The sequence below is a fragment of the Bradyrhizobium sp. AZCC 1577 genome, from assembly GCF_036924575.1.
Lineage (GTDB): Bacteria > Pseudomonadota > Alphaproteobacteria > Rhizobiales > Xanthobacteraceae > Bradyrhizobium.
In genome coordinates this window covers 1,482,283-2,399,064 of record NZ_JAZHRQ010000001.1, presented here as the reverse complement: position 1 = coordinate 2,399,064, position 916,782 = coordinate 1,482,283, and the positions used below count along the sequence as shown (strand labels likewise).

The window sequence follows — 916,782 nt, the reverse complement described above, 5'->3', positions numbered from 1 at the left end:
GCGTCGTTGACGGTAACCTGCCCGAACGCACCCATCACGATGCCGATGGACGCGATGATCAGCGGCAGGTTCGACAGCGTCGCCGCGAAGTACATGAACGGCGCCAGCAAGAACGACAGCGGCAGCATCACGGCCTTCAGCGAATAATGGTCGATCAGCTTGCCTATGGTATATTGCGTCATCGCGCCGAACACATAGACGCCGGCCGCGATCACCCCGAGCAGGGCCGGACTGTTGGTCAGGCCGGCCAACCGCTCGGCGAACAGTTTCGGCATCGCCACGGTGATGGCGTTAAAGGTCGTGGATATCGCGATCACCACGATCAAAAGCGCCAAAAACACCCGCCACATGTCTTCTTTCGCAACCCGCGCCTGCGCTGCGGCCTGCCTGGTGCCGGTTCGGTCCTCGTGCACCACCATCAGCGCAAAGGCCGCGCCGATCAGGATCGTGACGATTCCCGGCGCGATGAAGGCCCAGCGCCAGCCGAGATACTGCCCGATCACGCCGGTGACCAGCGCCGAGGACGCCACGCCTAGATTGCCCCAGACGCCGTTCAGGCCCATTTCGCGGCCGAGTTTGTCGGCATAGGACACGATCATCGCGGTGCCGACCGGATGATAGATCGAGGCGAACAGGCCGATCGCCAGCAGTGCCGCGCCGAGTTGCAAGGGCGTTTGCACGAAGCCGACGGCGATCATCGACGCGCCGATCCCTGAGAAGAAGATCACCATCATGTGGCGCCGGCTCCAGCGGTCGCCGAGCCAGCCCGTGACCAGCGAGCCTGCGCCGAAGGCGACGAAGCCCGGGGTGGCGTAAGGCAACAGCTCCGAATAGGCCATGCCGAGCGCCGGGCCCATGATGATGACGGCGGCGGCAAAGATCAGCATCGAATAATGGTCGATGAAGTGGGCGGCGTTGACGAAAGTGATCACCCGGCTTGCGCTGTTCCTTGGGCTGTTCATGGTCGATTCCCGAATCCCGCAATTTTCCGAAATAGGTTATACGGGGTTGTCCTGACGGGATGTCGCCAATGAATATCGCCGAAAAGCCAATTGCCGCCATTATCGGGCGCCGCATCTCGACCGGCGACGGCATCCACATGATTGCGAACAGCTACCGGAAGGGCGTCCGGCTCGACACCCACATGCACCGCGAGGCGCAACTCGTCTATGCGGCGAGGGGCACCATGCAGGTGACGACGCCAAAGGGCCGCTGGCTGGTACCGCCGGACCGTGCGGTGTGGGTGCCCGCGCTATCGGAGCATGCGATCGACGTGCTCGCCGATATCGAGATGCGTACGCTCTATTTCGAACTCGACTGGCTGCAGCGCGAAGTGCGCAGCCACAGCCTGGATGCCGAATTCGTGGTGCGGGTGTCGCCGCTCCTGCATCAGACCATCCTGGCTTTGTTCGACGATCGCGGCGACCGCGAGCGAACCGAGCTTCTGCTGCGACTGGCCATGATGGAGCTCGACCAGGCCGAAGATTCGGCGACGTTCATCCCGCTGCCGCGCGAGCTGCGCTGCCGGCGCGCCGCCGACATCGTGCTCGCGGACCCAACCGGCGACCATGAGATCGAAACGCTGGCGCGCGAGGTCGGCACCTCGGTGCGGACGTTGTCGCGGCTGTTCTCGTCGGAGACGCAATTGAGCTTCAAGAGCTGGTGCCAGCGCGCCCGGATTGCAGCGGCGATCGAGAAGCTGTCGACGGATGCCGGCGTCTCCGTCAAGCAGCTTGCCTCGGATTTGGGCTATGCCAGCGTGCCGGCGTTTTCCCATGCTTTCCGGCAGGTTACCGGCAAAACACCGACGGAATTCGCGGGGAAGGAGTGAGGTAAACGACATTGTATTGACGTCATTACCCGCGAAGGCGGGGTAATCCAGTATTCCAGAGGCGGTGATGATTAACGAACAGGCCGCGGCGTACTGGATACCCCGCAGGAGCCTGTCATCAGGCTCGCCGAAGGCGATGGCGGGGCATGACGACCTGGACTTCTTGATTGTGATCGGCACCGACCTAAATCCCATGTAAGATTCCGCAAAACCCCCCGCTGGATTCGACCCGCCACATGGCCAATGCCTTTTTCTCCGATCTTCTCGCGACGATATCAGAACGCGGCCGTACACTGCTGCGGCGGGCCGGACCGTCCGACGACGGCCAGGACGCTTCGGAGCTGATCGAGTTATGTGAAGCGCTGCTGTCGGGCCGCGGCGAAGCATCCGGCACCGCGATGGCGCGCGAGGTGCTCGATCGCTACCACGATCTCGACGCCGCCGGCCGGCTCACCTTCTTCGAAACGCTGGCCCGCAACTTCGGCCCCGACCGCGAGAAGCTGTCGCAGGCGATCGAGAGCTGGCGCAGCCAGCCGAACGACAGCGATGCCAGCGACCTTCATTTTGCTTCCGAGCCGCGGCGGCAGGAACTGATCCGTCGGCTCAACCGTGCGCCCGGCGGCACCAGCGAGCTGGTGGCGATGCGCGCCGACCTGCTTTCCCTGATGAAGGGCAACAAGGATCTGGCCGCGCTCGACCGCGACGTGGTGCATTTGCTGTCTTCTTGGTTCAACAGGGGATTTCTCGTGCTGCGAAGGATAGACTGGTCGACGCCGGCCAATATTCTGGAACAGATCATTCGCTATGAAGCCGTGCACGAAATCCGCGACTGGAACGATTTACGCCGCCGCATAGATCCCGTCGACCGGCGGTGCTACGCCTTCTTCCATCCCCAGCTCAACGACGAACCGCTGATCTTCGTCGAGGTCGCGCTGACCGAGACAATTCCGACCGCGATCGCGCCGCTGCTTGCCGCCGAACGGCAACCGGTGCCGATCGAACGCGCGCGCACCGCCGTGTTCTATTCGATCTCGAATACGCAGAAAGGGCTTGGCGGCATTTCCTTCGGCAGCTTCCTGATCAAGCAGGTGGTCGAGGAGTTGCGGCGCGAACTGCCGAAGCTCGACACCTTCATCACGCTGTCGCCGGTGCCGGGCTTCATGCAATGGCTGAAACAGGCCGACGATGTTCCGCTGGGCGATGAGGAGCGGATACTGCTCGAAAGCCTCGACAAGCCGGACTGGTGGTTCGAGAACGACGAACTGACCGCGCAATTGCGCACCGTGCTGGAACCGCTGGCGGCGTACTATTTCCTGAAAGCCCGCACACCGAAGGGCCGGCTGGTCGATTCGGTGGCCCGCTTCCACATCGGCAACGGCGCCCGGCTGGAGAAGATCGACTGGCTCGGCGACCTCTCGCCCAAGGGCCTGCGGGAATCTGCCGGGATCATGGTCAATTACCTCTACCGGCTCGAGGACATCGAGAAGAACCACGAGGCCTACGCCAACCAGGGCGAGATCGCCGCCTCCAGCGCGGTGAAGAAACTGCTGAAGACCGAGGGGCGGCGGCTATTGGACATGCGGCTGTCGTAGGACGGCGCGGAGCCCTTCGCGATGACGGTCATTTGGAGCGACAGCCGCGACGGCGTGGACTGGCAGGAACTCGAAGCGCTCTATCGGGCCGCCCCGCTCGGCACCAAGAACGCGGCCGATCTCGAAGTGGTGTTCGGCAACAGCATGTTCTGTTGCTTTGCCCGCGACAACGGCCGCCTCGTCGGCGCCGGCCGCGTTCTGGCTGACGGACGCGATTGCGCGTATCTTTGCGACGTCGCTGTTTTGCCGAGCCATCAGGGTACAGGTCTCGGAAAACAGCTTATCGAAAGACTGCTCGCCCAATCACAAGGACACGCGAAGATAATCCTCTATGCGGTCGCCGGCCGCGAGCCGTTGTATGCGAAGTTCGGCTTCCTGCGGATGAAGACGGCGATGGCCATTTTCAGGAACAGGCAATCAGCCATCGAGAAGGGGTTGCTGTCCGAGGGCTGATCTGGGAATCCGCTTCAGGACTTGTACTCATAGAGCAACCGGGCTCGGATGGTGCCTTCCAGCGCCCGGATGTCCGCGAGCACGCGCTGGCCGTCGGCGGCCGAGGCATCGACGTCCAGCACCACGTAGCCGACGTCGTGCGCGGTCTCGTAATATTGCGCGGCGATGTTGACGGCATGACGCGCCAGCACTTCATTCAAACGCCCGAGCATGCCCGGCAGGTTGCGCTGCACCTGAATGAAACGCGTGCCTGACGGCCGCGGCGGCAATTGAACCTGCGGGAAGTTGACGGCGCCCATGGTCGAGCCGGAATCGCTGTAATCGACCAGCTTGCGCGCGACTTCGGCGCCGATACGCTCCTGCGCCTCCTCGGTCGAACCGCCGATATGCGGCGTCAGGATGACGTTCTCCAGGCCCTGCAGCGGCGAGACGAAGCGCTCGGAGTTCGAGCGCGGCTCGACTGGAAAGACGTCGACCGCGGCGCCGCGGAGCCGGTTTTCCCGCAGCGCCTCGGCGAGCGCCTCGAGGTCCACGACCGTGCCGCGGCTGTTGTTGATGAAATACGCGCCATGCTTGATCGCGCGAATCTCCTCGCGCCCGATCATGCCGTTCGTGGCGGGAGTTTCCGGCACATGCAGGCTCACGACATCGCTTTGCGTCAGAAGCTCATGCAGGCTCGCGGTCGGCTCGGTGTTGCCGTGACGAAGCCTGTCGGTGTGATCATAAAAGATCACCCGCATGCCCAGCGCTTCCGCGAGGTTGGAGAGCTGCGAGCCGATATTGCCGTAACCGATGATGCCGAGCGTCTTGCCCCTCACCTCATAGCTGTCGTTGGCCGACTTGTCCCAACGTCCCTCATGGGCGGCGTTGGAGCGCGCGACGATCCGGCGCAGCAGGACGACGATCTCGCCGATCACGAGTTCTGCCACGCTCCGCGTGTTGGAGAACGGCGCGTTGAACACCGGAATCCCGCTCCGGCGCGCGGCCTCAATGTCCACCTGGTTGGTGCCGACGCTGAAACATCCGACCGCGATCAGGCGGTCCGCAGCGTCGAGAACCTCCTTGGTGATTTGCGTGCGCGAGCGGATGCCGAGCAGATGCACCCCCTTGATGGCCTCTTTCAGAGCATCGCCCTCGAGCGCCTTGGACAGGCGTGTCATGTTGGAATAGCCGGCAGTCTCGATTATCTGCACGGCGCTGTCGTTGACACCTTCAAGGAGCAAGACGCGGATCTTGTCCTTCGCAAGCGAGAGTTGGGGAAGCGTGGTGGCCAAGATCGCGGCGTCCTTCAACGATGGATGAGCGGTAAACTGGCGGCCCGGAAATCCATGATCGGCGCCAGAGCGAATGCCCTGTCCAGGCCACCGATTCCAGTCTTTCCTATGGCATCCGGCCCTACGCCGCCAGCGCCTTCATCTCGGCATAGAGATCGGATTTTCCCTCCCGGCCATGGCGTTCGGCGAGTAGCCTGAACAGCGGCTTCCCTGCGATCTTCGCCACCGCGTCCCTTCTGCCGTCATTGCGAGCGAAGCGAAGCAATCCATCGAGCCGCGCATACGGACGGATGGATTGCTTCGTCGCTTCGCTCCTCGCAATGACGGTTGATGCAGATTTGGCTCAAGACTTCGCCTTGTCGCGGAAATACGGCTCCACCGGGCCGTGCACCTTGATGGTCAGCGGATTGCCGTAGCGATCCTTGGCATTGCCTGCGGTGACGCGCACCCAGCCCTCGCTGATGCAATATTCCTCTACATTGGTCTTCTCGACGCCCTTGAAGCGAATGCCGACGTCGCGCGCAAGGATCTCGGCGTTGTAGTACGGGCTGCTCGGATCGACCGAAAGACGGTCGGGGAATTGGTCGCTCATTGCTTTGTCGGTCTCGTTCACAGCAGTGCCTCGATTTCTCTTCTGATTCCCTCGGGCGTCGCGGTTGGGGCGTAGCGCCCGACCACCCTGCCCGAGCGGTCGACCAGGAATTTGGTGAAATTCCATTTGATCGACGGACCCAACAGTCCCGATTTCGCCTTCTTCAGATGGTTGAACAACGGATGCGCATGGCTGCCGTTGACGTCGATCTTGGCGAACATCGGAAACGTTACGTCATATTTGCCTGCGCAGAATTGCTCAATCTGCTTGGCGTCGCCCGGTTCCTGCCCGCCGAACTGGTTGCAGGGAAACCCCAGCACCGCAAAGCCGCGTGGCGCCAGTTCACGATGCAACTGCTCCAGGCCCTTGTATTGCGGCGTGAACCCGCAGGCGCTGGCAGTATTGACGATCAGGAGCACCTGATCCTCGAACCGCTTCAGCGGAATGTCTTCGCCGGTAAGCGACTGCGCCGTAAAATCATAAACGCCTGACATCGTCCTCTCTATTGTCACCGGAGCATGATCTTATCCGAAAACCGGTACCCACTTTTCGGGATCATGCTCTAGCTCGCCGGATCGATCGCTGCCGAGGGCGTTCCGCCGGCTTCCACCGCCTCGCCCGCGGCGAGACAGAGATCTTCGCGATAGCGCCCGGAAACCAGTTGCACGCCGACGGGAACGCGTCCGACCAGTCCGGTCGAAACCGTCAGCCCGGGCAGGCCCATGAAGGGAATGGCGATCTGCGGCAATTGCGCATGCCAGACGCGCGCAAACGACGCCTCATCCTTGCGGTCGAGCTGATCGGGGAACGGCAATTCGCCCGATACCGGCATCAGCAGCACGGCATATTGTTCGAAGAACCCCAGCCATTCGCGGGTCAGCGTCGCACGCCGTGTCAGCGCTTTCGACAGGTCGAAGGGATGCACTTTCGCGCGATTGCCGCGCAGGCACGCCAGCGCGCCGGGATCGCCTTCGCGCTCGGCGGCTTCCAACTGCGCCTCATAGCCGTCGCCGAGCCAGAGTTTCGTCTGCAGATCGGCGGCCTCGCGCAGCGGCGGCGTGTCGGCGATTTCCTCGACGATCCAGCCCGCGCGCTCGAGCCGCTTGCCGGCGTCCACCACCGCAGCTTTGACTTCAGGTACAGGATCAAGGCCGCCAGGGTTGAGGCACATCGCGACGCGCTTCGGCATTGCCGGCCCTTCGAGCGGCGCCGGCACCCACCAGGGATCGCGATAATCCTGCGCCGACATCGCAGCCAGCGCGATCCTGATATCGCCGATGGTGCGGGCCAGCGGGCCCGACACGGCGCTGATCTGCGGCCCGATCGGCCGTTCGGGGAGCGCCGCGTTGAACGCCGCGATGCGTCCCATGGTCGGCCGCAAACCGTGCACGCCACAGGCGTAAGCCGGATAGCGGATCGATCCCGCAATGTCGGTGCCGTGCGCGATATGACCGATGCCGGCCGCGACCGCCGCACCAGCGCCGCCGGACGAGCCGCCGGGGGTGATGCCGGGATCACGGGGATTCTTGGTGTCCCCATGGATGAGGTTGGTGGTGAACCAGCGATAGGAGAACGCCGGGCAATTGGTGCGACCGAGAATGACCGCGCCGGATTTACGCAAATTGTCGATCACCGGGCTGTTGCTCTTGGCGATCGCGTCGCGCTGCAGCTTCAGCCCGTTGGTGGTGGGAAAACCTTGCTGGTCGATATTGACTTTCACCGTAACAGGCACGCCGCCCAGCGGGCCGGCATCCTCGCCGCGCCCGATCGCGGCATCGATCGCGGCAGCCTGAGAAAGAACGTCCTCGGGCCTGTGGTCGACGACCGCATTGATTTTGGGATTGACCGCGTCGAGCCGCGCCAGCGCCGCGGTCGCAGCCTCTTTCGCCGAGACTTTTTTCGACCTGATCAGTGAGGCCATTTCCGCAGCCGACAGTCGCCATAGCTCTTGCATGCAAAACTCCATCCAATTGCCGCCCTTGTAGCGCCGCGCGCCGGGCAATGCCAGCGGGGCCGCCGCCCGGATCTAGCGCATACGGGCGATGTAATGGGCGAGATCGGCGGTCTGCTCCGGCGAGATCGGCGCCATCACGTCGGCCATGCTGGCGTCGTAGCCATGGCGGCTATTGTCTTTGTACTCGCCAAGCGTCTTGGCAAGATAATCCTCGCGCTGGTTGGCGATGCGCGGGACGTTTTCCTTGCCGGCGAGGTCGCCGTTATGGCAGCTATCGCAGCGATGCTGCCGCACCAGCGCCTGGCCGCGCTGCATCCGCGCCGGATCGCCATTTTCCCCTGGCGGCTCAGGCTTCGGCATCTTGGCGATGAAGTCCGAGAAAAGGCGGAGATCGTCGTCGGTCAGCGGCTTCGTGATCTCATTCATCGGCTCGAAGACGCGCAACTTCTCGCGGAACATGAAAAGCTGGATCAGCGTATAGGGCGCCTGCTGGCCGCCAAGCGACGGCGTTTTTTCGGTTTCCGATTGGCCTTTCTCGCCATGACAGGCGAGGCACGGCGCGATGCGTTGTTCGATGGTTTCGGCGCTTGCTGATAAGGCGATAGAGGCAAACGCCAGCGCCATTATTGTTTTACGCATCGGCCTTTTCCCGGCACTGTCGTCATTCCGGGGCGATGCGAAGCATCGAACCCGGAATCTCGAGATTCCGGGTCTGGTGCTTACGCACCATCCCGGAATGACTGCTACTCGCAATGACGGTTGTTGCTGGACTACGACTTCCCCGCCGTCTTCTGCTTGCCGTAGGTGATGCGATAGACGGCGCCGTTGTAGTCGTCGGAGACCAGCAGCGAACCGTCCTTCATCTGCAGCACGTCGACCGGACGGCCGATATACTTGTTGTCTTCCAGGAAGCCGGTGAGGAACGGCTCCAGCGACTTCATGGTGCCGTCCTTGTTCAGCTTGGCAATGACGACATCGCCGCCAACCTTCTTGGAGCGGTTCCAGGAGCCGTGCCGGGCGATGATCGCCGCGTTCTTGTAGGCTTTCGGGAACATGTTGCCGGTGTAGAAGCGCATGCCGAGCGCTGCGGAATGCGGGCCCAACAGCCCTACCGGCGCGGTGTATTCGTCGCAGGATTTGCCCCAGCCGAACTCGGGATCGACGATGTTGCCCTGCAGGCAGAACGGCGCGCCGAAATGTTCGCCGACCTTGGTGATCCGGTTCAGCTCGTCCTCGGGCACGTCCTCCGACATCCAGTCGCGACCGTTGTCGGTGAAGTAGAGCTGCTTGGTCTCCGGATGCCAATCGAAGCCGACGGTGTGGCGCAGGCCCCGGGCGATCACTTCCGCGCCCGAACCGTCAAAATTCATCCGGCGGAGCAGGCCATGCTCGTCATCGTTGAGCACGTTGTTGCCGGGCTGGCCGACCGGAGCGTAGAGCTTGTTGTCGGGACCGATGGCGATGAACTTCCAGCCGTGGGCCTCATCCTTCGGCAACTTGTCGAAGATCACGGTCGGCTTCGGCGGGTTATCCAGATTGTCTTCGACCTTCTCGATCTTGGAGATCTTGGACAGTTCAGCGATGTAGAGCGTGCCGTCCTTGAAGGCGACGCCGTTCGGCCGGTACAGGCCGGAAGCCAGCACCTTGACCTCGCGCTTGCCGTCCTTGTTGACGATGGCATAGACCTTGTCGACGAGGCGGCTGCCGACGAACACCGTGCCCTTGTCGCCAAGCGCGAGCGAGCGGGCATTCGCCATGCCGGCGGCATAGACCTCGATGTTGAAGCCGGCCGGCACCTTGAGCTTTGCCGTCGGCAGCTTGTCCGGCGCCGCGGGGATCGGCGGCGGCGCGATCGGCGCCAGCTTGGCGGCGGCATCGTTGCCCGCGGGACGTCCGATCAGCGGCGATCCCGGCGGAAGCGAGGGTGATGCCGCGGTACCGGCGGGCGGCGGCGCGCCGGCAGCCGGCGGCGTAGCAGGCTGCTGAGCGGCAGGTGGTTCGGCGGGCTGCTGGGCGGCAGCCGGCGGTTCGGCGGACTGCTGGGCAGCAGCCGGCGGTTCGGCGGACTGCTGGGCAGCCGCGCTTAGTATGAAGGCACTCAGGAATGCGCCGGACAGCAGCACGCTGCGCGGCACCGACAAATAGCTCATCATGGGCGTTCTCCCTGGCGGAAGCCTCTCTCTTCGCGCGGGCTCGCACCGGCGCCGGAGGCTTTCCCGGCCGGCACTCTCCAATATTTATCCGCCGGTGCGCAATCGCAAAACTTGCGCCCGGAAGTTGCATCGCAAAACCGAGCGAACACGAAGCTCCGACGCCGGTACAGCGCGCCGTCAGTGCCTGGTGATAGGACCGCCAGGCGCATCTAGAATCGCTTCGGCGAACGGAAACTCCAGCACGATCTCGCCATCGTCGTCGGTGACTTCGATGGTGGCGCTGAGAAGCGCACCGTCGGCGCCATCGGTCTTGAGCAGTTCCCGGATCATGGCACGCGCCATTTCCCAGGCGCGATCGGGATCCCTGAGCACTTCGCCGTCGGGATCGGAAATCAGCTCATCGCCGATACGGGTGTTGAAGTAATATCGCGGCATCGGCGGAAACCTGGCTCCCAGTTGAGCCCCCGCAACCGGAAGGCCCATCTCACACGTTCTTTATCCGGAGCCGGCAGCGCTCCGTCGCACTCAGAATTGCCATTCGCGGTGGTGCGAACAACCGCGAAACGCTTGATCCCACGCTGTTTTGACCAAGGCCCTCCGCACAACTCCGTGACTTGTTCTTTGCGGCGCAGCATAAACAAATAGGGGTTCCAGGCAAAAGATTTAACTGGCGAACTTTTTGATCCGCAGTACTTTAACCAGCGAGGGCGGAAGTCGTCCGGTAGCAAAAGGAGCACCAAATGGCCTGGAAGGCACCGAAAATCGCCGAAGTATCGGTCGGCATGGAAATCAACATGTATATGTGTGCCACCCGCAAGTAAGCGGCAGCGCGTATCAAATCTCACGCAGGTGGACTTCCAGACCTGACGCGTTCCGCGAGTGCGGAATTGTGTCCGAGGCTGGTATCCACCTCGTGGCGTTTTTGGTTTGTATCTTTGAGTTTCGAATCTCCAGGAGACGGATCATGCTTCGCGTCGTCGTCCTGGGCGCCGCGGCTGGCGGCGGAGTTCCGCAGTGGAATTGCGGATGCCCGGTGTGCCGGAAAGCACGAAGCGATCATCCCGAATTGCGGAGCACCCAGGCCTCGATCGCGGTCAGCGCCGACGGGGAGCACTGGTTTCTCGTCAACGCCTCGCCCGACCTGCGCCAGCAGGTGACCGCAACGCCGCCGCTTCATCCCCGGGCTGGACAGCTCAGGCACAGCCCGATCGCCGGCGTGATCCTGACCAATGGCGAAATCGACGCCGTCGCGGGACTGTTGTCGATGCGCGAGGGTTCGCCGTTTACGCTCTATGCGCATGAACGGGTACTTGCGATTCTCAGATCCAACAGCATCTTCAATGTGCTGAACGAGAAAAACGTGAAGCGGCAGCCGATCGAGGTCGACAAGGCGTTCGAGCCGGCGCTGCCCGACGGCAAGCCGTCAGGCATTGAGGTGCTTCCGTTCGCGGTTCCCGGCAAGGGCGCGTGGTATCTCGAAGGCAAGGCGCATCCGGCAGGCGGCGACGGCGCGGGCGACACGCTGGGCTTGCGGATTCTGGACAAAGGAAGCGGCAAGTATTTCTATTTCCTGGCCGCCTGCGCACGCGTGACCGACGCTCTCAAATCGCGCCTTTCGGGCGCTGCACTGGTGTTCTTTGACGGCACCGTGTGGCGCGACGATGAGTTGATCGCAGCCGGCCTCGGCACCAAGACGGGACAAAGCATGGGCCATATTTCGATGTCGGGCGATCATGGCGCGATCGAGAGCCTCGCCGATCTCGACGTTGGAACGAAGGTGTTCCTGCATATCAACAACTCCAACCCCGCTCTGCTGCGCGGCTCGGACGAGCGCAAGGCCGTGGAGCAGGCAGGCTGGCACATCCCCGCTGACGGAACGGAGATCAAGCTGTGAACGTCGTCGCTGCACCCGCAATGACCGCCCTATCGATCGGCAAGGGCATTACGCTCAATAGCGCCGAGGAACTGGAGGCGACCCTCCGCCATATCGGCGCAACGCGCTATCACAGCTTGCATCCGTTCCATCGGCTGTTGCATGGCGGCAAGCTCAACAAGGGACAGGTGCAGGCCTGGGCACTGAACCGCTATTATTACCAGAGCACGATCCCGCTGAAGGATGCGATGGTGATCTCGCGGTTCCGCGACCGTGCGACCCGGATCGAATGGCGGCACCGCATCGAGGATCACGACGGCGATGTGGGCAGCGAAGGCGGCATCGAGCGCTGGCTCAAACTGACCGAGGGGCTCGGTCTCGACAGCGCCTATGTGGAATCGACCGAAGGCATCCTGCCGGCAACGCGATTTGCGGTGGAGGCCTATGTGCATTTCTGCCGCGACAAGACGCCACTGGAGGCCATCGCTTCCTCGCTTACGGAACTGTTCGCGCCGAACCTGCACGAGGAGCGCATCTCCGGGATGCTGCAGCACTATGATTTCGTCAATCCTGACATCATGAGCTATTTCAGCCGCCGCCTGACCCAGGCGCCGCGCGATGCCGGTTTTGCGCTGGAATACGTCAAGGCGAACGCAAAAACGCCGGCCGAGCGCGAGGCGGTCTGCAACGCGCTGATCTTCAAGACCAATGTGCTATGGGTTCAGCTCGACGCGCTGTATCATGCCTATGTCGAGGGCCACATACCGCCCGGGGCATTCGTGCCCCAAGGAAACTAACACGGAAACTAACGAGGAAACCGACAAAGGCACTGGCGATCGATGGCTGCAGGCCGCAACATCAGTGTGAGCGAGGCGAGCCGGCCGAAATTGCCGCGCCACGCTCGCTTGAAGTTCGATGAGACGCGCCAGGTCTGGGTGATCCTGGCGCCGGAGCGGGTGCTGGCGCCGGATGAGATCGCAGTTGAGGTATTGCAACTTTGCGACGGCGTGCGCAGCGTCGCCGACATGGTCGACCAGCTCGCAGCCAAATATGCCGCGCCGCGCGAGGCGATTTTGACCGACGTCGTCGCCATGCTGCAGGACCTCGCCGACAAGGGCTTTCTGACTGAAGCGCGTGAGAAGACGTCATGACCGACATCCTCGCAGACGGCAAAACAGCCAGCGCCGCGCCCAGTGACGGGCTCGCGGTGCTCGAGCAGAAGCGTTCGACCGCGGAGACGTTCGGCATTCCGCTTGCCGTGCTCGCCGAACTGACGCACCGCTGCCCGCTGCAGTGCCCCTATTGCTCCAACCCGGTTGAGCTCGACCGCGGCAGCAGCGAATTGACTACAGAAGAATGGAAGAAGGTCTTGAGCGAGCTCGCCGAAATCGGTGTGCTGCAAATCCATTTCTCCGGCGGCGAGCCGACCGCGCGCAAGGACTTGGTGGAATTGGTGCAGCACGCGACCGATGTCGGGCTGTACAGCAATCTCATCACCTCGGCGGTGCTGCTGAACAGGGAAAAGCTTTCGGCGCTTGCCGATGCCGGGCTCTGCCATGTGCAGATCAGCTTCCAGGGCAACGAGCCGATCGTGGCGGACCGCGTCGCAGGGCTGAAAAATGCGCATGAGAAAAAACTTGAAGTCGCTAAATGGACGCGCGAACTCGACCTGCCGCTGACAGTCAACGCGGTCATGCACCGTCAGAATTTGCACCAGCTCTCCGACATCATCCAGATGGCGGTCGATCTCGACGCCGACCGGCTGGAAGTCGCCAACGTCCAATATTACGGCTGGGCCTTGAAGAACCGCGCGGCGCTGATGCCGACGCTCGAACAGATCGAGGAAACCAGCCGGATCGTCGAGGAAGCCGCGACGCGCCTGAAGGGCATCCTCGCCATCGACTATGTCGTTCCGGATTATTACGCGCTGCGGCCGAAGAAGTGCATGGGCGGCTGGGGCCGGCAGTTTTTCAACATCTCGCCCGCGGGCAAGGTGCTGCCCTGCCACGCCGCGGAAAGCATCACCGGGCTCGAATTCGAATCCGTACGCTCAAACCATTCGATCGCCTGGATCTGGCAGAACTCGGAAGCCTTCAACCGCTATCGCGGCACCGGCTGGATGCCCGAGCCGTGCAAGAGCTGCGAGTTCCGCGAGATCGATTTCGGCGGCTGCCGCTGCCAGGCTTTTGCGCTGACGGGTGACGCCGGCAATACCGATCCGGCCTGCACGCTGTCGCCGATGCACGAGCAGATCTTCAAGGATGCCGAACGCGAGGCCGCCGCGCACCAGGACCGCTTCCTCTACCGCAATTTCGCCGGCGGCACGCTGGAGACGGAAGGCGAGCATGGCGCCTGATGCCGATGCCGGCAAGTCCATCAAACGCGCCGACCCCTTTGCGCCGCTGACGTCGGAGCAGTTCGCGGTCGGTGACGATCACGACATCTACGTCGAGAGCATCGGCCGGCCTGATGGCACTCCAGCGGTCTATCTGCATGGCGGGCCCGGCAGTGGCTGCCAGCCCGATCATCGCCGGCTGTTCGATCCCGAACGTTTTCATGCGGTGCTGTTCGACCAGCGCGGTGCCGGACGCAGCCGCCCCAAGGGTCGTCGCGAAGCCAACACGCTGCCGCATCTGATCGCCGACATGGAAATGATCCGCGAGAAGTTCGGCTTTCAGCGCTGGATGGTCGTCGGCGGCTCCTGGGGCGCGACGTTGGCGCTGGCCTATGCGCAGGCCCATCCCGACCGCGTCAGCGGCATCGTGCTTCGCGCTACTTTCCTGGGCACATCAGAGGAAATCGAGAACGGTTTTCTAAAAGTGCTGCCGCGGTTCTATCCCGGGCTTTACGACGACTTCATGAGCGTGTTGCCGGAAGGCGAGCGCGCGCAACCGCTGCAGGCCTATTTCCGCCGCATCCTCGATTCCAATCCCGACGTGCATATTCCTGCCGCGCGGGCATGGGGCGAAACCGAACGCATACTTTCCGAACACACGCCGAACCGCACGCGCCTCGACCGCTCAACGCTGAATTCATCGCGCGGCCTGCCGACAACGCCCTTCATGGAAGCGCATTATTTTGCCAATGACTGCTTCATGCAATCGAACCAGTTGTTGCGGGAAGCGGGTAAGCTCAAAGGCATTCCCGGCATCATCGTGCAGGGCCGTTATGATCTGCTGTGCCCGCCTGCGACCTCGCATGCGCTTGCTGCCGTGTGGCAGGAAGCCGAAATCCGCTTTGTCGAGGGCGCCGGCCACACGCTGTACGATCCGGGCGTCCGCGACACCGTAATGAAGGCAATCGCGGACATGGCGTCCCAAGCCAGCAAATAGGAAGCAAGAAAATGCCGATCGCCGGAAAGGGCATGCTGCTGACGTCGATGAATATCGATGCCGAGCACGAAGCCGAGTTCAATCGCTGGTACGATCGCGAACACCTCGAAGAGCGTGTCGCCATCAACGGCTTCCTCGAAGCCCGTCGCTACGTCGCCCACGACGGCAACCCGAAGTATCTCAGCCTCTATTCCACCGAAATGTTCGAGGTGCTGGACAGCCCGGACTATCGCGCGGCGCTCGCCAACCAGACGGCGTGGTCGAACGCCAATATCGCCCGCTTCCAGAACATGATTCGGGCGGTGGCGCGCATCACGATCAGCCGCGGCACCGGCCGCGGCGCCGCGCTCGGCATCGTCAGGTTGCGGCCCACCGGCGATGGCGAGGAGAAACTGCGCGCCGCGCTGAGCGAACATCTCGATCCCGCAGAGCTTGACGGTATTATTTCCCTGCACCTGATCGAGAGCGACCCGGCGCTGTCGAAGCCGATCACCGATGATCCCTCCGCGCCCAATCCCGGCGCCGGCGACTGGTTCGTGCTGATCGATGCGACCGATGTCGGCGCGGTGCCTGCGGCCATGTTGCGCTTTTCCGGCAATATCGCGTTGAAGCCGCTGATCATCTCGAGCGGAATCTACCGGCTGATGTGGGATCTGGCGAAGAGCGATATCGGCTAGTCTCTTTCCCCGCTGCCGATGGTCGCGCGCAGGTACGTGAACCGGTTGGCGGCTTGATCGCGGCGTTCCGGAACGGTAACTAGCGATGCCGCTCCGTAAAAACCCGGTGAAGGCGTTGTTAACGCGACGTCGAGTAAACCGGTGGCCAAGATTGCTTTCTGGCATGGATTGCCTGGTCCGGAGCGGGTCCGCACGATTGGTGCTTGCGCCAAGCGGCTTCAATTCTTCTTCTCGTAACGGTCGAATGCCTTGATAAGGCAGGTGAGAATTTCTGCCGAAGTCTCTAATATCGCTTTCAGTTACCCTGCTGATGTTATCTCTCAGATGTGCGATGGTCGCGTGGAAGCGCTCCTTCTTGCAGGTGCTGGGGCGATCGATCGGCTGAAGATGCCACATGCATCTACTTTTCAGCCCACACTGGAGTTGCATTGCATGGCGCAAAAGTCCGCGAACAGTATCGCCGAGATTTTCGCCGCCTTCCTCAAATTGGGCCTCACATCGTTCGGCGGGCCGATCGCGCATCTCGGCTACTTCAGGGCGGAGTTCGTCGAGCGGCGAAAATGGCTGAGCGAAAGCAGCTATGCTGACGTCGTTGCGCTCTGCCAATTCCTGCCGGGCCCGGCGTCCAGCCAGGTCGGCTTCGCCCTCGGCGTCCTGCGCGGCAACGGCCTGCTCGGCGGGTTAGCTGCGTGGTTCGCTTTCACCATGCCATCTGCCATCATTCTCTTCGCTTTCGCGCTCGGTGCGAGCATCCTCACTGGCCCGTTTGCCGAAGGCATACTCCACGGCCTGAAGCTGGTGGCGGTTGCTGTGGTCGCACAGGCCATCTGGGGTATGGCGAGCAGCCTGACGCCGGACCGCGAACGCGCCGCCATCGCGCTTGCCGCCGTTGCGATCGTGGTTTTCGTCGGTGGGTCGTTCGGACAGATCGGCGCCATCGCGCTTGGAGCCTTGGCCGGACTCTGGCTGTGCCGCGGAGGCGGACCCGCTCCAACCGGCCATCTCGGATTCTCCGTATCGCATCGACACGGCGCGGCGGCGCTCGTGCTTTTCGCGGTCTTGTTCCTGGTCACGCCGCTGGTGACAGCAAAAACCGGCTCGCAAGGGCTTGCCCTGTTCGACGCCTTCTATCGTTCCGGCGCCCTGGTGTTCGGCGGCGGCCATGTCGTGCTGCCGCTACTGCAGGCGGAAGTCGTAACGCCGGGCTGGGTCAGCAACGAGGATTTCCTCGCCGGTTACGGCATGGCGCAAGCAGTGCCCGGACCGCTGTTCACGTTCGCGGCCTATCTCGGCGCCGTCGCAGAGCCCGCCCCCAACGGGCTCGCCGGCGCTTCGATTGCGCTCATCGCCTTATCCCTGCCGGGACTGCTGCTGGTCTACGGCATGCTGCCGTTCTGGGACGCGCTGCGCCTGCGCCCCAAGGCTCAGGCCGCGATGCGCGGCACCAATGCCGCTGTCGTCGGCATCCTTGGCGCCGCGCTCTACAATCCGGTCTGGACCAGCGCCGTGCTCTCGCCACGTGACTTCGCCGTCGCGCTGGCCGGCTTCCTGCTGCTGACGGTCTGGAAGCTGCCGCCATGGATTGTCGTCGTCATTCTTGCGACGGCCGGAGCTGCGCTGCGGCTGACCTGACGTCTGCCCGTTCATTCAGCATTAAATCAAAGCTGCACTGCACATGCTGCAGTGCCACATCAGCGCTGCGACGCTAAATTCACGTCTCCGTACAATTGGAAGGCTGGAGATCGCACAGAATTGCCTTGTGCGCAGCGTCTGGAATGGCTCTAATAAGATAACCCTATGATCCAATTTAAAAACCACAAGAACGCTCGTTAAGCGTTCGCAGGCAAAAATAAGGCCGCGTTTCCTAAGCTTGCGCGGACAAGGTAGGAATGAAACCGACTGATATCTCGGCGCCAGACTACTTTCACAAAGTGGTTGATTGCCAATGGGCCTGCCCCGCACACACCCCGGTTCCCGAGTACATCCGTTTGATTGCCGAGGGGCGTTATAGCGACGCCTACATGATCAACTGGAAATCGAATGTGTTTCCCGGAATTCTGGGACGCACCTGCGATCGTCCATGCGAGCCCGCCTGCCGGCGCGGCCGCGTCGAGGAAAACCCGGTTGCGATCTGCCGCCTGAAGCGCGTTGCCGCCGACTTCAAGGACGACGTCAAGCACCGCATGCCGAAGCCATCATCGGCGAAGAACGGCAAGCGCATCGCGCTGGTCGGCGGCGGGCCTGCGTCGCTTGCGGTGGCGCGGGACCTCGCACCGCTCGGCTATCACTGCACCGTGTTCGATTCCGACCCCAAGGCGGGCGGCATGATGCGGAGCCAGATTCCAAAGTTCCGCCTGCCTGACACCGTCATCGACGAGGAAACGGGCTACATCCTCGACCTCGGCGTCGAGTTCAAGGGCGGCCACCGCGTCGACAGCCTGAAGAAGCTGCTCAACGAGAACTACGACGCGATCTTTATCGGCTCCGGCGCGCCGCGCGGCCGCGAGCTCGACATCCCCGGCCGCAAGGAAGCGGCTGGCAATATCCATATCGGCATCGAATGGCTGGCATCGGTCTCGTTCGGCCATGTCGAGAAGATCGGCCGCCGCGTGATCGTGCTCGGCGGCGGCAACACTGCGATGGATTGTTGCCGCACCGCGCGCCGGCTCGGCGGCGAGGACGTCAAAGTGATCGTGCGCTCCGGCTTCGAGGAGATGAAGGCAAGCCCCTGGGAGAAGGAAGATGCCCTTCACGAGGATATTCCGATCCTCAATTACATGGTGCCGGTGGCATTCAAGCATGTAAGCGGCAAGCTGATCGGCGTCACCTTCCAGAAGGTGAAGGCCGAATACGACGCCAGGGGCCGTCGTAACCTGGTGCCCACGGGCGAGCCTAACCAGACCATCCCTTGCGACGACGTGCTGGTCGCCGTCGGCCAGGAGAACGCGTTCCCCTGGATCGAGCGCGATTGCGGCATCGAATTCGACAAATGGAACATGCCGCAGGTCGATCCCATCACCTTCGTATCGACCAATCCGAAGGTGTTCTTTGGCGGCGATGCCGCCTTCGGTCCGAAGAACATCATCTGGGCGGTGGCGCACGGCCACGACGCGGCGCTGTCGATCCACAAGATGCTCTCTGGCGAGGACATCAACGAGCGTCCGCTGCCCGAGGTAAACGTCTTCTCGCAGAAGATGGGCATCCACGAGTGGAGCTACGACAACGACATCTCCGGCGACAAGCGCTTCAAGGTGCCGCATCGCGACAAGGTGATCGCGCTAAAGGACATCAAGGCGGAGGTCGAGCTCGGCTATGACGTCAAGCTCGCGCTCGGCGAGGCGCAGCGCTGCCTGAACTGCGACGTGCAGACGATATTCTCGGCGCCCGCCTGCATCGAATGCGACGCCTGCGTCGACATCTGCCCGATGGATTGCATCACGTTCACAGAGAACGGCGAGGAGGATGACCTGCGGCAGCGGCTGAAAGCGCCGTCGCCGCATCACGACCAGGCGCTCTATGTCGCCGAAGGGCTCAAGACCGGCCGCGTCATGGTGAAGGATGAAGACGTCTGCCTGCATTGCGGGCTGTGCGCCGAGCGTTGTCCGACCGGTGCCTGGGACATGCAAAAGTACCTCATCGATATGACTCACGCGGGATCAACATGTCAGTCCAAAGCCCGATCAGCAGCGTAAACGACTTCGTCGTCCGTTTCGCCAACGTCAACGGTTCGGGTTCAGCCAGCGCCAACGAACTGTTCGCGCGCTCGATCCTGCGCCACGGCGTGCCGGCGTCACCGCGCAATATCTTCCCTTCCAACATCCAGGGGCTTCCGACCTGGTACGAGGTGCGGGTGACGGAGGCCGGCCATCTCGGCGCCCGCGGCGGCGTCGATTTGATGGTGGCGATGAACCCGCAGACCTGGGACAAGGACGTCGCCTCGATCGAGCCCGGCGGCTATCTGTTCTACGATTCCACCAAGCCGATGCCGTCGTCGAAATTTCGCGCCGACATCACCGTGATCGGCGTGCCGCTGACTGCGATCACCAATTCGACCTATACCGATCCGCGCCAGCGCCAGCTCTTCAAGAACATCATCTATCTCGGCGCGCTCTGCGCCCTGCTCGATCTCGACCCCAAGCTGGTCGAGCAACTGATCGGCGAACAGTACAAGGGCAAGGAAAAACTGCTGTCGTCCAATGTCCACGCGCTGCATCTCGGCCGCGACTGGGCACTGCAGAACCTGAAGTGCCCGATCGGTTTGCAGGTGAAGAAGTCCGACAAGGTCGGCGACCGCATCTTCATGGAAGGCAACAGCGCGGCGGCGCTAGGGGCGGTCTATGGCGGCGCCACCGTCTGCGCCTGGTATCCGATCACGCCGTCGTCGTCGGTGGCGGAAGCCTTCACCAGCCACTGCAAGAAGCTGCGGCACGACCCTGAGACGGGCAAGGCGAAATACGCGATCGTGCAAGGCGAGGACGAGCTCGCATCCATCGGCATCGTGATCGGGGCCTCCTGGAACGGCGCGCGGGCCTTCACCGCAACCTCCGGCCCCGGCATTTCCTTGATGACCGAATTCATCGGCCTGTCCTACTTCGCGGAAATTCCGGCCGTGATCATGAACATCCAGCGCGCCGGCCCCTCGACGGGCATGCCGACGCGCACCCAGCAATGCGACATCATCGCCTGCGCCTATGCCTCGCACGGCGATACCAAGCACGTCCTGCTGTTCCCGGAAGACCCGGCCGAAGCGTTCGAGTTCGCCGCACAATCATTCGATCTCGCCGATCGGCTGCAAACCATGATCTTCCTGATGCTCGACCTCGACATCGGCATGAACCACCGCCTCTGCCGCCCGCTGAAGTGGGACGACGCCAGGCAGTATGACCGCGGCAAGGTGATGACTGCGGAAATGCTCAATGAACCGGGGCGCGATTTCGGCCGCTATCTCGACGTCGACGGCGACGGCATCCCCTACCGCACCTATCCCGGCACGCATCCGACCAAGGGCTCGTTCTTCACCCGCGGCACCTCGCGCGACCGCTACGCGCGCTATTCGGAGGAAGGCGCCATCTATGCCGACAACATGCAGCGACTGGTGCGCAAATTCGAGACTGCGCAGGACATGGTGCCGCGGCCGTTGCAGGCCAACGCCGCCAGACCGACCAAATACGGCGTGATCTATTTCGGCTCGACGTCGCCCGCGATGGACGAGGCGATCGGGATCTTGGAAGCGCGCGGGCATCAGCTCGACCGCATGCGCATCCGCGCCTTCCCGTTCCACTCCAGCGTCGCGAGCTTCATCGCCGACCATGATTTCGTTTATGTGGTCGAGCAGAACCGCGACGCCCAGTTGCGGCAGTTGATCGTCAACGAGAACGGCATCGATCCGGTGCGGCTGGTGCCGATCCTGCACTATGACGGCACGCCGATCACCGCACGCTTCATCGCCAATGCGATCGGCGACCACCAGGATCATCTGAAAGTGACCCCTCTCCGCAAGGCCGTGTCATGACCTACATTGCAAAACCGAAATTCCAGCATCCGGGCCTGCCGAAGAACGAACTCGGCTACACCCACCGGGATTACGAGGGGAAAGTTTCGACCCTGTGCGCCGGCTGCGGCCACGACTCGATCACCGCCTCGATCATCGAGGCCTGCTATGAACTCTCGATCGAGCCGCACCGGGTGGCGAAGATTTCCGGCATCGGCTGCTCGTCGAAGACGCCGGACTATTTCCTCGGCAATTCGCACGGCTTCAATTCGGTGCACGGCCGGATGCCGTCGGTCCTGACCGGCGCCAACCTCGCCAATCGCGACCTGATCTATCTCGGTGTCTCCGGCGACGGCGATAGCGCCTCGATCGGCTTCGGCCAGTTCGCGCATTCGATCCGGCGCGCCGTCAACATGACCTACATCGTCGAGAACAACGGCGTCTACGGCCTGACCAAGGGACAATTTTCGGCAACCGCCGATCGCGGCTCGAAGTCGAAAAAGGGTGTGATTAACACCGACAACGCCATCGACCTGGTGGCGATCGCGCTGCAATTGGGCGCGAGCTTCGTGGCGCGCAGCTTCTCCGGCGACAAGAGCCAGCTCGTGCCGCTGATCGCAGCGGCCATCCGGCACAAGGGCGCGGCGTTCATCGACGTCATCAGCCCCTGCATCGCCTTCAACAATCACGCCGGCTCGACCAAGAGCTTTGACTATGTCCGCGAGCATAATGATGCGGTCAACCGCCTCGACGTGCTCACCGGACGCGACCCGATCACCGTCGAATATGCGCCGGGCACGGTGCAGGTGGTCGAGCAGCATGACGGCACGCGACTGGCGCTGCGCAAGATCGACGCCGACTACGACGCCAACGACCGTCTGGCCGCCATGACCTTCCTGCAGAAGCACGCCGCCAAGGGCCAGGTCGTCACCGGACTGCTCTATGTCGATCCGGACGCGGAAGACCTCCACACCCATCTCGACACCGTCGAGACACCGCTCAATACGCTCGAAGCCAAGGACCTGTGCCCCGGCTCGGCGGCGCTGGAAAAGATCAACGCCAGCCTGCGGTAGCTATGCTACCGCGGCGATCTTCCGCGGGTTTGCAACGTACTCCTTCAAGACCGTACCGGATGCATCGGCCTCGACGAGAGATACGTCGTAGGTCCAGAGATCGGCAAGGTGCTGCAGCACGCGCTTGGTGTCGGCCTCGGTGAGCTGTGCACCCTTCACCACGGTGTGGCGCAACATCAGGCGACGATCGCCGGCAAGGTCGACATCGACGACTTCGATATTCGGGTCGATGAAACCGACATCGTACTGCCGCGCCAGTTCGCGGCGCAGCCGGCGATAGCCGCGCTCGTCGTGGATGGCATCGACCAGGATGCCGGCCCGCTCTTCCGGATCGTCATGCAGATGGAACATGCGGAAGCGCCGCATCAGCCGCGGGCTCATGTACTGGCTGATGAAGCTTTCATCGCGATAATTGGCCCAGATGTCGCGCAACACGCCCATCGTGTCGCCGGTCCCGGCGATATCCGGGAACCAATCGCGGTCCTCGGCTTCCGGATTGGTGACGATGCGCTCGATGTCCTGCATCATCGCAAATCCCAGCGCATAGGGATTGAAGCCGGAATAGCGCGGATCGTCGAACTCGGGCTGGAACACGACGTTGGTGTGCGACTGCAGGAATTCGAGGAAATTGCCGTCCGTCAGCCGCCCCTGCTCGTGCAGCCGGCTTATGATGCGATAATGAACGTAGGTCGCCGTGCCCTCGTTCATCACCTTGGTCTGACTCTGTGGATAGAAATACTGCGCGATGTGCCGCACGATCCGCAATATTTCGCGCTGCCAAGGCTTCAGCCGAGGCGCCGTCTTCTCGAGAAAATACAGCAGGTTTTCCTGCGGCAGACCGAGCATCTGGCGACGTCGTTCGACATCCAGTACCGCGCCGCTCTTGGCCGGGCCGGTGGGAACGGTGCGCCACAAATCGTTGAACTCCCTCTCCTCATGGGCACGGCGCCGGCCCGCCCGCTTTTCCTCCGCGCGAAGATCGAGGCTCTTCTTGCCGGGATAGCGATCGATGCCATGCGACATCAAGGCGTGCGCGGCGTCGAGCGTGTGCTCGACCGCCAGCCGGCCATGGCGCTCCTCGCAGTGCGCCACATAGCGCTTGGCGAATTCGAGATAGTCGAGAATGCCGTCGGCATCGGTCCATTGCTTGAACAGATAGTTGTTCTTGAAGAAGTGATTGTGGCCGAAGGCGGCATGCGCGATGACGAGCGTCTGCATCGTCGCGGTGTTTTCCTCCATGAGATAGGATATGCACGGCGAGGAGTTGATGACGATCTCGTAGGCCAGACCCATTAGCCCCTTGCGGTAGGATGCCTCCTGGAAGGCAAAGTGCTTGCCGAACGACCAATGCTTGTAGAACAGGGGCATGCCGACCGACGAATAGGCGTCCAGCATCTGCTCGGCGGTAATGACCTCGATCTGGTTGGGGTAGACGTCGAGCCCCAATTCGTCCCGCGCAATCTGCTCGCAGGCGTCGCAGATCCGCTGCAGCGTCCGAAAATCCCAGTCGGCCCCCTCAAACAGCAACTGGTCGGTCGCGGTCATGACCCGGTCCTTTCCTGCTGGCCACGGCGCTGGAAGAGATCGTGAAACACCGGGAATATCTCGCTGCGTTCGTTGACCTTGCGCATCGACAGCGGCGCACCATTCGCACGCAAGCCCTCGTAAAGGGTCCAGAGCGCCGAATTGGGCATTTCGTAGGACAGGCCGTTTTCCTGGCCGACTTCCAGGTAGGCAAAAAACTGGGTGACCGGCAGGATGTTATCGGTGAGGAGCCGGCTCGCGACTTCGCCGTCCGCGTAGGAATTGTCGCCGTCGGAAGCCTGTGCAGCGTAGATGTTCCAGTCCGCCGGCCGGAACCGCGACCGCACTATGTCATGCATCGCCTGCAACGCGCTTGACACCAGCGTGCCGCCGGAAGCCGGCCCGTAAAAGAACGTCTGCTCGTCGACCTCTTCGGCCCGGTCGGTATGCCGGATGAAAACGATCTCGACGTGGCGATAGCGCCGCTTCAGGAAGACGTAGAGCAGCATATAGAAGCGCTTGGCGAGATCCTTCATATGCTCGGTCATCGAACCGGAGACGTCCATCAGGCAGAACATCACGGCCTGCGCCACCGGCTTCGGTACCGTCTCGAAACGCCGGTACCGGATGTCGATCGGATCGATAAACGGGATGCGGCGCATCTTTGACTTCAGGGCCTCGATCTCGGCCATGAGCTCGGCGCGACGCTCCTCGCTGCAATCCAAAAGCTCCGCTTCGAGCGCCTCCAGCACCTCCCGCCTCGGTCGCCGTAGCGCAACGCGCCGCGCCAGAGCGCGACTTACCGTTCGGCTCACCGAGATGTTGGCGGGCGATCCGGATGTTGTGTAACCGGCCCGGCGAATGCCTTCGCTCTCCACCTCAGCCAGCTTTCGCTTGGCAAGATCAGGCAATTCCAGGTCGTCCAGGAACAGGTCGACAAACTCGTCGCGGCTGAGAACGAAGCGGAACGTATCTTCGCTGTCGCCCTCGCCCGCTCCTCTTCCCCTGCCGCCGCTCTGGTTTGGTCGCGGCAGGATATCGCCTTCGACGAACTTCTTGTTTCCAGGCAGCACCATGTCGCGTGTGCCGCCTTCGCGGCGAAAGCGCGGCTCGTCCATGCCATCGATCGGGACGCTGACCTCGCCGCCTTCCAGGACATCCTTGATGTCCCGGCTCTGCGACGATTTCTTCACAGCTCCCTGGACCAGCGCCTTGGCCCTGCGCAGAAAGCGCTGGCGATTCTCGAGACTCTTGCTGCCTGGATTCAGGCGCCGGTCGACGATGTGAATAGCCACGTTTTCATCCGCCTCAGCCTGCTTGTTTTACGCGCATATACCACTCGACCAACCGGCGGACTTGCCGCTCGGTGTAGCCGCGCTCGACCATGCGCGCGACAAAGTCGTCATGCTTCTTTTCGGTATCGCCGTCCTTCTTCGAGCCGAAGGATATCACGGGCAGCAGATCCTCGACCTGGGAGAATATCCGCTTCTCGATCACTTCCCGGATCTTCTCATAGCTGGTCCACGCCGGATTCTTGCCGCTGTTCTGCGCCCGTGATCGCAGCGAGAATTTTACGACCTCGTTACGGAAATCCTTCGGGTTGGCGATGCCGGCCGGCTTTTCGATCTTGGTCAGTTCCTGGTTGAGCAGGTCGCGATCGAGCAGTTGTCCGGTGTCGGGATCCTTGAAGTCCTGATCCTCGATCCAGGCATCGGCATAATCGACATAGCGATCGAACAGGTTCTGGCCGTAATCCGCATAGGATTCGAGGTAGGCCTTCTGGATCTCGTTCCCGATGAATTCGGCGTAGCGCGGCGCCAGTTCCGCCTTGATGAATTCGAGGTAACGCTTCTCGACTTCGTCGGGAAGCTGCTCGCGCCGAATCGCCTGCTCCAGCGTGTACATCAGATGAACCGCGTCGGCACCGACCTCGTTGGTGTCGTGGTTGAAGGTCGCGGCGAGAACCTTGAAGGCGAAGCGGGTCGAAACGCCGTCCATGCCTTCATCGACGCCGGCAGCGTCCCTGTATTCCTGAACGCTGCGCGCCTTCGGATCGGACTCCTTCAGGCTTTCACCGTCGTAGATCCGCATCTTGGCGAACACGGTCGAATTCTCGTGCTTGCGTAACCGCGACATCACCGAGAAGCGCGCCATGGTTTCCAGTGTGGCCGGAGCGCACGGTGCGGTGGCCAGTTCGGAGCTCTGGATCAGCTTCTCGTAGATCTTCTGTTCTTCGGTGACCCGCAGGACGTACGGCACCACCTTGATGACGCAGATACGGTCGATGAACGCCTCATTGTTCTTGTTGGCTTTGAAGCTTGTCCATTCGGCCTCGTTGGAGTGGGCGAGAATGACGCCGCTGAAGGGGATCGCACCGATGTTCTCGGTCCCGATATAGTTGCCCTCCTGCGTCGCCGTCAGCAGCGGATGCAGCATCTTGATCGGCGCCTTGAACATCTCGACGAATTCGAGAATGCCCTGGTTGGCGCGGTTGAGGCCGCCCGAATAGCTGTAGGCGTCGGGATCGTTCTGGGCGAAGGTCTCCAGCTTACGGATGTCGACCTTGCCGACCAGTGACGAGATATCCTGGTTGTTTTCGTCGCCAGGCTCGGTCTTTGCGATCGCGATCTGCCGCAGCCGCGACGGCTGGATCTTGGCGACGCGGAATTGTGAGATGTCTCCACCGAACGCTTCGAGACGCTTGTAGCACCACGGACTCATCAGTCCGTTGAGGCGACGGCGCGGAATGCCGTACTTCTCCTCGAGCATCGGCCCGAGCGAATCCGGATCGAACAGGCTGAGCGGGCTTTCGAACACGGGGCTGAGTTCGTCGCCGGCCTTCAACACGTAGATGGGGTGAACTTCCATCAACGATTTGAGGCGCTCGGCGAGCGACGACTTTCCGCCGCCGACGGGGCCCAGCAGATAGAGGATCTGCTTGCGCTCTTCGAGACCCTGCGCGGCGTGGCGGAAGAACCCGACGATGCGCTCGATCGTGTCTTCCATGCCGTAGAAGCCCGCGAACGCCGGATAGAGCCGCATCGTGCGATTCAAAAAGATACGGCCAAGGCGAGGGTCCTTGGCCGTGTCAATCATCTGGGGCTCGCCGATCGCAGCTAGTAGTCGTTCGGTCGCATTGGCATATCGCATCGGATCGTTTCGACACGACTCGAGATATTCCGCCATCGACATGTCGGCTTGACTTCGAGCTTCGAAGGACCGGGCGAAAGCATTGAACAGAGAATCGTTGTACATGATCCGTCTCTCCATGGTCACCTGTAAATGCCGGACGCACCACTAGGGTTCCAGTATCGGAGCGTCACAGCTTCCGTTCGCGAATCACCGTCGTCACATATGACGATTGGACACGCGAGCGACTTCACAATGCAATGCAATACTCATGCTAAGGGCCTCTACCTCGTAAAGATACGGTGCCATTTCGCTCGCGTTGTAGCCGGGCAGCAACATTTTTCACCGGGGAAGTACTGAGCAATATGTAAGGGGTTTTTTAGGGATTGTGAGCAGGTGCGGGGCTCGAATTTGCGCCGGCCCGGGCAAGGCGAAGGCGGCAAACGCTGTAAGCCCCGGGCTCTGAACCGGGGATAAACGCCGTATTTATCACGCATTCAGGCCTTTGGGCGGGCCGCGCTGACGCAAAATGGCCAAATATCCCGTCAGGGCCAGTCGCGAACCTGCGTTTGAACGCACCCGGCGCCACCTGCAACTAAAGTAATATGCCGCGCGTTTAATCCGAGTCTGCCATGAAATATCTCTGGATCGTTGCCACCGTTGCCTCCCTCGTCGGAGCCAATGCCTGCCACGCCCAGGATGGCGTCGATAAAGCCAGGGCCGCCGCATTCGACGGGCAAATGTTCGACAGCCCGCTCAGCCAAAAGACGTATGCCTGCTTTGTGCGTCGTTATGACGCCAACCATCTGGCGCGGCATCCGAAGCAGAAGGTCAGCGCGATGAAGCTTTTGGTGACGGCCGAAGACGCGCCGGAAGACAAGACCGTCAATTATTCCTTCCGCCTCGGTTTCAAATATCGCCACCGCGTAGGCAATTTCGATTCCAGCGGCTATTGCAATCACATTGTCGCCGAAAACACCGGCGGCGAAATTCGTCTCGGCTGCAGTATCGATTGCGAAGGCGGCGGCATTGACGTGGCGATGAAGGACGATAGACGGCGTGTCGGTCAATTTTCCAAGGCTGGAATCGAGCTCGCCGCCTGTGGCAACAGCATGAAAGCCCAAAATGTCGCGCTGGAAGATTTGCTGCCGGGCTTCATTGCCGCCGACCGCGGCGGCGTGGTGCGGATCGCCGAGTTGCAATCGCAGGGCTATCTTTACCTCAGGCCGTGGGGCGTTGCTGATTGACGTGAACAATTCGCGTCGATCGCGCATTTGGACAATTTGGACGCCGCACTTTCGCCGCTCCATCGCGCTGAATACTTCTTGTGCTCTGATCCAGGCCGCACAAAATCGCGAGACAGCCCGGATGCGAGAAAACGGCGCCATGACGGGCTCCTTCACGACTTCGTGCAATGTGCCCGTCGGTGTCGCCATTCCGAACCCTGGTTCGACCAACCCGCCAGTATCGCGGCGGGCCAGAACGGACTTTTCCGGGATCGAACCGGAGCCACTGGCGTTATCGTCCCGGACAGCTCCCATTCCATCCGGCTGTATGCCCAACCAAATATTGACTTTCCGGCCCTGCCCCCGAAAGCTGCCGGAAGCCCAAAAATCGACCGATCGAACAGAACAGGCACCATGAATCCCGTCAAAGCACTCGAAAACCATGGCCAGGCAGTCTGGCTGGACTTCCTCGCCCGCGGCTTCGTCGCCAAGGGCGACCTCAAGGCGCTGATCGATTCCGACGGTGTCAAGGGCGTGACGTCGAATCCCTCGATCTTCGAAAAGGCGATCGGCAGCTCGGATGAATATGACGGTGCCATCAGCCGCGCCCTGAATGCGGGCGACCGCCCCGTCGCCGACCTGTTCGAGGCGCTCGCCGTCGAAGACATCCAGAATGCTGCCGACGTGCTGCGCCCGGTGTACGACCATTTGAACGGAAACGACGGCTTCGTCAGCCTCGAGGTCTCGCCCTATCTGGCAACGGATACCAAGGGGACCATTGCGGAAGCCCAACGGCTCTGGAAGGACGTCAAGCGTCAGAACTTGATGGTGAAGGTGCCGGCCACGCCGGAAGGCCTGCCCGCGATCGAACACCTGATCGGCGAAGGCATCAGCATCAACATTACACTGCTGTTCTCGCAAGACGTCTATCGCGAGGTGGCGGAGGCGTACATCGCGGGCCTGGAAAAATACGTCGCCAAGGGCGGCGATCCCTCTCACATCGCCAGCGTCGCGTCTTTCTTCGTCAGTCGCATCGATACCGCGGTCGACAAGCAACTCGACGAGAAGATCGCGAGGGCCAATGACCCCGGCGAAAAGGAGCGGCTGAGTGCGCTGAAGGGCAAGGTCGCCATCGCCAACGCCAAGCTCGCCTATCAGGACTACAAGCGGCTGTTCGCCGGCCCCCGGTGGGAGAAGCTTGCCGCCAGGGGCGCCAGGCCGCAGCGGTTGTTGTGGGCCTCCACCGGCACTAAGAACAAGGACTATAGCGACGTGCTGTACGTCGAGGAGCTGATCGGTCCCAACACCGTCAACACCGTGCCGCCGGCAACGCTCGATGCATTCCGCGACCATGGCAAGCTGAGAGACAGCCTCGAGGAGAATATCGAGGATGCGCGCCGCGTGCTCGAAGAGCTCGAAAAATCCGGCATCTCGCTCGACGCCATCACGGCCGAGCTGGTCAAGGACGGCGTCACGCTGTTCGCGGACTCTGCCGACAAGCTCTATGGCGCGGTCGCATACAAGCGTGCGACCTCGCTCGGCGGCGGCATCGACCGGCAGCAATTCGCGTTCGGCGATGGCATCGGCAAGTCCGTCGAGAAGAGCGCCGAGGAGTGGCGCGCCTCTGCCAAAATCCGAAGGCTATGGCAAAAGGACAAGTCGGTCTGGACCGGCGACGACGAGAACAAATGGCTGGGCTGGCTGAACAGCGCGGCCGCGGCCAACGTCGCCGACTACGAGGATTTTGCCCGCCGCGTGAAGGGGCAGAATTTCAGCGACGCGGTCGTGCTCGGCATGGGCGGATCGAGCCTCGGACCGGAGGTGCTGGCGGAGACGTTTGCCAGGAAATCCGGTTTCCCGAAGCTGCATGTGCTCGATTCCACCGATCCCGCGCAGGTGCAGGCGATGGAGGAGACCGTCGACCTTGCCCACACGCTGTTCATCGTCTCCAGCAAGTCCGGCGGCACCACCGAGCCGAACGTGATGAAGGATTACTTCTTCGATCGCGTCGCCAAGACTATCGGCAAGGACAAGGCCGGCCATCGCTTCATCGCGGTCACCGATCCCGGCTCGTCCCTGGAGAAGGTCGCGATCAGCCAAGGCTTTGCCCGCATCTTCCATGGCGATCCCACAATCGGCGGACGCTATTCCGTGCTGTCGCCGTTCGGACTGGTGCCGGCGGCTGCCGCCGGCATTGACGTCCGCAGCCTGATCACGCACGCGCTCGCGATGGTGCGTTCCTGCGGCGCCGACGTGCCGCCGCACGAAAATCCGGGCGTGCAGCTCGGACTGGCGATGGGTCTTGCCGGCCTCGACGGCCGCGACAAGGTGACGATCACCTCGTCGGAGAAGGTCGCGGATTTCGGCGCCTGGGCCGAGCAACTGATCGCCGAATCCACCGGCAAGGAGGGCAAGGGCCTGATCCCGATCGATGGCGAGCCGCTCGGCGACCCCTCGCTTTACGGCGACGACCGCTTCTTCATCGATATCCGGACCGAGGGCGAGGACGACGCCTCGCATGATGATCGGCTCAAGGCGCTCGAGGCGGCCGGACATCCCGTGGTTCGCATCGTCATGAAGTCGATCGACCATATCGGTCAGGAGTTTTTCCGGTTTGAGATGGCGACCGCCGTCGCAGGCGCGATCCTCGGCATCAATCCGTTCAATCAGCCCGACGTAGAAGCGGCCAAGATCAAGACGCGCGAGCTGACGGGTGCGTTCGAAAGGACCGGATCGCTGCCGGCGGAGGAGCCGGTGATTTCGACCGACGAGGCTGATCTTTACACCGACGAGCACAATGCGGCCGAGTTGCGCAAGGCCGGCGCCGACGGCACGCTCGGCTCCTGGGTCAAAGCGCATCTTTCGCGCTCCGACAGCGGCGACTATGTCGCCCTGCTCGCTTATATCGCGCGCAATCCCGGCACGATCGGCTCGCTGCAAAAGATGCGGCTTGCGGTGCGCGACAAGCATCATCTGGCGACCTGCGCCGAATTCGGCCCGCGCTTCCTGCACTCGACCGGCCAGGCCTACAAGGGCGGTCCCGACAGCGGCGTGTTCCTGCAGATCACGGCCGACGATGCCGAGGATTTGCCGGTGCCCGGACAAAAGGCGAGTTTCGGCATCATCAAGGCGGCGCAGGCGCGCGGCGATTTCGACGTGCTCACCGAACGCGGCAGGCGTGCGCTGCGCGTCCATCTCAAGGGCGATCTCGGGTCGGGGCTATCTGCGCTCGATGCTGCGATCGCAGAGGCGCTCAGTTAAGGAAGTCAGGATATGCAACTCGGCATGATCGGCCTCGGCCGGATGGGCGGCAACATCGTCCGCCGGCTGATGAAGAACGGCCACACCGCCGTGGTCTACGACAAGGACGCCAAGGCGGTCGCCGCACTCGCGGCGGAAGGCGCAACCGGCGCTGACACGCTGGAAGATTTCGTGGCGAAACTGGAGAAGCCGCGCACCGCCTGGGTAATGCTCCCGGCAGGCAAGATCACCGAGACGACCATCGAGGCATTGGCAAAGCTGATGCAGCCCGGCGACGTCATCATCGATGGTGGGAATACGTTCTGGCAGGACGATGTCCGCCGCGGCGCGGCGCTGAAGGCAAAAGGCCTGCATTACCTCGACGTCGGCACCAGCGGCGGCGTCTGGGGCATCGAACGCGGCTATTGCATGATGATCGGCGGCGATAAGATGGTGGTCGACCGGCTCGATCCGATCTTCAAGACGCTCGCGCCGGGCGCGGGCGACATTCCGCGCACACCGGGACGCGAGGGCCGCGACCAGCGTGTCGAGCAGGGCTATATCCATGCCGGGCCGTCCGGCGCCGGACACTTCGTCAAGATGATCCACAACGGCATCGAATACGGCCTGATGCAGGCCTATGCCGAAGGGTTTGATATTCTGAAGAACGCCAACATCGACGCGCTGCCGCCGGAGCATCGTTTCGAGTTCGACATGGCCGACATTGCCGAGGTGTGGCGGCGCGGCAGCGTGATCCCCTCCTGGCTGCTCGACCTCACCGCTTCCGCGCTTGCGGCAAACCAGACGCTCGACACCTACTCCGGCTTTGTCGAAGATTCCGGCGAAGGCCGCTGGACGGTCAACGCCGCGATCGACGAAGCTGTGCCGGCGGAAGTGCTGACGGCGGCGCTCTACGCGCGCTTTCGTTCGCGCAAGGACCACACCTTTGCGGAAAAAATTCTTTCCGCGATGCGGGCCGGTTTCGGCGGCCACAAGGAGCCGCCGAAGAAGCCCACTGCGAAGGTGTGAGCGGTCATGGCGGTCGGTCAAACAACACAGAAGAAGCCCGATCCCTGCTCCTTCGTCATTTTCGGCGTCACCGGCGACCTCACGCACCGGCTGGTCGTCCCTGCCCTGTATAATCTCGCCGCCAGCGATCTCCTGCCGGATAGGTTCTGCCTGGTCGGCGTCGCTCGCAAGGGCATGACGAGCGACAGGCTGCGCGAGAGCCTGATGAAGGGCCTGCGCCAGTTCGCGACGCAACCAGTGGAGGATGCGATTTCGCGTCGTCTTTTGGACTGCCTGACCTGCATCGAAGCCGATCCGAAGGATCCGGCTTCATTCGACGCGATGAGCAAGCAGCTCGGCGACCTGGAAGTCGCGCGAAACACTGGCGGCAACCGCCTGTTCTACCTGGCAACGCCGCCGAACGCCTTCCTGCCGATCAGCCGCGAGCTAGGCCGCACCGGCATGCTGGCCGAGAACAGCGCGTGGCGGCGGCTGGTGGTGGAAAAGCCGTTCGGCACCGACCTCGCTTCCGCCAAGGCGCTGAACAGCGAATTGCTAAAGCTCGTCGATGAGCACGAGATCTACCGGATCGATCACTATCTCGGCAAGGAAACGGTGCAGAATATTTTGGTGCTGCGCTTCGCCAACGGCATGTTCGAGCCGATCTGGAATCGCAACCATATCGACCATGTCCAGATCACGGTCAACGAACAGCTCGGCGTCGGTCACCGCGGCAGTTTTTACGACCAGACCGGCGCGCTGCGCGACATGGTGCCGAACCATCTGTTTCAACTGCTGTCACTGGTCGCAATGGAGCCGCCGATCCGGTTCGACGCGCATTCGGTCCGCACCGAAAAGGCGGACGTGCTGGCCGCGATCCAGCTCCAGAGCGAGGCCGAGGCGCTGCGGAATTCCGTGCGCGGCCAGTATCTGGCCGGCCGGATCGGAGATAGCGAGATTGCGGACTATCGCAAAATCGAAGACGTCGCGGCCAGCAGTACGACCGAAACCTATGTGGCGCTGAAGCTGATCATCGACAATTGGCGCTGGGCGGGTGTTCCCTTCTATCTGCGCACCGGCAAGGCGCTCGGCGTCAAACGCACCGAAGTCGCGATCAAGTTCAAACAGGCGCCGTTCGCGATGTTCAACTGCACGCCGGTGGAACGGCTGGCGCAGAATTACCTCGTGATCGGGGTCGCGCCGAACGAAGGCATCGCGCTGCAGTTCAACACCAAGGTGCCCGGCCCTTCGGTCCTTATCGACGGCGTCGAGATGAAGTTTCGCTACAAGGACTATTTTAAGGCGGAGCCTTCGACCGGCTACGAGACGCTGATCTATGACTGCATGACCGGCGACAACATCCTGTTCCAGCGTGCCGACAGCGTCGAGGCCGGCTGGAAGGCGGTGCAACCATTCCTCGACGCCTGGAAGAAGGCAGGGGCCGAGGGCTTGCAGACCTACAAGGCCGGCAGCGAAGGTCCGCAGGAAGCGAACGAATTGTTGACCCGCGAAGGCCGAAGCTGGCGAAAGCTCGGGTGAGCGATGACAGCGAACGACAATCGCCGCGTGATCGCGGTCGCCGATCCGGCCGCCCTGGCCGAGGCCGCGGCCGATCGCGTGCTCGCCAGGATCGAGGCCAATAGCGGCCGCGTGGCGATTTGCCTGACCGGCGGATCGAGCCCCAGACAGCTCTATCGATTGCTCGCAACCGATGCCTATCGCAGCCGGATCCCGTGGCAGCGTGTGCACTGGTTCATTGGCGACGAGCGCTTCGTGCCGGCGGACGATCCGCTCAACAACATGGGCATGGCGCGAGCGCTTTTTCTGGATAGCTGCGCGCCGGCGGCAAACATCCATCCGATTCCGACCGCGACCGCCGACCCGACCGATCCGGACCGCTGCGCCGCGCTTTACGAACGGGAGCTGCAATCGTTCTATGGGGCGGACACGCTCGATCAAGCTCGCCCCTTGTTCGATCTCGTGTTGATGGGTGTAGGTCCCGATGGCCACACCGCGTCGCTGTTTCCCGGCGATCCCGCGCTCGATGAGACCGCGCGCTGGGTGGTCGGCGTGCCACGCGCGAGTGTCGAGCCATTCGTCCCGCGGGTCACCCTCACGCTGCCCAGCCTTGCCTCCTGCCGCGAAATGCTGTTCGAGATCGCGGGCACCGAGAAGCATGCGATCTTGACGCGCCTCTTTGCACGCGAGAACCTGCCTGCCAACCGTGCGCGATCCACCGGCGAGACGGTCTGGCTGGTGGACCGGGATGCGCTTCCGGAGGATTTTGGTGGGCGATAGGACTCCCAGCGCGCTGGTGGTGATGGGCGTTTCCGGTTCGGGCAAGAGCACCATCGCCGATCGTCTCGCAAGACGCCTCGGCTGGCGCTACGAGGACGGCGACCGGTTTCACCCGCCAGCCAATGTTGTGAAGATGAGCGCCGGCCACCCGCTGACCGACGAGGACCGCTGGCCGTGGCTGCGGGCAATCGCCGATGAGATCGACCGCCTCTCAGGGTCCGGCGAGCACGCCGTGATCGCCTGCTCGGCATTGAAGCGCGCCTATCGCGACATTCTCGTGCACGGTCGCGACGATGTCCGCATCGTTTTTCTCGACGGAACGCAGGACTTGATCGCGGCCCGGCTTGCCGCCCGCAAGGGACATTTCATGCCGCCGGGCCTGCTCGCCAGCCAATTCAGGACGCTGGAGCCGCCGGGCGCGGGCGAGCGGCCGATCACTGTATCGATCGATGCCCCGGTCGAGAACATCGTGGATGACATCGTCCGTCAATTGAACCTGGTCCCCCAATGACACGTATCGCGCTCGTTGTTTCCGACGTCGACGGCACTCTGTTGACGCACGACAAGATCCTGACCGATGGCGCCAAGGCGGCCGTTCGCAAGCTGCATGCGGCCGGCATCGGTTTCACCATCGTCTCCAGCCGGCCGACCATCGGCATGGGTTTTCTGATCGAGCCGCTTTCGATCGCGCTTCCCGTCGGCACCTTCAACGGCAGCTCGATCGTCGATGCCGGGCTCAAACCGATCGAGCAGCATTTGATCGGGGCAACCGTGGCCCAGCGCAGCCTCGACGTGCTCAATGCTTTCGGCGTGGATATCTGGCTGTTCACCAATCAGCGCTGGTACACGCGCAATCCCGACGGCGAGTACGTCCCGCACGAGAAGCTGGCCATCAAGGCTAATCCGACCATCGTCACCGACTTCACGCCGCATCTCGCGGAGACCTGCAAGATCGTCGGCGCCAGTTCGGATGCTGAGCTGTTGCAGCGTTGCGAGGTGGCAATGCGGCAGGCGCTCGGCCGGGAGGTCGTCGCGGTCCGCTCGCAGACCTATTATCTCGATGTCACGCCGCCCGGTCACAACAAGGGCACCTTCGTGGACGCCATGATCAGCCGACTCGGCATTTCGGCGGCAGCGGTCGCGACCATCGGCGACATGGAGAACGATCTTCCGATGTTTGCCCGAAGCGGCGTTTCGTTTGCGATGGGCAATGCGGCCGAAGACGTCAAAAAGCACGCGACGCACGTCACAGACAGCAACGAGCGCGACGGATTTGCGGCGGCGATCGAGACGGTGCTGCGGCTCGGATAGGCAAGAGCCGGCGTATCAAGCCCGCCTGAAGGATAAATCGAGGAACTCTCAAAGTCTTCGCGCGGCGAATCCGCTTCTGTCGGCCGGCACGATCGGCAAGCGCGAGCCGGTGCCCGACCGCCGTCTCCTCCATGAAGGCAGGCTCACCAGCCCTAGCCTGCCGCGGCGAAGATGAGTACCGGCTCGCGCGACCGGCTGGGACCTCGCCCGCTATTTCGAGCGCTGCATCGCCGGCTTCTCGGTCGACTTCTTCGCCACGCTGAGGTTCTGCGCGGTGTTGATCAGCGCGATATGCGTGAGCGCCTGCGGGAAATTTCCGGTCTGGCGACCGGCCACCGTATCGTACTCCTCGGCCAACAGGCCGAGGTCGTTGGCGACTGCGACGACGCGAGCGAACAACTCCTGCGCCGTGCCGAATTCGCCAGCCAGCACATACGCGTCCGCAAGCCAGAGCGTGCAGGCGAGGAACGCGCCTTCGGCCGGTTGTTTCTCCGCCGGGATTTCCCGCGGGTCGTGCCGCAGCACAAAACCGTCCCGCATCAGATGCCGTTCGACCGCGACAAGCGTACCGCGCACACGGGGATCCTCCGGCGGCAGAAATCCCACTGACGGCAGCAACAGGATGCTCGCGTCGAGCATTTTCGAGCCGTATGACTCGACGAACGCGTTCAACTCGGAGTCAAAGCCCTTCGCGCAGACGTCGGCGTGAATGGCGTCGCGCAGCGCGCGCCATTTCTCGAGCGGCGCCTTGAAGCCAAATGTTTCCGCGCTCTTGATGCCGCGGTCGAACGCGACCCAGGTCATTACTTTCGACGAGACATAATGCCTGCCCGCGCTCCGGCGCTCCCAGATGCCGTGATCCGGTTGGTCCCACCGCTCGGCAAGGTGCTGCAGCACGGCGCATTCCAGCGCCCAGCTCGTTTCATCCATTTCGAGCTTGGCCACGCGCCACTGGTGAAAGGCGTCGATCAGTTCGCCGTAAACGTCGAGCTGCAGTTGCGCATGCGCGGCGTTGCCGATCCGCACGGGACGTGCGCCTTCATAGCCGGGCAGCCACGTGGCCTCCCATTCCAGGAGACGCCGCTGGCCCATGATGCCGTACATGATCTGCATATTGGCGGGAGAACCCGCCGCTGCCCGCAACAGCCAATGGTGCCAGGCGGAAGCTTCCTCGGTATAGCCCGAGTTCATCAGCGCCAGCAGCGTGAAGGTGGCGTCGCGCAGCCAACAGAAGCGATAATCCCAATTCCTGGCGCCGCCGAGCTTTTCCGGCAGCGAGGTCGTCGGCGCAGCGACGATGCCGCCGGTCGGCGCATAGGTCTGCGCCTTCAGCGTGATCAGCGAGCGCATCACGAGAGCGCGGTATTCGCCCTCATAGGTGCAACGGTTGCTCCACTCGGTCCAGAACGCTTCGGTATCCTGCAAGGCATAGGCAGGATCGATCGGCTTGGGCACCGGCAGATGCGAAGGGCCGTAGGTGAGCACGAAGGGGACGGTATCGCCCTCGCCGACCTCGAAATCGGCGACCGTCGTCAGGTCCTCCCCGCGCGTTTCCACCGGGGTGCGCAACACCGTCATGTCCTGCCCGCAAATAGCGAGCAGGGCGGAGCCGTCCTCGGTCTTCTTGACCCAGGGAATATCGGTGCCGAAGCCGAAGCGGATGACAAGCTGCATGTGCATCCTGACCCGGCCGCGAAGGCCGCGTACCAACCGCACCACATCGGAGGCGTTGCCGCGCGGCGGCATGAAGTCGATCAGCTCGACCGCGCCGCCAGCGGTCTCGAACCGCGTCTGCAGGATCAGGGTGTCGCCCCAATAGTTGCGCGAGGCGCCGGTGACTTCCTCCACCGGTGCGATCAGCCAGCGGCCGTGCTTGTGGGTACCGAGAAGGGCTGCAAAGCAGGCGTCGGAATCGAAGGCCGGCCAGCATAGCCAGTCGATCGATCCGTCGCGGCCGACCAGTGCCGCGGTCTCGCAATCGCCGATCAACCCGTAGTCTTCGATCCGGCACGACAAGGTGATTCACCGCCAGAACGGAATGGCTTTTCTTCCAACTGTCATCCCGCTCTGCCTTCCTTCTCGAACTCGTCAGATCGCGGCGCGCGACCGCTCATGTGTTGCCGCCTTGAGTGCGGCGATGTCGACCGTGGACGTCATCTCCTCGATCGACACCGGAAGCCGCCGCCGCCAGTTCGGATGCTCGTTGACGGTGCCGGGGATATTAGGCTGGTCGACCAACCCAAGCAGATCCTCCAGCGAGACCGCGAGCAGCCGCGATTTGGTCCGCGCCAGGAAATTCGCGACCGAATAGAGATCGTTGCGGTAGATGGCGTGATGCCGCAGCACGTCATCCAGCATGGCAAGCGCGTGCCAGCGCGCATCGTCGCTCTCGCCCGGATCGATCCCGAGCGAACGCTTCAGCTTGAGATCGCCGAACGAGCGCCAGCCGGCATAGGTCGAGAGATCATGGGTGTTGAAGGTGACGAGCGCGTTGGTCAGGTAATGATCGATGCTGCGGAACGATCCGTGGTCGTCGCGCTCGAACATCATCACGAGATACGACCAGATGCCCCAATCGGCGATCTGGTCGCGAAACCCTTCCGGCACGGTGCCGAGGTCTTCGCCGATCACGACGCAGCGATGCGCGAGGCTTTCCAGCGCGGTTACCGCGAGCAGCGCCTCGAATGGCATCTGTACATAGACGCCGTCGCGTGCGGTGAAGCCCTGCGGCACCAGATAGAGCCGCTTCAGCCCGAGGACATGATCCAGCCGGATCGCGCCGGCGTGCCGCATCGAGGCGCGCAGCATGTCGCGATACGGCGCAAAGGATTGCCGCTCGAGTCCTGCCGCATTGAAGCCGGCAAGGCCCCAGGTCTGGCCGGCGGTGTTGAGCGGATCGGGTGGCGCGCCGACGCCGAGATGGCGAGAGATCGCGACCTGTTCGTTCCAGGCATCGAACCCGTCGGCCTGCACGCCGACCGCGACGTCGAGATAGAGCCCGACCTTCATGCCAAGCTTCTTCGCCAGATCGCTGGCCGCGCCGAGCTGCCGGTCCGCGGTCCATTGCACGAATTCGACGAATTCGATTTCACTGGCGTCCGCGCCCTCGCGCAATGCGGCGCATCTGGCGTCGTCCGGCTGCCGCCACTCTTCCGGCCATTCCCACCACGGCTTGCCGAATTTGTGCCGGAGTACCTCGAAGCAAGCAAAATGCGACAGCAAGGTACCGCACTCGGAGCGGAATTTGTCGAAATCCTGTTGGCGGGCCGGTTTGGCGCTGGCCTTGAAGGCAGCAAAGGCAGAGCGAAGCGCGCGCCGCTTCAAACCGGCGACGCCGACATAATCGACGACGGCGCGTGCCCGCAACGGCGCCAGCGCCTCGCTCGTTTCGGAATCGAGTTGAAATTCGGGAATCTTTTCAACGTCGATATAGAGCGCGTTGAGAAACAACCGGCTGTTTGGCGAATACGGGCTGCAATCGCCCGGGCGATCGTCGAACAGGACGTGCAAGGGATTGAGGCCGACGCCGTCGGCCCCGAGATGGTCGGCGAGTTCGATCAGGCTTGCGAGGTCGGTGAAGTCGCCCATGCCCCAATTGCGCGCCGAGCGGACGCCGTAAAGCTGGGCCGCGAGCAACCAGCAGCGGTCGAACTCGCCGCCAAACGCCCGTTCCGGCGCCGAAATCAGCGGCACATCCTCGACTCTCGCGGCATCGCTCAACTGCAGCCGGTAGATGCCGAGCGGCAGGTCCCTAGGCCAGTCGATGGCATGATCCGAGCTCTCGCCCTTGGCGATAACTCCTGAATCCGCAACGATTTTCCACTCCGCCGGGAGCGTGGCTGTGGGGATTTCGGTTCGCGACGGCCGTCCGGACCGGACCACGACCGGGTGGCCGACCAGCGGCCCCGACGCCTGCGGCGGCAGGGCATCCAGGATAATTTTGAGGGCGGCCGCGTCTGTCACACGGCGATTACCCTGACCATCCAGGAATTCGGTTTGAATTCCCAGGGCTTTAGCTTGAGCGAAAAGATCCATTCGGCACGTACTTTGCACGCAAACATCAAACCGATGTCGCGAAATTGTCCAATTACGGGAAGGAGATAGACGGTGTCTAACGTTCGGGCCCGCCAACGGTTCCGCTGGAACCAAAGCAAGCCGAGCGGCTTTCTATCTATGTCCGGAACGTCTCCTTTCTCCAAACGAAACGGGGACGTCATTTCCATGGCAATGGCATCACCGTGAACAAAAAAGCGCAAACCGCCGAGAGCTCCAACGCCGGCGTCTCCCTTCCTATCGACGGCTCCTATCCGCTGAATCCGGATAGCAGCCTTGTGGTCGAAGCAAAGCAGCTGCCCGCCGCCGAGGTCGCCACCGACGAGCTCTGGTACAAGGATGCGATCATCTATCAGTTGCACGTCAAGGCCTTCGCCGACAGCAACAATGACGGCATCGGCGACTTTGCCGGGCTGACGGAGAAACTTGGGTACCTGCAGGACCTTGGCGTCACCACATTGTGGCTGTTGCCGTTCTATCCCTCCCCCGGCCGCGACGACGGCTACGACATCGCCGACTACGGCGACATCAACCCCGATTTCGGGACGATGAAGGATTTCAGGCGCTTCATCCAGGAGGCCAAGAAGCGCGGCCTGCGGGTCATCACCGAGCTCGTCATCAACCACACCTCCGATCAGCACGACTGGTTCAAGCGCGCCCGCCGCTCGGACCCGAATTCCTCTGCCCGCAACTGGTATGTCTGGAGCGATACCGACCAGAAATATTTGGGCACGCGAATCATCTTCACCGATACCGAGAAGTCGAACTGGACCTGGGACCCGGAAGCCGGCCAGTTCTACTGGCACCGCTTCTTCTCGCACCAGCCGGATCTCAATTTCGACAATCCGCGCGTGGTGAGCGCGCTGGTGCAGGTGATGAAGCGGTGGCTCGACACCGGGGTCGACGGTTTCCGGCTCGACGCCATTCCCTATCTCTGCGAGCGCGACGGCACCAACAACGAGAACCTGCCGGAGACGCATGCCGTCATCAAGCGGCTGCGCAGCGAACTCGATGCCTACGCAAAAGGCAAGGTGCTGCTGGCCGAGGCCAACCAATGGCCGGAGGACGTACAGGAATATTTCGGCCGTGGCGACGAATGCCACATGGCCTATCATTTTCCGCTAATGCCACGCATCTACATGGCAATCGCGCAGGAAGACCGTTTTCCGATCACCGACATCCTGCGCCAGACGCCGGATATTCCAGGCAATTGCCAGTGGGCGCTGTTCCTGCGCAACCACGACGAACTGACGCTGGAAATGGTCACCGACGTCGAGCGCGATTACCTGTGGTCGACCTACGCCAACGATCCCCGGGCCCGCATCAATGTCGGCATCCGGCGGCGGCTGGCGCCGCTTATGGACAATGACCGACGCAAGATCGAGTTGATGAATTCGCTGTTGTTCTCGTTCCCGGGCACGCCGATCATCTATTACGGCGACGAGATCGGCATGGGCGACAACATCTATCTCGGCGACCGTAACGGCGTCCGCACCCCGATGCAGTGGACGCCGGATCGCAATGGCGGCTTCTCCCGTTCCGACCCCGCGCGGCTCTACGCGCCGACCATCATGGACCCGGTCTATGGCTATGAGTCCGTCAATGTCGAGGCGCAGTCGCGCAGCCTCTCCTCGCTGCTCTCTGCCACCAAGCGGCTGATCGCGGTCCGCAAATCCACGATCGCCTTCGGCCGCGGCAGCATGACATTCATCCGCCCGGAAAACCGCTCGGTGCTGTGCTACGTGCGCCAGTACGGGGACGAGGTCATTCTGTGCGTCGCCAATCTGTCGCGGTCGGCTCAGGCTACCGAACTGGATCTCTCCGCCTTCAAGGACCGCATCCCGCTGGAAATGCTCGGCCGCACGCGCTTCCCGGCGATCGGCGAGCTGCCCTACATGATCACGCTGTCGCCTTACGGCTTCTACTGGTTCGAACTGCAGGAGCCCGACAAATCAGCGCCGGTGCCACAGCGCGCGGTGCCCGAATTTGAAACGCTGGTGGTACCGTTGAACGCGACCTGGGTATCGCTGGCGCGCGAGCGCGGCGTGTTCGAACGCGACGTGCTTCCGGGACATCTGGCGCGCAGCCGCTGGTACCCGGAACGCTCGGCCAAGGCGATCCATCCGAAACTGACGTCGGCGATTCCATTTTGCGACATCGGCGACAACCGGCCGTGGCTTGCTTTTTTCGAAACGACGCAGCGCGGCGTCACCACGCGCTACGTGTTGCCGATGCAGATCGAATGGGTGCGCTTCGACCGCGAGCGCTACAATCCGCATGCGCTGGCCGCCGTTCGCCAGGGCGCGCGCGAGGGAACGCTGCTCGACGTTGCCACCGACCAGATCTTCGTCGCGCTATTTTTGCGCAATCTGCAGCAATCGCTGACGGTGGACGAGAGCGAACAGGGATTGCGGCTCGAATTCCGCCCGACCGGCCGCTTCGGCGACAAGCCGATCCGGCAGCCCGAGTACATCCGCACCATTGAATCCGAACTGCCGCGCAGCACAGCGCTGGTGGACAATGACTATGTCGTCAAGATCTACCGGACACTTCAGGTCGGCCCCAGTCCTGAAATCGAGATGGGACGCTTCCTGACTGATGTCGCCAACTTTCCCAATGCGCCGGCGCTGCTCGGCAGCGCCGAGCTGGTCGAGGGCAACGAGAAGAGCGCGGTCGGCGTCGTTCACGCCTTCATCGCCAATCAGGGTGACCTCTGGACCGTGAGTGCGGCCTATCTCGATCGCTTCGTCGAGGAGCAGCGCCTGCTCGCAGCGAGCATCCATCCCGGCGAGCGCGAAGAAGAGATCCCTTATCTGCGCTACATCTCGCAAGCCGGACGGCGCGTGGCCGAGCTCCATGTTGCGCTGGCCAGCAACGGCGAGCTTGCCGAATTCGCGCCCGAGCCGACCGGCGGCGACGACGTGCAGCGCTGGGTCGACGACCTAATACGCAGCGCCGGGCACGTCTTCGATGCGCTTCGGCAGCGGCGAGATACGCTGAAGGAAGCCGACCGAGCGTTGGCCGATCAGGTGCTGGCGTTGCAGCCGGCCCTGCCGGATTGGCTGGAAACGCTGCTGCTGCGTGAGGCCCACGTCGCCAACATTCGCGGCCATGGCGACCTCGATCTCACCCAGTTGCTGATCGTCAAGGACGACATCTTCATCGTCGACTTCGAAGGCGCGCCGCGGCGCAGTATCGCCGAACGCCGGCGCAAGATGCCCGCAGCACGCGACATCGCAAGCCTGATCCGCTCGATCGATTATTCGGCGACCGCAGCCCTTGAGCGCGCGCTCAAAGTAGCCCACGATGACCACGGCAAGCTCGGCGCGGCGCTTGGCGAATGGCGGGACCGGGCGACGGCTGCATTTCTCGCCGCCTACCGCGAAGCGATGACCGACCAACGGCTGTGGCCGGCCGATCCGACGTCAGCAGACGGCTTGCTGACCTTCTTCCTGCTCGAGAAGGCCTTGAACGAGATCGAACACGAACTGTCATTCCGGCCGGAATGGCTGCGCGTGCCACTGAGCGGAATTATCAGAATGTTGTCACAACCGTCCTTCGAGGCCTCATGACCAAGCTATCCGCAGAGGCCTACGCAATCATCGAAGGCAAGCATTCGGATCCGTTTCGATATCTCGGCTTGCACAGCGAAGGCGGACACAGCGTGGTGCGCGCTTTCATCCCGGAAGCGTCCAACGTGGAGGCGGTCGGCGAGCAAGGCGAGACGGCGCCGCTTGAGCGCATTCACGATGCCGGGCTGTTTGAAGGCGCGCTGCCCAACGGATCGAAACGCTATCAGCTCCGCGCCCGCTTCGGCGAGAACGTCGTCGATCTCGACGACCCCTACCGCTTTCCGCCCGTGCTCAGCGACTTCGACCTCTATCTCCTGGGCGAAGGCACCCACCGGCGGATCTATGACAAGCTCGGCGCGCATCCGATGACACTCGATGGCGTCGACGGCGTGGCGTTCGTGGTGCTGGCGCCGAACGCCAAGGCAGTCAACGTGGTCGGCGATTTCAATTTCTGGAATGCGCGGCGGCATCCGATGCGGGTGCGCGGCGTCGGCTATTGGGAACTGTTCGTGCCCCATGCCCGCGCCGGCGACCGGTACAAGTTCGACATTACCGGCTCCGACGGACGGCATCTGCCGCTGAAATCCGATCCGGTGGCCTTTGCGGCGGAAGTCCGGCCCTCAACGGCCTCGATCGTCGTCGACGAAAACAGAATTCCGCATCCGCGCCCGGCGCCGTCGGGCATCAACGAGCTGGAAGCACCGATCTCGATCTACGAGGTTCATCTCGGCTCCTGGCGGCGCAAGAACGGCAATGAATGGCTGAGCTATCGCGACCTCGCCGAACAGCTTCCGGCTTATGCAAAAGATATGGGCTTTACCCATCTCGAGTTTCTGCCCGTCAGCGAACATCCGTTCGACGGCTCCTGGGGCTATCAGCCGACCGGCCTGTACGCACCGACCAGCCGGTTCGGCCCGCCGGAAGATTTTTCCGCCCTCGTCGATGCCTGTCATCGCGAGGGGCTCGGCGTGTGGCTCGACTGGGTGCCCGGACATTTTCCCGACGATCCGCATGGGCTCGGCTATTTCGACGGTACCGCACTCTACGAGCACGCCCACCCGATGCAGGGCCGCCATCTCGACTGGGGCACGCTGATCTACAATTACGGCCGCACCGAAGTGGTCAATTTCCTGGTCTCCAACGCGCTGTTCTGGCTCGATCGCTACGGCGTCGACGGTCTGCGCGTCGATGCCGTCGCCTCGATGCTCTACCTCGACTACAGCCGGCCCGCCGGCGAGTGGATCCCGAACCGGCTTGGCGGCCGGGAAAACCTCGAAGCCATCGAGTTCCTGCGCCGCTTCAACATCGAACTGTTCGGGCATTTTCCGGAAGCCACCACGGCTGCGGAAGAATCTACCGCGTGGCCGCAGGTCTCGCGGCCGGTCGAATATGGCGGGCTCGGCTTCGGCTTCAAATGGAACATGGGCTGGATGCACGACACGCTGCAGTATATCGGCAAGGATCCGATATACCGGAAGCACCATCACGGCGACGTGCTGTTCGGCCTGCATTACGCATTTTCAGAGAATTTCATTTTGCCGCTGTCGCATGACGAAGTCGTGCACGGCAAGCGATCGATCCTCGGCCGTATGCCCGGCGACGAGTGGCAGCGCTTTGCGAACCTGCGTGCCTATTACAGCTTCATGTTCGGCCATCCCGGCAAGAAGCTCCTGTTCATGGGCTGCGAGTTCGGCCAGGAGCGCGAATGGAACCACGATCATTCGCTCGACTGGCACCTTTTGGCGCAGCACCGCCATAGCGGCATGCAGAACCTGATCCGCGACCTCAACCGGCTCTATCGCAGCGTGCCGGCGCTGCACCAGATGGATTGCAACCAGGCGGGATTTGAATGGGTCATCACCCACGATTCCGGCGGCAACGTCTTTGCCTGGCTGCGCAAGGGTTTCGATGCGCGCGCGCGCTGCCTCGTGGTGGTGAACTTCTCGCCGAACGTCTATCACAATTATCGCGTCCGGGTGCCGTTCGCCGGCAAGTGGAAGGAAGCGCTCAATTCGGACTCTGCGCATTATGGCGGCAGCAATGTCGGCAACGTCGGCGAAGTCCAGACCCTGGAAGGCAGCATCCCCGAACTCAGCCTAACCATTCCGCCTCTGGCTGCGATCTTTCTCGTACCGGAAAGCTGACGCATGCGACTGTCCGCGGGAAGCCCCGCCCGCCTCGGAGCAAGCTGGGACGGCAGGGGCACCAACTTTGCGCTGTTCTCGGCCAATGCGGAGAAGGTCGAGCTTTGCCTGTTCGACGGCCAGGGCCGCCGCGAACTCGAGCGAATCGAACTGCCCGAGCGCAACGAGGACGTCTGGCACGGCTATCTCAACGACGTCTCGCCCGGACAGCTCTACGGCTATCGCGTCCACGGCCCCTATGCGCCGGAGCGGGGACACCGCTTCAACGCCAACAAGCTGTTGCTCGATCCCTATGCCAAGCGGCTCGCCGGCCGGCTGGTGTGGAGCGACGCGCATTTCGGCTATCGAACGGGGAGCGCGCGCGAGGATCTTTCGTTCGACCGCCGCGACAATGCCCGCGGCATGCCGAAGGCGGTCGTGGTCGACGAGACCTTCAACTGGGGCCGCCGCGAGATACGGCCGAACATCGCCTGGGAAGACACCGTCATCTATGAGGCCCACGTCAAAGGCCTGACGCAGAGGCGCGACAACGTGGCACCGGGCTGGCGCGGCACCTATGGCGGGCTGTGCTCGCCGGCGATGATCGACCATCTCAAGCGGCTCGGCGTCACCACCATCGAACTGTTGCCGATCCACGGCCTGATCGATGACCGGGTGCTGGTAGAAAAGAAGCTCTCCAACTACTGGGGCTACAACACGCTGGCGTTCTTCGCACCGGAGCCGCGCTATGCGCAGGACAATGCGCTCGATGCATTCCGCACCACGGTAGCGCGGCTGCACGACGCCGGCATCGAGGTGATGCTCGACGTAGTCTACAACCACACCGCCGAAGGCAATCATCTCGGCCCGACGCTGTGTTTCCGCGGCATCGATAACGCGTCCTATTACTGGCTCAACAAAGAGCATCCGCGCTACTATGACGACTTCACCGGTTGCGGCAGCTCGGTCAACCTCACCCATCCGCGCGTGCTGCAGATGGTGATGGATTCGCTGCGCTACTGGGTCGAGGTCTGTCACGTTGACGGCTTTCGCTTCGACCTCGCCACCACGCTGGCGCGCGAGCCGAACGGTTTTGACCGCAATTCCGCGTTTCTGACCGCGGTGCGGCAGGATCCGGTGCTGGCAACCGTAAAACTCGTCGCCGAGCCATGGGACCTCGGCCTGGGCGGCTATCAGGTCGGCGCGTTTCCCTCGCAATGGTCGGAATGGAACGATCGCTATCGCAGCGCGCTACGGCGCTACTGGAGCGGCGAAGGCAGCCTGATCGGCGAGGTCTCGCGCCGCATGACCGCCTCATCCGACCTGTTCCACCATGACAACCGCGCAACGCGCGCCAGCATCAATCACATCACCGTCCATGACGGTTTCACGTTGGCCGACCTGTTCAGCTACAACGAGAAGCACAACGAGGCGAACGGCGAGGACAATCGCGACGGCTCGAACGACAACCACAGCAACAATTGCGGCCATGAGGGCCCGACCACGGACGCCGCGATCGTGGCGCTGCGCCGGCAGCTCCGCAGGAACCAGTTCGCCTGCCTGTTCCTCGCGCAGGGGACGCCCTTGATGCTGGCCGGCGATGAAGTCGGCAATTCGCAGAACGGCAACAACAACGCCTATTGCCAGGACAATGAGATCGGCTGGGTCAACTGGGAAAATCTCGGCAAGCCAGGCGAAGACCTCACCGATTTCGTCGGCCACATGACCGCGCTGCGCCGGCGCTTTCCGCAACTGCGCTACCAGCGCTGGCTCTCCGGGCGGCGCAAGGACGGCTCCTACGGCGTGCTGTGGCTGACGCCGGCAGCCGAGGAAATGCAGGAAGCCGACTGGAATTTTCCGGAAGGACGGTTCCTCGCCTATGTGCTGGGGCCTTTGGAACCAGGTCAGCCGCCGATCTTTATCGTGCTGAACGCTGCGCCCGAAGAGATCGCTTTCAAGTTGCCGCAGATGCCCGAATACAAGAGCTGGCAGCAGGTACTGAATACGACCGAGGCCGTGCTGGCCGCCGCTGAATTCGCTTCGGGCGTCGAAACCAGCGCGCCGCCGCGATCGGTGCTTGTCTTTGCGGGCGCCGCATGAATGACCAGCAATTCGGCCCGCTTCTGACAAACTACGGCACGCGGTTTCGGCTGTGGGCGCCGGCGGCCAAACGCGTCGAGGTGATGCTGGAGCAGCCTCACGCAATGAGACGCGGCGAAGACGGCTGGTTCACGGCCGATATTGCCGGTGTCAAGGCCGGCGCACGCTACAAATTCCGCATCGATGGCGAACTCGATGTCCCCGATCCAGCTTCGCTGTTTCAGCCCGAGGACGTTTTCGGCCCGAGCGAAGTGATCGACCATGACGCGTATCGCTGGCGGGCCGCAAGCTGGCGCGGACGGCCGTGGCAGGAGGCGGTGATCATCGAGACGCATGTCGGCACCTTCACTGCGGAAGGCAGCTACCGCGCCATGATCGACAGGCTCGACCATCTCGTAGCCACCGGCATCACCGCATTGGAATTGATGCCGCTGGCGGATTTCGCCGGCTCCCGCAACTGGGGCTATGACGGCGTCTTGTGGTACGCACCCGACAGCTCCTATGGCCGTCCCGAAGATCTCAAGGAGCTGATCGACGAGGCGCACCTGCGCGGGCTGATGGTGATGCTTGATGTCGTCTACAACCATTTCGGCCCCGAGGGAAATTATCTCGGCCGCTATGCGCCCTCCTTCTTCACCGAAGCCCACACGCCATGGGGTAGTGCGATCGACTATCGCGTCAGGCAAGTCCGTGCCTTTGCGATTGAGAACGCGCTCTCCTGGTTGCGCGACTACCGCTTCGACGGACTGCGGCTCGATGCCGTCAACTCGATCGTTGAACCGGGCGGGCTGTCGCTGCTGCACGACATCAGCGCCGCTACCGGCCAATTGGCCGCGGAAACCGGCCGGCACATTCACCTCGTGCTGGAGAACGGCGACAACCGCGCCAGCATCCTGGATTCCGTCCAGGACCCACCACACGGCAAATACCGCGCGCAATGGAACGACGATTACCATCACGCCTGGCGCGTGCTGATGACCGGCGAGAAGCAGGGCTACTATGGCGATTACCAGCGTTCGCCGAGATCGGATATCGCCCGCTCGCTGTCATCAGGTTTCGTCTACCAGGGCGAGCCATCGGCTTTTCGCGGCGTCAGGCGTGGCGAACCGAGCGGCCATCTTGCGCCGACCGCCTTCATCAACTTCCTGCAGAACCACGACCAGATCGGCAATCGTGCGCTGGGTGACCGGCTAGAAGGCAACGCCGACACGCGGATGATCGAAGCGGCGCTTCAGATCCTGCTGATCGCGCCTCACATCCCCATGCTGTTCATGGGCGAGGAATGGGGCTCGACGGTCCCGTTCCCCTTCTTCTGCGATTTCGGCGGCGAACTCGCCGACGCGGTTCGGAAGGGCCGCCGCATCGAATTGGCCTGGGCCTATGCGGAATATGGTGATGAAGTCCCCGACGCGCTCGCCGCTTCGACCCGCGATTCCGCCGTTCTCGACTGGGATGGCCGTGACGCTCCGGCAGGGCGGAAACGCCTGACCATGGTGCGAAACCTACTGCAGGTCCGGCGGCAGGAGATTGTGCCGCGGCTGGCCGGCGCAGCTTTTGGGAAAGCAGACGCGGAAAGCAACGGATTGCTGACCGCCGATTGGCGCATGGGCGATGGCACCGCGCTTCGCCTCACCGCCAACCTGTCGGAAAAGGCCGTCAGCCACGGCGAAGCTGCAGGAACCCTGATCTGGGGTAGCGAGTTGGGCAATAGCGTCCCGCCATGGTCGGTGCACTGGCGCATCGGATAGGAAAATGCCCCCGGCGATCCCGATCGCGACCTACCGCCTGCAACTGTCGGCGGATTTCGATTTCGACGCCGCCGCTTCCGTGGTGCCCTACCTGAAGGCGCTCGGCATCACCCATCTCTATGCATCACCCTTCACGCGCGCCCGCAAGGGCAGCGCGCATGGCTACGACGTCATCGACCACGCCCAGTTCAATCCCGAACTCGGCGGCGAAGCCGGCTTCGAGCGGCTGAGCGCCATGCTGCGGCAACATGATCTCGGGCTGATCCTCGATTTCGTGCCCAACCATGTCGGCGTGCATTTTGACGATAATCCGTGGTGGCTCGACACGCTGGAGTGGGGGCCTGCCTCGCCGCACGCGGCCTCCTTCGACATCGACTGGGAGCAATTGCCATATCGCGCCCGCGGCGGGGTGTTGCTGCCAATCATCGGCTCGTCCTACGGTCAGGCGCTGGAAAACGGCGAGATCGAATTGCGCTACGACGCCGGCGAAGGCAGTTTTTCGGCCTGGTACTTTGAGCATCGGCTGCCGATCGCGCCGGAGCGTTATGGCGAAATCCTGCGTATGATCGTCAAGGAAGCCGGCGCGGAGGAAAGTGCGACCGGCAGGGCCATGCTTGCGCTGGCCTCCCGCTATCAGGGGCCGCGACGCCCCAACCGCAAGGAAGCACCTGCGTTCAAAGCCGAATTGAAGGGCATCACAGGCGCCGCCGAGATCATCGCGCATGGGCTTGCAGCCTATCGCGCCGGGCCGGATCGCGCCGCTGCAACGCTGGCGCTGCATCATCTGCTCGAACGCCAACACTACAAGCTCGGCCACTGGCGGCTCGCTTCCAGTGACATCAATTACCGGCGCTTCTTCGATGTCAACACGCTGGCAGGCCTGCGCGTCGAGGACACCGGTACATTCGAGGCGATCCATCGCCTGGTCAAACGGCTGATTGCGGAGGAAAAGCTTGCGGGGTTGCGGCTCGATCACATCGACGGCCTGCGCGATCCCGTCCAGTATTTCCAGCGCCTGCGCCGGCTGATCCGCGATGGCTTTGGCGGGCGGAGCAGGCCCTTCTACGTGGTGGTCGAGAAAATTCTCGGCGAGCACGAAAAGCTGCAATCGTTCGCCGGCGTTCACGGCACCACCGGCTATGAGTGGCTGAACGCGATCACCCAAGTTCTGATCGACGACCGTGGCCTGGAGCCGCTCGACGAGGTCTGGCGGCAGATCAGCAACCAATCGCCAAAACTCGAACCGATCCTGCGAGATGCAAAGCGTCGCGTGCTGGAAACGCTGCTGACCAGCGAGTTCACGGTGCTGACGCGCCTCTTGGCGCGGATTGCCAGCGGACATTATTCCACCCGCGACTATTCCGCCGACAGCCTGCGGCAGGCGCTCGAACTCTACGTGCTGCACTTTCCGGTCTATCGCACCTACCTGACAGCGTCTGGCCCATCTGCGCATGACCGCCAGTTGATAGCAGGGACTATCGAACGGGCGCGCGCCGACTGGTTTGCCGCCGATGACGGCATCTTCGATTTCCTGCGCGACGCCCTGACAATGGACCTGATCAAGCCCGGACGTACCCACCACAGCGCGCCGCGGGTGCGCCGGTTTGCCTTGAAGATGCAGCAGTTCACCGGACCGATGATGGCAAAGTCGCTGGAGGACACGACGTTCTACCGCTACCACCGCCTGCTTGCCCTCAACGAGGTCGGCGGCGACCCCGCCGCAAGGGCGGTATCGGTTGACGACTTTCACGGGATGATGGAGGCGCGCGCCGGCGCATCGCCGCACGGCATGACGGCGACGGCGACGCATGACACCAAGCGCGGCGAGGATGCGCGTGCGCGCATCCTGGCGCTTTCGGAAATTCCGGGCGAATGGACCGGCACGGTAGCCCGATGGAAACTGCTCAACGCGCCGCATCTGCTCGTCGATGGCGATCTGCGCGCGCCCTCGGCGGCGTTCGAATACATGCTGTATCAGGCGCTGGTGGGGGCATGGCAGCCGAACGACGCTTCGTTTGTGGACCGGATGCAGGAATATGCGCTGAAGGCTGCGCGCGAAGGCAAGCAGGAAACGAGTTGGCTCAATCCCCACGTGGCCTACGAGACGGGTGTCAAGAGCTTCATCGCGAAGATCCTCGACCCCTCACTGTCAGGCGAATTCCTGAACTCCCTGCAGACGCTGGCGCAGCGGCTCTCGTTGCTGGGCGGCCTGAACGCGCTCAGCCAGATCACGCTGAAGACGACGATACCGGGCGTGCCGGACTTCTATCAGGGCACGGAACTTTGGGATTTTTCGCTGGTCGATCCCGACAACCGGCGGCCCGTCGACTTTGCCGAACGCGCTGGCCGGCTGGGCGCGGTGGAGAATCCGGATTGGGATCGGCTGGTCGAGAGGTGGCCGAGCGGTCATCTGAAGCTGGCCTGGACACGGCATCTGCTCAAGCTTCGAACCGAGCTCGCCGATACGTTCACAAGCGGTGATTACGAGCCCTTGGAAGTTAGCGGACCGCGTCGCGACCATTTCATCGCGTTCGCCCGCCGGCGAGGCCGCGAGGCTGCGATCGTCGTGGTCACACGATGGTTTGCGCCGTTCACCGATGGCGGCAGACATTGGCCCGGTCCGGAGAACTACGACGCCGCGCTGAACGTCGGCGGCTATGCGATTGAAGGTTTTGCAGACGCCGATGCTGCGCAATTGCGCCTGTCAGACCTGTTGACGCATATGCCGGTCGCGGTGCTGAAAGCCAGGTACAATGACGCGACAAAACTCGCACCAGGGCGCCGTCGCGGCTGATACGTCAGTTTTTCTTGGTCAGCAGCAACTGGCCGCGGCTGCGGATCGCGGCCTGGGCCGCTTCGGCAAAGCGCTGCAACAGCCATGGCAGCACCACTTCCACCTGCACGTGATCGTCGGCGACGTCGACATGGCCTGCCGCGCCTTGCCCGAGGGCGCGCACGTGGAAGATCATGCGGTTGTCTTCCCAGCGCTCCTCGTCGACACTTAGCATCGGTACGCTGGAAGCGGCGCGCGACAGTCCTGTCTTGAGGCGGCGCATCGCCTCCTCGCGGCCCAGACTATGCGGGATGGAAACCACGAGCGGTTTGGTCATCGCTGAAAAATCCTCCCTGATCTAGCTACATGTAATTGTACGCGGTTCGAAAGTAAGGGACGACCGTACGATCGCCTCCCACACCGGAACTTTCGTGATTCACGCTTGTTACTCTCCGCGAAGGCAGGATAGACACACGCCCCGCTTCGGGCTGAGGAGAGATTTATGTCTATCGGCACAATCATTCTGATTATTCTCATCATCGCCCTGCTCGGCGGTTTCAGTGGCATCGGTGGCGGCCCGTTCTATGGCACCGGATATTACGGCGGCGGCGGACTGGGTCTGGTGATCGTGATCCTGTTGATCCTGCTGCTGCTCGGAAAGATCTGAGCCACGCGTCGAGAATCGTAGGGTGGGCAAAGGCGCACCTGCGCCGTGCCCACCTTTCTTGTTGAGATAAAGATGGTGGGCACGCTGTCGCTTTGGCCACCCTACATTGAGGCCAATTTCTTCATCGCCGGCTTGATCGACGCTGCCGCGTCATCGTAGCCGTCCCACGCTTTCGTCTTCGCCAGTAGCGACGGCACGGTGCGGATCGTGTATTTCTTCGGATCGAGATCGCCGCGCACCTGCGTCCAGGTCAGCGGCATCGACACGGTAGCCCCCTCCCGCGCACGGGGCGACAAGGCAGCGATCGCCGTCGACATCCGGTCGTTGCGAAGATAGTCGAGGAAGATTTTTCCCTTGCGCAGCTTCTTCGACATGTTGAGCAGATAGCGCTCGGGATCATCGCTCGCCATCCACTGGCAGATGCCTTGCGCGAACGCCTTGGCCTCCTTCCAAGAAACCTTGTCCCTTGCGCCATAAAGCAGCGGCGTCACCACATGCAGCCCCTTGCCGCCCGTGGTCTTGCAGAAGCTTTCGAGGCCAACAGCGGTCAACCGCTGGCGCATGTCTTTTGCCGCTTCGATGACGTCGGAGAATTCAACATTGGGCGCGGGATCGAGATCGAACACCAGACGTCCCGGCGTGTCGTAAGCGTCCGGTGCACAATTCCAGGGATGCAATTCGAGGCCGCCGATCTGCGCCACCGCAGCCAATCCCTCGACCCGGTCGATCTGCAGATAGGGCTTGCGGTCGCCCGAAACCTTGGCCAGCTCGAACAGGTTGGACGCGCCCTGCATGGCGTGGCGTTGAAAGAACTTCTCGCCACGGATGCCGTCGGGCGCGCGAACGATCGAGCATGGACGGCCCTTGAGGTGACCGATCATCCATTCGCCGACGCTCTCGAAATATTGCGCGAGGTCGAACTTTGTAACGCCCTCGCCGTCGCCGGCGTCGGGCCACAACTCCTTGTCCGGCTTTGAGATCACCACGCCCATGACCTCGCCGGCCTTGTTCGTTGTTGCGGGCGTTGCCCGCACCGTCGCACCCTTGCCCTTGCCCTTGCCCGGTTTCGGCTGCGCGACGCCTGCCTTGGACGGTGTTTCCGCCTCCACCTCCTCGGCCGGCTTGTCCTGCCGCAGGCCTTTGAACGCCGCCTGACGAATGTTTCCGTCCGCGGTGAACCCCGCGAATTCGATCTCGGCGACCAACTCCGGTTTCAGCCAGTGCACGTCGCGGGTTTTCTTCGGCGCGTTCTTGCCGCCGAACGGGTTCTTGTCGGAGGCTGCGGCCTTCAGCGCCGGCATGATGCGGCGCACCTTGTCCTGCCCGAAACCGGTACCGACCATACCGACAAAGGCGAGATGATCGCCCCGATAGACGCCGGCCATCAGCGAACGGAATTTGCCGTTGGTGGTCTTCCAGCCGCCCAGCACCACCTCATGCCCGGCGCGGCATTTCGCCTTGGTCCAGCTCTCGGTGCGGCCCGAGCGATAGGGCACATCGAGTTTCTTGGAGACGATGCCTTCGAGTTCGAGCTTGCAGGCCGATCGCAGGACGGCATCGCCGCCGCTTTCAAAATGCTCGACATAGCGGATCTGCTTGTCCTTGCCCTTCTGCGCTTCCAGCAATTTCTTCAGCCGCGCCTTGCGGTCGCCGAGCGGGACCTTTCGAAAATCTTCACCATCGGCAAACAGCAGGTCGAACGCATAGAAGATCAGGCTCTCGCTGTCGCCGTCCGACAGCGCCGCCTGCAGGGTCGAGAAGTTGGGCGCGCCGTTATGATCGAGCGCGACGATCTCGCCATCGATCAGCGCGTCGGGAAGCGATTTCGCTTCCTCGGCGATCGCCTGGAATTTATCGGTCCAGTCGAGGCCTTTTCGGGTGTAGAGCACCGCATCGCCATCCTCGACCCGCAATTGCACGCGGTAGCCGTCGAACTTGATCTCGTGACACCAGCCTTCGCCGCCGGGCGGCCGCTCGACGACTGTGCAAAGCTGCGGCGCGACGAAATCGGGCATCGCCGCGACCTTCTTCGGCTTGACCATCGGGGCCGGGGCGCGCGTTTTGATCTCCGGCGCGGCGCGCAAGGCGGCCGTCTTCCGCAAGGTCCGCGCCTCGGCGGCATCGCCGCGGTTCGATTGCCAGACCGCGTCGGCCGTTGTCTTCGTGGCTAGCATGAACGGCTTTGGCGCCTTGCCCTTGCCTTGCGCGATCTGCTCCATCGTGCGCCCGGAGGCAACCGAACGGTCCTTGTCGAGAATGTCGTTATCCTCGCCTTCCCTAGCGAATTCGTCACGGTGCTTAATCAGGAGCCAGTTGGTGCGCTTGCCGCCATAGCGGTCGCCCCGCATCCGCACCAGTACCCAGCTTCCATGCAGCTTGCCGCCATGCAGGGTGAATTTCAGGTCGCCCTTCTTAAAACCGCGATCGGGATCATCGGACTCCCAATAGCCCCGGTCCCACAGCATCACCGTGCCGCCGCCGTACTGGTCTTCGGGAATGGTGCCTTCGAAATCGCCGTAATCGAGCGGGTGGTCCTCGACCTCGACCGCGAGCCGCTTGTCGTGAGGGTCGAGTGACGGCCCCTTGGTAACGGCCCAAGATTTGAACACGCCGTCGAATTCCAGCCTGAGATCGTAATGCAGCCGGGTTGCATCGTGCTTCTGAATCACGAACCGCCGCTCGCGGGCGGCCGCGACCTCGACGTCGCCGGAGGGCTCCGCCGTTTTGCGGAAATCGCGCTTCTTGCGGTACGTGCTGAGCTTCTTCAACGCCACGGCCACACCTCAATCAAAACCGCCCCGCGGCAACACCCGGAACGAAAACCCATACTAACCGTTGAAGTTCCCAAACCCAAACTGCGCCCGGAGATTGCAATGGCCCCCCGCGCCTACTGGAAAGGCTCGCTTAAGCTCTCTCTGGTGTCATGTCCGGTTGTGCTGTATCCGGCCTCGACATCGGTCGAGAAAACCCGCTTTCACATGATCAACAAGGAGACCGGCAACCGGCTGAAGCAGCAAATGATCGATGCCGAGACCGGCGACGTCGTCGAGAGCGACCAGAAAGGCCGCGGCTATGAGCTGAAAAAGGGCCAGTATGTCGAGATCGAAAAGGAGGAACTGGAAGCCGTCCAGATCGAGAGCAATCATACCATCGAGATCGACAGTTTTGTGCCGCGGGACGAAATCGACAAGCGCTACTACAATCACCCCTACTACATTGCCCCCGACGGCAAGGCCGCGGTGGACGCCTTCGCGGTGATCCGGGACGCCATGAAGGATGAGGAACGGGTGGCGCTGGCGCGCATCGTGCTGACCAACCGCGAGCACGTCATGGCGATCGAGCCGCTCGGCAAGGGACTGCTCGGCACCACGCTGCGATATCCGTACGAGCTGCGCGACGAGGATGACTTCTTCGATGATATCAAGACCCCGAAGATCACCAAGGACATGGTCGAACTCGCGGGCCATATCCTGCACAAAATGGCCGCGCATTTCGATCCCTCGAAATTCAAGGACGAATATGAGGACGCGCTGAAGGCGCTGGTGCGCCGCAAGGCTTCCGGCAAGCCGATCAAGGTCGCCGCGCCCGAGGAGAGGGCGGACAACGTCATCAACCTGATGGACGCGCTGAAGGCGAGCCTGAAGGGCAAGGCGGCGACGAAACGGCGCGCACAAGCCCCGGCCTCGCGGCGGGCGCGGGCACGCCGGACAGCAAGGAAAGCACACCGGTCGTCGGCGAGGCACCGCAAGGCGAGCTAGGCTTGCGCTGGCCGTCATTGCGAGCGCTTGCATTACCCGAAGCCGGAAGGCATTTTCCCCTTGGGAACTGACGCCACCGAGGATAGCGGCGCCGGACCGGGGAGGAATGAATGGCATTGACGAAGTCGCACGTCGCAGGACCGACCACGCCTGCAGTACGGGAGATGACGTTCGGCGATCTCTTGCGCAAGGCGGCTGAGGCCGCGCCCGATCGCCTCGCCCTGATCGCGGGCGTGCCTGACCCGGCGCAGCGGCGGCAATGGACCTACGCACAGTTCTATCGCGAAGCCCAGCGCACCGCCCGGGCGCTGCTGTCGCGCTTCAAGCCCGGCGAGCGCATTGCCGTCTGGGCACAAAATATCCCGGAATGGATGATGCTCGAATTCGGCGCCGGCATGGCGGGCATGGTGCTCGTCACCGTCAACCCGGCCTTCCGCGCCCGCGAAGTGGAATATGTGCTGAAACAGTCGCGCTCTGCCGGGGTCTTCGTGGTCAACGGCTTCCGCGGCAACCCGATGCTGGAGACCGTGCAGGCAGTGGCGCCGAATTGTCCCGAGCTGCGCGAGATCATCTGCTTCGATGACTGGAATGCCTTCATCGCGGCTGGCGACGACGAGGGCATCAAGCTGCCGGCCGTCAGCCCAGACGATCCCGTCATGATCCAGTATACCTCGGGCACGACCGGCTTTCCGAAAGGCGCCCTGCTCCGCCATCGCGGGCTGCTCAACAACGGTGCCGATACCGCCGACCGGATGGGCGTCGACGACGGCGACGTCTTCGTCACCACGATGCCGTTGTTTCATACCGGCGGCTGCGTCTGCTGCGTGATCGGCGCGGTATCAAAGGCCGCGACCACGGTGCTGGTCGAGGCTTTCGAGCCTGGGCTGGTGCTGGAAATGCTCGGGACCTATCGCGGCAACGCCATGCTCGGCGTGCCCACCATGCTGGTTGCGATGCTGGAGCACCCGACATTCGCGGCGACCGATCTGTCCTCCGTCAAGGCGATCTGCTCCGGCGGCTCGACAGTGCCGGCCTCGCTGGTGCGGCTCCTGGAGGAAAAGCTCGGCGCGCCCTTTACGATTGTTTTCGGCCAGACGGAATGCTCCCCCGTCGCGGCGCAGACCCGCACCCATGACAGCGTCGAGGACAAGGCCAACACGATCGGCCTACCGCTGCCCAATATGGAAACCAAGATCATCGATCCCAACACCGGCGAGACCGTTCCGATCGGCACGATCGGCGAGTTCTGCACCCGCGGCTATCACGTGATGATCGGTTACTTCGAAATGCCCGATGCGACTGCGGCTGCGATCGACGCCCACGGCTGGCTGCACACCGGCGATCTCTGCGCAATGGACGCGCGCGGCTACTGCACCGTGGAAGGCCGGCTGAAGGACATGATCATCCGCGGCGGCGAAAACATCTATCCGCGCGAGCTGGAAGAGTTGTTGTTCAAGCATCCCAAGGTCGGCGAGGTCGCCGTCATCGGCCTGCCGCACGAGAAATGGGGCGAAGAGGTCGCAGCCTTCATCCGCCCTGCGCCCGGCGCCGCGATCGACAAGGAAGAGCTGATCGCCTACATGCGCGCCTCGCTCGCCCCGCACAAGACGCCAAAACACTGGTACGTCGTGGACGCATTCCCGCTGACCGGATCGGGCAAGATCCAGAAATTCAAGCTGCGAGAAGCCTGCACCAAGGGCGAGATGACGGCGATCTAGGGAGCTTCCGTTCGTTTCAAATACTTTCACCGTCGTCCCTGCGAACGCAGGGACCCCGAGCGTGAGCGCAATTGCGCTCATCGCGGCGCCTCGGCTTATCTGCGGCGCGATGGGGCCAGTTGCCTTCGCTGCAATCTAGGCCGATGGTTATGGGTCCCTGCGCCCCGTGCGCAATTGCGCACTAGGCAGGGACGATGAGGGTGATTTTCGGTGTGGGCTACAATCGCTCCCTACCCCTTGAATGTCGGCTGCCGCGGATGGATACAGTCCTTGAAATCCGCAAAGCCTTTCCACGCCGGCTCCGGCGCGTCCTGTCCGGCTTGAGGCACATAGATCGACGGCTCGATCGAACTCATCGTCGGAATATAGCGCGGACAGTTCGGGAAGATCGCGCGCGCGGTGACGCGAACGATGAGCTGCGCGCCGACCGTCTCCGACAGCAGCGGATCGCTGTCGCTCACGCTGGCGCGGCCGTTGACCCGCAAGCGCCGCGGCTTTCCATGCATGGCGATGAACAGCAGGCCGACATCGGCATTGACGACGATGTTGCCGAGACTCTTGAACATGCCGTTGCCGTCATAGTCGGGAAATGCGAGCTCGGAAGGCCCGGTGATGCGCACAAACCCCGGCGCCCCACCCTTGAATGAGCAATCGGGCCGGCCTTCGGCATCGGCGGTTGCCAGAAAGAAATAGGGTAGGCCTTCGATGAACTGCTTGTCGTCAGCGGTGAATTCCTTGCGCATCAGCTTCTCTTCCAGCCGATCCGAAATCCGGCGGCTGTCGAACCGGTCCTGCAATTGCCTGTTACCTTCGTGATACATGACGCTCTCAGCCATGACCGTACGCCCTCCTTCTTTGAACCACCTGGGTGGAAGGTCCAACCCGGCTTCCGCAGGGAAGCATACCACTTCATGGTGATGCCGCGTGGGGCAAGCTGACCGTAAGTGCGAGGATCTCCACCATCGGAGGTATGATCAATCCGGCGCGCGCAACCGGTAGCCGATGCCGGTCTCGGTCAGCACGAATTGCGGGCGCTCAGGATCGGCTTCGATCTTCTGACGTAGCTGGCGGACGTAGACGCGCAGATACTGCGCATCCGTCAACTCGTCCCACAGCTCCTTCAAGAGGAAGCGATGGGTCAGCACCTTGCCGGCATGCTGCACCAGAACGCGCAGCAATTCGTATTCCTTCGGCGAGAGTTTTACTTCGCGCTCGCCAACCTTGACGATGCGGCGCACCAGATCGACCGAGAGGTCGCCTGCGCGGAATACCGGCCGCTCGCCCTGCACCTGCAATTGGTGCCGGAGCGCTGCGCGCATCCGCGCCAGCAACTCGTCCATGCCGAACGGCTTTGTCAGATAATCGTCGGCGCCGAGATCGAGCGCCTGCACCTTGCCGGCCTCGTCACCGCGGCTCGACAGTACCACGATCGGCACACTCTCGTTGCGGCCGCGGATCATGCGCAGGAGCTCATGGCCCTGGATGTCGGGCAGGCCAAGATCGAGGATGATCAGCGCCGGGCCATCCGCGAGCTTCTCCAGCGCAATCTTGCCGTTGGAGGCTTCGAGGATGTCGTAGCCCTGCGTGCTCAACCCCATCCGCAGCAATTTGCGGATCGGCGGCTCGTCGTCGATCACCAAAACCTTGATCTGGGCGGCGTTCATGCGGCGGTATCCAGCGCGCTATCGGAGGCCGGGACGGGCAGTCGAATAGTGATGATGGCCCCAGAGCGATCGGTACGATTGGCGGCCGATATCGTGCCATGCATCGCCTCGACGAAACCGCGCGAGATGGCGAGCCCCAGCCCGGTGCCGGGACGGATGTGGTCGCCCTTTTGAGCGCGATAGAACTTGTCGAACACGCTTTCCACCTCGGCAGGCGGAATACCGCTGCCTTCGTCGAGGATCTGCAGCGACACACTTGCCGGATCGCGCATTCCCCGGATCGAAATCGTGGTTCCGGCCTGCGCGTATTTGGCCGCGTTATCGAGCAAATTGAACAATACCTGTTCGAACAGAACCGCATCCAGCTCCAGCATCGGCAGATTGGGACTGAGTTCCAGTGACACCTTGTGATGCAGGAGGATCTTGTTCGCGCGGCGCAGCGTGCTGCCGACGATCTCGGAGACGTCATGCCGCGCGGTATTCGGCACGATCGCACCGGATTCCAGCTTGGTCATGTCGAGCAGATTGGCGATGAAGCGATTGAGGCGCTCGGATTCGTCGATCATGGTGGCGAGCAGTTCGTTCTTCTGCGCGTCGTTGAGGCTGGAGCCGAGATCGCGCAGGGCGGAAGCGGCACCGAGCACCGAGGCCAACGGCGTCTTCAGATCGTGCGAGATCGAGGTCAACAGCGCGCCGCGCAGCCGGTCGGATTCCACCGTGCGCTTGACCCGGTCCATGTCTTCCACCAGCAGCACGCGCTCGATCGCCAGCGCGCCCTGATCGACCAGCGCATCGAGCAGGCGGCGCTGATCCGGCGTCAGCAACGGACCGGTGCGGTCGTCGTCGATGCCGATGACGCCGATCGCGCCGCGCCCGGTTCGCATCGGCAGGAACAGCCGTTTGGCGCCCGGCAGCGTATCCGAGCCGCGCCCGGCCGCACGGTCGTTGTCCCAAGCCCATTTGGCGGCGGCAAGGTCGGCCTCGCCCAGTTGATCCTCGGGCGGATAGCCCGACTTCACGGTGAGCACACCGTCCTCCGGCAACAGCAGCACCACCCTCACCTTCAGCATCAGCGCGGTCTGATAGGCGGTCGCCCACAGCACATCGTCCAGCGTCGCGGTGCCCGCGAGCTTGCGGCTGAAGGCGTAGAGCGATTCGGTGGTGCGCACCCGGCCGATCGCGGTGTCGGCCTGAGAGCGCACCCGTGCCGCGAGATTGGAGACCAACAGCGCGATCAGCATGAAGAGGAAGAACGCGGCAATGTTGATCGGGTCGGCGATGGTGAAGGTGTGGACCGGCGGCATGAAGAAGAAATTGTAGCACAGCGACGCCGCGACGCTCGCCAACAGCGATGGCAAGAGCCCGTAGCGAACGGCGACGCCGACCACGGCGGTGAGGAGCACCAGATCGACATTCTCGATGCCACCGAACATCGGCTGGATCAGTTTGGCAGCGCCGAGGCTGACCGCGACGAACAATAGCGCCATCATGTAGGGCCGCGGGTTGAACGGCTCCTGTCGCGCCGCAGTCTGCACCGCCGCTTTCGCCACGCCCTGTTCGTCGCCGGGGATGACGTGGACGCTGATATGGCCGGCGCGGCGCACCAGATCGTGCACGACAGAACCGCGCGTCAGCTCGAACCACCAGGAGCGGGTCGACTTGCCGATGACGATCTGCGTGACATTATTGGCGTGCGCGAAATGGATGACGTCGTCGGCGATGCGGCGGCCGACGCCGGGAATGGTCAGCGCCTCACCGCCCAGCGCTTCCGCCAGCCGCATGGTATCGGCCAACCGGTCGCGCTGCTCGTCGGTCAGTTGCAGGCTACGGCGTGTCTCGATGCTAATAGCGGTCCATTGCGCGTGCAGCCGGTCGGCCAGCCGCTTGGTATAGCGCACCAGCCCGGCCGCGCGCGGATCTTCGCTGACGCAAACCAGGATGCGCTCACCTGCCGCCCATGGACCTGCTATGGCGTTGGCCTGCATATGGGTGAGCAACTGCTCGTCGACGCGTTCGGCGGTGCGCCGCAGCGCCAGCTCGCGCAACGCGGTCAGGTTGCCTGGCGAGAAATAATGCTCCAGCGCGCGCTCGGCCTGTTTGGGAACGTAGACCTTGCCCTCCTTCAGCCGCTGGATCAGATCGTCGGGCGTGAGGTCGATCAGCTCGATGGCGTCGGCGCGGTCGAACACGGAATCCGGCACAGTCTCACGGACCCGCACATGCGTGATCTGCGCGACCACGTCGTTGAGGCTCTCGATGTGCTGGATATTGACGGCCGTATAGACGTCGATGCCGTGGGACAGCAATTCCTCGACGTCGAGATAGCGCTTGGGATGACGGCTGCCGGGCGCATTGGTGTGAGCGAGCTCATCGACGAGCGCGATCTGCGGCCGCCGCGCGATCAGCGCGTCGAGGTCCATCTCCTCGAGCGTCTGCTCCTTGTAGGCGAGCCGCCTGCGCGGCAGCACCTCGAGGCCGTTCAGAAGCACCTCGGTTTCAGCGCGACCGTGGGTTTCGACGATGCCGACCACGACATCGGCACCGGCCTTCTTCCTGGCGTGGGCGCTCTGCAGCATCTCATAGGTCTTGCCGACGCCGGGCGCGGCGCCGACGAAAATCTTGAGCTTGCCGGCGCGGCTCTCCTCGCGCCGGGCCGCCTCCAGCAGGGCCTCCGGCGAGGGACGTTGTTCGCGGTCGCGGCGGGCTTGGACCATGCGGCAGTATAGTCCTCACCCTTCGAGGGGCCTAGCGTGTCTCATTTTGAAACCTCATCCAGCGCCAGATTCACCGCCAGTACGTTAATGCGCGGCTCGCCAAGCAATCCAGCCATGCGGCCCTGAATGTGCTCGGTAACCAGTTGCTGGACGCGCGCCTCCGGCAGGTTGCGGGCCTTCGCCACGCGCGGGACCTGGAATAGCGCGCCTTCCGGCGAGATGTCGGGATCGAGCCCGCTGCCGGAGGTGGTGACGAGATCGACCGGTACGGGCGCGGCCGGGTTTTCGGTCTTCAGCTTCCCGAAGTCCTCCTTGATCCGGTCGGCCAGCGCCTTGCTGGTCGGACCCAAATTAGAGCCGCCCGAACTGGCGGCGTTATAGGGCGCAGGGACCGTTTTGGTCGGATCGGCCGGATCCGGCGCCGTGGTCGCGGACGGACGGCCGTGGAAATATTTGTCGTCCTTGAACTCCTGCCCGATCAACGCGGAGCCGATCACCTTGCCGTCCTTCTCGATCAGGCTGCCTTGCGCCTGCTTTGGGAAGATCGCGCCGGCAATCGCGGTCATGGCGAGGGGATAGGCAACGCCGGTGATCGCGGTGAGTAGCAGCAGGATGAGGATCGCGGGACGGATTTCTCTGAGCATTTTAGGTCTCCGTAAGTTTTCCGTCATTGCGAGCGAAGCGAAGCAATCCATGGCGCCACAAGCGGATAGATGGATTGCTTCGTCGCTTCGCTCCTCGCAATGACGGTTGTGGTGTTAGGCCAGGCCCAAAGCCACAACCGCAAGGTCGATGGCTTTGATGCCGATAAAGGGAACGATGATGCCGCCCAAGCCGTAGATTAGCAGGTTACGGCGCAGAAGCGCCCCTGCCCCGACGGCGCGATAGGCGACGCCTTTCAGCGCCAGCGGGATCAGCGCGATGATGATCAGCGCGTTGAAGATGATCGCCGACAGGATGGCGCTCTGCGGGCTTGCGAGGTGCATGACGCTGAGCACCTCGAGCTGCGGGTAGAACGCCAGGAACATAGCCGGGATAATGGCGAAATACTTTGCGACGTCGTTGGCGATCGAGAACGTGGTCAGCGCGCCGCGCGTCATCAGAAGCTGCTTGCCGATCTCGACCACCTCGATCAGCTTGGTCGGATTGGAATCGAGATCGACCATGTTGCCGGCCTCGCGCGCCGCCTGCGTGCCAGTGTTCATGGCGACGCCGACATCGGCCTGCGCCAGCGCCGGCGCGTCGTTGGTGCCGTCGCCGCACATCGCGACCAGTTTGCCCCTGGCCTGCTCGTCGCGGATCAGCTTCAGCTTGTCCTCCGGCGTTGCCTGGGCAAGGAAATCGTCGACGCCGGCCTCGGCCGCGATGGCGGCTGCAGTCATCGGATTGTCGCCGGTGATCATCACGGTGCGGATGCCCATCCGGCGCAATTCCGCAAAGCGCTCCCGGATGCCGCCCTTGACGATGTCCTTCAGATGCACGACGCCGAGTAGTTTCCCATCTTTGGCGACCGCCAGCGGCGTGCCGCCGGCTTTCGAGACCTCGTCGGAAACCGTTTGGATCTCACGGGCCGCCTCCGAGAGGACGCCCGACACGGCGCGCGCCGCATTCCCCGAAGCGACCGCGCGGATCGCGCCGCCACCATCGACGTAATTCAGGATCGCATCCACCGCGCCCTTGCGCACCGACGATAACCCGGCGTCGATGCCGCTCATGCGTGTCTGCGCGGTGAAGGGAATGAAGCTCGCGTTGAGCTCCTTCATGTCGCGGCCGCGGATGCCGTATTTCTCTTTCGCCAGCACGACGATCGAGCGACCTTCCGGCGTCTCGTCGGCGAGCGAGGCGAGCTGCGCCGCATCCGCCAGCTCCTGCTCGGTGACACCGCGCAAGGGGCGAAACGCCGTGGCCTGCCGGTTGCCGAGCGTGATGGTGCCGGTCTTGTCCAGCAGCAGCGTATCGACGTCGCCGGCGGCCTCCACCGCACGGCCGGACATGGCGAGCACGTTGAAGCGCACCAGCCGGTCCATGCCGGCGATACCGATCGCCGACAGCAGCGCGCCGATGGTGGTCGGAATCAGCGTGACGAACAGTGCCACCAGCACCACCACCGAAATCGAGCCGCCGGCATAAGCCGCATAGCTCGGGATCGTCACGGTGGCGAGACACGAAGATGATGGTCAGGCCGGCGAGCAGAATATTGAGCGCGATCTCATTCGGCGTCTTCTGCCGCTCCGCTCCTTCCACCAGCTTGATCATGCGGTCGATGAAGGTCGACCCTTGCGCCGCCGTGATCCGAACGCGGATCCAGTCCGATAGCACTTGCGTGCCGCCGGTCACCGCCGACCGGTCACCACCGGATTCGCGGATTACAGGCGCAGATTCACCCGTTATCGCCGCCTCGTTCACCGAAGCTACACCCTCGATCACTTCGCCATCGGAGGGGATGTTGTCGCCGGCCTCGACCAAGACGATGTCACCCACCTTCAGGCTGGTGCCGGAAACCAGACGATAGTTCTTGCCGGGACCTTCCAGCAATTTTGCCTTGCTCTCGGTGCGGGTCTTCTTCAACGACAGAGCCTGCGCCTTGCCGCGGCCTTCGGCAACGGCCTCGGCGAAATTGGCGAACAGCACGGTGAACCACAGCCACAGGATGATCTGGAACGTGAAGGCGAAGTTCTCGCCGCCGGCCACCAGATTGCGCAGGAATATCACGGTCGTGAGCGTGGCCACGATTTCGACCACGAACATCACGGGGTTCTTCACCATCAGCCGCGGATCGAGTTTTGCAAAGGCCGCCCGGATTGCCGGCAGCACGATGCTCGGATCGAACATCGCCGACGCCGTCGCCTTTTTCTGCAATTTCATGGTTTCCATGGACGTAACTCCTGACGGCTTCGATCAGAACAAGGTGTTGGCGTTCATAGCCAGGTGCTCGACAATCGGCCCCAGCGCCAGCGCCGGGAAGAAGGTCAGGCCGCCGATGATCAGGATGACGCCGACGACGAGGCCGACGAACAGGCCACCGGTGGTCGGCAGCGTGCCGGCCGAGGCCGGGATCGATTTCTTGGCTGCAAGCGACCCCGCCAGCGCCATTGCCGGCACGATCATGAAGAAGCGGCCGACGAACATCGAGCTGGCGAGTGTCAGATTGTAAAAGAAGGTATTGCCGGTCAGGCCGCCGAAGGCCGAGCCGTTATTGCCGGTCGCCGAGGTGAAGGCATAGAGCACCTCGGTAAAGCCATGCGGACCGGCATTGGCCATGGACGCCACCGCCGGAGGGAAGACGACCGCAACGGCCGTCCAGCCCAAAATCATCAGCGGCAGGATCAGGATCGCAAGCATCGCCATCTTGACCTCGCGCGCCTCGATCTTCTTGCCGACAAATTCCGGCGTGCGGCCGACCATCAGGCCGGCGACGAAGATCGCCAGCACGACGAACAACAGCATACCGTAAAGCCCCGCGCCGACGCCGCCGACGATGATTTCGCCGAGTTGGATGTTGAGCAGCGGGATCATGCCGCCGAGCGCGGTGAAGGAGTCGTGCATGGCATTGACGGCGCCGCAGGAGGCAGCGGTGGTAATGACTGCGAAGAGTGAGGAGGCGACGATGCCGAAGCGGACTTCCTTGCCTTCCATGTTGCCGCCAGAGAACCCCAGCGCGCTCAGCGTCGAGGTGCCGTTGGCTTCGGCCCAATAGGTGACGGCGACGCCGGCAAGGAAGAGAACGCCCATTACGCCGAGGATCGCCCACCCCTGCCGCTGGTTGCCGACCATCCGGCCGAACACGTTGGTCAGCGCCGCGCCGAGCGCAAAGATCGAGATCATCTGCACGAAGTTCGACAGTGCGGTGGGGTTTTCAAAGGGATGTGAGGCATTGGCATTGAAGAAGCCTCCGCCATTGGTGCCGAGCATTTTGATCGCGACCTGCGAAGCGACAGGGCCGACCGCAATCGTCTGCTTGCCGCCTTCCAGCGTGGTCGCCTCGACATAGGCGCCGAGCGTCTGCGGTATGCCCTGCCACACCAGGAACAGCGTATAGACGAAGCAGATCGGCAGCAGCACGTAAAGCGTACAGCGCGTCACATCGACCCAGAAATTGCCGATCGTGCGCATCGAGGAACGCGAGAAGCCGCGGATCAGCGCCACTGCGAGCGCGATACCGGTCGCTGCCGACAGGAAGTTCTGATGCGTCAGGCCCAGCATCTGCGTCAGATATGACAGCGTGCTTTCGCCGCCGTAGTTCTGCCAGTTGGTGTTGGTGATGAAGGAGATCGCGGTATTGAAGGATAAATCCTGGGCGACGGCGGATTGTCCCGCCGGGTTGAACGGCAGCAGCGCCTGCAGCCGCATCAGGCCGTAGATGATGAGGAAGCCGCCGACATGGAACAGCAGCATCGCGACCGTGTAGGTCAGCCAATGCTGCTCGCGTTTCTCGTCGACGCCGCCGATCCGGTACAGCCCAGCCTCGACCGGCCTCAGGATCGGCGTGAGGGGTGTGCGCTCGCCGCTGAAGACGCGCGTCATATACCAGCCGAGCGGCTTTACGAGCGCGACCACGATCGCGCAGTACAGCAAAATCTGAAACCAGCCGACAAGTGTCATGGGTGAGTGTCCTTCGTATTACCTTGCAGGCAGCAACACGCGCAGCAGCACGACGAGCAGCGCGGCGGTCGCAAGAAACGCCAGCACGATGGCGGCGAGCGTGGTCATGACCCGTTCAAAATCGCTCGGGGCGCAGCAGCGCGTAAGTCAGGTAGAACAGCAGGCCAAGCGAAACGAGGCCGGCGAGCGAGTAATCGAAGATCATGGCGCTCTCCTCCATAGCGTCTTCGAGCGAAAGCCTGCCCCAGACCTGATCCGGGGTGGTTTTCGGTTCGCGCGAAGAAAACGCGTCAACATTTAAAGCCGCTCGCAGACATAGGCATAACCAATGCCCGCCACGAAGAGGCCGAGAGCGAGCGCCAGCATCACAATGTCCAGCATGGGATGTTCCTCTGCGACGTGAACCGTGCAGCCGAAGATACGGCTATGCGTTCCGGCCTGAGGTGCCACCGGGTGCATAGGTTTTCGAGACGGGAAGGATGGCGACGTTATAGGAATCTCATAAAGACGCCTTCCGTCGTCCCTGCGAACGCAGGGACCCATAACCACAGGCGTTAATTATTTCGCGACCTGCTCGTTATCTTTCTTTTCTAAACAACACCGGCCGCGGAGTATGGGTCCCTGCGTTCGCAGGGACGACGGAGATAGCGCTTATGAAATCCCTATATTTACAACCCTCGCCCCCACTCGTTTTCGAATGGCGTTTTCGCCAGTTTGGGAGTGCGGTTGCAATCGCGGCCGCGCGAATGAACGAGACGACGCCATGTCAATTCTTTTGGAACACCGCGTCACCACCGATCTTGGCGATCGGCTTCGCGACGCCTGCTGCGTGACGGTCGAATTCCTCTCCGACATCGCCGCAGCATGCCGGCGATTTCCGTCCACAGCCCACGGCGCAAAGACCGCCCGCATCGAGCAATTGATCCAATCTCACGCGTGGATCGATGCCGCGCTGGCGCTGATCGATCTGGAATTGCCGCAATGGCAGATTCGACGGATCGCCTATGATGAGGGTGAATGGTACTGCGCACTGTCCCGGCAGCGCGAACTGCCGGACTGGCTCGATCAGTCCGTCGAAGCTCGTCATGCCGATCTGGCGCTGGCAATCCTGAGTGCATTCGTGGAAGCGCAGCACATCAGCACGACATCGCGCCGGACCAGCGTCCCGCCCGTGCCGCAGGATGTCAGCCCACTGTACGAGCCAGTTTGCACCGACAATTTTGCGTGACTTTTGTAGATGGGGTAACGGGCCGCCTACTACTCCGCCGCAGACTGTAGCACCAGCTTTTCAGCGCGCACGGCGCAGAACTTGAACTCGGGGATCTTGCCGAACGGATCAAGCGCTGGGTTGGTCAGCAAGTTGGCCGCCGCCTCCGCGTAGCAGAACGGCATGAAGATCATGTTCTCCGGCACGTCGCGGTCGGAGCGCACCTTGACCTCGACGGCGCCGCGGCGGGTCATCAGGCGGATGAAATCGCCGGGCCAGACGCTGAGCTTGCGCATGTCCTTCGGCGACATGAACGCCATCGCCTCCGGCTCGATCTGGTCGAGTACGCTCGAACGGCGGGTCATCGAGCCGGTGTGCCAGTGTTCGAGCACGCGCCCGGTGGAGAGCACCATCGGATATTCGGCGTCGGGGATCTCGTCCGGCGCGATCACCTTGGCAGGAACGATCTTGCCGCGGCCGCTCGCGGTCGGGAAACCCGTGGTGAAAATGATCTCGTTGCCGGGCTCGTTCGGATCGTCGACCGGATAGGTCACCGCACCCTCGCGCACCAGCCGCTCCCAGGTGATGTTGTTCAGCGACGGCATCACCTGCGTCATTTCGGTGAACACATCGGCCGGTCCGTTGTAGTTCCAGGGCAGGCCCATACGCTTGCCGATCTCCTGGATGATCCAGAGATCCTGCCGCGCGTCGCCCGGCGGCCGGATCACCTCGCGCGCGAGCTGCACGCGGCGATCGGTATTGGTGAAGGTGCCGCTCTTTTCAGCAAATGCCGAGGCCGGCAGGATCACGTCGGCATGGAACGCGGTCTCGGTGACGAAGAGATCCTGCACCACCAGGTGGTCGAGCATGGCGAGCGCGTGGCGCGCGTGCTGCAAATCGGGGTCCGACATCGCAGGGTTTTCGCCCTCGATGTACATGCCGGTAATCTCGCCGGCGTGGATCGCGTTCATGATCTCGACGACGGTGAGGCCGCGCACGGGATCGAGATCCTGATGCCAGAGCTTTTCAAAAGGCTCGCGCAGATCGGTGCGTCCGACCGGCTGGTAGTCCGGCAGGAACATCGGGATCAGGCCGGCGTCGGAGGCACCCTGCACGTTGTTCTGGCCGCGCAGCGGATGCAGCCCGGTGCCGGGACGGCCGACCTGGCCTGTCGTCAGCGCCAGCGCGATCAGGCAGCGCGCATTGTCGGTGCCGTGAATGTGCTGGCTGATGCCCATGCCCCAGAAGATGATCGAGGCCTGCGAGCGCGCGTAAGTTCGCGCCACTTCCTTCAGCGTCTCGGCAGGGATACCGCAGATCGCCTCCATCTTCTCCGGCGGGAATTCCTTGATGCGCTCGGCGAGCTCGTCAAAGCCCTCGGTGTAGCCCGCGATATATTGCTGGTCGGTCAGCCCTTCGGTGATGATGGTGTGGAGCATCGCGTTCAGCATCGCGACGTCGCTGCCGGGCTTGAAGGCAAGATGCTTCCAGGCATGGCGCGACAGCGACTGCGTGCGCGGATCCATCACGATCAGCTTGGCGCCGCGCTTGGCCGCGTTCTTGAGATAGGTCGCCGCGACCGGATGGTTCACGGTCGGATTGGCGCCGATCACGATGATGACTTCAGCATCCATCGCCGCAGCAAATGGCGCGGACACGGCGCCGGAGTTGAGGCCTTCCATCAAGGCCGCGACCGATGAGGCGTGGCATAGCCGCGTGCAGTGGTCGACATTGTTGGAGCCAAAACCGGTGCGCACCAGTTTTTGGAACAGATACGCCTCTTCATTGGAGCCTTTTGCCGAGCCGAAGCCGGCGAGTGCCTTGACGCCCTTCTCGTCGCGAATCTTGACGAGGCCTTTTGCGGCAATATCCAGCGCCTCTTCCCACGACGCTTCGCGGAAATGCGTGAACGGGTTGGCCGGATCGACCTGGTCGTTGGCGTCCTTTTTTGCATTCGGCAGCCGCACCAGCGGCTTTGTCAGCCGATGCGGGTGATGGATGTAGTCAAAACCAAAACGGCCTTTGACGCAGAGCCGGTTGTGGTTGGCCGGGCCGTCGCGGCCCTCGGCGTAGATGACCTTCTCGTCCTTGACCTGATAGGTGACCTGGCAGCCGACGCCGCAGAACGGGCAGAGCGAATCAACTTTCTTGTCAGCGTAAGTGACGCGGGTCTGGTTCTCGTCCAGCATCACCGACGGCATCAAGGCACCGGTCGGACAGGCCTGCACGCACTCGCCGCAGGCGACGCAGGTCGATTCACCCATGGGATCGTCGAAGTCGAACACGATCTTGGCGCCGGCATTGCGATAGGCCATGCCGATGACGTCGTTGACCTGGACCTCGCGGCAGGCACGCACGCACAGGCCGCATTGGATGCAGGCATCGAGATTGACGCTCATCGCGGGATGGCTGGTATCGCCCTGCCACCGCTCGGCCGCCGGGAAACGGCTCTCGGTCACCTCGACCTTTTCGGCCCAGTGCCAGAATTTCGAATCGGGATCGTGCGAGGTCTCGCGCGCGGGCTGGTCGGCGACCAGAAGCTCCATCACCATCTTCTGCGCCGCGACGGCGCGGGCGCTTTCGGTCTTCACCTTCATGCCGACGCTCGGCGTGCGCTTGCAGGACGCGGCCAGCACGCGCTCGCCCTCGATCTCGACCATGCAGGCGCGGCAATTGCCGTCAGGCCGGTAGTCCGGCTCCGGCGAATAACAGAGGTGCGGGATTTCCTTCTGGTGGCGTTTTGCCACCTGCCAGATGGTCTCGCCCGCGTTGGCCTCGACCTGTTGGCCGTCGAGTTCGAACTTGATCTTGGTCATTCCGCGGCCTCTTTCGGCACGAATTCTTCCGGAAAATATTTAATCACTGACGTGAGCGGGTTCGAGGCGGCTTGTCCAAGCCCGCAGATCGAGGCGTCGCGCATCGCCTGGCTCAATTGGTCCAGCAATTCGCGGTCCCAGACCGGCCGCTGCATCAAAAGCGCCGCCTTCTGGGTTCCAACGCGGCACGGCGTGCACTGGCCGCAGCTTTCATCCTCGAAGAATTTCATCAGGTTCAACGCCGCGCCCTTCACACTGTCCTGCTCGGACAGGATGACAACAGCGGCGGAGCCGATGAAGCAGCCGTATTTTTCCAGCGTGCCGAAATCGAGCGGGATATTATCCATCGAGGCCGGCAGGATACCGCCGGACGCGCCGCCCGGCAGGTAGGCGTGGAAGGTGTGTCCGTCAGCCATGCCGCCGCAGAACTCGTCGATCAGTTCGCGCACGGTGACGCCAGCCGGCGCCAGCTTCATGCCGGGATCCTTCACGCGGCCCGAGACCGAGTAGCTGCGCAAGCCGTGGCGGTCGTTGCGGCCATGGCTCTTCCACCAGTCGGCGCCCTTCTCGACGATGTCGCGCACCCACCACAGCGTCTCGATATTGTTGATCAGCGTCGGCAGGCCGAACAGGCCGACCTGGAACGGATAGGGCGGCTTGTGCCTGGGCAGACCACGCTTGCCCTCGATCGATTCGAGCAGCGAGGATTCCTCGCCGCAGATGTAGGCGCCGGCACCGCGGCGCATATGCAGCACGGGACCACCGGGCGGCAATTTTGCGATTTCACGCGTGAGGATTTCTCGCGACGCCGGATATTCGTCGCGCAGATAGATATAGACGTCGGTCGCCTCGACGACATGCGCGCCGATCAGCATGCCCTCGATGAAGCGATGCGGATCGGTTTCGAGATAGAAGCGGTCCTTGAACGTGCCGGGCTCGCCCTCGTCGCCGTTGATCGCCATCAGCCGCGGGCCGGGCTCACCCAGCACCGCGCGCCATTTGCGCCCGGTCGGAAAGCCCGCGCCGCCGAGCCCGCGCAGCGAAGCGTCGTCGAGCGCCTTCAGCAGGTCTTCTTTCGTCATCGCGCCGGAGCGCAGGCGATTGAGCAGCTTGTAGCCGCCGCCTGCGACGTAGGCGTCATAGTCGGTATATTCGGGCAGATGTGCGTGGGTGTCGCCGGCCTTGGCGGCGGCGAGCACATTCGTAACCGTGGCATGATCGACAAAGTGATGGCCGACTTCGGCGGCGGGCGCGGTGTCGCAGCGGCCAACGCAAGGCGCGCGCACCACGCGGATGCCGGGGCCGGCACTGTCCTGCAGTTCGTGCAGCAGCTTTTCCGCGCCCATCATGGCGCAGGTCAGCGAATCGCAGACCCGGATGGTCAGCGGCGCGATATCGGGCGCGCCCTCCTTCACCACGTCGAAATGCGCGTAGAAGGTCGCGGTCTCGAACACTTCGGCAAACGACAGCTTCATCTCGTCGGCAAGCGCCGCCAGATGCGCCGCCGAGATCTGGTGATACTTGTCCTGGATCAGGTGCAGATGCTCGATCAGCAGGTCGCGCCGCCGCGGCCGGTCGCCGAGCAGGAGCTCAATCTCGTGCGCCGCGATAGGGTCGACCTGGCGGCCCTTCGGCGTCGCCTTGGCCCGCTTCCGTCCCGCGCCCGGATGATCGAACGAGCGGACTTTTTGTAGGTCGTGTACGTCGTGATCCATCGAAACGTCTCGTTCCTGCCAGTCTGCCAGCCAACTCTAGTTCAGTGGCATGCCAGATGCCAAGAGATTTATCAGATATTTAGGGCAACACAGGCCGCGAGCTTTCGATCCTCTCCGCGCCCGGAGCAACCACGTTTGCTTTGCCTGATCACTGGATGAGAACGCGAATTTGGTCGGGAGATCAATAAAGCCGTCTCATGCTGCGATTGCGAATGCGCATTGATCTGGATTTCCGATTACCCGATTTGAATTCGACATCGCGCCTGAAACGCCGTCGCGGAACGCCCGCCCCGCGACGGCCAATAGAGTCAGAGGATCTTGACGGCGCTTTCCAGCGTCTTCCACACGCCCCAGGCCAGGGGGATGCCGACGAACGCCCAGAACAGCGCAGCCTTGGCGTCGAGCCCACCGAACCCGATGCCGTAGGATCCTGACGGCCCCGAGCTACCCGCGCTCGCCGTCGCCGCCTGCAGCTTGGCAACCTCGGCGTCGCTCATGTGCCACTTCGCGTCGACCGGCTTGATCAGGTAGTTGCAAATCAGGCCCGCGATCAGCATCGCGCACAGGATGTACATCGTCGTGTTGTAGAGCTGGTCGCGCGGCACGCCGGCGGCAAGCTGGAACTCGCGGATGTAGTTCACGACTACGGGACCGATGATGCCCGCGGTCGACCACGCCGTCAGCAGACGGCCATGGATGGCGCCGACGAACTGTGTACCGAACATATCGGCGAGATAGGCCGGCACGGTGGCGAAGCCGCCGCCATACATCGACAGGATGATGCCGAAGCCGAGCACGAACAGAAGTTTTGAGCCCATCGCCGCAAATGTCGGCGCCAGCGCATAGAGCACGATGCCCAGGATGAAGAACGTATAATAGGTGTTCTTGCGGCCCATCTTGTCCGACAGCGAGGCCCAGAAGAACCGGCCGCCGATGTTGAATAACGAGAGCAGCCCGGCGAAGCCGGCCGCAATCCCCGCAATGGTCGCCTTCTGCGTGGCGTCAAGCTGGTTGAAGCCGACGTCGGGCAATCCGATCAGCTTGCCGGCGAAGATTTCCTGCAGCATCGGCGAAGCCATGCCGATCACGCCGATGCCGGCGGAGACGTTGAGGCAGAGCACCCACCAGATCAGCCAGAACTGCGGTGTCTTGTGCGCGTCCTTCAGGTGGACGTGGTTCTGCGAAATCATCGCATTGGCTTTCGCCGGCGGCGTCCAACCCTCGGGCCGCCAGCCCGCCGGCGGAATACGATAGCGGAAGGCGCCGATCATCATGAACACGAAATAGATCGCGCCCATCGCGATGAAAGTTTCCCAGGCGCCGACCGAGGTCGGCGACTTGAAATAATTCATCAACAGGTTCGCCAGCGGCGCGCCGATCATGGCGCCGCCGCCAAAGCCCATGATGGCCATGCCGGTCGCCATGCCGCGGCGGTCCGGAAACCATTTCACCAGCGTCGACACCGGCGAGATGTAGCCGAGGCCGAGTCCGATGCCGCCGATGACGCCGCTTCCTAGCCACAACAGCCACAGTTGATGGGTGATGATGCCGATCGCGCCGAGCACGAGACCACCGCACCAGCACAGCGCCGACACAAAACCCGCCTTGCGCGGTCCGACGCGCTCCAGCCAGCCGCCCCAGATCGCGGCCGAGACGCCGAGCAACACGAAGAACAGTGTGTACATCCAGCCCATGCTGGCGACTTTCCAGTCGCAGGTGGTGGTGAACAATTCCTGCACCAGCGTCATGTCGGGGCAGGCCTTCGGCGCGGTCACGCCGATCGCGCGCGACAGCGGCAGCCAGAATACGCTGAAGCCATAGGCCATGCCGATGCACAGGTGAATGCAGAGTGCGGCCGGCGGCACCAACCAGCGATTGAAGCCGGCGGTCGCAATCGTTCGCTCCTTGTCGAGAATCCCGAGCGCACCCGATGGTGCGAGCGTGGCATCGGCTGTCGTCATAGGCACATTCTCCAGGTTCGCTGCCTTACCGGGCACGATTGTTGAGAGGTTGGGGTATTGGATGGGGGGCCACGCAGCGCCGACCGTATGCGCGGACGTGCGATGTCCACGCGACAGATCGGAGTTCAAGTCGAGGCAAAATCGTTTTGAAGTGCGGCGTGGGCACGTCATGACGACGGCAAGCGCGCGCAGTCGCCCAGCTTGCGACCGAATATCCGATCATCGCGCCCTCCCCACTCCAACCCTTGAGTGAGAAGTCAGCAATCCGCGTGCCAAATCGCGCGATGCAGAAAATCAATCACTTAACCAAATGCCTGCCGATGTATCGGACAAAATGTCCTGATAGCCGCTGGACAAAATGTCCGGTCAGCTCGCTTCCGGCAGCCACACCCGGAATGTACTCCCGGAGCCGATCCGGCTTTCCACCGTGATCTGGCCACGCTGGCGCTTCACCAGCGTCTGACTGATGGAAAGGCCAAGGCCCGTCCCCTCCCTGCGTTTCGTGGTGAAGAAGGGATCGAAGACCTTGTCCAGGACGTCAGCGCTCATGCCGATGCCGGTGTCGGTCACGTCGATTGAGATGCCCGGGTTGCCGTCGCGATCGGCGTCGAACGAGCGCAGCGTCAACGTGCCGCCGTCCGGCATGGCGTGGATCGCGTTGACGATGAGGTTGATCACGACCTGCTGCAGCTCGGTGCGGTTCATCAGGACCAGGCGGCTCGCCCGATCTTCCCGCGCAACCCTGATTTCGGTCTTGTTCAGGAGATGCTGCACCAGCGGCAGGCAGTCCGCCACGACGCTTCCGGGCGCATGGCGCTCGACATAGCCGGCATACTCTTCCGGCCGCGCAAACTGCAAGAGCTTGGTGACGATCTGGCTGATGCGATGGATCTGTTCATCGACAAGCCGAAACTCGACCTTGGCTTTCTCGGTGTCAGCGCCGATCACGCTGCGGATGACATCGAGATTGCCCTGCATCACCGCGATCGGGTTGTTGATCTCATGCGCAACGCCCGCGGTGATCTCGCCGATGGCAGCGAGCTTCTCGGACATGATGAGCTGCTTGGTGGCCGCCTCCAGCTTCAGATTGGCAAGTTCGAGGTCCCGGGTGCGCTCGCGCACGCGCGTGTTCAACTCCTCGTTCCACTCGCGCAACTGACGATCGCGCTCCTGAATCTGGTCCAGCAAGGTATCGAGATGAACCGCCACCCGGCCGATCTCGTCACCCGATGCCGGCAGTTTGGTGCGGGCAGAGAGGTTACCGCTCTCGACTTCACCAATCGTCGCCGTGACGCGTTCGAGCGGCATGAAGATCGATTGCGCCCAGCGCAGGAAGATCGGCACGCTTGCCGCCGTGATCGCGATGAACGCGAGCGCAATGATGAGAATCGTCTCAAGCTTTGCGTCGTTGAACGGTTTCTGCAGAAATCCGACATAAAGCATGCCGACGCGCTTGCCGTAGGTGTCGACGAGCGGCTCGTAGGCCGAGATGTACCAGTCGTTAACGACGAAGGCGCTGTCCAGCCAGGTGCGCCCCTCTCCCATCACCGCAGAGCGCACCGCCGCCGACACCCGCGTTCCCAGCGCCCGCCGTCCCTCAAACAGGCGGACATTGGTCGAAATCCGCACGTCGTCCAGGAACAGCGTCGCCGTTCCCTGGCTGCCCTCGGGCAGGCTGGCCGCTCGATAGACGAGGTCGTTGATCGTATCGATGAATTCCAAATTCTGGTTCAGCAGAATCCCGCCAACCAGCGCGGCTGGCCCTCCTCCGGGCGCCGTGGCGCGGCTGGCCGCATGCACCACCATGCCATGGGTTTCCGTGCTGCGATCGGTCGGCACCGCGTTTGGCGTCGGCACCAGGTCGAGACGCGCGCGCTGGGCAAGCGCCGGCGAAATCGCCGCAAGCTCGTCGTTGGTGAAGATATCGATCCCCGTCGACGGAGATTCGCCTGACAATGCCGACGTAATGATCGGCCAATCGGCCCTTGGCGGTCCCTCAAGCGCAGGTGACGAGGCGATGATTTTTCCACCGGCATCCATCAAATAGAGGAAGTCGAGACCCATCTCCTTGCGGGACTGTTCGAGCAAAGTCTCCACAGCGGAGATCGTTTCCCGCTCTTCGACCTCCCGAAAGCGGAACGAAAGGCTCAGGCCGCGGATCTGAACGCCGGTCTTTTCCAGAATGCGGGCCAGGTATTGGTGGGCGATGGTGAGGTCGCCGTTCACCTTGGAGATCAGCGTAGCGTCAAACCGCGCATTCCAGCGATAGATGGCGACCCCAAGCAGAAGCGGCAGGATCACCAGCATCGGCAGCAGCGCAATCGCGAGCAGCCGGAAGCGGACGGATGCCCCGCGCACCGGCTCCTCGATGCGGCCTGCCCGGTCAGCCATTCCATAACGCGAGTTTGCGGTCGATGGTCTTGCGCGAGATGCCGAGCCGCCGCGCCGCTTCCTCGCGGTTGCCGCCGGTTTCCTTCAGCACCGAAAGAATATGCCGGCGCTCCAGGTCCGCGAGACTGTCGGCGGTGGCGACCTGCCCGTCGTTCCGTGGGCCTGCGAAATCGTCCGGGAACGCGCCGAGGATCAAGGTGCGCTCGATCAAATTGCGCAGCTCGCGCACATTGCCCGGCCAGTCGTAACTCGCGAGCGCGGCACGCACTGCGCTATCGATTGGAACCGGCGGCATACCGAGTTGGATCGAAAGCTTGTTCATGAAGATGGTAGCGAGCTCCTGCACGTCGTCGCCACGGTCCTTCAATAGCGGCAGATGAATCTGCATGACGTTCAGGCGGTAATAGAGATCGGCGCGAAAGCGGCCCTTCTCCACTTGCTTTTGGAGATCGGCATTGGTCGCAAAGATGAAACGAAGATCGACCGGCACTTCACGCTCGGAGCCGACGGGGCGGACGCGGCGGTCCTCGAGAACACGCAGCAGCTTGCTCTGCATCGGCAACGGCAGCTCACCGATTTCATCGAGGAATAGCGTGCCGCCATGCGCATAGAGGAACAGGCCCTCGCGGCCGCTATCCGCGCCCGTAAAGGCACCCTTGATGTGACCGAACAGCTCGGCCTCGATCATCTCGGGCGGAATGGCAGCGCAATTGACGGGCACGAAGGGCTTGTCGGCGCGATCGGAGAGGGAGTGAATCGAGCGCGCCGCGACTTCCTTGCCGGTGCCGGATTCCCCGGTGAGCAGGATCGATGTCGGTAGGCGGGCGACGCGGGCAATGGTTTCGCGCACGCTGCGGGCCGCGGGCGACTCCCCGATCAGATTGTCGCGCAGGAAGGTGCGATCGGATGAAGCGCGCAGCGCATAACGCAAAACGTAGTTCTCGCGCTGCAGCCGGACCCGGTCGAGACAGCGTGCAACCGCATTGAGGATTTGGTTAGAGCGGAACGGTTTCAGCACGAAGTCGACTGCGCCGGCGCGCAGCGCCTGGATCGCTGTATCGAGATCGGCAAAGGCTGTAATCAGGATGGCATCGGCGAAGAAGCCGACGGCCCGCTGCTCCGCCAGCCAGTCGACGCCGTTCTTGCCCGGCATGATGTTATCGAGAATGACGACGTCGAACCGGCTCTTGTCGAGCTTGCGCGAGGCTTCGTCGGTGTCGGCGGCCTCTTCCACGTGCTTGCAATGCGGCCCCAGCGTGCGCACCAGAAAATTGCGCATGCCGGGCTCGTCATCGACGATCAGGATCGAGGCCTGCGCCAGCGCGCTGAATTCGGGACCGCCGGCCGGCTTGCCTGGTTTGGCCGCCGGTTCATTGACCGTTGCCGGGGATATCGCCGCGCTCGCCTTCGATGTCGGGAAGTTCATGCCGAGATTTGTAGGACCGATTGTCGCACCCGGCAATCGGACGCTGTCGTGAACTCGTCTAAATCAACGCGCGGGCGCTTACCCGCGGGATCGCTCAAGCATTCGGCTTTTATATCGTCCCATTTGCTTTTTCTATCAGAAACACGATGCGGCTTGGGCTGCGCTCGGTGATTTCGACCTTGTCGCCGGTCTCCCGAATGAGGTTCGGGATGTCAATCACCGACAGCGGATCGGTGCAGAGCACTTCCAGCCTGTCGCCGGGCGGCAGCGTCTTCAGCGCCTTGCGTGTCTTCAACGCCGGCAGCGGACATTTCAGGCCAGCGAGATCGAGTTTTGTCGTCGTCATGCGCCGACCATGGCGAAGGGGGCCCGCATCGTCAACGGACATCAGTTGATCAGGCTTGCATAGGATAGGAACCCGACGGTCTGGCCGGGCGACACCTGCGTGATGTCCTCACCGAGTTCGACGAGGCCATCGGTGTCCGCCAGCGACGACAAGAGCCCTGCGCCTTCGCGCGGAAATTTTACGGCTTCGAGCGCGCCATCGGCACCCTCGCGCAAGCTGACGCGGACATATTCGCGGCGCGAGATTTTCTTCTTGTAGCTGAAGGCGGCGCAAACCGGCATCGGCCGAAGCGGCTCCGGCCGGGCACCGGATAACGCCAGAATGGTCGGCCGCACCACGTGGACGAAAGTGACAAAACTGGCCACCGGATTGCCCGGCAATCCGATGAAGGGCGTGCCGTCGATGATGCCCATTGCGACGGGGCGTCCCGGCTTGATTGCCATCCGCCACAGCACCAGCCTGCCCACGCTTTCGACGCTCGCCTTGACGTGGTCCTCCTCGCCGGTCGAAACGCCGCCCGTCGTGAGGATCAAATCATGACCGCCGGCGACCTCCTGCAGCGCGCGGGCCAGCGAGGCGCGATCATCCCTGATAATACCGAGATCGCTGACCTCGCAGCCGAGCCGCGACAACATCGCCATCAGCATGAAACGGTTGGAATCGAACAGTTGCACCGCGGCGCGCGCCTCGCCCGGCGAGGCCAGTTCGTTGCCGGTGGAGAACACGGCGACGCGAATGCGCCTTGTGACATCGAGTTGTGTCAGGCCAAAGGCTGCGGCGAGCGCAACGTCCTGCGGCCGCAGCCGCTGCCCGGCCTGCAGCGCCGCAAAACCTGAAGCGATGTCTTCGCCTGCGGGGCGGACATTGGCGCCCGGCTTGAGGCCTGCGGGAAGCACGACCTTGTCGCCCTCGACGCGCACGTCTTCCTGCATGAACACGGTATCTGCGCCTTCGGGCATCGGCGCTCCGGTGAAGATGCGCATTGCCTGCCCCGGCTTGAGCGGCGCAGATGCGGAACTACCCGCCTGCACGCGACCGGTAACCGGAAACGTCTGCTCTTCCTGCTGCGGGAGGTCGCGGCTCGCAACCGCATAGCCGTCGACCGCGGAATTGGTGAAGGGCGGCAGCGGCAGCGGCGCCAGTATCTCGTGCGCCAGAATGCGGCCATCGGCGCGGGCGAGCGTAACCGTCTCGATATCCACAACCGGCGTCACACGCGTGGCAATGAGACCGACGGCCTCATCGACCGACATCATCGGACCGCCGAAGGCAAAGCAATCGTCGGACAATTGCGCCATGTGCCTGATCAGCCCTCAGCTTCGCATTTCGCCAGCACGTCTTCGAGCGATATTGCAGACCGCAACATCATCGCCGCCACAGCCTCGATATCGTCGAGATGGGCGGTCGGCAGCGTGGTTTCAACCGCCGTATCGGTCGCGATTCCGACGATACCGGGATCGTCGGGGAACAGCAGCGGCTTTTCATTTGCGGCGCGATAGACCTCGATCTTGCGGTGCGGCTCGCGCTTGAAGCCCTCGACGACGACGAGATCGACCGGCGACATCTTGGCCAGCAATTCCGGCAATCGCGGCTCATGCGCCCCGCGCAGCTCATGCATCAAGGCCCAGCGCCGCCCCGATGACACCAGAACTTCGGCCGCGCCGGCCTCGCGGTGCCGCCAGGAATCCTTGCCGGGTACGTCGACGTCGAAGGCGTGGTGGGCGTGCTTGATCACGGACACCCGCAGGCCCTGTTTTGCGAACTGCGGAATCGCCCGCGTCAGCAAGGTGGTCTTGCCGGCGCCGCTCCATCCCGCGAGGCCTATCACTTTCATCTCATACTCCGACAGCGGTACTAGCATCCCCGCCAAGCCCGGGCAAAAGCGCAAAGCGCGTCTTTTCCCTGGAAGTCCCGGGCATCCACGTCTTGACGCTATCGCAGCAAGAAAGGCGTGGATGGCCGGGACAAGCCCGGACATGACGGCTAGACCGTGACTTGTTAACTCCGGTCCTTATATCAGCCCGGAGACAAAGTCATGCTAACCTGCGTCCTATGATGAAGATGGAAAAAGCTCCCGCCCCCCTGATCGTGCCGAACCCCGAAGATCCGCGGCTGACCGAGCGCGTTGCCGGGACCGATCAGACGGGCGCGACGGTCGAAATCCGGGTGCCGGTGGAGCGGCCGCTGACGCTGTACCTGAACGCGCAGGAGATCGTCACCATGATGACGATCGGCGACTATCCGGAATATCTGGCGCTCGGCTATCTCCTGAACCAGAACATGCTGAAATATGACGACGTCGTCACCGAGGTCGAGTACGACGACGACCTTCAGGTCGTGGTGGTGCGCACCGAGCATCACACCAATTTCGAAGCCAAGCTGAAGAAACGCACGCAGACGTCCGGCTGCGCACAGGGCACGGCGTTCGGCGACCTGCTTGAAGCGGTGGAAAGCGTGGCGCTGCCGAAGGCGGAGCTGCGCACCTCGTGGCTCTACCATATGACGCGCACGATCAACACCATGCCCTCGCTTTATCTGGAGGCCGGCGCGATCCATGGCTGCGTGCTGTGCAAGGAAGGCACACCCGTCTGCTATACCGAGGATGTCGGCCGTCATAACGCGGTCGACAAGATTGCCGGCTGGATCTATAGGCACGGCGTCGATCCCGCCGACAAGATCCTTTACACCACGGGCCGGCTCACCTCGGAGATGGTGATCAAGACGGTGCGGATGGGCATTCCCATCCTGGTCTCGCGCTCCGGCTTCACCGCATGGGGCGTCGAACTGGCGCGGCAGGTCGGGCTGACGCTGGTTGGCCGCACGCGCGGCAAGCGCTTCATTGCGCTATCAGGACAGGAGCGGATCGTGTTCGACCAGGACCTCGACTATGTCGAGGAAGAATCCGCGCGACACAAGCGCAAGGGCGAAGAGCGTGACGAGTAAAATTCCTGGCGTTCTGCTCGCCGGCGGATTGGCGCGGCGGATGGGTGGCGGCGACAAGCCGATGCGCACGATCGCCGGCCGCACCATCCTCGACCGCGTGATCGCGCGCCTTGCGCCACAATGCGACGGGCTGATCCTCAACGCCAATGGGGACCCAGCGCGTTTCGCAGCGTTCGGCCTTCCCGTCATTGCCGACAGCGTCGCCGATTTTCCTGGCCCGCTCGCCGGCATTCTGGCAGCACTCGACTGGGCTGCGGCCAACCGGCCCGATGTAGAATTTGTTCTCAGCGCCGCCGCAGACTGTCCATTCCTGCCGCGCGATCTGGTCTCCAGGCTATATGACGCGGTGGAAGCGGAGAATGCCGAGTTGGCCGTTGCCGCCTCCGATGGCCAGTCGCATCCGGTGATCGGATTATGGAGCATCGGCTTGCGCGAACAACTTCGCCACGCGCTGGTCGTCGAGGACATCAGGAAGATCGACCGCTGGACCGCGCGCTACAGGCTCGCCACAGTGACATGGCCAGTCGCGCCGCTCGATCCGTTCTTCAATGCCAACACCATGGACGACATCGCGGAAGCAGAACGGCTGGCAGCGCTGGATGGCGGTTAGGCTTCGTGTCCCGGACGCAGCGCAGCATTACACGTTGCTCCGCGTCCGGAACAATCTACGCGCCAGCAGCGCTGTCCCGCCCTTCGCGAAGACGACCGAGAAAAGACTCCCACCAAGCTACCTGGACATTGACGAAATCGGTCGTGATTTCAGATTCAGATTAAATGCGATTTAATGTACTTGCCGATAAAGTTGCCGCGGCGGATTCAACGCGAGGCCGTGGCAATGTTCGGACGCAGGACGACTTTCGGCACCAAGCAACCAAGCCTTTCCGAATTTAAGGAGACGATGCGTCCGACACCGGACGCAGATGGTGTGACCCGCGTTTTCCCCAAGGAACTCTGGGACGATCCAAAGATCGGCAGGTTTCTGCAGGAAGTCGGCTTTGCTCCGGATGATGCGCGCAACATCCTGCCCACGGCACAGGACTATATCGCTCTCTTCGCCGCGGCCAAGAAGCGGCTGGATGAGCGCACCGAGGCTTTCAACCGTGAAATGACCACGCGCTACGGCTATTGCCGCGCCGCGCCATTCCTGGTCATCGACCACACAATCTGGGACGGCGAGCATGGTGCGTTTCTATATGCCCAGATGAATCTCATCGGATACGATGACTGGAACGTATTGATGTTGGCGGCGGACGTACGCACCAAGGAGCTCTGTGACATCGCAGCACATCCCGGCACGGTGCCCGCGGTTACGGAAGTCATGACCAAGCGCGTGATCGAATGGAAGCAGCGCCATGATCTCGCGCTCGAAGCGTTCGGAGTTACCGCGATGGGTGGCCAAGGTATCACGCGAGAGCAATACGAGGCCGAGCAGGACGCGCTGCGCAGCGAGATCATGGACAACGTCGGATGGATGAAGCCACGGATAATAAGCGAGCTGTTGCGGGTTCAGGGCTAGAGCATGATCCGGAAAAGTGGGAGCCGGTTTTCCGAAAAGATCATGCTCAAATCAAAGAGAAACTACGCCGCCAGCGGCACGGTCCAGGCGTCGTAGCCGTACACCCAGTCGGTATCGGTCCTGCCGCTGAGCCAGGTATTCGCGCGCGACGTAGCCTGAATGCGCGTGGTTCGCTCCTTGCGCGTCGCCTCGAAGCGGCGGAATGCGTGGGCGACGCCTTCCCTCTCGACGCCCTCGAGGCAACGCGACAGCACGGCGGCGTCCTCGATCGCCATCGCTGCGCCCTGCGCCATGTAGGGCGTCATCGGATGGCAGGCATCGCCAAGCAACGTCACATTGCGATCCGCCCAATGCTCCAGCGAATTGCGATCGACGATCGCCCATTTGTGCACGTCGGGGCACGCGGCCAGGACCTGCTCGACCTGGCGGTGGAAGCCGGCGAACGCCTTGCGCAATTCCCTGACATCGCCTTTCGCCGACCAGGACTCGATCCGGAAATCCGGCTCCGGCTGACTGGTGACGAGGTAGATCTCGCTGCGGTCCGGCTTGACGTAATAGATGACGATGTGGCGGTCCTCGCCCCACCATTTGGTGCAGTCGTCGATCGTCTCGCCGCCGAGCAGCGCGGCGGGATACGTGGTGCGGTAGGCGATCCGCCCGGTGAAGTTCACCGGTGACGTGCCGAACAGGATATCTCTCACGACCGAGTGGACGCCGTCGGCCCCGATCACGGCATCGGCTGTAACGCTTGCGCCATTGGCAAAGGCGAGCCGAACGCCCTCGCCGGTTTCCTCCAGCCCGACCAGTTTGTGGTTGAGCCTGATGCAGGCATTGGGGACGGCGCTGGCGAGCGCCGCATGAAGGTCGCCGCGATGCGCCAGAAGATAGGGCGCACCGAATTTCTGCTCGGCGCTCTCGCCGAAGATCATGTCGAACTTGATGTCGCCGGTGCGCCAGTCGCGGTTATTCCAGGAACGCGGATAGAAGGATTGCGCGCGCAGCCTCGCCTCCAGCCCAAGGGCGCGCAACACCTTCATCGCATTGCAGCCAATCTGGATGCCGGCCCCGATCCGCGCGAATTGCGTGGCCTGTTCATAGACGGTGACATCGACGCCGACCCGCCTGAGCGCCGCGGCGGTCGCGAGCCCGCCCATGCCGGCGCCGACGATCGCAATCGATAGCGGTCTTGCCATTCCCATCCCTGCCCGAGCCGCTTCTGTTGACGGCTTCTTCAGCTCCGACGGCTTCAGGCCGGCCGGAAACCTGCCTGCTCGAGCGCCGCGCGCGCCCCGTCTGACGCCAGCGCGTCGAGAAAGGCCTGCACGGCCGGTCTCTGCTTGCGCGCCGTCACCAGCGCAAAATCATAATGCTCCTCGGCAAAGGGAATGAAACCCAGATTTGACGCATGCGCGACCGGCGCAATGGTCATGCCCCAGTCGGCACGGTGCTGCGCGACCGCCGCGGCTACCGCGTTGTGCGAGCGCGGCTGATTCCAGTAGCCGTCCGGGCGCGCACCGCCAAGCAGCCGGTCGATCAGGATGCGCGTGCCGGCGCCCTGGTTGCGATTGACCATGATGCAGGCGGGATCGGCCAGCGCGGCACGCACCGCATCCTCCGCGCTCAGGCCTTCGAAGCGCCGATCGCCCTTGCGGAATACGATGCCCTGCATGCGACGCCAGCCCGGCACCAGTTCGAGCCCGTCGCTGAGATACGGCGTGTTGTAGGTCTCGGTCTTCTCGTCGATCAGATGGATCGGCGCAAAATCGCATTCGCCGCGCTTGGCGGCCGAGAGGCCGCCGAGGCTTCCGACGGCGATCGAGCGCACGGTGAGCCCGGCATGCGCCAGCGGTGCCGTGACGAGATCGAGCCCGGTGCAATGGCTGCCGACGATAACGAGATCGGGCACCCGCACATGCGGCGTGAACAGCGTCACCTCGGCATCGCTGCCGGCCGGCATCTGGTCCGCCAGCGCATCGATGCGCAGAAAGCCGTCGGCCTGGGCAAAGGAGGTGATGGCGCCGGAGCCCTTGCCTGTAGGATACGCAATCAGCCCATCCGCGCCTTCAACCAGCGACACCATGACGAATTCGGCGCGGCCGAGTTCGGACGCGATCCGCACGGGAACGCGCGCGGCCACCTTGGCGTCCGAGCGCGGCGGCAGGCCGGCCATCCGCCGCAGCACCGGCACGATCATGTCGTGGAAGGTGAACATCGCCGAGGTAGGAAATCCCGGCAGGATGATGACAGGCTTGCCGTCGCATACCGCAAGGCACAGCGGCTTGCCTGGCTTCAGCGCCACGCCATGGGCGATGATGCCGGGCTTGCCGAGCCGGCCGATGATGCGGTGGGACACGTCGCCCGCGCCCTTGGACGTGCCGCCTGACAGCACCAGCATGTCGCTGCTCGCGAGCGCCTCACGCATCGCGGATTCGAGTTGCGCCTCATCATCGGCGATGGCGCCGAGAAACTTGGCCTCGCCGCCATTCTCCGTAATCGCCGCGGTGACGATCGCGCCGTTGGTGTCGTAGATCGTGGCCGGCCGCAGGGAATGGCCGGGCTGCACCAGTTCATCGCCGGTGGAAATGATCGCAACGCGCGGCCGCCGCGCTACCGCGACCTCCGCGATGCCGCAGGCCGCCAGCATCCCGATCTCGCGCGAGCCGATGACGGTGCCGGCGCGCAGCAGCGCCTCGCCACGGGCGATATCGGAGCCGGCATAGGATACGAATTGCCCGGGCGAAGCGGCGCGGCGGACGTCGATCGCACGATGTCCCGCCGGCTGGGTATGCTCGACCATGACGATGGCGTCCGCGCCGCGCGGCACCGGACCACCGGTCGCGATCGGCGTGGCTGTTCCCGACAGGACCGGCCGCGTCGGCGCGGTGCCGCACGCGATCACTTCGTCGTTCAGCATCACGCGTACCGGTGAAGCTTCGCCGGCCGAAGCGAGGTCGGCGGAACGCACCGCAAAGCCATCGACATTGGAGCGATCGAACGGCGGCACGTCGATCGGCGCCACGACGTCCTCGGCGAGCGCGCAGCCGAGCGCCTCCGCAAGCGAGCGTTTCTCGCTCGCGACCGCACGCGGAAACAGCGCGGCTTCAAACCGCGCCAGCGCATCCTCGCGCGACAGGATGGTCAGGAATTGATCCTGATCGATATTGTCGCGGCCTTTCGGCGAGGGCGTATTCGTCATTCCCGAACCCATATCACTCCCGCAGCATATAGGCATCGACCCGGGTGCCCGCCGCAAATCCTTCCGATCCGGCGGGCACCACGAGCCAGGCCTCGGCGCGCGCAATCGCATCGAGCGACAATTCGCCCACCGCCAGCGGGACCCAGGCATCCTGCTTTCGTTCCAGCAGCACGATCTCGGCAATGCCGACGCTTGAAGCAATCTTGCGCGCCAGTGGCAGATTGAGCGTGCTGCGCCGCCGGCGGCCCGATAAGCGATCGAGCACGGGAAGCGCCAGCGTCCACCACGCCGCCAGGGCCTGGTCGGACGCGCCTGGCAACACCACGACCGGCGTCTTGCCTGCACGACCAACGGCCGAAGTGCGGCCTGGTTGCAGGGCAATGCCATGTGCGAGAATCTTCCCGCGCGCGCCCAATGCCGTCACCGCCGTGTCGGTGCGGCCGACACCGGAGCCGCCGACGATCAGCAGCAGATCGCACGCACCGTCATCGATCGCCGCGGCAATCGATGCGGCATCGCGACCTGCGGCCGCGACCAAGACGACCTCACCGCCCGCGGCCCGCGCGCTCTCGGCGACCAGATCCGCGGTTACCGTGCCCCGGGGAATATTGACGATGCGCAGGCGTGGGCGGCGCACGTTCAACCGCGCCATTCCTGCGGCGCGGGCGACCATGAGATGGCGCGGCAGCACGCGCTGGCCGGCTTCAACGGGACGGCTGCCCGCTGCGATATCGCTGCCGGCCCGGCGCACGCCCTGCCCCGGGATCGCCTCCGCCAGCACTTGCACGAGCGGACCGGACATCTCGACGGAATCGGAATCCAGCACGCAGTCGCAGTTGTCAGGAATGATCTCGCCGGCCTCGACCCACGCCGGCGCCGCCGTTATTGGCAGCGGCGAATAGGAGGATGCGCCGACAAGGTCGCGCGCGCGGAATGCGTAGCCGTCCGCGGCAGCGATATCGCGCGGCGGGTGGGCATCGAGCCCCGGCATATCCGCGGCAATACAGCCCAGCGCTTCCGCCAATGCCAGTTCCACCGGCGCGGCAGGATCCACGCCCTCCAGCAACGCGGCAAACGCCACATCGAGCGGCGTCAGCGAAGTCGGCAAGCGCTGGTTCGAGGTCATTGGCGCGCCTATGCCCTGAATCGGGAGGAAAATAAATAGAACCGGATATGGCGCGCGCGGTTTAGCCCATCCAACCCACATTGACGTCGGCGCGAAATAGTTGCAAATGAGACCAATTGGCGGAACCAACCGCCTGACAACACCAACGGCCAATGTGCTGATTCCTAGGGAGAAGACAGGATGTTCGCCAGGAAACTATCCAGGCTTGCCGTGCTCATGGCCGCGCTGCTGGCACCGACCGCGGCGCTCGCTCAAATCTCGGACGACGTCGTCAAGCTCGGCGTTCTCACCGACATGAACGGCCCGGCGGCAACGGCGACCGGCCAGGGCTCGGTCACTGCCGCGCAGATGGCGATCGACGATTTCGGCGGCAAGGTCCTGGGCAAGCCGATCAGCATCATCGTCGGCGATCACCAGTTGAAGCCGGATATCGGCGGCGGCATTGCGCGGCGCTGGTATGACGTGGATCAGGTCGACGTGATCCTCGACGTTCCGGTTTCCGCGGTCGGGCTTGCGGTGCAGAACATCACCAACGAGAAGAAGAAGCTGTTGATCGTGCACTCGACCGGCACCGCAGACTTCCACGGCAAGTTCTGCTCGCCGCACGCGATACAATGGGTGTTCGATACCCGCGCACTGGCGGTCGGCACCGCGCAGGCGGTGGTGAAGCGCGGCGGCGATAGCTGGTTCTTCATCACCGACGACTATGCGTTCGGTCACTCGCTGGAGCGCGACGCTTCCACCGTGGTCACGGCCAATGGCGGCAAGGTGCTGGGCTCGGTGCGCCCGCCGCTTGCCACGCCTGATCTGTCATCCTTCGTGCTGCAGGCGCAGGCCTCGAAAGCCAAGATCATCGGCATTGCCGCCGGTCCTCCGAACAACATGAACGAGATCAAGACCGGCGCGGAGTTCGGCGTGTTCAAGGGCGGCCAGCAGATGGCCGCGCTGCTCGCATTGATCACCGACATCCATTCGCTTGGGTTACCGGCAGCGCAGGGGCTGTTGCTGACGACGTCGTTCTATTGGGACATGGACGACAAGACCCGCGAATGGTCGAAGCGCTACTTCGCCAAGATGAACCGGATGCCGACGATGTGGCAGGCCGGCGTCTATTCCTCGGTCATGAGCTATCTCAACGCCATCAAGGAAGCCGGCACCGACGAGCCGCTGAAGGTAGCGGCGAAGATGCGCGAAAGGCCGATCGAGGATTTCTTCTCCCGCAACGGCAAACTGCGCGAGGACAATCTGATGATCCACGACCTGTGGCTGGTGCAGGTCAAGAAGCCGGATGAATCGAAATATCCATGGGACTACTATCAGATCCTCGCCAGGATTCCCGGCGACGAAGCGTTCGGCCCGCCCGATCCGGCGTGCGCGATGGCGAAGAAGTGATCTCTGGTCGTCCCTGCGAAAGCAGGGACCCATAATCCCAGGGTCGCGTTGTTGCGAAGGCTGGAGCCGCCACCTGACGTAACAACGGGCATTGGTGGTTATGGGTCCCTGCGTTCGCATTGCGTTCGCAGGGACGACGAGTGGAAATAGACGCGCTCTACTTCGCCAGTCCGACTTCGCGAAAATACTTCATCACGCCGGGATGAATCAGTCCCGCGTTCGGCGCCGCCGCAACCGTGTTCGCGGCCGTGGTCTCACAGGCCTGCGGCAGCTTCTTGCAGAGCGCGGCCTCCTGCCCATGAAGCGCGCGCGCCAACCTGTAGGCGACCTCGTCGGGCAGGCTTTCACGCGCCAGCACAAAGCTCCAGGAGCCTATGGAATCGATCGCGGTCGGCTGGTTCGGATAACTGTTGGCGGGCACCGTCAGCGGTTTGAGGAACGTGTGCTTGGCACGGACGCGCGCGATCTCGCCGGCGTCGGGTGCGATAAATCGCGCGCCGCCGGGAGCTTGCGCCATCGCCGCAAAGCCGGGCCAGCCGACGCCCGCGCCCCACAGCGCGGCGGCGCGACCGTCCTGGACCATGGCGGGGCCGTCACCGGCGCGGTCGAGATAGATCGACTTGAAGTCCTCGTCCTGCTTCAGCCCGATGCCGTCGAGGATATAACGCGACAGGATCGGCAGGCCCGAGCCCTTGGCGCCGAAGGCAATCGGCTGGCCGACCAGATCCCTGATCGTCTTGTAAGGACTGTCCGCCCGCACCACGAACATGCCGGGGCTGGAATACATCGCGGTCAGGATTTTCAGCTTCGTCGCCGACCGGCCGATGCCCATGAAGGCTTCGTAGGCTGGCTCCCCCGCCACCAGCGCGATATCGAGCTGGCCGGCTTCCAGCAGCGGGATGTTTTCGTTGGAGCCCTTGGTGTTGCGCGGCTCGATCGACAGCGCCGGATCGGCCGCATGCATCACTTCTGCAAATGCATCGCCATAAACCGGAAAGCCGCCGCCCGGCGTTGCGGTTCCCAGGCTGATCGTGGTTCTGGTAATGGCCTTGCCTCCCTCCTGTGCTCCGGCGCTGCCCGCAAGCAGCAGCAGGCCGGCGCAGGCAATCCCAGCGAGTTTCATTGTTGGCCTCAAACGTTCGGTGACGATGATGCACGGAAGGTTGTAGGCAAGCGCGAGCGCTTGTGAAAGCGCGTTTTCGGCCCACAAGGTCGGCATTGCCGTATCGCTGTCATGCCTGTAAACGATGGCGGCACCGTTGCCGGCCCGCCTCCCCCGCGGCCGCTCCGCGGCGGGGCCTGTAGCTCAATGGTTAGAGCCGGCCGCTCATAACGGTCTGGTTGCAGGTTCGAGTCCTGCCGGGCCCACCAGCAAATCAATGGCTTATGCGGACACTTTGAAAACGACTCTATTTCCGCTTTAAGAACGACTCGATTTCGTTTTGAAAACGACTCGATCTCAGATCTCCCTGAAACGCCTGTCAAATTTCTCCTCGATTTTTTCGCCGAATTTGCGACCCGAAAAAAGTGAGGGGGGTCTTTTCTCGTCGAGGGCTGTCCGCTGCATCTCCAAGGAAGATGGGTGCCGCCGATTGACCGGACGCCCCTTTTCTTCCCAACTGACAAGAGCGGGTGGGCGCGCGGGAATCATCGTGCGGACTGGTATCGCAACCGATAGTTCAACAAGCGTATTTTTCCGCGATCTTGTCGCCAATCGAAAGCTCTTCAGCCTCCATGATTTTCAAACCGGTCTCGGTTATTTTGACAACATCGGTCACGCACGATTCAAATTTTGTCTTTTGACCTTGGGGCAGGCAAATATCCGCCCACGTGGTCGTTGCCACCGTGCGCGGCGATGAACATGGCGACGGCCGACCGGCAATAGGATTCGATTTCGTTGTCGTCCTCTGCTCTCGCCTCATCGAAGCGTGCGATAATCAGGAGATCGGATCCTTTGAAAAGCGCGGCAAACAAGCGGGCGGACCGGAGAGGATCGGGCACGTTCAGAACCGCCTTCGCGTGCAACTGACGCAACAGGGCCTCGATTTGGGCGATGACATGGGCGGGGCCGGCTTCGTAATGGAGCTTGCTTAACGAGTTTTGATTCGTCTTGTCGGCCATTACCATGGCTTCGACACTGCGGACGTCTGATCTCAACAGCGTGCGAAGCAGTGATGATCCCACCGCCATGAGCTGATCTTCGACCGAACCGTCGACGCCTTCAAGAAGGGCCTGTGGTGCAAACAACTGATGGCAGCCGGCCGCGATGGCCGCGCTGAACAGCGCCTCCTTGTTCTCGAAGTGCCGATAGATGCTGAGCTTGGATATCTTCGCCCGCTGGGCGACCTTGTCCAATGTCGTCGCTTGAAAACCCAATTCCACAAAGAGTTCGCGCGCGGCGTCGACAATCGTTTGGCCAAGCGCCTGGTTGGCGGGCCGGCCGCGCCGGCCCTGGCTGTTTTCGGTCACGACAATTCCAGTACTTGACAGTATCCTAATTCTTGAATTACGATACCATCTAGTCTCTGAAATGTGCAAGCCAATGGGTAGGTTTCACCTGTCCTCCAAACGGAGCCCATCACCATGGATGACGTCATCATCATCGGCGGCAGCTTTGCCGGTCTCGCCGGCGCTCTGCAGCTCGGCCGTGCCCGCCGCAAGGTCGCCGTTCTCGATACCGGCCTGCCGCGCAACCGCTTCGCTGGCCACTCGCATGGCCTGCTCGGCCACGATCACAAGCCGCCGCTGGACATCCTGGCCGAGGCGCGGCAGCAGCTGGCGCGTTATCCCACGATCAGGCTGGTCAGTGCCCGGGCCGAAAGTGTCTCCGGCGCCATCGACGATTTCTCCGTCCTCACTGGCGATGGCGAAAGCCTTGGGGCGCGGCGCCTGATCCTGAGCTATGGCGTCGCCGACCAGATGCCTGATATTCCGGGCTTTGCCGAAAGCTGGGGCACGTCCATCGTGCCCTGCCCCTATTGCGACGGTTTTGAAGTCGCCGGCCAGCATTGGGGCCTCGTCTGGTCCGGCCCGCAGTCGCACAATCAGGTCAGGCTGTTCCACGATTGGACCGACAAGCTGACGCTCTTCGCCGATGGTCACGACATTCCACCCGATATCCGGGCCGATCTGGCGCGCCGCAACATACCTGTCGTCGATCGCCGGATCACCGAGATCGCCCATCACGGGGGCCATAACGCCACCGTCAAGCTCGATACCGGCCGCAATGTCGCGGTCGACATCCTGTTCGCCAATCCGCGCAACAAGCCGTCCGCAAGTCTGCATGAATCACTGGGCCTCGCCACGGTCGATACGCCCGTCGGCATCGCCCTCAAGGTCGACGAGCGCCGCCAAACCAGCATGCCCGGCATCTACGCCGCCGGCGACCTCACCACGCCCTTCTTGCCCTCGGTCACCCAGGCATCATCGCAGGGCGCGATGGCGGGTATCTTCGCCCAGCAGTCGATGGTGGTTTGAGAGCACAGATTGGAGATGAGCATGGCCGTCGAACCGGACAGCGCGGGTGTGCGCTTCCCTCCGCCCTTCGTCTATCTGGGAGCGCTGCTGTTGGGGCTGGCGGCGGAGCGGTTCGTCACCCTGCGCTCTTTCGGCATCGACTGGCGGTTGCTGGTCGCGACGGGCGCGCTGCTGTTCGTTGCCGGCGCGGCGATGATGCTTGCGGCGGCGGGGCTGTTCCGGCGGCTGGGCACCAACGTTCCGCCGTCGCAGTCAACGACCCTCATCGCAACGACCGGCCCTTATCGGTGGACCCGCAATCCCATGTATCTCGGCATGGCGCTTATCTATGCCGGCCTTGCGATCGGCTTCGACGGGCCGATCGCCTTCGCCTTGCTCCCGTTGGTGCTGATCGCGATCCAGACGCAGGTGATCGCCCGCGAGGAGCGCTATCTCGAAGCGAAGTTCGGCGACGACTACCGCCGCTACAAGGCCGAGGTTCGCCGCTGGCTCTGACTATTCCGCCGCTGCCGCCTGCGGGACCTTCTGATAAACCAGCACCGGCTTCCTTGCCGCGAGCTATCACCGGGTAGCTGGAGGCGGGATCGCTGGAGACGAAGCGCGCTTTGGCATCGGACAGCTTAGTTAAGAACGAACCAGAACAAGGATATGCCATGGCACAGCACAATGCCGATAGGGTCGCCGACTGGAATGGCCAAAGCGGGGAGCGCTGGGTCGCCCACCAGGCCCGGCTCGACGCCAGGCTGGCGGTGTTCGGCCAGGCCGCGATCGAAGCCGCCGCGCCCGCGGCGGGCGAGCGCGTGCTGGACGTCGGCTGCGGCGCGGGCGCGTCGAGTCTGGCTCTGGCCGCCCGCGTCGGCGCGGGGGGCCAAGTGCTGGGCGTGGACATATCCGAACCGCTGATCGGCCGAGCGCGCGCGCTTGCGCCAAGGGATACGCCGGTCCTGTTCCGGGTGGCCGACGCCAGCAGCGCCGAGCTGCCCGAGGGGGCGTTCGACATCCTGTTCTCACGTTTCGGGGTGATGTTCTTCGACGATCCGACAGGGGCGTTCGCCCATATGCGCCGCGCGCTCCAGCCGGGCGGGCGGGTCGCTTTCGTCTGCTGGCGTGGCGCGGCCGAGAACGATTGGGTGCGCCTGCCGATGGGCGCGATCAAAGGCATCGTCCCGCCGACGGCGCCGCCCGATCCCGAAGCGCCCGGCCCATTCTCGTTCGGCGACCGGGGGCGGGTGGCTCGCATCCTGACGGCGGCAGGCTTCACCGATATCGCTATCGCGCCCTTCGATGCTTCCGTCCCGTTTGGCGAGGGCGCGACGCGGGACGCGGCGATCGACGACGCGGTGCAGATGACGTTCGAGGTCGGCCCGCTGTCGCGCGCGCTCGCTGATCAGCCCGACGACATCCGCGCCCGCGCCTCGGCCGCGGTTCGTGCCGCCTTCGCGGGCCGCCCCGGCGAGCGGTCGGTGATGATCGACAGCGCGACGTGGATCGTCACGGCGCGCAATCCCGCAAGCTGATAGCGATTAGCAGGGGAGACGCCCCGCTCGGTGGAGGGGGGCGTCTTTGGCCGGTCAGCGGGACCAGATGAGGGCGTATTCGCCGGCGGTCTCGGTCTCGGAGAGTAGAGAGTTAGTTAGTTGGCCAATCGGTCAGGGTACGCAGAAGAGATGGGTGCTGACACGAGTCACCGGCTTATCGATGCCGCTCCCTCGAATGCGTCCGAGCTCTCCGCTTATGTGGAGAGTCTCCGCGAGCACTTGCTGGCGCATCCGGAGGAATGGGAGCAGGTTACGCTGGACCAATATCTCGAAGCTTTCGCAGCTGTGCTGCGAGACCATCAAGGGCCGAGCCCCCTTGGCCAAAGCCGCCTCCTGGACGGGCATGAGCGGGAAAGCATGCCTTACGCCGTCCTTGCTCGACTGCTGCATGCGGCCAGCATCTACGAGTAGCCCTGACGCGCCTTCGGTTGACCCTGGCGAGCCGGAGCGAATTCGATCGAGCGATCGCCGGCAACATCGTGCGAATACGGCTTTCAACTTCGTCCTGAACCAGGACTATCAGCGACTGAGCCGAAGCTGCCGGACCGAGCGCCCGCCGACACAAAAAACGGGGCGAATTCCGCAGCGTCTCGAACGACTTGCAGGATCGAGTCGTTTTCAAAACGAAAGCACCGCTGATCGAGTCGTTCTTAAGGTCAAGATCGAGTCGTTTTCAAAATGCAGGAATCAGCAAACTCAAGCACTTAGCCGAGTCGTTTTCAAAGTGTCCCCACATTCGCGAGCTTCGGCTTGGCAAGCCCTTTCGTAGCGAAGGCTGGCACGCCGAAGCCCTTCGGGCGAAGGCGGGCCGCACTGCCACCGCCCCCAACCAAAATATCGAAAACAACCCCATGCAAAGTAGCCAGTGGCTTTGAGTGATCGCTCGAAGACATTTTGACACGTCGGGCAAATCAGGGGCACTACTCCATCGTCGCTCACTGCTCTGCTTCAGCGGCCATCAACCTACCGCTGCACATTCTATTTGACGATGGCATCTCCTTTCTGGTCGTAGATTCGCACGAAACGGTCGAGCCGCGCTTTGTGCTGGTTCGTCGACGGCTCTCAATCAAACATGTCGCGTCAGAGACACAAGCTTTCCAAAATTCCTGCTCTCGCGAGAACGCGATATGGATGCCTTCGCGGCCGGCAAGCGTCGTCGGCGATCGCAGCGCATCGCACCAGAAACGACCTCACCGAACCGCAACCAAGGCCATCAAACTCAAACGAAAATGCAGCGAAATCAACGAACCCAACCGTTGTTCCGTCGCTCATAACGGTTTGGCTGCAGGTCGAGTCCTGCCGGGCCCACCAGCAAATCAGTGGTTTGCTGAGTCTGGTTTCGCAATCACCGCACAACGCGGTCTCTTGCGCGGGGAAAGACCAGGAAGCCTTCCCGGGCGAGGTACGGGCGCTATCTAGGTCGGGACCGCAGTTGGCAGCGCGGAAACTAAGCCAGTCCCAAGCCGCCATCGACGGCGAGAACCTGGCCCGTCAGCCATTGCGAGGCGGGGCCCGCAAGCTGGATGATCCATTCCGCGATGTCGTCGGGAACGCCGCGCCGACCGAGCGGAATCCGTGCGCGCTCGTCTTCCTTGACGGCTTCTGCCTGTTCCGCAGATAGTCCCATCATCCCGGTCAAGGCACCGGATTCCGTGGGCCCGGCCGCGACCGCATTCACCCTTATTCCGAGCGGCGCGAGTTCGAGCGCCCAGCAGCGGGTCAGGTGTTCCAGCGCCGCCTTGCTGGCGGCGTAGTGGGATAGTCCCGCCGCCGGCCGGTGACCGAAGGTCGAGGAGACGTTGATGATGGTGCCCTGCGTCGCCTTCAGGTGAGGAAGGGCGGCGCGGGCCAGCAGGCTCGGACCGAGCACATTGACGGAAAAGATGTCTATGATCCGATCGGCTGTCGCATCCGATAACGGAAGGATGGCGCCCGCGCCGGCGTTGTTGACGAGCGCATCCACTCGGCCCCAGTTGTCGACCGCCGTGGCGATGGTCCGCTTGGCGTCTTCAGCAGAGGCGGTATTCGCAACGATGCCCGCGATATTCTTGTGCTCCGCCACCGTTTGCTCGACGGGGCCGGCGCGGCGGCCGGTGATGAGGACCTTGTCGCCCTGGTTGGCGAAACGGAGCGCGGCCGCCCGACCGATGCCGGAGCTGCCGCCCGTTATGATCATGACTCTTTCGTTCTGCATGTTCGTTCGACTCATCTGTAAAGTTCGAAGTTGGTCAAAGCGGGCATAAACGCCGCTTCGGTTTCAGCGGCTCAGTGGTTGCGAGGTATTGAACCGGGGCGCGAATTCATACGCGCCCTGGTTCGGCCTTAACCCAACGAGCGGTCAGTAGTCCCAGAAGACCGGTACGAAACGGAAGGCGTCGCCGTCGGCCGCCACCCGGCCGATGGACGGAAACGGCAGGTGAGTGGCCACCAGCATCTCGCCGCTCTTAGCCAGCTCCCGCAAAAGACGGACCCGAACGCGCGCCGCCTCTTCGGGGTCGTGTTCGAAACCGTTGTGCCAGTCGGGCTGCTCGAACCCGACAGTAAACACTGCGTCGCCGGCGAACGTCAGCCCGTCGCCGCCGGACGCCACGCGGACCACGCTGTGCCCGGGGGTGTGACCGCCGGTGCGACGGGCGACCACGCCCGGCGCAATCTCGTGCTCCTCATCGAACGTCCGCAGGTTGCTCCCGTACTCGCTCACGAACCGCTTGGCGGCCGACCGAAGCGCATCCGGGAAACCCTGCGGCATGGAGGTGTGGGAGAAATCGGGCGACTCCCAGAACTTGACCTCGGCGGCCGCCACGTGGATCCGCAGGTCTTTACGCAGTCGCTCCTTCACCCCCTCGACGAGCAGCCCGCCAATGTGGTCCATGTGCATGTGGGTCAGCACCAGGTCGGTCACGGACCCAAGATCGATGCCGGCGGCCTCCAGTCGCTTGATCAACTGGCCGGCCCGCGGCAAGTTCAAGTCCGGATCGGACCCTAGTCCAGCGTCAATGAGGATGGTCTTGCCGCCGCTACGCACCACGACCACATTCAGCGCCCAGTCGAACGCGTCCTGCGGCAGGAACATGTCTTTCAGCCAGGCCGCGCGGTCGGCTGGGTCGGCGTTGTGTCCCAACATTTGGGTTGGGAGCGGCAGCACGCCATCGCTGACCACCAGCACGTCAATGTCGCCAACCTTCAGCGCGTAGCGCGACGGAACGAGCTCTTCGGGTCCCGATGTAACGGGGTATGAGGTGTTATGCAGGTTCATGTTCGTCTCCTGTTTCATGGTAAAGGCGCCTGGTTGGTCTTGGTTCTGGCTGGTCTTGGTTGAGCAGGCCGCGCAGCCAGGGGAGCGCGGCCGCCATCGCTTGGGGCGTCTAGAGGTTGGTCACGCGCTCCGGATCGGCCGACGCGAGCGCCGCGGCGCGCTCGGCGCGGGGCGGGTAGATCCAGACAGTATTGATCTCCTGCTTGGTCTTCTTGGCGACGACGCCGACCATCTCGACCTTGCGCTCCCAGCCGCGCGTGAACAGAGCGCCGGCTTCGCCGAGGTCGAGGCAGGTGACGTAGGCCTTCTGGTGATACGGCCTGGTCGGAACGCCCAGGAGTTCGGCGACGGCATTGTTGCCGGCAAAGGCGCCCATCCGCGTGGCGTGCTGGCACGACATCAGCGCGTAGTTGCCTTCGTCGTCGCATGCGGCACGCGCAGCATCGCCGGTGGCGAAGACGCCGGCGACACCCGGCACGCGCAGATCGCGATCCACCAGCAGCCGGCCGAAATTGTCGCGCGCGGTGGGAATCTGCACCGTCAACGGCGCGGCGCGAATGCCGGCCGCCCAGACCACTGTCTCGGTTTCGATGTGTTCGCCGGTCGATAGGGTCACGCCGGATTTGTCGAGCGAGGCGACGCCGGCCCCGAGCCGGGTCTCTACGCCGAGCTTGCGCAACGCTTCCTCGATCACTGGGCGAGGGCCTTCGCCCATGTCGGGAGCGATCGCACTGTTGCGGTCGACGATGATCACGCGCGTCTTGGCGTCCTTGCCAAGGATTTCGCGCAAGCGCGCGGGCAGCTCGGTTGCTGCCTCGATGCCGGTGAAGCCGCCGCCGGCGACGACGACCGTATCGCGCCCGTTGATGGCCGGCCGGTCGGCCAGGCTGTGTAGATGCTTGTCGAGCGCGATTGCGTCATCGAGCGAGTCAACACTGAAGCCGTGCTCGGCAAGGCCCGGAATGTTGGGGCGGAACAGGCGGCTGCCGGTGGCCACCACGAGACGGTCGTAGGACAGAGTCTTTCGCGGGCCCTTTGGAGTCGTGATCTGCACCGTTCGAGCATCGGTGTTGATTGTCTCGGCGCTGCCCTGGATGTAGTCGACGTCGATCGCCTTGAGGACGTCAAGCAGCGGCGCGGTCAGGGTTTCCGGCTTCGGCTCATAGAGCCGCGGGCGGACCACCAGCGTCGGCTCCGGTGCGATCAGTGCGATTTCGAGATCGTCAGGCGAAACGCCCTGAATGTCGCGCAGCCGGGCGGAGGAAAGGGCGGCGTACATGCCGGCGAAGCCGGCGCCGATGATGACTAGTCGCATGTGATCTACTCCTGTGGTTTTGAGTTACTCTGATGCAAAGACGAAATGCGAAGACGCTAGGTCGCGATGAACGTAAGCAGTTCGGTGTTGACGAGGTCGGCATGGGTCGTGCACATGCCGTGCGGCAGCTTCTCGTGGATTTTGAGCGTGCTATTCTTAAGCAGTTTCGCCGACAGGGGCGCGGAGTCGGCGACGGGGACGATCTGATCGTCTCCACCATGCATGACGAGCGTAGGCACGACGATGCTCTTCAGGTCCTCGCTGAAATCCGTCTCCGAGAATGCCTTGATGCCGTCGTAGTGCGCCTTGGCGCTGCCCATCATGCCCTGGCGCCACCAGTTCCAGACAACCGCCGGTGACGGCTTGGCGTCCGGGCGGTTGTAGCCGTAGAAAGGACCGCTCGCGAAATCGAGATAGAACTGTGTCCTGTTCGCAGCGAGCTGCTGGCGCAGGCCGTCGAACACTTCGATTGGCAAGCCGCCGGGATTGGCCTCCGTCTTTAGCATCAGCGGCGGCACGGCGCCGATCAGGACCAGCTTGGCCACGCGGCCGCTGCCATGCCGCGCGACGTAGCGCGTGGCCTCGCCGCCGCCGGTGGAATGGCCGACATGAATGGCGTTGCGCAGATCGAGATGCTCGACGACCGCGGCGACGTCGGCTGCGTAGTGATCCATGTCGTGGCCATCGCTCACCTGGCTTGAGCGACCGTGACCGCGGCGATCATGGGCGATGACGCGATAGCCCTTGCCGACGAAGAAGAGCATCTGCGTCTCCCAGTCGTCGGAGCTTAGCGGCCAGCCGTGGTGAAAGACGATGGGCTGGGCGGATTTCGGTCCCCAGTCCTTGTAGAAGATCTGTACGCCATCCTTGGTGGTGACGGAGGTCATGGGATCAGTCCTTTGAGCGGGGAATGTCGAAGAGTCTTTTTCCTTACCGGTCGCCGAAGAGGAGCGGACGGTGAGCGAAGTCGCGTAAATGAGCGCGCTTGCGAGCACTTTCCGGCGCGAAGTAGTTGCAAGCTGGCTGATGGATTTGTTCCCGACCATTTTCTTGTCTTCCCTGGTGTTGGCGAATGCTCCGTGATGTCTTAGCGAACCAGTCCGGCGGCTGCGCCAGCGCGATTGCTGTCATCGCAGAGCGATTGCTGTTACCGAAAGCGTCGTCGCCAATCGCTCGGGGTTTCTCCGGTCAGCCGCCTGAACGCCGCGGCGAAGGCGGTCTGGGAGGCATAACCAAGCGCGGCGGCGACCGACACGACCGACGCGTCGGTGTCGCGCAGCATGTTCATGGCCTGCTCGAGTCGGTGCTGGCGCAGCCAGGCATGCGGTGAGAGCCCGGTGCTTTCCTTGAAGGCACGGCAGAAGTGGAAGCGCGACAGGCCGGCGTCCGCAGCCAGCGTCGCGAGCGAGACATCCGCATCGCTATCCGAGCGCAGGCGTTCGATGGCACGGAGCAGTGCCATCGGCGCAAGGCCGCCCACGACCGGCGGGGACACGATCGGCGAGCCGGCGTGCGCCGCCAGTAGACGGTTGGCCAAAAGATCCGTCAGTTGCTGCCTGAACAGGGCATCCAACGCCGCACTGCCCTCAAGCGCATCCGCCGCACTCATGAGCAATCGGGATGTAATGAGGTCGGTGTGCCCCGTTCTTTCCAGGAGATCGCCGGGAGCAGCCAGGTCGGCTTCGCCGGCAACACGTTCGAGCGTTCTGTGCGGAAGGTAGAGCTGAACGACATGCATGGGCTTGTGAATGTCCCACCGGGAGGTCGAACCGGCCGGAATGATCGTCACACCCCCGGGACGCGCCGTTGCAATCGCGGCTGATCTCCCGGTGCGCCGCTCCAGGCGCTGCGAGCCGGCGGGGTAAGTCATGATGACGTGATCAGCCATGGGCTCGACGACGTCGTGCACGGGCTCATGTTTCCAATAGGCGATTGCGCCGCTGGACGGGTCGGAGGCCATGCGAAGGGGCGCGGTCCTGAGCACGCGCGCCATCTCTACATCGGCAGGGCGCCGGTCGGCATCGGGCGACTGGAATTGGCGCGCCTCAGACGCCGCCGACGGATCCTCATGCGAGGAATCGCGCAAGATCGGCTTACTCATGGTTTTGTGCTCGTGTTAGGGGGCCGGGTACGGTATGACGAACAAGCTCCCGCTAGTCGTCATGATCCGGATGGTCAGGTTCTTTTCGTCGCTATCCACGACGAAACGGCAAGCAGACGCGCGGGCCCTGTCTTGCTCGCGATGCGCCGGGCGTCGTGAGTATCGATTTGCGGGCCTTGGTCGTGCCCGTCACTGGCGGAGCCCGGCCAGCCAGTCCTCGAAACGCACGGCGCCGAGCCGGGGATTCTGGCCCGGCGTGAGAGACCGATCGTCCAGTTTTGCTCCGAAATAGCGAGCATGGATGTCGGCGACGACCTTGCGCGGGTCCTTTGTCGCCGCCAGATATTGCCGGGCGAAGTCATCGAGACTGAACGGTTCCGGTCCGGCCAGCTCAACGATGCCGTTGACCGGAACGCCGAGCGTGACGTCGGCCAGGGCGGCAGCGACGTCGTCCGAAGCCACGGGCTGAAACAAGGCAGGCGACAGCCTGACGATTTGTCCATCGGCAGAAGAATCGACGATCCCGCCGACGAACTCGAAGAACTGGGTCGCGCGCAGGATCGTGTAGGAAATCTTCGAGGCCTTGATCAGGCTTTCTTGCACCAGCTTGGCGCGGAAGTAACCGTTTTCCGAAAGGCGGTCGACCCCGACAACGGACAGCGCTACATGATGGCGTACTGAGGCGGCGGCCTCGGCGGCGAGAAGATTGCGGCCTGAGGTTTCGAAGAATTTCAGAACCGCGCGGTCCTCGAAGGAGGGCGAATTTGCAACATCGACGACAATCTCGGCGCCCGAAAGCGCCCTGACGAGACCCTCGCCCGTGATCGTGTTGACGCCCGTACGGGGAGATGCCGCGATCACCTCGTGGCCTTTCTGACGGAGCTTGCTCGCGAGCTTCGTTCCGATGAGCCCGGTACCGCCAATAATGACAATCTTCATGACTTTCCCTCGACTTTCGGGCCACCAATGGCCTTGCTTGTGAAAGCGAGGGGAGATTGCGCCCAAGCTGGCCGAAAAGCCTTGCAGCCATGTTGGATTGCGATTGGATTTATCTTGGAAATTTGTCCAAGCGGCGCGCGGAAGCGCCAATTTCATTTGAAGATTATTGTCTGACGCGGGCAGGCACAAAGACGATTCGGACGCATCCCGGTTGGACCGCGGCTTTTCGATCTTCTGATCTTTCGGGGGGTAGAAGCAGGAGCAAGCGGTGCCGTTACTCCGGCAATCCCGCTCTTCGCAGGCCTTCCACCGCTACCGCGAAATCCTTCGGTTGGACCAGCAGCCAGTCATCGAGTTTGCCAATGCGGAGCGTGGGATCGAGCCGACGCACGTGGTGCATGGCTTGTCGCGCTTCTTCCTCCCGGCCTGCCAGCGCATGGCTTGCGGCCATAAAGGCCGCAACCCGCAGGACATTCGGTACCTCCCGCCATGCCATCTCTAAACAGGCGACAGCCGCATCAAATCGCCCGGAATACAAATGCCCCATTGCGATTCCGGTCTGCATTTGAAATGTCTCCGGATCCAGCGGACTGAGGCGCATGGCACGCGTGAAATATTCGATCGCACTATCATGTCTGCCAAGGGAAATTCGTTGGTACCCGCCGAGGTACCAGATCGTCGAGAGATTGGGATTGAGCACCATGGCCCTATCGACATAGGTGACGCAACTTTCGAGGTCACCGCCAAAATGAGGCCATGCGTGCCCGCCTCTGGTCAGAGCGACCGCGTCATTCTTTCCCAGCGTCACGGCGTGTCGGCACAATCGCGCAGCCTCGTTGCCGTCTGCCTCGCGATCGTTGAGCCAACGATTCATCTTGCGCCAGTAGTAGCACCACGCCGCCATTCCATACGCGGAGGCGAACTCCGCATCGAGCTCGATCGCCTTGTAGAATAGAGGCAATGCCTCATCGAGGCCGGCCCTGCTCGCAAGGTGAAACTTGGTCAATCCACGCAAGTAATAGTCATAGGCGTGGAGGCTTTCGGTCGGCTTTCGGCTCGCACGCTCGATTTCGGCAAGCTCAAGCTGCGGCGCGATCGCACTAACGACGCCTGCGGCGACCGTGTCCTGCAGTTCAAAGATGTCGTCGAGGGTGCCTTCGAAACGCTCGGCCCAGAGATGCACGCCATTGGTCGCATCAATGAGTTGCCCGGTGATGCGCACCCTTGTCGCCACCTTGCGCACGCTGCCTTCAAGCACATATCGCACGCCCAATTCGCGCCCCACCTGTCGGACATCCACGGCCCTGCCCTTGTATGTGAAGCTCGAATTCCGGGCGATAACGAACAGCCAGCGTATCCGCGACAAGGCCAGGATGATGTCCTCAACAACACCATCGGCGAAGTACTCCTGCTCGGGATCACCGCTCAGGTTCTGAAACGGCAGGACTGCAACCGAGGGCTTGTCAGGAAGAGACGGCTCCTGGCGCTCATTCGAGTTAGCCTGCTCCACGTTTCGGACGATGGCGCTATCGGGGCCTCTTGCCTCAACCTCGCCCACGAACCGGAGGCCCTTGCGGGCAATCGTTCGGATCAGGCGCTGTTCCTGGCCGCTATCGCCGATCGCTTTGCGCACCGCGTTGATATGGCTGGTGAGCGTTGATTCAGAGACGATGCGCCCGCTCCACACGGTGTCCAGCAGTTCATCCCTGGTGACGACGCGGTCGCGGGCTTGCACCAGGTAGACCAGCAGGTCGAACACCCTTGGGCCAATTGCAATTGCGGCCGAGCCGCGGGTGAGCTCCCGCCGATTAAGGTCGAGTACGTAGTCGGCAAACAGGAACTGCACCTTGGGCCCTTTGGTCGCATGCGCGGGTGGCGAACACTGCGGCATAGCGCCAAAGCACCACCACCGGCAAGTCAAGGCATTGAGACCACGTTAATAATCGGTAGTATACTTGGATTTCTTGAAGCAGCACGATTCGCTTTCGGTCCTGCGATCGGGCCACAAGGTACACGGGGCGTCTTGTAGACATCGCGCCTCCGAAGCTCGGCCAATTTTGTCCCTTGCGCTCCAGGTCCCTCAAGAGACACGCTCCAGCGGTCATGAGAATTTCCAGTCCTCAGCGAAAAAGGATTGGGCCAATTCGCCGGGATACAACCGCCTAACTACGGTCTCCTCGATAGGAGGCCTTTTTTCCTTTCCGATGTCGCCTGTGACGCGCCTTCTGCGTAATAACCACGCGTTCTACTGCGTAATAACCTGGTAGGCGCCCTCGACGCCCACGCGGCGGTGCGCCAACTGGCCGATAGGCAGAGCAACTATTCAATTCATTGGAGCACGCGCCCATGCCCAAGAATCCATTTACCGATGTCTGGCAGTTCCTGACCGCGACCACCGGCGACTATCTTCAGCTCGGAAACTGGCGCTTTCTGATCCTGGCGCTGTTCTGGGCGCTGCTGCTCGCCGGCATTGCGGTGGCCTTCCAGAATTGGCGGGAGGATCCGGCGCAACGCACCGGCCGACATCTTGGAATCTGGCTGGTCCGGGTCCTGATCGGCTGCATGTGGTTCGAGGGCATGTTGTGGAAACTCCCGCTGCCCGTGTCCGGCGGCCTGCAATACTGGACCGAACAGGAAATGACCCGCGCGGCGTTCGAGTTTCACGGCACCTTCGTGAAGGATATCGTGTTGCCCAACATGAATTTCTTTGGGCCAATTGTTTTTCTTGCCGAGCTTGCGTTCGCCACTTCGATGATCCTCGGGCTTGCGGTACGGTTCGTGGGCGTGCTGGCCCTCGCCTATACGCTGCAACTCTGGCTCGGCATTTATCGGCCGGGCGATCCGGCCGAGTGGCCGTGGTCGTACATGTTCCTGGCCATGCTGATGTTCCTGTTTGTGGTCGAGGGCGCCGGCCGCAGTCTCGGCCTTGATGCCTGGTTGCGCCGCAAAATCCCTACCGTGCGCGATGGGAAGGGACCTATTGGCTGGTTCTTCAACATCGCCGGTTAGTCGTTGTCGTTCTACGTGGGGAGACGAGCATGATGGCACTGGCCCGCGCGGTGACGCTTCTTGTGGGCCTAGGCCTAGGCGCAAGTTGCGGACACGCCGCTGACATTGGCTATCTTGCTCCGCCGGGTGTCCCTGCAAAGGAGTTTCCCGCGCCTCAGCGCCCGGTTGCGCAAATCGTCAGCCCAGGCCGTGCCTCCGAGCAGCACCGCGATTCCCTGAATGAGGCGGGTGAGATCGCCCGCCTTCTTGAACTCAAGCCAGGCATGACCGTCGCCGACATTGGTGCAGGCAGCGGCTACCACACGGTGCGTCTCTCCGGTCTCGTCGGTCCCACCGGCGCCGTCATCGCCCAGGACGTCACGCGAAGTTACCTCATCGCGCTCGCCAGGCGAACGCAACGCCTGAGGCTGACAAATGTCACATTCGCGCTGGGCAAACCACACGACCCGCGCCTTCCCGGCTCCTCGCTCGACGCTGCCATCCTCGTGCACATGTATCACGAAATAGCTCAGCCCTACGCCTTGCTCTACAATCTGGCGCCCGCCTTGAGGTCGGGCGCGCGGGTCGGAATTGTCGACCTCGAGCGTCCGACGTCCGAGCATGGCACGCCGATCGAGCTGTTGCGTTGCGAACTGACCGCCATTGGCTATCGCGAGGTCGCCACACATCAGCTCGCAGGCGACGGCGGATACCTGGCGGTGTTTTCGCCACCGGAGCCACGGGATCGAAAAGCCCCCCGGGACATCGTTGCTTGTCGGGGTGCCGGCACTCGCTGATCTAGCCGTGCCTCTCTCCCGGACCCCTTTGGTGTCGCAGCTCAATTGCGAGGCGAACAAATGTCGTCGAAATCGACCAAGCTGCCTTGATGCCGGCAATGAGATTGCCGGAGACCTTCGATACCCCACCGATCCGGCGCCGCTGCCCCACGGCGATCTCGAGTGCCGGCAAGCGAGCGGCCGCAACCCGCATCAGCATTTCCAGGTTCCAGCCATACGTCTCCTCCTTCATACCGAGATGTCTGAGCTCATCCCGCCGGATGGCGCGAAACGGCGACAGGTCGGTGAAACCTACGCCATAGACGAGGCGCAGGAGCAGCCTGGCGACATGGGCCGCGAGGAGCTGCTGCGGCGCCAGGCTGCCGGATTCGCGTGAACCGCGAACGCGCGAGCCGACAACGAAGATGGCCTGCCCAGCCACGATCGGCGATACAAGATCTGAGATGCGCTCTGCAGGATCACTGCCGTCACCGTCGAGAAAGACCAGAATGTCGGCGTCGTCGCGCACAGCGGCGATGCCTGCCTGGATGGCGCGACCGTAGCCACGTCGCGGCTCGGCAATCACGCGAGCTCCGGCGGCCCGTGCCCGCTCGGCCGTGCGGTCCCGCGAGCCGCCGTCGACAACGACGACTTCACTCACGTTCTGTGCCAGCACTGCAGCTACGACCTGGCCGATTGCCGTTTCCTCGTCGAGGCATGGAATGATCGCCGAAACGACTGGCGGTTGACACAACACGGGCCGCTTCCCGCCGATCCCGTGGGTCACCTCTTTCATAGGCTCCAGCGCAGGCCGCAATTGGCGCAGCTCTTAGGCGGCTTGTCCGATAGCAGGGCCGCACGAAACTCCCGATACGCGGACCCGTTCCAGATGTCGTGTAAGGACTGCTGCCCTGCATGGCCAAGCGTGTAGTTCTCGTAGCCATGTTGCGAAAATGGCGCGATGCAGCATGGCAAGGCGCGGCCATTGGCCGTGAAATACATCAACGACCACGGCCGTCGGCAGAGCGACCACGGCGAACCGTCACCACTGCCCTTTAGGCTCAGTCCCGGCTCGGTTGCGGCGCCCGACGCGCTGAAGGTCACGCCGAGGGAATGCGCCAGATCCTCCGCTTCTTTCAAGTAGGCCGCTTCTGCCTGCGTCAGGCGCTCGAACAGGGCCTGATCCGGTCGCGCCATGCCAATGGCGGATTCAGTGAAGAATACGAGCCGTTGCAGATAAACCTCTTTGACACCGATCTCCGCCGCAACTTTCACAAATGCAGGCAGTTGCTCGACAGTCTCTTTCAGGCCGGTGAGCCAAACGGAAACTTGCGGCCTTGCGAACCCCTCCCGCTCCTGTAGCTCGCGAAATGCGCGAACATTGCGGACAATCCGACCGAAATAATCCCTGCCACGGATCGCCTTGAAGCTCTCGCGGTTTGACGCGTCGAGCGATACACGCAGCTCATCAAGCCCGGCGTCAATCAGAGCACGGCCGTTGCGCTCACTGAGGACCGTTCCATTGGTGTTGAACAAGACGTAAACGCCGCGCTCTTTCAGGTATTTGACCATTCGCGGCAGGTTCGGGACCAGCATCGGCTCGCCAACGCCGTGCAGAACCACGCGCGCCAGATCGGGAAGCTGGTCGACAATCGACGTGAACAAATCCCAGCTCATGTCTGCCGGCGGCTCGAGCTCCTCGTAGGTGCGAGGACAGGTGGTGCACAGCAGATTGCAGCGGTTGGTCACTTCCAGATAAGCGCAGACCGGCGGACGCTGGGCAACCTCGGTGCGCTCGCCCGTGACCGTCTCGTGATAGCGGCGCGGATCGAACGGCGCGCCAGTGCCCTGCACTTCGCCGGAAATGTTCATTGCGATGCCCCGGAATCTGCAGTCCGCTGCATGCGGGCCCTCCACGCCGTAAAGGCGCAAGCCAGGAAAAGACCTCCGAACAGAATTGATTTGCTCACAATTCTCGGAATGTAGAAATCCCAATCGAGCTGTTCGGACAGCAACAGCGCTCCGATCGAAACGGCCCAGGTAGGCGCCGATCCACACAGGGCGACAAACGGCATTATAATGAGAAAATGCCAGGGATAGTTGGGCGACAACAACAGAAGCGTGAGAAGTAACAGCATGTTGATGTCGGCAAGACGGAATGCGATGCTGTGATGAGAGCTGCGGGCCACGGAGAGCCCCGTGAACCAAAGAGCCAGCGCGGCCAGTGCAACGTAGGCGGCAACATCACCTTCATGATAGCCAAACACAAGGCGCCAAAGTGACAACAGCCAGAGATCGTTGCCGCCACTGATCCCCTGTTCTGTCAGATAGCCTTTGGTCAGGAATCCGAGAACTCCCGAGCCGACCGACAGATAGGGAAGATAGCAAAGCGCGACGGTAGCGATCACGACGAGCGGCATCTTAACGTCCCAAGGGCGCCAGATCCCGGCCAGCACCGGCGCCGCATAGGGCTTCACCAGCACCGAAAACGCGATCACGACGGCTCCGCGGAGAGCGTGGCCGGTCAGGGCAATCCACAGGCCCAGCAGCATCAGCGCAACCATCAGCGCGTCGACATGGCCGTTGTTGGCAATCTCCCACACAGGCAGCGGATGCCAGAGATAGGCAACTACGCGCGTCACCGGGCGGTCCATACGCCGCAGCAGGACCACGATCAGTATCACCGTGACGGACTCGCACGCCAGCAGCGCGAGACGCATCGTCGTCACGCTCTCGCCGATCCGCGTGACAATGAGGAAGAAGAATTGCGCCACGGGAGGGTAGATTGTTACGGCGGTATCAGCCCGGTTGATGTGAGGAAAGACCATCCTGTCGCGCAGAAACGCCAGCGACTCATCGGCTGGCATGAAGCGATAAGGATTGATGCCTGCGGCCTGAATCCTGCCATCCCAGACGTAGCGATAGACGTCGCTGGACAGAAGTGGATCGAACAGCAGCACATGAGCTCTCAGCGCGATCCCAAATCCAACGATAAGCCATAGTGCGCGACCAGTTGGCGAACGTTCCGCCAGACCTGTCGCTACGATCGTCAGCAGACCTGCAAGGATGCTCAGAGCAATGAAGGCATTGTCGCCAGCAGCCTCGAAGGCATAAGGAGTCACCAGGGTAAGACCGCTCAAGACAACTCCGATGCCGGCCAACAAGAAAAGTGGAGACATCTTGTGGTCGGAACGCATCAGTCGACCGAATTGCCCGGCGATCGCTCCTGGCATGGACTTCATTGGCTTACCTGCGGCGCGTCCTTCAAAAAGGCCCGGCTCGCCGCGGCAAATCCGCCGCCGCGAAAGCGGGTCGAATGCCCGGCTAGCTCGTCCCGCAGCCACCGCAAGGTTTCGATATCGTCGACATCGTACCATTCCGGTAGCAGGGTCGTAGCAAGCCCGATTTCGGCGGCGCGCTCGCAAGTACTGCGAGCCACGGTTTCCGTTCCCCATGCGATCTGCGTAAACAGGTGCTTGTGCGGGTGCTTCAAGCCGATGAGATAGTAGCCACCGTCGCTTGCTGGCCCAAGCACCATCCGGTCTCCGGGCGCGCGCACGGCCTCAATAGCCTGTACCAGCAAATGGATTGGCAGCGTCGGGCTGTCGCCATTGACGAGCAGGACACAGTCATGTCCGGCGCCCAGGAACGCGCGCGTCGCGCCCAACAACACATGCCCCAAATCGTCGCCAGCCTGTAGCAACAGTCCGAACCCTGCCGGAAGCAGTTGCCGCATGACGTCTTCGGTGCCCGCCGGCGCGTAGATGCCGTAGCCGCGCCTGCCGAGCGCCTCAGGGACCGCCTCGATTGCCGCGGCCACGTCGCGCAAAAAGCAGGCGGACAGCTCGGAAGCGGCAACGTCGCCAATGACCGTCGCAAGTCGCGTCTTTGAGCGGCCGGGCAGCGGCGCCTTGCATACAATCCCGATCGCCGCGACGCTCATGGCAGCCGTGACCGCAGGCGATCGGCGGCGATCGCGATCAACTGCAGCGCGTCATCGCTGCCGTCTGCTTCGCCCTTTTCAAAATCCCCGTCGACGCGCCCCATTTGATTTGTCACATGTGCGAAGCACAGGACGGGCTTTTGCCTGACTTGTGCGAACGCATAGAGCGCGGCTGCTTCCATTTCGACTGCCATCAGATTCCTTTTGACCATGGCGTCGATCGCCGGCTGGGTCTCGCGGAACGGCGCGTCGGTTGTCCAGGTCGCGCCTGTGAGCACCGGCACGGGAAATCCACCGAATGCGCCGTCGAGCGCCGCGATCAATCCGGCATCCGCATCCGAATAGTCGGACGGCGCCATGTAGTGATAGCTGGTGCCTTCGTCGCGCAGCGCGCGTTCGATGATGATGAAATAAGGCGGCGGGCGCGTCGGCACGATCTGCCCGGAGGACGTGACGCTGATCAGGAGCTTGCAGCCCGATGCGAACAATTCCTCGGCGATCAGCACCGCGTACGAGGCGCCGACGGCGCAGCCGACAATTCCGAACTCAATCCCGTCGCGACTGAAGCTGTAGAGCTGCGTGTGATAGCAGGCCCATCCCGCTTCAAGCCGGGCCTCGCCACGGGCGAGCAGGCTGCGCACGATGTCGCCGTCCGGATCGAGGATGCAGATGTTCGGGATGCCGGCGTCAATAATCCGCTTTTGCCTGCGCGCTTCGCGCAGCAGATTTTCCGGCGTGAAGGCGGACGGCTGCGCATAGTGCTTTTGCGCGAGGATGGGCGGGACCCCGCCCTCATTGACTGCCATCACCAGACAAGCCTCGTCACCCGGTTGCCGGTCATTGGTAGCGTTCTCTCCGACAACGGGCAAGTTCTCCGCAACAGCGGGCAAGCGCCGCCAAGGTTTCGGCGACGTCAAAAAAAGATTTCAGGTGGTGTAACAAGATGGCCTTGAAGAACGTAATAACCGCGGCCCGTACTCGCTGCTGGCACGGCAAGGGCTTGCCATGCCCCAAGCCAGTCGTGTTGATCCGATGGTGCGCGTGGCGTAGCATTGGTCGCAAGGGTAGCGGATGCGATATTTTCGAACTTTGGTACGCAACACCTAAGCGTCGAGGGTCGCCATGAATCACGAGACCGCAGTTTCGAATGCCAAAGAAATCGCCGATCGCATTCTCGCACCGGCGGCCAGGCAAAACGACAAGGAAGCTCGATTTTCGTCCGAGGCAATCGCAGCGCTCGGTTCGGCCGGATTGCTGGGGGTCATGCTGCCCACCGAGGTCGGCGGGTCGGCCCTGGGACCGCGGACGTTCGCTGCCGTCGTTGCGACGCTCGCAGAAGCGGACGCGTCCGCCGCGATGGTTTATTTGATGCACATGAGCGCTACCGCAACGATCGCGGCGGCCCGTCCGGGTGCCACGGTTGCGCAGACGCTAAAGGATATTTCAGCCGGAAAACACCTAACTACCCTGGCATTCAGCGAAGCCGGATCGCGCAGCCACTTCTGGGCGCCCGTTTCGCGAGCGAAGCGCAACGCCGCCAACGTGCACCTCACGGCCAAGAAATCATGGGTGACAAGCGCCGGTCACGCACAAAGCTACGTCGTCTCGGCGATCGCGCCTGAAGGGCAGAGCCCAACGGATTCGACCATTTATCTTGTCGCCAGTGACACGGCCGGACTGTCGGTTGCCGGCCCGTGGGATGGTCTTGGGATGCGCGCCAACGCTTCCGCGCCGATGATGCTCGATGATTGCAAGATTGAAGCCGATCTCCAGCTCACGGACGACGGCGCCGGATTCAAGGCGATGCTGGAGGTCGTGCTTCCGCTATTCAACCTCGGAACATCGGCGGTCGCGCTTGGTCTTTGCCGGGCTGCGGTGTCGGGGACGGCAGCACATCTCAACGGCGCTCGCTTCGAGCATTTGGGCCAGACGCTCGGCGAGAGCCTGCCGACGCTCCGCGCACAGCTTGCAACGATGCAGATCGACACCGATGGGCTTGCAGCGCGCATCGACGATCTCGTTGATCATCTTGAGCGCCCCCGAGACACCACTATGCTGCGTGTGCTGGAGAGCAAGGCGGCGGCGGGTGATGTCGCCATCGCCGTCACCTCGGCGGCGATGCGGGCGTGCGGAGGCGCTGCATTTTCCAAGCATCTGGCCATCGAGCGATTGTTCCGCGATGCACATGCAGGCGCCGTCATGGCGCCGACGGGCGATGTGCTGCGCGAGTTCATCGGCAAAGCCGTTTTGGGAATACCGCTGTTCTAGTGGTCCGATCCCAACATTCGCATTCCATTCGAGACCAGGTTTTCGAACGTTGGGATCAAAGACCACTGGCAAACTATGGTGATCGCATTTGGAATATTGAGCCCGAGAAGCGAGATGCAATCATGAGCCGGACGATCTGGGTAGGCGCCGTAGCATATGACCCGAAGGTGGTTGGCATCTGGGAGGGCATGCGACGCTACTTTCACGAGGAAGCGGGCCTCGCCGTCGAGGTGGTGCTGTTTCAAAGTTACGAGGCGCAGGTCGCTGCCCTCCTGGCCTCGCCGAGCGAACGGCTGCCGCGCATCGACATCGGATGGAATACGAACCTCGCCTATATCCAGGCCGATGCCTGGAGCGACCATCGCTGCCGACCGATCGCGATGCGCGACACGGATGTGGGCTGGATGACCAAGATCGTGGCGGTCACTGGCGGCCCGGTGGCGACGCTTGCCGATCTCAAAAGCCGCACCCTCGCTCTCGGCAGCCGCGACAGCGGCCATGCGGCAATCCTCCCGGTCTATTTTCTGCACCGTGAGGGACTGGTTGAGGGGAAGGACTACCAAACGCTGCGCTTCGACAGCGACGTCGGCAAGCACGGCGACACGGGTACAAGCGAGTCCGAGGTCGTTCGCGCGGTGCTCGACGGCCGCGCCGATGCGGGCGCAATCGGCAGCCCATTCTGGAACGCGGTGCGTACCGAGCGTCTCGTGCCGCAAGGTGCGCTGACCGAGATCTGGACCTCGCAGCCCTATAACCACTGCATGTTCACGGCGCGATCGGATCTGGATCCCGCGTTGGAGCAGCAGTTTGCCGAAGCATTATTTGGGATGAGCTACGATAACCCGGCCCATCGTCCTGTGCTCGAAGCGGAAGGGTTGCGCCAATGGATAGCACCGCAGCTTGAAGCGTATGCGCAGTTACGGGAAGCGTCGACGCAGCAAGGTTTCCTAACGCGGCCTTTGGCCTAGCAGCCGAGCCAAAGGCCCGATCCAGCGTTGAGTGAGCTCCGCGCCTTTGTCAGGCGCAATTGAAAATCATCGCCAACCTGCGCTGATGTTCGGATTCGCGATCGAAGGCGCGGCGCACGGCTGCGAAGGATTCGGCGAGCGGAAAGATTTCACGGCTGACCAGCAGGTCGTCATCCTCGGCTCCAACGGGATGCCAAAACACGCCCTCCGCCGTAATCGTCATCTCGGGAACCAGATCTGCCCTTGCCAAAGCGATGCCCTGCGTGGCGGAGCCTCGCAGCGCAATCCGCCTGATCACCCGGTTCTCCTCGCTAATATGATGAGCGTCAAGGAAGCTGCGGAACTCATCGGCCTCTGCGTCAGTCGACACTGTAGCCGCCAAACGCACCCGGAATCCTTCAGCGCGGGCCCGTTCGATTCCCTTCCAGGCGCGTGCCCATGTCCCCTTTCCTCGATGGCTGTCGTGGCGCTCCGGCGTGGGACTGTCGAGACTAATCTGGAAGGTTACGCGCTCGCGCGGCAACGAGCGCAGCGTTGCGAGCCGACTCCCGGCAAACAGCATGCCGTTGGTGAGAACTGTCGTCGGCGCCGCCGCAGCGCACGCGGCAATGATCTCGCCAATATTCGGCAGCATAAATGGCTCGCCGCCGGTAACAAAAATCTCCCTGACGCCGAGCTCCGGTGCCTCGGTGGCGATCTGTCGCACCCGCTCGATACCGAGAGCCCGCCGCGGAGCTTTGGGTGACGAGCGTACGCAACAATAGTCGCAGCTCAGGTTGCAGTCGAAGTTGGTATAAAGCCACAGGCGAGAGCCGACGAGCCGATCTTCTGCGACGTTCTCGGGAGCCTCTCCGTACCGGAGCACCCAACGGGTGCGACCTTTTTCGACGGCTGTGTCGACCAAACTGTTGCGGGTGAAACGACACCATGCCTCGAGCTCGGGGCCGATGCTTGGATCGCCGCTGATCACGGCCACCAGATCGCCTTTACGGATTCGGCGGAGCGCAGCTATCAAATCCGGCAAGAGACCCGAGGCAAATGTCTTGCTGCCGGCATCGAGTTCAACGTTTGCGTTCGTTCTCATGAACAAACCCATGGTCCTACAGACGTTCCGCGCGGACCGCACCAGCTTCGCACCAGAAACGATCTGACCAGAACGCAATGAACAGGATCAATCTCCGACGAAAATGCAGGAAAATCAACGATCGCGTTGTTTGTCCTCCCGCTTATAACAGTCCGGTTGCAGGTCGAGTCCTGCCGGGGCCCACCAGCGATCCCCGCCGCTTCTCGAAACTATGTTTGCTGGACAAGGGAATGCAACGCCTTGACCGCGGCCTCCCGGTTCTCCACAGGGACAAACAGACTGACCGAATGCGGCGACAACACGTAGTTGTCGGGCACGATCCCGTGATGTTCGAGAACCTGCAACGCCCTGAACGGCAATTCCGACGAAACGCCACCGAAGCAGGTGAGACTCACCGAGCTTGAAGCCTCGCGCAGTTTGCGCAGACCCTTGCTTGCCTCCAGCGTGCGCAGCAGGGCGTCGAGCCACTCCGAATCACAGGCCACGGTCATACTGGTTTTTCCCGCGGTGAAGTGTGATGCCAGGAGCTGCGGCCAGGACAGGCTGTTTTGCTTGAGATGCTGCGCGAATTTCTCGAATCCGTGATTGAGATCTTTGGAATCGATTTCCACATGCTCAATGCGAGCCATCGAGTTGACGGCCAGAACCCTTCCGTTTTCCATGTCTGCAACCCCTTTCGTCACTTGCGTGCTGTGTTCAACGCCGCCCCACTGCTTGAGAACCAGAGGCACATCCTGACTTTGCGCCAGCTCTACGCTGCGAAAATGCAGGATCTTTGCACCCCAGAAGCACATCTCGGACAGGGATGCGAAGTCCACTCGCCGCAGCGGCCTTGCATCCGGCACGATGCGCGGATCGGCCGAACAAATTCCGTCGACTTCTTTGATGATTTCACAGCGTTCGGCCTTCAACGCCGCAGCCATCGCAACGGCCGTGGTGTCGCTGCCGCCCCGGCCAAGCGTGGTGATTTCCCGGGTCGCCGGGTTCACGCCCTGAAATCCTGCAAGCACTACGACGCGTCCGCGATCAAGCTCCTCACGCACGCGAATGGGCCGTACATCCAGAATGCGTGCGGAGGAATGGGAGCCGTCGGTCATCACGCCGGCCTGGCTGCCGGTGAAGCTGATCGCGGGCACGCCGAGATCGGAAAGCGCCATGCTCATCAGGGACATGCTGATGCGCTCGCCGGTCGTTAGCAGCATGTCGAGTTCACGGCGATTGGGTGTCGGGCTTACCTGATAAGCCATCTGGATCAATTGGTCGGTGGTCTTGCCCATGGCGGAGACGATCGCCACGACACGATGACCACGGCCGTGCAGGTCGGCGAGACTGCGCGCAACCGCGCGAATTTTCTCCGGTGTTTCTAGGCAGACACCGCCATATTTTTGCACGATGATGGGATGGTTGCGCATCTAACCTCGGTGAGAAGCCTCGCTCGCCTCGCCCATCGAACCGACACCGCCAATCCATGTGCCGACGACTTCAAAATTCGGATTGAAGGCGACAAGGTCCGCGCGGTATCCGGGCGCGATCCGTCCAAGCTCGGACTCAAGGCCCAGAAATGCCGCGGGGGTCCGCGAAGCCATGATGAGGGCATCGACAAGGGAGATTCCGAGCAGCGCAACAGCGTTGCGCACCGCCTCGATCATGGTGAGGTGAGCGCCCGCGAGCGTGCCATCGGGGCCAGTCAGGCGATTTTTGTGCAACGTGATCTGCCTTCCTTGCAGCATGAATTGCCGGTCGTTCGTGCCCGCCAGTGGCATGGCATCGGTGACCAGCATCAATCGATCGCGCCCCTTGCAGCGGAAAGCAATACGCAAACCGGTGCGGTCAACGTGGATGCCGTCGCAGATGATCCCTGCAAACAGCCGGTCATCCCCAAGCGCCGCGCCCACCAAACCCGGCTCCCGGGCGTTCAACTGCGACATGGCATTGAACAGATGGGTGACCCCCGAGATACCGCGATCGACCACCTGCCCGATTTCGGCTGCGGTGGCGTCGCTGTGGCCGGCCGCGATACGCAATCCGGCGCCGATCAATTCATCGATCATGGATGCGGGCACGCATTCCGGGGCCAAGGTCACAATGGAGCGGCCGCGGCCCCCAAAACTTTTGATCGCGGCGAGATCGCGCCGATCGGGCACGCGTATCTCGGCTTCCGGATGAATGCCCTTGCGAGACCTGTTGAGGGCCGGTCCTTCCAGATGAAAGCCGAGAACGCCGGGAATCTTCAGACAAGCCTGGGCGACTGCAGCCAATCGCTCGATGACCTCGCTGCGATCGGTGATGAGGGTCGGCAAGCAGCCCGTGGTCCCCGCCTTGCGGTGCGCCTCGACGATGCGTCGAACGCCAGCCTCCGTCGGCTGGTCGTTGAGAAGAACGCCCCCGCCTCCGTTCACCTGGATGTCGATGAATCCGGGTGCAAGGATCGCGTCTGCGGGAAGACGGATTGAGGCGCGCGCCTCCGCCTCGCCGAAGGTGACGCTTTCAATCCGCCCCTGCGAGATCCTGACCGACCCCGGCCCGCGCATCTCGGCACCATCAAAGATGTGCTGCGCGGCAATGGTGAGAGAGGAAGAACCTGCGTGGCCCATCAGCATTGATCCGACAATGGTAGTCACGGACTCGTGAGACGAGTCCCGTACAAGACTTCATATGTACACCAAGGCGCTTTGGGAGGACCCGGAGCGAAACCTTCGCGTTAACTTTCCATGGGAACAAAGGATACCACGTATCTCGGCATTGATGGCGGCGGAACCCGCTGCCGCGCCCGGATCGAGGACGAAAACGGCAGGGTACTCGGTGCAGCAAGCTCGGGACCTGCCACGACGCGGATTGGCTTCGAGAAGGCCTGGCGGTCCATCATGGAGGCCACTGAAGCGGCAGCCGCACAGGCCGGACTGACGCACGAGGATTTCGCGCGGATGCACGCCGGAATTGGCCTTGCCGGTCTTGGTCGCCGGGGTGCGGAAGCGGCACTCAACAAGATCGCGCATCCCTTTGCCTCCGTCATCTTCATCAGCGACGGCCTAGCGGCCTGTCTCGGCGCCCATAGCGGCGCGGACGGGGCCATCGTGGTAGCCGGCACAGGCTCGGTGGGTGTCGGCCTCATCGATGGCCGCGAAATCCGTATCGCCGGTTACGGCTTTCCCGTGTCGGATGAAGGCAGCGGTGCCGATATCGGCCTGCAGGTTGTTCGACTGGCGTTGCGGGCCGCGGATCGACGCGGCGAGCTGACCCCATTGCTTTCAGAGGTGCTGGGCGCATTCGATCATGATCCTTATCAGGCGGTGGCCTGGTCTGAAGAAGCCAGGGCCACAGACTACGCTGCGTTCGCGCCGATCGTGATGCGGCACGCCAATCAGGGCGATCCGGTCGGCCGACGCATTGTGGAACGCGCGGCCGATGCCATTGGCGATCTGCTCGATCTGTTTCTGGCGAGAGGAATTGACCGGCTCTCGCTGGTGGGCGGGCTCGCGGATGCCATTACGCCGTGGCTGACGCCCGACCTGCGTGCCCGCCTGAGGTGTCCCGACGCCGACGCGGCGGCCGGCGCGTTACTGGTTGCGCGAGGGCGGCTTGACCTGCCCAAGAGAGAACTGCCCGAGAGAGAAGCTGACCAGGAACAGGCTTCAAAGTTCCGCGTTTGATGGCGCATGGATCAACGATATGGCCACCGAAGAAGTCGATCCCCGCTTTGCCGATCTTGATGCATGGCCGCTGACGTCAGCGATGGAAGCGATGTGGGAGGGCCAGCTTGCGGCAGTCGCGGCGATCGGCCATGCCCTTCCCGCGATCACCGCGGCGACCGAAGCGGCCAAGGCGGCGCTGGGCGATCGCGGACGCATTGTGTATGTCGGCGCCGGCACCTCGGGCCGCGTGGCGGTCCAGGACGGTGCCGAGCTGATGCCGACCTTCGCCTGGCCCAACGAGCGCGTCCGCTTCATCGTCGCCGGCGGCGACAGCGCGTTCGTCAGCAGCATCGAGGGCGCGGAGGATGATGTCGATGATGCGGTCACGCAGATCAATGCCGCGCGGCTCACAGCGCACGACGTGGTGATCGCCGTTGCCGCCAGCGGAACGACGCCATTCACGGTCGCGGCGCTGCAGCAGGCAGGCTCTTTCGGTGTAGTGACGATCGGTGTCGCCAACAATCCCGGCACCGTATTGCTGGCATCGGCAAAGTTTCCGATCTTGATCGAGACCGGCCGCGAGCTGATCGCCGGCTCCACGCGGATGAAGGCGGGCACCGCACAGAAGATTGTGCTCAACCTGATCTCCTCAGGGATCATGCTGCGCCTTGGCCGGGTGTATCGTGGCATGATGGTGAACATGCAGCCGACCAATGCCAAACTGAAGCGGCGCGCCGAGGCCATGGTGGCGCAAATCGCGCACTGTGATCCGTCGCACGCGGCACGCTCGCTTGAGCAGGCCGAGGGAGACATCAAGACGGCAGGCCTTCTGGCGTTGGGTCTCGACAGGGTTGATGCCGAGACCATTCTGAAAAGCTGTGACGGCAACCTTCGGCGCGTGTTTGCCGAGCTCGCCAAGGATCGCAACCGGCATCCCAAGGAAGCGGCGCCACGCAAGCAAGGCGGAGCGGTTGAGCCGTGACGACATCCGCGATGGCGAGCGAAATCGGCGAAAGCGCGGACGTTGTCGCCAAAATCGTTCGTAACCGCCCCGCCACCCGCGACATCGCGCAGCGGATCGGGATTAGCTCTGCCCCCCTGTGCGTCGTGTGCGGCCGGGGAAGCTCTGGGCATGCCGGGGTTTTCTTGAGGTACCTTGTCGAGACGCGGCTTCGCCTTGCCGTTTCAGCCAGCGCTCCTTCGGTGATCACGGCATTTCGCACGCCCTTGATGCTGCGCCATGCGCTGTTCATCGTGATCTCCCAATCCGGGCGCAGCCCGGATCTTGTCGCGGCGACGAGGTCGGCGCGCGCCGCGGGCGCCCGCACCATCGCCATCGTCAATGCGACGCCCTCGCCGGTGGCCGACGAAGCGGAGTTCGTCGTTCCGATCGGAGCCGGCCAAGAGCACTCCGTAGCGGCGACCAAGACCGTGATTGGCTCGATGGCTGCTAGCGCCGAACTTGTTGCCGAACTGGCGGAAGATCGTGCGCTGCGGTCGGCCCTCGACAGGCTGCCCGAGCGCCTGCACCGCGCGCTGGCGCTCGACTGGTCCGAGATTGCCGATGATCTAGCCAAGGCATCAGCCGTGTTTGTGGCGGCGCGGGGCTTGGGCCTGGGCTCGGCGCGGGAGATCGCGCTCAAACTTTCGGAAATCCTGCGCCTGCCTTCCATTGGTCTCAGCGCCGCCGAGCTGCAGCATGGGCCGCGCGCCGCGTTATCATCGCGCACGCCGGTCGTCATGATGCGCCTCATGGATGAAACGGCGGCCACGGTGGACGCGCTGGCAGAAGAGTTGCGCGAGCAAAAGATCGCGCTGCATCTATGCGGCGGACCGCATGGCTCGCTGCCCTGGTTGGCCGAGGATGACCCCGCCACCGACCCGATCACTATGCTCGTTCCGGCCTATCGGATGATCGAGCAGGCGGCGCGCGCCTGCGGATTTGATCCCGATCGTCCCCCTCGCCTGAGCAAGATTACCGAGACGTTTTGACAGCAACTGATCGCTGGCTGGCGACCGAAGCCGGGCACCGCCGCACGCTACAGGTGAAGTCGAAGCTGTTACGCCCATCGAGCAGATAGACGATTCGTTCGTAGCTCTATGGACAAGCTCTATCTGACGCAATTGTCCGGAGGTATTTTCCCGGCAAAGCGGTCAGTCATCCAGTTCACCGCCGCCATCGTGCTCGCTTGCGCGGCGCGCGCGTGGCCGATACCGGACAGCATGACCATCCTCACCTTGCTGCCGGCCTTGCACAGCTTGTCCATGTAGACCTGGGTGACCGCGGGCTGGATGATCTGGTCGTTGGTCCCCTGCGCTAGAAAGATGGGGATATCAGGAGAGAGCACGCCGGTGCTGTTCTGTTGAAGAAGCGAGCGCCAAGGTTCGGCCTTGGTCGGATCTTGCACCGTCAGGAAATATTGCTCGAGCGGCCTCCCTGTTCTCTGCCTGACGATCAGGTCGAAAGGCCCTTCGATGCATTCTTGCGCCAGCCTGTCGATCGCGGGCATGGCGCGCGGATCGATGACGTTGTCGATGACGGCTCCGTAGACGCGGTGCCACGACCATAGCGTCATCGCCGTGATGTTCTTGCCGCCGATCGAGTTGATATCGTCGCTCATCAGCTTTGCGAGGTCGGTTGCCGGCGCCGCAGCAGCGACGCCGAGAAGCCTCAGCTCAGGGGCGTAAGCCTTTGCCATCATCCCGGCGAAGAGCGCGGCTTGCCCGCCTTGCGAATGTCCCCACACTGTGAAGTCCTTGCCCTCGCCTGCGCGGGGAAGGGAGCGTGCCGCGCGCACGATATCGATCACGGCGCGACCTTCGCTCTCACCAACCAGATAAGGATGCGGGCCCGGCGTGCCGAGCCCCGGATAATCAGTCGCCGCCACGACGAAGCCACGAGAGATCATCGAGCGAAGGCCCTGGATCTGCTGAAACAGAAAAATGGCAAGCGACGGCGCGCAGCGCGGGACGATACCCGATGTAGGATGTGCCCAAGCAACGATCGGACGACCGCCTGGCGGGGGCGCGCCTTGCGGAACAACGACGACGCCGGACACAAAGATCGGCCGACCATTCAGCCCCGTCGACCGATAGAGCACGCGATAGGTGGAGGCGCCGAGCGGAGCGCCATCCATCGGATCCTGCCGCACCAAGGTCCCCGGGGCACCGGCGAGCAACGATTCCGGCGCATCATAGAATGCCGTCTGGGCCGACGCTATTCGCGCCAAGCCAAAGATAGCCGCGGCGACGAGCGCCTTCGGCATCCATTTGCCCCGCCAGCGGCCAACGGAATTGAAGCATCGCATGGTCCAACCCACGTGCTCACAGTCCGTAAAGTATCTTCAGACCGCCGCTGGCATGAAGGGCAATCAGGATGCCTTCGCGCAGCAACTGCACCTTTTCGAGCCTTGCCGAGTCGAGGTGGCCCTCCATGCGAAAGCCCTCCTTCAGCGGGCGCGTCAGGCGTTCGTTCGCCGCCATGAGCAGGTTCTGGTAGGAGATGCCGTAGTCGAGATTAGCGACATTCCTCAATTGCGCCGCTAGCTGTTGCACGGCAGATCCAATCTGGCTGTCGTCTGATGAAGTTGTCAGGTCGATTTCGGAGAGGCCGACGGTCTTATTGTTCGTATCGACTTTTGGCGTGGTGGAGAGATAGGTCCATTGGCCCGCGCTAGAATCGGTATCCGAGCTCTTTGCAATACGCAGGCCGATCACAAGTTTACCCGACGACGGATAAACCTGAACCTCGCGCACGGACGTGTCCTGCGCCGGCAAGGCTGTGATCGCCTGGCTTATCTTGTCCTTGAGCGTGTCGTAGTTGATGCGGACGGGAAGAATGACATCGAAGGTGCCCGGCTCGGCCACCGCGGTGCCGAGCGGCGGAAGCGCCGTTGCCGCGACAGCCGGCGGCTGCTGCCCGATTACGGTTTCGGCGGAACCGGCAAGCTCAAGCGATCCCCACAATAGCTTGGCATTGGCGCGGACACCCGCGAAAGCAGCGCTCTGCGGGGTCACTTGCAGCCAGGCCGGCGGATCGTCCGCGAGCTTGATGGGTTCAAACGCGTGACGCCACGCCGTCTCCGCCTTGCCGTGCAGGCCGAGTGCGCGCGCCGCCGCCAGCGCCCGCGACCGGATGTGGCCCAACTGCGTCCGGATGTTGGGCTCGACGTAGGGTGCAAGGTCAAACTCGCGGCCGAGCACGTGAAGGTAGGGATGTTCGCTCCAGTGGAAGGAGTCACTGATGTTTAGCTGGAGCGACCCGTCCCGCCGCAGCTCGGGGCGCGCTTCAACCTCGATCGTCGCGCGCGCCTCGGTGTCGCCGCGAATACGCGCCGTGAAGCGATTGGCTCCCTGGCCCTCGGCGGCGCCATATATAGAGACCGCTCCGAAGACGCGGTCGCCCCGACCATACAGCGAGACCGGGCTAGTCCGGTCGACAAAACCCCAGACGTCGCAATTGGCGTTGATGCGGAAGATGAAAACACGACGATGAACGCAATTGACGCGCTCGTCGATGGTGGCAAGCCGCTTTGGAATATCCCGCTCGATCGCCGCAGCGAGAGCCGGCAGGCCGAACTCGACCGTCGCAGAGATGCGCGAAGTCGTTACGAGCGGCGTTGCTGCGTCCGGGCTCAGCGCCGGCTTATCGGCGCCGAACGCGATCGACGGGAGCGCCCCAAGAGCGAGCGCGGCCAGGCGGGCTATGCCCATGCGTGATCTATTCGCGATCGAATCGTATTGCGACTGATATGTGCGTGACGGATGAGTCATTTTAGTGCTCCAGTTTCAGGAAAAACCAGAACCACAGTCGAAACTCAGTGCGCTCGCTAGCAACAAGGCCCTATGCGTTAGGGCTTCACGAATGGCGGAAGCTGTTTCACGATCCGGCTCGGCAAGCTGGCAGCTCCCGCGATCTCCAAGATCGAGCTACCTCCATCCTGTCCGTTTTCGACAAGTGTTGGGCGGATCCGACCCCACCAGCTCGAGAACCTCAAAGCCAACTTCGCATTGAACGCCCGACGTCTCGCAAGAGAAGCAACAAATCATGCAAAACGATGGCCTTGCAACCCCTCCGTGTTACCGCACCAGTTTCGCACCAGAAACGGCCTCGACAAAGCGCAACGAACCCGGCTGAAATCGACCGAAACCACAGGACGGTCAATGAAACTGACCTATATCTTCCCGCTCATGACGGTCTGGCTGCTGGTTCGATCCTGAACGCGCGATCGCGCTTCACGCCGAGCCAGCCACCGGCTTGTCCTTCAGAAAGACCCGGCTGGCGAGCACGTCTGACGCCTCCAGCGACATGATGTCGTCAGCCGTCAGCACGCGATCGAGATCGGCGACGAGACGATTGGCCTGGCGCAGGCGCATGCGGTCGAGCGCGTTTCGGATCGAGCGCGCGTTGGAGAACAGCGGCTGGGTCTTGCGCAGCGCGATGTAGCGGATGAACGCTTCGCGCGCGTCGGCGCTGAATTTGTAGTTCATGTCGCGCAGTATCAGCTCGGCGATGGCAAGCAATTCAGGCTCGGAATAGTCCGGAAAATCGATGTGATGGGCAATGCGGGAGCGGAAGCCGGGATTGCTGGCGAAGAATTTATCCATTCGATCGCCATAACCGGCGAGAATCACCACGAGATCCTCGCGCTGGGATTCCATCACTTGCAGCAGGATCTCGATCGCCTCCTGACCGTAATCGCGTTCGTTGTCGGGCCGGTGGAGATAATAGGCTTCGTCGATGAAAAGTACGCCGCCCATCGCCTTCTTCAGCACCTCCTTGGTCTTGGGCGCGGTGTGGCCGATATATTGTCCAACCAGCTCATCGCGGGTAACCGACACCACCTGGCCGCGACGCACGAAACCGAGCCTGTGGAGAATGCTCGCGATCCGCAGCGCCACCGTGGTCTTGCCGGTGCCGGGATTGCCGGTGAACGACATGTGCAATGTCGGCACCTCCGACGTCAGATTAAGCCGCTTGCGGATACGTTCGATCAGCAAGAGCGATGCGATTTCGCGGATACGGGTTTTGACGGGCACCAGCCCGATCAACTCGCGGTCGAGCTGCGTGAGGATTTCCTCAATGCCGACGGCTTCGAGCTCCTCGCGGAGGTTGACCGTGTCTGTCATGTCGGCGGTATCCATGTCCATCTGGCAAACCTCGACGCAAGCATGCGCGATTTGAAAAAAACTCCGTCGCCGCTTCCACAGCGACGGAGCAGTGCATCCGGCAGACGAAAGGCACGATCAGGGAGAACTCGTCTGTCGGACCGAGCCAGTGACCTAACCGTAGCGCCGGCCCTCCGGACGGTCGGCGGCGTATGATTTGGTCGTATAGCGGATGTTGCGGCCGGCAACTTCATGCCGCTCGAGCCGGAAGCCGGGTTCCTCCTTCGGTCGGTTGACGATGAAGGACAGCCGGACCGATTCCCAGCCGTGACTGGAATCGAACGCCGACAGGCGGATGTAGCTGTTACCATACACCTTGCGGCATTGGTTCAGCTCCATCATCACGCCGGCGGCGTCGCGGAGGTCGAACATCGGCAATCCCCACATTTCCCAGAAATTGTTGCGGGGATGCGGATCGTCTGTGAATTCGATGTTCACCGCCCAGCCATTCTCCAGGCAATACTGGACCTGGCGGGAGATCTGCTCGTCGGTGAGATCGGGCAGAAACGAGAAGCAGCCTTGGGTAATGCGCATGATTTCCGCTCCTTACATCGCAACGCTGGGCGTGGGCACGTAGTCTGGTGTGTCGGTCGATTCGTAGTTGAAGGTGACGTCCTTCCACACCTCCAGCGCCGATTTCAACGGCGTACAGGTCTCTGCTGCCTTGGCGAGAATCTCAGGACCCTCGTGCAGATAGTCGCGGCCTTCATTGCGCGCGAGGATCATGGCTTCCAACGCCACGCGGTTGGCGGTCGCGCCGGCCTGAATGCCCATCGGATGACCGATCGTGCCGCCACCAAACTGCAGGATCACGTCTTCGCCGAGATGATCGAGCAGTTGATGCATCTGGCCTGCGTGAATGCCGCCGGACGCGACCGGCATCAGCTTGTTGAGGCTGGCCCAATGCTGGTCGAAGAACACGCCGTGCTCCAACCGCATCGGATTGTAGTCCTCGCGGCAGATGTCGTAATAGCCGCGCGTGGTCGCCGGATCGCCCTCGAGCTTGCCGACCACGGTGCCGGCATGGATGTGATCGACGCCCGCAAGCCGCATCCATTTCGCGATCACCCGGAACGAGACCCCGTGATTGCGCTGCCGCGTGTAGGTCGAGTGCCCGGCACGATGCAGATGCAGGATCATGTCATTGCGACGCGCCCACTTGGCCATCGACTGGATCGCGGTGTAGCCGATCACGAGATCGATCATGATGATGACCGAGCCGAGTTCCTTGGCAAACTCGGCGCGCTCGTACATGTCTTCCATGGTGCCGGCGGTGACGTTGAGATAGGTGCCCTTGATCTCGCCGGTCGCCGCCTGCGCCTTGTTGACCGCCTCCATGCAATACAGAAACCGCTCGCGCCAATGCATGAACGGCTGCGAGTTGATGTTCTCGTCGTCCTTGGTGAAATCGAGCCCGCCTTTCAGGGCCTCGTACACCACGCGCCCGTAGTTGCGCCCGGACAGGCCGAGCTTCGGCTTCACCGTGGCGCCGAGCAGCGGCCGGCCAAACTTATCCATACGCTCGCGCTCGACCACGATGCCTGTCGCAGGCCCCTGGAACGTCTTCACGTAGGCCACCGGCAGCCGCATGTCCTCGAGCCGCAATGCCTTCAGCGGCTTGAAGCCGAACACGTTGCCGATGATCGAGGCCGAGAGGTTGGCAATCGACCCGGGCTCGAACAGGTCGAGGTCGTAGGCGATATAGGCAAAATACTGTCCCTGCGAATTCGGGACGGGATCGACGCGAAAGCATTTGGCGCGGTATTTCTCCGCCGCCGTCAGCCGGTCGGTCCACACCACGGTCCAGGTCGCGGTCGAGGATTCACCGGCGACTGCCGCCGACGCCTCGATCGGATCGACCCCGTCCTGCGGCGTGACGCGGAACAGCGCGATGATGTCGGTGTCCTTGGGCTCGTAGTCGGGCTCCCAATAGCCCATCTTCTTGTATTCGAGGACGCCGGATTTATAGCGATCCTTGCCGCGGACAGTCATCGAGTGCATGTTCATGTCGCTCTCCTGGGGTGGTGTGCGGCGGTTGGCCGGGATCGAACGCGTCGTCAGCTCATTCGGCGGCATCGGCTATTCCTCCGATTTGTGGATCGAGTGCACCCGAACGGTAGCGTCGCGCCATCTCGGCCAATGGGATGACCTTGATGTGGGACGCATGCCCCGCCGTGCCGAATTGCTCGAAGCGTTCGCGGCAAAGATCGCGCAAGCCATCCATCGCCGGTTTCAGAAATTTGCGCGGGTCGAACTCGCTTCTGCTCTGCGTTGCGACCTTGCGGAACGCCGCGGTCATCGCCAACCGGCAGTCGGTATCGATGTTGACCTTTCGGACACCGTGCTTGATGCCGCGGACGATTTCCTCGACCGGCACGCCCCAGGTCTGCGGCATCTCGCCGCCGAACTGGTTGAATGCGTCCTGCAGCGGCTGCGGCACCGAGGACGAGCCGTGCATCACCAGATGCGTATTGGGCAGCCGGTGATGGATTTCCTCGACCACCCTCATGGCAAGAATGTCACCGTCCGGCTTGCGCGAAAACTTGTAGGCGCCGTGCGAAGTCCCCATCGCGATCGCCAGCGCATCGACCTTGGTAGCGCGAACGAAGTCGATCGCCTGATCCGGATCGGTCAGCAACTGGTCGTGGCTGACCTCGCCTTCCACGCCATGGCCATCCTCCTGCTCGCCGCCGCCATGCTCCAATGAGCCGAGCACGCCCAGTTCGCCTTCGACCGAAGCACCGATCCAGTGCGCCATGTCAACCACGCGGCGGGTGATGTCGACGTTGTACTGATAGCTCGCCGGGGTCTTGGCATCGGCCATCAGCGAGCCGTCCATCATCACCGAAGTGAAGCCGTGCTGCAGCGCGGTGGCGCAGGTCGACTCCTCGTTGCCGTGGTCCTGGTGCAGACAGAGCGGGATCTGCGGATACATCTCTTCCAGCGCCTCGATCATCTTTGCCAGCATGATATCGTTGGCGTAAGAGCGCGCGCCCCGCGAGGCCTGGATGATGACGGGCGCATCGACAGCAGCCGCCGCCTCCATGATGGCAAGGCCCTGCTCCATGTTGTTGATGTTGAATGCCGGCACGCCATAGCCACGCTCGGCGGCATGATCCAGTAATTGCCTCAGCGTTATCAGCGCCATCGCAGCCTCCGTCTCATTGCTCTCGTGTTTTCGTCATGCCCAGGTTGCCGTCATTCTTGACCGCGCGATGCAGCGCATAGCCGCTATGGCGACAGCGTTCGCGGTAATGCCGAATTCGCGATAGAGTGTTTCCGCCGGCGCTGATGCGCCAAAGCCGGTCATACCGACGAATTCGCCACCGTCGCCGAGCCAGCGCGCCCAGTCGCCCTCGACCGCGGCTTCGACCCCGATCCGCGGGGCATCTCCAAGAACCTCCGCCCGGTACTCGTGTGACTGCTGACGGAACAACTCGAAGCACGGGGCCGAGACGACGGCCGCGCGAACACTATCCATTGCGAGCGTTTTCGCAGCCTCGATGGCGATCGAGACTTCCGATCCGGTCGCGATCAGCGTGACATCGCGTCCGCCCTCCGGCTCAACGACGACATAGGCGCCCCGCGCGACCAGATTGTCACCACCGTCCTCGCGGAAGGCAGGCAGCGCTTGCCGCGACAGACACAGCACGGACGGACTGGCCTGCGCCCGTAGCGCGCAGTCCCACGCCTCGGCGGTCTCGATGGCATCACCCGGTCGGAAGACCAGCAGATTGGGGATCGCCCGAAGCGATGCCAGATGTTCGACCGGCTGGTGGGTGGGGCCATCCTCGCCCAGCCCGATGGAGTCGTGCGTCATCACATGGATGACACGAATGTTCATCAGCGCCGCTAGCCGGATCGCCGGACGGCTATAGTCGGCGAAGCTGAGGAACATACCGCCATAGGGGATGAAGCCGCCATGCAGCGCGATGCCGTTCATCGCCGCCGCCATGGCATGCTCGCGGACGCCATAGTGAATATAGCTGCCTGCAAATGAGCCGGGCTGCACCGGCCGCTGGGTCCTGGCCCGCGTCAGGTTGGAATGCGTGAGATCCGCCGAGCCACCGAGCAGATTGGGCAGCGCCTCGGCGATTGCATCAATCACGCGCTGCGACGCCTGCCGGGTGGCAATATTCGGTCGCTCAGTCGCGAAGTCATCGCGCAGCTTTGTCATTGCTTGCGCATAGCTGCACGGCAGGTTGCGATTCAGCGCATCGTGAAATGGCGAACGGGAATCCGAACTCAGACGCTTGGTCCGTTCGATCCAGCAGCGGCGGGCGGCATGCCCGCGGCGGCCTGCCTGACGCCACTGCGCGAGGACGGCTTCCGGGATCTCGAACGGCGCGTGCGGCCAGTTCAGCGCATCGCGGGTTTTGGCGGCTTCTTCGCCACCCAGCGGCGCGCCATGGACCTTCTCGGTTCCCTGACGGTTCGGCGCGCCGAAGCCGATGATCGTGCGGCAGGCAATCAGCGACGGCCGGTCGCTGTTGCGCGCCCGCTCGATCGCGGCCGCGATCGCTTCGGGATCGTGGCCGTCGATTCGGCTGGCCGACCACCCCGCCGCCTTGAACCGTGCGAGCTGATCATCCGAGCATGACAGTGACGTGGCGCCGTCGATCGAGATTTCGTTGTCATCGAACAGCACGATCAGACGATTGAGCCTGAGATGCCCGGCCAGCGAGATCGCCTCGTGGCTGATCCCCTCCATCAGGCAGCCGTCGCCCGCGACTACGTAGGTGAAATGATCGACGCAGTCGTCGCCGAAGCGGGCGTTCATCAACCGCTCGGCCAGCGCCATACCGACGGCCGTGGCAATGCCCTGCCCGAGAGGTCCGGTGGTCGTCTCGACGCCCGCCGTATGGCCATATTCGGGGTGTCCCGGTGTCTTCGACGCCCACTGGCGGAAGGCCCTGAGTTCGTCCAGCGTCATGCCTTCGTACCCGGTGAGGTGCAGAAGCGCATACAGCAGCATCGAGCCATGGCCGGCCGACAACACGAAGCGGTCGCGATCCGGCCACGCCGGGTCCGAGGGATCGAATTTGAGGAAGCGCGAAAACAGAACGGTCGCGACGTCAGCCATGCCCATCGGCATGCCCGGATGACCGGACTTCGCCTTTTCAACAGCGTCGATCGCCAGGAAGCGTATAGCGTTCGCCATCTCTGCGTGTGACAGATCCGGGCGGCTGGCTATGCGGGACAGAGCGGGAGCGTTCATATCGTGCGCCTCTTGCGTTCCATCAGTTGCAGGATCAGTGGGGTGAGGATGAGCTGCATCGCCAGGTCGAGCTTTGCCCCGTGGATCACGATCGAATTGGCGCGCGACATGAAGCTGTGCGGAATCATCGACAGCAGATAGGGAAAATCGATGCCGCGAGGATTCTTGAGACGGATCACCACCATCGATTCGTCGGGCGTCGGAATCCACCGCGCGATGAACGGGTTCGACGTATCGACGGTCGGCACGCGCTGGAAATTGATGTCGGTCTCGGCGAACTGCGGACAGATGTAATTCACATAATCCGGCATTCGCCGCAGGATGGTGTCGGTCACCGCTTCAGCGGTATAGCCGCGGTCGCGACGATCGCGATGCAGCTTCTGGATCCATTCCAGGTTGATCACCGGCACGACGCCGATCTTGAGATCGGCATGCTGCGCCACGTTGACCTTTTCGGTCACGACCGCGCCGTGCAACCCTTCGTAAAACAGCAGGTCGGAGCCTGCCGGCAGTTGGTCCCACTCGGTAAATGTTCCCGGTTTGGCGCCGTACAGCTTCGCCTCTTCGTCGTCGTGAACGTAATGACGCGTCATTCCGGTGCCGGATTCACCGTAGTCGCGAAACACTTTTTCGAGCTCTTCGAACAAGTTGGTTTCCGGACTGAAATGGCTGAAATGCTTGTTTCCGCGCTCGGCCTCCTCCAGCATTTTGCTGCGCATCTCGAAACGATTGTAACGATGGAAGGCATCGCCTTCGATGTAGGCCGCGACCACTTTTTCGCGGCGGAAGATCTGCTCGAACGTCTTCTTCACCGACGTGGTGCCGGCGCCCGACGAACCTGTAATCGATATGATGGGATGAGCCCGCGACATCGTGATGCTCCGTCAGCGGAACAGGCCGCGCCGCGCAAACAGCGGCGCATCGCTATTGTCGAACATCGGCTCGATCCTTTCGTGAATGGCGGCGATGTCGCGCACGCCACGCAAAGAACCCATGATCAGCGGCACCCGCTGGTGCGGCGTTCTCGCAGCCACTTCCAGAATTCGCCGCCGTCCGGTCGAGGCCGCGCCGCCCGCCCATTCCATTACCAGCGCCATCGGATGGGCCTCGTACAGCAGGCGAATCCTCCCTTCGCGATAGCTGGGGCGGGCATCGGCCGGATAGAGAAACACGCCACCGCGCGCCAGAATGCGAAGCGATTCCGCAACCAGCGAACCGATCCAGCGCATGTTGAAATCCGCCTCACCGCCACCGCTGGTACCGGCGAGACATTCATCGATGTAGGCCCGAACGGGACCATGCCAGTGCCGGCGATTGGACGCATTGATGGCGAACTCCGGCGTATCGCGTGCGACCTGCGCGGCCTGCCGGATCAGCAGAAATTCCCCCGCGCGCCTGTCGAGAATGAAGATATCGACGCGCGCGTTGAGCGCGAGAACGAACGTGGTTTGTGGACCGTAGACGAAAAAGCCTGCCGCGCACTGCGCCGTACCGGGCTCAAAGAAAGTCGAAAGGATGTCGTTGCCTCGCGGGCGGATCGAAAAGATGGTGCCGAGCGAGATGTTGTTTTCGAGATTGGCCGATCCGTCGAGCGGATCGATCGCAACACACAGGTGCGCCTCGGGCCGCAAGGTTTCCGGCAGCGCCGCCTCCTCGGAAAGGACCGCCGCCACCGGCGCGTCGCGCAGCGCACGCCGCATCATTTCGTCGGCGACGATGTCGATGTCTTTCTGCCGGTCGCCATCGGAATTGATGCCGCTATCCTGCCCGGTGATATCGGCGAGCGGCCCATTCGCAATCAGCGCGGCGAGTTCGATTGCAGCGGCGGCAATGGCCTCGATCACCGCACCGACCGCCGCGCCATGCGGGATCTGCGCAATAGACTTCTCGAGATGTGAACGCAGCGTCACGCGTCCGTCCATGGCCGTCTCCCGGTGCGCTCTCTCGGCGCTGTCGAAGCGTCCGCCGATTGGCGACCCGCGCTCTTAAGCAAGCGCAGTTTGCCGAATTAGGGAAATTTTGTTATCTTTGGCCTGTGCAAAGTTTTTGTTATAATGGAGCGTGCCATGGCCGGCCGATTGTTGCGCGAATTGACCATCCGCCAATTGCGCGCGCTGGCTGCCGTGCAGAAGCACCGATCGGTCACCGCCGCGTCGAAGCAGCTATACCTGACACAGCCTGCGGTAACGTTGCAGCTACGCAACCTGCAGGCGGTCGCGGGATTGCCGCTGATCCAGCGCACCGGCGACGGCATGCTGCTGACGGATGCCGGGCGCGAGGTATTGGCGCTCGCCGAGCGGATCGAGGCGGCGATCACCGATTGCGAGACCACGTTGGAGATGATGGCGGGAAAGACCGCGGGCCGCATCTCGATCGGAGCGGTCTCGACGGCGAAATATTTCGTGCCGTTCATGATCTCCGGATTCTCGAAGCTCTATCCGAACGTCGAAATCACGCTCTCGATCGGCAACCGCCAGGAGGTCGGCGAGGCGCTACGCGGCTACGATCTCGACTTCGCGATCATGGGCCGCCCACCCGCCGATATCGACATGAACGTCCACCTGATCGGCGATCATCCCCACGTCATCATCGCGCCGACCGCGCATCGGCTGGCACGAAAATCCCGCATCGCGCCGCGCGAGCTCGCCGGCGAAACCTTCCTGACGCGCGAGCCGGGGTCCGGAACGCGCGGGCTGATGGAGCAATTGTTCGAGACGTCGGGCATCCGCCCCAAGATCGGCCTCGCCATGAGCAGCAACGAGACCATCAAGCAGGCGGTGATCGCAGGGCTCGGCATCGCCTTCCTCTCTGCGCACACGGTCGCGACCGAGCTCGACGAACGGCGCCTGGTCACCCTGGACGTCGATGGTCTGCCGATCGTGCGGCAGTGGTTCGCGCTTGCACGCAAGGACAAGGTGTTGCTGCCGCCGGCGCAGGCAATGCTCGATTTCCTCAGCGCCAAGGGCAAGCAGTTTCTGCCCCGCACCCATCGCAGGCTGCGCCTCACCCGGCCGTCAGACCGTGCCAGGCGCGGCTGACGCGCTCTGCTTTCACCTCGCTTTGCACGAGAGAAGGACTAGGGCCAAGGTCCGGCCGCGATCGGAATGGTATCCCGCCGAAAGAGTCGCAGGATTTGCGTGCGTCCTGCCTTGACTGTCCCCAACAACTCCGAAAACCTATCCCCTTAGAAGGCTGATTTCGGTCGCTTTGGCGGGACGCGGATCGATCGGCCCTTCCAGTAGGAACGACCGAAAATGGTACGTCTATTGCTTCCAGGCAATATGCGTGCGAGGGGTAAGGACTCATTATGATCCGCGTGTTTCTTGATCGGCTCTACCTTTTCTCCGGCTATCTTGCCGGACTTTTCCTCATTGCGATTTTTGTCCTGATGCTGCTGCTGTCGGGTGGCCGGCCGTTTGGCATCAATATTCCGGCGGGCGACGATTTCATCTCCTGGTGCATGGCGGCGACCGCCTTCCTCGGGCTCGCGCATACGTTCAAGCACGGCGAGATGATCCGCGTCGGCCTGTTGATCGACCGCCTCAACGATAATGTGCGCCATTATGTCGAGATCGCAGCCCTCCTGGTCGGCGTCGGCTTCATCGGCTTTTTCGCCTGGCATGCCGCGATCATGACCTGGCAGTCGTGGAAATTTTCCGATATTTCGCAAGGCGTCATCGCGGTGCCGCTGTGGATTCCGCAGCTCGGCTACAGCGGCGGCCTCGCGATTCTTTTCATCGCCTTCGTGGATGAGCTGATCCATGTGCTGCGCGGCTTTGCGCCGCGCTACGAATTGCCGAAGGCGCAGAGCGCCGAGGAAATCGTCGAGCGTGCCATGCAGAGCGGGGTCTGAGATGGAGCTGCTTTCCATCGCCGCCATCCTGCTGGGATTCCTGGCGCTGCTGCTTGGCGCCGGCGTCTGGATCGCCGTCGCCCTGATGGCGACGGGATGGGCCGGTATGCAATTCGCCGCCGGCGGCATTCCGGCCGGCAGCGTGCTGGCGACGACGGTGTGGGGCAACAGCGCATCCTGGTCGCTCGCGGCGTTGCCGCTCTTCATCTGGATGGGCGAGATCCTGTTCCGCACGCGCCTGTCGGAGGAGATGTTCCGCGGGTTTGCGCCGTGGCTGAACTGGCTGCCGGGCCGGCTCATGCACGTCAATGTCCTCGCCTGCGGCGTGTTCGGTTCGGTGTCGGGATCGTCAGCCGCGACCTGCGCCACGGTCGCCAAGATCGCCCTGCCCGAATTGAAGAAGCGCGGCTATGACGAAGGCTTGAGCCTCGGCTCGCTCGCCGGTGCGGGCACGCTCGGCATCCTCATCCCGCCGTCGATCACCATGGTGGTCTACGCCGTGCAGGCGAACGTCTCCATCATTCAGGTCTTTCTCGCCGGCTTTCTGCCGGGCATGTTGGTGATGGCGCTCTATTCCGGCTACATCGCGATCTGGTCGTTCGCCAATCCGAAAAGCACGCCGCCGGCGGAACCGTCCATGAGCTTTCGCAGGCGCATTGCCGAGTCGCTCAATCTCATTCCTTGTCTATTGCTGATCATTTTCGTCTTTCTGTCGCTGCTGATGGGCTGGGCGACGGCGACAGAATGCGCGGCCTGGGGCGTGTTGGGGTCGCTCGCGATTGCATGGTGGCAGGGCGCGCTGACCTGGCAATCGTTCTGGGCGAGCGTCATGGGCGCGACGCGGGTCAATTGCATGATCCTGCTGATCCTGGCGGGCGCCTCCTACATGGGCACGTCGATGGCCTATACCGGCATCCCGATGGCGCTCGCGAACTGGGTGAACGGGCTCCAGCTCAGCCCCTATGCGCTGATCGCGGCGCTCACCGTGATGTACGTCGTGCTCGGCACGGCACTCGACGGCATCTCCATGATCGTGCTGACCACCGCCATCGTCATTCCGATGGTGAAGCAGGCCGGCTTCGACCTGGTCTGGTTCGGAATCTTCCTGGTGCTGGTGGTGGAAATGGCGGAAGTCTCTCCGCCCGTCGGCTTCAACCTGTTCGTCCTGCAGACCATGAGCGGCAAGGATTCCAACACGGTCGCCAAGGCGGCCCTGCCGTTCTTCTTCTTGCTCGTTCTGGCGGTTGCCATCATCACGGTCTTTCCTGATATCGTGATGCTGCTGCCGCGGATCGCGTTCCCTGGCTAGAGAAAGGTATTGTCATGTTCAGACTTATAAAGACGTGCGCATTGGCCGCCTGCATCGCGGCGCTTGCCGCCCCCGCAATGGCGCAGACAAAATGGAATCTTCCGGCGGCCTATCCGGCGGACAATCCGCATTCGGTGAATCTGATCGCGTTCGCCAAGGACGTTGCCGACGCCACCGGCAACAAGCTGCAGATCACCGTGCATCCCGCCGCGTCGCTGTTCAAGGCGCCGGAAATCAAGCGCGCGGTCGCAACCGGCCAGGCGCAGGCCGGCGAGGTTCTGATTTCGCTGCATGAGAACGAAGATCCGATGTTCGGCATCGACGTGATCCCCTTCCTGGCGACGAGCTATCCGGCAGCCAAGAAGCTGTGGCTCGCCTCGAAACCCGCCATCGAAAAGAAGCTCGCGTCGCAGGGACTGATGCTTCTGTTCGCGGTGCCATGGGGGCCGCAGGGCATTTATGCCAAGAAGGACCTCAACACGGTCGAGGATATGAAAGGCTTGAAGTGGCGCGCCTATAACGTCGGCACCTCGCGCATCGCCGAACTTGTCGGCGCGCAGCCCGTCACCATCCAGGCGGCGGAACTGCCGCAGGCGCTGGCCACCGGCGTCGTGAACGCGTTCATGACCTCGGGCTCGACCGGCTACGACAGCAAGTCCTGGGAAACCATGACGCATTTTTACGATACGCAGGCCTGGATCCCGAAGAACGTCACCTTCGTGAACAAGGCCGCTTTCGATGCGCTCGACAAGCCGACGCAGGACGCGATCCTCAAGGCAGCGGCGGTCGCCGAAGAGCGCGGCTGGAAGCTCGCGGAAGAAAAGGCGAAGTGGTATCTCGAACAGCTTCAGGCCAACAAGATGAAGGTGCTGCCACCACCTCCGGCGCTGAAGTCCGGCCTCGAGAAAATCGGCGAGCAGTTGACGGCCGATTGGCTCAAGAAGGCGGGTGCTGATGGTGAAGCCGTGATCGCCGCCTACAAGAAGTAAGACCAGCATTATCTTGCGCTCGCAGCGTCCGGCGTTGATTGCCGGACGCTGCCATTTCACGGACGACGCCCGCTTACCCGAAATGATAATGCTGCCGACAAGTATCCTTCGATACATCCTTAGGTAGACGAGTAATTATTTCTTAGGAGCATCGCGATACCGTTCTGGCATCTTCACAGCGTGTCGCCGCTCGCAGAGGGCGGCAACCGGGTTTGGAAATGCCGCCATGAGAGTGCTCTACAATCCTCTTTCCCCATCGTTCCGACCCTGGCAGTTGCCGCAGCCGCCGGAGCCGCCGCAGCTTTTGGCCACGCTGGCGTCCAACCATCAGGCTTCATCGAACGAGAAATCGCAAAGCGGAGCTTCAACCCCGTCCACCGGCAGCATCGGCCAATCACCGATGGTACAGGCGTTCTTGCTGCGGTTGCAGGAACTCGGAATGTCATATCGCCCGGGAACCGACGGCGACGACGCGCTGTCCGGTTGGAGCAAGACTCTCGCCGATGGCGGCGATGGCAACGATACGATCGATGCCTGGTCCGATAGCGTCGTCGATGGTGGCGCAGGAAATGACTCGCTCCGTGCCTGGTCGGGATCGGCTGTCTATGGCGGCGCCGGCAACGACCAGATCGACGTCTGGTCCGATAGCGCCGTGGATGCCGGCGATGGCGACGACATGGTGCGCGCCTGGTCAAATACCGTGACGATGGGTGGCGCCGGAAGCGACACGATCAGCGCCTGGTCGGAGAGCCTGGTCGATGGTGGCGCAGGGAATGACACGATCTCGGTATGGTCCGACAGCCGCGCCTATGGTGGTGACGGCAACGATTCCATCTCAGCTCTCGTCGGCAGCTATGTCGAGGGCGGTGCCGGCAACGACACCATCGATGGGGACAATGGAACGATCGTTGCCGGCGGTACCGGCGACGATACGATTCGCGCTGACCGGGGCTCCACAATCCTGTTCAACGTCGGCGATGGCAAGGATACCATCTTCACCAACCGCGACGTCACCATCAAACTGGGCGAGGGCTTTTCGGCCGAGAATATGAACGTCACGATATCAGGAAACGTCGCAACAGTGTCCTTCGGAGACGGATCGGACCAGTTGACGTTGGATATCGGCTTCCATCCGGTAAACCTTTCCTTCGCTGATGGCTCAAGCGCCGAAATCAAGGTCGACGCGTTCAGTGCCTTGCGTGCGCGGTCAGGCGAGGCGAAACCGGCTTGACGTCTGCCAGGCGCGAAACGCTCCTTGAAGACTTGTGCCGGGCTGCGTGAAAGAAGCGCCAACAATTAAAGACAGGTCGTGATGCCGCCGTCGACGTAGAGCGTATGCCCGTTGACGAAGGACGAGGCATCTCCCGACAGAAAGACGGCGGCGCCTATCAGTTCGTCCACGTTGCCCCAGCGCGAGGCCGGCGTCCGCTTTTCAAGCCACGCTGAAAATTGGAGATCGTCGACCAGCGCTTGATTCAGCGGGGTCTTGAAGTAACCCGGCGCGATGGCATTGATCTGCAGTCCGTGCCTGGCCCAATCGGCGCACATGCCGCGCGTGAGGTTCTTGATCGCTCCCTTGGTAGCGGTGTACGGGGCAATGCCCGGGCGGGCCAACTCGCTCTGAACCGACGCGATGTTGATGATCTTGCCCTTTCCGCGCGGGATCATGTGGCGCGCGACGGCCTGGCCGACGTAGAAGGCGCTCGAGACATTGGTCCTGAGCAATTGCTCCCACTTCTCCGCGGGAAAATCCTCAAGCGGCGTGCGAAACTGCATGCCGGCGTTGTTGACGAGAATATCGATCGCCCCATCCGTCCGTTCGATTGTCGCAACTCCTTCGCGGACATCGTCGGCCACGGTGACGTCGAAACCGGCGACCGCAACCTTGTGCCCGGCTGCGGTCAAGCTTGCGGCGGCGGCTTCAAGCTTGCTGCGCTCCCGTCCATTCAGGACCACGGAGGCGCCATGCTCGGCAAGCCCTCGCGCGATGGCGAGGCCGATCCCCTGGGACGATCCTGTGACGAGGGCTCGTTTGCCGGCCAGATTGAACAGTTCAAATGCCACGGCGGACCTTCTCCATGCGTGCAGGGTGGGTCGGATGGACGTAGAAATACCGCACACCGCGGTCAAGCCAAAACGGCAGATCATCCGAGATGGTGAGCGTACCGGCGCGTTGCTGGCAAAGACAGGCGATTTCACCTGGGCTTCGGATGGATGTTTAGAAACCCTGTCGTTGCCGCGTGGGCCCGCCGCGCGATTTCGGCGGCACTCGGGCGATCGGCCACTTGAAGCAGCAGGCCGGTCATCAGGTCGCCCCAGAGCAGCCCCAAGAATTGTTCTGCCATCGCGGCAGGATCGCCATCGCACAGCCCGGCTGACTTGGCGTTCGCCATGATCTCTCGCAATGAGTCACGCGCAGGCCGGCGAGCGAGCGAGTCCAGCGCTTGTGCAACCTTTGGCGCGTGCACTGTTTCGGATATCGCCAGCCGGAACACAGCAACGACGACCGGATCGGTCGTTTCCGTCAAAAGCCTCGTTCCAAAAGCGGTAAGCACGTTGGCCAGGGTTTCCCTGTCGCGCAACTCGGGCAAATCGGCCGGCGCTTTCAACCGCCGGGCGCGCTCGGTGATGCAGGCGACCAGCATCGCTTCCTTGTTGCCGAACAGCGAATAAAGCTCGCGTTTCGACACGCGTGCGCGTGTCGCAATCTCCAGCGTGCTGGTCTGCGCATAGCCGCCCTCCATGAATGCCGAAAGCGCCGCGCCGAGAATCCGCTTCTGGACTGCGGCGCCATCGGTTTCTTCCTCGCGCGGCTTCATCTTCGGACTCATCGATGTCATTTCCCTCTTGACTCGGTACCCAGTGGTACCATACATCGCTCATTGGGTACCAGACAGTACCAAAACTGGTTGTGACGGTAAAGATCGGCGGCGTTCACCCACTCGCTGCCGGCTTAGCCTGAGGAAAGTCCATGAACAGACGTCAGCTACTAGCGGCGGCCTTGGCACCGCTCGCATTGCGAGTTGCCCCCGACGCGATCTCGTCAAACGCATCAGCAGCAACTTCGAAGCGGGATGGAAAAATGAGCAAGGCCACGCAACGGATCATCGAATGCAACGGCATCCGCATCAACATTGCCGAACAGGGCGAGGGACCGCTGGTGCTGCTGGTGCACGGCTTTCCCGAATCCTGGTTCTCCTGGCGGCATCAGATCGATGCGCTTGCTGCCGCCGGCTTCCGTGTCGTCGCTCCGGACTTGCGTGGTTACGGCAAGAGCGACGCACCGCAAGCGGTCGATCAGTACACGATCCTGCATCTCGTAGGCGACATGGTGGGTATTCTTGATGCCTTGGGCGCGGCGACCGCCGTCATCGCCGGTCATGATTGGGGTGCCAGCATCGCCTGGCAGGCAGCTCTCATGCGGCCCGACCGCTTCCGGGCGGTGGCAGCCCTCAGCGTCCCGTTCCGCCCGCGCGGCAAAGTGGCGCCGACCAGTCTCATGCCGCGCACGGAGACGGCGCAATTCTACCAGCTCTATTTCATGGAGCCCGGACCGGCCGAGGCGGAATTGGAGCGCGATCCGCGCGCGACCATTCGCAACATGCTGTTCGGAGCGTCCGGGGACGGCGTAGCCGCGGCTCGCGCGGCCGTCGCTGCGGGCGAGCCCGCGCCGAACCTTGGCATGGTGCGGAAGGGCGGCGGATTTCTGCAAGGACCCGGCGCCCCCGAAATCCTGCCATCCTGGATCAGCGAAAGCGACATCGACTTTTATGGCGAGGAGTTCAAGCGAACCGGTTTCCGGGGCGCGCTCAATTACTACCGCAACATCGATCGCAACTGGGAAATCACGGGTGCTGTGGCCGGCATGCAAGTGTCTGTACCGGCGCTCTACATCGCGGGCGATCGTGATTTCCTGCTCTCGTTTCCCGGAACGGACCAGTTGCTCGCCAACCAGAAGAACTTCGTTCCCGGCCTGCGCAAGATTCAGATGCTGCCCGGCTGTGGCCACTGGACCCAGCAGGAGCGGCCGAACGAGGTCAGCACCGCGCTGATCGAGTTTATTCGAACCCTGCCGAGCCGATGATGACGACCCTGACGCCGCAACAATCGTCGTTGCCGCGACCGGTGGCCGTGGCCGGCAGCGTGAAAGAAAACGAAGCGGCGAAGGTCAAGCAGAGGTCGATGCTCGAGGGCCCCGTGCTGCCGACGCTGCTGACGCTCGCTCTGCCGACGCTCGTGGTCATGGTCGTGCAAACCCTGGTCGGGGTCGCGGAGACCTATTTCGTCAGCTTCCTCGGGACGGAAGCGCTGGCGGGCGTCAGCCTGGTGTTTCCCGTCTTCATGCTGATGCAGATGATGTCGAACGGCGGCATCGGTGGTGGTGTCGCATCGGCAATCGCGCGTGCGATGGGCGCCGGCAAGGTGGCGGAAGCCGAGGCGCTGGCGCTCAACGCACTCGTTCTCGCCATTGCTTTCGGAGTGATCTTTGCCGCCGCCGAGTGGCTGTTCGGCGAGGCTGTCTACCGCTTGCTCGGCGGTCAGGCAGGAGCCCTCGGCGCAGCTCTCGAATATGGCCACGTTATCTTCTTCGGGGCGATCTTTGTCTGGATCGTCAGCCTTCTGGCGGCGGCTCTTCGTGGCGCAGGCAACACGGTCGCGCCGGCGGCCGTCATTCTGCTGGGCGTGTTCGTGCTGCTTCCGCTTTCGCCGGCCTTGATCTTCGGCTGGGGCCCCTTTCCGCGGCTCGGCGTACCGGGAGCCGGCGTTGCCGTCGTCGTCTACTATCTCGTTGGTGCGCTCGTGTTGATCGTTTACATGCGCTCCGCCCGGGCCTCGTTGCGACTGCCGTTCGACGTGCGCCTCATCAAGTGGCGGCAACTTGGCGATATTCTTGGCGTCGGCGGGTTGTCGGCCATCGGCACCATTCAGTCCAATTTGACTGTCGTCCTGGTCACTGGCGCCGTCGGGCTGTTCGGCACTGACGCCATCGCAGGCTACGGAATTGCATCGCGCCTCGATTACATCCAGATTCCGCTGCTCTTCGCGCTTGGCAGCGCAGCGCTCACGATGGTCGGGGTCAACATCGGAGCGGGCCAGATCAGGCGGGCGGAGCGCATCGCCTGGGTTGCCGCGTTTTTTGCGGCCGGTGTCACCGAACTCCTCGGACTTGTCGTGACGATATTTCCACACGCCTGGCTGACGCTGTTTAGCACGGAGCCTGAGGTTCTGGCCGCCGGTTCGATCTATTTCCGCAATGTAGCCCCCTTCTACGGCGTGGCGGGTCTTGGAATGCTGCTCTACTTCGCGGGCCAAGGCGCCGGCCGCGTGATGTGGCCGGTTTTCGGCGGAACCGTCCGGCTGCTCGTCGCGGCGGGAATTGGCTGGCTCGTCGTTGCCTATCTTGGCGGCGGATTGCGGGAGCTCTTCATTACCGTTGCCGCGGGCTCGATCGTTTCCGGGGGCATCGTCGCATCTGCGCTTTGGCTCCGTGGCTGGGGGCGGACCGGCTAGGCTCCGCTGGCTTCGCCAGCCTCGGCATCTCGTCGCGGCGCAGCATGCAAAATGAGACTACCGGTCAAGTTGCAGCGGGCGAAGCTGCGTGCGCCGCCCCAGTCATCGGCTAGCTTTTCGCCCGGCGGTCCCGGTCGCAATGCACTGTGAAGGGCATGGCGATTTCGGAACGACCTATAGAAAAACTGGCGATACAAGGGAGGGGTTCGATGTTTAGAAGCTGTGCGGGACTGGTCGCGCTGAGCAGCCTGTTGCTTTCCGGCGCCGCCTTAGCTCAAGAGAAGATCAAGGTCGGCGTCACCGCGACCCTCGAAGGCACCTATACGGTGCTCGGCGAGGACGGAATCCGCGGGCATCAAACGGCGATCAACACGCTCAGCAAGAAGGTCGGCGACAAGGAAATCGAATTCATCATCGCTTCGACGGATGCCACGCCAGACTCCGCTGTCCGCGCCGTGCGCAAGCTGATCGAACAGGACAAGGTCCAGATCCTGCTCTCGCCCTTGTCCGGAGACGAAGGCATCGCAGTCAAGAACTTTGCCAAGACGCGCCCCGAGCTGACCTTTGTGAATGCTGCTTCCGGCGCGCAGGAAACCACTTATGTCGATCCGGCGCCGAACTTCTTCCGCTACAACATGGACGGCGCCCAGTGGCAGGTGGGCCTCGGCAAATACGCTTACGACACTAAGGGTTACCGAAAGATCGCAACGGTGGGCGAAGACTATTCGTTCATCTACACCCAGGTGTTCGGGCTTGTGCTCGAGTTCTGCGGGGCCGGCGGACAAGTCACTAACCGGCAATGGGTGCCGCTCGGCACCAAGGACTTTGCCTCCGTCATCGCCGCCCTGCCCGACGACGTTGATGCAATCTATCTCGGCCTTGGCGGCGCGGACGCCGTCAATTTCCTGAACCAATATCAGCAGGCCGGCGGCAAGGCGCATCTGATGGGCGGCTCGATCATGGTCGACCAGACCATCCTCTCCGCCAAGGGCAACGCCAAGAATGCGCTGCTCGGCACCATCGCCGCGAGCGGTCAGGCCGATACCTGGGAGGATGCGGGCTGGCAGAAATTCGTGAAGGCTTATCAGGACGCCTTCCCGCCGAACAAGCGGTTCCCGAGCCCGTCACTGCTCGCCACCAACTACTACAACTCGACGATGGCGCTCATACTCGCGCTGCGCCAGGTCAACGGCGACCTCAGCAACAACCAGGCCAAGCTCAAGGAAGCCCTCGCCAAGATCGAACTCGACGCGCCCAACGGCAAGATCAAGCTCGACTCCAACCGCCAGGCGATCGGAACCAACTTCGTCACCGAAGTGGTGGATGACGGCAAGGGCGCCCTCTTCAGCAAGGTCGTGAAGGTGATTCCGAACGTGAACCAGACGCTCGGCTACGACCCGGCAGTGTTCTCCAAGATCGGGCTGCCGAGCCGGACGGTTCCGGAGTGCAAGAAGTACTGAGTTCTTCGCATCTGCGAACGGGCCCCGGTCACGCCGGGGCCCCGGGCGCGGCCGGGCAGCATGTGATCTTCCCTTGCATTCTCGCGGCGGATGTTGAACGCTGACTGAAAAGACAAGAACATCCCGCGGGAGGGAAGGCATGAGCAAGGCTCTCGCCGTCTTCCACGGCCGGTTCGGTCGCGCGACGGTCTATCAGTTGAACCGCCCCTTCAACATGCATGCGCATCGCGAAGGGCACCTGATTTTTCATGTCGGTGGAACGCCAGCCCGCATTGATGTGTGCGATGAGCGATGGCTGCTTGCGGAAGACTCCATCGTTGCCGTCAACCCCTGGGAACCGCACAATTTTGTCCCGACGGACCTGGAGAACGGGGCGATCTTCTTCGTCCTTTACGTTAACGCCGAATGGTTCGCCCCCGACGCGGCCCGCGCCCACAGCCTGCGGTTCGGCCGCACCTGCTTCAAGCGTACGGCCACGCTCGACAGGCATATTCGCCGCTCTGCCGCGCTGGTGTGCGGCGCGCCTTCGCTGAGCAGCCTCGACTGCGAACTCAGGCAGTTGATCGACAGTTGTTATGACGAAAGCTGGCAGACGTCCGAGCCGGTGCAGGAGACGCGCACCGCCACCGCCGTCACCGACTTTCGCGTCCGCAAATCCATCAAGCTGATGTCCGAAAGCCCAGGCGCCGAGATCGAGCTGGATTCGATCGCGCGGGCCTCCGGGCTGTCGCGCCCGCACTTCTACCGGCTGTTCCGCACCCAGACCGGCGTCACGCCAAACCTCTACCTCAATACACTGATCATGGAACAGGCGCTGGACGCCCTGGTCGCGACCGAAGTGCCGATCGCCGATATCGGCTTCGATCTCGGCTTCTCCTCCCAGAGCGGCTTCACCCGCTTCTTCGCGGCCAATGTCGGGATGGCGCCGACTGAATACCGCCGCGCCGCCAAAGTCTTGCGCCCCTGAGCGTATCCGGCGCGAAAAGATACTGACAATCAAGTGCAAGGTCCGCGGCGCCGTTAGGATGCCCCAAAACGCGAGCCGAAACGGCCGCGGCGTCTGGGAGGACGGTATGGCGACGGCCGGGCTGCTACCGTGACAAGATTTATCGAACGCCATCCGGCATGGGCGCTGATCCTGCTGATCGCCGTCGCGGTGCTGTTGTGGCTGATCCTTGCCGTCTGGCCGCCCGGCCTTGAAGAGGCGATCGGCAGGAAGCGGGTCTTTCTCAACGCCCTGTTCAACGGCATCACGCTCGGCAGCCTTTACTTCCTGGTGGCCAGCGGCTTCACGCTCATCTTCGGCCTGATGCGCAACGTCAATCTGGCGCATGGCTCGCTTTATCTGTTCGGCGGCTACATCGGTTACGCCATCAGCGCCTGGACCGGTTCCTGGATCCTCGGCTTCATCATCGCATTTTTCGGTGTGGCGCTGGTCGGCATCGTCCTGCAGATCGCCGTCTTCCGCCGCATGGAAGGGCAGGATCTGCGCCAGACCATGGTCACGATCGGGCTCTCGATCGTGTTTGCCGATCTGATGCTGTGGGCCTTCGGCGGTGACTTCTATCAGATCCAGACGCCGAGCTGGCTGGTCGGCCCGATCGAATTGCCGCTGGTCACCGCGGTCAGATCGTCGGGCGAGGCGGTCTATTTGCGTTATCCGCTGGTGCGGCTCGTGATCCTGGTCGCGGCGATCGTGATCGGCATCGCGATGTGGCTGGCGCTCAACCGAACCCGCGTCGGCATGATGGTGCGCGCCGGCGTCGATGACCGCGACATGCTGGCGGCGACCGGCGTTCCTATCCAGCTCGTCTTCGTTGCCGTGTTCGCGCTTGGCGCCGGCCTTGCCGGCATCGCGGGCGTCGTCGGCGGAACCTTTCAGTCGCTTTCGCCCGGCGAGGATACCCGTTTTCTGCTCGCTTCCCTCGTCGTCGTCATTGTCGGCGGCATGGGATCGATCCCGGGCGCGGCGCTGGGCGCCGTCATCATCGGCCTCGCCGAGCAGCTCGGCTCCGTCTACATCCCGACTTATGCGATTGTCGTGACCTTCCTCATCATGGTGCTGGTGCTGGCGCTGCGGCCGCAGGGCCTGCTTGCGAGGCGCTGACATGTCGTTGGTCCAGGGCGCACATCCTCAGACCAGTCAACCGGCAAAAGTGCGCGCGGCGTTGTTGGCATGGCCGGAATTCAACAAGCCGGCGGTCTGGCTGGTGGCCGTGATCCTCTTGATCACGCCGTTCATCGCCAACGGCTTCTTCCTGATCGAGATCTTTGCCACGACGCTGATCCTCGGGACCGTCGCGCTCAGCCTAATGTTCCTGGCGGGCTATGGCGGCATGGTCAGCCTGATGCAGCTCACCGTCGCCGGCTTTGCAGCCTATATGGTCGCGGTGTTCGGCATGAGCGCCAACACCAATATCAGCCTCGGCTGGCCGTGGTGGCTCGCAACGCCGATGGCGCTCATTCTGGCCACGGCCTTCGGCACGCTCGGCGGCGCGCTCGCGGTGCGCACCGAGGGCATCTACACCATCATGATCACGCTCGCGATCGGCGCGGCCTTCTACTATTTCACCAACCAGAACTGGGCGATCTTCGGCGGCCACACCGGCATCAACACCATCGCCACGCCGCGCTTCTGGGGCATCGACTGGCGCTCCGATATCCCCTTTTATTACGTCACGTTGGGCGTCGCAGCGTTTTGCTACTTCGCCGTTCAATACGTCTCGCGCGCGCCTTTCGGCCTCGCGCTGCAGGGCGTGCGCGACAATCCCCGCCGCATGGCGGCGCTCGGCTTCAATGTCAACGCGCACCGCGTGGCGGCCTACGCCTTCGCGGCCTTCATCGCCGCACTCGGCGGCGTGTTGCAGGTCTGGAACTACCGGCAGATTTCGCCCGGCTCGGTCAGCGTCGGCGCCTGCATCGACATCCTGATCATCGCTGTAGTCGGCGGCATCACCCGCCCCATCGGACCCTTCATCGGCGCCTTCATCTTCGTCATCCTGCGCACCTTCGCGCTCGATCTATTGGTCAAGCTCGGGCTCGACGGCAATCGCTTCCGGCTGCTGATCGGCCTCGGCTTCCTCGCCATCGTGTTCTGGTCGTCGGATGGCGTGATCGGGCTATGGGAGCGGTGGCGCCGTGGCGCAGCCGCCGTCGATAAACGTGCGGGCGGAGGCCACGGCCATGGATAGCGCCGCGCCACGCTTTTCTGCTGTCGGCGCCGGCGCCGCGCTGGAGCTGCGCGGCGTGACCCGGCTGTTCGGCGCGCTCGCGGCGCTGACCGACGTCACCATCACGGTTCGTCCGGGCGAACGCCGCGCCGTTCTCGGCTCCAACGGCGCCGGCAAGACGACACTGTTCAATTGCGTGACCGGCGACTTTCCGCCGTCCTCCGGCACCATCCGCTTCTTCGGCGAGGACATTACCCACTTCCCGCCTTATGAGCGTATCAGGCGCGGCTTGCGCCGCACGTACCAGATATCGGCACTGTTCCCCGGCCTTACGGTGAGGGACAACGTCTACCTCGCCTGCCGCGGCGTTTCTCGCGGGCGATTCTCGCCGCTGCGCCCTGGGGCGAACGATGCCCTCATGCATGCGACAGAGGCACTGATCCAGGCGGTGCACCTGACATCAATCAGCGAGCAACGGGTCGCGGAACTCGCCCATGGCCAGCAGCGGCAGCTCGAGATCGCGCTCGCGCTCGCCGGCGCGCCGCGCTTCATCCTGTTCGACGAACCGGCCGCGGGCCTGTCACCCACCGAGCGGCGCGAATTGATCGATATCCTGACGTCGCTGCCCGCCCATATCGGCTACATCATCATCGAGCACGACATGGATGTCGCGCTTCGCGTCGTCGAAAGCGTCACGATGATGCACAACGGCCGTGTCTTCAAAGAAGGCCTGCCGCACGAGATCGAAGCCGACCCGGAGGTGCAGGAACTCTATCTGGGGGCCGGCCATGAGTGATTTCAGCCGTTCAGCACCTGCACTCGAAGTCCGGGGTCTCGACGTTTACTACGGCCATTCCCATGCATTGCAGGGCGTCGACCTGACTCTCGATTCCGGCGTGTTCTCGGTGGTCGGCCGCAACGGCATGGGCAAGACCACGCTGTGCAAGACCATCATGGGCTTGTTGCGGGCGAGCGGTGGTTCGGTTCGCGTCCGCGGCGAGGACATCACCCGCCTCAGCCCGGCCCGGATCGCGCAAGCAGGCGTCGGTTACGTACCGCAAGGACGACGGCTGTGGCGCTCGCTCAGCGTGGACGAACATCTGCGGCTGGCGGCCGGGATGCGGCGCGGCGTCTGGACCATCGATCGCATCTACGAGACGTTTCCCCGCCTTGCCGAGCGCAAAGATCATGGTGGCGGCCAGCTCTCGGGCGGCGAACAGCAGATGCTGGCGATCTCGCGCGCGCTTCTCACCAATCCGCACCTCCTCATCATGGACGAGCCGACCGAAGGCCTTGCGCCTGTCATCGTCGCCCAGGTCGAGGAAATGCTGGTGCGGCTTGCCGAAGACGGCGAGATGTCGGTGCTGGTGATCGAGCAGAACATCGGCGTTGCCACGGCGATTTCGAAGAACGTCGCGATCATGGTCAATGGCCGCATAAATCGCATCATCGACTCCGCGCGCCTTGCCGCCGACCGCGAGTTGCAACAACGTCTGCTCGGTGTGGGAGTCGTTGGAGTCCACGCCGAGCCGGAAGCGGATATTGAAGCTACCGATGCGAGCGCGGAGAAGGCGCGCCCCTCCCCGCCGCGCGCCCCGGGCACGGCGCCAATCCGCATCTATATCTCCAATCCCACGCTGCCGACGCGCTGGTCGCAGCCGGCACCGATTGCGCGCATTGAGGCTGCAGCGCGCACGCTTTCGACCGGAGTTACGCGTATCGAAGACGCAGCTCGGCAAAAGCGTCAGATAGGCGCGAGCGTCGTATCGGGACCGCCCGTCGTGCTCGTCGTTGGCACTCTCGATACCAAGGGCGAGGAGCTGCGCTTCGTCCGCGACGTGATCGCCGGACACGGTTTGCGGACGCGCCTGGTCGACGTGTCCACCAGCGGCAAGCTCGCCACCTGCGACGTCTCCGCCCAGGAAATCGCGCTCAACCACGGCCGCGGCGGGTCGAGCGTGTTCGGGTCCGACCGCGGCGCGTCGGTGACCGCGATGGCCGATGCCTTCGCCAATTGGCTGCGCCGTCAGAACAGTGTCGCAGGCATCATTTCGGCCGGCGGCTCCGGCGGCGCCTCGCTGGTCGCGCCGGGCATGCGCGGCCTTCCCGTCGGCGTGCCGAAACTCATCATCTCATCCGTCGCATCGGGAGACGTCGGCCCTTATGTCGGACCTGCCGATATCGCGATGATGTATTCGGTCACCGACGTGCAGGGGCTCAACTCGATCTCGCGTGCCGTGCTCGCCAACGGCGCCAACGCCATCGCCGGCATGGTGAAGGCGCGTCTCGAAAATCAAAGCGCGGCCGAGCGTAACGCGCGGGTTGCGTTGCCCGCTGTCGGCATCACCATGTTTGGCGTGACAACACCAGCCGTGCAGAAGATCACCGCCGATCTCCGCAGTGATTTCGAGTGTCTCGTCTTCCACGCCACCGGCGTCGGCGGCCGCTCGATGGAAAAGCTGGTCGATTCCGGAATGCTCGCGGCCGTCGTCGATCTCACGACGACGGAAGTCTGCGATCTCCTGATGGGCGGCGTGTTCCCGGCGACCGACGACCGCTTTGGCGCGATCATCCGCAGCCGCGTCCCCTTCATCGGCTCTGCCGGCGCGCTCGATATGGTCAATTTCGGCGCGCCCGACACCATTCCCGAACGCTACCGCCAGCGCAAATTGCACGTTCACAATCCGCAGGTGACCTTGATGCGCACCACGCCGGAAGAGAACGACCGCATCGGCCGCTGGATCGGCGAAAAACTCAACCGGATGGACGGGCCGGTGCGCTTCTTCCTGCCGGAAGGCGGCGTTTCCGCGCTCGACGCCCCTAGCCAGCCGTTCTGGGATCCGGAAGCCGACGCGGCGCTGTTTACAGCGCTGGAACGCAGCGTGCGCCAGACCGGCAACCGCCAGCTCATCCGCATCAGGCGCCACATCAACGAACCCGAATTTGCATCCGCCATCGTCAACGCGCTCCGTCCTCTGGTCGGACGCCCGGGGACACGTCGGAAAGTCGCGAGGTGACCATGGCGAAGTTCGAACGTTCAACCATCCTGAAGAAGTTTCGCAACATGGCCGCCAAGGGCGAGCCGATCGTGGGCGGCGGCGCGGGCACCGGCCTATCGGCCAAATGCGAGGAAGCCGGCGGCGTCGACCTGATCGTGATCTACAATTCCGGCCGCTACCGCATGGCAGGACGCGGCTCCCTCGCCGGACTGATGCCCTATGGCGACGCCAACGCGATCGTGCTGGAGATGGCTGGCGAAGTGCTCCCCGTCGTCACCCGGACGCCGGTATTGGCGGGCGTCAACGGCACCGACCCGTTCCGCGACATGGACAGTTTTCTCGATCAGTTGAAGGCGCTCGGCTTTGCCGGCGTACAGAACTTTCCGACCGTCGGCCTGATCGACGGCGTGTTCCGTGCCAACCTCGAGGAAACCGGGATGTCCTATGCGTTGGAGATCGACATGATCGCCAAGGCGCGCGACAAGGACATGCTGACGACGCCCTATGTGTTCAGCGAGAGCGAAGCCGCGGCAATGGCGATCGCGGGCGCCGACATCATCGTCTGCCATCTCGGCCTGACCACCGGCGGCGCGATCGGTGCGCATACCGCGCCGAAGCTCGAAGACTGTCCGGAACAGATCGACACCTGGGCGGCAGCCGCGCTCAGCGTCAATCCGGACATTTTGGTTCTGGCCCATGGCGGCCCGATCGCCGAGCCCGCAGACGCCGACTTCATCATGAAACATACGCGCAAGTGCCACGGCTTCTACGGCGCCTCCTCGATGGAGCGCCTGCCGGTGGAGCGAGCGCTGACGGAACAGGTTCGCAAATTCAAGGCGATCGGCGCGCGGTAACGCCGAGACCAAAGGGAGGAAGAGATGTCGGGGACTCTGGTTGGCGAATTGATCCTCTGGCTGATCGTCGCGATCATCGTGATCGCCATTGTCGTCTATATCGTGAACTGGCTCTACCACCGATCGTCGAAGGAAGTGTCCTTCGTCCGCACCGGTCTCCTGGGCGAGCGCGTGGTGATCAACGGCGGCGCCTTCGTGCTGCCGTTCATTCACGACTACACGCCCGTCAACATGAACGTGCTGCCGATGGGGATCGTGCGGGCCAAGCATGACGCGGTGATTACCCGCGACCGCATGCGGATCGACATCGAGGCCGATTTTTACGTGCGCGTGCAGCCGACCCGTGAAGCCGTCGCGATCGCCGCCGCCACGCTCGGGCGGCGCACTCTCGAGCCGGAGCAGTTGCACGCCCTGCTTTCCGGCAAGTTCGTCTCCGCCATACGTTCAGTGGCCGCCGAAATGACCATGGAGCAGATGCACGAGCAGCGCGGCGAATATGTCGCGCGAGTGAAAGCTGCCGCTGCCGAAGCGCTGGCCCAGAACGGACTTGAACTCGAATCGGTTGCCATCACCGATCTCGACCAGACGGACCTCGAATATTTCAATCCGTCGAACCGCTTCGACGCCGAGGGCCTCACCCGGCTGATGGAGGACATCGAGGCCAAGCGCAAGCTGCGCAACGACATCGAACAGGATTCGATGATCAAGATCCGCGCCCGCAACCTCGATGCCGAGCGGCAGGCATTGGAGATCGAGCGCGAGAGCGAGACCGCCCGCCTCGAACAGGAACGCGACATCGAGATGCGCCGGGCGCTGCAGCGCACCGAAGTAGCTCGCGAGCGCGCGTTGCGCGAGACCGAAGCCGAGCAGGCGCAGATCGCCGCCCGCGAGGCGATCGAAAAGGCGCGCATCGCCAACGAGCTCGCCATTGCCGAAGCGCGGATCGCCTCCGAGCGCGAAACAAGGCACCGCGAGATCGAGCGCACGCGCGCCGTCGAGGAAAAGGAGCTGCTGGCGCGCGAGGAAATCGAAAAGGCCAAGATCGCCAATCAGCGCGCGGTCGATACCGCCCGCATCGCTTCCGAGCGAGAGGTGCGGCAGCGCGACATCGAGCGCACGCGGACCGTCGAGGAGGCCGAGATCACGGCACGCGAAGCAATCGAGAAGGCGCGCATCCAGCAGGACCGCGCCGTCACCGACGCGCGGATCGCCAACGAGGAAGAAACCCGCCGGCGCGAGATCGAGCGCACCCGCGCGGTCGAAGAAGCCGAGATCGCGGCGCGCGAGGCGACCGAAAAAGCGCGCATCGCCCAGACCACGATCGTCAACGTCGAACGCATTGCGTCCGACGAGCGCACCCGCGCGCTGGAAATCCAGCAGGTCCGCACGATCCAGGAAGCGGAGATCGAGGCGCAGAAGGCCGTGGAAGCCGCACGGATCGCACGCGAACGGACACTCGCAGCCGATCGGATCGCCGCCGAGCACACCACGCGCAAGCTGGAAATCGAGCGCAACCAGGCGCTCGAGGTCGCAGGTATCTCGGCGCGAGAGGCGACCGAAGCCTCCCGCATCGCCCAGGAAGAACGCGTTCGCTCGCTCGAAATCGCGCGCAACCGCGCCGTCGAGGAGGCCGATATCGCCTCGCGCGAAGCGATCGAGGCCGCCCGCATCTCCCAGGAGAAGGTCGTCGCCGCGCAGCGTATTCGGGCCGAACGAGAAACAAGGGGACTCGAGATCGAGCGTACCGAAGCCATCGAGGCCGCCGAACTCAAGCGGCGTGACGCGATCGAGCGGCGCCGCGTCGAGGTCGAACTGGCGCTCGAAGCCGAACGCATCGCCTCGTCCAGGACTCGCGAGGTGCTCAATATCGATCAGAAGAAAGCGGTCGAGATCGCCGACGAGGAGCGCGTGATTGCGCTCGCCGCCAAGCGCTCCGAGCGCATCGACGCCGACCGCCAGGTCAAGCAGGCCGAGATCAACGCGCGCAAGGAAGTCGAGACCACGGACGTCTCGCGTGAACAGGCGCTGGAGGCCGCCCGGCTGGCACGCCGGCGCGCGATCGAGCAGCTTGAAGTCGGCCGTGTCCAGGCGCTGCAGGAAGCCGAGATTGCTTCCCGCGAGGAAGTCGAGCGGGCGCGCATCGCCGCCGACCGCGGCCTCGACGAGGCCCGTATCGGCCGCGAGCGAGACTTGCGGAAACTCGAGGTCAATCGCGAGAAGGACGTCGAAACGGCGTTGATGGAAAAGGCGATCGCCCTGTACCAGAAATCGCTGGAGGAGTCCGCCGCCAAGGTGGCCGCCGAGGATGCGCGGGTGCGGGCGACCGAAGCGGCCGAGCGCGTCGTCACCGCGCGCGAAAGCGAGATCGCCAAACGACAAAAGACCGTCGAGGTGCTGCTGGCGGAGAAGCGGGCCGAGGAGACCCGTATCGCTGCCGACGCCGAACGCGTGCGCGCCGCGGTCGAAGCCGAGGCGCAGCGGCTGCTCAACGAGGCCGAGAACGTGCTCACCGACCAGGCGCGCTACTCGCTGTTCCGTCGCAAGCTGCTCGACCGTATCGAGGGCATCGTGCGCGAGAGCGTCAAGCCGATGGAGAAGATCGAGGGCATCCGCATCCTTCAGGTCGACGGCCTCAATGGAGCCGGCGGCGGTGGCAATGGCGGTCGCAGCGCCACCGACGAGGTGATCGACTCGGCGCTGCGCTACCGGGTGCAGGCGCCGCTGATCGACTCGATCCTTTCCGATATCGGCGTCGAGGGCGGCAGCCTTGCCAAGATGCCCGGCCTGATTCGCGAAGCGCGCGATATGCAGGGCATCAGGGACTCCGCGCGTAAGGGCGGCCAAGGGAAGCTTGAAGGCAAGTCCGAGGCGCCTCCTGCGGTCCCCGGCCCCGGCGAACCCGCCCCTGAACGCGGACCGCGCAAGAAAGGGTGAGCACGCGTCATGGCCCGGGTGTACGTTTCCACTGTCGTCAACGCCCGCAACGACCGCGTCTGGGCGCGCGTGCGCGACTTCAACGGGTTGCCGAACTGGCATCCCGCGATTGCGGAGAGCCGCATCGAGGGCGGCGAGCCCGCGGACAAGATCGGATGCGTGCGGGATTTTCGCCTGCGCAACGGCGATCGCATCCGCGAAAAGCTGCTCGGGCTCTCCGACTACGACATGTTCTGCACCTACTCCATCCTGGAGTCCCCGATGGGCGTGGAGAACTACGTCGCGACGCTGCGGCTGACGCCCGTGACCGACGGCGACCAGACCTTTCTGGAATGGACGGCCGAGTTCGACTGCGCGCCCGAGCGTGAGAACGAACTCGTCAGCAACATCGGGACCGGCGTGTTCCAGGGCGGCTTTGATGCGCTCAAGCGTGCCTTCGGAGGCTAGCGTGCCGCATATCGTCAAAAGCACGATCCTCGACGCGCCGACAATCGCGGTCTGGAATGTGCTGCGCGATTTCAACGGCCACGACCGCTGGCATCCTGAGGTCGCCACCAGCACGATCGAGCGCGCACAGGCCGCCGACAAGATCGGCTGCGTGCGCCGCTTCAAGCTGCAGGACGGCTCGGAGCTGCGCGAACAACTGCTCGCCCTGTCCGACCTCGAACAGACCTTTAGCTATTGCCTGCTCGATACGCCGATCCCGATGTTCAACTATGTCGCCCATGTCCGCCTGCTGCCGGTCACCGACGGTGACCGCACGTTTTGGCATTGGGAATCCAGGTTCACCACGCGGCCTGCCGATGCCGAGCGGCTGACGCAGATGGTCGCGGAACAGATCTATCAAGCCGGCTTCGACGCCATTCGCCGGCACCTGAAGGAGGCCGCATGAAAGCGGAGGTGAAGCCATGCCCGTCACGGTGAAGACATTCGCGAATTTTGGCGAGGCGGCGTCGGCATTGTCGTCCGACCGCAGCGCGCGCTATCTCGGCGGCGGCACGCTCGTCATGCGCGCCCTCAACGAGGGCGATGTCTCGATCTCCACCGTCGTGCGCGCGACCGACCTGGCGCTGACCCGCATCGACGTCGCAAGCTCGCGCGTCACGATCGGCGCCGGCGTCACTTTTGCGAGGATTCTGGCCGAGCGCGAACTCGCCTTTCTGCACGCGCCGGCGCGCTCGATCGGCGGGCCGGCCGTGCGCAACATGGGTACTGTGGGCGGCAATCTGTTCGCGCCCAGTCCCTACGGCGACTTCACCGTCGCCCTGCTGGCGCTCGACGCGACCGTCTCCGTCCAGGGCGGTCTTGGCGCCCGCGACATGCCAATCGAAGAGTTCCTGCAATCCCGCGAACGGCAGAGCGGCGCGCTGGTGCTGGCGGTCGCGTGTCAGCGGCCTGCAAGTGCCGACGCCTTCCGCTATCGCAAGATCGCCCGCATCAAGCCGAAGGGCGGTTCGGTGATTACGCTGGCGGCGCACCTGCCTTCGAGCGGCGGCCGCGTCTCAGGTGCGCGCATCGCGCTCGGCTCGATGGCCGCAACGCAAATTCGCGCAAGGGCCGCCGAGCGGGCGCTGGAGGGCCGCGCGCTTGACGACGCGGCGATCAACGCCGCTGCGGCAGTAGCCGCCGAAGGCGTGTCACCCTCAGATAATGCCCTTGGCAGCGCCTGGTATCGCCGCGAGATCGTTGGCGTTCATCTTCGCCGCCTGTTGTCCGGCCTGGAGTAAGCCTTCATGACCAAGACCGCCCTGCAATTTCGTCACAATGGCCGCGACGTCGCGCTATTTGTCGACGGCGGCGTCAATCTGCTGGTCGCGCTCCGCGAATCAATTGGCGACATGACGCCAAAATTCGGCTGCGGCCAGGGCGGCTGCGGCGCCTGCAGCGTGCTGATCGACGGCGAACTGCATCTCTCCTGCCTGACGCTGGCGGAAACCGTGAACGGCCGCGCCGTCGAAACGCTCGACGGGCTGAAGGACGGTCCCAACCTGCATCCGCTGCAGCGTGCCTTCATGGAGCAGTTCGCAGCCCAGTGCGGCTACTGCACGCCGGGCATGCTGATGGCAGCAAAAGCGCTGCTCGATCGCAATCCGTCGCCGACTCGCGCGGAAGTCATAGAGGCGATCTCCGGCAATATCTGCCGCTGCACCGGCTACGAGCCGATCATCAATGCCGTGCTCGCCGCCGCCACGAGCGGACGCGCCCGCGCCTAAAGGGAACGACCATGCTGGAACTGCGCAAGGACATCTTCGCCGACGAGCGCGACGATAATTTGAAGGAGATCGGGAAAGGCACGCAGCGCCAGGACATGCTCGGCCATGTTACGGGCACTTCGACCTATTTCGACGACCATAAGCTGCAGGGCATGCTGCATCTCAAAGTGCTGCGCAGCCCGCACGCGCACGCCCGACTGCGCCGCATCGATACGATGGAAGCGGAACGATCGCCCGGAGTGCGGCGCATCATTCGCGGTGCCGACGTGCCGCGCAACCTCAACACCCTGCTCAGCCTGATCAATTTCGGCAAGGACGACGAGCCGTCGCTCGCGGTCGACAAGGTGCGCTACAAGGGCGAGCCGATCGTCGCCATCGTTGCCGACAGCCCGCGCGAAGCCTACGAGGCGATGGCGAAAGTGCGCGTCGACTACGAGCCGGTGCCGGCGGTGTTCGACGTCGAGGAGGCTCTGAAGCCCGGCGCGCCCGTCGTCAACGAGACTTACCCCAAAAACACCTTCATCTATCACGACGTCTACGATCACCAGAAGCTGCGCTTCGGCGATGTCGAGCGCGGCTTCGCCGAGGCCGACCATTTGCTCGAGCAGCGCTACCAGATGTCGCCGATCGAGCATGCACCGACCGAGACCAACGGCTCGATCGCAGCCCCCGATACCAACGGCCGCTACGTCGTCTATACCTCGACGCAGGCGCTGTTCTTCTCGCTCGATACCTGCGCCAAGATCCTCGACGTACCCTCCAACACCTTCCACTTCATCGGCGGAACCGTCGGCGGCGGCTTCGGCGGCAAGGTCGACACCCTCACGGAGCCGCTTGCCATTCTCGGCGCGATGCTGACCGGACGCCCGGTGCGCTATCAGCTCGGCCGCGAAGAAGAGATGCAGTTCGGCTCGCCGCGCGGAGCCGAGCGCATCTACATCAAGGACGGCGTGATGCGCGACGGCCGCATCGTTGCGCGCAAGATCCGCGCCTATTTCGACAGCGGTGCCTATACAAGGCTTTCAAGCTACGCCGTCGTCAAATGCGTGGCCCACCTGCCCGGCCCCTATACGATCCCGAACGTCCACGGCGACGTCTACTGCGTGTTCACCAACCGGACGCCTGCTACCGCCATGCGCGGCTTCGGCGTCACGGCAATGGACTTTGCGCTCGAATGCCAGATGGACAAGCTCGCGCATCTCGTCGGCATCGACCCGATGGAGTTCCGCATCCTCAACGCCTATCGCGACGGCGACATGAAGGCGCACCGGCGCGAGGCCAAGAACACCGCGCTGATCGAATGCGTCCAGGTCGCCGCCGAGAAAGCAAAATGGCCGCTGCGCGAAGAGGTCAAACAGATGTCGTCGCGCAAGGATGGCGGCGGCAGCCGGGCAGTAATATCGCCGACGCCGCTTGAACCTGTTCTCCAACGCGCCGCGGCTGTGCAGCAGCGAACCACCTACGATCGGACACCGCCTGCAACGACCCAGCAACCGCCGCCCCCCACGCCGGCGCCGCCTCCCCCGAGGCCGCCGGCTCCGTCGCCGTCACACCGCGCCACCCGCTTCTCCTCCGTCTTCGGCACCAGGAGGCGCTGACCATGGCCAAGCATCGCGGACGCGGCATCGCCTCGATCAACTATCCGATCGGCATGAACCTTGGCGGCGACCCCAGCCAGGCGTTGGTGCATTCCAACCCCAGCGGCAAGTTCACGGTGTCGCTGTCATCAATCGACCTCGGCCAGGGCATGAAATCGGTGACGCGGCAGATTTGCGCCGAGACGCTCGGCGTGCCGGTCGAGGACGTCTATGTCGATACCGCCGATTCCGACACCGGACCGCACTGCATGGGCTCGTTCGCCTCGCGCGGCACGCATCGGGTCGGCAATGCGGTGATGGCGGCGGCGAAAGAGGCCCGCGGCGTCATGATGGAAGCTGCAGCGGAGGAATTGGAGGTCAACGCCACCGATCTCGAGACCGACGGTCGCGGCAATATCCGCGTCAAGGGCGCGCCGCATCGCTCGATCTCCACCAAGGATGTCGCGATTGCCGCGCAGTTCAAGCAGGGCAAGACGATATCGGGACGCGGCATCTTTCTGGTGCCGCTGTCCGAGGTGAACCCTGAGACCGGCGAGATGTCACCTGCGACTTGCTATGCGCACGCCTGCCTGGTCGCCGAGGTCGAGGTCGACGACGAGACCGGCGAGGTCGCGATGGTGCGCATGGACAGTGCATACGAACTCGGCCGCGCGCTCAATCCGCGGCTGGTGGAGCAGCAGCTCGTTGGCGGCGCGTGGATGGGAATCAGCCACGCGCTCTTTGAAACACCCGAACCCTATTATCCCGACCCGGCGCATGGTCCGCGCGATTTCGTCGAATATCTGATGCCCGGCCCCGGCGACACCTGTCCGCACGATATCGCAGTGCTGGAACGCCCTGCGGCCGACGGCCCGTTCGGCGCCAAGGGCCCTGGCGAGATGTGCGCAAACCCGGTGTTGCCCGCGGTCGCCAACGCCATCTTCAACGCGGTCGGCGTGCGGATGGATGAACTGCCGATCACGCCGGAGAAAGTCTTGCGGGCGATCAAAGCGCAGGGCGGCGCGCGGCCGCAAGCGCGGCGCTGAGGTCAGGCATGACGGTCCGCGGCAACATCGTCGGCATCGACAGCCCGGAGGCGCTCGAAAGGGCGCTGCGGACGGCGTACTACCTCGCCGACGAGGGCCTGGCGACGGCGTCCTATCTTGCGCTTGCGCTCGGCAAGCCGTTGCTGCTCGAAGGCGCGCCGGGTGTCGGAAAGACCGAAGCTGCAAAAGCCATCGCCGCCGTGCTCGGCCGCCGCCTGATCCGGCTGCAATGCTACGAGGGCATCGACGCATCAGCCGCGCTCTACGAGTGGAACTACCCGCGCCAGATGCTCGCGATCCGCCAGGCCGGCGAGGAGAGCATCGACATCTATGGCGAGACTTTTCTGATCGAGCGGCCGATGCTGGCCGCCTTGCGCGCGCCCGACTCCACCGTGCTGCTGATCGACGAAATTGACCGTGCCGACCAGGAGTTCGAAGCGTTTCTGCTCGAATTCCTCTCCGACTTCCAGATTTCGATTCCCGAACGCGGCACCGTCCGCGCCGCCGAGCGCCCCGTCGTCGTGCTGACCTCGAACCGCACCCGCGATCTGCACGAAGCGTTGCGCCGGCGCTGCGTCTATCACTGGATCGATTATCCCACCGCCGAGCGCGAAGCGCGTATCGTCATGATGCGGGCTTCCAGTGTCGCCGAAGCGACCGCGCGCGCGGTCGTCGCCGCCGTCGGCCGGTTGCGACGCGAACCATTGAGCAAGGCGCCAGGCATTGCCGAAGCTGTGGAATGGGCCGAAGCCGCCACACTGCTGCACGCGCGCGGCGCCCGCTGGCCGGACGCGTTCAAGCGCTCGATCGGGGTTGCACTGAAGGACGAGGAGGATCTCACCTTCATCTCCGGCCGGCTCGACGCCCTCATTGCGGAGGCTGCCGCGTGAGCGACGAACCTCAATTGCCACGTGCTGCCGGCGTCTTCGTGTCCTTTGTCGCTCTATTGCGCGCCAACGGTTTTGCCGTGGCGCCGGAACAGACGACTACGTTCCTGGCCGCCATCGAGTTGCTGGGTCCGCGCAGCCTCGAAGCCATTCGGCAGGCTGGATTGGCAACGCTCGCGCCGCCACCCGAGCGGCGCGCGACCTACGATCGGCTGTTCGACATCCATTTCCTCGGCAGCGAAGCGGTCGATCGTGCCGGCGCCGAAGATGAGGAAGTGGTTCGCGTGCAGGAGGAAGGCCGCGGCGAGGATGAAGCGTTGCTCGCCGATGAAGCTAACGAGTCGGGGCTTGCCGCGGCCCGCGCGGAAGCGCTGGTCGAACGCCGCTTCGCGCCAAGCCAAATTGGCGAGGCCTTGCGTCGGCTGTCACGCGAAGCCCCTGCCCGATTACCGCGTCGCCGCGGCCACCGGCGCATGCGCGCCCGCCGCGGACCGTGGGCGGATCTTCGCCGTACCTTGCGCGACAGCGTGCGCAACGATGGCGAAGTGCTGCGGCTCGGCCGGCTGAAGCGGCGCACCCGTCCGCGCAAGGTGCTGCTCTTGATCGACGTCTCGGGTTCGATGAAAGGGCGCACGGACGACAATATGAAGCTCGCCCATACCGTGGTGCATGCGGCTCCCAACGTCGAGGTATTCACCTTCGGCACAAGGCTCACCCGCGTGACGCGCGCGCTCCGTCTCAAGCGCCGCGAGCAGGCGCTGTTCGCCGCCGCGCATCTGGTCAGCGATTGGGACGGCGGCACCCGCATCGGCGATGCGCTGCAGGCGTTCCTGGCGGTACCGCGGTTCGGCAGCTATGCGCGCGGCGCCGCCGTCGTCATCCTCTCCGACGGCCTCGAACGTGGCGATCCCTCGGCGCTACGCGACGCGGTGGCAAAACTATCGCGGCGCGCCTGGCGCCTGAGCTGGCTGACGCCGCTGGCGTCAGGCCCCGGCTTTCAGCCGCAGACCGAAGCGCTGATCGCGATCCGCCGTTTTGTGGACGATCTGGTCGATGGCGGATCCACGGCTGCGATCGTTTCGCATGTACTCTCGCTTGGACAAAGGAAGGCCGCGTGACCGAAATCGTCGATGCCCATCACCACATCTGGCGTCAGGCCGACCTGCCGTGGCTGGTTGGCCCGATGCAGCCGCGCATCTTCGGCCCCTACGAGCCGATCCGGCGCGACTATCCGATCCAGGAATATCTCGCTGACCTCGCAGGTTCCGGCGTAACGCGTTCGGTCTATGTGCAGACCAACTGGGCCAACGACCGTTTCGAGGATGAAACGGCCTGGGTGCAAGAGACCGCAAAGGACCATGGCTGGCCGCACGCCATCGTCTCCTATGCCAATTTCAACGTCGACGATGTCCGCCCGCAACTCGACCGTTTGGCCCGCTATCCCCTCGTGCGGGGCGTGCGCATGCAACTGCACTGGCACGACAACCCGCTTTATCGTTTTGCGGCGCGGCCCGACCTCTGCGCCGATCCAAAGATCCGGCGCAACATCACGCATCTCGCCCACTATGGTTTCAGCTTCGATCTGCAGGTGTTTGCGCCGCAGATGGCCGATGCCGCGGGTCTCGCCGAAGCGTGTCCCGATGTGACCTTCATCCTGCAGCACGCCGGCATGCCGGAAGACCTCTCGCCGCAAGGCCGATCCGCGTGGCGCGCCGGGATGACCCGACTTGCGGCCTGTCCGAACGTCGTCTCAAAACTGTCCGGCCTCGGCACGTTCATCCACCGCAACGACCCTGCGCATGTAGCCGGTGTTCTCACCGAGACGGTCGCGATCTTCGGTGCCGACCGCTGCCTGTTCGGCTCCAATTTTCCGATCGAAAAACTCTGGACAACTTATCGTGAACTGATCGACGCCTATCTCGCCGCGACGGCTTCGCTTCGCGCCGATCAAAGCGATGCCATTCTGAGAACGACGGCCGCGCGCGTCTATCGGCTGGGAGCGTGAGCGATGACGGCGCACGCGCAGACCGCCAATTAAAAGAACGTGGGAGGGAACATATGCCGCTTGAAATCAAAATCCTCGACTATGGGGATATCGAACTGGAATCGAGCTTTCTCGTGCTCGGCCGCGATTGCGGCCGGACCCGCCGCGTCCTGACGCTGGGCTTCCTGATCGTCGGCGGGCCCTATCCGGTGGTGGTCGACACCGGCTACCGCTCCAACCAGATCATGGAAACGCTGGGCATGCGCGGTCTGCAATACCACGAGAACATGATCGAGAATCAGCTCGCGCGCCACGGCGTGCGCATGGGCGACGTCCGCTTCGTCTGCCACACCCATCTGCACATCGATCATGCCGGCAAGGACGATCTGTTTCCGATGAACACCACCGTCGTGCTCAACCGCAAGGAGCTGGAATATTCCGTCTCCGGGTTGATGCATCCGCAATATCCGGCGCCCGATATCAAGCACCTGATCGACCGCCTGCACACCAGGAGCGCGCTGCGTTTCCTCGATCTCGAAGTGACCGGCCCAATCGAACTGATGCCGGGCGTCTATTGCGATGCCGCCAACGCCCACACCGAAGGTTCGATGAACATTCATGTTCATACCGCTGACGGCATCGCCACCATCTGCGGCGATGTAATCTACGACTTCAACGACCAGATCGTCACGCCCTTCAACGAGATTCACGATTGGGAACCGCGCACGACAGGCAATCACGGTACCAGCAAGCGGGGGGAGAAGGCGGCCATCAAAAAACTCCTGAGCAACTCGCGCTATCTGCTCCCGGTCCACGACCGGCCGGCCAAGATCGAAGGCGGCATGGTGGTCGGCCGGCTCCATGACCAGGTGCCAGGCCCCGTGGTGCAGAGCCTGCCGCAACGCAATTGGTTTCCGGCCTGAGCGCTGAAAGGACGGACCGATGACGCACGTCACGCTGCGCCCGGAATTCGAAACGTTGATCGACCCCTATGCGCCGGTCGGCCAGGTCGGCACCGGTTTCGAATTCACGGAAGGGCCGATCTGGCATCCGATTCATCAGTATCTGCTGTTTTCGGACATGCCCGCCGACGTGCGCCGGCGATGGGACGCCAAGCGCGGTGTCGTCGAGGTCAAGCGCCCCTCCAACAAATGCAACGGCATGACCTATGACGCCGGGCTCAATTTGATCGTCTGCGAGCACGCCACCTCGTCATTGATCCGCGAACGTCCCGACGGAAGGCGCGAGGTGATTGCCTCGCATTTCGAGAATCAGGAGCTCAACAGCCCGAACGACGTCTGCGTGCATTCGAGCGGCGCGATCTATTTCAGCGATCCCTGGTACGGTCGCATGCCGGTCTATGGCGTCGAGCGGCCGCGCCAGCTCGGCTTTCAGGGCGTTTTTCGCGTGCCGCCCGGCGGGGGCCCGCCGAAACTCGTGGTCGATCGGCACATGTTCGATCAGCCGAACGGCCTTTGTTTCGCGCCCGACGAGCGCCTGCTTTACGTCAACGACACCACGCAGGCGCTGATCCGCGTCTTCGACGTCGAAACTGATGGCTCGCTCGCCAACGCGCGCGTCTTCGCCAGCGGCATCCGCTCCGAGCTCGAGCCCGGCCTGCCCGACGGCATGAAGTGCGACCAGCGCGGCAATGTCTGGGTCACGGCGCCCGGCGGTGTCTGGGTCTATTCGCCATCAGGCGAGTTGCTCGGCAAGGTGCGCGTTCCCGAACTCGTCGCCAATCTCACCTGGGGCGGACCCGAGTTTCGCACGCTCTATCTGACCGCCACGCATTCGGTCTATGCGATTCCGGTCAAAGCCGGGCCGCGCCATGAGCCCTATATGAGCGGGCGGATTTCGACCGGCCCCGATATCGGTGCCGCGCAGCCCGCCTCACCACAACTTACCAGCGGCGACATGCAACTCGATCCGCGCCGCTGCGCCATGATCATTCAGGATTTGCAGAACGACGTGATCATGGAGGGCGGCGCGTTCGCCGATTCCGGATCGCCCGTCCATGCGCGGCAGCAGCGGGTGGTCGACAATGTCCGCCGCCTTGCCGAGGCCGCACGGGCCCGCGGCGTCGTCATCATCCATGTCTGGTTCATCGTCGAACCGGGCGCGCCCGGCGTCACGCTCAACGCTCCCTTGTTCGAGGGGCTGGTCGATAGCGGCGCGATGGTGCGCGGAAGCTGGGGCGCCGCGCCGGTTCCGGGGCTTGAGCCGCGCGCCGGCGATTTCGTGGTCGAGAAGATGCGCATGAGCGCCTGGGAGGGCACGCGGCTGGAAACCATCCTGAAGGCGACCGGCCGCGACATGATCATCAACACCGGCGCCTGGACCAACATGTCGGTCGAGCACACCGCCCGCACCGGCGCAGACAAGGGCTACTTTATGGTCGTGCCGGAAGACTGCTGCTCGACCATGAACGCCGACTGGCACAACGCCTCCATCAATTTTGCCATGCAGAACGTCGCCGTCGTCACCAACGCCGATGCGGTTATCAGGGGATTAGGATGACCAGAGCGCGGCCATGCCAAAACTCTTTCACCTGAGCTGCTCGCCGCGCGCGGACTCGGAATCTTCGGCCGGCGCGCACGTTTTTATCGACCGCTTCCGCCAGGCGCGGCCGGACTGGGACATCGACGTGATGAACCTGTGGCGGGATCACCTGCCGGAATTCGAGGGTTATGTACTGGAGGCCAAATATGCCCGCATCAATGGGCGGGCCTTCACCGATTCACAGCGCGACGCCTTTGCGGTCGCCGAGCGCATCGCGCTGCGGTTCGCGCTCGCCGACCGCGTGCTGATTTCGACGCCGATGTGGAATTTTGGGATTCCTTACAAGCTGAAACAATGGATTGACGTGATCACGCAGCCTGGGCTTACGTTCCGGTTCGATCCCGCGCAGGGATATCTGCCCTTGGTCGCAGACAGACCGACGGTGGTGATCCTGGCAAGCGGCAGCGACTTCGTCACCGGCATGAATCGCGGCCGCATCGACATGGCGACGCCTTACCTGCGCGAGGCGCTGCGGTTCATCGGCGTCAGCAATGTGCGTTTCGTGCCGATCGGACCGACGACCGGGCCGCTCGAACCGATCCGGGCGGCTCGCGAAGGCGCGCATCGGCGGCTGGCCGAGATGGCTGCGCGATTCTAGCTCGCAGGGTTGGCGGAACCGGAATACTTGCGGCAATATAGCGCTCACCGGACCGCGTCGAAGGAGATCTCCGTTGAAGTGCTACGAACTACAGGGACCGAGCGGAATCGATGGACTTGCCCTCGTGGACAAGCCCGTGCCGGAGCCCGGCGACGGCCAAGTGCTGGTTCGGCTCAGGGCGGCAACGCTGAACTATCGCGATCTCATTACGGTCAAGGGCGGTTACGGCTCGCGTCAGAAATTTCCACTCGTGCCGGTTTCGGACGGCGCGGGCGTGGTCGAGCGGGTCGGTCCGGGCGTGCGAGAATTCGCAGCCGGCGACCGCGTCATCGGCAGCTTCTTCGAAAGCTGGATCGGCGGCGAACCGAGCGAAGCAAAAATGCGCTCAGCCCTTGGCGGCGCGGTCGACGGCGTCCTTAGCGAGTATCGCGTCTTTCCGAAGCACGCGCTGGTCCGAACGCCGGAGCACCTCAGCGACATCGAAGCCGCCGCGCTTCCCTGCGCCGGGCTCACGGCCTGGAGCGCGATCGTCAAGCTCGGCGGCATGAGGCCCGGTCAAATCGTTCTGACGCAGGGGACGGGCGGCGTATCCCTGTTCGCAGTTCAGTTCGCCAAAATGTGCGGCGCGCGCGTCATCGCAACCTCGTCCAGCGATGCAAAGATCGAACGCCTCAAGCAGCTCGGAGCTAACTTTACATTGAACTACAGGACGACACCCGACTGGGGGAAGAAAGCCCGCGAATGGAGCGGTCACGGCGTCGATCTGGTCGTGGAGGTCGGCGGTGTCGGCACGTTAAATGAATCGATCCGGGCGACCAGGATCGGCGGCACGATCGCGTTTATCGGCGTGCTCGCCGGCCCGCCGCCGTCCGACCTGCGGTTACCCTTGATGGTCATGCAGCAGCAGCGGTTGCAGGGCGTCACCGTCGGATCGGTCGAGGATCTCCAGGCGATGGTGGATGCGATCACCACCAACGGCATGAAGCCGGTGATCGACAGAACGTTCAGTTTCGATCAGACCAAGGACGGTTTTGCGCACATGGAGAGCGGCGCGCATTTCGGCAAAGTGGCGATCGAGATCGGGTGAAGCGCCTTCCCGCTAACCCGCGGCCCATTCCGTCAGCGGCGCGCATGACCGCCCGGATCGCCGTTGTCTGATAAAATCTGGGCCGCGCCGCCGACGCCACGTCGGAACGCCTCATCGAAAGTCACGCCGCGGATTTGCCAGCGGTGCGTCCGGCCTTGCCAGTCCATTCGCCAACGCGTGACCCACCCAAGCTCGCGATCATTCCAGACCAGATGTCCGACCAACGCGAGTTCCCCACCCTGCTCGGTCGCGAGCGGCGCCAGAGTCGAGGACGGCACAGTCTCGAGCTTCGCGCCTTCGAGGCCCGATTTCGCCAACGCAGCCATGCTGGGCAGCACGATGTTCATCCCGCGCCTGTCGGCGGCTGCGAGCAACGCGTCGCGCTGCAAATCGGACTGAGCTCCATCCGCCGTGACGATAAAGTTCCTCGGGCCGTTCTCCATCCCGACAAAGACGGCAAGGCGCGGGCGATGTGAAAGCCACGGCTTGAGACCAAGCGCCTTGAGAATGTCGTCGATTTTCTTTTCCTCGAAGTCGACCGTCAGGTCGTAGGGCCGATCGCGGGTGCCCTGCTCGTCACGAATGGGCTTGCCCGAAAACTGGTCGCGATAACTGAATGCCCTGACGAAACTTTTCGCGTTCGATTTGTACGTCGCCAATCGACGGTCACCTGCGAGTTTCTGCGCGCCGGACACCTTGATCAGGACGTCCTCCAGACAGGAGGCAAAGCCGATGATGCGGTTGGCCTCGCCCTGCCCCGTGACGACGGTCTGCGCCCGATACAGATCAGCTCCCGCCGCCGCCATCGCGCTCGCGCACCAAACCAGGGTTACTGCTAGGAGTATCCTGACGATGGCGCTGATAGCACCAAGCCACATCAAAACAGGCTGGCGTCTCGTCATAGGCAGATCAACCATGATGAGGCTTCCGCGATTCCTCAAGCTCTTGTCTTGGAACATTTGTAAATGCGAACGCCAGAAATATGGTCTTAAGAAAGCCCTGCCGGCTGGTGGGCCTTCAACCCTAGCATTATGTATCTTTGCGCCGAAAAGCATATACGCGGGTCCAATGACAGGGTTCCGAGTGCAAGATTTTGCCGGGTTTTGAGGTCATTTCACGATCATCGGCGTCTACGCAGGGATCCGCGATGCTGACGGCCTGGCAATTGGCGGCGCGACGGATACAACTCTTGCTGGTTCCAAGAATTGCTTCTATCGCCATTAGGCTTTAGATTTCGCAATTCGCTCGTCGAAAAATGGGCGCCGCCTGGCGCGCGCGAGAGCTGAACGTGATCTACAACCGAGCTGGGGGTCGGCGCCTCACGAAAAAGCTGAGGGCTCGACCGCCTGCTATGGCGAGACATGTAGATCGGCTGTAAGAGAGACCGCCCGCGCGAGGACGACGTCGCCCGCGCGGAAGCTGCAGCGAGCAGCCGGATGGAAATGAACGATGCGCGAAGACAAGAGCAAATTGCTGAGATCGCTGACCATCGATCGCAGCGCCAGCAAGGTGGAGCGACCGAAGAGCCGCTGGCTGCCGATCTCGGCGGCCGTTGCCGCCTGCGTTATCGTCGCATTTGCCGCCTTTGCCGCCTTCGAATTGCGCAGGCAGGACCAGCCCAAAGAGACGACATCGCAAGCCGCACCGCAGCCAGCCTCACAGCCGCAAGCGCAGCAGCAGCCTCAGCAGCCCGCAACGAATGGCAAGGCGGCCGGCAGCCTGGCGGCCTCCGGCTATGTGGTGGCGCGCCGCAAGGCAACCGTTGCGGCCGAAATTACCGGCAAGGTGGTCGAGGTCTTCACCGACGAAGGCAGGACGGTGACCGAAGGGCAAGTCGTCGCGCGGCTCGACAGCGTGCTGGCTGAAAGGGACTATGAACTGGCGCGCTCGCGTGTCGAGACCGCCGACGCCGCCGTGGCCGCGATCAGCGCCGATCTTGAGGATGCGACCCGGATCATGTCGCGGGTACAGACATTGTCGCAGAAGAACTTTGCCACCGAGGCTGATCTGACCAAGGCGCAGGCTCGGGTCGGCGTGCTCAGTGCGCAATTGCGCCAGGCGCAGTCGCAACTCGAGACCGCCAAGATCGACGCCAAGCGCAGCGGCTCGATGCTCGACAAGCACCAAATCCGAGCACCGTTTGCCGGCGTCGTCATCGACCGCAGCGCCCAACCCGGCGAGATGATTTCACCGATGTCGGTCGGCGGCTACACCCGCACCGGCATCTGCACCATCGTCGACATGGATTCGATCGAAATCGAGGTCGACGTCAACGAGGCCTTCATCGGCCGCGTCACCCCCGGCGGTCCCGTGAATGCGGTGCTGGATGCCTATCCGGACTGGACCATTCCCGCCTCGGTCATCGCGATCGTGCCGACTGCAAACCGCGAGAAGGCCACGGTGAAGGTCCGCATTCGCTTCGAAAAGAAGGACCCGCGCATTCTGCCCGACATGGCAGTGAAGGTGAATTTTATGCGCGAAACCAAGGCGAACGGCTCCGCCGACGCCAGCGCCGCGAACTAGCTCCCGACCGATTCAAAGAGGAGACAAACGTGACAGCCGAACACCCGATGGTTCGCCTTACCGGCGTAAGCAAGCGCTTCACCAAGGGCAAGGAAACCATCTCGATTTTCGACCATCTCGATCTTGCGATTCCCCGCGGCGATTTCGTCGCCGTCATGGGACCATCGGGTTCGGGCAAGACGACGCTACTCAACCTGCTGGGCGGCATCGATCGCGTCGACGCGGGCGAGATTGCGGTGGCGGACCATCGCATCGACGGCCTCTCCGAGGGCGAACTGGCGGCCTGGCGGGCGGCCAATATCGGCTTCATTTTCCAGTTCTATAATCTGATGCCGATGCTGACCGCCGCGCAGAATGTCGAACTGCCGCTGTTGCTCACCAAATTGCGCAGCAAAGAACGCGCCGAGCGTGTTCACACCGCGCTTTCCGTGGTCGGGCTTGCCGATCGCGTCAAGCACCGTCCGCGCGAAATGTCGGGCGGCCAGCAGCAGCGCGTGGCGATTGCGCGCGCCATCGTCTCGGACCCGAACCTGTTGCTGTGCGACGAACCGACCGGCGATCTCGACCGTCAATCCGCCGACGAAATCTTGTCGATCCTGCAACTGCTCAACGGCGAGCTCGGCAAGACTATCGTGATGGTCACCCACGATCCCGCGGCGGCAAACTATGCCAAGCGCGTCTTGCATCTCGACAAGGGCCGCTTCGTCGAACGGGAGCTTGCCGCGTGAACGACTTCGATCTGGTAAGGAAAAACCTGTTCCGCCGCAAATTGCGCGCGAGCTTGATGATCGTGTCGATCCTGATCGCCTTCATGATCTTCGGTGTGCTCGCCGGATTTTACCGTGCCTTCACCGCCGGCGAGGATGCCGCCGCCGCCGATCGGATGATCACGGTCAACAAGATCAACTTCACCCAGCCGATGCCGATCGCCTATTTCAACCGCGTAAAAGCGGTGGAAGGGGTGCGGCAGGTGACATTCGCCAACTGGTTCGGCGGTTACTATCAGGACCCCAAGAACTTCATCATGGCGCTCGCGATCGAGCCAAACACCTACTTCGACGTCTATCGCAGCGAAATCGACGTTCCTCCCGAGCAGCTTCAGGCCTTCATCCGCGACCGCGGCAGCGCGGTGGTCGGTGAAACGCTGGCGCAGAAGTGGGGCTGGAAGATCGGCGATCGGATTCCTCTCAATAGCAACATCTTCAGCCAGAAGAGCGGTGGTCATACCTGGGATCTCACCATTGTCGCCATCGCCAAGGGCAAGGCCCAGCACGTCGATACCAACTTCCTCCTGTTCCAGTATCCCTATTTCGACGAGACCCGCAGCTTCGGAAAGGACACCATCGGCTGGATGATCCTGCAGACCACCTCGCCGGAAAACAACGACCGCGTGGCCAAGACCATCGACGCGATGTTCGCCAACTCCACCGCCGAGACCTCGACCGACACCGAAAAAGCATTCGGCAAGGCGTTCGCGGCGCAGTTCGGCAATATCGCCCTGATCGTGCTATTGGTGGTCGGCGCGGCCTTCATCACCATCCTGATGATCGTCGGCAACACGATGGCGCTCTCGATCCGCGAGCGCACCCGCGAGATCGGCGTGCTGAAGACGCTCGGCTTCTCAGGTCCGCGGATCCTGACGATGGTGCTCGGCGAATCCGTGCTGCTGGCGCTGCTCGGCGGCATTCCGGGCCTTGCGATTGCAGCGCTGATTGCGATGGCGCTCCGCACCAGCCTCGCCAACATCGCGCCCGCGTTTGCAGTATCGCCGACGATAGCGCTGCAGGGATTGGCGCTGATGATCGCGCTTGGATTGATCACCGGGATCATCCCGGCGCTCAATGCCATGCGGCTCAAAATTGCAACCGCGCTCGGACGGGGATAGGCATGCGTTCGCTTTGGCTTCAAGTGGCGGCGGTCACCGCCATCAATCTCAAGAGCATTTCGCAGCGCCGCTGGCTTTCGCTCTCGACGGTGATCGCAATCGCACTGGTAGTGATCGTGCTGCTCGCATTCCTGGCGATGGCGAACGGCTTCCAGCGCACCATTGCGGGATCCGGTGCCGACGACATTGCCATCGTGCTGCGGGCCGGCTCGCAGGCCGAGATCAACAGCACCGTGAGCCGCGATCAGGTGCGGCTGATCGAGGATGGACCTGGGATTGCGCGCGGTAGCGACGGCAAGCCGCTGATCTCGCCGGAACTCTATCTTGTGGTCGACGGCATCAAGCGCACGACCAAGACCAAGGCCAATCTGCCGCTGCGCGGGATCGGCGAACAGGGCTCCGAGTTGCGCAAGGACGTTCGCATCACCGCAGGCCGCATGTTCAGTCGCGGCAGCAACGAAGTGGTGGTCGGCAAGGCATTGCTGCGGGAATTTGAGGGGCTGGACCTCGGCTCCACAGTATCGTTTGGCGCCACGCGCTGGACCGTCGTCGGCGTGTTCGAGGCCGGCGGCAGCGTGTTCGAATCAGAGATCTGGGCCGATCTTTCCGTGGTCCAGAGCCTGTTCAACCGCAACAACATCGTCCAGACCGTGCGCGCGCGGCTCACCGGACCGGCTGCACTGAATGAGCTCAAAAGCTACAGCGACAACGATCCGCGGCTGAAGCTCGATGTCAAATCCGAAGCGAGTTACTTTGCCGAGCAGGCCTCGCAAACCTCCGACCTGATTCAGAAACTCGGCTGGCCGCTGGCGATCGCGATGGCGCTCGGAGCGGTCGCCGGAGCGCTCAACACCATGTATTCGTCGGTCGCCGCGCGCGCGACGGAAATCGCAACGCTACGCGCCATCGGGTTCGGCGGTTTCCCGGCTTTTGTCGGAACATTGGCCGAATCGCTGTTGCTCGCCGTCATCGGCGGCCTGTTAGGCGCGGCCGCGACTTACCTGATATTCGATGGCGTCACGGCGTCGACGCTTGGCGGCAACTTCACCCAGGTGGTGTTCGACTTCAAGCTGAGCCCCTGGCTGATCGCCGAGGGCGTGGCACTCGCACTGATCGTGGGCCTGATCGGCGGACTGTTTCCGGCGCTGCGCGCCGCGCGATTGCCGATCGTCGAAGGCCTGTATGCGAACTGAACGCCCTATTCGCCTTTGAGGCCTGCGGCGCGGATCACCTCGCTCCATTTCCGTGTCTCGTTGTCGATGAACCTGCCGAATTCGGCGGCCGAGCCGGCGCGGGCTTCCAGCCCCTGGGCCAGCAGCTTCTGTTTCACCTCGGCGTCGGCGAGCGCGCGATTGATCTCTTGCTGCATCCGCTCGACGATCGGCTGCGGCGTCCCTGCCGGCGCCATGAAGCCGAACCATCCCGAGGCCACCACGTTGGGAAAGCCTTGCTCGCGCAAGGTCGGAGCCTGCGGGTAGATCGCGCTCCGCTCGGCCGAGGCAACACCTAGCACGCGGAAATCGCCGTTCTGGATGTGCGGTAACGCCGTGCTGATCGCAGTCAGGGTGGCATCGACACGGCCGGCGAGCAGTTCCGTGTACGCCATCGCATCGCCGCGGTACTGCACGTTGAGACCCTTGACGCCGGCGTCTCTCAGCAGCAACTCGGCCGCCAGATGCGGTTGAGAGCCCGCGCCCGGCGAGGCGAAGGTCAGGCCGTCCGACTGCGACTTGCCGTAGGCGATCATCTCCTGCAAATTCTTGAAGCTCGCCTTGGCGTTGACGATCAGGAACAGCGGCGCCATGACAGTCATCGCAACCGGCTGCAGATCCTTGCGCTCGTATTTCAGTTTTCCGAACAGCGCTTCGGCGGTGGCATAGGGCGCGGCGGCATAGAGGAAGGTGTATCCGTCCGCCGCTGCGCGCGCGACCAGCTCGTTGGCAATGCGCGTGCCCGCCCCTGGCTTGTTCTCGACGATGAACTGTTGGTTAAGGCTGCGCCCAAGCTGCTCGGCCAGAATACGCAGCGAGATGTCGTTGGCTCCGCCGGCGCCGTAGGGCGACACCAGCCGCACCAGCCGTGACGGCCAATCGCCTTGGGCAAATGCCTCGAAGCCGGAGCTTGCCGAGAGGCAGGCGGCGATGGTCCCGAGCAAGGTTCGGCGTGTGACTTTCATGAATGCCTCTTTTTGAGCCGCCTGAAAATGCGGAGCAGCCCGTCGCGTCCATCCCATTTTTATTCGAGCCACATTGGCGCGATCGCACGGCTGGATCGCCGGGCCCTTCATCCTATAGAGGATGCAACGATAGATACGCGCCTTCTATCGAACAATGTGTATTTTTTGACCAATTGATAAGCTCGCCCTATGAATACAGAAACGACGATGCCGGGGGACGCGGTATGGCGATGGATGTGACAGTGCGGCAGTTGCGCGCCTATGTGGCCGTGCTGGAGACCGCGAGCTTCTCGGAAGCCGCCAAGGCCATGCACCTGTCGCAGGCGGCGCTGTCCGGCCTGATCAAGGAGCTCGAGAGCCGCGTCGGCGTCCGCCTCTTGGACCGCACCACCCGCAAGGTTTCTGCGTCTATCGTCGGCGAGATCTTCGCCCCGATGGCGCGGCGCGTGCTGTCGAACCTCGACGAGGCGCTGGAGAGCCTGACCAACCTGAAGGAGCTCCGCCGCGGACTGGTGCGCGTAGCCGCGCCCGAGACCTTATCGTGCACGCTGCTGCCGGAGCTGATCGCTGAATACAACAACAGCCATCCCGGCGTGGACGTCCGCTTTGACGACGTGCCGATCCAGGAGGTGCTGGCTGGCCTGCAGAACGGCTCGACCGACATCGGCTTCGGGCCGGCAGGCGTCGTTCCCGATCAATCGATGGAGGTGCACATGATTTGCGCCGACCCGCTCTGGGTGGCGCTGCGTAGCGATGATCCGCGGGCAAAGGGCAAGTCGGTCAGTTGGAAGGATCTCCGCGAGCGGCCCCTGCTCAACTACATGCCCAACATCGCCGTCAATGTGTTGAGCAACGTGCCGCCTAGGCATCACCCGAAGGAGCTGGTTCCGGTGCACCGGGTGAACACCGCGCTATCGATGCTGCGGGTGAGACAGGGCGCCGTGATCTGCCCCTCGATGGCGGAGCCGCTGGTGTGCGGCTTCGGACTGGCGTTCCTGCCGCTCACGCAACCCACGGTCAAATGGAAGATCGCGATGTTCGTCCGGAACAGCGCATCGCTGTCACCCGCCGTGGAAAGTTTTCGTGACTTCACACTCGATTTCAGCCCGAATTGGGCGCCCCGCGGAATAGAGCGCCGGCGCACGAATGAGCGACGCAAGCGCGTCTAGCGAACGAGCGCGCGGCATACTCTATGTCGTCCCTGCGTTCGCACTAGGGCATCTACACGTCTTGGGGACGCGACAGATTGACTCGGGGCGGCATGATGTGCGTTCGCCGCAGCGTTTTGTATGATTCTCTCTCTGGCGCTTTGATTCGAAGGAGCGCCAGAGATGCAGCAGGAACCGGATTTGTCCCTGGGTAAGTTTGGAGACGTTCGCCTCGATAAAAGGGGGCGGCGCTTCTCCGGGCTATGCTTTGCACGCGCAGTGTCTGTTTGCGCCAGATGGCGCAGGGCAACTGGGCCGCGAACATGGCGTTCTGGCGGTTTGTGAACAATCCGCAAGTCACGATCGACAAGCTGATTGAAGGCTGGAGCCTGCAGACGTCGATGGCGGTCAGCGGGCGTCATGTGCTGTCGATCCAGGACACCAGCGAGATCAACTTCCACACTCGTCCGGGACATCGGCGCGACTTGGGCAAGGTCGGCAAAGGCAATGCTCGCGGCGTGCTGCTGCATGCCATGATGGCGGTCGATGCCGATAGCGGGGTCTGTCTCGGGCTCACCGGCGGTGAGGTGTGGACGCGCAAGCGCAAGGCCAGGATCGCTCACGAGAAGCGCGCCTTGGCCGACAAGGAATCGGCGCGCTGGGTGACGACGGCTAAGCAAGGCTGCGAGGTTCTGGTCGCTGCTCGTATGATCACCGTCGTCAACGACCGCGAGGGGGATTTCTTTGCTCACTGGTCGCTGACACCCGCTGACAATGTCCACCTCCTGTCGCGCGCCATGCACGACCATGCGCTGGTCGATGGCGGCACGCTTTATCAGGCGGTCGCGCGGGCCCGCTTCTGCGACAAGGCGGTGATCGATCTACCAAAGCGAATGGATCGCCACGGTCGCCAGGCCCACCTCTCCATGCGCCTCGGAACCGTTGTGCTCAAACGACCGCAGCGCCCCGGCGTGAAAGACCTGCCACAGGGCGTCAAAGTCAGCTTCGTGGAGGTCGTCGAGTTGCACCCCCCGAAGAGCGCCAAGCCCATTCATTGGTTGCTCCTGACCACTCATCCGGTCGTCACCGCCGCCGATGCCTGGCGGATCGTCTCCTGGTACAAGCAGCGCTGGATCATCGAACAGCTCTTTCGCTCGCTGAAGAGCCAGGGTCTGCGCATCGAGGATAGTCAGCTCGACAGCGCTGAAGGCCTGATCAAACTCGTGGCGATCGCCACCAGAGTAGCATGTATCGTCATCCAGCTCGTTCAAGCCCGCAATGGCGGCGAACAATTGCAGGTCGAATTTGTGTTCACGCCGGACGAGATCGAAGCGCTCAAGGCCATCAACAAAACCCTGAAAGGCCGCACCGAGCTCCAGAAGAACCACCATCGCCCCAACACTGTCGCCTGGGCGGCATGGATCATCGCAAAGCTCGGCGGATGGACCGGTTACGCCTCTCATCGCCCACCTGGACCAATCACCTTCCACATGGGAATGGCTCGCTTCCAACTCCTCGTATATGGCCCGGCAAGCGTGTAGATGCCCTAGTGCGAACGCAGGGGCCCATAACCACCGGCGGACGTTTTGCGAAAGACGTCTGCGACGCTGCCTTATCGAGAGATCACGCGGTATGGGTCCCTGCGTTCGCAGGGACGACATCGGGGATGCAGTCCGGTAGAAGATGTAGAGCGAAAAGCGTTGCGGTTAAGTCGCTGCCACTCGCGGAGAAATTCGCGAAATCGCGGACTCGGAGGCGCCGCGGCGCGCGTCTGCAGCAAACACTCAACGATTGCATATGTCCTGATGACAAACTGAACACGCAGCAGTAGCCTCCTCCAAATTATAAAACATACGGGAGGAGTGGCATGCCAGACGCAGCGGTCGCAGCACGTTCTTCTGAAGCGACAAACAGCGGTACGACACAACAGGTCGATGTCGCGGTCGTCGGCGCCGGGTTTGCCGGCCTCTATCTCCTGCATCGCTTGCGCAAGGCCGGCTTCTCGGCGGTCGTGATCGAGGAAGCCGGCGATGTCGGCGGCACCTGGTACTGGAACCGCTATCCCGGCGCACGCTGCGACATCCAGACCATCGACTACGGCTACACCTTCGATCCCGAGCTGGAGAGCGCGTGGCAATGGTCGGAGAAATACGCAACGCAACCCGAGATCCTGCGCTATCTCGGTTTCGTCGCCGATCGATACGATCTGCGGCGCGACATCCGCTTTGGCACCAATGTCAGGGCGGCAAATTGGGATGAGGCGGCCGAACGCTGGCGGCTCACGACCAGCAATGGCGCTGATGTTTCCTCTCACTATTACATCATGGCGACCGGCTGCCTCTCTGCGCCCAAGCCGCCGGAGATCGACGGCGTCAAGGACTTCAAGGGCGAGATCTATTTCACCGGCCGCTGGCCGCACGAAGAGGTCAAGCTCGCCGGCAAGCGCATCGCCGTCATCGGCACGGGATCATCGGGCATCCAGTCGATCCCGCTGCTCGCCGAGCAGGCCGCGCATCTCAGCGTTTTCCAGCGCACGCCGAATTTCGCCCTTCCCGCCCACAACGGTTCCGCGCCGGCGGACCGGCTCGCACTGCTGCAGGGCGACCGCGCCGGCTATCGCGAGCAGGCGCGGTGGTCGCTCGCAGGCGTCCCCTATCCGCAGCAGATGGCGGTGAGCTGGCAGTTGAGTGATACCGAGCGCCGCGAGCGGTTCGAGCAGGCCTGGGGCGCCGGCGATCTCGTCTACATCCTGACTCAGCTTTGGGCCGACCAGGGCGTCGACGTCGACGGCAATGCGCTGCTCGCCGACCTGATCCGCGAGAAGATCCGCGAGATCGTCAAGGACGCGGAGACGGCGGAAGCGTTGACCCCGCGCGACCATCCGTTCGGCGCCAAGCGTCCCTGCCTCGATACCAACTACTACGCTACGTTCAACCGCCCCAACGTCACGCTGGTGAACTTGCGAAAGGAGCCGATCACAGAGATCACGGCTTCGGGCATCACGACCGACAAGCGCACGTTCGACGTCGATGTGATCGTGTTCGCCACCGGCTTCGACGCAATGACTGGCGCCATCAAGGCCGTTCATCCGATCACAGGCCGCGATGGCAAATCGCTGTCCGACGTCTGGGCCAACGGTCCGCAGACCTATCTCGGGCTCACGGTCTCAGGCTTCCCCAATCTGTTCCTGATCACGGGCCCGGGCAGCCCGTCGGTGCTGTCGAACATGGCGGTCTCGATCGAGCAGCATGTCGACTGGGTAGTTGACCGGCTGGCGGCGATGCGCGAAGCCGGCTTTACGACCATCGACGCGACCGAGACGGCGCAGGCCGGCTGGGCGCAGCACATGGCCGACTGTTCGACGCTGACGCTGCATCGGCTCGCCAACACCTGGTATACGGGCGCCAACGTGCCCGGCAAGGCGCAGGGCGTGATGCCCTATACCGGCGGCGTCGGCCCCTATCGCAGCATTTGCAACGAGGTCGTCGCCCGCGGCATGCTCGGCTTCAAACTCACCGGCCCGAACGTTGCGGAGCAATGCAATGACGGCCAGGTCGTACGGCTGCAGCCGGACGTGCGGCTGGTGCTGGGCATGCTGGCGGAGATGAACCTGCCGGCGATCGAGTCGCTCGGCGCCCAGGGCGCGCGCGACTTCCTCACTGAATTCAACAAGAGCCGTCCGGCCGGCCGGCCCGTCGGCGAGGTCGGCGACGGCGTGCTGCACGGCGCCGATGGCCTGTTGCAATATCGTCTTTATCGGCCGGCAACGCCGGGGCCGCATCCGATCGTGGTCTATTTTCACGGCGGCGGCTGGGTGCTCGGCGACGAGCAATCCGACGATCCGTTCTGCCGCGACATCTGCCGCCGCAGCGGGATGATCGTCGCCAGTGTCGGCTATCGCCATGCGCCCGAGCATCGCTTCCCCGCGGCGGCCGAGGATGGCTATGCGGCAACGCGCTGGATCGCCGAGCATGCCACCGAACTCGGCGGCCGGCCGGGACCCGTGCTGGTCGCGGGCTGGAGCGCCGGCGCCAATATCGCCGCCGTCACCTGCCAGCTCGCACGCGACCGCGGCGGGCCAGAGATCGCAGGCCAGCTCCTGGTGTGCCCGGTCACCGATTGCCGGTTCGACCGTCCATCCTACACCGACAATGCGATCGGCTATTTCCTGACGCGCGCGCTGATGTTCTGGTTCTGGGATATCTATTGTTCGCCCGCGGACCGCACCGACCCGCGCGCCTCGCCGCTGCGCGGCAATCTGGCGAACCTGCCGCCGGCGTTCGTGGCGACCTGCGAGTTCGATCCGCTGCGTGACGAGGGGATCGAATATGCCGAGGCGATGGCCGCCGCAGGCGTGCCGGTCGAGCAACTGCAGGCGCGTGGCCACATCCACACGTCCCTGATGATGGTGGATGTGGTGATCACCGGCGTCAGCCCGCGTGCCAGGATGGCCGAAGCGTTGCGCAGTTTTGCGGGGTTGCCGCGAAAGCTGGAAGAGAGCGGCGAAGGCGCTTCGCCGATCGCGGTCAACGCGGCTGCGGGATAGGCACGAGGCAACGGCCGCTCGGCTTGATTCGAGCGGCCAAAAGATTTGAACCGCTTACGACGGGCGTTTGCGCGGCCTCGGCGCTTTGCGTTGCTTTGGCGCAGGCCTCTTCGCCGCAACGCGATGCGCCGCCGCCAGTGCGGCGCGCGCCCACGCGGCAAGCTCATCGGGTTCGTCGAACAGCCGCTCCGGCGCGCGCCAGAACGCGAGGTCGATGGTCTGACCCTTCTTCACATAACTGAGCGGTGGAAACGCCTCGGCCTCTCTGAACGTCTCCCGGTTCTGGTCATCGACCCGGAAATAAAGCGTGTTCTCCGTCACCACGGCGAACATCAGCCCGTCGCAGAACACACCGGTCGCGCCGAACATCGGCCGCATGGTGAGACGGCCAAGCGGCGCGAACTGCTCGCGCAGAAACTCGGCATAGCTTTCGCTGACAGTCACTCCGCGGCCACTTCCTGCAATCGCCCCGACGTTCCCCGCAAGGGTCATGCATCAGATTTTCTAAGTCAATCGTTCAATTTATCTCGGTTGCGCTCGCCTCGCCGGCAGCCGAATCTCGCTGAAGGTCGGGAAACCAAAGGATACTGCGATGAACGTGCTCGACGATTATATGGTCGATCCTCGCCTGTCGCTGTTGGACAAAACGCTGATCCAGGCGCAGGTGCTGGTGCCGATGCTGCGGGCGCTGCGCGCGGAACTGGGCCAGGAAAAGGCTGACGCGATTGCGCGACAAGCCTTGCGCGACTGGTCGAAGGCGCTGTTCGCCGCCATCGGCGAGAACGTCGAGGGCAGCGCGCGGCGCAAATGGGCCACCATGCATACCGCGCTTGCCGAAGTTACCGAGCGGGAAGTAACGGTCGAGATGCGCCGGCACGATGAGGCGGCGCTGGAATTCGACGTCACGCATTGCCGGTTCGCGGAATTCTTCCGCGCGCTGGGCGAGCCGGAACTCGGCGCTCTGCTGGTCTGCGCCACCGATTTCGATATCGCGGCAGCCGGCGGCAACGAGGTCAGCCTCAGGCGCGACCAAACGCTGATGCAGGGCGCGCCGAGCTGCACGTTCCGCTACGCATTCGCACCGCGATCATGATCTGCGCCACCGTCGACGCTGCAGAAATCTCGTGAAAAACGCCTTTAGTTGCGTATGATATGCCGCAAGAGGCCTGGCTTGACCGGGCTCACGAGGGAGAGCGCAGATGGCAGCGGCAGCGGAGCAGGTTTTGCCCTGGCTCGGGGCACGCTCATTCGCCTCCTTAAAGGAAGAGTTCGACCGCAGCGGTTACCTGATCTTCGAACGTGTTCTTGCGCCCGACCGCGTGGCCGAAATCCGCGCGGCGCTGGCGCCGCATCTGGCGCGCGATCTGTTCGGCCGCAACGATTTCGAAGGTACCAGAACCAACCGCGTGTATGCTCTGCTGGCGAAAGCGCCTGTCTTCGCCGAGCTCGCGATCCATCCGCTCGCGATGGCCTTTGTGGAAGCCGAACTCGGCGAGAGCTGCCTGTTGTCTGCTCTGCTCGCGATCAATCTCCATCCCGGCGAGACCGTCCAGCCCTGGCATTTCGACGACAGCGGCGTGAAGATTCCGCGCCCCCGCCCCGCCCTTGGCATCAGCACGTTCTGGGCGATCGATGATACGACCGAGCAAAATGGCGCCACCGAAATCATTCCCGGAAGCCATCTGTGGGACGGGCAATATATCGAGGGCGCGGTGAAGCCAACTCATTTCACTAACGAAGCCGGTCACGAGGAAGGCGACAGGCCTGACGCCGTGAAGCTGATCATGCCATCCGGCTCGCTGGCCATCACCAAGGGAACGCTATGGCACCGTGGTGGCGCCAACCGGTCGGACCAGCCGCGCCTGATCATCACGCCGCAATATTGCGTGGGCTGGGTGCGGCAACTCGAGAACATGGCGCTCGCGGTCCCTGCCGAGGTCGCCAGCAAATTGCCCGAGCGCGCTCGCGAATTGATCGGTTATTCGATCCATCCGCCGTTCATGGGCTATGTCGATGGCGTTCATCCCAGGCGGCTGCTGCGGGCGCAGTGACGTGATGCAAGCAAAGGCGCGAGCGCGACGATCGAACTCGAACTCGTAGGATGGGTTGAGCTCTTGCGAAACCCATCGCCTTTCCAAAGACGATGGGTTTCGCGGAGTCCTTCACCGGGCCGGCCGAAGGCGGACCTGTAGGCTCAACCCATCCTACGCTCAGCCTTTATGCGTATTTTACTCCGCGGCGGCCGCGGACCTCGCCGCTGCCCGTGCGCCCGCATCGAACACGATTCCCTCATACCCGCTATCGGCAACTTCGGTGATCGCCGCGACATATTTCGGCGTGCCGCCATTATAAACGAGATACCGAGTCTTGCCGTGCTCGTGGCCGGGGATATTGGAATTGTAGCCGGTGAACCACGACTTGGCTTTGCGCATCAGCATGATGGCGTACATCTTGGTCACGTGCGCGGTCCAGCGCGCCTGCGCTTCGGCCGTTGGCTCGGCCCGCGTGTAGCCGCGGTCCCACATGTGGCCGAGCAGGCCCATGCACCAGCCGACGCCGTTCTCGATGCCGCGCGGAAAATTCGTCGAAGCCGAACCGCTTTGCGGCCCGGTCGGCATCAGCAAGTTCGGAAAGCCATGCGCCATCATGCCGAGAAAGGTCGAGGGTCCCTCGCGCCATTCGTCGGCGAGCTTCACTCCGCCGACGCCGGCGATGTCGATCGCGTCGAATGCACCGGTGATGGCATCGAAGCCGGTGGAGTAAACGATGATATCGAGCTCGTAATCGCGCGCGCTGGTGCGCAGGCCCGTTTCGGTGACTCGCAGAATCGGCGTCTCGCTGATGTCGACGAGATGCACATTGTCACGGTTGTAGGCCTCGAGATAATTGGTCTCCAGCGGCACCCGCTGCACGCCAAAACCGTGATCCTTCGGAATCAGCTTTTCCGCCGTCACCGGGTCCTTCACGCGGCTTCGGATGCGATCGGCGACGTAAGCGGAAAACTCGGCATTGGCCGCCTCGTCGGTAAAAATCTCGCGAAAATTGCTGAGCCAGATCCCGAAGCCGGGCTCGTCATAGAGCTTGTTCCACAGCGCGATCCGCTCCTCGCGGGTGGCTTCATAGAAGCCGCGCCGGTCCGGCTCGTGCTCGAAGCCGCCGGGCGTGCGCTTGCAGGCGGCAAAGATTTCATCGTAGCGCGAACGGATGTCGGCCATTTCCTCGTCCGAGATCGGACTATTGTTCAGCGGCGCGCTCCAGTTCGGACGCCGCTGAAACACAGTGAGTTCGCCGACCTTGTCGGCGATCTCGCCGATCACCTGGATCGCGGTGGCGCCGGTGCCGATGATGCCGACCTTCTTGCCGGAGAGTTCAACCGGCTCGTGCGGCCAATAGAAGGTATGGAACGAACGCCCCTTGAACGTCTCCATGCCCTCAAGCCGCGGCAGCGTCGGTACCGAGAGCAACCCGACCGCAAGAATGAGGAATCGGCAGCTCAGTTCACGCCCATCGTCGAGCCGGAGCCGCCACAGATGACAGCCCTCGTCGAACGCCGCCGCTTCCACCTTGCGGTTGAACCGCATGTATTTGCGCAAATCGAACTTGTCGGCGACATAGTTGAGGTAGCGAAGATTCTCCGGCTGGCTCGAAAACCGCTCCTGCCAGTGCCACTCGTTGAGCAGCTCTTTCGAGAACGAATAGCCGTAGGTGTAGCTCTCGGAATCGAAGCGCGCGCCGGGATAGCGGTTCCAGTACCAGGTTCCCCCGAGATCGGGGGCGGCATCGAGCACGAGGGCATCCACGTCGAGATCGGCCAGCCGCTTGATCTGGTAAATGCCCGACACGCCCGCGCCGACGACAACGACCTCGTAGTGCGACTTGATCTCCCCAGTCATGCGCGCCCTCTCCATTGATTATTTCGGCGTCGATTGTCTCCGCGCGGCGGCTCTTATGATGCCAACTATCCGCGTCCAGCACTTGCGTCAGGATGCCGGATTGTGCGGGAAAATCAGCCTGAAACATTGTTTGAAAGTAGACTCGGCAGGCCGCCGTGAGGTGACCGCCTCAAGCACCGGGAGCGCCGCCGATCTGCGCATGCAACTGCGCGACATACGGATCCTCGATCTCCAACGCCTGCAACTGCGTCGCCAGTTGCAGGAGGTATTCGCGGTTGGTGCCGAGAACGCCCTTCCCGGTCGCGATCATCGCGGCGGTCTCGGCGAGCGGCAGTTCGCCGACATAACTCGGGTGCGAGCGGTTGGAGGTGAAGGCGAGTGCGGTGATTGGTCCCTGCGGCGTCGTCATCGGCACCATCGCCGGCGCATAGCCGCCGCGCAGCATTTCGCGGCGCCACAGGATCGCGGTCTCGGCATGGACGGAATCGGCCGCAATGCGGAACGCCAGCCCGCGGCAACATCCCAATTGCGGCTCGAGCGAGAGCATCAGCGCCGGATAGTCGTGCGATCCCCGACCGAGATTGATCTTCAGCGTGAAGCGGCGCTGATAATTTTCGACGTCGGCGAGCCGGACTTCGGCGAAGTGAAAGCCGGGGTCCCACATCAGCGAACCGTAGGAGTAGACCCAGAGGTCGTCGCCATCAGGATGATCGCCGAGCACCGCAAGCCGCGACGCCTCGATCGCTTCGTCCGACAGCCGCCAGCCTGCCGGCCATCCCGCGGCCCGCGCCCGCTGCTCCCACATCGAAAACATCTTTGGCGTCAGGCGCAGCAGCGACTTTTCCGGGTGCGTTACCCGGGCCCGCAGCTCCGGCAGATGAATAAATGCGTCGGCGGTCAAGCCAGTATGCTCCTTTGTGGATACGGTCATCGTTCGCAATGTGCCATTGTCCGACGCAAGACGCCAACACGAAGACGGGCGATGCGAATTCCCAGCATGTCATTCTGTCATGGCTGGCCTGAGATTTTTAGGGTGTAATGACGTCGACGAGATCTTCTGCCCGACCGGCAACCAGACACGTTACAGGGAATCAAAGGCAATCCGATGCGCGACCAGTTCTCCAATACCCAAGCGGTACGCAAGCCGGCCGTCACTTCCAGAGGCGGCATCGTCGCTGCGCAATCAAGCAGGGCGGCGCAGGTGGGGGCCGAGGTGCTGGCCGCGGGCGGCGACTGCATCGATGCCGTGATCGCGACGACGTTTGCGCTTGGCGTTCTGGAGCCCTGGATGAGCGGGGTCGGCGGCGGCGGCGCGATGGTGCTCTACCGGGCGGGCGAACGCCGTTATGAGGTGATCGACTACGGCATGCGGGCGCCGCTGAGCCTGCGGGTGGAAGATTATCCGCTGACCGGCGGTGGCGCGGCTTCCGACATCTTCCCCTGGCCGCGGGTAAAGGACGACCGCAACATTCATGGCCCCAGTTCGATCGCCGTGCCCGGCGTGGTCGCCGGCATGGAAGAGGCGCACCGCCGCTACGCCAAACTGCCGTGGAAGGAGTTGCTGGCGCCGAGCATTGCACTTGCCGGCGAAGGGCTTGCGGTCGACTGGTGGACCACGGTGATGATTTCGAGCGCGGCAGCAGACTTGCGGCGCTACCCCGCGAGCGCCGCCGCCTATCTCCAGGACGGCCTGCCGCCGAACCCGCAATGGGGCATCAGGTCCAAGGTCCGCATGCCGCAGGATCGGCTCAAGGCCACGATGGCGCAACTCGCCAGCGCCGGCCCGCGCGACTTCTACGAAGGCGATCTGGCGCAAAGCCTCGCCGCCGACATTCAGGCCCTCGGCGGCGCGCTGTCGGCCGAGGATCTCAAGCCATTTCGGGGCATTGTGCGCGAGCCGCTGGCGATCCCCTATCGCGGCGGCGAGGTGTTCGCGACGCCCGAACTCACCGCCGGGCCGACGCTGGCGCGCACGCTTCGTCTGCTGCAGGAAAATCTCGAGCCTGCGCGCAGCGGACCGGACGCCGCGGCCTACATCGCCTATGCATCGGCGCTGCAAAAAGCGTATCGCGAACGCCTCAAGGACATGGGCGATGAAGACGGCAGGCGCGCGCTCGGCGCCGAAGCGCTGGCGCCTGCCTGCACCACGCATTTTTCCGCCGTCGATCGCGACGGCAACATGGCCGCGGTAACGCAAACCTTGCTGTCCACCTTCGGCTCCAAATTCGTGACGAACCAGACCGGCATCACCATGAACAACGGCATCATGTGGTTCGACCCGACCCCGGGCACGCCGAATTCGCTGGCACCGGGCAAGCGGTGCCTTACCAACTACACGCCCGTGCTGGCGCAGGCGGCGGACGGAAGGCGCGTCGCGGCCGGGGCTTCGGGCGGCCGGCGCATTCTGCCGGCGGTAAGCCAGCTTCTGTCCTTCGTGATGGATTACGGCATGGATCTCGATGCCGCAATCCATCAGCCGCGCATTGACGCCAGCGAAGGCGCGATCGTGATCGGCGACGTCCGCCTGCCGCAGGCCGCGCGCGAAGCGCTGGGCTCGCGTTTCGATTACGAGGAGGCGCGCATCCAGAACCTGCCGATGAAGTTCGCCTGCCCCAGCGTGGTGCTGCGCGACGGCGGAACCAACAGCGGTGCCACCGAGCCGTTCCACGCCTGGAGCGAGGCAGTGGCGGAGGGATAGAAAGCGGACAGGCCTCCGGGGAGCGGCGCGGCAATGACAAAATGCCGCTCAACCGGAAAAGTGCGGCAGATCGGATGCCGCACTTTCCATTTCTAACCGGCTGACGTGGCGGCCTCTTGCGAGACCAGACGCACCCGCTTACCGCGCCTGTGGCTCAAGCGTAACCGTGCACTCGCCGCCTTGCATGGTGACCACGATCTGTCCTTCCGAGGCGCCCAGTGCAATCGGGTTCGTCGATCCACCGCCGCCCGGCGCACGAACGCTTACGCTGATCGAATCCTGCGGTGCGGTCGAACCAACCGTCGTGGGCGAGACCTCAGTAAGATTGCCCGCGGTATCCCGCCGCATGATACGGCAGGGCGCACCGCCGGCCTGAGCCATCGCGTCGGCCGCACGTCCACTGCCGGCGGCCTCGCCGCCTGCAGCGCGAATGCGCGACGTGTCACGGGGGATATGGCTCACGATCCGCTGCGTGCGGGGTTCGACGATCACGATTTCCTCCTCGGTCGTGAAGTAATCGTAGCCGCGGTACTGCGGCTCGATCGACACGATCGTGGGTGGCAGCCGTTGCACCCGCACATGGCGCGGGAGCCGCTCGCCGACCCGGATCGAGATGTTGAGATTGCGCTGCGGCGGCGCGAGACGTTCGCGGGTCAGCGTCTCGGAGATGCGCACCTGCTTCTCGGTCGAGATCTGCTGGCGGTCCTGCGTCTGGCTGGCCTGGGTCTGTGTGCGCGTGGCGTCAGTCGCGGTCGCCGGCCGGTCCTTGCTCTGTTCAGCCGCATCCTTCGAGGTTCTGTCCTGTTGATCGCGGCTCGGCTCCTTCTGCGTGGTGGTTGCGCCCTCGCGCTCCTTCTGGGATGTCGTTGTTCCGCTCTTGGTCCTCTCGGACTCGGCGGTGCCCTTGGTTCTGTCTTTGGCACTGTCCTTAGCGCTCTCCTTGGCATCGCGGCCGCGATCGGCCTCCCGATCGCCCGGGCGGGCGCCCTTGGTTTGCTCCGTGGCCCTCTTCGCGTCATCGCCGCGGCCACGCTTGCTGTCTTCGCTCGCAGCCGTTGGACGCTCGGCCCCAGGTGCAGCTTTGCCCTTCTCTCCTGCCTGCCGGGAACCGGGTCCTCTTTCCTCACGACCCGCCGCGCCTTGAGCCTTCTGTTCCGCACCCTTCTCGGCGCCCTTGGCGCGTTCCTGCGCTCGCTCGGCGCCGCGTTCTTGCGATGCAGCACCCTTGCCACGATCGCTCGGCTGCATCTGCTTCGGTTCCTCGCTTCTCCCGCCCGGGGCCTGGCCATACGATAGCCCCGGTGCCAGCATCAGGCAGATAATCCCAGTCGATAACAGTAACTGCTTGCGCATCTTGACCTCCTCGAAATCGGCCCTGCGCTAGCGAACGTTCGCGGGGGATGGAAGGTTCCGTCGAAGGCGGGCGATGTCTCGGTTTGGCTGTTTGAGGGCTGCGCGGCCGCGGCGTCAGATTCCCAGCCGGTCCCGCACCCGCCCGGCCAGTACGGCCGCGGTGACGCCGAGCGGCCAGAACGCGTGCATCGCCATCGGCTTGATGCCTGAGATCGGCATATCGATCACAGCATCTCTTCCGCCAACGAGACGGCGCGCGAGCTGTGCACCCATCGCGGTCGAGAGCGCGACGCCGCGGCCGTTGCAGCCGAGCGAGATCAGAAGATTCTTCGCCGGCTCATGCACATGGGGATAATGATCGGGCGTGATCGCGAGCCGACTATTCCAGCCGTGCGTCCAGGTCACGCCTTTCAGCCGCGGCCACAGCCGTTCGGCATAGCGGATGAGATAGGCGACATCGCCAGGCTTGCTGATCCAGCGCATCGGCCCACGTCCGCCCATCAGCAAACGATTATGCGCATCGATCCGGTAATACACCGTGATGTAGCCGCTCTCGTACAACACCGAACGCGTCGGCATGATTTCGCGCGCGACCTCCTCGGATAGAGGCGCGGTGGCCGCAATCGATGAAAACACCGGCACGATAGTGCGGCGGAGGCCCGGCCACAGATCGTCCGTGAATCCGTTGGTTGCCAGCAGCACTTTTTCGGCGCGCACGATCCCGCGCGGCGTCTCGACGCGCCAATGCGCGCCTTCACGCGACAACGAAAGCGCCGGCGTCTCGCCATGGACGGCTGCGCCGGCCGCGATCGCGGCGCGCGCCAACCCGCGCGCATAGCTCAGCGGATGCAGGTCGCCACCGCGATTGTCCAGCATGGCGCAGAGATAGCGGCCGGTACCGGTCACCTCCCGCATCTGCTCGCGATTCAAGAGCGTCACCGGCATGCCGCGCCGGATGCACTGCTTTGCCGTGTTTTCGATTCCCCTGGCGCTCGCCTCGTTGTAGGCCGCGCGCAGCGTGCCGTTCTGCCTTGCTTCGCACGGAATCTGGTAGCGGCGGATCAGGTCGAACGTGTAGTTGGTGGTGCCGTAGGAAAACGCGATCATCCGGCCGCCCAGTTCGGCGCCGAAATCGGCCTCGATCTGGTCGGGGTCGTGCTTGAGGCCCGGATTGACCTGGCCGCCATTGTTGCCCGAAGCGCCCCAGCCCGGCTGTTGCGCTTCCAGCACGATCGCATTCACGCCCTGCTCGGCCAGATGCAATGCGGTGGACAGCCCGGTGAAACCGCCGCCGATGATCGCGACCGCAACGTCCTTGTCTCCATCGAGCGGCGGCGTCGGTGCCGGCGCGACCGCCGTATCGGCGTAGAGACTTGGCGGCAGCGGCAGTCGGATGGGCGCATTCATGCTGGCGAACTCAGAGCGGATGCAGCACGCGCCGCAAAAAATCCTGCGTGCGCGTATGCTGCGGTTGATTGAGCACGGACTTCGCCGGCCCCTGCTCGACGATCACGCCGCCGTCGATGAACAGTACGCGGTCGGCGACATCTCCGGCAAATCCCATCTCGTGGGTGACGACGACCATGGTCATGCCGTCGTCGGCGAGCTTCCGCATCACCGAGAGCACGTCACCGACCAGTTCGGGATCGAGCGCCGAAGTCGGCTCGTCGAACAGGATCGCCTTCGGCTGCATCGCAAGTGCGCGGGCAATCGCAACACGCTGTTGCTGACCGCCGGAGAGTTGCGGCGGATAGCTGTCGGCCTTTTCGGCGAGCCCCACCTGCGCCAGCAGCGCGCGGCCACGCTCCAGCGCCTCGGCGCGCGGCTCCTTCTTCACATAGAGCGGCCCCTCGATGACGTTTTCCAGCGCGGTACGGTGCGGAAACAGGTTGAAGCGCTGGAACACCATCGAGACTTGCGTCCGGATCGCTACGATCGAGGGCGCGCTGCGATCGACCCGCGCGCCTTCGACGAGGATGTCGCCGCTGTCATAGCTCTCCAGCCCGTTGATGCAGCGCAGGATGGTGGATTTGCCGGAGCCTGACGGGCCGATGACGCAGACAACCTCGCCCTTCTCGACGGAAGCCGTGATGCCCTTGAGCACCTCGACCTTGCCAAAACTCTTGTGAACGTTGGTGAGCTCGATCATTTGTGGCCCGCGCGCTTCTCGAAGTGACGGACCAGAAGAATGAGCGGGATGCTCATGGTGAGATACATCAGCGCCACAAGTGTGAACACGCTGGTGTTCTTGAAGGTGGAGGACGCGATCAGCTTGCCCTGCAGTGCGAGCTCAGCGACCGTGATGGTCGAAGCTTGCGACGAATCCTTCAGCATCATGATCATGATGTTGCCGTAGGGCGGCAACACGATCTTGATCGCTTGCGGCAGCACCACGCGGCGCATGGTCTGCCACCAGCCCATGCCGATCGCCTGCGCCGCCTCGATCTGTCCCCTGTCGATCGCCTCGATCCCGGCGCGGAAATTCTCCGCCTGGTAGGCCGAATAGGCGATGCCGAGGCCTAAGATCGCCGCCTGCAGCGCCGTCAGCGTGAGGCCGAGTTCGGGCATCACGAAGTAGAGATAGAACAGCATGACGATGATCGGGATTCCGCGGATCACGTTGATCAGCCCGGCGCTGACCCCCGAGAAAATGCCGATGCCGGATACCCGCATCAAGGCCCAGACCAGGCCGAGCGCGGTCGACAGCAACAGCGAGCCGATGGTGACGATGACCGTCAACGCCACGCCGCTCATCAGGATCGGCAGGAACTCGGTCGCGTCGCGCCAGAACGCCTGCATCAGGCACCCTGCGCCTTGAGGCCCCATTTATCGAGGATCTTTTCGACCGTGCCGTTCGCCTTCAGCTTCGCCAGCGAGGCATTGATCTTGGCGAGCAGCTCGCTATCGCCCTTGCGCACGCCGATGCCGACAGAACCGACGGTCGCGGGCTTGTAGCTCTCGACAATGCGCGCCTCGGGGAAGCCGCCTTGCTTCAGGTTGTAGGCGAGGATCGGATAATCGGCGAAGCCGGCCTTCAGCCGGCCGGCGTTCACGTCGCGCAGAATATCGGGAATGGTGTCGTAGGCCTTCACCTCGCTGAACAGTCCCGACTTTTTCAGCGCATCGACGAACGCCGTACCGACCTGCGCGCCGACCACTTCGCCTTTCAGATCGTCCTGCTTGGTGTAGGTCTTCGTATCGCTCTTCGGCACCAGGAGGCCCTCGCCATAGCTGTAGAACGGCTCGGAGAAATCGATCACTTCCTTGCGCGCGGGCGTAACGAACATCGCCGCCGAGATGATGTCGATCTTGTTCGAGGTAAGCGAGGCAATCAGGGTCGAGAACTGCATCGGCTCGATCTGAACCTGGAAGCCGGCGTCCTTGCCGATCTCGGTGATGAGATCGACCATGATGCCCTGAATGCTGTTGGTCTTGGTGTCGAGGAATGTGAAGGGCACGCCGGTCGGCGTCGAGCCCACCTTCAGTACTTTTTGCGCGGATGCCGGCATTGCGGCTGTGAGAACCAAGGCCGCCACCGCAGCCTGAACGAGACGCTTCAGAGCCATCGCACCACCTCCTGAAACTGCACGCCGCCCGGGCCCGCCCGCCTTAGACCAAAGAGTTGCGGGCAACGCCGTTCAGGCCTATTTTCACCAATATGAAATTGTGGTCACACTTCTCCAAGGTTTGCAAGCGATTTTCATGCACATGAAGGAAGCGGTCTGACGTGAGCGGCGGCAAGCGAATAAAGAAACCGGCGTTCAAGGCCAAGGCAAGGGCCAGGAAAAAGGCCGCCGGAAAGGCAACGGCCCGGCCGAAGGCGAAGACCGCCGTCAGGCCGGCCGAGCCGGCGATGGACCTTGCGGTCGGCCGCCGCATCCGCGACCTGCGCCGCGAGCAAAAGCTCTCGCTGGAGACGATTGCGGCGAAGACCGATCTGTCGATCGGCTTTCTCAGCCAGATCGAGCGCGGGCTGTCGTCGCCTTCGCTCCGCGTGCTGGCGACGCTGGCCGACGTGCTTGGCGTCGGCATCGCCGCGCTGTTCGGCTCGCAGCCGAACGACGAGGCGGCATCCGGTGGCGTGGTGACGCGCGAAATGCAGCGCGCCGAACTGAAACTGTGGCGGACCGGCATCTCCAAGCAATTGCTGAGTCCGGCGGGTACTGAGAACCGCCTCAATCTGTTTCTCGTGCACATGGAGCCCGGCGGCAACACCGGCGATGAGCTTTACACGCATGACGGCGAGGAAGCGGGGCTGGTGCTGGAAGGCGAGATGACGCTGACTGTCGACGCCGAGTCCTGGTCGCTCAAGCGAGGAGACAGTTTTCGCTTTGCCAGCCGCCGCCCGCACCGCTTCTCAAATCCCGCGAAAGATGCGAAAGCGGTCGTGCTGTGGGTGAATTGCGTGACGCAGGCGTCATGAACAGTCTGGAACAAGGAATGGATCAAGCCCGAGAGGATTGGAGCCCACACAGCGCGCATTGGGGCGCCTTCGCGGCGCGGTGGAACGGCGCGACGCTGGATATCAAGCCGTACGAGCACGACCCGGCGCCCTCCCCGATGTTGCAAAATTTCAGCACGGCGATGCGCCACAAGGCCCGCATCCTGCGGCCGATGGTGCGCAAGGCGTGGCTGGAGCGAAGCGCACCCGCTCCGCGCACCTTCGACCAGAAATTCGTCGCGTGCCCCTGGGACGAAGTGCTCGACCTGCTCGCAGGCGAATTGGCGCGGATCCGAACCGAATATGGCGCCGCCGCGGTCTATGGCGGCTCCTATGGCTGGGCCAGCGCCGGACGTTTCCACCACGCGCAGAGCCAGGTTCATCGCTTCCTGAACATTGCGTTCGGCGGCTATGTGCGTTCGGTGAACAGCTATAGCGCCGGTGCCTCGGCCGTGATCCTGCCGCATGTCCTCGGCGGCTTCGAGGGCATCTCGCGCCATAACGTGACGTGGGATCAGATTGCCGAGCACACCGATACGGTGCTGGCCTTCGGCGGCATGGCGCTGAAAAACTCGGACGTTGCAAGCGGCGGCATCAGCCGGCACATCGAGCGCGACGCGATGCAAAGGGCCGCGCGCCGCGGCGCCGTGTTCTACGGCATCGCTCCCTTGCGCGACGATATGCCGGAAGCGGCCGGCGCCCGGTGGATGCCGATCAAGGTCGGGACCGACGTCGCCCTGATGCTGGCACTCGCGCACACGCTCCTCGTCGAGGATCTGTGGGACAGCGGCTTTGTCGCACGCTATTGTACCGGCTTCGACATCTTCGAACGCTATCTGCTCGGCCGCGACGACCAAACGCCAAAGGACGCGGCATGGGCCGCCGACATTACCGGCATTCCGGCCGGCACAATCGTCGACATCGCCCGCCGGCTGCCGCGCGGACGCACCTTGATCACGGTCTCGCATTCCCTGCAGCGGGCGCAATATGGCGAGCAACCGGTATGGATGGGCGCGGTGCTCGCGGCCATGCTGGGCCAGATCGGCCTGCCCGGCGGCGGATATAATTACGCGCTCGGTGCGCTCGGTCATACCGGACGCCGTCTCAACGCGGTTCCGATCCCGACGCTGTCGCAAGGCAAGAATGCTACCGCCGACTTCATCCCGGTCGCGCGTGTCGCCGACATGCTCCTCAATCCGGGACAAATGTTCGAATACAACGGCCGCACGATGCGGTATCCCGACATCAAGCTGGTCTGCTGGGCGGGCGGCAACCCTTTCCATCATCACCAGGATATCAATCGGCTACGGCGGGCCTTCAATGTCCCGCAAACCATTGTCGTGCACGAGAGCGCCTGGACGCCGATGGCGAAGTTTGCCGACATCGTGCTGCCGGCGACCATGACGCTGGAGCGCGACGATATCGGCGCCGCCGGCACCGATCCGAGGCTGGTCGCGATGCGCAAGGCCGTGGACCCGATTGGCGAAGCCCGCGACGATTTCGATATTTTTGCCGCGCTGTCGCGGCGATTGGGCGTCGAACAGGCCTTCACGGAAGGACGCGATACCAGGCAATGGCTGGCCCATCTTTACGAGCCGACGCGACGGGCGCTTGCCGATGCCGGTTGGGATGCGCCGGATTTCGACGAGTTCTGGCGGCGTGGCGAACTCGCGCTGCCATCGGCCCCTGATGACGGCGGCTTTCTGCGCGCCTTCCGCAACGATCCCGTCAAGAACAAGCTGCCCACGCCAAGCGGCAGGATCGAGATCTATTCGAAAACCATCGCAGGCTTCGGCTACGACGATTGCCCGCCCCACCCAGCATGGCTGCCGTCAACCGAACCGCCAGATAAGCGCCACCCGTTGACGATGATCGCCAACCAGCCGGCGACCCGGCTGCACAGCCAGCTCGACTTCGGCGCTTACAGCCAGTCCAAGAAAATTGCCGGCCGGGAAGCCGTCCGTCTCAACCCCGTCGACGCGACGCGCCGCGGCATCGCTGATGGCGACATCGTCCGCCTGTTCAATGATCGGGGCGCGTGCCTGGCCGCCGCCGCCGTTTCAAACGACGTCATGCCCGGCGTGGTGCAATTGTCCACCGGCGCCTGGTATGATCCGCAAGCCGGCACGGCAGAACATCCGCTCTGCGTCCATGGCAATCCGAACGTGCTCACCCGCGACATCGGTACCTCGCAGCTCGCGCAAGGTTGCTGCGGTCAGGTGACGGTGGTCGAGTGCGAGAAGTATTCGGGCACGCTGCCTCCGATTCGAGCCTTTGATCCTCCCGATCAGGAGTGATGAAGGCAACGACACCCCGCATTGCGTGACGAGAGCTAGTCGCTAGTCCCGCCGTCATTGCGAGCGAAGCGAAGCAATCCATCGCCACTTACGGAGACATGGATTGCTTCGTCGCTACGCTCCTCGCAATGACGGGTTGGCTATCGTGCGTTACTACCCAAACCGCTGATCCTACCGGCTCACGCTGAGCTCGCTCACATCGATATCCGGCTTCCGTCCCGAAATCATATCGGCCAGCACCCTCCCCGAGCCGCACGCCATGGTCCAGCCGAGCGTGCCGTGGCCGGTGTTGAGGTGCAGATTGCCGTAGCGCGTCGCGCCGATCACCGGCGGGCCGTCCGGCGTCATCGGGCGCAGGCCGCACCAGAAGCTCGCTTTGCTCAAATCGCCGCCGCGCGGAAACATGTCGGTCAGCGAATGATCGAGCGTCGCCCGCCGCGCCGTATGAAGCGTATTCGAATAGCCGGAAATTTCCGCGGTGCCGCCGACGCGGATGCGGTCACCCAGCCGCGTGATCGCGACCTTGTAGCTCTCGTCCATCACGGTCGATACCGGCGCGCCGTCGGGATCGATGACGGGGACCGTGATCGAGTAGCCCTTCACCGGATAGACCGGAACAAAAACACCCAAAGGTTTGAGCAAGCGCGGCGACCAGCTTCCGAGTGCCGCGACATAGGCATCGGCCTGCAACAACCCGGCGCTGGTGACGACGCCGGTGATCTTGCCGCCATCCGCGACCAGCCGCTCGATCGTGGTATTGAACCTGAACTCGACGCCGAGCTTTTCAGCTTCCCGAGCGAGCGCCTGCGTGAACATGTGGCAATCGCCGGTCTCGTCCTGCGGCAATCGCAACCCGCCGACGAATTTTTCCTTGACAGCCGCGAGCGCCGGTTCCGCGCCGATGCAGCCGGTGCGATCCAAAAGCTCGTACGGCACGCCATATTGCTTGAGCACCGCGATATCATCGCCGGTCGAGTCGAGCTGCTTCTGCTTGCGGAAGAGCTGAAGCGTGCCGCGGCTGCGCTCGTCATACTTGATGCCGACCTCGGCGCGCAGCGCGCGCAGGGAATCGCGGCTGTATTCGGCGATCGGGATCATCCGGCTCTTGTTGACCGCGTAGCGCTCTGCCGTGCAGTTGCGCAGCATCTTCAGCCCCCAGATCCACATGACAGGATCGAGCTTGGGCCAGATCACCAGCGGCCCGTGCCGCATCAATAGCCACTTGATCGCTTTCACCGGCACGCCGGGGCCGGCCCAGGGCGAGGAATAGCCGGGCGAGACCTCGCCGGCATTGGCAAAACTGGTCTCCTGTGCAGGCTCAGCCTGGCGGTCGACGACAACAACTTGGTGGCCGGAACGCGCCAGATAATAGGCTGTCGTGACGCCGATCACGCCACTGCCGAGAACGATGACTTTCACGATCCCTCACGCATCCGCCGCGGCAACATTGCCGCGGCTGCTCTATCTTTCTCAGAGCAAGGATCAGGCCACGCGCTTGATCGCATCGCCGAGGATCGAAACCATGTCGTCGATATGGCTCTTCTCGACGATCAAGGGCGGCGACAGCGCAAAGGAATCGCCGCTCATGCGCAAATAAAGCCCGCGATTGAAGCAATCCACCATCACGTCATAGCCGCGTGCGCCGACGCCGTCGCTGCGCGGCGAAAGCTCGACCGCGCCCATCAGGCCGACATTGCGGATGTCGATCACGTTCGGCAGACCTTTCAGCGAATGCAGCGCATCGCGCCAGTATTCGGCCAGCGACGCGCCGCGCGTCAAAAGCCCCTCGTCCTTGTAGATGTCGAGCGTCGCCAGCCCCGCGGCACACGCGGTCGGATGCGCCGAATAGGTGTAGCCGTGGAACAGCTCGATCGTGCCCTCAGGCCCGGTCATCAACCCGTCGTGGATCTTGCGGCTGGCAAACACCGCGCCGCAGGGGACGGTGCCGTTGGTGATGCCCTTGGCGGTCGTCATCATATCAGGCGTGACACCGAAATAATCAGCCGCAAACGGCGTGCCGAGGCGGCCGAACCCAGTGATGACCTCATCGAAGATGAGCAAGATGCCGTGCTTGTCTGCGATCTCGCGCAGCCGCTTCAAATAGCCCTTCGGCGGCGGCAGCACGGCGGTCGAGCCCGGCACCGGCTCGACGATGACGGCGGCGATGGTGTCGGCGCCATGCAGCGCCACCATCCGCTCGAGATCGTCGGCAAGCTCGGCGCCGTGCTCCGGCTGATCCTTCGCAAAGGCGTTGCGGGCGAGATCATGGGTGTGACGGATGTGATCGACTCCGGGCAGATGGGTGGCGAACGCGCGGCGGTTGGCCACCATGCCGCCGACCGACATGCCGCCGAAGCCGACGCCGTGATAGCCGCGCTCGCGGCCGATCAGGCGCGTCCGCGTCCCCTGCCCGATGGCGCGCTGATAGGCCAGCGCGATCTTCAGCGCGGTATCGACCGACTCTGAGCCCGAATTGGTGAAGAAGACGCGATCCAGCCCCTTCGGCGCGATCTCGGTGAGCCGCTCGGCAAAATCGAACGCCAGCGGATGGCCCATGTTGAACGAGGGCGCGAAGTCGAGGTTCATCAATTGCCGTTCGACGGCAGCCGCAATCTGGCGCCGGCCATGGCCGGCGTTGACGCACCAGAGGCCGGCGGAGCCGTCGATCACCTTGCGGCCGTCGACGGTGGTGTAGTGCATGCCCTCGGCGGAGGCGAACAGGCGCGGCGTTTTCTTGAACTGCCGGTTGGCCGTGAAAGGCATCCAGAACGAGTCGGTCTGCAGGGTGTTCGGCTTCTGATGAAGGGTCACGGTCTAGCTCCTATGCTGGCAGCTCAAGGGACCACCGGGCCACGCTCGGGAAGCCACAACAAGTCCTTTTCTGCACTCCTGCAACCCATTGATTTTGCTAACCAGATCAGGGCATATTTGTTCGATCCGAAACACCTGCAACAGGGATTTTCGATGAGCGTCGATATCGGTGGGCGACTCCGCTTCGTCCGGGCCCGCCACAAGCTGTCGCAGCGTGAGCTGGCAAAGCGCTCCGGCGTGACCAATTCGACGATCTCGCTGATCGAGTCGAACCAGATGAACCCCTCCGTCGGCGCGCTGAAGCGCATCCTCGACGGGCTGCCGATGGGGCTCGCCGAGTTCTTCGCGATCGAGCCGGAGCGGCCGCGCAAGGCGTTCTACCGCTCTGACGAGCTGACCGAAATCGGCAAGCAGCCGATTTCCTACCGCCAGGTCGGCGACAATCTGTTCGGCCGCGCGTTGCAGATTCTCAAAGAGCGCTATGAGCCGGGCAGCGACACCGGCCGGGTACCGCTGACGCATGACGGCGAGGAAGGCGGCATCGTGGTGAGCGGCCGGCTGGAAGTGACCGTCGACGACGAACGCCGCATCCTCGATCCCGGCGATGCCTATTATTTCGAAAGCCGCCGCCCGCACCGCTTCCGCTGCGTCGGCGGAAAGCCGTGCGAGGTGATAAGTGCCTGCACGCCGCCAACGTTTTGAGCAGCGAGGACGTACACTCATAAGCCCGCTGCAGCGCTGAATGGTGGCCATCTCCGGCTTTGCCTCGGCGGCAGACATCGGAACCGCCTGCCGGCATGTCTGGGCTGGGCCATCTGCCGAAGGCCGTTTATTTCCGGAATGCTCGACTAGCCGTCTCTCATGTCATGTCGGCAGGCGAAACGCTTCGCTTTGCACAGCGTTGATGACTGCGTTCAGAGTGTCCTTCGGAGTATGCCCGTCGGTTGACAAGACATGCCGCTCAAGCGGTCCCAGCGATGAGAGCTGGTGATAGAGCTCCGTGATGGGACCGGGATCTGCCAACGTGTCCCCGCCCCGCTCCTGACACCGCCGGATGGCTACATCGAGGGATGGACGTAGAACGACGTAGTGGAGTGGCGCGGCAACTTTCTTGAATGGACGCAAGAACCACGGCCCAACAATGCCGTCTACGATGACAAAATAGCCTCCGCCGGCATAGCCTGCGGCTACCTTCGTCAACACATCGACAACAACGATGTTCTGATCATGAGCTTCAGGCAGATAGGGCGGGAGCGCTCCGTTCTTGATGAAATGCCAGAAGTCGTCGGAATGAAGATGGACCTTCGCTGATCCGGGCTCCCTTGCGAGCGCCTGCGCTGTCGTGGTTTTTCCGGAGCCCGGCGGCCCGGTCAGGATGAGAACTTCGCCTGCACGATTCATAGCGCCGCCACTTAGCATGAAGCAGCGCAATAGTCAGCTTGGGGTCAGTTACGAGCATCCGCCAGAGCCCAAGGTGCGTCTGCCATGAGTACACGCGACAGGCATTGGCAGCAATCGCCTGAAGCATTGCGATCCGCGCCTTCTACTTCGGCAGCGCGCTCAACAACACCAGTTCCAGTTCCTGCCTGACATCATCAAGCGGCTGGGCGCTGCGCGCGGCGCGGCACATCGCGACCGTTCCCTCCGTCGATGCGATGACGAGCGCCGCCAGCCGCCGCGCGCGCGCAGGCGCCACGCCCTCGCGGCACAACGCCGTGAGCATGATGCGCTGCCAGTCGGCAAACACGCCGTCGGCGAGATCGAGCAGATGGCGTTGGGCGGCTTCGTCAGGTTCGCCGCCCTTCTCGGTCGCATCGTTGACATATTGCTCGACCGCGACTGCGAGCACTGGACAACCGGCCTGAAATTTCGACTTCTCCAGCGTCTGACGCCACAGCGCGATGAAGGTGCGCAGACCCGCAATCGCGCCGCGCGACTGCGTCAGTTGCTCCAGCGGCCCGCTGACCTGCTTGCCCGCAAATACCAGCGCGTCCTCGATTAACTGCTGCTTGCCCCGCGGAAAGTGATGACCAATCGAACCGCGCGGCGTGCCGGTGTGGCGGACCACCTCGCGCATGCTGGTGGCGTTGACGCCGCGGCGGCTCATCAGGTTGGCGGCCCCTGCCACCATTTTTGCGCGGGTATCCGACGTCATCGCGAATCTTCCTTCGTCCGCATGACCGCATGCTAGATTATGACGCTTGACATAGCCAGCTCAATGTGAAGTTATGACGTTCGTCATAGTCAGAAGAATGCCGACGCGAGGAGACGCGCAATGACGTTTATCCATGTGATGACGCCGCAGGGACGGTTGAACGCCGATCAGCGGCGGGTGCTGGCAAAAACGCTGACGGACGCCGTCCTCGTGCCGGAGGTCGGCAAGCTGACGCCCGAAGCGCGCCGCGGCTATCAGGTCCATTTCGTCGAGCGCCCGCTCGACATGATCGCGCACGGCGGGGAATTGCTCTCGGACAAGCCCAGCGACGTGATGGTACTCGACGTCGTGGTGATGGACTGCTGCTGGACGCGCGAGGATCGCGCCACCGTCATCCGCAATATACACGCCGCGCTTGCGGACGCCTGCGGGATGAAGACGCCCTCGCCGGGCTGGTGGATCAATTTCCGTATCATCGAGGAAGGAAGCTGGGGTTCGCGCGGCGGCGTGCTGTCGTTCCTCGACCTGCTCGACCATGGCGCATCGCACTTTTCGCCGGAACGCGCCGCGTCAATCCGCACCGCACTCGCCGTCAAATACGAGCGATAGACACGCGCGTCTTGCACTGCATTTTTAGAACAATCAGGACGGAGGAGATCATGAGCGCCGAAGGAACAATCCGCACCGAAATCCACGATCGCATCTTCAAGATCATCATCGACAACCCGGCCAAGAAGAACGCGTTCTCGCCCGCCATGATGGAGCAATTGTCGGACGCGCTGACGGAGCTCCACAACAACGACAGCTATTGGGTCGGCGTCATCTGCGCCGAAGGCAAGGATTTCACCGCCGGCCTCGACATGCCGAAATTCTTCGGCCCCAACGCCGAGAAGCGGAATGTTAGGGAGGGCAATGTCGACGTCTTCGGCCTGCAGAAGCGCTGCAAGAAGCCGATCGTGTCAGCGGTGCAGGGCATCGTGTTCACCATCGGCATCGAGCTGATGCTGGCCGGCGACATCGTCGTCGCCGCCGACGACGCCCGCTTCTGCCAGATGGAATCCAGGCGCGGCATCGCCCCGCTTGGAGGTGCACATTTCCGCTTCCTGTCGCGCACCGGCTGGGGCAACGCGATGTATCATCTGTTCCTGTGCGATGAATTCAGCGCAGCGCGCGCCCGCGAGATCGGGCTGGTCCAGGAAGTCGTGCCGGCCGGCCAGCAAATCGAGCGGGCGATGGCGCTCGCCAGGATCATTGCCGGCAATGCGCCGCTCGGCATTCAGGTCACCAAGGAGGCGGCGCTTAAATATGTCGAGCACGGCGAGGAGGCCGCCATCGCCTACATTCCAAAAGTCCGCGAGCGCGTGCTCAACAGCGCCGATGCGAGCGAGGGCATTCAATCCTTCATCGAGCGTCGCGCTGCGGTGTTTCAGGGCAGGTAGGCGCGGGGCTGCCCGCCTCTCATCCTGTCAGGATCGATTTCAACGAGTCGCGTTCTTCCACGATGAAGTCGAAGAACGCCGCGATCCGCGGGACGCGCCTGATATCCGGGTGGGCCAGGAGCCGCCAGCTTCGGGTCAATTCAGGAATGGGCCCGAGCACGCGAACCAGATCCGGCTCCGCATCGCCGAGCGCCGTCGGCAGCGGACCGAGGCCGACGCCGGATTTCACGGCCGAGACCAGCCCGAGCACGCTGTTGTTGCGCACCGGCATGGGGGCGCCGGGCGCCACTTCCTTCAGCCATTTGGCGGCGCGGTGGTTGGCGAGCGTCTCATCGAAACCGACGAGAAGGTGACGCGACAGATCCTCGGTCCGTTCGGGCTTGCCGTGGCGCTCAATGTATCCAAGGCTGGCATACACCGCCCAGACCGAGTCGGCGATCTTGCGGCCCACCAGCTCGTCGTCGGTATCGCCTGAGCGAAACGCAACATCCACCTCGCCCTTCGACAAATCAAGATAGCGGTCGCTGGTGATAAATTCGACGCGAAGCTGCGGGTAACGGGCATGGAAGCGGTCGATCAGCGTTGACTGGGTCATGCGATAGACGATCGGCTCGGGACAGGTGACGCGGATCACGCCCTTTAGTTCCTGCTCGACGTCGGTTGCCCGCCTTTGGAAATCATCGACCGCCGCCTCGATGCGCTCGGCATATTTCAAGAGCGTGTTGCCGTATTCGGTCAGGCGATAGCCGGTGTTCTGCCGCGTCACCAGGGCGCGCCCTAGTCTGCGTTCGAGTTCTTCGAGGCGGCGGTGCACCGTCGACTGGCTGGTGCCGAGCGCCTTGCCGGCCGCGATCGTGCTGCCGTGACGCGCCACCGCGAGAAAGTATTTCAGATCGTTCCAGTCGAACATTCGCCCATTATGCACTTCTGCGGCGGGGTTTCGCAATCTTGCGGCTCCCGCGGCAGGGCGGCGGCCCGTAGGCTTCTTCGCGCCGAAACACCGCGCGGTACCTGACCGACACAAGGAGCGAAAACATGCGCAGCCATTTCATCCCGGCCATTTTCCTTCTCACCGGCCTCGGCGCTGGCCTCGACAATCCCGCATCGGCGCAGCAGCAAGGAGCGCCTGCGCCGAATATCGCCAAGCCGAATATGGTGCTGCAACAGATCGTCGAGGGATTGCCAAAGGATGACAAGCAAACCGTGCGGGTGATGACCGCAACGTTCAAGCCGGGCGACAAGACCGTGTATCACACCCATCGCTTTCCAGTGACGGTCTACGTCCTCGAAGGCGCCTTCACGCTCGAACTCGAAGGCCGTCCACCGCTTAACGTCAAGGCCGGCGAAGCGATGGTCGAACCGCCGAACGTGCCCATGACCGGCTATAACCGCAGCGCCACCGAGCCGACCAAGGTGGTTATCTTCTATGTCAGCGCGAATGACACGCCGTTCCTGGACTTGCATTCGCACTAAGCGGCCAGCCATCGCGGCGACGACATTGCCTGGAGCAGGGTCAGCAATAGAGCTAGCCGCGAAAATCGATGCTGCGCAGGATGATGCCGGGCGGGGTCCCCTCGAACTCCCCCGCTTCGAACTTGCGCGACGCGCATTGTTCGATGCGGTCGCGCAACCGAAGGAATTGTTCTTCGCGCTGGCTGGTCGCCGTGCGCGAGGCATGCTCCAGCGCATCCATCGCGGAGGCGCTGACCGCGCAGGGTATTTCCCTCGGGCCGTCCATCATGGAAAACAGCAGCACCATGCGGTCGAACTCGTAACCGCCAATGTTTCCGCGTGCGAGTGTCATCGGGTATTCCTCCCCGAGAGAAACGATAATTGAGAAACGACAATTGCCTTGGCTTGTTCCTTATCTCGCCTGACGCTTACGCGAATAGTACTTCCGCCCGCGTGCCGGCGGGTATAAATTTCCGCGTGTCTGCACCGCGGCAAGCACCGCCAGTCCGGGGGCATTTTGCATGCGCGCTCTTGCTCTGGTTCTCGCTTTCCTGATCGGGTTGGGCACCCCTGCCCTCGCCGACGACGTCGCTACTGCCCAGAGCGTGATCCGCGCGCAGGAGCAGGCGTTCATCCGCGACGACGCCGCGGCCGCCTATTCCCATGCCGCGCCCGAGATCAGGCAGATATTTCCTCAGGCCGATATCTTCATGCAGATGGTCCGGCAGGGCTACGCGCCCGTCTATCGCCACAAGAGTTTCGAATTCGGCGAGGCGCGTTCAGCCAATGGCCGGATCGCGCAGCGCGTCCATATCGTCGACGACAATGGTGAGGCCTGGGAGGCGATGTACACGCTGGAGCAGCAGCCGGACGGCAGCCTGAAGATCACGGGCTGTTCGCTGCTGAAAGCGGGACAGGCGGTATGACGCTCACGCCATCGCCAGCCGTTGCCGTGCCCGCATCAGCAGCAGCACCATGATCCCGATGTTGAGCGCGTTCCACGCCAGCCCATTGGCGAACGCGGCGCCGTAGGAGCCGGTGGCGTCGAAGATCGCGCCCGAGATCCAGCCGCCGAACGACATGCCGAACACGGAAGCAAAGATCACGATGCCGACGCGGGTCGCCGCTTCGGAGGCCGGCATCGCCTCGCGCACGATGATCGCATAACTCGGCACGATGCCGCCCTGGAACAGGCCGAACATCGCCGAGATAATATAGAGTGAGGTCAGGCTGTCGAAGAACAGGTAGAACAACAGCGCCGTGCCCTGCGCGAACGACCCGATCAAAAGCGTGCGGATGCCGCCGATCTTGTCGGCGAGAAAGCCGCTTCCGATCCGGCTGATGATGCCGAAGCCCAGCATCAGCGACAGCATTTCCGCGCCGCGCGCCACGCCATAGCCGAGGTCGCCGCAATAGGCGACGATGTGCACCTGCGGCATCGACATCGCCACGCAGCAGGCAATCGCGGCGAGCGACAGAATCGCCGTCAGCGCGTTGGTGGAGAGTTTTAGATCGACGCGCGGCGGCGCCGCGTTGTCGTGGTCGCGCTGGCCTCCCGCGCCCATCAGCATCCGCAAGCCGATCAGCGCCAGCGTCATCGCTACCGCCGTGAAGATGCCGATCGCGATATGACTGGTGCGCCAGCCGAGCTGCTCGATGCCGAAATTCACCAGCGGCGGCCAGATCGTGCCGCCGATGTAATTGCCACTAGCGGCAATCGCGACCGCGAGCCCCCGATAGCGGTCGAACCAGTGCGAGGCCTCCGCCATCAGCGGGCCGAAGGTGGCGGACGAGGACAGCCCGATCGCGAAATGCACCAGGATAAAGTGCCAGATCGAGGTCGACATTCCCGCGACGACATAGCCGAGGCCCAAAATGCCGATGCCGAGCCCGATCGCGGTGACGATGCCGTAGCGGTCGGTGATCTTGCCGGTCAGCACCCCGCCGGAACCGAACCCGAGCATCACCATGGTAAAGGCCAGCGACGCGGTGCCGCGGCTCGCGGCAAACTCCGTCTGCACCACCGGCAGCGCGACCACCACCGACCACATGCCGACGCTGCCGAGCGAGCCGATCAGCACGGCCACGGCAAGCCGGATCCACGCCCGGCGCGAATCGAGAACGAACAGGTCGGAATCTCGGGAAAGCTCAGAAGAAATCACCACGGCAGGCGGAGCTTCGGGGTCAAATCGCCCAAGGTCAAGCCACAATGCCGCGATGTTAGGCATGCAGTTGTGGGGGGCAACGCCCCTTCATTGCCTTGGCGGAATCGTCCGTCGGTCCTACCTTCCCATCATGTTCGTCCGCCTGACGAGACCTGCGCGTGTCAAAGCGGGGTGGTTCGCCGCCCTGCTCTACCTGTTTTGCGTGCTCGCGCCGGGCGTGGCGCTGGCGCTCGGCGATGCCGCGTCCTGCCTTATGCACCAGCCCGGAACGGCGGGTGCCGCTCATTTCCATGACGGTGCGCAGCCGGAGCATGTCGCCGCGCGTCAGCATCACGAGATGCAGACCGATCAGCACGCGATGGATCACGCCGATGCCGGCGACGTGATGCCCGTGCCTGCCAAGCATCAGCATGACGGCAAGGGCTCTGCGGGACCGTGCTGCGCCACGCTCTGCGTGTGCGCGATCGCGGCCGATCCGCCTGCCGTCGCAAAGCCCTCGCAGCCGATGTCGATCTGCGCCTCCAAGAACGTCCAGCGCCTGCCCGGTGAGGCGCCGCCGCGACACTTCCGTCCCCCCATCGCCTGATCTCTGACGTCACGACATGGGCAGCCGCGCGAGTGAAGCGCGCATGCCCATGGCTTGTTGCAAGATCATGGATTCAGCCTGGCGGCCCGCGCCTCGCGGCCGCGCTTCGCTGACAAGGAAACAGGAAAGAACAGAGATGAAGAACATCATGACGGCCGGCCTCGCATTGATCGCCGTTTCGGCATGGATGCCACTGGCATTCGGCCATGACAAGCACGCCCACGAAACCTATTCGGCGGGCGAGCCCGGCGACCCCAAAAAACCCGCGCGCACCGTCGAGGTCGACATGAGCGAGATGAAATATGCGCCCTCGAGCATCGAGGTGAAGCGCGGCGAGCAGATCCGCTTCGTGATCCGCAATGTCGGCGAGGATGACCACGAATTCCTGCTCGCCACCACGGAAGAAAACCTCAAGCATGCCGAGGACATGCAGAAGCACCCGCATATGGAGCACGAGGAGCCGAACGCGGTGCGGCTCACGCCGAAAAAATCGGCCGAGATCGTCTGGAAGTTCACCAAACCGGGCACGTTCGAATATTCGTGCCTGATCCCCGGCCACCGCGAGAACGGCATGATCGGCAGGGTGACAGTGAAGTAGCGGCGACGAGACGGACACCGCTAATCAGAGGATGGGCACTGCGCCATGCGCTTTGCTCATCCTCCAATTCCTGCCAGACCTCATCCTAAGGAGCGCGCCTTCGCGCGTCTCGAAGGATGAATGGCACCCCAGCCGGGCCACATGGTTCGAGACGACGCTTTCGCGCCTCCTCACCATGAGGGTTCAATGGTTGCTGCATTTCCTTTTCATCGTGGCCGTGCGACAAGCACCGAACGGCCGCGCGGCCATATGGAAGGAACCAGCGAGACGCCCGTGCGACGAATTGACGAACAGGTTTTCCGCCTCCTGCTGCTTGCCGTTACGCTGGCTTTCGCCTGGGTGGTTCTGCAGCCGTTTTACGGCGCCGTGCTGTGGGCGATCATTATCGCCGTCATCTTTGCGCCGGTTAACCGCGCGCTCCTGCGGTCGATGCCCGGCAGGCCGAACCTCGCGGCGCTGGTGACCGTCCTGCTCATCATCGCGATGGTGATCCTGCCGCTCGCCATCGTTGCGGCCTCGCTGGTCCGCGAAGCCACCAGCCTGTTCGGCAAAATCCAGTCGGGCGAATATGATCTCGCCGGCTACGTCCAGCGCATCTTCGATGCGCTGCCGGCCTGGGTGATCGGCTGGCTCGAGCGGCTTAACCTGACCAACCTTTCAGGGCTTCGCGAGACCTTGTCGTCCAGCCTGATGAAGGGCGGCCAGATCCTGGCGCCGCAGGCGCTCAGCATCGGCGTGAACACGTTCGAGTTCGTGATCGGCCTCGGCATCATGCTGTACCTGATGTTCTTCCTGATGCGTGACGGGCGAGTGCTGGCTGATCGGATCAAGGAGGCCGTTCCGCTCGGCGCCGACCACAAGACCGCGCTGTTCAGCCGCTTTGCCGACGTCGTTCGCGCCACCGTCAAGGGCGGTGTTCTGGTAGCCATTGCGCAAGGCGCGCTCGGCGGCCTGGCGTTCTGGTTCCTCGGCGTTCACGCGCCGCTGTTGTGGGCGGTGCTGATGGCGTTCCTGTCGCTGGTGCCGGCGATCGGGGCCGGCCTGGTGTGGCTCCCCGTCGCGATTTACTTTCTCGCCACCGGCGCGATCTGGCAGGGCCTCGGGTTGATCGCGTATGGCGTGCTGGTCATCGGCCTCGTGGATAATGTGCTGCGCCCCTTCCTGGTCGGCAAGGACACCAAGCTACCGGACTATGTCGTGCTGATCTCGACGCTCGGCGGCATCGACGTCTTCGGCCTCAACGGTTTCGTCATCGGTCCGCTGATCGCCGCGATCTTCATGGTGAGCTGGGAGATTTTTTCGGCGTCCCGGCGCGCGTCACGGGATGAGCGGGTGAGCGACCGGTAGTATTCGCTTCAAGGCGATGCGTACTCCATCGTCATTGCGAGCGAAGCGAAGCAATCCATTTCTCCGCACGGGGATAGATGGATTGCTTCGTCGCTCCGCTCCTCGCAATGACGGTTGTATCCCCTATCCCAGCTCAAAGCTGGTCACCCCGAACACCCGCTCCAGCCGCAGCGGCGGGATTGCGCCGGTATACATACGCGCCGTCTCGAACACCGGCGCGAGCCCAAAACCTTCCGCCAGCGCAACCGCGTCGCGGTTGATGCTGGGCACGTCCAGAAAAATCTCGCCGCCGCCCACCTTGGCGAGCAAAGCGGACAATACCGCTTCGGCCGTAGCGCGGTCGTCGGCCACCAGCGGCCCGATCTTAAAACCCTTCCGGCACGGCCGGATCACACCCCAACCCACAAGCCGTCCATCGCGCACGACCGCGCACCCGACATGTCCGGGCGAGCCAATCCAGGTCCGCAGGAACGCCGGCCGTCGCGCGGGAAACACCGTTGCGTCGTCTGCTTCCACGTCAGCCAGCGGAACTTCGCTCAGGTCAATCACCCCGGCCTGCGGCACACTCCGCGCCGCGACCATGCCGCCATAGCGGACGTTGGCGTAAGCAAGCTGAAAGCCGGACTTCCTGTAATTGTCCTGCTGCGCCGTCACGCCATCGAGTCCGATCACGCGCGCGCCGGCATGCGCGATGGCCGCATTCCACATCCGCAAGCCGTAACCTTTGCCGCGCAAATCTGCCCGCACGATGTAAAAGCCGAGAAAGGAAAAGCTCGCTTCATAATTGACGCAGGAAATGGTCGCGACAGGCGCACCATCGATCTCGCCGATGAAAAAGCCTTCCGGATCGACAGACGCAAAGCAGGCGTCGTCGGCAAGACCTGGATTCCAGCCTTCAGCCGCGGCCCAGTCGATTGCAATCGATATCTCGTCGGGCCGCATCGTGCGGATGGTGAAGTCGTTCATAAAAGCAATCCTCGAGCCGTCATTGCGAGGAGCCAACGGGTCGCAATGACGCTGCTATGCTGGGCATTCACATTCAACTGCCAGACTGCGTGATTGCGATCGCATCACGCAGTGTTCTCCAACTCGTGATGCGAATGTGTGCGCAGTCCAGAAATGGCACACTTCTTCGCGCAAAATATCATTGCGCAGCTCGATTTGTTTAGCGAAAATTAACCACGCTGGCTGGCGCGGCTTGAGTAGTTGGAGGCTTCACACATGTACCGATCATCGCTCACGCTGGCTTTCGTCGTCCTGTGTTCCGGGGCCGCCGCGGCCAGCGATCTGTCGTCATCCGTCTACGTCGCGCCAGGCGGAATCTACGCGCCTTCCGCAAACATCAATGTGCGCCCGCGACCGGCTTATCGGCCGTACGCGGAACCCGGTTACCAATATCGCTCTTACGGTGTGCCGGACCCCGCATATCGCGCACCGGCAGCGGTCTATGGCGAGTACGGAACGCCCTACCCCGCGCAGCCCGTCTACGTCGAACGTGCGCCAGTCTATCGCGAACGCTACTACGCGCAGGAATACGACTATGCGGGCGAATACGCGCCGCGGCCGCCGCTGCCTGTGCCGTATCGTGCCCGAGCGCGATGCGACGACGGCTATGGCGGGTGGAGCTATTGCGATTGAGCCGCCCGCTCGCGCGGGATCGTAGTGCGGTGGTGCGCCTACATTCCTGTTGCGCAACCTATCGGCTAACGCACGGCCAACATTTGCCATGACCGGGTGGGATGCGCGCAGCATCCCGGCGTCAGCCCGGTGTGAGCGTCAGGCTGTATCTGCTGCAGCAAGGGCCTTAGCTCCGTCAGGAGTTGAGGCCCTTATTTTCAATGCATGTGGACGAATGCCGGCGAAGTGCTTCCGGTAACTTCCGGCCAGTCGTCGGACACGCGCCAAGCTGCCACTCCGACGCACACGGTGAGCATCAGGGACATCACGAGCAGAAGCATAAAGGAAAACTGGCTCAACTTCCTTGCCCCGCAAACCAGACTCAAATTTCGAGGAAGCCAGCACGGACTGCCGAGTCGCACAATGCAGTTCGCTGACCTAAGCGGAGTTTTCCCCACGCAGGATTTCTTGGCGCACATCCGAGTTCAGAAGACAGTCACTCACGGCCGGAGGCGGTCCGATCTTTCCATCTCGCCGCAAGATAGCGGCTTGAAAGATCGCAACCACAACCATCGCGGCCGCAATCCGTCTGCGCCCAGTAGACAAGTTCCATCCACATAGTTCGGCAGGGCTCCTGCCAAACATTGAAATAAAAATTGATGGAACTCTGAAGAAAAAACGTGGAGAAACCCAAATGGGGTCTTGATTTGCCTTCTTTCTTTTAGCGGGGGCGCTGTGAGTAACGAGTAACGCGTATGACTGATCAACAATTGGCTATTCGGGCGATTGGCGAGGCGCAACTCATACTGGAAGAATACCTGCAACCCCGGCCGCAGAACAGTGAGCGTATCCTCGACAAATTGGTAGAAGTTCTCGAACGTCCCGATGTGATGGCTGCTGTGAGCCGCTTGCAGCAACGTAGTTGCTTCGAGCCACGCAAATGAGCAAGCAGCCCTCATCAATGGCTCTGACGGCTTTCGTTGCTGCGCTGTTGTTGTTGGGGATTCCAGGTGCGGAAGCGAAACAGGAATGCAGCGCCGCGGCGCCGTCAAATCCGAATGGAAAATGGTGGTCGTATCGTCTCATCGACGGACGAAAATGCTGGTACGAAGGCAAGCCGGGGCTTTCGAAAGCCTTGCTGGAGTGGCCCAAGGGCGTGGCCGCGCAACCGTCGCTCAAGGACGTTGTGACAAAGCGTTTCAATCCACAAGACGCGCAAGCGTGGGTACCGAAAGAAGCCGTGCAAGCGTGGGCACCGGAGGAAGCCGTGCAAGCCCGGGCGCCGAATTACGTTCCTGACACTTTTGATGAGTTATGGAGCGGAAGGATCTGGCTTTTAGATTAGAAAATTGACGGTGCGCTTGGTTCTTGGCTTCGGCTTTTGTGCTCACTGACGTCGGTTGTCGAGTTAACGCTGATTTCAGCCGGTCGCCTGCCGTTCTCACGACAACTCGCGCTTGTTTTGATCGAAGGCCGACCCGGACGCGTTCTTGGAACCAGTGTGCGCTTCGTCTTGCGTGAGTCGCCCTTAGAGGAGGGTGCGGTGAGTAACGTACGAGATGCGAGCGACGCCGGGCGGTGCCAGCCGCCTCAACATCCAACTTGCAATCATTGCGGCGGCATAGCGCGGCCCGTGGTGATCCTCGACAGTCGCCAGGGCAAGAGCTTTCGCCTCCTCCGCTGCCTTAGCTGCGAGAAAACGGATTGGGCTGAAGAGCAGTAGCCGTTGCAATCGAGAGCACGGTCGTGGCTACCAGTAGTCGGACATCGACTAGAAGCATCCAGGCCAATGCGCGATGCTATAGGGAGCTGAAAGTCAGGGAGATTACTTGGCCACTGCCTGCATAGGACAGCCACTGCTCCCGATTAATCGCGCAACAGCACGGCCTCCCGAAGGGTCCGGCTCGAGGCCAAGACGGAGGCGAGCCCCAGCGCCATCAGCAGCGCGCCAAGCCAGGTTGCCATCCAGCCCCAGCCGTCATCAGCCGCCTCGGCGATCGGAGAGGCGACCGGTGCGGCCGGAGGCACGGAGACCGCAACCGCCTCGCTTGGCGCCGGTTGGGCTGCCAGAAGTGTCTCCGCGTCGAGCCGGCGCGGCGTGGGGTGGTCAGGCGTGAGCTGATCGGTCGCGCGGTTGGCGACGGTTGCCGGCGTCACGAAGGCTGCGGCCGCCGTAGCCGGGACGGAAGCGGCATCGACCATCTTGGGCTCGGGCGCGGGTGGCGTCGGCTGAGACGTTTCCGCCGGTGCGGAGCGCAGCAGCTCTGCACGCGCATCCATGACCGCCTTCTGCTTGGTCCGCGCGGCCTCATTCTCCTCGGCAGTGGCGACACGAGGCTTCGCGACGCGATGACGAACCTGCTTCACCGTCGCGGCCCCCTCGGCAGCCTGGAACCAGCATTTGCGGCGCCCCTCAGTACGATAGACCCAGCGCTGACCTTCCGCCGTCGACGTACCGGGTCGTGGCAAGCACTCGCTTTCCTTTTCCGCGGGAGCAGGCGCAGGGGCTGTCTGCGGAGGAGAGACATTGAACAAGTCTGCAAGCGGATTCGAAGATGCAGGCGAAGTCGGGAGACTTGCGAGAAGGACAATAGCGGCGGTGCAAGATCGCAAATGACCGGACATAGGAACCCCGAAGTTGCGCCCCCTTGGAAACGACCTTTGGCCGTGACCTGGGTCACAATAGGGCTCAAATCCGGCAAGGCGGTGGATTCATTCTGGCCTGGAAAACGAGATCGGGGCGCGAGTGCCGGGCAGCCGCACGAACGTCCGAGGCCGCTTCTTACTCATCTCGAACTCGATGGGTCGGTCGAAACTCAGCAAGTCATGTTGCTGACAGCATCGATGTGGCAGGGACTACCCCCATGCACTGCTGCACCTCGTTCGGCACGTTGTAGTCGCGCATGACAGGGCGGCTGTCGCGCAAGCCACACGCCTCTCGCTGCACCACGAACATCCAGAGCGCGTGGCCTGCCTCCGTCACCAGCAGGCGCCGTGCCTGCTGCGCTGACGCCGGCGCGCCCGAGCGTGGTTGGGTGGCATCGAACTCCCGCAGCCTGGCGAGGGCCGCTTCCAGCGCTCGCCCCATCCGTCCAAGCGCAACGGCCTGGTCCTGGGCGATCTCATAGTTGAGAACGTCGACGGGAGTGCGATCAAGGCGAAAATCGCGGGACATGGGGAATGTATAGCGCCACATGGATCGCATGTGCAACGATGCGCGTTACTGTTGCGATCGCTGCCTGGGTTTGATGCTGATCGAGCTTAGCAGTGTTGCGGTCACGATCATCGCTGCGATGCCAGCGATACTCAATGCTATCTGCATCGCAAGTCCGTCCGAGATGTTGAGCAGCGCCGCGTAGCTGGCGAACGTCAAGAGAACGCCGACGCAATAGATTGGCAGCGAGTTCTGGCCACAGAGGATCGCGCCGCGCATCACCGGCGTCGTCAGCCCTCGCCACTTGCGGGGCACGAGCCATGACGCCAAAACCGCAAGGGCCAAAAAATGCAGCAGTCGCAATGGATCGAGATTCGATTTGTCCAATGGATAAAATAGTTTCGCCAGCGCCTGCGGGATCAGTGCTTCCAGCGGCTTGATGCGCCAGCTCAATGCGATGACCAGGGTGAAGAGCAGATACAGGATGGCAAGCACAAGCGTCGTGCGTGACGTCACCCACGGCTGGTGTCTCTTGACGTCGATCATCCACCACGCGCCAAGCACGAACAGCAATTGCCAGGCCAGCGGATTGAAGGCCCAGTGGCCGTTTGGCCAGGCCGGGACGGTCCAGCCAAAGACATGCACCAGCACATAAAGCGCCAGCGAGGCGCCAAGCGTTGCATTCGGCGCTCGCAGCAGCAGCCACAGCAGCGGCGCGAACAGGAGGTGAAGAAGCACGAAGACCGACAACACGTCGGTATTGACCGGACGGTATTGCAGGATCGCCGCGCGCGCGAACGTTGCGCCCGGATGGTCCAACAAGATACGCGTATTGCTCTCGTCAGCAATACGGCCCGTGCCTGCGAGGTGAACCAGGATGGCGCAGGCGAGCGTGAGCAGCAGAAATGCGACATAAATGTCCCAGCTTCGCCGCAGCGTTCGGCTGATCACTCCGGTCCAGCCCTCGCAGCGCCATGCTTTGCCGTAAGCCAGCGCGCAGGTTACGCCCGAGACGAACATGAACACTTCCGCGGCATCGCTGAAGCCGTAGTTCCGCAGCGTCAGCCAAGCTCCGATGTTGTTGGGAACATGGTCAAGAAAGATGAACCACAGCGCGATGCCTCGGCAGGCATCTATTCGCAGGTCGCGGTCGTGGTCTCTCAGCTCCGGCAGCTCGCCGACCACGAACTTGGGGATGGTAATTCGGTCGTGCATCTGGATCGTCCCGAGGCCAGCAAAATGGACCTGCCGCTCGAGCTCCTGGTGTGAGCTCGTTCACCATTAAGGGCTTATTTTTTCAGGCGAATCTGCGCGCGAGCGTTGAGCCTTGCCGGCTTTGCACGTGATCATTTGAGCCACGTGATTTAAGGCCGCCCGTCCTTCGGCGCTTCGCGAGGTCCGTCCGATGTCGGCTGTTAGAGAAGAGGTAGACTAGGTTTCGCGTGGTCAGGCAGTACGTGGGATGGGTGGAGCGCCGAGGTTCTTCGAACGTATGGATCATTGAGCTGGCGACCGGTTTCTAAGAAACACACGTCTGAAAAAGCTCAAGCGTTGCAGCAGAGCTGAAAGGGAACGCTCGCGTAGACGAGACGCCCGGGAGCGTCGTTTGCGATCGTCACAACCCTGCGTACAAAATCGCTTCAGTATTGCGACGCGATGCCTCGTCTTTGGCCGAGCGCGGAGAGCTGGCCTCCAGCCAGACCTTCGTCTACACTGCCGCCCTGTTCCGAGCTGGAGGGCGAGCATGGAGTGCCCAAGCTGCGGAAGCACCAATCAGGGTGGCAACCGATTCTGCGGGAACTGCGGCGCGCCGCTGCCGCAGCGTTGCGGCGCCTGCGGTCGCAAGAATCCGATCGGCAATAGCTACTGTGGTTTCTGTGGCGCTCCTTTGACCAGTGCCGCTCCTCTGGAACGAGCCGAAAATGCGGCTGCCAAGCCGGCATTAGCCGGTGCCGAACGCCGGCGTCTCACTGTCATGTTCTGCGATCTCGTCGGCTCGACCGCGATTGCGTCTCGGCTTGATCCGGAAGACCTGCGCGAGGTGCTCAGCAGCTACCACAAAGACGTTGCGAGGATGGTGGGGAAGTTCGATGGCTTCGTAGCCAAGTATATGGGCGACGGAGTTTTGGTCTACTTCGGCTACCCGCAGGCGCATGAGGACGACGCAGAGCGAGCTGTTCGCGCCGGCCTGCAGATTGTGACAATGGCGCGGTCAGCGCCGGCTGCGCCCGGCGGCAGACTGGCGGTCCGTGTGGGTATTGCCACGGGTCTTGTCGTCGTCGGTGATCTCATCGGCGCCGGAGAATCCCAGGAGCGCGGTGTAGTGGGCGAGACGCCAAATCTTGCGGCGCGACTGCAAACTTTGGCGGAGCCGGACAGCGTCGTGATAGACGCGAACACGCACAGGCTGACGAGCGGGATCTTCGAATATGACGAACTCGGCATGGTCGAGCTAAAGGGCTTTGCTGAGCCTGTGCGTGCGTGGTGCGTGCAACGAGAGAGCACGATCGAAAGCCGATTCGAAGCACTGCATCCGGCGACCGCTCTCACGCCACTTGTTGGGCGTGAGGAAGAGATCGAGCTGCTGGTCGAGCGCTGGATACAGGCAAGATCCGGTGCGGGCCAGGTGATCCTGCTCTCCGGCGAGCCTGGCATTGGCAAGTCGCGCCTGACCGCTGCCCTCCTGGAGCGGGTGCGTGGTGAGCCCCACGTCCGGCTGAGCTGTTCGTGCTCGGCGCACCACCAGGATAGCGCGCTGCACCCGACGATCGTGCAACTCGAACACGCGGCAGGTTTCGAGCGGGGCGATACACCAAAGATGAAGCTTCGCAAGATCGAGGCACTGCTCTCGCCGACTTCGTCGACGATTGCGGGTCTGCCGCTTATCGCCGAGTTGCTACACATTCCTGCTGACGATCTGTACTCACCGAGCGTGCTAAATCCGCAGCGCAAAAAAGAGGAGACATTCGAGCTGTTGCTCCACCAGCTCGTCGTCCTCGCGCAGAGCCAGCCGGTATTGTTGGTCTACGAGGACGTCCATTGGATCGACCCCAGCTCACGCGAGTTCCTCGATCGCGTGGTCGATCGCGTCGCAGACCTGCCTGTGCTGTTGCTGATTACATTCCGGCCCGAGTTTCAGGCGCCATGGATCGGGCAGTCACACGTCACGATGCTCGCCCTCAGCCGCCTCGACCGGCGCCAGGGTGCGACCCTCGTGCAGTGTGTCGCAGGCGGCAAAGCGCTCCCCGGGCATACAGCGGAAGAGATCATCGAGCGCAGCGACGGTGTGCCACTTTTCATCGAGGAATTGACGAAGGCTGTCGTAGAAGCGCAAGCCAGTCGACATAACGGCGTAGATGCGAGCGCGGCAACGTCGCGATCGGCGCTAACCGTACCCGCAACCCTCCACGCCTCGTTGTTGGCTCGGCTTGACCGACTCGGGCCAGGTCCGAAGAAAATGGCGCAAATCGGAGCGGCCATTGGCCGCGAGTTTTCATACGAACTGCTCGCGGCTGTCGTTGCCTTCACCGAGAGGGAGGCACAAGACAGCTTGGCGCGGCTTGTCCATTCGGAACTGGTGTTCCAGTACGGCACGCCGCCGGAGGCCGCCTATAGCTTCAAACACGCTCTGGTGCAGGATGCGGCGTACAGCACGCTGCTCCGCAGCGATCGACAGCGGTTGCACGCGCGCATCGCCGGTGCCCTCAAGGGGGATTTCCCGGACCGCGTGGCGCGCGAGCCCGAGCTACTGGCGCACCACTATACTGAAGCCTGCCAAATTGAACGTGCCGTCGGCTATTGGCTGAAAGCAGGCGAAAGCGCTGCCCAACGTTCGGCCAATCTCGAAGCAATCCGGCATCTCACCCGAGGGTTGGAGGCGCTGAACACGCTACCGGAAAATTTCGAGCGGGATCGGCAGGAGCTCGCTTTTCAGATCGCGATCGGTACTCCCATGATCGCCGTATACGGCTATTCCGCCCCACAGACAGGCGCCGCCTATGGCCGTGCACGCGCGCTTTGCGAACGTCTCGGCGAGGCCGAGCCTCTCGTCGCGACCCTCAGCGGTGAGTTCGTCTATTACTTCGTGCGGGGCGATTATTCCGCGATGCGGCGATTAACCGACGAGGCCTGTCGTGTAGCGGAGCGCCTTCCAAGCCCGCTTATCCGTCTTGCCAGTCACCGCTTGGCCGGGATCACGGCCATGCACTTCGGCGAGTTTGCCGAGGCACGGTCCGAATTTGAGGCGATCTTGCGCCTCTACGACGCACGCCGGCATCGATCACAACCGGTGCACTACGTTCACGACCCGAAAGTGTCGGCTCTCACCTATCTTGCACCCGTCCTCTGGATTCTGGGCTTTCCCGAGCAAGCGCGCCGCTCGAGTACCGCAGCGTTCCACTGCGCCGCGGAGTTGGACCAGGCCAACCTCACGGCGCATGTCCACAATTTCGCTGGCGCGGGTTTGGACGAACTGCTCGGCGATGTCTCAGGCGTGAAAGCCCATGCCGAAGCGATCATTGAACTGGCCGATCGGCACAGCCTTGGCTATTGGCGCGTGAATGGGTTGATTCTTCGCGGCTGGGCTATGGTACAGCAGGGCGCCCCAGAGTCGGGTATCGCGCTCATGTGTGAGAATACCGAGCGCCGCGCGGCTCTCGGCGTCAGTTGGTATCAAGCCCGGTATCTCTGCATGCTCGCCGCGGCCTATGCGCAAGTCGGCCAGGCCGAACCAGGGCTACGGATCGTTGCGGAGGTGGAGTACCTCATCGCCAACAATCACGAACACATGTGGGAGGGCGAAGTTACACGCATCAAGGGGGAGCTCATGCGGGTGCAAGGGAGATCAGCCTCCGAGATCGAAGCCTGCCTTGCGCGAGCTATGACAATAACGCGCGCACAAGGCGCCAAGTCGCTCGAGCTCCGCGCCGCCCGCAGCTTGGCGCGCCTGTGGTGTGATTTGGGGCGGCGCAAGGATGCCTGCGCGCTGCTCGCACCGCTCTTTAGCTGGTTTACTGAGGGCTTCGAGACCGCGGATCTGAAAGCCACAAAGGTATTACTCGACGAGTTGACCTGCGGCGCATGAGCGATTTTGCGCGGTTCTCCCTCGTACAGCAAGCGTAGCCCGATGAGCGGAGCGACATCCGGGTTGGTTATGCCGAGTCCCGCATATTGCTTTGCTTGTGCGCGCTACTTGCACCCCAAGTTCTGGAGACAACATCAGGTCAGAGTCACCGAAGCCGTTCCACTGAACGGGTGTCACCGTAAATTCGCAGCTTCCAGGTCAACACGGCTTGCGACGCCTCCGTTCTTGCCTCGAGCGCGAACCGGTGCTCGTACTTATGCAGCTCGCCAACGTCTCGAACAGCCAAGCGAGGCCGGCATCGGCCATCGCGGCCTGCGATGCGACGAGGCGTATCGGATCGGGCCGCCAGGGCAACGGCACCGGGCGCACCACCAGATTGAACCGCGCGGCGTGGTACTCGACCAGCCTTCGCGGCAAGGTCGCAACCAGATCGCTTTCGGCGAGTTGAACCAGCGCCATCATGAAATTCGGAACCGTCAGCGCCACGCGCCGCGAATGCCCCCGCTCGGCAAGCATGGCATCGACGACTCCCTGCGCATCGCCGATAGCCGAAACCAGCATGTGCCGTGCCTTCAGGTATGCTGCCAGGTTTGGTGCGCGCGCCAGTGGATGACCTTTTCGCATGGCGACGACGAAGTCTTCCTCGAACAGCAACCGCTCGGCGAAACGGGGCGGCAACGGGCCGATCGGGAGTATTGCAAGATCGAGCCGGTGGGAGTCGAGCTCCGTGAGTGTGGTTTGCCAGACTTGGCTCGTCGGCTTGCCGTGATGTTGCGGCATGAGCTGCAGCAACCGGATGTCGACACCCGGCGCCTCGCGGGCCAAGCGGGAAACGAGAGGGCCGAGGAAGATGGCCGCCAATGCATCAGGCGCACCGATGGTAAAGCATCGCCGCGTGCCTCCGGGGTCGAACGGCCCGGCCATCGACATGATTCCATCGACACGCGCGAGAGCCTCAGCAACTGGACCGGCAAGTGCGAGGGCACGGTCCGTAGGCTTCACGCCACCGGGCGTCTTGAGGAACAGCGGATCATGCAGGAGATGCCGCAGCCGGCGCAGCCCATGGCTGACGGCCGAGGGTGTGAGATTGAGTCTTTCCGCCGCGCGCGCGACATGACCCTCCTCGAGCACGGTGCTGAACAACACCAGGAGACTGAGATCGATGCGCAGGAGCTGAGCCGGCTTCAGCATGGTGCTGAGACTTTATCACTGGCTTCACGATACCCAAAGGGTCATCTAGCGCCTCGCTCATCACACGGGTTCGTTCAACACTGGGGTGCTTACATGTCGAAGAAATCACCGATGACGTCCGGCGCGGGCTCGCCTCCGGCGTTATCCCGGCGTCGCGCCATCCCGGCGATGGCGGGTCTGCCGCTCGCAGCAGCGCAGCCGGCCGCGGCAGAAGATGCGGTCGCCAAGCTGATCAAGCATTCCGAAGTGTCGAACGCGGCGCTGATGCGGGGAGACGCAGAGACTTACCGAACGATGATCGCCATCACCGACGATTTCACATTGATGTCTCCGTTCGGCGGGCCACCCTCGCACGGCTCGCAGTATACGTCCGAGACCTGGGACAGGGTGGGACGGTTCTTCAAGAACGGCACCCACAAGCAGGAGGTCGTCCAATCCTATGGCTCGGCCGACATGGTGGTTCTCGCGCTGATCGAACGGGACCATGTCGAGGTCGGGGAGCTGCCCGCACAGGAATGGGCGTTGCGCGTTACGCTCGTCTATCGGCGGGACGGGACCGAGTGGCACCTGGTGCATCGCCACGCCGACCCGCTCGCCCATGGCATCAGCCTGCAGCAATCGGCGGCACTCGCGCGCGGCCCTGGCATGAAGGAATGACTTCAATCGGCTGGCGCGAAGCGTAGCTCCGAGGACGCAAATGCTGTTCGGTTTTCGTTTCGGCTCCCCCACGCATCGTTTTCCGTGAGGCCGCGTAGCGCCCCCTCGTCTCCTGCCGCGCGGCAGCCAAAATCATTTGACTGCATTCCAACGAATGGAACTCAACCGAAGGTGTGCTGGTTAGGCGTGGACCCGTTTGGCAGCAAGGCTTGAGCTGCGGCTACTCGAACGAGGTCAGCCGCCTCGTCCGATCCATTCTGGCGCCTGAAGACAGCCGGTAGCAAAGGCTCGTTGTTCGCGCTGTCGAGAAGCTCTCTTTATGGATCGAACAAACCAGCGGCGCGCAGCGCAAAATCTTTAGGGAGAAGCGAACATGGCGGTCCATTTCAACCACACGATCCTGTCGGCGCGCGACAGCAAGGCTTCCGCGAAGTTCCTGACCGATATATTGAACCTTCCAGCCCCGAAGCACTGGGGGCCGTTTGAGATGGTCGCTACCGAAAACGGAGCCTTTCTCGATTACATGGACACCGACGAAATCGCGCCGCAGCACTACGCCTTTCTGGTCAGCGAAGCCGAGTTCGACGAGATTTTCGGTCGGGTTCCGGGAACGCAAGCTTGCCTACTGGGCCGATCCGGCGCGCAAGCAGCCCGGCGAGATCAATCGTCACGACGGCGGACGCGGGGTCTACTTCGAGGATCTCAACGGTCACCTCCTCGAAATCATCACCCGCCCCTATGGCAGCGGCGGATGGAATCCATGACGGGCGGCGGCGAGAAGTGGCTCGTTAGAAGCAGCTTCAAGCCGTTCCGATAATCAGATTTCGCAGTCGACTGAATTCAAAGCCTTGCGCAAGCCACCAAACGCGCTTAGCCGACAGGGCTCGGTGTCGCTGGCGGTCTTTCGCCGCTCGGAAATGGTAGTTCGCCTGATATCGGTTGTCTTTGGCTTCGGCTTAGGAGCGGCGGCGGTCGTGACCTTCTTTGATTTGCGATCGTGCCGATGGCGGTTGATTATCCTCGGGGGCTCCGAAGAACCGACACTGATGCCTTGCGGCGGAGAAATGCGTTCGTCGACCAGAGCATGATGACTTTTCTTCGAATCGTCATCCTGCCCTATCTCTTTGATTTGAGCATGATCTTCGCGCAAACGCGTTCCGCGTTTGTCGCGAGGGAAAACCGGTACCGACTTTTCGCGAACGCTGCCCTCTGGGTCCGGATCATGCTCTAGAGCATGCTGCGCTGGCGTCTCGCTGCTCGCAGCGGCAAATTCAAGTCGATCAGCCTTCGCCAACGCAGCATGTGAATCGGAAATATGTGAATCGGAAACGCCTACGGTTGTCTCGGTAACGGGCTGGACGACCACTAGTGCATTACGCGCAGGAGTTCTGAGTTCCATTGCCGCGAGCACGCCAACACCCAATGGGATGAGGAGGCCCAACAACATCATTCTCAGCATGATGCTCCTCCACTTTGTTTAGTGGCAGTGAAAATTCTCCGGTCCAATGCGGCAACTTGGCGGCGGCTCGCGTAACAAACCGACCCACGTACAGTCTGTTTGCCAACAAGGTTAACCCGCCGGCCTAGATGTTCCTGAACGTTAAATGGAGGAACAGGATCGCTGCTCGGTGATTTCCCGGACGGTGCGGCAAGGATTGCCTGCAGCAAACACGCCCTCAGGAATGTCCCGCGTCACAAATGCTTCCCGCGCCGATCACTGCCCGCGATCCGATCCGGACGGCAGAATGATCGCTCCGCCGCCGACCCATACGTCCGATCCGATTTCGATTGGCTTGCCGAACTCTTCCTTTCAGCGCTGTTCGGCGTTCCAGGGGTGCATCGGCGTCAGAATTTGCGCCGCCGGGCCGAACAGCGTGAAGTCGCCGATCCTTACCGGGCATACGTCGAGCACCACGCAATTGAAGTTGAAGAAGACGCGCTCGCCGAGTTCGATGTTCGAGCCGTAATCGCAGAAGAACGGCGGCTGCATCCACACCGTCTCTCCGCCGGCGCCGAACAATTCGGTCAGTGTGCCCTTCGCGGGTATGACAGGAAAATGTGGAGCGACTTACGGCGGCAAAGCCATCGGCGTCGGAATAACCGGGCCAAACCTCCCCCGTTAACCCTTTGCTAACCATACACCGGGCAAAAATTGCCGGGTGAAGTCGAGTGTCGTCGGCCGCGTAAAACGGGAGGAACCCCGTGGACGCCAGTGCGGTGCCTCACTTTCGGAACGGCGGCCCTTCGGCCGCCGCCAAGACGTCTGGCGCCCGATGGCGGCAGACGCGGGGGGAAGCGGCTACCATGGTCGATGTCACGGCGGGTCAGGGCGGCGCAGGCACGGGCGGCAAGTTTCCGTCCTTGAGCGAAATCGGCGATATCCTGAAGCGCGGCGATCTGGCGCTGGCGCTCGGCGTCCTCGTCATCCTCGTAGTGCTGATCCTGCCGCTGCCGGCGATCGTGCTCGACCTGTTCCTGGCGATCTCGATCACGGTATCGATCCTGATCCTGATGACGTCGCTGTTCATCCAGGCGCCGCTGGAATTCTCGGCATTCCCGACCGTGCTTCTGATCTCGACCATGCTGCGGCTGTCGCTGAACATGGCCTCCACCCGCCTGATCCTGTCGCACGGCCATGAGGGCACGGCCGCCGCCGGCCATGTCATCGAAGCGTTCGGCAATTTCGTGATGAGCGGCAATTTCGTGATCGGAATTATCGTGTTCGCGATCCTCGTGATCGTGAACTTCGTCGTCATCACCAAGGGTTCGGGGCGCATCGCCGAAGTCGCCGCCCGCTTCCAACTGGATTCCATGCCGGGCAAGCAGATGGCGATCGACGCCGATCTCTCCGCCGGCCTGATCGACGAGAAGACCGCCAAGGAGCGCCGCAAGGCACTCGAGGACGAAAGCGGCTTCTTCGGCGCCATGGACGGCGCCTCGAAATTCGTCCGCGGCGACGCGATCGCGGGCCTCTTGATTGTCTTCATCAACGTGATCGGCGGCATCATCATCGGCGTCGCCCAGCAGGGCATGAGCTTTGGCGACGCCGCCCGTACCTACACCATTCTGACGGTCGGCGACGGCCTGGTGACGCAGGTGCCGGCGCTGATCGTCTCCACCGCCGCGGGCCTCCTGGTGTCGAAGGCCGGCATCACCGGTGCGGCCGACAAGGCGCTGATGAAGCAGCTCTCGGGTTACCCGCAGGCGCTCGGCATGTCGGCCGGCGTGATGCTGGTGCTGGCGCTGTTGCCGGGCATCCCGATGCTGCCGTTCCTGGCGCTCGGCGGCGGCGCCGCGGCGCTGGCCTGGAAAGCGCGAAACCACAACAACGTCACCAAGGCTGCCGAGGCCGCCGCGGCCGCTGCGCCCGATCTCGCGGCGGCGGCCGCCAACGCCGCGGCCGAAGAGCCGATCGCCACCGCGCTCAAGATCGACGACCTCAAGATCGAGCTTGGCTATGCGCTGCTGCCGCTGGTCAACGGCCCTGACGGCACCGACCGCCTGACCGAGCAGATCAAGGCGTTGCGCCGCTCGCTCGCGATCGAAATGGGGTTTGTGATGCCCGCCGTGCGCATCCTCGACAACGTCCAGCTCGAGGCCAATACCTACGTCATCAAGATCAAGGAAGTGGACGCCGGCACCGGCAAAATCTGGCCGAACCAGTTCATGGTGATGGACCCCGCCGGCAACCAGGTCGGCGTGCCCGGCATCCACACCGTCGAGCCGACGTTCGGTCTGCCGGCCACCTGGGTCGATGCCGCACTGAAGGAAGAGGCCTCGCTGAAGGGCTACACGGTGGTCGATGCCGCGACCGTGCTGTCGACGCACCTCACCGAGCTGCTCAAGAACAACATGAGCGACTTGCTGTCCTATGGCGAGGTGCAGAAGCTCTTGAAGGACCTGCCGAAGGAACAGGGCGAACTGGTCAAGGACATCGTGCCGAGCCAGGTCACGGTGTCGGGCATCCAGCGCGTGCTGCAGCTTCTCCTGGCCGAGCGGATCTCGATCCGCGACCTCTCCACCATCCTCGAAGGCATCGCCGACGCGCTCGCCTTCTCGCGCAACCCCGCCACCATGGTCGAGCACGTCCGCGCCCGCCTCGCCCGCCAGATCTGCGCACAGAATACCACATACAACGGTTATCTGCCGCTGATCGCGCTGTCGGCGCGGTGGGAACAGGCGTTTGCGGAATCGATCGTGGGCCAGGGCGAAGAGCGCAGCCTCGCCATGCAGCCCTCAAAACTCTCGGAGTTCATGACCAGCGTTCGCAACGCCTTCGAGCAGGCAGCGCGCGAGGGCGAGGCGCCGGTGCTGGTCACCTCCGCTGCAATCCGCCCGTTCGTGCGCTCGCTGGTCGAGCGGTTCCGCTCGCAAACCACCGTGTTGTCGCAGGCGGAAATTCACCCGCGCGCGCGGCTGAAGACGGTCGGTAGCGTCTAGTTTGGCGGCGGGCGCGGCGCAAATCACCGGCGAAAATGGCGAAGCCTTTTCGCCACAGGCAACTGGTTTGTCGAAAATGGCCGATACGGCACCATTCGGCCTTGAGAAGCGGTGATCTCCCCATAAGCTATTACAGAAACTGAATATTTATTCATTTCCGGCGATCGCCGCAGGCGTTCCGATCGCGGCCGTTCAAGTCTTTTCACCGCCTTGTGATCGCTCCTTTGGAAACGGATCCCGGAGTCCTACGTTTCCTGACGCGAGACGTTGAACCAGCCTGCGGACGCATCCAACAAATCCGTTAGGCCGGAGTCGGCAGGAGACTTCCATGAACCATTCGATCTACAGCGCGGATCGCACGACCCATCTCAAGATCGTGGTCGTGGCCCTCGTGGCAGGTGTCGTGGTCGCCGGGTTCAGCATCTCCGCGCGCAACAGCTCGGATGAAGGTCTCACCCAGACCGCGAGCACGCGCGTGATGAAGGCCGGCAAGCCGGTGGCGATCACCAGTTCCGGTAACTCAGTCGTACGTTAACGGAGGAATCCGAAAACAGGAATTCACGGAATTCACGCGGCTCTTTACAGCCCCCCAAAGTCGCCACGTGGATATATAAGACCCCAACTACCCCCAAGTTGACTGCGAAAACGCCCGCTCCCCACGGGCGTTTTCTTTTTTGTTGGCGTGCTGCTCCGCCCCAGCAGGCGCTAGCGAGCAGCCGGTACCGTCTCGATCAGCTTGCCGCTAAAGACCGGCGCCGAGGTCGGCTGGCCGCTCGGCGAGCCGCCGGCCTGCTCGACCGTCACCGCAAAGAGAGCGGTGTTGATCGTACTGGCGTCGTAGGTGGCGAGCGCCGGGCGCGCGGTGAATTCGCTGCCGCCGATCACGCCGAGCGAGCGCGGTTGCGGCAGGCGGTCGGAAATCAGCCAGAGCTCAAAGCTCTTGCCCGGCTCGGCATCGGCCCCGACCTTGCGGACGGTGAAATTTTTCGTCGCCGCATCGACTGTCAAGATGAACGCGGGCGAACCGCCGTCACGCTGCAGCAGCGCGACATATTGCGCCGAGGGTGTCGGCTGTGGCGCCGGCGTCTTCACCTCGACGGTCTGGATGCGCGGCTTGGGCCGCAGCGCCTCCGGTAACAGTTCCGGCCGATAGACCTGCACCGCCAGCATCGCGATAAGTGATGCGGCAATTGCGGTGGCAAAGGAAGCCACATTGCGCCAGCGCTTCGCGCGGCCCGTCAACTGGATGACGTTCGAACTGTCCGCAACCGCATTGTCTGCCACGCCCGGCGCCGTGACGGCTGGCGGTGCCTCGGCCACCACGGGCTCGGCCGGAGGCGCAGGCTGCGGCGCCTGAGGCAGCGTCAGCGGCGCCTGCGCTTCCGTGGAACTTCCAATCGCGGCCTTGATGTTTTCCCACACGATCGGCCGCGGCTCGACCGAACCGACCATCTGGTTCAAGACGCCAAGGCGGTATTCCCAGGCGTGAACGAGCGCGCTGTATTCGGCATCGACGGCCATCATGGTCTCGACCTGCGCGCGCTCGTCGGCATCGAGGGTGCCGAGCGCATATTCCGCAGCGAGTGCGATATGGTCTTCGCTATAGGCCATCGTTCAAGACCCGGACCCTAGTCCGAGACACTCCCTTATCTCCATCATGCTGCGGCGCAGCCACGTCTTCACCGTATTCACCGGTGTCTCGAACTTGGCGGCGAGCTGTTCGCGGCTCCAGCCGTTGTAGTAGGCGAGCAGCACGAGCTTCTGCCGATCCGGCTCCAGGCGGCCGACGCATTCCAGCAACCGCTTCAACTCTTCTGTCATCTCGCGCCGCGCCAGCGGATCGGGCGACTCGGCCGCCACTTCCATGGCGGTCGGCTCCTCCTCGATCGAGCTTTCGCTCTTCTTGCGCACCACATCGATCGCCCGGTTGCGCGCGATCGACGCCATCCACGTGATCGGCGAAGCGAGCGCCGGGTTGAACTGTCCCGCGCTGTTCCAGATCTTGACGTAAGCCTCCTGAATGACCTCCTCCGCGAGGTCCTGACGCCGCAAGATACGGAGCACGACGCCGAAGAGTTTCGCGCGCGTGGCGGCGTAAAGGCGCTCAAAAGCGGCCTCATCCCCCTTCGCCACCGCGGCAATCAGCCAGACCAGCTCCGCTGGCGTCAGCATTCAACGACCCCCAAGATCGATCTCGGTCCTCCATCGCGTCGTACGCTGGAGCAATCGAGAAGTTTCGTAGCATACCCTGCGTCAAACTGGGCACCAAGTCGCCGATTCCGGGCAATCCGCCAAGAAAACCACCAAGAAAAAACCCGGGCCTTGTGGCCCGGGTTTTCGATTCCTTCGACCGATGAGTGTGAGAAGCGTCAGGCGACGCCAAGCCGGGCGCGCATCAGGCCGATACTGTCCATGTCGGCCTGTTCGCGGGCGCTCTCCTCGGCGCGCTCGCGCGCCTGGTCGCGCTCGTCGAGCAGTTCGACCTTTTTCAATTCCTCGAACGCCTCGCTCAACAGGCTTTTGGCATCCTCGAGCTGGATGCGCAGTTCGTCGGCGGAGCGGGTCAGGTTTTCCCGGCGCTGGATCGCGGCCTTGGCGTAGGTCGGATAGGCGAAGTGGGAGGGGTCGTTGATTCCGGCCCGCTCCTGCTCGGTCTGGATTTCGCGCTCGAGATCGACCGACATGCGCTGGAAGTCGGCGATCATGCCTTCGATCTGGGTAACCCTTCGGCGCTTCTCGTCGACCTGAAATTTCTTCAGGCGGATCAGCGTTTCTCGTGACTTCATCGACTCATACTCCCCAGAAGTCCCAATCTGAACGCGGGACGGAGCCGGCTCCCTCGGGGGACCCCACCGGCGTCATTAATCATGTGCCGGGGATGATGGCCTGACAAAGTTAGCGTTCCGTTTCCAAATTGGCGAGGATCTGCGCCAATTGGCGGTAGCCGTCATCAAGGCTCGAGTTTTCGTCCTTGGCCTGGCGCAGAAAGGCTTCCAGCGGCTCGTGCAACCGGATCGCCTCGTCGACCTCCGGGCTCGAGCCTGCCCGATAGGCGCCAAGCCGGATCAGTTCCTCCATGTCGGCGTAGGTCGCCATCACCTGGCGGCCCCGCATGATTATGGGAAGATAGTCGGGATTGGCCGATCTCGGCATGGTGCGCGAGACCGATTTGAGAATATTGATCGCGGGAAACCGTCCGCGCTCTGCAATCGAGCGCTGCATAACGATGTGACCGTCCAGAATGCCACGCACCGCATCCGCGATTGGTTCGTTGTGGTCGTCACCATCGACCAAGACCGTGAAAATGGCAGTGATGGTGCCGACGCCGGTGCCCGGCCCTGCCCGTTCCAAGAGTTTTGGCAGCTCCGTGAACACCGTCGGCGTATAGCCTTTCGCGGTCGGCGGCTCTCCGGCCGACAGCCCGATCTCGCGCTGCGCCATCGCAAAGCGCGTGACCGAATCCATCAGGCACAGCACGTCCTTGTCCTCGTCGCGGAAATATTCTGATATCGCCAGCGTCAGGTAGGCGGCCTGCCGCCGCATCAAGGCGGGCTCATCCGATGTCGCCACCACCACCACCGAGCGCGCCAGGCCTTCGTCGCCAAGATCCTCCTGCAGAAATTCCTGCACCTCGCGGCCGCGTTCCCCGATCAGGCCGATGACGGTGATATCGGCATCGACATTGCGCGCCAGCATCGACAGCAGCACCGATTTGCCGACACCGGAGCCGGCGAAGATGCCGAGCCGCTGGCCGCGGCAGCAGGTCAGGAACGTGTTGAGCGCCCGCACGCCGAGATCGAGCGGCGCCCCGACGCGCTTGCGCGAATGCGCCGGCGGCGGCGCATTGCGATAGGGCATGGGCGACGGGCCCTGCATCAGCGGCCCCTTGCCGTCGATCGGCTCCCCCATGGCGTTGATGACGCGGCCGAGCCAGGCCGGCGACGGCCGCACCTGGCTTGCCGCCGTCGCAATGACCGCGCGGCAACCACGCCGGACGCCGTCGAGTCCACCGAACGGCATCACGACAGCATTGCTGCCGGAAAAGCCGATTACCTCGGCCGGGATGAAGCGGCTTCCGCCGGTCTCGATGACGATGCGGGCGCCGACCGACATCGCATGAATGGGCCCTGCGATCTCGACCATCAGGCCGCGCACGCCCACAACGCGGCCATATATATTGACGCTGTCGATATCGCCGATCTGCTCCGCGAGCGCCTTCATTGCGAAAACCTTAAGTTTCCGCACTTTAAGAAACCGCGCTTAACCTCGTGTTTACCCGCATCATTAATCATTGCGTCACTGTCTTTGGTGACTGAAAGCGCTTGCCCGTCAGAAGAAGGGCTAAACGCGGGAGTCGGTTAGGCCCGCCTCTTAATCTGGAACCTGAGTGGGCACTATGGAGAAAAGCTGCTTCCGAGCAACATCTTAGGGCGATTCGTTAGAAATTGCACTTAAAGAGCTTGCGAACCGGAATCAGATTTTGTTAACCATGTGTCTGTCAGGATCCGAATCAGTTGTTAAAGGCGTTTTGAGTGCCGCAAGTGCGGCCGACCTGACGCCCGGAGCGGCGGACTAAAGGGGACTGGCATGCGCGTTTTGCTGATAGAAGATGACAGCGCCGTCGCGCAGTCGATCGAATTGATGCTGAAATCCGAGAGTTTCAACGTCTACACGACGGATCTCGGAGAAGAAGGCGTCGATCTAGGTAAGCTTTACGACTACGATATTATCCTTCTCGACCTCAACCTGCCCGACATGTCCGGCTACGACGTGCTCAAGCAGCTCCGGGTATCGAAAATCAAGACTCCCATTCTGATCCTCTCCGGCCTCGCCGGCATCGAGGACAAGGTCAAAGGTCTCGGCGTCGGTGCCGACGACTACATGACCAAACCGTTCCACAAGGACGAACTGGTTGCCCGCATCCACGCGATCGTGCGCCGTTCCAAGGGTCACGCCCAGTCGGTCATCCAGACCGGAGATCTCGTGGTCAATCTCGATACCAAGACGGTCGAGGTCGGTGGCCAGCGCGTGCACCTGACCGGCAAGGAATACCAGATGCTGGAGCTGCTCTCGCTCCGCAAGGGCACCACGCTCACCAAGGAAATGTTCCTCAACCACCTCTATGGCGGCATGGACGAGCCCGAGCTGAAGATCATCGACGTCTTCATCTGCAAGCTGCGCAAGAAGCTCGCGAACGCCTCCGAAGGCCGCAACTTCATCGAAACCGTGTGGGGCCGCGGCTACGTGCTGCGCGAGCCGCACGAGGCAGACGAGCGCATCCCCGCCTGATCAGGGCTTACGGCGAGCCGCAAGGCTCACTCCTCCCGGCTGGACCCCGCCCGAAATGGCGGGGTTTTTGTTTGGGCCACTGCCACGCGACAAATTAGCTTCCCTGGATTGAAACCCGCTTCGCGGTGTCTCGTACTTGACGGAGTTGTCCGCAAACGAGGGGAAGTCATGAAAAACGTCAGGCTGGCTGCCGCTGTCGCGCTCGGATCGGCATCGGGCGCACTCATCGGCTATTCGGCGCTCGCCGGCGGCGACAAGGTCGCCTTCCCGGAGAATTTCGACAAGGGCACGCTCTACGCCACGGTCGATCGCTACGACAACAAGCAGTATCGCGAGCTCTATGCGACGCCGGCAGCCGTCGATGCGGTACGCAAGGGGCAGCCGATCCCGAGCGGCACGGTGCTGACGCTGGTGCAGTACAAGGCGCAGCTCGATGCGGCCGGCGAGCCTCTCAAGGATGCCAACGGTCGTTTCCAGAAGGGCGACCTCGTTGCTTACACGGTGATGGAAAAGCGCGACGGCTGGGGCACCGAGTACAAGGACGACATTCGGAACGGCGAATGGGAGTATCAGGCGTTTGGCCCGGACAAGAAAGTCAACGACAAGGCCAATTTGACGGCCTGCCTCACCTGCCACAAACCGCATGCCGGGCAGGATTTCGTTATCTCGCTGGCAGGCCTGAAGGGTACGCCTGAAGGCGCCATGGCAAAGCCTGCGCCGGGGCCCGGCGTGGTCTCAATCTCCGACTTCAAGTTCGGGCCAGAGACCGTCGTCGTCAGCAAGGGCCAGACCATCACCTGGCACAACACTGACTCCTCGCCGCACCAGGTCACGATCACCGGCCCCAAGGCGCAGCGCTCGTCAATCGCGCTGAAAGGCCAGACCACCCAACTCACCCTCACTGACGCCGGAATCTACGATTACATCTGCGGCCTGCACCCGGCCATGAAGGGCAAGATCGAGGTCAAGGAGTAGTCGGCTGAATCAAGGCCGCCATGGAAGTTTTGCGAACCCCGCCCGAAATGGCGGGGTTTTTGTTTGGGATTGAACCGCCTGCCCCGATGCGTCGACTGACAGATCGTGCGAACCTGCCGGAACGCACGAGTTGGGGCGAAATTCAATGATCCTGCAATCCCTCGCCGGGCTGCCGGCGTTTCTGGTGTATTTCTGCACGGCGATCGTTGCCGTGGTTGCCTACCTCTTCGTCTATACCCGCATCACCGCGCACAACGAGTTCGATCTGATCCGCGCCAATGAGCCGGCCGCCGCGATTGCGCTGGGCCTGAGCCTGCTCGGCTTCGTGCTGCCGCTGGTCAGCGCCATCACCCATTCGGCCAATGTCTGGGATTGCCTGATCTGGGCCGCGATCGCGCTGATCGTGCAGATCATCGTCTATTACCTCGTCAGGGTTCCGGTGCCGAACCTGTCGAAGCGGATCGCATCGGGCGAACTCGCCGCCGCGATCTGGCTCGGGCTGTCCTCGCTGGCCGCCGGCGCGATCAACGCCGCTTGCATGACCTACTGACCATGGCGAACAATTCAGAGCCTGAATTCGGCAAGCGCAAACCGGTCTCGGTGCCGGCGGCGCCGCGTCCCGTTCCGCCGCCGGCCAAGCGTTCGGGCCATGTCGCACTCCTGCTCATGGGCACGTTTGCCGTCGGCGCCACCGCCTACACGCTGATGCCGAGCCGCACTTGCGAGCAACCAAACCCGCACTTGGCATCGCCGACGCAAAACACCGCCGAGTGCTCCTCCCACAGCTCTTCCTCGGGCCATGGCGGCGGCTCCGGCGGCGGCTCGTCGCGCAGCGGTTACTATAGCAGCGACTACTCCTCCTCGAGCCATTCCTCCTCCGATTCCGGCTCGCATTCGGTGCAGCGCGGCGGCTTCGGCTCGTTCGGGCATGCCATCGGCTTTTCAGGCGGTTGAATTTCATGCAACGGATCGTCTGCCCCGAACGTGACGACTGGCGTGCCACCGCCGAAGGCGTCGGGTTTACTTTTCACACCATCAATGGCGAACGCTATTGGGATGAACGGGCCTATTACGCGTTCACGCTGCAGGAAATCGAACGGCGGATCGAGGCGCCCACCGCCGAGATCGATGCGATGTGCCTTGAGCTGGTCGGCCGCGTGATCAACGACGAAAAGTATTTGCGCCGATTGAAAATACCCGAAGCGTTCTGGCCGCTGATTTCCGAGAGCTGGCGCCGCCGTGACGCCAGCCTCTACGGCCGGCTGGACCTGAGCTACGACGGCTGGAGCCCGGCGAAACTGCTGGAATACAATGCCGATACGCCGACCTCGATTTTCGAAGCAGCGGTTTTTCAGTGGACCTGGCTCGAACAGGCGATGGAGCGCAACATCATCCCGAAACGCGCCGACCAGTTCAATTCAATCCACGAGCGCCTGATCGACGCCTGGAAGAAACATGGCGGCGCCAAGCATCTTCATCTCACAGGAATGACCGACAATGCCGAGGATGCCGGTACGCTGGCCTATCTGCAGGACACTGCGAGCCAAGCCGGATTGAAGACGACATTGATGGACATCAAGGAAATCGGGTTGGATGGCAATGGCCGCTTCGTCGATCTCGACGACCGCGCCATCGAACTCGCCTTCAAGCTCTATCCCTGGGAATGGATGTTCCGCGACACGTTCGGCGAAAAACTCGCAACCGCGCCGACCCGCTGGATCGAACCACCATGGAAGGCGATCCTCTCCAACAAGGGCATCCTTCCCCTGCTGTGGGGGATGTTTCCGAAGCATCCCAATTTGCTGCCGGCCTATTTCGAGGACGATCCGAAGGCGGCCATGCTCGGCTCCTCGTTCGTGCGCAAGCCGCTCTATTCGCGTGAAGGCGCCAATGTTGCGCTCGTCAGCGCCGGCACCACGCTGGCGGAGCAGCAGGGCCCCTATGGCGCGGAAGGATTCATCCGGCAGGCTTTCGCACCGCTGCCGAGCTTCACCGACCTATACCCGGTGCTCGGAAGCTGGCTGGTCGATCACACGCCATGCGGCCTGTCGATCCGCGAGGACGAGAACCCGATCACCGGCAACGCGTCGCGTTTTCTGCCGCACGCGATCTTGTAGCGCGGCAGCAGAGGCGGTGTGTCGCGCTCCCTCGCCCCGCTCTTCGCGGGGTCGAGACGACCGAAGCTCGCTCTTAGAGGGTTGGTGGGGTGAGGGTGAGGTCGCGTCCCTCGTTGAAGGGGGCACGCCTAATGGGGTTCGATTTTTAACCTTTAGACTAACAGACATCACTAAATGATGCCGTTATTGAGTCAGCGCTCGCTGGGGGATCGAATCCGAAACAATGCGAATTAGATCAGCCGTGATTTCAACTTGTGCTTGGCAATATACGAATTGCAACGCGGTCATTTCTGATAGCTCACTCGCGAGCGCAAGCTTTCGAGCGTAATCTAACTTCACGGCCACAACCCGCTTTAGAAGAGCGATTGTTTCCTTGGAAGCTGGTGCAGCCGACTTTGTCCCGGCGTCGAAAAAGAACGCAAAAGCCTTTTCAGCGTTATCGAGGCCAGTGGCGACCAGGGGGCGAAGTTCTGTCGGTACATCGAGTCCGGTTTCCATCACCGGCTCTCGGACCAATCAATCGGGTTGAACCTAAGAGCGTGCCCGACGCGGAAAAACACTCCCACCGGCATTTGGGTAGCACACACTTCAGGAACCGGAAGCTGGCGCACCAGCGGCTTTAAGCTGCTCCAGCAATCCAGGCACTTCGGCTGGTGGTACCGGTTTGCTGAGCAGGTATCCCTGAACTTCGATACAGCCCTCCTGGTTAAGGCAGCGCATTTGCTCTTCCGTCTCGACTCCCTCGGCGGTTGTCGTGATGCCGAAGCTCACACCCAGCCCGGCGATCGCCCGAACGATTGCCAGGCTACCCTCATCAACGAGCACATCCCGGACGAAGGATTGATCTATCTTGATCTTGTCAAAGGGAAAGCTGCGCAGGTAACCGATGCTAGAATAGCCCGTGCCAAAATCGTCCATGGATATCCGGACGCCCAGTGCGCGCAAATGGTTCAAGATCCCGATGTTTCTTTCGGATTTTTCGAGCAACACCGATTCCGTGATTTCCAACTCGAGGCGGTTTGCTGGCAGTCCCGACGAAGCCAACGCGCTCATGACGGTTGAAACAAGGTTCCCCTTGGCGAACTGCAAAGGAGACAGATTGACCGAGAGGTTGATTTCGTCCGGCCAGTGGACCGCCTCCATACATGCTTGTCTCAACGCCCACTCGCCCAGCGGCAGGATCAGGCCCATTTCCTCGGCGACCGGAATGAATTCCGACGGCGCCACCGAGCCCCGCTCGGGATGATGCCAGCGCATCAACGCTTCAAAGGCGGTTACCTTCTTGGTCTGCAGGTTAACCAGCGGTTGATAGAACAGGCTGAAGTCGCCCTGGGCCAACGCGTTGCGCATATCCCGCTCCAGCGACCGCCTGGTCTGGACGATGGCATCCATCTGCGGATCGAACATGCGAAATGTGCCGCGACCGCCGGACTTCGCGCTGTACATCGCGAGATCCGCGCATTTAAGGACGGTTTCCGCATTCATTTCACCAGGATGCACAATCGCAATTCCGACGCTCGCGCCCACAGTCACGTCGTTTCCCTCGATAGTCTGCGGATGAGCCGCGACCTCGATGACTCGCTCCGCAAGAGCGAGCGACGCTGATGGTTGGATACCCGATATCTGCAGGATCGCGAACTCGTCGCCGCCAAGCCGCGCAATGCGGTCCGTTGGCGGCAGCAGATCGCGAAGCTTGGCAGAAAGGGACTTCAGAAGCAGATCGCCGACCGAGTGGCCCCCGGTGTCGTTGACCGCCTTGAATCCATCGAGATCTACGAACAGGACCGCAAGCGGATGCGGTGTCACCGTTTCGTCTGTAAGCGCCTGCTCGAGTTGTTCCTTGAACAGCATCCGATTGCCGAGCCCCGTCAGCGAATCATGATAAGCTAGATATTGGGATCTCGCCTGCAGTTCCTCACGATCCGCGATCTCTTCCTTGAGCCTTTGATTGGCGTCGGCGAGGCGCTTGGTGCGCTCTTCCACGCGCGCCTCCAATGCTTCATTTGTCCTGCGAAGCTGCTCATTCGCAAGCTCCACCTGCTGCTCGGCGCGCCTGCGGCTGATCTGCGTATTAACCCGCGCCAATGCGACCGAAAAATCCACCGGCTTCGTGACGTAGTCATTGGCGCCGCACTCGAGGGCGTCGACAATGTTGGTGCTTTCCGACTTGGCGGTAACCATGATGACGGGAAGTGCGGACGCCGATTTTCGATCGCGGATCCGCTTCAAGGTTTCTATGCCGTCAATTCCAGGCATCATGACGTCGAGAAGGACGAGATCGAACGTCTCTCTCTCGATCAGTTCGATGGCGGCAAGCCCGGATTCCGCCTCCGTGACGGCAAAGCCGCGCCGTTCAAAGCGCCGCGAAAGGATCGCGCGATTGTCGCTGATGTCGTCGACAATCAGCAAATGGGGACGCACCTCAGCATCGCTGGCGGTGGTACTCGTGGACTCCTGTGACGCAAAGTCCTCGAGACGAGTTACATTTGTGTTCTGGATGGACATCTTTACACCGCCGATGAACTGGCGACCGCAAACGCGGGCATGATGGACGGTTCATCGGCCGGCTGCTGCTCGGTCATCCAGGCCAGCACACGTATGGTGAAGCAGGATCCTCGTCCAGGCTCGCTGGTTGCCGAGATGCCTCCGCCCATCAGCGCACAAAGCTTCTGGCTTAGCGCAAGACCGAGTCCCGTTCCGCCATACTTGCTGGATGTCGCTTGGCTCGCCTGACCAAAATTCTGGAAGAGTCTCCCGATTTCGGACTCGCTGATGCCTATTCCGGTGTCCTGAACCTGGATCTCGATCCAGTCGCCCGCCTGATGCTTGCGGCGCTGCGCCGAGAGGACGATCGTGCCCGCTTCCGTGAACTTCGCGGCATTGCTCAACAGATTGAGCGCGGCCTGTCGCAGCTTGGTCTGGTCCGTCGACACGATGCCCAGGTTGGATGGGCACCTGACGACAAGCTTGTTCTTCTTTTCGGCCACCGTCGGCTGAACCGTGGCGACAACCTCGCGAACCATGTCATTCAGATCGAACTGTTCGATCTTCAGCTCGACATGGTTGGACTCGATCTTCGACAGATCGAGAACGTCGGTCACCAACGACAGCAGATGCTTTCCTGCTGAATTGATCCGTTCGAGATCCGGCTTCTTTCGGCTGTTCTTGCCCTCGAATTCCACACCCTCGAGCAAAATCTCGCTGAATCCGATCACGGCATTCAGCGGCGTTCGAAGCTCGTGGCTCATCTTGGCCAGGAAGATCGACTTCGCGCGGTTCGCCTCATCGGCCCTGTCCTTGGCTTCGCGCAGGCGCACCGCCGTCTCCCGATGCCGTTCGGCTTCGCGCTCGAGCTCGGATCCCACGGTGATCATGTTGGCGTAGTAGATCGCCATCCACGACATGTAGATCGTGGCGGAGAGGATCGAGATCCAGCCGACCGTCGAAAGTTGTTCGTGCGACAGTAGCGTCGGAAAACCCCACAGCAGGTAGGCAAGAATGAAGCCAAGAATGTTGAACGTGAACAGGCCGACAACGAGGATTGGCCGTTCCGACAGATAGAAGAAGCCAAGCAGCAGGCTGACGATCAACCACGGCAGAAATGGCGAGCTGACGCCGCCGTAGAAGTAGGCGCCGAACAACGAGGTAAAAGCAAGCAACTCAACGGAGATCAGCGCCGATAGCTGCAGGTTGCCGCTCGTCTTGTAGACGAACGGAAGAGTCCAGAACAGCCAGATGCAAGTGATGACGGTCCAGCAGGCAACGCCCTGGTGCGGGTCGCTGAGATAGAGAAACAGACTGATGGACTGCGAAAGTGCAGGCCCGAACAGATGAGTGAATATGAAGTTCTGCGCGAGTTCCCGCTCGGAGCGCTCGAGCTTGGCCTCCGCCGGAACAAACCAATCAATAAACTTAACGACTTCTTGCCAAACGGGCATATTGAGCCCCCACTGAAGTTTTATGGCAGGCAAGCTAGCGCACCGCCTTTTAAGAATCGGTTTAGTCGGGGGTGACTGTCGATTAACGCGGTTTTAAGCGAGCTGTGAAACTGTTAGCTGCCGGAAACTGTACTTATTTTTACTTGCAAAGTCGCAAGGGCAACGGATCGGAATATCGGAACACTAACTCGCAGGAAGCGGGCCCAATTTCATGAACGCCAAGTTTGCAACGGCACTTGCTGCCCTCGACAATCTGGTCAATTACTTCATTCCGCCTAGCATCGCCTCCGACCGCGATACGAGAAACCGTGCTCACGTGTTTCTTGTCAGTCACATCCTGGGTCCGTTCATCGGAAACGTCGTCCCGATTTCGATCTATCTGCTAGATCCTGCGCCCGGATATGACGTGGCGGTGTTGGCGGCGTCGATCACGTTGTTCTGGGTATTTCCGTTCATTCTGCGCGCCGGCGCGCCCTACGACACGCTTGCGCTCGTCTCGATCGAGAACCTGATCTTCTGCATTCTCTGGAGCTGCTTCTTCTATGGCGGCGTGACCTCCCCCACGCTTGCCTGGGTACTCGTCATACCGTTACTGGCATTTTTCTATCTGGGCTCGTCGAGCAAGCTGCGCCTGATCGTAATGATCATGTTCGTTGCCAACGTGGCGGTATTCACCTTCTTCTACTCGCGTGGGTTCGAAATCAACAGCAAGCTGCCGGTTGCTGCGATGCAGGGGCTTGGTCTCGTCTCGACGACGGCGGCGTCGATCTATGTGGCGATGATGGCGCTCTATTATGCGAAGATCCAGGCCTCGCAGGGCGAGCTAGAAAGTGAGATGCGGCAGCACATGGCGACGGCATCGGCGTTGCGTGCGGCTACCGAGGAAGCCGAGCGCGCGGGAGCCGCGAAATCCGAATTTCTGGCCAAGATGAGTCACGAGCTGCGCACACCGCTCAACGCAGTGATCGGCTACAGCCAGATGCTGCTCGAAGACGCCGAGATAGAAGGCGACAGGGAGGGCATCGCTGACCTGACCAAGATACACACGGCCGGACAGCACCTGCTGAAGCTCGTCAACGAGGTGCTCGATCTTTCCAAGATCGAAGCAGGAAAAATGGAGCTGCATCTGGAAGAAATAGATTTCAGCGAATTGCTTCGGTATGTTGCCGAGCGGGCGAGGACCGCAGTTGAGGCAAACGGAAGCGAGTTCGCATGTTCGATCTCCCCCGATCTGGGGACCGCGCTCTGCGATGCTGGAAGGTTTCGCAATTTGGTTGGGCAGCTGACTGATAACGCAGCGAAATTCACCCACAACGGTAGGGTAGAAATCGCCGCGCGACGCCTCAAGAGCGTGGCGGGCGATCAACTCATCGTTGACGTCATCGATACGGGAATCGGTATCGCATCGGATCAAATGCCGAATCTCTTCGAGAAATTCACTGTCGCCGACGACTCCAGCACCAGCAAGTATGGCGGTACGGGACTTGGATTGGCGCTCAGCCAAAGGCTCTGCAAGTTGATGGGCGGCCGGATCTCCGTGGAAAGCGAACCCGGAAAGGGCAGCCGCTTCACCATCCGAATGCCACTCGTCGAAGGTCGGCGGAAAACCGACCGCTACGCCGCGGCCACGCTCGTTCCCGACGTCACCGATACTGCTCTGCCTGCTCCCGCCGGAATTGCCAATGCATAGAATTCTGCTTGTTGAAGACAATGAGATGAACAGGGACATGCTTACGCGCCGTCTCGAGCGCAACGGCTTTTCTGTCTGCTCCGCTTGCGACGGTCCGACGGGCGTGGATATGGCAGCGAGCGAATTGCCCGATCTGATCCTGATGGATGTAGCGCTCGGCGAAATGGACGGTTGGGAAGCAACACAGCGGATCAAGGCCAATCCGGCAACATCGGCCATTCCCATCATTGCACTGACAGCCCATGCGCTTGCCAGCGATCGCGACAAGAGCGTCGAAGTCGGATGCTCCGATTTTGATACGAAGCCTGTCGACATGCAGCGGCTGCTCGGCAAGATGCGGTCGCATCTGCCTTCGGTCGCTCGCGAGAGTCCGGCGGCCTAGGCCCACGCCGTCGAACTTCAGCGCGGTCAGTATTTCGCGACCACGGGGCCACCAAACCTGTAGTTCACGCGGGCCGTGACGAGATCAACATCCTGACGGGTGGCAACCGTGCCGGCGTAAGCACCAGCCGGGCTGGTAAAGTCAAACGTACGATCCTGCATGAACAGATGATCGTACTCCACACCGACCGACCAGTTCGAAGCGAAGCCGAATTCGAGGCCGACGCCTACCGCGGCTCCCCATCGCGTGTCGTTCGCAGCGCCGAGAACGATGCCGGTCGCATTGTCGGTGTAGCGGAAGCGGCTATCGGTGACGGCGCCGCCGCCCTTGACGTAAAACAGTGTATTTTCGACGGCCCAGCCGATCTGGCCGGTGAACAGGCCGAACGCTTCGATCCGTGACCGGTTGGTCGTGGCAGGGAACGGCGGGCTGATCTTGCTGCCGTTGAGGTCAGCCCAGTTACCCTGCGCTTCCAGACCAAAGACTGCGGCGCCTGCCTGCCAGCGATAGCCGATCTGGCCGCCGGCTACGGCGCCTGTCGCATCGTGGCAGCCTTCGGGGCCGAGCAGCGCAGGGGGTACCGGCGTGGGCGGAACAAGATCCCAGCAGTTGCGACTCGAGCCCCAGCCGCCGTTCGCGCCGATATAAAAGCCGGTCCATGAGAATACCGGAACAGGCGGGATGGGCGGGGCCGCCTTCACAGGCAGTCGCAAATCCGCAGCGAATGCGGGCGCGGAAAGCGCACAGACAACCATCGCTGCCGCCGCGACCCGGCTTGAAATTTTGTGGAATGGCTGGCCTTTCAGGACGCCGATCATGAATTCCTCGCTTGCTCCGGATGGGCCTTGAAACGTGAAAGACACATTGCGCCATCTATGGTTAACGCCGCCTTTACGCGCGCGGGCGCCCAAGACCCCCGCGGCCCTTCCTGGCGTCCGCCATGACTTTCTGTGCAGCTCTTAAGGTACAGAAAACCAAACACAAATTTCGCCGGAAAAGGCCGGAAAACTTCCCAATATCCAACCAGGAATTAATCTCGTCCCGGGCATACAGAATAACCAAAAAATGCGAGTTCGGGATGGCTTCAAACGATTCATACACCGGTATTGCGCCGGCCGTCTTGACGGGCAGCATGAGGGACTTCCGCGTCCCCGGTGGGGCAGACCTTTTGGGACGCACCGAAGGTTTCTTCCGCTGGCAGGATCTGCGCCGGCATCACGGCCTCTGGCCCTTCTCTCGTGCCACGGAGGACGGTCCCAAGACCGTTTGCTCTGCTCAGGACGACCGGGGCAACAGGATGCTCGGCGTAAACTTTGCTTCGCAGGACTATCTCAGCCTGGCATCGCATCCGGCCATCAAGGCAACGGCGATCGAGACTATCGAGCGCTGTGGGGTACATAGCGCTGGCTCTCCTGCGCTTGTCGGCAACACTTCGTACTCGGTAGCGCTCGAGCGCAAGATCGCCGAATTCCTGGCGATGGACCACGTCGTGTTGTACCCGACAGGTTGGGCCGCGGGCTTCGGCGTCGTGAAGGGCCTCGTCAGGTCGGCCGACCATATCGTGATGGACATGCTGGCACACTCCTGCCTGCAGGAGGGCGCTCACGCCGCAAGCACCAACCTTCATCTGTTCCGGCACCTCGACAACGAATATTGCCGGAACATCCTCGCGAAAATCCGAGCCAAGGACAAAGAGAACGGAATCCTCGTGATCACGGAGGGATTGTTCTCGATGGACTCTGACACCCCCGATCTCGCTGTCCTGCAAGCTCTCTGCCACGAATTCAATGCGACTCTTGTCGTCGACGTCGCACATGATCTTGGCTGCTTGGGCGAGGACGGCCGCGGCCACATCGGCTTGCAGAACATGCTCGGCAAGGTCGACATAGTGATGGGGAGCTTTTCCAAGACGTTTGCGTCAAACGGCGGGTTCGTCGCCTGCAAGAGCCGAGCGGTGCAGGAATATCTACGCTTTTACAGCGCCCCTGCCACTTTCTCCAATGCCCTTTCGCCGGCGCAGGCCGCGACGATCCTGAAGGCATTCGAGATCGTCGCTTCCGCCGAAGGGCACGCGCTACGGCGCAAGATGCTCGCCAACGTCCTGTCGCTTCGTCGCGAGTTGAAGCAGGCCGGCCTCGACTATTATGGCGACCCATCCGCGATCGTTTGCGTCAAAATGGGTTCGGAAGGCCTTGCACGTCTTGTTTCAAGACGCCTTATCGAACTCGGATTGGTCGCCAACCTAGTGGAATTTCCCGCCGTTCCCAAGGGCGCGGCCCGAATTCGCATGCAGGTGATGGCCAATCACTCCGAGGAAAACATCGCCTACGCTGTGCGAATACTGGCCACTGCAAAGGCGGAAGCGGAACTGGAACTCGATGAGCTGCGGCGGATCAAACCCGTAAAGGGCGTCGCAGCTTGATGCCGCGGCCCCCTGTCGAATGGCGAGTACGCCGTCACTCGCGCTGAGAAGATCGAAGTACTGTTTGCACACCTGAAGATCCTCCGCCTCGACCGGCTGAGGCTGAGAGGCCCCTACGGAGGGGCTCTACCCGCGAAATCCAATGACAACCGGAGCGCGCCGAGCGACCCCTCACCCGGCGCTACGCGCCGACCTCTCCCCGCGAAGAGCGGGGCGAGGTAAAGAAGATCAGCCCGCCGCGGCAACCGCCCGCAGGGTTTGCGGCACCAGGGTCGACGCCCCCACCCGTATCACCGGTGCGATGTTCGGACGATAAAGTCCGCGTCGCTCCGGATAGGGCTTGAAGCTGTTGGTGATGCCGACCACGGATTCGGCAGCGCCCAGCGCCAGCACGCCATCGGGCTCCAGCATCCGGGAGAGCCGCTCGAAGATGTTAAACTTGGTATTCTGATCGAAATAGATCAGCACGTTGCGGCAGAAAATGACGTCGAACACGCCGAGATGGGAGAAGTCCTGCAGCAAATTGAGCTGACGGTGCTGCACCATGCCGCGGATCTCGGCATTGATCTGCCAGAGTTCGCCGTTCTGGGTGAAATACTTCACCAGCAACCCAATCGGCAATCCGCGCTGCACCTCGAACTGGCTGAAGATACCGGCCTTCGATTTTTCCAGCACCGCCTGCGACAGGTCGGTCGCGACGATCTCGGTACGCCAACCGGACAGCAGGGGTCCCGCCTCCTTCAGGCACATCGCGATCGAATACGGTTCCTGCCCGGTGGACGAAGCCGCGCACCAGATGCGCAACGACCGGCGGGCCGCGCGCGCCTGCACCAGCGCCGGAATGACCCCTTCCCGCAAATGATCGAACGGAATCTTGTCGCGGAAGAAAAACGTCTCGTTGGTGGTCATCGCCTCGACCACCTCTGCCGTCAGCGTGTTGGCCCCGCCCTTCATCTTCTCGACGAGTTGGGAAATGCCCGGCAGGCTGGACTTGCGGGCCAACGGCAGCAGCCGGCTTTCGACCAGATATTGCTTGTCGGCCGAAAGATCGAGCCCGGAGCGCTCTTTCAGAAGCTTACGCAGATACTCATAGTCTGAAGGCGTCACGAACGATCTCCCGAAAACAACCGAACCAGTTTTGGCGCGATCTGATTGAGCGGCAGAACCGCCGCGCAAATACCTGCATTGGCGGCCGCGCCCGGCATGCCCCACACCACGCTGGTCGCTTCGTCCTGGGCAATCACGCTGCCGCCGGCGGCGACGATCTCCTTGCCGCCACGCATGCCGTCGGAGCCCATGCCGGTCAGAATCACCGACATGATGCCGCCCTGCCAGACGTCGATGGCGGAGTTGAACAGCGGGTCCACCGCAGGCTTGCAGAAATTCACCGGCGGCCCGTCGTCGAGCGCGATCGTGGCGTCCGCGCCATGGCGCACGACGCGCATGTGGCGGCCGCCCGGCGCAAGATAGATCCGGCCGGGCTTGACGATCTCGCCGTCAACGGCCTCATGCGCCGTCCGGCGGCTCGCACGTGCCAGATGCTCGGCGAGAATTGTGGTGAAGGTTGGCGGCATGTGCTGGGTGATCAGCACCGGAAAACGATCGATCACCGGGCCGATGTCGGCGACCAGCGCCATCAGCGCCTGCGGGCCGCCGGTCGACGAGCCGATCAGAAGCACACGCGGCGCCAGCATGCTGAAGGGCCGGCGCGCCAGTGGCAGTTGCGCAACCGGTGCGGCGACCGGATGAACGGATACCTCGCGCACCCGCTCGGCTGGTGCCGGAGCCGGGCTCGCGCCCGGCGACGCACGGCGGCGGGCCCTGGCGCCCAGATGGCGAATCTTCTGGATCAGATCGTGGTGGAACGTCTCGGCAGCGGTGGCCTCGCGCGTGCTCTCCGGCTTTGGAATGTAGTCGGCGGCGCCGAGCGAGAGCGCCTTGAAGCTGATCTCCGCATTGCGGCGGGTCAACGTCGACGCCATGATGATGACGAGGTCGCGCTTTTTCGCAAGCAGCTGGGGCAGCGCCGAAATGCCGTCGAGCTCCGGCATTTCGATATCGAGCACGGCGACATCGGGTTTGATGCGATCGATCTGGTTGACGGCGTCGAGGCCGGTGCGCAGGGAGGCGGAGACCTCCATGTCCGGCTCGGCGCCGATCCAGCGCGAGATCATCCCGCGGATCACCACGGAGTCGTCGACCACCATCACGCGCAGCTTGTCTTGCCTTGTCGAGATTGGCGGCGGAGACTTCGTTAACGCAACACTCATTACTTCACCCGACCCAACTCAAGCGGCACACTTGCAAAACCAACGCCGATGGCCGTCGAGCCGCCGGGATCACATAGAGATCAGATCAAGCCGACTTCCTGGAACTTCGCGGTGACGATGTCCTTGTCGAACGGCTTCATGATGTACTCGTTGGCGCCGGCATGCAGCGCACGCGCAATGTGTGCGACGTCGTTTTCGGTAGTGCAGAACACCACCTTGGGCGCGTCCCCGCCGGGCATGCGGCGCAGATTGCCGAGGAATTCGTAGCCGTCCATGACCGGCATGTTCCAGTCGAGCAGAACCGCCTCGGGCATCGCGCGCTTGCAGACTTCAAGCGCCTTCTCGCCGTCCTCGGCCTCGACGATCTGAAAGTCGAGACCTTCGAGGATACGTCGCGCGACCTTTCGGATGACGCTCGAGTCATCAACGACCAGACATGTTTTCATTTTAGGCCTCCACTTACATCAATTCCCAAGAGGGATGTTTCCGTACCGGGTTGGATTTTCATGCCGCCATCAGGTCAGGCATGATTTCGAGAACGCGATCGACGTCGAGGACGACCATGAGCTGGCCGTCGAGGCGGTGCACGCCGCCGGCGAGCTTGGCGAAGCGGGGGTCGAGGTTGACGGGGTTTTCCTCGCGGCCATTGTCGGGCAGCCGCAGCACCTCGCCGATCTGGTCGATCAACAGGCCGTAGGACTCGCCGCGCAAGTCGACGCCGACCGCCATCGGCGGCTTGCCGTCGTCGTTCTTCGGCAAGCCGAGCCGGGCGCGCATGTCGACCACGGTGACGATGCGGCCGCGCAGGTTGAGCACGCCGGCGATCTCGGCGGAGGACAGCGGCACCCGCGTCAGCCGTTCCGGCATGAACACGTCCTGGACGCGGGAGATCGGCAGGCCGAACAATTGCCCGCCGATCACGGCGGTGACGTATTCGGCCACGGTGCCCTCGATGGTCTCGGTCTTGGTTGTCATGGTCTGTTACCGTTCTCTCGTTTTGAGCATGATCATTTCGGAAAACCGGTTCCCACTTTTCCGGATCATGCTCTAGGCCGCGCGCCGGGTCTCGGCGGTCTGTTCCTTCAGCGCCGCGATCAGGCCGGGGCGGTCGAACTTGGCGACGTAGTCGTGGAAGCCGGCCTGCCGGCCGCGCTCGATCGCCGCCGGCGACACCAGCGAGGACAGCGCGATGATCGGCAGCGTGCCCAGATTGTTGTCGGCGCGGATGACTTCCGCGAACTCGAAGCCGTTCATGTCGGGCATCTCGATGTCGGTCAGCACCACGTCGAAGGTCTGGCCCGAGCGCAGCGCCGAGAGCCCCTCCTGGGCGTTGACGGCGACCCGCACCTTGTAGCCGGCGGCTTTCAAGACCGGCGCCAGCATGTTGCGGAAGAAGGCGGAGTCGTCGACCAGCAGCACCGATTGCGCGGTCGAGGAGGCCCGCATCTCCTTGCGCGAGAACCAGTCGGCAAACGCCATCGGCAGGAAGTGGCCGACGTCGATCACCTCGGTGGCCTGGCCCTTGATCACGGCGGAACCCAGAATGCCGTCCTGCTGGCCGGCGACCTCGATGTGCAGCCGCTCCTCGACGATGTCGATGATCTCGTCGACCACGAGCCCCATCGAGCGGCCGTCGTCGGCGAACACCAGGATCGGCTGCGAGCCGGTGCTCTGGACCGTGACGCCGGCCATCTGCACCAGCGGCATGAGCTGGTCGCGGTACTGCACCATGTAGCGGCCGTTGGAGAGCTCGATCTTGTCGGTGGCGATCTCTTCCAGCCGGGTGACGAGGCCGAGCGGCACCGCCTTGGGCTGCGAGGAGCCGGCGCGGAACACGAGCAGCGAGGTGAGCTGCTCGCCGGACATGGCATGCGCCGCGGAGGCGTCGTCGGCCATCTCATGGGCCGAGGCGCCGGAGGCGCCGAGCGCCTTGGCAATGCCGTTGGGGTCGATGATCATGATCACGGCGCCATCGCCCAAAATGGTGTTGCCGGAGAACATGTCGATGTGCCGCAGCTTGGTCGACATCGGCTTGACCACGATTTCTTCGGTGTGGAACACGCCGTCGACCACGATGCCGAAGGTCTGGCTGCCGACCTGCGTCACCACGATGAAGCCGTTCTCGGGGTCGCTGGACGAGCCGTCGTCGATCTTCAGCAGCTTCTTCAGGTGCATCAGCGGCAACAGCTTGTTGCGCAACCGCAAGACCGCGGTGTCCTTGATGCGCTCGATGCGGTGTTCGGAGTTGGCGCGGGCGCGCACCAGCTCGACCACCGACAATTGCGGGATCGCAAAGCGGTCGCCGGCGGCTTCCACGATCAGGGCCGAGACGATCGCCAGGGTCAGCGGGATCTTGATGGTGACGGAAGAACCTTCGCCGGCCACGCTCTTGATGTCGATGGTGCCGCCGATCTGGTCGATATTGGTGCGCACCACGTCCATGCCCACCCCGCGGCCGGAGACCGAGGTGACGGCGGCGGCGGTGGAGAAGCCCGGCGCGAAGATGAACTTGTGGATCTGGGCTTCGGTCATCTTCTCCAGTTCGGCCTCGGTGACGAGACCGTTCTGCAGCGCTTTGGCCTTGATCCGCTCGGTGTTCAGCCCGCGGCCATTGTCCGCGATGCAGATGATGATGTGGCCGCCCTCGTGATAGGCGGAGAGCCGAATCGTGCCCTGCTCGCCCTTGCCGGCGGCGAGCCGCTCCGCCGGGGTCTCCAGGCCATGGTCGGCGGAGTTGCGCACCATGTGCGTCAACGGATCCTTGATCAAATCGAGCACCTGGCGGTCGAGCTCGGTGTCGGCGCCGTGCATCTCGAGCTCGATCTGCTTGCCGAGTTCGCCCGAGAGGTCGCGCACGATGCGCGGCAGCTTCTGCCAGGCATTGCCGATCGGCTGCATCCGCGTCTTCATGACGCCTTCCTGCAGCTCGGCGGTGACGTTGGAGAGCCGCTGCAGCGGCACCTTGAACTCGGTGTCCTCGTTGCGGCGGGAGATTTCCAGGAGCTGGTTGCGGGTCAGCACCAGCTCGGAGACCATCGTCATCAGATGTTCGAGGGTGTCGACGTTGACGCGGATCGACTGGTTGGCGATCTTGTCGGCGACCTCGCCGTCGACTTCGACGGCAGCGGCGCGCTTGGCCGGTTTTGCCTTTACTTCCTTGGCCTCCGGCGCCGGCGCAGCCTTGGCGACGGGAACCGGCGCGGCTTCGGTCGCGGTCTCGCGGAAGGCGCGCTCGAGGTCGTCGAGCGAGACTTCGCCCGGACGCAACGGGCGTTCCAGCACCTGCTCGACCAGCGTGCCCTTGGTCATCGCGGGCGGAGCCGGCGGCGCGGCGACGACGGGAGCGGGTTCAGGCTGCACCTCGGCAGGGTGACCACCTTCGGCCATCGCATGCAGCTTCTCGATCAGGTCTTCGTCGGTGCCCTCGGGCTCGGTCTCGGTGGCTTCCAGACCTGCGAGGATCTCCTTGATGCGGTCGATCGAGGACAGGATCAGCGTCACGGCTTCGGCCTTGACCGGCATGCCGTCGCGGAACTTGCCCATCAAGGTCTCGCCGGCATGGGCGAGTGCTTCCAGTCGCGGCAGGCCCAGGAAACCGCAGGTGCCCTTGATGGTGTGGACGAGGCGGAAGATGTTATCCAGAATCTTCGCGTCGCTCGGGTCCTGCTCGAACCGCACCAACTGATTGTCGACCGTATCCAGGCTCTCGCTGGTTTCGGTCAGGAACTCCCGCAACAAATCATCCATGAAACTGGCCTTCGTACGCACCGGCACGCGACATCGACGCGCCTTACGGAACAGGGCCAGCTTCTATGCAAAGCGTTTAATATTGGTTGAGCAAATGGAAAAGAACGGGATCAACAAAGAGATAAGACGGCAGAAATGAATTCTGCCGCCTGTTTTCAACCGTTGGTTAACCATGTCGGCGCTGCGCCGCGCTCAGGAAGCAGTAACGAGCACTTTTTCCCCGTCGGGCTCAAGCGTCACGCTCAGCCCGCAGGCCTGCGCCAACAGCCGCGTATAGTAAGGCTGCACCGCATGCGCGTCGACGGTCGCCGTCGAACTCGCGCTCACGAGATTGGCGATGTTCTGCGGCACGCGCGCGTTGAGGCCCGAAGACGTGACGCGAAAACCCATCGTCTCGCCGTCGCCGATCGGATCGATCGTCAGCGTGCCGCCGCGCGGGATCGTTTGCTGCGCGATGATCAGCATGTTCAACAGCAGCTTGACGCGGTTCTTCGGCAGCAACAGCCGCGGCAGATTCCAGGTGATGGCGATCTTGCCGTCCTCGATGTGGCCGCGTGCCATGGTCTGGGCATCGCCGAGATCGATCTGCGCGCCCGCCGATCCCGCAGCGCCAAACGCCAGGCGGCAGAACTGCAACCGTGCGGAGGCGGTCTTGGCGCTCTTGCGGATCAGATCGAGCGCGAAATCGCGGTCTTCGGGCTTCGGGTTGTCGTCTAGCACCTCAAGCCCATTGACGATCGCGCCAACCGGGCTGATGAGATCGTGACAGACTCGCGAACACAACAGCGCCGCAAGTTCGAGGGTATCGGGAGCCGGACCGGGAGATGAAGTGCCAGACATCATGGGTTCCTGGAAAGCCGCCGGGTCGCAAATTGCTGGCGGACCGTTACGAATCACGCGTGCTTATCGGTTTGATACACTGCGCAGCCCCGTGCTGCCAGCAGGGGGCGGCAATGGTAAGGCAGGACGAACAGCAAATGGGCCGAGCTCATGAATGAGGCACGTCCGCCCGCGCTCGATCGCGAGGCCGCAGCAGTGCTGATCGAACCGCTGACCGAGATCGTGATCCGGGCCGGCGCCGCCATCCTTGCCGTCAACCGTTCCGCCATGAAGGTCGACGGCAAGACCGACGGCTCGCCGGTAACGGAGGCCGATCTGGCGGCCGACCGAATCATCGCCGAGGGCCTTGCCCAGGTAGTGCCCGAAATACCTGCGCTCTCGGAAGAGCGCGTCCAAACGTCCGCGCTGCCCTATATGGAAAGCTTCTTCCTGATCGATCCGCTCGACGGCACCAAGGAATTCGTCGCCGGCCGCAACGAATTCACCGTCAACCTGGCGCTGGTGACCCGGAGGACGCCGCTGCTTGGCATTATCAGCGCACCTGCGCTCGGGCTGATCTGGCGCGGCATTGTCGGACGCGGCGCGGAGCGGCTGACGCTCGGCAAGGGCAAGCCGCTCGTCGAGCCTATACGTACCCGCCCCTGCCCGCCGCGCGGCCAGCCATGGACCGTGGCGGTCAGCCGCTCGCATGGCGACGCCAGGACCGAAGCCTTTATTGCCGCAAGACCGGGGGCCGTACGGTGCGAGCTTGGCTCGGCGGTCAAATTGGGCCGGGTGGCCGAAGGCTCCGTCGATATCTATCCCCGGCTGTCGCCGGTCTCGGAATGGGACGTGGCCGCGGGCCATGCCGTCGTCGCGGCCGCCGGCGGCAAGATCACGGATTCAACCGGCGCCGCCCTGCAATTTGGCACGGGACGGACGGGCTTCATCGTTCCCGAATTCATCGCCTGGGGCGATCCGAAGGCGACGCCCTGAACGCGGGGCCTGTAACCCGGGCGAGCGCAGCGACCGCGGGAACAGTGCCGGCCAAATGGAAGCTACTGCGCCAGCCCTCGCTCGAGCGCCGGCCAACGTGCGGTGGCTTCCTCGACGAAACGCGCCGGTTCGGCGGCGAACGCATCGCGGTTGTCCTCGCGGCCGAACAAATAGAGCCGCTGGCCCGCAACCACCCAAAAGCGCGGGTTGCCTGCATAGGTAACCCCTCGCCCCAGGTCGACCGGATCATAGCCGCCGAACTGAGGCCCGTAGATATCCGGATGCGCGACGAAAGAAGCGCGATTGCCCTCGTTGCGGAAACGCCAGACGGCGCCGGCTTCGCGAGCCTCGAAATCGGGTAAGCCCTCGATGGCCATGGATTCCGTAAAGTAGGCGACGGGATCGAAGCCTCCGATGGCGAGTCCGGAATAGCGGTTCACCACCACCCGCTCGGTGGTCGCGGCGCGCGCGGCGAAATCAAGGCTGGCTGCGCAAAAAAAACTTGCCAATAAGGCAAAAGCGGCCATTTGGGGGCGCGAACCGTATCTTTCCTGCCGTTGTGCCGTCATTGTCTGAATTGATACCAATTGAACCGTTGATTTTCCTTGGCCGATGGCAGGAAGCCTGAAACGGTGGACTTATGCCGTTATATCGAAGCCAAAATGCCGTTGTGCCGTCATAGTTGGTGCCGATAACATGCGAGTCGAGGGGACACTGGGCGCAACCTAGAGCCATGCTTGTTGGCGTCAGGTTAAGGCGGCGGCCAGAATTCGATGCCAGGGGTTCTTTCATGACGTTTGCTTCACGCCTTGCCGCGGTGACGTTCGCCGCGCTGATGTGCTGGACCGTGCCAGCTTCTGCGCAGCAGCCGCCGCCGGGAGGGCCTTATCCGCCCCCACCGGGCGGACCTTACCCGCCACCACAGCGGCAGCCGGGTCCCGAGACTTTCGGGCCCGAGGAGTTGGTGTCGGCCGGGCACAAGTTCTTCGGCAACGTCTCGCGCGGCCTCGCTTCGGTCATCGAACGGGCGGTGAGCCAATGGGGCTTGCCCAATGGCTATGTGCTCGGCGAGGAAGGCTCCGGCGCTTTTGTGGCGGGCCTGCGCTACGGCGAAGGCACGCTCTACACCAAGAATGCCGGCGACTTGCGTGTCTACTGGCAGGGGCCGTCGGTCGGCTTCGACTGGGGCGGCGACGGCGCGCGCACCATGACGCTGGTCTACAACCTGCCCGCCACCAACGCGATCTATCAGCGCTTCGTCGGCATCGACGGCTCCGCCTATATCGTCGGTGGCTTCGGCATGACCGCGCTGACCGCCAACAACATCGTGCTGGTGCCGATCCGTTCCGGCATCGGCTTAAGGCTCGGCGCCAATGTCGGGTATCTCAAATATACTCCACGGGCGACCTGGAACCCATTCTAAGCCCAGCTTCAAGCACAGACGCCAAGTCTCCCCGGATCTCCCCGGGTGGATTCAGGTTAACGCGGCATCGGGCTGGCGCAGGGTCGGGCTGGCGTGGCAATGTGATTAACGATTCCTTGTCTGTGTGGAGTAACCATCCATGATCGAGCCGATCATGTATCTGGCGATCGGTTTTCTGGTCTCGATGTTGTTCGGCCTGATGATCGTGCCGCTGGTGCATAACCGCGCGGTGCGGCTGACGACCCGGCGGCTGGAGGCGGCGACGCCGCTGTCGATGGCCGAAATCCAGGCCGACAAGGATCAGTTGCGCGCGGAATTCGCCATGTCGGCGCGGCGGCTCGAAATGAGCGTCGAGCAGCTCAAGAACAAGACCACCAGCCAACTCGCCGAACTCGGCAAGAAGAGCGATGCGATCAATCGCTTGAAGATCGAGCTCGGCGAAAAGAACGCCACGATCTTTGCGCTCGAAGCGCGCGAGAAGGCGATGAAGGAGCAGCTACGCGCCACCGAAGAGGAATTCGCGGCCAAGACCGAGCTGTTGCGCAACGCCGAGCAGGCGCTGACCGACAAGCAGGCCGAACTCGCCAGGATCAATCACGAATTGAACGACCGTTCGATGATGGCGGACAGCCGCCAAGTCGAGCTGGTCACGGTGCGCACGCAGATCGAGGAACTGAAGAGCCGCGTCGGCGACGCCGAGAAGGAATTTTCGGCAACCCAGACCCGCCTCGCGCAGGAGCGCGCCGAGTCCGAGCATGCGACGCGCGAATTGACGGAAGCGCGCAGCCGTGTCGAAAATTTGAGCCAGCGCGTCACCGATCTCGACCGGCAATTGATCGTCCAGGTCAAGGAAGCCGAGATGCTCGGCAACCGCGTCAACGACCTCGAAGCGCGGCTGGCCACGCAAGGCAAGATCCTGGCTGAGCGCGAATACGAGAACAATCAGCTCCGGCAGGCGAACGAAAACGCCGAACGCACCGCGCGCGAACTGCGCGAGGAGATCGCAGGCATGAGCGGCGGCAAGTCGCCGACCGTGGAAAAATTGCGCACCGAGAAGGCGGCTCTGGAAGAGCAGCTTCGCATCGCCCGCGACGAGCGCGCCAAACTGCAGCGCGACATCAACGCGATCCAGCAGCAGGCCGAAAGCTCCTGGGCGACCGAGCGGATGGAAAACGCGCTGCTCCGCGAGCGCATCAACGACATCGCGGCCGAAGTTGCAAAACTCGCGATGCAGCTCGAGGGACCGAATTCGGCGATCGAGGCCATGCTGGCCGCGGAACCGGCCGTCCCGAAAGTGCCTGCCAAACCCGCCAACGACGTCGCCGGTGCCGCCCCCGCGATGGCGGAAGGCGGCGGGACGCTGGCCGAGCGCATCCGCGCGCTGCAGTCGCACGCTTCGCGGGCCCGCCAGCAGGGGGCGTAATTCCCCGTCCCCGCGCGAAAACGCGAGGTCACGGCCCGACTGATCGCTTGACACTATGGGCCCGTCCTTCGTAAATCGCGGGCTCTGACGGGGCTCATCGTTCGCCCATATTTCCCGGACGCATAGCTCAGCGGGAGAGCGTTCCCTTCACACGGGAGAGGTCCAAGGTTCGATCCCTTGTGCGTCCACCATCAAGCCTTTGAAATCAATGATTTAGGGAACTGAATCCCTGGAGGTGTGCCCCAAAAAAGCTGGGGCACAATTGGGGCACCTCGCTCTGGCACGTTTGACGAAAATCGCTTTGCCATCGCTACCCTCAACCGGTGCCGCCGCGACCCCGACGCCGATCAAGAGACCTAGCTGATCCATTACGACGACATCCGCGTCGGCAGCATCGTAAAGCGATAAGGATCAATGCAGCTGGAGAGTTCGCTTCTTTTCGGCATCGCATCGCGGGTTGCCTTCACCGCCGACGCGCGTTGCGCGCCATAATGAGATCGGCGGTCGAAGGGATCCGCTGCACAACGCCATCGATTTGATAGGTTCAAATCGGGGACCCGCAACCACCTCAAATTGCTCTTCGAGGCAGCGACTTAGAGCCAACGTCAAAAGCTCCAATCTCGCAGATGGCGCTCCCTACGGAATCGAAGCCCTGTTTCAGCCTTAAGAGGGCCAAATAATAGCTCCGCCACCGTTCGCCCACGTCCAATGATTTCAATAGGTTGAATGTCCACGATCCAGTATTGTTCGCCGACGTACACCCTCGTATATTCGACGGATGTTCGACGTGTAACGATGCGCCAAGCGATATGCCGACCGCCGCGTGACCTTCGATGCGATGTTTTCTCTGGCAGGCTTCGTCATAGCGACGGTACGGCATCAACGCGCTGAAATTGCAGTTTCTGCAGCAAAACAGCTCGTCGGCGGATCTTTGCCCAAACGTTAGGGCCCGTTTCGGAAGGGAATGTCGGCTTGATCGCGCGATCCCGTTGGCGCGAGCGGCATTAAAGGCATTTTAAGCAGAGTAGTTCATTAATGCAAGCCACCTTGGTTGAACGAGAGGGTGGCTATGCGCAGAAGTTTGAAGATTTCCACTAGGCTGATCGTGATCACTGCAGCTTCTGTTGCCGGCATTGTCGCGGTGGCCTGGTTCAGTTTGTCCGCGCTCCGAACCAACTTGGTTGAGGACAGGAAGTCCAAATTAGAAGACGTAGTACGCCTCACGATCAGGGCTCTGGAACAGGATCGCCAAACGTCGCTCAAGGCGGGATTGTCGGATGAAGAGACGCTCGTTCGCAGCAAGGAGTTCCTGAGAGCGCTAAGATTCGGCAAGGACGACTACCTGTTCGCGCTCGACATGCGCGGGCAGGTGGCGGTGCATCCGAACCCGAAGGTCGAGGGCACCAACCTGATGGCTGTTGCCGACCCTGACGGCGTACTGTTTACCAAGCGTCTGGTCGAATTTGCGAACGAAGGCCCGGGCCATGGCTTCGTGGACTATCGCTACCCGCGCGCGAGCGGTCAGGAGCCTTTGCCCAAGATATCGTACTCGGCCGGATACAAGCCCTACGGGTGGGCTATCGGCGCAGGTGCCTATCTGGACGACATCGACGAAATCTTCCACATGCAGCTTTGGCGAACCGGAGCATTGATCGGAATTGCGCTCCTTCTGACCTTGGCCCTGTCGTTCTTCATGGGAAGAGGTATCGTGAATTCGTTGCGGGTGATGACCCGCTCAATGAATCAACTGGCAGAAGGCGACCTTTCCGCGGCGGTGCCAGCTGAGGGAACCGACGAAATCGGCGCCATGGCAAAATCGGTACGCGTCTTCAAGGACTCCATGATCGAAGCTGACAATCTTCGTAGAGAGCAGGACACCCTGAGATCGCGAGCTGAAGAGGATCGCGTGGAGTTGCTGAACCGGGTTGCGGACGAGTTCGACGCCGCAGTGGACTCCTCGCTGCTCACCGTTGCGGAGGCCATCCGCGGCTTGGGGGCGACCTCTCAGAGCATGACGGCCATCGTGGAAGCAGCCAGCGGTCAGACCGTGACGGTCGCAGGCGTGGCTCAACAGGCTTCTCTGGCCATCGAGTCCGTCGCGGCTTCCACCAACGCGCTTTCTGCTTCCGTCTCGGAGATCGGAAAACAGGCCACGCGCTCGGCAACGATCTCCGCAAATGCGGTGGAAGAGGCCAATCGGACGAGTATGACCATCAACGGCCTGTCCGTGGCGGCGCAGAACATCGGCGACGTCGTCAAGCTGATCAGCGAGATCGCGAGCCAGACCAATCTCTTGGCTCTGAATGCCACGATAGAAGCAGCCAGGGCCGGCGAGGCCGGCAAAGGTTTCGCGGTCGTCGCAACCGAGGTGAAGACTTTGGCAACCCAGACCGCGAGGGCTACCGAACAGATTTCCGCGCAGGTCGCCACGATGCAGAGCGCAACCGTCGAGGCCGTGCACGCGATAAACGGGGTAAGTCTGACCATCGGCTCGATCAGCGAGATCGCAACGGCCATTGCCGCTGCCGTCGAGGAGCAGGAGTCCGCAACCGCCGAGATCGCACGTAACGTCCGGGAAGTGTCGACCGGTACCGCTCAGCTCTCGGAGAACATCCAAGGCGTCAACAAGTCGGTCGAAGATACTGCCGTCGCCGCCGACGAGGTTTCGAGATCGGCAACGAGGCTTGGCGACCAGTCTAGGGACCTTCGTTCGAGCATCGATCTGCTGCTATCCAAGGTCAGAGCGGCTTAGGCGGGAGTTACTGATTTCCGCCGAGGTTCTCGCTTCTCCAACACCACGCGGGCACGCTTTCGCCCTTGCGGACCCCACCGCAGCACTCTCAAGCATGCTGCGTCCGACGTCAGTCAGCTCGTACTTGACGGACGGTGGAATGGTTAGCGCTCTTCTTTCGGCGACGGCTCCCTCTTGCTCCAGCTTCCGCAGCGTTTGGGACAGCGCATGTTGTGGTAAGCCAACGACCTCGCGTCTCAATCTGCTGAGGCGCTTGGGACCTTCGCGCAGTTTCAGGAGCACGATCGCGCTCCAGCAACGGCTTGTCAGAGACCGGCCGGACGTCACGGCGCCGGAACCGCGCATCGCTTTCGATGAGCCTGTCTTACCTTTGGCACGAGGACTTCTGCGAGGCGTTCGCTTCTTTTCGTCCTCGGCCATCTATTGCAGTCTCAAGACGGGAGCCAGGGCCGAACTGCCGCGGAGGATGCCTCTCAGAGGGAAAGTCGACATGTGCTGCATTGACGACTTCCTTATTCGGATGGCCGTCCAGGGTCCTTAGACTCCTCCGAGACAGAGATATTTGACCTCGAGATAATCCTCGATACCGTATTTCGAGCCTTCGCGCCCGTTACCGCTCTCCTTCATGCCGCCGAACGGCGCGACTTCGCTGGAGATGATACCTTCGTTGATGCCGACGATCCCGTACTCGAGCGCCTCCGCGACGCGGAAGATGCGTCCGATGTCGCGACCGTAGAAGTAGGCCGCGAGACCGAATTCGGTTTCGTTGGCGAGCTTGATCACCTCCTGCTCGGTACTGAAGCGAAAGATCGGCGCGACCGGCCCGAAAGTCTCCTCCTTGAAGATCAGCATGTCCGGCTTGGCGTCTGCCAGCACCGTCGGCTGGTAAAAGGAGTGTCCGAGCGCATGGCGCTGTCCGCCGGTCACGACCCGCGCGCCCTTCCCCACGGCATCGGCGATATGCTCCTCGACCTTCTCGACGGCCTCCGTGTTGATCAGGGGTCCGATGGTGATATCCGGCCCGAAGCCGTCACCGACCCTCATTGCGTTCACGGCCTCGGTGAGCTGGGCTACGAAGGCGTCATAGACGTTGTCCTGCGCGAACAGGCGGTTGGCGCAGACGCAGGTTTGGCCGGCATTGCGATATTTGGAGGCCATGGCCCCCCTCACGGCGGCTTCGATGTCGGCGTCGTCGAAGACGATGAACGGCGCATTGCCGCCGAGCTCCATCGACGTGCGTTTGACGGTGGCTGCCGCCTGCGCCATCAGCTTCTTGCCGATCTCGGTCGAGCCGGTGAACGTGACCTTGCGTACCGTCGGATTTGAGGTCATCTCGCCGCCGATCGCGCTGGCTGCCCCCGTTACGACCGACAGGACGCCCTTGGGGACCCCTGCACGTTCGGCTAGCACGGCGAGCGCCAACGCCGAAAGCGGCGTCTGGCTTGCCGGCTTGACGACCATCGTGCAGCCCGCCGCCAGTGCGGGACCGGCCTTGCGGGTGATCATGGCTGCGGGGAAGTTCCAGGGCGTGATCGCAGCGCAGACGCCGATCGGTTGCTTCAGCACGATGATGCGGCGATCGGCGGTGAAACCCGGAATGGTGTCGCCGTAGACTCGTTTTCCCTCCTCTGCGAACCACTCGATGAAGGAAGCGGCATAGGCGATCTCGCCGCGGCTCTCCGCCAGCGGCTTGCCCTGCTCCGCAGTCATGATGATTGCGAGGTCTTCCTGATTGGCCATCATCAGGTCGAACCATTTCCGCAGGATCGCGGCACGCTCCTTGGCCGTCTTCGCACGCCAGGATGGCCCTGCCTCATCAGCGGCGGCGATAGCACGACGGGTCTCCGCGGCTCCCATGTTCGGGACCGTCGTGAGTGTGGCGCCGCTCGCTGGGTTGGTGACCGTCAGCGTAGCGCCGCTATCGGCTCCGACCCACGCACCGTCGATAAGGCAGGCGCTGCGCAGCAACGACGGGTCTTTGAGCTCGGGCGCGGTGCTTGCGATCTTCACGTTCACAGTCATTGGAAACTTATCCTGCAGATTTGGACTCGGAAGCGGCCCGCAGCTTGAACCGCATGATCTTGCCCGAGCCCGTTCGGGGAATCTCTTCGATGAAGGACACGCTTTCGGGAACCTTGTAGGACGACAGGTGCTTGCGGCAGTGCGCGAGGATCGCTTCGCTGTCCGGCGAGGCCACGCGGCTCACTACGAAGAGAGCCGGAACTTCGCCCAGATGCTGATGCGGCACTCCGACAACGGCGCAATCGACAACGTGCTCGTGACCACTGACGATCTCCTCGATCTCGGCTGGAGCGATGTTCTGCCCGCCGCGGATGATCAGTTCCTTGAGCCTGCCCGTGATGGTGAGGAAGCCGTTCTCGTCGCTCTTGGCGAGATCTCCCGTGTGGTACCAACCGTCGCGCAAGGCTGCCGCGGTCTCGTCCGGCTTGTTGTGATAGCCGAGCATCACGTTCGGCCCGCGGACGATCAACTCGCCCTCGGAACCTAGTGCGACGTCCTTTCCGGGCTGGTCGACGATGCGGACACTGAGGCCAGGCACCGGCAAACCGCAGGAGCCTAGGACGCGGCCGCCGGTCGGCCAGTTCATCGTCACCATGGTGGACGTCTCGGTGATGCCGTACCCGTCCAGCAGCTTGATGCCGAACTTCGACTCGAATTCCCGATTGAGCGGCGCCGGCATGATGGCGCCGGCGGAGAGAGCGAGCCGTATCGCACCGAGCTTCACTCTATCTTCGCACTTGGTCGCTTCGAGCAGATAGTGAAACATCGTCGGCACGCCCGGAAACAGCGTGAACTTGCCGGTCGACAGCAACCGCAGCGCATCGCTGGTGGAGAACCGCTCCATGATGTATTCGCTCGCGCCGGCCGCGAGGACGCCAAGCACGGAGAGATTCAATGCGTACGAATGAAACAACGGCAGCGGCGAAAGAAGCGTGTCGGTGTCCGACAGCATTGCAATGGGCGCCCAACACGATGCAGTGACCCACAGCATGCTGTGCGTAGATAGCAGCACGCCCTTGGCGCGACCGGTGGTTCCGGACGTATAGATGATGAACGCCGGCTCATGCATCGTGAGAGAGTCCCGCGGAACCGAGATTGCCTTTTTCGAAACCAGATCTTCGAACCGGTGTCCCTTCCCCTTCGTTTGGCCGCGCTCGATCAGAACGATGCTGTCGAGACCCGGACATTGTTGCCGGATCGACCCGATGAAGTCGGACCGCTCGTCGGTGGTGATCACCATCGTGCACGCGGCATCCTGCAACCGGTAGACGACTTCGCCCTCCGTCGCATCGTAGCTGATTGGGACGCTGACAGCCCCGGCCCTGGCGATGGCGAAGCAAGCTTCAACCCATCGTACGCAGTTGGGCAGGAAGATCGCGATCCGGTCGCCGGCGCGGACACCCAGGTCGGCGAAATGGCCGGCCAGGTTCGTCGTCCGGTTCGCGAGTTCGCCGTAGGTGACCTTTGCTCCGGCGTCCTCGAAGGCAATCTTGCTTCCACGCTCTCCCGCATGCCGCTGGATCAACACCGAGATCGGCGCAATCAGGTCTGTCTGCAGCATGTTCTCCTCCGCTCTGCCCGGTTTACCTGTCTCAGACCATGCTGAAGCCGCCGCTGATGCTGATCACCTGACCGGTGATCCAGCTCCCATGCGGCGATGCCAGCATCGTCACCATCGGCGCGATGTCCTGCGGTTGGCCCAAGCGGCGCAGGGGATAGAACTTCGTCAGCTTGTCGCGGTTGGCGTCGACCCAAGCCCGATCATGCGCGGTCTCGATGAGACCGAGCGAGATCGTGTTGGCGGTGGTCCCGAAACGGCCGAACTCGCGTGCCAGAGACTTCATCAGGCCGATCACGCCTGCGCGTGCCGCCGCGACGATGGCGAGCCCGGACTCGCCGACGCGGGACGAGTCGCCGACCATCGCGATGATCCGGCCGTCGCCGCTCTTTTCGAGATACGGAGCCGCCGCCTTCGAAACATGGATCGCACCGTAGAGGCAGATGTTGATCTGCTTCTCCCACTCCTCCTTCTTGGTCTCGGTGAAGCGGTTGCGTAACGCCACGCCGGCATTGTTCACGACGATGTTGAGGCCGCCGAAGTCCTTGGCGATGCTCTCGACCATCTTCGTCACGGCTTCGTAGTCCGCGACGTCGGCCTGATAGGCGATCGCCTTACCGCCTGCCTTTTCGATCTCGGCAACGACGGCGGCAGCCTCGTCCTTCGAGCCCCGATAGTTCACGGCAACTGACGCGCCTTCCGCAGCGAGGCTGAACGCGATCTCGCGACCGACGTCCCTTGCCGCACCGGTGACGAGCGCGACCTTTCCCTTGAGTTTCATGTCCATAAGTCTGTTCCTTGCTTTGCTTCGTTTCTGATCGGACAAAGAGGGCCGTCCATGGGATTCTCGGCGGCTCGACTGGCGGTGCCGAGCCAACCTCCGTGTCAACGCCACTTGAATTTCGGTGGCCGCTTCTCCGCAAAAGCCTGGCGGGCTTCGCTGTAGTCTTCGCTATCGGACGCATGGTCGATCATCGCCTGGGCGAGCGATCCGTCACCTCCCATAACCGCCTCGTTGAGTATGTATTTAGCGCCTGCGATGGATAGCGGCGCCTTGGACGACATCTGGGTGGCCAGGCTATTCGCATCGCCGAGCGGATCCTCGGCGATCCGGTCCACGAGTCCCATATGCAGCGCCGCTCGGGCATCGATGCGTTCCGCAGCAAACAGAATACGCTTCGCGTTCGTTACCCCGACGAGCGACAGAAGCCGTCGGGTGCTCCGGACACCGTAGACGATGGACAGGTTTGCCGCTGGAATTCCCAACTTGGCGGTGGGCCTCGCGAAGCGGAAGTCGCACGCCATCGACAAATGGCATCCTCCTCCGAGGCAATATCCAGAAATTACCCCGATGACCGGTTGTGGCACGCCGGCGATCGCATCCGAGCACGCGTCGACTGCAACTTCGTATGCCGTGCTGGCGGCAGCGTCCCCTCGGACACCGCCGAACTCGGCGATGTCGGCGCCGACGCTGAAGTCCTCGCCAGCTCCGGTCAGAATGATCGCGCGAACGTTCCTGTCTTTGCCGAGTTTCCCAAAGGTTTCGGCCATGCCTTTCCACATGCCAAGTGTCATGGCATTGCGAGCGCTCGCTCGGTCGATGGTCACGATCGCGACGCCATCGCTGATCGAAAGGGTGATATCTGCCATGTTCACCTCAACCACGACTACTCGATGGGCTGCTGAATAGGTGTTTTCGCACCTCGACTTCGACATTCTCGCACAGACTATCGAAGAACCGAGCCGCGAGCTCCTTCGCGGTGGCGTCGACCCGGCTCGACCCGAATTTGGTCAGCCTTCGGCAAAATCTGGCCTCGGCGAAATACGAAAGTTCCGTGCCCTCGGGTGATTCATCGAGTCTGACTTTTGCGACTCCCATGACAAAGCCTTTGACGCCGCCGTTCGCTTCGCCGGATATCGTGCAGGTCACCGGAGGCTCGACATCGAACAGTTGGAGCTCGCCCTTGAAGGTCGCCGCGATCGGTCCGACCGCAATTGCCGCAGTCGCGACACACCGATCTTCTTCGGTCCATTCGAAACTTTCGCAGCCTGGGATACATTGCTTTATCAAAGACGAGTCGTGGAACGCGTGCCACAAGCGCTCTCTCGGTGCTTTGAGCTGGACTGTTCCGAACATGTCCATTCGCCGATCTCCCGCTCAGGCCGCGACGGTAGGGCCGCGGACAAGAAGTGGAGCGACAGCTTCCTTCACTCCGTCTGGCAGAGGGACGGGTTGGCTCGTCGCGCGATCGACGTACACGTGCACGAAGTGGCCCTGCGCACACGCGTCATCGTCGTCATCGCGGAACAGGCCGACTTCATACGTGATGCTGGTGTTACCCAGTCGTCCGACCCGAAGTCCGGCGTGCACCACCGAAGGAAAGGATATTTCCTTGAAGTAGCCGCACTTGGTCTCGGCGACGAGGCCGATGACCGGGCTTTGCTTGACGTCCAGCACTCCGTTCTCGATCAAATACTGGCAGACCGCCGTATCGAAGAACGAGTAGTAGACGGTGTTGTTGAGGTGCCGATAGGAGTCGTTGTCCATCCAGCGTGTCGTCATCGCACGAAAGTGCGCATAGTCCGAACGGCGGTGCGGACGGGAGCGTTCGCTCATAGCGCTTCGCCGTAGATCGCGAGCGCGTCGTCCAGCGTCACTTCCCGCGGATTGTTGATGAGCAGCCGCTGCTGCTTCATCGCATCCTCCGCAAGTTGCCGCAGATGGTTATGCGAAATTCCGACATCGCGCAGCCGCGTCGGAAGCTCCAGCGACGTAGGCAGATTGGCTAGGTAGTCGATTAACGCCGTGCTGCGCTCGCGTACGCCGCCCTTCTGGCCGGGAAGCAGCACATCGGCGATCTCGGTATAGAGCGGCTCCGCGGCAGCCGCATTGAACCGAAGGACGCCAGGGAGAACGAGCGCGTTCGACAGACCGTGAGGGACGTGGAATCGGGCGCCGATCGGGTAGGCCAATGCGTGAACGGCAGCTACCGGAGCGTTGGCAAATGCCATTCCGGCGAGCATCGAGCCAAGCAACATGCCTTGGCGCGCAGCGCGGTTCTTGCCGTTGGTGCAGGCCTCGAGGATGTTGCTGCCCAGCAGCCTCAGCGCTTCGCGTGCCAGACAATCCGAGACCGGGTTCTTGAGCCGCTTGGAGGTATATGCCTCGATCGCATGCACCATCGCGTCTATTCCCGTCGCAGCCGTCACCGCAGGCGGAAGCCCGAGCGTCAGGTCGGCATCGAGCACAGCCCAGTCCGGCAGCAGCACCGGCGAAACCACACCCTTCTTTTCGTTCTCACCCGTGGTGACGATCGAAATGGGCGTGACCTCCGAGCCGGTGCCTGCGGTGGTCGGCGCGAGGATCAACGGCAGACGGGGCCCCTTCGCAAGTCCGACCCCGTAGACGTTCGACAGTTTCTCGCGACCCACGGCCAGGAGGGCGACCAACTTCGCCGTGTCCATCGAACTGCCGCCGCCGATGGCGATTACGCCATCGACCTTCGCGGACGTGGCCCGTTCGACCGCGGACATGATGACGTGCTCCGGCGGATCCGCCTCGACGTCGGTGAAGACCGTGACGGCGATACCAACCTTCTTCAAACCCTCGAGGCCGGGCTTCAGCAGTCCGGCCGCCGCAACTCCCGGATCGGAGACCAGGAGAACCGATCGGCACGCCAGCCCGAGCGCCAGCTCACCGATGCGGGCCGAGCCGCCCGGCTCGACGAGAGAGGACTTGGTCGACTGGAACGTGAAAGATTGCACGGATAATCCTAGCGATTTCGGTGTCTAATTCGACTTTCATAACTGAACTACTTTTGCAATGACGTGTCAACCTTCTTGGCGACGACCGCGGCATCGGTCTTGCGTTGGTTCCACATCGCCCAGCTCGCGATCTCCCCGACGATCCCCTTGCGGAAGGCGAGAACGCACAGCATGAAGATCGCACCGATCACGATCGGGATCTTTGTCGAGAGATCGACCGAGAGCCCGAGCAGATTGACCACGCCGACATCGGCGAGATAGCTTTCGAGCGCTACGATGAAGATGGCGCCGACGATCGGACCGACGGCCGTTCCGAGTCCTCCCAGGAGGCACATCAGGATAACATTGCCGGATTGCGTCCAATGCGCGTCGGGCAACGATGCGAGACCGAGGGTCTGAGCCTTCAAGCCGCCTGCCAATGCGGCCACGGACGCTGATATGACGAAAGCCGTCAGCTTGTAGCCGCGCGTGTCATATCCTAGCGACACTGCGCGGGGCTCGTTGTCGCGGATCGCCAGAAGCACCTGTCCGAAGGGTGCCTCCATTAGGCGTTGGAGACCCCAAATGGCGCCGGTCACGGCGATCAGCACGAAACCATACATGACAAGGTCGTTGTCGAGCGGGAGCAGCCCAAGCAACGTCCCCCTCGGAATTCGCTGAAGACCGTCCTCTGCGCCGGTGAATGGGGCCTGAAGGCAGAAGAAGTAGACCATCTGCGCGAGAGCGAGCGTCACCATGGCGAAATAGATGCCTTGCCGTCGAATAGCCATGCCACCCATCACGCATCCAAGGGCGGCACCGACGAGCATGGACAATCCAAGCGCCAGTTCGGGGGTGATGCCCCAAACCTTCAACGCGTGCCCGGCGACGTAAGCGCCCACGCCGAAAAAGGCTGCGTGACCGATGGATAGAAGCCCGACGTTGCCGGTGAAGAAGTTGAACGAACTGGCGAACAGCACGAACGCGAGGCATTTCACTAGGAACAGGGGATAGAGACCCGCCGCGGGCGCCGCAATGCCGATGGTGAGAACGGCAAGCAGGATTGCAGTCGATCCGCGCATGGTCACGCCTCCCGTCCCATAAGACCTGCAGGCCGCAGCAGCAGAACGGCCGCCATAGCGATGAACACGATGGTCGAGGACACTTCCGGATAGATAACCTTCGATAGGCCCTCCAGGACGCCGAGCGCGAGGCCAGAAAGGATCGCACCGGACAGCGAGCCCAATCCCCCGATCACGACGACTGCGAAGGTGACGATCAGCAAATTGGAGCCCATCGCCGGTTGAACTTGATAGAGCGGCGCAGCAAGCACGCCCGCGAAGGCAGCGAGCGCGGCTCCGAGCGCGTACGTCAGAGTGATCATGACGGGAACGTTGACACCGAGCGCCTGAACCAGCCGCGGGTTTTCCGTTCCGGCCCTCAGATAGGATCCCAGCATGGTCTTCTCGATCAGCAGCCAGATGCCGCCGCACATCAGAAGCGAAGCAGCCATGATCCAGACGCGGTAGACCGGCATCCGCATGAAGCCGAGATCGACGAACCCCTGCAACGCCTCCGGAACGGGATAGGGCCGGCCGGCGGCGCCGTAGATGTCTCGGAAAACGCCTTCGACAAAGATCGCGAGGCCGAACGTGAACAGCAGGCTGTAGAGGTGATCGAAGCCTGCAAGCCGCCGAAGGAACAACCGTTCGATTGCCGCGCCGATCACGCCGACGCCGATCGGCACGATCAGCAGCGACCACCAATAGTTGACTCCCAATGTCTGTAGCAGCAGATAGCCGCCGAACGCTCCGAGCATGTAGAGCGCACCGTGGGCGAAGTTGATGACGTTGAGCAGTCCGAAAATGATCGCAAGACCGAGGCTAAGCATCGCGTAGAAGCAGCCGTTGACGAGTCCGATCGTGATCTGGCCAAGCAGTACCTGAAGCGGAATATCGAACATGGCGGCCTCTCCCCTAGATACCGAGAACCTGATCTACGGCGTCGGCCTTGCCGCCGAGTTCATTGCGCGTGAGCTTCATGACCACCTCGCCGCGCTCGACCACGAGAAAACGGTCCGCAAGAGGTTCGGCGAAGAACTTGTTCTGCTCGACGAGCAAGATCGTGTAGCCGAGCCCCTTGAGCCTGATCACGAGGTCGAACAGCCGATCCACGATGACCGGCGCGAGACCTTCCGAGATCTCGTCGAGCAATAGGGTGCGCGCGCCACTGCGTAGTATTCTGGCGATTGCCAGCATCTGTTGCTCGCCGCCCGAAAGCCTGCTGCCCTGAGCCCGGCGGCGATCCGCAAGGTTCGGCAACAGTTCGTAGATCTCTTCCAGCGACATGCCGCCGTCCCGCTGTTTCGGTGGTAGCATAAGGTTCTCTTCGCAAGACAGGCTCGCGAATATGCCACGCTCTTCGGGACAATAGCCGATCCCAAGTCGCGCCACGATGTGCGGCTTCAATGCGATAGCCTCGCGCTCTCGAACCATGATCGATCCGGTGCGCCGGTCGACCAGACCGACGATCGCGCGTAGGGTCGTTGTCCGTCCGCTGCCGTTGCGACCGAGCAACGCCACTATCTCCCCTTCCCCCAGGGTGAGGTTCATGCCGTGCAGAATGTGGGACTCGCCGTACCATGCGTGAAGATCGACGACGTTCAGCGTCGGCGCGCCCATCGGTTTGAGCCCGGCGTTCATGATCAGTGCGCTCCCTGTGGACTGTGTGTGCCGCGCCTTTTTGAACCCAGATAGGCCTCCACGACCTCCTGATTTTCGGCGATCTCCCGATAGGCGCCCTCCGCGATGACCTCGCCTCGCCGCAGGACCGTGATGCTGTCGGCGACCTGCTCGACCATCTTCATGTTGTGCTCGACCATGACGACGGTCCGCCCGTTGGCCGCTCGTCTGATCAGGTCCGTCACCCGATCGACGTCTTCATGACCAAGCCCCTGCGTCGGCTCGTCCAGCAACATCACCTTCGGATCGGCCGCGAGCGTGGTTGCGATCTCGAGCGCCCGCTTACGTCCATAGGAGAGATCACCGGCCCGTTCGCGCGCAAAATTCTCGAGCCCCATCTGCTCGAGAAGCATCAGGGTCTTCTGCTCGCTCGTGACTTCCGCGGGGACACCGGCCCAGAAACGGAGCGGCGACAGAAGTGGACGCTGCAGCGCCAACTTGATGTTGTCCGAGACGGAGAGATGGGGAAATACGGCAGAGATCTGAAATGAACGGACTAGGCCACGTGCGGCGAGCTGGTGAGGTCGCAACGCGGTTACATCTTCAGACTCGAAGCGGATTTCGCCGCCTGAAAGCGGGAGAAAGCGTGTCAACAGATTGAAGACGGTGGTCTTGCCGGCCCCGTTGGGGCCGATCAGCGCGTGAATGGAGCCGCGCTGGATCTTCAAGTTGACACCGGAGACTGCAACGAATCCGCGAAACTCCTTTCGCAGACCACGCGCCTCCAGAACGCAATCGGTCGGCAGACTGCCGCTGGGCTCGGCCCCGCTCATCCGCGTTTCTCCAAATGATTTTCGGTGGCCGGCGCGACGCGAATGCGCGGCGCCGAGGTCACTTGACAAAGTGTTATCCAATTAGTCTAGTTATGCAAGCCTTAAATTGCGTTATGCGAAGCGATTCCAGAGGCTCTCAGGAGGAAACAATGAAGGCGATCTGTACGTTCAGTCTGGGTTTGGCGCTGGCATTGGCCGGCGCGAATGCATCCTTGGCGCAGACCACGGGATTTTCCGATGGTCTCGTCAAGATCGGCGTGTTGACGGATATGTCCGGACAGTTCTCCCACGAGTCGGGAGAAGGATCGGTCACGGCGGTCAAGATGGCCGTCGAGGATTTCGGCGGGAGCGTCCTCGGAAAGCCGATCGAGGTTGTGGTGGCCGATCACCAGAACCGCAACGAAGTCGCAATCGCCAAGGCGCGCGAATGGTACGACGTCGACAAGGTCGACATGATCGCTAACCTGATCAATTCCTCGATTGCCCTCGCCGTTACGAACGTCGCAAAGGAGAAGAACCGGGTCGCCATCGTCAACGGCTCCGGCACGTCCCGTCTGACTGGTGATTCGTGCACGCCGAATAGCATCCACTACGCCTACGACACCTATGCCCTGGCTCAGGGCACCGGCAAGGCGTTGCTCAAGGAAGGCCTGAAATCATGGTATTTCCTGACTGCGGACTATGCGTTCGGTCATGCGCTGGAAGCCGATACCACTGCGGTGATCAAGGCGAACGGAGGCACCGTCGCCGGCGCCGTCCGCTATCCCATCGACACCAACGATCACGCCGCGTTCCTGCTGCAGGCTCAGGCCTCCAAGGCGAACGTCCTCGCAATTGCCGGCTCCGGTACCGTCTTCATCAACGCGCTGAAGTCGGCCAAGGAGTTCGGCGTCACTAAGACGCTGGCGGGACTGCTCGTGTGGATCACCGACATCGACTCGATGGGCCTCCGATCCTCGCAAGGTCTGGTCCTGACAGATGCCTTCTACTGGGACCGTGACGAAGAGACCCGCGCCTTCGCCAAGCGCTTCTTCGCGAAGATGAAGCGGATGCCGCATATGGGTGACGCTGGCGACTACTCGTCCACGATGCATTACCTCAACGCCATCAAAGCCGCCGGTACGGACGATGCCAAGACGGTAATGGCGAAGATGCGCGAGCTGCCTGTCAACGACTTCTTCGCGAAGAATGGCCGCATCCGGGAGGATGGGCGCTTCGTTCACGACATGTATGTCTACGAGGTAAAGAAGCCCGAAGAGTCAAAATACGCTTGGGACTACTACAAACTACGTGCCACGATCCCCGGGGACGAGGCGTTCCGGCCGTTGTCCGAAAGCAAGTGTCCGTTGGTTCAGAAGTAACCTCGCTACGCGCTGAAGCAGCCGGGCGATGCCCGGCTGCTTCGTTTTAGGTGAGACGATCTGAGGCCTGCTTGTGAGACTGCCGTTCAAGACCGTGGACGTCTTACCGAGAGTCCTTTCCATGGAAATGCCCTTGCTGAGGTGCTGGACGCCACGTTACATGGAGTTCCACAGCACTGTCCATAATGCCCAGCGCGGCGATCGACACGTGTATGTCGCGCGAAATGATAAGGAAAGGTAGCGCGCGTCACGGTCTGGGGACGACGCTTACGGACGATCGGAGTGTAGTGGGGGGCGCTCCTAGCGACGATGGCGTACCGATATTTGAACGACAAACCTGCCGCGAAGTAACTAGCTTTCGCCCAGGCCACTGCGAGCTCCCACGACCTCCCCCGTGAATCCGCGAGCCCCCGGCCCTTCGGTCAGACCATCGATCTCGTAGTTCGTCGTGTAGGTGGAGTCGTTCGCAGCGATCGGTTCACTGCAGTGGCTGCAGACGACCAGTGCTTCGAAATCCGACTTGCAGCGGCGGTGACGCAGTCTGAGCGGTGGTTTCGCATCGGCAAGCCAACGATCGCCCCATCCCATCATCACGACCATCGGTCGATAGAGGTCGTGCCCCATCTTGGTGAAGCGATAGTCGAAACGATCCCCACCCTTGCGGTAAGCGCTTTTTCGGAAGATCCCGGTATCCACCAGCCGCGTCAATCGATCGGCAAGGATGTTGGGAGCGATGCCGAGCTTCTCGGTCATCTCGTCGAAGCGGCGTACCCCGAACCATGCCTCGCGCATCATCAGGAAGCTCCAGCGATCGCCGATGATCTGCAGAGTACGCGCGACGGAGCAGGGGCGCACGCGCTCCAGCAGCGTAGGGTCGGAACTGCGACGACTCTTGAACTTGATCTCGTAATCCGAATAGCCGGCCCCGGGACCATCGCGATAGGCGACATCCCAAGCGTTTATCGGCTCCAAGCACTCGGAACAGACCGTCGTGGGATGGCAGGCGTGACCGCAGGTCGCGTGAGTCAGCGACAGCGGAGCGGGCTGACCCCTGGTCAGCCATTTGTCCCCGAACTCCATCAGCGACAGCATCGATGCGAACAGGTCCTTGCCTTGTTCGGTGAAATGGTAGCCGGTCGCGCGCTCGCCGTCCCGCGTTTGCCGCAGAATTCCGTTCTCGACAAGAGCGGTCAGTCTCGTCGAAAGCGTCTGACGTGGAACGCCAAGTCTGCGCTGCAATTTGTCAAAGCTATGAACGCCGAAGAACGCTTCGCGAATGATCAGGAATGTCCAACTATCGAGCACGATCTCGACGGTCTTGCGAACCGAGCAATGTCGTTCAATCATGTCGCATCACGTTGGGTGGCTACTGACGGATCGGCCTCCCGACGATCCCGTAACATCTGGAAGATGCGTTCAGGCGTCACCGGCAGGGTCTGCACCGAAACGCCAAGATGCGCGAGCGCATCGTCTACCGCATTTGCGACGGCCGCGGGCGCTCCGATCGTTCCACCCTCGCCCATTCCTCGAAAACCCCCAACGTTGTTGGGAATACCCGCCTCAATGTGAACGACTCCGATGTCCGGAACATTCGTCGCGACTGGGACGAGATAGTCCGCAAGACTCGCGGTGACCGCTTGTCCCTGATCGTCGTGCACGATCTCCTCGAGAAGCGCCGCGCCGATCCCCTGCGCGACCGCTCCGTGAACCTGACCGTCCACGATCATGGGATTGATGATCCTGCCGCAATCCTCGGCGACGACGTAGCGAAGGATGCGGACCCCGTACGTTTCCGGGTCCACCTCGACCATGGCCAAATGGGTCGACGAGCAGGCCGTGCCGAGATAGGGATCGTACGTTTCCGAACCGACAAGATCCTCGCGCTGCTTCAGCGGTATGCGCCCCATCTGCTTGTAGACCGCAGAGGCCACGTCCTTGAGCGTCATTGTCTTGTTGGACGCGCGGCTGCTGACGATCCCCTGGTTCATGTCCAGGTCATCGACGTTCTGCTCCATCAGGTAGGCTGCGGCGCGCAGCACCTTGGCTTTGACGACCCGTGAACAAAGGATGGCGGCCCCACCTCCCAGCACTGCGGACCTGCTGGCGTACGTGCCGGTCGACATGGGGACAAGCGAGCTGTCGCCGTGCTGGACCTGGACGTCCGCGAGCTTGCAGCCCAACTCGTCCGCTATCACCTGAGCGAGCGTTGTCTCCAGCCCTTGGCCATGGGAGGAGACGCCGAAGGCGGCAGTGACGGCACCGGTCGAATCTATCTCGATCTTCGACGTCTCGGTTCCCGTATTGATGGGCATGCCAGGGGCGACGGATATCCGTGAACCGATCCCCGTGAGTTCGGCGTAGCTGCCAAGTCCGATCCCAACCCACCGCCCCTCGGACCGCGCAATATCGCGTTCGCGGACCAATGTCGGATAGTCGACATGGTCGCACGCGCCTTGGAGGCACTCCTGGAATGCGGATTTGTCCCAGATTATCCCCGACGCGGTTCGATAGGGGAATTCTTCGTCGCGCACCAAATTTTTCCGCCGGAATTCGACGGGATCCATACCGATCTTGCGGGCGGCCATCTCCACCAGTCGCTCCATCGCGAATGTCGAGGATGGGCGGCCTACGCCACGATATGGACCGGTTGGAGGTTTCGGCGTCAGAACGCCCCGGATGCGGCCGCGATAGTGCTCCATCCGATATGGTCCGGGCATGAAACTGATCACCTGAACGGGCTCGAGCGCGGCCGTCCACGGGTAGATCGAATAGGCGCCCACGTCTCCGATCACGTCGGCACGCAGTCCCAACATCGTGCCGTCGCTGTCGACTGCGAGTTCGGCCTCGATCAATTCGTCGAATGCCTGACTGGTAGCCGAGAGGTCTTCGAGACGGTCGCTTACGTACTTGACCGGCCGTGCCAGCTTGCGGGCGAGGATGCAGACGAGCATCTCTTCGCTATAGAGGGACCCCTTCCCTCCGAAACTGCCGCCGACATCCGGCGCAACGACGCGAACTCTCGTGCCCGGCAGATCGAGACAGTTGGCGATCACGTCGCGAATGACGCCGGGAATATTCGACGACGTATGAAGGGTCAGCGAGCGCTTCCGCTCGTCCCATTCCGCCAGATACGACCGGTTCTCAATCGAGACCGCGGTCTTCCGTGTCATGCGGAAACGGCCCTTGACCGTGACCGGTGCGGAAGCAATCACGCTGTCGATATCACCGCGTTTGAACTCCCTCTGGATGATCGTGTTCGTGCCGGCCTCTTCATGCAGCAACGGAGCGTCGTCCTTGACGGCGTCGATCTGCCTTATCGCGAACGGCAGCGGCTCGTATTCGATCGAAATGTGTTCCAGCGCGTCTTCGGCGGCGTAGCGGCTTTCGGCCAGAACCGCGACAACGGGTTCGCCGACATAGCGTACCTTGCCTTCCGCCAATGGCCCTATCGGCGTGGCGTAGTAACCCGGTATTCGCGAGGTTGGAATCGCCGGGCTGAACTCACCCGCGATGTCGGTCGCGTCGTAGATTGCGACCACGCCCGGGATCGAAAGGGCGTCGCCTGCATCGATACTGATGATGCGGGCGTGCGGCTGATCCGATCGCCGCAGGGCGACATGAAGTGTCCCGTGCGGATTGATATCGTCGACGTACCGGCCGACGCCGGCGAGCAGCCGCGGATCCTCGGTCCGCTGGATGCGCTCGCCGACCAGTTTGGGCCGCAGCTCGATCGAAGGTTCGGGACGGGTCATTCGTAGAACTCTGCCGCCTTCCGCAAATGCTTCCACTGCCCGTCGTCATGTCCGGAGACGACGGTTTCTCCGGCATCGCGCCGCTTCTTGAGCTCGACCAGCGCTGCCGCTGCCAGATCCATGTCCCAGGTGTTCTTGGGTGGAACGCCGGTATCGATGGAGCTCTGCAACGGCGCCGCGTCAGACGCGAGCACGAAAGTGCCGTCACGGTCGAGCCCGACACGCGCGACGGTCGAACCCGGCGTGTGTCCGGGCATCGGCACGAGCACGACTTTCCCGTCTCCGAACACGTCGTGTTGGCCGTCGAAGGTCTTGAACCCTTGCGGTTGATTCCATTCCTGAGGCAGGTATCCCCGCTGTTCGGCGCCGTCCGCCCGCGCCGCTTCGAGCTCCGCAGCGTGGCAGAAGATCGTGGCACGATGGAAGTACTCGTTGCACCCGCAATGGTCGGGATGGAGGTGCGAGCAGACGACGATATCAATATCGTCGGGCGTGAGACCGATCGCGGCGAGCTGCTGGACCATCGTTTCTTCGGCTTTGAAGATCGGCATCATTACCCGTGCGAGCCCACCCCACCGGCGTTCCGGATTGGTTGCCGCCTCGGGGCTGCAACCCGTATCGAACAGCAAATTCGCCTGTTGATGACGAACGAGCGCGGCGTGGACCGGCAGCTCGATCGTCTCGTCCTTTGCCGAGCCTGGTACGTAGATCGACCGTCTCATGCGCAACCGGCCTCCCGGAAGGAAATGCAACTTCATCTCAAGGGACCTCTCTCCTTCGCCAGTTCGCGGACGGCGTCGATGATATGTTGGTAGCCGGTGCATCGACAGATGTTTCCAGACAACGCCTCCCGGATCTGCTCGTCCGTCTCGAGCGGATGGTGCCGGAGCATGTCCGTGATCGTCATGATCATTCCGGGCGTGCAGAAGCCGCACTGCAGTCCATGATGCGTTCGGAAGGCTTCCTGAACGCGCCCCAGACTATCGACCGTGCCCATCCCCTCGATCGTCTCCACCTGCACCCCTTGCGCCTGGACCGCCAGGGTCAAACAGGATCTCGCACTCCGTCCGTCCAGCAAGACCGTGCAGGCACCACAGACGCCGTGCTCGCATCCTACGTGCGTCCCGGTAAGTCCAAGTTCGTGTCGCAAGAAATCGCTGAGGAGCATCCGCGGTTCGACTACGCGGCTGCAGGTCAGGCCATTAACGACCAGCGTGACCTTGGCAGTTGTCATCGTGCATGCTCCGTGAGCCCGCCGGCACGACGCCAGGCCGCGTCGAGAGCCCGACGGGCCAAGGCGCCCGAGAGATGGCGCCGGTAGTCGGCGGACGCATGAAGGTCGCTGTTGGGTTGCAGAGTGTCGTTGAGAAGTTCGACCACCTCGCTCGCGAGGCCCGGCGTGACTTCTCGGCCCTCGATGAGCGCCTCGACCGAGCCAAGTCGCAGCGGCGTCTCTCCAACTCCCATCATTGCGAAACGCACGTCGCTTGCCTTCCCGTCCCGCATGCGCATCGTCGTTGCGACGCAAGAAAGTGCGAAGTCTCCATGCCGTTTCGCGAACTCCTCGAACGCCCAACCGGTATCCGTCGATAGCGTATCGATCTCGATCGAAGTGACGAACTCTTCTGGCTCGAGAGAATTCATCAGGGAACCTTGAAAGAAGTCGGGGGCCGCTATCTGTCTCTCACCACGAACCGATCGGGCTGTGATCTGTCCGTTGAGCAGCAGCGTCATCATGGGCATCTCCGCCGCCGGATCCGCATGGCAGACGCTTCCGCAAAAGGTCCCCCTGTTTCGCACGGTGAGGTGGGCCACGTAGTGCATGGCCTCGTGGAGGATCGGAATCCGTTCGTGGATAAGTGGATCGGTCGCCGTCATGTAGTGGCGCACGGTCGCACCCAGTCGCAGCCGGTCTCCCTTCGACTCAATTTGCGAAAGCTCGGGGATGCCGTTGATGTCCACCAGAACCGATGGCTTTACGAGCCGGAAGTTGATCATAGGCATGAGGCTTTGCCCGCCGGCTATGACCTTTCCGTCACCGCCAGATTCGGCCAGCACCTCACTTGCCTCGGAAATCGTGCTCGGGCGAACGAAGTCGAATGGCGCAGGCTTCATGCGATTGGCCTCAAAGGCATCGGCGACACGTCAGTCGCGGTTGGCGAAGTCGCACATCTATCGATCGATGACCCCGTTCCGACATCCCGCGGCGCTCTCCTACTTCCGCTTTTCGAGCTACATTGCGCTTTTCGATTGACTTGCATTATTAGACTATTATTGAAAATGTCAAGCTGAGCTGCGCCGCACGTCCGCTGTCAGCTCGCACGTCGCCTTCCTTCAGGACTCGGGAGATCATCCATGGATATGCGTGGCCAGCAACACATTCCGGCAAGTCGCGAGGTCGTCTGGATTGCCCTTAACGACCCGGAAATCCTGCGAGTCTGCATTCCAGGCTGTCAGGAACTGACAAAATCTTCGGATACGGAGATGACCGCGGTCGCGGTCATCAAGGTCGGACCGGTCACCGCCCGTTTTCAGGGCGCGGTCACCCTATCCGACCTGGATCCCTCGAACGGCTACAAGATCAGCGGTGAAGGACAGGGCGGCGTCGCCGGGTTCGCCAAGGGAACCGCAATCGTGCGGCTGGAAGCCGATGGGAACGGCACCCTCCTACACTACGAAGTCGACGTACAGATCGGCGGCAAGCTGTCTCAGCTAGGCGGTCGTCTGATCGACGCCACGGCGAAGAAGATGTCTGGGCTTTTCTTCCAGAAGTTCGCGCAAGAAATTCAGGACAGACAGCACGCAGCCGAAGATGCCACCGCCGTTGCGGCCGCCGGAGCGCCTCCAGGCGCCGTTGGCCCGGCTGCCTTCGCCAAGCCTTCGGCTCCCACTCAGGCTTCGGATCGGCAAAGCGTCAGACGCCATGCGCCCGTACCTTCGACCGCAATCGATCACCCGTCAGGCTTGTTTTCCTTCTTGAAGCTGGTCGGTGCGATCGCTGTGGTGGGGGCCATAGGACTCGCTTGGTATCGCTACGGCGGCTTGCTACCAAGCCTCGTTCCCGCGTCCGACACGATCGCAGCCGATGGGCGGGCGCACGTCTCGCCGGATATGTCCAGCACGATCCAACTGATCATGGCCGCAGCGATTGGCTATCTTTTCGGCGCTCGTAACAAGAGTCACCAGGGATAGTTTTAGGCCGCGCTCGACATCTAGGTAGATCGGCTTTCACTAAGAGACTTTCTGTCACCGCAATCGCTGACTGGCCAAGCGAACGGATGTCTAATTCAGCCGGGAAGCGCCCGGCTGCTCTTCTTCCCGCCGAAACGATCCGGATTGTAGCGCATACGATACTGCATCGAGTGCGCGGCGATTGGCTCGCGACATTCGCTGCAAAGTACCATAGGCGTAAAATCGTGTCCGCAGTCGAGGTGAGTCAACACGAGAGGGGCCTTGCCATTCGACCTCCACTTGTCTCCCCACGCCATCATCATAATCAGAGGTCCGTACAGATCGAACCCCATGGGAGTAAGTAGGTACTCGAAGCGGTCGGGCCCGCTCTGGTACATGCGCTTCATGAAAATGCCGCGGTCGACCAACCGGGACAGCCGATCGGACAGGATGTTGGGTGCGATTCCGAGTTCGCTCTGCAGCTTGTCGAACCTTCGCGCGCCGAAGAATGCCTCCCGGATGACGAGGAAGCTCCAACGGTCTCCGATCACCTGCAGAGCTCGTGACACCGAACTCGGTCTGCCCCGGTTGAACTGATTGTCGTCCGAAGAACGACGCGAACGCTTCATCGGCTCGGCCATCACAGAGCCGGCGCCGGCGCCGTCGCGATACGAGACGCGGCGGGCCACCACTTTCTCGCGGCAGTGGGAGCATCCGACATATGGCTTCGTGACCTGATCGCACTGCGTGTGGATGAGCTGCAGCGGAACACCGTGTTTCTCGGAAAGCCAATTGTCCCCGAACTGCATGAGCGACATGAAAGTGGGATAGAGATCCATGCCCGACCGGGTCAGCCGATACTCCACCCAGCTCGATTTTTCCGAATACTCGATCCGGCGGAAGATATCCTCGGCAACGAGCCGCTGAAGCCGATCGGTCAGGGTCGCCCGCGGAATCTCCAGCATCGTCCGGAACTCCTCGAAGCGTCGGGCTCCGAAGAATGCTTCTCGGATTACGAGGAACGTCCAGGCGTCCGAGAGAATGACGACCGTCCTTGCAACTGAACATTTGCGCTCTCGCGGCGCGCTTTGCGGCTTGCTTGCTTGAACGGCCGACTTCTTCTGCTGCACCTGCCGTTTAAGTGATTGCGCCGGATTCAATACGGTCTCCTGTCGGAATATCGGCACCGATACTGCCATGATCTCCCTACTAAACCAACACGTAGTTTCAAGCGTCGCCACGGTGCTGGCGAGAGGCCGAACGATGGCACGCTGACGCTCCGTGCGCTTGACTCGTGCCTATAGTTCAGTTATGCAAGTTATATCTCTCAAGTTCCTCCCAGACTTGGGCCGGGCGAGCCCGGCCCGCTTTTTTTGGAGAGAAGGAACATGACCTCCTCGAAGCAAGCTATCCAGCGAAGTGCCGACGCGTTGTGGGAGGATTTCTCCCGCCCGATCGCATCGGCGCAGGCGTACATCGACTCCCTGCGAGGGCGCGGGTTGAACGTCTTCTTCAGAGGCGAGCCCGTCGAAGAGCCGGTGGACGACCCGGTCATCTTTCCCTCGATCAATGCCATGGCCGAGACCTATCGGCTGGCTTCCGAGCAGCAGGACCTGGCCAGCGTGCCAATTGGCGATACCGGCCATCGCACCAGTAGATTCCTTCACGTCCCGGTCACCCCTGGTGATCTGGCCGTGAAGCATGAGATGCAGCGCGAACTGGGACGCCGCACGGGGACCTGCTTCCAACGCTGCGTCGGATTGGACGCCATCAGCGCGTGTCACTCGATCACGTTCGACACCGATCAAGCCTACGGCACGTCCTACCATCAGCGATTTTTGGCGTTCCTGAAGCGGGCACAGGTGGGCAACGTGGTCATTGGAGGCGCAATGACCGACCCGAAGGGTGACCGCTCCAAGGCCCCCCATCAACAGACCGACCCGGACATGTTTCTACATGTCGTGAGGCGCTCAGAGGACGGAATCTACGTCTCGGGTGCGAAAATGCACCAGACCGGCGCGATCAATTCCCATTGGCTGATCGTAATGCCGACAATGAGGCTGACGGAGGCGGATCGCAATTGGGCCGTCGTCGGAGCCGTGCGGGCCGATTCTCCTGGATTGACCTATATCCTGGGCCGTCAAACCAACGATACCCGAAGCGTCGACGGCGGCTCGCTGGACGCCGGAAATGCCGGTTTCGCTGGTCAGGAAGCCCTCATCGTGTTCGATTGCGTGTTCATCCCGCATGCGCACATCTTCATGGATGGTGAGTGGCAGATGGCCAGTTCGCTTGTCGAGCGGTTCACCACGTATCACCGGTCTTCGTACGTCTGTAAGACCGGTTTGGGCGACGTGCTGATCGGTGCTGCCGCAGAGGCCGCATCCCAGAATGGAGTTGAGAACGCTTCGCACATCCGCGACAAGCTCGTGGAGATGACGCATCTGAATGAAACGGTGTATTCGAGCTGCGTAGCCGGCGCATATCGTGCTTCGAAGGCGCCCTCCGGTGCGGTCTATAACGATCCGATGCTCTCCAATGTCGCCAAGCACAACGTTACGAGGTTTCCGTTCGAGATCGCGAGGCTTGCTCAGGACATCGCGGGTGGACTGGTTGCGACCATGCCGTCCGAACGGGACCTACTGAACAACGTGACCGGACCGTTGATCCGAAAGTTCCTGAAGGGACGCGATGGCGTCGATACGGTCGATCGCATGCGAATTCTTCGCTTGATCGAGAACATGACTATCGGTCGCAACGCGGTCGGTTATCTGACCGAAAGCCTCCACGGAGCCGGATCGCCGCAAGCGCAACGCGTTCAGATCGCTCGCGGTATGGAAATCGAAAGCAAGAAGGCCTTTGCGCGCAATCTGGCTGGAGTACGGCCGAAGGTCGATGAATGATCCGCGGACGGGGCGCCCACGGCGCCTCGAGGCTTTGCGGCGCGGCGCGCTGGAGCGATCAACTATCTCCGAGATATAGCTCGCGCACGCGGGGATCTGCCTGTAGCGCACTGCCGGTCCCCTTCAAAACGATCCGACCCGTCTCCATGACGCAGGCCTGGTCCGCAATCGATAGGGCCAAGTTGGCATTTTGCTCGACCAACACGATCGTTAGACCTCGATCTCTGAGGGAACAGACGGCTTCGAAGACCTGATCGATCAGCAGTGGAGAAAGGCCCATGCTCGGCTCGTCGAGAAGAAGCATGTCGGGTTGGCTCATCAGCGCCCGAGCGATAGCCAGCATTTGCTGCTGTCCTCCGGACAAAGAGCCAGCCGGCAAGCTTTTCTTCTCGTACAGTATCGGAAACATTTGATAGGCAGTCTGTAAGCCTGTGTTGGAATCCGCCTTCGACTTGGTCCAACCGCCCAATCGCAAATTGTCTTCGACCGACAACCCCGCAAACACTTGTCGTCCTTCGGGAGATTGAGACAGGCCCATTTTGACGCGGGCACATGCTTTCACTCCGTTCAGGGACTTGTCCTTGAACGTGATCTGACCGGCACTGATCGGCTGCACACCGGAGATGGCGCGGAGCAAGGTGGTCTTGCCGGCACCGTTCGCGCCGATCAGAGCGACGATATGCCCTGCGGAGACGGTCATAGTGACGTCGTGAAGCACTTCGATCCGGCCGTAGCGGCTGCTCAAACCCACGACATCAAGCATTGGCTGCCTCGCGCCTTCCGTGATCGCCGAGATAGGCGGCTATCACGCGTTCATTCCGCTGCACCTCGGACGCCGTTCCCTCGCAAATCGTCTGGCCTCCGTCCAAAACGTGGATCCGGTCGGAGATCCTCATGACGAGTTTCATATCGTGTTCGACGAGCAGGACCGTCACTCCGGAACTTGCTATCTTCCTAACCAGCTTCTCCACCTCGATCGTTTCGGCTGGATTGCATCCGGCGGCGGGCTCATCCAGCAGGATCATCTTGGGTTCGGTTGCGAGAGCTCTCGCCAGCTCCAATTTCTTCAGCGCTCCGTACGGCATCGCTGCGGCCGAACGATCCGCATAGCAACCAAGCCCCACAAACTGGAGCAACTCGCGGGACCGCCCCTGACTTGCCCGGTTCTCGCGCAACGCCCCGGGGAGGCTGAACAACTGCGAAAACGTCCGGCTGCACTCATGCATATGCCTGCCGACCATGACGTTTTCGACGGCGCTCATATGCATGAACACCTGGAGATTCTGAAACGTTCTCGACAGCCCTTCCCTCGCAAGCGCGTCCGACCGCATTCCGGTGACGTCCTTGCCGTTCAGCCGGATCGAACCGCCTTGCGGCGAGTACACCCCGGAGATCATGTTGAAGAGCGTCGTCTTGCCGGCACCGTTCGGGCCGATAATGGAGAACACGGTGCCAGCAGGCACGGAGATCGACACATCGCGAACGGCCTTGACGCCGCCGAATGCGATGGAAACTGATGACACTTCGAGCATCGAGTTCATGCGCCGCTGCTCGCGAACTTCTTGGCAAATGACGGCACGACCCCGGTCGGCAAGATCACGATGCACAGGACCATCAGGAGTCCGAGCATGAGATGCTCGTAGTCGTGGAAGACCGTCAGGACCTGCGGCAGGAGAACGAGGACCGCCGCCCCCAGAACCGAGCCCAGAACGGAGCCGAGGCCTCCCAGCACCACCATTGTGACGAGTTCGACGCTTCGAAGGAATCCTGCAGTGGAATCAGGGGTGATGTGGCCGTTGCAAAATGCCAGAAGAGATCCGGCGATGGAGGCGTAAACGGCCGAGACGACGAACACCTTCAGCTTTTGCTTCGCGACGTCGACCCCGATCGCTTGTGCCGCGACCTCGCTATCGTGAATGGCGCGCAAGGCCCGCCCGGTGGTGCTGGCCACCAGATTTTGCGCAATGAACACGCCCACGATGAGCGCCACGCCTGAGATCCAGTACCACTGCTCGACCGTCCGGAGGCGCCATCCGAACACGACGGGTCGAGGTACGCTGATCCCGTCCGGTCCCCCCGTCAGCCCCGCTTCGTTCGTGATCAGGAGAGCGATCAGGAAGCCGAATCCCAACGTAGCCACCGCCAAGTAGTGCCCTTTCAGCCGGAGGATAGGACGACCGACCAAAGCGGCGATCGCGGCCGACGCTAAGGCACCCAGCACGACCGAATAGAGTCCTGGTAGCCCCCAGTGCACCGAGCCCAGCGCAACCGAATACGCGCCGATGCCGACGAAACCGGCGTGCCCCAGGCTGACTTGTCCAGCGAAGCCCATGAGCAGGTTCAGCCCGACGGCCGCCAGGCCGAAGACGTAGATCAGGGTCATGACCCGCAAGTAGTAGTTGGAGGGCACCAGAAGCGGGGCAATGGCGATGATTGCGACCAGAATCGCCAGTTGCACCAATCGTGAGCGTACCGAGCTCATGTCAGACTCTTTCCCTTGCGATCGAGCCGAAGAAGCCCTGCGGCCTCACTGCCAACACGATTAGGATGACCAGAAAGGCGAATGCATCCTTGTAGGCCGATGAGATCAGGCCGCCGCCGAACGCCTCGACGACCCCCAGAACGATGCCACCGACGACCGCGCCGACCGGATTGCCCATGCCGCCCAACATCGCGGCGGCAAATCCCTTGAGCGACAGAATGGTGCCGGCGTCGTAGCTGGTGAGGGTAATGGGAGCAGCCATGATGCCGGCCAAACCGCCGATCGCCGCGGAGACCACGAATGCCAGCGTGACGATCGAGCGTACGTTCATTCCCATGAGGGTCGCCGCCAGGGAATTCTGCGAGACTGCGAGGATTCCCTTGCCCAGTAGAGTCTTGGTCGTGAACGCAGCGAGCGCTCCGACGATGACGATCGTGCCCGCAAGAACCATCAAGCTCTGCGTTTGAATCGTGGCTCCGAAGAGCTCTATCGGACCCGCATCGAACCATGAGGGCAACGAATGGAACCTCTTGTCGAAAACGAGCTGCGCTACCCCTTTTGCGAAGATCGATGCACCGATCGTGAGGACGATCAATCCGAGGACGGGACTGCTGCGGGCCGGATCGATGGCGAGCCGGTATAGCACCAGACCGGCCACCGCTGCGACCGCGGTGCCGAGTATTGCAGCAGGGAATGTCGGCAGGCCGCCGGCCACGGCAAAAACGGTCGTCATGGCTCCCAACATCGCGAAGTCGCCCTGCGCGAAGTTAGCCACGTGCGTCGAGTTGTAGATCAGCGTGAATCCCAACGCGACGAGAGCGTAAACAGCACCAATTGTAACGCCGGAGGAGGCGTACTGTAGTAGATCAGCGGCCATGCCAATACCATTCGATAGGAGCGGCTAGGAGCCCATTACTTGCCGGAAGCGATGGGCGACCAGTTGCCGCTCTTGATCTCGACCATTCGGAAGCCCGTGAGGTCGAGACCCATGTGATCCTTCGCGGTCATCGAATAGATGCCGTTGACGCCCACGAAGCCCTTCGTAGCCTCGAGAGCATCACGGATCTTCGCCGGCTCCGTCGAAACCGACCGCTTGATCGCCTCGACGACCATTTGGAAGCCGTCGTGCATGAAGCCGCCGAATGCCGACACGGGCTGGTTTGCAGCCTTCTCGTAGGCTTGCGTGTAGGCCAGCACCGGAGCCCGCTGCGCATCCTCGGCTGCCAGGTTGGACCCGACTAGAAGCGCCGGAACGGGCAGTCGTGCACCTTCCGCCCCTCCCGCAGATAGGTCGATGAACTCCTTGGAGGCGACGCCGTGGCTGACGTACAGCGGGAGCCTCATACCAAGCTGCTTGTAGTTGCGGGCCAATATCGCGGGAGTCTGCCCGATGCCCGGAACGACGATCGCCTGTACTTCCTTCTTCCCCCTCACGTTCGTGAGCTGGGGAGTCATGTCGGAATCCTTGGGTCCGAAGCTCTCCTCGTGGACGATGTTGACGCCGTATTTCGGAGCAACGGCCACACACTGGTCGCGCATCGACCGCCCGAACCCATCCGTACCGAAGACGACGGCGATGCTCGAAAGACCTCGCGCCTTGACGTCCTCGAAGATCTTCTCGCAGGCCATCGTATCGGTCTGCGGCGTCTTAAAGACCCACTTCTTGACGGGCTGGACCACCTGCAGCGCGCCGGCCATGGACATGAACGGGATCTCCGCCTCTTCGAAGGCGGGCAGCATGGCCATGGTCGTGCCCGTCGTCGAGCCGCCGACCATTGCGACGACCTTGTCCTGATCTATCAAGCGGCTCGCGAAAGTCCGAGCGGCGTTGGCATCGCCTCCGTCATCGTAGACGACCAGTTCGATCTTCCGGCCCGCGATGCCGCCCCCCGCGTTCACCTGCTGCGCGAGCATCTCGATCGTTCGCTTCTGCGGTTCGCCGAGAAAGGAAGCTGGGCCGGTCACCGAGAGAATGGCTCCGATCTTGATCGGCTGCTGGGCGTAGCTTGCTTGCGCCATCAATAGCGCCGCCGCCGCCGTCGAGAACGTCAAACGAAGTGATTTCCACATAGCGTTCATCCTTGGCTCCCTATGATTGAAAGAGCGGCGCACCTTCTTGTACGCCGCGGATCTGTTCAGACTTTTCGGCTCTGAGCGTTCCAGAATCGCTCGAGATTGTTGATCAGCGCCGGCGAGAAGTGGCAGTAGGCCTGCTCACGCGCGTAGACCGACATGTACGTCCTGAACATGTCGAGCGGTTCGGCCGTGATGCGCATGGCCCTCCGATTGCCGGATGCGCTAACGACGCCCGAGTTCGTCAGGCGATCGATCGTGTCCTGGATCGCGGCATCCATCGCTTCAGGCTCGACGATCAAGTCGCAGATCTGCCGTCCCGTGTGACTATCGCAATCGATGCGCATGTCCGCCATGATCGCTTGGCGCGTGGCCCGATCTCCCACGAAACGTGGCATCCGCATGTTTGCGATGCCAGGGATGATGCCTTCCTTCCGGGCTGGCAGCGTCATATAGGCGTCTTTGCCGGCGATGTTGTAGTCGGTCGAGAGAATGTACTGACAGCCACCGCCGATCGCGAACTTGTCGATCGCCGCGATCCATGGCTTCTCGATCGAATCGCCGATCATTTCGTCCGGCGGGACGTCCGGCAGCGCCAGGCCACGGTAGAACTTGTTGATGAACCCCAAATCGCGGATGAGGTACCAGAGGTACGACAGGCGGCCGTAATAGATGTGCGTCAGATTGATGCCCGTGCAGAATACGTGCTGCCCGGCATGCTTTCCATTCTCGATCTTTCCGCCGCGGAGAACGCAAACGGAGGTCTCGGGATCGAGAAGGGCCAGATCAACCGCCGTTTCGACGTCGGCGACTGTCGTGTCATCCTCGGCATTGAGATAGCGGGAGTTCTTCAGATAAACGAAGGACGCCTTGCCCTGCCGCTCGACCGCGGCATGCTCCAGCTCGACCCTACCCTCCTTCTTGAGCTGATCGAGCCGATCCACCGCCTCTTTCCGCGGCAGCAACATCGCATGGCAGAGATGGAGCCCGCATTCGCGATCGGCAAGAACGGCGTTGAAGAACAGCCCCTGGTCGACCTCATGACCGTCCTTGTCCGCCTGCACCAAGGTCGACTCGCTCGCCACGCGCTCCTTGGTGGGGCACAAGCCCGGCACGGCCTCGGCAACGGCGTATGCGAGATCTTCCACCCGCCTGAAGCGTCCCAGATCGTTTGTCAGCTCGCGATAGAGGCGAACCGCGTGGGCGGAAAGAAAGCGAGATCGAGACTTTTGCGCATCGTCGATAACGGCAATTGCTGCCGCCTTCTGCTCCTCGCTGCGGTCGCGACGCGCCGGCAGCCCATCAAGCTTCGCCAGCGCTTCCTGCCAATACTGCGAAAATGCCCTGGTGTCGGCCGCGTAGTCCCCTGAGACATTCGGCCATCCGGCGCGACCTGACGTTTGAGCAAGCGGCGTCGGTGCTGATTTCGTCGCAACCATCTCTCTCTCCTTTTAACCCTGAACGAAGCCGTAGCATATTTAGTTCAGCTATAAAAGTCTCTTTTTATCCGTCAGAACCGGGATAGATACGACGATAGGATGAGCACTCCGGGCATACGTTCGATGGGAAAGCCTTATTTCACCGGCATTATTCGACGCCTTACGCGCTATGCCTCGGACGGATAACTACATTGGCGCGCTCCAACCGAAGGATGCCGCAGGCATAAAAATGTCATTCGCGTCCCGCATGGTGAAATTCGCCCATAATTCCGCTCTTATCGCACCAGTAACTTCCATATCTGAACTAAATGGTGTCGTTCCGCGTATGGGGGCAGCGACGGTCGATATCGGCAACTGACGAGCCGAGCGATCGGGAACGCGCCGCGTCACATTGCCTCGGCCCAATGAGTCACCTCGCGGACGCGAGCGAACGCAAGCGGTGGGACACTTCGCGAAGACGCGGTGGACGTAGGATCACGCGGGTCCTTGACGGCATCGGGCGATGCGGCCGGCTTTATGGCTGGTGCATCTGACCTGTGTCGTTGTAATCGACTGCAACGCCGCCGTCCGCCACCGCTTATCCAAAGTTCGAAACTGGGCGACGCGAGGTTGCTGCACCGCTTCCGCTTGGCCGACTTCAGGCAGGCATCCAGCACCTCGTTGAACGGTCGCAACTGCGTTCCGTTCGCGATAAGCTGCTGAGCGCGGTGGGATTCTGCATGTCGTAGCGCGCGGCCATCCAAGTATTTGTGTTGGCGGCGGCATTGGAGAGGATCGCCTGATAAGTCTTGGCAGAGTATTCCATTTTTCCAGATTGACGAAGGCGTGACCGTCGGTCCGCCGTCCCAGAAGCCCGGACAGTAGTAGTACTTCGCAACTTTCTGGAACCCGAGCTTTTCATCATCGTATGGGCCGATCCACTCGGCCGCGTCGACAGCACCTTTTTCGAGCGCCGGATAAACGCCGCCACCTGCAAGCTGTTGCGCACGACGCCGATCTGCGCAAGCACGTGTCCCGAGATGCCGCCGACGCGCATCTTCAATCCCTGTAGATCGGCAACGGTCTTGATCTCCTTGCGGAACCAGCCTCCCATCTGCGCATTCGTGTTGCCACACGGAAATCCGATCAAGCCGTATTACTTGAAAAATTCGGTGGCCAGCTCGTTGCCTCTGACTGATAAAGCCAGGAATTCTGCGACGGGCATTGAGGCCGAACGGCACCGATGCGTAGACAGCAAAAGTCGGATCCTTGCCGACGCAGTAATACAAAACGGTGTGGCACATTTCGACCGTGCCGTTCGACGCCGCATCGAGCGCCTGCAGGCCGGGACGATCTCCCCCGCTGCGAAAACCTGAATCTGGAGTTTGTTGTCGGTCATTTCGGCGACCTGCTTGGCCAAATAATTGTCGCCGCCATAGACCATATCGAGCGACTTCGGAAAGCTGGACGTCAGTCGCCACCTGATCTCGGGCGACGACTGCGCGATGGCTGGAGAAGCGACCGCGGATGCGGCTGCTCCGGCAGCGGACACTCTCAGTTCAGGCGCGCGATCCAGCTTTTTTGATCTGGAACTGCGTCTAGCACATTTAGTTCAACTATAAAAGCGTGATTCCGCGACAAGCTTTGCTGCCTGCACATAGCTATCAGCCAAGGCTCACCGCGCCGTGAAACGTCAGGACATACCGTGTTTTGCAGCATAATTTGCTTGTCCATCGCTTTCATGATGTCGCGTTGGCGACTGTGTGGACGAAGCGATCCGACCGGGTTTTCCAACGGAGCTAGGCTGCATGATCGCTTTGCATCGCAAAAAACTGCGGCAAATGGCGACCACCTTCTAATGTGACTTCCATATCTGAACTAAATGGTGTAGACGGAGCGCCCGGAGGTGGAGCAATGGTTGAAATCGGCAAACAACTCAGTCGAACCATCGAGGTCGACGAAACGAGAGCAATCTCTTTTATGGGCCCGGAGCTCAGGGTCTATGCGACTCCGAGCATCCTCTCCGACATCGAATTCGCGTGTCGCGATCTGCTGCTGACGATGATCGACGAGGGAATGGATAGCGTCGGATCCCAGGTCACCCTCGAGCATGTGGGAGCAGCGAAGCTCGGTCGGAGCGCCGACGTCGTAGTGACCGTGGCGGAAGCGAATAAGCGCAGCATTACGTTCTCCGCGTCGGTCACCTGCGATGGCCGCGCAATCGCAAACGCCAGCCACGTCCGGACGATCGTTTCGGTAGTGGACCTTAAGGCCAGGATCGGCCAGCTATAATCAGGGAGTTGACATGCCGGAACGTTCTTTTCACGAGGAAGTACAGCAGCTTCGTGTCGGCAAGGGTGAGGTCTTCGAAGGCGAAGGCATCCTCGCCGTGACCAAGGCTCTGCTTCAATCGGGGGTATCCTACGTCGGCGGCTATCAGGGAGCCCCGGTATCCGCGCTCGTGGACGTGTTGAGCGACGCGCACGACCTGCTGGAAGAGCTGGGCATCCATCTCGAGACGTGCGCGAACGAGGCCGGCGCTGCAGCGATGCTGAGCGCCTCCATCAACTATCCCATCCGCGGCGCCGTGACCTTCAAGTCGATCGTGGGGACGAACGTCGCTGCCGATGCGATCTCGAATCTGGCCTCAGCGGGCGTCGTCGGCGGATCGCTGATCGTCGTCGGTGAGGACTACGGCGAGGGATCCAGCATCATCCAGGAGCGCAGCCATGCCATCGCGACGAAATCGCAGATCTGGCTCATGGATCCGCGTCCGGACCTGTGGAAGGTCGTCGACATCGTCGAGCGTTCTTTCGAGCTCTCGGAGGCCTCCAATACTCCGGTGATGATGGAACTCCGCATTCGGGCTTGCCATTTGAGCGGCAGGTTCGAGGCGAACGACAACCGGCGCGCGCCGATGTCGAAACGGAGCCTGATCGAATCTCCCGTTTTCGACAAGAACCGGATCAGCCTGCCTCCGGCGACCTACGTACAGGAAAAGCTCAAGATCGACGTCCGATACCCCGCAGCAGTCGATTTCGTCAGGGAACGGAAGATCAACGAGGTCTTTCCGGGCGAGTTCGACGACGTCGGTTTCGTCATGCAGGGCGGCATGTACAATCACGTCATATCCGCCTTGCGAGCCATCGGCCTTGCGGATGATTTCGGCAACTCACGCATACCTCTACTGGTACTCAACTGCGTCTATCCGCTGGTACCGGACGAAATCGAGAGCTTCTGCCGGAACAAGAAAGCTGTCCTCGTCATCGAGGAAGGCCAGCCCAACTACATAGAGAACGATATCAAGGCCCTTCTGTCCGATGCCGGCGTCGCGACGAAGATCCACGGGAAGAATTGCCTGCCGATGGCCGGCGAATACGTCGGAGCGGTGCTGATCGACGGATTCGACAAGTTCTTGGTGCGCTCCCGTCCGGCTCGCCTCGATTCCAAGGAGATCGCGCTGGCGGTCAAATCGTTTCAGGATAACAAGCGCAGAGCCGCGGAGCTGCTCGGAGGACCGCTGCCTGGCCGTCCTCCAGGTCTATGCACCGGTTGCCCTGAACGGCCGGTCTTCAGCGCACTCAAGCTTGTTCAGGAGCAGGTGGGAAAAGTGCACGTCAGCGCCGACGTGGGTTGCCACAGCTTCGCGACCCTGGAGCCGTTCAAGGTCGGAAATACGATTCTCGGGTACGGCTTGGGCCTCGCCTCCTCCGTCGGCCTCTCGTCGATGATGAAGAGACCGGTCGTCAGCATCATGGGAGATGGCGGTTTCTGGCACCAGGGTCTCGTGACGGGCGTCGCGAACCACATCTTCAACAAGGATGAGGGGGTACTCGTTCTGCTTAAGAACGGTTACGCCTCGGCGACCGGGCATCAGCACATCCCGTCTACCGGCTCGAACTCCCGCAACCAAGCCAGCGAGATGGACATCGAGAAGGCCTTGCGTGGTGTGGGCGTCAATTGGATCGAGACGGTCGGTTCGTACCGTATCGGCCGGATGATCACGGCGCTCAAGCGGGCCATTCTCGCGCAAGGGAAAGGGCTTCGAGTCATCATCGCGGAAGGCGAATGCATGTTGGCTCGTCAGCGCAGGGAGAGACCCGCGGCGGCCGCCCGCGTCAAGGAAGGAAAACGGGTCATCCGGACGAAGTACGGAGTGGACGAGACGACATGCACCGGTGACCATTCTTGCGTCCGTCTTTCCGGCTGCCCGACGCTCACGGTGAAGAGCAACCCGGATCCGCTTCGCAGAAGCCCTGTTGCCTATGTCAACGACGGCTGCGTCGGTTGCGGCAATTGCGGCGAAGTTGCGCATGCGGCGGTCCTTTGTCCGTCGTTCTACCGCGCCGAAGTGATCCAAAACCCCACTTTCCTTGATCGCACCGCGGAGCGCATCCGCAGCGCGTTCATCCGCTTCATGCAGCAGCGTCAAAGGGTCGTCGCATGACCATCGGATCCTCCAAGACACGTTCCATCTTGATTGCTGCCCTCGGTGGTGAGGGCGGCGGTGTTCTGTCGGACTGGACCATCGAAGCCATCCGCAGCGCGGGCTTTCTGGTCCAGGGAACCTCGATTCCGGGCGTAGCGCAACGTACCGGTGCGACGACCTATTACATCGAGTACCTCCCGACTCCCAAGGAAGAACTTGGATCAACACGCCCGGTCTTCGCACTCACACCGATTCCGGGCCGCGTCGACGTCATGATCGCGTCCGAGCTGATCGAGGCGGCTCGGGCGGCGGAAGGAGGCTATATCTCGCCGGACAGGACCACGCTGATCGCATCCAATCATCGGGTCTATGCGACGACCGAGAAAATTTCGATGACCGACGGGCGTTTTGACTCCCAGGCGGCGTTGAACGCGATCCATGCGGCGGCCAAGCGATCTCTAGTGTTCGACATGCAGAGCGCAGCGCTCGAAGCCGGCACGGTGATCAACGCGGTGATCCTCGGCACCCTCGCGGGCTCGAACGCGCTCGGCATCGCCCCCGAACTGTTCGAAGCCGCTATCAAGAAGTCCGGGAAATCGGTGGCGGCCAGCCTCAAAGGATATCGGTATGGTTTCGAAGCGGCGAGAGGAACTCTCCCCGCATCCTCCGCGCCAGCCACTCCGACAACGACTGAAACTCAGCTTGGGGAGGCCGAATTTCCGGTGGAGACGCGGCATGTCATCGGCACCGGATACAGGCGGTGTCTCGATTATCAGGACAAGGCCTACGCCGATCTATACCAGCGGCGGGTGCGCGATGTGCTTGCGACGGATCGGCAGGCCGGCGGAGCCGATCAGGGTTGGAAGCTTACGCTGGAAGCTGCACGCCTTCTGGCACTCCGCATGACCTACGAGGACGTCATCAGGGTCGCCGATTTGAAGACCCGTGCGAATCGGTTTGCGACCGTACGCCGTGAAACCCGAGTGAAGGCGGGCGAAGGTCTGCGTATCGTCGAGTATCTTAAGCCTGGTCCGGAGGAGGTCTGCGCGTTGCTCTCTCCCAGGATGGGCAATGCCTTTCTGGGTTGGCTCCGAAAACGGGGACTCGAGCATCGTTTCCACGTCGGCCTTCACGTGAGAAGCGACACCATATCCGGCTTTCTGATGATGCGGATGTTGGCGCGTGCCCGAGTGCTTCGTCGCCGCTCCTGGCGTTTCGCGCAGGAAGAGGCGCTCACGACCCGCTGGCTGACCGCGGTGAAGAATGCAGCACTCCTAGACTACGCATTCGGCATCGAAGTCGCCGAATGCGCCGACCTAGTGAAGGGTTACAGCGGCACGTATCGGCGTGGCGTGCGCAGCTTCGATCTGATCTTCGACAAGCTGGTAGATCCCGCGATTCGCCAGGTGAAATCAGCGACGGCCGCCGTACGCGGTGCCCGCGCCGCAGCGAACGCGGACCCTGAAGGGGATGCGCTCGACAATTTCCTTTTGGCCGCAAGTACCTAGTCGAAACAGCAAAACTTACCGATCGGGGGAGACAATGGCGAACGTCGAACTTTCGCATGTCATCGGGACCACGGCGTCCCCGCTTCTTGAGCTTACCATCGGAGGAACTCTGCGCGACGCGGCTTCTCGATACGGTGCGAGCGATGCTGTCGTCAGCATCTTCCAAGGTCAAAGGCTGACCTATGAGGAGTTGGATCGCGATGCCGATCGGGTGGCCGGGGCATTGCTCGCAATGGGCGTCCGGAAGGGAGATCGTATCGCGATCTGGTCCGCGAACAAGATCGAGTGGCTGATCGTGCACCACGGGGCGGTGCGCGTCGGTGCGGTCATCGTGACGGTCAACCCGGCTCTGAGACAGGAAGAGGCGCGGCACGTGCTGGCCGATTCAGGTGCGAGACTGGTCTTTGCCGCGCGTGCCTTTCGTGGCTACTCCTTCGCAACCGCACTCGAGAACATGCGTCCCGAGCTTTCCGATCTTGAAGAGATCATCTACTTCGATTTCGACGAGTCTGGTTCGGACTGGTTCGAGTTTCTGAACCGGTCGCCGCAGAACAGAAAAGGGATCGAGAAGGCCGAAGGCGAGGTCTCTCCGGACGATCCCTGTAGTCTCCAATACACCTCCGGTACGACAGGACGTCCGAAAGGTGCCCTGCTGACGCATCGAAATATCCTGAACAATGGACATTTCGTCGGTGAGCGGCAGAAGCTGACGAGCTCCGATCGCATATGCCTGCCTGTCCCCTTCTTTCATTGCTTCGGTCTGGTTCTCGGTGCGCTTGCCGCAATGACGCATGGCAGCGCCATCGTGCTGCCCGGGGAAAGCTTCGACGCGGAGTCCACCTTCGAAGCGATCCGGCGAGAGCGATGCACGTCCTTCTACGGCGTTCCGACGATGTACATCTCGTTGCTCACCCATGAATCGGTCCACAAGGCCGACTTCTCCTCTCTCAGGACTGGCTGCATGGGTGGCGCACCCTGCCCGATCGAGACGATGCGCCAGGCCGTCGAGCGGATGAACATGCGCGAGATCACCGTGACGTACGGCATGACGGAGACGTCGCCGATCTCCTTTCAGACGCTTCCCGAAGACACCAACGAGAAGCGGGTCACCACGGTCGGAACCATCCACCCTCATATCGAGGCCAAGATCGTCGATCCCCAAACCGGCCACACGGTCGAGCGTGGCGTGAGCGGCGAACTCTGCATCAGGGGCTATTCAGTCATGCGGGGCTACTGGCGGAATCCGGAAAGCACTCGCGAAGCCATCGATAAGGATGGCTGGATGCATTCAGGTGATCTAGCGACGATGACTCCCGACGGCTATCTGCAGATCGTCGGGCGGAGCAAGAACACGATCATACGGGGCGGAGAGAACATCTACCCCCGCGAGATCGAGGAGTTTCTGCTTACGATGTCCGAAATTGCGGAAGCCTATGTCTTCGGCCTCCCGGACGCGAAGTACGGCGAGGAAGTCTGTTCTTGGATCAAATTGAAGTCAGGCGCGAGCATGACTACCGAGCAACTCAAGGAGAGATGCAAAGGCAGGATTGCGACGTTCAAGATTCCGCGCCATGTCCGGCTCGTCGACGCATTCCCTACCACGGCCAGCGGCAAGGTGCAGTATTTCAAGATGCGAGAAGCTGAGCTCGAGTTGGCAAAGGGGGCCACCTCGATTGCCTGCTAAAATGGAACCACTCTCTCCCAAGTCTCCGGTTTGGAAGATGGACGGCGCTTCTGGTTCCGGCGGCGGCGTACGCCCCGACCGCCACCCTCCTCAAGGGTACGTCAGACACTCGGCGGAATCGGCGACCATCGATATCCTGGCGGATACGTGGACCTACTTGATCATTCGGGAGGCGTTTTTCGGCGCGCGCCGGTTCGCCGAATTCCAACGGAAGTTGAACATCCCTCGCGCCACCTTGAGCAACAGGCTTGAACGTCTGCAGAAGAGCGGAATCTTGAAACGGATCGGCAAAGCCGGCCAGCACAAACAATATCGCCTCACTGATCGCGGGAGGGACGTCTATCCCATAACACTCGGAATGATGTGGTTCGGGGACAAGTGGATGTGCAACGGCACACCTCCGCTCGCCCTGTTCCACAACACCTGCAGATCGTGGTTCTCCGCGAGGGTCGTTTGGCGTGAGACGGGCGAAGCTGTCCAGGCACACGACATACGTATTCGCATTCCGAAGGACTATTGGATCCCGCGTCCCAAGAACGCCCGGCGACACAGGAGGTCCACCTGGGACGGGTCCGTACAGGGTCGGCGCCCTTGCTCGGTGGAACGGATGTTGTCGATCGTAGGCGATAGATGGACGTTCCTTGTCCTTCAGGAGCTCTTCCACGGCAACCACCGCTTCGACGACTTCATCAACGGCCTTTCGATTGCTCCGAGCGTCCTGTCAGGACGGCTGCTCAATTTGCAACGAGCCGGCTTCATAGAAAAGAACGAAGAACTCGGCGGCTATAACCTGACCGAGACGGGGCTGGACAGCTACGGGCCGATGATCCTCATGAAGGCCTGGGGCGAGAAGTGGGTCGTCCGCGGGGGACGCAGCAATTTCGATTTCGTTCATCCCTCGGGCAAGGTCGTCACGCCAGTCGCTGTCTGCTCGAGTTGCCATGGTTTGCTTTCCGCCAAAGATGTCTCCTACGTCTGTAACTACGTCGCTCCAGATTAATCTTCGCAGGGGAATGCGATCGTCTCGGATTATAATATCATGCATCGCATCTTTCAGGACTTCATTGATTTGCTGTCGACAGCTGAAGATCCGCACGATTTTTCCCAAGCCATGGCCAACGCAGCGGCCTCTTTGGACCTTTCCTGTTTCGCCTACCTCGCTTTCCAAAGCGCAGAAAGGCACAAGCCGCGGCTAATCTCTACATATCCCTCAAGTTGGACAGCACACTATTTGCGAAACAACTATCAATTGATTGACCCTGTTGTTGAAGAAGCGCTGCAGACTCCTGAACCCTTCCGATGGGGAGTTGAAATCTCATCAAGATTCACTTTGACGGCGGAGCAGCGCCTCTTCGACGAAGCCGCTCAATTTGGGATTCGATCGGGCTTTACGGTCCCCATTCATGATGGGCACGGTCCTGTCGCTGCACTAACTTTCGCCGCTGACGGGAGAAGGCCGCAATTTGAAAAATGCATTGAGTCGCATCAGCGCGTTCTACAACTCATGGCGATGTATTTCCATGCTCACGTGCGCCGCAAGCTGGCAAACAGAGGTAGTGTAGATGGAATACATCTGTCTCCGCGCGAGCTTGAATGCCTAGAATGGGCTTCGCAAGGAAAAAGCGCTTGGGAGATCGGTTGCATCCTCGGCATCTCACGCAACACCGTCGCTTACTACCTGGAGAATGCGAAGGAAAAGCTAGGTGTTCGGACGGTGGTACAAGCGGTGACTCGTTTAGCCGCTGCGAACAAAATAAAGCAAAATTAGGACGCTCTCCCCCTGTAACTACGGGTGATGCATCTGGTCAACGATTTCGCTTCAAAAGGATGTCTAAAAACACTTTTGGAGGGGCTATGATTCAGTTGCTCACATCGCGTTCCTATGGGGAGTTCTCCAGCACTCTGGTGGAGATGCATCGGTTGCGCCATCGTGTTTTCAAGCTCCGCATGGGGTGGGACGTTCAGACCAGCGGCGATATGGAGATTGATGATTTCGACGCATTGCATCCAGTCTACCTGACGCAGCTATCTGACAGCGGCCACGTGCAGGGGTCCGTTCGCCTTTTACCCACACTCGGCCCGACGATGCTTCGCGATACCTTTCCCAAACTCCTTGAAGGCGAACCTGCGCCCTCAAGTCCCCTCGTTTGGGAAAGCAGCAGGTTTGCGATCGATGTAACCGCCGACGCTCCGAAAGGCGATCACGGTATCACGCGTGCCGCTTACGAGCTGTTTGCAGGAATGGTCGAGTTCGGACTTTCACGACAGCTCACTGATATCGTTACCGTCACGGATGTCAGAATGGAGAGAATCCTCCGACGAGCCGGTTGGCCCCTGCGACGCATAGGTGGTCCGTCTCCAATCGGCAACACCTTAGCCGTGGCGGGTTACCTTGCAATATCGAGTGAGATTCTTTCTAAACTTCGCAAAGCTGGCAGTCTTTCAATGCCGGCTCTTTGGACGCCAGTCATCTTTGCGGCCGCGTAGAACGATCCACAGCAACAAGCGAATATGCGTCCCCGCGTAGAGCGGGACGCCGTGTCTCACGTTTGCTACCGAGCGACGAGCATGACCGAAATCCGGATTAGGAACGATTTGCGGAGAGCCGGAAGAACTATTGACCTGCAGCAGCTTCGGTTAGCCGTTGTCGCTTGTGACTACGGAAGCTTTCGACGAGCCGCAGAAGCGCTTTCGATCAAGCACACTGTTCTCAGCCGTTCTATCGGTCAGCTCGAGCATCTGGTCGGGACTTCACTGTTTGAGCGCTCAAGCGGGGGAGTCAGGCCTACTCTCGCTGGCCGCGCGGTTCTGCGAATTGCCCGGCTAATTTTGGAACAAGTTGACACGCTGGTTGACACTGGCAGATCGATTGGCCGCGGTGAGGCCGGTCATCTTGTCTTAGGCTTTTGCACATCGATGTCGACCGGCAATTTGAGAGCTACATTAGGCGAGTTCAAGAAACGACTTCCTCAAGTCGAGCTGACTACGGTAGAGCGCTCTCGGTCTCGGCTGATGACCGCACTTCGCAGTGGGACAGTCGACGCGGTCGTGATTCCAGGCCGCTTGCTATCAAGGGATACAGAGGCACAGCCGCTCTGGAGCGAACGGCTTATGATCTCGCTGCCTCAGGATCACGGCTTGGCAGCGCGCGAGAGCATCTACTGGACGGATCTTCGCGACCAAACTGTTCTCTTGAGCCAGTACGATCCAGGACAGGAACTTGAGGACCTTCTGGTATCGAAACTAGTGCTTGCTGAGGGGCGTCCAAAAATTGAACGCCATGACGTTAGCCGAGGCATTATTAAGAGCTTGGTCAGTCTCGGCATGGGAGTCAGCCTCGTCATGGAATCAGATGTAGGAGCAAGGTTCGCTGGATTGGCTTACCGGGAGCTGCAGGATGGAGCGGGGCCAAGTCGGATCGGATTCTACGTGCATTGGCGTACTGACAACAGAAATCCGACACTTAGGCGTTTCCTCGATCTCCTAGCGGAACGCTATCCTGCCTCTTCGCTGGCCCTAGAGGAATGAGCGGTTCGTCGTAGCTTTGCGAAACCGCGATCGGTCGCCATAAATCGAGCCAACATAGGCCCGATCAGCTTGGCGGGATCGATCTGCTTTCCAGCTTCACGTGCCAAGGCTTCCCCATAGGCAACGAGATCGCGGTGCACTTGGGCGGGAATCTCAGTCGTGACCTTCACCGGTTTGTCGTCAGGCAATGCTCCTATTTTAAGCTTTGGCATGCCGTTATCCTCCGTATGGCGCAAGGACGAGGTCACGATTGACAAGGACGCGAACTGGGAAACCAGGCCGTACGGTCAAAGTAGGCTGGATGTTGAGACTGCGCCGAACCACCTGCTGTCCGGTTTGGTTTAGTGAGTCAGAGGCGCCGTGTCGCAATGCTTGGATGATGGCGCTGTCGTTGCTATTGGTGTTGGAGCCTGCGCCCAGTTCCGTCCCGACAGCCAAGAACGTCGATAACGCGGCGGCCTTGAATAGCTCACCCCAGTGCTTGTCCACTTGGTCTTCAAGGCCCGCATAGCCAGCGGTGTCAGCGCCAGGTTGCCGCTCAAGAATAATAGAACGTCCATTCGGCATGATCAGCCGCGTCCAAACCAACTGGACGCGGGATTGCCCGAAGGTGATCTGACTATCGTACATGCCGATCAGACGCGCTCCCTGAGGCACAAGCAGAAAACGGCCGGTCGGCGTGTCAAAAACATTCTCGGTTACCTGCGCTGTAATCTGACCTGGGAGGTCCGATCTGATCCCTGTGATCAGGGCTCCCGAAATGACCGTTCCAGCCTGCACGATATACGGTGAGGCCGGACGGGTGATGCGGTCAGGACTTACCGTGCTGCGATTCACAGATGCGTTTACGAAGGCGAGCTTCCTGTCCTGACTATTCTGCGCAAATCCATCGTCGCTAGTGCTCAGTGGGCTTGTTGGCACGACGCGGTCGGTCCTCAGAGCCGCAGCGACAGGTGGACGCACCTCTCGCCTATTGGTCGAAGCGAATAATTGGCTAACACGGGCTGCCTCGGCCTCTTGGTCCCGGTGCTGCTGCTCCGGATCAACGCCGATCGTCGGCGGCTGCCCCTGGGCAGCCAGGATCGGTCGACCGAGGTCCCCGGGGAGTGGCGGACCAAGCTGCGGGACTGTCTGACGTGGAACGCCAGCATAGTCCTTCGGCAGCGCCGTAATGCCGTCGGCAACATTGTGATGATCGGTGCTGTAGAGTTCATCGACCGTCTGGTTTCGGGGACGATTGTTCTGCAGAGACCACAGCACGGCTCCGCCGATGACAAGAAATGCAATGGCGCTACCTCCGGCCAGAAACTTTCGTGACAGCCGTGTCACACGCCGATGCTCTGCTCTTAAGCGGAAACTCCTGGACTGCTCCACTTGAGTCTGCGGCGAAACTGCTTGCTCGTGAGCGTTTTCATCTGAAATATTCATGACGACGGCCTCCCGTCGGTCCTGACAATCTTGACCTTCTGCTGATGCTCACCACCAAGCCGGAGTTCGGCGGCTGCAAACAGCCGATCGACGATCAGTACGTTGCCGTAGGCGCGGTAGTTTACGAGTTCGGTCTTGCCGTCAGGGCCGATGACGAAGAGCGGTGGCATCTCGCCTTGAACAATCCCTTGGGGGAATTCGACGTAGACCTTACGGCCATCGTCATACGCGGCAAGGGGCCGCCAGGGCGGGCTGTCCCCTTCGATCGCGTAGCGGAGGACACGCTGTGACGGATCTGGAAGAACCGGTCTCAGGGAAGCAGAGCGCGATTTCTCGCGCGCCGTCTCTGGGTAATACCAGGCAACGGATGGCATGTAGGGCCGGTCGCGGGAGCGGAGTTCGATCAGGTAGGTGCGCCGGTCGGTATTGACGACAAGGTTGGTTTCGATCGAAGCGCGGGTCGGCTTCACCAGGATATGGACGCGTCGCGTATCGCCGCTCCCGCTCTCAGTATCGCCCACAACCCAGCGCACGGTATCCCCGGCCGCAATCGGTCCCGATCCCGTCAATTGCTCTCCCTCTTCGAGCGCGATATCCGTGATCTGGCCGGGCGCGGCGTAAATCTGGTAGAGCGCACCCGGGCTGTAGGCGTAGATCTGAGCCGCGTTGAAATATCCCCGCTTGCGCGGCTCGACTCGCGCTGCGCTGTTCGCAGTCTCAACCCGGCTTACGGGTTCGGCGTCTTCCTTTCCTCCCGTCTTGCCGCCCAGAACAGGTTTCCAGAGCGGCGGAACATGAAGCGGCTGCAGCCTGTCGTCGACCGGTGCTGGCGGCGCGGGCAACGGCGGGACTTCGCTGTCATGGCTGATCTGCGCCGGAATGTAAGTCGCGCAACCTCCGAGAGCGGACATGCCAAGCAGAAGGACAGAAAGGAGCATTCGCCTCGAAGTCAGGGATTCGGACGAGCTTGCGTTGAGCTGGCGTCGTGGAATTGGCGGCTTCGCATAAGCGTGCGGCATCGTTTTCGTCACTGACCCAACTCCTTTGACCAGTTGATGGCGCGGACGTAGACGCCGAGTGGATTCTTGCGCAGGCGCTCTGCGTCGCGCGGCATCTCGATCACGATCGTAAGAATGGCGGTCCAGCGCTCGGTCGAACTCAGGGAGCCGTTGTCGTAACTGCGTTGGATCCACGCGATCCGAAAGCTGTCCGGAGAAGCGCGGATGACGCTCGAGACATCGACGGAGATCTGCGCTTTGCCCAGCTTGGCAAAGGGGTCGTTGTTACGCGCGAAGTCGTTGAGCGCAGCCGCCCCACGATCGGTCGTAAAATCATAGGCTCGAAGCCAATTCTGGCGTAGAACAATGCCGTCCGCGGGCAGGCCTCTGACATCTTCGATAAAACGTGCCAAGTGGTAGGCGATCTGCGCGTCGTTGGGTTGATAGTCCATGTTGGCCGGCGCAACCCTTTGGGCCTGGCCGAGATGATTAACCTCCACCACCCAGGGCGTGATTGATCCTTGGGTTGATTGCAAAGCGAGTCCACCGGCAAGACCCGCCGACAGCATCAGGCAGCCGAACGCCATCAGACGCCAGTTCTTGGCTTGAACGCGCGCCGATCCAATGCGTTCGTCCCAAACCTGCGCTGCTTTTTGATACGGTGTGACCGGCTTGGGCATGCGCCCGTAATGAACGGAAGGTCGTTTGAACATCTGTGATTGCCCTTGGCATCAATTGATCGGCTTCAAGTCGTGCGGCCTCCGGATGTGGCCACTACCCGCGGCGGGTGGCTAAAGCGACGCTCTGTTGTGTCAGCGCTCTCCTTCGGACAGATCGACGGAGGAGCCACTCCCGCCGTGGTCACCGGAGCGCACGGCATGGCCAGTTGTAGATGCGCCATGTTGGATGGTCTGGGCACGTTTCATGCGCCGCACCCAATCAGGTTGCCCATCCGCGGAAGTGCTCGCGGCCGGCTCACTCGCTTGCCCGTTGCTGGCGAACGCGGCGGCCGCTCGACGTAACGGACTCATAGCGGCCGAAGCACCAGATTCAGCGACGCTGGCAAGACCGCGGCTTCGATAGGGCACGTGTGCGCCGCTCAAGACGGCGCCCCCACCGCGCGCGGCACCTGCGATAGCTCCGCCGGCAAGGCCAGCACCACCGGCGGCAAGGCCGGCACCTGCCGCAATAACGCCGCCAGCAGCAAGTCCCGTTCCAATTGCGGCGCCGGCGCCAAGTTGCGGTCCGCCCGACACCAGGCCATTTGCGATTCCCGGACCGAAGATGCCGAGGCCCAACAACGAGAGCGCTGCGAGTACCAGCGTCATCGCGTCTTCGATGGTCGGCTGCCCGCCGCCGAAGCCTGACGTAAATTGCGAGAACAGGGTCGAGCCGATACCGACGATAACGGCCAGGACCAGGACCTTGATTCCGGAAGACATGACGTTGCCCAAGACTCGCTCTGCCGCGAATGCGGTCTTGCCAAACAGACCAAATGGGATGAGCACGAAGCCGGCAAGCGTCGTCAGCTTGAACTCAATCAGGGTGACGAAGAGCTGGATCGCCAGAATGAAGAAGGCGAGCAGCACTACGACCCATGCAAACAGGAGAACGACGATCTGGACGAAATTCTCGAAGAAGCTGATGTAGCCCATCAGGCTGGAAATTGAATCGAGCAACGGCCGGCCGGCGTCGAGTCCGACTTGGGCGATCTTTCCCGGTCGCAGGAAATCTGACGCGGATAGGCTTGATCCGGACGCTTTTAAGCCGAGACCGGCCAAGCTCTCGAAGACGATGCGCGCCAGGTTGTTCCAGTTGCCGATGAGGTAGGCAAAGACGCCGACGAAGAGCGTCTTCTTGACGAGGCGCGCGATGATGTCCTCGTCTGTTCCCCAACTCCAGAACAAAGCGGCGAGCGTGATGTCGATCGCGGCAAGGGTCGTTGCGAGATATCCGACATCGCCACCCAAGAGCCCGAAGCCGTTATCGATGTAGCGCGTGAACGTTTCCAGAAACTGATCGATGATCCCAGTACCGGTCATGGCTTGCTCGCACCGGGCATCGCAACGGATGGATACCCTTGCGGTATCCGGCCCTGATCCTTTCGCGCGGGCGTCAGGCCAGCGACTGGATCGTGAGAAGCGGCACCGTCCCTCTTGCCAAAGAAGCGCCGCCGGTTTTCGGCCCACACCTTTTGGCAATGCTGATAGCTTGCCGCTTCTTCCGAAGTAACGCTGCGGCAGCGCGCAAGGTCGGAACCATCGACGTCCGTGGTCTGCTCTGCCTTTGGCGGCGCGGAAGCCTCTTCACCACCACGAAGCTGGATCGTGCAGGCCGCAACGACGAATACGCCGATTGTCGTGGCCAGCGACAAAGCCTTGAAGGCCCTTACATCTGACATTAGTGGAACATCTGCACGTTGGAGGATTGATAGCCCTGCCCCGGCGTCAGAAACCGCCGGAGCTGCTCTCGGCCCTGGTCTTGCGCAGCCGCGCGCTGAGCTGCTTCAAGGCTCTGCGCCCTGCCCTGAGCCGCAAAGGCAGCCGTGAGATCGGCGAGCTGTTGCGCTTGAAGCGCGAGGATCTGATTGCCCGCTTGGGTTGCCTGCAGGGCGCCACTGGCACCCTGGCTCGATGTTACGAGCGCAGACGTCTGGACGCGGTTCCTGTCGAGGTTGCCGACGACGCCGGCCTGGACCCGGAGCGCGTCCTGTAGCGCGGCAACGGAATTCTGCCACCGCGATTGAGCGTTGGTGATCAAGACCTGATTCGTTTGATTGCCGGTGGCCGGCGCATAGCTGGTCGAGAACGCGTGATCAATCTGCTGAACGTCGTAAGCGATGCGCTGAGCCTGGGCCAGCAATTGCTGAGTACGCACGATCGATGATTGCAGTTGCTGTAGCGATGAATACGGCAGGTTTGCCAGGTTCTTTGCCTGATTGATCAGCATCTGCGCCTCGTTCTGCAACGAGGTGATCTGATTGTTGATCTGCTGCAGCTCCCGCGCGGCGGTAAGGACGTTCTGGACGTAATTGTTGGGATCGAAGACGATCCACTGCGCCCGTGCGGGCACCGTGACGCCAAGCGTGAGGACGATGGTTCCAGCGGCCACCAATGAGCTAAGACACCTCATAGTGATCTCTCCAGATTGCCAAGATTGGGGATCAGGTCTGTGGCCCAGGCGACGCCACGGTGCTGGAGCCAGGCGGGTACGAAGCCGTCACGGCCGTGCTCGGCAAGTAGCCGCTCAATGGCTGCCTGGTCGGTTTTTGAGGAAGCTGCTGTAAAGGCGAGTGCAACCTCACCAAGCCCGAGCTCGAACATCCGGTTGCCGCGGCGAGATTGGCAGTAGTAATCTCGTTTCGGCGTCGCCCGGCTCAGAAGTTCGATCTGTCGGTCGTTGAGGCCGAAGCGCTGGTAGATGGCTGATATCTGCGGCTCGATCGCACGCTCGTTCGGTAGCAACAAGCGTGTTGGACAACTTTCAATGATCGCCGGCGCGATCGCAGAGCCGTCGATGTCCGAAAGCGATTGGGTGGCGAAGATGACGGACGCATTCTTCTTCCGAAGCGTTTTGAGCCATTCTCGTAGCTGACCGGCAAAATCGCTGTCATCCAACACAAACCAGCCCTCATCAACGATGAGAAGGGTCGGCCTGCCATCCAGACGATCGCCGATGCGATGAAAAAGGTAGGACAGGACTGCGGGCGCGGCTCCGGAGCTGAGCAAGCCTTCAGTCTCGAAAGCTTGGACCGATGCTTCACCAAGGCGCTCTGATTCCGCATCAAGCAGTCGGCCGTATGGCCCGCCTAGGCAATATGGCTGCAGGGCGCGCTTCAGTGCGTTCGATTGAAGAAGGACAGAGAGGCCTGTAAGCGTCCGCTCCTCCGTCGGCGCGGAGGCCAGAGAGGTCAGGGCCGACCACAAGTGATCCTTGGCTTCGGGCGTGATCGCAATTTTTTCGCGCGCCAGGAGTGCCTCAATCCACTCAGATGCCCAAGCGCGCTCCGACAAGTCATCGATTCCGACAAGCGGCTGCAGGGATACAGGCGCAGACGCGTCGTCTGATAATGCGCCACCGAGATCATGCCAGTCGCCACCCATGGCGGTGGCGGCAGCCCTGATCGACCCCCCGAAATCGAACGCAAAGATCTGGGAGTTCGGATATCGGCGGAACTGAAGCGCCATCAGGGCCAAGAGCACCGACTTGCCGGCACCCGTCGGGCCGACCACGAGGGTATGGCCGACGTCGCCGACATGAAGCGAGAATCGGAAAGGAGTCGATCCCTCCGTCTTGCCGAACAGGAGTGGCGGACTTTTGAAGTGCAGATCCCTCGCCTCTCCGGCCCACACGGCCGACATTGGAATCATGTGGGCGAGGTTGAGGGTCGAGACCGGCGGCTGCCGCACATTGGCATATACATGTCCCGGCAGACTACCGAGCCAGGCTTCGACGGCGTTCACCGTCTCGATCATGCAGGTAAAGTCGCGCCCCTGGATTACTTTCTCGACCAGCCGCAGCTTTTCATCGGCGGCACCGGGATCACCGTCCCAGACAGTGATGGTCGCCGTGACAAAGGCTTGCCCGATCTGATCCGAGCCAAGTTCCTGCAGCGCCGCGTCGGCTTCGATCGCCTTGTTGTGGGCGTCGGTATCGAGCAACGTCGACGCCTCGTTGGTTATGACCTCCTTGAGAATGGCGCCAATGGATTTTCTCTTGGCGAACCATTGGCGACGGATTTTGGTCAGCAGCTTCGTAGCATCGGTCTTGTCGAGCATAATCGCGCGGGTCGACCAACGATACGGGAATGCCAGGCGATTCAGGTCGTCCAGGATTCCCGGCGTCGTCGTGCTCGGAAAGCCCACAATTGAGAGTACCCGCAAGTGAGCTGAACCCAGCATCGGCTCAAGCCCGCCGGTCAACGGCTGGTCGGCCAGCAGCGCATCGAGGTACATCGGAATTTCAGGCACTCGAACGCGATGACGTCTAGTCGAAATTGTCGAGTGCAGGTAGGTCAGCGTGTCCTGGTCATCAAGCCAGGCGCATTCGGGCATGAACCCTTCAACAAGCTGCAGCACGCGATTGGTTTGATCGGCAAACCCACGTAACACCTCGCGAGCATCAGCTCCAATCGCGCGATCTCGGCCCTCATAAAGCAATCGCTCGGCCTTGGCGGCCCCCTCCTCCGGCGGGAGATAGAGGAACGTCAGAAAATAGCTGGACTCGTAGTGGGCGCCCTCCTCCTCGAACTGAGCCCTGCGCTCGGCGTCAACCAACGCAGACACCGCATCGGGAAACGTGTTCAGTGGGTAGATTCCCGCAGAATGACGCTGCGCCTCGACAAATACTGCCCAGCCGGATCCGAGGCGACGTAAGGCGTTGTTCAGACGAGCGGAGACGGCGACAAGTTCAGCCGGCACTGCGCTATCGAGGTCAGGTCCCCGGAATTTCGCCGCTCGCTGGAACGAGCCGTCCTTGTTCAGGATGATTCCCTCGTCGACGAGCGCTGCCCAAGGCAGGAAGTCCGCAAGACGGGCGTTAGACCGGCGGTATTCGGCAAGGTTCAGCATGAACGAGACCTCAGACGTTGAGATGAGAGGGTATGCGGAGGTGTCGGCGCACCACATCAACGAAGGCAGGATCGCGCTTCGCGGCCCAAACGGCGGCCATGTGACCGATGAACCAGAGAACAAGACCTGCGATCCAGAGCCGCAGTCCGAGTCCAAGGGCCGCCGCCAATGTGCCGTTGACAATCGCAACCGACCGCGGCGCGCCACCCATCAGGATCGGCTCCGTGAGCGCGCGGTGGACGGGCGCGAAAAAACCTGCGATCGGTTCTTCCATCAGATCACCACGCCGCCGCCGAAGGAGAAGAACGACAGGAAGAAGCTCGAGGCAGCAAACGCGATCGACAGGCCGAACACGATTTGAATCAGTCTGCGGAAACCACCCGACGAATCACCGAACGCGAGCGTGAGCCCGGTCACGACGATGATGATGACCGCCACGATCTTGGCGACCGGACCTTCAACCGACTGGAGGATCTGATTGAGCGGCTGCTCCCACGGCATGTTCGAGCCGGCCGCCCATGCGGGTGCCGTCATCAAGAGAACTAAGCCGAAAGAGGCCATCGAGGCAGCTTCTCGACGAAAACGCAATTGCGGACGCATGTCAGTCTCCTGCTGGGGAAAGGCTGTAGTCGCCGGCAGCCTCAAGTCCCGTGACAAGGGCGAGTTCTGCAAGGCGCCGATCGGAGCCGCGGCCCGCAAGCACAGCAACGAGGTTGACAGTCTCGGCGATTAAGGCGCGCGGGACCGTGATGACAGCTTCCTGAATGAGCTGCTCGAGCCGCCGTAGCGCGCCGAGCGCGGTGCCCGCATGGATGGTACCGATGCCGCCGGGATGGCCGGTGCCCCAGGCCTTGAGCAAGTCGAGCGCCTCGGCACCGCGGACCTCGCCAATCGGGATGCGGTCAGGTCGCAGTCGGAGCGAGGAGCGGACGAGGTCCGACAGTGTCGCTACGCCGTCCTTGGTTCGAAGCGCGACAAGATTGGGCACCTTGCACTGAAGTTCGCGAGTGTCTTCGATCAACACGACACGATCGGAAGTCTTTGCCACCTCGGCTAGGAGCGCGTTGGTCAAGGTCGTTTTGCCGGTCGATGTTCCACCGGCGACGAGTATATTCTTGCGAGCGGCGACCGCGCTCTTCAGGATTTGGGCCTGCTCCGAGGTCATCACGCCTGCGGCAACGTAGTCGTCGAGCGTAAAGATGGCGACTGCGGGTTTGCGGATGGCGAAGGCAGGAGCGGCGACGACGGGAGGCAGGAGGCCTTCGAAACGTTCACCGGTCCCGGGTAATTCCGCGGAGACGCGCGGTGAGCCAGCGTGTACTTCCGCGCCAACGTGGTGTGCAACCAAGCGCACGATGCGCTCGCCGTCGACCGGGGACAAGGTTTCGCCGGTATCGGTAAGACCGCTCGACAGGCGGTCGATCCAGATCCGCCCATCAGGGTTGAGCATCACCTCGACGATGGATTCGTCTTCGAGGTAGGCCGCGATCGCCGCGCCAAGAGCGCTACGCAGCATTCGCGCGCCGCGCGAATTGGCCTCGGATTGAAAAGAATGGATTGCCACCGCCGCCCCCACCGAATGAGGACGTCTAGAGAGCGTCCTCAGATGGGGATGATTAGAAAAGCCACCACTCGGCTTAGCGCAACAAGCGCTTTCGGTGATCGTAGGCCGGCGTGTAAAAAGAAAGACTGAGAACTGATCGTTGGTGCCGGCCAAATCGGAGCCGCTGGTTGCGGGTTATCTCTTACCACTCCGCATTGTCTTCCGTGGACATCGGTCGGATCGCTTCCTCGTGCATATTGACCGGTTCGAGCGCATCGGAAGCGCAAACAGACTTGGAGGCAGATGACCGTATCCTCCAGATGAAGGTTCGGAGCCAAGGGAGCGCGAACCAAACGAACGCCGTGATCTGCACTATCGCGTTAAAACCGAACGCGACTTGATAGGCCAGGACGGACGCGTGACCATCCTGAGTGGACCATTGCCCTATGATGAGGCCCGTCGCGTATTGCGCCAGAAATGCCCAACCGAAGTGTAGAACGTTCAAGGCTCCGTTGGCACGACCGACAAGCTCTGGCGGGAAGTATTCAGCTATGACCGCGAAGCTGACCACCGTTGCTGCGCCGAAAATTGCCACCGCCGACCAGGGCAAAACAGACGGCAAAGGCGCGCGCAGGATCAGGGCTAACTCAGCTGCGATGAACAGCACCGCGGCCGCGACCAACACCACCTCCGTCCCCACCCCTTTTCGTCGGATCCGATGTAGGGTCGTACCGAATAGCCATGCGCCTCCGCTAAGTACGATCGACATTAGGAAAAGCTGTCCGACGAGAGCCGCACGATCAAGCCCCTCTACGTCCGTCAGCCATGGCGATGCCCACAACCCCTGCAGCGACCAAGCCGAACCGACGCAAGTCGCTGACAAGGGAGCAATTCTCCAGAAACGCCGATCTAGAAACACGTCCTTTAAAGTGCCATGGCTCGGTGGCGTTGATAATGAGATGGCCCGATCGGGCACCAGGAAATAGATAAGTACGGCTGTAGCGCCGGTCGCCGCAGCTAATAGGACAAACAGCTGTTGCCAGCTGATCCACGCAAGCAACTGTTCAGCTGGAGCTGTCGCGGTCACCGCTCCGAGCGAACCCAGCATGATCATGTAGCCATTCAGCAGAGTCACGCGCTCTCTCGGAAACCAGAGCACGATCGCCTTAAGTCCGGCTGTCAGCGACGCTGCGACACCAAGCCCAATCATGGCACGCCCGACCAACAACGACATGAAATCCGTCGACGTCGCGAACAGTCCGGCCCCTGCTGCTGCGACCAAGAGCAGTACGCTCTGGACACGACGCGGACCATAGCGGTCCAGGAGTATGCCGATCGGAATCTGTGCAGCAGCGAAGACAAGAAAATAGACCGAAGTAAGCAGCCCAAGGTCAGCAGTGCCAAGACCAGCATCTGCTCTGAGGTGACCAGAGATCAGGCCATTGATCGTCCGAAACAGATACGCAAGGTAGTATCCCAAGGAGAACGGAAGAAAGACACATGCGATGAGCCGCAAGCCGTGGGCTGCATTAGCAAAACGCGTTTGGAAGGTGCCGAAAGTTTGGATTGCTGCCGTCCTCCTGGACGGCAGCAATCGGTTGGTCTTGATCGGCCGCTGAATCTGGTCGTGGAACTGTATTAGCTGACCGCCCCTGAGACGCTAGCGGCAAAGCATCATCCGACTCCAACTCGGAAGGAGTCTCGCTTAGACGATCAATCGTCTCCTGCATCAAGGACCGGTCAGAGCGAACGCGCTTCTCAACCTGTTTGGCAAGCTCATTGAACCGGTCGCGACCAAGCGCACATGCCTCGCCCTGCTGGGCTTGCGGCATGGGCGGAGTGATAGTCAGATGATATCGGGCGTGGAGTGCGACCGTCTCCGCGACAATTCGTAGCTCGCTTTGAAGACGATCCAGCTGACTGCTGATCCGATCAAAGTGCTCGTGGATAAGACCCTCAATGGGCGGAGCCGGATCGAGGAAGCGCTCAAGAGCCGTCTCGACAACCATGCTCTTGCCAACGCCAGGACGATCGGTAGCAGATTCAAGGCGCTCAAACATGTTTTCGGAGAGTTGAACGGTCACCTTTCTGGTTCGTGGGACCTCTCGGGGCGCCTGCTGCCCATCCGGGCTGGTTTGATTCACGATAGAGTCGATGTGGCTATCGACCTCATTCCCAATCTGCATTGTATGCCCCCCGTCCACGGACACGCCAACGATCCGCACATTGTTCTCAACCCGCGACATGAAGTTGAGTCGAGAAGGATCAGACGTGAACCCGGTCAGCAAAAACGATGGACTGACCGCAGCTGCAACCGCGTGAACACGGGGTTCGTAGATTGTCGTAGGTAAAGAAAGAAACGGCGAGATGGATAGGCAGGGCGCACGTTTCTCAGTTCGAACCGGAAGTTCGATTTAAGAACGGCGTTTCAGCTACCGGGCTCGTCTAGCTTCCTATGCATGATATCGTCCGGAATTTCCCGTAGGAAGCTTTGCCCCTTTTGCAGTCGACGCCCGAGCGCTTCGACAAATCCTTCAAAGCGCTCCCGACCCTTCAGTTGTGCGGCCGACTGCGCGTCGTTGGGCAACGGGGGCGTGATCGTCAGCCAGAAGCGGATGAAGAGGGCCAGGGTCTCGGCCGTTAAGCCGACGTCGCGTTCCAGCCTCTGCATCTGGCGAGATAGCCGGTCGAGGCGACGAGTAAACGCCGCCTCCCGCCTATCCGTTGCGTCCGGTGACAGAAATGAAGCGACTGCCGCTTCCACGATCGCGGACCGGGAAAGCTTCCTGCGATCGGCAAGGTCTGTGATCTGCTTTAAAAGCTCTGGCGGGAAATATACGTTCATCCGGTCGCGCATGTTGTCTCACAACTCCATGCCGTCATTCGGGTCCATAGCGACCTGACGAGCGACGCCACGCATCTTCTGACGAAGAAGTCGAGACTGACGGACCGCGTCGTCGTCCTCGTCGAGAACGGCGGCAAATTCTTCCGCCGGCGATGGCTCGGTTGTCTCCTTGGCAATAGCGACGTGATCGGGGAGTTCGGGTTCACGACGAAGGCCGCTGTTTGCGGTGTCTTCCCCTGTTTGCTCCACCCTGTCGGATGGAAGTGTCGCCGGCTTAAGCGTTCCAAGCGTCGACCATCCGTCCGTTCGCGAAGACCGGCCGGAGGCCGCGGGATCGGGCGGCGGCAAGACCCGCTCGGTAAACCTCCGATCCTCGTAGTAGCGAACCTTCTTCGCCCGGATCGGCGGTGTGCCCGCTACCATGACGATTTCGTCTCGCGGCGGAAGCTGCATGACCTCACCAGGGGTCAAGAGCGGCCTCGCCGTCTCCTGCCGCGAGACCATGAGGTGCCCCAGCCAGGGATTCAACCTGTGTCCGGCATAGTTCTTCATCGCCCGCATTTCGGTCGCCGTGCCCAGCGCATCGGATACCCGCTTGGCGGTCCGCTCGTCGTTGGTCGCGAAGCTGACGCGAACATGGCAATTGTCGAGAATGGCATTGTTCGGCCCGTAGGCCTTCTCGATCTGATTGAGCGATTGCGCGATCAAAAAGCTCTTGATGCCGTAGCCCGCCATGAATGCGAGCGCGGACTCGAAGAAATCAAGCCGCCCAAGTGCTGGGAACTCATCGAGCATCATCAGGACACGATGCCGGCGGTCGCGGGCGTGCAAATCCTCGGTCAGGCGCCGACCAATCTGATTCAGCACCAAGCGGATCAACGGTTTGGTTCGTGAGATATCCGAGGGGGGCACCACCAGGTACAGCGTCGTGGGGCTAGCATCGGTGATCAGGTCGGCGATCCGCCAGTCGCAACGGCGGGTCACCCCGGCCACGACGGGATCGCGGTAAAGCCCGAGGAACGACATGGCGGTGGACAGGACGCCAGAGCGCTCATTCTCCGATTTGTTGAGGAGTTCGCGCGCGGTCGAGGCGACCACGGGATGGGCGCCCTGCTCGCCGAGGTGCGGCGTGGTCATCATCGCCTTCAGCGTCGCCTCGATCGGCCGCCTCGGGTCGGACAGGAAGGCGGCGACACCGGCCAGGGTCTTGTCGGCCTCGGCATAGAGGACGTGGAGAATGGCGCCGACCAGGAGCGAATGACTGGTCTTCTCCCAATGGTTTCGCTTGTCGAGCGAGCCTTCGGGGTCGACCAGGACGTCGGCCACGTTCTGGACGTCGCGAACCTCCCATTCCCCGCGCCGGACTTCGAGCAGCGGATTGTAGGCGGAGGATTTTGGGTTGGTGGGGTCGAACAACAGGGCGCGGCCATGCCGCGAGCGAAAGCCCGCGGTCAGTTGCCAGTTCTCGCCTTTGATGTCGTGAACGATGGCCGAGCCGGACCAGGCCAGCAACGAGGGAACGACGAGTCCGACACCTTTGCCCGACCGGGTGGGTGCAAAACACAAGACGTGCTCTGGTCCGTCATGGCGAAGGTAGTCGTGGTCGAGCTTGCCCAGCACCACGCCATCCGGACCGAGAAGTCCGGCCGCTTTGACCTCCTGCGAATCGGCCCAACGCGCCGAGCCATAGGTCTCGACGTTCTTGGCTTCGCGTGCCCGCCAGACTGACATGCCGATCGCCGCCGCAATCGAAACGAAGGTCCCCGACGCCGCGATGAAGGCCCCCTCGACAAAGATTTGAGGCGCATAGGCGTCGTAGACAAACCACCACCAGAAGAAGACGGGCGGGTAGTAAACCTTGAAGCCCGACAGTTCGAACCAGGGCCGCCCAAGCTCGGGCTGGTAGGCAAGTCGCCAGGCCGTCCATTCGGTTGCGCCCCAGATGGCCAGCAAAGCGATCAGGCCGACAACGATCACCTGTCCCCAGAGGATTTTGGTTCCGGACATCCCAAACGCCCTTCCGCAACTGAATTGGCGAGATTGCTAGAGGCCGAGGTCGCGCTTCCGACCAAAGCCCCATTCGATGCCACCGCCGTCCTTCACGGCCCCGGTGACGTGTTGGCCGAGCCTCTGTTCGAGCTCACGCGACCAGGGCACGAGCTGGAAGCCAAGCCCATTATCGACCATGGCGAAGCGTCCTGAGGTGAGCGTCAGGCGCTGGCGGTAGGCGCCGGCCACATGCTCACCAGAGGCAGCCCTCATGTGAGGCAGGCCGGTGTCGGCACTGACTTTTGCCCCCACCTCGTCCAGTTCACGCCGGCGCAATGTGTTCAGGAGGTCGCGCTGCAAGATGATGCGTTGGCCCTGCCGCCGCGCCAGGCCCTCCTGGATCAGATGCTCGGTACGGGCTTCCATGGCGTCGCGGGTCTCGCGACCGAATCCGCCCATGGCGAGCGGCATGGGATCGCGTTCAACCAGCCTATGGTCGAGCCAGGTTGCCCCTCTTGCCGTGACCAGGCCACCGAGATCGAGATCGGAACGGGTCGTCATCACCAGGGTGGGGCGCGGATCGCCGGTTTGACCGAAGCGTCGGACTTCGACAATTCCGCCGATCGGCGGTGCGTGGTCGAAGGCCTCGATCCCACGGAAACGCACGTGGTGAGCGCGTCCGTCTGTTCCGTCGATCATGGCGTAGGCCTCGCCAGTCAGTTCGTCATGCAATCCGCGGGCGACCAATCGTCCGACAATCTGGTACGTCGGCTGTCCACCTTCGATGACGAAGTCGGCAACGCCGCGCGCTTCCCCACGCTCGGTAAAGGCGCGGTGCATGGTCTTGATGATGTCGCCGCGCATGCCGAGGTCGCGCAAGCTACGCTCGGCCTCGAGCCCGACCATCCATTCCCCTGATGCGACGGATGCGGCAAGGCCCAGCTTCTCCAGGTGTTGAAGGCGACCGACCATCAGGCGCCTGATCTCAGGATCGGACTTGCCGGGATTCTCCGGGCGAAGATCGATATAGCCGGTCTCATCGGCCGCCAGCCGGATCTCGCGATCGAGCCGCGTCCATCGTTCCGCCGTGACTTCCCGTTCCAGCGAATTGCGGATTTCGTGCTCCGGTTTTGGACCCAGTTCGATGGCGACCAGTTCCTCGGCGCGTGAGCGCAGGCCCTGGCTGATGTAGTCGCGCGAGATCACGAGATCCGCCCCTTCCTCATCTACTCCCCGAACCAGAAGATGGACGTGAGGGTTGTCGGTATTCCAATGATCGACAGCCACCCAGTCGAGCCGCGTGCCGAGGTCGGTCACCATCTGCTTGGCGAGATCGCGGGTGAAGGCTCTCAGGTCGGTCATCTCGCCGGCATCCTCTGGTGAGACGATGAACCTGAAATGATGCCGGTCGTCCTTGCACCGTTCTGCGAAAGCCGCGCTATCGGCGCGGTCGCTACCCGCATCGAACATCTCGGCCCGCTCGCCACCCCGGGTCACGCCATCGCGCTTCAGATATGAGAGATGAGCGCTCAGTGGTGCTGAGCGGAAGGCTCGCCCTTTGTGCCGAACCACGCGCGCCTTCACCACAACGCGCCGCGTCGGGCTGAACAATCTGGCGCGGCTAAAGGACAGCCGGCCACGGCCAAACGTCGAGCGCCAATAGGCCGCGGAACGCCTGCCGGCCACGGTCTGACCCGAGGTGTGTCCTGCTTTCTTCCCCGCGCGTAGCACCTGGTTGATGAAGCTCTTGGGCTTCGGCGCGCGGGTACTGCGGATGCGCCCAGGTCGAATACGCAGGTCGCTGTCGCCCACGCTCACAGGAGGGCCTCCCAACGATCAAAAGCGTACACAGTGCCGAAAACGCCTTTGATTGCATTCGTCAAACTGCAAGGCGCGGCACGCGCCCCGACCGACCAGCACGCCGGAACCCAAGCCATGTCAATGGCTTGCGGTTCGACCGGCGAGCCCCTTTTATCTCGCCGTCCTGCTGTCGAGTTTGGCAACTGCTCTCGCCCTTCCGCCGATTGCTCGCTGAAGCACGCCATGGCTTGCGAATCTGCAGACCTGGTCATTGCGATGCTCCCGAATTCGATCGAGGGACGAACACGCCAATAGGCCGCGGGACCATGGGCGAAACATCGCGCAACGAGATTGTGGTCGTGGCGTCGCTCGAAGGCGTGAGCGCCGGCGACCGATCGCGCGTTTTCATCAGATCGGATCGAGTGACGAACAGCATTGCAGCTGCCGAAAATTGCCGGTCGGCTGTCCACGTCGGAGGCAATTCGATGCCAAGCAGATTTGCAAGCTTTGCTACATATGCACGCGTCTCATCCGGCAAAGGGCCGCCCGCAAGATGCTCTTCGTAGCGAGCTGGCCCCGCGTTGTACGCGACAAACACGCCAGGCGAGCCATAGCGATCGAGCAGTTCACGGAGATATGCCGTGCCGGCCAGAATGTTGTCGCGCGGATTGTACGGATCGTTCCCTAGGTCATAGCGTTGGCGCAGTTCCGCCCAGGTCGCCGGCATGATCTGCATCAGTCCCATTGCGCCCTTGGGCGACCTGGCCTGCACCTCTCCAGCGCTTTCGATGTTGATGACTGAACCGATCCAGCTCACCGGAATTGCAAAGCGCTTTGAGGCTTCGTCGACGAAATCTGCAAACGGACAGCTTGCTTGAGCAACCGCTCGAACCAAAGCTGATCCGCTCTCGGCTAGAGCAGCACTGTCCGACGCAGCGAAAATAAGCAGCAGCGACACGACAGCCCAAACACGCACGCCCGACCGAGCCAAGCGTGCCGTCGTGCTCGCGCCCGTCCAGGGTGAAGCTGCTTCGCGCCGGCCATACGGCCGCCCTTGACCGCCGCTGCGCGCGCCGGCCTTGCAAAGAGCGGTCGGGACGGAGGAATGGTCTCGCAATCGATCGAACAAAGGAATGGCAAGGCGCGGGCACAGAGGACGCATGATCACTCCTCCCATGTCCACACGGGCAGCGCACGGCCAATAATGGCGGACGCCGGCAGGAATCCGAAGTATCGGCCGTCCAGCGAATCGTTCGACTGCCAGTTCATGAGAAAGAGCTCGCCATCGCCCACGACGCGGCAGCCCTGCCATTTCGGCAGCGGCCGCCCGCGAGCGTCGCGATCCCGCGCCTCGCCCATTGCAATGTCGTCCACCGAAATCGTGAGCCCGCTTCTGCAGACCGTCTGCCCGGGTAGTGCCAAGACCCGCTTGAGCATGGGGACGCCGACCGGCAGATAGCCGTTCAGATCGAGAAAGGTCGAAAGCGGCTCCGGCGGCTGAACGGCGACCAGCTCGGTGACATGGAGGCGCTTCGCCGGTCGTAAGCTGTAGAGACCGATTGGCACGCTTGCCGATGCATTCCAAATGTAAAGCGGAAGTGGCTCCAGGACGATTGTCGCGACGAGCGCAGCAGCAGTCCCAAACGTCGGGATGAGCATCTTCAGGCGTCCTGTCACCGCATCACCCTTTGACGATGGAGCCAGGCCTGGTGGCGCGCCTTCGTGTAGGAGCGCGGGTTTTCATTGACGGACAGACGGTTATGAACGTGATGCCAATGATCAGGAGCGACGTCGGCGGGATCGATGCCGAGCGCCTCAACGGCATCGGTCATCTGTAGCACTCGTTCGACCTTCGGCCAGCCCGAGAGCCGTAGCAAAATCTCTCCGCCGGGCTTCACATACGGCACGGTCGAGCAGCGCTGTCCCGGTGCGACTGCGCGCAAGATGTCGATCCGCGAAATGATCGTGCCAAAGTCATTCGAGGTCCAACGGACGAAGGCAAAGATGCTGCCGGGTGCAAATGACAGGACACGCCGGTGACGATCAATCTTCCGTTCCTCGACAACACGACCGAACCGAATGCGATTTTCGATACGCTTCTCGAGCCACAGAACTTCCACTTCCGTGAGATCGCTCATGCCGCGGCTCCCTGACGCTGGAGTTGGCAGCCGTGAGCCTGGGGTTCGGCGAAGAGCGTGTGCGGCTTGCAAAGCCAAACAGGACTGGCGGCCGGCGGCTGCCGGTCGCCTCCATCGCGGCTTTCGGCCTGGTCCGTTAGAAGAAATCCGAAGGATTTCTGGTTAGTAAAGTTAGAGCGGCTGGAATGCGCAGGGAAACAAGCACTTAAGCTCGATTTCGGTCCCCGATAGCACGAGGATTGGGTCCCTGATAGCACGAGGGTTTCGGTCCCCGATAGCACGAGCTGATTCACAGGTTGTCCTCCGAATTTGGAATGAGACCGCGCCCGCGGAGGCGTGCCGCTAAGGGATCAACAGGCGTAGGCGCGAAGTTCAGCCGCTCGGTGCCGTTCGGATCGCGCGTGAGCACGAGCTGATAGCCGGGCAATGTCTGGCGCTGGACGATCTGCCGGATGTCGTAAGCGAAGTGCTTGAGCGGCGAGAGGATGCCCGACTTTGCATGGAGGTGCACAAGATCGAAACTCCATCCGCCGTCCTGCCGGCCGCCGTGCTTGCGCACGAGCCGGTAAAGCCATCGCTCAAGTCCGCCCGTCAGATCGAAATAAGCGCGATCAATAGTCAGCACGAGCGCGTCGTCGATAACGCCGGCATAGAACCAATCAGGCAGGATCAATTCGAGTCCAAATGGGCGACCATTTGCATCGGCAGTCTCCTTCCACTCGTTGATCCACGAGAAGCGATGCCGTCGCCGTTCTATCGGCTGACGGATAGACGTCAGCACGGTCGTTGACTGAAGTCTGTCGAGACCGGCCTTCAGCCGGTCGTAGTCGCGTGCGCTGGTGCCGCGGCCGACGAACGTCAGAATCTCGTAAGGCGTTGCAGCCATCAGGCGCGACGTCTTCAAGCCGGCGTCACGAGCTTCTACGATCTGGGAAGCAGCCCAGATCAGTACGTCCGCATCCCAAATGGTAGCCATACCATGTTCCGGCACCGCTTCGACCCGAATTGCGATCGCACCGGCACGGAAATCGATCGGCACAATCCGTTTTGTTTTTGCGAGCGAGAAGAACGGATATGCCATCAGATCCTGCGCGTCGCGGGGCGCAAGATCGCCGGGTAGCGCCCGAAAGAGCTCAAGCTGGTCGCGCTCGGAGTGGTGTTTGCGTCGCATGGTCACTGCTCTCATGCGGCGATCAGCGACGTTCCTGGCCCGCATACGGGCGCAGGACCGGCTGCTTCTTGGCCGGCAGTACGGTCCCCTTCCCGGGGTCGGACGTCGACGTCTTGGCGCCGAGGTCGGCCCATGCTTTTAGGTCATCCAGTGCGTAGACGACACGTCCGCCAATCTTCCGATACGTCGGGCCGGTACCGTATGTGCGGTGCTTCTCCAGCGTGCGACCGGAAAGGCCAAGATAGCGCGCGGCTTCCGGTGTACGCAGGAAGCGCGGGGGTAGACCGGCCATCGGATCGGGCATTTGAGAACTCCAGGATGACAGCGCACCGCGGATGGCGGCGTCGGCGTGTGTGCGGTCATCATGGAGAAGCAAGTTCTCGGAGGGGGATGCCGAATATTGGGGGGCCGGTTTTCGGCACCCCCTGGGACGGCGCTACTCGTCCCTGCGCTCGGGCCGCAGAAGTTTGCGATAGCCTCCGCGCACGAACGCGAGGCCGCTTTGTACGAGACGGATGGTTCGGCCGCGCAAATCATGCGTTTTCCAGGCGCGAACCGGTATGCGCTTTTCCCCGAAAAGAGCCTCTGCGATGCTGCGATAGGTCGCGCCGGCGAAATACGCAGCCACCGCGCGAAGGGCTGCGCATAATCTTTCGCGCCGCTGTTTGGACAAACGACGGAAGGCAGGTCCTGGCGCGCGCCCATTCATCGCGCGCCACAGCCGCGTGGCAGCATGCGCGCGCGCTTCGAGATCGCCGTCAAGCGGCAACTCGGCCGCATAGTGGGCGCCTGCGGTCAGCGGCTGTTTCGACCAGATGCGATGGTCCACTGAGCCGATGCGCAGCACCGCATGCCAACCGTCGGCGGCGCGGCACACCTGTCCGCCTGTAAAGTCGAGCAGCGGCTGAGACGCTGACTTGTGAGAAACAGCCGGGGCGGTTGCCACCGGAACAACGGATGCTAGAACTTCAGGTGTCCAAAAGATCGCCTGTTCTTTGGAGGACCTTTGCGGATCGTGGGCGAAAGCAGATGCCCCACCTCCTCCTGAATTCCTCGGTCACTTCGCCATCGGGGCTATTCGCAATCATGGTTTCGTAATCGCGTTGGTAGTCCACGTTCATACGAAGGCCTTCCCAGGCGATGTGAGCGATCTCAGCGTTCTCTAGGCTCTTAAACGAATCCGGCGATCGCCAGTCGAATTCAGGCATTGCTTCCGCCCCATTGCACGCAGCCAACAAGGATTGCGGCGCAATAATTATGAACGAGGCGGTTGTAGGAAGTCCCTAGTTTGGCACCACGTGGTGCATGAGAATGACCACTCCTTAGCGGGAGAAAATAGTTTTGGCTGCAATTCTCTAGTCGGCGATTTTCTTCTATTTTGAGCCGGCGCCGCGTAAAAGGCGCCCCTGCTCGGTCACCCATTTGGCGCGCGCAAGATGACTCTGATATGCCGTCCGCGCACGTTCCGGCTCTCGCTCCGGATCGACGTGTAAGACGATTCGAGCGACCTCCCGCCAGTCCGCCCCCTCACCCTCCGCCTGCAGAAGGCGAATGTACGTGACAACATGTTGTTCGTCATAGGTCGTCAGCGCCGGCTCGTTCGGGGCGACATCCGCGACGTCAGGATCTAGCGGCGGCTTCGACATCAGAGACTACAATGTACGCGTGACCGAACTTCAAATCGCGAGGCGTGAGCCTTGTCCGCTCGAATAGTTCCCTGTCGTAGCATATGGCATGCCACCCGCCCGGGCGAGCGTTCAACCAGCCGAGCCGCGTTCCCCACATTTCAGGCAATCAAAGCTCCGTCCGTGATCCTCAACATCCGACTTCCGCGTATTATAACACGTAGCGCCAAAATACGCGATTGCTTCCTATCCTGCGGATGGATATTCGCAAGGTCTTTGGAACGAACGCGCGTCGATTTCGACTTGCCCTTGGCTTGAGCCAAGAGGCAGTGGCGGAACGCATGGGCGTCGACCGGGCCTTCGTAAGCAGCATGGAGCGAGGGCTGCAAAACGCGACATTGCTCACAATCTGGCAGATTGCCCAAGCGTTGGAGGTCCGGCCTTCAGATCTGCTTGAGGAGAAAGTGTCCAAGGTTCGATCCTGATCTCCCGCGAGCCGGGCCACAGGCCCGGCGAGCGCCGGACGCGGATACGCGTCATCGCCGCCGATCCGGCTTACCGGATCGGCGGCGATGCGATGGGCCTGGAAGCGAGGCCGCGCAACCGGCGCCCGGTTACGCGGCCCATGTCTTCAGATAGCACGCTCCATCATGCGCTTTGCCTTGCCTTCCAGTTCAAGTCGCGTGTCCTGATGAGCCTTGCCGCGAGCAAATGCGGTAATGCCCTGCACGAAATCAAAGATGCTTTCCGGCTTGCGATTTTCTTCGCCCAAAACGGTTTCGATGATCTTCGCGGTCTCCGATTTGGAAAACCCGCCTCTGCGGAGGAAGGTCTCCTGGTCCTCGTCCGTCCGGGCAACAATCCGCTCCCGCGCAGCCTTGATGCCGGCGACGAATGGCGCGGGCGAGGAATTGGCAAAGCTCGTCAACGCGGGCGCGGCCTCATGTGCAAACCGTTGCGCGGCAAATTTCGAATGCCGGATGGTGATCTCTTCGAAATTCTCCACACCCCACAAATTACGGTTCATGCAGACGGCGCGGAGGTAGAAACTGGCAATTCCAAGCGTCTTGCTGCCCACTTCGCTGTTCCAGCAGTAAAATCCCCGGAAATACAAATCCGGCGATCCATCCGGCAAACGGCCCGCCTCGATCGGATTGGTGTCGTCGACCAGAAACAGGAAGACGTCCCGGTCGCTGGCGTAGAGCGTTGTCGTGTCCTTGGTGACGTCCACAAAGGGATTGTGCGTCATGGTAATCCAATCCATCACACCTGGCACCTTCCACCTTGTATCGCCTGTGCCATTGCCCGCGATCTTCATGACCGCGGCGACCAGTTCATGATCCCAGATGCGGCCGTAATCCGGTCCAGTCATGGCGCGAAGCTCGACGCGGCCGTTATGGGTTTCCAGAGTTTTGACGAGCTCGGCGCGGTGCGTGAGCAAGCCGTGCTGCAGGTTAATGGCGGAAAGGGTTGCCGGAAGCTGCCGCAAATACGAGGTTGGCGCGCCGACAAGGGTGCACAACTGCCCAAAACTCCAATGGGTCGGCGCCACGGGCGCGTCACGTCCCGGCACCATCAAGGCAAGCCGTTCCGAATTGTCGCGGTTCGCCTCCACCCGAATAGCCCGGCTTTCCACGGTGCGCGACTGCGCGCGCTCGGCCCTGCCGCGCACCGCTTCATAAAGGTCCGGCAGGCTCAAGAACCGCTCATCATCGGGGCGTGCAAACCATTCCGAGGAAACACGGCCAATCCGCTGGCCACGCGACACATCTACCCGGAATCCGCCGGAAACCGGCTGCTCGTTCTGCGATGGGGTCATCATGTTCATGGTCTTTCTCCTATTGGGCTGAGGTTGAAGCGCAGCGCTGCGCTGCAACCCTGCCCGTCGGCGAGACCGGGGTAGCAAGGGCATGGGCGGCCGGACGCGGAGGGGGATCACCCGCCCAAAGGGGCGCGCGATAACGCGCGCGTCTGCACGCGCTTGGCATCAACATCGTCATGAAGATCCTCGTGGCGCGGAAGACCGGGGAAACCCGTCCGGCCGGCACGCATGGCGTGCTTTACCCTTGCCCGCGCGAGGGCGGAGCCCTTAGCACCCCCTTCCAAAAAAATACTCCTCCTGCTTCCGTGTAGAGTGGTCGGAGACGCAAAAAGCCCCGCCTCCGAAGAGGCGGGGCGATGATCCCTGAGGATCAGTCGTTGCTGCGGCGGGACCAGATCAGGGTGAAGCCTTCGTCGCCCTCGACCTTCACCAGCGAGGCGTAGATCGGCGCCGGGAAGCTCGGATCGTCGAGCTTAACCGAGAGGTATTCGCGATCGGTCTCGCGGGCGGTCTTCTTCCAGGCGGCGCCGAACTCGGTGGCTCCCGCGAAGATGCGATAGTCAGGCGCCTTGTCGTTGTCCTTGTCGCTGGCGACGAACTTCGCCTTGATGTTGAGCGTCAGCGTCTTGATCGAGCCGGTGTAGCCATTGTCCGAGGCGGTGAAGGTGCCGATGTTGGCCATGGTAGTCTCCGTTGGTTGCTCGGGCCGCGCCCATCGCGGCCTCGATGGCGATCCTTGGCCCGGGGAGCGATCGGCCCGCAGCCCTTGGGCCCGCAGCGCCAGCGGAGGACGGCGTCAGCCTGCTTTTTTGTTTTCCGCGAGGAATGCCGCCCCTTCGCGGCAGGGGAAAAAAGCAGGCGTAGCCGTTGCGGGAACGCGATCGAGGCTCTTGCCGGCCCTCGGGCCTGATCAGCCATCGAGGTTGCGCTGGACGCGGCCCCTGAACGAACTGACGGAGATCACCATGGCTGTCGGCATTCCCATCGCACAAGGACGCAGGCAGACCGGTCGAGCACATGCTGACGCAGGCGCATCAACGGCGACGACGGCGCATCACAACGAGCGCAAGCGAGCCCGCTCGCAGACTTTCGCGCGGGATCGGGGGCCGCGTCGGAAGATTCAGTCCCGGAGCACGACTGATGAACTCGGATCATCCGACGAGCCCGTTCGGCAAGCTTCTCGCGTTGTCAATAAAGGTCTGCGACGTGGCAATCCTCTACTCGGCCCGGCCCAAAATGGCGTCGTCTGCGGAGATGGCGTTCTGCCTCTCCGGGTGGGGCGTGAGCGGTCGCAGCTTTGCCAACAGTTGAACCGGCCGCGCGCCAGGAAGGCGCGCGGCCGAAATTCTTGGAAGACACCGGGGCCGCTTACGCGGCCCCGGCCAGTACTCTTACTCAGCTGCTTGCGAATAGGCGTCGGAGTCTTGGACGCTGGTCGGCGCTTCGACTTGTTCCGCCGCGGGCTTGGCGGTCCTCAACAATGAGGGCAGCCAATCCGTTGGAGCCAACAACTGCTCGGCCGCTTCCGCCATGTCGAGCTTCTTCATGTCGACCATCCGTTCCGCGGCCTCATCGCTGATGCCTTCCCGCACGGCGTCCAGAATGCGCGCCTTGGTGACACGTCCGAAATAGCTCCGCATGGTCGGCCGCCAGTAGCCCGTCATGTCCAGCGAGACTGCTTCGGCCAGACGATCCGCGGTCCCCACGGCGCGGGGCCTGCGATCCCACGGCAATCTGACGGCGTTGACCGTCAGGGCGACGCAATGCGCGAACAGTGCCAGCCGGCTATCGTGATCTAAATCGGACACGAAGGCCCAAAGGTGGGAGGCATCGCGGGGTATCTGCCGTGCCCAATTGGCGTGACGATCCGCCCACGCCTTGCCGCTCGGGGTATCCTCGATCCCCTCAGCATGCCCAGCCAAGTCAGCCTTGACGGGCTGGATGCCGACGACATGCACGTCTGCACCGAGATAGAAGATTTGCGCAGCCAGGGCATGGGTCGCCGCGACAATGGCCACTTCCGGTTGCTCGCTCAAATTGAGCCGCAGCCCCAAGGTGCGGTGGGCCGTAAGATCGCGGACGAGCGTGTCGGACAGCGGACGGTCGTCATCTTCTTCTTCGCCACTCTCTTGCTCGCCGTCCCCGCTCTGCACGGGGGCGCCATCTGCACCCTCCTCGCCCGGCTCCGAATGACCCGGCTCCTCGGTTTCCGATTTCGGCCTCTCGTCCTCGGATCGGATGAAACCGCGCTCGATCCGTACCGTGCCGTCATGATTGAGGATCACGAAGGCACCGCCGCGGGCGATGTCGTCGGGATCATAGGCCTGACGCCTCGCTTCCAGCCGCTCGATGTCGGCCTCAAGCTCGCCAAAGCGAGCGTCCACCTCGTCCGGAAGTTCCTCGGCCGTCTGGTGCTGTTCGGTGAGACGGTCGAATTCCGCCTGCGCAGCTTTGAGGGCGGTTTGATCTTCCGCCGACAAATCCACCGGGTGCGGATAGGTTCGCCGCATTCCGTGGGCGTGCGGGAAATCCAGATGCGCTTCCGTCCATTTCCAGCCCTCGGCTTCCCGCAACGTGTCGGCCTCCCGGCCAAGTTTTGCTGTCACCAAGAGGTCGAGCAGTGCGACATCCTCCAGATAGCCGCCACGGTCCTCGGTGAAGAGGTCCCGCAGAACCGTGCCGCCTGCCTCCGTGTAGGTCTCGATCCCGACAAAGCGCGCGCGGCGGTCGGTGGCGGGAACGTGGGTCTCGGTGAGCAGACGGCGGATGGTGCTGGCGTCGCGGTTGTAGGATAGCCGCTCAAAGACGCCCTCTTGCCGACCGTGATCGGCGGTGATGGCAAAGGCCATCAACTGATCAAGGGTCAACTCGCCATCGCGATAGACCAGCATCAGCTTCGGGGAAACCGCGGCGAGCCGCAGGCGCTGCCGCACCACATGCGGCGTCACGCCAAAGCGGGCTGCGATTTCCTCTGCGCCAAAGCCTCGCTCATCGGCGAGCTTCTGGAAGGCCTCGAACTGGTCGGCGGGATGCATGTTTTCCCGGGTGACGTTTTCGTCAAGGCTGATCTCGTGCGGATCGTTCTTGGTATCGACCACGCAGCGGATCGGCTCGGTTTTCTTGATCCCTTTCCGCTTCGCCCGCAGAAGCTGGGCGAGCCGCCTGCCTTCGCCGATAGTCACGAGGTAGAACCCGGTGGCAGCTCCTTCCGCGTCCAACTCCGGTTCGACCACAAAGTTTTGCAGGATGCCCTTGGCGGCGATGCTCGCCGCTTTGGCCTCGATTGCCGCCTCGCTGTGCGGCATCTTGCGCGCATTCTTCGGCGACTTCTTGAGCTTGTTGAGTGGAATAAAGATTTCCGTGCCGTTCTCAGGAATGGCTTCAACGTACTTGGCCGACATGATTTCTCTCCTTTGCTTTCATGGGAGCAGGCGCACTACGCGCCTGCGCCCCTGCCCGTCGGCGAGACCAGGGGTAGCAAGTGCCAGGGCGACCCGGGCGGAGGGGGATCACCCGCCCGAAGGGCCGCTTCGTGAAGCGGGTCTGCACAAGCGCATGCCGGGATTTCGAAAGCTGAGGATTCGAAGAAGCGCGGAAGACCGGGGAGACCGCCCGGGTCGGCGCCGGCACACGCCGGCGCTTCACCCTGGCGCGCGCGAGGGGCAGAGCCCCTTAGCTTCGTGCGAAAGAGGAGACCCGTTGGTTGATGAAAGTTAATCCTGCAAGGAGAGAAAGGCAGCCGACGAAGGGCAGTGATAGCGACGCGGGCATGCAATGCCCGCGGGCACCGAGGCAACTGCAGTCGCGAGACCGGTTAACAAGGCACCCGCGTTCGGGGCAGTGATAGCGGCGCCAGCATGCAATGCCGGCGGCCCCTAACGCGAGAGCCTCCGGCGAGCGACACCGTACTCGCGCAAGGGATCGACGCCGGACGGCCGAGACGCGTCAGCGGCTCGGTTCACGAGAGCCCGGTCCGCGCTAGCGGATGCGCACAAGCAGAAGAATCCGCTTAGACTTGAGTCAGAAGATCTAGATTTCCTCTCGCGCGTTCGTCTGCGCGTCATAAATCCGGATCTGAAGCATGGGAAAACGCTTCTTGAGCTCTTCTCCACCTGCCTTGGCACCGTCTCGGGTAGCAAATTCGGTTTTGGGTCGGCCGTCCACCTCAAGCGCGTAACCAGAGGCCGGCAGTTCACGGGTGGCGGCAACCATTTCGTTCCTTTGTGCAGTGAGGTGGTTGAGATCGATGGGTTAGCGTGAGTCGCCCAAACCACGCCAGAGCCACCTGCGCGACTGTGGGAATCGACCATCGCACTGTGCATTGGCGCTTCGCATTGGAGTTCCATCAAGGATGAGCATTTGCGTCGTCCGAACAGTCGGAGGGCTTTCCGCTTGTACGGATGCAGGCGCGATAGAGCCACGGCTCGACGTAGCTGCCCTTCCAGATTCCGCGGCCGCCGTGTTCGGCGTCGCGCTGAGCGCCATCATATCGGCCTTTGGAGTATTGGGGCCAATCCAGCGCCAGGCCCTTGCGCACAAGCCATTCGCCGAGGTCGGTGCCGCCGGCTGAACAGGTCGCAATTGTCCGGCCATATGCGTCGAAGCTAACTGGCGAGCAGCTAACCGGACGCCGGGCAATGAATGCGTCGAGGTCCTTTGCTGCCTGCGCACCACAACGATATTGCGAACTGTCCTCGCCGCGGCATAGCTGGCTGCTCTCCGGCGCGTCGACACCCCACAGCCGGATTCGCGTTCCTTGAATCTCCAGTGTGTCGCCATCAACGACACTGGCTCGACCAACAAAGTCATCAGCCAGCGCCTCGCCTGAGAAGAGCAGCAGCATCAATACGAGTATCCGCCGTTTGATCATGGTGTTGAATACCCATCGATTATCGCATATCGCGCGGATTGAATTTCGGCCAGTTCTCAAGCGGCTTCAGTGACGGCAGATTCTCAGGCCGCTCAGGATAGTGAAACTCCGTGCCGCGCAGCCAGTGCCCCTCGAACCGCTCCCAGAACAGGATTGCATCCATCTGCCAGGTAAACTCGTAGACTCTCCAAACGCCGTCATTTTCAATCACCTCGCCGGTCGCATTCAACGGCAGGCTGTTCAACCGGCAGAGTGCGTAGATTTCGTCCCAGTGCTCGCGGATGTAACGATCTTCGAGCGCGACGTGGTATGGCCGATCTTGCCGCCAGCGCGGTCCGCCGCCACGCGGATAGAAGCCCTGGCGCGGCATCATGAATTCGGGAATGCGCGAGATCGCCTTGCCGATGCGGCGGGCCTCATCCGAGGATAGCTTGCTGACGCCGAAGCTGTAGCGCTGCGCGTCATCACGGCAATAGAGCCATGCCAAGGTCACGCCGTTGGCGTCCTTGACCACGTAGCATTCCGAATTTTCCCGGATCAGCGTCCAGGGCGGCTTGAAACGGCGGCTTGACTCCATGAGAACAAAATAGGAACATACGCCATCGACGGTCAACCTGGAACAGGGCCATGTCCTCGGTCTCTCAGCCGAACGAACAGGACGATGGCCTTGAAGCCGCCGTTGACCAGGCAATCGCCGTCTGCGACGGCGATCCGCGTGCGGCTGTCCGCGCGCTAATCATTGCGAACAATCTCTTGGAATCGGAGCTAGCGGAGTTGAGGAAGGCCGTATCGCATGCTTACACGCGCGGACGCTTTCGGACCTTCACAGGATAGAGTCAGGTGTGGTGAAATAGCGATGAAACATCAGGACACGCGGTCTTTCATCACGGCTGACCAAGCCGAGCAGATGGGAGCCGACATGGCGATCCAATTCATGCTCATGACGCTATTTCAGCTCGTGTCGGAAATGGCGGATGACCCCCGTGGCTTCCGTACGCATGTACATGGGGAACTCACCGATCTCGTGGCGAGCTATAAGCTGCCACCGATGCCTGAGGATACTGAGCGAAAGGTTCGAGCCGGCGCCGGCAAGATTCTCGACGGCATCATGATGCGGTCATTTGAACAGAACGGGTGAGGAAGTCATCGTGACGGCTGGACATGCAGACCAAGTGATGTTCGGTCACTCGGAGCACCGCGGCCTGGCGACGTCGTTACCCGTTGAGAGCGACCGCTGAAATGTGCAATCTGTATTCGATCACCACGAACCAGGCGGCGATTGCCGGCCTGTTCAGACGCATGAACCAGTACGTCGGCAACCTGCCGCCGATGCCCGGTGTTTTTCCGGACTATCCAGCACCCGTAATTCGCAGCGCCAGCGATGCTGAAGAAATGGTCCTGATGCGCTGGGGCATGCCGCCGCCACCAAGGACCGGCGGCCCCCCGGTAACCAACATTCGCAACACGTCCTCGCCCCACTGGGGCGGCTGGCTGAAGCCGGAGAACCGATGCCTTGTGCCGGCGAACAGCTTCGCCGAGTACGCGCCCGAGATGAACCCGGAGACCAGGAAGAAGGACGTCGTCTGGTTTGCACTCGATGACAGCCGGCCGCTGTTCATGTTCGCCGGCATCTGGACCGAGTTCAAGGGCGATCGCGGCACGAAGTCGAAGCCGATCCCCGGCCCTCACCTCGTCTATGGTTTCTTGACAACATCACCGAACGCCGTCGTCGAGCCGATCCATTCAAAGGCCATGCCGGTGATCCTGACAACCGAGGAAGAACGCGAGGTCTGGATGCGCGCTCCGTGGGATGAGGCGAAGGCGCTGCAGCGCCCTTTGCCTGACGACGCGCTGAAGATCGTCCTGCGCGGCGAAGACAAGGAAGACAAGGCGGCGGCTTAGCCCCGTATGCATAGAGCGCTGGAACGCAGGGAGGGACTGAAGGACGCTCTCTACTGGGGTCAAAGCGTGGATGATCTCATTGCGATTTGAGCGAGAATCATCGAGCGTGCAGTTCTAATAGGGGGACGATCGTGCTCGCGTCGACGGCCACATCATATCTTGAGGCGCTCAACCCGGAACAGCGTCGAGCCGTCGAGCACGGGGTCGCCGCCGACTGTCATGTCGGAGCTCCCCTGCTGGTCATCGCGGGCGCAGGATCCGGCAAGACGAATACGCTTGCCCACCGCGTTGCTCACCTCATCGTCAGCGGCGCTGATCCTCGTCAGATATTGCTGATGACATTCTCGCGGCGCGCGGCGTCCGAGATGGCGAAACGGGTCGAGCGGATCGCCCGGAAAGTTCTCGGCGCCAATGCAGGCATCATGACCGACGCGCTAAGCTGGGCCGGCACGTTCCATGGTATCGGTGCCCGACTGCTTCGCGAATATGCCGACCAGATCGGCCTCACGATCGCGCGGACCTGATGAATCTGGTCAGACACGAGCGCGGGCTCTCAAAGACCGAGAGCCGCTTTCCTGCCAAAGGGACGTGTCTTTCGATCTATTCACGCTGCGTCAACGCTGAGGCCGAACTGGACCAAGTGCTCGGAGCGTCTTACCCGTGGTGCGCCGGCTGGAGCAATGAACTCAAGGAGCTTTTCGCGGCGTACGTCGACGCCAAACAGAAGCACAACGTTCTCGATTACGACGATCTCCTTCTCTATTGGGCACAGATGATGACCGACGCAGGCATTGCCGACGACGTCGGCGGCCGTTTCGATCATGTCCTCGTCGACGAATACCAGGACACAAACCGCCTGCAATCATCGGTTCTGCTGGCGTTGAAACCGGGAGGACGCGGCCTCACGGTAGTCGGCGACGATGCGCAATCGATCTATTCCTTCCGCGCCGCCACCGTGCGCAACATTCTCGATTTTCCCGATCAATTCAGCCCGAGGGCAGAAATCGTCACCCTCGACCGCAACTACCGTTCGACGCAGCCGATCCTCTCCGCCGCAAACGGCGTTATCGATCTCGCCAGGGAGCGCTTCACCAAGAACTTATGGACGGAGCGCACGTCGTCAGTGAAACCTCGCCTGGTCGCAGTACGAGATGAGGCAGACCAGGCGCGGTACGTCGTCGAACGCGTCCTCGAGAATCGCGAGGAGGGCTTCCTCCTCAAACAGCAGGCGGTGCTCTTCCGCACCTCGTCGCACAGCGGGCCGCTGGAAGTCGAACTCACCCGTCGCAACATTCCGTTCGTGAAGTTCGGCGGACTGAAGTTTCTTGACGCCGCGCACGTCAAGGACATGCTCGCGCTGCTGCGGTTCGTCGAGAATCCCCGCGATCGCGTCGCCGGTTTCCGCGTGTTGCATCTGTTGCCGGGTATCGGCCCTGCTTCCGCGCAGCGTTTCCTCGATCACATGGCGGAGGCCGCCGACCCGCTCGGCGCGCTTTGTACGCTTCCCTGCCCGCCGCGCGCCAGCGACGGTTGGGCCACCTTTGTCGAAACGATCGGAAACCTCAGATATTCGGAATGGCCATCGGACCTGGAGCGTGCCCGCCTCTGGTACGAACCACATCTCGACCGTATCCACGAGGACGCCGAAGTCCGGCGCGCGGACCTCATTCAACTTGAACAGATAGCCAGCGGATATCCTTCACGCGAACGCTTCCTGACGGAACTCACCTTGGATCCTCCGGACGCGACCAGCGACCAGGCCGGTGTGCCGTTGCTGGACGAGGACTATCTGATCTTGTCGACCATCCACTCGGCCAAGGGCCAGGAATGGAAGTCGGTGTACGTCCTCAACGTGGTCGATGGCTGCATGCCGTCCGACCTGGGAGCCGGCACCTCCGCCGAGCTCGAGGAGGAGCGCCGCCTTCTCTATGTCGCGATGACGCGGGCGAAGGACGATCTCCATCTGGTGGTGCCGCAGCGGTTCTTCACGCACGGTCAGCACTCACAGAGTGACCGGCACGTTTATGCATCGCGAACCCGCTTCATCCCCGAGAAGCTGCTCGGCCTGTTCGACCGCACGAACTGGCCGACTGCATCTGCAGACGGTGCTGCACGCCGCCCAAGCCAGGGGCCGCGAATTGACATCGGAGCTCGCATGCGAGGGATGTGGCGCTAGAGCTTCGTAGATAAGTACTACGATTTTGAATCCCTGCGACAGGGACGAGGAACAACCGCCGGCCATAGCGATTCCCTCGGCAGGAGCCCCACTATGCTTATGACGAAAGAGCGCCCATCTGCGATCCGGACGCTGCGTGGCTGGGCCGTCTCGGTGCTGCAGGAAGCGGGCGCTATCCACGAGTGCGAGGAGCACGGCTGGGGGCAGGATCGCGCCGACCCGCACGCCCGGAAGCGCGCCCTCGACATCGCCCGCCAGGATCCGCCGGACGGACTCTCGGGGACAGAGGCGGTCGCCGAAATCGAAGACGTATTAGCATCGATCGGCGACACCTGCCCTGAATGCCCGCCGGACTGCTAGGGACCCGGCGCCGGGGAAATCGACGCCAGGCAAGTTGGCCTAGCGTCCGAGCCCCTTCTCGACCCTCTTTCGGCTGTTGCCGACCTTCTTGACGGCCTTCTTCACCGCAGCCGCCGAGCGCCCGGTCTTTTTCGACTCGTATCGTAGCTCGTAGTTCTGCCGCCCTGCCACCCGGGCCCTGTCCTGCTTCCGCCCGCGGGCCGTCTTCTTCGCTGTCGCCATCGGCTCTCCTCCTTTGTGACGAGACGACCATGCAACGCCGCAAGGATTCGCCGGTTCCGGAACGATTCGAACTGTGCCACTTTGAATCACCTGTAGCGTGGAGTTCGTGAGTGGCGTTTCAGCGTCGAAAAACGGCGGCAATTGGCGTCAAGGCGCCGCTGCCTGGCTTCATCGAACCGGCATTGGCCTCCTCGGTCGAGAAGGTGCCGAGCGGATCCCGATGGATTCACGAAATCAAGTTCGACGGCTACCGCGTCCAGGTCCACCTCGCAAACGAGACCGTGACCGTCTTCACCCGTCGCGGAAATGATTGGACCAAGCGCTTCCGGAAGATCGCCAGTGACGCCTGGCACATCAAGGCGGGCTCGGCGATCATCGACGGCGAGGTCGTAGTGCCGGCGGCCAATGGTGCAACCGATTTCTCCGTGCTGCAGAACGAGCTCAAGGGCACCTCGACCAGGATTGTACTGATCGCCTTCGACCTGCTCTACCTGAACGGCAGAGACCTCCGAAAGCTGCCGCTCTTTGAGCGCAAGGCCGAACTGAAGAAGATCATCGCCGGGACCGACGTGCACTTCAGCGAAAGCTTCGAGATCGAGGGGCGCGAGATGTTCGCGCACGCCTGCAAGATCGGGCTTGAAGGCGTCGTTTCCAAGGTTCGCGACAGCGTGTATGCGAGCGGTCGAGGAAACAATTGGGTCAAGAAGACCTGCGCGCAACGCGAGACTCCATTGCCGGATATGCACTCGATAAAGGCAAGTGGGATGGCATCTACGTCGGCCGCCGAAAGGGTGCCGATCTGATCTACGCCGGGAAGGTAGACCATGGTTTCGACAAGACGTCAGCCACTGACCTTCAGAAGCGACTGAAGCCGCTGATCCGCAAGACGCAGCCTTATGCAAAGCGGACCGCGCACAAGGGAATCTGGGTCGAGCCAAAGCTGCTGGCCGAGATCGAGTACCGCGCGAAGTCGGCGGAGGGCAAAGTCCGCCATCCCTTCTTCAAGGGACTTCGGGAGGATCTGTGATGGACGCTTTTGACCGCTTCTGGCAGTGGGCCACCAAGCCCTTGGAAAGTCAGCTGACGATTCCGGCCGAGCTGCATCGAGCGGTCATGGAGCTTGCTCCTGAGGCCCGACGAGACCGCGCCGCGGTGAACCAAGCCGCAGCACGCGTGCTGGATCCCGAACGATGAACGCTTGAAGGGGACCGCTGGCCTTCACGCGTGGGTGCAGCCACAGAAACTAACCCCGCGCGCGCCGCAAGGCGGCTTGCAATCGCTCTTTCTCCTTATCCCAGCGGGCTTCTTCGGTTTGCGATCTCTTCTCAAGAGCCTCGACCTCGGCCTGGATGGCGGCCGACCGCTTCGCGTGATTCTGCTCGGCCTTGTCCAATGCTGCCTGTGCCTTGTCGACCGCCTGCTGACGGCGTTCACGCTCCTTCTGCCTTGCGGCCTCCTCCCTCGCCCGTTCAACATCGCGGCGCTTCTGTTCGCGTTCGTAGGCGAGAGCGGCCTTTCGCTCCGCAGCCTCGTCGACAGGGCGAGAAGAAGGCTTCTTCGCCTTTGGGCCTTTCGACTTGCGGGCGGCTTTCGTTGATCCGCCGGCACCAAGATGGGTGGGCAGTTCAGCATGCTCGCTGAAAGGTCGGTCGGATCCGACCGGGCGCCTGAGAACGATGCCGGGCTTTGCCATGGTCGCGGCGATGATATCCGGATCGTGGCTTCCTTCGCAGCGCCTTGGTGGAAGAGATTGCTGTCTGCGCCCCACGCTTCCAGAGCCGCTTTCATGGAGGGAGCGGCGATCGCCAGATCGAAGAAACCTAGCGAAGTCTGGTAGGTCTTGAGTTTTCTGGCCATCGGTCTGATCAGCCCTTCCCGTTCGATAGTCAATGTCACGCACTCTGGGATTTGCCGCGGCGTCTGACGGAACATGCCATGGATTTGAGCGTTCCCTCATTCTTGAAGGACGTCCATGCTTTACGCAACGCGCTCTGAAGGATTGGCCTTTGAATGAGCCGGACGTCGACCCTGCCCAAGCGCTTACAGCCGATGCTCGCTACGCTCACCGACGCGCCGTTCAACGACCCCGGCTGGGTTTTCGAGGACAAGTACGACGGCTTCCGGATGATCGCGGAAATCCGGCAGGGCAAGGTTGCACTCTACAGCCGCAACGGCAAGATCATCAGCCGCAGCTATATCGAGGTCGCCAAAGCGCTGGAGGGCGTGAAGGGCGACGCCGTGATCGACGGCGAGCTCGTCGCCATCGGAAAGGATGGCGTCTCGCATTTCCAGCTGCTTCAAAATGCGCTGCGCCATGAAGCGAAGCTCCTGTATTGCGCCTTCGATCTCATGTTCGAGAACGCAGTGGACTTGCGCAAGCAGCCCCTCCTCGAGCGCAAGAAGCGGCTGAAAGCGATTCTGCCGCGCGACAAGCTGATCGCCTTCAGCCCTCACCGCAAAGGAGACGGCACGAAATTCTTCGCCGAGGCCGAGCGGAAGGGTCTGGAAGGCCTCATGGCGAAGCGCGCCGACAGCGCGTATACGTCTGGAAGCCGGACCCCGGATTGGCTGAAGATCAAGACGGCAAAGCGACAGGAAGTGGTGATCGCCGGCTTCACGGCGCCCAGGCGCACCAGGCCGTTCTTCGGCGCCCTGGTCCTCGCCGTATGGGAAGACGATGCATGGCGCTACATCGGACATGTCGGCACTGGTTTCAGCCACAAGGTCCTGGAAGACCTCCATGCCAAGCTCGTGAAGCTGACGACCCCTAAATCACCCTTCCCTGCCAAAGTGAAGGATGAGGCCGCCACGACCTGGGTCAGGCCCTCGTTGGTTGCCGAGGTCAAATTCGCGGAGTGGACGAGTAAGGGCGAACTGCGCCAGCCCGTCTACCTCGGGCTCAGGTCCGACAAGCGGGCGAAGGATGTCGTGCGCGAGCGAGAACGTCCGCGCAAATAGCGCTTCCCTTCGGGCGTAACCGGCAAACGGAACGAATTAACGCATTCGCCTCCTCCGCTGCGAATTCCCTGCGCGGTGGTACGCTCAGTCGCCTTCAAGGTCGTGGATTTCCGCTCGCATGCCGTCAGGCGTGACTTCAAGCGTCGCAAGCGCGATCAGCAGCCTGAAGCGCCGCGGTCCCGCGCTGCCAGGATTTAGGTAGAGAACGCCACCGACGGTGTCGATCTTCGGCACGTGGGAATGCCCGGAGACGATGACGTCGATGCCGGCGCCAGTATCGGCCTTCAGCGTCCTCAGGTCGTGCAGAACGTAGATCGACTTTCCCGCCAAGCGCACGAGTTTCGTGTCGGGGTATTCGCGGGCCCACTCGCCACTATCCACGTTTCCACGGATGGCGGTGACAGGCGCGATCCGGCGAAGCGCGTCGATGATCTCGGGCCGCCCGATGTCGCCGGCATGAATGATGTGATCGACGCCCGTCAGGCCTCGTTCCGCCTCCGGCCTCAACAGGCCGTGCGTGTCCGAAATGATTCCAATCCTGAACGTCATTTCCCGGCGCTCTCAACCGCGATCGCCAAAAGACGATCGAGGAGCTCTACCTGCCCGGACAGCATCTTCGTCCGCGCGAACTCGATATCGAACCATTCCGCGCGGTCGACTTCGGGAAAGCTCTGCCGTCGACCGCTCCGGGGCGGCCATTCGATATCGAAGGTATTGCTGGTCAGCGCCGCCGGGTCAAAATGGCCCTCGCCGGCGAATGCGATGACGCGCTTCCCTCCTCGCTGCCGGATTTCCCCCAGCGGCTGGAGGGGACCAATCGAAGCGCTGGGGCCGAGTTCTTCGGCAAACTCGCGCCGCGCGACCTGCTCCGGAGCATCTGCGGCATCGATTTCGCCCTTCGGAATAGACCAGGCGCCGTTATCCTTCTTACGCCAGAACGGACCGCCCGGATGAACGAGCAGAACCTCGAGCTCGCGAGCGCCCTTGCGGTAGGCGAGAATGCCCGCGCTCAAGGTTGATCTCCTGGAAGTCTTTTTCAGCGCAGCCATATCGCTCCCTGCCGCGGATCGAAGTAACGGCCGTCTGGCATCACTGGTTGCTTCAGGACACGCTAGGCTGACTTCCGCTGCGGTTTGGCCGCCGGCTTCTTCGCGGCCTCCTTGACCGGTTTCTTGCCGGGAATCGGCATCAGCATTTCCTTCTGCCCGGCCGCCGCCTTGCGGGCCTTCTTGGCTGACTTCTTCGGCGCCTCTGTCGCTGCCGCCGTGCCTCCCCCGATGCTCTTCCGCAGAGCGTCCATCAGGTCGACCACGTTCTCACCGCGGGGACGCGCTTTCGCGGTGATGGGTTTACCGGCGCGCTTCTGGTTGATGAGATCGATGAGAGCGGTTTCGTATTGGTCTTCGAATTTGTCCGGCTCGAAATGGCCCGCCTTTTGATTAACGATGTGCTTGGCGAGATCGAGCATGTCCTTGGTGACTTTGACGTCCTGGATGTCGTCGAAATACTCATCCGCGGCGCGGACTTCGTAGGGATAACGCAGCAGCGTCCCCATCAACCCTTTGTCGAGCGGCTCCAGTGCGATGATGTGCTCGCGATTGGTCAGGACCACCCGGCCAATCGCGACCTTGTTCATCTCGCGGATGGTTTCGCGAATGACGGCGAAAGCGTCGTGTCCCACCTTGCCGTCGGGGCGCAGATAATAAGGCCGGATGAGATATCGCGGATCTATCTCGCTGCGGTCGACGAACTCGTCGATCTCGATCGTTCGCGTCGATTCCAGCGCGACGTTCTCGAGCTCCTCCTTCGTCACCTCGATGAATGTGTCGGTATCGACCTTGTAGCCCTTGACGATGTCCTCGTTGTCGACCTCCTCGCCGGTATCAGCGTCCACCTTGGCGTACTTGATGCGGTGACCGGTCTTCCGGTTGAGCTGGTTGAAGGAGACCTTTTCGGATTCCGAGGTGGCCGGATAGAGCGCTACCGGACAGGTGACGAGGGAAAGACGCAGGAAGCCTTTCCAGTTAGCGCGGGGGGCCATCGCGGGGGAACTCCATTACTGGTGCCGGATTCAAGACGAACGACCCGGCTTGGTTCCGACACCGCGCCCCTTCCAACAGGATGATTTTTTCTCGATCAGGGTCCGAGCGGACCGACATTTGTTCTTGTTATGTTCTAATTCGGAATGACCGATCGACCCGCGAGCTGGCGCATGCCGACCCCGAAACAGATGGAAAAGCTGGCCGCAGAAGCCGCGCGGATGCGACGCCCTCCTCTGTGCCCCCCAGATGCGCCCCTCCCGGCGGAATACTGGGAATCGGTTCTCAAAGACCCTCGCGCCAACGCGACCGGAGCCCAGAAGCGGCAGCGACGTCTTTCGGAAATTCAACTAGCGGACGCCGCATCATCGAATGGCGGCAGAACCTGTCCGAGATATCTTTTCAGTAGCGGTAAAACCTACGAATCGCCGAGATTGGCTCATGAGCACGTTGCAGAAGACGATTGCAGACAAGTTCCTCGCCAAATTGGCCGAGGATGAGGACTTCGATTCAAAAAAAATCGAGCAGATTACCGATCTCTTGGCGGCCGATAAGAAGCCTAAGGCCGACGATTTCGCCAAGGTGTTCGCGTCTGATGACGCCGGCGACATCGAATGATCAAGCTCGAGAGCGCCCATATCGAAGAGGTACGTGGTATCCGAAAGCTGGATATCACATTCGGCAAGGATACGTTCTCGGTATCCGGCCCCAATGGATCGGGTAAGAGCGGCGTGATCGATGCAATCGAGTTCGCGCTCACAGGCAAGATGAGTCGTCTGACCGGTGCGGGTACCAAGGGCCTGTCCGTGGCCGAGCATGGGCCCCATGTCGATAAGACCAAATTTCCGGACGCGGCCTTCGTCAGCCTGACCGTTCATTTTCAGGAACTTGGGAAGACGGCGACCATCACGCGCAAAGTTTCCGCTCCAAAAAAGCCGACGATCAATCCCAACGAACCCAATATCCGGGCGGCCTTCGACGAAATCGCCGGGCATCCCGAAATTACGCTGTCGCGCCGCGACATTCTGCGCTTCATCCTGATCGAACCCACCAAACGGTCAGAAGAGATTCAGGCGATCTTGAAGCTTGACGAGATCGGGCAGACGCGCGCAGCCCTGAACACTGCTGCCAACAGACTTCAATCCGCACACAAGCTCGCGGCGACACAGGTCGATAGCTGTCGGGACACGCTGCAGCGGCACCTGCAAATTGCGGAATTCCGCGCGCCTGACCTCCTCAGCGCGGTCAATGCGCGGCGAAAGGCTCTCGGGCTGCCGGAGATCGCGACGCTTGCAGCGGATACTATGCTTGATACGGGACTTTCCGGCGGCGATAAACTGCCAGAGTTCAACAAGGCATCCCAATTGCGCGATCTTGAAGCCCTTTCCGGCGCCTTGGAAAAGATTGGGCCTGCCGGCGCAGAACCCGCCACAGTCATTCTGGCAGCAATCGCCCGTCTTGAAGCCGATCCCTCGCTCCTGGATGCATTTCAGCGCCGCGCTCTGATCGAGAAAGGGCTTGAACTGTTGGACGGCGCCGAGTGTCCACTCTGTGATCGCTCTTGGGATGATGAAGATCACCTGCGCAAGCATCTGGAAACGAAGCTGTCGAAATCTGGAGAAGCCGCCAAGCTTCAGGCCGAGATGCTCGGCGCCGGTTCAACGCTCGCACAATACAGCGCCCGGCTGGGCGGGCTCATTGCGCCAGTTGTCAAAATCGCAGCCGGGCACAATGATGCCGCCCGCCTGCTGCTCGATCGCTGGGCGCAAGATCTTGAGACCTTCAAAGGCGGTCTATCCGACCTGCAGGGCCTTGTCGGCATGAAATCGCGGCTTGAACGCGGCTGGCATGGTCTACCGGGTCAGCTCGCCGCAATGCTCGTTGCTATTAGGGCCGCCGTGGACGCGAAACCTGACCAGACAGCCCATGTAGATGCGCATACCTTTCTTACGACGGCACAGTTGCGCCTCGATGATTATCGCGAGGCGATGCGTAAAGGTACCGCAGCCCAGAAAGCAGCCAGACTCGGCAAAGCAGCTTACGACGTCTACTGCGATGTCATGGAGACCGAACTCAATGCGCTCTATGACAGCGTCGAAAAGGACTTCAGCACTTACTATAAGGCGGTCAACGAAGACGACGAAGGGAAATTCACGGCAAAGCTCAGCCCGAGCGAGGGCAAGCTGGACTTCAACGTCAATTTTTACGAGCGCGGCTTGTTTCCGCCGGGCGCCTATCACAGTGAAGGCCATCAGGACGGGATGGGCGTGTGCCTTTATCTGGCACTCATGAAGCGTCTGTTCGGCGATCGCTTCACGCTTGCATTGCTCGACGACGTGGTCATGTCCGTCGACTCCGGACATCGCTATCAATTCTGCAAGCTGCTTAAATCATATTTCCCCAATACCCAGTTCATCATTACGACTCACGACCGCCTTTGGGCGGAGCAGATGCGCTCGGCTGGCCTGGTCACCACCAAGACATCGCTCGCATTTCACAGCTGGACCGTTGATGCAGGTCCGCTTGTCGAATCAAATGAAGAAATCTGGGACGAAATCGCGGCCGCACTTTCGCGCGGCAAGGTCGAAACCGCCGCCCATGGATTGCGGCATCATCTTGAATATGCGTCTCGGCACTTGGCAGACCAACTGGCGGCGCGGCCTGCGTTCCGCAGCGACGGAAATTACGAGCTCGGTGAACTCCTACCCAGCGTCCTGGTTCGCATGAAAGAACTCTGCGGCAAAGCTGCGGATGCCGGCCATTCTTGGGGCAATACCGCGGCAAAGGAGGAAGCTCTTAGCCGCAAGACGGCGCTATCCGAGTCAAACGGCGCACGCAGCGTTGAGCAGTGGGCCGTTAATAAGGCGGTGCATTACAACGAATGGGCCAATTTCGGCAAAAAGGATTTTGAACCCGTCATCGCCGCGTTCAAGAGCCTGCTCGAATGCTTTCGCTGCGATGACTGTGGCTCGTGGCTTTACGCTTCGCCCAAACCAATCCCCGAGTCTCTGCGTTGCGCCTGCAACAAGGTGACCCTAAATCTCAAATCGAAGCCCAAGTAGACGCGCATTTTTCGTAAGATACATTATCGCTCTCGCAATTCTCTATCTGGAACAATCACTACGGACACCAAACCTTCACTTGCTCAAGACTTGCGATTGACCAAAAGGTGATCGGCTTTCGGAGCAGCACCATGGTCGATAACCTCGTGGCTGAGCTCAAGCAGAAATATGAAGAAGACTTTCTAGCGCGTGCAGCAGCGGCGAGACTGACGGACGGAAACAAGACGGTGGCGTGAACCAAAGGCGTTTTCAGGCAGATCGAAAACACCGTAAACGACCTGCGCTCTGCCGAATTCGCTACGTTCGACCGGCACATCAAAAAGCTGTCGCGCCTGCTTCATTCGGAAACGCTCTAACCGATTTCGAGCGCTCTGATTGCGGATGTCGATCTTGATGCCTGGATCAAGTCAGGAGAAGCGACACAAGGCGGCATGGTCGGTAGCGCCACGCTCGAATGGCCGAGCGACCCGCAGAAAGAGATCCGCGATCAAGTCGGCCGCGAAGATCGGGCGACTCAATAGCAAGGTTGAGCAACGCGGGACGCTGCGGCAATTCGTTGATCAACTATCAAAAGAACTGCTGAGGTTCATGGAAGGCAGACGACACATCGGGCAGCGCTTGCAGGATCATTTCCAGCACCGCCAGCGAATCCGTCATCAATTGCCTGTCACGCGCGCGGTTGGACGGAAACATCTTGTGCCGTGAAAGAGATTGTTCCGGACGCGCCATGTTGCACCGATCAAGTCCGACGTGTTCGCGATCGGAGCGGGCTGCCCGCCGAATTCCACTCCTCCATCGCCATTGACAATGAAGTGCTTGGGCGGGATCGCAATCAGAGTTCCGCAACCTGCGCCTCGTGAACGGCAGGGAAAAACTCAGATCCGAGGCGGCCGATAAGATTGGGCTGGCCGATCTGCGCGACGTCTCCCTCCACCGTGAATCGAAGCAAGCGGCACTGTTTCAGCGCAAACTCCATCCGAGCGAAGGTCGCGAAGAACTGGAGCGTGAGGTCTGGCGGAAGCCCGTTCAGGAGTTTTTCGATCGTCAGCATATGAGCTCGTAACCCCTCTGCGCCTCTGCAATTCGACCTTCGATCCGGCCCGCCATCTCACGGCGTTGAGACCATTTCAGGTCGTACCCGGGACGCGCGTCAAAAGCTCTTTCAGGTTTTGCTTGATCTGCGCCGCGGCCTCCGCCTCGGTCACCGACCATACAGCGGCAAGCTCCGCGGCAGCCACCCGCGCGTCGGCCGGCGTCAAGGGCCGCTTGCCGCTCCGTGCGAACGGCCCGTCTGTTTCAGTCAATATCCGTCCCCGGGGCATTTGAGTCGCAAGAGCTCTGCCTTTCTCGGTCCGCAGCATGGCAGGACCGACAGAGAACCAGCAATCAAGGGTGATAGCTGTTTTCAACTGGGTTCGGGACCCCGAGAACCAATGCAAGACCGCAGTCGGCCCGCACCCGTGCTTTCGAAGGCTAGTTAGCACCGCATCTGCAGCGCCTCTGCTGTGGATGGTATAGATGCGGCCTCCGCGGTCTTGCGCAGAAGCAAGGATCCGGTCGAAAACTTTGAGCTGGACCTCCGCATGCGATCGATGGGCGGGTGATCCATCGAGCCCAATTTCGCCAATGTAGCGCGTTTCATCGAGCAGCCGTTCCAGGAGCGAGACTTCGTTAAATCGTTCGTGCGCGAGTTCGGGATGAAGGCCGAGGGCCGTTCGGATGAAGCGCTTTCCCTTCGCAAGCGCCGCCGTCTTCGGCCAGGCTTTGGGCGTTGTCGTCACCGACAAGACGTAGATGCCAGCTTTCTCGCAATCCGCCGCCAGCTGCTGTGGATCATCGAAGAGATCGAGATGGCAGTGGAAGTCAATCAAACGGCGAATCCTTCGGAAGCTAGATAACGGCGAAGTTCATCCATCCCGCGCTCTGCAACATCAACGTAAGCTTGTCTTTCGTTTGCGCCAGTAGGTAGCGGCCCAGCGCTCATGACATGGCGCTCCGCATTGCCGCCCCGGATGAGAGCCGCTTGTACCGCGATCAAATCATCCCGGCCATCCTCATCTGTCATGACAACCTGCAGATCAGGGTATTGGTAGTCCGTACCATCGACCACACCTGCGGCATAAAGGGAGGCACGGCGTATTAGACAGGGAACGCACCGGCCGCATTGCTGGTTGCGTCGCTTCCACTTGCCGCAGGACACGGTTTCTGAGGCGAACTGCGAAAACGCTTTTTGAGCGGCATGAGGAGCCGCCATCTCGCCCTTGGTGGCGTGTCTATAGGGATTGGACACTGCAACTGGAATGCCGGCTCCGTCGAGCAGAGCTTGGACGCTGCCGAGGAAATGCGGGTGCGCTGTTCTCGTGCTGTGCGATCCCATTCGGCGAGGCGTCAACGGCGGATTCAACGCGATCAAGCCGTTCTCGCAAACGAAAAGGTCTGCCTTCTGCACCCGGCGATATCGAGCGACCGCCTCGGCAGCCAAGGTGCCGAGAGCCAGGAACTGGAAGCTCCTTGTCCGTTGACTGTCATCGTCTGCTCCTGCCCAAGTCGGGTAGCTGTTGACCGACATGCGTTCGCATGTGCTTGGCAGGAGGCTGGCTACGATATCCTGTTTATCGGCATCGCCTTTCGATGCGTGGCTAACGAGAAGCGGCCGGGTGCCGCGCGCGAGCAGGTCGAGCGTGCCGATCGCGCTGTCCAAGCCGCCCGAGAAGAGCGCCACGCAATCAACTCTCGCAAGGTTGATCACGCGGTTGCGGCTTCTGATCTCCGATATAGGAGGCGGGTCCATTCCACCGCTTGTAAACTCGAAGTGCCATAGATCGGAGCTAAGAAACCGAAGCGTTGCCTCCAGCTGTGCCTTGAGAGGCATCCACCTGTCCGGCTCACACAGCGGGAGATGCATTTCAAAGGTTCGTCGCCATCCGTCCGGTTCGTCCGCACGAAGGATGAATGTGTCCGCTGCGGTCACCGCCATAGCGATGGACAGAAAGTCCATTGCCGCCCGGCTCGGCTGTAGCGAGAGACGTGTGGCCGCGTCATACGCGCGTGCGCCGACGGTGCCGACATGTTCGTAGGGAGGACTCGGTCCATATAGCCAGACATGAACATCACCATCCGGCTCGTCGGGAACGGTTTTCTGGTCGATGTGGAATACAAACCGGGTCACGCTTGGCTTTCCCACTCGCGCCACACCTCGTCCATGGCGGCGCGCTCCAGCTTCCGAAACTCCCCCCGCGTTGCGCCGGCAAGACCTTGCGCAACCCGTGGCCCGAAGTGCTTGTCGACAACGACGCGGATCAGCTCGAGAAGGTCGGCTTCCGTCTGCGTGGCATGTGTCGCATCAGGGGCATGGTTCCAGGCATCGCCGGCCGCGTTGGTGATTTCGATGAAGAGAATGCGGCTGAAGAACTCCACCATGATTTGAACCAGCGAGTCGGGCGTGAGCAAGGAAGGATCGAACACGCCAGCCTCCGGCAGGACTTCGGTGATGGCTTCCTGGATCGCGACGGTTATGTGATCGGCGTCGATATTTTCGGGGGCGAGTGCGCGAGCGATTTCTTGCGCGGCGACATTGATTGGCTGTCCTGTCAGCGACGAGAAATTAACGCCGCTCGGTCCTTGACCGGTGCCGCCTGCGCTAATGTCGGCGAGAGTTTGAGCCAGAGTCGCGCCTGAACTGTAGGCCGATCCGAAGCGCCGCGGTCCGACCGCGCTCCCGTGCGTCGCGTCGCGCGCATATTTTCCGAGAGCCGACGAGAGAGTCGCCGTTCCGCCGCCGGCAACCGCTCGCCCGAACTCCGTCCGAAAGCCGCGAAAGCGCTGACCTTCTGGCTCGGGCAGCGGCTTGCCAGGTTCGTCATCAACGCCTGGCGGCACGAGCGGAGACGAGTTTTTTGGACCTTTGCTCGAGCCTGATGTGCCCATGGTCTACGCCTCGTACCACGGCTCACTGGACAACATGTTCCGTAACCACGCCGGTGGTGATGGAATTTCGTGAAGAAAACGCGCGGCGATCTTTGCGGCATCCGGTGACGCACGCGCGAGTAGAACGGCGCCGCGGACATCGGCTCGCACTTTCGACCAGTCCGCGTTCTTGCGCATTTCGGCGACAAGCGCGTCCATGCCGACCACCTCGTGTCCTCCTTTCAGGGCCGTCACGGCCGCAGCGGCAGCCTGTGACGACAGTGTTGGCGTTTTCAGCAGTGTTTCGACCGCGTTAGTGACATGCAGTGGCACGGCTCCAGAGGCGACACGGACCGGGATGGTTTCGCGTGCCAGATAAACGGCCGGCTTCAAATCGATGTCGGCCAATTTGGGCTGAAGGCGGGCCCAATCCGATACGAAAGCGAGATGCGGCTGCCACTTGTCGGGCAATGCCGCTTTGTGTTCTTCGATCGGGTCGCCGTTCTCGATCGCTTGCAGAAATTGAAGTTTTCCACCTGGCGCGGCATTGATGGCGTTGTGCAGCGCCTCGGTCGCCGAAGAATCCACGCAGCGCTCGAACAATGCGAGTTTCGCGATAATGGCCTCGTCGAGCGGCATGCTGCGCTTCCGGGCAATGGCAGCGCGCATGCGAACGACATTGAGGAGCCGCTTCACAATACGTGGATTGCCGAGCACGCGCTCGGAATGTGCAAGCAGTAGGGCCATTCGATCACCCATCTCCAGGGAGCGCCGTAACGCGTCATCGCCCTCCTTGCCGACGCTCTTCAGCACGTCATCGATCTTGAACGGCTCGTCGTGCGTCCATGATTTACGTAGGCGGTCGATCAGGAACGTTCTCAGCTTTTCGCGCAGCGCCTTGTCGGCATATGCGCTCTGGAACAGCAGAAGGGAAAGGTAAGCACGAACTTCTTCGACACCGACGCGCGGGACGCGGACCGGAATCTGGATAAGCTTGTCGAGGTAGTCCGTGACCTGCTTTTCGCCGGGCTCCTTGAAGTGACGGGCCACGGCGTGACGTATCATGTCCTCATCCGCTCCGATCACGAAAGCCGTCTTGGGCATGAAGAGGAAGAGTCGAACCGCCTCAAGAGTGTGGATGGCGTTTTCCGGCAGGCAACGGTCGAGATTGTCGATGAAGACGACGAGAGTCTTGCCGAGACCGTCCAGCACCTCGCCGAAGTCGCCGCGAAAGGCGGCGATCTCCTCCGGCGGCCCCTTCTCCGAGACCCCTTTTAGCAGACCGGATGTCTGCTCCTTGGCATCCGCGCCCGCTTTCTTGATCGCTTCCAGGTCTTCCTTGTCAGCTTTTCCCTCCAGCAGGTCGCGCGCTCCCTCAAGCCCGCGCGTGATCAAGCCGAACGTCGGAACGCCCATCGCGAGCGCGCCTCCTTCGACCATGAGCCCAAGTGCCCGCAGCTTGTTGATCCTGCCGAACAGCGACATCGCTTTCGATGCCAGGGACTTTGGCGCGGCCTTCACAAGTTCGCTGGCGATGACCGACATCAACGCAGCACGCGCGTCATCGAAGTCCTGATAGAGCCAAGCGTCAAAATGGATGATGAGGTATTTGTCCTCGCTTTTGGCAAGCTCATTTGCCACTAACCGAAGCGTGCTCGATTTGCCGACACCCCAGCTTCCGAAGACACCCAGCGACATCGGAAGCAAATCGGGTTTGCCGATCATCTCGGCGATGAGTTCCGCCACCTCTGAATAATTGAGGAAGTCGATATCGGTATCGGTGTCGGCCCACATGAGAAATCCGGAGGTAATGGGAGAATCGCGCCCGGTAAATTTCGGCAATGACCGGGAGCGCGTGTGATAAGGCTTCAACGCGTTGTGATTGAGCAGATAACGACCGCCAAGAAAAGCCTGAATCAAACACTTATGCCCCCAATGTTGGTACTCATGTTGGTAGAGCAGACAAAACGATCCGCCAAACAATAATAATATCAACGTCTTACTTAGCAGATTCAATGCCGGCCAGGGGCAGATCTCGGCAATGAGAGTGCAAGAGAATTCCAGCAAGTGGTTCGCGACAACTGCGACTGAAATCGAACCGCCGACGCCCGCGGGATTCGATGTGAAGGCCTACGCCCTCCGGGGTCGTGGGAATCAGCCCGCTGCGAAAGGCTAAAATTTAGGTGATAAGAGCCCGGGGACGATCGCCCACCCTCCGAACCGCGATCTGGCAACCGCACCAGTTTCGCACCAGAAACGACCTCACCGAAACGCAACAAACGCGATCGAGCGCAGATGAAACCGGAGCAGAATCAACGAAGCTGATCGATAGTCTGCCGCTCATAACGGTCTGGTTGCAGGTTCGAGTCCTGCCGGGCTTACAATGGAAGAGTGGCTCTTTCAGATCACCTGAAATGCCCCCTCAATTTCATGATGCTATTGCCGCCGCACGAGCCGAGCCTCCCTTTATTACGCTAGGAAAGCCAAATACCGCCCCCAACGGAAAAGGATCTGCCAAGGCGGAGAGTTTTCTAATTTGATGCCGGCTGCCGAGCAGCTGAGGCAACATTCGATTGCCAGCGCACAAGATGTGAAAGCACTGCTTGGCCCTGGTCGAAATGGGAAGTGGCTCAATGAACACTGCGTTTCTTTTGATGGCTCAGTATGGAGGTAAGGCCATTATCCCGATTGAGGACGTCTGTCGGGATTATTTTTCACACCTAAATCCGACCAAGCTGGTGCAGAAGATCGGCGCAGGTGAAATAGTAATCCCACTAGTCCGAATAGAAACAAGCCAGAAATGTGCAAAAGGCGTCCATCTTCTGGATCTAGCCAAATATTTGGACGCTCGAGTTGAGGCCGCCAGAAAAGAGATGACAGCTCTAACGATCTAGGTGTCACTCCAGCTCCTCGCTTTTTCGGGGCGACCCAGACAGAGTTGCCACAAACATGACGTGCGCTCTGATTAAGGCGCACGCTATAGCTCCGAGCAAAATTGCCTCACCTCCAAGCTGCTTGCCACTGGCGGCATGGCCCCGTGTCAATCTCGTCACGGATGTTCTCCAGCTGGGCAACAAGCTGTGTCCACGTATCCAGAGGTTCGCTCGCCTGCAACACGCGACGGTGTGACTGCCGTTTACCTTCTTCGAATCACGCAGTATCAATTTTGCAATTGTGGTGTACTCTGTGTTTATGCACGTCGAGGGTCGACTTGCATTGAACCAAATTCTTGGGATTGCGGAGGGCAACGTGGCTAAGAAAGCGAAGAAGGCGAAGAAGGCGAAGAAGACGACCGGCAAGAAGAAAAAGAAGTAGCCGTCGCCGACACCCAGTACCTTCTGAGACACATCAAGGCGCGTGCGCGGCTTTGCCATCGACCAGCCGATGTTGCCGCGGCTTGATGTGGTTCAGTGACGCAAAATCTAAAGCCGGACCACGATGCACATGTGTGCTGAGCGGTCCGGCTTTTCGTTTGGCAAGTGTCTGACTGTGATCACTCTGAAAGAGCGTCAAAAGCCTGCGAACGAATGAATTCCCCTATTGCAGACTATTCAACATCCCGCCGTGAGTGGAGGTAGTGCAGCGTAGCAATCGAGCAAAAGCAGGACGCGCACCGAAAGCGCGCCAGGCAAATACGAAATGGAAGCGATAGCGCTGCCATGCTTTGCATGCAGCGACCGAGCCGCATCAGCAGCTGCCGCCGGGCGGATGGGATATTACCCTGCCCTACGCTGCAGCCGCTCAACAAACGCAGGAGCGCGAAATCGCTTGCTTATCGAAGCTCCGAACTAGCGGCGGTACTTCATTTGGTGCGACATGACCAATCGAGACATGGCTTAAGTGCTCTGATCGCGCTTCGCTTTTCGAGATGTCCCGGTCCAATCCATCATGGGTGCAATGCAAAATCGATGCGATAACATGTTGATGTTATTTCGCTTTATTGTCTCGTCTGGAGCAGTTGATCTTTGGGCCGACACAAATTCAAAGCTGACTGTTAAGGCATTTTCCTTTCACTTCAAGTGCTTACTCGGAGGACTTCTCAGCCCTCTAGAACACTGCACCTCTGCTAGGTGCGGCGTGGCCGTACCTGATGAGCTCGCACAGTACCGCTCTGGTTCGTGCCTCCTCACCAATCCCGCTTGCTTCTGCCACAAAGTAATGTGCCGGTCCGGCCGCGCCTAGGATAGACCGAGTGCCATCGTAGTTTTGGCGGGGATAGCGAAAAAACCGGCGGGTTGCAGTCAGCAAGGTGGTCCTTACGATTGGATGCGCTGCTGGCGAAGGCCTCGGCTTAAGTTCAGCTCGAAGGTTGAGCGTTGCCCTCCGAAGGCAAAGGTCACACGTTCGTATCGTGTCGGGTGCGCCAGATTCTCTTAATTCTGTAGACTGACAAGCGCGCTCCAGGCCGAGATGCAGCTCCGTCAAGGCTTGTGCAAATAACAAATTGTCGCCGACAATTGACGCCGGTTCTCACTGCCGAAGCTGAGTGCATGCGCGTGGTCGGTTGTCCGAAAGGCCTGGTGTCCGCGTCAGAGGGTTAAGTGCAGCACCGCTGCCCACGTCCGCTCTACTTTCGAGAGCTTTGAGCCAGAGGCGGAGTCAAGCGAGCCCGCCTTCGCCAATCCAACCGCTGTCAATTTGAGCAACCGAGCCATTATCTTCCACGACCCAACCCACGACTCTCAATCCACCTTGATGCCGAGTTCGGTCACGGTCTTCGTCCATTCGGCCGTTTCTCGCTTCACGAACTCGACGATGTCCTCGTCCTTTACGTTGGGAATTTCTGCTCCTTGAATTTCCCAGGCGCGCGCAACTGCGGGACTTGTCAAAGAACCTTTGACGATTCCTCTGATCTTGGAAACCAATTCTGGTGGCGTATTCACCGGCGCCCACATCGCATACCAGATCGATGCATCGAGTTCGGGTCCTCCCGCTTCCGTGAAAGCGGGAATATGCGGGAATCGCGGATAGCGCTTGTTGGCAATTAAGGCTATCGCCTTCAGCTTCTTGCCTTCGATCTGCGGAGCGGACGTGCCCATTCCGTCGAACATCATGTCGCAAACCTGCGCAATCAGATCGGTCAGCGCCGGGGCGGTCCCTCGATAGGGTACATGCAGGATGTCCACGCCCGCGCGACGCTTGAACATCTCTCCGATGATGTGCTGCGAGGTGCCGTTGCCCGACGAGCAATAGCTGAGTTTCCCGGGATTGGCCTTTGCTTCGTTGATGATGTCCGCGACAGTGTTGAAACGGGACTCCGCCGGAACAACCAGGACGTTCGGAACGACGGCGGTAATAGCGATCGGGACGAAGTCCTGCTCTATGCGGTAGCCGCGAGTGGGATACACGGCCTCGGACATCGGCTGATGGACGCCGCCGGCCAAAAGAACGGTACCGTCGGCGGGAGACTTCGCGGCCGCGAGCACGCCGACCGTGCCGCCGGCGCCGGCGCGATTTTCTATGATGATCCGATTGGGAAGTTGGTCGCTGAGGGTCGACGCGATAGGCCTCGCGAAACTGTCCACCCCGCCGCCGGGCCCGTACGGCACTATGATTTTGACGATCCTGGTAGGCCACTCTACTACATGTGCGCGCGGCACTTCGGAAAACGACAGGACCGCAAGAACGATGCAGGCAGCAACTTTCAAAGAGGCTCGCACGATGTTTCCTCGCGTGATCTGAATTGACATCGATTTCGGCGGAATCGCCACAGTCGCACGAACTGTGCATCGCCCGGGCGAGAGGTCTAATCGATAGTGCCAATGGGACTATTCAGCGGAATTATGTGCTCCGTCGACCCGTAGCTTAGGGTCGGCGACGCTTCGCAGCGATCAGGTTGCAAGCCGTATCGTGGGAGCCGCAACGCTTTCGGTCATGACGTTGATGAGAGCCGGCTTCCCGCTCGCAAGGGCGCGCTCGATCGCGCCGGGGAGATCGGCGGCACGTTCGACGAGTTCACCGTGCCCGCCAAGCGCTTCGGCGACAAGGTCGTATCGGGCGGGAAGCAAATCCATGTTGTGCATGCGATTCGCGCCGTACGATCTCAACTGAATCTGGCTTTCCGCATTCCAACAACCGTCGTTTCCAACAACGGCCACGAACGGTAGGCGGCATCGAATAGCCGTCTCGAATTCAGAAAGATGAAATCCGAGACTGCCATCGCCGAGGACAGCGAAGATCGGCGCCTTTCGCTCCGCGTACCGAGCGGCAATTGCCAAAGACAGTGAGCTTCCGATCGCACCCGATACGCCGTTCACCATTCGACGTGTACATGGAAGAATGCTCTGTGCCCACTGTCCAATCTCGCCGCCGTCGGAGACCAGCACAGCGTCTTTGTCGCGATCTAGATGGGGTCGCAACACGCGCAGCATCTCGGCCGGGTGAAGTCGCCCGTCTGTCGACGAGGAGACGGTGGCCCATTCCGCAGGTCTGTCGTCCAGCGCCGAGCGGGCCTGTTTGAGCCAATCTGGGCTTCGCCGGGCCGAGCTCGAAGCGCGCGCGATCAACGTCCGGGCCGTAATCTTCGTGTCCGCTACGCACCCGACCAGAACGCGCGCGCCGACCTCATTCATCGCACGCCCGACCATGGCCGCATCCGGATCTACGACGACAAGTCGGACGTCCGGTCGGTAGTGTGGAGCTGCGGCCCACTTGGTGGTGAAGTCCAACGCCTTGCCTAAAAGCACGATGAGATCCACCGATTGGACAAGATCCGCGAACGCGCCCAGAGTTGCATCGGCAGCCCCGCGCGGGCTTTCCAGGATGACCGCCGGTGCGTTGGTCGCAAGTTCCAATTCCTTGAGAAGCGAGCGTCCATCCACGCTCGAGAGCGCGGGCGGCGCAAAGATGATCGGTCGCTCCGACGACGCGATCGCAGAGAGTATCTTATCTGCGGCCTCCGCTTCGATATCTGTTCCTTCAATTGACCCCGTAACTTCTGGCCAAACGACTTCGTCCAGACCGACCGTTTCGTCGAGGAGATCCGAAGGTAAACTGACATGGACCGGTCCGGGGCGCCCTTCCCGGGCCAACCGAAGCGCTTCGCCGATATCCGTTCCGAGTGCAGCGGTCGACTTTGCGGTCCATGACGCTTTGGTCACTGGCTTTGCCATGTCCGCCTGTCTGATCTCCTGGAAGCCGCCTCGCCCCAACTCCCACGTCGCCGCGTGCCCTGAAAGAAGCACCACGGGGGATTCGGCCGCTTGGGCCGCGAACAGCGCTCCCAGCGCATTTACGTGGCCCGGACCGCCGGTCACCATCGCCACGCCCGGCTCGCCGGTGATCCGCCCCCACCCGTCGGCCATATGCACCGCGGCGGCTTCGTGCCTCACGTGGGTCAACTGGATCTTCGTGTCGAGGACGGCATCGAAGATGGACATGATGTGGTTGCCGGACAGCGTGAAGATCCTGCTGCACCCCAAGCGTTCCAGTGACTGTGCGACGATGTCCGCGCCGCGCAACTTAGTCTTCATGACGGTCGCTCTCCCACTCTCTCACGTTTTTCACCAAAGCCTACCGTTCCGTCCATGAATCGACTTCATCGAGAAGCGAGGGATCGATTTCGGTCGCTGCCCGACACGTAGCGGATAATTACTGTTACGGCCCCGATTAGATCAAGCTACTCTGCTTTGAGGCCGGCCGCCTGAATGATCGGCCCCCATTTTGCGATCTCCGCCTTGAGTTGGGCGCCAACTTGATCCGGCGTCGATCCGACTGGCTCCCCGCTAAGCTCGATCAGACGTTGCTGCAGCTCGGGCTCCGCCACCGCCCTCCGAAATTCGCCGCTTAGACGTTCCGTCAGTGCGGGCGGCATATTCGCCGGGCCGAAGACTGCATTCCACGTATACGTTTCGTAGTCGGGGAATCCGGACTCGGCGATGGTGGGAATGTCGGGGAACGAGGCGGACCGCTTCTTCGTGGTGATAGCCAGCGCCCGCGCTGTACCCGACTTGATAAGGGGCGCGGCGCCACTAAGCACATCGAAAAGGATCGGGATCTGCCCACCAACCAGGTCGTTCATGGCCGGCGCGCCGCCGCGGTAAGGCACGTGTTCCATCTGCACACCTGCCAATGTCTTAAACAGTTCACCGGATAAGTTCGGAGGAGTGCCTACGCCCGACGATCCGTAGTTGTACTTTCCAGGATTGGCCTTCAGGAGCGCGATCAATTCTTGGATACTTGTTGCTCGGACTTCCGATGAAACCAGAAGAACGTTCGGCACCGTCACGATCATGGACACAGCGGTGAAATCCGCTACCGGATCGTAGGGCGGCTGCTTTGCCATCAGCGGATTGATCGTGTGGGTCGAAATCGTGCCCATCAATAGCGTCTGGCCATCGGGTTTGGCGCGCGCCACGCGAGTCGCCGCAACAATGCCACCGGCACCGGCGACGTTTTCGATGACGATGGATTGACCGATCTGCTCGGACACTTTGCGCGCGACGTGCCGGCTGATGACATCTGTTGCGCCACCGGCCGCGAACGGGACGATGAGTGTGATCAATCCTTTAGGCAGCTCGGCTTGGGCGCGTGCATTCTTGGGACATACCAATCCCGCAACTGCCCCAGCAGTCGTCGCGCAGAAGCCTCGACGCGTGATGCTTGTCGTCATGGAAGATCCCGATTCTCGATATGAACGCCCGACTTTCCGAGTACGACGCTTGGAGCATCGTACTCGGAGCCACCCGAAAGAGATTACTTGGGGCCCTCTGCAGCGAGGACCTTTTTCCATCTCGCGATTTCGGCCTCGAGCTTTGCCTTCAATCCTGTTGCGCTCGCATCTTCATTTGAGACCACAATCGCACTGAGTTGATTGAAGCGGTCCGAGACGGCTTCGTCCTTGAGCGCGACTTGAAGAGCGGAAGTCAGCTTGCGCGTCACTTCAACAGTTGTTCCCTTCGGAGCATAAATCCCGTGCCAAATTGACAGTTCCAAGTTTCCGAGGCCCGCCTCCTTTACAGAAGGGATATTGGCAAGCGCTGGAATCCGTTGGGCTGTCGTGACGGCATACGCTTTGATTTCGCCGGATTTTATCTGGTTCGTCGTGTTGGTCGTCTGATCGCACATGAAATCGACTTGTTCACCGAGCAGGTCAATCATTGCGGGTCCTGTGCCCTTATAGGGAACGGTGACGGGCTGCGCCCCAGTCTCAGACGCGAAGAGGACCCCGCAGATGTGCGATGCCGTTCCGGCCCCCGCATGCGCATAGGTGATCTTGCTTCCCTGCTTGACGGTGTAATCGATCAATTCCTTCAGGGTATTGGGCTGAAATGACCGTCGGGCCACGATGGTCATCGGCACGTCCGCGACCAGCCCGATGTATTCGAAGGACGTAAGGGGATCTATCGACCCCGGATAGAGGGTTGGCGCCGTCGCCATCCCGATGTGATTGAGGATCAGCGTGTAACCGTTCGGCTCCGATTTGGCGGCCCTCAAGGACCCGATGGTGCCGCCTGCTCCGGCCACGTTTTCGACGATCACGCGCTGCCCCAGATCGCGTCCCATCGCATCGGCAACAACGCGCGCCACGGTATCCGTTGGTCCACCGGCCGCGTAGGGAACGATCATCGTAATTGGACGACTTGGATATGGTTGCGCGGCGGCAGGCCAAACTGCGAAGCACAATGATAAAAGTGCGTAGGCTACTACCCTCCTTGTTGCCTTTCCCCACGACTGTAGCGAACTTTGAGCCTCACTTGATAGGCGGCGGTTGCTCTCGGACGGATAGACCACGATTTGCGTTTCCTTTTGCGGTTGCTTGTTTTTTGACGTTTCCAAACGGCCGTTAGACAATCCCGCTCTTGCTAAGGCCTGCGATCTCCTGCTTCGAGAGCCGGAGAAGCCCTTCGTAGATTTCCGTGTTGTGTTCGCGCGGCATCGGAACGCGAGGATCATGAACGGCGTCCGCCTCGCTGAATTTCAGCGGAAAGCCCGCAGCAAGCGGGCCGGCCGCCGACGGAAGATGCGGATTGCGCACGGGCTGGAGCATGTCGCGGGCACGCAGTTGGTCCCAACCGATGACATCGTCGATCGTCCGGATCGGTCCGCAAGTGATGTCCGCCTCGTCCAATCGGCTGATGATCTCGTCGATGGGCTTGCTCTCCGCCCACCGAGCGACGACGGCATCGACTTGATCGTTATTTTCTATGCGCCAACCCGGATTCATGAACTCGGCAGACTTCAAAAGATCTTGGCGTCCCATGATCTCCAGCAGCTTTGTCCAATCCGCCGTCGTTCCTGCGCCGATCGCTACCGCGCCATCGGCCGTGCGGTAGGTATTGAACGGAGAGAATCTTGCGATCCGATTGCCTTGACGGTGAGCCAAGCCGAGATCGCCATAGCACTCGAAAGGCTCGTCGAAGATGAGCGAAAGCAGGCAGTCGGCCATCGAGACGTCGATGAATTGGCCCACGCCGGTTTCGTGTCTCTGGTAGAGCGCACCGAGAATGCCGGCCATCGCGAACGTTCCCGCGATTCCGTCGGACAACGACGCACCAGTCTTGCTCGGTTGTCCGGCCGGATCTCCCGTGATGCTCATCATCCCGGTCGCCGCCTGGACCATCAAGTCGAAGGCTTTGCGGTGCCGTTCGGGTCCTGTCGCTCCGTACCCGGTAATCGAGCAATAGATCAGTCTCGGATTGACGGCGCGCAGGGTGTCGTAGTCGATCTTCAGTCTGGCCGTGACGCCGACCTTGAAGTTCTCGACGAGCACGTCGGCTTCGCGGACGAGCTTGAGCAGAACTTCGTGCCCCTCTGGCTTCTTCAAGTCGAGGCTGATCGACTTTTTGCCGCGCGTCCGTTTGAGATATGCGATGCCCAGATCCTCAGACGTCCTGCGCTCGAACGCGACCCCTCGGGGGCCGAAATACGGAGGCGCCGTGAACGTCGGGTCTCCTCCTTTCGGCTCGTCGATCTTGATTACTTCCGCGCCCATGCCGGCGAGAAACAGCGTCGCCTGCGGGCCGGACAGAAAACGGCTGAGATCGAGAACGCGCACGCCGCGAAGGATTGGCGGCTTCCGGTCTGCCGACGCGATGGAAGGCGCTCTTTCCGAAATCACGGATCACCCTTGGTCGAAACTCGCTCCGTCTACATTGGCGACGGAGGGTAACCGGAGTCCAATACACATTAGGTCACGTTCGATATGTCTCACGACCGATTTGTTTGATACTCTGTCGATATGAATATCGAACTGCGGCACTTGCGTTATTTCGTGGCGGTCGCCGAGGACCTGCATTTCGGCAAGGCCGCAAACAGGCTCGGCATCTCGCAACCCCCGCTGAGTCAGCAGATTCTCGCGCTCGAACGGGAGATCGGCGCTCGGCTCTTCGAACGCTCGAACCGGCGCGTTGAACTGACGAACGCGGGAGAGAACTTTCTGAAGGAAGCTAAAGAGGTGCTCGAACGGGTGGATGCTGCGGCGATACGCGCCGAGCGGATCCACCGCGGACAGGTAGGCGAACTGAGGGTCGGATTCTTCGGATCCGCCCCGTTCGTGGAAGAATTTCAGAAACTCGTCTTCGACTTCCGCGCCGAGCATTCGGACGTCGATCTGATCCTCGAGGAGATGCCGACCTACCAGCAGGTCGACGCGATCCTCGACGGTCGTCTTGACCTCGGCTTCGTCCGGCCCTTACAGCCCAAGCCCGAGTCGATCCAGTCCGTTGAGATCTCCCGGGAGAAGCTGATGGTCGTCATGCGGAAGGACCATCCGTTGGCCGCTAGGCAAGGCGATCTCTCCGTGGCCGACCTCGCCGATGAGCCCATGGTGCTCTATGCCAGTTCGATCGGTAGCGGGCTGTACCAGAAGATAGTCGATCTTTGTCGCGACTCGGGCTTCGCGCCAAACGTGGCTCAGGCGGCGAACGCGACGCCCACGATGATGGGTCTGGTCGCCGCCGGAATGGGCATCTCGATCCTGCCGGAATCCCTCAAACGGCTCCCGCTTGATGGCCTGAAGTTCGTCCCGCTGCGCGAGCCGAAGGCTCAGACCGCCGTCTGGCTTGCCAAGCGATGGGACGACCGGTCGTCTTTAGTACGACACCTGTTTCAGCGGGGGTCGCGGCTCAAGCCCAAATCCTCGACCGGCTCGGAACCGGCCGAGGGATCGGAAAGGAAGAAGCGAGCACGAAAACCACGTTAGCCGAGCGCGCGGTCTCGCACGAAGACTTTCTTGTCGTGGAGATCGGCGATCTCTTCTTCCGTCAACCCGTATTCGCGTAGAACGTCGGCGTTGTGTTCCCCGAGCCGCGCCGCTGAAAGGCGCGACGGACCCTCCCATCCCGAAAAGCGAACCGGCATCCCGGGCACCTTGAATTCGCCCAGCATCGGATCGACCGCCGAACGCACGGTTTTGCGCTGCTTCAGATGGTCGAGTTCGATGACATCGTTCAGGTCGAGCACGGGGGCCACCGGGATCCGGTGCATCTCGAGCCGCTTCAGGCATTCCTCCCGGGAGCCGACAGAGGCCAACCATCCTTCGAGAATTTCCTTAAGCAAGTCGTTGTTCTTTCGCCTGGCGCTCGCGCTCGCGAACCGAGTATCGTTGAGCAGTTCGGGCATTTCCAAGGCCTGCACCAACTGCGGCCATTGATGGGACAGCGACATCAGGGTGATGTACTGGCCGTCGCCGCACTTGAAGATGCCGGTCGGACCGCCGTCCGGGTGCTGAGAGCCGGTCCGCTTCTGGACGTATCCCTTCCCGAGCCTAGACACGCGGGGAATGCTCGCTTCGTGCATGTGGAAATAGGTGTCGAGCAAGGTGCTCTCGACGAGTTGGCCCTCGCCGGTGCGCTCCCTGTGGAAGAGAGCGGTGACGATCGCCAAGGCGGCCGACACGCCGGTGGAGACGTCGCCGATGGCCATCGCCACCATTGCGGGGCTGCCGTCCGGCTCCCCGATCATGCCGGTCACGCCCGCATAGGCCTGGCCAATGTAGTCGTAGCCGGGCTTCTCGCTGAGGTCGCCCGTCTGACCGGCGAAGGAGATCGAACACATCACTAGACGGGGATTGAGCTTCTTCAGATCTTCGTAGGACATGCCGGCCCGCGCCATAACGCCCGGACTGAAGTTTTCGACGAGCACGTCGGCCTTCGCGATCATGCCCTTGAGGATTCCCCGGGCGCGTTCGTTCTTGAAGTCCAGCGCGATGCCGCGCTTGGAATGGTTGTGCTGGAAGTAATAGGTGCTGTGGGGCGCGGCGTTCTCGGGCGCGTCCTTCGCCTTCACGCCCTGCACGCGCGACCGGTCGCCGTAGGGGGCAAGTTCGACCTTGACGACGTCGGCCCCAAACTCAGCGAGGACGCGCGATGCGGTCGGGCCGGCGACGAACTGGGTGATGTCGATGACCTTGAGGCCGGACAGCATGGGCAAGGTACCGCTCGTCGTCATATCTTGGCGCTCCCGTTCGCTTGTTATGGAAGGCTACGAATATTTTGGGGCCGCGGCCCGGTCCAATATGGACGGCAACTCGATCAAGACGCCTCACGACTTGTAGGACAAGTCGTTGCACGACTGAATCATGTCTTTCATAGTCTTGGACGGCACAAGTCCCGCTGCCTAACGTCTCGGACAACGACGAAAGGCGGGAGGTTCGATTGATTAGGCTGTACTTCTGGCCGACCCCGAACGGCTACAAGATCTCGATCCTCCTCGAGGAACTCGGGCTGCCCTACGAAGTGGAAGCCGTGCACATCGGCAAGGGCGAGCAGTTCGGCGAGAACTTCCTGCGCATTAGCCCGAACAACAAGATTCCGGCCATCGTCGATTCCGAAGGACCGGACGGAAAGCCGTTCGCGCTTTTCGAGTCGGCGGCCATCATGATGTACCTCGCGGAAAAAGGCGGCTTTCGCTTCATGCCGGCAGAGATGGGTCCGCGATATCGGGTAGCAGAGTGGCTTGCCTTCCAGGCGGCGAGCATGGCGCCCGCACTCGGGCAGGCGCATCACTTCCGGGAATACTCCAAGGAGAAGATTCCCTATGCGATCGACCGCTTCACGTCGGAGGCGGAACGCCTCTACCGCGTGCTGGAGCGTCGCCTTTCCGAGCGCGAGTTTCTCGCCGGCGAGTATTCCATTGCCGACATGGCGACCTACCCCTGGCTGCGGTCTCACAAGTTTCAAGGCCAGAACCTCGACGACTATCCGTCGATACAGCGCTGGTATAGCGCGGTCCGCGAACGCCCCGGGGTGCAGCGCGGCCTGGCCGTTTTGAAGGAGCGCTTCGAAAAGAACAGGAAGCCGCCTGCGGGCGCCGCCTGGGACAACCTCTTCGGAAACAAGCAATTCGGCCGGCCCTCGGGCGGCAGCTCGGCGCAATAACCAAACGGAGATAAGTCGTGGCGAAAACCATCGAGTTCTATTGGGATTTGGGCAGCACCAACAGTTATTTCGCACTGCATCTGATCAAGCCGATCGCGAAGAAGCATGACGCAACCGTTGTGCCTCACCCGTTCAATCTCGGCTACGTCTTCCGGAAGCAGAACTACGTCCTGATGGAAGAGCCCAAGGTCAAGCTCCGTTCGCGGAAGATCGACCTGATGCGATGGGCGAAGAAGTACAATCTCCCGTTCCAGATGCCAAAGAAATTTCCGATGAAGACCAGCCCGGCGCTGCGCGGCGCGCTCGCGATGCGTCGCTTCGGCAAGGAATGGGAATACATGGAGAAGATCTTCGCCGCCTACTGGGAGCGCGACGACGCGTCGGTCGGCGAACTCGCCGGACTGAAGCCGATCGCCGCCGAACTCGGTATGGATCGGACGGAGTTCGCGAAGCTGGTCGAGAGCGACGAGATCCGCGACGAGCTCATCGCGGAAACCGACCGCGGCCTCGAGCACGGCGTGTTCGGCGTCCCGACCTTTTTCGTCGGCGAGGAGATGTTCTGGGGGAAGGACCGCATGGAGTTCATCGACGACGAGCTCACCTCTCCCACTCCCCCGCGCGTCCGCCGAGCTCCGTCCACGGTGGCTGGCTGATGGACATCCTACTCTGATAATTGAGCGGGCGACCACCGCATCCAAGCTTTCTCTTGATGTCGGTGCTCGCGCCTCGCCGGCCGTCGTGTCCGCCTCTAGATCAAGTCTGACGGGCGCTTTTCAGATCGAAGCCGATGCGAGGGAAGTGGACGACGACATCACCGGCACGCTCGCTCCGGATCGAGAGAGCGATTTCGTCGTCGTCGATGAGTTGGAGGCAGCCGACGACTGCGTCCTTGGCGTAATCGGCGGCACGAATCTCGACGAGGCTGCCGAGTTCGGGATCCTCGGGCTGCCGAACCGACGTCCGTGAAGCCATCGGTGAAGAAACGCGCGCGACCTCGATCGCCTCGTCGGCAGTCATTGGCCGCGACTGGCCATGGCCGAAGTCCCGCATGCGTTCCATCCACATCCGGAGTCGCTCGAAGCGATCGAATTCATGCGACAACCGCGGACTGCGATCCGTCAGAAACCACATCGCATGAAAAACCGCGAGATCGGCTACCGTGAAATTGTGTCCGCATATCCACGGACGGCCGTCGCCGAGCATGTCTTCGATGTAGGGCATTTGGCTGCGGACGAGCGGCGCGCTGCGGGCCGCCGCGCGCTCCACCGACCTCACGCTCGGCACGGCTAGTCCCCGCATCAGAGCGCGATCCTCGAACAACTCCTTCGGCATCACGTCGTGATTGGTGCCCCACGCGTACAACATCACCGAACGGAAGAGTGGTCCTTCGGCCCAGGCGGCGACCGCGTTGGCGATGCCTGTCACGCCGGCCGGAAACAACGTCGGTGTGGGATGCCGTCGGTCGAGTTCGCGCAGGATCAGGCGCGTGTCGCAGTAGATGTCGGCGCCGATCTGCAGCACCGGAGCCCGACGATAACCGCCCGTCAGCGCGGTCAGGTCCGGCTTTGGCGCGACGGGCGGCATCGTCACGCTGGACCAATCCAAGGATTTGAAACCTAATGCTACGCGAACCTTTTCAGAGTAATTCGAGAAGTCGTAGTGGTGCAAAACAAGCTCGGACATTAGGAGCTCCTCAAGGACGATAGATGGCGCTCGTTTTAGTACCCGGGTTTATGCTCGATTGGGAAATGTGGGCCTCCTTCGAGCCAGAGATGGAGGAGTTCCGCCCGATCGTACACGCGGACCTCGCCTCGGACGACGACGTTCCAGCGATGGCGCGGCGGCTGATCGCGGATGCCCCCGCGCGCTTCGTCCTGATCGGCTTCTCGTTCGGCGGGTACGTGGCGCGCGAGGCCGCAAGGCTGGCTCCGAACGCCGTCGAAGCCCTCGTCCTCGTCGCCACCTCCTCGCGCGCCGACACGCCCGACCAGGCGCAGCGGAAAATCGCGGCGGCAGCGCTCGCCACGCTTCCTTTCAGGGGAATGAGCCGCGGCTCGCTGCGCGCATCGGTACATCCGGATCGCCGGTCCGACGACGAACTGATCGGTCGCCTGCAGGGGATGGGGCGGCGCCTCGGTCTCGAGGCATTCCGACGGCAGTCAAATCTTGCACGGCCGAGCGATGTCGACCGACTGGGCGAGATCGCCTGCCCTACGCTCGTCGTCGCAGCCGAGGACGACGAGCTCCGGAGTCTCGACGAGGCGCGCGAACTCCATGCCGGCATCCCGCGATCCAGGCTAGCGATCGTACCGGCGTCGGGCCACATGCTACCCATGGAACAGCCGGCCGCCTTGGCGAGGCTCGTCAAGTCGTGGCTGCTTGAAGCGCCCTCGGCGGCTGCCGTACCGATCAGGCCGCGCCCCTGAACTTCGCTTGCCTTTCGAACACGGCTTCTGGGGCGACACCGACGAGCCGTTCGAAGATCTCCGGATCGGTCGCACCTTCGAGGCCGAAGAGGACGACCTGGCTGGAGGCATCGAGGCCCAGCGCCTGCCGCAGGTCCGGATCATGGCCCGCCTTCAGCACAACGGCCATACCGCCGGCCGCAGACTCGCCACAGACGATCGGGACGTCGCCACCGCTGTCGGCAAGCGCCTTCATCGCGTCGACCACCCAGGAATCCGGAATACGGATGAAGTCGCTGCCGAGCCATTCCAGGAGAGCCCACGCCGCCGGCGACACTTCGCGGCAGGCCAGGCCTGCGCAGATCGTCCGGAGTGAGCCGGCCGAGGGCGTCGGCATACCGTTCGCCGCGGATTGAAATAGACAGTCGGCTTCCACTGGTTCGACCATCACCAGGCGCGGCAGCTTACGGCAGCGTCGACGGAAGCCCAGATAGATAGCGGCCGCGATGCTCCCGACCCCACCCTGCGCGAACACATGCGTGACGGCGTCCGGATCCGGAAGCTGCGCGAGCGCTTCCTCGATCACCACCATGTAGGCGTTCATCACGTAGCGTGGAAGCGGGGACCTGAACTCGTCCCAGGACGTGCTGCTGACGAAATGCCAGCCGTTCATGCGGGCGTCTTCGCGGGCACGCGCGACCGACGCTTCGTATTCGCCGTCGATGCGGATCACGATGGCGCCGTATCTCTCAATCGCCTCCTTCCGCCTCGGACTGACGTGGCCGTGGATGTAGATGACGCAGCGGCAGCCGAATTCGCGGGCGCCGTAGGCCAGGCCGCGCCCCTGGTTGCCGTCGGTGGCGACGCACACGGTGACGCGCTCGGTGATGCGTCGGTACTTTTCGGTCCGAAGTTCCGCCGTTGTTGGACGCTCGCCCGTGACGCCGACTACTTCATCGCGCAGCAGCGACGAGATCGTATAGGGTGCGCCCAAAGCCTTGAAGCTACCGAGCTCGCGGCCGAAGCGCTGACTCTCGTCCTTGTAGAATAGCTTCCCAATGCCGAGCGCGGACGCCGTCCGGTCCAGCGTATGCAGCGGCTGGGGCGCGTACTCCGGCCAGCCATGGATTTCATCCACCGCGCTCGACCAGTCACCAAGATTGCGCGCGCATTCGGCCGCCTTCTCCTCAGCAGACGGCGTCAATCGTTTGACGTTGCGGCAATGCGCATAGGCGGTCATGTCTGCTCCGGTTATTGTCGTCTCGAACCCGTCGGTACGAAACTCGCGATCCTGACTCCGGCCCCTTCAAGCGCACGCCGAACGAGCTGGGCAGTGGCGACGGCTTCGGGAGAGTCTCCGTGGATACAGATGGTCTCGATCGGCAGTTTGACCTGCTTCCCGGAAACCGCTTCGACCGCACCGCTCTGCACCATGCGCAGTGCCCTTGCCGCAGCGACCTCTGGGTCATGGATCATCGCGCCTGGCTGGCCGCGAGGAACCAGACGCCCCTCGTCGGTGTAGCCCCGGTCCGCGAAGATCTCGGCACACGTCGGTACACCCATGTCCTGTGCGACGCGAAGCAAGGTGCCACCGCTGAGTGACATGCAGATCAGGTTTCGGTCGACCGCTTTCACCGCGCGACAGACCGCGGTCGCGATGTCCCCCTCGGCTCCGTCAAATTGCCGAGAGCGCCATGCGGCTTGACGTACGTGATCGGGTTTCCGGCATAGGCGGACAGTGCCTGCGCGGCCCCTATCTGGTAGGCGACCAGGCGCTCGATCTCGGCGGGCGAGAAGGGCATCGCCCGTCGTCCGAAGCCCCAAAGATCCGGAAAGCCCGGATGGGCGCCGACGTTGACGCCGCGCTCCCTGGCCATCTCGAAGGTACGGGCCATGATTTCGGGATCGCCCGCGTGAAAACCGCACGCGACGTTGGCCGAGGTTACCACGTCGAGAAGCGCCTCGTCGTCGCCGGCGCGATACACACCGTAGCCTTCACCCATATCCGAATTCAGATCGATCGTAGGCTGCATGCTTCAATCCTCATCTAGAAGACGGTGCGACGACCGAACTTGTGCACCCTGCAGACATCCAGATCTTTCGAACTATTCGTCGTCCAAGAACGATGGATCCGCAGCCTTAAGGAACCAAATACCCCTTCCCTGTCGTTTGTGTATCAAACAGCCGATAGGCCTCTTCGGCCTCCTGAAGCGGCCAGGAGTGCGTAAAGAGTGCATCGACGTCCACCTTCCGCTCCGAGACGAACCGCGCACAATCGGCCTGACCGTTCTTGCTGAACGTCCAGCTTCCGTACACGGCGAGCTGCTTCCTGTTCATATCAGTGCTGACATCGATCGTGACGTCGCCGCCTTCCCCGAGGAAGATGACCCGTCCCCACTTGGCCGCTGCCTTGATCGCAGCCGACCGCGCTTTTGGCGATCCGGTGCAGTCCATGGCGCACTCTGTCCCTCGGCCTCCGGTAAGATCTCGAATGGCCTCAACGACGTTGTCGGAACGCGCGTCCACCAATTCGTGCGCTCCGAATTGCTTTGCGCGCTGCAGGCGGCCCCGATCGATATCCAAGGCGATAACCCGAGCTCCCATCCCGGCAGCAAGTTGCGTGCCACTTAATCCAACGGGACCTTGGCCGAAGATGGCGATCGTCTCGCTTCCGCGCAGTCCAAGTCGATCGAGGCCTCCCCAAGCGGTGCCAGTGCCGCAAGAGACGGCGGCGCCCGCCTGAAATGAAAGACTGTCAGGAAGCTCGATAAGCGAGTCCGCCGGAACCTTCATGTATTTGGCATGAGCCCCATCGCCGTTGGCCCCAAAGGTGGTGGAGCCTTCGTCGCACATCTGCGTCCATCCGCCTCGGCACTGGTGACAGCATCCGCAGCCCGAATAATGATGATTCATGACGCGAGTACCAACTTTGGCGAGCGGGCTCCACACGCCTTTGCCGACCTCTGCGACAACGCCGCAAGGCTCATGGCCAGCGATGATTGGTCGTTCCAACGGTTTGCCTATGCCGAGCGCGTTCGCGCCGCCGGCGGCCCGATAATACTTGATGTCCGTGCCGCACATCCCCGACGCCTTGATCTCCAAAATGACCTCGCCTTGACCCGGGATCGGATCCGGAACGTCGCGGACTTCCAGCTTTTTGTTTCCGAGAAAATAGACTGCTTTCATCGTCGCACCTCTGCGGGCTCGTTTTACGATTGTCGAAAGATTTTGCCGGGATTGAAGAAGCTGTCCTCGTTGAGCGATGCCTTTGATCCGGCGCATGAGGTGGAGCTCGATCGGGTCTCGATAGCCGTCCGCCAGAGCGGGATCGGTGATGCAGTCGGAGCCCAGCAGCTCTCGGGGTCTGGCGACGACGTCGTTCACAGTTGCTTCCACGTGGAGGTCGCGTGCGCGATGGTCTCTCCGGAGCCGTCCATGGCCGATGATTGCAGGAAGAAGGTCTTGCGTCCCTTCTTCAAGAAAGTTGCACGGCAGGTGACCAGGCCGCTGCGGACCGGGGCGAAATACTGGACCTTCATCTCGAGCGTCGCGCCGGCGCCGAACTGATGCTTGAGCAGGTGTCCCATCGAGATGTCGAGGGCCGTCGCCAGCACGCCGCCGTGGAGCGATCCCTGCGGGTTGAACATATACGGTTTCACATCGACAGACGCGATGCAGGCATCGTCCTCGTAGGAGACCATCATCCCGAAGAAACGCGACAGGAAGAACGATCCGAATTCATGGCGGCCATCGCCGATAGCCGCGGTGATCAGCTCGCGAACCTGCCCCTCATCCATGCGTCCCGCTCCCTATTCGGCCGACTGTTTCAGCGCCGCATCGCCGAAAGCGCCCTTGGAGGCGAAGTCTAACACTTCCTTGCGCGCCCAACCGAGCCAGTGCTCAAACACCTCGACGGTGTGCTCGCCCAAGGTCGGCGGCGGCGTGGACGGAGCGGGAGGCTTGTCGTCGAAGCGCAGTGGCCGGGCGACGAACTTGACCTCGCCGGCGACCCGATGCGATACGGTCTGCACCATGTCGCGCTGAACGAGCTGCGGCGCTTCGCAGACCTCGCAGACTGTCCTGATCGCGCCGCACGGAATGCCGGCGCCGCCGAAGATCTCTAGCCAGCGGTCGCGCGGCTCCGCCTTGAAGATCGGACGGAGAGTCCCGCCGAGCGCGGCGCGGTTGGCCGCCCGCTTGGGCGCCGTATCGAAGCGGGCATCTGCTTCGAGGTCCTTGCGGCCGATGGCGGCGCAGAACAGCGACCAGAACTTGTCATTTGCGACGCCCAGGTTGAACCAGCCGTCGCTCGCCTCGAAGGTTTCGTACGGGCTAATCGTGGGATGCACGTTGCCGCGGCGCTTGGGGCTTTCTCCGGACGCGAAATACATGCCCGCGTTAAACGTCAGCAGCGAGGCCATGGCGTCCAGCATGGAGACGTCGACCCGCCCGCCGACGCCGCTCCTCTCGCGCTTCATGAGCGCGGCGAGCACCGCCTGCGAGGCGTAGAGGCCGGTGACCAGGTCGGCGATGGACGTACCGACCTTCATGGGCGGACCGTCCGGATCACCGGTGATGTCCATGACGCCGGACTCGCCCTGCAGGATCAGATCGTAGCCGGGCCGGCTCGCGTCCGGACCGGTCCGGCCGAAGCCGGAGATGCTGCACTGGATGAGATTGGGGTTGTGGGCGCTCAACGCTTCGTAGGACAGGCCCCATTTGTCGAGAGTCCCGGGCCTGAAATTGTCGATCACGACGTCGGCGGCCTTGGCGAGGGCGATCACCGCGTCCCTACCCGCCGGCGACTTCAGATCGATCGCGCAGCTTCTCTTGTTTCGGTTGACCGAGAGGAAGTACGAGCTCTCCCCGTTGACGAACGGAGGGCCGTACCGGCGACTTTCGTCGCCAACACGGGGATCTTCGATCTTAACGACGTCCGCTCCGAGGTCGCCGAGATGCATCGTGGCGAACGGGCCGGAGACGACGCGGCAGAGGTCCAGAATCTTGATGCCGGAGAGAGCTTCCGTACTAGACGATCGCATCCGCCAGATCCTTCATCGTGGGTACGGTGATGTCGGGCTTGTGCGGCGTCTCTTCGAACGGCCGGTCACGGCGATTGATCATCGCGGTGCGCATGCCGGCCGACTTCGCGCCGATGACGTCGAATGCGTGGTTGGCGACGAAGAGGATCTGATCCATCTTGAGGCCGAGGATCTCGGCGGCCTTCGTGTAGGTCGCGACGTGCGGCTTGAAGGAGTTCGCCTCGGCGACGGAGATCACATTGTCGAACGGGATCTTGTGATACTTCTTGGCCGCCTCTAGCATGTCGCGATCGCCGTTGGAGAGCACGACCAGCTTGTACTTGGTCTGTAGCTTCGCCAGTGCCGCCGGCACCTCTGGGAAGCATTCGAGCTTCTCGATCTCGCCGACGAGGTACTTCACCTCATCCTTCGTGTACTTAATGCCCGACCGGTCCATGACCTGGGAGACGGCGCGGTGACCGATCTCGCGATACGGCGTGTGCTCGCGGTGGAGCAGCGCGTCGATCATCGAGTTCTCGAAGTGGGTGCGGCGCCACCAGGTGACGAAGGAGTTCGGATTGCCCGTCCAGCCCTTCCCCTTGAGGAACGGCGTCGCGATCTTGACGAGGCCACCCTGCATGTCGACGACCGTGCCGTACTGGTCGAACATGCAGACCTTCACGGTGTCCTTCAGTTTCTGGATGTCGGTCACTGCTTTTTCCCTTTGCTCGCTGGCGGAATGGATGATCCGGATTTGACCGCACCCATCGCCATAATCAAAATGGATTGTTCTTCTGCGCACATTCGCGACATGAATGTCGCCGCGAAGAATTGCGCTCCTCAGGTCAATCTCATGATGAAGGGATTCTGCGGGCGTTCAGCGGAATTGTTGAGCCATACCGTCTTCGGCTGCATGTAGCTCTTGATCATCTCCTGACCGCTCTCGCGACCGAGACCGCTGTCCTTCACGCCGCCGAACGGCGCCATGAAGCTGAGGGCGCGGTAGGTGTTCACCCAGACCGTTCCGGACTGAAGTCCCTTGGACATGCGGAATGCGCGTCCCATGTCCTTGGTCCAAACGCCCGCTGCGAGGCCATATTTCGAGTTGTTGGCAATCCGGAGCGCGTCCGCCTCGTCGTCGAACGGGATGACGGCAAGCACCGGGCCGAATATCTCGCGCTGCGCGAGTTGCGTGGCGTTGTCGACGTCGCGGAAGATCGTCGGCTCCACGAACAACCCTCCGGCCGGATGCTTCATCGCGTTGCCGCCGAAGGCGACGACAGCGCCCTCCTTCTTGGCGTCGGCGATGCAGGTCATTACCTTGTCGTAGTGAGGAAGGTTCGCGAGCGGCCCCATCTGGGTGTCAGGATCGAGGGGATCTCCGACCTTGACGCCCTCCGCCATGGCCCTGACCTTCGACAGGAAGGTGTCGTAGATCGAGCGCTGAAGAAGCAGCCGCGAGCCCGCGATGCAGGTCTGTCCCGCGGCCGCGAAGATGCCCGATGCCACGCCCGCCGCAGCGGCCTCCAGGCCCGCATCCTCAAAGACGATGTTGGGCGATTTTCCGCCGAGTTCGAGCGTCACGTGCTTCAAGTCGCCGGCGGCTGCCTTGTTGATCGCCTTGCCGGCGGCATCCGACCCGGTGAACGCGATCTTCGCCACGTCGGGATGAGCGACGAGTGGCGCGCCGACCTGCTGGCCGGTGCCGCAGACGACGTTCACGACGCCTGCCGGAAAGCCCGCCTCTTCGAACAACTCGACGAAAGCGACGGTCGAGGCACTTGCGTATTCGGACGGCTTGATGACGAAGGTGTTGCCGGCAGCCAAGCCCGGGGCCAGTTTCCAGGTCAGCAGCAGCAAAGGCGAGTTCCAGGCAGTGATTGCCGCTACCACGCCGAGCGGCTCCCAGGTCGTGAACACGAAGTGGTCAGGCTTGTCGATCGGCAGGACGCCGCCTTCGACCTTGTCGGCCAGGCCTCCGTAGTAATAGAACCACTGCGGGATCGTTTTGAGCTGCACCAACATCTCGTTGATCAGCTTCCCGTTATCGCGGACTTCAAGTTCCGCCAACCGTTCGGCATTCGTCGCGATCAGATCACCGACCTTCCGGAGCAGCGCGCCGCGGGCGGTTGCCGACAGTCCCGTCCAGCCGGAAGAACGGAAGGCCGTCTTCGCGGCGGCGACGGCGGCCTCGACGTCCTGCGGACCGCTATCGGGAATCTCGCACCAGTTCTCGTTGCGATAGGGATCAAGGCTCGGCAGCCACTTGCCGGATGCCGCCGCGACCTTCTTGCCACCGATGAGATTTTCAAAACGTCGCACCCGCTTTTCCTCCTGAAGAACCGCTGTGGGCATCGTCATGCGACGCGCCGCATTGGAAAATGCTGGAAGACGTCCCCACCCCGCCAACTGAAGTTTGGTATGGGGCCATTCACGAGAGTGATGGCCGAAAGCCGCGAACTCGATCCCATCGACCAAGCCAATGATACAATTGGCGAAACGAATTGGACATTGACGTGCTCCTGCGGCCAATCGATGGGAGGGAACGCGAAGGTAGGCACATGGAATTCGACTACATCGTGATCGGCGCCGGCTCGGCGGGTTGCACGGTCGCATCGCGGCTGAGCGAAGATCCATCCGTGTCGGTCCTCGTGCTCGAGGCCGGCGGTCCGGACCGGAACATCCTGATCCACGTCCCCGTCGGATACGTGAAAACGATCGACATGCCCGCTGTGAACTGGCGCTTCCAGACCGAGCCCGAGGCCTATACTTATCAGCGCCCCTTCCCGATCCCGCGCGGCAAGGTTCTGGGTGGAACGAGTTCGCTCAACGCCATGCTCTACGTCCGAGGCGAGTCCCGCGACTACGACGGCTGGGCGCAGCTCGGCAATCGAGGTTGGTCTTGGGACGACGTGCTGCCGTACTTTCGTAAGTCGGAGAATTGGGAGGGCGCCCCCGCCGCCTGGCGCGGAAAAGACGGTCCGCTGAATGTTCGCGACCAGTACGAATTCGCTGAGATCACCGACGCGCTGATCGCGGCCGCCGGCGAGTGCGGCTACCCCCGCAATCCGGACTACACGTGCGGAAAGCAGGACGGCTTCGCTTACTTCCAGCTCACGCAGAAGAACGGCGTCCGATGGTCCACCAAGCGAGCATTTCTCGAGCCGGCCATGAAGCGACCGAACGTCCGCGTCGCGACCGGTGCGCACACGACCAAGGTCATCTTCGACGGAAAGCGCGCCGTCGGGGTGGCCTATCGCAAGGGCTCGTCAGACCTAATAGCCAAGGCGCGGCGCGAGGTCCTCCTCTGCGCCGGCGCGGTCCAGTCCCCGCAATTGCTCGAGCTCTCCGGGATCGGTAGACCGGACGTCCTCCGGGAACACGGCATCGACGTGCTGCACGCACTGCCCGGCGTCGGAGAGAACTTCCAGGACCACTACATCATCCGGATGGTGTGGCGTGTCATCGGAGCACGGACCCTGAACGAGCGCTCTCACGGACTTCCTCTCCTGAAGGAGATCTTCAGATATGCCCTCACGCGTCGCGGCGTACTGACCACGTCGGCCGGCATCGTGAACGGCAACGTTAGATCGCGCCCCGAATTGGAAACTCCTGACATCCAGTACACGATCGCGCACGCCAGCTTCAAAGATCCGGTCAAGCGGATCCTCGATCGAGAGCCCGGGCTGACGATCGGGCCGACTCCGCTGAGGCCCGAAAGCCGTGGTAGCATCCACATCAAATCGGCCGATCCGTTCGCCGCGCCAGCGATTCGCCCGAATTTCCTGAGCAAGGAAGCCGATCGCGAGTGCTTGGTGGAAGGCATGAAGATCGCGCGCCGGATCACGGCGGCTCCGGCGCTCGCCCGCTATATCGCCGAGGAGGTCGATCCTGGCGGCGACGCTCGGAGCGACGACGAATTGTTGGATTTCGCCCGGCGCAAGGGTGGCACCATCCATCATCCCGTCGGCACGGCGAAGATGGGCTCGGATGCGATGGCCGTGGTCGACGATAGGCTGCGCGTCCACGGCATCGACGGACTGCGGGTGATCGACGCCTCGATCATGCCGCTGATCGTATCGGGCAACACGAACGCCCCGGTGATCATGATCGCGGAGAAGGCCGCCGACATGATCAAGCAGGACGCCAAGGAAGGTTGAGCGTAACGATGGAGGTGTCTGCGCGTGCTCATTGGTTTCGGACATGCCTGCTTCGCTCCGATAGCGACCACTCTTGCGCAGGCGCAACAAGGATGGGCCAAACCTGGAAGTCACATGACGCGATTTCTGAGTTCACATTGATCGAGCGCTTGGTCTCACTTGTGTAATGGCGACGCCGGAGAGCGCGAGCAGTCCACCAACAATCAACTTTGGGGTCAAACGATCGCCAAGGAACAACACGCTCGAAATCATGGCGAATACCGGAAGCAGCAAGCCGAATGGTGCGACACGGTTCATGGAGCAATGGCCGATCAGCCAGAACCAAAGGCCATACCCAACAATTCCTCCGATGAAAATTGTATAGGCGAGTGCCAGCCAACCACGTTCATCCGCTGTGATAAGGCTCGCCACTTGTCCATATTCAAGCAGTAACGACATTAGCATGACCTGTGGCACCGTGAGCAGCGACGACCACCCCATCAACATCAAAGGGCTGAAAGGGCCGTAACGCTTCGTCAGGACGTTGGACACCGCGAACGCGAAGGCTGCCCCGACCACAAGCAGGAGCGGAAGCGCGTTTGCCGACAGGCCAGGGCCCGCTGCCAACACGACCACGCCGACGAATGCAAGCACTACGCCGGCGGACGTAGTTAGAGACGGCCTCTCCGCGAGCAGGGGCCAAGCTAACAGGACGGTGAAGGGCGTGGCGAGTTGATACGCGATGGCCGACATGCTTCCCGAGCCGAGCCCAAGGCCAACATAGAGGAGCCCGAAGTTTAGTCCTCCAAGGAAACCCGAAATAGCTACGATAGGGCCGAACTGTTGACGTGTGGGCCTTTTGACGAATGGAATAAGGAGCAGCGCGATGGCGAGGAAGCGCAGTGCGAGGAAAAAGAGAGGCGGAAATTCAATAACGCCCACTTTGATGGCCACGAATTGATAACCCCATAACAAGGGGACGGCCACCGCGCAGACGATTTGAATAGCAGACATGGCATCCTTCCTCTTAGGACCATTAGGTCTAGCAGCGTCAGGGGCTTCGCGCCTGGCTTCGAATCCCGACAACGTCAGAGATGCTCATACGATCGCGGCCTGCCTGATCAACCTTAATCCCAAGGTCGGTCACGATTCTTCAGGGACGGCGACATCTACTGGTGCACCGCCGACGTCGGCTGGGTCACCGGCCGTCACCGACATTCGGCCGTGGCGCGCACGGTGTCAGACTCGCCGTTGATCATCGGCAAGCAGGCTCCGCATGAATCGGGAAGCGATGAGGGTTCCCTCCCGCTCCGGCACCGTGCGGGGCTGATCTCCCGGCTTGATCTTAAGCACAGCGACCAACGTGCCGGCCCGCCCATAGAGCTTAGGCCGCAGCGTCGCGATTTCGTTCTGACCGGTGAGCTCCGACGCGTTCTGGATTCCGCAAGCGCGGGCGACCGCCGCCAAGTCGGTGCCGAAACCGGTGGCGGTCTTCTGCATCCCGGTCTCGGCATATTGTTCGTTATCGAGAACGAGAATCGAGAGATTGGTCGGAAGGTGTTGGGCGATGGTCGAAAACGCCCCGAGCCCCATCAGCATCTCGCCGTCTCCGGTGAAGACGATGACGGGCCGCTCCGGACGCGACAATGCGAGGCCCAATCCGACCATAGCGGCCGAACCCATGGCGCCCCAATCATAGAAGTTCAGGTCGTGATCGCCTGCGGCGAACACGTCGTAGACCGGCGAGCCCAGGCCCGCGACGACGAGTGCGTTTCCGCGATCCTTGAGCAATTCCGCGACTGCTGGACGACGCTCGATCATCTTGAACCTCTGAATTCATCATCCGCCCGGACTATCGTCATTTCGACCAGTTCTTCCGGCCGATCAGCCGCTGCGAGAGCAGAACGGCGGTGCACCGGCTGGAATAGAACGCCTGATCGATCGCGCCGGCGCAGATGTCCCCGACTGTGGCGGAGTCTTCCGCACGGAAGACGTCGAAACCCATCAATTCCAGAGCGGCGCCGGCTCGCTTGCCCATCGGGATCTGCCAAGGCACGAACTCCGCGAACTCCCCGCGCATGGTCACTAGGAGAACGAGCGGGAGGCGGCAATTTTCGGCGAGCGTAAAGAGGTTCAGGCAATTACCGACCCCCGAAGATTGCATCAGCAGCACGCTGCGCTGTCCACCGAGGAATAGCCCGGCCGCCAGGCCGACGCCCTCTTCCTCGGTCGTGAGCACGGTGGTGCCGATCTCCGCATCGTCCGTGCAGAGATCGATCAGCCCACGGTGCCCGCCGTCCGGAACATGGCAAACGTGTTGGATGTTCGCAGCCTTGAACACCGAGTAGATGTCCCGTTGCCAAGGCCTGATCGCTTGTTCTTTATCGCTCGACATGCCTGAAATCACCGTCTTGCACGCGGGCCGCGAAAACCCCCTCGGCTCCAGTGGCGCGCGCATATTTAAGGGGACCGGACGCAATCGTGGAAATCGCGAAAATGTCTTTCGACATTGACGGCGTGAATGGTCGCCGTCAGCTCTTCACCGGCGGGCAACCGACCTCTGCCAGCCGCCTGACGGTCTCCTCGGCCCCCATCCAACGGACAAATGACGCCATTTCAAATATCCATTACTGCCCATCCCCCGCCACCCCTAGCCTCGACGAGCAGCAAAGCAACCTAGCAAAGGAGGCAGGGGACGATGCACATTCGGCAGACATTGAAGTATGCGATCATCGCGCTCGTCGGAAGTGGTGCTCTGTCGGTCGCGAGCGCTCAAACCTCGTCCGCCACGCTCAAAGCCATCAAAGAGCGGGGCGCGATATCCGTCGGTCACAGAGAAAGCCTCATTCCCTTTTCTTACTACGACCAAGATCAGAAGGTCGTCGGCTATTCCGCCGATATCTGTCTAGAAATCCTCCCCGCCATTGCGAAGGCCGCGGGCGTCGACAATCTCAAGATCGCTCCCGTGCCGGTGAGTTCGTCGAATCGCATTCCCTTGCTCGCCAACTGGACGATCGACATGGAATGCGGCGCGACCACAAATAACACTGAGCGCCAGCGGCACGTGTCGTTTTCCGTAACCCACTTCGTCACTTCAAATCGTTTCGTAGCGAAGAAGAGCCAGAACTTGGCCAGGTTCGACGACCTGAAGGGCAAGACTGTCGTCTCGGTATCGGGCACGACGAACATCAAACAATTGACCGAGTTGAACGCCGCGAGGAACCTCGGCATCAACATCCTTGCGGTGAAGGATCACGCGGAAGCCTTCCTGGCCGTCGAAACGGACCGAGCGATGGCCTTCGTGATGGATGACGTGATCCTCGCCGGCTTCGTCAGCGGCTCGAAGGATCCATCTGCCTATCAGATATCTCAGGAGCCGCTGTCTCTTGAGCCTTATGGCTTCATGATGAGGCGCGACGATCCCGAGTTCAAGACGGTCGTCGACAAGGCGATTGCGGATCTCTTCAAGAGCCCGAAGATGAAGGAGATCTACGCGAAGTGGTTCCTCCGACCAATTCCTCCCCGGGGCAACACTCTGGCTATGCCTATCAGCGACGCGCTGTCGAAGGTCTTGGCTGCACCGACCGATAGCGCGGATCCGGCCGCGTATAGGTAGACATCTTCGGCCGTCCCAGGGCCGACGAGGAGCATGGAAGAAATCCGCAGCGACATCGACGACCGCGCGCGTTCGGACGTTAGACCAGTAGCCATTGTTCACGAATCTCCGGATTGAGCGCGTTCGGCGGCCAATTTCCGAGCAGAATGCGTTTGGCCGTCTCGGCCGCGAACCTATGCATCTCGGCTTGGGACTCGACGGAGTAGTACGCTGTGTGAGGGTTGATGATGCATCGGCCGACGATCCACGGCAATCGACCGTGCCAGGCTTTGATCAAGCGGTTATTCGGTTGAGGCGGCTCCTCCGGCATTACGTCGAATCCCACAGCGCCGAGACGACCGCCTTCTAGAGCGTCCGCTATCACGTCGAGCTCTCGAACGACGCCGCCTCGTGACGTGTTGATCAGGATGGCGCCCGGCTTCATTGCTTCGACGAACCTGCGATCGACGAAGCCAGCCGTTTCGGCATTGAGCGGCGTGTGGAGAGAAATCACGTCGCACTCCTCCAACAGGCTTGCGAGCGTTTCCGCTCGTCTGCTTCCCAGCACCTTCTCGAAACCGGAGGGCACATAGGGATCAAAGAATTGAGTTTGGAACCCGAGCGCCTTGAATTTCAGGAGAGCGGCACTCCCGATCCGCCCGGCCCCGACGATACCGACCGTCGTCCGGTTCGTGCGACGAATCGTGGCTTGTACGTTCTGCTGCCAGTTAGAGGGCAATTTCCTAGCAATCTCGTCGTATTTGAGGATGCCGCGAACTAGCGCGAAGGCCATCGCAACAGCCGTATCCGCTACTTCGTCGACGCCGTAGGTCGGATTGTTGCAGGCGACCACGCCGTGCCGCGACGCGGCCTCCAAGTCGATGTTATCGAATCCGACGCCGTAGCGGACAACCCCGCGAATCCGTGGGTGCGCGTCCAGAAACGCATCGTCGACCCGATGGCGCCAAACGACCGCCACTCTGGTTTCGGCGTTCAACTGATCACCGAGCGCGTCGCCCAGTACCTCGCGGGCGATGGACCAATCCGTGACGTGGTCCGTGATGACGACAGAACCGCACGGGAGCTTGTAGTCCTTCGAAGTCGCGCTCATGGAAGCTCCTGGATCGTCGATGCCCTTAGGCAGCCCGATCCTCGGCCTGTGTCCAGCGCTACGCTAATCGCGCTTCGATATGGCATCATTCATGGGGCGGATTGACCCATGGGAAATATCGATTGGCCCACCGAATGGCCGCCCTCCTATGTTGGCCCAAACCCTCCCCGCCAGCCGAGGAGGCCGAAACGGTGCAGAGAGTCCGAACCAAACATGACTTCCACTAGGAACTCCGACTCTCCGACGTCGTATCCCCCACAAACTTCCTGGACGGATCAGGTCTATCGGGCGCTGAAGGACTTCGGCGTCAAGCAAGTGCCCTATCTGCCCGACGGATCGCTTGCACCGCTGATCGACCTGTGTCGGGAGGACTCCTCCATGCGCGCCATCCCGCTCACGACCGAAGAGGAAGGCGTCATGCTGCTCGCGGGCGCCTGGCTCGGCGGCGATCGCTCCGCCCTCCTCATGCAGTGCGGCGGAGTGGGCAACTGCGTGAACATGTTCTCCCTGCTGACGACCTGCACGTTCCCGGCCGTCATGGTCGTGACCATGCGCGGCGTTTGGGGTGAGTTCAATCCGTGGCAGGTCCCGATGGGAAAGGCGACCCGCGGATGCTTTGAGCTGTTCGGGTTCAGCATCTACAACCTCACGGACGCCTCTCGCGCCGGCGACACCATGAGGGCCGCGCTTCAGCACGCGTTCAGCGGCAACGAGCGCGTCGTGCTCCTGGTCGAGCAGAGCATGCTCGGCGCCAAATCCTTCAACAACTGAAAGCGCCTTTCATGCCCGAAGACAGCAGACTTCAGCGCCGGTGGGTGGTCGAGAAGCTCCTCGCTGATCGGGGAGACAGGCTGGTGATCGCGGGAGTCGGTTCGACCGTTTGGGATTGCGCCGCCGCCGGCGATCATCCGCTGACCTTTCCGCTCTGGAACGCGATGGGTGCCGCCGCGATGGTCGGTCTCGGCGTCGCGGTCGCCCAGCCGGCTCGCGAGGTCCTGGTCATCACCGGAGACGGTGAGATCTTGATGCAGGTCGGTGCGCTGGCCACGATCGCGACACAGAAGCCGACGAATCTGAGCATCGTTGTACTCGACAACGAGTGCTACTTCGAAACCGGGGCGCAACCCACCCATACGGGCATGGGCGTCGATCTGACCGCCGTCGCCTCCGGTTTCGGCATCGGCGAATCCCATATGGTCCGTTCCGAGGAAGACGTCGACAGGCTCTGCGGACGGATCCGCCAGAAGGAGAGTACCCTGTTCGCCCAAGTGAAGATCGACGCGAGTCCCGTGCCGCGCGTTATGCCGCCGCGCAACGGCTCCTATCTCAAGGACCGTTTCCGATCCGCTCTTCTCGGTGCAGCGGCGTTCGAATAGTAGCTTGCCCGGGCCCGCTCAGTCACTTTCGGGAAGGCCCCGCGCGGCATCAACGAAGATCGAACGCAACCAATTCAGGTCCTGACTGGCGTCGTGCCTTCGGTGCCAATACATCGACCATTCGAAGGGGTCGGAGGCGAACGGCAAATCCCGGATCGCGAGATCTTCCGCGACCATCGCGAAGGCCAGGCGACGTGGCATGACCGACAGGAGGTCGGAATCCCGCAGCACGTGCGGGACGAGCAGCCAGTGCGGGACGTTCACCGCGACCCGGCGGGTCAACCCTTGCCGGGCGAGCACGTCGTCCACGAAGCGGAGATCGGTCGGCGACATCGAGACCTTGAGGTGCGTCGCCTGGAGGAACGTCTCCATCGTCAGGGGTCGCTGCGCCAAAGGGTGTCCTTCGCGCATGACGCACACCATCCGGTCTTTCATCAGCACGACCGACTTGATGGAATTCGAATGCGCCAAGCCCATGCTGATCGCCAGGTCGATCTCGTCCTTCTCGAGAGCCTCGACCGTCTGCGTCGGCGAGTAGTGCACGACGTCGAGCTGCGCGAAGGGCGCCGTCGTTTCGATGGCTTTTCCGACGGCCGGAAGGAGAAGACGGCTGAGAAGGTCGGACAACCTGACGGAAAAGCTTCGTGTGGTCGTGGTCGGATCGAAAGCGGCTTCGCTGTCTAGAAGGCGCTCTAGCTGCCGCAAAAGCCGCTTCACCGGCTCCGCCAGTTCGATCGCGCGTGGCGTGGCCTGCATCCCGTTGGCCGTGCGCACCAGAAGCTCGTCCTTAAAGATGTGACGTAGCCTAGAGAGCGCATTGCTCATGGCCGGCTGGCTAAGGCCAATCCTGTCAGCCGCGCGGGTTACGTGAAGGTCCGTGAGAAGAGCGTTGAGAGCGACCAAAAGGTTGAGATCGACGGATCTGAGATTCATGACGAACTCTGAGCAAGCCTAGGATCATTGATTTAGCAAATAATGGGTCAAATACAATCCATTGAACAAATTTCCATTGGCCCTCCGCCCCCTCGCAGTGGTTGAGACGGACGGCAACCCTAGACAGCAAGTGCGTGAATAGCCTAGCCGAGTTTCAGCACTTTGCCTGGATTCATCAGATTTGCCGGATCCAGCGCTCTCTTTATCTGACGCATCAAGTGGAGTTCAGGCTCCGAGCGTCTCCGCTCAAGATACTCCAGCTTCGCCACGCCGATACCATGTTCGGCAGAAAAGGTTCCCCCTAACGAGCCCACGATGTCATAGACGATTGCGGCGACGTCATTCGCTTCCGAAGGCGAAGGTGTGCCAGCAGAATGCGGACGCATGACGTTCATATGTATGTTGCCGTCTCCTAAATGACCGAACCGGGGTTCATGCTCGACAAGGAGATGTGGGGGCAGGAGATGGAGGATTTCCATCCAATTTTCATGCCGACATTGGCCGCGACGACAGCGTCCGGACGATGGCGCATCGTCTGATAGCGGCTCCGGGCCGCTTCATCCTGATCGGCTTCTCGCTCGGTGGTTACGTCGCCCATGAGGTGTTACGTCGCCCGTGAGGTGGCCAGGCTTACTCAGGATTCATCGGCTCTCGTTCTCGTCGCCACCTCCTCGCGGGCCGATACGACCGAACAGGGGCGCGGAAGGCCGCCGCGGCCAAGCTCGCCGTCCATCCGTTCAAGGAATTGAGCCGGCGGTCGCTGCGCGCATCCCTCCACCCCGACCGCGGCACTGATGACGAACTGATCGATCGGATGCAGGAGATGGGGCGTCGCCTCGGACTCGAAGCGTTTCGACGACAGTCGAGTCTCGATCGACCCGCTCCGATGTCGACGACACGCACGCTGGACAGGGGTAGCAGATCGATCACAGGCTTGAAGAGGTCCGAAGAAGAGATCGCATTGAAACGATCGATAAGTTCAGAGGCTGCTGCCGTGTAGCCTTCGATCACTTGTTTGCATAGGTGCTTCCAAAAATGGCGCGACCATCAGGACAGTAGGCAGAGCGGGCCGCGACAAGAAAGGCTCAGAGCTTTGCAGTTCAAAGTCAAGATCCGGAAACGCCCGTACTGTGGGCCGTAGGAATGGTTGTGTGTGAATGAGACTTGCCTGACTAGAATTGTACCGGCTTTGGCGCAGCCACGCTTGTTTGGCTCAGAGCTCTCTTCATGAGCTGGAGTATCCCGAGGACGTGGCTCGATCGGAGGAAATCGATCTCCAATTGGCCTAAGAACGGAATGAAACGTCGATCTTTGACGAGAGACCTTCACGTCGCACATGTAGTCCTTACCTAAATTTCACAAATCCTATCGCTCAATTGAGTTGATTTTGCCGCGTCCTCGCTCAAGGCTTCAACCAGTCCGGTCGACAAAGTGCATCAGAGGGGCCTCTGGATCACAAACGTCAGCGACCTAAGTCTGCAGGACCTGGGCATCCTGAGTTGGAAAACGGAGAGCCACATGCCGCAATTCGATGTTGAAGTTGTTGCACTAATGCGGATCGCTCTTGAGGAGGTAATGTTGAGGGTGCCTGCAGAGTTCTGCAACGTGTCCGCGAAAGCCTATCTCGCTGAATGCATATTAACAGCAGCGGCGCAGGGCCGCACCAGTTACGCAGAGCTTGTAGCCGCGGGAGCTGACCACATACAGACCATCGCGTCGATGCTCTCATGAGTTCGCTGCGTGCGCTAGAGGCTGTCCACGTCCTTCCGAAGAGGCCGCTTAGGATAAGTCGGTACCAGCGCGAGTCTTTTCGTGCTGGAGCTCCACGCCTTGAAGGCTATGACACCCCCATTCGAGCCCCCGGTCGCTTCCGTGGAACGCAAGTCGGACACTATGGCCGTCATGCAGCGGAGGACTGCGGCCATGGTCGTCATGATGATCGGTCGGACCGTAGCAGGCAGGCCTGATAGATCGCCCGCTTAACGACTGTGGCTGTGCACGAGATACAAGGCGCGCTGCCTTCCGCTTCCTGGGAGGCCAGGGCCGGACCGGCGTCCCGCACAGCCACGCTTGCGGCTTGCGGACAACTAGGCGGCTTCATATACCGTTTGTCCTTCATTGGAGCACTTCCAGATGACGGTCACTTTGGGTACGCGTAGCGAACGGTTTCAAGTGGGCAAAGCGCTCCGACGCGAGACGCCGCGAGAAGCACATGCCGACCTTAAGGGATCGATGTCGCGCAATGCCGTTGCAATTCTCGCCGAGAGCGATCCGGATCGCGTTCCGGAGCTTGTGCCGGAGCGTTACGCGCGCATGACGCATAACCCGTTGGCCTTCCTGCGCGGCGCCGCGGCGGTGATGGCGACGGACTTGGCCGCCCAGCCAGTGGCCGGAGTACCGGTGCAGGCAGGCGGCGATAGCCACCTGATGAACTTCGGCGCCTTCGTTACTCCCGAGGACAATATCCTGTTCGACGTGAACGATTTTGATGAGACGCTGCCTGGCGTCGATTTCACCGTCGATCTGAAGCGTCTCGCAGCGAGCGTAGCGGTAGCGGCATCGGCCTCGGGCACAAGCAAGAAACAGGCCCGCGTGGTTGCGGCTGCGACTGTCAAGGCTTATCGGTCGCACATGTCCGCACTTGCCAAGCTGTCGCCGCTGGAGATCTGGCACAGCCGGGTCGACCTCGAACAGGAGATCAAGCGGATCGGCAATAGTGATCTGCGGCGCCAGCTCGCTGGCGTGATCGCTAAGGCGCGTGGCAGGGGCTTGGCGAAGGACGATAATTTCCCGCATCTGGTCAGCGGCGATCATCCGAAGATCGTCGATAAACCCCCTACCATTTTCCATCTCGATCCCAAGGCCGACCCGCGACACCGGCTTGGTGTCGAGCGCGTGTTCGCTGCCTATCGTAAAGGCCTCAATCCTGATCGGCAGCGGTTGCTCGACCGTTTCACAATGAAGGATCTCGCCTTCAAGGCGGTGGGCGTCGGATCCGTCGGCACATTCTGCTGCGTGGCATTGTTCATGACCGACGACAACGAGCCCTTGTTCTTGCAGGTCAAACAAGCGCAGCGATCGGTATTGGAACGGCTCGGCGGCAAGCATGCCTACAACGGAAATCAAGGCCGTCGGGTTGTGGAGGGCCAGCAGATGATGCAGGCCGCCAGCGACATCTTCCTGGGTGCTACGCAGGACAATGAGACCGGCCGTCAGTTCTATGTTCGGACGCTGAAAAACCGCAGGCTTGGCGCCGTCAGCGAAATCAGCGAAGGCGAGGCACTCTCCGACTATGCCCAGCTATGCGGTCGAACGCTCGCGCGTGCCCATGCGCGCTCTGGCGATCCGGCCGCGATCGCTGGCTACAGTGGCAAGAGCGACGCGCTCGATGACGCGATCGCGTCCTTCGCGACGGCCTATGCCGATCAGACAAGCGCCGATCACGCCGCTCTGGTGAAGGCGAAGGGGACCAAACCCACGGCTACAAAGAAAGCGCAAGCGGCTTAGTCGCAAGGTAGAACCAGGCTCCGGTCCAAGACTTAGGCGGCGTCAATCGCCTACCTGTGCGGCACGAAAATCCGCAAGGTGGCACTTTTCGGACTGCTGCCATGTCTCTCTTCGGTCGCTATCCTCGGACGAACGCGGAGGTCCCGCAGACATCGCGAAAGCCTCACGTTTGACCCATTTGAGACATGGCTCACAGGCGAAGGCTTGATGGGCGGAATGAACTGGATGCCTGAAACAACGAGTGCTGCTGCATGGTTGATCTTTCTTGCAACCTACGCCGTCATGGCCCTCGGCAAGTTACCCGTATACCGGATCGACCGGGCTGGGGCGGCCCTGCTGGGCGGCAGTTTGATGGTCGCCACCGGCGTATTGTCGCTCGAAGAAGCGTATCGAGCGGTCGACTTCAATACGATCGTGTTGCTGCTTGGCATGATGATCGTCGTCGCCAATCTCCGGCTTTCGGGATTTTTTCGCGTCATCACCTACTGGACCGCGGCCTACGTTAGACGGCCGATAACGTTGCTTGGAACGGTAATTTTTTCCTCCGGGATTCTTTCAGCGTTCCTGGTCAACGACACGATCTGCTTGGTGATGACCCCGCTTGTGCTCGAACTCGTGACACGGCTAAAGCGAAACCCTATTCCCTACCTCTTGGCGGTCGCGACCGCATCTAACATCGGTAGTGTGGCAACTATCACGGGAAATCCCCAGAACATTATCATTGGAAGCCTCTCAGGTATTCCTTACGGCGATTTCGCTGCGGCGCTTGTGCCGGTCGCAGTCATCGGGCTCATGGTCACCTCTGTTCTCATCGCATTATCCTATCGAAGTGAATTCCTTACGCCTGACCGGTTTGACAAAATCGACATCTCAGCCCGCTATCATGGCCCGCTGTTGGCGAAGTCACTTGTCGTTATGGCGGTTATGGTCGTGCTGTTCTTCTTCGGCCAGCCAGTCGCCAAGGTGGCTATAATGGGTGGTGCGTTTCTGCTGCTGACGCGGCGCGTGAGACCTGAAAAGGTCTATATCGAGATCGACTGGCCGCTTCTTGTGATGTTCGTCGGATTGTTTGTCGTCATCGGCGGGCTCGAGAAAGCGGTCATCACAGCCGATGTCAGCGCTGCGATCGCCCGCCAGCACCTCGACAACCCAACCATCCTGGCCAGCCTCACGGCGGTGCTGTCCAACCTGGTTAGCAACGTTCCGGCCGTGCTTCTCCTCAAGTCGTTCGTTCCGAACTTACAAGATCCGCAACGTGCTTGGCTTGTAGTCGCGATGGCGGCGACGCTGGCTGGGAATTTTACATTGGTCGGTTCTGTTGCCAATCTCATTGTCGCGCAGCGTGCCAAGGCGCGAGGCGTGGAATTAAATTTTTGGGCCTATTTCAAGGTGGGTGCGCCACTCACGGTCCTGACGATTGCTTTTGGGCTCTTGTGGCTCTGAACCAGTTCGGTCAATTCAAGAACAGTTTTAGCCGATGCGACGCCGTCTCCCCTAGGCTCGATAGGCAACAAGTACGGCACCGCACGCGATCAAAATCACACCGAGCCAATTTGGCAGCGCAAGCCGTTCACCCAAGAAGAGCACTGCGAAAACTGACACGAAGACGACGCTGAGCTTGTCGATCGGAGCAACGCGCGCGGCATCCCCGAGCTTCAAGGCGCGGAAGTAGCAAATCCAAGAAGCGCCCGTAGCGGCACCCGATAGGAAGAGGAACAGCCACGTTTTTGGGGATACGCTGGACGGCTGCTGCCAATTCCCGGAGGCGTAGACGATCAGTGCTGCCACTAACAGGATGACAACGGTGCGAATAAACGTCGCAAAGTCCGAATTGACGTTCTCGATACCGATCTTTGCGAAGATGGCTGTTAGGGCCGCGAATCCTGCGGAAAGCAGCGCCCAAAATACCCAGGAGAGCAGAAGATTTTTCATACAAGTGCCCTAACAAATCGCAGCGCCGCGATCAGGGCACCAACGGACAGCGTCACCGAAGTCACCATGTAAGCAAATGATGCCAACGTCTGTCCACGTTCAATCAGGTAGTAGGTGTCCAGAGAAAATGTGGAAAAAGTCGTGTAGCCACCGCAGACGCCGACCGTCAGGAATATCCGCATTACCTGCGACAAATCCCATTTGGCTGCAAAAAGGCCGACGCACGCACCAATCAAAAATGAGCCGGTCACGTTGATTACGAGCGTGCCCCAAGGAAAGTCTGTTCCGAATAATCTTCCCGATCCGACGCCGACCAAATACCGCGCGACTGATCCGAGTGCGCCACCGGCGCCTACCGCAAGAATGAGTTGAGGGGTCATTTGCACATGCTCCTACCTGCGCTCCCGCGCTCAGTAGGAGTCATCAGCCAAAATGGCGGTTATCGGGGGAACCCCATCCCCATCACTGTGGATGAGATAAGCGAAACAGTCTGCATCGACAACCCGACTAGCTATTTTTTCCAGGCCACGCTCGCCTTCAATATCGAGATGATCCCAAAGCCGTGGGCAGAAGCCTGTCCCAGCGTCCCACTCCCTGTGCGGGACAGCGCTCAGGCGCTGCGAAGCGCCAGCGGCGAATCTGTGGCTGTCAACGCGAGCATTTGCATGGGCGTTTGCCTGATCGTTTGCGGAACGTTCGCCGGGAGCGGTCATTACCGCGTGCGTCCCGGGTCATAACCTTGGACCGGGCGCATCCGGTGGGACGGCCCGCCACCACACCAGCCCCCGATGGTGCGGCCGATCTCATGGTGTCGACCTGCCGGCAGCAGCATGATCGGCGGGCTCCAGGCGGCCTCGGTCCAAGCTTCAGACACTTCGAACCGAGGCCGCTCGATGCGAGGCGGGGATTGAAACAACAATGCGAGGAACTATGCCGAAGGCCAAGAAAGTGATGCGGCGCGAGTACACCCGCGAGGACGTGAAAGCTCTGAAGGCGCACTCGAAGTCCAGGACGCCGATCGCCAAGATCTCCAAGCAGATGAAGCGGTCGGTCCCCGCACTGAGGGCGAAGGCGCACCAGCTCGGCATCGGGCTCGGTCACCAGCGCTAAGGCTGCCCGATGGTTTGATCAGTGCGAAGCGTTCGCTACCCGCGACCGCCGTCAGATCGTCGACGGTGATCTGACGTTCTTCTTCTCGGCGTCCATCCACGTTCAGGTAAAAGTAGATGTCGCCCTCGCCTTAGACTACGGGGGTCAGCGCGAGGCGCCCGCAGCACTGTCGTGCCAGGTTGTTCCGGTTAAGGCCGTCGGTCACCTAGGCGCACCGGAGCCCGCATTAATAGCGGGCAGCCGGCCCATCTTCAATCGAGTCGCAGAACTCTACTAGGCGCAGTACCGTCGTGCAGTTCGGGCATTCGTAGGAGGTTATGACGTATTCGTCGGTAACCGGCACCCGGACGGTCAGCTTGCGGTCGACGCCGCAAGGGACACACATAGGTTTCGCAGTCGCATTCACGGAGACAACTCCCGGTCATCAACCTACGATCGCTGTCTGGTGTGCACCAAAGGTTAATTTTCTGCACCGTACTAACACCGCCGATATCCGCAGGAAGGCAAGGCTGGGAAGCGCCACCGCAGCAGTTACGACGGTAATTGACCGCGATCCCAAGGAGATTGCAGCGATCAACCTGTGCCGAATACTGGTCGACGGTTTCTCGACTTGAGCCGATCGGTCACAGCGATGTCGTGCTAGTATTAAGAAGCTGAGAAACCGCGGTGAGGAGTTGAGCGGGTGCGAAGGGCTTTTCCAGGAGGATGCTGTTTGGAACACCGCGCGATTTCCATTCCTCCGCGCTGGTGCCAGTCATGTAGGCGATCGGGAGATCCGGATCGATCTCGCGAACCTGTCGCGCCACGTCCCAGCCGGTTATGCATCTACCTATGTTGATGTCGGTCAACAGCGCACGGTATCTGCGGTCAGCCTTGCGGAAACGCCCTCCTCACCCGCATTCAGCAAAGTCAGCTTCGAAGCCGCCGTCTGACAGGACTTCTTCTATGAAGCTCTGCACGGCCGGTTCATCCTCGACCACGAGAACAGGAATGGCGTCATTCATTCCGGGATTCCTCTTGCCACATTGCAGGAGGCGGCCGTGGTCGCCGCAGCCATCAACCTTCGTGCTCAATCTCTGAGCGGCGGAGTTCTGACGATCTCCGGTTTCTCCTCCGCTTTGGATTTGAGGTCGGCTGCCTTCTCGATGAGGCCGGCGGCAACATCAGGATCGCTGATAACTTTCGCGAACTTGATCAGTGTCGCTGCTTGTCTGATCAGATACTCGCTTCCTGGCACTGCTCGCTTCCCTGCCGCTAGAGACCCAAGCATGACGTTTCAACAGGGGGCCAGTTCCCGATGACGGTACAAAAGTGAACACAAGGCTTGGGGAAGCCTGTGGTCGACGCCTCCAAAAATCCCATGGGAGATCTAGGATCAATCTAAAGGGCAGGACGGGCATTATTGTGCGGCAGTGCAAACGGAATGGCCGCAGATCGCTCTGCGGCCCACCGGATCGAAGTATGCTTGTCGGTACTGAAATTCGCACCCCCGGCTCTGCCGCCAGCATTAGCACCGAACCGGCCCTTTTCATTCCCCGTTAGACTACGGTCACGGGACGTTCCGTGTCCGGAAAGTCTTTTCCAGAAAAGGGCAATCTCTTTCCCGATCGGAACAGACCGTCAACGGCGGCGGCCGAGAGTGTTCTCTGAGCACGGAGCGCTCGCCGGCTATACCCAAGTATGCTGGAACGAAAGCCACTGCCGCTTCATTTGGTGATCATGGATCGGATATTACTCACGGTGATCGCGGCGGCCCTGCTGATACTGATCGGGTCGGCCACCATGCTGATCTACAGCACTGGGCATTCGGTCGCTCTACCGTCGGTGACGCAATGTGGCTTCTGGGGCGAGATAAGCGACGGGATGTCTTGCCGATGAAGCCCATGACCCGAGGTTCGAGGTCGACCAATCGCGGAGAGTAGCCATGTGGGCACTTGAGGTACTCGCGATCTATGTAACGCCGTTCTTGCTCTTGGGAGCGGCCATCAAATTCCTGATGAAGCGCTATGGCGTCGATCTATCGGACGTCCAATCGCAGGCCGGGCACAACCGCAGAGCACGCAAGGTGTTTCTGTTGGGCGGATGGAGGACCGAAAAATAAGGGCGCGGATCACGCCGCGCGGCACGACATGGCTCTGAGAGCGGAACCGCTGTCTCGAATAAGCGTTGAAGCATCTCCGAGCATGTTTTTGTGGTTCGCACCAGCATAGGGAGCACAGATCATGTCGGCCCGAGCAGTCTTTCAAGCGGTCCTTTGTTCTCTTGTGATGGTTAGCGCCTTGTCGCCTGCCCACGCCCTGACCGAGCAGGAGCTTATAGCCAAGCTTGAAGCCGCGGGTTATTCGCAAATTCGAGATATCAAATCCACCGCCGAAGGTACGTCCGTCAAGGCGACGAAAAACGGCAAGGAAGTATCCATCGTCGTCGACCGCAGCGGCAAAATCCAAGAGCGGCGCTAGAGACTGGCTCTCTCGTCCCGGCAAGCCGTTGCCGGCAAGAGGTCTGCCGTTTATTTTATTGGCAGTTTTGGATCCGCCCTTCCTCTTTGCTGGAATCCGGCGGAGCCGTCGCACCCGTCGAAAGAATTGACAAAGATCGTCTTCACGCTGTTGTTAATTCAAGCCCGCGCTGATCATCTGGGAACGCATTGACAGCGTAAGTCGCAAGCGTTCTATTCGGAGCATGGGGGCAGGCGATCCCCCCACGAGGCGACATGCCCAAGTATCGCGTCCCGTTTTACGAGGGCGCACGTATGTCTGTACGTCTCCGTCTCATCAAAAGACTCATCATAGCTCAGCCGCGATTCATCGTGTCGCCGGAATCCGCTTTGTGCGGCCCAAAGTTTCGGGCGTAGATAGGAGGAAACTATGAAACATCCCCTCATAGTATTCACGCTGGGCGCAGCGCTGTTGCTGTCGTTGCCGGCACGCGCTGCTGAGATTGACTGGAAGAAGGTGGATGCGGCGTTAGGCAAAACCGCCGCCGTGAGTGGTGAAGTTCACCGCTATGGACTGCCACGATCCGACCTCCACGTTACGCTGGACGGCATCGCAATCAAACCGGCATTAGCGCTCGGCGGTTGGGTGGCCTTCGCGCCGATGCACGGCCAGGCGATGGTCATGGGCGATCTCGTCCTGCTCGAGACCGAGATTACGCCGGTCATGACCAAGCTGCTGGACAGCGGATTGGAGATCACGGCCATCCATAATCACATCCTTCGCGCCTCTCCCGCGACGTTCTACATGCACGTGGCCGGTCACGGCGATCCGGAGAAGATGGCCGCTGCGATCCGCGCGGCACTGTCGACGGGAAGCAAGACATCGTTCGATCCGCCCGCTGCGACGGCGGGGGCGGCTCCGACGGTCGATCTCGATACCGCGAAGCTGGACGAAATCATGCGGGCCAAGGGCACTGCGACCGGCGGCGTCTACCAGTTCGGCATTCCGCGACGCGAGCCGGCCAAAGAAAGCGGAATGCAGGTCAACACCGCGCTCGGCGGCGCCAACGCCATCAACTTTCAGCCGACAGGCGGCGGTAAAGCGGCTATAACAGGCGATTTCCTGGTGACCGGCAACGAGGTCAATCCGCTGATCCGGGCGCTGCGATCGGGCGATATCGACGTGACGGCGATCCACAGTCACATGCTCGACGAAGAGCCGCGGATGTTCTTCATCCATTTCTGGGCCAATGACGACGCCGTGAAACTGGCGCGCACCGTCCGCGCTGCGCTCGACAAGACGGATGTCGCGCAACATTGATCGATCACTTGCGACATCGGGCGGCCTCTTCTAGTGGGCTTGATGTGGCGGAACGAGAATAGCAGTGCGAGGCCATAGGCGATTTTGAACGTGCCGCAAACGACCAGCGGCAGACCGGAAGGCTATCATCAACAGCGCGCCTGATATGCCCGACTGACTGCGGAAGCGAGGCTGCGCGGCACTGCCGTGACGGCTGGCGGCGGGACGCTCCGCCGGCGTGACCACGGCCCACCTAGGAGATGCCTAGGAGATGCGGGTCGGCACGCCCATCTGTGACAAAGCCGAGCGCACTGTCATGCGAGTAAGCAATCTGGAGGAAAATCGTTGCCGAGTGCAGATAGCTTGGCAACTGACGATCTCAGTCGATAGCTCGCCAGTCTAAGAACGGAGAATCTTTCCATAAGTGATCGGATGGGGTGTTCGCGGGTCGCGCGCTCGATTTCCTGGCTTCAGCCTCGTGGTCATCGGTGCAACTTTGCCCATGCGCGCATCGGCGGCACTGCTGAAGGGCTTTTCCTTGAATGCCATGGCGCTCTGGGCTCGATGGTTTCTTACCCCGCGCAGCACGACAGCTTGGCCACCTCTTTGTTGAACGAGAGCGCAGCAAGCTTCAAGCCTTCCACGGTGGTGAGGTACGGGAAAATCGTCTCGGCGAGCCGCTGCACAGTCAGGCCGCATGAGATTGCCAGTGTCGCGGTCTGGATGCTGTCGGCGCCCTCGGGCGCCAGGATGTGGGCGCCGAGGAGCTTGTCGCTGCCGGCGTCGGCGACGAGCTTAATAAGTCCGCGCGTGTCGCGCGCAGCGAGTGCGCGAGGCACCTGATCGAGGTGGATCGTGGAGACGCGGACATTGTAGCCGGCCGCGCGCGCGGCGGATTCCGTCAGCCCTACGCTGGCGACCTGTGGATCGGTGAACACGATGGCCGGCATCGCAGCGTTATCGTAACGCAAGCTATCGCCGTTGAGGGCGTTCTTGGCGGCGAGCTTGGCCCCATAGGCCGCCATGTAGACGAACTGGTCGCGCCCCGTGACGTCGCCCGCGGCATAGATCCCGGCCTTGGTGGTGCGCATGCGGTCATCGACGACGATGGCGCCCTTCGGCGTGAGGGCTATGCCGTGCTCGGCGAGTTCAAGGCCTTCGATGTTGGGCGTGCGGCCGGTGGTGATCAGCACCTGATCGGCGTCGATCGTTGTATCTTGACCGTCGCGGGATATATCGAGCGCAATACCTTTATCGATCTTCCGGATCGCACGGTAGGCGACGCCGGAAGCCACGGTAATGCCCTCATCTTCGAAATACCTCGTCAGCGCCGCGCTGATCTCAGGCTCTGCCTTAGGGAGCAGGCGTGACCGGCACACGAGCGTCACCTTGACGCCAGTGCGGGCGAACATCTGAGCGAGCTCCGCGCCGATATAGCCACCGCCGATAACGAGCAACGATCGCGGCAACTCCTCAAGGTCGAGCGCAGTTGTGCTGGTCAAATAGCGTACGGTCCCGATACCTGGGATGGCGGGTACGGCCGGCCGCGCGCCGGTCGCGATGATGATCTTAGCAGCCGAAATCCGCGCGCCGCCCACCTCGACACCACCATCTATGAGGCGCGCCGGCCCTTCACGATAGGCGATGCCGTTGTAAGCAGGGAGCAGGTTCGTGTACTTGGCCTGGCGCAGCTCGGAAACGAGGGCGTCCTTCTGACGAACGGTGCCGCGCCAGTCTGTCAGGTCGGCCTCGGCCGTGATGCCGGCAAAACGAGCTGCCACGCGCGCGTTGTGAAGCGTCTCGGCGGCGCGGATCAGGGTTTTTGACGGCACGCACCCGATATTGACGCAGGTGCCGCCGATGGTGCCACTGCCGATGAGCGCCACTTGCGCGCCCTGATCGGCGGCGGCGATCGAAGCCGAGAAGCCGGCCGAGCCAGCGCCGATGACAACGAGATCGTAGGCGCCATTATTGTGACCGATCGCGCGGACATGACGGTCTGCCGGTGCGCCGATCTTCGAGGCCGGGCCGGCCGGCGCTCGTGGTGTCGTCTCGAGGCCAGCGAGGCTCGGTCCGAAGAGAGCTCGACCAGCCTCCAACCCTTCCTCGATTGACAGCCGGAATCCTGGCTCGTTAGAGGAACGCTCGCGGCGCCAAGCGGCAAGATGGTCGTCCGAACAGAAGAAGGCCGTTGTCGCGCAGAGTGAGTTCGCGGCGCACGCGCCTTCATAGCGGATGCTTTGCCACATGACGGCCGTCCCCGGCTCGATTTGGGCGAGCGCCCGCCCCCAATCCCGGGTAGCGATCGCGACCGGCGCGCCACAATGGCGGCAGCGCGATGCAATCGTGATGTCGCGATCGGTCATGGCGCCGATGCCGAGCGCATCGACCGCGCACATGGCGTTGAGAACACGTCCGTCCAGCGTGACCCGGTGGCCGGTGTCCCGGTCAGTGAAGGGATAGGCGCCGACGATCCGTTCGTTATCGAGCACGACGAGGTCGCGACCGCGGAGTTCCTCGAGCAGCGGACGAATGGCGGTCTCGTTCAGCCTCGCGCGCTCTGCAAGCGCGCCTGGGGTCGGGGCTCGTCCATCCTCGGCATAGAGTTGGAGCAGCGCGACGCGAACGCGGTCGGTGGCGGGATCGTAGCCGCTCCAGCGATCGAACACATGGTCGGTTCTGACCATGGCCTGCAGAGCCTCTTGAACCGTCGGCGATGTGACCACCGACCAGTCCGGAAACGTCACGCCTGGCCGTACGGCGTGGCTTGGCAGCGTAGCGGATGTCGAAGCCGGAGCCTTGTTTCGAGGGGATGAGGACGCGCAGCAATCGTTCATGGCTTCACACTTTCCTCGTGAACCTTGGACTTACGGGCCGCAGCTGTTGCCCGGCGATGATGGATGCCCCATGCGATGAGAGCGATTGCCGCGAGCATCAAGGGAATGATTACCAGACCCGCGCCCGCCAGCCACGCGCCAAAACCGGCTAAGGGCAGGCCTACGACCAGAAGCGGCGCCGCGCAGCAGATCCCGGCGAGGATGGCGCCCGCCACGCCAACGCGAGTCAGCGTGTGGTCGTTCATCTCAACCACCCTGCTGCCTCAGGTGCGCGGGATAGCCCGCATTCACGCTGGCGGCTGCGATGGCGTCGGGGTTCGTCTTCGCGTCGTCGAAGGTCACGGTCGCAGTCTTGGCTTGAAACGAGACGGCGACCTTCGCGACGCCGGGGACCGCCGTCATCGAGGTCTTCACGATGTAGGGACATGAGGCGCACGTCATGTTGTCGACTGCGAAGATGACTGTGCGCTCGCCGGCGAATGCGGCCGGCGCGGTCATTAGCGAGGCGATCATGGCTAAAGCGCTCAAGGTCTTATTCATGATAAGTGGTCTCCTTTGTCTCAGGCGCGAAGCAGCAGCGGGGCGATGTAGTCGAAGGCGAAGGCGGACAGGACGATCACGGTGGCGATCCAGAGCGCGAGCTGAACGATGCGGCTGGGGATAGGACGGGCGCAGGCAGCAGCGTCGGCGCAGGCGCGCTTGGGCTTCCAGTAGACGAGATAGAAGCCGTAGCCGAGCAGGCCCGTCGTTCCGGCGACGAAGAACGGCTTGTAGGGTGCGAGCGCCGTCAGATTGCCGATCCAGGCGCCGCCGATGCCGAGGCTGAACAGAACGAGCGGGACGATGCAGCACGAAGATGCTGCGAGCGCGCCGAGAATGCCGCCGGCGGCGACCAGGCGCTGCCGTGCGACCTCGCCCCGCTTGGACGCAGGCAGCTCGGCCGCCGCTACCCCCGGTGTTCCGGATCGCGATGCAATCATCTCCGCCCTCGCTTTCCTTGCTGAAATCGATCGTGCGGCGTAGGATGAAGTCTGTAGTGGCTACAGGCTCAAGCGGAACCTTTTGATGCGCGATCAAGCTGTTGTGAGGGGTATGCAGCGGGCCGAACTGGCCCGGCGGACCGGCAGCAATCTGGAGACCGTGCGCTACTACGAAAAAGTCGGCCTCTTGCCGGAGCCGCCGCGTACCGCGGGCGGCTATCGCAGTTACGACACGACGCATGAGCGCCGTCTTCGGTTCGTGCTGAGGGCACGTGAACTTGGCTTCTCCTTGGATGAGATCCGAGCGCTGCTGCGTCTCGTCGACGAACGCGATCAGCCCTGCGCAGAGGCACGCGCCGTCGCGGCGATCCACCTCCAGGATGTCCGCGCGAAGATCGCCGATTTGAAGCGCATGGAGCGCGTGCTTAAGGACGTGGTCGCCCAATGTGGTGACGGCACGCTGCCTGAATGCCCGCTGATCGAGACGCTGTTCGGCGAGACGGCTGTCAACTAAGTCGAACTCGCCGCCTTAGATGGCGGTTGCTGGGCACGCATCCAATCAGCGATCTGCTGCGCCCCGTGAAGATCGCGCTTGTCGGAGCGCAGCACCTCGAGCCAGGAGGCGATCTGTCTCCTCAAGACAAGCGGTCGTCGAAGCGAGGATGCGCTGGATTCGACGGCTCTCTGGAATAACACGTCCGTGGGACCTTCCCTGGCCCGCTCATTGCGCGACTGCTGTTCGGTTGCGGCGATCGGTTCGTCATGGAAGATCCCGGCAGTCTGATAGCTACGCATCCTCTTCTCGGCCACGGGAGCGTCGGCTCGCAGCTTTGGTAGCGGGGGGAGCGCTACCAACCCCACGCCGATATCGCCTCCAATCTTTCGCATGAAGTTAGCTGCAAGCTCGATCCGCTAAATTCGCAGATACGACTACAACTCGCTGCGGCCACCGAACGCCGCAAGAAGCCGAATTCTGTCCGCTAAAGAGGACGCGTCAGCCGGGCGGTACAGCATTTGGTACAGCATGGCGCAAGGCGACAACGCTTAAGTACTGATGATGCCTCGCTTTTCGAAATGTCCCGTTCCAATCCATCATGGGACAGACTCACACCCCGACATGCAGTGTTCCGAACGATCGGGGCTAGCCAGGTCCGATCCCGATTCACTAACCGCACCAGTTTCGCACCAGAAACGACCCCAACAAAACGCAACGAACGCGATCGACCTCAAACGAAAACGCAGCAAAATCAACGAAGCTGATCGATAATCTGCCGCTCATAACAGTCTGGCTGAGGCTGTGAGTGCTGCCCGCCTCTCACTACCCATGCGGCCGAATTCTGGCAGGAGCGCCGCGCGGACGTGCGGTGGTGGGCGGACGAGTTCGACCGGCTAAGGGAGCACGGTCGCGTCATCAAAATGAGTGCCTGAGGAAAAGGGGGTTGCTCCCTTAAGTCGCACGTCCATTAGTTCGACATGTTGGTGTCAAGGAGCGCCATAAGTGAGCGCACCACTACTAGTCGCCGACGTCCGATCGTTGTCGTGACGATACGCCCAGCTCCTATCAACTCGTAAAGCTTCGTGCGTCCCAAGCCGGTCACTTCGCATGCATCGTCAATCGTGCAGGTGAGCCGCTGGGCGAATGGCATCGTGCTCGGTTCTGCGGCTTTCGGAGCGGATAGACTGACTTGTGACTGTTGTCCGCCAGTTTTCTCACGTCGACTGTATCTCACGTGGCCCTCCTATTCGCACAAAGCTCGACAGGACAAGAGTTGATTGTGCGACGAGCAACGTCAATGCGAACATCCGAGGGCGCTCGCGTACGACAGCGCACGTCAGCGGCGCTTTGAATATTTCCGGACACCAAGGGCTATGAGGAAATTTTTCGGAAATGCGCCAGCCACAGTGAGGCATGGCGCCGAGGCTAATCTTGCTAATGTCAGCAGCAAATTCCCCAAGCGTTCGCCGCTGTTCACCAGCGTCTTATTCAACCATTATTCAACGAACGCGGCTGATGGCTACCTAAGTGCCTGAGTTTGCTGGCGCTCCCTAGGGGAATCGAACCCCTGTTTCAGCCTTGGCGAAGTCGATCCGCTCAATCATCGTCCTGAAAGAGTCCTGTAGATGTCAATCCCGGCCCGTCTGCACGCGTAGGCGTGACCGCACCAGTTTCGCACCAGAAACGACTTCGCCAAAAGGCAACGAACGCGAGCGAACCCGAACGAAACCACAGCAAAATCAACGAAGCTAGCCGATATCCCGCCGCTCATAACGGTCGGGTTGCAGGTTCGAGTCCTGCGGGCCCACCAAGAGATCAATGACTTACGCCGGGCGGCGCAAGCCAAGGAAAGCCCGTCACAGTTATCGCCACAGATAGTGACGTGGTCTGTTCGAGCGCGAAGCGTGCTCGAGCCGTACATGAGTGCCTCTTACGTTTGATCTGGAGAAGTCACACGACGTGCGCGGTGTCGATGCCCATCTCTGTCGCCGCGCTCGCACGGAAGCAAGGTGCATGACCACGTCGTTCGATGGGCACGAACACCAGTTTCTCTGGGCCTGAATAGGTGGTGTAGGCTCGTCTCCGACCTATACCCAAGAACCAGACGCAATGTCCGAAACGCGCCACGGAAGCAAAATCGCTTCATTCGCGGGCCGAAATAGTATTCCGCCGAGCCTTCCTAGTCCCACACAACGCTTAGCCATCCCCACGCTCACCATTTCGTGTTGACCTCTCCCGTAACGAAACGCTTGGCGTCGAAACAGGAAGACAGCGAACTGGAGGAGTGTGATCTCTCTGCGCCTTTTCACCCTTGCCGGCCTGGCTTTGGGCCTGCTGCCTATGATGGCTCCTGCGGCTGAACGCCCCGTGGTCGTTGAACTCTTTACGTCGCAGGGCTGTTCGTCGTGTCCGCCGGCGAATGCCTTTCTCAACGAGATGACGAAAGGCCGGCCGGATGTCCTGCCACTAGCCTTTCACGTCACGTATTGGGATCGCCTCGTTGGAAGGACCCGTTCTCACTGGAGGCGGCCACATCGCGTCAGGATCGGTACGGTCGCCGTTTTGGTGACGGATCCTACACCCCGGAGATGGTGGTTGATGGAGGGGTCGGCCTGGTTGAGTCGCGCCGCGATGAAGTTAATGCGGCCATCGAACAGACACCTCCGCCATGTCGTGGTTGAGGTCGCTTCGGCCACGACATGCGTACCTCTGGTGTGGCCTCCTGCTGACGGTATTGACGAACAGCATAAGACAAGCCATTTTGGATCAACTGATCTAAAACGATTACTGGTTCGCAAGCACGGCGCGACCCGGCCCACATCGGAGAAAACCGATTGACGAAGTTCGACCCGCCGGTGCTCCGCTCGCTGACGGGAACGGCCGTCAGGTTACCAATGAACCGGCCACTCGGGACCAGCGCCAGAAGCATTGATGAAGCATGCCTATTGCTTCTCGATCTCCTGACCGAGGACGGCGTCGCTGGTCACGCCTATGCGTTCTGCTATCAACCTTCAATTGCGCGCTCTCTCGTTCCTATTGTTGCCGAGCTTAGCACGCAGTTGGCCGGCCAGCTCCTCGTCCCGCTGGATTTGGCGCGGGCGGTTTCGCGCTATTTCCGCCTCCCGGGCGTGACCGGGCCGTTGGCGATGGTAGCATCCTCCGTCGACACGGCGGCTTGGGATGCGCTTGCAAAGGCGGCAGGAATGCCGCTCGCGACCTACCTAGGTGCGGCCCGCCACCCGATTCCCGCCTATAACAGCAATGGGCTGGGCCTCATGGCTCCGGAGGCCGCCGCCGACGAGGCCGAAGCACTGCTCGAAGGCGGGTTTACCGGCGTGAAACTCAGGCTTGGGCGAGGTCATTTTGAGCACGATCTGGCGACTGTCCGCGCAGTCCGAAAGCGGATCCCGGATGCCGTGCGGCTCATGGTCGACTTCAATCAGGCGCTGACGTTTTCGGATGCCATGACGTATGCGCTCGCGCTCGATCAGGAAGGCGTTTACTGGATCGAAGAGCCCACCCGGCACGACGACTATCGCCACATGGCGCGCATCGCTCAGGCGGCACGGACTCCCATTCAGATTGGTGAGAATTTCACCGGCCTTGCCCCCATGGCGGCCGCGCTGGAGGCGGATGCGTCCGACTATGTCATGCTCGACCTGGATCGGATTGGCGGTGTCACTGGCTGGCAGTGTGCGGCGGGACTGGCCGCCGCCTATGGCCGGGAAGTCTCGTCGCATCTATTCCCCGAGGTGAGCGCACACCTGATGGCGGCGACGCCCGGCCGTCACTGGCTCGAATATGTTGATTGGGCGAACCCGATTCTGCAGGAGCCGCTCGTCATCAAAGACGGTATGGCCATCATTTCGGACAGCCCCGGAAACGGTCTCGCTTGGAACGATGACGTTCTTGCGAAATACCGGCTCGATTAAGCCGTGATCGCAAGCAGCGCAAGCGTTCCGGACGATCTGTTGAAAGCATTGGCTGTTCGGCAGTGGCGCGATTACCAGCACGGCTCTCCAGGACAGTCCCTCGCGGACCCTTTGCTCGCGCTGACGCTTCACGAATCCTACCAGCTCCAGATGGAGATCGCCCGCCTCCGCTGTGCTGCCGGAGACATGGTCGCCGGCTACAAGGTCGGATGCATCGGGCCTGCCATCGAAGAGCAATTCGGGATGAGTGGACCTATTCATGCGCGCTTGTTCAGGAGCGAACTTCGGTCCTCCGGCGATCGGCTTCGGCACAGCGCGTACGCCAACCTGGCAATTGAAGGAGAAATGGCGCTTCGCTTCGGCTCCGACGGCGGTATTGCCGCCGCCTTTCCCGTTATTGAACTGCATCACTTCGTGTTCCGCGGCCAGCGAAAGACGCTAGTCGAGCTTGTCGCGAACAACGGCATCAATGCGGGAGCCGTTCTTCCCCAGAACGATGCCATGATGCCACTTGCGCGCTGGACCAATGCCGAGAGGCTTTCGGTCGCTATCAACGGAGCCGTGGTCGATGCCGGTGCTTTGTGGGCCATGCGCGGGGGTCCGGTCGAGGCCCTTGACTGGCTGAAACATGATTTGGCCCGCTTCGGCGTGGCGCTTACCCCAGGAGACCTGATCCTTGCCGGTACGCCGCTTGGGCTTTATCCGGTAAGACCCGGCGACCATGTGGTCGTGTCCGTGGACGACCAGCCCTATGTGAATTGCCACATCGTCTGAGCAGGTCGGCTAGCTCAGGGGCTTCATCACCACCCGCTGAAACGGCTTGCGCGCACATATGCGTTCGTACCAGCTTTGCAGATGTGACGCGTGTCAAGTTCGTACCAGCGGTGAACGGCCACGGCTGCTCGGATATCGCCCATACTGAAGCTGTCCCTCCCACAAACATACGGCCGGAAAGCTGCGCATCCAGCATCCGCACGGACGCCAATGACAGTTGCTCGCCTCGCGCGATGACCGAGGCGTCACGTATCAGGAGACGTGCGGACAAGCTGGATGAACAGTGGGCGCAAGGCTGGCCAGAACACGGTTGCCTGCCAGTCCATCCACCGTTCTGCGTCGAAACGCATTTGCACATCGGACGGGCAAAAGGCGCGCATCCGGATCCTTGTGCGCAAATAGCGCACAATGACGTTCGATTCCCAGAGGCGGAAATTGCCGTCCTCGATGGTAGGTACAAGGCCGTTGGGGTTGAGCGCAAGGTATGCCGGCGTCCGCGTTAGTCCGAAGTCATTCCCCGCATCCACTCCTTCAAAATCGAGGCCGAGCTCACCGCAGCACCAGAGTACTTTCTGGACATTGATCGAATTCGCTCTGCCCCAGATCCTCAACATGGCCGACTAGCCAGGAAGCTTTTCGGCCAATACTGGAGGCTGGCGGATATGGGGCGGATTCGCGCGGAGTTCAGCAGCCTCGCCATGAGGGCAGCGGCCACCGCACCGTTGAGGCGCGCGGTCCTGCCTGCTTCATCGTCAATGCGGGTCATCGCCTGTATCTTCTCTCGGGGTCACATGTCGTTCTTCGCCCTAAAGCGCCGAATGATCGCGCACTGCGTCTGCTAATGCTGGCTTGAGATCGAGGAAACGTTGATCGAGCGCCGCCGGATTGTCCCGATTGAGCGCAATCATCTTTGCCCTGGCTTCGCCACCGCGGATCACGTCGAAGGCACCTTGTTCAATCCCTGCGATAATGGCTTCAGCGACGGCGCCGGCGGATTCACGGGTGAAACCAAGTTCCGGCCCCGCGCGATTGGAGCTCATCATCGGCGTTTCCGTCGCGCCAGGATAGACGGTCATGACATGCACACCTTCACCCTTCAGCTCGCGTCGGAGCGATTCACCAAACTTGGCCAGGCCTGCCTTGACCCCGGCATAGGTCGCGTAGAACGGAGCTGCCACCAGCGCGATGCCGGACGTCACGTTCACAACCAATCCTTCCCCGCTCGCCCGTAGCGCAGGCAAGGCGGCTCGCGTTAACAGGATCGGCGCGACAAGGTCGACTTCGATCATTGCGCGTATTTCAGCTTCGGTCGTCTCTTCGAGCCGCCCCGCCCTCACGCCGCCAGCGTTGTTCACGAGTACATCGAGCCCGCCCAGCGACTTGAGCGCCGCAGCGAGCGTCTCTTTGCGTCCCTCTTCCGTACCTACGTCGGCCGCCACGCATTCGACGCGGCCGCGTTCACCAAGCTGCTTGGCGGCCTTGCGCAAAACGTCGGCCCGACGGCCGGTGATCATGACGTTTGCACCCTTGCCCAGCGCAGCTTCGGCGAAGGCGTAGCCGATGCCGCTGGAGCCACCGGTAATGAGCACCCGCTTGCCCTGTAGATTCATTCTATCCTCCCGTGAGTTTCAGCGGGCCACCTTTGGGTAATTGGATGGAAACAATGCCCGTCGCGTTTCCTCATCCACTTCCTTCTTGAATACGTGACCCTTGCCGACAGCTCGCGCCTTGATCACCGACGGACGACCATCTACGGCCGCGAACCAGCGCTGCAGATTCGGGAATGGCGCGAGTGGCGCGTCGTCGCCAGGCAGAACGCGCGGTGCGCGGTCGAGCCACCCCCAGGCCGAGATATCGGCGATCGTGAAGCTGTCGCCGACGATAAAACTGCGATCCGTCAGATGGGTGTCGAGCACCTCGTAATGACGTTCGACCTCGCGTCGATAGCGATTGATCGCGTAGGCCAGCTTCTCAGGGGCGGCGTGCTGGAAATGCACTGCCTGGCCGGAGAACGGACCGATGCCGCTCGCGATGAAGAAGAGCCACGACAAAAGTTCGCCCCTGTGCTCCGGGGCCCCGAGCAGGCGGCCTGTCTTTTCGGCGAGATAGAGTAGAATGGCGCCTGAATCGAATACTCGTGTTTCCTTTCCGCCGGGCCCCTCTGTGTCCACAATGGCCGGCACCTTGCCGTTCGGATTGATGGACCGGAACGGAGCCGTGTGTTGTTCGCCTTTGCTCGTGTCAATCGGAACGAGCTCGTAGGCGAGACCCACTTCTTCGAGTAGGAGCGCAATTTTGGCAGGATTGGGGGTTGGATGGTAGTAGAAGCGGATCATCAGTTCTCCTCCGTTAATTTGTTAAAGTGGCCAGCGGCGGCCGCCACAACGCCGAGGGCAATGACGCAAATGGGGCTCGCGGAGACGAAGGTCGGGAACTCTCCGAGAAGTGGAATGGCGAGCGCGGTCGCGGTGACCGGCACGAGGGCAATGATGGCAGCGGCCGCGCGAGTCCCCAGCGAGAAGACGGCGCGGTTGAATGCGAAGATCGCAACCACACTTGTCGGGACGCCTTGATAAATCGACTGAAACAGCAATTCACCGCGGGATGCCTGGCTTAGGTTCGAAAGATTGAAGCCGACGTAGATCGGCAGGTAGAAGACCGCGGACCAAAGGCAGATTAGAGCCGCGGCCTGGAAAGGCGTGAGCGGCGCCCGTCGCAGCCGCAATGTATAGAGAACCCACAAGGCAGCCGCGCCCACGAGAGCTGCGGTTCCGCCCACATCGAAGGCACCGGTCTCTGTCACATCGCTGTATATCAAGGGCGGGATCCCGCCTGCGATTAAGGCATAACCGGCAAACTGACGCATTGGCGGGACTTCGCCTAAAAAAACCCCACGCGATGAGGCCGGCAAACACGGGCATCAACGTCGGCGTTACAGTGGAAATTAGTGTGGCGGTCGTGAGCTGCAGCCCAAGAGCGACCAAAAGGATGAAAGGGGGGCCCCAAAGAAAAGCCAACACAACTCCATGAAGCCACTCACGGGGCGCCAATCGCGATGGGCCATCGAGCAGGGCCGGCGTGAGAAATAGCGCCCCCTCACCGAAGCGTAGCGCAATGACGTCCCAGATACGGAGCTCGTGCCGCAGCCCTAACCTGGTAACGACGAACCAGCCAGAGAAAATGGCTACGGATAGTCCGGCCCAACCCACACCGCGCGTGATCCGCCATCGATCGAGTGATTTGCGAGGCAAGGTCGTTTTGGCTGAGTTCGACGTCATGACATTTGTTTTAGATCATGTGATCTAAAATGAATCAAGCGCCGTTTCCAAGTGATGCCGATCACCGCCGCCTCATCACCGGAAAATAGGAATTAGAGCCGAGCTTTGTGCTGTTTCGTACTCGCGGAGCGGTTTGCGAAACGTGACCAACACGATTGAGCTGAAGGTCGATACCTGCTGACGTCACCCATTGGGGCGTACGCCCCCACGTTCATGCGCAAATTTCCTGCCTTCAAGTCGCAACGGCGCGGGACACGTTTGCGCCACAACCGTGTCGACGGCGCAAGCAGCTATCTGGGGCTTCGGAAGGGCGTAAGGCCGCGTTGCGGCGTCTCTTATCGCTCGTCCTCAGTTGGGTGGCGCCGCCGGCACGCGGTAAAGCCGCCCCGTGCGATCGAAATCCCCAACTGTCCACGGACTGCCCACGCCGCCAACCATCCAGCGGAGGATCGCCCACAAATCGCTATCGAGCGTCGCGCCGTCTACGGGCTCGAGCGCCTCCACTATGGCGTGAATTTCGATTCCTGATGGGAACGGCTCGCCACTGCGGCCAATGAAAACAAGCGCGTAGGCGAGGCCTGAAGGCGCCTGAACAAAGCCAGGCTCGGCCAGGCCCTTGCGGTCCAGTTCGAACGTCCGGACAAAGAACTCGCGAAATTCGGGGTAGTGCGCAACGCGATCCTCGGCCAAGGCGAAGGATAACCGCTTCCCATGCAAATCCGGATTCTCGATAACCGTGACTTCGGTCATCATCTTTTCTCCCCTTTATCGAGGCGATCCATGAAGTGGCGAATGAGGTCCGCAATCTCGGGACCGGAGTCTTCTTGCAGGAAGTGACGACCGGTCACAAGGAGCGGACCTTCGGCATGGGGCATCATTTGCTTGAATCGACTCGAAAAAGTCGTTGCATCGAAGACGTCATCCTCGCGTCCCCATATAATCAAGGCGGGCAGCTTCGATCGGGACAACTTCTGCTCCAGCCACTGAAACCGTTCATACGCGCGCGCATTCTCGTCCAGAGGAATCCAGCGCGGCCACACCCAGGTAAGAAGGCGTGAGGCAGCATCCGGGAGCGCCGCCTCATAAGCCGCTTGTGCGCCGTGCGCGAATTTCTCGCGATCGACGACCGACAAGTAGACGCCACGTCGGGCAAGCGCTCCGTGATTGCCAAGAAGATAGGGACCGACGAGCGGCGCATGCATCATGCGCCAGGGAAAAATGCGGGTGTGAAACTCGGCCGGCGGCAGCGGCCAGGCCCAGGTGCTCATGATTGTGAGGGCCCGCACGCGCTCCGGATTGCTCATCGCGAATGACAGCCCCGTTGGGCCGCCCCAGTCGTGGCAGACGAGCATGATTCGCGATAAGTTGAGCTGGCGCATCAAGGCAGTCAGGTTGGCAACATGCCCGTCGAGGGAATGCGCCTGTTCCCGAGTCGGCTTCTCGGACAGGCCGAAGCCGATCATATCGGGGACGATCACGCGGCGACCAGACCGCACCAAGGGTCCGATCATGTCGCGGTAGAGGAAACCCCAGGTCGGATTGCCGTGCAGCAAGACAATCGGGTCCCCTACCCCCTCGTCGATATAATGCATGCGCCAGCCGTTCACGCTTGCCTCATGCGGCGCGTAAGGCCATTGGGCGCGAAGGGCCCCAGGTAGCGTGTTATCAAGGGACAGGGCCACGGTTCCTCCTTACCTCAGTCGCCTGCGCACGAAGCGAGGCTCCGCAAGGCTGGAAATTATAGATCAAACGATCTAAAATGACCAGTCAATGACACGAAGATGAGCGTTGAGGTCCGCAACCGAGATTGTCAACATGCCGCGCCGGATGCTAAGGGATTACTTCATGTAATCAGGTATTTAACGATGGAGGCCAGCGAGAATGGCACGGCCGCGCGAGTTTGACGAAGCCGCCGTGCTAGACGCGGCGATCGAGCGATTCTGGCTGCGTGGTTATGAGGCGACATCCGTGCGCGATCTGGCCGACGAGATGAACATCGCGGGCGCCAGTCTCTACAACACCTTCGGTGACAAGCGGGGATTATACGAGCGGGCGCTGAACCGGTATCTTGATCAAACCTTCCGCGAGCGCATTCGACGAATCGAGCCCACGCATCCGCCCCGCGAAGCCATTACCGTTTTCCTGCAGGAAATCATCAATCGGTCGTTGACGGACAAGCAACGGCGCGGCTGCATGCTGGTGAATTCAGCCATCGAAAGCGCGCCCTTTGATCCTGATTTTCTGGTGATCGTTGCGATGTTCCTCGATGAAGTCGAGGCCTTCTTCCTTCGATGCGTATCCAAGGGTCAAAAGAACGGAACAATCACGCGCGCGCATTCAGCGGCGGATCTTTCAAAATCGCTGCTTGGTATCTTGCTTGGCATCCGCGTGCTCGCACGGGTTCGGCCCGAGCGCGCCCTCCTTGAAGGACTCGCGCGCCCAATATTCGGCTTGCTGGACAACAAGGGTTCGGCGCGCCGCACAAAGTCCCGTTGATAAACGGGCATGGATCCGGGCCAGGGCTCGCGGGAAGCGGTTAGCAACGTTCGCTTCCTATCCAAGTTCGTGGGGCCGCCTCTCTTTGTCGGCAATCGCCAGTATGCGGTGCAGGTCCTTCCGTCCGGCCGTGCTTCGCTGACCGCCATCGCCGCCCGTGAACGTCAATCGACCTTAAGGTAGCGTTAAGTTTCGCATCCGAGGGCAGCCCATACAGGAGCTTTCGCATGCGCGTCGTACTGACAGGAGACAGCTCACCGTTGCACGTGGGCCTCAAGGCCGGTCTGCCCCGGCTCGGGTTCGGCGTGGAGAACGCCCCAGTCAGTCCGGGCGGACAGGCATGCCCGTGCAAGTCGAGCTTTGATGGCATCGCTCTGGATCTCGCGAACCCCGAAAGGACAGGCCGAGACCTCGCTCCCGGTTTGAGGATCGCCGATGATCGCATTCCGCTCCCGGCCCTGACCACCGATGGTGCTGAGGAGCGCGTCCGCTGGCTCGACGCAGAGGCCGACGCCTGCATTGTGAAACCCGTCGATCTGGATGAGATCGCCGCCCGTCCCCGTGCATCCCCCCCGGCGAGCGACATCTATCGAATCGTCAACCCGCGCGTGGATTGAATGCACTCGCGTGGCCAGCCAGGGTCCGAAAGCTGGATTGGTTGCACGATGGGTAGCTCTCTCAATCATCGCGCTCGCCAGCCTCGCCTTCCTGGGCACGGCCCGTTCGGAGGAGCTACGCTTGCCCTTGCCCCGGAGCAACGCCAGGCCGTCGGCGAGGTCGTGAAGGAATACCTCCTTCAGAACCCGGAGGTGCTAAGGGACGCCAGCATCGAGCTTGAAAGGCGCACGGAGCAAATGCGGAGAGCGGATCAAGCCAAGGCGCTCGCGCAGTACCGGAGCCAGCTTCTTTCGCCGCGGGGCAGCACAATCATCGGCAATCCAAACGGCAGCAAAAGCCTGGTCGCATTCTTCGACTATAACTGCCCTTACTGCCGCGCGTCGGTTGGGGATATCCAGAAGCTGATCGACAAAAATCCCGAGCTTCGGGTGGTCTTTCGTGAATTTCCGATTCTGGGACCGGATTCGACGGCTACGAGCAGACTTGCCCTTGCCGTGGCTCGCGAGACTTCTGACGCTACGTTACGGGCGCGCTACTACACGTCGGCAATGAAAGCCAAGGGATCGATGACTGGCGTTCTCGCGCTCTCCACCGCGACCGGCATGGGGCTCGATGAGGCGAAACTCAGAAGCGATTTGAAGAACCCGGAGATTGACACCATCTTGCGTGAGAACTTCGCGGCAGCCGAGGCTCTTGGCGTAAACGGGACGCCCGCGTTTGTTATCGGCGATCAAATCATCGTCGGTGCCGTTGGCGTGGATCGCATGCAGTCCGCGCTCTCTGCGGCAAGGAAATGATCTTTCTGGCCCGGCCGTTCAAAGTGAGCGCAATCGCACATCGGTCTTTCAGATTCTCTGTGTCAACGATGTTATCAAGACGCCGCGGAAAGCTCATGGTCAGGAAGGCGCCCCAGTATCCTGAATACAGGCATTGCTTTCTTCTTCCTTACAGCATCCGCCAGCGCGGAGAGCGCGAACGATCGAGCTTCAATCGGCGCGGCCGTCCCCCTCCAATGGGTTGGTTTCGCACGGACCATCCGGTCGATTGCGTCTCCAGGGAAACGTTGGCCTGCGACATCGTCCTTACGCCTGAGGTTTGGGCGGACCTTCAGAAGCGGAAGATTCTGTGACGCCGGCTGGCCACAGGAGTCGCGCTCGTTCCCGTCGTGCGGGATAGGAACGATGATGGACGTGCCGTACTGACGGTGGTCACGGACAAAGGTGAGTTCGTTCTCGACAACGAAACAGCCATACTCGTTCCCTGGGCGGACACGGGTTACAGGTCCATCAAACGTCAATCGCAGACGAATACCAATCAATGGGTCTCTGTCGCGCACCGGGCTCACCTTCCGCCACGGCAAGTGCGCGCTGATCTGGATCCTCGCGACCATGTTCGAGGATCCAGCCTTAGGTTGGCGTGCAAACGCCTCCCGTATGTAGGGTAAGGTTCGATGCTCCCTGGAAGCGACTCGTTTGCCATCGGCGGCCGAGAGGTACGCTCGAGGGAGCTTGGCGGAAACAATGCCTGACCGACGTTACCAGCGGAGACAGCGGAGCCCTGCGAGATAGCCGGTCAAGACTAGAATGCCGATTGCCAGCGGATACCACGTGATGACGAACAGGGGGCTATCATCGAAGCAATTCGTGGCATAGAACGTCGCGGCAATACCGCCCGCAGCGAGGCCAGCGAGCGCACCGCTAAGGCCTGCATTCGACGACGCCGCTCGCCGCAAGGCGACGATGAGCATGATCAGCGGCCCCGCGCCAAGTGTCGGGATAATGGTCATGCAGTTGACCGAGTTCGATCCAATCGCCTTCGTCAACCATTGCGAGCTTGGCACGGCCATCAGCTCCGCGAAGACACCCGAGGCCAGCATGATCGCTGGAATCAGAAGTAGCCACTCCCAGCATCCAGGTGACGATACCGGTGTCATGTTCCGGAACGTTCCCCCTATCGCGAGCACCGCGAGTGGAAGCACGATCATGAACTTGAAGAGAAATCGTACCGTGCCCAAGGCCCAAACGATGTCCTCGCGGAAGCCGATAGTAGTGAAGAAGATCAGGGCAACAAGGCCGGTACCGAAGAACAACGCAGCCAGGAAGGAGTGGTCGACGGAGGGCCCGACCACGCGATCAGCCGCCAGAACCCTTATCAGTTCCTCGGTGGTCACTGCGCGATGTTCCCTTATTCCGCGGCGGGCCCCTCACGCCGCTTTCGCATTCTTTCATCCGAAGCTACACGCTTGCCCTGGTTATTCGTTGCGCAACGCATTTTGTTACAGGCGGGTGCTACCCCGTTCGCGGCGAGAAAAGCGCATTTCGTAAGCGTGATTTTTCGAGCCAGCGATCAAGCGAAAGCCGACCGGGTCCGCTCAGTGAGAGTGTGGTCAACCCGCCGAGATACAGTAGGAGAATTTGATATCCAACCGGACCAAACTTCGTGCCGGATTCCGTCACTTGCGCCAGCTTTACCGAGAAAAATCCGTAGGGAAGATGGACATTAAACAGAGCCGTAAGCAACACGACGGCCATCGGTATACTGGCAATCGGAATGAGCAGGCCTATGAAGACGGCCGCGCCGCCCAAGATCTCAATGGCCGTTGTGGCCCAGGCCGCGATCTCCGGCAGAGGAACGCCGAGGGTATGAAGCATCACCGCGAACGTGTCCGGTCCGCGAGTCAGCTTGGCGAAACCGTGGGCCATGAAGCCATAGCCGACGATGAGGCGAATGGGCAGCGGCGCCCAATCGCGGAGCGCTTCTACAGATCGATTAAAAGCACGCATGAGGGTGATCCCTGTAGACGGTTACTCTGCCCTGCAAAGGGACCCTGCACCTTAAGTCCAGCTTAAGGGCGACTGACCGTGCGTCGCGAAGACGCCCGTGCATTTAGAACGCTTTCATTGAGTTCCGGTCCAAGCCCGGGATCAGCGCCGTTCGGAGAACCACGCACCGGCGGCCGCAAAGCGGATCAGCATCGAGATCCCCAGCCAGTTCTCGTTGTGAGGCAGTCGATGCAGCTGCCAATAAACGCAAGATCAGTCGCCGCATTAGCTCCAATGTTAATCAGCCATCACGTCGCATGCGTCTAGAGCACCACAACTTTTGTTCCGAGCGGGATCCGGGAATAGAGGTCGATAACGTCTTGATTCATCATCCGGATGCATCCTGAGGAAACGGCTTTGCCAATGCTGTCGGGCTCGGTCGTCCCGTGAATGCGATAACGCGTGTCTTTCCCGTCCTTGAAGAGGTAAAGGGCGCGTGCACCCAGCGGGTTGCCGATGCCGCCTTCCATCCCTTTCGCCCATTTCCTATAGCGCTCGGGTTCGCGGGCAATCATGGCGCTGGTTGGCGTCCAATGTGGCCATTCACGCTTTTCCCGCACAATTCCGGTGCCGGCGAAGGCAAGCCCCTCCCGTCCAACCCCGACGCCGTAACGGATGGCCTGACCATCCTTCTGCACCAGGTAGAGGAAGCGCTTATGCGGATCGACGACGATTGTGCCGGCCGGATAAGGCGATCGGTAAGTAACTGTCTGCTTGAGAAATAAAGGATCGACATGCGATGTGTCGACCTCATCAACCGGAAACTTCTCTGATTCTAGCGCGGCGTAGTGGGACGAAATGTCGGGTGCCGTTGGCATGAACGACGCGGTTGCAACCGTTCCACCGGTCACAGAACACCCCGCAAGGACGGCGGACAAGGCGCAAGCGGACACGACAAGCCGCAAGCCGCGGCCAAAAGCAGAACTCAGCATAAAAGTGGGATCCTGAATGAACTGGGCTGGCTATTTGGCCTTCTGGCGTGCGCGCGCGTCTGCCACCACCCGCACGAACCCTTGCTCATTCAAAGCCTGGTTGACCTTGAACGCGCCGACAAGAAAGCCTGGTGTTCCCTGCAAGCCGATCGCCTCGGCGATATTCAAGTTGCGCTTGATCAAGCGCGCGATGTCGTCGGCATGTGCTGTCATGTCGGTATCGAGCTTTTCGGCGTCGATACCAGCGCTGCGAGTGACCTCAATCATCCTCTCTTGGGCGACCCCATAGCCTGGAATGTCCATCAACGCATGATGAACAGGCAGGTACTTTCCTTGATATTTAGCCGCTAAAGCGAGACGGGCCCCAATAATGGACGTCGGATGCAGGATCGGCCAGTCTCTGTAGACAAGCCGAATATTTCCATCCGCCTTAACGACCTTCTCGAGCGACTTTGCCGCGCCTTTGCAGTACGGACAATTGTAATCGAAGAAGTCGACGATGGTGAGATCACCGTTCGGGTTGCCGCCGGTCGGCGTCTCCGGATCGTTCAGAATCATGTCTCGTGTGATTTCCTTGTCATCCGCACGGACTACGGAAGGCATGATGAGAACGGTCGCCGATAGCGCGGCGAGCCGTAGAAACTGGGTGCGTGATATCGGGTTGGTCAAGGAAGCTCTCCTTTAAGAATAGCAGTTAGGTCCGGATGGCTTTGGCCAGCTTGCTGAGAAACCCCGCGACGCCGACGTCCCCGACAATCCGGGCCGCCTGGATTTCTCGGCCTTCTGGACTGAGGAAGACGATGGTCGGCGGCCCTACGACCCTAAAACGCTTCATCAAGTCTTTGCTGTCGCCATCGAAATGCGTGAGGTCAGCTTTAATCAGCACGAAATGGCGAAATGCCTGTCGTACGACTTCCTGCGAGAAGACGTTACGCTCCATGAGCTTGCATTCTGTGCACCATTCGGCGGAGAAATCGACCATGATCGTCCTCCCCTGCTTCCGGGCAACATCGATCGCTTTGTCGAGATCGGCTCCATTCGTCACGATTCGGAAGTTATTGGTGACGAGATGTAATCCGTCGGGCGAACCGGCTGCGTTTGCAGGAGCCGTCACAAGTCCGATCGCCGCCAGGGGCTGAAGTGGCTCATAGACGGTCGCACCGGCACCCGCTGCGAGCGCTCCACCGTAAACAACGCTCAATGCGCCGAGCGCCGCCGCAGCAACATGAGCACCCTTGCGGGGCTTAGCCTGCGCCCAAGTGAAAACCAAGTAGCCTCCAATCGCGAGAAACAGAGCCCCCCATGTCGCCGCCACAAGTCGGACAGGCAGGACACGCGACAGCATCCAGACGGCAAGCGCAAAGAACACAAAACCGAAAATATGCTTGGTGCGCATGAGCCACGCGCCGGAACGCGGAAGCACCTTGGCGCCCAACACGCCAAAGGCGACGAAGGGAAGTCCCATGCCAAGACCCAGCGCAAACAAGGCAAGCGAACCGTGCAATACCTGCCCGGTCTGTCCCACATAGATCAGGGCGGCGGCGAGCGGCGGCGTGACACAAGGGCCGACAATCAGGGCAGAGCCAAAACCGAGCGCAGCAGCGCCTCCGACCGACCCCCTGTTTCCTGCCTTTTGCGCGAGCCTAGCCGTCCAGGATTGCGGAAGTTGAAGCTCATAAAGGCCAAACATGGAAAGCGCGAGCGCCACGAATACCAGGCTCATCGCGAGGACTGCCGCGGGGGTCTGCAATACGGCTTGAAGATTCTCGCCTGACCACGCGGCGAAGATGCCAAGGCAACCATAGGCCATAGCCATCGCGAGGACGTAGGCTGCTGAAAGCACGAAGCTACGCCCTAGAGATAGCTCGCCCTCGGTGCGCGCCAGCATGCCCGACATGATCGGGATCATGGGAAACACGCAAGGTGTCAACGACAGCAAAATGCCGAAGCCAAGGAAAGCGAACATGGTCGAAATCAACCCTTGGCCGAACAGCGCCGTCGATTCTTCCTCTACTCCATTCGTAGTGGGCGCCGCCGGCACCCGGAATTGATCCGCGCTTTGGTCAGAGGCTGGGGCCGTGGCCGCGCCATCCGGAGCGTCGCTAAACAGTAAGGAGGGAAGATCGATAACCTTCGAAATGGGCGGGTAGCAGATTACATTCTCTGCGCAGCCCTGATAGGTCACAAGCAACGCGCCTTTCTCGGGCAATTGGTCGGATGCGACGGTGGCCATGGTCAACGCGTGGTAAACCTCGGTTGGACCGAAATTTGGATCGTCCTTCGGCTCGCCGGGTACGGTTTCGATCCGAACGGGCCGCCCATCGACCGAGGCCTGAATCCGGTCGCGGTAGAGATAGTGTCCGGGCAGAATTGACCATCCTACGCGCACTCCGCCGTTATCGGCCGCTTCGGCGTGGAACCGGAAAGCCTGATCCGGCGGTGTAATTTCTCCAGCGCCGGCAGGCGCGGCACCAGCCATAAAGCCAAGCAGCAAGGTAACAAATCCGAGAATGCGGACGTATGGCATGGAGACCCTTTCCGAAACGAACAGGGGCCATGTGGCGTCGCTACCTTAAGCCAGTCTTAAGGTTGGCGGCCGACGGAAAAATTCAGGAAAGGAAGCGGCTTTCATGCGGATTTTAGTCGTGGAGGACGATGCCGTGCTCGCGGACGGCCTGAAGGTCGGCCTCGGCCTCCATGGAGCTACCCTCGACGTCGTTTCAAGCTGTGCAGACGGACAGGCGGCGCTCGCCTTTGACGCTTTTGACGCGGTTGTACTCGACGTCATGCTTCCGGATGGATCGGGGCTAGAGTTGCTGGCCTCCTTGCGTGCCAAAGGCGATCGTATTCCCGTGCTTCTCCTCACTGCCCTTGATGAGGTTTCGGATCGAATCAGGGGATTGGACGTGGGCGCCGACGACTATCTAGGCAAACCCTTTGATTTGGACGAGCTCGCGGCGCGGATTCGTGCGATCAGCCGCCGGCAGGAAGGGCGCGCGACATCTTTCCTGTCCCACGACGGTGTGACGCTCGACCTTGCCCGACTGACGGCTACGATTGGCGGTGCGGAGGTCAGCCTATCGCGCCGGGAATTCGCCATCCTATCGGCCCTTATGGATCGCCCCGGAGTCGTTCTGTCCAAGAACGATCTGGAGGCGCGCCTCTATGGCTGGCAGGAAGACATCGAAAGCAACACGGTTGAAGTCCACGTCCACAAGCTGCGCACGAAGATTGGGCGCGCCAGGATAGAGACGCTTCGTGGCATCGGCTATCGGATGAGGCCCATCATATCATGAGCTCCCTTAAGCACAGACTGTTTTTCATCCTGGTCGCCGCAACGGGCGTTATCTGGCTTGCCGCTACGTGTTGGATCTATGTCGGGACGAGCCGAGAGGTCGAGAACGTCCTCGACTCGCGTCTTCAAGAAGCTGCACGGATGGTCCTGTCTCTCGCCTCGAGCAACGGCATCGGCTCGCCCGAAAAGGATGCCGGAGCGAGTCACGCCACCGACTACCTGACTTACGAACGCCAACTCTCCTGCCAGATCTGGTCGCTTGACGGCCGCTTGGTTGCGCGATCCAGCGGTGCACCCAGCGAGAGTCTCGGCGATACGCGAACAGGATTTTCGGAACGTACGATCAAGGGGGAAACGTGGCGGGTATTCACGGCTGAGGATCCAGTAAAGAATGTTCGGGTTCTTGTAGGGGATCGCCTGGGTTTGCGGGAGGCCTTCGTAACCGATATCATGAAGGGGCTGGCCGCTCCCATGCTCCTGACAGTTCCGCTCCTTGCGCTCCTCATTTGGGCGAGTCTCAACCGCGGCCTCCGGCCTCTCCAAGCGCTTGCCCGGGATCTAAAGTGTCGCAATGCCGACGATATGACTCCGGTGGAAGCGGGAAACGTTCCGGCCGAAATTTGGCCCATGGTTGTTTCCTTGAATAATCTTTTCGGGAAGGTAAGGGACGCGTTGCGCCACGAGAGAGACATGACGGCCTTTGCGGCGCACGAACTCCGAACGCCCCTCGCGGGCCTGCGGACCCAAGCCCAGATCGCAATGACCGCGCCGGACCAAGGCACTCGGGAGGCAGCACTACGTCAAATACTGTTCTCCGTGGACCGGACCGCGCGCCTGGTCCGACAGCTATTGGCGATCGTAAAGCTCGATTCCGACCGGGAAACGCCAAGGGCGCCGGTATGTGTCGGCGATGTCGTGCAAGAAGTCCTCCGTAACTTGCCGCCGTCCGACCAGGACGCTGATGTCGCCGTCGATCCAACGTTGCGAAGCTTAATTGTACTTACCAATCGGGACGCGCTGCTCCTTGCCATCCGGAATTTGCATGAGAACGCAGTTCGTCATATGCCGCAACGTGGCTCCATTCGCTGGTCAGCGGAAAGCACCAAAGAAGGCACTCTGGTGTTCGTCGAGGACAGCGGGCCTGGCGTTCCGGAAGACGAACTCGAGTTGATCACCAATCGTTTCTTTCGTGGACGCAACAAGACGGCTCTTGGCAGCGGCCTAGGCCTCTCAATCGTCACGCTGGCGCTGGAGGCGGGGGGCGCGCGGCTGCGTCTGGGCAACCGGATCGACGCATCTGGCTTGCGCGCGGAAATGCTGTGGCCTCGCCATCCACGTCCCTCGAAGAATCTCACATCCATGGCCTCACCGTGAGCTCCCATCTGTTGCCGGCATAGGACGGTTCCTTGGAGGACAGAGGATATGATCCATTACTCGTATAGCGACCCGGTCCCTGCTATCACTGAACAAGGTGCGACGGGCGTGATAGCGGAGATTTTTGCCGATATCCGCAGCACGTTAGATGTCGAAGTGGTCAACCTCTTTGGCGTCACCTCGCGACTATGCCGGGCGCGCTCGAGTGGGTATGGGGATCGTTGAAGCCCCTCTACCAGGGACCTGCAATCGCGCCTGCTGAACAGATTCGCGCAAGCCTGCCGTTGCCTTCGGTCCTGGCCATCTCAACGCCTCTCGCGGCTGGCATCGGGGCATCGGCGCTCTCTGACATCCGGGATGTTCTCGACAGCTATAACATACGAACGCCTTGGCGCTCGTCTGCTTTTCACCATTCTTGCTCGTTTTGCGGCCGACAAAACTCCACCTGAAACAATGGCGGCGCACTTTCCTATGCGCGCCCTAATCGCGTGGCTCTTCCGCGCCTCACAGCGATCGCTGAGATGCCTCCGGCGCTGGCTGCCTGGTCCAAGAGCTAAACTGTTTTGGTGAGGACACCGACGTGGATCTCATCGCCAGCATGTATCGTCACCTTGCGCATTGGCCGATGTTTCTTTCGCTAGTGAGGACGCTTCTCGTACCTCTCCATAAGTCTGGAGAACTGACGTCAGCCGTTGCCCCACCCGCAAGCTCGGCGAGGCAATCGGAGCGCGAATGGCTCGCGAGATTACCACGACCGAGCCACCATTGCCGGTCGAGCCGATCTTCCACGCGGTTCGGCGTTTTGTACACCACCCGATCGCTCGAATGACGGGCGTTTGCGCGATCATTTCGCGCGCGACAGCAGATTGAGATCTGCCCACGCTTTGAGCCGCGTAGAAGACGGGCGCCAGGTCATCTCGTTGACCGCATGGGCTGCGCTGCTAGGGGGCACTGCGCTTGGTTCGACTCGATCTTCGCCGCTTCTGGCCTTGGACGGACATCCGCTTTTTCGGATCAACCCGTCCCTCTGGTCAGGGTTGGTCCGCTCACGTTCGAAAGCGGAGTGCGAGTAGCCTCCAATTAGTTCGGCTAGAGGCCAAGAGCGGAAGCCTGTCCTGCTTTTGGCCGACGACATCATTGCCGCCTGCCAGAATCAGACGACGGTCCCCGCCGTCCGTCCGTGAACTCCTCGCCCTCTATCTGGAAACATTCATAATGCCATTCGACGACCCCGTCCGACTAAGCCTGCGCCGATTTGCATGGCAATTCCGAGCATCCATGAGAGGCCTACTGTCAAAGCCCAGCCTGATCGCAGGTCCTTGTCGAACACAAATGCATAGACTGAGATGAGCGCGCAGAGAGCCGCGAGAAATGTTCCCATTGCGCTAAGCAACTCTATCTTGTTGAGCGTCACTCCTTCCGCTGAGGAATGAAATCGCCCTTGTCGGGGAACATCGACACCAAGATAGAATGCGACTGTTCCAGCAGTATCGTCAGAGCTATAATTCCCTCGGAGTCGAATGCCTCACTCGCCCTCGCGAGGGGCAACGAATGTGCCGCACATTGCGCCCGCCATAGCAAGAGCTGCGCGCCCCAGAACACGCATAATCTGATTGAGAGAGATTGCGGCGTTTCGGCTTGTTTGCGCGACACTGTCGACCCCGGCTATTGGAACTGATAATAGCCGATCTGGGTCATCATGGTGCTGTCATCCCTCCTTGGCGAACTGCCGACACCAGGAAGGGCTAGACGCTGACGGCAGTTCACCAAATCTCATTTGATTCCCATTACTGTAGTTGTTGCCTTGGCAGGTACCGGAGGCCCTTCACCTTACAGCCTACTTTCTCGTCCACACGGCGGACTGGCGTCGACAATCACCCGACAAGACGCGGGGAGCACGATTCAGCCATGCCCACGCCGAAATCTCAGGGATCGCATAGTCGCTCCCAACGATGAGCTCGCGTCCCTTTAGATGAGTATCAAGCACCTCATAGCGACGCTCGACCTTTTTTGCGGTAGCGATTGACCGCGCAGGCAGGCATTTCTGGAGCTGCATGCTGGAAACGGACTGCCTGCCCCGAAAAACGGCCCCGACGCCCGGCACTTCATCGAGAGCCGTCAACAGGAGAACGGGGAGACGGCATCCAGAGCTGAACGCTTTGCGGAATAAAGCGCGGTGCTTCAAAAGCGATACCGGAGCCCTACCGTCGGATCAATCGTAGACCTCTGAAGAAAGCCGCTTGCTAGGCCGTTCGACACTTGCGACCACATTATGCCGGAATACACATCCAAATGTTTCGAGTATTTGTAATCCATCAAGAACGAGAGCGCATTGAGCTGGCCACTGCATTGCGTCAGGCTGGCATTCGAACAGCGGCCGGCATTAAAGTTGCTTCCCGGTGCTCCGTGATAACCATTCTGCTCTTCGTGATAATAGGCGATTTTCAAATCGAGGTCAGGTCTGGCTGCGTATGTCGCACCGGTCCAAAATATCTGAAGCACTCTGTCCGTAGTAAAGCTATTGTTGGCCACGGTCCCGAGCACATAGCCGCCGGCGATGAAATCGCCTGGGCTCAACGGTGTTTTCGGGTTCGCGAATTGGATGTGCTCATATCCGCCGAAGAACTTGAACGGACCGGTGGCGTACTTTGCAACCAGCATGTAGCTGGTATTGTCCGAGATCGTTCCGGCGACCAGTCCCTTCCCGATATTCGTCGGCAGGCCATTAGGAAGTGGAAATGGCAGCGGGCTCGCAGAGATCGCGCCGTTGATCTGACTGAAGATCGCGTCGACTGACAGACCCAGGTAATCCCCGCCCATCTGCGCCTGCACTGCGTTGCGGGGTCCTGCATTGGGGCCTGAGCCAATCTGTGCTTGAACTGCGCCACGCACGGAGCCGAAATTCACGGCATACTTGAGTGAATTGTCGAGAATCCGATTTTCTGTATCGCCGCCGCCGCCGGTGGCGCCCTGAAAGCCAATGACCGAGAAAGCACTGGCGCTCGCCATCGGGTCGTAGGCTACTACAGCCTCAGAGGTCAAAGCGGCTTGCCGCCCGTATGTCAGTGTGCCGTAGGTGGGAGAGCGCAGAGCTGCGTAAGCCGCCACGTTGAAAGCCTGACCGGCTTTGGCGGAATCGGCAAACGAGTTCTGCCTGTCGATCGGCAAGCCATTGTTGTGCACTATGGACCCGAGTCCGTCGGAAAGCAGGCCCGACTGCGGATTGAATGCGGTTTCAAGCTTGAATATGGCCGCGAAATCATCGACAATGTCCTGCTCTCCTTTTAGGCCGATGAACGACCCAGCAAATCCATTGGCGCCTACGCCGAAATACGATCTGTTGCTGTTTCTCGCAATCAGATAGTTCACGCCGGTCCCTGCAGTGGGGCTCAACGGTGCACCGTGACTCAGATAGGTCAGTCCCACATCGATCTGGCCATATAGCGTGAGGCCATGCCAAGTCAGGCTATCATCCACAGGCACCTTTGGACCCTTGGTCACAGCCACCGCGTTTGCCGGGAGCTCCACTTTCGTCGCAGTCGCAGACTTCCGAACTCGAGCGCCGAACTTTCTTTGTTGCTTCTTTAGTCCTTCCAATCCGTTGTTGACCACCCTCTGCGAAGCTGGGAGCTTTTCCAATGAAGCCTTAGGAAGCTCGCCTGCGCAGGTCGCAGTCGTAAATCCAAGAATGGCGGCTGTAGATACTATTGCTCTCACGGCGATGCCTCCCAATTTGGACCGGCAAAACGATCCATGACGAATCGAGAAAGCCAGGCCAGTTGCTTTGAGGGGCAAAATCGCCTCGTAGCTTAAGCCAATCTGAAGCTTGTGCCGACTCCAGCGGAGGGCTTCACCTCGATATTGCAAATCCTCGGCAACACTCCAAGCGTTGGTGGACTGCGCCGCAGTTGACCCGAATTCGTCGTTCATTGTGAGCGAGGCGCCAAAGAGCCAACGACATCGATGGTGCCCTTCAGCTCGGCTTAAGCTGCGCGATCACACTTTCCCAACGTCAATCGCTTTCAGCGAATATGAGGGAAAGATGCTCCAGACACGTTGCTACACAGTTGCCGCGATCTTGATTAAGCGAACGCTTACGCGCGTTCGGGCAATCGCAATGCCCTTCGTCATCACTGCCGCCGCCAACATTGGCGGAATCAGCTCGATTATCCCCCCACCGGCTTATGGTTCAGAATATGCTTGGTGCACCCAGCGAGAGGGTGCGGTACAGTGCGATTTTGCTACGCGCGAGCAATGCCTGCAGACAGCCTCTGGAACCGCTTTTGAATGCATCGAGAACCCGCGTCTGATCGCGCAAGCGCCGTCACACGATGCCCATGGCAAACTAAGCCACAGGCACGCTAGATAACCGCAAGCCCAGCGTAATCCCCGAGATACTGTCCAGCCGCAGCTTAGTCGTACCCGAACGAACGATGCGGCTGGGCCGCTCACATCGAGCCACGTCGAACAACCGGCCGCCGCGGAGAGCCTCTGCGGAATCGGAAACCTCGCGTTCTCGCCAGAAGATCCTGTAGGCTCGGGCGGAATTCCGCGCCGAGCTTGGAACCTGGCGCCTAGCAACGGCGGGTTCGGTTCCTGCAGTGGCGATCTCGCCATCACAACGTCGTCGTTCAGATGCAGGTACTGAACAAAACGCTGCAACCTGTCCGAACAACGGAGGCGGCGCTTGCGCGCCCAGAGCCGCTCATGTCGGCGCCTCAGCGCATCGTGCGCGCTACGTGGCGAATGTCTCCTACGTAACAGGGCACATCTACGTCGGACCTAAGCGGAGCGCATGGTCCCGATTACGATCGTTTTCTCCTCCAGACGTACCCGGGGCAGCCCACGGCCGGTCATCTGCTCCGGCATTGAGAGGAGCGTCCAATTAAGGGATTATATAGCGAGTGAGCCGCTCGCAAACACGTGCCTGCATTTGCGAGCGAGCCAACTTAAGCATCGAGATCGGTCTGCCGCCTAACGACTTCGCGGGCCGCGCCAGGCGCGGTAGCTAACCGTTGGAGCAACCAGTTGTCCACTGCGAGGGGACCAGAACCACCAAGGACAAGCGCAACAAGACCGGCCAGATAAAGCAGATCAGTTTCATACCCCGGTTGACCAAAGTGCGCTCCGTTCGGAGTTATCGCTTGAAGCTTTATCGACGAGAACCCATACGGTAGATGGACAGTGAAGATAGCGACCAGCAATACGATAGCCATCGGAATGCTGACGATCGGAACGAGTGCCCCCAGCAGGATACAAAATCCTCCGACGATTTCCGTTACGATTGTTATCCAGGCAAACACGTGGGGCATGGGCAGTCCCATCGCATGCAGAATTCCCGTGAAATTATCGCCGCCGCGCAACAACTTTGCAAAGCCATGCGCGGCAAATCCGTACCCGACGATGAGACGCAACGGAAGTGGTGCCCAGCGGCCCACCGAGGAAGAGAGTAGCTGCTGGAATACCACGACGCTTCGACCGATGCCGCTGGCGGCGCTTTTCGTGTTGTCATAGGGCGTTCTTGACTTAGTCATTGCTTCACTTCTCTTTTTCGTGGAATGTTACCGCTGCGCAGGACGTGGGCATGATGCAGTTGCCAATGCGTGAATTCAAAGGATGGTGAGAATGCGCATCGCATCGTGCAGCGAGCGACCGGAGGGAACCATGCACCACGCATGACGCGCTTTCCTTTCAGCTGCCTGCTGGAATGAGAAGAGGCATACCGCCTTAAGCGAACCTTAAGGACGCCCGGTCTGACGAGAGAGAATAGTCCTGGCGCGACGCTGGCCGGTTCTAACGGTGCACGCCAATCATCTGGACACCGCGTCGACGGGACTCCACGTTCCGGAAATCGAGCTCAACCAGTTAGGTCAGCGGTTCCAGAGCGCATGGACCAGCGGTTAAGCGCGAACGTGCCAAGGTCGACACGCAGCCGAATGGCCCTACACCTCCCTCGCGCCAGCGATACGGCGGGGGAACTAACGCCCAAACCAGGCGCAGCGCATTCATTCGTGCATGCGGCGCCGCGGGTCGGCGCGTGTGCCACGCAGCCATGGGTAACGGGCCCCCTTGCGAAGCCACCTTGGGTTACTGATCAGCCCACCCAGTGGCAGATCCAGTCAAGTCAGCACAATCCGCATTGGATATCGCCCGCCAGTGGTACCCGAGGAATAAATAACTGACAGACGTCGGGCTGCACCCAATATTCGCAGCTCGACTTCCCTCGCGGCATCGCGATCAGTTCCGCTCGTGTAAGATAATAGTACTTAGGACAAATCGCATCACGAGATTTCTCGTCGTGCGCCGCTATGGCGATCCAGGTATCGTCAATTCGCTATTTCTGAGAAAGAGCTGCGAGCGCACAACGGTGCGTCCGCGGTGCCTTCTTAACGCTTGATGGAAACTATCTTTTTTTACGGACATCCGATGGGGTGGTCACAGTTTAGCGCCCGGCCTTGCTTCATCAGCGAACCTGTGAACTCTAGCCGCCAGCTTGCCTGCGGACTAGAACCAGTTAGTCATAGGTCATCGAGGTCACTATTCGGCGAATTGCCGGCGCGGCGAACAACACAACCGGAACCATTACGGCCCACGATGTCAGCCAGGACCCGATCCAATTGAGGACAAACGTGCCTTCCTTAATAAGATGACCATTTGCTACACCCGAAGCAATCCCCGCTGTAAGGCCGGACTGGATTACGCCGAACACGAAGTGCTCATGCTTGCGGGAGATCCGTGGCACAAGATGCGTTGTCATGCTGCTGCGGACTTTGATTTCCGATTTGCCTCCAGCCGTCGATCGACGAGAGCTACGACTTCGTCGAGGATCGGATGACTCATGCCCTTCTGTCTCGCGACAAGCTGAACCAGTTTGTCAGCCCGCTCGATGTTAGGAGCACCATTGTTCAACGCACGAGCGGCTGACGCGGGACGCGATAGGCCGTCGGCCGCTGCCGCGTACTTCTCGAAGCTAACCAACTCCTCACGCGCAGCTCCAATACTCACGCACACGTCGAGCACAAATTCGTAGATGGATCGCGAGGCTTCAAGGTCTGAATGGACAGCGTCTCGCGCGCTTCGCATACCGCCTTCAGTAATGCAGCGATAGTTGCCGGCCATCAGCATCGCCCATTTCGCCAGTGGAACAAACTTGGAATCGTAGAACCGCAGCTTCACCGGCAACTCAATCCCGCCTTCCGGCGTATCGAGCCGCGCGTCATCGATCTCCTGCTCCAACTGTCGGAGGATCTCGTTTCCCTTCTCGACATCGAAGCGTGCAACCTTGAAATTGGTCGGCAGCGTGACTTGAAGTACGTTTACCTTCTCGTCGGGTGGCCTTATGGCCTGCGGGTCCGGACTGCAGAGCGTCATGGTCGCCGGATCGAAATCATCCCACACAGCTGGCGCTGTATATGCAGGCTTTAGCTGTTCAGAATTCACTCCCGAAATGCCCCTCATGTAGGGAAGTGGAGGCATGTTCATGATCGACATGCACGGCACACGAGACGTCGCGATCGCTTTCAGAAGTTCTCTAACGCCCGGCGAACCGTATTGTGGCTCCTGCATCGCTAAGCCGATGAGGTCGAATTCTCGCGGATCGATCTCCGCTGTTCCCACCGCTGACACTCGGCCAGGCAACCGCCGCGAATCGAGTTCGACCGGTTCGCTTCGGCCGCGCACCGGAATCCTGACGCGAAACCCTTCGGAATTGATGAGGTCCGCCTCCGCCGGCAGGCAAACCAGTTTAATTGAATGACCGCCGAAGAGGATCTTCGAGGCGAGAAGCGAACCGTACGATGCACCCAGGATAAGAATGTTGTACTTGGACATGGAGAACTTCCTTCTTGATTTGGATATCCTTATCTTGCTGGGTAGATGTTACGCTGGTACCGACGAAAGGATATCGGCGAGCGCCGAGAGTCCATGGACCCGATGATCGGGCGCCACGCCGAGTTCGTCCATTTGCATCCGCAGAGCCTTGAACATCGTCAGCGGCGGCACAAGATCGCTATTCCGGCAGGCTTCCGCCATCGCTTCAGGCGACACTCGCTCAATCCAGACCGTGTTCAGGCCAACCGACTTTGCGCCGATGGCATCCCATGGATTGGAGGAAACGAACATGACCTGCGCGGGCGTGACGCCGAGGCGGCCTTCGATCAGCGAGTAGGCCTCTGGGCTGGGCTTGAATATCCGCTTTGAGTCGATGCTGATGGTTGCGTCGAGGACTGCGTCCAAACCGGTATTGCGAACTAGGGTGTTCAGCATATCCCGGCTGCCATTCGATAGTATGGCGAGCTTGTACTGCTTCAAATCGGTCAGGGTCCGCCTCGCGTCCGGATACGGATCGAGATGCACGTACTTCTCCATGATCCGCTCGAACACGCTGGCATCGTACTTCAGACCGAGGGTTCTTAAGGTGTATGCGAGCGATTCGCGGGTAATGACGGAGAAATCCTCATAGCGACACATCAGGGAGCGTAACCAGGTATATTCAAGCTGCTTGATGCGCCAAATCTGCGTGATCATTTCTCCATAGCCCGGAAATGCCACGTCGGTGATCGAGGCAACCGACTGGATGTCGTAAAGGGTACCGTATGCGTCGAAAACAACTGCTTTGATGGTCACTGGTTAGCTCTCGTTCGGGGGTTGGGTTTCCGGCAACTTCGCACGAAGGGCCATGGGAGGGTCGGCTCACTTCGGTTCTACGCCGGTGTGCACCTGGAACAAGAACGCGTCGAAGCGCTTTTCGTTGTCGAAGTCTCGACCGGCCAATAATGTTCCCAGCACACCACCGAGGAAGCCCAGCGGCAGCGACACGATCGTTGGGTTGACGAGCGGCCAGAACGCATCTGCGCCGCGCATCGCCGGCCCGATCATCGCCAACACGACCGACGATACGAGCCCCAGCGTCATTCCGCCGATCACGCCACCTGTATTGAATCGCCGCCAGAAGAGCGATAGCACCAACACTGGAAAGTTGGCGCTCGCCGCTATGCAGATCGCCAGAATGACCAGCACTGCAACGTTGACGCCCTGGGCGAGAATGCCGAGTGCGATCGCAAGCACCCCGATCAGAACGGCGCTCGTGCGCGCGATCCAAACTTCCTGCTTGCCTTCTACGCCGCCATGCTTGATCCAGTTGACGTAAAAGTCATGCGCTATCGTGCTCGATGTCGAGAGCGTTAAAGCCGAAACCACTGCCAGGATAGTCGCCACGGCGACCGCGGCGACGAAGCCAAGCATGAGATCCCCGCCGAAGCTTCCTTCGCCTCCGCCGAGATGCTGGGCAAGCAGGGGAAGCGCGAGATTGCCACCCTTTTCTGCGGCGCGAATGGTCTCCTGACCGAGGAAATCCGCAGCTGCCAAACCGAAAATGGTCGTGCAGGCGAAGAACACTCCGGCGAGAAACATTACCCAGACCACAGAACGCCGCGCCGCCTTGGCGTCCGGCACCGTGTAGAAGCGCGTCATGACGTGGGGCAATCCTGCGAGGCCGAGTACATAACCCAACCCGAGGGAGATCTGGTCGAACGGGTTCTTCAGATAATTTCCGGGCAGCAAATAGCTCGCCGTGTATTTCTTCTCGGCTTGCTCGAAGAGTGTCAGCGGATTGAACTTCACCATGGAGAGGATCATCACTAGGATGATGGCCCCGGCGCTCATCATGAGAACCGCTTTGACGATCTGGACCCATGTTGTCGCCAGCATGCCGCCGAACGCGACATAGACGATCATGCTGATCCCGACGAAGATCACGGCCCAATCATACGAGATGCCTGTGAGCAGCCGGACAAGAACTCCCGCGCCTGCCATCTGCGGCATCAGATACGCGAAGTTTACGACGATCGTTCCTACTATGACGGCGAGAAGCGAAGTTCTGGTTTGCATTCGGCTACGGACAATGTCGCCGAGCGTATACTTGCCCGTGTTGCGCATCGGCTCGGCAATAAGAAAAAGCACGGTGCAGAACGCGACGAGGGGACCGAGGGCATAGAACGCTCCGTCCATTCCGTAGAGCGCGGTAAGTCCGCTGAAGCCCAAGAACGCCGCGGCGCTGCACCAGTCGCCAGCCAAGGCAAAGCCGTTCTGGGCCGCCGTAAGTCCGCTGTCGGCCGCATAGAAATCACTGGTCGTCGCCGTTTGCTTGGCAGCCCAATAGGTAATCCCGATAGTGATCAGCAGTATAAAGGCGAAAATTCCTAGGGTGATGCTCATCTGACCAACTCCCCTTCTCGGGAAGCGGCAGCGGCGCGCGCTGCCAGCGGATCGAATCTATTTCGCGCGATAGAGCCGTAGGCTATCGCAAGCCCCCATGACAGCACGTAATTGAAAGCGATCAGGACGAAGCCAAGGTTGACGGAGCCGACGACCTTCGTTCCGACGAAATCCTTCGCGAACGCAGCAAGAACGGTGAGCCCGATGTAACACGTCATGAACATGACCGTCATGGGGATGAGATATCGGAGTTTCTCGCCTACCAAGAGCCTTATGGAGGCGTGTGCAGCCTCACGAGACGTCCCAGTGTGGTCCATAGTCCTCCCTCCCCTTATGTCTTGTCGCGTCTCAAGGCGCGCTCTTTCCGTTCTCGCATTCGGTGCGGGTTCACCCGGTTGAAGCGACTAGACCGGGCGAAGCATCTTTACGGGATCGGCCTTAAGTGACAAATGAATAATCACGATGATGAATATCGCAATTTACGATTATGGAGCCGGCTCGTGAACTTCGACATCGATTGTCTTCGTTCGTACGTTGTTGTTGCGGACAGCATGAGTTTCTCGCGGGCCGCGGACAGCGTCGGCCGCTCGCAATCGACCGTGAGTCAGCAGATAGCGAAGCTCGAAGCTCAGGTGGGCAAAGGGCTGTTGGTTCGCAGAAAGGGCCGCGTAATCGAGCTGACCTCGGAAGGCGGCAAGCTGCTACAATTCGCAAGGCGCATCCTGCAGCTCAACGATGAAGCCTATGCGTCGATGTCCGACGATATGCTGACGGGCTTCGTGCGGCTCGGGGTACCCTACGATTTCTTTGGCCGGAACTTCGCCACGTGGCTTGCGCATTTCAAGAATAGGCACCCAATGGTCGGGTTGGAGATAGAGGCTAACCAATCAGAAAACCTAATGAAGCGCAGTGCGCGCGGCGAGTTCGATTTGGCGTTCTTCAAGCAAGAGACCGGGGCCAAAAACGGAGTCGTTGCGCTGCGCGAACAACTTGTTTGGGCGAGCGGGCCCAACTATTCGCCTGACGCGCTAAACTCCATACCCCTTATCGTATTTCCGGAGGGCTGCGCGTATCGGCGATTCGCGGTCGCTGCGCTGAAGGAATGCGGCCGACCGTGGCATCTCAGTTTTGTCAGCCCGAGCTTCGAGTGCCTTAAATCGGCTGCAGTGGAAGGCCTCGGTATCACAGTACTTGCACGCGCTTTGGTGACTCCCCCTTTGCGCGTGGTTCGTCATGGACTGAGACTACCACATCTACCGAGTGTAGAACTCGTCTACTCGCACGGGCGGCGCAGCAATTCGCGCGTGGTCAGCGAACTCGCGAACTATTTGGCGGACAGCCTCGCCGACTCAACGCCAGTCAGCGCGATCGGCTCAGCCTAAACCTTGCGCCCATGCCGCCCTTGAGCCCGACTGAATTTTCTGCGAGCAAGCCGAAACCGCGTTCTCGTTTAGCTCTCATTTTCCGGGCTATTGTCGCGAGCGTTACGACCACGACTGTTGTTACGTATTTTTCAAGAGCATACGGCCGATTAAGGCGGACGCTTAGCGTCCCTTCTCAGCTAAGTGGCGGCCACCGGCCAGCGGCCGGACCGCAGATAAGTGGCGGCGGTCGAAATCGATCACTGGTGGCTTGGCTCCGTTCGCCCTCACCTGCCCCGGCAACCCTTCGGAGTTCAACCGCGTTTCGCGCGGCGAGGATAGCAGCCGAGAAGTCGCGAGAAAGTCTGATCGCCGTCGCCCAACGAATGCCGGAGCTTGAGCCGGTTACGATCGCTACTTGCCTTTTCGCGTTGTGATTTGATTGTACGGTTCGGACCACCGCTCTAGGCGTGAACCACGACCATCTTCCCCTTGGCCTCGTTTGCCTCCATCACGCGATGCGCCTCGCGGATATCTTCGAAACGGAAGATTCTGGTGGGCTTCACGTCCAGCCGACCGGCCGCGGCGTCCGCGGCAATTCTCTGGAGAGGCACATCCGAGAGCGGGAAGCCTGGGGTGCCGAACACGAAGCTTCCGAAGAAAGTCAGATAAACGCCGCTCGCCATCTGCAGCAGCGGGTTGAAATCGGGGATGGGATCGAGACCACCTAGCCAGCCGGCCAAACAGGACCGGCCGCCACGACGAAGCATGGCGAGGGAGTCGAGCATGACCGTGTTGCCCACTAGGTCGAGCACCGCATCTATCTCCTTCGCCTGCGGGATTTGCTTCGACAAGTCACGTCGCTCGATTTCGCAGCGCTCAGCCCCGAGCTCCTCAAGCATGGCGAAGCGATCGCGGCTACGGGTCGTTGCGATCACCCGGGCTCCTGCATTGACAGCCATCTTGAGCGCGGCCTGACCGAATGAGGAGGTCGCACCACGAATCACGAGTAGATGACCTTCTTGGATCTCCAGATTGCGAAACAGGCATGTCCACGCGGTCGCGTAGGTTTCAGGGATTGCCGCGAGCTCGGCCCAGGGCAAGTCCGACTCGATCAGCGCAACATTCGACACGGGTGCGCGGGTAAATTCGGCGTAGCTGCCGTTGATCGTACGTCCGAGTCCACCCATCAGCGCAGCTACCTTGGCGCCAATCGGAAACTCGCCACCGGGACAGGATTTGACGAGGCCGACGCACTCGATGCCGCTGACCGGAGCGGCCTCTGCCCACTCGCCCCGGCGCATATGCATCTCGGCATGATTGATGCCGAACGCCTTTATTTGGATAACGGCATATCCTGCCTTCGGCTCAGGCTCCGGGATCTCCTTGATCACTAGGCTGTCGAAGCCTCCAAATTTTTCGAGAACGATTGCACGCATCAGACCACTCGCTGGAACGGATGACTTGAGATCCGCAAACTTGCGGTTACCCATCGATTCACTTCAGGCGCAGAAGAAACTCGCGTATCGCTGCCGCGATCTCGTCGCAGTGCGTCTCAAGTGCAAAATGGCCAGTATCGAAGAAACGGACTTCCGCGCCCGGAATGTCACGCTTGAACGCCTCCGCGCCCATTGGCAGAAAGAAGGGATCGTTCTTGCCCCACACTGCCAGGAAGGGCGGCTTGTGCTTGCGGAAATATTCCTGAAAGACCGGGTAAAGCGCGACGTTGCTCTTGTAATCGCCAAACAGATCCAGCTGCACCTCGTCGGCACCGGAGCGGGCCAAATAGAAGTTGTCGAGTGAGTAGCCGTCTGGAGACACACGGGCCGTCTCGGACACACCGTGAGTGTATTGCCAAATCGTCGTCTTGGGGGCGAGGAAGGATCGGAGCGCGTTCCGATTGGCCTCAGAGGGCCGTTGCCAATAGGCACGAATCGGATTCCACCCATCGCTGAGCCCCTCCTCATAAGCATTGCCGTTCTGCGAGATGATTGCAGTGATGCGCTCAGGGTGTCGAGCAGCGAGTCGAAAGCCGGTCGGGGCACCGTAGTCGAAGACGTAAAGCGCAAAGCGAGCGAGCCCGATGATTTCGGTGAAACGTCCGATGACTTCCGCGAGTTGATCGAAAGTGTAGGAAAACTTGTCGCGAGAAGGCATTTCGGACTGACCGAATCCAGGTAGGTCTGGTGCTACGACACGAAACTGATCCGACAATGCTGGAATGAGCTCACGGAACATGTGGCCCGCAGATGGAAACCCGTGCAGTAGCAGCAGAGCGGGCGCATCGGCCCGCCCTGCCTCGCGGTAGAAGACCTCGAGTCCGTTCACATCAGCGTTCCGGTAATGAACCTTAGTCATGAGCGGCTCTCCTCAGGGCCAGTCGAAAACCCATCACAGATCTGACCTGACTACTTTCGTGGGCCAACTCGATTTGGTTACAGGCTCGCAAAAAAGTTATTCGGTTGCGGCAACGCGGGAGGACGTGCCAAAAGCGCCGGCCGCAACACCTTGCGCAAGTTCCGCAGCGATTGAAGCTTGGATCGGCTCCGGGGGCTGAAGAGTGCCCTTCTCCAAGAAGACTGCGCCCTGACTACATTCTGGCGCCAGGTATTTGCACAGCTAAGAACCAAGGGCGACATCCGAGTGATGTTGAAACTAAGCTTTGCGGCTGCTGGCCAGCACGGAGTTTGCCTGAGCCAAATTCTCGACGACGACATTCCTTCTTCACCACCTTGGCGGGCCGTCTCACCGCTCGAATCGAGGTCCCTCTCGCAGCGGTCTCGAATCTTCTTAATTTCCTTAAGAACTAGACTGCGACCCTGTAACCAAACCTGGAGGATCCACGAATATAATCATGTCGGATTGCACCAGCGAAGCTACATGCAGACCGAGTGGTGCCGGAGGCGAGGAACTCGGACGTCGCCGGTCTCGATGCTCGAATTTATAGGAGAGAGCAGTGGGATTATCCTGGCAACAAGGTCCGCTCTCAACGGGAGCAATCGGCCGGTTCCTCGTGCCCGAGCCGCTGCCCAAGAGATGGTTGTACGTCGAACGGTTGCGCCGGCGCATGCGCGTGCGCTTCGGAGGAATGTGGATCGCCGATAGCGAGCATGCCATGTTGCTGTTCGAACCGGGTCGTTATCCGGTAGCCTATTTCCCGGAGAGCGACGTGTCTCCACACGTCCTGGAACCCTCCGAGCATGCGACCCAACATCCCGACTTCGGACTAACGTCCTGGTACACGGTCCGGGCGGGCGAGCAACATATCGCCCCGCGAGGCGCGTGGCAGCACACGAATCTGCCGGCCCACGCAAGCGAACTGCAGGCGCGGGTCGCGTTTGCCTGGCGGGCCATGGACGCCTTCTACGAGGAGGACGAACGAGTCCTGGGTCATGCCGCCGACCCGTACCACCGAATCGACATTCGCCAAGCCTCCCGTCACCTCGTGGTCCGTCATCGCGAGCGGATCATCGCCGACACCAAGCGGCCGGTGGTCCTCTATGAGTCCGGCTTCGCGCCGCGCTGGTACGTTCCACGCGCGGACATCGACGAGTCCGCCCTCACTCCCGTGAAACTCCAGACCTTCTGTCCCTACAAAGGGCTCTGCGGCTATTACTCCATCGATGACGCACGCCAAGCGGCATGGTCGTACCCTGACGCCTATCCGGAGGTCCGCCGCATCTCCAACCTGGTGTCGTTCGAGCCGGACATCGTCACGGTGCATCTCGACGGCACCCAGCTTCACCTCGAGCCGGGCCAGACGGTTGTTCCGCACGGCCCCGATCGCAACCTCGACATCGCCGAACTGGAGCGAGCACCCAGTGGCGGGCCCGCAGCGGCTGCGAGCGGCTAGAGCTTCCGGTCCTCCATCAAAGCGGAGCGGGACATGGCGCGACTGCTATCGGTGAACGTCGGACTTCCGCGCGATATCGAGTGGAAGGGTCGCACGGTGTACACCGGGATCTGGAAAACTCCGGTGCTTGGCCGCTGTTGGGTCGGTCGGCTGAATTTGCACGGAGACGGTCAAGGCGACCTGGGCGGCCACGGGGGTGAGCAGCGAGCCGCCTTCGTCTACCAGATCGAATCGTATCACTATTGGCAGGAGCGGCTGAAGCGGACCGACTTCGTCCACGGACAATTCGGCGAGAATTTCACGGTCGAAGGATTGCCCGACGATGCCGTTTGCCTCGGCGACCGCTACCAAATCGGCGGCGCAATGTTCGAGGTCACTCAACCTCGCGTGACCTGCTACCGCGTTGGCATTCGGATGAACGAGCCGCGGATGCCAGCATTGCTGACATCGAGCGGACGTCCGGGGTTCTATTTCCGCGTCCTGCAGGAAGGCGAAGTGGGCGCAGGTGACGAAATCGTCAAGGTCGGCGAAGCGAACGAGCGAATGACTGTTGCAGAGATTAACGCGCTTCTCTATTCGCCCGATCATGCGCGCGACCGATTGGAGCGCGCCTTGCGGATCGACGCGCTTTCGCCCGGGTGGCGCGCATCGTTTGAGGCGTTATTGCAGAGCCAAACGACTGCCGCGGCAGGCGGCAATGCAGGGCTCGCGCCGGCAGCGGCCGCGCATCCAAGTGCACCGGGATTTCAGCCGCTCGCGGTGGCTGCGATCGATCAGGAGTCCGAGGATGTCCTCTCCCTGTTGATGCGGCATCCGGACGATCAGCCGCTGACACCGGCTCTGCCCGGTCAATATGTCGTCTTGCGCCTTCCACAGAACGGCGGCCCACCACTCTTTCGCAGTTACTCGCTTTCGGGTCCCGTCTCGACAGAGCGTTATCGGATCAGCGTGAAGATCGAGCCGAACGGAGTTGCTGGAAGTTATCTGCGGGACCATGTCCGGGTGGGCGACGTTCTCGACGTCAGCTCCCCGCGCGGAAGCTTCATCCTACAATCTGGGCAGCGGCCCCTGGTTTTGCTCAGCGCTGGAATCGGAGCGACGCCTGTTCTGTCAATGCTGTACGCACTGGCGGCGGCCCGCTCAACACGGCAGGTCTTGTGGCTGCATGCGGCTCGGGACGGGCAGCATCATCCGTTTGCCACCGAAGTCCATCGCCTCATGCCCGCGCTTCCCCACGGCCGCAGCTATGTTTGTTACAGCAGGCCAGGCTCGCGCGACAAGGTGGGCGAGGATTTCGACGCGACTGGGCATCTGTCGCGATCGGTCTTCGACGAGGTCGGCATTCCGCCAGAGGCGGAGGTCTACCTGTGCGGACCAACACGGTTCATGGCGGACATGAAGGAGGCGCTCGCGGCCTCGGGCGTGGCGTCCGAGCGGACTCATGTCGAACTCTTCAACGGCAGCGAGTCGATGACTCCCGGTGTCGTCGGTGCAGCGATGCGAGCTCCGCATCTACCCAAGGATGACGCAAACACCGGTCCGCTGGTGTCGTTCGCACGAAGTGGTATCGCCGCACACTGGAAGGCGTCAGCCTACCAGAGCATCTTGGAGCTGGCCGAGGCGTGCGATGTCCCGGTCCGTTGGTCGTGCCGGACCGGTGTTTGTCACAACTGTGAGAGCGGCTTGGTTTCGGGTGCGGTTATCTACGGACCTGAGCCACTCGAGAAGCCTGCCGACGGAAACCTTCTCATTTGCTGCTCACAACCAACTCGCAACGTCGTCATCGATTTGTGAACCGCCAAGGGCGGCGCATTTCAGGCCGAAGACGGAGGCGCGGCGCAATGAACACAAGCTGCACAGCGGTCGTGAAGTTCTCACTTGAGGTGATCACATTGCCGGTGAGCGATGTCGATCGAGCGCTTCGGTTCTATGCCGATCAGGTTGGCTTCACACTCGACGTCGACTATTCGCCGAACGACGCGTTCCGCGTCGTGCAGCTCACTCCCCCGGGCTCCGGCTGCTCGGTACAGATCGGTAGGGGGCTCACCAACGCTCCAGCCGGATCACTTCGCAACGTCTATCTCGTTGTCACCGACCTTCAGGATGCGCGGAGGCGCCTGCTCGAGCGTGGGGTCGAAGTCGGTGAGATCCGGCACAAGGTACCCATTGGTACCTGGGACGGAGCCTTCGCACCGGGGCTCGATCCCGCGCGCAGCGACTACGCCAGCTTCGCCGAATTCTCGGACCCGGATGGTAACAGCTGGGTGCTACAGGAACGGGGTTACCGCAATGTCTGATCTATGTTGAGGTTCGGCCTCAAGCATCGTAGCGATGCTCAAGCTTTCGGTCGCGGCGTCCTTTCGCTCAACGAGATGGATCACGGTCGCCCCTGTGGCGCGTGGCGAAGTAGCGCAAGGCTGCTCTGGAAGAGCGTCGCACCGGCAGTTCGAGCATGCCTTAACCTCCGAGCGGCGCGAGCGGTTCGCCGAGGGCAAGCCTTTGTCGCCCACCGGTCGCGCCTTCGGTCCGCAGTTTGGGTCGAGGAACAGGAGCGTGCTAGGCGATTGGTGGTCCCGCAACATCTGCTGGCGATCGGTCGCCTCGGTCTACATCCGAATGACCGTGACTTGATATGACGGTGCCCACCTCTGGACGAAGATAGATGATTAGGCAGACACAAATCAGGACCATGCCGCCGATCGGATATTCAAGCGCTACAATGGCAGCCGACGCAAAGAGCCCGAGCGTTATGAATGAGCGCACGCGCATCGTCTTCCGGGCATCGGCCGGCACTTCCTCCCTTTGAGGCCGGTCGATGGCCTCCATGCACAAGAGCACGTACGTTGCGTTCACCAATACGAGGACGCCTGCGTAGAATGAAACAGGAATTGCAGCAAGCTCGGTTTGCGCGATCCAGGCAGTTGAGAACGGCATAAGCGAGACCGAGAATAAATGGGCGAAATTTACCCAAATCAGGCGACCTGTCGCAATCTGCGCGTAGCGCAACAGATGGTGATGATTGATCCAAACGATCGCGATGAAGAAATAGCTCACTGCGTAACTCACCGCACTTGGCCACAATGAAATAAGAGCGTTCAGTGTCCAATCGTGAGGCGCTCTCAATTCAAGCACAAGAATCGTAATGATGACCGCAAACACCGCGTCTGAAAACGCGTTCAGCCGGTCCGGCTTCGGCTCTCGCGCAATCATCTCTTTCTTCTCTGTGTAGCTTCATTCTCGGCTTCGAACCTAGCGAACGCCAGGGGGCCCATTGGTCCGTAAGCGGGTTATAGTCGCCCTTCCGGTAAACGAACGGGAAGGAGAGCCTGAAAGGTACGAGCCGCGCAAACGCAACAGGCGATGACAGCGTCATCCCAGTGCGGCACCGTTTCCGTAGCCTCGCATTCCGCGACGGCGAGAGCATCGTCGAAAATCGGCGCGCCAGTCAGTATGCTTGTGCATCGGAAGTCGGTATATCGAGCCGCCTCTTCGAGACCATTTCTCCAGAGAATCGATCAGCGCGCTTCTCGACGTTCAGTAAGACGATGGAGTTCATGCGATCTCTCTCGGGTCGGGGATTTCTCTCGTAGATCGCCTGTCACGGCGCCGACAACGCGGATCCTTGTTTCGCCAGAATTAGAGAGAAGAATTCGTCCTGATCGGTCCACTCTGCAATCGGGGTCCAGCCGCCGGCCCGCAGGAGCACGAATGCATCTCTCAAACCGTATTTGAGGCTATTCTCGGTATGGATTGTCTCGCCCTTAGCAATAGAGAAAGCCCAGCCATCGATTTCAAATTGGACGTCTCGAGAGGCTTCGAGATGCATTTCGATGCGCACCTCGGCATCATTCCACCGCACTACATGACGAAAGCCGTCCACAGGCAAAGAACCGCCAAGCTCTCGGTTGATTCGATGCAAGAGATTGAGGTTGAATGCCGCCGTTATGCCCTTTGGATCGTCGTAGGCAAGCAGGAGAATCTCTTGGTCTTTGACGCGATCGATGCCGATCAGGAGCATCGATCCGGCACCCAAGTTGGTTGACATCACCCGAAGCAAGTCGACTGCAGCAGGCACCACTAGGTTTCCGATTGTCGATCCCGGGAAGAAGCCGAGCCGCGGCGCACCATTAATGGCGTCGGGCAGAGCAAATCCGCGCGTGAAGTCGGCTATCAACGGATATATCGGTAATCTAGGGAATTTGTCCGATAGGGCCGCCGCCGAATCTGTGAGAAACTCTCCGGAAATATCTATCGGAACATAGGCAACGGGGCTTACCTGGGACAGCAAGATCGGAGTCTTGGCGGAGGAGCCCGATCCAAACTCTACAACTGCACGGTTTGGCCCGGTTAGTGCAGCGATCTCGTCTATGGCAGAGCTCAGGATCGAGCGCTCGACGCGGGTTGGATAGTACTCAGGTAGAGTAGTGATCGCCTCGAAGAGTGCAGAGCCACGGGGATCGTAGAGCCATCGGGCAGGTATTGCTCGCGGTTCAGCACTGAGCCCTTGGAGCACGTCGTGCCTGAACGCTGGGTCGACATCCTGAATGCGCAACCGTCTGTTATTCTGGCAACGAAGCATTACTTGTCCCGCAATGTTTCTGTTTGATCGACTGTCGGTCGTCGCACGTTTTTTTCCTCGGTTGAGGATGGTCCAGATTGTTCAAATCATGCCAGTGGCGTTTTGGCGCATTAACGGAGATTTTTGCCGCAACGACGTCGCAGGAGACCAATGCAGCCAGTCTCTTTAACCCTCGATGGAGGTTGACTTTGACGAGCGCTGCGGATTGCCCAGTTGCACCAGATGCACTTGCGATACTCAGACCCTTCAGCTTCACGAGACGAATTACGCTGGCCTGCGCGGGTTTCAGCTGGCCAAGCAGATCGTCCACCGCGGCAGCGCTGATCGCGCTTCCACCGTGATCCGCGATCGGTATATCGTCGTCGAGCGGTACTGCGGCGAATCGAGACGCATCGCGAATGCGATCGATCCACTTATAACGTGCAATCGCCATGACCCACGCACCGAACGATCTCGGCGGTGCGTATGTGTGTCGTTTGGCATGGATCGCGAGAAGAGCATCTTGCCGCGCATCTTCAGACGCGGGGTGCGGAAGTCGCCGCGCGTAGTAGCGACGCAGCCATACGTCTAACTCTCTGAGCAGATGCTCGTAGGCTTGGCAATCACCGCCTTGCGCAGCTGCCATCAGCCGACCCCATCGCCTGAAGCGCCTATCCGAGTTTTCGGCCTGCGAAGCTGTTTTCGTCTTTTTCGGCGGCTCAACTAGGAAACCAGGTGACAAGGAGCTTTGTGCAGGTCTGCTAAGACATTGCGGCGGGGAGGCTCTCGAGGAAACGATGATCGGATCAGGCAGGGCGTTCATTTGGACAGGCTCCTCTTGACGCATTCAAGAAGGGCATTGGCATCGAACGGCTTTCTGAAAAGACACTGGGCGCCGACTGAGATAGCTTCGTCGTCCAAATGCTTTTCAGAGAGCGCCGTGATGAGGATGACTGGTGTCAGGATGCTTTGTTCGCGCAGCTTTCGTGTGAGGGTAAGACCATCCATCCCGAGCATATTGATGTCAGCGATAATACAGTCTGAACTGGATGGTGTGGGTGAACTCAGAAATGCCTCTGCTGACGCAAAGGGTTCGGCGCGATAGCCGATGGAGCGCATGAGATCCACGATGGATGAGCAGAGCGCTTCGTCATCGTCTATGATTGCGACGAGAGTGCTTGTCACCGAATGCAACCTTTTTTGCTGGATAGCAGCAGACAGGGCAGCATGCGTTTACGCATGCGTCATCACAATCTCTCGGTTGTGATGGATAAGCCCATACCTTGGTATGTGTCGGTGGAGCGGCGGTCAGCCTGGCTATTGACCGAGTCGGCGAGACTGCTCGACTGCTTCACCTCTGGATGTCGAGGGCACCGGCTATCCTAGTGAGCAACGCCACGGATTTGCATCCCATTTTTCGCATTACGCTACCGCGATGCATCTTGACGGTGACTTCGCTAATTGAAAGTTCGTTCGCAATGTGCTTGTTCATCAGGCCAGACGCCACGAGTGCCATCACCTGCCGCTCTCGAACGGTCAGAAGTGCAAACCGCTCCCGCAGTTGATCGGTCTGCGCGCTTTCTCGGCGTCGGTCTTGGTCCAGTCGAACCGCTGCACCGACGGCATCAATCAAATCCTGATCCCTTATGGGTTTGGTGAGGAAGTCGACCGCGCCTGCCTTCATACCCTTGACGGACATCGGAATGTCGCCAAAGCCGGTCATCAAAATCATTGGTACCCGGATATTGGCGCGTGTGAGATAGTCCTGTAGCTCCAAGCCGCTGGTGCCGGGTAACCGAACGTCGACTAGCAGGCATGCAGGCGCATCAGGCAGCTCGGCGCCGAGAAACTCCGAGGCAGATCCGTGGAGCGTTACCTGGTAACCCATGGACCGGAGGAGGTCCCCAATTGACTCGCGAACGGCCTTCTCATCGTCAACGACGTGAACAAAACCCGGCAGTGATGCGCTCAGTGGTTTGCCGATATCGGGGCCGATTGACGAAGCGGGAGAGTGAACGTGAATCTCGCTCCATTCGGTGTGTTTTCCTCCACCCATAGTCGTCCTCCGTGGACAGCGATGATTTTGCGGCAGATGGACAAGCCAAGACCCAGACCGTCACGCTTCGTCGTGTAAAGCGCATCGAAAAGCCGATCCCTGCTCGCGGAGGCAATCCCGACGCCCGTGTCCGCGATAACAACAGCGACACCTTCATAGCTAACGTTTGTGGAAAGGCTTAGAACGCGGGGCTTTCCGGTCACACTGGCCATTGCGTCAATGGCGTTGCGCACGAGATTGAGGACGACCTGCTGAAGCTGTACTCGATCGCCTTCGATTGTCGGTATCGACCTGTCGAGAGCCGTGCTGAGGGTGACACCAGCACGCTCCAGATCCCTCTTCAAGAGAAGAAGAATCTCTTCGATGGCATCGTTGATCTGAACATCGGTGAACCGAAGCTGCGCGCCGCGTACCAAGCTTCTAAGGCCGTCGACGACATTGCTCGCCCGACGTCCCTGCTCGATGACGCGCTGCGCGGATTTGCGGGCTTCAGAGGCCTCAACAGGGCTTCGCTCGAGCCACCGGTGGCAGGCTTCCGCGCTCATAATGACTCCGGTCAACGGCTGATTGATTTCATGAATAATAGAGCCTGCAAGCTCACCCAGTGATGCCAGGCGTACGGCACGCGCAAGTTCTGCGCGCGCGTCCATCAGTGCTTGTTCCGCAGCCTTTCGGTCCGTGATATCGGAAATGATTCCTTCCAATTCGATATCACCGGTTGGACCGACGTCGAATTGTCCTACAGCAACAACGTGCAGCGTCGTGCCGTCTCGGTGGACGACCCGATACTCGTGGTTAAATGGAGACTTGGTACTTACGACCTCCGCGAGCGCCTCCTCCAGAGCAGGAAAGTCATCAGGGTGGACGCGGCTCTTGAATACCTCGAACGGCACAGGATTTATGTCAAAATCAATATCGAACAAGCGGTAGCATTCGCGCGATGCCCGTGAGAGCAGAGTCCGCGTGTTCCATCGGTAGCTGCCCATGCGGCCGATTTGCTGACCTTTGACCATCCACAGATTGGTCTCACGAAGCGCCTCGAAAAGCTGCACCGATTCAAACGAAACGGCAGCTTGCGAGGCCAGCATCGAAATTACAGACACATATCTTGGCGCAAACGTCTCCTTGCGTTCTGATTCGAGGTACAGGACACCGACCGTTTGGTCTCGATGAATCAGAGGTAAGCACAGCTGTGCTATCCGCCCTCGACGGCACTCGGCGGAGTCGATCAGTGCGGATCCTTCCCAGCCATCGTCCTTGAGGACGATTTCTCGGCGTGTAAACACCCTTTCACTGAGGTCTGCTGGCAACCGGAATTCGCTTGCCGGAGGTTCTGAGACGAAAAACTTTGCCCTCTCGCGAGGAAAGCTCGCATCAGCTTTGGTGAGTAGTTCGCCGCTTTCGCTCAGCACGACAGCGCCTCGGCCGGCATCCGAATAGCCGAGCGCGGCTTTGAGAAGAGCCTTAGCCAAGCCTTCGTAGCTGGTCTCTTTCGAGATTGCCTGAAACGCTTTGGCTATCAGCTCCAATTCTGATGTTTCTACCGCAAGCCTCATCGCGCGACGCTCTTACTAACGGCAGCGACAAAATACTTATTTGGTAGTCGCTATTTCCAAACTCTATTGCTCCGCTAGGCTCGTGCCCGGGGACGCCGAGCCAGCCGAGTAACGAACTTGATCAAGTCTCCACGGTAATAGAGCTTCTCGTAATCGATCGGTCTCAGCCCTTCGGTATACGAAGTGCGCTCGATGAGAAAGATGGCACAACCGACCGCTGTGCCCAGCGCGCTGGCAACCTGCTCCTCAGCCGTTACCGCCTCCAGCTGGTATTCGGCATTAATCAAAGGGATACCGTACTTGCCCTCGAGCAAGGCAAAGATTGGTTCGGCTTCCAAGTCGTTCTTGACGATCTTCTTTCCGATCTCCAGCGGCAGATACGTTTCATCAAATGACATAGCCACGCCGTCGGCGATCCGGACGCGCTTGATCCGATAAACTTTAGTACCGGGCGCAAGGCCGAGGTGCTGCGCGACTGTATTGTCAGCAGCGACGGGCCGCTTGTCGAGGAGACGAGCCGTCGGCTTGCGGCCGAGCGCGACCATATCCTCTACGAAGCCGCTCAGCTCTGTAAGCTCTTGTCTAATTTTGGGGTCGCTGACGAAAGTACCAATACCACGTCGGATTTCGACCAGCCCACGAGCCATAAGGTGCTCCACGGCTTTCCGCACTGTCGCCCGGCTGACGCCGAACCGATCAATCAGGCCCTCCTCCGAGGGAAGCTGCGTGCCAGGCGTCAAGGAGCCGGCAGCGATGTCGGAGGCCAGCGCCGAAGCGACTTGCGCGTAGAGAGGCATACCGTCCATGCCAAAGCTCATTCGGACATCATGATGTCCGGACGTCATTTGTCAAGGGGTCATGACGTCCGGACGTCCTGATCTGGAGGGGCGCCGATCTGCGCCCGCCTTGTTCTCGACAGCGTGACTGTAACGGGGCTGATCGACAGGATGGAGGCCGGGGGCTTACTGCAACGGCGGGCCGATCCGGGCGGCGACCGCCGGACGAGCCGGGTTTACCCAACTAAGAAGGGCGCGCAGCTCGAAGCTCCTCTCGATGCGGCCATGGACCGGGTGAACAGGCAGTTCGTGAACGCGCTGGGCAGGGATCGATCGGCGAATCTGTGGCGGGACCTGGAAACGATTGGCGGCATATCGGCCGCGGAATCGAAAGTCCACCGCAAGCCGTCCCGGCTTTTCGAAATCCAGTTAACGGTGTGGATCCAAGGTGGTCCGCTCGTGACGCGAAGCTTAGGTGCGTCATTTGATTGTCAGGGGCAAACCGCGGATCTCATTGCGTCGCAGTTTTGGAACGCTGTACGGAGTTGGTGTCCTTCTTGCGCCATTGGGCCGGCGTAATTCCCATGTGGCTTTTGAACGCCCGCTGGAAAGCCGCTTCGGATTGATAGCCGACTGCCTGCGCCGCCGCTCCGGTCGACATGTTGGGTTTCTTCAGTTCATTCGCCGCGATAGTCATGCGGATATCGGTCAGCAGCTCGCTGGCCGAGCGCCCGAGGCTCTGCTGAAATTGGCGCGCCAGCGTCGCGCGCGACATGTTACAGAATCGTGCAAGCTCCGGCAACGACCACTGCCGCGCCGGCTCGTTGAACAGCGCCGCCAGCGCCGGCGCCAGGCGCGGGTGGCCGGCGAGGGCAAGCAGCCCGGTTGGCGTCGCCGCCGTTTCGCTCGCCAGCCGCAGCACCAGCGCGAACATCGCTGTCGACAGCGCATTCAGCATGGCGCGTCCGCCGAGGTGATCGGGCTCGGACTCGCAGCGCATCAGCGCAATCAGCCCGGTTAGTTGCGAAGCGGTATTGGGGCGCGCGGCATCGCTGGCGGGATCGCCGGCACGCACCACGACGAGCGGCGGCAGGTAGTTGCGCAACAGGCGATCGTGCGGCGGCGCGATGGCGAAGTGACCGCACAGCAGGTCAAGCCGCTCGCCCGTGCCGGCGTTCTCGCTGATCGCCAGATTTCGTACCTCGTTATTGCGCGCCGGAAGGGGTGGCGTACCGCTGCCGTCATGAATCACGTGACGCGGATTGCCGGGCAACAGCAGGATGTCGCCAGCCGTGAGCTGCAGCGGCCGGCCGCCGGCAGGATTTTCGAGCACCGCCGAGCCGCCGACCACCGCGTGGTAAGGGATTTCGTTCGGCTGGCCGGGGCCCTGATCGATGCGCCATGGCGCGCCATAGTTGCAGCGCAGATCAAGTCGCCCCCGCACGGTGACCATCTCGAATAGCTGACTGAGCCAATCGGAAGCGGCCATTCTCTCTCCCTCCGGGCCTTCTGAGACGATTGGGCATAATAGTGATCTCTTAAGGTATTAAAAGTCTCAAATCGCCGGCGTACATCCGCTCCCGCAAGTTGCTCAACGCCAACCCAACGGAGTGTTCCATGTCACGCCTTTCCGTCCCACAGATCGAAAATGCCACCGGCGCCACCGCAGAGGTCTACGCCCAACTCAAGAAGTCCATTGGTAGTGTCCCGAACACGTTCGCGGCGATCGGCGCCCATGGACCGGCCGCGCTCAAGGCGATCCTTGCGGCCGATGCCGTGCTCGCCTCTAGCTCGCTGTCCAGGCGCGACCAGGAAACCATCAAGCTCGTCATCAGCGGCGTCGCTGGCTGTGACTATTGCGTGGCCGCGCACAGCCTGCTCGGCAAGCTGGCCGGGCTGAAGTCGGAAGAGCTGAACAGCATCCGCAACGGCACATCCACCGGCGATGCCAGGCGCGACGCGCTGATCCGCTTCGTGCGCCGGGTGGCGCGCACCAGCGGCACCGTCAGCGCGGCCGATTTCGAGGCGATCAAGGCCGCTGGCTACAGCGACGCGCAGCTGGTCGACATCAGCCTCGCGTTTGCCACCACCGTCTTCACCAACGTCTTCAACCGCATCAACGACACCGAGATCGACTTCCCTGCAGTCGCGTAAGCGGCGGTGCCGGTCGAAGTGTCAACCCGGAGTTACGATCATGAACGCGCTTATCAACACCGCACTCAACCCGCTCGCTGACCGCCTGCAGAGGTCCGGACTGCTTGCCAGCGATATCGACTATCACATCGTTCGGGCCTCGATGGTGATCATGTTCTTCTTCTTCGGCTACCAGAAGTGGTTTCCCTACGAGTTCGAACGTCTCGTTCTCTTCATCAGCAACGGCCCGCTGATCTGGTGGCTGTACCCGGTGTTCGGTATCGGCGGGGCCAGCTGGTTCCTCGGCGTCTCCGAATGGACGTTCGGCGCTCTGCTGCTTGCAGGTTTCTGGAACAAGCCGCTCGGCATCCTTGGTGCCCTCGGCTCGACCGGCACCTTCATCGCAACCGTCACGATCATCCCGTTCATGCCTGAAGGTTGGGACGTCGCAGCCGGCGGATTTCCGGCGATGACCGGCAATGTGCCCTTTCTGATGAAGGATGTCGTCCTGCTGGCTGTCTCGCTCTACCTGCTAAAGCAGGATCTGGCTCGCGCCACTCAGCAGTGATTGCGCAGAACATGCCTGACCACCGGCCCCAAAAATGGCCGGTGGCCTCATTTGTTCAATGGTGGCGTGAAAGCCCAGATGCCAACCCTCCGCTCCCGTGGCAGACACAAGACAACAGGCTCATTCCCAGGGAGAATAGGATGGATCGCCTGGCTTCGATGGAGACCTTTATCCGCGTGGTCGAGACCGAATCGTTCTCGGGCGCCGCGCGCCAGCTACGCGTTGGGCAGCCGGCGGTGTCGAAGACGATCGCCCAACTGGAGAGCTATCTTGGGTTAAGCTGCTGACGCGCTCGACTCGGGGGCTGACGCCGACGGAGGCGCGGCTCGTCGCTTTCGGCGAAGATTCTTGGAAGCCCGCTGTTGGTATTCATGTTGGTATAGAGTTTGCGCTGGCGGAAAAAAACACACGTAATCAAATTGATAGATCACTAACTCAACGCCGGCCAGGACGCGGTGACGGGGTATGTGCTGAAGCTGGCTCCGCTGGTCATTGTGCGACCTGTCGAGTTGCGACAGGCGGAATAGACCGAGTTCAGCCTGGCTGACGGGGAATGGCGCATACCGCCAAAAAGATGAAATGAGACGGCCACACCGGGTACCGCTGGCGGATCAAGATATCTCTTGCCGTCGGTGAGATTCTGGCATCGCCCAACCAGTGACAGCGCCCTTAACGCAGCGCTGCGCGTCTCGGATACGACCAGATCGAATTGACGATTCATGGCCTGCGATCCACCGCGTCAACGCTCCCGAACGAAAGTGGCAATGAAAAGCGCGTTGAAAGGGGGTTGCTCCCTTAAGTCCCACGTCCATTAGTTCGACATGTTGGTGTCAAGGAGCGCCAGAAGTGAGCGCACCACTACTAGTCGCCGACGTCCGATCGTTGTCGTGACGATACGCCCAGCTCCTATCAACTCGTAAAGCTTCGTGCGTCCCAAGCCGGTCCCTTCGCATGCATCGTCAATCGTGCACGTGAGCCGCTGGGCGAATGGCATCGTGCTCGGTTCTGCGGCTTTCGGAGCGGATAGACTGACTTGTGACTGTTGTCCGCCAGTTTTCTCACGTCGACTGTATCTCACGTGGCCCTCCTATTCGCACAAAGCTCGACAGGACAAGAGTTGATTGTGCGACGAGCAACGTCAATGCGAACATCCGAGGGCGCTCGCGTACGACAGCGCACGTCAGCGGCGCTTTGAATATTTCCGGACACCAAGGGCGATGAGGAAATTTTTCGGAAATGCGCCAGCCACAGTGAGGCATGGCGCCGAGGCTAGTCTTGCTAATGTCAGCAGCAAATTCCCCAAGCGTTCGCCGCTGTTCACCAGCGTCTTATTCAACCATTATTCAACGAACGCGGGCGATGGCTACCTAAGTGCCTGAGTTTGCTGGCGCTCCCTAGGGGAAGGACCGGTAAGCCTGCCAACCGATTGAGACCACTTGTAAATCTGCCGTCCCAAGTTGCACTTGGGTAGCACTCCGGGGGATACCTGCCAAGTGCATCCGATCGTCTTATCCGTTGCGGAATTCCGGCTCGGTTTCGAGCGTGGTCGCCGCTTCCCGCGACCCTAGTGCTGCCGCCCTCTTGAGCCAATGCCGCGCGATCCGCAGGTCTACATATTGATCGTACTTGCCCTTCGGCTGTGACACGAATGGAAGATATTTTGGATGCTTCGGGATTTGGGGCCTAGCCGGCCAAGCACGATATGTAGCATAGGCTATCTTTAACGCGCTGTCGGCGTCGCCCCCGCACGCGTCGGCCAAGGTTTTGGGGGTGCTGGCCGAGAATGTTCGGTGGACCAAAATATCCTCGTGTGGAAACCAGTCCCCAGCATTCGGCACTAGCACCGATATGTATCCCATGCCGAGCGCATCGAGCGGCTTGATATATGCCGGAGTGCCGATTTGCAGCCCATCTCGCCAAGGCACGGCGCGAAGAATATACCCCGACCTGCCATAGCGATTGATTTTTAGGATTGCCCACTCTCGTTCGCGACCAATACGCGCGACACGCACAGGCTCCCACCCCGCCTCCTTCCAGCGTGGATTGCGCTCCGGCGCTGGTTCAGCGGGCCGAATTGGAACCCGAGGAATATCGGTACAGCCATGCTTTGGCCAAGGCGGGCCTAGCTCATCGAAGAATACGCGGCCGTCATATGGAGAACGATAGAAGAAGACGAGGGCGCCACAGACAGGGCAGTGTGCGTTGGGGTTGGTGTATGAGAATTCAGTCGCGCGCTCGCCGGGCCAATAAGGCACAAAATCATACGCCGAGCTACCTCCTCCGCCTCCGCCGCCACCACCTCCACAACACCAGCCGCAAGTGCAGTCGGGATAGTGATTATACGCGGGCATCCTGTGTGTTCCTCCGACGGCGCACCGCCATCGCGCCAGGCGCCGCGCGAGGGATTTTCTTGGTGCGTTTGATCTGCAGTCGAATGCGGGAGAGGTGGTGGTCGCAAAGCAGTTCGACCGCCTCCTCCAGGTCTTTTCCGATGTGCCGGACCTCGGCTTGCCGGGCAAACGTGAATTCTCGGGTCCCCCGAACCGCTCTCCCACGCTTATTCGATGCTAGATGGTGCACGAGCTTTGCTGCCTGCACACGCTTGAACTCGCGCGTGTCCACGGCCTGCGGGTCGTTGCTGATAGCCATCCGTATAGCAAGCCGTGCGCCTAAGCGATCTTCTGTTTCAATTCAGATCGCGCCGAGGGAGGACTTAGCTTCAACAAAAGCTCCAACTCCTGACAGAACGCCGCATCGTTGCCCACGGCCGCTACCGAACTCGCGTAATCCAATACTTCCGCATGGTCGTATGACGACTGTACCAAGCCCAACGCGTTAAGTTTGACCTCCGAATTGTCGCTCTGAAGCAAGCCAATGATGAATTCTTGGCCCAGCGATGCTTGATGTTCTGCCAAACTCTCGATCGCAGAGCTCCGTTGAACAACATCGGCGGAGGTGTTGGCCGCCATGATGACATGGTCGAGCGGACTGAACCTCCCGGGGAGCACAAGCTGGCTGTCGTCAAGCAAAGATTCCACATTGTTCTTTAGATATGCAGGCAACGTTGAGATTAGGAATTGTCCACCTGTTTGGATTATCTCTCTCGCGCCAGCCGGAAGATTCTGGGGTGCAATGCCATCTCTTGTCACGACGTAGGTAGGAAATCTTTTCGCGCATTCGGCGCAGATGTCGCGCAGGTGTGGGTCGCGCAACGACGAACCCACGAAGAAGGCCGCCTCTGCGTCAATCAGTTCATGGCGAAACCTTGCCTGCAGGGCAGGAAACGGAGGCTGTGTTGTCTTCTTTTCTCTGGAGGGCAGCACCAGCGCACTGCGCAAGTGAGCTACACCGGCAGCCGAGTTGACCTCAAGGGCACCGAACAATGGCATGGGATGCCGAAGCTTGAAGACCTCGCCATCCTTGCCGTGGTACCAGTCGGTCGATCCGTGCAGCTTAAGTATATGTAGCGCATCCGAATCGGGAAACCCTGTCCACGGGGCGTACTCGCGACCGCTAAACGGCTCGAAGCCATCAGCAAACGTGAGCTTCAGCCGCGTTGCCGCAATCTCGATGGCTCTATCATAGTTCGTTGACGCGATAACGACTTGATGAGACTTCGCAGCCCTCAAAGCTGGCGACCACATGTGATAGGCGCGACGCGCGTCGATTTGTTCGCACGCGTGCTGGACGAACCACTCAGCTTCCTCACGAATCAGAGCGTATGCAGAAAGAGCGCTATCGGCGGGAATGCCAAGTTGATGCTTGGCCTGCTCTCCACCAACGATCTTATCTACAAGATCAATCGCATGCTCCATGTCGTGGTTGCCGCTCTCCAGCAGCTTTTCCATGGTGGAGACCATGGAATGGGGGACCTCCGCATCTCGCAGATGTTCAACGAACTGCTCTGCCATCGACCTCATGGCGGGCACGCCCAACTCGGCAGAGACGCCCGCCCCGGAGAACAACAAAAGCTTCACGCGAGTAAACTCCTCAGATATTGGCGCCGAACTAAACCCAAATGCTCGGGCATTCCAGCCGCACGTCTCAGTAGCGACGCTACGCCGTTCAGATTATTGGCATTGTCCGGAGCATGAAGCATGCAGGCGGTCCACAGACCCAAATGTCCTTGGTTCCGCGCACAAACGTCCGACACGATCGACTTTCCCGCTTCGCTTTCGATGTTGATCCAGACCTCTCCCTTGACCGTAACGAATGGAGCTGAATCCCGCCCGAGCTTCATCGCCCGGACGGCGACCGGTGTGCTATAGATGTCTGCCAGCGACTCCTTCGATAAGGTCTCGTCGACCACTGCCTGTACATCGGTCCGTGGCGGCAACTCGTTCTCAAAGGCCGAGAGTAGCCAGGCGCTGGAGGTCGAATGGAATGAAGCCGAGGACATAAAGCCGTCCTCGCGACGAACCCCCTGCAGAATGTGACACCCCTGCGCACGAAGAACGCGTACAGCTTGAGCAACTAGTGAGCTGGGATCGATCCGATCAGGAGCGACGTGCAGCATCGGAGCATTCAAGGCTACGATGTCATCAATCGATACCTCTGTGTCATCATCTGCGCTAAGCAGACGGAATGCCTTATAAGACCTAAATTCCTTGTCCCAAAGCGCCGCTGCTTCCGTGTATTCTTGTCCACGAGGCACAGCAAGCCAGAGCGAGATTGCGCGAAACTCGCTCCATTTTTGTTTGTCGGCCAACAGCCCACGGATGCCGAGCACCAACTCCTTGAGCGCAGAAGGATGGTAACTGCGCAGGACCGGCTCCAGCTCAGCGCGGAGATGCTGTCCGACGAAGCCCTCCCGATTGAGCTTCGGCCTGAAGTGCTTGGGATCAACGTGCACAGCCCCTTCGATGCCCCACAAATGATCGACTTCAAGGCGCTCTACGAAGACGCCGCGGTAAAGAACATCTACGCGACCTTTGCCATCAAACCCACTAAGCAATGACAAATCTTGCGGAGGCCCAATCTCCGCCCGGTCGATCCATTCCGGTGTGTTCAGGCCAGAGACTTGACGAATAGCCTTGGTCAGCCCTCCTTGCGGTATAGGGACTCCGGTGTCCGCATCCGTTGCCGTCAAACCCTCGACACTGCGGAACCAATACGCGAAGCGCTCACGAAGACGCGCGAAGATTTCCGGCTTTTTGATTATGAGCGTGAGCGTCGTACCGATCTCGCTCCGATTACACACCACGGGTTCGGCGGTCGACGCGCCATCAAGCATCGCGGCAGAAAGCTTCAGCCCCACAGGATCGCGACCGGCTTTGACCGAGTTCAATAGGTACTCGTCACTCACCAAAAAATAGCTCAAAGCGCCAATGCCAAATTCACCTATCGCGCTCGTTGGGCCGCCTCCTGCTCTTGCAACGAACCGAGATGCGGATGCGCCCACCCGCGTGAATAGGGTGGCGATGGCCTCGTCATCCATCCCGTCGCCGTTGTCCGATATAGAAACGCACTGTTCTGTCTCGGAGAAGAGGACTTTGATATCCGGCTTTACGTTACTGTCGTTCGCCTGCCGACGCGTAATAGCATCGATTGCATTCAGGACTGCTTCTCGAAGTGCAGCATCACAGTCCGAATAGAAATTCTCACCCGTAAAGAGGTGAAGAACCCGCGCGTTATCGATCGTAAGGCTGGGAGGCCAAGGGAAATTCATTATGATTCTGTTCAACACGTGGTAAGGGAGTGCTCTGAACTCCACACCATAGAGAGGTATATTCGATTCGGCTTCATGAAAATGGTCTCATAAAGCTGCTATCGCATCGGGCGAGTGACAATCTGGCAGCGTACAAGAATAGAATCGTCCGTTGAAAGGCCTGTCAGCACCCACACATCGCAACCGAACTCGTGCATCAGCTCGGCACTGGGGGCAAGGGTCCCCCCTGGCCTGTCAGCCCTAGGCTCTGCTCGATGTGTTGGTTGGGGTCGTGCGCATCGGATTTAGCGGCAGTTGTGATGGTCGGGGTCGGTCTGGCTTTGCGGCGCCCTCGGTTCACCGGCTCTCAGTTCCTAAGAGGGAACCAAATTTCCTACAACTTGCCATTCGCATTCCTATAAGGACTGTGATTTGTGAGCGCCTCGCGATTGCTCTCACTCATTAAAACCGATTCAAAGGGATTGAATGACATCTTCCAGCGAACTGGGCCGAGCTATTGAAGCTGCGGTATCTGCCAATCCAAACTTCATTAGACATCGTGAACCAGTCAAGTATCTTTGCTACTTCAGGACTTGCACGGGTCGGGTATTTGCCTTCGAGCGAGTCACCCAATCACAGATCACATTATGGCTTCCGGAAGACGAGCGTATTCGAGCCGCCGCCGAAGCGAACGGCCTACCGATCACAATAAGCGAGCCGTTCCAAAATTCTTCTACTGGAAGCAAGTACGGTCGGATTTCTTCCCTAGCTAGCGAGCCGCAACTAAAGCACGCCACGCTTTACCGGGTGCCCGTCTCTACGGTGGGTCAGGCTATCGCGATTCTTGCGGTTCTATCATGAGCCCGGGACAGCTTCATCGCTTTGCCGACATGCTTGTGAAGGTCAGTGAGCAGGAAATTGCTGCCGACGTGACATTAAACGGCCGGCTGCTCTTAACACGGGAAGGTACACTTTCGATCAGTTATGCCCCGTTCGACTATATCCAATCCGGCGCTCGGCTCGCCATCGTAGGAATTACGCCGGGCGCACAGCAGGCACGCAATGCTCTACTGGAAGCAAGACGGCAGCTCCTCGCAGGGAACGACCATCATTCAGCGCTCAGATCGGCCAAGACGTTTGCGAGCTTTTCTGGTCCGATGAGGTCAAATCTTGTAAGCATGCTGGATCATATTGGGCTAAATCGCTGGATCGGCGTGCCGAGCACTGCCGATGTCTGGAACTCGAGCGATGATCTTGTCCACTTTACAAGCGCTCTCCGCTATCCGGTGTTTGTTGGCGGACAGAATTACTCCGGCGCCCCCTCAATGACTGCAACGCCAGTACTGAGAGAGTCGCTGATAACAAACCTTGGTCAGGAGGTTGCTGCACTTAGCAACGCCGTTTGGGTGCCACTCGGACCCAAGGCGGCAGAGGGCCTCGGCCTCTTGGCAAAGTTGGGATTGCTTGCCCCCGAACGCTTACTGCTCGGCCTTCCACATCCAAGCGGGGCTAATGCCGAGCGCATCGCATACTTTCTCGGGCGAAAGGCAAGAGCATCACTGTCGGTCAAGACTTCACCCGACTCGATCGACGACAGCCGAGCGCGGTTGCTCAGTCAAGTCGCCGCTCTACCCACTTATTGCGGAATTGATCAGAGCTGATCCAGGACTAGAGCACCTCAAAATTACAGAGGGCCCTTAGACGTTAAAACCGCGCAGCGTTCTTTTGCATAATCCCACGCCGAGAATCGCGCAGCATTATCCGCCCCATCCAGAGAGACAACAAAAGGATCGTCGCCGAACATCGTGTATATCTCGTAAAGCTCTTTTTCAGTCATACCCGGCTTGTATGAATTATTCAGGTCCTCATCCACAATGCGCTTACATGCCGCTATAGCTTCTTCGGCGGTCGAGAAAACGCCGTGCTCATAACGTTCATCTTCATTCGCATGATGAAAGTTGTCGTCCACCACAACTTTGTACGGAGACACAAGATCCCCCAATCCTGCTAAGTGCGTGAGGTGGCAACCGCAATAGAGCGCTCGGCATCCGTAGCTGCGCGATCAAACTGCTCTTCCAGCCAAGGGGAAACGCCACGTAATCCTGTTACAACACTTTTTGCCCAATCGATGTACTCCAGCCTGCGCTTCACCGACCAGTCCGGCGAAGGACTAAATGCGATCGCTCGCAGATTGCTCGTCTTATCAGCAAGTTTGAGAATCTTCGCTTGATCGCTTTTCTTGTGCGCCGTCGCGACCTGCCTGTGCTTGCGCTCAGCCTTTTCCATCGTTTTGTCATCAGTTACTTCCGCAACGATTGCGGCAACCTTCGGCCCAAATTCACGAGCGATGAGTTCAGGAGGCACTTCTTGGTCTTCGACAGCGTCGTGCAGAAGAGCTGCGACCACCAGATCAGGATCTTTTCCCTGGGTGGCCTCGGTAACGAGGCTCGCTACCTCAAGCAGATGATTGATGTACGGCTCCTGTGCCGAACCTTTTCGCCTCTGGTGAACATGCCAGCGTGCAGCAGCATCAGCCGCTCTGAGAACAGTGATCCATTCCTTCATTATCTAGCCTTTGGCAAGAATACGCGAAGAGGGAACTACGTGGCGCCCAAGCACATAACCGTCCATGAGGGAAAAGTTTAATGCATAAGCTGAATTGCAGAACGAATCAGTAGTTGAAATTCTTGGCGCCGCCTAGGAGGGGGAGTGCGGGTGCCTACAACCGTTGAAGACGCTTCTATTTGCAACCGATAGGTAGGCATTGTGCAGCAGAACCCGGCGGCCAAGCAAGCTACTCAACCCCTGCCGCGCGATGGCTCACTTGCCAGTTCCGGGAGCGCCACCTTGCACGAAATGAGCTCTGATCTTGTCACGCCCGGATACACGGGCGGTTGCTTTCCGATCTGCCTTTATCCTGTCGACAAACGAAGGTGGCAGCGGCCCGACCTTCGGTTCTTTTTCTGCCAGCGACAACCGGCTCTGTTTGCGACGCAAGCGGCCCAGCTCGGCGGCAATCTGGCTCCGGCGCTCAAGGCTCGTGCAGGCCTGCAGCTCCGCCCGGAGGCTCTCCATACGAGACAGCAGTTCAAACACGATGGCCCGCCGCTGCTTTTGTTGCTTCTTGGTGATTACAGGGTGGCGTCGGAAGCCCTTTCGCTTTTTCATGCCTGCACCTCGTCTGCCATCTGATCAGCCATACTTGGCATGATTCGGCAACGAGCAGGGCAGCAAGTCGTGGACGAAATGGCAGTTCCAAAGAAGTTGATACTGCGCTGAGGATCAGCCGCGCGGTGGAAGTACAACATCAGCCAATGCCTTGTTGATCTTGTACAGCCAACCATCTGTGCCAGACGGATCGGGGAATGCTTCAACACCAAACTGCCGTTTGTAGTACCTCACCATTGCCCTCTGCCGCGACAGCAAGCCCGCGTGAGACTTAGCGTCCTGGGGTGCCCGCCCCTCATATTCGAGCGGGAACGCTTTCACAGTGAGCATCGCGTGGCGCGGAAATTCATGGGCGATCAGGTCGTTTGCAGCCTTGCACCACAATCCGTGAGGACAGCGCTCAGGGTCGGTCCACGCCATCCTGAAGTCGAGAAGGTTGCCGTAGTCCGCGACGGCATCGGAGAACCAGTCCCAAGTCTCGCATAGAACTTCGGCAAGCTCGCACTCAATCGAGCTTTCGGCATCCATTGCCTGTATGAAGGACTCATTGTCGAGAAGAGGAGCGAGCTCATATTCAAAGAGTTGGAAAGCGGAAACGCGCTGTTTGCCCAATGTAACCCAGCAAAATAGTTCACGACGGCGCACGACATCCACTTCTTCGGCCAACCATGACCAACGCGACATCCGATACTTCAGCGTGGCCGAGTAGCCGTTGTAGCTGGACACAAGAGAATGTGGGTATGCACCGCGTCGCACAGTTTCCGCCCGGATAAAGGCGGGTTGTTCACAGCCCCTTCGGATACGTGCCTGCTGCATCAGGTGCTGATCGCGCTGCAGGCCAGGTATTTCTTCGTGCATTCAAGGCTCGTCTGATTGGGTGTTGGTACCGAAAGGTTGGGTGCCCGAGACCATTTGCGTCAAGCAATCTTTCGACGACGGACTGACAACGACCGCGGAGTTGCTCGGGGAGCGTCTCTGGTGCCTTTTGTCTCCGCTTGGATTTTCGCCAGATGATGGTCACAAAGTAACTCGACGGCACGCTCCAGGTCTGCCCCGATATGTCTTAGAACTTGCCCTCGGCTCGCCGGATACACGTGCAACTCCCGTCTTCCGGCGGGTCCATTCGCCCATTCTTTGTGGGTTCCTGATGCCAGCCGGTGGGCGATCTTCGCCGCCTGAACCCGCTTGAACTCTTTGGTACCGTCTGCCTGTGGGTCGTTTCTGATCGCCATTTCCACGGCAAGCCAGGCTGCCACCAACAAGTGCGGGGCAACCTTGTGGTGTCGTAATCGCGCCCACGCTTTCCTTGTTCTCTCCTCTGGCGATAGACCTCTAAGTCGGAAGGCGTCTTCATGCTGCCCTCCGTTCCGATACAAACCTTCGATGCGATCGATGGCATTGCGAACCCACCGATCATTCTCGTGTGCCAGTAGCCACTCGACGGCAGCTCGGCGATACGGATTGATTTCGGCGGCCGTGAAGCTCCGCTTGTATGGACTCCCGTGACGGGCGCGGTGGTCTGCGTGGGACCGGCAAAACCGCGTGTCGAGGCCGTCTTGCGTTCCAGCTCGCGCGGGCTTCTTACACCCAACCACACGGCACATCTTGAACAGGTGGCTTGGTTCGGCAGCTCGGCGCTTCACCTCGTCCTTTCTGCGCTTGGTGCGCTTCCATTTCGCGATCGATGTCATGTCGGTCGCCCCACAGCCTCAATCATCCAGATCATCCCCGAAGTAGTGGTGGTACATGTTCTTGAAGCCGCGCGGAGTACCGTATTCGTCCTCCAGCTCTTCAATGGTCAGGCGGCGTAGTGCTTCGACGAAGTCCGCGCGTCTACGAATTTTCTTGAAGTTCTTTGGGTCAATGCCGAGATGGTTGGAAACCTCTCTGAACTTCACGAGACGAACGGGGTCCTCGTCCACACGGGCGGCGATGAAATCGAATGCTTGCTCCGGCTGCCCCTTGAGTGCCTTCGGGACAGGCTGCCAATCGGCTATCTGTGCGCCTGGGAAGACATCGAGTAAAGATTGAGGCAATCCCGTCCACCGATTTGCGATAACGTAGGCTTGCGTTCGCGGACAGTTGCCGTTCACGAAGCCTCGCACCGCAGCCCGGCACAAAGCCTGAATGATGCCATGATGAAGCTCTCCCAATCGAACGCTTGACGCTTCCTCGAACTGGCCAGTTGATGAGGGACGAGCCGCAGCCAGCCTCCCCAGCGCCTCATAAAGGAAGTCCGGGAAGAAGAGCGTTCCGGCCAAGATCACGTTGCTGACCTGCGCGAACCTATTCGTGGCATCGTGGCGGCCCCAAGTAAGAAAGTGGACTTGTTCATCATTGAGCGACAACTTCGCTCGAACTAGCTTCTCGAAGTCCATTTCGCCAGTTGGCTTGTGATGAACCACGAGCCACTGCTCGGCAGGTCTGGTTTGGATCGTTCGCGCCACCCCTTCAGCAATAATCAGACCATCAGTAGCGAACGCATGCTTTCCGCCACTTCGGTTCCAGACGTTGATGGTCAACCCCGAATAATTCTTGTGTGCAGATAGGAGACGCACCAGGCCTCCGCGGTGCTCGCTCCAGAGCGCGTAGGTGGTTCTGACACGAGCCGATGCATCCAAGACCAACACCGGCTTGAGATCATTTGGCAACGTCTCACGATAGTCGAGGATCGCGGCCCCCCAGCCCTTCCGCACGGTAACCGCACGCCCGAGCAAGCACCAAAGCTTCTGCACAATCTCGACGGTGATTGATGGTCTTACCGGCGGCCCGGCAGCGGCCTCGCTCACTGCTCTGACCGCTGCGTGGAGTGGAAAATCGAAGCGCGTCTGCAGATCGGCGATGGTGACCTGCGCTCCGTCGGTTGCCAGTTCGACCTGCTTGATCAGATCATCAAGCGCATCCGTGAACTCGGGTTGAACCTTGCGGATATGCAGTGGCAGGGCGCGGAGTTCGTCCAGCGAAACTGTGACCGGCTTGCCGGGTAACATCGACTCATCCCAAATACGTACCGCCCTCGGCTGCCCCCTGTAGTAGAAAGCGGTCACCGCAGTGAATGAGTGGGTTTGCTCGCACCTTGCTTCCACCATCTGCTGGGTAGTGAAGAGAACACGCGCGTCATCCACCTGTGCAGTGGCAATCCCATTCATCTCGTCGTCAGCCGTTAAGACCGCGAACTGATCAAGTGCGGCGTCTTCAGCGATGAGCTTGATCTGGTCCTTCCGGTTGACGCAGACCATCGCCGCAACATTCTGATGGTCCTTCGACCGCAGCAATTCCCGAAGGAAATGGATGAGGAGTTGGGTCTTCCCTACTCCTGGGTCGAGACTGGAGACGAAGACCGCGGGCAAGCAGGTTCCGTTCGCCATGCTCTCCAAGGTCTCGGCGGCAGCCCTAAGCCCCACCCACATCGCCTCGGACGGCTGGTGACCGAACCGTTGGAAGGTCGCTTGAAGGGAAGCCAGGGTGAGGTCAGTGAGCTTTCCCGACGGGCGGTCGGGGGTATCAATCTCATTAGAGAAAGCGGCTTTTGTACCCCCTCCGCCGAGTTCGTCGTTCTCCGAGGAGGTCTCTGCCCTCGGTTCCCGTTCAGTACTACGATCCATAGAAAATCAGTCGATCCGCTGGGTGGGGTTCCCAGTCTTAATTACACAAACTCGATACCCCGATAGCAGAGACACAGCGAAGGATGAAGGTCCGAATTGCTGGAACCGCAGACCGCCCTTAGGCCGCCGGGCTCCCACCTGATAACCCAGCCTCAGCCAATATCCGGTAGCAGGACGCTCGCCCAATTCCTGTTGCCCGTGCAATTGCGACGGGCCCCTCGCCAGCCCTATAGCGGGCAATGACATCATCGGCCTTAGCTCGGGCGGTCGGCTTCCGACCCTTGTACTTGCCTGCCGCCTTGGCCTTGGCGATGCCTTCACGTTGACGTTCCAACATCACCTCCCGCTCGAACTGGGCGACCGAACTGAGGACGTTCAGCATCAAGCGCCCGGATGCATTTCCGGTGTCGAGCCCCATCGCCAAAACCCTCAGGCTGACCTTCTTCCGGTCCAACGCATCGCTGATGCGAACGAAGTCGGCGACCGAACGTGCCAACCGGTCGAGCCGGGTGACCACGAGCACGTCACCTTCGCGCGTGAACTCCAGGGCCGCATCGAGCTGGGCCCTCTTAGCGACCACCGACGACACCTTCTCCGAGAAGATTTTCTCGCAGCCGACCTTCCTCAGCTCATCCAACTGAACAGCAAAGCCCGCATCCTGTTCGACAGTGCTGACACGCGCGTAACCTACAAGCATTGTTGCATCTCCCATTAGCCTCAAGGACCATGGGGGACAGCATGTCTCAAAACTCAAACCCAACGTCTATGAGTCACTTTGACTCACTCGACGAACGTCTCGTACAAGCAGGCGCTAATGGGACACGGCGTTGCCGGAATCACATCACGCGGCTTGTGAAAGATCCTCGTCTCGAAACCGAGCTACCCACGCAGCCCACTTCTTTAGGAATCGAAGAAATTCTTCCTCGGTAGTAACCACAAGCCGGTACGTCTCTTCGGCTGGCTGGACCTCGGCTGTCTTTCGTATTTCTTCGCAGCAAGGTGCAAGGCACAAGTCATTAGGCCTTTCTTCGTAGCGTGACAAAAAGCCAAGGTACCGCAGCTCGGTATTGCGCGTTTCTCGTCCTTCCGCATTCAAATAGACGATGTTGCCGTGGGCCAGTGCGTTGCGGACAACGCGGAGAACTTCTCCCGCCTTTCGAGTGTTGATCGTGTTTTGTGCACCATCTGACATTGGATGCTTGCCCTGCGGATCAACCCATCGATCCGTATCGTTGTGGTGTTTCATGATCCGCGAGAAACGCCAATCTTTCGGTGGTTCATCGCGCCAAAAACCTGCGGTCAAGAACCTCTCTTTCTTGTCTAGGAACCTTAATTCCCCGTCCAACTCCGCATCCCTGGGATTGTGAAGTGGGTGCCGTGACCGCATACGTTCATATGGAATCAAAAAGATCGAGGATGCGACGAGGAGCGAGAACGATCCGACCAGCTCCTTTTCGCGAGCCATTGGCTCAAGCAATTCCAACAATGTCAGGCAGCGTTTTGGGTACTCGACGACAAATCTTTCAATGATCATAGTGGACCTAGTTTGGGTTCAACTTGTTGCGCGATGCGTGAGACAACCCCACCCTACGGGGGAAGCTCTTTGCTTGTGAAGCTCAACCAGCCCTTCACATATTTCTGCCAACTATCCGCTCCCCAATTCTTGCTCACCTGCTTTGTCTCTCAACGCCTCGTAAAGTTGCGCGGGACCAAGCAGCACATCTTTCAGCCCCTCTCTTACCTTCTCGGAATCGATTGCCTGCTTGCTCATCGTCGTGTGGGCGGCGAGCGCATCCATCACCGCATTCATGATTTCCTTGGACAGCGTCGGCGAATTGGCAAACTGCGCCTTGGTGTTGTTGCTGGCCTGAAGAACTAGCTCTTGGGACTCCAGCAATTTCCCCTTGATGACGTTGTTCACATACACGAGCTGATCGTTCTCCGTCAGATCACCCTCAAACAGATCGTTGACCTTCGCGATGATCTCGGCGAGTCGCGCCTTTTCTTTTTCGTGAATTGACGCTGAGCCCGCTTCCTCGAAGCCCCTAAGCTTGGGCGCATCATCACCCTGAAGGGGCAGCATCCGTTGCCCTTGGCTCTTCAGGTTATGGTGCGTGAGCAGCACCTTCGAGAGGTCGATGCCTTCGCGCTCGCGGCCAAACTCCAGCAACGGGGCCAAGCGACGATAGAAGATGAACCGCTTCTCGATGGCCGTGTTCCCGTAGTCGAATATCTGGGACAGGAAACTGTACATCCGCTGGAACGCCCCAAGATCGGCCTTGAACAGGACCAGCGCGTTGATCTCTCCGTTGGCCTCTTCAGCCGCCTTTGCGTCGCTCTTTGCAGTCGCGTCGCGCAGCTTCTCCTGCGCCCGCTTGAACCGCTTCAAGAGCCTATCCACAACCGGTTCAAGGGCCGCGATCAGGTCGCCCTGTTTGGACTTGGGGTTCATCTCGACGGCAACAACGCGATCCACTTCAAACTCATCATAGTGGCCGGAGGCATCGAGCTTCGCCCGCAGATCATAGACAAGGTTGGGGTCGGTGACGCTTTCCAGCTCCGCGGTGTCGTAGTAGGTCTTGAACGCGGCGAGCACTTCCTCGGAGCTGTTAACGAAGTCCAGCACGTAGGTGGTGTCCTTGCCTGGATACGCTCTGTTGAGCCGCGACAGCGTCTGAACGGCCTGAATGCCCGCAAGCCGGCGGTCCACGTACATGCCGCAGAGCAGCGGCTGATCGAACCCGGTCTGGAACTTGTTCGCAACCAGCAGGATTTGAGACTCGTCGCCCTTGAAGGTATCGCGGATGTCGCGTCCGTTCAGGCCGGGGTTGAGCAACTTGCTGGTCTCGGTGAAAGCGTCCGGGCCCGACTCGGGATCATTCACCTCGCCCGAAAACGCCACCAGCGTCCCCATCCTGTAGCCACGCGATTTGATATATTTCTCAATGGCGAGCTGCCAGCGCACCGCCTCGACGCGGCTGCCCAGCACCACCATGGCCTTGGCGCGCCCCTCCAGCAGAGGCGCGACGTTCTCACGGAAGTGCTCGACGACGATGTGAACCTTCTGGCTGACATTGTAGGGATGCAGCCGCACCCAGCGCATGATGCCCTTCAGCGCCGCATCGCGCTCGACCTCCTTGTCGTCCCACTCTTTGCCGTTGTTCGCGAGCCGGAAGGCCAGCCTGTAAGGCGTGTAGTTCTTCAGCACATCGAGGATGAAGCCCTCCTCAATGGCCTGCCGCATCGAATAGACATGAAACGGCGCGGGCAGATTGTTGTCGCCAACCGGCTGATCCGGCTTCGGAGGCCGCCCGAACAATTGCAGCGTCTTGGCCTTGGGCGTAGCGGTGAAGGCCACGTAGGTGATGCCCTTGTCAGCCGCGCGAGCCGCCATTTGAGCTGCGAGCATATCCTCGGTGCTGACCTCACCGCCGTCCCCCAGCTCGGCTAGCTCCTCGGGTGACAGCACCTGCTTCAGCTTCGCGGCGGCTTCGCCGGTTTGCGAGGAGTGCGCCTCATCGGCTATCACGGCGAACCGCTTGCCATCGGTGGCCGCCAGCTTGCGGACCTCCTCCAGGGCGAACGGGAATGTCTGGATGGTGCAGACGATGATCTTCTTGCCTGCTGCCAGCGCCTCGGCGAGCTGCCCGCTCTTGCTCGCCCCTTCGGACTTGATGGTCGCAACGACCCCAGTGGTGCGCTGGAAGTCGAACAGCGCGTCCTGAAGCTGCGCATCGATCACGTTCCGGTCGGAGATGACGATAACGGTTGAGAACAGCTTCTCGTTCTTGGCGTCGTGCAGGTCGGCGAGGAAATGCGCGGACCACGCAATCGAGTTGGTTTTGCCGGACCCCGCGGAGTGCTGGATGAGGAACTTGCCGCCCGCACCTTCCTCCAGAACCTTGGCTTGCAGCTTCCGGGTGGCGTCGAGCTGGTGATAGCGGGGGAAGGTGATGCTGGTGATTTGCTTCTTCTCGTCTCGTCGGGTCACTAGGTAACGACCGATGATCTCCAGCCAACTGTCGCGCTGCCAGACCTCTTCCCAGAGGTAGCTGGTGCGGTGTCCTGCGGGATTGAGAGGATTGCCCTTCGCGCCATGGTCGCCCTTGTTGAAAGGAAGAAAGCTCGTTGCGGGACCAGCAAGCTGTGTCGTCATATGAACTTCGCTATTGCTCACCGCGAAATGCACCAGTGCCCCGCTGGGGAAGCTGAGCAGCGGCTCGACTCCCTGTCCCTTCGTACGCGGATGGCGGTCGAAGCGATACTGATCGATGGCGTCGTCAATGCTCTGGGTGAAATCGGTCTTGAGTTCGGCGGTGGCGACCGGGAGCCCGTTGAGGAACAGCACGAGGTCGAGGCAGTTCTCGTTCGCCGACGAGTAGCGCACCTGCCGCACTACGCGGAGCCGGTTGGCGGCGTACCGAGCAAGGATTTCGGCGTTCATCGCTAAGGCTGGCTTGAACTGAGCCAGTGCAATGGGCTGGCGCAATCCTATGAGCTCGACGCCATGCCGCAGCACATCGAGGCTGCCACGATCATCGAGCTGCTTGCGGATGCGATCCAGCAATATGGATTCGGCGCTGGTGCCATGGTTCTTGGCCAGTGTCTGCCATACGGCGGGCTGCGTCACCTGCACCCACGCTATCAGATCGGATGCAAGCAGAGCGCGACCGCGGTCGTAAAGGGTTGCATCGCCTTCCGCATAGAACCAGCCATGCGCTGCCAGATGCCCGCAGATCTCGTCCTCGAAGCTGATCTCTTTGTGCAGTCTCATGCGGCGGCCATATCATGAGCTGGCACATCCTCGACGAGCCCACGTACGTCGATCTTACCGGTGACAGCCGCCGAGATCAGGGCGGCACGACGTTCTTGAAGCAGCTCAACCGCTCTAGAAGCAGTGCTCATCAGTCCATCGAGCTGCGAAACTGCTTCATTGAGCCGAGTTACAATAAGCGATTGCTCATCAAGAGGAGGGACAGGAAACCTAAAACTGGCGATTTTTTCCAAATGCAGGTTCGTGACAGTACTCTGCTTAGAACCATCCTCGATCTGAGTTTCGATCGCACGAGATCGAAACACGAAGGCGGCGTATTCCGCGTTCATCTCGTCTGAAAACTTAATTAAACACAAGCTGACGAAAATGCTAAATTCCCACTCCCAATCAATCACCTTTGGAACACCGATAGTGCCGTTCTTGGAAAGAAGCAGATCGCCTTTTTCTGGACGACATCGCTTCGAGAGCTCGTTGTGTTCAGCGAGCGGAATTCTCTTGACCTCCTCAAGTTCGATGGTCGGCCGAGTGATATCGGTGACGCGCAAAAACGGAACACCATCGCCCACATAAGTTGGCGTGAAGTGCGCACCATCGACGATCTGTCTAGTGAGCGAGCGAAGTTTAGCCGTTGACCAATGCTTGGGCACCTGTCCTAGCCATTCCACCCCTGAGTCCTTCATAGGTGTCTTCGGACTAAGGCCCTTGGTGACCGCGTGGGAAATGACGGCCTGCCGCTTCTGCTTCAGAAGCTCCATCAGCCGCTGCTGCTCCTGCACAAGCGCGTCAATCTTTGCGGTTTCGCGATCAAGAAGCCCGGCAATGGCAAGTTGCTCGGCGAGCGGAGGGACTGGAAGAATGAAGTCGTTAAAGCTGTCAGTCGGCATTCGCCAGCGCCCAAGCCCGGATGCCCCTTGGCCAAAGGCATAGAAGATCCTTCGCTGATACCCGTTCTGAAACAGGTACAAGAAGAACCTCAACGAGAGCCCTTTCTTACGTGCGGTGAAGACTCGATAGTCTGGGCTCGTTACGCCATGGACTTTCGACACATCGACATACCCGGTCAAAAGGTCCATGTGGTTCATGACAAAATCGTTCGGCTCAACGAGTTGGTACTTTGAATAGTCCATCGATAGTTGGCCGTCATTGCTGTCTGTGTCCCGAACCCTGAGTCCCTGTTGTGTTACTGACAAGACATCGTGACCAAGCTCCCCTGCGATCCTCTTTCGGATCTCAAAGAGCGTTTTGATACGCGTGGCAGACCAGTGTTCGGGAATGCTACCGAGCCAATCAGCGCCGCTCTGCCGGTATCGTTCGTATCGAGGGAAAGTCATGCCGCCAAGCCTTCGATCATCGCCTTGATGCGAGCGGTTACCTCCGCCAGGTCAGCATCGATCTCCGCCAGCGGTCGCATCGGCTCAAACACATAGAAATGCCGGCTGAAGGGAATTTCGTATCCTATCTTGGTTTTTTCGTCATCGATCCACGCGTCGGGGAAATGCGGCAGCACCTCGCGCTTAAAGTAGCTATCTAGCTCTTCCGACAATGGTACATTCTCGGTGTCGCGCAGTGCGCTGTCCGCCTGCGGCTTACCCTTAGTCTTGCCTTTGATGCCGAGTACGACATTGCCGCTCTCGTCGCGAAGAGGCCGTTCCACCGTGATAGTACGAAATCCGAAGGCCCCATTGGGAAAAATACGAGACAGCGGCGCAAGTTTCACCTTGCCGCCCTCGGGAGCCAGCGGACCTTTGGCGCCCTCCTGCACCACCTGTCGCGCTATCTCCTTGCCCTCAGCGTCAAACACCGTGGCGAGCTGCGCTTCAACGAAGCAACCGAACAGCTTCGTCACTTCGGCGATATGCGCCTCACTCATTTCCTTGCGCTTGGAGCCAAGGCTCTTGCGCAGTCTTTGCCAAAAGGAAGACGCCTCGATGAGCTGCACCTTGCCCCTGCGCTGCGCAGGTTTGCGATTAGAGACAATCCAGACGTATGTGGAGATACCGGTGTTGTAGAACATGTCGGTGGGGAGACCGATGATGGCCTCCACCAGATCGTTCTCCAGCACGTAACGGCGGATTTCGCTCTCGCCCGAGCCGGCACCGCCCGTGAACAGCGGCGAGCCATTGAGCACGATACCGAAGCGGCTGCCACCGTCCTGCGCCGGTCGCATCTTTGAAAGGAGGTGCGAGAGGAAGAGCAGCGAGCCGTCCGATACGCGGGGCAGTCCGGGGCCGAAGCGGCCATTGAACCCCTGGCTTTCGTACTCCTTGCGGACCTCCTGTTCGACCTTCTTCCATTCGACGCCGAATGGCGGATTAGACAGCATGTAATCGAACTTCGCGTGGGTGTGGCCGTCTTCTGACAGCGTGTTACCCGCGACGATGTTGGCGACATCCTGCCCCTTTATCAGCATGTCTGCCTTGCAGATGGCATAGGACTCGTCGTTCAGCTCCTGACCGAACATGGTGAGCCGGGCTTGCGGGTTCAGCGCTGCAAGGTGTTCGCCCGCCACCGACAGCATTCCGCCGGTACCAGCAGTGGGGTCATAGATGGTGCGGACCACGCCAGGCTTGGACAGAACGTCGTCGTCTTCGACGAACAGCAGGTTGACCATCAACCGGATGACTTCGCGCGGCGTGAAGTGCTCACCGGCGGTTTCGTTCGATAGCTCGGCGAACTTGCGGATCAGTTCCTCGAACGCGAGGCCCATCTGGTGGTTGTCAACTGTATCGGGATGCAGATCGATGCCAGCAAACTTCTCAGTCACGAGATACAGCAGGCCGCACTTCGACAACTTGTCGATCTGCGCCGAGAAGCTGAACCGCTCGAAGATGTCGCGCACCGCAGGCGAGAATGCTTGAACGTAGGCATAGAGGTTCTGGCTGATGTGGTCCTGATCGCCCATCAGCTTGCGCAGATCGAGGTCGGACGTGTTGTAGAAGCTCTGCCCCGATGCGCGGAGCAGGAATGGGTCAGGGTTCAGCCCCGCCTTCTTCTTCGCCGCCAATTCAGCCAGCACCTTTGCCTTGGTCGGTTCAAGTACGCAGTCCAGTCGCCGCAGCACCGTGAACGGTAGAATTACCTTCCCGTAGTCGGATTGCCTGTAGTCGCCGCGAAGCAGATCGGCCACGGACCAGATGAAGGCAGACAAATTTTGGTGGTTCACGATCAAGAGCCCCGTTCATCATTCAGACGGGGCAATCCTGTTCAGTCCGAAGAAAATCGGCAAATCAGCCCCCGCGATGCGCACTGTGGCAAGAGCTGCGAGAATAGACAATCTGTAATTGCTACTCAGCCGCTTTGGCTTTTGGTTGCAGGGTAGAGATAGGACAGGTCAAGGCCACGGTAACGGACTTTTTGCATTGACCTGTTCAGCGTGTCCAATGAAAGCCCGACCCCGTAGCCGCGTCCCGCGTTTCGCCCTCTCGAGGCATGTGACGTGAGCTGATCATGGTGATCCTCAGGCACATCCGAGTTCCGGCAAACGTCCTTGAAGGTGTGCCTAAAGGAGTGGAACACTTTCAACGGGTCCACGATGCCGCACTCGCTCCGCAGGTAGCGATTGAACCATTTCGACCACGCTCCCGACCGCTTCTTCGCCCGATTGGGCTCGAACAACGGGAACAGTGGGGCGTCGAGGCCGCCCTCGGCCTCCCGCCTCAATCGCCACTCGACCAGCCCCAGACGAACGAGTTCAGAGTGAACCGGCACCTCTCGCCGGTTCTTCGCACCCACCTTGAGGCGCTGATCCTTGCCCGCGTCCGTAATGTTGAAGAACCACACATTCTCGTTCGGCACTTGCTGCAGGTCGCGCACGTAAAGCTGCGCTATCTCTTCAAGCCGCGCACCGGTGTACAGCGAGATCAGGGGAAACCAGAAAGCCGCTTCACCTCGACCTCCTTTCGGCCGCTTCGCCTCGGCATATACGGGTGACGTGAAGATGGTCTTGAGGTCTGCGAGGTTGAAGGGAAGCCTGTCATCCTCCCCGTCTTCGACCGTGATTGCGATCTTGTGAAATGGATTGCGCCAACCACCGGGACGTTCGGCGAAATCGTGCTCGTTCGCGACGGCGTTGGTGATCGCGGATAGCAGTCGTAGCGATTTGTTAACCGTTCTCGCAGAACGCTTCTCCAGCCCTTCCGGCAGTTCTTTAAGGAGGCGCGGCAACGACAGCTTCTGCAGGGCGTGAGGCAGGTGCTTAGGTAGTTTGATCATGGCATCACGAAACGATCGGACCTGCGCCCGTTTGATCGAGGACACCCGCACATTGCCGTGCAGTTCCGCAAACCGCCTCACAGCAACTTCAGCTTCGTGGGCCGTATTCGTGCTCGGAAGCTTGCCGCCGCGAACACCAGCACCGTTCTTCCAAAGAGCGAACGCCTGTTTCAGCGTCGGGTCTTGCCCTCCGGCTGGTACGATCTGTTCGACAGATGGGGTCGGAATAATCTCGCCGTCCAATCGCGCTCGGATGTCACTCCAGGCCCGCAGTTCGGCCTTGAGAACTTCGATTTCGACCTTCCGACGCTCTTCGGCGTCAGTTCCGCGCCGCGCTTGGCAAGCTCGTCAGCAACCCGCTGTTTGACGGCAGCCGGGGGCCGCATCCGAACTACAGCCTCCTGCATCTCCTTGTGGACCTTCTCGGCGCCGAACCGGAGCAGACCTAAATCGTCTTCCGTGAGACCGGGCTCATCCGGTTCGGAGGCGATCGGCTGATCCACTGATGGGATGCGAAGAACGGCGGCTGCACGAGGAAGGCGAAGACCAATCCCTTTTAACCGCAACTGTTCGTCTTGGGCGAGGCGATCAGCATGAACGCGGGTCGCAATGGCGGCAATGTCCTCATCACTGATCTCGGCGACTGGACCACGCGCCAATACAAGACGTGCTTCGTCAATCAGGCTGGCGGCTTCTGCGATCCTGGCTGCTACGGCGCGCTTTGCTCGCTGTTCGTCCTTCTTGGTGAGTTCGAGCGATTTCCAAATCTCAACCTTGAACGTGCGACGCGCGCTGTTGACGAGCGCACTCAGGTCATCAGGCCAAGCGTTGGGGACAGGTTTGCCAGCGAGATCGCCAGGTAGCTTGAAGCGGAAGTGGGCCCAGCCCTTCCGCCATACGAGGTGCGTCATCCGAATTGCCATGTAGCGCCCTGCCGTAGCACGTTCGTGTAGCAACGGCAGTTTGCAAGCACCTGATATATCGGAGCTTTCGATATTTCAATGGGTTGAGAGACAATGGCGCTCCCTAGGGGAATCGAACCCCTGTTTCAGCCTTGAGAGGGAAATCACGCTGACGAGATCCGCACCAAATTTGCCGCCTGGCTCACCGTTTGGTCTGCACCACAACGCCCTATAGTACGCGCCCCAGACCGTCGGCGTGGCGCCGCAGTACTGGCACAAAGCCCTTGATCATCTGCTGAATGGTGATCCGCGCCGATGACGCACTCGCGCTCATCGCCGCGATCACCGATCCCCGCGAGTCCACCACCGGCACCGCGATCGATCGCAACCCGATTTCCAGCTCTTCATCCGTGACCGCATAGCCAAGACGTTTCGCTTTTTGCACGGCATCGCGAATGGCCGATGCCTTAATGAGGCTGTGTTTGGTCCTTGCCACGAAGCTGGTGCGGCCGAGATAAGCCGCGATCTGCTCGTCGCTCCAGGCGGAGAGCAAGACCCGCCCCGTTGCCGAGCAATACAGGTCGATGCGAGTGCCCAGCGCGATGCCGGTCGTCACCAATCGTTCGGCCTCGGCGCGGGCCACGAAAAGGGCGGTACCCCGGTCCAACATCGCGAGCGAAATTGACTCATGGAGCTCGTTGCGCGCGGCTTCGAGGAATGGTTGCGCGACGACGGGAAGAGACCGCGTCTGCGAATAGGCGTTCCCAAGGGCAAGCAGGCGCGGCTGTGGCCGGAAATACTTGCCGTCGAACTCGAGATAACCGAGTTCTACCAGAGTGAGCAGGCATCGCCGCGCCGAGGCGCGTGACGTGCCGGCCGCTATCGCGGCGTCGGAAACCGTCATGCGGGTCCGGTCGGGCGAGAACGCCTCGATGATCGCGAGCCCCTTGGCGAGGCCACCCATGCCTTCCGGAAGTCGTTGGGTTCCTTGAACGGATTGGGACGTCTTACCGGTCATATTGACAATCGCCTTTTTCAGAGTGATCTTGAGTTGGACACTTGTTCGATATTCGAACAAAACCGACAAACCGTCAAATGCGGGCCAGGAAGGCATCCATGTTGGATCAGATCATCCACAGCAAAAGCGAACCCGGACCTAGCTGGCCGGGCGAAAGCCTGACCCGTGTGCCCTACTGGATCTTCCAGGACAGGGACACCTACGCGGCGGAGCAGAAGTTGATCTTCCAGGGTTCGTCGTGGAATTATCTCTGTCTTTCGGTCGAGCTGAAGAACACCGGCGACTTCATCACGACCTTCGTCGGCGACATCTCGGTTATCGTCGCCCGCGATTCAGACGGCGAGCTGTACGCATTCGAGAACCGCTGCGCGCATCGCGGCGCCCTGATCGCGCTGGAGCAGCGCGGCAACACCAAGGATTTCAGTTGCGTCTATCACGCCTGGACCTACGACCGGCAAGGCAACCTCAGGGGCGTCGCCTTCAAGGACGGCATCAAAGGCAAGGGCGGGATGCCCGCCTCGTTCTGCATGGAGGAACATAATCCGCGCAAGCTCCGTCTCGCCGAAGCATTCGGAATCGTGTTTGGAAGCTTTTCCAACGACGTTCCGCCGCTCGAAGAGCATTTAGGCGAAGAGATTTATTCGCGGATAGGCCGGGTCATGAACGGCCGCACGCCGGTGGTGCTCGGCCGCTTTACGCAGGCGCTTCCGAACAACTGGAAACTGTACATGGAGAACGTCAAGGACTCCTATCACGCCAGCATCCTGCACCTGTTCTTCACCACGTTCGAGCTCAACCGCCTGTCGCAGACCGGCGGCATCATCGTCGATCCCTCCGGCGGCCACCACATCAGCTTCTCGGCAATCGAGCCCGACGCCGCAAAGGATAATGAATACGCCGAGCAGGACATCCGCTCGGACAGTGAATTCAACCTAGCCGATCCTTCCCTGCTGCGGAGCTTCAAGGAATTTCCCGACAACGTGACGCTGCAGATCCTGTCGGTGTTTCCGACGTTCGTCCTGCAACAGATTCAGAACGCGATTGCGGTGCGCCAGGTCGTGCCGCGCGGAACCGGGCGAACCGACCTGCACTGGACGCTACTCGGCTTCGCCGAAGATACGCCGGAGCAACGGCTCGTGCGCCTCAAGCAAGCCAACCTCGTTGGCCCGGCCGGGTACATTTCGATGGAAGACGGCTGCGTCGGCGGCTTCGTGCAGCGCGGCATCGCCGGCGCCAGCGGCGAGCAAGCGGTCATCGAGATGGGCGGCGCGGGCACCGACAGCAGCGAAAGCCGCGTCACCGAGGCCTCGGTACGAGGGTTCTGGAAAGCCTATCGCGCCCGGATGGGCATGTAGGAGCCGAAGCGTGAGTCAAGACGTCGTCAATTTGATCAATCATGTGCAAGGCGCCTATGCGCGCTGCATCGACAACGGCCAGCTCGAAACCTGGCCCGATTTCTTCGAGGAAAATTGCACCTACAAGATCACGACGGCGGACAACTATGCGCAAGGTCTAGAAGCCGGTGTGATTTTCGCCAATTCGCGGGGCATGCTGCGCGACCGGGTGGCCTCGCTGCGCGAAGCCAACATCTATGAGCGTCACGTCTATCGACATTTCCTGGGACAGCCATGGATCCTGGCGGAAGACGCCGCAGAAGTCAGCAGCGAGACCTCGTTCTTCGTCGCGCGCATCATGCGCGACGGCGCCACCGACGTCTATGCGACCGGCCGTTACCTGGACGTCTATCGCCTGAACGGTGGAGCGCCGAAGATTCGCGAGCGGATCGTCGTCTGTGACAGCTCACGTTTTGACACGTTGCTGGCGTTACCACTGTGAGCAGCAGCAAGACGATAGCGCTGACGATCGGCGATCCGAACGGAATCGGTCCCGAGATCGCGCTGAAAGCGGCGGTCGAAATGGCCGGCAGGGACGATATCCGGGTAATCCTGGTCGGGGACGAGCATGTGATCCGGTACTATGGCGAACGCCACGCCGGCGATGCACACCTTCGGCAAGCCGGGACCGCATCGCCTGCGGCGACCGGCGTTATCTTGTTCCATGCGGTCGATGCGTTGCCGTCCGCCAGTTTCCGACCGGGAAATATCGATGCCGCGGCCGGCCGCGCAACCGTCGCTTATGTGGAAGCCGCGGTCGGCCTGGTTCGCGGCGGCGCAGCCGACGCCATCGTCGGATGCCCGCATAACGAGACGGCGGTCAACGCGGCTGGCATCCCGTTTTCGGGATATCCCGGCCTGATCGCGCGGCTAACTCGTACGCCTGAGGACAAGGTATTCATGATGCTGGTCGGCGGCGGCCTGCGCATCCTTCACGCCACGCTGCATGAGCGCATCCATCACGCGCTGGCCCGCCTGACCCCCGATCTGATCGAAGAGGCGGGCATGGCATGTGCTGCTACCTTGCAACGTCTTGGCGTCGCAAATCCGCGAATCGGCATTTTCGGCATCAACCCGCATGCAGGCGAGAACGGCTTGTTCGCCGACGACGATGATCGCATCACGGCGCCGGCCGTCGATCGGCTGCGCAAGGCGGGCATCCTGGCCGAGGGACCCGTCGGCGCGGATATCATGCTCGGCCGCAAGGATATCGACGGGTTTGTCGCGATCTATCACGACCAGGGCCATATTCCGGTCAAGCTGCTCGCCGGCCGCAATGCATCGGCTCTATCGGTCGGCGCCGGCGTGCTGTTCTCAAGCGTCGGCCATGGCAGTGCGTTCGATATTGCCGGGCAGGATAAGGCCGATCCATCGGCCGTGCTGCGCACCCTTCGGCTGATCGGCAACATTTCGGCGACGCCAAAGCTCGCTTCGGAAAGCGCAGCATGACGTTCACCGTCCACGTCGCCGAGAGCGATCTGTCCTTTCCATGCGAACCGCGCGAGTTCGTGCTCGATGCCGCCGAGCGGGCCGGCTATTCGATGCCTTCGTCCTGCCGCAAGGGCGTCTGCAACACCTGCGAAACCGCGCTGCTCTCCGGCGAGGTCGAGCAGCGCGGCAAGGGCCGGCGAACGGCGCAAGACGGCTCGGCATTGGTATGCCGTGCTCAGCCGCGCGCCGACCTGACCATCCGCCCAAAGCGCTTTGAACGGATCGATATCTTTCGCCGCAAGACCATCACGGCGACCGTGTACAGGCTCGTTCGGCCTACGCCGGATGTGACCATCCTGACGTTGCGCTTTCCGATCGGCCTGCGTGCGCCGTTCAAGGCCGGTCAGTATCTGCAGGTCGTCATGGAGGACGGCGATCGTCGGAATTTCTCGATGGCGAATGCGGCGCGCCACAATGACGGCGCGGAATTGCACATCCGGCACGTTCCGAACGGAAAGTTCTCGGAGAAAATACTTTCCGGATTGGCCGTCGGTGACCGGTTGCAGGTCGAAATCCCTCATGGCGACTTCCATCTGCGCGTGTCGCCGCGGCCCGCCATCCTGCTCGCCAGCGGCACCGGATTCGCGCCGATCAAGTCGATCGTCGAGACGGCGATCCGCGCAGGCAATGAACGCCCAATGCACCTCTATTGGGGCGCGCGCACGCGCGAAGATATTTATCTGTTCGATCTTGCCGCCAACTGGCAACGGCGGCTGCACTGGTTCTCGTTCACGCCGGTTCTTTCAGACGCGGCAGCATCATGGCCGGGCCGCACCGGACTCGTCCACAATACGGTCCGCGAAGACCATAGGGATTTGTCGGGGGTGCAGGTCTATGCCTGCGGCAATCCAAAGATGGTTGACGCTGCGCAGCGCGACTTCACGGCAGATCACGGCTTGCCCGAAGCCGAGTTTTTTGCCGATGCCTTCGTCGATTCGGGACCATCCGCTTCATACGATCCTCAACCGGTATCGATCCAATCATGAGAACAGCAACGTCGCTCTTTTTCTCGGTCGCCATCACTGCAATCCCACTGCTATGCGCCATCGATGGCCGCGCTGACGACGCCGCGAATTATCCCTCGCAAACCATCAAGATCATCGTGCCATTTCCGGCCGGAGGCACCGCCGATATCCTACCGAGATTTGTGGCTGAGAGGCTCCGTCAGAAATGGAATCAACCTGTCATCATCGAGAATCGATCGGGCGCCGGCGGCAATATCGGCGCCGAGGCGGTCGCAAGCAGTGTCGCGGATGGCTATACGCTGCTGGCAAGTCCTCCCGGTCCGATCGCGATCAACGAGAACCTCTACAAGAAGCTATCATACCGGCCCGCAGATCTGATGCCGATCATTGTGCTCGGAACGGCGCCGAACGTGCTCGACGTGCGGCCGAACTTCCCGGCAAGGACCGTGCAAGAACTGATCGCCTATGCCAAGGCAAATCCGGGCAAGGTTACATTTGCCTCCCAAGGCAATGGATCAACGTCTCATCTGACAAGCATTCTGTTTCAGAAGCTTACGGGAACCCAGATGGTGCACATCCCTTATCGCGGGACGGCGCCTGCCCTGCAGGACATCATGGGCGAAACAGTCGATCTGTTCTTTGACAATCTCGGCTCATCAATGAACCTGCACCAGAGCGGAAAGCTTCGCATACTCGGCGTCTGCGGCGCCGAGCGTTCGTCTTCGCTGCCCGACATTCCGACGGTCCGCGAAGACGGCGTGACCGAATTTTCTTCTGTGACCTGGTTTGCGTTGGTGGCACCCGGCAAGACTCCACCAGCCATACTTGCAAAACTCAATTTTGCCATAGCCGAAATTTTGAAAGAGCCCGATATCCAGGACCAATTTGCGAAGCTCGGGGTCACCCCCGCCCCCATGGACATTCCCGCAACAGCCCGGTTCATCGATGCCGAACGCGCGAGATGGGGCGGAATCATCAAATCAGCCGATATCACGCTCGAGTAAGGCAGCAATGAGGGTCGTCGCTGGGACCGTCAGCATCATGTTGCTAGCGGCGGGTTGACCCGCATAGTCGTGCAACGACCGAACTCGGCCTACTTTGATCGGGACGAAATTTGTGACGTTTCCTGATCCAAGGTGAATCTGTTCGTGCATGCGCCTCATTTCCATCGATGCCGGCTCAACTGACACTTCACGCATGATGCCCAGATCACGGTCGTGGAGCGAGCGGACCATCGAGGTCTGGCGTCGACGAGAGGCGGTTCCGCGGCCTGTTCTGGAGAAAACAAAAGGTAACGAAACTGGCCGGCGGCCGTTTGCCGAGTCGGAGGCCAAAAGTCTAGTCCGCATTCAGTCGCTGTATCGGCAATCAATGCCGTCGCGGCCTGCACACTTGCCTTGATTTACGAATGGCAAAGAGGTCCGTCGCAGCTGTATTCCCCGCTGCTATGGAAACTATACTTGCCGGTTATTAGCAAATTTCATCCCGCGCGGCGATCATTGGCTGCCACCGTCGCAGATTTCATCGAGTAACGCCCAGCGCAACCTCAGTCCGAATCCAACGACTCCGCGCACCGACGAGGACGCGCTATCTCCCCGAATATACCGCATCGGGCAACTTGATCCTGCCGAAGAAACTTCAATGTGTGGGCGTTCGTCGGCTAACCGCTCACTCCCAACGCGCTCAAGAGGGATCCATGGCTTTCACGTTAAAGATCAACGGCACCCCCCGTGAGGTCGATGTCGACGGCGACATCCCGCTGCTGTGGGTGCTGCGCGACGTGCTCGGCATGACCGGGACCAAGTTCGGCTGCGGCCAGGCGCTGTGCGGCGCCTGCACCGTGCATCTTGGCGGCCAGCCGGTCCGCTCGTGCCAGACGCCGGTCGACAGCGTCGGCGACAGTGCGATCACCACGATCGAGGCGATCGGCCGGACGCCGCAGGGCGCGGCCTTGCAGAAGGCATGGCTGGAGCTGGAGGTGGTGCAGTGCGGCTACTGCCAGTCCGGCCAGATCATGTCGGCGGCGGCGCTGCTGAAGGACAAGCCGAAGCCGACGGATGATGACATCGACGCCGCCATGTCGGGCAATGTCTGCCGGTGCGGCACCTATCAGCGCATCCGCGCCGCGATCAAGCACGCTGCGGGAGTTTGAGATCATGGATGAGCTTGTTGTGAGAGAGCAGATTGCCGATGAAACAGTGATGTCGCGGCGCGCCCTTCTTCAGGGCTCAGGTTTGCTGCTTGGTTTTGCGCTGACCGGTGCAAGTACGGAGTCCGTCTTTGCGGCGCCCGCTTCGCAGGTGAGCGAAAACGAGGTCACGGGCACTTTCGCGCCGAACGGATTCATACGGATCAATCCGACCGGCGCCGTGACCCTGGTCATGCCGATGGCCGAGATGGGACAGGGAGTTTACACGTCGCTCTCGATGCTCCTCGCTGAAGAACTCGAAGTGAAGCTTGACCAGATTCAGGTTCAGCATGCGCCGCCAAATCATGCGCTTTACGTCAATTCGATCATAGGCATTCAAAATACAGGTGGTTCCGCCTCTGTCCGTGCCTTCTGGACACCGCTGCGTCAGGCAGGCGCCGTGGGTCGTAATCTGTTGATTGCGGCAGCCGCCAAGCGCTGGAATGTCGATCCGGCGACTTGCCGCGCCAAGGATGGCGTCGTGTTCAATGCGTCAGGCTCGAAGCATCTGAGCTACGGCGAACTTGCGGAGGCCGCGGCGAAATTGCCTGTGCCGCCTGCGGCAAACGTCAAATTGAAGGATCCAAAGGATTTCACCCTGGTCGGCACCCGGGCCAAGCGCGTGGATTCAGCAATTAAGGTCGATGGGCGCGTGCTCTACGGCATTGACGCACGAGTGCCGGGTATGAGGGTTGCGGCGGTTGCTATTTCGCCTGTGCTCGGTGGCAAAGCGAAAACGGTGGACGAGAAGGCTGCGCTCGCGGTGAAGGGCGTCCGGCAGGTGGTCAATATCGATGAAGCTGTCGCCGTGGTGGCGGATCACATGGGCGCAGCGAAGAAGGGGCTCGAGGCCGCCAACATCACGTGGGACGACGGGCCGAACGGCAAAGTCAGCAACGCTGATATCGTCAAGCAATTGGAGGAGGAATCCAAAAAGCCGGGTGCTGTTGCCCGTAACGTCGGTGATGTGCGGAAGGCACTTGCGGAGGCAACGCAACGGATTGACGCCATCTATCAAGTGCCTTTCCTGGCCCATGCGGCGATGGAGCCGATGAACTGTACCGTTCATCTGCAGAAGGATCGTTGCGACATTTGGGTCGGGACACAGGCGCCTACGATCACGCAGTCTCAGGTGGCCGAACTCACCGGCTTGCCAAAGGATGCGATCAAAATTCACAATCATCTGATTGGCGGTGGCTTCGGCCGAAGGCTGGAAGCTGATGGCACGATCCTCGCCGTCAAGATTGCCAAGCACGTCGACGGTCCGGTGAACGTGATCTGGAGCCGGGAGGAAGACATCCAGCACGATATGTATCGGCCGTACTATCTCGATCGGCTGTCGGCCGGACTTGATGCGGTAGGCAAGCCGGTTGCCTGGACGCATCGGATCGCCGGCTCCTCAGTCATGGCTCGCTATTATCCCCCTTACGTCAAGGACGGATTGGACCCCGATGCCATAGAAGCGGCGGCCGAGCCGCCCTATGCGCTGCCCAATATCCACGTCGACTTTGTCCGGGTCGAGCCCCCTGGTGTCCGGACGTCTTGGTGGCGCGGTGTCGGACCGACTCACAATGTTTTTGTGGTCGAAAGCTTCATAGATGAGCTCGCGCATGCCGCGAAGCAGGATCCCGTCGCTTATCGCACGGGATTGCTTGGCCATAATCCGCGAGCGCTTGCTGTTCTGTCGCTTGCTGCGGAAAAAGCAGGGTGGGGATCACAACTTCCCGCGCGGCATGGCCGCGGGATTTCGGTGCAATTCGCATACGGAAGCTACACGTCGCAGGTCGCCGAGGTCGAAGTGGCGGCCGATGGCTCTGTCAAAGTCAGGCGGATCGTCTGTGCGATTGACTGCGGCATGTACGTCAATCCAGATACGATCGAAGCACAGGTTCAGGGTGGAACGCTTTTCGGGCTGACCGCCGCGCTCCATGGCTCGATCACCTTCAAGGATGGACGCGTCGAGCAGAGCAATTTCGACAGCTATCTGCCGATGCGTATCGACGAGGTGCCGGTGGTGGAGACGCACTTGATTAAGAACGCGGAAGCTCCAGGTGGCATTGGTGAAGCTCCGACAGCCATTGTCAGTGCTGCAGTGACCAATGCGATCTTCGCCGCGACCGGAAAGCGCGTGCGCAGCCTGCCGATCGATACAAGTTCGCTGAAGTCGTCGTCTTAGTCCTTCGTCATCCCGCGTGCGTCGGGATGACGGTCCGGGACTAAAGCCCCCGAGCATAACGACTATGGGAGTGTTCGCGTTCTCCGCTCGGAAGAAGTCACCTCTCAGAAGGACGCCGTCTCGGGTTGGAAACTCGATCCGCTTCGAAGCTGTCACGTGGGCTCCCCGGGTAGTGCCGGCAACCGAGCCACGGCCTGGTCCGTTCAGGGGCCTAATTTCGTCTAATGACAAGAGACGAAGTTCAGTGGTACGAACGAGCACGGCGACGCCCTCGCTGATCCTTGGAGAGCAGGCTTCGGAGCACTATCGGCGCCGGTAGCCAAGCAGTAAAGGGCCACTACAATCATGTACACTTCGAAAGCGGTTCCAACGCAGGCTCTCGTCGGGCAGAACGCTTCGCTGCCCGCGGGTTCCACTGTCAAATTGTCTACAACAGACATCAACAACTTGATGCAGGTGCTCAACATCGATGTCATCGCGTTGACTGAGCTTCTGGTGCCGCATGGTCATCGAGTCGAAATGGGAATGATTGACGCACCCGGGATCCACTACAACTTGAGTGGCGTGGGGCGCATATCGATCAACGGCGGACCAAAGATGCCGTTGAGCCCTCATTTGCTCATCATCGTGCCGCCAAACACTCCGTTCGCGATCGAGGTTGACGGTGGAAGTGACCCACTGAAGCTCATTTCGAGGGACTGCTGGACTCGTCAAGACGGCATCCTCCGCGTCGCAATGCCGAACGAGCAACCCGAAATTGTTCAGATTTGCGGCTTTTTTAACGCATCCTTTGGTCAGTCTGTGAGGCTGTTCGGAGAACTCCGCGAACCGGTGATCGAGCAGTTCGAGCCAGCGGACAAGATCGATCTGAAGCTTCGCGAGGCTATGGACGAGTTGCTACAACAAGAGGTCGGCGTTGGAGCCATGACAGCGTCTCTGCTCAAGCAAATCGTTGTCTCATTGGTACGACGGTCCCTCAGGTCATCCCAGCGGTGGACTGAACGATTCTCGATACTTGCCGACAGGCAGGTCACCCGTGCTTTTGCAGATATGGTGGCGCGGCCGGGAGCCGCCCATTCAGTTCAGAGCTTGGCGCACAGTGCAGGATTGAGTCGTTCGGGGTTCATGGCGCGGTTCTCGGAAATCTTTGGACAATCCCCGATGGTCATCTTGCGAGACTTGAGAATGCGCCAGGCCGCAATCGATTTGACGACAACGGCGATGTCGATCGACGTCATTGCTCATAATGCGGGGTACGAGAGCCGTTCAAGTTTTGTGCGAGCTTTTCGAAAGGCGTACAATCGAGATCCGAGCGACTATCGCCGGACAACCAAGGAGGGCAAAGCCCAGAAGGCTAAGCACCCTAAACGGAGTGTCTGATGGGTCGGACGTGCGCGGCCAAAGCACGAGCTCCTTGTGCGCCGAGGCTACTTGCAACGTTTCGCTTCAACTTGGCCGCAGCGAAAGCATAACCGCCGGAAGCACCATCAACGAAGTGCACGTGATTAGCTTGCGTGGGTGATGGCACAAAGCATGTAAGATTTGCGGCCAACTGTCGATGCGTTCCAAAAAAGCATGCGCCTCGTCGCTGAGCCCCTTCCAAGCGTGCGTCTATGACGTCTGCGAGTTCAGATGAGCAGTCCACTGTCATACGTAGGCCGTCATCGAATTTTCGGTAGTCTGTATTCTCCACAAGCTCTTGTCGGAACCGATCTTGATCAAAGCCGCCAATAGGAATTCCGAGTAGGGCGCCCACCCGCGCCAGAATGACGCGCGAGCACTTCGCAGCCCGAGCCGCAAAGGGCATCTTTCGGCTGCCTTTCTTGATGGCATGGTCAAGATGGTCGCCGGTCCATGCGGGGAGCGGGCCTTCGGCAGGCAAGGGATGTAGGCCCGGCTCATCTGAACGGAGCGTCCGCAGGAGCTCCTGTACGAGTTTCACGAACGAAGTCGGATCATCGCGCGGAACGACGATAAGAGACAAGACAACGCCGTGCTTGGTACTGATCGGCGCAAACCGGCACGAAAGACCTGTGAGGTCGGCTGTTACTCCCATGGGCGCGCGCGGGACGGTGTAGCCGCCTTGCTTGAGTTTGCGCTCTGCCCAGGCAAGTCCTCCGCCGGCAAACATCGCGTAGGTGACATTCGAAGAGGGCGCGAAGCGGGCTACCAGAACGTCCAAGTGCTGAGCGCGAATGTCCGCGATAGGAATGACTGCAATGCGCAACGTGAGACCCAAGGCGTCTTCAGCCCAAGCGGCGGTTTTTGCCAACGTATCCTTGATGATGGACGAATAGGCGCTGGGCGCGGCGAAGCTCGCGCCATCTCCTCCGAACGTGGACGGAAACTGTAGGTCGGGTAGTGCATTGCTGACGGCAGCAAGAACCGCTGCACCGGCCGTATTCACCTCCCGGTACCGTCCCTGTTCAATAGCTTCGGTCGAACGGCTGACGTCCGTAACGGCAATGATCCAGTCATTAGGTAGAGGGCGATACCGATCTCGCCGCACTACGTCGTCAAAAGAGTCGAAGGGTACGAGCGCCCGATAGAAGCGGTCGTCTTCGGCCTCTTGGTCAACCTTTGTCGGGAAAAGACCGACTTCGAAGGCTGGCTCTGGTCCATCCACTATCATTGCACTCTCTTCAGTCGTCCCCGGAGTTCAGCGTGGGGCCAATACCTCAGCGACACACACGCATCGAGCATGACGTAGCTCGCACCACTCATCGGCGCTGTGCCACCGCGCCTATATCACTATGCGCTTCCACTCAAATAGCCCATCCCGACGGACGACTGGACGCACAATTCGGATTCGTAGCTAGCACGGCGGCGCTACGGCGGACTGTGGAAGCAGTAACCCGAAGCGCTGGAAGGTGAACATGCGCCTCAATACCGAGGAAGAAATCAGGCGGGTGGATAGCGAATGCCATGACTCGATCGTCACACGAGATCCTTGATGACACCGTCCACCCTTCAGCGTTCCTCGACTTGAGCGGTTGCTCCACGATCTTCCCTGGGCACTCCAATTGACTCCTTCACGGAGCTAAGGAGTGGCGGCCACCAAATGCCAATCCAAGCGAACGAATCTAACGTCGAAGCCCAAGAGGATTAACGTCTCCTCGCCTTGAAGCACGGATTTTTTGCGGGGGAGCGTAGGCAGTCACCCGAGGTTCGCGGTTGGGCGTGCGCTCGGGGTTAAGCTCTCCTGGTCGTCTCGAACAAGAACCATGTGCGACGTTCCGCCTCGTCGATCCAGTTTTCGATCAGGCTGGCCGTGGCGACATCGCCATGCTCGTCGCAGACATTGTGGGTCTGCCGCATGCGCTGGGTGAGCGCCAAGTTATCTTCCTTCAGCTCGGCCAGCATGCCTTCGGGCGTGACGAAATCCGCATCATTGTCCTCGATATGCTTCACTCTGGCGATGTGGCCGATCGAGCGGATCGTTGTGCCGCCGATCTTGCGGGCTCTTTCGGCGATTTCGTCCGTCATCGCTAAGATCTGCGCGGCCTGCTCGTCGAGAAGAACGTGATAATCCCGGAAATGCGGGCCTGATATGTGCCAATGGAAGTTCTTGGTCTTGACATAAAGCGCGAACACGTCTGCCAGAAGCGCAGTGAGGGCGACCGAAATATTCTTGGTGGCATTGGAGCCGAGATTGCTCAGCGTGTCGAGCGGCGCCTCGCGGCGCTTTCTCGCGTCTTCTATACTCATTTTGGTCCCTCCTTCAGGGTTGATGCAGTCTTGATGTTCGCCGGGGGATCGCTCTGAACCAGCAATTTTGCGAAACTGTTCACGGCAGTGCGTCACGATCAGGAACACCCCGCCGGCCTAGTCCTTCTGATAAGAGTATAGATACCTCGCGGGCCGCCCCGGCGGGCGTGGGCGGGAGACCGCGGCCATCGCTGTCGCCAGCTTGCGCCAGAGCTCCCTAGGTCAGCTTCAGATCCTCGACCAGCATCGCCGTGGCGTGGCGCGCAAGCGCCTGGGTCGGGGCGTTGGTATTGCCGCTGGTGATGTTCGGCATGATCGAGGCGTCGATCACCCGGAGGCCGTCGACCCCACGGACCCTGAGCCTTGCGTCGACCACCGCTCGCGCATCCTGGCCCATCCGGCACGTTCCGACCGGGTGCCACATCGTTGTCACGACACGCTTCACCCATTCGCCGATCTCCGCATCCGACCGGATATGCGGGCCGGGATCCATCTCTTCCTCGATCACCGACGCCAATGACTCCTGGGCCATAACTTCGCGGATCGCACGCACCGATTCCACCGCGGCCATCAAGTCTTCCTCCTCGCCCATAAAGTTCGGGTTGATGAGGGGCATCGACGTCGGGTCGCTGTCGGCCAGCCGCACCCAGCCACGGCTCTTGGGCTGAAGCACCACGAGTTCGAAGGTGACGCCCGAGCGGTCGCTCGCCGGGCCGAGTTGCTCGTTCAAGATGATAGGAGCGTGATAACATTGGATCGTGGGTTCGGCGGCAAAGTCCGACGGATTCCAGTGGGTAACGGTCTCGATGCCGTTGCCCGACGCCGGGCCATCCTTGGTGACGAGATAACGCAGGCCTGCCTTCACGGTGCCGAGGCCATGCGCGACCGCCTGATAGCCGAGATCGCCCTTCACATAGGCACGGACCGGCACCATCGGGTGGTCGTGGAGATTTTCGCCCACCCCCGGAGAATCGACGATTAGAGCGATGCCGTGCCGGCGCAGCTGCTCGGCCGGTCCAATGCCCGAGTGCATGAGGATCTTCGGGCTATGGACGGACCCGGCCGACACCACGACCTCGCCGGCCATGATCCTCTCGAGGCCGTTGCCCTTCAGCTCGATGCCGACAGCCCGCTTGTTTTCGATAAGAATCCGAACGACGGTCTTGCCAGTGAGAAGAGTGACACGGCCTGAGGCGAGGTGCGGACGCAGATAAGCGTCGACCGCGCTGCACCGTCGCTGATTTCCGACCGTCGACTGCACCGGCGAGACGCCGATCTGGCTCTCGCCGTTATAGTCAGGATTATAAGGAATTCCATATTCCTGGAAGGCCTTGAGGCAATATTGGTTCAGCTCGTTGATGCCCTTGGGCAACTGGACCGCCAGACCACCATTGATGCCGTGATATTCGTCGTGGAAGGTGTCGTTGCGTTCCTGCGCCATGAAGACGGGAAGCAGGTCTTCATACGACCATTTGCCGGTATCGCCGACCGCTTCTTGCCACGCGGCGAAGTCGCGTATCTGACCACGGACGTAGCACATCGCGTTGATCGAGGAGCCGCCGCCGAGCACCTTGCCCGAGCGATATGCTCGCTTGGTGCCGTGCTGGGGAACCGTCTCGTACTTCCAGACATGCCGGTCATGGACCAGTATATTGGCAAAGCCTGCGGGAATGTGGATGAACGGATCGCGATCCATTTCGCCCGCTTCGATCAGCACGATCGACGCATCGGTGTGTTCGGCGAGATAACTCGCGACGACGCAGCCGGCCGCGCCCGCGCCAACAATGACAATGTCGTACCCCTCTTGAGACATCTGCGTCTTTCTCTTTCGCACGATTTTTGTCGTTCAATAAAACGCCCATAGCCGGCGGAGCGCCATCGCGGCGCCCGATCCAGAGATTGATTGGACCTTGATTTTGGAAAGTGACCTTGCAACGCCGGCGAGGGAAATCACCTCTCGCCATAGAGTCGATAGCCGATCGTTATTGTCGCGCGCCGCGCCGCATGATGCCGTGGCGAGGAGTGCCGCCAGCCGTATCGCACCTCGAAACCGAGCTTTTATTCTCTTCAACTGTCTGAGAGGAGCTGGCGATCAGCGAACCTCCACGTGCCTCGATTAACGGGTGAACCTCTTCGAGAGCCCTTAAGCCGAGATTGCATGCGGGACACCAACTGCCGCTATAGAAGATTAAGGGGAGCGGACTGCGGCGCAGTATCGACGCCGCCGAGGATATTGCGCCGTCTTGGTTGGGCAGACAGAAGAAGCTCCGGGATGTCGTCCAGCGGTTAACGCCTTTCTCAACTCGGCCGGAGGCCATCAGGTCTCGGCAGCCCGCGCCAGGGCAATCGCGATATCAGTGGTCATTTTCGGCGTCCAGCATTCCGAACAGCTCGCGCTTTTAATCAACCTTTTGCGGGTCTATCGTCGCGAGGTCAGTTCCCGACACAGGCCACGTGATCCCGTAAAGATGGATCGACTCGGCGCGACCACGCAGCGCATGATGACCCAGGTCGGCAAACATCCGCGCTAGATCGCCGCTACCCTCGGCATGGAGCGCATCGATGAATGAGGCTGTGACGAGCAAGTCGAAGCCGAGAGTGCGGCAGGACGCTTCGACTCGGCTGGCGATATTGACCGTATCGCCGACCACGGTCAGTTCGAGCCTGCTTTCACTGCCGATGTCACCTTGCACGATCGGACCGTGGTGAACTCCGACAGCCATGCGTATCTCCTCATCACCGGATTGAAGGCGCCGCTTATTCCAGTCAGCGATCGAGTGCAGGATCTTGAGCGCGCCGCGAGCTGCGTTGGTGGCATCGGTCGAGCACGGCAGCGGCGCACCGAACACCGCCATCAGCCCGTCGCCAAGGAATTTGTCGATGTAGCCATTCTCGGAGAAAACGCACTTGCTCAGCAGCGCCTGCAGGTCGCGCACAAACGCGATCACATTCTCCGGTGTCAGCTTCGCGCAATATGCTGTGAAGCCTACCATGTCGACGAACAGCACGGCTGCAGGCTGATGGTGGGTAAGGGAAAGCGGCGTGTCCATCTCCGCAACTTCATCCACTAGCTCCGGTGCAAAGAATCGTGCCAGATTCGCACGCTGTCGCTGGCTCGTTGAAAGCCGCTCATTCGCCAAAATATTCTCCAAGGCGAGGAACGTGGTGATGCCGATAGCCGCAAGACCCATGGCGGCTCGGAGGATCGCCGCATCCAAGAACCTCGGACCATGCACCAGCACCAGGCTCAATATGGTCAGCGCTGTGGATCCCGCGGCGGCAACCATGACGCTACGACGGTTGAGACCGATTGTCGAAACTAGCACGACGAAGACATAGAGCACCGCGACGGCAAACTCGAAAGGGGTGAGCGTATCGATGACGAAGATGCCGAGAGCCAGCGCGAATGCAGCAAGCTGCGGACGATTAGATCTCCTCTTGTTTGCAGGGATCATCTGACTGGCTTGTTAAGGGCCCGCTCGGCCATTGCTGCCGTGCACTCTGGTCAGTAGCCGGGAAAGCGCTCGCGCATCGCCTTTTCCTCCTGAAGTATGCGTATGGCCAGCGGAACGGCATAGATCGCCAACCCGACCACGAGAGTGAAATAGGCGTGCAGCACAAGCGCGAAACCGACCAACTCCGGAAGAATGCTGAGATAGTAGTTCAGGTGGCGAACCCACCGGAAAAGCGGGTGTTTTACCAGTACATGGTTACGGGCGATCATCAGCCTCACGGTCCACAGGCGGCCGAGCAGATGCGATACAACCAACAGCATCCCGACCCCGAAGACGTAGAGAACTAGTCTCATGATGGTGATGGGGTCGAAAGAGGCTGCGCGGGCGATGCCTTCAATTGAAGCTGCGACATAGAAGGCGATATGCGCCAAGGCGAGCCAACGCGAGTTCCTCTCGCCGTACTCGACGGCCCCGTCCTTTCGAAGCGCCCTTTCGTTCCGCATCGAAACCACGAGCATGGCGACGCGAAACGCGACGGCTGCAGTGATGAACAGGAAAAGCGAGCGGACACCCATGAGGTTAACTTACTGGCATAAGGCAGGAGTGTTTGTCCGCGCTTGCTGAGATGAGTGCTCAACCAATTCATGCAAACACTCCCGGCGGTATTTGATCACAACGACCTTCGGTTGCCCGATTTCATTTTTGTGGTCTCCCCACAGCCCGCAACTCACCCCGCCGCGGCCGTGGCCGCCGTCGTCTGGGTCGGCTTGCCCTCGTTCTTACCTTCCGCGAGGTTGCGCACCACCATGTAGAAGATCGGCGTGAAGATCAGGCCGAACAGTGTGACGCCGAGCATGCCGAAGAACACGGCGACGCCGACCGCCTGGCGCATCTCCGAGCCGGAACCGGTCGATACCACCAGCGGCAGCACGCCGAGGATGAAAGCGAGCGAGGTCATCAGGATCGGCCGCAGGCGGAGCCGGCAGGCCTCGATGACAGCCTCCAGCCGCGACCTGCCCTCGCTCTCGATGTCGCGCGCGAACTCGACGATCAGGATCGCGTTCTTGGCGGCAAGTCCCACCAGCACCACGAAGCCGATCTGGGTCAGGATGTTGACGTCCTGGCCCATGATGCGAACGCCGATGGTGGCCGCAAACAGGCACATCGGCACGATCAGGATCACCGCGAACGGCAGCGTCCAGCTGCCATATTGCGCCGCCAGCACCAGATAGACGAACAGCACACAGATCGGGAACACGTAAAGGCCGGCATTGCCACCTGTTACCTGTTGATAGGACAGATCGGTCCATTCGAAGGAAAAGCCGCTTGGCAATGTTTCGTCGGCCAGTCGCTTGATGGTGTTGAGCGCCGTCGCCGAGCTCACGCCCGGTGCCGGCTCACCCTGCAGCTCGGACGCCGGGTAGAGATTGTAGCGCGCGACACGATCCGGTCCCGAGATATCCTTGAAGTCCACGACGCTGCCGAGCATCACCATGTCGCCGGCCGCATTGCGGGTACGCAGCCGCGCGAGATCGGAGGTCTCCTTGCGGAATGGGAGGTCGGCCTGCGCGGTGACGTGATAGGTGCGGCCGAACAAATTGAAGTCATTGACGTAGGTCGAGCCGAAATAGGTCTGGATGGCGTCATTGACGTTGGCGATCGGCACGCCGAGCTTCTGCGCCTTGACGCGATCGATATCGACGAACAGCTGCGGCGTATTCGCCGTGAACGGCGAGAACACCGAGGTCAGGTTCGGCGACTTCCGCGCAGCGGCGACGAGCTCGTCGGTCGCGGCTGCCAGCAGCTCAGGGCCGCGGCCTTGCCGATCCTGGATACGGATGGTGAAGCCGCCGCCGGTGCCGATGCCTGGCACCGCGGGCGGCGGAATCACGATGATGAAAGCGCCCTGGATCACCGACAGCCGCTTGCGCAATTCGGCCGTGATGGCATTCGCCGTCAGCCCCCTCTTCAGGCGTGCCTCTGGCTCGTCGAACACCGGGAACAACGCTGCGGCGTTGCCGGCCTGCGTGCGTGTCGCGCCGGAAAACCCGGCAAAGGCCCCGACACGGACGATACCTGGCGTATCCAGCGCAATCCGCTCGATTTCGCGCACCACCGCAGTGGTCCGCACCAGCGACGCGGCGCCTGGCAATTGCGCCGAGATGATGAGGTAGCCGCGATCCTGGTCCGGAATGAAGCCCTGCGAGGTAGTGGCGAGCAGCCAGCCGGCGCCGCCGATCAGCGCGAGATAGATCGCGAGCATCACCACCGTGTGCCGGATCACGAAGTCGGCCACCGACGCGTAGCCGTGCGCCAAACGATCGAAGATGCTGTTGAACAGCGCGCTGAAGCTGTTCCAGCCGCGCGCGATGATGTTCCAGCGCGCCGGCCGACGTTTCTCCTCGTGCGGAGTAAGAATCTGCGAGGCCAGTGCCGGCGACAGCGTCAGCGAGCAGAAGCAGGAGATCGCGGTCGCAACCGCGATGGTGACGGCGAATTGCTGGAAGAACTGTCCGGAAATGCCGCCCAGGAAGGCAGTCGGCACGAACACCGCGCAGAGCACCAGCGCGATCGAGACCAGCGCGCCGCCCACCTCCTCCATGGTCTTGAGCGCCGCCTCGCGCCGGCTCATCCCGAGCTGGAGATGTCGCTCGACATTCTCGACAACCACGATGGCGTCGTCAACCACGATGCCAACCGCGAGAACCAGACCGAACAGCGTCAAATTATTGATCGAGAATCCAAGCGTGGCCATCACCGCGAAGGTGCCGACCAACGACACCGGGATCGCGATGATTGGGATGATCGCAGGCCGCCAGCCCTGCAGGAAGACCAGCACCACGATGACGACGAGCGCCATCGCCTCGTAGATCGTCTTGATCAGCTCATGGACCGATTGGGCGATGAAATCGGTGGGGTTGTAGCCGATGTTGTAGTCGAGCCCCTTCGGGAAGCTCGTCTTGAGCCGCGCCATCGTGTCCTTGATGCCTTGCGCGGTCGCAAGCGCGTTCGATCCGGGCCGTTGCGTCACCACCATTGCGACGGCCGACTTCCGTAGGATGAAGCTGCCAGTGGCGTAGGCCAGCGCGCCGAGCTCGACGCGGGCAATGTCGCGCAGCCGCACGGTACGGCCGTCGGAGCCGGCCTTCACCACAATGTCCTCGAACTGCCTGATATCTTTGAGGCGGCCAGTGAAAACGAGATTCGGCTGGAATGCGCGATCAGCAATCGGCGGCTCCGCGATCTGTCCGCCCGTGATCTGGAGGTTCTGCGCGCGGATCGCTGCTATCACCTCGCTCGATGTCAGACCGAGATTGGCGATCCGGTCGGGATCGAGCCACAACCGCATCGAGTAGTCGCGCGCGCCGAACATCTGGATGTCGCCGACGCCGTCGAGCCGCAAAAGCTGATCGCGGACCTGCAGCAACGTGTAGTTGGAGATGTAGAGCTGATCGAACGTGTCGTCAGGTGACAGCACGAACACGGCCATCAGGATGTCGGGCGAATTCTTGCGGGTGACGACGCCGTTGCGCTGAACCTCCTCCGGCAGCCGCGGCTGCGCGATCGCGACGCGGTTCTGCACCAGCACCTGGGCCTTGTCGAGGTCGGTACCGAGCTTGAAGGTGACGGTGATGGTGAGCTGGCCGTTCGAGGTCGCCTGGCTGTAGAGATACAGCATGTCCTCGACGCCGTTGATCTCCTGCTCGATCGGGGCGGCGACGGTGTCGGATACGGTCTGCGCCGAGGCGCCCGGATATTGCGTGGTGACGGTAACGGTCGGCGGCGCCACCTGCGGATATTCCGAGACCGGCAGCGTCTGGTAGGCGATCGCGCCGACGATCAAAAGCACGATCGACAGCACCATCGCCAGGATAGGCTGGTTGATGGAGAGCCTTCCGAGATTCATGGCTTGGCACCTGCTGGCTTGTCGCCTGCCCGCGCCTGCACCATTTTCGGCGTCACCTTGGCGCCGACGCGGGCACGCTGCAGCCCGTCGACGATGACGTGATCTTCCGCCTTGAGGCCCTCGCGAATCACACGCAGCCCTTCATCGAGCGGCCCGAGCACCACCGGCCTTGCCTCCACCGTGTTGTCGTCCTTGACCACGAACACGATCTTGCGCGACTGGTCCGTGGCTATAGCAGTGTCAGGGATCAGCAGCGCCTCGTAAGGCGCGGAGCCGATGATCCGGACGCGGCCGAACTGCCCGGGCAGGATCGAAAGATCCTTGTTTGGGATCACGGCGCGGCTGCGCAGCGTTGCGGTGGAGACGTCCAGTCGATTATCGAGGAAGTCCATCTTGCCTTCATGCGAGGGTTTTGTCTCGCCGGTCAGCGTCACCTGCACCGGGTTCGGGGTGTCGCGCGAGCTCGGACGCTTGCCTTCGAACCACAGCCGGCTGTTGCGCTGATAGGTCGCCTCGTCGACGTCGAAATAGATGTAGATCGGATCGAGCGACACGATCGAGGTGAGCAGCGTCGCACCGCCCTCGCTGCCCTGCACGAGGTTGCCGGGGGTCACCAGATGGCGACTGACGCGACCGGTGATCGGCGCCACCACATGGGTGAATTCGACATTGAGCTTTGCGGCCTTCAGCGCGCCTTCGGCCTGGGTCTCGGCAGCACGCGCCGCCTGCAGCGCCTGACGGCGCTGATCAACGACTTGTTCCGAGACCGCGCTGGTCTGCACGAGGGTCAGGCCGCGCTCGAGATCGCGCTTGGCAAGCTCTCCCTTGGCGCGTGCGTCGGCGAGCTGCCCCTCGGCCTGCAGCACGACCGCCTCGAACGGCCGCGGATCGATGATGTAAAGCAGATCGCCGGCGCGGACGATCGCACCATCCTTGAACTCTACGCTGTTGACGAAGCCGCCGACGCGGGCGCGGACCTGAACCTCCTGTATCGCCTCAAAGCGGCCGGTGAACTCGTCCCAGTCGGTGACGGTCCGTCTGACCGGTTGCGCCACCGTTACAGGCGGCGGAGGCGCTGCCGCCTGCGATTGGGCCTTCTCGTCGCAGCCAGCGAGCGCCAGCACGAATAGCATACAGATCGGTGCGTTGCATCGTGGAAGGCGACGAAGCCAACCGCGATCGACCCGGGTCGCGGGAGCCGGACGCTCCGTTCTGTCAGTCACACTCACTTCCGTCTCCTCAAGGACCTACAATGTCGTAATTGGATTGGACTGGGCGGCAGCACGGTTACCGTCGGCCGGTCTCGATACAGGCAGCAGCATTCGCACCGCTGTTCTGATGCTGAACTCGGACCTGATCTCAATAGCGCTGCCGCTCTTTTGGACAAATCGTTGAACCTGGCCGAGATCGAGACCCGAACCCGCCCAACCGGCTTCGTCGTGAAATTGGAGTCGAACGCTCGCGAGGCACTTCGTCCGCCATGTCGCTTCCGCTACCGCGACGATGATTTCTACCACTCCAGTCGACGCTCCCGGACGCGGCACATTGTTCTTCGCAGAGATCGCGACCTGCCGCCGTCTTGCAGCGCTGCGCTCGCATTGCGGCACGCGAAGTAGAACGTCCTCTGGATCAGCCACAAAATCGGAGAGATCTTGAACAATCTCGGTGTGACGTCAAACACGAGGACCGACGGCGCGCCGAAACCCCTCCGCTGCCGCGACTAGGTCTCGCCGGATCGTAGTGTAGTGTGTCCATGGCGTAACGATTTCGATTACGTCGTTGCTTTGCACATCGACCCCCTGCCTTTTCAGTCTTCCATCGTGTTCCGCGCGCCGATCGCGCAGCCGCAAGTTTCGGCACAACGATGCTTTGGAGAATGACCTTGCAACGCCGAAGAGGGAAATCACCTCTCGCCATGGAGTCGATAAACTGTCGTTATTGTCGCTCGCCACGCCGCGCGATGCCATAGCGAGGAATGCAGCTAACCAAATGGCACGCGAAGCCGATGTTTTACTCTGCAAACACTTCTAAGCCGTGTTCGGCCGCTGAATCGACAATCAATGCCGTCGCGGCTTGCACAACTGGTGCCGCGAAATTCCCGCAGTGAACCACGAGAGAAGCTCGTACATGGCGCACGAGAACGGCAAAACGCGCGCGGGGCACTCTGGGTATCCCATGACCTCCATGAATGACTCGAACGCATTTTCACAGTCTAGCGCCTCTTGACGAATTGGTCATTTTGCGTACCAAACAACTCAAAGATCATTCAGGAGACGACCACACCACGCCGTCAGGATCGGCCCTGCCCATGTCTCGCCGACGTTCTCCTTCCGCAAGTACGGACGTGTTGCGTCCGTCCGTGCGGAAATCAATCGGCAATGACAATCACTGAAGGCGCGAAGGCTGGTGTGATATCGTCTCCTCAAGCCTCAATAGTGTGAGAGTTGGAAAGCGATGCCCTCGCTCGCATCCTGTCCGACTGGGACTTCGGTTCGATGGAAGTCGATGCATTATTCATGAGCGGGAACACCATTAAGCCCACTGCGCGCGCGTTCACGGATTTCCTCATCCCGGAGCTTCGATACAGACTTCGCGGAGCATTCCTGGCGGTTATGGATACGATAGCTTTACCCGAATGGTCGCCGGATTTAGTTGCTGAACGCGCTGGCTGGAGCGGACGCCGCGCTGAGATCTCGCACGAGTCTAAGACTTATTTTGCGCTGCTGGCGTACACACTCGTCGAAACCGGTGGATGAATCGTACGAACGATCGGACCTAAATCATGACCAAGATCCGCGAAGTTGTCGTCGCAATCGACCCCACCAATCATGGCGCGCTGGTTGGCCGTGTCGGCGAATCTCAGTTTCCTATCGGCGGCCCAGATGGCGTCGGCCACATATCTTCTGGTCCCAATCCTTACGACCTTCTTAGCGCATCTCTCGCCGCATGCACCGCTATGAGCGTTCGTTTTCAGGCTCGGCGCCAGAAACTTCCGCTGGAGCGGGTAGAAGTGGGCGTCAGCTTCCACCACGGCGCCCAGGGCGGAAGAGATTCGTTCGAGCGCACCCTCGTGCTGGGGGGAGACCTCGACGCGCAGCAGCGCGCATTCTTGCTGGAAGCCGCAAACCTCTGTCCTGTTGGCAAAATTCTTGGCATTAGTGCGGATATTAATACACGCCTGGACGCTGCTACTTCCGGCCACAACGAAAGCCGTCAGGCCAGCTATGAGGATGATCTGGCTGAACTCCAGATTCTGTATATCGATCCGGATTGAGCGTCTCTCGTCCCGTCGATCACCGCATCGGGGCACCGCAGCCTATCATGCCCGCAGGGTCTCAAGTTCGGTAAACCCGTGACTCTGGATGCCCCGACGTCGTCGTCTAAGCGGGTCCTTCTTTCCGCCTCCACGGCTCTCAAATCGCCGTCGTGAGACGAGGAGGCCCTGTTGTCGGGCGGGAGCTCCGCTCATCAGGTGCGTTGATCGTCGCGGTTTCCCATCAGTCTAAGCACGAGAGCCGCTCCACTGAGCGAATGAATGGCTTATCGTGCCCAGCCTCGTCGACAAAAGCCCTCGGCATCACTACGGTTTGACGCAGTTGCGATCGCTTTCCGAAAACGGTCAGGAGTCTGTCGGCGTCGCTCGAGAAGTCACTCTCGATTACCCTCCCCTCCCCGGGATCGATGATGACAAACCATGGCAGACCGGACGTTCGGTAATTCACCAATAGCGGCTCGCCAGACACCACATCGACATAGAGTCCTGCCCCTTTGTTGTCCCAGCATTCGTTCTGAAACGGGTCGCTCCGTGCCGCCTTGACTTTGGAAATACCCCATTCGCCGCCCCAATAGAGCCCCCGTCAGCTGCGCGTCGCCCGCCAGGTGCCGCTGCAGCGGTCGCCGGTGATTATGCCGCTCCAGCGACCGGAACCGAAATTGCCGACCAGCCGTCCGCCGCCGCTGGCGCGCGAGGCTCCGACCGAAACCGACACGGCCACACTGCCGCCTCGCCTCACCGAACCGGAGACGCGGCCGCCGCCGGCCGAGGAGACCCGGTTGCCGGCTACGGTGAAGGGGACGCTGTATCCAGAACTGCAGTGGCCGCGCGTGGTGGCAAAGATCGTGGTCCAGATCCCGTCATACGGGCCTGCGACCCTGCGGGCCGCGCTGGCCGAATCGGGAATGGCGACGGCCGCAAGGGCCGCAGCCACAAAAAGCGATTTGGAGGCGCAAAGCGAGACAGAAGCGAAAAGCGTGATGCGGGACTGTTCCGCCGTCAGCTGCGACATTGCCTCGGGATTTTTGTTATATGTCTTCATCTTCCGGCCTCCTTTGCAGACAAGCAAAAATAGGACGGCGAAACTCCATGGTCCAATGACCGGTGGCTATGAAATCGATGCCATTGACGCGGCACGCACGGCGAGAACCACTGGCTTTGGCGGGCCGTCGATTAGAATGATTTCGTCCTCGATGTGCTTGTTCAAAGCGGTCGCAATACCAAGGCTGCAAAGCGGCTGATGAGCAAGTTACGAAGACGCCGTGTGAATGCATGCAACTCGGCAAACTGCTCGGGCGTCATGCTGTCGACAACGCAGGCCACGAACACGATGACAGCTCATCGAGCGACTCATCTATCGACCGTTCCAGGACATCTCGGATTACACCGCCGGCCATCTAGCGCTCCTGGAACAACTCCTTGCTACAACCGTCGCAGCTGTGCCTTCGAGGCCATGCGTTGCCCGATCCCAGGCGGTATAGGTTAAAACTGACAATGTCTGTACCGGCCAATTCTCGCGCAAACAGACTGTTGCGTCGTCCATCGTCGGATCGGCGAACGCTCACGCCATATCGCCATCCCTCGTAGATCCCTTCGCTATAGCCCTCAGGGAGTGCTGCTGACGCCGCCTCGAAATCATCACTCTCCATCCACTAACGCTCCCTTGCGACGTGAGAAGAAGATGTTTGTACCGCACCGTTGATTTTTGCGCGCCGCGTCGAATGGCATCGATTCCATAATCGAAGGTCATTGGACGATCGAGTTTTCGCCGTCCTATTTTCGCCCGTCTGCAAAGGAATTCGGAAGATGACAACATACCACACACATGGAGGCGGACGATGAAGGCGATCGTCGTGACGGACCAGGCTGCGGGAACGGCCGGGATGGCGCTGGCGGAGCGGCCCGTGCCGCAGGCAGCGATCAACGACTTCGTCGTTCAGGTTCATGCATCGGGATTCGTTGGGACTGAATTGGCGTGGCCCTCGACCTGGACCGACCGCCTCAACCGTGACCGCACACCGTCTATCCCCGGGCACGAGCTGGCCGGAGTGGTGACCGCTCTCGGCTATGGCACGACGGGTCTGTCGGTGGGACAGCGGGTGCTCGGCCTCACGGACTGGACTCGCGATGGCACCCTGGCGGAGTATGTGGCCGTCGAGGCACGCAACCTCGCGCCGCTGCCGGGGGACGTCGACTTCACGGTGGGCGCGAGCCTGCCGATCTCGGGCCTGACCGCGTGGCAGGGACTGTTCGAGCACGGCCGCCTTCAGGCGGGGCAGAGCGTCCTCGCGCACGGCGCGGCCGGCGCAGTCGGGTCGATGGTGACGCAACTCGCACGATTGGCCGGCGCCTACGTCATCGGCACCGGACGTGCCGCCGATCGTCAGAAGGCGCTTGACTTCGGCGCGCAGGAATTCGTCGACCTCGAGAACGACGTCCTCGAAGACGTCGGCGGAGTCGATCTGGTGTTCGATGTCATCGGCGGCGACATCGGCAAGCGTTCCGCGCGCCTGATTCGAGCTGGAGGAACACTGGTGTCCATCGTCGGGCCGACCGAGGTGCGGCCCGCCGACGGCCTGGTGGTGGACTTCGTTGTCGAGTCCGATCGTAGCCAACTGACTGAGATCGTCCAGCGGGTGCGGGACGGACGGCTGCGGACGAACATCGGCAACATCGCGACCCTCGACGATGCCGTCGCCGCCTTCAACCAGACCAAGCGGATCAACGGGAAGACGATCATCCGCGTTCGCCCGTGAACGACACGCGCCTTCGATGCATGCGGCCGGCTGCGTCTTATCAGACGCGCCAGGGACAACCATGGAAAACTACCCATGGCCTCTGGCATGAGTTGTCGAACGGGCTCCATCCCCGCAGCATTTCCAGCAACGAGAGCGAAAGCACGCTCGTACCTCAACCTATCAGTTCACTCATCACCATGACTAACGGAATCGCCATGACCAACGCCGTCATCGAATGTATCCTGAGCCGCACCGCCACCAAGTATTACGACCCTGCCGCCACCTTGAGCGACGACCAAATCCGCGAGCTGGTGCGAATCGGAACCACCGCGCCGACATCCTTCCACTTGCAGAACTGGCGCTTCATCGCCGTACGCACGCCTGAAGCCAAGGCTCGGCTGAGTCCGATCGCCTGGAATCAGCCTGCGATCACCGAAGCAGCCGTTACCTTCATCGTCTGCGGCCAGTTGGCCGATTCCAGCGTAGTACCGGAGCGCCTGGCACCAGTGATTGAAGCGGGCATCATGCCGGCAAAGCTCATACCGGATTGGGAAATCCCCGCACGCGATCTGTACAAGGATTACCCGCAGCGCCAGCGTGACGAGGCAGTACGCACCGGCACCTTCGGCGCGGCGGCGATGATCTATGTGGCCCGTTCATGGGGCTTGGGTTCGACGCCGATGATCGGTTTCGATGACGAAGCGGTGCACCGCGAGTTCGGACTAGCCGAGGACGAAGTACCGGTCATGCTGTTGTCAATTGGGGCGGAGCGACCAGGAAACTGGCCGCAGAAGCCGCGCCGTCCGGTGGCCGATGTGCTGGATCTCGTATAATTTTGTTTGCAAGACCAATAACTTGCGGAGGAACTTACGATGCCAAGATGTGCGGCTCTGAAGCCGGAACAGGTGCCGGCCGATTCGAAACCGACCCTCGATATGTTCACCAAGAACATCGGGTTCACCCCAAATATGATGGCGACTTTCGCAGCAAGCCCCATCGCGTTCAACGCATGGGCCGCCCTGCTCGGCTCTTTGAGCAAGGCGCTCGATGTGAAGACGCGTGACAGCATCGGCCTCGCTGTCTCCGAAGTGAATGGCTGCAACTACTGCCTGACGGTTCACAGCTTCACGGCCGATCATATGGCCAAGCTGCCGGCCAATGAAATCATACTCGCCCGGAAGGGCCATGCCAGCGACCCGAAGCGGGACGCAGCAATCCAGTTTGCGCGCAAAGTCGCCGAGACGCGCGGCAAGATCAGTGACGCCGATCTAAAAGCCGTCCGCGATGCCGGCTACACGGATGCGAACGTCATAGAAATCGTCGCGCTGGTGGCGATGTACTCCCTGACGAACTTTTTCAATAACGTGTTCGATCCCGTGAAGGACTTTCCTGCCGTTGCGCCGGCTGGCTCGATCTGAACTCTATCCGATCGCATCGACCATCTCTGATGGTGCTCGGAGCTCTTAAGTGATGCGAGCGTAACGCTGGAGCCCGGATGCACGCAGGAAAGATTCTTGGAAACGCGTCCGAGCTTTTGATATGCGCCGGCAAGGTTTTCTACCAAAGCCAAGGGTGACAAGCTGCCGATTGTCATCATGACGGCCGGCCTGACACTTACGATGGCATCGAACCCATAGCCACAGGTCATTGGACCATGGAATTTCGCCGTCCTATTTTTCGCTTGGCGGCGAAGGAGGTCGAAAGATGAAGGCATACAACAAAAGTCCCGAGGCAGTGTCGCAGCTAACGCCAGAACAGTACCGGGTCACGCAGCAAGACGGCACGGAGCAACCATTTCAGAACGAATACTGGGACAACAAAGAACCGGGACTCTACGTCGATGTGGTGTCGGGCGAGCCACTATTCGCATCCGTTGATAAATTCGACAGTGGCACCGGTTGGCCGAGCTTCAGAAGGCCCCTGGAACCGGCGAACGTCGTCGAGAAAGTCGACCGGTCCTACGGAACGATCCGCACCGAGGTTCGCTCCAAGCACGGCGACAGTCATCTAGGCCATCTGTTTCCTGGTGGACCTCGGGACGAGGGAGGTCTGCGTTACTGCATAAACTCCGCGTCTCTGCGCTTCATTCATCGTGATCAGCTTGAGAGCGCGGGATATGGCGAATACCTCACACTTTTTACTCAGGAAGCCTAGCGATAGCTACAAAACTGAACACGCAATTCCTACCGGAAGGACGCTTCTGGGGAATGCAGAAACTGACAAGGCGCTGTCCAGGCGTCATGTAGACCAGAGTCTTCTGTTCCAGTGGCGCCCTGCCGAATGCGGCATATCGCAATCGTGAAACCCACGCTGAGGCGATCGAGATCATCTTCACCCCTACCAGACGACCTATCAGGATCTGCTCGGGTTTTTCTTCCAGATCCATGACCGCTCCAATCGAACGGTTCGAGCCCGTATTGTATCGGCTCGAACTCATAGCATGGAAAGGAATGAGAAATGGCAGTCGCGACATGGAACGGAACAGTGCTAGCGGAATCGGAGAAGACCGTTGTCGTCGAAGGCAACCACTACTTCCCACCCGAGTCCGTCAATACGCAATATCTCAAGCCGAGCGCGACGACCAGCCGGTGTCCGTGGAAGGGCCTTGCAAACTACTATTCGCTAATCGTCGACGGTAAAATCAATGAAGACGCAGCATGGTATTACGCCAAGCCCTCCGGCGCAGCAGCGGCCATCAAAGGCTACATCGCATTCTGGAAAGGTGTGGATGTTAGGTAATCGGCCGACCGTCATCATCACCCGACTTTCCGCCCAAATATGATGTATTCAGCCAGCATGAATGGACAGCAATTGGACGATCGGCTGTTCAGCAGCGAATGAGTCCGAACAGGCCGAATAGCCCGTCCGCATCCTGCCAAGTCTCGGCAACCCTCCATCCGCCAGAGGCGGCAAGCCGCTCGAAGCTCTCCGCAGTATATTTTCGGGAGCTCTCAGTGTGGATGGTTTCCGACGTTCTGAAATGGAACGTGTGCCCACAGAGTGTAACGCGCTGATCGCATAAACTGACCAGGTGCATCTCTACGGCCTTCTCGATCTCGTTCCAGCGCGCCACGTGCTTGAACTGCTCTAAACGGAAGTCGCCGCCCAGTTCGGTGTTGATCCGCTCAAGGAGGTTGAGGTTAAAAGCGGCAGTCACACCCGCGCTGTCGTCGTACGCTCGCAGAAGCGAATCTACGCTTTTCTGGAGATCGACACCGATGATGGCGCGTCCGTCGTCGCCCAGATGTCGCCCCATCTGCGTAAGCAAGGTCTTCGCCTCGATCGTATTCAAATTCCCCATCGTCGAGCCCGGGAAAAATCCAGTCCTGCCGCCGCCGGAGCCATCAAACGGAACCTCAAATACATCCAGGAAATTGCGCTCGATGGGGCGGACCCAGAGCGCAGGGAAGCGCGAAGCGATCCTCTTCGACGTTTCTGCAAGGAAGGCATCGGCGATATCGATCGGAACGTAGCCTCGCGGGTCACGCAGCCCTGCCAGCACAAGCTCCGTCTTAACGCCGGCCCCCGCACCATACTCGATGAGAATCGTGCCAGACTCTACAAAATCGGCGATGTCACTCTGCCGCTCTCGCAAGATCGACGTTTCGGCTCGAGTCAGATAGTACTCATCCTGCCTCGTTATCTCTTCAAAAAGGGCAGATCCACGCTCGTCGTATAACCAACGGCTCGGCAGTGTCTTCACATCAGCGGATAGTCCGCCGACGACGTCTCGGGCAAATGCATTTTTAACAAGGTCGATGCTGTTATTTACGTGAAGCATAATTTCCGCTTTCGGTGACACGGCGGATAACGGCCGCGGTAAACTCGCGGCCGATATCATCACCCGTGGATTCTTGCCTGGCGCAGCGAGTATGTTATTTGACGGGCGTCGTCAGCGGGTTGTCATTGGTGTCGAGGACGAAGACAGCGAGCAGCTTTGCCGGCTCGGTCTTGCTCGCGTTGCGGCTGATCGAATGGGTCGCGCCCGGCGGTTCCGACCAGTTCTCGCCTGCCCGATAGATGCGCGTCTCGCCGTCGTTCACCTTCGACTCGATCGCGCCCGAGATCACGTAGGCGTAGATGAACGCCGACTTCGCATGGGTGTGGGACGGAGAGGCCGCGCCCGGCGCGTAATCGACCTCCAGGGCGAGCAGCGACTTCCCAGGGATATTGGGAATGGCCGCCTCGAAGTTCTTGGTGACGGTTTGCGCTTCGCTATCGTAGATGGGGCCGGCCATCGAGAAGGCGAAGGCGACGCAGGTGGCGGCGATAATGGTTCGGATCTTCATGGGCTTTCTCCTTCTGCCTATAGGTTGGTCTTCGTTCTTCATTGTTTCCTCTCGGCCTTGCCGGCCTGCTGATTACGGACACCGAGCAGGTCAGTCTCTCGGGATGAAGTCGACATGGGGCCCCGGCTCGATAATGAACACCGCGAGCGTGGCGAGAACGCAGGCGACCGCGGCGACAGCCATCGCCAAGTGGAATCCCGAGAACAGCTGAGGACCGTCCTGTTGCAGGACGCCGCCGAGCAGGGCGATGGCGAAGAGCGACCCGGCGCGCGAGACCGCGCTGTTGACGCCAGACGCGGTTCCGGCGCGATCGGACTCGACTGAGGTGAGGACGAGGGTCGTCAACGGCGCGATCGCCAGGCTCATGCCTAGCGCCAGCAACAGGATGCTGGGGAAGATGTCCGCCCAATAAGTCGCGCTCGAATCGACACGGAGTGCCAAGGTGCATGCCAAGCCGACGACGGCGCCGCCGACGAACAATGGCAAGCGCCGGCCGAACCGGCGGCAGAGCATGCCGGCGAACGGCGAGACGACCATAATCAGCACTTGCAGGGGAATGAAAGCCAGGCCCGCGACCAGCGTCGGCAGGTGCACGCCCCGGATCATCACGAACGGGATCAAGGTTAGCATGACCGTGAACGCTCCATAGAGGAGCGCGGTGAACAGGTTCGCGCCGACGATCGACCGCGAGGCGAAGAGTGACGGGGGCAGCATGGCGTTGTCGCCTAATCGCCGTTCGGTCACGATGAGGCAGGCTAAGCTGCCCAGACCGACGATCAGGGTGACGAGCACCCAAACGTTCAGACCGGAACCGTTGGTCAGGCTGGTCAACCCCGCACCCAGCCCGCCGAGCCCAATTATCGAAAGGACCGCGCCACCGACGTCGACCCGGGCGTGGCTGGTCGGGGAGTCCTTGGGTATCCACACGGCGCCGACGGCCAGCGCGCCGGCGACGACGGGCAGGAGCATGAGAAAGGTTGTCCGCCAGGACCCGTGATCGAGGATCGCGCCGGCGATCGCGGGCGCGACGCCGCTGGCGACAGCCGCGGCGGCGGACCAGATGCCGACCGCACGGGCTTTCTTGTCGGCGGGAAAGGCCTGCCCGAGCACGGAAAGGCCGTTGGGCAGGATCACGGCCTCGCCCACGCCTTGCAGGAAGCGGCCGACGATGAGCGGCGCGAAACTCGGCGCGAAACCAATCGCCGCCGCGCCCAGGCCGTAGAGAGCTATCCCCCCGAGGAAGATACGCTTCTGTCCGAACCGGTCACCCAGAGCGCCGGCGACCAAGGTGAGGGCCGCCAGCGGCAGGAGTTCGGCGTTCATCACCCACTGCAGTTCGGGCGGCGACAGGCGCATGTCTCGGCCAATAGCCGCAAGCGCGACCGTGACGACGGCGCTGCTGACGAACACGAGGCAGCTGCCTAGGCTCGACGCGGCGAGCACCTTGGTGTTGCCCTGCGCGCCGACGGCCTTAGGCTCGGAGAGCGCCAGGCCGCTGTCGGTCAGGATCAGGGACGCGCTGTTCACGACCTGCCCGATTCGAACAGCGCGAGCGGCGTGCCGCTCGGGCCGTCGGGGTCGTAGATTGCGGGAATCTTGCCGTTGGGGTTGAGCGCGAGGAAGGCCGAGTCGTGGCTTTCGTCCGCCAAGATGTCGATCCGGTGCGGCTCGTACTCGAGGCTCGTTTCCGCGAGCATGATGCCGACCTTCACCCCATTGGGCGTCGGGGCGGAAAAGAGTTGCAGCCGATCAGGGTACTGCGCCGGCCAGCGCGTGAAAATCGGATGATCGAGCGTCACTTTCTTGCTCCTAGACGAGCCGGCCGAGCTGCATGGACATGGCCGAATCCTCCTCCCGGATGCGCGCCGAGCTGGCCCGCAGGCGAAGCCAAAAACAGGAAACGATACGGCCGCGGTACACGCTTGTTCGCGGCTTCGACGACCTCGGTTCCGCGGTGATTTTTGTGTCGACGTTAATGACCCACGAGACCAGCCAGATTGCAAATGCGACGCTCGAGACGATCGCCACGATCCAAAAGGCGACGTAGACCCACGAAGAGAACAGAACCGCTCGCCCTCCCAAGTTCATTACGGACGAACGCGGATGATCGTCTTCCCGCTGCTCCGCTTGGTCGGATTGAAAGCAGCGACGGCATCGTCGAGGGTCGCGATGTTGCCGATGTTCGTCCGCAGTCGTCCGTCCCGCACCCGCTGGATGATCTCACCCAGTTGGGCGCGATCGGACACGAGAACAAAGTCGATCGCCAGGCCGTCGGCGGGCCGCGCCTCGGTCGGCCCGGCGATGGTCACCAGTGTTCCTCCAGCTCGAATCAGGCGCGCGGAACGCTTCCCGATGTCGCCGCCGATGACATCGAACACCAGATCGACTCCGCCGACGTCTTCGAGGACGTCGTTCTCGAGGTCGACGAATTCCTGCGCGCCGAAGTCGAGTGCCTTCTGACGATCGGCGGCACGTCCGGTGCCGATGACGTAGGCGCCGGCCAATCGTGCGAGTTGCGTCACCATCGACCCGACTGCGCCGGCCGCACCGTGCACGAGCGCGTTCTGCCCTGCCTGAAGGCGACCGTGCACGAACAGTCCCTGCCATGCGGTCAGGCCCGGCATCGCCACGCTCGCACCCACCGTGAAGTCGACGTCCCCCGGCAGCGGCGCGAGGTTGCGTGCCTCGACGGCCACATACTCCGCCAGGGTGCCGCCGCGGTACGAGTCCGAGAGGCCGAACACTCGCTGTCCCACTGACAGCCCCGTCGTGCCGTAGCCGAGGGCGGTGACCACTCCGGCCAGCTCCTGCCCGGGAATCGATGGTGTTCGGTCACGGCCGAGGCGATCGGTCCAGGTCGAGGGCCACGTCAGCTCACCCGAGGTGAATCCCGACGCATGAACCTGAACGACGACGTCGTTGATCGCCGCCTGCGGCTCGGACCGCTCCACGAGCGTCATCCCTGCCGTTCCCGCAGCCTGGTCCGTTACGACGATGGCCTTCATACGAAATTGCCTCCTCGGTTACTTGTCTCTTTGCTGGGTATGTTCCAGCGACAAAGGCCCGTTCGACATCTCATGCCGCGGCCATGGGTAGCTTCCGAAAGCGAAAGTGGAAGAGCGCTTTGCCCTTGGAGCATCATAGTAAAGAGTCGACGGTCCATCGATTCGAGCCGGCGAGACCCAGAAATAGGGCGCAGCACATCGCAGCGAATACAGAGTAGTCGAATGGCGACTTGATCCCAAACGAGATGGCCATGGCTGAACCGAATAGGAAGAGCAGGCCCGCGCTGCCGAAAGCCGCCCACCGCAGCGCGAGTCCGAGTACCAGCGTAACGCCAAATAGGAGTTCCAGCACCGTCGCGGCTGTGCCGAGAAAGGGTATCATCCATGCTGGTGCGAATGCATTTACCTTGGCCGTGTAGCCCAAAAATCGCTCGAATGTTCCCCAGGAAACTCCGCCCTCGCCCGGATTGCCGTAGAACCCGAGCCGGTCGCTAACCGACAACAGGAACGAGACCCCCAGCGCCGCGCGGCTTCCCAGCGAAAGAAGATCGAGGGCAAGAGAAGCTCGTTGCTCCGCAGATTGCAGCTTGAGGATGGGTTGGCCACGCGAAGTGCGCAGGACGCTGCGAAGCGTTTCGGTTGTTGCCATCATGGCGCAATCCTACGGGTGGGTTGGCGCAGGAATCTTGGGGATCGGTACTGTGAGCGCGCCGTTGCCGACATTGTCGGCAGTGACGGGCCAATCACAAACAATCCTGCCAGGGCGACGCCCAAGACAGCGACGATCCTCATGGCACTGTTCCCTGTCTGGGTGAACCGGTAGCGTTCTTGACGATTTCATTTGTCCAGCAGCGGATAGAACTGGGTCCAGACGTCGTCTTTCTTAGCGCTCGCCATGTGACAGAACGCGCATTCCGACTTTGGCTGCAGCTTGGCTGTCGGTGCCTTCGGCTCGTGGTGATTGAAGTTGTAGTAACCCCAGCCTCCGGTGTCGGCGTAGCGCTTGCTATCCTTGACCGTAACGTCCGCGCCATTCAGCTTTCCGGGGAAGAAGCCTCGCCCGGAGGCCTCGGTGCGCGATCCGTCCGGGTTCTGGGCTGGGAGCGTCAGCTGTAGTTCCTTGAAGAAGATCGTCCCCTCTGGGAACTCACCTGTCTTCTTGTAGATCTCGTATGAGCCTGGTTCGATGTAGACGTTGTGAAATTCAGGAAAATTGGCCTTCCCGCCGTTGAGCGCGTTGGGAGTGAGCGGTGAGCCGACGAACACCCACTCATTGAAATTCTTCGGCAGGATCAAGTCGCCCGACGCGGTATATTCGGGGAGATAGCGCTTCCTCGTCGGTGCGCTGCCGTTGTTGGATTCAGACTGCGCGAATACAGCCGTTATAGCAACCGCGCTGAAAACCGCTCCAGCGATCAGTAGGGTAAGGCGCCTACCTTTTTTCTCCATTACCATACCTTTTTTTCTCCACGCCAGTGAGTGATATGTCGAGGTTGCCCTGGGCGTTACTCGATGAAATCTGCGACATTGGTACCCTTTGATCGCAGCGCGGGACGAGATTTTCCAATAGCCGACATGAATAGTTTCCATAGCAGCGGGGAATACTGCTGCGACGGTCCCCTCTGCCATTCGTAGATCAAGGCAAGCGTGCAGGCCGCGACGGCACCACGCCGCGCGGCGAGGCGATAACGATCGTCTATCGACTTCATGGCTAGAGGTGATTTCCCTCGCAGGGGTTCAACCGCCACGGTGTGAGACCGCTGTCAGAAGCGCCTACAACCCAAAATGAGACTGCAAATGACCACTCCTACAAACTGGGGACGCCGGGCTTGTCGCCACGAGGCGCAGCCGTTTGTAGAACCTTGCGGCCGCGGTGTTATCGATGCCGAAGCCTGCCCGCGAGAGCTCGGGCGGGAAGCGCCGCCTCGCCGCCGGGGCATGGTGCTCGCCGCCTGTGTGCTCGCGTCCTCGATGGCGTTTATCGATGCGACAGCGCTGCCCGTTGTGCTGCCGAGATTGCGCGCCGACTTCGGTGCGGACCTCGCCTCCGTTCAATGGGTTCTCAATGGGTATATGCTGGCGCTCGCCTCGCTCACATTGATCGGCGGCGCGCTCGCGGATGTTTATGGCAAGGCGCGCATGCTCGCGCTCGGCTGTGTCCTGTTCGGTTTAGCATCCGCGGCTTGCGCGATGGCGCCTTCGTCCGGTTGGCTGATCGCTGCCCGCATCGTGCAAGGAGCGGCCGCGGCGATCGTCACCCCTGCCAGCCTCGCCCTGATCGGGGCCACGTATCCGCGCGCGGAGCGGAACCGGGCGATCGGCATATGGGCCGCGGCATCGGCGCTCACCACCGCCGGAGGCCCTGTCTTGGGCGGCTGGCTGACCGAGACCTTCGGCTGGCCATCGGTGTTCTGGATCAACCCGCCGATCGCCGTCGTCGCGGTAGGAGCTCTGCTGATCTTCGCGCCCAAAGATGGCCGCATGCAGCGCAGATTCGACGTGATTGGCGCCGCGATCCTGGCTTCCGCGCTCGGCGCGCTCGCCTGGGCGCTCAGCCAGGTCGGCCCCGGTGAAGCTCAGGCCACGGCGGACGCTCCAGCCCAGCCGGGCACGGTGCTCGCGATCGTCGCCGGGCTCGGCATTGTCGGGCTCGCCGCCTATGCGTTCTGGGAGCGCACAAGCAAACACCCGATGACGCCGCCTCGCCTGGTGGAGAACCGCGCCTTCGTCGGGCTGAACGTCGCGACACTGATGATCTATGGGGCGGTTTCGATCATGTTCTTCCTGCTCCCCTTTGACCTCATCGACCGCCGCGGCTTGCCAGCGACCGATGCCGGGTTGGCATTCTTGCCCTTCGCGCTTAGCATCGGGCTCCTGTCGGGCTTGTTCGGCGGATTGGCGGACAAGATTGGGGCGCGGACCATGCTCATCGCGGGGCCTGCTGGTGCGGCGCTTGCTTATATCTGGATGGCGCTCGGCCAAAAAGAATCCTTGATGCTCGGCGTGATCGTACCCATGACGCTGCTGGGCCTGTCCTTCGCCGTGCTCGTGGCACCGCTCACCGCGTCCGTCATGTCAAGCGTTGACCAGACAGACGAAGGGCTCGCCTCCGGCATCAACAATGCGGCGAGCAGGATTGCGCAGCTTGCCGGCGTGGCACTGGCCGCCGGTGTCGCGTCTTTCGGGTCTGGCTTCGAAGTCGGTCTCGCCGTAGCCGCCGTAACCTCGATCGGCGGCGCCGTTACAGCCTCAATGACCCCGACGTCGGCCGCGGCGAAAGCGGTCGGCTCAGGAGGGGCTTAGACGCGCAACGGTCATGAGGCGATGCGCGAGCTTTCCGGCGCTAACTAATGCCGTTCCACAACTTCTATGGAACCGAGGTCAGACGTGCACCCCGCGGCGACGCGCACGCGTATCAGGTTGAGGGCGCTGGCCATGCTCTGCAATCTATTATTAAAGTCGTGAGCAATCCCGCTCGCGAGTAGGTCGATCATATGCGTGTCGTTGTCTCGCCGAAGCGTCTCATGGAAACTCATGCAATTCGCGCCTCCAGCCTCGAGTCCGCTTCGCTTCGCAGCGCGACCAATGACCTCTCGCAACTCGCTCACTATCGGCGTTCCCTAAACTTGCCTTCCGTGTTGAAGGCCTCGGCCAACTGCGCACCGCGCCCGCTTCTCACGAGTAGTCACCGCCGCTCTGCTGAGTGAGGTTGCCGAGGTAGTCGCGCTTCCCGATCTTCGCTCCGAGGTGCCGAAGAATCGCGTGCGCAATCGAGATGTGGAAAAAGAAGTCGGGCAGCACCAGGTGCCGGATGTAGTCGTCGCCGCCGAACCACCCGCGCTCGATAGGCGGCGTCAGCTCGTATGTGTGGGACTGCGCGCCGGCGATCTCGTCCGGCTGCACGTTTTGCAGGAAACCGCGCGTCTCAAGGAGCCGCCCCTTCAATGCCAGGTACATCATCGGCATGTTACGGGGAGCTGGCCGGTCGCGCTGCATCAACTTCGCAATGTGCGCGTCCACCTTGTTGCAGCTTACGGAGAACTGTTCTCCGAAAGTCAGCATGTCGGGCGCGAGCCGCTCGCGAAGGATCCTCCCAGGCTCAAACCCCTTGGTCCGCTCGAGCGCTTGCGCGTAGTCGAGATAGTCGTCCATCACGTTCAGTCCATGCACCATGACAGGGACCGTGATGTCGTAGACCGAGAAGGACACACCGACCTCCATGCGCTCGTTTGTACTTTGAACGTCGGTCGCACCGGAAAGGTCGATAACCGAAACGAATGGTCACAATGAGCCCTTCAATCTTCCGGCTGCCCGCATCGGCTCGCGGGATTCGCCACTGGATCTCCGGAAAGCCGTCGCGAGAGTAGCGCCCACGCTTGCGGCCGCCTACTGACGCAGGACGGGATATCCGTTCACGTAAATCCAGTCCGTGCTCTGGGCGGGCACGTGGCAACCCTGGCAATCGGAATGGTAGTCCGTCGAGGTGGTCTTGAGCGGCTTGTCCACGTCGAACCACGACCATCCCCACCCGTCGCCCCACAACGGGTTGCCGGGGTGCGTTCCCTTGCTGTCTTTCACCATGATGAACCAGCCCTTGAGCTTGTCGGCGTGACTTACCGTGCCGGTGGTCAACTCGTTCGTCGAGGTCTCGAAGACCTCTTTCACCAGGACGGCGCCGTCCGGGAAGTGCCCCGTCTTCCGGTAGGCGTCGATCGCCCCCGGGGATACGTAGACGGTGTGCATTTCCTTCGAGCCTTGGCCGCTGTCGGCGGCAATCGCCCAGGTGCCGAGCGCTTGGTATAGGGTTCGGTAGTCTTCCGGCACGCGCAGGTGTCCGGCGGCGTCCACCACCTTCGCTGCCGGATTGACGGGAGCCGCTCCTTTCATCTGCGCGAGCGCCGCTACAGTGCCGGCGACCAGCGAAGCGGCAACGGCCATGCCGACAGTCCTCGAGAATTTCATGGGGGTCTCCTTAGCTGCCCGCGCGCGGCACGGCGGCGGCTCGGCGCAACGGTTTCGATCGCTGTCGATGCGGCCGCGTGTGCTTGGCCGACCCAGCGGACGCGAGGATCAGTCGCAGCCGACGAAATTAGAAATTCCGTTTGGACATGCTTTCGATAGGCGTGGGGTATGGTCATCCAGAAGCGCTGTGCGCGCCGGCGTCCTGTCCGTCTGCGATAAGCCGTCGAGGAGCGCTGTACGGGCGGCGTAGGAGGATGTGAAAGGGCACTTCGCGATCACTCTTTTCCCGTCGCGTCGCAACGCTTCGAAGACGCCATGGGCCGGCCGCGATCCGTACCCCTGGCCCGACAGCTCTTGCGGCACGCGAGCGCACCGTCGCCGAGGGGCGTTTCAAACCGGCTCATTGCCGATTGTCCCGGATGTCGCTTTCCACCTTCTGCCTCCCACCCTCATCAGCGGCGGCCGAGCCTTGCAGGCCCGCCTTCGATGGTCTGCGGGCCACAGCCCAGGCAAACGGCACGAGCCGTATGTCTGGACGAACGGCGACGGATTGTGGATTCGCGGCTCGATGCGCGGACTTACCCTTCCGCCGCGGCGACGCGGGCCCACGGCTGCTGGAGGATGGCGTCTTGCTGACGCCCGCTAGGCGAGTCGCTATTTCAACGTAGCAAGATAGGCAACGAGGTCCGCCCTATCCGTCACGTCCTTCAGGCCAGGATAGGGCATCCTGTTTCCGGGGACGGCCTTCTGGGGCGATTCCAGATACGCATTAAGCCACTTGTCATCCCAGACGATGCCGGAATTCTTCATCGCGTTACTGTAGCGAAAGCCGGGAACTGTACCCGCCTTCCGACCGACAATTCCTTCCAGCCCCGGACCGACCCGATTGGCGTGATCCGTGGCGTGGCACGCCGCACAGGCCTTGAAGACGCTCTTCCCATGCTCCGCATCCTGTGCGTAGCCGGGACTCCCGACTAAGCCCGGCATGAGCACTGCGATAAACGCCCCGACTTTTCCCGCGTTCTTCATTGCTAAACTCCATTTTGTGTGCGGGGTTAGAGGTGGCGCGGCCGTTCGATGTAATGGTTGAGGTCGTCGCCGAGCCTGAGCGCGAGCGCCCCCAACGGTCCCGTCGGGTTGTAACCGGCATTGAAGGGATAGACGGAAGCACCGACGACGAAGAGGTTCTCCGCATCCCAATGTTGCAGATGGGGAGAGACAACACTGGTGCCGGGGTCGCTTCCCATGATCGTACCACCGGTGACATGGGTGGTCTGATAGACTTGGCTATCGTAGGGTCCCTTGCGGGGCGCCGTCGGCGGCGCGATGTCCGCGCCTGTCGCTTTGGCGATCTCGTCGATCTTCTTCGAGAGATATACAGACATCTTCCGCTCATTCTCGCGAACGTCGAATGTCATGCGCAGAAGCGGCTGCCCGAAGGCATCAACATAGGTCGGGTCTAGATCGACATAATTCTCCCGATGCGGATACCAACTACCATGCGCGGATATGCTAAAATTATGCGCGTACCAGTCGGCGTTGGCCTTCTTCCACGCTGAGCCCCATTTCGGCGTGCCGGGCGGGACGGCTCGGCTCGTAATCGGCCGTCCGTTAGTCACATTGGCGTAGATGTATCCGCCGCCAAGGAACCCGAGATTGCTGTGGTCGAAATTGTCACCGTTGAACTCGTCGATCACGGTCTGTGACGCACCCGAAGCAAGGAACGGGTTGATCCAGCGGTCCTTGAAGAAGACACGCGTGCCGGACATTGTTTGGTGGCAGAAATTCTTGCCGACGACCCCGTGACCAGTCTTCGGATCGTAAGGCGTCCCAATCCCTGCCATCAGCAGAAACTTGGTATTCGACATCGTGAAAGAAGAAAGTACGACGACGTCGGCGGGCTGTTCGTACTCCTCGCCGGTTATGCGATCGATGTAGCGAACGCCTCTCACGCGCTTTGCCTTACGATCATAAAGAATATCGAGAACATGCGTTTGCAGACGCAGTTCGAAGCTCTTGCGCCTTCTCAGCATCGGATAGAGCAGGACCTCGGGGCTCGCCTTGGCGTTGGCTTCGCAGATGAAGCGCTCGCAATGGCCGCAGAACTGGCATTGACCAAGCTGCATGCCATCGGGGTTGGTGTAGGCCTCCGGCGAATTTGCCGCTGGCATCGGAAAAGGTTTGTAGCCTAGCTTTTTGGTTGCCTCGCTGAAGATCGCGCCTGCTTCCGTGATAGGCAGAGGTTTTTGCGGAAACTCGTTCTGCCGCGGTGCCTCGAACGGATTTCCGCCCTCCTGCACCTTGCCACGTAGATTTCCTGCCTTACCGGCAATGCCGAACAGCTTTTCGAACTGATCGTGATAGGACTCCATCTCGGCATAGGTGACGCCCCAGTCCTGGATCGCCATTTCAACTGGAATGGCCTTCCTTCCATACCGGTTCTCAAGGTGGGTGCGCAAAACGGGGTCAGATTCGCTCCAGCGCCAAGTCTGCCCGTTCCAGTGATTGGCCGCGCCGCCCATCCCTTCGCCCGGTTTGAAGGCCTCGAGGCGCCGTATCGGCAGCGCCGTTCCGCCAGTGTCATGGCGTAGCGTGTAGGTCTGGACGGACCAATCCTGAAAGAGATCACCATGGACGTCCCAGCGCAGTTCGTCGCGCTGCGATGGCAGGCTTGTTGCGGCGGTATGGGTGCGGTCGATTCCACGTTCAAGGACGACGACATCGACGCCCTTTGCTGTCAGCTGGCGAGCAGCCAGCGCCGCCGTAAATCCTCCGCCAACGAAAACGACCGTGCGATGTTTCAAGCGTGTAGCCATGATACCCTCTTAGGCGAAGTCGGCGATGGATTTCGGATCGGCCGCACCAGGGAAGGGCTTGCCACGGAAATCGATCATGTCTTGCGCGTGAACCGCGGGGAGACCTGGATAGCCAATCGCCTTCCAGAACACCTTGCCGACATTGCCGCCGTAGATCGGGTCGGCGAAACAGGCCTCGACGAACAAGGGGTAGACGAGTTTGTTAAACCACGAGCCGAGTGGTACGCGCTCATCCGTCACCTTGCCGCCGGAAAGCTCTTGAAGAAATTTGTCCGCGCCGCTCTCGTCCATTTCACTGAAACGCTTGCCGTACTGTTTTTGGCAGGCCGTATCCGCGGCGGCGAGGCCCGCCTTGAAGAACTGTTCGGGCGTGAGCGGCAACTGGTAGCCGAGCTCGGGTGTGCCTTCCTGCCAGGGGCCGCGCATGTAAAGCCGTGCGCCCTCGCCGAAACCGCCGGCGAGCTGTCGGTCGATATAGACCGCAAGCCCGCAATCGACCCCGTTCGGCGTCAGCGCGTCAGCCGGACACATCACGTTAACCATTGTTTCGACGAAACCTGCTTCGTCGGGGCCGAAAGACAGATAGCCGGGCACGGGCGACGGCAACTTGGCGGCGATAGTACTCGCGGAAGCATCCACGGATCGGGAGGAGGCCGGTTCGGATGCTTCCGCGAGAGCCGCGGTTGCCGCGGTGGTTCCTATCAGAACACCCGGAGCCAGCGAAGCAGCGCCCGTGACAGCGGCAACGCCGAGAAGGCCTCGACGGCTCGGATGGAAGGTCTTGTCGCTTGGATCATGGGTCATCGGAGTTGCAGTCCACTTTTTTTGATCGCGGCATAATTGCGTGATCATCCATGTGCGAGGCGCCCCCTCTGTGTGGCGGAAACTCGAGTCGCCTCATCCGGAGCTCAGTCTGTCTGACGCGCGTTCGCGGTCGGGCCGGCTTGAGCCGCTCCGCTGATCTGCGCGAGCGCAGCCACGGTGATGGCGACCAGCGAGACGGCGACAGCCAAGCCGACAGTCCTCGGTAATTTCATGGGGGGTCTCCTTTGCTGCCCGCGCGCGGCACGGCGGCTCGCCACAATAGTTTTGATCCTTGTCGAGGCGACCGCGTGTGCTCAGCCGGCCCAGTGGACCTCAGGATCGGACGCAGCCGACGAAATTAGAAATTCCCTTTGGACATGCATTCGATAGGCATGGGGTATCGTCGTCCAAAAGCGTTGTACGCGTGTGGGACCCGTCGGTCCGCGGTCAGCCGTCGAGGAGCGCGCCGTACTCAGGGTGCCGGGCCGCGTACATGAAGGGCACTTCGCGATCACTCTTTATCCCGTCGCGTCGCAACGCTTCGAAGACGCCATGGGCCAGCCGCGATCCGTACCCCTGGCCCGACAGCTCTTGCGGTACGCGAGCGCACCGTCGCCGAGGGGCGTTTCAAACCGGCTCATTGCCCGATTGTCCCGGATGTCGCTTTCCCCCTTCTACCTCCCTCACGAGGACGTGGAGGCGACCTGGCGCAGCGAGGCCAAGATTTGCGCCGGCTCCTCCCGCAGCGTGAAGTCGGGCTCGACGAACGCGCTGCAGATCCGGCCTTCCGCGTCGATCACGTAGGTCGCGGGAATGGGCAGCATCCACACCGGTGATCCGTGCCGGGCGCCGAAGTCGAAGCCTAGCCCGGAATAGTGCGCTTTGGTCTCGTCGGGCACCCGGAACAACACGCCATACGACATGGCAACGCCGTAGTCGACGTCGGAGAGCACCTTCAGGTCCAAGCCCAGGCTCCGCTTGAGCTGCCGCGGGAAGTCCCTCGTCTCGGGTGTCACGACGGCGAGGGTCGCGCCGACGCTCTCGAACTCGTCCTTCGCGGCCTGGAGGGCGCACAGCTCAGCGGTGCAGAACGGACACCAGCCGCCTCGGAAGAAACTCAGAACGAGGGGGCCGTTGCGGCGCAGCTGCTCGGAGGAGTGGAGACGGCCGTCGGCGTCCGGCAGGAGGAAGTCCGGCGCGTCGTCTCCGACCTTCAACGCCTGCGATGCCGCGTCCGCGTCGCGCAGCCAGCCCACGAGGTGGTTGTATGACTCCCAGTCCGCGGCGCTGAACGTCGTCAACAGCTCGGTACGAATCTGGGCGAGTGTCTTGTCGGTCTGGTTTGGCATCGGTGAGGTGTCGTCAGGCTGCGGATCGATTGGCTGGAAGCGGCTGGCCGCCGGCGTGCGTGTCGTGGTCATGCGGGCGCCCTCGCCACCTCCGGGACCGTTGCGTGCGGCACGCCCCGGTCGGAGACTTCGAACGACCAGTCGCGAAGCCGCGCGACCTTGACGAAAGCGTCCAGCGCCGGCGAGTAGCGGCGCCCCTGCACAGCCAGTAGCCGCACCTCCCGCGAAACCGGGTCGCCTTCGAGCGGAATGGTCTTGAGCGTCGGAAGGCGCGGCATGTGCTCGGGCGCCAGTATCACGCCGAAGCCAGCGGCGGCCAGGTGCTGCAGGTGCAAGTCGTGACCGCTGCAGTGGCCGAGGCGGGGCGGTTCCTCGGCGAAATACAACCGCTGGATCTTCCGGGCGACGTCGCATTCGGCGCGTTCGAGCAAGATGGTTTCACGGAGGTCGTCGATGCCAATGGAGGAACGGTTTGCGAGCCGGTGTGTCGGCGCGAGAACCGCGACGTAGCGCTCCTCGAACAGCGACCAGTCGTCGATGCGCTCGGGCATGTCCTGCACGTCCCCGACCATTGCGGCGTTGATCTCCCCCTCCAGCAAGAGGTCGACGAGCTTCGCCGCTGCGCCCTCGCGCAGCTCGACGTGAAGTCCAGGGACGAACTTTGCGATCTCCGCGATCGGATCGAGGACGAGCGACGCCGAGATGGAGGGGGCGAGGCCGATCTTCAGTGGCGCGACGTCCTTGCGTTGGAACTCCTGGGCCCTCCGACGCACCGCCTCTGCCGAGGCCAGTGTGCGCGCCAGCATCGGAAGGACTTCCTTTCCAAGGTCGGTGAGCTGCGTCAGCTGGCGTTCGCGGTAGATCAACTGGCCGCCAAGTTCCTGCTCGAGCTTCTGCACCCCCTTGGTCAGGGCGGGCTGCGTGACATTGCACTGCTCGGCTGCGCGGGTGAAGTTGAGTGTGGACGCGACGGCGAGGAAGTAGCGAACTTGATGAAGCTCCATGAGTTGTTCTCCGTGGCACTCGACGACGTGACGAGCACGCCGCAATCATGGGGCGTAGATGCAACTTGCATGCACACGTTGGAATGGCTCGGCCTAGTGATTTGGACGCACGGATACGTTTTCTGGAATCTCTGAGAGCCGAGCCAATGCGGCGAGGTAGGCGAGAACCGGGATCAGTGGGGTGCCGTTTGCTCGTCCCAACGGCCGTGCGCGAAGATGATGCGCTCGGGTTCCCGAGACAGCATCGTCTGCACAGCCAATTCGTGCCTGTGCCACCACGTGAAATTCAGCCGCAGATCACGCGACACGCCGCTGTACGGCGGTGCGATGCCGCCGATCGACTTGAGCAACAACAGCAACAGGCGATTGACTTTCCCGGGTTCAGGATTCGCCAGCAGGTTCGGTGAGAACGAGCGTGCGGCTCGCACGATGGAAGAACTCCACCTCCGTCATGTAGCTGCCGGGTATCGGAAGCGTGGCCATCTCTGTGTCCCAAGAATAGCCTGCGTCGGCTGCGAGCGGCAGGTCTTCGAATGGGATGCGGCCCCTCGGGAGCTCCCCAATGCGTGGCGCGAGGTAAACGTCGGCGTCGGGAAAAGCGTCCTTCCACTCTGGGATCCACCATTAGTGGATACAGTTCAGGCCGACGATGAACCGAACGCAGCAGTGTCCCGATGAGCTGCGTCGGGGAATGCAGGAAGAGCTCACGGGAGGCGAGCCGCACCAGGGTCATGCGCGTCGACAAGCGAAACTTCGGCCATGGCCAGCCAAACCGGATCACCGGCCGTCGACGATCCATACGCCTTCCGCAACACGCTTCAGTGTATTGATTTGGAGCGTAGGTGATCGACGGAGTTCTCAGTTCCTCTCGTCCCGCGCGCGGTCGATGACCGAGGAGCAGCGGAAATAAACCTGGGTCATGTTCGGCCTCCTTCAGTAGGACGACTGGCCCAGCTAGCCGATGCATCTTCAGCTCTTGGGACCTTCAACCTGTGAGAACGACGCACGTTCTTTCGCTTCAAGGCAACATGAGCTGCGCCGGCGGCACGTTGCTCGACTTCAGTCAATGGGAAGGTGAGAAGGAAGGAAGACCCTTCGGCGGCACAAGACGCATGAACGCGGCCACCCAAACTGCTGGCCAACTCGCCGACGATCGTTAGCCCGCGACCGCCCACAATGAGATCGGATGCCGAGCCATTGTCAGAGACCGCGCACCTTACGACGTTACCTGCAAGCAGCAACTTCACTTTCGCTTCCGGATGTCTTTCGTCGAAACGAGCATGTCGTGCCACATTGGTGAGCAGCTCGGATACGATCAACCCGAGCTTCCAGCAGCGTTCACCCTCAAGCCGCAAATCATCCGCCGAACACAAGAGACGTATACTCAGCCGGTCCAGTCGGCATTTCGTGATGGAGAAGCAAAGGTGCTGGAGGTACTTTGCGGCGTCGGTCAGGTGCCCAGGATCCGGCATGCGTAGTGCCTTGTGAACATCAGCGTAACCATGCAGGAGGTCTACCACATCGAGGAGCGCGGCCTTGACTGCTACGCCATCCGACTGCACCGCTTTGGCTGAAACTACGCAGATAGCGCTAGTGAGCTCGTTGTTCACTCTGTGGTTCAACTCACGAAGAAGCAACGACCCATCGAGATCCGGTAACGGTGCAATGTGCTTTGTCATTTCGGGCTCCAACGATCTTCCTCTCTGGCACCTGCCGCACCGAGCAGGCAGCAGAACCTTGCTCCCTCTTGATGCTGCTTAGAATGCCAGAGGCAGCTTGCAGTATTTTGTCCATTGCTGGTGGATTTAGACGGTTGATTTGGTTCGGGTTGGTCGAGAACAGTAGTCGTCGTCAGTAACTTTGAGTTATTCGCGCGGGTTATGACTGGACGGGCTTGCGCCGGCAGCCGTTTTCGAGTGTCGCGTCAGGCATCGGCGATCAGTGCGGCAATGTCCTTGAGCGGACGCCGGCTGAAATCCTTCGCGAACTCGCCTATGATCTTGCCTCTCAGGTCGCGGTGGAAGTGCTTGCGCATCTCCCCCAGGGTCCTTGGGTCGGAGACAACGACTAGGTGCTCTATGGTCCCGTCCAGGCTGAGCGTGTTCAGGAACGCGGCCGTCGCTGCCGCGAAGTCGTCCTCAACGAGCCGCCTGCCATCGGGGTTCGCAGAGCCGGTGTGATGCCGCGCACCCGAGCCTGAGCGGGCGGAAGCAGGCGGAGCGGCCGTGATCTCGACCAAGTGCACCCCAGGTTTCACGCCTGTATTGTGGAACAGGCGGATCGTCTCGCCGTCAGCGACTGCCACTGTCGTACCGGTAGGTAGGATCATCGAAAGACCTCCCGTTCATTTGCAAGCCGGCGCTCTGCGGCGCCTTTTCGATAACTTCTGGCGCGAAGCGCCCCAGAGCAGGGCAGTCCCAACGACGGCCGAAAGAATCGACGCGGCGAACACGGCGATCTTGGCGGCCGAGAAGTCGGTGGCGCTTGGAAACGCCTGCCCGGCAATGAAGAGCGACATCGTGAAGCCGATGCCGGCGAGGGCTCCCGCCCCGGCCAACTGCCGCCACGTGTACTGCGTCGGCTTGACGGCTACGCCTGCGCGCACGGCCGCCGCGGCGGCGAAGAAGACGCCGACCGGCTTTCCGATGGCGAGACCGGCGACGATCGCGGCCATGAGCCAACCATGCCCAGCGAAGACGCCTGGGTTGATCGCCACACCCGCATTTGCCAGTGCGAAAATCGGAAGGACAGCGTAGCTCGACCGCGCGCCGGCGTGCCGCAGCAGCCGGTCCGCGGGCGATTCAAGTCTGTCGTAGATTGCATCAAGCGCGTGCAGCGCCGGCGTGGAGGGGCCGTGTCTGAGAACTTCACCCTCGTGCCGGGCCTCGGAAGCAATGATGGTGCTGGCCTGCGTCATCAGGGCGGCCAAGTCGGCTGGCGGCCGCGTCGGAATGAACAGTGCAAGTACCACGCCGGCCAGCGTAGCGTGGAGGCCGCCCGCGTAGACGAACGCCCACAACGCGACGCCCAACAGGATGTAGGGCGACAGCAGGTAGACCCTCGATCGGCTCAGCAGCGCCAGCGCAACGACCATCGCCGCAGCCGCAGCCAGGTAGCCCGGATGGATATCGCCGGAGTAGAACACAACGACGACAACGATCGCACCGATGTCGTCGACGATGGCCACCGCGGTGAGGAAGATGCGCAGCTCAACGGGGACGCGGGCGCCCATCACGGCGATCAAGGCAAGCGCGAACGCGGTGTCGGTCGCCATCGGAACGCCCCATCCGTGCGACCACGTCCCCGCAGGGATAACCAGCGCATACAGAAGCGCCGGCACGACCATGCCGCCGAGCGCGGCCGCGATGGGAAGCGCGGCGGAGCGGCGGCTTGCGAGGTGGCCGACTGTCATCTCGCGCTTCACTTCCAATCCTACGACGAGGAAGAACACCGTCAGCAGGCCGTCGTTGACCCAATGTAGGATGGACATCTGAAAGGCTGCGTCGCCTAAGCTCACGCCGAGCTCCTGGCGCCAGAGCGCCTCGAACGCCGGCCCGACCGGCGAGTTCGTCAGGACGATCGCCGCCACGGTCGCAAGGGCCAGCAAAATGCCGGCGGACGCGCCCCAGCTGGCGAAGTCCAGGGCTGCCGTACGGACGCGGTGGCCGAGCGTGCCGAGCATCGCGTCGACGAGAGAGCTCTCGTCCCAGGGCCCGTCGTAACGCCGGCCGTTGATGTAGAAGGTCGGCGTGAACCTCACGCCGCTTGCGCGTGCGCTTCTGACGTCCGCCTCCACCCTCGCCCTCGCGCGCCGCACGGCGTCGCTGTCGCCGAGCACGAAGTCGGCGTTCACGCCGAGGTCGGCGGCCACCGCGACGAGGTCGTCCTCAGTGAGCTGCATCGACCTCGTCATCAGCTTGATGTGCGCGGACCAGAACGCCTCGGGCGTCTGGGCAAGCTCAGCGAGCTCGGCGGCCCGAAACGCAAGGCTGTTGTCCGTGAGCGGCCTGTGTCGGAAGGCGTAGCGGACGCGGTCACCGAGTTGGTCGCGTGCTTGCGCGATACGCTCGTTGGCGGCCCTGCAGTGCGGGCACGCGTAGCTTCCGTACTCGACGAGCGTGATCTCGGCATCGGCAGGGCCGAGCACGTGGTCCGTCTCGTGGTCGACCGGACGGTCGAGGCGGCCGGGCGGGATCATGAGCTCCATCGCTGAACCGGTCTCCAGGTGTTCGCGCCGGCTACGACGTCGGCGCAGCTGCCGCTGTGGAGCCCAGCTGTGTGCACGCGCGGGAGAAAGAGACGCACCAGCGTGCCGGCACCGCGCTCGCTCTCTATACCGATCGCGCCGCCTCGCCCTTCGGCGAATCGCCGGACATGGGCAAGTCCGAGGCCTGTGCCGCAGCCAGCGGCCTTTGTCGTGAAGTAAGGGGTGAACGCCTGCGAGAGGACCTCCTCGGTCATGCCCTCCCCGTCGTCGGCGACGACGATCTCGACGAACCGGCGGACCGCGCCGGCGGACGGCTCGACGTTCCGCGCCGCGACGGTGATCGTGCCGCCATTCGGCATAGCATCGGCCGCGTTTCGGCAGAGGTTCAGCAGCGCCAAGTACAGCTCCTCCGGGTCAGCGTCGAAGTCCCACAAATCAGGGGCGATATCGGTACGGACCGTGATGTCGGGACGCAACGCCTGGTTCAGCATGCCCGCAAGCGCTGCAAGACGGCTGCCTGCGACGAACTCGCCGATCGACTCGGCGCTCGGTCGGGCAGCGTCGAGGAACTGACGGCCGAGCAACGCTGCTCGCGTGATCGCGTGCTGCATCTTGCTAACGATGGCCTTTCGGTAGGTAACGTCGCTCTGGCACTCGAGCAGCCGCAGGCCGCTGCCGATCACAGCGAGAAGGTTGTTGATGTCGTGGACCACGAACTGCGCCATGTCCCCGATCGCCCCCGCCACCTCCGGCCCGCGGGAGGAGAACACGCCGCGCGTGTCGGACCGTCGGGCGGTCCGGCACAAGACCCCGGAGACCTCGCCGCCGCGCCCCACGAGCGGAATCTCCACGCACCTGAACGCGATGAGGCCGCCGCCGTCATCGCGGACGCTCCGCACCCTCGCACCGAATGCGCGCTGTACTCCAAGCGCAACGCCGGCGCCGTCCGCGAGCACGACGACATTCTCCAAGGGGCTCTCCACCGCACCGGGAAATGAAACGTGGGGTGTCTCTTTGATCTGCATTTCGCACCTCCTGGCTTGCGATCGTACAACGGAACGCCGACTTCGGCCCGTACACGAGGGCGGGCGACGACAGCTCGAAGATTGAGTCTATGGGGGTCTAAAGGAAAATCACCTCTGGCCATGGAGTCGATAGCCGGCCGTTATCGGAATGGCTGAGAGACGCTTGGCATGCTGCGGAGGTAGTGGGGCGCTTCCGTCTGCGAGCACTCGCCCGAGCGGAACTCTCGGCGACCGCGTCAAGTCTTCACGCTCCGATCATCCGGGCCTCTGTATTGCACGCGTTATTGAGATCATAGCTTTACCAGCGATTTCACGGCATAACGCTGGCTGTCGCGAGGGGATCGCGAGACCGTGGCCGATGGCCTGCACCTCGCGGCAATCAGGACTGCGAGCATAGACATGTCCCAGAGCATCGAAGGACAACCTGCCCTCGAACTCCGGGTCCCGTACTGGATCGATGCTGCAGGAAAGGAGTGCCCGCCTCTCACCCCGAGGAACTCGGTGCGCACCATAGACTTCTGTTTTTCTACCAACATTGGTGCGCCGGCTGCCATTCGCACGGATTTCCAACTCTACAAGCACTGGTTCAAAATCCCCGCACCAAGAACGTCGGATTTACTGCTGTCCACACATCACATTCGTGCTGTTTCTCCCGTGGATCTCCGCCTCCAGCCACGCGTCGAGCGGCGGCCGCGAGCGAGTAAAGCCGTGCAAATCGCTCCAAATTGCCGTTAAAATGAAGAAGGAGCCGCGTCCGCCGTATCCGGCAAGACCAAGGGACGGCTGGCATTTCTCCGGCGATCGAGTACGATTTCTCCGGGCCGGACAGAGGCCGCGCGTGTGGCGCACGAAGAGCTTGATCAGCCTACTTCAAGCCGAGGCCCGACGCCGGAGTCTGACAGATGCAGCAGTCGTTGAACGTCGCGCACTCGGATGGTAGCTCTCAGGTGTTGTGGGAGGACGGCGAGCGCGTGTTCAGCCGTGGCTGGCGACTGGACGACAATGGCAACCGGCTCGCCGTGCTGCTTGTTGCGCTTGCCGCCGACCACCCGTCTCAGTCGAGACTCGATCGCCTCACGCACGAATACGAGCTGAAAGATGAGCTCGACGGGGCATGGGCGGCGCGGCCGCTGGCCCTCATGCGCGACGCCGGTCGGACCGTGCTGGTGCTCGATGATCCGGGCGGCGAGCCGCTCGACCGTTTGCTCGGCGCGCCCATGGAGGTAGGACGCTTCTTGCGTCTGGCTATCGCTTTTACCTCGGCTCTGGGCAAGCTTCATCAGCGCGGGCTCATCCACAAAGACATCAAGCCAGCGAATATTGTGGTGGACCGCGCGGATGGACACGTGCGGCTCACCGGGTTTGGCATCGCATCGCGCTTGTCCCGCGAGCGGCAGGCGCCCGAGCCGCCCGAGATGATCGCCGGTACGCTGGCCTACATGGCACCCGAGCAAACCGGGCGGATGAACCGCTCGGTCGACGCGCGCAGCGATCTCTACGCCCTCGGCGTCACGTTGTACCAGATGCTCACGGGCGTTCTGCCCTTCACGGCGGCCGATCCGATGGAATGGGTGCACTGCCATATTGCAAGAGCACCGGTGCCGCCCAGCGAGCGGTTAAAAAACCTCCCAGGCTCCGTCTCTGCGATCATTATGAAGCTGCTCGCCAAGACTGCTGAGGAGCGTTACCAGACGGCTGCAGGCGCCGAGAGCGATCTACGGCGTTGCCTTGCTGAATGGGAAACCCGAGGCGATATCGACGAATTCCCGCCCGGGGGACACGACACTCCGGACCGGCTGCTGATCCCCGAGAAATTGTATGGTCGGACAGCCGAGATCGATACCCTCCTTGCGTCCTTCGACCGTATCGTCGCCGGCGGCAGGCCGGAGTTGGTGCTGGTTTCCGGATACTCCGGCATCGGCAAGTCCGCGATCGTCAATGAGCTTCATAAGTCACTTGTTCTGCCCCGCGGTCTTTTTGCATCGGGCAAGTTTGACCAGTACAAGCGCGACATCCCCTACGCCACGCTTGCGCAGGCCTTTCAGAGCCTGATCCGCCCGCTTTTGAGCAAGGCCGAAGCGGAGCTGCGGCAATGGCGGGAGGCGCTGCTCGAGGCGCTCGAACCAAACGGTCGACTCATTGTTGATCTCGTCCCGGAATTGAAGCACATCATCGGCGAACAGCCACCGGTCCCCGATCTGCCGCCACAGGATGCGCAGGGCCGCTTTCAGCTGGTGTTCCGGCGATTTATCAGCATATTCGCGCGGCCGGAACATCCGCTCGCGCTGTTCCTCGACGATCTCCAATGGCTCGATGCAGCAACGCTCGATTTGCTCGAGGATCTGTTGACCCGGCCGGATGTGCATAACCTGTTGTTGATTGGCGCTTACCGCGACAACGAAGTCGATCGCATCCACCCGCTTATGCGCAAGCTCGAAGCGATGCGCCAAGCTGGAGCGATATTGCAAGACATCGTATTGGCACCCCTAACCTGCGAAGACTTGGGACAACTAGTCGCGGACTCTGTTCACAGTGAACCAGGAAGAATTACGCCGCTGGCACAGCTGATCCACGAGAAAACAACCGGTAATCCGCTTTTCGCTATTCAGTTCATTTCTGCTCTCGCCGACGAAGCATTGCTCACTTTCGATTATGGCGAGGCACGATGGTGTTGGGACCTGAATCGCATTCACGCCAAAGGTTACACCGACAATGTGGTGGACCTTATGGTGGGGAAGCTGAAGCGCCTGTCCGCCGAAACCCGGAACGCATTGCAGAAGCTCGCCTGCCTGGGCAACGATGCAGGGTTCACCACGTTGCGGATCGTTTACCAGGACTCCGCGGAGGAAATGCATGGCCGGCTTTGGGAAGCGGTGCGAGCAGGGCTGATCTTTCGTTCGGAAGATTCCTACAAGTTTCTCCACGACCGTTTCCAGGAAGCCGCCTACTCCTTGATCCCGGAAGAATCGCGTGCCAAAGCCCATCTCCGAGTGGGGATGCTGCTCGCAGCGAAGACCCCTCCAGAGAAGCTGGAGGAGATGATCTTCGAAATCGTCAATCAGCTCAACCGCGGCTCGCATCTCATCACGTCAATTGAGGAGCTTGAGCGGGTTGCAGAGTTGAATTTGATTGCAGGTAAACGCGCCAAGACCTCGACAGCGTATGCCTCAGCGCTGACCTATCTGGTCTCCGGCGTAGCACTGCTGCCAGAGGACTCTTGGGAGCGCCTGCACGACCTGATCTTTGAGCTGGAACTGCACCGGGCCGAATGTGAGTTCCTCACTGGTGCACTGGCGGACGCCGAGCAGCGCCTGGCGGTGCTGTCGGCCCGTGCCGCAACGACGATCGAACGAGCCCGGGTCACGTGCCTACAGGTGGATCTTTACACGACCCTGGATCAGGGCAGCCGCGCGATCGCAGTCGGTCTAGACTATCTCCGCCACCTGGGCATCGACTGGTCCCCGCACCCGACGGAAGACGAGGCTCGGCGCGAGTATGAGCGCATCTGGTCGCAACTCGGCTCCCGCACGATAGAAAGCCTCATTGATCTGCCTTTGATGAGCGATGCCGCATCGCTCGCGACCCTCGATGTCCTGACGAAGCTCGGGCCGCCTGCCCACTATACGGATTCGAACGTACGTTCGATGGTCATCTGTCGAGCAGTCAATCTCAGCCTTGAGGGCGGCAATTGTGACGGCTCGTGCTACGCCTATACAGTGCTTGGCAGAATTGCTGGACCGGAATTCGGCGACTACGAGGCAGGACTTCGGTTCGGCCGTCTCGGTTATGAACTGGTCGAACAGCGCGGGCTAAAGCGCTTCCAGGCCAGGACCTATTTGAACTTTGGATACTTACTCATGTTCTGGACGAAACATGTCCGGGAAGGTCGTGATCTGCTGCGGCGTGCGTTTGAGACGGCAAACCAGATCGGTGACCTCACTTTCGCGGCGTACTACTACACCCACCTGAACACGTATCTTCTCGCGGCCGGAGATCCGCTCGATAACGTGCAAGTCGAGGTCGAGCATGGTCTCGCGTTCGCGCGGAACATACAGTTCGGCTTTGCGATTGACTCCATCGCCGGCCAGCTTGGGCTGATTCGGACACTCCGCGGCTTGACGCCGATTTTCGGTTGCTTTGACGATGGTCAGTTTGACGAACTCCTACTGGAGTCCCGCTTCTGCAGGAACCCGGATCTGGCGTTGGCCGAGGGCTCGTATTGGACCCGCAAGCTGCAGGCACGCTACTTTGCCGGCGACTATGCGGGTGCCCTCGAGGCCTCATTAAGGGCGCAACAGCTGCAGCCGACATCGGCGTCCTTTTTCGAATGCGCGGAATATCACTTTTACAGTGCGCTCTCCAGAGCAGCATCCTGCGAGTTCGCGGCGGCCGACCAATGGCAGGAGCATGTCGACGCACTGGCCGCGCACCACCGACAGCTCGAGGTCTGGGCGACGGCTTGCCCGGACAACTTCGAGAACCGCGCCGCGCTGGTCGGGGCGGAGATCGCCCGGATCGAAGGCCGCGCGCTCGATGCCGAACATCTTTACGAGCACGCTATCCACTCGGCACACACACACGGCTTGGTCCACAACGAGGCGCTCGCCAACGAAGTCGCCGCACGCTTTTATGCCGCACGCGGGTTCAAGAAGATCGCGCATGCCTATCTGCAGGACGCGCGGTACGCATACATCCGTTGGGGAGCCGACGGCAAGGTACGCCAACTCGACGAGTCGTATCCGCACCTCAGGGAGGAAAAGCCGGTTGCCGGCCCCACAAGCACGATCGGGGCACCCATCGAACAACTGGATCTAGCTACTGTTATCAAAGTCTCGCACGCCGTGTCGGGCGAAATCGTTCTAGAAAAACTGATCGACACGTTGATGCGCGCAGCAATTGAGCACGCGGGTGCCGGGCGAGGTCTGTTGATCCTTGCGGTAGGTGATGGGTATCGGATTGAGGCGGAAGTCACGACCACAAATGACACGGTGACCGTCGATCAGCGGCAAGCAAGTGTCACCGCTGCACATCTGCCAGAGTCCATCCTACACTACGTGATCCGGACGAAAGAGAGCGTTCTTCTCCACGATGCCGCAGCCGCGAACCCGTTTTCCGCCGATAAGTACATTCATCAGCATCACGCGCGCTCAATTCTCTGCCTGCCGTTGCTCAAACAGGGCAGACTGGCCGGTGTACTCTACCTCGAAAACAATCTGACGGCCCACGTTTTCACACCTGACCGCGTCACAGTGTTGAAGGTGCTGGCATCGCAGGCGGCAATCTCGCTCGAAAATTCGCGACTTTATCGCGACGTCGCAGATCGCGAAGGGAAGATTCGGCGTTTGGTCGATGCCAACATCATTGGAATCCTCATTGCCGACCGCGAAGGTCGAATTCGTGAAGCCAATGACGCGTTTCTACGCATCTTAGGATATGACCGTGAGGACTTGGTTTCGGGCCGCGTGCGCTGGACCGAGCTGTCCCCGCCCGAATGGCGCGAACGCGACATATTGACTCAGGAAGAACTGAACTCAACCGGAATAGTTCAGCCCTTCGAGAAGGAGTATGTCCGGAAAGACGGCGGCCGTGTTCCTGTGCTTATTGGCGCCGCTCTGTTCAAAGAAGGAGGCGACGAGCGCCTCGCATTCGTGCTCGATTTGACGGAGCGCAAGCGCGTCGAGGAAGCGCTTAGCCAAGCACAGAGACTCAGCCGCACCGGCAATTGGATCTATAACGCGACAACGATGCGTTACCTCTATTGGTCGGACGAGAGTTACAGGATCTGGGGGTTTGATCCGCTGCAAGGCCTTCCAAGTCGACAAAGTATGTGGGAACGCATTCACCCAGAGGACCGCGAAAGAGTGGTGGCAGCGGTGGGGACGGCCGTGCGACAGAAAACAGATTTTGTTGCCGAGTTCAGACTCCTCCTGCCCGATGGAACGATCAAATGGGTCGAAGGAACCAGCTATCATACGTTTTCCCCTCAGGGAACGCTGACCGAGGTTATCACCACAACCGTCGATGTGACGGAACGAAGGCGGGCACAGGACGAGCGCGAAAAGCTGCGCCAGCTCGAGTTGGATTTCGCCCACATGAACCGCGTGAGCATGATGGGAGAATTGGCCGCCTCGCTGTCTCACGAAATTCTGCATCCGATTGCTACCGCTCGTAACAACGCCCGTGCAGGGATGCGCTTTTTGGAAATGAGTCCACCAAATCTGGATGAGACCAGGGAAGCGCTCGCTTGCGTTGTCAGGGACGTGGACCGAGCCAAGGATATCGTTGGACGGATGCGTGATCACATCAAGAAGTCGCCTCCGCGAAAGGAGCGTTTTGATCTCAATTCGGCTACTAATGAAGTGATTGTACTGGCGCAAAGCGTGATCCACAGGAACGGCGTTTCGGTCCAGACTCGGCTTTCAGATGGACTGCTTCCGGTTATGGGGGATTGCGTTCAGGTGCAACAGGTCTTGCTGAACCTGATTCTGAACGCAGCTGAAGCAATGGGCTCGATTGAGGAGGGGGCAAGAGAGCTGTTGATCAGCACCGAGCAGGATCAGGCAGGCGCCCTCGTAGCCGTACGCGATTCTGGGCCCGGCATTGATGCGCAGCATCTCGATCGAGTGTTCGACGCCTTTTACACCACTAAGTCCAGTGGAACAGGAATGGGGTTGTCGATATGCCGCTCCATTATCCATGCTCATGGGGGTAAGTTGTGGGCGGAAGCGAACGAACCTCGTGGCGCGATATTTCAGTTCACCCTGCCGGCGGACAACGACTCATGAATTGTCTTCAGTCGGCTTACCCGGCTGCAGGGCCGAACGCAGGCATTGCTCGAGATAGTCATCGTCCACTGGCTTGCCAAGATAGCAAACAATCCCGTCTTCTAGAGCCTGATCTCTGACGACCTCATCGGGATAGGCGGTAATGAGGATCGTCGGAATCGCGTACCCTGCATCGACCAAATGCCTGTGCAGCTCGACTCCAGTCATTCCGGGCATGTGAACGTCGGCGATCAAGCAGGTGGTTTCTGGCAAAAAGCGCGACGCTAGGAAATCGGCTGCTGACGGAAACGCCTCAACACTATAGCCCATTAATCCTACGAGCTTTTGCATTGACTCACGATAGAGCCGATCGTCGTCGACGATGACTATCAATGTTCGGTTCAACATTGCCGGTTCCATGCACCTTCGTCGCTCCACACACTGCCGGCATCCTCGCGCCTGCATGAAATTTCTAGTGTCCGGGCACTTCGCCAACAATGCAATGACCGCGCTCCTAAGCGATGGCTTAGGTTCTCGGCTATTCGTTTAGGCGAAAGATACCTGTTCATCTCGACTGATTGTGCGTAGAATGACAAGGGTAGGAAAGTGCACTTCCCCCCGCAGGATACCGAGAATGGGTGAAGCAAATCCCAGTGTCTTGGTTATCGATGACGATCCCGAGTTTCGCGACTCGGTCGTGCGGCTGTTGCGGACAGTCGGCTTACCTGCCCGACAATTTTCGTCTGTTCCCGATTTCCTCAAGGCCGATCCGCCGGAAGGCCCTACTTGCCTGGTGCTCGACGTGAGAATGCCAGGGCGAAGCGGTCTTGAGCTTCAGCGAGACCTTGTCGCCGCAAACAGGCAAGTGCCGATCATCTTCATCACAGCGCACGCCGACGTGCCGATGACCGTGCAAGCGATGAAGGGCGGTGCGATAGAGTTCCTGACAAAGCCATTCCGTGATCAGGATCTGCTTGACGCCATCCAGGCCGGCCTCGCTCGCGATCGTGCCCGTCGAGAGAGTGATGACGCATTGGCTGCGCTCAAGGAGCGTTTCGACATGCTCAGCTCCCGCGAGCGTGAAGTCATGCTCCGCGTCGTGTCCGGTCGCCTAAACAAGCAGATTGCCAACGATATCGGTATCTCCGAATCCACGGTGAAGGTGCATCGCGTGAACCTGATGCGGAAGATGAAAGCACGTTCGCTTCCCGAGCTCAGCCGGATGGCGGACCTTCTCAATACAAGACTACAGCAGCCGCAAAACTCCTAAGCCGGAAAGGCATGGCTCGGCGTTTCGCGCGAGGACGCCGTCTATACGCGCAACTTGCGCCACCGCATTTGCTGCACCGCTCCCCCTCCCTAAGTGCCCATCCGGCTAAGAGATTCGGGCACGAGGATTACGCACTCGCTTCTAAGCGATCGCTTAGCACAGGCAGCCACAAGCGAACCTTACAGTACCTGCCGCGCAATCGACCGCAGCGCCCCGAGCCATCTAAATGCACCTCTCGTCGGAAAAACCGCCTTCCCAAGCACGCGAGGTTATAATGCCCGCATTCATCGGAGGCTTGGCGCATCCCGAACCGGGATTTGACGCAAATCACGGCGCTCAAAGTTCGGCGGACAAGACATTATCTATTCCGCCAACCAAAGTTTCATTCGGATCGTTTCGCCTGCTTCCGACACATTTTCTCTTGCTGGAAGGCGACGAGCCCGTCTCGACCTTTTTCGCTTCAGACGAACACGGGGGGCTTGGGATCGCCGCGGTCTGCGCTGTAGTGGCGGTCCGCCGGCGCGCTCGATTCGATCCTGACAGCCTTCGCGCTGGCCCCGGCCTCGGTGTAGCCCGCCGCGAGCGCACCGAGCCATGAACGATCGATTCTTAGCACTCAAACTGTTTGCCCGCGCCGCGCGCGTCGGCAATTTTTCCGGTGCTGGCCGCGAGCTCGGCCTGTCGCAGCCGTCTGCATCCCGGCTGATCGCCGCACTCGAGGAGGAGGTTGGCGCGACGCTCTTCAACCGCACCACGCGAGCGGTGAAGCTGACCGAGGCTGGCGCGACGTACCTGATGCGCGTCGAGGCGATCCTGGCGGCAATCGACGAGGCCGACCACGAAGCGCGCGGAACGGGAGAGTTGCGCGGCTCGCTCCGCGTCGGCACGTCGTCAAGTTTCGTACTCAGGGAAATCATCCCGCGGCTTCCCGCGTTCATGAAGCAGCACGCGGCGCTGAAGATCGAGCTCGTGGCGAACGACCGCTACCAGGACCTCGTGACCGAGGGCATCGACGTGGCGTTCCGGTTCGGCGCCCTGCCAGACTCGAGCGCGATGGCGCGCAAAATCATCCACCTGCCGAGGATACTCATGGCCTCCCCAGACTACCTACGGGAGCGCGGCACGCCCACGATGCCGTCGGACCTCGCGCGCCATTCGGTGATCATCGGTCCGGCGCACCCCTCACCGACTTTCTCCTTCCGCAAGGACGGTCGCGTCACCTCCGTGCGTGTTGACAGCCAGCTCGCTATCACCATCAATGAAGGAGTCACGGCAAGCGCCGTCGCCGGGCTCGGGATCGTCGCGTCGAGCGAAAACAGCGCGCGGGCAGAGCTCGAGGCCGGACAGCTCGTGCGGGTGCTGTCTGACTGGGATTTCGGCTCGATGGAACTGAATGCGCTCTTCGTCAACGGAAAGACCGTAAAGCCTGCCGCACGGGCACTTGCCGACTTTCTTCTCAGGGAACTCCGTGCTGCCGGGCTCGACGCGCGGCGACCGCCGAGCGAGAACGAGAGCACCGGCGCCCGATACCAAGGACGCGCCATCGCGAAGACCGCCGCGAAATTCCAAGGCTGAACGACGCGATCAGAACGCGGCAGAGTGCTGGCAGCGTCGATCGCGCAATCAAGCGGAAGGGTGCTGGCAGCGTGGAAGAGGAGGCAGAGCGCCAGGTCGGCATGGTACCGAGCTGCTAGGGCAGTCGGCATCGGGTGCGCGCGAACCCGATGCGGAAGGCGGACGGCCGCCATAACGCGCGGCTATCGACTTCATGGCGTGACGTCATTTCCCATTCGCCGCGCGGAATTCCATGCTTCGCCGGTACCTCGCTCATCCGTCGCACAGCAGCTTCGCGTGTTGTGCGAGACAACGCTTCTTTCACCCGCCGACGGAGGAAATCCGCCATGGTCACTCGCGGTTTCACAGGCCGCCAATCCGGATCAGAACCATCGGACCGGATCCCCCCGGGACAGCACCTCGTCGATAATTTTCCGGTGCTTACGGCTGGCCCCACGCCGCGGATCGAGCCCGCGGACTGGACTTTCACGCTGAAGGTCGGACCTCGTCCGGTCAAAGCGTGGAGCTGGTCGGAGTTCAACGCGCTCCCACGAACCAGGATGACGCGAGACATCCACTGCGTGACCTCGTGGTCGAAGCTCAACACCGCCTGGGAGGGCGTGGCCGTCGACGACATTCTCGCCGACGCTGGCCTTAGCGCACCGACTCCGTTTGCGCTCGCACATTGCTACGACGGATACTCCACCAACGTGCCGCTCGCCGACCTCGCAAGCGGGAAGGCGATGGTCGCACTCAAGTATGAAGGCCAGCCGCTGCCGCAAGACCACGGGGGGCCGGCGCGCCTACTCGTGCCGCATCTCTACTTCTGGAAGTCGGCGAAGTGGGTGAACGGACTTCAGTTCACGGAGCGCGACGAGGCCGGCTTCTGGGAGCTGCGCGGATACCACATGTACGGCGATCCGTGGAAAGAACAGCGATACACGAATGACTGAAGCGATTGCCGCAACTGCGCGATGGCAGAGCTGTGCGATTGTCGAGATCGCGACGAGGACGCCGGCTATCAAGAGCTTCTTTCTCAGCCTCTCCGAAACGTTCGACCATACGGCCGGACAGCACGTTGACGTGCGGCTGACTGCGCCCAACGGCTACACTGCCATGCGCAGCTACTCGATCGCCTCGGCCCCGAGCGATTCCAAGGTGATCGAGCTGGCGATCGAGCGTCTCCCGGACGGCGAGGTCTCCCCATTCTTCCACGACGTCGCCCAAGTAGGCGACACGATCGAGCTTCGCGGGCCGCTTGGCGGACACTTTCTCTGGCCGGGGCCCTCCAGCAAACCAGTGCTCTTGATGGGCGCCGGCTCCGGCGTCGTGCCGCTCATGGCCATGATCCGGTATCGGAAGGCCAGCGGCGAGCCGGTGCCTGTCGCGCTGTCGCTCTCCTCCAGGACCTGGGGTGACGTGCTGTTCAGGGACGAGCTCCTCGAGCTCGAGAGCTCGCTTCCCGATTTCGCGCTCGCCTTGGCGCTGACACGCGAGCCTGCAAGGCGCCGCACCGACTTCAGCAGGCGGATCGACGCCAGGATAATCGCGGACGTCGCGGCGCGGCTGCCTGAGTCCCCCGGCTGCGCCTTCGTGTGCGGGTCGAACGCCTTCGTCGACATCGCGGCGAACGCTGCGCTCGCTTTGGGAATGGAAGCGGGAGCTATCAAGACCGAACGCTATGGCGCTTGAGAGACGATCCTTCTCGTTTTGCGAGAGGCTCGTTTTCGCAAACGCCAGATTATCCACTTGGCCAGTGCCAGCTACGGTCATACCGGCGCAAGGAGACGTGTCGGTGAAGGAAACGGGAGCCATGCGGATGCTGTCCAAAAGGATCGATGTCGATGGCTTGAAGGTCTACTGCCGTGAACGCGGCGCGCCTTGCCGGGGCACCTCGACATCGAGATCGACTGCATCGCAGCACTCTAGAAGCGGGATACGAACATGTTTTCAGTGATTTTTGAGGTCCTCCCCAATACAGAGAACTGGGATGAGTACCTGGACAACGCCAAGATGTTGCGCCCCGAGCTGGAGCATGTCGAAGGCTTCGTCGACAACATCCGCTACAAGAGCCTGACCCGCGAGGGTTGGATCCTTTCGCTTTCGAACTGGCGGGACGAGAAGTCGCTCGTCCGCTGGCGCACCCGCAAGCGCCATCACGAGGTCCAGCAGAAGGGTCGCGACGAAATCACGCCCGGCGACCTGATTCTGCTCATATCCTGGAAGGACGCCGCTGCGGCGCAGGCCTACGAGGACGCTTCCGCGCCGAATGACAATGCGAGGGTCCGTAAAGTGCGGATCGTGCGCGACTACGGGAAATACGACCGTCGCGAGGCGCCTCAGTACTACGCAGATGCCGAGGGCGGCGAGACCCTCCACGCCTGACACCGCTCCGTCGGGAAGGGCCGGCCTGCTGCGAGTTCGACTCTGCGTTCGCCCAAGCAAAGGCCCAGGCGGGGCCAGGTCGATCTCGCGAGGCGGCGGCGACGACGTCTTATCAAGGAGACCGGCTCGAGCGCTTGCGCTAACTCGGCCTGGGCGATGCGCGGCGTGAAGTGCTGCGGGCAATTCAAGCTGGAGCAAGACCGCACGCTCGACCTTGGCTTTGTAGCCAGGCGACGCGAGGCACTGCGCCAGATCGGTGTCGTCCTTCAGGTCTCTCAATTCCGTGAGGCTGATCCTGCAGGACCACGAGCCCGACCCGATTCCAGTGCACCTCGTGCACGCGAGACCGGGCGATCCTGCCCCTGAAGCTGCGCCGCTTCACGGAGTTCGCCGCGTCTCGGCTGCGCAAGTCGGCTGACCTGGCGAAGTTCTCTGCGCCGAAGCAGCGCCGAAAAGAAGAAGTAGCCGGCTCACGCGTTCGGGTGTCCACTCATGCATAACAAAAATAACTCAAACTCGCGCGGCGCGCCTACCGGAGCCGCACTGGACAAGCGATTATCCTTGCGGAAACTGGACCACGCGCGACGAGCCAAATGTCACTCCAAGACGAACTGGACGTCCTAAAAGCCGAGTGTCTCGCCAAGGCCCCGCCGAACGTGACGCTGGCGCGGCAGCGGGCAGTCGAGGCGCTGGCCGCGTCCGGGCTCGCCGAGAGGGCGGCCCACGCCGGCGAGCAAGCCCCCGCCTTCCGGTTGCGTGACGGCCACGGCCGGTCGTTCTCGTCGCGCGAGGCGCTGCGCCGCGGCCCGGTCGTCCTCGTGTTCTACAGGGGACGGTGGTCCCCCTATTGCAACGTCGAGCTCCGCGCGGTCGAGGCCGCCTCTCACGACATACGCAGCCTCGGCGCCTCACTGGTCGCCGCCTCGCAGCAGACGCCGCACAACAGCCTGGAGACCCAAAGGCGCAACGGGCTTTCGTTCGCAAGCCTGGTCGACGCGGGAGGCAAGGTCGCGCACGCTTTCGGCCTGCGCTGGAAGGCCTCCGACGAACTGCGCGCTGTCCATGAGGGCTGCGGCGCCGACCTTGCAGCCTTCAACGGCGACGCGAGCTGGACCTTGACCATGCCGGCCCGGTACGTCGTGGCGCCCAGCGGAACGATCGAGTACGCCGACATCAGTGTCGACTACACGCGGCGCGGCGACCCGTCCGAACTGATCCCGGTCCTCGCCCACCTCGCTGGAGCGCCTTAACGGAGAACAACCCATGGAGCTTCATCAAGTACGCTACTTCCTCGCCGTCGCGTCCACACTCAACTTCACCCGCGCAGCCGAGCAGTGCAATGTCACGCAGCCCGCCCTGACCAAGGGGGTGCAGAAGCTCGAGCAGGAGCTCGGCGGCCAGTTGATCCACCGCGAACGCCAGCTGACGCAGCTCACCGACCTTGGAAAGGAAGTCCTTCCGATGCTGGCGCGCACACTGGCTTCGGCGGAGACGGTGCGTCGCAGGGCCCGGGAGTTCCAACGCAAGGAGGTCGCGCCACTGAAGATCGGGCTCGCCCCCTCCATCTCGGCGTCGCTCGTCCTCGATCTGATCGCGGAGATCGCAAAGTCCGTCCCTGGACTTCACGTCGAGCTGCGCGAGGGCGCAGCGGCGAAGCTCGTCGACCTCTTGCTGGAGGGGGAGATCAACGCCGCAATGGTCGGGGACGTGCAGGACATGCCCGAGCGCATCGACGACTGGTCGCTGTTCGAGGAGCGCTACGTCGCGGTTCTCGCGCCGACACACCGGCTCGCAAACCGTTCCTCCATTGGCATCGACGACCTCCGTGAAACCATCTTGCTCGAACGCGCCGAATGCGACGTCGCCCGGAAGATCCAGCGGTTGTATTTCGCCGAGGAACCGCCCCGCCTCGGCCACTGCAGCGGTCACGACTTGCACCTGCAGCACCTGGCCGCCGCTGGCTTCGGCGTGATACTGGCGCCCGAGCACATGCCGCGCCTTCCGACGCTCAAGACCATTCCGCTCGAAGGCGACCCGGTTTCGCGGGAGGTGCGGCTACTGGCTGTGCAGGGGCGCCGCTACTCGCCGGCGCTGGACGCTTTCGTCAAGGTCGCGCGGCTTCGCGACTGGTCGTTCGAAGTCTCCGACCGGGGCGTGCCGCACGCAACGGTCCCGGAGGTGGCGAGGGCGCCCGCATGACCACGACACGCACGCCGGCGGCCAGCCGCTTCCAGCCAATCGATCCGCAGCCTGACGACACCTCACCGATGCCAAACCAGACCGACAAGACACTCGCCCAGATTCGTACCGAGCTGTTGACGACGTTCAGCGCCGCGGACTGGGAGTCATACAACCACCTCGTGGGCTGGCTGCGCGACGCGGACGCGGCATCGCAGGCGTTGAAGGTCGGAGACGACGCGCCGGACTTCCTCCTGCCGGACGCCGACGGCCGTCTCCACTCCTCCGAGCAGCTGCGCCGCAACGGCCCCCTCGTTCTGAGTTTCTTCCGAGGCGGCTGGTGTCCGTTCTGCACCGCTGAGCTGTGCGCCCTCCAGGCCGCGAAGGACGAGTTCGAGAGCGTCGGCGCGACCCTCGCCGTCGTGACACCCGAGACGAGGGACTTCCCGCGGCAGCTCAAGCGGAGCCTGGGCTTGGACCTGAAGGTGCTCTCCGACGTCGACTACGGCGTTGCCATGTCGTATGGCGTGTTGTTCCGGGTGCCCGACGAGACCAAAGCGCACTATTCCGGGCTAGGCTTCGACTTCGGCGCCCGGCACGGATCACCGGTGTGGATGCTGCCCATTCCCGCGACCTACGTGATCGACGCGGAAGGCCGGATCTGCAGCGCGTTCGTCGAGCCCGACTTCACGATACGGGAGGAGCCAGCGCAAATCCTGGCCTCGCTGCGCCAGGCCGCTTCCACATCCTGGCTGGAAGGGTCCGCCATCCAGCGCCAAGACCACGCAGTCGCACTAGGCAAGGAAGCGAACAAACGATGACTTTCTCCTTGGTGATCTGATGATCAACGTCTGCCGACAGACGAGCGTCGCCCTGACACGCGACGGGTCGCGCGCGCCGCTGAAAGAGATAAAATGTCGGTGGAGAGCAACGTCGTTGAAGGTGTTACAAAGCCGGCATCCGACCAGCCGGACTATGATGCCTTCGTCAGCTATGCGACGAACGAGTCTCGCCGCAGCGAGTCAGTTCGCGCATTTAAGGGCGGCGGGCGCCTCTTCCTGGCTTGGAAGGTGATCCCAAACCTCGCGAGCTTGGTTTCGATTGGTTTGCTGTCCTCAATACGGCCTTCCGCCATGCTGTGCAGCTTGGCTAACTCTCCGGAAATGTCACCCCGCACACGCTGCGCCACACAGCCGCGACATGAAAGGGCCTGGGTCGGCGCGTTCGACAAGCCAATGACAAAGGAGCAAGTGCTGGCCGTGGCAAAACCCTTCTTCGCGCATTGATTGATAACAAGCATTGGTCAGGCATGTCGGCCCACCTCAACGAAAGGCATCAAAATGCGAGCATCTGCTTATCTGGACATTGCCGAGAGAACATTCGGATCACGTGGATCGCTTGCCCTTCTCCGCTGGGCGCTTGCGATCGTGTTCCTTTGGTTCGGAGGAATGAAGTTTACGAGTTATGAAGCTCATGGCAATGCGCCGCTCATCGATCACAGTCCCTTTATGAGCTGGCTTAACGTCGTGTTCGGCGTACAGGGAGCAAGCTATGTGATCGGTGTGATTGAGTTGTCGACAGCGGTGGTGCTTATACTTGGGGCTTTTAATGCAGCCGCGTCCGCGCTCGGCGCGGCGATGTCCAGCGTGACATTTGTCATTACGCTTTCGTTTTTTCTGACCACACCGGGAGTAGCGGAGCCGACCGCAGGTGGGTTCCCGGCAATATCCGCACCGATCGGGCAGTTCCTGCTTAAAGACCTTGTGCTTTTAGCAGCCTCCGTCAATCTTTTACTCGCCTCGATCCGTGTTCACCCGAAGTAGGCGCAGGATGTTGGAAGTGAATAAAAGGTTCTGAACCCGTGTCTGATCGTGTGCCGGTCCGGAATGCTTTGACTTCATCGCGCTGTGGCGAAATATCATCGTTCGGTGACGAAGCTGACGAGCAATCAGCGGACGCGATTACCTCGAAATCCGGGAGGCGGCTTCTCGGCATAGCCATTGTACCCGGAAGCTGTAAGAGCTACCTCGTGCGTACGAGACAGCAACGGGCGGCTGGCGCACCGGTGCGCAGCACGTAGAAGCTGTCGAGCGCGGCTTCTGCGGCGATGGTGGCATGATCGTGCATGAAGCGCAGCGCGCTGTCGATGACGGTAGTGTTTGGCGACGCGGCGAATGAGCAAGGTGCCGACGGCGCGGCCGATCTTGTCGGCCTCCGCGTGCGCTCTTCGGCGAGAGCGGGGATTCTTGCAGACGAAGAGGCGCGTTGGCGCACCTCCGCACTACCGCAGCGATGCGCTGGTTGGCCCGGAGCTCGCAGGCCATTAGGCGCACCTGGCTGGCGCGTGGAATCAATCATCTGGCGCGGTCGCGAGCGGCCGGCGCCCGGGCCCGTGCGGACGCACGGTCACGAACGCCGCGCGCCGCGGTCTCCGCCCCTAGGGGAACGTCAGGCCGAATGCGGTCGGATCGGGCTTCTCGCCGTCCCGGGGGACCAAGAAGCGCTCCAGTCCACCCGGCACGAAGCTGAGCAGCAGGGTCGCCTGATCGCCGACCACCTCGATCGTATGCGGCACACCGCGGGGAAGAGCCGCGTACGCGCCCGGCCCCACCTCGACGCGGGCATCGCCGACCCGCGCGATTAGCTGCCCCTGCACCACGTAGAGCAGTTCGTCCTCGCGGGAGTGGGTGTGCAGCGGCGGCTCCTCCCCGGCCCGCAACGTCCACAGGACAGCGCCATATTCGCCTCCGGACTGGCTGCTCTCTACTTTCACCTCGACGCTCGAACCCCCGCTCGAGGTCACCGTCTTGCCACCGTGGGCCGGCGTGAGAACCGGCTGCTTGACTGACATTTATAGCCTCCTGATTGTGAACCCTTGTTCAAGTCTCGCAGTGGCGGCGCAAGCCAATGTGCACGCATACTGCGAACGAGTTGGAGGATGTCGCCGCCGCCGGATAAAGGGAAATGCCCTGTGACTATCTATCTTATAACCACTTATCATAGACCTTGATTCAGACGCGATCGCATCGCGGCAAGCTTGTCTGCTGCAACTCCCGGAGCCACCGCATCTTCGACCGCAGTTCTGTCCATCATCCTCAGATTCTGCCGGGACGTGTCCATGCACTTGGCGAAAGGCACGGAAAAAGCTGTGGCGGGCTCCTATACGGACTGACCTAGGCGGGGACGAGTGCGTCGTTGCGAGGCGGGCGTTCGTTCTGCTTGCGCTTCCGCTTGGCGCTCTGTTGGTGTCGCGAGAGACGCGCGCCGTCCGATCATGCCGCCCGTCTTTTACATCGCGCGGCGATTTGAGCCCTGCGCCCGCTAATGGGATGGCGACGCGTGCGTCGACGAAACCACACAGCCTTGCTTAGGGCTGCGGTGGGTCAGGGGCATACCCGAGAACGAAGGCGACGACCTTCTCAGCCGGCATTTCACATGGACGCAAAGAGTCCTCGCCCGACCTCAGCCGGTAGAGGTTGAAGCTAACGATATCGCCGCCGGCAAGCGCTCGCGCGAACAGGCTGATCCGCTTTCCGTTACGAGACGTCCGCACCGTGACGCCATATCGGCGCCCTTCGTACCGGCCTTCGCCGTACCCACACGGAATGGCGGCGAGCGCCGATTCAAACTCTCGTCCCAGCAATGTCCGACCCCGTTCCTTCTGGGCAAGTGAAGCAGTCCCCGGCAGATGGAAACACCTCGGGCAGCGATCCGCATGGCATCGTTTCGATAGCCGGAAGTGATTGGACGGCCGCCCACCTCGAGCCTATCTTCAATGCAGAATAAAAGGAGTTCCGCAAATGCCGACCTACGGGAAAAACCCAGAAGCAGTCTCGAAGTTGACTCCCGAGCAGTACCGCGTCACGCAGACTGACGGGACCGAGCGCCCCTTCGCCAACGAATACTGGGACAACAAGGAGCCTGGCCTCTACGTCGACGTGGTTTCCGGCGAGCCACTCTTTGCGTCCTTCGACAAGTTCGACAGCGGGACGGGATGGCCGAGTTTCACGCGGCCCCTCGAGGCCGCGAACGTCGTCGAGAATGTTGACAGTTCGCACGGCATGACACGGACCGAGGTCCGCTCCAAGCATGGCGACAGCCATCTAGGCCACGTCTTCCCGGACGGGCCGCGTGATAAGGGCGGGTTGAGATACTGCATGAACTCGGCCTCCCTGCGATTCATCCACCGCGATCAATTGGAGAGCGAGGGGTACGGCGAGTACGCGAAGCTCTTCGCAAAGCAGGAGGCCTGACGATGGCAGCAATCACAGAACGCGCGATCCTGGCAGGTGGTTGCTTCTGGGGAATGCAGCAGCTGGTGCGGCGCCTGCCCGGCGTCGTCTCGACGCGAGTCGGCTACTCGGGCGGCGATGTCAAGAACGCAACGTACCGCAACCACGGCACGCACGCGGAAGCGATCGAGATCACGTTCGACCCGAGCAAGACGAGCTTCCGCGACCTGCTGGAGTTCTTTTTCCAGATCCACGACCCGACGACGCCCAACCGGCAGGGAAATGACCGAGGCACAAGCTACAGGTCGGCGATCTTCTACACGAACGAGGAGCAGCGCCGCGTCGCCGAGGACACCATCGCCGATGTCGAGGCCTCAGGGCTGTGGCCGGGAAAGGTTGTGACCGAGCTCTCGCCCGCTGGCGATTTCTGGGAGGCCGAGCCCGAGCACCAGGACTACCTGGAACGCTATCCGAACGGCTACACCTGCCACTTCGTCCGCCCGCACTGGAAGTTGCCGCGGAGGACCGCCGCCTAACGGAGACCGCGGTACGTGTGTCCAGTGCTCGCCCCTACCCGTGCTTTCGCGCGGTCAGCGAGTACAACGGCAAGTCCATGTCCGGGCAGTTCGTTTTGCGAGGCGGTTCGTGCGTGACGCCGTCGGGCCACCTCCGCGCGAGCTACCGGAATTTCTTCCTGCGCACACGCGTTGGCAATTCGGACCTCCGCTTGGCGGAGTATGCGTAAGTCCATCGCATTCGACGAAACCACAAGGAGAGACCAGATGACCACGGACAAGATCGCTCAAAACATGGAAGTGATCGGCGCAGATGGCGTCCACGTCGGCACCGTCGACGGTGTCACCAACGGGCGCATCAGGCTCGCGAAGCGGGACAGCGGCGAGGGGCGGCACAAGGGACACGCGCATTTCATTGACCTCGGGCTGGTCGCCGACGTCGAGGGGCAGAGGGTCCGCCTCTCCGCGAACGCGGCGGTGGCGGTGACGTTCGAAGAGGAGCAGTCGGGAAAGCCCGTCTGACGAAGGAAGGCCTGACGATCCTGGTCACGCACAAGGCATAAAAAAGCGCGAACCGGTGACAAGAAAGCCGTTTCGCACCGCATGCCGCACGCTAGGGCTTGGGCCGACGAAACAAAAAGGCCTTGGCGCCGAAGCTGGATCAACTACGCGCAATGACGACGGTCGTCGCCGACCTGCACGAGAACCGAGAGGACGGATGGCAACTTACACGATACAGATTCCAGGAGGCCGGCTTTCCGATCAGCGCAAGGCCGCGCTTCCGGAGGCGATCAAGGATGCGCACGCGAAGACGACCGGTGCGCCCCGCGACCTCACCCAAGCGACCGTGCTTGAGATCTCGTCGGCATGCTTCTGGTTGCACGGCACACCGTTGGAGTGCCATCAGATCTTTGTCCATGGCTTCGTCACGGGCCACGCGGGGCGTTCTTGCGGGCCGGCGCTACGCGACGCCGTGGCCACTGCGGTGGCGAGTGCCGCCGACTTCGAACTGGGGAGCGTCGTGGTGACGATCTCTGAGGTGACGGCCGACAAAATGAAGCCGGCCACCTTCGCCAACCAGTGAGTGAACTCCGGCCATGAAGGGGGTGCTCTGCAACACGTCTCATTTCCTGAGAAGGTCGAGGTGCGCTGTCGGTGGCTTTCCCGGGCTCTCGCGCAACGAGGCGGTTCGATTGAAGACCAGCCTTTCTGGGCGGGACTCGTCGTCGTGAGTGAAGTAACCTTGGCGCTCAAACTGCAGTGCCTGGCCATGAGGATCAGAGGCGGTTACCCGCTCGACGAGGCAGCCGCGTAGCGTTTGCATGGAATGTGGGTCGAGGTCGGCTGCGAGGTCCGTCGGGCTCGGAATCGCTGCTGAGAAGAGCCGGCCGTAGAGCCTGACCTCGGCCGGCAACGCGTCGACGGCGCTCACCCAGTGGATTGTCGCCGCGACTTTTCGCCCGCCAGCGCTGGCGCGCCCCCTGCTGTCGGGGTCGTAGGCGCAGCGTAGCTCGACCACACGGCCTGCAGCGTCCTTCACGACACCATGGCAAGTGACGAGGTAGGCGTAGCGGAGCCTCACCTCGCGGCCCGGCGCGAGGCGCCGGAAACCATGTGGTGGCGCCTCGTGGAAGTCGTCTTGCTCGATGTACACCTCGCGGGAGAACCGGACGGCTCTCCTCCCGAAGGCTGGGTCCGTCGGGTGGTTTGGCGCGTCGAACTCTTCTATGCGGCCCGCGGGATAGTTCTCGATTGTCAGTTTGAGCGGCTTGAGCACCGCCATTCGTCGCGGAGCCCGCTCGTTAAGGACATCCCGGATCGTTGCCTCCAGGACACCGTCGTCGACCGTGCTGTTGGCCCTCGAAACTCCGACGCCGCGTATGAACCGGCGCACCGCCTCGGGAGGCACGCCGCGTCGGCGCAGGCCTGCAAGCGTCGGCATCCTCGGGTCGTCCCAGCCCGCCACGTGGCCGTCGCGCACTAGCTCCGTCAGCGCGCGTTTTGAAAGGACGGTATGCGTGATACTCAGGCGAGCGAACTCAGATTGTCGGGGTCGCGATGGCACCGGGAGGTTGTCGAGGAACCAGTCGTAGAGAGGTCGGTGATCCTCGAACTCGAGGGTACACAGCGAGTGGCTCACCCCTTCGATGGCGTCGCACTGGCCGTGCGCGAAGTCATAGCTCGGGTAGATGTGCCAGGCCGTGCCGGTGCGCGGATGGCTGGCGTTGAGAATACGGTAGATGACGGGGTCGCGCAGGTTGAGATTCGCTGACGCCATGTCGATTTTCGCGCGGAGCACCCGCTCGCCGTTCCTGAATTCGCCGGCGCGCATCCGCGCGAGCAGCTCGGCGTTTTCCTCCACGCTACGCTCGCGGAACGGGCTGTTCCGACCCGGGCTCGTCAATGTCCCCCTGCCCTCTCTAACATCGTGGGCGGACTGGTCGTCCACGTATGCTTTTCCGATGCGGACGAGATGGCAGGCCCAGGCGTAGAGCTGTTCGAAGTAGTCGGAGGCGAAGTGGAGGCCCTGCGCCCAATCGAATCCGAGCCACTGGACGTCGCGCTTGATCGCGTCGATGTACTCCACCCTCTCCTTTGCCGGGTTCGTATCGTCGAGGCGCAAGTTGCAGCGGCCGCCGAATTCCCTCGCAAGCTCGTAATTCAGCACGATCGACTTCGCGTGCCCCAGGTGGAGGAAGCCGTTCGGCTCGGGTGGAAAGCGCGTGACCACGACGCGCGTGCGGCCGGTCTCGATGTCAGACGCTATGATGCTGCGAATGAAATTGCTGGCGCTCGCGCCCGCTTCTCCGACGTCGTTCTGTTGAGGCACCTTCCGCCTCAAGCCTTGAGTTCATCGGGCGGGTGCGCGCCGAAGCCGTGCATCCTGAGCGCCCACTGCAGCGCCAAGACGGCACCCTTGACCGGCTGCAGGAGAGCTATCGAGGCCAAGGCCGTAATCGGAAGGTAGGCGCCAAGCTGAAACGCCAGCGACGGTGCATAGTCCACCTCGATCCAGAGAATTACTGGAACCAGGACGTGTCCGACGACGACGATCACTAAGTAGGCCGGCAGGTCGTCGGCTCGGTGGCCGGTGAAATCGAGGCGGCAGACAGAGCAGTGGTCGTCGACTTTGAGAAACGCACAAAACAGGCGACCGCGCCCGCAGCGTGGGCACCTTCCTCGAACGCCCCTCCGAAGGGATAGGCCAACGTTGCGCCGGGCGGCAGTCTCTGCAGACGTCCAGTCGTTGTCGTGACCTTTAACCGGGCCTTCAACCGTCGTGGCCATCGCCCGTCCTCCTGACTCACACGGCAGCACAGTATTCGGCGACGGCGCCCAAGCGCCATTCAAATGGGGCATGTAGTCGATAACCCGGCATGATCATGACGGCCTGCGCGCGTCCAACGGAGGCGACTCGCCCTCGATGCCTGACAAGGATTGGCCGGATAGAGCCTCTATGCAAGGAGGGCAAGTCATGCGCGATGATAGCGTGGCTTACGCAGCCATGAGGATCACGAGTCTAAGAGGTGAACGACGAGGAAACGAAGCGTGCGCTCTTCCCGTCGAACTACCCCGCTCCCGACAGCTAGGCGGCAGCCGGGTCTCATCCCGTCGCAATTGCGGGAATGGAAACGATAACAGCACGGCATTTCCCAACGACTGGAATGAAACCTAGTGTTCGGTGTGGCGGGTCTACGGAGACCACCGGTCGTGCGGCGTTCGCGCTCGCAGGTTTGTTCCTGTGTTGACCGTAGATTTGTCGTGGCGGCCTGAGCGCAGCGAAATCAAGGAGAGTGCAAATGAACCTCGACGCCAGGGACATGGTCGAGGCCGTTTCATATCTCCTGAGACGCGGCTACGACCACGAATACCGGATAAGGGACGGCCAGCTCTACGACCTGACTGCCGACAAGCCCGTCACCGTCGGCGACGCGCGCGTGGATGGCGCGATGAGGTTCGAGAGCGCGCCGGGTACGGGGGACAGTTCAAACATCTACGCGATCGCCGACCCGAAGGCCGGCAGCAAGGGCCTTTTGATCGACGCTTTTGATGCCATGGACCAGGAGTGCTCGCGAGAACTCTACGAACAGCTAAACGCAAACCGCCCCACACGTCACGACAACGTAGGCGAAATAGCAATCCGATATGGCCTGCGGAAGATCTTCAAGGAGGAATTTGACGGGGATCCCGAGCGCTTTGTACTCCGCATCGGGTTCCCCGACTTCCCCCCGTGCCCGTTCGGGCAGTCGTTCTCGATGCTCGGGTTCGACACGGCGGAGCAATCCTACGTCTGGCTGGTCACCAGCATCCTGCGAGATTCTAGGCTTGAGAGAGTCCCCTACCAGGGGGCCGACGTGCCCGACAACGAATGAGCGCCCGATGTTCAGGCTTCCTGGTGGTATCGCCACCGACCCGGCCTATGCGGCGCCTCTTACAAAGGACGTGAGATGAACAAACAGATCGTGAAGCAAACAATGCTGTCGCTCGAGGCGCGCGACCTCGAGAGCGCGAGAGAGAAATACCTGGAATATGTCGAGAGCGCCCGGCTCGATAGAAGCGAGCCGATCGAAGACGACGAGCAAGCGCAGGCAGAGCTCGCGAGCGACCTGTCCGAAGCGTTCGACGACACCGTTCACTCGCACTCCGACAAGATCGAGAAGCTCTCGGCGATGGACTTCGGGCCGAAGAGCAAGGTCGAGGAAGGCGCAGTGGTGAAGCTAGGCGGACGGTTTTTCGTTATTGCCGTGTCGACAGGCAAGTTTGTGTGCGACGGCAACGAGGTCATGGGCATCTCCACCCAGGCCCCGATCTATGCTGTGTTGGAGGGCAAGCGCGCCGGTGATGCGATCTCGTTCAACGGAACGGAGCTCGTGATCGAGGAGGTCGCCTGACAGCTGCGACACCGAAGGTCGAAAGCTGCCCCTCGTCATAACGCGGCGACCGTCGCGAATCTGTGTAGAGTGTAGCAATGAGCGGATGACGTATGGCACGGCCCGGGCGATCTTCCCAAGCCTTCCCTGACGTCGACAGCCGGACACTGAAGCACCGTCACGTCGTGCGCCTGAAGTTCACTCCGCCCTTGGACTGGCGGTCGACGCTCGACGCTAGAGCAACCAAGCACGTAGGAGTCACCGATGTCTTTCCGCTTTATCACCAAGTCTATCCACGCCTACCTGATCGATTATCCTGTCGCGATCGTCTTGATCGCAGCGCCGTTCGTGCAAAAGCTCGGCCAGAGCGGACCGGTCGCAATGTGGCTTTCGGTTGTTGTCGGTGTGGCCGCGCTGCTCTTGGCCGCCCTGACCGACCATCCCACTGGGCTCGTCCGCATCATTCCCTACTGGCTGCACCTTTGGGTCGATCGCGCCGTCGGGGTGGTGTTTGTCATCGCACCGTTTGCCTTCAAATTCGCTGGCTTCGACGCCTGGTACTACTGGGTCCTCGCTGCCGCTGTCCTGCTCACAACGTCAGTCTTTAACGCGCCTGAGGAGCCAGTCGCGACGCGTTCGGGATTGGACAGGCGCACGGCGGGTTGAAGGCGGCGACGGCGTCGTCGAGGGTCGAGACGTTGCCGATGCTCGTCCGCAGCCGGCCGTCCTTCGGGCGGTGCGGCGCGGACCGCGTGGCTGATATTTAAGTGGTTTAACATGGACCCGTTTGCTCAGCCGCAAGACCGAAGCGCCACGATCGGGCCGCGCTTCGACTATTTGGCGCAGGCTCCCGCAGCGGCGGCAATTTGCTACCCTTTTCTACTCCGGGCCTTTCATGCCGTCGTCGGCACGCAAGCCGCAACGCCTTCGCCTCTCGCAATTGTCGGCGCGACCTTGATCCTGGCAGTGGCGTTCGTCGTGCCGTTTGTCGCGCTCGCGCTCGCTTGCCGGCCCGACGCCGATCCAGGGGCGCGGCGGCTTGCCTATGCCGGCGTGGCGGCCCCAACGCTCTATGTCTTTCTTGGCGTCGTTCAGGCCCTGATTCACAGCCCTATCCCCGACGAAATCGTGTGGTGCGTGCTTTGGCTCGCAATCGCGATTTGGTCACAGACTGCCCGCAATCTCGTCGGTGCAACGCGGCCGACCGTGGGGCGCTGGCGCATCGTCCACGGAATGACGGCGGCGCTCTTGTCCCTATACGTGGCGTTCCATTTAGCCAATCACCTGTTTGGGTTGATCGGCCCCGACGCACATGCGGCTGTCATGAAGATCGGCCGCGTTGTCTACCGCTCTAGCCTGGGTGAACCGCTGTTGGTCGCGGCCATGCTTTTCCAAATCGGCACCGGCCTGTTTCTGGCATGGCGTTGGAGTGCCGCCCCGCAGGGCTTCCATCGGACATTTCAGGTCGCCTCGGGGGCCTACCTTTCGCTGTTCATCCTCGGGCACATGAACTCGGTTTTCATCTACGCTCGAAGCTTTCTCGGTATACCGACCGATTGGAATTTCGCGATCGGAGCCCCGACTGGGCTCATTCATGACGCATGGAATATCCGCCTGTTGCCTCATTACGCGCTCGGCGTGTTCTTTGTCCTAAGCCACCTTGCGTCGGGATTACGGGTGGTGCTGATCGCGCACGGCGTCGATCGACGCGCCGCAAATCGCCTTTGGGGCACGGGCATCGCAATAAGCGCCGTTATCTCAGCCGCGATCATCGCGGGTATGTGCGGGGTTCGAATCAGCTAGGCGAGGGCGGCGGTAGGGGTGGGGGCACGCGGCCCACGAGGGTGAACGCGGCTATCGCCACGGCGGCAAACGGCTTAAAAAGCGTTCACTGTCAGCAACTCCTTTCGTGATGAAAAACCTCGCCTCTGATGAGGACCAGCGCGGGGCATCAGCTCCGCACAGGCGCAAATCATCATCGTACATTTCTCCGCACGCCGCTGCGAGCCCTTTCGTACATCGCGCGCCCCTCCAAAGGCGCGCGGACATCGAAGCTCAAGCTCACGGCAGCCGATATTCGGCGTGGGCGTACCAGAAGTATCAGAACAGACGAGGCAGGCCTCCGGAGCGGAACGTGAGGCGTTAGACACGGGGCCTTCACGATGCATACGACGTCATGCTGTCGTTGGCGACGAACACGATCGCGCGCGACGGTGTCGCGCGCAACGCGGCCCGTACTCGCCCAGACTTCCCCGATTTCCGCGAACCTTTCAACGCGAGCGATGAAGTCGGCCTTCAGGCAATCCAGGGGAACATTGGATATGGCTCGCAGACTGACTGTGCGTGATAAAGCTATAACGACCCTTTCGGGGCAAGTACGTCGGTGGTTCGCTTCTTCACATCACGGCCGGCTCCCGTGCCTGAGTTCACTCTCAATCGCAAGACTAGGTCGTCCATCGCAGAATGCCGTAGAAAATCGCGGAATATCGTGGTTTGAGCGCCCATGGAGCGACTCGAACCACCGCGCGTTCCTGGCGACGGTTCCTTTCTTTTGGTTTGAATTCTTGGAACAGTAGTGTTGGTGGTATCCATGTTGGTATGGATATTTAGCTACTGCGGAAAGCTAAATAACAACAATAACCTGACTGTCGAATTCAATGCCGGCCAGGGTCGCCTCGCTGACTTAGGATCGTCATCGGCCCCGGCACGCCGATTCAGAGTTGCTCGCCAACCTTCGGCAAGGGGGCAGTTGTCCTATTTGTACGCCACAGCTACCCAGCAGCCATCCCTGCGCTCTAGATTTCTTTCTTGCTGGAGAAGCCTGCGATCTTATTGGCTCAAACCGATCATGGTTCGGGGCGGAGGCATGGGCGGCAAGGACGAAAAACCTCGGATCGAGACATTTGGGTCGCCTGGTAGTCGGAAAATGCTGCCTCCCACGAAGCGCCATCGCAAGAACCGCGGCATGCCGCCGCCCGCGGCGTTCGATATCGATACGCTGCCGGGCAGCTCTAATTTGACGGCATTAGAGACGGCCGCGGTCATCCGGCGCACGCCCGGAGCGCTGGAGCAGTGGCGGCGCGATCCGAACCACCCGCTGCAATGGCGCTACGTCGATGGCCGCCCGCTCTATCGTGTCGATGCGGTGCGAGACTATCTGGCCGGGTGCGATAAGACCACTAAGCGCCTTCAGCCGCATAATGCTCGCGGAGACGGCCAAGCAGCTCGGCCTTGATGGGGTCGAGCGGATTCGTCCGCTGCAGGCGCACGACCTTGCCGACCCGTTTCGCGCCGACCAACTCCGCGATGTAGTCATGAGCCGCTTCGAATGCCATCTTGCGGATGATCCACTGTTCGTCGTGATTGTAGACCTGATCGATTCCGCGCGGCTTTTGCCCGACACAGAGCCGCTGGATTTCGTTGTCGTAGCCACAGCGCGACATGATGGTTCGCAAGCTGCGCCTTAGGTCATGCATGGTGAACTTGGCGACACCCGCTTCCTTGACCAGGCGGTTGACCATCTTGGTGAAGCCCGACATCCGGCCGCCGGTCTTCGGTGACGGGAAAACATAGTCGGACGTCGCGCGCTGGAAATGTTTCGCGGCCGCGAGCACCTCATCAACGAGGTGGGTGCGCGGCACGTCGTGGTGCAGGCCCATCTTGGTCCAAGCCGCATCGAAGGTGATGCGGTCATCCATGATGTGCTTTCGCCACTCGATGATGGTTGGCTCGCTGCGGCGCGGGCCACCAAGTAGGCACATGCGTGCCAATTGTCCAAAAGCCCCGAGCTTGCCGGATGCGTGCCAAACCTTGATGATCTCCTCATCGATCAGCGCGCGGCCCTTCGTTCGGCGCCCGACCCGCTGTGCGCGGGTTTCCTTGGGCTCGCGGTAGCCTGCGAGCACGTTGTGTGCGACATAGCCTTCGCCAATGCACCACTCGAGGAAGGTATGGGTGTGCTTGCGCAAGTCCTTGGCCGCGCCGCGCTTGCCGGTCTTGGCGATCTTGTCCACGGCCGCCATGATCTGCCGTCGCGTCAGGTCACCGATGGCAAGATCGACATGATCCTTGAGACCCCGTCGCAGCGCCGACATTGCCGGTTTCCAGTTGACGACTTGGCGTCCGGTCAGGGACGTTTGGTAGGGGCCATCTTCAATGATCAGGGTCGCCAGCGTGGTGCACTGCTTCTCCGCCAGCTGTTGCCGCTTTGCCTCGCGTTTGGCGTCGTTCGGATCGACCCCAATGACCACCGCGCCGGCCGCGATGATGGCGGCCTTGCGCGCGGCCTTCTCATTGAACTTAGGCCATGCGCCCAGAGTCTTGCGTTGGGTGCCTCTCATCCCGGGCTTGGTGAACAGGTAGACCCATGTCCGGCCGCCAGTTGCGCGCATCCTGATCGCGAGCCCTGGCTGCTCTGTGTCGTGCAGATAGTGCTGCGATTTGCCCGGCGGCAGCGTGGCTGCACGTATCGCCGCGTCAGTGAGCCTCAGGTAGTTCGTCACTTCGGCTCTGAGACCCTTCTCGCTGTTTTCCATCGTTTGCGCCCTGCTCCTTGTGTCCTGGGACACGTCGACGGAGACCAAGAAACGGACCACAAACCGTTCCCTCCGCGTTCCCAGCTCTGTTGTGCCCCACGGGAAAATTCACGAAGGGCACGGCAGGGGCATACAAAATGTAGCAAGGCCAGCTATGGCCCTCTATGGGCCAATATGGCCACAAATCCCTGCGCTGCAAGGACTTTTACAATTTTACTATGGCTTAATTTGGTTGGCTGGGGTATACAAATTGTGGTTCACACGGGAGAGGTCCAAGGTTCGATCCCTTGTGCGTCCACCATTCCAAAGCCCCGTAAATCGGGGCTTTTGTCTTTTGGTACCCGCCTATTCGGCGGATAGCCGCGTCACCAGCGTGACGCGTGTAGGCGCATCGAAATCGGCTTACCTATTCGATGTGGGCTTTTTCCTTCAGGTCGCGGATGCGAATTTCGGCCTCTTCCTTCGAGGTCACGATTTCGGACTGATCGGGGACGCGGGCCTCCCGGCTGAGCCTCTTCAATTCCTCAAGCTGTTCATGCGTGGGCTTTTCGGTCATGGGTACCTCCTCTGACGGGGCAACCGTGTCAAGAACGTCGTGTTCCCCTTGAGACGACCGTTGCGGCCGCCACAGGAAGAGAGAGGCGCAGCCCAGGCGGCCTTACTCCGGCGCCCTCATGCCGGGCGAGCGGAGCCATTCGTTTAGCCGAGATGCGGCTTCCATCTGTCGCGCCCGCCGCAAGAGCAGTTCCCGGGCCATGCCGGGCTGTGCCTCCCTTGCCGCCTCTCTGAAGCGCTTGGCCTCTTCCGCCAGCCGTTCTTCGAAGGTCTTCTCATGCTTGATGCGCCGTCGTGTTGGCATGCCCGTGGTCCTCGTTCACGAGGGCCATTGAAATCCCGTGCCGGATCGCCGTCTGCCCGGCAGCAGACTCATCGAGCAGGCTGCTTCCTTTCGCCAACAAGTCGCGGCCCGTAGTTTGCCCGTCTTGCCGGAACTCGATTCTCGGGGCGTCGTGGTAGCGGCACTTTCCGGGAGCGAACCATGCTTACAACCCTTCTTGTGATGGCGGCCATCACCATCATCGCGGGCGCCGCGCTGATCGCTATTTCCGAGCTCACCCGTGCGCGCCACCCGCAAGCCGGTCCGCCGCCGCGGCGCCGGGCGTTTTAACGGCGCGTCCCGCGTTCGCAGCGGAGCCCTTGTTGCTGGCCATCAGCAGAAAGGGCCCCAGCGGCGGCGCTGAGGTCCTTTCAGTTAATGTCGCATCGGGGATATGCGACACACGGTCCAATGCGGCTCGCAGATTTTCGTTCCTATCGCGCTATGGCGCCGCGGGATCCAGTGCAGCCGCATTTAGCGCGGCGACGATCGCGTCGATATCAAGCCAAATGCCAATCCCAATGAATTAAAATGGCGCCGATTACTCGTTCCAGGACCTTTTCGTTTTAGCCAGCGCGGCTGCGCCAATTCTGGCACAACCGCGCTATCGGATTTCACAGGGGATTGAACCACTATTCAAGCAGCATGCGGGTTAACAACCGTGTACCCTCGTAACGAGCGTGCATGGATTCTCGTTGCGCGGCCGCCCGAGTTTGCATCGTATGCCATCCACGTATCACCTTCGACATGTCGCTCTAGAACGAAAACGTGCCCACGCCGCGCAGCGACCATTCCGGGTGCTGGCGATGTTCGTGGAAAGCGCAGCCAGTTGGATGCGAGATTTAGACCAGGCACGATCCGGCCGAAAACACGTATAGACGCGCCGCAGCCGCAGAACGAGCGGGGACAACCGGCCGGACGACCGCCGACCGTTTGACCGCGATCGACACTCACGCCCGCCAATTCGCGACGGTAACTCTGTGCGGTCGCTTGATGTGTGTAAGAACTAATCCGCTCACGACGGGGTTGCGAAAACGAGAAGTCGCAAGGCATCGTCACATTGCATTCGGGTATTTGAGCGGTACGGGAAGGACGGGCTTCCGAAGCGATCGACCCGGTTACAACAAGGACAGACGCAACAAGAATTTGTTTGAGCATGCAGAACTCCGATTTAACGGTCCTGCCCCGCAGTCAGAAGCCGATAACAGTTTGGCGAAAATGCGTTTAGGAGCGGCCGATGCTTCGGTGTGCGGAACCCCCAACCGCATCTGAACGCCTGGTTCACAACGTGTTCATTTGCTTTGCCGTTAATTATTCGAAGGAGGATCTGACATGACAAATGCGAATAATCGCTTCGATGCGATCGATGTTGTCGTTGGCTGGATCGACGCCTGTAAGCAGCGACGCCTCGATGCGCTATTGGACTTGTATGACGATGCCGCCACCGTCGAATGCTGTGAGGACGGCCGCTTCAATGGCCGATCGGACATGGAGCGATATTGGCGGCCACGACTCGCCAAGGCGGGAAACAACGCGTTCGCCATTGACGTGTTGATCCCGGAGGTGGACGGCATTGCACTGGATTATCGCGGTTACGACGGAAGGATCATGAGAACGCATTTCCGATTCACGCAATCCGGCAAGATCCGGCACACGGCGTGCGAACCAGTAAAATCCGCCGCGTGGCGACGAACGATCGGCCATTGATGTGAAGCCGCTCGGCAGTCAGATCGAGCACGTCTCTCGGTATTTGAACCGTCGACCTGGATGATGATGATCGTTGCCTTGGCGGGCATCGGGGTCTGCGCCTATCGACGGCGTAATCCATTTGCTCGGGCATGACCCGCCAGCCCTTCTCTCAGAACAACGAAAAAAAGACCGCCCAAGGGGCGGTCTTTTTTTCGTTCTGGTTCAGGAGATCAACTACGTGATGCTGCAGCGCCGACGATGGTGCGTCCTGTTAACCGGACAAGGCAGGCTTCCTCGTGACCGGCAGCACGCGGGTCGCACAGAGATAGCCTAAGTCAGATCCCGAGCACCCATATCGCCACGATGGTGCCCAGCGTCGCTAGTCCGCTGATGGTCCATCCGGTTGCGTAAGAGAACTCATTATCGCTGGTGCCGCGCATCTCGTCGGCGCCTGTGGATGCAGACCGCCACCGCATGGCATTGCTCCAAAAAGCCTGCCCGCAGGTGTAACGTCGGCCCGGGTTCCCGGTTCCACTCAATTTGTAGGCCGTCGGAGAGACGGCCACGAATCTTCGATCAGACGAAGGAAAGCCGGCGCGCGTCGGCCGGTGCGACCTCGTTTTCGTCGCCGACGATGATGGTGACCTTCCATCCCTCGCTGGCCCAGACCCGCGCTTTGGCGACCGCCACCAGCATGCTGCTTCGGTCCATCCTGACGGTCTCGTCCTTGCGTTCCGCCACGATCCTGTACGCCATGCCACATCCCCTACGCACGTAGAACTACTGGGGAACGATGTTCCGTTACCGCTTTGGCCGCAATTGGCCGACAATTTGTCCAATCGGGGGCATGGTTAACGGTGCTGGGGACAGTTCGGCCGCTATTTCACAGCGTTTCGCACTGCAAGCGCCGGTTTGGTCACGCCGTCGAGCCCGGTCAGTATCAGGACGGTCAACAGGGCGTTCTGCGGGCCGTACCAGGCGTTGGTTGGCTTGTACCATTCGTTGCGCGAGTGCCAGTTGCCGCCCTCGCCGCCGCCGCCAATGGTGACGGCAGGGATGCCGAGCGACATCGCGATGTTGGAATCGGTGGACGAGCCGGCAAAGGTCGGCCGCGGCCCCTTGGTGACCGCGGAGACCGCGCGCTGGGTCGCCTGCACGATCGGCGAATCCATCGCGACAATGCCCGCCGGCCGGTCGCCGATCAGTTTTGCCTCGACCGTCATCTTGTCGGACTTCCAGCGCGCGTTCTCATCCGCCACCGCTTCCTTCACGAGTTCGAGCAGCCGGGCCTCGAGCTTGAGCAGTTCCTCGGTCGAATTCGAGCGCATGTCGACGGCCATCCGCGCTTCTGCGGCGATGGCGTTGACCGAGGTACCTCCGGTCACGGTGCCGACGGTAAACGTGGTCTTGGGATCTGACGGCGGCTGCAGCTCGGAAATTTTCGCGATCGCCCGGCCCATCGCATGCGTCGCGCTCGGCAGTCCGAACTCCTGGAACGAGTGCCCGCCCGGGCCCTTGAAGATGAACTCGTAGCGATGGCTGCCGGTCGCCTGGTTGACGACGCGGGTGATGCCGAGCCCGTCGATCGAGATGAAGCCGTCGATATCGGCGTGATCGCGGAACAGCGCCTTCACGCCGCGCAGATTGCCGAGCTCTTCCTCGCCGACGGTGCCGACGAACAGGATGTCGCCGACGGTCGCGATCGCGTTTTCGTTCATCACCTTGATCAACGACAGCAATGTCGCAAGACCGCGTGAATCGTCGCCGATGCCTGGCGCTACGATCGCGCCGTCCTTTTCCTTCACCGTGACGTCGGTGCCTTCGGGAAACACCGTGTCGAGATGCGCGGAAACCACGAGCTTGGGCCGGCCACCGCCACTGCCCTTGCGTAGCGCGATCACATTGCCTTCGGCGTCGATCGACGCATTCTTGAAGCCGAGCTCCTGCATCCGGTTCTGAAAATATTCGGCACGGACTTTTTCCTTGAACGGCGGCGCCGGAATTTCGGTGATGCGCTTCTGCTCGGTGAAGGTCCGCTCGTCGTCAGCCTTGATGTCGTCGAGCGTCTTGGCGATTTTGGGATGGGCCAGAATGGCTTCCAGATCGGGCGCGGAAGCTTGCGCAGCGGCCTGCTGCACCAGAGCGTGCTGTGCGACGGCGACAAATGCGATGGTCAGGATCGATCGACTGAGCGTCATCAAAATCTCCCTTCGCGGACTTCAACCTGCGCTTAGCCCTGCATCCTTCAGTCGCTGCGCGAACCAGCCGGACAGGGCCTGGTCGAGAACGCCGCTGGTATAGACCTCCGACATCGCGACGTGGGTCTTGCCCAGCGTCAGCAGCACGCCGATCCAGTAGGCGAACCACAAGTGCGGATCGGTCAGCGCGCGCAGCTTGTGCTGGTCATGTTCGAGCGGCTGGTGATTGGCCGATTTGCGCACCTCGACCGCGAGCAGATTGTTGGGAATGACGCGCTGGTGCACCACGATGTCGGGATAGATGGATTTTGCGAGGTGATCGTCGGTCGAGACGGTGGATCCGTGCGGCAGCCGCAGCGTACGGTCGCCGAGCCGGTCGTATTCGCAATCGACCTCCCAGCCCGGGAAGTGCTTTTCGAACTGCACCGCCAGCCGGTGCGTCAGCGCGCGCTCGCCGACATCCCGTTCGAGCAGGAAGGTTTCGCATGCATAAAACTCGCGAAGTGCGGTGACGACCTTCTCCAGTTCAGTCTGCATCTGGCCTCCGCACCGTCATTGCGAGGAGCGAAGCGACGAAGCAATCCAGTCTTGTTTCCTGGCTTTCTGGATTGCTTCGCTACGCTCGCAATGACGATTTCATAATTGCGGCATTCCGGCTAGCTCAAAACTTTCGATGGTCGTTCCCTACATCTGCACTTCGATCAGCCGCGGCCCCGGTTCGGCCACGGCTTCCGCCAGCGCCTTGTTGAAGTCGTCGGCATTGGCGACCGCGCGGCCCGGCACGCCCATGCCCTTGGCAAGCGCCACGAAGTCGAGGTCGGGACGATCGATCTTGAGCATATCCTGCGCGCGCTGCCCCGGCTCGCCGGCGCCGACGCCGTCGAATTCGCCGCGAAGAATCTGGTAGATCTTATTGGCGAATACGATCGTGACGACGTTGAGGCCTTCGCGCGCCTGCGTCCACAGCGATTGCAGCGTGTACATCGCGCTGCCGTCGCCGACCATGCAGATCACCTTGCGATCCGGGCATGCCACCGCGGCACCGGTCGCGACCGGGGTCGAGAAGCCGATCGAGCCACCCATGTTCTGCAGCCAGTCGTGCGGGGCGGCAGCGGCCGTCGGCGGAAAGAAGCCGCGGCCGGTGGTGATGGATTCATCGACCACGATGGCGTTTTCCGGGATCGCCATCGCAATCGCCTGCGCGATCGAGGCGTGCGTCAGCGCACCGGTCGGTTTGGCGATTTCGACCATCTTTTGCGGCTGCCGGTCCTGCGGGTGCGCGTGCAGTGCGCCAGCCAGCGCTTCCAGCGCGGCAACGGAATTTTCCGCGCCGGTGGTCATGCGGTGGACCTCGCAGCCCTGCGGCTTCAGCATGCTCGGCTTGTTCGGATAGGCGAAGAACGCCACGGGGTCGTTGGCCTCGACCAGTACGATGTTCTTGAAATCCTTCAGTATCGGCAGCGCCTGCTCGATCACGTAAGGGATGCGGTCGATCGCGAACCGGCCCCGACCGCGCGCCATGCGCGGATTGTAGGTCTGGCCCATCACCTTGCAGCCGGTCTTGCCCGCGATCTGGGCAGCCAGCGCCAACCCCTGCTCGGTCAGCGCGCTGCCGGTCATCAGCAACAGCGTCGACGCGCCGCCGTTGCGCAAAACCTTGGCGGCATTGTCGACGGCCTGTGCGGAATAATTGGCGCGCTGGCTTTCCGCCGGCGCCAGCGCGATGCCGTCGGCCTCGTTCCAGGCAGTGTCGGCGGGCAGGATCAGCGTGGCAATCTGCGGCGGCGAACTCCTGGCGGCGGCGATCGCGGCCGCGCCATCGGCGGCAACGGATTTGGCATCCGGCGAGGTCCGCACCCAGGACGACATCGGCCGCGCCAACCCTTCGATGTCTGACGTCAGCGGGGCGTTGTAGCCGATGTGGTAGGTCGCGTGCTGGCCGACGATGTTGACGATGCCGGAATTGGCCTTCTTGGCGTTGTGCAAATTGGCAAGACCGTTGGCAAGACCGGGCCCGAGATGCAACAGCGTCGAGGCCGGCGTGCCCTTCATGCGGTAATAGCCGTCGGCAGCTCCCGTCACCACGCCCTCGAACAGGCCGAGCACGCAGCGCATCCCCTCGACCCGGTCCAGTGCGGCGACGAAATGCATCTCCGAGGTGCCGGGATTGGTGAAGCAGACGTCCACCCCGCCCGCGACCAATGTCCGCACCAGACTTTCCGCACCGTTCATGGTCTCATTCCCCTTCGCGCTTTGTTCTTAAGAACCGCTAACGATCAAACATTGTTCGCACGTTTCGTCAAAGGTTTAGCGGAACAATGCAGCCATCGATTCCAGCGTGTTGCCTTTTTTAACCGCGGCGTCTGAAAATGGCTGTGGTCACAGGCTCGTTGCTTGCACGACCGCCGCAATTATGGCCTGTCTCAACCTGCATATTCAGATTTTTTCGCGAGGGAGAAAAATGATCCGGGCTTTTGCTTTGCTGTTTGCAGCAATCACGATGCTGGTGGGGACCGGTCACGCGCAGGCCCAAAATCTCTTTTTCTTTGAAGACTCGCGCGACATCATGGGCGGCGGCCCCGGTTTCTTCCGACCCGGCATGCCCAGCGGAGCGAGCCCGATCCCGCGCACGACCGTGTATTTTCCCGGCGGTTACGCGCCCGGCACGATCTACATCAACACCGCCGAGCGCCGGCTCTATCTCATTCTCGGCAACGGCCAGGCGATCCGCTACGGCATTGGCGTCGGCCGGGACGGCTTCCGCTGGGGCGGAACCCACCGCATCAGCGCGAAGAAGGAATGGCCGAGCTGGACGCCGCCGGCTCAGATGCTCCGGCGCCGGCCGGATCTGCCGCGCCACATGGCCGGCGGCATCGACAATCCGCTCGGCGCCCGGGCGATGTATCTGGGATCGACGCTGTACCGCATCCACGGCTCCAACGAGCCCGAGACGATCGGACAGGCGGTCTCGTCCGGCTGCTTCCGCATGACCAATGAGGACGTGACCGACCTCTATAGCCGCGTCCGCATCGGCACGCCGGTTATCGTGAGAAATTAGGCTATCGCCATCCCGGAATTGGGTGTCATGCGCGCAAGCGTGTGATCGAGCCTTTCAAGCCTTGCACGCGCGCGCCAATTGCTGCAGCGTTGTTGGAATGCGCACGCCCCGCCGATTCCTGTATGTACGGATGCTAGCGGCTGCTCTGTGCGCCGCGTCACTCGGCGAAACCTTCATGCCGTGCACGGCCTTCGCCGATATTCCCGCCATCGCGCAGCGTCAGCGCACCGAGAAAAAGATCTTCACCGACAGCGAGATCGTCGAGGGCTTTCTGAAGATCGCCTTCGGCGCCGAATATCATCTCGCCGGCCGCGTCGACCGCATCCGCAAATATGACAGGCCGGTGCGGGTGTTCGCCGACGGCACGCGCGCCGACCGCAAGGCGCAGCTTGCGAAGATCGTGGCCGACATCGCCGCGCATGTTCAGCACCTCGACATCGCCATGGTCGAAACCAGCGAAGACGCCAACGTGCAGGTCAAGCTGGTGCGCGACCGCGATCTCCAGCGCACTATCGCGACCTTCTACGGCAGCGAGCGGGCGCGCCAGATTCGCTCTTCGCTCGACCCGCAATGCCTGTCCGGCTTTCGCAAGAACGAGAAATTCGAAATCGAGCATTCCGACGTGATCCTCACCGTCGACAATGGCGACTTCGTCTTCTTCGACTGCGCCTATGAGGAATTGCTGCAGTCGCTCGGGCCGATCAACGATACCTCGACCGTGCCCTGGACCATGTTCAACGACAATGTGTCGAGGGGCTATTTCGATATCTACGACCAATACCTCCTCAACCTTCTCTACGATCCCCGGATCAAGCCCGGCATGACCGTTCAGGAGGTCAAGGCGCTGCTGCCGGACGTGCTGGCCGACGTGCGCACCTGGGTACGAAAGGTCAACAACTTGCCGCAGTGACCGGCCGCGCTCCGATTCCGTCTCGGCCCCCAAATCGGGGCTATCCACCTTTTTTCCAATGACAACGCCAAGTTTTATTGATGAAAGGTTGTGACTTCCAAGAGCAAATCCTGTCTAATGGGGGTCATGGGTGCTTGCTATAAGTCTCTCAAATGAACGACCTGCCGCGGATCCAGGCTCTGCGCTGCTTCATCACCGTGGCCCGCGAAGGCACGGTTTCGCGTGCGGCCACCCTCCTGCACCTGACCCAGCCTGCCGTCAGCCTGCAATTGAAGGGCCTGGAGGAGAGCACCGGCTTGCAGCTTTTCAACCGGACGCCGGGCGGCTTTACCCTGACGGAGGCGGGTGCCGCCCTGCTGCCGCTGGCACATCGGACGGTCTCGGCGTCGGCCGATTTCAGGACCGCGGCGGATTCCTTGCGCGAATCGCTGCGGGGCACGCTGCGCGTCGGCACGATCCTCGACCCCGAGTCGATCCGGCTCGGTCCGTTCGTGCGAAGCCTCGCCATCTCCTCGAAGAAGACCGAAGTCTTCTTGCGCTACGGCATGGCCGAGGACGTGCTGGCGCAGATCGGCAGAGGCGAGCTCGACGTGGGATACTACATCGACACCACACCAGCCGGATTGCTTACGTCAGGGATGCTGTCCGAACGCACCATCGACGATGGCAAGTTCCAGCTCATGGCGCTGACGCGCTTCGACTACCGCGTGATCGCCCCTCGCCAATGGAGCGGCAAGGTCCTAGGCAAGGGCTGGGCCGATCTCGTCGACCTGCCCTGGATCGGAACGCCGCATGACTCGGCGCAGCGGAGGCTGGTCGACGACGTGTTCCGGCCGATCGGCTCATCGCCGAAGCGCATCGGCTTCGCCGATCAGGAAGAAGCCATGATCGATCTTGTCGAAGGTGGCAATGGCCTCGGCCTCACCCGCGACAGCGTGCTCGACCGCGTCACGAGCAAACGGAATTTCGTGATTGCCGACAAGGTGGCGCTAACCTGCGATCTCGGTTTCGCCTGCCTGACGTCGCGGCGCAACGAGCCGATGATTGCACAAGCCTTCTCGGCCATGCAGGCGGTGTGGGACTTGAAGCCGGCCGGTGCAGCACCTGCACCGATCGAAGCGGCGAGATCACGGAAGAGCGCCCGTAGATAAGCCAGCCCGGTCAGATCTTGCCGTCGCAGATCGATTTCAGCGATCGCCATTCCTCTGATGTCAACAGTGGCGGCCCGCTGGCCGGCGGGTCTTGCCGGCTCATCCTTGCCAGCCGGTCCTCGCTCAAGGGGTGGGTGGAGATGATGGAGAGACCCTTGCCCTCCTTTCCAGTGACCCGAAGCAGCAATTCCCCGGTCGGCTTCGCCGGCCGGCCGAGCCGGTGCATGACGTCGATCGCAAAACTGTCGGCATCGGTCTCGGCTTCGCGCGAATGCGACGACGTCACCAGCGTGCGCGAGCCGAAGATGAGCGCGCTGGATCCCGTGATATCGCCGAACAACAATCCGATCAGGAACGACGTGCCGCCGTTGTGAATCATTGCGCGCATGCTGTCGCGATGCTTGAGATGGCCGAGCTCATGGGCCAGCACGCCCGCAATCTCGTCGGCGTTCTCGGCCTTCGCCAACAATCCGTTGAACAGATAGACCTTGCCGCCCGGCAGCGCGAAGGCATTCGGCAACGAGCTCGACAGCACGCCCGACTGCACCGAGGTGTCGAGGCCCGCGGATTCGCGAAGCGCGGTGACGAGTTTTGTGAAGGCCTTCTGCCCGGCGGCATTGTCGCACACCTTGGCATCGAACATCGTCTTGACCTGGCTGTCTGCGACATCGCCGAGCCGCCGTTCGAACGCTTCGGGCACCAGCGGCGTGAGGCGATCGGCCGCGAGCGGAAGTCCGAACAGCACCACGGCGACGATCGACGCCGCGGCCGCGAGCGACCAGCCGACGATGGCGGCAACGCCGCGGCGGCCGATCATGTGGTCATCGATGTTGGTGCAGCGCGACACCAGCTCGTTGGCAAGCTCCTTGTCGCGAAGTTCAAGTCGCGCCAGCGCGGGCGCGGTCAAGCAGCTCAGGCGCAGCACACCGGCCGGGCTGTCGGCGCGGCGGATGTCGGCGTAGGCCCACGCCGCCAGCGCTTGTTCGCCCTCGTCGATTGCGAGCCGGTCGGCAAGGCGGAGCGTCACCATGCGCCGCCGGCTCGACGTTCCGTCGAAATAGGTCGCCGAACCGAGCGTGGTCGATTTTGCAGGCGTTGGTGTATCGCTATCCATGACCATCAGGACTCTGAAGCCTTAGAAGCCGCCGACATCGAGGCCGTCGGCGAATCCTTCGCCCAGCGCGTTGGCCATTCCGCCGCGCGCCGAAACGTTGGCGGCTGTCTCGATACCGCTGACATTGATCGATCCGAGCACCCTGACCCAGAGATCACGCAACAGATAGACCCGGATCACGATATTCATCGTCAGCGCAAACACCAGGTAGCCGATGCCCGCGAGCACCAGAAGCGGAATGCTCTTCATGAATTCCTGCGACTTGAAGAACTCGCTGAATGCATCGCCACTCATGCTGGCGACCAATACCGCCGCCAGCGCCAGGTAGGCCGAGAACACCAATCCGAGCACCACGATCCAGCCGATGACTTTCCAGTACAGGCCGATCAGCGCGCTCTTGGGCAAGGACGATTCCACACGCACGCCGCCGAACCGGATGCCCGACAGCCACCAGCGCCATTCGATCGCCTTGAAGGCCCCGTAGATAAACGGCGCGAGCGGATACACCATCATGGCGACGGGCGCCAGCAGCCATAGCCACCAGCCGCGCTTGAAAAACTCCCAGCCGCGCCCCTCAAAACTGCCCTGCAGGTCACCGTAGAAGGTGTGGCGCATCTTGTAGCGTTCGAGCGCGGCCGAGCGCCACGGCAGCGCCAGCCCGAGCGTCACCGCCGACAACAGGCCCCACAGTGTCGCCTGCAAGGCATAGATCCAGCCCGATCCGGTCATCCAGAACCGCAGGCCGCGCCACACCGTGCGCGTCAGCCGGTAACGGCGTGCGCGGTAGATCGCGAACTGCCCGAACACATAGAAAAACGCGACCAGCGGAATACTGGCAAACGCCTGGATATGCTCGGCCTCGAGGCCGACCAGAAAATAGCCGAGATAGACTGGCACCAGGATCGCGAGCGCGACCAGAAATCCGATCAGCAATTCCTTGCCGCGGCCGGTATATTCCGCGGCGTCGCCGTCGACATGGGTGTTGGCCCAGAGATGGCGGCGGATGTCGGTGAGCAGCCAAAACCGGTAGAAGCCGAGGGTGACGAATTCCAGCCCGGCGCCGCGTTTGACCAGATCAAAGAATTCGCCGCGGCTGCCGGAAAACGCCACCGGCATTGGCGGCGGCACGGGCAAGGGCTGCGGTGGCGGCACCTGCGGCGGCCAGCTCATCTGGTTCATGGTTCAACTCCAACGCGAACGGTAGCGGATCAAACCACAGATTTGCCGGTTGTTGTGTGACCCAGCTCCCACACATGCATTGAAGCTTGCGGGGTTTGAGGCTGGGCGGAGCCGTCGCGCCACACTGGGACCACGTGCGTTGAGAGAGCTCCTCATCCCAACCTTCTCCCCGCAAGAGCGGGGAGAAGGAGCAAGAGCTACGCCGTCTTTTCGAACAGCTCCCGCCCGATCAGCATGCGGCGGATTTCGCTGGTGCCGGCGCCAATCTCGTAGAGTTTGGCGTCGCGCAACAGCCGCCCGGTCGGGTAGTCGTTGATATAGCCGTTGCCGCCAAGGAGCTGGATGGCGTCGAGCGCGCATTGCGTCGCCTTCTCCGCGGCGTAGAGGATCGCACCGGCGGCGTCCTCGCGCGTGGTCTCGCCGCGGTCGCAGGCTTTTGCCACGGCGTACACGTAGGCGCGCGAGGCGTTCATCGTGGTGTACATGTCGGCTATCTTGCCCTGCACCAGCTGGAAGCTGCCGATCGGCTCACCGAACTGCTTGCGCTCGTGCACGTAGGGCAGCACCACGTCCATGCAGGCCTGCATGATGCCGATCGGCCCCGCCGCCAGCACCGCGCGCTCATAGTCGAGGCCGCTCATCAACACATTGGCGCCACGGCCGACCTCGCTGAGCACATTCTCCTCCGGCACCTCGCAATCCTCAAACAGCAGTTCGCAGGTGTCGGAGCCGCGCATGCCGAGCTTGTCGAGTTTCTGCGCCGTGGAAAAGCCCTTCATGCCCTTTTCGATGAGGAAGGCGGTGATGCCGCGCGGGCCGGCGTTAGGATCAGTCTTGGCGTAGACCACCAGCGTGTCCGCCTCAGGGCCGTTGGTGATCCACATCTTGTTGCCGTTCAGCACGAAGCGGTCGCCCTTCTTTTCGGCGCGGGTCTTCATCGAGACCACGTCCGAGCCAGCACCCGGCTCCGACATCGCGAGCGAGCCGACATGCTCGCCCGAGATGAGCTTCGGCAGGTATTTGCGCTTCTGTGCATCACTGCCGTTGCGGCGGATCTGGTTGACGCAGAGGTTGGAATGGGCGCCGTAGGACAGGCCGACGGAGGCGGATGCCCGCGACATTTCTTCCAGTGCGATGCAGTGCTCAAGATAACCGAGACCGGCGCCGCCATATTCCTCTTCCACCGTGATGCCGTGCAGGCCGAGCGCGCCGATCCTGGGCCAGAGATCGCGTGGGAACTGATTGCTGCGGTCGATCTCGGCGGCGCGCGGGGCGATTTCGTTTTGCGAAAACGCATGCACGGTCTCGCGAATGGCGTCCGCAGTCTCGCCGAGGTCGAAGTTGAACATCCGATGGGCGTTGGGAATCATTGCCGCCTCCCGGCGAATTAAATGTTGTTTCAAACAGACTTAGTACCCGGGCCTACACTTGTCACGCGGCGAAATACGCGCGCGCCGCCCAAGATCGGCCGGCACTGCGATGCGGCCAAATGCGCCCAACTCGCCCTTGCGCCGGGGCAAGGCTCGGGATGTAATAGGGTAAAACATCACCCGTTCGGCATGCTTCGCACGGGGAATCAGGGAGAGCGGCTCATGCACGGAACCATCGATCTCGCCGGAGATTCTCATCTGCGCGCCGCGCGCGATGCGGCTCAATCCATGCCGCTGGCGGATTTCGATGTCGGCAATCCCGAACTGTTTCAAAACGATTCATTCTGGCCGTATTTCGACCGGCTGCGCCGGGACGACCCGGTGCATTACTGCAGGGACAGCATGTTCGGGCCGTACTGGTCGATAACCAAGTACAACGACATCATGGACGTCGAGACCAACCACGCCGTGTTCTCCTCGGCGTCGTCGCTTGGCGGCATCACCATTCGCGACGTCGCGCCGGACCTGCGCCGCGAAAGCTTCATCGCGATGGACCAGCCGCGCCACTCAGCGCAGCGCAAGACGGTGGCGCCGATGTTCACGCCGACGCACCTGGACCAGCTCGCTATCAACATCCGCAAGCGCTCCGCCGAATGCCTCGACAACCTTCCGAAGAACGAAACGTTCGACTGGGTCGATCAGGTCTCGATCGAGCTGACCACGCAGATGCTCGCCGTGTTGTTCGACTTCCCCTGGAAAGACCGCCGCAAGCTGACGCGATGGTCCGACATCGCGACCACGATTCCGCATCATGGTGGCCTGGTCGAGACCGAGGACCAGCGGCAGGCCGAGTTGTTGGAATGCGCGACCTATTTCGCAAGACTGTGGAAGGAGCGCATCAACCAGCCGCCGAAGAGCGACCTGTTGTCGATGATGGCGCATAGCGATGCTACGCGCGACATGGACCCGAAGAATTTCCTCGGCAATCTGATCCTGCTGATCGTCGGCGGCAACGACACCACCCGCAACACGCTCTCGGGGAGCGTCTATGCGCTGAACAAGAATCCGGATCAGTACCGCAAGCTCCGCGACAACCCCGAGCTGATCGACAGTTTCGTCCCCGAAGTGATCCGCTGGCAGACGCCGCTGGCGCATATGCGCCGCACCGCGCTCGAAGACATCGAATTCCGCGGGCGTCAGATCAAGAAGGGCGACAAGGTCGTGATGTGGTACGTCTCGGGCAACCGCGACGAGGAGGTGATCGAGCGTCCCTACGAGTTCATCATCGACCGCGCCCGCCCCCGCACCCACCTTTCCTTTGGTTTCGGCATCCACCGTTGCGTCGGGATCAGGCTGGCGGAATTGCAACTGAAGATTATCTGGGAAGAAATCCTCAAGCGGTACGATAATATTGAAGTGATCGGTGAACCGAAGCGGGTATATTCGAGTTTCGTCAAGGGCTACGAGACCCTGCCGGTCCGCATCGCCGCCTAGCCGCGCTCACGCTCACCCGGGATGATCGAACCATGAACGTTCAAACTGCCATCAGAGCCGACAAAAAAGAGCTGCTGCGCGCCGCGCGCGAGGAGGCCTATTCGACGCCGCTGAAGGACTTTCATCCCGGTGCGCCAAAACTTTTCCAGAACGACACGCTGTGGCCGTGGTTCGAGCGGCTGCGCAAGGAAGAGCCGGTGCACTATTGCGAGAATTCGCCGATCGAGCCCTACTGGTCGGTCACCAAGTACAACGACATCATGCATGTCGACACCAATCACGGCATCTTCTCCTCCGACTCCACGCTCGGCGGCATCTCGATCCGCGACGTGCCGCCCGGCTACGACTATCCGAGCTTCATCGCGATGGACCAGCCGCGGCACTCGGCGCAGCGCAAGACGGTGTCGCCGATGTTCACCCCGACGCATCTGGACGAATTGGCAAAACTGATCCGCGCGCGCTCGCAAAAGGTGCTGGACAATTTGCCGCGCAACGAGACCTTCAACTTCGTCGAGCGCGTCTCGATCGAACTGACGACGCAGATGCTGGCGACGCTGTTCGATTTCCCCTGGGAGGAGCGGCGCAAGCTGACGCGCTGGTCCGACGTCTCGACCGCGCTGCCCAAGAGCGGCGTCGTGGAGTCGCCCGAGCAGCGGCGGCGGGAGATGGACGAATGCTACGCCTATTTCTCGAAGCTGTGGAACGAGCGCGTCAACGCGCCGCCGAAGAACGACTTGCTGTCGATGATGGCGCATAGCGATGCGACGCGGCACATGGACCCCGACAATCTGATGGGCAACATCATCCTCTTGATCGTCGGCGGCAACGACACCACCCGCAACACCATGAGCGGCTCGGTGCTGGCGCTGAACGAGCACCCGGAGCAGTATCAGAAGCTGCGCGACAATCCGGCGCTGATCGATTCCATGGTGCCGGAAGTGATCCGCTGGCAGACGCCGCTCGCCCATATGCGCCGCACCGCCTTGGTCGACACCGAGATCGGCGGCAAGAAGATCAAGAAGGGCGACCGCGTGGTGATGTGGTACGTCTCGGGCAACCGCGACGAGGAAGGCATCGAGCGACCCGACGAATTCATCATCGACCGCGTCCGTCCCCGCACCCATCTGTCGTTCGGCTTCGGCATCCACCGCTGCGTCGGCATGCGGCTGGCCGAGTTGCAGCTCAAGATCGTGTGGGAAGAAATGCTGAGGCGTTTTGACCGCATCGAGGTGGTCGGCGAGCCGAAGCGGGTCTATTCAAGCTTCGTGCGCGGCATCGAGCAGTTGCCGGTGCGCATTCCGGGGTGAGCGGCGCGCGCAATCTCGTCTGATCACTACAGGCCGCAAAAGAAAAAGCCGCCCAAAGGCGGCGTCCACATTCGAACCTGATGATCGTGGATCAGGCAGAGATCACTGCTGGCTGTGTCTTCCGGAAATATCCGGAAAGCAGAACACCCGTCTTCCCCCACTTCAATATGTAGCGCACAAGGGGCTTGCTTCAAGACCCCGGTCATCCCGTAGAACCGCCGACCGAAGCCACAACCTACGGGGGTCACGAAATGAGTGCATTTGCTGTCGGCGCGCCGATCGCGCAGGGCCGGGTTGATCGCAGCCGCGAAAACGACCGGCGTGTGGCGATGACCGAGCATGCGGTGGTCATCGTTGGCGGAGGCCCGACAGGGCTGATGTTGGCCGGCGAGTTGGCGTTGGCTGATATCGACGTCGCCATCGTCGAGCGGCGCCCTAACCAGGAGCTCGTCGGCTCGCGCGCGGGCGGTCTGCACGCACGCACCATCGAGGTTCTCGATCAGCGCGGCATCGCCGACCGGTTCTTGTCGCAGGGACAGGTGGCCCAGGTCGCAGGCTTCGCCTTGATCCGTTTGGACATCAGCGACTTTCCCACCCGGCACAATTACGGGCTCGCGCTGTGGCAAAACCACATCGAGCGCATCCTCGCCAGCTGGGTCGAGGAGCTGGCGGTGCCGATCTACCGCGGACGTGAGGTGACTGATATCGCGCAGGATGACAGCGGCGTCGATGTCGCGCTGGCCGACGGAAAGTACCTGCGGGCGAAGTATCTCGTCGGGTGCGACGGCGGACGCAGTCTGATCCGCAAAGCAGCCGGCATCGACTTTCCAGGCTGGGATCCGACAACCAGCCACCTGATCGCCGAGGTCGAGATTGCCAAGGAGCCGGAATGGGGCATCCGCCACGACGCCCGCGGCCTTCATGGCCTGAGCAGGCTGGAGGATGGCGGGCCGGTGCGGGTCATGGTGACCGAGCAGCACCTGGGATCCACCAGCGAACCCACCTTGCGCGATCTCAGCGAAGCGCTCATCGCTGTCTTCGGGACCGACTATGGCATCCACAGTCCGACCTCGATCTCCAGATTCACCGATATGACCCGGCAGGCGGCGTCCTACCGCAAGGGACGCGTGCTGCTGGCTGGCGATGCCGCGCATGTGCACTATCCCGCGGGCGGACAGGGCCTCAACATCGGCGTGCAGGATGCCGTGAATCTGGGATGGAAGCTGGCGCAGGTGGTCAAGCAGACGTCGCCGGAAAGCCTGCTGGACACCTATCACGCCGAGCGCCACCCGGTCGGTGCCCGCGTGCTGCGCAACACGATGGCGCAAGTCGCGCTGATGCGTCGCCCGGACGACCGCGTCAAGGCCTTGCAGGACACCATGTCCGAACTCCTCGGCATGGACGATCCGCGCAAGCGGTTCGCCGCGATGATGTCCGGTCTGGACATCCGTTACGACCTCGGCGAGGGACATCCGCTACTCGGACGCCGCATGCCTGATCTCGACCTGGTCACCGCCGACGGTCCGCTGCGAGTGTTCACTCTGCTGCACGGTGCCCGCCCCGTGCTGCTCGACCTCGGTCATCCCGGCCGCATCGATATCACGCCGTGGGCGGATCGAATCCAGCTCATCAGCGCCGAATATGCCGGTGCGTGGGAGCTGCCAGCCATCGGCATGGTTGCCGCGCCCACCGCCGTGTTGATCAGGCCCGACGGATATGTCGCCTGGGTTGGAGAGCAAACTGAGCTCGGGCTCGCTGACGCGCTAACGACGTGGTTCGGACCGCCTGCCGCAACGTAGCTGCATCGGTTTTGCCGCGACCTCTCGCTGATCGGGCGGCCCGCCCATGTCCGCCCCTGTGAACGGTTTCGGATGCCGGCCGCTTGAGAGACGGCGCGGCGTATTCGGCGGCCGACGTCCGAAAGCCTTCACACAACCAGACATCGACAGCTTCCTCCACGAACCGTATTGTGAACTCAAATCCGTGTCTGGCGCGTTGGCAACCTGTCCCAGGCCAGACTTCTCTACCCGGCACCGGGATCTTTTGGGAATCTAGCGATGATCAGCGTTTCGACTGCTGTGGCTTTCGGTGTGCTGGCGTTTTCTATGGCGCTATCGCCGGGTCCCAATCTTATGTATCTCGCTTCGCGTGCGATCTGCCAGGGTTATAGAGCGGGATTCTCATCTCTCGCCGGTGTGTGCACGGGGATGATGGCCTATGTGGTTGTTACGGCGCTTGGGCTTTCAGCTATTTTTGACACCGTTCCGATTGCATACGACGTCGTGCGGACGCTTGGAGCGCTCTATCTCGTTTGGTTAGCTATCAAGGCCTTTCGTACTCCCTCAAGGCAACTCGCTACCTCAGAAGTTGCGCCGGAGCCATTTGCTGTTCTTTTTCGTCGAGGGCTCTTCACCTGTATCCTGAATCCCAAGTTGGTCCTGATGTACGGGGCTCTATTGCCGCAATTCGTCCAAGTCGAGCAAGGCAATGTTTTGTGCCAGACGGTGCAGCTAGGCCTTCTTCAGGTGATTGCAGCGGCGTGCGCACACAGCTGCGTGATCCTCGGAGCTTCGCGGGTTGCCGCAATCTTTTGGAAAGCCTCCAATTTCGCTCGGCTGCAGCGCTACATTCTCGGATTCTCGTTGCTGGCGGTTGCTGCCAAGCTCGGCCTGGAGCGTCGTCCAGCCTAGTGATGGATGTCACCTCGGTTGGGTATACTAGTCCGCTTTGGGTCTCGAATGCGGACGTCGCTGCCGACAACGTTCGAATCCCCTTTGTGCCAGGAAGAGCATCGCCATCTCGTTTGCGCAGGTTCGACAACTCCATCGGATGAGAGTGCACAGTCGCGTCGGGTAGGAACTGCGACCGAACTCAACTGCCCATTGACAAAAAAATTTGTCAATGTACGTTACCGCCATGATCGATATCGAAGTGATCAGCGAACCGGCGGTTGCGGTTGCCGCTCTTGACCCTATCCGAAGCGCGTTGTTGGCCGAACTTGCAGAGCCCGCGTCGGCGGCGATCCTGGCAACGCGCCTGGGACTGCCTCGTCAGAAGGTGAACTATCATTTGCGCGCGCTCGAAGCCTGCAGGTTGGTCGAGGTCGCGGACGAACGGCAGTGGGGTGGATTGACCGAGCGGCTTTTGGTGTTGTCGGCCAAGTCGTTCGTCGTTTCGCCGGCGGCGTTAGGCGCGGTCGCAGCCGATCCGAAGCGGAGCAAGGATCAACTCGCGGCCAGCTATCTGATCGCACTCGGTGCCCGGATCGTTCGCGAAGTCGGCGATCTCTGGAAACGTGCGCGGAAAGCCGACAAGCAGCTTGCGACCTTGTCGATCGATACAGAGATTCGCTTCGCCTCCCCCGCTGCCCGCGCCGCGTTCACGCGCGAGCTGACACAAGCCATCACCGAGTTGGTCAGCCGCTACCACGATGCGAGCGCTTCGGGCGGCCGTAACCATCGATTGGTGATCGTGTCTCATCCCTTGCCTCAAACGTCTCACTGAAAGGACAGACCATGCCCGTAAAGAAGGAACCGTCTGGCCGTCGCAGCGTCGAAGCCAAAGTTGAGGTCCCCGGCACACCCGAAGAGGTGTGGCAGGCGATTGCGACAGGTCCCGGCATCTCGTCGTGGTTTGTGCCGACGACGTTGGACGAGAAAGTCGGCGGCAATACCAAATCGAGCTTTGGCCCGGGAATGGATTCCGAGGCTAAGATCACCGCTTGGGAGCCGGCCAAGCGTTTCGTCGCCGAAGCAGAGGGAGGACCTGGCACGGTTGCCACCGAGTGGACCGTCGAAGCCAAGGACGGCGGCACATGTGTGGTCCGGGTCGTTCATAGCTGGTTCGCCAATACGGACGATTGGGATGGCCAGTTCGAGGGACACAGCTACGGCTGGATCGCGTTCTTCCAGAACCTGCGGCTCTATCTGGAGCAATTCCGTGGGCAACAGTCGACGACCGTGGCGCTTTCCGCGATGTCGAACGAGCGCGATGCCTGGAGCCGCTTGGTCAGTCCGCTGGGATTGGCTGACGCAAGCGCCGGTGCGCGCTTTGCGACACCGGCTGGAGTGCCAGAGCTACGCGGCATCGTAGAGAACGTCAGTCCTCCGCAATGGCCAGGGCTGCAATTGCGGCTCGAACATCCCGCACCCGGCATCGCACATCTCTTTGCCATGCCGATCGGAGGGCCGATTCTGCTGACGGTCCGTCTCTACCTCTACGGAGACGCCGGGCGCGCCGTGGCCAATCAAGTCGAGGCCGATTGGCGGCGTTGGTTTGATCGTCAATTTCCACCACAGACGTAGTGGCTGACGGTGATGGCCATTCCGGCAAGCCACTAAGCGGCGTTAGCAAGTTGGCGCGACATGGATAGGATGGCGAGCACGGTCTCGGCCGGCTCCAGTGTCGGGTGAAGATGCGTGCCTTGCAGTCTTATTACCGGCCATCCGCGGCGCTGCGCTTCCAACGTTGCGTGATCGTAAATGGGCGAGCATTGAATGAACCCGGCCGGAACGTGGTCCCAGCCGGCGCGCGTTCCAATTACGAAATTCGATAAACGAGACATGAAGTTCAAAGATCTGCTTACCGGGTTCATCAGACGGCGCATTCTGCATCACGCAGCGGAACATGAGATCTACGGTCAATGGATCATCGATGAACTCGCCCGTTGAGTAACGGGTAAAGCGTGCCGGGACTGAGCGCGCACCCGGCCGAACCATTTCCGACTCGAAGGAGGCGGCAAGAATCGTGGGCGCTTGCTACTTGTCCGTGCTGGCAAACGCGGTTTCGAGGACGTCGCCGATCGGCTGCCAGGTGCGGCCGTCGAACTGAACGAGCCGCATATGCTTGATCGGCCGGAAATTCCAGGGACCGGTGCTGATCTTGATGCCGGGCAGCAGAACGGAGCCCTGATAATCCTTCAGCGCCGCGGCCTGTTTCATGACGTTCTCCCGCGATAGATCATCGCCGCACTGCCTGAGCACCTGCGCCAGAGTCTCGGCGGCTGCGTAGCCGAACATGGCGGCGCTTTCGTCATGGCCGCCGGCGCGACGATAGTTTTCCAGGAACGACTGCCAGTCGGCGCCAGACTGGTCGTCCTTCCAGGCCGGATCGTTGGCGTCCTTCAGATAGGCAGCGGTAGTCACGCCCACCGCGTTCTCGAGACCCGCGGGTTTCAGCCCTGTCCCGATTGAGGAGGCCATCTGATTCATGATGAACACGGGACGCCAGTCGAGGCTCGCCGCCAGGCGGATAACTTTTGCGGCGTTTTCGGGTACGCCCGCGAACACGAGAATTTCGGCGCCCGATCGCTTCAGGATCGATACATGCGTATCCAGATGTTCATCCCTGAGATCATAGGCGATACCGACCCTGATCATCCGCGCGACGGGACCGAGGCCGTCCTCCATCCCCTTGATGACCTCCCGGCCGAAATGATCGTTCTGCCAGAGAACAACGATCCGCTTGCCCGGATAGAACGCCTGAATGTAGTTGGCGTAGATGCGTCCCTCCTCCCGGAACGAGGGCTGCCAGCCCATGGTCCATGGAAACAGCGAGGGATCGCTGAGATGATCGTCTCCGGAAGCAACGAACAGTTGGGGAAGCTGGCGTTCGTTGAGATATTTGCGGACCGCAAAATTGCCCGGCGTTCCGAACGAGCCGAACATTAGAAGCACGTTGTCTTCCTCGACGAGCTTGCGCGTCAGGCTAAGGGCGGAAGCAGGATCGGATTTGTCGTCGTAGGAGATGAACCGCACCTTGCGGCCGTTGATGCCACCGCGCGCGTTGAGCATCTCGAAATAGGCTGCTTCGGCCTTGCCGATCGCCCCGAAGATCTCGAGGCTCCCGCTATAGGGCATGAGATTGCCGATGCGGATTTCGTCATCGGTCACCCCCTCCAGCCGCAGCCGCTCCGAAATTGCGCCCAGCGAGGCAACGGCTACAACGATCGCCAGCAGGATCCGGAGGAGCGTGTTCATGGCAGGAACTCCACCTGAGACAGGGGCGTCAGATTTCAAGTCTGCTGAGTTAATCGCTTGATCTGAATCCATGACCAGCCACTTCCCGGTGGGGGATCGGCTGCTCGGGCATCTTATGAGGCTCCGCGAGGGCTGCAATTGCCAGAAGCGGTCATTTCGATCAATTGCCTGCGAACAAAGCGGTGACAGGAACAATGGCGTCAGGCTGACTGCTCGGCAAAAGCCGTCGTGTGGTTGCGATGCATCAGCCGAAAAAAGCCCTTTGCGACGGTTAGTGCCAGCAGGCTGCCCCGCCCCTATACAATTGCGGCATGACAGAAGTAGCCAGATGAGAATGCCGCGCCCGACCGTTTTGTCCTAAGCCAAGCCTCAAGGCCCTCGCATCGGCTCAGGCGAGCTTGATGTCCCAGAGGCCCTCTTCGCGGCAGGCGATCAGTTCGTCGCGGAGCAATTCGGTGACTAGCGCAATCGCAGTCGAGCCGGGATGATCGATGGGAGACGCAAGGGTCAGTTCGCGCATCGGCGACGGTTTTGCTATCGCCGCGGTTTCCAGCCGGCCGCCGGCTACTTCCTGGCGCACCGAGGACGGCGGCAGCAGCGTGTATCCCAGCCCTTCCTCGACGAGGCTGGTCAGCACGCGGAAGGAATCGGCCTCCAGCTTGACGTCGAGCTTGATTTTCTTCTTCGCCGCCGCCTGCTCGATCAGCGCACGGAGCCCATGCGAATGACTGGGCAGCACGAGGCGCTGCCGCAGCAGCCAGCCGATATCGACCTGCTTTCTCTCGGACAGCCCGCTGCCGCACGGTCCGACGGCGACAATGGGATCGCGGCCGAGGCTTTGTACGGAAAGATGCAGGTCGCTCGACGGCCCGTAGATCAGCGCCAGGTCCATTTCGCCGCGGTGCAGCCATTCGGTCAGATGGCCGCTGTAGCTTTCGACAATGCAGAGCGAGATGCCCGGATACTTGTCGACCGTGCGCCGCGCGAGCCGCGCCGAAATCACGTAGCTCACGGTCGGCACCAGCCCAAGCACCACCCGGCCCGAGGGCGGGCCGCCGGCGGACTGGATCTCATCGCGCACCTGGTCGATCTGCCGGACGATGCCGGCGGTGCGCGCCAGCAGCAGCCGGCCCGCGTCCGTCAGCACCATGCCCCGACCGTTCCGCGTGAACAGCTCGGCCCGCAGTTCATGCTCGAGCAGCTTGATCTGGCGGCTCAGCGCCGGCTGCGCCACCCGCAGCGTATCGGAGGCCTTGCTGAGGCTGCCGAGCTCCGCCACGCAACTGAACGTCCTGAGCTGCCGGATATCCATTGCTTGCCAATCTTCGAAGACAGGTTCATACGCTATAACAATTCAGCATAGGTGCCTTGCCGTCGTTTCACAACGGCCCGCATCCTTAAGCAATTGACATCAACCCGCATCCATCGCCAGAAAACCCAATGACCGCACAAGAACAACAAGACGAATTCCACGACATCCGCGACGCCGTCGCAAAGCTCTGCGCCCAGTTCCCCGGCGAATACTGGCGCAAGCTCGATCGCCAGATGGCGTATCCGAAGGAGTTCGTCGATGCGCTCACCGAGGCCGGGTACCTCTCGGTGCTGATCCCCGAGGAATATGGCGGCTCCGGGCTGAAGCTGTCGGCCGCGGCCGCGATCCTGGAAGAGATCCAGCGTGCTGGCTGCAACGGCGGCGGCTGCCACGCCCAGATGTACACGATGGGCACCGTGCTGCGGCACGGCAGCGATGCGCAGAAGGCGAAATACCTGCCCGGGATCGCCAGCGGCAAATTGCGCCTGCAGGCGTTCGGCGTCACCGAGCCGACCAGCGGCACCGACACCTCCTCGCTGAAGACTGTCGCCAGGCGCGACGGCGACCACTACATCGTCAACGGCCAGAAGATCTGGACCAGCCGCGCCGAGCATTCCGACCTGATGATCCTGCTCGCGCGCACCACGCCGAAGGAGCAGGCCAAGAAGCGCACCGACGGGCTTTCGGTGTTCATCGTCGACATGCGCGAGGTCAAGGGCAAGGGGCTGGAGATCCGCCCGATCCGCACCATGATGAACCACGCCACGACCGAAGTGTTCTTCACGGATATGCGGGTGCCGGCCGAAAACCTGATCGGCGACGAGGGCAAGGGTTTTCGCTACATCCTCTCCGGCATGAACGCCGAGCGCATTCTCATTGCGGCCGAATGCATCGGCGACGCCAAATGGTTCATTGCAAAAGCCACCGCCTATGCCAAGGAGCGCGCCGTGTTCGGCCGTCCGATCGGCCAGAACCAAGGTATCCAGTTTCCGATTGCAAAAGCCTACGCCGCGATGCGTGCGGCGGAGCTGATGGTGAAGGAAGCCACCCGCAAATACGAGGCCGGGCTCGATTGCGGCGCCGAGGCCAACATGGCCAAGATGCTGGCGGCGGATGCGTCGTGGGAGGCGGCGAACGCCTGCGTGCAGACCCATGGCGGGTTCGGCTTTGCGGAAGAATACGACGTCGAGCGCAAGTTCCGCGAAACGCGACTCTATCAAGTCGCACCGATCTCGACCAATCTGATCCTGTCCTACGTCGCCGAGCACGTGCTCGGCATGCCCCGCTCCTACTGAGAACAGAAGATGCTGCCGTTAGAGGGATTGATCGTCGTCTCCGTCGAACAGGCGGTTGCAGCCCCGTTCTGCAGCTCCAGGCTTGCGGACGCCGGCGCGCATGTCGTCAAGGTCGAACGCCCCGAGGGCGATTTCGCCCGCGGTTATGACGCCGCCGCCAAGGGCCAGAGCAGCTATTTCGTCTGGCTCAACCGCGGCAAGAATTCGCAAGTGATCGACCTCGCCACCAAAGAAGGCCGCGCTGAACTCGAAGAGCTGATCGCAAGCGCCGACGTGCTGCTGCAGAACCTCAAGCCCGGATCGATGGACAAGCTCGGCTTCTCGCTGGATCGCCTGAAGAAGGATTATCCCGCGCTGATCTGCTGCACCATCTCCGGCTATGGCGACGAAGGCCCCTACGCCGACCGCAAGGCCTATGATCTGCTGATCCAGGCCGAGAGCGGACTTGCCTCGATCACCGGCGGCCCCGAAGGCCCGTCGCGCGTCGGCATCTCCGTCGTCGATATCGCCACCGGCGCCACCGCGCATGCCGCGATCCTCGAGGCGCTGATCGCGCGGGGCCGCACCGGCAGGGGCGCCGATATCCGGATCTCGATGTTCGACGTGATGGCGGACTGGATGGCGGTGCCGCTGATCAATTCGGAAGCCGGCAATCCGCCAAAGCGGATGGCGCTGGCCCACCCCTCGATCGCGCCCTATGGCGTGTTCAATTCCAGGGACGGCAAGGGCATTCTGATTTCGATCCAAAGCGAGCGCGAGTGGAAGAAGCTCTGCGCGGAAGTCCTGGATCAGCCCGACCTGCCCAATGATCCGCGCTTTGCCAACATGGTCGAGCGCGTGCGCAACCGCCAGCTCACCGACAAGGTGGTCGCCGACAGTTTTGCCGCGATGATGCGCGCCGAACTCTTAAAGCGCCTCGACGAGGCCGACATCGCCTTCGCCGAGGTCAACAGCATGGCTGACCTCTCGGTGCATCCACATCTGCGCCGCATCGAGGTCGACACGCCGAACGGCAAGGTGAGTTACGCCGCCCCCGCCGCGATCTTTGTCGGCGAGGAACGGCACTATGGCGCGGTGCCCGCCATCGGCGATCACGTCGAACTTCCCAAAGCTCCCCGTAACAAGAGCCGCCAGTCATGACCGAAGCCCTCAACCTCGATCATTTGCGCCAATGGATCGGCCGCAGCGCGGAAGCGTCAGACATCGTCACCGCGCAACTCGTGAAGGGCCTGCGCGCGACGCTATTTCAGGAAATCGGCGACCCGAAGCCCGGCGATGCCGCGCCGTGGACCACGCATTGGTGCCTGGCGCAGCCGGTATTTCCGATGTCGCAGCTCGGTCCCGACGGCCACCCGACCCGCGGCGGCTTCCTGCCGCCGGTGCCGCTGCCGCGCCGGATGTGGGCCGGCGGCGAAATCGAATTCCTCCAACCGTTGCGCGTCGGCGATGAATCGACGCGCACATCGCGCATTTCAGACGTGACGATGAAGACCGGCTCGACAGGCGTGCTGTGCTTCGTTTCCGTCGATCACACCATCACGACGCCGCGCGGGGTTGCGATCCGCGAACGGCAGGACATCGTCTATCGCGACATGGGGAGCGCTGCCCCCGCTTCGCCGCCGAAAGCCGCTCCGCCACCGGTCGCACGGCATCGCGAAACCCATGTCAGCGATCCCGTGCTGCTGTTTCGCTATTCGGCGCTGACCTTCAACGGCCACCGCATTCATTACGATCGTGACTACGCTACCAAGGTCGAGGGCTATCCCGGCCTGATCTTCCACGGCCCGCTGCAGGCCGCCCTGCTCGTCGAGTTCGCCGCCAAGCTGCACGGCGACTCGGCGCCGAAGAAGTTCAGCTATCGCGGCGTGCAGCCGCTGTTCGAAGGCAGCGAGTTCTCGATCAACGCCAATGAAACCCACGCCGGTATGGAGCTGTGGATCGCGAACGCGGAGGGACAGCCGACGATGAAGGGCACGGCTGTGTGGTGATAATTCACCGTCATTGCGAGGAGCGCAGCGACGAAGCAATCCATCTGTCCCCGCGTTGAAGCATGGATTGCTTCGCTTCGCTCGCAATGACGGAAAGCTAGATACAATGGGAATCACCTGATGTCATCCCGCAAACCAGCCAAACCCGCCACCGCCTCCCTCGCCGTCAAGGACGCCACCTTCGGCCTGCTGCGCGCGTTCGGCATCAAGCGCGTATTCGGCAATCCCGGCTCCACCGAACTGCCCTTCCTCAGCGACTGGCCCGACGACATCGACTACGTGCTCGGCCTGCAGGAGGCTTCCGTCGTCGGCATGGCCGATGGTTATGCGCAGGCGACCCGCAATGCCGGTTTCGTCAATTTGCATTCCGGCGCCGGCGTCGGCAATGCGCTCGGCAATATCTACACCGCCCATCGCAACCAGACGCCGCTGGTCATCACCGCAGGCCAGCAGGCGCGCTCGATCCTGCCGCTGCAGGCTTTCCTCTATGCCGAGCGCGCCTCCGAATTCCCGCGCCCCTACGTCAAATACAGCGTCGAGCCGGCGCGCGCCGAAGATGTGCCGGCCGCGATCGCGCGCGCCTATTACGTCGCGATGCAGCCGCCCTGCGGGCCGACCTTCGTTTCGATTCCGATCGACGACTGGACACGCCCGGCTCAGCCGGTCGAGGCCCGCCACATCAGCCGCGAGCTCGGCCCCGACCCGCAAGCGATGAGAGCGCTGGTCGCAGCGCTCGCAGCCAGCAAACGCCCCGCCTTCGTCGTCGGCCCGGCCGTCGACCGCGCCGAGGCCGTCGATCTGATGGTGTCGGTGGCGGAGAAGGCGAAGGCTGCCGTCTGGGTCAGCCCGTTCTCGGCGCGCTGCGCCTTTCCGGAACGTCATCCGCAATTTGCGGGCTTCCTGCACGCCTCGCCGGGACAGCTATCGGACGCGCTGCGCGAGCATGACCTCGTGGTCGTGATCGGCGCGCCGGTGTTCACCTTCCATGTCGAGGGCCATGCCCCGATCTTCGATGGCGCCACCACGATCTTCCAAGTCACCGACGATCCGGATGCGGCCGCGGTCACGCCGTCGGGCGCCAGCATCATCGCGACCATGAAGCCGGCGCTTTCGATGTTGCTCGACCTCTTGCCCGAAACCGCGCGCGCGATGCCGGCGGGCCGCGTGCTGCCGCCGGCGCCAGCGGCGGCCGATCCGCTCCCGGTCGAATTCCTGCTGTATCAGCTCTCGCAAGCCATGCCCGACAATGCAGCACTGGTGGAGGAAGCGCCCTCGCACCGCCCGGCGATGCAAAAGTTCATGCCGATGCGCGGCCAGGACAGTTTTTACACCATGGCGAGCGGCGGCCTCGGCTACAGCCTGCCTGCCGCGGTCGGCATCGCGCTCGGACGCCCCGGCGTCCGCACCGTCTGCCTGATCGGCGACGGCTCGGCGATGTATTCGATCCAGGCGCTGTGGACCGCGGCGCAGCGCAGGCTGTCGCTCACCGTGGTAGTCATCAACAACGCCGGCTACGGCGCGATGCGCTCGTTCAGCCAGGTCATGCAGGTGCGCAATGTGCCGGGGCTCGAGCTACCCGGCATCGATTTCGTGAAACTCGCGGAAGGCATGGGCTGCCACGCCGTGCGGGTGACGAAATCATCCGAACTCGCGGGCGCGCTCAAGCACGGGCTCTCGCATGCCGGCACCAGTCTGATCGAAGTGATGGTCGATTCCGCGGTCCCCCTGCTCTACGCGCAGAAGGGGTGAGGCACGCCTTTCGCCACGTCATTGCGAGGAGCAACGCGACGAAGCAATCCATCTCTCCTCGTGCGGTGAGATGGATTGCTTCGCTTCGCTCGCAATGACGTGGATGGACCATTGCGGCCGCGCGGAAGAGCTAGGCCCGACGCGCCGCAGCGATCAGCGCATGGGGCGATCCTGCGTCGCTGGGGCCCGTCCGAATAGCCTGGCATACCAGCTCATGACCCCATAGGGCTCGTCTATTGGACCGCGAGTTCCATACGCGGCATTTACTTGACGTTGTTCTACGTTCGCACGAGAATTCGGCATGGGGCAACCATGGAGTGAATGCCATGAAACAGCCAAGCCTCAGAAAAGCTGCCCTCGCGGTCTCCGTCTTCACATGCGCGACCATGCTCTCGTTTGATTGGAGCGAACAAAGGAGCGTTTCGCTATCTGTCGAGCGCGCGCAAGCACAGACGGTTGATCCGTTGACCCCGGCGCCGGGCGTTACCCGGCGGCAGGCGCGGCGGGCCGCGGCCGGTGCCGCCGCGGTGGGCGCCGGTGCTGTCGCAGCCGGAGCGACTGCCGCCTACTACGGCAGCGGACCCTACGCTTACGACCGCGGCAACGGACCCTACGCCTACTACGGCGGCAACAGTCCCAACGCCTATTACGGCGGTCCGGGCGTATGGAGCCAGGACTACGCGGCGCGCAACGGCATAATCTGCCAGCCCGGCACAATGGTCCGCCTGGACGACGGCTTGATGCACAGGTGTCAGTAGCAAAGGAGTAATGCGAAATTCTCTCCTCCGTCATTGCGAGGAGCAACGCGACGAAGCAATCCATGCCTCCGCGTGTTGAGCCATGGATTGCTTCGCTTCGCTCGCAATGACGGGGGAGAGGTCCGTGTGCCCCTCAGCTCATTTCCCGTAAGCTTCCCGCATCTTCGCCTGGATCTTGGCCATGCCCGCGATCCAGCGGTCGTAATTCTCGGTCTTCTTGCGCATGTAGCCGAGCACCTGCGGGTGCGGCAGGATCACAAAGGTTTCCTCTTCCAGCCCCTTCAGCACGTCCTGTGCTACCTGCTCCGGCGAGAGATCGCCGTCGCCCGATTGCGGGCCCTTCGGGATCGAGCGCAGCATGTTGGTGTCGACGCCCTGCGGGCACAGGATCGAAACCTTGATGTTGTCGGCCTTGTGCGAGATCGCGAGATTCTCTGCAAAGCCGACTGCGGCATGCTTGGTGGTCGAGTAGGCCGGGCTGCCGACCTGCGACAATAGTCCCGCCGCCGAGATCGTGTTGAGGAAATAGCCGCCGCCGCGCGCCTTCATGCGCGGGATCAAATGCCGCGCCGCATAGACATGGGCCATCACATGAACGGCCCAGCTTCGCTGCCACGGTTCGTCGGAGTTTCCGCCGGCATTCACCGACAGTGGATCGAAACCGCCGCCGATGCCGGCATTGGAGCAGAACAGCGCAATCGGGCCGAATTGATGCTCGGTCTCCTCGATGACGTGAAGGACGTCCTTCTCTTTTCCGACATCGCATTTGAAGGCCGCCCCACTGATCGGAGTGGCGACGGCTCGCGCGCCATCGGGATCGATATCGGCAACAACGATCTTGGCGGCGCCTTCACGATGAAAGGCCTCGCACATCGCCTTGCCGATGCCATTGGCGCCACCGGTGACGACCACGACTTTGCCTGTCACCTGCATGGTCGCTCTCTCCCGTTTGTTATGATCCTACGTCAGGACCACCATATCGAGAATAGCCGTATAATGGCAGGCGGCGCCGAGCAAGACGAAGCCGTGCCAGATCGCGTTCTGGAAGCGCAACCGCTGCCAGGAATGGAAGATCACCCCAAGGCTATAGAGCACGCCGCCTGCCACCAAAAAGCCCAGCGCCAGCGGCGGCACCGCCTTCACCACGGCGTCGTAAAGCGTGACGCCGCTCCAGCCCAAGGCGAGATAGAGGCCGACCGCCAAACGATCGTATCGCCCCGGCAGCGCCAGTTTTAGCACCACACCGGCAATCGCGATGCACCACACCCCGGTCAGCAGCGCGATCGCGAGATAGCTGTCCCGGAGTTCCACGATGAACGGGGTATAGGTCGCGGCGATCAAGAGATAGATCGCCGAATGATCGAAGCGGCGCAGCACCCATTTGGCGCGCGACACCGGCCAGAGATTATAGACCGCCGACAATGTCAGCATCGCGAGCAGGCCTGTGACGTAAACGGACACCACGGTAATTTCGAACGCACCGGCATAGACCGCCGTCAGCACGATCAGGGCGGTGGCGGCGATGAGCCCGAAACAGACGCCGACGATATGCACGACGCCATCGGCGATCAGCTCGGCGCGGTCGTAATTCCAGTGCATGGCGCCAGCCGCCGCATGGATGGATGTCGAGGCGATTTGTTTCAGTCTGAAGATAGTCATGCAGGTCCGCAGTACGTGGTGAGGGAGCGATTATATATGGGTCTTCCGAGGTCAACGAACCGTTCACGCCGCCGGCTCCAGGGCCGTCGCCATGCGCTTTCGCTGACGATGCCAGTATCCCGTCGCCGTGGCATTTTCGTGCAGCCGGTAACCGCCGGATATCCCGAGCGGATTCGCTCGTCAGACGATCACAAGCGCTTGATTTCGGTCCGCCAATCGCCACTTCTCCGGTAATTGCACACCAACGCCCCTCTCGAGCTTTCCGCCCCGTATGGCCCCCAGTTTTTCAGATATCGTCGAGGAAGCGCGCCTGTCGGCGCGGGCGCTGCTGGACTACGGCGACAGCTTTTTCAATCCCACCGTGCGGCTCGGCGTCACCGGCCTGTCGCGCGCCGGCAAGACCGTGTTCATCACGGCGCTGATCCACGGCCTGACCCGCGGCGGCCGGTTTCCGGTGTTCGAACCCTACGCCTCGGGCCGGATCGCGGGCGCCCGGCTCGCGCCGCAGCCGGACGACGCGGTGCCGCGCTTCGACTATGAAAACCACGTCCGCACCCTCATCGAGCAGCGGCGCTGGCCGAACTCGACCACTGACATCTCTGAATTGCGCCTCGTCATCGATTACCAGCGACAGAATGGCGCGGACCGCACGCTCACCATCGACATCGTCGATTACCCCGGCGAATGGCTGCTCGATTTACCGCTGCTCAACAGGAGTTTCGAGCAATGGTCGGCCGAGAGTCTTGCGCTGTCGCGCGAAGGCCCGCGCGCAACACTCGCCGCGCCCTGGCACGGGCACCTGAAGACGCTTCATCCCGAGAGCCGCGAGAACGAGCAGGCGACGCTCGCCGCCGCAAAACTGTTCACCGATTATCTGCGCGCCTGCCGCGACGAACGTTTTGCCATGAGCCTGCTGCCGCCCGGACGTTTCCTGATGCCGGGCAATCTCGCGAGCTCGCCGGCGCTGACCTTCGCTCCGCTCGATGTGCCCATCGATGGCGCCGCGCCCGACGGTTCGCTGTGGGCGATGATGCGGCGGCGCTATGAAGCCTACAAGGACGTCGTGGTGCGCCCGTTCTTCCGCGATCATTTTGCGCGGCTCGACCGCCAGATCGTGCTGGTCGATGCGCTCGCGGCCTTCAATGCCGGGCCCGAGGCGCTGCACGATCTCGAAGCCGCGCTTGCCGGCATTCTCGATTGCTTCCGGATCGGTCGCAGCACCATCCTCAGCAGCTTGTTTCGTCCGCGGATCGACCGGATTCTGTTTGCCGCCACCAAGGCCGATCATCTGCACCATTCCAGCCACGACCGGCTCGAAGCCGTGCTACGGCGGGCCGCCGCCAAGGCAGCCGACCGCGCCGAATATGCCGGCGCCGCCATCGACGTGGTCGCGCTATCAGCGGTACGCGCCACGCGCGAGGCAATGGTTACGCGCGGCCGGGAGAAGCTGCCGTCGATCCTCGGCACGCCCGCGCCCGGCGAGACCGCCAATGGCGAGGCCTTCGATGGCGAGACCGAAGTGGCGACCTTTCCGGGTGATCTCCCCGCCGATCCCGAAGAACTGTTCAAGGGCGGCTTTCGCGGCCTTTCCAGCATACCGTCCGACAGCGCCGATTTCCGCTTCCTGCGCTTCCGGCCGCCGCTGCTGGAGCGCACCGGCAAGGACGAGCCCGCGCTGCCTCACATCCGCCTCGACCGCGCCCTTCAGTTCCTGATCGGAGACCGACTGCAATGAGCGAGAAAACGCCGCATCGGCGACCGGCGACGTTCAAGCTCGGCGATCCCGGCGTCATCGTGATAGACCCGGACGACACCGGCCGCCCTGCCCGCGGCAGGGTGCAGATCACACCGGAGGCGGATCCGGCGCTGTTGCCCGTTCCACTCGATGCACCGAGGGTCCCGATGCGCCGCGGCTTTCGCTGGGGCGCGCTGTTCTGGTCGGCTATCGGCGGGCTGGTGCTGCTCGGCACAGGGCTCGGCGTCGTCAACCTGATCGAGGACCTGTTCGCGCGCAGCCAGACATTGGGCTACGTCGCGCTGGCATTTGCGGCGGCGGCCGGACTGGCGCTGACCGTCGTCATCGCGCGCGAGGCGTTCGGGCTGGCGCGGCTGGCGGCGATCGAAAAGCTGCACCAGCGCGCCACTGAAGTGCTGCGCAGCGACGACCGCGCCGAGAGCCGCGCCGTCGTCAACGAACTGCTCAAGCTCGCGCATAAAAACCCGCAACTGGCGCGCGCCCGCGCCACGCTTGCCAGCCACGCCGACGACATCATCGATGGCGCCGACATGATCAAGCTTGCCGAGCGCGAACTGATGGCGCCGCTCGATGAAGAGGCGCGCCGATTGGTTTCAACGGCCGCGCAGCGCGTTTCTGTCGTGACCGCGGTAAGCCCGCGCGCGCTGATCGACGTGCTGTTCGTGTTCGTCGCCGCGATGCGCTTGATCCGGCAACTGGCGCGGCTCTATGGCGGCCGCCCCGGCACGCTCGGCATGATCAGCCTGTTGCGCCAAATCATCGGCCATCTCGCCATCACCGGCGGCATGGCGGTGGGCGACAGCCTAGTGCAGCAGATGCTCGGCCACGGTATCGCGGCAAAGCTCTCGCAACGGCTCGGCGAGGGCGTGCTCAACGGCCTGCTGACGGCAAGGCTGGGATTGGCCGCGATCGATGTGACGCGCCCGCTGCCGTTCACGGCATTACCGCGGCCTGCGCTCTCCGATCTCGCCAAGGACCTTTTGAGCAAGCGCGAAGATGAGGCGTAAGCCAATCGCCACGGCATCTGCTCTCACCGTCATTCCGGGCGCGACGAGCGGTGTCTGACGCGGGGGTCCGTACCATCAGATCGATGTCACCTATGAATACCGCGAGCCCCGCGGCAGCTACTTTCTATCCGTCCCTCTATCGAGCAACGCAATTTTCGGAAGTGGCTTGGTCGCGCGTCCAGTTCCTTGACGCTATTTTCGTTGCTCCCACTGGATGAATTTCTCAAGCAGAGCTTCGGATTTTTCGGGTGCTTTAGCCGTTCCAGCGGAGGCGGGTTCGGAAACAGCACGTTCCGGGCTATTGCTTTCTTGTGATTGTTGAAACTGCATGAAACCGTGTAGCAGCTCTTGGGAGTCTTTGGGCGTCGTTTGAGCCGGTGTAGCCAATGCGGGAGTGGAAATGGAAACAGCGAGCTCCGAGCGATCGCGTTCTAACTTTGGAACTAGGTTAAAAAAGATGAGCGCCACGACCACAGCGACACCGATTGCTGCGGCAACTCCACCCGCAACGGCAAACAGCGCGCGTCGTGGACGGCGTTCCTGAGCGAACTGCAACTCCAGCGGATGCCGGTTGGATTTGGCGAAGGCTTCCTCACGCATCTCATCAAAACGAGACCGAGAGGAAGTGGGAGGCAAATGGTCCGATCTCGTCTGTGTCGCGTTAGATCGATGGGCCGCTTCACTGCGCACCGCGCGCGGCGCGTAGTACAAAGGATCGTCTGGACTATGGGGCGCGGAATGTTCGTCCGAACGGATGAAACTCATTTGCACTGCTCCTCACGACGCCAAAATGCTACTCCGGTGCTTTGGTATGGGCGAGATTGTCGCCGCGAAATCCTAGCGAGTCAGTTGCGTTGAGTCATCTCTAAATCACTAGGTCTGTCATCTGTGACGTCGTATGTGACTGCCCGACGAGCAAATCACTTCTGATTTTCAGAAATCGTGTAAAGCCCAGGAACCAAAAATATTCCGCTTAACTTCCGGAGCAAATCATCGGCATAACTGCGCCCGTCTCACCCATTGAGGGGCGCTCGCGATCGTCACGAACGTGCGGTGAGATGCGATGGACGCGGAATGCGCAAGACGTAGGCGCAGGAAGCGTACGGCGAAGTCGTGTGGTTCGGGCGCCGCGGTGCTGGCGTTAAGTCTGCGGGAAGTGTCCCGCCGACGACGGAGGCAAAAGAGCCGTTCTCCGGGAAGAGCACGAAGTAAGCCGTAAAGCCATTGCACAGGGAAGGCCGGGATGCTCCCGCTGTACCTGTATGCTCGTGTGCGCTTTTGCTATGCGCACTTGCACACGAGACCGCGGGTGCGGCAAGCACCCGGTCTTCCCTGCGCCCTCTGAATGAGAGGGCGGGAAAAGAAGATGCAAACCTCGGGCTAAACATGTCGCGAGAATGCGAAACTGTAGCCACACGTCATTGCGAGCGAAGCGAAGCAATCCATTGTCACCTCATACGCGGAAAGATGGATTGCTTCGCTTCGCTCGCAATGACGTGGAAAGGCCGCGGCGTACTGGATTGCATGATGGCGTCGCCATCCTGTTGGATGGGGCGCCGGCGGCCCCTCGAGTACTGGTCAGGTCCTGCAAGACCGTGGGAATCTTAGGACCGCCGGCGTTACGGTCTGACACGCGCACGGTAGAGAGGGCCTGAGCCCGCATTGCAATCCGGCGTGCCGACCAGATGCATATTCTGTCGGAGAACAGCCACATGGACAAGATGGTGATCGGGGTGGACGTTGCCAAGGAGTGGATCGACATTGCGATCGCGGGTGACAGTCGGGTCAAGCGGATCGCGAACAGTGAGCGAGCGATTGACGCTTGGTTTATGCAGATCGGGGCCGGCTCGATCGGCCTGGTCGCGTTCGAGCCGACGGGCGGCTATGAGCGGCTTCTGCGACGGTGTCTCCGCCGCGCGAAGGTCGCCTTCAAGCAGGTGCACCCGAACGAAGTCGTCGCCTATCGCAGGCGGCGTGGCATCAAGGCCAAGACGGACCGCATCGACGCCAAATTGTTGGCCGACTTTGCCGCCGAGGAGCTCGCTCGCCGCGACATCGAGTCGGTTCCAGAGGCCGCTGAGGTCTTACGTGAACTCGCATCGCGGCGCCGGCAGTTACAGGCTCTGCTGCATGCCGAGACCTGCCGCTGCGACGTGGCAGACAGCGCCATTGTGCGCAAGAGCCTGCGGGCGGTCATTGCCGCCCTTGAGCGTTCACTCGCTACGGTCGACAAGGCCATCGCCGAACGCATCGCAAGCTCCGCGCATGCCGAGACCAGCCGGCGGCTGCAAACCTTCTGCGGTGTCGGCCCCGCCATCGCGGAAACATTGATCGCGGACCTGCCGGAACTCGGACATCTGTCAGGCAAGAAAATCGCGGCCCTTTGCGGCCTTGCCCCGCACACGCGCGACAGCGGCAAGCAGCACGGGCATGCGTCCATTGGTCATGGCCGCTCCAGCGTGCGCAAAGTGCTCTTCAACGGCGCCCGCAGCGCGATCCAGCACAATCCGGTCATGAAGGCCTTCTACCGACATCTGGTCGATGACAATCATCGCCTGGGCAAGGTCGCGCTCACCGCCGTCATGCGCAAAATGCTGGTGACGCTCAACGCCATGATCCGTGACCGATCAGATTGGAGACACGCAGCCAGGCCTGCGGCATGAGCCTTCGATCATGGCAAGCCAACGCGGCAGCGAGCGCAGCCGGTCAAGGCCGGCATCGCCGCCGCGCAGCGGTCGCCTTGACCGGCGAGCACGATGCCGCACTCTCGCCCATGATCGACCTCTTGACGAACATCACGGTAGATCCCCCGCATGCGCGGGGGATGACGACCTCACGAAAGGCGATTGTCATGCGCCTCGCGCCCCGCCAGCACACGCCAGCGGAACAGCGGCGAATCTGGCGGCGGCGAGAGTTCGGGCGTCCAGCCGGTGAGTTTTTCCAGCGCGTAGGTATCCATCACCATCCCGCGCCAGACGCGCTCGACCCGCTCCAGCGGCTCGCGCTTTGCCGTGGTGAGATTCCAGAGCGGCAGGCGATGGTCCGGCTCACGGGCGACGTAGAGGCCGGGATGATCCTTGATCAGGTTCATGCCGGGATCGCGAAAGCCTTGAAACCGTCCGCGCTCGTTGATCTGGATGACCGGCACCTGCCCTTTGAAATACCAGCGCAACATTGCATAGGTGCGATAATCCGACGTCGCGATCCAGCTCGCACCGGTCTCTCGCAACTGGTCCCGCGCGCGCGCCGCGACCTGCTCATAGCCGGCCTCGCCACCGATCGGATCGGTCCTGCCGATAAAATTCCAGGGCGCCGCGATACAATAGAAGAACACGCCTACCACGAAAGCGATGCCGGAGATCACCGCCACCCTCGCCCACCGGAACGTCGATTGGACCATCCACTCCGAAAAGCCCTCGCGCGGCAGCATGACGAGGTTGATGGCGGTCGCGGCAAAGCCGGCGGGCCACAGGAACATCGGCCAGGTGTCGCCGACGCGGAGCATCAGCGACTTCCAGAGGAAATAGAGGAACGGCACCAGCACGGCGGTCGACAGCAGGATCGCGACCGGCTCGCGCGTGCGGTAACCGCGCCAGGCCGTCAGCGTGACGCCGGACAGCACCACCGGCAGCAGCACGAAGCCGACGAGCCCGAACTGCAGGCCGATGAATTCGCCGACGGTGCGCAGCGACAATTGATGGGTCGCGACCGCGCGCACGAACTGGAAGCGGAACGAGGCCCAGTCGTGCTGCGCGTTCCAGATCAGTACCGGCGAAAACACGATCGCCGCGATCAGCGCTGCCCGCCATGGATACTGGCTGAGAAGCCAGCGGCGGCGCCAGTCCGGCACCAGCACGAACGCCACAACCGCCGGCAACAGCATGATCGCGGTGAACTTCGACAGCAGCGCCAACCCTGCGAACAGTCCCGCGGCAAGCCACCAGCGAGGGTTGCCGCTCTCATGCAGCCGCACCAGCGCCCACAGCATGGCGACCGCAAACGGGATCATCGCGGTGTCGGGCGCGACCTTCGCCATCAACAGCCCGTAATACAGCGCTGCTTCCGGCAGCAGCAAGGCGAAGATCACGGCGCGAACGTCATGCGTCACGCGCCGGACGATGTCGGCGAGCAGGAGCTGCGTGACCAGCATCGCGACGATGCCGCCGAACCGCACGCCGAGATTGGTGTCGCCGAAGATCGCGGTGCCGAACCGGATCAGCCAGGCGATGCCGGGCGGATGATCGAGAAAAGCGAGCGCGCTCTCCTTCGACCAGGTCCAGTAATAGGCCTCGTCGGTACGGAGATCGAGCACGCTGGCATAGACCAGCCGCATCGCCGTCAACGCGGCGATCAGCAACGCCACGGCAAGCCAGGGCGGCGTGGCAGAACGGTCCGGTTTGGCTTGGCTGTTATTGGGCGGGGCTATGGTCACGGCGCGCTTTTCCTCGACTGTGCCGGGAGTGTCAACGAGCCGCGGCGGAAAAAAGTTGATCGTCGTCCCTGTGAACCCAGGCGACCCATAACCACCGATCATGATAAGGAAAACCGCATGGCCACAGCCCCACTGAGAGGCCGCGAGTATGGGTCCCTGCGTGCCGCCTTCGCTAAAGCTTCGGCGAGCCCAACGTCAAACCCCGGCGAAGCCTTGGCGAAGACGGGTCGCAGGGACGACGGCGAGTGGTATTCACCGTATGAATTAGTCGCTACCATTGCCCAATATTGACCTATGGATCGCATGGCCGCCCTCTCCCGAGACCAGATCACGACCTTCCTCCGCGGCATCAGCCTGCGGCAGGTCCGCCTTGTCACCGGGGTGATTTTGTTCGCCTATCTGGTCAGCCATTTCCTCAACCATGCGCTCGGCAACATCTCGCTCGAGGCGCTGGCGACCGGCGTCTATCTCCACACGTCGTTCTGGCAGTTCCTGCCGGTCACGGTCCTGTTCTACGCGGCATGCCTGGTGCACACCGCGCTCGGCATCTGGGCATTGTATGAACGCCGGCAATTCCGCTGGAAGGCGATCGAGCCGCTGCAGCTTGCACTCGGCCTCAGCGTGCCGATGCTGATCATCGCCCATATCATCGGCGTCCGGCTCGGCCAGACGCTCTACGGACATGAGAAACTCTATCCGCAGATCCTGTTCCTGTACTGGATCTGGGCGCCGTGGCGGATCTGGATGATGCTCGCGGTCATGACCATCGCTTGGGTGCATGGCTGCATCGGGCTGTATCTGTGGCTGCGGATGCGGGCGTTCTACAAGCGCGCAGCCCCGTTGCTGCTCGCCGCGGCGGTACTTATTCCGACGCTTTCCATGCTCGGCTTCTATCAGAGCGGGCGCATGGTGATTGACAATGACAGCGTGGAATGGCGGGCGGAAACCCAGTCGGAGCGCCAGATCGGCACGCGGGCCGAGGCGCAGGCGCTCGATCGCATCACCGACTATTTCCTGTTCGGCTATTTCGGCCTAATCGGCATCGCGCTGGTGGCGAGAGGCGTGCGCGCCATCAACGAGCGCCGCCGCGGCATGATCAGCCTGTCCTACGGCAACGGGCGCACCGTCCGTGTGCCGAAGGGCCTGAGCGTACTCGAGGCGAGCCTGCGCAACAACGTGCCGCATGCCAGCGTCTGCGGCGGCCGCGCCCGCTGCTCGACCTGCCGCATCCGCATCATCGGCGACTGCTCTGCGCTGCCAGAGCCGTCGCAGCGCGAGGCGTTCGTGCTTGGCCGGGTCGGCACCTCGGATCCATCCATCCGCCTCGCCTGTCAGTTGCGGCCGCCATCCGATCTCTCATTCTTTCAACTCTTCCTGCCGCTCACCTCCGCCGACGGTCACGAGTCGCACCCGACGCGGATTGGTCAGGAGCGCTATCTCGTCAGCCTGTTCGTGGACATGCGCGGCTCGACCAAGCTTGCGGAAAAGCGCCTGCCGTTCGACACCGTCTTCATCGTCAACCGGTTCCTCGGCGCGGTGTCGCAGGCGGTGCTCGCGAGCGGCGGCATGCCGAACCAGTTCGTCGGCGACGGCATGCTGGCGCTGTTCGGACTTTCGACCAGCCGGCAGGAAGCCTGCCGCCAGGCATTGCACGCGGCGGCGATGATCGCTGCCAACATCGACGAATTGAATAAATTTCTCGAACATGATTTGCGCGAACCGATCCGCTTCGGCATCGGCATCAACGGCGGCGAAGTGATCGTCGGTGATATCGGCTACCGCGATCACATGGTGTTCACCGCGCTCGGCGACGCCGTCAACGTCGCGGCGCGCCTGCAGGACATGACCAAGAGCCTTGCATGCGAAGTCGTCATCTCGGACGAAGTTCGCGCTACCGCTGGCCTCGCCGCCGATGCATTGCCGCAGCATGAAGTCGAGATCCGCGGACGCAACGAGCCGATGATCGTACGCAGCGTGACAGATGCGCGGATGCTGCCGGCGCTGGCTAACGAAGAGCAAAGCGCCGCCGCGTGAAATCACGCCGGCAATGGTGGTTCGAGGCGCATGAATAATCGTTCAGAAAAGTGTCGGCGAACGCGGCGCGGCCATGCCCAAGCGCGGCGCAGCCATGCTGAAGGCTCGCCGCCGCCACCCTCCAGGCGAAAGAATGGCGTCAACGCAGCGGATCGATCCACCCGCCAAAAATTGGAATTGCCGGCCGCCCGGCCGCGTCAAATGGACCGGAAACCCTCAAAACGGCCGGAATCGGCTGGGAATGGGGGCATTTTTGCCGAAACGGCCGGTCCGTTTACGCTACCCAGCCTGCCCCAACCCGCGTATCCTCATGCCTCGGGCATGCCGGTTAGTGCGGGGACCGGCAGCTCGTTTATTTTTTTGATTCCGCGGAGACGACGTGAATGGCTAAAGGTACGGTGAAGTGGTTCAACCCGACCAAGGGATACGGGTTTATCCAACCCTCAAGCGGCGGCAAGGACGTGTTCGTTCATATTTCGGCAGTTGAGAAAGCTGGTCTTTCGACACTCAATGAAGGGCAGACCGTCGAGTACGAAGAGATCGCCAACCGCGGCAAAACTTCGGCCGAGAACCTCAAGGTTTAGCGCGACCGCGCAATCGGCAACGGCGCACTCTCGGACCTAAATCCGGGAGTAGGGCTTAAGAAACTTCTCGAAAACTGTGAGCGTTCGGCGGAGCGGGCACCGCTTCTGCACGCACGATGGCTAGATCGTTGCGCGAAAAACCGGCCGCTCAATCTTCCGTGACCCACTTCTGAACCGTCATCACGTCCGGTGGCTGCAGGTAGCCGCGCGGCCAGAGATCGACGACCCATTCGACCCTGGTGGCGCGATCGACCAGCACCGCGGTGTTGTGCGGTGTCTGCAATACCAGCGTATTACCGCGATAGCGCGGATCGCCGATCGCGTGATGCTTCAACAGGCCCCACTCCTGCAGCACCAGCAAAAGACTGGTGGTGTTGCGCGTGGTGTCCCAGCAATCGTAATTGTGCTTGTCGTCGAAGTAGCGGAAGTCAGCTTTCGCCACGCGCTTGTTGGTGCCGATGATCGGCCCCATGCGGCGATCGAACCACACCACCGCCCTCTGCACTGCCGCGCGTTCGGCCGCGGCCGAGGCGCGGCCCGCTTGCATGATCTGTGTCAACGCGCTGCGGTCGCCGGCCGTGAAATCGAGGATCTCGCGGCGCCGGCAGACGAAGCCGTAGCACACCGTCATGGATTTGGCTGACGGCGGATAGATCGAAACCGAGTTGTAGAGATTGGCGACCTCGGCGCTCATCTCGACCGCTCTCGCCGGCAGCGCTCCGAACAGCGCGGTCAGGAGCACGCCAAACGCGACCGCGAAGCTGGTCCGCGTTCGGCTTCCCTGTATCGGCGGAGCGGCGCCTCTCATGATCCCTGCTGTTCCCAAGCGACGGCGTGCCTGACGATTAGCGCGGCTCCTGCACGCTGCCAACCAGCAAGCCCGCGATCTGTGGATCAGGCCGCCGAAATTCCGGCCGCTGTGTTTTCCATGCGCCAGTCGGTTCCGCCGGCACCGCCATCCCCAGCGCAATTGAGGGGACTTGCGGGCCTGTTCCGCCCATCCCGGCCCCGTTAGACTGGCCGAAGCCAAGAGAAATCCCATGCTAGAAATCCCATGCTGATTCCTCCGTCGCCGCTTCCACCCTTCCGCGCGCCCTACGCGCCCGATGACCGCGCAATGGCCACCCGCCTGCTCCAGGCCGCGCGGCTGGACGCGGCGCAGGAGCGGCGCATCGATCGTGCAGCGACTGCGCTGATCAAAGCCATCAGGGCCAACGACGATCCTCTCGGCGGGGTCGAGGACATGCTGCGCGAGTTCGCGCTGTCGACCAAGGAGGGGCTGGCGCTGATGGTGCTGGCGGAAGCGCTGTTGCGGGTCCCGGACGCCCGCACCGCCGACCAGTTCATCGAGGACAAACTCGGCCAGGGCGACTTCATCCATCATGAAACCAGGTCGAGCGCCTTCCTAGTCAACGCCTCGGCGTGGGCGCTCGGCATGTCGGCCCGCGTGATCCAGCCCGGCGAGACCCCGCAGGGCACCATCGGGCGGCTGACCAAGCGGCTGGGCGCGCCCGCGGTGCGGGCGGCAACGCGGCAGGCGATGCGACTGATGGGCAATCATTTCGTGCTCGGCGAGACCATCGAGGCGGCGCTGTCGCGGGCGCAACCGCATTCCGCGCGCCAGCAACGCTACTCCTTCGACATGCTCGGCGAAGGCGCCCGCACCGACGACGACGCCGCGCGCTACTTCACTTCCTATGCCAGTGCCATCGAGGCGATCGGCCGCACGGCCGATGACCGTCCCCTGCCCGACCGGCCCGGCATCTCGGTCAAGCTCTCCGCGTTGCATCCCCGTTTCGAGGCCGTGAGCCAAGCGCGGGTGATGGACGAACTGGTTCCGCGGCTGATCGATCTCGCCCGGCAAGCCAAAGCCTATGATCTCAATTTCACGGTTGATGCCGAGGAAGCGGACCGGCTGGAATTGTCGCTCGACGTGATCGCGGCAGCCTTCGCTGATCCCTCGCTTGCGGGCTGGGACGGATTTGGGCTAGCGATCCAGGCCTACCAGAAACGGGCCAGTGACGTGATCGATTACGTCGATCGGCTCGCACGCAGCCTCGACCGCAACATGATGGTGCGGCTGGTCAAGGGCGCCTACTGGGACACCGAGATCAAGCGCGCGCAGGAACGCGGGCTCGACGGCTATCCCGTATTCACCCGCAAGGCGATGACGGACCTGAACTACGTTGCCTGCGCAAAACAATTGCTGGCGCTGCGACCACGGATATTTCCGCAGTTCGCCACCCACAATGCGCTCACCGTCGCGACCATCCTCGAACTGGCAACGGAGCAGAGCGGATTCGAATTCCAGCGCCTGCACGGCATGGGCGAGGCCCTCTACGCAAAGCTAGGCGAAGACCGTCCCGATATCGCTCATCGCACCTACGCGCCGGTCGGCAGCCACCGCGACCTCCTCGCCTATCTGGTGCGGCGATTGCTGGAGAACGGCGCCAATTCATCCTTTGTCGCGCTCGCCGCCGACGGGGCGGTGCCGGTCTCGCAATTGCTGCGGCGCCCTGCTGATATCGTCGGCAGCGCCGATAATGCCAGACATCCGAATATCCCGCTGCCGCGCGACCTCTATGGGCCGCAACGAAAAAACTCCCGCGGAATCGAATTCGGTGAACGCGCGGCGTTGAGCAAACTCGTCTCGGCCATCGCCGCGGAACGACTGCCCGCATCCGGAAGCATTGCGGATGCGACGGAGATGGAGGCGAATGCGGCGGTATCGGCCGCACGCGCCGGCTTCACGAATTGGAGCAGAACACCGGCCAAGACACGCGCAGCCGTGCTTAAAAAAGCTGCGGATCTCCTGGAAGCCCGCGCGGCGCATTTCATCGCGCTGCTGCAACGAGAGGGCCGCAAGACGCTGGACGATTCGGTATCAGAAGTCCGCGAAGCCGTGGACTTCTGCCGCTACTATGCGGCACAGGGACGCGAGCTGTTTGGCGATGGCAAGCCGCTTGTGGGCCCAACCGGCGAGAGCAATATGCTCCGTCTGCGCGGCCGCGGCGTCTTCGTCGCGATCTCGCCGTGGAATTTTCCGCTGGCGATATTCCTTGGACAGGTCGCGGCGGCATTGATGGCGGGCAACGCGGTCGTCGCGAAGCCGGCCGAGCAGACGCCGCTGATTGCGGCTGAAGCCATCAGGCTGTTGCACGAAGCCGGCGTGCCGGCATCAGCGCTGCATCTGATCGCCGGCGACGGCCGGATCGGCGGCGCGCTGGTGGCACATCCCGAGATCGCCGGCGTCGTCTTTACCGGCTCGACCGAGGTGGCGCGCACGATCAACCGCGCGCTCGCTGCCAAGGATGGGCCGATCGTGCCGCTGATCGCCGAGACCGGCGGCATCAATGCGATGATCGTCGATGCCACCGCCCTGCCCGAACAGGTCGCCGACGACGTCGTGACCTCGGCATTCCGCTCCGCCGGCCAGCGCTGCTCGGCACTGCGGCTGTTGTTCCTGCAGGACGACGTCGCCGACCGCGTGATCGAGATGATTGCGGGCGCGGCGCGCGAACTCGTCATCGGCGACCCCTGCGATCCGGCCACGCATATCGGACCGGTGATCGACGCCGAGGCCAAGCAGCGGCTGGACGCGCATATCGAACGGATGAAGAAAGAAGCCCGGGTGCACTTTGCGGGTCACGCACCACAGGGCAATTACGTCGCACCGCATATTTTTGAACTGTCCGATGCCGGCCAGCTCACGGAAGAAGTGTTCGGCCCAGTGCTGCATGTGGTTCGCTATCGCGCTGACCGGTTCGACGAGGTGCTGCAATCGGTCGAGCGCTCCGGCTACGGACTGACGCTCGGCATCCATTCCCGGATCGACGATACGGTGGAAGACGCCATCGAGCGCCTGCAGGTCGGCAATATCTACGTCAACCGCAACATGATCGGCGCAGTCGTCGGCGTGCAGCCGTTCGGCGGCCACGGGCTATCCGGCACCGGGCCCAAGGCCGGCGGGCCGCATTATCTGGCGCGTTTTGCAACCGAGCAGACGGTGACCATCAACACGGCGGCTGCCGGCGGAAATGCAGCGCTGATGTCTGGCGGCGAGTAGTTGCATCGCCCACCCCACATGGGCCAAATGGCATCCGAATTCCAGATTTTCGCTAGCGGTAATTCCGACTTGCGAAAAAAATCAACAAGCCACACGGAGCGGCGGCACTATGGAAAAGGGTATCTTCGACGGCCTCAAGGTTCTGGATTGCGCGAGCTTCATCGCCGCGCCCGCGGCCGCCACCGTGCTGTCGGATTTCGGCGCCGACGTGATCAAGATCGAGCCGCCCGGCGCCGGCGATCCCTATCGCAACCTGCCGAATTTGCCGGGCTACCCGCATAGCGAGTACAATTTTGCGTGGATGCTGGAGGCGCGCAACAAGCGGAGCCTCGCGCTCGATCTCTCCAAGCCCGAGGGACAGGCGGTGCTGCATCGCCTCGCCGCCCAGGCCGACGTTTTCATCACCAACTACCCGCCGCAGGTGCGCCAACGGCTCGGCATCACCCACGAGCATCTGGCACCCCACAACGAGCGCCTGATCTACGCCTCGTTCACCGGCTATGGCGAGAAGGGCGAGGAAGCCAACAAGCCCGGCTTCGACTCCAATGCCTATTGGGCGCGCTCCGGCCTAATGGACCTGGTACGGGCGGACGAACATACGACGCCGGCGCGCTCGATCGCCGGCATGGGCGACCACCCCTGCGCGATGGCATTTTACGGCGCGATCGTCACAGCGCTCTACAAGCGCGAGCGCACCGGCAAGGGATCGCATGTCAGCTCCAACCTGATGGCCAACGGCGTCTGGGCCGCTTCGGTGCTGGCGCAAGCAAAACTGGTCGGCGCGAAATTCGGCGAACGCCGTCCGCGCGAGCGCGCGCTGAACGCGGTGACCAACCACTACCAGTGCAAGGACGGACGCTGGCTGATCCTCTCCCTGCTCAACGAGGACCGGCAATGGCCGACGCTAGCGCGCTGCCTTGGCCGCGAGGATCTCGTCACCGATCCCCGCTTCGAGACCAAGAAGGACCGTCATGCGCGGTCGATCGAGCTGATCAAGATTTTCGACGAGACGTTTGTGACCAAGGACCTTGCGGAATGGCGCAAGATCCTCGACGGCAACGGCCTGGTATTCGGCGTGGTCGGCATCCTCGACGATATTCCGAATGACAGGCAGATGATCGAGAACGAGGTACTGGTGCCGTTCGAAAATGACACCATGCTCACGATCAACAGTCCGATCTGGGTCGACGGCAGCCGCAAGGTCCAGCCGCGCAAGCCGCCCGGCATCGGCGAGCACAGCGACGAAATTTTGCGTGACGCCGGCTATGATGAGGCAGCAATCAAAGCGCTGCGCTCGGCCGGCGCAGTGGCGTAAGTCGAAAAGCCATGCCCAGATATCGACTGCATTACTTTCCGGAGTCGGGAAACAGCTACAAGCTCGCGCTGATGCTCACCCTGTGTGGGCAGAGCTTCGAGCCGGTATGGACCGATTTCGGCGGCGGCATCACGCGCACGCCGGAATGGCGGCGCGACGTCAATCCGATGGGCGAAATTCCCGTGCTCGAGGTCGACGGCGAGCGTCTCACCCAGACAGCGCCGATCCTACTCAAGCTGGCAAAGCAATTCGGCCGGTTCGACGGCGAGACCGAGCAGGAACAGTTCGAATTGCTGCGCTGGCTGTTCTGGGACAACCACAAGCTCACCGGTTACATGGCGACGTACCGCTATTTCCGAACCTTCACGCCGTCGCCGGACGAGCACGTGCTGAAACATTTCCGCAGGCGCCTCGACGATTTCCTGTCGATTCTCGAACAACACATGCAGAAGAATGCATTCGCCATCGGCGAACGGCCGACGGTGGCCGACATTTCCATGATGGCCTATCTGCATTATCCCGCAGACGAGACCGGGTATGATTGGGCGGTGAGCCATCCCGCGATCAACGCCTGGCTCGCGCGGATGGCGCAACTGCCCGGCTGGAAATCAGCGTATGATCTGCTACCCGGCAAGCGCCTGACGCACTACGCCAAATAGTCGTGCGTCAAGCGACCTTGCGTATCGCTACCGGCTTTTGACGAAGCACATGCCGATGCGCGAGATCTTGCCGGCGGCTTGACAGGTCAGGCCTTCGGCGCAGGTCCAGTCGCGAAAACTTCCGTCATCGTTGGCGGCTGACTTGCCTCGCACATAACAATGCGCGCCCCAGCCGTCGTAGTAGTTGCTGCCGGCAAGTTCGGTGCTGCCGCGCAACTGCGGACGGCTGGCAAATCCGCGCGAATAGTCCGGCGGCTCGCCGTCGCGCAGCGCCGCGAGAATATCGCGGCGGCGGATCTGGTCGCCGAAGAAGTGCGGCGACGCCGGCACCACGGTTGTATTCGAAGGCTTGTCAGCCATCCAGTCGACGCCTGGGAAATGAAAGCCACCGATGCCGCGCGTCTGATGGCAGCCGGAACAGGTCACGTCGTTGAGCCGCCGCTCGAACCCGGCACGCGAGCGGATATTCTGCAGCTTCGCGCCGCCTTCCGTGGCCTTCCTTAACGCCGTCACCACGTCAGCATCGCTGAACACGGCGCCCTCTCCATGCACCAGCCCGAATTCCGGCTCCAGATCCGACGGATCGAATCCGACCGGCGTTGGCGCAATCGCGCCGCTCGCGAGGAATTTTTCCGGGATCAGCACGGTGCCACGATCGAACGCGACGAGATTGACGGGATCGAGCAGCCATGCCCTGAACTCGCGCTTGAGGCCATCGTCCGCCAGAAGGCGCGCACGGTCGATCTGGTTCTCCATCGGCGATTCCACGAACGCGCGCGCTTGCCGGTCGTAGCGAAACACCTTCAGGAGATAATCAGTACGGAAGTCGCGAACCGAGGATTTCGGCGCGTGCGCGATCTGGAGATTGGTCTCGATGCGATCGATATTCTGATAGTCGATCAGATCGAGCGGGCCATCGCTCGCCGACGGCTCTCCGCCGAGCCAGCGCCTGGCAATTTCGGAGCATGCGATCGCCGCCCCCTCGCCTCTTGCCTTCAGCACGAGGTTCAGCGTCATCGGCAGCCGCGGCGGCGACGCATCGTCGCCCGCCGCCTTGTTGACCCGCGTCAGGCGGTAAATCAGGCGTATCTCGCCGCAGCTTGCTTCTGCGGCGTAGGTGCGGTCCATACGATTGACGATGCCGGCCAGCACGAACCGCGTCTCTTGTGAATAAAGCAGCGTGCGGTCGAACAATTGGAAATCGAAGCCCTCGCCGATGCCGATCGTTTCCTTTGAAAGGCTCGCGTGATGCCGCGCGATGTAGCGATCGAACTCGCCGTCGATCGCATGCCGGACTGTCGCCATCGATGGCAAAGCGAATAATTCGCTATTGGCAAGCGGGATATCCGCCGACCGCTCCGGCACGAGCATGCGGTCGAGGCGAAGTTTTCCACCATCAAGCCCGCGTAACGTCACGGGATCGGTGATAGCGGCACCGCGCCCAAGCGCCGCACCCTGTGCCGCACGCGCCGACAAAGCACCACACAGCAGAGCAAACAAAATGGCGAGAAATCGTGGCGCGCGGCTCATGTCGCAACTAACACCGCGCGAAGAGGTCTATTCAAGAAAAAAGGCGCTTCACATCGCCGTGAAACGCCTTGCTGTTGGTTTGTCGTGCGTTATCGCGCGGCGATCAGGCCTTTGCTGGTCACGACCACCCAACGGCCGTCCTGCTTGCGAATGGCGTCGACACGGCCGAGGCCGGGCACGGGATCGCCGGCATAGACCTCATACATGCCGCGGCGGCTCTCGATCAGCGCGCTGCCGTTGCCGACATCGCGCAATACCCAGCCTTCGACGGTCGGCAGGCGGGCGACTTCAGGCTTGGGCGGAACCGCGGGTGCTGGCGCGGGCGCGGCGGCAGCAACCTGCTGCGGCACCGAGCCGGTCACTTCCTTCGCAGGGGCCGGCGCGGCAGCAGCGGTCGTTGCGGAGGCCTGGGCGGCGCGGAGCTTGTCGACGGTCTCGCTGAGCTTGGCAAGTTTCGCCGCGGGCTCGGCCTGGGCCTTCTCGACCTTGTCGAGGCGATCACTGGCCTTGTTGAGCTGGCCTGTCGTCGTCTTGGACGTCTGCTCCAGGCTCGCCTTCAGTGCACCGATCTCGGCATCGAGCCGCGCCACCGAGGCTTCGAGGGCGCTGTCCTTTGCCGACGCCTGGGTCGAATCTCCGGCCATCAACTTTCCAATACCTGTGGTCGCCAACGCGCCACTGAGCGCACCGGCCACGGTCGCCAGCGCCACAACGGCGGCCATGGCGCCGATCCTGCGCTTGCCGGACGATGGCTCCGCCGGCGCAGCCTTCGTCTCAGTGCCGACGCGGTCGCCAGGCGACATGATCGTCACATTGCCGGGGAAGCGCGGCGCTTCCGGCTTTACGGCGTCGATTTTGGGAGCATCAACCTTGGGAGCCTCAACCTTTGGCGCTTCCATGTTGACGGCGTCCACCTTGGGCGCGTCTGGCTTCGGGGCGGTCTCTTCCTGCTCGGGCGCCAGTCTCACGGGCTCGACCTCAGCCGCGGCGGCCACCGGCTCGCTCGGCGCCGGTTTGTCCGGTGCGGCTGGCCCGGCCCCAAGGGTTCCGGTCTCACCGCTGGTGGGCTGGGATTGTTGATCGCTCACGTTGGATTCTCCAGAATTGATTGACCATTTGGTAACTTTTATTGCTTGCCAAATCGTTACCGGCCCGGGCCTTACCGAAATTTTAGGAACTGATCCGGTCCGGTTTTGGCCTGATACACGTCAGCCATCCCGGTCCAGCCTTTCCTATGCTGCCCTGCGGCATCCGTGGTTCCGTTTGCGCCGGCTCTTTTCCCGACTAACATGGACGCAACCGACCAGCCAGAAAGGCAGGGGGCCACCATGACCATCGAGAAATGCATCAACGAGTTTGATGTAGATGACGTCATTTTTGAGGAAGGCTCGACCGGCCGGGAACTGTTCGTCGTGCTCGACGGCAAGGTCGAGATCGCCAAGATGAACGGCGCCAGCAAGACCGTGATCGTCACGCTCGGCAAGGGTGAGTTCTTCGGCGAGATGGCGGTAATCGACGGCTCGGCGCGTTCTGCGACGGCCATTGCGGCCACCCCACACACCCGCGTGATGCGCATAAATCACGCCCGCTTCGTCTACCTGGTGAGCCAGCAGCCTGCCTTTGCGCTGATGATCATGGATGCGCTCAGCAAGCGCCTGCGGGCCTCCAACACGGTCGCCTTCCGAACCGCGGGCGGTTCATGAGCGAGCGCAGACCAAGCCCGTTCAAGACGCTGCTCGAGAGCGACTTCTGTACGCTGATCCAGGCCGCCGAAGACGTCTACCAGGTCCGCTTCAAGAACCGTGCGGCGAACGCCTATCTGGTGCGAGGGAGCTCGCGCACCATCCTGATCGATGTCGGGCTATCCTCGAACTATCCGCACCTGCTGACGTCTCTCGATCACGTCGGGGTAAAGCCCGACGATATCGATATGGTAGTGCTGAGCCACGAGCATCTCGACCACATCGGCGCGGCCTATCATTTCCACGGCCGCGCCTTCATCGCCGCGCACCGCCTCGCCGCCAACAAGATCATGCTGCGCGACGACTTCTCAATGCTGCGCAAGATGTTCAACGAGCCGAACGTGCCGATCAACATCGATCTCTGGCTTGAAGAAGGCAATTTGATCGACCTCGGCAGTTTCCGCCTCAACGTGATGCACACGCCCGGCCATACCTCGGCCTGCATCACGCTGTTCGACCAGGACAAGGGACTGCTGTTCGCCTCCGATACGTTGATGCCCGGTGGCGTCATGGGCGGCGTGTTCGGCTCCGGCAGCATCGCCGACTACATCCAGTCGCTGGAGCGGCTGAAGGGCCTGAACTCGAAAATCCTGCTGTCGGGCCACGGACGGCTGTCCGACACGCCGCAGGAGGATGTGCGGATCGCGATCCAGCGCTCGCATGGATTGTTGTCGGATACCGCGCAATTATTCGACGCGCTGGACGCGCGAGCGAATTTCGAGCCGATCATGCAGTCGGTGCGCGACCTCAACAAGCTCGACGACAGCTAGGCCTGCCGGCCCGCAGGATACAATGTCGAGCAGTTCGCTGTCCGCTTGATCAAGAAAAAGGCCGGCGGGCGTTACGCCGCCGACCTTGTCTTGCAACTGCCGGCTCGCGGGTCCGGTTCCGTTGCTTTGCATTCCGCTTACTGCATTATCGGTAACACCCAGCATCGGCTGATGCCATTGCATGCAGGTATGGCCAATCCGTCCAGAGGTAGGCTCACACTATGGAAACGGATGGAGCCGACTATCCATTGGTTTAGGGCATTGGGCGTGGGTTACATCACCACAGGTGCATCCGGGAGTTCATTCGGCCCGCCGCCCGCCTTCGGAAAATGCGTCACCAGTTCCCGCGACACAGCCTGGACGCCAGTGATCACGCCCCGCTCGAAATGCCCGGCGCGGAAATCGGCTTCCATCTGCCGGCAGATTTTCTCCCACCCCTCAGCACCGACCTTAGCATCGATCCCGCGGTCGGCGACGATCTCGACGTCGTGATCGGCGAGCAAGAGATAGATCAGCACGCCGTTATTGTCGGCGGTATCCCATATCCGCAAATGCGAAAAGACGTCCAGCGCCCGTTCTCGCGCGGGCTGGTTGCGAAACAGCGGTGCGCCGTCGAGCGCGCCTTCGACCACGAAACGGACCTGCCCGGAATGAGTTGCCTCGCCCGCTTTGATCGCCTGTTCGATCCCTGCCAAGACGGCTGGCGGGAAATCGCGGCGGCGACGCCAGTGATGCTGGAGAAGATGCCTGATGATACGTGCGATGCTCATGTCTACCAGCTCCCCGATGCACCGCCGCCGCCAAAGCTGCCACCGCCACCGCGGAACCCGCTGTCGCTGGAGCTGCCACCGCCGGACCAGGAGCCCGCGCTGCCACCGACCCATCCACTGTCCCTGCCGCGGCGTCCCGCGCTTGGGCCCATCGAGCCCATGTTCTGGACGAGGAAACTTACGACGAACGCGATAAAGCCGATGAGGATCGCCACTGCGAACGATCCCGCAACGAACCAGCCGAAGACGCCTGCGATGCCGCCGGTCGCCGCCGCGCCGATGAATCGGCCGAGCACCGCCCTCAGCACCCCACCGACAATGAAAACGAAGACGAGGATAAATGGATTGAACGGATCGACATAGTTGGACAAGCCGGGACTTTGCCAGTGTGGCGGTTCCGGCTCCGGCAGTTTCTCGCCATTGGCGACCGCGATCATCCGGTTGACGCCTGCCGAAACACCGCCGGCGAAATCGCCACTCTTGAATTTTGGCGTGATGTCCTCGTCGATGATGCGCTTGGTCGTGGCATCCGTCAGCGCGCCCTCGAGGCCGTAACCGACCTCGATCCGCAAGCGGCGATCGTTCTTGGCGATCACGAGAAGCGCGCCGTCGTCGATCTTCTTGCGGCCGATCTTCCAGGCTTCCGCGACGCGGAGCGCGAATTGCTCGATGGCCTCGCCGTCCGTCGTCGGCACGATCAGCACGGCGATCTGGCTGCCTTTTCGCGCCTCGAGATCCCCAAGCTGCTGCGTCAGCGCGGCGACGTCGCCGGCAGCGAGTGTGCCCGTCTGGTCAACGACCCGCCCGCTCAAGGGCGGCACCGCGACGAGCGCCAGAGCTGAAGCAGCCCAGCACAGCAGTAGTGCAAGAAGGGACGCTCTCGCAGCGTTCATCGCAGTGGCCTTTTCAGCCGCTACTTGGCAGGCGCCGGCGTCGGGTTGAAGTCCACCTTCGGCGCCGTCGAGATCGCCTTCTCGTTCTCGACCGCAAAATTCGGCTTTTCCTGGTAGCCGAACGCCATCGCCGTGAGATTGTTCGGGAAGGTGCGGATGCCGACATTGTAATCCTGCACCGCCTTGATGTAGCGGTTGCGCGCCACCGTGATGCGGTTCTCGGTGCCTTCGAGCTGCGCCATCAAATCGCGAAACAGCGTATCCGATTTGAGCTGCGGATAATTCTCGGTGACGACCAGCAGCCGCGACAGCGCGCTCGTGAGTTCACTTTGGGCGGACTGGAATTTCTGGAACGCAGCGGGATCGTTCAGCACCTCTGGCGTGGCCTGGATGCTGCCGACCTTGGCGCGGGCATTGGTGACGCCGAGCAGCACGTCCTTTTCCTGTTGCGCAAAGCCTTTTACGGAATTGACGAGGTTGGGCACCAGATCGGCGCGGCGCTGGTACTGGTTGACCACCTCCGACCACCCCGACTTGACCCGCTCGTCATTGGTCTGGATGGCGTTGTAGCCGCAATTGGTCAGGCTCAGCGTCGCCAGCGCCGCCAGTACAGTCCAAACTCTGCGCATCGAACTCTCCCAAAGGAAAGTTCAACGCCAACCGGTTTGATTGGTTGCGTCTGGCATGCAAGGCGCAAGCCTGCTTCAGGTTCATTTTGCAGCCCGATGGCCCTTGCCTATCATTCGCCGAAATAACAACATGGCCCGATAACAATAATTGAGGGAGGGCCGATTGACCGCTTTCGAAACCATCGTCGTGGAGCGGCCGGAGCCGCGCATCGCGCGGATCGTGATGAACCGACCCGAGGCGCGCAACGCGCAGAACCTGCAGATGACCTACGATCTCAGCACCGCCTTTGATCAGGCGGTGCAGGACGACGCAGTCAAGGTCATCGTTCTCGCCGGCAACGGCCCGCATTTTTCGTCAGGGCATGACCTGCGCCCCGGAGCCAAGAATACTGCCGGCGTGGATTTTCCGCCGGTCGGAAATTGGGGCGGGTTCGCCGAACCCAACGCCCACGGCCGCTTTGCGCGCGAGCAGGAAATCTATCTGCAGATCACGCGGCGCTGGCGCAACCTCGCAAAGCCGACGATTGCCGAAGTGCATGGCAAATGCATCGCCGGCGGATTGATGCTGGCGTGGGCCTGCGACCTCATCGTCGCAAGCGATGACGCCGAGTTCTGCGATCCCGTGGTCACCATGGGCGTCTGCGGCGTCGAATGGTTCGTGCATCCCTGGGAGCTAGGCCCGCGCAAGGCCAAGGAATTGCTGTTCACCGCCGACGTCTGGAGTGCGCAGGAAGCCCACCGGCTCGGCATGGTCAACCACGTGGTGCCGCGAGACGAGCTTTCCCCCTTCGTGATGAAGCTTGCTGAAAGGATCGCGGCAAAACCTTCCTTCGCGCTGAAGCTGACCAAGGAGGCCGTCAACCGCTCGGTCGATGTGACGGGACAGCCTGCGGCGATCGAGCAGGCATTCGCGCTGCATCAGCTGTGCCACGCGCACAATCTTCAGGAATTCGGAATGATCGTGGATCCCGCGGGCCTTCACCCGTCCGTCCGAAAGCCGGCGCAGGCCAGCTAAGAAAAAGGCAAAAGCAAATCAGATGGACCTCAATCTGAGCGACGAGCAGCGATTGCTGCGCGAAAGTGCCGACCGCTTCGTCAATGAGACTTACACCGCCGATCACCGCCGCAGGATCGCGAACGATCCGCTCGGCTTCAGCATGGATATCTGGAAGCAGTTCGGCGATCTCGGCTGGCTGGCACTGCCGATTGCCGAGGCACATGGCGGGCTCGGCGGTGGCGCTATCGAGATCGGCATCCTGATGGAAGCATTTGGACGCGGCCTCGTTACCGAACCTTATCTCTCCACCGTCGTTATCGGCGCTTCGCTGATCGCGGAGTGCGGCACGGAAACGCAGAAGCAGCGACTGCTGCCCAAAATTGCCGATGGTTCACTGATTCTAGCCTTCGCGCATTCGGAACGTCAGGCGCGCTACGATCTTGCCAAGGTGGCTACGACAGCGAAGAGAACGCCTGACGGCTGGCGTATCGATGGACAGAAGATCGCCGTACTCGACGGCAACGCCGCCGCGCAGATCATCGTCTCGGCGCGCATCGATGACGGCAAGATCGGTCTGTTCATGGCGCCGCAAGGCGCGGCCGGCCTCACCTCACATGATTTCCCGCGGCTTGGTGGCGGCCGGGCCTGCAACCTCGAACTCAGGGATGTGCAGCTTCCCGCCGATGCCCTGCTCGGCGACGGCAGCGACGCGCTGCCGGCGATCGAAGTCGTGGTCGACCGCGCCATGGCCGCGCTCGGTGCCGAAGCCGTCGGTATCATGCAGACCCTGCTCGACCAGACGCTGGAATACACCAAAATCCGAAAGCAGTTCGGCCGGCCGCTCTCTGCCAACCAGGTGATCCGCCATCGCCTCGCCGATATGGCGATGCAATGCGACGAGGCGCGCTCGATGGCTCTGCGCGCGGCACTGATGGTCGATGCCGAACCGGTCGCGCGCAGCCGCGCCGCCTCGGGCGCCAAAGCCAAGATCGGTAAATGCGCGCGCTTCGTCGCCGAACAATCCGTCCAGCTTCACGGCGCGATGGGCGTTACCGAAGAGCTCGACATCGGCTCCTACTTCAAGCGCCTGCTCGCCTTCGAGACGCTGTTCGGCGGCAGCGCCCATCATTATCGCCGTCATGCCGCCCTCGGCGGCCGTGGCGTCCACGTCTAGACAGGAGCGCAAGATGGATCTCACTTTCAGCGCCGAGGAGCGCGCCTTCGAACAGGAAGTGCGCGACTTCATCGCGGTCAACCTGACGCCGGAGATGAAACGCGCCACCGCGCTGACGCCCTCGGTATTCTCCGATCCCGATATCGGCATGGCCTGGCAGCGCGCGCTGCACAAGAAGGGCTGGGGCGCGCCGGGCTGGCCGGTGGAATATGGCGGGCCGGACTGGACCCCGGCGCAACGCTGGATTTTTGAGGCCGAATGCGCCCGCGCCGGCGTGCCCAATGTGAACGTGATGGGCGTCAAGATGGTCGGCCCGGTCATCATCGGCTTCGGCTCGCCCGAGCAGAAGAACTTTTATCTGCCGCGGATTCTCTCGGGCGAGGATTACTGGTGCCAGGGCTATTCCGAGCCGGGCTCCGGCTCCGACCTCGCCTCGCTGAAAACCCGAGCCGCGCGCGACGGCGACGACTACATCATCAACGGCACCAAGATCTGGACCACGCACGCCCACCACGCCAACCGGATGTTCGCGCTGGTGCGCACCAACGAGACCGAGCGGCAGCAGGACGGCATCTCCTTCATCCTGATCGACATGAAGACCCCGGGCATTACCACGCGGCCGATCCTGACCATCGGCGGCGACCACGAGGTCAACCAGGTGTTTTTCGACGACGTACGGGTGCCCATCGCCAACCGCGTCGGCGAGGAAGGCAAGGGCTGGACCTACGGCAAGTATCTGCTCGAGTTCGAGCGCGGCTCCGGCATCGCCTCGGCCAAGCTGCGCGATGCGCTGAAGACGATTTCGGAGCTTGCCGAATCTGACGCGACCGGCCGCGCCATCGGCGATCCCGACATCGCGGTGCGGATGTCGGAGATCGAGGTCGATATCGACGCGCTCGAGATGACCGAGCTGCGCGTGCTGTCGGCGCTGCAGACCGGGCAAAATCCCGGCGCGGTGTCGTCGCTCCTGAAACTGCGCGTCAGCGAAATCCGCCAGGCGGTGACGCGGCTCGGCGTCGACGTGATCGGCAATGACGGGCTCTATGTCGAGCCAATGCGGCCGCTCTACCGGCTCAACGAGGCGCCGGGAATCCCCGAGGAGTTGCTTCCCGTCGTGCCGGAGTATCTCAACGGCAGGGCCTATACGATTTTCGGCGGCTCGTCGGAGATCCAGCGCGATATCGTCGCAAAGATGGTGTTGGGGCTGTAGGCCATTCATTGCTGTTCGCTTACCCTCCCCTGGAGGGGTCCGAGACGAGCGAAGCTCGCTCGTGGGTCGACGCTCATGAAATGAGCGGCGGGGTGGGGTGAAGGTCTCTCCACATCCAACAGTGCCCGAGTGGAGAGATCACCCCACCCCGTCTCGCATTTCGCTGCGCTCCATGCGAGCCGACCAGGGGAGGGTAGGAAACCCCGCGCGATCTTTACCCCGCCGCCCTCGCATCCCTTATCGCCTGCCAGACCTTCGCCGGCGTCAGCGGCGTGTTGAGTTGCTTGATGCCGAGCTCGCTCAACGCGTCCATCACGCCGTTGGTGACGCAGGGCGGGCCGCCGATGGCGCCGGATTCGCCGCACCCTTTGGCGCCGAGCGGATTAGTGCGGCACGGCGCGGAATCGTCCAGCGCCACCGCGATCGGCGGAATGTCGTCGGCGCGCGGCACGCAGTAATCCTGGTAACTCGCGGTCAATAGCTGCCCTTCCTCGCTGTAGGCGACGCCCTCATAGAGCGCCTGCCCGATGCCTTGGGCGACGCCGCCGTGCACCTGACCGGTCACCAGCATCGGATTGACGGCAATGCCGACGTCATCGACCGTCGTGTAGCGCACCACCTTACTGACGCCGGTTTCCGGATCGATTTCGACCTCGCAGATATGCGTGCCGTTCGGCCAGCTCGGGCCGTCGACTTCGCCTTCGGAATCGACGGAGAGCCGCGCGCCATCCTCGTTCTTCGCGATCTCGAACAGGCTGATGCGCTTGTCGGTGCCGACCACCGTCAGCCAGCCGTCGCGGTATTCGATATCCTCGATGGACGTTTCCAGCACGTTCGAGGCCTTCTCGCGCGCCTTCTGGATCATGTCGTTGCTCGAAACCGCAACCGCCGTGCCGCCGACAAACAGCGAGCGCGAACCGACGCTGCCGAAGCCGGTAGCGAGATCGGTATCGCCCTGCACGACGTCGATCTTGTCCATGGGAATTCCGAGCGTATCGGATACCATTTGCGTGTAAGTGGTCTGCAGGCCCTGCCCCATCGCCATGGTGCCGGAATGCAGGATAATGCGGCCTTCCGCGGTCGCGTGCAGGCTGACCTTTTCGGTATGCGCGCGCCCGCCGGTCCATTCGATATAGCTGGTAAGGCCGCGACCGTAGAGTAGGCCCTTCTTCTTCGCCGCCTTCTTGCGCGCGTTAAAACCATCCCAGTCCGAAAGCTCGGAGGCGCGCGACAGCATGTGCGCGAAGGCGCCGGAATCGTACACCTGCCCGACCGCATTGGTGTAGGGCAGTTGCGCCGGCTTGATGTAGTTCAGCTTGCGGATGGTACGCGGGTCGATTCCGATCTGACGCGCGGCGGCATCCATCAGCCGCTCGACGATGAACACGGCTTCGGGCCGCCCGGCGCCGCGATAGGCGCCGACCGGTGCGGTGTGGGTCATCACCGATTTCACCTCAAAATGCACCAGCGGCAGATCGTAGACGCCGGTCTGCACGAAGGGCCCGAGCACCAGCGGAATGATATTCGCGGTCCCCGACGAGTACGCGCCGGTGCCTCCGATCGAACGCACGCGGTAAGCGAGCACGCGGCCCTTGGCGTCGAGCGCGAATTCGCCGGTCGAGGTAAGATCTCGGCCATGGGTGCCGCCGACGAACTCGTCGGTGCGGTCGCCGCGCCAGCGGATCTTCTTGTTCAGCTTGGTCGCGGCGTAAGCAACGATGCCGTCTTCGGGATAGAGGCTGGTCTTCTGGCCGAAGCCGCCGCCGATGTCGCCGACCAGCACGCGGACGCTATCCTTCGGCCGCTTCAGAATGGATTCCGCCAGCAGGTCCCGGGTCGAGCCGGGCGTTTGCGACTGTACGTGCAGGATCAACCGGCCGGTCTTCTTCTCGATCTCGGCAATCGTCGAGCGAGGCTCCATGGCGGAGGGCACCAGCCGCTGGCTGACCAGGTCGAGCGAGACCACATGCGCAGCCTTGGCGAAGGCCTCCTCGACCCTGGCGGCGTCGCCGTAGCTCATGGCAGCCACGATGTTGTCGGGCGCCTCGGGCCATACGACGGGTGCGCCGGGCTTCACCGCCTCGACAGGGTCGACCACCGAGGGCAGCACCTCGTAATCGACCACGATCGCTTCGGCCGCGGTCTGCGCCAGCACGCGCGACGTCGCGACCACGGCGGCCACAGCTTCGCCGGCATATCGCACGATTTCATGGGCAAGCAGGCGTCGCGGCGGCACCGTCATCGGCGATCCATCCGGCCGCTTGAAGATCGCAAGCGTCGGGATGGTGCCGATATCGTCCTTGACCAGCTCGGCGCCGGTATAGATCGCGTGGACGCCCGGCATACCGGCGGCATCAGTCGTGTCGATCGAGACGATTTTGGCGTGGGCATGGGGCGAGCGCAGCAAGTAAAGCCACAGCGCGCCCTCCTCGGGCTTGTCGTCGATGAACTGCCCCTTCCCGGTGAGCAGTCTCTGGTCTTCCAAACGCTTGACCGGCTGGCCCGCACCGAAACGCATATTGCCGGGAAGAATGTTCATCAGTTTGTCCTTAGCTTGTTCGGATTGAGCGGGGTTTTAGCGGTTTTTCGCCGCGAGACAACTACTCAGCCCGCAGCAACAAGAGAGCCAGCGCTGCGGGCGCGAGCACCGCAGCGGGGCACGATTCTGCCTTCAGAGGGGACTATTAGCCGCGGCCGATATCCACGATATCGACGTTGACATCGCGCGTTTCCGAACCGCGTTTCAGTGTGATGCGGACGCTCTTGCCGGCGCCGACCTGCTCGATCTGGTCGGTCAGGTCGGAGAGCCGGTGAACCGGCTTACCATCGGCTTGAACGATCACGTCGCCGAGCGCGCCCGAGTTGAAATCGACGCCACGGATGCCAGCCCGTTCGGCCGGACCTCCGGGCGCGGTACGCACGACGATCACCCCTTCGACGCCCATGCGCGTCGCAACGGCTTCGCCGGCGGCGACGATCCCGATTCCAGGGGTCGGCACCCGACCATTCTTGATGAGTTCGGGCACGATACGATTGACGATATCGGCCGGAATGGCGAAGCCGATGCCGGCGCTGGAGCCGGAGGGCGAGATGATGGCCGTGTTGACGCCGATCAACCGTCCCGCCGAGTCCAAAAGAGGGCCACCGGAATTGCCGGGATTGATCGCGGTGTCGGTCTGGATCACGTTGGCGATCTCGCGACCGCTGCTGGTCGGTAGCCGCCGCTTGAGCGCGCTGATGATTCCGCTCGTCAGCGATTGATCTAGTCCGAATGGGTTACCGATCGCAAATGCAATTTGGCCTACCTTGAGGTCGTTAGAACTGCCAAGCGCCACCGGCGGCGGCAACTGGCGCGGATTCCTGATCCGCAGCACCGCCAGATCGTAGTTCGGTGCAACGCCGACGATTGAAGCCTGGGCCACCTCGCCTGAGGCGAAGCGAACGGCTACCTCGCGGCCATTTTGCACGACGTGATTGTTGGTGACCACATGACCGCTACTGTCCCATATAAAGCCAGTGCCGGATGCCGCCCGGCCGGAGGCCGCCGGGCCTTCCTCTTCTTCGAAGGGATTGGCCACGGCGGATCGTGCCGCGACCTGCACGACAGACGGCGAGACCCGCTCGAAAAGCTCGATGTTTGCGCGCTCGGCGTCAGACAGTGGGCCCCGCTGGTCGACGCTGCGGGCGACTGTATTGGTCCACGGGCTGTAGCGGATATTGGAGACGGTCAACGCCACCAGTACGGCTGCGATGGCGGCTAATGAAAGCGCGAAGCGACGATTCATCGATCACTCATTTGATATCGCGCAAAGCGCGATGCGGAAGATTAAGCAGGCCGGGCATCATCACCCACCAAACGTCCTGGCCGGACTAAAGTTTCTGAACTTTCAGAGACTTAATCATACGGCAAAATCGGGCCGGTTGACGTGATTTATGCATGACGGCTTGTCGCGCAAGCGGCGCGGCCTTGAAACCAAATCCTGCCATTCTAATTGTTCTAAAGTCGCAGTCCGTCATTGCGCCGCCGGTCCTGATCGGGCGCCTGGCATGGCCATCAGGCAAAGGTCCCGATGCGGCTTCCTGCGACAGGGCGTCCGGAGTTGCGAGATGAATAACAAGACGCGTTTCAATATCGGATATGCGATCGCCGCGATCTTTGCCGTCTTCATCATCCAATATTTCGTTTCCACGGCGAGCCAGATCGCCATCATTCCCTACAGCGAATATCAGCAATTGCTGAAGCAGGGAAAGGTCGCGACCGTCGGCATCTCCGACCGCACCGTGCAGGGCACCTTGAAGGAGCCGCTGTCCGGCGGACAAAAGCAGTTCGTCACCACGCGTGTCGATCAGGAGACCGCACAAGAGCTCGAGAAATACAACGTAAAATTCACCGGCCAGATCGAGAGCACTTTCCTGCGTGACCTGCTGTCTTGGGTCATGCCGGTGCTCCTGTTCTTCGGTCTGTGGTGGTACATCGCCAGACGCGCTGCAGAAGGCGGCGGCCTTGGCGGCGGGCTGATGGCGATCGGCAAGAGCAAGGCCAAGATCTATGTCGAGTCCAATACCGGCGTGAATTTTTCCGATGTCGCCGGTGTCGACGAAGCCAAGGACGAACTGCGCGAGGTCGTCGACTTCCTGAAAAATCCGACCGACTACGGACGGCTCGGAGGGCGCATGCCCAAGGGCGTGCTGCTGGTCGGTCCGCCCGGCACCGGCAAGACGCTGCTGGCCAAGGCGGTGGCCGGCGAGGCCAAGGTGCCGTTCTTCTCGATTTCAGGTTCGGAATTCGTCGAGATGTTCGTCGGCGTCGGCGCGGCGCGGGTGCGCGACCTGTTTCAGCAGGCACATCAGAAAGCGCCTGCCATCATCTTCATCGACGAACTCGATGCGCTTGGCCGCGCTCGCGGCATCGGGCCGTTTGCGGGTGGCCACGACGAGAAGGAGCAAACGCTCAATCAGCTTCTCGTCGAACTCGACGGCTTCGACTCGCGTTCCGGCCTCGTCATCCTCGCCGCCACCAACCGGCCGGAAATCCTGGATCCGGCGCTTCTGCGCGCCGGTCGCTTCGACCGCCAGGTGCTGGTCGACCGCCCCGACAAGAAGGGCCGCACCGAAATTCTCAAAGTTCATATGAAGAAGGTGCAGCTCGACTCCGGCGTTGATGCCGAGGCGGTCGCTGCACTGACGCCCGGTTTCACCGGCGCCGACCTTGCCAATCTGGTCAACGAAGCCGCGCTGCTGGCGACACGGCGCGGCGCCACTGCCGTCGCAATGACCGATTTCAACAACGCAGTCGAGCGCATGGTCGCGGGGCTGGAGAAACGAAACCGGCTGCTCAATCCGAAGGAGCGCGAGATCGTTGCCTATCACGAGATGGGGCACGCCTTGATCGCGCTGTCGCTGCCGGGCGTCGATTCCGTGCACAAGGTGTCGATCATCCCGCGAGGCGTCGGCGCGCTCGGCTATACCATCCAGCGCCCGATCGAGGATCGCTTCCTGATGACCAAGGAGGAACTGGAAAACAAGATGGCGGTGCTGCTCGGCGGCCGGGCGGCGGAGTTGATCGTGTTCAGCCACCTGTCCACCGGTGCCGCCGACGATCTTCGCCGCGTCACCGACATCGCCCGCAGCATGGTGACGCGCTACGGCATGTCCGAAAAACTCGGCGGCGTCGCTTACGAGCGCGATCCCGGCAGTTTCCTGGCCGGCGCCGATCGGCCCTTCCCCACGCGCGAGCGCGATTATGCCGACGAAACCGCTGCGGCAGTCGACGAGGAGGTTCGCGCGATCGTCGATCGGGTGTTCGACCGCGCGCAGGGCATCCTGAAGGCGCGCCGTGCGATCCTGGATCGCGCGGCGAAAAAACTTCTGGAGAAGGAAACCCTGGAGCAGAGCGACCTCGAAGCGCTGATGCGCGAAACGCCGAAGGAGGCGCTGCGGGCGATCTAGCCATGCTCGCAAGCTGCTGCGCTTATCCGAGGTCGCGCAGCGCCGCCTCGACCACCTTGCGCTGCTCGGCCGTCAGCGCCACCTGCGGCGGGATGGGATCGCCGACCGCGTAACCCTGGATGTCGAGTCCGGCCTTGATGCAGGCGGCGAGGTTGAACCGCGCAAAAGCCTCGTTGATGCGCCACAGTTTGCGCTGAAGCGCCATCGCCTCATCCCAGCGCGCCGCCTTGCAGAGTTTGTAGAGCTCGACGCTCTGCCGCGGGATGATGCAGGCAGGACCGGCCATCCAGCCCACCCCACCGATCAGCATCACCGCCGCGGGGATATGGGCGGATGCGGAGAACACGCGGATCGCCTCGCCACAGCGGTTCATGATCGACAGTAGCCGGCCGGTATTGGTGGAGGCGTCCTTGATGTGGCCGATGCGCGGATGGGTCGCGAGCCGCGCAATCACGTCGAGCGTGAGGTCGGAGCGCTGGAATTGCGGATTGGTGTAGATCACGACGGGAATGTCGACCGCGTCGGCGATGGCGCGGAAATAGGATTCGACCTGCGCGTCGGCGACCGGGAAGTAAGCCTCCATGATCGCGAGAATGCCGTCGGCGCCGAGCTTCTGATACGCCTTCGCCTGCGCCACCGCATCTGCCGTCGATGTCGAGGCGACGCCAGCGATCACCGGCACGCGGCCATCAGCGGCTTCGATCGTGGTCTGCACGAGGCTGGCACGCTGCGCCTGGTTGAGATAGGCGAACTCGCCGGTCGATCCCAGCGGCGTCAGCCCGTGCACGCCCGCCTTGATGAGGTCGTCGCACAATCGGCCCAGCACCTCGGTGCGAATTTCGCCGGAAGCATCGATCGGTGACACGAGATAGGGAAAGACGCCGTGGAAGTCAGCCATGGAAGGAAAGCGCCTCAAGCGGGAAGTATATGCCATGGCTATCCGGAATGCCGGTCCAAGGCAATGTTTCGCAAACATCACGCCGGGTTTGCCTTCACTTGCGTGCCTTGATGCAGGTATCGATCGCGGCAGCGCACACCGCTCCTGATACGACAATTATCACCGCGAGCATTGGCCGAAATGGCGCGCCAAGGGTGCTGCCTCAATCAGCTTCACACGCGCTTCTATGCCAGCCGCCACTGGTCATGCCGCCGCGTCACCAATCGTGAAACAGGCGTGAGCGGCCCGCAGAATGACCAAAAGATGTCCACATATGTCCACAGGTTCTAACGATTTAACTCACGATTATTTCACGACTTTCTTTCCAATCTCGCCGCATTGATCAAGCGAGAGCAGTTCTGATGGCTGTGCAGAAGGTCGCCGACGCATCCTCGTTCCGAACTTCAGAACTCGATACGCGCGCCCCTATTTCGTCGGCAACGACTCCCGGCTTTCGTCATTTCTTCGGCACGCCCGCTCCGTCGCAGCGCTTCCGCGCCTTCGGTATCGATCCGCTCGAGTCGCCGTCACACCATGCAAAGCTTCGCGGATTGATGCATCGCCTGTCGCGGCGAATGGATGCTGCCATAAAATGGCCGTCACATCAGGTTCGATCACTGGAATATTGGGAAAATCCCTGCATCCCCTCGGGCTATACCTATCTGCTGCAGTTCATTGCGCATGATCTGGTTCACTCGGCGATTCCGCTTTCGGTTGCGGGAGGGCTCGGCCGAGGGACGACCAACGCCCGCCGCACCCCGCTTCGGCTGGAGACGCTGTACGGCAGCGGCCCGGTCGGATCTCCGCACATCTATGCACTCGACGCGCCGAATGACGACCGTCGCACCAAGCTGCGGCTCGGGCGAATGCGCTGGAAGGAAAAGCAGTCGGCGACCGGCTGCCCATTTCGCGATATCGCACGGACCCCCGCCGAGAACGTGACGGGCATTGATCGCAGTATCAAGGGTGTCCGCGTTGCACTCACTGAAGCGCTAGTCGCCGATCCGCGCAATGACGATCACGCCGTGATGTCCCAGCTCACCGCGTTGTTTGCGCTGCTGCACAACGGGCTCGTCGATATCATTCGCCGCCGCGAAGGCGAAGCGGGGCCAAACGGCCAGTTCGGCGCCGCCTACAAGCGCTTCCTGTGCGCCCGCGGCGCATTGACGGCCATCTATCACAATATCATCCGCAACGACCTGATGCGACGGGTGATTCATCCGGCGATCTACGCGAGCTACTGCGGGCCTGCCGCACACTTCATCGACCGTCTCGCATCAGGCGAAGGTCTTGCGATCGGAGATTGGGAAATTCCGTTCGAGTTTTCGCACGGCGCATTCCGCTTCGGTCACGCCATGGTGCGACCCGAATACCAGATCAACGACCTGTCGCTCCATGATCTCAACAATACGCTTGAAAAGAGCTCGGTAAACGACCCGGCAAACATGCCGCTCGACGAGACCTGGATGGTGCAATGGTCGCGCTTTTTCGAGATCAACGGCTCGACGCCAAATTTGAGCCGCCGCATCGGACCACATCTCAGCGATGGGCTCGGCAACGACCAGATCTTTCCGGCGTTCGACGAGACGGAACGGGTCGGCCTGCTCTATCGCGACCTGCTCGGCGCTGGCCTCGCTGGCATGTGGTCGGTAGATGCACTGATTGCCGAGATCGGCGGCAGGCGGCCGCAGTTCATCGCCACGTCGCGCCTGCTTGCCGACCGCGCTTATCGTGTCAATCAGCTTCGCGAATGGCTCGTTTCGACACCGGCCTACGGCGCGCTGACGGACGAGGACATTGAAACCCTTTCGAACGATCCGCCGCTGCCGTTTTTCATCCTGTTCGAGGCGATGCAGCAGACGGAGGGCCTGCAACTCGGGCTGCTCGGTTCGATCATCGTATCGGAAGTGATATTCGGGGCGCTCGCGAGCGTCCCGCAATCGGCCGGCGGAGGCGGCGCGCTCGCCGATCAACTGGATCTCGTTTCCCGCGAATTTTACCTGACGAACGTACTTCAGGACATTCCAGAGATCTCAAACATGGCGCAGTTGGTGGAGTTGACTACCGAAATTGCTGAACTGCAGCAGGCCGTGCCTGCATTTTTGTGAGCGGAATTGTCCGTCTCGCGCAACCCGGAGGAGTAGAAACTATGGCCCTCGAAAGAATGCAAGTGACCAACCATGAGCGCTGGGGCAACCTCGTAAAGACCTGGTCGACGGGCAAGAACTATCTTGACGACGATAACGAATACCCGATCCCGACCACCGTCGAGGAGTTCAAGGAGCAACTCGCCAAGGCGCAGGTGTTCATGACGGTGCCGGATCGCTATACGAAGGTGAAGTTCGTTGAGCAGCAGATGGACACAATCGTGGTGCGCTTGCCGCCCGCCGTGGCGATCGCGGATTCCGAAGAGAAGCTCAGCAAGCCAGGCGCAACCTACCCGCTTCCGCCGTTCTACAAGCGGCTGTTCAACGGGATGGATCCGGTGATTCCGGAAGCCGACAAATTCAAGGTGCATGCCGAGCGTATCGGCGACTACACGATCAGCTTCTGCGCCTAGTCAGAGCTGGCCGATATCCCCGACAGGAAGCCCTGCGCCGAGCAAGCCTCGACGAAGGGTTTCCTGTCGCTCTCGCACGCTAATCGGGTGAGCCTGCATGACCCACCGCACGACAGCCTCGTCGGTCGGGGTCGATGTACCGATCCAAAATGAACGTAATCCATTCACGAAGCGCTGGGCTTCTTCGCGCGCCTTCCCCAACTCCCCTAGATAGAACAGCGCAGCGGTCCGCCATGCGGGTAATGTCCGCCCGACGCTATTGGCGCGATCGCAGGCCTCGACGGCGCCTGCGTAGTCGCCGCACAGAAAACGAATAGTGCAATGATAGGCCCATTCAAGATAGGAAGGCGCAGGTGAGAGCGTCAGCGCTTGATCGGCCCTGAGCCGGGCCTGCTCGATTGATCCGCAGAAGACCTCATAGTGAGCGCTCGACAGCAACGTCCATGGGTCATTGTCATTGAGCTCGCAGGCAAGCGCCATGTGCGGCGCAGCTTCGGCTTCCCGAAGCGCCATCACATAGGACCAGCCGCAGCACAGATGCGCCCTGGAATCGACCGGGTCCAGTTGAACGGCGGTCTTCGCCAGTTCAACAGTGGCCTTGGCCTTTTCGAGATCGCGAAAGATCCCGGGATGCACCAGATGCTCGATGTTGTTCATCTGCACGAGGCTGCTGTAGCAGGGCGAGAAGCTCGGATTGTCGCGGATGGCATCGCGAAAAATGGCGACTGCCCGCCGCCAGCTTTCGGGATCGAACTTCGACATGAGGTTCTGTCCGCGCAGCCAACGGTCATGCAGGTCGAGCGATACGTCGGGCTCACCGGCCAACCGCATCAACCGTTCGGTCGAGAGCTGCACGTTCAGCGAGGTGGCGATCCGGCGGATGATGCGCTGCTGTGTTTCGAACCAGTTGCCGAGGCCGAGTCGGAAGCTTTCGCTCCAGACGTAAATCCCGGTGGTATCGTCCCGAAGCACCATCACGATGTTGATTTCGGCACCCGCCTGATAGGCGGTGGTCTCGATACAGTATTGCGGAGACGTACCCGCCGGAAGCACGAGGGCCGCCGGAGGACGATCGACGACGCTCCATTCCCGGAAGCGCACGAGACAGGCAGCGAGATGCTGGGAGAACCCCTGCACCAGATGGCTGTGGTCCTCGTCGACACCGTGCATCGCAAAGGGCCGCAGCACCAGGCGCGTCTTGGCAGGTGCATTGACCGGTGGCGCCATCGGGACTACCGGCTGGGCGGCGGTCCCTCTGACCATCCTGACAGCGAATTCATCATTCGCTGCCGATGCGGCCCGATCGGCCGGCGCGCGCTCCAGAATGCCGAGCTTGATGTTCGCGACGAGTTCTTCGGTAGCCGACGACGGCTCCATAGCGTAGTCGCGATCGAGCAGGTCCCACAGCGCCTTGTAGATGCGCAGCGCGCCGGCAATATCGCCTTCTTCCGCATGCGCCCGCATCAGATAGCGGCAGGCGTATTCATGGGTCGGATCGAGATTGACGATCGCGGCCGCAATCCTCTTTTTGGACTCGGCGGCTACGCTTGCGGAGGTCAAGCCCTCGTCGAGATTGCGCATCAGCCGTTCATGGATGGTCTGCCGCTTCGCCAGCACCCAGACCCGGAACGACGGGTCGAGATCGTCCATTCCTTCGAGCAAGCGCCCGTCGAGCTGCGGGGTATCGAGCAGCAGTGGGTGAACGCGCCCGCCTTCGGCGAGTTGAATCACGCTTTCGATATCGACTTCGATTCGTCCAACGTCGAGGCCGATCAGGAGCCGCTCCGCGACAAAGCCGTCGTAGCCGGCCTCCTCGAACATCGCCCGCAGTTCGCGCACGACCTGCCGCAGCGAGGCACGCGCCTTTTCCTCGTCCGAACGGCTCCACAGCAGGCCGACCAGCCGCTCGCGGCTCTCCTGCTTGGTCTCCAATAGCGCAAGATAACTAAGGACCGCCCCGGCCTTGCGGGTTCGCAGTTCGATCGGGCGGCCGTTGAACCGCACGCCGAGCCGGCCGACCAGCGATACCGACAGACGCGGAGCGCTTTCGGGCGCCGCCGCGCCATTGTCTGATGTCATGGCGTTGGCACTGGCCGGCATGAAACAGTTTCCGGAACCGGTTGGTTAATTCCCGCCACTCTATATCAAAGGGACACCCCCGGTATAGGTTGCGCCGCCTCCACTCCCCGCCATCGCATCCTGCAGCCTGGCCGTGACGATTTCGGATGGCTCGAGTTGCAGGCCCGGGGCGATCACGCGGACCACTGGAATGGCGAAACGCTGGCGCGTGAGTTCGAGGTAGAATGTTTCGATTCCGAGCTTTTCCAAACGCTGTACGATCAATCCAAATATGACGCTCGCTTCAGTTGCGGCAAGGGACAGGTGGGCCGCGCACTCTGCGACCGGCTGCAGCAATCTGCACTCGTCGGCGTTGATCGCTGCGCGCTGCAGGTGGATGCGATCCTGTGCGTTGAGCGCGTCATCGCCGCGTTCCCTGCGTTTGGTTGCGACGACGATGTCGGCCAGTTCGAGCTGGCACATTTCGAGAATCGCCGAGCGAACTGCGGCCTCGAGGGACGGCCGCGCGGCGAGGCCGAAGGCGAAACCGGAACCGTCCGCCCGGCAGGAAACCGCCGCGACGCAGGGCACGCCGATATCCGTCGTAATATCGAGCAGCCATGTCCGGCGCAGCACCGGTGCGCCATCCCGAAGCTGCCGCAACAAGCCCTCCGCTGCGATGCCCGCTTCATGCTGCGGCGGAATTGATCGCGGCAACTGACCGCCTCGCCACCACAGGCTGGCAGCATCGCGCTCGATCAATTCCAAGAGGCCATGCAGCGCTGCGGCGTCTCGTGACGGACCGGCGGCCGATCCGATGCTCAGCGGGAACGGCGGCGCAAACTCGCGTTGCGCTGGCGGCCGCCGCAGGCAGATGTCCGCCGGAAGCAACACCTCGCCGCCGTCGGTCAGTCGTGTTGCGCGACACCAGGAAAGCGCTCGCTCCGGTTGCATGCGGCGTTCCGAAAGGGCAGCGACCAACTCCAGCGCCTTCGGCCCGAGCTTTCCGGCCCAATCGTCGACGCCGGGTTTGAGCAACAGGTCGGTTCCGGTCTGCAATTGAGAGAGGTACTCGATGCCCTCGCCGATGCAGCCCTGAAACGCTTCCCGCAACGTCAGGCCGACGCCGGAAACACCGACTATCGGGCTTTCCTCATGCAAGGGATCGGCAAGCGCTGGATCGAATTGTGCGCCAAAGCTGATCAGGCCTGGCGCATCGGGCGAGGCCAGTTCGAACACGCGCGCAAATCGGGAAGCAGCGATCAGCAAATAAGCGCGATTCGCGAGCTGCGAATCAATCCCGTTGCTGGATTCTTCGGCATAATCCAGCGCCTGAAGGATGAGTCTGGCATCGTGATCGCCGGCCGCATCCACATCGTTGCCAAGAAGCAACGATGCAGCGCGCGCGAACAATTTCTGCATCGAATTTTCGGTACCGCTCACGGTGACCTCACGACTTGACGTGCAGACTCCGGACGTGAGGCCAGTCCGCCCTCGCCCTGGAGGAACTTATGCTCGCGAAAGCCTTCGTCATAGCCATGGCAGCAGATATTGCTCGATCGGATTACGCCAAGCCGACCTTGATTCGCAGCCGCAGCCGCGAGTGGCTGATCGCCTGCCGTTGGGGACCGGAGGGTGAATATCTTTCGATTGCGACAGCCGGCCCGATCACGGAGCCTCTCGCATTGGTTGCACCGCAGGCGATCGCGCCAATCCACAGCCTGGTCGGCTTGCTGGTTTCCGAATCGGAGACGCAATCCACCAGCACATTCCTGCTGGTGCGCCAGTTGCCTGCTGCGATCGAGCTTGCCGGCACGTTTTTTCCGGCCGACGGATACGTGCTGCTGCAGGATCACGGCGATGTCCATCTCGTCTGCAAGACGCGCTATTCGCATAGCTGCGGCTGGCTCGACGGCAAGGAGATCCGCAAGGACATTCCCGATCCGGCACCCTATTCGGCTGAGGCGATGTCCTGGCATATCGAAGCAACGCGCCGTGACTGGATCGGCGAGTTCATTCCCGGCAGCAGGCCGCCGGAGCGGTTTGCGATTCGCGCGACCGGCTGAAGCCGCGAGCGGACTAGAGCCTTTCGGTTCTGATTTAATCAGAACCGGGCTCTCGACTCTTGTTTTGACGCGTTTTCTTAACGTGAACCGGTATCCACCCCGGATCAAGTCCGGGGCAGGCTTTCGCTGGAAAACGCTCCAGCGGCAGAAACGGGGCTTCACGAGGTTGCCGCATGTCTTCTACGAAAGACTATCCTCGCGAGGGAAACCTCCGTCGATCGCCGCGATCGACAGTATTCAGCCGCGCAACCGTGGCCTTCGCCCCCGCCGTTCGATCGCCGATGCTTTCAACCAGCTTGGCGACGCAACGCCGCACGCGTGGGGGCATTGGTGCATAGGCCTTGAGAACGCGCAAGGCGCCCGGCTCGGCGAGCAAATGAACCGGTGAATTCAAGCCGGGAGATCCGGGCCGGGAAGATTCGAACAACTCACCGACCGAAACGTCGAGCACGGAAGCGATTTGCGCCAACCGGCTGGCACCAACCCGGGTGGCGCCCCGCTCGTATTTTTGCACCTGTTGAAAAGTGACGCCGATGCGGCTTGGCTGATGCCACGGTTGACGCGAAACAGGCGAATCCTGACGCCCACCATCGCATCGAGCGGGCCTGACTTCCTCGTCGCCATCGGCAGGCTCCCCAACTATTCACGTTGGGAGATTCTAGCACAACCTCAGGGAGACGCAGGTGCTAATTTGCGATCCTGGGAAGCAATTTTATCCGCTTCTCCTCGGTGACATGCTCGATGGTCAACCGGCCTTTCGGGTCGATCGCCGCCTTCATGGCCGGCGGGTGACCGGTTTCAAGGAAATGTTGCAGGGCGGCACGGCTCTCATCCGGGAGCGCAAACAGCCCGCGCATTAATTCAAAGAAGCCAGGTTCTTCCGCGACATAGAGCAGTTCCCGCAATTCCGCGCCGGTATACTGCCCCAACGCCGTTACAAGCCATTCGGTTTGGTCGTTCGGATCGCTCTCCGGCACGCGATTCAGATAGTAGACAACCGATTCCGCACTCATTTCATCCCCCGGTACCTCGCGATAGCTCACAGGCCGCCCGTTCGATACGGCTTTCTGGCAGCTAACTCCCGAGCTTAACACTGCGTGGGCTCTCGTGATTTCAGCGTGATCGCAAGCGCAACGGTGACCTGAAATTCCGTTGCCAGGTTCCAGGCTGTGCCGAACTGGTGCAGCTCTGGGTAGCCAGGCGCAATGTGCAATACTCTGCCGCCGTTCGGCGGCGGTCTGGCATTTACCCGTTACACATCTTCCAACCGCCTCGCGGCGTGGCAGTCAGAAAGCCTTTGCTATGGCCCGCTGGGCATCCTGCTGAATCGTCTTCAGGTGATTCTGGTCCCGAAAACTCTCGGCATAGATCTTGTAGACGTCTTCGGTGCCCGATGGCCGCGCGGCGAACCATCCCGCCTCGGACTCCACCTTGATGCCACCGAACGATTGATCGTTACCCGGCGCCCGGGTCCGAATCGCGCTGACCGGTTCACCGGCAAGCTGGTGCATGTTGAGCTGCTCCGGCCCGAGTGCCTTTAGCGCGCTCTTCTGTTTGGGCGTCGCCGGCACGTCGATCCGCTCATAGAAGGAGACGCCGAGCTCGGCGGTCAGGGCGGCAAACTGCTGGCTCGGATCGCGGCCGGTGCGACCGAGCATTTCGGCGGCGAGCAGCCCCATCACCATGCCGTCCTTGTCGGTCGTCCAGACCGAGCCATCGCGCTTGAGGAACGATGCGCCGGCGCTTTCCTCGCCCGCGAATCCGAAGCCGCCGGTGCCAAGGCCATCGACGAACCATTTGAAACCGACCGGGGTTTCGACCAGCTTGCGGTTCAGCTTTTTCGCGACACGGTCGATGATCGAACTGGAGACGATGGTCTTGCCGATCGCGGCCTCGCTGCCCCATTGCGGCCGATGCGCGAACAGATACGCGATCGCCGCCGCGAGAAAATGGTTCGGATTCATCAGCCCGCCGGTGCGGGTCACGATGCCGTGCCGATCGGCATCGGTGTCGTTGGCGAAGGCGACGTCGAACTTGTCGCGCATCTGGATCAGGCTTGCCATCGCGAACGGCGAGGAACAATCCATCCGGATCTTTCCATCCCAGTCCGCCGTCATGAAGCGAAACGTCGGGTCGACGGCGTCGTTCACGACAGTTGCGTTGATTCCGTAGTGCTCGATCAGCGGCTGCCAGTAGTGAACGGCGGCGCCGCCCAGCGGATCGATCCCGATTCTCACGCCGGATGATTTGATCAGCGCCATGTCTACGGCATTGCCGAGATCCGCGACATAGGGACGGATGTAGTCGTGCAGATGCGTCGATGGCGCCTTGCGGGCACGCTCATACGGCATCCGCGCAACGCCCTTCATGTCGGCTTCGATGTAGGTATTGGCAGCCCTCTCAACCTTGGCCGTTACGTCGGTATCGGCCGGGCCGCCATGCGGCGGGTTATATTTGTACCCGCCATCCTCTGGCGGATTGTGCGACGGCGAGATGACAACGCCATCGGCAAGTCCGCTCGTTCGCCCCTTGTTGTAACTCAGGATTGCATGCGAGATGACGGGCGTCGGCGTATAGCCGCCGCGGCCGTCAATCATGATGTTGACGCCGTTGGCGGCAAACACCTCTACCGCGCTCGCCAGCGCCGGCTCGGCCAGCGCATGGGTATCGATGCCGATGAACAGCGGACCGGTCAGTCCCGTCTCGCGGCGGTGATCGCAGATCGCCTGCGTCGTTGCCAGGATATGATTTTCATTGAACGAGTTCTTCAACGACGTCCCGCGATGGCCCGAGGTGCCGAACGCAACGCGCTGGGTGGGATCGGACGGATCCGGCTTCGACGCAAAATAGGCCGTTATCAACCGCGGTACGTTGACGAGGGAGGCGGAATCGACCGGTTTGCCGGCAGCAGGATTGGGGGCAGTCACATGACCTCACGGAATGGTGGTTTCGCCGGATTATAGATGCAAGCGTTGGCTTGGGCAAAATCGGGCGTCACGTCTGCGACGCAAGCCGATGCCACCTTGAGTAAACGCCGCGCTGCCGGGGCGGTTTCCTGACGCCTTGCGCAAATCGTGCAAGCCAATACGCGCATTGGGAGCTCCTTCGGGACAACCGATCTGAAGAACGCCGTGAAGCAAGCGACACACCAAGGCCGCGCCTGATTTTAACGACGCAATTTGTATCCGGCGGCATCGCGGTCCCAGGTGTCCGGAGTCTTCCCAGCCTCGCGCAGCGCGACCTTGCGTATCTTGCCGTTCTCGGTCAACGGCATCTCGGTGACGATCCGGACAAAGCGCGGAATCGCGAAATAGGCCATCTTGCCCTCGCAATGACTGATGATCTCGACAGGATCAAGCGTCTGGCCGGATTCGAGCTGGACCGCCGCCGCAACCTCGTCCTCGCCGAGCTCGGACGGCAGCGGATAGATCGCGCAGGCAGCGATCGCCGGATGCTTCAGCAACACCTGCTCCACCTCCCAGGACGAAACATTCTCGCCGCGCCGGCGGATCGAATCTTTCATTCGGTCGACGAAGCGATAGTGGCCTTCCGCATCGCGCACGACCCGGTCGCCGGTGTGAAACCACCGATTCCGCCAGGCTTCGGCCGTCTTGTCGGGCATTGCGAAATATCCCGTCGCAAACGCGAGCGGTTCGCGCGCGCGTAACAACAGCTCGCCGGCTTCACCGTCAGGCAGGGGTTCGTCCTCGGAGCTGACGATACAAGCCTCCACGCCTTCGACGAGATAGCCCATGGTGCCGGGGCGATCGGATGGGATCGTGCCCGCGAACACGAAATTCGTCTCGGTCGAACCGTAACCGTCGAGCAGCGGCACGCCAAAACGCTCGAGGAACGGACCGTGAAATTGGCCGGGCACGCCGCCACCGAGCGCTACACGCACGAAATGCGCGGTGTCGTTCGCTGACGAGGGCTGTGCCAGCAACATCACGGCCATCGCGCCAAGGAGATAACCGACCGTTGCCTGATGTCGCCGCGCCGCGGCCCAGAAACCGGAGGCGGAGAATTTCGGCTCGAGCACGTAGGTGCAGCCGTTGAGGAGCGCTTGATAGAACGCGTTCAGCGCGTTGGTGTGGAACAGCGGCAGCGTCGTGAACAGGACGTCGCCTTCGCGAATGTCGAGCGCACGCGCCGAATAGACGCCCCACCAGAACATCTGCGCCTGCGGGCAGCAAACGCCCTTGGAAGGACCTGTGGTGCCCGACGTGTAGAGGATCGCGACCGTGTCGCTTGGCTGCACTGGCGCGGGCGACGCTCCTTCGCCGAGCGCCGGCAGCGGCGAGATCGATCCCGACGCGAGTGGAGATGCGACACCTTCGTCGATTGTCCAGACAGTATCCGGCGGCGCGACGTCGCTTTCCAGCGTGTCGATGGCGGGCATGAAGCACGACTCGATCACCAGCAGATTCGGCGTGGAGTTGCGCAGGATGTGGCTGAGCTGGATACCGCGCAGCGCGGTGTTGATCGGCACCGTGACGGCGCCCATCCAGGCGCAGCCGAGATAGATTTCCAGGAATTCCGGTCGATTCGAGCACATCAGCGCGACGCGGTCGCCGGCGCGAATTCCGGCCCGCATCAGGCGCGCGGCCGACGCAGCGGCGATTGCAGCCGTTTCAGCATAGCTCCATCGTGTTTCGCCAAAGACAAACAGGGTGCGGTCACGGTACCGCGCGGCTTGCCGTGTCAAAATGGTCGAGAGAATTCGATCCGCCGGCGGAAAACGCTCAGCCGCCTGCGGCCAGATCGACCCACCCCGCCGCTGCCCGGCCGCGCCACTATCACCTGCCTGCATACGCACCTCCAAGGCCCAACTCCAAGGCCACTTCCAAGACCACTTCCAAGCTTCGCCGGGCTGGTCTGCGATAGATCGCTATTGGCCAGCAATATAGTTTAGGCTTAAAGTATTCGACGAAGACCGCTGCAGCAAGCGCTGCATGCGGACTTCCGCCTACCTGCGTCCCGCGGCAGGACATGAATGGGAGCGACGCTCGCAATGAGTCTCAACATTCCGTATCGATCGCCATCCGATGCTTTCGCCGCCACGGCTGCAAGGCGGCCGGACGCACCATTCCTGCTGGCGCCTGCGAGTGCGCAACTGCCCTACGCACCGGAAGGTTTCAAGATCGAATACGGCGCCTTTAGGTCCGAGGTCGAGCGTCTGCGTGCCGAATACGCGACCGCCGGCTACGGACGCGGGGCGCGGGTCGCCTTGCTGCTCGAAAATCGTCCGGTCTTCTTTCTCCATTGGCTCGCGCTCAATGCGCTCGGGGTTTCGATCGTTCCGATCAACCCCGACGTCCGCTCCGATGAACTGTCCTTCCAGCTTGAGCTGTCGGAGGCCGACCTGCTCGTGGCGACGCTCGATCGCATCCATGTGACTAAAGATGCGGTGCTCGGCCGCGCCCGCCTGATCGATACCGATAGCCGCATTCCACCGTGCCAGACGAACGTCAGCGCGCAAAGTCCCGAGTACAATGATGAATGCGCGCTGCTGTTCACCTCAGGCAGCACCGGCAAGCCAAAGGGCTGCATGCTCTCGAACCGCTATTTTCTGCAGGTCGCCGACTGGTACCTCGCGCAAGGCGGCGTGGCAGAGCTAAGGCCGGACCGCGAGATCAACCTGACGCCGTTGCCGATGTTTCACATGAACGCGCTCGGCTGCAGCGCCGTCGGCATGATGGTGCTCGGCGGCGCTGTGGTGCCGCTCGACCGCTTCCACGCCACTCGCTGGTGGCAGTGCGTGGCCGATAGCGGCGCCACCGTCGTGCATTGTCTGGGCGTCATCCCGGCCATCCTGCTGCAATTGCCTGTAACTGAAGTGGAACGGCAGCATCGCGTGCGCTTCGCCTTCGCGCCCGGCGTCGATGTCCGCCACCGCGCCACCTTCGAGGAGCGCTACCGCATCCCGATCGTCGAGGCCTGGGCCATGACCGAGACCGGGGGTGCGGCGGCGACGACCACCGCCCGTGAGCCCGCGGGGTTTGGCGCGCGCTGCGTCGGCCGGCCATCATCAGATATGACGTACCGCCTCGTTGACGATCAGGGTTCCGATGTCGCGCCTGGAAAGCCTGGCGAATTGCTGGTCCGCGCAAAGGGCGACGATGCCCGGGCTGGCTTCTTCAGCGGATACCTGAAAGACGAGGAAGCCACCGAAGCGGCGTGGCAGGACGGCTGGTTCCACACCGGCGATCTGGTTTTCGCCGACGAGGACGGGCTTCTGTATTTCTTCGATCGCAAGAAGACCATCGTGCGGCGCAGCGGCGAGAACATCGGCGTGCTCGAGGTCGAAAGCGCGCTTTACATGGACACGCGCATCGGCGGCTGCGCGGTGACGCCCGTTCCTGACGACATCCGCGGCGAAGAGGTTTTTGCTTTCATCGTACCAAACGCGGAGATCGACGATGCAGCCGCGCTGGCGGCTTCGATCGTCAAAACCTGCGCCGAGCGCCTTGCCTATCACAAGGTGCCCGGCTACGTCGCCATCGTCGACGAGTTGCCGCTGTCGTCAACGCGCAAGCTCGCCCGGGGCGAGATCAAGACGTTGGCGGCTGCCGCCGTCAGCGCCAATCGCGCGATCGACACGCGCGCGCTGAAGGCGAAGCTACGACACGCCTGAGCCGCGGGTGCCGGCCCGGCAACTACGGCAGCAGCTTGTATTTCCCGTTTTCGATCTGGACCAGTATCCGCGCGCGGCTATCGACGCCGTGGCGGTCGGCCGGCGTATAGGTATAGATGCCGTGCGCACCGACGACATCCTTGGTCGTGAACAGGGCTTCGCGTAACGCGTTACGGAACGCCGGCGTTCCGGGCGTCGCGCCGGTCGCCTTGGCACGTTTGGCGGCATCCATGAACACCAGCCAGCCATCGAAGGCATAGGGCGAAAAAGCATCGGCCGGCGCCTCGCCATTGGCCTTCTCATAGGCCGCGCGGAATGCGAGCGCGACCTTGCGGATAGGATTGCTCTCGGGAAGCTGTTCGCCTGCCGTGACCGGCCCGGTCGGGCAGATGATGCCCTCGGCCGATTTGCCGGCAAGCCGCAGAAAATCCGCGCTGATCATGCCGTGATTGCCGTAGAGCGGCCCCTTGTAACCGCGCTCGGATAGCGCGATCACGGGCAGCGCGCCGGGCGTTCCAGTGCCGCCCAGCATGATCGCGTCGGGACGCAGGGAAACCGCACGCAGCACCTGCGCAGTGACCGAGTTGTCGGAGCGCGCATAGCGTTCGTTGGCGATCACCTTGATGTCGGCCTTCTCGGCGCTTTGCAGCAGCGAATTATACATCAGGTCGCCAAAGGCGTCGGAGAAGCCGATGAAGGCCACGCTCTTCACGTTGCGGCTCTTCATGTGATCGACGATGCCCTGGACGAGCAGCGGCGTCGGCTGAGGGGTTTGCACCACCCACGGCCCGCCCTCTCCGGCCGACACTGGCGCGATCGGCGAGACCGCTATCATCGGCACTTTCATCTCGATCGCGGCGGTCGCCATCGCCAGCGTCTGCGGCGCGCCTGACGTGCCGATCAGGAAATCAACCTTTTCCTGCTCGACCAGCTTACGCGCGTTGCGCGTCGACGCGGCCGGATCCGAGCCGTCATCGAGCTGGATGACGCGAACTTTTTCACCATCGATCTCGCCGACATAGGCCTGGCCCGCGGCCAATCCCTTGGCGTTCGGCACGCCGATCGAGGACACCGGTCCGCTCAGGCCGGTAACAAAACCGACGAGGATTTCGGCATGCGCCGGTGCCACGGCGGCGAGCAAGAGCGCAGCGCCGATCAACAAAGTCTTTTTCTTGTTCATGATGTCACTCGATGTCGACGAAAAGGTTCAGCCCTGCCCAGGTACCAACGCAAGCACGCGCAACGGACTGCCGGAGCCATTCTGGATTTTGAGCGGCGCAGCCACGATCACCGCGCCGGTTGGCGGAAGCTGATCGAGATTGCACAGGCACTGCAGGCCGTAACGCCCGCCGCCGTGAAGGAAATGATGCGCCGGATAGGGCGGATCGAGATGCCCGGCCTGGCCGGCATCCGTCCCGATCGTCTCGGTGCCAAAGCCGATGACGCCGCGCTCCTCGACGAGCCAGCGCATCACGGCGGCGTTCGGTCCGGGCGTGTGGGCGCCGTCGTCCTTCAGATTGGCGTAGTCGCGCCAGCCTTTCTTCGACCAGTCGGTGCGCAGCAGCACCCAGTGCCGCTCCGGAATCCGCCCGTGGCTTTTTTCCCAGGCTTCCACGACCGGTATCGTCAAAAGGAAATCCGCATCCTTTGCGGCCTGCGCCGAGCAATCGATCACGCAGGCCGGCGCGATCATGTCGCGCACCGGCAGCGTGTCGACTGCGTTGTTCGGCAGATCCTTGCCGGTGAACCAGTGAACTGGCGCATCGAAATGCGTGCCGGTGTGCTCGCCGAAGCTGAGATTGTTCCAGTACCACGCAGGACCATTCGCGTCGTAGCGCGAAATCTGCTGGATGCGGACCGGCGCGGCCTGACCAAATTCCGGCGGCAGCACGATGACCGGAAAATCGGGACTGAGGGTGAAAGTCAGATCGACGACACGCACCGCGCCGGATGCAACCGCGCCGGCAAACTGCATGAGACTGTTGCTTCCCATTGCGCTTCTCCCGTCCTCACAAGCCGCCTACGCCCCCAGCTCTCGCTCGACCGCCTTGGGGTTGGCGGCCAGGCGCTGGCGAACGTCTTCGGCGACATCGCCCACGAACACATCTTCAAGCCCGCGCTTGAGCGCCGACACGATCGCGGTCGCGACCGCGCGGGGCGCGACCTTCGGTGGCGGCACTGTCTGGAACCACTCGATATCGAGCGGACCCGTGAACACGTTCACCACCTTGACGCCGCCGGGCCGAAGCTCCGCCCGCAGGCAGTGCGACAGCGACAGACAGGCGGCCTGCGACGCAGAGTAGGCGCCAAACACCGGCCAGTTTGCCAGCGCATAGACCGACAGGATATTGACCCAGGCCGCAGCGCTGTTGACGCCATCCGAGCCGCGCATCCGCATCGCCGGTCCGAACGCCTGCGCCAGATGCACGAATCCGAGATAGCTCTGGTCGATCTCGTCGCGCACGACGCTGGTGCCTTGACGATCGAGCAGCCCGCCGGCACGGACGTGCTCGGTGGTGTTGACGAGAATATCGACCTTGCCGCCAATATCGGCCGCCAGATCTGCGACCGACTTCTCGTCGCCGATATCGAGCGGCACGATCTCGACGCCCTCCATAGCGCGCAACGCCTCCTCGCCGCGGAACGGCTTCCACGGCTCGGCGACGCCGACGAACACGATCGACGCGCCGGCTGTCTTCAGCGCAGCCACCGCTTCCTGACCGACGATGCTGCGCCCGTTGGTCACCAGAACGCGCCGGAATTTTGGATCGGCGGTCATCTCACGCCACTGCCTGTCGTCCGTCATGTTGGGGGTCTCACGTTCGGGGTGCGCGAAGGCCACGGCCTGCCCGCTCTTGTCCAGTTGGAACGACATCACGACCGGCCCGCCCTCTTCGCAATCGGCGTGCAGGTGCGTCACGAGGGTTGGCCCGCACTCCATCGCAACCAGGCCGATGCGCCATGGCGCGCGCTCGCGGAAATGCACGTCCGCCGGGACATGCAGCGTCGTTTCGGACAAAAGCGTCCCTCGCCGCGACGCGTCCGTGAAGGCGAGATCGGCGGAAAGGCATGCAGGGCATGCATCGCGCGCCGGATAACAGAACGTTCCGCAGGCGCCGCAGCGCTGCAGCATGAAGCGGCCCTCGGCGGCGGCCCGCGTAAAGCCGTGCGAGGCGCGGCTGCGTGCGCGTGGCGGCGACGTCGGCAGCCGCGTCCGCTGCAAAGGGTTTTTCCGGCGCGGTTTGACGATCGGCTCGATCATGCGCCTGGCCCCGCAAGGATCGCGGCACCCGAAGCGAGGCCGCGATCATAGTTGATCATTCCAAAACCCGAAGCCAACCCGACGCGTGCATCCCTAACCTGCGTCGGACCGGCCTGCCCGAGAACCTGGCGCAGCGCCTCGACCACGCCGAGATAGGCGCCGCCCGCGCCGGCCTGTCCGACCGAGAGCTGACCGCCGGACGTGTTGTGCGGGAAGCTGCCGTCGATCGTGAGATCGTGCTGCCGAACGAAGTCCGGTCCCTCCCCCTTCCGGCAGAAGCCGAGGTCCTCGAACTGCATCATCGAGATCACCGGATAATCGTCGTAGGTCTCGACAAAGTCGAGATCGTCAGGCTTGACGCCTGCCATTGCGTAGAGTTCATCGACATCAACGGCCCATCCGCCGCGCACCTGAACGGGGTCGTCGCCGAACGCATTGTGGCGCTCGATCGTGGCGAGAATTTTGGCGGCGGGCAGGTTCAGGGACGCGGCGACATCTTCGCCCATCACCAGGAAGGCCTCCGCGCCCGCGCACGGCATCACGCAGTCGAACAAATGGATCGGATCGGCGATCGGCCGCGCCGACATGTATTGCTCGATGGTCAGCGGCGCTTTCATCAAAGCGTTGGGGTTGCGGAGCGCATTGCTGCGCTGGGCGACGGCGATCTTGCCAAAATCCTCGCGCTTGGCGCCGAACGTTCGCATGTAGTTGCGCGCGATCAGTGCAAAGCTCGCATTGGCGCCACCGGCGCCATAGGGATAGACGGCATCCTGGTTGAAGCGCGAGAAGTTTTCCAGTGTGTAGCGGAAGGAATCGACGTGGTTGGTATCTCCAGCCACGCAGGCCACGATGCGGGCGTCGCCCGCCTGCACCGCCCGCGCCGCGCGGCGCAGCGCGGCTATTGCGCTCGCGCCCCCGAGCGGAATGGTGTCGATCCATCGCACGCAGAGGCCGAAATGCTGGGTGAGCCCGATCCCGCTGTCCAGCCCCGCCGTGAAACTCGAAACACAGAAGCCGTCGATGTCGCGCGGCGTGATTCCGGCGCCATCGACCAGCGCCTTCAGCGCGCGGCCGATCCACCACTGCGCGCTCTCGATCGAGTAGCGCACGTATGGGATCGTCACTGGAACTGCCATCACGACCCGATCGTAAGGTGTTCGGATGGAGCTCTGCATCGGACCGCCGGATTCCTGTGAGCCGTTCAGAGTACCGTCAATTTGACGTCGACGCTCGCCGCCTTGCCGTCGCGCCCGCCGGTCGCCGTCACCTCGGCTTCATACAAGATCTTGTCGGGCTGCAGCATGTCTTGTCCTCAAGCGCCATTCGGTTTGTCGGGCGTGCGCGCCACAGTGGTGCGGAAATCCCGGCGGGCACGGTCATTGGCCAGCGCAAAACTCGGCCCGCGGCTCGGCTCGGTGCCATTGAGACGCTGCAACTGCACCCACATCTCGGCGCTCTTCAGCGCGACCGCTGCGCAGTTCACCACGGGCGCATAGCCGATCTTGAAGCCACGCTCGCTCGCAATCAGGAGACCGGGCAGCACGCCGGCCGGAATGATGACATCGGCGCCGCGATCGACCAGCGGCTGCGCGCAGGCTGCGAAGTCGCTCAGCATGCGTGCCTTCGCCGCCGCATCGCCCGAAAACGCGGCGCTGAAATCTTCCGGACGACAGCCCATGCCGGTGACATGCACCACGCGGCCGGAAAGCCCGTAACGATCGGCCTGCTCATAATGCCAAACTTCGAAAGCTGAATCGAGCGTGACAAGGCCGAGCCGACGGCCAAGCTGCGAGGCCGCGAGCAGCGTGGCTTCGCCGGCGCCGACCACCGGGATCGTCAGCGCCGAACGCAGTTCGTACAATCCCGGATCCTGGAAGTGGCCCATGACGTAGGCGTCGAAGCCGTTTTCCTGCGCTGCGAGTCCGTTGTCGACCGCCTGGATCGCGCAACGGAATTCGCTGAGGCGGCCGAAGTCGCGATCGGCAGGCGTGATGCCCTCGACGTGGATGCTGGTGCCGGGTGCCGCGATCTCGTTCAGATAGGTCGCAAGCCGCGCCATGTAGGGCGCGCTCGTAGCCCGGTCGACGAAGCTCTGCCAGAAGATGCGCACAGCGGATATCCCGTTCACAGGCGACGCGCGCCGATCGACCCCTCAAAGCACGCAGTCTGAGAGGACTGACGATATGCGCAAGGCCATCGATGTGAAGGCACGCGATAGCTTAGCGCGCCATTCCATCGACTGAAATATTTCAACCACAAAATAATTTTCGCGTCAATTGAACGGCTTTCCGACGATATCTGCGCGCGACGAGATCGAGTTGCCGAAAGGACAGGCAGAGAGCGCCTCACGCTTTTGCATAGGCGAATTCAGTTTTTGCGCTTGCACGCGCCGCCGCAAACTTTTCCGCGAAGCCACGAAGCTGGCGTATTGACGTTCGGCCGATAAATACTTTAGGCTTTAAACAATTGACGGGCATCCACGCCTGTGCGGGCATGCGTCGCATTGGTCGTTGCGTTGATAAAGGTCATCAATCGTGGCTGAGATTATCGACCTCGAAACAGCAGGTGTTGCAGACGGGTTCGCATCCGCCGCGGTTGGATCCGGCGCTTCAGGTGCCGTTCCCGCCCTTGGCCACCTCGGCGGCGACGAAGTCGCGGACCAAGCCGGCGAAGGTCTCGGGCATCTGATCGGGAAGCGGCACCATGCCTCCTGAGAGCTCGCGCAAGATACTACCCTCGATAGCTCCGGCAACTCTTGGAGCCACGGGATGAACGTGCGGATCGGCTGTCGGAGCAATGACCAGCGTGGGACACTGGATGCTTCCCAGACGATCCTCCATCCGATAGCGATTCACCACCCGATGGCCTTCCGCCGCCATCTCGCCAGCCCGCAACGCATCGACCATAAAGCGCTGCAGCAAATCGATATCATCAGCGGGATAGAACGGCTGCCGGCGCGCCCAGAGCTCGGTGAGATGGGAGCCGTCGGTACGCGCCTCGACCTGGTCGATCACACGCATGCCGTCATGCCTGGCCCGGCGCGCCGCATCGACGAAAGGACAGGCCGAGAGCACCAGTGCGCTCACCCGCGCAGGCGCCGAGGCGGCCATTTCGACCGCAATCACCGCGCCGGTGTGATGACCGACGATCGCGGCCCGCGGCTCTTCCAGCGCATCGAGCAGCGCGAACGCCCCTTCGGCCCACAGTTCAATCGAAGGATCAGCGGCAGGCCACTCGGAATCTCCGAAGCCGAGCGTATCCATTGCGATCGCGCGGAAATCGCGGCCGAGCAGCGGCAGCACATCACGGTATTCGTCCCACGAGCGTGGCGTCTGGTGCAGCAGGAGAACGGGAAACCCGGTTCCGGCCGTCGCGACATGGATGCGGCCAAAACGCGTCGTGACGAAGCGGCGCTCGAGATTGGAACCGGCTTTGCTGACGCTCATTTCATAACTCCCATCCGGAGGCGGGGACCGGACCCGCGCCGGGTTTCGGCGACAATCACGGCATCGATCGTGCTGGTCCGACCCGATCCATGCTGACATCTCGCTCAGGTCGCGGCTGTTTTCAACCAAGGGGAATGCAATGCGCAAGATGTTGAGTTTGACTGCCCTCATCGGCGGCCTCGTTGCGGCATCGACCGCACAGGCCGACATCACGATTGGCTTCGTGACGTCGCTCAGCGGGCCCGGCTCCTCGATCGGCATCCCATATGGACGCGGCATCCAGGCTGCGATGGAGTACAAGAACGAGGTCAACGGCGAGAAGATCAAGCTGATCCAGCTCGATGACGGCTCCGATCCCTCCGCCGCAACCCGAAATGCGCGCAAGCTGATCGAGGAAGAGAAGGTCGACCTCCTGATCGGCACCGCAACCGCTCCATCGACCATCGCCATGATGGCAGTTGCGACCGAACTGAAAGTGCCGATGATCGCCGTCTCTCCGGTGATCGGACAACCGAATCCGGCGGACCAATGGGGCATTTCCGTTCCGCAACCCGCTTCGCTGCTGGTCAAGGTCGTCGCCGATCGCATGAAGCGCGACGCGATGAAGAACATCGGCTATATCGGCTTTTCCGATGCCTGGGGCGATCTCGTCTACAACGGCGCCAAGGCGGTCGAAACCGAGGACGGCATCAAGGTGCTGACCAACGAGCGCTATGCGCGCGTCGATACGTCGGTCACCGGCCAGATCCTTAAGGTTCTTGCCGTCCGTCCGGATGCCGTTCTGATCGGCGGATCGGGCACGCGGGGCGCGCTGCCGCTGCTCGCGCTCGGCGAACGTGGCTTCAAGGGCAAGACCTACGGCACGGTCGCGCTGGTCAATCCCGATTTCGTGCGCGTCGGCGGCAAGGCCGCGGAAGGCATTCAGGTCTCGGCCGGTCCGGTCATCGTGGCCGAGCAGCTTCCGGACAGCCATTTCGCCAAGAAGCTCGCGCTCGAATTCCGCGCCGCCTACCAGAAGGCCAACAATCTCGCGAGCACGGACGGCTTCTCGGCCTATTCCTTCGACGGCTGGATGATCTTCACGTCAGCCGCGGCGCGCGCGCTGAAGACCGCTAAACCCGGCACCATCGAATTCCGCAAGGCCCTGCGCGACGAGATCCTCAACACCAAGGAGCTCTCGGGCGTGCACGCGGTCTACAACTTCAAACCCGGTGCCTATCACGGCGTGGACGAGCGCGCGCTGGTGATCGTTCGCCTGGTCAATGGCGCCTGGACCTACCAGCCCTGAGCGATGCCGAGGCGTAACACGGAAGGACGACTGAGGGCATGACGGCAGACATCGCAGCGATCCTTGCGATCGACGGAATAGCCACCGGGGCGGTCTACGCCCTGGTGGCGATCGGCACCGTGCTGATCTTCACCGTTACGCGGGTGATCTTCATTCCGTTCGGCGACATCGCAGCCTTCACGGCGCTGACGCTGGCGGCGCTGGATGCCAAGCAGCTTCCCGGAACAGTCGGATTGGTTGTCGTGTTGGCGTGCATGGCCTGCGCGATGGAAGTCGTCTCGCTGGCGCGGTCCGGCGAGCTTCGCGCGGTGCCGAAGGCCGTCCTGTTCTATCTCGTCCTGCCCCTGATCGTCGTCGGGACCGTCTGGCTGACGATGCGCTTCACCCCGCCTATGCCGGTCAGGATCGTGCTGGCGCTGCTCTTGATCATGCCGATCTCGCCGCTACTGGACCGGATCGTGTTTCGCCCAATCGCGGATGCCTCTGTTCTCCTCTTGCTGACCGTCTCGGTCGCGCTCCACTTCGCGCTGGTCGGACTTGGCTTGCTGTTCTTCGGCCCCGAAGGCGTCCGGACCGAGCCGCTGACGTCGATGGCGATGGAGATCGCCGGGGTGCACGTCTCCGGACAGACGGTGCTGATCCTGGCCGCCGCGCTGGTGTTCAGCGGCCTGCTGTTTCTGTTCTTCGACTTCACGCTGATCGGCAAGGCGCTGCGCGCGACCGCCCTGAATCGGACCGGCGCCCGGCTGATGGGTATCAGGCCGTCGCGCGCCGGGACCATCGCTTACCTGCTGGGATCACTGATGGCGGGCGTCTCCGGCATCCTCATCGCGCCGGTGAACACGATCTTCTATGACTCCGGATTTCTGCTCGGCCTGAAAGCCTTTGTCGGCGCCATCGTGGGCGGCATGACGAGCTACCCGGGGGCTGCGCTCGGCGCGTTCGGCGTCGGCCTTCTCGAAAGCTTCGCCTCGTTCCAGAGCAGCACCCTGAAGGACGTCATCGTCTTCTCGCTACTGATTCCCGTGCTGCTCTGGCGCTCGCTCGCCTCGCAACATTCCGAAGAGGAAGTCGAGGAATGACGCCGCAGCAGATTCGTCTCATCATTGCCGCGGCGATCGCCTGCCTCGTGGCGGCACCCTTTGTGCTCAATCCGTTCAGCATCACCTTGCTGAACTATATCGGCATCTACTCGCTTGCGGCCATCGGCTTGGCGCTATTGACCGGCGTCGGCGGCATCGTCTCGTTCGGCCAGGCCGCTTTCGTTGGCGTCGCCGCTTATGCGACAGCGTGGGTCACAGCGCTGAACGGCTATTCGCCCTGGCTCGGACTGGTGCTGGCCGTCATTCTGACCTGCAGCATCGCGGCAATCCTGGGCTTCGTGACGCTGCGCCTGGGCGGCCACTTCCTGTCGCTGAGCACGGTCGCGTGGGGACTGGCAATCGCGTTCCTGTTCGGCAACATCCAGGGGCTCGGCCAACATAATGGCATCTCGGGCATTCCGCCGATCTCGATCGGCCCGTTCGCGCTGGTGGAGAGTCGGCAGATCTATTTCTTGATCTGGGCGATCGTCGTCGCAGTCCTCCTCCTCTGCTACAACCTTCTCGACTCCCGCATCGGCCGCGCGATGCGCGCGCTGCGCGGCGGCAATACCTTGGTCGAAAGCCTCGGCATCAGCGCCTTCCAGATCAAACTGGTGACGTTCGTGATCGCCGCATTCCTCGGCGCGCTGTCGGGCTGGCTTTATGCCCATCTCGGCCGTTTCGTCAGCCCCGGGCCATTCGAGGCCGGCATGGGCATCGAATATCTGATGATGGCGATGGTCGGTGGCGCCGGCAGCATTTTGGGCGGCGTGGTTGGTGCTGCGATCGTCACGCTGCTGAAGAACACCGTGCAGGATTATCTGCCGCTGATTGCGAAGGGCGCCTCCGGCCAGCTCGAGATCGTGGCGTTCTCGGCACTGTTCATTCTGTTCCTGCAGCGGGCCCGGCAAGGCATCGTTCCGTTTCTGTTAGGTTTCCTCCCGGACCTCAAGCAGTCCCGTCCGCAACCGGCTAACCCGCTGCCGCGCCGCGAGCAGCCGGCACCCGGCACGCTTCTTCTTAAGGTGAGCGGCGCGCAGCGGCGGTTTGGCGGCCTCGTCGCCGTCAACAATGTCAGCTTCGAAGTGAGGTCCGGCGAGATCCTCGGGCTGATCGGGCCGAATGGCGCCGGCAAAACCACGATGTTCAACCTGCTCACGGGGGCGCTGCGCGCGAACAGCGGCGAGATCGCTTTCGCGGGACACTCCATCACCCACGACCAGCAATTCCACATCGCTCGCTCCGGCATCTCCCGCACCTTCCAGCATGTCAAGCTGCGCCCGCGCATGACGCTGCTCGACAACGTGCTGCTCGGCACCTATTCGCGCACCAGGACCGGCCTGCTCGCCGGCGCGCTCCGCCTGAATCAGGCGGAAGAGGCCAGTGCACGCTACGAGGCGTTGCAGCAGCTCGAGCGGGTCGGGCTCGGCGACAAGCCGTTCGAGCTCGCGGGCAACCTGCCGCTCGGCAATCAGCGCGTGCTCGAGATCGCCCGCGCGCTCGCAGCCGACCCGACACTGCTCGTTCTCGACGAGCCCGCGGCCGGTCTGCGCCGCCAGGAAAAGCTAAAATTGGCCGAACTGCTGCGGTCGCTTCGCGCCGACCATCTGACGATCCTCCTCGTCGAGCACGACATGGAGTTCGTGATGTCGCTGGTCGACCGCATCGTCGTGCTCGATTTCGGCTCAAAACTCTGCGAAGGCGAACCGGCGGCAATACGCAACGACGCCCGCGTCCAGGAAGCCTATCTTGGAGGTGTCGCGTGACACAGATGTTCTCGATCGAGAATGTGTCGGTCACCTACGGCAAGGTGGAGGCGGTGCGGAACGTCTCGCTTTCGGTCGAGCAAGGGCAGATCGTGACCGTGATCGGGCCGAACGGCGCCGGCAAGACGACGCTGCTAATGGCCGCCATCGGTCTGCTGAAGTCCACCGGACGAATGGTCTTTCAAGGCAATGATCTTGCGCGGATCGATGTCGAAGGACGTGTCGAACGTGGTCTCTGCCTCGTGCCCGAGAAGCGCGAGCTGTTCGCCGATATGTCGGTCGCCGACAATCTGTTGCTCGGCACCTACAGCCTGCGCGATCGCTCGACGACGCGCAAAAGCCTCGACGATGTGTTCGACCGCTTTCCGCGGCTGAAGGAGCGCAGCAAGCAAGCCGCCGGCACGCTGTCGGGCGGCGAGCGGCAAATGCTGGCGCTCGGCCGTGCGCTGATGGCGAAGCCGAAGCTCCTGGTGCTCGACGAACCCAGTCTCGGCCTTGCGCCGCTCATCGTCCGTGAAATCTTCCGCACCATCGCCTCGCTGCGGAGCCTCGGCGTGTCGGTCCTGCTCGTCGAGCAGAACGCCCGCGCAGCGCTGGAGACCGCGGATTACGGCTATGTGCTGGAAACCGGCGAGATCATCCAATCGGGGCCGGCGGACGCCCTGATCCACGATCCGAAGCTGATCGCGGCCTATCTCGGCGGGCATTAGAGCAACTAAGAGCGGGACCAAAAATTGCGAAAACAACCCCATGCAAAGTAGAAATGGGGCCTCGCATCATCTGAGCACACTAGATCTAGCTAGCTAGGGCAGCGCTCGCGTTACGCGACGGGTTCGCGCGCAAGCCCCATCGCCCGCAGCGCCGAGGCAAAAGCGGCTAGGCGCTGCTCGCGATAGGCGTCTTGATCAATGCCTTCGTAGTTCATGAATCCCTGTCCGGTCTTCATGCCGATGCGGCCCTCGCGCATATTGGCGGCAATGATCGGCGGCGCGGCGTAGCGGCTGTCGCCGAGCGCCTCGACCAGATAGCGGCTGGCATGATGCAGGATGTCGCCGCCGCCCCAGTCGATGAACTCGAGCAGGCCGAGCACCGCGAAGCGGAATCCGAAGCCATAGATCACGGCCTTGTCGATATCTTCCGCGGAGGCGACACCCTCCTCGACCATCCGGGCGGCTTCGTTCATCGCCAGCGCCTGGATTCGGGGAACGATGAAGCCCGGCCGTGCCGCGCAGACGACCGGCACCTTCCCGATGCCTTCGAGCAGCGTCTTCATCCGCGCTGTCGTCTCCGGCGCGGTGAGCCGACCGGGAGACAGTTCGATCAGCGGCACGAGGTAGGCGGGATTGAGCCAGTGCGCATTGAGGAAGCGGCCGGGATGTTCGATCGATCCGGCGAGGTCGTCGACCAGGATCGTCGAGGTGGTCGAGGCGATGATCAGGCCTTCGCCCGCCAGCCGCGAGGCCTCGGCCAGCGCCGCCTGCTTTAAGCTGAGGATCTCCGGCATTCCCTCGAAGATGACATCGCAGCGCGGCAACGCCGTGGCCGCCTCGTCCCGGGACACGACCGTGATCCGCTCGGCAATTGTGGGCACAAGTTCCGGCGGGAGAAGGCCGATGCGCGAGAGGATCTCGAGCGTTGAGCGAATTTCCACTTTAGCTTCGGCCGCCAACGCCTCGAAGGCCGACGCCTCCCGTTCCTTGAAATCGATGACGACAACCTGATGACCGGCGAAAGCGAACACGACGGCAATGCCGCGGCCCATTCGTCCAGCGCCGAGGCATCCGATCACCGGTTTCATCGGAAACCCTCCGCTAGAAGATTTTGCAACGCGGCCCGGTCGAGATCGCCGAGGCCGAGCGAGGACAAGCTCCGGCCCGTCACCGCGAAATCCTCGCCGGTGATGGCGGAGCCGATCGCGAGGAACGCCTTCACGAGCGGGGTGTGCACGCCAGCAAGACCGGCCACCGATGCGAGGAACGACAGGCCGAGACGCAAATCCTCTAGCATGTAGCGGTGCTCGACAAGAATGAGGCGTTCGGACCAATCGCCGGAATCGGTGAGTTGCTCGTGCGCGTCGCGCGCATACATCCAGGGCTCACCATCCCGCGAATAGTGATCGGCCAGGGGAAAATGCGGCTTTCCATAGCCGAGCGCTTCGCGAACGGCGATGCGCTCAGCATCGAGGGCGTCCGTGACACGGCGTATGGCCGGCTGCGTTCCTTCCTTATGAATATCCCATTTGTCGAAATGCTCGATCGGACCGGCGTTCATGGTGATCAGCGGCGGATGAATGATCGGACCGGCATTCATCAGCGCCGCCGAGAGCGCATCGCCGCATGGCTCGATGGCATTCGGAAACGCGCGCTCGATCACATCAAGCGCGTGCGGGGCAAGGCGCTGCGGAAACACACCGGTTGGCAATCGAGCGCCCCTGCCCGAGATGCGGACCGCATGAGGGCCCTGCTTGCGCGCCAACCACGGCAGGGTCCCGGTCTCCGCCGTTGCAATCTCCGCGCGGTTGCCCGCGTCCCGCGCGGCGCGCGCAAAGATGTAGGAGCCGAATGTGCCGGGCGGCAAATACACGACCTGGCCGTCGCGCAAATGCGGCGCGGCCAATTCGGCGATCGCGCCTTGCGCAAAAGCCGGCGCCGGACACAGGATGAGATCGGCAGCGTCGATCGCTTCCGCGATCGAAGATGTGATCGCAGCCAGCCGGACTTCACGGCGGCCTGATCGATCGATGACCGTTATCGTATCGCCCTGCGCATGGTGTGCGTCGACATCTCCGGGATTTCGCCGCCACAGCCGGATTTCGTGACCGGCCAACGCGAGGTCGCCGGCGGCCGCGAACGAACCGTTTCCTCCACCCAACACTGCGATCTTCAAGATGTCCTCCGCTTCGTCGCCTCGCGTATCGGCAATCCTGTCACGCAGGCTCCGCCTTGACGTTCTTTTCCTGCCACGTCGCCCAGGTTGGTCGATCGATCTGGAACAGGTCGGTGGAGCGCGCATACCAGCCGCTGCCATGCATGCGGGCGATCAGCCGCAGCGCCTGCGTATCGATGTGGCAGCGCTCCCTGTCTAGGATCACTGCGTCGTCGATATGGGCGCGAACGATACGACCGATCACGGCCGTTTGTCGCGGTCCTGTCACCAGCGACGTGAGCACCCGGCACTCGAATGACACCGGCGATTCCGCGATACGCGGCGGGCGCACTGCCTGCGAAGCAGCCGGGGTCAGTCTGGCCAGCACCAGTTCATCGATTTCGGGCGGCGCGTCGATACACGTGATGTTCATGGCCTCGGCGTTGCGCTCGGCGACGAGATTGACGACGAATTCCCCGGTATCGAGGATATTCGCCGCCGTGTCCTTGAATCGCTGCGAACCCGCCAGCAGTCCGATCGCGACAGTGGGCGGCTCATGCCCCATCACGTTGAAGAAGCTGAACGGCGCGGCATTGATCACGCCGCTCGCGGAGAGCGTGGTGATCCAGGCGATCGGCCGCGGCGTCACCGTGGCCGTCAATATCTTGTAGCGGTTTTGCGCTTCCAGCGTCTCCATGTTGAAGATCATGCCGGCCTCTCAGATCGCCACCACCGGATGACGCAACCGGCCGATGCCCGTTACTTCGGCTTCCACCACATCGCCCGGCCACAGCCATTCCTGCGGAGCGCGGCCGGCGCCGACGCCCTCGGGCGTGCCCGTCGCGATGATGTCTCCCGGCTCCAGAGTCATGGCGGCCGAAATGTCGGCGATCAGGAGCGGCACCTTGAACAGCATGTGACGCGTGTTGGAGCGCTGCTTCTCGACGCCGTTCACCGTGAGCCACAGATCGAGTGCATGCGGGTCGGTGATTTCATCTGCCGTGACGATGCACGGCCCGAACGGCGCGTAGGTGTCCTGCCCCTTGGAGTAGATCCACTGGCCGGCACGGCGGTTGTCGCGGGCGCTGACGTCGATCATCACGCTGTAGCCGAACACGAAGCCGAGCGCGTCAGCTTCCGACACGCGCCGTGCGGTTCGCCCCATCACGACGGCGAGTTCAACTTCCCAGTCGAGCTGCTGCGTGATCGCCTTGTTGTGATGAATGGCCTCGTCCGGTCCGATGACGCTGGTCGGTGGCTTCGAAAAGATGATCGGCTGCTTGGGCAGATCTTTTGCGGTGTCGAGCGCGCGCGAGGATTCCGCGACGTGCTCGACATAATTCAGGCCGATGCCAAAAATGTTCTTCCGGGGACGCGGTATCGGCGCGAGCAGCCTGACGTTTGCGAGCGGCAACGCAGCGCCGACTGGCCAGTTATCCCTGCCTTCGTTCAGCATCTTCTTGAGCGCCGCCAAGGCCGGCGGTCCGAGATCGATGAAGTCGAGCATCGATGAGGGAAGAGAAACCCCGGTATGCTGGCCCAATTTCTCCACGTCCACGACGAGATCGCCGACAACCGCGCCGAGACGGGCGGCAGCTTCAACGGTGCTGCGATAGGTAACAAGACGCACGATGCCCTCCTATAGCGTTTTCAAGCGAAGTGGATACCGGTTCGCGTGAAGAAAACGCGTCAAACAAAAATCGAGAGCTTCGGTTCTGATTGATCAGAACCGAAGCTCTAGGGTACGAGCGGCTGGCGGCCGCCATTGTCGCCAAAAGCCTCTTCGCGATAGAGCCCGAGCGCGTGCATGACCGGCAGGTCGTTGAAGGTGAAGAGGCAGGCGTCCTCGCTGGCGGATGCGTTCACATGCTCATGCCAGGCCCAGGACGGAACGCAGAAGATATCCCGCTCCTTCCAGTCGAAGCGCTTGCCGTCGATGATCGAATGACCGCGCCCCTTGGCGACCTGATAGATAAAGCTGCCGGTGTGACGATGCGCGCGCGTGCTTTCGCCCGGCCGCAGCATCTGCATCGACGCGCCGATCGTCTGCATCACCGGACCGCCGGTCACCGGGTTGACGTAGTTCATGAGAACGCCGTCATAGGGCGAGCCGTCGGTCGCCTTGGCGTAACGCTCCAGCGCCTCGTAGGTCGGACCCCACTCATACTTCAGCAGCGGCGAATATCCCTTGGACCATTCGGCGCCCGCCGGGCGCAGGCCGGCATTGCCCCAGGTATGCGTCATGTCGTCGACGGGATAACCGACGCTCTGCTGCAGGTCGGGGTGGACCACATAGAAGTTGGCTTCGAGCGTGTTGACGAGGGGAATGTCGAGGCCGTCCTGCCAGATGCAGGGCGTGCCGTCGCTGGAGACGCCGTGCTCGTGCCAGGTGCCGTTCGGCGTCAGCACAAAGTCGTTGGCACCGAGCGTCATCTTGTGACCATCGACGATGGTATAGGCGCCCTCGCCTTCCATGATGAAGCGGAGCGCAGAGGCCGAATGGGCGTGGGCGGATGCGACCTCGCCCGGGTGCATCACCTGCAGGCCGGAATAGAGCCAGCCCACCGCGGCGGCGTGCTCGCGGCGTCCGGGATTGTTCAGATAGATGACGCGGCGCCCGGCCTTTTCGGGCGACACCAGTTCAACGGAACGCAGCACGTGCGCGCGGAGGTCCTCATAGCGCCACAGCACCGGAATGGAGGACGATTTGGGCTGCCACGGCTCGATCTTGTTCGCGACTGTCCAGAGTGCGCCCGCCTCCAGCCGTTCGAGCTCGTCATAGTAGGCGAGCAATTCAGGGGTGTCTTCGACATTGGCCCGCCCGGCCACATCTTCCCGGTGGTTTTCACGCGCTTTCGTTGCCATGTCGCCCTCCTGTGAGTTGGCGCCGCTTCCGGCGTCGCGTTGTCAATTCATCTAGTCGGGTATCATTGCGATCGCCTGGATTTCGACCTTGGCACGATCCTCGACCAGCCCAGATACCTGCAGCGCCGTCATGGCCGGAAAGTGCCGACCCATAACGTCGCGATAGGCCACGCCGATCTCCTTCAGGCGCGCCGAGTATTCCTTGCGATCGAGCAGGAACCAGGTCATCGACACTACATGCCCCGGCGCCGCGCCGCCGGCGCGCAAGACCGCGTCGACGTTCTTCAGGGTCTGGCCGATCTGATCCACCAGATCATCGGACTCGAACTTGCATTGCTCGTTCCAGCCGATCTGGCCAGCGACGAAGATCATCTTGCCGCGCGCGGCGATGCCGTTCGCGTACCCCCTCGGCTTGGCCCAACCGGGTGGTTGCAAGACCTCGAACATTTCATACTCCGTAGCAGGACGCGACTGAACGGCCGTTCGGCTAGACCGCCTTCAGGACGTCACGTCCGATGATGAGTTTCTGTACTTCGGTCGCGCCTTCATAGATGCGCAACGCGCGTATCTCGCGATAGAGTTGCTCAACGACTTCGCCGGAGCGCACGCCGCGGCCGCCGAACATCTGTACGGCGCGGTCGATCACCGCTTGCGCGGTTTCGGTGGCGACCATTTTGGCCATTGCCGCTTCACGGGTCGTGGAAGCTTTCTGCACGTCGCGCCGCCACGCCGCGCGGTAGGTGAGAAGCGCGCTGGCGTCGACGCCCGCGGCCATGTCGCCGAGGGCTGCCTGCGTCAATTGCTGGTCGCCCAGCACGCCACCGAACATCCTCCGTGACAGTGCATGCGCCACCGCCTCGTCGAGCGCGCGGCGGGCAAAACCCAGCGCGGCGGCCGCCACCGATGCGCGGAAGATATCGAGGGTGCGCATCGCGATCTTGAAACCTTCGCCCGGCGAACCCAACAGTCGCGCCGCCGGGATCCGGCAAGAATCAAAACGCAGCGTCGCCAGCGGATGCGGCGCCATCACATCGATACGGTCGGCGATCGAAAACCCGGGATCATCCGGCAGCACCACGAAGGCCGAGATGCCCCGCGCCCCCGATGCCTCGCCGGTTCGCGCAAACAGCGTATAGACGTCGGCAATGCCGCCGTTGGAAATCCAGGTCTTCTCGCCATCGAGGATGTAGTGGTCGCCTTCGCGGCGGGCGCTGCAGCCCATGGCAGCGACGTCGGAACCGGCCTCCTTCTCCGACAAGGCAAAGGCGGCAATCCATTCGCCACGCCGCGCCTTCGGCAGCACCAGCGCGCGCAATTCGGGCGATCCGGCAATCGCCACCGCACCGGTTCCAAGTCCCTGCATGGCAAATGCGAAATCGGCAAGCCCGCTGTGCCAGGCAAGCGTTTCGCGGGCGAGACAGATCAGCCGCGAATCGATCACCGCATCGGACCGATCGCCCGCGACCGATGCCTCCAGCAATCCGGCGGCGCCAAGCTGGCGTACCAGCGAACGGCAGGTTTCGTCGACGTCATGGCCATGCGTATCGCCAAGATCGGCTGCAAATGCGTCGAGCGCGGCGACGTATTCGCTGTGGCGGGAATCGAAAAACGGCCACGCGAGGTGTTCGCGCGACGGCCCGCGTAATGGCGAAACCGGAGTCATGTCAGTCTCCCGCAAAGGCCGGTTTTGCGCGCGCCCGCCAAGTGCAACGCGCGCCTCAATAATGTTTCATGGCTAAAATATCCTGTCAAGCGAACCGGCCGCCGATCGGAAGCCCGGCGCGTGTGCATGAAGCCTATGAAACAGGCTAGAAACTGCGCTCAAATGCGCGTGAAGCGTTTTGCGGCTTCAGAACTCGCGGGTTCGATTGACATCATTTTTGTTTGATGTCTAAAATTATATTAGGTCATCCGGAGTTCCGGGCGAGCCCTCAGGAGGCGAGCATGGCAGAACGCTCTTTCGCGCGCGAGGTGGAAGACCTGAAGCTCGGTGCCGGGCAGGAATTTCGCGGCGAAGGCATCCTCGCCATTACCAAGGCGTTGCTGGAATGCGGCGTCAGCTATGTCGCCGGTTACCAGGGCGCGCCGATCTCGCATCTGATGGACGTGTTGTCGGACGCGCAGGACATTCTTTCCGACCTCGGTGTGCATTTCGAATCCAGCGCCAGCGAGGCCACCGCCGCGGCAACGCTGGCTGCCTCCGTGATGTATCCGGTGCGTGGCGCGGTCACCTTCAAGGCGCCCGTCGGCATCAATGTCGCGTCTGACGCGCTCGCCAACCTCTCCTCGGGCGGTGTGACCGGCGGCGCGCTCATCATCATCGGCGAGGATTACGGTGAAGGCTCCTCCATCATGCAGGAGCGTTCGCATGCGTTCGCGATGAAGTCGCAGCTCTGGCTGGTCGATCCGCGGCCGAACGTGGCGTCGATCGTCAAGGCCGTGCACGATTCCTTCGAGCTGTCCGAGGCGTCGAATACACCCGTGATGCTGGAGGTGCGGATACGCGCCTGCCATGTGCATGGCCGCTTCGCTACCCGCGACAACGTCCGTCCCGCCTTTCCGCTGTCCCGCGCGCTCGAACAGCCGTCGCGCGACACCAACCGTATCGTGCTGCCGCCGGCCTCGTTCCTGCACGAGAAGGAGAAGGTCGAGCATCGCTGGCCCGCCGCGGTCGAATTCATCCACGCCCGCGGCATGAACGAGACCTTCGACGGCGACATCGACGATATCGGCATCATCATGCAGGGCGGCATGTACAACGGCGTCGTCACCGCGCTGCGCGAGGCCGGGCTTGCCGATATCTGGGGCGAGACACGCGTGCCGCTCTATGTGATGAACGTGACCTACCCGATCGTCGATCGCGAGGTAATCGACTTCTGCCGGGCTAAGAAGGCAGTGCTGATGGTTGAGGAGGGACAGCCCGAGTTCATCGAGCAGGCGTTGCACAAGATTCTGCGCAACGCGGACATTCCGGCCAAGCTGCACGGCAAGGACCTGTTCCCGATGGCCGGCGAATATACGGCACAAGTCATGGGCGAAGCGATCGGCGCTTTCATCCGCCGCTGGCGCCCGGATGCCTTGTCGGATGCCGCGCGCGCACCGAACATCGACCGCACCGAGGTCGATGAGAAAATCCGCGTGCTCGCCGACGTGGTGCCGCCGCGCCCGCCTGGCTTCTGCACCGGCTGTCCGGAGCGGCCGATCTTTTCCGCAATGAAACTGGTGGAGAAGGAACTCGGACCGCATCACATCGCCGCCGATATCGGCTGTCACTTGTTCTCGATCCTGCCGCCCTTCAATATCGGAGCCACCACGATGGGGTACGGGCTAGGCCCGGCCTCGGCCTCCGCCTTCAACGTACCTGCAGGCAAGCGGTCGATCTCGATGATGGGCGACGGCGGCTTCTGGCACAACGGGTTGACCAGCGGCGTCGGCAACGCCGTCTTCAACCAGCACGACGGCGTAATCGTCGTGGTCGACAATTACTATTCCGCCGCGACCGGCGGCCAGGACATCCCGTCCTCGCGCGCCGACAACCGTTCGCGTTCGACCAAGCACCCGATCGTCGAGGCGGTGAAGGGCGTCGGCGCCAAATGGGTGCGCCAGATCGACCGCACTTACGATGTTACGCGCATGCGCGACACGCTGCGCGAGGCGCTGACAACGGAGGAGAAGGGTCCGAAGATTATCGTCGCTTCGTCGGAGTGCATGCTGAACAAGCAGCGCCGCGTGAAACCGCTGGTGGCCGCTGCCGCCAAGCGCGGCGAGCGCATCGTGCGCGAGCGCTTCGGCGTCGATGAGGACGTATGTTCCGGCGACCACGCGTGCATCCGCCTCTCCGGCTGCCCCTCGCTGTCGGTGAAGCCGACCAGCGATCCCCTCAAGGACAATCCGGTCGCCGCCGTCGACAATAGTTGCGTCGGCTGCGGCCATTGCGGCGAGGTCGCGGACGCGGCCGTCTTGTGTCCCTCATTCTACCGCGCCGACATCGTATCCAATCCGACCCCGTTCGAAACGCGGCTCGACCGCCTCTGGCAACGAATGATCGGCGCTTTGCAGCGCTGGCGCGCCGGACGCCGCGTCACGTTCGAGCAGGAGGCGGCATGAACGTCTCGGTCGCGCCCTCCCCCATCGCGCTTAGTCAGGCTCGCCCGATCACCGTTGCGGTGCTGGCGATGGGCGGCCAGGGCGGCGGCGTGCTGGTGGACTGGATCGTGGCACTGGCCGAGCGGCGCGGCTGGTTCGCGCAATCCACCTCGGTGCCCGGCGTCGCCCAGCGCACCGGTGCCACGATCTATTATATCGAGATGATCGCGCCCGACACGAGCAGGCCGGATCGTCACCCCGTGCTGTCGCTGATGCCGGCACCCGGCAAGGTCGATATCGTGATCGGCGCCGAATTGATGGAAGCTGGCCGCGCCATCCTGCGCGGGCTGGTCTCGCCTGATCGCACGCTGTTGATCGGCTCCTCCCACCGCTCATTGGCCGTGATCGAGAAGACCGCGCCCGGCGACGGCACTGCCGACGCGGCGCAGGTCTATGAGGCGGCAAACGTTGCTGCCAACCGCTTCATCGCGTTCGACATGGCCGAGATCGCCGACGCCACCGGCAGCGTGGTGTCCTCGGTGCTGTTCGGCGCGCTCGCGGGCTCCGGCGCTCTGCCCTTTGCCACCGAGGATTTTGAAGCCACGATCCGGGCCGCGGGGGTCGGTGTCGATGCCAGCCTGCGCGCCTTCGCCGCCGGCCGCGAACGGGCGGTGGCCATGGTCAAGCAGGATCCCAAGATCAAGCCTGTGGCGAAGCCGCCGCTCGCAAAGCATTTTCCGCGCCTCGACGCAATCGGCCACGCCGGCTATGACGCGCTGGTCGCGCGAGCGCGGCAGTTGCCGCCGGAGGTGCATGGCATCGTCGCCGCCGGCTTGCAGCGCGTGGTAGACTATCAGGACGTCGCATACGGCAGTGAATATCTCGACCGGCTCGAAGCGATGCCGCGCGAGGCGACCGGCCTGCTGCAGGCTTTTGCAAAGTATCTCGCGGTCGCAATGGCCTATGACGACGTGATTCGTGTGGCCGATCTGAAGACACGAGCGGGACGATTCGACCGGGTCCGCCGCGAGGTCCGCGCCGGCGACGACCAGATTGTCGCGATCACCGAGTTCTTCCATCCGCGGATCGAGGAAATGGCGGGGCTCCTGCCACCAGTTCTCGGCGAAAAAGTCGAGCGTAGCCAGTGGCTGGCCCGGCTGATCGATCGTGGACGTAAACTGCGCACGACCGCGCCGTCGTCGTTCCTGTTGCTGTACGGCGTGGCCGGACTGCGGCGCTTGCGACGGCGCACGCTGCGGCACGCGCGCGAGATGCGCCATCTCGAGGAGTGGGTGCAGCGCGTCCGAAAATTCGCCGGGACCGATCCCGCGCTTGCGACGGCCGTATGTGAGGCTCGCCGTCTCGTCGGCGGCTACTCGGACACACATTCGCGCGGTGAATCGAAGTTCGACAAGGTCATGCTTGCGTCCGAGCGCCTGGCGGGCCGGCTGGATGCCGCCGAATGGGTGCAGCGGCTGACCAAGGTGGCGCTGAAGGACGCCGATGGCGACGAACTCGACGGCGCCTTGCGCACCGTCGAGACACTGTTCGAAGGCGCCTAGGATGGATCAATTCGAAGTCGTAGTGTCGAAGGCCGAGGCGCTCACGTCGCGCATTCGCGAATTCGTGCTGACGCGCGTCAACGGTGCGCCGATGCCGGGCTGGTCCGCCGGCGCCCATATCGACATCCACCTGCCTGATGTTGGCCGTCGCTCCTATTCGCTGATCGAAACGGCGTCGCCGCGCGCGGCCGAACATCCGACCGCCTATCGCATCGCCGTGCTGCAGGAAAGCAAGAGCCACGGCGGCTCCAGCTTTATGCACGGCCTCAAGACCGGCGATCGCCTGACGATCTCGCCACCGGCGAACAATTTTCCGCTTCGAGCCGGTGCGGGAGAAGTGGCACTTGTCGCGGGCGGCATCGGCGTAACGCCGCTGCTCACGATGGCCTGCGAATTGAACGCGGCGAAGCGGCCGTTCTCGTTCTACTATGCCGGCCGCAGCCGCGGCGAACTCGCCTTTCTCGGCGACATCGAGCGGCTGGCTAGCGCCGGAGCGACCATCCACGCCGACGACGAAGCCGGTCGCTTCTTCGACCTCGAGGGCTTGATGAGCCGGCTCGCCCCCGATGTGCCGCTTTACCTCTGCGGACCGCTGCCGATGATCGAGGCAGCCATCGCGCTGGCGAAGCGGATGGACTGGCCGCAAGGGCGGCTGCATTTCGAAATTTTCACCGCGCCCGAAGAGAAGTCCGGGGACTCCGCCTTCGAGGTCGAACTCAGGAACAGCGGACGCGTCTATGAGATTCCCGCCGGCAAGACCATCCTCGACGTGCTGATCGAGGCCGGCGAAGACCCAATGCATGACTGTAAGCGCGGCGATTGCGGCATCTGCCAGACCACGGTGATCGCGGGCATTCCCGATCATCGCGACTACATCTTGAGCGACAGCGAGAAGGCCTCGAACAAGGTGATGCAGATCTGTATTTCGCGCGCGAAGACCAAGCGACTCGTGCTCGACCTGTGATGGAGAAACGCATGACCCGATATGCCGGCAATGTCGCGGCCATTCGCGACCTGGTCCGCGACCAGGAAGTTCACCGCGACGTCTATGTCAGCGAGGAAGTGTTCCAGCTCGAGATGGAGCACATGTTTCCGAATAGCTGGGTCTATGTCGGCCATGACAGCCAGGTCCCCAATCCCGGCGATTATTTTGGCACCACGATCGGCACGCAGCCGATCCTGCTGGTCCGCCACACTGACGGGACGGTAAAGGTGCTGCACAACCGCTGCCCGCATAAGGGCACGCGCATCACGTCCGAGACCTGCGGTAATGCCGGAAAGTTCTTCCGCTGCCCCTATCATGCCTGGAGCTTCAGGACCGACGGCTCGCTGCTCGCGATTCCCCTGAAGAAGGGCTACGACAATACCGGCTTCGAACAGAGCCATGCGGCGAGCGGAATGGCTCCGGTGCGCCATGTCCGCAACTACCGCGGCTTCGTATTTGCCAAGATCAATGACGGCGGCCTCGATTTCGAGGAGTTCTTCGGTGAAAGCCTATCGAGCTTCGACAACATGATCGACCGTTCGCCGGTGGGCCAGCTCAAGGTCGCCGGCGGCGTGCTGCGTTACATGCACAATTGCAATTGGAAGATGCTGGTGGAAAACCAGACCGACACCTGCCATCCGATGGTCGCGCATGAGTCCTCCGCCGGGACTGTGGTCGAAGTCTGGAAGAAGGCGCCGCCCGGCACCAAGAAGCCGATGGCGGTCGAGATCATCGCTCCCTTCATGAGTCCGTACGAGTTCTTCGAAAATATGGGCATCCGGATCTGGGACAATGGCCACGGCCACACCGGCGTGCACCACTCGATCCATTCCGACTATTCGGCGGTATCAGGCTATTTCGACAAGATGAAAGCGGCCTATGGCGAAGAACGCGCCAAGGCGATCCTCGGCGAGAACCGGCACAACACGGTCTATTTCCCCAACATCATGATCAAGGGGCCGATCCAGTTATTGCGGCACTTCAAGCCGATCGCGGCCAACAAGACGCTGGTCGAATCCTGGACGTTCCAGCTCGTCGATGCGCCCGACATGCTGCTCGAGCGCACGCTGATGTACAACCGGCTGATCAACGCGCCGACCTCGATCGTCGGCCATGATGATCTCGAAATGTATGAACGCGCGCAGGAGGGCCTGCACTCGAACGGCAATGAGTGGGTGAACCTCCAGCGCCTCTACAGCCCCGACGAAGCCGGGCAGACCAACGTAGCAGTCAACGGCACCAGCGAGTGGCCGATGCGCCACCAGTTCCGTGCGTGGACCAAGTTCATGACGATGGGGATGTAACATGAGCATGGTCACTGAGGCTCAAGTGAAGAATGCGATTCCCACCGATCAAGAACTGATCGACTTCTTGGTTCGCGAGGCGCGGCTGATCGATCAGCAGCGTTTCGACGAATGGCTCGATCTCTACGCTGACGACGCTTTCTACTGGATGCCGCTGGAATGGAATCAAACTGATCCGCGGCTGACCTGCTCGCTGATGTATGAGGACAAGCTGTTGCTCTCGATCCGGGTCGAACGGCTCAAGGGCGCGCGGACGTTCAGCCAGAAGCCGAAAAGCCGCTGCCATCATGTGCTGCAGACGCCGCAGGTGGATTCGCGCGATCCTGCCGCCAACAACTATGTCACCTGGACCCCGATGCATTACATCGAGACCCGCATGGACGAGCAGACACTCTATGCGGCCTGGGCCACGCACCATCTCAGCGTCGAGAACGGCAGGCTGAAGATCAAGCTCAAGCGTGTCGACCTGATAAATTGCGATGCTGCCTTCGGCAACATCCAACTCTTCATGTGAGGGAGGATGAACGTGGTCCACCACACGGCGATCGTGAGCGGCGGTAATACCGGCATTGGCGCTGCGATCGCGCGCGGCCTGCTCGCCGAGGGCTATGACGTGATCTCGCTGTCGCGGCGCAAGCCGGACTGGAGCCATCCCAAACTCTCCTCGCGCGAGGTCGACCTGCTCGATGCGACGGCAACGCGCCAGGCGGCGACGGAAATCGCCGCGAGTTTTGCGATCACCCATGTCGTGCACAATGCCGGCGCTATTCGGCCTAAGCCTCTGGAAGAGGTTGACGACGAGGACGTCGGCGCCTTGGCGCAGCTCCATTTCGGCGCCGGGATTGCGCTGGCGCAAGCGGCGTTACCCAACATGAAGAAAGCCCGCTTCGGCCGCATCGTGCTATTGTCCTCCCGCGCCGCGCTCGGCGCCGCCACACGCACGGTCTATTCGGCCACCAAGGCCGGCATCATCGGCATGGCACGAACCTGGGCACTCGAGCTTGCTCCCTTCGGAATCACCGTCAATGTCGTCGCGCCGGGCCCGATCGGCGATACCGAGATGTTCGAGAGCGTGATGTCGCCGGAATCCGAACGCGCGAAAAAGCTCGCGCAATCGATCCCGCTCGGCCGACTCGGCAAATCCACCGACGTCGCCCGCGCGGTCAGTTTCTTCAGTTCACCGGATGCCGACTTCATCACCGGGCAGACGCTCTATGTCTGCGGCGGAGCCAGCATCGGGTCGATTTCCATCTAGCTTGGAGTGAGTTCCAGCCATGGACGCCACGGTCAAACGAAAGGCTCGATCCGCCAAGGGCGCGCGCATGCAACCGCTGCGCCCAGGCGAGCCAGCGCACGAATCCGACGGCGCGCATCTCGAATTGCGCATCTGGCTGCGGCTGCTTGCCTGCTCCACCCGGATCGAGAAGGCGCTGAACGCACGGCTGCGCAAGGAGTTCAACACCACGCTGGCCCGCTTCGACCTTTTGGCGCAGCTCGCGCGCAAACCTGCAGGCGCGACCATGTCCGAAGTCTCCGAGCTCCTGATGGTCTCGAACGGTGCCATCACCGCGCTCGTGCAGAAGCTGGAAGCCGATGGCTTTATCCATCGAGAAGTCGATTCCGAAGACCGCCGTACCTTCCGCCTGCGCCTGTCACAGGACGGCGCAAAGGAGTTCGCCCGGATGGCACGCCGGCACGAGGAATGGGTGATCGCCCTGATCGGCGAGCTGTCGCCGGTCGCACAGTCGGACCTGCTGCAACATTTGACGCTGCTCAAGCGTCGCCTCGACAAGCACGCCTGACGCAGATATCGGGCGGCGTCGCCGCAAGCGACTTGAAGCGCTATGAGCCGCGACTGCTTCGCGAAGGCACGAGCCGATGCCTGAAGAACGCCAGGATTTCGTCGCGGGCGGCGATCGTCGGCTGGCCGGCCTCGTCGATCAGGTGCGCGGTGACGACGCTGTGCGGGGTCGTCACGTGACGCGCGAAGAACGGCGCAAGATCGGTATTCGCCGCGCTGTCCGGCAGCACCCGCCCGATGAATCTGTCGCCGAGCGCTTCCACATAGGTCGCGAAGCGTTGCGCCATGCAGAACTTGTCGCCTGCGAAGCGATAGGCCATCACCGTAAGATCTTCCCGCTCCATCCGTTCGCGAACGGCCCTGACTTCGTCCGGGGCGATTTCGATGCCTGCCGGATCGTTCAGCGGCAGCGACGGCTGCGAAAGCACCGGCGCCAGCATCGACGGTTCGAGCATCATGGTCAGCGCAAAGTTTCCCGTAAAGCACATCCCAATGGCGCCGACGCCGGGACCGCCGCACTCGCCATGCGCCAAACGCGCCAGCGACCGCAGCCACTTTGTCACCGGGCTGGACTGGTTTGAGGACAAGGCGCGAAACTCGGCGCTTACACAGGCGCGCTGGAAGATCGCGGCGCCCTCCTCCGCGCCTGGAACGGCACCGTCGCGGCCGAACAGCGACGGCATGTAGACGGTGAAGCCGGCGTCGCGGACCCAGCGCGCAAACCGCGCGACATGTGGGCTGATTCCCGGCATCTCCGTCATCACGATGACGGCCGGCCCCGTGCCGGCCACGTAGACGATCTTGGTGACGCCATCGAGCGCGATGTCGCGGCGCGTGAAGTCCTCAAGTGGATCGTCCTGCTTCATGGACCGTTTCGGCATCGGCGCAATTCCCTTTGTCGATCAATGGACGCTCAGGCAGGAGCCGCGGCGCAGCGGCCGAGGATTCCTACAAACGCCATTCTCGTGACTATCGTTGCGATTTCGGAGCGATCGGGCTAGTGTCAGAAATGACATTTATCGGGCATTTTTTGACATGACCAAAGTCGCGGTTGTCGAGATCGAGGGGTGCATGGCCTCGAGCGCGGCCATCACGCACGACGTATTGGCGACCGCGAATCGGATCAGCGCGGCGAAACGCGTTCTGCCATTCAAGGTGACGACGGTGCGTTGCGGGTCCCGCCGAAGCAGCGCCGATCTGCGCGGAATCGAGCTTGTCATCGTTCCGGGGCTTGGCACTGCGTCGGCAGACGAGCTGGAGACGAAGTTGAAGAGCCCCGCGTGCCGGCGCGCGGGCGACATGATGACCCGGGCGCACGCGACCGGAGCCATGCTAGCTGCGTCCTGCGCCAGCACCTTTTTGTTGGCAGAGGCGGGCCTGCTCGACGGTCGGCGGGCGACCACGACATGGTGGCTCGCGCCGCTGTTCCGGCAGCGCTATCCCCAAGTCGAGCTCATGACGGAGCAGATGGTCGTCGCCGATTGGCCGATCGCGACCGCTGGCGCGGCCATGGCGCAGATGGACCTGATGCTCGCGATCGTCAGCCGATTTGCCGGACCAGGCCTGGCGAAAGCCTGCGCCAACTATCTCCTGCTGGATGAGCGTCGCTCCCAGGCGCCATTCATGGCGATTGCTTATCTGGCAGGCCAGGATCCCAGGATTGCCAAGGCCGAGAAGTGGGTGCGCGACAACATCGCGCGTGACTTTGCGATCGAGGAGCTGGCCGCAGCCGTCGCGCTGGCACCGCGGACATTTGCCCGGCGAATTGCGGCGACCTGCGGCATATCACCGATTCAGTTCGTGCAGCGGATCAGGCTGGAGACCGCGCGCTTCCTGCTTGAGACCACGCGCCTGTCGGTCGAGCAGATCGCGCGGCAGGTCGGATATGCGGAGCCTTCCACGCTTCGCCGGCTGATCCGGCGCGATACGAAACATCCGCCCGGACATTTCCGCCCTGTCGCTTGAGCGTCTCCCTCGCCTGCGACGTCGCCAGTCTCAGTGGCCCAGTATCGCCTTTACCTCGAGATATTCTTCAAATCCGAAGATTCCGAATTCGCGCCCATTGCCGGACTGCTTGTAGCCGCCAAACGGCAGGCTGCGGTCGAACGGAGCACCGTTGAGGTAGACGCGCCCTGCGCGGATGCGGTTGGCGACGGTGCGAGCGCGGTCCACATTCCTCGACTGCACGAAGCCCGCTAAGCCGAACGGCGTATCATTGGCGATTTCGATCGCCTCGTCCTCGCTATCATAGCTCATGATCGACAGCACCGGGCCGAAGATCTCCTCACGCGCAATCTTCATCTGCGGCGTCACGTCGCCGAAGACGGTCGGACGAACATAGTATCCGCGGTTGATTTCGGCAGGCCGACCCGTTCCGCCCGCCACCAGCCTCGCCCCCTCATCAACGCCGGACTGAATAAGATCCTGAACCTTCTGAAACTGCGCCCGGCTCACCAGTGGCCCCATCGTCGATGCCGGATCGAGCGGGTCTCCCAGGCGAATGCTGTCGACCGCCTCGCGCGCCGCCTCGAATGCCGCATCCCGCTGCGCACGCGGGATCAGCATGCGCGTGGGAGACTGGCAGTTCTGCCCGGCATTGGTGTAACAGGCGTGAACGCCCTGGATCACAGCCGCTTTCAGATCGGCATCGGCAAGGATGATGTTGGCGGACTTGCCGCCCAGCTCCTGCGCGACGCGCTTGACCGTATCCGCCGCAAGCTTGGCCACCCTTACGCCAGCCGCCGTCGATCCGGTGAACGACACCATGTCGATGTCGGGATGGGCGGCGATCGCCTCGCCCACTGTGGGACCGTCGCCGTTGACGAGATTGAAGACGCCCGCCGGCACGCCAGCGGCGTCGACGATCTCGGCGAACAGCATCGCGCTGAGCGGCGCGATCTCGCTGGGTTTCAGGACGACCGTGCAGCCGGTTGCGAGCGCCGGCGCGACCTTGGAGGCCACCTGGTTCAGCGGCCAGTTCCACGGCGTGATCAGTCCACAGACACCGATCGGTTCGCGGCGGATGATCCCGTTCCCCATCCGCTCCTCGAACGTGTAGTTCGCAAGCACGCGCGCGGCTTCCTCGAAATGAAACAGCGCGACGGTTGCCTGACGCTCGGTCGCAAACGTGATCGGCGCGCCCATTTCGAGGGTCATCATCCGCGCCAGTTCCGGCAGGCGCGTTCTAAAACCCTCGATGATCTTCTGAAGCCAGGACAGACGCTCTTCGACGCTGGTTTCGGAATAGGTCGCGAACGCGCGGCGGGCGGCCTTGGCGGCCCGATCCACATCCGGAGGGCAGCCCAGGCTGATCTGCGCGAAGATCTCCTCCGTCGCAGGATTGACGATTCCAAGCGTTGACGGCGCTGCCGGATCCACCCAGGCGCCGTCAATATAGAATTTCAGTTTTTCCATTGTTCTCTTTTCATGATGTCCGCACGGCGACCGGCGTTGCTCCGTCAGAGGTGCCTGCCCTCATCCACCGGCACCACAATTCCCGTCGAACTGGTGAGGTTGACGATGCAGGCAACTACCGCCCTTGCGACATCGTCGGGTGTGGTGACGTGGGCCAGCGGCAATCTTTCGGCGGTCTTCCGCAACTGTTCACGGGTCCGGCCGGCGACAAAATCCGTATCCACGCCGGCTGGCGAGACGGAGAAGACGCGGATCCGCGGCGCAAGCACCTTCGCGAGCGCGATCGTCAGCGCGTCGACACCCGCCTTTGCAGCCAGATAGGCCAGGCTGCTGCCCAGACCCGTACGAGCCGCGATGGACGAGATGTTCACGATCACTGACCCGCTGCCGCGCTCCAGCAAGGAACGGAAGGCGCGAACCATGGCGAATGGCCCGCGCAGATTGAGCGTAACGGTCCGGTCGAAGATATCGTTCGTCAACGCTTCCAGATCAGCGGCGGGCACGGGCGTCGTGGCGCCCCCACAATTGACCAACGCATCGAGCCGCCCGTACTGCTTGTCCACGGCCGCCGCGGCCTCGGAGATGGAAGTCGGATCGTCGATCGCGGTCCGCATGGCGACGTGCCGGCTGCCTTGCAGCCCATCGATCACTTCTTCGGCCAGTGAATGGCGGCTGTTGTAGCCGACCACGACAGCAGACCCCATGGCGGCAAGGCGCGCCGCCGTCGCCTTGCCGATGCCGCTGTTACCGCCTGTGACGAGGACAACCTTCGGGATCGACAGCGCAGGAATTTCAATAGCAGTCATCTATGGCGATCTCGCTTTACTGCATCGCGATCTTTGCAGCCTCGATCACGGGCCGCCATTTGTCGCGTTCGCCATCGATGAACGCCTTGAGGTCTTGCGGCGCGCCTCCGACGCCTTGCAGCGAATTTTGTTCGAGGATGGTCTTGCCCTTGTCGCTTTTCAGAAAGGCATTCACCGCCTTATTAACCTTCATCACGATCTCAGGCGGTGTACCGGTTGGAGCCACGATCGCGTACCATGCGGTCGCCTCAAATCCCTTGAATCCCGCCTCCTGCACGGTTGGTACATCGGGCAATTGCGCTACGCGCTGGCTCGTTGTCACTGCAAGCGCGCGGATCTTGCGGTCGGCTAGCAGCGGCAGATAGGTCGGCATGAAATCCATGGCGACGTTGACTTGCCCGCCCAGCAGGTCCGTGATCAGCGGCGCGGACCCGCGATAAGGTACATGTGTCATCTCGACGCCGGCAAACTGCTGGATCAGCGCCGAGGTAATGTGTCCGAGCGTGCCGTTGCCGGGATGGCCGACATTGACCTTGCCCGGGTTCTGTTTGGCATAGGCGATCAGGTCGGGAAGCGTCTTCGCTGGAAAGTCTGACGTCGCCGTGATGATCATTGGAGACTTGGCGACGAGCACAACCGGCGTGAAATCTCGCTCGGAGTCGTAAGCTAGGCCCTTGTACATGAGCTTGTTGAGTGCGATCGGCGCTGGCGTCCCGAACAGCCAGGTATGGCCATCTGCAGCCGCTTTGGCGACAGCCGCCCCACCGAGATTACCGCCTGCCCCCGCACGGTTTTCGACGATGAACTGCTTGCCAAAGTCTTCGCTCAGCGCATGAGCGACGGCGCGCGCCAAGGTGTCAACGGCGGCGCCAGCCGGGAACGGTACGATCATGGTGACCGGCCGGCTCGGCCACTCCTGCGCGGCAGCGGGCTGACATGGCGCAATGGCAACTGCAAGACCTATGAGGCCGAAAGAGAGCGGACGCATGTTTCCTCCCGAGCTGTGCGCAGGTCCTGCGTGGGCACCAGCGCTTATTCTTCAGCAAACTTGTCCAGGCCCTTGCGGCCCAGCCATTTGGACAGTTCGTCCGCAACGGCTTCATTGTTGAGATCGGCAAAGGCGATGTGCGTGTTGCCGCGCAGACCCGCATCGGGAAGCAGCAGAACTTCGCAATCTCCGCCGTGACGATTGACGATATCGCAGAAGGTCCGTGCCACCTTGACCGAGGCGGCCCAGATCGGACGCGTCTCGGTGTAGTCGCCGAATACCATCTGGATCGGAAACTTGGTCAGCTTCTTGAACTCGACGAGCGGCACGGAATTGGGACCGTACGGCGCATCCGGCTTCGGCTGGGGCCCCTCGCCCACCGGGAAGACGAAGCCAGGCGTTTCGTAAGCGACGATGCCCTTCATGTTGTCGCTCTTTGCCTTGAGCGCCGACAACAGCGCGCGCCAGCCGCCCGCGGAGTTGGTGACGGCAACCACGGGCCCGATCTTGTCGATCGCCTGGCCGCCGGCCTCCGCCTGCAACAGGGCATTCTCGAGCGTATCGAACTCGTCGTAACGGGCGCGCGTTGCCTGATTCCAGGCTTCCTTGTCGGCCGTCGGAAACTGCAGGCCCGGATGCCAATTGAGATAGGTCAGGCCGAAACGCCAGGCGGCAAAGTTGCGCTGATCGAAATAATCCGGCGTGTAGGTGATCGGCTCGCAACTCCAGTTCGCGCGACCGACGCGCGGGCCGTCCCACAGATAAACAGGATAGCCCTTGCGCAAAAAGATACTCTTGTAGCCTTCGCCGCCGTCCCAGCGGTTCTCCCACACCTTGGTGCTGGAGCTGTGCCACATGATCAGGCCTACGCTGCGCCTTTTCGCGGGGATGAAGTATTCGACATAACCATGGTCGCAGGAGAGTGTCTGGCTGGGATCGCCGGGCTTGGCAACGACCTTGCCGCCCACTTCATACGCGCCCGTCGATTCCAGGATGATCGGCGGCTTCGGCGGCTTGCGCTGCTCTTCCGCGGCTGCGGTATGACTTGTTCCCATGAACAGCAATGCCGCCACGAATGGCATGGCTCGCGCCCCGATGCGGTCTATCAGCGCGTCACCGTCTACCCGTTCCATGCTGACTTCCTCCCCTTAAGCGCACGCCGCTTTTCGCGGTCTTTGGGCTTGTCCTGCTAAGCGGCGTCTTGCGCGGTCGACTGCATCACCGGAAGGTTCAGAAACCGTGCCGCGTTGCCGCTGATGAGTTTTTTGATCGCAGGCCGCGGCATCTGCAGATCGAGCAGTATCTGGGTGATGCTGCGGAAGCCGTCGACCGGACGCTGCGACCCCTGCAGTCCGAGATCGGACGACAGAATCGTGTTGTCGACGCCAGCCACCTCGATCAAGTGCGCGAGATTATCCGCGCTGTACTTTAAGGATTTGCCTTCGATGAACATGCAGATCGAATGCTCCATCTTGACACCTCGCGCGACGAGCTGGCGGATATCGGTGTCATTGCAGCCGACGATGTAGGTCGGATGGTTGACCATCATCTTCTTGACGCCGCGTCGCGCCGCCTCATCGAACAGGATGTGCAATTCGCTGGCCGGCAGGTGGCCGCCGGCCAGGATAATGTCCGCCTCGGCAATGAGATCGATGACCTTTTTGGTGTCGTCCGTGAGCTTGCCATTGGCGTCGAGCGCGGAAAGCGGGATCGGTTCGAGCATCTTTTGCGAAGTCTTCGGAAACGTCGAGTTTCCAGCCGCCATCGCCTTGATATGGTTCGCCGCCGACAGCGTCGGCATCCAGACGATCTTGCCGCCGAGCTTGATCGTATGGTCGACCGCATGCGGGTTGATACCACCCGAGGCATTGTTCAGCACGATGCCGGAGAACAGCTTCACATTGGTTTCGGGAAACAGCTTCTCCAGCAGGATCGCATGCGCCATGCCGGCATAGAAGTGATCCTTGTAGAGCACGGCACGGAACTTCGCTTCCGCCGCATCGAGCAGCTCCTCGTGATGATCGAGGATGCGCGGCATGGCTGCCGGGCCGCTATGGCAGTGCAGATCGATCGCGCCGACCAGAAGCTCGGCGACTTCCGCCGCCCGCGACAGCGGCGGTAGCGGCACGGTGTGCGGGTAGGACACTTGCTTGTCGGCCATGGTCGAAGGCCCTTTCAGATGGAGATGTGTCAGGCCGCGGATTGTCCGGCGGCGGTTTGCGCGGGCATCGGATAATCGTCCTCGTTCAACACCCAGCCCGGCTTGGCCGAGAAATCCAGGCGCGGCGGGCAGAAGATGTCGACGAGAACGTTGAGCTTAGGATCGACGGCTTGCGATGTGTGAATGGCCGGCGGTGGAATCACGGCAATGGAGGGCGATCCGCAGCGTTCGTGATCGTCGTCGCGCCACTGGGCCATGTCGGTCGTCCACGGCCAGCGCAAGTGATGAACAAAGGTGCCGGCCAGCGCCAGCGAGCATTGCTCGAAATCTTCATGGTGATGCGGCGACATCTTGCTCGGATCGCGCGGGCCGTTTCGCGGCTCGAGGAAATTCACCATGAAGGTCGAGCAGCGGAAGATGCGCCCGAACCGGCCCGGCGTCGCCGCAACGTCGAGACTGTAGGTGTGGATCTTCGCGCCCGCAGCCGCCTCCGGCCACGGCTCGAACGGCGGCAGATTGGGATGTGGCATCGCGTAGGACGTGGCGTTCGAGCAGAGTTTTGCGAGATCTTCCGATCGCGTCGTCACCATGCGCACCACCTTGGCAGCACCCAGCAGCGTGACGGAGCTTGCACCCGCCGGCACGAAACTGATGGAATGACCGTTGACGACCTTGCGCTCGTTGCCCCAGACGATCTCGGCGCCAGCGCCGGGCTCCGGAAGCAGCACGACGTATTCGTCGGGCTGGTTGGTCCGGCTCAGCACCGCGCCCTCGTCGGCCTCGCTATAGGCAATGATGAAGTTCTGGCCGCGGGCATACCAGGTGCGCGCGCCGTTCCGATTTTCGGCCGGCGGCGTTTCGTAGAATTTGGCGTACTCGGCGCCTGCAAAGTGGGTGGCGGCGGGCTTTGCGCCGACGGGCGTGGCGGCAAGCGCAGCGCGCGGATCAGTGCTGTGATACATGTGAGCCATCCGTGGTTCGAACGAGCGTTTTGAAATCGGTGAGCGTTTGCGCCGCGGCCCGGCGCATCAGCCCCTGATCCGACGAGATGATGAAGGCGCTGGCGCCGAGGTCGGCGAAATCCTTGGCTTCCGCCGAGCTCGCGACCATCACGCAGACCGGCTTGGCGACCTTCTTCGCCGCTGCAATGATCCTGATCACCGCGTCCTTGACGGACGCGTCGGCCGACGATTTGGCGCCAAGGGCAACCGTGAGATCGCCGCGGCCGATGAAGAAGCCGTGGATTCCATCGACCGCGGCGATGGCGTCGATGTGATCCAGCGCTTCCGGGTCCTCGATCATCGCAATCGCGCAAACCGATTCATCCTGTTCATCGACGAGAGTCCACATCGGCGTGCCGCCGTAGGCGCCGGCGCGGGACGAGCCGGAATAGCCGCGCCGTCCACCGCGATAGCGGGCGGCAGCCGCAATTGCGCGAGCCTTCTCGACCGTCGCGACATGCGGCACCAGCACACCGGCTGCGCCGCAATCCAGGCAGGACAGGATCTTGGCCGGGTCATCCGACGACACCCGCACGATGCCGGCGAGGTTGCTGGCGCGCGCGGCCAGCAGCATCACATCGGTCATCGCGCGATCGATCGGCGCGTGCTCCTCGTCGATGACGACGAAATCGTAGCCGAGCGCGCCGAATATCTCGGTCGCATGCGTGGTCGGCGTCTTGATGAACGAGCCGACGACTACCTGCCGCGCGGCGAAGCGGCGGCGGAATGACGAAAAATGCGGCCTGACGACGTCTCCGGACACGGTTGCTCCTCCCCGGCCATCTGCACAGGCTGTCTTCAGAAGACAGGCCCGGCGTGGCGCTTGGCGAAAACCATTGCAGGGACGACGCCGGTCGGCCATAGCTATTCTGTCACGTTCCACCAGGTGGAATTTCAGGATGCCGCTCAAGTCCGACACCGTCGAAGCCGCCTCGCGCACGCTCCTCTTGCTGGAGGAGCTCAATCGCCACCGCGTCACCTCGATCGATCGCCTGCACAGGGCGACGGGGCTGCCGAAATCGACTGTCGTGCGGTTGATGAAGTCGCTCTGCGCGCTGGGCTATGCCGCCAACGACCGGCGGCAGGGCGGCTACGCGGTCGCCTCGCGGGTCAAATCGCTGAGCAACGGCTTTCACGGCGATCCGCTGGTGGTGGAGGCCGCGCGTCCGTGGGCGCTCGCCTTCACGCGGCAATATCACTGGCCGATCGCCATCGCCGTCCTCGACCGGAGTTCAGTCGTGGTCCGCTTCAGCACCATTCCCGACAGCCCGGTCTCGCCCTTTCACGGTACGCTCAACATGCAACTCAGCCTGCTCGGGCGGGCGCTGGGGCGCGGCTATCTGGCGTTCTGTCCGGTCAGCGAGCGATCGATGCTGCTCGACATGCTGGCCCGCTCGCAGGAGGCCGAAGACAAGCTCGCCACCGAACGAAAGCGGGCATTGGCTTTGCTGGCCACAATCCGCAAGCAAGGTTTTGCCGAACGCGACCCGATGGTCGAACCGCGCTCCTCGAACACGATCGCGCTCCCCGTCATGGTCAACCGCCGCGTGCTCGCCACTGTCGGCATGACCTATTTCACCTCAGCGCTCGATCGGGCAGACGTCGTCGAGCGCTACGTGCCGCTGGTGAAAGCCCTGGCGGACAATATTGCCGCAAGTGTCTCGTCGTTGCAGGAGTAGAGGCCAGGGAGATGAGCCGTCATAGTGCTGCGGCGAGCACGATGATGGGCATCCTGTGTGCTCGCGATGGAGCAGTGCATCCCTAACGCTTGACAGAGGGACGCTACCTATTTAGTAGCGAGAATGCCTATGAGCCAAACACCAAAACCTGGGAGACCTGTCCGAGGCTCGCGGACAGGCGTCCCTGTCATGGCGCTCCTGGACCTGTTGGGGCGCCGCTGGACATTGGGCGTTCTGTGGAATCTCAGCAATGGCGGACCCTGCACATTCCGCGAACTGCAAGAACGTTGCGAATCGATCTCGCCTACCGTTCTCAATTCGCGCCTGAAAGAACTGCGCGAAGCAGGCTTGGTCGAGCATTCGCACGAGGGTTATCGCGCTACACCGACCGGACACGAACTTTATGCCCTTCTTGTTCCTCTTGGTGTTTGGGCGAAGAAGTGGGCAGCGAAGTTACCGGCGTAAGTTACGATAGCGCGAAATGAAAGCGCTGCTCCATCCGAACGAGATGCATGCTGCGCCGTCGGATCAAGCGGTCCGGTACTGCTCGATCGGGCTCAGATCCGGCTCGATTCCCAATCCCGGCTCTTCGCCCAGGGTCACGGTTCCGTTCGTCACGTTGATGAGCGGTCCGCAAAGTCGGTCGCGCAGCACGTTGTCGTTTGAATCGACTTCCAGAAGACCGTCGCCACCGATCCCGGCAAGCAGATGCGCCGATGCGAGCAGACCAATTCCGCCGCCGAGATAGTGCGGGCAGAAGGTCTTGCCCGACGCCAGGATGTCGCGCGCGATAGCTGCGCACATGGTCAGGCCACCCCATTTGGCGATGTCGGGCTGCACGACGCGCAACACGTTGTCACCGAGCGCTTGCTCAAACCCCGCGCGGCTCGCGATGTTCTCTCCAGCCGCCAGCGGGATGCCCACGTTTTCACGCAACTCTTGCCATTCCCGCCACGGCCGATCGGCCCGGATCGGCTCTTCCAGCCAGGCAAGATCGAACTCGCGCAGATGCGGCGCAATCTCCAGCGCACGGGCCAACGACCAGCCTTGATTGGCATCCGCTGCGAGCACGCCGTCGCCCACCAGATCGCGTAGCGACGCCAGATTGGCGCGATCTGTCGCCAGTTCGAAGCCGATCTTCAGTTTCAGTGCGCGATGCCCACGCTTGATGGCCGATTCCGCCACTTGCCGCGAGCCGGTCGGATTAATTCCGCTGGCGTAGACCCTTATCGTCTTGCCGTTGCCACCAAGCAACCGCCACAGTGGCAGCTTCCGCCGCCGCGCGAACAGATCCCAAATTGCAAGATCAATGCCGGCTATTGCCTGCGCGAACGGACCGGGCTCGCCGGATTGCAGCGCCAGCACGGCGGTGCCCTGTGTCAGGGCCTCAAAGATTTCCTCGGGGGCGCCGACTGTGCGCCCGCATGTCGCGGGCGCCAGGACCTCGTTGACGAGTCGCGTTCGATGTTCGGCTCCGACCGATGGAAAGTTTGACCAAATCTCGCCCCAGCCGGCATTGCCGTCAGTGTCTTCCACACGAACGAATACTGCCGGCCTGTCAAGCATCTTGCCGAAGGAGGTAACAACCGGTGTCGACAATGGGTAACGATAGCAGAAGGCCTGCACGCTACGGACGGTGAATGGTTGCGACGTCATGTCAGGCCTCGGAAAATCAATACGCTCGCGCGAAATCACCTTCCTGCCTGATTTCGCTGAAGGCGGGAAAGCGCGCTGTCCAGGCCTTTGCCTTGGCCTTGGTCAGCGTGTTGAGCCGTTCGAGCACGCCGACCCCGTCCTTGCGAAGGCTGGCGGCGACTGCCGCGCGATCAGGGAAATGGCTGCGCACGGCATCCAGCCAAATCGTTCGGCCGGCCAGAAAGCCGCCGGCGCCGGCGGCGTAGGCGAAGTCCAGCACGCGCTCGAACTTTTCCGGTGCCGCACCGCCTGACAGCAGCACCCAGGGGATGTTGCGTTGGCGACAGATGTCGCCGATTGCTTCGAACTCCTTCTGCGCGGCTTTGGACGCAGCGCTTCCATCGCGCGGCGGCAGGCTGTTGGCCGCAAGCGGACTTTCGAGCTTCAGCAGATCGACGCCATATTCTGGCTTCGCAAACTCCTGCACGCTGTCGATGACAAGCTTTGGCAGCTTGCCCGGCGATTCCACATAGTCGGCGGTGTGGTTGGCACTCCCGAGGAAGGGGTATACCAGCAGCTCGAGCACATAAGGGATGTCGTGATGGGCGCAGTCCTCGCCGACCGACCGCACGAAGCGCTTCTGATGTTCGTTGACGGCAGGATCGGCATCTGGCCGGTACCAGGCGAGCACCTTCACCGCATCGCCGCCGATCGCGCGGATCTTCTCCACGCTCCAATCGGTGATGGCCCGCGACTTGCGGCCACCCGGAGTTTCCTCGACGCGATGCTCCTCGAGCGTCATGATGAGGCCGCAGCGGGCCGGCAATAGGTCGATGGCCGCGGGCACCGCAAAATTCGGATCAAACAGCATCGAGCTGCAGTGTGGCGCCAGCGCCTCCACCAGAAGCCGCTTGGCCGCGGTTACATCGGCATACTCGACCTGGTCCCTGGTGATGCCTTTCGCCTGGGCTATGGCATCAAACAGCGGCGGCCGCTGGTCGAGCGCGACCATGCGAAAGTGCCCTTCCGCATCGGCCAGACGCGCAAGCCCGCGGTTCTTTCCAATTGTTCTCATTGGTTCGTCCTCATGAATGCAAGACAACTTTCGATCGAGGGAATTCCGGCGCGTCCGCCCGAATGCTCACATTTCAACGCCGCCGTGGCGGCAGCGAACTCCATCGCATCGCGCACGGCGAGACCCATACCGACCGCAAAGGCATAGGCGCCGTGAAAGACGTCGCCCGCACCCGTCGTATCCACGACCCTGACGCGGAATGCGGCCTGCTTTTGCAAGGTCCCATTTTCGTACCAACTCACCCCTTCATGTCCGCGGGTGACCGCGGCGATGCGGCAATTGAAGCGCGCAATTTTGGCCAGCGCCGCGCCGTCGGCCGACCCCATGAAGGCTGTCAGTGCGGGTTCGGAGAATACCGCGTGATCGGTGAGCGGAAGCAGGCGCTCGAATATGGCGGCTTCTGCGACATCGCCGTCGAGGACGGTCGGAATACCCAATGCGCGCGCCTTGCCGAACAGCGCAACAGCTCCCTCCGGCCAGCGCGGATCGGCAAGCACGGCGGAAGCGCTTGCGACGGCATCGAGCGGTAGCCAATCGGCTCGCTCGGGATACGACCCTCGAAAATTCACGATCTGCCGTTCGCCGGACTTGTCGACGATGACGCCAGAGACCGACGAGCGGCCTTCGGGAAACAATTTGAAATTCGCAACATCAATGCCTTCGGCTGATAGCGCTGACCACATCTCATGCCCGGCGGCGTCATCGCCGCCACGGCCCCAGAAAGCAGCAGACCCGCCGAGGCGCGCGATGGCGACCGCAGCGTTTGCGGCCATGCCACCGCCCAGTGTGGAATAGTCGAGACTCCTAATCTTTTCGCTTCCGCCTGAAAACCTTTGGTCGACGCGCCAGATCTGATCAAGCGCCGAGAGGCCGAGGCAGATCACACGCGCGCGCTTTGCTTTGGAGGCCATGTCTTTGGAGGCCATGTCGGCCAACCTCGTCCGCGTCGCGGGATTGGCGTGCTCGTTCACCGCAGCACCTGGCCATTGCTGCCGTCGAACAGATGCGCCCTGCCAGGCTGCGGACGCAGGTTAAGACGATCGCCGACCTTCGGCCGCAGCGAGGGATCGACCCGCGCGATCGCCGACGCGCCGGCCAGATCGAAATGAATCAGCGTGTCCGAGCCAAGCGGCTCGACCAGCCTCACCGTCACCGCCACGGCTCCGGCAGCATCTGCCGTCACCGAAAAATGCTCAGGACGGATTCCGAATACGCCATGGCCGGCCTTGCGCAATAGATCGCGGCTCTTCGCGTCGAGCGGCGCGTCAGCGCCATCCTGCGAAAAGACGATCTGCTCTCCGCGTAGTTCGATCGGAAAGAAATTCATCGCCGGCGAACCGATGAAGCCGGCGACGAACTGATTGGACGGCCGCTCATAGACCGCTTCCGGGGTGTCATATTGCTGAACCGTGCCGCTCTGCATCACCACGATCCGGTCAGCCATGGTCATGGCTTCGATCTGGTCGTGCGTGACGAAGACCATCGTGGTCTTGAGCTGTTGCGACAGCGCCTTGATTTCGGCACGCACCTGCCCGCGCAACTTGGCGTCGAGGTTGGATAGCGGCTCGTCGAACAGAAAGGCTTTTGGATTGCGCACGATCGCGCGCCCCATCGCCACACGTTGCCGCTGGCCGCCAGACAATTCCTTCGGCTTGCGGTCGAGATAGGGCTCGATGTGCAGCAAGGCCGCCGCGCGCTTGACCCGCGCATCGATCTCGGCCTTCGGCGTACCGCGCAGCTCGAGCGCAAAGGACATGTTCTCGTAAACCCGCATGTGCGGATAGAGCGCGTAATCCTGGAACACCATGGCGATATCGCGCTGGGCGGCGGGAACGCCGTTGACGCGATTGTCGCCGATATAGAGCTCGCCGGAGCTGATCGGTTCAAGACCGGCGATGATCCGCAGCAAGGTCGACTTGCCGCATCCGGACGGACCGACGAAAACGACAAACTCGTGGTCCGCAATCTCGAGATTGAGATCGGGAATGACGGTGAAGCTGCCGTAACGCTTGACGAGATTGCGGATCGAGATCGAGGCCATGACCGCTAGCCCAGCGCCAGTACGGGCTTGATCAATTCGCCCTGGGCGAATCGCGCAAAGTTCTCCGGCAGTGCCGAGAGTCCGAATTCGCCGTCGACCAGGACGCGATATTCCTCCATGTATTGGCGCAGCAAGGCCACGTTGGGCTCGAAATCGCTGATCGGGAAGTAGAACGTGCGGATCATGTAGAAATCCTTGCGCCGGAACACCTTGCCTTCCTCGATCGTCCAGGGCGCGGCGTTCTCACCTACCAGCACCAGTGCTCCGCGCGGCAAGACGAGCTCGATGCCGAGATTACGGGCCGCGTGCGCGCCCGAACATTCCATGATCAGCGCGAAGCGCCTCGACGTATCACCGACCGGGTGCGCCTTTGCGCCGAAGGACTGCGCGATCTTGAGGCGCGCCGCATTGGGATCGGCGACATGAATGTCGCGATAGCCGAGACTGCGGAGCGCCAGCACCACGCCAAGCCCAACCGGCCCGGCACCCATCACCAGAACCGGCCCCGCCTCTTGCGGCGGCACAATACGGCTGACGAAACGCACGGCATGACCTGACGTGCCGATCACGTCGAGCAGAAGCGGCGCCAGGCTGTCTTCGATGTCGTCAGGTACCGGCAGCAGGCAATTTTCCGGGACCGGCACGTATTCGGCATAACCGCCCGGTCTGTTCCAGCCGATCAGGCTCGATATCTCCAGGCACATCTGCGTATCGCCGCGTTGGCAGGCCGCGCAGCGGTCGCAATGCAGCGGGATGTAGACGGCGCAACGTTTGCCGTGCATGGGATGGCCGGGCTGCTCGACCACACCGAAGATCTCATGGCCGGCGGTAAACTCGGCGCCCTTGTGCCAGAGCTTGAAATCGGAGCCGCACAGCGCGGTTCGCGAGACTCGCATCAGCACCTCGCCGATCGCCACCTCCGGCATTGCGATGCGCTCGATGGTGATGCGGTCGCCGCCGTGGAACACGGCAGCCTGCATGATCGAATTCGGTAGCGGAACGACGTTCATCCAATCCCTAGCCTTTCACTGCGCCAAGCGTCAGTCCGGATACCAGCCAGCGCTGAACCAGCGCGGCCAGGATCAGCGGCGGTAGCGCGATCAGCGTCGCGGCGGCCATCAACGCGCCCCATTGCGTCGATCCCTCGCCGATGAAATTGAATGCGGCTGCAATCAGCGTCTTGCTGTCGCCGTTCGAGAGCACCAGCGCAAACAGGAAGTAGTTCCAGGAAAACACGAAGGCCAGGATGGATGCCACCGCGACGCCAGAGGCGACCAGCGGCAGCGCGATCCGCCAGAGGATGCGCGTGACGCTGCAACCATCGACCTGTGCGGCCTCAAAGACGCTGCGCGGGATGCCGTCGAACGACGGTAGCAGCACCCATATGACGATCGGAAGCGTGATGACGGCATGGCTCAGGATGAGCGCGGTATAGGAGCCGATCATGCCGACCTGGCGGAACATCACGTACCACGGCAGCAGGAACAGCGTTCCGGGCGCCATACGCGCCGCCAGCGTCAGTATCGCCGGCCATGAAATCCGCGTCCACGATACGGCAAACGCTGCGGGAATTCCGAACAACAGGCCAAGGGCGGTTGAGCCGATGGTGACGATCAGGCTGTTGATCGCGTAGCTCAGGAAGGGTGTGGTTTTCGTAAGCTGCGAATAGTTCTCGAGCGTCGGCGCGAATATCAGGGTCGGCGGATAGGCCGTCACCTCGAATGACGGCTTCAGCGAGGACAGCACCATCCAGAGCGTCGGCGTCAGCACGATGATGCCGGCGACCACGAGCTGAAGCAGGTTGAGGCGACGGATCCAGGCATCGGTGATCGGTGCATCGGTCATGACTTCACCTCACCAGGCCACCGCGCCACGCAGGCGGTTGAATGCCAGCACCGCGCCGAACACGATCGCGGTCAACGTCAACATCAGCGCGCTCGCATAGCCAATGTTGAAGAACTCGAAGCCGACCCGGAAGCCGTAGATGTTGAGCGTGTTCGACGCGTTGCCGGGGCCCCCTTGGGTCGTGATGTAGATGATGTCGAAGAAGCGCAGCAGATCGACGCTGCGCAGGATCGTTGCTGTGACGATCGTCGGCAACAGCAGCGGCAACGTGATGCGCTGGAACGTCTTGAACGCCGACGCGCCATCGATTTGCGCCGCCTCGTAAACGCTTGGCGGCAGCGACTGCAGACCGCCGAGCACGATCAGCGCGACATAGGGCGTCCACTGCCAGGTGTCGATCAGCGCAACCGTCGGGATCACCCAGACCGGCGATGCCAGCCACTCCGACGGCGGCAAACCCAGGGATTGCAGGACGTAGTTGGCGGCGCCGAGCGACGGATCGAGGATGACCAGCCACATCATGCCGGCGACCACCGGCGGCATCATGAACGGCGAGATGAAGAGCGAGCGTACGATGCCCGGAAGGCGTTTGGCGTGAAAAAGAACCAGCGCCAGCCATACACCGAACACGAGTTGCAGCACCAGCGAGAGGACATAGAGCGCAATCGTCACCCATAGTCCGTGCCAGAATTCGGCATCGGCGAGCAGCCTTGAATAGTTCGCCAGCCCAACAAACGACTGCTTGCCGGTGGAGGAAAAGCTGTGCAGCCCGAGCCAGACCGTATAGACGACCGGGAATGCAATCATCGCGACGGTGAAGATTACCGCCGGCGCCGAAAGTGCGGCCAGCTCTAACCTCTGCCGATCTTCAGTAAATGTAGCGGCAGCCTCGGACATGCCTGCATGTTTTCCCGGATTAGATCTGGAACGGAAAGGCGTCGACCGCGGCAATGCCGTCGACGCCTCATGCACTACTTCTGTGCGATCAGGACATCGAGCGCCTTGTCGGCGTCGGCGCAGGCCTGATCGACGGTCTTTTGCTTGAGGATCAGATCCTGCACGGCCTGACCAATGAATTCGCGCGACTCCGGATTGGCAACAATGGGATAGCCGACCTCAGACGAGCCTTTCGCAGCCAGGACATCGAGGGCGGCCTGCCATTGCTTGCGCACCGGCTCTTCCTCAATCCACTTGCGATACGCGGGATCGTTGGCAACAGCAGAGCGCGGTGGCGCAATCCCCTGCAGCGCCATGCGCTTTTGAATTTCCGGGCTCGTTGCCCATTGTACGAAATACCAGGCAGCCTCGGGCTGCTTGCTGTGGGCGGAGACGGCCATGCCCCAGCCGATCGCTGTCGGGACCTGGCCCGCATCGCCGGCCGGGAACGGAACAAGCGCCGTGTCCTTCAGCCGCTCGCCGCCATCCGTCACGGTGCGCAGCTCGTTCGAGGATTCGAATGACATCGCCGCGCGGCCGCTGCGATAGAGCGCCGAGATCTGCTGGAAGCTGTAATTGACGACGCCAGGCGGTCCGTAATCCCTGAGCAGGCCGCTATAGGTCTCGAGCGCTTCCTTGCCCTTGGCCGAGCAGAGGTTGGATTTGCCGTTGGCGATGTAGTTGCCGCCGATGTTGTGCAGCATGTTGCTGAAGGTATAGGCGATCGCAGGCTTCAGGCCGCGCGAGACGAATGGCGTGATATTGGCGTCGCACGCCTTCAGCTTCTTCGCTGCCGGCTCGATGTCCTTTATGGTCGCGGGCGGTTCGACGCCGCATTTCTTCAGAATGTCAGTCCGATAATAGAGGATCGGCCCTTCGATATTCATCGGCATGCTGGTGAGCTTGCCGTCGAAGGTCCCCGCCTTCAATAGAGCCTGGCTGAGGCCTGCATAGTCGTAGTCGCCGGCAACCGCGCCCTTGGTCATGGGCGTCAGATCGGCGTACCAGCCGGCAGCAGCGAATTGCGGGCCTTCGCGCGACGGCAAGGACATGAACACGTCGACCTCGTCGCTGCGTGCGTTCATCACGGTCACGAGGCGCTGGCGCATCTGCTGCTCCTGGTAGGCGTCGACCTTCAGCGTGATGCCGGTGAGCTTCTCGAAGTCGGCCTTGTGCGTCAGCAGCGCCTGCGCCACCGGATTGTTGTTGGCGAGGAAGGTAACGGTCTTGCCCTGGAATTTCTTCCAGTCGAAATCAGCGGCGCAGGCCACCGAGGCAGCATTACCGGCCGCGACAAGAGCAAGCGCAAGGCGCGCCGCAAAGGCTTTGGCTTTCATCGATCTCCTCCCTGATGGGGCTGACGCCCTCGTTTCCGGCTCAACCGGATTTCTTGAAAACGGTTACATACTAGGCCGATGAAATTGGCTGTCAAGTTTGCGCAAAATACAACTTGTAAGGCAAATACCGATGGACTTCCCATCTACTATCCGCCATCCTTGCATTTGTAACGTTACATTCTGCCGACTGACGTGACGATGGAAAGATCCGCAAAGCAGGGAATTCGCGCGGTGGCGGCCGAGGCTGGCGTGTCGACTGCCTCGGTATCGCGCGCCCTCAACAACCCGGACTCGGTCAGCGCGCCGCTGCGGGCGCGCATCGCGCGCGCCGTCGAGACGGTCGGCTATATTCCGCACGCACCGGCACGCGAGTTGTCGTCGCGCCGGTCGCGCACGCTCGGCGCGATCGTCCCGACGATCGACAACACCATGTTCGCGCGCGGCATCGCCTCCCTGCAGAAATATCTCTCTTCCGTCGGCTACATGCTGTTCCTGACTACGAGCGGCTACGACCTCGACGCTGAACTGGAGCAGGCGCGCAACCTCGTCAGCCGCGGCGTCGACGGCCTCGTGCTGCGCGGCGACTGCCATCACGACGGCTTGCGCAAGATGCTTGCCGACTATTCCGTGCCCTTCATCAATGTCGGCATCTATCGTCCCGACCGGCCCTATCCCTGTGTCGGCACCGACAATGAAGCCGCCGCGCACCGTGCGGCCTTGCATGTGATCGAACTCGGCCATCGCCGAATCGGAATCGTCTCCGCACTCCAGCGCAACAACGATCGGGCGAGCGCCCGCGTCGCCGGCTTTCGCCGCGCGATGGCCGAACACGGCATCAAGATGCCCCCGCAATGGCATGTCGAGGTGCCCTATACGCTGGACGATGCGCGCGAAGCCGCCCGCTACCTGCTTGGCCTCAAGGACCGGCCGACGGCGGTGGTCTGCGGCAATGACGTTATCGCCTATGGCGTGCTGCTGGAGGCCGAACGCAGCGGATTTTCGGTGCCCGACGATCTGTCGGTGGTCGGCTTCGACGATCTCGACTGGAGCCGGCATTTGCGCCCCAGCCTCACGACCATCCATGTACCGACCGGAGATACCTGGCAGCGCGCCGGCGAGTATCTCGTGCGTCATCTCGCCGGCGAGCAGACCATCATGCATCACGAAGTCGACTATTCGCTGATCGTCCGGGAGTCCACTGCATCGCCGACGCGATCATCCAAATAGCAAGGAACAATCCGATGAACGCACCCTTCGCGCTGGCTCCTGGATTCCACGCCGTTGTGATTGGCGGCGCGGGCGACATCGGCGCTGCCATTGCCAATCTGTTCTGCGATCTCGGCGCGACGGTAACCGCCACCGGCGTCGACGAGGCCGATATCGCGCGCACCGTGCTACGGCCCCGGCCGGGATTGCAGTTGGCTCCCCTCGATATCACCAATGATGAAGCAGTCGCATCGTTTGCAGGCCGACAGGCACGCGTCGATGCGCTGGTCAACTGCGCCGGTATATTGGCGCGCGACAAGGAATTTGAGATCGAGACCTTTACAAAGGTGCTCGATGTCAACCTCGTCGGCACGTTCCGCACCTGCATGGCCTTTCGGGCCGCGCTTGCCGGCACCAAAGGCTCGATCGTGAACATCGCATCGATGAACGCAACGCTCGCGCTGCCGCGCATTCCCGCCTACTGCGCCAGCAAGGGCGGCGTCGTCATGCTGACCAAGGCGCTGGCACTGGCCTGGGCGGAAGAAGGCATCCGCGTCAACGCGGTCGCGCCGGGCTACATCGAGACGGCGATCAATGCAGCAGGACGATCCGATCGCGCGCACTACCAGCGCATTGCCGATCGTACGGCGTTCAAAAGGTGGGGACAGCCGGAGGACATCGCCGGTGCGGTTGCATTTCTTTGCATGCCGGCGTCGCAATATGCGACCGGCACGGTTGTCGCCGTTGATGGCGGATTTCTCGCGGGCTGAGGGCGATAGAAGAAAACCCTAGCCCGGGGCTGCAGCGGAAAACGAGCTTCCACGCCGCTGCCACAAAAGGCATTCCTCTACCCTTGCTTCCGCGCAGCTATTGGCGACATTAGCCTTAGCGAAACGGAAGCTACCATGAGCCAGCCCGCATTCGATCCCTTTGGAGAGCCGGTCCCGGCGGTCGATCCTTCGACCGCGCCGGTCGGCGCGTCCAAATGGCTGAAGTCAGCCGGCATAGGCCTATTCTGGGGGCTTGTCGGCGTCATCGTGCTGGCGCGCGCGGTCTATTTCGAACCGGGCGATCTCAGCTTCGAGCGCGCCGTCGCGTGGGCGCAGGGCTTGCTCGCCTCGCTTTAATATCTTGCCGGCATGCGCTGTCGGGTTGCCCCGACGTCCCGATCCAATGATCCGTTCGAACGCGACCGCGGCAGGATTACCTCGAACCGCCCAAATTGATCTGATCGCCGTTGGTCGCCACCGGGACGATGGCCACGCCGACGCCTGCAAATGCAGGTTGAGGGATATAACCTCTCTGTATGGGCACAATCCGAAAATGTACTAGCGAGCCCGCGTGGTCCGGCGCATAAATTATTCTCCAAGGAGGATAAGTGCCGCCACCCCAAAGCAGTTCTGACGACGCAAGGCCACGACCCGGCATGCTCGGCCGCGGCATGGCCCTCGTTCCAGGGGTCGCGCTCTGCGGCATCATCACCGCCGTTTCGCTGGGCGCGCAACGCCTCGAAGAGCACGTCTTCGTCCATCCTTACGTCGAGGCACTGGTCATCGCGATCTTGCTCGGAATGGCGATTCGCACCGTCTGGCAACCATCCCAACGCTGGCGTTCCGGCATAGCCTTCAGCGCCAAGCAACTGCTCGAGGTCGCGGTCATGCTGCTCGGTGCGTCCGTCAGCTTTGGCGCGATCGCGGCCTCCGGCTATCTCTTGATCGGCGCAATCGTCGCCACCGTCGCGGTGATGCTCGCGGTGAGCTTCAGCCTCAGCCGCATGCTCGGGCTTCCTACGAAAATGTCGATCCTGATCGCCTGCGGCAATTCGATATGCGGCAACTCGGCAATCGCCGCCGTCGCGCCGGTGATCGGAGCCAATAGCGACGATGTCGCCTCCTCGATCTCCTTCACCGCCATTCTCGGCGTGTTGATGGTGCTGAGCCTGCCGCTCCTGATCCCCTTGCTGGGCCTGTCGGCGACACAATACGGCATCCTGGCGGGCCTCACCGTCTATGCCGTCCCGCAGGTTTTGGCGGCGACGGTGCCCGCGGGCATCATCAGCACGCAAATTGGTACGCTGGTCAAGCTTGTGCGCGTGCTAATGCTGGGGCCGATCGTGGTTGCCCTCTCGCTGGTCGCGGCGCGCCGCCGCAAGCTCCACGCCGATCAAACGAAGGTCGCCGCCATCAGCCCATTCAAGCTGGTGCCCTGGTTTATCATCGGCTTTCTGGTGCTCGCGGCCCTGCGCTCGCTCCAGCTCGTGCCGGATCTTGTGGTCGCACCGGTGACGAAGACGGCAGCTATCCTGACGGTCCTTTCGATGGCTGCGCTTGGCCTTGGCGTCGACGTGCGCGTGCTCTCGACCGTGGGCGGCAGGGTCACCGCCGCCGTTACGCTGTCGCTGCTTCTCTTGCTGGGCCTGAGCATCGGGCTCGTCCATCTATTCCCGTGACCATGTGGCGCGCAGCCCGTCGAAGCCTCAATCGTGGGATTTCCATTTCGGATTGAAACGCAGCGCGCCGCACCGCGGCGTACACGCGACACAAGCCGCACGGCTTGGGAATGATCCTCTCGCCGCCCCGCTGATTCAATCAGAACCGGAAAGGCTCCAGGCAGCCGTCTTAAAACCGAAACCGTCACTGCCAAGATGCTTCTGCAGATGCTCGACCCGGCGCCGAACGAGGGCCGAGTGCCCTTACAGGGAAAGCCGGTGATCCGGGAGCGGAACTCTCCGGAGCTCGATCACGCCATCGTGCTTGCCGATCCCTTCGACTTCCGCGAGGATGTCGAAGCTTGGTCGGCAAGCGAACCCGATACCGGGTTGTGAAAGGCCTCCCGGATCAAGGCATCAGCTTGCCCGACCATGAAGCGTTTCACCAGCTTGCTTTTGCGCGAGGTGACACGATGACCTCACCTGTTTCGCAAACCTTGATCGACGCTGCGAGGACCTACGAGGCACTGTTCGTTCCGGCACTCTTTCAGCAATGGGCGCCGATGGTGGCAGATGCTGCCAGGATTGAGCGCGGCGATCGCGTTCTGGACATTGCCTGCGGCACCGGGGTTCTGGCGCGCGAGGCGGCAAGGCGGACCGAAAGCTCAGCTCGTGTCGCCGGACTCGATCCAAACGCAGGAATGCTGGCCGTGGCGCGAAGCCTCGCGCCCGGCATCGACTGGCGCGATGGAGCGGCCGAGGCGCTGCCGTTTCCGGACCGTTCGTTCGATGTCGTTGTGTGTCAATTCGGCCTGATGTTCTTTTCGGATCGCGACAAAGCAGTCCGGGAGATGCTGCGCGTGATGGTGCCTGGCGGCAGGTGCGCGGTCGCAGTTTGGGATGTCATCGAGCACGCCTCCGCATTCGCTGCCCTCGTAGACCTGCTCGATCGCATCGCCGGAAAGCCCGCCGGTGACGCGCTTCGCGCACCGTTTGTGCTGGGTGACAGGCAGGGGCTCGCCGTGTTGTTCAAGGGCGCCGGAGCCGGCTTGGTGGATCTCACGACCTGTAACGGCACAGCACGGTTCCCCAACATACGCGAATTCGTCGAGACGGAACTCAGGGGGTGGCTGCCCGTCATGGGAGTTGTGCTGCCGGAGCCGCAGATCGATCGCATCCTGGCAGAGGCGGAAACAATCTTCGCTCGCTATCTCACGGCCGATGGGCTTGCTTTCGGCATATCGGCGCATCTCGCGACCTGCAGACGACCTTAGGCGGCGGAGGTTCGCGACTTGCTTCGATCCCGAGGAAGCAGATCACTTCAAGTACAAACTTCACTCGTCCAATTTCTTGCTCACTTCGGGATCGAGCTTGCTCCGATCGATAGACTGATAGAACGTGATGGGCCTGCATTTTCCCTCGAAATCCGCGAGGACAATGGCTGTCCACGGGCTTGTGTTCTCGCCCGACCCCTCGCGGAGGTCCGGCATGACCTTGCGAGCGGCGATCACATACCACGCGCGACCAGCCGCTGCGGCCTTCGCAGCCGCCGCGAACTCATCCAATATTCCGCGCAGGTTTTTGCGCATTTCTTCTTCACTGTCCCCGCGCAGGTATTTTCGAGACGACCTTCCCGCCTCTCCATACTCATGATGAATGTTCAACTGCAGTCGGGCATCATCCACTTCGATCTTGGTGACCCGTATCACGGCTCCGCCTTCGCGAAGATAGTCTCGCACCCGAACGTCGCAGGCCAAAAATCTGTCCGTGGGTGGCTGAGCTACGCTAGCTGAAGGGGGGACCGCGGTCTTCTTTTTTCGAGGAGCAGCATCCGCAGGCATCGTGGCGATGGTGGCGCTGAGGAGCGCAGCGGCAAGCACGACCGGAAAAAAGGCATTAAAAAAGGCATTCATGAGTACGCTGCCAAATGCTGAGCTTCTAAAACGCATTGGCTGCAGCGTTGGTTCCGCGGCCCGGAGCGGTGCTGAACGGCCGGAGAAGCGGCGGGGCACGCCATCGCATGGCTGCGCTCAGCCGTAGATGATCTCTTCGTTGCCGATGCAATCGGCGGCAATGGCTTGGGCCGACCGGATGTTGTCGAGGTAGCTCGAAGGACTGATCCCGACACGCGCGTCGCCGTGCACCGGCGGTACCAGAGGTCCCACTGCTTTTCCTGAATGACCGGCATCTCACCGCGGCCAAAGCGAGCTAGCGGGAACTTTTTCCGCAAAACAGCCTTTGTTTAGTACTGTCCTACAAAAAGGGACCTTACGGAGGCGGTGTTTTTGACCGTCGGCAGGTCATGGACTCGATTCTCATCAAGATCTTCGCCACGGCGCTTGCCTTCAGTCAGGTCACCACCCGGCCGGATGGGGTCAAGACGGAGTTCGATGCGGTGCGCGACCGCTCCGAGGTGGCGCAGCTTTTGAGTGCCGGCTGCGCCCACATGCGCAAGGCTTTCGACATCGAGGACATCAACCTGGACGATCTGATTGCCACTGCCATGGATGACAAGGAGGCGCTGAGCGGCGAGATCAAGGCGCTCAAAGGACTGAATCTGGCCGACCTCCACGTGGCCTACCGGGAGTTCTGCAAAGTCGAAAAAGTGAAAGGATCTCCGGTCGATCTCGGTCAGGTCATCGCTTTCTACAACAGCGCGGCCAGGGATCTGCCCGACGCCGAGCAGCTTAAACAGCTCAGGCTTCCCGGCACCAGTGTAATCCTCGATAACAAGAGCGAGCGCGTCGCCGAGATTTACGCGCCGAACAATCGCCGCATCTGGGTCAAGCTTGCGGATATCCCGGAAGCGGTGCGCAACGCATTCATCGCCGCCGAGGACAAGCGCTTCTTCCAACACAGCGGCCTTGACGAGCGCGGACTGGTCCGCGCCTTCATCGGCAACTTCACGAAGCCGGGCCGGCCGCAGGGCGGCTCGACCATTACGCAGCAGGTCGCCAAGAACCTGCTGGTGGGCAACGACGTCACTTATGAAAGAAAATTGCGCGAGATGATCGTTGCCTCACGGATGGAGCGCGCCCTGACCAAGGCGGAAATCCTCGAGCTCTATCTCAACTCGATTTATCTCGGTCGCGGAGCCTGGGGCATCGAGATGGCGGCGCGCAGCTATTTCGGCAAACCGGCCAAGGCGCTCTCCGCAGTCGAGGGCGCGCTGCTCGCCGGGCTCGCCAAGGGACCGAACTACTTCAATCCCGACCACCACCCTGAGCGCGCACGCGAGCGCCTTGCCTACGTGCTGGGCCGCATGCAGGACGACGCCATGATCGACGCCGCCGCGGCGCAAGCGGTATTGCCGCAGCTCGTCGAGTACCGGCCGACGCGCCGGGACTTCGGCTTTCACTTCGTCGATCACATCGCCCGCGAGGCTAAGGCGGTCGCGGGCCTCGATAATCTCACCAATTCCTCCTACACGGTGCGCTCGACCGTCAACTCGGCCCTGCAGCGCGTAGTCGAAGCGACCTTGCAGGAGGGCCTTGCGCGCTATGAGCTGAACACCAATCGTTACAAATTTGAGGGACCCGAGGCGAACATTTCCGATGCTGTCCGTCTGAGAGCGGCTGACGTGAGGACGACGGAGCCAGCTTGGCTCGTGGCGTTGAAGACGACGCGACTGCCTCTCTATGACGTTCACTGGCAATCGGCGGTCGTCCTGGAGAATACGCGCGGCAAGCGCGGCCATGCGATCAACGTCGGCCTGACCGACGGAAGCATCCTCCCGCTGAACACCTGGAGCGCCGCGATCGGGCGCGGCCTCAAGCCGTACGACGTGGTCTATGTGCAGGTGCGCGAAGCCAAGGGTAAGCAAGCGGCGCGTGCCGATCTGCGCATTCGACCGACCGTACAGGGAGCGGCGCTCGTACTCGGGAACGAAACCGGCCGCATTCTCGCAATGGCGGGCGGCTTTTCGTATCCGGCAAGCCAGCTCAACCGCGTCGTCCAGAGCCTGCGGCAACCCGGCTCGACCCTGAAGCCGCTGACCTACCTCGCCGCCCTCCGGAAGGGATTGCAGCCCAACACGCTGGTGATGGACGAACCTATTACGCTGCCACCGATCGGCGCGACGGGCTACGCGCGCCAGCGCGGTTTCTGGTCGCCGAAGAACTACGAGGGCGGCGCTTCGGGCGCCATTACACTGCGGCGTGCTCTGGAAAACTCCCGGAATCTCGCCACCGCGCAACTGCTCGCGACCGGTCTCGACGACAGCGCCGAGCGAGGCCTCGACCGGGTCTGCGAGATCGCGATGGAGGCGCAGCTTTACAAGGAATGCATGCGCTACTACCCGTTCGTGCTCGGTGCCCAAACTGTGCGGCTCATCGACCTTGCGGCGTTCTATGCAGCGATCGCCAACGAAGGCGCACGGCCCCGGCCCCATGCGATCGAAACGATCGAACAGGACGGCCGCCCAATCTACCGGCACGATCCGCATGCGGTGGACTGGATCGGCTCCGCCGACCGCGCATCGTTTTACCAGTTGAAATCAATGCTGCAGGGCGTGCTCGCGCGCGGAACCGCGCGCGCGGTGAAGCATCTCTCGCCCTATGTCGGCGGCAAGACTGGTACCACCGATAATTCGGCCGATGCCTGGTTCGTCGGTTTCACAAATGACGTTACCGTCGCCATCTGGGTCGGCTACGACAATAGCGACGGCGGGCGCCGCACCCTTGGGCCCGGCCAGACCGGGGGGAAAGTGGCGCTGCCGATGTTCGAGCCGATCGTGCAGGCAGCCTGGGAGCTGCACGCTCCCAAGACGGCGTTGAACGGCCCTTCGCGCGAAGCCATGCGTCAGCTCGCTACTCTGTCGATCGATCCTTATACCGGCGATCCTGCACCGGCCGGCTCCGGGCGCGCGTTCACCGAGTACCTCAAGAGAGATCCGGCGGGCAGAATTGATGATACACAATTTCGCATCGTCTCGCGTGCAGAAAGCTACACCTATCGCGGCGGTCGTGACGAAGACGACGGGCCATTCCAGCAGTGGTCCTACGGCAACCGCCTTTACGGCGATAACCGGCTACCCTTTCCATTCCCGAACTGGCGTCTTGGTCCGCGCGAATATCCCTCCTGGCGCGGATATCCCGATGACGAGGACCGCCTCCCGCGACCGCCGCTCCGAGTCGATCCCGATTACTTCTGGCGGCGGCTGAATTGAGCATTGCCATGAGCCTCCACCGTGCCGCTGTCCTCATCGCCGCCTGCGTGGCCACTTGCACGGGCGCGGCCGCGCAGGAATTCCAGGTGGAGGACGTGCCCGCAGCCGCCAGCGTTCCGATCGCACAGATCAAACCGCGCACGGTCATCTTCGCCGACCAACGCAACGACAAGCTCGCCGATTCCTCGACCGGGCTGATTCCTTTCGACGATTGGGCCCGCTCACGTCCGGTTCAGCGGCGCTTCCTCTCGCTCTTCCCGAGCTTCGTTGAGCCTACGCTCAAGCAACAAACGAAGCTGAAGCTCTCGGTCTACCAGGCGGAGGCGCGGTTTCGACTTCCAAAAGGGGCCGCGGCATTGGATCTGTCGCGGTATGCGAATGTCGCGTTCCTCGAGCAGATCGATCCGGCAGTCAAGCACCGGCCGATCACCGCGGGCGATGCTATTCCCAACAAGGACGCGGGGGCCGCGCACAACCGTCCGCCGAATCGCCGCTGGTGCGAGGACGCCAAGGCGGTTTGCGTGCAGTCCCGCTACATGTTCGAAGGAAAAATTCCGGCGGGCATTCAACTTGCCAACAAGCTGCGCGAGGAGAGCAAAAAGCCGATTCCGGATTTCATCGAGTTTCAGAGTGAGATCACGCTGGTCTCGCAGCCGCATCTTGCTGAGCTGCCGAGCCTGACCGGGCTCGACTCCGCAGTCACCAGCGCGCTCGAGCAGAACATCTTTTGGGTCAACCAGGTCATCCAGTTCGGCAAGCTCCTTGCGGTTCTGCAACAGCATCCGACCGAGCGGGAAGCCGCCATCGCGACGGTCTACATCCTGATTGCGGTCAGGAACGACGTGCTGAACAAGCAAAGGGAATACAGCAATACACCGATGCTGCGAAACCTCGTGCCCGCGCAACTGCTCATGGGCCACAGCTCCTTCAACAGCGGCGATTCGCTGAGCGCCGGCCTGCCGAAATACGCCAAAGGCCGCATCAAGGCGATCGCCGAGATCATGGAGCGGGAATGAGCAGATCGCATGCGCGAACTAGACTGGCGCCTCACGCGCATCCTGCGCGATCAAGCGTGCCTCAGACTTGTTCTTGCAATATCGCGGCGCCGAGTTCGTCGAAACGAAACAATTGATAGATCCGCTGGCCATTGTAATCGAGCATCCTCAGATCGTCTGTTTCGTGCAAATCGCTCTCGACCGCGTGGAAATGTCCGCCATAGCGCTCCTTTGCGAGATCAAGCGGCACATCGAAAGCGACAAACTTGCCGATTCCCTTGGCTTTTAGCCTGCTCAGGAACTTCGGATCGTGCAGCGTTTCGTGGGACGTGAGGACCAGCAATGGGCCACCGGCCGTAAGCAGCAGAAAGGACCTCATCGATCAACTCCCTGGTCGTTGGTTTCACCAGCATCGCTGGTCCCCGCGAACAACGTCGCGGTTACGTCGGGGCTGGTGCTTGTCGATAGATACATAAGACCGAGAATGCCGACTGAGAATAGGAGCGCGTAGGACGGGTCGAGCTTTTGTGAACCCCATCACTGCGGGTGACGTTGGGAGAACTCCGCTTCGAAGGTGCGCGCTCGCGAAAATATCGAAAACAACCCCATGCAAAGTAGCAGGCGGCCGCCGGGCATTCGACAGAGCAACTTGACACGTCGGGCAAATCGGGGGCATTTTTCGATTATTCCGAAATCCTGTACGCGCCCGTCGCCCCGCAATATCGGGCGCGTCCGTCGCGATTGCAGCCGAAAAATCCTCACCCACAATTGAAATTGCAGGGATCACCGCGGCGAGCGATCGCCTGCGCGTGGCCGAACCGCGCGCGCGGCAAGCGCGCGGCCTAAGGAATCTCGACATGAACACCGCTCCTGATATCACTGTGCCAACGGCGATCGCCGCAACTGACCAGGCCAAAGCTGCCGCAGCCCCGCGAATAAAGCTGCTGTCGCACGGATTCTCCATCGACCATCCAGATCAAGAGCTCGGCGAACAGCTCATGGTGAATGCACTGGGGGTCTCCGATCGCGAAGCGATGCATGGCATCCTCCGGCAATTGGTCAAGGCCAGCGTGAGCGGCGAGAGTCCCGACGAGGTCACCCTCTCCTTCATGATCTCGATGGTGAAGAGCATTCGCCCCCGGGATTCCGTCGAGGCCATGCTGGTGGCGCAGATGGTTTCCGTTCATGTGATGGCGATGCGGTGCGCCCATCACCTTGCGAATGCGGACGATCTCGCTCAGCACGACAGCGCCGCGCGCGCGTTGGGCAGGCTCGCCCGCACGTTTCCCGCCCAGATCGAGGCGCTGAACCGCTACCGCAGCCATGGCGAGCCCGCCATCACCGTGCAGAACGTGTCGGTCGGGGATGGCGGCAAGGCCATTGTCGGCAACGTCACGCAACATGCGCGCGTGATCGTTTCCGACAAGAACCCGGCAACCGCGGCGCGGAAGGCGCCGAAGGCCGCAGGCTCCAGGCGAAGGCGCGATTCCGCGGATGCCAAGCGGGAAGCCCAGGCGTGAGCGATCACGTCAGAAACACCGGTGCGATGCTGGCGAGCCCACGTTGTGGCGCCAAAACCCGCGCCAGTGGCGCGTGCCGCTCGCCGGCGGTGCACGGCAAGAAGCGCTGCCGCATGCACGGCGGTGCACCCGGATCCGGCGCGCCAAAGGCAAACCAGAACGCGCGCAAGCACGGCCTGTTCACCAGGGATGCGATCGCCGAGCGAAGGCAGATACGGGCGCTGTTGGAGGACGCGCGGGCGCTGCTGGAGGAGATGAAGTGAGAGGCTTTCGCCACGACAGAGCGCCTACAACCCACTGATTTCTGGCCCTGTTCGTTAATGGAATTTCAGTCAAAAAGTGCTATATTGATGATATGAATAAGCTAACTTCCTCTTCGACCGCAGAGCACATACGGACCCTGGCCCGGACGTTCCAAGTGTCCTACACGGAGGGTCCAAATGATCGCCTGGCACACCACATTTCCCGCCTGGCGGGGGACACGGTTGAGCTTGATGAGATCGAGCAGTTGCTGATTGGTTTGCAGCGAGCCAAACACATTACACGCATAGAGATGATCCAGCTTCAGGCCCGCTACCTGCACGAAGCCAAGCCGTGACATTCGATCCGTTCGGCGACTTTGAATCGCGCGGGTATCTAAGGAATGTTGCTCAAGAGAAAGACCCTGCTATTGTGAGGCGGCTGGAGCATGCCTCCTTTACAACCGGAATCGACGACGCTTTCGAAGCGCTAAAAACGAAGAAGGCCCTCACCTACTCCGACGTGCTCAGCACGCACAAAATACTGTTCGAAGCAATGTATCCGTGGGCCGGGCAGGATCGCACCCAGACAGCACCCAACATTGCGGTAAGCCGTGGCAGCGTCCTCTTCGCCCATCCAAAGTATATTCAGAACGCAATCGAGCATGCGCTAAAGCTCGGCAACGACCCGAAAGCGATGCGAGAGAAAGCGGGCGAAGTTATGGGCTACCTCGCCCATGGCCATCCCTTCCTGGACGGCAATGGACGCACCATCATGGTCGTCCACTCAGTCCTGGCTCAGCGTGCCGGCTTCAGTGTCGATTGGGCCTCGACGGACAAAACCGCCTATCTGCAAGCATTGACCAAAGAGCTGGATGATCCTGGCAAGGGAATTCTCGATAAATATCTCGAACCGTACATCCGACCGGCAGTCACTGATCTCAAAGAACACATTGCAGCGGCCAAGGGCCTCGATGGCGGCACAGGCGATGCCGATAAAGTTCGCGGCAGCAACGACGATCCGGCAGTTATAGCCGAGTACAAACAGCAGCAGCTTAAACGCGACGAGCATACCGGCGGCGCCTAGGCTTTCGAGCGTACTGATGCTGTGAAGTCCCCAAACCTGCCCTTGCAGCGCTAGTGTATACTGAGCGCGCGGAAGCTGCTGGAGGAGATGAAATGAGTGCGTTTCGCAGCCTCGCTCGCCACCTACGCTGCTGTCAACTTGCGAGCCTTCTTCGCTCGCACCGGCAACCTGCTTTCGACTGAAAACCCGACATTCAGCGCCCGCATGATGGTGGCAATCGTTTCGAAACGCGGCTTGGCACCTGGTGCCAGCGTCTTGTAAGCACGGCCTGTTCACCAGCGATGCGATCGCCGAGCGAAGGCAGATTCGTGTCTTGTTGAGCGAAGCACGAAAATTTCTGCAAGGGATGAAATGATCTATCTTCGCAGCAACCTGGGGCCGCGATGAACAGTGGCGTCTCGCCGTTGCCGCGCTTCAGCGTAGCCGACAGCTGATTATTGCCAACAAGGCTAAATTTAGTGCATAAGAGCATGCTCGCATACCGGGTGCAACGCTGGAAGCGACTTTATTCGGGATGTTCTCACCTTATGAAAAGAGCCTCCGAACCGGACCTGTTGGAGAGCGGGATCTATACGATCCCTGAGGTCGCAGAACTTGTGCAAGCGCCACAAGCTGTTGTCCGCGTCTGGGTTGAGGGACATACAGGGAAGCAAGCCGCCGTAATTGACAATCAACTGGGCCGCGTTGGCGGCAAGGTGGCCGTAAGTTTTACCAACCTAATGGAATTACGGTTCGTGGCGACGTTCGCGAATGCCGGTGTTGGCTTGCGCGAAATCCGGAAGATTATGGATGAGGTCAAAGAAACATTAGAGCACCCTCATCCCTTTGCGACGCGCACCGTCTTCAAGACGGATGGCAAGAAGATCGTCGCCGAAATCGCTAAGCGTAACGGCGTCAGCATTTATGATCTTCGAACGAAGAATTTCGAGATGCTGGCAGTCGTGATGAGGTCATTGAAGGATGACGTCACGTATGATCCGCAAGGTGATGCTATTTGGTGGAGGCCGCGGCCAAAGATTGCACCCAACGTTATTGTTCACCCGCATTTCTCGTTCGGCAGACCGATACTAAAGGCTAGCCGCATTCCAACCAGCACATTAGCACAATCGGCAAAGGTCGAAGGCAGTGCGGCATTTGTCGCCGACATTTTCGAAGTACCGGAGGGACAGGTCCGGGAAGCCGTGCGATTTGAGCAAGAGCTACGAAAGGCCGCTTGAAAATAGCGTTTGACGAGAACGTTCCCATTGCAATGGTCAAAGTCTTTCAGACTTTTGCCAGTGAGCGGCAATTGAAAAGGAAGATTGGTGCGTTTGAGATTACAAGCGCTACTCAATATGCGCCAAAGCCAAGCGACGGTGATTACCTCAAGAAAAACGATGTGCCTTGGATTAAAAGATTTGCTGCGGCTGGCGGTAGAGTAATCATTTCAGGCGATACTGAAATGAGATATGTGCCGCATGAGAGGTTGGCTCTCATTCAGGCTGGCATGCTGGTGTTCTTCTTCGATGGCAAATGGAGCCAGTGGGATTTCTTCCGCAAGTGCTCCCTGTTGATTCACCATTGGCCGGCCATCGCCAACCGTATCAAGCGCGGAAAGGCACCCGCGTTCTGGCATGTTCCGCTCAGTTGGCACGAAAAGGCCAAGCTACGCAAGGTAGCTACTGACGACCCGAAGAAGCTCAAGATCGAACGGAAATCGAAGCCACGACGCATTGCTCGAAAGCCCGTTGCGACGAAGACCACGAATGTGCAAACGCCGCCAGCCCAGCGTGAGCCTACGCTCTTGGATTTGATGGCTACACCGCGCAAAGAGAATGTTGACCGCAAATGAGCGAGGCCCAGAGTGCCTCGGTTACACCGGGGACAGTCTGGCGCGGCCCTGGAGGCGCTAGACGCTGAATGCTTTGAGAGAGATATCGAATGACCGATGCAATAGCCGAACCGCCGCCTGAGGGCGCGCATCCATGGAGAACGCCACTGTGGATGGTCGGCTTGGCCGTCTTCTTGGTTTTGGGCGGGTATCTCCTCATTGAGTACGTCGCCGACCAACTAGCCAGCATACTCATTTTCTCGTTGGCGTCGCTCGCCGCGTTTCACATCTGCTTTAAATTGCTCCGCAATCACACCGACGAGAAGACGCTCAAGATCGTCGATTACCTCTACTTGATCCTTGCGATGTTTGGCGTCGTCGGGATCATTGACGTACAGTCAACAATAGCAAGGGAAAGGTATGAAGCGGTTGTTTCTCGCTACCTTCCAGAGCTGCAGAAGGTGAAACCGTGCAAGCTCCCATCAGGCAAGGAATGCGACTTCGCAAAGTCTATCTTGTCCATCATCCCCACCCCAGAACGTGCGTACTTCAGCATGAGCCAAAAGCTGATGATGATGTTGAAGGGGTGGCAGGATCACAAGCTGACCGATGAGGATGCATCGAAGTTCATTGGTGTGTATGAGCAGATGACAGCCGAACTCGAAAAGAGCGCAGTGCCGTACATGCGTCCGGGTCGGTCGGGCGAGGACAAGTTCATCTGGTTCTACATCCTTGCTGTGAGCCTCGCTCTCCGCATCACCAAGGTCACGGTCGAATGGCGGGAGTGGCATGTGCCCAAAGCAGAGAAGCCCAAGCCAACATCAACGGCCGAAGCGCTAGCATTGTGAGTGTTGAACTCTGGGGCTGCATCGCTTTCGAACGGCCACGCGGCATGGGCTCGGGTGGCCTCCGGCGCATCTTTCGGCCGGGCCGGTAAGTTCGGCCGCCCCCGAGCACAAACGGTGTCCGGTGGCCATGCCGCCATGTGAGCCCCTGAGTTCTCAACCGATATTTGTCGATATTTGGCCGCGCAGATCGCGGCGACCTTGAAATCGCTGGCGCTCCCTAGGGGAATCGAACCCCTGTTTCAGCCTTGAGAGGGCCGCGTCCTAACCGCTAGACGAAGGGAGCGTGTGCTTCAGGGAATAGCCTCGAAATGTGCGGTCGGCAAGGCAAGTCTGAAGCCTTCGCACGGGTGGTTAACCTGTTGCTTCGGGTCCTCGGGCCGACGCTGGTGCACCCGATCCGCCCTGCCTCAGGGTTCATTGACGAATCTGAGTTTTCCGGCGGGTTTCAGCGTCTTGGCGTCGAAAGTGCGGATTTCGGTCACCCCGCTTATATCCAGCGTCAGCACCAGCCGATCGCCGGCGACCGCGGTCGAGACGATGCGGGCGCCCTTGGGCAGGGTTTCCGTGATGTCCGTCGTGCCAGGCGCGGGGCTTCCCTCGCCGCGGTAAAGACGGTACCCGACGGCGATCAGGACCACGGCCACCGCAAGCGCCGAGGTCAGGCCCGCGATCAGCATCATCCGCCGCACCCGCGCGATCAGCGCGGCCTGTTCGGGGGTCGGTTCGGGCGCAACGGTATCGGTCATGCGAGGCTCTTTAGAGCATGATCCGGAAAAGTGGAAACCGGTTTTCCGAGAGGATCATGCGTCAAACATGATGGAACAGAGATCATCGAACGGCGGTCAAAGGCTGGAGGTCACCGTCGGCGGCGACGAGGGATCGCCCCGCCTCGACCGCGTGCTCGCGGTGCTCCGCCCGGAACTGTCGCGCTCGCGGCTGAAAGCGCTGATCCTGGCCGGTTCCGTTACCGCCAAGGGCACCCCCATCCGCGACCCCGCTTATCATGTCGCGCGAGGGGATACGATCACAATCGACGTCCCCGAAGCCGCGCCGCCGGAGCCCTTGGGCGAAGATATCGCGCTCGACATCGTCTATGAGGACGACGACATCATCGTCATCGACAAGCCGAAGGGGCTGGTCGTGCATCCGGCCGCCGGCCACGAGAGCGGCACGCTGGTAAATGCATTGATCGCGCATTGCGGCGCCAGCCTTTCCGGCATCGGCGGCGTACGGCGACCGGGCATCGTGCACCGGCTCGACAAGGACACGACGGGCCTGATGGTGGTCGCCAAGAACGACCACGCCCATCAATCGCTGACCGTGCAGTTCGCCGATCACGGCCGCACCGGTCCGATGCAGCGCGGCTACATGGCCTTCATCTGGGGCGTACCCAACCGCCAGCGCGGCACGGTCGCAGCCCCGATCGACCGGCATCCGTACGCCCGCGAGAAGATGGCGGTGCGCCCGGGCGGACGCGAGGCCGTCACCCATTGGGAATTGCAGGCGGCCTATCAGGGGCGCGACGGCAAGCCGGTCGCTTCCCTCCTCGCTTGCCAGCTCGAGACCGGACGGACCCATCAGATCCGGGTGCACCTCGCCCATATCGGCCACCCCCTGATGGGCGATGCCGTCTACGGCCCGCACTTCAAGACCAAGGCCCGCCACCTCGGCCCCGAGGGCCAAGCGGCGCTAGCCGCCCTCGGCCGGCAGGCCCTGCACGCTTATCTGCTGGCCCTGGAACATCCCCGAACGGGAGAACTTTTGCATTGGGAGGCGCCCCTGCCGGAGGATCTCATCCTTCTGCAAGGCGCCCTGGAAGCGGCCCTATGACGCAGGCCTTTCAGGAAAATTAAGCTATACCAATAGGTTATGGCTGCCACACGGGGACGTGACGTCAGCATTCCTTCCCTATTTGTTCGTTTTTTGCTATGTTGCATATGCGTTGAATATCCAACGCGGAACATCGCAGCGTGATTGGCTTTAACACAGCGATCACCTGCCGGGCCCGCCGCTATCGGGGGCCTGAACCACTGGAGGGCGCTCAAATGGCCCGTACAGCTACGTTACCGGTTCTCAATGGAGAATCCGGTCTCTCTAGATACCTCGCCGAGATCCGCAAATTTCCGATGCTGGAACCCCAGCAGGAATACATGCTCGCCAAACGCTGGCGCGAGCATGACGATCGCGACGCGGCACATCACCTTGTCACCAGCCATCTCCGGCTCGTGGCCAAGATCGCCATGGGCTATCGCGGCTACGGCTTGCCGATCTCTGAAGTCGTTTCAGAGGGCAATGTCGGCCTGATGCAGGCGGTCAAGCGGTTCGAGCCCGAGAAGGGTTTTCGTCTCGCCACCTACGCCATGTGGTGGATCAAGGCCTCGATTCAAGAGTACATTCTGCGTTCATGGTCGCTCGTGAAAATGGGAACCACCGCGAACCAGAAGAAGCTCTTCTTCAACCTGCGCAAGGCGAAGAGCAAGATCTCCGCGCTGGACGAAGGTGATCTCCGCCCCGATCAGGTAAAGCTGATTGCCAAGCGTCTCGGCGTGACGGATCAGGACGTGATCGACATGAACCGCCGTCTCGGCGGCGACGCGTCGCTCAACGCGCCGATCCGCGACGACGGCGAAGCCGGCGAATGGCAGGACTGGCTGGTCGACAACTCGCCCAACCAGGAAGCCGTGATGGCCGAGCACGAGGAGTTCGATCATCGCCGTCAGGCGTTGAACGGCGCCATCGGCGTGCTCAACCCGCGCGAACGCCGCATCTTCGAGGCGCGGCGCCTGGCGGAAGAGCCGATGACGCTGGAAGACCTCGCCGCCGAATTCGGCGTCTCGCGCGAACGCGTGCGGCAGATCGAGGTCCGCGCTTTCGAAAAGGTGCAGTCGGCCGTCAAGGGCACGATTGCCCGGCAGGAAGCCGAACTCGAAGCCGCGCACTAATTCGCGGCAGAGGTATCAAGTAACGAAAGCCGGCGGCAACGCCGGCTTTTTGTTTTTGGGGGGTGCTGCTTCACCACGCTGTCGTCCCTGCCTCCGTGCGCAATCGCGCACTTGGCGCAGGGACCCATACGCCGCGGCCCGCGGAAATGGCACATGCGGAGACGGCTTTGCTTCAACGACGAAGTGCAGTGGTTATGGGCCCCTGCGTTCGCAGGGGCGACAAGCTTGATGCAGCCCGCCTACTCCCCCCACTCCCGCGCCATTGTCGCCAGGGCACAGCCTTCGCAATAGCGCGCGTCCTTGAAGTCGATCCAGTTGTGCGCATAGACGCGATCGAGCGGAATGCCGTAACGCGCGCGCAGCACCTTTAGCAGAATACGCCACGCCGCTACTTGCGCATCCGTCGGGCCCCGCGTCACATCAGGAAAATTGCCGGCGAATTCGACGCCGACCGAATTGCTGCCGATCACCTGGCGATAGGTCGGGCCGTTGTCGATGTACTTGTTGTCGTTGCGGTTGGCGCCGTCGCCATGCGTCGGAACGAGATGTTCGCCGACCGCCCAGTACACCGTGCCGTCGGTTTCGACCCATACCATGACGCCGCGCCGCGTCGGGTTCTTCGATTGCGCCAGCGCGCCACCGCGCGCGGAGCCAGCCGGCCCCTCGGTCTGATGCACGATGATGTTGCGCCAGGGATGGGCCTTTGCGAGATCGCCCCATGGCGCCAGCCAGACCATCTTCAAGCCGGGAATATCCGGCGTGCCCGACGAACGCGCGATCGCGGCGAGGTCGGGCGATTGCGCGCAGGCGCAAGCAGGAAGCGACAGAGCGAACAATACCGCCGCGACGACGCGAAAATTCATGACCGAGGTCCAGTGACGAACCTTAGTAGCACGCCTCAGGCCCGCTTGCGGAGGGCCACGTCCGCGGCCGTTTCGGCTTCAGGCACCAGCGGCGGCGCCGGATCGTAGACAGCAAAGCCGTTTCGGCCGGCCTTCTTGACGTCGTACAGCGCGTGGTCGGCGGCAGCGATCAGGCGATCGGGGAAGCCGCCCATCTCGCGGGTCCATTGGGCGACGCCGATCGAGACGGCGATCGGAATGTCGTTGCCGGTGCATTGTTCGGCGTCCGCGCGGCAGACCTCCAGTACGCGGCGCGCGATCATCGCGCCCTCGCGCAGCGTCGAGGACGGCAACACGATGCAGAACTCGTCGCCGCCGGTGCGTGCCAGCATGTCGCCGGGCCGCAGCCGGGTTTGCGCCATCAGGGTGAAATGCTGCAGGCAGGCGTCGCCCGCGGCGTGACCGTAGGTATCGTTGATGCCCTTGAAGCCGTCGAGATCGATCACCAACAGCGCGAAGGGCTGACCGCTGCGTTCGGAGCGCGCGCACTCTTCCGTGAGCCGCTGCACCAGATAACGGCGATTGCCGACGCCGGTAAGGTCATCGAGCAGCGCCAGATCCGCGACCTCGTTGCGCAACCGGTCCATCGCCATCAGCAGGAAGCCGAAATTCAGCGACATCGACAGGAACACCAGCACCAGGATGACGACCGACTGCGCCGGGGTGAAATGCATGTAGGAGAAGCCGGGCCCCATGCCGGTGACCGCGCCGGTCAACCGAGCCGCGAGAATGATCATGATGATGATGGTGACGACGCCGGCCAGCCGGGCGCCCGGATTGGCGCGCCCTTCGTGCGGAGTCAGCAACAGCTTCAGGCCCATCGCCATCGGCAGTACTTGGGCGATCGTAAAGACGGTCATCCGCGCTGGCACGCTGTCGTAGACAAAAATGAAAAAGGACAGACCGACAAAGGCAAAGCCGGTGGTCAACGCGGTGCGAAGCCACGAAACGGGCCGGGTGAAGAATTTCTGAATTCCCATCGTGGCAAGGCAGATCGCCAGTACCAGCGTGGTGCCGGCGAACAGCAACGGCACGAGAGAATCCGGGAAGACTACGCGCAGCATCGCCATCGCAGCGCCCGCCGCCGCCGTGAACGCCGAGCCGGTCCAGAACCGCGCGGCCTCGAACGACGGATAGCATCGCATGACGTAGGCCCAGATCAGGCCCAGCGCGAGAAAATTGATGACGAACACCGTCCACAGCGTAGGAACGCTCAGCATCGCGAACTCAGGACGCGCGCGCGTCCCGTCTCCCCTGTTATCTCACGACCGCCTGGGACTTTCGCGCGCCAGCCTTCTCCCACGACAATCCCCGTCGTCTTACGGACAAAATGCATCTGCGCCGCTTAACGGACCCTGAGGGCCGCCGGCCAATCCAAACCGTGGTTTTGAATTGATGAAGATCGCGCGCGTTCGGACATCGTTAAGCATGATGCGCGCGCATGCGAGCGGCAGCGGCGATGCTCGTTTCGGCAAAAATCGCATCAAAATGCATAACAACTGTGGATAACGTGATGACACCGCCATGACGGCACGCGGCAGCAGCCTGCGAATCTGCTGGGATCGTGTGCGAGGATGTTGCGAGGCTGGCCCTCCGCCAAGCATGCCTCGGTGTCGCGTTTCAATCCATGAAAACCTTGAGAGGATACTATGGCTAAGAAAGCGAAGAAGGCGAAAAAGGCGAAGGCCAAGAAGGCCAAGAAGTCGAAGAAGAAGTGAATTTCGGCCCGGGTGGAGTGCTCAGCTCCGCCCGGGCTCCCAACTCCGGGTTAGTTTTGGAGAATGGCGGGCCGCGGGTCCGCCTTTTTGATTCCGAATCTATTCGCCGTCGTCCCTGCGGACGCAGGGACCCATAACCACAATCCTTCGTAATAGATGAAGATGTCCGCCGCGGTGCCCGAAGAGAAGCCGCGGCGTATGGGTCCCTGCGTTCGCAGGGACGACGGAAGGGCAATGTTCGGATTGTCGCCGCGCGCGGCGCAGGCGTCACCGCTCCGCAAGCGCCAGCTTCGCCCCGAGCGCGGCAAATCCCGCCGCAAAGCTGCGGCGCAGCCATGCCATCACCTTCGGCCGGGTGATGACGCGGTCGCGCATCGCGGCCGCAAAGAGGCCGTAGAGCGCGAACACCGCAAACGTCATCGCCATGAACGCTGCGCTCAATTCCAGCATCCGCGCCAGCGGATGCGGCTCGTCGAGCGCAACGAATTGCGGCAGGAAGGCCAGGAAGAAGATCGAGAGCTTTGGATTGAGGATGTTGACCAGGACGGCGGTCACGATGACGCGCCGGCTGGAGCGCGCCTTCGCGGCCGGGCGCGTGTCGATGGCAAGCGCGCCCGTCTCGCGCAACGCCTGCCAGGCCATGTAGAGCAGATACGCCACGCCGCACCATTTCAGCGCGGCAAAAGCCAGAGCACTGGTGTGCAGCACGGCGGCGAGCCCGAGCATGGCGGCCAGCATATGCGGCACGATGCCGAGGGTGCAGCCGAAGGCCGCCGCGGTACCGGGCCGCGCGCCCAGCGTCAGCGCCACCGCCAGCGTGTACAGCACGCCGGTGCCGGGGGAAGCGACCACGATCAGCGAGGTCAACAGGAACGACAGGGTCATGCCCTGCTATTAACACGACGACATTTGGCGCGAAAGCAGGGCGGCGGCGCTCACGGGCGCGGTCCGCCGCCGTGCTCTCGTTGATAGACCATGCGCTCCGCCTCGCGGATCACGTCGAGCGGCGCCCAGGGCTTGGCCCAGAACTGCACGCCGTCGGGCAATTCCTGATGCAGCGGCTTGCCCGAGGTGACGATCACGCCCATCTCGGGATTGTACTTCCTTGCGATGTGCGCGAGTTCGACACCGTCCATGTTGCCGGCAAGCTGCACGTCGGTCATCATCAAGACCAGACTGCCGGCAGCGCGCTCCAGCACCAGTTCAGCGGCCTCGGCGCTCTCGCATTCGATGACATCGACCTCACTCTCCTCCAGCAGCAGGCAGATCATGTTCCGCTGCATCGGGTCGTCCTCGACAATGAGGGCCGTTGCGCGATGGGGTTTGGATTGTCCCATGTGAGCCTCCTCTCAGGATCGCGTCGGCTGGCGATGCCGCCCCTCTGTCGGGTATTCGACACTAAGCGCGGAAACCGCTTTATGGTTCGGTTCCAATTTGCGAAAGTTTGCGGGAACCTACCTGTTTTCGACCTGCAAGGAGTTCGATCCGACATGACTGCGATATCTGGAAGCACGGCCGCCGTGACCGGCGCCGCCAGCGGCATCGGCCGCGCGCTGGCGCTGGAACTGGCCGCGCGCGGCTGCGATCTCGCGCTCGCCGACCGCGACGAGGCCGGGTTGCAGCAGGTGGCTGCCGAGATCGGAAAAGCGAACAAGCGCAAGGTAACGATCCACCGCGTCGACGTCGGCGAGCCCGCCCAGATCCGGGAGTTTGCCGACGCGGCAATCGCCGCGCATCCGGAGCTGAACATCGTCATCAACAATGCCGGCGTCGCGCTGCTCGGTGCCTTCAACGAGGTCGACCAGGCGCAGATGGAATGGCTGATCAACATCAACTTCTGGGGCGTGGTGCACGGAACGCGCGCTTTCCTGCCGCATCTATCGAAGCAGCCCGAGGCGCATATCGTCAACCTCTCCTCGATCTTCGGCATCGTCGCCCCGCCCGGCCAGACCGCCTATTGCGCCGCCAAGTTCGCGGTGCGCGGATTTTCGGAAAGCCTGCGGCATGAGCTCGCGATGGCGAACAGCCCGGTGAAGCTCTCGGTGGTGCATCCCGGCGGGGTCCTGACCAACATCGTGCGCAACTCCCGCACCGGCAACGGCATCGCCGACAATGCGCGCCGCGCCGAATCGATCGAACGTTTCGACGCGATCGCCAGGACCACGCCGCCGGCCGCGGCGCAACGCATCATTCTCGGCATCGAGAAAAACCAGCCGCGCATTCTGATCGGCAACGACGCGAAGTTCATGGACCTCTTGCAGCGGTTTCGCCCGGCGACCTATTGGGCGGTGTTGGCGAAGCGGATCGGGAGGGTGGCGGAGGAGAAGGGGAAGTGAGCTTGAGGTGGCGCGCGATCTATCAAATGTCGTCCCTGCGAACGCAGGGACCCATACGCCGCGGCAGTTCTTGTTACAAAAGACAAGTTAACTACGACCTCGCAAAACAACTTTGGCCGGTGGCTATGGGTCCCTGCGTTCGCAGGGACGACGGAAGATTTTCATGTTTGAGATCGACGAGCTGACATACATCCGCGTTCTCGCGACGCATCTCGCCCGAGGCTTGCATCTTCGTCACCGCCCCGCCAGACGATCCGCAAAATACCCAATCGTCTTGCGGTAGATCGTCGCCCTGTTCCACTCCCGCATGGCTTCGAAATTCGCGGTGCCTTCGCCGTATGGCGCGCCGGGCTTGAAGCCCGACACGTGCAGCAGGTTCGCGGTGGAGGCGAGCACGTCGGGCACGCTGTGGCGCAGGTCGACATGGCCGTTGCCGTCGAAATCGACACCGTATTTGATGTAGGACGACGGCAAAAATTGCGTCTGGCCGATCTCGCCGGCGAAGGCGCCGATCAGGTCGCGCAGCGGGAGATCGCCACGCTGCACGATCTTCAGCGCGGCCAGCAATTCGCCCTGAAACAGTTCGGTGCGGCGGCAATCATGGGCCATGGTCATCAGCGTGCGGACCACCGGCATCTTGCCGATGTCGCCCTTGCCGTAATCGCTCTCCAGCCCCCAGATCGCGACGATGATCTGCGGCGGCACACCGAACTTCTGCTCGATGCGCGCCAGCACTGACGCGTGCCTCAGCAGCATCTGCCGCCCGATGTTGATGCGTCCGGGGCCGACGCGGGTCGAGACATATTGCTCGAACGTCTTGTTGAAGGTGCCGCGCTGGCGGCGGTCGAAAGCGAGCACCGCCGGATCCTGCGTGATGCCCGCGAACGCCTGACTGATCACCGCCTGCGACACGCCGGCCGCCTGCGCCTCCGCCGCCATCGCCGAAACGAAGGTGTTGAAATCGCCGCCACAGCGGGCGGCGTAAGTGGGGGTGGAGAAGATGACGGCGCCGAGAAAAATGGCCCAACGAAATATGCGCATGCGAATCCCTTGTTGCGTCTCGGGCTAATCATGCCACGGGAAAGCGGCACACGAAACCTCGTCGTCCCCGCGCACGCGGGGACCCATACGCCGCGGCCGATATTGTTAAAGCGGACTGGTTGACGGCTTGGCTTCAACAATCGCCGCCTGTGGTTATGGGTCCCTGCGTTCGCAGGGACGACGCCGCAACTGGCCGCTACTCCCCACCATCAATCTGGCGGCCCATCAGCGCGATCGCCTTCTGATAGACGCCCGCGGCATTCCAGGCCTGGATGGCCGCGAAATTCGGCTCGCCCGGCTGATAGCCGGCGCCCGCGCGCCAGCCATGCGCCTTCAAAAAGTTCGCGGTCGACATCAGCGCGTTGGCCGAGTTTTCGAGATTGCCGGTACCGTAGGCCAGAATGGCTTTTGGCATGAACTGCGTCTGGCCGACCTCGCCATGCATCGAGCCGCGCTGGCTGGCAGAGAGCGCGCCGCGATCGATCAATTGCAGCGCCGCGTAGAGGTGCTCGGTGAAATAGGCCGAGCGCCGGCAGTCATAGGCGAGCGTCGCGATCGAGGCGAGCATGTTCTGATTGCCGCGCTGGCTGCCGAATCCGGTCTCCATACCCCAGATCGCAAGCAGCGGCCCCGGCGGCACGCCATAGCGGCTCTGAATGGAGGCAAACAGCGCGGCCTGCGATTGCTTGAGCTGCCTCCCCCTCGCGACGATGGTGGTGGCCCCGCGCTTCGCCAGAAACTGATCGAGCGAGAGATTGAAACTGCGCTGGCCGCGGTCGGCATTGATGGTCGCTTGCGCATAGTTCGTCGCCATCAGGGCGGAGATTGTGGAGGCGCCGATGCCCTTGGCCTGCGCTTCAGCGGCGAATTGCTGCTTCCAGGCAGCGTAGCCGGCGGCGGAGGTGCCGCATTGGGCGGCGTGGGCGTGGGGGCTTAAGGACGCGAACAATGCGACGGTGGCGCTGAAAGCAAATGCGATACGAAGCATGGAAAGACCATTCCTGAGAGAGCACTGCAAGTACGCATCGGTTTCTAGCACGTCCTCAGCCGCGCTTCGAGAGTTGCGGCAGATGCATGGGCAGAATCTGCTAGCCCTTGGCCATCTCGAAAACGGCCATGATTGCGACTAATTTGAATCGATCGATATGCCGGCCGTTCGTTGAACCGCCGCGTCGAATTGGTGGCGCTGTAACGCCAACGCGTGGGCCGACGCCCGCCTTGGCGCTTCCCAGGGACAATGGCCATGCCCAGGTCCAGTGGTTTCAAAGTCGGAATGGCAATTGTGATCGCCGTGCTCGCGGCAATCCCGAAGACGGCCGCCCAGGCGCCAACGCTTTCCATCGACCCTTCACGATTGCCCCGTCTCGGCACCATCGACGAGCGCTTTCAATCGTACAATGTAGAAATGGTCGAGGTCACCGGCGGACGGTTCTGGAAACCCTACAGGACGAGTGCCTCGGCGCCATCTGCTCGGGGCGCCGGTAACGCCGAAAATGTCCCGGCGGGCGTGAACCCCGATCACTACGCGTATCGGGCGCCGATCGACCTGTCGAACCGCCGGCTGCGTATCTTGGCGGCCGCGCTGGCCCCCGCCTACCTGCGCGTCAGCGGCACCTGGGCCAATAGCACCTACTTTGCAGAAAGCGATGCGACACCTGCGACGCCACCTGACGGCTTCCGAGCGGTGCTGAGCCGCGAGCGCTGGAAAAGCGTGATCGACTTTGCCCGCGCCGTTAGCGCAGAAATCGTGACGTCGATGGCCATAAGCCCCGGTGTCCGGGACGCAGCAGGCCGATGGCGGAGCGATCAGGCGCGTCGGTTGTTCGCCTACACCAGATCTATCGGCGGCAGAATTGCCGCCACCGAGTTCATGAACGAGCCGACGCTGGCCGCCATGGGGCGCGCGCCGAAAGGATACGATGCGGCGGCCTACGGGCGGGACTTTAAAGCCTTTGTTGCTTTCATCAGGGCCAGCGAACCGGATGTGATCGTTCTGGGCCCCGGTTCGATCGGCGAGACAACAGCGTCACAATCGCCCCCGCAATCCAGCTCCGATTTTCTTCGTACGCGGGATCTGCTTGCTGCATCCGGTCCCGGCATCGATGCTTTTTCCTATCATCACTACGGCGCCCTCTCGCAACGATGCTCCGGGATTCCGGGCCAGACCACACCAGAGGCCGCACTTTCGGAAAGCTGGCTTAAGAGCACGGAGCAAACGCTCTCGTTCTACCGATCGCTCCGGGACGAGTTTGCGCCTGACAAGCCGATGTGGCTGACCGAAACCGCCGAGGCCGCCTGCGGCGGCAATCCCTGGGCTTCCACTTTCCTCGATACGTTCCGATATCTCGATCAACTTGGCCGGCTTGCCAGGGCCGGCGTCCAGATGGTGGCGCACAACACGCTGGCGGCCAGCGACTACGGCCTGCTTGACGAGACGACGTTGCGACCGCGACCAGACTACTGGGCGGCGCTGCTTTGGCGCAGGCTGATGGGCACGACCGTTCTCGACGCCGGCGTGCACGATGGCGTGCACCTCTACGCGCATTGCCGACGAGGCGTGCGTGGCGCCGTCACGCTGCTAGCGATCAATACGGACAGGACGGCCGCCGCAATGCTGCGGTTGCCCACGGCCAGCGAGCGTTACACGCTTTCGGCTGATCATTTGCAAAGCACCGGCGTGAAACTGAATGGAACTGTTTTGGAGCTCGGCCCGAATGACGATCTTCCGCCGCTTGCCGCGGTGACATCGCCGCCGGGTTCGATCGAGATTCGGCCGGCCACGATTGTTTTCCTCACGGTCGGGGATGCCAAGAATCCGGCATGCGCTTGAATTTCCTGCGGATGCCGGTCGCACGCTTGCGCGGCGGATTGATCAGGCTCACCAGCGTGTAGCTGATGATCAGCAGCAAAAACCATGATCCGAGCTTGCCGACGGACACCATCGACCAGCCGTGCCGCTGTGACGGATAGAGCCAGATTCTGGTGAACGTGCCGATGTTCTCCGAAAGCCAGATGAAGAGCGAGACCAGCACGAGCCCGAGCAGCAGCGGCATCGAACGGTGATCATGCCAAACCTTGAAGTAGACGCGAGTGTGCAAGAGCAGCCAGGCGGCCCAGGCGAACAGCAGCCAGCGCAGGTCGATCATGTAGTGGTGGCTGAAGAAGTTGACGTAGATCGCGATGCTGAGCACGACCATCGCGAGGCGCTGCGGATGACCGGTGAACTCGAAATCGAATAGCCGCCACGCGCGGCAGAGATAACTTCCGATGCAGGAATACATGAAGCCGGAGAACAGCGGCACGCCGCCGATCCGGAAGAAATTGGGCTCCGGATAGATCCAGGAGCCAACAGAGGTCTTGAAGATTTCCATCGCCGTTCCGACGACGTGATAGATCAGGATCACCTTCGCTTCCTCAAGAGTCTCGAGCCGGCCCGCGAGCAGCGCGGCCTGAACGGCGATCATGCAGAGAAACAGAAGGTCGTAGCGGGCAAGCGGCGCGCTTGCCGGATAGAAGAGCCAGGTTGCGACCATCAGGAAAACGGCGATGCCGCCGAACAGGCAGGCCCATGCCTGCTTCACGCCAAAGCGGAGGAATTCGTAAAGCGCTGAAGTCCAGCGACGGCGGGCCATGAAGCGGCCGAGCCGACGCTCGCCCGCGATGAAAGGGCGCAGCGGCGGCCAGATCGCGGCGGCGCTTGGGTTGGGATGCGGGGAAACGGCAGGCGCTTTTGCGAGGTCATGCACGCGGCGGAGCGTGGCGAGGGATCACGATCAAAGCTGGGCAAAGATTTGCAGATTTCGCCGAGATAAAGTGCAGTTTCATTCTGCGTTCAGCCGAAGGCAGAGCATGGCGCTCGCCAGCGCTGAAATGCCTAGCAGCACGAGCACGCCGGATAATCCGCTCAGCGCGAACACGATGCCGCCGAAGGTTACCCCGACCGTTCCGCCGAGAAAGCTGCACGAATTGAGCATGCCGGAGCCCTTTCCCGCCTGCAGTGGTGGCAGTGTCGCAAGTCCGAGTCGCGGCGCCGATGCGTAGACAAGTGCTATCCCTGCGCCGGCGACAAACAGGCCGGGCATCAGCAGCGCGAACGTTGCGTTCGTCTGAAACGACAACCAGATGATGGCGCAGCCGACGGCGAGGAGGAGCGATCCGCCTGTCAGCATGCGCCGCATACCGATCCTCGTTGCAATCAAGGGAGCCGCGCGCGCGAAGGCAAACAGCGCAATCGAGAGCGGCACAAGGGAAAGGCCCGCCGCTACGGCGGACATGCCAAGCCCATCAACGGCCTGCGCAAAGAGGTTGTAGTAAAGCAGCAGCGTCATGATGTCGAACATCACGAGAAACAAGAGGCCGGCGCCAATCGCGAAATTCCGGTTCGCGAACAGGCCGAAGTCGACCAGCGGCTGAGGGCGCCGCGTCTCCGTCCGCAGCAATAGAGGAAACGCGATCACCGCCAGCGCAAGCGGGACGATGGCAGACAGCGGGTTGGTGCGGACATGTGCCAACGCCTGCAATCCCGATATCAGCGTCACCATGAAGAGTGCGAGAAGGCCAAGTCCGCCCCAGTCCATCGAAATCGCGCGCCGGCCGCCGGCGCCGGGATGCCGCAGCAGCATCAGGCCGGCGGGCACCATCGCAATGACGTTCAGCCAGAAGATGAAGCGCCAGCCCGCGTAATGCGTCACGGCCCCGCCGACGAGCGGCCCGATGCTGAAGCCGAGCATCAGGAAGCCGGTCCAGGCGCCGATCGCCTCGGGGCGCCGCTCGTCAGGTGCGGCTTCGGTCACGGCCGCAAGCGTGCCGGCCACCGCAAACGCGGCTCCCAGCCCTTGCAGCGCCCGCGCGCCGACCACCACGAAGCCGACCGGCGCCAGCGCGATGAGCAGCGACGCAAGTGCGAACACGGCGATGCCGGCAACCGAGGACCTTCGCGCGCCGAGCTGATCCGCCGCGCCGCCGCCCACAATGATGAAGATGGCGGCGGTCAGGAGATAGGCATTGACCACCCATTCGAGCTCCGCCGGACCAAGCTGCAGGCTGCCCTTCATGTCAGGAAGCGCCGCCATGATCGCCGTGCTGTTGTCGCCCACCGCCAGCATGGCAAGGCAGCAGGCCATCAGCACCGGTCCGAGGTCGCTCTTGGTGTTGGAGGCTGCCGGCATCACCAATGCCCTTTCCGCTTGTTCCAGGCGAACAGTATGCCGGCAAGGCGGTTATAGACAAATCGCCTCACCGGCGTGGCCGCGAGGCAGATCGGCGCGCAGCGAGGGTGATTTGCTTTGACAGCGGCGGCTCTATCGAGGACAAGCCCGCATGGCCAAGAAACCCGGGACCAATCCCAAAGGCGAGTTCGCCTTTTTCAATGTCGTCTATGAAGACGACTCGCAACGCTCCAACCGGCGCGTGCCTTCAGAGCTGCTCGGCGGGCTCGACGGCGACGAGCCGGCGCGCGGATACATCATGGAGCAGGACCGCGAAATCGCCGAGAAATCCGGCCGCGCGCCCCTGGCGATCAAGAGCATCAGCCGGGTTGGGGCGAAGAAGAAGTAGGCTCGCAGGCAAGGCCCGATTGCATCAACCAACATCGCGATCGTCGGAGAGCGGCGTTGTCCACGTGCTCGACTACCAGCGGAGCAAGCGGCACCCCTCTCCCTAACCCTCTCCCGCAAGGGGAAAGGGAACCCTACCGCCGATGCGTCCCTGACTCGTGCCAATCACATCAGGGATAGCCAAGATGTGAGGTGAGCAGACTGGTACGGCTCCCTCCCCCCTTGCGGGGGAGGGTGGGGAGAGGGGTGGCCCCGGGCGCTGGCGTGAGAATTTGGCGCGACCTCAGCAAACAAAAACGGCGGGCTTTCGCCCGCCGTTCTTTGTCGATGGATGCCCCGGGATCCTGTCTTCGCCGAGGCTTCGCCGAGCAAGCAAGTCCGGCAATGACAGGAAGTACTAGTTATCGAGGAAGCTCCGCAGCTTCCGGCTTCTTGACGGATGCTTCAGCTTGCGCAGCGCCTTGGCTTCGATCTGGCGGATGCGCTCTCTCGTGACCGAGAACTGCTGGCCGACTTCTTCCAGCGTGTGGTCGGTGTTCATGCCGATACCGAAGCGCATGCGGAGCACGCGTTCTTCGCGCGGGGTGAGCGAGGCCAAAACCCGCGTGGTGGTTTCGCGCAGGTTGGACTGGATCGCCGCATCGATGGGCAGGATCGCGTTCTTGTCCTCGATGAAATCGCCGAGGTGTGAGTCTTCCTCGTCGCCGACAGGCGTCTCCAGCGAGAGCGGCTCTTTTGCGATCTTGAGAACCTTGCGGACCTTCTCCAGGGGCATGCCGAGCTTTTCGGCGAGCTCTTCCGGCGTCGGCTCGCGGCCGATCTCGTTGAGCATCTGGCGGCTCGTGCGCACGATCTTGTTGATGGTCTCGATCATGTGCACGGGGATGCGGATGGTGCGGGCCTGGTCGGCGATCGAGCGCGTGATCGCCTGCCGGATCCACCACGTGGCGTAGGTCGAGAACTTGTAGCCGCGGCGATACTCGAACTTGTCGACCGCCTTCATCAACCCGATGTTGCCTTCCTGGATCAGGTCGAGGAACTGCAGGCCGCGGTTGGTGTACTTCTTGGCGATCGAGATCACGAGACGCAGGTTGGCCTCGACCATTTCCTTCTTGGCCTGGCGCGCCTCGCGCTCGCCCTTCTGCACGCCGTGCACGATCTTGCGGAATTCGCCGATCTCAAGACCCGTCAGCGCCGCCAGCGACTGGATCTCGTGGCGCAGCTCCTTGATGCGGTCCTTCTCGTGATGGACGAAATTCTTCCAGCCCTTGGCCGACAATTTCGAGACGCGGTTGAGCCAGCGCGGATCGAGCTCCGAGCCCTGGTAGTTGCGCAAAAAGTCTTCGCGCGCGACGCCGTGGCTGTCGCCGAGGCGCAAGAGGCGGCCTTCGAACGAGACCAGCTTCTTGTTGATGTCGTAGAGCTGCTCAACGAGGGAATCGATGCGGGCCTGGTTCAGGCGCAGCGACTTCACCTCGACGATGATCTCGTCCTTCAGCTTCTTGTACTTGCGCTCCTGCGAGGGCGAGAGCGACTCGCTCTGGAGCTGGTTGGCGATGTCCTGCTCCTGAAGACGCCGCAGCTTCTTGTATTCGGAGGCGATCTTGTCGAAGGTCTCGACTACCTTCGGCTTCAGCTCGGCCTCGATCGCGGCCAGCGACATCTGGTTTTCGAACTCGTCGTCATCCATGTCGCCTTCGGCGGCGGCTTCCGCCGGATCCTTCTCTTCCGTCTCCACATCGCCCGCGGGCGCTGCGCGGAACGGGGTCGCCGACGGGGGAGCAGCCGGCGGCGCGACATGCGCGGGCGCGGCCTCGCCGTTGGCGGCCTGACCGTCGCCTGCGGGGGCGGCGATCATTGCCGGGTTCATGTTGTTCTTGGCGTCGGGGCCAGCATAGGTGGCTTCGAGATCGATGATGTCGCGAAGGAAGATCTTTCCTTCGTTGAGCTCATCGCGCCAGATGATGATGGCCTGGAAGGTCAAGGGGCTCTCGCAGAGACCCGCGATCATCGCCTCGCGGCCAGCCTCGATGCGCTTTGCGATCGCGATTTCGCCTTCGCGCGACAGCAATTCCACCGTGCCCATCTCGCGCAGATACATGCGGACGGGATCGTCGGTGCGCTCGCCGGGTTCGGATTTCTTGACCTCGGTGACAGCCTTCGCCGTGACCTCGACAAGCTCGTTGTCGGTGTCGTCGTCGGCTTCTTCCTTCTCGGCCTCTTCATCGGCCTCTTCGGCCTCGGAGACGTTGATGCCCATGTCCGAGAGCATCGACATGATGTCCTCGATCTGCTCCGGCGAGGTGGTGTCGGAGGGCAAGACTTCGTTGAGTTGATCGAAGGTCACGAAGCCGCGCTTCTTGGCCTGCTTGATCATCTTCTTGACCGCGGCATCCGTCAGGTCGAGCAACGGCGACGGCGCATCGGGGCTATCCTTCTCAGGGGCGTCCGCTGCCTTGTCGTCTTTTTCCTTGTCCTTAACCTGCAGCGTCTTTGCCTTGGTGGCCATTCATCAAGCTCCCGAAACGCGCTTCATGCGGGCGTGCGTCGCCGCCCGCGCTCTTCAACTCAATTCGTTCGAGATGACGTCGTTCGATCGTCACCCTGCTCTGTTCATTCGCCTTCGCATGATCGGTCGAAAGCGGCACCCGCTTTTCCGCACCATGGTTACGACGCGCAAAGGGCGGCGCAGACCATCGCCACCCCTGCCTTCCGCATCACCGGTTCTGTCTTTCGTAGCCCGAAGGCCCTTAAGCTTTGCTTAACCCTGTTTTTGCCGCCAAATCATGGATTTGGCGAGTCTTTTCGCGGGCTCGGCCAAGGCCTTCCGCATCATTTTTTAACCGTCAAACGCTTTTGCGGAACCGGCCCGAAAGCTCGCCGAAACCCTCAATCAGGGCCTCGGTGCCGTCGAGGGAGTCCAGCCGGGCGCCGACATCCTTCAGCCACGCCAGATTGGCCTCGCTGGTCTCCTCGGCCAATGCCAGTTCGGCATCTTTCTTCTCCCTAAGTAGGGCGTGCGTTTTCTGATGCAAGACAACGAGTTGCTGCCAAGTGGCCAAAACGTCCTCGCGCGCCGCGCCGGGGCGGGCGGCCCACACCGCCACCGTCGTGATCGCTCGCTCAACCCGTTGAAGAACCTCGCCTAATCCACGCGCTTCGAGATCGGCGCGCATTTTCTCGGCCTGCTCCTCGACGTCGGGAGAATGATGATGGTCGTTGGCGAAGGCCGTAATAATACCGGCGCGGAGCTTGGTGGCCTCGGGATGCGCCAGTTCCAGCATAGCCACCTCCTCCAGATGATCGTGCAGCAGCCAAGGGTGGTTAATCAGGGATTGCAGGATCAAGGCCTCGCGGCGGGACATCGCGCTGCGCTGGCCGCGCATGATCGGGCTGGACGCAAGCTGGGGGCTCGCCGCCTGGTAGGGGCCGGGGGCGATTCCTGAAGTTATCCCCAGCGGGCGGCCGCGGGGGGCGAATCGGCCGGCCGGACTCGCTCCGCGCGGGGCAAACGCGCGGGGTGATTCGGGGCGGCCGGTCCGGAAATTACCCCGGCCGTAACCGCCGCGGCCAGCATCGGGCGCAAAGGTGCGCTGCAGGCGCTCGGCGAGATCCTGGCGATAGTAGCGACGCACGACCTCGTCGCGGATGCCGTTAGAGAGTTCGTTGATACGCGCTTCCAGCGCGGCGCGCCGTTCGGGAGTCGCAAACGTGCCGCCTTCGATCTCGCGCGACCAGATCATATCGGCGAGCCCGCGCGCGGCGCCGATCACCTCCTCGATCGCAACCCGGCCCCCGGTGCGGGCGAGGTCATCGGGGTCCTGTCCCTCCGGCAGCAGCGCGAAGCGCAGGCTTTTGCCGGGCGCAAGATTGGGCAGCGCCAAGTCGGCGGCGCGGTACGCTGCTTTTCGCCCGGCGCGATCGCCGTCGAAGCAGAGGATCGGCTCGTCCGCCATCTTCCAGAGCAGTGCGAGCTGGTTTTCGGTGAGCGCGGTGCCGAGCGGGGCGACGGCGCCGGCAAAGCCTGCGGTGACCATGGCGATGACATCGACATAGCCTTCGACCACGATCAGTGGCGAGCCGTCATGCGCCGCCTGTCGCGCAGTGGCGAGGTTGTAGAGATTGTCGCCCTTGTGAAACAGCGGGGTTTCCGGCGAGTTCAAATATTTTGCCGAAACGTCCTTTTCCAGCGCGCGGCCGCCGAAGGCGATGACGCGGCCTCTGGCGTCGGCGATCGGAAACATCACGCGATCGCGGAAGCGGTCGTAAGGAACGGGAATATCGTCGCCGCCGACGAGCAGCCCCGCTTCCACCATGTCCTCGGTGGAAATGCCCTGCGCGCCCAGATGCTCCTTCAGCGCAAAACGCTCGCCCGGGGCATAGCCGAGGCGAAACTGCAATTGCGTCGCCGACGAAATGCCACGGTCGCCGAGATAGCCGCGCGCCTTGGCGCCGTTCCGCGAGGCCAGCGTATCGGCAAAGAATTTTGCCGCGAGTTCCATCACGTCGTGCAGCGTCTTGCGGCGCTGCTCGTGGCGCGCGGCATCTGGCGTTGCCGCCGGCAGCGGCAGGCCGGCCATGGCGGCGAGGCGCTCAACAGCCTCCGGAAACGAGACGCCTTCCGTCTCCATGACGAAGTCGAAAATATTGCCGTGCTTTCCGGTCGAGAAGCAGTGATAAAACTGCTTCTGGTCGTTGACCGTGAAAGAGGGTGTCTTCTCCTGTTGGAACGGCGACAGCCCCTTAAACTCCCGCCCCGCTCTCTTCAGCTTGACGCGCCGGCCCACGACTTCCGAAACTGAAAGCCGGGCGCGCAGTTCGTCGAGAAATTGGGGCGTGAAGCGCATGGGTGGAGTTTTGCCGAGTCGTAGGGCCGTGCCAACCGACCATGGATATAGGGCCGGGCCGCTAAAAGGCGAAGTCGGCCGGATTTCTCGCCGCTATTCACAGCCCCATCCGTCATTCTGGGGCGTCCGAAGGACGAACGCGGAATGACGGAGACAGCTTGAATCGCCGCCGGTTCCGCGCTTCCATAGCCGCATGTTCGCGATCTTCCGGGGTGGCAGGAGCGGGGCGTGGCGGGTGACGCGGTTTGCGCCGGTCAAGGGCGCGTCGCTTTCGCCGACGCCTTCGCTGTCGGTCGTGCATTCCCTGTCGATCACGCTGCCGATCCTGCCCTCGCCGACCTCGTGGCGGCTCGCCGGCTTCGCCAGCCATCTGCGCTATACCGAGCGCGCCGAGAAGACGCAGCTTGACGCCGTGCGGGCCGAGATCGGCCGACCTGAGGCAACCTTTGCGGCGCTGATCCCGATCAAGAAATCGGCGGCGTGGTGGGAGCTGACGCAGGAGGAGCGGCGGCAGATCTTTGAGGATAGATCCCACCACATCGCCGACAGCCTGAAATACCTGCCGGCGATCGCCCGCCAGCTTTATCACAGCCGGGACCTCGGCGAGCCCTTCGACTTCCTGACCTGGTTCGAATACGCGCCCGCACATGCGGAGGAATTCGAGGAGCTGGTTCGCACGCTGCGCGCCACCGAGGAATGGCGCTATGTCGAGCGCGAGGTGGATATCAGGCTGGAGCGCGAGCGGCTGGATGCGGGCTGACTCGTCCTACATCTCCAGAAACTTCCCCGAGGCGATGCGCGGCAAGCCGGCGACCGGCCAGTTGTAGACATAGGTCCACGCCTCGCCGGCGGTGCCGTCTTGCAGCGACAGCGGCAGCATGCGGCGGATGTATTCGGTCGGTTCCGGAAACCCGGCGCCACAGGCCTCATACATGTCGAACTCGGCCAGCAACGCGTCGCGATCGCGCAAACGATAGAGCTCACCGAACACGACGTCGTTGGCGTCATCCGACAGCACCAGCCCCGGATAATGCTTGATGAGATAAAGCCGGCCGCGGCAGGTGGCGGTGCCCAAAAAATCCGCACTGCGCGACAATAGCTGCGCCATCGGATGGTCGAAGCCGCGCATCAGCGTGCCGTAGACGAACAGTCGATCTGAAATCATGGGATTTCTATGTCATTGCGCGCGAAGCGATGCAATCCGCCGGGGGTCTATCGCCAAAACCGTCTTGTGGGGAAGCATCCGGAGCGGCATCGTTAAGCCATTATCGATTCGGATACGTCTCCTCGACCAGCAACGCTCAAGGAAGATACGTTGAACGACGCCGCCGGCCCCGCCCCGCTCCTCAGCGCCGAGGATGTTCCTCCGGTCCACGAATACAACACCGCAGGCCGCTCGCCCTTTCTGCTCACATGCGACCATTATGGAAGGCTCATTCCGCGCGTGCTCGGCGACCTCGGCCTGCCCGAGAGCGAACTGACACGCCATATCGCCTGGGACATCGGAATTGCCGGCGTCGCGGAAGCGCTCGCAAAGCATCTCGATGCCCATCTGATCGTGCAGCGTTACTCACGGCTCGTCATCGACTGCAACCGCCCGCCGCACGTCGCAAGCTCGATCCCGCGCATCAGCGAGGCGACCACGATCCCCGGCAATGAAGGCATTTCGCGCGAGGCCGCCGCGATACGGCGGGCGCAGATCTTCGATCCCTACCACCGGCGCATCGACGAGATCATCGACCAGCGCGGAAACGCTGCCATGCCGACGGTGCTGGTATCGCTGCACAGTTTCACGCCGGTCTATGCCGGGATTGCACGGCCCTGGCATATCGGCACGCTCTACCACCGCGACAAGCATCTGCCGCCGCGCTTGCTGCAGGCGTTGCGCGCCGAGGGCGATCTGGTGGTCGGCGACAACGAGCCTTATGCGGTCGGCGACGAGACCGACTACACGATCCCCGTCCATGGCGAGGCGCGCGGGCTGATGAATACAGGGATCGAAATTCGTCAGGATTTGATCTCGGATCCCGCCGGCGAGAAAGCCTGGGCGGAGCGCCTGGCGCGGATACTTGGGGAGATCGAGGAGATGTTGCGCAGGCAGCATTTGATCGCGTCTCGCCAAGGCGAAGGTCGCGCTCCCTTGCAGCTCGCGGCCGATCGGGACTAGCTACATCACATAGATCGCGAGCTTACCGCGCCCGCGTCAGTGCCAGCCAGATGCCGCCGCCGATCATGAAGCCGCCGGAGACGCGCGACACCAGCCGCGTCCGCTGCTTGGAGAAGAACATTCGCGCGCGTCCGGCCAGCAGCGCGTAGACCGCGTCGGTCGATGCCGCGATCACCATGAAGGTGACGCCGAGCAGCGCTACCTGCGGGAAGTGGTCCTTCTCCATATCCATGAACTGCGGAATGAACGCGCCGAAGAACACCAGCACCTTCGGATTGGAGAGCAGCACCAGAAGCCCCTGCAGAAAGAAGCCGCCGCGCGGCGGCGGTGGCGGCTCGTCGGCGTTGACGCCTTCCGCAGGCTGCCAGATCAGCTTGATGCCGAGCCATATCAGATAGGCGGCGCCGGCAAAGCGCACCCAGTCGAACCAGTAGCCCATCGTCGCCATCAGCGACGTCAGCCCGATCGCGACGATGCCGATCACGATGGCAAGGCCGGTTTGCGCGCCGGCGCAATTGATCAGCGCCGCGCGGGTGCCGTGCCGCAGGCCGTTCGCGATCAGCAGCGTGACGACGGGACCCGGCAACAGCGCGAGCGCAATGCAGGCGGCGACAAAGGCGAGATAGACCTGAAGGGACATGCGGGAACTCGGTGGGAGAGCGGGTACGTCATTATGCATGCGGGGGCGAAAGATGGAAGCTGCGCTTCCTGCTCCCTCTCCCCGTCTCAACCGTCATCGCCCCTCCATCGCGGCCATCATCCAGCGCGTCATTTCGCGGGTCGCCAGCAACGCCAGCGCCGCGCGCCGCGTTTCCCACGCGTCACCGTTACCGTGCGCGACGGCAACGAGGAGGTCGCAGCGGCGCGAGACGGCAATGCCGATGGCAGCGCGCCGCGAACCATCGGATGGTTTGAGATCATAGGCCCTGGTCCGCCCGGCCATATCGGCGACCTGCACGACCTCGCCCGGCGCGAGCGGCACGAAATATTGGCTGATCAAATCAACATCCGCGACGCGGTCGACTTCGTCGTCGTCGGCGACGCCGCGGTCGCAGTTGCAGAAGCCGATTTTCGGCCGAACGTATACCTCGATGCCGTCACCACACGACGCGCCGCGGCAACGAAAGGCGCGTCCCGCGGGCCAGCCATCGCGCGGGAACGACCAGGCGATCTCCTGCCACGAGCCTTTCTGTTCGCCTTTCTGTTCACCTTGGCGCGGCACGATGTGCTGGTAGGCCGCGGCACCCGACAACGCACCGAGCGCGGCGGCCGCAACAACGATGACCGGCCATCGACGCATCACCGCCTCATCACGGCAGGCCGGCGACGGCGCGCGCCGGGCCGGTCAGTTCCAGGATGTGCAGGCCGGTATTGGCGCGATCGACGATGTAGATGTAGCCGCGCTCGTCGGTTTCGACATTGTTGGTCTGGATCGCGACCTTGCAGCGATCCTTGCCGTCGATCTTGACGCAGCGCTTGTCGGTCGCGGCCGTGATCGACGGGATGAAATAGCCGACCTCCCTGGGATGATAGGGATCGCGAATGTCGAGCGCGCGAACGCCGGCATTGAAGAAGGCGATGAAGGCCATCTTCTTGTAGAAGACCTGTGCCATGCTCTCGTCGGAAGAATGCGCGCCGAACCGCCCGCCCCGTTCGCAGAACGTCCCGCTCGCTTCCGGCACGGTGTAGCTCGAAATCATCATCGGCGCCTTCTCGACCGTGACGTCGGCGAACCACACCATCTGCCGCGGCTCGTTGCATTCGTTCAAAATCGCCTCATCGACGATCATCACGATGTCGCGGGTTTTGCCGTCCTTGTCGCGCGCAAATTCCGCAATTTGCATGCCCGGCATCGGAAACGTCGTATGCGCGCCGTTGAATGGCGACATCGTCAGCCGCGCAATTTCCGGCGAGCGCAGATTGTCCGGGGTTGGCTCTTTGGGCCCGCCCAGCAATTTCTCGCGATCGACGATCTGCAAAATCCCGCCCTTGTTCGTGCCGTAGCCGAAATAGACCCGGTTGCCGGAAGGTCCCGTCGAGATCGGCCCGTGCAATTCGGTCGGCACGGCACCGGTCGAGCCCGGCTCCTGACCGGGAAGACCGAAATCGCGGATCTTTTGCGGGTGCGCGGGATCGGAGAGATCATAGACCTGCGTCATGCGGCGCGTGCGCCAATCCGGAGCGCCCGACACCAGGAAGGCAATGCCGGTGTCGCATTCCCACCAGCTCTTGTGCGTGTCCTTCAATCCCGCAATCCGCCTGATCAATACGGGACTGGCGGGATCGGCAACGTTCCAGATTTCATGCGCCTCGCCGCCGAAGGTGCGCAGCATATAGACCGCGTTGCGATCGCCCTTCGGCAGCGCCTTGCCGTCGCAAATTCGCACCATCTGCGCGCCGCCGCCTTCATATTTGCCCTCCTGGCCCGGCAGGTGACGCAGATATTTCGGCTGCGAGGGATCGGTGACATCGACGATCGACGTGCCGTTCGGCTCAGTCTTGCCGGTCTGCGGATTGAGCGGCGCGGGAATCTCGTCGCTGCCGCCGTGATGGCCGATATAGGCGATCCAGCGGTCGCCCTGATGATGGATGGTGGGCTGGTAGGCGCTGCGCGCCTGCAGGTCGCTGGTTCCAACCAGCTTCATGTTGAGCGCTTCAGGCGGCGCCCCAATCACTTGTTGCTGCGCGAAAGCGATGCCTGACGATGCAAGGAAACAGATCGCGAAAGAGGCTGCGAGTTTGAGGCGACCACTCATGTTCCACCCCGACTGTTTAAGGCCAGTCTGCGCTGGCTGACCGCACGATAACACAGGCTGTGGACCGCGCCCAACACACGCCCTTGACATGCAACCTTTTGGTTGCCTAATATCTGCCCCATGGATGAGGTCTTCAAAGCGCTTGCCGATGCGTCGCGGCGCTCGCTGTTGGACAGGCTTCACGCCAGAAACGGACAGACGCTGAACGAACTTTGCGACGGCCTCGACATGACGCGGCAGGCCGTCACCAAGCACCTTGGGATTCTCGAGGCGGCCAACCTCGTCACGACACTAAGACATGGCCGCGAGAAGCTGCACTACCTCAATCCGGTGCCGATCCATCAGATCGGCGAACGCTGGATCAAGAAATTCGAGCGCGGGAAACTCTCCGCGCTCTCGGAGTTGAAACGACGGTTGGAGAAGCGTGATGAGTAAGCCGGAATTCGTCTACGTCATCTATATCGAGACCACGCCGGAGAAATTGTGGGAGGCACTGACGTCCAGCGCGTTCTCCAAACGCTACTGGTTCGGCACCGAGCTGAAGTCCGACTGGAAGGTTGGTTCGCCGCTGGCGCTGGTCATGAACGGCACCACGACCGATACCGGGGAGATTCTCGAGGCCGACCGGCCGCGGCGGCTCTCCTACACTTTCAAGCACGTGACCAACGAGGCATACCGCAACGAGAAGGCTACGACGGTGGTCTTCACCATCGAGCAGCACGGCAGATTCGTGAAGCTCACGCTCACGCATGAAGGTTTTGCAGAGGGCAGCAAGCTGTTGGACGGCATCTCCAAGGGATGGCCGGCCATTATGTCCAGCCTCAAGAGCCTGTTGGAATCCGGCACTGCGCTCGAAATTCCGGTTTCCGCTCTCGGCATCGAAGGTGTGTCATGAACATCAAAGACTTCAAGCCTGCCATTGTCTACACGATCTACATCGCCTCGACGCCGGAGAAAGTGTGGGAGGCGCTGACGCAAGCGGAGTTTTCCAGGCAGTATTTCTCCGGCCAGGCGGTCGAGGTCGATCTCAGGGTCGGCGGCGCCTTCATCATGCGCACGCCGGACGGCGCCCTGCATATCTCGGGCGAGGTGATCGAGTGCGAACCGCTGAGGAAGCTCACCGTCACCTTCAACGTCAACTGGCCGGCGCTGCTCGAAAAGCTCGGGCCGACGCTCGTCACCTACGAGATCGAGCAGGCCGGCGATGTAGTCAAACTGACGATGCTGCAGTCGCATGACCGGGAGATCAGCGACGACATCCTGTCCGGCGGACGTACAGGCTGGCCTGCAATCCTGTCGAGCCTGAAGAGCCTGCTGGAGACCGGCACCGCGCTGACAATCAAGATGCAGCCGCCGGAGCGAATGCTGGCCGCGCTGAAGGAACTGGGGATCGGGACACCGTAGGTCTCGCTGTCGTCAGCTGTTCGTCGTCCCTGCGTTCGCAGGGACGACGGTGACCGGGATACAGTTCTCCGCGAGTGGACTCATGCCCGCCTAAGGGATATTGCAGCACGAGTCTAAGACGGCACGCAGATTCAACGTTATTCTATCGCAACACGAACCGCTGAATTGAGCGCGGAACGACGCACCGATGAGCCTGCGCACACGGCTATTGATACTGGTTATCGCCGCGATGCTGGTGCCGGCCATCCTTGTGGGACTGCGCTTCGTGCAGAATCGCGCAAGCGAAATCGAAGCCGCACGCGCCAGCCTGTCGGCGACCGCCAACGATATCTCAAGCGATCTCGATGAGAAAATTCAGGGCACGGCCCAGCTTCACTATGGTCTGGCCCGTGCCCGCGACCTCGATACGCGCGACAAGGCGGCTTGCTCCGCCTTCCTGTCCGCCGTGCGCGAAGAGTATCCGCGGTACACCGGCATTTTGACCATCAATCCGGACGGCAGCCTGTTCTGCGACTCGTTGCGAACCGACCGGACGCTCGATCTCAGGGATCGCGAATATTTCAAGCAGGCGCTGGTTGCACACGGCACCGTCACACTCCAGCCTGTGTTCGGCCGGTTGACGGGGACCTCCGTGTTGCAGATCGCCTATCCCGTTCGCTCGGAAACAGCAGAGCTGAAACTCATCCTGCTCGCCTCGTTCAATCTGAAGAAATTCGCCGATGACCACGACAAGCGGCTGTCGAACGACAATCAGATTCTGCTCGTCGACAGGAACGGCACGATCCTCGTCGCGCCCGAGGGCAAGGACTGGACCGAACCGCCCGGCACATCGATGGCAACTTCGGAGCTGTTCCGGTTTGCGACCTCACCGAATCATGAGTCGTTTCGCGAAGTAACCGGGCGGGACGGCCGAACCCATGTCTGGACCGCCGCGCGTTCCCCCTCGGTGCGCGATGCCGGGCTTTACCTTATGGTCGGGCGGGCCAAGGACGGTCTGGTGGCCGCAGCCAATCGCCGCCTCTACGAGGACCTGGCGATACTTGCGGTGGCCTCGCTGCTGTTGCTCGCAGGCGTATGGGTTCTGGCGACGATGAGCATCGGCCGTCAGGTCGGACGCCTGGCTGCGATGGCGACGAAGCTCGGCGTTGGCGATCTGAGCGCGCGGATTGCTCCACCCCATCCGCGCGGCGAGCTCGGCGGGCTGATGACATTGCTCAACGGCACCGCTGAATCGCTCCAGCATCAGCGCGCCGCCATCGACGAGCTCAACCAGAAGCTGACCCAATCCCAGAAAATGGAGGCGATGGGTCAGCTCACCGGCGGCGTGGCGCATGATTTCAACAACCTGTTGACCGTCATTCTCGGCAATGCGGAGCACCTTGCCGAGAAGCTTGCGACACACAAGGAACTGCAAAAGATCGCCGAGAGCATCGCGACCGCCGCCGAACGCGGCTCGGACCTGACGCGCAGCCTGCTCGCGTTTGCGCGCAAGCAGCCCTTGATGCCGAAGCACATCGACATCGGCCAGAAGATCGTCGGCATGGAGCAGTTGCTGCGCCGGACGCTCGGAGAGCATATCGAATGTGAATTCCGCCTTGATCAGGAGCTGTGGCAGGCCAGCGTCGATCCCGGCCAACTGGCGTCGGCACTGCTCAACCTGGTGCTGAATGCGCGCGACGCCATGCCGCTCGGCGGCAAGCTGACGGTCGAGGTGCAAAATACGTCACTCGGTGAATCCGACGTGGACGTCAACGGTGAGGCGCGTCCCGGCTATTATGTCATGATCGCCGTGACGGATACCGGCACCGGCATGACGGCCGAAGTCGCCAGCCGCGCCTTCGAGCCGTTCTTCACCACCAAGGAGGTGGGCAAAGGCACGGGTCTCGGCCTGAGCATGGTTTACGGATTTGCGCAGCAATCCGGCGGGTCGATGCAGATACGCTCCGAACCGGGACATGGCACCGCCGTCAAGCTGTTCTTCCCCCGCGTTGGGGCAATTCAGACGACCGCCGCGCCGTCCGCCGGTCAGCCGGCCGCGCCCACCGGCAGCGAGACCATTCTCGTCGTCGAGGACGACGACATGGTGCGCCACTATGTTGAAGGTGAATTGAAGGCGCTCGGCTATCGCGCCATCGTCACACGCAACGCGGCTGCGGCGCTCGAAATATTTCGCGGCCCGGACAGCATCCATCTCCTGTTCACGGATGTCGTGATGCCCGGCGGCATGTTCGGAACCGAGCTTGCGAAGCAAGCAGCCCGCCTGCGGCCTCAGTTGAAGATCCTCCTGACTTCCGGCCATAGCGAACATCCCGTCGAGGCGATCGATGGGGCCGGCCGCGACGTACGGATCTTGAACAAGCCCTACCGTCGGCACGATCTGGCGTCGATGCTGCGTTCGGTCCTGAAGGCGAGTTGACCTCACTGTCGTCCCTGCCTCCGTGCGCAATCGCGCACTCGGCGCAGGGACCCATACTCCGCGGCCCTTGTTGCTGGAAAGGACAGATAACGACCGGCGTACAAAACAACTTCCGCTGGTGGTTATGGGTCCCTGCGTTCGCAGGGACGACGAAATAGAGGCGAGAATCCCTCAACTTGTCGCCCCTGCGAAGGCAGGGCCCATAACCACCGGCTTTCGTTGTGTGATAAGGTGTCTGCTACCGCGCTTCCTCGATAGATCACGCGGTATCGGCCCCTGCGTTCGCGGGGACGACGAAACTAACCCAGCGCCCGCAACTCGCGCCGCAACACCTTTCCCGTTGCGGTCATCGGCAGCGTGTCGGCGAACTGCACGAAGCGCGGGTATTCGTGGGCGGCGAGCTGCACTTTCACGAACTCCTGGATTTCGCGCGCCAGCGCATCGCTCGCGGCAAAGCCCGGGCGCAGCACGATCCAGGCCTTGATGGATTCGGTGCGGATCGGATCGGGTATGCCGACCACCGCCGACATCGCCACCGCCGGATGCTTCATCAGCGTATGTTCGATCTCGGAGGGGCCGACGCGATAGCCGGCGGTGGTAATCACGTCGTCCTCGCGGCTGACGTACCAGAAATAGCCGTCCTCGTCCTGCACGCCGAGATCGCCGGTCAGCAAAAATTCGCCGGCATATTTCTTCGCGGTCGCTTCCGGATTCTTCCAATATTCGATCATGGTGCAGGGACAGGGCTGGCGCACGCCGATGATGCCGCGCTCCCCCCTGGGCAATTCCTCGCCGCGATCATTGACGATGCGGACGTCGAAGCCGGGTGTCGCCTTGCCCATCGAGCCGGGGCGGATCGGAAACAGGTTCGAATTGCTGCCGATCACGAGGTTGCATTCAGTCTGGCCGAACACTTCATGCGCGTCGATGCCGAAGGTTTCGCGCACCCAGCCGAGCAATTCGCCGCCGAGCGATTCACCGCCGGTAAAAATGCTGCGCAGTTTTACGCCGGAATTTTTCACGCCGGCCTGCCGCATCAGTTTCAGCGCGGTCGGCGGCAGGAACGTGTTGCGGATGCTTAAGTCCGCCATCATCGCCATCGCTGCCTGCGGCTCGAATTTGCGGGCGCGATGGCCGACCAGGGGAATGCCGTGATACCAGAACGCCAGCAGGCCGTTGATCAGCCCGCCGATCCAGGCCCAGTCGGCCGGTGTCCACATCAGGTCGCCGGGCCGCGGCAGGAAGTTGTGGCACATCTCGACATTCGGCAGATGGCCGAGCACCACGCGATGCGCGTGCAGCGCGCCCTTCGGATTGCCTGTGGTGCCGGAGGTGTAGATGATCAAGGCGGGATCGTCGGCTGCGGTGTCGACGGTCGCAAAATCCGGCGACGCGGCCTTCAGCGAGGACCAGAACGGCTTTGTGCCGGGAGGCGCGCGGTCGCCGATGACGTAAACGTTCTTTAGCTCAGGAAGACGATTGCGTATTTTCGCAAGCTTCTCCCAACCGGCCTCGTCGGTAACGACAGCCTTGGCCTCGGAATTCGACAGGCGGAACTCCAGCGCGTCCTCGCCGAACAGCGCGAACAGCGGGATCGAGATCATGCCGGAACGAAACGCGGCGAAATGCGCGATCGGCAGTTCAAGAGATTGCGACAGGAACACCGCCACGCGGTCGCCGCGCAACAGGCCGTCGGCTTTCAGGACGTTGGCAAAACGGCGCGACTGCTCCGCGACGTCGTCGAAGGACGTGCGCGTCGTGGCGCCGCCCTCGTCGACATAGATCAGCGCCAGCCGGCCTGAGCCATCCCCATGCCGGTCGCAGCACGCGGTTGCCATGTTGAAGCGAGCGGGAATGTCCCAGCGGAAGTTGCGGTAGAGTTCGTCGTAGGTTGAGGCTTCGGTGAGCATGTTGGGCGACCCATCCCTAACGTCCGTCATGGCCCGGCTTGTTGCCGGCCATCAACGTTCTTGTTGCTTACCGCGAGTTTAAAGACGTGGATGCCCGGGACAAGCCCGGGCATGACGCGGAGCGAGGTTTTGCAGCCCTGACTTAAGGCGCCCGCGCCTTCTCCATCGCAAGCTCTGCCTCGAGGCTTGCGAGGTCCCGATAGATCGAGGCGACGGCGAGCACGCGGCCGTTGCGCTTGTACTGCAGCAGGCAATCCTTGCCGGCGATGTCGCCGTCGACGGTGATTTCGTCCCATTTCTCGGCGTAGCCGACATAATTGATCGGCACATCGTAGTGCTGGCTCCAGAAAAACGGCACCGCATGGAACGGCTCGCGTTGCCCAAGCATGTTTCGCGCGGCGGTCTGGCCCTGACGCTCGGCCACCACCCAATGTTCGACACGAATGGTCTCAAGGGAATGCGGATCGGGCCAGCGCGCAATATCGCCCGCGGCATAGATGCCAGGGACGCTGGTTTCCAGATAGGCATTGACCGTGACGCCGCGATCGATCGCCAGCCCGGCCTGCTCGGCCAATTCAAGGTGCGGACGCACGCCGACGCCGACCACCACGATATCGGCGTCGATCGCGCCGCCGCTTTTCAGCGTCGCGCGTTTGCCGTCGATCCCGGTTACGGTGTCGCCGAGATGGAAGATGACGCCGTGCTCTTCATGCAGGGCACGAACGAAGTCGCCCATCTCAGACCCCAGCACGCGCTCCATCGGCCGCTGCTCGAGGCCTACGACATGAACCTCGATATTTCTGGCGCGCAGCGACGCCGCAACCTCGAGCCCGATGAAGCTGGCGCCGATCACGGCCGCGCGCCGCGCGCCGCTGGCCAATGCAATGATGGCGCGGGAATCGGCCAGTGAGCGCAGCACGTGGACGTGTGGCTGATCTGCGCCCGGTATCGGCAGGCGCACTGGCTCTGCGCCGGTCGCCAGCAGCAAGCGGTCGTAGGGGATGGTCTCGCCGCCTGATGTAACGACATGGCGCGCGTTGGGATCGATTGACGTGACCTCGGTGTTGAGCCGCAGATCGATCTTTGCCTCGGCGTAGAAATCATCCGGCCGCAACGGCACCCAGTCCTCCGGCGCGCTGCCGGCGAGATAGTCTTTTGACAGGTTCGGCCGGTCTACCGGTGCCGCCGCCTCATGGCTCAGCATCACGATGCTGCCGCGATAATCCTGCCGCCGCAGCATATCGGCGGCGGCAAAGCCTGCCGCGCCACCGCCGACGATCACGATTCTGCCGGGCGCGTCGGTGACGCCCTTCACCTGCGGCTTGGGCTGTTCACGCTTCTCCCGAACGAAGATGCGACCGTCTTGCTGCTCGACCTTCCAGACCGCGACCGGACTGAGCGCCGGCGCCCGGGTAGCTTCGCCGGTGCGCAGGTCGAAACAAGCGTGGTGCCAGGGACAGCGGATTCCCTGGCCAGTTACGAGACCTTCGGCAAGCGGCCCGTGATAATGGGTGCAATGGGCGCCGATCGCAAAGATCTCCGAGCCCGAACGCACCAGCAGCACTTCATCGTCGCCGACATGGCCGAGCAACATCTCCCCTGCGAATTCGGACGGGGCTATGCCCTTCGACAGATCGGGACCAGCGGGCAGAGCTTGCTGATCAGCCATGCCTTCCTCCGCTCGCGTTGCGCTACGTCATCACTCCGAGTTTGCACTCATTCGATGTTTCATCAGCACGAAGGTTCCCGAGCGTAAAAAATTTATCCTGATAGCGCCGCCTTCACCAAACCGCTGGCCTTGCCGAAATCCATCTGGCCGGCGAACTTCGCACGCAGCACGCCGATCACCTTGCCCATGTCCTTCATGCCGGCGGCGCCGGTCTCGGCGATGGCAGCCGAGATCGCGGCCTTCACCTCGTCGTCCGACATCTGCTTCGGCAGATAGGCGGAGATCACCGCGATCTCCTCGCGCTCCTGCGCGGCAAGCTCGGCGCGGCCGCCCTTGTCGTAGAGCTCGACCGATTCCTGGCGCTGCTTGATCATCTTCTGCAGCACGCCGAGCACGTCGGCGTCCGACAGCGGCGGCTTGCCCTGCCCGCGCGCGTCGATGTCGGCGTTCTTGATGGTCGAATTGACCATGCGCAGCGTGGAGAGCTTGCGCTCGTCCTTCGCCCTCATGGCGTCCTTGACCGCATTGTTGATATCGTCGCGCAGCATGGGTGCCTCACTGAAAATTGTGCCGCCGGAAAGATGCCGGGTTATGTAACGATTCCACCTATATAGGACGGGAACGACCAGGATCGGCAGTCGAATTGCCCTGCCGGTTCCAGATTCGACCGGATTTGGTGAAAAACCGGAAAACCCGGCTCAGGTCCATAGAACCGGCTGTCAAATATGCGGCAAACGCATGTGAATAGCCGGTTTTCTTTGGCTTTTCTTGGCCTTCCGGCTTTGACGCGCGGGGGTGCTTGCGACTATGAAGTGCGCTCATGACAACATCTGAAAACGCTTCAGCCTGGCCGGACCATAAACCGACCGCGCTCCTCGTGCTTGCCGATGGTACCGTGCTGGAGGGATTTGGCCTCGGCGCAGAAGGCCACGCCGTCGGCGAAGTCTGCTTCAACACCGCGATGACCGGTTATGAGGAGATACTCACCGATCCCTCCTATGCCGGGCAGCTCATCACCTTCACCTTCCCGCATATCGGCAATGTCGGCACCAACGACGAGGATATCGAGACGGTGAACATGGCGGCGACGCCGGGCGCGCGCGGCGTTATCCTGCGCACGGCCATCACCGATCCCTCGAACTACCGCGCCACGCGGCACCTCGATCAGTGGCTGCGCGCCCGCGGCATCATCGGGCTGTCGGGCATCGATACAAGGGCGCTGACTGCGCTGATCCGCTCCAAGGGCATGCCGAACGCGGTGATTGCGCATGCCAAGAACGGCGTGTTCGACCTGCACGGCCTGAAGGAAGAGGCGCGCGAATGGCCCGGCCTGGAAGGCATGGATCTGGTGCCGATGGTAACTTCCGGCCAGCGCTTTACCTGGGACGAGACGCCGTGGGGCTGGCAGAACGGCTTTGGCCGGCAGAGCGAACCTGAGTTCAACGTGGTCGCGATCGACTACGGCATCAAGCGCAACATTTTGCGGCTCCTGGCCGGTGAAGGCTGCAAGGTCACGGTGGTGCCGGCGACGACCTCGGCCGAAGACATTCTGGCGATGAAGCCGGACGGCGTGTTTCTTTCCAACGGCCCGGGCGACCCGGCCGCGACCGGCAAGTATGCGGTGCCGGTGATTCAGCAGGTGATCCAGTCCGGCACGCCGACCTTCGGTATTTGCCTGGGTCATCAGATGCTGGGCCTGGCCGTCGGCGCCAAGACCAAAAAGATGCATCAGGGCCATCACGGCGCCAATCATCCGGTCAAGGACGAAACCACCGGCAAGGTGGAGATCACCTCGATGAACCACGGTTTTGCCGTCGACCAGGCGACCCTGCCCGAGGGCGCGATGCAGACCCACATCTCGCTGTTCGACGGCTCGAATTGCGGCATCGAGCTCAAGGGTAAGCCGGTGTTCTCGGTGCAGTATCACCCGGAAGCCTCGCCGGGGCCGCGCGACTCGCATTACCTGTTCAAGCGGTTTGTGGATCTGATGCGAGAGAAGAAGCGGGCGTAAGCCGCTCACTTGTCATTGCCGGGCTTGACCCGGCAATCCATCTTCTTGAAGAGCGATGGATGCCCGGGTCGAGCCCGGGCATGACCGCTGGTATGTGCCGAAAGCGCTATGACTTCCTGCGGGGTTTATTATGATGGCCACAGGACGCATTCCCATGGATGACAAACCCGCCGCCACCAACGTCGAATACGGCGTGGCACCGACGCACGTAATGGCCTCGATGTCCGGCCTCGATTTCGTGCGCGCCATCTTCGACGGCAGATTGCCGGCGCCGCCGATCATGCAGAACGTCGAGCCGTTCGATTCCACCGCCGAGAAGGGACATGTGGTGTTCTACAGCGTGCCCGGCTTCCGGCATTACAATCCGATTGGCTCGGTGCATGGCGGCTATGCCGCGATCCTCTTGGATTCCGCGATGGGCCTTGCGGTGCATAGCGCCCTTCCCGCCGGCACCGGCTACACCACGCTGGAATTCAAGATCTCTTTCATCAAGGGCATGACAAAGGATACCGGCCCTGTCCGCACCGAGGGCAAGACGCTCAATGTCGGCCGCCGCGCCGCCACCGCCGAGGCGCGGATCACCGACGCCAACGGCCGCCTGCTCGCGCATGCGACGACGACGTGTCTGGTTTTCGAGATTTCGAAGGGAACGTGAAAGGCGGAGGGCGGTTTTGAATTGTAGAGAGGGCAAAGGCGCACTTGCGCTTTGCCCACCCTACGATCTGCTGCGATTTGTGGAGAACACCCATGTCCATCGTCAGCGCCGATGTCGAGCCGCTCACCTTCGTGTTCGAGGATGACGGCCTCGTGCCCAACAATCCCCTGCCGCTCCTGGTTTACAAGGGCGCGGTCTATGTCGCCAACGATCACCCGGAAAAGACCATCGAGGCGCTGTTCGGCGGCAATGGCTGGGGCGCGATGTGGCGCAACGGCGTCTACGACTATGTGCACTACCACGCCACGGTGCATGAGGCGCTCGGCGTCGCCCGCGGCCGGGCCCGAGTCCGCTTCGGTGGTATCAGCGGCAAGGAGCTCGAAATCACGCCCGGCGATGTCGCTATCCTTCCCGCCGGCACCGGGCATCAATGCGTGTTCGCCAGCCCCGATTTCTGCGTGGTCGGCGCCTATCCGCCGGGACCGCCGATGCAGATCACGAGGCCGACGCCGGAGAACCACGCCAAGGCGCTGAAGACGATCCCGGAAGTGAAGCTGCCGAAGACCGATCCGGTGCTGGGCGAAGACGGGCCGCTGGTGCGGCTCTGGAAGCGATGAGGTGCGCCGCCGTCATCCGCGCCTGGCGAGCGGGAAACTCGGCTCGGCCACAGCCTCCGGCGCAGACTCGATTGACGAAACCCGCATCGCCGCGATCCGCGCGACAAAAAGCCCGATCACGAGATTTGTTCGTTCGATCTCCAGCTTGTCGCGGATCGGCCCGTGCGGCTCGGTCGCGCACAACGTCTTGATGCATTCGAGGGTGCGGGTCGACCACCGCATAGATCGGCTCGATCGACGGCACCGCCGATTGTGAGCCCGGCGTGTGTCCGGCCGGCTGGCCGGAGGGGCTGACCCGATGGCCGGACGATGCCACGTCACGGAATTCGATAATTTTCTGCATCGCTTAATTTTTCCAAACCTGAGGAGCCGCGGCACACGACCAAGCTGTACCCGCATCATTCTGCTTGGGGTCGTTGGCCACCACCGATCATATTGGCGCCTCCCACACGCTCGCTTAAATTGATTATCGGAATCTTGCAGGCGACCATTTGTGCGCGCGGCTTTTTTTGCGCATCGCCAGCACTTTGGCGCCGTCGTTCGACGGCTAGAGGTATGCCATGTAGGAGCTCACCCACACCAGAATTGACGCCAGCAGCCCGATCACCCCGGCGTTGTTGGCAAAGGCTGTGGCGTTGCCGGACATGCCCAAGCGCAGCGTATCACGATTTATCCCCTCGGGAATCGATATCTCCGCCGGAAACACCGTCGCGCCGCCGAGCGCATTGGTGCGAGCGAGCGTGCCCGACGCGGCGATCTGTCCCTGTCCGATGCCCTTTGGAATGCCGATGATTTTGGCGTGATAGATCCGGCCCGGCACGTTGTCGAACACGATGTCGACCGCGGTGCCTTCCTTGATGGTCTGGAAGCCGTTCTGCGAGAACATGCCGACCAGCGTGATCTCCTTCTCGACAATGAAGGACATTGCCGATCGCAACTGAAATGCGCGATCGCCGACGGTCAGGGCGACCACGGTGACATAGCCGTCGGCGGGCGCACGGATGGCCGTCTGCGACAATTCCCAGTTGGCGTTGTCAAGCTGCGCCTGAAGTTGCGCGACCGTGGTGTTGACGCCGCCGATCTCGGAGTCGAGCGCGAGCTTGGCGCTCTGCTGCGCCGCCTTGGCAGCGGTGAGCTGCGCCGACACGGTCTCGTACTGAACCTGCTTGTCCTGCGCCTGAAATTGCGTGTTGGCATCGTCGGCGGCGAGCGTCTCGATGTCGGCGAGACGCTTCTTGTTGTAGGCGGCCTGTGCGGCAAGTCCCTCCACATTCGCGGTTGCCTGTTCGTAATTTGCTTTGAGGATTTCGGTCTGCTGCTTCGCTGCCGCGAGCGAAGCCTGAAGCTGCTTGACCTTGTACTCAAACGGCGCCGGGTCGATCTGAAACAGCACGTCGTCCTTTTTCACCGGCACGTTCGGCTTGACCGGGATTGCAACAATTTGTCCGGTCACATTCGGCGTCACTTCCACGACGCGGCCAGTCACCGTCACACGCCCCGAGGGCGTGAGATAATTAAAAAGCGCCAAAAATGTCGCGAGGATAAATCCGCCGACGAGCAGCGAAATTGTCCCCGACACCCAGCCCCACCGCACGAGCTTGAATTTCGAGAACACGAGCCACATCGCAAGGATGTAGAGGCAAAAAATGATAACCATGGCTGGCGTCCCTTTGCCGGTTGTGCTAATATTTCCCGTGGAGGTAGCCGAAGCATCACTCTTCTAAAGTCAACCTTAGACTGCAAGAGACGGCAAGCTTAAGACCTTTAATTCCAGCGCGTTTTTGATTCTGCAGACGCCACACAGCGTAAACTGCAGCCGGAATTGTATTTCTTCATTGCCGACCTCTCGCTTGGAGCGAGAGCGCCGATCGAACTTCTTCGCGCAATTAGTAAGGAGTCGATGTCATGCGCACAAAAATGAATCAGATTTTCGGATTGCTGGCTCTGGCCACCACCCTATGCGGTACGGACGCAGCCCTTGCCCAGAACGCTGCAACACCGCCCTCCATGAAAACCATCGGCGCGCCGGCCAAGCCCGAGATCGTGCCCTCGCTGTTCGTGCTCAACTCCCGCGGCGCGACGCTGCTGGGCGACACCCTCACTCTGACCGGCGTGTCACCCAGTTCGATCATCTTTGCAGACCGTCCGGTGCGGGGCGCGGGCCATCAACCCACCGCCGACGTGATCGCGGAATGGGGATCGGGCGAGGACAGTTTTGCAAAGAATCCGCCGAACGCGACGGTCTCCGTGCTCGGCAAGGATGGTTCGGTGAAGGACGCCGTCGTGGTCCTGAAGAATCCGAAGCTCGGGGGCGACAAGCTCACCTTCAATGTCCAGACCCTTGAAGGCGATCTTGCCGGCGCCGACGGCGGGGCCGCGCTCTTCATCGACATCATCGGCCGTCCGTTCACGCCGCTGTCGTTTGCCGGTTTCGCCCGGCGCAGCGCATTCCGCGGCGCGATGTATGCCGGCGCGCTCGGTGCGGCAGCGTATGGTGCGGCTGCCTACTACCACCCCTACGCGTACGCCCGTCCGGCCTGCGGCTATTATCCGTACCCGCCCTGCTATTGAAACGAATGAAGACACGGAGAAGCACGCGCTTTCCCGTGCTCAATCGACTGGTCCGTTTTCGACCCGCAATTGAACGTTTCAGAGCTTGAAAGGAATGCCGCCGTGAAACAGCTTGTCGAACTGATGACAGCAGCCGTCGTCTGCGCAACACTGGCGCTGCCTCAGCTGGCCGCCGCCCAGACTGCCGCCGCAACCCCTCCTTCGCTTGTGACGCCGGACAAGGTCGACACACGGATCGGCACGCTCGAGTTCAAGGACGGCGCGCCCACCATCGAAACCGCAGAGAAGGTCCGCGACACGCTGGACTTCACACGCGCCCTAAACGTGTACAACAACAGCTTCCGCGGCGCATCGGCGTATGCCCTGGGAAAGGGCTTCCAGAGTATCGGCGCCGAGGACAACACCCCGATCATCTTCTCCGATTTGATGGACGCAAAGTCGCTGTTTCTCACCGCCAACGCTGACACCATCTACTACATGGCGGTAGTGAATCTGTCGAAGGGCCCGATGGTGGTGGAGCAACCGCCGAAGGGACTGGGCACCATCAACGACATGTGGTTCTCATGGATCATCGATATCGGTTTCCCTGGGCCCGATCGCGGCGAAGGCGGCAAGTACCTCATCATACCGCCCGGCTACGACGGGCCGCTGCCCGAAGGCGGCTTCTACATCGCGCGTTCGAAGACCAACCGCGTGCTGTACGCAGCGCGATCGTTCCTGACCAATAATGATCCCAAGCCAACCGCTGAACTGATCAAGAAGCATCTCAAGATCTATCCCTACACGCCGGGCGGCGTGGGTACGAGCATCGCGACAGCCCTGGAAGGCAAGGTGCGGCTCGCCAAGAACCCGCCTGCTCCCGAGACCAAGTTCATCGAGGCCAGCGGCAAGTCGTTCAACACGATTCCGCCCGGCGATTACGGCTTCTTCGAAATGATCAATGAGAACGTCCAGCAGGAACCGGCCACCAGTTACGACGTAGAACTCGCCGGGCAAATGGCCGCCATCGGTATCGTGAAGGGCAAGCCGTTCAAACCTGATGCGCGGATGAAGAAAATACTCACCGATGCTGCCGCCGTGGGGAACGCGGCCGGTCGCCTGCTGAACTGGCGCTACGCCGTGTCCCATCCGGAATGGGCGTACTATCCCAACTCGATGTGGGGAAGCATGCTGTGGGAAGGTGGAGCCAACTTCGAGACACCGCCGCCGGAGTTCACCAGGGAGGGCATGTTCAAACCGCTCCCGCCGACCGGCGCACGGACTCTGGATTCGAGGACGGCGTTCTATTACGGCTACACGCTCGATTCACCGGGCATGATCATGCGCATTCCCGATGTCGGCTCGCAATATCTCATGGGCTTTGTCGATTCCGCCAACAACCCCTTTGACGGCGGCAAAACCTACAAGGTGACGCTGCCCAAGGGCATCCCCGCGCGGGCGTTCTGGTCGTTCACGCTTTACGACAACCAGACGCGATCGCTGCTCGACACGCCGCAGCGCTATCCGCGCGCCGGCAGCCAGACCTATCCATCGCCAGCCGCCGAAGCCAGCGCCGACGGCTCAACGACCGTCTATTTCGGCCCGACACAGCCGCAAGGAGTGCCGCGCGGCAACTGGATTCAGACCATGCCCAGCAAGGGCTGGTTCACGATCCTGCGCCTCTACAGCCCGCTGGAGCCGTTTTTCACGAAGGAGTGGCGGCTGAGTGAGATCGAGTTGGTTCGGTGAGTACGCGCCGAACACGGAAGCGCCTTCGATCCTGCCACCGGGGACAGGCACCTGGCAGCCGCCGGCGATCGTGGCGGCGCAGTGATGTTTGTGGTGGGCCGCTATCACGAAGAAGAGGTGGCGACCCACCCGTGCAATAATTCGCAATGCGTCGATCTATCGATTTGGAATTGAACTAGGTGCACAGGGGTACTGACATGAAGAGCAAAAACCACCGCATCGCGTTGTTCGCCTTTGCAGCTTCCACCGCCCTCGTATCGCCGGCGTTCGCACAAACCACCCCGGAGCGAAACGCGTATTTCGGGGAGACCCACGTCCATACGGGCTGGTCGTTCGACGCCTACATCTTCGGCAACACCAAGACCGGGCCGGAGGAAGCCTACAAATATGCGACGGGACAGATCATCCAACACCCAATGGGTTATCCGATCAAGATCACGACCCCGCTGGACTGGATGGGCGTGACCGATCACTCCGAATATGTCGGGACGGTGAAGCTGGCGAATACTCCTGGCTCGGCCTTGAGCAAGCTGCCGATCGCCGAGAAGCTGAAGGTTCGCACCCCTGCCGATATTCAGAGAATATATCTTTGGCTCGGCTACACGATCGTCGACAAGAAGCCGATCAAGGAATTGATCAGCCCGGAAGTAGCCGGCAACATCTGGAAAGAGAACAATGCGATCGCAGATCGCTTCAACAAGCCCGGCAAATTTACCGCGTTCTGTTCCTATGAATGGACGTCGACGCCCGACAACCGGAACATGCACCGTAACGTGTTTTTCAAAGACTGCGCCAAGGTGCCGGAGCTGCCGTTCAGCGCCATCGACTCGTCGGCTCCGGAAGACCTGTGGGACTGGATGGACGTCCAGCGCAAGGCCGGCAGCGAACTGCTAGCGATCTCGCACAACGCCAACCTCTCCGACGGAATCATGTTCCCGACGGAGGTGGATTTCAAGGGACGGCCGATCGACAAGGCCTGGGCCGAGTCGCGCGAACGCAATGAGAAGCTGTCCGAGATCAAGCAGATCAAGGGACAGTCAGAGACGCATCCCAGTCTGTCGCCCAACGACGAGTTCGCGAATTTCGAGGTGCTGACTTATCTGCTCGGCGATCCGGCGGGACGTTTCCCGACCATCCCGGGCAGCTACATTCGCGACGCCTACAAGACCGGCATCGCGATGCAGGATTCGCGGGGTTACAACCCCTACAAGTTTGGAATCGTCGGCGGCTCCGACTCGCACAATACCGGCGTCCCCTATCGCCAGGAGAACTTCTACGGCGGCCACGCCCGCAACGACGGCGATGAAAAGCAGCGCATGTCGGGTCACGTCTTCGCTGGTCTCGACGTTCGTCTCGAGAATCCCGCCGGCCTCACCGGCCTGTGGGCCGAGGAGAACACCCGCGCTTCCCTGTTCAACGCCATGCAGCGCAAGGAAACCTTTGCCACCAGCGGACCGCGCATTCAGCTCCGCTTCTTTGGCGGGTGGGATTACAGCCAGGACGCAAAAGACGTAAAGAACAGGGAAATCTGGAATATCGTTCCGGATTGGCTGAAGGACCGGCTGTGGGTCCGTACCGCCTATGCGCAAGGCGTGCCGATGGGAGGCGACCTGCCAGCTATGCCGGCCGACAAGAAGGCACCGTCCTTTGCGGTGTGGGCGGTGAAGGACCCGACATCGGGTAACCTTGACCGCATTCAAATCGTCAAGGGATGGACCAAGGACGGCCAATCTTTCGAAAAGGTCTTTGATGTGGTTTGGGCGGGCAAACGTACGCCCGATCCGGTTACGGGCAAGGTCCCGCCAATCGGCAGCACCGTCAACATTCAGGAAGCGAGCTACAAGAACACCATCGGTGCGGTCGAGCTCAAGGCCGTGTGGAGTGATCCCGAATTCGACCCGGGTCTGAACGCGTTCTATTACGCCCGGGCACTCGAAATCCCGACGCCGCGGTGGACCACGATTCAGGCCAAGAATCTCGGGATCAATCCACCCGAGATCGTGTCGGCCACGGTCCAGGAGCGCGCGTGGGCTTCGCCGATCTGGTACACGCCGACCGAGCAGGCGCGCGTGACCGCAAAACCGGGCACCACCGTCGCCAGCCTGCAACAGCAGTCGGGCACGACCACCCTGAATGATGACCAACTCAAGGATCTGATCGTCGGCAAGTCGACCTGGATTCGCAACAACGCGACCGGCAGCGTGTTCCAGGTCATCTGGAGTACGGCGGGCCGGCGCCTGATCACCAATGTTGACGGGACTCTGCCGCAGCCGGGGCAGGTCGGCGACGTCATGCACAGCGGTGAACTTGGCTCGCCATCCTCCTATTCAATCAAGGACGGCAAGATCGTCACCGCGTTCGGAAACCTGCCTTACGAGGTCACCGTCTACAAGGTGGGCGACAAGTACTTTGGTGCGCGCAGCAATGAGTACGGCTACGCCAATTATGAGATCGTTCCGACACCGGTAAATCTGGAGAATCTCAGTTTGGGTCAGGCTGAGCGTTCTCCGTTCTAGCGTGGCTGGTTGGTAGTGCCAGATCATCCAACAGATGGGAGCGCTGCGTCCGGCAAGAATCCGGACGCAGCCGTACCGGCTCAGCCATCGCTGCTGCGACGATGGTTGCGCGAACCGCTGGTTCATTTTCTTCTGGTCGGCTTGGTGCTGTTTGCGGGCTACAGCTTCCTGCGTCCAAAATCCGAAGCGACATCCGAATCCAACCGGATTGTCCTGACGCCGGACGATCTTGTTCAGATAAGTGTGGCTTGGCTGGCGAAGGGCCGGCCTCCGCCAACTCCGGAGCAAATGCAGAACCTCATTGAACTCAAGGTTCGGGAGGAGGTGCTGTTTCGGGAAGCAATGGCGCTCGGGTTGGACAAGGACGACACGATCGTGAAGCGGCGCATGGCGCAGAAAATGGAATTTCTGGCCGAAGGCGCTTCAATCGATAAGGACCCTTCGACCGACGCGCTTCGGGCCTGGTTCAAGGACAATCAGCAGCGATTTGCGCTTCTGCCGCGCGTCTCTTTCCGCCATCTTTATTTTTCTTCCGATCGACATGGTGAACGCACCCGGGAAGCCGCTGCGAAAGCCCTGGAGAAAGTCGCAGACCAATCGGGCGAAGCGAAGGACGTTGCGGCTCTTGGTGACCCCTTCATGTACCAGGATCACTACGGCGATCGGTCTTTCGATGATATCGCCAAGCTGTTCGGACTAGATTTTGCTCGGGCACTCGTGAGCATCAAGCCTGGCTCCTGGCAAGGACCGGTGGAATCCGGGTACGGATGGCACCTGGTTTTTGTCGACTCTTCCGCTCCGAGCAGGCTACCCGCCTTCGAAGAAATCGAGTCGGACATCAAGGCCGGATGGATCGCTGACCAGCGCGCTCAGGCGAAAGCAAAAGCCTACGAGACGATGCGAGCGCGCTACCAGGTCGTGCTGCCGGAGAAGCTGCCAAACTAGACGACGATGGTTGCCCAAGAAGCGATCCTTCGGAGAAAATTCTTGAGTTTACGATCGGCATTTCTCGGCATTTTCTTCGCAACGCTCGCAGTTTTGAGCAGCGCGTCCGCACACGAGTCCCGTCCGGCGTATATGGAAGTGACCGAGATAGCGCCGCAGCGGTATCAGATTGTCTGGCGCACGCCGCTGCTATCCGGCACGCGGCTTCCGGTAGCGCTCCGATTCCCCGAAAAAACGCGCAACGTCACCGAACCCATACTGCGCGAACTCCAGGATTCGCTGGTCGAACGCAGGCTGGTCGAACTGGACAACGGCCTCACCGGCACGCGCATCGAAATCGTCGGCCTGCAGGCGACAATCACCGACGCGCTGGTGCGCGTGCAGTTGCTCGATGGTACCTACTCCACCACGCTGGTACGACCGTCCAAACCGTGGATCGAGATCGCAACCTCGCGCAGTTCGCTTGAGGTCGCCACCACCTACCTGATGCACGGTATCGAGCACATCCTGCTCGGCTACGACCATTTGCTGTTCGTACTGGCCCTGATCCTGATCGTGCGTCGCGGCCGGGTGCTTCTGATCACGGTCACTGCCTTTACTGTTGCACATTCGATCACTCTGAGCCTTGCCACATTGGGGGTTGTGCACATACCCGGTCCGCCGGTCGAAGCAACGATTGCGTTGAGTATTCTCCTTCTTGCCTGCGAGATCATTCGATCCGACCGGGGACAAGCCAGCCTGACCGCGCAATGGCCCTGGCTGGTCGCGTTCTCGTTTGGCCTGCTGCATGGATTTGGCTTCGCCGGCGCGCTGACTGAAATCGGCCTGCCCCAGGGAGATATTCCGCTTGCGCTGCTTGCGTTCAATGTCGGCGTGGAGGCCGGACAACTGGTCTTCATCGCAGCCGTCCTGGGCGCCCTGGCATGCGCCAAATGGATCAGATTACCGGCTTTCCTCGAACGTCATGCGAGGCCGGTGATGACCTATGCGATCGGGATCATGGCCGCATACTGGTTTATTGCGCGATTAGCTGGATTCGCCGCCTGAGCGGGCGAGCGATCACATACCGGACCTCGGACGTGGGTTCGTCCGCGAAACCCCCGTTGAGGTGCATAGCAGGCGATTGCCTCGTGACCTCAACGCAACAGTCGCGATGGATTTTCGATGTAGACCGTTTCGCAGAGCGATACCTTACGACGGGACATTCAATCTATGCCAATCTAGGGTTGATCACTGTGATCTCGAGCCATTAGGGGCAAACAGATGGCGCACAACATTCCTCAACGAGATTCAGGCCGTCGGCACATTTGGCGCGGCATCGGCGTGGTTCTGCTGATATTCGGCGCCATGCCGGAAGCCGCCTACGCCGACGAGAGCGGAATTTCCTACTGGCTTCCCGGACGCTTCTCGAGCTTTGCTGCGACACCGGCGGTGCCGGGCTGGTCCATGGCCGCGGTGTATTATCACACCTCGGTCGAAGCATCGGGCGCCGTCGCCGCGGCACGGCAGATTCAGATCGGCAGATTTCCGGCAACGGTGAACGTCGATTTCAATGCCAGCCTGAACGCACAAGGCGATCTTATTCTGCTCAATCCCACCTACACTTTCGCCACACCTGTGCTGGGCGGCCAACTGGCCATCGGCGTCACCGGCATATTCGGCCGGGCAAGCACCGGCATTGACGGAACGCTCACCGCGGCAGTCGGACCGATCGTGACGACCCGCACGGGAAGCATCTCGGATTCACTCACTTCCGTCGGCGACCTGTATCCGCAGGCCACGCTGAAGTGGAATGCCGGCGTGCACAACTTCATGACCTATCTGACCGGAGACATTCCGGTGGGCGCCTACAACCCAGCGCGCCTCTCTAACCTCGGCATCGGTCACGCCGCGATCGACGCTGGCGGCGGCTACACCTACTTCAATCAGGCCGCCGGGCACGAATTCTCCGCCGTCGCGGGTTTCACCTACAACTTCAAGAATCCCGACACGCAATACCAGAACGGGATCGACTTCCATGTCGATTGGGGAATCTCGCAGTTCCTCTCCAAGCAGTTCTTCGTTGGTTTCGTCGGCTACGGATACCAGCAGATCACTGACGACTTCGGCCAGCATCCGCAGCTCGGCGGTTTCCGGTCCCGCGTCTTCGGCATCGGCCCGCAGTTCGGATATCTGTTTCCCGTCGGCGACATGCAGGGATATCTGAATCTAAAAGGCTATGGCGAATTCGCCGCCGAGAACCGGCCGGCGGGATGGAATATCTGGCTGACATTCGCGATCTCGCCAATGGCTCCGACCAGCACCGTGACGCCAACGCGCCGGGTGGTAACGAAGTAAGGCATCAATCGCGCGCAGAAAGCGGCAACCGATGCTACCCGATACGCCGACCGTCAGTCAGCTATCCCATGTCATTTCGCAGGCGGCGGCGCCTGCGTTTCTTCTCGGCGCTTTGGCAGCTTTCATAGCCGTCCTGATTTCCCGCCTGAACAGAGTGATCGATCGAACGATTGTCCTCAACGGCATCTCCGAGGATGACACCGTCAGATGTCGGCTCAAGGCTGATCTTCCACGTTTGATGCGACGTGCGGTCATGCTGAATCGGGCAATCTTCTGGGCGGTGATCGGAAGTATTTCGGCAACGCTCGTTGTCATCGTCGCGTTCGCAAGTGCGTTCCTCCAGATTCAGCATGAGCGCGGGGTGGCCATCCTGTTCATGGTGGCCCTCGGTGCCTTCACGGTATCGCTTGTCGATTTTGCCCGGGAGGTGCGCATTGCGTTGAGCGAGTTCGATCATCACGCCTGACGCAGTGACGCTCGCCATCACCCCATTAGCCGGAGGCAGCCAGCGCCATCGCCTGAGTGAAATACCAGCCCGGGGCAGCTAACGGGCCCACTGACCCATCTGCAGACAGGTGAGCAAGCTGACGTAACTTGGCGTGCCGCCGATGCTCTCTAGCGAGATGCAGCTTGCCCGGCTTGGCGCGGGGAATTTCGACCATTGGCTTGCGAGCTGCCGCTTCGCCTTCTGTTCATCGTTCACGCAGCTCTTTATCGACTGATCGACGGTGAGGCCGGCAGTCGCGGCGACGTCGAGCTTGCAACTCCGGGCAATGTCGAATTTCGGCACGCCGTCTGCGACCGCAACAACCATCTGCGAGCTCAAAACGATCATCGAGAAAGAAATAGGCATCTCCAGCCCCCTTCCGATCGCAGCCAAAGCTTCCGGGCGCAGCGCTTCTATTTAGAGCTGCAACGCCAGTCTATGCCAAAACCGGCCGGAACGCGACGGGAATGTCAAATCGGAAGGCAGTCGCCGCAGAACGCAGGGATGGCAAAGCCCGCCCTGCGAATCTGCGAATCGCATCCGCGCTCACGCCACGTTGGCGCCTTCCTGGCGGCTGGCCTCGAACAGGAACCAGGTGCGGCGCTCGGTCTCGTCGATGAAAGTCTCGAGCAGGCCCGCAGTGCCGGAATCCTCGTGCTCGTCGGCGAGCTTATGCGCCTTGCGCATCGCCGCCGCCACATGCTTGTTGTCTTCCATCAGCTCGCGCAGCATTTCGCGCGGCGGCACGTAGTCCTCGTTATTGTCCTTGATGGTCTGCAGCTTGGCGACCTGCCCGACCGAGCGCAGCGTGGTGCCGCCAAGTTTGCGGACCCGTTCAGCGAGTTGGTCGGTGGTGGCGAAGATCGCTTCCGACTGCTCGTCCAGCATAAGGTGATAGTCGCGGAAATGACGGCCGCTGACGTGCCAGTGGAAATTCTTGGTCTTCAGATAGAGCGCAAATGCGTCCGCCAGCAGCGTATTGAGCGAGGCCGATATCTTGTCCACGGCGGCCGGCGGCAGGTCGGTCGGCGTATCGAGGTCGGCGGATACCTTGTCGGATTTATTGCTGGTTTTGCTCACGTTGAACCTTCCTGTTAGGAATTGGGCACGACGGCATTGGCAGGGAGCGCCGGACCGTCTAACGCCCCCACCTAGGTACCGGTTCCGTTACCGGAACCCCCAGTTTTGCCGGACCCGCCTGCGATGGACGAATGGATCGACTACTACGACTCCACGCATACGATTTATGTGAGCAGGCTGCATCGCGACCTGCATTTCCAGGTCATCGCGCGCGATATCATCGGCTATATCGCTTCGCCCGACCCGGTCGTGCTGGACTATGCCTGCGGCGAAGCGCTGTCGGCTGCCAAGGTGGCGGACGCCTGCGCAAAACTCTATCTGGCCGAACCGGCGCCCGGCGTCCGCGGCCGGCTGATCGCGCGTTTTGCGCCGAACACCAAGATCCGCGTCCGCTCGCTCGAGGATCTCACGCGAATGGCGGAAAGCTCGGTCGACCTCGTCGTCATGAATTCGGTCGCGCAATACATGACGCCAGGGGAGTTGGATTCGGCGCTTGCCGTCATTCGCCGGTTGTTGAAGCCCAACGGTCGCCTGGTGCTCGGCGATATCCTGCGGCCAGAAGTCGGCATGGCCAAAGACGTGCTGGCGCTCTTGAAATTCGCCGTCGCGCACGGCTTCCTGAAAGACGCGCTTTATGGCCTTGCGAGCACGGCGCTGTCGGACTACCGCCAACTGCGCACGCGCGTCGGGCTGCAGCGCTACCGTGAAGACGAGATGATCGAGAAGCTCGCCGCCTCAGGCTTCACCGCCTCCCGCGCGCATCAGAACATCGGCCACAACCCGTGGCGGATGACGTTCGTCGCGCGGCACGCATTCCAGCGCCATTAAGCGCGACGCGCGTTGAGGTTGTTTTAACCCTAAAGCACGGTAAGGATGGTTCACCGCGCCGTGATGGGCAATGATTGCTACGGCCCGGTGGCGGAAGCGTCGACGCGGGAGCAGTGCAATGCTCTTTATCCTGGTTCAAATCCAGGCCGGGCCTCCAGCCTTCGCTGCTCCGCAGCTTCGGCTCGGCAAGCCAGCGGTGGCGAAGGCTGTCGCGCCGTAGCGGAGCGAAGGCGGACCTCAGAAATACGGGTCAATTTCCTCAAAAACGCGGTTGATGAAGGTTTTTGGGGGGTTTCGCGGGTGCGGAATCTGGTCTAAAGACCACCCGCGCGCGAGGGTGACCCGCGCTCTTGGCTTAGGGGACGCGCGGCTGCGCGCCCTTTTTTTGTGCCCAAAATCCAGTCTGAGAGCTGATGCCCAAAAGAACAGATATCTCCACCATCCTGATCATCGGCGCGGGTCCCATCGTGATCGGCCAGGCCTGCGAGTTCGATTATTCCGGCACCCAGGCGGTGAAGACGCTGAAGGAAGAGGGCTACCGCATCGTCCTCGTCAATTCCAATCCGGCCACCATCATGACCGATCCGGAATTGGCGGATGCGACCTATATCGAGCCGATCACGCCCGAAATCGTCGCCAAGATCATTGAGAAGGAGCGCTACGTCATCCCCGGCGGCTTTGCGCTGTTGCCGACCATGGGCGGGCAGACCGCGCTGAACTGTGCGCTGTCGCTGCGCCGTCAGGGCACGCTCGACAAATTCGACGTCGAGATGATCGGCGCCACCGCTGACGCGATCGACAAGGCCGAAGACCGCCAGCTTTTCCGCAACGCGATGGAGAAGATCGGCCTTCAGACGCCGAAATCGCGGCTCGCCAATGCCTCGGCGCTGAAAAAGTCCTATCGCGACAAATACCTCGCCGAACGCGAGAAGCTAACGGGCGACGCGCTGGATGAGCTCGAACGGCAATGGACGCTCGGCGAAAACGAGCGCCGCAAGCGCTACCAGGAGCACGCGCTCGGCGAGGCGCTGATGGCGCTGTCCGAGATCGGGCTGCCTGCAATCATCCGCCCCTCCTTCACCATGGGCGGCACCGGCGGCGGCATCGCCTACAACAAGGAAGAATTCCTCGACATCATCGAACGCGGGCTCGACGCCTCCCCGACCAACGAAGTGCTGATCGAGGAATCCGTGCTCGGCTGGAAAGAGTTCGAGATGGAGGTGGTGCGCGACAAGAAGGACAATTGCATCATCATCTGCTCGATCGAGAACCTCGATCCGATGGGCGTGCACACCGGCGATTCCATCACCGTGGCGCCGGCGCTGACGCTGACCGACAAAGAATACCAGATCATGCGCGATGCCTCGATCGCGGTGCTGCGCGAAATCGGCGTGGAGACCGGCGGATCCAACGTGCAGTTCGGCGTCAACCCCGACGACGGCCGCATGGTGGTGATCGAGATGAACCCGCGCGTGTCGCGCTCCTCGGCGCTCGCATCAAAAGCCACCGGCTTTCCGATCGCAAAAGTCGCCGCCAAGCTCGCGGTCGGCTACACGCTCGATGAAATCGCCAACGACATCACCGGCGGCGCCACGCCCGCCTCGTTCGAGCCGACCATCGACTATGTCGTGACCAAGGTCCCCCGCTTTGCGTTCGAAAAGTTTCCCGGCGCCTCCACCACGCTGACGACCTCGATGAAGTCGGTCGGCGAAGTCATGGCGATCGGCCGCACGTTCCAGGAGAGCCTGCAGAAGGCGTTGCGCGGGCTCGAGACCGGACTGACCGGGCTCGACGAGATCGAGATCGAGGGGCTCGGCCGCGGCGACGACAAGAACGCGATCCGCGCCGCGTTGGGCACGCCGACGCCGAACCGCATCCTGCAGGTGGCGCAGGCGATGCGGCTCGGCTGGTCGAACGAAGACATCTTCAATTCCTGCAAGATCGATCCGTGGTTCCTCGCCGAGATGCGCGGCATCATCGACATGGAAACGAAGATCAGGACGCACGGCCTGCCGCCGAACGGCTATGGCATGCGCATGCTGAAGGCGATGGGCTTTTCCGACGCACGGCTTGCCGTGCTGTCCGAGTCCACCGAAGCCGAGATCACCGCGAAGCGTCACGCGCTCGGCGTACGCCCCGCTTTCAAGCGCATCGACACCTGCGCCGCCGAGTTCGCCTCCCCCACCGCCTACATGTATTCGAGCTATGAAGCGCCGTTTGCGGGCGCGCTGGCCGACGAGAGCGCGCCCTCCGACCGCAAGAAGGTCATCATTCTCGGCGGCGGCCCGAACCGGATCGGCCAGGGCATCGAATTCGACTATTGCTGCTGCCACGCCTGCTTCGCGCTCGACGATGCCGGGTATGAAACCATCATGATCAACTGCAATCCGGAGACGGTGTCGACCGACTACGACACCGCCGACCGGCTGTATTTCGAGCCGCTCACTGCCGAGGACGTGCTGGAAATCGTCGCCACCGAGCGGCAGAACGGCACGCTGCACGGCGTGATCGTGCAGTTCGGCGGCCAGACCCCACTGAAGTTGGCGCGCGCGCTGGAAGCCGCCGACGTGCCGATCCTCGGCACCTCGCCCGACGCCATCGACCTCGCCGAGGACCGCGACCGTTTCAAGCGCGTTCTCGACAAACTGAAGCTAAAGCAGCCGAAGAACGGCATCGCCTATTCAGTCGAGCAGGCGCGGCTGGTGTCGGCCGATCTCGGCCTGCCGCTTGTGGTGCGTCCGTCCTACGTGCTGGGCGGCCGCGCGATGCAGATCATCCGTGAGGAAACCCAGCTCGACGATTACCTGCTCGGGACGCTACCCGAGCTGGTACCGGCCGACGTCAAGGCGCGCTACCCCAACGACAAGACTGGGCAGATCAATACCGTGCTCGGCAAGAACCCGCTGCTGTTCGACCGCTATTTGTCTGATGCCACCGAGATCGACGTCGATTGCCTCTGCGATGGCAACGACACCTTCATCGTCGGCATCATGGAACATATCGAGGAAGCCGGCATTCACTCCGGCGATTCCGCCTGCTCGCTGCCGCCGCATTCGCTGGACGGAAAGATGATCGAGGAGCTCGAGCGGCAAACCCGCGAGCTCGCACTCGGCCTCGACGTGGTCGGCCTGATGAACGTGCAGTATGCGATCAAGGACGATGAGATCTACGTGCTCGAGGTCAATCCGCGGGCGTCGCGCACCGTTCCGTTCGTCGCCAAGGTCGTCGGCACGCCGGTGGCGAAGATCGCTGCGCGGATCATGGCCGGCGAGAAGCTCGCCGATTTCAAGCTGAAGAAGAAACAGCTCGGCCATGTCGGCGTCAAAGAGTCGGTCTTCCCCTTCGCGCGCTTCCCCGGCGTCGATACCGTGCTCGGTCCGGAGATGCGCTCGACCGGCGAGGTGATGGGCATCGACCGCTCGTTCGAGGTGGCGTTCGCAAAAAGCCAACTCGGCGGCGGCACCCGCGTGCCGCGCAAGGGCACCGTCTTCGTCTCGGTGCGCGAGATCGACAAGACCCGTATCGCCGAGGCGGTCCGGCTCTTGCACTCGCTCGGCTTCAAGGTGATGGGCACCTCGGGCACCCAGCGCTTCCTCGCCGACAAGGGCATTCCGACCGAGAAGGTTAACAAGGTGCTGGAAGGGCGGCCGCACATCGTCGATGCCATCACCAATGGCGACATTCAGCTCGTTTTCAACACCACCGAAGGGCCGCAGGCACTGGCCGACAGCCGTTCGCTGCGGCGGGCTGCCCTCTTGCATAAAGTGCCGTATTACACCACTCTTTCGGGTGCTGTTGCGGCCGCCCAGGGCATCCGCGCCTATCTGGGCGGGGACCTTGAGGTCCGCACGCTACAGAGTTATTTTTCCGAAAACTGATCGTTTGCCGGGCGAAAATGCCCGCGAAACGATCAGCAATAAGCCGGCATGGCTGGAACCCACCGCCCGTTTGCATATTGTAAGGCCCCTAACGGGGCCTAAATCAACGGGCTGGCGGGTTCGTGTGTCGAGTTCAAGGGCCTGATCGAAATCGAAAGCGTGGCTTGTGCGCGCAACTTCTGGCGGCTCGCACGAGGGAAGGACGGAAAGAGATGATGGACAAGGTTCCGATGACTGCTAGCGGGTATGCCGCCCTGGAGATCGAATTGAAGCAGCGCCAGTCGGTGGAGCGTCCGCGCATCATCGAGCATATCGCCGAGGCGCGCTCGCATGGCGATCTCTCCGAGAACGCGGAATATCACGCGGCCAAGGAAGAGCAGTCGCACAACGAAGGCCGCATCGCCGAGCTCGAGGACAAGCTCGCGCGCGCCGACATCATCGACATCTCGAAACTGTCCGGCGACACCGTCAAGTTCGGCGCGACCGTCACGCTGGTCGACGAGGACACCGAAAAGAAAGCGGTGTGGCAGATCGTCGGCGAACCGGAAGCCGACGCCAAGAAGGGCCGCATCTCGATCACCTCGCCGCTGGCGCGCGCCCTGATCGGCAAGAAGAAGGGCTCGACCGTGGAGGTCGTGGCTCCCGGCGGCGCCAAGGCCTACGAGATCACCAAGGTCGAGTGGCGATAGAGCGCGATGACGTTCTTCGAATCGTCATCCCGCTCTATCTCATTTATTCCAGCATGATCTCCGCGCAAACGCGTTCGGCGTTTGTCGCGAGGGAAAACCGGTATCCACTTTGCGCTGACGCGGCCCTTCGGATCCGGATCATGCTGTAGTCACCTGCAAGTTACTGTTGCGACAAAGCCGCGTTTTCCACGCGGCTTTTTTGTTGCCGCGGTCCTGACAGGAATGTGAGTGGTGGTGCGGCGGATTTCAGAATATCCGAATCCCGGACGATGTTTATAGACTATAACTAACTGGAGCGGGGGCGTGCCGGCGTTGCGAAGCATCGGCATTTTGCGGCGATGAGCTGCAGGCTGCTGCCGAGGCGGCATCGTGCTGCGCTGCAATCGCAACAATGTCGCGAAGCTGTGCGGTGAAGGGGAATGATTCAATCTCAGGGGTGTTGTGTCGGCATCACACGCGATCCGACAAGACCGTGTAATCTCGTGGCGCTAAGTTTCAGCGCGTCAAACAAAGGGGGACTAGGACATGGAACAAATCGACAAGATGCTCGCGAAATGGCAACCGCCGGCGCTGAGCCTGTTTCGCTTCATCACCGGGCTGTTGCTGTTTCAGTACGGTGTCGCGAAGATTCTGAAGTTTCCGACTATTCCGGAGGGTAACGCTGCCGCGTTCCTCAACAAGGTGCAGTTGATGTCGCTACCGGGAGCCGCCGGTATGATCGAGTTGATTCTAGGCGGGCTTTTGCTGCTCGGACTGTTCACGCAGCCCGTGGCCTTCATTCTCGCCGGCGAGATGGCCTTTGCCTATTTCATCGGTCATGCGCCGAGGGGCTTCTTTCCGCTCATCAACGGCGGCACGCTCGCGATCCTGTTCTGCTTTGCCTGCCTTTATCTTTCGGCTGCAGGCGGCGGTCCGTACAGCATCGACGCGATGCGGAAGAAGTAAAGCTGAGGTCTCACCTCGTCATTGCGAGCCACCCGGTCGGCGCGAAGCGCCGCCGGATGACAGGCTCCGCGAAGCAATCCATCTCTCCTCGTGGGAAGAATGGATTGCTTCGTCGCTTTCGCTCCTCGCAATGACGGGGATAGGCTGGCGCACCTCACCCCGCCACCTTCACATCGAGCGGCACCGCCGCTTCATATTTCGAATTGTGCAGCACCAGCGACGTCCTGACGTTGCGCACATGCGGCGCGGCCGTCAGGTGCGTGACGAAATCCTGAAACGTCGCCATGTCGGGCGCGACGCATTTGAGGATGAAGTCGATCTCGCCCGACAGCATCCAGCATTCCCGCACCAGGGGCTCGGCGCGGACGAAATCCTCGAACGCACGCAAATCCGCATCCGCTTGGCTGGACAAATGGACCGAAGCAAACACGGTGACGTCGAAGCCTAGCCGACGCGGATCCAACAGGCCCCGATAGCCCTGGATGTAGCCTTCTTCCTCCAACGTGCGGACCCGGCGCAGGCAGGGCGGCGGCGAGATACCGACGCGCTTGGCCAGTTCCACGTTGGTGATTCGGCCGTCGGCCTGGATTTCGGCAAGAATTCGAAGGTCGATTTCGTCAAGATTCTTCGACACGCGCGTCGGGTTCCCTAATTCTGGCCGCGTGGGCTGGCCTTACTGGCAACTCTCTTAGCGCACGCCGTGCAGCTTGCGCAATTTTATTGCGCGCATGACGCCATATTTCGCGATTGTTACTTCAGTTCCGGGGAAAATTCGCTGGGATGAATTGCAATTCTTGCATAGCTACCCAGATATCTTAGACTTGGATTTGACACTTTCAGCGCCGTCGACCTCCTTCCAAGGCGCTTCTGCTCAAGTCAAAACAAACCCCCGAATAAGAGAGGGATCCGCCGATGCCTGCGCCTATCCATGCCAAGGTCGTCATTATCGGTTCCGGCCCCGCCGGCTACACCGCGGCGATCTACGCGGCGCGCGCGATGCTGGAGCCGGTGCTGATCCAGGGCATCCAGCCCGGCGGACAACTCACCATCACCACCGACGTGGAAAACTATCCGGGCTTTGCCGACGTCATCCAGGGCCCCTGGCTGATGGAGCAGATGGAGAAGCAGGCGGCCCATGTCGGCACCAAAATCGTCACCGATTTCGTCAACAAACTCGAACTGGCGCAGCGGCCGTTCCGCCTGACCTGCGATAGCGGCGATGTCTATCTGGCGGAAACCGTGGTCCTCGCCACCGGCGCGCAGGCGCGCTGGCTCGGCATTCCCTCGGAAGAAAAGTTCAAGGGTTTTGGCGTCTCGGCCTGCGCGACCTGCGACGGCTTCTTCTACCGCGGCAAGGAGGTGATCGTGGTCGGCGGCGGCAATACCGCGGTCGAGGAAGCGATGTTCCTGACCAACTTCGCCTCGCAGGTCACCATCGTGCATCGCCGCGATCATTTCCGCGCCGAGCGCATCCTGCAGGACCGGCTGTTCAAGAATCCGAAGATCAAGGTGGTGTGGGACTCGGCGATCGACGAGATCTGCGGCGCCGAGAACCCGAGCAAGGTCACCCATGTGCGCCTGAAGAACGTCAAGACCGGCGCACTCACGAAGGTTACGGCCGACGGTGTCTTCATTGCCATCGGGCATGCGCCGGCCACCGACCTCGTCAAAGGCCAGATCAAGCTGAGGCCATCAGGCTATGTCGAGGTGGCGCCGAACTCGACCGCAACCTCGATCCCCGGCCTGTTCGCCGCGGGCGATGTGGCCGACGAAACCTACCGCCAGGCGGTTACGGCTGCGGGCCTCGGCTGCATGGCAGCCCTCGAGGCCGAACGCTTCCTGGCTTTGCGCGCGAGCGATCGCGCAGCGGCTGAATAGTTATGCCTAGAACACGAGACGGATTTGACATGGACTGGGACAAGCTGAAGGTCTTTCACGCGGCGGCGGAAGCGGGAAGCTTTACCCATGCCGGCGAACAATTGGGGCTCTCGCAATCCGCGGTATCGCGGCAGGTCAGCGCGCTGGAGCAGGAGCTTGCGGTGTCGCTGTTCCACCGCCACGCGCGCGGGCTCATCCTCACCGAGCAGGGCGATCTTTTGTTCCGCACGGCGCATGACGTCTTCATGCAGTTGCAGGCGGCGCGCGCCAAACTCACCGACAGCCGCGAGCGGCCGAGCGGCGACCTCAAGATCACGACGCCGCCCGCGCTCGGCATCAACTGGCTGATCCCGCGGCTCGACGAGTTCACCGCGCTTTATCCGGATATCCGTATCTCGCTGATCGTCACCGACGAGGATCTCGACCTGTCGATGCGCGAGGCCGACGTCGCGATCCGGACCCGCAAGCCGACCCAGCCCGACCTGATCCAGCGCAAGCTGTTCTCGATCGGCTTCCATGCCTATTGCTCGCCGGAATACATCAAGCGCTTCGGCACGCCGCGGACGCTGGACGACCTCGACTCGCACCGCATCATCATGCTCGGCGATGCGCAGGTGCCGCCGCATCTGCAGAACCGGAGCTGGCTGATCGATGCCGGCCGCAACGGCTCGGGCCCGCGCGAGGCCTACTTCAAGGTGAACAACATCTTGGGGCTCGTTCGGGCCTGCCAGCAGGGGCTCGGCATCGCCGCCCTGCCCGACTATCTGGTCGAGGAGAACAACCGCCTGGTGCAGTTGTTCGGCGAAACCGATTCGATCGCGGTGGACACGTATTTCGTTTACCCCGAGGAACTGAAGACGGTCGCACGCGTGCAGGTATTCCGCGACTTCGTGGTGAGCAAGGCGCAGCGCTGGCCCTCCTAGAGCATGATCCGGAAAAGTGGGGACCGGTTTTCCTCGGGGACAAACGCGAAGCGTTTGCCCGGAGATCATGCTCCAAAATAAAAGCTAGAACGGTGGCGCTTCGTCTTTCGCTTTCCGGATTAGCCTATTTTATGGAGGCCCCGCTCTTCGCATGACTGACATGCGGCTCGGACGGTTGCTGCAAGGCACTGATGAGGATCATAGTGCTTAAATGCTGAGCGGTCGCGTCGCGCATATGTCCCCCTCCTCCAGTGACGCGGCGGTTCAGTAATCCCTCTTGGAAGGTGATTGTGTCGGCCTCACGTGGCCAATACCTCAAGCCGGGCTCTTTCGGGCCCGGCTTTTTTTCGCGTCAATGTCATGTTCCCGCACAGATTGACATTGAGGTTCTCGGCCTCCATCATCTGCACATGATCACGAGTTCGTGCGCAGCACTGTCGTCGAAAAAAGGTCCCCATCCGGGGACCCGAGATCGACGCGCGCGCTAGTCTGTCGCGAACCCACGATCCCGAACCCCGCCGTCTGGACGGGGTTTTTTGTTGGTCCCGTCTCCGGCGCTTACCCCCAAAGGAGATGGAACGATGACTGCCCCTTCGACCAACGACCTGGCAAGCCGGCTGCAGGGCCTGTGGCTGCCGCTGATCACGCCGTTTCGCGACGGCGAACTCGACGAGGCGTCGCTGCGCCGGCTCGTCCGACACTATGCGGCTGGCCCTGTCGACGGCTTCATTCTCGCGGCGACGTCGGGCGAAGGCATGTCGCTCCGCGCAGACGAACTCGAGCGGCTGGTGACGCTGACGCAGAGCGAACTCTCCGCCACCCGGCGTCACTTGCCGATCCTGCTCGGCCTGTCCGGCGCCTCCACCGCGAAGATGCTCGATGCGCTGGATGAGACGGCGACCTGGCCGATCGACGGCTATCTGATCGCGAGCCCCTATTATATCCGGCCGTCGCAGCGCGGCCTCGTGCAGCACTTCACCGCGCTCGCCGATCACGCCTCATGGCCGATCGTGCTCTACAACATTCCCTACCGGACAGGCGTCAGCCTCACCAATGAGACGTTGCTGCAACTTGCCTTGCATCCAAACATTGTCGGCATGAAGGATTGCGGCGCCGACCGCGCGCAGTCGATTGACTTTCTGGCGAGACGGCCAGCAGGCTTTCGCGTGCTGACCGGCGAAGACGCGGAGTATCACGACGCGCTCGCCGACGGCGCCGATGGCGCAATTCTGTTGTCGGCGCATCTGGAGACCGAGGCCTTCGCATCGCTGCGGACGCTGCTCACGCAGGGCGACCGCGACGGCGCGCGGGCGTGCTGGAAGAACCTCTCCCGGCTGTCCCGGCTGTTGTTCGCCGAGCCGAGCCCGGCGCCCGCAAAATACTGGCTGGCGCGCAACGGACTGATCGACAGCGCCGAGGTTCGCCTGCCGATGGTGAAGATAAGCGCAGAGTTGGCGGCATTGCTCGACGAGGAAGTCGAACAGCGGAGGCCACAGCTTTTGCGGCGGGCTTAAGCATGGCATCGGCTCCCTCTCGCCCGATGGCGAGAGGGAGAAATGGAATTAGCTCACCAGCAGGCGATAGGCCATCACGGGTGCGAAGCCGAGCAGCATCGCCCAGGCGGCGAATGACGACACCAGAAGAACGTCGTGCATGCTCTGGGCGTATTCGGCAATCGGAAATTTCTTGTCGTAAGTGCTCATCGTTTTTCCCCCGTCGTTTTTCTGAGCGGGAGATCCATACGCCTAAAATTCTAACGTTACGGGGGAGGCTTCGATCGACTTTGACGGCATGCGGTCACGGAAAGTTAACCAGACATGGCGGTGGTTAATCGGCGGTAGCAGGTGCGGTCAAATGCAAGCGAAATCGCAACCGGCTTTTTAAAACCGTTGGCGTATCAACATCCCCATACAACAGAAAAACGCGGGGGCGCGTCGTGCATTTCGAGAACAACAGCATTCCTGGACAACAGGGCTTTTCAACCGAGGACATTCTGTGGGCTGTCGGCGTCTGGTCGGTGATCCTGACGCTGTCGCCGGTGGTCGTGTTCTACGTGCTGATGGTGGCGTAACAAAAAGAAAAACGCGCGGGGCCCGCGCGTTCTTTATCAGTCCGGCAGATCGAGAGCGGCGTTGTTACGCCGCCTGCTTGTGCATGGCGCCCGATGCCGACGCCGTTCCGCGGATCGCCTTGATCGAACGCTCGATCGCGCCCCACAGCCTGCTGATCTCCGCGGCCGCCCGGCCTTCCGCGTAATATTCGCGGGCGCCTTCGCCCTGGCTCAGCGCCATGATCAGATCGGCGCGGTTGGTGATCTGGCCGCTCCACACCGGCGCGCGGAATTTCGCCAGCGCTTCACGTGCGATGCTGACGATGCGGCTCTCGGCGCCGTCGCGTTCGGCAGGCGCACCGTTGATCACGACCGCGTAGGGCTTGCGCGCCGAACGGCAGGTCTGAATGGTTTCCTGCACCGCGTTGACGTCGAACACGCCGGGCCGCGCCGGAATGATCACCATGGTGGCGTTGCGGATCGCATCGTCGACGACGGCCGACAAATTCGGCGGCGTGTCGATGAACACCCATTCGATGCCGTCGCGCTTGGCGGCAGCGACAATGCCGCTGACGGAATTCACCGCGGCCTTGATCGGCGGCTCGTTGGTGCCGCGCAATTTGTGCCAGAGCGTAAGCGAGCCCTGCGGATCGGCATCGACGAGCAGGATGGGCTTCGTTGCCTTGTGAACATGGGCAGCGAGGTGAGCAGCCAGGGTACTCTTTCCCGAGCCCCCCTTACGTGATGCGAAAACAATTACGTTCATATCTTGGCCTCCAGTTGACCCCAGAAGCCGAAAATGAATCAGCGCGGTGATTCGTGAAAGAAAAATTTATCACCCGCCGTGATGAAGCCACTTAATTGCCAATAAGGCTGGTTTTTGAGTCACACCGTGCAACCCCGGTGACCTTGAGAAGGAATCGAAAGCTCACCTTGCCTGGCTCACTGCGCGCCTTTTGTGCGCTCGCGTTCGAGCTTTGCGCGCTGGCGTTCGAGCCATTTGCGTTCGATCCATCCAAGCCCCAGCGACAACGGCTTCTGCAGTGGCGGGATGTCCTGCGCGAACAAAAGGAGTCCGAGCGGCAGCATCCAGAGCCCGAGCACCGGCAGGAAGCTGAGAAAGCCGCCGGCGACCAGCAGTATGGCAAGCGGTACTCGGACGTAGATCGACGACGGCTTGCGCACCCAGCCGACGAACTTCGCCGGCCCCGATGGCAGCTTCCTCTCGAACCAGGCAAAATGCCGGTCGAGCTCTTTACTGTGATCTATCAATGAACCCTCTCCTCTTCCCCATGGGAGATGTTCATTGAATCGGCCGCTGGCAAGCGTCAGTCTGTCGCGAAAAGCGACCTTGAAACGGGCGCGCCGCCGTCAGGTCGCAGGCTTTTTCGGCTTTTTTCGCGGCTTGGCTGCAGCGGCTTTGCGCGGGGCTGCCGGCCGGATGATGGTCGGCCGGCCCACCGGCCGGGCCGTGATTTCATCGGGCTCGGGACGGAAGTGCGCCCGGCAAGCCGGCGAGAGCTGCGACTTGTTGCGCACCATGCAGGCGGTGACGCGGCTGATGTCAGGGATATCGGAGCTGCAGAGGCGGAACGCGTCCCCGGTGCAGGCCTGCTCCTGTTCGGGTGTATAGGTCTGACTGACGGCGGGCGAGATCGAAACGGCTAGTGCGGCGGCAAGCAACAATCCGAGCTGAAAATTTTCGATCCGAAAAATCGCCATGAATTCCCCCAAGCCGCAATGATTCCCGGAATTGTGGGTGAACGAGTGGGGCTTGGCAAGCACGGCTGGACAACGCGCCACAGCACAAGTGTCACGACAGGTCGGGAGATAATTCAGCGACTGAAGGATTGGTACAGTTGGGTGGGCTCGAACCACCGACCTCCTGTTCCACAGACAGGCGCTCTAACCAACTGAGCTACAACTGCATCCCTCACGCGGAAGCCCCAAAAGGGGGTCGCGAATGGGCCGGAAACTAGGTGCAACGCCGGCCTTTGGCAAGGCCGGGAAGCATCTGATTATAGTCGTTTCGGGCGCGTGTTGCGTTCAAACGCGGATCGCGCCGGGGCCCGCAAAATGGTCCCGTAACAGCAAAAAGCCCGGGCCGCTTCGCCCGGGCTTTTCGTTGGCGATGCGAGCCCGCTCAGGCGGCGGGCTTGTAGTACTTCGAGGCGGAGGCCTTGATCGGCTCGACGGTCTCGGTCGCAACCTTCTGGCCAAGCTCGGCAAGCTCCTTGGCCTGCGCGGTGAAGGCCTCGTACTGCTTCTTGGCGTGCGCAGTCCACAGTTCGAGCGCTGCCGCCGGCGTCTTCACGCCGAGCAGCTCCTGCGCGAAATCGAGCGAGGACGAGGTGTTGGCCTTGAAGAACTCGATCAGCTTGGCGTTGTACTCGCTGGCGCCCTTGCTGGCGGTAGTGAACACGGCCTCGATGGTGCCATTGTGGGTTTCGGCTGCATCCTTGAACTTGGCGTAGTTGTCGCGGGCCTGCGAAACGCCCTTTTCGGCGAGTGCGCGCATCTGCTCGGGAACTTCGAAGGGAATGATGGAGGCGGAGAAGGGATCGGTGGAGCTGGTCACAGGTTGCATCCTTCACAATGGGGTTAATCGATGTTCCCCTGGCGGGTGCCGGGCGGACGACCGGAAGGAACGCCAAAAGGGATCGCACTCACGGAAGTTTGCCCATCCACGGGCTCGCCCAATAAGCACCCATATCGTGTCAAATTTGTGCAACGCACTGCAATTTCTGGTGCGACGCCGCATAGGGAACCCGCACCGGATGCGCCTTCCAGCCGGTCCATTTGGCGGTTGCAGTACTGCCCGCTGCGGGCGGGGTCAGGCTTTCGGCTTCGCCGCATCCATGGCGGCCTTGCCGACGATCTGGCTCATCTCGCTGGCCTGCTCCGCCAGCACACGCATTTGCCCCTGCACATATTCGCTGTGCAGCCGCGTCACCTCGGCCAGGTCCTTGGCCTTCAGAAGTGACTGCGCGTAATCGAGCGACCCCTGCACGTTCTTCTCGGCATAGGCGACAGCCTTCTGCCGGACATCCTTGGCACCCTCGCGCATCGAGGCATTACGCTCCTCGATGGTATCCGCGGTGGTCTGCGCGGCGGCGACAAATTTCTCAAACGTCTTGCGGGCCTGCTCCAGGCTCGCTTCCGCCATCGATCGCATTTCCTTGGGTATCTCGAAACGGTCTCGCACTTCGCCACTCATGGTGCGTTCCTTTGCATTGGCTGGGATTGCGTCCGGATACTGTCAGGGCGCCGCTCCGGGGACGGATGCGGCGCCGGGAGGTTCCCCGTTGATCCCTTGACTGCCGTTTGCAACCACCCAACGCGGCGGCCAGCCAAAGGGTCCAGCCGGGGTTAAGGTTATCCGCCGCTTAAACCACGGCCGGACGGCCGGGCCGTGGACCTGCTGCCGCCGGCTTGCGATAGTAACGATCCCTTAAGGTTATCGGCATTTTGGTGCCGATCGTGGCGCCGGACGGTCATGTAGTTGCGATGAAGGACGCGGAATTTCAGTGGCGGATGCAGAGCGATCCGCGATTGGCGGCCTATGCGGCGAGCCGCCTGCCGGCATGGCTGTGGACGGCCGACGGCAGGCGGATCCTGTGGGCCAATCCGGCCGGCGCCCGCATGTTCGGCGCCGCCAGCGCCGCAGCCCTTGCTGAGAAGACCTTCGGACCGGCCGACCGGCACCGGCGGCAGATCGCGCGGCTCGCAGGACGGCTGCTCGCCAACGGCGCCATCCGCCTGGAGCGGTTACAGGGGTTTGGCGCAGCGCCCGGCATGCTTGCGACCTGCGGCTGTTCGCGGTTCGACTTTCCCAATGGCAGCCATGGTGTCTTGATCGCGGCCGGCGACATCGCGCTGATCGCGCCGCGGCCGGCGCGGGCGCATGAGCAGCCCGAGAACGAGATGCGGCCCGAGGCCACAGCCTCAAAGCCGGCCCCGCAGCCGAGCGCGCCCGTCATGGAGCAAGCGGCCGTGCCGCAGCCAGCTCCCGATTACGACCAGCCCGCGCAATCGGGCGAAGCGCCCGCCGAGTTTGCATTGTTCGATGCGTTTGCCGAGCCAGCCGCCGCGGAGGAGCCGGCCGCGACGGAGCCTGCTCCACGCACGCCATTCCCGGCGCTCGAAGCATTCGCCAGGCAGCCGACCCGCCGCCTGCCGCTGCGCTTCACCTGGCAGATGGATCGGGAAGGCCGCTTCACGCTCGGGACCGACGAATTCACTGGCCTGATCGGCCCGCGCACCACGGCCGGCTTCGGGCGGCCATGGCGCGAGATCGCCGAGAGATTTGCGCTCGATCCCGACGGGCGGGTGATGAAGGCGTTCGCCACATGCGCGACCTGGAGCGGCATCGTGCTGAACTGGCCGGTCGATGGCGGCGGCACTCTGCCGGTTGAATTGTCCGGCTTGCCGATTTTCGACGGGCAGCGGAATTTCATCGGATATCGCGGCTTTGGCGTCTGCCGCGATTTCGACGCCCTCGCCCTGCTCGCCGCCCTGCGCCTGGCGGAATTGACCGGCGAGATGGCAATGCCGCAAGAGCCGCCCGCCCCGGAATTTCCCAGCCCGACAGGCGTTGCACCGCCTTTGGTCGACGATTTGCCCGAACCGATTGCTGCCGAGACTTCACATCAAAACGATTTGGAAACGCCCGTGGAACCTCCCAAGGAAAGCGTCGAGCAAAGCGTCAAGGAAAGCGCCAACGAAGCCTTGAAGGACACCGTGACGGAATTGCCCGCAGATGCTCCCAACGTCGTGCCATTCCGCGCCCCCGGCGAGGCGAAGCCGCTATCGCTGACGCCGGTCGAGAACAGTGCCTTCGACGAACTCGCGCGGCAATTGTCGGCGCGGCTCGTCACCGAGAATGGTAACCAGGCGGTGCCGAACGTCACCGGTGAAACGATCTTTGAACCAACCGTCGCATCGTTCGCGCGCGAACCAGCTGGCGGGCCGCCCGAATGGTTGGCCTCGCCCGAACCGCCCGCGCATGGCGAAGCCGCGCGCGACAAGGCGCTGCTCGATCTCTTACCCGTCGGCATCCTGATCTACCGCCTCGACCGCCTGCTGTATGCCAACCCCGCCTTCCTGACGCAGATGGGCTATGCCAGCCTGCATGCGCTGGAAGAGGCCGGCGGCCTCGACGCGCTCTATGTCGAACCCGGCACGTCGAATGCGTCCTCGACATCGGACACCGGCAGGCCGGTGACGATTTCCGCAAGCGGGCCTGCGGATGCAAACGCGCCGTCATCGGCCGCCGAGGCCCGCCTCCACACGATTTCATGGGACGGCGATTCGGCGCTGGCCCTGATCTTCTCGACCACGCGCCATGAGGGCGCGGCGATCGCCGCCGCCATCTCGCAAGCCGAGCCGGTAGCGGAGCTGGACATCCCCGAACCGTCCGATGTCGGCCATGCCAACGCCGAAGAACTCGCCGCCATCCTCGACACCACAGCCGAAGGCATCCTGATGTTCGATGCCGAAGGCAACATCCATGCAGCCAATCGCAGCGCCGAAGCGCTGTTCGGCTGTGACGGCGACGAACTGGTCCAACGCAATCTCGCCGATCTCTTTGCGCCCGAAAGCCAGCACGGCGTGTTCGAATATCTCGCCGGCATCAAGGCCTCCGGTGTCGAAAGCCTGCTCGATCACGGCCGCGAGGTGCTCGGCCGCGAAAGTAAGGGCGGCATCATTCCGCTGTCGATGACCATCGGCCGCACCCGCCCAGACGGCCCGAATTTCTTCGCGGTGTTCCGCGATCTCTCGCAGGCCAAGAAGACCGAGAGCGAGTTGCGCGAGGCGCGACGGCTGGCGGAACGCGCCGCCAACGCCAAGGCCGACGTGCTGGCCCGGATCAGCCACGAGGTGCGAATGCCGCTGAACGCCATCATCGGCTTTGCCGAAGTGATGATCGGGGAGCGTTTCGGCGCGCTCGGTAACGAGCGTTACCGCGAATACATGAAGGACATCCGCGCCGCCGGCGAACACGTGATCGCCATCGTCAACGACCTGCTCGATCTCTCTCGGATCGAAACCGGCAAGCTCGATCTCGCCTTCACCAACCAGAATCTCAACGAGCTGGTCGAGAGCTGCGTGGCGGTCATGCAGCCGCAGGCCAATCGTGAGCGCATCATCATCCGCACTTCGCTCGCGCACACGCTGCCGCCTGTGATCGCAGACGCGCAGGCGTTGCGCCAGATCACGCTGAACCTGATCGGCAATTCGATCCATCTCGCCAATGCCGGCGGCCAGGTCATCGTCTCGACCGCGCTGTCCGATTTCGGCGAGGTGATGCTGCGGGTCCGCGACACCGGCAACGGCCTCAACGACAACGAGGTTGCCGCAGCCCTCGAGCCGTTCCGCACGCGGGCGCCGTCCGATCAGTCCGAGAGTGCGCCCCTCAGCCTGTCGCTGACCAAGGCGCTCGTCGAAGCCAACCGCGCCAAATTCCAGATCAAGACCGGCGGCCGCTCCGGCACGCTGATCGAGATCGTGTTTCCGCACGCGGCGGTGCGAGCGTAGCCGGAGACGAACGGGCGTGGGTAGCCGCAGCGTTGATCACGTCGCTATTGGCGAGAGAAACGCTGGAACGCTGCGGCCATCGCTGCGCAAGTAGTCGGCCATCGGTCGAACGACCTTGATGACGGCCGGTCTCGTCGTCATGCGCTGCCGCCATTGCAGAAGTCTCGGCGTTTCGCCGGTCATGTCGGCACCCATGCGGGCACCGAAGAGCTGGGCCATATAGAACGCGATATCGGCAAAGGAATATTCGCCGGCGAGAAACTCGCGGTCGCCAAGGACACGCTCCATGGTTCGATAATAGGCAGCAGCGGCCTCGCGCGCGGGCTTGCCGGCGGGATCGCCTGGCGTATTCCAGAGCGGCATCAATTTGATGATATGCGGGAAATAGACCTCGTCCGATTCATGCTCCAGCCGGCGAGCCCAGGCTCGCGCGGCAGGAGCAGCGGGCCACAGCGCAGGGCTCGGCTTGATGTCTTCGAGATACTCGAAGATCTGGGTGGAATCGAAAATCTCGAGATCGCCATCGATCAGCACCGGGACCTGGCGCTTCGGATTGATGCGCAGGACTTCCGGATGCTTCGGCGCATAACCCTCCTTCTGGGTGAAGGCGACCATGACCAGTTCGAAATCGATGTCCTTCTCGTGTGCAGCGATCTGAACCTTTGCGCCGAACATGCTCAGGGCGGCGGAGAACAGCCGCATCTTGGGGCCGCTGCTTCGATCGGCTTCTCGACCGGATTGAGCATTCTCGTGCATCAATTTCCCCTCAATCATCAGCGACGCGTTCGCCTCCGAGGCCGTGGCCCCTTCGTCATCGCGTCTTATTCAGGCGCCACAGCCAGGCCAAGGCAACGCAAAGCACGGTGCCTGTTCGGGACGTGTGCCGAGCAATTGGCGTTTCACTTTCGGTCAGGCAAGTGCCGAAGGCCAAAAACGCACGAGCTTCAAAGCCCTGACGAAATCTGAAAGATCCGGTCCGCCCCCACAAAGGTCCTTCTGGACAGCGGCGGGTTTTCCGGCTGATATGCGACGAATTGACACACAGCGGCTCCGCGTGAGCCTGGAGGAAATCCCATGATGCCGTTTCATACGCGCCTGTTCGGCGCGGTCGTTGCGTTGACGCTTGCAGCCACAGCATCTGCCCTCTCGCAGCAGCTCGAGCTCAAGATCATGGCGCCCGCAGCCCCCGGCGGCGGCTGGGATCAGACCGCCCGCGCGATGCAGCAGGCTTTGGTCGCCGCCAAGATCGCCCGCAGCGTCCAGGTCACGAACGTTGCCGGCGCCGGCGGCAGCATCGGCATCGCGCAGTTCGTCAATGGCGCCAAGGGTGACGGCAACCAGATGATGGTGAACGGCTTCGTCATGGTTGGCGCGCTCGCCATGAACAAGTCGCCGGTGACGCTCGAACAGGTGACGCCGATTGCGCGCCTCACCGAGGAAATCCAGGTGATCGTGGTGCCGGCGAATTCGCCGCTCAAGACAGCGCAGGATCTTGCCGCGGCCGTGAAAGCCGATATCGCCAAGGTAACCTTTGCCGGCGGCTCGGCCGGCGGCGTTGATCATGTGATGGCAGCGTTGTTTGCGGGAACGATCGGCGCCGACGCCAAGAAGATCAACTACATTCCATTTTCCGGCGGCGGCGAGTCGCTGGCGGCCATTCTCGGCGGCAAGGTCACCGCAGGCATTTCGGGCCTGAGCGAATACGAAGGACAGATCAAATCCGGCAAATTGCGCGCGCTCGGCGTGACCTCGGAGAAACGTATCGCCGGAATCGATATTCCGACCTTCAAGGAACAAGGGATCGACCTCGTGCTCGCCAACTGGCGTTCGGTGGTCGCGCCTCCCGGGATCACGCCGGAGCAGCGCAAGACGTTGAGCGACGCCGTCGAGAAGATGATCAAGTCCGACGCCTGGAAGGACATCCTCAAGCAGAAGGGCTGGGATGACGCCTATCTTTCTGGCGATGCGTTCGCCGACTTCCTGAAGAAGGAAACCGCGCGTGTCACCGACGTCTTGAAGTCGGTCGGCCTCGTCAAATCATGACGGACCTTCCGCAGGCCCCGGCGGCGCGGCGCATCGATCGTGCGGGCCTGGTCGTTGCCGCGGCGCTCGCAGCGCTTGCCGCGGTGCTGGTATGGGACTCCAGGCAACTGCCGGCTACCACCATGTACGGCATGGGGCCCGAGGTGATGCCGGTCGTCGTCGCGGTCGGGCTCGGCCTGCTCGCGATCGGCAATCTGATCGATGCGTTGCGCGGCAACCTGCCGCCGCGCGAAAGCGCCGATCCCAGAGCGGTGCTGCTGATCCTCGGCGGACTTGCGCTGCTGATCGCCATCATCGGCCTCGGCGGCGGCTTCATCCTGGCGACATCGGCGCTGTTCGTCACCACCTCGGCGGCGTTCGGGCGCCGCGCCATCCTCGCCGACCTCGTCATCGCGCTCGTGATGACCACGCTGATCTATCTCGCCTTCGATCGGGTGCTGACGCTGAGCCTGCCGGCCGGCCCTCTGGAAAGACTGCTGTAATGGAAACCTTCGCTGCGCTTGCGCATGGCATGGCCGTCGCCGTCCAGCCGATGAACCTGCTTTATGCGCTCATCGGCGTGTTCCTCGGCACTGCCGTAGGCGTGCTGCCCGGCATCGGACCGGCGCTCACCGTCGCGTTACTGTTGCCGGTGACCTACAAGCTCGATCCCGGCGGCTCGCTGATCATGTTCGCCGGAATTTATTACGGCGGCATGTATGGCGGATCGACCACCGCCATCCTCATCAACACGCCCGGCGAGAGCGCGTCGATGGCAACCGCGCTCGAGGGCAACAAGATGGCCAAGGCCGGCCGCGGCGGTCCGGCGCTGGCGACGTCGGCGATCGGCTCATTCGTCGCGGGCACCATTGCCACCATCGGCCTGGCTTTTCTCGCACCGTGGCTGGTGGATTTTGCCGTGCGCTTCGGGCCTGAAGATTATTTCGCGCTGATGTGCGTGGCCTTCGTGACGGTGTCTGCGACCTTCGGCGATTCGCCGATCCGCGGGCTGACCAGCCTGTTCATCGGGCTGACGCTCGGGCTGATCGGCATCGACAAGCTCACCGGCCAGGCCCGGCTCGCGTTCGGAATTCCCGAACTGCTCGACGGCGTCGAGGTGACGACGCTGGCGGTCGGCCTGTTCGCCTTAGGCGAAGCGCTCTACGTCGCATCGCGCCGCCATCACGCCGAGGAGAAGATCGAGCCGGTGCGCGGCTCGCTGTGGATGACGAAGCAGGACTGGATGCGGTCGTGGAAGGCGTGGCTGCGCGGGACGATGTTCGGCTTTCCGATTGGTGCGCTTCCCGCGGGTGGCGCGGAAATTCCGACATTCCTGTCCTACTCGACCGAGAAGCGGCTGTCGAAACATCCGGAGGAATTCGGCAAGGGCGCGATCGAAGGCGTCGCCGGGCCGGAAGCTGCCAACAACGCCTCCGCCGCCGGCACGCTTGTGCCGCTATTGACGCTCGGGCTTCCGACCTCGGCGACGGCTGCGATGATGCTGGCGGGCTTTCAGCAATACGGGCTGAACCCGGGACCGCTGCTGTTCGCCGAGCGGCCCGATCTGGTGTGGGGCCTGATTGCGAGCCTCTTCATCGCCAACGTTATGCTGCTGGTACTCAACCTGCCGCTGGTCGGGCTATGGGTAAAACTGCTCGCGATCCCACAGCCGTGGCTGTACGCCGGCATTCTCGTGTTCGCGACCATGGGCACCATCGCCGCAAAACCTTCGGTGGTCGAGCTGTCGATGCTGGCAGTCTTCGGCGTGTTGGGCTTCCTGATGCGTCGGTTCGACTTCCCGATCGCACCTGTCGTCGTCGGCCTCATCCTGGGTCCAATCGCCGAAAGCCAGTTGCGCCGCGCGCTCGCGATCAGCCTCGGCGATCCCATCGTGCTGCTGCAGAGTCCGATGTCGGCGACGCTGCTCGGCATTGCGCTGATTGCGCTAGTAGCGCCGTTCGTGCTGAAGGGGCTCGGCCGGTTCAAGGCGAGCGAGGACTAGGTTCAGTATTCATCAATCCAGATTCGTGAGCGCGGCTTATCGATGTCCGCTATCCGGCGCTTTGCGGCCTCGAATCAGACGTCGCCTGAAGTCCGAAAAGGGCCAACAAGCGACATACCGGCAAGAAAAACGGTTGGCCGCCGTGAACCGGCTCACATACGGCAACGCCGCAGCCGCGGTATTCCTTCGAATTAGTCTTGCAGCCGTTTGAAAGCAGCGCGTTGTGTTCTCAAACTGGTCAAACCATTGAAGCCTGCGTTGCGAACCGACCTCTGCCGCCGCAAGTCCAATTGTCTGACTGTATTCAACACGCGCCATGTCGAAAGAGGAGGAGCTCATGGCCAGGACAAATGCTTCGTTCGGGACCGGCGACCTGCTGTCCTATGCGGACGACGGGACTCCCGGTAATGTCAACGTTGGGAGCCCAATGGTCGTCGGGTTCGGCGGGTGGCAGGATTTTAAGTTTCTCTTCTCCGGTAGGAATGTTCGCCGGTTCGAGCCGACCGGCCTGGGCGGCCGGATGACGGGCAACGCGCTGGTTAGGCCAGCTCTGGACGTTTGCGATCAGGCGATCTGTGAGAACCGCATCTACGCTGTGAGGAGACCAGACGACGACCTGCTGTCCTATGGGGACGACGGAACTCCCGGTAATGTCTCGAGCCCAGTGGTCGTCGGGGTCCGGCACGGATGGCAGGATTTCTGGCGTCTCTTCTCCGGTGTAAACCTCGCCGGTTGGCCCCGCATCTACGGTGTGGCCAGCGGGGGCCGACTTGTGTCCTATGGGGACGACGGGACTCCCGGTAATGTCAAACACGGGAGCCCGGTGGTTATCGGGCCCCAAGTTGGTGCGTGGTCTTTCGATTTTATCTTCTCCGGTAGGAACGTCGCCGGTGAGAACCGCATCTACGCTGTGAACCACAACGGCGACCTGCTGACCTGGGGGGACAACGGAACTCCCGGTAATCTCTTTGCCGGGAACCCATGGATGGTCGTCGGGTTCGGCGGGTGGCAGGATTTTAAGTTTCTCTTCTCCGGTAGGAACGTTGCCGGTGAGGACCGCATCTACGCTGTGAACCAAAACGGCGAACTGCTGTCCTATAGGGACGACGGAACTCCCGGTAATGTCTCGAGCCCGGTGGTCGTCGGGGTCGGCGGATGGCAGGATTTTAAGTTTCTCTTCGCCGGTAGGAACGCCGCCGATGAGAACCGCATCTATGCTGTGCTCGCCTAACCTGAAGGGTGCGGAAATTGATCGGCACCGGCATCGACGATGTTGTGGCTGATGTGTAAGCAGGGTCGATGTGCTGGATCTTCACGGTACCTCGGTCAAGCTTTTCTATGATGGACGCTTCGGCGGACGATCCAAGCGAACGCTGCCGGCGCCAAGGCAACCATGCCGTTCTGACCTCCTCCCACTTCAACGTCAGCTTGGGGTCAAAATGCGACATCGCCGGCTTAAGAATGCGCATCCGCTTTTCCCCCAAGATCGGACTTTACAGATCGATGCAGCCACTTCTGCCCAGGGCGCCAGAAGCCGAACCGAGACGGCGTCTTTTCAGCAAGGGGCCCCATGACAAACCATCGGGCTTACAGGTAAACTCCCCTCCCAATGCCGCCCAGCCCTTTATTCCCTTGTCCGTGCTGTGGATTTCCTACTCTTTCCGAGAGGAGTGCATGGGAAATCTGCTGCGTTTGCTGGTGGGAAGATGATGGTCAGGGCGATGTAAGCGTCAATGAGGTTTGGGGAGGACCGAACGGGAGCTACTCGCTCGCCGCAGCGCGCGCGAATTTTTTCTCGCATGGCCACATGTACGACCGGGGAAAAGGAATCCAGATCGTTGAGCGACCCTCAGTAGAGCGAAGCGCATTGCTATCCTACGTTCGCGGCGTGCTTGACTCTCATGAGGCTTTCGACCCAGGCAAGCTTCAAAAGTTGATCAATGCTGATCGAGAGGCGCGCAATTGATTGGCCCTTTTTGGGGCGCACGCGAGTCCGTTCAGGGTCGCGTCGATTTGCCATATCTACGATATGTCCGATATCCGGCCCATTTCGGACCTGCCAGTAATCTTTCTATCGGGGGACCGGTCCTGTCTGAACATCAGGGTCGGCACAATTCTTGCTCGAATCCACTCTGCCTGAATGCATCCGACTGCGGATCGCCTGTTTCCCGGGCATATTTGGATTTGATCATTATGCGCTGCCTCGTTGTTGCCGATCTGCATTATTCGCTGCCGCAATTTGACTGGCTGCTTGCGGCGGCTCGTGAATTCGACGTGGTCATCTTTGCCGGCGACGCGCTCGATATCTCCTCGTTCGTCGATTTCCGCGCGCAGATTCTGGTGGTGAAAAAATACCTGTCGCTGCTGTCCCAAGAGACACGCGTAATTCTCTGCTCTGGCAATCACGACCTCGACGAGCGCAGCGCGGAAGGCGAAAAGATCGCGCGCTGGATCGGTGACGTCCGCGAGCTCGGGATCGCCTGCGACGGCGACAGCCTGACCATCGGCGGCACGCGCTTCACGGTGTGTCCGTGGTGGGATGGGCCGCTGCTCAAGAGCCGCATCGAAACTCAGCTTCGTGATGCTGCGCTCGAGCGGGCGGAACGCTGGATCTGGGTGCATCACGCGCCGCCTGCGAATTCGCCGACGAGCTGGGGCGGCAAGCGGTTCTTCGGCGACGTCGAACTGGTGCAATGGATCGCGCAATACCAGCCGTCGATGGTGATATCGGGCCATGTGCATCAGTCGCCCTTCATCCCCGACGGCGCGTGGTTCGACCGCCTCGACACAACTTGGGTCTTCAACACCGGCCTGCAGCATGGCCGTCCGCCGGTCTATATCGTGATCGATCTCGACGAGAGCGCAGCATTCTGGATTGCCGCCGGTGAAGCGCAGCGCATCGATTTGCGCGCGCCCTTGCGGCGGCCGGCGAAAACGATCGAGACGCCGCCGCCTTGGCTTATATCTTTGGGTCGGATCGCCGATCCGCTTTTCTCCTCATCGACAAGCACCGGAGAAGTTCGAAAAAGGCCCGTGTGACAGCGCAGGACTGTACCCGTATCGTTCGTTGGACGCTCGTGGGTCCTGCGCTACGAAGTACGAGGCCGGCCACTCGGCCACCGCGCGACCATGCACGGAGCAGCACATTGAAGTTGGTTTGTGTGATGGCTGTTCTGGTAAGCAGCAGCCGATTACCGCATGCCGAAGCCGAGCTACGCGGTTTTGGCTTCCGCGCACCGCGGCAAGCTGGTAAGATTTAGATCGCACCTGCTCACCGGAAGCCGATCACGCCACGTTATGTGAAGTGATGTGCAATGGTTCCGAAAACGCAATACGCAAAGAGCGGTGATGTTCGCATCGCCTATCAGGTTGTCGGCGAAGGGCCGCTCGACCTCGTGTTCGTTCCCGGTTTCATTTCCAACCTCGATGTCGCTTGGGAAGAACCCTATCGTGCGCGAGTCTGGACCCGCTTGGCGGCCTTCGCCCGCCTGATCATGTTCGACAAGCGCGGCACCGGGCTTTCTGACAGGACGGTTGGCGTGCCAACCCTGGAAGAGCGCATGGATGACGTTCGCGCCGTCATGGATGCCGTGGGCTCGGAGCAGGCCGCCCTGTTCGGCATCTCCGAAGGCGGCGCGATGTCAGTCCTGTTCGCGGCCACCTACCCGGAACGCACCCGAGCACTGGTCCTGTATGGCGCCTATGGCCACTTCCGCTCGTGGGTTTTGCCGCCGGACGAAATCGAAGGCGCCCTGGAACGCATGGAGAAGAATTGGGGGACCGGCGAGAGCCTCCGTTTGTTCGCGCCCAGCGTGGCATCAGATGAGACGTTCAAGCTGGCATGGGCCCGCTTTGAACGTCTCGGTGCAAGTCCCTCTGCGGTTGTCGCACTTATGCGAATGAACAGCGAAATCGATGTCCGTCCAGTCCTACCGTCGATCCAGGTGCCAACGTTAATCATTCATCGACAAGGGGACGTTCGCGTCAACGTTGAAGCCGGCCGGTTCATGGCCCGGCAAATCCCCAACGCAAAATATCTTGAACTGCCCGGCAGCGATCACCTGTTGTGGACTGGCGAAACAGAACGGGCATTGGATGAGGTTGAGGAGTTTCTGACAGGATCGCGGTGCGCAATCGAATCTGATCGCGTGCTCGCCACGGTTCTGTTCACTGACATTGTGAACTCAACCAAGCGTGCCGAGACGATCGGGGATCGCGCATGGCACGATGTGCTTGACCGGCACAACGCTCTCGTGCGGCGGGAGATCTTGCGACATAGAGGGCATGAAGTAAGGACAATGGGAGACGGCTTCCTGGCAACCTTTGACGGGCCGGCTCGATCAATCCGGTGCGCGCTGGCGATCAATGAGGGCGTTGAAGCGCTTGGGCTGCAGGTGAGGGCCGGCCTTCACACCGGCGAGATCGAAATCACCGATACTGATCTGAGCGGCATCGCGGTCCACATTGCATCACGCGTTGCGACGATGGCAAAGCCCGGGCAGGTTCTGGTGTCGAATACCGTCCGTGATCTTGTCGCAGGCTCGAACATCCGGTTTCACGATGAAGGCAGTCATTCCCTCAAGGGCATCACAGAAAGCGTCAGATTGTTCGCAGCCGAACGTTAGTGGCGCAACGCGCGTGTTGCGCAACGAGTTGTCGTGTTGCTTTGAAGACAGATGCTGCGCGAATTTTTGTCGCCGGCTCCCGTTCAATTTGCCGGCGTCGTCGATCATATCAGCCTGGTTGTTGCACGTGATTTTTTGATGAGCCCGCAGCCCAATACCGCATCCCGCAAATATTGAATGGCATTTTTTTAGCAGTAGTCCAAAATCCGGCCAGCCGCCAGCCAGAACAGTTCGGTGGAGCCAATGCAGCAGATTGCAGACTGGCTCGAGAAGCTTGGGCTTGGACAATACGCGTTGCGTTTTGCCGAGAATGGAATCGATATCGGTGTCCTTCCCGAGCTAACGGATCAGGACTTCGATAGACTCGGAGTCCTGCTCGGCCATCGCCGCAAGATGCTGCGCGCGATCGCCGAACTCAAGCAAGTCGAGTTAGTCGACGAGCCGGCTCGTCGGCATGATGCCGAGCGACGCCACCTCACCGTGATGTTCTGCGATCTGGTCGGCTCGACTGAGCTGTCTGCTCGCCTTGATCCAGAGGACATGTGGGAGGTGATCCGCGCCTATCGGACGGCCTGCGCCAGAGTTATTACCACCTACGACGGCAGCATCGCCAGGTTTGTCGGCGACGGAGTGCTCGCCTATTTTGGTTACCCCCGCGCGCACGAGGATGACGCCGAGCGCGCCGTGCGAGCCGGGCTCGACATGATCGCCGCAATAAGGCCGCTCGAAACGCGCGCGGAACAGGTTGAGGTGCGGATCGCGATCGCGACTGGACTTGTCGTGGTGGGCGACCTCATCAGCGGAGGCGCGTCGGAGCAGCAGGCGATGGTCGGCGATACGCCGAACATCGCCGCCCGGCTCCAGGGCCTGGCTGAGCCGGGGGCGGTTATCGTCGCTGCTTCGACGCGCGAGCTGCTTGGAGAATTGTTCACTTTCCGTGGCCTCGGCCTGCGCCAGGTCAAGGGCATCTCCGAACCCATCGCGGTCTGGGCGGTCGAAGGTGGGGCGGCGTCGGAGAGTCGCTTCGAGGCGGTGCGCACGGCGCGCTCGCTGGGCTTTGTCGGCCGTAAGGCAGAAATCGAATTCGCGCTCTCGCGCCAGCAGCTGGCGTGGCAGGGTCAAGGTCAGGTGGTATTGATTTCCGGCGAGGCCGGGATCGGCAAATCGCGCATGGTCGCAATGCTCTGCGAGAACCCTGTGTTGGGGGCACACTGCCGGGTGCGGTATCAGTGCTCGCCTTACCACATCAACAGTGCGCTTCATCCCTTTGTCGCTCAACTCGAGCGCGGCGCCGGTATCAGGTCACAGGACACGCCCGAGCAAAAGCTCGACAAGCTTGAGTCAATGCTTGCACTTGGAACGCAGCAGGTGGCCAACGCGGCACCGCTGATCGCAGCACTTCTTTCGATCGCAACGGGCGAGCGCTATCCGCCGATCGGCTTGAATCCGGTGCAGCAGCGGCGACAGACGTTCGCCGCCCTCCTCGATCAGCTCGAGGGTTTGGCCCGGCAGCAACCTGTGCTGATCGTCTGCGAGGATATGCATTGGGCCGACGCCACGACACTTGAGCTGTTCGATCTCGCGGTCGACCGGATCAGGGGCTTGCCGATCCTCGCGCTCATGACTTTCCGGCCCGAGTTCGAGCCGCCCTGGGCGGGTCTCGCCAATGTCAGCCTGCTGCGGCTCGACCGACTTGACCGGCAGGACGCGCGCACTCTGATCGAGCAGGTGACCGTCGGTCGACAGCTGCCAGGCGAAATGATGACGCGGATTATCGACAGGACGGATGGCATCCCGCTGTTTATCGAGGAACTGACCAAGACAATACTGGAATCCGGACTGCTGGTGGAAGATGCCGGGCGCTATCGGCTTGATCGTCCGCTACCGCCACTCGCCATTCCCGCGACGCTGCAAGACTCGCTGATGGCGCGCCTTGACCGACTGGCGCCGGTCAAGGAAGTGGCACAGATAGGCGCCGCCATTGGCCGCGACTTCTCATACACATTGCTGCGGTGTGTGGCAGGGCGCGATGATCTGACGCTGAACACCGCGTTGAGGCAACTGGAAGAGGCCGAACTGCTATTGCGCCGCGGGACGCCGCCGGAAGCGAGCTACAGCTTCAAGCACGCGCTGGTCCAGGAAGCGGCGTATGAGAGCCTGCTCAAGAGCCGCCGGCAACTGCTGCACAAACATATTGGCGATGTGCTGCGCGATCAGTTTCCGGCCGTCGCCGAGACCGAGCCCGAAGTCGTGGCCTATCACTTCACCGAGGCGGGACTCGACGGGGTTGCTCTCGATTGGTGGCTCAAGGCAGGCCAGCAGGCGCTCAAGCGCTCCGCCTATACCGAGGCAATCGCGCATCTCGGCAAGGCAATTGCAATTGCCGACGGGCTGCCGGATGACCCGGGCCGAACCATGAGCCGGCTTCATCTTCAAATTATCTACAGCCGCGCGCTGCGGGGCAGCCTCGGGCACAGCGCCCCCCAAACCGTCGCCGCGTGGACGCGCGCCCGGCAATTCGCGGCTGATATCAATGATCCGGTTGAGCTGGCGCCGATCTATTCGGGATTGTTCAATGCCTGTCTGACGCATGGCGAGATCGCGCCGATGTGGGAGTTGGCGGATGCAACCATGAACGCCGCCAATAGGCACCCGGACTCCCCAGTGGCCGCAGTTGTCGCGCATTGGACAAACGGGGCGACCTGCTGGTTCGGCGGCGACTATATGAACGCGAGAACGCATCTTGAGCAGGCGCTTGCGGCCTATGGTGCGGAACCGAATCTGGAGACCTTCAGGGCTTCAACGCTGGACCTGCCGTTCGTCATCATGAGATTTCTTGCTCTGGTGCTTTGGCCGATCGGACAGATTGATCGCGCGCGCCGGCTCGCCGCGGAAGCGGTGCGTTCCTCGGGAGAAAAGCGAGCGCTCTCCCAAGCCAATGCGCTCGTCCATAAGGCGGTTTTCGACGGACTGTGCGGCGGGCCGTTACAGCAAACAGAGACAATCCTTGCGCTCGCCCTCGCTCGCGACCATACGATGCCGCTGTATGTAGCCGCGGGCACATACCTCACTGGCCTTGCAAAGTGGCGCGCCGGCGACCGAGAGGCCGGGCTTGCGGAAATGCGTCGAGGTTGGACCTTGCTGCATGAGAATGACTGTTACCTTTGCGAACCCTTTTGGGGAATGCAGGTTGCCATGGCGAATGCAGCGGCAGGACAAACGGACGCTGGGTTGGAGATACTGCGCGAGTTGATCGACGTGACGGAACAGTCTGGTCAGCATTGGCTCGATGCCGAACTGCATCGTGCTCGGGGCGAGCTTCTGTTGCGTCGCGACCCGACGAACCTCTACGGGGCCGAAAGCGCCTTTAACCGGGCGCTTGAGATAGCCCGAAGCCAGCAGACGAAAGCTTTCGAATTGCGCAGCGCAATTGGACTTGCGCGTCTTTGCATCAACAACGGCCGGGAAGCGGCCGGATCCGAGGTGGTCGCGCGAACGCTCGTCGATTTTGAAGCGGGGCAAGACCTCCCCGAAATCGAACAAGCGAAGAAACTGCTCAGGAAAAGCCGCTAGCCGATGCTACCAATGCAGCTAGAGTCTGGAGTCGGATTGCCGATCCGAGCCTGGCGAAACCTGCGTCGGCGGCAGGTTGATCATGCTCTGCAGGAGTTCGCCGACCATCGAGAGATGGTTACCGTGGTCGCCATACTGATGCATGAGATCGGCGAGATAGGTGGTCGCGACATTGAGGCGCTGCGCAAGCAACCGCGCGATCAACACCGCCACCGCCGGCTGGTCGCGCAGGAACGCCGCGGCGTCGTCGAACTCGTAGACCACCGAATCGGAAGCGGCGCGCACGGTCGCCGTATGGGGCTGCTCGAGCAGCACCGACATTTCGCCCAGCATCGCCCCCGGCTCGCTGAGGACGGCCACGACGCTGTCGCCCTTGATGACCTCAAGCCGCCCTCGGATCAGGACAAAGAGATGCCCGGTCTTGCCGCCCTCGTAAATGAGAACGGTGCTGGCCGGCACCTCCCGTTCCACTCCTCCGGTGCAATAGTCCAGTACCGCGCGCATTGGCATCATCTCCGCTCCAGCCAAGACTAGGCACTGATGATGCCAACGTCGAACGGATAACGTGCGCTTCGCTGCTCAAAATGTCGGCACGGAGCGCCCGGCGTCGGCGCGCGCTGGCGCAGCCCACGACCGAACATCAGATCTTTTCGAGCATGGCGGCTTTCAGCTTGGCGATGCGCGCTTCGTCGCGCTTGTAGAACGTCCACTGCTTGACGCGCTTGGCGCTCACCAGTCCCGCCTGCGACAATATCTTCAGATGCTCGCTCACGGTGGGTTGGCTGACGCCGAGCTTTTCGGCAATCAAGACCCCGCACACGCCGTCCTTGACGAGGTCGCCGTCGACCTGCGGGCGAAAATGCGCCCGGGGGCGTTTCAGCCATTCCAGGATCAACAGCCGCCGATCGCTGGCGAGCGCGCGAAAAGCAGACTCGACGTCATCCTCGAAAGAAGCCCTATTGCTAATTAGCTAAATGACTAATTCATGTCAATCGAGCCTTGATCGATAAAGCCTTGGGAGTCGTTGCAATGGATGCGTCAGCGGATGTCGTAACGTCGGAATTGATCGTCCAATGCGAGCGGCTGATCCGGCCCTTTATCCGGCGGACGCCGGTCGTCGAGGTCGATGGCGCCGAGTTTGGGCTTCCCGGCCGTACGCTGACGCTCAAGCTCGAGCTTCTTCAGCACTCCGGCTCGTTCAAGGCGCGCGGCGCTTTTGCCAATCTATTGACCCGCGATGTGCCGCAGGCCGGCGTCGTCGCGGCGTCGGGCGGCAACCATGGCGCGGCAGTCGCCTATGCCGCGATGAAGCTCGGCAAGCCGGCCAAGATTTTCGTTCCGAGCGTCGCTTCGCCGGCGAAGGTGCAACGCATCCGCGACTATGGCGCCGACCTCGCGATCGAAGGCGACCGCTATGCCGATGCGCTCGCGGCAAGCGAGATATGGGCGCAGCAAACCGGCGCATTGCCGGTGCCGGCCTTCGACCAGAAGGAAACCATGACGGGACAGGGAACGATCGGCCTTGAGCTCTCGGAGCAGGCACCGGACATCGATACCCTGCTTGTAGCGGTGGGCGGCGGCGGGCTGATCGCCGGGATCGCGGCCTGGTATGCCGGCCGCATCAAGGTGGTCGGCGTCGAGCCGCTTGCATCGCCCACGTTGACCAGGGCCCTTGAAGCCGGCCATCCAATCGATGCCGAGGCCGGCGGGCTGGCTGCGGATTCGCTTGCGCCGCGGCGCGTCGGCGAACAGGTCTTCCCGATCGTCCAGAAATATGCGCGACAATCCGTACTGGTTTCCGACGCCGCGATCGCCGACGCACAGGCGACGCTTTGGCGCGCCTTGCGCATCGTTGCAGAGCCGGGCGGCGCAGCAGCGTTCTCCGCGATCCTGTCGGGCACCTACAAGCCCGCCGCCGGCGAACGCGTTGGTGTCATCATCAGCGGCGGCAACACCGCCGCTGTCGATTTCGACCTCGCTGCTGACAGCCGATAGGTCGTGCCCCGGTTATCTGCGCCCCCGCCGTGCTTCACGGGTCGCATGGTGCGACAGCTCGCCATGTTTGGAATCGCTCTAAACTATAGCGTGGAATCCTTCTAAATCGAGCCGTTCGCGACATCCGGTCGCTGACGGCACCATGGCCGCTGCGCTACTGAGACGGGCATCTTCATCAGCTTAGTCGGGCAGCCCCATGATCAATATTCGCGCTACCGCCGCAACCGCAGCGTTGCTTTGTCTTACCGCGTTCGGAGCCTCGACGGCGTTCGCCGACGGCGAGGTCAACGTCTACACCTACCGCGAAACCAAGCTGATCCAGCCGCTGTTCGATGCCTTCACCAACGACACCGGCATCAAGGTCAATGTCGTCTCCGCGAGTTCTGGTCTCGAGCAGCGCATGAAGGCGGAAGGCGCCAACAGTCCCGCCGACGTACTGCTGACGGTAGACATCGGCCGCATCGACGAGGCCGTGCAGGCCGGCGTCACCCAGCCGATCAAGTCGGTGGTGATCGACGAGATCGTGCCGGCGCAATATCGCGATCCGGACGGCCACTGGGCCGGCATTTCGATGCGCGCGCGGGTGATCTACGCCTCGAAGGACCGCGTCAAGCAGGACAAGATCACCTATGAAGAGCTCGCCGATCCCAAATGGAAGGGCAAGATCTGCATCCGCTCCGGCCAGCACATCTACAACAACGGGCTGTTCGCGGCGTATACCGCCAAATACGGCGAGGCCAAAGCCGAGGAATGGCTGCGCGGCGTCAAGGCCAACCTGGCGCAGAAGCCCTCCGGCGGCGACCGCGAAGTCGCGCGCGATATCGCGGCCGGCAAATGCGACATCGGTGTCGCCAACACCTACTATTGGGCGCTGATGATGAACAACGATCCCGAGAAGAAGCCGTGGGCGGAAGCAACGAAAGTGGTCCTGCCGACCTTCGAAGGCGGCGGCACCCATGTCAACCTCTCCGGCGTGCTGCTGGCCAAGCAGGCGCCCAACAAGGCCAACGGCGTCAAGCTGATCGAATGGCTGGTCGGTGAAAACGCGCAAAAGATCTACGCCGACTCAAACTACGAGTATCCGGTTCGCGCCGGCGTCGCCGTCAATCCGACGATTGCAGGCTACGGCAAGCTCAATGCCGACCCGCTGCCGATCGCCAAGATCGCCGCCAACCGCAAGGCGGCCTCGACGTTGGTGGACAAGGTCGGATTCGATAATTGAACGGCTGCTATCTTCTTTGAAGTAGAACCGTGAGCACGCACCACGCACCGCTGCGTTCCCTCCCCCCTTGCGGGGGAGGGTTAGGGAGAGGGGTAAGCCACACGGGCAGCATCGCTCGCGGCCAGCCCTCTCCCCCGCCCTCCCCCGCAAGGGGGCAGGGAGCCCACCTGCACAAGCGGAGAGGCCTTAGCCCGCTTCGTGTGTCGACGTGAGTCCCGTCACGCGCCCGGGCCGCATCGCGGCAGCGATTGCGGTTGCGACCGCCATCCTCGTCGCAGCCCCCGTCATCTCGATCATTGCGCTCGCGCTGCAGCCGGCGCCTGACGTCTGGCAGCACCTGATCGACTACGTGCTACCGGCCACCATCCTCGACACCGCGCTCCTGCTCGGCGGCGTCGCTGTCCTGTCGCTTGCGATCGGCACCGGCACCGCGTGGACGGTTTCGCTGCATGAATTCCGCGGCCGGAAAATGCTGCTATGGCTGCTGCCGCTGCCGCTTTCGATCCCGACCTATCTCGCGGCTTACGTCTATGTCGACCTGTTCGAGCCGCTGGGCCTGGTGCACAAGACACTCGCGCACTGGCTTCCACTGCAGGACGCCGTGCGCATGCTTCCGAATTTGCGCTCGCTGCCGGGCGCGGTCGTTGTGATCGCGCTGGTGCTTTACCCCTACGTCTATCTTTCGGCGCGCACGATGTTCCAGTACCAGAGCGCGGAGTTCGCCGAGGCCGCGAAGACGCTCGGCGCCAGCCGCTGGACCACCTTCTGGCGTATCTCGCTGCCGATGGCACGTCCCGCGCTGGCGGTCGGCGTCGCGCTGGTATCGCTGGAAACGCTGAACGACATCGGCGCCAGCGAGTATCTGGGTGTCCGTACCCTCACGGTGTCGGTGTTCACGACCTGGCTCAACCGCGGCAGCCTCGCCGGCGCCGCGCAGTTGTCCTGCTTCATGCTGGCGATCGTGGCCGGTCTGATCGCAGTCGAACGTTACGGACGCCGCAATGTCACGACGGAGTTTTCCGCCGAAAGCCCGCGGCTCACGCCGCGGACCCGACTCGCCGGCATCAAGGGCGGATGTGCATTCGCGGCCTGCCTGCTGCCGGTGGTGCTGGGATTCCTTGTGCCGCTATTGTACCTCGCGCAGCAGAGTTTCAAGCGCGGGCTTTTTGCCAATTTCGACGCAGCGCTGTGGCGCGATGCATTCAACTCGGTCGCCTTCGCAAGCATTGCCACGTTGACTGCGCTGCTGCTCGGCTTTGCGACCATTCTCGCGTGGCGCTGGCGGCCGAATGGGTTGCGCTTGGTCGCAATGAACATCGCGCAGACCGGCTACACGCTGCCGGGGCTGGTGCTGGCGCTCGGCCTGCTCGCACCGGTGCTCGCCATCGACAACGGACTGAACGCACTCGCCGGATGGCTTGGACGATCGCTGCCGGGATTGATCGTGGTCGGCTCAGGTGCTGCCGTGGTGATCGCCTATGTGATCCGGTTTCTGGCGGTGCCGACCGGATTCATCAAGGCAGGGTTCGAGCGGATCCCGCACGACTACGACGACAGCGCACGCGCCGCCGGCGCCGGCCAGACCACGACGATGCGGCTGATCCATCTGCCGCTCTTGCGCCCCGCCATGCTCGGCGCGGTCATCGTCGTATTCGTGGATTGCCTGAAAGAGTTGCCGGCGACGCTGCTGTTGCGGCCACTCAACGTCGAAACGCTGGCGACCTCGATCTACCAGTACGCCAGCCGCGGCAGTTTCGAGGAAGGCGCGCTTGCCGCGCTCCTGATCGTTGCCGCCAGTATCGGCCCGGTGGCGTGGCTGACGCGATTTTCGGACGTACCGGCCGGGCCGGCGTGAAGTTGAGATTTCCGTCGTCCCCGCGAACGCACTAGTGGATGCACACATGTTGCAGTGCGATTCAGGCTTCATATGCAATTTTAGAATCGAAGATGCGAGCTCATCGAAATTTTGGAATCGAGGCTGGCGTTTTCGCGCAAGATCGGAGTCCAGCGCTTCGGTGGGGTGGAGAGCGCGCGCAGCAAAACTACGTCGCAACACTTGAGAAGTGCAAAAACCCTTGGCTTTTCATGAGTATTTGCGGCGCAACAAGTGTGCATGCCCTAGTGCGAACGCAGGGACCCATAACCACCGGCCGTTGTTGTTACGAAGGCAACTGGCCCCAGCGCCAAAAACGAGAGGCCGCGGAGTATGGGTCCCTGCGTTCGCAGGGACGACACGCGTCTAAATTCCGCGCACAAATCGCCGGAAGCCCGGCGAACCGGTCAACGCTTCGAACGCCGGATCGCGTTTTTCTTCGGCGAATGCAAAACCCGCCTTCGCATAACACCGTTCCGCCGCCTCGTTGCCGATCAGAAACGAGATCGATGCGTGATTGAAGCCCGCAGTCTTTCCGGCAGCCAGAGCATGCCCGATCAGCGCCTGCACCAGCCCCCGCCCGCGATATTCCGCCAGTGTGGCGACATGTTCGATCAGCCAGTCGCCCTCGCCGCCCTGCACCCAGCAATTCGCTCCATAGGCGCCGCGCCGGAAGATCGCCTTCAGATCGACGGCGCTCAGCCCTATCGCGGTCGCCACCTCCTGGATCGCCGCCCGCGCGGCGGTCTCGGTGCCTTTAGCGGGCAGCGCGCAGAGCGATGCCGCCGGCTCACCCTCGACTTCAGCGACGATGAATTGGGTGATGTGCCACCACGATTGCGTTGGCGCGATCGCGATGCATTCGACGAACGCAAGGCATTGCGGCTCGTCCCAGCCAAGCGCGATGTCGAACCAGCCGCGCGGGAACGGGCCGCGCTGCGAGGACAGGATGTTGCGGGCAATGAAGCTTGCGTCTTCGGGACGCGCGGGACGGATCGCAAGTTGCGACCGCCCCGCCATCACGTTAAGCGTTCTTCAGCGCGACGCGGAACTCGGCTTCGGTCTTTGCCTTTACCTCATCCAGCGTCACGCCATCGGCGAGCTCGATCAGCGCCATGCCGTCCTTGCCGTGCTTGTCGATGGTGAAGACCGCAAGGTCGGTCACCACCATGTCGACCACGCGCTCGCCGGTCAGCGGCAGGTCGCATTTCTTCAAGAGCTTCGGGCCGTCCTTGGCGGAATGCTCCATCACCACGACGACGCGCTTGACGCCGGCGACGAGGTCCATCGCGCCGCCCATGCCCTTCACCATCTTGCCGGGGATCATCCAATTGGCGAGGTCGCCGTTCTGCGCCACCTGCATCGCGCCGAGGATCGAGAGATCGATATGCCCGCCGCGCACCATGCCGAACGAATCCGCCGACGAGAAATAGCTGGTCGACGGCAATTCGCTGACCGTCTGCTTGCCGGCGTTGATCAGGTCGGCGTCCACCTCGTCCTCATAGGGGAACGGGCCCATGCCGAGCATGCCGTTCTCGCTCTGCAGGCTGACGTCGATGCCTGCAGGGATGTAGTTCGAAACCAGCGTCGGAATGCCGATGCCGAGATTGACGTAATAGCCGTCGCGCAGTTCCTTCGCGGCGCGCGCCGCCATCTGTTCGCGGGTCCAGGCCATCAGATTTCTACTCCCGTTGCCGCCGCGGACGCGCTCGATGGGCGCGGGCGGGTGTTGCGGAACTCAATGCGCTTCTTGGCCGTGCCGACCTCGATGATGCGTTTGACGAAAATGCCGGGCGTGTGGATGTGGTCGGGATTGAGTTCGCCGGCCGGAACCAGGTGCTCGACCTCCGCCACCGTGATCTTGGCGGCGGTCGCCATCATCGGGTTAAAATTGCGCGCGGTCTTGCGGTAGATCAGGTTGCCGGCGGTGTCGCCCTTCCAGGCGTGGACGATGGCGAGATCGGCGAACAGGCCGCGCTCCATGATGTATTTATCGCCGTCGAACTCCTTCACTTCCTTGCCCTCGGCGATCAACGTGCCGACGCCGGTCTTGGTGTAGAACGCCGGGATACCGGCGCCGCCGGCGCGGATGCGTTCGGCCAGCGTGCCCTGCGGATTGAACTCGAGTTCCAGTTCACCGGCGAGGTATTGCTGCGCGAACAGCTTGTTTTCGCCGACATAGGACGAGATCATCTTTTTGATCTGGCGCGTCTCCAGCAGCCGGCTCAGCCCGATGCCGTCGACGCCGGCATTGTTGGAAACCACCGTCAGATTCTTGACGCCGGAATCGCGGATCGCGTCCGACAGGGTTTCGGCGATACCGCACAGACCGAAGCCGCCGGACATGATCATCATGCCGTCCTTGAGAACGCCGTCGAGTGCCGATTTGGCGTCGGGATAAACCTTGTTCATGCAAATAAGACCTGATGGAGGGAACGGCCGAAGGCCGGCATGAGCGGATTATTAGGCGAATTTTTCGCGGTGCGTCAATGCGCTCAGCCGCCAATAACGCCCTTCAGACCGGCATACAGGGACCCGGCCGCGGTCCCCAAGATACCCACCATGGGCCCGGCCGCCGTCATCAGATCCTGAATGATCCGAGCGCGGCGGCGCAGGTGCTCCGCGCCGACATGCCGACCGACGAGCAGGCCTGCGGCCTTGTAGGCAAGCGGGTTGGGCTTGCCGCCGCCCTGCGTCACCGTTTTCGGGAGCACATCGACAATCAGGAAGCCGAGAATGTTGCCGGTCGCGAAAGCGAGCGCGATGCTGGCGGTATATTCGATCACCTCTCGCCATTCGATCCAAGGTCCGGGCACGATCGGAACGTTGTCGTTGATGCCGGTTACGGTGAGCATGCATGTCACGGCGATCGCCGCCGTCAAAAGCCCGACCGCAATAGCGCCGCGCCATCCGATTTTCAGATGCGAATGCATCAGGAAGCCAAACGGCAGCGGAATGACCACCGAAGCAAGCCGGAGATAGAGCGGGGTAATGTCCAAGATGATAGTGATGAGGGTGTGAGCGGCCACCAGCAGGATGACCGGGATCAGGACATAGGCGAGCGAATGAACGCCGTAGTATCGCAAAGGGGACCGAATCCGCTCGATGCGGGCATTGGTCCGATCGAGTTCACGCTGCAGCGCGTCGAGTTCGATGACGATTTTCTCGATCTCGATGATGACAGGGCGTACGATCCGCAGATCCCGCGAGCAATGTTTGCAGACGACTGCCTCATCCTTGATCGTTTCGGCGCAGAACGGGCATTCCATCAGGCTGACCGATTTTTTCTGCGGCGCCTGAGCGCCTCGAGTTCGCTCTTCGCGCGCTCCAGTTCGAGGCGCAACGTGTCGCGCTTGCGCGCCAGTTCGTCACGCTCCACCATCAGCGATTGCGGCACCGCGATCTCCCGCGAGCAGGAGCCGCACACCAGCGCCTCGGGTGGATTTTCCCTCGCGCAGTATGGACAGGCGGCGCTCAGGGGACGACCTTCAGGATGAAGCTCGTAGTCCCGACACGCCCGTCGGTGTCCTTGATGTCGACCCGCACCATGTGCTCGCCAGCCGGCAGTTCGACCTCCGGCATATCAATCCCGCGCGGCCCAACGAAGGATTTGACCCGCGACGTGAGATCGACGTTCGGGGTCCGGAGATAGGTCATCTTGACCGAATCCGGATCGATCTTGGCCCCGCCATAGGGTTCGAATTTAAGCTGAAGCCGCATCGGAGACCGGAGCTGTCCGCCGCCGGTCAGGAGATCGACCTTGGGTCCCCGCGTGATTCCGCGCCGCTCGGCCGCGACCGCGCCTTTCGGCGGCGGCAGCGCGGCTTCCTCGGCCGTGATCAAAACCTGCGCCGCTTTCGCCGGCAGCGCTCCGGCGGCGATAATCGCAATACTTCCCAGCAAAAACCGCAAGCCGCAGATACGCACGATCGTTCTCCCCCTGCCCTTCAACATTATCTCACGCCGCCATCGCCGATGATGGTGTACGGCGCCCAAAACAACGGATGTGCATAAGCGAATTCGGTCTTGCCGTCGGCACCAGTGTAGCCGGGGCCGTCCACCAGAGCCATCATCGCCAGCCGCAGCGCTTCACCGCGCGTCAATTTGGGATCCTGCGCCTGGCGCCTGAACAGATCGGTCACCAGTTCACGCGCCGACTGCGAGTGAACCGACCAGTTGGTCACCAGCAGCGCGCGGGTGCCGGCGTAGAAAAACGCGCGGCCGAGGCCTGAGGCGGCTTCGGCACCGGCGCCTGCTCCGGCGCCGGTGTTGCACGCCGACAGCACGACCCAGTCGGCGTCGAGCTTCAGCCCAAGGATTTCCTCCATCGTCAGCAGGCCGTCGCCATCGCCTCCGGTAACAGTGGGCGATGACAGCGCCAGCGCCGGCTGCGACAAGCCGTTGAGCTCGCCGGGTACGAGACCGTGGGTGGCGAACGCCAGCACCTTGAACCCCGAAAGGTCCATCGTCTTCACCGCCTGCTCGCTGGCCTGCTTGCCGAGGTTGAGGACTTTCGACGGATCGGCCTGCAGCGCCAGCGCGATCGACTTCAACTCGTCCGACGTATCGGGCAGCCGCGGCAACATCGCCAGTTCGGCGCTGTCGACGCCATCGAGTTTCGGGCTGTTGCGCCGCTTCAGTGGACCGCCTCGCGTCGTGTTGCCGGAGGCATCGGCGACCCTGACCTTGTCGGCGTTGTCAGCCTCGGCCTCCTGTTCCTTGCTGAAGTAAGGATCGCCGAACGCGATCAGTTCGCCGCGGTTGGGCTTGCCGGGCGGCAATTGACGCAAGGTACGCAGCGCCGCGGCCGAAGGAACGGTCGTGACCGCGTGCGTCCGCGCCAGCCACGGCACATCCTTGTAGCTTGCAAACAGCGGATCGTCGTCGCCGCGGATCTCGGTCGGCGCCGTTGGCAACAGCGACAATGGCAACAGGCCGAGCGCGCCATTAGTCACCAGGATCAGATTCTTGGCTGGCTTCCATCCGCTCTCGACCGGCTGCAGCAGCAGCGAATAAAGCTCATGCGCGAGCTTGAGATCGAACGGTGGAATGTCCGAGATCATCGCCGCCTGCGGCTCCAGCGCCTCGCGCAGCTTGCGCACCTTGCTCTCGATGTCGCCGCTGCTGGCCTTGATCGCGGCGAACGCGACCGGGCCGTTCTTCGGAACCGCCCAGACGAAACTGCTGCTTTGTCCGAAGTAGAACGACAGCATTGCTTCGCCATCGGCCAGTGTCTCCCTGATCTGCTCCACGGATGGCGATTTCGGCGCGACCAGGTCTGCATAAACCGGGAATCGCCGGCTGATCTCCTGGCGCGCTTTCAACCGTTCGGCGCGCAGTGCATTGATCGAGGCGTTGATCGCGTGAACGCCCTTGTCGTCGCGCTCGTGCGACGGCAGCGACAGCACGTTGTTCAGCGTTCCCAGTTGCGCATTCACCTGCTTGCCGAGGTCCTGTTCCTTGCGGACCAGTTCGGCCAGCGCCGGATCCTTGGCGGCGGCGCGCGCACTTGACGCCGCCAACGCCTGCTGCACCGAACGGCCGCGAATGGCGTCGGCTAGGCTGAAGGTTTCGACGCCGACATCGCCGGACAGGTTCTTCTCCTGCGCCAGCATGTTGAGATAGGCTTCGACGATGCCCTGCAGGCGCTGATTGCGCGCCGCCACCGCCGTGCTGTCGTCGTCATCGGCGTTCTCGCGCGACGACGCCATCAGGATCGGGATCGCCGTCCTGAACTCGCGGATCGCATCCTGGTCGCGTCCGGCCCGCATCAAGCCGATCGCCAGCGTGCCGCGCGCCGAGGCGGTATCGAGATGATTTTCGCCGACCCGGGAAATCTGCTTCTTCAGGAGCTGTTCAGCCGCGGCAATGCCGGCTTCGATTTGGCCGGAGGCATAGAGCGAGTAAATGCGCCCGCCGTTGAGTTCGAAAGCCTCTCGCCGCGCCGGCTCCCATTTCGCGATCGCCTTGTCGATCTGCGCAAAGACCGCGATCGCATCCTTTCCCTTGCGCTGCAGATTCAAGATGTTGCCGAGCTGCGACAACAACTGCACAGTCGAAAGAGAATCTTCAGCGACGCCAACCGTCCGGGTAATATCCAGGCTCACCCGGGCCAGTTGCTCCGCTTCGGCGTAACGGCCCTGCTCGACGAGGATGCCGGCCAATCCCGCGACAAAGCGCGGCGTGGTGGGATTGTATTTGCCTTGACTCTTCAATTGCGAGAGCAGCGCACGGCGCGCATCGACCTCGGCTTCGGCGAACCGTCCCTGCCGCGCCTTCACCCGGGCCTGGCTGAGAACGGTGAAATCGACCGCGAGTATCAGGCTCGCCTCGGAAGGCGGATATTCCGAGTTCAACAGAGGCTTGATCGCTGCACGGTTGCGCAGTTCGCCGAGCCTGTAGGCGGCTTCGGCGTCGCCGAACTGGCCGCGCGCTTCCGCCAGCATTGCGCGGCCGATCTCCAATTGGGCCTCCCAATTCTGGCCATAGATATTGTAGGCCGCGCGCCTGCCGGGAAAACCGCTGGTGCGGGATTCCTGAATCTGCGCCAGGCTGCGGCGGAGATAGCCCTCCGCCTGGCTGATATCGCCCATCTGGATCAGGATTCCCGCGATGGCTCGGTTCGCGCCGAACTGATAGCCTTGGGATCCCCTCTGGCTGGCGACCTCGCGAAGCTGACGCTGATACAGCTCGAACGCCTTCTTGGGATCTCCCGCGGCGGAGTACTGCTGGGCAGCAAGCGCGATCAGCCTTCCCATCATGAGGCCGCTCACGGCACCACGGCCGACTTCGATGGCCTTGTTGGCGTCGGCGAGCGAATCGGCGAGCCGGCCGAGCTGCGTCCGTGCACTGGCGCGATCGAAATAGAATTGAGCGAGAGCCTCGCTCGATTCCTTGCCCGGCTTGGCATCGGCCTTCGACTTCAACTCCTCGATCGTCTTGAGATCGGGCTTCTCGCTGTCCAGGATCGCGGTGATGTCGGTGATCGTTCGCGGCGGCGCGACAAAGCCGACCGGCAGCGCGCTACCGGGCGCCACCTTCGGCGCGACCTCGGTTGGAATGGCAACCGCGACATTGGCGCGGCCGTTGGCCTTGTCCAGCGCAGCCTTGACGCAGGCGCGCACGGTTGGCTTGGCCTGGGCACGGCAGGCTTCCATATTGCCCGCGCCGCCGGAGGAGCGCATGCAGGCCTGAACAATCGGGCGGCCGACGGTCATCCGGCAATTTTCCACCGCCGCCTCGAGGCTTAGCGCCTGCGCCGCGGACGCGGTTACCACAAGGATTGCCGCCGAAATGGCGCATCTTGTAGTAGCGCCGGGGAATGTCAGGAAATTTGTGGGCTTGAGTCGAAACGATAGCGCGTGATTATCCGAGGACACGGCGCACCCCCATTAATTTAAAATCAATGCTCAGCAATGAAAAAATATTAGCAAGTTTCTGTCCGGCTGCCATGAGATTCTGGGCCGGGCCTTCCGATCTCTGGTCGCATCCGGAATAGTACGGGTTTTGTGCCGCAGGCGGCACCGGGTTGTGATCTTCCGTCGGAACCGACCTGGGCGGCCTTGAAAGCGTCAAGAAAACCCTTCAAGTTGCGTGGGTTGGCACGGGCTGACCAATGCGGCGCCCGCCCCGATCAGCGCCCCTTAATCAGCAAGACCCTAGAAACAGCAACCCGAGTTCGGTTTAACCAGATCCGGATATGTCATTGACGATGGCCCAAGGAATGAAGCGCCTCGGGATGCCGGTTGCGGCGCTGTTCGGCGTGGCCGTGCTCGCCCTGATCGGAACCTCCTGGTTCATCAACCGCGACGCGTTGCGACAGGCGGTCGAGGCACAGATTCGCGCGGTTACCGGGCTCGATCTGGTCGTCACCGGCGCGATCGACGTATCGGTGTTTCCGGGCAGCTATGTCTCGTTCCACAATGTCGGGCTGAAGGGCGGCGGCACCACCGACCCCGCGCTGCAGGTCGATGTATTGACCGCAAATCTGCGCCTGCTGCCATTGCTGCTCCGCCGCTTCGAAATCGCAGACGTCATGATGTTGCGGCCGCATATCCGCGTCGTCAGGGAGGCCGGCGGCCAGAGCAACTGGACGCCGTTCGTCGAACGCATCGCGCGCACGATGAAGCCCGGCGCCGAAAACCAGGTGTCGTTCTCGGAAATCAGGATTCAGGACGGCGTGCTCAAATACGAGGATGCCGCCAACCGCGCCACCGAACAGCTCAGTGACATCGATCTCTCGCTGGCCTGGCCGTCGATCTCGCGCTCGTTCGCGGCGACCGGACAATTCGACTGGCGCGGCGAACGCGTCGACGGCTCGATCTCGGCCAGCGACTTCGTCGCGATGCTCTCGGGCGACCGCTCGGGTCTGAAGGCGCGGCTGGTCAGCGCGCCGCTGAAGCTCGCCTTCGACGGCTCCTTGGCCAACCGCACCAGCCTGATGATGGACGGCACGGTTACCGTCGACAGCGTGTCGCTGCGCAACGCGTTGCGCTGGATGGGACAGCCGGTGCCTGGCAGCGGCGGGTTCGGCCGCTTCGCGCTGAGGGCCCGCGCCAATGTCGTTGGAGCCTCGGTTGCGCTGACGAATGTGAATGTCGAACTCGACGGCAACGTCGCCGAGGGCGTGATGACGGTTGCCAATAACGGCCGCCAGACGCTGCAGGCGACGCTCGCCGCGGGCAACCTGGATTTCACGCCCTATATCTCGACCGTCCGCCTGCTTGCGAGCGGCGCGCGCGACTGGAACCGGCAATTGTTCGACCTCACCTCGCTCTCCGCCACCGACCTCGACATGCGCCTGTCGGCAGCGAGGGTGACGGTCGGCCCGACGAGACTCGGTCGCACCGCGTTCGGCGCCAATCTGCGCGGCGGCGCGCTGGCGCTCTCGGTCGGCGAAGCGCAGATGTATGGCGGCATCGCCAAGGGCTCGTTCGGCATCGCGCGTTCGGACGCGATCGCCGACGTCAAGGCGCAGTTCCAGTTCACCGATGTCGATCTGCAGACCTGCGCCAGCGAATTGTTCGGCATCACCAAGCTTTCCGGCCGCGGCAATCTCGGCGTCTCGTTGATGGCATCCGGCTCGAGCCCGTTCGGCCTCGCCTCCTCGCTCGACGGCACCGCCACGCTCACCGGTCATGACGGCGCGATCGCCGGCTTCAATGTCGAGCAGTTGCTGAAGCGGCTGGAGCGCCGCCCGCTATCCGGCGGCGGCAATTTCCGCTCCGGCACGACCCCCTACGACAACCTCATCGTTTCGGTGCACTTCAACGACGGCATCGCCACCGTCGAGGATATCCGCGTGGACGGACCGACCACGCGCCTGACGCTGACCGGCACCGCTTCGGTGCCGAGCCGCGAATACGACCTCAAGGGCGTCGCCAGCCTGACCTCGGCCGCCGCCGGCGACAAGGGCTTCGAACTGCCCTTCGTGGTGCAGGGCCCGTGGGACGATCCGCTGGTGTTTCCCGATCCGGAAAGCCTGATCCGCCGCTCGCCGGGCGCAGCGCCCCTGCTCGATGCGGTGAAGGATCGCAAGACGCGCGATGCGGTGCGCTCGGTGATCGAACGGTTTACCGGCGGATCGCGGCAAGCGGTACCGGAGGCGGCGGCGGACGCGCCGGCCAATGCACCGGCGAAGGCGAATTAACGTAGGGCGGACTAGCGTCAGCGTAATCTGCCTTAACGCCCCCCGAGTTGGCGGATTGCGCCTGAGCCTGTCATCGGGCCGCGCCGTGCGCGGACCCGTTTGGCTCATCCGCCCGTCTACTGTACTGGCCTTGGTAGCTAGAAAACATAGCGACGACATCGACCAATGCGGCAGCTCCCGCCGCAATGACGATCGCCAACGTGAACGCGTGAAGGAGATACTTCTTATACGCAGGCCGCTTTTCGCGCTCGGCCGCAAATTCTTTTGCGAACGGTTTTGAGAAAACGAGGATCAATGCGGCAGCCAGACTCAGAACTCCCATTGTCGCGCCCCAGATGACGCCGACATGCACCCGGCCAGCAAAGCCCCAAAATGCAAAGGCGGCAGATCCCGCAGCAAGAAAGTAAAATGCCGCACCTGCGTATCGCGCAATTTTGCTGAACAACCAGAGGCCCACCAAAATAACCAGCGCTGCCACCGCGTGGACCGCAAGACCAGAGCTAAAGCGTGGCAGATACCACTGCGAATAGATGAAAACGCTGCAATTCACCGCCGCGATCAAAGCCAAAAGGTAAAGCGCCGCCCTATAGCCGCATCGCTCAAACATCCAACCTCCTCCAAATTATTACGCTCAATTCCATCGCAAGCGATCTTCAGGGAATGTTGTTGCTGCGGCCACCGATGCTATGCGGCCTGTTGAGGAAGTAATCCCGATTGCCCAGCGCCGCCTCGGCATATTGATCGATTGCGACAACGATCGCCTGGACATGGGCATGGCACCATCCTTCCCGCGTCGCCCTGATCCGAACCTCCGCCAGGGCTTTTAGCCACGGCGGGTTATCTGCGTTGGGGTCGTACCATCTGAGCGGTCCTGACATCGCCGGCCTCTGTTGATGAAATCTTCCAACTCCGCCCGCTTGCGCGCGAGCAGGAGTTGCGCCTGCGCGTTATCCAGGCCGGATTGATTGAGCTGACGAGCAAGCTGATCCAGTTCGGCAATCTGCCGGCGCAGGGCCTGAATGGCATCATCGCTCACGGCGGCCTCGAGCCTTCTCCGTTCCGATTGAATCGGAACGGGGCTCTGGATTTTTTATTTGGACGAGTTTTCTTGCCGCGAACCGGTTCCCATTTCGCTGGAAAACGCTCTGGCGCCCCGATCGCAGGCTTCCTGCTGACCGTACGGACATCGAGCATCAGCCGCTCATCGACATTGAGCAGCCGCTCTTCGCCGCCGAGCCGGTTCCGCTCGCCGATGAGGCCGACCATGGTGACCCGCATGGCCATCAGACGCGTTGCTGCTTCCGAACAGTCCTCATCGCGGTTGAGCTGTTTGCGGATGTTATCCTCCGCGCTCAGCATCTCCGACCGTAAGAACCTGATTTTCCTGCGAATTTCATTCAATTTGTTGTCCATGGGGCCACCTCGCTGCGGTAGAACCCCATAAGAACAAATAAAGAACAAATTTCAAGTTAAGAGTTCGGATCGAATCGAAGATTCTTTGGGGTTTCAGATGTCCCGGCTATCGGACCAGGTGGATGCGCCGATGACGCCGCGCCAATTGGCGGCGCTGCGCACGCTCAGCGCCGAGGCCTACCAGCCAACACTGTTCGAGAAAAACCTGACGGCCAGGGAAGCCGAGCGGCGGATTGCCGCGCTGAAGGCGGAGATCGAATTGGCGAATTCGTTCTGAGCCGCCTGCCCGGTCCCCGTGACCGGAACGAAGGGACATGGAGCGCCGCCATAGCCCAAACCGATGCGCCACCTTCAATCCAAAACCGACCCGAGCCCGGTTTGATCCAGGAACATTGCTCTTCGCTGCGTGCTTATCCCTGAATGAAGGAAAGCCGTCATGCGGTGCCGCGTGCAGGCGTGGAGGAATTCGTTCGGGGCGTACGTTCTCGGAAGCAGGCGTGACTTCTCGGCGCGGAGCCGGTCATGAGGATTGCCGTTGTAGGAGGGACCGGACTGATCGGATCGGCAATCGTGGCTCACCTGTTCTCGCGCGGTCATTCCGTCGTTTCAATGAGCAGAGGCGACCATTCCGGCCCTGGAGCTCACAGGGTCGATATCTCCGAGGCGAAGTCGCCCGCATACTGGCTGCCGCATCTCGATGGCATCGAGGCGGTTGTGAATTGCGCAGGCGTACTTCAGGACAGCCCCGGCGATTCCACCTCAATGGTGCATCATCACGGCATCGCAAATCTCTTTGCCGCTTGCGAGCAGCTCCAGATCCGCCGCGTCATCCATTTTTCCGCCATCGGCGTCGACCGCGAAACCCCGAGCGATTTTTCCCGATCCAAACTGGCCGGCGACAAGGCGCTGATGGAGCGCGATCTCGATTGGGTCATCTTGCGGCCTTCCGTGGTGATCGGCCGCGCGGCCTATGGCGCCAGCGCGCTGATGCGAGGCCTGGCGGCGCTGCCCGCCATTCCCGTGATGCCGAACACGGGACAGCTCCAGATCGTCCTGCTTGAGGACGTGGTACGGACCGTGGAGCACTTTCTCGACCCCGCCGCGCCCGAGCGGCAGATTATCGAGCTGGTCGGCTCGCATCGCTATTCCTTCGGCGCGGTCGTTGCGCTGTTCCGCCGCTGGTGCCGTTGGCCGCCGGCGCGGGAGCTGCACCTGCCGCGGTTCGCTTCCAGCCTCATGTACAAGTTCGGCGACATGGTTTCATATCTCGGCTGGCGGCCTCCTGTACGCAGCACCGCCGAACGGGAGATCGGGCGCGGCGCCGTCGGCAATCTCGAAGACATGCAGCGGCTCGGGCTGCATCCCAAAAGCCTTCCGGAATTCTTCGCATCCGAACCGGCTTCCGTGCAGGAACGCTGGTTTGCCGGCATGTACCTGGTCAAGCCCGCGATCTTTGTCGTTCTATCCCTGTTCTGGATCTTAACCGCGTTGGTCTCGCTAGGACCCGGCTGGGGTTATGGCATGGGCCTGATGGGCGAAGGCGGGGTGGAAGGAACGGCCGCCACGCTCACGATCATCGCGGGCGCCCTGGCCGATCTGGTCATTGGACTTGCGATCGCCTACAGGCCGACCAGCCGCTACGGCCTCTATGCGGCCATCGCGATTTCCTTCGCCTACGCGATCATCGGCACCATCCTGGTGCCGCGGCTCTGGGCCGATCCGCTGGGGCCGATGCTGAAGATCTGGCCGATCATCGTGCTGCATTTCGCGGCGCTGGCCGTGCTCGAGGACCGGTGATGCTGTATTTCGTCCTCATGTATCTCCATGTCGTCGGTGCCGCCGTGCTGCTCGGCACCGGCGCGGGCATCGCCTTCTTCATGCTGGCGGCTCACCTCGGCGGCAAGCCGGCCGTGATCGCAGGCGTCGCCCGCATCGTCGTGATTGCCGACTTCATCTTCACGGCGACCGCCGTCGTCGTGCAGCCCATCACCGGCACGCTGCTCGTGCTGAACGTCGGCTATTCGCTCTGGGACGGATGGATCGTCTGGTCGATCGTGCTGTACGTCATCACCGGCGCGCTGTGGCTGCCGGTGGTGTGGATGCAAATGCGCCTGCGCGACCTCGCCGTGATCGCAGCGGCGGAAGGCAAGCCGCTGCCGATAGAATATCACCGGATTTTTTGGCTATGGTTCGCGTTTGGCATTCCGGCGTTCACCGCAGTGGCGATCATAATGTGGCTGATGATCGCCAAACCGCAGATCGGGGTTTTCTGAAATGCGCCGGCAATCGACGAGGACATTGAGCGAAGCGATAGCCGCGGCTTTCATCTCCGCATCTTGGCTCGCTCATTCGGGCGCTGAACCTAGCTAGCGCCTTCGACGCCAGGCGCTGAGCCAAACTCCCCGGCTTCCGGCATCCGAGGACGCAAAAATGATTGAACCAAAATGGTTGAACCAAAACGCCCCCGCGTGCGCAGACATCTTTGCCGCATTTGCGCCCTGAATATCCCCCTACAGAAGTTTGCATCGCCCCATCTGGATCGCGCCGCGCGCATGGGCTAGTCTTTTATCCAACCGGTTAACAAGCCGGCGTTTTCAGGGAGAACATCGTGATATCCAAAAAACTAGGTGGGCTTTCACTTGCGGTCGCTGCGGTCGGGCTGTTTTACGCCACTGCACCCGCACTGGCCCAGCAAAAGACCATCACCGTCTGGTTCGGCAAGGGCTTTTACAAGTCCGAGGACGACGCGCTCTTGGAGGCGATCAAGAAATTCGAGGCCAAGACCGGCATCAAGGTCGAACTGTCGCAATACGCCATTCAGGATATGATCCCGAAGACGGTGGCGGCGCTGGATTCGGGCACTGTGCCTGATGTCGCCTATTCCGACAGCTATGACGTGCAGGCGCAGGGCAAGTGGGCCTATGAGGGTAAGCTCGAGGATCTCTCCGATATCCTGCTGCCGATGAAGTCGGCGTTCGCGCCGAACACGCTGGAAACCGCGCTGCTCTATAACGACGTCGCCAAGAAGAAGGGCTATTACGGCTTTCCGCTGAAGCAGCAGAGCATGCACGTCCAGATCTGGAAGGACATGCTGGAACAGGCCGGCTTCAAGGAAAGCGACATCCCGACCAAATGGGAAGACTATTGGTCCTTCTGGTGCAACAAGGTGCAGGCCGCCAGCCGCAAGGCCACCGGTCAGCGCGTCTATGCCGTCGGCCAGCCGATGGGCGTGGAATCCACCGACTCGTTCCAGTCGTTCTACACCTTCATGGACGCCTACAACGTCAAGCTGGTCGATGACGACGGCAAGCTTCTGGTCGACGATCCCAAGGTGCGGGAAAACCTGATCAAGGCGATGAAGGATTACACCGACACGTACATCAAGGGCTGCACGCCGCCCTCCTCCACCACCTGGAAGGATCCGGACAACAACGTCGCCTTCCACAACAAGACGATCGTGATGACGCACAACTTCACGATCTCGATCGCGGCAAAATGGCTCGACGACGCCAACAACCCGGCGCTGACGCCGGAGCAGCGCGCGCTCGGCAAGAAGAACTACGATGAGACCATCATCACCGCGTCCTTCCCCAACAAGCCGGACGGCACGCCGATCAAGTATCGCTCCGACGTCAAGACCGGCCTGATGTTCACGGTCGCCAAGAACAAGGCGGAGGGCAAGGAGTTCATCAAGTTTCTGCTGCAGGAGGAGAACGTCCGGCCCTATATCGAAGGCGCGCTCGGCCGCTGGTTCCCGGTAACGACAGCCAGCCAGCAGAGCCCGTTCTGGCAGGCTGACCGGCATCGCAAGGCGGTGTACAATCAGTTCACGGGCGGCACCACGCCGTTCGACTTCACCAAGAACTGGAAGTTCACGATCTTGAACAACGAGAACGTCTGGGCCAAGGCGATGAACCGCGTGGTGAGCGAGAAGGTGCCGGTCGACAAGGCCGTCGACGAACTGATCGCCCGCCTCAAGCAGGTCGCGGGTTAGCGTAAGCAATGCCGGCCGCCGCGAACGTATGGTGCTTGTCGTCCCTGCGAAAGCAGGGACCCCCGCGTGAGCGCTTGCGCTCATCGCGAGGCCGCGGCGGTCGTTTTGCAAAATGCCGGTCGACGACCTTGCGCAATAACAACGACCTGTGGTTATGGGTCCCTGCGTTCGCAGGGACGACGGCGTAGCTGCGGCCGGCATCTCGTTCCAAGAGTATACGTATGGCAATCACGCTTTCGGGCGATCAGGCAATTCCAAGCCCGCCTTTGTCAGCCCGGCTGACCACACCGCAGGTCTGGGGCATCGTGCTGCTCGCCCCCTATCTGCTGGTGTTCCTGGCCTTCGTGGTCTATCCGGTCGGCTACGGGCTGTGGCTGGCGCGGCATCCGGCGAGCTATGTCGCGCTCTATCACGACCCGATCTTCGCGCGCGCCGCCGTCAATACGCTGATCTTCCTCCTGGTCGGCATCAATCTGAAAATGGCGATCGCGCTGTTCCTGTCCGGCTTCTTCGCCCAGCAGCGCACCTGGATCAAATGGCTGTCGGTGCTGTTCATCCTGCCCTGGGCGGTGCCGTCGATCCCGACAATCCTTTCCGTGCGCTTCATGCTCAATCCGGAATGGGGCGTCATCAACCAACTGATCTTCAAATTCACCGCCGAGGACGGCCCGAACTGGTTGAACGATCCGAGCGTCGCGCTCGCCATGGCGATCGGCGTGCACATCTGGAAATCGCTGCCGTTCTGGACGCTGATCCTGATGACCGGACGACTAGCGATCTCGCACGATCTCTACGAAGCCGCCGAGGTCGACGGCGCAAGCTGGTCGCAGAAATTCCGCTACATCACCTGGCCGTCGATGCAGACGCTCTACATTACCTGTACGCTGCTCTCGATGATCTGGACGCTGGGCGACTTCAACAGCGTGTATCTGCTCACCGGCGGCGGCCCCGCCGACCTCACCCATGTACTGGCCACGCTCGGCATCCGCTATCTCCGGCTCGACCAGCTCTCGCTCGCGATGGCCTCCATCGTCTGCGCGCTGCCGTTCGTGTTGCCGCTGGTCTATTTCATGATGAAACGGTTGTCGCGATGAAGCTGCCAACACTCCGCGAGATCGGCACCGAAGCAAAATTGCTGCTGATCGGCATCCCCGTGCTCATCTGGACGCTCGTGCCGATCTACCACATGTTCCTGTTCGCGATCTCGCCGAAGGAAGACGCGTTTTCCGGCAAGCTTTGGCCCACGCATCCGACGCTGAACAATTTCAAGATCGTGTTCTACCAGGAGCACTACTTCCTGCGCGATTTTTGGATCCAGTTCTTCAATTCGGTGGTGATCGCCCTTTCGGCGGGCGCGCTGACGCTCTTGATCGCGACCGCCGCGGCGTTCTCGATCTCGCGGCTGCGCGTTCCCGGCGGGCGCTGGGTGATGAATCTGGCGCTGTTCACCTATTTCATCCCGGCGGCATTCCTCGCCGTGCCGATGTATCGCACCATGGGCAATTACGGCCTCCTCAACAATCACTGGTCGCTGATTCTCGCGATGGTGACGATCGCGTCCCCTTACGCGATCTGGGTTTTGAAGCAGGCGTCCGACAAGCTGCCGGTCGAACTTGATGAAGCCGCCACCATGGACGGCGCTACCACCCTGCAACTGTTCCGGCTGGTGTATGTGCCGCTGATGATGCCCTCGCTGGTGGCGATCGGCACCTACGCGATCCTGCTCGCCTGGAACGAATATCTCTACGCGTTCCTGCTGCTGTCGAAGGATACCGAGATCACGCTCCCCGTGGCGCTTGGCAACTTCCTGGCCGCCGACGACTCGCCCTGGGAATTGCTGATGACCACCGGCTTCATCTACGCGCTGCCGCCGGCCGCGATCTATTACGCGTTCAAGCGCTACATGGTAGGCGGACTGACGGCCGGCGCGGTGAAGTCGTGACTACAGCGGCGCCGCGCTCTTAGCCTCCGAGCTCGACAGCTTCGCAGCGAGCGAAGCGAGCACGATGAGCACCGCGATCAGCGCGATCACCATGGTGCAGATCGCGTTGATCTCCGGCTTTACCCCCAGCCGCACCTCGGAATAGATCCGGATCGGCAGCGTTGCCGAGCCGGGGCCGGTGGTGAAGCTTGCGATCACGACATCGTCGAGCGAGAGCGTGAAGGCCAGCATCCAGCCTGCGGCAATGGCAGGCACGATCAGCGGTAGCGTCACCCGAATAAACGCCTGCACCGGATCGCAACCGAGATCCATAGCGGCCTCTTCCAGGCTGCGATCGAGCGAAGCGAGGCGCGACTGCACCACCACGGTGACGAAGCACATCGTCAGCGTGGTGTGCGCGATCGTCACGGTCCAGAAGCCGCGCTCGGCGTTGAGCGCCACGAACAGCAACAGCAGCGACAGCCCTGAGATCACCTCGGGCATCACCAGCGGCGCGTAGAGCATGCCGGAAAACAGCGTCCGCCCCCTGAAGCGCTCGCCGCGAACCAGCCCGACTGCCGCGAGCGTGCCGAGCAGCGTTGCGATCGTGGCCGATACCGCGGCGACGCGAAGGCTCATCCATGCCGCATCCAGCATGGCGCGGTCGTTGAAGAATTCATGATACCAGCGCAGCGACCAGCCGCCCCACACCGTGACCAGCCGCGAGGCGTTGAAGGAATAGATGACGAGGATCACGATCGGCAGATACAGAAACGCCATCCCCAGCGCGAGCGCGGTGATGTTGAATGGCGAGATCCTGCCGATACGTTGCGCCATCATCGATCGCCCTCCAATGTGCGGCGCTGCAGCCGGTCGTAGAGCAGTAGCGGCGGCACCAGCAGCACCAGCAAGGCGACCGCGGCGGCGGCGGCGACTGGCCAGTCCTTGTTGGTGAAGAATTCGAGCCACAGCGTCTGGCCGATCATCATCGAACCGGAGCCGGCCAAAAGATCGGGGATCACGAATTCGCCGATGATCGGAATGAAGCACAGCAGCGCGCCGGCGCCGACCCCAGGCAAGGACAACGGGAACGTCACCAGCCAGAACGCCTGAAGCGGCGACGAACCGAGATCGCTTGCGGCTTCCAAAAGCGAGGGGTCCATCTTCGAAAGCGTCGCGTACAGCGGGAGGATCATGAACGGCAGATAGGAATAGACGATGCCGAGATACATCGCAGTATCGGTCGAGAGCCACACCACCGGCGACGAGACCAGATGCAGCGCGAGTAGAATTTTATTGAGCAGCCCGTCATGCTGCAAAATATTGATCCAGGCATAGATGCGGATCAGGAACGAGGTCCAGAACGGCACGATCACCAGCATCATCGCGATCGGCTGCCAGCGCTGCGGTAGCCGCGCCATGCCATAGGCGATCGGATAGCCAATCAAGAGCAGGATCAATGTCGAGGTTACGGCAACAACGACGCTGCGCAAATAGGAGCTGATATAGAGACTGTCCGAGATCAGCAGCCTGAAATTATCGAAGGACAACTGCGCGAAGGCCGCGCTGATCGCAGCCCATCCTTCGGAGAAATCGAACACGGGCACATAGGGCGGCTGCGCGATCGCGGTCTGCGACAGGCTGATCTTCACCACGAACCCGAACGGCACCAGGAAGAACAGGACCATCCACAGGTAGGGCGCGATGGCGGCATACCGCGCCGGCTGCGCGAAGATGCGGCGCGTGCTCATCGCTCCAGCACCACGCAATCGTCGGGCGTGAACCACGCCGCCACGCGCTGACCGGCGCTCAAAGTGTCGATATCAAGCCGCGCAGTATTGGCGATCGACGAGCGTACCACCGCGCCGGAATCGAGCTTGATCTTGTAGACGGTCGAGCCGCCGAGATAGCTGACATCGGCAACAACGCCCTCGAGCCGGTTGATTGCCTGCAAGGTGCCCGTATCCGATGCCGGGCCGCGGCGCGACAGCTTGACCTTCTCGGGGCGTATCGCGACCGAGACCACCGTCTTGCCGACGAGATCGCGCGGCTCGGCGACCACGATGCTTCCGCCGTCGCGGGTCGCAATCGTCAGGCGATGGTCTTCCTGCGAGGTGACCTCGCCGTCGAACACATTGACGTCGCCGACGAACTGGGCGACCCAGCGCGAGGCGGGCGCCTCGTAGAGATCGCGCGGGGTAGCGACCTGTTCGAGCCGGCCGGCATCCATGACGCCGATCCGATTCGCCATCGTCATCGCCTCTTCCTGGTCGTGGGTGACGACAATGAAGGTCATGCCGAGGCGGCGCTGCAGTTCCATCAATTCGAGCTGCGTGCTTTCACGCAGCTTCTTGTCGAGCGCCGCCAACGGCTCGTCAAGCAGCAGGACCTTGGGCCGCCGGGCCAGCGAGCGCGCCAGCGCCACGCGCTGCTTCTGGCCGCCGGAAAGCTGATCCGGCCTGCGCTTCTCCATGCCCTCGAGCTTGACCAGCGCGGCCATCTCGCCCACGCGGGTATCAATGGCGGCGCGCGCCATCCCGGCGCGCTTCAGGCCGAACGCGATGTTGTCCCAGACCGAGAGATGCGGAAACAGCGCGTAGTTCTGGAACATCATGTTGACGGGCCGCTCATGCGGCAGCACCGGCGCGATATCGCGGCCACCGAGCAGGATGCGGCCCTCGTCCGGGGTTTCGAAACCGGCAAGCATCCTGAGCAGCGTGGTCTTGCCGCAGCCGCTCGGGCCCAATAGCGCAAAGAACTCGCCTGCGTTGACGTCGAGCGAGAGCCGGTCCACGGCGCGGAAACTGCCGAATTTCTTGGATACGCCTTCGATGCGGAGCAGCGGCGTGTCGCCGGCCGGCGCCATCGGCGTCGCCTGCGCTACAGCCGTGTTGATTTTCGCTGTGTCGATCTCAGGCGATTGCCCGCTCATGTCATTTGCCTGCGCCATCATGGCCGCACGCTAGCGGCGGATCGCCATCCGCTCAACCGGCCCGGAACAAGCAGCCACAATATTCTGGATGCAGCTCCCGTCTCTGGTAAGGTTCGGAATTCGCAGAAAGCCGGCCGCCGCGCGCGATGGGAATGATCGGGAGAGATTGATGACCGTTCGAAATTTGGTGGCAGCGACGGCGATCTCTTGCCTGCTCGCCAGCTCGGCCGCCGCCCAGGAAGCCATCGTCACCTACAAATCGCTGAGCCCCGAGGTGGCGCTCGATCTGGCGCGCGCGACGCTGGCGGATTGCCGCAAACGCGGCTTTCAGGTGTCGGTCGCCGTGGTCGATCGCTTCGGCGTGACGCAAGTATTGCTGCGCGACCGCTTTGCAGGCGCACATACGGTTTCGACCGCTTCGGGCAAGGCATGGACGGCGGTGAGCTTTCGCACCAGCACGGCCGAACTCGTCGCCAACAGCCAGCCCGGAACGATGCAGTCCGGAATCCGCGATCTGCCGGGCGTCGTCATCATCGGCGGCGGGCTGACGGTCGAAGCGGCAGGTTCGCTGCTGGGCGCTGTCGGCGTCTCCGGGGCTCCTGGCGGCGACGCGGACGAAGCCTGCGCCAAAGCAGGCATCGATGCCATACGCGACAAGCTCGACTTCTAGACCTGACGATGTCATCGCACGCCCCTAGGACAAGAACGATGAACCGCGACAGATATGACCTCCAGCTGACAACCGCCTCGGATCGCGCCGCGGCGCATTATCGCGAAGGCGTCGACTGCATACTGTCGGCCTGGCACGGTGCCGAGGACGCCTTCGACAAGGCGATAGCGGAAGATCCCGGCTTTGCGCTGGCGCATATCGGCCGCGCCCGGCTGCATCAGCTCAACATGGAGGGCAGCAAGGCGCGTGCCGTGGCGGCGCAGGCCCGTGAACTGGCCGCCGGCGCGAGCCCGCGCGAAAAAAGCCATGTCGAGATCATGGCCGCCGTGATCGAGAGTAAGCCGAAGGTCGCGGTGACCGGCGCCGAGGCGCATCTCGAAGAGTATCCGCGCGACGCGCAGGTGCTGTCGATCCTGCTCGGCGCGTTCGGTCTCTACGCGTTCTCGGGCCGTCCCGATCACGATGCGGCCAAGCTCGCGATCTGCGAACGCCACGCACGCCATTATGGCGAGGACTGGTGGTTTGTCAGCTACCTCGGCTGGTCGCACACCGAGGCGGGAAATCTCTCCACTGGCCGGACGCTGTCCGAGCGCGCGATGGGGCTGCGATCGGCCAACGCCAACGCGGCACATGGTCTCTCGCATGCGATGTTCGAGCAGGGCGACATGGAGGCCAGCCGCGGCTTCCTTTCGCAATGGATGCCGGCGCATGAGCGCCAGAGCTTTCTGCATGGGCACCTGGCCTGGCACGGCGCGTTGACATTGCTCGACGCCGGCGATCCCGACGGCGCGCTTGCGATCTACGAACAGCATATCAAGCCGGCGGGCCGGCCATATCCGCCGCTGAACATCTTCACCGACGGCGCCTCGCTGCTGTGGCGGCTTGCGCTGGCCGGCCAGACCGGGCTGGAGGCGCATTGGCAGGATATCGCCGCCTATGGCGAAAAGTACTTTCCGCAAGCCGGTGCACATTTTGCCGACGTTCATTTTGTGCTGGCCACCGCAATGACCGGCAGCGATGCGCTGGAGACGCGATTGGCGCAGGTCGAAGCACGCGCAGCCGACGGCAAGCTGTTGCCGGGGCAGGCTGCCATCGACCTCTGTCGCGGCATCCGGGCGTTTGCGGAAGGCGACAATGCGGAAGCGATCCGCCTGCTCGAACCGGCCCTTGCCGACTTGACGCGGATCGGCGGCAGCCACGCCCAGCGCGAATTGTGGGAGGACACGCTGATCGTGGCGTACCTGCGCGCCGGTCGCGGCGAAGCGGCCGCGAGCCGCATCTCGGCCCGGCTTGACCGTAGGCCTTCGGCGCGTGACGAGGCCTGGTCGCGGCAAGCGCAGCGAAACTAGGCGAGGTCAAGCAGGTCGCGACGATCAGCCACGTCGCTCGACGGCAAACACCTCGATTGCCGCCGCCCGTCCCCGCAAGCGAACTTCGCCGAGCGCTTCGACGGCGAAAACCGGCTTCAGCTTCATGTGGCGCAGCAGGTCGGAAGACACCAGCAAGTTCCGGCCAACCTCCTTGCAGTGCTCCTGCAGCCGCGCCGTCACGTTCACGGTATCACCGAAATAGGCAAGCTGGCGGCGTGAGCTGCCGCACTCGCTGATCACCACGTAACCGGCATGCAGGCCAGCGCGGAAGCTCGGCACCATGCCGAACTCTTGCCGATAAGAGTCAGCTTTGTTCGCTATACTGTCGGCAATCGCGAAGAAGCATTCGATGCAGCGCGCCCCCGACATCCTGTCATCGAGCGGCCACGTCACGATGACCTCATCGCCGACATAGGCGTGAACCTCGCCGCCATGCGCGACGATCGCACCATCGATGTCGAAGAAGAAGCGGGTGAGCAGGCCCTGCACGCGCAGTTCGCCCATCGTCTCCGCGAGCGAGGTCGAACCTGCGAGATCGAGAAACATCAGCACGCGCGCTTCCCGCACCGGGCTTCGGTATCGCCCGAGCGCTACGTTGAACAGCACGCGGCTGCCGACCAGCCGTGTCAGTTCGAAGGTTGACAGGACGATCAGGGATGCGAAGAAGCTAAACGCAACGACAATGGGAAACTTCTCCATCAGCCACTTCGTCTCGATCCATTCCCAGTACAGCGTTACCTGCAAGACCAGCGCCGCGCTCGCGACCACGATGGCCATAGTCGCTGAGCGCACCGCCAGATCCATCAGTAACGGCCATTTGCTGATCCACGCACTTCGTCGCGACGTGAAGTAGAGATGAACACCCCAGGCGGCCAGCGTGATGCCCATCCCATGCAACATGCTCCGGAGATAGTACGGCAACGTTGCTTCGATCGGATCGTCAATGAAATAGCGATAGGCTATTCCCCCGAGCAAGCCGATGATCGCCAGGAAGACGGTTGGCCTGATCACGCCCCGCATGTCGCACCCATTCGTCAGACGGCCGCTGCCATGAACGCCGCCAGCGCGTCGCGGTCCTCCGGCAGCATGGTGAGGCCAAGCTTCGAGCGCCGCCACAAGACATCGTCCGGAAAGCGCGCCCATTCCCGCTGCATGAGATAGCGGACCTCTGCGCCCGTCAATTCCGGTCCGAAAGCAAGGCCGAGTTCGTCGCGCTCCTTGGCGTCGCCCAGGATCGCCTTGACGTTCGAGCCGTAGGCCGCGACCAGGCGCCGCGCTTGATCCTCGCCGAGAAATCGCCAGCGCTCGCGCACTTCGTCGACTTCGTTGTCGAAGCGGTCCCAGGCAAAATCACCGCCGGGCAGCGGCGCCGTCGCGGTCCAGCGCGGCGACATCGGATAGAACGGCGTCAGCTTCGAGACCGCCTGCTCTGCGCGCAGCCGCGACGTCGTGACGTCGCCGCCGAACACCGTGAGCAGCGGCGCTCTTCCGCGGCCGTGGTCGAGCGTCATCGCCCCGTCGCGTCCGCTCGCGGCGTTCCGCACCATGTTGGCCCCGGAAAGCGTACGCACCACATCGACCGTCTCGATCCGCTCGCGGAAATAGCGGTTCGCCGCATCGCAGAGATAGGCGACGTCACCGGCCGCCATCGCAACGATGGCTGGATCGCCCTTGAAAGCATGGTTGACGGTGCCGATCAGGGTAAAATCGCGCTCATAGGGGCTTGCGAAAATCAGTCGTCCATCGCTGTTCTGGAATACATAGATATTGTCGCTGTCGAACAGACGACGGACCACGATCTGGTCCATCTGCTCGGCGGCAACCTTCGGCGGCGGCACGCGCAACACCGTCTCGGCGACGGACGACGTCCAGGCGCCGCTGGCGTTGACGATCGCCCTTGCCGTGATCACCTGGCGAAAACCGCGATCGATCGTCACCAGCCGCCATTCCCTGCCCCGTTCGGCCCGGGTGCAGCGCGCGCCGGTGCGAATCACCGCGCCGCGCGCCGCGGCATCGACGGCCGTGAGCACCACCAGCCGGGAGTCGTCCACGACACAGTCGGAATACTCGAAGGCGGTGCCGAACGGGCGCTTCAGCGCGTTGCCGATCGGATGATGCGTGACGTCGACAGTCGCCGAGGCCGGCAGACCGCTGCGCGAGGCCAGCCGGTCGTACAACAGCAGCCATGAGCGCAACTGCCAGTCCGGGCGTTCATCCGAATGGGCGGGAATCGCAAAGCGCATCGGGCGCACCAGATGCGGCGCGATCCTGAGCCAGATGTCGCGCTCGGCGAGCGCCGTCCGAACCCGCAAGAAATGCCGGCGCTCAAGGCTTGCCAGATCGCCGTGAATCAGCCGAGGCGAGGCCGACGAGGCGCCCGCGGCGAGATCGCCCTGCTCCAGCAGGATGACGCGCAGGCCGCGGCCTGCGGCGTCCCGCGCGATGCTGACGCCGTTCAACCCGCCGCCAATGATCGCGAGATCGTAGTCCGCCATACGCTATGGGTGACTGGAGAGAAGCTGACTTCACTACACTAGGTCATGATGGCCAAAAGTGGATGGCGCTCCTGGAAATGAATCAAGCGCCGCTCAGCCGGTTGCGCCGATCGATGCGAAAAAGCGCTCCGGTCCTTCCAGTTCCACCAGCTTCTTTTTTTCGATCAGCCAGAACCGGTTTCCTACCGTTCGCATGAAGTTGCGATCATGTGAAACCAGCAGGCAGCTTGCCTGATGCTCCAGCAATTCGTCCTCCAGCACTTCCTGCCCCTCGATGTCCAGGTGATTGGTAGGCTCGTCGAGCAGATAGAAGTTTGGCTGGGCAAGCCGCAGCAAGAGCATGCCGAGACGCGCCTTCTGTCCGCCGGAAAGCCGGCAGATCGGACGGCGCTGCATCGCAACCGACAGGCCTGCTCCGGCGAGCAATGCGCGCGCACGCTGATCGCCGACATCGAATCGGCTGACGATCGTGTGCATCGGCGTGTCGGCATCGGCAAGATCCTGTCCGCAATAGCCGAGAGCAAGCGACTGCGTAACCTTGATACAGGCCCGCATGGCTTCCGGGTTTTCGATCGCTTGGCGCAGCATCGCCACGAACCGGGTCTTGCCCGCCCCGTTCGGTCCCAGGAGCACGATCCGGTCTCCCTTGCAGATGAACTGCTTGCCGGTCTTGAACAGCAATCTGCCGTCCGGGGCAGAGACGGCGGCATCGTTCAGCGCAATCAGAACCTTGGCGTGTGTTCCGCGATTGGCCAGCTTGATCATCCCCGCGGGTCGCTCCAGATGCGCGGGTTTTGCCGCATCTTCCAGCCTCTCCGCCCGCTGCTTTAATTGCTTGGTTTTTTGCAACAGAAGGTCGCTGCCGGAATTGATGCCGATATTGTTGAGCTTTGCGGCGCGTTGGCGAAGCTGCGCGGCCGCCTTTACGTCACGTTGGTAGCGCCGTTCGTCCGATGCATCGATCTCGCTAAGCGCGACGCGAGCCCGCGTGTAGGGCAGGGAAAATATTTGCGACTGCTCGGGTCTCAAGAATACCGTGCGGTTCGTGGTTGCGTCGAGAAAGGCCCTGTCATGGCTCGAAATGACGACCGGCATATCGCGCGGCAGCGCGTTCAGCCAATCTTCAAGCTGACGGATCCGGGCGAGGTCCAGATGGTTGGTTGGCTCGTCGAGCAACAACACGTCGGCCTCGGTCACCACGACGCGGGCAAGCAAGGCAAGCCGCTGCCAACCGCCGCTCAGTTGCTTCAGCGGCCTCTGCCGCAGCGCCTCGGGCACCTCCAGCGATTCCAGAGCAATTTCGACTCTCCAGCTCTCGCTTTGCCGTCGTTCGACGGGTAGCGCCTCGAGCACCGCCGCCTCAAACGGCGTATCCATCAGCACCGACGGCACGTCCTGCTCGACATAGCCGATGGTCAGTCCGCGCGATCTGGTGATCTCGCCTTCTGGCTCCATCAGGCAGGCAATGCAGCGCAGCAGCGTGGATTTGCCGCGCCCATTGGCCGCGACGAGCCCGATACGGTCACCGGCATTGACGACAAGGTTCAGTCGGGAAAACAGCGGAGCATTCAGCGTCACGCCGAGATTGCGGATAGTGATAAGGGTCATGATCGTTTTCTGGTCTTGCCGGCGACCACGGCATCCGGGCATGCAGCCATCAGCGGATGTCCGTGTCGAAGCGCGGCGAGGTACTGAAATGCGGGCGTGAACGAGCAACCGTTCGACGCCGCAATTGCAACGAGGGCAGACCAGGAAGAGATTTGCGAAAGGTCTCTGGTCAGCCCTGCAAACGCATTTGCAGGGCGTTGACGGGGCCACGCTGGCGATAGTGCCGGAAAAATGTCGTCACCGCGCAGCCCTCCTTTCTCGATCAGATAGGCCGTCAAAGTAGCCGGGCAGGCAAAGGAAGGCAAGCAAAGGCATCGTCGAGCTCAAATCCGAAAAGCCCGAAAGGTTACGCGCTCAATGGCATCATTGGGTCGTGAGACATCGGTGACGCAGTTTGGCGAAATCAGGCGCTGGCGAGCTTGCGCGCAGCCTCGATGGCATTTGCGACGCTGCGGCCGACCAGCGCGGCGTAGTGCCCGATAGGTTGGGGCTTGCCGAGGAAATAGCCCTGCACCGCGTCGCAGCCCTCGTCGGCGAGGAAGCCGAGCTGTTCCTGGGTCTCCACGCCTTCGGCAACAATCGACATTTCGAGGCCGTGGCCGAGATCGATGACGGCGCGCACGATCGCCGCCGATTGCGGATTGCGCCCGAGATTCATGACGAAGGCGCGGTCGATCTTGATCTTGTCGAACGGGAAGGCCTGCAGATAGCTCAGCGAGGAATAGCCGGAACCGAAATCGTCCATCGAGATGCGCACGCCGAGCGCCTTCAGCCGCCGTAGCAGTGCCAGACCGCGGTCAAAATCCTCGATCAGCACGCCTTCGGTGATTTCGAGCTCGAGCCGGTCGGGCGCGAGGCCAGTCTCGAGCAGGATCGAATGCACCAGGCTGACCAAATCGCCGTGCATGAATTGCGCCGGCGACAGGTTGACGGCGATCTGCATCGGCACCGGCCAGGAGGCAGCCTCCCGGCAGGCTTCACGCAGGATCCAGACGCCCATTTCGACGATCAGGCCGCTTTCTTCGGCAAGTGGAATGAAATCGCCGGGCGACACGAAGCCGCGCACCGGATGTATCCAGCGCGCCAACGCCTCGAAGCCGATGACCTTGCTGTTAGCGATCGTCGGGCCCGCCGCGGCCTGCGGCTGGTAGTACAGCGACAATTCGCCGTTCCTGATCGCCATCGAAAGATCCTGGTGCAGCACGCGGCGATCGCGAATCTGCTGGTCCATCTCGGGCTCGAAAACATTGATCGAGCCGCGCGACTTCTGCTTGGCGCGGAACAACGCCGCGCCGGCATTGGCCAGCAACGAAGCGGCATCCGGACCGTTATGCGGAAAAACCGAGATGCCGGTCGTCATACCAGTCCGCACCGATTTGCCGTCGATCACGAACTCGTCTGACAGCGCCTGCGCGAGTTTTTCGGCAAGCGCCTTGCCCGCCTCCGGCTGCTTGCCGTCGATGATCAGGCCGAACTCGTCGCCGGAGAGGCGGGCCACCACGCCGCCGCGGGCACAAGCCTGGATGCGGCCGGCAACCTCGATCAACAGCTTGTCGCCGGTGGCGTGGCCGAATACGTCGTTGATTTCCTTCAGGCCGTCGAGGTCGACGCACAACACCGCGAATTCCTCGTCCGTGCCGGCACAGGCCTCGATCATCTGGGCCAGCGCCTGCAGGAAAGCGGCGCGGTTCGGCAGATCCGTCAGGCCGTCATGGTAGGCCATGTGCGCCATCCGCGACTCGGTCTGGCGGCGATCGGTGACGTCCTCATGGGTCTTGATCAGATATTGCGGCTCGCCGGCCTCGTCGAGCACCGTCATGCGGCGGGTCAGGAACAGCCGCAAGCCATCCTTGGTCGAGATCGGGTGCTCTTCGGTGAGCAGGCCACGCTTCTTGATCGCGGCCTCGTCGCGGGCGATGATCAATTTGGCTTCGCGCGGATTGAAGATGTCGGCGGCGGTCAGGCCGGTAGCATCCTCACGGCGGCGATTGAGAATGGTCTCGGCGCTGCGGTTGGCGAGCAAATACCGGCCGTCGCTGACACGCTCGACGATCAGCGACACCGGGATGTTGTCGACCACCAGTTCGAGGAATTTCTTGGTGTTTTCGAGTTCGCGCGACAGCGACCGGCGGTCGGTGACGTCGTCGAACAGCGTAATCAGGAATTCCGGCTTGTTGTTCTCGTTGCGCGCGACGACGCGGTTTGCGGAGACAACGCGCTTTTCGTCACCCCGTTCGACGACGTATTCGCTGCGGTGATAGCCTTCCGGCGCGGTCAGCGCCGCCTGGTCCGCCGCTTCGATGCTTTTCGCGGTTTCGGGCCGGGAGATCTCGTCGGCGCGCCTGCCGATGATGTGATCGCGGGAGAAACGCGAGAATCGCTCGAACGCTCGGTTGGCGAAGATATAGCGGCCGTCCTCGATGTTCTTGGCGGCGACGCAGACCGGAACGTTGTCGAGCACCGATTCCAGAAACTTGGTGGTCGATGCCAGCTTGCGCGACAATTGGCGCTGCTCGGTGCAATCCTCATGCGTTCCGATCGTCCCGCCATTGGGCAGGCGGAAGATCTTCGACAACACCGATCGACCGTTCGGCAGTTCGGTGACGACACCTTCCGGGCGGCGGGCAAGCTTGCCGAACTCTTCGGCGGTGTGATTGAGCAGTCCCCGCTCGCGCCGCAGTTCGAGCAGTTCGCGGCCGGTCATGCTGCTCGAAATCTCGGTGCGGCTCAGCCCGTACATTTCGAGGAAACGCTCGTTGCAGAAGACCACGCGGTTTTGCGCGTTGGTCATCATCACGCCCTGGTTGAGATTGTTGAGCGCCGAACTGATGAACGCGCTGCGCTGCAATTGCGCGCGCTTCGCCCCGCGCAGCGCCGACAAAATCCAGATGCCGATCGCGGCCAGGAAGGAGGTGACGACGATCCCGCCGAGCAGGAACTCCCAGGCCATAGTGGAATCGAATTCCCCGATATGGCTCGCCGGCGCAAAGCCGCTCGAGGATGCGGCCCCCCAAGCCAGCCCGCACGGCGCGGCAATGGCGAGCAGACAGACGAGGACCTGCGCCGGAATCCAATTCTTCCGTCCTGCCTGCCGGTTGCTGTCAGCCATTACCCACCCGAGGTTTGCGGGTGGAGTGTCTGGCTTGACGGGTTTGGATCGGGTAAACGACTACCCGCACAATTCTAAAATATGACCCAAATTACGGCAATTGGCCCGACATGATTAATGCTTCGTTAATGGGACTGCGTTTACTGCGTATTTCGAGGCAAACCAACGGGTTGTTCGACAGCTCCACCGAACCCAACGATGATTGCCGAGCGTGGCAAGCGCCGATTTCGGCGCCAGATTTCCGGGCCTGAAGCTGACATGGACAAGGTCGATTGCGTCGTCATCGGAGCGGGGGTGATCGGGCTCGCGATCGCACGGCGCCTGGCCCAGGCGGGCCGCGAAGTGATCGTGCTCGAGGCCGCCGAGGGTATCGGCACCGTCACCTCCTCGCGCAACAGCGAGGTGATTCATGCGGGCATCTATTACCGTGCCGGCAGCCTGATGGCGCAGATGTGCGTCAGCGGCAAGCGCGCGCTCTACCGGTATTGCAGCGACCACGGCATTCCGCATCGCAATTGCGGCAAGCTGATCGTGGCGACGACGCCGAAGGAAACCGAGAAGCTGCAATCGATCCGCGCGCATGCCGAGGCCAACGGCGTCGACGACATGCAGTTGCTGACGGGCGAAGCGGCGCGCGAACTGGAGCCGGCGTTGAATTGCGATGCGGCGCTGTTGTCGCCATCCACCGGCATCATCGACAGCCACGCCTACATGCTGGCGCTGCGGGGCGATGCGGAAGAAGCCGGCGCGGCTTTCGCATTCCACACCCCGCTGCTGCACGCGCGAACCAACGCCGGTCATATCGAAATCGAAGCCGGCGGCGATGCGCCGATGACCCTTGCGTGCAACCTGCTCGTCAATTCGGCCGGATTGGGCGCGCCCGCGGTGGCGCGCAGCATCGAGGGCATGCCGATCGAAATGATTCCCTGTGCTTATCTCGCCAAGGGCAATTATTTTAGCTGCAGTGCGCGGGCTCCATTTTCGCGCCTGATCTACCCGGTGCCGGAGCCCGGTGGGCTGGGCGTGCACCTCACCCTCGACATGGCCGGACAGGCCCGGTTCGGCCCCGACGTCGAATGGGTCGAGAGCATCGACTATGCGGTGGACCCTGCCCGCGCCGAACGATTCTATCCCGCGATCCGGCGCTATTGGCCGACGCTGCCGGACGGCGCGCTGATGCCAAGCTATTCCGGAATCCGTCCGAAAATCGTGCCGCCGGCCGTCGCCACGCAGGATTTTCTCATCCAAGGTCCTGCCGATCACGGCATCGCCGGACTGATCAACCTGTTCGGCATCGAATCGCCGGGACTGACATCATCGCTTGCGATCGCCGATCACGTCGGCGCGCTGGCGGAGCTGTGACGGAGGCCGAAGTATCACCGACAGGCGGACGAGCGCATCGGCGCCCATCCGGCCGTGTGGGGATTTTCGATACTTTGCTGGACTACTTAGTGGAGGGTTTCGTCGGCGGTTTGCTTCAACCGCTCGATCTGATCCTTGACCATCAACTTGCGGCGCTTCAACTCGACAATTTGCAGGTCGTCTGTGGAAAGGTGCACGAGCGCTTCGTGCAATTCATTCTCGAGAATCTTGTGCTTACGTTCAAGCTCAACAAGATGCGCCTGTAGTGCCATACGAAATCTCCTCGGTGGGTGAAACCTCAGATTCGATCCGGACGTGCGAGTGTACACCAGCCGCCGAATCTGTCGATGGGTATCCAGAATCGGGGCCTCTCATATTTTCGGATTTATCTGTAACCAATCGTGACTATGGAACCCGATCAGCTTGCGGAGCGGCCTCGCAGGGACGATATTCACCGCCAGCTTCCGAAGAATCCGTTCGCAACCTGATCGCGCTTTCAGCTAACGTACGCCATGACCGACGATGATGAGCGCGAGCTTGAAACCGAGCTCGCCAGGCTGCAGCAGGAGCATCGCGATCTCGATGCGGCGATCGATGCGCTGCATCAGTCGCCGGCGCCGGACTTGTTGCGGCTGCAGCGGCTGAAGAAGCGCAAGCTGCAGTTGCGCGACCGCATCGCCTTCATCGAAGACCAGATCACGCCCGACATCATTGCCTGATCGTTGCGCTTGCCGCGCTCCGCTGGTTCGGCGCGCAAAACCGTGCGCCTTTCGGCAAATCCTTTTCCCCGACATCCACACCCACGGCGGCTCGTGGGCTTGGCGGACGGCCAAAAAACAGGCCTTCGGCTGGCGGATGCGGCTTGACTCGACTAGAACAAAAAGAGAACATACCTTCCTGCCAGCCTCGGGAGTCCAGCCATGTCCACCACACCGCCCCTGTCCGACAACAACCGTTACGAGCAGACCTGCGATCAGGCGATCGCGATGTGCGACGGCAATCTGCGCTCGACTATCAAGGCGCTGATCATGGCGAACGAGTATCTGGAAATCGAACTGGGGGAGCTGCAGGCCGCGATAGCAGCCGGCTGTGTGCCGGCGAAAGCATTTTCGAGCGGAGTGGATACCGGTTCGCGTGAAGAAAACGCGTCAAAACAAAGACCACGTGCGAGTAGCAACGCGGCCTGATCCGGAGCGATCACACTGGAGCGATACAATGGCCGATGTCACCTATTACGTCGCAATGCCATTCCTGCAGGACGATAGCGGCTCGCCGGTGGCGGGCGCCGCGGAAGAATGTCAGAGCCCGACCACCGCGTTGCGGCGCGCCGAGACGATGTCGCGGATGGCCGGCAGCATCGGCGCCGTTGCCTTCAGCCGCAGTGGCGATCCCATGATGGGTGAATTCGGCGATGCGAAACTGCTGCGCAAGTTCGGCAACGTGCCGGACGATCTCAGCGGGCTTTAGCCAGATCGTTGATCGGAATTTGTAGGGTGGGCAAAGCGCAAGCGTGCCCACCAACTTTTCTTCCATGCTCGTCTGTTGGTGGGCACGGCGCGAAGCGCGCCTTTGACTCAGTAGGATTGGCCCACACTACGCCTTCGCCTCATGCCGCCGCAGCGCCTTGCGCACATACATGGCGCTGTCGGCCGCTTCCAGCGCACGACCGGCTTCGGAGTGGGTATCGAGCACTGAGACGCCCGCGGAGGCGCCCGCGGTAATGGTGCGGCCATCGAACACGAAGCTGAGGCGATCGATCGCCTCCTCCAGCGCGGCCGCCTTGGCCCTGGCGTCGGTCTCGCTGAGATTCCACAACAGCAGCGCAAACTCGTCGCCGCCGAGCCGGCCCACCATGTCGGAAGAGCGCACCTGCGCCAGCAGCGCCGCGGCAACGGCCTTGAGCACCTGGTCGCCCGCGGCATGTCCGAAGGCGTCGTTGATCGGCTTCAGCCGATCAACATCGAGCACGACCAGGGCACCGGAGGCGCGATAGCGCTTCATATAGGCGATCGCGCGATTGAGCTCGCGCTCGAAACCGCGCCGGTTCGGGATGCCCAACAGGAAGTCGGTATCGGCGGAGGCCTGAAGTTCCTCGATCTGCGCCTGCGTCCGGGCCAGTTCGGCCTTGAGACGGCGAATCGTTGCCTTGGTGCCGTTGGATACCGCTGGCGGCCGGGACGCCTGGCCGGACGCCCGCCTTGGAGCGATTTCTCGCCCGGAAGCCGCGCTTTTAAGGCGTTTTCCGGCCCTGGAGGCGGTCGCCCTGGTTTTCTTCTTCATGGCCTTCCCTGTGCAGGCACGCTTATGAAGGCTTGCCGGGATTCACCAAGACAGGATAGTCCATTCCTGATCCCTTGCCACGCCTTGGATGAGCCCCGGGCCGACCCTATAATCGGCCTATGTTTCTGGATTCCCGAACAGAATTGACGAGATGACCGCACCGATCGCCATCATTATGGGCAGCCAGTCCGACTGGGAGACCATGCGCCACGCCGCCGAGACGTTGGCGGCGCTCGGGATCGATTGCGAAAAGCGCATCGTCTCGGCCCATCGGACCCCGGACCGGCTGTTCGCCTTCGCCAAGGGCGCCAAGGCTCTGGGTTTCAAGGTCATCATTGCCGGCGCCGGTGGCGCGGCGCACCTGCCCGGCATGGCGGCGGCGCTGACGGAACTCCCCGTGTTCGGCGTTCCCGTCGAATCCAAGGCGCTGTTGGGGATCGATTCGCTGTACTCGATCGTGCAGATGCCGGCCGGCGTTCCCGTCGGCACGCTGGCGATCGGCAAGGCCGGCGCCATCAACGCAGCCCTGCTTGCGGCAAGCGTGCTCGCGCTGAATGACCCGGCGCTGGCGACGCGATTGGCCGCCTGGCGCAAGCAGCAGACGGATGCGGTCAAGGAGCGCCCGGAGGGTTCGGCGTGACGGTTTCAGACAAGGTGAAGCTGAAGCCGGGCGACACGATCGGAATTCTCGGCGGCGGACAATTGGGCCGGATGCTGGCCATGGCGGCGGCGCGCCTCGGCCTCAAATGCCAGGTGTTTTCGCCGGACCCGGACTCGCCCGCCTTCGACGTGGTGCTGAACGCAACCTGCGCCGAATATGCCGACGTCGAGGCGCTCGAATTGTTCGCCAATGATGTCGACGTCATCACCTATGAATTCGAGAACGTGCCGGCCGCCACCGCCATGGTGCTGGCTGCGCGCCGTCCGGTGTTGCCGGCGCAGAAAATCCTCGAAACCACGCAGGACCGGCTGATCGAGAAGGATTTCATCAAGCGGCTCGGCATCGACACCGCCGACTATGCCGACGTGTCGTCGGCGGAAACCCTGCAGAGCGCCATTGCCCGCATCGGCCTTCCCGCCGTGATCAAGACCCGCCGCTTCGGCTATGACGGCAAGGGCCAGGCGATTATTCGCGAGGGCGACGACCCCATCCGTATTTGGGAAGAACTCGGCACCAAATCCGCGATCCTCGAAGCCTTCATTCCCTTCGAGCGCGAGATCTCCGTGATCGCCGCGCGATCGGCGGATGGCCATGTTGAATGCTACGACGTCACCGAAAACGAGCATCGCGATCACATCCTGAAATTCTCGCGCGTGCCGGCCGCGATATCGGATGAGTTGGCCGCACAGGCGCGAGCCGTTGCCGAGAAGATCGCTCATGCGCTCGACTATGTCGGCGTGCTCGCGGTCGAGCTGTTCGTCGTTGCCGGAAACGGCGGACCGCACGTGTTGGTCAACGAGATCGCGCCGCGGGTGCATAATTCCGGGCACTGGACGCTGGACGGCGCCTCGATCTCCCAGTTCGAGCAGCACATTCGGGCGATTGCCGGCTGGCCGCTCGGCAAGCCGATTCGTCACGGCCAAGTCACTATGACCAACCTGATCGGCGACGATATCCTCGACTGTGAGCAATGGCTGACGGTTCCCGGCGCCACGGTCCATCTTTACGGCAAGGGCACACCGCGGCCGGGCCGCAAGATGGGCCATGTCACTGAGGTGGCTCCGGCAAGCAAGAAGTAGCTCGCCCGCCGGGCACGTTTGCAGATCAGGCGGTCTTCAAGCCTTCCACGACGCCGGCCGGCTCCTCGCTGAGCCAGCGATAGATCGCGCCGCCGAGCGCACCGCCGATCAAGGGCGCAACCCAGAACAGCCAAAGCTGCGCCAGTGCCCAGCCGCCGACGAACAGCGCGGGCCCGGTGCTGCGCGCGGGATTTACCGACGTGTTGGTGACGGGGATACTCACGAGATGGATCATCACCAGCGCCAATCCGATGGCGAGCGGCGCAAAGCCCGCAGGCGCCTTGCCGTGGGTGGCGCCCATGATGATGAACAGGAACGTCATGGTCATCACCACTTCGGTGATGAAGCAGGCCACCATGCTGTACTGACCGGGCGAATGCGCGTCATAGCCATTGGAGGCAAAGCCCTTGGCCAGATCGAAGCCGGGCGCGCCGCTTGCGATCACATAGAGCAATGCCGCAGCAGCAACAGCACCGATCACCTGCGCGATCACGTAAGGAACGATCTGCTGCGCCGGAAACCGTCCGCCGGCCGCGAGGCCGATCGTGACGGCGGGATTGAGATGACAGCCGGAGATGTGGCCGATCGCATAGGCCATGGTCACGACGCTCAGGCCGAATGCCAGGGACACACCGACCAGGCCTATACCGACCTCCGGAAAACCGGCGGCGATGACCGCGCTGCCGCATCCCGCAAAAGTGAGCCAAAACGTGCCGATCGCTTCAGCGGTATATTTTTTGGTATTCATACTCGCCTCCCGCATGTTTTTGCGCTGCTGGATGTTAGGGAGGGGCCCGTGAAGGGCTCGTTATTTGAGGAAACGGGCCCGTATCAGCCGATTTTCGCAGCTTTCCGGGGCCGGAAACCGCCTTCTCAGGTGGACATCTGCGGTTTTGTCTGCTACATGCCCGCGCTCAGGGTTGAGGACCAGGCCTTTCGCCGGCCCTTCGCTTTACCAGAATTCCTATCCGATCAATTGAAAGAGGATGCCGCGTGCAGGTTCTCGTCCGCGATAACAATGTCGATCAAGCCCTCAAGGCGCTGAAGAAGAAGATGCAGCGCGAGGGTATCTTCCGCGAGATGAAGCTCCGCGGCCATTACGAAAAGCCGTCCGAGAAGAAGGCCCGTGAAAAGGCCGAAGCCGTGCGCCGCGCGCGCAAGCTGGCCCGCAAGAAGCTGCAGCGTGAAGGCTTGCTGCCGATGAAGCCCAAGCCGGTGTTCGGCGCCGGTCCCGGTGGCGACCGTGGCGGCGCCGGCGGCCGTGGCCCGGGCGCAGGTCCGCGCGGACCGCGCTAAGCAGTTCGCTAGGTTTGAATGAAAAACGCGGGCCCTTGGGTCCGCGTTTTGTTTTTCGCGCTTCTGTTCCACAGAATTCGGGCGCGCCGGAAAATCGGCGCTCTCGCGCGCGGCCTGCTCGATAACACGCATCGCCGTCGACGCCGTTGCGGCCATTTTGACCGATGCATTTTGCGAGCCATCGGGTTACCTATGCCATGTTCGACGCGCGAGAATTCCGCCGCATGGCCCTTACCGATTGCAACACACTTCCCTGCGCTTCGCGCTTCACGGCCGCATCCATCGTGCTGCTCGCGATCGTTCTCGGCCTGCCCCTCGGCGGCTGTTCGTTCGACCTGGGATCGTGGGGATCGGACAAGGAAAAGCCACAGGCCGTCGAGCAGAAGCCGACCGGCACGATCAGCGGACAAAGCGTCAGCGATGCCCAGGGCCACGCAACGCGCGGCCAGACGCTCGCCAAATCCGGCAAGGCCGAGGAAGCGCTCGCGGAATTCGAGCGCGCGCTCGCACTCGATCCCTACAACGTGCAGGCGCTGTACGGCCGCGGCCTGATCTATCAAGCCGACAAGCAGCATGAGCAGGCGATCGCCGATTTCACAGCGGCCAATGGCCTGACGCCGCAACGGGTCGAGCCGCTGCTGGCGCGGGCGAGCAGCTACCTTGCCATCGACAAGGCAAAGGAAGCCGCTTCCGATCTGGACGAAGCGGTGCAGGCCGATCCCAACAGCGCGCCAGCTTGGTCGGCGCGTGGCGTCACCTATGAGCGCCTGGGCGAAAAGGCCAAGGCGTTCACATCCTACGGCCGTGCGCTCGCGCTCCGCCCCAAGGACGAAGCCGCACGAAACGGGCTCGCCCGTACGGGCGGTTAGCGACTTTCTGTCGAAGACCGCAGACTATTTCTCGGAAGCACCGCGTGGAAGATCGACTTAGCAGTCGACAGCGCGTCCTCGGCAGCCGCCGTGGCGCGTTCGCGGACGGAAGGCTCCGCAACTTCGGCACGCAGATCGAGCGGGCGCGAGACCGGAATTTCGGCGGGCGGGACTGGGCGGTTCGGGTCCGTGGCCTCAGCATAAGGCGGCCGTGCCTGCGGCGAAACCTGACCATTGGGTTCGCCAGCGGGTGAGCCCGAGACCATGACCGGCGGCGGCAGCGGACGAAGCGCGGGCGCATTCACGGCAGCAGGCGCACTTGCGACCCTGGGTGCTTCGGAAGCACGGGGTGCTTCGGGAGCACGGGCCGTCTCGGGGGCGCGCGGAGACGTTTCGCCATTGGCGCGCAGGCGTTCGATCGCGGCGCGCGCCAGATCGTTGGCGTCGCGCCGTTCATCCGGAGTAACCGCAGTCTCGACCGGGGCGGCCGGCGCAGCCGCCACAACCGGAGTGGCCTGGGACGCCACCGGCTGCACGGGCGACGGCAGCACGACCCTGATCTTTTCCTTTTCGCGCGGCGCCGCTGCATGACGGCGCTGATCGGCCGGATTGCTGGTGGCGTCGGCCGGGTTCTCGGCCGATTTCACGTCGGACTTAGGATCGGAAGGCTTGGAATCGGAGGATTTAGCATCGGCTTTGGCGTCAGCCTTCGCTTCGGACTTTTCTTCGGCTTTCGCTTGGGCCTTTTCAGCCACCGCCGGTCGTTCGGCAGCGGTCTTCTCCATGATGGCCTTCTCGGAGATACCCCTCGCCTTGACGCCTGCGGCCGGAAGATTGCTGACGCTGGCCGTGGTCTCAGACGTCTTCGCATCGGACGTCTTCGCATCGGAGGTCTTGGCACCGGATTTGGCTTCAGCCTTGCCGGGATTGGCGGCCGACGCCGCCGCCGCGGGAGCGTCCGCGCTGGGCTTGGCCACGATGTAGTGGTTGACGATGTACGCCCCGATGACCGTCGCGGCCACCGAGGGGAAGATGTCCACCGCAAATTTCTTCACGTAATTCAGCATTCCGGCCACTCCCCGCGGCCCTTTAATTGCTGGAACTTTGAGGCACATTGAGGGATCAACTGCGACGGATCGGTGGCAATTCAGCAGTTCTCGTGCAGGTCGGACGACACCGGCTTGGGTCGGCTAAAGTTACCTAGCTGGTCCGGGTCACAGGGCGAGGCCCGGAAACAGCCTAGAACCCGCGGCTAGGTGGTCAGGGCTTCAGCTCGACCTCCAGGAACACAATCTCGCTTGCGGTCTCGTTCAGCACGTCGTGCTGGACCCCAGCTTTCCGGAAATAGGATTTGCCGGAGGCGAGCTGCGCCTTGGTGCGTTCGCCGTTGGGCGCCACGATCGTCATCTCGCCCGACGTCACCGGCACTATCACGTAATCCATTTCATGGGTGTGGTGGCCGGTGGCACTGCCCGGAGCCAGCCGCCATTCGGTGACGCGGACTTCTGATGTGTCGACCTGAACGTCGGATTTGGCGGCAAGCATTTCACTCTTCTCCGATTACGGCACGAACACCATAAACACGAACACGGCAAACACTACCATGTGCACCAGCCCGAACAGGATGTTGGTACGGCCGGTGCCGAAGGTGAGCATGCTCAGGAAGAACGTGAGCAGCAGCAACACCATGCCCTGACCATTGAGCCCGAGCACGAGTTCCTTGTCGAGCGCGTAGGTGGCCACGCCGACCGCGGGAATAGTCAGCCCGATGGTTGCCAGCGACGATCCGAGCGCGAGATTGATACTCTTCTGCAGATCATTGTTGCGCGCCGCTGCAATAGCGGTGACCCCCTCCGGAAGCAGGATGAGGACCGCGACCAGAACGCCCGCGAACGCCGGCGGGGCACCGATCATCGCGGTTACGACGTCGACCACGAGCGAAAATTTCTTCGCCAGAAGCACCACGGCAAGCAGGGAGATAAGCAGCAGCGCGACGCTGAGCGCCAGCATCCGGTTCGACAGGGATGATGCTTCGGTGGCAGCACCGTCGCCTCCCTTGATGAAATAATCACTATGCCGGATCGTCTGGGTATAAAGGAACACGCCGTAGAGCATGAGCGTGACCAGGTCCACAAAGCCAAGCTGCGCCGACGAATAGATCGGCCCGGGCGCCGTCAGCGTATAATTGGGCATGATCAGCGTAATGGTCGCCAGCACGAACAGCACGCTGAGATAAAGGTTGGCGCCCGAGACCTGAAAATCCTGCTCGCGGTAGCGCAAGCCGCCAATGAAGATGCAGAGGCCGACCAAGCCGTTGCACACGATCATCACCACCGCAAACACGGTGTCGCGCGCCAGCGCCGGCTGCGGCTTTTCGCCGAGCATGATGGTGGCGATCAGCGCGACCTCGATGATGGTGACGGCGAGCGTCAACAGCAGCGTGCCATAGGGTTCGCCGATCCGCTCGGCAATCACCTCGGCATGGTGCACCGCTGCGAATACGGTGCCGAACAGGATCGCCAGCAGCAACACCGCAAACACGACCCCGCCGGCCGATGGTGTAAAGTCGATATCGAGGCCGGTAGCCACGGCAAAGAGCAGCACCGCCAGCACGGGGAATATCCAGGCTGATCGCGGCATCGGTTCATGTGCGCTCATGCGGTCAAGTTCCCAACCGGTTCGTGGACGGAAGGTACGCCCGTCCATGCTGCGACCATCCCTGCGCAAGGTTGATAAAATTCCGCGCGATTTCAATCGCGCCGAAATTGTCCAGATCGTTGTGACCTCCCCGGGCAAGGCGGACAAACCGTTTCGGCTCGTTCGCCAGCGCGAACAGCCGTTCGCCAAAGGTAACGGGTATCGTGGGATCGAGCGCGCCATGCATCATGAGCAGCGGAACCCTGATCCGGGCGATGTGCCGGTCGGAGTGAAACCGATCGCGCATAAATAGCCGCACCGGCGCGAACCAGAACGCGGACGCGGCGACGTCCACAATGGAAGTATAGGACGCTTCCAGGATCAGCTTTCCGACGGGCTGCTCGCCCGCCAGCGCAACTGCGACGCCGGTGCCAAGCGAGAATCCCCACGCAACGATTCTGTCCGCGCTGTATCGCGCTGCCGTGAAAGCATAGGCCGCCGCGGCATCCTGCAGCAATCCCTGCTCGCTCGGCTGCCCGCTCGAGCCGGCATAGCCCCGATAGGAGAGCGCGACGATTCCTATCCCGTCGGCGACCAGGCCGCGAAAACGGCCGAAGAAGCCGGCGAGATAATCGCCATTGCCGTGGAAGTAGAGGACGACCGGACGCCCCGGCTTGGCCGGAACATGCCAGACGATGACCTTCTCACCGTCGGCCGTGGTCAGGACATGTTCTTCTGCTTCGGGAAAGCCCGCCGCTTGCGGCGGCGTGCGCACGCTTGTCGGAGCAGGAAACAGCATGGCGCGCTGCGCGAAGAACAGCGCGAGCAGACCACAGATATAACCCGCCGAAGCGATGATGAGCAGCCATTTCAAGGTGGTCATGACTCTGCGATGCTTACAGGCAACATTGCCTATCGGCCAGTGTGATCTCCCAGGCTATTACAACACGCTCGCTAGCACGACTTCACGGATCACCCAGATCGGCGGCATCCGCTGATTCCCGTCATTGTAGTTACCAGCCGTAGTAGCTACCGAAATGTCGAGTTCAGAAAACACGAATAGTCTCTGACCTCCGTAACCGAATGCCCCAATCCAGTGAGCGATCGGGCGGTTCGGCGGTTTACCGTACTGGAGATCGCCAATGTACCAGAAATCGCCATAGCGACGCGCTTCATCGACAGCGACATAACTCTTGAATGATTGCTCGAGCCAACCCGCCGCCACGACCTGACGGCCTTCCCATTCTCCGCGACTAAGAATGAGCTGGCCGACGCGCGCGAGATCGCGCGGCGTCATGCGCAGGCCCGAAGAGGGCGCGGGCTCGCCGTTGAAACCTTTGGTCCATTCGATCCGTCCAACGCCGATCGGGTCGAACAACGCGGTCCGGGCAAAATCGGGCAGCGATTCCAGCGAGTGCCGGGCTCGGCCATGAACGGTCGACTGAAGATATAGCGATAACGATCTGGCGAGGCTTCCATCAGTACCTCGCTGTTGTTCGGGTCTTCGTAGGGAATGTCCTCATTCCAATCCAATCCGAGCGCCATCGTCAGGGCATGCGCCACTGTCATGCGCCCATGCCGCGGGTCGGTAGCGAGATCCGCGCATTCGGGGAACGACGCCAATATCGGCTGATCGAGAGTCGGGACCTTTCCGGCCGCTAGTGCTACGCCGTAGAGCAGGCCGAGAACGCTCTTGGTGACGGAGCGCAGGTCGTGCAGCGTGTCCGGCCCGAACGCGACGCGGCCGATGGAGCGACCCCAGTTTTCGTCTTCGCCGTCGAAATAGCGCTCGAACACCAGCTTGCCGCGACGCGCGACAACAACACTATGCAAGCCCCAAATGCGCCGGTCGGCAATCAGTCCATCGAGGCGCGATTCGATATCGGGAGCAAAGCCTGTTTCAGTTCGCGGTACTTTGCGCCACTCGAATGCCACTGCCGAGAGCGGACAGATGACGGCACTGCCGACCGTCGCCGCGGCGCCAATGATCATCTGACGACGCGCGAACATGGTGCCCCGATCGGTTACATCCCCTTGACGATGTTCTCGGTGACCTTCTTGGCGTCACCGAGCAGCATCATGGTGTTGTCGCGATAGAACAGCGGATTGTCGATGCCGGCATAGCCCGATGCCAGCGAGCGCTTGATGAACATCACGGTGCCGGCCTTCCAGACCTGCAGCACCGGCATGCCGTAGATCGGCGAGGTCTTGTCCTCTTCCGCGGCCGGATTGGTGACGTCGTTGGCGCCGATCACGAAGGCGATGTCGGCCTGGGCGAATTCGGAGTTGATGTCCTCGAGTTCGAACACCTCGTCATAGGGCACGTTGGCTTCGGCGAGCAGCACGTTCATGTGGCCGGGCATGCGGCCTGCGACCGGGTGAATCGCGTACTTCACCTCGACACCTTCCTTCTTCAGCATGTCGGCCATTTCGCGCAGCGCGTGCTGGGCCTGCGCCACCGCCATGCCGTAGCCGGGCACGATGATGACCTTGGAGGCGTTCTTCATGATGAAAGCGGCGTCGTCAGCCGAGCCGAGCTTGGCGGGCTTCTGTTCGCCGGAGCCGCCGCCCGCGGCCGCCGTTTCGCCGCCGAAGCCGCCAAGGATGACCGAGATGAACGAGCGGTTCATCGCGTGGCACATGATGTAGGATAGGATCGCGCCCGAGGAGCCGACCAGCGCGCCGGTGATGATCAACGCGGAATTGCCGAGCGTGAAGCCGATGCCGGCCGCGGCCCACCCCGAATAGGAGTTCAGCATCGAGATCACGACCGGCATGTCGGCGCCGCCGATCGGGATGATCATGAGCACGCCAAGCACCAAGGCGATGATGGTGATAAGCCAGAAGTCGAGCGCGCTGCCTGAGCGGACCAGGCCAAAAATGAAGAACACCAGTGCAAGCGCGAGCGCGATGTTGATGATGTGGCGGCCGGGCAGGATGATCGGCGCGCCGCTCATGCGGGCGGAAAGCTTCAGGAACGCGATCACCGAGCCGGTGAAGGTCAGCGCGCCGATGGCGACGCCGAGCGACATTTCAACCAGGCTGGATGCGTGAATGGCGCCGGGCTTGCCGATATCGAAGGCTTCCGGTGCGTAAAAGGCGCCGGCGGCGACCAGCACCGCGGCCATGCCGACCAGCGAGTGGAAGGCCGCGACCAGTTCCGGCATCGACGTCATCGGCACCCGCCGCGCGATGACAGCGCCGATGCCGCCGCCAATGGCGATGCCGAGCACGACCAGCAGCCAGGCCACGCCGTCCGCCGGCGGATGGCTCGCGAGCGTCGTGCCGATCGCGATCGCCATGCCGATCATGCCGAACAGATTGCCCTGGCGTGACGTTGCGGGGCTGGACAGTCCGCGCAGCGACAGGATGAAGAGCACGCCCGCCACGAGATACAGCAATGCAGCCAGATTGGCGTTCATCTCAGGTCCCCATTGTCTTTGTCACCCGCGAGGTGCACGCCGTCATTTCACTTGGCCTTCTTCTTGTACATCGCCAGCATGCGCTGGGTGACAAGGAAGCCGCCGAAGATATTCACACAGGCAAAGATCAGCGCGACGAAGCCGAAGCCGCGCGCCCAGCCCGAGCCGCTCGAGATCATCGGCACGCCGACCGCGAGCAGCGCACCGACCACGATCACCGAGGAGATCGCATTCGTCACCGACATCAAAGGCGTATGCAGCGCCGGCGTCACCGACCAGACCACGAAGTAGCCGACGAAGACCGCGAGGACGAAAATCGACAGCCGAAATACGAAGGGGTCGACGACTTGGGCGACATGCTCCATGGCTTCTCTCCTTAGGCTTTCGGCTGGAAGTTCGGATGGATGACGGCGCCATCCTTGGTCAGCGCGGTGGCTTTCACCAGTTCGTCTTCCCAATTGACCGCGAGCGCCTTGTTCGCCTTGTCGACCAGCGTCTCGATGAACGAGAACAGGTTGCGGGCGTAAAGGCTCGAGGCCGATTGCGCCACGCGGCCGGCGACATTGGTGTAGCCGACGATCTTGATGCCATCGAGATCGACGACTTCGCCGGCCTTCGCGCCCTCGACGTTGCCACCGCGCTCGACGGCGAGATCGACCAGCACCGAACCCGGCTTCATCGATTTGACCATCTCGGCGCTGACGAGCCTTGGCGCGGGGCGGCCCGGGATCAGCGCGGTCGTGATCACGATGTCCTGCTTCTTGACGTGCTCGGCGGTGAGCGCGGCCTGCTTTGCCTGATACTCTTTCGACATTTCCTTGGCGTAGCCGCCGGCGGTCTGGGCGTTTTTGAACTCTTCGTCCTCGACCGCGAGGAATTTGGCGCCAAGCGATTCGACCTGCTCTTTGGTGGCCGGACGCACGTCGGTTGCGGTAACGACGGCACCGAGCCGGCGCGCGGTCGCGATTGCCTGCAGGCCGGCAACGCCGACGCCCATCACGAACACCTTCGCCGCCGGCACGGTGCCGGCCGCCGTCATCATCATTGGGAACGCGCGGCCAAAGGACTCGGCCGCCTCGATCACCGCGCGATATCCGGCGAGATTTGCCTGCGAGGACAGTACGTCCATGACTTGTGCGCGGGTAATGCGCGGCATCAGTTCCATCGCAAACGCCGAGACGCCGGCATCTGCGATCGTCTTCAGCGCCGCCTCATTGCCGTAAGGGTCCATGATGGCGATGACCAGCGCGCCGCGCTTGTACTTGGCGAGTTCTGAGGCCTCCGGCCGTTTCACCTTGATGATGATGTCGGCGTCCTTCAACGCGTCCGCGCTGACTGTGGCGCCGACGGCGGTGAATTCGGAATCCGGCAGGCCCGACTTGATGCCCGCACCCGGTTCGATCGCAACTTCAGCGCCCAGCGCCTTGAATTTCTTGATTGTGTCCGGGGAAGCGGCAACCCGCGGTTCGGACGGATCGATTTCCTTGGCAACGGCAATTTTCATGAGGCCTCCCCGGCGCGGCGGGCGCGCGCAAGCAAACTAGCGTCTTTTTCGCTTAGTTGGATACCGGTTTCGCAACCGGCATGCGTGCGAATTTTCTTGCCACCGCCGGGGCCCGGCGGTGCAGGCAGCGACGCGTCAGGTCAGGAAATAGCCCATCAGGGCGACAATGATTACGACGGCGGCGGTGCCGTATTTGACCAACATGATGAACCCTTCATAGGTCTGCTCATGGGCCGCGTAGTCGTTGCCGTCAGCGGTCGTGTAGGCCACTTCGTTATGGTCTGCCATCGGTATCCCCAGTCAAAATCCGCGTTTCTCGCGTGCAATTACCGCAAAGCGTTTGGGAGGGCAACGGCCCCCTGCCTATCGGGTCATTCGGAAGGCCAATTATCCCGGATCCAGCGGGCCAGGCTTTCTTCGCTGACCTCGCCCGCGGCGAGGGAGAGGATGATGGCGGTGGCGTGCGCCGGATCGGGCGCAAAGGGTATATCGTTGACGCGCAAGAAGACCATCATGGCGTGGAACGCGATCCGCTTGTTGCCGTCCACGAACGCGCGATTACGGGCAAGACCGAACGCATAGGCTGCGGCGAGCGCTGCCATATCGGTCTGCCCGTAATTCCATTGGTTCACTGGCCGCAAAATCGCCGACTCAAGAAGACCACGGTCTCGAATGCCTTCCGGTCCACCGAATATCGCCAGTTGCTCGGCATGCATGTCGATGACTTCATCGACATCGAGCCAAATTGGCTCACTCATTTTGCAAGCGCTGCAAACGTATCGCGATATTCGTGCATGACCTTGCGGGCGATTTCCATGGTCCGCGCGTGCTTCGGATTGAAAGGTGAGAGCCGCAGACTGCCATCCGGTTGCTCGACCGGATAGAACTTGTCTCCCTCCTTGAGATTGAGCCGGGCAAGAAGCTCTTTTGGCAGGATCACGCCGACCGAGTTACCGATCTTCCGGATTTGAAGGGCGGTGTCCTCCAGCCTGTATTCGCGAGAGGCTTCTTCCATTCCGCGAGGGGTTTTGCTCATGACACCAGCTCCGTGTTGTACAATATGTATAACACGGCCTTACGGTCCGTTCAACGAATGTTTTACGCTGGGTTCTCCACTCGGTCGCTCGGCCGGAAAGCGAGCCGCCCCTAAGCCACCACGAAATCGAAACGCCCGGCGAGCCAGCCGGCGTTCTTGGCCGTGCGTACCAGCAACTCCTTGCGAAACAGGCCGTCAGTGCGGTTCAGCGCTTCGCCCGGGAAATAGAGCTGAGTGGTCAGCATGCGGCCGCCGCGCGGCTGCACCTTCACGTGGATATGGCGTGTGCGGCCGACATAGGCGCCGGGCACGATGCTGCGCAACCTGTAGCGCCCTTCCGCATCGGAGAACTGGTGACCGCGCAAGCGAAAACCGGAATTGTCATATCGGCCCTTGTCGTCGGCCTGCCAGAAATCCAGCAAGGCTCCGGCGACCGGCTTGCAGGCGCGGGTAAGAACGAAGCCGACCAGCTCGATCGGCTGTCCCGCCATGCCTTCTTCAATCAGCTCGACGCGCTCGGGCGAAGAGGGCTTGAAGAACGGCCCTTCGGTCTGCGCCACTGTTGCGGCGTCGCCGTCATGGCATTCGGGGGTGGGAGCAAGCGGCGCCTGAGCAACGCTACCGTCGATGACAAGCAGCGAACCGGCTGCGAAGACGCCCGCTCCAAGCACCGCGCGCCGTGTTGGGGTGTCGATCATGGGGCACTCCCCTCTTGTCGCCCCTATCATGTAGGGTGACAGCGGCGGAAATTGTATCCGCGCCCATCACAATTCCGTTTCGTGCCCCGGGGCCGAACCTGTCAGCCCATCGCTTCCAGCTCGTCGATCATGCCTGCGATGACCGACAGCCCGCCGTCCCAGAATTTGGGATCCCTGGCATCGAGCCCGAATGGCTTGAGCAGCTCGGAATAATGCTTGGTGCCGCCGGCTGCGAGCATGGCGAGATAGCGCTCGGCAAAACCCTCGGTTGCGTTTTCGTAGACGGCATAAAGCGAGTTCACCAGGCAATCGCCGAACGCATAGGCGTAGACGTAGAACGGCGAATGGATGAAGTGCGGAATGTACATCCAGAAATTTTCGTAGCCCGGACGTATGTCGATGGCCGGCCCGAGGCTTTCACCCTGCACGCTGAGCCAGATCTGGCCGATGCGCTCGGCGGTCAGTTCGCCGTTCTTGCGCTCGGTGTGCACGGCGCGCTCGAACGAATAGAACGCGATCTGCCGCACCACGGTGTTGATCATGTCCTCGACCTTGCCGGCCAGCAGCGCCTGGCGCTGCTTGGCGTTTTTGGTCTGCGACAGGAGCCTCTTGAAGGTCAGCATTTCGCCGAACACGCTTGCCGTCTCCGCAAGCGTCAGCGGCGTCGGCGCCATCAGCGCGCCGTTCTTCGCGGCCAGCACCTGGTGCACGCCATGGCCGAGCTCATGCGCCAGCGTCATCACGTCGCGCGGCTTGCCCTGGTAATTCATCAGCACATAGGGGTGCGCCGAGGGCGTGGTCGGGTGCGAGAACGCGCCTGGCACCTTGCCCGGCCGCACCGGTGCATCGATCCAGCGGTCGGTGAAGAAACGTTCCGCGATATCAGCCATCTCGGCGGAGAAGCCGCGATAGGCCGTCAGCACCATCTTCTGCGCCTCGGGCCAGGCGATCGTGCCGGCCGCCGCGAACGGCAGCGGCGCGTTGCGGTCCCAATGCGCCAGCTTCTTCTTTTTGAACCAGCCGGCTTTCAGATTGTAGTAGCGGTGCGACAGCCGCGGATAGGCCGCACGAACCGAGCCGACCAGCGCATCGACGACCTCGCGTTCGACGCGGTTATTCAGGTGGCGCGAATCCGCAACGTCCTGGAAGCCACGCCAGCGATCGGAAATTTCCTTGTCCTTGGCGAGCGTGTTGGTGACGAGGGCAAAGGTCCGCTCATTATCCTTGAACGTTTTCGCCAGCGCCTGCGCGGCGGCCTTGCGCTTTTCCGGCGCACGGTCCTGCAGCAGATTGAGTGTCGGCTCGATCGCGAGCTCCTTGGTCCCGACCTTGAAGCGCAGGCCGGAGATGGTCTGGTCGAACAGCCGGTTCCAGGCGGCATAGCCGCTCTGGGATTTTTCGTGAAACAACTGCTCGACGCGATCTTCGAGCTGATACGGCTTGTCCTTGCGCAGATCCTCGATCCACGGCCGGTAATGCGCGAGCTCGGGCGTTTGCATCGCGCGCTCGATCGCGGCGTCTTCGATGCGGTTGAGTTCGAGCGCGAAGAACAGCAGATGCAGCGAGGCCGCCGTCAGCCGCTCGGAGACGTCGCCGTAGAACTTGGAAATCACGGGATCGACGCTGTCGCCGGCATGAACGAGGCCTGCATAGGAGCCGAGCCGGCCGGCCAAATCGTCGATCGCCTCGTAGCGCCCGACCGCCTCCGCCAGCCAAAGACCGCCCTCGTCGCGGGCAACGCCTTCCGCCAGCTTGCCCTTGTAGTCCGTTTCAAACGCGACGCAGTCGGTATCCATCTTCTGCAGATCGCGAGCGATTTCAGGCGCGTCGATGCCGGAGTAAAGATCGGCGAGATTCCATTCCGGCAATTTGCCGGTTTTGGGTTTGGCTGCGCTCCCCTTGCTGCCCTTGACGGGCTTACGGGACGTATTGACGGCTCGGGAGGTCGCAGATTTTGCGCTCATGACACTTTCAAAATTGAGAGGTGATCAGGAAATTGGGCGAGATCAGGCGAAAGCCGAAAGCTGCGGTGCCAATTGGACAAGCAGTTCCTCGCTTTCGGCGAGCATCGGCTCGACCCTTTCATTCATCACGCTACGGATCGCGCACCACAACACGATCGCGCGCACCATAAGCCACGACGTGCTCGGGACTGCCGCCCGCGCGTGCAACGCGACGAGATCGAGGTTTCGGTGCTCGAAGAGCAACCGTCCAAAACCATCCTCAAGGATATAACGTCCGCCGATCCGCGACACACACAACTCGCAAGCCTGATCCGGAAGCGGTCCCAGCAGGTAGAACTGGGCATCGCGCTTCTCCGTCATGCCGGTTTCCCATTCGCGTCCGGTGCCCGGCGCAAGCGCTGCGCTCAGAGCCGCGACAATGGTGCTGAGTTCTCGCTCACTCCACTCACCCGCGTCCTGTTTGCGCTCGAACGCAACCACGCTCATGTGCTTTCCGCTCCGAACAGCAGCCGGTGCAATTCCGGCTCGTAGTACCTTAACAGATGCCTAGCGAAGGCGGCCGGTTCAAGACCCAATTCGCCGGCCCAAGCTCCCATAATTTCAGTTGGAACTCGACTGAACCCGTTCTCGACCTGGGAGATGAACGTGTAATATTTCAGGCCGAGGCGAGCAGCGAGATCCGCCTGCGACAATTCGGCATCCGCCCTCCGCTGCTTCAGCCAATCCCCGGCCAGTTTCCGCAACTGCTTGGCGTCCGGCGCGGCCTTGGCCGGCTGACGTTCAGCGGAACCATCTTGATGTTTTACTCGTTTCATGATTACTAAACTATCTGGAATGAATGACCGGGTAGGTAATGTTCCCTACCACAATCTCAGCTCGCGAATAAGAATCCGATGGCATTCTTGGACCGCAGTCAGATTGTTGAAACGACCGCCCGCACCCCTGCGGCTCGCGGCAAGGAGTTGTTCGCCGGCATCCTGCTCGTGGCGCTGATTGCGACCGTGGGAATCCGGAACGTGGTGCCGGCGGAGGCGCTGGCGCCCGCGATCGTCACCCTGCTCTTCGGCGTTGCCGCATTGACGGCCGGCTTCGCGCTGCTCTGCCGGCGCGACCGATTCCGCATCATGTGGTTCGACCTCGCCGGAAGCCTGACGTTCATCGGCGTCGTTCTGTCCGTTCTGATCGAACCGGATCAACTCGTCGAGCTCTTCGCCCTTTCCGACCAACCTGAGTAACGGAAGCAGTTTTTCGCAGCCTGACTGCGCCCTTTTACATGTGTTCGTCCAAGCCCGGGCCCCTCTGGCAGTTCACGCAAACTGCGATGTCGGATTGGACACTTCAACGGAGTGGCCCAAATGCTAGAGTTGATCTCCTCTCAATCCCTGACAGCGCTTTTCCAGGTCGTGATGATCGATCTGGTGCTCGCCGGCGACAATGCGATTGTCATCGGCCTTGCGGCCGCGGGGCTACCCTATGATCAGCGCAGAAAAGCGATAGTGGTGGGCATTCTGGCGGCAACGGCGCTGCGCATCGGCTTCGCCTCCGTAACGGTCCAGTTGCTGCAGATCATCGGACTGCTGCTCGCCGGCGGCGTCCTGCTGCTTTGGGTGTGCTGGAAGATGTGGCGCGAGTTGCGTACGTCGCATCATGACGAACCGAAATTGCAGAGTCTCTCAGCTGCAAGCACGATCGATGCGTCCGCCCCTGAACGTCATCGGAAAACGCTTGGCCAGGCCGTCTGGCAGATCACGCTGGCCGACGTCTCGATGTCGCTCGACAACGTGCTCGCCGTCGCGGGCGCAGCGCGCGAGCATCCGATGGTTCTGATTTTCGGCTTGGCGCTCTCCATCGCGCTGATGGGGCTTGCCGCCAACTTCATCGCCCGCCTGCTGGAGAAGCAGCGCTGGATCGCCTATGTCGGCCTCGCCATCATACTCTATGTGGCTCTCGACATGTGCTATCGCGGCGCGCTTGAAGTGTGGCCGCACCTCAGCGTCTAGCCGCTTCTCAACAACGCCGTTTTTCAACGTTTAAGAGAACGTTAATCGGCATCGGCGAAATTGCCCCGATTCGGTACAATACAGTAGCGTGCGGGGAGAGCCATGGCTGCCACCATTTTGATTGCCGACGACGACGCCGTGCAGCGCCGTTTGGTTGAAAACATGGTGCAGAAGTGCGGCTATGAGCCCCTGGTCGTCGACAGCGGCGATGCGGCCGTGGCCTTGCTGACCCCACCGGACGCGCAAGCGATCGACGCGGTCGTGCTCGACCTCGTAATGCCCGGCCTCGACGGGCTCGGCGTGCTCGCAAAAATGCGTGAAGCAGGCCTGAGCATCCCCGTCATCGTGCAGACCGCGCATGGCGGCATCGACAACGTAGTTTCGGCAATGCGCGCCGGCGCGCAGGATTTCGTGGTCAAGCCGGTCGGCTTCGAACGGCTACAGGTGTCGCTGCGCAACGCGCTCAACACCTCAGCGCTCAAGGGCGAATTGCAGCGCATCCGCCACAGCCGCGAGGGACGGCTGACCTTTGCCGACATCATCACGCGCAGCGAGACTATGGCAGCCGTGCTGCGCACCGCGCAGAAGGCGGCGGCATCAAGCATTCCTGTTCTGATCGAGGGCGAATCCGGTGTCGGCAAGGAATTGTTTGCCCGCGCCATTCACGGTTCCGGCGAACGCAAGGCAAAACCCTTCGTCGCGGTCAATTGCGGCGCCATTCCCGACAATCTCGTGGAGTCGATCCTGTTCGGCCATGAGAAGGGCGCCTTCACCGGTGCCACCGAACGGCACATGGGCAAGTTCGTCGAAGCTTCCGGCGGCACGCTGTTTCTCGACGAGGTCGGCGAGCTCCCGCTTGCGGCGCAAGTAAAGCTTTTGCGCGCGCTGCAGGAAGGAACCGTCGAGGCGGTCGGGGGTCGCAAGCCGGTGAAGGTCGACGTCCGCATCATTTCCGCGACCAACCGCAAGCTGCTCGATCTCGTGAAGAGCGGCGCGTTCCGCGAGGACCTGTTCTACCGGCTGCACGTGCTGCCGCTGACCATCCCGCCGCTGCGGATGCGGCGCGAAGACATCCCGCATCTGTTGCGGCATTTCCTGGCGCGCGTTGCCGCCGAGGAGAACCGCACCATCACCGGCATCAGCGGCGAGGCCGTGACCCATCTCGCGCAGCTCGATTGGCCCGGCAACATCCGCCAACTCGAAAACACGGTGTACCGCGCCGTCGTCATGAGCGAGAGCGATCAGCTCGGCCTGTCTGATTTCCCGCAAGTCCTCGGCCAGGGCGTACCGGACGGCCAGATAACGCACAGCGAGCCGTTGGTCGTCGCGCCGTCGACGGCGCCTGCCATGGTTTCGGGTAGCGAAATACCAATTGCCCCGCTCGCCACTGCCGGCAGCCTTTCGATGCTAACGACCACCGGCGAGGTGCGGCCGCTCGAAGACATGGAAAACGAGATCATCCGTTTCGCGATCTCGCATTATCGTGGCCAGATGTCGGAAGTCGCGCGCCGGCTCAAGATCGGTCGTTCCACGCTCTATCGTAAGCTCGATGAAGCTGCCGCCAACGACCCGGCCGAAGGCGGCGCGCAGGACGCTAGTTGAGACGCGAGCAACGGGCGCTTACGCGATTACGGCGCCCGCGTGGCAAAGATCGTGGCAAACCAAGGACATCGGTCGTTCGGAAGCTTTTGAACCGTGGCTTGGCGGTGACAGACAAATGGCGGGTGGCGTGGCAAAAACTGCGTGACCCGAATGCAAACGGGTAGTTTGAGGTCAGTTTGTCGTGAGTTGTCCCGCATGGCGCTGGCTGCATGAGAGGGGCACATGTATCGTCTGCGTTTGAATCGCGACTGCAGGCGTACGACTGAGAAACCGACCGAAGCCAGCGCTTTCCCGCGCAAGCTATGAACCATTCCAACGACTGTTCCATGTCGGGGCAGTTTCGCCCAAGGGGGTGTGACGATGCGTGACTGTTCGAATCGTGCAGGATTTGACCGCGTGCTGATGGCCGTCGCGGCAACCTTCCTCACGGTATCAGCGACCTCAGCACTGGCGGCTCCGTCGGATACGCCGCGCGCCAGTGCTGCCGAACTCGCGATCGACGCAGCCATTCCCCGTCCCGAGCCCGCCAACGTTCCGCCTCCCACCATCGGCGATTTCAAGATGGACTCGACCGGCGCGGTGCCCGATGCGGCCAAGGCCACAGAGAAGCCGGTCGAACCGGGGACGGCTCCGAAGGCGGCTGAACCCAAGACGGATATCAAGCCGACGGAAAACGTCACCGCGCCGGCGGCCAAGCCGAGCGACGCCGCCACAACCACGCCTCCGGCTGCGACAGCCATCGCGCCCGCCCCCGAACCTGCCAAGGAGCCGGTGAAGGTCAGCACCGTCGCGCCGGCCGACCAGCCGGTCGCCGACCGGTTGCGCGACATGCTCGGCGCCAAATCGCTGCGCTATTTCGACCGCAAGAACGAGCGCGCTGCCGTCGAGAAGTTCTACTCGGCACGGGACTATGCGCCGCAATGGACGCAAGCCGGCAAATTGACCGACAGCGGCAAGGGCGTTATCGCCCGCCTGAAGGACGCCGCCGCCGAAGGCCTCAATCCGGCGGATTATCCGGTGCCGGATTTTGCCGCCACTTCGCCGGACCAGCTCGCCGAAGCCGAACTGAAACTGACCGCGAGCATGCTCGACTATGCGCGACAGGCCCAGAGCGGCCGGATGCACTGGTCGCAGGTCGCTGGCGACATCCTCTACCCCGAGCACCCGACCGACCCGGCGGAAGTGCTCGCCAACATCTCGACCGCCAAGGACGCTTCGGCGGCGCTCGACGGCTACAACCCGCCGCACAAGCTCTACAAGGATCTGAAGGCCAAGCTCGCCGAGCTGCGCGGCCAGGGCGACGGACCGATGATCCACATCGCCGAGGGTCCGGCGCTGGCGTACAAGGCCGCCACCAAGAAGCAGGGCGAGGTCGCGCCGGAAGACCCGCGCGTGCCGCAACTGCGCGCCAAGCTCGGCGTCACCGAAAATCCCGACGGCACGTATTACGACGCCAAGGTTGCTGCCGCCGTCCGCAAATTCCAGGAGAGCGCCGATCTCAAGCCGACCGGTGTGCTCGACGACCGCACGGTCAAGGCGATCAACAGCCCGAAGCGCGACCGGCAGATCGATACGGTCCTCGTCAATCTGGAGCGCTTGCGCTGGTTGCCGCGCCAACTCGGCGCTGCCTCGCTCGGCAACGCCTATGTCATTCTCAATGTGCCCGACTTCACGCTGAAGGTGATGCAGAACGGTCACCCGGTCTGGACCACCCGCGTGGTGACCGGTAAGCCGGGCAAGCACGCCACGCCGATGCTGACGGAAACGATGAAGTTCATCACCGTCAACCCGACATGGAACGTACCGCCGTCGATCATCTACAACGAATATCTGCCTGCCCTGCAGCAGGATCCGACCGTGCTGGATCGCATGGGTCTGCGGCTCGAGCGCAACCGCGACGGCAGCATCCACATTTCGCAGCCGCCCGGTGAAGCCAATGCGCTCGGCCGCATTCGCTTCAACTTCCCGAACAAGTTCCTGGTCTATCAGCATGACACCCCGGACAAGCACCTGTTCGCGAAGGAAGAACGCGCGTTCAGCCATGGCTGCATGCGCGTGCAGAATCCGGATCAATACGCCTCGACCCTGCTCAATATCGTGATGCCGAACGAGCGCTACACGCCGGAAAAGATCCGCAGCATGTACGGCCGCAGCGAGATCGACCTGAAATTCCCGACGCCGATTCCGGTCAACATCACCTACCAGACCGCTTTCGTGGACGACGCCGGCAAGCTGCAGATTCGCAAGGACATCTATGGCCGCGACGCCACGATGATCGCCCTGCTCAGGAACGGTCGCAGCAAGGATTTGGAAGCCATGGTTGCCCATTCGCAACCGAGCTATTCGCGCCCGTCCGGCTCAAGCCTGCCGGCCGGCGTCAACTTCGCCAGCGACAACACCTTCTCCTCCGGCCCGTCATTCTTCGAGCGCCTGTTCGGCGGTCCGTCGCCCATGACGCCGCCGGCCCCGATTGGTCGCCGGCCGCAACCGCGTTTCACCCGGTAATCCGGAGGACTACGGTCAGTAGCGCGGAATTGCCGAATGAAATCAACAATCTCTCTTCGGCGGAGAGATTGATTGGTTAACCATTAGCCATCCCGGATTCGGCAGGGCACGTTTTCGCCACAGTCCACGCGTTAGGTTAAGGCTTGCTTGGGGGCAGGACGGTAAACCTCGGTTAACCCTCCTGCTTTAAGAAAGCGTTCATCGTCTTTTGCCGGGGGTCTGCAAAAGAACACAGTGAACGCTCGTCGACTGGGTGGGCTCATACGTGCTGGCTGGTTTCGCGCGCCAATTCAATCCGCTTGCTCTGCCAAAAGCCGGATATCGGATCGGCTTGACGTCGCTTTTGCTGCTGGCTGGCGCGGGCACGGTGCATGATGCGACGGCGCTGAACGAAACCCGCACCCTCTCCTTCCACCATACCCATTCCGGCGAAGATCTCACCGTCACCTTCAAACGCGACGGGCGCTACGACGAAGAGGCGCTGAAGAAGCTCAATCACTTCCTTCGCGACTGGCGCAGCCAGGACTCCACCACGATGGATCGGCACCTGTTCGATATCATCTGGGAAGTCTATCGCGACGTCGACGGCAAGAAGCCTATCCAGGTCATCTCCGCCTATCGCTCCCCCGCCACCAACTCCATGCTCCGCCGCCGCTCCTCCGGTGTGGCGCGTTTCAGCCAGCATATGCTCGGCCACGCCATGGACTTCTACATTCCGGACGTGCCGCTGGAGCAGATCCGCGCCGCCGGCCTCCGCTTGCAGCGCGGCGGCGTCGGCTTCTACCCGACCTCCGGATCGCCTTTCGTCCACCTCGATACCGGCAGCGTTCGTCACTGGCCGCGCATGACCCACGATCAGCTTGCCAGGGTATTCCCGGACGGACGCACGGTGCACCTGCCGTCCAATGGCGGTCCGATGAAGGGCTATGAACTGGCCCGCGCCGACATCGAACGCCGCGGCAATGGCGACAGTGCCGCAACCATCAAGATGCCGAACCTGTTCGCAGCGCTGTTCAGGGGCGGCAAGACGACTGAAGAGGATGACGAGGCCGCCAGCGCCCCCGTCAAGAACGAGAAGCCTGCACCGAACAGTGTGGCTGCTGTGAAATCCGCCGAACCGGTCCCGACCCCGCGCGCAAAGCCGGTCGGCGCGACGATCCAGCTCGCCTCGGCCGACGCCCAGATCGTGTCGGCGCCCAAAGCTCGAGCCGAGCCCAAGCCTGAGACGAACAAGCCTGAGACGAAACAGGTTGCGCAGGCGTCCGCCGACAAGGCCGAGCCGAGGCCGCAAACGCCGGCCGATATCATCAATTCCCGCGGTTTCTGGGACGACGTACCGACCGCGGCGAACCAGGCAACCCCGGCGCAGGTTGCGGCCCTGCGCGCCCGCCAGGCGCTCGCCGCCGCCACCGATCCGCGGCCGACCGCCAGCGTCAGCGACGCGTTCAACAAGGCGATGGCCTATGCGCCGGCCGCTTCTTCGCCGCTCGATCGCTCCAACATCGTCGCCGCCTCCGCAGCTATCCCGCGCCCCGCCCGCCCGGTGCGCAACTCCGGCGCCGCTGCGACCGAAATCAACACCGTTGTCGCCAAAGGCACCCAGGGTCAGGACAGCGTGGTCGCCACCTCGACCCGCCTTGCCGCCGCACAGGGCAACAATGTCTGGATGAGGGTGGTGATGCTGGCGCCGAGCGCCAGCAGCGCGATGTCGACGACCGTGCTCGGCGACACCGAGATGACCCAGATGCGCGCCCACTTCGTCAAGCCGCAGGCCGCGGTCTCCATGACTTTCTCGGAAGATCCGATGATGGGCATGACCTGCGACCGTTTCACGGGATCGGCAACCGCGCAACTGCCGACGCAGTCGTTCGTGCTGCGCACCGCCGCGCTGCGCTAGGTTCCGGTCGTACTGCTTCCACAAGCTCCCTGTCGTCCTCGCGGACCCCATAACCACGAACGTACGCGTTGGAGCCGGCTGTAGCCTCGGCTTTGCTCAACATCACCATTTGTGGTTATGGCCCCGGCTCGCGCTCACTTCGTTCGCTTGGCCAGGACGACGGAAACCTCACAGCATCCCGAGCGCCTGCATGTAGGTTTCCAAAATGGTTTCCTGCTCGGCGCGCTCGTTGGCATCCTGCTTGCGCATCCGCACGATGGTGCGCAGCGCCTTGGTGTCGAAGCCGTTGCCCTTGGCTTCGGCATAGACGTCACGGATGTCGTCGGAGATCGTCTTCTTCTCTTCTTCCAGACGCTCGATGCGCTCGATGATGGCCTTGAGCTGGTCTTTGGCAAATCTTGTCGCGGGCTCGTCCTGGACGGCTGCAGCGGCGGAGGTGGCCATCGGATACTCCTGAATGGAACTGACGGTGATGCTGAAAGATCAAGCGCCGCACGCGTTACCGCACGGCGCTTTTTTCGCAGATGACCCTCAAGATCGGGGGGCCTCGCGTCAAGGCAGCATCGCGCTCATCCACAGCGCGCCCACAGGAAGGTAGGAATCGTAGCCCGGAAGAATCTCACCGACGGCCAATCAATGCCCGGGATGAACCTTCTTCATCGCGGCTAGCTGCTCGGGCGTGGCGGTGCCCTGATATTTCGCCTTCCACTCCTCATAGGGCATGCCGTAGACCGCCTCGCGGCTCTCGTCCTTGCTGACGGCGACACCTTTGGCGTCGGCCTCTTCCTTCATCCAGTTGGAGAGGCAGTTGCGGCAGAAGCCGGCCAGATTCATCAGATCGATGTTCTGGACGTCGGTGCGGGCACGCAGGTGGCCGACCAGGCGCCGGAAAACGGCGGCTTCCAGTTCTGTTCTGGTTTTGTCGTCGATCGTCATGGTCTTGGACCCCGCGTCACATTGATATCAGGTGGGAATCGTCACAGATTTTGCCATATCTGCGCGCAAAATTGGCTACCTCACAAGGGAGTCCCGGTTTCCCATAGCGCGGGAAAGGCGTTCCCGGCCGTTGACAGGGCCCGCCGGGTCACGCGAAATCGTCAATGATTTGATATAGCTTCGCCGCATGATCGGAAAAGATTCGCGCTGCTTGCCTTCCCTCCCCGCTCGCGTGACCGCCGCCGGCCTTGCGCCGCTGCTTGCACTGGCGGTGGCGTGTCTGTGGAGCAGTCCAGCGGCGGCCGATTTCCGGCTCTGCAACAACACGTCCAGCCGGGTCGGCATCGCGCTGGGCTACAAGGATGCCGAGGGCTGGACCACTGAAGGGTGGTGGAACGTGTCGTCACGCAGTTGCGAGACACTGCTGCGCGGAACTCTTGTTGCGCGCTACTATTACATCTACGCGCTTGACTATGATCGCGGCGGCGAATGGTCGGGGCAGGCCTTCATGTGTTCGCGTGATAAGGAATTCACCATCAAGGGTACCGAGAACTGCCTGGCGCGTGGCTATGACCGCACCGGGTTCTTCGAGGTCGATACAGGCGAACAGCGAGCGTGGACCGTGCAATTGACAGAAGCCAACGAGCAGCCCGCGCAGCGCGTGCCGGGAATTCCGGGAATTCCAGGAACAATGGGACCGGGGGGCCCCGGCGGGGTTCCCGGCCTGTCCAATCCGCCGGCCGGACCGGGTCTGCCGCCAGCCCCGGCGCCCAAGCAATGAGACGGCTCCGTCGTATCAAGATTCTCGCAACCCTCGGCCCGGCATCGTCCGACAGCGCGATGATCCGGAAGCTGTTCGAGGCGGGTGCGGACGTGTTCCGCATCAACATGAGCCACACGCCGCACGACAAGATGCGCGAGCTGGTCAATACCATCCGCAATGTCGAGAGCAGCTACGGCCGTCCGATCGGCATCCTCGTCGACCTGCAGGGACCGAAGCTGCGGCTCGGCGCGTTCACCGAAGGTTCGATCCAGTTGAAGAACGGCCAGAGTTTTGTACTCGATTCCGACAAAGCGCCGGGAGACAACAACCGCGTGCAGTTGCCGCATCCGGAAATCCTCGCAGCACTTCGGCCGGGCCATGCGCTGCTGCTCGACGACGGCAAGGTGCGGCTGATCGCCGAGGAAACCACGTCCGAACGCGCGGTAACGCGCGTGGTGATCGGCGGCAAGATGTCGGACCGCAAGGGCGTCAGCCTGCCCGATACCGACCTGCCGGTGTCGGCGATGACGCCGAAGGATCGGGCCGATCTCGAAGCAGCCCTGGTGACCGGTGTCGACTGGATCGCGCTCTCCTTCGTGCAGCGCGCCGAGGACGTCCATGAAGCCAAGCGGATGATCCGCGGCCGCGCGGCTGTCATGGCCAAGATCGAAAAGCCGCAGGCGATCGACCGGCTCGCCGAGATCATCGATGCTTCCGACGCGCTGATGGTGGCGCGCGGCGATCTCGGCGTCGAGCTGCCGCTGGAGCGGGTGCCGAGCCTGCAGAAACAGATGACGCGGATGGCGCGCCGCGCCGGCAAGCCGGTGGTGATCGCAACCCAGATGCTGGAATCGATGATCCAGGCGCCGGTGCCGACGCGCGCCGAAGTCTCCGACGTCGCGACCGCGGTTTATGAAGGTGCCGACGCCATCATGCTGTCGGCTGAGTCGGCCGCCGGCAAATTCCCGGTCGAGGCGGTTTCGACCATGAATCGCATCGGCGAGGAGGTGGAGCGCGATCCAACCTATCGCTCGGTGCTGTCGGCGCAGCGGGCCGAACCGGAGAATACGGTCGGCGACGCCATCGCGGACGCCGCGCGGCAGATCGCCGAGACGCTGGAATTATCCGCGGTCATCTGCTGGACCTCATCGGGCTCCACGGCGATCCGCGTGGCCCGCGAGCGGCCGAAGCTGCCGGTGGTGGCGATCACGCCGAACCTTGCGACCGGCCGCAAATTGTCGGTCGTCTGGGGCGTGCATTGCGTGGTGGCGGAAGATGCGCACGACCAGGACGACATGGTCGACCGCGCCGGCTCGATCGCGTTTCGTGACGGCTTCGCCAACGCAGGCCAGCGCGTGATCATCGTCGCCGGCGTGCCGCTTCGCATCCCCGGCACCACCAACATGGTACGCATCGCCACTGTCGGTGGGGAAGGCAAGCCGGAGAAGTGATGGCGCGTAGGTGATGGCCGTCAGCTCCCGCCGTCATTCCGGGGCGCGCGCAAGCGCGAACCCGGAATGACGGAGAACTACTGCAGTTTCGCGTCCAGCGTGATCTTCGTGTTCAGAAGTTTCGAGATCGGGCAGCCCTCCTTGGCCTTACCCGCCAGCTCCTGAAATTTCGTGTCCTCAGCGCCCGGAATCTTCGCATTCAGCGTCAGATGAATCGAGGTGACGGCAAAACCATCGCCCTGTTTTTCCAGCGTCACGTCGGCCTTGGTTTCCATCTGCTCGGCGGTGAGCTTGGCTTCACCTAGAATCAGCGACAGCGCCATGGTGAAGCACGCGGCGTGCGCCGCGCCGATCAATTCTTCCGGATTCGAGCCGGCTTTGCCCTCGAAGCGGCTCGAAAAGCCGTAAGGATAATCATTCAGCGCGCCGCTCTTGGTCGAGATCGCGCCCTTGCCGTCCTTGATGCCGCCCTGCCATTTGGCGGACCCTGATGTCGTGCTCATCGCATGCTCCTGATCGCGGGTTGGACCGTCGATAAGCCGCAGCGTGGCAAATGGTTGCGACACAAATGGTTGCGGCAAAGGGCGTGTCGCAAAGGGGGAGGGTTTCTAGGCCCCGACCAGCGCCTTTGCCGGCAGCACCGCCTGCACCACGAGGCCGCGGGCGCGGGCGTCCATCACGCCGACGGCGCGTAGCGCCAAAAGTGTGACCGTCTGCACGGCGTCGCGCAGCTTCGCGGGGTCATCCAGATTCTCGGGCGCCAGCGGGCCAACCAGCGATTCATGCAGCGCACCGAGCAGCGCGGTGGCGGCGAGCGCGGTATCCTGCGCCGGCAAATGGCCGGCGCGCACCGCGGCGTCAATTCTGGCAGCGATCTCGCCGGAGATTTCGCGGCGGCTGGCAAGCCGCGACACCGAGACGTCGACATCAACGGGTTCGGCCAGAATGCCCCAGGCGAGCTTGCGCTGCGACAGCACATGTACGGCAACCGTGGTGACGGCGGCGGCGAGCGCCGACGACGGTCCCGGCGCCGCATCCGCCGCGCGGCGGATCGCGGCCAGTTCATCCCGCGAGACCTCGGCGATCAGTTCGGAAATCAGTTCGGCCTTGGAGGGGAAGTAACGATAGACGGTGCCGGCCGCGACATTGGCGCGGACCGCAACCGGGGCGATCTGCACCGCCGCCATGCCGCCTTCGGCCGCAGCATCCCGCGCCGCCGCCAGTATGGCGCTACGCCGCGCCGCCAGTCGCTTTACGACCTGATGGGTTCGCCGATAGACCATGGCGCGTTTTCCGTCCCCGGCGCGCCCTCGAGCCCCGCGGAGCCTGCCAGAACGCGCACACCTTCAATGTCTTGAGCGATAAGAAGCGCTATCGCTTTGAAGAAGTGAACAACTATTCACGGCTGATGACAAGACGGTTTTGCAACGCGGATCTGCAGAGGTTTTGCCGGCGGGGCTTGCGAGCTATTTACCTCAACACTGGCCGGTTTGGCATGCGCCGGGTTCCCCGCGTTCGCGGGGACGGCGTGTTGGGAGAGTATGGCTTCCCCTACTCCCAGCTCAGCGCACCGCCGTTCTGGTACTCGATCACCCGCGTCTCGAAGAAATTCTTCTCCTTCTTCAGGTCCATCGCTTCCGACATCCAGGGAAACGGATTCTCGGTCTCGTCGAACACCCGCTGCAGCCCGAGTTGCGCGCAGCGGCGATTGGCGACGAAGTGCATGTAGCTCTCGCACAGCGCCGCATTCAGCCCGAGAAACCCGCGCGGCATGGTGTCTCGCCCGTAGGCCGCTTCCAGTTCGGCCGCCTCGCGCACCATGGCGCGGACTTCGTCCTGGAACGCCTTGGTCCATAGATGCGGGTTTTCGATCTTGATCTGGTTGATGACATCGATGCCGAAATTCAGGTGAATGGACTCATCGCGCAGGATGTACTGGTACTGCTCGGCGATGCCGACCATCTTGTTGCGGCGGCCGAGCGAGAGAATCTGCGCGAAGCCCGTATAGAACCACATGCCTTCGAATATGACGTAGAAGGCGACGAGATCGCGCAGGAACGCCTGGTCGGCTTGCGGCGTGCCGGTCCTGAAATCCGGATCGTCGAGATGCTGCGTGTGCTTCAGTGCCCACGCCGCTTTGTCGGTAATCGACGGCACCTCGCGATACATGTTGAACAGCTCGCCCTCGTCCAACCCCAAGCTTTCGACGATGTATTGGAAGGTGTGGGTGTGCACCGCCTCCTCGAACGACTGCCGCAGCAGATATTGCCGGCACTCCGGATTGGTCAGATGGCGGTAGATCGCCAGCACGATATTGTTGGCGACCAGGCTTTCGGAAGCGGCGAAGAAGCCGAGGTTACGCTTGATGGCGCGGCGCTCGTCTTCCGTCAGCCCGTCGCGCGATTTCCACAGCGCGATGTCGGCCTGCATGGAAACTTCTGTAGGCATCCAGTGATTGTTGCAGCCGGCGAGATATTTCTCCCAGGCCCATTTGTACTTCAGCGGCAGCAATTGATTGACGTCGGCGCGGCAGTTGATCATCCGCTTGTCGTCGACAGATACGCGTCCGCCGCGACGATCTATCATGCCGAGGCCGGTTTGTTCGGCCTGGGTAACGGATTGCACCACGACGGGCGGCGGCGTCTGACGCGGGGATGCGGATGGTTCGGACCAGTCGAGCATTGTGATTTCCTCTTGTTCTTGCTGCTTACTGGCAGGCTTCGCATTCGGGATTATCGATCGAGCACGCCACCGCACCGGTCAAATCCGGCGCGGTGGCGGCCGGCGCGACGATGATCGGGGCTGGAGCCATCATCGCCGCGGACGCGACGCTGTTGAGCTTGCCGTCGGTCCCCCGGAGCGTGGACTTTTCGACATGCGTCGCGCTGCGCGAGCGCAGGTAATAGGTCGTCTTCAACCCGCGCGCCCACGCCAGCCGATAGAGCGCATCGAGCTTCTTGCCGCTAGGGTTGGCGATATAGAGGTTGAGCGACTGCGACTGGTCGATCCATTTCTGCCGGCGCGATGCTGCCTCGATCAGCCAGGCGCTGTCGATCTCGAACGCGGTGGCATAGAGCGCCTTGAGGTCGTCGGGAATGCGATCGATGGCCCCTAAGCTGCCGTCGAAATATTTGAGGTCGTTGACCATCACCTCGTCCCACAACCCGCGCGCCTTGAGGTCGCGGACCAGAAATTCGTTCACCACGGTGAAGTCGCCGGACATATTCGACTTGACGTAGAGATTCTGGTAGGCGGGCTCGATCGACTGCGCGACGCCGCAGATATTGGAAATCGTCGCGGTCGGCGCGATCGCCATCACGTTCGAATTCCGCATGCCGGTCGCCTTGACGCGCTCGCGCAAGCGATCCCAGTCGAGTGTCATCCCGCGGTTCATCGCGAGACTGCCGCGGGCTTCCGCCAATAGTTCGATCGAATCGATCGGCAAGATGCCCCGGCTCCACAGCGAGCCATCGAACGACGGATACCGCCCGCGCTCGGCCGCCAGATCGACGGAGGCCGAAATGGCGTAATAAGAAATCATCTCCATGCTGGTATCGGCGAACGTTACCGCCGCATCTGAAGCCATCGCAATCCGCATCGCCTGCAGCGCGTCCTGGAATCCCATCAGCCCGAGACCGACCGGGCGGTGCCGCAGGTTCGAACGGCGCGCTTCGGGGATGGTGTAGAAATTGATGTCGATGACGTTGTCGAGCATCCGCATTGCCGTCGTCACGCTGCGTTGCAGCCGCGCCTCGTCCAGCCGGCCTTCCCGCACGTGATTGAGCAGATTGATCGAGCCGAGATTGCAGACGGCGGTCTCGTCATCGGAGGTGTTAAGCGTGATCTCGGTGCAGAGGTTCGAGGAATGAATCACGCCGGCATGGCGCTGCGGCGAGCGCAGATTGCAGGGATCCTTGAACGTGATCCACGGATGCCCGGTCTCGAACAGCATGGTCAGCATCCTGCGCCAGAGATCGGTGGCGCGGATCTGCTTGAACACGCGGATCTCACCCCGCGCCGCCTTTGCTTCGTAAGCTGCGTAACGTTCGGCGAATGCGTTGCCGTAGAGGTCATGCAGGTCGGGCGTCTCGTCCGGCGAGAACAGAGTCCATTCGCCGTCGGCCTCGATGCGCTGCATGAACAGGTCGGGCACCCAGTTCGCGGTGTTCATGTCATGGGTGCGGCGGCGATCGTCGCCGGTGTTCTTGCGCAGGTCCAAGAATTCCTCGATGTCGATGTGCCAGGTTTCGAGATAGGCGCAGACCGCGCCTTTGCGCTTGCCGCCCTGGTTGACGGCGATCGCGGTGTCATTGGCTACCTTTAGAAACGGCACCACGCCCTGGCTTTCGCCATTGGTGCCCTTGATGTGCGCGCCCAGCCCACGCACGCGGGTCCAGTCGTTGCCGAGCCCGCCGGAATATTTTGCGAGCAGCGCATTGTCCTTGACCGACTTGAAGATGCCGTCGAGATCGTCGGCGATGGTGGTGAGGAAGCAGGACGACAATTGCGGCCGCAGCGTGCCGGAATTGAACAGCGTCGGAGTCGAGGCCATGATGTCGAACGACGATAAGAGATCGTAGAACTCGATCGCGCGCGCCTCGCGGTCGATCTCACGGATCGCCAGCCCCATCGCGACGCGCATGAAGAACGCCTGCGGCAGCTCGATGCGATTGCCGTGCACATGCAGAAAGTAGCGGTCGTACAGCGTCTGCAGACCCAGAAACTGGAACGCCAGGTCGCGTTCCGGCTTCAGCGCGACTGCAAGCTTTTTCAGGTCGAAGCGCGCCAGATCGGGATCGAGCAGTTCGGCCTTGATGCCTGCCTTGATATAGGCTGGAAAGTACTCGCCGTAGCGCTCGGCCATCTCGGCCTGCGACGCGCTGGTCGGCGCATCATGCACGAAAGACAGCACCTCGGTGCGCAGCTTGTCGAGCAAGAGCCGCGCGCTGACATAGGCGTAGTTCGGCTCCTGCTCCACCAGCGTGCGCGCGGCCATCACCGCCGCCAGCGCCAGTTCGTCCTCGCTGATGCCGTCATAGAGATTGCGCTGCGTCTCGGCGAGCACCGCCGTGGCGCCGACTCCCTCGAGACCGGCGCAGGCTTCTTCGATGATCAGCGTCAGCCGCGCGATATCGAGCGGGACCTGCGCGCCGCTGGCCAGCGTGACACGTAACGAGGGCTTCCCCGATGGCTGGGCGGCCTTGGCCACGTCCTGTCCGGCGCGCTGGCGCGTGCGTTCCTCGCGATAGAGCACATAAGCGCGCGCGACCTTGTGGTGCTCGCTGCGCATCAGGGCGAGTTCGACCTGGTCCTGCACGTCCTCGATATGGAAGGTGCGGCCCTCGCTCATCCGGCGCGACAGCGCGCCGACGACGTCCGAGGTCAGTTGCTCGACGATTTCATGCACCCGGCGGGAGGCCGCCGCGCCATGTCCCTCGACCGCCAGAAACGCCTTGGTCATCGCGACCGAAATCTTGCTCGCGTCGAATTTCGAAACCGTGCCGTTGCGGCGAATCACCTGCATCGGCGGCTGCGATTCCGAGGCGGCAAGCGATTCGGGGCGCAGTCGGATGAATGGAGCGACGTTGGCTTCGCGATCGGGAGAGAGTGACATCAAGAGACCCCGTGATGGTGTTGGGGCCGGATGTCGGAGAAGACGCTGCTTCAAATGCTCGGCGAGAAACGCCGGCATGAGTCCGCAAGCGCCGCCGGGACACCCCGCCCGTGGACGTTTTTTCGGTGTCGCGGCAGGTCTCCTGGCTCGCAGGTCGCCGTCGTTCCCGTGTCTTCCCAATGCGATGCCGCATCAGTGACGTAAGATTCGGAAACAACTCACTGCTTACAGTTGCGGGGGCAGCGCCGGATTTTCGCGGCAAATACGCGATACACCGGCTTCCCTCTTAGCCACCATGTGTTGGGTCATGGCGGACCGTGACGGCTATATCTGGTGCGATTTGAACGAACGTGTCAATGGGGGAGCGGGCGATGTGCAAGAATTTCGGCGACGGAACCCCGCGGCTGTGAACAACGATGACAACGCGCCGGTGAATGTCGCCGAGTTGACGCGCCTGCCGCGTTGCCGATAAGTGGACCCGTCGTGGTTCTTCGGGAGACGTTCTTCCGAAGCTAAGAGGGAAGCCGGTGCGGCCGAAAAGCCAAAGCCGGAGCTGCCCCCGCAACTGTAAGCGGCGAGCCGCTGTCCAACAAAGTCACTGAGACCTCGCAAGGTTTCGGGAAGGCCGGACAGCAGCACTGACCCGCGAGCCAGGAGACCTGCCTCGACAACATACACGTCCTCGGGCGGGGTGTCCCGGTGGTGCGGTTGCGATTTTCCGCGCGCGCTCTGCCGTTCGCGAAAATCCAGACGTGTCACTTCGGCCTTTGCCCCCAACTTTTGGGGTTAAGCCAATGTCTACTTCCAATGCTACTTCTTCCAAAGCTACGTCTACTTCCACCATCTCCACTTCTTCGCTTCCCGTTGCCTCCCTCGGCGCGCCGCGCATCGGTCCGCGCCGCGAGCTGAAATTCGCTTTGGAAAGTTTCTGGTCGGGCGCAACCGACGAGAAGGCGCTGATCGAAACCGGCGTCGGGCTTCGCGCCGCCAACTGGGCGCGCCAGAAAAAACTCGGCGTTAGCGTGATCCCGTCGAACGATTTCTCGTTCTACGACCACGTGCTCGACACATCAGTGATGGTCGGCGCAATCCCGGAGATCTATCGCTGGAACGGCGGGCCGGTCCCGCTTGCGACTTACTTCGCGATGGCCCGCGGCGCGCAAGGCAAGCCGCATGAGGCGAGTTGCGGGCATGCCGGTCACGGACATGACGATGCGCACGGCGTGCCGGCGCTCGAGATGACAAAATGGTTCGATACCAACTACCACTACATGGTGCCCGAACTGACGAAGGATCAGAAATTCATCCTCGCCTCGCGCAAGCCGATCGAGGAGTACGAGGAAGCCAAGGCGCTGGGCTATCAAACCCGCCCCGTGCTGGTCGGCCCCGTCACGTTTCTCAAACTCGCCAAGAGCAAGGATGCCGGCTTCAATCCGCTGTCCCTGCTTGATCGCTTGCTGCCGGTTTACATCGAGGTGCTGCGCGAACTTGCCTACCGGGGCGCGGAATGGGTGCAGATCGACGAGCCGTGTCTCGTGCTCGATCTCGATATCGTCGCCCAGCAGGCGTTGCATCATGCCTATGCGGAGATCGCGAGCGGCGTGCCGCAGCTCAAGATCATGCTGACGACCTATTTCGGCGCACTCGGCGCCAACCGCGACACCGCGCTATCCCTGCCCGTCGCCGGCCTGCATCTCGACCTCGTGCGCGCGCCGGAGCAGATCAACGACCTCGCCGGAGTTCCTGATAACCGCGTGCTGTCGCTCGGAATCATCGATGGCCGTAACATCTGGCGCGCGGATTTGAGCCGGCTTCTCGACCGGCTCGAGCCCGCAATCGCCAAACTCGGCAAGCATCGTGTGCAGATCGCCCCCTCCTGCTCGCTGCTGCACGTCCCGATCGATCTGGCGCTGGAGACCGGGCTCGATCCCGAAATCAAGAGCTGGCTCGCGTTTTCGGTGCAGAAGCTCGAGGAACTGGCCACGCTCGGAACGGCACTCGCCGATGGCCGCAGAACAGTCGAAGCCAACCTGAACGCATCGGACCAGGCGGCGACCTCCCGCAAGGCCTCGCCGCGCATTCACGATGCGAAGGTCGCGGCACGCGTTGCCGGCATCAATGAACCGATGCGCTTCCGCTCCAGCATCTTCGCTGAACGCGCCACCGTTCAGCGCGAGCGCTTCAATCTGCCGGCGTTCCCGACCACCACCATCGGCTCGTTCCCGCAAACCGCCGACGTCAGGAATGCTCGCTCCGCTCACGCCAGGGGCGCCCTCACGGACGAAGCCTATAAGCTCTATCTGCAGAATCAGACCGCCCGCACCGTGCGCTGGCAGGAAAATATCGGGCTCGACGTTCTCGTGCATGGCGAGTTCGAGCGCAACGACATGGTGCAGTATTTCGGCGAACAGCTCGCAGGCTTTGCCTTCACTACGCACGGCTGGGTGCAATCCTACGGATCGCGCTACGTTCGCCCGCCTGTGCTATTCGGCGACGTCTCGCGCCCAAAGCCGATGACGGTCGAGTGGTGGCAATATGCCCAGTCGCTGACGAAAAAGCCGATGAAGGCGATGCTCACGGGGCCCGTCACCATTCTGAACTGGTCGTTTGTCCGCGACGACATTCCGCGCAGCGAAGCCTGCCGGCAGATCGCGCTCGCGATCCGCGACGAGGTCGCCGATCTCGAAGCCGCCGGCGCTGGCATGATCCAGATCGACGAGGCCGCGCTGCGGGAGGGCCTGCCGCTGCGCAAGTCCGAATGGAAGGTTTATCTCGACTGGGCCGTCGACGCCTTCCGCCTCTGTTCGTCCGGCGTGCGCGACGAGACGCAGATCCACACCCACATGTGCTACTCGGAGTTCAACGACATTATCGGCGCGATCGGCGCGATGGACGCCGACGTGATCTCGATCGAGACCTCGCGCTCGAAGATGGAGCTGCTCGATGCATTCAGGGATTACCGCTATCCGAACGAAATCGGCCCCGGCGTCTACGACATCCATTCGCCGCGCGTCCCCGAGATCGGCGAGATGACCGGCCTGCTGAAGCTGGCGCGAGAGCGGCTCCTGGATACCCAGATCTGGATCAATCCGGATTGCGGATTGAAGACCCGCAAATGGGAGGAGGTCCGACCCGCGCTCGCCAACATGGTCGCCGCGGCACGCGAATTGCGGGCGATGGCGTAACCTGCCCGCCCCGTCTCTCATCAAGGCAAATCAAGGAGGACGTCATGCGCTTCTGGATCGAATGCACGCGATTTGAGACGGGGCAATCTACCCACATCAACATTGCCCTCGTCGGCAGCATGTGGCGCGACGGCGAGCGCACGGTGCTCGCCTTTGTCGGCGGCGATGGGCAAAAGGTCGAAGTGGTCGAGACGCCGGAACACATTCTGGCCGTACACCTCGGGGCGCCGGCCGCGGCGCCATGAAGGTTCGAAGTCAATCCCGGTCTGCACCAGATGCTATTGGCCCGCGTCTATTCGCGACAAAGGGGCCGATCACAAGCACAAAAAACGCGGCGTCACCGCCGCGTTTTCGTCGTTCAGAACTGACCGCCGCTTACGCCTGGGGCTGCGGCTCCAGACCCGGGTCCGGATCGGGACGCGGGCGCGGCTTGCCGGCCGGGGGTACGGCAGAAGCGCGCGGCGTGCTCGGCTCCAAGACCGATTCGCGGTTGGGCTTCTTGCCCTTCAACAGATCGATGATCTCGTCGCCGCTCAGCGTCTCGAATTCGAGCAGGCCCTTGGCCAGTGTCTCGAGATCCTCGCGCTTCTCGGTGAGGATCTTGGTGGCCTCGTTGTAGCCTTCCTCGACCAGCCGCTTGATCTCCTTGTCGATCTTCTGGACGGTCGCTTCCGAGGCGTTCTGCGTGCGCGACACCGACATGCCCAAAAACACCTCGTCCTGGTTTTCGCCGTAGGACACGGTGCCGAGCTCTTCCGACAGGCCCCAGCGCGTCACCATCATGCGCGCCAGCCGCGTCGCCTGCTCGATGTCGGAGGCCGCGCCCGAGGTGACCTTCTCGCGGCCGAAGATCAGTTCTTCCGCGACGCGGCCGCCCATCATGATGGCGAGGCGCGAGGTCATCTGCTCGAGCGACATCGACAGCTTGTCGCGCTCGGGAAGCTGCATCACCATACCCAGCGCGCGGCCGCGCGGGATGATCGTCGCCTTGTGGATCGGATCGGTCGCGACGACGTTCAGGCCGACGATGGCGTGGCCGCCCTCGTGATAGGCCGTCAAGAGCTTCTCTTCCTCGGTCATGACGAGCGACTTGCGCTCGGCACCCATCATCACCTTGTCCTTGGCCTCTTCGAACTCGGCCTGCGTCACCATACGCTTGTTGCGGCGGGCAGCCGTCAGCGCCGCCTCGTTGACGAGGTTCATCAGGTCGGCGCCGGAGAAGCCCGGGGTGCCGCGCGCGATGGTCTTGAGGTTGATATCGGGTGCCAGCGGCACCTTGCGAACGTGAACTTTCAGGATCTGCTCGCGGCCAACGACGTCCGGGTTCGGCACCACCACCTGGCGGTCGAAACGGCCGGGACGCAGCAGCGCGGGATCCAGCACGTCAGGCCGGTTGGTCGCGGCGATCAGGATCACGCCTTCATTGGCTTCAAAACCGTCCATCTCGACCAGCAACTGGTTGAGCGTCTGTTCGCGCTCGTCATTGCCGCCGCCGAGGCCCGCGCCGCGATGACGGCCGACCGCGTCGATTTCATCGATGAAGATGATGCAGGGTGCATTCTTCTTGGCCTGCTCGAACATGTCACGGACACGAGAGGCGCCGACGCCGACGAACATTTCGACGAAGTCAGAACCGGAAATGGTGAAGAACGGCACGTTGGCTTCGCCCGCGACCGCCCGCGCGATGAGCGTCTTGCCGGTGCCGGGAGGACCGACCAGCAGCACGCCGCGCGGAATCCGTCCGCCGAGGCGCTGGAATTTTCCGGGGTCGCGCAGGAATTCGACGATCTCCTGCAGGTCCTGCTTGGCTTCGTCGACACCCGCGACATCTTCGAAAGTGACGCGGCCATGGGCCTCCGTCAGCATCTTGGCGCGCGACTTGCCAAAGCCCATCGCCTTGCCGGCGCCGCCCTGCATCTGGCGGGACAGGAAGATCCAGACGCCGATCAGCGCGATAAAGGGCAGCCACGAAACGAGCAGCGACACGAACCATGGCACGTTGTCGCCGGGCGGCTTGGCGGTGATCGAGACCTTGCCGTCATAGAGACGCTTCACCAGCGTCGGATCATTCGGTGCATAGGTCTGGAACGAGGAGCCGTTGGTAAAGGTGCCGTGGATTTCCGGCCCCTGGATCACGACGTCGCGGACGCGGTTCTGATCGACCTCGCTCAACAACTGCGAAAACGTGATGTCCTGCGAGGAGGTACGCTGACCCGGATTCTGGAAAAGCGTGAACAATGCCAACAGCAGCAAGACAATGATGACCCAGAGGGCGAAGTTGCGCAGATTGGCGTTCATTGATCTTCCTTCGTGGTCGCGCGGATCGCGGCCCTATGTCCTTGGTAGTAACCCTAGAATATTCCTTGGGTAGTGAGGCGAGAATCCCCGGTCCACTGCACCCAATCTAGGTGGCGCCCGGGTCAATGCCAAGGGAACCACACGGGACTATTTAACGCATCTTAACGCGATTCCCGGTCAAAAAATGGCGCAAAACGCCAGTGTTTTTCCGGGGTGGTTAAGGCTCTCCGTCCCGACATTGCGGATATATTGGGAGATAGGAACGCTTCTCACGCCCGGCTACCCCGCGGCGGCGCTGCATCGACATAAATTCGGCCTCCGGTAAGGCTGATCGCGGCCCCGGCAAGCGTCTGTTTCAGTCTTGATTGCTTTTGGCCGTTCGCAATGGCGTTGTCCAGCACTGCCAGCAGCGCCTCGACCTTGCCGAGTTCCGCAGGTCCTTCGTGACCGGCCCGGTCAATCGCGCGCTTGAGCAGCCGAAGCCGGATTTCCTCGGGCAGACCGGCAAACGCCTGGGCATCGAACCCGAAGCGCGTGGCATCATCGCGATCTCTCACCGCGAGATAGCGCTCGGCGCCGTCGGCCAGCACTTCAATCGCGGCATTCGCCCGCGCCAGCCTTGATGCCAGCCGCGCCAGATTTCGGCTGTCACCGCCCTCCTCTGCCAAAGCCGGCATCAATGCACGCAGCCGCGGCCGCGTGAAACTCACGTCGCGATTGGTGGGATCATCGGCAAAGGCGATCTTTGCCTTGTCCAACGTCGCAACGAGCCGGGACTTCGGGATGTCCAGCAACGGCCGCGCCAGCCACACGCCCTCTCGCTCGCTCTCGCGCGCCATCGCCGCGAGACCGGCGATGCCGCTGCCGCGCAGCATCCGCATCAGCAGTGTCTCGGCCTGGTCGTCGCGGGTATGCGCGGTCAGGATGTGCGTCGCGCCGCTCGCCCGCGCAGCTTTCGCCAGCAGGCGATAGCGCGCCTCCCGCGCTGCGGCCGGCAAGCCGGTCTTCGGCTTGGCGCCGGTCCAGCGCAGCGTGCGATGGGGCAGATCGAGCGAGCGGGCGAGACGCTTGACCTCGCGCGCCTCGCGGGCGGCCTCCGGCCGCAAGCCATGATCGACAGTGACGGCGATCAACCGCGGCCCGCGCGACAGCGCACGGCGCCAGCGAGCGGCAAGCCACATCAGGGCAAGGGAATCGGGCCCGCCGGACACCGCCAGCACGAGCGCGGGCGCGGCCTTCCAGTGCGCGAACAGCTCTTTCGCTTGCTGTACCGAGATCGGCGCGTGGTCGTCATCAGGCATGGCATCGCCAGTCTATTCGAGACCGATGGCGGCCTCGACCGGCTTATGCTTTAGCACTTAACCCGCTTTTGCTCACGATCGACGGCGGCTTTGACGCCGGCAGATGCGCGCGGATATTTCCGCGTCACCTCGCCGAGAGCTGCGCAGGCGGCTTCCTTTTCCTTCAGCGCCGCCAGCGACTGCCCGAGCCGCAAGAGCGCGTCCGGCGCCTTGCCTGATTTGTCGAACTTGGTGGTCACGCCGAGGAACGCTTCGGCGGCGTCGCGATATTGCTGGCGCTGGAAATAGCTTTCGCCGAGCCAGTATTGCGCATCCCCAATCAGCGGATCGCTCGGATATTTCTGCGCAAAGTTCTTCATGGTCTCTTCGGCCAGCGCATAATCCTTGCGCTGCATGTAGCCGATGCCGAGATCGAACTCGTCCTTCGACGTGGCCGAGGGCGGCAACGGGGTCAGCGCGGCGCTGGCGCCGGGCCCCGGGCCGCGCGGCGGCGGTGCGGCTGCAGCGGGCGGCGGCAAGGCACCACCGGGATCGCGCGGACCGCCCAGATTAAGCGGCTCACCGGGTCCGCGTCCGCCGGGCGCGCCGACCGAAGCTTCATTCGAGATTGGCAATTGGCCGCCGCCGAGTGCACGCGGCGCACCGGGAGCGTTGGGATTCTGGCTGGGGTCGAACGCGTCGCCGCGGCGGCGGCCGCCGACCGCCGGGGCTGCCGGCTCCTGCACGATGGGCGCCGGCGAGGCGATCTGCGGTTGCCGGTCATAGCCGGGCTGGGCCTGCGGATAGCCCTGCGGCTGGCGAGCCCCCTGCTGCGGATAGGCTTGTTGGGGATAGCCCTGTTGCTGCGGCGGGCCGGGTTGAATTGGAGGCGGTGCGGCAGCCACGCTGGGCTGCGCCGCCGGAGGCTGGCCGCCCGGTGCCGGCGGCGCGGCGCCGAGCTGACGCAGCCGCTCTTCGAGCTGGCGGTTGCGGTACTGCAGTTCCTCGTTCTGGCCGGTCAGTTGCCGGAGCTGGTTTTCCAGCCGCTGGATCCGCATCTCCAGATCGGCGTCGTCGGACTGCGCCTGGACTTGCGGGGAGCCTTGCGGAGAACGCTCCCACGGGAACGTGATCTGTGCGGCCGAGGGCTGCACAGACAAAGCCAGCATCGCGGCAATCGCCGCGGCGCCGGCAGCATTGAGGAATCTGAGTGACATTTTGCCCTGACGACGAAAATCACGTGTCAAACGAAAGCAGAACACATTGAGAGAGGGAGTACGCCAGAATTGTGACTGGCGTTTCCGAATCGGTTCGCTGCAGCCCGGTATGGTTTAGTATCCCCTTCAAGACAAGCCGCCCGACGCGGCCGACCGTTCACAAATCGAGGGAGACCCGCCGATGCACGTGTCCGTGAACGGGGTGCGGCTGTTCTTTGATGTCGAGGGCGCGAAACTCGTGCCCGACGGCCCGGTGATGCGGGAAAAACCGGTGCTGCTGATGCTTCACGGCGGTCCGGGTTTCGACCATTCGATCTACCGGCCGGCCTACTCCGCCTTGGCCGATATCGCCCAGATCGTCTACCTCGACCACCGCGGCAACGGCCGCAGCGAGGACGGCCCGCGCGAGCGCTGGACCTTGGCGCAATGGGGCGACGACGTGCACGCGTTCTGCGAGGCCCTTGGCATCGTCGATCCGATCGTCCTCGGCGCGTCGTTCGGCGGCATGGTCGCACTCGCCTATGCCACGCGCCATCCGGATCACCCGTCCAGACTGATCCTCATCAGCACCGAGGCCGCCGGTGGTTCCTATCGGGAACGGCGCGTAGCGCTGTTTGAGCGCTTCGGTGGGCCGGAAGTGGGTGCGCTGGCTCGGCGCCGGTTTCTGGAGCCTGAAGGCCCCCTGGATCAGGCAGAGCGCGACGCCTGGCTGCGGCTGGCCATGCCGGTCTATACGCGAATGCCGCGCGATCCGGACATGGCAAGGCGTGCGGTCAGTCGTCGAGAGGTGGCGCTGCACTGGTTCGCAAGACCCGACGGCGAGAGCGACAAGTTCAACCTGTTTCCGGATCTCGGTCGCATCCGCTGCCCAACACTCGTGCTCGGCGGCGAGGACGACCCGATACATCCGATCGAGAGCCAGGCGGATATCGCCGCCGCGCTGCCGCCGCATCTCGTGCAGTTCGAGCGCTTTGCCGGTTGCGGCCACGGCGTGGTCAATGATGACCCCGAACGCACGCTGGCAGTCATCCGCGATTTCATCCTGCGCCCAAAAATAAAGCCGGCGCCCGAAGGCGCCGGCTTTGAAACTCTGCGAAAGGCCTGACGGCTCAGGCGCCGGCGTTCAGCACCGTGACGGCACGGCGGTTCTGCGACCAGCAGGAGATGTCGTTACAGACCGCCACCGGGCGCTCCTTGCCGTAGGAGATCGTGCGCATGCGGTTCGGGTCGATGCCGCGCGAGGCGAGATAGCTGCGCACCGATTGGGCGCGGCGTGCGCCGAGCGCGATGTTGTACTCGCGGGTGCCGCGCTCGTCGGCATGGCCTTCGATGGTGAAGGAGTAGCGGTTGTAGGTCTGCAGCCACTGCGCCTGCTTCTCCAGCGTGGCGATCGCCTGCGGGCTCAGATCGGTCTGGTCGCTCTCGAAGAAGACGCGGTCGCCGACATTAACCACAAAGTCCTGCTGGCTACCCGGGGTTGCCGCGCTGGCCATCGCGCCATCGGCGCCGACGTTGTTCTTGGCGCAGGCGCCCATCGACAGCGCCACAGCGACCACAGCCGCCAGCTTCCATCCCTGGAGGATACGCATCTGGTATTTCATTCCGGAGCCTCCAACGCTCACGTTTTTCGACTGTTGTCTGGTCTACAGGTCGATGGTTAAGCAAACATTCCGTCAACCTTGATGGAACCTTGCCAGACCCGATCAAATGCCGACAAACCGTGAAAAGCGACTGCGATAGTTAATGGTTTGTAAATGTGGCGCGAGGGTGAAGGCAAGTGCGCAGGGGCCGAAATCACCGGATTTGCGGCGTTTGGGCCACGGTGACCCAGGAATGACAAGTCGCGGAATTCGGATAGGTCGCTATGGGGCCGGATGGTCCGGTCCGTCGTTGTTCGGCCGGTTCAGGAAATCGGAACGATCGAGGCCTGCTCGAAAGATCTGACGACCCCGCGCGGCGAGGAATGGCGCCCACCGGCGCGCTGGAACAGTATCCGCCGCTCGACGGACGTCGAACGCATGATGGGAAAACGGGTCATGACCTTTTCCCGCACGGCCCGGTAATCGGACGCCATCAATGCCACCTTGGGCAAGAAGCCCGGAAACGAACGCGGTTCGGCGATGACCTCGGACATGAAGACCCGGCGATAGAACGCCTGGTGCTCGGCACGAACTAGCGCGAGCCCGGTATCGGCGTTGAAATGCTCGCATGCCATGTAGGCCAGCCGCACCGTCAGATAGGGAAGATCAGGGAACCGCCTCGCTTTTTCGGGGAGCGCCGCAAGACGAAGCGGATCGATGAAAACTTCACCTTGATCGAGGCGCGGGTGAAGAACATCGCCGAACAAGTCGGCTGAACCGGAAATCCGACATTCTGACGTCACGACGTTGAGGCGGATAGAACTGCAGAGTTCTCCGTCAACATAGATTCCGAAAATCCAGGCATTGGGCGCATCGTCGTAGTGATCGCTGACGCGCTGAGACTCTGACGGTGCGGTTACTCCGCCATGCAGATAGGCTTTGTACCGCATCAAATAGATGCAATCTTTTTCCTCGGGAGTTTCCATGAGTCGGTAATCGACTCGATCAGACAACCCTGACTCCGGCCCAAAGAGCGAAGTGCGCGGTTCGGCTCCGGCCTTCATCTGTACTCCTAACCTTCCACAACAACTTCCACGAGTGCGAAAGATTAACGGCTCCTTAACAAAATTGCAAAGGCTTAGACACGTTAGGGTTAACCTTGCAGCCCGCAAAAACCCGGAGTAGCCGTCGAGAGCACGAACATATTGGGACTGATTACGCTGACGCGATCGATCGCGAAGAAACAGCGATGAGCTGGTCGTCAGGCATGCGGCGACCGTGCGACGCATTGAGCAACTGCCGGACGCGCACGGCCGGGACCGGCGGGCTGAACAGATAGCCCTGCGCTTCGGTTACCGCCCCGTCGGCGCTGATCAATTCGAGTTGCTCGTTGGTCTCGATGCCCTCGACCACGACCGACATTCCAAGATCGGCTGACAGCCGCGCCACGCCGCGCAGGAGCGTCAGCGGACGGTCGCTATCGATCCCTTCCAGGAAGGAGCGGTCGATCTTCACCTTCTGCAATGGGAAGTTGTGCAGATAGCTAAGGCTCGAATAGCCGGTGCCGAAGTCGTCGAGCGAGATCCGCACGCCGAGCGAATGCAATTGCGACAGCACGTCGTGGGTCAACTGCGTGTTACGCAGCAGCGAGGATTCGGTGATTTCGATTTCGAGCCGGTTCGCCGGCAGGCCAGAGACCTCGAGTGCATAGCGGACTTCGCTGAGCACGTCGCGCTGATGGAACTGCTGCGGCGAGAAGTTGACGGCAACGCTGACGGCTTCGGGCCATTTCATGCATTCCATGCAGGCCTTGCGCAAAATCCAGCGGCCGAGATCGACGATCAGGCCCATATCCTCGGCGATTGGAATGATATCGGTCGGCGAAACCGTGCCGCGGACTGGATGATTCCAGCGTATCAGAGCCTCGCAGGTCGATATACGGCCCGACTTGAGGTTGACCAGTGGTTGGAAGAACAGCTCGAACTCCTCGTTGGCCAGCGCCTTGCGCAGGTCCAGTTCGAGGATACGGCGGGACTCGACGATTTGCGCCATCTCCTCCCGGAAGAAGCAGAAGGTGCCGCGGCCGTCGGCCTTGGCGCGATAGAGCGCCATGTCGGCATTCTTGAGCAGTGTGTCGGCGCTGACGCCGCGCGAGGTCATGGCAATGCCGACGCTGGCGCCGATCTCGACCAGATGGTTGTCGATCTTGTAGCGCTCGCTCAGGCGATCGACGATGCGCCGCGCGAGACCGGCGGCGTCGTCGGGAGACTGGATGTTCTGCTGGAACACCACGAACTCGTCGCCGCCGAAGCGCGCCACGAAATCCTCGGGCCGCAGCATCTCGCGCAGGCGAGCGGCCACCGCGCACAGCAACTGGTCGCCGCAGGGATGGCCGAGCGTGTCATTGACCTGCTTGAACTGGTCGAGGTCGACGAACAGCAGCGCCGACAATTGTTCGGCGCCCTGCTGGGCTGCCAGAAGATGTCCGATCTCGTCGCGGAAATTGACCCGGTTGGGGAGCTCGGTGAGCTCGTCGTAGCGCGCCAGATGGCTGATCTTGGCTTCGGAGTTGCGCCGCTCCGTAATGTCTTCCAGGAGCACCACCGCGCCGCCGCCGGCCATTGGCTGGAAGGTCCACGATAGCGAACGGTTTCTGGTGATGTCGGGGTCGGCGGTGATGACGTCCTTGGCCTGTGAATTCTCGATTTCGGCGAGGATCATTTGTCCACTCGCCGCCGAGATCGATCCGGCAATCACGCAGGCGGCGATGATGTCGGGCGCGCTCGCACCCTGCTGCACGAGATCTTCGGACAGATCCATCATTTCGCAGAAGCGGTGATTCATCACCGCAAGCTGTCCGTCGCCGCGGAACATGCACAGACCGTGGGGCATGTTGTTCAAGGCCGTATCGAACTGTCCGGCGAGCGCCGCCTCGCGCTCGCGCGCCAAGAGCGCCCGCAAGAATATGCCGTGCAAATTGGCCGACATCTGCATGACAACGATAAGGAATGCCGCGGTGATAACCGACATAGCGACGTAATAGGGCGTGCCACGCAGCGCCAGCGCGATCACGGTTGGACCGAAGGCAAGTACAGCCTGCAACTGGAATGTCCATTGCCGTCCATAGGCCCTGCCTGCGCCTCCCGATAAGACCCCCGTAATGACGGACAAACAGATCATATGGGCGACGGCATCGTCGCTGCTCAGCATGGTGACGGCGCCCCATATGCCGATTGCAGCGGCCTGGATAATCGCCCCGATCTGATATCGTTTTTTCCACCGCTCAGCTTCATCGGCCGTCAGGTTCGCTTTGCACGCTTGGTAGCGTTGCAAATCGAAAGCCCGGATCGCACCAGCCAACAGCAGAAGCCCGACGCACACCCAGATCAGATTTTCGCCGGTCTTCAGCGCCGTCAGGCTCGACGCGACGGCCAGGAAGAAGATGCCGACGTGCACCGGACCTTGAGTTTCGAACAGCGAATCGATCAGCGCCGCCGCAATCTTCGGCGATATCTGTCGCTGATCTGGCTCTCCGCTCTGATTTGCGAGCTGCATAGGGGGTGTACTGGCGTCCTGGTCGGATGCGTAGTTTTACCCTCTGGAGATGAAGTCTTTCTGAGGGAACATCGTTACCGAGACGTTGCCTTCGATGGACAAGCAACAAAATTTGCCTGAAAAATCAGTAGGCTAGGCAATGTTTGCCGATCAATGACAGGCTGTCCGCGCGGCCCGGTTCCATTATGACAGCAGCGGAGACCACGCCGGGTCGGAGGCGAAACCGGGCGTTGGTACGCGCAATTCGTTGCGACCGGAGATATCGACCGTGTACAGCGACGGCCCGCCGCTGCCGCCGGGATCGCGGAAGAACATGACGACCCGGCCATTCGGCGAAAAGGTCGGACCTTCGTTGTGGAAGCCGGAGGTAAGAATGCGTTCGCCCGAGCCGTCGGTCTTCATGATGCCGATGGCGAACGCGCCGCCGCCCTGCTTGGTGAAGGCGATGTAGTCGCCGCGCGGCGACCACACCGGCGTCGAATAGCTACCCTCGCCGAACGAGATGCGCTGCGCCCCACCGCCGGTGGCCGGCATCACGTAGATCTGCGGCTTGCCGCCGCGATCGGATTCGAAACAGATCCGGCTGCCGTCGGGCGAATAGGACGGCGAGGTGTCGATCGCCGGCGTATCGGTCAGACGCGTCGTCGATTTCGAACGCAAATCCATCACGAAGAGATTGGAGTTGCCGCCCTGCTGCAGGCTCATGATGATGCGCTGGCCGTCCGGCGAGAACCGCGGCGAGAACGACATGCCGGGGAAATTGCCGACGATCTCGCGCTGCCCGGTCTCGACGTTGAACAAATAGACGCGCGGATCGCCCTGGCCGAACTCCATGTAGGTGATCTCTTGCGTAGACGGCGAGAAGCGCGGCGTCAGCACCAGGTCGGAGCCCCTGGTGAGATATCGGACATTGGCGCCGTCCTGATCCATCAGTGCCAGCCGCTTGACGCGGCGCTCTTTCGATCCGGTCTCGTCGACGAAGACGACGCGGCTGTCGAAATAGCCCTTCTCGCCGGTCATGCGTTCGTAGATCTGGTCGGAGATGATGTGCGCGATCCGCCGCCAGTATTCCGGCGAGGTGAAGTATTGCTGGCCGGTGAGCTGCTGGTTGGTGTTGATGTCCCAGAGGCGGAATTCCGCTTTCAGGCGGCCATCGCCCTGCCGCGTCATGCGGCCCGTCACCAGCGCCTGCGCGTTGATCTGCTTCCAGCTCTGGAATTGCGGCGCAGTGTCGATGTTGGTGATGCGCTCGATATGAGCAGCCTGATCGATCGGCGCGAACAGCCCGCTGCGCTTGAGATTGTTGGTGATGACCTGCGCCACGCCGACGCCAACCTCGGCATCGCCGGGCGTGCCCGCCACGAAATTCGGGATCGCGATCGGCAGCGGAACGAACTCACCTTCAGGGATGGGGATCCGCTTCGGCGCCTGTGCGAAGGCATTGCGACCGCCGGCGACCGCGCCAAGCGCAGCCATTCCGGTAATGATCTGCCGGCGGTTCAGGCGGAACGGCATTTTTGGCAATCCATCTTTGTCAGTCATCGCTTCGATCTTGCTCATGTGTGATCGCCAACGGGCGAGCGCAATCAGACTTTTTCTTTGAACACCGGCGCGAAGTATTTCCATTCCTCATAAAACGCCGCCGGCAGCTTGTACGGCTGGCATTCGATGATCGCGCGTAACGCGCTCTCCTGATAGACCCGCAGGAACGGCGTCGCCGGAACGCCTTCCGGAACCGGCGCGCCCTCAAGCGTGCCGTCGCGCTTAAGACGGATGGCAAACGCGACTTCAGGCTTCTGCGATTCTATCCCGCCATAGGGCTTCTTCCAGCAGCGCTCGACCTGCCGCTGGAACATCGAACCCCAGGTTGCGGAATTATCCGCAGCTGCGCCCTTGGCCGTGCCGAGGGCCGCGTTCGAATTCAGCGTGTCGCCGGTCGTGGCCTGACGCGACGGATCACGCTTGTCGAGCAGGGCCGCGATCTGGTTCTGATCGAAGTGCCGTTCCACGATTCTCTGCTTCTGCGGCTCCGGCGGCTTGGCGGCCTGCACCGGCTTGGGCGGCGGCTTCTTCTCTTCCTTCTTGAGGGTGTCGCCGATCGGATCGACCTTCGGCGGATCGGGCTTTTTCTCGACCTGCTTCGGCTCTTCCTTCGGCTTCTCGACGACCTTTGGCGGATCGGGTTTCTTCTCGACCGGCTTCTCCTCGACCTTCGGCTGCGGAGGCGCCGCGGTCTCGGTCACGACAGGCGCTTTCTCGGTGACCTTGCCGACGGCGTCATCGACCGGCTTGGCTTCGGCGACCTTCTCGACCAGCGGCTTCGGGTTTTCCTTCTTGCCGGTCTTCATGCCCGCCATCACCTTGGCAAGCTGGTCGGACGAAACGACATCGACAGCCACCCACTCTTCCGGCGGCATTTCGAGCGCTTTGGTCGAGAACGACAGCATCACCCACCCCAGCACGAGGACGTGCAGGGCAACCGACGCCAGAACCGTCTTGTCGACCTTGACCTTCACCTGCGCTTTTCCGCTCCGCCGTCAATCACCGCGCGCCGCTGCATGGCTCAGGAGCCCTGCTCCGGCACGATGACGATATTCGCCTTGAACCCTGCCGTCCGAATATACCCCAATAATTTCATCATATCCGTGTAACAGACGTCCTTGTCCCCCCGCAGGTATACCACCCTCTCGGCCTCCGACCGGGTCTCCTTGATCGCCGTTATCTTGGGCAGGAGCTCATTGGCCGGAATCAGCGTGTCCCCGAGATAAAGCTCGACGTTGGAATTGCAGGCACCGCCGGTGCGCTTGACCGACAGCGTCAGCGGCGGCGCGTTGGCCTGCAGTTGCTTGCCGCCGCCGGCGACGGGCAGATCGATATCGATGGTCGAGGTCATCAACGGCGCCGCCACCATGAAGATGATGAGCAGCACCAGCATCACGTCGACCATCGGCGTGACGTTGATCTCCGCCATCACCGCGGCACGACGCCGGCCGCGACGGCCACCACCGCCTCCGGCCGAACCTGCCATGTTCATCGCCATGATCTTGATCTCACGATGCGCTCGTCATTGGCCGCCCTCACGCCCGCTCGTCGATCTGGCGGGACAGGATGGCTGAAAACTCGTCGGCAAAACCTTCCAGCCGCTGCGCCTGCCGGTTCACCTCGGACGTGAACTTATTGTAGAAAATCGTCGCCGGGATGGCGGCGATAAGACCGATAGCGGTCGCAAACAGCGCCTCCGCGATGCCGGGCGCAACGACCGCGAGCGAGGTGTTTTTCGAGGCCGCGATCGACTGGAAGCTCGACATGATGCCCCAGACGGTTCCGAACAGGCCGACGAACGGGCCGGCGGAGCCGACGGTTGCCAGCACCAGAAGCCGCCGCTCCAGCCGCTCGACCTCGCGGGCGATCGAGACGTTCATCACCTTCTCGATCCGCATCTGCAATCCGGCAAAGGAGCGCGACTGGCTCTCGAACGAGCGCTTCCACTCGCGCATGGCGGCGACGAAGCACGCCGCCATCGATTGCGTCGGTTTCGCCGAAAGCGCGCGATAGAGCTCCTCGATCGACTGTCCCGACCAGAACGCCTGTTCGAAGCGGTCCATCGCGCGCTTGGTGCGCGAATAGAGGAAAATCTTGTCGATCGCGATCGCCCAGACCCAGACCGAGCAGGCGAGCAGGCCCAGCATGACCGACTTCACGACCCAGTGGGCCTGCCAGAATAACGCGATCAGCGACACGTCGGCCGAGACGAGCGGCAGAGCTGACGGAGCCACGTCGGCGGGATTCATGAGTAGTATCCTCTCAACGCAAGTGTCCCTAATTCCTCCGGGAGCAAATGGCCGCCGGTTTCACAGCCGCGCGTCGGGCGCGGCGATTTGCGCCAGCGCGAGAGCCTGTTTCCTGTCGCATGGGGGGCCCGCCGAAAGCCGGGCATTGCTTCCCCTGCCAACATGTCAAAACGAGGGCTGCCAGCGCGTCATTCCGTCCCTAACCAGACGCTAAGCTTAGTTAACTTTCGGTTACCAATAGGGAATTCCACTGCCGGAAGTCCAGTGCGGCCGGGCGGTTACGGGGCTCTGGGGTCCGAGTTCCAGGCCCGGATAGGTCGTGCCGGCCGGTGGCTTCGCTCTTCGAGACGGCCGCTCCGCGGCTCCTTCAGGGCGAGAGAACAAGGAATTTGCCGTCGTCCTGCGAACGCAGGGACCCATACTCCGCGGCCGCTATTATTGGAAAGGACCAGATGACAAAGACCTCGCAAAACCAATTGCCGCCGGTGGTTATGGGTCCCTGCCTTCGCAGGGACGACGGAAGAGCTTTCGGACTCAATTTCAAAGAGGTGACATACCTTCACCTTCTCGCGACGCATTGGCGCCCGAGGTTTGCTCTTTACTTCCCGCCCTCTCATTTGGAGGGCGCAGGGAAGACCGGGTGCTTGCTGCACCCGCGGTCTCGTGTGCAAAGTGCGCCAAAGAACACGCACACGAGCATACAGGTACGGCGGAAGCATCCCGGCCTTCCCTGCGCAATGGCTTTACGGCTTACTTCGTGCTCTGCCGTGAGACGGGCGGAGTTATGCCGATGATTTGCCCGTCATGTTAAGCGGAATATTTTTGATTCTTTCTGATTCCTGGACTTGACACGATTTCTGAAAATCAGAAGTGATTTGCCTACGGCGCATTCGCGCCTTTGTCCACTCTTGCATGCACAGGCCAAGCATGGCTCAGCGGCCTCACGACGTCGTGCCTGCCTGGTTTCGAGCTCGCTTGGAACGCGACCTGCCGCCTAACGTTGTACCGCCCCAGCACTGGCTGGGTACCGAGGTCGCGCCATGAGCGCCCTCAATAGCGCTGAACAGCGAGTGGCGCGGCCCCTCGATCCAGAACGGAGGAGGCTACGCCATGGATGCATTGCGCATTTCCCGCCGGCAATCGATCGCCGGCCTATCCGTCGCAGGACTCGCAGGACTGCTTATTCCACCTGCCTATGCCCAGCAGAAGCGCGAGACCACGGGCGTTGGGATCGGCAAGAAGGGAGCAGCGATCGACGACGAGGACATTTTCACCTTCGCGCTGAACCTCGAATATATGGAAGCCGAGTTCTATCTGCGTGCAACGACCGGCAAGGGCATCAGCGATACCGATGCCGGTATGGATGCCGGCAGGGTGGTGGGCGGCCACGAGGCCCAATTCAAAGAGAAAGCGATCCGCGAGTTCATTGAAGAGACGGCGGAGAACGAACTGGCCCACGTTCGCTTCTATCGCAAGACGCTTGGTCGAAGCGCCATTTCAAGACCAGCGATCGACTTCGACGCCGGCTTCAAGGCTGCTGCTCAGGCAGCCGGATTGCCTGCCGATTTCGATCCCTTTGCCGATGACATGTCGGTCCTGCTCGGCGGCATGCTGTTCGAGGACGTCGGCGTGACTGCCTATACGGGCGCGGCTCCCCTGCTCAAGAAAAAGGAATTCGTGGAGGCTGCGGCGGGGATACTTGCTGTTGAGGCCTACCACATGGGAATGGCGCGCTCCCAGCTCTGCATGATGGGCGAGAAGGCATGGGACGCCGCCAACGCAATCTCGGATGCACGGGATAAGATTGACGGGACACCCGAAAAAGAAGACGAGGGGATCAGGGTCGACGGCAAAGCCAACTTCGTGCCTTCGAACCCCGACGCGATCGCCTTCCATCGCACGCCGCAGGAGGTGCTGCGTATCGTCTATCTGACCGACAAGGCCGGCGTCAGCAAGGGCGGGTTCTATCCCAATGGAATGAACGGAGAGCTCAGGAGCACCTGACGGTTCGCAGGTTGGCAAAGCAACGGGTCGCAACTACGGAAAACCAGGCGTCAGCACCTGCCGTTCGTCATGGCCGGGCAAGCAAGCCCAGCCATGACCGGCAAACGAGATTAGTCGAAACGCGCGTTCGTCGTTTTTCCGTCCGGCCCGGTGAGCTGAACCGCGCCCTTGACGGTTTGCTGAAGTGGCGAACCGGCCTTTCCTGCAAGCGCGCCCGACTCGCCCGGCCGTAGTTCGATCCTTTCCGCCCTGCCGCCAACCTGAAAGATGGCGACGCCTTTGAAGCCGGCGGCATTCATCGGCTTTTCGTCGGCGTCGCTGATGAAGATTTCAATACTATCGCCCTTGGTCACGAGTTCGGCGTGATAAGGTTTTGCTTCAGCAAGGCGCCCGCCATGCGGCCCCTTCGATGAGTGAGCCGCGGCTGGCGAGGCCATCAAGGCAATCAGAAGCGCAAAACGAACGACAACGCTTGTGTGTCTCATGTGAATTCTTCCTTTTCCGCGTTGCGTCAGTAGGAGTGAGCCGGAGCGGTTCGTTTGCCCGTGTCGTCGGCCTGCCGCTGCAACAAACGCGCAAGCGGCTTTTTCCCGAACCACAGGAACAGCACCGGCGTCACGACGGTATCGAGCAGTGTCGCGCTGACGAGGCCCCCGAAGATCGTCACCGCAACGGGATGGAGAATCTCCTTGCCCGATTCATCGGCGCCGATCAGGAGCGGCACCAGCGCCACCCCCGCCGACAGCGCCGTCATCAGGACCGGTGTCATCCGTTCGAGGCTTCCCCGGACGACCAGCTCCTTCCCGAACGCCATGCCGTCGTGCAGCGCCAGATTGATATAGTGGCTGATCTTGAGGATGCCGTTGCGCGCGGCGATGCCGGTGAGCGTGACAAAGCCGACCAGGCTCGCAACCGAGAGCGGCTGATCCGTGATGGCCAACGCGGCAACCGATCCGATCAAGGCGAGCGGAATGCCGCCCATGATGATCAGCGCCAGCACCGCGGACCGATAGCGGCTGTACAGGATCGAGAAGATCAGGGAGAGCGAGATGAGCGCGAGAATGCCGATGGTCCGGCTCGCTTCTTCCTGCGCCTGGAAGGTTCCTTCGAGGCTTGCGGTCACGCCCGGTGGCAGTTTCGCCGCTTGCAGCTCGCCGCGAATTCCCTCGACCAGCTTGGCCATGTCGGCCTTGGCGTCGGAATTTGCGAGGATGACGATGCGCCGCCGTCCGTTTTCCCGCAAAATCTGATTGGGTCCGTCGGTCTCCGTGATATCGGCGATCTGCCGCGCCGGTATCCATCCGGTCGGCGTCTTGATCAGGAGATCGCCGAGCTTTTCCGTGGTTCGCAGACGGTCCGGCAGGCGCATGACAACGTCGAAGCGGCGATAGCCGTCGACGACGCGCGATATCACGCGGCCGCTTGACAGCCGCGACAATTGCTCGACGACCGCGCCCGGCTGAACCCCGTAAAGCGCGGCGCGGGTATAGTTGACGCGGATTTCAAGCTGCGGAATTCGCACCTGCTTTTCGACCTGGAGGTCCTTGATACCGGGCAGACCGCCGATTCGGCTCCGGATTTCCTCTGCCGTACCGCGAAGGGTGTCGAGATCCTCGCCGAACAGTTTCAAGGCGATCTCTGCCCGGACACCGGACAGCAGGTGATCAAGCCGGTGTGAGATCGGCTGTCCGACGTTGGCGGATAGCGGCAGGACAGCGAGGCGCGAACGTAGGTCGGCAACGATGTCCGCCTTCGCACGATCCGAATGCTTCAACGCGACCTCGAGGTCGGAGGAATGCACGCCTTCCGCATGCTCGTCCAGCTCAGCGCGGCCAGTCCTCCGGCCCACGCTGATCACCTCCGGGACGTCCAGCAGCAGCCGTTCGGCGATCGCGCCGACGCGGTTGGATTCTGCCAGCGAAACGCCGGGATTGAAGGCGAGGTTGATGGTGAACGTGCCTTCGTTGAATGCCGGCAGAAAGGCGCGCTTGAGCTGGAATGCGCCCCACCCCGCCGCCGCCACCGCGATCAAGGTCAGCGCCAGCAGAAGCTTCCCGCGGACGAAAGCCGCATTAAGCGCGGCGCGGTTGATGCGCTTGAGCTGTCGCACCAGCCAGCCTTCGCCCTCCGCCATGCGTTTTGCGCCCGGCAGCAGGTAATAGGCCATGACTGGCGTGAGCGTGATCGACACCACAAGGCTTGCGAGAATGGAAATGATGTAGGCTTGGCCGAGCGGGGCGAACAGCCGCCCTTCGACGCCGGAGAGCGCGAACAACGGCACGAACACCAGCACGATGATCGTCGTCGCATAAACGATGCCGGAGCGGACTTCGCTGGAGGCGGCAACGACGACTTCGAACACGCTCCGCGGATTGCCCTGCTCCCTGTTTTCCCGCAGCCGCCGAAAGATGTTTTCGACATCGACCACCGCGTCGTCGACAAGCTCGCCGATGGCAATCGCAAGTCCGCCGAGCGTCATCGTATTGATCGACAGACCAAGAAGCTTGAAAACGATCGCCGTGGTCAGGATCGATACGGGGATGGCCGTGAGCGAGATGGCCGTGGTGCGCCAATTGAGAAGGAATGCGAACAGGATCACCGAAACGACGATGGCCGCCTCAATCAGAACCCGGCCGACATTGTGGAGCGAATTCTCGATGAAGTCCGCCTGGCGAAAGACGACCTCGTCGGCCTTGATGCCGAACGGAAGCGACGGCGCGAGGTCGGAAAGCGCCTGCTCGATCTGACCCGTCAACCGCACGGTATCGATGCCGGGTTGCTTTTCGACCGAGACAATGACGGCGGGCTTGCTCATATATCCGGCATCGCCGCGCTTTATCTTGGGCGCGAAGTCGACATCCGCGACCTGACGCATGTAGACCGGCCTGCCGTCGATGGTGGCCACGACGATGCTTCGCAGATCGTCCAGGCTTGTCGTCCGTCCGATATTCCGGATCAGGTACTCGCGGGTGTTCTGGTCGGTGAAGCCGCCGCCGGTATTGGTTCCGAACTGGGCCAGCGCAAGCTCAAGCTGTTCATAGCTCACGGAAAGCGCTCGCAACGCCGAAGGCTGCGGCGCAATCCGGTATTGCCTGACTTCGCCGCCGATCGGGATCACCTGTGCGACGCCGGGGATGGCGAGCAGGCGCGGACGGATCGTGAAGTCGGCGACCTCGCGCACTTCCATGGGCGATGCCGTCTTCGAGGTCACGGCCACGAGAAGGATCTGCCCCATGATCGAGCTGATCGGGGCGATCTGCGAGGTGACATTGAGGGGAAGCTGGCTTTGAACCCGTGCGAGACGCTCGGCCACGAGCTGCCGGTTGCGGTAGATATCCGTGCCCCAGTCGAACTCGACGTAGACGATCGAAAGCCCGATTCCCGAAACCGAACGAACACGGCTGACGCCGGGAACACCGTTCATCTGGGTTTCGATCGGAAATGTGATGAGCTGCTCGACCTCGGGCGGCGCGTAGCCTTCGGACTCCGTGATGACGGTGACCGTCGGGCGGTTAAGATCAGGAAATACGTCCACGGGGAGTTGTCGGGCGGTGTGGGCGCCGAGAACCACGAGCAGGCCGGCCAAGGCGAGCACGAAAAGCCGGTTGCGGAGCGAGGCGCTGACGAGAAGCGAAAACATCAAGACGCCTCCCTTCAGCGTACGTGTTCAAGGAGCTCGGCTCCTTGCGAGACGATTCGCTTGCCGGCGGCAACGCCCGACATGATCAGCACGTTCTCGCCGTCGAGCGGCTCCGCGCGCACGCTCCTCGGCGCGAACCGCTCGGGCCCGACATGCTCGTAGACGAAGTCCTGGCCGTTCGAGCCGCGGACAAGGCTGTTGCGCGGGACCGCGATTCCTTCTTTCTCTTCCCGCGTCGGGACAAGAACGGTCAGGAACTGCCCCGCCCTCAAGCCGGCGGTATCGCCGACGATGGAAAAATGCACCGGTACCGACTGGCTGCGGTCGGCAAAGCCGGCGCCGCGATATTCAAGGTCGAGGCTCCGGCCCGAATAGGTCGTGGCGCGCGCGCTCGTTGCGCCTTCGATGGTCTCAAAGCTCAATGCTTCGACCCACAGGCGCGACGGATCGACGATGTTGAAGACGATCGAACTCGGCTGCACGATCTGTCCGGCGACCGCAGTGCCTTCCGCGATCACGCCGGCCACCGGAGCGACGAGCGCTTCGGGTTCGCGACGGGCCTTCTCGATCGAGGCGCGGCGGTCGCGCAACCCTTCGAGTTCAAGGCGGGCCTCTTCGAGCTGTGTTCGGGACACGGCCCCGCCCGCCGCGAGCTGCTCGTAGCGCGCCACGCGCCGCTCGACGATCGAGATTTGCTGATCCAGTTCACCCTGCCGCTGGCGCATGTCGGACAGATCGATGGCCTGCAAAGGCGGCGTGACGTAGCCCAGAATATCCCCCTGCTTCACGCGGGTGCCGAGCCGGGGAAAGCCGCCCGTCGACGCCGACAGCCGACCACCGACGGAAGACTGCACGTAACCGCTGGCGGCGGGGTCCGGAATGATACGACCGGGAAGCTCGGCGACCTTGGGATGACGCGCCTTCTCCGTCACCAGCGAGCGCAGGGCAAAGATGCGCTGGACGGACTTCGGAACGAACACCGTGCCATCCGAAAGACGTTGGGCACGTTCCTCCGAATTTGTCTTGATCGCGACCTGTCCCTTTTCCTCCTCGTGACCGTGGCCTTCATGCGCCCTGCCTTGCTCCACGCCGCCGGCGAGCGCCATGCAAGCCAGGGCGACAATGGCCGCGCGGCGGCGGCGCAGGGCAACCGCCGCGACAAGAAGACCCGCAACAAATCCGCCACCGACATGCAGAGCCGTGCGCAGGTCGGCTGACGATCCGGCCTGCGCAACCCGCGATGCAGATGTCTGCGGTGGCGTTTCGATGCTTACCGGCAGGATGTCGGTCAGGTCCCTGGCCGAGATCGAAACGACAAGATCGGTTCGGCCGCCCTTGGCGAGCCAGGGCGCCGCCAGCCGATAGGCGCCATCCGGCTGCTCGCTCGGCGTGGCAGGCCCGGCAGGCGTCTCAACGACCAGGCTGGCGCCGGTGACCGGCTCATTGGTCGCGAAACGGTCCACGTAGATATCGATGGCGTCGCCGCGAGCGACCGCAACCAGCTCAAATTCTGCGGAGGCGGCTTCGCCGCGCGGCGCCGCGCTGACGCTCGCCGGCGGCTCGTCGGCGTGGTCATGGCCTTCATGGGCCGGTGCAGCCGTTGGCGTGGCGCAGGTCGCAACAACGGCAAACGCGATGGCGCGCGAGATGCGCCGAAACTTTCGAAACATGGCAGTCGTCCTCACTCGAGATTCGTGCCGCGAGAAGCGCCACACGCGGGGGCGCTCACGCGGATTCAGCACTCAGAGGGACGTTCTGGGAGGACGCTCGAAAGATTCCGGGGTGCGGCGTACCCCCGCCTGCGACGGCGGAAAACCTAAGCGCGAGATTTTCTGCAGATAAGGAATGAACAGCGATGCACTGGGAAGTCCCGAAGGGCAACACGAGCCGAAGGCCGAGGAGCAGCACCCGCCCATGCAGGGTCTTTCCGGGGACGCTTGATCTCCATCCTGGTCCAGCTTCGCCTCCGCCGCGGCGGAGAGAGTGGCCTGGTGATGGGTGCTTGCCGTCGCAATGGATGCAACACTCGCGTGATGCGCGGCATGATGTTGATGACCAGAATGGGCCTTGGCTGCAGACGGAACGAACGAAAGCACGGCCAAGACGACCGCCATTCCGAGCATTCGCTGCATCATTCCAAGGAACATCATTTGCCGATTATAGGACGAACGCCGCCGCAGTTACAGCGTTTCAAGGTTGCCGTCCATGCAAAACAAACCGCCCACCTGCTTCTCGCAGATGGGCGGTTGTATCCGCCGTCAGGCGTCATGGGGGCATCACGCCCGCGGCTGAATGCGTATTTCGAGCTCAGCCCTGCTGCGGCTGGTCGTTCGGCGGGGTCGGGCGCTGCTTGTGCTGCGCCATGAAGGCGTCGAACTCTTCCTTGTCCTTGGCGTGGCGCAGACGCTCGAGGAAATTCTTGAATTCGACCTGCTCTTCCTCGAGCCGGCGCAGCGTTTCCATGCGGTACTCGTCGAAGGCGCGGTTGCCGCTGGACGGCGGGCCGAAGCCGAAGCCGCCAAAGCCGCGGCGCTCCATGCGGTCGCGCATCCGGTCCATCTTGTACTGCATCCGCTCCATCTTGTTCTGCCAGCGGTCTCCGTGGCTCCAGCAACCCATTTTTCTGCTCCCTAGTGTGAAAAAGAGAAGGGCAAGCCCGATCGGCCACCAGATGATGAAGCCGAGGATAGTCACCACGATCCAGCCGGGGTGCCAGGGGCTCTCAAGCATATGCGGTCGATAGGTCTGTTCCGTCGGACCGCGCCATCGATTGACATCTGCGGTGTAGGCCATTTCCCTCTCCATGACGGCGATCACGCCGTTGTGAATGTAAATAACATTTACATACCTAAACCATCCCGCGTTTTTGTCAAGCGCGCGGCTGGACGCACCTTCGAAAAATTATTTGCGGGTTCCCCAAGGGCCTGAGGGCGCGCCACCTTCCGGCGGCACCGGCGGCGGGCCGGACGGTTTCTGGTCTGACGGCCGGCGGTCGGTCGGGAAGCCGAGGCCGCGCAGATAAATCAGCACTTCCGCTTCCAACAGTTCTTCCGGCGACATCGGCAATTTGCGGCGCGCGGCGTCGCCGCGGCCGAACAGCGAGGCTATGCCGTGCGACATCGACCAGATATGCAGCGCCATCATCATCGCCGGCGGCCGCGGCGTTCCGGGCGGCGTCATCGCCGCCAGCCGCTCGGCGGCAGCGCGGATAATGGCGAATGCGCGCTCGCTCGCAGCCATCAATGTCGGGTTGGAATCGACTGGAATCCCGGATTCGAACATCGCCGAATAGAACGCCGGCTCGTTGCGCGCGAAGGCGAGATAGGCCTTGCCGACCCGCTCGAACGCCGTGACCGTGTCGGGGCGGCCGTCGTCCCAGGCCTGCGTCAGCAGCGCCTCAAACTGCTCGAAGCCGCGCTGCGCGATCGAGGACAGCAATTCGTCGCGGTCGCGAAAATGGCGGTAGGGCGCGGCCGGACTGACGCCGGCCATGCGTGCGGCGTCCGCAAAGGTGAAGCCGGCCGGGCCCTTTTGCGTAATCAGGTCGAGCGCCGCCTGCAGCAATGCCTCTTTCAGATTGCCGTGATGGTAGCCACGCTCGCCGCGGCGGTCCTTTTGCCAGCTCATGTTAAAGGCTTTTACATGAGGTGGCCGTAAAGGTCACTTAATTTGAGGCCGTTAACTGGTGTTCATCAAGATTAACGGCGTACGGGCGGCGCAAATTCCGACGATTCCAGCCGCCCCGGTCTAACCGCCCGGGATCGGAAGGACCGGCATGATCTCCACGCGCTCGCCGGGAAAGATCGTAAAGTGCGGGTGGTTCTCGAACATCTTTGCGGCGTCCTCATGCGAGCCGGCGCGCACCACCGTGAAGGCGCCCATCTCGTTGGCGACGTCGGCAATACCGTTTGAATCGACCTTCTTGGTCTTGCCGAGCGGGCCGCCCATGGCGACGAGCGCCGCCTGGTGCTTTTCGACCCAGGCCTTCCATGCCGCTATTCCCTGCTGCTCCCTGGCGCGCCGCTCAGCCTCCGGCAGCGCATTCCAGGCCGCCATTTTCGCACTGGTCTTGCTGCCGAGGAAGACGGCGAGGAACGTATCGTTGGTGCTCATGAGGTTTCTCCTCCCTTGCGGTTGACGGATTGCGATAGGCCTGTCGACTTGACGGCGCGCGGAGCCCAGTTACTCCAGGTTCACCGCGCCTTGTGCGCATTTCCCTTCTGCAGCTCCTCGAAGCCTTTGGCGGCCTGCTGCACTTCCTCCGAGAAATCACCGATTTCCTGCACCTGGCGGATTTCGATGATCTCGTTTTCGGACGCCGGGCACTTCTTCGCCCACTCGATCGCCTCCTCGCGCGACTTCACGTTGATCATCCAGTAGCCGCCGAGCACTTCCTTGGCCTCCGTGAACGGGCCGTCGGTAACGACGGGCTTGCCGGTGGCGAAGGAGACCCGCGCACCCATCGAGGGCGGATGCAACCCGTCGAGCGCGATCAGCACGCCGGCCTCCTTCAGCGCCTCGTTGTATTTCATCATCGCCTTGACCCGTTCAGGGTCGAGCTGAACGTCCGGCGGCGCGGTCTCATAGCCCAAGGGGATCATCAGCATCATGAATCGCATGGTGGGTGTCCTTGTTCGGGTGTGGTCATTCCGGGATGGTCCGAAGGACCAGACCTCAGATGTGCAATTGCAGATCGGGGAATCCTTGGATTCTCAGGTGCGCAATGGCGCACCATAGTTCGATGGTTCGCATCGCCCGGAATGACGGGAGAATTATTTCTTCGCAGTCTGCGCCCGCAGCCGCTCTTCCTGCTCGCGAAGTTCAGGCGTGAGGGCTTCGCCGAAATCCTCGGTCGAAAACACCTGGCGGATCTCGACCTCGTCTCCATCGCCGAACGGCGCGCGCTTCATCCAGCCGATCGCTTCATCGAGCGATTTGGCGTTGATCAGCCAGAAGCCGGCGACGAGATCACCCGAGTGCGGGAACGGACCGCGGCTGGCACTGCCCTGCCCGCCTGCATACCTGATCCGCGCACCATTCGAGGTCGGATGCAGGCCCTCGCCCGCTTCCATCATGCCCGCCTGGACCAACTCCTCGTTGAATTTGCCCATCGCCGCCAGTTGTTCCGTAGTCGGCATCACGCCTGCTTCCGAATCCTTGTTTGCCTTCACAATCACCATGAATCGCATCGTCATTCTCCGTATTGATCTTCTTGGGCCAGCCACTTGCCGCGTCGGCCTTCGTCAACAAGACGAGCGGGCTTTTACGCCGCCGACATGTCCTGCAAAATTATTTCGGAAGTAATTTGACCAGCCGGCCGGTCAATCGTCGATCGCCTGATAGGCCGAGGTCCAGAAGTCGGTCATTACCCGCGGCGGCTGCGGCGATTCCAGCATTCGCTGGGTCAGGACGATCCCGGTGAGGCCTTCGCTGGGGTCGGAATACCAGGACGTGCCGTAGCCGCCGTACCAGCCGAAACGGCCGGGCGTATGAGCGAGATCGTCACGCCGGGTGAAGACCGAGACGCCAAAACCCCAGCCGCTGTTGTCGCCGAAAAAGAGTTCGGAACCCTGCTTTTGCTCGGAGGTGAGTTGATCGCTCGTCATCAGTTCAACCGACGGACGCGACAGAATGCGTTCGCTGCCGAGCCGGCCACCATTCAGCAGCATCTGGGCAAACGCGTTGAAATCGTCGGCAGTCGACACCAATCCGGCGGCGCCATTCTCGAACACCGGCGGGCTTGCATATTTGCCGGTGGCAGGATCATCGAACACTTTCAATTCGCCGCTCGCTTGATCGCGCGCATAGGCGGTCGTGAGCCGGGCGCGCTTTTCCTCGGGCACGTGGAAGCCGGTGTCTTTCATGCCGAGCGGCGCGAAGATGCGATCGCCCAGGAAATTTGCAAGGCTCATGCCCGCGACGCGCGCGATCAGCACGGAGAGGATTTCGCTGCCGCTGTTGTAGAGCCAGCGCTCGCCGGGCTGATAGATCAGCGGCAGCGTGCCGTAGCGGCGCATCAATTCGTCCGGTGGAAACGAGGGAAACACCGGCCCAGGCGCAAAGCCCGCTTCCGCAATCGCCTTCTGGATCGGATAGCGATCGGGAAATATCGGGATCATGCCAAGGCCGAGCCGGAAGGTCAGGAGATCGCGCAGCGTGATGGCGCGCTTCGCCGGCATCGTATCGTCGATGGCTGCGTCGATCGCACGCAGCACCTTGCGGTCGGCCAATTCCGGCAGAAAGGCATCGACCGGGTCATCGAGCCGCAATTTGCATTCCTCGACCAGGATCATCGCGGCCGCCGCCGTCACCGGCTTTGTCATGGAAGCGATGCGAAAGATGCTGTCGCGCTGCATCGGCGTGCCGCCGATCGCCATGCTTCCCATGGCATCGACATGAATTTCGCCGCGGCGGCTGACCAGCGCCACCAGGCCGGGAACACCGCCGTGCTCGACATGCCCCGAGAGGACCTCATGCAAACGGCCGAGCCGCGATCTCGACAGTCCACCGGCATTTGAATTTGTCGGCATGGCTTATGCTCCTCTCGGAATTGCAACCGGCCTCTCCGCCACGACGATCCGGCCTGCTTCTTGCCGACATGGCAGATGACGCGCCGCGTGATTTCTATGACTGCTGCCTGACGAACTTGCCATCCTGGTAGGCCGCGCCGAAATAGACATCGATGCGCTTTACCTTGTCGCCGTCGAACACGAAGAATTCGGTATTGCGGAAGCTCTTTCCGCCCTTGGCCGTGCAGCGGTAGGTCACAAAGGCTTGATCGCCGTCGACGAGAATCCGCTCCAGCTCGTGCCGTTCGATCCAGTCGCTGTTCTGCCAGCAGCGCGCGAAATAGGTCGCCTTATCGACGTTGTCATCGAACGGACTGGTGAAGCGGAAATCCTCGCTGAAGGCATTCTCGACGAATTGGCGATCGTTGGACAGATAAGCTGCGAAGATCTTGCGGATCGTCTCCGCCTTGTTTGCTTCGGCCATTCAGCGCTCCTTTAGGGCTCTTTGGGCACCATCTGGAAATACGGCTCGGCCTCCTTCAACACACGCGCGACGGAGGGGCGCACTTTCAGCCGTTCGAGATAGGCGCTGAGGTTTTTCTGCGCTTCGCCGAACGGCACCGCCATGTTGCCGTAGAACAATGACGGCACTGCCGCGCAATCGGCGAGGCTGAAATCCTGGCCCATCGCCCAGCCGCCGTTCTCCATCTGCTGCTCGATCATGGCATAGGAAATGTGCAACTGCGCCCGCGCCTCCTCGACGCCGTACGGGTCCCGCTTGCCCTCGGGCCGCAGCCGGTCCGTCACGATCTTCTGCATCGGCAGATGCACATAGAGATCGTAGAAGCGGTCGCGCAGCCGGGTCTGCAAGGCGCGGACGGGATCGTCGGGAATAAGCCGGGCGCGGCCGCGATAGTATGAATCGAGATATTCGACGATGATGCTGGATTCCGGCACGGTCTGATCCCGTGCATCGTCGCGCAGCACCGGGAACTTGCCGATCCCCCACAGCTTCAGCAGCGCGGCGCGCTCGGCCGGATTGCCGAGATCGACGAGATTCGGCCGGAACGGAATGTCGTTCTCGTAGAGCGCGATCAGCGCCTTCCAGCAGAACGAGGCCAGCGGGTGGAAGTGCAGCGTCAGCGACATGGAAAACTCCGGTTTGCCGTTTGCAAGACGATCCGCGTCTGGTGATGCCGACATTTATGGCGCCGGCACGTAGCGCAGGATCACGATGCCGGTCGACAACGGCCGGCTGTCGAGCAGCTTCAGCTTGACCTTTTCGCCCGGCTTGAACAGCGGCGTTCCGCCGCCGAGGATGACAGGGCTTACCGCGATACGGAACTCGTCGATCAGCCCATGCGGGATCAGGCTGCTGGCGAGATCGGCGCTGCCGAACAGAAAAATGTCCTTGGCGCTGTCGCGCTTCAGCCGTGCGACGGTCTCCGGCACATCGGCGCTGAACACCTGGGTGTTGTTCCAATCGGATTTCTTCACCGTGCGCGAGAAGACATATTTCGGCGCGGCATTCATGAAGTCGGCAACCTTGCCTGTCGCGCTCGGCCAGTGGCCCGCCATCAGCTCATAGGTGACGCGGCCGAACAGCAATCCGCCGGCGGCGGTCATCTGCTCGATCGACAATTGCTCCAGCTCCTCGCCCCAGACGTCGGAATGCCAGGAAATGTCGCGGTTCGGGCCTTCAACGAAGCCGTCCAGCGTCATCAGGTTCCACATGATCAAGTTCGCCATTGCGATCTCTCCCTAAACTGATTGCGAATTGCAACTGGTTGCAGGATGACCGAACTGGTGCAATATTGCAAGCAGTTTTTTGAGGGTGCCTTGGTGCCCGCCTTTGGAGACGACCATGACCGATGCCCAGCGCTCCGGCTGCCCGATCAATCTTTCGCTGGAAGTGCTCGGCGACAAATGGAGCCTTTTGATCATCCGCGACATGATGTTCGGCAACCGGCGGCATTTTCGCGAGCTTCTGACCAAATCGGAGGAAGGCATCTCCTCCAACATCCTCGCCGACCGCCTGAAGACCCTGCTTGAGCAGGGCATCATCACCCGCGAGGACGATCCCACGCACAAGCAGAAGGGAATCTATTCGCTGACGGAGCAAGGCATCGAGCTCTTGCCCGTTCTCGCGCAGATGGCGGCCTGGGGTTACAAATATCTACCCGTCACCGAGGAACTCGGCATCCGCGCACGGCTGCTCAGCGAGGGCGGACCGAAAATGTGGGCCGAATTCATGGACGAGTTGCGCGAGAGCCATCTCGGCGCCAAACGGCGCAGGCGTAGCGGTCCTTCGGTCGGTGAGCGACTGCAGGCAGCGTATGAAAGCGTCGTGAACGGAAGATAGCCAAGGGTCCCCGGCCGCATGCTCCTCGGCGCGGGCGTCGCGCGGGGGAACATTCCCTAAGATCAGCATTACGTCGCGATGCTATCCGTCATCTTACGGAGAATATCGTTAACGCATTCTTTTTTCATTTGATCAAACGTGGCTCGGGGGCTCGGCGGCATTAACCAGCAGCCTCGTCATTTACCCATGCAATGAGGCCTACGGTGTTTCAATTTCTCAAGAGCTCCTCGACAGACAAAGCGCTTGCCGACGCTCTCGGCCGCTCGCAGGCCGTTATCGAGTTCGGCATGGACGGCACGATTCTCACCGCCAACAACAATTTCCTCAAGGCCCTCGGCTACTCGCTCGGCGAAATCAAGGGCAAGCATCACAGCATGTTCGTCGATCCGTCGCAGCGCGACAGCCAAGCGTATCGCGACTTCTGGACAGCGCTCAAGCGCGGCGAATACCAGGCCGCCGAATACAGGCGGATCGGCAAGGGCGGTAAGGAAGTCTGGATCCAGGCGACCTACAACCCCGTGCTCGACGGCAGCGGCAAACCCTGCAAGATCGTGAAATTCGCGACCGACATCACTGCCCGCAAGATCAAGAGCATGGAGGATGCCAGCCAGGTCGCCGCGATCAACCGTACGCAGGCGGTCATTGCGTTCGAGATGGACGGCACCGTCATCACCGCCAATGACAACTTCCTGAAAGCGATGGGCTACGCGCTCGCCGAAATCCAGGGCAAGCATCACAGCATGTTCGTCGGTCCGTCGGAGCGCGACAGCGCGGCCTACCGGCAGTTCTGGGCGGGCCTCAACCGCGGCGAAAGCCAACAGGCCGAGTACAAGCGGATCGGCAAGGGCGGGAAGGAAGTCTGGATTCTCGCCTCCTACAACCCCGTGCTCGATGAGAAGGGCAAGCCGTTCCGGGTGGTGAAATTCGCCACCGATATCACCAGCCAGAAACTTTCGACCGCCGATCTCGCCGGCCAGATTGCCGCCATCGGCAAGGCGCAGGCCGTGATCGAGTTCAAGATGGACGGTACCATCATCGGCGCCAACCAGAACTTCCTCCGGACAGTCGGTTACGCGCTGGACGAGATCCGCGGCCGGCACCACAGCATGTTCGTCGAGCAGACGGAGCGCGACAGCGCGGCCTATCGTGAATTCTGGGCGGCGCTCAACCGCGGGGAATATCAGGCGGCCGAATACAAGCGGATCGGCAAGAACGGCAAGGAGGTCTGGATCCAGGCGTCCTACAATCCGATCCTCGACCTCAACGGCAAGCCGTTCAAGGTGGTGAAATACGCCACCGACACCACCGCGCAGGTGCTGGTCCGGATGGGCAACGAGCGCGTGCGCGGCATGATGGAATCGGTGGCGGCAGGCGCCGAGGAACTGAACGCCTCGGTCCGGGAAATCTCCGAAGCCATGACCAAGTCGCGCGAGACGGCGGCGACCGCGGTCGGGCGGGTCGAGGCGGCCGACGCCCAGGCGCAGCGGCTGAACGAAGCGGCGCAGGCGATGAGCGGCATCGTGGAGCTGATCGGCAACATCACCGGCCAGATCAACCTCTTGGCGCTCAATGCGACGATCGAATCGGCGCGCGCCGGCGAGGCCGGACGCGGCTTTGCCGTGGTGGCTTCCGAGGTCAAGAACCTCGCCACCCAGGCCAAGCAGGCGACCGACAAGATCGGCCAGGAGATCAGCAATCTCAACGGCATCTCCGGCGACGTCGTCGGCGCGCTCGACAGCATCAAGAGTGCGATCCAGGGCGTCAGCGAATATGTCACCGCCACCGCGGCCGCAGTCGAGGAGCAGAGCACGGTGACCGGCGAGATGTCGGCCAACATGCAGCGCGCCGCCGCGGAAGCGAAGGCGATCGCGCAGCGCGCGGGCGGCTAGATACCATCATCGAATGCGTCAGGTACGGGACAGCCGCCCGTACCGGATTGCTATGCCGGGCTCAGCCGGCAGCGCTGAAGTCTGCATCACTGTCGCCGGGACATGCGACGGGGGCTGGGTTATAGGAGCGGGAAATCTTCTCTCTCGCAAACGGACCCGCCCATGCCCCCCTCCCCGCAAAAAGTTGCTCTCGTCACCGGCGCCGCGCGCGGCATCGGGCTTGCGACGGCGAAACGCTTTCTCGCCGAGGGCTGGCAGGTAGCGCTGCTCGACATCGAAGGCGAATTGCTGCGCGGCGCGGTCGAAGGCCTCGCCGACCCCGACAATACGCTGGCGCTGCATTGCGACGTCTCCGACGGCAAGGCGGTGGCGAACGCCGTGGCGGCGGTGAGCGAGCGTTTCGGCCGGCTCGACGCGCTGGTCAACAATGCCGGGATCGCGGTGTTCGCGCCGCTGCTCGACACCTCGGATGACGACTGGAACCGCATCCTGCAGGTCAACCTCACCGGCCCATTCCTGTGCACCAAGGCGGCGGCGTCCTTGATGCGCGAACATGGCGGCGGCGCGATCGTCAACGTCACGTCAATCTCGGCAGTGCGCGCCTCCACGCTGCGCTCGGCCTACGGCACCAGCAAGGCGGGGCTCGCGCATCTGACAAAGCAGCTAGCCGTAGAACTCGCTTCACTCGGCATTCGCGTCAACGCCGTAGCGCCCGGCCCGGTCGAGACCGCGATGGCAAAGCAGGTCCACACGCCGGAAATCCGCGCCGACTATCACGACGCCATTCCGCTCAACCGGTATGGCCTCGAAGAGGAACTGGCGGAAGCGATCTTTTTCTTGTGCAGCGATCGCGCGAGCTACATCACCGGGCAGATCCTCGCAGTCGATGGCGGTTTTGATGCCGCCGGCATCGGTCTGCCGACGCTGCGGGGCCAGCGGCGGAACGGGTAGTTCCTCGGTGGCTGTGTTGCTTGGAGTGCGGATCAGAGCCCAGTACGAATGACCTTGGCTGGCGGCCCGTCATTGCTGGATCGAGGAGGCAGATCATTGTTCAGCGCGCCGCGATGCAGCAACACCGTCCTTTCCAGTGGAACATCCGCTCGCATACTCGGCGTTCCCAGTGCGAACGCCGTCACGAGCAATAAAATGCCCGCACAGATAATGCTGAGAAAGAAATGATCCATGCGGTCCACAACGAAGGGCTGCACAGTTCGTTCCGCTGGGCTGCGCGGCAATTTCGATAAGCAGCGCTGCGCTTCTCGGCGACCGTAAGCCCGGTTCCGCGTGGCTCGTGAAGCTACGGTGGACACCGCCGCCTTGTTACCATGGATCCTGCTGGCGCGCGCCGCACTCACCTGCCACGCCGGGGTTGGCAACCTTACCGGGCCCGGGGGTCTCCGACGCGGACGCTTGACCAAACCTTGCCACATGTCCCAGCGTAACTGGGCCGGGGGCAGTGCTGACGGAGGAGCTGCACATGGGAATGGCGGTCATCAAGCTCATCGTTGTCGCCGCCGCGCTGTTGGCGGCAATCATGCCGGTGCGGGCCGAGATTCGCATTCTCGCCAGTCCCGGCGGACAGGTCGGGCCGTTTCTCGAACTGTTCGATCGCGTGCGCGAGACCGGGGAGCGGGTGGTGATCGACGGGCCATGCCTGTCCGCCTGCACGCTGGTGCTGATGACGGTGCCGGCCGAGCGCATCTGCGTGACGCGCCGGGCAGTCCTCGGATTCCACGCCGCGCGCTCGATCGACGGCCGCGGCCGGATCTATGCCGAGCCGGAAGCCTCGCGCGCGGTGCAGGCAGCCTATCCCGACCAGGTGCGGGATTGGATCAGCCGGCACGGTGGATTGACGTCGCGGATGTTGCTGCTGCGCGGGCGTGACCTGGCGGCGATCTATCCAAGGTGCAGATAGGATTCGTCGCTGTGTAGGGTGGGCTAAGGCGCACTTCGCGCCGTGCCCACCATCTTCCTTGTGGCGCGAATGGTGGGCACGCGGAGCCTGTCATCACTCCGCGAGCGCCCTTGCGCTCGTCGCTGGGCGCGCGTTCGCGCGACCCGTTGGCTTTGCCCACCCTACGGCTACGAATTTGCGCTCACATATCTTCCTTGGGGCAGTTCACCATCCAGGGAATGCCGAACTTGTCGACACACATGCCGAAGCCGTTGGAGAAGAAGGTCTTGCCGAACGGCATCCTGATCGTGCCGCCCTCGGCGAGCGCATTGAAGCGGCGTTCGGCGTCGGCGGGATCTTCGACCGCCAGCGCAACCGACATGCCCTGCGGCTGATGGTAATCGCCGGGCGTCGCGTCGGAGGCCATCAGCACTTCGCCGTCGATGGTGATGCGGGCATGCATGATCTTGGTTTTCCAGTCCGCCGGGACCGGCATGTCGGCGGGCCCCTCGCCATACGGCATCTTCGCTTCGATCCGAGCGCCCAACACCTTCTGATAATAGTTCAGCGCTTCCTCGCAATTGCCGTTGTAAAACAGATAGGGATTGACCTGCATCGGTGGCTCCTTTGGTTGTCGATCAGTCGCGTCCGCGGCGTTCCCCGGATGAAGTGCAGCGCGTTGGCGATGCGCTGCTGTTCCGGGGTCCATCAATTGGGTCCCGGCTCTGCAGCGCACCACTTCGCGGTGCGCCGCGTCCGGGACACGAGCGCGGCAACACTCATTTTTCGGTGAGCGTCTTCAGATTGGCGAGACCAGCTTCGAAATCCCTGCCGATCATGCGATCCAGGTTCATGAACACCTGGATCAGCCTCGACATGAAGTTCGCCGGACCATGCATCAGCCATGTGACATGGGTGCCATCGCCCTGCGGCAGCATTGTGAACTCGGCGGTGTTGTGGCCTTCGAACGGCTTGAAGAAATCGAGCTTGATGACGATTTTCTGCGGCGCCGCGGCCTCGAGAATTTCCATGCGGCCGGAACCGACATTCTTGTCGCCGTCCCAGGCATAGACGGCACCCTTGCCGCGCTTCGCACCGCTATAGGTGCGCTTCATCGCCGGGTCCTTCTGCTCGTAGGGCGACCAGCTCCGCCACTGCTGAAAGTCGGAGATCAGCGGAAATATCCTTTCCGCCGGCGCCTTGATGCTGATCGCGCGCTGTACCCGTAACGTATTCGGCTTGGTCGCGGCGAGAATGAGCACGATGGCGACGGCAATCGCCAATATGGCGGCGATAACGGTAATGACTTCCAGCATGTCGAGCTCCGTGAACAATCGGTTGAAGCTAATCAGCGGCGAAGGGGGATCAAGCTGCGCAGGTTCTTGTCGCGCAGCCACAGCCCGCCCCACAGCATCAGGCCGAGATAGAGCCCGAACAGCGTGTGCGTAAGCAGGGGGCTATCGATCCGCACATGCGAAGCGATCGCGCCGCCGAGATAGCCGGTGAGCAGGATGGCCCCTAGGATCGAGGTCGGCGGAATGGCGTAGAGCACGGTGCAGACGATGGTGATGGCGCCGAGGCCGCGCATCAGCGCGTCGCTCGAACCGTAACCCATTCGGTCCATGGTTTCGGTGACGACCGGCCACGGCACCAGCTTGATGGCGCCGTCGATCAGAAGGAACAGGATGACGAGGCCGGAGAGGATGCGGCCCGTCCAGCGTGCCGGGTTTGAGACAGGCGCGGTCTCGGCGATGACGGTCATGATCGGTCCCCGTTGTCTTGAATGGCTGCTCGGATTCAAGACGAACGGGGGTAGCGGAAACCGACAGGCTGAGCGAAATTTTTCGACAAGGACGCCGTAATGCCCCGGGCTAGTCCCGGCATGATCATTGCTCGCGGTGTGCATCACCCTCCCCTGGAAGGGTAGGGTCGGTTCGCATGTAGCGCAGCGAAATGCGAAACGGGGTGGGGTGATCTCTCAACTCGGGCTCTGTTGGATGCGGAGAGACCGTCACCCCACCTCGGTTCGCATTTCATGCGAACCGATCCTCCCCCTCCAGGGGAGGATAAGAGGAAGAGCTTACTTCCCGGCCTTCTTGCCGCGGGGCTGGCTGTCGCGCTGCAGGCGGTCGAGGTGCATGCGGATGTGGGCGGCTTCGGCCGAGGTGTTGGCGAGCGCGATGGCGCGGTCGAAGGCCACGCGGGCCTCGTCGTTGCGGCCGAGCTGCATCAGGAAGGCGCCGCGCACGCCGAAGAAATGAAAATAGTTCGACAGTCGCGCCGCCAAGGGCTCGATCATGTCGAGCGCGGCTTCCGGCCCTTTCACCTTGGACACCGCGACCGCGCGGTTCAAGGTCACCACCGGCGACGGCTGCATGATCTCCAGCGCGCCATAGAGCAGGTCGATCTGGGTCCAGTCGGTATCCTCGGGCTTCTCGGCGCGGGCATGCAGGGCGGCGATCGCGGCCTGGACCTGATAGGGGCCACTGCGGCGATGGCGCATCGCCTTGTCGATCAGCGCCAGCCCCTCGGCGATCAGAGCCTTGTTCCATTTCGAACGGTCCTGGTCGTCGAGCAGGATCACGGCGCCATCGGCATCGAACCGCGCATCTGCCCGCGCATGCTGCAGCAGCAACAGCGCGGTCAACCCCATGATCTCGGGCTCGCTCTGGAACAGCCGCAGCAGCAGCCGCGCCAGGCGAATGGCCTCCTCGCACAAAGGTGCGCGAATCTCGGCGGTGTCGCCAGAGGCCGAGTAGCCCTCGTTGAAAATCAGGTAGATCATGGCGGCGACGGAGGCGAGGCGCTCGGAGCGCTCCGCTGCGCCCGGCGTTTCGAACGGCACGTTGGCATCGGCGACGCGCGCCTTCGCCCGCGTGATGCGCTGCTCCATCGCGGCTTCCGAGACCAGGAAGGCGCGCGCGATCTGCTTCACCGTGAGACCCGAGACGATGCGCAGCGCGAGCGCGATCTGCTGCGTCGCCGGCAGGTCCGGATGGCAGCAGATGAACAACAGCCGCAGGATGTCGTCGCGGTAATGCGAGCCGTCGAGCCGCTCGGCAAGCTCCTCCTCGGCGTCGTCGAGGTCGGAGATCGCCTCATCCTCGGGCAGCGCCGTCTGCTTCTTGCCGCGCCTGATGTCGTCGATCGCGACATTGCGCCCGACCATGATCAGCCACGCCGCCGGATCGCGCGGCGGGCCGTTTTGCGGCCAGCTCTTCAGCGCGCGCAGGCAGGCGTTCTGAAAAGCTTCCTCGGCGGTATCGAGGTTACGGAAATAGCGCAGCAGCGCGCCGACCGCCTGGGGGCGAGCCGAAGTCAGTGCGGCATCGATCCAGGCAGTATCGGTCATGGCTGCACGCTCCCCGCCGTGAAGTGGCCGACGGGACGGATCTCGTAGGCGCCGCCGGGATTGGCCGCGCCGAGATCGCGGGCGACGCCGAGCGCCTCGTCGAGGTCCTTGCAGTCGACGAGATAGAAGCCGAGCAACTGTTCCTTGGTTTCGGCATAGGGGCCGTCCAGCACCAGCGGCGGATCGTCCTTGCGCAGCGTGGTCGCCGCCGTGGTCGGCAACAGACGCGCGACCGGGCCGAGCCGGCCCTGTTTGGTCAATTTGTCCTGCACAACGGACAATTTCTTCATGACCGCGGCGTCCTGTTCCTTGGTCCAGGAACCGACGGTGTCTTCATCGTGATAGCAAAGAATGGCGTACAGCATGAGGCTCAAGCATCTCCGTTGTCTTGATGACGAACGATTATGCCCGGAGCCGACAGGCGCGTCGAAGAAATTTTGAAAATGCCCTGCCTGCCGTCAGGGACCTACAATCGGCGGCGGTGGTGGATTGAAATGCCTGTAGGCATGAATGGCCGCCTTGGAACAAAGGCTGCACACACCGAGAATGAGAACGATGCACCTGAGCGTTTTCATCCGACGGCCCCGACTCTGATTGACCATGCAAGGTCTCCCTTGTCGGATGAAAGGAGGCTAGAGAAACACCTCGGTCCGCGATGTGAGGCGGGTCACGCCGGGTTGGCGACGCGAAAGGAATGGCAATGACGAAGGGTGCGCTTGCGCTGCTGGTGCATGGCGGGACCGAAAACTGGTCGCCGCAGCGCTGGAAGAGCCGGTTCGACGAGGTTTGCGCTGGGCGGTCCGTGCTACTGTTGCCGGATGCGTCGTTCGATCCAGCGGAGGTGCATTACGCGGCGGTGTGGAAGCCGCATCCGGGCGAGCTTGCCGCCTTCCCCAACCTGCGTGTCATCTTCAATCTCGGCGCGGGCGTCGATGCGCTGATGGCCGATCGCTCATTGCCTGACGTGCCGCTGGTGCGCGTCGCGGTCGGCGACCTCACCGCGCGGATGACCGAATATGTCGTGCTGCATGTCCTGATGCACCACCGGCAGGAGCCGTACTTGCGGGAATCGCAGCGCGAAAAGCGTTGGGCGCCGAAATCGCAATGGGCGGCGGGCGCAATTACGGTCGGTATCATGGGGCTGGGTACGCTCGGCACTGACGCCGCCGACGTGCTGCGGCGGCTGGGCTTTCGTGTCGCAGGCTGGAGCCGCAGCCCGCGAACGATCGAGGGCATCGAATGCTTTCACGGCGAAGCGCAGCTCGAGGCATTCCTGCGGCGCACCGACATTCTGGTATGCCTCCTGCCGCTGACGCCGGAGACGCGGCACATTCTCAATCGCGGGCTGTTTGAGAAACTGAATCGCACGAGCCCGCTCGGCGCGCCGGTCGTGATCAACGCCGGCCGCGGCGGCCTGCAGAACGAGGCCGACATTTTGCAATGCCTCGATGACGGCACGCTCGGCGGCGGCTCGCTCGACGTCTATGCCACCGAGCCGCTGCCCGCCGACAGCCGGTTCTGGACCCATCCAAAGGTGGTGCTGACCCCGCACAATGCCGCCGACACCGATCCCGACGAGATATCGAAATATGTCGCGCAGCAGATCGCGCGGTTTGAGGAAGGCGGCGCGCTGGAGAATGTGGTGGATCGAAAGCGGGGGTATTGACGATGTCGTCGTCCCTGCGAACGCAGGGACCCATACGCCGCGGCCCGCGGAAATGGCACAAGGCGAGACGGCTTTGCTTCAACGACGAAGCGCAGTGGTTATGGGCCCCTGCGTCCGCAGGGGCGACGGATAGAGTGTCGGCCGATCTCAAACAATCAGGTCGCTAAGATCGCGCCACTCAAAAGTCCCTGCGTTCGCAGGGACGACGGAGAGAGTTATTTCGCCGCCCCGACCATCACGTCGATCGCACCGTTGACGATCGCCTCCAGTTCCTTGCGCGGCACCTGAGCGCGGGCGCGGATGGCGATGGTGTGAATGGTGGCGGAGGCAAGTCGCGCCAGCACGGTCGCGTCGGCGCTCGCCGGTAGCTCGCCCTTTTCCTGGGCGAGCCGGAAACACGTCGCAAAAGCCTTGTCGAGCTCGGCAAAACCTTCCAGCACCATCGCGCGGATATCGGGGTCATGCACCGCCTCGGAGGCTGCGGTCATCACCGTGAAGCAGCCGCGCGGACCGGAATCGCCGGACAGATAGATGTCGAGCGCCACCGCGTAGATGCGTTCGAGGCGTTTTCGGATCGGCAGTTCGTTCCGGAAGATGTCCCCCATCGCGACCCGCGCGTCGTCGCGATAGCGCCGGTAGCTCTTGATGAAGAGTTCGCGCTTGTCGCCGAACGCGCCATAGAGGCTCGGCCGGTTCATGCCGGTGGCGGCGGAGAGATCGTCGAGCGAAGTGGCCGCAAAACCGTCCCTCCGAAACAGGTCGAGCGCCTTGCCGAGCGCCACGCCCGGCTCATAGGCGCGCGGGCGGCCCCGCCGCTTGGGCGGGATTGGGGCATCGATCCGGGGGACCGGAGGCTTCTTCCTTTTTTGTACCATTTCGCAAAGAATTCCTTGACCGGCTCTATATTATGCGGAACAGTATAAAAATCAATCCTGCCCGCCTTGAACGCCGGCCGATTGATCAAACCGCCAAGGAGGCAAACATGGACCTGTATTTCTCGCCGCTCGCCTGCTCGCTGGCGACCCGGATCGCGCTGTATGAAGCTGGCGTCGATGCCAATTATCTCGAAGTCGATCCCAAGACCAAGGTGGTGCAGAAGGACGGCTCGGATTTCCGCACCGTCAACCCGCTCGGGCTGGTGCCGACGCTGCGCACCGACGACGGGACCGTGCTGACGGAGAACGCGGCGATCCTGCAATATGTCGCCGACCGCTTTCCGGGCGCTGGCATCTCGGCCAACTCCGCTGAGGAGCGCAGCCGCCTGCATCAATGGCTGTGCTTCATCGGCACCGAACTGCACAAGGCGCTGTTCGTGCCGCTGCTCGACAAAACGGCGCCGCAGGACGCAAAGACTTATGCACTGAACAAGAATATGTCGCGGCTCGACTATCTCGAGAACTACCTGAAGGGCCGCGAATTCCTGCTCGATCACTTCAGCGTCGCGGATGCCTATCTCGTCACCATCATCAACTGGACGATGGCGACGCCGCCGATCGAACTGGCGAAGTGGCCGGCGGTGAAGGCCTATCACGAGCGGCTGCGCGCCCGCCCGAGCATTGCAAAGGCGGTCGCCGAGGAGTTCGAACTCTACAAGGCCGAACTCGCGCGACATAAGGCGGCGGCGTAAGGCGCCGTCGTGTCCCGGACGCGGTGCAGCACCCCTTGGTGATGCACCGCAGAGCCGGGACCTATTTCACGGCATGCAGTGGACCCCGGAACAGCAGCGCACCGCAGGAGTCGCGCGAAGCGCGATCCCGAGCGCGCTGCGCAGCATCCGGGGAACGCAGACGATAAGCCGTCACGCCGGCGGCGCCAGCAGCCGCTTCGTCAGATCGCTCAACGCGCGACGAAAAACTTTGGCGTCGGTGCGCGCCCGCGCCAGCACGAGCGCGCCCTGAATGGTGAGCAACGCATCCTCGGCGCGCCGCTGCGCCTGGCTGTTCGTGAGCCCGGATCGCCGCAAAAGCTGCGCCAGCGCCGTTTGCCAGCGCGCGAAATAGCCATCGACCGCTTCGGCAAAACTGTCGCGCGCCGAGCCGAGCGCCACCATGCCGACCAGGCAGACGCGATCGCCCGAGTGGAAATATTGATCGACTCCAGCGATCATCGCAGCGATGGCGCGCACGGGATCGTCGGCGGTGCGCAAGGGGGCGAAGATATGAAGTTCGAACCAGCCATCGATCTCGGCCAGCACCTCGGCGGCCATCTGCTCCTTGCCGCCGGGGAACAGATGATAGAGGCTGCCCTTGCCGAGCCCGGTAGCCTCCGTGATCAGCGTCAGCGAGGCGCCCTCGTAGCCATGCGCGCGAAACACCTCGCCGAGCGCGCGCAGTACCTCTCCACGTTCGACACCTCTTTTCAGCATCTGATCATAGCGGGTTCTCGCTCAGTCCCGCGACATCCGCCGGGCGCGGACCCGGGGCCGGCCAATGGAAGCGACGCTCGCTTTCCTTGATGGCGATATCGTTGATGCTGGCCTCGCGCCGCCGCATCAGGCCGTGTTCGTCGAACTCCCACTGCTCGTTGCCGTAGGAGCGATGCCACTGCCCGGCATCGTCGTGCCACTCATACTGGAAGCGCACGGCAATGCGGTTCTGATCGAACGCCCAGAGATCCTTGATCAGGCGGTAGTCATGCTCCTTCGCCCATTTGCGGGTGAGGAATTCGACGATCGCCTCGCGGCCCTGGAAGAATTCGGCGCGGTTACGCCAGCGGCTGTCCTCGGTATAGGCCAGCGATACCCGGACCGGATCGCGCGAATTCCAGGCGTCCTCGGCCATGCGCGCCTTCTGGGCTGCGGTTTCGCGGGTGAAGGGCGGCAGCGGCGGACGCGACATGAGGTTTTCTCCGGATTGCTAACCCCGAGACATTGTACCGATCGGTACAGAGAGTCAATATCCATAGCGTTTTCGAGCGAAGTGGATGCCGGTTCGCGTAAAGAAAACGCGTCAAAACTAAGGTTTACTCCGGCGCCAGATCGGCCTTCATCAACAACCGCAGCGATTTCGGGATCGGCTTCGCCCGTCCCTCGCTGATGAAGGCAACGCGCACCGCGGCCTTGATGAGGACATCCTCACCTCGCCGCACCTCCTGTGCCAGCGTGATGGAAGCGCCCTTCACAGCAACTGGCCATGTCACCACGTCGAGGACGTCATCCATCCGCGCCGGCCGCAGGAAGTCGAGCTGCATCGAGCGCACCACGAACGCAAAGCCCGGTGTCTCCTCCTGCGCCTGCTCGAACAGCGCATGCTGCGAGGCGCCCATCAGCCGCAGATGGTTGGTGCGGCCGCGCTCCATGAAACGCAGGTAATTGGCGTGGTAGACGATGCCGGAAAAATCAGTGTCCTCGTAATAGACACGGACCTGCATGTGATGGCGGCCGTCGCGGATCTCGCCGTCGAGGGAGGGAATCATTTCAAATGATTTACTTGCTCGCGAGCCAGCCTGAGAAACTCTTTCAGATCCCAAGGCACAACACGCCCCGCCTCCACGTCAGCCATACCCTCTTCGATAAGGCTCTTGAGCACAGCGAACTTCCTAGCTTGTTCAGCGGATGAATCCATAAGGTCTAAAGTAACAGCTTTGGTACCGAATGCACAGACGGCGCAACTGTTACGTTGAGCAGCAAAACTACGCCACCGCCGGCCGCCCCGCCCCCAGCGTCACCAGCACGATTTCCGGGGGCACCCCTAGGCGGAACGGCATGATGCTGCAGCCGAGTCCGCCGGAGACGACGACGTCGCAGTTCATCTTGATGTGGCCGTAGGCGAGCTGCTGGCCGGACGGCGAGATCGGCGACCAGCCCAGCATTCGCACCTGGCCGCCATGGGTGTGTCCGGAGAGCTGCAGCGCAACGCGCGAGGGCACGCGCCGCGCGACGTCAGGCTCATGCGCCATCAGAACCACGGGCGCGTCGTCGGTGATCTTCGCCAGCGTCGCGCCGAGATCGTCGACGCCGATCCGCTTGAGCGGCCTGAAGCGGCGCGCCGGCACATAGGCGAGCTGGTCACCGAGACCGGCGAGCCAGAACGAGTGACCATTCTTGCTGAGCTTCTTCGCGTCGTTTTCGTACACCGGGATACCGACCGCTTCCAGCGCACGGCCCGCGCTCGGCAGCCCCTGCCCGTTGCGCTGCACTTCCTTGTCTTCCCACCAATCGTGATTGCCGAGCACCGCATGCACGCCGAGCGGCGCCTTCAAGCCGGCCAATGCTCCCGCCCATTCGGCGTCGGGAATGAAGCGCGTCACCTTGCGATGTCCGGCCACGTAGTCGCCGAGCATGACAACGATGTCAGGCTTGAGCGCATTGGTGCGTTCGACGATCTCACCGATATGATCGAGCGACATCCAGGGATCGCAGGCGTGGAGGTCGGCGATGGCGGCGATCCTGAGCTCGAGACCTTCAGGCCATTGCGGCGGCGAGATATTGTACTGCTCGACCCGAAGCCGGACGACCGGCGCGCTGAAACCGTAGGCGGTGGTCGAGGCGCCCAGCGCGCCCAGGCCACCCATGGACTTCAAGAAATAACGGCGTGTTAACATGTGATCCAATCGTGATGCAGCGCCAACATGGTGGCGGATTGAGCCTGAATTGGGGTACGTTTGTGCAGAACGTCAGCAGACCTCCAGCAGCTTCTCACCAGCGGTTCTGCCCCACAAGAGCGTCCAGGCGCGTCTTCAGCTCATCCGGCGCGCCGGCTATTTTGCCCTTAGTGCACCGCCGGAAGGATTGAGTTCGAACGCTCAGTCGTCGCTATCGCCATTGCCGAACAGGCCGAACTGGGCGGGATCGCGTGCGGGCTCTGCAAGCCCCAGATGGCGGAAGGCGTGCGAGGTCAGGAGCCTGCCGCGCGGGGTGCGCTGCAAATAGCCGCACTGGATCAGGAACGGCTCGATGATGTCCTCGATCGCATCGCGTGGTTCGGACAACGCGGCCGCCATGGTCTCGACGCCGACCGGGCCGCCGCCGTAGTTCAGCGCAATGGTCGTGAGATAGCGCCGGTCCATGGCGTCCAGGCCCGCCGCATCGACTTCCAGCGCGCTCAGCGCGTGGTCGGCGATGGCGCGGTCGACCGAGCTGGCGTCGGCTGCGGATGCAAAATCGCGTACGCGGCGCAGCAGGCGGCCGGCGATACGCGGCGTGCCGCGGGCGCGGCGCGCGATCTCGTTGGCGCCGTCAGGCGTCATGCCGATGTTGAGCACGCGGGCGCCGCGGCTGACGATCTTCTCCAGCTCTTCCTCGGTGTAGAAGTTCAGCCGGATCGGAATGCCGAAACGGTCGCGCAGCGGATTGGTCAACAGCCCTGCGCGCGTCGTGGCGCCGACAAGGGTGAACTTTGCGAGATCGATCTTGACCGAACGCGCCGCCGGCCCCTCGCCGATGATGAGGTCGAGCTGAAAATCCTCCATCGCAGGGTACAGCACTTCCTCGACCGCCGGGCTGAGGCGATGGATTTCGTCGATGAAGAGCACGTCGCGCTCTTCGAGGTTGGTGAGCAGTGCTGCAAGATCGCCGGCCTTGGCGATGACGGGACCGGAAGTGGCGCGAAAGCCGACGCCGAGTTCGCGCGCGACGATCTGCGCCAGCGTGGTCTTGCCGAGGCCGGGAGGCCCCACGAACAGCACGTGGTCCAGCGCCTCGCCGCGCTTGCGCGCGGCCTCGATGAAGATCGAGAGATTCTTGCGCGCCTGCGCCTGGCCGACGAACTCCGACAGCAATTGCGGACGCAGCGCGGTGTCGCCGACATCGTCGGAACGGCGCTCGGGGGTGACGATGCGGGAGGGGGTGTTCACCCGTTGCCCCTCCGGTACTTGTTGGGCAAAAGCTCGCCGATGGTGACGACCTTCGGCTCGCGGCCATTGTCGGGAACGATGACCCGCGCCTTTGCATCGTAATCGTGGATCAGCTCGCGACAGATGCCGCAGGGCGATACCACGGCGATACTGCCGGGCTCGTCCGGCTTGGGATGGCGCACGGCAACGATGGTCTCGATGCCGCGATCGCCGGTTTCGGTGATGGCGCGCCCAATGGCGATCGCCTCCGCGCAGACGGCGATCCGGCCGATATAGGCATCGATATTCACACCGGTGACGATGCGGCCGTCGCGGGTGCGCATCGCAGCGCCGACCTCCTGCCACTTATTGCGATAACGCGGCCTGATCGCGTCAATAGCGGCGGCAATTAGTTCCTGGTCTTTCTCGCTCAACATGGCAGCAACGCATTCCTTCGACAGTCAGTGGCGAACATAGTCTATTTCGCCAACTCCTTCAGGCCCAGCCGGATCAGTTGCGCCGTCTCGGCATTCTCGCCCGCGCTGCGCGAGGCGGCGGCGATGGCGGCGGCGGCCTGCGGCTGGCCGTAGCCGAGATTGACCAGCGCCGAGATCGCGTCGGTGACCGGGCGCGGCGCGCGGTGGCTGTCGATGGCGCCGGCTAGATGCACCACGGCGGGGTCGACATTGGCGAACGCCGGCGCCTTGTCCTTCAATTCAGAAACGATGCGCTCGGCGACCTTTGGCCCGACGCCGGGCGTGCGCGATACTGCGGCCTTGTCGCGCAGCGCGATGGCGTTGGCGAGTTCAGCAGGCGGCAGCGTGGAGAGCACCGCCAGCGCGACTTTGGCGCCGACGCCCTGCACGGTCTGCAGCAGGCGAAACCACTCGCGCTCGGTGTCGGTGCGGAAGCCGAACAGTTTTATCTGATCCTCGCGGACATAGGTTTCGATCGACAGCACCGCGGCCTCGCCGGGCGACGGCAACGCCTGCAGCGTGCGCGAGGAACAATGCACCTGATAGCCGACGCCGCCGACATCGAGGATCACGTAATCCTCGCCGTAGGAATCGATCAGGCCCTTGAGTTTGCCGATCATTGGGGCAACTCGCTCGCGATGGTGGACCCAATGTTAGCGAGGGGCGCACTAGCGGACGGGTTCCCTCCCCCCTTGCGGGGGAGGGTTAGGGAGAGGGGTGCCGCTTGCTCAGTTGTCTGAGGCGAAGCACTCGCATCCTCACTCATCATCTTGCGGCGTTCGTTGATAGATTGTCGCCGCACGACTTTGATCGGAGCCCGGGGCTTACCCCTCTCCCCAACCCTCCCCCGCAAGGGGGGAGGGAGCCTGATGAGTGTGCTCTCCTCACTTGGCATTACATGGCCACGGCTCATCATGCGCTCGCCACTTTCATCCGCAGCGCCGCGCTCTGGCGGTGGTGGGCGTGGGTGATGGCAATCGCCAGCGCGTCGGCGGCGTCGGCGGATTTCGGTTCGGCCTTCGGCAGCAATATCTTCAGCATCACCGCGATCTGGTTCTTGTCGGCGTGGCCGGCGCCGACCACGGTTTTCTTGACTTGGTTGGGCGCATATTCCGCAACGGCAATACCGAACATCGCGGGCGCCAACATGGCGACGCCGCGGGCTTGGCCGAGCTTCAGCGTGGCAACGCCGTCCTTGTTGACAAAAGTCTGCTCCACCGCGGCTTCCGCCGGCCTGAAATCGCCGAGCACTGCGGCGAGCCCCTCGTGGATCGCGAGCAGGCGGCTCGCGATGGGCAGATTGTCCGGCGGCTCCACCGAGCCGCAGCCGACGAAGACGAGCCGGTTGCCCTCGGTCTCGATCACGCCCCAGCCGGTGCGGCGCAGGCCGGGGTCGATGCCGATAATCCGGACGGGATGGCGAATCGGTGGGGATGTCATGGCGTAGTGATAACGCCAGAGCCGGATGAACGAAACATAAAGAGAACGGAAATCCCCTGGATGCGGGCTGTCGTGCCGGAGAGTTAATGCGCCTTAATCGTCGAACCATCGTCGTCCCTGCGAACGCAGGGACCCATAGCCACCGGCTTTGATTGTTTCACGAAGTAACTATCCCATCACGCTACGGAGAAGCCGCGGCGTATGGGTCCCTGCGTTCGCAGGGACGACAGCCTACCCGCCCATCTTGGCGACCAGCGCGTCGGAGACTTCGAAATTGGCGTAGACGTTCTGCACGTCGTCGTGCTCGTTCAAGAGATCCATCAGCTTCAACAGCTTCTCGCCGGTCTCATCGTCGACCGCGACCGTGTTCTGCGGCTTCCAGGTCAGCGCTGCCTTGCGGGCTTCGCCGAACTTGGCTTCCAGCGCTTTCGCAACCTCGCGAAAGGTTTCCTGCGAGGCGTAGATCTCGTGGCCGCTTTCGCTGGATACGACGTCGTCGGCGCCGGCCTCGATCGCGGCTTCCAGCATCGCGTCGTCGGAGGCCTTGCTGGCGTCGTATTCGATGATGCCGGTGCGGTCGAACATGAAGGCGACCGAGCCGGTTTCACCGAGATTGCCGCCGGACTTGGTGAAGTAGGAGCGGATGTCGGAGGCAGCGCGGTTGCGGTTGTCCGTCAGCGCCTCGACGATGATGGCGACGCCGCCAGGGCCGTAGCCTTCGTAGCGGATCTCGTCATAGCTCTCGCTCTCACCGCCGATCGCCTTCTTGATGGCGCGCTCGATATTGTCCTTCGGCATGTTTTCCTGGCGCGCCGCGATCACGGCCGCGCGCAACCGGGGGTTCATCGCCGGGTCCGGCGTTCCAAGCTTGGCGGCGACCGTGATTTCGCGGGCCAGCTTGCTGAACAGCTTGGACTTCTGCGCATCCTGCCGGCCCTTGCGGTGCATGATGTTCTTGAATTGGGAATGACCGGCCATGCGGAGTCTCTTGGATTCGTCCCGGGGATGTAGGGGGTGAAGCGCGGCCTTATAGGCCGACAATTGGCCGAAATCAAAGATTTACAGCCATCCGGGGTATGCCGGTACTGCCGCGCGCCGAAATATCAGGCAGTTGTTAACCATGATTTCATGCTCGGATGAGAGGATTTCGCACCGATCCTCAACTTTTAAGAGACGTCATGGCCTTCGGTTTGTTCAAAAAGCGGGTGCCGGAACCGGTCTTGCCTGCCGTCCGGCCCAAGGCTCAGACGGCGGCTCAGCCAGCCGCCGCCGTGACGGAGGCCGGCTCTGGCGATGGCGAGTCGGCCAGGGCGATCCTCGAACTTCTGGAACTCGAACTCGGCGCGATGATCCGCCAGCTCGAGCGCGCGGCCAATTCGGTCGCCGGCGGTGCCGAGGCGACCGCTGCGACGCTCACCACCATTCGCCAGCGCACCGGCGCCCTGACGAGCCGCACCAGCGCTGCACAGGACACGGCGACGACGTTTTCGCACGCCGCCGATAAATTCACCCAATCGGCGCAAGGGATCGGCTCCCAAGTGCGCGACGCCGGCAAGCTCGCCGACCAGGCCAGTGAGGCCGCCCGCGAAGCCGGCGCCAATGTCGACCGCCTGAGGGAATCGTCGGCAGCGATCGGCAACGTGGTCAACCTGATCGCGCAGATCGCGCGGCAGACCACACTCTTGGCGCTCAATTCCACCATCGAGGCCGCACGCGCCGGCGAAGCCGGACGCGGTTTTGCCGTGGTCGCCACCGAAGTAAAGGCGCTCGCGGTACAGACCCAGAACGCGACAGAGGAAATCACCAAGAAGATCGAGGCGCTGCAGCGGGATGCCGCGGGCTCCGTCGATGCCGTGCATCGCATCACGCAGGCGATCGAGGCGATCCGCCCGGTGTTCGAGAACGTCAACGGCGCGGTCGCCGAGCAGAGCGCGACCACCGGCGAGATGGCCGACAATGCGGCCTCCGCTTCGAGCTTCATCGCTTCCGTCGGCGCCAGCGCCGCCGAAATCGACAGCGCCACCAAGGAAGCCGAGGCCCATGGCGAAAGCGTCGCCAAGGCCGGACGCGCCGTCACCACGTTTGCGCAGAAGCTCAAGGCGCGTTGCGCGGTGCTGTTGCGGCAAGGCGAGCGCCCAGAGCGCCGCGAACAGCAAAAGCTACCTTGCAGCCTCAAGATCGAAATAAAGACCCCGCATGGCGTGATATCGGCGCCGGTCTACGAGATTTCGATCGACGGCATCCTGGTCAGCGGACCGGACGCCGAAAGGCTCGCGCAGGGCCAGAGTTTTGAGGCGACGCTGCAGGATATCGGCGCTTGTCGCATTCGGGTCAGTGAGCGCTCGAAGGCCGGAACGCAGGCCCGGTTCGAGCGGTCGAATGCCGCGCTGACCGAGAAGATCGAAGACAAGCTGTGGTCGATTCAGGACGACAACACCGAAGCGGTCACCCGCGCGATGGAAGCCGGCGCAGCACTGAAGAAGATTTTCGAGAACGGTATCGATAGCGGCGCCATCTCGATGGAAGACATGTTCGACACCAACTATGTCGAGATAGCCGGCAGCAACCCGGTGCAATACCGCACCAAAATCCTGGACTGGGCCGATCGCGCGCTGCCGCCGTTCCAGGAAGCGTTCCTTGCCAGGGACAAACGGATGGCGTTCTGCGCGATGATCGACACCAACGGCTATTTGCCGGTGCACAACAAGATCTATTCGCACCCGCAGCGGCCGGGCGACGTCACCTGGAATACCGCCAACAGCCGAAACCGCCGCATCTTCAACGATCCGGCCGGCCTCGCCGCCGGGCGCAATCAGCGCGCCTATCTGATCCAGAGCTACGCCCGCGACATGGGCAACGGCAACACCGTGATGATGCGCGAGATCGACGTGCCGATCCGCGTCAAGGGCCGCCACTGGGGCGGCTTCCGCACGGCCTACCGGCTGTAACCACACTCGCCCTCACCGCGCATATTGCATCAAATTGCATGCGCCGTTTTCGCGCCATTGCGCCGATGGCTGCCTGAAAAGCGTGCCGTGAAGCGGATGCGCCTATCGCGCTTTCGCCCTGAACCTTCCTTGTTCGAACTCGTTGATAGCCAGGCTTGGAACCGCGGCTGACGGCTCCCTCAGCCCCGCGCGACCCCACGCGCACCAGCCAAGGCAGGCGGAGATAGGCAGGCGGAGATCAAGCAGGCGGAGGTCAAAAATGGCCCGATCTGGCACAGCAAAGCGTGTGACGCGGATGGCCAACGTGCCGGAGAAAATTCCGATCAGGCTGACCGTCAACGGCAACCGTATGGAACTGACGGTCGCCCCGTGGACGACGTTACTCGACGCGCTACGCGATCATCTCGACCTGACGGGCACCAAGAAGGGTTGCGACCACGGACAATGCGGCGCGTGCACCGTTCTGGTCGACGGGCGACGGATCAATTCCTGCCTGACGCTGGCGGTGATGAAGCAAGGCGCCGAAATAGTCACCATCGAGGGCCTTGCACACGACGGCGAGCTGCATCCGCTGCAGCAAGCCTTCATCGATCACGACGCATTTCAGTGCGGCTACTGCACGTCGGGACAGATCTGCTCGGCCGCCGGGCTGATCGCCGAGGGCAAGGCCAAAACGGCCGACGAGATTCGCGAACTCATGAGCGGTAACATCTGCCGCTGCGGCGCCTATCCGAACATCGTGGCGGCGATCCAGCAGGCGATGGAGCGATCATGACCCCGTTTCAATATGCGCGCGCAAACGACGTCGCCGACGCCATCAAGCAGATTGCCACCGACCCTTCCGCAAAATTCATCGCGGGCGGCACCAACCTGATCGACCTGATCAAATATGATGTCGAGGGACCAAGCCGGCTGATCGATATTTCGCACTTGCCGCTCAGGGGCGTTGAACCAACCTCCGCCGGCGGCGTTCTGATCGGCGCGATGGTGCCGAACACCGACCTCGCCTACCACCCCCTGATCGAAGAGCGCTATCCACTGCTCTCGCGCGCGATACTATCAGGCGCGTCGCAGCAGTTGCGCAACATGGCCTCGACCGGCGGCAACCTGCTGCAGCGGACGCGCTGCTTCTACTATTACGACACGGCGACGCCGTGCAACAAACGTGAGCCGGGTAGCGGCTGCTCGGCGATCGATGGCGTCAACCGCATCAATGCGATCCTCGGAACGAGCGAGGCCTGCATCGCCACGCATCCTTCCGACATGTGCGTGGCACTCGCGGCGCTCGAAGCCACCGTGCATGTCACAGGTCCGGCCGGGAAGCGCACCATTGCGTTTGCGGATTTCCATCGCCTGCCCGGCAACACGCCGCAGCGCGACACCAATCTGGAGCCCGATGAGATCATCACGGCCATCGAGCTTCCGCCGAAAGGGTTTAGCGCGAACTATTCCTACCTGAAGATTCGCGATCGTCTGTCGTACGCGTTCGCGCTGGTATCGGTGGCAGCAGCGCTCGAACTCGACGGCGACACGATTAAGGAAGCCCGCCTGGCGCTCGGCGGCGTTGCACACAAGCCATGGCGCAGTACCGCGGCCGAAGCGGCCCTGCTCGGACAACGCACTGACGCGACCGCATTTGCGAAGGCCGCGGATTGGTTGCTGCACGGCGCCAAAGGCTACGGACACAACAACTTCAAGATCGGCCTGGCGCGGCGCGCCATCATACGAACGCTCGGCCAGGCCGCGCAGGGCACGCCGCAGTCGACCTCCGACAAGAAAATACGGTGAGTGCCATGGCAGCCTATATCGGATCGGCGACATCCCGCGTCGACGGCAGGGCCAAGGTCACCGGCGAAGCCAAATATGCCGGCGAGTTCAACGTCCCCGGCCTCGTCCATGGCTATGTTGTCGAATCGACGATTCCGAAGGGGCGGATCGTGCGCATCGACACCAGCGGGGCGCTGGAGGTTGACGGCGTGATCGACGTGCTGACCCATCGGAATCGGCCGCAGATGGCCGACAAGGACGACGCGTACAAGGACGAAGTAGCGACGGAAAAAGGCTCACCCTATCGCCCGCTCTATGACGACATCGTCCTTTTCAGCGGACAACCGCTCGCGCTGGTACTGGCCGAGGATTGGGAAACCGCGCGCGTCGCCGCCTCAATGGTGAAAGTCGAGTACCAGAAGGAGCCGCACGTCACCGACTTGCACGCAGAGCGCAGCAGGGCGTTTGCCATCGACGCGCCGGAGAAGCCGCGCGGCGATGCCAAAAAGGCATTCGCGTCCGCCGCCCTGCGTCACGCGGCCGAATATTTCATTCCGACCGAGCATCACAACCCGATGGAGCTGTTTGCCTCGACCGCGATCTGGGAAGACGGCCGGCTCACCGTCTACGACAAGACGCAGGGCGTGCAGAACGTGCAGCAATATCTCTGCGGCGTGTTCAAGATGAAGCCGGACGCGGTTCGCGTCATGTCGCCGTATATGGGCGGTGGCTTCGGCTCCGGCCTGCGCCCGCAATATCAGGTTGTTCTGGCTGTGCTGGCGGCGCGCGCGCTCAAACGTCCGGTTCGCGTCATGCTCAGCCGGGCACAGATGTACGCCCTCGGCCACCGGCCCGCGACCATCGAGCGCCTTGCGCTCGGCGCCAACAGCGACGGCACGCTCGACGCGATGACGCACGAGGCCATCGCCGTGACCTCGCAGTTCGAGGAATTCGCGCGCAACGATACCGGCTGGGGCAATCTGCTTTACAAGAGTCCCAACGCGAAATTCGAGCACAAGCTCGTGATGCTCGACGTGCCGACGTCCTGCGACATGCGCGCACCGGGGGCTGCGACCGGCGTCTACGCGCTCGAATGCGCGATGGACGAACTCGCCGTCGCGCTCAAGATGGACCCGGTGCAGTTGCGGCTGCAATGCTATTCCGACCGCGATCAAGGTGCGGATATTCCCTATACCAGCAAGCAACTGCGTGAGTGTTACCGGCAGGGCGCGGCGGCGTTCGGCTGGGACAAGCGCGAAGCGGAGCCGCGCTCCATGCGCGAGGGCAACGACCTGGTCGGCTGGGGCATGGCATCAGGCGTGTGGGAAGCGCTGCAGATGCCGGCCACGGTGCGCATCGTGCTGACGGCGAACGGCCATGCGGAAGTCGCGACCGCGGCCTCCGATATCGGCACCGGAACATATACGATCATGGCGCAGGTCGCGGCCGACATGCTCGGCCTGCCGATCGACAATATCAGCGTCAAGCTCGGCGATTCCACGCTGCCGCAATGTCCGCTCGAAGGCGGCTCGTGGATCGCGTCCTCGGTGTGCAACGCGATTGCCAATACCGCCCGTGCGGTTCGCGGCGACTTGCTGAAGCTTGCAATCGGCATGAAGGATTCGCCGCTGGCAGGCACCGGCGAGGCCGACGTCGCGGTGATCGACGGCAAGATCGTCAGCAAGCGGGATGCGACCCGCGCGGTCTCGATTGCCAGCGCGATGCAGTCCGGCAACGCCGATCGCATCACGCGCGAGGAAGCCAACAAGGTTGCCGAAGACAAGTCTCACGCGCGCAACGTCCACTCGGCCATCTTCGCGGAGGTCAAGGTGGACGAACAGCTTGGCGCGATCCGCGTGACCCGTGTGGTCAATGCCGTCGCCGCGGGCCGCATCCTCAACCCGAAGACCGCCCACAGCCAGGTCATGGGTGGCGTGGTCTGGGGAATCGGCATGGCGCTGCACGAGGAAACGCTGTTCGACCATCGCTTCGGACGCGTCATGAACGCCAATATCGCCGAATACCATGTGCCCGTGAATGCCGACGTGCACGACATCAAGGTGATCTTCGTCGACGAGCCGGACGAGATCGTCAACCCGCTCGGTATCAAGGGCCTCGGCGAGATCGGCATTGTCGGCGTGGCGGCGGCGATCGCCAACGCGGTCTATCATGCGACGGGAAAGCGCGTGCGCGACCTGCCGATTACGCTCGACAAGGTGGTTCAATTCAATTGAACGCCGCGCGGCCTCACGCCCAAAAAGCCGGCACAGCCGGCTCGAGTCTGCCGCCGGCACGCACCGGCGCAACACGCAGCGCGAGACCGGTTAAATCATCGGTCTCGACCGCAACACCGCTGAGTGTCGCCGCGCCTGCGGCCGGCTCGAAACGGGCTGATGGAATACCCGTCGTAAAGCGCCGCAGCGGCTCTTCCTTCTGCATGCCGATGATGGAATCATAATCGCCGGTCATGCCGGCGTCTGTCATGTAGGCGGTGCCGCCGGCGAGGATCTGATGGTCGGCGGTCGGCACATGGGTGTGCGTGCCGACGACAAGGCTGGCGCGGCCATCGCAGAAATAGCCGATGCCTTGTTTCTCGCTCGTCGCCTCGCCATGGAAATCGACCACGATCGCATCCGCGGCTTCGCGCAGCGGACAGGCCTCGAGTTCCTGATTGAGCACCGCGAAGGGATCGTCGAACGGCGTCATGAAGATGCGGCCGATCGCGTTGATAACGAGCGCGCGCTTGCCGTTCTTGGTATCGACCAGCGCCGCTCCACGGCCCGGCGTGCCCTTTGGATAGTTCGCGGGCCGGACCAGTTTCGGCGCGCGCTCGATGAACACCAGCGCCTCGCGCTGATCCCAGGCGTGATTGCCGAGCGTGATGGCATCCGCCCCGGCGTCGAGCAATTCCTGATAGACCGCCTCGGTGATGCCGAACCCGCCGGCAGAATTCTCGCCATTGACGACGACGAGGTCGAGCGCCCAGTCCCTGATCATGCCGGGTAGATATGCCGCGACCGCGGTGCGCCCAGCGCGACCGACCACGTCACCAACGAAGAGAATACGCAAAGTTCAGCTCCGGAAATCGAACACTTTCTTTTCCGTTAGCACATAATCCAGCGCCACGTCGTGCGGAGCTGCGGGAACGGCTCTTATTTCCTGCACGGAAAAGGCGGTGCCGACAGCCGTAATGGCCTTCGCCTTGCGCAAGTGGGCGAGCGTGAAATCGTAATGTCCGGCGCCATAGCCGATGCGGTGGCCGGCGCGATCGAACGCCGCCAGCGGCACCAGCATGATATCGGGCACGAGTTCGGCGGCCGCCGGCGACGGTTCGAGAATGCCGAGCGGCCCCATCATCAACCGGTCATCGGGCGACCATGCGCGAAACGCCAGCGATTTGCCGCGCGACAGCACCGCCGGCAGTGCGAGCTTTGCGCCCTGCTCGGCGAGCTTGCGCATCAGGGGCGCGGGATCGATCTCGCTGCGGATCGGCGAATATCCTGATACGACGAGCCCTGGATCGATTTCGAACGGCAGGCCGCGCTTCGCCATCGCCTGCGCCGCAGCCGCGCGCTGTTCGTCGTTCAACGCATCGCGTTTCGCCAGAGCTGCAGCGCGGAGGTCGGCTTTCGACAGGGTCGCCGTCATGCAGTATCTTTCCGCTGTCATCACCCGCGACCTGTCCACCGAAGCTCAACGAGCGAAGGCGAAAGGCGGGTGATCCAGTATTCCAGAGACTTCAGTGATTCAACCGAGACGCCGCGGCGTACTGGATACCCCGCATGCGCGGGGTATGACGGGACGTGCGCGGGTAGGACGAGGTCGCAAGCAACACAAAACGAAAGTGCGAGGCCGCGAACGCCGTTGAAGCACTCGATCCCGGAGTTCCCTACGAAAGTAGGTGGGCACCATATGTCCGGATCCACGGACCCGGCCAGGGACAGTTCCCTAAAGGATCGATAAGGCCCCGGGGATATATGGCTCCTGACGCACGACGCAGCTTCGCGAAGCCAATGTAGGCGTTACGGACCGAATCCGCCAGCGGTAACGGGTACAGTTGCGATCGCCCTTAGATTGCGCTTCACTTCACCCTCCCCTGGAGGGCCCTCCAGGGGAGGGAAAAAGAAACCAGCGCCAACGCTCGGTCTTACCCGATCGCGACGCCGCTGCCGATGGTGCGGTTGATGACCTGCGTGGTTTTTTCGATGCGGTCGGCGGCGGCGTTGAGCGCGTTGGCGACGGCGACCTGGGTGGCCTTGGCGCGGTCGGCGGCGGCGGTGCGGACGTTGCGCAGGGTTTCGAGTTCGCCCTCCAGCGCGCGGATGCGCGCGTTGGCATCCAGCAGTTCGTCGCACACGGTGAGCGCGGCCATCACGGTGAGACGCGCATCGCCGATTTCGCCGAACTTGCCGCGCAACTCTCCGACCCGCGATTCCAGGCTCTCGGCGAGCTTCAACAGCCGCACCTCCTGCCCTTCCTCGCAGGCCATGCGGTACTGCCGGCCGTTGATGGTGACGTTGATGTGACTCATTCACTCTCCCCGGCGTCGGCATCGAGCACCGCACGGATGGTGCCGATTGCGGCATCCAGCTTTTCCGATATCTCGCGGTTGGCGCGCTCCAGCCGCCGCGTCTTCACCAGCGAACCGTCGAGTTCGTCGGCGAGCCGCGAGCGATCGGCGCCGAGCGCCTGGATCCGGCTCGCCAGCTCGTTCTCGTCGCGGTCGGCGTCGCGGCGCCGCTCGGCCGCAGCCTCGAGCGCATCGAGCGCCATCATCAGGCGCCGTGTGGCGGCGTCGATGTCGGCATAGACCGGCTCGGCATTGCCGGCCCCGTTGGTGTGACGATCGCTCATGAGAGACAGCGCGCACCCTCGCGGTAGGCCCGCCGCGCGGCAGCAAAATCCGCGGTTCGGCAAGCGGTTAGAGCACGAAATTTACGTGGCAAGCGAGCCAAGCGCAACGCCCGCGCGAAGCTATGCACTGCTAAGCAACTTTTCGCATGGCAAGGGCGTTTCCACGCCTTGGACTCCCGGGGATTGAGGTGCTATCCAGCCCGCACTTTCCCTCAAACACGCCCGTATTGCGGCCTTCGCCCGGTACATACCCTAACCAAGCACCTCATTTCAGGCGGATTTCCATCATGACGCAGGTCGATCATACCCGTATGGCCAATGCGATTCGCGGGCTTGCCATGGATGCCGTCGAAAAGGCGAAATCCGGCCATCCCGGCCTGCCGATGGGCGCCGCCGACATCGCGACCGTACTGTTCACGCAGTTCCTCAAATTCGATGCGGCGGCTCCGACCTGGCCCGACCGCGACCGCTTCGTGCTCTCGGCCGGCCACGGCTCGATGCTGCTCTATGCCTTGCTGTACCTGACCGGCAACAAGGACATGACGCTCGATCAGATCCGGAATTTCCGTCAGCTCGGCTCCAAGACGCCGGGACATCCGGAGAATTTCGAGACCAGCGGCGTCGAGACCACCACCGGCCCGCTCGGCCAGGGCATCGCGACCTCGATCGGCATGGCGCTGGCGGAAAAGATGCTGGCCGCCGAGTTCGGCAAGAAGGTGGTGAGCCACCACACCTACGTGCTCGCTTCCGACGGCGACCTGATGGAGGGCGTATCGCAGGAAGCGATCGCGATGGCCGGGCACTGGAAGCTGAACAAGCTGATCGTGCTGTATGACAACAACGGCATCTCGATCGACGGCCCGACCTCGCTCGCCGATTCGGTCGACCAGGTGAAGCGCTTCAAGTCCGCGGGCTGGGCGGCCGAACTGATCGATGGCCAGGACCCGAAGGCGATTGCCGCCGCGATCGCCCGCGCGCAAAAATCCAACAAGCCGTCGCTGATCTCCTGCAAGACCACGATCGGTTACGGCGCGCCGACGCGGGCCGGCACGGCGAAGGCCCATGGCGAGGCGCTCGGCGCCGACGAGCTCAAGGGCGCCAAGGAAAAGCTCGGCATTTCGCTCGACGCCTTCTCGGTGCCTGACGATGTGCTGAAGGCGTGGCGTGCCGCCGGCAGCCGCGGCGCTGCCGCGCGCGAGGAATGGGAAAGCGTTTTCGCCGAACTCGGCCCGCGCAAGCGCGCCGAGTTCGAGCGGCGGATGCGGCACGAGCGGCCGGCCGCGCTGTCGAAGGCGCTGCGGGCGCACAAGAAGGCGCTATTGGAATCGCCGCTGAATGTTGCCACGCGGAAATCATCCGAATCGGCGATCGAGGCGATCGCCGCTGCGATGCCGATGGAATTTTTGGCGGGCTCCGCCGACCTCACCGGCTCCAACAACAACAAGGCGAAGTCGGCAGTGGCGTTCTCGGCCAAGGCGCCGAAGGGCCGCTTCATCCATTACGGGATCCGCGAGCACGGCATGGCCGCGGCGATGAACGGCATCTTCCTGCATGGCGGCTTCGCGCCGAACGGCGCGACCTTCCTGGTGTTCACGGACTATGCCCGACCCGCGATGCGGATCGCCGCGCTGATGGGCGCGGGCGTCGTCTACGTGATGACCCATGATTCGATCGGGCTCGGCGAGGACGGGCCGACGCATCAGCCGGTCGAGCATCTCGCGGCGCTTCGCGCCATTCCCAACATGCGCGTGTTCCGCCCGTGCGACGCCGTCGAGGTCGCGGAATGCTGGGAACTGGCGCTCAACCGGGTCGATGGCCCGACGGTACTGGCGCTGACCCGCCAGAACCTGCCGCAGCTTCGCACCAGTGCCCCCAACGATAATCCTTGCGCGCATGGCGCCTATGAGCTGGTCGCGGCGCAGGGCGAGGCAAAAGTGTCGCTGTTCGCCTCGGGCTCCGAGGTCGAGATCGCGGTGGCAGCCCAAAAGCAACTGAGCGAGCGTGGCATCGCGTCGCGGGTGGTCTCGGTACCCTCGCTCGAGCTCCTGCTGGCGCAGCCGGCGGACCGAAAGAAAGCCATTATCGGCAATGCGCCGATCAAGGTCGCCATCGAGGCCGCGGTACGCTGGGGCTGGGACGCCGTGATCGGCCAAGATGGTGAATTCATCGGCATGCACGGTTTCGGGGCCAGCGCTCCGGCCAAGGACCTTTTCAAGCACTTCGGAATTACAGCCGAGGCTGCGGTTAACGCTGTCCTGAAGCGCGTGGGCTGACGGTTGAGCTGTGGGGGAAAAAGGACTACCTAAACCCCCATATTGACCGTTCCCGCCCGGCCGAACCGGGCGTTCCGCCGTCAGCACCTCCGTGGAACGTCTTCGCGGGGCGGGCACCGGCTATCAGAGGAGAAACCAGCATGGCAGTCCGCATCGGGATCAACGGATTTGGCCGCATCGGCCGCAATATCTTGCGCGCCATCGCAGAATCCGGCCGCAAGGATATCGAAGTGGTCGGCATCAACGATCTCGGCCCGGTCGAGACCAACGCCCACCTGCTGCGTTTCGATTCCGTGCATGGCCGTTTCCCCGGCACCGTGACCGTCGACGGCGACTCGATCAGCCTCGGCAACGGCAAGATCAAGGTTTCCGCCGAGCGCGACCCGTCGAAGCTGCCGTGGAAGGCGCTCGGCGTCGACATTGCGCTGGAATGCACCGGCATCTTCACGGCCAAGGACAAGGCCTCCGCACACCTGACCGCCGGCGCCAAGCGCGTGCTGGTCTCGGCGCCCGCCGACAACGCCGACGCCACCATCGTCTACGGCGTCAACCATGACACGCTGACCAAGGATCACCTGGTCGTCTCCAACGGCTCCTGCACCACCAACTGCCTGGCGCCGCTCGCCAAGGTCTTGAACGACACCGTCGGCATCGAGACCGGCTTCATGACCACGATCCACGCTTACACCGGCGACCAGCCGACGCTCGACACCCTGCACAAGGATCTCTATCGCGGCCGTGCGGCGGCGATGTCGATGATCCCGACCTCGACCGGTGCGGCGAAGGCGATCGGCCTCGTGCTCCCCGAACTGAAGGGCAAGCTCGACGGCGTCGCGATCCGCGTGCCGACCCCGAACGTCTCGGTGGTCGATCTCAAGATCGTCGCCAAACGCGCAACCGATGCCAAGGAAATCAACGCGGCGATGAAGCGCGCCTCCGAGCAGCAGCTCAAGGGCATCCTTGGCTACACCACCGCGCCGAATGTCTCGATCGACTTCAACCACGATCCCCACTCGTCGACGTTGCACGAGGACCAGACCAAGGTGCAGAACGGCACGCTGGTGCGCGTGATGTCCTGGTACGACAATGAATGGGGTTTCTCCAACCGCATGGCGGACACCGCCGTGGCGATGGGGAAGCTGCTGTAAGTCTCGTGTCCCGGACGCGGCGCGGCACGAAGTGACGCGACGCAGAGCCGGGACCCACTCCAGCGTAGAGGTCCCGGTTCTGCACAGCGGCGCTTGGCGCCGCAGTGCGCCCGGGACAAGAGAGCGCAAATGCCGAAAACATTCCGCACCCTCGATGACGTCGACGTGAAGGGCAAGCGCGTGCTGCTGCGCGTCGACCTCAACGTGCCAATGGAGAACGGCCGCGTCACCGACGCGACCAGGCTCGAGCGCGTCGCGCCGACCATCACCGAAATTTCCGACAAGGGCGGCAAGGTGATCCTGCTCGCCCATTTCGGCCGCCCGAAGGGGCGCGACGCCAAGGATTCGCTGAAACCCGTCGCGGCAGCGCTCAGCTACGTCATCAAGAAGCCGGTTGCGTTTGCCGACGACTGCATCGGCGAGGCTGCCGCCAAGGCCGTCGGCGCCATGAAGGACGGCGATATCCTCTGCCTGGAAAACACCCGTTTCCATAAAGAGGAAGAGAAAAACGATCCCGCGTTCGTAGCCGAACTGGCAAAGCTCGGCGACATCTGGGTCAACGACGCCTTTTCGGCGGCGCACCGCGCGCACGCTACGACCGAAGGTCTTGGCCACAAGCTGCCCGCCTACGCCGGCCGCACCATGCAGGCCGAACTCGACGCGCTGGGCAAAGCACTGGAAGCGCCGACCAAGCCGGTTATCGCGATCATTGGCGGCGCAAAAGTCTCGACCAAAATCGATCTGCTCGAAAATCTCGTGACCAAAGTCGATGCGCTGGTGATCGGCGGCGGCATGGCCAACACCTTCCTGCACGCGCAGGGCGTCGGCGTCGGCAAGTCGCTGGCGGAAAAAGACCTCGCCGCAACCGCGCTGCGTATCCTGGAAAAAGCCACCGCTGCGAACTGCGCCATCATCCTCCCCGTCGATGCCGTGGTCGCCTATCACTTCGCCGCCAACTCGCCCTCGCACGCCTATGGTCTCGACGCCATCCCGGCCGACGGCATGATCCTCGACGTCGGGCCGCAATCGATCGCCCGGATTCACGCCGCGATCGACGACGCCGCGACGCTGGTCTGGAACGGCCCGCTCGGCGCGTTCGAAATGACACCGTTCGACCGCGGCACGGTGGTTGCGGCCAAGCACGCAGCGGAGCGCACCAAGGCGAAGAAACTGATCTCGGTCGCCGGCGGCGGCGACACGGTCGCGGCGCTGAATCAGGCCGGCGCGGCCGATGATTTTTCCTACGTCTCGACGGCCGGCGGCGCGTTTCTCGAATGGATGGAAGGCAAACCGCTTCCTGGCGTCGAAGTTCTCAAACTGCGTTAGACCAGGACTCAATGAAGCGCCGAAGGCGCGGCAAATACAGGAGAATTTGAATGGCTCGCATTACCTTGCGTCAACTGCTCGATCATGCGGCAGAGCACGATTACGGGGTGCCGGCGTTCAACATCAACAACATGGAGCAGGCGCTCGCCATCATGGAGGCTGCCTCCTCGGTCGACGCGCCCGTCATCATCCAGGCCTCGCGCGGCGCGCGCTCCTATGCCAATGACGTGATGCTGAGGCACATGATGGACGCGGTCACCGAAATCTATCCGCAGATCCCGGTCTGCGTGCATCTCGACCACGGTAACGAGCCCGCGACCTGCATGACCGCGATCCAGGCCGGCTTCACCTCGGTCATGATGGACGGCTCGCTCAAGGCCGACGGCAAGACCCCCGGGGATTGGGACTACAATGTCGGCGTGACCAAGACGGTCACCGACATGGCCCATCTCGGCGGCATCTCGGTGGAAGGCGAGCTCGGCGTGCTCGGCTCGCTGGAGACCGGCATGGGCGACAAGGAGGACGGCCATGGCGCCGAGGGCAAGCTCTCGCACGACCAGTTGCTCACCAACCCCGACGAAGCCGTGAAGTTCGTCAAGGAGACCAAGGTCGACGCGCTGGCGATCGCGATGGGCACGTCGCACGGCGCCTACAAGTTCACCCGCAAGCCGGACGGCGACATCCTCGCCATGAACGTGATCGAGGAAATCCATCGCAAGCTGCCGAACACGCACCTGGTGATGCACGGCTCTTCCTCGGTGCCGCAGGACCTGCAGGAAATCATCAATGCCAATGGCGGCAAGATGAAGCCGACCTGGGGTGTGCCGGTTTCGGAGATTCAGCGCGGCATCAAGAACGGCGTGCGCAAGATCAACATCGATACCGACAACCGGATGGCGATGACCGGGCAGATCCGCAAAGTCTTCAAGGACAATCCGGAAGAGTTCGACCCGCGCAAATATCTCAAGCCCGCGATGGAAGCGATGGCCAAGCTGTGCAAGCAGCGGCTGCAGGAATTCAATACCGCAGGCCAGGCCAGCAAGATCAAGAAGGTGCTGACGACGGCCGAAATGGCCAAGCGGTACGGCAAGGGTGAACTGGACCCGCGGGTCGCCTGAGCCGGCGCCCCGCGCCTTGCAAACACCCGGGGTGCGACGAACGTTTTCTAGGCAATTGCCCGAGAACCGCCTATTTTGGTGCGCAAGGGCATGATGTTTTCGGAGAACGTTCCCATGAATCTTGCTGACCTCAACAAGGTTGCCCTCGCCATGGTCACCCCAGGCAAGGGCATTCTCGCCGCCGACGAATCCTCGGGCACGATCAAGAAGCGTTTTGACGCCATCAAGGTCGAATCCACGGAGGAGAACCGCCGCGACTACCGTGAAATGCTGTTCCGCTCCACCGAGGCGATGAGCAAGTACGTCTCGGGCGTCATCCTCTACGACGAAACCATCTGGCAGAACGCCAAGGACGGCACGCCGCTGGTCAAGCTGATCGAGCAGTCCGGCGCCATCCCCGGCATCAAGGTCGATGAAGGAACGCAAGCACTGCCGCAATGTCCGGGCGAACTGGTGACCGTCGGCCTCGACAAGCTCGCCGAGCGCCTGAAAAAATATTACGAGCGCGGCGCGCGCTTCGCCAAGTGGCGTGCGGTGATCGATATCGGCAGCGGCATCCCCACACAGACGGCGATCCACGTCAACGCGCATGCGCTGGCGCGCTACGCCGCGCTGTGCCAGGCGGCGCAGATCGTGCCGATCGTCGAACCGGAAGTGCTGATGGACGGCGATCACGATATCGACCGCTGCTACGACGTGACCCAGCGTGTACTGAACAAGACATTCCAGGAATTGCGGGTCCAGCGTGTCGAGCTCGAGGGCATGGTGCTGAAACCCAACATGGCCATTTCAGGCAAGAAGTGCGGAAAGCAGGCTTCCGTCGAGGAAGTTGCGGAGAAAACCGTCCGTCTCCTGAAGGCGTGCGTTCCCGCGGCCGTGCCCGGCATCGCCTTCCTCTCTGGCGGACAATCCGATGAGGAAGCGACCGCGCATCTGAATGCCATGAACCGGATCGGCGGCCTGCCCTGGCGGCTGACCTTCTCCTATGGCCGGGCGCTGCAGGCGGCGCCGCAGAAGGCGTGGTCGGGTAAGGCCGAGAACGTCGCCGCAGGCCAGCGCGCGTTCACACACCGTGCGCGGATGAACGCGCTGGCGAGCAAGGGCGAGTGGGACACCGGCCAGGAAAAGAAGGTCGCCTAGACTTGTCCAACAAACCCGTTCCGCCGCGCCCGGCGCCGCGCCTCTATCTCGCGACGCCCGAGGTGGACGATCCATCGCAGCTCGCAAACCAGCTTCCGGAGCTGTTGGCCGCGGCCGACGTCGCGGCGGTGCTGCTGCGGCTGAAGCAGACCGACCAGCGCACGATGATCGCGCGCGTGAAAGCACTCGCGCCCGCGATCCAGAATGGCGGCGCGGCGCTGTTGCTCGACGGCCATGTCGAGTTGGTGGCGCGTGCCGGCGCCGACGGTGCGCATCTGACCGGCCTCGCCGCGCTGGAAGATGCCTGGCCGTCGCTGAAGCCGGACCGCATCGCCGGCATCGGCGGCCTTGCCACGCGGCACGATTCGATGGCCGCGGGCGAAGCGGGCGCCGACTACGTGCTGTTCGGCGAGCCCGATGCCAAGGGCCAGCGGCCATCGACTGAAGCGATTGCGGAACGCCTGCAATGGTGGGATGAACTGTTCGAGCCGCCCTGCGTCGGCTTTGCCGCCTCGCGCGAGGAGCTTTTCGAATTTGCGGCTGCCGGCGCCGATTTCGTGCTGGTGGGCGATTTCATCTGGGCCGACCCGCGCGGCGCCAAGGCGGCGCTGATCGACGCCGCGCAGGCAATCGCGCAAGCCTACGAAGCGGCGTTCGGAAAAGCCAGAGCTGGTACCGATAAGTCCGGCACGGATAAGGCCGGGCGCGGATAACGCCGGACAATGAAACTCCTGCGTCCCATATCGCTGCTTGCGGGCCTCTTGATGACGATGGCAGGCGCTTCCGCGCAGGTCTCGCCGACGCCGCCTGCCGCGCAGCCGCCCGCCGGCCCGCCGCCGGCGAAAAAGGAAGCGCCGCCCAAGCCAAAAGCTCCGCCTGCGGCGAAGCAGCCCGCCGCGCCGCCGAAGCCGGCGGCAGCACCCAAACCGGCGGCAACGCCCACGCCCGCCCCCTCGCCCACGGCGGCCTTCGAGGATCCCAACGTCGATCTCGTCTACGGCGCCTACCAGCGCGGCATGTACAAGACGGCGTTCGATCTCGCGACGACGCGCGCGCAATATAACGGCGACCCAAAGGCGATGACGATGCTGGGCGAGCTCTACGCCAACGGGCTCGGCATCAAGCGAGACTATGCGAAGGCCGCTGATTGGTACCAGCGTGCGGCCGATGCCGGCGACCGCGAGGGCATGTTCGCGCTCGCTATGATGCGGCTGTCCGGCCGAGGCGGGTCTACCAATCGGGAGCAGGCCGTCAAGCTCCTGGCCTCCGCGGCCAAGCTCGGCAACCCGAAGGCGGCCTACAATCTGGCGCTGCTCTACCTCGACGGCAACACGCTGCCGCAGGATGTCCGGCGCGCTGCCGAACTGCTGCGCGTTGCAGCCGACGCAGGCAGTCCGGAAGCACAATACGCGTTAGCTACCTTCTACAAGGAGGGCACCGGCGTGCCGAAGGACATCGACAAGGCGGTGCGGCTGCTGCAGGCGGCATCGCTGGCCGACAATGTCGACGCCGAGGTCGAGTACGCGATCGCGCTGTTCAACGGCACCGGCACGCCGAGGAACCAGGTTGCGGCGGTCGCGCTGTTGCGGAAGGCAGCGCGGCAGAACTCGCCGATCGCGCAGAACCGCCTCGCCCGCGTGCTCGTGAGCGGCTTGGGGGTGCAGATGGACAAGATCGAAGGCCTGAAGTGGCACCTTGTCGCCAAGACCGCCGGCAAGGGCGATCCCGAACTGGATGAGAGGCTCTCGGAGCTCAATCCCGAGGATCGCGCCAAGGTAGAGGCGGCGGCGCGGAAATGGACCGGTACCGCCGACAAATCACGCCTTGACGGCGGCATATCAGCAGGGCACCCAGTCCCTAAACCCTGACGGCATTGCGCCGTTCCCTCTCACTATAAGCGCTCGCATCATGCTGTATTCAGCCCTTATCAACGTCATGGTGAAAGCCGCGCGTCGCGCCGGCCGCAGCCTCAAGCGCGACCTCGGCGAGATCGAGCATCTGCAGGTGTCGCTGAAGGGGCCGGCGAACTTCGTCACCAAGGCCGACAAGCGCGCCGAGGAAATGCTGTACGAGGACCTCGCCAAGGCACGGCCCGGCTACGGCTTCATCGGCGAGGAAGGCGGCACGCGCGAGGGCGCCGACAAGACCCACACCTGGATCGTCGATCCGCTCGACGGCACCACCAACTTCCTGCACGGCATTCCGCAGTTCGCGATCTCGATCGGCCTGCGGCGCGAAGACACCGTCATTGCCGGCGTGATCTACAACCCGGCCAATGACGAGTTGTACATCGCGGAGCGTGGCAAGGGCGCGTTCCTCAACGACCAGCGGCTGCGGGTCGCCGGCCGCCGCCAGCTCAACGAATGCGTGGTCGCCTGCGGCCTGCCGCATATCGGCCGCGGCGACCATGCGCTGGCGCTGAAGGAAATGGCCGCGCTGCAAAACAAGGTCGCCGGCTTCCGCCGCTTCGGCGCAGCTTCCCTCGACCTCGCCTTTGTCGCCGCCGGCCGCCTCGACGGCTACTGGGAACGCAACCTGTCGCCGTGGGATATCGCAGCGGGGCAGATCATGGTGCGGGAAGCAGGCGGCACGATCTCGGGGATCGAGGGTAATGACGACGCGCTGAAGACCGGGCACGTGGTCTGCGGCAACGAGTTCGTGCACGGCGAACTGGTGAAGATACTCGGGCCGCTGGGAAAATAGGGCGACGGTTCCAAGCCACGCGCGTCGCTTCATCCGCGATCGGGTGATGCAGCCTTCCGGAGGCGGTGGAAGCACACGGAGGAGCCTCGGCGCTCCCAGCCAAAATATTGAAAACAACCCCATGCACAGTAGCCGGCACTCGTCGAGTGCCGAAGTAGACATTTGACACGTCGGGCAAATCAGCGAGACAAGACCATCATCCACCGATGGTAGCGATTATAACAAGTCGTGCGGGGGCCATAGGTCGCGGGCATGTCGCGCCATGGCGCACCTGAACGCAGAACCCAACGATGCCATCGAGCACGCGGCGGCCATCTACTCGCCGAACGCCGCGCGGCTTGTTCGGCAACGTCGGCTTAATGGCGGTCCACTCATGTTCGCTGAATTCGTAGCGCATGATTCGAGGCTTCGGTTTCGAAGCTTGAATGACGTCCAAGGTAGCGCCATCAATCCGCACCGGTCCCTAGCGAAACCGCCAATGCTCTGAATTTACTCCCGCTTTCGGAGGCACAGCCGACATGGCCGGACTTGCCGCTGGGTCGCCCACGTAGCGATTGACCCGTTGCGGACATCGGGAGTCGCTCAACGAACGGTAGCTGAGGCCATCCCCTGGCCCTTACAGTGTGCTACTTTGAGCCGGCACGATCCCCTGTCTTCGGCCCGGAGCCGTTGCACCGTGACCCATGATCATAACCTGGCATGGACCGAGGAAGGCCGCTTCCGCGGTGCCCTCGACGATGTGATAATCATCCCACTTGTTTTTGTCGCGCTCGCTGCAAACAAAATCCTGCGTTTCATTCTTTCGATCTTGATGCGGCTGCTCGACTACGCCTTCCCTTTAGCAATGCAGATTGTTTGGCTTCCGCTCTTCGCGGCCAGGGTTCTTGGCAATGTCATCGTTACTATCATAAGCGGCGCGTTGCGCTTCCTTCCCCTTTCCGAGACGAAACGTCGACAGTGGAGTCTATCGATCCGCCGGAACTGGTGGTGGCTCCGGCGGAAAATCAGCTATCGGGCGTTCGAACATGCTGTGTACATTGCCTTTGAAAGCGGCATGGCATGGGTGTTCCGAAAATGCCGACATCTCACTCCGAACACCGCATTGCTCGTGATCCTGGGTGCGGTACTTTGGCTCCCGATCTCTTTCGGGGCTGCAACGGCAATGCACGCGATATTGTTTGCCAAGGTCACGTCCTGGCCGGCTTGGATGCAACTCTTGCATCCGCTGGCAACGGTCATCGCCAAGAGCAAGCTTTTGGTGCTGCCGGTGTACCCGGCCGCCTGGCCACAGGCCAAGAAACATCCGTTCGTTCAGCGCGTATTCAAGAGCTATGAAACCATCAAGCGCCTGTATGTGATCAAAAAGGTCGGTTTTCGCTATCGGCAGGCAGATACCGCCGGCGTCGCGGCGGTTGAAAGGCTCGAGCGCACCGCCGGCCTCGCATCGGCGGTAAGGTGGCTGGGCAACGCGCATGTCGCCGAACATTTCGGCGTCGAAAGGCCCACTCAGAAATTGCGTTCGTTCTTCTCGAGATGGTCAATTCAGTTCTCTGCCGAATACTACGAAGCGAAGGAACGGCAAGCCTCAGGAGCAAGCGACGAACGCTGAGATGATCATTGGGCTGAACCGGACTCCGCGTGGCCATCGCGGAATCGACGCGAATGACCCGAACCGGAAATTGTTGCCTCGCGAAACCCGCACTGCGTCGGGATGTCCTGTTACCAAAAGTGCGGGACATCAAGAGCCAAAGGTTAAGCTATGTCATCCGTGGCTAGAGTCTGCCGCGCGGCTTTCTCTTGTGCGATAATTCCTTCGAGCCGCGAGATGTTTTCCAGCAGGCGCTGGCTGGTCAGGACGAGAAAGTAATAGCCGAATTGCGGATTTTGAAAGTAGATTTCGAGCAGCCTTTCATAAGTTATGGTCAGGACTTGTCCGTCTTCTATGCATTCGACGGTCGCGGTTCGCCGTTTATTGGGAGTAAGGAAGCCAAGTTCGCCCATGAGACGTCCCGGCGGAATTTCGACGCTGATCTCCGTGACCAGGAACTTTCCAGTGACCGTCAGGAACATCTCGGTGGCCGCATCATCTTTCTTGAACAATTTATCGCCGCTGCGATATTTGCGCTCGGTCATGAACGGTTTGAGCCATTCCAATGAGGTATCGCCCTCCGTCGCGATGCGTGCCCTCTTGATCAGATTGAGCATCTGGCGGAGGCGAATTGCATTGATCGGCAGCAACAGCAGATACAGGATAAAAGTTCCGACGTTTCCGGAGAGCGCGCCAAAGGCGACGAAGAATGTGCAGCCGGCTATGTTCGCGACGCGCAGCGGCACCATTGTATGCATCAGCAAGGTAGCGACAAGAAAGATGGCGCCAACCAGGGCGAACATATTGGCAAGCGTGATGTTGGCCAGCACAATTTCCAGCAGCCGGTTGAATAGTGCGTCGTAGGTGATGTTGTTGGGATCGAGACCCATCTGAACCAGAATCTTTGCGATCCTGAGATTGTCCGCCGCCGCATCAAGAATGCGGTCTAGTATCGTCGAAGAATCTGCACTGCTGGACTCCATCGGATCATCCTCCGCGCAAAGCCGTCGGTATTCGTCGGATATCCCGGATACTGATAATTGAAGTCGGATAACGACCGTTTGAGTAAGATTACCAGCGGTCTCGGTGCAATCGATCGATTTTACCTCGGGCGGTGAATTCGGCAATTGCCCGCTCTCTAGTTCGCTTTGCCGTTGCATCTGCCCTGAGCTGAAGAGAGGTAACGCCGGCTCCCAGGCGGCTTTCGCAAGTGCAGGGCAATAGTGTCGCAAAAATCGGGAACTTCCGAGTCTGGCACTTTTCGGACCTGACAGGGTTTGGCTGACGATGCCCGTTGTTGAGGGCAAAGCGGGCTTCCCAGTTGCGCACTCAGACTTCTGAGTTTGACCCATATCGGAAGTCAGCGTCTGCGCCACGACGCCTCGGTAGTGACCATTCCGACCGTCCACCGCTGCCAGATATCGACATTCATTTACCGGATAGGATGCCTCGCGGATCGCAATCTCGGTGCGAGGCGACGTAGTCGATTTCGCCGCGCGTAATACCGATATCCATAAGCTCCCTGTCACTTAAGTCGCACAAGTTGGCCAGTAATCTCCGGCGTTTGCGCCACTCCTGAAATGCATTCCAATATGTTTCGAGAGGACTGTACGCCTGCCGCCTTGCGGTTACCGGCCCCAGCTCAGTGGTCTCGCGGATCGTGCTCATTAGCATGTGTCCTGTCTGGACTGTTCACTAGGCAGAAGTTGCCGCAAGATGCGCGGGCGGGCTTAACTGGTGGCTTACATTTCTCTTACCGGCGGCTTACTCTTCATGCGCTAGTACAGAGGCGCCACCGAGAAGGAATGGCAGCTTGCGCTATCTTTTCGAGGAATGCGCATTCGACACCGACCGGCGCGAGCTGCATCGGGGGACCGATGCGGTGTCGATCACACCGCAGGTTTTTGACCTGCTCGCTTACCTGATCCGCAACAGGGAGCAGGTTGTCAGCAAGGACGACCTCATCAAAGCCATTTGGAATGGGCGCAGCGTCTCTGACGCGGCGCTGACAACCCGCCTGAATGCCGCCCGGGGTGCAATCGGCGATTCCGGCGAGGAACAGCGCTTCATCAAAACACTACCGCGCAAGGGCTTCCGCTTCGTCGGACAGGTGCGGGAGGCGCGAGAAGTTGCGGGCCCAAATCCGGGCGATGCGCCCGAGAGCGCTCTTGTTCCCGACAGGCCCTCCATCGCCGTGCTGCCGTTCGCGAACATGTCTGGCGATCCCGAGCAGGAGTACTTTGCGGACGGGATGGTTGAGGAGATCACTACCGCGCTTTCGCGGTTCAAATGGTTGTTCGTGATCGCTCGAAATTCGAGTTTCACCTTCAAGGGCAAAGCCGTCGACATCAAGGAAGTCGGGCGCAGGCTTGGCGTGCGCTATGTCCTTCAGGGGGCGGTGCGCAAGGCGTCGGGGAAAGTTCGCATCACGGGCCAGTTGATTGAAGCGGCTACGGGCGCACACATTTGGGCGGACAAGTTCGAGCGTGACATGACAGAAATTTTCGCGCTGCAGGACGACATCACGGTCGCCGTTGTCTCAGCTATTCAGCCAAAGTTGTTTCAAACAGAAATTGCAATGGCGACGCGGCGGCGACCGGAAGACCTCACCGCGTATGATCTTTTGCTCCGGGCTATACAGCAAGCCGTCCCATTGACTCGCGAAGGGTTGGCCGAGGCACTCCGACTGGTCCAGCGTGCCTTGGAGCTTGACCCTGGGCTTGCTGGTGCTGCCGCTCTGGCAGGCGCCTGTCACGCGGAAAACGTGGTTAGGAACTACGCCATCGATCTTCAATTCGAACGCAAGGAAGCCGTTCGGCTCATGCGCTTGGCATTGAGCCTCGACGATGGTGATCCAGACACGTTGGCAAGTGCTGCCTTGATCTCGGCACTTCTGGTCGGCGATTGTGAGACTGAGATCGAGATGTCCGACCGGGCGGTTAAGCTCAACCCAAATTCATATCGCGCGTGGCACTGCAGAGGCTGGGTCTATAAGATTGCGGGGCAGCCAGAGGAAGCGATCCGGAGCTTTGAACGTGCCATGCGCATGAGCCCAGTAGACCCGCAACTATACACAGCGTTTACCGGGATGGGATTTGCCTTTATTGAGCTTCGTCGCTTTGACGAGGCCATCGTTGCAGGGAAGAAAGCCCTGCGGCAGAACCCTGGCTATCCAGGACCGTACCGCTGCCTCGCGTCCGCTTTCGCCCATCTCGGACGCGACGCTGAGGCCCGTGAGGCGGCGGCTCGTGCGGTTGAGATCGACCCCGCTTTCACAATATCGGCGTGGATCGCTCGGAGCCGGATATCAACAAATGCGAAGCTGATGATTGAGGGTTTTCGCAAAGCGGGGTTGCCCGAGTAGTTCTCCAATGTCCACGAGGTGATTGAATAGCGGCACTCTTCTGCGGCGCACGAGTCCAGTTGTGGCCCATCGCGTCAGTTAGTGCGGTGCAGCGACATGTCCGAAGTAGGGGAAGTGTGGAAGTCACCGGCGGAGGGTCAAGCCAACGCGATTGACCCAACAGCGACGTTGGTTTTGACGCCGTTTGGTCCCTGATGCGGACGCCTATAAGCAATACGCGGATGGAGTCTGAATGAGGCGACCCCCGCTAAGAGCAAATAAATACGATTGACCAGGGTTCCCTTACCTGAAACGGTGGTTCGATTATAGGAACCAAATGAATTTTAAACCGGATTTGGCTATGCGCAATCGTTCTACCCCTCGGCGCACGATCGATTCCAGCACGGGTAGGACGAGTTCAACATGATCGATTTGGACGGAGTCTCCGCCCAGGCGTTATCTGACATGATCGGCGCGATCTATGATTGCGCGCTCGATCCGCATCAGTGGCCAGACACTTGCCGGAAGATTGCCGCGCTGTGTGAAAGCACAGGGGGCGGAATATGCGTCCATGATATGCGGCACGTGCAAAATGATCAGTTGTTCGTGTTCGGATACCAGCCGGAATTCCTGGAAAAGCTGGGAAGCCAGTATGCACAAAGCCCAATGGCAGCAGCGGATATCGTCTCCAATATCGGCCATGTCAGCGCCCTCTCTAGGGAGGGGCCCGAGTTGTTCGAAAGCCGGTTCTATAGAGAAGTACTAAAGCCGTTCGGACTACTGGATATGATCTGGTTTCCGGCGTTGAGGACTGGAGGCCGCATGGCCTCCATGCACGCCTCCAGGAGCGAGAAGGTTCCGCATTACCAACAGCTGGAGATCAGCCTGTTCAAGCTCCTTTCACCGCATGTCTGCCGCGCACTCACCATCTCAGATGCACTCGATATCAGGGCGCTGAGGTCGGAAATGCTGGAAAAGACACTTGATGTGCTCGTCGCAGGTGTTTTCCTCACCGCACGGGATGGCCGCGTGGTCTACATGAACGCCGCTGCCGAGCGCCAAGTCAGAACCGGCCACTCCATTCGCATCGTGAACAACCGGATTTTTGCCGCCGATCCCGCGGCGCGCGCGGCGTTGTCAAAAGCCATTGATGAGGCGTCGCGCGACAACTTCGAGAAGGATATCAGCGATCATTCCCTGGCGATCCCGGGGATGGACGGCGCTGGCTATGTTGCAACCCTCCTTCCGGTCGATCGCGGTGAGCGCCGCGGCGTTGTCGCGCCGTTTGGGGCGTCGGTCGCTGTGTTCACGCAGGATCCTGTTCAGTCGCCACTCATGCCGGGCGAGGCCTTTGCCAGACTTTATAAGCTGACCGGCGGCGAACTGCGTGTGCTGCTGGCGCTTGCCCAAGGGCTAGGCGGCAAGGAAGCGGCCGACATGCTCGGCATCAGTGAGCCGACCGTGCGCAGCCACCTGCAACACATCTTCTCGAAGACCAACACGCCCCGGCAGGCCGACCTCCTGCGCCTGTTGCAGAACTCGGCGCCTCAGGTTCGGGCCCCACAGTAGCCGGTTCATTAATTCCTGAGGCGGCCTGTCTCTTAATCGGCACCGCGTCCTATGGGCGACGGGACCGGCGCAATTGCGATCTGGGCTGGGGCCGATGGGCCCGGGCAGTACGATCGAAAGGCAGCACACAACAGCAGTACCAGCCTCATTGGTTCCGATGATGCGGCGGCGGCGGTCGATTGCGTAAATCAAGCATCGCCAATCCTAGGCACGTGCAACCGAAGGAACCGTCATGCGCGCACATCCCGTTGTCGCCGTCGCCACACTTATCTTGGTCGGGGTCGGGGTGAAGCTCACCTTCTTTTCCGTGCCGATGGCTGCGGCGGACGTACGCTCCACCAAAAGCGCGAGCATCGACGTCCCCGAGATACATCGAAAGATCAAAGATCTTCCGGTGGAGAATTTCTACGACATGACGTTCGTATTTCCAGTGGCGATTGATCGCACGATCTAGCGCCTCCGAGACGCGGGTGTTGCCTTTCTTCTTAATACTCACACCCGGCGCGGCAATCGATATTGAGCGGTGAATGTCTAAGCGCCTTCTTTTCAAAAAAATCATCGCGGACCAAACTGCCTCAGGAGGTTTTCTTGCAACTTTACAGAAATAGACTTGGTCACGCCAACCATGCCATTGCGCGGCTGCCTTTGACATGGTGGGAGCGCGCCTGCTTCCGGTCAAAGCTGCGCGCCGATATCAGGGACGGATCTGATTTTCTACGCGATATCGGCATCGACGTGCTTGAAGCGCATGCTGAAGCGTGCCGCTTTTTCTGGCAACCGATCACGCTGAAGCGCCTGCCAATCCTGGATTATGCCCCTGCAACTGCCGCCATCGCGCGGTCAGCCGTCGAGGCCATTGGTTCCAGATATTGTGCTGACACTACCGTGGTGTCCCAATAATGAAAAACACTTCGCACCCTTCAGCCGTAGTGCCGCCTCTCGCTTCGTTTCACGTCGAAAAGGAAAGGCGAAGCTTCTTCGCTTTTATCACGTCGGCGCTGCACAGCTCACGGCGCCTTCAGGCGGGTAGAATCCTGCGTCAATACGAACACTTGATCGCGCCTTCCGAGCTATCCGCTCCGCGCCAATCTAGCCAGGATTCCGAAACTCGGGAAATGCTCGTCACCAGCAGGCCGCGCTGCGGTCTCGCTGCAGGAGGTCGTTTCCTTGGATAGCCTGATCGCAATCTACATCGCATGGATCGTTGCCCAGACCGGCTTGTCGGCTCCCGATCATCATCCGCCGATCCACTTCGTGACACCGGCGGAAATGGCAATGCGACATGGCTCGCCGGAAAATAGCGGGCTGGAGTTGCAGGCGCTCTACAATCGCAACGAGGGCTCAATTTACCTGCCTCAGGGCTGGCGACCCGATGATCTGCGACAGAAAAGCACTCTGGTGCATGAACTGGTGCACCACGTGCAGAGGTCAAACAACATCGTCCTCCCCTGTATTGCTGCTTACGAACGCCAAGCATACGAATTGCAGATCAAATGGCTGCGGGAAGAAGGGGTGACCGATCCGTACGAGCTCATCAAAACCAATGAGCTGGGCATCTACATGGTTAGCGTATGCCGTGACGGATCATAGGCGCCGCATGGGCCAATCGATCTCCCGATACGGGAGTTCCTTGCAGTTAAGCCGCGCGCGCATCTGGATTGAGAAAATAGATGTACCGCATTTGATAGCCGTCGAGCGGGTCGCCTTGGCCGGTCCATGAACAGCCGGTTTTCCCAAAATGCTTTGCGCGGATCTTTTCGGTGACTTGCGTCATCTTGTGCGCGACCGAGCCACCCGGCAGTCGCAGCAAGCTTTTGTTCAACTTGATCCCGGTCAGCACGAGGCCCGCCGCCCGATAGATCGTCCCGTCACCGCACTGACATCCATCGGCGAACGAAATCACCCACTCGATGTGCGGATAATGCTTGCGAATCATCCGCAGCGTGATCGAGAGCGCGCGGTTTTCGCTGTTGCGCGGCAGCGCCTCCGAGAACGCCAGCCGGTTCAATTCGAGAAAGCCGTTCCATGCGGTATCGCGCACGAGCCGAGGATGTTCGACTTGTCCATCGACGGGCCGAACGTATCGTCCCCTTCAAGCCGGCCGTTCAAAAAGACGCCGAGCGCGAGGAAGGCATTGTTGACGGTCTTGTGGCTGTAGTGCAGCCGAATGATCAGCGCGTCCGCGTCCTTCTTCGCGATCGGCACGACGCGGATGTCCTTAGCTTGTCCCATGGCGCTCAATAGCTCCACGCAGAGCCGGTTGTCGTGAGCCCGGGGCGGGGTGAGGACGAGTTGCACAGGCAGGCCATTGGCGTCCACGACAGCGTGAATTCGAGGCTCCCGGTTCGGGAGCTTGAATCACGTTCACGGCGGTACATTCAACCTGCAACAGCCCGTTGCGGAGCCGCCAATGCTCTGAAATCACTTCCGTTTTCGGGGCATAGCGGATATGGCCGGACCTGCTGCTGGCCCGACCCGGTCGAGAATGACCCATCTCCGACATCACGCTCCGGCCCCTGGCCACGCGCATGCCCTGAGTTCGCCCTAGGCGATTCGATCGTCACAGCCGTCCTACAAAGTGCTAGGCTGCTCAGGACGTATTTCCAACTATCTTGAGGCTGGACGAGTCACCTGCGGAATAGTCCGCCCACCACACCCCCCACAACGCCGTGCACCGCGCCGCCGATCGCGCCGATTGGACCGCCGACACCACGCGAATGGCGAGTACGGCTCCCAGCGCGACGACGGTCTTGACGGCCGGATTTGCCAGCCTCTGCCGCGGCTTCCGTTAGTACCCTGTGCTGGGCGGCGTTGAGAAAGCCAGTGGTAGGGTAGCCGTGCTCCTCCTGCCAGCGCGCGATGACGGCGCGAGTCGATTCGTCGAACTTCCCATTGACCTTGGTCTTGAACCCGAGCTTGGTTAGCCCACGTTGCACTCCACGACGCTTTGCCTTGGTGAGGCCGATCTGTTCCTCGGTCTCCTGAGTCGCTTCGTCGGTAGCGATTGCCGTTTCGGCGGGGGCCAACGTTTCGCGAGGCGTGCTGCTCAGACCAGCCTTAGCAAAGTGCGCGCTGTCGACGATCGCTAGGATGCACAATGCCAGGATCAAGGCGCGCATGGCCTTCCTTCGCCCCCAAGTCTGCCGATCGTTCGGTCTAGAAAGTAAAGATACACCGCGCCGTCCTGAACTATCAACGTCCGACGGCGCCACTCCGCTTCGTCGCAGAGGCAACTGTTGCCCGCGGCACACGGTTCCCTAGCCTCGCGCCGATTGTTACGCCGCATTGCACGCGGGGGGTATGGGATCGGCGCATCGCCCTTGGAGCTTAGAGACGTCTAGAGCAAGCGCCGCCGAGGTCAGCTTCTGGCCCCAAGCCGCCGGTAAAGGCCGATTAACTGAGTGACCCACTTTGATTTTGCGAGCATTTTTTGCGAGATCGATGCGCGAATGAACGCTGCATGAACGCCGGTTTCAGCCAATGAACAACCGCACGGCGCTAAGCGTAACCAGATCAGACGCCAGAGGAGGATGGGCAATGAAATACGCACTCGCCGCGCTCTGCGCACTCACAATGCTGGCGGCTCCGGCCGCTGCCGATCCATGGAAAGACGAGAGCGGCAAAGGCCGCTGGGGCTACCATGATCGCGGGCACCGCGCCTATGGTTATGACCGCGAATACAAGCAGGAATTCCGCCAAGGAAACTGTAAGATCGAACGCAAGTGGGAGCGCGGCGGCGAGTATAAGGAAGAGATCAAGTGCAAAGGCGGATACCGCTACTAGCTGCACTACCGCAGAGCGTTGTCGTCCTGCTCGCCTTCGGTGTCATCTGGCTAGCAGTGGTAGCCGCAATCATCGGTATATTCGCCTTGTTCAAGTAAGGCCGCCTCAGTTGGCGGCCTCTTTCGTTTAGAATGTCACCTGGTGGCCCATAGCGTCGTTTCGCTGCTATGCAGCGGCACGTCGGCTATCGGGGCATGGCGGACTCTGGCGCGGCATCAGCCCGGCAAATTTATGGGTGCATGGACTGGATGCATCGGCCGCCGCCTGCGCCAAGGCTTCTCGACGGCCCGAGACCGCAAGTCCCTGCCAAGCCCTGCGCGTCGCGGGGTCACGGAGCATGACAGCGTCTCTTCAGAGGAAAAAGTCATGAAAAAGCTTGGCATAAACATCGCCCTGGTTGCCAAACACCAGCGTAAGTCGGCATAGAGCGGCTCCGCCACAGCAACGACGCCGATTTGCGTTCTCAGCCGAGAGGTCGGCTTTGCCTGAAATGGAAATTGTTCGGAGTAAACCTCCTGGCCACGGCGCGCGCCTGGCCCTCGCATGTCTCCAGCGCGATCTTCTGGGCAAGCATGACGTCTCCGATCGGCAGAGCGCCGATCGGCATGAAACACAGCCCCTCCTGCAGGCGACCTCTTTTGTCGATCTCGCACACATTCACCGAGGCCCCGGCGTGGATCCTGTACCGCTTTCCGCTGTCGCTTCCGACGACCTCGAAGTAGCCCTTTCTGGTGAACTGCTCTCGCTGTGCCGGCGACAACCATTCTCGCAAGAGCCGCAGCGAGCGGCCCTCCGGCGTGCCCTCGGCGCCGTGCCTGATGAAGAGGGCTCGCGTCGCGCTTATGCGCGAGCGGCCGCCCGGCGGCCACGGTCGAAAGCCGAACATGGCCGGGCCGGTTACCCGCCGACCAGCCTGGGGAAGAAGACAGTTTCTTCCGCAGTGGGGTCGAACGATCGTAGGTGCGAGGTCTGACCCGGACCCGTCCTAACTGCCGCGGTGAAGCCGGCATTGGTGAGCTCGTAGAACCGCTGCTCCGCTTTCGCCAGTTCTTGTGCGTCATCCGAATTGAAGGGGTGACGGCGGTCGCCGCTGCGGTCCATCACGATCTGGATCGGCATGATCGTCCTCCTGGGATTGCTGGTGGCAAGGACCTGCTCCAGTATCCGACCGACCTCACGGACTTTCAAGAAGAACATTCCATCGCAATCGCCGGTCGTCTGCCGATCGCAGCAAGCGCAATCAGGCTGGCAGACACTCCGGGCAGGTGTCGCCGAGCGAGTCCAGGACGTCCCGAACTTCAGCGACGGCCGCCTCCGGAGAGACGCCGGACGGCGGATCCTGACGGGCGATGACGAGAGCGCGCTCTTGGGCATGGGGGATCAGCGCGGGCCTGCATCCAGCCATGCTCCTCGCATCGCGGATCGCTCCGGCTTCCTGCAACACGGAGACGGCCCAGCCCCGCAGCGTCCTCATGGCGGGCTGCCGTTCCTTCGTCATCCGCATCGAAATGGCTCCTGCCGAAGACCAATCTGACCGAACCGTCTTCCGTTCCGGGGACCGGTTCTGACCAAGCGCGTGATCCATCGCGATCCGAATTCCGCTGGCGCCATTCAACGGTGGAAGCTGGCGAACGCGTCATCCGGATGCTGGCCGACATGCGCTGCTAAGGCGGCGATCGCGCGCGGCGATGCATGGTCCGGCTGCTCGCCGGGATGGGATCGGTGCCGCCTTCGCAGCTGCAAAATCCCCGTTTCACCCCCAAAGCTCTGTCTTAGCACTGCAAGCGTCAGAACCTTTCCGATCTTCACGGTGTTGACTTTGTGAGTTCCGCGCGCTGGACGGGGACGAAGCTGTCCGCGCCCTCACCTGGAGGAGGTCACCATGACGCTTACGAGCATTCGGGATTGGAGCGAGGCTCTGCTCACATCCCTTGCGGCCGCGATGGCCGTATTCTTCGCCGCCATTCCCAAGATTCTTGCCTTTGCCGCGATCCTGATTATCGGCTGGTTCGTCGCGGCCTTGGTGGCAAGCGCAATCGCGGCGGTGCTTCGGCGAGTCCGCTTCAACGAACTATCCACGCAATCGGGGTTCACCGGCTTCGTTCATAACATGGGGCTGGAGACTGATGCTTCGGGAGCGATTGCCCTCACGACGAAATGGTTCATCAGGCTGATCGCGCTTGTGGTTGCGTTCGACGCTTTGGGTCTACCGGCTGTTTCGGACGTGTTGCGACAACTCCTGTTGTGGATTCCCAACCTTATCGTCGGAATCGTCGTTCTCGTCATCGGTGGCTTGGCGGCGAATGCCCTGGCTAACTTGGTCCGAGGCGCCACGGCACAGGCCGACCTGGGCAATCCCAACCTCCTCGCCAAGATTGCAAAGGTCATGGTGTGGGCCTTCGCCATCGTCATAGCCGTGAACCAGATCGGTGTTGCACAGACGTTGGCCAACACGCTGTTCACGGCTGTCGTCGGCGCAGCAGCTCTCGCGCTCGGTCTGGCCTTCGGGCTCGGTGGACGAGAGACTGCAGCCGAGATTGTCCGTCGATGGTACGACTCGTCGCGAGGTGTCGCGTCGAAGCTCGACGAAGCTGCTGAAGCCGGCCGTCGCTTGGGCGAACACGCGGCAGGTACTTCCCAACCGCCGCGCCAGTCCAGCAGGTGAACATGATGATACCGGAAGACGCGAAGGCGACGATTGAGCATGTTCCGCAGAACACTGGACGCGATGGTGCCGTCGACCTTGTTGCCAAGATGCACGAGTTCGGCGTCTTCTCGCATTCTGCCGCCGCCAGGGAGCTATACTGCAGCTCGAACGGGGCACGCTGGTACCTAGCCTGTGACGCTGACAGAGTTTCTGTTGTGCACGTGCCCAACGTCTCTTCCGGCGGACGCACGGAGAAGTTAGAGATCAGGGAATTCTTAGCGCGAGGCGGAGACGGACCGGAGCATCAAGAGTTGTTGCGTCTCATTGGGACGCTGGTGGAGGCTATTTAGCCCGAGGGCGCTGCTGTCTTGATCTCGCTGCTGCGCCATAGGCCTAGCCTCCAATCACAGGGCCAATGGTGTGAGGTGGCCCGGCCTTGGCTCTCAAACCTCGTACAGGGGCAGCTACGCACGCATTCATGAGTACAAGCGAAGCGGACGTTGTTTCGATATGCTGTCCTCAAAGGGACTGAAGACAACCGCTCGGTGAGTTCGCGGCCATCATTGCGCGCATTGGAGGCCTCATGCGATTCATTTTCCGTGTTCTCGCCGCATCCGCGGTTCTCGTCTTCTATCTCCCCGTGATCTCGGGAGTCATGCTTGCGACTGCTGATGCGACTGGTGGGTTGCCGGGCACTCTCACCGGCTGGTGGAAGTATATCGGCGATGTGATCGCCGAAGGCGCTGGCTTTTCTGCAAGCTACAAAGAGAACATGTTCACTATATGGGGCATCGCCGCGCTCCTCAGCGTCATCGGTCACACACTGCTTTCGATTTCGAGGGCGTGGATGCATCGATGAGGAATTTCGGAAACCCCGCTATTTGCCTTAACGCAACCCGAAGGGAATGACTGCGCGGTCGTGCACCAGATCGCTCGCGGCCTGCGCGGCTGTCGCTTCCGGCACATAGCGTCGTTTCGCTGCTATGCAGCAGCACGTCGGCTATCGGGGGATAGCAAACTCTGGCGCGGCGTCAGCCCGGCAAATTTGTGAGTGCACGGACTGGATGCATCGGCCGCCGCCTGCGCCAAGGCTTCTCGACGGCCCGAGACCGCAAGTCCCTGCGAAGCCCTGGCGTCGCGGGGTCACGGAGCATGACAGCGTCTATGACTTCACCGGCGCCGGCGGGCCAGCCACCTCGGCTTCCGCCACCTCCTCCACCTTCTCCCGGTCCCCCGCCAGCACGCGCTGCACCGAGACGAAGAACACCGGCACCATCAACAGCGCCAGGATCACGACCGCGATCATGCCGCCCATCACGCTGGTGCCGAGCGCCTGCTGGCTGGCGCCGCCGGCTCCCGTCGCAATCGCCATCGGCAGCACGCCGCAGACGAAGGCTAGGCCCGTCATCAAGATGGGGCGGAAGCGCAGCGAACAGGCTTCGACCGTCGCTTCAATCAGCGGCTTGCCCTGCGCGCGCAAATCCTTGGCGAATTCGATGATGAGGATGGCGTCTTTCGCCGCCAGGCCGATGATGGTGATCAGGCCGACGGTGAAGTAGACATCGTTCGGTAGCCCCCGCATGGTCGCGGCAATCACCGCGCCGCAGATGCCGAGCGGCACCGTCAGCAGGACCGCAAGCGGAATGGTCCAGCTCTCATAGAGCGCAGCAAGCAGCAGGAACACCACCAGCACCGAGAGGCCGAGCAGGAACGGCGCCTGCGAGCCCGACAGCTTTTCCTGCAGCGACTGGCCGGTCCATTCGAAACCGAAGCCGCGCGGCAGCTTGTTGGCCAGCCGTTCCATCTCGGCGATGGCATCCCCGGAGGTGAAGCCGGGCTTGGCTTCGCCGGAGATGCGCACGGCGGGATAGTAGTTGAAGCCCGCGATCTGGGTCGGCCCCTTCGACCACTGGACCGTGGCGAAAGCGGAGAACGGTACCAGCTGACCGCGGCTGTTCTTGACGTTGTAATTGAGGATGTCGTCGGCGTTCATGCGGCTGGCGCGGTCGGCCTGCACGATCACGCGCTGCATCCTGCCGCGGTTCGGAAAGTCGTTGATATAGTTCGAGCCGAGATTGGTCGAAATCGTCTGATTGATGTCCTCGAAGGTGACGCCGAATGCGCCGGCTTTCTCGCGGTCGATCATCAGATTGACCTGCGGCGCTGGCGGCAGGCCCTCGACATAGACCTTCTGCAGGATGGGGCTGGCGTTGGCTTCCGCGATCAGCCGGTCGGATGCTGCGACCAGCGCCGGATAGCCCTTCTGGCCGCGGTCCTGCAGGCGGAATGAGAAGCCGGAGGAATTGCCGAGGTTGTCGATCGGCGGCGGCTGCAGCGCCGAGATCCTGGCGTCGCGGATCGACGAAAGCTCGCGGTTGATGTCGGCGACGATCGCGGCGGCGGAATCCTTTTTGCCCCGTTCCGACCAGTCTTTCAACGTGATGAAGGCCTGCGCGGTGTTCATGCCCTGGCCGAGGAAGCTGAAGCCGGTGAGGAACGTGACGTCCTCGACGCCGGCGCGATTGAGCAGATACTTCTCCACGGCCCCGACCGCCGCTTCGGTGCGGGCGTAGGAGGAGTCGGACGGCGTCTGCACGTCTGTCGTGATGAAGCCCTGGTCGTCGACCGGCAGGAAGCCGCCGGGCAGCCGGACGAAGGCCCAGCCGAGGCCGATGAGCAGCGCAGCGTAGATCAGCATCAAACGCCCGGTGCGCTTCAGCGAGCCCTGCACCGTGCGCGAATAGCCGCCACGGCTCGTCTCGAGCACGCGGTTGAACCAGCCGAACACGCCCTTGCGCGCATGGCCGTGGCCGGCCTCGACCGGCTTCAACAGCGTCGCGCACAGCGCCGGCGTCAGCGAAAGCGCCAGCAGCGCGGAGAAAGCGATGGCCGAGATCATGGTGACCGAGAACTGGCGATAGATGATGCCGACCGAACCCGGGAAGAACGCCATCGGCACGAACACGGCCATCAGCACCAGCGTGATGCCGATGATGGCGCTGGTGATCTGCGACATCGCCTTGCGGGTCGCTTCCTTCGGCGGCAGGCCCTCTTCCGCCATGATCCGCTCGACGTTCTCGACCACGACGATGGCGTCGTCGACGAGAATGCCGACCGCCAGCACCATGCCGAACATGGTCAGCATGTTGATGGAATAGCCGGCCGCCATCAGCATCGCACAGGTGCCGAGCAGCGCCACCGGCACCACGATGGTCGGAATGATGGTGTAGCGGATGTTCTGCAGGAACAGGAACATCACGATGAAGACCAGCACCACCGCTTCCACCAGCGTCATCAACACCTTGTTGATCGAGGCCTTGACGACGGGCGTGATGTTGTACGGGATTTCGTAACCGATATTGGCCGGAAAGAATTTTGACAATTCCTTCATCTTGGCTTCGACGGCGCTGGCGGTGGCAAGCGCGTTGCCGGTCGGCGACAGCAGCACCGAAAGGCCCGCCGTCGGCTTGCCGTTGAGCCGCGTGTTGAACTGGTAGCTCAGGCCGCCAATCTCGATGCGGGCGACGTCGCGCAGCCGCACCGTCGATCCATCCGGATTGGCGCGCAGCGTGATGGCGCCGAATTCATCCGGCGATGAGAGCTGACCCTTGACCAGCACCAGCGCGGAAATCCTCTGCTCCGGCGTGCTCGGCTCGGCGCCGACGCTGCCCGAGGCGACCTGGGCGTTCTGCGCCGAGATCGCCTTGTTGACGTCGTCGGCGGTAAGGCCGTAGCCGACCAGCTTGGCCGGATCGACCCAGATCCGCAGCGAACGTTCGGTGGAATAGAGCGTGGCGCGGCCAACGCCGGGAATGCGCCTGATCTCGCCGAGCACGTTGCGGATCATGAAGTCGCCGAGGCCGATTTCGTCGAGCGAGCCGTCGGCCGAATTCAGCGTAATGATCTGCAGCACGGCAGAGGAGGCCTCCTCGACCAGGATGCCCTGCTGGATCACCGCGCGCGGAAGCCGAGCCTCGACGCGCTTGAGTCGGTTCTGCACTTCGACCGACGCCGCACCCGTCTCCGTGCCGGGCACGAAGTTGGCGATGATTTCGACCTGTCCCAGCGAGTCAGAGGTAGATTCGAAATTGAGGATGCCGGAGGCGCCGTTGAGTTCCTCCTCGATCAGCCGCGTGACGCTGTTGTAGAGGTTCTCCGGCGACGCGCCGGGATAGCTGGTCGAGATCGAGATCGAGGGCGGTGCGATGATCGGATATTGCGCGACCGCCAGCAACGGGATCGAGATCGCGCCGATCAGGCAGATGAAAAGCGCGACCACCCAGGCGAAGATCGGCCGGTCGATGAAGAAGCTGGGCATGTCCCGGTCTCAGCGGGACGCTTGCGCTGCCGGTGCTGGCGGTATCGAACCAACCGAGGCATCCGCATCGATCCACGCCTTCGCCTTGACCTTGTCGCCGGCAACAAACTTCTGGAACCCGTCGACGATGACGCGGTCGCCCTCCTTGAGGCCCTCGCTGATCAGCCACACGCCGTCCTGCATCGGGCCGGTGCGGACCGGCTGCGTCGCGACGCGGCCGTCGTCCTTGACCACGAAGACTTCGCTGCCGCCGCCGGCATCGCGCTGGATCGCCTGCTGCGGCACGGCCATGGCATCGGAATCGATGCCCTGTTCGATCAGGACGCGGACATACATGCCGGGCAGTAGTTCGCGATTCGGATTCGGAAACTGTCCGCGCAGCGTGACCTGCCCGGTATAGGCGTCGACCTTGGCATCAGAGAACAGAAGCTTGCCGGGAATCGAATAGGCCGGACCATCGTCGAGCACGAGGCGGACCTTGGCCACGTCGGGCGCGATCCGGTCGAGGTCGCCGCTTTCGAGCGCACGGCGCAGCTTGTTCATCTCCGCGATCGATTGGGTGAAATCGGCGTAGATCGGGTCGAGCTGTTGGATCGTGGCAAGGCTGGTGGTCTCGTTCTGCACCACCAGCGCGCCTTCGCTGACCAGTGCGGCGCCAACGACGCCGCTGATTGGCGCACGAATCGTCGCATAATCGAGATTGAGCTTCGCGCGGGCGACATCGGCCCTGCGGCTTCCAACTTCGGCTTCAGCCTGGCGTTGGGCTGCGATGGCCTTTTCGTTCTCTGCCTCGGGCGCCGCGCGCTGGCTGGTCAGCGTCGCAATGCGCCGGGCGTGCTGGGTGGCGAGATCGAGCGCAGCTTCCGCCTTGTCCAGCGCGGCTTCGCTCGCCTGCAGTTCCACCTCGAACGGTTTGGGGTCGATCCGGTAGAGCGGATCGCCGGCCTTCACCTCGGTGCCCTGCTGGAACAGGCGCTCGACGACGATGCCCGAAACCCGCGCACGGACTTCCGAGACCCGGGTGGGTGCGATTCGGCCGGGCAATTCACGAACGATGGCGCGGGGCTGAGATCTGACGGTGAAAGTGCCTACTTCAGGCTCGGGCGGCTTTGCCGCTGCGGTCGCGGCGATCGGTTCATTGCAGCCAGCCAAAAGCGGCGCCATCGCAGTCAACATCACAATGATGCATGCCGATTGCGTTCGTAGTCCGGACATTGAAAGCATTGCCCCAGTTCAGGTTGGAAGGCGCGAGTTGAGCATTCGCGACGTTGTCGTACGAGTCTTGGGAACTCACGGTTGGTGGAAGATAGGATAGGGACAGGCTGCTGCGACGCAATACGATTTCGCGGCGGCCCAATGTCACACAACGCTATCACACTGAACTACCGCTCATTTTTCCAGATTCACTTGATTGTGAGACGGTTCCATTGCGTTTGGCCGGAAACAGACGGCCGGGAACCCGCCGTTTCGCTGCAGCAGACCGCGCGGGAGGCATCCGGCACGAATCGGTTAACTTCGGGCTAAGGCGCCTTGAGCCGGTAATGGCTGATGCCCCACTCGCTGCCACCGGCGTAACCGAACAGGCCTGCGGTGGCGAGCAGGAACCAGCGCCAGCGCCGCATCCACAGCGCAGTCTCGCCGCCATAGACCTTGCGAAGCACGCGCTCGATTTCGTCGCGATGTCGGTCGAAGTTCGCCAGCCGGTCCTGCACGTTGCGCTGACAATGCATGCCGCTCCAGCGCCATTCCTTTTCGACCCCGAACAGATCGGCATATTGCCGGATCAGATGATGGCTCGGGATCACGCCGCCGGTACAGAAATGCTGCGCAATCCAGTCCTCGCCATCGGCGCGATCGAACACATTCGATGGCGCGTGCCGCCATTTCGTGGGCGAGCCAGGCATCGCTTTCGGCATTTCCGGTGGCGAGTTTCGTGGCGGTGCGTGAGCAGAGCTGGTGGATTGCGGCCCGGACAATCACGTCGGGCAGCGGCACCCGCTCGGCGGTGCCAAGGATCGCGGAGACGAAGCCATGACACTCCCTCCCTTTTGGCACGATCCTTTTCAAAAACCGGTCCTCGCCATGGGCTAACGCGACCCTCCGGGTCGGATCATGCCGGCGGCGGCCGCGGGGAGAACGGGCTGGTTCTGCAACCGGCAGTCGCGATACCGCCACTGCTCCTGCACCACCCAGGCGCCCGCCATCAGAACCGGGAAAGATGCGGCAATGGCCAACACGCCTCGGGATATAAGAGCGTCATGAAAAATCTCGGTTGGACATCGAACCGTTCCAAAATACGCTGATGTCAAAGCCGGGTTTCGGGAAGATGTTCCACCACCGTCGGCCCGAAATCGCGGCTTGCCAGCTTTTTTCTCCAGCCCGCTGTGCCATATTGGCGCCAGCGCGGCTTTTCGTAACCGGATGACACCCCGCAAATGCCTTCAGGCCCCTCCTCCCGCTCCGAAATGGAGATCGAACTGAGCAAACTGTCCTCACCACGGATTTTCCTGGTGCGGATGCTCGTGTTCCTGGTGCTCTGCGCGCTGGTCACGGTCGTGCTCTACAAGCAGATCACCGTGGCGTTCTTTGCCAACCCTGGCCTTAACGCGCTGATCGGCGGGGTGCTCCTGATCGGCATCATCCTGTCATTCCGGCAGGTGGTTCGGCTCTATCCGGAGGTGGCCTGGGTCAACAGTTTCCGCATCGCCGATCCGGGGCTCGCAATCGACCGGCGCCCGACCCTGCTGGCTCCGATGGCGGCAATTCTCGGCGGCGAGCGTACCGGGCGCATGACGATATCGCAGCAGACCATGCGGCACTTGCTGGATTCGATTGCGACGCGGCTGGACGAAGCCCGTGATATTTCCCGCTACATGACAGGCTTGCTGGTCTTCCTCGGCCTGCTTGGCACCTTCTGGGGCCTGATCGAAACCGTCGGTTCCGTCGGCAAGGTGATCGACGGCCTGAAAGTCGGCGGCGATGCCGGCTCGCTGTTCGACACCCTCAAAGAGGGCTTGGCCGCGCCGCTCGGCGGCATGGGCATTTCGTTCTCGTCCTCGCTGTTCGGCCTCGCGGGCTCCCTGATCCTGGGCTTTCTCGACCTGCAGTCGAGCCAGGCACAGAACCGCTTCTATACCGACCTTGAAGACTGGCTCGCCTCCACCGTGCGCGAATATGGCGATGGCAGTTCCGGGATCGGCGGCGAGCTGCAGCATGCAATGGAACGTATCCGCGCGGTGGTGGAAGAGAGCGGCGGCAGCCGCAACACGACGGCGGCGATGGCCAATCTGGCCGAGGCGATCCAGGGCCTGGTTGCGCATATGCGCACCGAGCAGCAGATGATCCGCGAATGGGCCGACGGTCAGGGCGAACAAAACCGCGAGATCAAGAAGCTCCTGGAACGGATCGCCAGACAGCCCGAGAAGAGCTGAAGTGGAAAGTTCGTGCCCCGGACGCGGCGCAGCAGGCAAAAGCGCGTTTACGCGCGTCTTTGACACGCTATGGTGATGCGACGCAGAGTCGGGACCCATCGCGAGTAGATCCCGGCTCTGCGGAGCGGCGTTGCACGCCGCACCGCGTCCGGGACAGGACACCGGAGACAATAAATGGCCCTCGCCCGTGCACGCCGCAGTGAATCCGGTTTCAACTATTGGCCGGGCTTCGTCGATGCGCTGTCGACGCTGGTGCTGTCGATCGTGTTCCTGCTGTCAGTGTTTTTGGTGGTGCAATTCTTCCTGTCGCAGGAGGTCACCGGCAAGGACAAGGCGCTCGAACAACTCAACGCCAAGATCGCGCAGTTGAACGACCTGCTGTCGCTGGAAAAGCTCGGCAAGATCACGCTCGACGACCAGCTCGCGCAATTGCGCGCCGGCCTCGCCGCCGCGGAAGGCGAACGTGACCGCATCAAGGGGCTTTACGAGGGGTTGAGTGGTGCCGGCGACGCCCAGGGCCGCGCCAATGAGCTCAACAAGGCGCTCGAATCCGAAAAGGCCGTGAGCTCGCGCGCGCTCGCCCAGATCGAGGTGCTGAACCAGCAGATCAGCGCGCTGCGCCGCCAGCTTGCGGCGCTCGAGGAAGCGCTGGAAGCCTCCGAAAAGCGTGACAAGGAATCGCAGGGACGGATTGCCGATCTCGGCCAGCGCCTGAACGTCGCGCTGGCGCAACGCGTGCAGGAACTGTCGCGCTACCGTTCGGAATTCTTCGGCCGCCTGCGCGCCATTCTGGGCAATCGCCCCGATATCCGCATCGTCGGCGACCGCTTCGTATTCCAGTCGGAAGTGTTCTTCGATACCGGCCAGGCGGTGCTGCTTCCCGAGGGCCGCTCCGAACTCGACAAACTCGCCACCGCGCTGATCGATCTGGACAAGCAGATACCGAGCGAGATCGGCTGGGTGCTGCGGGTCGACGGCCATACCGACATGCGCCCGATCAACTCGCCGCTGTTCAAGTCGAACTGGGAATTGTCGTCGGCGCGCGCCATCTCCGTGGTGCAATATCTGGTTTTCCTCGGCGTTCCCGCGCAACGGCTGGTCGCCGCCGGTTTTGCCGAGTTCCAGCCGCTCGATTCAGCACCCAACGAAGACGCCTACAAGCGCAACCGCCGCATCGAGCTGAAACTGACGGAACGGTAGTGGCCGCAGATTTCACGCTCCGCCCCTATCGCGCCGAGGACGAGGATGCGGCGATCGAGCTGTGGCGCCTGACATGGCAGCAGGCCTACCCCTCGATCGATTTCAATGCGCGGGTGGCGTGGTGGCGTGAGCGGTGGCGGAACGAGCTGGTGGAAAACGCCCAGATCATCGTCGCCGAGCAGGCGGATGTGCTGATCGGCTTCGTGACCATCGATGCATCTGGCTATCTCGACCAGCTCGCGGTCAGTCCGGATCATTGGGGCTCGAAACTTGCGACAAGTCTGGTCGATGAAGCCAAGCGCCTGTCGCCCAATGGCATCACGCTTCTGGTCAACAAGGACAACGCCCGCGCGATCCGCTTCTACGAGCGCAACGGCTTTGAACATGCCGGCGAGGATGTGAATCCGACTTCAGGCAGGCCGGTGTTGAAGATGGAATGGAAGGCGTAACACCCTCACCCAGATCGGCTACACGCCCTCGAACTGCAGCCGCGCCAATCGCGCGTACAGTCCGTTCGCCGCGACCAGCTCGGCATGTGTGCCCTGCTCGACGATCCTGCCCTGGTCCATCACCATGATGCGGTCGCAGGAGAGCACAGTGGCGAGGCGATGCGCTATGACGAGCGTGGTGCGATGGCGCATCAGTTCTTCCAGCGCCGTCTGCACCAGCGTCTCGCTTTCGGCATCGAGCGCTGACGTCGCCTCATCGAGCAGCAACAGCGGCGCGTCACGCAGGATCGCGCGCGCGATCGCTATGCGCTGGCGCTGGCCGCCGGACAGCGTCACGCCGCGCTCGCCGAGTTGCGCCTCGAAGCCGCCGGGCAGCTTGCGCAGGAATTCAGTGGCGTGCGCGAGATCGGCGGCGCGCTCGACCTCGGCGTCGGTGGCATCGGGCCGGCCGAAACGGATGTTTTCGCGCGCCGTGGTCGCAAACACCACCGAGTCCTGTGGCACCAGCGCAATCCGCGAGCGCACGTCAAGCGGATCCGCCGACTTGACCGGCACGCCGTCGAGCGAGATCGTGCCCTTGGCCGGATCGTAGAACCGCAGCAGGAGATGAAACAGCGTGCTCTTGCCCGCACCCGAGGGACCTACGATCGCGACCTTCTCGCCGGCCTTGACCGAGAGCGAAACCTGATCGATCGCGAGCACATCCGGCCGCGCCGGATAGGCAAAGCTGACGTTCTCGAACCCGACGTCGCCGCGCGCAGGCTGCGGCAGCGCGACGGGCTGCGGCGGGGCCGTGATCTGCGACTTGACCCGAAGAATCTCGAACAGCCGCTCGGCGGCGCCGGAGGCGGCCGAGACTTCGCCCCAGACCTCGCTAAGCTGTCCGAGACCGGCGGCGGCGAACGCCGCATACAGTACGAACTGACCGAGCCGGCCCGGCGTGATCTGGCCGGTCAGCACGTCGTGTGAGCCGACCCAGAGGATCGCCACCACGCTGGAGAACACGATGAAGATGATGATCAGGGTCAGCACTGCGCGCGCCCGCGTCGAGCTGCGCGCCGCCTCATAGGCCTGTTCGACATCGCCGCCGAAGCGGGCGGTGGCCATCCGCTCGCTGGTATAAGCCTGCACGGTCCTGATCGCGCCGACCAGTTCGGAAGCATACGCGCTGGCGTCCGCCAGCGTATCCTGCGCGTTGCGCGACAGCCGCCGCACCCAGCGCCCGAAGGCGACCAGCGGGATCACGATCACGGGGATCGCCAGCAACACGAAGCCTGAAAGCTTGGGGCTCGTGATCACCATCATGGTGGCGGCGCCGATGAACAGCATCATGTTGCGCAGCGCGATGGATACCGAGGCGCCGACCGCGGACTTGATCTGGGTGGTATCGGCCGTCAGCCGCGACACCAACTCGCCCGAACGCGCGGAATCGAAAAATGCGGGCGAGAGTGAGATCAGATGCGCGAACACGTCGCGCCTGACGTCGGCAACGATGCGCTCGCCGATCGTCATGACGAGGTAGTAACGCGACGCGCTGGCGGCGGCGAGCACCGCGACGACCGCGATCATGACGCTGAAATAGCTGTTGATCAGGGCGATGCCTTCGGGACTGAAGCCGAAATCGATCATGCGCCGGATGGCGATCGGCACGACCAGCGTGGTGATCGCCGCGACCGTCAACGAAATGAAAGCGAGCGCCGCACGCCCGCGGTAGCGCGCAACATAGGGCGCGAGCGCCAGCAGCGGGCGCAGCCTGGCGCCGGTCCTGGCCGGCGATTGCGTCAACTGGCGCTCGATGAAGGCCTCTTCCTCGAGCAGGGCGTCACGCGGCGGCGTGCCGCGGGGGGCTTCAATCTGTTCCACTGCGCTCATGAAATCCGACCCGTTTTTCTGCCTCCAGATAGGCCTCCGCGCCCCCCTCTGGCAAATCCGGGAGATTCCCAATCAGGACATATACGTAGCTTGTTTTGACAGGCTTCCTGAGCTATAGAGCCGCCAAATCCCGTATCCCCTGACAGTTGAGACGGGCGCCGGCGCGCCGAAGGATATGCCATGAAAGCCGAAATTCATCCGAATTATCATACGATTACGGTCGTGATGACCGACGGGACAGAGTACCAGACCCGCTCCACCTGGGGCAAGGAAGGCGACAAGCTGAACCTCGATATCGATCCCAAGTCGCACCCGGCCTGGACCGGCGGCTCGCAGCAGATCCTCGACCGCGGCGGCCGAGTGTCGCGCTTCCAGAAGAAGTTTTCGGGCTTCCTCAAGAAGGACTGAGGCCGTCCGGTCCTGCTTTCTTGGGTTCAGAAATGCGAAACGCCCCGGTCAGCCCGGGGCGTTTTTATTTTGGTGCTGCGGCCTATCCTCGTCGTTGCGAGGAGCAAAGCGACGAAGCAATCCATCGCTCCGCATGCGCTGAGAGATGGATTGCTTCGCTACGCTCGCAATGACGGCGGAGAGAACCTTACTGCTCGAACGCCGCTTTCAACCTGTTGAGCTGCGGCACCAGCGGATTGCCGATCGGCCCGCGTTCCGCGGGCGCCGCGTGGATCGAGATGTCGAGGCGACGGACCCGCGTCTGAAGGCTCATCGATCGCGCAATCAGATCCTGCAATTGCTGCGGGAGCTTCTCGATCATGTCCTGCGGCCCGGGATCGGCGGCCGTGAGCTTGACCTTGGTCTTTTCCCGATTGGCCTGGGTCAGCGTCATCTCGCCTTCCTTGACCGCGCGATGCAGCAACAGCCATGACGCAAGCTGCATCAAGCGGGTGGTCAGGCGCATGCTTTCGGTTGCGTAAGTAAGGCTGACAGAACGTTCGAGCGCCTTGGCTTCGGTGCGGCCGTCGCCATCGAGATAGGCGGCGGTTTCCTCGACCAGATCCATGCCTTCCCGGAAGAGAGTTCCGAACGCCACCGAATTAGTCAGCCGCTCGCTGAACAGAACGAGCGCGGATTCGCTTTGCGAACGGTCCGCCATGGTTAACGCCCTCACGCCACTATTTGCCCCAACCGGCTGTGAACCACCGGCTTATGATGAACAAATCATTGCTCGGGCGAAGTCGAGAGTCCAGCGGCAACCGGATTTATGGTTTCCAGCTCGTGGGGGCACAAAATAGCCGTGGAGAGCACAAAAAAGAGCCGCCGTTTCCGGCGGCTTTTGAAGTTGATAACAGGGAGGCGTCAAACAGAGTGGACAGGAGCCACTCGGTGTCCAAACGAGGACGATGACAGTCATAATCGAGAAAGCTTAACGGACCGTAAACGAACGATTTTCTTTAGAGATTGTTTGCCATGTCGGCCATTGGCCGAGTTTGTGATTGACTTCATCCACGGGTCGTCCCTGCGAACGCAGGAACCCATAACCACCGGCAGATGAAATTGAGGGAAAGTCGGCCAGCGGCCCTGCCACAAGATGGGCCGCTGCGTATGGGTCCCTGCGTTCGCAGGGACGACCCGGAATGAGCGCGCGTTCTAAAAATCCTACGATTTGAAGAAACCGTTCGCGGCGTCCTTTGACGCGCGCTTTTTGGTGACGGCCTCTTGCAGCCGCGCGATTTCCGAATTCAAGAGCGCGATGCGCTCCGTCAGTTCCTCGACCGAGAGCAGCGACAGGTCCTGGCCGATCTCATGGCTGATTTTCTTCCGTGGCTTGTCGTCGTCTTCGATGGCCATGCGTTTCCTCCTTTCGGCATTTCCCTGCAGATCTGGCCGTCCCTTCTCGCGGTTGCCAGCCGCAGCCGGGCTGGCTAATCAGGGGCCGCCTTCAATTCTCAGCCTTTCGCAAGGACAAATCATGGAAAAGCTGCCCGCGCAAATGACCGTCATCGGCATCAGCAAGCCAGGCGGCCCCGAAGTGCTGTTGCCCGAAACCCGCAGCGTTCCAGCGCCCGGCCCAGGCGAGATCCTGGTCAAGGTGATGGCGGCGGGTGTCAACCGCCCCGACGTTGCGCAGCGGTCCGGCGCTTACCCGCCGCCGCCCGGCGCCAGCGACCTGCCCGGCCTTGAAATCGCGGGCGAAGTGGTGGCGCTTGGCGAAGGCGCCAAAAAGCACAAGCTCGGCGACAAGGTGATGTCGCTGGTCGCGGGCGGTGGCTACGCCCAGTATTGCATTGCGCAAGACGCGCAGGCGATGGCGGTGCCGCCGTCGCTGTCGATCCAGGAAGCCGGCGCGATCCCGGAAACGCTGATGACCGTCTGGCACAATGTGTTCGAGCGCGGCGCGCTCAAGCCCGGCGAAACGCTCCTGATCCACGGCGGCTCGTCCGGCATCGGCACCATGGCGATCCAGCTTGCGAAAGCGTTCGGCTCCAAGGTGATCGTGACCGTCGGCTCTCAGGACAAGATCGACGCCTGCCTCAAGCTCGGCGCCGACCGCGCGATCAATTACAAGACCGAAGACTTCGTCGCCGTGGTCAAGGCCGAGACCAACAATGTCGGCGCCAACCTGATCCTCGACATGGTGGCCGGCGACTATGTCGATCGCAACTATGACGCTGCCGCGGTCGATGGCCGTATCGTGCAGATCGCGACGCTCAATAGCCCCAAGGTCACCGTCAACATTGCCAAGGTGATGGTGAAGCGGCTGACCCATACCGGCTCCACGCTGCGCCCCCGTACTAATGCGGATAAGGCAGCGATGGTCGCCGCAATCGAGGCCAAGGTGATGCCGCTACTGCGCGAGGGACGTGTAAAACCGCTGATGGACAGCTCATTCCCGCTGGAAAAAGCGGCCGACGCGCACCGCCGGATGGAGACCTCCGCACATATTGGCAAAATTGTGTTGTCGGTCTAGCCGATCGCGAGCGAAGCGCGGGTGGAAACCCTTTGATTTGCTTCGCTTTCATGTCATTTATCGCGGCAACGCCGACCCCGTTCGCTGGGCCGGGAGAATCGTTGGTCGCGGAGTACTGACATTGCGTCTGATCAGGTGCCTTGCGCTATTCGCGCTGGGCCTCATGATTGTTATGGCCGCGCCTGCGGCGCATGCCATCGACGCGGTCAGCGTCCGCAGCGACGCGCCTGCCATCGATCTCACCGCAGTGCTCGACCATCAGCGCAGCGAAACCGATCGTATCCAGGTTTCGACAGCGCCGGGAACCGATGGCATCGTCCGCCGTATCGAAGTGCGCGCCCGCGAAGGCGGACAGAACTGGGTCGTGTTCGCGCTTGCCAACAACACCGACGACCAGCTCGACCGCCTGATCGTCGCGCCACACTATCGCATCGTGTCATCCGGCCTCTTGTGGCCCGACCTCGGCCTGTCGCGCATCGCAACCATCACGCCATCGACCGGCGATCGTCCCGAGCGCCAGGAAAGCGCAACGGCCGACATCTTCCGCATCACGCTCGACCCCGGCGCCGTCATCACCTTCGTGGCGGAGCTGCGCACCGACAAGCTGCCGCAGCTCTATCTCTGGGAACCCGACGCCTACAAGGACAAGGTCAACTCGTTCACGCTCTACCAGGGCATCGTGATCGGCATTTCCGGCCTGCTGGCGCTGGTGCTGACGATCCTGTTCGTGGTCAAGGGCAGCATCATGTTCCCCGCCGCAGCCGCGCTGGCCTGGGCAGTGCTGGTCTATATCGGCGTCGATTTCGGCTTCTGGGGCAAGGTGCTCGACATGTCGAACAATGCCGAGCGCGTCTGGCGCGCGGCCGGCGAAGCGATCCTCGCAGCGACGCTGCTGGTGTTTCTGTTCGCCTATCTCAACTTGAGCCGCTGGCATGTGCGCTATTCCCACATCACCGTCGGCTGGCTGGCCTTCCTGGGATCGCTGGTAGCGCTGGCGCTGTTCGATCCCGCAGTCGCCTCGGGCATTGCCCGCATCTCGCTGGTCTTGATCGCCTTCGCCGGCTTTGCGCTGATCGTCTATCTCTCGACGCATGGTTTCGACCGCGCGGTGTTGTTGATCCCGACCTGGTTCCTGCTGGTGGTCTGGGTGATCGCCGCCGGCATGACGGTGGCGGGAAGCGTCACCAACGACATCGTAGGTCCGGCGCTGCTCGGCGGCCTCGTGCTGATCGTGATGCTGATCGGATTTACGGTGATGCAGCACGCGTTCGCCGGTGGCGGCGCGACAACCGGCATTGTCTCCGACATCGAGCGCCGCGCGCTGGCGCTGACCGGCTCCGGCGACCTGATCTGGGACTGGGACGTCTCTGCCGACAAGGTGTTCACCAGCCCGGAGACCGAAAGCCTGCTCGGGCTGAAGCGCGGCACGCTGGAAGGTCCGGCCGCAAAATGGCTGGAGGTGCTGCACCCGCTCGACCAGGATCGCTTCCGTGCCGCGCTGGACAGCGTGCTCGACCAGCGCCGCGGCCGGCTGGTGCAGGATTTCCGCCTGCGCACGCCTGACGGCCACTTCATGTGGTTCGCGCTGAAGGCGCGCCCGGTGGTCGGCTCCGACGGTGAAGTCTCGCGCGTGGTTGGAACGCTGACCGACGTCACCGAAATCAAGAACGCCGAAGAGCGCATGCTGCACGACTCCGTGCATGACAACCTCACCGGCCTGCCCAACCGCAAACTGTTCATGGATCGCCTCGGCGCGGTGGCGAATTTCGCCAAGAGCATGCCGAACCTGCGGCCGACGCTGATGGTGATCGACCTCGATCGCTTCAAGCAGGTCAACGATTCCGTCGGCATTGCGGTCGGTGACTCCATCCTGCTGACGCTGGCGCGTCGGCTGACGCGCATCCTGAAACCGCAGGATACGCTGGCGCGGCTGGCCGGCGACCAGTTCGGCCTGATCCTGATGTCGGAACAGGACCCGGCACGTATCACCGCCTTCGCCGAAACCATCCGCAAGACCATCCGCGCGCCGATCGCCTTCAACGACCGCGAGATCTTCCTGACCGCGTCCATCGGGCTCGCGCTGTCGGATCCGCAGACGCAATTGTCCGACGAGATCATCAAGGACGCCGAGCTTGCGATGTATCACTCCAAGCGCATCGGCGGCGACCGCATCGACGTCTACAAGCCGGCGATGCGCGCGCGAAAGACCGACCGCCTGACGCTGGAAAGCGAATTGCGCCGGGCCATCGAGCGGCAGGAAATCACCATTCTCTACCAGCCGATCGTGCGGCTGGAAGATCGCTCGATCGCCGGCTTCGAGGCCCTGGCGCGCTGGGATCATCCCAAGCTCGGCCGGATGTCGCCGTCAGAATTCATCACGATTGCCGAGGAGATCGGCCTGATCGTCGATCTCGGCATGTTCGTGCTGGACCAGACGGCGCGGCAGCTCTCGGTATGGCAGCGCGCGATGCGCTCGCGCGAACCGATCTTCGCCTCCGTCAACGTTTCCTCGCGGCAGTTGCTGCGCCATGACTTGATCCACGATATCCGCACCGTGCTGTCGCGTTCGTCGGTGGCGCGCGGCACGCTTAAGCTGGAGCTCACCGAGTCGCTTGTGATGGAGAATCCGGAGCATGCCGCGCAGATGCTGGCGCGCATTCGCGAACTCGGCACCGGACTATCGCTGGACGATTTCGGCACCGGCCATTCCTCGCTGGCGTACCTGCAGCGCTTCCCCTTCGACACCATCAAGATCGACCAGTCCTTCGTGCGCACCACCAGCCGCGGCACGCGGCCGGTGATCCTCAAATCGATCATTGCGCTGGCGCATGACCTCGGCATGGACGTGGTGGCTGAAGGCGCGGAGACGGATTCGGATGCGGTCGAGCTCTATCAGTTGGGCTGCGAATACGCGCAAGGCTTTGCCTTCGGCGAGCCGATGGACGCCGACGCAGCGATGCGGCTATTGACCGAAGAACGGCTGGAAGCGGCGAGCTGATGTCTTCGTCGCCCCTGCGAAAGCAGGGGCCCATACGCCGCGGCTTTTCCGTGAAACGATGGGCCAATTGCCTTCGCTACAACAACGCCCGGTGGTTATGGGTCCCCGCGTTCGCGGGGACGACGGCGGTCTTGAGGCATTCTCTTGAACTTCACGCTCGTTCCATCCGCCTGCCGCGTTGCGATGTAGCCGGCTTCGAGGCAGGCCTCGCGCTGCGGCATCTTCTCCTGCGGGCTCCGCAACGTCTCCCACCATGACGCACGGTGCGCGGCGCGCGGCAGCGCCGCATCGATGATCTCCTCGATCTCTTCGAAGCTCAACACGAATTCGGTGCGCGTCTGCGCCTTCAGATAGTCCCGCAACGGATCGTAAACGTTCACGCGTGTCCTCTTAAGCGAATTGCACAAAACCGTCGGCGCCGGCAACTGAATGTTAACTGTCTACCATATCGCCGTCGCCGCTTAAGACCGCAACAATTTATCCGGCGCATACCGGAAGGCTTGGAGCGGATGAATGCTATTCGAGCGGCAAAGCGACGTAGCCAGAAAGGGTTGGTTCAGGAAAGACTCCGGCCGCCGCCCCTGGCGATTGTCCGTAAAGCTGTTGATCGCGTCGTCGGTCGCGGCCGTGATCGGCTTCTCCGCGATTTGCACCAGCGTCATGTTCGACATGCGCCGCGGCGAGGAAGAGCTGGCGCGGCAGACGCTGGAAAATCTGGCCTCGAGCATCGACGCCGATATCAGCCGGAATATCGAACTCTACGATCTGTCGCTACGTAACGTCGCCACCAATCTGGTGATGCCGGAGATCGAAAAGGTCAGCAAGGAGATTCGCCATCTGATTCTGTTCGATCATGCCGCGACTGCCAGGCATTTCGGCGCGATCCAGGTGTTCGACGCGCAGGGCAAGCTGACCATCGATGCAGCAAGCCTCGACCCCGTGCCGGAGGATCGCAGCGATGAGGAATACTTCTTCGTCCATCGCGACAAGCCCGACGTGGGCTTGTACATGAGCCGTCCGATGCTGCATCGCAGCGCCTATTCGATCGTGCTCAGCCGACGCGTCACCGACGCCGATGGTGGTTTTCTCGGTGTGGTCGTGGGCTCGATCCGCTTCAGCTATTTCCACGATTTGTTCGGGCGGCTGACACTCGATCCCACCGATACGATCACGGTATTGCGCCGCGACCGGACGATCATCATGCGCAAGCCGTTCGACCTCGACATCGTCGGCAAAAATCTGGCAGAGCGAAAAGACTGGAATCCGGCAAATCTGAAGCAAGGCGGGTCCTACGCCGGGGTCGGACCGGTGGACCCGACGCCGCGGCTTTACGTTCGAAGCGCCAATACGAGCCTGTTCTTTGTCGTAGTCGGAAAACCGCTGGCGAGCATCCTGAGCCTCTGGCACCGGGAGGTGATCCGGATCGGCGCGGTCATGGTGGCCCTGATCCTGTTCATGCTCGGCACCACATTGTTCCTCGCGCGCGAGATCGGCCGCCGCGCCGAGGCTGAGGAAAAGCTGGAAGAGCTTGCGACCACTGACGCGCTCACCGGCCTGAAGAACCGGCGCAAATTCGATTCCGAGATAGACCTGGAATGGCGGCGGGCGACGCGCAACCAGACCCCCGTCGCGGTGCTGATGATCGATGCCGATCATTTCAAATCGTACAATGACACGTTTGGACATCAGGCCGGCGACCAGGTGCTGGTCGGCATTGCGATCTGCATTTCGGATTCGGTGGGGCGAGCCGGCGACTGTCCGGCCAGATACGGCGGCGAGGAATTCGCGGTACTTCTGCCCGGCCTCTCGGCGGTGGAAGCGCTCACTGTCGCCGAAACCATCCGCCTCAAAGTCGAACAATGGGCCGAAGACCCCAGCGTGACGACGGTGAGTATCGGCGTGGCGAGTATGACGCCCACGGCAGCGAACGATTGGTCCTATCTGATCGAAGCGGCCGACAAGGCCCTCTACGCGGCCAAGGCCAACGGCCGCAACCAGTCGGTGGTCGCCGCCATCCCGCAGCTCGCGCTGGTGGCTTAAGGCACAGTCTCGTCATGCCCGCCACCCGGTCCGGCCTCTGGCCGACCGGATGACAGCGGAGAAATGCGCAATGCGTCCTCGCCCCTATTCCACCAGATACTTCTTCATCTCCGCGCGCAGGCCTTCGCGCAGCTCGGCGCGGGCCATGCCGTAGGCGATGTTGGCGCGAAGGAAACCGGATTTCGAACCGCAGTCGTGCCGCTCGCCCTCGAATTCCACGCCGTAGAACTTTTGCGTCTTGGCGAGAGTTTTCATCGCATCGGTGAGCTGGATCTCGTTGCCTGCGCCGCGCTCCTGGGTTTCGAGGATCTTGAAGATTTCCGGCTGCAGGATGTAACGCCCGGTGATCGAAAGGTTTGACGGCGCGGTGCCCTTCGGCGGTTTCTCCACCATGCCGTCGACCTCGAACATGTTTTTGGCCAGGCGCTTGCCGACGCCGCAAATGCCATACTGGTGGGTGAATTCGTCGGGCACCGCCTCCACCGCGAGCAGATTGGATTTGGCGCCGAGTTTCGCTGCGGCCTCGATCATCTGCTTCAGGCAACCCGGGCTGTTGAGCACCAGTTCGTCCGGCAGCACCACGGCGAACGGCTCATCGCCAACAATATCGCGTGCGCACCAGACCGCGTGGCCGAGGCCGAGCGGCGCCTGCTGGCGGGTGAAACTCATGGCGCCGGCTTCGGGCTGGTCGCGCGCCAGGATGTCCTGCTCGGCCTTCTTGCCGCGCTGAGCCAGCGTGGTGTCGAGTTCGAACATCCGGTCGAAATGGTCCTCGATCACCCCCTTGTTGCGCCCGGTGACGAAGACGAAATGCTCGATGCCGGCCTCCCTGGCCTCGTCGACCACGTATTGAATCAGCGGCTTGTCGACGATGGTCAGCATTTCCTTCGGCATCGCCTTGGTGGCGGGCAGGACGCGGGTGCCGAGGCCGGCGACCGGGAAGACGGCTTTACGGATTTTCATGGGAAGTCGGGCGCCTTGATATTGAGAATTGGAAATGAGGAAAGTGCTTTGATTGCACCTTGATAGCCGGTTTGCACCCTTGAACAAAGGCGGATGTATGGTGGCGTTCCCGCCCGACTTGCACCTCCCCTTGCGCGCGCCGGGCGCGACAACAAAATCCGCTCTGTTAAGCTATTGGAAACCGTGACAAGGCCTTCTGGCACGGGGTTGGTTTCGATGGACGGGTACGGCATGGGTCTCTTGGAACGAGTGACGAGTAATCGAACCGGCGCGATCTTAATCGCCGCAGCGCTGTTGTGTTCCAGCGGCCAGTCCCAGGCCCAATCTCAAGCCCATTCCTCCGGCAACGGGGTTTCGAACTTTTTCGGCAATATCTTCTCAGGGCAGAAGGCCGCGGCGCAGCAGGCCACGCCCGGCCCGGACGGCAGTCCGCCGCCCTGGAGCGGCGAAGACGGTGCCTCCGGCCATCCGTTGATGACGGCGTCAGCGATCCGGCAGGCGGCGGCGAATTTTCAAAACTGCATCGCCTCGATGTGGCCGGATGCTGCGCGGCGCAACATCACCCAGCAAAATTTCGAGCGCTTCACCGCCGGCCTCGAGCCTGATTTGCGTATCATGGACCTGATGGACTCGCAGCCCGAATTCACCAAGGCGATCTGGGACTATCTCGACATCCTCGTCAACGACAACCGCCTTGCCAAGGGCAGCGAGATCCTCGCCCAATACAAGCCGCAATTCGACGCGGTGGAGAAAGCCTATGGCGTCGACCGCTACATCATCGCATCGATCTGGGGCATCGAATCGAACTACTCGACGCAAGTGGGCGACCGCAACGTGGTCCGATCGACCGCGACACTGGCCTGCATCGGCCGCCGCCAAGCCTATTTCAAGGATGAATTCCTCACCGCGATCGAGATCCTCAACCGCGGCGATCTCAGACCCGAACAGATGCGCGGCTCCTGGGCCGGCGCGTTCGGGCCGACGCAGTTCATGCCGACCGCCTTCAAGCGCTATGCCGTCGACGCCGACGGCGACGACCGCCGCGACGTCGTCGACAACGTCGCCGATCTGATCGCCTCCACCGCCAACAACCTCAAGAAAGACGGCTGGCAGACCAGCCGGAGCTGGGGTTACGAGGTAGTGCTGCCGGAGGGTTTTAATTTCATGCTGGCGGACAAGTCCAAGGCGATGACGATTGCGCAGTGGCAGAGCCAGGGACTGAAGCGGGCCGATGGCAAGCCGTTTCCCGACACAACCGAGAGGGCCTATCTGCTGGCGCCGGCCGGCATGCAGGGGCCCGGCTTCCTGATGCTGCAGAATTTCCGGGTGATCATGAAGTATAACCCGGCCGAGGCCTATGCGCTGGCGATCGGCCATTTTGCCGACCGCCTGCGCGGCGGGCCGCCGTTCGTGCAACCCTGGCCGCGGCAGGAACGCGTGCTGTCGCGGGCGGAGCGACTGGAACTGCAGCAGCTCCTGGCGCAGCGCGGCTTCTACAAGGGCACGCCGGATGGCCAGTTCGGTGGCCAGACGCGGGAGGCGCTCCGCAGCTTCCAGGCTTCGATCGGAGCGCCAGCGGACGGATTTGCCTCTTCCGACGTGCTGGAGCGGCTGCGGGGCCGTTAAGACCTGTTTTCAGCGCCTAAATGACCCAAAACCGCGATTCGAAACCACGATTCGGCAGGAGCCTTGACGCTGGGCCTGGAACCTCGGTTTATGGGATGTGAAATCTGCCCGCTTGCGGCCCGATTCCGCTGCTATATTTGACGCTTCACGATCCATTTGCGACCGAGCCGAATGCGAAAGCCAACGTCCTTCTTGCGCGTGTTTACCGAGACCGGGCCACTGGTGGCGCTGGCGGTTGCGATCGCGCTTCTGATCGGAATCGTGGGACCCGCGTCGGCGCAGTTTTTCAATTTCGGCGGCTTTGGCGGGCCGCCGCAGCGGCAAGCGCCGCAGCGCGGCTGGTTCGGCGGCGATATCTTCTCGCCATTCCAGCAGCAGGCCCCGCAGGCGCCGCGCCAGGATTTCTCACGCGCGCCCGCGCCTGCCAAGCGAGACACGGTGCCGGAACGTAACGTTCTGGTACTCGGCGACGCCATGGCCGACTGGCTCGCCTATGGCCTGGAAGACGCCTATTCCGAGCAGCCCGACATGGGCGTGATCCGCAAGCACAAGACCGTCTCCGGCCTGATCAAGTATCAGCCGCGCGGCGAGCCCGCCGATTGGACCGCGGCCGCCAAGGGCATCCTCGCCACCGAAAAGCCCGATGCCATCGTCGTCATGCTCGGCCTCCACGACCGCCAAGCCATCCGCGAGGCGGTCACCGAGAAGAAGACCGACAAGAAGGAAGACAAGAAGGACGCGCGCGGCAAGACAGATACCAAGACAGATACCAAGCCGGCGGACGCAAAGAAGCCGGAAGGCTCGGCTGACACGGCAAAGCGCGACGATAAGCCGGCCGATGCCGAATTGTCGCCTGACGATGCAGCCGATAACGACACGCCACAAAACGCCGCACCCGCGCGATCTGGCGGCGGACTTTACGAATTCCGCGACGAGCGCTGGGTCGAACTCTACACCAAGAAGATCGAAGAGCTGATCGGCGTGCTGAAATCCAAGGGCGTCCCGGTGTTGTGGGTCGGCCTGCCGGCGATCCGCGGGCAAAAGGGAACGGCCGACATGCTGTTCCTCGATGCGCTGTATCGCGACGGCGCCGGCAAGGCTGGCATCACCTATGTCGATATCTGGGATGGCTTTGTCGATGAAGCCGGCCGGTTCCTGCAGAAGGGTCCCGACTTCGAAGGCCAGATCCGCCAGCTCCGCACGGCCGATGGCGTCTTCTTCACCAAGCCCGGCGCCCGCAAGCTCGCGCATTATGTCGAGCGCGAGGTGACGCGCCTGCTGGCTGCCCGCTCCGGGCCGATCGCGGTGCCGATCGAACCGGCAACGCCGGAGGCCAATGTCGCGCCCGGCCAGCCGGCGCCGCGTCCGCTTGCCGGACCGGTCATGCCGCTGGTGGCCTCTTCCGTCGGCACCGATCAATTGCTCGGCGGCCCCGGCTCGCGTCCGGCAGCGGTCGATGCGCTCGCCGCGCGCACGCTGGTGAAGGGTGAAGCGTTGGCCGCGCCGGCCGGCCGCGCCGACGACTACATATGGCCTCGTCGCGAGATCGGCCGCGAGCCGGCGAAGGGCGATACGCCGATGGCGGCCACCTCACCGAGCGGAACCGCGGCAGCCGCCCCGCCACAGAAGCAGCTTTTACTGCCGCCGCCGCAGCAAACGCTGCAGCAACAGAAGAGACCACTGCCGCCGCCGATGCAGATACGCCCGGCGCAAAACAACGGTCCATCGCTACGTGACTTCTTCGGCGGCTTCGGTGCGGCGCCGCGGCCGCCTGCACCACCCGCGGCTGCACCGCCGCGTGGACCCGCTGCTCTTCCGGGCGCGCCGCGGCCGCCGGGCAATGTCGGGCGCTCGGCAGAGGTTCCGCCGGGCAATTTCACGCGATGATTTAGATGGTCCTCACCATGGTGAGGAGCGCGTCTTCGCGTCGGCGGACGATGCTTCACATCGCCGCGCGAACCATGAAGCCGCGATGCCGCCCTCCTTCGAGACGCGGCCAAGAGGCCGCTCCTCTCAGGATGAAGTTAGCCGTAATAGCGCCAGCGCGGTGGCGGGCGGCGCGGCGGGCGGGTCATCAACAGCGCCAGCGCGAAGCCAATTCCGGCTGCGACCAACAGCGCACCGAGCGGATTTTCCTGCACGGTTTTCGCTACCGTCTGCTGGCCGCTACGAATGGTTTCGCCGCTGTGCTCAATGGCGTCCTTGGCATAGCTGACGGCGGTGTCAGTGGCGTCGCGAGCGGCGTCCTTGGCCTGGCCGTAGAGATTTTGCACGGTGCCCGCCGCTTCGCGCACGCGGCCCTCGGCTTGCGTCTTCGCATCGCCAGCCATGTCGCCGACGGTGCTTTCGACCTTACCCGCAAAATCCTCGGCCGAGCCTGCAATCCGATCCTTGTCCATCGCGGTCACTCCTGTTTTCCGAGGACGTAACCGGAGAGACCCCGTTCGGGTTCCTACCGCGATCGAAACGCACTTCTAATCAAGATGCCGGGCTTACAGGATCAGACCACCGTCGACCACGATGGTCTGGCCGATGATGTAGGACGCAAGCGGCGAGGCCAGGAACAGCGCCGCACCGGCCATGTCGGCCGGCGTGCCGAGGCGCTTCAACGGGATCCGCTCGAGCGCGCCTTCGAGGCGTTTCGGATTGGCGGTGGTCGCCTTGGTCATCTTGGTGTCGACCAGGCCGGGCGCGATGCCGTTGACGCGGATGCCGTCCCCGGCCCACGCCTCGCCGAGCGTGCGCGTCAACCCGACTGCGCCGGTCTTCGAGGCGTTATAGGCCGGATTGCCCATGGTCGAGTGATAGGCGGCGGTCGAACTGACGATGATGAGCGCGCCTTTGCTGGCACTCAGCAT

General features: G+C 62.1%; 846 protein-coding genes, 5 tRNA genes, 1 other RNA gene, 18 pseudogenes and 3 riboswitches (2 of these 873 cut by a window edge). Of the genes and pseudogenes, 386 read left to right on the top strand and 484 right to left on the bottom strand.

Annotation, left to right across the window (positions count from 1 at the left end; all coding sequences use genetic code 11):
- On the bottom strand, positions 1-962 hold the 5' portion of the coding sequence (locus V1278_RS11170; protein ID WP_334380741.1) for an MFS transporter. It extends 232 nt beyond the left edge of the window; only the first 962 of its 1,194 coding nucleotides appear in the window; its start codon is at positions 960-962; the stop codon falls past the left edge of the window.
- A 68-nt stretch (positions 963-1,030) separates the two neighbouring features.
- On the opposite strand from V1278_RS11170, the gene V1278_RS11165 reads away from it, so the two are divergent.
- The 3 genes from V1278_RS11165 to V1278_RS11155 all read left to right on the top strand — a co-directional run bounded on the left by V1278_RS11165 (position 1,031) and on the right by V1278_RS11155 (position 3,876).
- Positions 1,031-1,831 carry an AraC family transcriptional regulator gene (locus tag V1278_RS11165; protein ID WP_334364553.1) on the top strand — a complete coding sequence of 267 codons (801 nt, stop codon included), beginning with the start codon at positions 1,031-1,033 and terminating at the stop codon, positions 1,829-1,831.
- Between the two features lie 236 nt (positions 1,832-2,067).
- Positions 2,068-3,423 (top strand): malonyl-CoA decarboxylase, encoded by a 1,356-nt coding sequence (locus V1278_RS11160; protein WP_334380740.1) that lies wholly within the window; start codon positions 2,068-2,070, stop codon positions 3,421-3,423.
- A gap of 21 nt (positions 3,424-3,444) precedes the next feature.
- Entirely contained in the window at positions 3,445-3,876 is a 432-nt protein-coding gene (locus V1278_RS11155; protein ID WP_334380739.1) for a GNAT family N-acetyltransferase, read from the top strand.
- Positions 3,877-3,890: 14 nt separating this feature from the next.
- Here V1278_RS11155 and serA read toward each other — a convergent pair whose 3' ends face one another.
- The 7 genes from serA to V1278_RS11120 form a co-directional block, all read right to left on the bottom strand.
- Positions 3,891-5,150 carry a phosphoglycerate dehydrogenase gene (gene serA / locus V1278_RS11150; protein ID WP_334364556.1) on the bottom strand — a complete coding sequence of 420 codons (1,260 nt, stop codon included), beginning with the start codon at positions 5,148-5,150 and terminating at the stop codon, positions 3,891-3,893.
- Between the two features lie 343 nt (positions 5,151-5,493).
- A complete protein-coding gene (locus V1278_RS11145) occupies positions 5,494-5,742 on the bottom strand; it encodes a DUF3297 family protein (protein ID WP_057841831.1) in 249 nt (82 codons plus the stop codon).
- 17 nt (positions 5,743-5,759) lie between these two features.
- Positions 5,760-6,236, bottom strand: a complete 477-nt coding sequence (locus tag V1278_RS11140) for a glutathione peroxidase (protein ID WP_334380738.1) — start codon at positions 6,234-6,236, stop codon at positions 5,760-5,762.
- 68 nt (positions 6,237-6,304) lie between these two features.
- Positions 6,305-7,696, bottom strand: a complete 1,392-nt coding sequence (locus tag V1278_RS11135) for an amidase family protein (protein WP_334380737.1) — start codon at positions 7,694-7,696, stop codon at positions 6,305-6,307.
- Between the two features lie 72 nt (positions 7,697-7,768).
- Positions 7,769-8,335: a c-type cytochrome gene (locus V1278_RS11130; protein ID WP_334380736.1), complete on the bottom strand. Its 567-nt coding sequence runs from the start codon at positions 8,333-8,335 to the stop codon at positions 7,769-7,771.
- A 131-nt stretch (positions 8,336-8,466) separates the two neighbouring features.
- Complete coding sequence (locus tag V1278_RS11125; protein ID WP_442893668.1) at positions 8,467-9,849, bottom strand: PQQ-dependent sugar dehydrogenase; 1,383 nt, start codon at positions 9,847-9,849, stop codon at positions 8,467-8,469.
- 177 nt (positions 9,850-10,026) lie between these two features.
- Positions 10,027-10,284, bottom strand: a complete 258-nt coding sequence (locus tag V1278_RS11120; protein ID WP_028347078.1) for a DUF6894 family protein — start codon at positions 10,282-10,284, stop codon at positions 10,027-10,029.
- 305 nt (positions 10,285-10,589) lie between these two features.
- Between V1278_RS11120 and pqqA the strand changes: the two genes are divergently transcribed.
- From pqqA to V1278_RS11065, 11 genes are all read left to right on the top strand, one after another.
- On the top strand, positions 10,590-10,670 hold the full coding sequence (gene pqqA / locus V1278_RS11115) for a pyrroloquinoline quinone precursor peptide PqqA (protein WP_082637312.1): 81 nt from the start codon (positions 10,590-10,592) through the stop codon (positions 10,668-10,670).
- Between the two features lie 143 nt (positions 10,671-10,813).
- Positions 10,814-11,743, top strand: a complete 930-nt coding sequence (gene pqqB / locus V1278_RS11110; RefSeq protein ID WP_334380734.1) for a pyrroloquinoline quinone biosynthesis protein PqqB — start codon at positions 10,814-10,816, stop codon at positions 11,741-11,743.
- A 20-nt stretch (positions 11,744-11,763) separates the two neighbouring features.
- Positions 11,764-12,519 carry a pyrroloquinoline-quinone synthase PqqC gene (pqqC, locus tag V1278_RS11105; protein WP_334384151.1) on the top strand — a complete coding sequence of 252 codons (756 nt, stop codon included), beginning with the start codon at positions 11,764-11,766 and terminating at the stop codon, positions 12,517-12,519.
- Positions 12,520-12,561: 42 nt separating this feature from the next.
- Positions 12,562-12,873 carry a pyrroloquinoline quinone biosynthesis peptide chaperone PqqD gene (pqqD, locus tag V1278_RS11100; RefSeq protein ID WP_334364560.1) on the top strand — a complete coding sequence of 104 codons (312 nt, stop codon included), beginning with the start codon at positions 12,562-12,564 and terminating at the stop codon, positions 12,871-12,873.
- Complete coding sequence (pqqE, locus tag V1278_RS11095) at positions 12,870-14,078, top strand: pyrroloquinoline quinone biosynthesis protein PqqE (protein ID WP_334364561.1); 1,209 nt, start codon at positions 12,870-12,872, stop codon at positions 14,076-14,078. Before pqqD ends, pqqE begins: the two co-directional genes overlap by 4 nt.
- Complete coding sequence (pip, locus tag V1278_RS11090; RefSeq protein ID WP_334380733.1) at positions 14,068-15,054, top strand: prolyl aminopeptidase; 987 nt, start codon at positions 14,068-14,070, stop codon at positions 15,052-15,054. The genes pqqE and pip overlap by 11 nt, the downstream gene beginning before the upstream one ends.
- Before the next feature lie 11 nt (positions 15,055-15,065).
- Positions 15,066-15,731: a hypothetical protein gene (locus V1278_RS11085; RefSeq protein ID WP_334380732.1), complete on the top strand. Its 666-nt coding sequence runs from the start codon at positions 15,066-15,068 to the stop codon at positions 15,729-15,731.
- Positions 15,732-16,163: 432 nt separating this feature from the next.
- On the top strand, positions 16,164-17,363 hold the full coding sequence (chrA, locus tag V1278_RS11080; protein WP_334380731.1) for a chromate efflux transporter: 1,200 nt from the start codon (positions 16,164-16,166) through the stop codon (positions 17,361-17,363).
- A 257-nt stretch (positions 17,364-17,620) separates the two neighbouring features.
- Entirely contained in the window at positions 17,621-19,423 is a 1,803-nt protein-coding gene (locus tag V1278_RS11075; protein WP_334380729.1) for an FAD-dependent oxidoreductase, read from the top strand.
- On the top strand, positions 19,393-21,243 hold the full coding sequence (locus V1278_RS11070; protein WP_334380728.1) for a 2-oxoacid:acceptor oxidoreductase subunit alpha: 1,851 nt from the start codon (positions 19,393-19,395) through the stop codon (positions 21,241-21,243). The genes V1278_RS11075 and V1278_RS11070 overlap by 31 nt, the downstream gene beginning before the upstream one ends.
- On the top strand, positions 21,240-22,295 hold the full coding sequence (locus tag V1278_RS11065; protein WP_334364567.1) for a 2-oxoacid:ferredoxin oxidoreductase subunit beta: 1,056 nt from the start codon (positions 21,240-21,242) through the stop codon (positions 22,293-22,295). The genes V1278_RS11070 and V1278_RS11065 overlap by 4 nt, the downstream gene beginning before the upstream one ends.
- Here V1278_RS11065 and V1278_RS11060 read toward each other — a convergent pair whose 3' ends face one another.
- From V1278_RS11060 to V1278_RS11050, 3 genes are read right to left on the bottom strand one after another with little or no spacing between them, the layout of a single operon-like run.
- On the bottom strand, positions 22,296-23,840 hold the full coding sequence (locus V1278_RS11060; RefSeq protein ID WP_334380727.1) for a SpoVR family protein: 1,545 nt from the start codon (positions 23,838-23,840) through the stop codon (positions 22,296-22,298). It lies immediately after the preceding gene.
- Positions 23,837-25,108 (bottom strand): YeaH/YhbH family protein, encoded by a 1,272-nt coding sequence (locus tag V1278_RS11055; protein WP_334369005.1) that lies wholly within the window; start codon positions 25,106-25,108, stop codon positions 23,837-23,839. Before V1278_RS11055 ends, V1278_RS11060 begins: the two co-directional genes overlap by 4 nt.
- 19 nt (positions 25,109-25,127) lie before the next feature.
- The gene (locus tag V1278_RS11050) at positions 25,128-27,074 is read right to left on the bottom strand and encodes a PrkA family serine protein kinase (protein ID WP_334380726.1); all 1,947 of its coding nucleotides are present in this window, start codon (positions 27,072-27,074) and stop codon (positions 25,128-25,130) included.
- A gap of 926 nt (positions 27,075-28,000) precedes the next feature.
- On the opposite strand from V1278_RS11050, the pseudogene V1278_RS36910 reads away from it, so the two are divergent.
- The 7 genes and pseudogenes from V1278_RS36910 to V1278_RS11015 form a co-directional block, all read left to right on the top strand.
- Positions 28,001-28,195 (top strand): annotated as a pseudogene (locus V1278_RS36910) (DsrE family protein); the annotation flags it as partial.
- A 393-nt stretch (positions 28,196-28,588) separates the two neighbouring features.
- On the top strand, positions 28,589-31,435 hold the full coding sequence (locus tag V1278_RS11040) for a bifunctional transaldolase/phosoglucose isomerase (RefSeq protein ID WP_334380725.1): 2,847 nt from the start codon (positions 28,589-28,591) through the stop codon (positions 31,433-31,435).
- 12 nt (positions 31,436-31,447) lie between these two features.
- A complete protein-coding gene (gnd, locus tag V1278_RS11035) occupies positions 31,448-32,443 on the top strand; it encodes a phosphogluconate dehydrogenase (NAD(+)-dependent, decarboxylating) (protein WP_334380724.1) in 996 nt (331 codons plus the stop codon).
- Between the two features lie 6 nt (positions 32,444-32,449).
- Complete coding sequence (gene zwf / locus V1278_RS11030; protein WP_334380723.1) at positions 32,450-33,961, top strand: glucose-6-phosphate dehydrogenase; 1,512 nt, start codon at positions 32,450-32,452, stop codon at positions 33,959-33,961.
- A gap of 3 nt (positions 33,962-33,964) precedes the next feature.
- On the top strand, positions 33,965-34,720 hold the full coding sequence (gene pgl, locus V1278_RS11025) for a 6-phosphogluconolactonase (RefSeq protein WP_334380722.1): 756 nt from the start codon (positions 33,965-33,967) through the stop codon (positions 34,718-34,720).
- Entirely contained in the window at positions 34,689-35,231 is a 543-nt protein-coding gene (locus V1278_RS11020; protein WP_442893669.1) for a gluconokinase, read from the top strand. Before pgl ends, V1278_RS11020 begins: the two co-directional genes overlap by 32 nt.
- Positions 35,228-36,031 (top strand): Cof-type HAD-IIB family hydrolase, encoded by an 804-nt coding sequence (locus V1278_RS11015; RefSeq protein ID WP_334380721.1) that lies wholly within the window; start codon positions 35,228-35,230, stop codon positions 36,029-36,031. The genes V1278_RS11020 and V1278_RS11015 overlap by 4 nt, the downstream gene beginning before the upstream one ends.
- 210 nt (positions 36,032-36,241) lie before the next feature.
- Here the strand turns inward: V1278_RS11015 and V1278_RS11010 are convergent, their stop codons facing one another.
- Together V1278_RS11010 and malQ are read right to left on the bottom strand one after the other, a co-directional pair.
- Positions 36,242-38,047, bottom strand: coding sequence for a glycoside hydrolase family 15 protein (locus V1278_RS11010; RefSeq protein ID WP_334380720.1), 1,806 nt, complete (start codon positions 38,045-38,047; stop codon positions 36,242-36,244).
- A gap of 72 nt (positions 38,048-38,119) precedes the next feature.
- Positions 38,120-40,066, bottom strand: coding sequence for a 4-alpha-glucanotransferase (malQ, locus tag V1278_RS11005; protein WP_334380719.1), 1,947 nt, complete (start codon positions 40,064-40,066; stop codon positions 38,120-38,122).
- A 296-nt stretch (positions 40,067-40,362) separates the two neighbouring features.
- Between malQ and treS the strand changes: the two genes are divergently transcribed.
- Genes treS through treY form a run of 5 tightly spaced genes read left to right on the top strand, consistent with a single transcriptional unit; the run spans position 40,363 to position 52,421 of the window.
- Positions 40,363-43,656: a maltose alpha-D-glucosyltransferase gene (treS, locus tag V1278_RS11000; protein ID WP_442893771.1), complete on the top strand. Its 3,294-nt coding sequence runs from the start codon at positions 40,363-40,365 to the stop codon at positions 43,654-43,656.
- A complete protein-coding gene (gene glgB / locus V1278_RS10995) occupies positions 43,653-45,800 on the top strand; it encodes a 1,4-alpha-glucan branching protein GlgB (RefSeq protein ID WP_334364578.1) in 2,148 nt (715 codons plus the stop codon). The genes treS and glgB overlap by 4 nt, the downstream gene beginning before the upstream one ends.
- Before the next feature lie 3 nt (positions 45,801-45,803).
- Positions 45,804-47,879, top strand: coding sequence for a glycogen debranching protein GlgX (gene glgX / locus V1278_RS10990; RefSeq protein WP_334364579.1), 2,076 nt, complete (start codon positions 45,804-45,806; stop codon positions 47,877-47,879).
- The gene (gene treZ, locus V1278_RS10985; RefSeq protein ID WP_334380718.1) at positions 47,876-49,627 is read left to right on the top strand and encodes a malto-oligosyltrehalose trehalohydrolase; all 1,752 of its coding nucleotides are present in this window, start codon (positions 47,876-47,878) and stop codon (positions 49,625-49,627) included. Before glgX ends, treZ begins: the two co-directional genes overlap by 4 nt.
- 4 nt (positions 49,628-49,631) lie before the next feature.
- Positions 49,632-52,421 (top strand): malto-oligosyltrehalose synthase, encoded by a 2,790-nt coding sequence (treY, locus tag V1278_RS10980; RefSeq protein WP_334380716.1) that lies wholly within the window; start codon positions 49,632-49,634, stop codon positions 52,419-52,421.
- Between the two features lie 4 nt (positions 52,422-52,425).
- On the opposite strand, the gene V1278_RS10975 is transcribed toward treY, so the two are convergent.
- A complete protein-coding gene (locus V1278_RS10975) occupies positions 52,426-52,737 on the bottom strand; it encodes a polyhydroxyalkanoic acid system family protein (RefSeq protein WP_334364582.1) in 312 nt (103 codons plus the stop codon).
- A 165-nt stretch (positions 52,738-52,902) separates the two neighbouring features.
- Between V1278_RS10975 and V1278_RS10970 the strand changes: the two genes are divergently transcribed.
- On the top strand, positions 52,903-53,067 hold the full coding sequence (locus tag V1278_RS10970; protein WP_065727178.1) for a DUF3309 family protein: 165 nt from the start codon (positions 52,903-52,905) through the stop codon (positions 53,065-53,067).
- A 101-nt stretch (positions 53,068-53,168) separates the two neighbouring features.
- On the opposite strand, the gene ligD (V1278_RS10965) is transcribed toward V1278_RS10970, so the two are convergent.
- Positions 53,169-55,841, bottom strand: coding sequence for a DNA ligase D (gene ligD, locus V1278_RS10965; protein ID WP_334380715.1), 2,673 nt, complete (start codon positions 55,839-55,841; stop codon positions 53,169-53,171).
- A gap of 99 nt (positions 55,842-55,940) precedes the next feature.
- On the opposite strand from ligD (V1278_RS10965), the gene ku (V1278_RS10960) reads away from it, so the two are divergent.
- Together ku (V1278_RS10960) and V1278_RS10955 are read left to right on the top strand one after the other, a co-directional pair.
- Positions 55,941-56,825 carry a non-homologous end joining protein Ku gene (ku, locus tag V1278_RS10960; protein WP_334380714.1) on the top strand — a complete coding sequence of 295 codons (885 nt, stop codon included), beginning with the start codon at positions 55,941-55,943 and terminating at the stop codon, positions 56,823-56,825.
- Between the two features lie 110 nt (positions 56,826-56,935).
- On the top strand, positions 56,936-58,543 hold the full coding sequence (locus V1278_RS10955) for an AMP-binding protein (protein WP_334380713.1): 1,608 nt from the start codon (positions 56,936-56,938) through the stop codon (positions 58,541-58,543).
- A gap of 230 nt (positions 58,544-58,773) precedes the next feature.
- Here the strand turns inward: V1278_RS10955 and V1278_RS10950 are convergent, their stop codons facing one another.
- From V1278_RS10950 to V1278_RS10915, 8 genes and pseudogenes are all read right to left on the bottom strand, one after another.
- Positions 58,774-59,379: a pyridoxamine 5'-phosphate oxidase family protein gene (locus V1278_RS10950; RefSeq protein ID WP_334380712.1), complete on the bottom strand. Its 606-nt coding sequence runs from the start codon at positions 59,377-59,379 to the stop codon at positions 58,774-58,776.
- A gap of 138 nt (positions 59,380-59,517) precedes the next feature.
- A complete protein-coding gene (locus V1278_RS10945; RefSeq protein ID WP_334380711.1) occupies positions 59,518-60,207 on the bottom strand; it encodes a response regulator transcription factor in 690 nt (229 codons plus the stop codon).
- Complete coding sequence (locus tag V1278_RS10940) at positions 60,204-62,921, bottom strand: sensor histidine kinase KdpD (RefSeq protein WP_334380710.1); 2,718 nt, start codon at positions 62,919-62,921, stop codon at positions 60,204-60,206. The genes V1278_RS10945 and V1278_RS10940 overlap by 4 nt, the downstream gene beginning before the upstream one ends.
- A 41-nt stretch (positions 62,922-62,962) precedes the next feature.
- Positions 62,963-63,565: a K(+)-transporting ATPase subunit C gene (locus V1278_RS10935; protein ID WP_334380709.1), complete on the bottom strand. Its 603-nt coding sequence runs from the start codon at positions 63,563-63,565 to the stop codon at positions 62,963-62,965.
- 114 nt (positions 63,566-63,679) lie between these two features.
- Positions 63,680-65,795: pseudogene (gene kdpB / locus V1278_RS10930) on the bottom strand (potassium-transporting ATPase subunit KdpB).
- A 24-nt stretch (positions 65,796-65,819) separates the two neighbouring features.
- Positions 65,820-67,523 carry a potassium-transporting ATPase subunit KdpA gene (gene kdpA, locus V1278_RS10925; protein WP_334380708.1) on the bottom strand — a complete coding sequence of 568 codons (1,704 nt, stop codon included), beginning with the start codon at positions 67,521-67,523 and terminating at the stop codon, positions 65,820-65,822.
- Positions 67,524-67,638: 115 nt separating this feature from the next.
- Positions 67,639-67,728, bottom strand: a complete 90-nt coding sequence (locus V1278_RS10920) for a K(+)-transporting ATPase subunit F (RefSeq protein ID WP_016846764.1) — start codon at positions 67,726-67,728, stop codon at positions 67,639-67,641.
- A gap of 92 nt (positions 67,729-67,820) precedes the next feature.
- Positions 67,821-67,982, bottom strand: coding sequence for a hypothetical protein (locus tag V1278_RS10915; RefSeq protein WP_334380707.1), 162 nt, complete (start codon positions 67,980-67,982; stop codon positions 67,821-67,823).
- A gap of 304 nt (positions 67,983-68,286) precedes the next feature.
- On the opposite strand from V1278_RS10915, the gene V1278_RS10910 reads away from it, so the two are divergent.
- The gene (locus V1278_RS10910; RefSeq protein WP_334364594.1) at positions 68,287-68,751 is read left to right on the top strand and encodes a hypothetical protein; all 465 of its coding nucleotides are present in this window, start codon (positions 68,287-68,289) and stop codon (positions 68,749-68,751) included.
- Positions 68,752-68,780: 29 nt separating this feature from the next.
- On the opposite strand, the gene fdhF is transcribed toward V1278_RS10910, so the two are convergent.
- The 8 genes from fdhF to mobB form a co-directional block, all read right to left on the bottom strand.
- Positions 68,781-71,546, bottom strand: coding sequence for a formate dehydrogenase subunit alpha (gene fdhF / locus V1278_RS10905; protein ID WP_334380706.1), 2,766 nt, complete (start codon positions 71,544-71,546; stop codon positions 68,781-68,783).
- Positions 71,543-73,261 carry an NADH-ubiquinone oxidoreductase-F iron-sulfur binding region domain-containing protein gene (locus tag V1278_RS10900; RefSeq protein WP_334380705.1) on the bottom strand — a complete coding sequence of 573 codons (1,719 nt, stop codon included), beginning with the start codon at positions 73,259-73,261 and terminating at the stop codon, positions 71,543-71,545. Before V1278_RS10900 ends, fdhF begins: the two co-directional genes overlap by 4 nt.
- Before the next feature lie 308 nt (positions 73,262-73,569).
- On the bottom strand, positions 73,570-75,222 hold the full coding sequence (locus V1278_RS10895; protein WP_334364597.1) for an OFA family MFS transporter: 1,653 nt from the start codon (positions 75,220-75,222) through the stop codon (positions 73,570-73,572).
- A gap of 366 nt (positions 75,223-75,588) precedes the next feature.
- The gene (locus tag V1278_RS10890) at positions 75,589-77,613 is read right to left on the bottom strand and encodes a sensor histidine kinase (protein ID WP_334380704.1); all 2,025 of its coding nucleotides are present in this window, start codon (positions 77,611-77,613) and stop codon (positions 75,589-75,591) included.
- A complete protein-coding gene (locus tag V1278_RS10885) occupies positions 77,606-79,039 on the bottom strand; it encodes a sigma-54-dependent transcriptional regulator (RefSeq protein ID WP_334364599.1) in 1,434 nt (477 codons plus the stop codon). Before V1278_RS10885 ends, V1278_RS10890 begins: the two co-directional genes overlap by 8 nt.
- A 109-nt stretch (positions 79,040-79,148) precedes the next feature.
- Complete coding sequence (locus V1278_RS10880; RefSeq protein ID WP_065744462.1) at positions 79,149-79,385, bottom strand: sulfurtransferase TusA family protein; 237 nt, start codon at positions 79,383-79,385, stop codon at positions 79,149-79,151.
- Positions 79,386-79,426: 41 nt separating this feature from the next.
- Positions 79,427-80,683 carry a molybdopterin molybdotransferase MoeA gene (locus tag V1278_RS10875; protein WP_334380703.1) on the bottom strand — a complete coding sequence of 419 codons (1,257 nt, stop codon included), beginning with the start codon at positions 80,681-80,683 and terminating at the stop codon, positions 79,427-79,429.
- A gap of 8 nt (positions 80,684-80,691) precedes the next feature.
- Positions 80,692-81,219 carry a molybdopterin-guanine dinucleotide biosynthesis protein B gene (gene mobB, locus V1278_RS10870; protein WP_028347127.1) on the bottom strand — a complete coding sequence of 176 codons (528 nt, stop codon included), beginning with the start codon at positions 81,217-81,219 and terminating at the stop codon, positions 80,692-80,694.
- A 218-nt stretch (positions 81,220-81,437) separates the two neighbouring features.
- Between mobB and fdhD the strand changes: the two genes are divergently transcribed.
- The 3 genes from fdhD (at position 81,438) to V1278_RS10855 (ending at position 83,844) form a co-directional block, all read left to right on the top strand.
- Complete coding sequence (fdhD, locus tag V1278_RS10865; protein ID WP_334380702.1) at positions 81,438-82,328, top strand: formate dehydrogenase accessory sulfurtransferase FdhD; 891 nt, start codon at positions 81,438-81,440, stop codon at positions 82,326-82,328.
- Positions 82,273-82,938 (top strand): molybdenum cofactor guanylyltransferase MobA, encoded by a 666-nt coding sequence (gene mobA / locus V1278_RS10860; protein ID WP_334364603.1) that lies wholly within the window; start codon positions 82,273-82,275, stop codon positions 82,936-82,938. The genes fdhD and mobA overlap by 56 nt, the downstream gene beginning before the upstream one ends.
- Before the next feature lie 315 nt (positions 82,939-83,253).
- On the top strand, positions 83,254-83,844 hold the full coding sequence (locus V1278_RS10855) for a hypothetical protein (RefSeq protein ID WP_334380701.1): 591 nt from the start codon (positions 83,254-83,256) through the stop codon (positions 83,842-83,844).
- 62 nt (positions 83,845-83,906) lie between these two features.
- Here the strand turns inward: V1278_RS10855 and V1278_RS10850 are convergent, their stop codons facing one another.
- The 3 genes from V1278_RS10850 to V1278_RS10840 are packed head-to-tail and all read right to left on the bottom strand — an operon-like array spanning position 83,907 to position 88,166.
- Positions 83,907-85,037 carry an FAD-dependent monooxygenase gene (locus tag V1278_RS10850; protein WP_334380700.1) on the bottom strand — a complete coding sequence of 377 codons (1,131 nt, stop codon included), beginning with the start codon at positions 85,035-85,037 and terminating at the stop codon, positions 83,907-83,909.
- A gap of 53 nt (positions 85,038-85,090) precedes the next feature.
- Complete coding sequence (locus V1278_RS10845; protein ID WP_442893670.1) at positions 85,091-87,052, bottom strand: molybdopterin biosynthesis protein; 1,962 nt, start codon at positions 87,050-87,052, stop codon at positions 85,091-85,093.
- Between the two features lies 1 nt (position 87,053).
- Positions 87,054-88,166: a molybdopterin-binding protein gene (locus V1278_RS10840; protein WP_334380698.1), complete on the bottom strand. Its 1,113-nt coding sequence runs from the start codon at positions 88,164-88,166 to the stop codon at positions 87,054-87,056.
- Positions 88,167-88,346: 180 nt separating this feature from the next.
- Between V1278_RS10840 and V1278_RS10835 the strand changes: the two genes are divergently transcribed.
- Positions 88,347-89,558, top strand: coding sequence for an ABC transporter substrate-binding protein (locus V1278_RS10835; protein ID WP_334380697.1), 1,212 nt, complete (start codon positions 88,347-88,349; stop codon positions 89,556-89,558).
- Positions 89,559-89,715: 157 nt separating this feature from the next.
- Here V1278_RS10835 and V1278_RS10830 read toward each other — a convergent pair whose 3' ends face one another.
- Positions 89,716-90,681 (bottom strand): TAXI family TRAP transporter solute-binding subunit, encoded by a 966-nt coding sequence (locus tag V1278_RS10830; protein WP_334380696.1) that lies wholly within the window; start codon positions 90,679-90,681, stop codon positions 89,716-89,718.
- A 172-nt stretch (positions 90,682-90,853) separates the two neighbouring features.
- Here V1278_RS10830 and V1278_RS10825 point away from each other — a divergent pair.
- Positions 90,854-90,929: transfer RNA gene (locus V1278_RS10825), tRNA-Ile, on the top strand.
- Positions 90,930-91,343: 414 nt separating this feature from the next.
- Here V1278_RS10825 and V1278_RS10820 read toward each other — a convergent pair.
- The gene (locus tag V1278_RS10820) at positions 91,344-92,027 is read right to left on the bottom strand and encodes a TetR/AcrR family transcriptional regulator (RefSeq protein ID WP_334380695.1); all 684 of its coding nucleotides are present in this window, start codon (positions 92,025-92,027) and stop codon (positions 91,344-91,346) included.
- Positions 92,028-92,141: 114 nt separating this feature from the next.
- Between V1278_RS10820 and V1278_RS10815 the strand changes: the two genes are divergently transcribed.
- The 4 genes from V1278_RS10815 (at position 92,142) to V1278_RS36905 (ending at position 94,984) form a co-directional block, all read left to right on the top strand.
- Positions 92,142-93,035: an NAD(P)/FAD-dependent oxidoreductase gene (locus V1278_RS10815; RefSeq protein ID WP_334380694.1), complete on the top strand. Its 894-nt coding sequence runs from the start codon at positions 92,142-92,144 to the stop codon at positions 93,033-93,035.
- 21 nt (positions 93,036-93,056) lie between these two features.
- The gene (locus V1278_RS10810) at positions 93,057-93,530 is read left to right on the top strand and encodes a methyltransferase family protein (protein WP_334364659.1); all 474 of its coding nucleotides are present in this window, start codon (positions 93,057-93,059) and stop codon (positions 93,528-93,530) included.
- Between the two features lie 158 nt (positions 93,531-93,688).
- A complete protein-coding gene (locus V1278_RS10805) occupies positions 93,689-94,552 on the top strand; it encodes a class I SAM-dependent methyltransferase (RefSeq protein WP_334380693.1) in 864 nt (287 codons plus the stop codon).
- A 150-nt stretch (positions 94,553-94,702) separates the two neighbouring features.
- Positions 94,703-94,984: a DUF7660 family protein gene (locus V1278_RS36905; protein ID WP_442893671.1), complete on the top strand. Its 282-nt coding sequence runs from the start codon at positions 94,703-94,705 to the stop codon at positions 94,982-94,984.
- Positions 94,985-96,020: 1,036 nt separating this feature from the next.
- Here V1278_RS36905 and V1278_RS10800 read toward each other — a convergent pair.
- The 7 genes from V1278_RS10800 to V1278_RS10770 form a co-directional block, all read right to left on the bottom strand.
- The gene (locus V1278_RS10800) at positions 96,021-96,767 is read right to left on the bottom strand and encodes an SDR family NAD(P)-dependent oxidoreductase (protein ID WP_442894630.1); all 747 of its coding nucleotides are present in this window, start codon (positions 96,765-96,767) and stop codon (positions 96,021-96,023) included.
- Positions 96,768-96,911: 144 nt separating this feature from the next.
- A complete protein-coding gene (locus V1278_RS10795) occupies positions 96,912-97,829 on the bottom strand; it encodes an MBL fold metallo-hydrolase (protein WP_057900729.1) in 918 nt (305 codons plus the stop codon).
- A 109-nt stretch (positions 97,830-97,938) separates the two neighbouring features.
- Positions 97,939-99,144 carry an NAD(P)/FAD-dependent oxidoreductase gene (locus V1278_RS10790; protein WP_334380692.1) on the bottom strand — a complete coding sequence of 402 codons (1,206 nt, stop codon included), beginning with the start codon at positions 99,142-99,144 and terminating at the stop codon, positions 97,939-97,941.
- Between the two features lie 56 nt (positions 99,145-99,200).
- Positions 99,201-100,031: an alpha/beta fold hydrolase gene (locus tag V1278_RS10785; RefSeq protein WP_334380691.1), complete on the bottom strand. Its 831-nt coding sequence runs from the start codon at positions 100,029-100,031 to the stop codon at positions 99,201-99,203.
- 260 nt (positions 100,032-100,291) lie between these two features.
- Positions 100,292-101,245 carry a helix-turn-helix domain-containing protein gene (locus tag V1278_RS10780; RefSeq protein WP_334380690.1) on the bottom strand — a complete coding sequence of 318 codons (954 nt, stop codon included), beginning with the start codon at positions 101,243-101,245 and terminating at the stop codon, positions 100,292-100,294.
- A gap of 189 nt (positions 101,246-101,434) precedes the next feature.
- Positions 101,435-102,184, bottom strand: a complete 750-nt coding sequence (locus V1278_RS10775) for an SDR family oxidoreductase (protein ID WP_334384147.1) — start codon at positions 102,182-102,184, stop codon at positions 101,435-101,437.
- A 274-nt stretch (positions 102,185-102,458) separates the two neighbouring features.
- Positions 102,459-104,030: a winged helix-turn-helix domain-containing tetratricopeptide repeat protein gene (locus V1278_RS10770; protein WP_334380689.1), complete on the bottom strand. Its 1,572-nt coding sequence runs from the start codon at positions 104,028-104,030 to the stop codon at positions 102,459-102,461.
- 500 nt (positions 104,031-104,530) lie between these two features.
- Between V1278_RS10770 and V1278_RS10765 the strand changes: the two genes are divergently transcribed.
- Together V1278_RS10765 and V1278_RS10760 are read left to right on the top strand one after the other, a co-directional pair.
- On the top strand, positions 104,531-105,193 hold the full coding sequence (locus V1278_RS10765; RefSeq protein WP_334380688.1) for a DoxX family protein: 663 nt from the start codon (positions 104,531-104,533) through the stop codon (positions 105,191-105,193).
- A 29-nt stretch (positions 105,194-105,222) separates the two neighbouring features.
- A complete protein-coding gene (locus tag V1278_RS10760; protein WP_334364670.1) occupies positions 105,223-105,969 on the top strand; it encodes a class I SAM-dependent methyltransferase in 747 nt (248 codons plus the stop codon).
- A gap of 1 nt (position 105,970) precedes the next feature.
- Here the strand turns inward: V1278_RS10760 and V1278_RS10755 are convergent, their stop codons facing one another.
- Genes V1278_RS10755 through V1278_RS10735 form a run of 5 tightly spaced genes read right to left on the bottom strand, consistent with a single transcriptional unit; the run spans position 105,971 to position 110,697 of the window.
- Complete coding sequence (locus V1278_RS10755) at positions 105,971-106,765, bottom strand: glycosyltransferase family 2 protein (RefSeq protein ID WP_334380687.1); 795 nt, start codon at positions 106,763-106,765, stop codon at positions 105,971-105,973.
- Positions 106,741-107,820 (bottom strand): radical SAM protein, encoded by a 1,080-nt coding sequence (locus tag V1278_RS10750; protein ID WP_334364672.1) that lies wholly within the window; start codon positions 107,818-107,820, stop codon positions 106,741-106,743. The genes V1278_RS10755 and V1278_RS10750 overlap by 25 nt, the downstream gene beginning before the upstream one ends.
- Complete coding sequence (locus tag V1278_RS10745; RefSeq protein WP_334380686.1) at positions 107,817-109,190, bottom strand: glycosyltransferase 87 family protein; 1,374 nt, start codon at positions 109,188-109,190, stop codon at positions 107,817-107,819. Before V1278_RS10745 ends, V1278_RS10750 begins: the two co-directional genes overlap by 4 nt.
- The gene (locus tag V1278_RS10740) at positions 109,187-109,891 is read right to left on the bottom strand and encodes a TIGR04282 family arsenosugar biosynthesis glycosyltransferase (RefSeq protein WP_334380685.1); all 705 of its coding nucleotides are present in this window, start codon (positions 109,889-109,891) and stop codon (positions 109,187-109,189) included. Before V1278_RS10740 ends, V1278_RS10745 begins: the two co-directional genes overlap by 4 nt.
- On the bottom strand, positions 109,888-110,697 hold the full coding sequence (locus tag V1278_RS10735; protein ID WP_334384146.1) for a nucleoside phosphorylase: 810 nt from the start codon (positions 110,695-110,697) through the stop codon (positions 109,888-109,890). Before V1278_RS10735 ends, V1278_RS10740 begins: the two co-directional genes overlap by 4 nt.
- Before the next feature lie 316 nt (positions 110,698-111,013).
- Between V1278_RS10735 and V1278_RS10730 the strand changes: the two genes are divergently transcribed.
- Positions 111,014-112,159: an acyl-CoA dehydrogenase family protein gene (locus tag V1278_RS10730; protein WP_334364675.1), complete on the top strand. Its 1,146-nt coding sequence runs from the start codon at positions 111,014-111,016 to the stop codon at positions 112,157-112,159.
- 122 nt (positions 112,160-112,281) lie between these two features.
- The gene (locus V1278_RS10725) at positions 112,282-113,127 is read left to right on the top strand and encodes a phosphate/phosphite/phosphonate ABC transporter substrate-binding protein (protein ID WP_334380684.1); all 846 of its coding nucleotides are present in this window, start codon (positions 112,282-112,284) and stop codon (positions 113,125-113,127) included.
- 49 nt (positions 113,128-113,176) lie between these two features.
- Here V1278_RS10725 and V1278_RS10720 read toward each other — a convergent pair whose 3' ends face one another.
- The 3 genes from V1278_RS10720 to nagA all read right to left on the bottom strand — a co-directional run bounded on the left by V1278_RS10720 (position 113,177) and on the right by nagA (position 116,805).
- Positions 113,177-114,289 (bottom strand): Rv1681 family radical SAM protein, encoded by a 1,113-nt coding sequence (locus tag V1278_RS10720; protein WP_334380683.1) that lies wholly within the window; start codon positions 114,287-114,289, stop codon positions 113,177-113,179.
- Between the two features lie 131 nt (positions 114,290-114,420).
- Positions 114,421-115,623 (bottom strand): aspartate kinase, encoded by a 1,203-nt coding sequence (locus V1278_RS10715; protein WP_334380682.1) that lies wholly within the window; start codon positions 115,621-115,623, stop codon positions 114,421-114,423.
- Positions 115,624-116,805: an N-acetylglucosamine-6-phosphate deacetylase gene (gene nagA / locus V1278_RS10710; protein WP_442893772.1), complete on the bottom strand. Its 1,182-nt coding sequence runs from the start codon at positions 116,803-116,805 to the stop codon at positions 115,624-115,626.
- 117 nt (positions 116,806-116,922) lie between these two features.
- Here nagA and V1278_RS10705 point away from each other — a divergent pair, with 117 nt between their 5' ends.
- From V1278_RS10705 to V1278_RS10695, 3 genes are read left to right on the top strand one after another with little or no spacing between them, the layout of a single operon-like run.
- Positions 116,923-117,861: a BadF/BadG/BcrA/BcrD ATPase family protein gene (locus tag V1278_RS10705; protein ID WP_334364680.1), complete on the top strand. Its 939-nt coding sequence runs from the start codon at positions 116,923-116,925 to the stop codon at positions 117,859-117,861.
- A gap of 19 nt (positions 117,862-117,880) precedes the next feature.
- Positions 117,881-118,825: an N-acetylmuramic acid 6-phosphate etherase gene (locus tag V1278_RS10700; protein WP_334380681.1), complete on the top strand. Its 945-nt coding sequence runs from the start codon at positions 117,881-117,883 to the stop codon at positions 118,823-118,825.
- Between the two features lie 11 nt (positions 118,826-118,836).
- Positions 118,837-119,835, top strand: coding sequence for an SIS domain-containing protein (locus tag V1278_RS10695; RefSeq protein WP_334364682.1), 999 nt, complete (start codon positions 118,837-118,839; stop codon positions 119,833-119,835).
- Positions 119,836-119,954: 119 nt separating this feature from the next.
- Here the strand turns inward: V1278_RS10695 and V1278_RS10690 are convergent, their stop codons facing one another.
- From V1278_RS10690 to V1278_RS10650, 9 genes are all read right to left on the bottom strand, one after another.
- Complete coding sequence (locus tag V1278_RS10690) at positions 119,955-121,109, bottom strand: alpha/beta fold hydrolase (protein ID WP_334380680.1); 1,155 nt, start codon at positions 121,107-121,109, stop codon at positions 119,955-119,957.
- Positions 121,110-121,167: 58 nt separating this feature from the next.
- Entirely contained in the window at positions 121,168-122,556 is a 1,389-nt protein-coding gene (locus tag V1278_RS10685) for a DUF4403 family protein (RefSeq protein ID WP_334380679.1), read from the bottom strand.
- A gap of 522 nt (positions 122,557-123,078) precedes the next feature.
- Complete coding sequence (gene cbbX / locus V1278_RS10680) at positions 123,079-123,972, bottom strand: CbbX protein (protein ID WP_334380678.1); 894 nt, start codon at positions 123,970-123,972, stop codon at positions 123,079-123,081.
- Positions 123,973-124,125: 153 nt separating this feature from the next.
- Entirely contained in the window at positions 124,126-124,545 is a 420-nt protein-coding gene (locus V1278_RS10675; protein WP_334364686.1) for a ribulose bisphosphate carboxylase small subunit, read from the bottom strand.
- A gap of 12 nt (positions 124,546-124,557) precedes the next feature.
- Positions 124,558-126,018, bottom strand: coding sequence for a form I ribulose bisphosphate carboxylase large subunit (locus V1278_RS10670; protein WP_334369011.1), 1,461 nt, complete (start codon positions 126,016-126,018; stop codon positions 124,558-124,560).
- Positions 126,019-126,073: 55 nt separating this feature from the next.
- The gene (gene fba / locus V1278_RS10665; protein ID WP_334380677.1) at positions 126,074-127,159 is read right to left on the bottom strand and encodes a class II fructose-bisphosphate aldolase; all 1,086 of its coding nucleotides are present in this window, start codon (positions 127,157-127,159) and stop codon (positions 126,074-126,076) included.
- 33 nt (positions 127,160-127,192) lie between these two features.
- Positions 127,193-129,229: a transketolase gene (gene tkt, locus V1278_RS10660; protein ID WP_334380676.1), complete on the bottom strand. Its 2,037-nt coding sequence runs from the start codon at positions 129,227-129,229 to the stop codon at positions 127,193-127,195.
- A complete protein-coding gene (locus V1278_RS10655; protein WP_334380675.1) occupies positions 129,226-130,101 on the bottom strand; it encodes a phosphoribulokinase in 876 nt (291 codons plus the stop codon). Before V1278_RS10655 ends, tkt (V1278_RS10660) begins: the two co-directional genes overlap by 4 nt.
- Positions 130,102-130,113: 12 nt before the next feature.
- Positions 130,114-131,151, bottom strand: coding sequence for a class 1 fructose-bisphosphatase (locus V1278_RS10650; RefSeq protein ID WP_334380674.1), 1,038 nt, complete (start codon positions 131,149-131,151; stop codon positions 130,114-130,116).
- 144 nt (positions 131,152-131,295) lie between these two features.
- Between V1278_RS10650 and V1278_RS10645 the strand changes: the two genes are divergently transcribed.
- The 5 genes from V1278_RS10645 to V1278_RS10625 all read left to right on the top strand — a co-directional run bounded on the left by V1278_RS10645 (position 131,296) and on the right by V1278_RS10625 (position 136,611).
- The gene (locus V1278_RS10645; protein ID WP_334380673.1) at positions 131,296-132,267 is read left to right on the top strand and encodes a LysR family transcriptional regulator; all 972 of its coding nucleotides are present in this window, start codon (positions 131,296-131,298) and stop codon (positions 132,265-132,267) included.
- Positions 132,268-132,536: 269 nt separating this feature from the next.
- A complete protein-coding gene (locus tag V1278_RS10640; protein WP_334380672.1) occupies positions 132,537-133,082 on the top strand; it encodes a TRAP transporter small permease in 546 nt (181 codons plus the stop codon).
- 1 nt (position 133,083) lies between these two features.
- On the top strand, positions 133,084-134,391 hold the full coding sequence (locus tag V1278_RS10635; RefSeq protein WP_334380671.1) for a TRAP transporter large permease: 1,308 nt from the start codon (positions 133,084-133,086) through the stop codon (positions 134,389-134,391).
- Between the two features lie 14 nt (positions 134,392-134,405).
- Entirely contained in the window at positions 134,406-135,380 is a 975-nt protein-coding gene (locus tag V1278_RS10630; protein ID WP_249734513.1) for a TRAP transporter substrate-binding protein, read from the top strand.
- Between the two features lie 439 nt (positions 135,381-135,819).
- A complete protein-coding gene (locus V1278_RS10625; protein ID WP_334380670.1) occupies positions 135,820-136,611 on the top strand; it encodes a calcium-binding protein in 792 nt (263 codons plus the stop codon).
- 65 nt (positions 136,612-136,676) lie between these two features.
- Here V1278_RS10625 and V1278_RS10620 read toward each other — a convergent pair whose 3' ends face one another.
- Together V1278_RS10620 and V1278_RS10615 are read right to left on the bottom strand one after the other, a co-directional pair.
- Positions 136,677-137,444, bottom strand: coding sequence for an SDR family oxidoreductase (locus V1278_RS10620; protein ID WP_334380669.1), 768 nt, complete (start codon positions 137,442-137,444; stop codon positions 136,677-136,679).
- A gap of 131 nt (positions 137,445-137,575) precedes the next feature.
- Positions 137,576-138,211 (bottom strand): TetR/AcrR family transcriptional regulator, encoded by a 636-nt coding sequence (locus tag V1278_RS10615; protein WP_334380668.1) that lies wholly within the window; start codon positions 138,209-138,211, stop codon positions 137,576-137,578.
- 251 nt (positions 138,212-138,462) lie between these two features.
- On the opposite strand from V1278_RS10615, the gene V1278_RS10610 reads away from it, so the two are divergent.
- The 23 genes from V1278_RS10610 (at position 138,463) to V1278_RS10500 (ending at position 164,262) form a co-directional block, all read left to right on the top strand.
- Positions 138,463-139,464, top strand: coding sequence for an alpha/beta fold hydrolase (locus tag V1278_RS10610; protein ID WP_334380667.1), 1,002 nt, complete (start codon positions 138,463-138,465; stop codon positions 139,462-139,464).
- Positions 139,464-140,891, top strand: a complete 1,428-nt coding sequence (locus V1278_RS10605) for an MATE family efflux transporter (protein WP_334380666.1) — start codon at positions 139,464-139,466, stop codon at positions 140,889-140,891. Before V1278_RS10610 ends, V1278_RS10605 begins: the two co-directional genes overlap by 1 nt.
- A gap of 209 nt (positions 140,892-141,100) precedes the next feature.
- Positions 141,101-142,351, top strand: a complete 1,251-nt coding sequence (locus V1278_RS10600; RefSeq protein ID WP_334380665.1) for an ABC transporter substrate-binding protein — start codon at positions 141,101-141,103, stop codon at positions 142,349-142,351.
- Between the two features lie 139 nt (positions 142,352-142,490).
- Positions 142,491-143,318, top strand: a complete 828-nt coding sequence (locus tag V1278_RS10595) for an AraC family transcriptional regulator (protein ID WP_334380663.1) — start codon at positions 142,491-142,493, stop codon at positions 143,316-143,318.
- Between the two features lie 129 nt (positions 143,319-143,447).
- Entirely contained in the window at positions 143,448-144,458 is a 1,011-nt protein-coding gene (locus tag V1278_RS10590; protein ID WP_334380662.1) for a branched-chain amino acid ABC transporter permease, read from the top strand.
- A 1-nt stretch (position 144,459) separates the two neighbouring features.
- Positions 144,460-145,542 (top strand): branched-chain amino acid ABC transporter permease, encoded by a 1,083-nt coding sequence (locus V1278_RS10585; protein ID WP_334380661.1) that lies wholly within the window; start codon positions 144,460-144,462, stop codon positions 145,540-145,542.
- Positions 145,535-146,317, top strand: a complete 783-nt coding sequence (locus tag V1278_RS10580; RefSeq protein WP_334364703.1) for an ABC transporter ATP-binding protein — start codon at positions 145,535-145,537, stop codon at positions 146,315-146,317. Before V1278_RS10585 ends, V1278_RS10580 begins: the two co-directional genes overlap by 8 nt.
- Complete coding sequence (locus V1278_RS10575) at positions 146,310-148,538, top strand: ABC transporter permease (protein WP_334380660.1); 2,229 nt, start codon at positions 146,310-146,312, stop codon at positions 148,536-148,538. The genes V1278_RS10580 and V1278_RS10575 overlap by 8 nt, the downstream gene beginning before the upstream one ends.
- A gap of 2 nt (positions 148,539-148,540) precedes the next feature.
- Complete coding sequence (locus V1278_RS10570; RefSeq protein ID WP_334364705.1) at positions 148,541-149,374, top strand: phosphoenolpyruvate hydrolase family protein; 834 nt, start codon at positions 148,541-148,543, stop codon at positions 149,372-149,374.
- Positions 149,375-149,398: 24 nt separating this feature from the next.
- Positions 149,399-152,308: a flotillin family protein gene (locus V1278_RS10565; RefSeq protein ID WP_334380659.1), complete on the top strand. Its 2,910-nt coding sequence runs from the start codon at positions 149,399-149,401 to the stop codon at positions 152,306-152,308.
- Between the two features lie 9 nt (positions 152,309-152,317).
- A complete protein-coding gene (locus V1278_RS10560; RefSeq protein WP_057842976.1) occupies positions 152,318-152,755 on the top strand; it encodes an SRPBCC family protein in 438 nt (145 codons plus the stop codon).
- Between the two features lies 1 nt (position 152,756).
- Positions 152,757-153,200, top strand: coding sequence for an SRPBCC family protein (locus V1278_RS10555; RefSeq protein ID WP_213289246.1), 444 nt, complete (start codon positions 152,757-152,759; stop codon positions 153,198-153,200).
- A 16-nt stretch (positions 153,201-153,216) separates the two neighbouring features.
- Entirely contained in the window at positions 153,217-154,035 is an 819-nt protein-coding gene (locus V1278_RS10550) for an FAD binding domain-containing protein (RefSeq protein WP_334364707.1), read from the top strand.
- 6 nt (positions 154,036-154,041) lie between these two features.
- On the top strand, positions 154,042-154,521 hold the full coding sequence (locus V1278_RS10545; RefSeq protein ID WP_334380658.1) for a (2Fe-2S)-binding protein: 480 nt from the start codon (positions 154,042-154,044) through the stop codon (positions 154,519-154,521).
- Positions 154,522-154,532: 11 nt separating this feature from the next.
- Positions 154,533-156,119: a xanthine dehydrogenase family protein molybdopterin-binding subunit gene (locus tag V1278_RS10540; protein ID WP_334380656.1), complete on the top strand. Its 1,587-nt coding sequence runs from the start codon at positions 154,533-154,535 to the stop codon at positions 156,117-156,119.
- Between the two features lie 2 nt (positions 156,120-156,121).
- Complete coding sequence (locus tag V1278_RS10535; protein ID WP_334380655.1) at positions 156,122-157,144, top strand: xanthine dehydrogenase family protein molybdopterin-binding subunit; 1,023 nt, start codon at positions 156,122-156,124, stop codon at positions 157,142-157,144.
- An 8-nt stretch (positions 157,145-157,152) separates the two neighbouring features.
- Positions 157,153-158,034, top strand: coding sequence for an AAA family ATPase (locus tag V1278_RS10530; RefSeq protein WP_334380654.1), 882 nt, complete (start codon positions 157,153-157,155; stop codon positions 158,032-158,034).
- A complete protein-coding gene (locus V1278_RS10525; RefSeq protein WP_334380653.1) occupies positions 158,031-159,149 on the top strand; it encodes a vWA domain-containing protein in 1,119 nt (372 codons plus the stop codon). Before V1278_RS10530 ends, V1278_RS10525 begins: the two co-directional genes overlap by 4 nt.
- Positions 159,146-160,036, top strand: coding sequence for an amidohydrolase family protein (locus V1278_RS10520; protein ID WP_334380652.1), 891 nt, complete (start codon positions 159,146-159,148; stop codon positions 160,034-160,036). Before V1278_RS10525 ends, V1278_RS10520 begins: the two co-directional genes overlap by 4 nt.
- 53 nt (positions 160,037-160,089) lie before the next feature.
- On the top strand, positions 160,090-160,938 hold the full coding sequence (locus tag V1278_RS10515) for an MBL fold metallo-hydrolase (protein ID WP_334380651.1): 849 nt from the start codon (positions 160,090-160,092) through the stop codon (positions 160,936-160,938).
- Between the two features lie 19 nt (positions 160,939-160,957).
- Positions 160,958-162,535 (top strand): isochorismatase family protein, encoded by a 1,578-nt coding sequence (locus V1278_RS10510; protein WP_334380650.1) that lies wholly within the window; start codon positions 160,958-160,960, stop codon positions 162,533-162,535.
- A 13-nt stretch (positions 162,536-162,548) separates the two neighbouring features.
- Positions 162,549-163,175, top strand: coding sequence for an FMN-dependent NADH-azoreductase (locus tag V1278_RS10505; RefSeq protein ID WP_334380649.1), 627 nt, complete (start codon positions 162,549-162,551; stop codon positions 163,173-163,175).
- Positions 163,176-163,248: 73 nt separating this feature from the next.
- Entirely contained in the window at positions 163,249-164,262 is a 1,014-nt protein-coding gene (locus V1278_RS10500; protein ID WP_334380648.1) for a zinc-dependent alcohol dehydrogenase family protein, read from the top strand.
- 32 nt (positions 164,263-164,294) lie between these two features.
- On the opposite strand, the gene V1278_RS10495 is transcribed toward V1278_RS10500, so the two are convergent.
- The gene (locus tag V1278_RS10495) at positions 164,295-165,317 is read right to left on the bottom strand and encodes a DUF2066 domain-containing protein (RefSeq protein ID WP_334380647.1); all 1,023 of its coding nucleotides are present in this window, start codon (positions 165,315-165,317) and stop codon (positions 164,295-164,297) included.
- Between the two features lie 394 nt (positions 165,318-165,711).
- Here V1278_RS10495 and V1278_RS10490 point away from each other — a divergent pair, with 394 nt between their 5' ends.
- The 4 genes from V1278_RS10490 to V1278_RS10475 are packed head-to-tail and all read left to right on the top strand — an operon-like array spanning position 165,712 to position 169,863.
- Complete coding sequence (locus V1278_RS10490; protein WP_334380646.1) at positions 165,712-166,785, top strand: efflux RND transporter periplasmic adaptor subunit; 1,074 nt, start codon at positions 165,712-165,714, stop codon at positions 166,783-166,785.
- A gap of 47 nt (positions 166,786-166,832) precedes the next feature.
- On the top strand, positions 166,833-167,513 hold the full coding sequence (locus V1278_RS10485; RefSeq protein WP_057842962.1) for an ABC transporter ATP-binding protein: 681 nt from the start codon (positions 166,833-166,835) through the stop codon (positions 167,511-167,513).
- The gene (locus V1278_RS10480) at positions 167,510-168,670 is read left to right on the top strand and encodes an ABC transporter permease (RefSeq protein ID WP_334364720.1); all 1,161 of its coding nucleotides are present in this window, start codon (positions 167,510-167,512) and stop codon (positions 168,668-168,670) included. The genes V1278_RS10485 and V1278_RS10480 overlap by 4 nt, the downstream gene beginning before the upstream one ends.
- A 2-nt stretch (positions 168,671-168,672) precedes the next feature.
- On the top strand, positions 168,673-169,863 hold the full coding sequence (locus tag V1278_RS10475; RefSeq protein WP_334364721.1) for an ABC transporter permease: 1,191 nt from the start codon (positions 168,673-168,675) through the stop codon (positions 169,861-169,863).
- Positions 169,864-169,868: 5 nt separating this feature from the next.
- On the opposite strand, the gene V1278_RS10470 is transcribed toward V1278_RS10475, so the two are convergent.
- A complete protein-coding gene (locus tag V1278_RS10470) occupies positions 169,869-170,846 on the bottom strand; it encodes a Bug family tripartite tricarboxylate transporter substrate binding protein (RefSeq protein WP_334380645.1) in 978 nt (325 codons plus the stop codon).
- 224 nt (positions 170,847-171,070) lie between these two features.
- Between V1278_RS10470 and V1278_RS10465 the strand changes: the two genes are divergently transcribed.
- The 3 genes from V1278_RS10465 to V1278_RS10455 all read left to right on the top strand — a co-directional run bounded on the left by V1278_RS10465 (position 171,071) and on the right by V1278_RS10455 (position 176,540).
- On the top strand, positions 171,071-172,015 hold the full coding sequence (locus V1278_RS10465) for a LysR family transcriptional regulator (protein ID WP_334380644.1): 945 nt from the start codon (positions 171,071-171,073) through the stop codon (positions 172,013-172,015).
- A gap of 275 nt (positions 172,016-172,290) precedes the next feature.
- Entirely contained in the window at positions 172,291-173,535 is a 1,245-nt protein-coding gene (locus tag V1278_RS10460) for an IS4 family transposase (protein ID WP_334368994.1), read from the top strand.
- 326 nt (positions 173,536-173,861) lie between these two features.
- Entirely contained in the window at positions 173,862-176,540 is a 2,679-nt protein-coding gene (locus V1278_RS10455) for a flavin-containing monooxygenase (RefSeq protein ID WP_334380643.1), read from the top strand.
- Positions 176,541-176,594: 54 nt separating this feature from the next.
- Here V1278_RS10455 and V1278_RS10450 read toward each other — a convergent pair whose 3' ends face one another.
- A complete protein-coding gene (locus V1278_RS10450) occupies positions 176,595-176,984 on the bottom strand; it encodes a TfoX/Sxy family protein (protein WP_334380642.1) in 390 nt (129 codons plus the stop codon).
- A 148-nt stretch (positions 176,985-177,132) separates the two neighbouring features.
- On the opposite strand from V1278_RS10450, the gene V1278_RS10445 reads away from it, so the two are divergent.
- Together V1278_RS10445 and V1278_RS10440 are read left to right on the top strand one after the other, a co-directional pair.
- Positions 177,133-177,633: an L-2-amino-thiazoline-4-carboxylic acid hydrolase gene (locus V1278_RS10445; protein WP_334380641.1), complete on the top strand. Its 501-nt coding sequence runs from the start codon at positions 177,133-177,135 to the stop codon at positions 177,631-177,633.
- Between the two features lie 106 nt (positions 177,634-177,739).
- Positions 177,740-178,591 (top strand): phytanoyl-CoA dioxygenase family protein, encoded by an 852-nt coding sequence (locus V1278_RS10440; protein ID WP_334380640.1) that lies wholly within the window; start codon positions 177,740-177,742, stop codon positions 178,589-178,591.
- Between the two features lie 177 nt (positions 178,592-178,768).
- Here the strand turns inward: V1278_RS10440 and V1278_RS10435 are convergent, their stop codons facing one another.
- Together V1278_RS10435 and V1278_RS10430 are read right to left on the bottom strand one after the other, a co-directional pair.
- Entirely contained in the window at positions 178,769-180,433 is a 1,665-nt protein-coding gene (locus V1278_RS10435; RefSeq protein WP_334364727.1) for a flavin-containing monooxygenase, read from the bottom strand.
- Positions 180,434-180,602: 169 nt separating this feature from the next.
- Positions 180,603-181,334, bottom strand: a complete 732-nt coding sequence (locus V1278_RS10430; protein WP_334364728.1) for a gamma-glutamylcyclotransferase — start codon at positions 181,332-181,334, stop codon at positions 180,603-180,605.
- A 204-nt stretch (positions 181,335-181,538) separates the two neighbouring features.
- Here V1278_RS10430 and V1278_RS10425 point away from each other — a divergent pair, with 204 nt between their 5' ends.
- On the top strand, positions 181,539-183,131 hold the full coding sequence (locus V1278_RS10425) for a gamma-glutamyltransferase family protein (protein ID WP_334380639.1): 1,593 nt from the start codon (positions 181,539-181,541) through the stop codon (positions 183,129-183,131).
- 138 nt (positions 183,132-183,269) lie between these two features.
- Here V1278_RS10425 and V1278_RS10420 read toward each other — a convergent pair whose 3' ends face one another.
- From V1278_RS10420 to V1278_RS10400, 5 genes are all read right to left on the bottom strand, one after another.
- The gene (locus tag V1278_RS10420; RefSeq protein WP_334380638.1) at positions 183,270-184,484 is read right to left on the bottom strand and encodes a DUF1236 domain-containing protein; all 1,215 of its coding nucleotides are present in this window, start codon (positions 184,482-184,484) and stop codon (positions 183,270-183,272) included.
- Positions 184,485-184,598: 114 nt separating this feature from the next.
- The gene (locus tag V1278_RS10415) at positions 184,599-185,891 is read right to left on the bottom strand and encodes an NAD(P)/FAD-dependent oxidoreductase (RefSeq protein WP_334380637.1); all 1,293 of its coding nucleotides are present in this window, start codon (positions 185,889-185,891) and stop codon (positions 184,599-184,601) included.
- 10 nt (positions 185,892-185,901) lie between these two features.
- Positions 185,902-186,633: an amino acid ABC transporter ATP-binding protein gene (locus tag V1278_RS10410; protein WP_334380636.1), complete on the bottom strand. Its 732-nt coding sequence runs from the start codon at positions 186,631-186,633 to the stop codon at positions 185,902-185,904.
- Complete coding sequence (locus V1278_RS10405; RefSeq protein WP_334380635.1) at positions 186,630-187,283, bottom strand: amino acid ABC transporter permease; 654 nt, start codon at positions 187,281-187,283, stop codon at positions 186,630-186,632. The genes V1278_RS10410 and V1278_RS10405 overlap by 4 nt, the downstream gene beginning before the upstream one ends.
- Positions 187,283-188,050 (bottom strand): ABC transporter substrate-binding protein, encoded by a 768-nt coding sequence (locus tag V1278_RS10400; protein WP_334364734.1) that lies wholly within the window; start codon positions 188,048-188,050, stop codon positions 187,283-187,285. The genes V1278_RS10405 and V1278_RS10400 overlap by 1 nt, the downstream gene beginning before the upstream one ends.
- 161 nt (positions 188,051-188,211) lie before the next feature.
- Between V1278_RS10400 and V1278_RS10395 the strand changes: the two genes are divergently transcribed.
- Together V1278_RS10395 and V1278_RS10390 are read left to right on the top strand one after the other, a co-directional pair.
- Complete coding sequence (locus V1278_RS10395; protein WP_334380634.1) at positions 188,212-188,907, top strand: cupin domain-containing protein; 696 nt, start codon at positions 188,212-188,214, stop codon at positions 188,905-188,907.
- Between the two features lie 17 nt (positions 188,908-188,924).
- A complete protein-coding gene (locus V1278_RS10390; protein WP_334380633.1) occupies positions 188,925-191,222 on the top strand; it encodes a molybdopterin-dependent oxidoreductase in 2,298 nt (765 codons plus the stop codon).
- 171 nt (positions 191,223-191,393) lie between these two features.
- Here V1278_RS10390 and V1278_RS10385 read toward each other — a convergent pair whose 3' ends face one another.
- Both V1278_RS10385 and V1278_RS10380 read right to left on the bottom strand, forming a co-directional pair.
- Complete coding sequence (locus tag V1278_RS10385) at positions 191,394-192,641, bottom strand: D-amino acid dehydrogenase (RefSeq protein WP_334380631.1); 1,248 nt, start codon at positions 192,639-192,641, stop codon at positions 191,394-191,396.
- A 63-nt stretch (positions 192,642-192,704) separates the two neighbouring features.
- The gene (locus V1278_RS10380) at positions 192,705-194,033 is read right to left on the bottom strand and encodes an aspartate aminotransferase family protein (RefSeq protein WP_334380630.1); all 1,329 of its coding nucleotides are present in this window, start codon (positions 194,031-194,033) and stop codon (positions 192,705-192,707) included.
- 153 nt (positions 194,034-194,186) lie between these two features.
- Between V1278_RS10380 and V1278_RS10375 the strand changes: the two genes are divergently transcribed.
- Positions 194,187-194,735 (top strand): cupin domain-containing protein, encoded by a 549-nt coding sequence (locus tag V1278_RS10375; RefSeq protein ID WP_028347208.1) that lies wholly within the window; start codon positions 194,187-194,189, stop codon positions 194,733-194,735.
- Positions 194,736-194,897: 162 nt separating this feature from the next.
- Here the strand turns inward: V1278_RS10375 and V1278_RS10370 are convergent, their stop codons facing one another.
- Both V1278_RS10370 and V1278_RS10365 read right to left on the bottom strand, forming a co-directional pair.
- The gene (locus V1278_RS10370) at positions 194,898-195,434 is read right to left on the bottom strand and encodes an ATP-binding protein (protein WP_334380629.1); all 537 of its coding nucleotides are present in this window, start codon (positions 195,432-195,434) and stop codon (positions 194,898-194,900) included.
- A gap of 142 nt (positions 195,435-195,576) precedes the next feature.
- Complete coding sequence (locus V1278_RS10365; protein ID WP_334380627.1) at positions 195,577-196,188, bottom strand: TetR/AcrR family transcriptional regulator; 612 nt, start codon at positions 196,186-196,188, stop codon at positions 195,577-195,579.
- Positions 196,189-196,308: 120 nt separating this feature from the next.
- Here V1278_RS10365 and V1278_RS10360 point away from each other — a divergent pair, with 120 nt between their 5' ends.
- Together V1278_RS10360 and V1278_RS10355 are read left to right on the top strand one after the other, a co-directional pair.
- Positions 196,309-196,797, top strand: coding sequence for a tautomerase family protein (locus tag V1278_RS10360; RefSeq protein WP_334364741.1), 489 nt, complete (start codon positions 196,309-196,311; stop codon positions 196,795-196,797).
- Between the two features lie 50 nt (positions 196,798-196,847).
- A complete protein-coding gene (locus V1278_RS10355) occupies positions 196,848-197,627 on the top strand; it encodes a crotonase/enoyl-CoA hydratase family protein (RefSeq protein WP_334380626.1) in 780 nt (259 codons plus the stop codon).
- Positions 197,628-197,646: 19 nt separating this feature from the next.
- Here the strand turns inward: V1278_RS10355 and V1278_RS10350 are convergent, their stop codons facing one another.
- Complete coding sequence (locus tag V1278_RS10350) at positions 197,647-198,573, bottom strand: LysR family transcriptional regulator (RefSeq protein WP_334380625.1); 927 nt, start codon at positions 198,571-198,573, stop codon at positions 197,647-197,649.
- A gap of 89 nt (positions 198,574-198,662) precedes the next feature.
- Here V1278_RS10350 and V1278_RS10345 point away from each other — a divergent pair, with 89 nt between their 5' ends.
- Positions 198,663-199,100 (top strand): cupin domain-containing protein, encoded by a 438-nt coding sequence (locus tag V1278_RS10345; RefSeq protein ID WP_334380624.1) that lies wholly within the window; start codon positions 198,663-198,665, stop codon positions 199,098-199,100.
- A 52-nt stretch (positions 199,101-199,152) separates the two neighbouring features.
- On the opposite strand, the gene V1278_RS10340 is transcribed toward V1278_RS10345, so the two are convergent.
- Positions 199,153-199,431, bottom strand: a complete 279-nt coding sequence (locus V1278_RS10340; RefSeq protein ID WP_213289204.1) for a DUF1488 family protein — start codon at positions 199,429-199,431, stop codon at positions 199,153-199,155.
- 169 nt (positions 199,432-199,600) lie between these two features.
- Here V1278_RS10340 and V1278_RS10335 point away from each other — a divergent pair, with 169 nt between their 5' ends.
- A complete protein-coding gene (locus V1278_RS10335; RefSeq protein WP_334364746.1) occupies positions 199,601-200,005 on the top strand; it encodes a DUF4864 domain-containing protein in 405 nt (134 codons plus the stop codon).
- A gap of 3 nt (positions 200,006-200,008) precedes the next feature.
- On the opposite strand, the gene V1278_RS10330 is transcribed toward V1278_RS10335, so the two are convergent.
- Positions 200,009-201,208 carry an MFS transporter gene (locus tag V1278_RS10330; RefSeq protein WP_442893773.1) on the bottom strand — a complete coding sequence of 400 codons (1,200 nt, stop codon included), beginning with the start codon at positions 201,206-201,208 and terminating at the stop codon, positions 200,009-200,011.
- A 166-nt stretch (positions 201,209-201,374) separates the two neighbouring features.
- Between V1278_RS10330 and V1278_RS10325 the strand changes: the two genes are divergently transcribed.
- Positions 201,375-201,830 carry a hypothetical protein gene (locus V1278_RS10325; protein WP_334380623.1) on the top strand — a complete coding sequence of 152 codons (456 nt, stop codon included), beginning with the start codon at positions 201,375-201,377 and terminating at the stop codon, positions 201,828-201,830.
- 9 nt (positions 201,831-201,839) lie between these two features.
- Here V1278_RS10325 and V1278_RS10320 read toward each other — a convergent pair whose 3' ends face one another.
- The gene (locus V1278_RS10320) at positions 201,840-201,980 is read right to left on the bottom strand and encodes a hypothetical protein (RefSeq protein ID WP_334380622.1); all 141 of its coding nucleotides are present in this window, start codon (positions 201,978-201,980) and stop codon (positions 201,840-201,842) included.
- Between V1278_RS10320 and V1278_RS10315 the strand changes: the two genes are divergently transcribed.
- Both V1278_RS10315 and V1278_RS10310 read left to right on the top strand, forming a co-directional pair.
- Positions 201,967-202,428 carry a cupredoxin domain-containing protein gene (locus V1278_RS10315; protein ID WP_334380621.1) on the top strand — a complete coding sequence of 154 codons (462 nt, stop codon included), beginning with the start codon at positions 201,967-201,969 and terminating at the stop codon, positions 202,426-202,428. The genes V1278_RS10320 and V1278_RS10315 overlap by 14 nt on opposite strands.
- Before the next feature lie 273 nt (positions 202,429-202,701).
- Positions 202,702-203,775: an AI-2E family transporter gene (locus V1278_RS10310; RefSeq protein ID WP_334364750.1), complete on the top strand. Its 1,074-nt coding sequence runs from the start codon at positions 202,702-202,704 to the stop codon at positions 203,773-203,775.
- A 123-nt stretch (positions 203,776-203,898) separates the two neighbouring features.
- Here the strand turns inward: V1278_RS10310 and V1278_RS10305 are convergent, their stop codons facing one another.
- A complete protein-coding gene (locus tag V1278_RS10305; protein ID WP_334380620.1) occupies positions 203,899-204,741 on the bottom strand; it encodes a GNAT family N-acetyltransferase in 843 nt (280 codons plus the stop codon).
- A 255-nt stretch (positions 204,742-204,996) separates the two neighbouring features.
- On the opposite strand from V1278_RS10305, the gene V1278_RS10300 reads away from it, so the two are divergent.
- The 3 genes from V1278_RS10300 to V1278_RS10290 all read left to right on the top strand — a co-directional run bounded on the left by V1278_RS10300 (position 204,997) and on the right by V1278_RS10290 (position 206,737).
- Positions 204,997-205,413 (top strand): hypothetical protein, encoded by a 417-nt coding sequence (locus V1278_RS10300; protein WP_334380619.1) that lies wholly within the window; start codon positions 204,997-204,999, stop codon positions 205,411-205,413.
- 734 nt (positions 205,414-206,147) lie between these two features.
- On the top strand, positions 206,148-206,336 hold the full coding sequence (locus V1278_RS10295) for a hypothetical protein (RefSeq protein WP_082637412.1): 189 nt from the start codon (positions 206,148-206,150) through the stop codon (positions 206,334-206,336).
- Positions 206,333-206,737 (top strand): hypothetical protein, encoded by a 405-nt coding sequence (locus tag V1278_RS10290; RefSeq protein WP_334380618.1) that lies wholly within the window; start codon positions 206,333-206,335, stop codon positions 206,735-206,737. Before V1278_RS10295 ends, V1278_RS10290 begins: the two co-directional genes overlap by 4 nt.
- Positions 206,738-207,258: 521 nt before the next feature.
- Here the strand turns inward: V1278_RS10290 and V1278_RS10285 are convergent.
- The 3 genes from V1278_RS10285 to V1278_RS10275 form a co-directional block, all read right to left on the bottom strand.
- Positions 207,259-207,861 carry a hypothetical protein gene (locus tag V1278_RS10285; protein ID WP_334380617.1) on the bottom strand — a complete coding sequence of 201 codons (603 nt, stop codon included), beginning with the start codon at positions 207,859-207,861 and terminating at the stop codon, positions 207,259-207,261.
- A gap of 355 nt (positions 207,862-208,216) precedes the next feature.
- The gene (locus V1278_RS10280) at positions 208,217-208,567 is read right to left on the bottom strand and encodes a DUF6665 family protein (protein WP_334364755.1); all 351 of its coding nucleotides are present in this window, start codon (positions 208,565-208,567) and stop codon (positions 208,217-208,219) included.
- 45 nt (positions 208,568-208,612) lie between these two features.
- A complete protein-coding gene (locus V1278_RS10275) occupies positions 208,613-209,761 on the bottom strand; it encodes an OpgC domain-containing protein (RefSeq protein ID WP_334380616.1) in 1,149 nt (382 codons plus the stop codon).
- Between the two features lie 529 nt (positions 209,762-210,290).
- On the opposite strand from V1278_RS10275, the gene V1278_RS10270 reads away from it, so the two are divergent.
- A complete protein-coding gene (locus V1278_RS10270) occupies positions 210,291-213,629 on the top strand; it encodes an adenylate/guanylate cyclase domain-containing protein (RefSeq protein WP_334380615.1) in 3,339 nt (1,112 codons plus the stop codon).
- Positions 213,630-213,827: 198 nt separating this feature from the next.
- On the opposite strand, the gene V1278_RS10265 is transcribed toward V1278_RS10270, so the two are convergent.
- Entirely contained in the window at positions 213,828-214,820 is a 993-nt protein-coding gene (locus V1278_RS10265) for a LysR family transcriptional regulator (protein WP_334380614.1), read from the bottom strand.
- Between the two features lie 93 nt (positions 214,821-214,913).
- On the opposite strand from V1278_RS10265, the gene V1278_RS10260 reads away from it, so the two are divergent.
- Positions 214,914-215,477 carry a YybH family protein gene (locus tag V1278_RS10260; protein ID WP_334380613.1) on the top strand — a complete coding sequence of 188 codons (564 nt, stop codon included), beginning with the start codon at positions 214,914-214,916 and terminating at the stop codon, positions 215,475-215,477.
- Positions 215,478-215,850: 373 nt separating this feature from the next.
- Positions 215,851-216,294: a hypothetical protein gene (locus V1278_RS10255; protein WP_334380612.1), complete on the top strand. Its 444-nt coding sequence runs from the start codon at positions 215,851-215,853 to the stop codon at positions 216,292-216,294.
- Here the strand turns inward: V1278_RS10255 and V1278_RS10250 are convergent, their stop codons facing one another.
- Both V1278_RS10250 and V1278_RS10245 read right to left on the bottom strand, forming a co-directional pair.
- On the bottom strand, positions 216,295-216,936 hold the full coding sequence (locus V1278_RS10250; protein WP_334380611.1) for a hypothetical protein: 642 nt from the start codon (positions 216,934-216,936) through the stop codon (positions 216,295-216,297). It lies immediately after the preceding gene.
- Between the two features lie 351 nt (positions 216,937-217,287).
- Entirely contained in the window at positions 217,288-217,467 is a 180-nt protein-coding gene (locus V1278_RS10245) for a hypothetical protein (RefSeq protein WP_334380610.1), read from the bottom strand.
- A 314-nt stretch (positions 217,468-217,781) separates the two neighbouring features.
- Between V1278_RS10245 and flhA the strand changes: the two genes are divergently transcribed.
- On the top strand, positions 217,782-219,917 hold the full coding sequence (flhA, locus tag V1278_RS10240; protein WP_334380609.1) for a flagellar biosynthesis protein FlhA: 2,136 nt from the start codon (positions 217,782-217,784) through the stop codon (positions 219,915-219,917).
- A 328-nt stretch (positions 219,918-220,245) separates the two neighbouring features.
- Positions 220,246-220,452 carry a hypothetical protein gene (locus V1278_RS10235; protein ID WP_334364763.1) on the top strand — a complete coding sequence of 69 codons (207 nt, stop codon included), beginning with the start codon at positions 220,246-220,248 and terminating at the stop codon, positions 220,450-220,452.
- Between the two features lie 170 nt (positions 220,453-220,622).
- Here V1278_RS10235 and V1278_RS10230 read toward each other — a convergent pair whose 3' ends face one another.
- The 4 genes from V1278_RS10230 to fliI form a co-directional block, all read right to left on the bottom strand.
- Positions 220,623-221,528 (bottom strand): anti-sigma factor, encoded by a 906-nt coding sequence (locus V1278_RS10230; RefSeq protein ID WP_334364764.1) that lies wholly within the window; start codon positions 221,526-221,528, stop codon positions 220,623-220,625.
- 3 nt (positions 221,529-221,531) lie between these two features.
- Positions 221,532-222,089: a sigma-70 family RNA polymerase sigma factor gene (locus V1278_RS10225; protein ID WP_028347245.1), complete on the bottom strand. Its 558-nt coding sequence runs from the start codon at positions 222,087-222,089 to the stop codon at positions 221,532-221,534.
- Positions 222,090-222,286: 197 nt separating this feature from the next.
- On the bottom strand, positions 222,287-222,703 hold the full coding sequence (fliJ, locus tag V1278_RS10220; protein WP_057842912.1) for a flagellar export protein FliJ: 417 nt from the start codon (positions 222,701-222,703) through the stop codon (positions 222,287-222,289).
- 109 nt (positions 222,704-222,812) lie between these two features.
- Entirely contained in the window at positions 222,813-224,138 is a 1,326-nt protein-coding gene (gene fliI / locus V1278_RS10215) for a flagellar protein export ATPase FliI (RefSeq protein ID WP_334380608.1), read from the bottom strand.
- Between the two features lie 366 nt (positions 224,139-224,504).
- Between fliI and ctrA the strand changes: the two genes are divergently transcribed.
- The 5 genes from ctrA to V1278_RS10190 all read left to right on the top strand — a co-directional run bounded on the left by ctrA (position 224,505) and on the right by V1278_RS10190 (position 228,298).
- On the top strand, positions 224,505-225,206 hold the full coding sequence (gene ctrA / locus V1278_RS10210) for a response regulator transcription factor CtrA (protein ID WP_016848562.1): 702 nt from the start codon (positions 224,505-224,507) through the stop codon (positions 225,204-225,206).
- A gap of 168 nt (positions 225,207-225,374) precedes the next feature.
- Positions 225,375-226,181 carry a cytochrome P460 family protein gene (locus V1278_RS10205; protein WP_334380607.1) on the top strand — a complete coding sequence of 269 codons (807 nt, stop codon included), beginning with the start codon at positions 225,375-225,377 and terminating at the stop codon, positions 226,179-226,181.
- Between the two features lie 145 nt (positions 226,182-226,326).
- A complete protein-coding gene (locus V1278_RS10200) occupies positions 226,327-226,731 on the top strand; it encodes a DUF350 domain-containing protein (protein WP_213289180.1) in 405 nt (134 codons plus the stop codon).
- Positions 226,732-226,733: 2 nt separating this feature from the next.
- Complete coding sequence (locus V1278_RS10195) at positions 226,734-227,135, top strand: hypothetical protein (protein WP_334380606.1); 402 nt, start codon at positions 226,734-226,736, stop codon at positions 227,133-227,135.
- A gap of 5 nt (positions 227,136-227,140) precedes the next feature.
- Complete coding sequence (locus tag V1278_RS10190) at positions 227,141-228,298, top strand: glutathionylspermidine synthase family protein (RefSeq protein ID WP_334380605.1); 1,158 nt, start codon at positions 227,141-227,143, stop codon at positions 228,296-228,298.
- A 183-nt stretch (positions 228,299-228,481) separates the two neighbouring features.
- Here V1278_RS10190 and V1278_RS10185 read toward each other — a convergent pair whose 3' ends face one another.
- From V1278_RS10185 to V1278_RS10175, 3 genes are all read right to left on the bottom strand, one after another.
- On the bottom strand, positions 228,482-228,796 hold the full coding sequence (locus V1278_RS10185) for a hypothetical protein (RefSeq protein WP_334380604.1): 315 nt from the start codon (positions 228,794-228,796) through the stop codon (positions 228,482-228,484).
- A 90-nt stretch (positions 228,797-228,886) separates the two neighbouring features.
- Positions 228,887-230,803, bottom strand: a complete 1,917-nt coding sequence (locus V1278_RS10180) for a putative bifunctional diguanylate cyclase/phosphodiesterase (RefSeq protein WP_334380603.1) — start codon at positions 230,801-230,803, stop codon at positions 228,887-228,889.
- A 2-nt stretch (positions 230,804-230,805) separates the two neighbouring features.
- A complete protein-coding gene (locus V1278_RS10175) occupies positions 230,806-232,236 on the bottom strand; it encodes a sensor histidine kinase (RefSeq protein ID WP_334380602.1) in 1,431 nt (476 codons plus the stop codon).
- 211 nt (positions 232,237-232,447) lie between these two features.
- On the opposite strand from V1278_RS10175, the gene V1278_RS10170 reads away from it, so the two are divergent.
- Positions 232,448-233,926 carry a sensor histidine kinase gene (locus V1278_RS10170; RefSeq protein ID WP_334380601.1) on the top strand — a complete coding sequence of 493 codons (1,479 nt, stop codon included), beginning with the start codon at positions 232,448-232,450 and terminating at the stop codon, positions 233,924-233,926.
- Positions 233,919-234,308, top strand: a complete 390-nt coding sequence (locus tag V1278_RS10165; protein ID WP_334364773.1) for a response regulator — start codon at positions 233,919-233,921, stop codon at positions 234,306-234,308. The genes V1278_RS10170 and V1278_RS10165 overlap by 8 nt, the downstream gene beginning before the upstream one ends.
- Positions 234,309-234,334: 26 nt before the next feature.
- On the opposite strand, the gene V1278_RS10160 is transcribed toward V1278_RS10165, so the two are convergent.
- On the bottom strand, positions 234,335-235,126 hold the full coding sequence (locus tag V1278_RS10160; protein WP_334364774.1) for an outer membrane protein: 792 nt from the start codon (positions 235,124-235,126) through the stop codon (positions 234,335-234,337).
- A gap of 479 nt (positions 235,127-235,605) precedes the next feature.
- Here V1278_RS10160 and V1278_RS10155 point away from each other — a divergent pair, with 479 nt between their 5' ends.
- On the top strand, positions 235,606-236,730 hold the full coding sequence (locus V1278_RS10155) for an aminotransferase class I/II-fold pyridoxal phosphate-dependent enzyme (RefSeq protein ID WP_334380600.1): 1,125 nt from the start codon (positions 235,606-235,608) through the stop codon (positions 236,728-236,730).
- Positions 236,731-236,958: 228 nt separating this feature from the next.
- On the opposite strand, the gene V1278_RS10150 is transcribed toward V1278_RS10155, so the two are convergent.
- The 6 genes from V1278_RS10150 to chpT form a co-directional block, all read right to left on the bottom strand.
- Complete coding sequence (locus V1278_RS10150; RefSeq protein ID WP_334380599.1) at positions 236,959-237,837, bottom strand: CheR family methyltransferase; 879 nt, start codon at positions 237,835-237,837, stop codon at positions 236,959-236,961.
- Positions 237,834-239,000, bottom strand: coding sequence for a protein-glutamate methylesterase/protein-glutamine glutaminase (locus tag V1278_RS10145; RefSeq protein WP_334380598.1), 1,167 nt, complete (start codon positions 238,998-239,000; stop codon positions 237,834-237,836). The genes V1278_RS10150 and V1278_RS10145 overlap by 4 nt, the downstream gene beginning before the upstream one ends.
- A gap of 80 nt (positions 239,001-239,080) precedes the next feature.
- Positions 239,081-239,446 (bottom strand): response regulator, encoded by a 366-nt coding sequence (locus V1278_RS10140; protein WP_028347253.1) that lies wholly within the window; start codon positions 239,444-239,446, stop codon positions 239,081-239,083.
- A 58-nt stretch (positions 239,447-239,504) separates the two neighbouring features.
- The gene (locus tag V1278_RS10135; RefSeq protein ID WP_334364778.1) at positions 239,505-239,975 is read right to left on the bottom strand and encodes a chemotaxis protein CheW; all 471 of its coding nucleotides are present in this window, start codon (positions 239,973-239,975) and stop codon (positions 239,505-239,507) included.
- Positions 239,976-240,047: 72 nt separating this feature from the next.
- Entirely contained in the window at positions 240,048-242,747 is a 2,700-nt protein-coding gene (locus V1278_RS10130) for a hybrid sensor histidine kinase/response regulator (RefSeq protein WP_334380597.1), read from the bottom strand.
- Positions 242,748-242,939: 192 nt separating this feature from the next.
- Positions 242,940-243,587 carry a histidine phosphotransferase ChpT gene (gene chpT / locus V1278_RS10125; protein WP_334380596.1) on the bottom strand — a complete coding sequence of 216 codons (648 nt, stop codon included), beginning with the start codon at positions 243,585-243,587 and terminating at the stop codon, positions 242,940-242,942.
- A gap of 150 nt (positions 243,588-243,737) precedes the next feature.
- Between chpT and V1278_RS10120 the strand changes: the two genes are divergently transcribed.
- A complete protein-coding gene (locus tag V1278_RS10120) occupies positions 243,738-244,562 on the top strand; it encodes a 3'(2'),5'-bisphosphate nucleotidase CysQ family protein (RefSeq protein WP_334380595.1) in 825 nt (274 codons plus the stop codon).
- Positions 244,563-244,624: 62 nt separating this feature from the next.
- Here V1278_RS10120 and V1278_RS10115 read toward each other — a convergent pair whose 3' ends face one another.
- Positions 244,625-245,089 carry a YHS domain-containing (seleno)protein gene (locus V1278_RS10115; protein ID WP_334380594.1) on the bottom strand — a complete coding sequence of 155 codons (465 nt, stop codon included), beginning with the start codon at positions 245,087-245,089 and terminating at the stop codon, positions 244,625-244,627.
- Positions 245,090-245,352: 263 nt separating this feature from the next.
- Here V1278_RS10115 and V1278_RS10110 point away from each other — a divergent pair, with 263 nt between their 5' ends.
- From V1278_RS10110 to V1278_RS10095, 4 genes are all read left to right on the top strand, one after another.
- Positions 245,353-245,985 carry a DUF1134 domain-containing protein gene (locus V1278_RS10110; RefSeq protein ID WP_334364783.1) on the top strand — a complete coding sequence of 211 codons (633 nt, stop codon included), beginning with the start codon at positions 245,353-245,355 and terminating at the stop codon, positions 245,983-245,985.
- 139 nt (positions 245,986-246,124) lie between these two features.
- On the top strand, positions 246,125-247,408 hold the full coding sequence (locus V1278_RS10105; protein ID WP_334380593.1) for a hypothetical protein: 1,284 nt from the start codon (positions 246,125-246,127) through the stop codon (positions 247,406-247,408).
- Between the two features lie 116 nt (positions 247,409-247,524).
- Positions 247,525-247,599: transfer RNA gene (locus tag V1278_RS10100), tRNA-Val, on the top strand.
- Positions 247,600-248,477: 878 nt separating this feature from the next.
- Positions 248,478-250,160: a methyl-accepting chemotaxis protein gene (locus V1278_RS10095; protein WP_334380592.1), complete on the top strand. Its 1,683-nt coding sequence runs from the start codon at positions 248,478-248,480 to the stop codon at positions 250,158-250,160.
- On the opposite strand, the gene V1278_RS36900 is transcribed toward V1278_RS10095, so the two are convergent.
- The 12 genes from V1278_RS36900 to V1278_RS10040 all read right to left on the bottom strand — a co-directional run bounded on the left by V1278_RS36900 (position 250,137) and on the right by V1278_RS10040 (position 260,998).
- Positions 250,137-250,505 carry a winged helix-turn-helix transcriptional regulator gene (locus V1278_RS36900; protein ID WP_442894647.1) on the bottom strand — a complete coding sequence of 123 codons (369 nt, stop codon included), beginning with the start codon at positions 250,503-250,505 and terminating at the stop codon, positions 250,137-250,139. The genes V1278_RS10095 and V1278_RS36900 overlap by 24 nt on opposite strands.
- 192 nt (positions 250,506-250,697) lie before the next feature.
- Entirely contained in the window at positions 250,698-252,182 is a 1,485-nt protein-coding gene (gene gabD / locus V1278_RS10090; RefSeq protein WP_334380591.1) for an NADP-dependent succinate-semialdehyde dehydrogenase, read from the bottom strand.
- A gap of 7 nt (positions 252,183-252,189) precedes the next feature.
- Positions 252,190-253,743, bottom strand: a complete 1,554-nt coding sequence (locus tag V1278_RS10085; protein ID WP_334380590.1) for a class I adenylate-forming enzyme family protein — start codon at positions 253,741-253,743, stop codon at positions 252,190-252,192.
- Between the two features lie 31 nt (positions 253,744-253,774).
- Positions 253,775-254,527: an SDR family NAD(P)-dependent oxidoreductase gene (locus V1278_RS10080; RefSeq protein ID WP_334380589.1), complete on the bottom strand. Its 753-nt coding sequence runs from the start codon at positions 254,525-254,527 to the stop codon at positions 253,775-253,777.
- A gap of 98 nt (positions 254,528-254,625) precedes the next feature.
- Positions 254,626-255,390, bottom strand: coding sequence for an enoyl-CoA hydratase/isomerase family protein (locus tag V1278_RS10075; RefSeq protein WP_334380588.1), 765 nt, complete (start codon positions 255,388-255,390; stop codon positions 254,626-254,628).
- A gap of 7 nt (positions 255,391-255,397) precedes the next feature.
- Complete coding sequence (locus tag V1278_RS10070; protein ID WP_334380587.1) at positions 255,398-255,883, bottom strand: CoxG family protein; 486 nt, start codon at positions 255,881-255,883, stop codon at positions 255,398-255,400.
- Positions 255,884-255,898: 15 nt separating this feature from the next.
- The gene (locus tag V1278_RS10065; RefSeq protein WP_334380586.1) at positions 255,899-256,357 is read right to left on the bottom strand and encodes an acyl-CoA thioesterase; all 459 of its coding nucleotides are present in this window, start codon (positions 256,355-256,357) and stop codon (positions 255,899-255,901) included.
- Positions 256,354-257,505 carry an iron-containing alcohol dehydrogenase gene (locus tag V1278_RS10060; RefSeq protein WP_334380585.1) on the bottom strand — a complete coding sequence of 384 codons (1,152 nt, stop codon included), beginning with the start codon at positions 257,503-257,505 and terminating at the stop codon, positions 256,354-256,356. The genes V1278_RS10065 and V1278_RS10060 overlap by 4 nt, the downstream gene beginning before the upstream one ends.
- Positions 257,506-257,552: 47 nt before the next feature.
- Positions 257,553-258,566 (bottom strand): branched-chain amino acid ABC transporter permease, encoded by a 1,014-nt coding sequence (locus V1278_RS10055; protein ID WP_334380584.1) that lies wholly within the window; start codon positions 258,564-258,566, stop codon positions 257,553-257,555.
- A gap of 2 nt (positions 258,567-258,568) precedes the next feature.
- Positions 258,569-259,447, bottom strand: coding sequence for a branched-chain amino acid ABC transporter permease (locus V1278_RS10050; RefSeq protein WP_334380582.1), 879 nt, complete (start codon positions 259,445-259,447; stop codon positions 258,569-258,571).
- 13 nt (positions 259,448-259,460) lie between these two features.
- Positions 259,461-260,186 carry an ABC transporter ATP-binding protein gene (locus V1278_RS10045; RefSeq protein ID WP_334380580.1) on the bottom strand — a complete coding sequence of 242 codons (726 nt, stop codon included), beginning with the start codon at positions 260,184-260,186 and terminating at the stop codon, positions 259,461-259,463.
- 2 nt (positions 260,187-260,188) lie between these two features.
- Positions 260,189-260,998 (bottom strand): ABC transporter ATP-binding protein, encoded by an 810-nt coding sequence (locus V1278_RS10040; RefSeq protein WP_334380579.1) that lies wholly within the window; start codon positions 260,996-260,998, stop codon positions 260,189-260,191.
- A 149-nt stretch (positions 260,999-261,147) separates the two neighbouring features.
- On the opposite strand from V1278_RS10040, the gene V1278_RS10035 reads away from it, so the two are divergent.
- A complete protein-coding gene (locus V1278_RS10035) occupies positions 261,148-262,359 on the top strand; it encodes an ABC transporter substrate-binding protein (protein ID WP_442894629.1) in 1,212 nt (403 codons plus the stop codon).
- Between the two features lie 351 nt (positions 262,360-262,710).
- Here the strand turns inward: V1278_RS10035 and V1278_RS10030 are convergent, their stop codons facing one another.
- The 5 genes from V1278_RS10030 to V1278_RS10010 are packed head-to-tail and all read right to left on the bottom strand — an operon-like array spanning position 262,711 to position 268,226.
- Positions 262,711-263,706, bottom strand: coding sequence for a winged helix-turn-helix transcriptional regulator (locus tag V1278_RS10030; protein ID WP_334380577.1), 996 nt, complete (start codon positions 263,704-263,706; stop codon positions 262,711-262,713).
- The gene (locus tag V1278_RS10025; RefSeq protein ID WP_334380576.1) at positions 263,703-266,111 is read right to left on the bottom strand and encodes a xanthine dehydrogenase family protein molybdopterin-binding subunit; all 2,409 of its coding nucleotides are present in this window, start codon (positions 266,109-266,111) and stop codon (positions 263,703-263,705) included. The genes V1278_RS10030 and V1278_RS10025 overlap by 4 nt, the downstream gene beginning before the upstream one ends.
- The gene (locus tag V1278_RS10020; RefSeq protein ID WP_334380575.1) at positions 266,108-266,869 is read right to left on the bottom strand and encodes an N-acyl homoserine lactonase family protein; all 762 of its coding nucleotides are present in this window, start codon (positions 266,867-266,869) and stop codon (positions 266,108-266,110) included. The genes V1278_RS10025 and V1278_RS10020 overlap by 4 nt, the downstream gene beginning before the upstream one ends.
- Entirely contained in the window at positions 266,866-267,345 is a 480-nt protein-coding gene (locus V1278_RS10015; RefSeq protein WP_334380574.1) for a (2Fe-2S)-binding protein, read from the bottom strand. The genes V1278_RS10020 and V1278_RS10015 overlap by 4 nt, the downstream gene beginning before the upstream one ends.
- A complete protein-coding gene (locus tag V1278_RS10010) occupies positions 267,342-268,226 on the bottom strand; it encodes an FAD binding domain-containing protein (RefSeq protein ID WP_334380573.1) in 885 nt (294 codons plus the stop codon). The genes V1278_RS10015 and V1278_RS10010 overlap by 4 nt, the downstream gene beginning before the upstream one ends.
- Before the next feature lie 240 nt (positions 268,227-268,466).
- Here V1278_RS10010 and V1278_RS10005 point away from each other — a divergent pair, with 240 nt between their 5' ends.
- A complete protein-coding gene (locus tag V1278_RS10005; RefSeq protein ID WP_334380572.1) occupies positions 268,467-269,303 on the top strand; it encodes an SRPBCC family protein in 837 nt (278 codons plus the stop codon).
- 95 nt (positions 269,304-269,398) lie between these two features.
- Here the strand turns inward: V1278_RS10005 and V1278_RS10000 are convergent, their stop codons facing one another.
- Positions 269,399-270,481, bottom strand: coding sequence for a winged helix-turn-helix transcriptional regulator (locus V1278_RS10000; protein WP_442894646.1), 1,083 nt, complete (start codon positions 270,479-270,481; stop codon positions 269,399-269,401).
- Between the two features lie 189 nt (positions 270,482-270,670).
- On the opposite strand from V1278_RS10000, the gene V1278_RS09995 reads away from it, so the two are divergent.
- Positions 270,671-272,185 (top strand): 4-hydroxyphenylacetate 3-hydroxylase family protein, encoded by a 1,515-nt coding sequence (locus V1278_RS09995; protein ID WP_334380571.1) that lies wholly within the window; start codon positions 270,671-270,673, stop codon positions 272,183-272,185.
- Between the two features lie 58 nt (positions 272,186-272,243).
- On the opposite strand, the gene V1278_RS09990 is transcribed toward V1278_RS09995, so the two are convergent.
- From V1278_RS09990 to V1278_RS09960, 7 genes and pseudogenes are all read right to left on the bottom strand, one after another.
- Positions 272,244-272,948 (bottom strand): ABC transporter ATP-binding protein, encoded by a 705-nt coding sequence (locus V1278_RS09990; RefSeq protein ID WP_334380569.1) that lies wholly within the window; start codon positions 272,946-272,948, stop codon positions 272,244-272,246.
- The gene (locus tag V1278_RS09985) at positions 272,941-273,726 is read right to left on the bottom strand and encodes an ABC transporter ATP-binding protein (RefSeq protein ID WP_334380567.1); all 786 of its coding nucleotides are present in this window, start codon (positions 273,724-273,726) and stop codon (positions 272,941-272,943) included. The genes V1278_RS09990 and V1278_RS09985 overlap by 8 nt, the downstream gene beginning before the upstream one ends.
- Positions 273,723-274,667 carry a branched-chain amino acid ABC transporter permease gene (locus tag V1278_RS09980; RefSeq protein ID WP_334380566.1) on the bottom strand — a complete coding sequence of 315 codons (945 nt, stop codon included), beginning with the start codon at positions 274,665-274,667 and terminating at the stop codon, positions 273,723-273,725. Before V1278_RS09980 ends, V1278_RS09985 begins: the two co-directional genes overlap by 4 nt.
- A gap of 1 nt (position 274,668) precedes the next feature.
- Entirely contained in the window at positions 274,669-275,544 is an 876-nt protein-coding gene (locus tag V1278_RS09975; RefSeq protein ID WP_334380565.1) for a branched-chain amino acid ABC transporter permease, read from the bottom strand.
- Positions 275,545-275,579: 35 nt separating this feature from the next.
- Positions 275,580-276,746, bottom strand: coding sequence for an ABC transporter substrate-binding protein (locus tag V1278_RS09970; protein WP_442894628.1), 1,167 nt, complete (start codon positions 276,744-276,746; stop codon positions 275,580-275,582).
- 56 nt (positions 276,747-276,802) lie between these two features.
- Complete coding sequence (locus tag V1278_RS09965) at positions 276,803-278,179, bottom strand: enoyl-CoA hydratase/isomerase family protein (RefSeq protein ID WP_334380564.1); 1,377 nt, start codon at positions 278,177-278,179, stop codon at positions 276,803-276,805.
- 631 nt (positions 278,180-278,810) lie between these two features.
- Positions 278,811-279,734: pseudogene (locus V1278_RS09960) on the bottom strand (TRAP transporter substrate-binding protein); the annotation flags it as partial.
- 338 nt (positions 279,735-280,072) lie between these two features.
- Here V1278_RS09960 and V1278_RS09955 point away from each other — a divergent pair.
- From V1278_RS09955 to V1278_RS09920, 8 genes are all read left to right on the top strand, one after another.
- Positions 280,073-280,450 (top strand): thioesterase family protein, encoded by a 378-nt coding sequence (locus V1278_RS09955; protein WP_334380563.1) that lies wholly within the window; start codon positions 280,073-280,075, stop codon positions 280,448-280,450.
- Positions 280,451-280,463: 13 nt separating this feature from the next.
- The gene (locus V1278_RS09950; RefSeq protein WP_334380562.1) at positions 280,464-282,605 is read left to right on the top strand and encodes an indolepyruvate ferredoxin oxidoreductase subunit alpha; all 2,142 of its coding nucleotides are present in this window, start codon (positions 280,464-280,466) and stop codon (positions 282,603-282,605) included.
- A complete protein-coding gene (locus V1278_RS09945; protein WP_334380561.1) occupies positions 282,602-284,095 on the top strand; it encodes an indolepyruvate oxidoreductase subunit beta family protein in 1,494 nt (497 codons plus the stop codon). Before V1278_RS09950 ends, V1278_RS09945 begins: the two co-directional genes overlap by 4 nt.
- Entirely contained in the window at positions 284,058-285,779 is a 1,722-nt protein-coding gene (locus tag V1278_RS09940; protein ID WP_334380560.1) for an AMP-binding protein, read from the top strand. The genes V1278_RS09945 and V1278_RS09940 overlap by 38 nt, the downstream gene beginning before the upstream one ends.
- A 37-nt stretch (positions 285,780-285,816) precedes the next feature.
- The gene (locus V1278_RS09935) at positions 285,817-286,779 is read left to right on the top strand and encodes a winged helix-turn-helix transcriptional regulator (protein WP_334380558.1); all 963 of its coding nucleotides are present in this window, start codon (positions 285,817-285,819) and stop codon (positions 286,777-286,779) included.
- A 39-nt stretch (positions 286,780-286,818) separates the two neighbouring features.
- Positions 286,819-287,547: a LuxR family transcriptional regulator gene (locus V1278_RS09930; RefSeq protein WP_334380557.1), complete on the top strand. Its 729-nt coding sequence runs from the start codon at positions 286,819-286,821 to the stop codon at positions 287,545-287,547.
- Between the two features lie 86 nt (positions 287,548-287,633).
- Positions 287,634-288,266 carry an acyl-homoserine-lactone synthase gene (locus V1278_RS09925; RefSeq protein ID WP_334380556.1) on the top strand — a complete coding sequence of 211 codons (633 nt, stop codon included), beginning with the start codon at positions 287,634-287,636 and terminating at the stop codon, positions 288,264-288,266.
- 81 nt (positions 288,267-288,347) lie between these two features.
- The gene (locus tag V1278_RS09920; protein ID WP_334380554.1) at positions 288,348-289,307 is read left to right on the top strand and encodes a LysR family transcriptional regulator; all 960 of its coding nucleotides are present in this window, start codon (positions 288,348-288,350) and stop codon (positions 289,305-289,307) included.
- Here the strand turns inward: V1278_RS09920 and V1278_RS09915 are convergent.
- The 24 genes from V1278_RS09915 to V1278_RS09800 form a co-directional block, all read right to left on the bottom strand.
- Positions 289,274-289,519, bottom strand: a complete 246-nt coding sequence (locus V1278_RS09915) for a DUF2274 domain-containing protein (RefSeq protein WP_334380553.1) — start codon at positions 289,517-289,519, stop codon at positions 289,274-289,276. The genes V1278_RS09920 and V1278_RS09915 overlap by 34 nt on opposite strands.
- 4 nt (positions 289,520-289,523) lie before the next feature.
- Entirely contained in the window at positions 289,524-290,735 is a 1,212-nt protein-coding gene (locus tag V1278_RS09910) for a TrbI/VirB10 family protein (protein WP_334380552.1), read from the bottom strand.
- A complete protein-coding gene (trbG, locus tag V1278_RS09905; RefSeq protein ID WP_442894627.1) occupies positions 290,732-291,673 on the bottom strand; it encodes a P-type conjugative transfer protein TrbG in 942 nt (313 codons plus the stop codon). The genes V1278_RS09910 and trbG overlap by 4 nt, the downstream gene beginning before the upstream one ends.
- A gap of 89 nt (positions 291,674-291,762) precedes the next feature.
- On the bottom strand, positions 291,763-292,446 hold the full coding sequence (gene trbF / locus V1278_RS09900; RefSeq protein ID WP_334380550.1) for a conjugal transfer protein TrbF: 684 nt from the start codon (positions 292,444-292,446) through the stop codon (positions 291,763-291,765).
- 99 nt (positions 292,447-292,545) lie between these two features.
- Positions 292,546-293,775, bottom strand: a complete 1,230-nt coding sequence (gene trbL, locus V1278_RS09895) for a P-type conjugative transfer protein TrbL (protein ID WP_334380549.1) — start codon at positions 293,773-293,775, stop codon at positions 292,546-292,548.
- Positions 293,772-294,134 (bottom strand): putative entry exclusion protein TrbK-alt, encoded by a 363-nt coding sequence (trbK-alt, locus tag V1278_RS09890; RefSeq protein WP_334380548.1) that lies wholly within the window; start codon positions 294,132-294,134, stop codon positions 293,772-293,774. Before trbK-alt ends, trbL begins: the two co-directional genes overlap by 4 nt.
- Positions 294,134-294,865: a P-type conjugative transfer protein TrbJ gene (gene trbJ / locus V1278_RS09885; protein ID WP_334380547.1), complete on the bottom strand. Its 732-nt coding sequence runs from the start codon at positions 294,863-294,865 to the stop codon at positions 294,134-294,136. The genes trbK-alt and trbJ overlap by 1 nt, the downstream gene beginning before the upstream one ends.
- Positions 294,862-297,303, bottom strand: coding sequence for a conjugal transfer protein TrbE (gene trbE, locus V1278_RS09880; RefSeq protein ID WP_334380546.1), 2,442 nt, complete (start codon positions 297,301-297,303; stop codon positions 294,862-294,864). Before trbE ends, trbJ begins: the two co-directional genes overlap by 4 nt.
- 10 nt (positions 297,304-297,313) lie before the next feature.
- Complete coding sequence (locus tag V1278_RS09875) at positions 297,314-297,577, bottom strand: VirB3 family type IV secretion system protein (protein WP_334380545.1); 264 nt, start codon at positions 297,575-297,577, stop codon at positions 297,314-297,316.
- On the bottom strand, positions 297,577-297,903 hold the full coding sequence (locus V1278_RS09870; RefSeq protein WP_334380544.1) for a TrbC/VirB2 family protein: 327 nt from the start codon (positions 297,901-297,903) through the stop codon (positions 297,577-297,579). The genes V1278_RS09875 and V1278_RS09870 overlap by 1 nt, the downstream gene beginning before the upstream one ends.
- A 1-nt stretch (position 297,904) precedes the next feature.
- Positions 297,905-298,819, bottom strand: a complete 915-nt coding sequence (trbB, locus tag V1278_RS09865; RefSeq protein ID WP_334380543.1) for a P-type conjugative transfer ATPase TrbB — start codon at positions 298,817-298,819, stop codon at positions 297,905-297,907.
- A gap of 229 nt (positions 298,820-299,048) precedes the next feature.
- A complete protein-coding gene (locus V1278_RS09860) occupies positions 299,049-300,413 on the bottom strand; it encodes an MFS transporter (protein ID WP_442894645.1) in 1,365 nt (454 codons plus the stop codon).
- A complete protein-coding gene (locus V1278_RS09855; RefSeq protein ID WP_334380541.1) occupies positions 300,376-300,930 on the bottom strand; it encodes a hypothetical protein in 555 nt (184 codons plus the stop codon). Before V1278_RS09855 ends, V1278_RS09860 begins: the two co-directional genes overlap by 38 nt.
- A 344-nt stretch (positions 300,931-301,274) precedes the next feature.
- On the bottom strand, positions 301,275-301,703 hold the full coding sequence (locus V1278_RS09850) for a CopG family transcriptional regulator (RefSeq protein ID WP_334380539.1): 429 nt from the start codon (positions 301,701-301,703) through the stop codon (positions 301,275-301,277).
- A 6-nt stretch (positions 301,704-301,709) separates the two neighbouring features.
- The gene (locus tag V1278_RS09845) at positions 301,710-303,698 is read right to left on the bottom strand and encodes a conjugal transfer protein TraG (protein ID WP_334380538.1); all 1,989 of its coding nucleotides are present in this window, start codon (positions 303,696-303,698) and stop codon (positions 301,710-301,712) included.
- A gap of 36 nt (positions 303,699-303,734) precedes the next feature.
- On the bottom strand, positions 303,735-305,498 hold the full coding sequence (locus V1278_RS09840; protein ID WP_334380537.1) for a relaxase/mobilization nuclease domain-containing protein: 1,764 nt from the start codon (positions 305,496-305,498) through the stop codon (positions 303,735-303,737).
- A 250-nt stretch (positions 305,499-305,748) separates the two neighbouring features.
- Positions 305,749-306,642, bottom strand: a complete 894-nt coding sequence (locus V1278_RS09835) for a lytic transglycosylase domain-containing protein (RefSeq protein ID WP_334380536.1) — start codon at positions 306,640-306,642, stop codon at positions 305,749-305,751.
- A gap of 2 nt (positions 306,643-306,644) precedes the next feature.
- Entirely contained in the window at positions 306,645-307,157 is a 513-nt protein-coding gene (locus V1278_RS09830) for a S26 family signal peptidase (protein ID WP_442894626.1), read from the bottom strand.
- The gene (locus V1278_RS09825) at positions 307,154-307,618 is read right to left on the bottom strand and encodes a DUF2840 domain-containing protein (RefSeq protein WP_334380534.1); all 465 of its coding nucleotides are present in this window, start codon (positions 307,616-307,618) and stop codon (positions 307,154-307,156) included. The genes V1278_RS09830 and V1278_RS09825 overlap by 4 nt, the downstream gene beginning before the upstream one ends.
- A 289-nt stretch (positions 307,619-307,907) precedes the next feature.
- Positions 307,908-308,789: a replication initiator protein A gene (locus tag V1278_RS09820; protein WP_334380533.1), complete on the bottom strand. Its 882-nt coding sequence runs from the start codon at positions 308,787-308,789 to the stop codon at positions 307,908-307,910.
- A 22-nt stretch (positions 308,790-308,811) separates the two neighbouring features.
- The gene (locus V1278_RS09815) at positions 308,812-309,093 is read right to left on the bottom strand and encodes a helix-turn-helix transcriptional regulator (RefSeq protein WP_009734055.1); all 282 of its coding nucleotides are present in this window, start codon (positions 309,091-309,093) and stop codon (positions 308,812-308,814) included.
- Between the two features lie 132 nt (positions 309,094-309,225).
- Positions 309,226-309,666, bottom strand: a complete 441-nt coding sequence (locus V1278_RS09810; RefSeq protein WP_334380532.1) for a DUF2285 domain-containing protein — start codon at positions 309,664-309,666, stop codon at positions 309,226-309,228.
- A gap of 91 nt (positions 309,667-309,757) precedes the next feature.
- The gene (locus V1278_RS09805; RefSeq protein WP_334380530.1) at positions 309,758-309,997 is read right to left on the bottom strand and encodes a transcriptional regulator domain-containing protein; all 240 of its coding nucleotides are present in this window, start codon (positions 309,995-309,997) and stop codon (positions 309,758-309,760) included.
- A 165-nt stretch (positions 309,998-310,162) separates the two neighbouring features.
- Entirely contained in the window at positions 310,163-310,435 is a 273-nt protein-coding gene (locus V1278_RS09800; protein WP_334380529.1) for a DUF2285 domain-containing protein, read from the bottom strand.
- 236 nt (positions 310,436-310,671) lie between these two features.
- Here V1278_RS09800 and V1278_RS09795 point away from each other — a divergent pair, with 236 nt between their 5' ends.
- Positions 310,672-310,899, top strand: a complete 228-nt coding sequence (locus V1278_RS09795) for a helix-turn-helix domain-containing protein (protein WP_334384139.1) — start codon at positions 310,672-310,674, stop codon at positions 310,897-310,899.
- Between the two features lie 146 nt (positions 310,900-311,045).
- Here the strand turns inward: V1278_RS09795 and V1278_RS09790 are convergent, their stop codons facing one another.
- Together V1278_RS09790 and V1278_RS09785 are read right to left on the bottom strand one after the other, a co-directional pair.
- Positions 311,046-312,242 (bottom strand): DUF932 domain-containing protein, encoded by a 1,197-nt coding sequence (locus V1278_RS09790; protein ID WP_334380528.1) that lies wholly within the window; start codon positions 312,240-312,242, stop codon positions 311,046-311,048.
- Positions 312,243-312,606: 364 nt separating this feature from the next.
- Positions 312,607-312,918 (bottom strand): DUF736 domain-containing protein, encoded by a 312-nt coding sequence (locus V1278_RS09785; protein ID WP_334380527.1) that lies wholly within the window; start codon positions 312,916-312,918, stop codon positions 312,607-312,609.
- 458 nt (positions 312,919-313,376) lie between these two features.
- Between V1278_RS09785 and V1278_RS09780 the strand changes: the two genes are divergently transcribed.
- Positions 313,377-313,547 (top strand): hypothetical protein, encoded by a 171-nt coding sequence (locus tag V1278_RS09780; protein ID WP_334380526.1) that lies wholly within the window; start codon positions 313,377-313,379, stop codon positions 313,545-313,547.
- 80 nt (positions 313,548-313,627) lie between these two features.
- Here V1278_RS09780 and V1278_RS09775 read toward each other — a convergent pair whose 3' ends face one another.
- From V1278_RS09775 to V1278_RS09760, 4 genes are all read right to left on the bottom strand, one after another.
- Complete coding sequence (locus V1278_RS09775) at positions 313,628-315,637, bottom strand: ParB/RepB/Spo0J family partition protein (protein ID WP_334380525.1); 2,010 nt, start codon at positions 315,635-315,637, stop codon at positions 313,628-313,630.
- 628 nt (positions 315,638-316,265) lie between these two features.
- Positions 316,266-316,448: a hypothetical protein gene (locus tag V1278_RS09770; RefSeq protein WP_334380524.1), complete on the bottom strand. Its 183-nt coding sequence runs from the start codon at positions 316,446-316,448 to the stop codon at positions 316,266-316,268.
- 133 nt (positions 316,449-316,581) lie between these two features.
- Positions 316,582-317,079: a thermonuclease family protein gene (locus V1278_RS09765; RefSeq protein ID WP_334380523.1), complete on the bottom strand. Its 498-nt coding sequence runs from the start codon at positions 317,077-317,079 to the stop codon at positions 316,582-316,584.
- Positions 317,080-317,125: 46 nt separating this feature from the next.
- Positions 317,126-317,620, bottom strand: a complete 495-nt coding sequence (locus tag V1278_RS09760; protein ID WP_334380522.1) for a hypothetical protein — start codon at positions 317,618-317,620, stop codon at positions 317,126-317,128.
- A gap of 342 nt (positions 317,621-317,962) precedes the next feature.
- Here V1278_RS09760 and V1278_RS09755 point away from each other — a divergent pair, with 342 nt between their 5' ends.
- The 4 genes and pseudogenes from V1278_RS09755 (at position 317,963) to V1278_RS09740 (ending at position 321,544) form a co-directional block, all read left to right on the top strand.
- Positions 317,963-318,244: a hypothetical protein gene (locus V1278_RS09755; RefSeq protein ID WP_334380521.1), complete on the top strand. Its 282-nt coding sequence runs from the start codon at positions 317,963-317,965 to the stop codon at positions 318,242-318,244.
- Positions 318,245-318,345: 101 nt separating this feature from the next.
- The gene (locus V1278_RS09750; protein ID WP_334380520.1) at positions 318,346-319,008 is read left to right on the top strand and encodes an SOS response-associated peptidase; all 663 of its coding nucleotides are present in this window, start codon (positions 318,346-318,348) and stop codon (positions 319,006-319,008) included.
- A 131-nt stretch (positions 319,009-319,139) separates the two neighbouring features.
- A pseudogene (locus V1278_RS09745) lies at positions 319,140-321,184 on the top strand (ATP-dependent helicase).
- A gap of 93 nt (positions 321,185-321,277) precedes the next feature.
- Positions 321,278-321,544 (top strand): hypothetical protein, encoded by a 267-nt coding sequence (locus tag V1278_RS09740; protein ID WP_334380519.1) that lies wholly within the window; start codon positions 321,278-321,280, stop codon positions 321,542-321,544.
- Between the two features lie 39 nt (positions 321,545-321,583).
- Here the strand turns inward: V1278_RS09740 and V1278_RS09735 are convergent, their stop codons facing one another.
- Positions 321,584-321,766, bottom strand: coding sequence for a DUF3606 domain-containing protein (locus V1278_RS09735; protein WP_334380518.1), 183 nt, complete (start codon positions 321,764-321,766; stop codon positions 321,584-321,586).
- A gap of 110 nt (positions 321,767-321,876) precedes the next feature.
- Here V1278_RS09735 and ligD (V1278_RS09730) point away from each other — a divergent pair.
- Both ligD (V1278_RS09730) and V1278_RS09725 read left to right on the top strand, forming a co-directional pair.
- Positions 321,877-322,793, top strand: a pseudogene (ligD, locus tag V1278_RS09730) (non-homologous end-joining DNA ligase).
- Positions 322,793-322,960, top strand: coding sequence for a hypothetical protein (locus V1278_RS09725; RefSeq protein ID WP_334380517.1), 168 nt, complete (start codon positions 322,793-322,795; stop codon positions 322,958-322,960). Before ligD (V1278_RS09730) ends, V1278_RS09725 begins: the two are co-directional and overlap by 1 nt.
- A gap of 49 nt (positions 322,961-323,009) precedes the next feature.
- Here V1278_RS09725 and V1278_RS09720 read toward each other — a convergent pair.
- A pseudogene (locus V1278_RS09720) lies at positions 323,010-323,623 on the bottom strand (cell envelope biogenesis protein TolA).
- Between the two features lie 153 nt (positions 323,624-323,776).
- Here V1278_RS09720 and ligD (V1278_RS09715) point away from each other — a divergent pair.
- Complete coding sequence (gene ligD / locus V1278_RS09715; RefSeq protein WP_334380516.1) at positions 323,777-324,724, top strand: non-homologous end-joining DNA ligase; 948 nt, start codon at positions 323,777-323,779, stop codon at positions 324,722-324,724.
- A gap of 84 nt (positions 324,725-324,808) precedes the next feature.
- On the opposite strand, the gene V1278_RS09710 is transcribed toward ligD (V1278_RS09715), so the two are convergent.
- From V1278_RS09710 to ku (V1278_RS09700), 3 genes are all read right to left on the bottom strand, one after another.
- Entirely contained in the window at positions 324,809-325,273 is a 465-nt protein-coding gene (locus tag V1278_RS09710; RefSeq protein ID WP_334380515.1) for a metallophosphoesterase family protein, read from the bottom strand.
- Positions 325,270-325,773: an NUDIX domain-containing protein gene (locus V1278_RS09705; protein WP_334380514.1), complete on the bottom strand. Its 504-nt coding sequence runs from the start codon at positions 325,771-325,773 to the stop codon at positions 325,270-325,272. Before V1278_RS09705 ends, V1278_RS09710 begins: the two co-directional genes overlap by 4 nt.
- Positions 325,774-325,835: 62 nt before the next feature.
- Positions 325,836-326,765, bottom strand: coding sequence for a non-homologous end joining protein Ku (ku, locus tag V1278_RS09700; RefSeq protein WP_334380513.1), 930 nt, complete (start codon positions 326,763-326,765; stop codon positions 325,836-325,838).
- Between the two features lie 439 nt (positions 326,766-327,204).
- On the opposite strand from ku (V1278_RS09700), the gene V1278_RS09690 reads away from it, so the two are divergent.
- Positions 327,205-327,381 carry a hypothetical protein gene (locus V1278_RS09690; RefSeq protein WP_334380512.1) on the top strand — a complete coding sequence of 59 codons (177 nt, stop codon included), beginning with the start codon at positions 327,205-327,207 and terminating at the stop codon, positions 327,379-327,381.
- A complete protein-coding gene (locus V1278_RS09685) occupies positions 327,378-329,825 on the top strand; it encodes an AAA family ATPase (RefSeq protein WP_334380511.1) in 2,448 nt (815 codons plus the stop codon). The genes V1278_RS09690 and V1278_RS09685 overlap by 4 nt, the downstream gene beginning before the upstream one ends.
- Positions 329,826-330,392: 567 nt before the next feature.
- Here V1278_RS09685 and V1278_RS09680 read toward each other — a convergent pair.
- The 6 genes from V1278_RS09680 to V1278_RS09655 all read right to left on the bottom strand — a co-directional run bounded on the left by V1278_RS09680 (position 330,393) and on the right by V1278_RS09655 (position 335,798).
- Positions 330,393-330,554, bottom strand: coding sequence for a hypothetical protein (locus tag V1278_RS09680; protein ID WP_334380510.1), 162 nt, complete (start codon positions 330,552-330,554; stop codon positions 330,393-330,395).
- A 103-nt stretch (positions 330,555-330,657) separates the two neighbouring features.
- Positions 330,658-330,876: a hypothetical protein gene (locus tag V1278_RS09675; RefSeq protein WP_334380509.1), complete on the bottom strand. Its 219-nt coding sequence runs from the start codon at positions 330,874-330,876 to the stop codon at positions 330,658-330,660.
- Between the two features lie 76 nt (positions 330,877-330,952).
- Positions 330,953-331,696: a Qat anti-phage system TatD family nuclease QatD gene (qatD, locus tag V1278_RS09670; protein WP_334380508.1), complete on the bottom strand. Its 744-nt coding sequence runs from the start codon at positions 331,694-331,696 to the stop codon at positions 330,953-330,955.
- Positions 331,693-332,994, bottom strand: coding sequence for a Qat anti-phage system QueC-like protein QatC (gene qatC / locus V1278_RS09665; RefSeq protein WP_334380507.1), 1,302 nt, complete (start codon positions 332,992-332,994; stop codon positions 331,693-331,695). Before qatC ends, qatD begins: the two co-directional genes overlap by 4 nt.
- Positions 332,991-333,752 carry a hypothetical protein gene (locus tag V1278_RS09660; protein ID WP_334380506.1) on the bottom strand — a complete coding sequence of 254 codons (762 nt, stop codon included), beginning with the start codon at positions 333,750-333,752 and terminating at the stop codon, positions 332,991-332,993. The genes qatC and V1278_RS09660 overlap by 4 nt, the downstream gene beginning before the upstream one ends.
- A gap of 3 nt (positions 333,753-333,755) precedes the next feature.
- Positions 333,756-335,798: a KAP family P-loop NTPase fold protein gene (locus V1278_RS09655; RefSeq protein ID WP_334380505.1), complete on the bottom strand. Its 2,043-nt coding sequence runs from the start codon at positions 335,796-335,798 to the stop codon at positions 333,756-333,758.
- A 566-nt stretch (positions 335,799-336,364) separates the two neighbouring features.
- Between V1278_RS09655 and V1278_RS09650 the strand changes: the two genes are divergently transcribed.
- A complete protein-coding gene (locus V1278_RS09650) occupies positions 336,365-336,625 on the top strand; it encodes a pyocin activator PrtN family protein (RefSeq protein ID WP_334380504.1) in 261 nt (86 codons plus the stop codon).
- A 1,788-nt stretch (positions 336,626-338,413) separates the two neighbouring features.
- Here V1278_RS09650 and V1278_RS09645 read toward each other — a convergent pair.
- The 5 genes from V1278_RS09645 to V1278_RS09625 all read right to left on the bottom strand — a co-directional run bounded on the left by V1278_RS09645 (position 338,414) and on the right by V1278_RS09625 (position 344,790).
- The gene (locus tag V1278_RS09645) at positions 338,414-339,421 is read right to left on the bottom strand and encodes a Bug family tripartite tricarboxylate transporter substrate binding protein (RefSeq protein ID WP_334380503.1); all 1,008 of its coding nucleotides are present in this window, start codon (positions 339,419-339,421) and stop codon (positions 338,414-338,416) included.
- Between the two features lie 141 nt (positions 339,422-339,562).
- Positions 339,563-341,203: a thiamine pyrophosphate-binding protein gene (locus V1278_RS09640; protein ID WP_334380502.1), complete on the bottom strand. Its 1,641-nt coding sequence runs from the start codon at positions 341,201-341,203 to the stop codon at positions 339,563-339,565.
- Positions 341,204-341,349: 146 nt separating this feature from the next.
- The gene (locus V1278_RS09635; RefSeq protein WP_334380501.1) at positions 341,350-342,342 is read right to left on the bottom strand and encodes a Bug family tripartite tricarboxylate transporter substrate binding protein; all 993 of its coding nucleotides are present in this window, start codon (positions 342,340-342,342) and stop codon (positions 341,350-341,352) included.
- Between the two features lie 83 nt (positions 342,343-342,425).
- Complete coding sequence (locus V1278_RS09630; RefSeq protein WP_334380500.1) at positions 342,426-343,298, bottom strand: tripartite tricarboxylate transporter substrate-binding protein; 873 nt, start codon at positions 343,296-343,298, stop codon at positions 342,426-342,428.
- 217 nt (positions 343,299-343,515) lie between these two features.
- A complete protein-coding gene (locus tag V1278_RS09625) occupies positions 343,516-344,790 on the bottom strand; it encodes a CaiB/BaiF CoA transferase family protein (protein ID WP_334380498.1) in 1,275 nt (424 codons plus the stop codon).
- Positions 344,791-344,910: 120 nt separating this feature from the next.
- Here V1278_RS09625 and V1278_RS09620 point away from each other — a divergent pair, with 120 nt between their 5' ends.
- Positions 344,911-345,873: a LysR substrate-binding domain-containing protein gene (locus V1278_RS09620; protein WP_334380497.1), complete on the top strand. Its 963-nt coding sequence runs from the start codon at positions 344,911-344,913 to the stop codon at positions 345,871-345,873.
- Here the strand turns inward: V1278_RS09620 and V1278_RS09615 are convergent.
- A complete protein-coding gene (locus V1278_RS09615; RefSeq protein ID WP_334380496.1) occupies positions 345,870-347,120 on the bottom strand; it encodes a CaiB/BaiF CoA transferase family protein in 1,251 nt (416 codons plus the stop codon). The genes V1278_RS09620 and V1278_RS09615 overlap by 4 nt on opposite strands.
- A 206-nt stretch (positions 347,121-347,326) precedes the next feature.
- Between V1278_RS09615 and V1278_RS09610 the strand changes: the two genes are divergently transcribed.
- Both V1278_RS09610 and V1278_RS09605 read left to right on the top strand, forming a co-directional pair.
- Positions 347,327-348,049, top strand: coding sequence for a glutathione S-transferase family protein (locus V1278_RS09610; RefSeq protein ID WP_334380494.1), 723 nt, complete (start codon positions 347,327-347,329; stop codon positions 348,047-348,049).
- A gap of 17 nt (positions 348,050-348,066) precedes the next feature.
- Positions 348,067-348,702 (top strand): 2-hydroxychromene-2-carboxylate isomerase, encoded by a 636-nt coding sequence (locus V1278_RS09605; RefSeq protein WP_334380493.1) that lies wholly within the window; start codon positions 348,067-348,069, stop codon positions 348,700-348,702.
- Positions 348,703-348,802: 100 nt separating this feature from the next.
- Here the strand turns inward: V1278_RS09605 and V1278_RS09600 are convergent, their stop codons facing one another.
- On the bottom strand, positions 348,803-349,732 hold the full coding sequence (locus V1278_RS09600; RefSeq protein WP_334380492.1) for a glutathione S-transferase family protein: 930 nt from the start codon (positions 349,730-349,732) through the stop codon (positions 348,803-348,805).
- A 23-nt stretch (positions 349,733-349,755) separates the two neighbouring features.
- Here V1278_RS09600 and V1278_RS09595 point away from each other — a divergent pair, with 23 nt between their 5' ends.
- The gene (locus V1278_RS09595) at positions 349,756-350,475 is read left to right on the top strand and encodes an alpha/beta fold hydrolase (protein WP_334380491.1); all 720 of its coding nucleotides are present in this window, start codon (positions 349,756-349,758) and stop codon (positions 350,473-350,475) included.
- Here the strand turns inward: V1278_RS09595 and V1278_RS09590 are convergent.
- The 7 genes and pseudogenes from V1278_RS09590 to V1278_RS09560 form a co-directional block, all read right to left on the bottom strand.
- Complete coding sequence (locus V1278_RS09590; RefSeq protein ID WP_334380489.1) at positions 350,459-351,694, bottom strand: diaminopropionate ammonia-lyase; 1,236 nt, start codon at positions 351,692-351,694, stop codon at positions 350,459-350,461. The genes V1278_RS09595 and V1278_RS09590 overlap by 17 nt on opposite strands.
- An 11-nt stretch (positions 351,695-351,705) precedes the next feature.
- Positions 351,706-352,487 (bottom strand): annotated as a pseudogene (locus tag V1278_RS09585) (LamB/YcsF family protein).
- 106 nt (positions 352,488-352,593) lie between these two features.
- Positions 352,594-353,838, bottom strand: coding sequence for a zinc-dependent alcohol dehydrogenase family protein (locus V1278_RS09580; RefSeq protein WP_334380488.1), 1,245 nt, complete (start codon positions 353,836-353,838; stop codon positions 352,594-352,596).
- The gene (locus V1278_RS09575) at positions 353,835-354,251 is read right to left on the bottom strand and encodes a PaaI family thioesterase (protein WP_334380487.1); all 417 of its coding nucleotides are present in this window, start codon (positions 354,249-354,251) and stop codon (positions 353,835-353,837) included. Before V1278_RS09575 ends, V1278_RS09580 begins: the two co-directional genes overlap by 4 nt.
- A gap of 12 nt (positions 354,252-354,263) precedes the next feature.
- Positions 354,264-355,496 (bottom strand): CaiB/BaiF CoA transferase family protein, encoded by a 1,233-nt coding sequence (locus tag V1278_RS09570; protein ID WP_334380486.1) that lies wholly within the window; start codon positions 355,494-355,496, stop codon positions 354,264-354,266.
- Entirely contained in the window at positions 355,483-356,187 is a 705-nt protein-coding gene (locus tag V1278_RS09565) for a haloacid dehalogenase type II (RefSeq protein ID WP_334380485.1), read from the bottom strand. The genes V1278_RS09570 and V1278_RS09565 overlap by 14 nt, the downstream gene beginning before the upstream one ends.
- A gap of 128 nt (positions 356,188-356,315) precedes the next feature.
- Positions 356,316-357,836, bottom strand: coding sequence for an aldehyde dehydrogenase (locus tag V1278_RS09560; RefSeq protein WP_334380484.1), 1,521 nt, complete (start codon positions 357,834-357,836; stop codon positions 356,316-356,318).
- A 200-nt stretch (positions 357,837-358,036) separates the two neighbouring features.
- Here V1278_RS09560 and V1278_RS09555 point away from each other — a divergent pair, with 200 nt between their 5' ends.
- Positions 358,037-359,635, top strand: coding sequence for a GMC family oxidoreductase (locus tag V1278_RS09555; RefSeq protein WP_334380483.1), 1,599 nt, complete (start codon positions 358,037-358,039; stop codon positions 359,633-359,635).
- 132 nt (positions 359,636-359,767) lie between these two features.
- On the opposite strand, the gene V1278_RS09550 is transcribed toward V1278_RS09555, so the two are convergent.
- From V1278_RS09550 to V1278_RS09540, 3 genes are all read right to left on the bottom strand, one after another.
- On the bottom strand, positions 359,768-360,628 hold the full coding sequence (locus V1278_RS09550) for a DMT family transporter (RefSeq protein WP_334380481.1): 861 nt from the start codon (positions 360,626-360,628) through the stop codon (positions 359,768-359,770).
- Between the two features lie 225 nt (positions 360,629-360,853).
- The gene (locus V1278_RS09545; protein ID WP_334380480.1) at positions 360,854-361,435 is read right to left on the bottom strand and encodes a thiamine pyrophosphate-dependent enzyme; all 582 of its coding nucleotides are present in this window, start codon (positions 361,433-361,435) and stop codon (positions 360,854-360,856) included.
- Between the two features lie 37 nt (positions 361,436-361,472).
- The gene (locus V1278_RS09540) at positions 361,473-362,009 is read right to left on the bottom strand and encodes a thiamine pyrophosphate-binding protein (RefSeq protein WP_334380479.1); all 537 of its coding nucleotides are present in this window, start codon (positions 362,007-362,009) and stop codon (positions 361,473-361,475) included.
- 303 nt (positions 362,010-362,312) lie between these two features.
- Between V1278_RS09540 and V1278_RS09535 the strand changes: the two genes are divergently transcribed.
- Positions 362,313-363,230, top strand: coding sequence for an amino acid ABC transporter substrate-binding protein (locus V1278_RS09535; protein ID WP_334380478.1), 918 nt, complete (start codon positions 362,313-362,315; stop codon positions 363,228-363,230).
- 79 nt (positions 363,231-363,309) lie between these two features.
- On the opposite strand, the gene V1278_RS09530 is transcribed toward V1278_RS09535, so the two are convergent.
- Positions 363,310-364,320, bottom strand: coding sequence for a C-terminal binding protein (locus tag V1278_RS09530; RefSeq protein ID WP_442894625.1), 1,011 nt, complete (start codon positions 364,318-364,320; stop codon positions 363,310-363,312).
- Positions 364,321-364,635: 315 nt separating this feature from the next.
- Between V1278_RS09530 and V1278_RS09525 the strand changes: the two genes are divergently transcribed.
- Positions 364,636-365,091 carry a phosphonopyruvate decarboxylase gene (locus V1278_RS09525; protein WP_334380476.1) on the top strand — a complete coding sequence of 152 codons (456 nt, stop codon included), beginning with the start codon at positions 364,636-364,638 and terminating at the stop codon, positions 365,089-365,091.
- 11 nt (positions 365,092-365,102) lie between these two features.
- Positions 365,103-365,696: a thiamine pyrophosphate-dependent enzyme gene (locus V1278_RS09520; protein ID WP_334380475.1), complete on the top strand. Its 594-nt coding sequence runs from the start codon at positions 365,103-365,105 to the stop codon at positions 365,694-365,696.
- An 18-nt stretch (positions 365,697-365,714) separates the two neighbouring features.
- On the opposite strand, the gene V1278_RS09515 is transcribed toward V1278_RS09520, so the two are convergent.
- From V1278_RS09515 to V1278_RS09505, 3 genes are all read right to left on the bottom strand, one after another.
- Complete coding sequence (locus tag V1278_RS09515; protein WP_334380474.1) at positions 365,715-366,629, bottom strand: LysR family transcriptional regulator; 915 nt, start codon at positions 366,627-366,629, stop codon at positions 365,715-365,717.
- A gap of 143 nt (positions 366,630-366,772) precedes the next feature.
- Entirely contained in the window at positions 366,773-367,024 is a 252-nt protein-coding gene (locus tag V1278_RS09510; protein ID WP_334380472.1) for an FAD-binding oxidoreductase, read from the bottom strand.
- Between the two features lie 17 nt (positions 367,025-367,041).
- On the bottom strand, positions 367,042-367,227 hold the full coding sequence (locus V1278_RS09505; RefSeq protein ID WP_334380471.1) for a hypothetical protein: 186 nt from the start codon (positions 367,225-367,227) through the stop codon (positions 367,042-367,044).
- 920 nt (positions 367,228-368,147) lie between these two features.
- On the opposite strand from V1278_RS09505, the gene V1278_RS09500 reads away from it, so the two are divergent.
- From V1278_RS09500 to V1278_RS09490, 3 genes are all read left to right on the top strand, one after another.
- Positions 368,148-368,360 (top strand): hypothetical protein, encoded by a 213-nt coding sequence (locus V1278_RS09500; protein WP_334380470.1) that lies wholly within the window; start codon positions 368,148-368,150, stop codon positions 368,358-368,360.
- Positions 368,361-368,762: 402 nt separating this feature from the next.
- Complete coding sequence (locus V1278_RS09495; protein ID WP_334380469.1) at positions 368,763-370,136, top strand: DUF2252 domain-containing protein; 1,374 nt, start codon at positions 368,763-368,765, stop codon at positions 370,134-370,136.
- A 207-nt stretch (positions 370,137-370,343) separates the two neighbouring features.
- Positions 370,344-371,579: an anion transporter gene (locus tag V1278_RS09490; RefSeq protein WP_334380468.1), complete on the top strand. Its 1,236-nt coding sequence runs from the start codon at positions 370,344-370,346 to the stop codon at positions 371,577-371,579.
- A gap of 51 nt (positions 371,580-371,630) precedes the next feature.
- On the opposite strand, the gene V1278_RS09485 is transcribed toward V1278_RS09490, so the two are convergent.
- Together V1278_RS09485 and crcB are read right to left on the bottom strand one after the other, a co-directional pair.
- Entirely contained in the window at positions 371,631-372,068 is a 438-nt protein-coding gene (locus tag V1278_RS09485) for an EamA family transporter (protein ID WP_334380466.1), read from the bottom strand.
- Positions 372,065-372,448, bottom strand: a complete 384-nt coding sequence (crcB, locus tag V1278_RS09480) for a fluoride efflux transporter CrcB (RefSeq protein WP_334380465.1) — start codon at positions 372,446-372,448, stop codon at positions 372,065-372,067. Before crcB ends, V1278_RS09485 begins: the two co-directional genes overlap by 4 nt.
- Positions 372,449-372,475: 27 nt before the next feature.
- A riboswitch (Fluoride riboswitch) is annotated at positions 372,476-372,538 on the bottom strand.
- Positions 372,539-372,998: 460 nt separating this feature from the next.
- On the opposite strand from crcB, the gene V1278_RS09475 reads away from it, so the two are divergent.
- A complete protein-coding gene (locus V1278_RS09475) occupies positions 372,999-373,178 on the top strand; it encodes a hypothetical protein (protein WP_334380463.1) in 180 nt (59 codons plus the stop codon).
- 623 nt (positions 373,179-373,801) lie between these two features.
- Here the strand turns inward: V1278_RS09475 and V1278_RS09470 are convergent.
- Together V1278_RS09470 and V1278_RS09465 are read right to left on the bottom strand one after the other, a co-directional pair.
- A complete protein-coding gene (locus tag V1278_RS09470) occupies positions 373,802-374,026 on the bottom strand; it encodes a response regulator (protein ID WP_334380462.1) in 225 nt (74 codons plus the stop codon).
- A gap of 221 nt (positions 374,027-374,247) precedes the next feature.
- Positions 374,248-374,415, bottom strand: coding sequence for a hypothetical protein (locus V1278_RS09465; RefSeq protein WP_334380461.1), 168 nt, complete (start codon positions 374,413-374,415; stop codon positions 374,248-374,250).
- Positions 374,416-375,102: 687 nt separating this feature from the next.
- Here V1278_RS09465 and V1278_RS09460 point away from each other — a divergent pair.
- The 3 genes from V1278_RS09460 (at position 375,103) to V1278_RS09450 (ending at position 376,936) form a co-directional block, all read left to right on the top strand.
- Complete coding sequence (locus V1278_RS09460) at positions 375,103-375,279, top strand: hypothetical protein (protein ID WP_334380460.1); 177 nt, start codon at positions 375,103-375,105, stop codon at positions 375,277-375,279.
- Between the two features lie 121 nt (positions 375,280-375,400).
- Entirely contained in the window at positions 375,401-375,637 is a 237-nt protein-coding gene (locus V1278_RS09455) for a PepSY domain-containing protein (RefSeq protein WP_334380459.1), read from the top strand.
- 408 nt (positions 375,638-376,045) lie between these two features.
- The gene (locus V1278_RS09450; protein WP_334380458.1) at positions 376,046-376,936 is read left to right on the top strand and encodes a DUF1259 domain-containing protein; all 891 of its coding nucleotides are present in this window, start codon (positions 376,046-376,048) and stop codon (positions 376,934-376,936) included.
- A 551-nt stretch (positions 376,937-377,487) separates the two neighbouring features.
- On the opposite strand, the gene merBA is transcribed toward V1278_RS09450, so the two are convergent.
- The 4 genes from merBA to V1278_RS09425 are packed head-to-tail and all read right to left on the bottom strand — an operon-like array spanning position 377,488 to position 380,732.
- The gene (gene merBA, locus V1278_RS09440) at positions 377,488-379,752 is read right to left on the bottom strand and encodes a bifunctional organomercurial lyase/mercury(II) reductase MerBA (RefSeq protein ID WP_334380457.1); all 2,265 of its coding nucleotides are present in this window, start codon (positions 379,750-379,752) and stop codon (positions 377,488-377,490) included.
- Entirely contained in the window at positions 379,749-379,997 is a 249-nt protein-coding gene (locus V1278_RS09435) for a mercury transport protein (RefSeq protein ID WP_334380456.1), read from the bottom strand. The genes merBA and V1278_RS09435 overlap by 4 nt, the downstream gene beginning before the upstream one ends.
- A gap of 1 nt (position 379,998) precedes the next feature.
- The gene (locus V1278_RS09430) at positions 379,999-380,292 is read right to left on the bottom strand and encodes a cation transporter (RefSeq protein ID WP_334380455.1); all 294 of its coding nucleotides are present in this window, start codon (positions 380,290-380,292) and stop codon (positions 379,999-380,001) included.
- Between the two features lie 20 nt (positions 380,293-380,312).
- Complete coding sequence (locus V1278_RS09425) at positions 380,313-380,732, bottom strand: mercuric transporter MerT family protein (RefSeq protein WP_334380454.1); 420 nt, start codon at positions 380,730-380,732, stop codon at positions 380,313-380,315.
- Between the two features lie 85 nt (positions 380,733-380,817).
- Here V1278_RS09425 and V1278_RS09420 point away from each other — a divergent pair, with 85 nt between their 5' ends.
- A complete protein-coding gene (locus V1278_RS09420) occupies positions 380,818-381,246 on the top strand; it encodes a MerR family transcriptional regulator (RefSeq protein WP_334380453.1) in 429 nt (142 codons plus the stop codon).
- Here the strand turns inward: V1278_RS09420 and V1278_RS09415 are convergent.
- On the bottom strand, positions 381,243-381,527 hold the full coding sequence (locus V1278_RS09415) for a hypothetical protein (protein WP_334380452.1): 285 nt from the start codon (positions 381,525-381,527) through the stop codon (positions 381,243-381,245). The genes V1278_RS09420 and V1278_RS09415 overlap by 4 nt on opposite strands.
- Positions 381,528-382,195: 668 nt before the next feature.
- Complete coding sequence (locus V1278_RS36895) at positions 382,196-382,378, bottom strand: helix-turn-helix domain-containing protein (RefSeq protein ID WP_442894644.1); 183 nt, start codon at positions 382,376-382,378, stop codon at positions 382,196-382,198.
- A gap of 1,190 nt (positions 382,379-383,568) precedes the next feature.
- On the opposite strand from V1278_RS36895, the pseudogene V1278_RS36890 reads away from it, so the two are divergent.
- The 4 genes and pseudogenes from V1278_RS36890 to V1278_RS09400 form a co-directional block, all read left to right on the top strand.
- A pseudogene (locus tag V1278_RS36890) lies at positions 383,569-383,667 on the top strand (DUF1223 domain-containing protein); the annotation flags it as partial.
- A complete protein-coding gene (locus tag V1278_RS36885) occupies positions 383,634-383,909 on the top strand; it encodes a DUF1223 domain-containing protein (RefSeq protein ID WP_442894624.1) in 276 nt (91 codons plus the stop codon). The pseudogene V1278_RS36890 and the gene V1278_RS36885, both read left to right, overlap by 34 nt.
- A gap of 153 nt (positions 383,910-384,062) precedes the next feature.
- On the top strand, positions 384,063-385,160 hold the full coding sequence (locus V1278_RS09405; protein ID WP_334380451.1) for an enolase C-terminal domain-like protein: 1,098 nt from the start codon (positions 384,063-384,065) through the stop codon (positions 385,158-385,160).
- 3 nt (positions 385,161-385,163) lie between these two features.
- Entirely contained in the window at positions 385,164-385,934 is a 771-nt protein-coding gene (locus V1278_RS09400) for a 2-keto-4-pentenoate hydratase (RefSeq protein ID WP_334380450.1), read from the top strand.
- 245 nt (positions 385,935-386,179) lie between these two features.
- Here the strand turns inward: V1278_RS09400 and V1278_RS09395 are convergent, their stop codons facing one another.
- From V1278_RS09395 to V1278_RS09370, 7 genes and pseudogenes are all read right to left on the bottom strand, one after another.
- Positions 386,180-386,548: a glutathione S-transferase gene (locus V1278_RS09395; protein WP_334380449.1), complete on the bottom strand. Its 369-nt coding sequence runs from the start codon at positions 386,546-386,548 to the stop codon at positions 386,180-386,182.
- 192 nt (positions 386,549-386,740) lie between these two features.
- On the bottom strand, positions 386,741-387,544 hold the full coding sequence (locus V1278_RS09390) for an SDR family NAD(P)-dependent oxidoreductase (RefSeq protein ID WP_334380448.1): 804 nt from the start codon (positions 387,542-387,544) through the stop codon (positions 386,741-386,743).
- Positions 387,545-387,562: 18 nt separating this feature from the next.
- Positions 387,563-388,270: a glutathione S-transferase family protein gene (locus V1278_RS09385; RefSeq protein ID WP_334380447.1), complete on the bottom strand. Its 708-nt coding sequence runs from the start codon at positions 388,268-388,270 to the stop codon at positions 387,563-387,565.
- On the bottom strand, positions 388,270-388,800 hold the full coding sequence (locus V1278_RS09380) for an EamA family transporter (protein WP_334380446.1): 531 nt from the start codon (positions 388,798-388,800) through the stop codon (positions 388,270-388,272). Before V1278_RS09380 ends, V1278_RS09385 begins: the two co-directional genes overlap by 1 nt.
- A 46-nt stretch (positions 388,801-388,846) precedes the next feature.
- A pseudogene (locus V1278_RS36880) lies at positions 388,847-389,212 on the bottom strand (EamA family transporter); the annotation flags it as partial.
- Between the two features lie 348 nt (positions 389,213-389,560).
- Positions 389,561-389,965 carry a hypothetical protein gene (locus tag V1278_RS09375; protein WP_334380445.1) on the bottom strand — a complete coding sequence of 135 codons (405 nt, stop codon included), beginning with the start codon at positions 389,963-389,965 and terminating at the stop codon, positions 389,561-389,563.
- Positions 389,962-390,894, bottom strand: coding sequence for an alpha/beta fold hydrolase (locus V1278_RS09370; protein WP_334380444.1), 933 nt, complete (start codon positions 390,892-390,894; stop codon positions 389,962-389,964). Before V1278_RS09370 ends, V1278_RS09375 begins: the two co-directional genes overlap by 4 nt.
- Before the next feature lie 199 nt (positions 390,895-391,093).
- Here V1278_RS09370 and V1278_RS09365 point away from each other — a divergent pair, with 199 nt between their 5' ends.
- The 4 genes from V1278_RS09365 to V1278_RS09350 all read left to right on the top strand — a co-directional run bounded on the left by V1278_RS09365 (position 391,094) and on the right by V1278_RS09350 (position 393,770).
- Positions 391,094-391,708 carry a TetR/AcrR family transcriptional regulator gene (locus V1278_RS09365; RefSeq protein ID WP_334380443.1) on the top strand — a complete coding sequence of 205 codons (615 nt, stop codon included), beginning with the start codon at positions 391,094-391,096 and terminating at the stop codon, positions 391,706-391,708.
- A 227-nt stretch (positions 391,709-391,935) separates the two neighbouring features.
- The gene (locus tag V1278_RS09360) at positions 391,936-392,325 is read left to right on the top strand and encodes a hypothetical protein (RefSeq protein WP_334380442.1); all 390 of its coding nucleotides are present in this window, start codon (positions 391,936-391,938) and stop codon (positions 392,323-392,325) included.
- Complete coding sequence (locus V1278_RS09355; RefSeq protein WP_334380441.1) at positions 392,326-393,123, top strand: DsbA family protein; 798 nt, start codon at positions 392,326-392,328, stop codon at positions 393,121-393,123.
- A 368-nt stretch (positions 393,124-393,491) separates the two neighbouring features.
- Positions 393,492-393,770 (top strand): transglutaminase-like cysteine peptidase, encoded by a 279-nt coding sequence (locus V1278_RS09350; protein WP_334380440.1) that lies wholly within the window; start codon positions 393,492-393,494, stop codon positions 393,768-393,770.
- A 90-nt stretch (positions 393,771-393,860) separates the two neighbouring features.
- Here V1278_RS09350 and V1278_RS09345 read toward each other — a convergent pair whose 3' ends face one another.
- The 5 genes from V1278_RS09345 to dsbD form a co-directional block, all read right to left on the bottom strand.
- Positions 393,861-394,496 (bottom strand): NrsF family protein, encoded by a 636-nt coding sequence (locus tag V1278_RS09345; RefSeq protein ID WP_334380439.1) that lies wholly within the window; start codon positions 394,494-394,496, stop codon positions 393,861-393,863.
- Positions 394,497-394,614: 118 nt separating this feature from the next.
- Positions 394,615-395,109, bottom strand: a complete 495-nt coding sequence (locus tag V1278_RS09340; protein WP_334380438.1) for a DoxX family protein — start codon at positions 395,107-395,109, stop codon at positions 394,615-394,617.
- Positions 395,110-395,411: 302 nt separating this feature from the next.
- Positions 395,412-396,080, bottom strand: a complete 669-nt coding sequence (locus tag V1278_RS09335) for a L,D-transpeptidase (RefSeq protein ID WP_334380437.1) — start codon at positions 396,078-396,080, stop codon at positions 395,412-395,414.
- A gap of 30 nt (positions 396,081-396,110) precedes the next feature.
- Positions 396,111-396,749, bottom strand: a complete 639-nt coding sequence (locus V1278_RS09330; protein WP_334380436.1) for a DsbA family protein — start codon at positions 396,747-396,749, stop codon at positions 396,111-396,113.
- 25 nt (positions 396,750-396,774) lie between these two features.
- The gene (dsbD, locus tag V1278_RS09325) at positions 396,775-398,607 is read right to left on the bottom strand and encodes a protein-disulfide reductase DsbD (protein ID WP_334380435.1); all 1,833 of its coding nucleotides are present in this window, start codon (positions 398,605-398,607) and stop codon (positions 396,775-396,777) included.
- Positions 398,608-398,710: 103 nt separating this feature from the next.
- Between dsbD and V1278_RS09320 the strand changes: the two genes are divergently transcribed.
- A complete protein-coding gene (locus V1278_RS09320) occupies positions 398,711-399,376 on the top strand; it encodes a response regulator (RefSeq protein WP_334380434.1) in 666 nt (221 codons plus the stop codon).
- Positions 399,373-400,749, top strand: a complete 1,377-nt coding sequence (locus tag V1278_RS09315; RefSeq protein WP_334380433.1) for an ATP-binding protein — start codon at positions 399,373-399,375, stop codon at positions 400,747-400,749. The genes V1278_RS09320 and V1278_RS09315 overlap by 4 nt, the downstream gene beginning before the upstream one ends.
- A 2,181-nt stretch (positions 400,750-402,930) precedes the next feature.
- Here the strand turns inward: V1278_RS09315 and V1278_RS09310 are convergent.
- Positions 402,931-404,679: a porin gene (locus V1278_RS09310; RefSeq protein WP_334380432.1), complete on the bottom strand. Its 1,749-nt coding sequence runs from the start codon at positions 404,677-404,679 to the stop codon at positions 402,931-402,933.
- Positions 404,680-404,791: 112 nt separating this feature from the next.
- Between V1278_RS09310 and V1278_RS36875 the strand changes: the two genes are divergently transcribed.
- Positions 404,792-405,118, top strand: a complete 327-nt coding sequence (locus tag V1278_RS36875) for a DUF3551 domain-containing protein (protein WP_442894623.1) — start codon at positions 404,792-404,794, stop codon at positions 405,116-405,118.
- A 580-nt stretch (positions 405,119-405,698) separates the two neighbouring features.
- On the opposite strand, the gene V1278_RS09305 is transcribed toward V1278_RS36875, so the two are convergent.
- The 6 genes from V1278_RS09305 to V1278_RS09280 form a co-directional block, all read right to left on the bottom strand.
- Positions 405,699-406,283, bottom strand: coding sequence for a DoxX family protein (locus V1278_RS09305; protein WP_334380431.1), 585 nt, complete (start codon positions 406,281-406,283; stop codon positions 405,699-405,701).
- Positions 406,284-407,263: 980 nt separating this feature from the next.
- Entirely contained in the window at positions 407,264-407,506 is a 243-nt protein-coding gene (locus V1278_RS09300) for a DUF2798 domain-containing protein (RefSeq protein ID WP_334380430.1), read from the bottom strand.
- The gene (locus tag V1278_RS09295) at positions 407,503-408,579 is read right to left on the bottom strand and encodes a hypothetical protein (protein ID WP_334380429.1); all 1,077 of its coding nucleotides are present in this window, start codon (positions 408,577-408,579) and stop codon (positions 407,503-407,505) included. Before V1278_RS09295 ends, V1278_RS09300 begins: the two co-directional genes overlap by 4 nt.
- 48 nt (positions 408,580-408,627) lie before the next feature.
- Positions 408,628-409,374 carry a haloacid dehalogenase type II gene (locus V1278_RS09290; RefSeq protein WP_334380428.1) on the bottom strand — a complete coding sequence of 249 codons (747 nt, stop codon included), beginning with the start codon at positions 409,372-409,374 and terminating at the stop codon, positions 408,628-408,630.
- 66 nt (positions 409,375-409,440) lie between these two features.
- On the bottom strand, positions 409,441-410,964 hold the full coding sequence (locus tag V1278_RS09285; RefSeq protein ID WP_334380427.1) for a solute symporter family protein: 1,524 nt from the start codon (positions 410,962-410,964) through the stop codon (positions 409,441-409,443).
- Entirely contained in the window at positions 410,961-411,281 is a 321-nt protein-coding gene (locus V1278_RS09280) for a DUF485 domain-containing protein (protein WP_334380426.1), read from the bottom strand. Before V1278_RS09280 ends, V1278_RS09285 begins: the two co-directional genes overlap by 4 nt.
- A gap of 183 nt (positions 411,282-411,464) precedes the next feature.
- Between V1278_RS09280 and V1278_RS09275 the strand changes: the two genes are divergently transcribed.
- Positions 411,465-412,346: a LysR substrate-binding domain-containing protein gene (locus V1278_RS09275; protein WP_334380425.1), complete on the top strand. Its 882-nt coding sequence runs from the start codon at positions 411,465-411,467 to the stop codon at positions 412,344-412,346.
- A gap of 443 nt (positions 412,347-412,789) precedes the next feature.
- On the opposite strand, the gene V1278_RS09270 is transcribed toward V1278_RS09275, so the two are convergent.
- Both V1278_RS09270 and V1278_RS09265 read right to left on the bottom strand, forming a co-directional pair.
- Positions 412,790-413,818 (bottom strand): zinc-binding alcohol dehydrogenase family protein, encoded by a 1,029-nt coding sequence (locus tag V1278_RS09270; protein ID WP_334380424.1) that lies wholly within the window; start codon positions 413,816-413,818, stop codon positions 412,790-412,792.
- 4 nt (positions 413,819-413,822) lie between these two features.
- A complete protein-coding gene (locus V1278_RS09265; protein WP_334380423.1) occupies positions 413,823-414,683 on the bottom strand; it encodes an alpha/beta fold hydrolase in 861 nt (286 codons plus the stop codon).
- A gap of 598 nt (positions 414,684-415,281) precedes the next feature.
- Between V1278_RS09265 and V1278_RS09260 the strand changes: the two genes are divergently transcribed.
- From V1278_RS09260 to V1278_RS09250, 3 genes are read left to right on the top strand one after another with little or no spacing between them, the layout of a single operon-like run.
- Positions 415,282-416,178: a DUF427 domain-containing protein gene (locus V1278_RS09260; RefSeq protein WP_334380422.1), complete on the top strand. Its 897-nt coding sequence runs from the start codon at positions 415,282-415,284 to the stop codon at positions 416,176-416,178.
- 33 nt (positions 416,179-416,211) lie between these two features.
- Positions 416,212-417,972 (top strand): MOSC and FAD-binding oxidoreductase domain-containing protein, encoded by a 1,761-nt coding sequence (locus tag V1278_RS09255; protein WP_334380421.1) that lies wholly within the window; start codon positions 416,212-416,214, stop codon positions 417,970-417,972.
- Between the two features lie 47 nt (positions 417,973-418,019).
- The gene (locus V1278_RS09250; RefSeq protein WP_334380420.1) at positions 418,020-418,475 is read left to right on the top strand and encodes a VOC family protein; all 456 of its coding nucleotides are present in this window, start codon (positions 418,020-418,022) and stop codon (positions 418,473-418,475) included.
- Positions 418,476-418,734: 259 nt separating this feature from the next.
- Here the strand turns inward: V1278_RS09250 and V1278_RS09245 are convergent, their stop codons facing one another.
- The 8 genes from V1278_RS09245 to V1278_RS09210 all read right to left on the bottom strand — a co-directional run bounded on the left by V1278_RS09245 (position 418,735) and on the right by V1278_RS09210 (position 426,613).
- A complete protein-coding gene (locus V1278_RS09245; protein ID WP_334380419.1) occupies positions 418,735-419,388 on the bottom strand; it encodes a TMEM175 family protein in 654 nt (217 codons plus the stop codon).
- A gap of 388 nt (positions 419,389-419,776) precedes the next feature.
- Positions 419,777-420,730 (bottom strand): L-histidine N(alpha)-methyltransferase, encoded by a 954-nt coding sequence (egtD, locus tag V1278_RS09240; RefSeq protein ID WP_334380418.1) that lies wholly within the window; start codon positions 420,728-420,730, stop codon positions 419,777-419,779.
- A 7-nt stretch (positions 420,731-420,737) separates the two neighbouring features.
- A complete protein-coding gene (locus tag V1278_RS09235) occupies positions 420,738-421,559 on the bottom strand; it encodes a sigma factor-like helix-turn-helix DNA-binding protein (RefSeq protein ID WP_334380417.1) in 822 nt (273 codons plus the stop codon).
- The gene (locus V1278_RS09230; RefSeq protein ID WP_334380416.1) at positions 421,556-421,921 is read right to left on the bottom strand and encodes a response regulator transcription factor; all 366 of its coding nucleotides are present in this window, start codon (positions 421,919-421,921) and stop codon (positions 421,556-421,558) included. Before V1278_RS09230 ends, V1278_RS09235 begins: the two co-directional genes overlap by 4 nt.
- 166 nt (positions 421,922-422,087) lie before the next feature.
- Positions 422,088-422,708 carry a response regulator transcription factor gene (locus V1278_RS09225; RefSeq protein ID WP_334384138.1) on the bottom strand — a complete coding sequence of 207 codons (621 nt, stop codon included), beginning with the start codon at positions 422,706-422,708 and terminating at the stop codon, positions 422,088-422,090.
- Positions 422,705-424,348 carry an ATP-binding protein gene (locus tag V1278_RS09220; RefSeq protein ID WP_334380415.1) on the bottom strand — a complete coding sequence of 548 codons (1,644 nt, stop codon included), beginning with the start codon at positions 424,346-424,348 and terminating at the stop codon, positions 422,705-422,707. The genes V1278_RS09225 and V1278_RS09220 overlap by 4 nt, the downstream gene beginning before the upstream one ends.
- A 74-nt stretch (positions 424,349-424,422) precedes the next feature.
- Complete coding sequence (locus V1278_RS09215; protein WP_334380414.1) at positions 424,423-425,166, bottom strand: GntR family transcriptional regulator; 744 nt, start codon at positions 425,164-425,166, stop codon at positions 424,423-424,425.
- Between the two features lie 469 nt (positions 425,167-425,635).
- Positions 425,636-426,613: an AraC family transcriptional regulator gene (locus V1278_RS09210; RefSeq protein WP_334380413.1), complete on the bottom strand. Its 978-nt coding sequence runs from the start codon at positions 426,611-426,613 to the stop codon at positions 425,636-425,638.
- A gap of 128 nt (positions 426,614-426,741) precedes the next feature.
- Between V1278_RS09210 and V1278_RS09205 the strand changes: the two genes are divergently transcribed.
- From V1278_RS09205 to V1278_RS09195, 3 genes and pseudogenes are all read left to right on the top strand, one after another.
- Complete coding sequence (locus tag V1278_RS09205) at positions 426,742-427,278, top strand: carboxymuconolactone decarboxylase family protein (RefSeq protein ID WP_334380412.1); 537 nt, start codon at positions 426,742-426,744, stop codon at positions 427,276-427,278.
- A 40-nt stretch (positions 427,279-427,318) separates the two neighbouring features.
- Complete coding sequence (locus V1278_RS09200) at positions 427,319-427,825, top strand: YkgB family protein (protein WP_334380411.1); 507 nt, start codon at positions 427,319-427,321, stop codon at positions 427,823-427,825.
- Positions 427,826-427,965: 140 nt separating this feature from the next.
- Positions 427,966-428,153: pseudogene (locus tag V1278_RS09195) on the top strand (LysR family transcriptional regulator); the annotation flags it as partial.
- 483 nt (positions 428,154-428,636) lie between these two features.
- Here the strand turns inward: V1278_RS09195 and V1278_RS36870 are convergent.
- The 4 genes from V1278_RS36870 to V1278_RS09180 form a co-directional block, all read right to left on the bottom strand.
- Positions 428,637-428,819, bottom strand: a complete 183-nt coding sequence (locus tag V1278_RS36870; protein WP_442894643.1) for a helix-turn-helix domain-containing protein — start codon at positions 428,817-428,819, stop codon at positions 428,637-428,639.
- Between the two features lie 514 nt (positions 428,820-429,333).
- On the bottom strand, positions 429,334-429,837 hold the full coding sequence (locus V1278_RS09190; protein ID WP_334380410.1) for a hypothetical protein: 504 nt from the start codon (positions 429,835-429,837) through the stop codon (positions 429,334-429,336).
- 657 nt (positions 429,838-430,494) lie between these two features.
- The gene (locus tag V1278_RS09185) at positions 430,495-431,802 is read right to left on the bottom strand and encodes an SIR2 family protein (protein ID WP_334380409.1); all 1,308 of its coding nucleotides are present in this window, start codon (positions 431,800-431,802) and stop codon (positions 430,495-430,497) included.
- Positions 431,799-433,493: an ATP-binding protein gene (locus V1278_RS09180; protein ID WP_334380408.1), complete on the bottom strand. Its 1,695-nt coding sequence runs from the start codon at positions 433,491-433,493 to the stop codon at positions 431,799-431,801. Before V1278_RS09180 ends, V1278_RS09185 begins: the two co-directional genes overlap by 4 nt.
- A gap of 836 nt (positions 433,494-434,329) precedes the next feature.
- Between V1278_RS09180 and V1278_RS09175 the strand changes: the two genes are divergently transcribed.
- On the top strand, positions 434,330-435,133 hold the full coding sequence (locus tag V1278_RS09175; RefSeq protein ID WP_334380407.1) for a hypothetical protein: 804 nt from the start codon (positions 434,330-434,332) through the stop codon (positions 435,131-435,133).
- Between the two features lie 23 nt (positions 435,134-435,156).
- Here V1278_RS09175 and V1278_RS09170 read toward each other — a convergent pair whose 3' ends face one another.
- The 13 genes from V1278_RS09170 to V1278_RS09110 form a co-directional block, all read right to left on the bottom strand.
- Complete coding sequence (locus tag V1278_RS09170) at positions 435,157-435,441, bottom strand: hypothetical protein (protein WP_334380406.1); 285 nt, start codon at positions 435,439-435,441, stop codon at positions 435,157-435,159.
- A gap of 38 nt (positions 435,442-435,479) precedes the next feature.
- On the bottom strand, positions 435,480-436,037 hold the full coding sequence (locus tag V1278_RS09165) for an HD domain-containing protein (RefSeq protein WP_334380405.1): 558 nt from the start codon (positions 436,035-436,037) through the stop codon (positions 435,480-435,482).
- Between the two features lie 255 nt (positions 436,038-436,292).
- Positions 436,293-436,640 carry a hypothetical protein gene (locus V1278_RS09160; RefSeq protein ID WP_334380404.1) on the bottom strand — a complete coding sequence of 116 codons (348 nt, stop codon included), beginning with the start codon at positions 436,638-436,640 and terminating at the stop codon, positions 436,293-436,295.
- A gap of 114 nt (positions 436,641-436,754) precedes the next feature.
- Complete coding sequence (locus V1278_RS09155; RefSeq protein WP_334380403.1) at positions 436,755-437,498, bottom strand: hypothetical protein; 744 nt, start codon at positions 437,496-437,498, stop codon at positions 436,755-436,757.
- An 851-nt stretch (positions 437,499-438,349) separates the two neighbouring features.
- Positions 438,350-440,008 (bottom strand): hypothetical protein, encoded by a 1,659-nt coding sequence (locus V1278_RS09150; RefSeq protein ID WP_334380402.1) that lies wholly within the window; start codon positions 440,006-440,008, stop codon positions 438,350-438,352.
- 355 nt (positions 440,009-440,363) lie between these two features.
- The gene (locus tag V1278_RS09145) at positions 440,364-440,942 is read right to left on the bottom strand and encodes a recombinase family protein (protein WP_334380401.1); all 579 of its coding nucleotides are present in this window, start codon (positions 440,940-440,942) and stop codon (positions 440,364-440,366) included.
- 144 nt (positions 440,943-441,086) lie between these two features.
- Positions 441,087-441,779, bottom strand: a complete 693-nt coding sequence (locus V1278_RS09140; RefSeq protein WP_334380400.1) for a hypothetical protein — start codon at positions 441,777-441,779, stop codon at positions 441,087-441,089.
- A 111-nt stretch (positions 441,780-441,890) separates the two neighbouring features.
- Positions 441,891-445,019, bottom strand: a complete 3,129-nt coding sequence (locus tag V1278_RS09135) for a type I restriction endonuclease subunit R (RefSeq protein WP_334380399.1) — start codon at positions 445,017-445,019, stop codon at positions 441,891-441,893.
- Complete coding sequence (locus V1278_RS09130) at positions 445,016-446,146, bottom strand: restriction endonuclease subunit S (protein ID WP_334380398.1); 1,131 nt, start codon at positions 446,144-446,146, stop codon at positions 445,016-445,018. The genes V1278_RS09135 and V1278_RS09130 overlap by 4 nt, the downstream gene beginning before the upstream one ends.
- Positions 446,147-446,346: 200 nt before the next feature.
- Positions 446,347-448,182 carry a type I restriction-modification system subunit M gene (locus V1278_RS09125; RefSeq protein ID WP_334384137.1) on the bottom strand — a complete coding sequence of 612 codons (1,836 nt, stop codon included), beginning with the start codon at positions 448,180-448,182 and terminating at the stop codon, positions 446,347-446,349.
- A 125-nt stretch (positions 448,183-448,307) separates the two neighbouring features.
- Positions 448,308-449,474, bottom strand: coding sequence for a site-specific integrase (locus V1278_RS09120; protein ID WP_334380397.1), 1,167 nt, complete (start codon positions 449,472-449,474; stop codon positions 448,308-448,310).
- Positions 449,402-450,154 carry a hypothetical protein gene (locus tag V1278_RS09115; protein ID WP_334380396.1) on the bottom strand — a complete coding sequence of 251 codons (753 nt, stop codon included), beginning with the start codon at positions 450,152-450,154 and terminating at the stop codon, positions 449,402-449,404. Before V1278_RS09115 ends, V1278_RS09120 begins: the two co-directional genes overlap by 73 nt.
- A gap of 208 nt (positions 450,155-450,362) precedes the next feature.
- Positions 450,363-451,151, bottom strand: a complete 789-nt coding sequence (locus V1278_RS09110) for an IclR family transcriptional regulator domain-containing protein (RefSeq protein ID WP_334380395.1) — start codon at positions 451,149-451,151, stop codon at positions 450,363-450,365.
- Positions 451,152-451,249: 98 nt separating this feature from the next.
- Here V1278_RS09110 and V1278_RS09105 point away from each other — a divergent pair, with 98 nt between their 5' ends.
- The 8 genes from V1278_RS09105 (at position 451,250) to V1278_RS09070 (ending at position 460,745) form a co-directional block, all read left to right on the top strand.
- Positions 451,250-452,506 (top strand): aromatic ring-hydroxylating dioxygenase subunit alpha, encoded by a 1,257-nt coding sequence (locus V1278_RS09105; protein WP_334380394.1) that lies wholly within the window; start codon positions 451,250-451,252, stop codon positions 452,504-452,506.
- A gap of 10 nt (positions 452,507-452,516) precedes the next feature.
- The gene (locus V1278_RS09100; RefSeq protein WP_334380393.1) at positions 452,517-452,987 is read left to right on the top strand and encodes an aromatic-ring-hydroxylating dioxygenase subunit beta; all 471 of its coding nucleotides are present in this window, start codon (positions 452,517-452,519) and stop codon (positions 452,985-452,987) included.
- Complete coding sequence (locus V1278_RS09095; RefSeq protein ID WP_334380392.1) at positions 452,984-453,994, top strand: PdxA family dehydrogenase; 1,011 nt, start codon at positions 452,984-452,986, stop codon at positions 453,992-453,994. The genes V1278_RS09100 and V1278_RS09095 overlap by 4 nt, the downstream gene beginning before the upstream one ends.
- Positions 453,991-455,022 carry a 2Fe-2S iron-sulfur cluster-binding protein gene (locus tag V1278_RS09090; protein WP_334380391.1) on the top strand — a complete coding sequence of 344 codons (1,032 nt, stop codon included), beginning with the start codon at positions 453,991-453,993 and terminating at the stop codon, positions 455,020-455,022. The genes V1278_RS09095 and V1278_RS09090 overlap by 4 nt, the downstream gene beginning before the upstream one ends.
- A complete protein-coding gene (locus tag V1278_RS09085; protein ID WP_334380390.1) occupies positions 455,019-456,005 on the top strand; it encodes a Bug family tripartite tricarboxylate transporter substrate binding protein in 987 nt (328 codons plus the stop codon). Before V1278_RS09090 ends, V1278_RS09085 begins: the two co-directional genes overlap by 4 nt.
- 692 nt (positions 456,006-456,697) lie before the next feature.
- Positions 456,698-457,153 carry a (2Fe-2S)-binding protein gene (locus tag V1278_RS09080; RefSeq protein ID WP_334380389.1) on the top strand — a complete coding sequence of 152 codons (456 nt, stop codon included), beginning with the start codon at positions 456,698-456,700 and terminating at the stop codon, positions 457,151-457,153.
- A 4-nt stretch (positions 457,154-457,157) separates the two neighbouring features.
- Complete coding sequence (locus tag V1278_RS09075) at positions 457,158-459,365, top strand: xanthine dehydrogenase family protein molybdopterin-binding subunit (protein WP_334380388.1); 2,208 nt, start codon at positions 457,158-457,160, stop codon at positions 459,363-459,365.
- A 345-nt stretch (positions 459,366-459,710) separates the two neighbouring features.
- Positions 459,711-460,745 (top strand): helix-turn-helix transcriptional regulator, encoded by a 1,035-nt coding sequence (locus V1278_RS09070; protein WP_334380387.1) that lies wholly within the window; start codon positions 459,711-459,713, stop codon positions 460,743-460,745.
- On the opposite strand, the gene V1278_RS09065 is transcribed toward V1278_RS09070, so the two are convergent.
- The 8 genes from V1278_RS09065 to V1278_RS09035 form a co-directional block, all read right to left on the bottom strand.
- On the bottom strand, positions 460,729-461,997 hold the full coding sequence (locus tag V1278_RS09065; RefSeq protein ID WP_334380386.1) for a DUF3095 domain-containing protein: 1,269 nt from the start codon (positions 461,995-461,997) through the stop codon (positions 460,729-460,731). The genes V1278_RS09070 and V1278_RS09065 overlap by 17 nt on opposite strands.
- 560 nt (positions 461,998-462,557) lie before the next feature.
- Positions 462,558-463,073, bottom strand: a complete 516-nt coding sequence (locus V1278_RS09060) for a Dps family protein (protein WP_334384136.1) — start codon at positions 463,071-463,073, stop codon at positions 462,558-462,560.
- Positions 463,074-463,290: 217 nt separating this feature from the next.
- A complete protein-coding gene (locus V1278_RS09055; RefSeq protein ID WP_334380385.1) occupies positions 463,291-464,886 on the bottom strand; it encodes a GMC family oxidoreductase in 1,596 nt (531 codons plus the stop codon).
- 169 nt (positions 464,887-465,055) lie between these two features.
- Complete coding sequence (locus V1278_RS36865; RefSeq protein WP_442894622.1) at positions 465,056-465,391, bottom strand: redoxin domain-containing protein; 336 nt, start codon at positions 465,389-465,391, stop codon at positions 465,056-465,058.
- Between the two features lie 81 nt (positions 465,392-465,472).
- Positions 465,473-466,528: an adenylate/guanylate cyclase domain-containing protein gene (locus V1278_RS09050; RefSeq protein ID WP_334380384.1), complete on the bottom strand. Its 1,056-nt coding sequence runs from the start codon at positions 466,526-466,528 to the stop codon at positions 465,473-465,475.
- Positions 466,529-466,578: 50 nt separating this feature from the next.
- Positions 466,579-467,103: an isoprenylcysteine carboxylmethyltransferase family protein gene (locus V1278_RS09045; protein ID WP_334380383.1), complete on the bottom strand. Its 525-nt coding sequence runs from the start codon at positions 467,101-467,103 to the stop codon at positions 466,579-466,581.
- Between the two features lie 152 nt (positions 467,104-467,255).
- Positions 467,256-470,435, bottom strand: a complete 3,180-nt coding sequence (locus V1278_RS09040) for an efflux RND transporter permease subunit (RefSeq protein WP_334380382.1) — start codon at positions 470,433-470,435, stop codon at positions 467,256-467,258.
- Positions 470,432-471,574: an efflux RND transporter periplasmic adaptor subunit gene (locus V1278_RS09035; protein WP_442894642.1), complete on the bottom strand. Its 1,143-nt coding sequence runs from the start codon at positions 471,572-471,574 to the stop codon at positions 470,432-470,434. Before V1278_RS09035 ends, V1278_RS09040 begins: the two co-directional genes overlap by 4 nt.
- Before the next feature lie 1,305 nt (positions 471,575-472,879).
- On the opposite strand from V1278_RS09035, the gene V1278_RS09030 reads away from it, so the two are divergent.
- A complete protein-coding gene (locus V1278_RS09030) occupies positions 472,880-473,191 on the top strand; it encodes a hypothetical protein (protein ID WP_334380381.1) in 312 nt (103 codons plus the stop codon).
- 26 nt (positions 473,192-473,217) lie between these two features.
- Positions 473,218-473,709 (top strand): OsmC family protein, encoded by a 492-nt coding sequence (locus V1278_RS09025; RefSeq protein WP_334380380.1) that lies wholly within the window; start codon positions 473,218-473,220, stop codon positions 473,707-473,709.
- A gap of 583 nt (positions 473,710-474,292) precedes the next feature.
- On the opposite strand, the gene V1278_RS09020 is transcribed toward V1278_RS09025, so the two are convergent.
- Positions 474,293-474,751 (bottom strand): hypothetical protein, encoded by a 459-nt coding sequence (locus V1278_RS09020; protein WP_334380379.1) that lies wholly within the window; start codon positions 474,749-474,751, stop codon positions 474,293-474,295.
- Positions 474,752-474,850: 99 nt separating this feature from the next.
- Between V1278_RS09020 and V1278_RS09015 the strand changes: the two are divergent.
- From V1278_RS09015 to V1278_RS08985, 7 genes and pseudogenes are all read left to right on the top strand, one after another.
- Positions 474,851-474,962 (top strand): annotated as a pseudogene (locus V1278_RS09015) (DDE-type integrase/transposase/recombinase); the annotation flags it as partial.
- 585 nt (positions 474,963-475,547) lie between these two features.
- On the top strand, positions 475,548-476,465 hold the full coding sequence (locus V1278_RS09010) for an NADP-dependent oxidoreductase (RefSeq protein ID WP_334380378.1): 918 nt from the start codon (positions 475,548-475,550) through the stop codon (positions 476,463-476,465).
- A gap of 197 nt (positions 476,466-476,662) precedes the next feature.
- Positions 476,663-477,280 (top strand): nitroreductase family protein, encoded by a 618-nt coding sequence (locus tag V1278_RS09005; protein WP_334380377.1) that lies wholly within the window; start codon positions 476,663-476,665, stop codon positions 477,278-477,280.
- Between the two features lie 39 nt (positions 477,281-477,319).
- Positions 477,320-477,865, top strand: coding sequence for a carboxymuconolactone decarboxylase family protein (locus V1278_RS09000; protein WP_247831835.1), 546 nt, complete (start codon positions 477,320-477,322; stop codon positions 477,863-477,865).
- 286 nt (positions 477,866-478,151) lie between these two features.
- Positions 478,152-478,601, top strand: a complete 450-nt coding sequence (gene msrB / locus V1278_RS08995; protein ID WP_334380376.1) for a peptide-methionine (R)-S-oxide reductase MsrB — start codon at positions 478,152-478,154, stop codon at positions 478,599-478,601.
- A 53-nt stretch (positions 478,602-478,654) separates the two neighbouring features.
- A pseudogene (locus V1278_RS08990) lies at positions 478,655-478,848 on the top strand (peptide-methionine (S)-S-oxide reductase); the annotation flags it as partial.
- Between the two features lie 56 nt (positions 478,849-478,904).
- Entirely contained in the window at positions 478,905-479,186 is a 282-nt protein-coding gene (locus tag V1278_RS08985) for a DUF427 domain-containing protein (RefSeq protein ID WP_334380375.1), read from the top strand.
- 88 nt (positions 479,187-479,274) lie between these two features.
- Here the strand turns inward: V1278_RS08985 and egtD (V1278_RS08980) are convergent, their stop codons facing one another.
- From egtD (V1278_RS08980) to V1278_RS08965, 4 genes and pseudogenes are all read right to left on the bottom strand, one after another.
- Positions 479,275-480,228, bottom strand: a complete 954-nt coding sequence (gene egtD / locus V1278_RS08980) for an L-histidine N(alpha)-methyltransferase (protein ID WP_334380374.1) — start codon at positions 480,226-480,228, stop codon at positions 479,275-479,277.
- Between the two features lie 94 nt (positions 480,229-480,322).
- A complete protein-coding gene (locus tag V1278_RS08975; protein WP_334380373.1) occupies positions 480,323-480,736 on the bottom strand; it encodes a cupin domain-containing protein in 414 nt (137 codons plus the stop codon).
- Between the two features lie 90 nt (positions 480,737-480,826).
- Positions 480,827-482,263, bottom strand: coding sequence for an MFS transporter (locus V1278_RS08970; protein ID WP_334380372.1), 1,437 nt, complete (start codon positions 482,261-482,263; stop codon positions 480,827-480,829).
- A 5-nt stretch (positions 482,264-482,268) separates the two neighbouring features.
- Positions 482,269-482,535: pseudogene (locus tag V1278_RS08965) on the bottom strand (glutathione S-transferase N-terminal domain-containing protein); the annotation flags it as partial.
- Between the two features lie 32 nt (positions 482,536-482,567).
- On the opposite strand from V1278_RS08965, the gene V1278_RS08960 reads away from it, so the two are divergent.
- The gene (locus V1278_RS08960; RefSeq protein ID WP_334380371.1) at positions 482,568-482,783 is read left to right on the top strand and encodes a hypothetical protein; all 216 of its coding nucleotides are present in this window, start codon (positions 482,568-482,570) and stop codon (positions 482,781-482,783) included.
- A 40-nt stretch (positions 482,784-482,823) separates the two neighbouring features.
- On the opposite strand, the gene V1278_RS08955 is transcribed toward V1278_RS08960, so the two are convergent.
- The 3 genes from V1278_RS08955 to V1278_RS08945 form a co-directional block, all read right to left on the bottom strand.
- A complete protein-coding gene (locus tag V1278_RS08955; protein WP_334380370.1) occupies positions 482,824-483,741 on the bottom strand; it encodes an NADP-dependent oxidoreductase in 918 nt (305 codons plus the stop codon).
- 133 nt (positions 483,742-483,874) lie between these two features.
- Positions 483,875-484,393 (bottom strand): hypothetical protein, encoded by a 519-nt coding sequence (locus V1278_RS08950; RefSeq protein WP_334380369.1) that lies wholly within the window; start codon positions 484,391-484,393, stop codon positions 483,875-483,877.
- 185 nt (positions 484,394-484,578) lie between these two features.
- Positions 484,579-485,196: a cytochrome P460 family protein gene (locus V1278_RS08945; RefSeq protein WP_247831842.1), complete on the bottom strand. Its 618-nt coding sequence runs from the start codon at positions 485,194-485,196 to the stop codon at positions 484,579-484,581.
- Positions 485,197-485,538: 342 nt separating this feature from the next.
- On the opposite strand from V1278_RS08945, the gene V1278_RS08940 reads away from it, so the two are divergent.
- Positions 485,539-487,044: an MFS transporter gene (locus V1278_RS08940; protein WP_334380368.1), complete on the top strand. Its 1,506-nt coding sequence runs from the start codon at positions 485,539-485,541 to the stop codon at positions 487,042-487,044.
- 372 nt (positions 487,045-487,416) lie between these two features.
- On the opposite strand, the gene V1278_RS08935 is transcribed toward V1278_RS08940, so the two are convergent.
- The 14 genes from V1278_RS08935 to V1278_RS08875 form a co-directional block, all read right to left on the bottom strand.
- Complete coding sequence (locus V1278_RS08935; protein WP_334380367.1) at positions 487,417-487,962, bottom strand: DUF1993 domain-containing protein; 546 nt, start codon at positions 487,960-487,962, stop codon at positions 487,417-487,419.
- A 165-nt stretch (positions 487,963-488,127) separates the two neighbouring features.
- Positions 488,128-488,703 carry a cytochrome P460 family protein gene (locus V1278_RS08930; RefSeq protein WP_334380366.1) on the bottom strand — a complete coding sequence of 192 codons (576 nt, stop codon included), beginning with the start codon at positions 488,701-488,703 and terminating at the stop codon, positions 488,128-488,130.
- Positions 488,704-488,811: 108 nt separating this feature from the next.
- A complete protein-coding gene (locus V1278_RS36860; protein WP_442894621.1) occupies positions 488,812-489,066 on the bottom strand; it encodes a GNAT family N-acetyltransferase in 255 nt (84 codons plus the stop codon).
- A 291-nt stretch (positions 489,067-489,357) separates the two neighbouring features.
- Entirely contained in the window at positions 489,358-489,732 is a 375-nt protein-coding gene (locus tag V1278_RS08925; protein WP_334380365.1) for a cytochrome c family protein, read from the bottom strand.
- A gap of 26 nt (positions 489,733-489,758) precedes the next feature.
- Positions 489,759-491,225, bottom strand: a complete 1,467-nt coding sequence (locus tag V1278_RS08920; RefSeq protein WP_334380364.1) for a GMC family oxidoreductase — start codon at positions 491,223-491,225, stop codon at positions 489,759-489,761.
- Between the two features lie 303 nt (positions 491,226-491,528).
- Positions 491,529-492,323: a gluconate 2-dehydrogenase subunit 3 family protein gene (locus V1278_RS08915; protein ID WP_334380363.1), complete on the bottom strand. Its 795-nt coding sequence runs from the start codon at positions 492,321-492,323 to the stop codon at positions 491,529-491,531.
- 104 nt (positions 492,324-492,427) lie between these two features.
- The gene (locus V1278_RS08910; protein WP_334380362.1) at positions 492,428-492,556 is read right to left on the bottom strand and encodes a hypothetical protein; all 129 of its coding nucleotides are present in this window, start codon (positions 492,554-492,556) and stop codon (positions 492,428-492,430) included.
- 450 nt (positions 492,557-493,006) lie between these two features.
- A complete protein-coding gene (locus V1278_RS08905) occupies positions 493,007-493,744 on the bottom strand; it encodes a peroxiredoxin-like family protein (protein WP_334380361.1) in 738 nt (245 codons plus the stop codon).
- Positions 493,741-494,676: a LysR family transcriptional regulator gene (locus V1278_RS08900; protein ID WP_334380360.1), complete on the bottom strand. Its 936-nt coding sequence runs from the start codon at positions 494,674-494,676 to the stop codon at positions 493,741-493,743. The genes V1278_RS08905 and V1278_RS08900 overlap by 4 nt, the downstream gene beginning before the upstream one ends.
- Before the next feature lie 173 nt (positions 494,677-494,849).
- On the bottom strand, positions 494,850-495,104 hold the full coding sequence (locus V1278_RS08895; RefSeq protein ID WP_334380359.1) for a hypothetical protein: 255 nt from the start codon (positions 495,102-495,104) through the stop codon (positions 494,850-494,852).
- Between the two features lie 489 nt (positions 495,105-495,593).
- Positions 495,594-496,355 (bottom strand): sensor histidine kinase, encoded by a 762-nt coding sequence (locus V1278_RS08890; protein ID WP_334380358.1) that lies wholly within the window; start codon positions 496,353-496,355, stop codon positions 495,594-495,596.
- Positions 496,356-496,600: 245 nt separating this feature from the next.
- Positions 496,601-497,005: a baeRF12 domain-containing protein gene (locus V1278_RS08885; protein ID WP_334380357.1), complete on the bottom strand. Its 405-nt coding sequence runs from the start codon at positions 497,003-497,005 to the stop codon at positions 496,601-496,603.
- Between the two features lie 15 nt (positions 497,006-497,020).
- Positions 497,021-498,883, bottom strand: coding sequence for a Na+/H+ antiporter NhaA (gene nhaA, locus V1278_RS08880; protein ID WP_334380356.1), 1,863 nt, complete (start codon positions 498,881-498,883; stop codon positions 497,021-497,023).
- Positions 498,871-499,908, bottom strand: coding sequence for a two-component system sensor histidine kinase NtrB (locus V1278_RS08875; protein ID WP_334380355.1), 1,038 nt, complete (start codon positions 499,906-499,908; stop codon positions 498,871-498,873). Before V1278_RS08875 ends, nhaA begins: the two co-directional genes overlap by 13 nt.
- Before the next feature lie 902 nt (positions 499,909-500,810).
- Here V1278_RS08875 and V1278_RS08870 point away from each other — a divergent pair.
- The gene (locus V1278_RS08870) at positions 500,811-506,693 is read left to right on the top strand and encodes an AAA family ATPase (protein ID WP_334380354.1); all 5,883 of its coding nucleotides are present in this window, start codon (positions 500,811-500,813) and stop codon (positions 506,691-506,693) included.
- Here V1278_RS08870 and V1278_RS08865 read toward each other — a convergent pair.
- The gene (locus V1278_RS08865; RefSeq protein WP_334380353.1) at positions 506,688-507,080 is read right to left on the bottom strand and encodes a response regulator transcription factor; all 393 of its coding nucleotides are present in this window, start codon (positions 507,078-507,080) and stop codon (positions 506,688-506,690) included. The genes V1278_RS08870 and V1278_RS08865 overlap by 6 nt on opposite strands.
- A 226-nt stretch (positions 507,081-507,306) precedes the next feature.
- Between V1278_RS08865 and V1278_RS08860 the strand changes: the two genes are divergently transcribed.
- From V1278_RS08860 to V1278_RS08815, 10 genes are all read left to right on the top strand, one after another.
- Positions 507,307-507,942, top strand: coding sequence for a response regulator transcription factor (locus V1278_RS08860; RefSeq protein WP_334380352.1), 636 nt, complete (start codon positions 507,307-507,309; stop codon positions 507,940-507,942).
- A 594-nt stretch (positions 507,943-508,536) separates the two neighbouring features.
- A complete protein-coding gene (locus tag V1278_RS08855) occupies positions 508,537-509,517 on the top strand; it encodes a LysR family transcriptional regulator (RefSeq protein ID WP_334380351.1) in 981 nt (326 codons plus the stop codon).
- A 326-nt stretch (positions 509,518-509,843) separates the two neighbouring features.
- A complete protein-coding gene (locus V1278_RS08850; RefSeq protein WP_334380350.1) occupies positions 509,844-510,449 on the top strand; it encodes a sulfite oxidase-like oxidoreductase in 606 nt (201 codons plus the stop codon).
- Positions 510,442-511,188: a ferredoxin reductase gene (locus V1278_RS08845; RefSeq protein WP_334380349.1), complete on the top strand. Its 747-nt coding sequence runs from the start codon at positions 510,442-510,444 to the stop codon at positions 511,186-511,188. Before V1278_RS08850 ends, V1278_RS08845 begins: the two co-directional genes overlap by 8 nt.
- Before the next feature lie 252 nt (positions 511,189-511,440).
- Positions 511,441-511,881, top strand: coding sequence for an antibiotic biosynthesis monooxygenase family protein (locus V1278_RS08840; protein WP_334380348.1), 441 nt, complete (start codon positions 511,441-511,443; stop codon positions 511,879-511,881).
- A 593-nt stretch (positions 511,882-512,474) separates the two neighbouring features.
- Positions 512,475-513,131, top strand: a complete 657-nt coding sequence (locus V1278_RS08835) for a peroxiredoxin-like family protein (protein ID WP_334380347.1) — start codon at positions 512,475-512,477, stop codon at positions 513,129-513,131.
- 13 nt (positions 513,132-513,144) lie between these two features.
- The gene (locus tag V1278_RS08830; RefSeq protein ID WP_334380346.1) at positions 513,145-514,080 is read left to right on the top strand and encodes a LysR family transcriptional regulator; all 936 of its coding nucleotides are present in this window, start codon (positions 513,145-513,147) and stop codon (positions 514,078-514,080) included.
- Positions 514,077-514,880 (top strand): peroxiredoxin-like family protein, encoded by an 804-nt coding sequence (locus V1278_RS08825; RefSeq protein WP_334380345.1) that lies wholly within the window; start codon positions 514,077-514,079, stop codon positions 514,878-514,880. Before V1278_RS08830 ends, V1278_RS08825 begins: the two co-directional genes overlap by 4 nt.
- 93 nt (positions 514,881-514,973) lie before the next feature.
- On the top strand, positions 514,974-515,345 hold the full coding sequence (locus tag V1278_RS08820; protein WP_334380344.1) for a hypothetical protein: 372 nt from the start codon (positions 514,974-514,976) through the stop codon (positions 515,343-515,345).
- Positions 515,346-515,399: 54 nt separating this feature from the next.
- Complete coding sequence (locus V1278_RS08815; RefSeq protein WP_334380343.1) at positions 515,400-515,882, top strand: YkgB family protein; 483 nt, start codon at positions 515,400-515,402, stop codon at positions 515,880-515,882.
- Between the two features lie 614 nt (positions 515,883-516,496).
- On the opposite strand, the gene V1278_RS08810 is transcribed toward V1278_RS08815, so the two are convergent.
- On the bottom strand, positions 516,497-516,910 hold the full coding sequence (locus V1278_RS08810) for a cupin domain-containing protein (protein ID WP_334380342.1): 414 nt from the start codon (positions 516,908-516,910) through the stop codon (positions 516,497-516,499).
- A gap of 949 nt (positions 516,911-517,859) precedes the next feature.
- Between V1278_RS08810 and msrB (V1278_RS08800) the strand changes: the two genes are divergently transcribed.
- The 4 genes from msrB (V1278_RS08800) (at position 517,860) to V1278_RS08785 (ending at position 519,890) form a co-directional block, all read left to right on the top strand.
- Complete coding sequence (gene msrB / locus V1278_RS08800) at positions 517,860-518,312, top strand: peptide-methionine (R)-S-oxide reductase MsrB (RefSeq protein WP_334380340.1); 453 nt, start codon at positions 517,860-517,862, stop codon at positions 518,310-518,312.
- Positions 518,313-518,314: 2 nt separating this feature from the next.
- Positions 518,315-518,827 (top strand): peptide-methionine (S)-S-oxide reductase MsrA, encoded by a 513-nt coding sequence (gene msrA / locus V1278_RS08795; RefSeq protein ID WP_334380339.1) that lies wholly within the window; start codon positions 518,315-518,317, stop codon positions 518,825-518,827.
- A 246-nt stretch (positions 518,828-519,073) separates the two neighbouring features.
- Positions 519,074-519,328: a DUF2171 domain-containing protein gene (locus V1278_RS08790; RefSeq protein ID WP_334380338.1), complete on the top strand. Its 255-nt coding sequence runs from the start codon at positions 519,074-519,076 to the stop codon at positions 519,326-519,328.
- A gap of 196 nt (positions 519,329-519,524) precedes the next feature.
- Positions 519,525-519,890, top strand: coding sequence for a tautomerase family protein (locus tag V1278_RS08785; protein WP_334380337.1), 366 nt, complete (start codon positions 519,525-519,527; stop codon positions 519,888-519,890).
- A 39-nt stretch (positions 519,891-519,929) separates the two neighbouring features.
- Here V1278_RS08785 and V1278_RS08780 read toward each other — a convergent pair whose 3' ends face one another.
- Together V1278_RS08780 and V1278_RS08775 are read right to left on the bottom strand one after the other, a co-directional pair.
- Positions 519,930-521,648 (bottom strand): glutamine--tRNA ligase/YqeY domain fusion protein, encoded by a 1,719-nt coding sequence (locus V1278_RS08780; RefSeq protein WP_334380336.1) that lies wholly within the window; start codon positions 521,646-521,648, stop codon positions 519,930-519,932.
- A complete protein-coding gene (locus V1278_RS08775; protein ID WP_334380335.1) occupies positions 521,645-522,094 on the bottom strand; it encodes a DUF983 domain-containing protein in 450 nt (149 codons plus the stop codon). Before V1278_RS08775 ends, V1278_RS08780 begins: the two co-directional genes overlap by 4 nt.
- A gap of 512 nt (positions 522,095-522,606) precedes the next feature.
- Here V1278_RS08775 and V1278_RS08770 point away from each other — a divergent pair.
- From V1278_RS08770 to V1278_RS08750, 5 genes are all read left to right on the top strand, one after another.
- Positions 522,607-523,179 (top strand): hypothetical protein, encoded by a 573-nt coding sequence (locus tag V1278_RS08770; protein WP_334380334.1) that lies wholly within the window; start codon positions 522,607-522,609, stop codon positions 523,177-523,179.
- A 75-nt stretch (positions 523,180-523,254) separates the two neighbouring features.
- Positions 523,255-523,698 (top strand): hypothetical protein, encoded by a 444-nt coding sequence (locus V1278_RS08765; RefSeq protein WP_334380332.1) that lies wholly within the window; start codon positions 523,255-523,257, stop codon positions 523,696-523,698.
- Between the two features lie 243 nt (positions 523,699-523,941).
- On the top strand, positions 523,942-524,343 hold the full coding sequence (locus V1278_RS08760; protein WP_334380330.1) for an SPW repeat domain-containing protein: 402 nt from the start codon (positions 523,942-523,944) through the stop codon (positions 524,341-524,343).
- Between the two features lie 111 nt (positions 524,344-524,454).
- Positions 524,455-525,480: a hypothetical protein gene (locus V1278_RS08755; RefSeq protein WP_334380329.1), complete on the top strand. Its 1,026-nt coding sequence runs from the start codon at positions 524,455-524,457 to the stop codon at positions 525,478-525,480.
- A gap of 1,063 nt (positions 525,481-526,543) precedes the next feature.
- Positions 526,544-526,912 (top strand): hypothetical protein, encoded by a 369-nt coding sequence (locus V1278_RS08750; protein WP_334380328.1) that lies wholly within the window; start codon positions 526,544-526,546, stop codon positions 526,910-526,912.
- Here V1278_RS08750 and V1278_RS08745 read toward each other — a convergent pair.
- The 3 genes from V1278_RS08745 to V1278_RS08735 all read right to left on the bottom strand — a co-directional run bounded on the left by V1278_RS08745 (position 526,857) and on the right by V1278_RS08735 (position 529,071).
- Positions 526,857-528,212 (bottom strand): tyrosine-type recombinase/integrase, encoded by a 1,356-nt coding sequence (locus tag V1278_RS08745; protein ID WP_334380327.1) that lies wholly within the window; start codon positions 528,210-528,212, stop codon positions 526,857-526,859. The two genes, V1278_RS08750 and V1278_RS08745, sit on opposite strands and share 56 nt — an antisense overlap.
- Before the next feature lie 406 nt (positions 528,213-528,618).
- On the bottom strand, positions 528,619-528,768 hold the full coding sequence (locus V1278_RS08740) for a hypothetical protein (RefSeq protein WP_334364785.1): 150 nt from the start codon (positions 528,766-528,768) through the stop codon (positions 528,619-528,621).
- Between the two features lie 102 nt (positions 528,769-528,870).
- A complete protein-coding gene (locus V1278_RS08735) occupies positions 528,871-529,071 on the bottom strand; it encodes a hypothetical protein (protein WP_028351264.1) in 201 nt (66 codons plus the stop codon).
- 180 nt (positions 529,072-529,251) lie between these two features.
- Between V1278_RS08735 and V1278_RS08730 the strand changes: the two genes are divergently transcribed.
- The 3 genes and pseudogenes from V1278_RS08730 to V1278_RS36855 form a co-directional block, all read left to right on the top strand.
- On the top strand, positions 529,252-529,380 hold the full coding sequence (locus V1278_RS08730) for a hypothetical protein (RefSeq protein WP_334364786.1): 129 nt from the start codon (positions 529,252-529,254) through the stop codon (positions 529,378-529,380).
- Between the two features lie 1,041 nt (positions 529,381-530,421).
- Positions 530,422-530,796 carry a nuclear transport factor 2 family protein gene (locus tag V1278_RS08725; protein ID WP_334364787.1) on the top strand — a complete coding sequence of 125 codons (375 nt, stop codon included), beginning with the start codon at positions 530,422-530,424 and terminating at the stop codon, positions 530,794-530,796.
- Positions 530,797-530,844: 48 nt separating this feature from the next.
- Positions 530,845-530,931: pseudogene (locus V1278_RS36855) on the top strand (hypothetical protein); the annotation flags it as partial.
- Positions 530,932-531,113: 182 nt separating this feature from the next.
- On the opposite strand, the gene V1278_RS08720 reads toward V1278_RS36855, so the two are convergent.
- From V1278_RS08720 to V1278_RS08700, 5 genes are all read right to left on the bottom strand, one after another.
- The gene (locus tag V1278_RS08720; protein ID WP_334369288.1) at positions 531,114-531,254 is read right to left on the bottom strand and encodes a hypothetical protein; all 141 of its coding nucleotides are present in this window, start codon (positions 531,252-531,254) and stop codon (positions 531,114-531,116) included.
- A gap of 100 nt (positions 531,255-531,354) precedes the next feature.
- The gene (locus tag V1278_RS08715) at positions 531,355-531,534 is read right to left on the bottom strand and encodes a hypothetical protein (RefSeq protein WP_156433882.1); all 180 of its coding nucleotides are present in this window, start codon (positions 531,532-531,534) and stop codon (positions 531,355-531,357) included.
- Positions 531,535-531,656: 122 nt separating this feature from the next.
- A complete protein-coding gene (locus V1278_RS08710; RefSeq protein ID WP_334364788.1) occupies positions 531,657-532,976 on the bottom strand; it encodes a M20/M25/M40 family metallo-hydrolase in 1,320 nt (439 codons plus the stop codon).
- Positions 532,977-532,997: 21 nt separating this feature from the next.
- On the bottom strand, positions 532,998-533,513 hold the full coding sequence (locus V1278_RS08705; RefSeq protein WP_334364789.1) for a hypothetical protein: 516 nt from the start codon (positions 533,511-533,513) through the stop codon (positions 532,998-533,000).
- 147 nt (positions 533,514-533,660) lie between these two features.
- Positions 533,661-535,208 (bottom strand): acetolactate synthase large subunit, encoded by a 1,548-nt coding sequence (locus V1278_RS08700; protein ID WP_334364790.1) that lies wholly within the window; start codon positions 535,206-535,208, stop codon positions 533,661-533,663.
- 229 nt (positions 535,209-535,437) lie between these two features.
- Between V1278_RS08700 and V1278_RS08695 the strand changes: the two genes are divergently transcribed.
- The 3 genes from V1278_RS08695 to V1278_RS08685 all read left to right on the top strand — a co-directional run bounded on the left by V1278_RS08695 (position 535,438) and on the right by V1278_RS08685 (position 538,095).
- Positions 535,438-536,034, top strand: a complete 597-nt coding sequence (locus V1278_RS08695) for a L,D-transpeptidase (protein ID WP_334364791.1) — start codon at positions 535,438-535,440, stop codon at positions 536,032-536,034.
- A 175-nt stretch (positions 536,035-536,209) separates the two neighbouring features.
- The gene (locus tag V1278_RS08690) at positions 536,210-536,944 is read left to right on the top strand and encodes a DUF2927 domain-containing protein (protein WP_334380326.1); all 735 of its coding nucleotides are present in this window, start codon (positions 536,210-536,212) and stop codon (positions 536,942-536,944) included.
- 152 nt (positions 536,945-537,096) lie between these two features.
- Positions 537,097-538,095, top strand: a complete 999-nt coding sequence (locus V1278_RS08685) for a LysR family transcriptional regulator (protein ID WP_334380325.1) — start codon at positions 537,097-537,099, stop codon at positions 538,093-538,095.
- Between the two features lie 10 nt (positions 538,096-538,105).
- On the opposite strand, the gene V1278_RS08680 is transcribed toward V1278_RS08685, so the two are convergent.
- The 3 genes from V1278_RS08680 to V1278_RS08670 form a co-directional block, all read right to left on the bottom strand.
- Positions 538,106-539,209, bottom strand: coding sequence for a M48 family metallopeptidase (locus V1278_RS08680; protein WP_334380324.1), 1,104 nt, complete (start codon positions 539,207-539,209; stop codon positions 538,106-538,108).
- 21 nt (positions 539,210-539,230) lie between these two features.
- Positions 539,231-540,388, bottom strand: coding sequence for a DUF898 family protein (locus V1278_RS08675; RefSeq protein WP_334380323.1), 1,158 nt, complete (start codon positions 540,386-540,388; stop codon positions 539,231-539,233).
- A 197-nt stretch (positions 540,389-540,585) separates the two neighbouring features.
- Positions 540,586-541,758: an isovaleryl-CoA dehydrogenase gene (locus V1278_RS08670; protein WP_334380322.1), complete on the bottom strand. Its 1,173-nt coding sequence runs from the start codon at positions 541,756-541,758 to the stop codon at positions 540,586-540,588.
- 222 nt (positions 541,759-541,980) lie between these two features.
- On the opposite strand from V1278_RS08670, the gene V1278_RS08665 reads away from it, so the two are divergent.
- Complete coding sequence (locus V1278_RS08665) at positions 541,981-543,252, top strand: cytochrome P450 (protein WP_334380321.1); 1,272 nt, start codon at positions 541,981-541,983, stop codon at positions 543,250-543,252.
- A 32-nt stretch (positions 543,253-543,284) separates the two neighbouring features.
- Positions 543,285-544,559 (top strand): cytochrome P450, encoded by a 1,275-nt coding sequence (locus V1278_RS08660; RefSeq protein ID WP_334380320.1) that lies wholly within the window; start codon positions 543,285-543,287, stop codon positions 544,557-544,559.
- Between the two features lie 26 nt (positions 544,560-544,585).
- Here the strand turns inward: V1278_RS08660 and V1278_RS08655 are convergent, their stop codons facing one another.
- Positions 544,586-544,900: a hypothetical protein gene (locus tag V1278_RS08655; protein WP_334380319.1), complete on the bottom strand. Its 315-nt coding sequence runs from the start codon at positions 544,898-544,900 to the stop codon at positions 544,586-544,588.
- On the opposite strand from V1278_RS08655, the gene V1278_RS08650 reads away from it, so the two are divergent.
- The 5 genes from V1278_RS08650 (at position 544,889) to V1278_RS36850 (ending at position 549,229) form a co-directional block, all read left to right on the top strand.
- Positions 544,889-546,358: an FAD-dependent monooxygenase gene (locus tag V1278_RS08650; RefSeq protein ID WP_334380318.1), complete on the top strand. Its 1,470-nt coding sequence runs from the start codon at positions 544,889-544,891 to the stop codon at positions 546,356-546,358. The genes V1278_RS08655 and V1278_RS08650 overlap by 12 nt on opposite strands.
- Before the next feature lie 258 nt (positions 546,359-546,616).
- A complete protein-coding gene (locus V1278_RS08645) occupies positions 546,617-547,249 on the top strand; it encodes a LysE family translocator (RefSeq protein ID WP_334380317.1) in 633 nt (210 codons plus the stop codon).
- A 226-nt stretch (positions 547,250-547,475) separates the two neighbouring features.
- A complete protein-coding gene (locus tag V1278_RS08640) occupies positions 547,476-548,063 on the top strand; it encodes a helix-turn-helix domain-containing protein (protein WP_334380316.1) in 588 nt (195 codons plus the stop codon).
- 11 nt (positions 548,064-548,074) lie between these two features.
- Complete coding sequence (locus V1278_RS08635) at positions 548,075-548,863, top strand: SRPBCC family protein (RefSeq protein WP_334380315.1); 789 nt, start codon at positions 548,075-548,077, stop codon at positions 548,861-548,863.
- 192 nt (positions 548,864-549,055) lie between these two features.
- A complete protein-coding gene (locus V1278_RS36850; RefSeq protein WP_442893673.1) occupies positions 549,056-549,229 on the top strand; it encodes a hypothetical protein in 174 nt (57 codons plus the stop codon).
- 87 nt (positions 549,230-549,316) lie between these two features.
- Here the strand turns inward: V1278_RS36850 and V1278_RS08625 are convergent, their stop codons facing one another.
- Together V1278_RS08625 and V1278_RS08620 are read right to left on the bottom strand one after the other, a co-directional pair.
- Positions 549,317-550,537 carry an ABC transporter substrate-binding protein gene (locus V1278_RS08625; protein ID WP_334364802.1) on the bottom strand — a complete coding sequence of 407 codons (1,221 nt, stop codon included), beginning with the start codon at positions 550,535-550,537 and terminating at the stop codon, positions 549,317-549,319.
- A 388-nt stretch (positions 550,538-550,925) separates the two neighbouring features.
- Positions 550,926-551,849, bottom strand: a complete 924-nt coding sequence (locus V1278_RS08620) for a LysR family transcriptional regulator (RefSeq protein WP_334364803.1) — start codon at positions 551,847-551,849, stop codon at positions 550,926-550,928.
- Between the two features lie 128 nt (positions 551,850-551,977).
- On the opposite strand from V1278_RS08620, the gene V1278_RS08615 reads away from it, so the two are divergent.
- The 5 genes from V1278_RS08615 (at position 551,978) to V1278_RS08595 (ending at position 557,639) form a co-directional block, all read left to right on the top strand.
- On the top strand, positions 551,978-553,144 hold the full coding sequence (locus V1278_RS08615) for an acyl-CoA dehydrogenase family protein (RefSeq protein ID WP_334380314.1): 1,167 nt from the start codon (positions 551,978-551,980) through the stop codon (positions 553,142-553,144).
- A gap of 9 nt (positions 553,145-553,153) precedes the next feature.
- The gene (locus V1278_RS08610) at positions 553,154-554,284 is read left to right on the top strand and encodes a CaiB/BaiF CoA transferase family protein (protein WP_334380313.1); all 1,131 of its coding nucleotides are present in this window, start codon (positions 553,154-553,156) and stop codon (positions 554,282-554,284) included.
- Positions 554,281-555,132: an FAS1-like dehydratase domain-containing protein gene (locus V1278_RS08605; protein WP_334380312.1), complete on the top strand. Its 852-nt coding sequence runs from the start codon at positions 554,281-554,283 to the stop codon at positions 555,130-555,132. Before V1278_RS08610 ends, V1278_RS08605 begins: the two co-directional genes overlap by 4 nt.
- A gap of 120 nt (positions 555,133-555,252) precedes the next feature.
- Complete coding sequence (gene mdlC / locus V1278_RS08600) at positions 555,253-556,881, top strand: benzoylformate decarboxylase (protein WP_334380311.1); 1,629 nt, start codon at positions 555,253-555,255, stop codon at positions 556,879-556,881.
- 326 nt (positions 556,882-557,207) lie between these two features.
- On the top strand, positions 557,208-557,639 hold the full coding sequence (locus V1278_RS08595) for a hypothetical protein (RefSeq protein WP_334380310.1): 432 nt from the start codon (positions 557,208-557,210) through the stop codon (positions 557,637-557,639).
- A 138-nt stretch (positions 557,640-557,777) separates the two neighbouring features.
- Here the strand turns inward: V1278_RS08595 and V1278_RS08590 are convergent, their stop codons facing one another.
- Together V1278_RS08590 and trhA are read right to left on the bottom strand one after the other, a co-directional pair.
- Positions 557,778-558,572, bottom strand: coding sequence for an SDR family oxidoreductase (locus V1278_RS08590; protein ID WP_334364809.1), 795 nt, complete (start codon positions 558,570-558,572; stop codon positions 557,778-557,780).
- A 27-nt stretch (positions 558,573-558,599) separates the two neighbouring features.
- Complete coding sequence (gene trhA, locus V1278_RS08585; protein WP_334380308.1) at positions 558,600-559,298, bottom strand: PAQR family membrane homeostasis protein TrhA; 699 nt, start codon at positions 559,296-559,298, stop codon at positions 558,600-558,602.
- A gap of 271 nt (positions 559,299-559,569) precedes the next feature.
- On the opposite strand from trhA, the gene V1278_RS08580 reads away from it, so the two are divergent.
- Both V1278_RS08580 and V1278_RS08575 read left to right on the top strand, forming a co-directional pair.
- On the top strand, positions 559,570-561,033 hold the full coding sequence (locus V1278_RS08580) for a YcjX family protein (RefSeq protein WP_334380307.1): 1,464 nt from the start codon (positions 559,570-559,572) through the stop codon (positions 561,031-561,033).
- The gene (locus V1278_RS08575) at positions 561,030-562,061 is read left to right on the top strand and encodes a YcjF family protein (RefSeq protein WP_334380306.1); all 1,032 of its coding nucleotides are present in this window, start codon (positions 561,030-561,032) and stop codon (positions 562,059-562,061) included. Before V1278_RS08580 ends, V1278_RS08575 begins: the two co-directional genes overlap by 4 nt.
- A gap of 192 nt (positions 562,062-562,253) precedes the next feature.
- On the opposite strand, the gene V1278_RS08570 is transcribed toward V1278_RS08575, so the two are convergent.
- Positions 562,254-562,826 carry a hypothetical protein gene (locus V1278_RS08570; protein WP_334380305.1) on the bottom strand — a complete coding sequence of 191 codons (573 nt, stop codon included), beginning with the start codon at positions 562,824-562,826 and terminating at the stop codon, positions 562,254-562,256.
- A 947-nt stretch (positions 562,827-563,773) separates the two neighbouring features.
- On the opposite strand from V1278_RS08570, the gene V1278_RS08565 reads away from it, so the two are divergent.
- Positions 563,774-564,724: an IS110 family transposase gene (locus V1278_RS08565; protein WP_334380304.1), complete on the top strand. Its 951-nt coding sequence runs from the start codon at positions 563,774-563,776 to the stop codon at positions 564,722-564,724.
- A 170-nt stretch (positions 564,725-564,894) separates the two neighbouring features.
- Here V1278_RS08565 and V1278_RS08560 read toward each other — a convergent pair whose 3' ends face one another.
- A complete protein-coding gene (locus tag V1278_RS08560) occupies positions 564,895-566,394 on the bottom strand; it encodes a glycosyltransferase family 39 protein (protein ID WP_334384134.1) in 1,500 nt (499 codons plus the stop codon).
- 402 nt (positions 566,395-566,796) lie between these two features.
- On the opposite strand from V1278_RS08560, the gene V1278_RS08555 reads away from it, so the two are divergent.
- Positions 566,797-568,527, top strand: a complete 1,731-nt coding sequence (locus V1278_RS08555; RefSeq protein WP_334380303.1) for an adenylate/guanylate cyclase domain-containing protein — start codon at positions 566,797-566,799, stop codon at positions 568,525-568,527.
- Between the two features lie 383 nt (positions 568,528-568,910).
- Entirely contained in the window at positions 568,911-569,111 is a 201-nt protein-coding gene (locus V1278_RS08550; protein WP_028351035.1) for a cold-shock protein, read from the top strand.
- A gap of 148 nt (positions 569,112-569,259) precedes the next feature.
- Here V1278_RS08550 and V1278_RS08545 read toward each other — a convergent pair whose 3' ends face one another.
- On the bottom strand, positions 569,260-569,919 hold the full coding sequence (locus V1278_RS08545) for a hypothetical protein (RefSeq protein WP_442893674.1): 660 nt from the start codon (positions 569,917-569,919) through the stop codon (positions 569,260-569,262).
- Positions 569,920-570,165: 246 nt separating this feature from the next.
- Between V1278_RS08545 and putA the strand changes: the two genes are divergently transcribed.
- The 3 genes from putA (at position 570,166) to V1278_RS08530 (ending at position 575,151) form a co-directional block, all read left to right on the top strand.
- Positions 570,166-573,177 carry a bifunctional proline dehydrogenase/L-glutamate gamma-semialdehyde dehydrogenase PutA gene (gene putA, locus V1278_RS08540; protein WP_334380302.1) on the top strand — a complete coding sequence of 1,004 codons (3,012 nt, stop codon included), beginning with the start codon at positions 570,166-570,168 and terminating at the stop codon, positions 573,175-573,177.
- A gap of 109 nt (positions 573,178-573,286) precedes the next feature.
- Positions 573,287-574,492: a CaiB/BaiF CoA transferase family protein gene (locus V1278_RS08535; RefSeq protein ID WP_334380301.1), complete on the top strand. Its 1,206-nt coding sequence runs from the start codon at positions 573,287-573,289 to the stop codon at positions 574,490-574,492.
- An 11-nt stretch (positions 574,493-574,503) separates the two neighbouring features.
- Positions 574,504-575,151 (top strand): glutathione S-transferase family protein, encoded by a 648-nt coding sequence (locus tag V1278_RS08530; protein ID WP_334380300.1) that lies wholly within the window; start codon positions 574,504-574,506, stop codon positions 575,149-575,151.
- Positions 575,152-575,178: 27 nt separating this feature from the next.
- On the opposite strand, the gene V1278_RS08525 is transcribed toward V1278_RS08530, so the two are convergent.
- Entirely contained in the window at positions 575,179-576,681 is a 1,503-nt protein-coding gene (locus tag V1278_RS08525) for a hypothetical protein (protein WP_334364819.1), read from the bottom strand.
- A gap of 89 nt (positions 576,682-576,770) precedes the next feature.
- Positions 576,771-577,769 carry a hypothetical protein gene (locus V1278_RS08520; RefSeq protein WP_334380299.1) on the bottom strand — a complete coding sequence of 333 codons (999 nt, stop codon included), beginning with the start codon at positions 577,767-577,769 and terminating at the stop codon, positions 576,771-576,773.
- Between the two features lie 240 nt (positions 577,770-578,009).
- Here V1278_RS08520 and V1278_RS08515 point away from each other — a divergent pair, with 240 nt between their 5' ends.
- Together V1278_RS08515 and V1278_RS08510 are read left to right on the top strand one after the other, a co-directional pair.
- Positions 578,010-578,384 carry a Crp/Fnr family transcriptional regulator gene (locus V1278_RS08515; RefSeq protein ID WP_334380298.1) on the top strand — a complete coding sequence of 125 codons (375 nt, stop codon included), beginning with the start codon at positions 578,010-578,012 and terminating at the stop codon, positions 578,382-578,384.
- Entirely contained in the window at positions 578,381-579,193 is an 813-nt protein-coding gene (locus V1278_RS08510) for an MBL fold metallo-hydrolase (RefSeq protein ID WP_334380297.1), read from the top strand. The genes V1278_RS08515 and V1278_RS08510 overlap by 4 nt, the downstream gene beginning before the upstream one ends.
- 272 nt (positions 579,194-579,465) lie before the next feature.
- Here the strand turns inward: V1278_RS08510 and V1278_RS08505 are convergent, their stop codons facing one another.
- The 3 genes from V1278_RS08505 to V1278_RS08495 are packed head-to-tail and all read right to left on the bottom strand — an operon-like array spanning position 579,466 to position 581,485.
- Entirely contained in the window at positions 579,466-579,963 is a 498-nt protein-coding gene (locus V1278_RS08505) for a TPM domain-containing protein (RefSeq protein WP_334380296.1), read from the bottom strand.
- 2 nt (positions 579,964-579,965) lie between these two features.
- The gene (locus tag V1278_RS08500; protein ID WP_334380295.1) at positions 579,966-580,856 is read right to left on the bottom strand and encodes a TPM domain-containing protein; all 891 of its coding nucleotides are present in this window, start codon (positions 580,854-580,856) and stop codon (positions 579,966-579,968) included.
- Positions 580,857-580,876: 20 nt separating this feature from the next.
- Positions 580,877-581,485 carry a LemA family protein gene (locus V1278_RS08495; protein ID WP_334380294.1) on the bottom strand — a complete coding sequence of 203 codons (609 nt, stop codon included), beginning with the start codon at positions 581,483-581,485 and terminating at the stop codon, positions 580,877-580,879.
- A gap of 163 nt (positions 581,486-581,648) precedes the next feature.
- Between V1278_RS08495 and V1278_RS08490 the strand changes: the two genes are divergently transcribed.
- From V1278_RS08490 to V1278_RS08480, 3 genes are read left to right on the top strand one after another with little or no spacing between them, the layout of a single operon-like run.
- A complete protein-coding gene (locus tag V1278_RS08490) occupies positions 581,649-582,500 on the top strand; it encodes an enoyl-CoA hydratase (protein WP_334380293.1) in 852 nt (283 codons plus the stop codon).
- 22 nt (positions 582,501-582,522) lie between these two features.
- Positions 582,523-583,656: an acyl-CoA dehydrogenase family protein gene (locus tag V1278_RS08485; RefSeq protein ID WP_334380292.1), complete on the top strand. Its 1,134-nt coding sequence runs from the start codon at positions 582,523-582,525 to the stop codon at positions 583,654-583,656.
- A 13-nt stretch (positions 583,657-583,669) separates the two neighbouring features.
- Positions 583,670-584,866 carry an acyl-CoA dehydrogenase family protein gene (locus V1278_RS08480; RefSeq protein WP_334364828.1) on the top strand — a complete coding sequence of 399 codons (1,197 nt, stop codon included), beginning with the start codon at positions 583,670-583,672 and terminating at the stop codon, positions 584,864-584,866.
- Positions 584,867-585,080: 214 nt separating this feature from the next.
- Here the strand turns inward: V1278_RS08480 and V1278_RS08475 are convergent, their stop codons facing one another.
- Both V1278_RS08475 and V1278_RS08470 read right to left on the bottom strand, forming a co-directional pair.
- Positions 585,081-587,405 carry a xanthine dehydrogenase family protein molybdopterin-binding subunit gene (locus tag V1278_RS08475; protein WP_334380291.1) on the bottom strand — a complete coding sequence of 775 codons (2,325 nt, stop codon included), beginning with the start codon at positions 587,403-587,405 and terminating at the stop codon, positions 585,081-585,083.
- Positions 587,406-587,550: 145 nt separating this feature from the next.
- On the bottom strand, positions 587,551-588,651 hold the full coding sequence (locus V1278_RS08470) for a S1C family serine protease (RefSeq protein WP_334380290.1): 1,101 nt from the start codon (positions 588,649-588,651) through the stop codon (positions 587,551-587,553).
- Between the two features lie 322 nt (positions 588,652-588,973).
- On the opposite strand from V1278_RS08470, the gene ftsH (V1278_RS08465) reads away from it, so the two are divergent.
- The gene (gene ftsH, locus V1278_RS08465; protein ID WP_334380289.1) at positions 588,974-590,815 is read left to right on the top strand and encodes an ATP-dependent zinc metalloprotease FtsH; all 1,842 of its coding nucleotides are present in this window, start codon (positions 588,974-588,976) and stop codon (positions 590,813-590,815) included.
- Between the two features lie 22 nt (positions 590,816-590,837).
- Here the strand turns inward: ftsH (V1278_RS08465) and V1278_RS08460 are convergent, their stop codons facing one another.
- On the bottom strand, positions 590,838-591,713 hold the full coding sequence (locus V1278_RS08460) for a dihydrodipicolinate synthase family protein (protein WP_334380288.1): 876 nt from the start codon (positions 591,711-591,713) through the stop codon (positions 590,838-590,840).
- Positions 591,714-592,114: 401 nt separating this feature from the next.
- On the opposite strand from V1278_RS08460, the gene V1278_RS08455 reads away from it, so the two are divergent.
- Complete coding sequence (locus V1278_RS08455; protein WP_334380287.1) at positions 592,115-593,860, top strand: hypothetical protein; 1,746 nt, start codon at positions 592,115-592,117, stop codon at positions 593,858-593,860.
- Positions 593,861-593,901: 41 nt separating this feature from the next.
- Positions 593,902-594,312 carry a hypothetical protein gene (locus tag V1278_RS08450; protein ID WP_171583683.1) on the top strand — a complete coding sequence of 137 codons (411 nt, stop codon included), beginning with the start codon at positions 593,902-593,904 and terminating at the stop codon, positions 594,310-594,312.
- Here the strand turns inward: V1278_RS08450 and V1278_RS08445 are convergent, their stop codons facing one another.
- Together V1278_RS08445 and V1278_RS08440 are read right to left on the bottom strand one after the other, a co-directional pair.
- The gene (locus V1278_RS08445) at positions 594,313-596,412 is read right to left on the bottom strand and encodes a BTAD domain-containing putative transcriptional regulator (RefSeq protein ID WP_334380286.1); all 2,100 of its coding nucleotides are present in this window, start codon (positions 596,410-596,412) and stop codon (positions 594,313-594,315) included. It lies immediately after the preceding gene.
- Between the two features lie 39 nt (positions 596,413-596,451).
- A complete protein-coding gene (locus V1278_RS08440; protein WP_334380285.1) occupies positions 596,452-597,813 on the bottom strand; it encodes a YcaO-like family protein in 1,362 nt (453 codons plus the stop codon).
- 68 nt (positions 597,814-597,881) lie between these two features.
- On the opposite strand from V1278_RS08440, the gene V1278_RS08435 reads away from it, so the two are divergent.
- Complete coding sequence (locus V1278_RS08435; protein WP_334364835.1) at positions 597,882-598,436, top strand: hypothetical protein; 555 nt, start codon at positions 597,882-597,884, stop codon at positions 598,434-598,436.
- Positions 598,437-598,626: 190 nt separating this feature from the next.
- Here V1278_RS08435 and V1278_RS36845 read toward each other — a convergent pair whose 3' ends face one another.
- The 4 genes from V1278_RS36845 to V1278_RS08420 form a co-directional block, all read right to left on the bottom strand.
- Entirely contained in the window at positions 598,627-598,950 is a 324-nt protein-coding gene (locus tag V1278_RS36845; RefSeq protein WP_442893675.1) for a helix-turn-helix domain-containing protein, read from the bottom strand.
- Between the two features lie 172 nt (positions 598,951-599,122).
- Positions 599,123-599,479, bottom strand: a complete 357-nt coding sequence (locus tag V1278_RS08430) for a hypothetical protein (protein ID WP_334364837.1) — start codon at positions 599,477-599,479, stop codon at positions 599,123-599,125.
- 243 nt (positions 599,480-599,722) lie between these two features.
- A complete protein-coding gene (pgm, locus tag V1278_RS08425; protein ID WP_334380284.1) occupies positions 599,723-601,363 on the bottom strand; it encodes a phosphoglucomutase (alpha-D-glucose-1,6-bisphosphate-dependent) in 1,641 nt (546 codons plus the stop codon).
- A gap of 239 nt (positions 601,364-601,602) precedes the next feature.
- On the bottom strand, positions 601,603-603,246 hold the full coding sequence (locus V1278_RS08420; RefSeq protein ID WP_334380283.1) for an ATP-dependent acyl-CoA ligase: 1,644 nt from the start codon (positions 603,244-603,246) through the stop codon (positions 601,603-601,605).
- Between the two features lie 201 nt (positions 603,247-603,447).
- Here V1278_RS08420 and V1278_RS08415 point away from each other — a divergent pair, with 201 nt between their 5' ends.
- A complete protein-coding gene (locus V1278_RS08415; protein ID WP_334380282.1) occupies positions 603,448-605,070 on the top strand; it encodes an AMP-binding protein in 1,623 nt (540 codons plus the stop codon).
- Between the two features lie 22 nt (positions 605,071-605,092).
- Here the strand turns inward: V1278_RS08415 and V1278_RS08410 are convergent, their stop codons facing one another.
- The 6 genes from V1278_RS08410 to V1278_RS08385 form a co-directional block, all read right to left on the bottom strand.
- The gene (locus tag V1278_RS08410) at positions 605,093-606,250 is read right to left on the bottom strand and encodes an ABC transporter substrate-binding protein (RefSeq protein ID WP_334380281.1); all 1,158 of its coding nucleotides are present in this window, start codon (positions 606,248-606,250) and stop codon (positions 605,093-605,095) included.
- A gap of 27 nt (positions 606,251-606,277) precedes the next feature.
- Entirely contained in the window at positions 606,278-607,063 is a 786-nt protein-coding gene (locus V1278_RS08405) for a cyclase family protein (protein ID WP_334364843.1), read from the bottom strand.
- A gap of 27 nt (positions 607,064-607,090) precedes the next feature.
- On the bottom strand, positions 607,091-608,332 hold the full coding sequence (locus V1278_RS08400) for an SDR family NAD(P)-dependent oxidoreductase (protein ID WP_334380279.1): 1,242 nt from the start codon (positions 608,330-608,332) through the stop codon (positions 607,091-607,093).
- Positions 608,329-609,507: a thiolase family protein gene (locus V1278_RS08395; RefSeq protein ID WP_334380278.1), complete on the bottom strand. Its 1,179-nt coding sequence runs from the start codon at positions 609,505-609,507 to the stop codon at positions 608,329-608,331. The genes V1278_RS08400 and V1278_RS08395 overlap by 4 nt, the downstream gene beginning before the upstream one ends.
- 137 nt (positions 609,508-609,644) lie before the next feature.
- Positions 609,645-610,442, bottom strand: coding sequence for an aspartate/glutamate racemase family protein (locus tag V1278_RS08390; protein ID WP_334380277.1), 798 nt, complete (start codon positions 610,440-610,442; stop codon positions 609,645-609,647).
- A gap of 499 nt (positions 610,443-610,941) precedes the next feature.
- The gene (locus V1278_RS08385) at positions 610,942-611,778 is read right to left on the bottom strand and encodes an alpha/beta fold hydrolase (RefSeq protein WP_334380276.1); all 837 of its coding nucleotides are present in this window, start codon (positions 611,776-611,778) and stop codon (positions 610,942-610,944) included.
- 139 nt (positions 611,779-611,917) lie between these two features.
- On the opposite strand from V1278_RS08385, the gene V1278_RS08380 reads away from it, so the two are divergent.
- From V1278_RS08380 to V1278_RS08365, 4 genes are read left to right on the top strand one after another with little or no spacing between them, the layout of a single operon-like run.
- Positions 611,918-613,066 carry an ABC transporter substrate-binding protein gene (locus tag V1278_RS08380; protein ID WP_334380275.1) on the top strand — a complete coding sequence of 383 codons (1,149 nt, stop codon included), beginning with the start codon at positions 611,918-611,920 and terminating at the stop codon, positions 613,064-613,066.
- A gap of 38 nt (positions 613,067-613,104) precedes the next feature.
- The gene (locus tag V1278_RS08375) at positions 613,105-614,148 is read left to right on the top strand and encodes a branched-chain amino acid ABC transporter permease (RefSeq protein WP_334380274.1); all 1,044 of its coding nucleotides are present in this window, start codon (positions 613,105-613,107) and stop codon (positions 614,146-614,148) included.
- Positions 614,145-615,914 carry a branched-chain amino acid ABC transporter ATP-binding protein/permease gene (locus V1278_RS08370; protein ID WP_334380273.1) on the top strand — a complete coding sequence of 590 codons (1,770 nt, stop codon included), beginning with the start codon at positions 614,145-614,147 and terminating at the stop codon, positions 615,912-615,914. Before V1278_RS08375 ends, V1278_RS08370 begins: the two co-directional genes overlap by 4 nt.
- Positions 615,915-615,919: 5 nt before the next feature.
- A complete protein-coding gene (locus V1278_RS08365; RefSeq protein ID WP_442893774.1) occupies positions 615,920-616,624 on the top strand; it encodes an ABC transporter ATP-binding protein in 705 nt (234 codons plus the stop codon).
- Between the two features lie 110 nt (positions 616,625-616,734).
- Here V1278_RS08365 and V1278_RS08360 read toward each other — a convergent pair whose 3' ends face one another.
- The 7 genes from V1278_RS08360 to V1278_RS08330 form a co-directional block, all read right to left on the bottom strand.
- Entirely contained in the window at positions 616,735-617,712 is a 978-nt protein-coding gene (locus tag V1278_RS08360; RefSeq protein ID WP_334364852.1) for a 3-hydroxybutyryl-CoA dehydrogenase, read from the bottom strand.
- Entirely contained in the window at positions 617,709-618,800 is a 1,092-nt protein-coding gene (locus V1278_RS08355; RefSeq protein ID WP_334364853.1) for an NAD/NADP-dependent octopine/nopaline dehydrogenase family protein, read from the bottom strand. Before V1278_RS08355 ends, V1278_RS08360 begins: the two co-directional genes overlap by 4 nt.
- 40 nt (positions 618,801-618,840) lie before the next feature.
- Entirely contained in the window at positions 618,841-619,488 is a 648-nt protein-coding gene (locus tag V1278_RS08350) for a flavin reductase family protein (protein ID WP_334364854.1), read from the bottom strand.
- A gap of 9 nt (positions 619,489-619,497) precedes the next feature.
- The gene (locus V1278_RS08345; RefSeq protein WP_334364855.1) at positions 619,498-620,409 is read right to left on the bottom strand and encodes a fumarylacetoacetate hydrolase family protein; all 912 of its coding nucleotides are present in this window, start codon (positions 620,407-620,409) and stop codon (positions 619,498-619,500) included.
- 107 nt (positions 620,410-620,516) lie between these two features.
- On the bottom strand, positions 620,517-621,644 hold the full coding sequence (locus tag V1278_RS08340; RefSeq protein ID WP_334364856.1) for a cupin domain-containing protein: 1,128 nt from the start codon (positions 621,642-621,644) through the stop codon (positions 620,517-620,519).
- A 51-nt stretch (positions 621,645-621,695) separates the two neighbouring features.
- Positions 621,696-622,091 carry a RidA family protein gene (locus tag V1278_RS08335; RefSeq protein ID WP_334380271.1) on the bottom strand — a complete coding sequence of 132 codons (396 nt, stop codon included), beginning with the start codon at positions 622,089-622,091 and terminating at the stop codon, positions 621,696-621,698.
- 40 nt (positions 622,092-622,131) lie between these two features.
- Entirely contained in the window at positions 622,132-623,307 is a 1,176-nt protein-coding gene (locus tag V1278_RS08330) for an acyl-CoA dehydrogenase family protein (protein ID WP_334380270.1), read from the bottom strand.
- Between the two features lie 281 nt (positions 623,308-623,588).
- Here V1278_RS08330 and V1278_RS08325 point away from each other — a divergent pair, with 281 nt between their 5' ends.
- Genes V1278_RS08325 through V1278_RS08295 form a run of 7 tightly spaced genes read left to right on the top strand, consistent with a single transcriptional unit; the run spans position 623,589 to position 631,383 of the window.
- Positions 623,589-625,751, top strand: a complete 2,163-nt coding sequence (locus V1278_RS08325) for an indolepyruvate ferredoxin oxidoreductase subunit alpha (protein ID WP_334380269.1) — start codon at positions 623,589-623,591, stop codon at positions 625,749-625,751.
- The gene (locus V1278_RS08320) at positions 625,748-627,292 is read left to right on the top strand and encodes an indolepyruvate oxidoreductase subunit beta family protein (protein WP_334380268.1); all 1,545 of its coding nucleotides are present in this window, start codon (positions 625,748-625,750) and stop codon (positions 627,290-627,292) included. Before V1278_RS08325 ends, V1278_RS08320 begins: the two co-directional genes overlap by 4 nt.
- 1 nt (position 627,293) lies before the next feature.
- Positions 627,294-628,256, top strand: coding sequence for a PDR/VanB family oxidoreductase (locus V1278_RS08315; protein WP_334380267.1), 963 nt, complete (start codon positions 627,294-627,296; stop codon positions 628,254-628,256).
- 11 nt (positions 628,257-628,267) lie between these two features.
- Entirely contained in the window at positions 628,268-629,581 is a 1,314-nt protein-coding gene (locus V1278_RS08310; protein ID WP_334380266.1) for an aromatic ring-hydroxylating dioxygenase subunit alpha, read from the top strand.
- Between the two features lies 1 nt (position 629,582).
- Positions 629,583-630,095, top strand: coding sequence for an aromatic-ring-hydroxylating dioxygenase subunit beta (locus tag V1278_RS08305; RefSeq protein ID WP_334380265.1), 513 nt, complete (start codon positions 629,583-629,585; stop codon positions 630,093-630,095).
- A 12-nt stretch (positions 630,096-630,107) separates the two neighbouring features.
- Complete coding sequence (locus tag V1278_RS08300) at positions 630,108-630,836, top strand: SDR family NAD(P)-dependent oxidoreductase (RefSeq protein WP_442894620.1); 729 nt, start codon at positions 630,108-630,110, stop codon at positions 630,834-630,836.
- Positions 630,837-630,855: 19 nt separating this feature from the next.
- Positions 630,856-631,383, top strand: coding sequence for a MarR family winged helix-turn-helix transcriptional regulator (locus tag V1278_RS08295; RefSeq protein ID WP_334380263.1), 528 nt, complete (start codon positions 630,856-630,858; stop codon positions 631,381-631,383).
- A 40-nt stretch (positions 631,384-631,423) separates the two neighbouring features.
- On the opposite strand, the gene V1278_RS08290 is transcribed toward V1278_RS08295, so the two are convergent.
- Positions 631,424-632,263, bottom strand: coding sequence for a dienelactone hydrolase family protein (locus tag V1278_RS08290; protein ID WP_334380262.1), 840 nt, complete (start codon positions 632,261-632,263; stop codon positions 631,424-631,426).
- 154 nt (positions 632,264-632,417) lie between these two features.
- On the opposite strand from V1278_RS08290, the gene V1278_RS08285 reads away from it, so the two are divergent.
- Positions 632,418-633,347, top strand: a complete 930-nt coding sequence (locus V1278_RS08285; RefSeq protein ID WP_334364866.1) for a GlxA family transcriptional regulator — start codon at positions 632,418-632,420, stop codon at positions 633,345-633,347.
- Positions 633,348-633,377: 30 nt separating this feature from the next.
- Here V1278_RS08285 and V1278_RS08280 read toward each other — a convergent pair whose 3' ends face one another.
- From V1278_RS08280 to V1278_RS08250, 7 genes are read right to left on the bottom strand one after another with little or no spacing between them, the layout of a single operon-like run.
- Positions 633,378-634,796, bottom strand: coding sequence for an aldehyde dehydrogenase family protein (locus tag V1278_RS08280; RefSeq protein ID WP_334380261.1), 1,419 nt, complete (start codon positions 634,794-634,796; stop codon positions 633,378-633,380).
- Between the two features lie 44 nt (positions 634,797-634,840).
- On the bottom strand, positions 634,841-635,602 hold the full coding sequence (locus V1278_RS08275; protein ID WP_334380260.1) for an SDR family NAD(P)-dependent oxidoreductase: 762 nt from the start codon (positions 635,600-635,602) through the stop codon (positions 634,841-634,843).
- Between the two features lie 16 nt (positions 635,603-635,618).
- A complete protein-coding gene (locus tag V1278_RS08270; protein WP_334380259.1) occupies positions 635,619-636,590 on the bottom strand; it encodes a Bug family tripartite tricarboxylate transporter substrate binding protein in 972 nt (323 codons plus the stop codon).
- 44 nt (positions 636,591-636,634) lie between these two features.
- Positions 636,635-637,723 (bottom strand): alpha/beta hydrolase, encoded by a 1,089-nt coding sequence (locus V1278_RS08265; RefSeq protein WP_334380258.1) that lies wholly within the window; start codon positions 637,721-637,723, stop codon positions 636,635-636,637.
- Positions 637,724-637,779: 56 nt separating this feature from the next.
- Positions 637,780-638,751 (bottom strand): DUF6282 family protein, encoded by a 972-nt coding sequence (locus tag V1278_RS08260; protein ID WP_334380257.1) that lies wholly within the window; start codon positions 638,749-638,751, stop codon positions 637,780-637,782.
- Between the two features lie 29 nt (positions 638,752-638,780).
- A complete protein-coding gene (locus V1278_RS08255) occupies positions 638,781-639,713 on the bottom strand; it encodes a hypothetical protein (protein WP_334380256.1) in 933 nt (310 codons plus the stop codon).
- On the bottom strand, positions 639,697-640,515 hold the full coding sequence (locus V1278_RS08250) for an HpcH/HpaI aldolase family protein (RefSeq protein ID WP_334380255.1): 819 nt from the start codon (positions 640,513-640,515) through the stop codon (positions 639,697-639,699). Before V1278_RS08250 ends, V1278_RS08255 begins: the two co-directional genes overlap by 17 nt.
- A gap of 136 nt (positions 640,516-640,651) precedes the next feature.
- Between V1278_RS08250 and V1278_RS08245 the strand changes: the two genes are divergently transcribed.
- Both V1278_RS08245 and V1278_RS08240 read left to right on the top strand, forming a co-directional pair.
- Positions 640,652-641,431: a DNA-binding transcriptional regulator gene (locus tag V1278_RS08245; protein WP_334380254.1), complete on the top strand. Its 780-nt coding sequence runs from the start codon at positions 640,652-640,654 to the stop codon at positions 641,429-641,431.
- A 189-nt stretch (positions 641,432-641,620) separates the two neighbouring features.
- Positions 641,621-641,896 (top strand): winged helix-turn-helix transcriptional regulator, encoded by a 276-nt coding sequence (locus V1278_RS08240; protein WP_334380253.1) that lies wholly within the window; start codon positions 641,621-641,623, stop codon positions 641,894-641,896.
- Between the two features lie 63 nt (positions 641,897-641,959).
- On the opposite strand, the gene V1278_RS08235 is transcribed toward V1278_RS08240, so the two are convergent.
- The 8 genes from V1278_RS08235 to V1278_RS08200 all read right to left on the bottom strand — a co-directional run bounded on the left by V1278_RS08235 (position 641,960) and on the right by V1278_RS08200 (position 650,300).
- A complete protein-coding gene (locus V1278_RS08235; protein ID WP_334380252.1) occupies positions 641,960-643,087 on the bottom strand; it encodes a mandelate racemase/muconate lactonizing enzyme family protein in 1,128 nt (375 codons plus the stop codon).
- A gap of 16 nt (positions 643,088-643,103) precedes the next feature.
- A complete protein-coding gene (locus V1278_RS08230; protein WP_334380251.1) occupies positions 643,104-644,141 on the bottom strand; it encodes a tagatose 1,6-diphosphate aldolase in 1,038 nt (345 codons plus the stop codon).
- On the bottom strand, positions 644,138-645,067 hold the full coding sequence (locus V1278_RS08225) for a sugar kinase (RefSeq protein ID WP_334380250.1): 930 nt from the start codon (positions 645,065-645,067) through the stop codon (positions 644,138-644,140). Before V1278_RS08225 ends, V1278_RS08230 begins: the two co-directional genes overlap by 4 nt.
- A 41-nt stretch (positions 645,068-645,108) precedes the next feature.
- Complete coding sequence (locus V1278_RS08220) at positions 645,109-646,182, bottom strand: ABC transporter ATP-binding protein (RefSeq protein ID WP_334380249.1); 1,074 nt, start codon at positions 646,180-646,182, stop codon at positions 645,109-645,111.
- Positions 646,183-646,187: 5 nt separating this feature from the next.
- Positions 646,188-647,192, bottom strand: a complete 1,005-nt coding sequence (locus V1278_RS08215; protein WP_334380248.1) for an alcohol dehydrogenase catalytic domain-containing protein — start codon at positions 647,190-647,192, stop codon at positions 646,188-646,190.
- Between the two features lie 7 nt (positions 647,193-647,199).
- Positions 647,200-648,027 (bottom strand): carbohydrate ABC transporter permease, encoded by an 828-nt coding sequence (locus V1278_RS08210; protein WP_334364881.1) that lies wholly within the window; start codon positions 648,025-648,027, stop codon positions 647,200-647,202.
- 9 nt (positions 648,028-648,036) lie between these two features.
- Positions 648,037-648,924, bottom strand: a complete 888-nt coding sequence (locus tag V1278_RS08205; protein WP_334380247.1) for a carbohydrate ABC transporter permease — start codon at positions 648,922-648,924, stop codon at positions 648,037-648,039.
- Between the two features lie 74 nt (positions 648,925-648,998).
- The gene (locus V1278_RS08200) at positions 648,999-650,300 is read right to left on the bottom strand and encodes an ABC transporter substrate-binding protein (protein WP_334380246.1); all 1,302 of its coding nucleotides are present in this window, start codon (positions 650,298-650,300) and stop codon (positions 648,999-649,001) included.
- Positions 650,301-650,498: 198 nt separating this feature from the next.
- Here V1278_RS08200 and V1278_RS08195 point away from each other — a divergent pair, with 198 nt between their 5' ends.
- The 6 genes from V1278_RS08195 (at position 650,499) to V1278_RS08170 (ending at position 655,208) form a co-directional block, all read left to right on the top strand.
- The gene (locus tag V1278_RS08195; protein WP_035728164.1) at positions 650,499-651,527 is read left to right on the top strand and encodes a LacI family DNA-binding transcriptional regulator; all 1,029 of its coding nucleotides are present in this window, start codon (positions 650,499-650,501) and stop codon (positions 651,525-651,527) included.
- 14 nt (positions 651,528-651,541) lie between these two features.
- Complete coding sequence (locus V1278_RS08190; protein ID WP_334364884.1) at positions 651,542-652,276, top strand: SDR family NAD(P)-dependent oxidoreductase; 735 nt, start codon at positions 651,542-651,544, stop codon at positions 652,274-652,276.
- Positions 652,277-652,411: 135 nt separating this feature from the next.
- Entirely contained in the window at positions 652,412-652,633 is a 222-nt protein-coding gene (locus V1278_RS08185; RefSeq protein WP_213251868.1) for a hypothetical protein, read from the top strand.
- A gap of 299 nt (positions 652,634-652,932) precedes the next feature.
- On the top strand, positions 652,933-653,955 hold the full coding sequence (locus V1278_RS08180; protein ID WP_442894641.1) for a YeiH family protein: 1,023 nt from the start codon (positions 652,933-652,935) through the stop codon (positions 653,953-653,955).
- Between the two features lie 237 nt (positions 653,956-654,192).
- On the top strand, positions 654,193-654,330 hold the full coding sequence (locus tag V1278_RS08175) for a hypothetical protein (protein ID WP_334380244.1): 138 nt from the start codon (positions 654,193-654,195) through the stop codon (positions 654,328-654,330).
- A 77-nt stretch (positions 654,331-654,407) separates the two neighbouring features.
- A complete protein-coding gene (locus V1278_RS08170; RefSeq protein ID WP_334380243.1) occupies positions 654,408-655,208 on the top strand; it encodes a methyltransferase domain-containing protein in 801 nt (266 codons plus the stop codon).
- A 60-nt stretch (positions 655,209-655,268) separates the two neighbouring features.
- Here the strand turns inward: V1278_RS08170 and V1278_RS08165 are convergent, their stop codons facing one another.
- The gene (locus V1278_RS08165) at positions 655,269-655,847 is read right to left on the bottom strand and encodes a hypothetical protein (protein ID WP_334380242.1); all 579 of its coding nucleotides are present in this window, start codon (positions 655,845-655,847) and stop codon (positions 655,269-655,271) included.
- 117 nt (positions 655,848-655,964) lie between these two features.
- Positions 655,965-656,099, bottom strand: a complete 135-nt coding sequence (locus V1278_RS08160; RefSeq protein WP_334380241.1) for a hypothetical protein — start codon at positions 656,097-656,099, stop codon at positions 655,965-655,967.
- Positions 656,100-656,236: 137 nt separating this feature from the next.
- On the opposite strand from V1278_RS08160, the gene V1278_RS08155 reads away from it, so the two are divergent.
- Entirely contained in the window at positions 656,237-659,101 is a 2,865-nt protein-coding gene (locus V1278_RS08155) for a penicillin-binding protein 1A (protein ID WP_334380240.1), read from the top strand.
- Between the two features lie 8 nt (positions 659,102-659,109).
- Positions 659,110-660,117 carry a hypothetical protein gene (locus V1278_RS08150; RefSeq protein ID WP_334380239.1) on the top strand — a complete coding sequence of 336 codons (1,008 nt, stop codon included), beginning with the start codon at positions 659,110-659,112 and terminating at the stop codon, positions 660,115-660,117.
- A 61-nt stretch (positions 660,118-660,178) separates the two neighbouring features.
- Here the strand turns inward: V1278_RS08150 and V1278_RS08145 are convergent, their stop codons facing one another.
- A complete protein-coding gene (locus V1278_RS08145; protein WP_334380238.1) occupies positions 660,179-660,475 on the bottom strand; it encodes a cytosolic protein in 297 nt (98 codons plus the stop codon).
- Between the two features lie 478 nt (positions 660,476-660,953).
- On the opposite strand from V1278_RS08145, the gene V1278_RS08140 reads away from it, so the two are divergent.
- The 4 genes from V1278_RS08140 to V1278_RS08125 all read left to right on the top strand — a co-directional run bounded on the left by V1278_RS08140 (position 660,954) and on the right by V1278_RS08125 (position 662,942).
- Complete coding sequence (locus V1278_RS08140; RefSeq protein ID WP_334380237.1) at positions 660,954-661,616, top strand: hypothetical protein; 663 nt, start codon at positions 660,954-660,956, stop codon at positions 661,614-661,616.
- Positions 661,613-661,879, top strand: coding sequence for an HGGxSTG domain-containing protein (locus tag V1278_RS08135; protein WP_334380236.1), 267 nt, complete (start codon positions 661,613-661,615; stop codon positions 661,877-661,879). The genes V1278_RS08140 and V1278_RS08135 overlap by 4 nt, the downstream gene beginning before the upstream one ends.
- Before the next feature lie 155 nt (positions 661,880-662,034).
- The gene (locus tag V1278_RS08130) at positions 662,035-662,214 is read left to right on the top strand and encodes a hypothetical protein (RefSeq protein ID WP_334380235.1); all 180 of its coding nucleotides are present in this window, start codon (positions 662,035-662,037) and stop codon (positions 662,212-662,214) included.
- A complete protein-coding gene (locus V1278_RS08125; RefSeq protein ID WP_334380234.1) occupies positions 662,211-662,942 on the top strand; it encodes a Fic/DOC family protein in 732 nt (243 codons plus the stop codon). The genes V1278_RS08130 and V1278_RS08125 overlap by 4 nt, the downstream gene beginning before the upstream one ends.
- A gap of 122 nt (positions 662,943-663,064) precedes the next feature.
- Here V1278_RS08125 and V1278_RS36840 read toward each other — a convergent pair whose 3' ends face one another.
- Positions 663,065-663,193 carry a hypothetical protein gene (locus V1278_RS36840; protein WP_442893776.1) on the bottom strand — a complete coding sequence of 43 codons (129 nt, stop codon included), beginning with the start codon at positions 663,191-663,193 and terminating at the stop codon, positions 663,065-663,067.
- Between the two features lie 276 nt (positions 663,194-663,469).
- On the opposite strand from V1278_RS36840, the gene V1278_RS08115 reads away from it, so the two are divergent.
- The 3 genes from V1278_RS08115 to V1278_RS08105 all read left to right on the top strand — a co-directional run bounded on the left by V1278_RS08115 (position 663,470) and on the right by V1278_RS08105 (position 665,600).
- Entirely contained in the window at positions 663,470-664,159 is a 690-nt protein-coding gene (locus V1278_RS08115) for a hypothetical protein (RefSeq protein WP_334380232.1), read from the top strand.
- Positions 664,156-664,773 carry a hypothetical protein gene (locus tag V1278_RS08110; protein WP_334380231.1) on the top strand — a complete coding sequence of 206 codons (618 nt, stop codon included), beginning with the start codon at positions 664,156-664,158 and terminating at the stop codon, positions 664,771-664,773. Before V1278_RS08115 ends, V1278_RS08110 begins: the two co-directional genes overlap by 4 nt.
- Before the next feature lie 89 nt (positions 664,774-664,862).
- Positions 664,863-665,600 (top strand): hypothetical protein, encoded by a 738-nt coding sequence (locus V1278_RS08105; RefSeq protein ID WP_334380230.1) that lies wholly within the window; start codon positions 664,863-664,865, stop codon positions 665,598-665,600.
- A gap of 208 nt (positions 665,601-665,808) precedes the next feature.
- On the opposite strand, the gene V1278_RS08100 is transcribed toward V1278_RS08105, so the two are convergent.
- Together V1278_RS08100 and V1278_RS08095 are read right to left on the bottom strand one after the other, a co-directional pair.
- Positions 665,809-665,883, bottom strand: a tRNA-Glu gene (locus V1278_RS08100).
- Between the two features lie 124 nt (positions 665,884-666,007).
- Entirely contained in the window at positions 666,008-666,346 is a 339-nt protein-coding gene (locus V1278_RS08095; RefSeq protein WP_334380229.1) for a hypothetical protein, read from the bottom strand.
- Positions 666,347-666,416: 70 nt separating this feature from the next.
- Here V1278_RS08095 and V1278_RS08090 point away from each other — a divergent pair, with 70 nt between their 5' ends.
- Positions 666,417-667,430, top strand: a complete 1,014-nt coding sequence (locus V1278_RS08090; RefSeq protein WP_334384131.1) for an RluA family pseudouridine synthase — start codon at positions 666,417-666,419, stop codon at positions 667,428-667,430.
- A gap of 215 nt (positions 667,431-667,645) precedes the next feature.
- Positions 667,646-668,542, top strand: coding sequence for an RNA polymerase sigma factor RpoH (rpoH, locus tag V1278_RS08085; RefSeq protein ID WP_334364943.1), 897 nt, complete (start codon positions 667,646-667,648; stop codon positions 668,540-668,542).
- Between the two features lie 239 nt (positions 668,543-668,781).
- Here rpoH and V1278_RS08080 read toward each other — a convergent pair whose 3' ends face one another.
- The 4 genes from V1278_RS08080 to V1278_RS08065 form a co-directional block, all read right to left on the bottom strand.
- The gene (locus tag V1278_RS08080) at positions 668,782-669,405 is read right to left on the bottom strand and encodes a peptidoglycan recognition protein family protein (protein WP_334380228.1); all 624 of its coding nucleotides are present in this window, start codon (positions 669,403-669,405) and stop codon (positions 668,782-668,784) included.
- 35 nt (positions 669,406-669,440) lie between these two features.
- Positions 669,441-670,664, bottom strand: coding sequence for a GGDEF domain-containing protein (locus V1278_RS08075; protein ID WP_334364945.1), 1,224 nt, complete (start codon positions 670,662-670,664; stop codon positions 669,441-669,443).
- A 765-nt stretch (positions 670,665-671,429) separates the two neighbouring features.
- Positions 671,430-672,047, bottom strand: a complete 618-nt coding sequence (locus V1278_RS08070) for a LysE family translocator (RefSeq protein WP_334364946.1) — start codon at positions 672,045-672,047, stop codon at positions 671,430-671,432.
- A 50-nt stretch (positions 672,048-672,097) separates the two neighbouring features.
- Entirely contained in the window at positions 672,098-672,499 is a 402-nt protein-coding gene (locus tag V1278_RS08065; protein ID WP_334364947.1) for a response regulator, read from the bottom strand.
- 153 nt (positions 672,500-672,652) lie between these two features.
- Between V1278_RS08065 and V1278_RS08060 the strand changes: the two genes are divergently transcribed.
- On the top strand, positions 672,653-673,498 hold the full coding sequence (locus V1278_RS08060) for an SDR family NAD(P)-dependent oxidoreductase (protein ID WP_334364948.1): 846 nt from the start codon (positions 672,653-672,655) through the stop codon (positions 673,496-673,498).
- Between the two features lie 234 nt (positions 673,499-673,732).
- Here the strand turns inward: V1278_RS08060 and V1278_RS08055 are convergent, their stop codons facing one another.
- Together V1278_RS08055 and V1278_RS08050 are read right to left on the bottom strand one after the other, a co-directional pair.
- Entirely contained in the window at positions 673,733-674,539 is an 807-nt protein-coding gene (locus V1278_RS08055) for a lytic murein transglycosylase (RefSeq protein ID WP_334380227.1), read from the bottom strand.
- 196 nt (positions 674,540-674,735) lie between these two features.
- Positions 674,736-675,527, bottom strand: a complete 792-nt coding sequence (locus tag V1278_RS08050) for a lytic murein transglycosylase (RefSeq protein ID WP_334380226.1) — start codon at positions 675,525-675,527, stop codon at positions 674,736-674,738.
- A gap of 285 nt (positions 675,528-675,812) precedes the next feature.
- Between V1278_RS08050 and V1278_RS08045 the strand changes: the two genes are divergently transcribed.
- The gene (locus tag V1278_RS08045; protein WP_334380225.1) at positions 675,813-677,369 is read left to right on the top strand and encodes a hypothetical protein; all 1,557 of its coding nucleotides are present in this window, start codon (positions 675,813-675,815) and stop codon (positions 677,367-677,369) included.
- Here V1278_RS08045 and V1278_RS08040 read toward each other — a convergent pair.
- Positions 677,332-678,285 (bottom strand): DUF817 domain-containing protein, encoded by a 954-nt coding sequence (locus V1278_RS08040; RefSeq protein WP_334364952.1) that lies wholly within the window; start codon positions 678,283-678,285, stop codon positions 677,332-677,334. The genes V1278_RS08045 and V1278_RS08040 overlap by 38 nt on opposite strands.
- Positions 678,286-678,360: 75 nt before the next feature.
- Positions 678,361-679,707 (bottom strand): MFS transporter, encoded by a 1,347-nt coding sequence (locus V1278_RS08035; protein WP_334380224.1) that lies wholly within the window; start codon positions 679,705-679,707, stop codon positions 678,361-678,363.
- Between the two features lie 151 nt (positions 679,708-679,858).
- Between V1278_RS08035 and V1278_RS08030 the strand changes: the two genes are divergently transcribed.
- Positions 679,859-680,095 carry a hypothetical protein gene (locus V1278_RS08030; RefSeq protein ID WP_334364953.1) on the top strand — a complete coding sequence of 79 codons (237 nt, stop codon included), beginning with the start codon at positions 679,859-679,861 and terminating at the stop codon, positions 680,093-680,095.
- Between the two features lie 396 nt (positions 680,096-680,491).
- Here V1278_RS08030 and rpoD read toward each other — a convergent pair whose 3' ends face one another.
- Together rpoD and dnaG are read right to left on the bottom strand one after the other, a co-directional pair.
- Complete coding sequence (gene rpoD / locus V1278_RS08025) at positions 680,492-682,603, bottom strand: RNA polymerase sigma factor RpoD (RefSeq protein WP_028350222.1); 2,112 nt, start codon at positions 682,601-682,603, stop codon at positions 680,492-680,494.
- A 337-nt stretch (positions 682,604-682,940) separates the two neighbouring features.
- On the bottom strand, positions 682,941-684,941 hold the full coding sequence (dnaG, locus tag V1278_RS08020) for a DNA primase (RefSeq protein ID WP_334380223.1): 2,001 nt from the start codon (positions 684,939-684,941) through the stop codon (positions 682,941-682,943).
- Between the two features lie 193 nt (positions 684,942-685,134).
- Here dnaG and V1278_RS08015 point away from each other — a divergent pair, with 193 nt between their 5' ends.
- Positions 685,135-685,701: a chlorite dismutase family protein gene (locus V1278_RS08015; protein ID WP_334380222.1), complete on the top strand. Its 567-nt coding sequence runs from the start codon at positions 685,135-685,137 to the stop codon at positions 685,699-685,701.
- 6 nt (positions 685,702-685,707) lie between these two features.
- Here the strand turns inward: V1278_RS08015 and V1278_RS08010 are convergent, their stop codons facing one another.
- Complete coding sequence (locus tag V1278_RS08010; protein ID WP_334364957.1) at positions 685,708-686,106, bottom strand: gamma-glutamylcyclotransferase family protein; 399 nt, start codon at positions 686,104-686,106, stop codon at positions 685,708-685,710.
- Between the two features lie 150 nt (positions 686,107-686,256).
- Between V1278_RS08010 and V1278_RS08005 the strand changes: the two genes are divergently transcribed.
- Entirely contained in the window at positions 686,257-687,108 is an 852-nt protein-coding gene (locus V1278_RS08005; RefSeq protein ID WP_334380221.1) for an N-formylglutamate amidohydrolase, read from the top strand.
- 22 nt (positions 687,109-687,130) lie between these two features.
- On the opposite strand, the gene V1278_RS08000 is transcribed toward V1278_RS08005, so the two are convergent.
- The 3 genes from V1278_RS08000 to V1278_RS07990 form a co-directional block, all read right to left on the bottom strand.
- Entirely contained in the window at positions 687,131-687,748 is a 618-nt protein-coding gene (locus V1278_RS08000) for a LysE family translocator (protein ID WP_334380220.1), read from the bottom strand.
- A 93-nt stretch (positions 687,749-687,841) separates the two neighbouring features.
- Complete coding sequence (locus V1278_RS07995; RefSeq protein ID WP_334380219.1) at positions 687,842-688,408, bottom strand: hypothetical protein; 567 nt, start codon at positions 688,406-688,408, stop codon at positions 687,842-687,844.
- A gap of 10 nt (positions 688,409-688,418) precedes the next feature.
- Positions 688,419-689,864, bottom strand: coding sequence for an LVIVD repeat-containing protein (locus V1278_RS07990; protein WP_334380218.1), 1,446 nt, complete (start codon positions 689,862-689,864; stop codon positions 688,419-688,421).
- Between the two features lie 120 nt (positions 689,865-689,984).
- Between V1278_RS07990 and V1278_RS07985 the strand changes: the two genes are divergently transcribed.
- The 4 genes from V1278_RS07985 to V1278_RS07970 all read left to right on the top strand — a co-directional run bounded on the left by V1278_RS07985 (position 689,985) and on the right by V1278_RS07970 (position 693,684).
- Positions 689,985-690,299, top strand: coding sequence for an ArsR/SmtB family transcription factor (locus V1278_RS07985; RefSeq protein ID WP_334364965.1), 315 nt, complete (start codon positions 689,985-689,987; stop codon positions 690,297-690,299).
- Complete coding sequence (locus V1278_RS07980; protein ID WP_334380217.1) at positions 690,292-690,759, top strand: SRPBCC family protein; 468 nt, start codon at positions 690,292-690,294, stop codon at positions 690,757-690,759. The genes V1278_RS07985 and V1278_RS07980 overlap by 8 nt, the downstream gene beginning before the upstream one ends.
- On the top strand, positions 690,756-691,268 hold the full coding sequence (locus V1278_RS07975) for an SRPBCC family protein (protein ID WP_334364967.1): 513 nt from the start codon (positions 690,756-690,758) through the stop codon (positions 691,266-691,268). Before V1278_RS07980 ends, V1278_RS07975 begins: the two co-directional genes overlap by 4 nt.
- A 187-nt stretch (positions 691,269-691,455) precedes the next feature.
- Positions 691,456-693,684, top strand: coding sequence for an ATP-binding protein (locus tag V1278_RS07970; RefSeq protein WP_334380216.1), 2,229 nt, complete (start codon positions 691,456-691,458; stop codon positions 693,682-693,684).
- Positions 693,685-693,983: 299 nt separating this feature from the next.
- On the opposite strand, the gene V1278_RS07965 is transcribed toward V1278_RS07970, so the two are convergent.
- The 3 genes from V1278_RS07965 to V1278_RS07955 all read right to left on the bottom strand — a co-directional run bounded on the left by V1278_RS07965 (position 693,984) and on the right by V1278_RS07955 (position 697,811).
- Entirely contained in the window at positions 693,984-695,594 is a 1,611-nt protein-coding gene (locus V1278_RS07965) for an acyl-CoA synthetase (RefSeq protein ID WP_334384130.1), read from the bottom strand.
- Positions 695,595-695,736: 142 nt separating this feature from the next.
- Complete coding sequence (locus tag V1278_RS07960) at positions 695,737-697,263, bottom strand: FAD-dependent oxidoreductase (protein WP_334380215.1); 1,527 nt, start codon at positions 697,261-697,263, stop codon at positions 695,737-695,739.
- Positions 697,264-697,355: 92 nt separating this feature from the next.
- Entirely contained in the window at positions 697,356-697,811 is a 456-nt protein-coding gene (locus V1278_RS07955) for a GatB/YqeY domain-containing protein (RefSeq protein ID WP_065743197.1), read from the bottom strand.
- Positions 697,812-698,083: 272 nt separating this feature from the next.
- Between V1278_RS07955 and carA the strand changes: the two genes are divergently transcribed.
- The 3 genes from carA (at position 698,084) to V1278_RS07940 (ending at position 700,546) form a co-directional block, all read left to right on the top strand.
- On the top strand, positions 698,084-699,274 hold the full coding sequence (gene carA, locus V1278_RS07950) for a glutamine-hydrolyzing carbamoyl-phosphate synthase small subunit (protein WP_334380214.1): 1,191 nt from the start codon (positions 698,084-698,086) through the stop codon (positions 699,272-699,274).
- 154 nt (positions 699,275-699,428) lie between these two features.
- Positions 699,429-699,929, top strand: a complete 501-nt coding sequence (locus tag V1278_RS07945; RefSeq protein WP_334380213.1) for a PaaI family thioesterase — start codon at positions 699,429-699,431, stop codon at positions 699,927-699,929.
- Between the two features lie 92 nt (positions 699,930-700,021).
- Positions 700,022-700,546: a hypothetical protein gene (locus tag V1278_RS07940; protein WP_334380212.1), complete on the top strand. Its 525-nt coding sequence runs from the start codon at positions 700,022-700,024 to the stop codon at positions 700,544-700,546.
- Positions 700,547-700,558: 12 nt separating this feature from the next.
- Here V1278_RS07940 and V1278_RS07935 read toward each other — a convergent pair whose 3' ends face one another.
- Both V1278_RS07935 and V1278_RS07930 read right to left on the bottom strand, forming a co-directional pair.
- Entirely contained in the window at positions 700,559-700,768 is a 210-nt protein-coding gene (locus V1278_RS07935; protein ID WP_334380211.1) for a hypothetical protein, read from the bottom strand.
- Between the two features lie 325 nt (positions 700,769-701,093).
- Positions 701,094-702,203, bottom strand: coding sequence for an HlyD family secretion protein (locus tag V1278_RS07930; protein WP_334380210.1), 1,110 nt, complete (start codon positions 702,201-702,203; stop codon positions 701,094-701,096).
- A 260-nt stretch (positions 702,204-702,463) separates the two neighbouring features.
- Here V1278_RS07930 and V1278_RS07925 point away from each other — a divergent pair, with 260 nt between their 5' ends.
- The 7 genes from V1278_RS07925 to V1278_RS07895 all read left to right on the top strand — a co-directional run bounded on the left by V1278_RS07925 (position 702,464) and on the right by V1278_RS07895 (position 711,109).
- A complete protein-coding gene (locus V1278_RS07925) occupies positions 702,464-703,117 on the top strand; it encodes a hypothetical protein (RefSeq protein ID WP_334384129.1) in 654 nt (217 codons plus the stop codon).
- Between the two features lie 123 nt (positions 703,118-703,240).
- The gene (locus V1278_RS07920) at positions 703,241-704,845 is read left to right on the top strand and encodes a DUF1254 domain-containing protein (RefSeq protein ID WP_334384128.1); all 1,605 of its coding nucleotides are present in this window, start codon (positions 703,241-703,243) and stop codon (positions 704,843-704,845) included.
- A 197-nt stretch (positions 704,846-705,042) separates the two neighbouring features.
- Positions 705,043-707,361: a DUF3604 domain-containing protein gene (locus V1278_RS07915; protein WP_334380209.1), complete on the top strand. Its 2,319-nt coding sequence runs from the start codon at positions 705,043-705,045 to the stop codon at positions 707,359-707,361.
- Positions 707,362-707,466: 105 nt separating this feature from the next.
- Positions 707,467-708,306, top strand: a complete 840-nt coding sequence (locus V1278_RS07910) for a peptidylprolyl isomerase (protein ID WP_334380208.1) — start codon at positions 707,467-707,469, stop codon at positions 708,304-708,306.
- Between the two features lie 6 nt (positions 708,307-708,312).
- Positions 708,313-709,353, top strand: coding sequence for a HupE/UreJ family protein (locus tag V1278_RS07905; protein WP_334380207.1), 1,041 nt, complete (start codon positions 708,313-708,315; stop codon positions 709,351-709,353).
- A 300-nt stretch (positions 709,354-709,653) separates the two neighbouring features.
- On the top strand, positions 709,654-710,643 hold the full coding sequence (locus tag V1278_RS07900) for a SphA family protein (protein ID WP_334369022.1): 990 nt from the start codon (positions 709,654-709,656) through the stop codon (positions 710,641-710,643).
- A 31-nt stretch (positions 710,644-710,674) separates the two neighbouring features.
- Positions 710,675-711,109 carry a DUF2721 domain-containing protein gene (locus V1278_RS07895; RefSeq protein ID WP_334364982.1) on the top strand — a complete coding sequence of 145 codons (435 nt, stop codon included), beginning with the start codon at positions 710,675-710,677 and terminating at the stop codon, positions 711,107-711,109.
- A gap of 78 nt (positions 711,110-711,187) precedes the next feature.
- On the opposite strand, the gene V1278_RS07890 is transcribed toward V1278_RS07895, so the two are convergent.
- Positions 711,188-711,496 (bottom strand): hypothetical protein, encoded by a 309-nt coding sequence (locus V1278_RS07890; protein WP_334380206.1) that lies wholly within the window; start codon positions 711,494-711,496, stop codon positions 711,188-711,190.
- A gap of 180 nt (positions 711,497-711,676) precedes the next feature.
- Entirely contained in the window at positions 711,677-712,210 is a 534-nt protein-coding gene (locus V1278_RS07885; protein ID WP_213288794.1) for a Dps family protein, read from the bottom strand.
- 123 nt (positions 712,211-712,333) lie between these two features.
- On the opposite strand from V1278_RS07885, the gene V1278_RS07880 reads away from it, so the two are divergent.
- From V1278_RS07880 to V1278_RS07860, 5 genes are all read left to right on the top strand, one after another.
- A complete protein-coding gene (locus tag V1278_RS07880) occupies positions 712,334-713,038 on the top strand; it encodes a class I SAM-dependent methyltransferase (RefSeq protein ID WP_334380205.1) in 705 nt (234 codons plus the stop codon).
- Between the two features lie 81 nt (positions 713,039-713,119).
- Positions 713,120-713,195, top strand: a tRNA-OTHER gene (locus tag V1278_RS07875).
- A gap of 256 nt (positions 713,196-713,451) precedes the next feature.
- The gene (gene carB, locus V1278_RS07870; RefSeq protein WP_334380204.1) at positions 713,452-716,916 is read left to right on the top strand and encodes a carbamoyl-phosphate synthase large subunit; all 3,465 of its coding nucleotides are present in this window, start codon (positions 713,452-713,454) and stop codon (positions 716,914-716,916) included.
- Positions 716,917-717,131: 215 nt separating this feature from the next.
- Complete coding sequence (greA, locus tag V1278_RS07865; RefSeq protein WP_156908795.1) at positions 717,132-717,605, top strand: transcription elongation factor GreA; 474 nt, start codon at positions 717,132-717,134, stop codon at positions 717,603-717,605.
- Positions 717,606-718,139: 534 nt separating this feature from the next.
- The gene (locus V1278_RS07860; RefSeq protein ID WP_334384126.1) at positions 718,140-718,550 is read left to right on the top strand and encodes a DoxX family protein; all 411 of its coding nucleotides are present in this window, start codon (positions 718,140-718,142) and stop codon (positions 718,548-718,550) included.
- Positions 718,551-718,704: 154 nt separating this feature from the next.
- On the opposite strand, the gene V1278_RS07855 is transcribed toward V1278_RS07860, so the two are convergent.
- The gene (locus tag V1278_RS07855) at positions 718,705-719,184 is read right to left on the bottom strand and encodes an Lrp/AsnC family transcriptional regulator (protein ID WP_213254143.1); all 480 of its coding nucleotides are present in this window, start codon (positions 719,182-719,184) and stop codon (positions 718,705-718,707) included.
- Between the two features lie 278 nt (positions 719,185-719,462).
- Here V1278_RS07855 and trxB point away from each other — a divergent pair, with 278 nt between their 5' ends.
- From trxB to dapA, 3 genes are all read left to right on the top strand, one after another.
- Positions 719,463-720,428, top strand: coding sequence for a thioredoxin-disulfide reductase (trxB, locus tag V1278_RS07850; RefSeq protein ID WP_334380203.1), 966 nt, complete (start codon positions 719,463-719,465; stop codon positions 720,426-720,428).
- A 2-nt stretch (positions 720,429-720,430) separates the two neighbouring features.
- Entirely contained in the window at positions 720,431-721,351 is a 921-nt protein-coding gene (locus V1278_RS07845) for a LysR family transcriptional regulator (RefSeq protein WP_028350191.1), read from the top strand.
- Positions 721,352-721,932: 581 nt separating this feature from the next.
- The gene (gene dapA / locus V1278_RS07840; RefSeq protein WP_334380202.1) at positions 721,933-722,865 is read left to right on the top strand and encodes a 4-hydroxy-tetrahydrodipicolinate synthase; all 933 of its coding nucleotides are present in this window, start codon (positions 721,933-721,935) and stop codon (positions 722,863-722,865) included.
- 48 nt (positions 722,866-722,913) lie between these two features.
- Here the strand turns inward: dapA and V1278_RS07835 are convergent, their stop codons facing one another.
- Complete coding sequence (locus tag V1278_RS07835) at positions 722,914-723,054, bottom strand: hypothetical protein (protein ID WP_334364991.1); 141 nt, start codon at positions 723,052-723,054, stop codon at positions 722,914-722,916.
- A 233-nt stretch (positions 723,055-723,287) separates the two neighbouring features.
- Here V1278_RS07835 and V1278_RS07830 point away from each other — a divergent pair, with 233 nt between their 5' ends.
- A complete protein-coding gene (locus V1278_RS07830) occupies positions 723,288-723,422 on the top strand; it encodes a hypothetical protein (RefSeq protein ID WP_334364992.1) in 135 nt (44 codons plus the stop codon).
- Between the two features lie 64 nt (positions 723,423-723,486).
- Here the strand turns inward: V1278_RS07830 and V1278_RS07825 are convergent, their stop codons facing one another.
- The 6 genes from V1278_RS07825 to V1278_RS07800 all read right to left on the bottom strand — a co-directional run bounded on the left by V1278_RS07825 (position 723,487) and on the right by V1278_RS07800 (position 726,618).
- A complete protein-coding gene (locus V1278_RS07825; RefSeq protein ID WP_065743187.1) occupies positions 723,487-724,167 on the bottom strand; it encodes a ParA family protein in 681 nt (226 codons plus the stop codon).
- Between the two features lie 176 nt (positions 724,168-724,343).
- The gene (locus V1278_RS07820; protein ID WP_334364993.1) at positions 724,344-724,673 is read right to left on the bottom strand and encodes a hypothetical protein; all 330 of its coding nucleotides are present in this window, start codon (positions 724,671-724,673) and stop codon (positions 724,344-724,346) included.
- Positions 724,674-724,772: 99 nt separating this feature from the next.
- Positions 724,773-725,123, bottom strand: a complete 351-nt coding sequence (locus V1278_RS07815; protein ID WP_334380201.1) for a hypothetical protein — start codon at positions 725,121-725,123, stop codon at positions 724,773-724,775.
- 129 nt (positions 725,124-725,252) lie between these two features.
- A tRNA-His gene (locus V1278_RS07810) sits at positions 725,253-725,329 on the bottom strand.
- Positions 725,330-725,544: 215 nt separating this feature from the next.
- On the bottom strand, positions 725,545-725,979 hold the full coding sequence (locus V1278_RS07805; protein WP_334364995.1) for a phasin: 435 nt from the start codon (positions 725,977-725,979) through the stop codon (positions 725,545-725,547).
- 255 nt (positions 725,980-726,234) lie between these two features.
- Positions 726,235-726,618, bottom strand: a complete 384-nt coding sequence (locus V1278_RS07800) for a phasin family protein (protein WP_334364996.1) — start codon at positions 726,616-726,618, stop codon at positions 726,235-726,237.
- A 290-nt stretch (positions 726,619-726,908) separates the two neighbouring features.
- Between V1278_RS07800 and V1278_RS07795 the strand changes: the two genes are divergently transcribed.
- Positions 726,909-729,938, top strand: a complete 3,030-nt coding sequence (locus tag V1278_RS07795; protein WP_334384125.1) for a PAS domain-containing protein — start codon at positions 726,909-726,911, stop codon at positions 729,936-729,938.
- Positions 729,939-729,974: 36 nt separating this feature from the next.
- Here V1278_RS07795 and V1278_RS07790 read toward each other — a convergent pair whose 3' ends face one another.
- On the bottom strand, positions 729,975-730,694 hold the full coding sequence (locus tag V1278_RS07790) for a glutathione S-transferase family protein (RefSeq protein WP_334380200.1): 720 nt from the start codon (positions 730,692-730,694) through the stop codon (positions 729,975-729,977).
- Between the two features lie 318 nt (positions 730,695-731,012).
- On the opposite strand from V1278_RS07790, the gene V1278_RS07785 reads away from it, so the two are divergent.
- From V1278_RS07785 to V1278_RS07750, 9 genes are all read left to right on the top strand, one after another.
- The gene (locus V1278_RS07785) at positions 731,013-731,981 is read left to right on the top strand and encodes a Bug family tripartite tricarboxylate transporter substrate binding protein (protein ID WP_334475816.1); all 969 of its coding nucleotides are present in this window, start codon (positions 731,013-731,015) and stop codon (positions 731,979-731,981) included.
- Positions 731,978-732,463: a tripartite tricarboxylate transporter TctB family protein gene (locus V1278_RS07780; RefSeq protein WP_334380198.1), complete on the top strand. Its 486-nt coding sequence runs from the start codon at positions 731,978-731,980 to the stop codon at positions 732,461-732,463. Before V1278_RS07785 ends, V1278_RS07780 begins: the two co-directional genes overlap by 4 nt.
- On the top strand, positions 732,463-733,962 hold the full coding sequence (locus V1278_RS07775) for a tripartite tricarboxylate transporter permease (RefSeq protein WP_334380197.1): 1,500 nt from the start codon (positions 732,463-732,465) through the stop codon (positions 733,960-733,962). Before V1278_RS07780 ends, V1278_RS07775 begins: the two co-directional genes overlap by 1 nt.
- A 337-nt stretch (positions 733,963-734,299) precedes the next feature.
- Complete coding sequence (locus V1278_RS07770) at positions 734,300-735,193, top strand: tachylectin-related carbohydrate-binding protein (protein WP_334380196.1); 894 nt, start codon at positions 734,300-734,302, stop codon at positions 735,191-735,193.
- 378 nt (positions 735,194-735,571) lie between these two features.
- On the top strand, positions 735,572-735,928 hold the full coding sequence (locus tag V1278_RS36835) for a CPCC family cysteine-rich protein (RefSeq protein WP_442893676.1): 357 nt from the start codon (positions 735,572-735,574) through the stop codon (positions 735,926-735,928).
- Between the two features lie 227 nt (positions 735,929-736,155).
- Positions 736,156-737,001, top strand: a complete 846-nt coding sequence (locus V1278_RS07765) for a metallophosphoesterase family protein (protein ID WP_334380195.1) — start codon at positions 736,156-736,158, stop codon at positions 736,999-737,001.
- A gap of 275 nt (positions 737,002-737,276) precedes the next feature.
- Positions 737,277-738,587: an adenylate/guanylate cyclase domain-containing protein gene (locus V1278_RS07760; protein WP_334380194.1), complete on the top strand. Its 1,311-nt coding sequence runs from the start codon at positions 737,277-737,279 to the stop codon at positions 738,585-738,587.
- A 51-nt stretch (positions 738,588-738,638) separates the two neighbouring features.
- Positions 738,639-738,764, top strand: a complete 126-nt coding sequence (locus V1278_RS07755; protein WP_334380193.1) for a hypothetical protein — start codon at positions 738,639-738,641, stop codon at positions 738,762-738,764.
- A gap of 66 nt (positions 738,765-738,830) precedes the next feature.
- Entirely contained in the window at positions 738,831-742,160 is a 3,330-nt protein-coding gene (locus tag V1278_RS07750) for an adenylate/guanylate cyclase domain-containing protein (protein ID WP_334380192.1), read from the top strand.
- A gap of 18 nt (positions 742,161-742,178) precedes the next feature.
- On the opposite strand, the gene V1278_RS07745 is transcribed toward V1278_RS07750, so the two are convergent.
- Together V1278_RS07745 and V1278_RS07740 are read right to left on the bottom strand one after the other, a co-directional pair.
- Positions 742,179-742,664: a Crp/Fnr family transcriptional regulator gene (locus V1278_RS07745; protein WP_334380191.1), complete on the bottom strand. Its 486-nt coding sequence runs from the start codon at positions 742,662-742,664 to the stop codon at positions 742,179-742,181.
- A gap of 136 nt (positions 742,665-742,800) precedes the next feature.
- Positions 742,801-743,055, bottom strand: coding sequence for an ArsR/SmtB family transcription factor (locus V1278_RS07740; protein WP_334380190.1), 255 nt, complete (start codon positions 743,053-743,055; stop codon positions 742,801-742,803).
- 134 nt (positions 743,056-743,189) lie between these two features.
- Between V1278_RS07740 and V1278_RS07735 the strand changes: the two genes are divergently transcribed.
- The 3 genes from V1278_RS07735 (at position 743,190) to V1278_RS07725 (ending at position 747,232) form a co-directional block, all read left to right on the top strand.
- Positions 743,190-744,155, top strand: a complete 966-nt coding sequence (locus tag V1278_RS07735) for a threonine/serine dehydratase (protein ID WP_334380189.1) — start codon at positions 743,190-743,192, stop codon at positions 744,153-744,155.
- Between the two features lie 196 nt (positions 744,156-744,351).
- A complete protein-coding gene (locus V1278_RS07730; protein WP_334365011.1) occupies positions 744,352-745,377 on the top strand; it encodes a Fe(3+) ABC transporter substrate-binding protein in 1,026 nt (341 codons plus the stop codon).
- A 208-nt stretch (positions 745,378-745,585) separates the two neighbouring features.
- On the top strand, positions 745,586-747,232 hold the full coding sequence (locus V1278_RS07725) for an ABC transporter permease (protein WP_334380188.1): 1,647 nt from the start codon (positions 745,586-745,588) through the stop codon (positions 747,230-747,232).
- A gap of 384 nt (positions 747,233-747,616) precedes the next feature.
- Here the strand turns inward: V1278_RS07725 and V1278_RS07720 are convergent, their stop codons facing one another.
- The 7 genes from V1278_RS07720 to V1278_RS07690 all read right to left on the bottom strand — a co-directional run bounded on the left by V1278_RS07720 (position 747,617) and on the right by V1278_RS07690 (position 754,467).
- Entirely contained in the window at positions 747,617-748,270 is a 654-nt protein-coding gene (locus tag V1278_RS07720) for a GNAT family N-acetyltransferase (RefSeq protein WP_334369026.1), read from the bottom strand.
- A 4-nt stretch (positions 748,271-748,274) separates the two neighbouring features.
- Complete coding sequence (locus V1278_RS07715; protein WP_334365013.1) at positions 748,275-748,925, bottom strand: 3-oxoacid CoA-transferase subunit B; 651 nt, start codon at positions 748,923-748,925, stop codon at positions 748,275-748,277.
- Complete coding sequence (locus tag V1278_RS07710) at positions 748,925-749,662, bottom strand: CoA transferase subunit A (RefSeq protein ID WP_334365014.1); 738 nt, start codon at positions 749,660-749,662, stop codon at positions 748,925-748,927. The genes V1278_RS07715 and V1278_RS07710 overlap by 1 nt, the downstream gene beginning before the upstream one ends.
- An 83-nt stretch (positions 749,663-749,745) precedes the next feature.
- On the bottom strand, positions 749,746-750,519 hold the full coding sequence (locus V1278_RS07705; protein ID WP_334365015.1) for a hypothetical protein: 774 nt from the start codon (positions 750,517-750,519) through the stop codon (positions 749,746-749,748).
- The gene (locus tag V1278_RS07700) at positions 750,519-750,647 is read right to left on the bottom strand and encodes a hypothetical protein (RefSeq protein WP_256441645.1); all 129 of its coding nucleotides are present in this window, start codon (positions 750,645-750,647) and stop codon (positions 750,519-750,521) included. The genes V1278_RS07705 and V1278_RS07700 overlap by 1 nt, the downstream gene beginning before the upstream one ends.
- Before the next feature lie 77 nt (positions 750,648-750,724).
- Entirely contained in the window at positions 750,725-751,177 is a 453-nt protein-coding gene (locus V1278_RS07695; RefSeq protein ID WP_334365016.1) for a hypothetical protein, read from the bottom strand.
- A gap of 26 nt (positions 751,178-751,203) precedes the next feature.
- Positions 751,204-754,467 carry a CHAT domain-containing tetratricopeptide repeat protein gene (locus tag V1278_RS07690; protein WP_334380187.1) on the bottom strand — a complete coding sequence of 1,088 codons (3,264 nt, stop codon included), beginning with the start codon at positions 754,465-754,467 and terminating at the stop codon, positions 751,204-751,206.
- Positions 754,468-754,961: 494 nt separating this feature from the next.
- Here V1278_RS07690 and V1278_RS07685 point away from each other — a divergent pair, with 494 nt between their 5' ends.
- Positions 754,962-756,899 (top strand): AsmA family protein, encoded by a 1,938-nt coding sequence (locus V1278_RS07685; protein ID WP_334384124.1) that lies wholly within the window; start codon positions 754,962-754,964, stop codon positions 756,897-756,899.
- A gap of 70 nt (positions 756,900-756,969) precedes the next feature.
- Here V1278_RS07685 and V1278_RS07680 read toward each other — a convergent pair whose 3' ends face one another.
- The 3 genes from V1278_RS07680 to V1278_RS07670 form a co-directional block, all read right to left on the bottom strand.
- Positions 756,970-757,506, bottom strand: a complete 537-nt coding sequence (locus tag V1278_RS07680) for a hypothetical protein (RefSeq protein WP_334380186.1) — start codon at positions 757,504-757,506, stop codon at positions 756,970-756,972.
- Between the two features lie 216 nt (positions 757,507-757,722).
- Entirely contained in the window at positions 757,723-757,935 is a 213-nt protein-coding gene (locus V1278_RS07675) for a hypothetical protein (RefSeq protein WP_334365019.1), read from the bottom strand.
- Positions 757,932-758,312 carry a hypothetical protein gene (locus tag V1278_RS07670; protein WP_334380185.1) on the bottom strand — a complete coding sequence of 127 codons (381 nt, stop codon included), beginning with the start codon at positions 758,310-758,312 and terminating at the stop codon, positions 757,932-757,934. The genes V1278_RS07675 and V1278_RS07670 overlap by 4 nt, the downstream gene beginning before the upstream one ends.
- 97 nt (positions 758,313-758,409) lie before the next feature.
- On the opposite strand from V1278_RS07670, the gene V1278_RS07665 reads away from it, so the two are divergent.
- The 6 genes from V1278_RS07665 (at position 758,410) to V1278_RS07640 (ending at position 764,248) form a co-directional block, all read left to right on the top strand.
- A complete protein-coding gene (locus V1278_RS07665; protein WP_334380184.1) occupies positions 758,410-758,589 on the top strand; it encodes a DUF3072 domain-containing protein in 180 nt (59 codons plus the stop codon).
- Positions 758,590-758,834: 245 nt separating this feature from the next.
- Positions 758,835-760,109 (top strand): SDR family oxidoreductase, encoded by a 1,275-nt coding sequence (locus V1278_RS07660; protein ID WP_334380183.1) that lies wholly within the window; start codon positions 758,835-758,837, stop codon positions 760,107-760,109.
- Positions 760,109-760,585 carry a DUF2269 family protein gene (locus V1278_RS07655; RefSeq protein ID WP_334380182.1) on the top strand — a complete coding sequence of 159 codons (477 nt, stop codon included), beginning with the start codon at positions 760,109-760,111 and terminating at the stop codon, positions 760,583-760,585. Before V1278_RS07660 ends, V1278_RS07655 begins: the two co-directional genes overlap by 1 nt.
- Positions 760,586-760,920: 335 nt before the next feature.
- On the top strand, positions 760,921-762,306 hold the full coding sequence (locus V1278_RS07650) for an ABC transporter substrate-binding protein (protein ID WP_334380181.1): 1,386 nt from the start codon (positions 760,921-760,923) through the stop codon (positions 762,304-762,306).
- Between the two features lie 221 nt (positions 762,307-762,527).
- Entirely contained in the window at positions 762,528-763,400 is an 873-nt protein-coding gene (locus V1278_RS07645) for a carbohydrate ABC transporter permease (protein WP_334365027.1), read from the top strand.
- The gene (locus V1278_RS07640; protein ID WP_334365028.1) at positions 763,397-764,248 is read left to right on the top strand and encodes a carbohydrate ABC transporter permease; all 852 of its coding nucleotides are present in this window, start codon (positions 763,397-763,399) and stop codon (positions 764,246-764,248) included. The genes V1278_RS07645 and V1278_RS07640 overlap by 4 nt, the downstream gene beginning before the upstream one ends.
- On the opposite strand, the gene V1278_RS07635 is transcribed toward V1278_RS07640, so the two are convergent.
- Genes V1278_RS07635 through V1278_RS07625 form a run of 3 tightly spaced genes read right to left on the bottom strand, consistent with a single transcriptional unit; the run spans position 764,249 to position 767,159 of the window.
- Positions 764,249-765,067: an ABC transporter permease gene (locus tag V1278_RS07635; protein WP_334380180.1), complete on the bottom strand. Its 819-nt coding sequence runs from the start codon at positions 765,065-765,067 to the stop codon at positions 764,249-764,251.
- Positions 765,064-765,978 (bottom strand): ABC transporter permease, encoded by a 915-nt coding sequence (locus V1278_RS07630; protein ID WP_334365030.1) that lies wholly within the window; start codon positions 765,976-765,978, stop codon positions 765,064-765,066. Before V1278_RS07630 ends, V1278_RS07635 begins: the two co-directional genes overlap by 4 nt.
- Positions 765,975-767,159 (bottom strand): ABC transporter ATP-binding protein, encoded by a 1,185-nt coding sequence (locus tag V1278_RS07625; protein ID WP_442893677.1) that lies wholly within the window; start codon positions 767,157-767,159, stop codon positions 765,975-765,977. The genes V1278_RS07630 and V1278_RS07625 overlap by 4 nt, the downstream gene beginning before the upstream one ends.
- 169 nt (positions 767,160-767,328) lie before the next feature.
- On the opposite strand from V1278_RS07625, the gene V1278_RS07620 reads away from it, so the two are divergent.
- Together V1278_RS07620 and V1278_RS07615 are read left to right on the top strand one after the other, a co-directional pair.
- Positions 767,329-767,829 (top strand): GlcG/HbpS family heme-binding protein, encoded by a 501-nt coding sequence (locus tag V1278_RS07620; protein ID WP_334365031.1) that lies wholly within the window; start codon positions 767,329-767,331, stop codon positions 767,827-767,829.
- Positions 767,830-767,867: 38 nt separating this feature from the next.
- On the top strand, positions 767,868-769,178 hold the full coding sequence (locus V1278_RS07615; RefSeq protein WP_334365032.1) for a tetratricopeptide repeat protein: 1,311 nt from the start codon (positions 767,868-767,870) through the stop codon (positions 769,176-769,178).
- Between the two features lie 24 nt (positions 769,179-769,202).
- On the opposite strand, the gene V1278_RS07610 is transcribed toward V1278_RS07615, so the two are convergent.
- The 4 genes from V1278_RS07610 to V1278_RS07595 all read right to left on the bottom strand — a co-directional run bounded on the left by V1278_RS07610 (position 769,203) and on the right by V1278_RS07595 (position 776,411).
- Positions 769,203-770,219 (bottom strand): adenylate/guanylate cyclase domain-containing protein, encoded by a 1,017-nt coding sequence (locus V1278_RS07610; RefSeq protein ID WP_334365033.1) that lies wholly within the window; start codon positions 770,217-770,219, stop codon positions 769,203-769,205.
- A 14-nt stretch (positions 770,220-770,233) separates the two neighbouring features.
- A complete protein-coding gene (locus V1278_RS07605) occupies positions 770,234-771,694 on the bottom strand; it encodes a glycerol-3-phosphate dehydrogenase (RefSeq protein WP_334365034.1) in 1,461 nt (486 codons plus the stop codon).
- 93 nt (positions 771,695-771,787) lie between these two features.
- Positions 771,788-773,302 carry an ABC-F family ATP-binding cassette domain-containing protein gene (locus V1278_RS07600; RefSeq protein ID WP_334380179.1) on the bottom strand — a complete coding sequence of 505 codons (1,515 nt, stop codon included), beginning with the start codon at positions 773,300-773,302 and terminating at the stop codon, positions 771,788-771,790.
- Positions 773,303-773,705: 403 nt separating this feature from the next.
- Positions 773,706-776,411: a sensor domain-containing protein gene (locus tag V1278_RS07595; RefSeq protein WP_334365036.1), complete on the bottom strand. Its 2,706-nt coding sequence runs from the start codon at positions 776,409-776,411 to the stop codon at positions 773,706-773,708.
- Positions 776,412-776,669: 258 nt separating this feature from the next.
- On the opposite strand from V1278_RS07595, the gene V1278_RS07590 reads away from it, so the two are divergent.
- Positions 776,670-777,773 carry an NAD(P)/FAD-dependent oxidoreductase gene (locus V1278_RS07590; protein ID WP_334365037.1) on the top strand — a complete coding sequence of 368 codons (1,104 nt, stop codon included), beginning with the start codon at positions 776,670-776,672 and terminating at the stop codon, positions 777,771-777,773.
- An 86-nt stretch (positions 777,774-777,859) separates the two neighbouring features.
- On the opposite strand, the gene V1278_RS07585 is transcribed toward V1278_RS07590, so the two are convergent.
- A complete protein-coding gene (locus V1278_RS07585) occupies positions 777,860-778,045 on the bottom strand; it encodes a YdcH family protein (RefSeq protein ID WP_057858669.1) in 186 nt (61 codons plus the stop codon).
- 240 nt (positions 778,046-778,285) lie between these two features.
- On the opposite strand from V1278_RS07585, the gene V1278_RS07580 reads away from it, so the two are divergent.
- The 3 genes from V1278_RS07580 to V1278_RS07570 all read left to right on the top strand — a co-directional run bounded on the left by V1278_RS07580 (position 778,286) and on the right by V1278_RS07570 (position 779,240).
- Complete coding sequence (locus tag V1278_RS07580; RefSeq protein ID WP_028350152.1) at positions 778,286-778,492, top strand: YdcH family protein; 207 nt, start codon at positions 778,286-778,288, stop codon at positions 778,490-778,492.
- 201 nt (positions 778,493-778,693) lie between these two features.
- Positions 778,694-778,960 carry a hypothetical protein gene (locus tag V1278_RS07575; RefSeq protein WP_334380178.1) on the top strand — a complete coding sequence of 89 codons (267 nt, stop codon included), beginning with the start codon at positions 778,694-778,696 and terminating at the stop codon, positions 778,958-778,960.
- Positions 778,961-778,988: 28 nt separating this feature from the next.
- Positions 778,989-779,240, top strand: a complete 252-nt coding sequence (locus V1278_RS07570; protein WP_028350150.1) for a hypothetical protein — start codon at positions 778,989-778,991, stop codon at positions 779,238-779,240.
- 126 nt (positions 779,241-779,366) lie between these two features.
- On the opposite strand, the gene V1278_RS07565 is transcribed toward V1278_RS07570, so the two are convergent.
- Positions 779,367-780,053 (bottom strand): GGDEF domain-containing protein, encoded by a 687-nt coding sequence (locus V1278_RS07565; RefSeq protein WP_334380177.1) that lies wholly within the window; start codon positions 780,051-780,053, stop codon positions 779,367-779,369.
- 151 nt (positions 780,054-780,204) lie between these two features.
- Here V1278_RS07565 and purE point away from each other — a divergent pair, with 151 nt between their 5' ends.
- Together purE and V1278_RS07555 are read left to right on the top strand one after the other, a co-directional pair.
- Positions 780,205-780,693 carry a 5-(carboxyamino)imidazole ribonucleotide mutase gene (gene purE, locus V1278_RS07560; RefSeq protein ID WP_334380176.1) on the top strand — a complete coding sequence of 163 codons (489 nt, stop codon included), beginning with the start codon at positions 780,205-780,207 and terminating at the stop codon, positions 780,691-780,693.
- A complete protein-coding gene (locus V1278_RS07555) occupies positions 780,690-781,793 on the top strand; it encodes a 5-(carboxyamino)imidazole ribonucleotide synthase (RefSeq protein WP_334380175.1) in 1,104 nt (367 codons plus the stop codon). The genes purE and V1278_RS07555 overlap by 4 nt, the downstream gene beginning before the upstream one ends.
- Positions 781,794-781,818: 25 nt before the next feature.
- Here V1278_RS07555 and aqpZ read toward each other — a convergent pair whose 3' ends face one another.
- The gene (gene aqpZ, locus V1278_RS07550) at positions 781,819-782,541 is read right to left on the bottom strand and encodes an aquaporin Z (protein ID WP_334365043.1); all 723 of its coding nucleotides are present in this window, start codon (positions 782,539-782,541) and stop codon (positions 781,819-781,821) included.
- A gap of 245 nt (positions 782,542-782,786) precedes the next feature.
- Here aqpZ and rpsU point away from each other — a divergent pair, with 245 nt between their 5' ends.
- The gene (gene rpsU, locus V1278_RS07545; RefSeq protein ID WP_028350145.1) at positions 782,787-783,089 is read left to right on the top strand and encodes a 30S ribosomal protein S21; all 303 of its coding nucleotides are present in this window, start codon (positions 782,787-782,789) and stop codon (positions 783,087-783,089) included.
- A 224-nt stretch (positions 783,090-783,313) separates the two neighbouring features.
- Complete coding sequence (locus tag V1278_RS07540; RefSeq protein ID WP_334380174.1) at positions 783,314-783,958, top strand: tetratricopeptide repeat protein; 645 nt, start codon at positions 783,314-783,316, stop codon at positions 783,956-783,958.
- Here the strand turns inward: V1278_RS07540 and V1278_RS07535 are convergent.
- From V1278_RS07535 to V1278_RS07460, 16 genes are all read right to left on the bottom strand, one after another.
- Positions 783,955-785,025, bottom strand: a complete 1,071-nt coding sequence (locus V1278_RS07535; protein WP_334380173.1) for a hypothetical protein — start codon at positions 785,023-785,025, stop codon at positions 783,955-783,957. The genes V1278_RS07540 and V1278_RS07535 overlap by 4 nt on opposite strands.
- Before the next feature lie 193 nt (positions 785,026-785,218).
- The gene (locus V1278_RS07530) at positions 785,219-785,503 is read right to left on the bottom strand and encodes a cupin domain-containing protein (protein WP_057847321.1); all 285 of its coding nucleotides are present in this window, start codon (positions 785,501-785,503) and stop codon (positions 785,219-785,221) included.
- 15 nt (positions 785,504-785,518) lie between these two features.
- Positions 785,519-786,616: a calcium:proton antiporter gene (locus V1278_RS07525; RefSeq protein ID WP_334380172.1), complete on the bottom strand. Its 1,098-nt coding sequence runs from the start codon at positions 786,614-786,616 to the stop codon at positions 785,519-785,521.
- A 4-nt stretch (positions 786,617-786,620) separates the two neighbouring features.
- Positions 786,621-787,478, bottom strand: a complete 858-nt coding sequence (locus V1278_RS07520; RefSeq protein WP_334380171.1) for an alpha/beta hydrolase — start codon at positions 787,476-787,478, stop codon at positions 786,621-786,623.
- A 57-nt stretch (positions 787,479-787,535) separates the two neighbouring features.
- A complete protein-coding gene (locus tag V1278_RS07515) occupies positions 787,536-787,973 on the bottom strand; it encodes a serine hydrolase (protein WP_334380170.1) in 438 nt (145 codons plus the stop codon).
- Positions 787,889-788,605, bottom strand: a complete 717-nt coding sequence (locus tag V1278_RS07510; protein WP_334380169.1) for a serine hydrolase domain-containing protein — start codon at positions 788,603-788,605, stop codon at positions 787,889-787,891. The genes V1278_RS07515 and V1278_RS07510 overlap by 85 nt, the downstream gene beginning before the upstream one ends.
- A gap of 14 nt (positions 788,606-788,619) precedes the next feature.
- Positions 788,620-790,017 (bottom strand): NAD(P)(+) transhydrogenase (Re/Si-specific) subunit beta, encoded by a 1,398-nt coding sequence (locus tag V1278_RS07505; protein WP_334365051.1) that lies wholly within the window; start codon positions 790,015-790,017, stop codon positions 788,620-788,622.
- A 47-nt stretch (positions 790,018-790,064) separates the two neighbouring features.
- Positions 790,065-790,382: a proton-translocating transhydrogenase family protein gene (locus V1278_RS07500; RefSeq protein WP_161850089.1), complete on the bottom strand. Its 318-nt coding sequence runs from the start codon at positions 790,380-790,382 to the stop codon at positions 790,065-790,067.
- A gap of 11 nt (positions 790,383-790,393) precedes the next feature.
- The gene (locus tag V1278_RS07495) at positions 790,394-791,521 is read right to left on the bottom strand and encodes a Re/Si-specific NAD(P)(+) transhydrogenase subunit alpha (RefSeq protein ID WP_057847316.1); all 1,128 of its coding nucleotides are present in this window, start codon (positions 791,519-791,521) and stop codon (positions 790,394-790,396) included.
- A gap of 135 nt (positions 791,522-791,656) precedes the next feature.
- Positions 791,657-791,809 carry an aa3-type cytochrome c oxidase subunit IV gene (locus V1278_RS07490; protein ID WP_171709814.1) on the bottom strand — a complete coding sequence of 51 codons (153 nt, stop codon included), beginning with the start codon at positions 791,807-791,809 and terminating at the stop codon, positions 791,657-791,659.
- Positions 791,810-791,892: 83 nt separating this feature from the next.
- Positions 791,893-792,279 carry a type II toxin-antitoxin system death-on-curing family toxin gene (locus tag V1278_RS07485; protein ID WP_334380168.1) on the bottom strand — a complete coding sequence of 129 codons (387 nt, stop codon included), beginning with the start codon at positions 792,277-792,279 and terminating at the stop codon, positions 791,893-791,895.
- Entirely contained in the window at positions 792,276-792,536 is a 261-nt protein-coding gene (locus V1278_RS07480) for an AbrB/MazE/SpoVT family DNA-binding domain-containing protein (protein WP_334369030.1), read from the bottom strand. Before V1278_RS07480 ends, V1278_RS07485 begins: the two co-directional genes overlap by 4 nt.
- 131 nt (positions 792,537-792,667) lie before the next feature.
- The gene (locus V1278_RS07475; protein WP_334380167.1) at positions 792,668-793,255 is read right to left on the bottom strand and encodes a dioxygenase family protein; all 588 of its coding nucleotides are present in this window, start codon (positions 793,253-793,255) and stop codon (positions 792,668-792,670) included.
- Positions 793,256-793,356: 101 nt separating this feature from the next.
- A complete protein-coding gene (locus V1278_RS07470) occupies positions 793,357-795,219 on the bottom strand; it encodes a M3 family oligoendopeptidase (protein ID WP_334380166.1) in 1,863 nt (620 codons plus the stop codon).
- 42 nt (positions 795,220-795,261) lie between these two features.
- Complete coding sequence (locus V1278_RS07465) at positions 795,262-795,705, bottom strand: hypothetical protein (RefSeq protein WP_334380165.1); 444 nt, start codon at positions 795,703-795,705, stop codon at positions 795,262-795,264.
- Complete coding sequence (locus V1278_RS07460; protein ID WP_334365056.1) at positions 795,702-796,034, bottom strand: helix-turn-helix domain-containing protein; 333 nt, start codon at positions 796,032-796,034, stop codon at positions 795,702-795,704. Before V1278_RS07460 ends, V1278_RS07465 begins: the two co-directional genes overlap by 4 nt.
- 147 nt (positions 796,035-796,181) lie before the next feature.
- Here V1278_RS07460 and V1278_RS07455 point away from each other — a divergent pair, with 147 nt between their 5' ends.
- The 5 genes from V1278_RS07455 (at position 796,182) to V1278_RS07435 (ending at position 803,223) form a co-directional block, all read left to right on the top strand.
- A complete protein-coding gene (locus V1278_RS07455; RefSeq protein WP_334365057.1) occupies positions 796,182-796,454 on the top strand; it encodes a hypothetical protein in 273 nt (90 codons plus the stop codon).
- A 120-nt stretch (positions 796,455-796,574) separates the two neighbouring features.
- Positions 796,575-797,219: a TerC family protein gene (locus tag V1278_RS07450; protein ID WP_334365058.1), complete on the top strand. Its 645-nt coding sequence runs from the start codon at positions 796,575-796,577 to the stop codon at positions 797,217-797,219.
- Between the two features lie 102 nt (positions 797,220-797,321).
- Positions 797,322-798,821, top strand: coding sequence for a sigma-54-dependent transcriptional regulator (locus tag V1278_RS07445; protein WP_334365059.1), 1,500 nt, complete (start codon positions 797,322-797,324; stop codon positions 798,819-798,821).
- Positions 798,822-799,181: 360 nt separating this feature from the next.
- Complete coding sequence (locus V1278_RS07440) at positions 799,182-801,326, top strand: L,D-transpeptidase family protein (protein WP_334365060.1); 2,145 nt, start codon at positions 799,182-799,184, stop codon at positions 801,324-801,326.
- A 253-nt stretch (positions 801,327-801,579) separates the two neighbouring features.
- Positions 801,580-803,223, top strand: coding sequence for a DUF882 domain-containing protein (locus tag V1278_RS07435; protein ID WP_334365061.1), 1,644 nt, complete (start codon positions 801,580-801,582; stop codon positions 803,221-803,223).
- A gap of 168 nt (positions 803,224-803,391) precedes the next feature.
- On the opposite strand, the gene V1278_RS07430 is transcribed toward V1278_RS07435, so the two are convergent.
- Both V1278_RS07430 and V1278_RS07425 read right to left on the bottom strand, forming a co-directional pair.
- Positions 803,392-803,667 (bottom strand): DUF2312 domain-containing protein, encoded by a 276-nt coding sequence (locus V1278_RS07430; RefSeq protein WP_028351317.1) that lies wholly within the window; start codon positions 803,665-803,667, stop codon positions 803,392-803,394.
- A gap of 189 nt (positions 803,668-803,856) precedes the next feature.
- Complete coding sequence (locus V1278_RS07425; RefSeq protein WP_028351318.1) at positions 803,857-804,159, bottom strand: DUF1244 domain-containing protein; 303 nt, start codon at positions 804,157-804,159, stop codon at positions 803,857-803,859.
- Positions 804,160-804,346: 187 nt separating this feature from the next.
- Here V1278_RS07425 and V1278_RS07420 point away from each other — a divergent pair, with 187 nt between their 5' ends.
- Both V1278_RS07420 and pyk read left to right on the top strand, forming a co-directional pair.
- A complete protein-coding gene (locus V1278_RS07420) occupies positions 804,347-804,940 on the top strand; it encodes a DUF1036 domain-containing protein (RefSeq protein ID WP_334380164.1) in 594 nt (197 codons plus the stop codon).
- Complete coding sequence (gene pyk, locus V1278_RS07415; protein WP_334365063.1) at positions 804,937-806,373, top strand: pyruvate kinase; 1,437 nt, start codon at positions 804,937-804,939, stop codon at positions 806,371-806,373. The genes V1278_RS07420 and pyk overlap by 4 nt, the downstream gene beginning before the upstream one ends.
- 77 nt (positions 806,374-806,450) lie before the next feature.
- Here pyk and V1278_RS07410 read toward each other — a convergent pair whose 3' ends face one another.
- The 4 genes from V1278_RS07410 to V1278_RS07395 form a co-directional block, all read right to left on the bottom strand.
- The gene (locus tag V1278_RS07410; protein WP_334380163.1) at positions 806,451-806,876 is read right to left on the bottom strand and encodes an OsmC family protein; all 426 of its coding nucleotides are present in this window, start codon (positions 806,874-806,876) and stop codon (positions 806,451-806,453) included.
- Between the two features lie 105 nt (positions 806,877-806,981).
- Positions 806,982-807,656: a TetR/AcrR family transcriptional regulator gene (locus V1278_RS07405; RefSeq protein WP_065743132.1), complete on the bottom strand. Its 675-nt coding sequence runs from the start codon at positions 807,654-807,656 to the stop codon at positions 806,982-806,984.
- A gap of 268 nt (positions 807,657-807,924) precedes the next feature.
- Positions 807,925-809,055 (bottom strand): ribonucleotide-diphosphate reductase subunit beta, encoded by a 1,131-nt coding sequence (locus V1278_RS07400; RefSeq protein WP_334365065.1) that lies wholly within the window; start codon positions 809,053-809,055, stop codon positions 807,925-807,927.
- A gap of 25 nt (positions 809,056-809,080) precedes the next feature.
- A complete protein-coding gene (locus V1278_RS07395) occupies positions 809,081-811,987 on the bottom strand; it encodes a ribonucleoside-diphosphate reductase subunit alpha (RefSeq protein ID WP_334380162.1) in 2,907 nt (968 codons plus the stop codon).
- Positions 811,988-812,102: 115 nt separating this feature from the next.
- Positions 812,103-812,322: riboswitch (cobalamin riboswitch) on the bottom strand.
- A gap of 132 nt (positions 812,323-812,454) precedes the next feature.
- Positions 812,455-812,668: riboswitch (cobalamin riboswitch) on the top strand.
- Between the two features lie 113 nt (positions 812,669-812,781).
- Between V1278_RS07395 and metE the strand changes: the two genes are divergently transcribed.
- Both metE and V1278_RS07385 read left to right on the top strand, forming a co-directional pair.
- The gene (gene metE / locus V1278_RS07390; protein ID WP_334380161.1) at positions 812,782-815,172 is read left to right on the top strand and encodes a 5-methyltetrahydropteroyltriglutamate--homocysteine S-methyltransferase; all 2,391 of its coding nucleotides are present in this window, start codon (positions 812,782-812,784) and stop codon (positions 815,170-815,172) included.
- 44 nt (positions 815,173-815,216) lie between these two features.
- Complete coding sequence (locus V1278_RS07385) at positions 815,217-815,417, top strand: hypothetical protein (RefSeq protein WP_057847301.1); 201 nt, start codon at positions 815,217-815,219, stop codon at positions 815,415-815,417.
- A 130-nt stretch (positions 815,418-815,547) separates the two neighbouring features.
- Here the strand turns inward: V1278_RS07385 and ftsH (V1278_RS07380) are convergent, their stop codons facing one another.
- From ftsH (V1278_RS07380) to ybgF, 3 genes are all read right to left on the bottom strand, one after another.
- Entirely contained in the window at positions 815,548-817,470 is a 1,923-nt protein-coding gene (ftsH, locus tag V1278_RS07380) for an ATP-dependent zinc metalloprotease FtsH (RefSeq protein WP_334372821.1), read from the bottom strand.
- A gap of 269 nt (positions 817,471-817,739) precedes the next feature.
- The gene (tilS, locus tag V1278_RS07375) at positions 817,740-818,771 is read right to left on the bottom strand and encodes a tRNA lysidine(34) synthetase TilS (protein ID WP_334380160.1); all 1,032 of its coding nucleotides are present in this window, start codon (positions 818,769-818,771) and stop codon (positions 817,740-817,742) included.
- A gap of 50 nt (positions 818,772-818,821) precedes the next feature.
- Positions 818,822-819,967, bottom strand: a complete 1,146-nt coding sequence (gene ybgF / locus V1278_RS07370; RefSeq protein WP_334380159.1) for a tol-pal system protein YbgF — start codon at positions 819,965-819,967, stop codon at positions 818,822-818,824.
- A gap of 181 nt (positions 819,968-820,148) precedes the next feature.
- Here ybgF and V1278_RS07365 point away from each other — a divergent pair, with 181 nt between their 5' ends.
- Positions 820,149-821,072: an alpha/beta fold hydrolase gene (locus V1278_RS07365; RefSeq protein ID WP_334365070.1), complete on the top strand. Its 924-nt coding sequence runs from the start codon at positions 820,149-820,151 to the stop codon at positions 821,070-821,072.
- Positions 821,073-821,076: 4 nt separating this feature from the next.
- Here V1278_RS07365 and pal read toward each other — a convergent pair whose 3' ends face one another.
- The 3 genes from pal to V1278_RS07350 form a co-directional block, all read right to left on the bottom strand.
- Positions 821,077-821,568: a peptidoglycan-associated lipoprotein Pal gene (pal, locus tag V1278_RS07360; RefSeq protein WP_057838504.1), complete on the bottom strand. Its 492-nt coding sequence runs from the start codon at positions 821,566-821,568 to the stop codon at positions 821,077-821,079.
- A gap of 302 nt (positions 821,569-821,870) precedes the next feature.
- Positions 821,871-822,611, bottom strand: coding sequence for an N-acyl amino acid synthase FeeM domain-containing protein (locus V1278_RS07355; RefSeq protein ID WP_334380158.1), 741 nt, complete (start codon positions 822,609-822,611; stop codon positions 821,871-821,873).
- A 151-nt stretch (positions 822,612-822,762) separates the two neighbouring features.
- Positions 822,763-824,649, bottom strand: coding sequence for a putative bifunctional diguanylate cyclase/phosphodiesterase (locus V1278_RS07350; protein WP_334380157.1), 1,887 nt, complete (start codon positions 824,647-824,649; stop codon positions 822,763-822,765).
- Positions 824,650-824,727: 78 nt separating this feature from the next.
- Between V1278_RS07350 and V1278_RS07345 the strand changes: the two genes are divergently transcribed.
- Positions 824,728-825,222 carry a hypothetical protein gene (locus tag V1278_RS07345; RefSeq protein ID WP_334380156.1) on the top strand — a complete coding sequence of 165 codons (495 nt, stop codon included), beginning with the start codon at positions 824,728-824,730 and terminating at the stop codon, positions 825,220-825,222.
- Positions 825,223-825,285: 63 nt separating this feature from the next.
- Here the strand turns inward: V1278_RS07345 and tolB are convergent, their stop codons facing one another.
- The 4 genes from tolB to tolQ all read right to left on the bottom strand — a co-directional run bounded on the left by tolB (position 825,286) and on the right by tolQ (position 828,893).
- Entirely contained in the window at positions 825,286-826,617 is a 1,332-nt protein-coding gene (gene tolB, locus V1278_RS07340) for a Tol-Pal system beta propeller repeat protein TolB (protein ID WP_334369033.1), read from the bottom strand.
- Between the two features lie 71 nt (positions 826,618-826,688).
- Positions 826,689-827,618, bottom strand: coding sequence for a cell envelope integrity protein TolA (locus V1278_RS07335; RefSeq protein WP_334380155.1), 930 nt, complete (start codon positions 827,616-827,618; stop codon positions 826,689-826,691).
- A gap of 47 nt (positions 827,619-827,665) precedes the next feature.
- Positions 827,666-828,142, bottom strand: coding sequence for a biopolymer transporter ExbD (locus V1278_RS07330; RefSeq protein ID WP_065743115.1), 477 nt, complete (start codon positions 828,140-828,142; stop codon positions 827,666-827,668).
- 37 nt (positions 828,143-828,179) lie between these two features.
- Positions 828,180-828,893 (bottom strand): protein TolQ, encoded by a 714-nt coding sequence (gene tolQ, locus V1278_RS07325; RefSeq protein ID WP_028351338.1) that lies wholly within the window; start codon positions 828,891-828,893, stop codon positions 828,180-828,182.
- Between the two features lie 1,110 nt (positions 828,894-830,003).
- On the opposite strand from tolQ, the gene V1278_RS07320 reads away from it, so the two are divergent.
- Complete coding sequence (locus tag V1278_RS07320) at positions 830,004-830,897, top strand: ferritin-like domain-containing protein (protein ID WP_334380154.1); 894 nt, start codon at positions 830,004-830,006, stop codon at positions 830,895-830,897.
- 110 nt (positions 830,898-831,007) lie between these two features.
- Here V1278_RS07320 and V1278_RS07315 read toward each other — a convergent pair whose 3' ends face one another.
- The 12 genes from V1278_RS07315 to V1278_RS07260 all read right to left on the bottom strand — a co-directional run bounded on the left by V1278_RS07315 (position 831,008) and on the right by V1278_RS07260 (position 842,795).
- Positions 831,008-831,382 carry a hypothetical protein gene (locus V1278_RS07315; RefSeq protein WP_334365074.1) on the bottom strand — a complete coding sequence of 125 codons (375 nt, stop codon included), beginning with the start codon at positions 831,380-831,382 and terminating at the stop codon, positions 831,008-831,010.
- A 26-nt stretch (positions 831,383-831,408) separates the two neighbouring features.
- On the bottom strand, positions 831,409-834,537 hold the full coding sequence (locus V1278_RS07310; protein ID WP_334380153.1) for an efflux RND transporter permease subunit: 3,129 nt from the start codon (positions 834,535-834,537) through the stop codon (positions 831,409-831,411).
- A gap of 14 nt (positions 834,538-834,551) precedes the next feature.
- On the bottom strand, positions 834,552-836,207 hold the full coding sequence (locus tag V1278_RS07305; protein WP_334380152.1) for an efflux RND transporter periplasmic adaptor subunit: 1,656 nt from the start codon (positions 836,205-836,207) through the stop codon (positions 834,552-834,554).
- Between the two features lie 637 nt (positions 836,208-836,844).
- Positions 836,845-837,330 carry a DUF2852 domain-containing protein gene (locus V1278_RS07300; RefSeq protein WP_334365078.1) on the bottom strand — a complete coding sequence of 162 codons (486 nt, stop codon included), beginning with the start codon at positions 837,328-837,330 and terminating at the stop codon, positions 836,845-836,847.
- Positions 837,331-837,438: 108 nt separating this feature from the next.
- Complete coding sequence (locus V1278_RS07295) at positions 837,439-838,164, bottom strand: TetR/AcrR family transcriptional regulator (RefSeq protein WP_334365079.1); 726 nt, start codon at positions 838,162-838,164, stop codon at positions 837,439-837,441.
- A 120-nt stretch (positions 838,165-838,284) separates the two neighbouring features.
- Positions 838,285-838,650: a hypothetical protein gene (locus tag V1278_RS07290; RefSeq protein ID WP_334380151.1), complete on the bottom strand. Its 366-nt coding sequence runs from the start codon at positions 838,648-838,650 to the stop codon at positions 838,285-838,287.
- 80 nt (positions 838,651-838,730) lie between these two features.
- The gene (locus V1278_RS07285; protein WP_334365081.1) at positions 838,731-839,156 is read right to left on the bottom strand and encodes a YciI family protein; all 426 of its coding nucleotides are present in this window, start codon (positions 839,154-839,156) and stop codon (positions 838,731-838,733) included.
- Positions 839,157-839,309: 153 nt separating this feature from the next.
- Positions 839,310-839,726 (bottom strand): YciI family protein, encoded by a 417-nt coding sequence (locus V1278_RS07280; RefSeq protein ID WP_334365082.1) that lies wholly within the window; start codon positions 839,724-839,726, stop codon positions 839,310-839,312.
- 132 nt (positions 839,727-839,858) lie between these two features.
- A complete protein-coding gene (locus V1278_RS07275) occupies positions 839,859-841,067 on the bottom strand; it encodes a serine hydrolase domain-containing protein (protein WP_334380150.1) in 1,209 nt (402 codons plus the stop codon).
- 94 nt (positions 841,068-841,161) lie between these two features.
- Positions 841,162-841,530 (bottom strand): nuclear transport factor 2 family protein, encoded by a 369-nt coding sequence (locus V1278_RS07270; RefSeq protein WP_334380149.1) that lies wholly within the window; start codon positions 841,528-841,530, stop codon positions 841,162-841,164.
- A gap of 11 nt (positions 841,531-841,541) precedes the next feature.
- Positions 841,542-842,195, bottom strand: coding sequence for a glutathione S-transferase family protein (locus tag V1278_RS07265; protein ID WP_334365085.1), 654 nt, complete (start codon positions 842,193-842,195; stop codon positions 841,542-841,544).
- Between the two features lie 54 nt (positions 842,196-842,249).
- Positions 842,250-842,795, bottom strand: coding sequence for a dihydrofolate reductase family protein (locus V1278_RS07260; RefSeq protein WP_334365086.1), 546 nt, complete (start codon positions 842,793-842,795; stop codon positions 842,250-842,252).
- Positions 842,796-842,910: 115 nt separating this feature from the next.
- Between V1278_RS07260 and V1278_RS07255 the strand changes: the two genes are divergently transcribed.
- The 3 genes from V1278_RS07255 to V1278_RS07245 all read left to right on the top strand — a co-directional run bounded on the left by V1278_RS07255 (position 842,911) and on the right by V1278_RS07245 (position 846,248).
- Positions 842,911-843,408, top strand: a complete 498-nt coding sequence (locus V1278_RS07255; protein ID WP_334365087.1) for a winged helix-turn-helix transcriptional regulator — start codon at positions 842,911-842,913, stop codon at positions 843,406-843,408.
- 203 nt (positions 843,409-843,611) lie between these two features.
- Positions 843,612-845,297, top strand: coding sequence for a methyl-accepting chemotaxis protein (locus V1278_RS07250; RefSeq protein ID WP_334380148.1), 1,686 nt, complete (start codon positions 843,612-843,614; stop codon positions 845,295-845,297).
- A gap of 162 nt (positions 845,298-845,459) precedes the next feature.
- Positions 845,460-846,248 carry an SDR family NAD(P)-dependent oxidoreductase gene (locus V1278_RS07245; protein WP_334365089.1) on the top strand — a complete coding sequence of 263 codons (789 nt, stop codon included), beginning with the start codon at positions 845,460-845,462 and terminating at the stop codon, positions 846,246-846,248.
- A gap of 32 nt (positions 846,249-846,280) precedes the next feature.
- On the opposite strand, the gene V1278_RS07240 is transcribed toward V1278_RS07245, so the two are convergent.
- Positions 846,281-846,505 (bottom strand): hypothetical protein, encoded by a 225-nt coding sequence (locus tag V1278_RS07240; RefSeq protein WP_334365090.1) that lies wholly within the window; start codon positions 846,503-846,505, stop codon positions 846,281-846,283.
- 269 nt (positions 846,506-846,774) lie between these two features.
- Between V1278_RS07240 and V1278_RS07235 the strand changes: the two genes are divergently transcribed.
- Positions 846,775-847,212, top strand: a complete 438-nt coding sequence (locus V1278_RS07235; RefSeq protein ID WP_442893678.1) for a hypothetical protein — start codon at positions 846,775-846,777, stop codon at positions 847,210-847,212.
- 181 nt (positions 847,213-847,393) lie between these two features.
- On the opposite strand, the gene V1278_RS07230 is transcribed toward V1278_RS07235, so the two are convergent.
- The 5 genes from V1278_RS07230 to V1278_RS07210 form a co-directional block, all read right to left on the bottom strand.
- Positions 847,394-847,807 (bottom strand): VOC family protein, encoded by a 414-nt coding sequence (locus V1278_RS07230; protein WP_334365091.1) that lies wholly within the window; start codon positions 847,805-847,807, stop codon positions 847,394-847,396.
- Positions 847,808-847,970: 163 nt separating this feature from the next.
- Positions 847,971-848,507, bottom strand: a complete 537-nt coding sequence (locus V1278_RS07225) for an SRPBCC family protein (RefSeq protein ID WP_334380147.1) — start codon at positions 848,505-848,507, stop codon at positions 847,971-847,973.
- Between the two features lie 32 nt (positions 848,508-848,539).
- Positions 848,540-848,953 carry a DoxX family protein gene (locus V1278_RS07220; RefSeq protein ID WP_334365093.1) on the bottom strand — a complete coding sequence of 138 codons (414 nt, stop codon included), beginning with the start codon at positions 848,951-848,953 and terminating at the stop codon, positions 848,540-848,542.
- Positions 848,954-849,271: 318 nt separating this feature from the next.
- On the bottom strand, positions 849,272-850,543 hold the full coding sequence (locus V1278_RS07215; protein WP_334380146.1) for an RNA polymerase sigma factor: 1,272 nt from the start codon (positions 850,541-850,543) through the stop codon (positions 849,272-849,274).
- Positions 850,540-850,908: a YciI family protein gene (locus V1278_RS07210; RefSeq protein ID WP_028349210.1), complete on the bottom strand. Its 369-nt coding sequence runs from the start codon at positions 850,906-850,908 to the stop codon at positions 850,540-850,542. Before V1278_RS07210 ends, V1278_RS07215 begins: the two co-directional genes overlap by 4 nt.
- Before the next feature lie 335 nt (positions 850,909-851,243).
- Here V1278_RS07210 and V1278_RS07205 point away from each other — a divergent pair, with 335 nt between their 5' ends.
- Entirely contained in the window at positions 851,244-852,209 is a 966-nt protein-coding gene (locus V1278_RS07205) for a 2-hydroxyacid dehydrogenase (protein WP_334380145.1), read from the top strand.
- 215 nt (positions 852,210-852,424) lie between these two features.
- On the opposite strand, the gene V1278_RS07200 is transcribed toward V1278_RS07205, so the two are convergent.
- On the bottom strand, positions 852,425-853,084 hold the full coding sequence (locus tag V1278_RS07200; protein WP_334380144.1) for a TetR/AcrR family transcriptional regulator: 660 nt from the start codon (positions 853,082-853,084) through the stop codon (positions 852,425-852,427).
- 107 nt (positions 853,085-853,191) lie between these two features.
- Here V1278_RS07200 and V1278_RS07195 point away from each other — a divergent pair, with 107 nt between their 5' ends.
- Positions 853,192-853,836, top strand: a complete 645-nt coding sequence (locus V1278_RS07195) for a glutathione binding-like protein (RefSeq protein WP_334380143.1) — start codon at positions 853,192-853,194, stop codon at positions 853,834-853,836.
- Between the two features lie 171 nt (positions 853,837-854,007).
- Here V1278_RS07195 and V1278_RS07190 read toward each other — a convergent pair whose 3' ends face one another.
- The 9 genes from V1278_RS07190 to V1278_RS07150 form a co-directional block, all read right to left on the bottom strand.
- On the bottom strand, positions 854,008-854,574 hold the full coding sequence (locus tag V1278_RS07190; RefSeq protein ID WP_334380142.1) for a TetR/AcrR family transcriptional regulator: 567 nt from the start codon (positions 854,572-854,574) through the stop codon (positions 854,008-854,010).
- A gap of 4 nt (positions 854,575-854,578) precedes the next feature.
- The gene (locus V1278_RS07185) at positions 854,579-855,046 is read right to left on the bottom strand and encodes a nuclear transport factor 2 family protein (protein ID WP_334365099.1); all 468 of its coding nucleotides are present in this window, start codon (positions 855,044-855,046) and stop codon (positions 854,579-854,581) included.
- Positions 855,047-855,170: 124 nt separating this feature from the next.
- Positions 855,171-855,623 (bottom strand): tol-pal system-associated acyl-CoA thioesterase, encoded by a 453-nt coding sequence (ybgC, locus tag V1278_RS07180; protein ID WP_334365100.1) that lies wholly within the window; start codon positions 855,621-855,623, stop codon positions 855,171-855,173.
- Between the two features lie 216 nt (positions 855,624-855,839).
- Positions 855,840-856,751: a metallophosphoesterase gene (locus tag V1278_RS07175; RefSeq protein ID WP_334380141.1), complete on the bottom strand. Its 912-nt coding sequence runs from the start codon at positions 856,749-856,751 to the stop codon at positions 855,840-855,842.
- A 201-nt stretch (positions 856,752-856,952) separates the two neighbouring features.
- Positions 856,953-858,002 carry a Holliday junction branch migration DNA helicase RuvB gene (gene ruvB, locus V1278_RS07170; protein ID WP_334365102.1) on the bottom strand — a complete coding sequence of 350 codons (1,050 nt, stop codon included), beginning with the start codon at positions 858,000-858,002 and terminating at the stop codon, positions 856,953-856,955.
- On the bottom strand, positions 857,999-858,418 hold the full coding sequence (locus tag V1278_RS07165) for a cytidine deaminase (RefSeq protein WP_065726757.1): 420 nt from the start codon (positions 858,416-858,418) through the stop codon (positions 857,999-858,001). Before V1278_RS07165 ends, ruvB begins: the two co-directional genes overlap by 4 nt.
- 41 nt (positions 858,419-858,459) lie before the next feature.
- Positions 858,460-859,077, bottom strand: coding sequence for a Holliday junction branch migration protein RuvA (gene ruvA, locus V1278_RS07160; RefSeq protein ID WP_028349220.1), 618 nt, complete (start codon positions 859,075-859,077; stop codon positions 858,460-858,462).
- A 292-nt stretch (positions 859,078-859,369) separates the two neighbouring features.
- Positions 859,370-859,897, bottom strand: coding sequence for a crossover junction endodeoxyribonuclease RuvC (ruvC, locus tag V1278_RS07155; RefSeq protein ID WP_334380140.1), 528 nt, complete (start codon positions 859,895-859,897; stop codon positions 859,370-859,372).
- 231 nt (positions 859,898-860,128) lie between these two features.
- Positions 860,129-860,875 (bottom strand): YebC/PmpR family DNA-binding transcriptional regulator, encoded by a 747-nt coding sequence (locus tag V1278_RS07150; protein WP_065743088.1) that lies wholly within the window; start codon positions 860,873-860,875, stop codon positions 860,129-860,131.
- A gap of 200 nt (positions 860,876-861,075) precedes the next feature.
- On the opposite strand from V1278_RS07150, the gene V1278_RS07145 reads away from it, so the two are divergent.
- The 4 genes from V1278_RS07145 (at position 861,076) to V1278_RS07130 (ending at position 866,846) form a co-directional block, all read left to right on the top strand.
- Positions 861,076-862,845 (top strand): methyl-accepting chemotaxis protein, encoded by a 1,770-nt coding sequence (locus V1278_RS07145; RefSeq protein ID WP_334380139.1) that lies wholly within the window; start codon positions 861,076-861,078, stop codon positions 862,843-862,845.
- 295 nt (positions 862,846-863,140) lie between these two features.
- A complete protein-coding gene (locus V1278_RS07140; protein ID WP_334384122.1) occupies positions 863,141-863,620 on the top strand; it encodes a (2Fe-2S)-binding protein in 480 nt (159 codons plus the stop codon).
- Entirely contained in the window at positions 863,617-864,633 is a 1,017-nt protein-coding gene (locus V1278_RS07135) for an FAD binding domain-containing protein (protein ID WP_334380138.1), read from the top strand. The genes V1278_RS07140 and V1278_RS07135 overlap by 4 nt, the downstream gene beginning before the upstream one ends.
- 5 nt (positions 864,634-864,638) lie before the next feature.
- A complete protein-coding gene (locus tag V1278_RS07130; RefSeq protein ID WP_334380137.1) occupies positions 864,639-866,846 on the top strand; it encodes a xanthine dehydrogenase family protein molybdopterin-binding subunit in 2,208 nt (735 codons plus the stop codon).
- Positions 866,847-866,859: 13 nt separating this feature from the next.
- Here V1278_RS07130 and V1278_RS07125 read toward each other — a convergent pair whose 3' ends face one another.
- From V1278_RS07125 to V1278_RS07105, 5 genes are all read right to left on the bottom strand, one after another.
- The gene (locus V1278_RS07125; RefSeq protein ID WP_334365108.1) at positions 866,860-867,681 is read right to left on the bottom strand and encodes a TIGR00282 family metallophosphoesterase; all 822 of its coding nucleotides are present in this window, start codon (positions 867,679-867,681) and stop codon (positions 866,860-866,862) included.
- 3 nt (positions 867,682-867,684) lie between these two features.
- On the bottom strand, positions 867,685-868,260 hold the full coding sequence (locus V1278_RS07120; RefSeq protein WP_334380136.1) for a 5-formyltetrahydrofolate cyclo-ligase: 576 nt from the start codon (positions 868,258-868,260) through the stop codon (positions 867,685-867,687).
- Positions 868,261-868,457: 197 nt separating this feature from the next.
- Positions 868,458-868,618, bottom strand: a non-coding RNA gene (gene ssrS / locus V1278_RS07115) — 6S RNA.
- Positions 868,619-868,759: 141 nt separating this feature from the next.
- Entirely contained in the window at positions 868,760-869,143 is a 384-nt protein-coding gene (locus V1278_RS07110; RefSeq protein ID WP_028349229.1) for a cell division protein ZapA, read from the bottom strand.
- Positions 869,140-869,466 carry a DUF4164 domain-containing protein gene (locus V1278_RS07105; protein WP_334365110.1) on the bottom strand — a complete coding sequence of 109 codons (327 nt, stop codon included), beginning with the start codon at positions 869,464-869,466 and terminating at the stop codon, positions 869,140-869,142. The genes V1278_RS07110 and V1278_RS07105 overlap by 4 nt, the downstream gene beginning before the upstream one ends.
- A gap of 287 nt (positions 869,467-869,753) precedes the next feature.
- Between V1278_RS07105 and tkt (V1278_RS07100) the strand changes: the two genes are divergently transcribed.
- From tkt (V1278_RS07100) to V1278_RS07065, 8 genes are all read left to right on the top strand, one after another.
- A complete protein-coding gene (gene tkt / locus V1278_RS07100; RefSeq protein ID WP_334380135.1) occupies positions 869,754-871,739 on the top strand; it encodes a transketolase in 1,986 nt (661 codons plus the stop codon).
- Between the two features lie 140 nt (positions 871,740-871,879).
- Entirely contained in the window at positions 871,880-872,887 is a 1,008-nt protein-coding gene (gap, locus tag V1278_RS07095) for a type I glyceraldehyde-3-phosphate dehydrogenase (protein WP_334365112.1), read from the top strand.
- A 129-nt stretch (positions 872,888-873,016) separates the two neighbouring features.
- Positions 873,017-874,213, top strand: a complete 1,197-nt coding sequence (locus V1278_RS07090; protein ID WP_334380134.1) for a phosphoglycerate kinase — start codon at positions 873,017-873,019, stop codon at positions 874,211-874,213.
- A 50-nt stretch (positions 874,214-874,263) separates the two neighbouring features.
- The gene (gene fba / locus V1278_RS07085) at positions 874,264-875,331 is read left to right on the top strand and encodes a class II fructose-bisphosphate aldolase (RefSeq protein ID WP_057842772.1); all 1,068 of its coding nucleotides are present in this window, start codon (positions 874,264-874,266) and stop codon (positions 875,329-875,331) included.
- Between the two features lie 114 nt (positions 875,332-875,445).
- On the top strand, positions 875,446-876,471 hold the full coding sequence (locus V1278_RS07080) for a class I fructose-bisphosphate aldolase (RefSeq protein WP_334380133.1): 1,026 nt from the start codon (positions 875,446-875,448) through the stop codon (positions 876,469-876,471).
- A gap of 2 nt (positions 876,472-876,473) precedes the next feature.
- Positions 876,474-877,184 carry a thiamine phosphate synthase gene (locus V1278_RS07075; RefSeq protein ID WP_334380132.1) on the top strand — a complete coding sequence of 237 codons (711 nt, stop codon included), beginning with the start codon at positions 876,474-876,476 and terminating at the stop codon, positions 877,182-877,184.
- A gap of 9 nt (positions 877,185-877,193) precedes the next feature.
- Positions 877,194-878,339: a tetratricopeptide repeat protein gene (locus V1278_RS07070; RefSeq protein WP_334380131.1), complete on the top strand. Its 1,146-nt coding sequence runs from the start codon at positions 877,194-877,196 to the stop codon at positions 878,337-878,339.
- A gap of 40 nt (positions 878,340-878,379) precedes the next feature.
- Positions 878,380-879,174: an inositol monophosphatase family protein gene (locus tag V1278_RS07065; RefSeq protein WP_334380130.1), complete on the top strand. Its 795-nt coding sequence runs from the start codon at positions 878,380-878,382 to the stop codon at positions 879,172-879,174.
- Between the two features lie 200 nt (positions 879,175-879,374).
- Here the strand turns inward: V1278_RS07065 and V1278_RS07060 are convergent.
- A pseudogene (locus V1278_RS07060) lies at positions 879,375-879,571 on the bottom strand (transposase); the annotation flags it as partial.
- A gap of 279 nt (positions 879,572-879,850) precedes the next feature.
- Here V1278_RS07060 and V1278_RS07055 point away from each other — a divergent pair.
- Positions 879,851-880,783, top strand: a complete 933-nt coding sequence (locus tag V1278_RS07055; protein WP_334380129.1) for a hypothetical protein — start codon at positions 879,851-879,853, stop codon at positions 880,781-880,783.
- Between the two features lie 143 nt (positions 880,784-880,926).
- On the opposite strand, the gene V1278_RS07050 is transcribed toward V1278_RS07055, so the two are convergent.
- Both V1278_RS07050 and V1278_RS07045 read right to left on the bottom strand, forming a co-directional pair.
- Positions 880,927-882,138, bottom strand: a complete 1,212-nt coding sequence (locus V1278_RS07050; protein ID WP_334380128.1) for a Crp/Fnr family transcriptional regulator — start codon at positions 882,136-882,138, stop codon at positions 880,927-880,929.
- Positions 882,139-882,190: 52 nt separating this feature from the next.
- The gene (locus V1278_RS07045; protein WP_334380127.1) at positions 882,191-882,430 is read right to left on the bottom strand and encodes a DUF1127 domain-containing protein; all 240 of its coding nucleotides are present in this window, start codon (positions 882,428-882,430) and stop codon (positions 882,191-882,193) included.
- Between the two features lie 145 nt (positions 882,431-882,575).
- Between V1278_RS07045 and V1278_RS07040 the strand changes: the two genes are divergently transcribed.
- From V1278_RS07040 to V1278_RS07020, 5 genes are all read left to right on the top strand, one after another.
- The gene (locus tag V1278_RS07040) at positions 882,576-884,126 is read left to right on the top strand and encodes a winged helix-turn-helix domain-containing tetratricopeptide repeat protein (RefSeq protein WP_334380126.1); all 1,551 of its coding nucleotides are present in this window, start codon (positions 882,576-882,578) and stop codon (positions 884,124-884,126) included.
- Between the two features lie 402 nt (positions 884,127-884,528).
- Complete coding sequence (locus V1278_RS07035; protein ID WP_334380125.1) at positions 884,529-885,674, top strand: helix-turn-helix transcriptional regulator; 1,146 nt, start codon at positions 884,529-884,531, stop codon at positions 885,672-885,674.
- A 232-nt stretch (positions 885,675-885,906) separates the two neighbouring features.
- Positions 885,907-886,128 carry a hypothetical protein gene (locus V1278_RS07030; protein WP_334380124.1) on the top strand — a complete coding sequence of 74 codons (222 nt, stop codon included), beginning with the start codon at positions 885,907-885,909 and terminating at the stop codon, positions 886,126-886,128.
- A gap of 134 nt (positions 886,129-886,262) precedes the next feature.
- On the top strand, positions 886,263-886,574 hold the full coding sequence (locus V1278_RS07025; RefSeq protein WP_334380123.1) for a hypothetical protein: 312 nt from the start codon (positions 886,263-886,265) through the stop codon (positions 886,572-886,574).
- Between the two features lie 198 nt (positions 886,575-886,772).
- On the top strand, positions 886,773-887,264 hold the full coding sequence (locus V1278_RS07020) for a DUF6647 family protein (protein ID WP_334384121.1): 492 nt from the start codon (positions 886,773-886,775) through the stop codon (positions 887,262-887,264).
- 46 nt (positions 887,265-887,310) lie between these two features.
- Here V1278_RS07020 and V1278_RS07015 read toward each other — a convergent pair whose 3' ends face one another.
- From V1278_RS07015 to V1278_RS07005, 4 genes and pseudogenes are all read right to left on the bottom strand, one after another.
- Entirely contained in the window at positions 887,311-887,715 is a 405-nt protein-coding gene (locus tag V1278_RS07015; protein ID WP_334380122.1) for a Mom family adenine methylcarbamoylation protein, read from the bottom strand.
- Positions 887,679-887,906 carry a Mom family adenine methylcarbamoylation protein gene (locus V1278_RS07010; protein ID WP_442893780.1) on the bottom strand — a complete coding sequence of 76 codons (228 nt, stop codon included), beginning with the start codon at positions 887,904-887,906 and terminating at the stop codon, positions 887,679-887,681. The genes V1278_RS07015 and V1278_RS07010 overlap by 37 nt, the downstream gene beginning before the upstream one ends.
- A pseudogene (locus V1278_RS36830) lies at positions 887,904-888,008 on the bottom strand (IS5/IS1182 family transposase); the annotation flags it as partial. The gene V1278_RS07010 and the pseudogene V1278_RS36830, both read right to left, overlap by 3 nt.
- 293 nt (positions 888,009-888,301) lie before the next feature.
- Positions 888,302-888,793 (bottom strand): peptidoglycan-binding domain-containing protein, encoded by a 492-nt coding sequence (locus tag V1278_RS07005; protein WP_334380120.1) that lies wholly within the window; start codon positions 888,791-888,793, stop codon positions 888,302-888,304.
- A 418-nt stretch (positions 888,794-889,211) separates the two neighbouring features.
- Between V1278_RS07005 and V1278_RS07000 the strand changes: the two genes are divergently transcribed.
- Positions 889,212-889,457 carry a hypothetical protein gene (locus V1278_RS07000; protein ID WP_334380119.1) on the top strand — a complete coding sequence of 82 codons (246 nt, stop codon included), beginning with the start codon at positions 889,212-889,214 and terminating at the stop codon, positions 889,455-889,457.
- 463 nt (positions 889,458-889,920) lie between these two features.
- Here V1278_RS07000 and V1278_RS06995 read toward each other — a convergent pair whose 3' ends face one another.
- From V1278_RS06995 to V1278_RS06985, 3 genes and pseudogenes are all read right to left on the bottom strand, one after another.
- The gene (locus tag V1278_RS06995) at positions 889,921-890,343 is read right to left on the bottom strand and encodes a hypothetical protein (protein WP_334380118.1); all 423 of its coding nucleotides are present in this window, start codon (positions 890,341-890,343) and stop codon (positions 889,921-889,923) included.
- Between the two features lie 11 nt (positions 890,344-890,354).
- Complete coding sequence (locus tag V1278_RS06990) at positions 890,355-890,576, bottom strand: hypothetical protein (protein ID WP_334365129.1); 222 nt, start codon at positions 890,574-890,576, stop codon at positions 890,355-890,357.
- 121 nt (positions 890,577-890,697) lie between these two features.
- Positions 890,698-890,961: pseudogene (locus V1278_RS06985) on the bottom strand (hypothetical protein).
- A gap of 438 nt (positions 890,962-891,399) precedes the next feature.
- On the opposite strand from V1278_RS06985, the gene V1278_RS06980 reads away from it, so the two are divergent.
- The 3 genes from V1278_RS06980 to V1278_RS06970 all read left to right on the top strand — a co-directional run bounded on the left by V1278_RS06980 (position 891,400) and on the right by V1278_RS06970 (position 892,963).
- Entirely contained in the window at positions 891,400-892,122 is a 723-nt protein-coding gene (locus V1278_RS06980) for a mechanosensitive ion channel family protein (protein ID WP_334380117.1), read from the top strand.
- A 2-nt stretch (positions 892,123-892,124) separates the two neighbouring features.
- Positions 892,125-892,454 (top strand): hypothetical protein, encoded by a 330-nt coding sequence (locus V1278_RS06975; RefSeq protein WP_334365131.1) that lies wholly within the window; start codon positions 892,125-892,127, stop codon positions 892,452-892,454.
- Positions 892,455-892,687: 233 nt separating this feature from the next.
- Complete coding sequence (locus V1278_RS06970; RefSeq protein ID WP_334365132.1) at positions 892,688-892,963, top strand: hypothetical protein; 276 nt, start codon at positions 892,688-892,690, stop codon at positions 892,961-892,963.
- Positions 892,964-893,266: 303 nt separating this feature from the next.
- Here the strand turns inward: V1278_RS06970 and V1278_RS06965 are convergent, their stop codons facing one another.
- The 3 genes and pseudogenes from V1278_RS06965 to V1278_RS06955 form a co-directional block, all read right to left on the bottom strand.
- Positions 893,267-896,422: a multidrug efflux RND transporter permease subunit gene (locus V1278_RS06965; RefSeq protein WP_334380116.1), complete on the bottom strand. Its 3,156-nt coding sequence runs from the start codon at positions 896,420-896,422 to the stop codon at positions 893,267-893,269.
- A gap of 9 nt (positions 896,423-896,431) precedes the next feature.
- Positions 896,432-897,637 (bottom strand): efflux RND transporter periplasmic adaptor subunit, encoded by a 1,206-nt coding sequence (locus tag V1278_RS06960; protein ID WP_334380115.1) that lies wholly within the window; start codon positions 897,635-897,637, stop codon positions 896,432-896,434.
- 305 nt (positions 897,638-897,942) lie between these two features.
- Positions 897,943-898,290 (bottom strand): annotated as a pseudogene (locus V1278_RS06955) (SAM-dependent methyltransferase); the annotation flags it as partial.
- A gap of 567 nt (positions 898,291-898,857) precedes the next feature.
- On the opposite strand from V1278_RS06955, the gene V1278_RS06950 reads away from it, so the two are divergent.
- From V1278_RS06950 to V1278_RS06940, 3 genes are all read left to right on the top strand, one after another.
- Positions 898,858-899,853, top strand: a complete 996-nt coding sequence (locus V1278_RS06950) for a flagellar motor protein MotA (RefSeq protein WP_334365135.1) — start codon at positions 898,858-898,860, stop codon at positions 899,851-899,853.
- Positions 899,854-900,027: 174 nt separating this feature from the next.
- Entirely contained in the window at positions 900,028-901,053 is a 1,026-nt protein-coding gene (locus V1278_RS06945; protein WP_028349258.1) for a peptidoglycan -binding protein, read from the top strand.
- Positions 901,053-901,502 (top strand): GNAT family N-acetyltransferase, encoded by a 450-nt coding sequence (locus V1278_RS06940; protein ID WP_334380114.1) that lies wholly within the window; start codon positions 901,053-901,055, stop codon positions 901,500-901,502. Before V1278_RS06945 ends, V1278_RS06940 begins: the two co-directional genes overlap by 1 nt.
- A gap of 18 nt (positions 901,503-901,520) precedes the next feature.
- Here V1278_RS06940 and V1278_RS06935 read toward each other — a convergent pair whose 3' ends face one another.
- Complete coding sequence (locus V1278_RS06935; RefSeq protein ID WP_334380113.1) at positions 901,521-903,374, bottom strand: ABC transporter ATP-binding protein/permease; 1,854 nt, start codon at positions 903,372-903,374, stop codon at positions 901,521-901,523.
- Positions 903,375-903,554: 180 nt separating this feature from the next.
- Between V1278_RS06935 and rpmE the strand changes: the two genes are divergently transcribed.
- Positions 903,555-903,782, top strand: a complete 228-nt coding sequence (rpmE, locus tag V1278_RS06930; protein WP_057833964.1) for a 50S ribosomal protein L31 — start codon at positions 903,555-903,557, stop codon at positions 903,780-903,782.
- 187 nt (positions 903,783-903,969) lie between these two features.
- Here rpmE and rcdA read toward each other — a convergent pair whose 3' ends face one another.
- Positions 903,970-904,482: a protease adaptor protein RcdA gene (gene rcdA, locus V1278_RS06925; RefSeq protein WP_334365141.1), complete on the bottom strand. Its 513-nt coding sequence runs from the start codon at positions 904,480-904,482 to the stop codon at positions 903,970-903,972.
- Positions 904,483-904,985: 503 nt separating this feature from the next.
- Complete coding sequence (locus V1278_RS06920) at positions 904,986-905,177, bottom strand: DUF1192 domain-containing protein (protein ID WP_334380112.1); 192 nt, start codon at positions 905,175-905,177, stop codon at positions 904,986-904,988.
- 121 nt (positions 905,178-905,298) lie between these two features.
- Here V1278_RS06920 and V1278_RS06915 point away from each other — a divergent pair, with 121 nt between their 5' ends.
- On the top strand, positions 905,299-906,297 hold the full coding sequence (locus tag V1278_RS06915; RefSeq protein WP_334380111.1) for an NAD(P)H-quinone oxidoreductase: 999 nt from the start codon (positions 905,299-905,301) through the stop codon (positions 906,295-906,297).
- Positions 906,298-906,418: 121 nt separating this feature from the next.
- Positions 906,419-909,295 carry an EAL domain-containing protein gene (locus tag V1278_RS06910; protein WP_334365143.1) on the top strand — a complete coding sequence of 959 codons (2,877 nt, stop codon included), beginning with the start codon at positions 906,419-906,421 and terminating at the stop codon, positions 909,293-909,295.
- A gap of 95 nt (positions 909,296-909,390) precedes the next feature.
- On the opposite strand, the gene V1278_RS06905 is transcribed toward V1278_RS06910, so the two are convergent.
- Positions 909,391-909,675 (bottom strand): DUF7662 domain-containing protein, encoded by a 285-nt coding sequence (locus tag V1278_RS06905; protein ID WP_334365144.1) that lies wholly within the window; start codon positions 909,673-909,675, stop codon positions 909,391-909,393.
- 133 nt (positions 909,676-909,808) lie between these two features.
- On the opposite strand from V1278_RS06905, the gene V1278_RS06900 reads away from it, so the two are divergent.
- The gene (locus tag V1278_RS06900; protein ID WP_334380110.1) at positions 909,809-911,335 is read left to right on the top strand and encodes a GGDEF domain-containing protein; all 1,527 of its coding nucleotides are present in this window, start codon (positions 909,809-909,811) and stop codon (positions 911,333-911,335) included.
- 84 nt (positions 911,336-911,419) lie between these two features.
- Here the strand turns inward: V1278_RS06900 and galU are convergent, their stop codons facing one another.
- On the bottom strand, positions 911,420-912,298 hold the full coding sequence (gene galU / locus V1278_RS06895) for a UTP--glucose-1-phosphate uridylyltransferase GalU (RefSeq protein ID WP_334365146.1): 879 nt from the start codon (positions 912,296-912,298) through the stop codon (positions 911,420-911,422).
- A 249-nt stretch (positions 912,299-912,547) separates the two neighbouring features.
- Here galU and V1278_RS06890 point away from each other — a divergent pair, with 249 nt between their 5' ends.
- Together V1278_RS06890 and V1278_RS06885 are read left to right on the top strand one after the other, a co-directional pair.
- Positions 912,548-913,924, top strand: a complete 1,377-nt coding sequence (locus tag V1278_RS06890) for a lytic murein transglycosylase (protein WP_442893679.1) — start codon at positions 912,548-912,550, stop codon at positions 913,922-913,924.
- Positions 913,925-914,095: 171 nt separating this feature from the next.
- Positions 914,096-915,811, top strand: coding sequence for an SGNH/GDSL hydrolase family protein (locus tag V1278_RS06885; RefSeq protein ID WP_334380109.1), 1,716 nt, complete (start codon positions 914,096-914,098; stop codon positions 915,809-915,811).
- A gap of 137 nt (positions 915,812-915,948) precedes the next feature.
- Here V1278_RS06885 and V1278_RS06880 read toward each other — a convergent pair whose 3' ends face one another.
- Together V1278_RS06880 and V1278_RS06875 are read right to left on the bottom strand one after the other, a co-directional pair.
- Entirely contained in the window at positions 915,949-916,323 is a 375-nt protein-coding gene (locus V1278_RS06880; protein ID WP_334365150.1) for a CsbD family protein, read from the bottom strand.
- Positions 916,324-916,416: 93 nt separating this feature from the next.
- A protein-coding gene (locus tag V1278_RS06875) for an SDR family NAD(P)-dependent oxidoreductase (protein WP_334380108.1) crosses the window boundary here: on the bottom strand, positions 916,417-916,782 show its 3' end. The gene runs 369 nt beyond the window's last position; only the last 366 of its 735 coding nucleotides appear in the window; its start codon lies off the right edge, out of view; its stop codon occupies positions 916,417-916,419.

Excerpts from the sequence above, each read along its gene's own strand:
- V1278_RS11165 (WP_334364553.1), top strand. The coding sequence starts at position 1,031 with ATGAATATCGCCGAAAAGCCAATTGCCGCCATTATCGGGCGCCGCATC.
- V1278_RS11160 (WP_334380740.1), top strand. The coding sequence starts at position 2,068 with ATGGCCAATGCCTTTTTCTCCGATCTTCTCGCGACGATATCAGAACGC.
- V1278_RS11155 (WP_334380739.1), top strand. The coding sequence starts at position 3,445 with ATGACGGTCATTTGGAGCGACAGCCGCGACGGCGTGGACTGGCAGGAA.
- V1278_RS11145 (WP_057841831.1), bottom strand. The coding sequence starts at position 5,742 with ATGAGCGACCAATTCCCCGACCGTCTTTCGGTCGATCCGAGCAGCCCG.
- V1278_RS11140 (WP_334380738.1), bottom strand. The coding sequence starts at position 6,236 with ATGTCAGGCGTTTATGATTTTACGGCGCAGTCGCTTACCGGCGAAGAC.
- V1278_RS11135 (WP_334380737.1), bottom strand. The coding sequence starts at position 7,696 with ATGCAAGAGCTATGGCGACTGTCGGCTGCGGAAATGGCCTCACTGATC.
- V1278_RS11130 (WP_334380736.1), bottom strand. The coding sequence starts at position 8,335 with ATGCGTAAAACAATAATGGCGCTGGCGTTTGCCTCTATCGCCTTATCA.
- V1278_RS11125 (WP_442893668.1), bottom strand. The coding sequence starts at position 9,849 with ATGATGAGCTATTTGTCGGTGCCGCGCAGCGTGCTGCTGTCCGGCGCA.
- V1278_RS11120 (WP_028347078.1), bottom strand. The coding sequence starts at position 10,284 with ATGCCGCGATATTACTTCAACACCCGTATCGGCGATGAGCTGATTTCC.
- pqqA (WP_082637312.1), top strand. The coding sequence starts at position 10,590 with ATGGCCTGGAAGGCACCGAAAATCGCCGAAGTATCGGTCGGCATGGAA.
- pqqB (WP_334380734.1), top strand. The coding sequence starts at position 10,814 with ATGCTTCGCGTCGTCGTCCTGGGCGCCGCGGCTGGCGGCGGAGTTCCG.
- pqqC (WP_334384151.1), top strand. The coding sequence starts at position 11,764 with ATGACCGCCCTATCGATCGGCAAGGGCATTACGCTCAATAGCGCCGAG.
- pqqD (WP_334364560.1), top strand. The coding sequence starts at position 12,562 with ATGGCTGCAGGCCGCAACATCAGTGTGAGCGAGGCGAGCCGGCCGAAA.
- pqqE (WP_334364561.1), top strand. The coding sequence starts at position 12,870 with ATGACCGACATCCTCGCAGACGGCAAAACAGCCAGCGCCGCGCCCAGT.
- pip (WP_334380733.1), top strand. The coding sequence starts at position 14,068 with ATGGCGCCTGATGCCGATGCCGGCAAGTCCATCAAACGCGCCGACCCC.
- V1278_RS11085 (WP_334380732.1), top strand. The coding sequence starts at position 15,066 with ATGCCGATCGCCGGAAAGGGCATGCTGCTGACGTCGATGAATATCGAT.
- chrA (WP_334380731.1), top strand. The coding sequence starts at position 16,164 with ATGGCGCAAAAGTCCGCGAACAGTATCGCCGAGATTTTCGCCGCCTTC.
- V1278_RS11075 (WP_334380729.1), top strand. The coding sequence starts at position 17,621 with ATGAAACCGACTGATATCTCGGCGCCAGACTACTTTCACAAAGTGGTT.
- V1278_RS11070 (WP_334380728.1), top strand. The coding sequence starts at position 19,393 with ATGTCAGTCCAAAGCCCGATCAGCAGCGTAAACGACTTCGTCGTCCGT.
- V1278_RS11065 (WP_334364567.1), top strand. The coding sequence starts at position 21,240 with ATGACCTACATTGCAAAACCGAAATTCCAGCATCCGGGCCTGCCGAAG.
- V1278_RS11060 (WP_334380727.1), bottom strand. The coding sequence starts at position 23,840 with ATGACCGCGACCGACCAGTTGCTGTTTGAGGGGGCCGACTGGGATTTT.
- V1278_RS11050 (WP_334380726.1), bottom strand. The coding sequence starts at position 27,074 with ATGTACAACGATTCTCTGTTCAATGCTTTCGCCCGGTCCTTCGAAGCT.
- V1278_RS11040 (WP_334380725.1), top strand. The coding sequence starts at position 28,589 with ATGAATCCCGTCAAAGCACTCGAAAACCATGGCCAGGCAGTCTGGCTG.
- gnd (WP_334380724.1), top strand. The coding sequence starts at position 31,448 with ATGCAACTCGGCATGATCGGCCTCGGCCGGATGGGCGGCAACATCGTC.
- zwf (WP_334380723.1), top strand. The coding sequence starts at position 32,450 with ATGGCGGTCGGTCAAACAACACAGAAGAAGCCCGATCCCTGCTCCTTC.
- pgl (WP_334380722.1), top strand. The coding sequence starts at position 33,965 with ATGACAGCGAACGACAATCGCCGCGTGATCGCGGTCGCCGATCCGGCC.
- V1278_RS11020 (WP_442893669.1), top strand. The coding sequence starts at position 34,689 with ATGCGCTTCCGGAGGATTTTGGTGGGCGATAGGACTCCCAGCGCGCTG.
- V1278_RS11015 (WP_334380721.1), top strand. The coding sequence starts at position 35,228 with ATGACACGTATCGCGCTCGTTGTTTCCGACGTCGACGGCACTCTGTTG.
- malQ (WP_334380719.1), bottom strand. The coding sequence starts at position 40,066 with ATGGATCTTTTCGCTCAAGCTAAAGCCCTGGGAATTCAAACCGAATTC.
- glgB (WP_334364578.1), top strand. The coding sequence starts at position 43,653 with ATGACCAAGCTATCCGCAGAGGCCTACGCAATCATCGAAGGCAAGCAT.
- glgX (WP_334364579.1), top strand. The coding sequence starts at position 45,804 with ATGCGACTGTCCGCGGGAAGCCCCGCCCGCCTCGGAGCAAGCTGGGAC.
- treZ (WP_334380718.1), top strand. The coding sequence starts at position 47,876 with ATGAATGACCAGCAATTCGGCCCGCTTCTGACAAACTACGGCACGCGG.
- treY (WP_334380716.1), top strand. The coding sequence starts at position 49,632 with ATGCCCCCGGCGATCCCGATCGCGACCTACCGCCTGCAACTGTCGGCG.
- V1278_RS10975 (WP_334364582.1), bottom strand. The coding sequence starts at position 52,737 with ATGACCAAACCGCTCGTGGTTTCCATCCCGCATAGTCTGGGCCGCGAG.
- V1278_RS10970 (WP_065727178.1), top strand. The coding sequence starts at position 52,903 with ATGTCTATCGGCACAATCATTCTGATTATTCTCATCATCGCCCTGCTC.
- ku (WP_334380714.1), top strand. The coding sequence starts at position 55,941 with ATGGCCCCCCGCGCCTACTGGAAAGGCTCGCTTAAGCTCTCTCTGGTG.
- V1278_RS10955 (WP_334380713.1), top strand. The coding sequence starts at position 56,936 with ATGGCATTGACGAAGTCGCACGTCGCAGGACCGACCACGCCTGCAGTA.
- V1278_RS10950 (WP_334380712.1), bottom strand. The coding sequence starts at position 59,379 with ATGGCTGAGAGCGTCATGTATCACGAAGGTAACAGGCAATTGCAGGAC.
- V1278_RS10945 (WP_334380711.1), bottom strand. The coding sequence starts at position 60,207 with ATGAACGCCGCCCAGATCAAGGTTTTGGTGATCGACGACGAGCCGCCG.
- V1278_RS10940 (WP_334380710.1), bottom strand. The coding sequence starts at position 62,921 with ATGGTCCAAGCCCGCCGCGACCGCGAACAACGTCCCTCGCCGGAGGCC.
- V1278_RS10935 (WP_334380709.1), bottom strand. The coding sequence starts at position 63,565 with ATGCTCAGAGAAATCCGTCCCGCGATCCTCATCCTGCTGCTACTCACC.
- kdpA (WP_334380708.1), bottom strand. The coding sequence starts at position 67,523 with ATGACACTTGTCGGCTGGTTTCAGATTTTGCTGTACTGCGCGATCGTG.
- V1278_RS10920 (WP_016846764.1), bottom strand. The coding sequence starts at position 67,728 with ATGATCTTCGATTACTCGCTCGCCGGCCTCGTTTCGCTTGGCCTGCTG.
- V1278_RS10915 (WP_334380707.1), bottom strand. The coding sequence starts at position 67,982 with ATGCACCCGGTGGCACCTCAGGCCGGAACGCATAGCCGTATCTTCGGC.
- V1278_RS10910 (WP_334364594.1), top strand. The coding sequence starts at position 68,287 with ATGTCAATTCTTTTGGAACACCGCGTCACCACCGATCTTGGCGATCGG.
- fdhF (WP_334380706.1), bottom strand. The coding sequence starts at position 71,546 with ATGACCAAGATCAAGTTCGAACTCGACGGCCAACAGGTCGAGGCCAAC.
- V1278_RS10900 (WP_334380705.1), bottom strand. The coding sequence starts at position 73,261 with ATGGATCACGACGTACACGACCTACAAAAAGTCCGCTCGTTCGATCAT.
- V1278_RS10895 (WP_334364597.1), bottom strand. The coding sequence starts at position 75,222 with ATGACGACAGCCGATGCCACGCTCGCACCATCGGGTGCGCTCGGGATT.
- V1278_RS10890 (WP_334380704.1), bottom strand. The coding sequence starts at position 77,613 with ATGGCTGACCGGGCAGGCCGCATCGAGGAGCCGGTGCGCGGGGCATCC.
- V1278_RS10885 (WP_334364599.1), bottom strand. The coding sequence starts at position 79,039 with ATGAACTTCCCGACATCGAAGGCGAGCGCGGCGATATCCCCGGCAACG.
- V1278_RS10880 (WP_065744462.1), bottom strand. The coding sequence starts at position 79,385 with ATGACGACGACAAAACTCGATCTCGCTGGCCTGAAATGTCCGCTGCCG.
- V1278_RS10875 (WP_334380703.1), bottom strand. The coding sequence starts at position 80,683 with ATGGCGCAATTGTCCGACGATTGCTTTGCCTTCGGCGGTCCGATGATG.
- mobB (WP_028347127.1), bottom strand. The coding sequence starts at position 81,219 with ATGAAAGTGATAGGCCTCGCGGGATGGAGCGGCGCCGGCAAGACCACC.
- fdhD (WP_334380702.1), top strand. The coding sequence starts at position 81,438 with ATGATGAAGATGGAAAAAGCTCCCGCCCCCCTGATCGTGCCGAACCCC.
- mobA (WP_334364603.1), top strand. The coding sequence starts at position 82,273 with ATGTCGAGGAAGAATCCGCGCGACACAAGCGCAAGGGCGAAGAGCGTG.
- V1278_RS10850 (WP_334380700.1), bottom strand. The coding sequence starts at position 85,037 with ATGGCAAGACCGCTATCGATTGCGATCGTCGGCGCCGGCATGGGCGGG.
- V1278_RS10845 (WP_442893670.1), bottom strand. The coding sequence starts at position 87,052 with ATGGGTTCGGGAATGACGAATACGCCCTCGCCGAAAGGCCGCGACAAT.
- V1278_RS10840 (WP_334380698.1), bottom strand. The coding sequence starts at position 88,166 with ATGACCTCGAACCAGCGCTTGCCGACTTCGCTGACGCCGCTCGATGTG.
- V1278_RS10835 (WP_334380697.1), top strand. The coding sequence starts at position 88,347 with ATGTTCGCCAGGAAACTATCCAGGCTTGCCGTGCTCATGGCCGCGCTG.
- V1278_RS10830 (WP_334380696.1), bottom strand. The coding sequence starts at position 90,681 with ATGAAACTCGCTGGGATTGCCTGCGCCGGCCTGCTGCTGCTTGCGGGC.
- V1278_RS10815 (WP_334380694.1), top strand. The coding sequence starts at position 92,142 with ATGGATGACGTCATCATCATCGGCGGCAGCTTTGCCGGTCTCGCCGGC.
- V1278_RS10810 (WP_334364659.1), top strand. The coding sequence starts at position 93,057 with ATGGCCGTCGAACCGGACAGCGCGGGTGTGCGCTTCCCTCCGCCCTTC.
- V1278_RS10805 (WP_334380693.1), top strand. The coding sequence starts at position 93,689 with ATGGCACAGCACAATGCCGATAGGGTCGCCGACTGGAATGGCCAAAGC.
- V1278_RS36905 (WP_442893671.1), top strand. The coding sequence starts at position 94,703 with ATGGGTGCTGACACGAGTCACCGGCTTATCGATGCCGCTCCCTCGAAT.
- V1278_RS10800 (WP_442894630.1), bottom strand. The coding sequence starts at position 96,767 with ATGCAGAACGAAAGAGTCATGATCATAACGGGCGGCAGCTCCGGCATC.
- V1278_RS10795 (WP_057900729.1), bottom strand. The coding sequence starts at position 97,829 with ATGAACCTGCATAACACCTCATACCCCGTTACATCGGGACCCGAAGAG.
- V1278_RS10790 (WP_334380692.1), bottom strand. The coding sequence starts at position 99,144 with ATGCGACTAGTCATCATCGGCGCCGGCTTCGCCGGCATGTACGCCGCC.
- V1278_RS10785 (WP_334380691.1), bottom strand. The coding sequence starts at position 100,031 with ATGACCTCCGTCACCACCAAGGATGGCGTACAGATCTTCTACAAGGAC.
- V1278_RS10780 (WP_334380690.1), bottom strand. The coding sequence starts at position 101,245 with ATGAGTAAGCCGATCTTGCGCGATTCCTCGCATGAGGATCCGTCGGCG.
- V1278_RS10775 (WP_334384147.1), bottom strand. The coding sequence starts at position 102,184 with ATGAAGATTGTCATTATTGGCGGTACCGGGCTCATCGGAACGAAGCTC.
- V1278_RS10765 (WP_334380688.1), top strand. The coding sequence starts at position 104,531 with ATGCCCAAGAATCCATTTACCGATGTCTGGCAGTTCCTGACCGCGACC.
- V1278_RS10760 (WP_334364670.1), top strand. The coding sequence starts at position 105,223 with ATGATGGCACTGGCCCGCGCGGTGACGCTTCTTGTGGGCCTAGGCCTA.
- V1278_RS10750 (WP_334364672.1), bottom strand. The coding sequence starts at position 107,820 with ATGAACATTTCCGGCGAAGTGCAGGGCACTGGCGCGCCGTTCGATCCG.
- V1278_RS10745 (WP_334380686.1), bottom strand. The coding sequence starts at position 109,190 with ATGAAGTCCATGCCAGGAGCGATCGCCGGGCAATTCGGTCGACTGATG.
- V1278_RS10740 (WP_334380685.1), bottom strand. The coding sequence starts at position 109,891 with ATGAGCGTCGCGGCGATCGGGATTGTATGCAAGGCGCCGCTGCCCGGC.
- V1278_RS10735 (WP_334384146.1), bottom strand. The coding sequence starts at position 110,697 with ATGGCAGTCAATGAGGGCGGGGTCCCGCCCATCCTCGCGCAAAAGCAC.
- V1278_RS10730 (WP_334364675.1), top strand. The coding sequence starts at position 111,014 with ATGAATCACGAGACCGCAGTTTCGAATGCCAAAGAAATCGCCGATCGC.
- V1278_RS10725 (WP_334380684.1), top strand. The coding sequence starts at position 112,282 with ATGAGCCGGACGATCTGGGTAGGCGCCGTAGCATATGACCCGAAGGTG.
- V1278_RS10715 (WP_334380682.1), bottom strand. The coding sequence starts at position 115,623 with ATGCGCAACCATCCCATCATCGTGCAAAAATATGGCGGTGTCTGCCTA.
- nagA (WP_442893772.1), bottom strand. The coding sequence starts at position 116,805 with ATGGGCCACGCAGGTTCTTCCTCTCTCACCATTGCCGCGCAGCACATC.
- V1278_RS10705 (WP_334364680.1), top strand. The coding sequence starts at position 116,923 with ATGGGAACAAAGGATACCACGTATCTCGGCATTGATGGCGGCGGAACC.
- V1278_RS10700 (WP_334380681.1), top strand. The coding sequence starts at position 117,881 with ATGGCCACCGAAGAAGTCGATCCCCGCTTTGCCGATCTTGATGCATGG.
- V1278_RS10695 (WP_334364682.1), top strand. The coding sequence starts at position 118,837 with ATGGCGAGCGAAATCGGCGAAAGCGCGGACGTTGTCGCCAAAATCGTT.
- V1278_RS10690 (WP_334380680.1), bottom strand. The coding sequence starts at position 121,109 with ATGCCGAAGGCGCTCGTCGCCGCGGCTATCTTTGGCTTGGCGCGAATA.
- V1278_RS10685 (WP_334380679.1), bottom strand. The coding sequence starts at position 122,556 with ATGGGCATAGCCCGCCTGGCCGCGCTCGCTCTTGGGGCGCTCCCGTCG.
- cbbX (WP_334380678.1), bottom strand. The coding sequence starts at position 123,972 with ATGACAGACACGGTCAACCTCCGCGAGGAGCTCGAAGCCGTCGGCATT.
- V1278_RS10675 (WP_334364686.1), bottom strand. The coding sequence starts at position 124,545 with ATGCGCATTACCCAAGGCTGCTTCTCGTTTCTGCCCGATCTCACCGAC.
- V1278_RS10670 (WP_334369011.1), bottom strand. The coding sequence starts at position 126,018 with ATGAACATGCACTCGATGACTGTCCGCGGCAAGGATCGCTATAAATCC.
- fba (WP_334380677.1), bottom strand. The coding sequence starts at position 127,159 with ATGGCGCTGATAACGCTGAGGCAATTACTGGATCATGCCGCCGAGCGT.
- tkt (WP_334380676.1), bottom strand. The coding sequence starts at position 129,229 with ATGAACGCTCCCGCTCTGTCCCGCATAGCCAGCCGCCCGGATCTGTCA.
- V1278_RS10655 (WP_334380675.1), bottom strand. The coding sequence starts at position 130,101 with ATGTCGCGGGCTCATCCCATCATATCGATTACAGGTTCGTCGGGCGCC.
- V1278_RS10650 (WP_334380674.1), bottom strand. The coding sequence starts at position 131,151 with ATGGACGGACGCGTGACGCTGCGTTCACATCTCGAGAAGTCTATTGCG.
- V1278_RS10645 (WP_334380673.1), top strand. The coding sequence starts at position 131,296 with ATGGCCGGCCGATTGTTGCGCGAATTGACCATCCGCCAATTGCGCGCG.
- V1278_RS10640 (WP_334380672.1), top strand. The coding sequence starts at position 132,537 with ATGATCCGCGTGTTTCTTGATCGGCTCTACCTTTTCTCCGGCTATCTT.
- V1278_RS10635 (WP_334380671.1), top strand. The coding sequence starts at position 133,084 with ATGGAGCTGCTTTCCATCGCCGCCATCCTGCTGGGATTCCTGGCGCTG.
- V1278_RS10630 (WP_249734513.1), top strand. The coding sequence starts at position 134,406 with ATGTTCAGACTTATAAAGACGTGCGCATTGGCCGCCTGCATCGCGGCG.
- V1278_RS10625 (WP_334380670.1), top strand. The coding sequence starts at position 135,820 with ATGTCATATCGCCCGGGAACCGACGGCGACGACGCGCTGTCCGGTTGG.
- V1278_RS10615 (WP_334380668.1), bottom strand. The coding sequence starts at position 138,211 with ATGAGTCCGAAGATGAAGCCGCGCGAGGAAGAAACCGATGGCGCCGCA.
- V1278_RS10610 (WP_334380667.1), top strand. The coding sequence starts at position 138,463 with ATGAGCAAGGCCACGCAACGGATCATCGAATGCAACGGCATCCGCATC.
- V1278_RS10605 (WP_334380666.1), top strand. The coding sequence starts at position 139,464 with ATGACGACCCTGACGCCGCAACAATCGTCGTTGCCGCGACCGGTGGCC.
- V1278_RS10600 (WP_334380665.1), top strand. The coding sequence starts at position 141,101 with ATGTTTAGAAGCTGTGCGGGACTGGTCGCGCTGAGCAGCCTGTTGCTT.
- V1278_RS10595 (WP_334380663.1), top strand. The coding sequence starts at position 142,491 with ATGAGCAAGGCTCTCGCCGTCTTCCACGGCCGGTTCGGTCGCGCGACG.
- V1278_RS10585 (WP_334380661.1), top strand. The coding sequence starts at position 144,460 with ATGTCGTTGGTCCAGGGCGCACATCCTCAGACCAGTCAACCGGCAAAA.
- V1278_RS10580 (WP_334364703.1), top strand. The coding sequence starts at position 145,535 with ATGGATAGCGCCGCGCCACGCTTTTCTGCTGTCGGCGCCGGCGCCGCG.
- V1278_RS10575 (WP_334380660.1), top strand. The coding sequence starts at position 146,310 with ATGAGTGATTTCAGCCGTTCAGCACCTGCACTCGAAGTCCGGGGTCTC.
- V1278_RS10570 (WP_334364705.1), top strand. The coding sequence starts at position 148,541 with ATGGCGAAGTTCGAACGTTCAACCATCCTGAAGAAGTTTCGCAACATG.
- V1278_RS10565 (WP_334380659.1), top strand. The coding sequence starts at position 149,399 with ATGTCGGGGACTCTGGTTGGCGAATTGATCCTCTGGCTGATCGTCGCG.
- V1278_RS10560 (WP_057842976.1), top strand. The coding sequence starts at position 152,318 with ATGGCCCGGGTGTACGTTTCCACTGTCGTCAACGCCCGCAACGACCGC.
- V1278_RS10550 (WP_334364707.1), top strand. The coding sequence starts at position 153,217 with ATGCCCGTCACGGTGAAGACATTCGCGAATTTTGGCGAGGCGGCGTCG.
- V1278_RS10545 (WP_334380658.1), top strand. The coding sequence starts at position 154,042 with ATGACCAAGACCGCCCTGCAATTTCGTCACAATGGCCGCGACGTCGCG.
- V1278_RS10540 (WP_334380656.1), top strand. The coding sequence starts at position 154,533 with ATGCTGGAACTGCGCAAGGACATCTTCGCCGACGAGCGCGACGATAAT.
- V1278_RS10535 (WP_334380655.1), top strand. The coding sequence starts at position 156,122 with ATGGCCAAGCATCGCGGACGCGGCATCGCCTCGATCAACTATCCGATC.
- V1278_RS10530 (WP_334380654.1), top strand. The coding sequence starts at position 157,153 with ATGACGGTCCGCGGCAACATCGTCGGCATCGACAGCCCGGAGGCGCTC.
- V1278_RS10515 (WP_334380651.1), top strand. The coding sequence starts at position 160,090 with ATGCCGCTTGAAATCAAAATCCTCGACTATGGGGATATCGAACTGGAA.
- V1278_RS10510 (WP_334380650.1), top strand. The coding sequence starts at position 160,958 with ATGACGCACGTCACGCTGCGCCCGGAATTCGAAACGTTGATCGACCCC.
- V1278_RS10505 (WP_334380649.1), top strand. The coding sequence starts at position 162,549 with ATGCCAAAACTCTTTCACCTGAGCTGCTCGCCGCGCGCGGACTCGGAA.
- V1278_RS10495 (WP_334380647.1), bottom strand. The coding sequence starts at position 165,317 with ATGCTTTTCGGCGCAAAGATACATAATGCTAGGGTTGAAGGCCCACCA.
- V1278_RS10490 (WP_334380646.1), top strand. The coding sequence starts at position 165,712 with ATGCGCGAAGACAAGAGCAAATTGCTGAGATCGCTGACCATCGATCGC.
- V1278_RS10485 (WP_057842962.1), top strand. The coding sequence starts at position 166,833 with ATGGTTCGCCTTACCGGCGTAAGCAAGCGCTTCACCAAGGGCAAGGAA.
- V1278_RS10475 (WP_334364721.1), top strand. The coding sequence starts at position 168,673 with ATGCGTTCGCTTTGGCTTCAAGTGGCGGCGGTCACCGCCATCAATCTC.
- V1278_RS10470 (WP_334380645.1), bottom strand. The coding sequence starts at position 170,846 with ATGAAAGTCACACGCCGAACCTTGCTCGGGACCATCGCCGCCTGCCTC.
- V1278_RS10465 (WP_334380644.1), top strand. The coding sequence starts at position 171,071 with ATGGCGATGGATGTGACAGTGCGGCAGTTGCGCGCCTATGTGGCCGTG.
- V1278_RS10460 (WP_334368994.1), top strand. The coding sequence starts at position 172,291 with ATGGCGCAGGGCAACTGGGCCGCGAACATGGCGTTCTGGCGGTTTGTG.
- V1278_RS10455 (WP_334380643.1), top strand. The coding sequence starts at position 173,862 with ATGCCAGACGCAGCGGTCGCAGCACGTTCTTCTGAAGCGACAAACAGC.
- V1278_RS10445 (WP_334380641.1), top strand. The coding sequence starts at position 177,133 with ATGAACGTGCTCGACGATTATATGGTCGATCCTCGCCTGTCGCTGTTG.
- V1278_RS10440 (WP_334380640.1), top strand. The coding sequence starts at position 177,740 with ATGGCAGCGGCAGCGGAGCAGGTTTTGCCCTGGCTCGGGGCACGCTCA.
- V1278_RS10435 (WP_334364727.1), bottom strand. The coding sequence starts at position 180,433 with ATGACTGGGGAGATCAAGTCGCACTACGAGGTCGTTGTCGTCGGCGCG.
- V1278_RS10425 (WP_334380639.1), top strand. The coding sequence starts at position 181,539 with ATGCGCGACCAGTTCTCCAATACCCAAGCGGTACGCAAGCCGGCCGTC.
- V1278_RS10420 (WP_334380638.1), bottom strand. The coding sequence starts at position 184,484 with ATGCGCAAGCAGTTACTGTTATCGACTGGGATTATCTGCCTGATGCTG.
- V1278_RS10415 (WP_334380637.1), bottom strand. The coding sequence starts at position 185,891 with ATGAATGCGCCCATCCGACTGCCGCTGCCGCCAAGTCTCTACGCCGAT.
- V1278_RS10410 (WP_334380636.1), bottom strand. The coding sequence starts at position 186,633 with ATGATCGAGCTCACCAACGTTCACAAGAGTTTTGGCAAGGTCGAGGTG.
- V1278_RS10405 (WP_334380635.1), bottom strand. The coding sequence starts at position 187,283 with ATGCAGGCGTTCTGGCGCGACGCGACCGAGTTCCTGCCGATCCTGATG.
- V1278_RS10400 (WP_334364734.1), bottom strand. The coding sequence starts at position 188,050 with ATGGCTCTGAAGCGTCTCGTTCAGGCTGCGGTGGCGGCCTTGGTTCTC.
- V1278_RS10390 (WP_334380633.1), top strand. The coding sequence starts at position 188,925 with ATGGATCAAGCCCGAGAGGATTGGAGCCCACACAGCGCGCATTGGGGC.
- V1278_RS10375 (WP_028347208.1), top strand. The coding sequence starts at position 194,187 with ATGAGCGTCGATATCGGTGGGCGACTCCGCTTCGTCCGGGCCCGCCAC.
- V1278_RS10370 (WP_334380629.1), bottom strand. The coding sequence starts at position 195,434 with ATGAATCGTGCAGGCGAAGTTCTCATCCTGACCGGGCCGCCGGGCTCC.
- V1278_RS10365 (WP_334380627.1), bottom strand. The coding sequence starts at position 196,188 with ATGACGTCGGATACCCGCGCAAAAATGGTGGCAGGGGCCGCCAACCTG.
- V1278_RS10360 (WP_334364741.1), top strand. The coding sequence starts at position 196,309 with ATGACGTTTATCCATGTGATGACGCCGCAGGGACGGTTGAACGCCGAT.
- V1278_RS10355 (WP_334380626.1), top strand. The coding sequence starts at position 196,848 with ATGAGCGCCGAAGGAACAATCCGCACCGAAATCCACGATCGCATCTTC.
- V1278_RS10345 (WP_334380624.1), top strand. The coding sequence starts at position 198,663 with ATGCGCAGCCATTTCATCCCGGCCATTTTCCTTCTCACCGGCCTCGGC.
- V1278_RS10340 (WP_213289204.1), bottom strand. The coding sequence starts at position 199,431 with ATGACACTCGCACGCGGAAACATTGGCGGTTACGAGTTCGACCGCATG.
- V1278_RS10335 (WP_334364746.1), top strand. The coding sequence starts at position 199,601 with ATGCGCGCTCTTGCTCTGGTTCTCGCTTTCCTGATCGGGTTGGGCACC.
- V1278_RS10325 (WP_334380623.1), top strand. The coding sequence starts at position 201,375 with ATGTTCGTCCGCCTGACGAGACCTGCGCGTGTCAAAGCGGGGTGGTTC.
- V1278_RS10315 (WP_334380621.1), top strand. The coding sequence starts at position 201,967 with ATGAAGAACATCATGACGGCCGGCCTCGCATTGATCGCCGTTTCGGCA.
- V1278_RS10320 (WP_334380622.1), bottom strand. The coding sequence starts at position 201,980 with ATGATGTTCTTCATCTCTGTTCTTTCCTGTTTCCTTGTCAGCGAAGCG.
- V1278_RS10305 (WP_334380620.1), bottom strand. The coding sequence starts at position 204,741 with ATGAACGACTTCACCATCCGCACGATGCGGCCCGACGAGATATCGATT.
- V1278_RS10300 (WP_334380619.1), top strand. The coding sequence starts at position 204,997 with ATGTACCGATCATCGCTCACGCTGGCTTTCGTCGTCCTGTGTTCCGGG.
- V1278_RS10295 (WP_082637412.1), top strand. The coding sequence starts at position 206,148 with ATGACTGATCAACAATTGGCTATTCGGGCGATTGGCGAGGCGCAACTC.
- V1278_RS10290 (WP_334380618.1), top strand. The coding sequence starts at position 206,333 with ATGAGCAAGCAGCCCTCATCAATGGCTCTGACGGCTTTCGTTGCTGCG.
- V1278_RS10280 (WP_334364755.1), bottom strand. The coding sequence starts at position 208,567 with ATGTCCCGCGATTTTCGCCTTGATCGCACTCCCGTCGACGTTCTCAAC.
- V1278_RS10275 (WP_334380616.1), bottom strand. The coding sequence starts at position 209,761 with ATGCACGACCGAATTACCATCCCCAAGTTCGTGGTCGGCGAGCTGCCG.
- V1278_RS10270 (WP_334380615.1), top strand. The coding sequence starts at position 210,291 with ATGGAGTGCCCAAGCTGCGGAAGCACCAATCAGGGTGGCAACCGATTC.
- V1278_RS10265 (WP_334380614.1), bottom strand. The coding sequence starts at position 214,820 with ATGCTGAAGCCGGCTCAGCTCCTGCGCATCGATCTCAGTCTCCTGGTG.
- V1278_RS10260 (WP_334380613.1), top strand. The coding sequence starts at position 214,914 with ATGTCGAAGAAATCACCGATGACGTCCGGCGCGGGCTCGCCTCCGGCG.
- V1278_RS10255 (WP_334380612.1), top strand. The coding sequence starts at position 215,851 with ATGGCGGTCCATTTCAACCACACGATCCTGTCGGCGCGCGACAGCAAG.
- V1278_RS10250 (WP_334380611.1), bottom strand. The coding sequence starts at position 216,936 with ATGCTGAGAATGATGTTGTTGGGCCTCCTCATCCCATTGGGTGTTGGC.
- V1278_RS10245 (WP_334380610.1), bottom strand. The coding sequence starts at position 217,467 with ATGCAGCCGCCGTTCTTCTGCGATTACGGCTCGAACATCGAACTCGGC.
- flhA (WP_334380609.1), top strand. The coding sequence starts at position 217,782 with ATGGTCGATGTCACGGCGGGTCAGGGCGGCGCAGGCACGGGCGGCAAG.
- V1278_RS10235 (WP_334364763.1), top strand. The coding sequence starts at position 220,246 with ATGAACCATTCGATCTACAGCGCGGATCGCACGACCCATCTCAAGATC.
- V1278_RS10230 (WP_334364764.1), bottom strand. The coding sequence starts at position 221,528 with ATGGCCTATAGCGAAGACCATATCGCACTCGCTGCGGAATATGCGCTC.
- V1278_RS10225 (WP_028347245.1), bottom strand. The coding sequence starts at position 222,089 with ATGCTGACGCCAGCGGAGCTGGTCTGGCTGATTGCCGCGGTGGCGAAG.
- fliJ (WP_057842912.1), bottom strand. The coding sequence starts at position 222,703 with ATGAAGTCACGAGAAACGCTGATCCGCCTGAAGAAATTTCAGGTCGAC.
- fliI (WP_334380608.1), bottom strand. The coding sequence starts at position 224,138 with ATGAAGGCGCTCGCGGAGCAGATCGGCGATATCGACAGCGTCAATATA.
- ctrA (WP_016848562.1), top strand. The coding sequence starts at position 224,505 with ATGCGCGTTTTGCTGATAGAAGATGACAGCGCCGTCGCGCAGTCGATC.
- V1278_RS10205 (WP_334380607.1), top strand. The coding sequence starts at position 225,375 with ATGAAAAACGTCAGGCTGGCTGCCGCTGTCGCGCTCGGATCGGCATCG.
- V1278_RS10200 (WP_213289180.1), top strand. The coding sequence starts at position 226,327 with ATGATCCTGCAATCCCTCGCCGGGCTGCCGGCGTTTCTGGTGTATTTC.
- V1278_RS10195 (WP_334380606.1), top strand. The coding sequence starts at position 226,734 with ATGGCGAACAATTCAGAGCCTGAATTCGGCAAGCGCAAACCGGTCTCG.
- V1278_RS10190 (WP_334380605.1), top strand. The coding sequence starts at position 227,141 with ATGCAACGGATCGTCTGCCCCGAACGTGACGACTGGCGTGCCACCGCC.
- V1278_RS10185 (WP_334380604.1), bottom strand. The coding sequence starts at position 228,796 with ATGGAAACCGGACTCGATGTACCGACAGAACTTCGCCCCCTGGTCGCC.
- V1278_RS10180 (WP_334380603.1), bottom strand. The coding sequence starts at position 230,803 with ATGTCCATCCAGAACACAAATGTAACTCGTCTCGAGGACTTTGCGTCA.
- V1278_RS10175 (WP_334380602.1), bottom strand. The coding sequence starts at position 232,236 with ATGCCCGTTTGGCAAGAAGTCGTTAAGTTTATTGATTGGTTTGTTCCG.
- V1278_RS10170 (WP_334380601.1), top strand. The coding sequence starts at position 232,448 with ATGAACGCCAAGTTTGCAACGGCACTTGCTGCCCTCGACAATCTGGTC.
- V1278_RS10165 (WP_334364773.1), top strand. The coding sequence starts at position 233,919 with ATGCATAGAATTCTGCTTGTTGAAGACAATGAGATGAACAGGGACATG.
- V1278_RS10160 (WP_334364774.1), bottom strand. The coding sequence starts at position 235,126 with ATGATCGGCGTCCTGAAAGGCCAGCCATTCCACAAAATTTCAAGCCGG.
- V1278_RS10155 (WP_334380600.1), top strand. The coding sequence starts at position 235,606 with ATGCTCGGCGTAAACTTTGCTTCGCAGGACTATCTCAGCCTGGCATCG.
- V1278_RS10145 (WP_334380598.1), bottom strand. The coding sequence starts at position 239,000 with ATGAGTGTTGCGTTAACGAAGTCTCCGCCGCCAATCTCGACAAGGCAA.
- V1278_RS10140 (WP_028347253.1), bottom strand. The coding sequence starts at position 239,446 with ATGAAAACATGTCTGGTCGTTGATGACTCGAGCGTCATCCGAAAGGTC.
- V1278_RS10135 (WP_334364778.1), bottom strand. The coding sequence starts at position 239,975 with ATGACAACCAAGACCGAGACCATCGAGGGCACCGTGGCCGAATACGTC.
- V1278_RS10130 (WP_334380597.1), bottom strand. The coding sequence starts at position 242,747 with ATGGATGATTTGTTGCGGGAGTTCCTGACCGAAACCAGCGAGAGCCTG.
- chpT (WP_334380596.1), bottom strand. The coding sequence starts at position 243,587 with ATGTCTGGCACTTCATCTCCCGGTCCGGCTCCCGATACCCTCGAACTT.
- V1278_RS10120 (WP_334380595.1), top strand. The coding sequence starts at position 243,738 with ATGAATGAGGCACGTCCGCCCGCGCTCGATCGCGAGGCCGCAGCAGTG.
- V1278_RS10115 (WP_334380594.1), bottom strand. The coding sequence starts at position 245,089 with ATGGCCGCTTTTGCCTTATTGGCAAGTTTTTTTTGCGCAGCCAGCCTT.
- V1278_RS10110 (WP_334364783.1), top strand. The coding sequence starts at position 245,353 with ATGACGTTTGCTTCACGCCTTGCCGCGGTGACGTTCGCCGCGCTGATG.
- V1278_RS10105 (WP_334380593.1), top strand. The coding sequence starts at position 246,125 with ATGATCGAGCCGATCATGTATCTGGCGATCGGTTTTCTGGTCTCGATG.
- V1278_RS10095 (WP_334380592.1), top strand. The coding sequence starts at position 248,478 with ATGCGCAGAAGTTTGAAGATTTCCACTAGGCTGATCGTGATCACTGCA.
- V1278_RS36900 (WP_442894647.1), bottom strand. The coding sequence starts at position 250,505 with ATGCGCGGTTCCGGCGCCGTGACGTCCGGCCGGTCTCTGACAAGCCGT.
- gabD (WP_334380591.1), bottom strand. The coding sequence starts at position 252,182 with ATGACTGTGAACGTGAAGATCGCAAGCACCGCGCCCGAGCTCAAAGAC.
- V1278_RS10085 (WP_334380590.1), bottom strand. The coding sequence starts at position 253,743 with ATGCTGCAGACAGACCTGATTGCGCCGATCTCGGTGTTGATCCAGCGG.
- V1278_RS10080 (WP_334380589.1), bottom strand. The coding sequence starts at position 254,527 with ATGGACATGAAACTCAAGGGAAAGGTCGCGCTCGTCACCGGTGCGGCA.
- V1278_RS10075 (WP_334380588.1), bottom strand. The coding sequence starts at position 255,390 with ATGGCAGATATCACCCTTTCGATCAGCGATGGCGTCGCGATCGTGACC.
- V1278_RS10070 (WP_334380587.1), bottom strand. The coding sequence starts at position 255,883 with ATGGACATGTTCGGAACAGTCCAGCTCAAAGCACCGAGAGAGCGCTTG.
- V1278_RS10065 (WP_334380586.1), bottom strand. The coding sequence starts at position 256,357 with ATGAGCGAACGCTCCCGTCCGCACCGCCGTTCGGACTATGCGCACTTT.
- V1278_RS10055 (WP_334380584.1), bottom strand. The coding sequence starts at position 258,566 with ATGCGCGGATCGACTGCAATCCTGCTTGCCGTTCTCACCATCGGCATT.
- V1278_RS10050 (WP_334380582.1), bottom strand. The coding sequence starts at position 259,447 with ATGTTCGATATTCCGCTTCAGGTACTGCTTGGCCAGATCACGATCGGA.
- V1278_RS10045 (WP_334380580.1), bottom strand. The coding sequence starts at position 260,186 with ATGAACGCCGGGCTCAAACCGATGGGCGCGCCGACGCTGAACGTCGTC.
- V1278_RS10040 (WP_334380579.1), bottom strand. The coding sequence starts at position 260,998 with ATGAGCGGGGCCGAGCCCAGCGGCAGTCTGCCGACCGATTGCGTTCTG.
- V1278_RS10035 (WP_442894629.1), top strand. The coding sequence starts at position 261,148 with ATGAAGGCGATCTGTACGTTCAGTCTGGGTTTGGCGCTGGCATTGGCC.
- V1278_RS10030 (WP_334380577.1), bottom strand. The coding sequence starts at position 263,706 with ATGATTGAACGACATTGCTCGGTTCGCAAGACCGTCGAGATCGTGCTC.
- V1278_RS10025 (WP_334380576.1), bottom strand. The coding sequence starts at position 266,111 with ATGACCCGTCCCGAACCTTCGATCGAGCTGCGGCCCAAACTGGTCGGC.
- V1278_RS10020 (WP_334380575.1), bottom strand. The coding sequence starts at position 266,869 with ATGAAGTTGCATTTCCTTCCGGGAGGCCGGTTGCGCATGAGACGGTCG.
- V1278_RS10015 (WP_334380574.1), bottom strand. The coding sequence starts at position 267,345 with ATGACAACTGCCAAGGTCACGCTGGTCGTTAATGGCCTGACCTGCAGC.
- V1278_RS10010 (WP_334380573.1), bottom strand. The coding sequence starts at position 268,226 with ATGAAGCCTGCGCCATTCGACTTCGTTCGCCCGAGCACGATTTCCGAG.
- V1278_RS10005 (WP_334380572.1), top strand. The coding sequence starts at position 268,467 with ATGGATATGCGTGGCCAGCAACACATTCCGGCAAGTCGCGAGGTCGTC.
- V1278_RS10000 (WP_442894646.1), bottom strand. The coding sequence starts at position 270,481 with ATGGCAGTATCGGTGCCGATATTCCGACAGGAGACCGTATTGAATCCG.
- V1278_RS09995 (WP_334380571.1), top strand. The coding sequence starts at position 270,671 with ATGACCTCCTCGAAGCAAGCTATCCAGCGAAGTGCCGACGCGTTGTGG.
- V1278_RS09990 (WP_334380569.1), bottom strand. The coding sequence starts at position 272,948 with ATGCTTGATGTCGTGGGTTTGAGCAGCCGCTACGGCCGGATCGAAGTG.
- V1278_RS09985 (WP_334380567.1), bottom strand. The coding sequence starts at position 273,726 with ATGAACTCGATGCTCGAAGTGTCATCAGTTTCCATCGCATTCGGCGGC.
- V1278_RS09980 (WP_334380566.1), bottom strand. The coding sequence starts at position 274,667 with ATGAGCTCGGTACGCTCACGATTGGTGCAACTGGCGATTCTGGTCGCA.
- V1278_RS09975 (WP_334380565.1), bottom strand. The coding sequence starts at position 275,544 with ATGGCCGCTGATCTACTACAGTACGCCTCCTCCGGCGTTACAATTGGT.
- V1278_RS09970 (WP_442894628.1), bottom strand. The coding sequence starts at position 276,746 with ATGAACGCTATGTGGAAATCACTTCGTTTGACGTTCTCGACGGCGGCG.
- V1278_RS09965 (WP_334380564.1), bottom strand. The coding sequence starts at position 278,179 with ATGGTTGCGACGAAATCAGCACCGACGCCGCTTGCTCAAACGTCAGGT.
- V1278_RS09955 (WP_334380563.1), top strand. The coding sequence starts at position 280,073 with ATGGTTGAAATCGGCAAACAACTCAGTCGAACCATCGAGGTCGACGAA.
- V1278_RS09950 (WP_334380562.1), top strand. The coding sequence starts at position 280,464 with ATGCCGGAACGTTCTTTTCACGAGGAAGTACAGCAGCTTCGTGTCGGC.
- V1278_RS09945 (WP_334380561.1), top strand. The coding sequence starts at position 282,602 with ATGACCATCGGATCCTCCAAGACACGTTCCATCTTGATTGCTGCCCTC.
- V1278_RS09940 (WP_334380560.1), top strand. The coding sequence starts at position 284,058 with ATGCGCTCGACAATTTCCTTTTGGCCGCAAGTACCTAGTCGAAACAGC.
- V1278_RS09935 (WP_334380558.1), top strand. The coding sequence starts at position 285,817 with ATGGACGGCGCTTCTGGTTCCGGCGGCGGCGTACGCCCCGACCGCCAC.
- V1278_RS09930 (WP_334380557.1), top strand. The coding sequence starts at position 286,819 with ATGCATCGCATCTTTCAGGACTTCATTGATTTGCTGTCGACAGCTGAA.
- V1278_RS09925 (WP_334380556.1), top strand. The coding sequence starts at position 287,634 with ATGATTCAGTTGCTCACATCGCGTTCCTATGGGGAGTTCTCCAGCACT.
- V1278_RS09920 (WP_334380554.1), top strand. The coding sequence starts at position 288,348 with ATGACCGAAATCCGGATTAGGAACGATTTGCGGAGAGCCGGAAGAACT.
- V1278_RS09915 (WP_334380553.1), bottom strand. The coding sequence starts at position 289,519 with ATGCCAAAGCTTAAAATAGGAGCATTGCCTGACGACAAACCGGTGAAG.
- V1278_RS09910 (WP_334380552.1), bottom strand. The coding sequence starts at position 290,735 with ATGAATATTTCAGATGAAAACGCTCACGAGCAAGCAGTTTCGCCGCAG.
- trbG (WP_442894627.1), bottom strand. The coding sequence starts at position 291,673 with ATGCTCCTTTCTGTCCTTCTGCTTGGCATGTCCGCTCTCGGAGGTTGC.
- trbF (WP_334380550.1), bottom strand. The coding sequence starts at position 292,446 with ATGTTCAAACGACCTTCCGTTCATTACGGGCGCATGCCCAAGCCGGTC.
- trbL (WP_334380549.1), bottom strand. The coding sequence starts at position 293,775 with ATGACCGGTACTGGGATCATCGATCAGTTTCTGGAAACGTTCACGCGC.
- trbK-alt (WP_334380548.1), bottom strand. The coding sequence starts at position 294,134 with ATGTCAGATGTAAGGGCCTTCAAGGCTTTGTCGCTGGCCACGACAATC.
- trbJ (WP_334380547.1), bottom strand. The coding sequence starts at position 294,865 with ATGAGGTGTCTTAGCTCATTGGTGGCCGCTGGAACCATCGTCCTCACG.
- trbE (WP_334380546.1), bottom strand. The coding sequence starts at position 297,303 with ATGCTGAACCTTGCCGAATACCGCCGGTCTAACGCCCGTCTTGCGGAC.
- V1278_RS09875 (WP_334380545.1), bottom strand. The coding sequence starts at position 297,577 with ATGGAAGAACCGATCGCAGGTTTTTTCGCGCCCGTCCACCGCGCGCTC.
- V1278_RS09870 (WP_334380544.1), bottom strand. The coding sequence starts at position 297,903 with ATGCGTCCGCAATTGCGTTTTCGTCGAGAAGCTGCCTCGATGGCCTCT.
- trbB (WP_334380543.1), bottom strand. The coding sequence starts at position 298,819 with ATGCTGCGTAGCGCTCTTGGCGCGGCGATCGCGGCCTACCTCGAAGAC.
- V1278_RS09850 (WP_334380539.1), bottom strand. The coding sequence starts at position 301,703 with ATGCGCGACCGGATGAACGTATATTTCCCGCCAGAGCTTTTAAAGCAG.
- V1278_RS09845 (WP_334380538.1), bottom strand. The coding sequence starts at position 303,698 with ATGTCCGGAACCAAAATCCTCTGGGGACAGGTGATCGTTGTCGGCCTG.
- V1278_RS09835 (WP_334380536.1), bottom strand. The coding sequence starts at position 306,642 with ATGCGTCCTCTGTGCCCGCGCCTTGCCATTCCTTTGTTCGATCGATTG.
- V1278_RS09825 (WP_334380534.1), bottom strand. The coding sequence starts at position 307,618 with ATGAGCGATCTCACGGAAGTGGAAGTTCTGTGGCTCGAGAAGCGTATC.
- V1278_RS09820 (WP_334380533.1), bottom strand. The coding sequence starts at position 308,789 with ATGCGACGCAAACACCACTCCGAGCGCGACCAGCTTGAGCTCTTTCGG.
- V1278_RS09815 (WP_009734055.1), bottom strand. The coding sequence starts at position 309,093 with ATGCCCGATCCGATGGCCGGTCTACCCCCGCGCTTCCTGCGTACACCG.
- V1278_RS09805 (WP_334380530.1), bottom strand. The coding sequence starts at position 309,997 with ATGCCTGAATTCGACTGGCGATCGCCGGATTCGTTTAAGAGCCTAGAG.
- V1278_RS09800 (WP_334380529.1), bottom strand. The coding sequence starts at position 310,435 with ATGTCGAAGCCGCCGCTAGATCCTGACGTCGCGGATGTCGCCCCGAAC.
- V1278_RS09795 (WP_334384139.1), top strand. The coding sequence starts at position 310,672 with ATGGATATTCGCAAGGTCTTTGGAACGAACGCGCGTCGATTTCGACTT.
- V1278_RS09790 (WP_334380528.1), bottom strand. The coding sequence starts at position 312,242 with ATGAACATGATGACCCCATCGCAGAACGAGCAGCCGGTTTCCGGCGGA.
- V1278_RS09785 (WP_334380527.1), bottom strand. The coding sequence starts at position 312,918 with ATGGCCAACATCGGCACCTTCACCGCCTCGGACAATGGCTACACCGGC.
- V1278_RS09780 (WP_334380526.1), top strand. The coding sequence starts at position 313,377 with ATGAACTCGGATCATCCGACGAGCCCGTTCGGCAAGCTTCTCGCGTTG.
- V1278_RS09775 (WP_334380525.1), bottom strand. The coding sequence starts at position 315,637 with ATGTCGGCCAAGTACGTTGAAGCCATTCCTGAGAACGGCACGGAAATC.
- V1278_RS09770 (WP_334380524.1), bottom strand. The coding sequence starts at position 316,448 with ATGGTTGCCGCCACCCGTGAACTGCCGGCCTCTGGTTACGCGCTTGAG.
- V1278_RS09765 (WP_334380523.1), bottom strand. The coding sequence starts at position 317,079 with ATGCTGCTGCTCTTCTCAGGCGAGGCGCTGGCTGATGACTTTGTTGGT.
- V1278_RS09755 (WP_334380521.1), top strand. The coding sequence starts at position 317,963 with ATGAAACATCAGGACACGCGGTCTTTCATCACGGCTGACCAAGCCGAG.
- V1278_RS09750 (WP_334380520.1), top strand. The coding sequence starts at position 318,346 with ATGTGCAATCTGTATTCGATCACCACGAACCAGGCGGCGATTGCCGGC.
- V1278_RS09740 (WP_334380519.1), top strand. The coding sequence starts at position 321,278 with ATGCTTATGACGAAAGAGCGCCCATCTGCGATCCGGACGCTGCGTGGC.
- V1278_RS09735 (WP_334380518.1), bottom strand. The coding sequence starts at position 321,766 with ATGGCGACAGCGAAGAAGACGGCCCGCGGGCGGAAGCAGGACAGGGCC.
- V1278_RS09725 (WP_334380517.1), top strand. The coding sequence starts at position 322,793 with ATGGACGCTTTTGACCGCTTCTGGCAGTGGGCCACCAAGCCCTTGGAA.
- ligD (WP_334380516.1), top strand. The coding sequence starts at position 323,777 with ATGAGCCGGACGTCGACCCTGCCCAAGCGCTTACAGCCGATGCTCGCT.
- V1278_RS09710 (WP_334380515.1), bottom strand. The coding sequence starts at position 325,273 with ATGACGTTCAGGATTGGAATCATTTCGGACACGCACGGCCTGTTGAGG.
- V1278_RS09705 (WP_334380514.1), bottom strand. The coding sequence starts at position 325,773 with ATGGCTGCGCTGAAAAAGACTTCCAGGAGATCAACCTTGAGCGCGGGC.
- ku (WP_334380513.1), bottom strand. The coding sequence starts at position 326,765 with ATGGCCCCCCGCGCTAACTGGAAAGGCTTCCTGCGTCTTTCCCTCGTC.
- V1278_RS09690 (WP_334380512.1), top strand. The coding sequence starts at position 327,205 with ATGAGCACGTTGCAGAAGACGATTGCAGACAAGTTCCTCGCCAAATTG.
- V1278_RS09685 (WP_334380511.1), top strand. The coding sequence starts at position 327,378 with ATGATCAAGCTCGAGAGCGCCCATATCGAAGAGGTACGTGGTATCCGA.
- V1278_RS09680 (WP_334380510.1), bottom strand. The coding sequence starts at position 330,554 with ATGGCGCGTCCGGAACAATCTCTTTCACGGCACAAGATGTTTCCGTCC.
- V1278_RS09675 (WP_334380509.1), bottom strand. The coding sequence starts at position 330,876 with ATGCTGACGATCGAAAAACTCCTGAACGGGCTTCCGCCAGACCTCACG.
- V1278_RS09660 (WP_334380506.1), bottom strand. The coding sequence starts at position 333,752 with ATGGGCACATCAGGCTCGAGCAAAGGTCCAAAAAACTCGTCTCCGCTC.
- V1278_RS09650 (WP_334380504.1), top strand. The coding sequence starts at position 336,365 with ATGAACACTGCGTTTCTTTTGATGGCTCAGTATGGAGGTAAGGCCATT.
- V1278_RS09645 (WP_334380503.1), bottom strand. The coding sequence starts at position 339,421 with ATGTCAATTCAGATCACGCGAGGAAACATCGTGCGAGCCTCTTTGAAA.
- V1278_RS09640 (WP_334380502.1), bottom strand. The coding sequence starts at position 341,203 with ATGAAGACTAAGTTGCGCGGCGCGGACATCGTCGCACAGTCACTGGAA.
- V1278_RS09635 (WP_334380501.1), bottom strand. The coding sequence starts at position 342,342 with ATGACGACAAGCATCACGCGTCGAGGCTTCTGCGCGACGACTGCTGGG.
- V1278_RS09630 (WP_334380500.1), bottom strand. The coding sequence starts at position 343,298 with ATGATCGTTCCCTACGCGGCCGGTGGACCAACGGATACCGTGGCGCGC.
- V1278_RS09620 (WP_334380497.1), top strand. The coding sequence starts at position 344,911 with ATGAATATCGAACTGCGGCACTTGCGTTATTTCGTGGCGGTCGCCGAG.
- V1278_RS09615 (WP_334380496.1), bottom strand. The coding sequence starts at position 347,120 with ATGACGACGAGCGGTACCTTGCCCATGCTGTCCGGCCTCAAGGTCATC.
- V1278_RS09600 (WP_334380492.1), bottom strand. The coding sequence starts at position 349,732 with ATGTCCGAGCTTGTTTTGCACCACTACGACTTCTCGAATTACTCTGAA.
- V1278_RS09595 (WP_334380491.1), top strand. The coding sequence starts at position 349,756 with ATGGCGCTCGTTTTAGTACCCGGGTTTATGCTCGATTGGGAAATGTGG.
- V1278_RS09590 (WP_334380489.1), bottom strand. The coding sequence starts at position 351,694 with ATGACCGCCTATGCGCATTGCCGCAACGTCAAACGATTGACGCCGTCT.
- V1278_RS09575 (WP_334380487.1), bottom strand. The coding sequence starts at position 354,251 with ATGGATGAGGGGCAGGTTCGCGAGCTGATCACCGCGGCTATCGGCGAT.
- V1278_RS09570 (WP_334380486.1), bottom strand. The coding sequence starts at position 355,496 with ATGCGATCGTCTAGTACGGAAGCTCTCTCCGGCATCAAGATTCTGGAC.
- V1278_RS09560 (WP_334380484.1), bottom strand. The coding sequence starts at position 357,836 with ATGACGATGCCCACAGCGGTTCTTCAGGAGGAAAAGCGGGTGCGACGT.
- V1278_RS09555 (WP_334380483.1), top strand. The coding sequence starts at position 358,037 with ATGGAATTCGACTACATCGTGATCGGCGCCGGCTCGGCGGGTTGCACG.
- V1278_RS09550 (WP_334380481.1), bottom strand. The coding sequence starts at position 360,628 with ATGTCTGCTATTCAAATCGTCTGCGCGGTGGCCGTCCCCTTGTTATGG.
- V1278_RS09545 (WP_334380480.1), bottom strand. The coding sequence starts at position 361,435 with ATGATCGAGCGTCGTCCAGCAGTCGCGGAATTGCTCAAGGATCGCGGA.
- V1278_RS09540 (WP_334380479.1), bottom strand. The coding sequence starts at position 362,009 with ATGTCGAGCGATAAAGAACAAGCGATCAGGCCTTGGCAACGGGACATC.
- V1278_RS09535 (WP_334380478.1), top strand. The coding sequence starts at position 362,313 with ATGCACATTCGGCAGACATTGAAGTATGCGATCATCGCGCTCGTCGGA.
- V1278_RS09530 (WP_442894625.1), bottom strand. The coding sequence starts at position 364,320 with ATGAGCGCGACTTCGAAGGACTACAAGCTCCCGTGCGGTTCTGTCGTC.
- V1278_RS09520 (WP_334380475.1), top strand. The coding sequence starts at position 365,103 with ATGCCCGAAGACAGCAGACTTCAGCGCCGGTGGGTGGTCGAGAAGCTC.
- V1278_RS09515 (WP_334380474.1), bottom strand. The coding sequence starts at position 366,629 with ATGAATCTCAGATCCGTCGATCTCAACCTTTTGGTCGCTCTCAACGCT.
- V1278_RS09510 (WP_334380472.1), bottom strand. The coding sequence starts at position 367,024 with ATGAACGTCATGCGTCCGCATTCTGCTGGCACACCTTCGCCTTCGGAA.
- V1278_RS09505 (WP_334380471.1), bottom strand. The coding sequence starts at position 367,227 with ATGGGCGACGTAACCACCGAGCGAGAAGCCGATCAGGATGAAGCGGCC.
- V1278_RS09500 (WP_334380470.1), top strand. The coding sequence starts at position 368,148 with ATGCCGCAATTCGATGTTGAAGTTGTTGCACTAATGCGGATCGCTCTT.
- V1278_RS09495 (WP_334380469.1), top strand. The coding sequence starts at position 368,763 with ATGACGGTCACTTTGGGTACGCGTAGCGAACGGTTTCAAGTGGGCAAA.
- V1278_RS09490 (WP_334380468.1), top strand. The coding sequence starts at position 370,344 with ATGGGCGGAATGAACTGGATGCCTGAAACAACGAGTGCTGCTGCATGG.
- V1278_RS09485 (WP_334380466.1), bottom strand. The coding sequence starts at position 372,068 with ATGAAAAATCTTCTGCTCTCCTGGGTATTTTGGGCGCTGCTTTCCGCA.
- crcB (WP_334380465.1), bottom strand. The coding sequence starts at position 372,448 with ATGACCCCTCAACTCATTCTTGCGGTAGGCGCCGGTGGCGCACTCGGA.
- V1278_RS09475 (WP_334380463.1), top strand. The coding sequence starts at position 372,999 with ATGCCGAAGGCCAAGAAAGTGATGCGGCGCGAGTACACCCGCGAGGAC.
- V1278_RS09460 (WP_334380460.1), top strand. The coding sequence starts at position 375,103 with ATGTGGGCACTTGAGGTACTCGCGATCTATGTAACGCCGTTCTTGCTC.
- V1278_RS09455 (WP_334380459.1), top strand. The coding sequence starts at position 375,401 with ATGTCGGCCCGAGCAGTCTTTCAAGCGGTCCTTTGTTCTCTTGTGATG.
- V1278_RS09450 (WP_334380458.1), top strand. The coding sequence starts at position 376,046 with ATGAAACATCCCCTCATAGTATTCACGCTGGGCGCAGCGCTGTTGCTG.
- merBA (WP_334380457.1), bottom strand. The coding sequence starts at position 379,752 with ATGAACGATTGCTGCGCGTCCTCATCCCCTCGAAACAAGGCTCCGGCT.
- V1278_RS09435 (WP_334380456.1), bottom strand. The coding sequence starts at position 379,997 with ATGAACGACCACACGCTGACTCGCGTTGGCGTGGCGGGCGCCATCCTC.
- V1278_RS09430 (WP_334380455.1), bottom strand. The coding sequence starts at position 380,292 with ATGAATAAGACCTTGAGCGCTTTAGCCATGATCGCCTCGCTAATGACC.
- V1278_RS09425 (WP_334380454.1), bottom strand. The coding sequence starts at position 380,732 with ATGATTGCATCGCGATCCGGAACACCGGGGGTAGCGGCGGCCGAGCTG.
- V1278_RS09420 (WP_334380453.1), top strand. The coding sequence starts at position 380,818 with ATGCGCGATCAAGCTGTTGTGAGGGGTATGCAGCGGGCCGAACTGGCC.
- V1278_RS09415 (WP_334380452.1), bottom strand. The coding sequence starts at position 381,527 with ATGCGTAGCTATCAGACTGCCGGGATCTTCCATGACGAACCGATCGCC.
- V1278_RS36895 (WP_442894644.1), bottom strand. The coding sequence starts at position 382,378 with ATGCCATTCGCCCAGCGGCTCACCTGCACGATTGACGATGCATGCGAA.
- V1278_RS09395 (WP_334380449.1), bottom strand. The coding sequence starts at position 386,548 with ATGTTGAGGATCTGGGGCAGAGCGAATTCGATCAATGTCCAGAAAGTA.
- V1278_RS09390 (WP_334380448.1), bottom strand. The coding sequence starts at position 387,544 with ATGAATCTACAGGGCAAGCGGGTGCTCATTACCGGTGGCTCCAGCGGC.
- V1278_RS09385 (WP_334380447.1), bottom strand. The coding sequence starts at position 388,270 with ATGATCCGCTTCTACTACCATCCAACCCCCAATCCTGCCAAAATTGCG.
- V1278_RS09380 (WP_334380446.1), bottom strand. The coding sequence starts at position 388,800 with ATGCGTCAGTTTGCCGGTTATGCCTTAATCGCAGGCGGGATCCCGCCC.
- V1278_RS09375 (WP_334380445.1), bottom strand. The coding sequence starts at position 389,965 with ATGATGACCGAAGTCACGGTTATCGAGAATCCGGATTTGCATGGGAAG.
- V1278_RS09365 (WP_334380443.1), top strand. The coding sequence starts at position 391,094 with ATGGCACGGCCGCGCGAGTTTGACGAAGCCGCCGTGCTAGACGCGGCG.
- V1278_RS09360 (WP_334380442.1), top strand. The coding sequence starts at position 391,936 with ATGCGCGTCGTACTGACAGGAGACAGCTCACCGTTGCACGTGGGCCTC.
- V1278_RS09355 (WP_334380441.1), top strand. The coding sequence starts at position 392,326 with ATGCACTCGCGTGGCCAGCCAGGGTCCGAAAGCTGGATTGGTTGCACG.
- V1278_RS09340 (WP_334380438.1), bottom strand. The coding sequence starts at position 395,109 with ATGCGTGCTTTTAATCGATCTGTAGAAGCGCTCCGCGATTGGGCGCCG.
- V1278_RS09335 (WP_334380437.1), bottom strand. The coding sequence starts at position 396,080 with ATGCTGAGTTCTGCTTTTGGCCGCGGCTTGCGGCTTGTCGTGTCCGCT.
- dsbD (WP_334380435.1), bottom strand. The coding sequence starts at position 398,607 with ATGCCATACGTCCGCATTCTCGGATTTGTTACCTTGCTGCTTGGCTTT.
- V1278_RS09320 (WP_334380434.1), top strand. The coding sequence starts at position 398,711 with ATGCGGATTTTAGTCGTGGAGGACGATGCCGTGCTCGCGGACGGCCTG.
- V1278_RS09315 (WP_334380433.1), top strand. The coding sequence starts at position 399,373 with ATGAGCTCCCTTAAGCACAGACTGTTTTTCATCCTGGTCGCCGCAACG.
- V1278_RS09310 (WP_334380432.1), bottom strand. The coding sequence starts at position 404,679 with ATGAACGACGAATTCGGGTCAACTGCGGCGCAGTCCACCAACGCTTGG.
- V1278_RS36875 (WP_442894623.1), top strand. The coding sequence starts at position 404,792 with ATGCTCCAGACACGTTGCTACACAGTTGCCGCGATCTTGATTAAGCGA.
- V1278_RS09305 (WP_334380431.1), bottom strand. The coding sequence starts at position 406,283 with ATGACTAAGTCAAGAACGCCCTATGACAACACGAAAAGCGCCGCCAGC.
- V1278_RS09300 (WP_334380430.1), bottom strand. The coding sequence starts at position 407,506 with ATGACAACGCATCTTGTGCCACGGATCTCCCGCAAGCATGAGCACTTC.
- V1278_RS09295 (WP_334380429.1), bottom strand. The coding sequence starts at position 408,579 with ATGTCCAAGTACAACATTCTTATCCTGGGTGCATCGTACGGTTCGCTT.
- V1278_RS09285 (WP_334380427.1), bottom strand. The coding sequence starts at position 410,964 with ATGAGCATCACCCTAGGAATTTTCGCCTTTATACTGCTGATCACTATC.
- V1278_RS09280 (WP_334380426.1), bottom strand. The coding sequence starts at position 411,281 with ATGGACCACACTGGGACGTCTCGTGAGGCTGCACACGCCTCCATAAGG.
- V1278_RS09270 (WP_334380424.1), bottom strand. The coding sequence starts at position 413,818 with ATGGGTAACCGCAAGTTTGCGGATCTCAAGTCATCCGTTCCAGCGAGT.
- V1278_RS09265 (WP_334380423.1), bottom strand. The coding sequence starts at position 414,683 with ATGACTAAGGTTCATTACCGGAACGCTGATGTGAACGGACTCGAGGTC.
- V1278_RS09255 (WP_334380421.1), top strand. The coding sequence starts at position 416,212 with ATGGCGCGACTGCTATCGGTGAACGTCGGACTTCCGCGCGATATCGAG.
- V1278_RS09250 (WP_334380420.1), top strand. The coding sequence starts at position 418,020 with ATGAACACAAGCTGCACAGCGGTCGTGAAGTTCTCACTTGAGGTGATC.
- V1278_RS09245 (WP_334380419.1), bottom strand. The coding sequence starts at position 419,388 with ATGATTGCGCGAGAGCCGAAGCCGGACCGGCTGAACGCGTTTTCAGAC.
- V1278_RS09235 (WP_334380417.1), bottom strand. The coding sequence starts at position 421,559 with ATGAACGCCCTGCCTGATCCGATCATCGTTTCCTCGAGAGCCTCCCCG.
- V1278_RS09220 (WP_334380415.1), bottom strand. The coding sequence starts at position 424,348 with ATGAGGCTTGCGGTAGAAACATCAGAATTGGAGCTGATAGCCAAAGCG.
- V1278_RS09215 (WP_334380414.1), bottom strand. The coding sequence starts at position 425,166 with ATGAGCTTTGGCATGGACGGTATGCCTCTCTACGCGCAAGTCGCTTCG.
- V1278_RS09210 (WP_334380413.1), bottom strand. The coding sequence starts at position 426,613 with ATGGCCGCTTCCGATTGGCTCAGTCAGCTATTCGAGATGGTCACCGTG.
- V1278_RS09205 (WP_334380412.1), top strand. The coding sequence starts at position 426,742 with ATGTCACGCCTTTCCGTCCCACAGATCGAAAATGCCACCGGCGCCACC.
- V1278_RS09200 (WP_334380411.1), top strand. The coding sequence starts at position 427,319 with ATGAACGCGCTTATCAACACCGCACTCAACCCGCTCGCTGACCGCCTG.
- V1278_RS36870 (WP_442894643.1), bottom strand. The coding sequence starts at position 428,819 with ATGCCATTCGCCCAGCGGCTCACGTGCACGATTGACGATGCATGCGAA.
- V1278_RS09180 (WP_334380408.1), bottom strand. The coding sequence starts at position 433,493 with ATGAATTTCCCTTGGCCTCCCAGCCTTACGATCGATAACGCGCGGGTT.
- V1278_RS09175 (WP_334380407.1), top strand. The coding sequence starts at position 434,330 with ATGAGCCCGGGACAGCTTCATCGCTTTGCCGACATGCTTGTGAAGGTC.
- V1278_RS09165 (WP_334380405.1), bottom strand. The coding sequence starts at position 436,037 with ATGAAGGAATGGATCACTGTTCTCAGAGCGGCTGATGCTGCTGCACGC.
- V1278_RS09160 (WP_334380404.1), bottom strand. The coding sequence starts at position 436,640 with ATGAAAAAGCGAAAGGGCTTCCGACGCCACCCTGTAATCACCAAGAAG.
- V1278_RS09155 (WP_334380403.1), bottom strand. The coding sequence starts at position 437,498 with ATGCACGAAGAAATACCTGGCCTGCAGCGCGATCAGCACCTGATGCAG.
- V1278_RS09150 (WP_334380402.1), bottom strand. The coding sequence starts at position 440,008 with ATGGCGAACGGAACCTGCTTGCCCGCGGTCTTCGTCTCCAGTCTCGAC.
- V1278_RS09145 (WP_334380401.1), bottom strand. The coding sequence starts at position 440,942 with ATGCTTGTAGGTTACGCGCGTGTCAGCACTGTCGAACAGGATGCGGGC.
- V1278_RS09140 (WP_334380400.1), bottom strand. The coding sequence starts at position 441,779 with ATGATCATTGAAAGATTTGTCGTCGAGTACCCAAAACGCTGCCTGACA.
- V1278_RS09135 (WP_334380399.1), bottom strand. The coding sequence starts at position 445,019 with ATGAGACTGCACAAAGAGATCAGCTTCGAGGACGAGATCTGCGGGCAT.
- V1278_RS09130 (WP_334380398.1), bottom strand. The coding sequence starts at position 446,146 with ATGGACTATTCAAAGTACCAACTCGTTGAGCCGAACGATTTTGTCATG.
- V1278_RS09115 (WP_334380396.1), bottom strand. The coding sequence starts at position 450,154 with ATGGCAATTCGGATGACGCACCTCGTATGGCGGAAGGGCTGGGCCCAC.
- V1278_RS09110 (WP_334380395.1), bottom strand. The coding sequence starts at position 451,151 with ATGACCGGTAAGACGTCCCAATCCGTTCAAGGAACCCAACGACTTCCG.
- V1278_RS09105 (WP_334380394.1), top strand. The coding sequence starts at position 451,250 with ATGTTGGATCAGATCATCCACAGCAAAAGCGAACCCGGACCTAGCTGG.
- V1278_RS09090 (WP_334380391.1), top strand. The coding sequence starts at position 453,991 with ATGACGTTCACCGTCCACGTCGCCGAGAGCGATCTGTCCTTTCCATGC.
- V1278_RS09085 (WP_334380390.1), top strand. The coding sequence starts at position 455,019 with ATGAGAACAGCAACGTCGCTCTTTTTCTCGGTCGCCATCACTGCAATC.
- V1278_RS09080 (WP_334380389.1), top strand. The coding sequence starts at position 456,698 with ATGGCTTTCACGTTAAAGATCAACGGCACCCCCCGTGAGGTCGATGTC.
- V1278_RS09075 (WP_334380388.1), top strand. The coding sequence starts at position 457,158 with ATGGATGAGCTTGTTGTGAGAGAGCAGATTGCCGATGAAACAGTGATG.
- V1278_RS09070 (WP_334380387.1), top strand. The coding sequence starts at position 459,711 with ATGTACACTTCGAAAGCGGTTCCAACGCAGGCTCTCGTCGGGCAGAAC.
- V1278_RS09065 (WP_334380386.1), bottom strand. The coding sequence starts at position 461,997 with ATGATAGTGGATGGACCAGAGCCAGCCTTCGAAGTCGGTCTTTTCCCG.
- V1278_RS09060 (WP_334384136.1), bottom strand. The coding sequence starts at position 463,073 with ATGAGTATAGAAGACGCGAGAAAGCGCCGCGAGGCGCCGCTCGACACG.
- V1278_RS09055 (WP_334380385.1), bottom strand. The coding sequence starts at position 464,886 with ATGTCTCAAGAGGGGTACGACATTGTCATTGTTGGCGCGGGCGCGGCC.
- V1278_RS36865 (WP_442894622.1), bottom strand. The coding sequence starts at position 465,391 with ATGGCCTCCGGCCGAGTTGAGAAAGGCGTTAACCGCTGGACGACATCC.
- V1278_RS09050 (WP_334380384.1), bottom strand. The coding sequence starts at position 466,528 with ATGATCCCTGCAAACAAGAGGAGATCTAATCGTCCGCAGCTTGCTGCA.
- V1278_RS09045 (WP_334380383.1), bottom strand. The coding sequence starts at position 467,103 with ATGGGTGTCCGCTCGCTTTTCCTGTTCATCACTGCAGCCGTCGCGTTT.
- V1278_RS09040 (WP_334380382.1), bottom strand. The coding sequence starts at position 470,435 with ATGAATCTCGGAAGGCTCTCCATCAACCAGCCTATCCTGGCGATGGTG.
- V1278_RS09025 (WP_334380380.1), top strand. The coding sequence starts at position 473,218 with ATGACCAAGATCCGCGAAGTTGTCGTCGCAATCGACCCCACCAATCAT.
- V1278_RS09020 (WP_334380379.1), bottom strand. The coding sequence starts at position 474,751 with ATGAAGACATATAACAAAAATCCCGAGGCAATGTCGCAGCTGACGGCG.
- V1278_RS09010 (WP_334380378.1), top strand. The coding sequence starts at position 475,548 with ATGAAGGCGATCGTCGTGACGGACCAGGCTGCGGGAACGGCCGGGATG.
- V1278_RS09005 (WP_334380377.1), top strand. The coding sequence starts at position 476,663 with ATGACCAACGCCGTCATCGAATGTATCCTGAGCCGCACCGCCACCAAG.
- V1278_RS09000 (WP_247831835.1), top strand. The coding sequence starts at position 477,320 with ATGCCAAGATGTGCGGCTCTGAAGCCGGAACAGGTGCCGGCCGATTCG.
- msrB (WP_334380376.1), top strand. The coding sequence starts at position 478,152 with ATGAAGGCATACAACAAAAGTCCCGAGGCAGTGTCGCAGCTAACGCCA.
- V1278_RS08985 (WP_334380375.1), top strand. The coding sequence starts at position 478,905 with ATGGCAGTCGCGACATGGAACGGAACAGTGCTAGCGGAATCGGAGAAG.
- egtD (WP_334380374.1), bottom strand. The coding sequence starts at position 480,228 with ATGCTTCACGTAAATAACAGCATCGACCTTGTTAAAAATGCATTTGCC.
- V1278_RS08975 (WP_334380373.1), bottom strand. The coding sequence starts at position 480,736 with ATGAAGATCCGAACCATTATCGCCGCCACCTGCGTCGCCTTCGCCTTC.
- V1278_RS08960 (WP_334380371.1), top strand. The coding sequence starts at position 482,568 with ATGGACATGGCCGAATCCTCCTCCCGGATGCGCGCCGAGCTGGCCCGC.
- V1278_RS08955 (WP_334380370.1), bottom strand. The coding sequence starts at position 483,741 with ATGAAGGCCATCGTCGTAACGGACCAGGCTGCGGGAACGGCAGGGATG.
- V1278_RS08950 (WP_334380369.1), bottom strand. The coding sequence starts at position 484,393 with ATGATGGCAACAACCGAAACGCTTCGCAGCGTCCTGCGCACTTCGCGT.
- V1278_RS08945 (WP_247831842.1), bottom strand. The coding sequence starts at position 485,196 with ATGGTAATGGAGAAAAAAGGTAGGCGCCTTACCCTACTGATCGCTGGA.
- V1278_RS08940 (WP_334380368.1), top strand. The coding sequence starts at position 485,539 with ATGACCACTCCTACAAACTGGGGACGCCGGGCTTGTCGCCACGAGGCG.
- V1278_RS08935 (WP_334380367.1), bottom strand. The coding sequence starts at position 487,962 with ATGGAGGTCGGTGTGTCCTTCTCGGTCTACGACATCACGGTCCCTGTC.
- V1278_RS08930 (WP_334380366.1), bottom strand. The coding sequence starts at position 488,703 with ATGAAATTCTCGAGGACTGTCGGCATGGCCGTTGCCGCTTCGCTGGTC.
- V1278_RS08925 (WP_334380365.1), bottom strand. The coding sequence starts at position 489,732 with ATGAAGAACGCGGGAAAAGTCGGGGCGTTTATCGCAGTGCTCATGCCG.
- V1278_RS08920 (WP_334380364.1), bottom strand. The coding sequence starts at position 491,225 with ATGGGCGGCGCGGCCAATCACTGGAACGGGCAGACTTGGCGCTGGAGC.
- V1278_RS08915 (WP_334380363.1), bottom strand. The coding sequence starts at position 492,323 with ATGACCCATGATCCAAGCGACAAGACCTTCCATCCGAGCCGTCGAGGC.
- V1278_RS08910 (WP_334380362.1), bottom strand. The coding sequence starts at position 492,556 with ATGAAATTACCGAGGACTGTCGGCTTGGCTGTCGCCGTCTCGCTGGTC.
- V1278_RS08905 (WP_334380361.1), bottom strand. The coding sequence starts at position 493,744 with ATGACCACGACACGCACGCCGGCGGCCAGCCGCTTCCAGCCAATCGAT.
- V1278_RS08900 (WP_334380360.1), bottom strand. The coding sequence starts at position 494,676 with ATGGAGCTTCATCAAGTTCGCTACTTCCTCGCCGTCGCGTCCACACTC.
- V1278_RS08890 (WP_334380358.1), bottom strand. The coding sequence starts at position 496,355 with ATGACAAAGCACATTGCACCGTTACCGGATCTCGATGGGTCGTTGCTT.
- V1278_RS08885 (WP_334380357.1), bottom strand. The coding sequence starts at position 497,005 with ATGATCCTACCTACCGGTACGACAGTGGCAGTCGCTGACGGCGAGACG.
- nhaA (WP_334380356.1), bottom strand. The coding sequence starts at position 498,883 with ATGGAGCTCATGATCCCGCCCGGCCGCCTCGACCGTCCGGTCGACCAC.
- V1278_RS08875 (WP_334380355.1), bottom strand. The coding sequence starts at position 499,908 with ATGCAGATCAAAGAGACACCCCACGTTTCATTTCCCGGTGCGGTGGAG.
- V1278_RS08870 (WP_334380354.1), top strand. The coding sequence starts at position 500,811 with ATGCAGCAGTCGTTGAACGTCGCGCACTCGGATGGTAGCTCTCAGGTG.
- V1278_RS08865 (WP_334380353.1), bottom strand. The coding sequence starts at position 507,080 with ATGTTGAACCGAACATTGATAGTCATCGTCGACGACGATCGGCTCTAT.
- V1278_RS08860 (WP_334380352.1), top strand. The coding sequence starts at position 507,307 with ATGGGTGAAGCAAATCCCAGTGTCTTGGTTATCGATGACGATCCCGAG.
- V1278_RS08855 (WP_334380351.1), top strand. The coding sequence starts at position 508,537 with ATGAACGATCGATTCTTAGCACTCAAACTGTTTGCCCGCGCCGCGCGC.
- V1278_RS08850 (WP_334380350.1), top strand. The coding sequence starts at position 509,844 with ATGGTCACTCGCGGTTTCACAGGCCGCCAATCCGGATCAGAACCATCG.
- V1278_RS08845 (WP_334380349.1), top strand. The coding sequence starts at position 510,442 with ATGACTGAAGCGATTGCCGCAACTGCGCGATGGCAGAGCTGTGCGATT.
- V1278_RS08840 (WP_334380348.1), top strand. The coding sequence starts at position 511,441 with ATGTTTTCAGTGATTTTTGAGGTCCTCCCCAATACAGAGAACTGGGAT.
- V1278_RS08835 (WP_334380347.1), top strand. The coding sequence starts at position 512,475 with ATGTCACTCCAAGACGAACTGGACGTCCTAAAAGCCGAGTGTCTCGCC.
- V1278_RS08830 (WP_334380346.1), top strand. The coding sequence starts at position 513,145 with ATGGAGCTTCATCAAGTACGCTACTTCCTCGCCGTCGCGTCCACACTC.
- V1278_RS08825 (WP_334380345.1), top strand. The coding sequence starts at position 514,077 with ATGACCACGACACGCACGCCGGCGGCCAGCCGCTTCCAGCCAATCGAT.
- V1278_RS08820 (WP_334380344.1), top strand. The coding sequence starts at position 514,974 with ATGTCGGTGGAGAGCAACGTCGTTGAAGGTGTTACAAAGCCGGCATCC.
- V1278_RS08815 (WP_334380343.1), top strand. The coding sequence starts at position 515,400 with ATGCGAGCATCTGCTTATCTGGACATTGCCGAGAGAACATTCGGATCA.
- V1278_RS08810 (WP_334380342.1), bottom strand. The coding sequence starts at position 516,910 with ATGTCAGTCAAGCAGCCGGTTCTCACGCCGGCCCACGGTGGCAAGACG.
- msrB (WP_334380340.1), top strand. The coding sequence starts at position 517,860 with ATGCCGACCTACGGGAAAAACCCAGAAGCAGTCTCGAAGTTGACTCCC.
- msrA (WP_334380339.1), top strand. The coding sequence starts at position 518,315 with ATGGCAGCAATCACAGAACGCGCGATCCTGGCAGGTGGTTGCTTCTGG.
- V1278_RS08790 (WP_334380338.1), top strand. The coding sequence starts at position 519,074 with ATGACCACGGACAAGATCGCTCAAAACATGGAAGTGATCGGCGCAGAT.
- V1278_RS08785 (WP_334380337.1), top strand. The coding sequence starts at position 519,525 with ATGGCAACTTACACGATACAGATTCCAGGAGGCCGGCTTTCCGATCAG.
- V1278_RS08775 (WP_334380335.1), bottom strand. The coding sequence starts at position 522,094 with ATGGCCACGACGGTTGAAGGCCCGGTTAAAGGTCACGACAACGACTGG.
- V1278_RS08770 (WP_334380334.1), top strand. The coding sequence starts at position 522,607 with ATGAACCTCGACGCCAGGGACATGGTCGAGGCCGTTTCATATCTCCTG.
- V1278_RS08765 (WP_334380332.1), top strand. The coding sequence starts at position 523,255 with ATGAACAAACAGATCGTGAAGCAAACAATGCTGTCGCTCGAGGCGCGC.
- V1278_RS08760 (WP_334380330.1), top strand. The coding sequence starts at position 523,942 with ATGTCTTTCCGCTTTATCACCAAGTCTATCCACGCCTACCTGATCGAT.
- V1278_RS08755 (WP_334380329.1), top strand. The coding sequence starts at position 524,455 with ATGGACCCGTTTGCTCAGCCGCAAGACCGAAGCGCCACGATCGGGCCG.
- V1278_RS08750 (WP_334380328.1), top strand. The coding sequence starts at position 526,544 with ATGGGCGGCAAGGACGAAAAACCTCGGATCGAGACATTTGGGTCGCCT.
- V1278_RS08745 (WP_334380327.1), bottom strand. The coding sequence starts at position 528,212 with ATGGAAAACAGCGAGAAGGGTCTCAGAGCCGAAGTGACGAACTACCTG.
- V1278_RS08740 (WP_334364785.1), bottom strand. The coding sequence starts at position 528,768 with ATGACCGAAAAGCCCACGCATGAACAGCTTGAGGAATTGAAGAGGCTC.
- V1278_RS08735 (WP_028351264.1), bottom strand. The coding sequence starts at position 529,071 with ATGCCAACACGACGGCGCATCAAGCATGAGAAGACCTTCGAAGAACGG.
- V1278_RS08730 (WP_334364786.1), top strand. The coding sequence starts at position 529,252 with ATGCTTACAACCCTTCTTGTGATGGCGGCCATCACCATCATCGCGGGC.
- V1278_RS08725 (WP_334364787.1), top strand. The coding sequence starts at position 530,422 with ATGACAAATGCGAATAATCGCTTCGATGCGATCGATGTTGTCGTTGGC.
- V1278_RS08720 (WP_334369288.1), bottom strand. The coding sequence starts at position 531,254 with ATGCGGTGGCGGTCTGCATCCACAGGCGCCGACGAGATGCGCGGCACC.
- V1278_RS08715 (WP_156433882.1), bottom strand. The coding sequence starts at position 531,534 with ATGGCGTACAGGATCGTGGCGGAACGCAAGGACGAGACCGTCAGGATG.
- V1278_RS08710 (WP_334364788.1), bottom strand. The coding sequence starts at position 532,976 with ATGACGCTCAGTCGATCGATCCTGACCATCGCATTTGTCGCCGTCGCA.
- V1278_RS08705 (WP_334364789.1), bottom strand. The coding sequence starts at position 533,513 with ATGCAGACTGAACTGGAGAAGGTCGTCACCGCACTTCGCGAGTTTTAT.
- V1278_RS08700 (WP_334364790.1), bottom strand. The coding sequence starts at position 535,208 with ATGAACGGTGCGGAAAGTCTGGTGCGGACATTGGTCGCGGGCGGGGTG.
- V1278_RS08695 (WP_334364791.1), top strand. The coding sequence starts at position 535,438 with ATGATCCGGGCTTTTGCTTTGCTGTTTGCAGCAATCACGATGCTGGTG.
- V1278_RS08690 (WP_334380326.1), top strand. The coding sequence starts at position 536,210 with ATGCCGTGCACGGCCTTCGCCGATATTCCCGCCATCGCGCAGCGTCAG.
- V1278_RS08685 (WP_334380325.1), top strand. The coding sequence starts at position 537,097 with ATGAACGACCTGCCGCGGATCCAGGCTCTGCGCTGCTTCATCACCGTG.
- V1278_RS08680 (WP_334380324.1), bottom strand. The coding sequence starts at position 539,209 with ATGGATAGCGATACACCAACGCCTGCAAAATCGACCACGCTCGGTTCG.
- V1278_RS08675 (WP_334380323.1), bottom strand. The coding sequence starts at position 540,388 with ATGAACCAGATGAGCTGGCCGCCGCAGGTGCCGCCACCGCAGCCCTTG.
- V1278_RS08670 (WP_334380322.1), bottom strand. The coding sequence starts at position 541,758 with ATGATTCCCAACGCCCATCGGATGTTCAACTTCGACCTCGGCGAGACT.
- V1278_RS08665 (WP_334380321.1), top strand. The coding sequence starts at position 541,981 with ATGCACGGAACCATCGATCTCGCCGGAGATTCTCATCTGCGCGCCGCG.
- V1278_RS08660 (WP_334380320.1), top strand. The coding sequence starts at position 543,285 with ATGAACGTTCAAACTGCCATCAGAGCCGACAAAAAAGAGCTGCTGCGC.
- V1278_RS08650 (WP_334380318.1), top strand. The coding sequence starts at position 544,889 with ATGACCGAGCATGCGGTGGTCATCGTTGGCGGAGGCCCGACAGGGCTG.
- V1278_RS08655 (WP_334380319.1), bottom strand. The coding sequence starts at position 544,900 with ATGCTCGGTCATCGCCACACGCCGGTCGTTTTCGCGGCTGCGATCAAC.
- V1278_RS08645 (WP_334380317.1), top strand. The coding sequence starts at position 546,617 with ATGATCAGCGTTTCGACTGCTGTGGCTTTCGGTGTGCTGGCGTTTTCT.
- V1278_RS08640 (WP_334380316.1), top strand. The coding sequence starts at position 547,476 with ATGATCGATATCGAAGTGATCAGCGAACCGGCGGTTGCGGTTGCCGCT.
- V1278_RS08635 (WP_334380315.1), top strand. The coding sequence starts at position 548,075 with ATGCCCGTAAAGAAGGAACCGTCTGGCCGTCGCAGCGTCGAAGCCAAA.
- V1278_RS36850 (WP_442893673.1), top strand. The coding sequence starts at position 549,056 with ATGAACCCGGCCGGAACGTGGTCCCAGCCGGCGCGCGTTCCAATTACG.
- V1278_RS08625 (WP_334364802.1), bottom strand. The coding sequence starts at position 550,537 with ATGAACACGCTCCTCCGGATCCTGCTGGCGATCGTTGTAGCCGTTGCC.
- V1278_RS08620 (WP_334364803.1), bottom strand. The coding sequence starts at position 551,849 with ATGGATATCCGGCAGCTCAGGACGTTCAGTTGCGTGGCGGAGCTCGGC.
- V1278_RS08615 (WP_334380314.1), top strand. The coding sequence starts at position 551,978 with ATGACCGCACAAGAACAACAAGACGAATTCCACGACATCCGCGACGCC.
- V1278_RS08610 (WP_334380313.1), top strand. The coding sequence starts at position 553,154 with ATGCTGCCGTTAGAGGGATTGATCGTCGTCTCCGTCGAACAGGCGGTT.
- V1278_RS08605 (WP_334380312.1), top strand. The coding sequence starts at position 554,281 with ATGACCGAAGCCCTCAACCTCGATCATTTGCGCCAATGGATCGGCCGC.
- mdlC (WP_334380311.1), top strand. The coding sequence starts at position 555,253 with ATGTCATCCCGCAAACCAGCCAAACCCGCCACCGCCTCCCTCGCCGTC.
- V1278_RS08595 (WP_334380310.1), top strand. The coding sequence starts at position 557,208 with ATGAAACAGCCAAGCCTCAGAAAAGCTGCCCTCGCGGTCTCCGTCTTC.
- V1278_RS08590 (WP_334364809.1), bottom strand. The coding sequence starts at position 558,572 with ATGCAGGTGACAGGCAAAGTCGTGGTCGTCACCGGTGGCGCCAATGGC.
- trhA (WP_334380308.1), bottom strand. The coding sequence starts at position 559,298 with ATGACTATCTTCAGACTGAAACAAATCGCCTCGACATCCATCCATGCG.
- V1278_RS08580 (WP_334380307.1), top strand. The coding sequence starts at position 559,570 with ATGGCCCCCAGTTTTTCAGATATCGTCGAGGAAGCGCGCCTGTCGGCG.
- V1278_RS08575 (WP_334380306.1), top strand. The coding sequence starts at position 561,030 with ATGAGCGAGAAAACGCCGCATCGGCGACCGGCGACGTTCAAGCTCGGC.
- V1278_RS08570 (WP_334380305.1), bottom strand. The coding sequence starts at position 562,826 with ATGAGTTTCATCCGTTCGGACGAACATTCCGCGCCCCATAGTCCAGAC.
- V1278_RS08565 (WP_334380304.1), top strand. The coding sequence starts at position 563,774 with ATGGACAAGATGGTGATCGGGGTGGACGTTGCCAAGGAGTGGATCGAC.
- V1278_RS08560 (WP_334384134.1), bottom strand. The coding sequence starts at position 566,394 with ATGCGGCTGGTCTATGCCAGCGTGCTCGATCTCCGTACCGACGAGGCC.
- V1278_RS08555 (WP_334380303.1), top strand. The coding sequence starts at position 566,797 with ATGGCCGCCCTCTCCCGAGACCAGATCACGACCTTCCTCCGCGGCATC.
- V1278_RS08550 (WP_028351035.1), top strand. The coding sequence starts at position 568,911 with ATGGCTAAAGGTACGGTGAAGTGGTTCAACCCGACCAAGGGATACGGG.
- V1278_RS08545 (WP_442893674.1), bottom strand. The coding sequence starts at position 569,919 with ATGAGAGGCGCCGCTCCGCCGATACAGGGAAGCCGAACGCGGACCAGC.
- putA (WP_334380302.1), top strand. The coding sequence starts at position 570,166 with ATGCTGATTCCTCCGTCGCCGCTTCCACCCTTCCGCGCGCCCTACGCG.
- V1278_RS08535 (WP_334380301.1), top strand. The coding sequence starts at position 573,287 with ATGGAAAAGGGTATCTTCGACGGCCTCAAGGTTCTGGATTGCGCGAGC.
- V1278_RS08530 (WP_334380300.1), top strand. The coding sequence starts at position 574,504 with ATGCCCAGATATCGACTGCATTACTTTCCGGAGTCGGGAAACAGCTAC.
- V1278_RS08525 (WP_334364819.1), bottom strand. The coding sequence starts at position 576,681 with ATGAGCCGCGCGCCACGATTTCTCGCCATTTTGTTTGCTCTGCTGTGT.
- V1278_RS08515 (WP_334380298.1), top strand. The coding sequence starts at position 578,010 with ATGACCATCGAGAAATGCATCAACGAGTTTGATGTAGATGACGTCATT.
- V1278_RS08510 (WP_334380297.1), top strand. The coding sequence starts at position 578,381 with ATGAGCGAGCGCAGACCAAGCCCGTTCAAGACGCTGCTCGAGAGCGAC.
- V1278_RS08505 (WP_334380296.1), bottom strand. The coding sequence starts at position 579,963 with ATGAGCATCGCACGTATCATCAGGCATCTTCTCCAGCATCACTGGCGT.
- V1278_RS08500 (WP_334380295.1), bottom strand. The coding sequence starts at position 580,856 with ATGAACGCTGCGAGAGCGTCCCTTCTTGCACTACTGCTGTGCTGGGCT.
- V1278_RS08495 (WP_334380294.1), bottom strand. The coding sequence starts at position 581,485 with ATGCGCAGAGTTTGGACTGTACTGGCGGCGCTGGCGACGCTGAGCCTG.
- V1278_RS08485 (WP_334380292.1), top strand. The coding sequence starts at position 582,523 with ATGGACCTCAATCTGAGCGACGAGCAGCGATTGCTGCGCGAAAGTGCC.
- V1278_RS08480 (WP_334364828.1), top strand. The coding sequence starts at position 583,670 with ATGGATCTCACTTTCAGCGCCGAGGAGCGCGCCTTCGAACAGGAAGTG.
- V1278_RS08475 (WP_334380291.1), bottom strand. The coding sequence starts at position 587,405 with ATGAACATTCTTCCCGGCAATATGCGTTTCGGTGCGGGCCAGCCGGTC.
- V1278_RS08470 (WP_334380290.1), bottom strand. The coding sequence starts at position 588,651 with ATGAATCGTCGCTTCGCGCTTTCATTAGCCGCCATCGCAGCCGTACTG.
- ftsH (WP_334380289.1), top strand. The coding sequence starts at position 588,974 with ATGAATAACAAGACGCGTTTCAATATCGGATATGCGATCGCCGCGATC.
- V1278_RS08460 (WP_334380288.1), bottom strand. The coding sequence starts at position 591,713 with ATGGCTGACTTCCACGGCGTCTTTCCCTATCTCGTGTCACCGATCGAT.
- V1278_RS08455 (WP_334380287.1), top strand. The coding sequence starts at position 592,115 with ATGGCTGTGCAGAAGGTCGCCGACGCATCCTCGTTCCGAACTTCAGAA.
- V1278_RS08450 (WP_171583683.1), top strand. The coding sequence starts at position 593,902 with ATGGCCCTCGAAAGAATGCAAGTGACCAACCATGAGCGCTGGGGCAAC.
- V1278_RS08445 (WP_334380286.1), bottom strand. The coding sequence starts at position 596,412 with ATGCCGGCCAGTGCCAACGCCATGACATCAGACAATGGCGCGGCGGCG.
- V1278_RS08435 (WP_334364835.1), top strand. The coding sequence starts at position 597,882 with ATGCTCGCGAAAGCCTTCGTCATAGCCATGGCAGCAGATATTGCTCGA.
- V1278_RS08420 (WP_334380283.1), bottom strand. The coding sequence starts at position 603,246 with ATGCAGGCAGGTGATAGTGGCGCGGCCGGGCAGCGGCGGGGTGGGTCG.
- V1278_RS08415 (WP_334380282.1), top strand. The coding sequence starts at position 603,448 with ATGAGTCTCAACATTCCGTATCGATCGCCATCCGATGCTTTCGCCGCC.
- V1278_RS08410 (WP_334380281.1), bottom strand. The coding sequence starts at position 606,250 with ATGAACAAGAAAAAGACTTTGTTGATCGGCGCTGCGCTCTTGCTCGCC.
- V1278_RS08405 (WP_334364843.1), bottom strand. The coding sequence starts at position 607,063 with ATGGGAAGCAACAGTCTCATGCAGTTTGCCGGCGCGGTTGCATCCGGC.
- V1278_RS08400 (WP_334380279.1), bottom strand. The coding sequence starts at position 608,332 with ATGATCGAGCCGATCGTCAAACCGCGCCGGAAAAACCCTTTGCAGCGG.
- V1278_RS08395 (WP_334380278.1), bottom strand. The coding sequence starts at position 609,507 with ATGCAGAGCTCCATCCGAACACCTTACGATCGGGTCGTGATGGCAGTT.
- V1278_RS08385 (WP_334380276.1), bottom strand. The coding sequence starts at position 611,778 with ATGAGCGTCAGCAAAGCCGGTTCCAATCTCGAGCGCCGCTTCGTCACG.
- V1278_RS08380 (WP_334380275.1), top strand. The coding sequence starts at position 611,918 with ATGCGCAAGATGTTGAGTTTGACTGCCCTCATCGGCGGCCTCGTTGCG.
- V1278_RS08375 (WP_334380274.1), top strand. The coding sequence starts at position 613,105 with ATGACGGCAGACATCGCAGCGATCCTTGCGATCGACGGAATAGCCACC.
- V1278_RS08370 (WP_334380273.1), top strand. The coding sequence starts at position 614,145 with ATGACGCCGCAGCAGATTCGTCTCATCATTGCCGCGGCGATCGCCTGC.
- V1278_RS08365 (WP_442893774.1), top strand. The coding sequence starts at position 615,920 with ATGTTCTCGATCGAGAATGTGTCGGTCACCTACGGCAAGGTGGAGGCG.
- V1278_RS08360 (WP_334364852.1), bottom strand. The coding sequence starts at position 617,712 with ATGAAACCGGTGATCGGATGCCTCGGCGCTGGACGAATGGGCCGCGGC.
- V1278_RS08350 (WP_334364854.1), bottom strand. The coding sequence starts at position 619,488 with ATGATCTTCAACATGGAGACGCTGGAAGCGCAAAACCGCTACAAGATA.
- V1278_RS08340 (WP_334364856.1), bottom strand. The coding sequence starts at position 621,644 with ATGGCAACGAAAGCGCGTGAAAACCACCGGGAAGATGTGGCCGGGCGG.
- V1278_RS08335 (WP_334380271.1), bottom strand. The coding sequence starts at position 622,091 with ATGTTCGAGGTCTTGCAACCACCCGGTTGGGCCAAGCCGAGGGGGTAC.
- V1278_RS08330 (WP_334380270.1), bottom strand. The coding sequence starts at position 623,307 with ATGACTCCGGTTTCGCCATTACGCGGGCCGTCGCGCGAACACCTCGCG.
- V1278_RS08325 (WP_334380269.1), top strand. The coding sequence starts at position 623,589 with ATGGCAGAACGCTCTTTCGCGCGCGAGGTGGAAGACCTGAAGCTCGGT.
- V1278_RS08320 (WP_334380268.1), top strand. The coding sequence starts at position 625,748 with ATGAACGTCTCGGTCGCGCCCTCCCCCATCGCGCTTAGTCAGGCTCGC.
- V1278_RS08315 (WP_334380267.1), top strand. The coding sequence starts at position 627,294 with ATGGATCAATTCGAAGTCGTAGTGTCGAAGGCCGAGGCGCTCACGTCG.
- V1278_RS08310 (WP_334380266.1), top strand. The coding sequence starts at position 628,268 with ATGACCCGATATGCCGGCAATGTCGCGGCCATTCGCGACCTGGTCCGC.
- V1278_RS08305 (WP_334380265.1), top strand. The coding sequence starts at position 629,583 with ATGAGCATGGTCACTGAGGCTCAAGTGAAGAATGCGATTCCCACCGAT.
- V1278_RS08295 (WP_334380263.1), top strand. The coding sequence starts at position 630,856 with ATGGACGCCACGGTCAAACGAAAGGCTCGATCCGCCAAGGGCGCGCGC.
- V1278_RS08290 (WP_334380262.1), bottom strand. The coding sequence starts at position 632,263 with ATGCCGAAACGGTCCATGAAGCAGGACGATCCACTTGAGGACTTCACG.
- V1278_RS08285 (WP_334364866.1), top strand. The coding sequence starts at position 632,418 with ATGACCAAAGTCGCGGTTGTCGAGATCGAGGGGTGCATGGCCTCGAGC.
- V1278_RS08280 (WP_334380261.1), bottom strand. The coding sequence starts at position 634,796 with ATGGAAAAACTGAAATTCTATATTGACGGCGCCTGGGTGGATCCGGCA.
- V1278_RS08275 (WP_334380260.1), bottom strand. The coding sequence starts at position 635,602 with ATGACTGCTATTGAAATTCCTGCGCTGTCGATCCCGAAGGTTGTCCTC.
- V1278_RS08270 (WP_334380259.1), bottom strand. The coding sequence starts at position 636,590 with ATGCGTCCGCTCTCTTTCGGCCTCATAGGTCTTGCAGTTGCCATTGCG.
- V1278_RS08265 (WP_334380258.1), bottom strand. The coding sequence starts at position 637,723 with ATGGAACGGGTAGACGGTGACGCGCTGATAGACCGCATCGGGGCGCGA.
- V1278_RS08260 (WP_334380257.1), bottom strand. The coding sequence starts at position 638,751 with ATGGCCGACAAGCAAGTGTCCTACCCGCACACCGTGCCGCTACCGCCG.
- V1278_RS08255 (WP_334380256.1), bottom strand. The coding sequence starts at position 639,713 with ATGTATCACAGCACTGATCCGCGCGCTGCGCTTGCCGCCACGCCCGTC.
- V1278_RS08245 (WP_334380254.1), top strand. The coding sequence starts at position 640,652 with ATGCCGCTCAAGTCCGACACCGTCGAAGCCGCCTCGCGCACGCTCCTC.
- V1278_RS08240 (WP_334380253.1), top strand. The coding sequence starts at position 641,621 with ATGGCGCTCCTGGACCTGTTGGGGCGCCGCTGGACATTGGGCGTTCTG.
- V1278_RS08235 (WP_334380252.1), bottom strand. The coding sequence starts at position 643,087 with ATGACGTCGCAACCATTCACCGTCCGTAGCGTGCAGGCCTTCTGCTAT.
- V1278_RS08230 (WP_334380251.1), bottom strand. The coding sequence starts at position 644,141 with ATGAGAACAATTGGAAAGAACCGCGGGCTTGCGCGTCTGGCCGATGCG.
- V1278_RS08225 (WP_334380250.1), bottom strand. The coding sequence starts at position 645,067 with ATGGCCTCCAAAGACATGGCCTCCAAAGCAAAGCGCGCGCGTGTGATC.
- V1278_RS08220 (WP_334380249.1), bottom strand. The coding sequence starts at position 646,182 with ATGGCCTCGATCTCGATCCGCAATCTCGTCAAGCGTTACGGCAGCTTC.
- V1278_RS08215 (WP_334380248.1), bottom strand. The coding sequence starts at position 647,192 with ATGAACGTCGTTCCGCTACCGAATTCGATCATGCAGGCTGCCGTGTTC.
- V1278_RS08210 (WP_334364881.1), bottom strand. The coding sequence starts at position 648,027 with ATGACCGATGCACCGATCACCGATGCCTGGATCCGTCGCCTCAACCTG.
- V1278_RS08205 (WP_334380247.1), bottom strand. The coding sequence starts at position 648,924 with ATGTCCGAGGCTGCCGCTACATTTACTGAAGATCGGCAGAGGTTAGAG.
- V1278_RS08200 (WP_334380246.1), bottom strand. The coding sequence starts at position 650,300 with ATGAAAGCCAAAGCCTTTGCGGCGCGCCTTGCGCTTGCTCTTGTCGCG.
- V1278_RS08195 (WP_035728164.1), top strand. The coding sequence starts at position 650,499 with ATGGAAAGATCCGCAAAGCAGGGAATTCGCGCGGTGGCGGCCGAGGCT.
- V1278_RS08190 (WP_334364884.1), top strand. The coding sequence starts at position 651,542 with ATGAACGCACCCTTCGCGCTGGCTCCTGGATTCCACGCCGTTGTGATT.
- V1278_RS08185 (WP_213251868.1), top strand. The coding sequence starts at position 652,412 with ATGAGCCAGCCCGCATTCGATCCCTTTGGAGAGCCGGTCCCGGCGGTC.
- V1278_RS08180 (WP_442894641.1), top strand. The coding sequence starts at position 652,933 with ATGCTCGGCCGCGGCATGGCCCTCGTTCCAGGGGTCGCGCTCTGCGGC.
- V1278_RS08170 (WP_334380243.1), top strand. The coding sequence starts at position 654,408 with ATGACCTCACCTGTTTCGCAAACCTTGATCGACGCTGCGAGGACCTAC.
- V1278_RS08165 (WP_334380242.1), bottom strand. The coding sequence starts at position 655,847 with ATGAATGCCTTTTTTAATGCCTTTTTTCCGGTCGTGCTTGCCGCTGCG.
- V1278_RS08155 (WP_334380240.1), top strand. The coding sequence starts at position 656,237 with ATGGACTCGATTCTCATCAAGATCTTCGCCACGGCGCTTGCCTTCAGT.
- V1278_RS08150 (WP_334380239.1), top strand. The coding sequence starts at position 659,110 with ATGAGCCTCCACCGTGCCGCTGTCCTCATCGCCGCCTGCGTGGCCACT.
- V1278_RS08145 (WP_334380238.1), bottom strand. The coding sequence starts at position 660,475 with ATGAGGTCCTTTCTGCTGCTTACGGCCGGTGGCCCATTGCTGGTCCTC.
- V1278_RS08140 (WP_334380237.1), top strand. The coding sequence starts at position 660,954 with ATGAACACCGCTCCTGATATCACTGTGCCAACGGCGATCGCCGCAACT.
- V1278_RS08115 (WP_334380232.1), top strand. The coding sequence starts at position 663,470 with ATGAAAAGAGCCTCCGAACCGGACCTGTTGGAGAGCGGGATCTATACG.
- V1278_RS08105 (WP_334380230.1), top strand. The coding sequence starts at position 664,863 with ATGACCGATGCAATAGCCGAACCGCCGCCTGAGGGCGCGCATCCATGG.
- V1278_RS08095 (WP_334380229.1), bottom strand. The coding sequence starts at position 666,346 with ATGACCGATACCGTTGCGCCCGAACCGACCCCCGAACAGGCCGCGCTG.
- V1278_RS08090 (WP_334384131.1), top strand. The coding sequence starts at position 666,417 with ATGGAACAGAGATCATCGAACGGCGGTCAAAGGCTGGAGGTCACCGTC.
- rpoH (WP_334364943.1), top strand. The coding sequence starts at position 667,646 with ATGGCCCGTACAGCTACGTTACCGGTTCTCAATGGAGAATCCGGTCTC.
- V1278_RS08080 (WP_334380228.1), bottom strand. The coding sequence starts at position 669,405 with ATGAATTTTCGCGTCGTCGCGGCGGTATTGTTCGCTCTGTCGCTTCCT.
- V1278_RS08075 (WP_334364945.1), bottom strand. The coding sequence starts at position 670,664 with ATGCTGAGCGTTCCTACGCTGTGGACGGTGTTCGTCATCAATTTTCTC.
- V1278_RS08070 (WP_334364946.1), bottom strand. The coding sequence starts at position 672,047 with ATGACCCTGTCGTTCCTGTTGACCTCGCTGATCGTGGTCGCTTCCCCC.
- V1278_RS08065 (WP_334364947.1), bottom strand. The coding sequence starts at position 672,499 with ATGGGACAATCCAAACCCCATCGCGCAACGGCCCTCATTGTCGAGGAC.
- V1278_RS08060 (WP_334364948.1), top strand. The coding sequence starts at position 672,653 with ATGACTGCGATATCTGGAAGCACGGCCGCCGTGACCGGCGCCGCCAGC.
- V1278_RS08055 (WP_334380227.1), bottom strand. The coding sequence starts at position 674,539 with ATGCGCATATTTCGTTGGGCCATTTTTCTCGGCGCCGTCATCTTCTCC.
- V1278_RS08050 (WP_334380226.1), bottom strand. The coding sequence starts at position 675,527 with ATGCTTCGTATCGCATTTGCTTTCAGCGCCACCGTCGCATTGTTCGCG.
- V1278_RS08045 (WP_334380225.1), top strand. The coding sequence starts at position 675,813 with ATGGCAATTGTGATCGCCGTGCTCGCGGCAATCCCGAAGACGGCCGCC.
- V1278_RS08035 (WP_334380224.1), bottom strand. The coding sequence starts at position 679,707 with ATGCCGGCAGCCTCCAACACCAAGAGCGACCTCGGACCGGTGCTGATG.
- V1278_RS08030 (WP_334364953.1), top strand. The coding sequence starts at position 679,859 with ATGGCCAAGAAACCCGGGACCAATCCCAAAGGCGAGTTCGCCTTTTTC.
- rpoD (WP_028350222.1), bottom strand. The coding sequence starts at position 682,603 with ATGGCCACCAAGGCAAAGACGCTGCAGGTTAAGGACAAGGAAAAAGAC.
- dnaG (WP_334380223.1), bottom strand. The coding sequence starts at position 684,941 with ATGCGCTTCACGCCCCAATTTCTCGACGAACTGCGCGCCCGGCTTTCA.
- V1278_RS08015 (WP_334380222.1), top strand. The coding sequence starts at position 685,135 with ATGTTCGCGATCTTCCGGGGTGGCAGGAGCGGGGCGTGGCGGGTGACG.
- V1278_RS08010 (WP_334364957.1), bottom strand. The coding sequence starts at position 686,106 with ATGATTTCAGATCGACTGTTCGTCTACGGCACGCTGATGCGCGGCTTC.
- V1278_RS08000 (WP_334380220.1), bottom strand. The coding sequence starts at position 687,748 with ATGTCCCTTCAGGTCTATCTCGCCTTTGTCGCCGCCTGCATTGCGCTC.
- V1278_RS07995 (WP_334380219.1), bottom strand. The coding sequence starts at position 688,408 with ATGCGTCGATGGCCGGTCATCGTTGTTGCGGCCGCCGCGCTCGGTGCG.
- V1278_RS07990 (WP_334380218.1), bottom strand. The coding sequence starts at position 689,864 with ATGAGTGGTCGCCTCAAACTCGCAGCCTCTTTCGCGATCTGTTTCCTT.
- V1278_RS07985 (WP_334364965.1), top strand. The coding sequence starts at position 689,985 with ATGGATGAGGTCTTCAAAGCGCTTGCCGATGCGTCGCGGCGCTCGCTG.
- V1278_RS07980 (WP_334380217.1), top strand. The coding sequence starts at position 690,292 with ATGAGTAAGCCGGAATTCGTCTACGTCATCTATATCGAGACCACGCCG.
- V1278_RS07975 (WP_334364967.1), top strand. The coding sequence starts at position 690,756 with ATGAACATCAAAGACTTCAAGCCTGCCATTGTCTACACGATCTACATC.
- V1278_RS07970 (WP_334380216.1), top strand. The coding sequence starts at position 691,456 with ATGAGCCTGCGCACACGGCTATTGATACTGGTTATCGCCGCGATGCTG.
- V1278_RS07965 (WP_334384130.1), bottom strand. The coding sequence starts at position 695,594 with ATGCTCACCGAAGCCTCAACCTACGACGAACTCTACCGCAACTTCCGC.
- V1278_RS07960 (WP_334380215.1), bottom strand. The coding sequence starts at position 697,263 with ATGGCTGATCAGCAAGCTCTGCCCGCTGGTCCCGATCTGTCGAAGGGC.
- V1278_RS07955 (WP_065743197.1), bottom strand. The coding sequence starts at position 697,811 with ATGCTGCGCGACGATATCAACAATGCGGTCAAGGACGCCATGAGGGCG.
- carA (WP_334380214.1), top strand. The coding sequence starts at position 698,084 with ATGACAACATCTGAAAACGCTTCAGCCTGGCCGGACCATAAACCGACC.
- V1278_RS07945 (WP_334380213.1), top strand. The coding sequence starts at position 699,429 with ATGGATGACAAACCCGCCGCCACCAACGTCGAATACGGCGTGGCACCG.
- V1278_RS07940 (WP_334380212.1), top strand. The coding sequence starts at position 700,022 with ATGTCCATCGTCAGCGCCGATGTCGAGCCGCTCACCTTCGTGTTCGAG.
- V1278_RS07935 (WP_334380211.1), bottom strand. The coding sequence starts at position 700,768 with ATGCGGTGGTCGACCCGCACCCTCGAATGCATCAAGACGTTGTGCGCG.
- V1278_RS07930 (WP_334380210.1), bottom strand. The coding sequence starts at position 702,203 with ATGGTTATCATTTTTTGCCTCTACATCCTTGCGATGTGGCTCGTGTTC.
- V1278_RS07925 (WP_334384129.1), top strand. The coding sequence starts at position 702,464 with ATGAATCAGATTTTCGGATTGCTGGCTCTGGCCACCACCCTATGCGGT.
- V1278_RS07920 (WP_334384128.1), top strand. The coding sequence starts at position 703,241 with ATGACAGCAGCCGTCGTCTGCGCAACACTGGCGCTGCCTCAGCTGGCC.
- V1278_RS07915 (WP_334380209.1), top strand. The coding sequence starts at position 705,043 with ATGAAGAGCAAAAACCACCGCATCGCGTTGTTCGCCTTTGCAGCTTCC.
- V1278_RS07905 (WP_334380207.1), top strand. The coding sequence starts at position 708,313 with ATGGTTGCCCAAGAAGCGATCCTTCGGAGAAAATTCTTGAGTTTACGA.
- V1278_RS07900 (WP_334369022.1), top strand. The coding sequence starts at position 709,654 with ATGCCGGAAGCCGCCTACGCCGACGAGAGCGGAATTTCCTACTGGCTT.
- V1278_RS07895 (WP_334364982.1), top strand. The coding sequence starts at position 710,675 with ATGCTACCCGATACGCCGACCGTCAGTCAGCTATCCCATGTCATTTCG.
- V1278_RS07890 (WP_334380206.1), bottom strand. The coding sequence starts at position 711,496 with ATGCCTATTTCTTTCTCGATGATCGTTTTGAGCTCGCAGATGGTTGTT.
- V1278_RS07880 (WP_334380205.1), top strand. The coding sequence starts at position 712,334 with ATGGACGAATGGATCGACTACTACGACTCCACGCATACGATTTATGTG.
- carB (WP_334380204.1), top strand. The coding sequence starts at position 713,452 with ATGCCCAAAAGAACAGATATCTCCACCATCCTGATCATCGGCGCGGGT.
- greA (WP_156908795.1), top strand. The coding sequence starts at position 717,132 with ATGGACAAGGTTCCGATGACTGCTAGCGGGTATGCCGCCCTGGAGATC.
- trxB (WP_334380203.1), top strand. The coding sequence starts at position 719,463 with ATGCCTGCGCCTATCCATGCCAAGGTCGTCATTATCGGTTCCGGCCCC.
- V1278_RS07845 (WP_028350191.1), top strand. The coding sequence starts at position 720,431 with ATGCCTAGAACACGAGACGGATTTGACATGGACTGGGACAAGCTGAAG.
- dapA (WP_334380202.1), top strand. The coding sequence starts at position 721,933 with ATGACTGCCCCTTCGACCAACGACCTGGCAAGCCGGCTGCAGGGCCTG.
- V1278_RS07835 (WP_334364991.1), bottom strand. The coding sequence starts at position 723,054 with ATGAGCACTTACGACAAGAAATTTCCGATTGCCGAATACGCCCAGAGC.
- V1278_RS07825 (WP_065743187.1), bottom strand. The coding sequence starts at position 724,167 with ATGAACGTAATTGTTTTCGCATCACGTAAGGGGGGCTCGGGAAAGAGT.
- V1278_RS07815 (WP_334380201.1), bottom strand. The coding sequence starts at position 725,123 with ATGGCGATTTTTCGGATCGAAAATTTTCAGCTCGGATTGTTGCTTGCC.
- V1278_RS07800 (WP_334364996.1), bottom strand. The coding sequence starts at position 726,618 with ATGAGTGGCGAAGTGCGAGACCGTTTCGAGATACCCAAGGAAATGCGA.
- V1278_RS07795 (WP_334384125.1), top strand. The coding sequence starts at position 726,909 with ATGAAGGACGCGGAATTTCAGTGGCGGATGCAGAGCGATCCGCGATTG.
- V1278_RS07790 (WP_334380200.1), bottom strand. The coding sequence starts at position 730,694 with ATGCACGAGAATGCTCAATCCGGTCGAGAAGCCGATCGAAGCAGCGGC.
- V1278_RS07785 (WP_334475816.1), top strand. The coding sequence starts at position 731,013 with ATGATGCCGTTTCATACGCGCCTGTTCGGCGCGGTCGTTGCGTTGACG.
- V1278_RS07780 (WP_334380198.1), top strand. The coding sequence starts at position 731,978 with ATGACGGACCTTCCGCAGGCCCCGGCGGCGCGGCGCATCGATCGTGCG.
- V1278_RS07775 (WP_334380197.1), top strand. The coding sequence starts at position 732,463 with ATGGAAACCTTCGCTGCGCTTGCGCATGGCATGGCCGTCGCCGTCCAG.
- V1278_RS07770 (WP_334380196.1), top strand. The coding sequence starts at position 734,300 with ATGGCCAGGACAAATGCTTCGTTCGGGACCGGCGACCTGCTGTCCTAT.
- V1278_RS36835 (WP_442893676.1), top strand. The coding sequence starts at position 735,572 with ATGCCGCCCAGCCCTTTATTCCCTTGTCCGTGCTGTGGATTTCCTACT.
- V1278_RS07765 (WP_334380195.1), top strand. The coding sequence starts at position 736,156 with ATGCGCTGCCTCGTTGTTGCCGATCTGCATTATTCGCTGCCGCAATTT.
- V1278_RS07760 (WP_334380194.1), top strand. The coding sequence starts at position 737,277 with ATGGTTCCGAAAACGCAATACGCAAAGAGCGGTGATGTTCGCATCGCC.
- V1278_RS07755 (WP_334380193.1), top strand. The coding sequence starts at position 738,639 with ATGCTGCGCGAATTTTTGTCGCCGGCTCCCGTTCAATTTGCCGGCGTC.
- V1278_RS07750 (WP_334380192.1), top strand. The coding sequence starts at position 738,831 with ATGCAGCAGATTGCAGACTGGCTCGAGAAGCTTGGGCTTGGACAATAC.
- V1278_RS07745 (WP_334380191.1), bottom strand. The coding sequence starts at position 742,664 with ATGCGCGCGGTACTGGACTATTGCACCGGAGGAGTGGAACGGGAGGTG.
- V1278_RS07735 (WP_334380189.1), top strand. The coding sequence starts at position 743,190 with ATGGATGCGTCAGCGGATGTCGTAACGTCGGAATTGATCGTCCAATGC.
- V1278_RS07730 (WP_334365011.1), top strand. The coding sequence starts at position 744,352 with ATGATCAATATTCGCGCTACCGCCGCAACCGCAGCGTTGCTTTGTCTT.
- V1278_RS07720 (WP_334369026.1), bottom strand. The coding sequence starts at position 748,270 with ATGGCGGGGCGGTCGCAACTTGCGATCCGTCCCGCGCGTCCCGAAGAC.
- V1278_RS07715 (WP_334365013.1), bottom strand. The coding sequence starts at position 748,925 with ATGGCCTGGACCCGCGAACAGATGGCGGCGCGCGCCGCGAAGGAACTG.
- V1278_RS07710 (WP_334365014.1), bottom strand. The coding sequence starts at position 749,662 with ATGAACAAGGTTTATCCCGACGCCAAATCGGCACTCGACGGCGTTCTC.
- V1278_RS07705 (WP_334365015.1), bottom strand. The coding sequence starts at position 750,519 with ATGGAATGCCCGTTCTGCGCCGAAACGATCAAGGATGAGGCAGTCGTC.
- V1278_RS07690 (WP_334380187.1), bottom strand. The coding sequence starts at position 754,467 with ATGACCGTCGGCCGCCCGATTGTTCAGGCCTGCATGCGCTCCTCCGGC.
- V1278_RS07685 (WP_334384124.1), top strand. The coding sequence starts at position 754,962 with ATGGCCCAAGGAATGAAGCGCCTCGGGATGCCGGTTGCGGCGCTGTTC.
- V1278_RS07680 (WP_334380186.1), bottom strand. The coding sequence starts at position 757,506 with ATGTTTGAGCGATGCGGCTATAGGGCGGCGCTTTACCTTTTGGCTTTG.
- V1278_RS07670 (WP_334380185.1), bottom strand. The coding sequence starts at position 758,312 with ATGGACAACAAATTGAATGAAATTCGCAGGAAAATCAGGTTCTTACGG.
- V1278_RS07665 (WP_334380184.1), top strand. The coding sequence starts at position 758,410 with ATGTCCCGGCTATCGGACCAGGTGGATGCGCCGATGACGCCGCGCCAA.
- V1278_RS07660 (WP_334380183.1), top strand. The coding sequence starts at position 758,835 with ATGAGGATTGCCGTTGTAGGAGGGACCGGACTGATCGGATCGGCAATC.
- V1278_RS07655 (WP_334380182.1), top strand. The coding sequence starts at position 760,109 with ATGCTGTATTTCGTCCTCATGTATCTCCATGTCGTCGGTGCCGCCGTG.
- V1278_RS07645 (WP_334365027.1), top strand. The coding sequence starts at position 762,528 with ATGGCAATCACGCTTTCGGGCGATCAGGCAATTCCAAGCCCGCCTTTG.
- V1278_RS07640 (WP_334365028.1), top strand. The coding sequence starts at position 763,397 with ATGAAGCTGCCAACACTCCGCGAGATCGGCACCGAAGCAAAATTGCTG.
- V1278_RS07635 (WP_334380180.1), bottom strand. The coding sequence starts at position 765,067 with ATGATGGCGCAACGTATCGGCAGGATCTCGCCATTCAACATCACCGCG.
- V1278_RS07630 (WP_334365030.1), bottom strand. The coding sequence starts at position 765,978 with ATGAGCACGCGCCGCATCTTCGCGCAGCCGGCGCGGTATGCCGCCATC.
- V1278_RS07625 (WP_442893677.1), bottom strand. The coding sequence starts at position 767,159 with ATGAGCGGGCAATCGCCTGAGATCGACACAGCGAAAATCAACACGGCT.
- V1278_RS07620 (WP_334365031.1), top strand. The coding sequence starts at position 767,329 with ATGACCGTTCGAAATTTGGTGGCAGCGACGGCGATCTCTTGCCTGCTC.
- V1278_RS07615 (WP_334365032.1), top strand. The coding sequence starts at position 767,868 with ATGAACCGCGACAGATATGACCTCCAGCTGACAACCGCCTCGGATCGC.
- V1278_RS07610 (WP_334365033.1), bottom strand. The coding sequence starts at position 770,219 with ATGCGGGGCGTGATCAGGCCAACCGTCTTCCTGGCGATCATCGGCTTG.
- V1278_RS07605 (WP_334365034.1), bottom strand. The coding sequence starts at position 771,694 with ATGGCGGACTACGATCTCGCGATCATTGGCGGCGGGTTGAACGGCGTC.
- V1278_RS07600 (WP_334380179.1), bottom strand. The coding sequence starts at position 773,302 with ATGACCCTTATCACTATCCGCAATCTCGGCGTGACGCTGAATGCTCCG.
- V1278_RS07595 (WP_334365036.1), bottom strand. The coding sequence starts at position 776,411 with ATGGCTGACAGCAACCGGCAGGCAGGACGGAAGAATTGGATTCCGGCG.
- V1278_RS07590 (WP_334365037.1), top strand. The coding sequence starts at position 776,670 with ATGGACAAGGTCGATTGCGTCGTCATCGGAGCGGGGGTGATCGGGCTC.
- V1278_RS07585 (WP_057858669.1), bottom strand. The coding sequence starts at position 778,045 with ATGGCACTACAGGCGCATCTTGTTGAGCTTGAACGTAAGCACAAGATT.
- V1278_RS07580 (WP_028350152.1), top strand. The coding sequence starts at position 778,286 with ATGACCGACGATGATGAGCGCGAGCTTGAAACCGAGCTCGCCAGGCTG.
- V1278_RS07575 (WP_334380178.1), top strand. The coding sequence starts at position 778,694 with ATGTCCACCACACCGCCCCTGTCCGACAACAACCGTTACGAGCAGACC.
- V1278_RS07570 (WP_028350150.1), top strand. The coding sequence starts at position 778,989 with ATGGCCGATGTCACCTATTACGTCGCAATGCCATTCCTGCAGGACGAT.
- V1278_RS07565 (WP_334380177.1), bottom strand. The coding sequence starts at position 780,053 with ATGAAGAAGAAAACCAGGGCGACCGCCTCCAGGGCCGGAAAACGCCTT.
- purE (WP_334380176.1), top strand. The coding sequence starts at position 780,205 with ATGACCGCACCGATCGCCATCATTATGGGCAGCCAGTCCGACTGGGAG.
- aqpZ (WP_334365043.1), bottom strand. The coding sequence starts at position 782,541 with ATGAATACCAAAAAATATACCGCTGAAGCGATCGGCACGTTTTGGCTC.
- V1278_RS07540 (WP_334380174.1), top strand. The coding sequence starts at position 783,314 with ATGGCCCTTACCGATTGCAACACACTTCCCTGCGCTTCGCGCTTCACG.
- V1278_RS07535 (WP_334380173.1), bottom strand. The coding sequence starts at position 785,025 with ATGCTGAATTACGTGAAGAAATTTGCGGTGGACATCTTCCCCTCGGTG.
- V1278_RS07530 (WP_057847321.1), bottom strand. The coding sequence starts at position 785,503 with ATGCTTGCCGCCAAATCCGACGTTCAGGTCGACACATCAGAAGTCCGC.
- V1278_RS07525 (WP_334380172.1), bottom strand. The coding sequence starts at position 786,616 with ATGAGCGCACATGAACCGATGCCGCGATCAGCCTGGATATTCCCCGTG.
- V1278_RS07520 (WP_334380171.1), bottom strand. The coding sequence starts at position 787,478 with ATGACCACCTTGAAATGGCTGCTCATCATCGCTTCGGCGGGTTATATC.
- V1278_RS07510 (WP_334380169.1), bottom strand. The coding sequence starts at position 788,605 with ATGTTCGCGCGTCGTCAGATGATCATTGGCGCCGCGGCGACGGTCGGC.
- V1278_RS07505 (WP_334365051.1), bottom strand. The coding sequence starts at position 790,017 with ATGAACGCCAATCTGGCTGCATTGCTGTATCTCGTGGCGGGCGTGCTC.
- V1278_RS07500 (WP_161850089.1), bottom strand. The coding sequence starts at position 790,382 with ATGGAGCATGTCGCCCAAGTCGTCGACCCCTTCGTATTTCGGCTGTCG.
- V1278_RS07495 (WP_057847316.1), bottom strand. The coding sequence starts at position 791,521 with ATGAAAATTGCCGTTGCCAAGGAAATCGATCCGTCCGAACCGCGGGTT.
- V1278_RS07490 (WP_171709814.1), bottom strand. The coding sequence starts at position 791,809 with ATGGCAGACCATAACGAAGTGGCCTACACGACCGCTGACGGCAACGAC.
- V1278_RS07485 (WP_334380168.1), bottom strand. The coding sequence starts at position 792,279 with ATGAGTGAGCCAATTTGGCTCGATGTCGATGAAGTCATCGACATGCAT.
- V1278_RS07480 (WP_334369030.1), bottom strand. The coding sequence starts at position 792,536 with ATGGAAGAAGCCTCTCGCGAATACAGGCTGGAGGACACCGCCCTTCAA.
- V1278_RS07475 (WP_334380167.1), bottom strand. The coding sequence starts at position 793,255 with ATGATCGACACCCCAACACGGCGCGCGGTGCTTGGAGCGGGCGTCTTC.
- V1278_RS07470 (WP_334380166.1), bottom strand. The coding sequence starts at position 795,219 with ATGAGCGCAAAATCTGCGACCTCCCGAGCCGTCAATACGTCCCGTAAG.
- V1278_RS07465 (WP_334380165.1), bottom strand. The coding sequence starts at position 795,705 with ATGAGCGTGGTTGCGTTCGAGCGCAAACAGGACGCGGGTGAGTGGAGT.
- V1278_RS07460 (WP_334365056.1), bottom strand. The coding sequence starts at position 796,034 with ATGAAACGAGTAAAACATCAAGATGGTTCCGCTGAACGTCAGCCGGCC.
- V1278_RS07450 (WP_334365058.1), top strand. The coding sequence starts at position 796,575 with ATGCTAGAGTTGATCTCCTCTCAATCCCTGACAGCGCTTTTCCAGGTC.
- V1278_RS07445 (WP_334365059.1), top strand. The coding sequence starts at position 797,322 with ATGGCTGCCACCATTTTGATTGCCGACGACGACGCCGTGCAGCGCCGT.
- V1278_RS07440 (WP_334365060.1), top strand. The coding sequence starts at position 799,182 with ATGCGTGACTGTTCGAATCGTGCAGGATTTGACCGCGTGCTGATGGCC.
- V1278_RS07430 (WP_028351317.1), bottom strand. The coding sequence starts at position 803,667 with ATGGCCACCTCCGCCGCTGCAGCCGTCCAGGACGAGCCCGCGACAAGA.
- V1278_RS07425 (WP_028351318.1), bottom strand. The coding sequence starts at position 804,159 with ATGACGATCGACGACAAAACCAGAACAGAACTGGAAGCCGCCGTTTTC.
- V1278_RS07420 (WP_334380164.1), top strand. The coding sequence starts at position 804,347 with ATGATCGGAAAAGATTCGCGCTGCTTGCCTTCCCTCCCCGCTCGCGTG.
- pyk (WP_334365063.1), top strand. The coding sequence starts at position 804,937 with ATGAGACGGCTCCGTCGTATCAAGATTCTCGCAACCCTCGGCCCGGCA.
- V1278_RS07410 (WP_334380163.1), bottom strand. The coding sequence starts at position 806,876 with ATGAGCACGACATCAGGGTCCGCCAAATGGCAGGGCGGCATCAAGGAC.
- V1278_RS07405 (WP_065743132.1), bottom strand. The coding sequence starts at position 807,656 with ATGGTCTATCGGCGAACCCATCAGGTCGTAAAGCGACTGGCGGCGCGG.
- V1278_RS07400 (WP_334365065.1), bottom strand. The coding sequence starts at position 809,055 with ATGCTCGACTGGTCCGAACCATCCGCATCCCCGCGTCAGACGCCGCCG.
- V1278_RS07395 (WP_334380162.1), bottom strand. The coding sequence starts at position 811,987 with ATGTCACTCTCTCCCGATCGCGAAGCCAACGTCGCTCCATTCATCCGA.
- metE (WP_334380161.1), top strand. The coding sequence starts at position 812,782 with ATGTCTACTTCCAATGCTACTTCTTCCAAAGCTACGTCTACTTCCACC.
- V1278_RS07385 (WP_057847301.1), top strand. The coding sequence starts at position 815,217 with ATGCGCTTCTGGATCGAATGCACGCGATTTGAGACGGGGCAATCTACC.
- ftsH (WP_334372821.1), bottom strand. The coding sequence starts at position 817,470 with ATGAACGCCAATCTGCGCAACTTCGCCCTCTGGGTCATCATTGTCTTG.
- tilS (WP_334380160.1), bottom strand. The coding sequence starts at position 818,771 with ATGCCTGATGACGACCACGCGCCGATCTCGGTACAGCAAGCGAAAGAG.
- ybgF (WP_334380159.1), bottom strand. The coding sequence starts at position 819,967 with ATGTCACTCAGATTCCTCAATGCTGCCGGCGCCGCGGCGATTGCCGCG.
- V1278_RS07365 (WP_334365070.1), top strand. The coding sequence starts at position 820,149 with ATGCACGTGTCCGTGAACGGGGTGCGGCTGTTCTTTGATGTCGAGGGC.
- pal (WP_057838504.1), bottom strand. The coding sequence starts at position 821,568 with ATGAAATACCAGATGCGTATCCTCCAGGGATGGAAGCTGGCGGCTGTG.
- V1278_RS07355 (WP_334380158.1), bottom strand. The coding sequence starts at position 822,611 with ATGAAGGCCGGAGCCGAACCGCGCACTTCGCTCTTTGGGCCGGAGTCA.
- V1278_RS07345 (WP_334380156.1), top strand. The coding sequence starts at position 824,728 with ATGGGCGACGGCATCGTCGCTGCTCAGCATGGTGACGGCGCCCCATAT.
- tolB (WP_334369033.1), bottom strand. The coding sequence starts at position 826,617 with ATGCCGTTCCGCCTGAACCGCCGGCAGATCATTACCGGAATGGCTGCG.
- V1278_RS07330 (WP_065743115.1), bottom strand. The coding sequence starts at position 828,142 with ATGGCGATGAACATGGCAGGTTCGGCCGGAGGCGGTGGTGGCCGTCGC.
- tolQ (WP_028351338.1), bottom strand. The coding sequence starts at position 828,893 with ATGAATCCCGCCGACGTGGCTCCGTCAGCTCTGCCGCTCGTCTCGGCC.
- V1278_RS07320 (WP_334380154.1), top strand. The coding sequence starts at position 830,004 with ATGGATGCATTGCGCATTTCCCGCCGGCAATCGATCGCCGGCCTATCC.
- V1278_RS07315 (WP_334365074.1), bottom strand. The coding sequence starts at position 831,382 with ATGAGACACACAAGCGTTGTCGTTCGTTTTGCGCTTCTGATTGCCTTG.
- V1278_RS07310 (WP_334380153.1), bottom strand. The coding sequence starts at position 834,537 with ATGTTTTCGCTTCTCGTCAGCGCCTCGCTCCGCAACCGGCTTTTCGTG.
- V1278_RS07305 (WP_334380152.1), bottom strand. The coding sequence starts at position 836,207 with ATGTTTCGAAAGTTTCGGCGCATCTCGCGCGCCATCGCGTTTGCCGTT.
- V1278_RS07300 (WP_334365078.1), bottom strand. The coding sequence starts at position 837,330 with ATGGCCTACACCGCAGATGTCAATCGATGGCGCGGTCCGACGGAACAG.
- V1278_RS07295 (WP_334365079.1), bottom strand. The coding sequence starts at position 838,164 with ATGAGCTGGCAAAAGGACCGCCGCGGCGAGCGTGGCTACCATCACGGC.
- V1278_RS07290 (WP_334380151.1), bottom strand. The coding sequence starts at position 838,650 with ATGAGCACCAACGATACGTTCCTCGCCGTCTTCCTCGGCAGCAAGACC.
- V1278_RS07285 (WP_334365081.1), bottom strand. The coding sequence starts at position 839,156 with ATGCGATTCATGATGCTGATGATCCCCTTGGGCTATGAGACCGCGCCG.
- V1278_RS07280 (WP_334365082.1), bottom strand. The coding sequence starts at position 839,726 with ATGCGATTCATGGTGATTGTGAAGGCAAACAAGGATTCGGAAGCAGGC.
- V1278_RS07275 (WP_334380150.1), bottom strand. The coding sequence starts at position 841,067 with ATGCCGACAAATTCAAATGCCGGTGGACTGTCGAGATCGCGGCTCGGC.
- V1278_RS07270 (WP_334380149.1), bottom strand. The coding sequence starts at position 841,530 with ATGGCCGAAGCAAACAAGGCGGAGACGATCCGCAAGATCTTCGCAGCT.
- V1278_RS07265 (WP_334365085.1), bottom strand. The coding sequence starts at position 842,195 with ATGTCGCTGACGCTGCACTTCCACCCGCTGGCCTCGTTCTGCTGGAAG.
- V1278_RS07260 (WP_334365086.1), bottom strand. The coding sequence starts at position 842,795 with ATGGCGAACTTGATCATGTGGAACCTGATGACGCTGGACGGCTTCGTT.
- V1278_RS07255 (WP_334365087.1), top strand. The coding sequence starts at position 842,911 with ATGACCGATGCCCAGCGCTCCGGCTGCCCGATCAATCTTTCGCTGGAA.
- V1278_RS07245 (WP_334365089.1), top strand. The coding sequence starts at position 845,460 with ATGCCCCCCTCCCCGCAAAAAGTTGCTCTCGTCACCGGCGCCGCGCGC.
- V1278_RS07235 (WP_442893678.1), top strand. The coding sequence starts at position 846,775 with ATGGGAATGGCGGTCATCAAGCTCATCGTTGTCGCCGCCGCGCTGTTG.
- V1278_RS07230 (WP_334365091.1), bottom strand. The coding sequence starts at position 847,807 with ATGCAGGTCAATCCCTATCTGTTTTACAACGGCAATTGCGAGGAAGCG.
- V1278_RS07225 (WP_334380147.1), bottom strand. The coding sequence starts at position 848,507 with ATGCTGGAAGTCATTACCGTTATCGCCGCCATATTGGCGATTGCCGTC.
- V1278_RS07220 (WP_334365093.1), bottom strand. The coding sequence starts at position 848,953 with ATGACCGTCATCGCCGAGACCGCGCCTGTCTCAAACCCGGCACGCTGG.
- V1278_RS07215 (WP_334380146.1), bottom strand. The coding sequence starts at position 850,543 with ATGACCGATACTGCCTGGATCGATGCCGCACTGACTTCGGCTCGCCCC.
- V1278_RS07210 (WP_028349210.1), bottom strand. The coding sequence starts at position 850,908 with ATGCTGTACGCCATTCTTTGCTATCACGATGAAGACACCGTCGGTTCC.
- V1278_RS07205 (WP_334380145.1), top strand. The coding sequence starts at position 851,244 with ATGACGAAGGGTGCGCTTGCGCTGCTGGTGCATGGCGGGACCGAAAAC.
- V1278_RS07200 (WP_334380144.1), bottom strand. The coding sequence starts at position 853,084 with ATGGTACAAAAAAGGAAGAAGCCTCCGGTCCCCCGGATCGATGCCCCA.
- V1278_RS07195 (WP_334380143.1), top strand. The coding sequence starts at position 853,192 with ATGGACCTGTATTTCTCGCCGCTCGCCTGCTCGCTGGCGACCCGGATC.
- V1278_RS07190 (WP_334380142.1), bottom strand. The coding sequence starts at position 854,574 with ATGCTGAAAAGAGGTGTCGAACGTGGAGAGGTACTGCGCGCGCTCGGC.
- V1278_RS07185 (WP_334365099.1), bottom strand. The coding sequence starts at position 855,046 with ATGTCGCGTCCGCCGCTGCCGCCCTTCACCCGCGAAACCGCAGCCCAG.
- ybgC (WP_334365100.1), bottom strand. The coding sequence starts at position 855,623 with ATGATTCCCTCCCTCGACGGCGAGATCCGCGACGGCCGCCATCACATG.
- V1278_RS07175 (WP_334380141.1), bottom strand. The coding sequence starts at position 856,751 with ATGTTAACACGCCGTTATTTCTTGAAGTCCATGGGTGGCCTGGGCGCG.
- V1278_RS07165 (WP_065726757.1), bottom strand. The coding sequence starts at position 858,418 with ATGTTGAGCGAGAAAGACCAGGAACTAATTGCCGCCGCTATTGACGCG.
- ruvA (WP_028349220.1), bottom strand. The coding sequence starts at position 859,077 with ATGATCGGCAAACTCAAGGGCCTGATCGATTCCTACGGCGAGGATTAC.
- ruvC (WP_334380140.1), bottom strand. The coding sequence starts at position 859,897 with ATGACATCCCCACCGATTCGCCATCCCGTCCGGATTATCGGCATCGAC.
- V1278_RS07150 (WP_065743088.1), bottom strand. The coding sequence starts at position 860,875 with ATGGCCGGTCATTCCCAATTCAAGAACATCATGCACCGCAAGGGCCGG.
- V1278_RS07145 (WP_334380139.1), top strand. The coding sequence starts at position 861,076 with ATGGCCTTCGGTTTGTTCAAAAAGCGGGTGCCGGAACCGGTCTTGCCT.
- V1278_RS07140 (WP_334384122.1), top strand. The coding sequence starts at position 863,141 with ATGGCCAACGTGCCGGAGAAAATTCCGATCAGGCTGACCGTCAACGGC.
- V1278_RS07135 (WP_334380138.1), top strand. The coding sequence starts at position 863,617 with ATGACCCCGTTTCAATATGCGCGCGCAAACGACGTCGCCGACGCCATC.
- V1278_RS07130 (WP_334380137.1), top strand. The coding sequence starts at position 864,639 with ATGGCAGCCTATATCGGATCGGCGACATCCCGCGTCGACGGCAGGGCC.
- V1278_RS07120 (WP_334380136.1), bottom strand. The coding sequence starts at position 868,260 with ATGACGGCGACCCTGTCGAAAGCCGACCTCCGCGCTGCAGCTCTGGCG.
- V1278_RS07110 (WP_028349229.1), bottom strand. The coding sequence starts at position 869,143 with ATGAGTCACATCAACGTCACCATCAACGGCCGGCAGTACCGCATGGCC.
- V1278_RS07105 (WP_334365110.1), bottom strand. The coding sequence starts at position 869,466 with ATGAGCGATCGTCACACCAACGGGGCCGGCAATGCCGAGCCGGTCTAT.
- tkt (WP_334380135.1), top strand. The coding sequence starts at position 869,754 with ATGACGCAGGTCGATCATACCCGTATGGCCAATGCGATTCGCGGGCTT.
- gap (WP_334365112.1), top strand. The coding sequence starts at position 871,880 with ATGGCAGTCCGCATCGGGATCAACGGATTTGGCCGCATCGGCCGCAAT.
- V1278_RS07090 (WP_334380134.1), top strand. The coding sequence starts at position 873,017 with ATGCCGAAAACATTCCGCACCCTCGATGACGTCGACGTGAAGGGCAAG.
- fba (WP_057842772.1), top strand. The coding sequence starts at position 874,264 with ATGGCTCGCATTACCTTGCGTCAACTGCTCGATCATGCGGCAGAGCAC.
- V1278_RS07080 (WP_334380133.1), top strand. The coding sequence starts at position 875,446 with ATGAATCTTGCTGACCTCAACAAGGTTGCCCTCGCCATGGTCACCCCA.
- V1278_RS07070 (WP_334380131.1), top strand. The coding sequence starts at position 877,194 with ATGAAACTCCTGCGTCCCATATCGCTGCTTGCGGGCCTCTTGATGACG.
- V1278_RS07065 (WP_334380130.1), top strand. The coding sequence starts at position 878,380 with ATGCTGTATTCAGCCCTTATCAACGTCATGGTGAAAGCCGCGCGTCGC.
- V1278_RS07045 (WP_334380127.1), bottom strand. The coding sequence starts at position 882,430 with ATGAGCACGATCCGCGAGACCACTGAGCTGGGGCCGGTAACCGCAAGG.
- V1278_RS07035 (WP_334380125.1), top strand. The coding sequence starts at position 884,529 with ATGATCGATTTGGACGGAGTCTCCGCCCAGGCGTTATCTGACATGATC.
- V1278_RS07030 (WP_334380124.1), top strand. The coding sequence starts at position 885,907 with ATGCGCGCACATCCCGTTGTCGCCGTCGCCACACTTATCTTGGTCGGG.
- V1278_RS07010 (WP_442893780.1), bottom strand. The coding sequence starts at position 887,906 with ATGGGACAAGCTAAGGACATCCGCGTCGTGCCGATCGCGAAGAAGGAC.
- V1278_RS07005 (WP_334380120.1), bottom strand. The coding sequence starts at position 888,793 with ATGCGCGCCTTGATCCTGGCATTGTGCATCCTAGCGATCGTCGACAGC.
- V1278_RS07000 (WP_334380119.1), top strand. The coding sequence starts at position 889,212 with ATGAAATACGCACTCGCCGCGCTCTGCGCACTCACAATGCTGGCGGCT.
- V1278_RS06995 (WP_334380118.1), bottom strand. The coding sequence starts at position 890,343 with ATGTTCGGCTTTCGACCGTGGCCGCCGGGCGGCCGCTCGCGCATAAGC.
- V1278_RS06990 (WP_334365129.1), bottom strand. The coding sequence starts at position 890,576 with ATGCCGATCCAGATCGTGATGGACCGCAGCGGCGACCGCCGTCACCCC.
- V1278_RS06980 (WP_334380117.1), top strand. The coding sequence starts at position 891,400 with ATGGCCGTATTCTTCGCCGCCATTCCCAAGATTCTTGCCTTTGCCGCG.
- V1278_RS06975 (WP_334365131.1), top strand. The coding sequence starts at position 892,125 with ATGATGATACCGGAAGACGCGAAGGCGACGATTGAGCATGTTCCGCAG.
- V1278_RS06970 (WP_334365132.1), top strand. The coding sequence starts at position 892,688 with ATGCGATTCATTTTCCGTGTTCTCGCCGCATCCGCGGTTCTCGTCTTC.
- V1278_RS06965 (WP_334380116.1), bottom strand. The coding sequence starts at position 896,422 with ATGCCCAGCTTCTTCATCGACCGGCCGATCTTCGCCTGGGTGGTCGCG.
- V1278_RS06960 (WP_334380115.1), bottom strand. The coding sequence starts at position 897,637 with ATGTCCGGACTACGAACGCAATCGGCATGCATCATTGTGATGTTGACT.
- V1278_RS06950 (WP_334365135.1), top strand. The coding sequence starts at position 898,858 with ATGCCTTCAGGCCCCTCCTCCCGCTCCGAAATGGAGATCGAACTGAGC.
- V1278_RS06945 (WP_028349258.1), top strand. The coding sequence starts at position 900,028 with ATGGCCCTCGCCCGTGCACGCCGCAGTGAATCCGGTTTCAACTATTGG.
- V1278_RS06935 (WP_334380113.1), bottom strand. The coding sequence starts at position 903,374 with ATGAGCGCAGTGGAACAGATTGAAGCCCCCCGCGGCACGCCGCCGCGT.
- rpmE (WP_057833964.1), top strand. The coding sequence starts at position 903,555 with ATGAAAGCCGAAATTCATCCGAATTATCATACGATTACGGTCGTGATG.
- rcdA (WP_334365141.1), bottom strand. The coding sequence starts at position 904,482 with ATGGCGGACCGTTCGCAAAGCGAATCCGCGCTCGTTCTGTTCAGCGAG.
- V1278_RS06920 (WP_334380112.1), bottom strand. The coding sequence starts at position 905,177 with ATGGCCATCGAAGACGACGACAAGCCACGGAAGAAAATCAGCCATGAG.
- V1278_RS06915 (WP_334380111.1), top strand. The coding sequence starts at position 905,299 with ATGGAAAAGCTGCCCGCGCAAATGACCGTCATCGGCATCAGCAAGCCA.
- V1278_RS06900 (WP_334380110.1), top strand. The coding sequence starts at position 909,809 with ATGCTATTCGAGCGGCAAAGCGACGTAGCCAGAAAGGGTTGGTTCAGG.
- galU (WP_334365146.1), bottom strand. The coding sequence starts at position 912,298 with ATGAAAATCCGTAAAGCCGTCTTCCCGGTCGCCGGCCTCGGCACCCGC.
- V1278_RS06885 (WP_334380109.1), top strand. The coding sequence starts at position 914,096 with ATGCGAAAGCCAACGTCCTTCTTGCGCGTGTTTACCGAGACCGGGCCA.
- V1278_RS06880 (WP_334365150.1), bottom strand. The coding sequence starts at position 916,323 with ATGGACAAGGATCGGATTGCAGGCTCGGCCGAGGATTTTGCGGGTAAG.